Annotated in this window: 608 protein-coding genes, 2 tRNA genes, 1 other RNA gene, 3 pseudogenes and 1 riboswitch (2 of these 615 running past the window's edge); of the genes and pseudogenes, 311 read left to right on the top strand and 303 right to left on the bottom strand. The window is 57.4% G+C overall.

Annotated features, from left to right (window positions below; translation table 11 throughout):
• From UH5x_RS12245 to UH5x_RS12235, 3 genes are all read right to left on the bottom strand, one after another.
• Positions 1-1,976, bottom strand: the 5' portion of a protein-coding gene (locus UH5x_RS12245; protein WP_201778940.1) for an ATP-binding cassette domain-containing protein. 49 nt of this gene lie to the left of the window's left edge; only the first 1,976 of its 2,025 coding nucleotides appear in the window; the start codon lies at positions 1,974-1,976; its stop codon lies beyond the left edge, outside the window.
• Complete coding sequence (locus UH5x_RS12240; protein WP_053061132.1) at positions 1,955-3,064, bottom strand: HlyD family secretion protein; 1,110 nt, start codon at positions 3,062-3,064, stop codon at positions 1,955-1,957. The genes UH5x_RS12245 and UH5x_RS12240 overlap by 22 nt, the downstream gene beginning before the upstream one ends.
• Positions 3,065-3,500: 436 nt before the next feature.
• Positions 3,501-5,027 carry a TolC family protein gene (locus UH5x_RS12235; RefSeq protein ID WP_160311427.1) on the bottom strand — a complete coding sequence of 509 codons (1,527 nt, stop codon included), beginning with the start codon at positions 5,025-5,027 and terminating at the stop codon, positions 3,501-3,503.
• Between the two features lie 393 nt (positions 5,028-5,420).
• On the opposite strand from UH5x_RS12235, the gene UH5x_RS12230 reads away from it, so the two are divergent.
• Positions 5,421-5,804, top strand: a complete 384-nt coding sequence (locus UH5x_RS12230) for a SpoIIAA family protein (RefSeq protein ID WP_482635806.1) — start codon at positions 5,421-5,423, stop codon at positions 5,802-5,804.
• A 483-nt stretch (positions 5,805-6,287) separates the two neighbouring features.
• On the opposite strand, the gene UH5x_RS12225 is transcribed toward UH5x_RS12230, so the two are convergent.
• On the bottom strand, positions 6,288-7,349 hold the full coding sequence (locus UH5x_RS12225) for an NAD(P)-dependent alcohol dehydrogenase (RefSeq protein WP_482635805.1): 1,062 nt from the start codon (positions 7,347-7,349) through the stop codon (positions 6,288-6,290).
• 491 nt (positions 7,350-7,840) lie between these two features.
• On the opposite strand from UH5x_RS12225, the gene glgP reads away from it, so the two are divergent.
• Entirely contained in the window at positions 7,841-10,366 is a 2,526-nt protein-coding gene (glgP, locus tag UH5x_RS12220; RefSeq protein ID WP_482635804.1) for an alpha-glucan family phosphorylase, read from the top strand.
• Positions 10,367-10,389: 23 nt separating this feature from the next.
• On the opposite strand, the gene UH5x_RS12215 is transcribed toward glgP, so the two are convergent.
• Positions 10,390-10,836: a Rieske (2Fe-2S) protein gene (locus tag UH5x_RS12215; protein WP_047814227.1), complete on the bottom strand. Its 447-nt coding sequence runs from the start codon at positions 10,834-10,836 to the stop codon at positions 10,390-10,392.
• Between the two features lie 143 nt (positions 10,837-10,979).
• On the opposite strand from UH5x_RS12215, the gene UH5x_RS12210 reads away from it, so the two are divergent.
• The 7 genes from UH5x_RS12210 to UH5x_RS12180 all read left to right on the top strand — a co-directional run bounded on the left by UH5x_RS12210 (position 10,980) and on the right by UH5x_RS12180 (position 20,515).
• Positions 10,980-13,808, top strand: a complete 2,829-nt coding sequence (locus tag UH5x_RS12210) for a M16 family metallopeptidase (RefSeq protein WP_482635803.1) — start codon at positions 10,980-10,982, stop codon at positions 13,806-13,808.
• A 222-nt stretch (positions 13,809-14,030) separates the two neighbouring features.
• Positions 14,031-15,197, top strand: coding sequence for a glycine cleavage system aminomethyltransferase GcvT (gene gcvT / locus UH5x_RS12205; RefSeq protein ID WP_482635802.1), 1,167 nt, complete (start codon positions 14,031-14,033; stop codon positions 15,195-15,197).
• A 118-nt stretch (positions 15,198-15,315) separates the two neighbouring features.
• Entirely contained in the window at positions 15,316-15,714 is a 399-nt protein-coding gene (gene gcvH, locus UH5x_RS12200; protein WP_482635801.1) for a glycine cleavage system protein GcvH, read from the top strand.
• 4 nt (positions 15,715-15,718) lie between these two features.
• Positions 15,719-17,122 carry an aminomethyl-transferring glycine dehydrogenase subunit GcvPA gene (gcvPA, locus tag UH5x_RS12195; RefSeq protein ID WP_047814231.1) on the top strand — a complete coding sequence of 468 codons (1,404 nt, stop codon included), beginning with the start codon at positions 15,719-15,721 and terminating at the stop codon, positions 17,120-17,122.
• A 33-nt stretch (positions 17,123-17,155) separates the two neighbouring features.
• Positions 17,156-18,658 (top strand): aminomethyl-transferring glycine dehydrogenase subunit GcvPB, encoded by a 1,503-nt coding sequence (gene gcvPB / locus UH5x_RS12190; protein ID WP_482635800.1) that lies wholly within the window; start codon positions 17,156-17,158, stop codon positions 18,656-18,658.
• A complete protein-coding gene (locus tag UH5x_RS12185) occupies positions 18,655-19,482 on the top strand; it encodes a lipoate--protein ligase family protein (RefSeq protein ID WP_482635799.1) in 828 nt (275 codons plus the stop codon). The genes gcvPB and UH5x_RS12185 overlap by 4 nt, the downstream gene beginning before the upstream one ends.
• Before the next feature lie 91 nt (positions 19,483-19,573).
• Positions 19,574-20,515: a hypothetical protein gene (locus UH5x_RS12180; protein WP_083434897.1), complete on the top strand. Its 942-nt coding sequence runs from the start codon at positions 19,574-19,576 to the stop codon at positions 20,513-20,515.
• A gap of 369 nt (positions 20,516-20,884) precedes the next feature.
• Here UH5x_RS12180 and thiD read toward each other — a convergent pair whose 3' ends face one another.
• The 3 genes from thiD to UH5x_RS12165 all read right to left on the bottom strand — a co-directional run bounded on the left by thiD (position 20,885) and on the right by UH5x_RS12165 (position 23,834).
• Positions 20,885-21,673, bottom strand: coding sequence for a bifunctional hydroxymethylpyrimidine kinase/phosphomethylpyrimidine kinase (thiD, locus tag UH5x_RS12175; RefSeq protein ID WP_482635798.1), 789 nt, complete (start codon positions 21,671-21,673; stop codon positions 20,885-20,887).
• 7 nt (positions 21,674-21,680) lie between these two features.
• Positions 21,681-23,138, bottom strand: coding sequence for a sigma-54-dependent transcriptional regulator (locus UH5x_RS12170; RefSeq protein WP_047814234.1), 1,458 nt, complete (start codon positions 23,136-23,138; stop codon positions 21,681-21,683).
• A gap of 126 nt (positions 23,139-23,264) precedes the next feature.
• On the bottom strand, positions 23,265-23,834 hold the full coding sequence (locus tag UH5x_RS12165) for a carbon storage regulator (protein WP_482635797.1): 570 nt from the start codon (positions 23,832-23,834) through the stop codon (positions 23,265-23,267).
• A 286-nt stretch (positions 23,835-24,120) separates the two neighbouring features.
• Here UH5x_RS12165 and UH5x_RS12160 point away from each other — a divergent pair, with 286 nt between their 5' ends.
• The 3 genes from UH5x_RS12160 (at position 24,121) to UH5x_RS12150 (ending at position 28,028) form a co-directional block, all read left to right on the top strand.
• A complete protein-coding gene (locus UH5x_RS12160) occupies positions 24,121-25,047 on the top strand; it encodes a hypothetical protein (protein ID WP_482635796.1) in 927 nt (308 codons plus the stop codon).
• 58 nt (positions 25,048-25,105) lie between these two features.
• On the top strand, positions 25,106-26,005 hold the full coding sequence (locus UH5x_RS12155) for a lysophospholipid acyltransferase family protein (RefSeq protein ID WP_482635795.1): 900 nt from the start codon (positions 25,106-25,108) through the stop codon (positions 26,003-26,005).
• A gap of 733 nt (positions 26,006-26,738) precedes the next feature.
• Positions 26,739-28,028 carry a 6-phosphofructokinase gene (locus UH5x_RS12150; protein WP_173442646.1) on the top strand — a complete coding sequence of 430 codons (1,290 nt, stop codon included), beginning with the start codon at positions 26,739-26,741 and terminating at the stop codon, positions 28,026-28,028.
• 172 nt (positions 28,029-28,200) lie between these two features.
• On the opposite strand, the gene mutM is transcribed toward UH5x_RS12150, so the two are convergent.
• Positions 28,201-29,097: a bifunctional DNA-formamidopyrimidine glycosylase/DNA-(apurinic or apyrimidinic site) lyase gene (mutM, locus tag UH5x_RS12145; RefSeq protein ID WP_047814239.1), complete on the bottom strand. Its 897-nt coding sequence runs from the start codon at positions 29,095-29,097 to the stop codon at positions 28,201-28,203.
• Positions 29,098-29,266: 169 nt separating this feature from the next.
• Here mutM and UH5x_RS12140 point away from each other — a divergent pair, with 169 nt between their 5' ends.
• Positions 29,267-30,553 (top strand): acyltransferase family protein, encoded by a 1,287-nt coding sequence (locus tag UH5x_RS12140; protein ID WP_482635794.1) that lies wholly within the window; start codon positions 29,267-29,269, stop codon positions 30,551-30,553.
• 7 nt (positions 30,554-30,560) lie between these two features.
• Here UH5x_RS12140 and UH5x_RS12135 read toward each other — a convergent pair whose 3' ends face one another.
• On the bottom strand, positions 30,561-31,748 hold the full coding sequence (locus tag UH5x_RS12135; RefSeq protein WP_482635793.1) for an aminotransferase class V-fold PLP-dependent enzyme: 1,188 nt from the start codon (positions 31,746-31,748) through the stop codon (positions 30,561-30,563).
• 164 nt (positions 31,749-31,912) lie between these two features.
• Between UH5x_RS12135 and UH5x_RS12130 the strand changes: the two genes are divergently transcribed.
• Together UH5x_RS12130 and UH5x_RS12125 are read left to right on the top strand one after the other, a co-directional pair.
• A complete protein-coding gene (locus tag UH5x_RS12130; protein WP_482635792.1) occupies positions 31,913-32,839 on the top strand; it encodes an alpha/beta hydrolase fold domain-containing protein in 927 nt (308 codons plus the stop codon).
• Between the two features lie 658 nt (positions 32,840-33,497).
• Positions 33,498-35,027, top strand: coding sequence for a sulfatase family protein (locus UH5x_RS12125; RefSeq protein ID WP_482635791.1), 1,530 nt, complete (start codon positions 33,498-33,500; stop codon positions 35,025-35,027).
• 240 nt (positions 35,028-35,267) lie between these two features.
• Here UH5x_RS12125 and UH5x_RS12120 read toward each other — a convergent pair whose 3' ends face one another.
• The 4 genes from UH5x_RS12120 to UH5x_RS12105 all read right to left on the bottom strand — a co-directional run bounded on the left by UH5x_RS12120 (position 35,268) and on the right by UH5x_RS12105 (position 37,979).
• Positions 35,268-35,690 (bottom strand): TadE/TadG family type IV pilus assembly protein, encoded by a 423-nt coding sequence (locus tag UH5x_RS12120; RefSeq protein ID WP_047813047.1) that lies wholly within the window; start codon positions 35,688-35,690, stop codon positions 35,268-35,270.
• 50 nt (positions 35,691-35,740) lie between these two features.
• Positions 35,741-36,832, bottom strand: coding sequence for a vWA domain-containing protein (locus UH5x_RS12115; protein ID WP_482635790.1), 1,092 nt, complete (start codon positions 36,830-36,832; stop codon positions 35,741-35,743).
• 76 nt (positions 36,833-36,908) lie between these two features.
• On the bottom strand, positions 36,909-37,346 hold the full coding sequence (locus UH5x_RS12110) for a TadE family protein (protein ID WP_236696005.1): 438 nt from the start codon (positions 37,344-37,346) through the stop codon (positions 36,909-36,911).
• A gap of 9 nt (positions 37,347-37,355) precedes the next feature.
• Positions 37,356-37,979 carry a hypothetical protein gene (locus UH5x_RS12105; RefSeq protein WP_236696004.1) on the bottom strand — a complete coding sequence of 208 codons (624 nt, stop codon included), beginning with the start codon at positions 37,977-37,979 and terminating at the stop codon, positions 37,356-37,358.
• A 143-nt stretch (positions 37,980-38,122) separates the two neighbouring features.
• Here UH5x_RS12105 and UH5x_RS12100 point away from each other — a divergent pair, with 143 nt between their 5' ends.
• From UH5x_RS12100 to UH5x_RS12090, 3 genes are all read left to right on the top strand, one after another.
• Positions 38,123-38,977, top strand: coding sequence for a phytanoyl-CoA dioxygenase family protein (locus UH5x_RS12100; RefSeq protein WP_047813044.1), 855 nt, complete (start codon positions 38,123-38,125; stop codon positions 38,975-38,977).
• Positions 38,978-39,263: 286 nt separating this feature from the next.
• The gene (metF, locus tag UH5x_RS12095) at positions 39,264-40,148 is read left to right on the top strand and encodes a methylenetetrahydrofolate reductase [NAD(P)H] (protein ID WP_047812926.1); all 885 of its coding nucleotides are present in this window, start codon (positions 39,264-39,266) and stop codon (positions 40,146-40,148) included.
• Positions 40,149-40,374: 226 nt separating this feature from the next.
• Positions 40,375-40,563 carry a hypothetical protein gene (locus UH5x_RS12090; RefSeq protein WP_236696002.1) on the top strand — a complete coding sequence of 63 codons (189 nt, stop codon included), beginning with the start codon at positions 40,375-40,377 and terminating at the stop codon, positions 40,561-40,563.
• 206 nt (positions 40,564-40,769) lie between these two features.
• Here UH5x_RS12090 and UH5x_RS12085 read toward each other — a convergent pair whose 3' ends face one another.
• The 4 genes from UH5x_RS12085 to UH5x_RS12070 all read right to left on the bottom strand — a co-directional run bounded on the left by UH5x_RS12085 (position 40,770) and on the right by UH5x_RS12070 (position 49,560).
• Positions 40,770-42,848, bottom strand: coding sequence for an outer membrane protein assembly factor BamB family protein (locus UH5x_RS12085; RefSeq protein WP_047812925.1), 2,079 nt, complete (start codon positions 42,846-42,848; stop codon positions 40,770-40,772).
• Positions 42,849-42,982: 134 nt separating this feature from the next.
• Positions 42,983-45,211: an outer membrane protein assembly factor BamB family protein gene (locus UH5x_RS12080; RefSeq protein WP_482635975.1), complete on the bottom strand. Its 2,229-nt coding sequence runs from the start codon at positions 45,209-45,211 to the stop codon at positions 42,983-42,985.
• Positions 45,212-45,495: 284 nt separating this feature from the next.
• Positions 45,496-45,936, bottom strand: coding sequence for a cupin domain-containing protein (locus tag UH5x_RS12075; protein WP_236696000.1), 441 nt, complete (start codon positions 45,934-45,936; stop codon positions 45,496-45,498).
• A gap of 1,629 nt (positions 45,937-47,565) precedes the next feature.
• A complete protein-coding gene (locus UH5x_RS12070; RefSeq protein WP_482635789.1) occupies positions 47,566-49,560 on the bottom strand; it encodes a transglutaminase-like domain-containing protein in 1,995 nt (664 codons plus the stop codon).
• Between the two features lie 366 nt (positions 49,561-49,926).
• Here UH5x_RS12070 and UH5x_RS12065 point away from each other — a divergent pair, with 366 nt between their 5' ends.
• On the top strand, positions 49,927-50,637 hold the full coding sequence (locus tag UH5x_RS12065; RefSeq protein WP_047812923.1) for a hypothetical protein: 711 nt from the start codon (positions 49,927-49,929) through the stop codon (positions 50,635-50,637).
• Positions 50,638-50,655: 18 nt separating this feature from the next.
• Here the strand turns inward: UH5x_RS12065 and UH5x_RS12060 are convergent, their stop codons facing one another.
• Together UH5x_RS12060 and murQ are read right to left on the bottom strand one after the other, a co-directional pair.
• Positions 50,656-51,630, bottom strand: a complete 975-nt coding sequence (locus UH5x_RS12060) for an N-acetylglucosamine kinase (protein WP_482635788.1) — start codon at positions 51,628-51,630, stop codon at positions 50,656-50,658.
• The gene (gene murQ, locus UH5x_RS12055; RefSeq protein ID WP_482635787.1) at positions 51,627-52,526 is read right to left on the bottom strand and encodes an N-acetylmuramic acid 6-phosphate etherase; all 900 of its coding nucleotides are present in this window, start codon (positions 52,524-52,526) and stop codon (positions 51,627-51,629) included. The genes UH5x_RS12060 and murQ overlap by 4 nt, the downstream gene beginning before the upstream one ends.
• Before the next feature lie 135 nt (positions 52,527-52,661).
• Here murQ and UH5x_RS12050 point away from each other — a divergent pair, with 135 nt between their 5' ends.
• The 3 genes from UH5x_RS12050 to UH5x_RS12040 all read left to right on the top strand — a co-directional run bounded on the left by UH5x_RS12050 (position 52,662) and on the right by UH5x_RS12040 (position 55,855).
• Positions 52,662-54,185, top strand: coding sequence for a sodium:solute symporter (locus UH5x_RS12050; protein WP_482635786.1), 1,524 nt, complete (start codon positions 52,662-52,664; stop codon positions 54,183-54,185).
• A 95-nt stretch (positions 54,186-54,280) separates the two neighbouring features.
• Positions 54,281-55,486, top strand: a complete 1,206-nt coding sequence (locus tag UH5x_RS12045; RefSeq protein WP_482635974.1) for an exo-beta-N-acetylmuramidase NamZ family protein — start codon at positions 54,281-54,283, stop codon at positions 55,484-55,486.
• Between the two features lie 120 nt (positions 55,487-55,606).
• Positions 55,607-55,855: a hypothetical protein gene (locus UH5x_RS12040; RefSeq protein WP_047812920.1), complete on the top strand. Its 249-nt coding sequence runs from the start codon at positions 55,607-55,609 to the stop codon at positions 55,853-55,855.
• A gap of 7 nt (positions 55,856-55,862) precedes the next feature.
• On the opposite strand, the gene UH5x_RS12035 is transcribed toward UH5x_RS12040, so the two are convergent.
• The 3 genes from UH5x_RS12035 to UH5x_RS12025 form a co-directional block, all read right to left on the bottom strand.
• Positions 55,863-56,966: a Gfo/Idh/MocA family protein gene (locus UH5x_RS12035; protein ID WP_047812919.1), complete on the bottom strand. Its 1,104-nt coding sequence runs from the start codon at positions 56,964-56,966 to the stop codon at positions 55,863-55,865.
• Positions 56,963-57,868: a phytanoyl-CoA dioxygenase family protein gene (locus UH5x_RS12030; protein WP_482635785.1), complete on the bottom strand. Its 906-nt coding sequence runs from the start codon at positions 57,866-57,868 to the stop codon at positions 56,963-56,965. Before UH5x_RS12030 ends, UH5x_RS12035 begins: the two co-directional genes overlap by 4 nt.
• A gap of 298 nt (positions 57,869-58,166) precedes the next feature.
• On the bottom strand, positions 58,167-58,973 hold the full coding sequence (locus UH5x_RS12025) for a sensor histidine kinase (protein ID WP_047812917.1): 807 nt from the start codon (positions 58,971-58,973) through the stop codon (positions 58,167-58,169).
• Positions 58,974-59,160: 187 nt separating this feature from the next.
• On the opposite strand from UH5x_RS12025, the gene UH5x_RS12020 reads away from it, so the two are divergent.
• Entirely contained in the window at positions 59,161-59,430 is a 270-nt protein-coding gene (locus UH5x_RS12020; RefSeq protein ID WP_047813038.1) for a hypothetical protein, read from the top strand.
• A gap of 185 nt (positions 59,431-59,615) precedes the next feature.
• Positions 59,616-60,671, top strand: coding sequence for an NAD-dependent epimerase/dehydratase family protein (locus UH5x_RS12015; protein WP_047812916.1), 1,056 nt, complete (start codon positions 59,616-59,618; stop codon positions 60,669-60,671).
• Between the two features lie 330 nt (positions 60,672-61,001).
• Here the strand turns inward: UH5x_RS12015 and UH5x_RS12010 are convergent, their stop codons facing one another.
• Positions 61,002-62,531, bottom strand: a complete 1,530-nt coding sequence (locus UH5x_RS12010) for a sulfatase family protein (protein ID WP_482635973.1) — start codon at positions 62,529-62,531, stop codon at positions 61,002-61,004.
• Positions 62,532-63,134: 603 nt separating this feature from the next.
• Here UH5x_RS12010 and UH5x_RS12005 point away from each other — a divergent pair.
• A complete protein-coding gene (locus UH5x_RS12005) occupies positions 63,135-64,307 on the top strand; it encodes a ThuA domain-containing protein (RefSeq protein ID WP_047812915.1) in 1,173 nt (390 codons plus the stop codon).
• A gap of 114 nt (positions 64,308-64,421) precedes the next feature.
• On the opposite strand, the gene UH5x_RS12000 is transcribed toward UH5x_RS12005, so the two are convergent.
• Complete coding sequence (locus tag UH5x_RS12000) at positions 64,422-67,169, bottom strand: TolC family protein (RefSeq protein ID WP_047812914.1); 2,748 nt, start codon at positions 67,167-67,169, stop codon at positions 64,422-64,424.
• Between the two features lie 321 nt (positions 67,170-67,490).
• Between UH5x_RS12000 and UH5x_RS11995 the strand changes: the two genes are divergently transcribed.
• Entirely contained in the window at positions 67,491-68,957 is a 1,467-nt protein-coding gene (locus tag UH5x_RS11995; protein WP_482635784.1) for a hypothetical protein, read from the top strand.
• A gap of 879 nt (positions 68,958-69,836) precedes the next feature.
• Here the strand turns inward: UH5x_RS11995 and folD are convergent.
• A complete protein-coding gene (folD, locus tag UH5x_RS11990) occupies positions 69,837-70,736 on the bottom strand; it encodes a bifunctional methylenetetrahydrofolate dehydrogenase/methenyltetrahydrofolate cyclohydrolase FolD (RefSeq protein ID WP_482635783.1) in 900 nt (299 codons plus the stop codon).
• 132 nt (positions 70,737-70,868) lie between these two features.
• Between folD and UH5x_RS11985 the strand changes: the two genes are divergently transcribed.
• A complete protein-coding gene (locus UH5x_RS11985) occupies positions 70,869-72,650 on the top strand; it encodes an NADPH-dependent assimilatory sulfite reductase hemoprotein subunit (RefSeq protein ID WP_482635782.1) in 1,782 nt (593 codons plus the stop codon).
• A gap of 167 nt (positions 72,651-72,817) precedes the next feature.
• On the opposite strand, the gene UH5x_RS11980 is transcribed toward UH5x_RS11985, so the two are convergent.
• On the bottom strand, positions 72,818-74,662 hold the full coding sequence (locus UH5x_RS11980) for a hybrid sensor histidine kinase/response regulator (RefSeq protein ID WP_047813065.1): 1,845 nt from the start codon (positions 74,660-74,662) through the stop codon (positions 72,818-72,820).
• A 520-nt stretch (positions 74,663-75,182) separates the two neighbouring features.
• On the opposite strand from UH5x_RS11980, the gene UH5x_RS11975 reads away from it, so the two are divergent.
• On the top strand, positions 75,183-77,534 hold the full coding sequence (locus UH5x_RS11975; RefSeq protein ID WP_047812996.1) for a hypothetical protein: 2,352 nt from the start codon (positions 75,183-75,185) through the stop codon (positions 77,532-77,534).
• 605 nt (positions 77,535-78,139) lie between these two features.
• Here the strand turns inward: UH5x_RS11975 and UH5x_RS11970 are convergent.
• Together UH5x_RS11970 and UH5x_RS11965 are read right to left on the bottom strand one after the other, a co-directional pair.
• On the bottom strand, positions 78,140-79,285 hold the full coding sequence (locus UH5x_RS11970) for a cysteine desulfurase family protein (protein WP_047815642.1): 1,146 nt from the start codon (positions 79,283-79,285) through the stop codon (positions 78,140-78,142).
• 139 nt (positions 79,286-79,424) lie between these two features.
• On the bottom strand, positions 79,425-79,937 hold the full coding sequence (locus tag UH5x_RS11965; RefSeq protein ID WP_047815643.1) for an SET domain-containing protein: 513 nt from the start codon (positions 79,935-79,937) through the stop codon (positions 79,425-79,427).
• A 252-nt stretch (positions 79,938-80,189) separates the two neighbouring features.
• Here UH5x_RS11965 and UH5x_RS11960 point away from each other — a divergent pair, with 252 nt between their 5' ends.
• Entirely contained in the window at positions 80,190-80,960 is a 771-nt protein-coding gene (locus UH5x_RS11960) for a hypothetical protein (RefSeq protein WP_482635781.1), read from the top strand.
• A 24-nt stretch (positions 80,961-80,984) separates the two neighbouring features.
• Here the strand turns inward: UH5x_RS11960 and UH5x_RS11955 are convergent, their stop codons facing one another.
• The 5 genes from UH5x_RS11955 to UH5x_RS11935 form a co-directional block, all read right to left on the bottom strand.
• A complete protein-coding gene (locus tag UH5x_RS11955) occupies positions 80,985-82,622 on the bottom strand; it encodes a flagellar M-ring protein FliF C-terminal domain-containing protein (protein ID WP_047815645.1) in 1,638 nt (545 codons plus the stop codon).
• A gap of 10 nt (positions 82,623-82,632) precedes the next feature.
• The gene (gene fliE, locus UH5x_RS11950) at positions 82,633-83,019 is read right to left on the bottom strand and encodes a flagellar hook-basal body complex protein FliE (protein ID WP_047815646.1); all 387 of its coding nucleotides are present in this window, start codon (positions 83,017-83,019) and stop codon (positions 82,633-82,635) included.
• Between the two features lie 67 nt (positions 83,020-83,086).
• Positions 83,087-83,506 (bottom strand): flagellar basal body rod protein FlgC, encoded by a 420-nt coding sequence (gene flgC, locus UH5x_RS11945; RefSeq protein ID WP_047815647.1) that lies wholly within the window; start codon positions 83,504-83,506, stop codon positions 83,087-83,089.
• 47 nt (positions 83,507-83,553) lie between these two features.
• Positions 83,554-84,114: a flagellar basal body rod protein FlgB gene (locus tag UH5x_RS11940; RefSeq protein WP_482635780.1), complete on the bottom strand. Its 561-nt coding sequence runs from the start codon at positions 84,112-84,114 to the stop codon at positions 83,554-83,556.
• A 2-nt stretch (positions 84,115-84,116) separates the two neighbouring features.
• Positions 84,117-84,539, bottom strand: coding sequence for an ATP-binding protein (locus UH5x_RS11935; RefSeq protein WP_047815649.1), 423 nt, complete (start codon positions 84,537-84,539; stop codon positions 84,117-84,119).
• 443 nt (positions 84,540-84,982) lie between these two features.
• Here UH5x_RS11935 and UH5x_RS11930 point away from each other — a divergent pair, with 443 nt between their 5' ends.
• A complete protein-coding gene (locus UH5x_RS11930; protein WP_482635779.1) occupies positions 84,983-85,981 on the top strand; it encodes a S26 family signal peptidase in 999 nt (332 codons plus the stop codon).
• Positions 85,982-86,010: 29 nt separating this feature from the next.
• Here the strand turns inward: UH5x_RS11930 and lexA are convergent, their stop codons facing one another.
• A complete protein-coding gene (gene lexA / locus UH5x_RS11925; RefSeq protein WP_047815651.1) occupies positions 86,011-86,613 on the bottom strand; it encodes a transcriptional repressor LexA in 603 nt (200 codons plus the stop codon).
• Positions 86,614-86,972: 359 nt separating this feature from the next.
• Positions 86,973-87,746 carry an undecaprenyl-diphosphate phosphatase gene (locus UH5x_RS11920; RefSeq protein WP_047815652.1) on the bottom strand — a complete coding sequence of 258 codons (774 nt, stop codon included), beginning with the start codon at positions 87,744-87,746 and terminating at the stop codon, positions 86,973-86,975.
• Positions 87,747-87,876: 130 nt separating this feature from the next.
• Between UH5x_RS11920 and UH5x_RS11915 the strand changes: the two genes are divergently transcribed.
• Positions 87,877-88,893 (top strand): DUF368 domain-containing protein, encoded by a 1,017-nt coding sequence (locus UH5x_RS11915; protein ID WP_482635778.1) that lies wholly within the window; start codon positions 87,877-87,879, stop codon positions 88,891-88,893.
• Here UH5x_RS11915 and rnpA read toward each other — a convergent pair.
• The 9 genes from rnpA to UH5x_RS11870 form a co-directional block, all read right to left on the bottom strand.
• On the bottom strand, positions 88,876-89,286 hold the full coding sequence (rnpA, locus tag UH5x_RS11910) for a ribonuclease P protein component (RefSeq protein ID WP_047815654.1): 411 nt from the start codon (positions 89,284-89,286) through the stop codon (positions 88,876-88,878). The two genes, UH5x_RS11915 and rnpA, sit on opposite strands and share 18 nt — an antisense overlap.
• Positions 89,286-90,602: a dihydroorotase gene (locus UH5x_RS11905; RefSeq protein WP_047815655.1), complete on the bottom strand. Its 1,317-nt coding sequence runs from the start codon at positions 90,600-90,602 to the stop codon at positions 89,286-89,288. The genes rnpA and UH5x_RS11905 overlap by 1 nt, the downstream gene beginning before the upstream one ends.
• A complete protein-coding gene (locus UH5x_RS11900; RefSeq protein ID WP_482635777.1) occupies positions 90,599-91,630 on the bottom strand; it encodes an aspartate carbamoyltransferase catalytic subunit in 1,032 nt (343 codons plus the stop codon). Before UH5x_RS11900 ends, UH5x_RS11905 begins: the two co-directional genes overlap by 4 nt.
• Positions 91,631-91,648: 18 nt before the next feature.
• Entirely contained in the window at positions 91,649-92,113 is a 465-nt protein-coding gene (locus UH5x_RS11895) for a DUF423 domain-containing protein (RefSeq protein WP_482635776.1), read from the bottom strand.
• Positions 92,110-93,288, bottom strand: a complete 1,179-nt coding sequence (nadA, locus tag UH5x_RS11890) for a quinolinate synthase NadA (RefSeq protein ID WP_102017622.1) — start codon at positions 93,286-93,288, stop codon at positions 92,110-92,112. The genes UH5x_RS11895 and nadA overlap by 4 nt, the downstream gene beginning before the upstream one ends.
• A 179-nt stretch (positions 93,289-93,467) precedes the next feature.
• A complete protein-coding gene (locus UH5x_RS11885) occupies positions 93,468-94,679 on the bottom strand; it encodes an aminotransferase class V-fold PLP-dependent enzyme (RefSeq protein WP_482635775.1) in 1,212 nt (403 codons plus the stop codon).
• Between the two features lie 66 nt (positions 94,680-94,745).
• Entirely contained in the window at positions 94,746-105,386 is a 10,641-nt protein-coding gene (locus UH5x_RS11880) for a PVC-type heme-binding CxxCH protein (RefSeq protein WP_482635774.1), read from the bottom strand.
• On the bottom strand, positions 105,383-109,729 hold the full coding sequence (locus UH5x_RS11875) for a hypothetical protein (protein ID WP_482635773.1): 4,347 nt from the start codon (positions 109,727-109,729) through the stop codon (positions 105,383-105,385). Before UH5x_RS11875 ends, UH5x_RS11880 begins: the two co-directional genes overlap by 4 nt.
• Before the next feature lie 263 nt (positions 109,730-109,992).
• Positions 109,993-110,427 (bottom strand): hypothetical protein, encoded by a 435-nt coding sequence (locus UH5x_RS11870; RefSeq protein ID WP_236696410.1) that lies wholly within the window; start codon positions 110,425-110,427, stop codon positions 109,993-109,995.
• 177 nt (positions 110,428-110,604) lie between these two features.
• Here UH5x_RS11870 and UH5x_RS11865 point away from each other — a divergent pair, with 177 nt between their 5' ends.
• From UH5x_RS11865 to UH5x_RS11850, 4 genes are all read left to right on the top strand, one after another.
• Positions 110,605-111,858, top strand: a complete 1,254-nt coding sequence (locus UH5x_RS11865) for a sensor histidine kinase (RefSeq protein ID WP_047815661.1) — start codon at positions 110,605-110,607, stop codon at positions 111,856-111,858.
• A 79-nt stretch (positions 111,859-111,937) separates the two neighbouring features.
• Entirely contained in the window at positions 111,938-113,401 is a 1,464-nt protein-coding gene (locus tag UH5x_RS11860) for a S41 family peptidase (RefSeq protein WP_482635772.1), read from the top strand.
• A gap of 219 nt (positions 113,402-113,620) precedes the next feature.
• On the top strand, positions 113,621-114,001 hold the full coding sequence (locus UH5x_RS11855; protein ID WP_047815663.1) for a heavy-metal-associated domain-containing protein: 381 nt from the start codon (positions 113,621-113,623) through the stop codon (positions 113,999-114,001).
• 26 nt (positions 114,002-114,027) lie between these two features.
• Positions 114,028-114,957, top strand: a complete 930-nt coding sequence (locus UH5x_RS11850) for a sirohydrochlorin chelatase (RefSeq protein WP_482635771.1) — start codon at positions 114,028-114,030, stop codon at positions 114,955-114,957.
• Between the two features lie 75 nt (positions 114,958-115,032).
• Here UH5x_RS11850 and UH5x_RS11845 read toward each other — a convergent pair whose 3' ends face one another.
• A complete protein-coding gene (locus UH5x_RS11845; protein WP_047815665.1) occupies positions 115,033-115,584 on the bottom strand; it encodes a hypothetical protein in 552 nt (183 codons plus the stop codon).
• A 1,361-nt stretch (positions 115,585-116,945) separates the two neighbouring features.
• Between UH5x_RS11845 and UH5x_RS11840 the strand changes: the two genes are divergently transcribed.
• From UH5x_RS11840 to pepT, 19 genes are all read left to right on the top strand, one after another.
• Positions 116,946-117,818: a tyrosine-type recombinase/integrase gene (locus UH5x_RS11840; RefSeq protein ID WP_482635770.1), complete on the top strand. Its 873-nt coding sequence runs from the start codon at positions 116,946-116,948 to the stop codon at positions 117,816-117,818.
• Between the two features lie 287 nt (positions 117,819-118,105).
• Positions 118,106-118,579, top strand: a complete 474-nt coding sequence (locus UH5x_RS11835; protein ID WP_283431298.1) for a hypothetical protein — start codon at positions 118,106-118,108, stop codon at positions 118,577-118,579.
• Positions 118,580-118,791: 212 nt separating this feature from the next.
• Positions 118,792-119,202 (top strand): macro domain-containing protein, encoded by a 411-nt coding sequence (locus UH5x_RS11830; protein WP_482635769.1) that lies wholly within the window; start codon positions 118,792-118,794, stop codon positions 119,200-119,202.
• Between the two features lie 323 nt (positions 119,203-119,525).
• Positions 119,526-119,786: a hypothetical protein gene (locus UH5x_RS11825; protein WP_482634905.1), complete on the top strand. Its 261-nt coding sequence runs from the start codon at positions 119,526-119,528 to the stop codon at positions 119,784-119,786.
• Between the two features lie 170 nt (positions 119,787-119,956).
• Positions 119,957-120,355, top strand: a complete 399-nt coding sequence (locus UH5x_RS11820) for a hypothetical protein (RefSeq protein ID WP_482634095.1) — start codon at positions 119,957-119,959, stop codon at positions 120,353-120,355.
• A 172-nt stretch (positions 120,356-120,527) separates the two neighbouring features.
• Positions 120,528-120,725, top strand: coding sequence for a hypothetical protein (locus UH5x_RS11815; RefSeq protein ID WP_482635768.1), 198 nt, complete (start codon positions 120,528-120,530; stop codon positions 120,723-120,725).
• Positions 120,722-120,979, top strand: coding sequence for a hypothetical protein (locus tag UH5x_RS11810; protein WP_482635767.1), 258 nt, complete (start codon positions 120,722-120,724; stop codon positions 120,977-120,979). Before UH5x_RS11815 ends, UH5x_RS11810 begins: the two co-directional genes overlap by 4 nt.
• A 230-nt stretch (positions 120,980-121,209) precedes the next feature.
• Complete coding sequence (locus UH5x_RS11805; RefSeq protein WP_482635766.1) at positions 121,210-121,569, top strand: hypothetical protein; 360 nt, start codon at positions 121,210-121,212, stop codon at positions 121,567-121,569.
• A gap of 169 nt (positions 121,570-121,738) precedes the next feature.
• Entirely contained in the window at positions 121,739-121,924 is a 186-nt protein-coding gene (locus UH5x_RS11800) for a hypothetical protein (RefSeq protein ID WP_047813634.1), read from the top strand.
• A 6-nt stretch (positions 121,925-121,930) separates the two neighbouring features.
• Positions 121,931-122,221 (top strand): type II toxin-antitoxin system RelE/ParE family toxin, encoded by a 291-nt coding sequence (locus UH5x_RS11795; RefSeq protein ID WP_482635972.1) that lies wholly within the window; start codon positions 121,931-121,933, stop codon positions 122,219-122,221.
• A 217-nt stretch (positions 122,222-122,438) separates the two neighbouring features.
• Positions 122,439-122,729 carry a hypothetical protein gene (locus UH5x_RS11790; RefSeq protein ID WP_482635765.1) on the top strand — a complete coding sequence of 97 codons (291 nt, stop codon included), beginning with the start codon at positions 122,439-122,441 and terminating at the stop codon, positions 122,727-122,729.
• A gap of 264 nt (positions 122,730-122,993) precedes the next feature.
• Positions 122,994-123,350 (top strand): hypothetical protein, encoded by a 357-nt coding sequence (locus UH5x_RS11785; protein ID WP_482635764.1) that lies wholly within the window; start codon positions 122,994-122,996, stop codon positions 123,348-123,350.
• 182 nt (positions 123,351-123,532) lie between these two features.
• Complete coding sequence (locus UH5x_RS11780) at positions 123,533-124,171, top strand: hypothetical protein (protein WP_482635763.1); 639 nt, start codon at positions 123,533-123,535, stop codon at positions 124,169-124,171.
• A gap of 217 nt (positions 124,172-124,388) precedes the next feature.
• Positions 124,389-124,676, top strand: a complete 288-nt coding sequence (locus UH5x_RS11775; protein ID WP_482635762.1) for a hypothetical protein — start codon at positions 124,389-124,391, stop codon at positions 124,674-124,676.
• 1,317 nt (positions 124,677-125,993) lie between these two features.
• Positions 125,994-126,602: a WD40 repeat domain-containing protein gene (locus tag UH5x_RS11770; RefSeq protein ID WP_482635761.1), complete on the top strand. Its 609-nt coding sequence runs from the start codon at positions 125,994-125,996 to the stop codon at positions 126,600-126,602.
• A 1,712-nt stretch (positions 126,603-128,314) separates the two neighbouring features.
• Positions 128,315-129,322 carry a sugar phosphate isomerase/epimerase family protein gene (locus UH5x_RS11765; RefSeq protein WP_482635760.1) on the top strand — a complete coding sequence of 336 codons (1,008 nt, stop codon included), beginning with the start codon at positions 128,315-128,317 and terminating at the stop codon, positions 129,320-129,322.
• Positions 129,323-129,477: 155 nt separating this feature from the next.
• Complete coding sequence (locus UH5x_RS11760; protein WP_482635759.1) at positions 129,478-130,155, top strand: DUF3299 domain-containing protein; 678 nt, start codon at positions 129,478-129,480, stop codon at positions 130,153-130,155.
• A 134-nt stretch (positions 130,156-130,289) separates the two neighbouring features.
• On the top strand, positions 130,290-130,907 hold the full coding sequence (locus tag UH5x_RS11755; protein WP_236696120.1) for a DUF3299 domain-containing protein: 618 nt from the start codon (positions 130,290-130,292) through the stop codon (positions 130,905-130,907).
• Complete coding sequence (pepT, locus tag UH5x_RS11750; protein WP_482635758.1) at positions 130,904-132,142, top strand: peptidase T; 1,239 nt, start codon at positions 130,904-130,906, stop codon at positions 132,140-132,142. Before UH5x_RS11755 ends, pepT begins: the two co-directional genes overlap by 4 nt.
• Positions 132,143-132,165: 23 nt before the next feature.
• Here the strand turns inward: pepT and UH5x_RS11745 are convergent, their stop codons facing one another.
• The 11 genes from UH5x_RS11745 to UH5x_RS11695 form a co-directional block, all read right to left on the bottom strand.
• Positions 132,166-133,152, bottom strand: coding sequence for a lipase (locus tag UH5x_RS11745; protein ID WP_482635757.1), 987 nt, complete (start codon positions 133,150-133,152; stop codon positions 132,166-132,168).
• Positions 133,153-133,282: 130 nt separating this feature from the next.
• Positions 133,283-135,271, bottom strand: coding sequence for a PDZ domain-containing protein (locus UH5x_RS11740; RefSeq protein ID WP_482635756.1), 1,989 nt, complete (start codon positions 135,269-135,271; stop codon positions 133,283-133,285).
• Between the two features lie 74 nt (positions 135,272-135,345).
• Positions 135,346-136,422 (bottom strand): S1C family serine protease, encoded by a 1,077-nt coding sequence (locus tag UH5x_RS11735; RefSeq protein ID WP_482635755.1) that lies wholly within the window; start codon positions 136,420-136,422, stop codon positions 135,346-135,348.
• The gene (locus UH5x_RS11730) at positions 136,419-138,305 is read right to left on the bottom strand and encodes a S1C family serine protease (RefSeq protein ID WP_047813621.1); all 1,887 of its coding nucleotides are present in this window, start codon (positions 138,303-138,305) and stop codon (positions 136,419-136,421) included. Before UH5x_RS11730 ends, UH5x_RS11735 begins: the two co-directional genes overlap by 4 nt.
• A gap of 63 nt (positions 138,306-138,368) precedes the next feature.
• On the bottom strand, positions 138,369-139,613 hold the full coding sequence (locus UH5x_RS11725; protein WP_482635754.1) for a hypothetical protein: 1,245 nt from the start codon (positions 139,611-139,613) through the stop codon (positions 138,369-138,371).
• Positions 139,614-140,295: 682 nt separating this feature from the next.
• A complete protein-coding gene (fliM, locus tag UH5x_RS11720; RefSeq protein WP_047813619.1) occupies positions 140,296-141,585 on the bottom strand; it encodes a flagellar motor switch protein FliM in 1,290 nt (429 codons plus the stop codon).
• A gap of 7 nt (positions 141,586-141,592) precedes the next feature.
• On the bottom strand, positions 141,593-142,897 hold the full coding sequence (locus UH5x_RS11715) for a glutamate-5-semialdehyde dehydrogenase (RefSeq protein WP_047813618.1): 1,305 nt from the start codon (positions 142,895-142,897) through the stop codon (positions 141,593-141,595).
• Positions 142,898-143,053: 156 nt separating this feature from the next.
• A complete protein-coding gene (locus tag UH5x_RS11710; RefSeq protein WP_482635753.1) occupies positions 143,054-165,607 on the bottom strand; it encodes a tandem-95 repeat protein in 22,554 nt (7,517 codons plus the stop codon).
• Positions 165,608-165,705: 98 nt separating this feature from the next.
• On the bottom strand, positions 165,706-184,110 hold the full coding sequence (locus UH5x_RS11705) for a tandem-95 repeat protein (RefSeq protein WP_482635752.1): 18,405 nt from the start codon (positions 184,108-184,110) through the stop codon (positions 165,706-165,708).
• 545 nt (positions 184,111-184,655) lie between these two features.
• Positions 184,656-186,005, bottom strand: coding sequence for a DEAD/DEAH box helicase (locus tag UH5x_RS11700; RefSeq protein WP_047813616.1), 1,350 nt, complete (start codon positions 186,003-186,005; stop codon positions 184,656-184,658).
• Positions 186,006-186,119: 114 nt separating this feature from the next.
• Positions 186,120-187,181 (bottom strand): ABC transporter substrate-binding protein, encoded by a 1,062-nt coding sequence (locus UH5x_RS11695; protein WP_236696116.1) that lies wholly within the window; start codon positions 187,179-187,181, stop codon positions 186,120-186,122.
• 769 nt (positions 187,182-187,950) lie between these two features.
• Between UH5x_RS11695 and UH5x_RS11690 the strand changes: the two genes are divergently transcribed.
• Positions 187,951-191,784 carry a hypothetical protein gene (locus tag UH5x_RS11690; protein WP_482635751.1) on the top strand — a complete coding sequence of 1,278 codons (3,834 nt, stop codon included), beginning with the start codon at positions 187,951-187,953 and terminating at the stop codon, positions 191,782-191,784.
• 68 nt (positions 191,785-191,852) lie between these two features.
• Here UH5x_RS11690 and UH5x_RS11685 read toward each other — a convergent pair whose 3' ends face one another.
• Both UH5x_RS11685 and UH5x_RS11680 read right to left on the bottom strand, forming a co-directional pair.
• Positions 191,853-194,708, bottom strand: coding sequence for a PAS domain-containing sensor histidine kinase (locus UH5x_RS11685; RefSeq protein ID WP_482635750.1), 2,856 nt, complete (start codon positions 194,706-194,708; stop codon positions 191,853-191,855).
• Positions 194,701-195,783 carry an ABC transporter substrate-binding protein gene (locus UH5x_RS11680; protein WP_482635749.1) on the bottom strand — a complete coding sequence of 361 codons (1,083 nt, stop codon included), beginning with the start codon at positions 195,781-195,783 and terminating at the stop codon, positions 194,701-194,703. Before UH5x_RS11680 ends, UH5x_RS11685 begins: the two co-directional genes overlap by 8 nt.
• 598 nt (positions 195,784-196,381) lie before the next feature.
• Between UH5x_RS11680 and UH5x_RS11675 the strand changes: the two genes are divergently transcribed.
• Both UH5x_RS11675 and lpxK read left to right on the top strand, forming a co-directional pair.
• Positions 196,382-199,018 (top strand): DEAD/DEAH box helicase, encoded by a 2,637-nt coding sequence (locus UH5x_RS11675; protein WP_047813611.1) that lies wholly within the window; start codon positions 196,382-196,384, stop codon positions 199,016-199,018.
• Positions 199,015-200,112, top strand: coding sequence for a tetraacyldisaccharide 4'-kinase (gene lpxK, locus UH5x_RS11670; RefSeq protein ID WP_482635748.1), 1,098 nt, complete (start codon positions 199,015-199,017; stop codon positions 200,110-200,112). Before UH5x_RS11675 ends, lpxK begins: the two co-directional genes overlap by 4 nt.
• On the opposite strand, the gene UH5x_RS11665 is transcribed toward lpxK, so the two are convergent.
• Both UH5x_RS11665 and UH5x_RS11660 read right to left on the bottom strand, forming a co-directional pair.
• Positions 200,085-201,302, bottom strand: coding sequence for a RimK family alpha-L-glutamate ligase (locus tag UH5x_RS11665; RefSeq protein ID WP_047813609.1), 1,218 nt, complete (start codon positions 201,300-201,302; stop codon positions 200,085-200,087). The two genes, lpxK and UH5x_RS11665, sit on opposite strands and share 28 nt — an antisense overlap.
• 130 nt (positions 201,303-201,432) lie before the next feature.
• The gene (locus UH5x_RS11660) at positions 201,433-201,966 is read right to left on the bottom strand and encodes an ATP-dependent zinc protease family protein (protein ID WP_482635747.1); all 534 of its coding nucleotides are present in this window, start codon (positions 201,964-201,966) and stop codon (positions 201,433-201,435) included.
• A gap of 302 nt (positions 201,967-202,268) precedes the next feature.
• Between UH5x_RS11660 and UH5x_RS11655 the strand changes: the two genes are divergently transcribed.
• Positions 202,269-203,117, top strand: coding sequence for an SDR family NAD(P)-dependent oxidoreductase (locus UH5x_RS11655; RefSeq protein ID WP_047813608.1), 849 nt, complete (start codon positions 202,269-202,271; stop codon positions 203,115-203,117).
• 95 nt (positions 203,118-203,212) lie between these two features.
• Here the strand turns inward: UH5x_RS11655 and UH5x_RS11650 are convergent, their stop codons facing one another.
• Positions 203,213-203,983, bottom strand: a complete 771-nt coding sequence (locus UH5x_RS11650) for an MBL fold metallo-hydrolase (protein ID WP_482635746.1) — start codon at positions 203,981-203,983, stop codon at positions 203,213-203,215.
• A 153-nt stretch (positions 203,984-204,136) separates the two neighbouring features.
• On the opposite strand from UH5x_RS11650, the gene UH5x_RS11645 reads away from it, so the two are divergent.
• From UH5x_RS11645 to UH5x_RS11635, 3 genes are all read left to right on the top strand, one after another.
• Positions 204,137-205,018 carry an ABC transporter ATP-binding protein gene (locus UH5x_RS11645; RefSeq protein ID WP_047813606.1) on the top strand — a complete coding sequence of 294 codons (882 nt, stop codon included), beginning with the start codon at positions 204,137-204,139 and terminating at the stop codon, positions 205,016-205,018.
• Positions 205,015-205,830: an ABC transporter permease gene (locus UH5x_RS11640; RefSeq protein WP_047813605.1), complete on the top strand. Its 816-nt coding sequence runs from the start codon at positions 205,015-205,017 to the stop codon at positions 205,828-205,830. The genes UH5x_RS11645 and UH5x_RS11640 overlap by 4 nt, the downstream gene beginning before the upstream one ends.
• A gap of 185 nt (positions 205,831-206,015) precedes the next feature.
• A complete protein-coding gene (locus UH5x_RS11635; protein WP_482635971.1) occupies positions 206,016-207,041 on the top strand; it encodes an ABC transporter substrate-binding protein in 1,026 nt (341 codons plus the stop codon).
• 83 nt (positions 207,042-207,124) lie between these two features.
• Here UH5x_RS11635 and UH5x_RS11630 read toward each other — a convergent pair whose 3' ends face one another.
• The 8 genes from UH5x_RS11630 to UH5x_RS11595 form a co-directional block, all read right to left on the bottom strand.
• A complete protein-coding gene (locus UH5x_RS11630) occupies positions 207,125-208,138 on the bottom strand; it encodes a lysophospholipid acyltransferase family protein (RefSeq protein ID WP_482635745.1) in 1,014 nt (337 codons plus the stop codon).
• A 121-nt stretch (positions 208,139-208,259) separates the two neighbouring features.
• A complete protein-coding gene (locus UH5x_RS11625) occupies positions 208,260-208,769 on the bottom strand; it encodes a hypothetical protein (protein ID WP_482635744.1) in 510 nt (169 codons plus the stop codon).
• Between the two features lie 229 nt (positions 208,770-208,998).
• Positions 208,999-209,280 (bottom strand): hypothetical protein, encoded by a 282-nt coding sequence (locus tag UH5x_RS11620; RefSeq protein WP_236696112.1) that lies wholly within the window; start codon positions 209,278-209,280, stop codon positions 208,999-209,001.
• Positions 209,281-209,466: 186 nt separating this feature from the next.
• Entirely contained in the window at positions 209,467-209,760 is a 294-nt protein-coding gene (locus UH5x_RS11615) for a hypothetical protein (protein WP_047813603.1), read from the bottom strand.
• 111 nt (positions 209,761-209,871) lie between these two features.
• The gene (locus UH5x_RS11610; RefSeq protein ID WP_482635743.1) at positions 209,872-210,855 is read right to left on the bottom strand and encodes an alpha/beta fold hydrolase; all 984 of its coding nucleotides are present in this window, start codon (positions 210,853-210,855) and stop codon (positions 209,872-209,874) included.
• A complete protein-coding gene (locus tag UH5x_RS11605; RefSeq protein WP_482635742.1) occupies positions 210,852-213,632 on the bottom strand; it encodes an amino acid adenylation domain-containing protein in 2,781 nt (926 codons plus the stop codon). Before UH5x_RS11605 ends, UH5x_RS11610 begins: the two co-directional genes overlap by 4 nt.
• A complete protein-coding gene (gene ectB / locus UH5x_RS11600) occupies positions 213,629-214,933 on the bottom strand; it encodes a diaminobutyrate--2-oxoglutarate transaminase (RefSeq protein WP_482635741.1) in 1,305 nt (434 codons plus the stop codon). Before ectB ends, UH5x_RS11605 begins: the two co-directional genes overlap by 4 nt.
• 347 nt (positions 214,934-215,280) lie before the next feature.
• On the bottom strand, positions 215,281-215,538 hold the full coding sequence (locus UH5x_RS11595) for a (2Fe-2S)-binding protein (RefSeq protein WP_047813601.1): 258 nt from the start codon (positions 215,536-215,538) through the stop codon (positions 215,281-215,283).
• Between the two features lie 482 nt (positions 215,539-216,020).
• Between UH5x_RS11595 and tnpA the strand changes: the two genes are divergently transcribed.
• Positions 216,021-216,488, top strand: coding sequence for an IS200/IS605 family transposase (gene tnpA, locus UH5x_RS11590; RefSeq protein ID WP_047813600.1), 468 nt, complete (start codon positions 216,021-216,023; stop codon positions 216,486-216,488).
• 456 nt (positions 216,489-216,944) lie between these two features.
• Here tnpA and UH5x_RS11585 read toward each other — a convergent pair whose 3' ends face one another.
• From UH5x_RS11585 to UH5x_RS11565, 5 genes are all read right to left on the bottom strand, one after another.
• Positions 216,945-218,684, bottom strand: coding sequence for a hypothetical protein (locus tag UH5x_RS11585; protein WP_482635740.1), 1,740 nt, complete (start codon positions 218,682-218,684; stop codon positions 216,945-216,947).
• A 2-nt stretch (positions 218,685-218,686) separates the two neighbouring features.
• A complete protein-coding gene (locus UH5x_RS11580) occupies positions 218,687-220,729 on the bottom strand; it encodes a cytochrome c family protein (RefSeq protein WP_236696696.1) in 2,043 nt (680 codons plus the stop codon).
• A 522-nt stretch (positions 220,730-221,251) separates the two neighbouring features.
• Positions 221,252-221,860 (bottom strand): phosphoribosylglycinamide formyltransferase, encoded by a 609-nt coding sequence (gene purN, locus UH5x_RS11575; protein WP_047814978.1) that lies wholly within the window; start codon positions 221,858-221,860, stop codon positions 221,252-221,254.
• Positions 221,857-225,363: an isoleucine--tRNA ligase gene (gene ileS / locus UH5x_RS11570; RefSeq protein ID WP_482635739.1), complete on the bottom strand. Its 3,507-nt coding sequence runs from the start codon at positions 225,361-225,363 to the stop codon at positions 221,857-221,859. Before ileS ends, purN begins: the two co-directional genes overlap by 4 nt.
• Positions 225,364-225,969: 606 nt before the next feature.
• Complete coding sequence (locus tag UH5x_RS11565; RefSeq protein WP_482635738.1) at positions 225,970-228,132, bottom strand: mu-protocadherin; 2,163 nt, start codon at positions 228,130-228,132, stop codon at positions 225,970-225,972.
• Positions 228,133-228,574: 442 nt separating this feature from the next.
• Here UH5x_RS11565 and UH5x_RS11560 point away from each other — a divergent pair, with 442 nt between their 5' ends.
• Positions 228,575-229,822 (top strand): DUF1559 domain-containing protein, encoded by a 1,248-nt coding sequence (locus UH5x_RS11560; protein WP_047814977.1) that lies wholly within the window; start codon positions 228,575-228,577, stop codon positions 229,820-229,822.
• Positions 229,823-230,082: 260 nt separating this feature from the next.
• On the opposite strand, the gene UH5x_RS11555 is transcribed toward UH5x_RS11560, so the two are convergent.
• Positions 230,083-230,271: a hypothetical protein gene (locus tag UH5x_RS11555; RefSeq protein ID WP_047814976.1), complete on the bottom strand. Its 189-nt coding sequence runs from the start codon at positions 230,269-230,271 to the stop codon at positions 230,083-230,085.
• Between the two features lie 250 nt (positions 230,272-230,521).
• Positions 230,522-231,547 carry a glutamine synthetase beta-grasp domain-containing protein gene (locus UH5x_RS11550; RefSeq protein ID WP_047814975.1) on the bottom strand — a complete coding sequence of 342 codons (1,026 nt, stop codon included), beginning with the start codon at positions 231,545-231,547 and terminating at the stop codon, positions 230,522-230,524.
• Between the two features lie 371 nt (positions 231,548-231,918).
• Between UH5x_RS11550 and UH5x_RS11545 the strand changes: the two genes are divergently transcribed.
• Both UH5x_RS11545 and UH5x_RS11540 read left to right on the top strand, forming a co-directional pair.
• Positions 231,919-232,503 (top strand): hypothetical protein, encoded by a 585-nt coding sequence (locus UH5x_RS11545; protein ID WP_482635737.1) that lies wholly within the window; start codon positions 231,919-231,921, stop codon positions 232,501-232,503.
• An 81-nt stretch (positions 232,504-232,584) separates the two neighbouring features.
• Entirely contained in the window at positions 232,585-233,016 is a 432-nt protein-coding gene (locus UH5x_RS11540) for a peptidylprolyl isomerase (RefSeq protein ID WP_047814974.1), read from the top strand.
• A 618-nt stretch (positions 233,017-233,634) separates the two neighbouring features.
• Here UH5x_RS11540 and UH5x_RS11535 read toward each other — a convergent pair.
• Positions 233,635-236,556 (bottom strand): FG-GAP-like repeat-containing protein, encoded by a 2,922-nt coding sequence (locus UH5x_RS11535; RefSeq protein ID WP_482635970.1) that lies wholly within the window; start codon positions 236,554-236,556, stop codon positions 233,635-233,637.
• Between the two features lie 384 nt (positions 236,557-236,940).
• Here UH5x_RS11535 and UH5x_RS11530 point away from each other — a divergent pair, with 384 nt between their 5' ends.
• Positions 236,941-238,602 (top strand): FG-GAP repeat domain-containing protein, encoded by a 1,662-nt coding sequence (locus UH5x_RS11530; protein ID WP_482635736.1) that lies wholly within the window; start codon positions 236,941-236,943, stop codon positions 238,600-238,602.
• Between the two features lie 295 nt (positions 238,603-238,897).
• On the opposite strand, the gene mutS is transcribed toward UH5x_RS11530, so the two are convergent.
• Entirely contained in the window at positions 238,898-241,567 is a 2,670-nt protein-coding gene (gene mutS / locus UH5x_RS11525; RefSeq protein ID WP_482635735.1) for a DNA mismatch repair protein MutS, read from the bottom strand.
• A 48-nt stretch (positions 241,568-241,615) separates the two neighbouring features.
• Positions 241,616-242,395: an NIPSNAP family protein gene (locus UH5x_RS11520; protein ID WP_047814971.1), complete on the bottom strand. Its 780-nt coding sequence runs from the start codon at positions 242,393-242,395 to the stop codon at positions 241,616-241,618.
• A gap of 354 nt (positions 242,396-242,749) precedes the next feature.
• Between UH5x_RS11520 and UH5x_RS11515 the strand changes: the two genes are divergently transcribed.
• The 4 genes from UH5x_RS11515 to UH5x_RS11500 all read left to right on the top strand — a co-directional run bounded on the left by UH5x_RS11515 (position 242,750) and on the right by UH5x_RS11500 (position 249,518).
• Entirely contained in the window at positions 242,750-243,448 is a 699-nt protein-coding gene (locus UH5x_RS11515) for an ABC transporter ATP-binding protein (protein ID WP_482635734.1), read from the top strand.
• Positions 243,449-243,546: 98 nt separating this feature from the next.
• The gene (locus UH5x_RS11510; protein WP_482635733.1) at positions 243,547-246,720 is read left to right on the top strand and encodes a DUF1553 domain-containing protein; all 3,174 of its coding nucleotides are present in this window, start codon (positions 243,547-243,549) and stop codon (positions 246,718-246,720) included.
• Positions 246,717-248,198, top strand: a complete 1,482-nt coding sequence (locus tag UH5x_RS11505) for a DUF1501 domain-containing protein (RefSeq protein WP_482635732.1) — start codon at positions 246,717-246,719, stop codon at positions 248,196-248,198. Before UH5x_RS11510 ends, UH5x_RS11505 begins: the two co-directional genes overlap by 4 nt.
• 63 nt (positions 248,199-248,261) lie before the next feature.
• Positions 248,262-249,518, top strand: coding sequence for a sialate O-acetylesterase (locus tag UH5x_RS11500; protein ID WP_482635731.1), 1,257 nt, complete (start codon positions 248,262-248,264; stop codon positions 249,516-249,518).
• Between the two features lie 665 nt (positions 249,519-250,183).
• On the opposite strand, the gene UH5x_RS11495 is transcribed toward UH5x_RS11500, so the two are convergent.
• A complete protein-coding gene (locus tag UH5x_RS11495) occupies positions 250,184-251,317 on the bottom strand; it encodes an FAD-dependent oxidoreductase (protein ID WP_047814965.1) in 1,134 nt (377 codons plus the stop codon).
• Between the two features lie 391 nt (positions 251,318-251,708).
• Between UH5x_RS11495 and UH5x_RS11490 the strand changes: the two genes are divergently transcribed.
• The 6 genes from UH5x_RS11490 to phoU all read left to right on the top strand — a co-directional run bounded on the left by UH5x_RS11490 (position 251,709) and on the right by phoU (position 259,248).
• On the top strand, positions 251,709-253,622 hold the full coding sequence (locus UH5x_RS11490) for a carbon starvation CstA family protein (protein WP_047814963.1): 1,914 nt from the start codon (positions 251,709-251,711) through the stop codon (positions 253,620-253,622).
• Positions 253,623-254,199: 577 nt separating this feature from the next.
• Positions 254,200-255,258, top strand: a complete 1,059-nt coding sequence (locus UH5x_RS11485) for a PstS family phosphate ABC transporter substrate-binding protein (protein WP_047814962.1) — start codon at positions 254,200-254,202, stop codon at positions 255,256-255,258.
• 113 nt (positions 255,259-255,371) lie between these two features.
• Entirely contained in the window at positions 255,372-256,319 is a 948-nt protein-coding gene (gene pstC, locus UH5x_RS11480; RefSeq protein ID WP_482635730.1) for a phosphate ABC transporter permease subunit PstC, read from the top strand.
• A gap of 36 nt (positions 256,320-256,355) precedes the next feature.
• Complete coding sequence (locus tag UH5x_RS11475) at positions 256,356-257,624, top strand: PstA family ABC transporter permease (RefSeq protein WP_482635729.1); 1,269 nt, start codon at positions 256,356-256,358, stop codon at positions 257,622-257,624.
• A 39-nt stretch (positions 257,625-257,663) separates the two neighbouring features.
• A complete protein-coding gene (gene pstB, locus UH5x_RS11470; protein WP_482635728.1) occupies positions 257,664-258,482 on the top strand; it encodes a phosphate ABC transporter ATP-binding protein in 819 nt (272 codons plus the stop codon).
• Positions 258,483-258,570: 88 nt separating this feature from the next.
• Positions 258,571-259,248, top strand: a complete 678-nt coding sequence (phoU, locus tag UH5x_RS11465; protein ID WP_047814959.1) for a phosphate signaling complex protein PhoU — start codon at positions 258,571-258,573, stop codon at positions 259,246-259,248.
• Between the two features lie 162 nt (positions 259,249-259,410).
• Here phoU and UH5x_RS11460 read toward each other — a convergent pair whose 3' ends face one another.
• From UH5x_RS11460 to UH5x_RS11445, 4 genes are all read right to left on the bottom strand, one after another.
• Positions 259,411-260,271 carry a polysaccharide lyase family 20 protein gene (locus UH5x_RS11460; RefSeq protein ID WP_482635727.1) on the bottom strand — a complete coding sequence of 287 codons (861 nt, stop codon included), beginning with the start codon at positions 260,269-260,271 and terminating at the stop codon, positions 259,411-259,413.
• Positions 260,272-260,546: 275 nt separating this feature from the next.
• The gene (gene thiC, locus UH5x_RS11455; RefSeq protein ID WP_482635726.1) at positions 260,547-261,872 is read right to left on the bottom strand and encodes a phosphomethylpyrimidine synthase ThiC; all 1,326 of its coding nucleotides are present in this window, start codon (positions 261,870-261,872) and stop codon (positions 260,547-260,549) included.
• Between the two features lie 124 nt (positions 261,873-261,996).
• Positions 261,997-263,112 carry a DUF4272 domain-containing protein gene (locus UH5x_RS11450; protein ID WP_482635725.1) on the bottom strand — a complete coding sequence of 372 codons (1,116 nt, stop codon included), beginning with the start codon at positions 263,110-263,112 and terminating at the stop codon, positions 261,997-261,999.
• A gap of 5 nt (positions 263,113-263,117) precedes the next feature.
• Positions 263,118-263,561, bottom strand: a complete 444-nt coding sequence (locus UH5x_RS11445; protein WP_047814956.1) for a hypothetical protein — start codon at positions 263,559-263,561, stop codon at positions 263,118-263,120.
• 296 nt (positions 263,562-263,857) lie between these two features.
• On the opposite strand from UH5x_RS11445, the gene UH5x_RS11440 reads away from it, so the two are divergent.
• Positions 263,858-265,087: a UvrB/UvrC motif-containing protein gene (locus UH5x_RS11440; RefSeq protein WP_482635969.1), complete on the top strand. Its 1,230-nt coding sequence runs from the start codon at positions 263,858-263,860 to the stop codon at positions 265,085-265,087.
• A 359-nt stretch (positions 265,088-265,446) separates the two neighbouring features.
• Complete coding sequence (locus UH5x_RS11435) at positions 265,447-266,253, top strand: hypothetical protein (protein WP_482635724.1); 807 nt, start codon at positions 265,447-265,449, stop codon at positions 266,251-266,253.
• Between the two features lie 54 nt (positions 266,254-266,307).
• Here UH5x_RS11435 and UH5x_RS11430 read toward each other — a convergent pair whose 3' ends face one another.
• Positions 266,308-266,868, bottom strand: a complete 561-nt coding sequence (locus tag UH5x_RS11430) for a Uma2 family endonuclease (protein WP_482635723.1) — start codon at positions 266,866-266,868, stop codon at positions 266,308-266,310.
• 379 nt (positions 266,869-267,247) lie between these two features.
• Between UH5x_RS11430 and UH5x_RS11425 the strand changes: the two genes are divergently transcribed.
• Positions 267,248-268,165 carry a hypothetical protein gene (locus UH5x_RS11425; RefSeq protein WP_482635722.1) on the top strand — a complete coding sequence of 306 codons (918 nt, stop codon included), beginning with the start codon at positions 267,248-267,250 and terminating at the stop codon, positions 268,163-268,165.
• 207 nt (positions 268,166-268,372) lie between these two features.
• Here UH5x_RS11425 and UH5x_RS11420 read toward each other — a convergent pair whose 3' ends face one another.
• The 4 genes from UH5x_RS11420 to UH5x_RS11405 all read right to left on the bottom strand — a co-directional run bounded on the left by UH5x_RS11420 (position 268,373) and on the right by UH5x_RS11405 (position 275,014).
• A complete protein-coding gene (locus UH5x_RS11420) occupies positions 268,373-269,494 on the bottom strand; it encodes a Gfo/Idh/MocA family protein (RefSeq protein ID WP_482635721.1) in 1,122 nt (373 codons plus the stop codon).
• Positions 269,495-269,651: 157 nt separating this feature from the next.
• Complete coding sequence (locus UH5x_RS11415) at positions 269,652-271,505, bottom strand: SpoIIE family protein phosphatase (protein WP_482635720.1); 1,854 nt, start codon at positions 271,503-271,505, stop codon at positions 269,652-269,654.
• Positions 271,506-271,740: 235 nt separating this feature from the next.
• On the bottom strand, positions 271,741-274,173 hold the full coding sequence (locus UH5x_RS11410; protein ID WP_482635719.1) for a carboxypeptidase regulatory-like domain-containing protein: 2,433 nt from the start codon (positions 274,171-274,173) through the stop codon (positions 271,741-271,743).
• A 268-nt stretch (positions 274,174-274,441) separates the two neighbouring features.
• On the bottom strand, positions 274,442-275,014 hold the full coding sequence (locus UH5x_RS11405) for a helix-turn-helix domain-containing protein (protein ID WP_007329551.1): 573 nt from the start codon (positions 275,012-275,014) through the stop codon (positions 274,442-274,444).
• Positions 275,015-276,032: 1,018 nt separating this feature from the next.
• Between UH5x_RS11405 and moaC the strand changes: the two genes are divergently transcribed.
• The gene (moaC, locus tag UH5x_RS11400) at positions 276,033-276,587 is read left to right on the top strand and encodes a cyclic pyranopterin monophosphate synthase MoaC (RefSeq protein ID WP_482635718.1); all 555 of its coding nucleotides are present in this window, start codon (positions 276,033-276,035) and stop codon (positions 276,585-276,587) included.
• Between the two features lie 285 nt (positions 276,588-276,872).
• Positions 276,873-277,853 (top strand): polyprenyl synthetase family protein, encoded by a 981-nt coding sequence (locus UH5x_RS11395; RefSeq protein WP_047815063.1) that lies wholly within the window; start codon positions 276,873-276,875, stop codon positions 277,851-277,853.
• Between the two features lie 298 nt (positions 277,854-278,151).
• Here the strand turns inward: UH5x_RS11395 and UH5x_RS11390 are convergent, their stop codons facing one another.
• From UH5x_RS11390 to UH5x_RS11360, 7 genes are all read right to left on the bottom strand, one after another.
• The gene (locus tag UH5x_RS11390; RefSeq protein WP_047814947.1) at positions 278,152-279,441 is read right to left on the bottom strand and encodes a beta-ketoacyl-[acyl-carrier-protein] synthase family protein; all 1,290 of its coding nucleotides are present in this window, start codon (positions 279,439-279,441) and stop codon (positions 278,152-278,154) included.
• A gap of 6 nt (positions 279,442-279,447) precedes the next feature.
• Positions 279,448-279,954, bottom strand: a complete 507-nt coding sequence (locus tag UH5x_RS11385; RefSeq protein ID WP_482635717.1) for a 3-hydroxyacyl-ACP dehydratase FabZ family protein — start codon at positions 279,952-279,954, stop codon at positions 279,448-279,450.
• A gap of 31 nt (positions 279,955-279,985) precedes the next feature.
• Positions 279,986-280,375: an acyl carrier protein gene (locus UH5x_RS11380; RefSeq protein WP_047814945.1), complete on the bottom strand. Its 390-nt coding sequence runs from the start codon at positions 280,373-280,375 to the stop codon at positions 279,986-279,988.
• A gap of 26 nt (positions 280,376-280,401) precedes the next feature.
• The gene (locus UH5x_RS11375) at positions 280,402-280,935 is read right to left on the bottom strand and encodes a 3-hydroxyacyl-ACP dehydratase FabZ family protein (RefSeq protein WP_047814944.1); all 534 of its coding nucleotides are present in this window, start codon (positions 280,933-280,935) and stop codon (positions 280,402-280,404) included.
• A 100-nt stretch (positions 280,936-281,035) separates the two neighbouring features.
• Positions 281,036-281,974: an ABC transporter ATP-binding protein gene (locus tag UH5x_RS11370; protein ID WP_047814943.1), complete on the bottom strand. Its 939-nt coding sequence runs from the start codon at positions 281,972-281,974 to the stop codon at positions 281,036-281,038.
• Between the two features lie 45 nt (positions 281,975-282,019).
• On the bottom strand, positions 282,020-284,350 hold the full coding sequence (locus tag UH5x_RS11365) for a hypothetical protein (RefSeq protein WP_482635716.1): 2,331 nt from the start codon (positions 284,348-284,350) through the stop codon (positions 282,020-282,022).
• Complete coding sequence (locus tag UH5x_RS11360) at positions 284,347-284,667, bottom strand: MazG nucleotide pyrophosphohydrolase domain-containing protein (protein ID WP_008663028.1); 321 nt, start codon at positions 284,665-284,667, stop codon at positions 284,347-284,349. Before UH5x_RS11360 ends, UH5x_RS11365 begins: the two co-directional genes overlap by 4 nt.
• A 258-nt stretch (positions 284,668-284,925) precedes the next feature.
• Between UH5x_RS11360 and UH5x_RS11355 the strand changes: the two genes are divergently transcribed.
• The 3 genes from UH5x_RS11355 (at position 284,926) to UH5x_RS11345 (ending at position 288,760) form a co-directional block, all read left to right on the top strand.
• Positions 284,926-286,098 (top strand): sulfotransferase family protein, encoded by a 1,173-nt coding sequence (locus UH5x_RS11355; RefSeq protein ID WP_047814941.1) that lies wholly within the window; start codon positions 284,926-284,928, stop codon positions 286,096-286,098.
• A 32-nt stretch (positions 286,099-286,130) separates the two neighbouring features.
• Positions 286,131-287,480: a 3-keto-disaccharide hydrolase gene (locus tag UH5x_RS11350; protein ID WP_482635715.1), complete on the top strand. Its 1,350-nt coding sequence runs from the start codon at positions 286,131-286,133 to the stop codon at positions 287,478-287,480.
• Between the two features lie 65 nt (positions 287,481-287,545).
• Positions 287,546-288,760 (top strand): hypothetical protein, encoded by a 1,215-nt coding sequence (locus UH5x_RS11345; RefSeq protein ID WP_482635714.1) that lies wholly within the window; start codon positions 287,546-287,548, stop codon positions 288,758-288,760.
• Between the two features lie 32 nt (positions 288,761-288,792).
• On the opposite strand, the gene UH5x_RS11340 is transcribed toward UH5x_RS11345, so the two are convergent.
• From UH5x_RS11340 to UH5x_RS11325, 4 genes are read right to left on the bottom strand one after another with little or no spacing between them, the layout of a single operon-like run.
• A complete protein-coding gene (locus UH5x_RS11340; RefSeq protein ID WP_482635713.1) occupies positions 288,793-289,704 on the bottom strand; it encodes a hypothetical protein in 912 nt (303 codons plus the stop codon).
• 2 nt (positions 289,705-289,706) lie between these two features.
• Entirely contained in the window at positions 289,707-290,312 is a 606-nt protein-coding gene (locus UH5x_RS11335) for a lysophospholipid acyltransferase family protein (protein ID WP_047814938.1), read from the bottom strand.
• Between the two features lie 13 nt (positions 290,313-290,325).
• Positions 290,326-291,516 carry a glycosyltransferase family 4 protein gene (locus UH5x_RS11330; RefSeq protein ID WP_482635968.1) on the bottom strand — a complete coding sequence of 397 codons (1,191 nt, stop codon included), beginning with the start codon at positions 291,514-291,516 and terminating at the stop codon, positions 290,326-290,328.
• A 38-nt stretch (positions 291,517-291,554) separates the two neighbouring features.
• Entirely contained in the window at positions 291,555-292,448 is an 894-nt protein-coding gene (locus UH5x_RS11325; protein ID WP_047814937.1) for a polysaccharide deacetylase family protein, read from the bottom strand.
• Between the two features lie 300 nt (positions 292,449-292,748).
• Between UH5x_RS11325 and UH5x_RS11320 the strand changes: the two genes are divergently transcribed.
• The 4 genes from UH5x_RS11320 to UH5x_RS11305 all read left to right on the top strand — a co-directional run bounded on the left by UH5x_RS11320 (position 292,749) and on the right by UH5x_RS11305 (position 298,440).
• Positions 292,749-294,566 carry a hypothetical protein gene (locus UH5x_RS11320; RefSeq protein WP_482635712.1) on the top strand — a complete coding sequence of 606 codons (1,818 nt, stop codon included), beginning with the start codon at positions 292,749-292,751 and terminating at the stop codon, positions 294,564-294,566.
• 578 nt (positions 294,567-295,144) lie between these two features.
• On the top strand, positions 295,145-296,035 hold the full coding sequence (locus UH5x_RS11315; RefSeq protein ID WP_047815039.1) for an MlaE family ABC transporter permease: 891 nt from the start codon (positions 295,145-295,147) through the stop codon (positions 296,033-296,035).
• Entirely contained in the window at positions 296,035-296,919 is an 885-nt protein-coding gene (locus UH5x_RS11310) for an ABC transporter ATP-binding protein (protein WP_047815038.1), read from the top strand. The genes UH5x_RS11315 and UH5x_RS11310 overlap by 1 nt, the downstream gene beginning before the upstream one ends.
• 3 nt (positions 296,920-296,922) lie before the next feature.
• Positions 296,923-298,440, top strand: a complete 1,518-nt coding sequence (locus UH5x_RS11305; RefSeq protein ID WP_482635711.1) for an MlaD family protein — start codon at positions 296,923-296,925, stop codon at positions 298,438-298,440.
• A gap of 605 nt (positions 298,441-299,045) precedes the next feature.
• On the opposite strand, the gene feoB is transcribed toward UH5x_RS11305, so the two are convergent.
• Together feoB and UH5x_RS11295 are read right to left on the bottom strand one after the other, a co-directional pair.
• Positions 299,046-301,061 carry a ferrous iron transporter B gene (gene feoB, locus UH5x_RS11300; RefSeq protein ID WP_482635710.1) on the bottom strand — a complete coding sequence of 672 codons (2,016 nt, stop codon included), beginning with the start codon at positions 301,059-301,061 and terminating at the stop codon, positions 299,046-299,048.
• Positions 301,058-301,288, bottom strand: a complete 231-nt coding sequence (locus UH5x_RS11295) for a FeoA family protein (protein WP_047815035.1) — start codon at positions 301,286-301,288, stop codon at positions 301,058-301,060. The genes feoB and UH5x_RS11295 overlap by 4 nt, the downstream gene beginning before the upstream one ends.
• A 722-nt stretch (positions 301,289-302,010) precedes the next feature.
• Between UH5x_RS11295 and UH5x_RS11290 the strand changes: the two genes are divergently transcribed.
• Positions 302,011-302,454 (top strand): response regulator, encoded by a 444-nt coding sequence (locus UH5x_RS11290; RefSeq protein ID WP_047815034.1) that lies wholly within the window; start codon positions 302,011-302,013, stop codon positions 302,452-302,454.
• Between the two features lie 102 nt (positions 302,455-302,556).
• Here UH5x_RS11290 and UH5x_RS11285 read toward each other — a convergent pair whose 3' ends face one another.
• Positions 302,557-303,597: a PQQ-binding-like beta-propeller repeat protein gene (locus tag UH5x_RS11285; RefSeq protein ID WP_482635709.1), complete on the bottom strand. Its 1,041-nt coding sequence runs from the start codon at positions 303,595-303,597 to the stop codon at positions 302,557-302,559.
• A 506-nt stretch (positions 303,598-304,103) separates the two neighbouring features.
• Between UH5x_RS11285 and rpmI the strand changes: the two genes are divergently transcribed.
• The 4 genes from rpmI to pheT all read left to right on the top strand — a co-directional run bounded on the left by rpmI (position 304,104) and on the right by pheT (position 308,107).
• Positions 304,104-304,310, top strand: coding sequence for a 50S ribosomal protein L35 (gene rpmI, locus UH5x_RS11280; protein WP_047815032.1), 207 nt, complete (start codon positions 304,104-304,106; stop codon positions 304,308-304,310).
• A gap of 158 nt (positions 304,311-304,468) precedes the next feature.
• Positions 304,469-304,825, top strand: coding sequence for a 50S ribosomal protein L20 (gene rplT / locus UH5x_RS11275; RefSeq protein WP_047815031.1), 357 nt, complete (start codon positions 304,469-304,471; stop codon positions 304,823-304,825).
• A gap of 9 nt (positions 304,826-304,834) precedes the next feature.
• Complete coding sequence (gene pheS, locus UH5x_RS11270; RefSeq protein ID WP_047815030.1) at positions 304,835-305,878, top strand: phenylalanine--tRNA ligase subunit alpha; 1,044 nt, start codon at positions 304,835-304,837, stop codon at positions 305,876-305,878.
• A 183-nt stretch (positions 305,879-306,061) separates the two neighbouring features.
• On the top strand, positions 306,062-308,107 hold the full coding sequence (gene pheT, locus UH5x_RS11265) for a phenylalanine--tRNA ligase subunit beta (RefSeq protein WP_482635708.1): 2,046 nt from the start codon (positions 306,062-306,064) through the stop codon (positions 308,105-308,107).
• Positions 308,108-308,129: 22 nt separating this feature from the next.
• Here pheT and UH5x_RS11260 read toward each other — a convergent pair whose 3' ends face one another.
• From UH5x_RS11260 to UH5x_RS11230, 7 genes and pseudogenes are all read right to left on the bottom strand, one after another.
• On the bottom strand, positions 308,130-308,210 hold the full coding sequence (locus UH5x_RS11260; protein WP_482635967.1) for a hypothetical protein: 81 nt from the start codon (positions 308,208-308,210) through the stop codon (positions 308,130-308,132).
• A 70-nt stretch (positions 308,211-308,280) separates the two neighbouring features.
• Positions 308,281-308,409, bottom strand: coding sequence for a hypothetical protein (locus tag UH5x_RS11255; protein ID WP_482635707.1), 129 nt, complete (start codon positions 308,407-308,409; stop codon positions 308,281-308,283).
• A gap of 32 nt (positions 308,410-308,441) precedes the next feature.
• The gene (locus tag UH5x_RS11250; RefSeq protein ID WP_482635966.1) at positions 308,442-308,699 is read right to left on the bottom strand and encodes a DUF1589 domain-containing protein; all 258 of its coding nucleotides are present in this window, start codon (positions 308,697-308,699) and stop codon (positions 308,442-308,444) included.
• A gap of 156 nt (positions 308,700-308,855) precedes the next feature.
• Positions 308,856-309,026, bottom strand: a pseudogene (locus UH5x_RS11245) (hypothetical protein); the annotation flags it as partial.
• Positions 308,986-309,078: pseudogene (locus UH5x_RS11240) on the bottom strand (DUF1589 domain-containing protein); the annotation flags it as partial. The pseudogenes UH5x_RS11240 and UH5x_RS11245, both read right to left, overlap by 41 nt.
• Before the next feature lie 18 nt (positions 309,079-309,096).
• Positions 309,097-309,225, bottom strand: a complete 129-nt coding sequence (locus UH5x_RS11235) for a hypothetical protein (RefSeq protein WP_482635706.1) — start codon at positions 309,223-309,225, stop codon at positions 309,097-309,099.
• A gap of 7 nt (positions 309,226-309,232) precedes the next feature.
• Positions 309,233-309,277: pseudogene (locus tag UH5x_RS11230) on the bottom strand (hypothetical protein); the annotation flags it as partial.
• Between the two features lie 237 nt (positions 309,278-309,514).
• Here UH5x_RS11230 and UH5x_RS11225 point away from each other — a divergent pair.
• From UH5x_RS11225 to UH5x_RS11215, 3 genes are read left to right on the top strand one after another with little or no spacing between them, the layout of a single operon-like run.
• Positions 309,515-310,537 carry an SPFH domain-containing protein gene (locus UH5x_RS11225; protein ID WP_482635965.1) on the top strand — a complete coding sequence of 341 codons (1,023 nt, stop codon included), beginning with the start codon at positions 309,515-309,517 and terminating at the stop codon, positions 310,535-310,537.
• Between the two features lies 1 nt (position 310,538).
• A complete protein-coding gene (locus UH5x_RS11220) occupies positions 310,539-311,411 on the top strand; it encodes an SPFH domain-containing protein (RefSeq protein ID WP_047815026.1) in 873 nt (290 codons plus the stop codon).
• 41 nt (positions 311,412-311,452) lie between these two features.
• A complete protein-coding gene (locus UH5x_RS11215) occupies positions 311,453-312,262 on the top strand; it encodes a DUF4184 family protein (RefSeq protein WP_482635705.1) in 810 nt (269 codons plus the stop codon).
• A gap of 775 nt (positions 312,263-313,037) precedes the next feature.
• Here UH5x_RS11215 and UH5x_RS11210 read toward each other — a convergent pair.
• Together UH5x_RS11210 and UH5x_RS11205 are read right to left on the bottom strand one after the other, a co-directional pair.
• The gene (locus UH5x_RS11210) at positions 313,038-315,671 is read right to left on the bottom strand and encodes a YfbK domain-containing protein (protein ID WP_482635704.1); all 2,634 of its coding nucleotides are present in this window, start codon (positions 315,669-315,671) and stop codon (positions 313,038-313,040) included.
• Between the two features lie 49 nt (positions 315,672-315,720).
• Positions 315,721-316,302, bottom strand: a complete 582-nt coding sequence (locus UH5x_RS11205) for an RNA polymerase sigma factor (protein WP_047815023.1) — start codon at positions 316,300-316,302, stop codon at positions 315,721-315,723.
• 454 nt (positions 316,303-316,756) lie between these two features.
• Between UH5x_RS11205 and aroF the strand changes: the two genes are divergently transcribed.
• From aroF to UH5x_RS11150, 11 genes are all read left to right on the top strand, one after another.
• Entirely contained in the window at positions 316,757-317,824 is a 1,068-nt protein-coding gene (gene aroF / locus UH5x_RS11200) for a 3-deoxy-7-phosphoheptulonate synthase (protein WP_047815022.1), read from the top strand.
• A complete protein-coding gene (gene tpiA, locus UH5x_RS11195; RefSeq protein ID WP_047815021.1) occupies positions 317,821-318,585 on the top strand; it encodes a triose-phosphate isomerase in 765 nt (254 codons plus the stop codon). The genes aroF and tpiA overlap by 4 nt, the downstream gene beginning before the upstream one ends.
• A gap of 52 nt (positions 318,586-318,637) precedes the next feature.
• Positions 318,638-319,231, top strand: coding sequence for a preprotein translocase subunit SecG (gene secG / locus UH5x_RS11190; RefSeq protein ID WP_482635703.1), 594 nt, complete (start codon positions 318,638-318,640; stop codon positions 319,229-319,231).
• A gap of 74 nt (positions 319,232-319,305) precedes the next feature.
• The gene (locus tag UH5x_RS11185; RefSeq protein ID WP_482635964.1) at positions 319,306-320,268 is read left to right on the top strand and encodes a YicC/YloC family endoribonuclease; all 963 of its coding nucleotides are present in this window, start codon (positions 319,306-319,308) and stop codon (positions 320,266-320,268) included.
• An 8-nt stretch (positions 320,269-320,276) separates the two neighbouring features.
• Positions 320,277-320,876, top strand: a complete 600-nt coding sequence (gmk, locus tag UH5x_RS11180) for a guanylate kinase (RefSeq protein WP_482635702.1) — start codon at positions 320,277-320,279, stop codon at positions 320,874-320,876.
• Positions 320,877-320,890: 14 nt separating this feature from the next.
• Positions 320,891-321,163, top strand: a complete 273-nt coding sequence (locus UH5x_RS11175; RefSeq protein WP_047815018.1) for a DNA-directed RNA polymerase subunit omega — start codon at positions 320,891-320,893, stop codon at positions 321,161-321,163.
• Entirely contained in the window at positions 321,163-321,714 is a 552-nt protein-coding gene (locus tag UH5x_RS11170; protein WP_482635701.1) for a phosphopantothenoylcysteine decarboxylase, read from the top strand. The genes UH5x_RS11175 and UH5x_RS11170 overlap by 1 nt, the downstream gene beginning before the upstream one ends.
• 377 nt (positions 321,715-322,091) lie before the next feature.
• Positions 322,092-323,747, top strand: a complete 1,656-nt coding sequence (locus tag UH5x_RS11165) for a putative manganese-dependent inorganic diphosphatase (protein ID WP_047815016.1) — start codon at positions 322,092-322,094, stop codon at positions 323,745-323,747.
• Positions 323,748-323,754: 7 nt separating this feature from the next.
• Positions 323,755-324,114: a hypothetical protein gene (locus UH5x_RS11160; protein ID WP_047815015.1), complete on the top strand. Its 360-nt coding sequence runs from the start codon at positions 323,755-323,757 to the stop codon at positions 324,112-324,114.
• Positions 324,115-324,183: 69 nt separating this feature from the next.
• Positions 324,184-324,963: an SDR family NAD(P)-dependent oxidoreductase gene (locus tag UH5x_RS11155; RefSeq protein WP_482635700.1), complete on the top strand. Its 780-nt coding sequence runs from the start codon at positions 324,184-324,186 to the stop codon at positions 324,961-324,963.
• Positions 324,964-325,365: 402 nt separating this feature from the next.
• Positions 325,366-326,499: an IS110 family RNA-guided transposase gene (locus tag UH5x_RS11150; RefSeq protein ID WP_482634308.1), complete on the top strand. Its 1,134-nt coding sequence runs from the start codon at positions 325,366-325,368 to the stop codon at positions 326,497-326,499.
• Positions 326,500-327,488: 989 nt separating this feature from the next.
• On the opposite strand, the gene UH5x_RS11145 is transcribed toward UH5x_RS11150, so the two are convergent.
• On the bottom strand, positions 327,489-329,453 hold the full coding sequence (locus tag UH5x_RS11145) for a TolC family protein (protein ID WP_047815013.1): 1,965 nt from the start codon (positions 329,451-329,453) through the stop codon (positions 327,489-327,491).
• Between the two features lie 156 nt (positions 329,454-329,609).
• On the opposite strand from UH5x_RS11145, the gene UH5x_RS11140 reads away from it, so the two are divergent.
• The 5 genes from UH5x_RS11140 to UH5x_RS11120 all read left to right on the top strand — a co-directional run bounded on the left by UH5x_RS11140 (position 329,610) and on the right by UH5x_RS11120 (position 336,095).
• Entirely contained in the window at positions 329,610-333,236 is a 3,627-nt protein-coding gene (locus UH5x_RS11140) for an ABC transporter permease (RefSeq protein ID WP_482635699.1), read from the top strand.
• Positions 333,217-334,005 carry a lipoate--protein ligase family protein gene (locus tag UH5x_RS11135; protein ID WP_482635698.1) on the top strand — a complete coding sequence of 263 codons (789 nt, stop codon included), beginning with the start codon at positions 333,217-333,219 and terminating at the stop codon, positions 334,003-334,005. Before UH5x_RS11140 ends, UH5x_RS11135 begins: the two co-directional genes overlap by 20 nt.
• A gap of 138 nt (positions 334,006-334,143) precedes the next feature.
• A complete protein-coding gene (locus tag UH5x_RS11130) occupies positions 334,144-334,422 on the top strand; it encodes a DNA-directed RNA polymerase subunit alpha C-terminal domain-containing protein (protein WP_047815086.1) in 279 nt (92 codons plus the stop codon).
• An 18-nt stretch (positions 334,423-334,440) separates the two neighbouring features.
• On the top strand, positions 334,441-335,601 hold the full coding sequence (locus UH5x_RS11125) for a hypothetical protein (RefSeq protein WP_236696312.1): 1,161 nt from the start codon (positions 334,441-334,443) through the stop codon (positions 335,599-335,601).
• 2 nt (positions 335,602-335,603) lie between these two features.
• Positions 335,604-336,095, top strand: coding sequence for a hypothetical protein (locus tag UH5x_RS11120; protein ID WP_482635963.1), 492 nt, complete (start codon positions 335,604-335,606; stop codon positions 336,093-336,095).
• Between the two features lie 230 nt (positions 336,096-336,325).
• On the opposite strand, the gene UH5x_RS11115 is transcribed toward UH5x_RS11120, so the two are convergent.
• Entirely contained in the window at positions 336,326-337,855 is a 1,530-nt protein-coding gene (locus UH5x_RS11115) for a transposase (RefSeq protein WP_482632748.1), read from the bottom strand.
• Between the two features lie 907 nt (positions 337,856-338,762).
• On the opposite strand from UH5x_RS11115, the gene UH5x_RS11110 reads away from it, so the two are divergent.
• The 3 genes from UH5x_RS11110 to UH5x_RS11100 are packed head-to-tail and all read left to right on the top strand — an operon-like array spanning position 338,763 to position 343,173.
• Positions 338,763-340,997, top strand: a complete 2,235-nt coding sequence (locus tag UH5x_RS11110) for a DUF1592 domain-containing protein (RefSeq protein ID WP_482635962.1) — start codon at positions 338,763-338,765, stop codon at positions 340,995-340,997.
• Positions 340,994-342,352: a DUF1552 domain-containing protein gene (locus tag UH5x_RS11105; protein WP_047815009.1), complete on the top strand. Its 1,359-nt coding sequence runs from the start codon at positions 340,994-340,996 to the stop codon at positions 342,350-342,352. The genes UH5x_RS11110 and UH5x_RS11105 overlap by 4 nt, the downstream gene beginning before the upstream one ends.
• Entirely contained in the window at positions 342,349-343,173 is an 825-nt protein-coding gene (locus UH5x_RS11100) for a VTT domain-containing protein (RefSeq protein ID WP_482635697.1), read from the top strand. The genes UH5x_RS11105 and UH5x_RS11100 overlap by 4 nt, the downstream gene beginning before the upstream one ends.
• 230 nt (positions 343,174-343,403) lie before the next feature.
• Here UH5x_RS11100 and rpsT read toward each other — a convergent pair whose 3' ends face one another.
• Positions 343,404-343,676, bottom strand: coding sequence for a 30S ribosomal protein S20 (rpsT, locus tag UH5x_RS11095; RefSeq protein WP_047815008.1), 273 nt, complete (start codon positions 343,674-343,676; stop codon positions 343,404-343,406).
• Positions 343,677-343,840: 164 nt separating this feature from the next.
• Here rpsT and cobA point away from each other — a divergent pair, with 164 nt between their 5' ends.
• Together cobA and UH5x_RS11085 are read left to right on the top strand one after the other, a co-directional pair.
• The gene (cobA, locus tag UH5x_RS11090) at positions 343,841-345,373 is read left to right on the top strand and encodes a uroporphyrinogen-III C-methyltransferase (protein WP_047815007.1); all 1,533 of its coding nucleotides are present in this window, start codon (positions 343,841-343,843) and stop codon (positions 345,371-345,373) included.
• Positions 345,370-345,684, top strand: a complete 315-nt coding sequence (locus UH5x_RS11085; RefSeq protein ID WP_173442674.1) for a carboxymuconolactone decarboxylase family protein — start codon at positions 345,370-345,372, stop codon at positions 345,682-345,684. The genes cobA and UH5x_RS11085 overlap by 4 nt, the downstream gene beginning before the upstream one ends.
• A 46-nt stretch (positions 345,685-345,730) precedes the next feature.
• Here UH5x_RS11085 and UH5x_RS11080 read toward each other — a convergent pair whose 3' ends face one another.
• The gene (locus tag UH5x_RS11080; RefSeq protein WP_482635696.1) at positions 345,731-346,357 is read right to left on the bottom strand and encodes a response regulator; all 627 of its coding nucleotides are present in this window, start codon (positions 346,355-346,357) and stop codon (positions 345,731-345,733) included.
• Positions 346,358-346,577: 220 nt separating this feature from the next.
• On the opposite strand from UH5x_RS11080, the gene UH5x_RS11075 reads away from it, so the two are divergent.
• The 5 genes from UH5x_RS11075 to UH5x_RS11055 all read left to right on the top strand — a co-directional run bounded on the left by UH5x_RS11075 (position 346,578) and on the right by UH5x_RS11055 (position 352,121).
• Entirely contained in the window at positions 346,578-347,159 is a 582-nt protein-coding gene (locus UH5x_RS11075) for a hypothetical protein (protein ID WP_047815005.1), read from the top strand.
• A 48-nt stretch (positions 347,160-347,207) separates the two neighbouring features.
• Positions 347,208-348,263: a hypothetical protein gene (locus UH5x_RS11070; RefSeq protein ID WP_173442672.1), complete on the top strand. Its 1,056-nt coding sequence runs from the start codon at positions 347,208-347,210 to the stop codon at positions 348,261-348,263.
• 145 nt (positions 348,264-348,408) lie between these two features.
• Positions 348,409-349,833, top strand: coding sequence for an excinuclease ABC subunit UvrC (locus UH5x_RS11065; protein WP_482635695.1), 1,425 nt, complete (start codon positions 348,409-348,411; stop codon positions 349,831-349,833).
• A 90-nt stretch (positions 349,834-349,923) separates the two neighbouring features.
• Positions 349,924-351,303: a GTPase HflX gene (gene hflX / locus UH5x_RS11060; protein WP_047815003.1), complete on the top strand. Its 1,380-nt coding sequence runs from the start codon at positions 349,924-349,926 to the stop codon at positions 351,301-351,303.
• A gap of 2 nt (positions 351,304-351,305) precedes the next feature.
• Entirely contained in the window at positions 351,306-352,121 is an 816-nt protein-coding gene (locus tag UH5x_RS11055) for an SDR family NAD(P)-dependent oxidoreductase (protein ID WP_482635694.1), read from the top strand.
• Between the two features lie 63 nt (positions 352,122-352,184).
• On the opposite strand, the gene UH5x_RS11050 is transcribed toward UH5x_RS11055, so the two are convergent.
• Both UH5x_RS11050 and UH5x_RS11045 read right to left on the bottom strand, forming a co-directional pair.
• Positions 352,185-352,862 (bottom strand): hypothetical protein, encoded by a 678-nt coding sequence (locus UH5x_RS11050; RefSeq protein ID WP_482635693.1) that lies wholly within the window; start codon positions 352,860-352,862, stop codon positions 352,185-352,187.
• 126 nt (positions 352,863-352,988) lie between these two features.
• Entirely contained in the window at positions 352,989-353,867 is an 879-nt protein-coding gene (locus tag UH5x_RS11045; RefSeq protein ID WP_482635692.1) for a GIY-YIG nuclease family protein, read from the bottom strand.
• Positions 353,868-354,232: 365 nt separating this feature from the next.
• On the opposite strand from UH5x_RS11045, the gene UH5x_RS11040 reads away from it, so the two are divergent.
• Positions 354,233-356,287 (top strand): flagellin N-terminal helical domain-containing protein, encoded by a 2,055-nt coding sequence (locus UH5x_RS11040; protein WP_482635691.1) that lies wholly within the window; start codon positions 354,233-354,235, stop codon positions 356,285-356,287.
• 638 nt (positions 356,288-356,925) lie between these two features.
• Here UH5x_RS11040 and UH5x_RS11035 read toward each other — a convergent pair.
• Together UH5x_RS11035 and UH5x_RS11030 are read right to left on the bottom strand one after the other, a co-directional pair.
• The gene (locus tag UH5x_RS11035) at positions 356,926-357,351 is read right to left on the bottom strand and encodes an Rrf2 family transcriptional regulator (protein WP_482635690.1); all 426 of its coding nucleotides are present in this window, start codon (positions 357,349-357,351) and stop codon (positions 356,926-356,928) included.
• Between the two features lie 36 nt (positions 357,352-357,387).
• Positions 357,388-358,305, bottom strand: coding sequence for a phosphoadenylyl-sulfate reductase (locus UH5x_RS11030; RefSeq protein WP_047814999.1), 918 nt, complete (start codon positions 358,303-358,305; stop codon positions 357,388-357,390).
• A 331-nt stretch (positions 358,306-358,636) separates the two neighbouring features.
• On the opposite strand from UH5x_RS11030, the gene UH5x_RS11025 reads away from it, so the two are divergent.
• Positions 358,637-359,767: a HEAT repeat domain-containing protein gene (locus UH5x_RS11025; RefSeq protein ID WP_482635961.1), complete on the top strand. Its 1,131-nt coding sequence runs from the start codon at positions 358,637-358,639 to the stop codon at positions 359,765-359,767.
• A gap of 350 nt (positions 359,768-360,117) precedes the next feature.
• Here the strand turns inward: UH5x_RS11025 and UH5x_RS11020 are convergent, their stop codons facing one another.
• The 6 genes from UH5x_RS11020 to UH5x_RS10995 form a co-directional block, all read right to left on the bottom strand.
• A complete protein-coding gene (locus tag UH5x_RS11020; RefSeq protein ID WP_482635689.1) occupies positions 360,118-361,584 on the bottom strand; it encodes a Gfo/Idh/MocA family oxidoreductase in 1,467 nt (488 codons plus the stop codon).
• A 138-nt stretch (positions 361,585-361,722) separates the two neighbouring features.
• Complete coding sequence (locus UH5x_RS11015) at positions 361,723-363,054, bottom strand: ABC transporter permease (RefSeq protein ID WP_047814998.1); 1,332 nt, start codon at positions 363,052-363,054, stop codon at positions 361,723-361,725.
• Positions 363,051-363,914 (bottom strand): ABC transporter ATP-binding protein, encoded by an 864-nt coding sequence (locus UH5x_RS11010; RefSeq protein WP_047814997.1) that lies wholly within the window; start codon positions 363,912-363,914, stop codon positions 363,051-363,053. Before UH5x_RS11010 ends, UH5x_RS11015 begins: the two co-directional genes overlap by 4 nt.
• Entirely contained in the window at positions 363,911-365,812 is a 1,902-nt protein-coding gene (locus tag UH5x_RS11005) for an HlyD family secretion protein (RefSeq protein ID WP_482635688.1), read from the bottom strand. Before UH5x_RS11005 ends, UH5x_RS11010 begins: the two co-directional genes overlap by 4 nt.
• A gap of 159 nt (positions 365,813-365,971) precedes the next feature.
• Complete coding sequence (locus UH5x_RS11000) at positions 365,972-367,423, bottom strand: UTP--glucose-1-phosphate uridylyltransferase (protein ID WP_482635687.1); 1,452 nt, start codon at positions 367,421-367,423, stop codon at positions 365,972-365,974.
• 116 nt (positions 367,424-367,539) lie between these two features.
• Complete coding sequence (locus UH5x_RS10995; protein ID WP_047814994.1) at positions 367,540-368,295, bottom strand: class I SAM-dependent methyltransferase; 756 nt, start codon at positions 368,293-368,295, stop codon at positions 367,540-367,542.
• Positions 368,296-368,376: 81 nt separating this feature from the next.
• On the opposite strand from UH5x_RS10995, the gene UH5x_RS10990 reads away from it, so the two are divergent.
• Both UH5x_RS10990 and UH5x_RS10985 read left to right on the top strand, forming a co-directional pair.
• Positions 368,377-370,605: a DUF1553 domain-containing protein gene (locus UH5x_RS10990; RefSeq protein WP_482635686.1), complete on the top strand. Its 2,229-nt coding sequence runs from the start codon at positions 368,377-368,379 to the stop codon at positions 370,603-370,605.
• Between the two features lie 36 nt (positions 370,606-370,641).
• Positions 370,642-371,991, top strand: coding sequence for a DUF1501 domain-containing protein (locus UH5x_RS10985; protein WP_482635685.1), 1,350 nt, complete (start codon positions 370,642-370,644; stop codon positions 371,989-371,991).
• A 109-nt stretch (positions 371,992-372,100) separates the two neighbouring features.
• On the opposite strand, the gene UH5x_RS10980 is transcribed toward UH5x_RS10985, so the two are convergent.
• The 3 genes from UH5x_RS10980 to UH5x_RS10970 form a co-directional block, all read right to left on the bottom strand.
• Positions 372,101-373,756: a hypothetical protein gene (locus tag UH5x_RS10980; RefSeq protein ID WP_482635684.1), complete on the bottom strand. Its 1,656-nt coding sequence runs from the start codon at positions 373,754-373,756 to the stop codon at positions 372,101-372,103.
• Positions 373,757-373,827: 71 nt separating this feature from the next.
• A complete protein-coding gene (locus UH5x_RS10975) occupies positions 373,828-375,813 on the bottom strand; it encodes an AI-2E family transporter (RefSeq protein ID WP_482635683.1) in 1,986 nt (661 codons plus the stop codon).
• The gene (locus tag UH5x_RS10970) at positions 375,788-379,357 is read right to left on the bottom strand and encodes a PVC-type heme-binding CxxCH protein (RefSeq protein ID WP_482635682.1); all 3,570 of its coding nucleotides are present in this window, start codon (positions 379,355-379,357) and stop codon (positions 375,788-375,790) included. The genes UH5x_RS10975 and UH5x_RS10970 overlap by 26 nt, the downstream gene beginning before the upstream one ends.
• Positions 379,358-379,566: 209 nt before the next feature.
• Here UH5x_RS10970 and rlmN point away from each other — a divergent pair, with 209 nt between their 5' ends.
• A complete protein-coding gene (rlmN, locus tag UH5x_RS10965) occupies positions 379,567-380,694 on the top strand; it encodes a 23S rRNA (adenine(2503)-C(2))-methyltransferase RlmN (protein WP_047814989.1) in 1,128 nt (375 codons plus the stop codon).
• Here rlmN and UH5x_RS10960 read toward each other — a convergent pair.
• Both UH5x_RS10960 and UH5x_RS10955 read right to left on the bottom strand, forming a co-directional pair.
• Positions 380,641-381,504, bottom strand: coding sequence for an SMC-Scp complex subunit ScpB (locus UH5x_RS10960; protein WP_482635681.1), 864 nt, complete (start codon positions 381,502-381,504; stop codon positions 380,641-380,643). The two genes, rlmN and UH5x_RS10960, sit on opposite strands and share 54 nt — an antisense overlap.
• Positions 381,497-382,141, bottom strand: a complete 645-nt coding sequence (locus UH5x_RS10955) for a sigma-70 family RNA polymerase sigma factor (protein WP_236696308.1) — start codon at positions 382,139-382,141, stop codon at positions 381,497-381,499. The genes UH5x_RS10960 and UH5x_RS10955 overlap by 8 nt, the downstream gene beginning before the upstream one ends.
• 112 nt (positions 382,142-382,253) lie before the next feature.
• On the opposite strand from UH5x_RS10955, the gene ruvB reads away from it, so the two are divergent.
• Positions 382,254-383,354: a Holliday junction branch migration DNA helicase RuvB gene (gene ruvB / locus UH5x_RS10950; protein WP_173442671.1), complete on the top strand. Its 1,101-nt coding sequence runs from the start codon at positions 382,254-382,256 to the stop codon at positions 383,352-383,354.
• A gap of 473 nt (positions 383,355-383,827) precedes the next feature.
• Entirely contained in the window at positions 383,828-384,382 is a 555-nt protein-coding gene (locus tag UH5x_RS10945) for a PH domain-containing protein (RefSeq protein ID WP_482635680.1), read from the top strand.
• 327 nt (positions 384,383-384,709) lie between these two features.
• On the opposite strand, the gene UH5x_RS10940 is transcribed toward UH5x_RS10945, so the two are convergent.
• Positions 384,710-386,167: a sulfatase-like hydrolase/transferase gene (locus UH5x_RS10940; protein WP_482635679.1), complete on the bottom strand. Its 1,458-nt coding sequence runs from the start codon at positions 386,165-386,167 to the stop codon at positions 384,710-384,712.
• Between the two features lie 348 nt (positions 386,168-386,515).
• On the opposite strand from UH5x_RS10940, the gene UH5x_RS10935 reads away from it, so the two are divergent.
• Together UH5x_RS10935 and UH5x_RS10930 are read left to right on the top strand one after the other, a co-directional pair.
• Positions 386,516-389,839 (top strand): LPS-assembly protein LptD, encoded by a 3,324-nt coding sequence (locus UH5x_RS10935; protein ID WP_047815595.1) that lies wholly within the window; start codon positions 386,516-386,518, stop codon positions 389,837-389,839.
• Positions 389,839-390,216, top strand: coding sequence for a diacylglycerol kinase (locus tag UH5x_RS10930; protein ID WP_047815464.1), 378 nt, complete (start codon positions 389,839-389,841; stop codon positions 390,214-390,216). Before UH5x_RS10935 ends, UH5x_RS10930 begins: the two co-directional genes overlap by 1 nt.
• On the opposite strand, the gene UH5x_RS10925 is transcribed toward UH5x_RS10930, so the two are convergent.
• Complete coding sequence (locus UH5x_RS10925; protein WP_482635678.1) at positions 390,190-391,248, bottom strand: lysylphosphatidylglycerol synthase transmembrane domain-containing protein; 1,059 nt, start codon at positions 391,246-391,248, stop codon at positions 390,190-390,192. The two genes, UH5x_RS10930 and UH5x_RS10925, sit on opposite strands and share 27 nt — an antisense overlap.
• Positions 391,249-391,301: 53 nt before the next feature.
• Positions 391,302-392,972, bottom strand: a complete 1,671-nt coding sequence (locus UH5x_RS10920; RefSeq protein ID WP_482635677.1) for an adenylate/guanylate cyclase domain-containing protein — start codon at positions 392,970-392,972, stop codon at positions 391,302-391,304.
• Between the two features lie 174 nt (positions 392,973-393,146).
• On the opposite strand from UH5x_RS10920, the gene UH5x_RS10915 reads away from it, so the two are divergent.
• The 6 genes from UH5x_RS10915 (at position 393,147) to UH5x_RS10890 (ending at position 400,744) form a co-directional block, all read left to right on the top strand.
• Complete coding sequence (locus tag UH5x_RS10915) at positions 393,147-393,746, top strand: hypothetical protein (protein ID WP_482635676.1); 600 nt, start codon at positions 393,147-393,149, stop codon at positions 393,744-393,746.
• Positions 393,747-393,835: 89 nt separating this feature from the next.
• Positions 393,836-395,344: a hypothetical protein gene (locus UH5x_RS10910; RefSeq protein WP_482635675.1), complete on the top strand. Its 1,509-nt coding sequence runs from the start codon at positions 393,836-393,838 to the stop codon at positions 395,342-395,344.
• Between the two features lie 216 nt (positions 395,345-395,560).
• Positions 395,561-397,444, top strand: a complete 1,884-nt coding sequence (locus UH5x_RS10905) for a 2-oxoacid:acceptor oxidoreductase subunit alpha (protein ID WP_482635674.1) — start codon at positions 395,561-395,563, stop codon at positions 397,442-397,444.
• Positions 397,445-397,516: 72 nt separating this feature from the next.
• A complete protein-coding gene (locus UH5x_RS10900; RefSeq protein ID WP_047815470.1) occupies positions 397,517-398,530 on the top strand; it encodes a 2-oxoacid:ferredoxin oxidoreductase subunit beta in 1,014 nt (337 codons plus the stop codon).
• Complete coding sequence (cysK, locus tag UH5x_RS10895; RefSeq protein ID WP_173442692.1) at positions 398,512-399,471, top strand: cysteine synthase A; 960 nt, start codon at positions 398,512-398,514, stop codon at positions 399,469-399,471. Before UH5x_RS10900 ends, cysK begins: the two co-directional genes overlap by 19 nt.
• Before the next feature lie 31 nt (positions 399,472-399,502).
• The gene (locus UH5x_RS10890) at positions 399,503-400,744 is read left to right on the top strand and encodes a Glu/Leu/Phe/Val family dehydrogenase (protein ID WP_047815471.1); all 1,242 of its coding nucleotides are present in this window, start codon (positions 399,503-399,505) and stop codon (positions 400,742-400,744) included.
• 62 nt (positions 400,745-400,806) lie between these two features.
• Here the strand turns inward: UH5x_RS10890 and UH5x_RS10885 are convergent, their stop codons facing one another.
• The 6 genes from UH5x_RS10885 to UH5x_RS10860 form a co-directional block, all read right to left on the bottom strand.
• Entirely contained in the window at positions 400,807-401,325 is a 519-nt protein-coding gene (locus tag UH5x_RS10885; RefSeq protein ID WP_482635673.1) for a carboxypeptidase regulatory-like domain-containing protein, read from the bottom strand.
• A complete protein-coding gene (locus tag UH5x_RS10880; protein ID WP_047815472.1) occupies positions 401,322-401,753 on the bottom strand; it encodes a carboxypeptidase-like regulatory domain-containing protein in 432 nt (143 codons plus the stop codon). Before UH5x_RS10880 ends, UH5x_RS10885 begins: the two co-directional genes overlap by 4 nt.
• 54 nt (positions 401,754-401,807) lie before the next feature.
• A complete protein-coding gene (locus tag UH5x_RS10875) occupies positions 401,808-402,872 on the bottom strand; it encodes a DUF1559 domain-containing protein (RefSeq protein WP_047815598.1) in 1,065 nt (354 codons plus the stop codon).
• A gap of 799 nt (positions 402,873-403,671) precedes the next feature.
• Positions 403,672-404,154, bottom strand: coding sequence for a hypothetical protein (locus tag UH5x_RS10870; RefSeq protein WP_482635672.1), 483 nt, complete (start codon positions 404,152-404,154; stop codon positions 403,672-403,674).
• 108 nt (positions 404,155-404,262) lie between these two features.
• The gene (locus UH5x_RS10865) at positions 404,263-405,372 is read right to left on the bottom strand and encodes a DUF1559 domain-containing protein (RefSeq protein ID WP_047815473.1); all 1,110 of its coding nucleotides are present in this window, start codon (positions 405,370-405,372) and stop codon (positions 404,263-404,265) included.
• Between the two features lie 718 nt (positions 405,373-406,090).
• Positions 406,091-407,368, bottom strand: coding sequence for a DUF1559 family PulG-like putative transporter (locus tag UH5x_RS10860; protein ID WP_482635671.1), 1,278 nt, complete (start codon positions 407,366-407,368; stop codon positions 406,091-406,093).
• A 547-nt stretch (positions 407,369-407,915) separates the two neighbouring features.
• On the opposite strand from UH5x_RS10860, the gene UH5x_RS10855 reads away from it, so the two are divergent.
• From UH5x_RS10855 to UH5x_RS10845, 3 genes are all read left to right on the top strand, one after another.
• Positions 407,916-408,212 carry a transposase gene (locus tag UH5x_RS10855; RefSeq protein ID WP_482635670.1) on the top strand — a complete coding sequence of 99 codons (297 nt, stop codon included), beginning with the start codon at positions 407,916-407,918 and terminating at the stop codon, positions 408,210-408,212.
• Between the two features lie 1,209 nt (positions 408,213-409,421).
• Positions 409,422-410,702, top strand: coding sequence for a DUF1559 family PulG-like putative transporter (locus UH5x_RS10850; RefSeq protein ID WP_482635669.1), 1,281 nt, complete (start codon positions 409,422-409,424; stop codon positions 410,700-410,702).
• A gap of 129 nt (positions 410,703-410,831) precedes the next feature.
• Positions 410,832-411,092 (top strand): hypothetical protein, encoded by a 261-nt coding sequence (locus UH5x_RS10845; protein ID WP_482635668.1) that lies wholly within the window; start codon positions 410,832-410,834, stop codon positions 411,090-411,092.
• Between the two features lie 313 nt (positions 411,093-411,405).
• On the opposite strand, the gene UH5x_RS10840 is transcribed toward UH5x_RS10845, so the two are convergent.
• The gene (locus tag UH5x_RS10840; protein WP_482635667.1) at positions 411,406-412,707 is read right to left on the bottom strand and encodes a DUF1552 domain-containing protein; all 1,302 of its coding nucleotides are present in this window, start codon (positions 412,705-412,707) and stop codon (positions 411,406-411,408) included.
• A gap of 75 nt (positions 412,708-412,782) precedes the next feature.
• Positions 412,783-415,251, bottom strand: coding sequence for a DUF1592 domain-containing protein (locus UH5x_RS10835; protein ID WP_047815478.1), 2,469 nt, complete (start codon positions 415,249-415,251; stop codon positions 412,783-412,785).
• A gap of 284 nt (positions 415,252-415,535) precedes the next feature.
• Between UH5x_RS10835 and UH5x_RS10830 the strand changes: the two genes are divergently transcribed.
• The 4 genes from UH5x_RS10830 to UH5x_RS10815 all read left to right on the top strand — a co-directional run bounded on the left by UH5x_RS10830 (position 415,536) and on the right by UH5x_RS10815 (position 423,201).
• Positions 415,536-416,741 carry an MraY family glycosyltransferase gene (locus UH5x_RS10830; protein ID WP_482635666.1) on the top strand — a complete coding sequence of 402 codons (1,206 nt, stop codon included), beginning with the start codon at positions 415,536-415,538 and terminating at the stop codon, positions 416,739-416,741.
• A 152-nt stretch (positions 416,742-416,893) separates the two neighbouring features.
• Positions 416,894-419,401, top strand: coding sequence for an O-antigen ligase family protein (locus UH5x_RS10825; RefSeq protein WP_482635665.1), 2,508 nt, complete (start codon positions 416,894-416,896; stop codon positions 419,399-419,401).
• 126 nt (positions 419,402-419,527) lie between these two features.
• Entirely contained in the window at positions 419,528-420,787 is a 1,260-nt protein-coding gene (locus UH5x_RS10820) for a DUF1573 domain-containing protein (protein WP_482635664.1), read from the top strand.
• Positions 420,788-420,996: 209 nt separating this feature from the next.
• Positions 420,997-423,201: a multiheme c-type cytochrome gene (locus UH5x_RS10815; protein WP_482635663.1), complete on the top strand. Its 2,205-nt coding sequence runs from the start codon at positions 420,997-420,999 to the stop codon at positions 423,199-423,201.
• Positions 423,202-423,575: 374 nt separating this feature from the next.
• Here UH5x_RS10815 and UH5x_RS10810 read toward each other — a convergent pair whose 3' ends face one another.
• Positions 423,576-424,343: an ABC transporter ATP-binding protein gene (locus tag UH5x_RS10810; protein WP_047815482.1), complete on the bottom strand. Its 768-nt coding sequence runs from the start codon at positions 424,341-424,343 to the stop codon at positions 423,576-423,578.
• Positions 424,344-424,425: 82 nt separating this feature from the next.
• Positions 424,426-426,024 carry an ABC transporter permease gene (locus UH5x_RS10805; protein ID WP_482635662.1) on the bottom strand — a complete coding sequence of 533 codons (1,599 nt, stop codon included), beginning with the start codon at positions 426,022-426,024 and terminating at the stop codon, positions 424,426-424,428.
• Between the two features lie 321 nt (positions 426,025-426,345).
• Between UH5x_RS10805 and UH5x_RS10800 the strand changes: the two genes are divergently transcribed.
• The 6 genes from UH5x_RS10800 to UH5x_RS10775 all read left to right on the top strand — a co-directional run bounded on the left by UH5x_RS10800 (position 426,346) and on the right by UH5x_RS10775 (position 433,300).
• Positions 426,346-426,419, top strand: a tRNA-Met gene (locus UH5x_RS10800).
• Between the two features lie 211 nt (positions 426,420-426,630).
• The gene (locus UH5x_RS10795) at positions 426,631-428,043 is read left to right on the top strand and encodes an arylsulfatase (RefSeq protein ID WP_482635661.1); all 1,413 of its coding nucleotides are present in this window, start codon (positions 426,631-426,633) and stop codon (positions 428,041-428,043) included.
• Between the two features lie 264 nt (positions 428,044-428,307).
• Positions 428,308-429,231: a HipA domain-containing protein gene (locus UH5x_RS10790; RefSeq protein ID WP_047815603.1), complete on the top strand. Its 924-nt coding sequence runs from the start codon at positions 428,308-428,310 to the stop codon at positions 429,229-429,231.
• Complete coding sequence (locus UH5x_RS10785) at positions 429,231-429,977, top strand: HIRAN domain-containing protein (RefSeq protein WP_083435014.1); 747 nt, start codon at positions 429,231-429,233, stop codon at positions 429,975-429,977. Before UH5x_RS10790 ends, UH5x_RS10785 begins: the two co-directional genes overlap by 1 nt.
• Positions 429,978-430,310: 333 nt before the next feature.
• A complete protein-coding gene (locus UH5x_RS10780; RefSeq protein ID WP_482635960.1) occupies positions 430,311-431,834 on the top strand; it encodes a DUF1570 domain-containing protein in 1,524 nt (507 codons plus the stop codon).
• Positions 431,835-431,836: 2 nt separating this feature from the next.
• Positions 431,837-433,300, top strand: coding sequence for an SHD1 domain-containing protein (locus UH5x_RS10775; RefSeq protein ID WP_482635660.1), 1,464 nt, complete (start codon positions 431,837-431,839; stop codon positions 433,298-433,300).
• A gap of 44 nt (positions 433,301-433,344) precedes the next feature.
• On the opposite strand, the gene UH5x_RS10770 is transcribed toward UH5x_RS10775, so the two are convergent.
• Complete coding sequence (locus UH5x_RS10770; protein WP_047815606.1) at positions 433,345-434,094, bottom strand: hypothetical protein; 750 nt, start codon at positions 434,092-434,094, stop codon at positions 433,345-433,347.
• Between the two features lie 426 nt (positions 434,095-434,520).
• Here UH5x_RS10770 and UH5x_RS10765 point away from each other — a divergent pair, with 426 nt between their 5' ends.
• From UH5x_RS10765 to UH5x_RS10750, 4 genes are all read left to right on the top strand, one after another.
• The gene (locus UH5x_RS10765; RefSeq protein WP_482635659.1) at positions 434,521-435,867 is read left to right on the top strand and encodes a Gfo/Idh/MocA family protein; all 1,347 of its coding nucleotides are present in this window, start codon (positions 434,521-434,523) and stop codon (positions 435,865-435,867) included.
• 66 nt (positions 435,868-435,933) lie between these two features.
• Entirely contained in the window at positions 435,934-436,959 is a 1,026-nt protein-coding gene (locus tag UH5x_RS10760; protein WP_482635658.1) for a Gfo/Idh/MocA family protein, read from the top strand.
• Positions 436,960-437,807: 848 nt separating this feature from the next.
• Positions 437,808-439,040 carry a DUF1559 family PulG-like putative transporter gene (locus tag UH5x_RS10755; RefSeq protein ID WP_482635657.1) on the top strand — a complete coding sequence of 411 codons (1,233 nt, stop codon included), beginning with the start codon at positions 437,808-437,810 and terminating at the stop codon, positions 439,038-439,040.
• A 344-nt stretch (positions 439,041-439,384) separates the two neighbouring features.
• The gene (locus tag UH5x_RS10750) at positions 439,385-440,614 is read left to right on the top strand and encodes a DUF1559 family PulG-like putative transporter (RefSeq protein WP_482635656.1); all 1,230 of its coding nucleotides are present in this window, start codon (positions 439,385-439,387) and stop codon (positions 440,612-440,614) included.
• Positions 440,615-440,733: 119 nt separating this feature from the next.
• Here the strand turns inward: UH5x_RS10750 and UH5x_RS10745 are convergent, their stop codons facing one another.
• On the bottom strand, positions 440,734-440,925 hold the full coding sequence (locus tag UH5x_RS10745; RefSeq protein ID WP_047815490.1) for a hypothetical protein: 192 nt from the start codon (positions 440,923-440,925) through the stop codon (positions 440,734-440,736).
• A 755-nt stretch (positions 440,926-441,680) separates the two neighbouring features.
• Between UH5x_RS10745 and UH5x_RS10740 the strand changes: the two genes are divergently transcribed.
• Together UH5x_RS10740 and UH5x_RS10735 are read left to right on the top strand one after the other, a co-directional pair.
• Complete coding sequence (locus UH5x_RS10740; protein WP_482635655.1) at positions 441,681-443,216, top strand: hypothetical protein; 1,536 nt, start codon at positions 441,681-441,683, stop codon at positions 443,214-443,216.
• A 16-nt stretch (positions 443,217-443,232) separates the two neighbouring features.
• Entirely contained in the window at positions 443,233-444,720 is a 1,488-nt protein-coding gene (locus UH5x_RS10735; RefSeq protein ID WP_482635654.1) for a tyrosine-protein kinase family protein, read from the top strand.
• Positions 444,721-444,792: 72 nt separating this feature from the next.
• Here the strand turns inward: UH5x_RS10735 and UH5x_RS10730 are convergent, their stop codons facing one another.
• Together UH5x_RS10730 and UH5x_RS10725 are read right to left on the bottom strand one after the other, a co-directional pair.
• A complete protein-coding gene (locus UH5x_RS10730; protein WP_047816770.1) occupies positions 444,793-445,743 on the bottom strand; it encodes a ribose-phosphate diphosphokinase in 951 nt (316 codons plus the stop codon).
• A complete protein-coding gene (locus tag UH5x_RS10725) occupies positions 445,736-446,479 on the bottom strand; it encodes a sugar phosphate nucleotidyltransferase (RefSeq protein WP_047816804.1) in 744 nt (247 codons plus the stop codon). Before UH5x_RS10725 ends, UH5x_RS10730 begins: the two co-directional genes overlap by 8 nt.
• 1,055 nt (positions 446,480-447,534) lie before the next feature.
• On the opposite strand from UH5x_RS10725, the gene UH5x_RS10720 reads away from it, so the two are divergent.
• The gene (locus UH5x_RS10720; protein ID WP_047816772.1) at positions 447,535-447,855 is read left to right on the top strand and encodes a flagellar biosynthesis anti-sigma factor FlgM; all 321 of its coding nucleotides are present in this window, start codon (positions 447,535-447,537) and stop codon (positions 447,853-447,855) included.
• Complete coding sequence (locus UH5x_RS10715) at positions 447,852-448,346, top strand: hypothetical protein (protein WP_482635653.1); 495 nt, start codon at positions 447,852-447,854, stop codon at positions 448,344-448,346. The genes UH5x_RS10720 and UH5x_RS10715 overlap by 4 nt, the downstream gene beginning before the upstream one ends.
• A gap of 84 nt (positions 448,347-448,430) precedes the next feature.
• On the opposite strand, the gene hemL is transcribed toward UH5x_RS10715, so the two are convergent.
• A complete protein-coding gene (hemL, locus tag UH5x_RS10710) occupies positions 448,431-449,750 on the bottom strand; it encodes a glutamate-1-semialdehyde 2,1-aminomutase (RefSeq protein ID WP_482635652.1) in 1,320 nt (439 codons plus the stop codon).
• Positions 449,751-449,807: 57 nt separating this feature from the next.
• The gene (hemC, locus tag UH5x_RS10705; protein WP_261340234.1) at positions 449,808-450,797 is read right to left on the bottom strand and encodes a hydroxymethylbilane synthase; all 990 of its coding nucleotides are present in this window, start codon (positions 450,795-450,797) and stop codon (positions 449,808-449,810) included.
• A 235-nt stretch (positions 450,798-451,032) separates the two neighbouring features.
• On the opposite strand from hemC, the gene UH5x_RS10700 reads away from it, so the two are divergent.
• Complete coding sequence (locus tag UH5x_RS10700) at positions 451,033-453,858, top strand: protein kinase domain-containing protein (protein ID WP_047816776.1); 2,826 nt, start codon at positions 451,033-451,035, stop codon at positions 453,856-453,858.
• 258 nt (positions 453,859-454,116) lie between these two features.
• Here UH5x_RS10700 and UH5x_RS10695 read toward each other — a convergent pair whose 3' ends face one another.
• Complete coding sequence (locus tag UH5x_RS10695; protein WP_482635651.1) at positions 454,117-457,359, bottom strand: [protein-PII] uridylyltransferase family protein; 3,243 nt, start codon at positions 457,357-457,359, stop codon at positions 454,117-454,119.
• A gap of 492 nt (positions 457,360-457,851) precedes the next feature.
• Here UH5x_RS10695 and UH5x_RS10690 point away from each other — a divergent pair, with 492 nt between their 5' ends.
• Entirely contained in the window at positions 457,852-459,540 is a 1,689-nt protein-coding gene (locus UH5x_RS10690; protein ID WP_047816777.1) for an RNA polymerase sigma factor RpoD/SigA, read from the top strand.
• A 54-nt stretch (positions 459,541-459,594) separates the two neighbouring features.
• Here UH5x_RS10690 and UH5x_RS10685 read toward each other — a convergent pair whose 3' ends face one another.
• Both UH5x_RS10685 and UH5x_RS10680 read right to left on the bottom strand, forming a co-directional pair.
• Positions 459,595-460,809 (bottom strand): chorismate synthase, encoded by a 1,215-nt coding sequence (locus tag UH5x_RS10685; protein WP_047816778.1) that lies wholly within the window; start codon positions 460,807-460,809, stop codon positions 459,595-459,597.
• Positions 460,797-462,071, bottom strand: a complete 1,275-nt coding sequence (locus tag UH5x_RS10680; RefSeq protein WP_047816779.1) for an LL-diaminopimelate aminotransferase — start codon at positions 462,069-462,071, stop codon at positions 460,797-460,799. The genes UH5x_RS10685 and UH5x_RS10680 overlap by 13 nt, the downstream gene beginning before the upstream one ends.
• A gap of 263 nt (positions 462,072-462,334) precedes the next feature.
• On the opposite strand from UH5x_RS10680, the gene UH5x_RS10675 reads away from it, so the two are divergent.
• The 4 genes from UH5x_RS10675 to UH5x_RS10660 all read left to right on the top strand — a co-directional run bounded on the left by UH5x_RS10675 (position 462,335) and on the right by UH5x_RS10660 (position 466,028).
• On the top strand, positions 462,335-463,165 hold the full coding sequence (locus tag UH5x_RS10675) for a sensor histidine kinase (RefSeq protein ID WP_047816780.1): 831 nt from the start codon (positions 462,335-462,337) through the stop codon (positions 463,163-463,165).
• Between the two features lie 163 nt (positions 463,166-463,328).
• Positions 463,329-464,429, top strand: coding sequence for a redoxin domain-containing protein (locus tag UH5x_RS10670; protein ID WP_482635650.1), 1,101 nt, complete (start codon positions 463,329-463,331; stop codon positions 464,427-464,429).
• A gap of 116 nt (positions 464,430-464,545) precedes the next feature.
• Positions 464,546-465,496, top strand: a complete 951-nt coding sequence (thiL, locus tag UH5x_RS10665) for a thiamine-phosphate kinase (RefSeq protein WP_482635649.1) — start codon at positions 464,546-464,548, stop codon at positions 465,494-465,496.
• Between the two features lie 19 nt (positions 465,497-465,515).
• A complete protein-coding gene (locus UH5x_RS10660) occupies positions 465,516-466,028 on the top strand; it encodes a glycine cleavage system protein H (protein ID WP_482635648.1) in 513 nt (170 codons plus the stop codon).
• A 202-nt stretch (positions 466,029-466,230) separates the two neighbouring features.
• Here the strand turns inward: UH5x_RS10660 and UH5x_RS10655 are convergent, their stop codons facing one another.
• From UH5x_RS10655 to UH5x_RS10645, 3 genes are read right to left on the bottom strand one after another with little or no spacing between them, the layout of a single operon-like run.
• A complete protein-coding gene (locus tag UH5x_RS10655) occupies positions 466,231-468,429 on the bottom strand; it encodes a sialate O-acetylesterase (protein ID WP_482635647.1) in 2,199 nt (732 codons plus the stop codon).
• 45 nt (positions 468,430-468,474) lie between these two features.
• A complete protein-coding gene (locus tag UH5x_RS10650; protein ID WP_047816785.1) occupies positions 468,475-469,332 on the bottom strand; it encodes an SDR family NAD(P)-dependent oxidoreductase in 858 nt (285 codons plus the stop codon).
• Entirely contained in the window at positions 469,329-470,387 is a 1,059-nt protein-coding gene (locus UH5x_RS10645) for a DUF6807 domain-containing protein (protein WP_236696622.1), read from the bottom strand. Before UH5x_RS10645 ends, UH5x_RS10650 begins: the two co-directional genes overlap by 4 nt.
• Positions 470,388-470,624: 237 nt before the next feature.
• Here UH5x_RS10645 and UH5x_RS10640 point away from each other — a divergent pair, with 237 nt between their 5' ends.
• The 4 genes from UH5x_RS10640 (at position 470,625) to UH5x_RS10625 (ending at position 476,438) form a co-directional block, all read left to right on the top strand.
• On the top strand, positions 470,625-472,622 hold the full coding sequence (locus UH5x_RS10640; RefSeq protein ID WP_482635959.1) for a DUF1549 and DUF1553 domain-containing protein: 1,998 nt from the start codon (positions 470,625-470,627) through the stop codon (positions 472,620-472,622).
• Positions 472,623-472,723: 101 nt separating this feature from the next.
• The gene (locus tag UH5x_RS10635) at positions 472,724-474,031 is read left to right on the top strand and encodes a DUF1501 domain-containing protein (protein WP_482635646.1); all 1,308 of its coding nucleotides are present in this window, start codon (positions 472,724-472,726) and stop codon (positions 474,029-474,031) included.
• Positions 474,032-474,043: 12 nt separating this feature from the next.
• The gene (locus tag UH5x_RS10630) at positions 474,044-475,105 is read left to right on the top strand and encodes a DMT family transporter (protein ID WP_482635645.1); all 1,062 of its coding nucleotides are present in this window, start codon (positions 474,044-474,046) and stop codon (positions 475,103-475,105) included.
• A 535-nt stretch (positions 475,106-475,640) separates the two neighbouring features.
• Positions 475,641-476,438 carry a hypothetical protein gene (locus UH5x_RS10625; RefSeq protein WP_482635644.1) on the top strand — a complete coding sequence of 266 codons (798 nt, stop codon included), beginning with the start codon at positions 475,641-475,643 and terminating at the stop codon, positions 476,436-476,438.
• A 413-nt stretch (positions 476,439-476,851) separates the two neighbouring features.
• On the opposite strand, the gene UH5x_RS10620 is transcribed toward UH5x_RS10625, so the two are convergent.
• Entirely contained in the window at positions 476,852-478,285 is a 1,434-nt protein-coding gene (locus UH5x_RS10620; protein ID WP_482635643.1) for a sulfatase family protein, read from the bottom strand.
• Between the two features lie 84 nt (positions 478,286-478,369).
• Positions 478,370-480,043 carry a sigma-70 family RNA polymerase sigma factor gene (locus UH5x_RS10615; protein WP_047816790.1) on the bottom strand — a complete coding sequence of 558 codons (1,674 nt, stop codon included), beginning with the start codon at positions 480,041-480,043 and terminating at the stop codon, positions 478,370-478,372.
• 763 nt (positions 480,044-480,806) lie between these two features.
• Here UH5x_RS10615 and UH5x_RS10610 point away from each other — a divergent pair.
• Genes UH5x_RS10610 through UH5x_RS10595 form a run of 4 tightly spaced genes read left to right on the top strand, consistent with a single transcriptional unit; the run spans position 480,807 to position 485,849 of the window.
• Positions 480,807-482,420: a hypothetical protein gene (locus tag UH5x_RS10610; RefSeq protein ID WP_482635642.1), complete on the top strand. Its 1,614-nt coding sequence runs from the start codon at positions 480,807-480,809 to the stop codon at positions 482,418-482,420.
• Between the two features lie 12 nt (positions 482,421-482,432).
• Complete coding sequence (locus UH5x_RS10605) at positions 482,433-483,503, top strand: hypothetical protein (protein ID WP_047816792.1); 1,071 nt, start codon at positions 482,433-482,435, stop codon at positions 483,501-483,503.
• A gap of 59 nt (positions 483,504-483,562) precedes the next feature.
• Complete coding sequence (gene rpmA / locus UH5x_RS10600) at positions 483,563-483,808, top strand: 50S ribosomal protein L27 (RefSeq protein ID WP_007327901.1); 246 nt, start codon at positions 483,563-483,565, stop codon at positions 483,806-483,808.
• A gap of 25 nt (positions 483,809-483,833) precedes the next feature.
• Positions 483,834-485,849: an ATP-dependent helicase gene (locus UH5x_RS10595; protein ID WP_482635641.1), complete on the top strand. Its 2,016-nt coding sequence runs from the start codon at positions 483,834-483,836 to the stop codon at positions 485,847-485,849.
• Between the two features lie 1,324 nt (positions 485,850-487,173).
• Here the strand turns inward: UH5x_RS10595 and UH5x_RS10590 are convergent.
• From UH5x_RS10590 to UH5x_RS10580, 3 genes are all read right to left on the bottom strand, one after another.
• Positions 487,174-488,664, bottom strand: a complete 1,491-nt coding sequence (locus tag UH5x_RS10590) for a sulfatase (RefSeq protein WP_482635640.1) — start codon at positions 488,662-488,664, stop codon at positions 487,174-487,176.
• Between the two features lie 65 nt (positions 488,665-488,729).
• Positions 488,730-489,806 carry an oxidoreductase family protein gene (locus UH5x_RS10585; protein WP_482635639.1) on the bottom strand — a complete coding sequence of 359 codons (1,077 nt, stop codon included), beginning with the start codon at positions 489,804-489,806 and terminating at the stop codon, positions 488,730-488,732.
• Positions 489,803-490,399 (bottom strand): peroxiredoxin family protein, encoded by a 597-nt coding sequence (locus UH5x_RS10580; protein ID WP_047816796.1) that lies wholly within the window; start codon positions 490,397-490,399, stop codon positions 489,803-489,805. The genes UH5x_RS10585 and UH5x_RS10580 overlap by 4 nt, the downstream gene beginning before the upstream one ends.
• Positions 490,400-490,538: 139 nt before the next feature.
• Between UH5x_RS10580 and mch the strand changes: the two genes are divergently transcribed.
• The 3 genes from mch to UH5x_RS10565 are packed head-to-tail and all read left to right on the top strand — an operon-like array spanning position 490,539 to position 494,273.
• Positions 490,539-491,540 (top strand): methenyltetrahydromethanopterin cyclohydrolase, encoded by a 1,002-nt coding sequence (gene mch, locus UH5x_RS10575; protein ID WP_047816797.1) that lies wholly within the window; start codon positions 490,539-490,541, stop codon positions 491,538-491,540.
• Positions 491,537-492,535 (top strand): ATP-grasp domain-containing protein, encoded by a 999-nt coding sequence (locus tag UH5x_RS10570; protein ID WP_482635638.1) that lies wholly within the window; start codon positions 491,537-491,539, stop codon positions 492,533-492,535. The genes mch and UH5x_RS10570 overlap by 4 nt, the downstream gene beginning before the upstream one ends.
• Positions 492,528-494,273, top strand: a complete 1,746-nt coding sequence (locus UH5x_RS10565) for a fatty acid CoA ligase family protein (protein WP_482635637.1) — start codon at positions 492,528-492,530, stop codon at positions 494,271-494,273. Before UH5x_RS10570 ends, UH5x_RS10565 begins: the two co-directional genes overlap by 8 nt.
• Before the next feature lie 27 nt (positions 494,274-494,300).
• Here UH5x_RS10565 and UH5x_RS10560 read toward each other — a convergent pair whose 3' ends face one another.
• Together UH5x_RS10560 and UH5x_RS10555 are read right to left on the bottom strand one after the other, a co-directional pair.
• Complete coding sequence (locus UH5x_RS10560; RefSeq protein WP_482635636.1) at positions 494,301-495,788, bottom strand: anthranilate synthase component I family protein; 1,488 nt, start codon at positions 495,786-495,788, stop codon at positions 494,301-494,303.
• A gap of 117 nt (positions 495,789-495,905) precedes the next feature.
• On the bottom strand, positions 495,906-498,485 hold the full coding sequence (locus tag UH5x_RS10555) for an ATP-dependent Clp protease ATP-binding subunit (protein WP_047816800.1): 2,580 nt from the start codon (positions 498,483-498,485) through the stop codon (positions 495,906-495,908).
• Between the two features lie 363 nt (positions 498,486-498,848).
• On the opposite strand from UH5x_RS10555, the gene arsS reads away from it, so the two are divergent.
• Both arsS and UH5x_RS10545 read left to right on the top strand, forming a co-directional pair.
• On the top strand, positions 498,849-499,892 hold the full coding sequence (gene arsS, locus UH5x_RS10550) for an arsenosugar biosynthesis radical SAM (seleno)protein ArsS (RefSeq protein ID WP_482635635.1): 1,044 nt from the start codon (positions 498,849-498,851) through the stop codon (positions 499,890-499,892).
• Between the two features lie 63 nt (positions 499,893-499,955).
• Entirely contained in the window at positions 499,956-501,044 is a 1,089-nt protein-coding gene (locus UH5x_RS10545; RefSeq protein WP_047816807.1) for a methyltransferase domain-containing protein, read from the top strand.
• Positions 501,045-501,065: 21 nt separating this feature from the next.
• Here UH5x_RS10545 and UH5x_RS10540 read toward each other — a convergent pair whose 3' ends face one another.
• Together UH5x_RS10540 and UH5x_RS10535 are read right to left on the bottom strand one after the other, a co-directional pair.
• Complete coding sequence (locus tag UH5x_RS10540) at positions 501,066-503,102, bottom strand: glycoside hydrolase family 172 protein (RefSeq protein ID WP_482635634.1); 2,037 nt, start codon at positions 503,100-503,102, stop codon at positions 501,066-501,068.
• A 166-nt stretch (positions 503,103-503,268) separates the two neighbouring features.
• A complete protein-coding gene (locus tag UH5x_RS10535) occupies positions 503,269-503,403 on the bottom strand; it encodes a hypothetical protein (protein ID WP_482635633.1) in 135 nt (44 codons plus the stop codon).
• 345 nt (positions 503,404-503,748) lie between these two features.
• Between UH5x_RS10535 and UH5x_RS10530 the strand changes: the two genes are divergently transcribed.
• The 3 genes from UH5x_RS10530 (at position 503,749) to UH5x_RS10520 (ending at position 511,082) form a co-directional block, all read left to right on the top strand.
• Complete coding sequence (locus UH5x_RS10530) at positions 503,749-506,514, top strand: hypothetical protein (RefSeq protein ID WP_482635632.1); 2,766 nt, start codon at positions 503,749-503,751, stop codon at positions 506,512-506,514.
• 1,091 nt (positions 506,515-507,605) lie between these two features.
• Complete coding sequence (locus tag UH5x_RS10525) at positions 507,606-508,739, top strand: IS110 family RNA-guided transposase (RefSeq protein WP_482633045.1); 1,134 nt, start codon at positions 507,606-507,608, stop codon at positions 508,737-508,739.
• Positions 508,740-509,534: 795 nt separating this feature from the next.
• Positions 509,535-511,082 (top strand): hypothetical protein, encoded by a 1,548-nt coding sequence (locus tag UH5x_RS10520; protein WP_482635958.1) that lies wholly within the window; start codon positions 509,535-509,537, stop codon positions 511,080-511,082.
• A 94-nt stretch (positions 511,083-511,176) separates the two neighbouring features.
• On the opposite strand, the gene deoC is transcribed toward UH5x_RS10520, so the two are convergent.
• A complete protein-coding gene (deoC, locus tag UH5x_RS10515; protein WP_482635631.1) occupies positions 511,177-511,902 on the bottom strand; it encodes a deoxyribose-phosphate aldolase in 726 nt (241 codons plus the stop codon).
• 218 nt (positions 511,903-512,120) lie between these two features.
• Here deoC and UH5x_RS10510 point away from each other — a divergent pair, with 218 nt between their 5' ends.
• From UH5x_RS10510 to UH5x_RS10500, 3 genes are all read left to right on the top strand, one after another.
• Entirely contained in the window at positions 512,121-513,092 is a 972-nt protein-coding gene (locus UH5x_RS10510; protein ID WP_482635630.1) for an alpha/beta hydrolase, read from the top strand.
• Positions 513,093-513,182: 90 nt separating this feature from the next.
• Positions 513,183-514,589, top strand: coding sequence for an ArsB/NhaD family transporter (locus UH5x_RS10505; protein WP_482635629.1), 1,407 nt, complete (start codon positions 513,183-513,185; stop codon positions 514,587-514,589).
• A gap of 29 nt (positions 514,590-514,618) precedes the next feature.
• Entirely contained in the window at positions 514,619-515,566 is a 948-nt protein-coding gene (locus UH5x_RS10500) for a hypothetical protein (RefSeq protein ID WP_047813696.1), read from the top strand.
• 535 nt (positions 515,567-516,101) lie between these two features.
• Here UH5x_RS10500 and UH5x_RS10495 read toward each other — a convergent pair.
• The 4 genes from UH5x_RS10495 to UH5x_RS10480 all read right to left on the bottom strand — a co-directional run bounded on the left by UH5x_RS10495 (position 516,102) and on the right by UH5x_RS10480 (position 519,865).
• Positions 516,102-516,464 carry a SpoIIAA family protein gene (locus tag UH5x_RS10495; RefSeq protein ID WP_482635628.1) on the bottom strand — a complete coding sequence of 121 codons (363 nt, stop codon included), beginning with the start codon at positions 516,462-516,464 and terminating at the stop codon, positions 516,102-516,104.
• Positions 516,465-517,248: 784 nt separating this feature from the next.
• Positions 517,249-518,259: a class II fructose-bisphosphate aldolase gene (gene fba, locus UH5x_RS10490; RefSeq protein ID WP_047813693.1), complete on the bottom strand. Its 1,011-nt coding sequence runs from the start codon at positions 518,257-518,259 to the stop codon at positions 517,249-517,251.
• A gap of 147 nt (positions 518,260-518,406) precedes the next feature.
• Positions 518,407-519,030 carry a superoxide dismutase gene (locus tag UH5x_RS10485; RefSeq protein WP_047813692.1) on the bottom strand — a complete coding sequence of 208 codons (624 nt, stop codon included), beginning with the start codon at positions 519,028-519,030 and terminating at the stop codon, positions 518,407-518,409.
• 85 nt (positions 519,031-519,115) lie between these two features.
• The gene (locus tag UH5x_RS10480) at positions 519,116-519,865 is read right to left on the bottom strand and encodes a response regulator transcription factor (RefSeq protein WP_047813691.1); all 750 of its coding nucleotides are present in this window, start codon (positions 519,863-519,865) and stop codon (positions 519,116-519,118) included.
• A 936-nt stretch (positions 519,866-520,801) separates the two neighbouring features.
• Here UH5x_RS10480 and UH5x_RS10475 point away from each other — a divergent pair.
• Entirely contained in the window at positions 520,802-522,118 is a 1,317-nt protein-coding gene (locus UH5x_RS10475; protein WP_047813690.1) for a citrate synthase, read from the top strand.
• An 8-nt stretch (positions 522,119-522,126) separates the two neighbouring features.
• Here the strand turns inward: UH5x_RS10475 and UH5x_RS10470 are convergent, their stop codons facing one another.
• On the bottom strand, positions 522,127-522,573 hold the full coding sequence (locus UH5x_RS10470; RefSeq protein WP_236696127.1) for a hypothetical protein: 447 nt from the start codon (positions 522,571-522,573) through the stop codon (positions 522,127-522,129).
• Positions 522,574-522,604: 31 nt separating this feature from the next.
• Positions 522,605-522,775 (bottom strand): hypothetical protein, encoded by a 171-nt coding sequence (locus tag UH5x_RS10465; RefSeq protein WP_236696126.1) that lies wholly within the window; start codon positions 522,773-522,775, stop codon positions 522,605-522,607.
• An 830-nt stretch (positions 522,776-523,605) separates the two neighbouring features.
• On the opposite strand from UH5x_RS10465, the gene UH5x_RS10460 reads away from it, so the two are divergent.
• A complete protein-coding gene (locus UH5x_RS10460; RefSeq protein ID WP_083434787.1) occupies positions 523,606-524,751 on the top strand; it encodes a tetratricopeptide repeat protein in 1,146 nt (381 codons plus the stop codon).
• On the opposite strand, the gene UH5x_RS10455 is transcribed toward UH5x_RS10460, so the two are convergent.
• The 4 genes from UH5x_RS10455 to UH5x_RS10440 all read right to left on the bottom strand — a co-directional run bounded on the left by UH5x_RS10455 (position 524,745) and on the right by UH5x_RS10440 (position 534,151).
• Complete coding sequence (locus UH5x_RS10455; RefSeq protein ID WP_482635627.1) at positions 524,745-525,836, bottom strand: L-threonylcarbamoyladenylate synthase; 1,092 nt, start codon at positions 525,834-525,836, stop codon at positions 524,745-524,747. The two genes, UH5x_RS10460 and UH5x_RS10455, sit on opposite strands and share 7 nt — an antisense overlap.
• Positions 525,837-525,910: 74 nt before the next feature.
• On the bottom strand, positions 525,911-531,265 hold the full coding sequence (locus UH5x_RS10450) for a DNA repair ATPase (RefSeq protein WP_482635626.1): 5,355 nt from the start codon (positions 531,263-531,265) through the stop codon (positions 525,911-525,913).
• Between the two features lie 2 nt (positions 531,266-531,267).
• The gene (locus UH5x_RS10445) at positions 531,268-533,328 is read right to left on the bottom strand and encodes a flotillin family protein (RefSeq protein WP_047813174.1); all 2,061 of its coding nucleotides are present in this window, start codon (positions 533,326-533,328) and stop codon (positions 531,268-531,270) included.
• Between the two features lie 106 nt (positions 533,329-533,434).
• Positions 533,435-534,151 carry an OB-fold-containig protein gene (locus UH5x_RS10440; RefSeq protein ID WP_047813173.1) on the bottom strand — a complete coding sequence of 239 codons (717 nt, stop codon included), beginning with the start codon at positions 534,149-534,151 and terminating at the stop codon, positions 533,435-533,437.
• A gap of 187 nt (positions 534,152-534,338) precedes the next feature.
• Between UH5x_RS10440 and UH5x_RS10435 the strand changes: the two genes are divergently transcribed.
• Complete coding sequence (locus UH5x_RS10435; RefSeq protein ID WP_482635625.1) at positions 534,339-535,700, top strand: MFS transporter; 1,362 nt, start codon at positions 534,339-534,341, stop codon at positions 535,698-535,700.
• A gap of 54 nt (positions 535,701-535,754) precedes the next feature.
• Here the strand turns inward: UH5x_RS10435 and UH5x_RS10430 are convergent, their stop codons facing one another.
• The 3 genes from UH5x_RS10430 to glgA all read right to left on the bottom strand — a co-directional run bounded on the left by UH5x_RS10430 (position 535,755) and on the right by glgA (position 540,001).
• Positions 535,755-536,798, bottom strand: coding sequence for a ThuA domain-containing protein (locus tag UH5x_RS10430; RefSeq protein ID WP_047813171.1), 1,044 nt, complete (start codon positions 536,796-536,798; stop codon positions 535,755-535,757).
• A 140-nt stretch (positions 536,799-536,938) separates the two neighbouring features.
• Positions 536,939-538,339, bottom strand: coding sequence for a galactose-1-phosphate uridylyltransferase (locus tag UH5x_RS10425; protein ID WP_482635624.1), 1,401 nt, complete (start codon positions 538,337-538,339; stop codon positions 536,939-536,941).
• A gap of 138 nt (positions 538,340-538,477) precedes the next feature.
• A complete protein-coding gene (gene glgA, locus UH5x_RS10420) occupies positions 538,478-540,001 on the bottom strand; it encodes a glycogen synthase GlgA (protein WP_047813169.1) in 1,524 nt (507 codons plus the stop codon).
• Positions 540,002-540,163: 162 nt separating this feature from the next.
• On the opposite strand from glgA, the gene UH5x_RS10415 reads away from it, so the two are divergent.
• The 3 genes from UH5x_RS10415 to UH5x_RS10405 all read left to right on the top strand — a co-directional run bounded on the left by UH5x_RS10415 (position 540,164) and on the right by UH5x_RS10405 (position 545,632).
• Positions 540,164-543,448: a protein kinase family protein gene (locus UH5x_RS10415; RefSeq protein WP_482635623.1), complete on the top strand. Its 3,285-nt coding sequence runs from the start codon at positions 540,164-540,166 to the stop codon at positions 543,446-543,448.
• A 191-nt stretch (positions 543,449-543,639) separates the two neighbouring features.
• Positions 543,640-544,179 carry an RNA polymerase sigma factor gene (locus tag UH5x_RS10410; RefSeq protein WP_083434786.1) on the top strand — a complete coding sequence of 180 codons (540 nt, stop codon included), beginning with the start codon at positions 543,640-543,642 and terminating at the stop codon, positions 544,177-544,179.
• Positions 544,169-545,632, top strand: coding sequence for a hypothetical protein (locus UH5x_RS10405; protein WP_482635622.1), 1,464 nt, complete (start codon positions 544,169-544,171; stop codon positions 545,630-545,632). Before UH5x_RS10410 ends, UH5x_RS10405 begins: the two co-directional genes overlap by 11 nt.
• 545 nt (positions 545,633-546,177) lie before the next feature.
• Here the strand turns inward: UH5x_RS10405 and UH5x_RS10400 are convergent.
• The 6 genes from UH5x_RS10400 to nadC all read right to left on the bottom strand — a co-directional run bounded on the left by UH5x_RS10400 (position 546,178) and on the right by nadC (position 553,404).
• Entirely contained in the window at positions 546,178-547,158 is a 981-nt protein-coding gene (locus tag UH5x_RS10400; RefSeq protein WP_102017617.1) for a DUF1559 domain-containing protein, read from the bottom strand.
• A 164-nt stretch (positions 547,159-547,322) separates the two neighbouring features.
• Complete coding sequence (locus UH5x_RS10395; RefSeq protein ID WP_482635621.1) at positions 547,323-547,856, bottom strand: hypothetical protein; 534 nt, start codon at positions 547,854-547,856, stop codon at positions 547,323-547,325.
• Between the two features lie 223 nt (positions 547,857-548,079).
• Positions 548,080-550,149, bottom strand: a complete 2,070-nt coding sequence (locus UH5x_RS10390) for a prolyl oligopeptidase family serine peptidase (protein WP_482635620.1) — start codon at positions 550,147-550,149, stop codon at positions 548,080-548,082.
• Between the two features lie 153 nt (positions 550,150-550,302).
• Positions 550,303-550,878, bottom strand: a complete 576-nt coding sequence (locus UH5x_RS10385; RefSeq protein WP_482635619.1) for an NYN domain-containing protein — start codon at positions 550,876-550,878, stop codon at positions 550,303-550,305.
• A gap of 24 nt (positions 550,879-550,902) precedes the next feature.
• Complete coding sequence (locus UH5x_RS10380; RefSeq protein ID WP_482635618.1) at positions 550,903-552,411, bottom strand: undecaprenyl-phosphate glucose phosphotransferase; 1,509 nt, start codon at positions 552,409-552,411, stop codon at positions 550,903-550,905.
• A 57-nt stretch (positions 552,412-552,468) separates the two neighbouring features.
• Positions 552,469-553,404: a carboxylating nicotinate-nucleotide diphosphorylase gene (nadC, locus tag UH5x_RS10375; protein WP_482635617.1), complete on the bottom strand. Its 936-nt coding sequence runs from the start codon at positions 553,402-553,404 to the stop codon at positions 552,469-552,471.
• Between the two features lie 348 nt (positions 553,405-553,752).
• Here nadC and UH5x_RS10370 point away from each other — a divergent pair, with 348 nt between their 5' ends.
• Both UH5x_RS10370 and UH5x_RS10365 read left to right on the top strand, forming a co-directional pair.
• Positions 553,753-554,787 (top strand): peptidylprolyl isomerase, encoded by a 1,035-nt coding sequence (locus UH5x_RS10370; RefSeq protein ID WP_236696396.1) that lies wholly within the window; start codon positions 553,753-553,755, stop codon positions 554,785-554,787.
• Between the two features lie 125 nt (positions 554,788-554,912).
• Positions 554,913-555,497 carry a hypothetical protein gene (locus tag UH5x_RS10365; protein WP_047815622.1) on the top strand — a complete coding sequence of 195 codons (585 nt, stop codon included), beginning with the start codon at positions 554,913-554,915 and terminating at the stop codon, positions 555,495-555,497.
• 131 nt (positions 555,498-555,628) lie between these two features.
• Here UH5x_RS10365 and purD read toward each other — a convergent pair whose 3' ends face one another.
• The 7 genes from purD to UH5x_RS10330 form a co-directional block, all read right to left on the bottom strand.
• Positions 555,629-556,942 carry a phosphoribosylamine--glycine ligase gene (gene purD, locus UH5x_RS10360; RefSeq protein WP_047815560.1) on the bottom strand — a complete coding sequence of 438 codons (1,314 nt, stop codon included), beginning with the start codon at positions 556,940-556,942 and terminating at the stop codon, positions 555,629-555,631.
• Positions 556,935-557,627, bottom strand: a complete 693-nt coding sequence (locus UH5x_RS10355) for a 3-keto-disaccharide hydrolase (protein WP_047815559.1) — start codon at positions 557,625-557,627, stop codon at positions 556,935-556,937. Before UH5x_RS10355 ends, purD begins: the two co-directional genes overlap by 8 nt.
• Positions 557,628-557,656: 29 nt before the next feature.
• The gene (locus tag UH5x_RS10350) at positions 557,657-561,190 is read right to left on the bottom strand and encodes a PPi-type phosphoenolpyruvate carboxykinase family protein (RefSeq protein WP_482635616.1); all 3,534 of its coding nucleotides are present in this window, start codon (positions 561,188-561,190) and stop codon (positions 557,657-557,659) included.
• Between the two features lie 614 nt (positions 561,191-561,804).
• Entirely contained in the window at positions 561,805-562,458 is a 654-nt protein-coding gene (gene coaE, locus UH5x_RS10345) for a dephospho-CoA kinase (protein WP_482635615.1), read from the bottom strand.
• Positions 562,458-563,177 carry a zinc ribbon domain-containing protein gene (locus UH5x_RS10340; protein ID WP_047815557.1) on the bottom strand — a complete coding sequence of 240 codons (720 nt, stop codon included), beginning with the start codon at positions 563,175-563,177 and terminating at the stop codon, positions 562,458-562,460. Before UH5x_RS10340 ends, coaE begins: the two co-directional genes overlap by 1 nt.
• A gap of 73 nt (positions 563,178-563,250) precedes the next feature.
• Complete coding sequence (locus tag UH5x_RS10335) at positions 563,251-564,255, bottom strand: AAA family ATPase (RefSeq protein WP_482635614.1); 1,005 nt, start codon at positions 564,253-564,255, stop codon at positions 563,251-563,253.
• Between the two features lie 11 nt (positions 564,256-564,266).
• Positions 564,267-565,904 carry a sulfatase gene (locus tag UH5x_RS10330; RefSeq protein ID WP_482635613.1) on the bottom strand — a complete coding sequence of 546 codons (1,638 nt, stop codon included), beginning with the start codon at positions 565,902-565,904 and terminating at the stop codon, positions 564,267-564,269.
• A gap of 223 nt (positions 565,905-566,127) precedes the next feature.
• Between UH5x_RS10330 and UH5x_RS10325 the strand changes: the two genes are divergently transcribed.
• Both UH5x_RS10325 and UH5x_RS10320 read left to right on the top strand, forming a co-directional pair.
• Positions 566,128-566,814 carry a DUF2293 domain-containing protein gene (locus UH5x_RS10325; RefSeq protein ID WP_482635612.1) on the top strand — a complete coding sequence of 229 codons (687 nt, stop codon included), beginning with the start codon at positions 566,128-566,130 and terminating at the stop codon, positions 566,812-566,814.
• Between the two features lie 214 nt (positions 566,815-567,028).
• The gene (locus UH5x_RS10320) at positions 567,029-567,709 is read left to right on the top strand and encodes a glycine zipper domain-containing protein (protein ID WP_236696406.1); all 681 of its coding nucleotides are present in this window, start codon (positions 567,029-567,031) and stop codon (positions 567,707-567,709) included.
• Positions 567,710-567,885: 176 nt separating this feature from the next.
• Here the strand turns inward: UH5x_RS10320 and UH5x_RS10315 are convergent, their stop codons facing one another.
• Entirely contained in the window at positions 567,886-570,348 is a 2,463-nt protein-coding gene (locus UH5x_RS10315) for an ATP-binding protein (RefSeq protein WP_482635611.1), read from the bottom strand.
• Between the two features lie 103 nt (positions 570,349-570,451).
• Between UH5x_RS10315 and UH5x_RS10310 the strand changes: the two genes are divergently transcribed.
• Both UH5x_RS10310 and UH5x_RS10305 read left to right on the top strand, forming a co-directional pair.
• The gene (locus UH5x_RS10310; RefSeq protein ID WP_047815552.1) at positions 570,452-571,291 is read left to right on the top strand and encodes a purine-nucleoside phosphorylase; all 840 of its coding nucleotides are present in this window, start codon (positions 570,452-570,454) and stop codon (positions 571,289-571,291) included.
• Positions 571,292-571,412: 121 nt separating this feature from the next.
• On the top strand, positions 571,413-572,033 hold the full coding sequence (locus tag UH5x_RS10305; RefSeq protein ID WP_047815551.1) for a DUF937 domain-containing protein: 621 nt from the start codon (positions 571,413-571,415) through the stop codon (positions 572,031-572,033).
• A 136-nt stretch (positions 572,034-572,169) separates the two neighbouring features.
• On the opposite strand, the gene UH5x_RS10300 is transcribed toward UH5x_RS10305, so the two are convergent.
• Together UH5x_RS10300 and UH5x_RS10295 are read right to left on the bottom strand one after the other, a co-directional pair.
• Positions 572,170-575,148, bottom strand: a complete 2,979-nt coding sequence (locus tag UH5x_RS10300) for a tetratricopeptide repeat protein (RefSeq protein ID WP_482635610.1) — start codon at positions 575,146-575,148, stop codon at positions 572,170-572,172.
• An 8-nt stretch (positions 575,149-575,156) separates the two neighbouring features.
• Positions 575,157-576,905, bottom strand: a complete 1,749-nt coding sequence (locus UH5x_RS10295) for a DNA polymerase III subunit gamma/tau domain-containing protein (RefSeq protein ID WP_482635609.1) — start codon at positions 576,903-576,905, stop codon at positions 575,157-575,159.
• A gap of 306 nt (positions 576,906-577,211) precedes the next feature.
• Between UH5x_RS10295 and UH5x_RS10290 the strand changes: the two genes are divergently transcribed.
• A complete protein-coding gene (locus UH5x_RS10290; RefSeq protein WP_482635608.1) occupies positions 577,212-577,502 on the top strand; it encodes a hypothetical protein in 291 nt (96 codons plus the stop codon).
• Between the two features lie 270 nt (positions 577,503-577,772).
• Here UH5x_RS10290 and UH5x_RS10285 read toward each other — a convergent pair whose 3' ends face one another.
• Positions 577,773-578,990 (bottom strand): hypothetical protein, encoded by a 1,218-nt coding sequence (locus UH5x_RS10285; RefSeq protein ID WP_482635607.1) that lies wholly within the window; start codon positions 578,988-578,990, stop codon positions 577,773-577,775.
• 188 nt (positions 578,991-579,178) lie between these two features.
• Here UH5x_RS10285 and UH5x_RS10280 point away from each other — a divergent pair, with 188 nt between their 5' ends.
• Both UH5x_RS10280 and UH5x_RS10275 read left to right on the top strand, forming a co-directional pair.
• Positions 579,179-581,281, top strand: a complete 2,103-nt coding sequence (locus tag UH5x_RS10280) for a DUF1592 domain-containing protein (RefSeq protein WP_482635606.1) — start codon at positions 579,179-579,181, stop codon at positions 581,279-581,281.
• On the top strand, positions 581,278-582,633 hold the full coding sequence (locus UH5x_RS10275) for a DUF1552 domain-containing protein (RefSeq protein WP_482635605.1): 1,356 nt from the start codon (positions 581,278-581,280) through the stop codon (positions 582,631-582,633). Before UH5x_RS10280 ends, UH5x_RS10275 begins: the two co-directional genes overlap by 4 nt.
• A 538-nt stretch (positions 582,634-583,171) precedes the next feature.
• Here UH5x_RS10275 and UH5x_RS10270 read toward each other — a convergent pair.
• Positions 583,172-583,591 (bottom strand): hypothetical protein, encoded by a 420-nt coding sequence (locus tag UH5x_RS10270; protein WP_047815619.1) that lies wholly within the window; start codon positions 583,589-583,591, stop codon positions 583,172-583,174.
• A 426-nt stretch (positions 583,592-584,017) separates the two neighbouring features.
• On the opposite strand from UH5x_RS10270, the gene UH5x_RS10265 reads away from it, so the two are divergent.
• The 6 genes from UH5x_RS10265 to UH5x_RS10240 all read left to right on the top strand — a co-directional run bounded on the left by UH5x_RS10265 (position 584,018) and on the right by UH5x_RS10240 (position 592,262).
• Positions 584,018-585,001 (top strand): diacylglycerol/lipid kinase family protein, encoded by a 984-nt coding sequence (locus UH5x_RS10265; protein ID WP_482635957.1) that lies wholly within the window; start codon positions 584,018-584,020, stop codon positions 584,999-585,001.
• A 139-nt stretch (positions 585,002-585,140) separates the two neighbouring features.
• The gene (kdsA, locus tag UH5x_RS10260; RefSeq protein ID WP_482635956.1) at positions 585,141-586,001 is read left to right on the top strand and encodes a 3-deoxy-8-phosphooctulonate synthase; all 861 of its coding nucleotides are present in this window, start codon (positions 585,141-585,143) and stop codon (positions 585,999-586,001) included.
• Between the two features lie 89 nt (positions 586,002-586,090).
• Entirely contained in the window at positions 586,091-587,851 is a 1,761-nt protein-coding gene (locus UH5x_RS10255; protein ID WP_236696393.1) for a CDC27 family protein, read from the top strand.
• Positions 587,852-587,968: 117 nt separating this feature from the next.
• Positions 587,969-590,680, top strand: coding sequence for a PSD1 and planctomycete cytochrome C domain-containing protein (locus UH5x_RS10250; protein WP_482635604.1), 2,712 nt, complete (start codon positions 587,969-587,971; stop codon positions 590,678-590,680).
• A gap of 3 nt (positions 590,681-590,683) precedes the next feature.
• Positions 590,684-592,105, top strand: coding sequence for a DUF1501 domain-containing protein (locus tag UH5x_RS10245; RefSeq protein WP_047815542.1), 1,422 nt, complete (start codon positions 590,684-590,686; stop codon positions 592,103-592,105).
• The gene (locus UH5x_RS10240) at positions 592,098-592,262 is read left to right on the top strand and encodes a hypothetical protein (protein WP_482635603.1); all 165 of its coding nucleotides are present in this window, start codon (positions 592,098-592,100) and stop codon (positions 592,260-592,262) included. Before UH5x_RS10245 ends, UH5x_RS10240 begins: the two co-directional genes overlap by 8 nt.
• A gap of 706 nt (positions 592,263-592,968) precedes the next feature.
• On the opposite strand, the gene UH5x_RS10235 is transcribed toward UH5x_RS10240, so the two are convergent.
• The 4 genes from UH5x_RS10235 to UH5x_RS10220 all read right to left on the bottom strand — a co-directional run bounded on the left by UH5x_RS10235 (position 592,969) and on the right by UH5x_RS10220 (position 596,501).
• The gene (locus UH5x_RS10235; RefSeq protein WP_482635602.1) at positions 592,969-593,184 is read right to left on the bottom strand and encodes an addiction module protein; all 216 of its coding nucleotides are present in this window, start codon (positions 593,182-593,184) and stop codon (positions 592,969-592,971) included.
• Positions 593,185-593,669: 485 nt separating this feature from the next.
• The gene (locus tag UH5x_RS10230; RefSeq protein WP_482635601.1) at positions 593,670-594,656 is read right to left on the bottom strand and encodes an endonuclease/exonuclease/phosphatase family protein; all 987 of its coding nucleotides are present in this window, start codon (positions 594,654-594,656) and stop codon (positions 593,670-593,672) included.
• Between the two features lie 129 nt (positions 594,657-594,785).
• On the bottom strand, positions 594,786-595,151 hold the full coding sequence (locus UH5x_RS10225; RefSeq protein ID WP_482635600.1) for a DUF1963 domain-containing protein: 366 nt from the start codon (positions 595,149-595,151) through the stop codon (positions 594,786-594,788).
• Between the two features lie 696 nt (positions 595,152-595,847).
• Positions 595,848-596,501 (bottom strand): hypothetical protein, encoded by a 654-nt coding sequence (locus UH5x_RS10220; protein ID WP_482635599.1) that lies wholly within the window; start codon positions 596,499-596,501, stop codon positions 595,848-595,850.
• Positions 596,502-596,842: 341 nt separating this feature from the next.
• Here UH5x_RS10220 and UH5x_RS10215 point away from each other — a divergent pair, with 341 nt between their 5' ends.
• Positions 596,843-597,073, top strand: a complete 231-nt coding sequence (locus UH5x_RS10215; RefSeq protein ID WP_482635598.1) for a hypothetical protein — start codon at positions 596,843-596,845, stop codon at positions 597,071-597,073.
• Between the two features lie 671 nt (positions 597,074-597,744).
• On the opposite strand, the gene mnmA is transcribed toward UH5x_RS10215, so the two are convergent.
• The gene (gene mnmA, locus UH5x_RS10210) at positions 597,745-598,944 is read right to left on the bottom strand and encodes a tRNA 2-thiouridine(34) synthase MnmA (RefSeq protein WP_482635597.1); all 1,200 of its coding nucleotides are present in this window, start codon (positions 598,942-598,944) and stop codon (positions 597,745-597,747) included.
• Between the two features lie 97 nt (positions 598,945-599,041).
• On the opposite strand from mnmA, the gene prfB reads away from it, so the two are divergent.
• Positions 599,042-600,167, top strand: a protein-coding gene (prfB, locus tag UH5x_RS10205; protein WP_482635596.1) for a peptide chain release factor 2 whose coding sequence is annotated in 2 segments (ribosomal slippage) — positions 599,042-599,110 and positions 599,112-600,167 — 1,125 coding nt in all. Because the reading frame shifts where the segments join, the coding sequence is not laid out codon by codon here.
• Between the two features lie 138 nt (positions 600,168-600,305).
• On the opposite strand, the gene UH5x_RS10200 is transcribed toward prfB, so the two are convergent.
• The 3 genes from UH5x_RS10200 to UH5x_RS10190 all read right to left on the bottom strand — a co-directional run bounded on the left by UH5x_RS10200 (position 600,306) and on the right by UH5x_RS10190 (position 603,525).
• The gene (locus UH5x_RS10200) at positions 600,306-601,169 is read right to left on the bottom strand and encodes a hypothetical protein (protein ID WP_236696392.1); all 864 of its coding nucleotides are present in this window, start codon (positions 601,167-601,169) and stop codon (positions 600,306-600,308) included.
• 361 nt (positions 601,170-601,530) lie between these two features.
• A complete protein-coding gene (locus tag UH5x_RS10195) occupies positions 601,531-602,700 on the bottom strand; it encodes an AraC family transcriptional regulator (protein ID WP_315852651.1) in 1,170 nt (389 codons plus the stop codon).
• Between the two features lie 72 nt (positions 602,701-602,772).
• On the bottom strand, positions 602,773-603,525 hold the full coding sequence (locus UH5x_RS10190) for a DUF6677 family protein (RefSeq protein ID WP_047815614.1): 753 nt from the start codon (positions 603,523-603,525) through the stop codon (positions 602,773-602,775).
• A gap of 385 nt (positions 603,526-603,910) precedes the next feature.
• Here UH5x_RS10190 and UH5x_RS10185 point away from each other — a divergent pair, with 385 nt between their 5' ends.
• From UH5x_RS10185 to UH5x_RS10175, 3 genes are all read left to right on the top strand, one after another.
• Complete coding sequence (locus tag UH5x_RS10185) at positions 603,911-605,566, top strand: solute:sodium symporter family transporter (RefSeq protein WP_047815613.1); 1,656 nt, start codon at positions 603,911-603,913, stop codon at positions 605,564-605,566.
• 111 nt (positions 605,567-605,677) lie between these two features.
• On the top strand, positions 605,678-606,805 hold the full coding sequence (locus UH5x_RS10180; RefSeq protein ID WP_047815533.1) for an aldose epimerase family protein: 1,128 nt from the start codon (positions 605,678-605,680) through the stop codon (positions 606,803-606,805).
• A gap of 157 nt (positions 606,806-606,962) precedes the next feature.
• Complete coding sequence (locus tag UH5x_RS10175; protein ID WP_047815612.1) at positions 606,963-607,301, top strand: hypothetical protein; 339 nt, start codon at positions 606,963-606,965, stop codon at positions 607,299-607,301.
• 118 nt (positions 607,302-607,419) lie between these two features.
• Here the strand turns inward: UH5x_RS10175 and UH5x_RS10170 are convergent, their stop codons facing one another.
• A complete protein-coding gene (locus UH5x_RS10170) occupies positions 607,420-609,720 on the bottom strand; it encodes an AMP-binding protein (protein WP_482635595.1) in 2,301 nt (766 codons plus the stop codon).
• 274 nt (positions 609,721-609,994) lie between these two features.
• On the opposite strand from UH5x_RS10170, the gene UH5x_RS10165 reads away from it, so the two are divergent.
• On the top strand, positions 609,995-610,720 hold the full coding sequence (locus UH5x_RS10165; RefSeq protein WP_482635594.1) for a YceH family protein: 726 nt from the start codon (positions 609,995-609,997) through the stop codon (positions 610,718-610,720).
• A gap of 49 nt (positions 610,721-610,769) precedes the next feature.
• On the opposite strand, the gene UH5x_RS10160 is transcribed toward UH5x_RS10165, so the two are convergent.
• Positions 610,770-611,114, bottom strand: coding sequence for a hypothetical protein (locus tag UH5x_RS10160; protein ID WP_047815531.1), 345 nt, complete (start codon positions 611,112-611,114; stop codon positions 610,770-610,772).
• A gap of 260 nt (positions 611,115-611,374) precedes the next feature.
• On the opposite strand from UH5x_RS10160, the gene hpt reads away from it, so the two are divergent.
• From hpt to UH5x_RS10145, 3 genes are read left to right on the top strand one after another with little or no spacing between them, the layout of a single operon-like run.
• Complete coding sequence (gene hpt, locus UH5x_RS10155) at positions 611,375-611,908, top strand: hypoxanthine phosphoribosyltransferase (RefSeq protein WP_047815530.1); 534 nt, start codon at positions 611,375-611,377, stop codon at positions 611,906-611,908.
• On the top strand, positions 611,905-613,152 hold the full coding sequence (locus tag UH5x_RS10150) for a glycosyltransferase (protein WP_482635593.1): 1,248 nt from the start codon (positions 611,905-611,907) through the stop codon (positions 613,150-613,152). Before hpt ends, UH5x_RS10150 begins: the two co-directional genes overlap by 4 nt.
• A complete protein-coding gene (locus UH5x_RS10145; RefSeq protein ID WP_482635592.1) occupies positions 613,149-614,273 on the top strand; it encodes a glycosyltransferase family 4 protein in 1,125 nt (374 codons plus the stop codon). The genes UH5x_RS10150 and UH5x_RS10145 overlap by 4 nt, the downstream gene beginning before the upstream one ends.
• 97 nt (positions 614,274-614,370) lie before the next feature.
• Here UH5x_RS10145 and UH5x_RS10140 read toward each other — a convergent pair whose 3' ends face one another.
• Positions 614,371-615,489, bottom strand: coding sequence for an alpha/beta fold hydrolase (locus tag UH5x_RS10140; RefSeq protein WP_047815527.1), 1,119 nt, complete (start codon positions 615,487-615,489; stop codon positions 614,371-614,373).
• Between the two features lie 231 nt (positions 615,490-615,720).
• Here UH5x_RS10140 and UH5x_RS10135 point away from each other — a divergent pair, with 231 nt between their 5' ends.
• The 3 genes from UH5x_RS10135 to rarD all read left to right on the top strand — a co-directional run bounded on the left by UH5x_RS10135 (position 615,721) and on the right by rarD (position 628,834).
• Positions 615,721-616,860, top strand: coding sequence for an ABC transporter permease (locus UH5x_RS10135; protein WP_482635591.1), 1,140 nt, complete (start codon positions 615,721-615,723; stop codon positions 616,858-616,860).
• An 84-nt stretch (positions 616,861-616,944) separates the two neighbouring features.
• On the top strand, positions 616,945-627,897 hold the full coding sequence (locus UH5x_RS10130) for an SDR family NAD(P)-dependent oxidoreductase (protein WP_482635955.1): 10,953 nt from the start codon (positions 616,945-616,947) through the stop codon (positions 627,895-627,897).
• Positions 627,890-628,834 carry an EamA family transporter RarD gene (rarD, locus tag UH5x_RS10125; protein WP_482635954.1) on the top strand — a complete coding sequence of 315 codons (945 nt, stop codon included), beginning with the start codon at positions 627,890-627,892 and terminating at the stop codon, positions 628,832-628,834. Before UH5x_RS10130 ends, rarD begins: the two co-directional genes overlap by 8 nt.
• A gap of 75 nt (positions 628,835-628,909) precedes the next feature.
• Here rarD and UH5x_RS10120 read toward each other — a convergent pair whose 3' ends face one another.
• The gene (locus tag UH5x_RS10120; RefSeq protein WP_047815525.1) at positions 628,910-629,584 is read right to left on the bottom strand and encodes a DUF2141 domain-containing protein; all 675 of its coding nucleotides are present in this window, start codon (positions 629,582-629,584) and stop codon (positions 628,910-628,912) included.
• A gap of 253 nt (positions 629,585-629,837) precedes the next feature.
• Between UH5x_RS10120 and ffs the strand changes: the two genes are divergently transcribed.
• The 8 genes from ffs (at position 629,838) to UH5x_RS10080 (ending at position 637,003) form a co-directional block, all read left to right on the top strand.
• An RNA gene (ffs, locus tag UH5x_RS10115) (signal recognition particle sRNA small type) lies at positions 629,838-629,932 on the top strand.
• A gap of 58 nt (positions 629,933-629,990) precedes the next feature.
• The gene (gene dnaX / locus UH5x_RS10110; protein WP_482635590.1) at positions 629,991-631,190 is read left to right on the top strand and encodes a DNA polymerase III subunit gamma/tau; all 1,200 of its coding nucleotides are present in this window, start codon (positions 629,991-629,993) and stop codon (positions 631,188-631,190) included.
• A gap of 242 nt (positions 631,191-631,432) precedes the next feature.
• Positions 631,433-631,963 (top strand): DNA polymerase III subunit gamma/tau, encoded by a 531-nt coding sequence (locus UH5x_RS10105; RefSeq protein WP_482635589.1) that lies wholly within the window; start codon positions 631,433-631,435, stop codon positions 631,961-631,963.
• Between the two features lie 70 nt (positions 631,964-632,033).
• On the top strand, positions 632,034-632,420 hold the full coding sequence (locus UH5x_RS10100; protein WP_047815523.1) for a YbaB/EbfC family nucleoid-associated protein: 387 nt from the start codon (positions 632,034-632,036) through the stop codon (positions 632,418-632,420).
• Positions 632,417-633,016 carry a recombination mediator RecR gene (recR, locus tag UH5x_RS10095; protein ID WP_047815522.1) on the top strand — a complete coding sequence of 200 codons (600 nt, stop codon included), beginning with the start codon at positions 632,417-632,419 and terminating at the stop codon, positions 633,014-633,016. Before UH5x_RS10100 ends, recR begins: the two co-directional genes overlap by 4 nt.
• A 102-nt stretch (positions 633,017-633,118) precedes the next feature.
• A complete protein-coding gene (gene rpoN / locus UH5x_RS10090; RefSeq protein WP_083435015.1) occupies positions 633,119-634,615 on the top strand; it encodes an RNA polymerase factor sigma-54 in 1,497 nt (498 codons plus the stop codon).
• 302 nt (positions 634,616-634,917) lie between these two features.
• Positions 634,918-635,850 carry a S1C family serine protease gene (locus UH5x_RS10085; protein ID WP_482635588.1) on the top strand — a complete coding sequence of 311 codons (933 nt, stop codon included), beginning with the start codon at positions 634,918-634,920 and terminating at the stop codon, positions 635,848-635,850.
• A 25-nt stretch (positions 635,851-635,875) separates the two neighbouring features.
• Positions 635,876-637,003: a D-TA family PLP-dependent enzyme gene (locus tag UH5x_RS10080; RefSeq protein WP_482635587.1), complete on the top strand. Its 1,128-nt coding sequence runs from the start codon at positions 635,876-635,878 to the stop codon at positions 637,001-637,003.
• 316 nt (positions 637,004-637,319) lie between these two features.
• Here the strand turns inward: UH5x_RS10080 and aroE are convergent, their stop codons facing one another.
• Positions 637,320-638,810 (bottom strand): shikimate dehydrogenase, encoded by a 1,491-nt coding sequence (aroE, locus tag UH5x_RS10075; protein WP_047815519.1) that lies wholly within the window; start codon positions 638,808-638,810, stop codon positions 637,320-637,322.
• Positions 638,811-638,939: 129 nt separating this feature from the next.
• Between aroE and UH5x_RS10070 the strand changes: the two genes are divergently transcribed.
• From UH5x_RS10070 to folP, 3 genes are all read left to right on the top strand, one after another.
• Positions 638,940-640,280, top strand: a complete 1,341-nt coding sequence (locus tag UH5x_RS10070; RefSeq protein ID WP_482635586.1) for an outer membrane protein assembly factor BamB family protein — start codon at positions 638,940-638,942, stop codon at positions 640,278-640,280.
• 108 nt (positions 640,281-640,388) lie between these two features.
• Positions 640,389-641,735 (top strand): coproporphyrinogen-III oxidase family protein, encoded by a 1,347-nt coding sequence (locus tag UH5x_RS10065; RefSeq protein ID WP_047815517.1) that lies wholly within the window; start codon positions 640,389-640,391, stop codon positions 641,733-641,735.
• Positions 641,732-642,643 (top strand): dihydropteroate synthase, encoded by a 912-nt coding sequence (folP, locus tag UH5x_RS10060; RefSeq protein ID WP_482635585.1) that lies wholly within the window; start codon positions 641,732-641,734, stop codon positions 642,641-642,643. The genes UH5x_RS10065 and folP overlap by 4 nt, the downstream gene beginning before the upstream one ends.
• Before the next feature lie 8 nt (positions 642,644-642,651).
• On the opposite strand, the gene UH5x_RS10055 is transcribed toward folP, so the two are convergent.
• Positions 642,652-644,145, bottom strand: a complete 1,494-nt coding sequence (locus UH5x_RS10055; protein ID WP_482635584.1) for a RecQ family ATP-dependent DNA helicase — start codon at positions 644,143-644,145, stop codon at positions 642,652-642,654.
• A gap of 37 nt (positions 644,146-644,182) precedes the next feature.
• On the opposite strand from UH5x_RS10055, the gene UH5x_RS10050 reads away from it, so the two are divergent.
• Positions 644,183-644,878 (top strand): RluA family pseudouridine synthase, encoded by a 696-nt coding sequence (locus tag UH5x_RS10050; RefSeq protein ID WP_047815514.1) that lies wholly within the window; start codon positions 644,183-644,185, stop codon positions 644,876-644,878.
• Between the two features lie 90 nt (positions 644,879-644,968).
• On the opposite strand, the gene UH5x_RS10045 is transcribed toward UH5x_RS10050, so the two are convergent.
• Entirely contained in the window at positions 644,969-646,318 is a 1,350-nt protein-coding gene (locus UH5x_RS10045) for a polysaccharide biosynthesis/export family protein (RefSeq protein ID WP_047815513.1), read from the bottom strand.
• Between the two features lie 73 nt (positions 646,319-646,391).
• Positions 646,392-647,429, bottom strand: coding sequence for a hypothetical protein (locus tag UH5x_RS10040; protein WP_047815512.1), 1,038 nt, complete (start codon positions 647,427-647,429; stop codon positions 646,392-646,394).
• Between the two features lie 614 nt (positions 647,430-648,043).
• Here UH5x_RS10040 and UH5x_RS10035 point away from each other — a divergent pair.
• Positions 648,044-649,627: an MraY family glycosyltransferase gene (locus tag UH5x_RS10035; RefSeq protein WP_482635583.1), complete on the top strand. Its 1,584-nt coding sequence runs from the start codon at positions 648,044-648,046 to the stop codon at positions 649,625-649,627.
• Here UH5x_RS10035 and UH5x_RS10030 read toward each other — a convergent pair.
• From UH5x_RS10030 to typA, 4 genes are all read right to left on the bottom strand, one after another.
• On the bottom strand, positions 649,624-651,732 hold the full coding sequence (locus tag UH5x_RS10030; RefSeq protein WP_482635582.1) for an ABC transporter permease subunit/CPBP intramembrane protease: 2,109 nt from the start codon (positions 651,730-651,732) through the stop codon (positions 649,624-649,626). The genes UH5x_RS10035 and UH5x_RS10030 overlap by 4 nt on opposite strands.
• A complete protein-coding gene (locus UH5x_RS10025) occupies positions 651,729-652,487 on the bottom strand; it encodes an ATP-binding cassette domain-containing protein (protein ID WP_047815607.1) in 759 nt (252 codons plus the stop codon). Before UH5x_RS10025 ends, UH5x_RS10030 begins: the two co-directional genes overlap by 4 nt.
• A gap of 111 nt (positions 652,488-652,598) precedes the next feature.
• Positions 652,599-653,357, bottom strand: coding sequence for a histidine phosphatase family protein (locus UH5x_RS10020; protein WP_482635581.1), 759 nt, complete (start codon positions 653,355-653,357; stop codon positions 652,599-652,601).
• Positions 653,358-653,366: 9 nt separating this feature from the next.
• Positions 653,367-655,247 (bottom strand): translational GTPase TypA, encoded by a 1,881-nt coding sequence (gene typA, locus UH5x_RS10015; RefSeq protein ID WP_482635580.1) that lies wholly within the window; start codon positions 655,245-655,247, stop codon positions 653,367-653,369.
• A 149-nt stretch (positions 655,248-655,396) separates the two neighbouring features.
• On the opposite strand from typA, the gene UH5x_RS10010 reads away from it, so the two are divergent.
• Positions 655,397-656,281 carry an NAD-dependent epimerase/dehydratase family protein gene (locus UH5x_RS10010; protein ID WP_482635579.1) on the top strand — a complete coding sequence of 295 codons (885 nt, stop codon included), beginning with the start codon at positions 655,397-655,399 and terminating at the stop codon, positions 656,279-656,281.
• Here UH5x_RS10010 and UH5x_RS10005 read toward each other — a convergent pair.
• From UH5x_RS10005 to UH5x_RS09955, 11 genes are all read right to left on the bottom strand, one after another.
• Positions 656,253-656,810, bottom strand: coding sequence for a DUF6580 family putative transport protein (locus tag UH5x_RS10005; RefSeq protein ID WP_482635578.1), 558 nt, complete (start codon positions 656,808-656,810; stop codon positions 656,253-656,255). The two genes, UH5x_RS10010 and UH5x_RS10005, sit on opposite strands and share 29 nt — an antisense overlap.
• A 98-nt stretch (positions 656,811-656,908) precedes the next feature.
• Positions 656,909-657,061 carry a DUF1289 domain-containing protein gene (locus UH5x_RS10000; RefSeq protein WP_482635953.1) on the bottom strand — a complete coding sequence of 51 codons (153 nt, stop codon included), beginning with the start codon at positions 657,059-657,061 and terminating at the stop codon, positions 656,909-656,911.
• A 62-nt stretch (positions 657,062-657,123) separates the two neighbouring features.
• The gene (locus tag UH5x_RS09995) at positions 657,124-663,195 is read right to left on the bottom strand and encodes a DUF4465 domain-containing protein (RefSeq protein ID WP_482635577.1); all 6,072 of its coding nucleotides are present in this window, start codon (positions 663,193-663,195) and stop codon (positions 657,124-657,126) included.
• A gap of 34 nt (positions 663,196-663,229) precedes the next feature.
• On the bottom strand, positions 663,230-664,045 hold the full coding sequence (locus tag UH5x_RS09990; protein ID WP_047815503.1) for a DUF1559 domain-containing protein: 816 nt from the start codon (positions 664,043-664,045) through the stop codon (positions 663,230-663,232).
• A 147-nt stretch (positions 664,046-664,192) separates the two neighbouring features.
• Positions 664,193-664,437, bottom strand: a riboswitch (cobalamin riboswitch).
• A gap of 106 nt (positions 664,438-664,543) precedes the next feature.
• Positions 664,544-665,632, bottom strand: coding sequence for a prenyltransferase/squalene oxidase repeat-containing protein (locus tag UH5x_RS09985; RefSeq protein WP_315852654.1), 1,089 nt, complete (start codon positions 665,630-665,632; stop codon positions 664,544-664,546).
• Between the two features lie 59 nt (positions 665,633-665,691).
• Positions 665,692-671,505: a peptidase gene (locus UH5x_RS09980; RefSeq protein WP_482635576.1), complete on the bottom strand. Its 5,814-nt coding sequence runs from the start codon at positions 671,503-671,505 to the stop codon at positions 665,692-665,694.
• Positions 671,502-673,976: a hypothetical protein gene (locus tag UH5x_RS09975; RefSeq protein WP_482635575.1), complete on the bottom strand. Its 2,475-nt coding sequence runs from the start codon at positions 673,974-673,976 to the stop codon at positions 671,502-671,504. Before UH5x_RS09975 ends, UH5x_RS09980 begins: the two co-directional genes overlap by 4 nt.
• Positions 673,973-676,276, bottom strand: a complete 2,304-nt coding sequence (locus UH5x_RS09970; protein ID WP_482635574.1) for a BatA domain-containing protein — start codon at positions 676,274-676,276, stop codon at positions 673,973-673,975. Before UH5x_RS09970 ends, UH5x_RS09975 begins: the two co-directional genes overlap by 4 nt.
• Positions 676,273-677,283 carry a DUF58 domain-containing protein gene (locus UH5x_RS09965; RefSeq protein ID WP_482635573.1) on the bottom strand — a complete coding sequence of 337 codons (1,011 nt, stop codon included), beginning with the start codon at positions 677,281-677,283 and terminating at the stop codon, positions 676,273-676,275. Before UH5x_RS09965 ends, UH5x_RS09970 begins: the two co-directional genes overlap by 4 nt.
• Before the next feature lie 167 nt (positions 677,284-677,450).
• Positions 677,451-678,644, bottom strand: coding sequence for a trans-sulfuration enzyme family protein (locus UH5x_RS09960; protein ID WP_482635572.1), 1,194 nt, complete (start codon positions 678,642-678,644; stop codon positions 677,451-677,453).
• Position 678,645: 1 nt separating this feature from the next.
• The gene (locus UH5x_RS09955) at positions 678,646-679,914 is read right to left on the bottom strand and encodes a trans-sulfuration enzyme family protein (RefSeq protein WP_482635571.1); all 1,269 of its coding nucleotides are present in this window, start codon (positions 679,912-679,914) and stop codon (positions 678,646-678,648) included.
• Positions 679,915-680,262: 348 nt separating this feature from the next.
• Between UH5x_RS09955 and UH5x_RS09950 the strand changes: the two genes are divergently transcribed.
• The 5 genes from UH5x_RS09950 to UH5x_RS09930 all read left to right on the top strand — a co-directional run bounded on the left by UH5x_RS09950 (position 680,263) and on the right by UH5x_RS09930 (position 687,716).
• Positions 680,263-681,663 carry a hypothetical protein gene (locus UH5x_RS09950; protein ID WP_482635570.1) on the top strand — a complete coding sequence of 467 codons (1,401 nt, stop codon included), beginning with the start codon at positions 680,263-680,265 and terminating at the stop codon, positions 681,661-681,663.
• 224 nt (positions 681,664-681,887) lie between these two features.
• Positions 681,888-682,850: a tryptophan--tRNA ligase gene (trpS, locus tag UH5x_RS09945; RefSeq protein ID WP_047815494.1), complete on the top strand. Its 963-nt coding sequence runs from the start codon at positions 681,888-681,890 to the stop codon at positions 682,848-682,850.
• Between the two features lie 2 nt (positions 682,851-682,852).
• Positions 682,853-683,230, top strand: a complete 378-nt coding sequence (gene acpS / locus UH5x_RS09940) for a holo-ACP synthase (protein WP_047815493.1) — start codon at positions 682,853-682,855, stop codon at positions 683,228-683,230.
• Between the two features lie 344 nt (positions 683,231-683,574).
• Positions 683,575-686,211 carry a DUF1592 domain-containing protein gene (locus tag UH5x_RS09935; protein ID WP_482635569.1) on the top strand — a complete coding sequence of 879 codons (2,637 nt, stop codon included), beginning with the start codon at positions 683,575-683,577 and terminating at the stop codon, positions 686,209-686,211.
• A gap of 83 nt (positions 686,212-686,294) precedes the next feature.
• Positions 686,295-687,716 (top strand): DUF1552 domain-containing protein, encoded by a 1,422-nt coding sequence (locus UH5x_RS09930; RefSeq protein WP_047815491.1) that lies wholly within the window; start codon positions 686,295-686,297, stop codon positions 687,714-687,716.
• Between the two features lie 747 nt (positions 687,717-688,463).
• Here UH5x_RS09930 and UH5x_RS09925 read toward each other — a convergent pair.
• Positions 688,464-689,351 (bottom strand): hypothetical protein, encoded by an 888-nt coding sequence (locus UH5x_RS09925; RefSeq protein WP_482635568.1) that lies wholly within the window; start codon positions 689,349-689,351, stop codon positions 688,464-688,466.
• A 342-nt stretch (positions 689,352-689,693) separates the two neighbouring features.
• Here UH5x_RS09925 and UH5x_RS09920 point away from each other — a divergent pair, with 342 nt between their 5' ends.
• A complete protein-coding gene (locus UH5x_RS09920) occupies positions 689,694-690,188 on the top strand; it encodes a fasciclin domain-containing protein (RefSeq protein WP_482635567.1) in 495 nt (164 codons plus the stop codon).
• A 68-nt stretch (positions 690,189-690,256) separates the two neighbouring features.
• Here the strand turns inward: UH5x_RS09920 and UH5x_RS09915 are convergent, their stop codons facing one another.
• From UH5x_RS09915 to UH5x_RS09895, 5 genes are all read right to left on the bottom strand, one after another.
• The gene (locus UH5x_RS09915; RefSeq protein ID WP_482635566.1) at positions 690,257-691,549 is read right to left on the bottom strand and encodes a GNAT family N-acetyltransferase; all 1,293 of its coding nucleotides are present in this window, start codon (positions 691,547-691,549) and stop codon (positions 690,257-690,259) included.
• Between the two features lie 84 nt (positions 691,550-691,633).
• Positions 691,634-691,786 carry a type B 50S ribosomal protein L36 gene (gene ykgO, locus UH5x_RS09910; RefSeq protein ID WP_007327677.1) on the bottom strand — a complete coding sequence of 51 codons (153 nt, stop codon included), beginning with the start codon at positions 691,784-691,786 and terminating at the stop codon, positions 691,634-691,636.
• 107 nt (positions 691,787-691,893) lie between these two features.
• Positions 691,894-693,669, bottom strand: a complete 1,776-nt coding sequence (locus tag UH5x_RS09905) for a hypothetical protein (protein WP_482635565.1) — start codon at positions 693,667-693,669, stop codon at positions 691,894-691,896.
• A gap of 66 nt (positions 693,670-693,735) precedes the next feature.
• Positions 693,736-694,398 carry an FHA domain-containing protein gene (locus UH5x_RS09900; RefSeq protein ID WP_047814109.1) on the bottom strand — a complete coding sequence of 221 codons (663 nt, stop codon included), beginning with the start codon at positions 694,396-694,398 and terminating at the stop codon, positions 693,736-693,738.
• Positions 694,399-694,594: 196 nt separating this feature from the next.
• Positions 694,595-696,013 carry a class I SAM-dependent rRNA methyltransferase gene (locus tag UH5x_RS09895; RefSeq protein ID WP_482635564.1) on the bottom strand — a complete coding sequence of 473 codons (1,419 nt, stop codon included), beginning with the start codon at positions 696,011-696,013 and terminating at the stop codon, positions 694,595-694,597.
• Between the two features lie 179 nt (positions 696,014-696,192).
• On the opposite strand from UH5x_RS09895, the gene UH5x_RS09890 reads away from it, so the two are divergent.
• From UH5x_RS09890 to UH5x_RS09875, 4 genes are all read left to right on the top strand, one after another.
• Positions 696,193-696,468, top strand: coding sequence for a ferredoxin family protein (locus UH5x_RS09890; protein WP_047814107.1), 276 nt, complete (start codon positions 696,193-696,195; stop codon positions 696,466-696,468).
• 98 nt (positions 696,469-696,566) lie between these two features.
• Positions 696,567-697,727, top strand: a complete 1,161-nt coding sequence (locus tag UH5x_RS09885; RefSeq protein ID WP_482635952.1) for a lysylphosphatidylglycerol synthase transmembrane domain-containing protein — start codon at positions 696,567-696,569, stop codon at positions 697,725-697,727.
• A 114-nt stretch (positions 697,728-697,841) separates the two neighbouring features.
• The gene (truB, locus tag UH5x_RS09880; protein ID WP_482635563.1) at positions 697,842-698,888 is read left to right on the top strand and encodes a tRNA pseudouridine(55) synthase TruB; all 1,047 of its coding nucleotides are present in this window, start codon (positions 697,842-697,844) and stop codon (positions 698,886-698,888) included.
• 76 nt (positions 698,889-698,964) lie between these two features.
• Positions 698,965-700,011, top strand: coding sequence for a DUF3500 domain-containing protein (locus UH5x_RS09875; RefSeq protein ID WP_482635562.1), 1,047 nt, complete (start codon positions 698,965-698,967; stop codon positions 700,009-700,011).
• Positions 700,012-700,213: 202 nt separating this feature from the next.
• Here the strand turns inward: UH5x_RS09875 and UH5x_RS09870 are convergent.
• Both UH5x_RS09870 and UH5x_RS09865 read right to left on the bottom strand, forming a co-directional pair.
• Positions 700,214-700,298: transfer RNA gene (locus UH5x_RS09870), tRNA-Leu, on the bottom strand.
• A gap of 344 nt (positions 700,299-700,642) precedes the next feature.
• Positions 700,643-701,968 (bottom strand): outer membrane protein assembly factor BamB family protein, encoded by a 1,326-nt coding sequence (locus UH5x_RS09865; protein WP_482635561.1) that lies wholly within the window; start codon positions 701,966-701,968, stop codon positions 700,643-700,645.
• Between the two features lie 144 nt (positions 701,969-702,112).
• Between UH5x_RS09865 and UH5x_RS09860 the strand changes: the two genes are divergently transcribed.
• Positions 702,113-703,867 (top strand): metallophosphoesterase, encoded by a 1,755-nt coding sequence (locus tag UH5x_RS09860; RefSeq protein ID WP_482635560.1) that lies wholly within the window; start codon positions 702,113-702,115, stop codon positions 703,865-703,867.
• Between the two features lie 29 nt (positions 703,868-703,896).
• On the opposite strand, the gene UH5x_RS09855 is transcribed toward UH5x_RS09860, so the two are convergent.
• From UH5x_RS09855 to UH5x_RS09825, 7 genes are all read right to left on the bottom strand, one after another.
• Positions 703,897-716,103, bottom strand: a complete 12,207-nt coding sequence (locus UH5x_RS09855; protein WP_482635559.1) for a GEVED domain-containing protein — start codon at positions 716,101-716,103, stop codon at positions 703,897-703,899.
• 162 nt (positions 716,104-716,265) lie between these two features.
• On the bottom strand, positions 716,266-720,888 hold the full coding sequence (locus UH5x_RS09850; RefSeq protein ID WP_482635558.1) for a serine/threonine-protein kinase: 4,623 nt from the start codon (positions 720,886-720,888) through the stop codon (positions 716,266-716,268).
• A 112-nt stretch (positions 720,889-721,000) separates the two neighbouring features.
• Positions 721,001-721,606 carry an RNA polymerase sigma factor gene (locus tag UH5x_RS09845; RefSeq protein WP_482635557.1) on the bottom strand — a complete coding sequence of 202 codons (606 nt, stop codon included), beginning with the start codon at positions 721,604-721,606 and terminating at the stop codon, positions 721,001-721,003.
• A 445-nt stretch (positions 721,607-722,051) separates the two neighbouring features.
• Entirely contained in the window at positions 722,052-722,747 is a 696-nt protein-coding gene (locus UH5x_RS09840) for a PAS and helix-turn-helix domain-containing protein (RefSeq protein WP_236696186.1), read from the bottom strand.
• A 228-nt stretch (positions 722,748-722,975) separates the two neighbouring features.
• Positions 722,976-724,259: an outer membrane protein assembly factor BamB family protein gene (locus tag UH5x_RS09835; RefSeq protein ID WP_482635556.1), complete on the bottom strand. Its 1,284-nt coding sequence runs from the start codon at positions 724,257-724,259 to the stop codon at positions 722,976-722,978.
• Between the two features lie 39 nt (positions 724,260-724,298).
• A complete protein-coding gene (locus UH5x_RS09830; protein WP_482635555.1) occupies positions 724,299-725,492 on the bottom strand; it encodes a hypothetical protein in 1,194 nt (397 codons plus the stop codon).
• A 197-nt stretch (positions 725,493-725,689) separates the two neighbouring features.
• Positions 725,690-727,546 (bottom strand): tetratricopeptide repeat protein, encoded by a 1,857-nt coding sequence (locus UH5x_RS09825; RefSeq protein ID WP_482635554.1) that lies wholly within the window; start codon positions 727,544-727,546, stop codon positions 725,690-725,692.
• Positions 727,547-727,876: 330 nt separating this feature from the next.
• On the opposite strand from UH5x_RS09825, the gene UH5x_RS09820 reads away from it, so the two are divergent.
• From UH5x_RS09820 to UH5x_RS09790, 7 genes are all read left to right on the top strand, one after another.
• Positions 727,877-728,863 carry a 2-hydroxyacid dehydrogenase gene (locus UH5x_RS09820; RefSeq protein ID WP_482635553.1) on the top strand — a complete coding sequence of 329 codons (987 nt, stop codon included), beginning with the start codon at positions 727,877-727,879 and terminating at the stop codon, positions 728,861-728,863.
• Between the two features lie 119 nt (positions 728,864-728,982).
• A complete protein-coding gene (locus UH5x_RS09815) occupies positions 728,983-730,689 on the top strand; it encodes a YihY/virulence factor BrkB family protein (RefSeq protein ID WP_236696191.1) in 1,707 nt (568 codons plus the stop codon).
• A gap of 189 nt (positions 730,690-730,878) precedes the next feature.
• On the top strand, positions 730,879-731,955 hold the full coding sequence (floA, locus tag UH5x_RS09810) for a flotillin-like protein FloA (RefSeq protein WP_047814097.1): 1,077 nt from the start codon (positions 730,879-730,881) through the stop codon (positions 731,953-731,955).
• A gap of 1 nt (position 731,956) precedes the next feature.
• Positions 731,957-732,397, top strand: coding sequence for a hypothetical protein (locus UH5x_RS09805; RefSeq protein ID WP_047814096.1), 441 nt, complete (start codon positions 731,957-731,959; stop codon positions 732,395-732,397).
• Positions 732,398-732,431: 34 nt separating this feature from the next.
• Positions 732,432-733,337 carry a rhomboid family intramembrane serine protease gene (locus tag UH5x_RS09800; RefSeq protein WP_047814095.1) on the top strand — a complete coding sequence of 302 codons (906 nt, stop codon included), beginning with the start codon at positions 732,432-732,434 and terminating at the stop codon, positions 733,335-733,337.
• A 98-nt stretch (positions 733,338-733,435) separates the two neighbouring features.
• Positions 733,436-734,437 carry a sugar phosphate isomerase/epimerase family protein gene (locus UH5x_RS09795; RefSeq protein ID WP_047814094.1) on the top strand — a complete coding sequence of 334 codons (1,002 nt, stop codon included), beginning with the start codon at positions 733,436-733,438 and terminating at the stop codon, positions 734,435-734,437.
• Between the two features lie 106 nt (positions 734,438-734,543).
• Positions 734,544-735,815, top strand: a complete 1,272-nt coding sequence (locus tag UH5x_RS09790) for a redoxin domain-containing protein (RefSeq protein ID WP_482635552.1) — start codon at positions 734,544-734,546, stop codon at positions 735,813-735,815.
• Positions 735,816-735,857: 42 nt separating this feature from the next.
• Here UH5x_RS09790 and UH5x_RS09785 read toward each other — a convergent pair whose 3' ends face one another.
• Positions 735,858-737,609: a glucan biosynthesis protein gene (locus UH5x_RS09785; RefSeq protein ID WP_482635551.1), complete on the bottom strand. Its 1,752-nt coding sequence runs from the start codon at positions 737,607-737,609 to the stop codon at positions 735,858-735,860.
• A gap of 137 nt (positions 737,610-737,746) precedes the next feature.
• The gene (locus UH5x_RS09780) at positions 737,747-739,099 is read right to left on the bottom strand and encodes a glucoamylase family protein (RefSeq protein ID WP_047814091.1); all 1,353 of its coding nucleotides are present in this window, start codon (positions 739,097-739,099) and stop codon (positions 737,747-737,749) included.
• Positions 739,100-739,687: 588 nt separating this feature from the next.
• Between UH5x_RS09780 and UH5x_RS09775 the strand changes: the two genes are divergently transcribed.
• Together UH5x_RS09775 and mdoH are read left to right on the top strand one after the other, a co-directional pair.
• Positions 739,688-740,155 (top strand): hypothetical protein, encoded by a 468-nt coding sequence (locus tag UH5x_RS09775; RefSeq protein WP_047814090.1) that lies wholly within the window; start codon positions 739,688-739,690, stop codon positions 740,153-740,155.
• Positions 740,145-742,190: a glucans biosynthesis glucosyltransferase MdoH gene (gene mdoH, locus UH5x_RS09770; RefSeq protein WP_482635550.1), complete on the top strand. Its 2,046-nt coding sequence runs from the start codon at positions 740,145-740,147 to the stop codon at positions 742,188-742,190. The genes UH5x_RS09775 and mdoH overlap by 11 nt, the downstream gene beginning before the upstream one ends.
• A 54-nt stretch (positions 742,191-742,244) precedes the next feature.
• Here the strand turns inward: mdoH and UH5x_RS09765 are convergent, their stop codons facing one another.
• The 6 genes from UH5x_RS09765 to UH5x_RS09740 all read right to left on the bottom strand — a co-directional run bounded on the left by UH5x_RS09765 (position 742,245) and on the right by UH5x_RS09740 (position 748,321).
• Positions 742,245-743,060 (bottom strand): GYF domain-containing protein, encoded by an 816-nt coding sequence (locus UH5x_RS09765; protein ID WP_482635549.1) that lies wholly within the window; start codon positions 743,058-743,060, stop codon positions 742,245-742,247.
• Positions 743,061-743,539: 479 nt separating this feature from the next.
• Positions 743,540-744,799, bottom strand: a complete 1,260-nt coding sequence (locus UH5x_RS09760; protein ID WP_482635548.1) for a class I SAM-dependent methyltransferase — start codon at positions 744,797-744,799, stop codon at positions 743,540-743,542.
• Positions 744,796-746,010 (bottom strand): GTPase, encoded by a 1,215-nt coding sequence (locus tag UH5x_RS09755; protein ID WP_482635547.1) that lies wholly within the window; start codon positions 746,008-746,010, stop codon positions 744,796-744,798. Before UH5x_RS09755 ends, UH5x_RS09760 begins: the two co-directional genes overlap by 4 nt.
• Positions 746,011-746,032: 22 nt before the next feature.
• Positions 746,033-746,431 carry a hypothetical protein gene (locus tag UH5x_RS09750; protein ID WP_482635546.1) on the bottom strand — a complete coding sequence of 133 codons (399 nt, stop codon included), beginning with the start codon at positions 746,429-746,431 and terminating at the stop codon, positions 746,033-746,035.
• Complete coding sequence (locus UH5x_RS09745; RefSeq protein ID WP_236696182.1) at positions 746,428-747,924, bottom strand: helix-turn-helix domain-containing protein; 1,497 nt, start codon at positions 747,922-747,924, stop codon at positions 746,428-746,430. The genes UH5x_RS09750 and UH5x_RS09745 overlap by 4 nt, the downstream gene beginning before the upstream one ends.
• Complete coding sequence (locus tag UH5x_RS09740) at positions 747,911-748,321, bottom strand: hypothetical protein (RefSeq protein WP_047814211.1); 411 nt, start codon at positions 748,319-748,321, stop codon at positions 747,911-747,913. The genes UH5x_RS09745 and UH5x_RS09740 overlap by 14 nt, the downstream gene beginning before the upstream one ends.
• 276 nt (positions 748,322-748,597) lie before the next feature.
• On the opposite strand from UH5x_RS09740, the gene UH5x_RS09735 reads away from it, so the two are divergent.
• The gene (locus tag UH5x_RS09735) at positions 748,598-749,755 is read left to right on the top strand and encodes a hypothetical protein (protein WP_047814084.1); all 1,158 of its coding nucleotides are present in this window, start codon (positions 748,598-748,600) and stop codon (positions 749,753-749,755) included.
• Positions 749,756-749,770: 15 nt separating this feature from the next.
• Here UH5x_RS09735 and UH5x_RS09730 read toward each other — a convergent pair whose 3' ends face one another.
• From UH5x_RS09730 to dnaG, 11 genes are all read right to left on the bottom strand, one after another.
• A complete protein-coding gene (locus UH5x_RS09730; RefSeq protein WP_482635545.1) occupies positions 749,771-750,529 on the bottom strand; it encodes an esterase/lipase family protein in 759 nt (252 codons plus the stop codon).
• Between the two features lie 43 nt (positions 750,530-750,572).
• Positions 750,573-750,797 (bottom strand): cbb3-type cytochrome oxidase assembly protein CcoS, encoded by a 225-nt coding sequence (gene ccoS / locus UH5x_RS09725; protein ID WP_482635544.1) that lies wholly within the window; start codon positions 750,795-750,797, stop codon positions 750,573-750,575.
• Positions 750,794-753,292 carry a heavy metal translocating P-type ATPase metal-binding domain-containing protein gene (locus UH5x_RS09720; protein WP_482635543.1) on the bottom strand — a complete coding sequence of 833 codons (2,499 nt, stop codon included), beginning with the start codon at positions 753,290-753,292 and terminating at the stop codon, positions 750,794-750,796. The genes ccoS and UH5x_RS09720 overlap by 4 nt, the downstream gene beginning before the upstream one ends.
• A 9-nt stretch (positions 753,293-753,301) precedes the next feature.
• Positions 753,302-754,123 carry a sulfite exporter TauE/SafE family protein gene (locus UH5x_RS09715; protein WP_047814080.1) on the bottom strand — a complete coding sequence of 274 codons (822 nt, stop codon included), beginning with the start codon at positions 754,121-754,123 and terminating at the stop codon, positions 753,302-753,304.
• 1 nt (position 754,124) lies between these two features.
• On the bottom strand, positions 754,125-754,658 hold the full coding sequence (locus UH5x_RS09710; protein WP_047814079.1) for a FixH family protein: 534 nt from the start codon (positions 754,656-754,658) through the stop codon (positions 754,125-754,127).
• A gap of 2 nt (positions 754,659-754,660) precedes the next feature.
• The gene (gene ccoG, locus UH5x_RS09705) at positions 754,661-756,178 is read right to left on the bottom strand and encodes a cytochrome c oxidase accessory protein CcoG (RefSeq protein WP_047814078.1); all 1,518 of its coding nucleotides are present in this window, start codon (positions 756,176-756,178) and stop codon (positions 754,661-754,663) included.
• A gap of 11 nt (positions 756,179-756,189) precedes the next feature.
• Positions 756,190-756,807, bottom strand: coding sequence for a cbb3-type cytochrome c oxidase N-terminal domain-containing protein (locus UH5x_RS09700; protein ID WP_047814077.1), 618 nt, complete (start codon positions 756,805-756,807; stop codon positions 756,190-756,192).
• Positions 756,804-756,980 (bottom strand): hypothetical protein, encoded by a 177-nt coding sequence (locus tag UH5x_RS09695; RefSeq protein ID WP_053061123.1) that lies wholly within the window; start codon positions 756,978-756,980, stop codon positions 756,804-756,806. The genes UH5x_RS09700 and UH5x_RS09695 overlap by 4 nt, the downstream gene beginning before the upstream one ends.
• A 61-nt stretch (positions 756,981-757,041) precedes the next feature.
• Positions 757,042-759,429, bottom strand: coding sequence for a cytochrome-c oxidase, cbb3-type subunit I (gene ccoN, locus UH5x_RS09690; protein ID WP_482635542.1), 2,388 nt, complete (start codon positions 759,427-759,429; stop codon positions 757,042-757,044).
• Positions 759,430-759,824: 395 nt separating this feature from the next.
• Complete coding sequence (locus UH5x_RS09685; protein ID WP_047814075.1) at positions 759,825-761,528, bottom strand: sigma-70 family RNA polymerase sigma factor; 1,704 nt, start codon at positions 761,526-761,528, stop codon at positions 759,825-759,827.
• A 210-nt stretch (positions 761,529-761,738) separates the two neighbouring features.
• Positions 761,739-763,982: a DNA primase gene (gene dnaG, locus UH5x_RS09680; RefSeq protein WP_482635541.1), complete on the bottom strand. Its 2,244-nt coding sequence runs from the start codon at positions 763,980-763,982 to the stop codon at positions 761,739-761,741.
• A gap of 540 nt (positions 763,983-764,522) precedes the next feature.
• Between dnaG and UH5x_RS09675 the strand changes: the two genes are divergently transcribed.
• Both UH5x_RS09675 and UH5x_RS09670 read left to right on the top strand, forming a co-directional pair.
• Positions 764,523-765,476: an ABC transporter permease gene (locus UH5x_RS09675; protein WP_482635540.1), complete on the top strand. Its 954-nt coding sequence runs from the start codon at positions 764,523-764,525 to the stop codon at positions 765,474-765,476.
• 4 nt (positions 765,477-765,480) lie between these two features.
• Positions 765,481-766,431, top strand: a complete 951-nt coding sequence (locus tag UH5x_RS09670) for an ABC transporter permease (RefSeq protein WP_173442642.1) — start codon at positions 765,481-765,483, stop codon at positions 766,429-766,431.
• A 497-nt stretch (positions 766,432-766,928) separates the two neighbouring features.
• Here the strand turns inward: UH5x_RS09670 and UH5x_RS09665 are convergent, their stop codons facing one another.
• The 10 genes from UH5x_RS09665 to UH5x_RS09620 form a co-directional block, all read right to left on the bottom strand.
• A complete protein-coding gene (locus tag UH5x_RS09665; protein WP_482635539.1) occupies positions 766,929-768,302 on the bottom strand; it encodes an IS4 family transposase in 1,374 nt (457 codons plus the stop codon).
• 629 nt (positions 768,303-768,931) lie between these two features.
• Positions 768,932-769,159, bottom strand: coding sequence for a hypothetical protein (locus UH5x_RS09660; RefSeq protein WP_482635538.1), 228 nt, complete (start codon positions 769,157-769,159; stop codon positions 768,932-768,934).
• Between the two features lie 294 nt (positions 769,160-769,453).
• Positions 769,454-770,587, bottom strand: a complete 1,134-nt coding sequence (locus tag UH5x_RS09655) for an IS110 family RNA-guided transposase (RefSeq protein WP_482633045.1) — start codon at positions 770,585-770,587, stop codon at positions 769,454-769,456.
• A gap of 484 nt (positions 770,588-771,071) precedes the next feature.
• Positions 771,072-772,376 (bottom strand): TAXI family TRAP transporter solute-binding subunit, encoded by a 1,305-nt coding sequence (locus UH5x_RS09650; RefSeq protein ID WP_482635537.1) that lies wholly within the window; start codon positions 772,374-772,376, stop codon positions 771,072-771,074.
• 158 nt (positions 772,377-772,534) lie between these two features.
• Positions 772,535-773,302, bottom strand: a complete 768-nt coding sequence (locus UH5x_RS09645) for a proteasome-type protease (protein ID WP_047814070.1) — start codon at positions 773,300-773,302, stop codon at positions 772,535-772,537.
• The gene (locus UH5x_RS09640) at positions 773,299-774,141 is read right to left on the bottom strand and encodes a transglutaminase-like domain-containing protein (protein ID WP_047814069.1); all 843 of its coding nucleotides are present in this window, start codon (positions 774,139-774,141) and stop codon (positions 773,299-773,301) included. Before UH5x_RS09640 ends, UH5x_RS09645 begins: the two co-directional genes overlap by 4 nt.
• Entirely contained in the window at positions 774,138-774,515 is a 378-nt protein-coding gene (locus UH5x_RS09635; protein WP_047814068.1) for a response regulator, read from the bottom strand. The genes UH5x_RS09640 and UH5x_RS09635 overlap by 4 nt, the downstream gene beginning before the upstream one ends.
• Complete coding sequence (locus tag UH5x_RS09630) at positions 774,512-776,473, bottom strand: AI-2E family transporter (RefSeq protein WP_482635536.1); 1,962 nt, start codon at positions 776,471-776,473, stop codon at positions 774,512-774,514. The genes UH5x_RS09635 and UH5x_RS09630 overlap by 4 nt, the downstream gene beginning before the upstream one ends.
• A gap of 127 nt (positions 776,474-776,600) precedes the next feature.
• Positions 776,601-777,470, bottom strand: a complete 870-nt coding sequence (locus tag UH5x_RS09625) for an alpha/beta hydrolase family protein (protein WP_047814066.1) — start codon at positions 777,468-777,470, stop codon at positions 776,601-776,603.
• Positions 777,471-777,717: 247 nt separating this feature from the next.
• Positions 777,718-778,470 carry an SGNH/GDSL hydrolase family protein gene (locus UH5x_RS09620; protein WP_482635535.1) on the bottom strand — a complete coding sequence of 251 codons (753 nt, stop codon included), beginning with the start codon at positions 778,468-778,470 and terminating at the stop codon, positions 777,718-777,720.
• A gap of 70 nt (positions 778,471-778,540) precedes the next feature.
• On the opposite strand from UH5x_RS09620, the gene UH5x_RS09615 reads away from it, so the two are divergent.
• From UH5x_RS09615 to cyaB, 3 genes are all read left to right on the top strand, one after another.
• Complete coding sequence (locus UH5x_RS09615; RefSeq protein ID WP_482635534.1) at positions 778,541-779,668, top strand: thiamine phosphate synthase; 1,128 nt, start codon at positions 778,541-778,543, stop codon at positions 779,666-779,668.
• A 19-nt stretch (positions 779,669-779,687) separates the two neighbouring features.
• Entirely contained in the window at positions 779,688-780,572 is an 885-nt protein-coding gene (locus tag UH5x_RS09610) for a hypothetical protein (RefSeq protein WP_482635533.1), read from the top strand.
• 68 nt (positions 780,573-780,640) lie between these two features.
• Complete coding sequence (gene cyaB / locus UH5x_RS09605; protein ID WP_047814062.1) at positions 780,641-781,207, top strand: class IV adenylate cyclase; 567 nt, start codon at positions 780,641-780,643, stop codon at positions 781,205-781,207.
• Here cyaB and UH5x_RS09600 read toward each other — a convergent pair.
• Positions 781,193-781,936: an SDR family NAD(P)-dependent oxidoreductase gene (locus tag UH5x_RS09600; protein ID WP_047814208.1), complete on the bottom strand. Its 744-nt coding sequence runs from the start codon at positions 781,934-781,936 to the stop codon at positions 781,193-781,195. The genes cyaB and UH5x_RS09600 overlap by 15 nt on opposite strands.
• 302 nt (positions 781,937-782,238) lie before the next feature.
• On the opposite strand from UH5x_RS09600, the gene UH5x_RS09595 reads away from it, so the two are divergent.
• A complete protein-coding gene (locus UH5x_RS09595) occupies positions 782,239-782,574 on the top strand; it encodes a hypothetical protein (RefSeq protein ID WP_047814061.1) in 336 nt (111 codons plus the stop codon).
• Positions 782,575-783,087: 513 nt separating this feature from the next.
• Entirely contained in the window at positions 783,088-783,861 is a 774-nt protein-coding gene (locus UH5x_RS09590) for a response regulator transcription factor (RefSeq protein ID WP_047814207.1), read from the top strand.
• Between the two features lie 231 nt (positions 783,862-784,092).
• On the opposite strand, the gene UH5x_RS09585 is transcribed toward UH5x_RS09590, so the two are convergent.
• The 3 genes from UH5x_RS09585 to UH5x_RS09575 are packed head-to-tail and all read right to left on the bottom strand — an operon-like array spanning position 784,093 to position 790,450.
• Complete coding sequence (locus tag UH5x_RS09585; RefSeq protein ID WP_482635532.1) at positions 784,093-787,539, bottom strand: AsmA family protein; 3,447 nt, start codon at positions 787,537-787,539, stop codon at positions 784,093-784,095.
• Positions 787,540-787,584: 45 nt separating this feature from the next.
• Positions 787,585-789,216: a hypothetical protein gene (locus tag UH5x_RS09580; RefSeq protein ID WP_482635531.1), complete on the bottom strand. Its 1,632-nt coding sequence runs from the start codon at positions 789,214-789,216 to the stop codon at positions 787,585-787,587.
• The gene (locus tag UH5x_RS09575; RefSeq protein ID WP_482635530.1) at positions 789,209-790,450 is read right to left on the bottom strand and encodes a glycosyltransferase family 2 protein; all 1,242 of its coding nucleotides are present in this window, start codon (positions 790,448-790,450) and stop codon (positions 789,209-789,211) included. The genes UH5x_RS09580 and UH5x_RS09575 overlap by 8 nt, the downstream gene beginning before the upstream one ends.
• A gap of 221 nt (positions 790,451-790,671) precedes the next feature.
• Here UH5x_RS09575 and UH5x_RS09570 point away from each other — a divergent pair, with 221 nt between their 5' ends.
• On the top strand, positions 790,672-791,187 hold the full coding sequence (locus UH5x_RS09570) for an NUDIX hydrolase (RefSeq protein WP_047814205.1): 516 nt from the start codon (positions 790,672-790,674) through the stop codon (positions 791,185-791,187).
• Between the two features lie 529 nt (positions 791,188-791,716).
• On the opposite strand, the gene UH5x_RS09565 is transcribed toward UH5x_RS09570, so the two are convergent.
• Positions 791,717-792,295: an anthranilate synthase component II gene (locus tag UH5x_RS09565; protein ID WP_047814204.1), complete on the bottom strand. Its 579-nt coding sequence runs from the start codon at positions 792,293-792,295 to the stop codon at positions 791,717-791,719.
• 187 nt (positions 792,296-792,482) lie between these two features.
• On the opposite strand from UH5x_RS09565, the gene UH5x_RS09560 reads away from it, so the two are divergent.
• The 4 genes from UH5x_RS09560 to UH5x_RS09545 all read left to right on the top strand — a co-directional run bounded on the left by UH5x_RS09560 (position 792,483) and on the right by UH5x_RS09545 (position 795,961).
• Complete coding sequence (locus tag UH5x_RS09560; protein WP_047814056.1) at positions 792,483-793,127, top strand: DUF2617 family protein; 645 nt, start codon at positions 792,483-792,485, stop codon at positions 793,125-793,127.
• Between the two features lie 89 nt (positions 793,128-793,216).
• Positions 793,217-793,936, top strand: coding sequence for a HisA/HisF-related TIM barrel protein (locus UH5x_RS09555; protein ID WP_482635529.1), 720 nt, complete (start codon positions 793,217-793,219; stop codon positions 793,934-793,936).
• Between the two features lie 130 nt (positions 793,937-794,066).
• The gene (gene floA, locus UH5x_RS09550) at positions 794,067-795,104 is read left to right on the top strand and encodes a flotillin-like protein FloA (protein WP_047814054.1); all 1,038 of its coding nucleotides are present in this window, start codon (positions 794,067-794,069) and stop codon (positions 795,102-795,104) included.
• Positions 795,101-795,961 (top strand): alpha/beta hydrolase family protein, encoded by an 861-nt coding sequence (locus UH5x_RS09545; protein ID WP_482635528.1) that lies wholly within the window; start codon positions 795,101-795,103, stop codon positions 795,959-795,961. Before floA (UH5x_RS09550) ends, UH5x_RS09545 begins: the two co-directional genes overlap by 4 nt.
• A 230-nt stretch (positions 795,962-796,191) precedes the next feature.
• On the opposite strand, the gene UH5x_RS09540 is transcribed toward UH5x_RS09545, so the two are convergent.
• On the bottom strand, positions 796,192-798,654 hold the full coding sequence (locus UH5x_RS09540; protein ID WP_482635951.1) for a PSD1 and planctomycete cytochrome C domain-containing protein: 2,463 nt from the start codon (positions 798,652-798,654) through the stop codon (positions 796,192-796,194).
• 435 nt (positions 798,655-799,089) lie between these two features.
• Between UH5x_RS09540 and ahcY the strand changes: the two genes are divergently transcribed.
• Positions 799,090-800,436 (top strand): adenosylhomocysteinase, encoded by a 1,347-nt coding sequence (ahcY, locus tag UH5x_RS09535; RefSeq protein WP_047813424.1) that lies wholly within the window; start codon positions 799,090-799,092, stop codon positions 800,434-800,436.
• Between the two features lie 316 nt (positions 800,437-800,752).
• On the opposite strand, the gene UH5x_RS09530 is transcribed toward ahcY, so the two are convergent.
• Positions 800,753-801,199: a YbjN domain-containing protein gene (locus tag UH5x_RS09530; RefSeq protein ID WP_236696080.1), complete on the bottom strand. Its 447-nt coding sequence runs from the start codon at positions 801,197-801,199 to the stop codon at positions 800,753-800,755.
• Between the two features lie 638 nt (positions 801,200-801,837).
• On the opposite strand from UH5x_RS09530, the gene UH5x_RS09525 reads away from it, so the two are divergent.
• From UH5x_RS09525 to UH5x_RS09515, 3 genes are all read left to right on the top strand, one after another.
• Positions 801,838-806,457, top strand: coding sequence for an Ig-like domain-containing protein (locus tag UH5x_RS09525; RefSeq protein WP_482635527.1), 4,620 nt, complete (start codon positions 801,838-801,840; stop codon positions 806,455-806,457).
• A 173-nt stretch (positions 806,458-806,630) separates the two neighbouring features.
• Entirely contained in the window at positions 806,631-806,948 is a 318-nt protein-coding gene (locus UH5x_RS09520) for an HU family DNA-binding protein (RefSeq protein ID WP_047813421.1), read from the top strand.
• A gap of 201 nt (positions 806,949-807,149) precedes the next feature.
• Entirely contained in the window at positions 807,150-808,343 is a 1,194-nt protein-coding gene (locus tag UH5x_RS09515) for a beta-ketoacyl-ACP synthase III (RefSeq protein ID WP_482635526.1), read from the top strand.
• A 67-nt stretch (positions 808,344-808,410) separates the two neighbouring features.
• Here the strand turns inward: UH5x_RS09515 and xerD are convergent, their stop codons facing one another.
• Positions 808,411-809,364: a site-specific tyrosine recombinase XerD gene (xerD, locus tag UH5x_RS09510; RefSeq protein ID WP_482635525.1), complete on the bottom strand. Its 954-nt coding sequence runs from the start codon at positions 809,362-809,364 to the stop codon at positions 808,411-808,413.
• 140 nt (positions 809,365-809,504) lie between these two features.
• Between xerD and galE the strand changes: the two genes are divergently transcribed.
• The 14 genes from galE to UH5x_RS09440 all read left to right on the top strand — a co-directional run bounded on the left by galE (position 809,505) and on the right by UH5x_RS09440 (position 829,533).
• Positions 809,505-810,491, top strand: a complete 987-nt coding sequence (gene galE, locus UH5x_RS09505) for a UDP-glucose 4-epimerase GalE (protein ID WP_047813418.1) — start codon at positions 809,505-809,507, stop codon at positions 810,489-810,491.
• 126 nt (positions 810,492-810,617) lie between these two features.
• The gene (locus UH5x_RS09500; RefSeq protein ID WP_482635524.1) at positions 810,618-812,813 is read left to right on the top strand and encodes a hypothetical protein; all 2,196 of its coding nucleotides are present in this window, start codon (positions 810,618-810,620) and stop codon (positions 812,811-812,813) included.
• Positions 812,810-814,630 (top strand): hypothetical protein, encoded by a 1,821-nt coding sequence (locus UH5x_RS09495; protein WP_482635523.1) that lies wholly within the window; start codon positions 812,810-812,812, stop codon positions 814,628-814,630. The genes UH5x_RS09500 and UH5x_RS09495 overlap by 4 nt, the downstream gene beginning before the upstream one ends.
• Entirely contained in the window at positions 814,627-815,457 is an 831-nt protein-coding gene (locus UH5x_RS09490) for a MotA/TolQ/ExbB proton channel family protein (protein WP_482635522.1), read from the top strand. Before UH5x_RS09495 ends, UH5x_RS09490 begins: the two co-directional genes overlap by 4 nt.
• Positions 815,454-816,107: a hypothetical protein gene (locus UH5x_RS09485; protein ID WP_482635521.1), complete on the top strand. Its 654-nt coding sequence runs from the start codon at positions 815,454-815,456 to the stop codon at positions 816,105-816,107. The genes UH5x_RS09490 and UH5x_RS09485 overlap by 4 nt, the downstream gene beginning before the upstream one ends.
• 96 nt (positions 816,108-816,203) lie before the next feature.
• On the top strand, positions 816,204-818,540 hold the full coding sequence (locus UH5x_RS09480) for a HEAT repeat domain-containing protein (protein ID WP_482635520.1): 2,337 nt from the start codon (positions 816,204-816,206) through the stop codon (positions 818,538-818,540).
• Positions 818,541-819,365: 825 nt separating this feature from the next.
• Entirely contained in the window at positions 819,366-820,892 is a 1,527-nt protein-coding gene (locus UH5x_RS09475; RefSeq protein WP_482635519.1) for a hypothetical protein, read from the top strand.
• 396 nt (positions 820,893-821,288) lie between these two features.
• Positions 821,289-821,531: a hypothetical protein gene (locus UH5x_RS09470; protein WP_482635518.1), complete on the top strand. Its 243-nt coding sequence runs from the start codon at positions 821,289-821,291 to the stop codon at positions 821,529-821,531.
• Positions 821,532-821,647: 116 nt separating this feature from the next.
• Complete coding sequence (locus UH5x_RS09465) at positions 821,648-823,612, top strand: ankyrin repeat domain-containing protein (protein ID WP_482635517.1); 1,965 nt, start codon at positions 821,648-821,650, stop codon at positions 823,610-823,612.
• 194 nt (positions 823,613-823,806) lie between these two features.
• Complete coding sequence (locus UH5x_RS09460; protein ID WP_482635516.1) at positions 823,807-824,937, top strand: sulfotransferase domain-containing protein; 1,131 nt, start codon at positions 823,807-823,809, stop codon at positions 824,935-824,937.
• Between the two features lie 82 nt (positions 824,938-825,019).
• Positions 825,020-825,235, top strand: coding sequence for a GNAT family N-acetyltransferase (locus tag UH5x_RS09455; protein WP_482635515.1), 216 nt, complete (start codon positions 825,020-825,022; stop codon positions 825,233-825,235).
• Positions 825,236-825,362: 127 nt separating this feature from the next.
• On the top strand, positions 825,363-826,493 hold the full coding sequence (locus UH5x_RS09450) for a hypothetical protein (protein WP_482635514.1): 1,131 nt from the start codon (positions 825,363-825,365) through the stop codon (positions 826,491-826,493).
• 139 nt (positions 826,494-826,632) lie between these two features.
• Positions 826,633-827,541, top strand: coding sequence for a hypothetical protein (locus UH5x_RS09445; protein ID WP_482635513.1), 909 nt, complete (start codon positions 826,633-826,635; stop codon positions 827,539-827,541).
• 921 nt (positions 827,542-828,462) lie between these two features.
• Positions 828,463-829,533 carry a mannose-1-phosphate guanylyltransferase gene (locus tag UH5x_RS09440; protein WP_482635512.1) on the top strand — a complete coding sequence of 357 codons (1,071 nt, stop codon included), beginning with the start codon at positions 828,463-828,465 and terminating at the stop codon, positions 829,531-829,533.
• A gap of 267 nt (positions 829,534-829,800) precedes the next feature.
• Here the strand turns inward: UH5x_RS09440 and UH5x_RS09435 are convergent, their stop codons facing one another.
• Together UH5x_RS09435 and UH5x_RS09430 are read right to left on the bottom strand one after the other, a co-directional pair.
• Positions 829,801-830,232: a response regulator gene (locus UH5x_RS09435; protein WP_053061077.1), complete on the bottom strand. Its 432-nt coding sequence runs from the start codon at positions 830,230-830,232 to the stop codon at positions 829,801-829,803.
• Positions 830,233-830,235: 3 nt separating this feature from the next.
• The gene (locus tag UH5x_RS09430; protein ID WP_160311404.1) at positions 830,236-831,570 is read right to left on the bottom strand and encodes a sensor histidine kinase; all 1,335 of its coding nucleotides are present in this window, start codon (positions 831,568-831,570) and stop codon (positions 830,236-830,238) included.
• A 302-nt stretch (positions 831,571-831,872) separates the two neighbouring features.
• Here UH5x_RS09430 and UH5x_RS09425 point away from each other — a divergent pair, with 302 nt between their 5' ends.
• Entirely contained in the window at positions 831,873-833,897 is a 2,025-nt protein-coding gene (locus tag UH5x_RS09425) for an SH3 domain-containing protein (protein ID WP_482635511.1), read from the top strand.
• Between the two features lie 539 nt (positions 833,898-834,436).
• Here the strand turns inward: UH5x_RS09425 and serA are convergent.
• On the bottom strand, positions 834,437-836,059 hold the full coding sequence (gene serA, locus UH5x_RS09420; protein WP_047813398.1) for a phosphoglycerate dehydrogenase: 1,623 nt from the start codon (positions 836,057-836,059) through the stop codon (positions 834,437-834,439).
• A gap of 49 nt (positions 836,060-836,108) precedes the next feature.
• Positions 836,109-837,263, bottom strand: a complete 1,155-nt coding sequence (gene serC, locus UH5x_RS09415; protein WP_083434814.1) for a 3-phosphoserine/phosphohydroxythreonine transaminase — start codon at positions 837,261-837,263, stop codon at positions 836,109-836,111.
• A 527-nt stretch (positions 837,264-837,790) separates the two neighbouring features.
• On the opposite strand from serC, the gene UH5x_RS09410 reads away from it, so the two are divergent.
• Both UH5x_RS09410 and UH5x_RS09405 read left to right on the top strand, forming a co-directional pair.
• Complete coding sequence (locus UH5x_RS09410) at positions 837,791-839,074, top strand: O-antigen ligase family protein (RefSeq protein WP_482635510.1); 1,284 nt, start codon at positions 837,791-837,793, stop codon at positions 839,072-839,074.
• Complete coding sequence (locus UH5x_RS09405; protein WP_047813395.1) at positions 839,071-840,282, top strand: glycosyltransferase family 4 protein; 1,212 nt, start codon at positions 839,071-839,073, stop codon at positions 840,280-840,282. Before UH5x_RS09410 ends, UH5x_RS09405 begins: the two co-directional genes overlap by 4 nt.
• Here the strand turns inward: UH5x_RS09405 and UH5x_RS09400 are convergent.
• Positions 840,221-841,063 (bottom strand): SDR family NAD(P)-dependent oxidoreductase, encoded by an 843-nt coding sequence (locus tag UH5x_RS09400; RefSeq protein ID WP_482635509.1) that lies wholly within the window; start codon positions 841,061-841,063, stop codon positions 840,221-840,223. The two genes, UH5x_RS09405 and UH5x_RS09400, sit on opposite strands and share 62 nt — an antisense overlap.
• Positions 841,064-841,286: 223 nt before the next feature.
• Between UH5x_RS09400 and UH5x_RS09395 the strand changes: the two genes are divergently transcribed.
• Positions 841,287-842,501 (top strand): CNNM domain-containing protein, encoded by a 1,215-nt coding sequence (locus UH5x_RS09395; protein ID WP_482635508.1) that lies wholly within the window; start codon positions 841,287-841,289, stop codon positions 842,499-842,501.
• Here UH5x_RS09395 and UH5x_RS09390 read toward each other — a convergent pair.
• Entirely contained in the window at positions 842,414-844,144 is a 1,731-nt protein-coding gene (locus UH5x_RS09390) for a bifunctional folylpolyglutamate synthase/dihydrofolate synthase (RefSeq protein WP_482635507.1), read from the bottom strand. The genes UH5x_RS09395 and UH5x_RS09390 overlap by 88 nt on opposite strands.
• 170 nt (positions 844,145-844,314) lie before the next feature.
• On the opposite strand from UH5x_RS09390, the gene UH5x_RS09385 reads away from it, so the two are divergent.
• From UH5x_RS09385 to UH5x_RS09360, 6 genes are all read left to right on the top strand, one after another.
• A complete protein-coding gene (locus UH5x_RS09385) occupies positions 844,315-845,319 on the top strand; it encodes an ABC transporter ATP-binding protein (protein WP_047813393.1) in 1,005 nt (334 codons plus the stop codon).
• A complete protein-coding gene (locus UH5x_RS09380) occupies positions 845,316-847,205 on the top strand; it encodes an ABC transporter permease (RefSeq protein ID WP_482635506.1) in 1,890 nt (629 codons plus the stop codon). Before UH5x_RS09385 ends, UH5x_RS09380 begins: the two co-directional genes overlap by 4 nt.
• Positions 847,202-849,136, top strand: a complete 1,935-nt coding sequence (locus tag UH5x_RS09375; RefSeq protein ID WP_482635505.1) for an IRE (iron responsive element) — start codon at positions 847,202-847,204, stop codon at positions 849,134-849,136. Before UH5x_RS09380 ends, UH5x_RS09375 begins: the two co-directional genes overlap by 4 nt.
• A 262-nt stretch (positions 849,137-849,398) precedes the next feature.
• Positions 849,399-851,078, top strand: coding sequence for a cation:proton antiporter domain-containing protein (locus UH5x_RS09370; protein WP_236696074.1), 1,680 nt, complete (start codon positions 849,399-849,401; stop codon positions 851,076-851,078).
• The gene (gene queG / locus UH5x_RS09365) at positions 851,075-852,229 is read left to right on the top strand and encodes a tRNA epoxyqueuosine(34) reductase QueG (RefSeq protein ID WP_482635504.1); all 1,155 of its coding nucleotides are present in this window, start codon (positions 851,075-851,077) and stop codon (positions 852,227-852,229) included. Before UH5x_RS09370 ends, queG begins: the two co-directional genes overlap by 4 nt.
• Positions 852,230-852,481: 252 nt before the next feature.
• Positions 852,482-855,493 (top strand): zinc-dependent metalloprotease, encoded by a 3,012-nt coding sequence (locus tag UH5x_RS09360; protein WP_047813389.1) that lies wholly within the window; start codon positions 852,482-852,484, stop codon positions 855,491-855,493.
• An 85-nt stretch (positions 855,494-855,578) separates the two neighbouring features.
• Here the strand turns inward: UH5x_RS09360 and UH5x_RS09355 are convergent, their stop codons facing one another.
• From UH5x_RS09355 to UH5x_RS09345, 3 genes are all read right to left on the bottom strand, one after another.
• Complete coding sequence (locus UH5x_RS09355; protein ID WP_482635503.1) at positions 855,579-856,661, bottom strand: hypothetical protein; 1,083 nt, start codon at positions 856,659-856,661, stop codon at positions 855,579-855,581.
• Between the two features lie 186 nt (positions 856,662-856,847).
• Positions 856,848-857,273 carry a response regulator gene (locus tag UH5x_RS09350; protein ID WP_482635502.1) on the bottom strand — a complete coding sequence of 142 codons (426 nt, stop codon included), beginning with the start codon at positions 857,271-857,273 and terminating at the stop codon, positions 856,848-856,850.
• Between the two features lie 66 nt (positions 857,274-857,339).
• A complete protein-coding gene (locus UH5x_RS09345; RefSeq protein ID WP_047813386.1) occupies positions 857,340-858,602 on the bottom strand; it encodes a serine hydroxymethyltransferase in 1,263 nt (420 codons plus the stop codon).
• Positions 858,603-858,924: 322 nt separating this feature from the next.
• Here UH5x_RS09345 and UH5x_RS09340 point away from each other — a divergent pair, with 322 nt between their 5' ends.
• Positions 858,925-860,976 carry a hypothetical protein gene (locus tag UH5x_RS09340; RefSeq protein WP_047813385.1) on the top strand — a complete coding sequence of 684 codons (2,052 nt, stop codon included), beginning with the start codon at positions 858,925-858,927 and terminating at the stop codon, positions 860,974-860,976.
• Positions 860,977-861,013: 37 nt separating this feature from the next.
• On the opposite strand, the gene UH5x_RS09335 is transcribed toward UH5x_RS09340, so the two are convergent.
• From UH5x_RS09335 to mfd, 4 genes are read right to left on the bottom strand one after another with little or no spacing between them, the layout of a single operon-like run.
• Positions 861,014-861,619: an aspartate kinase gene (locus UH5x_RS09335; RefSeq protein ID WP_482635501.1), complete on the bottom strand. Its 606-nt coding sequence runs from the start codon at positions 861,617-861,619 to the stop codon at positions 861,014-861,016.
• The gene (locus UH5x_RS09330) at positions 861,616-862,734 is read right to left on the bottom strand and encodes a hydantoinase/oxoprolinase family protein (protein WP_482635500.1); all 1,119 of its coding nucleotides are present in this window, start codon (positions 862,732-862,734) and stop codon (positions 861,616-861,618) included. The genes UH5x_RS09335 and UH5x_RS09330 overlap by 4 nt, the downstream gene beginning before the upstream one ends.
• Positions 862,719-864,020, bottom strand: a complete 1,302-nt coding sequence (locus UH5x_RS09325) for a PQQ-binding-like beta-propeller repeat protein (RefSeq protein WP_482635499.1) — start codon at positions 864,018-864,020, stop codon at positions 862,719-862,721. The genes UH5x_RS09330 and UH5x_RS09325 overlap by 16 nt, the downstream gene beginning before the upstream one ends.
• A gap of 29 nt (positions 864,021-864,049) precedes the next feature.
• Positions 864,050-867,472: a transcription-repair coupling factor gene (gene mfd / locus UH5x_RS09320; RefSeq protein WP_482635498.1), complete on the bottom strand. Its 3,423-nt coding sequence runs from the start codon at positions 867,470-867,472 to the stop codon at positions 864,050-864,052.
• 79 nt (positions 867,473-867,551) lie between these two features.
• Here mfd and UH5x_RS09315 point away from each other — a divergent pair, with 79 nt between their 5' ends.
• The 4 genes from UH5x_RS09315 (at position 867,552) to UH5x_RS09300 (ending at position 875,257) form a co-directional block, all read left to right on the top strand.
• Positions 867,552-868,592 (top strand): Gfo/Idh/MocA family protein, encoded by a 1,041-nt coding sequence (locus UH5x_RS09315; protein ID WP_482635497.1) that lies wholly within the window; start codon positions 867,552-867,554, stop codon positions 868,590-868,592.
• Between the two features lie 158 nt (positions 868,593-868,750).
• On the top strand, positions 868,751-870,259 hold the full coding sequence (locus UH5x_RS09310; protein ID WP_482635496.1) for a sulfatase: 1,509 nt from the start codon (positions 868,751-868,753) through the stop codon (positions 870,257-870,259).
• A gap of 183 nt (positions 870,260-870,442) precedes the next feature.
• Positions 870,443-871,822 carry an SGNH/GDSL hydrolase family protein gene (locus UH5x_RS09305; protein ID WP_482635495.1) on the top strand — a complete coding sequence of 460 codons (1,380 nt, stop codon included), beginning with the start codon at positions 870,443-870,445 and terminating at the stop codon, positions 871,820-871,822.
• Positions 871,823-872,071: 249 nt separating this feature from the next.
• Positions 872,072-875,257, top strand: coding sequence for a PVC-type heme-binding CxxCH protein (locus tag UH5x_RS09300; protein WP_482635494.1), 3,186 nt, complete (start codon positions 872,072-872,074; stop codon positions 875,255-875,257).
• Between the two features lie 5 nt (positions 875,258-875,262).
• On the opposite strand, the gene UH5x_RS09295 is transcribed toward UH5x_RS09300, so the two are convergent.
• Both UH5x_RS09295 and tatA read right to left on the bottom strand, forming a co-directional pair.
• On the bottom strand, positions 875,263-875,538 hold the full coding sequence (locus UH5x_RS09295; RefSeq protein ID WP_047813378.1) for a Sec-independent protein translocase subunit TatA/TatB: 276 nt from the start codon (positions 875,536-875,538) through the stop codon (positions 875,263-875,265).
• 1 nt (position 875,539) lies between these two features.
• Entirely contained in the window at positions 875,540-875,764 is a 225-nt protein-coding gene (tatA, locus tag UH5x_RS09290) for a twin-arginine translocase TatA/TatE family subunit (RefSeq protein WP_236696072.1), read from the bottom strand.
• Between the two features lie 185 nt (positions 875,765-875,949).
• Here tatA and UH5x_RS09285 point away from each other — a divergent pair, with 185 nt between their 5' ends.
• From UH5x_RS09285 to UH5x_RS09255, 7 genes are all read left to right on the top strand, one after another.
• Positions 875,950-876,105 carry a hypothetical protein gene (locus UH5x_RS09285; protein WP_160311403.1) on the top strand — a complete coding sequence of 52 codons (156 nt, stop codon included), beginning with the start codon at positions 875,950-875,952 and terminating at the stop codon, positions 876,103-876,105.
• A 269-nt stretch (positions 876,106-876,374) separates the two neighbouring features.
• A complete protein-coding gene (locus UH5x_RS09280; RefSeq protein ID WP_482635493.1) occupies positions 876,375-899,762 on the top strand; it encodes a PKD domain-containing protein in 23,388 nt (7,795 codons plus the stop codon).
• A gap of 514 nt (positions 899,763-900,276) precedes the next feature.
• A complete protein-coding gene (locus UH5x_RS09275; protein WP_482635492.1) occupies positions 900,277-900,735 on the top strand; it encodes a hypothetical protein in 459 nt (152 codons plus the stop codon).
• Positions 900,736-900,911: 176 nt separating this feature from the next.
• On the top strand, positions 900,912-901,097 hold the full coding sequence (locus UH5x_RS09270) for a hypothetical protein (protein WP_047813372.1): 186 nt from the start codon (positions 900,912-900,914) through the stop codon (positions 901,095-901,097).
• A 35-nt stretch (positions 901,098-901,132) separates the two neighbouring features.
• A complete protein-coding gene (locus UH5x_RS09265; RefSeq protein WP_482635950.1) occupies positions 901,133-901,381 on the top strand; it encodes a type II toxin-antitoxin system RelE/ParE family toxin in 249 nt (82 codons plus the stop codon).
• Positions 901,382-901,568: 187 nt separating this feature from the next.
• A complete protein-coding gene (locus UH5x_RS09260) occupies positions 901,569-901,802 on the top strand; it encodes an addiction module protein (RefSeq protein ID WP_047813371.1) in 234 nt (77 codons plus the stop codon).
• Between the two features lie 544 nt (positions 901,803-902,346).
• On the top strand, positions 902,347-902,727 hold the full coding sequence (locus UH5x_RS09255; RefSeq protein ID WP_482635491.1) for a T6SS immunity protein Tdi1 domain-containing protein: 381 nt from the start codon (positions 902,347-902,349) through the stop codon (positions 902,725-902,727).
• A gap of 374 nt (positions 902,728-903,101) precedes the next feature.
• Here the strand turns inward: UH5x_RS09255 and UH5x_RS09250 are convergent, their stop codons facing one another.
• Positions 903,102-903,557 (bottom strand): NADAR family protein, encoded by a 456-nt coding sequence (locus UH5x_RS09250; protein ID WP_482635490.1) that lies wholly within the window; start codon positions 903,555-903,557, stop codon positions 903,102-903,104.
• Positions 903,558-904,071: 514 nt separating this feature from the next.
• Between UH5x_RS09250 and UH5x_RS09245 the strand changes: the two genes are divergently transcribed.
• The 4 genes from UH5x_RS09245 to UH5x_RS09230 all read left to right on the top strand — a co-directional run bounded on the left by UH5x_RS09245 (position 904,072) and on the right by UH5x_RS09230 (position 907,095).
• A complete protein-coding gene (locus UH5x_RS09245; protein WP_047813370.1) occupies positions 904,072-904,557 on the top strand; it encodes a hypothetical protein in 486 nt (161 codons plus the stop codon).
• A gap of 381 nt (positions 904,558-904,938) precedes the next feature.
• Positions 904,939-905,229, top strand: a complete 291-nt coding sequence (locus UH5x_RS09240; RefSeq protein WP_482635489.1) for a hypothetical protein — start codon at positions 904,939-904,941, stop codon at positions 905,227-905,229.
• A gap of 141 nt (positions 905,230-905,370) precedes the next feature.
• Positions 905,371-905,673 carry a hydrolase gene (locus UH5x_RS09235; RefSeq protein ID WP_482635488.1) on the top strand — a complete coding sequence of 101 codons (303 nt, stop codon included), beginning with the start codon at positions 905,371-905,373 and terminating at the stop codon, positions 905,671-905,673.
• A gap of 675 nt (positions 905,674-906,348) precedes the next feature.
• Complete coding sequence (locus tag UH5x_RS09230) at positions 906,349-907,095, top strand: DUF2071 domain-containing protein (RefSeq protein WP_482635487.1); 747 nt, start codon at positions 906,349-906,351, stop codon at positions 907,093-907,095.
• Positions 907,096-907,454: 359 nt separating this feature from the next.
• On the opposite strand, the gene UH5x_RS09225 is transcribed toward UH5x_RS09230, so the two are convergent.
• From UH5x_RS09225 to UH5x_RS09215, 3 genes are read right to left on the bottom strand one after another with little or no spacing between them, the layout of a single operon-like run.
• A complete protein-coding gene (locus UH5x_RS09225) occupies positions 907,455-908,351 on the bottom strand; it encodes a DUF6528 family protein (protein ID WP_482635486.1) in 897 nt (298 codons plus the stop codon).
• A 21-nt stretch (positions 908,352-908,372) separates the two neighbouring features.
• Positions 908,373-909,524 carry a 3-dehydroquinate synthase gene (locus UH5x_RS09220; protein ID WP_482635485.1) on the bottom strand — a complete coding sequence of 384 codons (1,152 nt, stop codon included), beginning with the start codon at positions 909,522-909,524 and terminating at the stop codon, positions 908,373-908,375.
• Complete coding sequence (locus UH5x_RS09215) at positions 909,521-910,360, bottom strand: alpha/beta hydrolase (protein ID WP_482635949.1); 840 nt, start codon at positions 910,358-910,360, stop codon at positions 909,521-909,523. Before UH5x_RS09215 ends, UH5x_RS09220 begins: the two co-directional genes overlap by 4 nt.
• A gap of 360 nt (positions 910,361-910,720) precedes the next feature.
• On the opposite strand from UH5x_RS09215, the gene UH5x_RS09210 reads away from it, so the two are divergent.
• Positions 910,721-911,758, top strand: a complete 1,038-nt coding sequence (locus UH5x_RS09210; RefSeq protein WP_047813363.1) for an aldo/keto reductase — start codon at positions 910,721-910,723, stop codon at positions 911,756-911,758.
• A gap of 357 nt (positions 911,759-912,115) precedes the next feature.
• Here the strand turns inward: UH5x_RS09210 and UH5x_RS09205 are convergent, their stop codons facing one another.
• Positions 912,116-912,679: a GrpB family protein gene (locus tag UH5x_RS09205; protein WP_047813362.1), complete on the bottom strand. Its 564-nt coding sequence runs from the start codon at positions 912,677-912,679 to the stop codon at positions 912,116-912,118.
• A gap of 178 nt (positions 912,680-912,857) precedes the next feature.
• Here UH5x_RS09205 and purE point away from each other — a divergent pair, with 178 nt between their 5' ends.
• The 3 genes from purE (at position 912,858) to UH5x_RS09190 (ending at position 919,421) form a co-directional block, all read left to right on the top strand.
• Positions 912,858-913,379, top strand: a complete 522-nt coding sequence (purE, locus tag UH5x_RS09200) for a 5-(carboxyamino)imidazole ribonucleotide mutase (RefSeq protein WP_482635948.1) — start codon at positions 912,858-912,860, stop codon at positions 913,377-913,379.
• A complete protein-coding gene (locus tag UH5x_RS09195) occupies positions 913,376-914,596 on the top strand; it encodes a 5-(carboxyamino)imidazole ribonucleotide synthase (RefSeq protein WP_482635484.1) in 1,221 nt (406 codons plus the stop codon). Before purE ends, UH5x_RS09195 begins: the two co-directional genes overlap by 4 nt.
• Before the next feature lie 349 nt (positions 914,597-914,945).
• On the top strand, positions 914,946-919,421 hold the full coding sequence (locus UH5x_RS09190) for a hypothetical protein (RefSeq protein ID WP_482635483.1): 4,476 nt from the start codon (positions 914,946-914,948) through the stop codon (positions 919,419-919,421).
• A gap of 26 nt (positions 919,422-919,447) precedes the next feature.
• On the opposite strand, the gene ribD is transcribed toward UH5x_RS09190, so the two are convergent.
• Both ribD and UH5x_RS09180 read right to left on the bottom strand, forming a co-directional pair.
• A complete protein-coding gene (ribD, locus tag UH5x_RS09185) occupies positions 919,448-920,638 on the bottom strand; it encodes a bifunctional diaminohydroxyphosphoribosylaminopyrimidine deaminase/5-amino-6-(5-phosphoribosylamino)uracil reductase RibD (RefSeq protein ID WP_482635482.1) in 1,191 nt (396 codons plus the stop codon).
• Positions 920,638-922,746, bottom strand: the 3' portion of a protein-coding gene (locus UH5x_RS09180) for a tetratricopeptide repeat protein (protein ID WP_482635481.1). 183 nt of this gene lie beyond the right edge of the window; the window shows 2,109 of its 2,292 coding nt (coding positions 184-2,292); its start codon lies off the right edge, out of view — the gene reads right to left on this strand; the stop codon is at positions 920,638-920,640. Before UH5x_RS09180 ends, ribD begins: the two co-directional genes overlap by 1 nt.

Genomic DNA, 922,746 nt, shown 5'->3' with positions numbered 1-922,746 from the left:
ACGCGGTTCACAAACACGTCTTCCATCGTCAGCGGTTGTTCCAACACCGACAGCACCTCAATGTTGGACTGCTTCAAAGCGTCCCTGACTCGCTGTTCGGCGACCGCTGGATCCGACGCGAGGAAGTGAATGCGTTTTCCGAACAAGGACACCCCTGGAAACCCTTCTGATTCGAGGACTTCGAGGGCGGCCAACGGATTGTCCGTGGTGACTTCAAGCAGTTGGCCCGATTCGTTTCGTAAGCTCGCTTTGAGTTCGCTCGGCGAAGCGTCGGCAAAGACGCGTCCGGCGTACATCATCGCAATGTGGTCGCAGTGTTCCGCTTCGCTCATGTAGTGTGTGGTGACAAGAATCGCCACGCCTTCGTTGCGAGACAGGTCAAAAATGATGTCCCACAAACGACGTCTGCCGATTGGGTCGACCCCCGATGTTGGTTCATCGAGAAACAGGACTTGCGGACGGTGAACCAATGCACAGCCGATGGCCAGTCGTTGACGCACGCCCATCGGCAGGCTTCCCGAGAGCGAGTTTTCACGACCCGACAGTCCAGCCATGTCGATGATCCATTCGGTCCGCTCACGTGCCCGGCGTCGAGAGAGTCCGTAGATCCCTGCGTACAAGCGAATGTTCTCGACGACGCTCAGGTCCTGGTACAACGAGAACGCCTGGGACATGTAGCCAATGCGTTCCTTGATCGCCTGACCCGCGCGGCGCATTTCGGCACCGGCAACGCGGCCCGTTCCTGCCGTCGGCGGCAACAGACCCGTCAGCATCTTGATGACCGTTGTTTTGCCCGCGCCGTTGGCACCCAGCAGTCCAAAGATCTCACCCTGTTCGACGCGGAAGTTGACGCGATCGACGGCTCGGAAAGAACCGAATTCTCGCACCAGTTCGTTCGCTTCGATGGCGAGTCCGTCCGCGTGTCGGGCGTTTGTGTTGGAAGTCGAAGACGCTGTTTGCACGTCATCGTTGTCCGTGAGTCCACGTCGCCGCAGCAAGGCAATGAACACGTCTTCCAGATCCGGTTCCGCAACATGCATTTCATGTGGTGAGAACTTTTCAATCCGAGACGTGACGGCCTGTTTGGCCTGTTCATCGTCAGCGTCGTCGACGAACACGCGGAGCCACGGTCCAACCGCTTCGGATTGCGGGAACGTCTGTTTGAGGATCCCCAGCGATTCCGCTTGTGGTTCGGCCTTGGCCTGCACAATTCGGCCTGGAACGAGCGCTGCGATCTCGTCCGGTTCACCCCGAGCGAGCACCTTCCCGTCGAACAACAGTGCGGCGTGATGGAATCGCGTTGCTTCGTCCATGTAGGCGGTGGAAACCAACGCTGTGATTTGTTCTTCTCGCAGCAATTGAGCAAGAATGCTCCAGAAATCTCGACGTGAGACCGGGTCGACTCCCGTGGTGGGTTCGTCCAGCACCACGAGTTGGGGATGGTGGATCAGGCAACAGACCAGCCCTAGCTTTTGCTTCATTCCTCCCGAGAGATTCTTCATCGCCCGATCGCGAAATTTGTCGAGCCGGGTCATCTCGAGCAAGCGTTTCTTGCGTTGCTCCAGAATCTCTTTGGGAACCAGTCGGATTTGACCGAAGAAGTCCACGTTTTCTTCGATGGTCAGGTCGGCGTAAAGGTTCAGCCCCAGGCCTTGTGGCATCAAGCCAATTCGATCTTTGATCGTTTCCGCGGATTGTTCTGAATCAACCTGGGTTCCAAAAACTTCGAGTGTTCCGCTGTCGTAGGTGAGGACACCTGCGATGGCTTTCATCAGACTGCTCTTACCGGCACCATCGGGACCTATCAGGCCGTAGATCTCTCCGCGACTGATTTCCAGGTCGATGCCATCGACGGCGATTGTACGACCATAGGTCTTGCGGAATTCTGTGACGCGAACGATCGGTTCGGAAGCAGGTGACGAGGTGGTGTCGGCGGAGTGACTGCGGCCGGCGTCTACCATTGGGGGTTGGCCCATGGCGTGTCCTCCTTCCATCGCACCACGGCATCGGCTGGCAAACCGGGCGTCAGTCGATGATCGGGGTTCTCATCCAAGTACAGCTTGACGGCGTAGACCAGCTTCACGCGTTCATCAGGCGTTTGCACTTCCTTGGGGGTGAATTCAGCCCGGCTCGAAACGTAGCGGACAGTGGCTGGAAATGGCGTTTCGGGGTAGGCGTCGGTGTGGATCCGTGCGGGCAATTCCAAACGCACCCGTCCGATTTCGACTTCAGGCACGTAGACCTTCAGGTACAGGCGGTCGAGATTCACGAGGTCGAACAAGGGGGAACCAGCGGCGACGATCTCACCAATGTCAACGACGCGCGTGGTGATGACGCCGTCCGCGGGGGCGGTGATGGTCAAGTCATCGAGGACACTTTGGGCTTCGTCTCGAACGGCTTCTGCGCCCGCCACTTGGGCGGCGAGTGCTTCGAGTTCTTGCCGTTTGGCCTGAACGCGACGGTCGCCCAGGTTTGCTTCGGCCAGTTGCTTTTCGGCTTGCGTCAAAGCGGTCTCGGCCACGCGCACATCGTTCTTGGCGACCGTCCAAGCGAGTTCAGCTTCTTCGCCCTTGCGTTGGTCGATGGTTCCACGAGACGCAAGTTCAGTGAATCGCTTGGCGTCGCGAGCCGATTGCTGCTCGGCGGCTTTCGCTTTTGCAACGACCGCCTTGGCATGCTCCAGCGATGCCTCCGCCGTTTCAATCATCAATGGCACTTCACTTTCGAGCAACTCGAGCCCTGATTGGGCCGCTCGGTACTGAGCCTGCGCGGCTTGGACGGCCTGCTCGGCTTGTCGTAGTTTGGCCTGGACCTGCTGGCTGTCCAAGCGAGCCAAAACCTGTCCGGCTTGAACACTGTCGCCTTCGCGAGCAAGTAGTTCGTGAACCTTGCCGGCGAACTTGCTGGCGACGGTGACGTGGTCGCCTTCGATGCGGCCGTTTGCTTGAACCAGTCCATCGGGCAGCGGTTCCACCCGTCCCCAGCGATCCCAGGCGAAGTAGCCTCCCACCACGCATGCCGCGAGCAACAAGAGCATGGACAATCGTTTGAATAACTTCGCCATCGTGACGGATCCTGATCATGAAGAAGATCGCCGTCACTTCAAACGAAATTGCAAACTCGATTCGCTCTGCCTTTGTTCGTGGACGACAAACAGCAGACGCCTCAAAGCACAGGGTGTGCCATTGTCATCCAAGGTGCCCAAAGGCACGGTCGCACGAGAGACGGACTTGATATCCGACGGGACCAGACTGCTGGTGTGACGACATCGCACTGCCGGGCAGGGGGCAGCGAGCGTATTTGCACAAGCTTCCGCAGAGCCGATGCCTCCTGATCAGGTCGGGGCGAGGGGAGCCAGGACATTTCAGATGAAAACTTGTGCAAACGAATAGGCTCCACAACACCAAACATTTAGCAGCCCAGCGTCGGCCCCGGTTGCACGTGGGGGCAACAACGCTAACCGAAACAGTTCGAATGCAGAAAGACTCCTGCCGATCTGCTTACAGATTGCCGGTTGCTCGGTCGAGCATCACGCGAGCGAGGGCGGCGTCATACTTCGCCGAGAAATAGCTGTTGCGACTTTGCGCCAACAACGTCTGAGCGTCCAAGGCTTCGGTGTTGGTGCCGACTCCTTGGCGGTAGCGGTCCAGGGCTGACTGAAGGTTTTCTTCCGCCTGTTCAACGGATGTTTCGGCGACCAGGATACGGTCGTTCGCGTTTTGTAGATTGAGCCAGGACTGCTTGACTTGCAATGCGATGCGGCTTTCCAGGTCTTGTTTGAGCCGAGCCAACGCGGAGGCCTGCTGTCGGAGTGCGGCGGCTTTGTTGCGAGCGACTCCGCCATCAAAAAGGGTCCATTCAGCCAATAGAGAAGCGGACCAAAATCCTTCGTGCGTGAGGTTTTCATTTTCAAGAAAACTGAATCCGCCCGCGGCACCCACCTGAGGTCCCAAGGCCGCCAGTTCACGCTTTGCTTGATGACGAAGTGCGTTTGATTTGTGGGCGACTGCCTGCAATTCAGATCGTTGTGCCAGTGCCGTTGCAATCAATTCATTGGGCCCAGCATCGGCCGGCAGTCCAACCGCCTCGAATTCCGAATTCATGGGTTGCGAATTCGAAATCTCGGCGAGTGTCACTGGTGCGTCCAGCGGTCGTCCGACATAGCGGTTGTAGGCTGCGCGTGCGAGATCGAGCCCATTGGTCGCTTGCAGGTGCTTGTCGCGAGCCTCGGAAAGGGTGGTTTTGACGGCCAAGACATCGCTGTTGGCGACCACACCTTCTCCAAATAAATCCTGGACATCCACCAAATGCTTCTCCAGCGTGACGACGCTGATCCGAGCGACTTCGACGAGTTTGGCCGCCTTCAAGACATTCACAAACGCTTCGGCCACCTCCATTTTTAAGTCGTGCCGTTCGGAGCGTTGGTCGAAACGCGACGCGTGCACATTGGCGCAGGTGGCGTCAATGGTGCTGCTAATCCGCCCACTCGTGTAAACGGGGACTGACGCGAAAGTGGCGGATGAAAAGAAATCCTTTTCTCCGATCGGCAGGGAACTGAAACCGAGGAAGGCCAGTCCAGGAACGTCGACCCCAATTCCAGGTTCTCGATCCAGGGCGGTGTAAGAATTGAACGTTCTCAGGGAAGGGTTTCGGGCCGACTTCGCTGCCTCGTGAGCGTAGACGGCGGCCCCGGTCACATTGGCTTTGGATTGCAGTTTCTGATCCACTGCGACTGCCATTGCCCAGGCTTCTGGCAGCGATTCGCCACCGGTGGAATTCAGTTCGATGCTGTCCAGCACGACGGGGGGCGGTGTTGGTTCCTCCGCCATTTCCATGTCGTTCAGCTCCAGATTCGCCTCGACGTCTGTGAAGCTAGCCAGGCTGACAGGTGGCGACAGGTTCGCGGGAACGCTTGTCTCGCTCGGTGAATGCGCTGCCGCAAGGGGATTGCTGACGGTGGTGGTGTCAGCCAATCGGTGCGTGCCCGACCCGGCGCAACCGATCGCGTTGACCAACAAGACAGCCATGGCAGTTTGGAATCGTGAATGCATTCTGGAAGCCCTGGACAACACAAATCGGGTGTGGAAGTCGTTCGGCTGCAAACGGCAGGGCCGGATCTCAACGACTGTTCACGACATTCCCTGTTTTCGTCACACCCGCTAGGAAGGTCTTAACTGGCCGGTCGAGCAAGGAGGAACCGGCAGGATCGTTACAACGCGAATCACCGCAATCGTTCCAGTCCGCAAGGTCAACGATGTCAGAGCATCTTCTCCCAAGCAGATCGCTTTTGGCCGCCTGCGGTCCCCAGCGGCACGTCGCTTGCCCTCTTTGCCATCGCTTGCCGGTCGTCATTGATGAGCCGCTTGCCAGTCGCGGGGCGATGGGACGTCCCCAAGAGCCAACCACACAAGGAAAACAAAATGGCTGTTCAAATCATTCAAGATCCAGCAACGAACATGATCGAGATCCAGGCTTCTGGATTGTTGACCACGGAAGACTACGAGACCTTCCTGCCTCGCGTTGAAAAAGCGATTGAAGAACATGGCAAAATCAACCTGATGTTTGTCATGGAGCACGTCGACGGCTGGGAAGTGGGGGCGTTTTGGGACGACCTCAAGTTCGGTTTCAAGCACCATGGCGACCTGAAGCGGATCGCGATCGTCGGTGACAAGAAATGGGAAATCGCCATGGCGAAGATCGGCCAGTACTTCACCAGTGCAGAGGTCAAATTCTTCTCCGCCAGCGATCAGCATCATGCGATCGATTGGTTTCGCGTTGGTGGGACGTCGCCTGCAAAGGCGTGAGCCAAACCCGCTGTTCGAGAAGGTGATGGTGCGTTCCAAGGACCACCCTCGATCCTGGAGGTCGTGCCGTTTTTTGGTGCTGCATTTTGGCGGGTTTCCGCAGCAACCACCAATCACAACCCGACGCGTGAGCGAGGGACGCCCCCAACTCCCACGACGGCCCCATCCGGGGCGACCGTTTGTTTTCCGGCATCGGTCTCTCGGGGCTTCCGCCCCGAGCTAAGCACGACGGCCCCATCCGGGGCGATACCCAGACGCCCGCCACCATTTGTTTTTCGAACGTCCCAAGGGAGGGTGGTAATAAACACTTGGCAACACGGTACTTAAAAACTGCACGACCTCCTGCGCGGACGGGGGTCGCAAGACGCTAGAAGCACGGCGCTTCAGAACTGCACGACGTACGCGGGCCGAGGTGGGACGCGGCGAGTCCGTTTAATCCTGCGAGGCTCGTCAACGGTGAGGGATGGAGCAGAATGGGCGGGATCAGAACCGGATCAACGGTTTGAGCATGCCGTCTTCTTTGGTTTCCATCATGTGCAGGGCTTTTCCAACCTCGTCAAAGTCGAATGAATGCGTCGTCAAAGGCGATGGATCGACACGTCCAGTTTCCAGCAGGCGAAGCAGTCGCGACATGCGGACGTTTCCGCCGGGGCACAGTCCTGTCCGAATGACTTTGTCACTCATGCCGACGCCCCATTCCAGGCGTGGGATGTTGACGCAGTCGCCGTGTCCAAAGTAACCCGCGACTGAGATCGTTGCGCCCGGCCGGGTTGCCTTGATACAGGACTCAAAGGTGAGCTGAGCCCCGAGGCACTCGATCGCGGAGTCGACGCCGACACCTCCGGTCAGTTTGCGAATTTCTTCCACCGGATCGACTTGGTTGAAGTTCAGGACAACGTCAGCGCCGAAGTGCCGAGAAAGTTCGAGGCGTTTCTCCATCCCATCGACTCCGATGACCAACCCTGCCCCCAGCAACCGAGCGCCAACGGTTGCCATCAAACCCACGGGACCTTGGGCAAAGATCGCCACGGTGCCTCCCAAGGGGATGTTGGCATGTTCGGCTCCCATGAACCCAGTCGACATCATGTCGCAAGCGTAGACGGCGGTGTCATCGGAGATCGAATCGGGAATTGGAGTCAAATTCGCTTTGGCGTCGTTGACGTGAAAGTACTCTGCGAAACTGCCGTCTTTGATGTTCGCGTACTTCCAACCACCAAGCATCTCGCCGCATTGCGAAGAGTAGCCGCGTTGACAGTTTTCGCACTGAAAGCAGGGCGTGATCGCATTGACCGCCACACGATCACCTTCGCGGAAACCGCGAACTTCACTGCCAAGTTTGGTGACGATGCCCACCGCTTCATGACCGAGTGTCAGACCGCTTCGATCTCCGATTGCACCTTTGACGGTGTGCACGTCGGAGGTGCACACCAGGGCTCGGGTGGTTTTGACAATGGCGTCATTGGGGCCCGGGGTAGGAATGGGTTTGTCGACGAACTCGACGCGATCAATGCCTTGCATCACGAACGCTTTCATCAGGCTGGACATCGGGGGAACTCCGTTGGCGGGTTGAAGTGAACTCGGATCGCTGCTCGAGGCAGCGTGTCTGGACAGACGGTCCACTGCATGTTTGCGATCCCCGTGCCAGAGTGCCGGAGATCGCAGTGGGTGGGTGGTTGGTGGTTCGGCTCGGTGCCATCCGTCGGAAAGTCTCCGCTGTGATGTGTTGGTGCCGGGTGGGATGAGACTTGCCTGTCAAAGCCTTGTCCTCATTCCGGTGGCGAGGTTCTGCCGGAGCTGCCTGTTTGCTCCATTCGAATGACCAAGAGTGTGCGAACACGTCCAGGTTGTGCGAATGCGATCGCACTGGTTGGTTCTGTTGGGGAAAAAGGATGTTGTCTCTCTGTTGTTCGGTGGATGGTCTGACCTCACGGCATTGGAGTTGCGTTGAGATCCTCCGTTGCTCCTTCGGAAAGTGAGCAAAGTGGCGGGCTGGATCGCCCGGGGAAATAGCGAGCACAAACTCAACGAGAAGATGGATGAACATGCCTTCTTTGCATGACCAGTTGCCAACGGAAATCGATGGGTTTGACCTGTTGGCAGAGCTCTCGCTCGACCTGCGCTCAACCTGGAACCATGCGACCGATGAAATTTGGCGGACGCTCGACGCGGAGCTTTGGGAAGCGACTCAGAATCCCTGGGTGGTGCTGCAAGCGGCTTCTCATGAACGGATTGAAAAGCAGCTTTCGAATCCCGAGTTTCGCGAACGAGTCAACCAGTTGGTGAAAGTCCGCCGCGACGCGGCGGAAGCCCCCGGTTGGTTCCAGCAATTCCATGCCGAGTCGGCGTTGAAAAGCGTGGCTTACTTCAGCATGGAATACATGCTTAGCGAGGCACTGCCGATCTATTCGGGAGGGCTGGGCAACGTTGCGGGTGACCAGCTCAAAGCGGCCAGTGATTTGGGCGTTCCTGCGACCGGCATTGGGCTGCTGTATCAGCAAGGCTACTTTCGCCAAGCCATTGATGCGGACGGCGCCCAGCAAGCTTTGTATCCCTACAACGATCCGGGGCAGCTTCCCGTGTCTCCGCTGCGAACCGACGATGGCGAATGGTTGCGGCTGAAGATCAGTTTGCCCGGTCACTCCGTTTGGTTGCGCGCTTGGCAAGCGAATGTCGGACGAGTCAAGCTGTACCTGCTCGATAGCAACGATCCTGCCAATCTGCCGGTGTACCGCAGCATCACCAGTGAGTTGTATGGTGGCGGGCCGGAACTGCGGTTGATGCAAGAGATGGTCTTGGGCATCGGCGGATGGCGACTGTTGAAAGCAGTGGGGGTCGCACCGGATGTTTGTCACCTCAACGAAGGGCATGCCGCTTTTGCTGTCTTGGAACGGGCTCGCGATTTCATGGACGAGTCGGGGCAGGCGTTTGATGCGTCCCTGGCGATCACTCGAGCCGGGAATCTGTTCACGACCCACACGGCGGTGGCTGCCGGGTTCGATCGTTTTGATCCGCGTCGGATCGAACAGTATCTTGGTCGTTATGCTCGTGAGCAATTGGGCATCGGTGTCCGCGAGCTGCTCGCATTGGGACGCCTCGATGCCGACGATGATTCGGAACCTTTCAACATGGCGTACCTGGCGGTGCGCGGCAGCGGTGCCGTGAACGGGGTCAGCCGCTTGCATGGTGAAGTCAGTCGTCAGTTGTTTGAGCCTTTGTTCCCGCATTGGCCCGAAGAGGAAGTGCCAATCACGCATGTGACCAATGGGGTGCACGTGCCGACTTGGGATTCTGCGCCCGCGGATGCCCTGTGGACGAAGGCCTGTGGCCAGTGTCGATGGCGGGGCACAACGGACACGCTCGAGCAAGACATGCGGGCGGTAACCGATGAGCAATTGTGGGGATTTCGGCTGGCATCGACTCACGCGTTGGTGGACTACGCCAGGTCCCGATTGTCGCGGCAACTGGCCGGCTCGGGAGCATCGCCAGAGGACATCGAAGCGGCCCGTCACCTGTTTGACCCCGCTGCCTTGACGCTCGGTTTTGCGCGCCGGTTCGCAACTTACAAACGCCCGAATTTGTTGCTGCATGAACCCGATCGCCTGTTGAGATTGTTGTCGAATTCGGAACGTCCCGTGCAGTTGATCATCGCCGGCAAAGCTCACCCAGCTGATCAGGCGGGACAGGATCTGATTCGTCAGTGGATTCAGTTCATCCGTCGCGCCGAAGTACGTCCGCACGTGATTTTCATCAGCGACTATGACATGTTGCTGACGCAGCATTTGGTGCGCGGGGTCGATGTGTGGCTGAACACGCCGCGTCGGCCTTGGGAAGCGAGCGGCACCAGCGGAATGAAAGTGTTGGTGAATGGGGGCCTGAATCTGTCTGAGCTGGATGGCTGGTGGGCCGAAGCGTATTCACCTGATGTGGGTTGGGCGATTGGCGATGGGAAAGAGCATGGGGACGATCCGCAGTGGGATGCGATCGAGGCCAACCAGCTTTATGAGCTGCTCGAAAACGAGGTTGTGCCGGAGTACTACGACCGCAACGAACTGGGGATCCCTTCGCGTTGGCTGGCGAGAATGCGGGAAAGCATGGCACGTCTGACGCCGCGGTTTTCAGCCGTGCGAACGGTCTGCGAGTACACCGAGAAGATTTACATTCCAGCCGCGAATCGCATTCAGTCACGAACCAAGCTTGGCGGCGTGGCAGGCACCAATCTGGTGAATTGGAAGCATGCGTTGATGGAGAGATGGTCTTCGATTCGGTTTGTGGATGTCGCGGTCACATCGAGCGAGAGCGAGCATCATTTTGTGGTGCAGGTGGATCCCGGCGGTTTGGAAGCCGGGTGCATCCGAGTGGAGATGTTCGCCGATGCGATTCAAGACGGCGAGCCGGAACGGTTGTTGATGAACCGTCAGGTCGACGACCAAGCGAGTCATCTTGTTTACGAGTTGTCGGTGCCGAGCACCCGACCCGCGAACGACTACACCGCCCGGATTCTGCCCCAGCACGAAGGTGTCGCGGTGCCGCTGGAGCTGCCGCTGATTCTCTGGCAACGATAGGAGGGCTGCAACGCGATTGTGCGTCACGGCAGTTGGACTTCGATTGCCGTCCCGTTTTGTCGGATCGGAAACACCGCTTGCAGCGGTTGGCGGCTGGTCGTTTGGGTTCCGGTCTCCAGTTCGTATTGCCATCCATGCCAGGGGCAGGTCACGCAGCCGTCCGCCACATGACCTTCCGCGAGCGGGCCGCCTTGGTGGGTGCAGATGCCGTCCATCGCGTACCACTGGCCGGCGTGAAAAATCACGGCGAGAATTCGATCACCGACCAAGGCTTCCCGAGCAAAGGATTCGGTGTCGGGCGCGGCGGCCAGGCGTTCAGCGAGGCCCGCTTCGACCTCATTGAGGTCAAACGCGACGTGCCATGGCAGGTCTGCTCGGGGCTGGCGGTTGTGATTTTGCTCGGCGAGTTCGTTGGGATACAAATCTCGCTTGGGTGGTTGCTCGGAGGGGGTGGGTTGCGAATCGTTCATGGGGGCTGTCCGTGAATGGCGTTGGGAGCGCACAGTGTGAAGTTTGGCGTCGATCACGGCGACCCCGGGGGGACACAGTCGTCGCCTCGCCGTTACAATTCGGGCGTCCCTCAGCTCACACATCACTCCAACGAGACGATCGGATGAATTTCGCAATGCTTTCACACCTGGATGTGGCGGCGGTTCCGTGCCGCTTCGGTCGAAGTGCGCCCGCCATTTGGCTGGGTAGCTTGGTCGCTGCTCTCTGTTTGATTCCCAACCTCAGTTCTGCCGAAGACACGGCAAAAAAGGATTCGTCCGTGCCATCGAAACTCCATGAAGTCGAGGGGATCAGCGAGTACACGCTGCCCAACGGCGTGAAGGTTTTGCTCTTTCCCGATGAGAGCAAAGAGGTCGTGACGGTCAACATGACCGTGTTCGTTGGCTCGCGTCACGAAGGCTACGGCGAAGCCGGGATGGCGCACTTGCTCGAGCACATGTTGTTCAAGGGCACTCCCACGCATCCGGAGGTTCCCAAGGCGTTGCAGGATCGCGGGGCGCGGTTCAACGGCACGACTTGGATGGACCGTACCAATTACTACGAAACATTGCCGGCTAGCGAAGACAATCTCGAATTCGCCTTGAATTTAGAAGCCGACCGATTGCTCAACAGCAACATCAAAGGCGAGGACCTCGAAAGCGAAATGACCGTGGTTCGCAACGAGTTCGAGCGAGGAGAGAACTCGCCCATGCGAGTCCTGATGCAGCGAATCGAATCGGCCGCATTTGATTGGCACAACTATGGCAAATCGACGATTGGCAACCGCAGTGACATCGAACGGGTGCCGGTTGTCAAACTGCGCCAGTTCTATCGCAAGTATTATCGCCCCGACAACGTGATGGTCATCATCGCGGGCAATTTCGATGTCGATCACGCCTTGAAATCGGTCAATGACGCGTTTGGCAGCCTACCGGTTCCGAGCACGCCGATCGACGAAACCTACACGGTCGAGCCACCCAAAGACGGGGAGCGGACGGTTGTGTTGCGACGAGTTGGCGACGTGCAAGTCGTCGGCGCCGCGTATCACATCCCCGCCGGCAGTCATCCGGATTATGCCGCGGTGAAGGCGCTCACGAACGTTTTGGGGGACGAACCGAGCGGCCGCTTGTACAAGGAAATGGTTGAAACGGAAATTGCCAGCAGCGTGTTCGCGATGTCATTTGGTTTTCGCGAGCCTGGTTTGTTGATGACAATGGCGGAAGTCCCGGCGGAGCAGTCCATCGAGCAGGCCCGTGCCAAGTTGATTGAGTTGATGGAAAACGATTGGGCCGACCATCCAATCACGGAAGAGGAAGTCGAACGTGCCAAGCAGCAGATGTTGAAGTCTCGCGAATTAGAGTCGGCCAACACCGACAAGATCGCAGTCTCGCTCAGTGACTGGGCGGCCCAAGGCGATTGGCGTTTGTATTTCTTGTACCGCGACGCGGTGGAAGCTTTGACGGTTGATCAAGTCCGCGAAGTGGCCAGTCGCTATCTGAAACGGAACAATCGCACCGTGGGATTGTTCATTCCATCGGCCGAGTCAGATCGCGTCAGCGTGCCCGAATCGCCTGATTTGGTCGCCTTGTTGAAGGACTACAAGGGCCGCGCTGCGGTGGCTGCGGGAGAACGTTTTGATCCCGATCCGGAGGCGATTGAAGAGCGAGTGCAACGCGGGAAATTGGTTGGCGGGATTGAGTACGCCGTCCTGCCCAAGAAGACTCGCGGTGATTCGGTTTCGGTTTTGATGACCCTGCGGTTCGGGACGCCTGAATCGCTCAAGGACAAACTGGGGGCGGTTGAACTGTTGGGCATGATGATGGCTCGCGGGACCGAAAACCTCGACTACCAACAGTTGCAGGACGAGTGGACTCGGTTGCGTGCCGAAGTTCAGATCTACAGTTTGAAGGGCGTGTTGCAGGTTCAGGTGCAAACCAAGCAAGAGTTTTTGCCGGAAGTGATTGAGTTGTTGGGCAAGATCTTCCGTTCACCTCGCCTGGAGCCATCGGAGCTGGAAGTGATGCGGCGTCAGGTCGTCACCGGTTTGGAAAAGAACAAGACCGAACCCAATGCGTTGGCACCTCGCCGGGTTCAGCAAATGCTTTCGCCGTACAGCAAGGATGACATTCGCTATGTCATGACGATCGACGAAGAGATTGCCATGTACGAAGGAACGACGATCGAGCAAATTCGTCAGTTGCATGACGAGTACCTTGGCAACCAAGCCGGTGAGCTGGCCGTCGTTGGCAACATCGAGGTCGAGCCCACGCTGGAGAAGTTTCGAGCGATCTTGGAAGGTTGGGAGACCGAGCAGCCGTTCGAGCGAATCGTGACGCCGGCACAGCCTGACATTCCGGGTGCGGTTGTGACGATCGAAACGCCGGACAAATCCAACGCGTTGTTGTACAGCGGCCAGCAATACAAGCTGGCAGATTCGGATCCTGAGTACGCGTCGCTGGTGCTGGGGAACTTCATCTTGGGCGGCGGATCGCTGAGCAGCCGTTTGGCCAATCGGGTGCGTCAGCAAGAAGGGTTGTCGTACGGTGTCCGCAGCGGATTGACGGCAGCGAATTTTGCGGTGGATGAGAAGGTCAGCTTCACGCTGTACGCGATCACCAACCCGGCCAACAAAGACAAATTGCTTCGCGTGATTCGTGAAGAGGTCGATCGATTGCTGGAAGAGGGGGTCACCGAAGAGGAGTTGGAGCAAGCCAAGGGGGCTTATTTGCAAGCCGAACGGATTGGCCGAACGGGTGATTCGAAGCTGGCTAGCATGCTGGTCAAATCGGTCTTCAACGATCGCACGATGGCATTTGTGGCCGAACATGAAACGCAAATTCAGGCGGCCACCGTCGACTCGGTGAATGCCGCTCTGAAAAAATACGTGGATCTCGATGGCTTGGTGATGGCCATCGCGGGTGACTTTGCGGCGGTCCAGCAGCCAGCAGAGTGATCTTGTCGCAGTTCGGCTGCGATCGATCTACAAAAAATGACTGAAGCCGGACCGGGCGGGTGCCAGGTCCGGCTTTTGTTGTTTACACTCGGCACCAACATTGATCTTTTTCATCCGAGTGTTTCGTCCTTGTCCAGGGTTCCGGCTGGCTGGTGTTGTGCCAGTTGAGAGGGGACCCTCCCGATGAGGTTCGTTTTTGCCTGCGTTGTCGAGCGTTTTTATATGACAACTTCATCCACCAACGATCCTGTGGAAAATCCTTCCGCCCCAGCGGACTGTCTGCAAACACCGTTGGACGCGTGGCACCGCGAGGCGGGGGCCAAGATGGTTCCCTTCGCCGGCTACTCGATGCCGATTCAGTACGAGGGCATCGTCGCGGAACACCAAGCGTGTCGAAATTCGGCCGCTCTGTTTGATGTGTCGCACATGGGCCGCCTGCGTTTCGACGGTGATCATGCGGCTGAGTTTCTCGACCACATGCTGACTCGCCGAGTGACCGACATGGTGCCTGGCCAGGTTCGCTACGGCATGGTCTGCAACGCAGAAGGCGGCGTGCTGGACGATGTGTTGGTTTCGTTCTTGCAAACCCCATCGGAACGACGTTTTCACCTGTTGGTTGTCAACGCATCCAACCGGGAAAAGATCCTGAAGTGGTTCGAGCCTCACCTGGCCGACTTTCCCACCGTGACGATGTCGGATCGGACGGAGTTGACCGCGATGATCGCGGTTCAGGGACCGATGGCGATCGAAGTTTGCAAGAAACTGTTCACGATCGATCCCTCTCGCCTAAAAAATTACAGCGCGTTCATCACCGACCAATTCGCAAAGCCTGTCATCGTCAGTCGGACCGGGTACACCGGTGAGGACGGTTTGGAATTGATCGTCCGCGCGGAAGAAGCCCAACGGGTTTGGGAAAACGTCTTGCTCGCCGGTCGTGAAGCTGGTTTCAAACCCGCTGGTTTGGGCGCTCGCGACACGCTGCGAATGGAAGCCGGGATGCCACTCTACGGGCATGAACTGGACGAAACGATTGATCCGATCACCGCTGGTTTGAAGTTTGGTTGCAACCTGAAAGACCGGCACTTCATCGGCGATCAAGCTTTGCAGGCCGTTGTCGATCAAGGCCGGACGCGTTGCCGAATTGGATTGCTGCCGACTGGAAAACGTCCTGCCCGAGAAGGCTGTGCCGTGCTGACAGCGGATGGCGAAACGATCGGGAAAGTCACCAGCGGTGGTCCATCACCCACATTGGGTGTTCCGATCGCGATGGCGACGATTGATGCCAAGCATGCGAAAGACGCGAGCTTCCAAATCGACATTCGTGGCAAGACCACCGAAGCGTTGCCGACCAAGTTGCCGTTTTACAAACGTCCGGTCGCTGCATCCTGATTTCCGTGGTGCGTTGTTTGACGAATGCCAAGGCAACCTAGCGTTGGCAATCGTTGGCCGTATCATTCATTGATTCACTTTTTTCTTTCATTTTTCATTGATTCGTTAGGAGCCTCTGATGGCACGAGACCCTTCGACCCTGCGTTATGCCGAGACCCATGAGTGGGTGGACGTCCAAAAAGAAGGCGGCGACAAGTTCGCAACGATCGGTATCTCAGCGTTCGCCGTCGAGCAACTCAACGACTTGGTCTACATGGACCTCCCCGAAGTCGGACGAGAACTTGAAATTGGCGAAGAATTCGGTGAAGTCGAATCCGTCAAAGCGGTTAGCCCTCTGTACAGCCCGGTGGCTGGTGAAGTCGTCGCAGTTCACTCCGATCTGCCTGACAACTTGGACAACTTGAACGACGACGCGTTCGACTTTGGATGGATTCTAAAAGTGAAATTGTCAGCGGATCTGCCTGATTCGTTGATGGACTTTGCCGCTTATCAAAAACAGTGCTCCGAAGCAGGTTGATCGAATGAGTTATCTCTTTCACACCGACGAAGACCGCCGTGAAATGTTGAAATCGATTGGTGCTGAAAGCATCGATGAGATCATCAACGATCAGGTGCCCGAAGCGGTTCGTTTGAAACGTCCCTTGAATTTGCCGCCCGCATGCAACGAGTTGGCGCTGACCGCCGAGATGACGCGGTTGGCAGCACGCAACGCTTCGGCTGATTCGCACGTGTGCTTCTTGGGTGGCGGTGCTTACGACCACTTCATCCCTGCCGCCGTGGATGAAATTGCGTCGCGAGGGGAGTACTACACCTCTTACACGCCGTACCAAGCCGAAGTCAGCCAAGGCAATTTGCAGGTGATGTTTGAGTACGAAACCTTGGTCACGCAGTTGACTGGGTTGGGTGTCAGCAACGCCAGTCTGTACGACGGTGGGTCCGCTGCGACGGAAGCGGTGTTGATGGCTTTGTCGATGCAACGTGGCCGCAACAAGGTCATCACGACCGATGTGGTTCATCCACAGTACCGTGACATCCTGGTGGCTTACCTCAAGAACATCGACGCTGAGTTGGTGGTGGTTCCGTCGGATGAGAATGGGCACTCCAAGCCCATGATCGATGCGATCGATGACAAAACCGCTTGCGTGCTGATCCAGCATCCGAACTTTGTCGGTCAACTCGAATCGGTTTCCGAGATCGCTGCCGCGGCCAAAGAAGCCGGGGCACTGACGATTCAAGTGTTCGATCCGGTCAGCTTGGGACGTCTGAAACGTCCGGGTGACATGGGCGTCGACATTGCCATCGCCGAAGGACAAAGCTTGGGCAACCCGCTGGCCTACGGCGGCCCTTACCTGGGCATCATGGCGTGCCGAGATGAGTTGGTGCGTCGCTTGCCTGGCCGGATTGCGGGACAAACGACTGACCGTCGTGGGAAACGCTGCTGGGTGTTGACGCTGCAGACTCGCGAGCAACACATTCGCCGCGAAAAAGCGACCAGCAACATTTGCAGCAACCAAACGCTGTTGGCCTTGCGAGCGACCGTGCACCTGTCGTTGCTCGGCCCAGAAGGTTTGAAAGAGACTGCGGATCACTGCATCGCGAAAACGGCTTATGCCAAAGAAGTGATCGCGAAATCGGAACGATTTGAAGTGGTCGGCGAAGGTCCCTCGCTGAAAGAGTTTGTCGTGCGAGATCTCGGTGCGGACGTGGCTGGATTGTTGGCTCATGCCCGTGAACAAGGTTTGTTGGCAGGGATCGACATGACGCCGATGTGCGTCGGTGGTTCGGAAGCCTCGGAGCCCGCGGTTGCTTTGCCGTCGCGATACGAGCAGTGTTTCTTGGTCGCGGTGACCGAAAAACGTTCGCGAGTGGAGATTGATCGTTGGGCCAATGTGCTCTGCGAAGCTCCCTCGATGGCCACGGTTTGATTCTACGAAGTTCTCTCTTTTATTCACGCAACCATGCGAAACCAACAATCGACTCAGCTTCTGTTTGAACTCAGCCGTGCTGGACGACGAGCTCACCGACTTGGTGATTTGGACGTGCCTTCGGTGAATGTGGACGATTTGTTCACAGCAGAATCGCTCGCCGAAACGCCTCCCCCACTTCCCGAGTTGGCCGAAGGCGACGTGGTGCGTCACTTCGTTTGTTTGTCGACGCTGAATATGAGCGTCGACACGCACTTTTACCCGTTGGGTTCGTGCACGATGAAGTACAACCCGAAACGCAACGAACGCATCGCATCGTTGCCTGGGTTCTTGAATGTGCACCCACTGCAACATGAGTCGGGCCTGCAAGGGTTGCTGGAGTTGTTGTACGAACTGCAGGGCATGTTCGCTGAGATCAGCGGTTTGCCAGGCGTGTCGATGCAGCCTGCTGCAGGGGCGCATGGTGAGTTGGCGGCATTGTTGGTCGCGGCGGCTTACTTCCGTGAACAGGGCAGCGACCGAAACGTGGTTTTGACCGCCGACTCGGCTCACGGGACCAACCCCGCCAGCGCTCAGATGGCCGGTTTCAAAACCAAGACGGTCAAGAGCAACGCGAATGGTTTGGTGGACCTGGAAGATCTCAAAGCCAAGCTCGATGACAAGACCGCCGTGTTCATGCTGACCAATCCGAACACGCTGGGATTGTTTGATAGCCAGATCGAAGAGATCAACCAACTGGTTCACGATGCCGGAGCGTTGATCTACTTGGACGGTGCCAACATGAACGCGATCTTGGGCATCACTCGTCCAGGTGACTTCGGTGCGGATTTGATGCATTACAACCCACACAAGACTTTCTCCGGACCTCATGGCGGTGGCGGTCCTGGTGCAGGTCCGATTTGCGTTCGTGACTTCTTGGCCAAGTATTTGCCGGGGCCGATCGTGACTCGCGTCGAAAACGAAAATGCGACGAGTGACGACGATCGTTACACCTATCATCTGACATCGCCTTCGGGTGATTCGATCGGACGTGTGCGTAGCTTCTTTGGCAACACAGGTGTGCTGGTGCGAGCGTACATCTACCTGCGGACTTACGGTGGGGATGGCTTGCGGCATGTCAGCGAAGACGCTGTTCTTGGTGCCAACTACTTGCTCAGCAAGGTCAAGCATTTCCTCGACGTGCCGCATGGCAATCGTTGCATGCACGAGTTCGTGGCCTCGGCTTCCCGGTTGAAGAAAGAAAAGCATCTGTCCGCGATGGACATCGCCAAGCGGATTTTGGACTACGGATTCCACGCTCCCACGGTGTACTTCCCGTTGGTGGTGGATGAAGCCGTGATGGTGGAGCCAACTGAAACGGAAAGCAAGCAAACGCTGGATGCGTTCGTGGAGGCTCTCTTCCGGATCACGGAAGAAGGCGAAGAGTTGATTCATGATGCTCCCCACTCGACGCGAATCAGTCGTCCCGATGACGTGACGGCAGCTCGGCGTCCGGTTTTGAAATGGACCGATGCGGCGGGCGAATCGGCGACGTGAGTGGCGTTCCCTCCGTTCGTGGGCGATTGATCGAGCTGGTGCAGCACGATGCGGCTGCGAACATGGCGATCGATGAAGCGTTGTTGAACAGCGTTGCCATGGGAGCACCACCGACGCTGCGATTTTACGGGTGGAAACGGCCGACGTTGTCACTCGGCTACTTTCAACCGCTGGCCGGGGCAAAGGCTTGGGCGGAGCGAACCGGCGTCGCTCTGGGAGCGGACGGCGACGTGGATCTGGTTCGCCGGTCCACGGGTGGTGGTGCCATTCTGCATCATGCTGAGCTGACGCTGTCGTTGACCTTGCCGATGAACGTGTCGGACACGGGCGCGCGCGAGGCCACGTATCGAAACGTGCACGAGGCGATCGCGGACGAGCTCAAACTCTTGGGTGTCGACGCGAAACCGTTTCGAACCTTGGGGACGAGCGCGGTTTCGCGACCGGAAGCCGATGCGGCAGTGCCTGCGAAGGCGAGCAAAGGAGACGAGCCATTTTTGTGCTTCCAACGTCGCACCGACGAGGATTTGATCGTCAGCGGCTACAAGGTGCTTGGCAGTGCACAACGCAGAACCAAGGGCGCGTTGCTGCAGCACGGCAGTTTGCTATGGAGTGTTTCGCCTCACGCGGATGTCTTGCCGGGGATGCAGCAGTTGGCTGGCCGGCAGTTGAACCTCGAAGCATTCATTCGCGGTTTGAAGCGGCGTTTGGAGACAATCTTTGGAATCGATTGGCAGTCCGGATCGCTGGAGTCGACGGAGCTGGAAGCTGCCGAACAAATTGTGACGCAGCGATACGGCAATCCGGACTGGACTGCGAAAAGATAGCAGTGGGGGAGCGGGGCTTCGCACAGCGGGGGCGGAGATCGTTACACTGCAGGAATCCCTTTCTGCAAATGCTCCGCATCGAAGGCATCTCATGGCGATTCAATTCAATTGTTCTTCGTGCAACGCTGTGTTGCGTGTGGGTGACGAATCGGCAGGCAAGTCGGCGCGTTGTCCCACGTGTCAAAGCATCCAGCCCATTCCCGGACCGTCGGCTCCCACACCCAGCGATGATCCGTTTGGTGCTTTCAAATCGGAATTCAACGAACCGCCTGCCGCATCGCCGTCCAATCCCTACGCATCGCCGGTGACGTCCCACACCTCCACCAGCGTCGCGGCGGGTGGTTATCAGCCGACAGCGACTGATTTCGGAGAGATTTTCTCGCACACGTGGCAGGCCTTCAAACGCAATGTGGGCGTCTTGGTGGGGGCAACTGTGGTGGTTGGTGCGGTCTCCTTCCTTTTCAACATCATCACGTCCATCTTGGATTCGGCTGCGGACAACAACAATCGCATGGAGTTCGTGGTGTTGTCGCTGGTGGTGAGCTTGTTGGGAAGTTGCGTCAACACCTTCATTGGGATTGGGATGGCGCGAATTTGCTTGGCCACCGCCCGTTTTCAGCCTGCTGAACTTGGCACGCTGTTCAGTGGAGGGGACAAGTTTTTGGCGGTGGTGGGGGGCACGATTCTGTACATGATGGGAGCGATGTTTGGCATGCTGTTGCTGATCCTTCCTGGTCTGATCTTCATGCTTCTGCTGTGGCCCTACTACTACTTCATTGTCGATCGCCAGTGTGGCGTGTTTGAATCCTTTTCGAAGGCGTTTGAGGTTGGCAAATTGAACTGGGTGACCTCATTGGTCCTTGGGATTGCCACCATTGTGATTTTCATCGCCGGTGCGTTGGCGTTGTTGGTTGGGCTCTTGTTTGCTGCCCCCTTCATCGGTGTGATGTTCGCCACGACGTACCTGATGATGAAAGGGGAGCACCCTGGGCAGCCAGGGATCTCGCAACCCGGTGCACCTCAGGCGTTTTAGCTGGACAGGTGCTCGTCGTGATTGGAACGGCGGGCGTCATGAAACTCCATTCAACGGATTCAAACGCATGAGCATTCCTTGCTGCCTCGCCCTGTTGGTGTGCACGCTATCGGGTTCGGTTCGTCTTCGGTAATTGTGGGCTATCGCTGGGCTCTCCCCCAGCAAAGCTGAGGGAGAGGTGACTTGTCGATGCGAGACAGAAACTTGCGCACACCAGAAACACTGCAACCCCAAAGATTGAACAGCCCAGGCTGGCGCCCGTCGGCTGATCGCTCAATCCGCGAAATGCACTCGATCAACAGCCTGTAGCCTGGGACAACGTCCCAGGAATGGTGCAAGCATCCGTCCCGCCCCTTGCCCGATCTGGGATCAGTTGATCGGCGTGAGGAGCCCCAGCGGCGAGATGCCTGCGCCGAGTTGGGGGGCATTGCGAATCGCGTTGTGGACAAACGATCGAGCGGTTTGCACGGCGTTGTGCAAGTCCTCGCCTTGAGCGAGGCGTGCCGTGATGGCTGCGGACAGCACGCACCCGCTGCCGTGGGTGCGATTGGATTCCAGTCGCGGTGAACGCAGCAATTGAACACCGCTGGCATCGGCCAAGCAGTCGACTGATTCGTCGCTCAAATGAGCTTTGACCAAGACCGCGCGCGGTCCCAATGCAAGCAGTTTTGCGGCGACGTTGACAAGGTCCTCTTCGCTGCGGACCGTGTGGCCCACCAAGCGTTCGGCCTCAAAGGAATTGGGGGTCACGAGATCCGCCAGCGGAAACAGCCTTTCGATCAGCTTGTCGACCGCATCGTCGTCGATGATGGCATGACCATGTTTGCTGATCATCACGGGATCGATGACCACAGGGCTGGAGGCGGAGTCCAGGCAATCCGCGACTGCCTCGATCATTTCGGCGTTGCCCAGTGCGCCTGTTTTGATGGCAACCAAAGGCAGATCGCTGGAGACACTGGCCCATTGTGTCCGCACAAAATCAGTGGGAACCATCTGAATGCCTTGGACTCCCAGCGTGTTCTGTGCTGTGAGCAGTGTCACCACGCTGCAACCGTACACGCTCAGCGTGTGGAACGTCTTCAAGTCGGCTTGCAATCCCGCCCCGCCAGACGGATCCGAGCCAGCGATCGTGAGTGCAACTGGAGCGGCAGAGGGCATGGGGGAATCAATGGTTGGCGTATTGGAGACGCGGGTCGTCGAGGCCCAGGCGTTTCATTTTTTTGTAGAGCGTTGTTCGATTGATTTCAAGCTCGTCCGCGGTGGCAGCTCGGTTCCAGTTGTGGCGTCGAAGCGAATGGAGAATGATCTCCCGCTCAGGACCTTCGAGCGCTTCTCGCAGACTGCAGCCATCGAGAATGGCTGGGTTGAAGGAGGAGGGGCCGCTCGACGCGGTCACACCCGGCGAGTGCCCGACGCTGCCGATGGAGGCATGTTGGTTGGCGGAGGTTCCGAGCACGTCGGGTGGCAAGTCATCCTTGGTGAGCACGCGATCGGTGGCGAGCAAAACGGCTCGCTCAACCACGTTTTCAAGTTGGCGAACGTTGCCGGGCCAAGCATAGGATTGCAGGGTCTTCATCGCTTCGCGGTCAAAACCATCGACCTCTCGGCCAGCAGTTTCAGCGGCTTCGCGCAGGAAGTGGTCGACCAGCAGAGGAACGTCGCCCGGTCGCTCTCGAAGCGACGGCAAGACGATGTTCACGACGTTGATTCGGTAGTACAAATCTTGACGGAACGAGCCATCAGCGACGGCTTGATCCAGGTTTTCGTTGGTTGCCAAGATGACGCGTGTGTCGACGCTGCGTGTCTCCATGCCACCGAGTGGTTCGAACTGGAGTTCTTGGAGAACGCGAAGCAATTTGACCTGCATGGCTGGTGTTGCCGTTGCGATCTCGTCGAGGAACAACGTTCCGCCGTCGGCGAGTTCAAACTTGCCTCGGCGGTCGGTGTTGGCGCCGGTGTAGGCGCCCGCGACGTGACCGAACAATTCGCTTTCGAGCAAGGTGTCAGGCAACGCACCGCAAGCGACTTCGATGAAGGGGCCACTGCGTCGGTTGCAGCGGTTGTGAATGGCACGGGCGATCATGCTTTTCCCCGTGCCGTTTTCGCCCGTGATCAAAATCGATGCCTTGGCATCCGCGACACTGTCGATGACATCGAAGATTTTCATCATTCGGTAGTCATGGCTGAGGATGTTTTCGAGTCCACTGCGTTGATCGAGTTGTCGACGCAGAGTTTCGTTCTCCGCCTCAATCTGGCGTTGGTTCATGGCGCGATCGATGGCGAGCAACAATTCGTCATCGATGACCGGTTTGGTCAGCAAGTCCACTGCCCCAGCGCGGACGGCTTCCACCGCAGTGTTGGGAGTCGCGTAGCCGGTCATCACCAGAACCGGAGTTTCGCAGTGGTGGCGTTTGATGTCCTTCACCAACGTCATTCCATCGTCACCGCCCAATCGTAAGTCGGTGATCACCAATTCGAACGCGTGTTGTTTGAGTTGTTGGCGTGCGTGTTCGAGCGTGCCAGCCAGATGGATTTCGAAACCTTCATCGGCTAGCCATTCACCCAGCGAGGTTGCCAAGTGATGGTCGTCGTCGACAAGCAGGATCGAAGCAGCGGGCATCATGGTGCGATTCCGAAGCAGGGTGTTTCGTGAGGATTACTCCATTTCCTAGGTCACGTTTGACGATGAGGCAAAAAAGAACACGTGTTGCTTTCGGGCTGCATGGGGGGCGTTTGCCCCGGTTCGATTTCAGGGGGCAGTGAAATAACCGGCCAAAGGACTGCGTTTGAGTGAACCTTCGCCTGTCCGACGACTGACCTTGCCACTGTAGACACGGAATTCTGAGTCAGCGGACTTTTGTGAAACCGTGTCAGTTGCATCGATTGCAGCGGTCATGCGGTTCGCGGTGTTTTCCGAAGGCAACATGTGCCCAACTCGGTTGGAGGAACCCTTTCCTGCCAGTGAGGATGGGGGGGGCGTCCGTTCGACGGCCGATGGTTGCGGACGCTTGGCGATCGAGGCGGGGGACTGAGTTGGTTTCTTGGCAGCGGCAGGGCGGTAGGTGGCTTCGATATCTTCGGTCGTTTTGAGCAATGCCTGGGTGGCTTCGTCGTTCAGGTCCAAGTCGACCACCAGTTGAGTGTCGGTTGTCTCGGTGGCTTCGCTTTCTTTCGGTTCCAGTTCGCCTCGCAGGACACGAATGTCGCGAGGTGCCGAGATGCCAAGCCGGACTTGGTTGTTTCGGACTTTGATGACGGTGATCTTGATGTTGTCGCCGATCACGATTTGTTCGTCGATTTTTCGAGTGAGAACCAACATGGCAGTTTCCTTTGCCCCAGAAGAGAGTCGTTTATGAAGAGCGGATCGTTGCGACCCGCGGTTGTGATGGGGGAGTAATGCAACGGGGATGCCAAACGGGACCGTGAATCGAGATTCTTTTTCGTAAGTCTCTGTGTGGTGGTGGTTTACGTTGTGTAAGACGGTTTTGGGTTTCGGGTGAGTGCAAGATTGGGCAGTAGGTGTTACAAGCGGAGGTCAAGAATTACAAACCGGTCTGGACGCCCCCCGCTGCGGTCGACTATTCCCTGTTCTAGGCACGAATTCGATGCCCAAAATGAATTGGATGGGTCCCGCGATGCTTTCTATTTCCGCCCGTATTGGTCAATTGCCGACTTTCGTTCGGCCTCGGTTGCCGCTTGCGCGGAAATCGAAGTCCTCGGTCAGCGGGATCGCGTGGGTGTTCGGCGGTTTGCTGGTGCCTGTCCTTGGGATGCTGCTGACCAGCGGACAAGCCCAGGCCCAGGATTTCCGTTTGGCCAGTCGTCTCGGTGAAAAGTCCGAGCAGGCTGGTTCGCCGAACTTCACCCTCACCACCAAGATCTATTTCGCGGGTGAGCGAAATCCGAACTCGGTCCACCAGAACATCTTCCATGACGGTGTGATCTACAGCGTGTCGGAATCGGATCCTCGTTTTCTGACGGTGTTTGATCTGAACCAGTCAGTGATTGTTTTGTTGGATCAGCAAACCAAGACGCGTTGCTCCGTTTCGATGGACGTGTTGACTCAGTTGACTGCTCGCGCGGACGCGACGGTCACGGATCCAAAGCGTCGGGAACGACTGGGGATGAATGCCAGGGTGAGATCGCTCGGCAACCATCGCTATGAGATGACGTACCCGGGTGTTCGCTATGAAGTGGAGGGTGTTGTGCCTCCGTCGCCTGCCATGGCAGTTGCCAATGCTCAGTTGGTTGATTGGGCCTGCCGTCTGAACATCGCTCGCCCTCGCGGTTTGCCACCGTTTGGTCGGATGCGATTGAACGATGAACTGTGGAAGCAATCGCTGATTGGCGTGAAAACAAACTTGACGATTGACCGGAATGGCGCTGACGGCGAACCGGTCATGAAAGCAAACCTGAACATTGAATCGACTTGGTCCGAGGGCATTGATGACGCTGCCCAGCGTCAGATTGATCAGGCCATGGGCCACCGAGTCGTTTACAAACAAGTGAACTGGAACGAGTTCGCTGACTGAGTTGCCAGCGCTGTGATCGCTTCGGCAATGTTTGCCATCGAAGGGATGTCCTTCCGTGGTGGCGTTTCCTTTGGTTGTCCTACGTCGTTGTCTGTTTTTTCCTACTCCCTCGATGAAAGTCCCACCACTCGTGAATCCAGTGATCGGAGCAGGCATCGCTGTGACGTTCAGGTTGTTTCGACTCACGTTTCGAATACGTGTTCGCAATGACCAACGTGAACGCTTGGTGCAGCGAACCGGCAAGCAGTACGCGCTTGCGATTCTGCATGCTCATCAGTTAGCTGCCTTGTCATTGTCCGCGCCCAAAGTGGGGGCGATGGTGTCTCGTTCCCGTGACGGGGATTTGTTGATGCCGTTGCTTCGAGGCAACGGATGTGTGCCGATTCGTGGCAGCAGCGGAGTGGGAGAAAAGGGGGGCGCCACGGCGCTGACCAAGATGATCCGCCACGTGAAGGATGGCAATCCAAGCGTGATCGCGGTCGATGGGCCGCGCGGGCCTCGTGGGGTCGTGCAAAAAGGGATTGCGATGGTGGCGATCAAAGCCGACGTGCCGATCGTCCCCGTGGTGCTGATTCCCCGGCGACGTTGGATCATGCCCAAAGCATGGGATCGAATGCAGATTCTGTTGCCGTTCACTCGGGTGGACGCGTTGTTTGGCGACCCGATCTTTCCGGCTCCTGGGCAGTCCATCGACGACCTGAGAGAGAAGGTGGCAGAATCCTTGCGAGTCATGGAGCATCGCATGGATCCCGAAGAAGCCGAGCTGTGTGATCGTTTGTGCAGTGAAAAAGCTGGCTCTCGCCGCCGCAAGAATCGACTCGCTCCGCCGGTTTCTGGATCGTCGTCTGGCGAGACAGGCGAATCGGTCGGGGGGACGGACGAGGCTGTCACGCCTTCAGGGACGCTTCGGGACGCTGAAAATCTCGCTTCCGGCATGAGCAAACGAGCCGCCGCGTAGCAGGGAACGGATCGCTTCGGGCCGGTTGGGGTTACCCGCGGGATCCGATGCTGAACCCTCGCTTCGCTTCGGTTGACCCTCCCAAAAGGGAGGCCTGGCGAATCGGTGGTAAGCGGTCCAATCAAGGTGGTCGCATTTTGCTCGTGTTTCACAGGGGCTCGCGTTCGCGAGTGAGGCCACGAAGTGGTCACAGACGGTAGCCGGTGGTCGAGCAAAGCGAAAACCACCGGACAGCGACAAAAGATCGCGGCGTCGGCCCCGAAGGGAGTCGCAGAAAGCTCGGCCGTCAAAGTCTTCGACCCCTTCGGGGTCAACCGTGTGATCGGGGGGCATCCCGGCGGTGTTCGCTTCGCTCGACCGCCGGCTACCCTCTGCATTCCCTCCGGGAAAGAAGGCGCACCGTCGCAATCCCCACCATCCCACCTGTTTCCAGCCCAACGCTGCGATCACCGGTGGAGAATGTCACAGCCCCCAGGGCGTCTGTTTCACGCCTTCAGAGACACGACCAAAGCGATGGGGCAAAGCTTTCCTATCCCTCCCAAATGCACACCGATTCGTCAGGCCACCAAAAGGGAAGGTGATGATCAGCGTCAGGCGAAACGAACCTTGAAATCGGCACACGACCTGTCGGATTGGCAGGCGTCTTGGCGAAACGGAGTGGATGCTTAGAATCTGGGCTCTCGATCGCAACGCGATTGTCTTCGGAAATTCCTCTTCACCAGGCAGTGTCATCGTGGCTGAGCTCGCTCATCACAATTTGGATATCAAACGCGTCGCGATCTTGTTCGCTGGCGGACCCGCTCCCGCCGCCAACGCGGTCATCAGTACCGCTGCGTTTTCGTTCCTGGAAGAAGGTGCTCAGGTCTTCGGCATCAAGCACGGTTACAGCCGTTTGGCGGAGTACACCGCGGCGGGGCCGTTGCAAGAAGGCACCGATTACATGCGGTTCACGCACGATTCGCTGACCCACGCTCGCAGTAGCCGTGGGATCATGATCGGAACGGCTCGGACCAACCCCGGCAAACACGTCAGCAGCCCCGAGCATCTGAAAGATCCCGAGTTGGTCGCGCCGCTTCGCCGCGTGTATGAAGGCCTGTGTTCGCTGGAAGTCGACGCGTTGATCTCGATCGGCGGCGACGACACACTGAAAACCGCGAACAAACTCAAAATGTTCCAAGACAACCTGCCCGGCGAGGCACGTCGTTTCCCGGTGGTTCATCTGCCCAAAACGATCGACAACGATTACTCAGGCATTGATTTCACGTTTGGATTCTTCACCGCCGTGGAAACCTTGGCCGAAGAAATCCGTAACTTGAACTACGACGCGGCGGCTGGTCGTGCGTACTTCTTGTGCGAAGCGATGGGCCGCAGTGCCGGTTGGCTGGCGTACGGTGCCGCGATTGCCGGTGAAGCCAGCATGGTGCTCAGCGTGGAAGACATCATCGGAGCACTGGCGGAAGAAGAAGTCGTCAATCAAGAGACTGGCGAGACTCGCAAGATCATGGCGATGGATCGTGTGATCGATCGGATGGTCGACATGATGCTGGCTCGCGAACGGGAAGGCCGCCAATACGGCACGATCGTGATCGCGGAAGGCATGGCGGAGTACCTACCCGCGAAGTATCTCGAAGGCGTCACTCGCGATGATCACGGTCACATCAACATCTCGTTGGTGAACCTTTCAGCGCTGATGTCCCGCTTGTTGGCCGCTCGCTACAACGAACGCACCGGTCGGACTCGCAAGGTGAACGGATTGCAAATGGGATACGAATCTCGTTGTGCACCACCACACGCTTACGATGTCATGTTGGGATCGCAACTCGGCGTCGGTGCTTACCGAGCGCTCGTGGAAGAGAAACTCAACGGCGTGATGGTTTCCGTTTCCGGCCAATTTGATTTGCACTTTGTGCCGTTTGAAGAATTGGTTGACCCGCAAACGCTGGTCACCAAGGTTCGCTTCATCGAGCAGAACTCGGATTTCCATCGCTTGGCACGGTTCCTGGAAACCTGCATCGACAATTGATCGATGCGTCACTGGAGGGCTCGCGGGCGGTTCATTTCGTGAGCCGCTTAGGATTCGCCTCAGTTCCAACGCCACTGAACCGGGGCTAACGCCCAAACGGCTCACATGAAGAGTCGAACCGACCAACCGACAGCCTGCTTGCGGGTTTTCGAGTTCAAATGACTGACGGAGGTCAGTCTCGACAGTTGTCTGGCATGGAAACGCTGGGATGCCGACCGCTTTTGCGTTGGCATCCCGGGCAAAAAAACGTTGCCCGTTGAGCTTGGACGATTCGCCGGATCACCCCGCCCTCGCATCGCGGGCACCCCAGGTGTTCGCGATCGTAGACCCGGTGCATGTTTTGATAGTTGCCGGGGTCGTTCAGGGCATTGCGATACGTCCCGTCGCTCAGCGTGCTGCCTTCGTGGTTGATCGCGTCTTGCAGCACCAACGTGATTGCAGGATGGATGCGTTCCCACTGTGGTTTTGTCAGTCGGTCGCAACGTGTGCGGGGATCCACGCCGGCTAAGAACAGGATTTCGGCCGCGTACAGGTTGCCAATCCCGGCGACGGCGGATTGATCCAGCAAGGCCACTTTGATGGGGCGACGTGAGGCCGCCAAGTTCTGACGCAATTCCTCTGCGGTGATGCGCATGGCGTCCGGTCCCAGACGCGAATCGACTTTTTCAAGGTAGTCCTGTTCGCTCATCCAGCGGATCGTCCCCAGCCCGCGACGGTCCCAGAGCAGCAATTCCGTGGGAGCGTCCGCGGATGGAATCGATGGCGGGCGAAACTGGATCCGCAGTCGCAAGTGGTCTGGATCCGGTGGGTCGGCCAGCAGCACCAGGCCTGTCATCCGAGGTTCGATGACGAGTCGCGACCGATTGTCGAAGCACAGCATCACTCGTTTGCCGCGACGCTCGATTGCCTGAACCGGGCGGCCTCGCAGTTGTCGGTGAATGCTGGCGATCGAGGGTTCGATCGTCATCGGTCGGCAGTGACACGGCGGAACTTCAACCCGCTCAATCTCGCGCCCGATGATTGGGGCGATCCCGCGGCACATCGTTTCGACTTCCGGCAACTCCGGCATGAGGGTTCCTGTTGAAGAGGATTGGAGGGAGTTTGTTTTGAGTGCCTGCGTCAGTTCGCTTGAGTTCGGCTGCCGTTGGTTGGCGATTGAGTTTCACGGCAAGTTGCACGGGCGGGTTTCGAGCTGACTCGTCTGGCGTTCGCGAACGAGAATTCGTTATTGAAAGGACATGCGTGCGACTCATCTTCGTCTGAATCAAGCGGATTCTGCCGAATCGGCTCCCAAGAATACCAACCTGCTCGGCCTGGATGCCGTGCGGGCGTGGGCGGCCATTGGCGTTGTGGTGCTGCATGCCTGTGTGCCTTATTCCAATCCGGACGTCCCAGGACTGACTTGGGCGACCACCGATACCCCGCATTCGGGGCTCACGGCGCTGATGTGGGCGATCGAGATTGTCATCATGCCGATCTTCTTGGTGATGGCTGGGTTCTTGGCTGTACGCAGCATGGCCTCGCGAGGTCCACTGGCGACGTTGAAATCCAGGACACGACGATTGGGTTGGCCCTTCGTTTTGGCGGTTGTGTTTTTGATCCCCGTCGACCTCTACGCATGGTTGTTGGGCTGGTTGGCGGATGGTGTGATCACGCCCCGTCAAATGCGATCGTTGAAATTCTCCGAAGGGCAAGACCAGCACCTTTGGGGGCTGTCTCATCTGTGGTTCTTGCAGTACCTGATTCTTTACATCGCCGTTTTGGCGGGTGCCTGGAAGTGGCTGCAACAGACGGATCCGAAGCGTGTTTTTCGGATCGGCATGCCGCTGGTGATCGCGGTGGGTGTGGCTGTGCTTTGTGTTCGTCCCGAAGTCGTTTGGGGATTCCAACACGCGTTCTTGCCGGTGCCTTCCAAGTGGCTGTACAGCGGGTGCGCCTTTGCGATGGGAGTGTTGATTGCACACGCTGATCCTGACATGCAAGGTCTGACTCGGTTCGCCGGTCGAGCTTGGTGTCCCAGTGCGATGGTTTGCGTCGCTGCCACGATGCTTGGGATCTGGGTGCTGGAACAGCCAACGGTCAGTGACACCGAGCAAGCCTCCGTTTTCCCGGTTGTGATCAGTTCCTCGACTTGGTTGTGCCTCGCATTGTTGACCGTTGCGGGTGCCACGGGGGTTGCGTTTTCATTGATTGGATTGGCGTGCCGATGGGTGAAGCGACTGGACCCGATCACTCAGCAATTGGCGACGGCTTCTTTCGCGATCTACTTGTTGCATCATCCCGTGCTGGTGCTCGTTCACATCGCGGTCAAGCATGGGCTGCCGTCGGCGTCGCCGTTGTTGAAGATGTCGTTGGCGACCTTCATCGCAGTTTGTGTCCCGCTCGGCATGCACTTTGTGCTTCGTCGCGTGAAGGCTCGACGTCAGTCCAAGCAGATCGAACGAAGCGACCAGGACGGTCCTTCGATTCTGGCGATGCCCACGACCTCCGACGCGTCGCAATCCGAGCAACGATTGGCCGGGTAGCGGGCCTCTACGAGAGTTTGGCCACCGCATCGGCGAGACGTTCGTATTGTTCCAGCGTGTTGTAGGCTTGCGCCGAGATCCGCAGGCAGACATTGGCTGCATCAAACCGGAACACGGGCAGTTCAAAGCGATGGTCAGCTCGCAGAGAATTTCGGACTGCTTGGACTTGAGCGGGCGAGTGATTCGTCCAAGCTGGAATCGGAATCGTCGCGAGACTTCCAAGCATGGATTCAGGGGCTGGCTCGGCAAGGTTGAGTTTCTCCAAGAGCACGCGTCGGCCCGCCACCACCAGTTCATGGTTGTGCTGCATCAATCCAGCCAACCGGTTGGGGCCGTCCGTTGGATACAAATTTGCGAGAAAGTCGATCGCGGTGGGGAGGGCCAGCAACGGTGATGGGTCAAAGGTTCCGGGCCAATTGAATTGGCTTTGGAATTGGCTTGGCCCGTAGCCTTCCGTGTTCGCGCCGTGGCTGATGATGGGAGGCAGCACTTCGTCTTGGAAGTCTTCTTGGACGGAGAGGAATCCAGACACCTTCGGACCACACCACCACTTGTGATGATTGGCGGTGTAGTAGTCGGGTTGCAGTTGGTCGAGGTTCAGCGGCAGCATTCCAGGGGCGTGAGCCCCATCGACCATCACGCGAATGTTGTTGGAGTGAGCCAGTTCGATCAGCTCGGCAACTGGCAGGACGATCCCGGTGGGGCTGGTCACATGATCGATCAACATCCAGGCGGTCTGGGGGGTGATGCTTTGCTCGATCGCCTGCACCACTTCTTTGGGATGGCGAATGGGGAACGGAATGTTCGCGGTGACCACCGACGCGCCGGCGGAATCAGCGGCTTGGCTGACCGCGTTGATGCAGGCGTTGTACCCATGGTTGGTCACCAGGATCTCATCGCCGGATTGCAATGGCCACGAACGCACGACGGCGTTGACTCCTTCGGTGGCATTGCGAACAAACGCGATGTCATGGGGAGTCGCGTGAATCTCTTGGGCAACCGTTTGGCGAACGACGTCGAGTTTGGGCAGCAGCGACCTTTCCGGTGCTAGGAACTCAATTGGGTCTTCTTCCAAGAGGTTTTGCCAATGCCGTTGGTTTTCGAGCACGCAGCGCGGTGTGGCGCCGAAGGACCCGTGGTTGAGGAATTCCAGGTCGGGCCGAATCAACCATGGTTCGTATTGTGTGTCGTTCAACGAAGGGCCTGTTGGTTGGAAAGTGTCGTTTCGGTGGGATGTCATGGCGCGTCGCAAGGAGATGGCTTCGCAGCGCCAAGCGGACTTCTGCATCGGGTACGATGGGGTTTTCGGCGATGTCGCCAAGGAGCTTCATCCACCTCCGTTGAGTCGGGAACGCAAAGATGAAACGCATTGATCGTCCATGGTTGCTCATTGTCGTGTGTTTCTTGACATTGCAGAAGACCGGCGCTGCCCAAGATGCGAACTCGGTGGTGGTGCATCGAGACTTGGTCTACGCCCAGGTGCCAGGCGAAGAGAATGAAACTCGATCGCTCCAGTTGGATCTGTTCGTGCCGGCGATGTCTGAGAAGCCTGCCTTGGTGGTCTGGATTCACGGCGGTGGGTGGCGGAATGGTTCGCGACGCAATCCGAAGCTGATGCAGGTGACTGAGAACGGGTACGCACTGGCCAGCCTGAGTTACCGCTTCTCGAAAGAGGCCATTTTCCCGGCTCAGGTTCACGATTGCAAAGCGGCGATTCGATGGTTGCGAGCCAATTCGAAACGCTATGGCTACAACGCGGACTGGATCGCGGTCGCGGGAAGTTCCGCTGGCGGGCACCTGGCGTTGTTGCTGGGCACGTCCGGCGATGTGGCTGAGTTGGAAGGTGAAGTGGGCGGAAACCTCGAGCAGTCCTCTCGCGTGCAGGCCGTCATCGATTACTTCGGCCCGTCTGATTTTGTTCTGCGTGGGAAGACTCAACCCGAGCGAGCGTACACTGATCTCTCCGGCAGCTACGCGTTGCTGGGCGGCAAAGACGGGAAGGTTGCCGAGTCGATGGAGCGACTGGCCAGCCCGGCGACCCACGTGTCCTCTGACGACCCGCCGCTATTGATCTTTCACGGAACCGCCGACAAGACGGTGCTGTTGGATCAAAGCGAAAGGATGGTCGAGTTGTACGAGGCCACTGGTCTCGAAGTGGAGCTGATTCAGCACGAGGGTGCTGGCCACGGCGGCAAGCGATTCTTTGAGGGGGATTCACTTCGTCGAGTGCTTGCCTTTTTGAATGCTCAACGTCCGAGTCGCGACGAGAAGATTGCCTCTGAATGATCACCTGCATAAGGTTTCGGATTGAAGCAACCGTGTGATGAATTTTGTTGACGTGACTGAGTGCAGAATGACGGTGTCTGATGCACTGTATTGAACTCATTCAATCGTGGGGAAACGTTATGAATTGCTCTTGGAGTTTTTTGCTCTGCGTCTTGGTTTCTTGCCTTGGCTTCTGTGGGCAGCTCGCGGGGGACGAGCCAATCTCGGAAGATTTTGTTCAGAATGAAAGGCGGGTCGAAAAAGCGAAGGGGATTCTCCAAGATTTTTTAATCGACGTGTCGGCTTTGGAAAAAGATGCCTTCGTTTGCGTGGGCTTGGCGAGAAACTTTGGCAGGACATCAGCCGATGCGAGATTTGATGGCAATTTTCCATTCGTCGTGTTTCGCGCACGAGACTTCGGTCGTGCAAAGAAAGAGAAGTTTTGGTCACAGTCTTCAGAGAGTTTGGATCCACGTACGCCTCTTGGGGGATTGCTCACGACGAGCTGCCGGCTGACGTCTACTTAAAAGAAGGGCTTCTATCGCAAGTGGCGCCGATGCGAGAAAAGTATGAGACTTGGATCGAGAAAGCGAGTGAGGTTGAGCCTATGATGGTCGACTGATTTCGTTGTTTGAGCCGGTGAGATAGGCGGACGCAGTTGCTTCTTGGGAGAACAGGCATGTCGTTGAGACTGGGCGGGTTGTTGTGTGGCATCGTGATGATGGTCGGTGGCACGGTGCTGGGGCAAAGTGTCTCTGGCGACGAGCCCGATCGTCCCAATGTCATCTTGGTGATGGCGGACGACTTGGGGTACGCGCAGACGGGATACTTTGAACACCCGTTGCTGAAGACACCTGAACTGGATCGCTTGGCAGCCGATGGTTTGCGTTTGGATCGGTTCTACGCGGCCTCCGCAGTTTGCTCGCCAACCCGAGCGAGCGTGCTGACGGGGCGTTCGCCCGAGCGAACCGGTGTGCCTTCGCATGGTCACGCACTGCGACATCAGGAACGATCCATCGCAACTGCGATTCGGAAGGCGGGCTATGTCACCGGGCACTTTGGAAAGTGGCATCTGAATGGTCTTCGCGGACCGGGAGTTCCGATCCTAGGCGAGGATCGCTTTCATCCCGGTCGGTTTGGATTTGATGTGTGGTTGTCGGTGACCAACTTCTTTGATCGCAACCCCTTGATGAGTCGGCGTGGCAAGTTTGAAGCCTTCGAAGGCGACTCGTCCGAAGTGATCGTGGAAGAAGCGTTGGATTTCGCGTCTCGATCGGCGCGGTCTCAGCAACCGTTTTTCGCGGTGGTTTGGTATGGCACCCCGCACAGTCCGTTTGTGGCATCCGATGAAGACATGCAAGCATTGGTCGATGCGGGCAAGGACGAAGATGAAAAGGCAAGGTTGCAGCAGATCATCGATGGCATGGATGAAGACTCTCGCAATCACTATGGCGAATTGGTGGCCATGGATCGGAGTTTGGGAACTCTGAGAGCAGGTTTGGAACGGTTGCGTGTGCTGGACAACACGTTGATTTGGTTCTGCAGTGACAACGGTGGTTTGCCAGGCATCGAACCATCGACGACGGCTCCGCTGCGAGGTCACAAGTCGCAGCTTTACGAGGGTGGGCTGCGCGTGCCGTGTGTGTTGCACTGGCCCGATCAGATTCAGGCTGGACGCGTCAGTCGGGTTCCAGCTTGTGCGACCGACATCGCGCCGACGCTGGTGGATTTGCTGGGATTGCCCGGTGACTCACTGACCACGCCTGTCGATGGAATCAGTTTGCTGCCGGTGATTCAGGGCGATGGCGCGACCGCCATGGTTCGTCGCGAAAAGCCGATCGGGTTTCGGTTTCGTGGCAAGTCAGCCGTGGTCGACAACCAGTGGAAGCTGATTCGCGAAACGCGAAAGCAGAAGGGGAAATCGGTGACCAGCGAACTGCTGTATCAACTGGACGATGATGTCAGCGAAAGCAAAGACGTGACCGGAGACTACCCGGAAATTGCGTCGCGATTGAGCGAGTGGTTGGCGGAATGGAACGCGTCGGTCGATGACAGCGTGGCGGGGTTGGACTATCCCGAGCAACGTGTCGACCCGGACCATCCGGAATCGAAGTACTGGTCCAGCGATTCGCGATACGAAGCGTTTTTCGAAGAGTGGCGTGGACGCCCAGAGTATCAATCGTTCTTGAAGACTCGTTTGGCAAAGTGAGCTAGTGGTCCGTCAAAGTTAAAAGTTAGGGTTGATCGTAGTGGACGAGGCCACGAGTCCTTGGATTTTACGCCAGTTCAGGACTCGTGGCCTCGTCCACTACCCTAAAAACAAGTCCTGACAGACCACTAGCAACGCGTGAACAACAAGCGACGATATTAGCGGTGTGGCGCAAGCCGCCCGGTGAAGAACCGGAGGGCTCGCGCCCTTCAGCTACGTCACTTGTTGTTCACGTGGTGCTTAGCGGCCTTCGCGACGCATCGTCAGTTCTCGCTGCATTTCTTCGCCGAGAAAGTAGTTCGCGGGGACGTAGGTGTTGCGGTCCAGGGGCACGGTCACGCGAACGGTGATGTCTTGGGTGGCGTCCGTGATGTTGGCCGGTTCCACTTCCAGGTTGAAGACATCGATTCCGATGGTGCCCAGGATCCGCGTGGCTTCGGTTCGGACTTCCGCGTTGGTGCCACCGGGGATGATCCCCACGCGAGCCCCTTCGTAGACCGCGTTGTCAATGGTGTGCCGGACCATCGCCACTCGCATGAACTCGAATCCTGCGAAGAAGAACAAGAACAGCAACGGGACGACAACGGCAAATTCGACCGCAACGGCGCCTTGCCGAGATTTCGGTTGGGCGAGGTGTCGGCGAGAGTGAGTCGGCGAGTGCATGGGAATTTGTTGGGAAGAAGTGAGGGGATGGAATTGGTGGCCGATCGAAATCACTCGGTCAGAACCGTTCCCAACGTGAGGGCGATCTCTCGGTAGATTTCACGCAACTGGGCGCCATCGGTGGCGTGGAAGTGCCGACCACCTCCGATGCGTGCGACGTCTTGCATGCGGCCGAAGTCGGCGCCGGCTCCGAAGGTGATGGTGTGGATGGTAACGCCATCGGCGGCGAGATCATTGGCCACGACTCTGGGTTCGATGCCTCGGTTGTGGCGACCATCGGTCATCACAATCATGGTGCGTTCGACAAACTCGGGAGGTCGACCACGCAGGGCGATTTCCCGTCCGGCTTGCATGCCACCGGAAATGCTGGTGAATCCACCCGTTCTCAACCCGTCCATGGCGGTGGTGATTTCGGCGAAGTTTTCGGTCAACTGCACGTCTTCGCTGGCTCGGTCGTTGTACGAGGCTAGCCCGATTTGTTCATCGACCGGAGTCGTGGCCAACATGTCGGTGAAGATTCGGATGGCATCCCGGAGGTCAGCGAATCGACTGCCGCCCATCGAACCACTGCGGTCGACGACCAAGGTGATGTCGCGTTCGACATAGGTTGCCGTCGCAAATGCTTCCGGTTCAAAGATCGAGGTGCCGGTGACGTTGCCAAAGAACAATGGCACGGGGCCGGACAATGATCCCGTGGTGCGTTGGCCGTTGACACGAACCCCGTTGAAGGGAGCTTCGCCGGAAGTGAACGCATACTTGCCGTTCACTTGACGCTCGGATCTGCCGAACTGGAAGTCGCTGTCCCCGAGCAACAATGGTTGTCCGTTGACCAAGTTGGCTTGTGCGATTTGCTGACCGCGCCGAATGGCTTGGTTGCGGTCCAGCGTGTCTGCCAAAGTGGTTGCGGCGGCATTGGCGGCTGCATCGGTTGACGAACGCAACTCGGTCCGAGCCAGGTGCATCTGTGCGATGTCGATTGAGAAAGCCACGACGATCAAGAATAAAAACATCATGATCGCGATCAGCACCAGCATCGCCCCCTGCCGTTGCGGTGCACGGCGAATTCGATGAAGGTCAAATGCGACGCAGCGATCACGAAGTTTGCGAGACAGCGTCGACTTGGTGGTGGAGGCGGGATGCATGCTGCGATTCCGGACGAGTCGGATGAAGTTGGACGGGGCGGATGTGCGTGGTGAATTCAGTGGTGCGATTGCGGTCTCACTGTTTCAACATCACCGTGTTGACGGTGAGTTGGCGATCGGTGAGGAATCGACCCAGCAGAGGGCTGTTCGTTGCACTCGAAGCGGACACCGAGGTCACGACTTCGGCGGCGCGGTCCGCGTCGAGCGATTCGCCGTTGGGGAATGTGATCTGGTAGCCAATGATGCCGCGGGAATCGAGGACTGCTCGGGCGCGAGCGGCGGCGTCGGCGTTGCTGCGGCCGTCGCGAATGGCTTCTCGCGTGGACTCATACGCTGCCACGTTGAGTGACTGTTTCAGGAAGATCATGCTGGAAGCTTCGATCGAGCCGAAAACCAAGAGGATCAGGACCGGTAAGCAAACGGCAAACTCAACCGTTGCCACACCGGATCGGCTGCGACGAGTTCGTCGGCCAGGAACGTTTCGGTCCCGCGGTCGGGAGGTGGGTGCAGGCATCGGATGAATTCAGACGTTGGGGGAGGATGAGCTGGATTCGGTGTCGGTTGACTCGGCGTTCTCTTCGACGAGCAAACCGGTCCGTTGCGCCATGCTGTTGAAGGAGTCTGCGACATCACGCCAGAAGTCGTTCGTGCGGAAACACAACCGTGTGACGGGACGGCCTTCGGCCGCATTCAGAATCTCGGTGCGGAGCCGCATGATCGGTCCGGCGAAACGATTGGTTAGTTTCAACGTGTCCAGCACGAAGGCAGGAATCAACGCGAGTGAGATCAAGAAGAAGGGCAGGAAACGCCGGACGCAATCTTCAAAGGAGTGCTGCCAACTCAGGTCAGGGTGCTCAAACAGACGCAACCACAACAGCAACGCGATGGAATTGCAGACGAAGAAAATGACCCAGTGGAAGGCGATCTTTTTCACGACGCCATACTGAACAGTGCGGTCGACCACCGTTGTGGATCGTTCCAGACGTGGTGGATGGGTGTTGGCTGCGATGGACATGGTGCAAACCGTGAGAACGTATTGGGTGCGGACAAAGGGATCGAGAGGTGTCGCAACCGCCTTGAAGGCAACCGTTGCATCCAACCCTAGTTCGCATGGATTGCTTGGCGCCGCCAAGCTGATGGGTGGCATCCGAGCAATTGAGAATCTTGATGGACTGCGCCAGTTTTAACGGTCACGCTGGCTTGTCCCCGCAACTTGGTTGGGTTGAATCACCTGTTGGACTCGCTGACAATGGACTCGTCCCCCATCCTCCAGCACGAAATTCAGTCCCCATGAACGAAACCGGATCCCCCTCGGACGCTGCGTTTGCGATCATTCCAGATCGAGAGTCGATTGAAACGGTTCCACGCGAGATCCGTTTCTTTCCCACTGAAAACGCCTCGCCTCAGTTGCTGAGCCCGGGGCAAATCGAGGCTTGGAACCGGGACGGCTATTTGGGGCCGTTGGATGTCTTGGACCCGGAGGAAACCGCTTCTCTGCGCGAATACTTCGATGCCTTGTTGGCTGAGACGATGGCCGCCGGGAAGGACAGCTATTCGATCAGCAGCGCCCACCTGAAACACGCTCGCGTGTGGGAATTGTTGCAGCATCCCAAGTTGGTCGGTTATGTCTCGGATCTGCTTGGCGAAAATGTGATCGGTTGGGGCTCGCATTTTTTCTGCAAGATGCCCGGGGATGGCAAGCGAGTCGATTGGCACCAAGACGCCAGTTATTGGCCGTTGACCCCGACGAAGGCGGTGACCGTTTGGTTGGCGATCGACGATGCCGATTTGGGCAATGGTGGGATGGAGGTCTACACCGGGTCCCACCAGCATGGATTGATTGACTTCGACATGACCGACTCTGATTCCGGCAACGTCTTGGACCAGGTCGTGAGCGAACCAGAAAAGTACGGGCAGCACCGTTTCACACCGGTTCACGCGGGACAAGTGTCGATTCACAGCGACCTGCTGGTTCACGGGTCGGCTCCGAATCAGAGTGATCGCAGACGATGTGGTTTGACGCTGCGTTATTGCCCCGCCGATGTCACGGCGTACTTGGGCTGGGAGAAAAAAGGGGTGATCGTGTCAGGAACCGCCTCCCCGGACAAATGGCCAGGTGCTCAGCGTCCCAATTCCCTGCTCTAAGCAGGTGCCGCCACAGCGTCCCTTCGTTGGTGGCAGACTTTCCCGCAAAGAAACACCGTCAGGCCGTTGCCGAGGCGAATGCGGGAACGGCGGCTGGTTTCGGGATGCGAAGGGATTGCGGTAAAGTTGGGAGGCTCCGGTTCTCTTCGGGCGGGATGCTTGGTTCCGTCAAACGGGCGGTCGCTTATACTGGCGAGGTGCCCGGTTTTGTCTGGAACTGCCTGGCCGGTGACGTTGCCCAACTATTCTCTTGCAGCGTGCCTTTTTGCAGCACATTTCTTCTTTTGTGATTTGTTTGATGACTCTGGCTTCTGTTTATCAGTCCTCCGGTTGTGCGATTTCGTTTGAGCTGTTTCCGCCCAAGAATGCCGAGGGTGTGGATCTGCTCTGCAAAAACGTGGAACGGTTGATGCAGTTCAGCCCGAAGTATTTCACCTGCACGTATGGCGCGGGGGGATCGAGTCGTGGGACGACGTTGGAGGTCCTGCAGAAGGTCAAGCAGATCACCAACCTGCCGGTGGCCTCGCATCTGACCTGCGTTGGTTCGACGGTCGAGGAGTTGGAGGGGTATTTGGCAGATGCTCGCGAGATCGGTGTCGATTACATCGTTGCGTTGCGAGGGGATCCGCCTCAAGGCACCACCAAGTTCGAGGTGACAGAGGGTGGTTTGAAGTACGCGAACGAATTGGTGGAACTGATTCGAGGGAAATTTGACGATTTGGGGATCGCCGTGGCTGGGTATCCAGAAACGCATCAGGAAGCCGTCGATTTCCAGACGGATTTGGTGAACCTGAAGCGGAAGGTGGACGCGGGGGCTGACATCGTGATCACGCAGTTGTTCTACCACAACGACGACTTCTATCGGTTCCGCGACGCTTGCCAAGCGATTGGCATCGAAGTGCCGATCGTTCCAGGCATTCTACCGGTGACGAACTTCAAACAGGCCAAACGGATTGCTTCGATGTGCAAGGCATCGATTCCGGCAGAACTGGAATCGGCGATGTCGGAGAAGGAGGACGCTGCTCATCAATTCCGGGTGGGCGTGGATCACGCTCGCCAGCAGACGATCGATTTGCTGAAGCATGGCGTTCCGGGAATCCACTACTACGTTCTGAACAAGAGCGAAGCGGCCGCTGAGTTGCTGGACGGTCTTCAGCTCGCAGGCGTCTGACAGTTCAAGCGTTGACTTGGTTTATGGCGTCGGATGTCGCTTTGTTGGCGATCTGTGTGTCGGAACGCCTCGTTGATTGTCTTGTTGCCCGCACAATCGGACCAGGTGGACATTGGGTTGTGACGAAATGTCGCTTTTCGCCATTCAGGACCGGAAGGGATCGCCGAAAGGAGGTGACAGAGAGCTAGGCTTTCGTGTCCACCGACCTTTTGAACGAGACGACACCATGTTCGCTCCCATTTCGATGCCAATCATTCACACGCTTCACGGTCTGACCTATCGGGTCGCACCGGTCTCTCAGCGAAGTGAAAACGAAGATCCGCAAACATCACGTCGCCGTGAAGAGCACGTGGTGGATCGGCCGATCAGCCAACGCCGCGGATCTGAAGAACAGATCCTGGATCAAGACGCGTAGTTTCGCGTCTTTGTCCGGAGTGACTTTTCAGCCAATTGGGCTCGCGTTGAAACGAGTTTCGCCACCGGTCCAGAGTGAACTCGGTGGTGAATGATTGGCTTCAGTCGATCGGCGAAAACCGAGGTTGGCACGGTGTCGAGGAATCGGCATGCCGCTCACGGTTTGTCATGGCGACGTCGCAGGTTGGCCTCAACAGCGACAGACGCTCAGCGAGGTTTGCCAATCGCGAACAATTTGTCCTTGGTGCTGATGAAAATGGTTTCATCCGCCGCGACGGCCGTGCTGTAAACGCTGGTTCCCATGTTGATCTCTTCGATGGGTTCGTTGTTTTCAGCGCCGAACTCAAAAACGCACACGTCGCCATCTTCATCCCCGATGTAGACCTTGTCATCGGCGATCAAGGGACTGCCCCAGCTTTGGGCAAACATGTCGTAAGTGAAGTGGACGATCGACGTGCCGTCTTCGTTGCCCTTGGCGTCCAAGCAATGGACCAACCCAGAGAAGTCAGCGATGTAGAGCACATCGTCTTTGATCGCGACGGTACCGCAACTGCGGTGCATTTCTTCCTCGAAGTCGATTTCGCCGTCTTCGTTTTGGTCGGCCAGCGAGTAGTGCCAGACAACCGCCGAGTTTGGATTGTCGACAGCAGCCTCGCCCTTCTCAGGTTCGACGGCTTGGATCCGTTTGTGGTCAATCGGTTCGCGGCTGTCACCTTCCATCTTCACTGCCAGTTGAGGCGAGACGTCGCCGCGTTTGGTTGGGTCGATGCACCACAGGTGTCCTTCGCCTTCGCCGTGTTCAGGGTCTTGGCCGACCGCGATGTAAACCCATCCGTCGTAGGCGACTGGGGTGGCGATCAGATTGTTGCGAGTGCCTTCGCCACCAAGGATCCATTTGGATTCCTTGGGGTTGCAGTCGAATTTCCAAAGCAATTCGCCGGCACCGTCTTTTCCACCGTCTGCTTTGAAGCTGTAGAGCCAACCGTCTCCACCGCAGAACAGGACTTGTGGCACACCACCGAGAACTTCGACCGATGGTGACGACCATTGACCGTGAAGAATGTTGTTACCAGGGGACTGGTCGGTCCACAGGACTTCGCCCGTGTTCTTGTTCATGCAAATGAAGCTGGGAGCTTCGGGAGCGGGCAAGTTGATGTGGGATTCGTCGAGACCATTGCTGGTGTTCACGAACAACAGGTCGCCGTAGCTGGTGACGCTGCAGGAGCACATGTTGTGCTGGCTGACACCGAGTTCATCCATCATGTTGAAGACCCAGATCACATCGGCATCTTGTTTGTCTTCGACTGACAGAGTCTTGAAGATCGAGATGCGAGGCCCGAGTTGTTTGAATGCCAGGGTGCGTTCCACGCCACCGAACTTGCCTGTGGCGGTCCAGGATTTGTTTTCGGCGAGTGTTTTGATCTCGATCTTGCCTTCGGGAGCACTTCCAGCCTCGGTCAAAACCTTGGTCAAAGCGTCCGTGAGCTGACCTTGGTTGAGTGATGAAAGTGAGTCTTCGAATTCGCTGCCTTCGCCGCCATTGGGAAGGTCACCGACACGAGCGACTTCGTTTTGGACTTGGCCGTCGTCTTCACCATCGTGGAAACCTTGGGTGTCCAGGCAACGGACTTCGCCACGGCTGGTGACGAACCAAAGGCGTTCGCCTTCGACCAATGGGGCACAGCAAATGCCTTGCAAAGGCCAATCGTGGACGCGACCGGTGATCAGCTTTTCGCTGCTGTGTTGCCACAGAAAGCTTCCGTCTTCTTGGTCGAATGCGAGCAAGCAGCCAAGGTCAACGTTGCTGGGATAGCGTTCCAGGTATCCGTTGCCGTTGTTGGTGCCGACGTAGACTTGGCCACCAGCGACCACGGGGTTGCCGTACGTTTGGCTGCCGAGGCTGGAGAACCAGCGAACGTTTTCTGCTTTGGATCCATCCCATTCGCCCGTGCGACGGTCAAATTTGCCGATGTTCCAGGATTCGGGCAAGTTCTTTGCGTTGGGAACATTGTTACGAACCCGGGTCCCGCCCCACTGGGGCCATTCTTTGCCGGATTCCATCACTTGGGCGGGAGCCATGAATTCCTTCATGTCCGGCGCGGATCCAGAGTCGGATTTCGATGAGTCCACGTCGGTCACGACCGACTCATTGGCGGCAGCTGCCGCCAATGTGACGGAGCTCAATGGGATGGGAGGCTGGCAACCACTCAAGAGAACGGTTGTCAGTGTGCCCAGCATCGCTGAGCCGATCATCAAGCACCAAGCAGAAAATTCAGAGCGAGCCATGATTGTTTTTGGGAGGGAGGGATCGTTGGGTTTTGGAAGCGGATCGCGGGGGAGTGGAGGACCGCGATCTCGCTGCAAGGTTTCAGAGGGGGTTCATGGAGGGAACGGCGGAGGAGTCTGCCGCCCCACCTGCATCACTCGTTGGGAGTGACTTCCAAGTTGTCGATGTAAAGCTCCGCGACTTTCGCGTTGCCGTACAAACCAGGGCTGGCCGAAAGGACAGGGATTTTGTCTTCAGCAGTCACGGTCCAGTCAGCGGGCTCTTCTTCGCCGCGAGGCCAAATCTTGCCCTTCAACACGGCAATCGCATCGTCGCCGCTGCCTTCGATCTGGGCTCGGAACTTCATCCGGTACCACTTGTCTTCTTCCCAAGGGAAGTCAACGGTTTGTGCCATTCGCAATTGCGGTGACCAGGATCGGATTTGCAACTGTTGGCTGTTGCCCATCAAATCCAACACGTAACCGTGAGCGGTCAAGCCAATGTCGGGAAGTTGGTCATTGGCTCGGCTGCCACGAACATCAGCGGCGATGGTGTAGTTCTTCAGTTCACTGGATCCCATCCAAGCACGGCTGCGTGCTCCCTTGGGAATCGTGCTGATCTTGACCAAGGCGGGCGAGCCATCGACGGGACGGATCACGTGTCGATAACGAGCACCCACCCAGGAAAGCGGTGGGTCATTCAGGTCATCGAAATTGAACGCCCAGGGCAGTTCCGGCACGATCCGAACGCGGGTGGATCCGGAAACACTTCCGACCTTGGCGACGATCGTGGCCGCCGTGTGAGCGACGTCCGCGTTGGCGGTGAAGACGTTGCCGTCGACGGAGCCAGGTCCTTCAACGCTGAACGCGACCTCTGAAAGGTCTGGATCCGCCAAACGTTGTCCCAGTCGATTGAACAGTCGAACCGACAGTTCCATGGTTTGTCCGGGATGCAGCAAGCCTTCCGCGGGAGTGATCAGCAATTGGGCGGGTTCTGGGTTTTCCTCGAGGGCTGTTTCGCCGAGCAATTGCTCTGCCAACACGAGCGGTTTCTGCTTGGATTCCGGTGAGCCAACGCAGTACAGCGCCGAAGCACCTTGGAAATACAACTTTCCATTGGCCAAGATTGGCGAGGAGTGAAAGGCTTCGTTGCGAATGCGTCCCTTGTTGAGGAATTCGACGCCATCCTCGGTCATTTCCAAGATTGCCCAACGCCCGTTTTCCGTCAGGACATAGAGTTTCTCATCGGCAACCAAAAGCGACGGCCATTGTTTGCGGTCTCCGATCGCGATTCGCTCGGCGATCAAGTCACCCGTTTCGGTATCGATGATCCAGAGTTTGCAGCGGTCATCGACCACATACAAACGGTTGTCAACGACGACGGGAGCACTGCGGCCGACGACCAGGCCTTCCATCTTCCAGACTTCTTTGCCGTAGGTTTCGTCACCGGTTCCGCCGACTTCGACGGAAGCGACCGCGCCCATCGAGCTGCCGGACATGTTTTCTTCGCTGTGGCTGGCATAAACCCGATTGCCATCGACCAACGGGGTTGCGAACAGACCGCGGCGGGAAAGGTCGTGGTGCCAAAGCGGTTTGCCGGTCCGAGGTTGAATGCCCCAGACGGCTCCGTCGCCAGTTCCCAGGATCAATTGCCGTTGGCCTTCGATCGTGGTCAGCGTGGGAGCGGAGTAAGTGGTGTCGTTGGGCAAGTCCTTGGTGCCGCTGAACCAGACGACTTCGCCGGTCAGTTTGTCCATCCCGATCAGGCGGTGGTTCGGTTTGGCGGCTTCGCCCCAGTTGATGATGATGCCGCTGATGATCACGAGGTCTTCGTGAATCACAGGGAAGTTGGTTCGTCCGCCGTAGGTCGACAGCATTCCAAATTGTTCGTGAAGTGGTTTGCTCCAAACGGTTTGGCCTGTTTCGCCATTGATGCAGAGGAACAAATCGCAGACGCCGAGGGCATAAACATTGCCACTTTCCGGATCCGCGACCACGCTGCTCCATCCCACCCGGGTGTCAGGCACGTCTGACATCCAGACGTTGAAGCGGTTTTCCCAAATGGTTTCGCCGGTTTCGGCGTCCAAGCAGACGACTTTTTCGCCTTCTGTGTCCGTTCCCGGATTGGAACGCATCATGGAGTAGAGTCGGCCGTTCATCGCAACGGGCGTGCTGCGGGTGCCGATGTCGTCGCGTTTCCAAATCAGATTGCTGCCTTCGCCACCTTCGGAGTCCCAGTCTTCGACCAAGTTCTCCGCTTCGGCGGTCCCATTGAAATTGGGGCCACGCCAATAGGTCCAGTCAGCTGTTTGTCCGTTTTCTTGGGAGTGGGCAATGGAGGAGCCCAGGGTCAGGCCAACACAACCCATCAGGCACAGCAACATCACGACCACACGAGGCGGGCGATCAAAGTGTTGTGAGGTCCTCAGGAAGCGTGGCGAAGTGACTGAGCGGCGCAACGTCGCAAACATCAAGGATTCCGGGGGGCGGGGATGGGGCAGGGAAGGAGAGGAACGACAGGATAGTCCCAATCGTGTGGATTAAAATGATTTTAGCGTGTCGGTACCCGTCGCGTGCAATCCCCTCCGATGCTCAAAAGTGTAAAAGTCGTTTGAACGGCAATTCGCGACTGTTTTCGGCAGCCATTGAAAGGCGAAAGCCGTGGGGCCTACGGGACAGTCGAGTTTTTGGCTGACTTCACGGCAGGATCACCGAAGTGTTCGTCCGCAGAGTCGAATTCAGGGGTGCACACGATCAAGACCTCCATTTTCCCCACCGCACGGTGTTTGACCTGGGGAGGAATGAGAATGGACATCAGGGGACGGACGGGATGAAGTTCGCCATCGAGTTCGATGGCCGCATCGGCGTCGCAGTTCAAGATCACGTAGATCTCGGTGTGATCGCGGTGGAAGTGTGTTTGGGCGTCCAGACTGATTTGGGTCAGATGCAACGTGCCTGGGAAATGGGGCGAGTCCGCGAAGGCGCGTCGGGCCAGCCCACAGGGGCACTCCACCGGTTCGATTCGTGTTAAATCCACGAGTTCGGGCTGGGAGGGTCCCGGGGTGGCCCGTTGGTTTGCCGGATTCGCGTGCATTCGCTGGGGTTTCATAACGGCGCGTTCCACGGCGAAAGCCACTCGATCTGAGCCGCTGTTCCCGCCATGAGGGGGTGATTCTGTCAGTCTGAATCGATTAAACGCATCGTACCAAGGGATTGTTCAGGACGACCCATCCCAGCCGAATAATCGCGTTGAAATTCCGCAAGCCGCAAACGTTAACAAGCTGACGAAAAAGGCTCAAACCACTGCATTGAAGCCTAGGTGTCGCCGATACGTTTGTTGTCCGACCGCTTGAGTCGGGTTTGAAATGCTCCCGGCATCTCAGGCTCGATCTAGCTCAAGTGACTCGGGTGACCCAGAGATGCAGACAGCGGATGTCAGCATCTGGCAGATGTTTCTTCATCCAACGATTGAACTCATTTCACCATCGCCAGGAAGTCTGGCACGAATCGATAACGGATTTCAGAACTGAACGAAGTCAGCGGGCCAGGTGCTCGCACCTCGCTCGGTTTGTGTTCTGAAGTCTTTCCTCGGGGCTTGATCGTCGGCGACTTCGTCCGACGACCGTGTCCCCCGGACACAGATTCAATGGTGAGGTTGCAAAATCGCATGTGACGGATCACTGCCGACAACTTCCCGCAACAATCTCGAGAGGGAGAATAATCTCCGATGAAGCGGACAATTTTAACATTGACGATGGTCGTGGCGAGTTCGGTTTGTACACAAGGCTTCGGCTTTGACCTGCTGGACCGAATGCTCGGCATGAAAGGCTGCGGAAGCTCAACAGCTTGCTGTGAAGCTCCTGCTTGTGAGCCTACTTGTGGTTTGGAAGCACCTTGCGGCGGTTGCGACAGCGACTGCGGATGTGCTCCTGTTTGCGAACCTGATTGTGGTTGCGAAGCCCCCTGTGGCGGTTGTGACTCCGGTTGTGGTTTGCTGAAGGGCAAACTGTTCGGCGGCTGCAACAGCTGTGCAGAACCAACTTGCGGTTGCGAAGTCGCTGATTGTGGCTGTGCACCTGCTTGTGAAGTCGCTTGCGAACCAGCTTGTGGTTGCGAAGTCGCTTCTTGCGAACCTTCGTGCTGCGACAGCGGATGCAGCATTGGCAAGGGCGGCTTGCTGAGCAAGTTGTTCAGCGGCAAAGGCTGCAACAGCTGCTGCGAAGCTCCTTGTGAAGTCGCTTGCGAACCAGCTTGCGGTTGCGAAATCGCTTCTTGCGAACCTACCTGCTGCGACAGCGGATGTGACAGCGGTTGCTGCAGCATCGGCAAAGGCGGCCTGCTGAAGAAACTCTTCGGCAACCTCGGTTGCAAGAGCAGCAGCTGCTGTGACATGGGCTGCGACGCAGCTCCTTGTGACACCGGATGCGGATGTGGATCGACCTACGCCGCTCCTACTGCCGCACCAGTCGCTGCTCCTCACGCCGCTCCAATGCCACCTGCACCGATCGTTGATCCAAGTGCAAGCATTTCCCGTAATCGTCGCGTCATTCAGGCCAGTGCCAGCTACGTTCGCTGAGTGAACTTGTTCACTTGATGAAAGTAGACCACTGCGTCAAACAGACGTGACCTCAAAAACGCCTCGGCGAAGGGTAACCTTCTCCGGGGCGTTTTTTTTATGCGCAAGCCACTGCTCTGGCACTCACCTGCTCTGGCACCCAATGACTCCCGCACCCACCGCTCAGGCACCACGAATGACCGCGTAGATGCTGATCTGCATTCGCGAGAGTTTGTCGATGAATTCCTCGATCAACTCAATCGGATCGATGTCTTTCATGTCGGTGGTCTCAATTGCCAAGCAATCCGGTTGGGTTTCGGTGCCAGCGACGGGGTCCAACGAGATCCATTGGTCGTCGACTTTCGCCACCACCCAGGCGTGATAGACAAAGCGGTTGCCTTCGGGAAGGCGAGCCCGTGTTTGGAATGGCAACGCCACATCACGGGTGGGGGCAACGTGGTCAGCGGATTGGTAACGGATTCCCAAGGCCATTCGGGATGGAATCCCGGCGGATCGCAACAGTGCCATCAGCAGAATGGACTGCTCGGTGCTGTCAGCTGTCGATGAGTCCGCAATTTGGCTGGCCGCACGCATGCCTTGCGAGAGCGCTTGGAACGACAGCAAGGAGTGAACGGTGCGGTTCATCTCCATCGCTCGTTCCGCCAACGTGAAGTCGGGGCTGTTGGCAGTTGCGTTGGCAATGCGGCGAACCGTGGCGGAGCGATAGTCCACCAACGAAGTCGCGGCCAAGTCAGCGGGGGTGCTCTCGCCTCCGAACTGGTCAAAGCGGTCGCGAAGCTTGGAAGGTGGAACGGGGGTCCGGGAAACGATCAGCTTTTGCTGTGCTTGGTCACCACTGCGTCGTAGGTACTGACGGGGAGCCAGAGCGATCTGATTGTCTTGGTTGTCCGCGGATGGTTCGGATTCTGGTTCGTTTGCCTCCCCAGGTGGATCCGATGCCACGGACTCGGGCGCGGGCGGTGTGGCCCAGATGATTTCGTAGCCGACCTGCTGGAGGTCACCTGCCAACAAACTCGCTTCGGTCTCAAGCGGTTTGCCCTGCACTTGCAAGGCAATCGGATAGTCTTGGTTGAGGAACTCTTGCCCCAGCAGCTTGTATTGCGAGGCATTGCAGCCGTACGAAAATCGTTGTTCGTTGGCGACGTGGTAGAGCTGCACCTGCCCTTGGTCGTCAAACCAATAAACGCTTTCGCGTTGTCGTTGGGGACCCAGTGACAACAGGCAAGATGCTTCCTGCAGCACGACTTCTTGGAATCCCTGCGGTGTCAGGACGGAAGGCGAAGCGAGCGAGTTGTGTTGCAGTCGAAGGGTTGCCACTTCCCCCAGGATTGGAAGCAAGACATTGGCTTCGCGAATTTCACCCTCTTGCAAAGGTTTTCGGCGCAGCGTTTGGTAGACGTGCAGCGGGCCGCCCAGTGGTGAATGGATCGGCAGCGTCTTCTTCTTGGTTGCGACCAAGCGGTTGTCAACGAACTGGACTTCGTTGGCGGTGATCTCGATCGTGCGATGTGATTCGATCGGTCCACGTCGAAATGTGCAGTCCACTTTCTTCAGGTCGCCATTGGCATCGTGCCAGAACGTTTGTTGGTTCGACTCCAGGATTTGCAGCATGCCGCGATAGGTCAGCCCTTGTTCTTCCAGCTCGACCTTGATCTCGTTGTCCGCGGTGCGAGTGGACTTGGCATGAATGCCGCCCAAGATGGTCGAACGGAGGCTGTGAATTTGCCACGACTCCCACTCGTCGGCGAGTCGGTTTTCGGTTGTTCCGGCGGAGGCGTGCGAACCGGGTTTGCCCGAAACGGTTTCGATCGTGTTGGAGGGCGTCTGGTTGGGAGTGAGGATCTCTGGCATGCCGGATTGCCGCATCGCATCGGCGGCGGACGAGGGCCGCGCTGTGTTGCGTGCCTGAGAGGCAAACGAAGGCGTTGTTTCCGCGTGCCAAGGAGCAGGCTTTTCAAACGTCTGGATGTCGTACCGATCGGGTAAGTCACAGCCGCTGGGGAGCAACGCTGCCGTCAGGCATGCCAGCGTGAGCACTTTCGCAACTCGGTTTTTCGCAGCGTTTGAATCGCTGGGAAGAATCGATGGAAACCCTGGGCAGGGCAAAGTACGAATGAAACGGGACAAAGCCCGTCGGGATGCTGTTCGATCCATCATGAACCAGCCGCTCGAAAGCGTCTTCAGAGAAGCGTTTTTGAAAAAGGCGGTGCGCGGCCCCCGCTAACGTCTCAATGTCGACTCCCAGGCGTGCGTGTCAACCTCTTTCGCAAGGATCCGGGCGAACCAGGGCCCCGCTTGGGGTGAGTTGGGAGAAACGATTGTTCGGGTTATGACGGTGGAAACGCTTGGGAGGCCGTCTCACGGGCCATTCAGCGAGTTTTGAGCGGTTCTGGGACAGTTGCGGGGTCTTGGCCGTGACGTGACCTAGCTTTGTGTGTTCACCAGTCGCAGCGGTGAACCGGCTCAGGCAATCTTTTCCACCCTGGTGTCGTCATCACACACGCGTCGAAAATTACCAATCAAATGGGCTTTCTCAAACGCATCCTTCGTCCGACGGCACAGGACGACGCGATTCCAACATCCGCACCTGGCAGCTTCGAACGTCTCTCGGACGAAGAACTGCAGGTTCACATGGGGATCAAAACCTATGGGATGTTCGAATTGACCGACGCCATCCGACCTTCCTACGACGTCCAGATTTCCCCCAGTCAGGGATTTCGGTACGACAAGTACGTGGACGAATCCAACGGATCCACCACGCCGGTCATCATGGCCGCCGCATCCAAACCTGTTTTGATGGATGTGTTCTTGGATCTGATCGATCAACTGGGAACCGTGGTCGATGTGGTGTTGGAAACCAGCCATCACAGTTCTTCGCAACACGAAGACCTGTACCGCGAGCACATCGATGTTCCCGTGCTGAAAAGCATCTTGATGGAATTCGAAGACGTGTTGCTCAACGATGGCTGCACTGGAATCGCGATCATCAACACGGCCAAGCAACAGGAAGTCCAACTGGACGAACACAAACTGTTGATCGCCTACGGAACGCCACTGGATGGATTCCGCCAGGCGTTGATCAATTCGGATGTGTATCCGGATGACTCGATCAAGTTCATCACCGAGGCTGAACACGTGCACAGCAGCAGTGAACGCTTGTACGACAAGTTCCAGCAGTTCAAAACACGCCTGGGCGTCGAAGACGAACACGAGCCCGAATGCGGTGCCTGGTGATCGTTGAGACTCGCTGATTCAGTTTGAGTGAGTTGTGGTCGATCCCATTGCAATCACCAGCGTGCCTGCCACTGATTCAGGAATCGCACGGTAGGTGGTTTCGATTCCAGTTCGTGCCAGCTTGTCACGGACGCTTTGTGTGAACGCTGGTTGATGAATCAGCACGCTGCCGGTGCCTGCCAATGCGCAGGGGTGGTCGGACATGCCAAGGCGAGCGACCAGCGTGTTCACCATCTCGGCAAGATCCGTGGACGCTTGATCAAGGATCTGTTGGGCGACCGAATCGCCGGAGCCTGCGACCTCAAAAACGAGTGGAGCAAGCGAGGCGATTTGCACTCGATTGTTCGAGTCGGTGTAGAGGATTGGAATCAATTCACTGGCCGTTGTGATCCCGTGGTGTTCCAGCAATCGCTGGTGCAGTTGGGTGGTGGGACCGCGCCCATCGTCGGCGCGAACGACAGCACGCAGAGCAGCAAGAGAAATCTGGTAGCCACTGCCTTCATCACCCAACAAGCTTCCCCAACCGCCACATCTCGCTGTCTCACCTTCGGTGTTTCGGCCCAGTGCCAGCGACCCGGTGCCCGAGATGAGCGCGATGCCAACCCCGTCTTCCGCCGCGGCGTACAGCACTGGCAATGCGTCATCGACCAGGGTCAATGACTTCGTCAATTGGCATTGATCCGCCCACGATCGAATGCGTTGTTGTTCGCTGTTTCGACCGGCACCGGCCAGCGCCAAGCAAGCCCGGTCCACCATGACGCGGGGAATTTCTGCATCGGCGAAGGCATTCTCGACGGCTCGATCCAGATTGCCCAACGCGGTTTCAAAGCCGACGCTACGGACATTGGAAGAACCCGCGCGTCCGCGGCCAAGCGTTTCAATCGCGTTGGGAATCGCAGTGTGATGATGGGGGAAGTCACACCGCGCGAGCCACGCGACGGTTTTGGTGCCGCCACCGTCGATTCCCAGCACCAGTCCAGTGGACGCGTTCATTCGGGGGGAGTCACGAACAAGCGACTCAGGTGCCCACCCACGTCAGCCAACTGTTGTCGCGCCGTTTGTGGGGAGACCTCACGCATGTGAACGACGATGGCTGTTTTCACTTCGCCCTTGCACTGGTGCAGCAATTGATCGGCTTGGTCGGTTGGGATCCCCACGATCTCGGAAAGCATTTGCCGCGATCTTGCGACCAGTTTTTCGTTGGTTGCGCGGACGTCGACCATGCGGTTGCCGTATGTCTTTCCGATCCGAATCATGGCCCCGGTGGTCAACATGTTCAGCACCATCTTGGTGGCGGTTCCCGCTTTCAAGCGGGTGGAACCGCTGACCACTTCAGGTCCCACGACCGGTGCGATCATGATTTGGGAGAGCGGTCGCAATTGGCAGTTTGGATTGCAACTCAGTCCGACAGTGACAGCTCCGACCGATCGGGCGTGTTGCAACCCGCCGATGACGTAGGGGGTTCGTCCGCTGGTGGCGATCCCCACCAACACATCGTTGTCGGACAGGTTGATGGCAGCCAAATCACGCTTCGCAAATTCCGGATGGTCCTCAGCCCCTTCGATTGCTCGGGTCAGCGCCTCGGGGCCGCCCGCGATCACGCCCACGACCATCTCGGGTGGGGTGCGGAAGGTCGGCGGGCATTCGCTGGCGTCGAGCACACCCAAGCGACCTGACGTGCCGGCACCCAGATAAACCAATCGCCCGTTGGAGCGGAATTTGTCCGCGATCACATCCACCGCCTCCGCGATTCTTTCGGCCTGCGTGTTCACCGCGGCCGCAATCAAAGCGTCTTGTTGATTGATCAGTTGAACGATTTGCAACGCTGACAACGAATCGATCTGGGCAGAGGCCGGGTTGCTGGCTTCCGTGGTCAATTGGTTCAGCATGGTGGATGGTTTCGCATGAGTGATTTCCCTGACCGCAACAAAACTGATCGCATCAAAATACAGTAAGGTAACCGCACTGATCAGGCGAGGCGGATTCAAAGCACAAAATCGACTACAGCACACGAGACTCGACACTTGGCTATCAGCTCCTTTGACCTTGCGGTTCTGGTCATCTACATGCTCGCGATGGTTGGCTTTGGTCTGTGGGTCGGACGGGACCAGAAGGACTTGGCCGGATACTTGCTGGGTGGACGCGACATGCCCTGGTGGTCGATCTTGGGGTCGATCGTCGCCACGGAAACCAGCACCGCGACTTTTTTGAGTGTGCCTGGGATCGCCTTTGCGGTCGACGGTGACATGCGGTTTCTGCAGTTGGGGATGGGGTTGGTGATTGGCCGCTTGATTGTGGCGGTCGTGTTGGTGCCCCTGTTTCGCCGCGGTGAAATCTATTCGGCCTATGAGATTCTGGCCACGCGGTTTGGCGACTCCAGCAAACGGTTCGCGTCGTTGTTGTTTTTGGTCACCCGGAATCTGGGCGACGGTTTGCGGCTGTTCTTGGCCGGCATTGCGTTGGAGAAGGTTCTCAGCGTTGACCTTGTCAGCTGCATTGTGATCCTGGGGGGCTTCACGATCGTCTACACGTTCTTTGGTGGGATCAAAGCTGTGATCTGGAGCGACTGCATCCAGTTGGTGGTTTATATGGTGGGTGGGGTGCTGTCGTTGCAGATCCTGGTCAACTACTTCCCGGGTGGTTGGCAACAACTCGTTGAGTTCGGCCAGGAGACCGGGCGTTTCCAGGTCTTTGACTTTCGTTGGCGATCGACCGACAACTTCAGTGTCCTGACGGAGCCCTTCACGTTTTGGTCGGGAGTCATCGGCGGAGCCGTGTTGACGCTGGGGACACACGGGACCGATCAAATGATCGTTCAGCGTTATCTGGCCGCGCGGAGCACGTTGGATGCACAGCGTGCGGTGGTCGCCAGCGGCGTGGTGGTGCTGATCCAATTCGCTTTGTTCTTGTTGCTGGGGGTCGCTTTGGCAGGCTTCTATTCGCAAATTCATCCGCGAGCGTTCGAGCACAACGATGAAGTGTTCGCTGCGTTCATCGTGGACTACCTGCCTGTTGGCTTGGTCGGCATCACGTTGGCGGCGGTGTTTGCGGCAGCCATGTCCACGTTGTCCAGTTCCTTGAATTCCTCGGCGTCTGCGGCGGTCTCGGATTTCTATCAGCCTTGGTTGCTTGCTCGCCGCAACCGATCGGAGAACAAGGTCGCTGACGAGAAGAGTTCCGATGACGAAGTGTCTGGCAACCTTCTCGGCGTCAGTCGCAAGCTGACCGTTGCCTTTGGATTGATCCAGATCGCGATTGGGATCGGTGCGAGCTACCTTTCGAGCAGTGTCATCAGCGATGCTCTGGCCATTGCTGGCTTCACGGCTGGGATCTTGTTGGGCGTTTTCCTGCTTGGGATTCTGACCACTTCCGCTCACCAACGTGGTGCATTGGTCGGGATGATGACCGGCATGGCAGTGCTCACCGCGATCAAATTTGCAACGCTGGTTGCGTGGCCTTGGTTGGCGATCATCGGCTCCGTCACCACCTTTGTTTCAGGGTATGTCGCCAGTCGCTTGATTCCTGCGGGGCCGCGAACAGGCCAATGAAACATGTCCGCGACACGGCGAAGGTGATCGTTCGGTCGTGGGGCGGGTTATGATTGACATTGCTTCCCGAAAATCACGCTCACTCTCAAGCGATCATGCCTCACCAGTTCTTTGCCGTTTGTCTGCTCACAATCACGCTTTGTTTCGCTCACACAAACGCCGTCACCGCTCAAGTGCTTGCGGGGATCGATGTCTTGCAGCAAGATGATTTTGCGGCCTTGGCGGGACGCAAGGTGGGCCTGATCACGAACCACACAGGCACGAACCTCGCAGGCGTCTCGACGGTTCAGTTGCTGCACGATTCGAAGGACGTGAATCTGGTGGCCTTGTTCAGTCCTGAACATGGATTTGTGGGCCAATTGGATCAAGCCAACATCGACGACCAGCGGGATTCGTTGACCGGATTGAAAGTCCACAGTCTGTATGGCAAGACTCGTGTTCCGACGGCGGAGATGCTGGAAGGCATCGACACGCTGGTTTTTGATATTCAGGACATTGGCGTTCGTTTCTACACCTACATCTCGACGATGGGTGGCGCGATGAAAGCAGCCGCTGAAAACGATGTTCGGTTTGTGGTTTTGGATCGGCCCAATCCGATCAACGGGACAGCAGTGCAAGGTCCAGTCACCGATGCGGGCAGCGAATCCTTCATCGCTTACCATCGCATTCCCGTCCGGCATGGGATGACGATTGGTGAGCTGGCCAAGATGTTCCAAGCCGAATGGGGACTCGATCTGGATTTGCAAGTCATTCCGATGGAGGGCTGGGAAGGCCGTCCGGGGTTCGATCAAACCGGACGCGTGTGGATCAATCCATCACCGAATATGCGAAGTCTCAATGCGGCCTACCTGTATCCGGCGATTGGGTTGTGGGAGACGACCAATTTGTCCGTGGGCCGTGGTACGGACACACCTTTCGAACACTTCGGTGCTCCCTGGATCGATGCGTTGGAATTGGCTCGTGAACTGAACGCACAGGGATTGAGCGGGGTGAGCTTCGTTCCAATCGAGTTCACTCCGGACGCCAGCAAATTCGCCAATGAAAAGTGTGGCGGAGTGAACGTGATCCTGACTGAGCGGGTTGAGTTTGATCCGTTGCGAACGGCGCTGACCATTGCCGTGACATTGCAGGGACTTGCACCCGATGACTGGAATACGAAGTCTCTCAACCGTCTGTTGGTCAGCCAGAAAACAGCGGAAGGAATCCTTGGCGGTCAATCGGTGGAGCAGTTGCAGGCGGCCTACCAAGAAGAGCTGTCGGAATTCGAAGCACGTCGGGAAAAGTATTTGATGTATCGTTGATGCTGCTGGGCAATCGGTTGTCGTGGTGGACGAGGTGACGAGTCCTCGTGCAAGGGACTCGTCGCTTCGTCCACTACCCATTTGTCGTTCGCTGCTCACCTCTCGTCTGAAACAGCCAACATGTCTTCCGAACCTCTCTCCGCAAACGCGACGTCATCGAATGAGTCAAAGTCCGCGTCCAGTTTGCTCACGCGATTGTTGACCCCGCGAAACTTGGCGGTGTTCTTCTTTGTTGTTTTGCCGCTCTGGCTGATCTTTCTGGTTGTCGCTTGGTGGTTCGCTCGCCAGAACGCGGCGGCTCAGGAATTGGCTGACCGCAAAAATGATTTGCTTGCCAGCGGTTTGCCAATTGATGTGAGTTCGTGGTGAATGAATTCTACAACGTTGTTGGGAGCTCGATCGCACGGTGGGTTTTCGCTGATTCGTAACATGCGTCGACCAAAGCCATTGTACGAAGGTTGTCGCGACCGCTTAGGTTGGGTTCGATGCCGGTTTCCAAAGCGACCAGCAGTTCTGCCATCGGTCCGGCGAACGCGTCGGGGAACCAGACTTGGTCCCAGCGTGGTTGTTCCCATCGGCCGATGTCGGTCGTGGTCCAGTCGATTGTGCTGGGGCTGCGAAGCGGGTACTTGGGCCAACCGATGGTTCCGCGAGCCATCCCCTTGGTGCCCTCGACTCGCCAAGTGATCCCCAAGTCTTCGGCCGCGCCTTCGCGAGCCGGTCCTGCCCACACGTCGTCGCAAATTTGACAACGCAAACCGTTGGCGTATTCCAGGATGTACAGTCCGATGCCGTCCACGTGCGAGAACGTCGTTCGCGGGTCGGTCCGGAAGCTGGCGAAGACACGAATAGGATCTCCGAACCAGTACCGCATGGCGTCCAAGTGGTGGATCGACATGATCCGGCAGGTCATCCACCCCTGCCGTTGTTGCCAAGGCATCCAGTGCGGGATCGCTCGCATGTCAATGGTCGCTAAAACAGGCTCGCCGAGTTGGCCTTGAGCCAGCAGCGTCTTGCACGCCCGAACCGACTGGTCGTAGCGCATGTTTTGATTGACACAAAGCGTGATACCAGCGTCGCGGCAGAGATCGACGATTTGCTTGGCTTTGGCAAGACAACCCGCGATGGGTTTTTGAACCAAGATGCCACGGATGTGCGGGTGCCGCACCGCTTCCCGAATGATCTCGAGTTGAACGTCCGGTGGGACCGCGATGTCGATGACCGGGATTGAACTGTCGGCCAAAAGTTCGCTGGGATTGTCAAAGACCTTGCTGATTCCATGCCGCTCTGCCACCGAGGCGGCTTGTTCTCTTCGCCGCGAAGCGATTGCAGCGGGCTGAAATCCCGCGGCTCGGTACGCCACCAACTGGCAATCATCCATGATGAACCCAGCACCGATGCACCCGATCGGCACCTCGCGATCTTTCGGCATAACGGGATCGATGCCCAAGTCGGCCGCGTTGCTCTCACGCTGCGTCAATTCTCAGCGTCCTTTGAATTCGCGTTCAAAGCGGTTGCGCTGGCATCTCGATTGGGATCCAGCCATGCCATCGATGCACTTTGTTCATCGCCTTGGCCAGAACCATTCGTTCCAGATCCGGCGGTGCCAACGGCGTCAAATCGCTGCGCTCCAATCTCGCGTACCGCGGAGTCAGGCAACCGATTCAGTGGCGTGTAGCGCGGGTGATGCGATTCCTTGTAAGGATCATTGGACTTCGCGTTGTAGCAACAGATCATGGACCAACGAGGATTCTCGCTGTGATTTTGATCGCTGCGGTGCAACAGGTTGGAATGGAAGAAGAGCACATCACCCGGACTCATTTCAACGTGCAGGAGCTCGAACCGTTTCAAAATCTCGGTCACGCGTTCCGGGTCCGCCCCGGCTTGCTGACCGGTCAATTGATGATGAATGCGTCCACACGCATGGGAGCCGCGGATGACTTGCAAGCACCCGTTTTCTTTGGTTGCCGGATCAACGGCGATGAAACAACTGACTAGGTTCGGCGTCAAAACGCCGTTGCTGTACCAGTAGCCGTAATCTTGATGCCAGGCCCACGCGCCACCGACGCGCGCGTCCTTCATGATCATCTTGGAGTGATAGTGATAGGGTTCGTCACGCAACAGTTGCCCAGCCCTTTCCACGATTCGATCGCACCTTGCAAACGCACCATAGACACCGTCACCGGGATGGTTCCAAAGAGACAATCGCACGGTGCCGCCTTCACCATCGTCGCGACCAAACGCGTGGTCGTCCAAACGCTTGTCTTCTTTGGCGGAGCGTCGCAGCAGTTCGATCTCATCGGGATCGAACAAAGACGAAGCCAACAAGAATCCTTGGCGGTCGTAGTCGGCAAGCTGGGCTTCACTGAGTGGACGGGGCATTTTCGCAGGGCGGGTTCGCGGGAACGAATGACAACACGTCATTGTATGCGATCCCAGACACCGACAAACGCCGAGTCACCCCACACTCAGACGCCAAAAAGGTGTCAGGTACCTTTTTGGTAGAACAGGTGGTTTGCCGGTTCTGCGGGCTCTGTGAAGGAAGCGATTCTAAGGCGATTCGGCAAAGAAAATGTTGCCTGAACCCTTCAGCTGACGACACCGGCATCGAGCCAAAACCCCCATTCCCCCAAAAAGGTACCTGACACCTTTTTGGCAGGTGGGCGATAGCGTACGCGCTTCAAGCCGCAGCTCGTTGTGCCGCGCTGATTGGCAGGCGGATGATGAAGGCGGTGCCGCGACCGACGGAGCTTTCGACTCGCACACGTCCTTTGTGCTCGTCGATGATTTCTTTGCAGGCGGCCAATCCCAACCCTGTGCCGCCCTTTCCTGTTTCATCAGGACCGGCTTTGGTGGAGAAGTACGGGTCAAAGATCTTTGGCAGAACGTCCTCAGGGATGCCCTTGCCAGAATCGCGAACCGTCAGTTCAACGTAGCCGTTTCCATCCGCTCCGGTGTCGCAGGAGGCGACACGAATCCAGAGCGTGCCGCATTCGCCGATGGCTTGTCGTGAATTGGTCAGCAGGTTGAGCAGCAAGCGTTGGATTTGGTTTCCGCTGGCGTGAACCGTCGCGGTTTCGGGCAAGTCCGTTTCGATGCTGATTCGATACTTTTGCATTTCACGTTGCATCAGCACCAAGGTTTCCCGAACCAATCCGCTCAAGTCGACTGGGCCCATCGCGTCGCTGCGATTGCGGGCTTGGGCCAAGATCGTGTTGGTGATTTGAGCGGCACGCTCGGAGGCTTCCAGGATTTTCGTCAGTGCTTTGTCGCGGCTGGCTTTGTCTTCGTTCCGCAGTCCCAATTTGGCGTAGTTGATGACGGTCATCAGCACGTTGTTGAATTCGTGCGTGGCGGTGCCGGTCAGTTCGCCGAGGGTCGCCAGATTCTGCAGTCGTTTCACCTGTTCCCGCAGCACCGTCAGCTCATTGGCTTGGGATTCGGAGGCGGCGTGAGTCGATTGGGCGGAAGAAGCTTGGTGCGACATAGCTGAGTTTGGAATCCGGGCGGGAAGGGATTGGCTGTTTGATCTATCGGAACAACCCACACGGTTGATAAATCCCTGCTATCCGGCCCGCAAACCTTACCCTCCACGGCTTGCTTGCCCCGGTGACTTGTTCGCCCTCAATCACGCAGGCGAAAAGCCCGTCTCCAGCGAGTCCAAAGGCTTCGATATGAATCGGTTTGACGAGGAAAACGTGCTGGATCGTCTGAAACGGATGACCCGCATCGCCCGCCAAAATGGATTTGAAATTCGCGGCGAACCATTGGAGGGGGCTGGCAGCACCTGGTGCGAAATTCGCGGCAAACGCGTGCTGTTTTTGGATTTGACGCAAACCGCTGCCGAGCAAGCCCTGGCGATCGCGGAAATTTTGGAGATGACCCGAATGATCCGCCCCAACACCCCGGCCGAGGCTCCCGTGGCCGTGAAACAGGCTGCCTGAAGCGTCCGAAAGACTCTGGCGAAAACGCTCCGCGGGCGTTCAAGCGGCCTTCACTGAAATGGGCAACCAGCCGTCGATGTCGTTTCATTGAAAATAAAACGTGGCGGTTTTGGTGTTTCGATTGCGAATTACAATCAGACGCAGTTTTCTTTTGGATGTTGGTTTTTAGGTAGGTTTGACGTGCTATGCGTGTGATTGTGACAGGTTCCAGTGGGCTGATCGGCTCGGCCGCGGTGCGGCATTGGGACGCCCTGGGTGACGAAGTCATCGGCATCGACAACGACATGCGCGCCACCTTTTTCGGCCCGGATGGCAGCACCAAGTGGAACCAGTCGCGACTGGAACAGGAAACCTCGAACTTCCGAACCGTCTCGTTGGACATTCGCGACCGCGAAGGCGTGTTGGACCTGTTCAAGAACGAGCCACCGGATTTGGTGATTCACTGTGCGGCCCAACCATCGCACGACAAAGCCGCCGCGATTCCGTTCTTGGATTTTGAAGTCAACGCCAACGGAACATTGAACCTGCTCGAGGGAACTCGTCAGCATGCACCCGAGGCTGTGTTCTGCCACATGAGCACGAACAAGGTTTACGGCGATGCCCCCAACGAGTTGCCGCTGGACGAATTGGAAACCCGCTGGGAATATGCCCGCGAAGAAGACCACGCTGGCATCTCTGAGTCGTGCCGCATCGACCAAACGATGCACTCGCTGTTTGGCGCGTCCAAGACGGCGGCGGACGTGTTGGCTCAGGAGTACGGCAAGTACTTCGGGTTGAAGACCGGAATCTTCCGAGGCGGATGCTTGACCGGGGCCAGCCACAGCGGCGTCGAGTTGCATGGGTTCTTGAGTTACCTCGTTCACGTGGCCGTGACGGGCAAGCCCTACACGATCTTTGGATACAAAGGCAAACAAGTTCGCGACCAAATCGAATGCAGCGATGTGGTCAAAGCCTTCGAAGCGTTCTCGAAGAACCCGCGTCCAGGCGAGGTTTACAACATCGGTGGCGGACGCGACAACGCGGCCAGCGTGCTGGAATGCATTCAGAAGATCGAAGACATCTCGGGTCACAAAGTGAAGTGGACGCTGGGCGATGACAATCGCAAAGGCGATCACATTTGCTACATCAGCGACCTGAGCAAACTGCGACGTGATTACCCGGACTGGGACATCCGCGTGTCGCTGGACGAGATCCTTCGACAAATGATTGCAAGCGAAGAGTCCAAACTCGCGACCGCATGATTTGCAAACGCAATTGAGTTGGATCCATCAGAAAAGCCGCTCACCGGATGATTCCAGTGGGCGGCTTTTTTTGATTGGTTTGGGGAAACGCGAAGGGTGAGTGAGGGATTCGAGGTCGTGCCTCGCTCACGTGTCGGGGTTCCATTGCGACGGGCTTGGAAGCCCATCGTACGGGGCGTTGAGCAACTATCGTCGCTCCGCGACTGGTTGTGCGTGTCGGCGTGATCCAACGACCGCGGGGCGGTGATATTCACCACGTTGACGGGCAAGAGTGCCCATTCTACAGGCGTTGATACGTCGTTAACGACTCAAGCAACTGGCTGTTGCTGCTTAGCGACTGCGACCGGCGTCGAGAAGCTGTTGAAGTTCCTGTTGCATTTGCTTCGCTCGTTCGGGTTCGCTCTGACTCAAATCGGTTTGTTCGGCTGGATCCGATTCAAGGTTGTAAAGAGCGAATTGGGGGACTGATTTTCGTGTCATCGACAGGTCGAAGTTGTAGGACTTCTTTTGGTCGTGGCGAACGAGTTTCCAATCGCCAACGCGATAGCCGTAGTTGCCAACTTTTCCGTTGTCTTGCTGGACCAGATGCTCTCGACCGGAGGCACCGGACTGATTCATCAACGCTCCCAGCACGTTGTGGCTGTCCAGGCAAGCGTCGTTCGGAAGTTCTTGTCCGACCAGGGCGGCGAGACTGGCGGCAAAGTCGATGGTGCAAACCAGTTCGTCACTGACACCGACGGGAATGGTGCCGGGCATCCGGGTGATGAATGGCGTTCGCGTTCCGCCTTCGTAAACCGTGTACTTGCCGCCTTGATAGGGACCATTCGGATCATGCTCGCCAAGTTTTTCGTTGGCATCGTCTTTGTAGCCATCGTCCAAAACTGGGCCGTTGTCGCTGCAGAACACGAGCAAGGTTTTTTCGGTCAGTCCGTTTTCTTCGAGCGACTTCATCAGTTCGCCCACGCACCAATCCAGTTCCGCGATGGCATCCCCTCGAGGTCCGAGTGCGGTGCTGCCCTGGAAGCGTTCATTCACGACTCGAGGCACGTGCAGATCGTGTGAGGCAAAGAATAGGAAAAACGGTTCCTCTTTGTGGTCGCTGATCCATCGTTTGGATTCTGCCACCCAGCGATCCGACAAGTCTTCGTCGCGGAACCGAGCGGCGTGGCCCCCGGTGTAGAACCCAATGCGACTGATGCCGTTGTGAATCGTGGAGTTGTGACCGTGCGACCAATCCATCTTCAATGTGTCGCGATGGGTGATTCCTGTGGGGTGGTCTTGGGAGGGTTTCTTGTTGCCAACCCACAGTGGATCGGCCGGATCCAAGTTCTCGACGTTGTGGTTGTTCACGTAGACCTGTGGCACGCGATCGTTGGTGGTGGGAAGCAAGATGCAGTGGTCGAAGCCGATCTCCAAAGGTCCTGGTTTCAGATCCCCATTCCAGTCCGGGCCTTCGTTCTTTTCGCCCAAGCCCAGGTGCCACTTGCCGATGACGGCGGATTTGTAGCCCGCCTCTTGAAGCACGCTGGCAGTGGTCGTGGTTCCCGCGGGAATCAACGCGGGGCTGTTCGGTGGTGCGATGCCGGTACCGGGGAAACGAAACGCGTAGGTGCCGGTGAGGAACGAATAGCGGGTCGGCGTGCAGGTGGACGCCGAGCAATAGCCGCTGGTGAATTGGCAACCCTCGGATGCCATGCGATCGATGTTGGGAGTTTCCAGACCCTTGGCTCCGTAGCAACCAATGTCGCCATACCCGAGGTCATCGGCCATCACGATCACCACATTGGGGCGATCGTTTGCGATGGCTTGTGAGAACGAAAGACAAGCAAGAGTGCACGAAACAAGAAGAAACGAAGCCATTGAAAATCGCGGGGAAAGGTCGCGGAATCGACAGGATGCTCGCATGGAGTTCGACGTCATGACACTGATCGGTTGGGGGGAGGATCGGGTGGGAATCAGACGCCGCATTGTACTCGCGTCCGCCAGAGCAGGTACCAGTCGTGTGGGCGGAGTCACCACGGGAAGGCAGGAATGAGCGGTGGTCTTGCGGTGCTTTGAGCGTTCCTTGTCCCCATCGAGGCGATCGAAAACTCCGCCCTGCTCTTCCCTACCGTTCTCCGTGTTCTGTTGTACCCATCTCCCGTTTTGCCCAGGCCGGTTCTATCCAGGCCCGGTTTTATCCAGGCCCGGTTCTATCCAGGCCCGGTTCGCAGTTGACGCATTCACCATGGTTCCAAGGGAGCTTTGGTGGTTGCGTCACAAGTCAATGGAATTGCGACATGGGGTCGGATGTGGGGGCGTTTTGAAGAAAGCGGGACAGATCGTCACGCGATCGAGGTGAAGATGGACTAAATTCATAGTCACCTGTTGTTCGTGACGTGTTGGCTTGGGGTTGAAATCGGGCCGCCGCGTGATGGTGAACGACACCTCCCATTCATCCCACCTCGATCACACACTGAATCTATGAAGACTTGGCTCTCTCTGGCTTTGCTGTCACTTGTCACTTTTCCGCTCACCAGTTTGGCGGCGGATTCCGATTCCGCGCCGCTGGTTTACGAAGGCGGGGAAGGGATCGGAAAAGGCAAGCACATCGTGTTCATCGCCAATGATCACGAATACCGGTCCGAACAAGCGTGCCCACTGCTCGCGAAAATTTTGGCCAAGCATCACGGCTTTCGATGCACCGTGTTGTTTGGAATCGACCAGGACGGCGAGATCAAAGCCGGTGATGCAGCGGTTCCCGGGATGGAAGCCCTCAAGGATGCGGACCTGCTGTTTTTCTTCACCCGTTTCATGAAGCTGCCCGACGATCAGGTTGACCTGTTGGTGGATTACTTTGAACGAGGTGGTCCGGTCGTGGGGGCGCGGACGTCGACTCACTGCTTCAACGGCCAAAAGGGCAAGTGGTCGAAGCTCAACTTCAACTACAGCGGTGACGACTACCTCGGCGGTTTGGGTGAGCAGGTCTTTGGCAACACCTGGCATGCGCAACGCGGGCAAAGTCACTATGGCGGCAATCACAGTTCAAGCAGCCGGATCACGGCGTTGGATTCTGCCAAGGAGCACCCCATCATGACCGGAGTCGGCACGATGCATGGTTACAGCGGGGCCTACAAGTCTCAGCCGCCGACGGGAGCGACGCCATTGGTGGAAGTTCAAGTCTTGAACACGTTTGAGCCGAGTGACGATGTCAACACGGACAAGCCCAAAGTGTCGGCCGGTTGGACTCGCGATCACTACGTCGCGCCATCGGGCGACAAGAAAGATGCACGCGTGGCTTACTTCTCGTTCGGCGCGTCGGAAGACTTGCTCGATGAAGACACGCGTCGTTGCTTTGCGAACGCGTGTTTGTGGGCGCTCGGGATGGAAGGCCAGATTGAACCCGAATTGGACATGAGCTTGGTCGGCTCGTTTGTTCCAACGCCGTTCACCACCGGTGCGTTTTACCGCGACAATGTGCGTCCCTCTGAGCTTGCCGATTGGGACAGCGAGATCATGCCGACCGATCACGAGCTGGGCGGCATCAACAATCCCAAGATGGTTCGGAAGATGGGCTCCGCTTTGAAGGCACGTCCGAAACTGCGACGTCAGCTCACTGAAAAGTATCCCGAGCTGTTTGCCGAACCGGTCAAGTGAGCCGATCGGCAAACAGAGTTCGGCCGACAAAGTGAGTTGGTCAATGTCTTTGCAACCGTTGCCGGTTGCAAAGACCACCGGAGCGAGCCGGATGCGACCCCGCAGGACGTTGAATCAGAATCCAAAGATGGGTTCTTTGGGTTGCTCTTTCAATGGCATCCCGCAATCAGGAGTGGGGCACAGGGCGTTGGAGGTTGTGACACCGCAATCGATCAGGCCGCCTTCGGACGTGCCGACCAGACCCAGCAGGAATTCAGGCTCGATGGGGCCTGGATCAATCCACAGTCCGTCGGACGTCAGTTCCATGGTTCCGAGATCCAAGTCGAGACCACGGCGAACGACTTCGAAGTTCACAAAGATGTTCAGCAACGAGTTTTGTGAATCGAGCAAGTCACCCAGTGCCGAGATCGTATCGCGAGCAGCGGTCGGGCCGCTGTTCAAGCCGCGGGCATCTCGGAAGGACCGAATGTCCTCGTTGAGTTCCAATTGGTTGGCTGCGATCCGGACGGATTGGCGTCCCAATTCAAAGTTGATCCGGTTGGCCTGCAGCTGGCGAATGCTGGAACGCAGACCTTGCCACACGCTGTCTTCGAAGTTGTAGTACGACCGTTTGGCTTGCTCGTATTCGATCAAGGCTTGGCGGTAGGTGTTGCGTTCTTGCAAGCGAGTGATTGGGGCGTCCCAACGAAGCCCAAGCCGGAGGCTGGTGTTGTCATTGTTGGGAAGATCGGTCACCGCGGATTGACTGACACCACCGGAGACGACCAGGTCCAAGTCGCTTTCAAGATCGTCGGCGAAGAATTCAATTCGGCGGAACGTGTCCACCAGGGCGGCCCGAGCATTGGCCCAGTCACGACGGTTCACGCGAGCGATCTGCAGTGCTTCGGCAGGGTTGATTTCGACTTCGGGAAGCAGCAGCGATTCGACTCGCGAGCGGGCTTGAATCAACTGCAACGCCAGGACGTCTTCGCCCAGGTTGGCGAGCAAGTCTTGGCTGGCCAGAATCACTTCATTGCGAACTTGAACCGCGATTTCAACGCTGTTTTCGGATCGTGGTCCGGTTTGCAGGAAGACATCGATTTGTTCATTGAGTTGATCCACCGCCGTTTTGTAGGCGTCCAGACGACTGGCGATTTCATTGAACTGTGATTCCAGTTCTTCGCCGAGTTCGAGCACGGGTTCGAGGTCGAAGATGGATTCGTCAACGGTTTCGATTCCCAGCAGCGAACACACCGTGGCTTGTTCTTCGCGGTACAGTTCCAGCAACGAATCGGTTTGGTTGCGACGCTCCGGAATGAGCTCCGCCAACTGCTTGAGGTCCGCTTCCACGCGGGGCAAATCTTCGGCGATCAAATCACCCGTGAATTTCGACAACGGTTCAACCGAAGATCGAAGTCGTTCGATCAAGCGAATCGTGGTTTCGTCCCACTGGAGTTTGGTTTCCGGCAGTCCGGTCTCTTCGTTGATGGTGGTTTCGCTGGATTCCAGCAATCCGATGTTGATCTCGCCCACTGCCAAGCGGACATCAATCAGTTCTTCACGGCGACTTCGAAGGGTTCGGTCGATCAGTTCGAAACGTTCCAGCATCGGGTCGTTGATTTCGACACAGATATAAGGTGGCAATCCAAGGTCACGCAGGAAGGAGTCAACCGAGTTTTGGTAGCCAACACGACGCGAAACCAAGGAGCTTTGCGAGCTCAGCAGAGCGGATCGTGCTTGCGCGATTTGCAGTCGCTGGCGAATGATGGCTTCAGGGTCATCGGGAATGGTGGTCAGCAATTCGATCAGCGTGTTGTCGAGAATGACCAGGTTCTCGCCGAGCCGAGCGATGTTCTCTTCCAAGTTGCGGATTTGCAGTTGGTCTTGAAGCAGACCGATGAACCCACCGGCCTGTGGCACGCCGGTTCCGCCACTGCCACCCAGATTGGCAAAGCCTGAATCGAACCCGGTGAAGGCACCGGTGTTGGCGGAGAACGTACCTCCAGAGCGACTGACGCTGCTGTCGTTGTTGCGTCCCGTGACGATTTCCAAGTAGAAACCGCGGCGGAATCGTTCGAAGTTGCGAACGTTGGCAAGCAGCCGACGTTCCGACAAAGTCAACAATTCCATGATGCGGTCGCGTCCCGCACCTCGGAGCAAGGGTTGCAACAAGGTGAAGTCGAGCACGGTGGACGTCGTTGCCGTGTCGGGACCATTCAGGTTCCAGACAATTTCGTTGGCAAAGTTCACCAGCAGATTGGCACCGGTCGCGAACTGTCGACTCAGGGCTGCGTCCCCGCCAACGCTGGTGACGGAATCGGAATCGCGGAAGGCTCCGAAGCGTTGATCATTCTGGCTGAACGAAGCACCGGCACCGGCGAAGTATTGGGTGTCGAATTGAAACCGCTGGCTCGAGACGTCCAGGGCAGACAGATACAACTGCTCCAACTGACGCTGGTAGTCTGGGGAGTGCAGCAGCGCGATCTTGACCGCGTTCTCTGAGTTGAGTTCGAGGATCCCGTCGTCATTGAGCGGAAGGAACTGCCACCAATCCGGACTTTCGGCGGCGTTGGTCAGTCCATTGGCTTCCCACATCGGGTAGCCGCGTCGGCCGTCGACGCACTGCATGTACCGATTCGAGGCTGGGTCATCCAGCGGCATCGGTTGGAAGTCGAGGTCGAATGGGTTGTACATTCGGCTGCGTCGGTCCAGTTCGATCCGCAACGGCGCGTCGACCGGGCGTGACACGTGCGAGGCTTTCTCGTCCATCAACGCGTAGGCTTCGTTGTCTGCCTGTTTGCGATAGTGAGGGCGGTTGCACCCCATTGCCGCTGGCAAGAGGACGGATCCGGTTAGTATCCAAATGGACAGTGTTTTTCGCATCGTCACGATCGATCGCCTTCCGAGACCTGGATGTTCGACACACGTCGCGCGTTCGATGCGGACGTGTTCACAGGATCATTTCGGACGATCTGGCGGATCGGCTTGACCGGCAAGTCGGTGCAAACCGCTCGAACCGCTTCAATCGGCGCCCCATCGTGAGGGATGTTCCGATTGTGCCGATCGGTTGGTCACGGGAACCGACACGGACGACCGGAACGGAAAAGTTGATGAAAATTCTCCAAGCTGGCGTTGGACTGGATTAAGCTAGCCCGTCAAGGATCCCTCTTTGGTAGTTCTGCCGCTTCTCAATCAATTGCTCTGATGCAGTACGTACTTCTTCTCGTTCTGATAGTTGTCGTCATCGCCCAGGCCATCTTGGTCTGGAAAGCGGCGCCTCATTGGCGGTGGTACCAGATCACTCCCGTCGTCATCACGACGATTTTGGCCGTGATTTTCGTCTTCCCTGTCGCTGGGGCGTTGAAAAGTCGTTCTGAGTGGCACAAAGTCAAAGAGGAACTCGAGTCCAGGCTGGCCTCGGTCGAGGCGGAGCAATTGGAATTGCGGTATGGCAATCCCAATGACCCGCTGTCGGGCGAAGGCGTCCTGCCAATGGCCCAGAAATTGGCCAAGTTGGGCACCGAAGCTGGTCGGCGGTGGCGCGGACTGCGCCTCACCAATGCGGATTTCAACAATGGTGGCCAAATTGTCTTGTCTTCCCCCCAGCAGGAGGTTCCCGTTGATGGGTTGCCAGCCGAGGAAGCGGACGAAGGCGAAGTCGAATTGGCTCCCTTGCCGCTGATTCCAGATGGCTTGGTCGTCTATGGGTTCGCCGAAGGCCCACAACCCAATTTGAATGTTCCCGTTCCGATTTTCTATCTGGGCGAATACCGAGTGACGGCGACCTCGCCGACTCAGGTCACGTTGCAACCGACCGCTCCCCTGTTGCCGCAGCAGCGTCAGGCCATCGAAAGCCGCCAAGCGGTCAGTTGGTCCGTTTACGAATTGCTGCCGCTTGATGGGCACGAGCCCTTTGTGGCGGAGGGAAGCGTGGAAGACGACAACAATGTGTTCGGCCGAATCGATGATGAATTGGTCAACCGGTTGCTCAGCAACCAGATCTCAGCTCAGTCGCGAGCCGAGTACCTCCGAGACGGAACACGGTCTTTGCCCGATGACGAGCCATTGAGCAAATGGGTCAAAATCGAGTTCACCAAGAATCATGAGATCGTCGTGGACAGCCCCGATCAACGCGGTGCTTTGGATGGTGGATTCTTTGACGGCAGCGGACGTGCGGTCGACAGTCGCTTGCAGCAGGGTGATTCTGGCAAGGTTAAATTCTCCAAAGACGATCTGTTGGTCGTCAAAGAGGAAGCCGCGGATGCGTTGATCGATGAAGGAGTCGCTCGCCTGATCGACACCTACTACGTTCGGCCTTTGAACGATTATCGCTTTGTTTTGCGACGCATTCGCCTGCGTTTGGCGGAGTTGAGCACGCGAACTCAAGAGCTGACTTACGAGAACGAAGTGCTTCAACGGGCGATCGATGCGACCAAGAACATGACCACAGCCGCTCAAGCTGAGAAGCTGAAGTTGGAGCAGGATTTCGAGCAAACCGAAGTCGAGCGGATTTCGCTGGAGACCTACAACGAGAAGTTGGCCACTCAGCTCAAGGAAACGCGTCAGCGATTGGTCAAGCTGTATCGCAGCAACCAGCGACTCGAAAAAGAGTTGCAGATGTTCCACGAATCCATTGTCAGCTCTGGCGAATCACTCACCTCCGCTCGCTAGAGTTTGTGAGTCGATCGATCCCGCTTTTCAGTGGGTTTCTGCCTACTGAACCTCTCCCAAATCGAAGTTGGGGGGCGAGTGACGCCGTTCAGGCGTACGCGAGGGTGAGGGCCGAGCATGGGAAGTGGCTCGCACTGCCCTGGGCTGCGAAATGTTTGCCCTTGGCGTTCCGATAGCGAATGCAATTTTTCTTCCGGCTTCTGTCTTTCTTCATCCCGGTAGGGATTTCAGATGGTAGCCGGGGGTCGCTGCGTCGCAGCGTACCCCCGGAAAACGAGGTTCCATAAAACTCTCCATCCCGCCGTGGCCAATGGCCACGGCGGGATGGAGAGTGGCGGCGTGGGGGGCGTGTCCATCGGTGGCGCTATCGCTTACCGACGGCTACCATCTGACATCCCTACCGGGATGAAAACTTGCGCAAACGAATACGCTCCACAACACCAAGCATTTCGCGGTCCAGCACCGCCCTCCCCCGGAAATCTCGCTGAACGCTCGCTTTCCGACCCCTCCCAACTTCGAGGTCGTGCAGTTTTGAAGTACCGTGTTGCCAAGCGTTTATTATCACCCTCCCTTGGGACGTTCGAAAAATAAATGGTGGCGGGCGTCTGGGTATCGCCCCGGATGGGGCCGTCATGCTTAGTTCGGGGCGGAAGCCCCGAGAGACCGATGCCGGAAAACAAACGGTCGCCCCGGATGGGGCCGTCGTGGGAGTTGGGGGCGTCCCTTGCTCACGCTTCGGGTTGTGATGGGTGGTTGCTGCAGAAACCCGCCAAAACCCAGCACCAGAAAACTGCACGACCTCCTTCGTCGGGCGGGTTTCTCAAAACGTTACGAGCTCGGCGATTGGAAACGGCACGAGCTCGTCACGGGGCGGGTTGGCTACTTGGCCGCTTGCAATTTGGCGGCCATCAGGGTGTTGTGCAGCAACATCGCGATCGTGAGTGGTCCGACTCCGCCCGGGACCGGCGTGATCGCGGAGGCCACGGATTCTGCTTCGGCGTAGGCGACATCGCCGACCAGTTTGTCGCCCACACGATTGATCCCAACGTCGATCACAACGGCGCCCGGTTGGATCATGTCGCCCCGGATCATTTCTGGGCGACCGACCGCGGCGATCAAAATGTCGGCTTGGCGGCAGATCTCCGTGAGGTTTTGGGTGCGGCTGTGAGCAAGGGTCACCGTCGCGTTGGCGACGGCGGGGCCACAGGTGCTGTCTTTTTGTGCCAGCATCATTGCCATCGGCTTGCCGACAATGTCACTGCGCCCGACCACGACGACGTGTTTCCCGCTGGTTTCGATTCCCGTGCGATGCAGCAGTTGAATGATGCCGTGCGGGGTGCAGGGAAGGAAACGCGGTCGGCCTTGCATGAGCAGCCCCACGTTGACGGGGGAGAATGCGTCGACATCTTTGATTGGATCGATTGCATCCAGGACGGCTCGCTCGTCAATTCCCGTGCCACCGGCAGCTTTCGCGGGCAGGGGGAGTTGGACCAAGATACCGCTGACAGCCGGGTCGGCATTCAGTTCGGCCACTTTGGCCAGCAATTCGGCTTCGGTGGTCGCCGCGGGCATGCGGTCCAGGCGGCTGGCGATCCCCGCTTTTTCACAGGCGCGTTCCTTGTTTCGCACGTAAACCTGGCTGGCGGGGTCTTCTCCAACCAGCACGGCCGCCAATTGGGGAGGTGGATTCCCGCCTGAAACGAACGTTTCGACGTCAGCAGCAACTTCGCTGCGAATTTCCGCGGCAATCTTCTTGCCGTCCAGTCGCGTTGCGGGCATCCTCGGGCCTTGAATTGGCGTAAGTCGACGAGAGAGGTCGACGTGGTGAAAAATTGGAATTGTCGGTATAAAGAGTCGAGTACGAATCTTCGGTCCATTGACCGACGCAAATCACACAGGATTTTTGACTCGATGTCTACCGACGCTTCCGAAACGAATGCTGCACCGACCTCCGCGCCCGAGAAACCCATCAAGCTCAGCCCGGTCGAGAAGATCAAAGAAGAAAGTCGTTTCCTGAAGGGCTCGATCGATCAAGAATTGGCGGATCCAGTGGATCACTTCGACAATTCGAACATCCAGCTGCTGAAGTTCCACGGGTCTTATCAGCAAGACGATCGTGACAAACGTGCCGAGCTGAAAAAGGCCGGTGGCGGGAAAGCTTACACGATGATGGTTCGGTGCCGGATTCCGGGCGGTCGCATGAGCTCAGCACAGTTGGTCGCGCACTTGGACATGTGCGATGAGTTGGGTGATTCCACGTTGAAAATCACCACCCGGCAAACGCTGCAATTGCACGGCATCTTGAAGGGCGATCTGCGGGAGACAATTCGCCGAATCAATGACGTCGAGCTCTCCACACTGGCGGCTTGCGGCGATGTGAACCGGAACATCATGTGCTGTCCCGCAAAACGCGTGGGCGGAATCCACGATCAGCTCAATGTGTTCACTGATCAGCTGACGGTCGCTCTCGCGCCGCAGACGCCGGCCTATCACGAATTGTGGCTGACGGATCCCGACACCGGTGAGAAGACTTTGGCGGGGGGCGGAGAGCCTGATTCGTCGAATGCTCCGGTCATTGATGAACCGTTGTACGGCCCGACCTACTTGCCGCGGAAATTCAAAATCGGCATCGCCCTGCCGGAAGACAACTGCATCGACATCTACACCCAGGACCTTGGGTACTTGGCCGTGGTTCGGGACGGCAAAATCATTGGTTACAACGTTTCGGTCGGCGGCGGCATGGGCCGCACCCCGAGTGCGAAGAAAACCTTCCCTGCACTCGGCAAACGCATGGCGTTTGTGACGCCGGAGCAAGCCGTGGAGGTGGCCAAGGCGGTCGTCATCGTGCAACGGGACAACGGCAACCGCAGCGATCGAAAGGTGGCTCGTTTGAAGTACTTGATCGCGGATTGGGGCGTCGAGAAATTCCGCACCGAGGTTGAGAAAGTGTTCGGCGGCCCGCTCGCCGATTGCACCGAAGATGATGTGCACGAGTTCGACGACCACATGGGATGGCAGGAACAGGGCGATGGCAAGTTGTCCTACGGCCTGAACATTGAAAACGGTCGCTTGTACGACAATGAGCAAGTTCAAGTGAAAGCAGCGATTCGAGCCGTCTGCGCTCGCTTCAATCGCGAGATTCGTTTGACCAGCCATCAGAGCATGATCTTCTGTGACATCGATCCTTCTGAAAAGGAAGAACTGATCGAGATCCTGAAGTCACACGGGCTTCGGACGACCGAGGAAACCAGCACCGTTCGTCGTTGGTCGATCGCCTGTGTGGCGCTGCCGACCTGCGGTTTGGCCATCACCGAATCAGAACGTCGTTTGCCGAGCATCATCGATTCGATCGAAGAGCCTTTGGCCAAGTTGGGACTCAGCAACGAACGGTTCACCATTCGGATGACCGGTTGCCCCAATGGCTGTGCACGGCCCTACAACGCCGATTTGGCCCTGGTCGGTCGCTCGGTGGGCAAATACACGTTGTTTGCCGGCGGTGGATGGTTGGGCAATCGCTTGGCTTACATCTACAAAGACCAGGTGCCGGATTCAGAGGTCACCGCGGAGTTGACCGGCATTTTTGCAGCGTTCAAAGCCAATCGCGAAGAAGGGGAATCGCTCGGAACATTCTGTGATCGCGTCGGTGCCGAGAAACTGGCTGAGCTAGCCGAAGCTGCCCCGCTGCCTGCCTGATCGGGTTGCGAGCGGGGGCGGAGCAAGAATGCTCGCTCGAAAACTCATGGAAACGCAAAACGGCTTGGTGATTTCACCGAGCCGTTTGTTTTGGAGGAGTGAGTGATTCGGAGTTCGCAGACGATTTCGTCCTGCGCCGGCCGGTCACTCTGGTTCGCAAGCCGAACTCAGCAAATGGAGTTCTTCGTTCCGCCGGATGCGGTTCGGGCAGCGTCAGGGTCCTCGTCGCCAGGAGGATTGCCATCGGGTGAGGCGCCGGGAGGATGCTGCACGTTGGGGTTGGCTTCGATCACCGTTTTCAAGACATCGATCAGTTGATCCAGGCGGAACGGTTTGAACAGAACCGCCTTGGGGTGCAAGCCATTTTGCTTGGCTTTCACAATCGAGTGTCCGGGGTCGTAACCGAACCCGGTCATCAGGATCATCGGCACGTGCGCCATGACCTTTTCAAGACGCAGCATCAATTGGTAGCCGCTGTAGTCGGGCAGTTTGATGTCGCTGATGATCGCGTCATAGCTGTCGTCGCCCGCACTCCGGCGGACCATCAAGACCGCTTCGTCACCTTCGTGGGCGGTTTCAACGACACAGCCGTATCGTTCGAGCAACTGGTGGGCGTCTTCGCGAACTTGTTCGTCGTCGTCGACGACCAGGATCCGGCGGGCGCGGAGGATCGCGTTTTGGTCCAGTTTCTCGTCCGCGGGAACGGCTTCCAGGGGAGTCATCTTTTGGCCGATCTGCTGGATCGTCCGTTTGATGTCGCGGGAGTTTTGCAGGATCCGGCGGAGGCGATCCATCACTTCGGGGCTGTGCCCGATGTAGCCTTCCATCACGTGGACGGCGTCGTTGAGGATCGCATCGACTGGCAGAGCGACTGCGCTGTGAATCGCATCGCAGCTCTGTTGAGCCGTGTTGGCTTTTTGAGCGACCAGAAGCTCGAGTGTGTTCAGGGCAAACGCAATGTCGCGAGCGAAGATCTCCAGGAACTGCAGATCGCTGTCGCTGAAGGCTGCCACGTCGGGGCTTTCGACGTTGATGGTCCCCAGCACTTGATCGTGCAGGACCAGCGGGACCGTCAGGGAGCTGCGGGCGTCGGCGACACCGGGGATGAAGAGCGGGTCGTTTTGAACGTCGTGACAGACGTAACTGACACCGCTGGCGGCAACGTACCCTGTGATGCCGTTCTCTCGCGGGTGAGCGGAAAGGCGGCGGTCGGAGGCTTCCTCATCGATGCCGACGCTGAGCAACGGGATCAGGTCGCCGGTGGTTTGCTCGAGCACTCGAATCTCGATGACTTCGAAATTCAGCAGATCGCGGAGGTAGTGCTGGATGTTGTCTTTCAAAAGATCGATTCGGTCATCGACCTCCATCATGAAGATTTCGTTGGGTCGCAGGTCAGCGAGTTCCCGGCCGGCTTGGTGAATCGCCGCCAGCTTTTGTTGCTGCAGGATTTCGTCGGTGATCTCGCCGACGGTGACGATCAAGTTGCGGGGAGATTCCGCGGAGCGAATGGGTGCGGCGTGGACCTGGAAATACTGGTTGTCCATGCTGTGGAGCGTGGAGCTGCTTTCGTCCCCGGTGGCCAAGGCGGTGTGGAAGGGGCAGAAATCCGGCCCCATGATCTCGGGGTTGTGCAGCAATTCGTAGAACGTCATCCCGAGTGGGGTGCCGGCGGGACGTCCCGCCCATTGCAGCAGGCGATGATTGGCCCAGATCACGCGCAGATCGGCGTCGAGCAGCGCGACACCTTCGGGCATGTCGCGGAGCATCAATCCGCTCTGCATCATGCCACGAATTTCGGATGTCTGGGGAAGGCTGGTGCGATCCATCCAAATCCCAGCGACATCCTCCTCTTCGAGCAATGGAAATGCGTCGACGATTGACTCGCAAAACACCCATTCAATGGATGGTGCGTGCGTACCTTCGGCGGATGTGTCCTGAGACAACAACGCTTCTGGCAGCGAGGATCGATCCGGAGGCGAGCTTGGGGCGCCGACACAGATGACCTTTGGCATGATCCTACCTCCCCCCGTTTCAATCTTGACCGTTGGCTGGGTCGTGCGAACAGTGTTCCAGTAACGTCGTCTTTCACGCCCGGTTTGGGAACCACATCCCGGGAATTTTTGCAGAATTCCTGTGGGTTTCATTTCCCACCTGCATTCTACGCAGGAATCAATCGGCAGGTGCGAACGCGAATTCTTCGCGTGCGAGGAATCGGTGGGTGCAGATGAGGGGATTGAGAGAGTTTTGCGAAATTTCCTATCGGAGTGCGCGTTTGATGTCAGTTTCACGCTTACTCTCACTGCATCGATCCCGGAACGTTCGTGTTTCTGGGACGACTGAACAAAAACTAAGCTTTAATCGGTCCGATTGATTGACCGCATTGTTGACACTGCCTACCTGGTACCTACATTTTGGGGTAGCGGGCGTTGTTGCCCAGAGTACGCAGCCGTTAAAGCTTACCCGTGTTTCTTCTGTTGCCTCACAGGCTGTGAGCGTTTTTGGAGGTTTTTGATGAGATCGAACGTATTACGGATGGTTCTTGGACTCACAGCAGCAATGTTGCTTGCAGTGAATGTCTACGCAGGATGCGGAGATTGTGGTGGATGTGCTAGCGGCGACGGATGCGTCTCCGATGGCGGTGGTGCCACAGTCATGGGCGGCGGCTACGCCGGCGCCAGCTACGGTAACGCGGGTGCTTGTGGCCCAACCGTTTCCTATCAAACGCAGACGGTAATGCGTTCTCAGTACGTGACTGAGACTCGGATGGTTCCAACCACCACGTACCAACGTCAAACGCAAACTCGCATGCGTAGCGTGACCAAGCAAGTGGCTCGCGTTGAAAGCCGCGAACAAGAGTACACGGTCAACGTGCCGCAAACTCAAACCCGTACGGAAACCTACGACGTTCAAGTCGCAGTTCCTTACACCGAAGAAGAAACCTACTCGGTTCAAGTTCCTGTCACGACAGAAGTCGAACAGTCTTACCAAGTGTCGGTTCCTTACACCGAAAACATGGAACAGTCGTACCAAGTTTGCGTCCCCTACACCGAGCAGCTTGAGCAAAGCTACACGGTCCAGGTCCCGTACACCGAGACCAAGACGCAAACCTACACCGTCAACGTTCCTTACACCGAGCAACAAGAGCAAACCTACACGGTTCAAGTTCCTGTTCAGCAAACGCGTGAAGAAACCTACCAAGTGTCGGTTCCTTACACCGAAGAAATGGAGCAAAGCTACACGGTTCAAGTTCCTGTCACGAGCACGCAAACCCAGACTTACCAAGTTTGCGTTCCTTACACCGAAACATTGACCCAGACCTACACGGTTCAGGTTCCTTACACCGAAACCAAAACGCAGACCTACACGGTCAACGTTCCTTACACCGAAACTGTTGAACAGCCATACACGGTCAGCGTTCCTGTGACGGAGCAAGTTGCTCAGACCTACACCGTCAACGTTCCTTACACCGAGAACGTTGAGCAAACCTACACGGTTCGCGTTCCTGTTCAAGAAACCAAGACTGCTTTCCGTACCGTTACCAAGTGCGTCCCCGTGACCAGCATGCGTACCGTGACAAAAGACTTGGGCAGCTACCAATGCCAAGCCGTCGTTTCCGGCGGTGCAGCAGCTTACGGTAGCGGTGCTGGCGTCTACGCAGCTGGTTCAGGTTGTGGTTCGTCGGCTTGTGGTGGCGGATGTGCAAGCAGCTGTGGCTCTTGCTCAGCTTGCACCAGCAGCTGCGGTGGCGGATGTGGCTCGTCGGCTTGTGCTGGCGGATGTGGCGTTGTCGGTGGCGGTGCTGCTTCGGCTGGATCGGCATGCGGACCAACTGTTTCGTATCGTCGCGTTTACGTTCCAAACTTGGTGACGGAAGAAGTTCCAACCACCTCGTACCAACGTCAAACACAACAGGTTCCTTACACCTACACGACGACTTCGTACACCACGCAAACTCAATCGCGTACGGTTCCTGTCACCAAGTGCCGCACCGAAACTCGTGAGCGTATGGTCAACGTGACCAAGTACCAAACTGAAACTCGCACTCGTACCGTTCAGGTTCAAAAGTGCCGTCAAGAACAACGTACTCGTGACTACACCGTCACCAAGTACCGCACCGAAACGAAAACTCGCGAAGTGCCTGTTCAAAAGACTCGTTTGGAAACTCGCACCCGCGAAATTCCTGTGACGACAATGAAGACCGAAACTCGTACTCGTACCGTTCCTGTCACCAAAACTCGTGTTGAATCCCGTACTCGTACGGTTCCTTACACCACGATGACAACCGAAGAACGCAGCCGTACGATCACGGTTCAGAAGTGCCGTCAAGAAGAGCGTACTCGCGACTACACCGTCACGAACTATCGCACTGAAACTCGCACCAAGTCGATTCCAGTGACGAAGACTCGTTTGGAAACTCGCACCCGTTCGATTCCTGTGACCAAGACTCGCATGGAAACTCGCACTCGCATGGTTCCTCAAACGACCATGACCAGCGAAGAACGTACCCGTACGGTCAACAAGACCCGCATGGAAACGCAACAACGCACTCGCGAAGTTGCTTACACCGTCAACACTCCTGAAACTCGTACTCGTACTTACAACGTGACTGTCTATGACACTGTCACCGAAGAAGTGCCAGAAACCTACAGCGTTTGCGTTCCTGTGCAAACAATGAAGGAAGTTCAAGTTCAGGTTTGTCAGCAAGTCCCAACGACTGTTCAAGTTCCTGTCTACAGCTCGTCGGCTGCTTACGGTGCTGGCGTTTCCGCCGGTGCTGGTTGCACGTCATGCGGATCAGCTGCTGCTGCACCTGTTAGCTACGAAGCAGCTCCTGCTGCTCCCGTCATGCAAACCGGTGCTGGTTGCACCAACTGTGGTCAGTGATCGCTAGTCCATCGTTCACTGGAGGGTGACTCACCCTTCAGTGGATTTTGAAATCACAAACGGCTCGCATTCAGTTTTGGATGCGAGCCGTTTTCGTTGCCTTGCTACGTCGTGGGCGTGGCTGCTGGAGATGTCCGAGGGCAGATCGTTTCGGCGGAGTTCCACCTGCCGCACCTCTCCCGAAACGAAGTTTTTGGGGAAGGTCGAACGACGCCGGTCAGGCGTACGGGAGGGAGGGGGCCGAGCATGGGAAGCGGCGCGCACCGCCCTCCCCCGGAAATCTCGCTGAACGCTCGCTTTCCGCCCCCTCCCGTTTGCAGAGGGCGTGCAGTTTTCTGGTGCTGGGTTTTGGCGGGTTTCTGCAGCAACCACCCATCACAACCCGACGCGTGAGCGAGGGACGCCCCCAACTCCCACGACGGCCCCATCCGGGGCGACCGTTTGTTTTCCGGCATCGGTCTCTCGGGGCTTCCGCCCCGAGCGAAGCATGACGGCCCCATCCGGGGCGATACCCAGACGCCCGCCACCATTTATTTTTCGAACGTCCCAAGGGAGGGTGATAATAAACGCTTGGCAACACGGCACTTGAAAACTGCAGGACCTCCTTAAGGGGACGGGTAGTCCGTGGCTTCCGCCAGCAGGTTCACTGCTCGGTCGATTTGTTCGCGGCTGGTCGTCCAGCCCACTGAGATTCGAATCGCCCGGCCGACCTCTTTTTCGCTGCAGCCGATCGCTTGGAGCACGCGGGTCATCTCATCAGGGGGTGATTCCGACTGAGCCAAGCCGGCGACCAAATGTCGAGCGGCTTTTTGGATGCGTTTGGCTTCCGCCGGCATTTGAACGGTGACGGTGTTTGGCAAGCCATCGACGTGTTCCGCAAAGACCGTCACTCGCTCACCGAGGTTGCTTCGCAGCCCATCGATCAGCCGTTGACGCAGTTCCGCGAGGGTCGCGTAGGCTTCGTCGACGCATCGGCCTGCCATCGAAGCGGCGGAGCCGAAGCCGACAATGCCGGGGACGTTTTCACTGCCAGCTCGCAGGCCCATTTCGCGGCTCTCACCGAACAGAATGGGTTTGAGTTCGAGGCCGCGGCGGACGAACAGGGCGCCCACACCTTTGGGGCCATACATTTTGTGAGCGCTGAGAGCCAACGAGTCGACCCGAAGCTGGGTCACATCGACAGGGACCTTGCCGACCGCGGTGGTCGCATCGCAGTGAATTCGGATGCCCCGGTTGTGGCAGCGGTCCGCCAATTCACGAATCGGTTGCAGGGTGCCGAGCACATGGTTGGCCAATTGCAGGCAGACCATCTGCGTGGATTCCCGGAAGCGCTTCTCAAATTCGTCTGCGGGGACCATCCCTTGAGCGTCGCAGGGGACCAGTTCCACGTCCCAGCCGAGGCGTCCCAGTTGCAAGCCCGCCTGCATGACAGCATCGTGCTCGACGTTGCTGATCAACACGTGGGGAGGACCGTCCAGCGGATCCATGGTGTGGTCAAAATCTGCCGCGCCAAGGATTCCGAGGTTGTTTGCTTCGGTTCCGCCGCTGGTGAACACCAATTCAAAGGGTTCGCAGCCGATCAGAAAGGCGACGGATTCGCGGGCGCCTTCGATCGCTTCGCTGACGGCGGAGGCATGAACATGCGATTGGGTCGGCAGCATGAAGTGTGTCGACCAGTACGGCTGCATTGCCTCGATCACCGAGGGGGCCATCGGTGTGGTGCGATTGAAATCGAGGTAAATCAGTGACACGGCGGGAGAGTCAGAGGCGGCATAGCAAAGGAAGCGAATGCCAAGATTAACCCCTTTGCCGTGTGAATCCAGCCGCCATCATCGCAATTCCGATGGCGGGGCAGTTTCGCCGTGAACCTCGGTTTCGCGATGCGATGGATCAGCGAGGTTTTTTCTTGCGTCCTTTGGCCAGACGCTTCATCTTTTTGACTTCCTCTTCGGAGACGACCCAGCCGCGACAATTGCGGGCACCGCACTGACACTTGGGATTCCAGTCGAAGGCTTCCCAGGCATAGTCGAAGGTGATTTCGGTTTCAGCTTCGATGTTGCAGATCGCGACGACACCCAGCGAAAAATTTGTCAACTGCACCAATTCACAGTTGGGACTGCACGAGTGATTCATGAAGGCACCTGGCGTGCTGGGTTCGAGGTACCAGTCTTTGTCCAGATCCATCACATATTCACTGCCCACGTAGTGTTTTTTGTGAATCAGTTGTCCAGTGACTTCGAACACCAGTTCGCCGGGTTGGAATTGGCGAGCTGCGTAGACGCCGAAGCCACACCGTCCCGTCCCTTTGACTTCGATGTCGTCGTCGTAGTACGAGCGGTAGGAATAGTCCTTGTCAACGACAGCTTGGAGCTTCTTGCGGCGTTGTTTATCCAGTGCGGTCATTCGGTTTTTTGAAGAAAGATGAAGAGGAGACCATGGACGGATGTTACCAAGCTTTGCGAAACCGGAGCGGACCGTCAACGAGCAAACGAGCGAAATTTGCCGCCCGTTCTTGGCAGTGTCGATCCTAATCAGTTTGAAACGAATGTGAGGGCTGCGCGAGATCTAAAAAAACGTTCGACGTGCGACCGGGGGGAATGCCGATCTCAACGAAGCCAGCCGGTTTGATTGGTTTCCAGTTCCAAGGGATTTTCCATGTCACGTTCGCTCTTCACTTTCTTTTGTGTGATGACCATTTCTTTGGTCACCACCCATGCTCACGCGGACCTGGACTCCCTGTTGGGAGCTTGGACCCAGGAGGCTTCTGCGGATCAGGCCGCGGGAGAATCGTTGGTGCTCAACAATGCCTCCGAACCATCGCTGCAGGTTCAGCACGTGCCCTCACCCGAGGAACTGTTTCCTTCGCAACCCGTTGCGACGGTGAACCCCTACGCGGTGACGCCTGGATCGATTGATTGTGGCGGCTGCGATTCAGCGGGGCCCTGCCAGCAACCTGCCTGCAAGACGTGTGGGCCCAAGTTCAAATGGGCCAAGCGATTTGGCAGCGGATGTGATTCTTGCGGCGAGTTGGTCGAACCGGGTTGCCAATCTTGCAAGTCGTGCGGACTGGGTGGCAAACTCAAAGGTCTGGGCAGCAAGGGCTGCAACACGTGCGGCGAGATTGTGGAAGGCTGTCAATCCGGATGCAACGTTGGGCTGAGCGAGTGTCGTCCGCACCGTGCTCCCACGCTGCCACCGCCAAGCTCGATGCTGGAGTACTTCCGCAGCCGACCTTCGTACTCAGGGATCTGGGCTGGGTACGCCGAAGAAACTCGCAACCGTTGTCGCAACAAGAGCCCTCACGTGTTGGGCACTTGCGATTGCTTGGGATGCCGAACCGGTGGCTACCAATCGGGCAACTGTGCAACCGGAAGCTGCGGCTCGGTCTCACCAACGGCCTGCGGTTGTGGTAGCTGTGGTCACTGAGTGTTCGTAGCGGAGTCGGTTCGCTCAGGCAGCTTCGCCGACCCAACTGCGAATCACGTTGGCGGCAACTTCGGGATTGTCCTCCACCAAGGCGACCAGTTCGTCTTTGAGAGAGCCACCGGTGATCTCCATCGCCTCGACCTTGTCCGCTTGTTCCTCCACCGTGATCGGAGGGGCAGGCAGTTCCAAGCCGAATCCTTCTTTGAAGTCGGTGGGGTCGGCATTGCCGCTGAGTGACTTCACGCTGCTGCGAGCGATCAAGAGTGCGGCGGCAGCCAACCCCAGCATGGCCAAGGTTTGCCATGAATCCGACAGCCAAGACAGGGCAATCGTGGCGGTGGCGGGCGCGTCCAAGGCGGGCTCGGGCAAATCGATGTAGTCCCAGACTTGGACCAGCGGGAACCGGTCTTCGCCGGCAGCAACATCGGGTAGCAATGCCGTGACGGCTTGTTGGATTTCGGTTTCGGTTTGTTCTTTGAGGGCGACCAGGTCGGCGGTTTCCAACGGTTTGATGTCGTCCACGGTTTGGCCCGGGTTGGCTTCGAGCTGTTGCTTGGTCCAAACCTTCTTGTAGTAGCTTTGTGGCAAGCCAATCGAAACCTTCACGCGTTTGACGGGCAGTCCCGCCATCCGAGTCGTTGAGTACTCTTGTCCGGCAACCCGGTTGCTGGTTCGCTCATCTTCTTTTGTTTTGGATGTTTGAGCGGTGGCGTCCAGTTTGACAGGTCGGTTGCTGCTCAAGGCATTCGTTTGGGCGCCGGGGACTCCACCGGGCGTGGGACGCGAAGATTCTGTTTCGCGTTTGCGAGAAGTTTCGTTGAGCGTCGTGGGTTGATCCGCGTAGCTCAAGCTCGCTTTCTCGGTGCTCATCGTCGGGTCGATTTCGACGTGTGTCGCCACGTGGATCTTTCCGTAACCCATCAAGTGGTTGCGGATCTTCATCTCGAACCGCTCTTCTTCTTCCCGGCGTTTTCGGGACAGTGGGTCGTCGTCATCGGCCAAATCGAAGGATGAGGAACCATTGGTGTCCGTGACCACGACATCGTCGATCGACATGCCTGCGAACGAGGCTTGGACGAGGTCTTTGATTTGCATCACACGTGCTCGTGGCAGCGGTTGGATGCCTTCGGGTTCGATGGTCACGCTGGCGGATTGTGTCCGGGCGCGGGAAAGTCCCATGCGTTCGCCTTGGTCGTATTCCACTCTCGCCGTTCGGATGTCGTTGAACATCATGATGCTACGAGCGATGTCGAGCAGTTTGGCGTTCAATTCCCTCGCCACACGTTGTTCGTTCGATTCAAACGGGCTGGCTTTTTCAATCGCGGCTTGGACACTGGTTCGCAATGACAGCGGGAGCGAAGCAGAGCTTTCCAGTGCCTTCAGGAATTCACTGCGTGATTCGATCGGGATTTTGATCCGGCGACCATCGCGGGTCCAGCCTCGCAGGTCGGCGTTTCCAAAGGCGACTTCGGCCGCATCCAAATCGCGTTCACTGAAGCTCCGGCCGCCCAGCAAGTATTCGCTGGTTGGAGTCGAGCTGCCGCGCACCAAGAAACCCATCGCCACAATGATGGCTGTCAGCAACAGCCCCGCGATGATTCGCGAGGGGACGGGCATCGTGGAATAGATGCTTCGAAATTGATCGAGAGCGTTTTGAAGCATAGAAGGTTAGTCAGATCTGAACTTGTTGGATTTCTCGATAGGCGTCCATCAGCTTGTTGCGGATTTGCATCAGCATCCGGAATGCCAAGTCGGCCTTTTGGACCGAGGTGAGGACTTCGGCTTCGTTGACATCGCCGCCGGTCAACATGGAGTGAACCATGGAGTCGGCTTGGTTCTGCATTGAGTTGACGCCTTTGACTTGATTCATCAACAGGTTGCCCATCTCACCGAATGAAGAGTCGGTGGAGCTGGACGGCGTGGAGTTGGGGTCAAGCAGTGAAAAGGCTTGGTTGGATCCGTGTTGTTCGAGTCCTGCCGGTTTGGTCGCCTGCGACGACGCACCGCTCTGCAACGCACTGAACGTTGGCGGCGGACGGAAGGAAGCAACGGGACGCATGCGGACTGGGGCGAATCAAAGAGGAGGGTGAAATGTGTCTCGAACGATCAGGGGCCGGCCATTCAGGTCAGGCAAGGATGGCGAGTCGTTGGCGGCTCATGCTCTTGCTGATTTCAATCACACCCACGTTGGCTTCGTAGGCACGCGTGCTTTCCAAGGCGTCAACCATTTGAGTGGTGAGGTCGATGTTGGGGTGAGCGACATAGCCTTCCCACTTGCCTTCGTCGATCGCCAAGGGGTGATCGGGTTGGTAGCGATAGAGCGGTTCTGATTCGTCCAGCATGACTTCGGCGACTTTCACGCCAGCGGCCTCACCGGGGCTGGCCGTTTCGTCGGTTTGAAAGACGACTTGCCGGGCTTGGTAAGGATTGGGGTTTCCGTTTTCGTCGACCAAGGAGGACATGTTGGCGATGTTGCCCGAGATTGCATTGAGCCGCGTGCGTTGGGCAACCAACGCGGAGGTGCTGATGTCGAGTGCACTGATCATGGCGATCTCCAGACAATGAGGGGGACGAATCGAATGAGGAAGGCGTGTCAGGCACGTTCGGTGATCGCGGCACGCAGCAGTTCAAACTGGCTGCGAAGCGTGGTCACGGCGAGGTCGTGCAGGTGTTGGTTCTTGGATATCTCGGTGACCTGTTGTTCCAGCGAAACGTCGCTGTTGTCGTGATAGACAACTTGTTCCATCGCAGCTCGTGGGCCGCTGAATTGGTCGTCACGCGTGACTGATTCTGCGGTTCGCGAGGGGCTCAACGCTGAAAATGATTCGGGGCTCATCGCGTCGCTGGACGGGTTCGGCATGCCGACCGTGCCGCCACGGATGGCAGTTCCAAAGGGATTGTGGACCCAAGCTGGAACGTGTCCTTCGCTCAGGTCAGGTTGAGTGATCGAGGGGCCGGGTGACTGCTCCTTGCCACGGTCGCGAATCGAATCGGCCAAGGCGGTTTGGAATTGTCCTTGATCCAGGTCGCGACTGCGGTAATCGGGCGTGCTCAGGTTGGCAATGTTGCCAGCCAGCAGTTCGTGGCGTCGTTCGGTGAACGCCAGCGTCTGCTCGAGTGCACCGATGGTTGTCGAGGCGACTGGATTGAACATTTTCAAGCGGCCCGGCGTTTGGCGACTTGGTAGTGGGGGAATTTGACCGTCACTGCACCGCCGCCCTGAGGGCAATCTTGCCAATTCAGTTCCGCCGACAAGGCCGCCGCGATCATCGGCAGCTTGCAGGCTCGTTGATCGACTGCAGCACCGGTGTCAGCGAGTTCGATCTCGATGCCGGTGTTGGTTTGGCAGCCGGTGATGGTGAGTTCGCCACCCTCGGGCATTTCGATCAGGGCTTGTCGAATCAGGCTTTCGATCAACTGGCAAAAAGACGCCTGATCGGCGGGCAAACGCAGGGCGGCGTCCATGTCCACCTCCAAGCAAACTGGTGCTGGGTGGGCGACCAACATGGGCGATGCGAGCGTTTCCACCAAAATGGCTAAAGGTGGATCGTTGTCCTGGCCGATGAAATGATGTGACATGATAGGTTTCCGATGACGTTCATTTTTGGACGCGTCCGTGCGTTCCCGTTTGCTGTTAGCGTTCGGAGGGCGTTCGCTGCAAGATCAATCTTTTCCGGCACCCGGTTTTCATGTCCGTTTCTTCTCGATCCCAAGCTGCTGAAATCGCTTCGCGGATTTCTCGCCGTCGCCTGCTGGCAGGCGCGGGAGCAATCGGGGTGGCTGGGTGTGAAACCCGTCGTGAAACAACAACTGCGTTTCAAGTGGCCGGCCCATCGATGGCTCCGACTGTGTGGGGGCCTTCCGTGGAGTTCTCGTGTGAGGCGTGCTCGATTCCTCTTCGTGTGGACGCGGAGATTTGGCGATCGATCCGCCCAAGATTGATTCCAGCAGAGAGCCAACTTGGTTCCAGGCCTCGATGTTGGCACTGTGGGACTCCCGTGAGTGGTGGATCGATCGACTCATTGAGCTTCCTGTCGGCGGATGTGGTCACCGTTCGTTCATCCACGGCTGCTCAGCTTCAGGGCCGGTTGGGTGCCGGGGAAATGCCGTTGGTCGTGCTGGACCACGAGGGCCAGACTCATCTCAAAAGAGTGCTTGCCGGCCCCGGGCAGAAGGTGACTTCGGATGACCGCGGGCGGATGCGCGTGGATGGCAAGCTCATCGAGCCATCTGATTTGCCGGGTTTGCCAATCGACATTGACCAGCGACGGACGGGCGAGATCGCCAGCCGCTGGAGTTGCTTCCCCTCGCTGGCATGGCAACGTGATCCAGAAGGGAATTGGTCTGATTCAGCTGAGACGAGCGAACCAAGGCCCGAGCTCGTTTGGTTGGTCTACGAACACCGCAACGTCTACCGTGGCAATGTGGTCAGCCGAGTGTTCGATGATTGCCCTGCGAACATGGGGCTGGATCGACGACTCCACCCGGTCGATCAGGTTGGACTGACGGTTCAACTGCAGTTGCGTCCAACGGGAAGCAGCCAGGAAAGCAAGCAGGCCGCCATGGAATCAACCAGCGGACAAATCCACGCAGTGGCGTGGACCGATCAAGGCGTGCGTGTTGTCTCGAAGAAGCTGCCAGAGAAATTGGATGACCAAAGCATGCTGGTCAAGTTTGAGCCGCAGGCGTTCAGGACGGGGCGTCGGTTCGATCGGAGTGAGCTGAGCCTGGCAAGTGCTCCCGCTGTTTCCGCCACGTCGCCGGTGGCAATTGGTTGGAGCACCAATTCGATCGTCCGCGTTGGGGATTTGCGATTGTGGCGGCCCATTCAGTGGCGAATGGAAACCCCGTCGCGATGGCCCCTTCAGGCCAAGGAATGGTTTGTGGCGGGAGACAACACGCCCGTTTCAGTCGACAGTCGACGTTGGGGGCCGATTCACACGGACCAAATCGTCGGGATTTGCGACCCGATTGTTCGCGACGAGACACTCCGTCGCGACTCGAAAACGCTGCATGGTTGAACAGCAGTCTGTTGAGCTGGGACGCCGGGCTACAGCGTGGTCCGGACGGTTGCGACAGCGACGCCCACCACCTTGGGGTTCACAACGGTGACGGGGGACAGGTCGCGATCGCCGTTGCGTAGTTCCACGTGGCCGTTGATCGGATGCCAATAGCGAAGCGAAACATTTCCAGGGGTGGTCTCGATCGCGGCGAGTTGCCCCGGTTGGACGCTGTCCTGCTTGTTGATCACGATGTAATCACCATCATGGATCCCGCGACTGGCCAGAGAGTCCCCTGATATTTGAACAACAAATCGATCGCCGTCGGCAAGGATCTTGCCTAAATCAACCACATCGGTCGCGTTCATATCGATGTCCGTGGGTTGGCTTCGGACGATGCCTGCCATCGGCAAACCCGTGGGGGAACGAGCGTTTTCGCCCGTCAACTCGATTGCTCGCGACTTGTTGGCTTTCCTGGTGATCAATCCTTTGCGTTCGAGCGCGCGGAGGTGACACATGACACCATTGGGACTTCGGATGCCGAAATGCTCGCCAATCTCACGAACGGTGGGCCCATAACCTCGTTCTTGGATCAAGGAGCGAACTAGCTCGTAGACCTCTCTTTGTCTTTCGGTCAGTTGAACTTTGGCCATGAATTTCGCGGAGGGAGGTGGGGTGGGGGGCAAAGGAGCGATCCCATCGCTCTAACAGAAGCCTAGCATGTGAATCACTTTGATGACGTGCTTTTTATGACCAGTTTTTGCATCGACGACGTCGCGGTCCCCTGTGCGGAATTGCGCGCTCGTCGAAGGTGGCATCAGAAATCCAGTGACTCACCCTGCGGGGTGGTTCGTTGTCCCCTGTGGATCTTCGGTTACTCGAGGGGCGAAGGGACACTGCGTGCCAAAGCGATTGGCTGAGCATAGCTAAAATTGAACGGCTCGTGTTGCTCGCCCATAGCAAAAACTAGCTTCGGAGAGGTTGGTTGAGAGCCCCCTGCTTCTCTGGCGAGCTATCGAAGATTGAGAGCGACCACCACCAACCCTGCTGGGATGCACCAGTATGCGAACCAGTGCAGGCGGTCTTCCCGGCTCCATCGAATCAGCCATTTCAGAGCGACGATGCCCACGGCGAAGGCCACGGCGGCTCCGATCAGGAGGGTTTCGACGGACGCAGCACCGGAGGGGCCGTCCTCCAGGAGGTCTTTGACGGCCAAGACCGTCGCCCCCAGAATCGCAGGGATCGCCAGGAGAAACGAAAACGTCACCGAGTCATCTCGATCGAGGCCCATCAGTCGGCCGCCGAGGATCGTGGAACCGCTGCGGCTGATTCCTGGGAGGATCGCAAAGGCTTGGAAGCAGCCCACCAAAAACGCGGCGCCGAATCCCAGGCGGTCATAGGTTCCCGATTGGGGCGTGAGTCTGCCCAGCACAATCAACATGATTCCGGTCACGATCAGCATCGCCCCGGCGAGAAGCGGGCTGCGAAGGATTTCTGGGAATTGTGTTTTGATTGTCAGGCCGATCACAACGGCCGGAAGCGTTCCGATCACCAACAATCCAACGACCCGCCGGTCTTTCTTCAGCAGAGCCCAGATTCGCTGCCAGAACACGACCAGGATCGATCCCAGCGTTCCGGCGTGCAAAATGATCTCGAGAGTCACCGACTCGCCCAGTTCCCCCAGCATCGATCCGAGGATCACCAAGTGCCCCGACGAACTGATCGGGAGAAACTCGGCGATCCCTTGCACGACGGCCAGAATGATGACGCGAATGAGTTCCTGCACGATTCGAGGTCTCAACTAAAGTGTGTGGGGTGTGCGTCTGGACAGAGGATGTCCTAGGTTACTTTGTCGAGACGATTGTCGGCATCCGTCATTTCAAATCCTGTTCTTTTCCTCCGCCTGATTGACTCCTGTGAACGCATCCACCGGCTCGGACAGTTCTTCCGAAAGTATCAGTTTTGACGGCGAGGGGTCTCGGCGTCCTGATGGCATCGGAATGATGTTGCTGAACGTCTTTCGAGGGTTTTGCATGGGAGCCGCTGACACGGTGCCTGGCGTCAGTGGCGGGACGGTGGCTTTGATTCTGGGGCACTACGACCGCTTGATCGCGGCGATCAGTCATGTGGACACAACGTCGCTTGGATTGCTTCGAACAGGGCAATGGGGGGGACTCGCCCGGCGACTGGATTTGCGGTTCTTGATCGCTCTGGGGATTGGGATCGTCGTCGGAATCGGGGCCTTGGCCGGACTGATGCACTGGTTGCTGCAACACCGAGTCAGCGAGACCATGGCGGTGTTCTTTGGTTTGGTGCTGGCAAGTGTTTGGGTGGTCCGGCGCAATGTCACTCAGTGGACGCTTCCACGGTGCGTTCTGTTGGTGGTCGGTGTGCTGGTGGCGTTGGGAATCTCGCGAATTCCTGCGACGACAGGCGACGCCAGTCATGTCTTTTTGTTTTTCAGTGCGTCAATCGCGATTTGTGCGATGATCCTGCCAGGGATCAGCGGCGCGTTCATTTTGTTGTTGCTGGGCGTTTACGAACCGGTGATCGGCATGATCAAAGGCGTTGTCAAAGGCCAGATCGACATGGATATCGTGGGCCGGTTGGCCGTGTTCGCAGCGGGGTGCCTGTTTGGATTGCTGGCGTTCAGTCGATTGCTGAATTACCTGCTCGAACACTTCCGAGACGCAACGATGGCGGTGTTGATCGGGTTGATGATTGGTTCGGTTGGCCGGCTTTGGCCTCTGCAACGGGTGACCCCGGAGACCGCTGAACTGGAACTGAAGCACCAAGAGTTCGTTTGGGTTTTGCCACACCATTACGAAGGCAGTTTGGTGGTGTTGCTAGCGCTCGCCATCACGGCCGCCATCGTGGTGATCGCTGCCGATCACTTCACTCGACGGATGCAATCATCATCGACCGTCACTTGAGGGTTGGCTGCGCCGCACCGCTCGACCGACGAGTTTGACAAAACCTTTGTCGATCAATTTCCAACTTGCTTGGACGTCTTTCTTGGGTCGGACAACGTAATCAAACCCGGGCGGAAGTTCCATTTGGTGCAGTCGGTACGCTTCCCGTATCAGACGTTTCCAACGGTTGCGAGCGACCGCGTTGCCGGTCTTCTTAGGGATCGTCACGCCCAGGCGACATTGCGTTTGGGTTGCGTCCCCTGGCGACGTTTGATTGCGTGGCAAGGCGAAGACGACCAAGCAATCATTGGCGGCAACACCGCCACGTCGGAGTGCTTTGGTGAAGTCACCACTGCGTACGACGCGAGATGACTTGGGGAATCCCAGCGGGTGTTTTCCAAGCGTGCGCGACATCAGGAGGCAGTGTTCGCAGCGGCAGGATTCAGTTCGAATTTCAGGCGACCGCCGACCAGGGTGTGAGTGACTCGAGCGGCAAGCGTGCGCCCGGTCATGGGGCTCGACTGACATCGCGACCGAAATTGTTTGGCCTCGACCGACCAAGCCTGGTTGGGATCGATGACAGTCACGTCCGCGTTGGCACCCACAGACAAGCTGCCACCGTCGACGCCCGCAATCTTTGCAGGCGAAGTCGAGAGGCACTCGATCGCTCGAGACCAACCCAGGATTTTCGTTTCCACCAAGTCGGTTGCGATGGCGGCGAGAGTCGTTTCCAAGGCGGAGGCGCCAAACGGAGCCAGGTCCAGGTCGTTGGCCTTTTTTTCCTGAGCCCGTGGCATGTGCCCGGATTCAATGGCATCGATCACACCTTCCGCAACCGCATTGCGAAGTGCTTCGACGTGCGATGGACTTCGCATTGGCGGGTGAACTTTGTACCGCGAATCGTAGGATCGCAGCAGCTCATCGCTGCCAAACAAGTTGTGTGGGCAGACCGATGCAGAGATGTGGATGCCCCTTGATTTCACACGGCCAATCATGTCGATCGCACCCATCGTGCTGACCGGGCCCACGTGCAACCGACCCTTGGTGGCTTCTGCCAAACGGACATCACGAGCGACCGCGAGGTCTTCCGCTTCGGTTGGCAAGCCCTTCAGGCCCAGGACCAATCCGATTCGGCCGTCGTGCATCACCCCGCCGTCAGCCAGTTCCGGGACTTCCGGCCGATCAAAGATGGGCAAGTCAAACATGCGGCAGTAGTCGAGCGCCCGTTTCAGCAGCGCATCGTTGGGCATCGGTCGCGGCGTGTCACTGAAACCGGCCGCTCCGGCCGCGGCCAGGATGCCAAGTTCGGCCATCTGTTCGCCTTGACGCCCTTTGCTCAGGCAAGCGATGGGCAGCACGCGAACCCCGTCGATGCGCTGGGCAATTTGGCGAACCAATTGCACGGACGCGGCGGAGTCCATCAATGGTTTGGTGCTGCTGCAGCACAACACCGTCGTGTAACCACCTGCCAAGGCAGCGTCGCTGCCTGTTTGAATGGTCTCGTCTTCTTCACTGCCCGGTTCACGCAGTTCCGTCGCCAGATCGACCAATCCTGGAGCGACGATCTTGCCGGTCACGTCCAAGCGGCCTGCCTCGGGTGGCAAATCACCATCCGGCGTGTCGATCGAGTGAATTTTTCCCTCGTGCAGAACGAGGCGTGCGATCCGGTCGACACCATTGGCGGGATCGATCACCCGGCCGCCATCGAGTACCCAAGTGGAATCGTTCATGCGAGGGGCTCCGTGGAGGCGTCGGCGTTGTCTTTTGCGTTGGCGAGCAGCCACAGCGAGGCCATGCGGACGGCGATTCCGTTGGTGACTTGTTCGAGGATCACGGAATGCGGGCCGTCAGCGACTTCCGGCGTGATTTCAACGCCACGATTGATGGGGCCGGGGGCCATGATCAGGATGTCGGGTTTGGCGAGCCGCAGGCGTTGACCGTTCATGGCATACAACGCGGCGTATTCGTAGACGCTGGGGAACGGGCGAGCTTTTTGACGTTCGAATTGGATGCGAAGCAGGTTCAAGACATCGCAGCGGTGAACAATTTCATCGAGTCGGTGAGCGACTTCAAACCCGAGTTCTTCCCAGCGCGGGCTGACCAGAGTCGGTGGTCCACAAATGATGACGTGGGCACCCAACTTGCGGAGGCCCCACAGGTTGCTGCGTGCGGTTCGACTGTGGGCGATGTCGCCGACCAAAGCCACCGTCATGCCAGCGAACACTTTTTCAGGATCGGCGGCTTCGTGTTTCCAGTCCGATCCGATGCGGTGCTGCAGGATCGTCAGCATGTCCAGCAAACCCTGGGTGGGATGCTCGTGCGGTCCATCGCCGGCGTTGAGCACGCTGCATTTCAATTCTCGGGCCAGCAAGTGAGGCGTTCCCGGCGTGGAGTGACGCGTCACGACCCAGTCGACACCCATCGCTTCGATTGTCTTGGCCGTGTCGACGAAGGTTTCGCCTTTGGCGACGCTGCTGCCACTGCTGCTGAATTCGACCGTGTCCGCACCCAAGCGTTTGGCGGCCAGCGAAAAACTGTTTCGCGTGCGAGTGCTGTTTTCGAAGAACAAATTGGCACACGTTTTCCCGGTCAGCAGCGGGACTTTGCGGCGACAACCTTCGGTCATTGCCTTCAGCTCGTCCGCGGTGCGTAAGATCGCGAGGATCTCAGCGGCGGAGAGCCGTTCCAAATCCAATAGGTGACGATGCCGCCAAACGGCCGGGAATGACAAATGATCGGGTGAGAGCGATGCGTCCATGGTCGGGAGTTTAAAGCATCATTGACTTTTCGACGAGTCACGGCAGCCCACAAACATCAACCAACCCACCATCCAGCAAACGCCGCCGATTGGCGTGATCGCCCCCAGCACGGGCGTGTCGGTCAAAACCAGCAGGTACAAACTGCCGGAAAAGAAAATCAATCCCGCCACCATCAACGCACGAATCGTACGCAGCCATTTGGTGGATCGCAGCGGAGCCACCGCCAAGGCCAACAAAACAATGGCGTGAGCCAAGTGGTAGCGGGCTCCCGTGTCAAATTGCGCGACCCGGCGAGCAATCGTTTCGGGATCCATTCCGGATTGCTCAAGAAAGTTGGGCAGCCCGTGAGCACCAAAGGCTCCGATCCCGACGGCGGATGCTCCGGCCAAACCAGCCAGAATCATGTTCCAACGCGAAGGAGCAACCGAATCGGAGTGCACTTCACCGGGGTTGGTTTCTGACGGTGAGTAGGGAGATGTCATTTCACCGCCAACATGCGTTCCAACGCGATCAAACTCCACTTGGTGGTCTCTTCGTCCACGCGAATTTGGTTGACCAGCCGGCCGTCACGCAAGTTTTCCAGCGTCCAACAAAGGTGTGTCAGATCGATTCGGTACATCGTTGCGCACATGCAAACGACGGGGCTCAAAAAGTGAATCTCTTGTTCCGGGTGCTCGTCCTTCAAGCGGTTGACCAAGTGCAGTTCGGTCCCAATCGCCCATTTCGTTCCCGCCGGGGCATTCTGGACGGTTTGAATGATCTTGCCCGTGCTGCCACTGACATCGGCAATGTCGTTGACCTCGCGGGGGCATTCGGGGTGCACGAGGATCTGGATGCCCTCGTGTTCCTTGCGAAATCGAGCAACGTGCTCGGCGCGAAACATTTGGTGGACGCTGCAGTGACCCTTCCACAGGATCACGCGGCTGGCTTCGATTTGTTCGTCGGTGTTGCCGCCCATTTCCAATGCGTAGGGATCCCAGACGGGCATTTGATCTTCGGTGATTCCCATCGTCAGCGCGGTGTTGCGGCCGAGGTGTTGGTCGGGAAAGAAGAAGACTCGCTGGCCGCGTTCAAACGCCCATTCCAAAACCGCTTTCGCGTTGCTGCTGGTGCAGACAATTCCACCGTGACGACCACAGAACGCTTTCAAGCTGGCGGCGCTGTTGATGTATGTGACCGGGATGACTTGTTCTGTCTCAATCACTTCGGACATGTCCGCCCAAGCCGCTTCGACCTGCGCGATCGCGGCCATGTCAGCCATCGAGCATCCCGCCGCCATGTCAGGCAGCAGCACGTCGACTCGGCGACCATCGCGGGCTTCGATTCGGTCCGGACGGTTGGCCAGAATGTCAGCCGTTTCTGCCATGAAGTGAACGCCGCAGAACACGATGGTCCGGCACGCTTGGCTTTTGGCCGCCATTTCGGACAACTGGTAGCTGTCGCCTCGCAAGTCGGTGTGCTCGATCACTTCGTCCTGCTGATAGTGGTGGCCCAAAATCAGCAGTTCTTCCCCGAGTTCTTTCCGCACCGCTTCAATTCGTTGCTGAAGAACTTCGTTTTCCAGCGATCGGTACGGTTTCAAAGGATGCAGCGCATCCATTTCATCGTTTCCGCTGGTGGGTTGTTCGGGAGGCGTGGTGGTTGGCAAATCGACCATGGGGATTTCAATCAAAGAGGATCGGCGGCGCATCGTGGGGCGACACGTCATTATTGAAACCGATCCACCCCTTTGTTTCCATGCCTGCCGTTTTGAGCTCGCCCCCCCCCAAACGCCAAAAGAACATCTTCCCCTGCTTTTCAGGAAAGAACGTTTTCGTATCTGAAAAAGGGATTGCCTCAGGACAACGCTGTGATCTGAGCGGCAATTTCAGCGACCGCCTGGATCGCTGCGTCGATCTCATCGGGGGTTGTGCCGTGTCCCCCGCTGATGCGAACGGTGCCTGCCACTTCCGTCCCGAGGTGGCGGTGAATTCGTGCGGCACAGTGATGGCCTGAGCGAACCTCCATTCCAAATTCCCCCTCCAAGATCGCGGCGGCATCGTCCGGCGGAAGATCTGGTCCAAAGTCGAGGCTGGTGATCGGAAGAGGGCCTGGACGTCCGAAAACTTGAACCCCTGCGATCGAGCTCAATCCAGCATGAAGTTGCTGCGACAGACCAGCCAGTTTCTGAGCGGAATCCTCCAGTGGTGCCAGCGAATCCATCGCCGCCCGCCATCCCGCGATGGCGGGCAAGTTCATCGTGCCCGGTTCCAGTTTCTCGGGCATGGATTCGGGCATGACATCCGATCGGCCGTCGTGCCCGGTTCCGCCCTGCATCCAAGGTTGGATCACATCGTGCCACTCGGGTGACAGGCAGAGCATTCCGATCCCCGGCGGACCACCGCAACCCTTGTGAGCGGGTGCCGCCAAGGCATGCACTCCGAGTGCCTGGACATCCACCGGCAAGTAGCCCAGCGACTGGGCCGCATCACACAGGAACAAAATTTGATTCGACTTGTTTCGCAATCGGTTGTGTTCGGCGATGGCCGCTCCGATCTCTGCGATCGGTTGGACTGCCCCGGTCACGTTGGACGCATGCGACAAAGCCACCAAGCGAGTGGCGTCATGGATCTTTCCGATGACATCGTTCGCTGACAGCAAACCGTTGACATCCGGTGAGACTTCCTCGATCGTCGCGCCGGCCGCTGTTGCCGCAACGAGCAATGGTCGCAAAACGGCGTTGTGCTCGACCGCCGAAGTCAGCAGGTGCGAGCCGGTTCCGATCGCATGCGAGGGACCGACCAGCCCATGCATGACGGCGTTCAACGCCGAGGTGCAGCCCGAGTGAAAGCTGACGCAGTGGTCCGATTCGGCATTCACAAAACGAGCCAGTTGAGATCGCAACGAACGAGCGAGTTCGCTGGCTTTCCTCGCCGACGCGTAATTGCCTCGCGAAGCCGAAGAGCCGACGTTGGTCAGGAACTCAACCATCGCTTCGGCGACACCCTCCGCTTTCGGCCACGAGGTTGCAGCGTGGTCCAAGTAGATGCGGGGTGGGGTGGCAGGCACGGTTGTGTCAGACGGTCCAGTCGGGATCGGGCGTTGATTCAGTGGTGAAGGTGCAGCCGGGCGGCATCACAAACCTTCCGCGGTGTACCGCCAGCGTTTCAGATATCCAATCAGATCCGACATCTGATCAACCGACAAGGTTTGTTCCATCCCACTGGGCATCAAAGAAGCGTCGACCGCACGAAAGGTTTCGATGTCATCGCGACTCACTCGGCGTTGTTGGTTTCCCGCTTCCAGCAAAGTGACGGATTCGGAATCTTCCTTGTGCAGCAACCCTGAGACGACCTCGCCATCCACCGTCAAGATTTGATAACGCGTAAAGGAAGCGTCGATGGCTGCATCGGGATTCAGGACCGCGACCAGCAACGCTTCCGCGGTTTTGGTGCGACTGTCACTGATGTCAGGCCCCACGGCATGCCCCACGCCTTCCATGCGGTGACAATTGGAACAATGTTGTGCAAACAACTTTCGACCGCTGGAAACATCCGCGCTCGAAAACCGGCTCGCGACTTCGGCGTACTGCTTCAGGACCTTGGCTCGATCCTCGGGCGGTGCAAACGTTTGATTGGCGAGTTCACGAATCGCTTTGTCGCGATGAGAACGCAAGGCGTTCGCGGTGGTCGCATCCACAAACGAACGAGGCAGATGCTCTTGCTTGACCGCCAAAAGCAACCACTTGGCGGTGTCGGAATCAGAACGAGCTCGTCGGCAGACCACAGCACGTTCCTCCGGTCGCCAGGGATCCTGATGTGAAACCAAAATCGAACGCGTCCATTCAGGGTCCGTTTTCAACAGCCCGTCCAAGATGCGCGAACGCAGATCGGCGTCCGTGGAATCCGTCAGTCGATCACGAAGTTCAGGGGAATCGGGAGCGAGTGGAAGCAACACCTCCACCGCATCTTTGCGTCGGCCATGGTCCTGATTGGGATCCACCAAGGTCGCTTTTGCGGTCTCCGCGACAAGAGCGAAGAAATCCGCTTTGGTGCCGTTGATCGCCGCCTTGACCTTGGCGGTCGATCGCACGCCAGAGATCCAGTTGGCAACGAATTGGAGCGCGTCGTTTTTGTCATCGACGCTTGAAATCAGATCCAGTGTTGTCTCGGGATCGGTCGCGGCTGAACGCCGGATCCAGCGCAGAAGATTGGATCGATGGGCGGCAGTGAGTTGGGTTTCGTCCACTTCAATCGATCGACGAACGAGTTCCTGCAGCATCGGTGGCGGAACAGTGGGAAGCAGTTTTGCGACCAAGTTCGAATCCGCTTGTTCCACCGCAAGCTTGTTCAGGGAGTCCGTGACGGATTGGAATTCCGCGGACTGCGGATGACTTGCGATTGCTTCGCATGCGTCCGACGCGAGAAAGGCTTCCAAGGCAACGCGGCGGACCAACGCACTGTCGTCACGCACGAAAGAACGGAACGTTTTCGCGTCCCATCGGGGTGTGAGCTGCGCGGCAATGGCTCGCAGGCGAGGTTCCGATTCGGTGGTGAGCTTGGATTGTTGTGCGGGAGCGAGGCGTCCGAGCTGAGCCAGCAAGGTGGCCACACGGGCTTGGGTGGGCGGGTTGGTTTCAGGTGATTGCAGCAGTTCGGAGAGTTTCTTCTCGACGAGTGGCTTGGACGTTGGGTCAGCCAATCGCTGCGTCAGGTGCAGGGTCGCCAAGGATCGGCGGGCAGGATCGTCGGAACGCAATGCTTCGATGGCGTCTTGGTTGTTTCGAATGGACTGAAAGCCCGACTCGGCACCCGGCGGAATCAAACGCCAGATGCGGCCAAGGTCGTTGCCGTGCCATGTGTCGGGGCGATTCTTCAGTTCCTCGGGCGCCCAATCGGGATGCTCGATCACGGCGCGAGCCATGTCGAGCACCAGCACTGCGTCATGTTGATCGGCCACCAAGTCCACCGGGCGAAACCAGGTGTGTGCATTGGCGAGCCACTCGGTTTCAGCTGGCTCTCGCGTCGCTTGCCAGTTTTCACCATCAAATCGCAGTTGCTGTCGTTGGACCAGGGATCCGGTCGGTTCACAAACCAGCAACCACTCGTCGTTGACCGCCAACACACCGCAAGCGGCGCTGAATTGACCGGCATGAAGATGGCTGGTCGTCCAGGCATCGCTGATCGGATGAACCTCAGATTGTTCACCTGCGGCGGCGATGTCCAACAACGCATCAACCGGTGCCAATTCACGATCTCGTCGGATAGTGTTGGCGTCCAGGACCGCCTGGATCGCGGGGTTGCGATTGCTGCAACCGATTCGGCGACCGAAATCATCGATCGTCAAACCGTGTTGGCTGTTGCCGGAGACTCTTCCCCAGTGGCCACCGCGAGGGTCGAAGCAAAAGTCATTTTGTGAAAGCGTGAGGGGGCCAGTCTTGGAATCGAACAGAGGGGCGACCGCTTCGATCTTTCCGCCACGCAACCCGTTGGCGACGTAGACCAGTCCATCCGGTCCGAGAGTTGGATGGTTCGCTCGCAGTTGCTCATTGCCCGTCGTGAAGCCACGGAACCAAGTTTGGTGATCGTCTGCCAATCCGTCGCCGTCGGTGTCTCTCAGCCAAGCGATCTCTCCCGCCAGCGTCACGATCGCTCCATCGAGCCAGGCATCCGGCGTGTCGGAATCCTGTTCGCCTGATTTTCGCGAGGGCCATGGCAGCACTCCCGTTGCGAAATTGAGCCCCTCCGCAAATGTGGTGGCTAGGTCCATCACGCCATCGCCATCGGTGTCACTCAGGACACGAATCCTGCCCTTCGTCGGTTTGACATCCTCGGCAGGTTGTGGGTAGTCGGGCATTTCGACAACCCACAATCGACCCTGCGGATCCCATGCGGCTGAGACTGGATCGATGGTCATCGGTTCGGCAGCAACCAGTTGCAATTTCCACCCCTCCCGCAATTGCATCGTGTCGGCGATGACGGACGGGCTGGGGGATTCGTTGGGCTGTGCCGCCACGTGTTCGAAAGGACAGCCGCACAGGATGAGAACCAGCAAGGCAGAGGCCCACAAACGCAATCGCCTTCGAAGCGTTTTCCAAAACGTTTCGAATCCGCTGAGCATCACCGCGGTGACCATCAAAGCAAGTGCGAGTGGGATGGGTGCTAAAATCATTGCGATGCATCCAAGTCCAAAAATCCAGGTCGCGGGGTGAGCCATCAAGTCCTGAATGTTCGTCACCCAGTTTGCTTGTGGGGTGTTGCGTCGAGTTCGACTGGGTTGCAAACGCAAGACGATCAACAGACAGGCACTGGTCAATAATAGCAGGAACCGCATGCCATGCTGTGCCCACTGCATGGTCATCGACGATGGGGATGCCGTCGACCATTGCGGGGGCAGCGATTGTTCACTCGACTGATATTGGCTGTCCACGATCCAGCGGTCTGGCTGTTGACTTGTGAGCACAAAGGACCACTGGCCGTCACCCAGTTTGGATGCTTCGTTGAGTTGCCACCATTCATCGGTTTCGTTGGCCGAGTAACGTTGGATTTGCAACGCCAGGAAAGACTCCATTTCACTCCATGAAAACAGAGATTCCGGCGGGCGGTTGGTCAGTTCAGCGGAAAGTCGCTCCAGCGATACCGAGTCCTCGATGGAAGCATTGGTCGGGTCGAATCGGGTGCCAGCGGATTGGCTGATCGAGGCGTAACGTTGTAGCCAAGTTTTCATCCAGGCGGCGACTTCTTCATCGCGGCGATCGGCCAACGAATCGGAAGCGGCGGCAATCGAGCGAACGGTGTTGGTCGCCAAGATTTGCCAGCGTTGATCCGAGGTGATCGCTTTCCATCGATTCCCCTTGGTTGCCAAGTTTTCTTGGTTCGAACCGCTGGTGTCTGGTTTGATGGAAGTGACGTTTCCTTCGTCTGGATCGTCAGTGGTTGCGACGGCGGCAGCCGAAGTTGGATTGGAAAGTGCAAGCAAATTCGCTGGGTTGCTTCGCCGAGACAGCAATCGGGTGTAGGTGCACGGAGGCGGCGTTTGAATCTCATCCCATGAAGGTGTGCTTGATTCTCGCTGGTTGGGTTTTCGAAGTCCTTCATCCATTTCCAGTAGAACCTCGATGCCCTGGCTGAGACGGCTCAACGGCAACAGGAATTGGAGCTTCCCTTCTGGTGCCGGGATCACGTCTGCCGGCAGTCCATTTGTCCAACCCGCCACAAAATGAGCGTGCTCTGGCAGGTTCAGCGTCAAGTGAGAGGCATCGCCGGGAACGATGTCAAACCGACTGACCAAAAAACGATCGTTCAGCAATTGGTGGTCCGCATGCACGATTGCAGCGACGTTGTTGGTCTTGCGCAACGGTTCCAGTTCCACCGACCAGTTCTCGCTCGCGACTCGGAAGTAGCTGTGTTCTTCGTTGCCGTCAGAGGTCCGTTGAGTGAGGGTTGGGGCCGTGTCTTCCTCGTTCGAACGGCTGGCCGGTTCGTTGTTGGTCGGTGCCTTGTCCGTCGCGACGCTCTTGGCGAGGGCCTCTTGGGCCGGCAGATTCCACCTTTGTTGCGGCATGGGTTCGACACCGTTGGTTTCCCAGCGGATCGGAGCGTTCGTCAAGCGGTTGGGAACCACGATGTCGGTGCGTGCACGCTGTGATTGCAACACGCGAATTTTGGGGACACTCACACGCAACAAATCACCCGCCGCGAGCCGGCTGGTCAGGCGAATGGAGCGGATGCCCTTGTCGGCCAAGCGAATGCGGATGACCTGCCGAGCGGGACTGAGCGTCGGTTGACGCGTTGACGCACACAGCGGATGGATTTGCAGCGCGTCGCACCAACGCGACGGCATTTCAACATCGAGGAAGTCCGGTGATTGCTTGGAATTCAACTGAATGTCCGTTTGAGCGATCCAGCGTCCTTCTTCCCACCGCAATGCAACCCGGACATCCGTCTGAAAAGGGTGGCGGATCGGAGTCACCCGAAATCGAGCGTCTCCCAGCACATTCAACGCGGAGTCACGAATCAACCATTGATCAATCAGGATCTTCCCTGCAGCGAGCATGGACGCTGGGCCCGCGTCCCCTGACTTTTCGCCTTCCAACGGAGGGGGCGTCTTCCACTGGATGTTGGCGTTGGCCGAACGTGAGACAACCACTTCATTCACGGAGGAGATGTCACCGATGGAATGCACCGGTTCGATGTGCATCAACGCCAATGCATTGTCATTTGACTTTCGCTGTGCAACTTGAGCTTCCACCAACACCTCCATTCCTCGGCCTTCGTAGCGGATCAAAAGACAATCGTGGTTGTCTTCTCGAACCAATTTCCACTGCGTGCCTGAGGCGGCTGATCCCGAGTCCATCGGATTGGTGGTCGGATCAACGATCGCATCCTCTTCCTCATCGTCGAGATTGGTGGTCCCGGGAGCCTCGGAAGCCACGCCACCGGCAGCGGCCGGAGAAGTGTCGGGCAGGCCAGGTTGTTGAATCCGCCAGTTGAATATCTGTGCTTGGGGCGGAATCGCAATTTTGATCATCTGCGGACGAAAGCTCTCCGGCAGCGTCGGTGTGGTGTCCTCGCCATTGGGATCGATGGTTCCAAGCACCGGATTGGTGGTGGCGGAATCCGCGGCAACCGGGTTCGGGTCAAAGGTCGCTTCGAGACGAATGGATTGGTGCGACGCATCCAAGTGGATCTCTTGCTTCGCATGAAAGACCAAGCGGCTCCGGTCCACAATGCCAATGCGGACAATCGGGGTGGTACCAGAACTCTTGGCGGCTCGGTCGAGGCGACTGATGGATCCCGACCATTGGGCATAAAATTGTTCCGCCGGAACCCGTTCGGTACCCAAGGAAGCGGGCCACAGCGGCTGCAGTTCACTCGACAGCGTCCAGGCCACCAACGTTTCCGAAAAAACGGTGCGTGAATTGGCGAGGGTTGAGTCGGCGTCTTTGGGTTCTTGCCAGTGATCGTGCAAGGAGAGACCGGGACAGCTCAGGACACGTTCGTCATCGACCGGCGACTCGGGTGGATTGTCAGAGTCATTCGGTTCCGTGTTGCTCGCTTCGGATTCGGGGGCACCGGATCCTGCTGACCAAGCCGAACTGAGGTCCCAGACCAATCGAATGGGTTCGGTCGATGAACTGACGCGTGTCAGCATCCATTGGTTAGTCGTTTGCCGCAGCAACTTCCAGTCGCGAGAAAGCAAACGTGGGATCGAGGTGGTTTCTCGATGGAACCGAAGGATGACTTCACCGCCGGGGGGAGGTGATTGCAAAGGCTCCAACTCACATTCGACGGAACAATGGTTCGTGGTGGCGTTCAACCAATAACGCCGTTTCCATTGCAATGCGTTGTTCCAAGCCTCCGGCAGTTGTGTCTCGCCGTCGGCGTTGTTGGGAGTGTCGGCTTCGCTTTCGGAGGCCGGGACGATGTCGCTGGCAAGAGCATCGGCGGTTGCTTTGCTTTGCAAATGAATGTGCAGTTGGCTGCATGGTCCAATGGCGAACTGATTGGATGAGATGACGCCAAAACCAACTGGGCGATCCACCGCTGGCCACGCAATGTTGTCCGTCACCACCCGGTAATTGTGAATGCGGTAGTCGCGACGCACGACCAAACGAGCTTGTGGAAGACTGGGCAGCTCCGTCGTGATTTGCGTTCCCGTGGCGCGATGCGAGGTTTCGCATCGCAGACGAAGTTGCAGGTCGAATCGTGTGCCGGATGGAACCACAATCAGTGTCCCCGGCTGGTCGTCGGTGGTGGTCGTCAAGACTCGCGTGCTTTCGTCCGGGCGGATCAGCACCAACTCTTCGATGGATTCAGGCGAGAACGGAAGTCGAAGTCGACTGCTGGGCAGGGACGTTTCGACGGTGAATCGTGCCAGCAATTCGATTGGGAATTCTTCGCGAGCCAAGCTGATGGCTCGTTTCGAACGTTCGGAGGTCAAATCCAATTCGTAATTCGTATTCAGGAACGAAACCTGGCGAACACGCTCATCTGATCGGATGAGAAACAGGTCCTCATACAACGACTCGGGAATGTACGCTTTGTTGCCCATGGGTTGGTTGTTGGAATCCAATGGCACCAACACGTCCCTCGTTTGTGCGGATGCCACGCCACCGCTGATCACGAAGGTTCCGATCATGGCCCAGCCGATCCAGTTTCGTAGCAATGCGGAACTTGAAAAATCGCTGGGCGGATCTCCACCCGCCGAATGGGACGGGGAAGCGGAGCGATTCGATGGAGCGGGGCCGGCCGGCGGTTGCCGCACCGACGATTCGGATCGATGAGAAGATTGCCAATGTTGAGTCGTCAAACGCAGCAAGCTGATCGTCAACGGCAAGGCGACCCAGGCAGTCAACGAAACAAACGTTTCCGGCCACAGGAGCATCGCGAAAAGGCTCAACGCCAGACCGCAGGCGACTCCCCAACGCGCTGCCCAGCCTGCGATGAGACTGATTGCGAGGATCACCAATGCACCGACCCAGCCGACTCCAATCACGATCTGGGAGAAGATCAAATGCGGTGCCTCGGAGGAACCTAGCAGTGGGATTTGCAGGCTGTCTTCGGCCGGGCTGACGCGCAACTGCGAACTCAATGTCAGACCGACGACACGCAAATCCGAAATCTGTGTTCGTCGCAACCACGACGTTTCAAACGACGTGGTCGTCCATTCCATTTCCAAGACCGCTTCGGATTGAGGGGGGGCTGCAAACCGAAGGTGATGTTGACGGGTCATTTCCGGTTGCACTTCCACCCCATTGATTCTGGCCTCAATCAGGTGAGCGTCCCAAGGGAATTCGACTTCGATGGGCTGCGTGGCAACGATCTCAAAACGGGTTCGAACTCGATCGGCGCCACTGGCCGAAGCAATCACATGCGTGAGTTGTTGACGCACAAGGTTCGATGGCGGCATTTGGTTTTTGCGACGAACCTGGATGACCACGTGCGGAGAGGTTTCGTAGCGATAACGAAAAGGCGCCGTTTCAGCAGCGATGTTGGCGGTCGGGATACCCACCAAATTCGCCACCGGATGAGCCAATTGCAGTTCCGAGTCGATCGACAGTTCGCAGGTTTGTGAGGTTGCGTCTGCCAAGCGGAACAAACCGATTGGATGTGACTCCGGTTTTGCATGCTTGTGGGGTTGGACGTCGCTGTCGCTGGTCGGATGGATGCAAGTCCCAATCAAGGAGGACTGGTCACTGAAGTTCCGTGGCACCGGAATGCTCCACTCAAACCATCCGCCGGTTCCAACCGGTGCTGGCGTGGCCTGGGCGACGTCGGTGGCGAGTGGGGGTTCGCCCTCCCGTTCCGGTTGCGGTTTCATGGATTGACGCGGTACCCACCGCAGCACGATTCCTTCGTCCTCCACGGAATTGAATGCCGATGAAGGCGAAAGGCGAGTTTGCCATTTCATGTCTTCCGGTGGAGATTGTTCGGATCTTGCAGCCAAGCGAACTTTGACGGACCGCGATGTCTGCGGCAAACCTTCGACTTGTACCTGCACCCGTTGTTGGATGCCGTTGCGAACCATCGTCAAGCTGGTTTGGCACGAGCCGACGATGGTGCTGTCGGGGGTTTCCAAAGTGAGGGAAGGTGTTTGGCGAATCGATTGACTCAGGACGATCGCATCACCAGGAAGTGGCGCAAAGAAACGTCGTTGCTCGGTGGACAGCTCCGAGAATTCGATTCGCGAAGGCGTGATCGCGGTTTCCGCTGTCCAGCCCATGTCCGCCGGTGGAATCACCGCCGCCGTCATTTGCCCAGGGCAATGGATGACTCGTATCATCCACAGGGCATTCACGCGAGGGTTGTTGGGGTCTCGCCGGGTTTGTCCTGTGGCACGGATCTCCAGGGTTCCCTCCCCACTGGATCGTGTTTGAATTTCATCGGGACTTGGCCAAACCGTGATGCGACGACCGCGGCGATTGGGAGCGTTGATGGTCAGGGTTCGGCGAGTTTCGCCCACTGTGATCGAATCGAAGGAGAAACCATCCTGGATCTCCAGCTGAATGGGCGCCAATCGATCGGAGGCCATTGTCAATTGAATCGAGCAACGCGCTTGAATGGCGTTGTCTTCGAGCAGGAATCGAGCTTGATGATCCGCGTAGAGAAGCGGCTCGGATTGGGCCAGTTGGAGTCCCCATGAGTTCGCCAGCGAAGGAACCGGCGCTGCATCGGGATTGCCTGTGTCATCGGTCGTTTCAGAAAGCAACTTTGGATCCCAAGGGGCTCGCGAAACAGGCGGTCCAATTGCGTTCCAAATCGAAGTGGAGTCGGACGACGAGGCAGCCTCCTTTGGGGGCGGTAGGAGTTGCCAGTCGTCCGGCAATTGCCAACCTGTTGCGAACAGGTGCGCGGGCATCGTCCACTGCAATTGCCACGGCGCCGCGGAGACCACAAACGAAGTGGGGAAGATCGGCTCCGGCAGCGAGATGGAATCGCCGTTTGGATTCAGTGGCGAAGTTCCTTCCACCAAGATGACCCGTGAATCGGCGGCGGGAGGGACGTCGGCTTCGTCGATGGCAGCCAATTGGATGATCGACGCAGGTGATGTTTGGGAAACGGCGTCTTCGGGATGTGTGACCAAGGGGCGAGAGGTGAATGGGACTTCACGCTCGTCAACCTCGATGCGAGTCACATCGCCTCGCAGCCAAACCCAAGGAGGGATGGAGGCGATGGGCTGAGGGTCGATGACCAAACGACATTGCCAATTCAGAATCGAGCCATCGTGATCCAACGTCATCCGGCAACCGCGAACGATGGTTGCGGTTTGCACTTCAGCAGCGGCCTCATCCAACGTTTGCAATTGCAAATCCAATCGCTGTGAACCAGCCGATTCGACGAAGATCCAACGACTGTCTTCTGGCGGCGCGCCGCTGAGGTTGTTGTCAGAGATGTTTTCGTACCAACTGGGCAGCGCCTCCGGCGGGACTTCTCGCAACACCGCTTGCTCGCAATGCAGTCTCTGGTTGGCGGGGACTTGGATCCACAACCGCGAAATCAAAGCCCGTGGCAGTCCGAGTTCCCAGCGGCTTCCGTTCCATGTGGGCATCGCCTGTTGTCGCCAATCCCATGCCAGCGTTCGATTGGCCAGTGGCCGATCCGAACCACTGGTGACGATGGTGAGCAATCCAGAATTGCTGGACTCAAAGAGAGCGGTCGACGAGTCCGTTTCAAACCCCGATTCGTCATCCATTTCACGCAGTCGGGAGACGGCAAAGCTGACTTTGCCAAACGGTTGTCGGCTGCCGGCTTGGGACGAAAACAGCATCCGACTTGCCTTGCTGATCAAGGCCCCGTCTTGAATCGTCGCCACCATTTCGCATTCTAGGATGTCGTCGGTCGATGACTCGGGATCCACTTTGGCTGCTTCGTCCAGTGCTTGGCTCAGTTCGTCAGCAGCAACGGGGCGAAAGTCATCCGGCACCAGTCTTGCGATCTGGGAACCAAACAGCGAGATCCAACGCAAGGATTCGTCGCTGCGTACCTGTTGCGCGAGCGCTGTCCACTGAGCCAACGTCTTGGACGCTTCCCGGGAACGGGCTTCGGTTTCCACCGGGGTGACCGCAGTGGGTTCCTTCTCGGTTGATTCTTTTTCAACCGATTCCTGCGGTTCTGAGGTTTCATCCGCCGAGTTTTCGTCCGTGGCTGTCTCGGTGACTTTTTCGCGATCGAGGGTCTCGGTCGGAGGGTCGTCAGCGAGGGCCAGTGAGGTCAGCGTCATCCAGGTTGCCAGGATCATCATCCCGATCGATCTGTTCGATCCGTATCGCTTCATGATGAAGTTCCTGGGGAGTGGCTTGCCGTGGCTCCTTCTTCATCAATGCCTTCATCCGACGAATTGGGAAGCGAGTCCAAGTCTTCGTTGGAACGCTGGCCTGAATCGACACGGCGGCGTGAAGATCCGTTGGGGGCATGCGGGTCCGCTACTTCATGGGTGACGGATCGTGAGCCCGGTGAGGAACCCTGTCCCTTTCGGTTGAGGTGAGTGGAGCCATAAGGCGGGATCTTCTCGGAAGCACGCGAGGCACCGGATGACTGCAGAACACGCTCGGAGGTCGGGGGCGAAATCAATGCCGAGATGGCGTAGAAAACCGCCACCAGAACCAACGAGATCATGATCAGCTGCGCAGTCACAATCACTCCATCAGGAGCAGCGACCAAAACACCAGCCAACACCACCGCCAGCAAGATGATTGCAAAGGGATGCCGGCTCTTCGGGAACAACTGAGTCGAGGCTGCAAGCAACAACGATAAACTGCCCACTGCCAACCACATCAAGGTCCGTGACACGGTCAACGCTGAGAACGCATGCGGGTCGCTGGAGTAGAAAAGGTATTGGTTGCTAGGAACGGTGAACGCGGCATTGGCCGTCGATTCTTTGAGTGAACTGAGCAGCGAAGTGTTGTCTTGGAAGGGGAACGTGACCCATTCCAGCAACTCGGTGTCATCGACGATTGGCTGCCGAGACAATCGCAACTGCTCGCGTTCCCAACGCATCAAGCGACCACAGGACGACGAAGCCCAGAACAGGTGGGAGTCGGTGGGAACCGACAATTGCCAATCGATTTGGGCCGATCCAATCGGCAGTTGCATCAGCGGTTCAATGCCGGTCCACCACGGACTGGCTTCCGTTTCGGTCCACAGGCGAATGTCCAGGAGGTGTCGAGAGGGCGCGTCGGGGTCGCTCGTCTGCGTGGGGCCCACCCCTGCGATCGCCGGCATGTCGATTCGCAATTCGCTGCGACCTCGCGAGGTTGGGATGAGGTTCCCATTCAATCGAGTTTCAATGCGAATGGTTTTGAGTTGTTCCGACAAACCTATCGAAATTTGTCGCCCGCCTTCGACAACCGCGATCAATTGTTCATGGCGTGTGCGTTGACCGACCAAGCTTCGAAGCACCGCTCGAGTGACGCGAACAGGGGATTCTTCGAGTGATTCCTGTTGGAATCGCAATGAGAATGGAGCGTCCGGAATCGAAGTCAGCGACCATTCATTGGTGAGGATTGGGGCGGCACCGTTTTCAGATGACGCCAACTTTCGAGTGCCGGAAAGCAACCGTTCATCGCCGACGGTGGCCATCCAAATCTGCCCCACGCCGTCAACGACCGAATTGGGAAGGTTCAGACGATAGTCCTTTTCCAGTGTGACTTGGTCAGCGATCGGGGTTGGAATGGCGACGAGGATTTGGTCCACGATGGGCGGCGGATCCGTGTTCGATGGATGGTCCGTGGCACCGTCCGGGGCATCGTCCTGGGAGTTCGCAGACGCACCCTCACCATCGGAAGCATCGCTTGGCGAGTTCTCGCCATTGGCCAGCGTCGGTTGGTCCTTGGTTTCGGCTGAGCCATTGGCAATCGTGCTGGAATCCCCCATGTCGTCAACGACCTCGCTCGGGTCGATGCCGTTGACGGCGTCGGACTCAGGGCGGATCAGCGTTTGGGAATCCTTGGGCGCATGCAGAAGGTCCCGCAACAAGGATCGCGAAACCAGTTCAATCTCATGGGTTCCGACCGACAGACGAGGCGTGACGATTTCGTATTGGATCCAGCCATCGGAAAGGGAGTCCGATTCCGATTCCCGAACCATCGCTGGCACGCCATCGACGACCGAGGTCCACTGGACGTTTTGCTCGTCGGGCGTCGGGATTTCAAACGGCAAGATGCCTTCTAAATCGATGGTGCTGGTGAGCGTCCAACGGGTTTGGCTAATCCACTGGTTTCCTTGCGTGCCCATCGAGGTGCTGCCAGCGAGGTTCAGACGCAATGGGCGTTCCGTGAAATTGCCGGTCACACTCCATGGTCCGTCCACCGACAGCAACCGAAAACGGCTGGAGGAATCATTGTTGATGCGTTGGAGGTTCTCGCTTTGAGAGAGATCCACGGACCATTGCAGACGTTTCGCATCGGTGACGTGAAGCGAGGCTTCCGTGACGGCACTGGACGATTCGTTCGTTTGCAGTTTGGGGAGTGTCAGCGTGAGAGGATCGGAGACCATCTCCTCGGTGACGATGCGTTCGCAAGTGATCACGTATTGGCGAGGCCATTTGCCATCGGACGCATCGGCTTGCCACTGCACCAAACCTTCGGAGATGGAAACATCGAGTTCCGTCTCTGCGTCATCGGCCGTCAGGTGCGTCAAACGCCATCCCGACAAATCCAACTGCATGTCTTGCGGGTCGATCCCAGCACCACTGGATTGCACCGTCATCACGGATCGAGCCAGGCGGTTGGCCATGCTCAGGTCGATCGCAATTTTCAGACGTTGTTGTCGCTGCTTTCCTGACAACCAAACGGGCAGCTGAAACGCGTCGCGTAGAAACCGAAACGTTTGAGCACGTTCGCCGACATTGACTGTGGCGGCATCCGATGCGATCGCTTCCACACCCAACCGCGGACGCCACCGAAGTCGGTGGTCTTCCGCGGTGATCACGGTCACGGTTCCGCGATGACCGATTGCATCGGGGACTCGGGGCAACTGCATGATCCAAGGGGTGGTCGCGGAAGCTTCGGGAACCGGCAAACGCAGTTGCAAGCGAACCTCGACCAGCGACGTCGACGTCATCGCGTCGGCGCGATCGGTCGAAAAACGAACGCGACGTGTGGGCGCAGAACTGGATTCTGGCGGTGGATTGGTCTTGGGTTGATTCTGCGAGGTTGCACTGTTCGGTGGATCATCCCCCAACAAGGTCATCGTCCAGCCCGAATCGGAGACATCCATGGCGGTGCCCGTTTCAAATGCCGTGTCGCTGACTTCGTCGCCACCATTGGTCTCAGGCGACAGTGCGTTGTCTCGGCTGTCGTCGTTGATGGCCACTTCAGGACTGCCGAGCAGGACCGCTCGTTCGGGCAACTCAATTTCAAAGTCGTCCAGCTGCCCTCGCAAGTTGCGAACGATCATCTGAACTTGCATGGTGGGAGGGTCGGCTGGGGATTCCCAACGCAAGGTCGCATTGGATTCGGTTTCCAACAGGCGAGCGGCCTGAGTGGCCGAAGGCAGCCATTGCCACTTGAACGCGAATTCACCGCCTTGGCTGTCGATTTCAAAACGCGAACGTCGTTTCGACTCATCCTCGGAGTCCGATTCTCGGCGGGCCAATTGACGCAAGACTTCACGTCCATTGCCGACGATCTCAGCGGTGATCAGAGGAGGCGAATTCCGGTTGGCTTCCCATTGGTGAGGGTCGACAGAGATTTCGACCCGCGTTGGGACGGTCGGCAGTGACAGGGGCAGGAAGCTGGTCAGCGGTCCCAGACGGCGCACTCGCGTGGACATCTTCAATTTGCAAATGCAGTCGATGGGGTTGTTGGGCGAGGCGGCTTCGGCAGGCAGGACAAGTTCATAGCTCAACCCAGCATTGGCTCGTGAAGAGTTTCCTAGGGCGGCGTTGCCGTTGCCGTTGGCGGACGATGCCGCGTCCAGCAGCTCATCGCGTGCGGCGGCTTTGCTTTGGGCAACACGAACGAATGCACGCGCCAGTTCCCGCTCCGGTCCGGCATCCGAGGATGCCTCGTCTGACTCGGCGTCCCGATTCGAGTCGCTCTCGCGGGATCCATTGTTGAGACCGACGTCATCGTCATGGGGGACCATCTGAACCACCGCAGGTTCCAATAAATGGAAGCCGTTGAGGCCCAGGTCCAGGACAATGGGAGTCAACGTGCCCTCTCGAGTGCTTCGAGGGTCGATGACGAAGTGGCAGTCCAATTCGAATTCAGCACGCTGATCATGGGCCGAACCGACCAAGTTGATGCGTTGCAACGTGGCGCGGCGGTCTTGCACCTGAATGCCCTGTTCCAATCGACGCAAGCGATCGATTTCCTCGAATGACATTCGAGGCATGACCACAGGCGTTCCCGATTCGTCCAGAAACAAAAACGCATCGGGAGTGATACCGCCGGATTCGCCACGGATGATTTCCGGGAGGGGCGTGGTACCAGGAGGCTGCGCTGTGAGGTTGGCGGCAAAACCAATTGCGAAGAGCAGGCACGCTACCAGCCTGCCGCAGCCTGCCGGTCCGGGGAAGATCGTCGCGATGTTGGGCAGAAAGCGGACGGAGCGATCGCTCGCATCCCGGCGGCATCGGGATGCCGGCGCATGAATTTGGCCCGAGTACCGATCCATCGGTATCAGGAAGTGGAGAGTCGAGAAAGACGTTGGTCCGGTCAACGGGGCACCGTCACAGAAGAGTGGCGCGGCGATCAATCAGAAGAGGCTTCCCAGTTTACGCAAATCACGTGACCGGTAACAGCTTTTCCTGCCGAACCGGGCAACATCCAGTCATCTCAAAACCCCTTTCACCGCTACGATCTGACCAGACCGACCATTCTGACGCGGAAAAGAGAGGCGAGTCCCCCCGAAAAGTGATGCAGGTCGGTTTCAGAGATTTATCCCGCGTGGCGTCGTCGCCATAGGAACCGGAGGTAATCGAGCATCATCCACTGGACGATCAGCAGAGCTACGGGCCCGCCGAACAGGAAAAATTGGCTGACCTTTTCGTTTTCGAACCATTTCACTCCCGCCGCACCCAACGCCGACAAAGAGGCCATCACGAAGGCACCGTTGATCAGCAGCAAGCCGCAGGACAACACCACTGAACTGAGAGATGTCAGGCAACCACCCGCGAAATCGGCCAATGGCATCGAGGTCGCACCAATCCGCTCGGTTTCCTCGGGGGGCGAATCGGTCCGGTCGATCCCCATTCGCGAACCACGCTGCCCCTCAGGAACCTTCATCAAATCTTCTATGTTGCGAGATGCTGTGGAAAACACCAAACGGTAGACTGGGACGGTTTGGCGGTCACTGAATGAAAAGCGAGACATCGAGCATGCGTCCCAAATTAGCATGGCCGTTATCTGTGGATGAAACAACCTGCCAGTGATGTCACGTTTGCCTTTGTCGAATCGAATGACGGTATGAGCCCGGACGCCCGCCCAAGACCTTCACCGATCTGCTTTTCCCAACCACGATGGCGGTCGTTCGGTCCTGCCATCGTCGGGATGGTTCTGATTCTGATTTTGGTCATCGCCGGGGCATCCTCCTGGTTGGTCGGGGGGGGCAGTCTGGCCATCATCGGATTGTCGCTGGTGTTTCGCCATTGGCACGACACGCAACGGGACGACGCGGTTTCCGCTTACGTTCGCGAGAGCACCGAAGACATCCAAAAGTGGCAAGAACGGCTTCGTTGCCTGCACGCGGAAACCAAACAAAACGCCTCCGCGTTGTTGCAGCTCAGCGACGGGGTGATCGTGTTGGCAAAGGATTTCTCTGTCCTCCTGATCAACCCCTCCGCGGTTCGATTGTTGGGGCTGAAAAAGCGTGACGCGTTGCTCGGTCGTTGCTTCACCGAGTTGGTGCGGGTGCCTCAGTTGTTGGCGTCGATTCGTTCGGCGGTCAAAGAGCAGCAACCGCAGGAGTTCGCGGTGGAAGTGCACGACCAGGGTGTCATTCGTCCTTTGCGGGTGCGGGTGGATCTGATTGACACCGGCGAAGAGTCGAATTTGCAATTGTCGCTGCGTGATGAAACGGAATCTCGCCGCGTGGAGGACATGCGTCGGGAATTCATCGCCAACGTGTCGCATGAACTGAAAACACCCTTGGCCGCGATCAAGGGATACGCTGAAACGGTCGAGTTGGCGGTCCAAGACGATCCCGATGCGGCTCTGCACTTCATGCAGCAGATCACCGCGCAGTGCTTGCGGCTGGAACGATTGGTGCACGAAATGATGCAGTTGGCCAGGGCTCAGGCCGGGCCGGCAAACCTGCACCTGTCCAGCGTTTCACTGGCGGAAATTGTCGGTGACGCGATTCGGACTTACGAACCCGTTGCGGTCGCCAATGGATTGGATTTGATTCCGGAAATCCCACCCGGCAAGGCCAAGATCATTGCCGATCGAGAAGCGACGCTGACAATCGCCAACAACTTGATCGGCAACGCCATTCGTTACACCCCCACGGGAGGAGAGGTGCGGGTTTCGATCGAAGAACAGCCCGAGCATTGGGCGTTGATTGTGAAAGACACCGGGGTGGGGATTCCATCGGCCGAGCAAAACCGAATCTTTGAACGCTTCTATCGCGGCAGTCGAAACGAAGAATCCAGCACCAGTGGCACCGGGTTGGGACTGGCGATCGTCAAGCATCTGACCCAGGCTCAGGATGGCAATGTTTCGGTCGCCAGCACACCCGGCGAAGGCTCTCGTTTTTGTGTTTGCTTGCCTGCCGTGCAATCTTCGACGGAACTGAACCGGGTTTAGCAGAGCAGGGTTTCGTCGGACGGCGGTTGGCGTGATACGATGGGCGGGTTCTCGCTCATCTCCGTTTTCTGACCTCACCATGCTCCCACGAAACTTGACGCTGCTTTGTTCCGTGCTGGTCATCTCGTTCGCGTGTTATGTGATCCACCAGCGAACCAGAACCGCGATGATGGTGGGCGAAGCGTTGGAGATGATCGATCGATTCTACGTCGAGCCGGTCGACCGACGGACTCTGCTGACGTCCGCGATGGCGGGCATGACATCGACGCTGGATCAGCACAGCGAATACATTCCCCCGGTCAGCTACCAAGCGTTCCAGGACACGATTCACCAAGAATTTGCCGGCATTGGGATCTATGTCGATCAGCCGGTTGAAAACGAACCGGTCCGGGTGATCACCCCGCTGGTGGGCTCGCCTGCTCTTCACGCCGGGCTGATGCCGGGAGACGCCATCCTCGAAGTGGACCATGAATACGTCGGGGATTTGGACATCCGGTCCGTCAGTGAACGCTTGCGAGGCCCCATCGCAACCACCGTCGAATTGTTGGTCCAGCGTGGCGATGAAAAAGTCAAGTTGAGCGTGATGAGGGACACCATTCAGTTGGAATCGGTCATCGGGGATCACCGCGATGAAAACAACGACTGGGTGTTTCTTTTGAGGCAGCAACCAGACATCGTGTACGTGCGAATGACCAGCTTTGGTGACAAAACGGTCAGCGAACTCCGAAATGTGCTGAGCCGTTTGATGCCGAAATCAGATGTGTCGGGGGTGGTGCTGGACCTGCGCGGCAACGGCGGCGGGCTGCTCCATGCCGCGGTGGAAGTTTGCGATATGTTTTTAAGCTCCGGGAAAATTGTCAGCACCAAGACTCGCGGCGGTGTGGTCGAGGACGAGGTGTCAGCGACCGCCGGGACTTTGGTCCCACCTCGGATGCCGGTCGCGATCTTGATCGATGAGCATTCCGCCAGCGCCAGCGAAATTGTTGCGGCCGCGCTGCAGGACCATGGCCGAGCGACGATCGTCGGCACGCGAAGCTATGGCAAAGGAACCGTTCAGAATATCTTGCCCTTGGAATATGGACGCAGTGCTCTGCGACTGACCGTGGCCAAGTACTATCGGCCCAGCGACAAAAACATCCACCGTGGAATCGACGACACGGAAGAAGACGTGTGGGGAGTGAGCCCTGATCCTGGCATGAATGTGAAGGTCTCCGAAGAGGACCTCAGGCAATTGGCTCGTTTCTGGGAAGAGGCCTCGTACCCTTCTCTTAAAAATCGAGATTTGGCGGACGCTCAGTTGAAGTTGGTCGATCCTGATCGGGAGGTTGAGCCGGCTGCGGACGAGGGGGCCTCGGAACCGCAGAAGGAATCGTCCGAGCCGGAGCAGCCTTCGGCAGAGAACGAAACGACCTCTGAGAACGACGATTCGGAAGTTGAGCAACCACGTGCCAAATCGGCTTGGGATTTGGACGCGCCCTTGCGAACGGCCGTGAAGGCCATTCAATCGGAAAATGGAGCGGTGTCGAGGGCCACTGCAGCGTGACCAGGCTGGGGGCACATTGTCGCACTTCGCCAATGATTCGCCGCGATTTGCCGCGAAAAACGCTTGGCATTCGGGCGTGAAATTCATCTCTTTGGTTTGGCGGTTGTGATTCTGGATTCCGCATTGGTAAGCTAGATGCTGGGCTGAAACGGCGATGACGCTGTGATGTTGCCACCGCCAGGCCCTCCAAAATCACTTCCATTCAAGATGAGTTCCCCGATGAAATCGATCGTTTACGTTGTTGCCGCCTTGGCCGCCGTTGGAATCATGGTCGCCATTTCTGCCACGCCTGATCAGGCACCTGAAGTTGAAACAGCCACCGCCGCTGCCGTCGTCGCAACGCCGGAAGTCATGGCCGAAGCTGGCACGATGACTTTGGAAGTGCCTGAAATGCACTGCCAATTCGCTTGCTTCCCTCGTGTTCAGGAAACCCTGGAAAAGAACGAAGCGGTCAGCGAAGTCGCTTTGGTCGATCAGCCGGATCCGAACACTTTGACAGTCAAGAAAGTCGTCGTGAAGTATGACGCTGGGTTCGATGTCACCTCGGCTTTGGCCGCTTTGCAAAAAGAAGGTTTCAGCTCCGCCCAAAAGGTTCAGTAATCGGCTTTGCCCGCGAGGTTGGCTCGATGGAAGGTCGTTCACCTGCAAAGCAAGCCACCTCCAACCTGAACACAGGTCGAGATCTGCAGTCTCGGTCCAAGGGGCACTCGTCTCATGGAATTCTGCTGATCGGCCACGGGACTCGCGATCAACGCGGGACCGATGAATTCTTTGAGCTAGGCGAGAGATTGGCTTCGCGTCTGGCTGGACGAGCGATGGTTCAGCCTTGTCTGTTGGAGTTTCAATCGCCAACGATCGACGAAGGTTGGCGACGCTTGTTGGACGCCGGAGCGGAACGGATCACGGTTTCGCCGCTGCTGTTGTTCGCCGCGGGGCATGCGAAGTCCGATATTCCCGATGCGGTGGAAAGCGTCGCTCGCCAGACGCAAACGCTCAACCGGATCGCTGGCTACAGCCGCCCGATTTCGCGACAACCTCACATGATCGATCTGGTTCGCGAGCGATTGATCGAATCGCTGGAATCAGCGGGGAAAGCCGGTGTTGGAACGTCTCCATCAACCGCGGTGGTGATGGTGGGCCGCGGCAGTTTGGATCCCTGTGCTTCTTCGGACATGCGATTGCTGACCGAAGTCACGCTCCGTGGACGCATGCCTGAGGGGGCTCATTCGGGAACCGCTTCGCAGTCGATCGCGGATCGCTATGAGATCAACGCGGGTGGTTGGGGCACCACGTTTTATGCAATGGCTCAACCGCGATTGCCTGACACGCTGGAGCAATTGGCGGCAAGCGGTCGGTTCGGGCGAATCGTGGTTCAGCCACACTTGCTGTTTTCGGGGCGTCTGTATGACGCGATCGTTCGTCAGACAAACGAGGTCGCGGCGAAGTTCAGTGAGATCGATTTCGTTGTCTCACGGTACTTGGGGCCAGATGCCAAGGTGGCCGCGGCAATCGCCGATCGAATCGATTCCCTGCAATCCGAAAAGGCCGGCGAGTAGGTCCCCATTCCATTGGGGCAATCTGGTTTGGGGTGGTTGCCAATGTCAGTGGCAACCCAGGTGGTCGGACGTTGCTCAGTCAGGGAGCCTGCGGCGGAAGTTGGGGCGTTTCGCCTTGGGTAATTCTGCTTGATGTTCTTCCTGGTGCCGACGTCGTTCGACCGGAGAGGCGTAGTAGGTCAGGTAGGTGTCATTGTCATCCACACATCGCCATTCCAGGCACTTGCCCGGCGCGTCGACCTTTTTCTCGCAAGCGGGCAGGATGTCCTGGTAGATCACCCGATACAGTTGGCGATCCGATAGATGGTCGGTGTAGGTGAGTTTGATGTTTTGAGAATGCAGTTGCTGGATCGTTCGCTGCAGTTCCACCGACAACGCTGCATCGTCCAGCGATTCAGGGGCGGGGATTTGCAGCGGTGGATCGAACCACTGGGCAATCGCGAGGGCAGGAGCTCGTTCCCAGGCCAGGATCGACGCCAGGTATTCGTTTTCCTTCTGAAGCGGCATGCTTCGCGTGGTCGGATCGTCGATGGAATCATCACGATATGGTTCCAGCTCGTCTCGCAGTCGAGCGTTGGTGAGAATCAAATCCACCTCGTCGATCATCGGCTGACTCGTTTCGCTCATGTTCTGATTACCCTTCGTCCTCTAGCAAAATCGCGTGACCGGGGCCCGTGCCCCGCACTCCGTTTGATTGGCGTCGATGCAACTCGCGGCGACACTCCCAAGCTATCCAGGCCAGCTCATGACTCAATCTGGAATTGAGTCAAAACAGCGAAGTCGAGAGATTTTTGCCCAAACGTGTGTGTCTTGATCGCTACGAACGTCACGATTTACCACGTTTCACGCCATTCGAGGCTTGCCGCTTCAACCTGCGAGCGCACCAAAAGTGCACGGTGGCATCTTGGGCATGGATGGCTCCGGAGGAGTCAGCGTCCGTAGCTCGGGGTGGAAGCCCCGAGACCAGCATGCCAGCAACACGACGGTGTCGCCCCGGATGGGGCCGTCGTATCCAAACGGCATCGGCCGTTGCAAGGACGGTTACCATTCGAGGGAACGAGCCCGAACGGCTCCGGAGGAGTCTGCGTCCATAGCTCGGGGTGGAAGCCCCGAGACCAGCACGCCAGCAACACACGGTGTCGCCCCGGATGGGGCCGTCCTGCTTCGCTCGGAGCGGAAACCCCGAGAGACCTCGAGCTCACAACCCGACGCGTGAGCGAGGGACCCACAGGCTCGTTGCATTGGCATGCGATCCCTCGCTCACGCTTTTTGGAGTTGCGCTTTTTGCGGGAATGGCCAACGGCCTCATTCAACATAGCCAGGGGCATCGCCCCTGGAGCAGAAGAACACGCACCCATTTTGGCCAACGGCCAAATTCAATTCAAAACGTTTGGGTTGATGTTGGCCGTTGGCCAACCAATTGTCCTTCGTTCTCGATCCCTGGGGCGATGCCCCTGGCTGCGATGACGAAGGCCGTTGGCCAACAAAACTCCAAAACTCACGCTTCGGGTTAGGATTCAATCAACAAGCCGTCACGCTTCAGGTTGTGATGGGTGGTCTTGGCCGACTCTGACGTGCAAAAGTGCCTTTTTATACCCCACAACTTCTGGGAGCCGTTTGCGTTGTAAATACAGGCGTTTCGAAGCCAAACATCCCTTGCCCAAGAACCATTAAGCAGGTACGCAGGTGTCATCGGGTATGTGAGCCGTTGGCGTTAGCCACGGTTTTCACGCACAACCGGGGCTAACGCCCAAACGGCTCACATGATTGTGCTTGATCATTCCTGCCGACCTGCTTCGTGTTCGATCAGCGGAGATGAGTGTTCCCTTGGCCGCTCTGGCGGAACACTAATCCACTCTGATCGGACACTAATCTTTGGTGTTTCGAGTTGTGGGGTATAAAAAGGCAAGAGTGCCCATCCTCCATACGTTGAAACGTCTTTGAGGACTGAGTCGACAAGCCGTCACCATTTGGCGCTCTGATTCCGAATGATGGAGGCCGCTCGCACGTTGCGTGACAAACTGCTTCTCACCGTGTTGTATGCAACCGGTTTGCGAGTCGCGGAGGTCGCCCGTTTGCAGTGGTCGGATTTTGATTTCGATCGCCAGCAAATTCGAGTTCAACTTGGCAAAGGCAAAAAGGATCGCTACGTCATGTTGGCCGACGAACTGTTACCGCTGATGAGGCAGTTGTGGCGGCACACCAAAGGAGTTGGCTACCTGTTTCCGTCCGAAGACAGGCGTGTCGGCCGGCATCTTTCTCCGCGGACGATCCAACGTGCGGTCAAGCAGGCTCGGATTCTGTCGGGAATTGGCAAGGCGGTCACACCACATAGTTTCCGCCACAGCTTTGCCACGCATCTGATCGAATCCGGCACCGACATTCGGTTCATTCAAAAGCTGCTCGGGCACACCAATTTGGAAACCACCTCGCTGTACACCAAGGTCGCACGAAGGAAAGCGACTGCGGTCGCCAGCCCACTGGATCGGTTGGAGGGCGAACCTGGTTCGTCGTCGGGTTCTTCCGGACGGCAACCGAAGCGTCGGCCCTCCGTGGGCCGGATGCAGCTCGAGGTGGATCCGAACCCCGATTCAAACGGCGCTTACGCGGTGAAGTTGGACATTTGGAAGGATGGTCAATTGCTTCCACTGCCGGGAATGCGAGCGACGATGCCGCGCCAGGATTGGGTTTCTTTGCAAATCCCACTGCAAGACATCTGGGAACCGACGCTGCGTTGCCTCCCCGCGGCACAACGAGAGCGATTGGAGTCGCCCGAGTTCTTCTCGCAGGTGCAGCGAGAGGTTGCCAAGCGAATCCTGCGAATCAGAGACGCGGAACCTTCTCAGGCGATCAAAACCTAAGCCATTCGCAAATGCGAGTTGGATTCTCCCCCCGCAGGACGTTCGTCTTGTCTGCGAGAGGGGAAGGTGTGATTGCCACCTGATTTCAGTGTGAAAAACACCGCTTTTCACACTCGTGCCTCGGAAGCAGCGAACGCAACACTGCGTCCCCGCACCCTCGTCCGGTCGCCCAAGTGCTGCAGACCGAGCCCCCTTCAGCTAAAATCAACACCCGTTCTCCCCCCCTTTCCAAGCATGTACGACACACTGTCGTACAGAAACCCGTTGTACGCCCCTAGATTTCACTGATGTCGACGCGTGATGAATCCCTCGCTGCTCTTGAATCGCTTGGCGTGGCGAACGTTTTTGCTGATTCTTACCGCTCCAAAAAACTTCCACACAACCTCGACATACACTTTGGCCCACCTGAAGAGCTCTTTCTCGCTCCAGACACTCAAGACGTTTACACCAATGGGCGCTTGATTCCGCTGCTGGATGATGGCAACTTTGGGACTGTCACTTTTCTTGATCCTGATGCGAATAACTTCGTGCAAATGGACGTCGAGGTGCCGGAGGATTCCCGTATCGTTCTTACCTCTTGGCAGCAATATCTCGCTGAGGTTTTCATCGGCATCGCAGAATCTGACACTGACGACGAGGAGCTGGCGGTCATTGCGCAACTGATTGGCTTTCAACACATGGATCGCACTTTGCAATTCATGGATTCCTCACCGGATTCGGGGTGGTGCGATGCTCGCGCTGAATTCATAGCCTCTCTGTAGTGGACGGGGCGTACAACATGGTGTTTACGCTAGGCCTTCGGCACACCTTCGTTGGTAGGCAACGGGCGTTGGCATTGGTAAAGTCTATCTTGATTCAAGCATCGCTCGCTTCGTTTAGGGCGGTGTCGTAAAAACCTTCCGTTGTGTGCCACAGATCAATGCAGATTCAAACCGTTGATGGTGACCTCCTCGACCAAGACGTCGACGTCATCGTGAACGCTTGGAACCGCAACATCATTCCGTGGTGGCTGCTTCTGCCGCAGGGCGTCTCCGGTGCCATCAAGAAACGCGGCGGCTACGCTCCGTTCCGTGAACTGGGCAAACTCGGCCCAATTCCACTCGGCGGCGCTGTCCTGACCGGCGCTGGCAAACTCCCATTCAAATCCATAATCCATGTCGCTGGTATTAGCATGTGGTGGCGTTCCTCGGAACGATCAATCCGCGATTCCACACGCAATGCCGTTGCGCTTGCGGCCGAACACAACTTTGAATCCATGGCCTTTCCGCTGATTGGGGCAGGTACTGGCGGCGGTTCCGCTGATGACGTTCTCTCGATGATGCAGGACGAACTCGGTAATTGCGACTTTGACGGACTCATCCGCATAGTTCGATTCCGGCACTAGTGGCACACAACATGGTTTTTACGCTAGGCCTACGGCACACCGCTGTCGTTTGTTCAAGCCTCCATCCGGTGGTAGAATCATTCGTAGTTCAGACACTGCTCGCTTCGTTTAGGGCGGTGTCGTAAAAACCTTCCGTTATGTGACCTGCCGGATTTGCATTGACGATCGACGACCTCCATAGCTTGATCGACGCTGCCTCTTGGTTCACACGTCTTGGTGTCGCGCCGCACGGTTGTTCACTCGCTAATTCCGGTGACGCGTGGGACTGGCTGCCCACGTCGCGCGACCAACCTGACCCGCTCCACAATCCTCCGCTCGACCCCGTGGATACCGCTATCGAACTCGCCGCCGTTAAACGTGCAATGGTTTCGTTGCGTTCTGTGCCCGACGCGGTTCCCGAACTGGTTGACGGTGCGCACAACTACACCACTGCCGCCGCTGGGGCAGTGCACTTTGCGGTTCGCATGGCTGCCCGCGAGATCACAACTGGCAATCCGAATCGGTGGTGCGAGATTGTCCGCCTCTACAACGGTGGATCGTGGCCGTGCGGTCTGGCGGATGACGGTGGCATCGTCGTCTGGTAGCTCCCCGGTCACATAACATGGTTTTTACGCTAAGGCCTTCGGCACACCTTCGTCCTTTGGCAACGATCGCTGGCCTTGGTACAATGTTTGGTAATTCAGACATCGCTCGCTTCGTTAAGGGCGGTGTCGTAAAAACCTTCCGTTAGACGCCGCTAGATTACTGGTGATTCATGGGCGCAGCACTCTACATCGTCACCGAACGTGAAATCCCTGATTTCGACCCCTTCGTAAATGGCAAGGCTTTATCGGCTGCCGAACACAAACTATCGTCGATCGCGGCCGATCTCGGCGTTGCGGGCCTGATGGACTTCTTCAGCATCGACCCTGCCGAAGCTGCCGCATTCATGGAGGACGAGGGCGGTGATGCTGACATCGAGTTACCGCCTGCCACTTGGTTCGACGCGGATAGTGGGCTGGCAACCGTTAACGCAATCGCCAAACACATTTCTGATAATCCAGATTCCATACCGGATTTCGCAGGCGTTCTATCCGACCTTGCTGAATTTCAGACCGTTTTGACTCGCTTGAAATCCGTTGGTGTTCGCTGGCACTTGGGCGTCGACTACTGATGGCCCGCGGCGTCTAACATGGTTTTTACGCTAGGCCTTCGGCACACCGCTGTCGTTTGTTCAAGCTTCCCACTGCTGGTAGAATCTTCCGTGGTTCAAACTTGAATGGCATCGCAACGGCGGTGTCGTAAAAATCTTCCGTTGGGCGGCACCGCTCGAAAGGTAACTCTCAATGACGCTTGAAGAACTCGAAAAGACGATTTCACATCTACCACCAGAGGAACTTGCGAAGTTCCGCGAGTGGTTCTTGGACTTTGATGCTGCGCAGTTCGACAAACGCATCGAAATCGACGCGAAAGATGGACGTCTCGATTCTCTCGCCGACGCCGCGTTGCGGGATCACGCGGCCGGTAAGTCGACGCAGCTATGAATCACCACGCAAGCCCGGCGTTCTGGGAATGCTACAAGCAACTGCCCGACGCAATACGCAAGTTGGCCGACAAGAACTTCGCACTGCTCAGAACTGACCCAACGCATCCGGCGCTGCATTTCAAAAAAGTAGGGCGTTTTCGATCTGCGCGTGTTGGCAGAAACTTTCGTGCATTGGCCGTTGAATCCGATGATGGATTGTTGTGGTTCTGGATTGGCAATCATACGGAATACGAACGCTTGATTGGCGCGTAGGTGCCGCCCAACATGGTGTTTACGCAGGGCCACGGATTCGTCGTTGGAGCATTGTTCGGTTTGCCAAGTCCGCTCGCTCCGTTGTCACCTGTTGGTTTGTCACGCCGTGGACACCGCGTCTTTGGCAGCGTCGATTCTATTTGGTAAACTGTTTTGTGTTGCGACGCTTGTTGGCTTCGGAGAGAAGCGGTGTCGTAAAAACCTTCCGTTATGTGACCTAACGTAATGCCATGGATGACTCAACGCCGCCAATCGCGTGGGACACCACTTGGCAATCAGCCGCCGATCACTTCAGCAAACTCAACTCCGATTCAATGCGGGCGATGGCTGATCTGGTCGCCACGCTTTCGCAATTGCCTGAACTGCGCGGCTTATTCGCGATTCCGTCCATGACGACGCTGCGGATTTCGCCGTACTCCTGTTATCCAGATTGGTTTGACGGTCGGTTTATCACCGTGGATGCGAATGGCCCGGATGCTGTCGCGATTCGTGTTGCTGCTAATGGCCACGATCCTAAACCGAAACGCATTGACTGCTCGTTTGCCGAGGCTTCTGCAACGCTTGCCCGCCTTTGTCACGATCAAATGTAGGGCTCCGGTCACATAACACGATGTTTACATTAGGCCTGCGGCACACCTTGGCTCTTTGGCAACGGGCCATGGCTTTGATAGAATCTTTCGTAGTTCAGGTATCGCTCGCTTCATTCAGGGCGGTGTCGTAAAAACCTTCCGTTGTCGGTCATAAATCAAAGGACTTTCTATGACAACCAAAGAAAAGGCTATTTCGCTAATTCAGACCCTCGATGACGATGTCTCGCTTGACGATGTCATCGACCGCCTTTACCTCCTCCGCAAGATCGAACTTGGTATCGCCCAAGCCGATGCTGGCGACGTAATGGAACACGACGAGTTCATGGACGAACTTGAGGCCGAAGATGCCCAGTAAAATTTACTGGACCGGCAGTCTCGCGAAGACCTCCGTGCTGTTCGTGCTCACATTGCCCGTGACGCGCCAGCTACGGCGTCTGCCTACGTACGAAAACTGCGGCTATCCGTTGGTCGATTGCGACAATTCCCGTTTTCCGGCGAGGTCGTTCCGGAGATTGGCCGCGAGGATCTGCGCGAGGTACTCCAAGGCAACTACCGCATCATATATCGCGTGGCCGACCGCAGAGTCGATATTCTCGCGGTGTTTCATAGCGCCCGTATCTTTGACGAACGCGATTTCAGCAGCAGTGAATGACCGACAACATGGTTTTTACGCTAGGCCCTTCGGGCACACCTTCCTTTGCACTTCAAGCGGGGTTGGCGTATCATTAGCTGTTCGCGATTCAAGCTCCCCCGCTTCGTTTAGGGCGGTGTCGTAAAATCCTTCCGTTGTCAGACACGAGATGCCCTTCCTCGAAGATCAACTCCGACGAGCCATTGACGAAACCGCCGAATCCGGTCTGGAATGGTGTGTGTCGCTGGAATCCAAGTCTAATAGCGACATCTGGGTGCAGGTCACCGCAGAGCATATCAACGTCTGCTATCCATTTCCCGAAGATCCTGCAACACGTTTGGCAGCGATTGGCTGGCCACTACCATCGCTTGAACTGGCGTCGTGGGAATCTGGCACTTTCGCAACCTTCCATCACGGCGTGGACGATTCGATTGGAAACGCCTGTGAACTCGTTCGCAAGTATATCTCCACGATGCTTGAACATTCTGTCGACTTGGCCAATTGGAACCAATCAGAACAGGATATCTGATCCCGCTTCATCCAGCGCGGCGTGTCGGATAACATGGTGTTTACGCAAAGCCACGGCTTCGTCGTCGGAGCATCGTTTGGTTTGCCGTGTTTGATCGCTCCGTTGTCGCGTATTGGCTTGCCACGCCGTGGACACCGCCTCTTTGGCAACGTGGTTTCTTTTTGGTAAACTGTTTTGTGATGCGACGCTTTTTGCCTTCGGAGAGAAGCGGTGTCTTAAAAACCTTCCGTTGTCTGACATAGATCACTCGATAGGCAAACATTCGTGACCGTATCGCCCGACGAGACCGAACGCCGATGCAACGCTGCAATCGACGCCATCCGTTGCGCTCACGGCACTGCCAACCACGAACACGGTGTGACGCTTTTCGTTTCGCATCACCTTGACGAAATTGACGCCGAGTACTGGCTCAAATATTGCGGTGTTTCTCGCCCTAACGCCACAAATGTTCTCGACATCCTTGTGCTGCAATCGCACTGGGGTTGCGATGACGACGGGGAACCCAACGACGACGGCATCGACACCTTCGACTTCACACTGCCTGACGAGGCGACAAATTACGTCCTTAGCGTTGAATTCGATGAACGTGGGGAAGTTTCCCGCGTGTCCATGGAGAGCTGAACGTTTACTTGCAGTTTTTCTGGCTGTTCCATGTCAGGCAACATGGTTTTTACGCTAGGCCTTCGGCACACCTTCCCACTTTGGCAACGCGGGCTGGCCTTGGTACAATTTCCGTAGATCAGGCATCGCTCGCTTCGTTCACGGCGGTGTCGTAAAAACATTCCGCTACACGCCAGCACTCAATGAGCAGCGACGACTGGTACCGCCGAACAACGTGGACCGAAGCCGACAGCACGGCCTTTCAGGCACGGCTCAAGCGCAGTCGTGGCACCTACCACAAGGCGCAGTACCTTCGCATTCAGGCTCACTACCTCGCCAATGCGAAGCTGGCTCAAAACGCCGTCGAACTACTCGACCAGCTTTTCGCTGACTTCCCCGACGCATCGCAACTTGCCCAAGCACACCTTCAATATGCAGAGTGCATGCTTGCGTCCGACCGAATCGACGACGCAATCACTTCCTATCGTCTCGCGTTTGACGCCGAACAGGCTTACCCCAATTCCCGATCACAGTTGTGGCTGGACTTCCCGTGGCTCATTGTGACGCGCGGTCTCACCGATCTGTTCCCTGAGATCGACGCTTATCTGGACTGGGGCGATCGCGCAACAACATTCCCAGTCGAAGAGTTTCGACTCAACACCATCCTTGCATTCGTGGCTGACGAATCTGGTAACGCCGAATCCGCCCGTTCGCATGCACGGACTGCCGTTATAGCCGCCGCTAAAGAGCACTCTGGATTTGTTCGTCACCCAACTGTTGGCCTCGTAAGCAATCCCGACATGACAGTTCTCGACCGTCTTCAGGGGCTGGCTGGCGTGTAACATGGTTTTTACGCTAGGCCTTCGGCACACCTTCCTTGGTTGGTCACGCGGGCTAGCATTGGTACAATCTCCCGTAGTTCAGACATCGTTCGCTTCGTTTAGGGCGGTGTCGTAAAATCCTTCCGTTGTGCGGACTAACCGAATGGCTTTTCGCCGTGTGACAATCGCACTTTCGACGCTTGCTCTCGTTCTATCTGGCTGCACCAAGGAACACGAAATGACCGACGACTGGCCATTTGACCAACCACGCAACTGCGCTGTCATCTCACTTCGGCAAATCGTCTTTGATGGTGCTCCGATCCTTCACGTAGTTCACGACTCGGATGACCATGGCTGGCAATTTCTCACGCTAGATGATGCGCGCGAGGAGGACGCCTCAATTGTTAGTCTTGAAGAGATTGTCAAGCTTGACCCATCGGTGCTATCCGTTGCTGATATTGAACCGGGATGGCGAGCCTGGCGTGAATCCGCGAATCACGAGTGGATTCGCGAACGCAATCAGTGATGGCTCATCTTTCGCTGCTTCCGCCGCACAACATGGTTTTTACGCTGAGGCCTTCGGCACACCTTGGCTCTTTGGCAACGGGCCTTGGCTTTGGTACACTTTCCGCAGTTCAAACATGGCTCGCTTCGTTTAGGGCGGTGTCGTAAAAACCTTCCGTTGTGCGTCCTACCGACAATGAGGTTTTCTGCTGCCTGAGGTTTTCATTAGTGTGCGATTAGTGCTTTTTAGTGTTCCCAAAAAACTTGGCTGCGCCGAACACTAATCTTCGCTAATTGGACACTAATCCGAACGGTGTGCGGACTGGGTAGGACGCTTTGACGGTCGCCTAACAAGGTTTTTGCGCAGGGCGATTCGCGAGCACCTTCGTTTGCGATACAAACGGCGCTGGCGTATCATTAGCTTTTTGTTATTCAAGCTCAACCGCTCCGTTTAGGGCGGTGTCGTAAAAACCTTCCGTTGGGTGTCCTACCGACAATGAGGTTTTCTGCTGCCAGAGGTTTTCATTAGTGTGCGATTAGTGCTTTTTAGTGTTCCCAAAAAACTTGGCTGCGCCGAACACTAATCTTCGCTAATTGGACACTAATCCGAACGGTGTGCGGACTGGGTAGGACGCTTTGACGGTCGCCTAACAAGGTTTTTGCGCAGGGCGATTCGCGAGCACCTGCGTTTGCGATACAAACGGCGCTGGCGTATCATTCGCTTTTTGTGATTCAAGATCAACCGCTTCGTTTATGGCGGTGACGTAAAAACCTTTCGTTGTACGCCGAGGTCTAAAGAAAAGGCCACATGCCGCGCTTTTCTCTAACGCAACTTCTGATGGGTACGGCACTCTTCGCGATCTTTCTGGTCTTCACTCAAACCGAAGGTTGTGGCACACGTTATTCGACGATCGAAACGCTTTCGTTCTCGTCCGACGACTCGCAGATTCTTGTAACGAAACTCACGGCTGGCGATGCACGCACACCGATGAAATGCTACAAATCCAACCTCGCTCGAACTGTTAGCTGGGTGGACACGTCGACTGGTGCCGGTCGTGGTACGGTCCATCAGGATTTCAAGCCGGGAAACTCCGGTCCCGCGTTTAGGCACTGGTGGGTTGGAAGGACTTCCGTTGTTTGCAACCCGAAAGATGATCGAATCGCATTCTCTGGCTTTGGTGGTGGTGACCTTACTTACGGGGTTGCTCAAACAACACCTACAACGATTCCACTTGCCCAACCTGCCGCAAACCTCACGGTTTCCAAATCCGGTCGCTTTGTCGCTGCCAGTGGCGCGTACCACCTCACCGTTGTGGATACTTCCACACTGAAGCCTGCGATGCAAAAACAGATTGGTGATTCACCGTTCCTCGGTGCTTCGTGGATGTCTTTCAATTCCAACGACACGCTACTTATCACGGTGGGTGACGCTGGCGGCCAAGTTTGGGATTTGGCAACTGGTACGCAAACGGCTACGCTACCGATCGACTCTGAATCTTTGGTGCGTTCAATCGCCGTAATGCCTGATGACTCCGTCGTCATCTGCTTCGACTCATCGACCAAACGCTATGATCTAACCGGTTCACTTCTGAATACGATCAACGAAACCGGCGGATACGTTTGCGCGGCATCTCGAATATCAAACATGCTGGCGATTTCCGACGGAGAAACCGTGCGTCTTTGCGACGTCACCGATGGCACGATAACACGAACACTCTCAACGTCTGGTGTCATGTCGGTTGCTGTTTCATCGGACGACAAATACCTCGCCACTGGCGACTATGACGGCAACGTCGTGCTGTTTGATTTGTTGGCGGGCAATCGACAATGGGCATCAACTCCACCGGGACGCCACCGCTGGCCATGGACAATACCCGCAACGATCCTTGGTATCTGGTGTTGGATCGCGTATCGCCTCTCCAATTGCTGGGGCGATCCTTCCTCGTAGTTCTTCGGCGGGCAACAGGGTTTTTGCGTGGGGGACTTTGGTGTGCGATCGTGCCGCTGACGGACAGGTAAAGCCCGCGTCGCCAATCACCATCCCGCCGTGGCCATTGGCCACGGCGGGATGGTGAGTTTTTCGGGGGCTCGTTTTCCGGAGGGACGCTGCTGCGCAGCAACCCCCGGCTACCATCTGACATCCCTACCGGGATGAAGAAGGGCTGAATTCGGAATGGAAGCAGGCGTCCCAAAGACGCCGTCAACACCGAGCCTTTCGCTGTCCAGACGAACGCCCCAATGGCTCACATGGTTCTGCCCCAAATTGCTGCTAACCTCCTTTGGCTTCGTCGCACCGCTAGAGTTTGGCAGTGCGGGTTGACCTTGGTACGATCTTTGGGAATTCTGGCCTCGCTCGTGTCGTTTGGGGCGCGGGCGTAGGAGACTACCAATGGCCGACGCAGGTCTTCTCGATGGCGAACCTCATTACGAACAAGCACAAAAAGCTTGAACATGCCAAGAAACCCACTGGTTTTTAAAAACGCCTCTCTGCTCGCAAACTTCGACGCGAAGCGTCTGCCAGCGTCGCGGCGGTAGTCGCGTTGCCTGCGACCCGCCCAACGAAACATACCGCTCGAAAACGTTCGGGAGCTTGTCCGCTTTGCCTCGGCCGACTTGCGAAGAACGCAAAGGGCAGTCGCTACGTCCAGTGTTGTGGGCATTGCACGGCGCAATTGGTTCCTGATCTTCGCTGTTCCCGATGCGGGACTTTCCGTGTCTGGCGTGGGCGGGCTGAGCTTCGATGCAAAGGATGTGGCAACCTGGTCTCGTAGTGCAGGATCGGTCAAAATGGTTCTACGAGGTTGACAAAGGATCATTGCATCAGACTGCCGTTCGCTGTCGTGGCTGTCGCACAAAATTGCGGGCCGCAAAGGAGCTTCCGCGTCAACAAATGGAGGCCGCTGAAGAGGTCAAACGCCGGGGATAGGTTGCTATCTCACATCGGGGTTGCAACATGGTTTGGACGCTTGCCTTGGATCGCTTCGATAGCGGATGCAACTTTTCTGCCCCGATTGCATCGGCAAGAAAACAGTCCCCCCCCTCGCAACCGCGTTTCACGGGGCGGGAGCGAGCATGGGAAGCGGCGTGTGATCCCCTCCCCGGAATTCTCGCTGAACGCTCGTCTTCCGACCCTCCCCAACTTCGTTCAGAAGGGTGAATTCGAACTTGTGAGCACGCCCGTTTTCAAGAGAACCAGGGGCAACGCCTGGGCTGATAAAGATGAAATCAACCAGGCGGTTTGGGCGGTTTCCGACGAATGGTATTGATACGGCGTTGGTCGTTATTGAAAAAGTGAAGGTCTAAATTGACAATTGTAAAATGCCGGAATGCGTGGGTGAAATCGCATCAATTTGCATTTTTCAATTGTCAATTTAACTTTTTCAATGAGTTGCATTTGGTTCGCACACTTACCACCCTGCCAAGATTTCCTTCAGTCCAGGCGATGCCCCTGGCTTCGATGATGATGGCCGTTGGCCAACAAAACCGACTGCAAAAGCGCAACTTCAAAACTCACCCTTCGGGATAGGATTGGATCAACTGGCCGTCACGCCGGGCCTCGCTGCTGCCTGCATCATCGGTCGCTACAATGGCGGGCTCCATGTTGGAAACGGTTTGGCGGGCCATCACGTTCTCATTGATCGAAGCACCCAGGAATCTGCTATGAGCGTTGAAACAAATCCGAGACGATCCGGCCGTACCGAGACGGCTTCCCCGATGCTGGGGTCGCGTCGCGCTTGGATGGCGGGCGTGGCTGGCGCTGTGGGAGCGTCGGCGTGTGCGGGTGGGGGGGCGTTGGCGGCGGACGAAAAGGATCAGCAGGGTGCAGGTCGTTCGCGAAATCCGAATCCGATCGCGGTTTCGACCTATTCCTATTGGCGTTATCGCGACGACAGCAAGCTGTCGATCGAAGAGTGCGTGGATTTGGCTGCGGACGCGGGGTTTGATGCCGTGGAGGTTCTGCATGTCCAGATGACCGACGAGTCCAACGGCACGCTTCAGCGAATTAAACAGCGAGCGTTCCGACGTGGTTTGAGTTTGTGCGGGATGTCGACTCACCAATCATTCGTTTCGCCGGATCCAGCGGAGCGTCAAAAGAACATCGATCACACAATTCACTGCATCGAGCTGGCGTATGCGATGGGCATCCCGACGATTCGCGTGAACACGGGACGCTGGGGAACGTCGGGCAGTTTCGACGAGCTGATGGCCAACAAGGGCATCGAGCCCACGCTGGAAGGGTATACGGACGAGGAGGGATTTGGGTGGGTCCGAGAAGGGTTTGAAAAGTGTTTGCCGGTTGCCGAGAAGTGCGGGGTGGTGATGGGGCTGGAAAACCACTGGGGGTTGGGACGCACCGCAGCGGGAGTCTTGCGTGTCATTGGTGAGGTGGACTCGCCCTGGTTGCGGGCGACGCTGGACACCGGCAATTTTCTCGAAGATCAGTACCAACAGTACAAGCAGTTGGCACCTGAGGCGGTGTTTGTGCAGGCCAAAACCTACTTGGGTGGAGGAACTTGGTACACGCTGGACATCGATTACAACCGTGTGGCCGAAATCCTCCGATCGGTCGACTATCGCGGCTACGTCAGTTTGGAATTCGAAGGCAGCGAAGCACACGAAACCGCGATCCCGAAGAGCTTGGCGATGTTGAGAAAGGCTTTCGGATGAGCGGGTGGGGGGGCAGGAAGCCTCGGGGTGACTTCCGGCCTGAACCCACTGGCATTTTCCGTCGTAGCAACCGGGTATCACCCTTCTTTTGACCGCGACGGTCGGTGACCGTTTCGCTTTGATTTTGTCTTCTTACGATTGGTTGGTTTCCAGTTATGTCCGCTGAAGTCCAGTTTTCAGGGGCCGCAGACGCTGCTGAGTTTCCCTACAAAGCCATCAACCGCGGTGCCATTGCGTCGTTGGTTTTCTTGATGCTGTCCTTGCCCGGGTTGATGCCGACGTTCTCGCCAATGCTGGTCCTGACGGTGCCGGGAGTTTTGGCGGGTGTGATCGCGCTGCGGGCGATCAGCCGTTTTCCGGAGGAATACAGTGGCGCGGGGGTCGCGAAATTAGGGGTGGCCGGTTGTGCGCTGCTGTTTTTGGGCGGCTTTGGTTTCCACACCTACACGTATTTGACCGAGGTTCCCGAAGGCTACGAACGCGTCGCATTTTACAAATTGCAGGGGGAGCCCAATGGGCCAGACCAACCCACGCCAGATGCATTGTCGATCGACGGGGAAGCCATCTTCCTGAAGGGGTACATCCACCCCAGCAGTGGCAGTGGGATGCTCCGCCAATTTGTGTTGGTGCCCGATCTCGGAACCTGTTGCTTTGGCGGGGATCCCCGCAGCAGTGACATGATTGAGGTGACCTTGCCGCCCGGCGAAGCGGTTCGAGCGGGCCTGACCAAACGCAAGTTGGCGGGAACCTTCAAAGTCAATCGTGTTCCACAGAGCAAAGACGACTTTGAAAACGCGATGTTCTACAAAATGCGTGTCGACCAGTACAAATAGCCGGTGCGAATCGGACGGGCACGCGATCGTGATTTGCTGTTGTGGGATCTGCGGTACAGGTTGGTACGATGGGGCGCGGCGTTGCAGGCGACCGGCACAGCGATTTTCTTCCACCAACGATGGATGCTTGTCAGATGAAACTGAATTCACGAATTGGGTCGATGGTGGTGGTTGGATGCCTCGCCATCGGAACCTCTCTTTCGGCTGTTTCTGCCGCGGATGATTCCACGACCCAGAAGGAACGCTCCGCGACAGCTCGATCGATCATCGAACAGCGCCGCGCTGCGATGCGGGGGGATGCTGCCGGGCGTGAGAAAGTGGAGGTTCGCAAGAGCAGCCTTGCGGACTTGGCCAAAGGCGATATTTCGTTTGACGATTTGACATTTGATATCGAGAAGGGCCAGGTCTTCGACGAGAAGCAACTGACCAAGGAGCTCAAGTTTCTGAATGGTCGCAAGGTGCGGTTGCGGGGCTACATGTTGCCAAGCACGTTGTACAAAGAAACCGACATCGACCAATTTGTGTTGGTGCGTGACAACCTGGAGTGCTGTTTCGGCCCGGGGGCAGCGTTGTTTGACTGCGTGATGATTGAGATGCAGCCCGGCCGAACAACCGACTTCGTTCCTCGCCCTGTCATGGTGGAAGGCACGTTTGTGCTGGACACTGAAAAGTATCGCTACCCCGGCGGCAAGGGCCCCGACGGGGCCTCTCACATGGCCGTGTTTCGAATTGAGGGACTTCGCGTCCGATGATCAACCAAGACCGATTGCTGCAACGTTTTCTTCGCTACGTTCGACTCGACACCGCCGCTGATCCGCAGTCACAGGCCTACCCCAGCACTGAAAACCAGCGAGAATTGGCGACGATGTTGGCCGATGAATTGACACAGATGGGATTGACCGACGTGGTCTTGGACGAGCATGCGGTTGTGACCGCAACCGTTCCGGCCACCATGGATGGTCAGGCACCCACCGTGGCGTTGGTGGCGCACATGGACACTTCGCCGGAGGCCCCCAGTGAGTCAGTCAATCCTCAGGTGGTCTCTTCCTACTCAGGCGGTGACATTCCGCTGTCCAGTGGGAATGCAATCACGGTCACTGGTTGTCCCGACTTAGAAAAAATGATCGGTCACACGTTGATCACGACCGATGGATCGACGTTGCTGGGTGGCGACGACAAAGCCGGGGTCGCGATCATCATGGAGCTGGCTGAGACGTTGGTGGAAAACCCACATTTGCCACACGGACCGGTTCGCGTCGTGATGACGTGCGACGAAGAAATTGGGCGCGGCACAGACAAACTGGATCTGCAGCAGTTGGATGCCACCGTGGCTTACACGGTCGATGGTGGTGGCCAAGGCATCATTGACGTGGAAACGTTTTCAGCCGATGCGATGACGCTGATTTTTCGGGGCCACAACATTCACCCTGCGATCGCGAAAGATCGGATGGTGAATTCGCTGCGGGCGGCGTCTGATTTTGCGGCTTCCCTGCCCCGCGAATCGGAAACGCCCGAGACCACGGATGGCCGGGACGGTTTCATTCACTTGCACGACATCGTTGGTGGTGTCGGTCAAACTCGTGTGGAATTGATCCTGCGATCCTTTGATAGCGAGCAGTTGACCGTTTACGCCGACAAGGTTCGTGGGCTGGCCGAGCAGGCTGCCGCGGCGTGGCCGGGGATCGAGCTGCAGTGTGATGTGCGACGGCAATATCGAAACCTCGCCGATGGGTTGGCCAAACTGCCCGAGTCGATCACGTTGGCCGAGCAAGCGTTTGAAAACTTAGGCCTGTCATGTCAGACGGCGATCGTGCGTGGCGGCACCGACGGCAGCCAACTGACGGAGAAAGGTTTGCCGACGCCGAACCTGTCCAGCGGCCAGCACAACATCCACAGCGTGCTTGAATTCGCAAGTCTCGATGAGATGGTCCGTTCCGCCAATCATCTCGTTGAGTTGCTGAAACTCTGGGGCGAGAAACGCGTCTGAAGCGATCCGTTGCAGGCCGATGATCAGTTGTTTTGAAGGAACTCGATTGTCCAGTCTTGCACGGTTGGTTCTTCCATCAGGAAGGAGTGCAGCACAGGCACTTGGTGCACCGTTTGGGCTCCTTCGAGCTGAGCTTCGTCAAGGCTGACGACAAAGTCACCTTCGCCGTCCACCAATGGATTTGCGATCGGCGTTGCGACCTTTCCTGCCACGATCGCAAAGGGAAACGATGGCGTTGCGAGTTTGGATTCCACCTCGGACCAACGAGTGCCAAGTTCCATCGCACCGGGGCCAGCGACCAGTCCAAACACGCCGGTGGGAGCGAGGCGGCGGGCAATTGCGGCCCCTTGATTGGGCGGTCCAAGCATGACCATGGACCGCATTCTCGGCAGCAAGTTGCCGGGGTCGCCGTCGGCCTGCAGGTCACCGATCAGATGTCGGGTGATGATGTTGCCCATGCTGTGGCCGACGAAAGCGAACTGGGCATCGGGCGATTGGTGCTCGAGGACTTCCCGCAGTGCGGCGGCTGATTCGGCCAGTGAGCCGCGGGTGCTGGCGTAGCCAAACCGGATCGTTTGATCGAACCCTTTGGCGTGCAGTTTGGTTTCCAGGGGCTTCATGCATTTGTCCGTTCGCATCAAGCCATGCAACAGAACCACCACCGGTCGCATGCCGGGCGATGCGATTTCAGGCTGCAGTTCGTGGAGGGCTTCGTCGACATCGGCTCGACTGCCCCAAGCCCGGCGAATGTTATTGGGATCCAGAAGCCGCCAGTGTTTGGTCACCGCATTCTGCTGGATCCGGTAACCGTTTCTGTAGTCATGATCCGTCCACAGTTGAGCCCCGCCAAGGGTCGGCAAGGGAACGTTGATGTTCTGGGCCATGGTTGTGCTCGCGGAAGTTCCCGACCAAGAATGGACGCCCCACAACGGAGCCAGTGAAACGGCGGCAATCAAAGCAAATTGCCGAGTGGATTTGAGCCGACGAACGATTGTTTGAGTGAAGTTCATGGGGCTGTTTCAGCGGTTGCAAACTGGCGGATCGTTTGGTGTTTTCTCTGTTTTCGGGGAATATTCAACCAGAGCCCAGCGTCCGGACCAATTAGCGCGCAATCTGGTCGTCACTCATCTTTTTCGTCGATCACATCGCAAGCAGCGATCGGGTCCATTGCAGGCACAGATCACGGTTGAGCGTGAGTGTGGTTTGCAAGGGGCACCCGATACGTCGAAGCGTGGCGGCCCAGAACGGCATCTCGGAGTTTGGCGGACTGGGGATCAGGACCCGAAGCAATCGTGGCGGTCCGTCCTTTCGAAGTCGGATCGCGGGCGGTTCGGTCTCGTTCGAGATGGCCACCCCTGAAAACACATTTTCCGTCGAGAGTGAGGCACCCAGTGCCATGGAATCGGCGGGATTGGCTTTCTCGCCCATCGTGAACGCGCCGCCACCGATCAGGGAAACTGCGGACGGTGACGCACCGGATTGCTTCAGCGAGGCTGCGGTCAACTTGGTGATCGCGTCGATCTCATTGGGACGCCATTGGTCGTCGGCATCGCTGCAGATCACGCACACCGCGACACGATGCTGGCGAGCGAGGTCTTTCCACGGATCGAGAATGGTGGCTGGATCGCGGTCCTTGGGGGGAGCCAAAACAATTGCCAGCGCCAGCGGCGTCGACCGTGCTTCGTCCGAAGCCGTTTCGGCGCTGGCTTCCGGTTGAGGGAACCAGATCGCTGCGGTGTTGGTGATGTCCGGCAACTGCAACGTTTCGACATTCCAATCGTCCGCGGCTGAATCGTCCGACGCTTTGAGCGATGCAATCCGATCGAGTGGGCCATCCAACGTCAGGGGATCGATCGAGACCGTTTGAGTTTCACCTTCGCGTTCAATGATCAGTTCGATTGCGGTTTCGGGTTCGGATGCCCAGAGACGCTGACGCAGGGCATTGGTGTTCAAAATGGGGGAGCCATCGAGTTGCATCAGCCGGTCGTTCGGTTTCAGAACGCCATCGGCGGGCGACTGATTCCAAACGACTTGAACAATGACGGACTCCGTCGAGGACTCGTCTGCTGCATCCTCTTCGTTCGATTCTTCGGTGACTTCATCGGTGGCAATCAGGCCGATGAATTGGGGCTGAAGTGGTGGGATGGTGGCGACCATGGTCGCGATGGTTGAAAGTGATTTGCCATCTCGTTCATAGGTGATTTCAACGTCATCACCGGCATCGAATTGGCCCAGGGCAAGTTTGATCTCCTGCCGCCGGGTGACCTTTTGGCCGCCGATTGTTTGGACTTGGTCGCCAACCTTCAGGCCGGCTTTGTCGGCGGGCGAACGTTTGCGAACGACACTCAGTTCGGTTCCTTCTGCATAGGGATCGCTGCCTGCAACGACAAAGCCCAGCAAGCCCTGTTGGATGTTGTCTCCACGACGCAGTTGTTCCAGTTTCTCGGCGATGATTGAGCTGGGGACGGCGAAGGCGATGCCGGAGTCGTACCAGGCGGTTGAGTCTTCGGCGCCGCCCTCGCCCACCGCTGGGATCACGATCCCACGAAAGCGGCCTTTCAGATCGATCAAGGGGCCGCCGTAGAATGCGGGTGAAATGCGGGCATCGGTCTGGATCGCAGTGCCGTCGAGACGACCGACTGCGGAGAGGATGCCCGTGCTGACCATTGGCGTGTTGGCTTCGCCATAGCGAGCCACTGCGACCATTGTTTCCCCGACTTTGTCGATGGTTTGATCGGTGGATGGGAATTCAATCGGTTGCCAGGTTTCGTCGCTGGAGGTGACTTTCAACAGCACCAGATCGCGGTGTTCGTCTTGGGCGACCACTGTCGCGGGGTATCGTTTTCCGCTCGGTGTGTTGACGATGATGCTGGCGGAGTCGCCACCGGTCACCCAGGAAGAGGTCAGGACGTGGCCCATTTCGTCGATCACCACACCCGATGTCGGTGCATCTTGTCGGACTTCTCCGTCGGCTTGCATGACGCCAATGACTTCGATGGTCAAGACGGCAGGCAAGGCGTCGAGAGCGACCCCGCGGACGGCTTTGGCCAAGACGTTTTGATAACGTGCCGACGAGGGAGCCTGCGCATGGCAGACGCCTGCAAGGCAGAACGAAAACGCGAACAGCATGAGCGATCGGGCCGTTCCAAACGAACGAGGAAGAAGGGTTGGTTGAAGCGGGGTTGCCAAGGGAAGCTCGCGAATCATGGGCGCAATACCAAGTCAAGGATTTCGTTGTCTCGTTGAACCACCAACGCGACTTGGTCGCGTCGATCGATCCGTCTCAACAGATCGCGAAACGCACGTTGGTGGGATACTCGGCGACCGTTGACCAGCACGATCAGGTCGTCGGGGCGGAGGTCGACACGAGCGGCAGCGGATTCTTTGTCAACGAAGTCGATGTAGGCGGGGGTGTTTTCAAGCACGTCTGGAATCAAGCCGATGCCGAGGCTCCGCGGCGAATGCGATTTTTCGCGGGGCAGCACGGGATCGGAGTCATCTGGCAGGGTTGTCTTTCGCCCAGCCAGGATGTCACCGATGGGCTGGCGAAGGACGTTGGCGGGAATGGCGTAGTTCAACCAGACACCGGTCTTGCGATCACGAAGTTCCTTGCCAAGCATTCCCAAGAATTCGCCCTCGGGATTGATCAGGGCTCCGCCGGCAGCGCCCGGGTTGTTGGCAACCAAATCGAGCAACAGGACCTCACCGCGATAAGGGGTTTGGAAGGTCCCACGGCGGGCATCCAGTTTGGTTTTCGCGGCGACGCGGCCCTGCATCACGCTGGCGGGTTCGTTGCCGGTCGCGATCCCAAATAAATTGCTGACGGCGAGCACAGGATCGCCCCAGGAGACTTGGTTGGATTCAGGGATTGGAAAGAACGGCAGGTCATCGGCTTCGATCTTCAGCACCGCCAATTCGAGCGCCGGTTCGAAGCCCACGATTTTGGATTCGAATCTTCGGCCGTCGTGAAGAATCACGACGGGATCCACGTCCAGCACATAGCTCCATGCTGTTGCGATGTGGCCTGCTGGCGAAACGAGGAAACCGCTTTGATAGGCTTCCAATCCAGACAGCCCACCGGCTCCGTAGATCTTGACCATCTTGGGTTGGACTTGATCGGAGGGCCTCGCCATCGAAGGCTGCGCGAACGCGTTGGTGAGGCCGAAGCAAGTGGTGAATGACCAGATGATGCACCCGAAGAGGATCAGCGTCCAACTTGAACGGTGCTGGACGTGTCGTGATCGAGTCAGGTGTCGTGTGGATTTTGGAACACAGCTCATGATGGATCTCCATTGATTGGAGCAGCCTGAGGCTTGGTGGCTTGCTCGACGGACCAGTCTTCGATTTGCAAGTCCAGCACGGTCATCAACCCGTAGCGAAGTTGCATGGTGGTAGGCAGCCCGTCGTCATCGGTTCCGAACCAAAGTTCAGCGGGATCGGTGTCCGTGCCAGCGATGGATTCGATCACTTCCAAGCGTTCGGATTCGGGGTGATGCAAGAAACGCGTTTCCAGATCGGAATGAATACCAATCACGGTGTCGCGAAGCGGTCGTTGTCCCGCCAGCGGCATGGTTCCCCAGTAATAGGTTTCACCGAACTGTTGGGGGCCAAGACGCAGCATGCGTTGGAGTGCGCTGAGGCAAGCCAAAATGCCTGCGTCACGTTGTTCATCCACCACTCGAAGAAGTTCATCACCGCGAGACAACTGCTGGACATCGTCGCCAATTTTCAATTGGAATTGTCCGTCACCGATTGTCAGTTGAAAGTCGCTTGGTGGTTGATCGTCAGCGACTGGAACGGTTTTGCCACGGATCTGCCACACGGGTTCTTCCGCGGATGCCTCGGCAAACTGTCCGCGAAGGCGTTCGATGAATTTCGTCTGCTGCAGTTCGTTGTAGAAGTAATTGGCATAGCCTTCCCGCATCTCGATTCGTTTGGCAGCGACTTCGGGAATGGGTTCTCCTGCCGCGTCCTTGAGCGTTTCTTTTGACTGGTCGGGTTGGGGCGTTGGAGGAGCCTCCGGCGACGCGTTGTCAGCGGGGGCTTCGGGTGACTCATCGCCGGGTTCTGGGGGCGTTGGCGGTTTAGGAGGGGCCGGGGGCGGTGGCGGCAGTGCCGACTTCATCTTCTCCAGCAATTCCGATCCACGGTGAACGCTGGCCAATCGGACCAACGTTTCAACGCTGGCGCCGTCCTGCCGATAGGTGATCGGGATTCGCCACGACGCCGGGAACGTTGCCAGGATGTTTTGAACATCGTTGGCGGTTTGGATGACCTGCCCATCGATTTCCAGGATCTCGTCCCCGTACCTCAGTCCGCGACGATAGGCATCGCTGGAACTGAGGATGTTGGTGACGCGAACGCTCCCGTCCTCGTCCGTTCCCACGGTGGCACCCAGCGTGGCATGGTCAACGATGCGGCCGCTGTGCAGGCATCCGAGGAAGTTTTGAGCTTGGTCGCCTGAGATCGCATAGCCAACACCGACGTTGACGCGGCCGCGTTTTTCAAACGAGGCTCGCCCGATGATTCCAATCAGGTCACCTTGGTTGTCGTACAACGGACCGCCGGAGTTGCCGGGGTTGATGGAGGCATCGGTTTGAAAACAGTTGCCGTATTCCAGCAGTGTGCCGGAGGGATATTGATAGCGTCGCACGCCGCTGATGATTCCGGCGGTGACAGTGGGTTGAAGGTTGGTCGCCAGCAAGAAGGGATTGCCAATTGCAAAGCACCAATCGCCCACTTGGACGGAACGGCTGGGGACAAAGTCGGCGGTCGAAAAGTCATCGCGGCCGAGCAATTGAATCAGGGCCAAGTCGCCAACGGGATCGATGCCAACGACCACGGCGTCGTAGACGTTGCCGTCACTGAGGCCGCAACGCATGTACGTGCCCGCTGGACTGCTGACGTGAAAGTTTGTCAACGCGTAGCCATCGGGAGTGATCAGCACACCGCTTCCGCCACCACCGCCTCCCGGAACAAACACCATGACGGTGGAGGGAGTCGCTTTCGCGATGCCTGCAATCCGAGCGGTTTCGAACTCTTCGATCCACTGTTGCTCATCGGGCAGAAGAGACGACTCTTCCGCACGAGCGGTGGAGGCGAACAAAGCAAGGGTCAAACAACCGATTCGCACGCAGGCGGAACCGAGACATCGAGATGGCATGGCGAATCGTATTTCTCAGTGTGAAAACGTCAGTGCGAAAAGCATCGTGGCAGCTGCCTGCTTTTATTTTAACAAGCGGGCACCCAGCCACTCGACGCGATGTCCCAGTGCATCAGCAATGGTTGGCGGCGACGTGGATGAGTCCGTGTCAGGTTGGGTGATGCGGAGTGTGAGTCGTCGAGCATCTTCCAGGGGCAAGATCAGGCCGTGTGGTTTGCGGTCTTGGACGTCCAGCGACCAAACAGTCCGGTCGTCTAACAGGACCGACACTTTCAAAGGGGCGAACTGGTCGACATCCGATGCGATTCGGACGGCGGCAACCAATTTTTGATAGCCCTCTGGAACGCGAACGACATGATCCGATGACAGGACCGTCGTCAGATTCTTCGAGTGGGTTTCTGTCGCGAACCAAGTGGATGCCAGGTCTTCTCCGACGATTGCACTCAGTGGTTCAAGCTGGCTTTGTTGGGCAACTTCTGCGTCGCAGAGGTAAAGGATTCCCCCTGACAATCGAATGTCGAGCAATTGATCGACGGGAATCGAATGTGTGATCCCGTCACCCAGGTCCAACTGCAACGACCGACCCGTGGCGTTCCAAGTGGCTTGTTCGGCCATCCAATGTGATCCCCACTGGTCGCGGATTCGAAGTGGTTTCTCTGATTCCCGATCGCTGTTGGTGGAGAAGATCACGCCTTCCAATTTGCCCAGAGGGGCGTCAACGATATTGCCGCTGAGGTCAAACGACACGGAGTCGCGTGTGATCTCCAGGATCGTGCCTTCAATGGCGTCCAATGCGTCGCCGTCGCGGCGAATGACCAAGCGGTCGCGTCGCTGGGGTTCTTCGACCAGCGCGAGCCAGTTGGCATCGGTCGCGGCGGAAGGGGCTCGGAATCGAACGGACTGCACCGCTCGAATGGAAACGTTGAACGATGGCTGCCCGACTGAGCGAATCAGCAGGTCTTCCTCTTTCATGGAGGTGGCGGCGGAGGCGATCTCGGATCCGCCACGAAGCACGACGCGGGTGGGCGGGCTGGTTCGTGCCGAGCCCTCCCACTGGATCTCTGAAATCTCGGTCAACTCCCACTGTTTGGATTGGCCGTCAGACAAAGTCACCGAAAGGGTGGAACCCGTCAGGTTGTTCAGGTGTCCTGAGTACGAGTCGCTGTCGAGGGTTTCGAGCTGGATCAGGGGGCCGGAATCGGTCCCGGCGGAGGTGTCCTGGCTGAAACCCTCCGTTTTTGGAAACACAGCGGCAAGAATCGCAAAGATTGCGGCGGAGGAGATCAGATTGCGGATCGAGCGTGTCATAGGAACCGGCTTGGGCGTAAAAATCCATTCTTCGATCGTCGGTGTGACGTCTCTACAGGATAACCGTCTTGTCAGAGGCGAAGCAGGGGAAACCGCTACTTTCACGCGGGGTGAGTGGGCAGGTGTTCACTGCTCGGGGCGGATTGGACGATCGTTCTTCTCGAAAAGTTGGTCCATTTCGATCCTTGTCCTATCGAGCGGGCAGCGCTAGGATGGTTGCAGCTTGAGCAGTCGTGTGAAGCTTGCGTGAAATGAGTTTGCGTTGCAGCGGAGTTGTGGTTACTATTCCCCCTATCAAACGGATTTAACCAGCCGAGTGGCTGGCAGTAGAAAGGTTAACCATGTCCATTCGATTCAACCAATCTTGCCCGACCTGCGGCCGACGAATTGACATTCGCGCATCGTTACTTGGATGTACCGTTGCCTGTCAGCATTGCGGTGCTGAGTTCACGGCTTGCATCAGCGATACGGCTCAGAACCATGAGTGTTCCGACGAGCTGCTTGATCGTGTGGAAGCCGCGCTTCGGCGTGCGGAGTCCGCCGCGACCAAGAGCGGTCTGGCGTCTCCGCCGATCGTCTCTCCCTCCGGCCGCAACTGACATCGGAGGGATTGAGCAGGAGTTCGTCGTCCGTGCTTTGGTGCTCGGGCAGCGCTGCTCGGGATCTTGGCTTCGCGTTTGCGTCACTTCGTGCGTGACACCGGTTTGCTGACGGGCTTGGGTTTGGGTGGCACTGCGGGTTTGCTTGGTGCCACGTCCAAAGTCTCCTCCATGTCCGCTTCCGCGTTTTCAGCTTCGGAAGTCGTTGGCGAGTCGTCATCCAGTTCCTGTTCTGGATCAATTTCGTCGGCTTCCCGAGATTTGGGTTCGATCGTGGCTTGGATCTGGGCCGCCTTCTTGCCTTTGTAGGCACCCGCGATGGCAGAAAACTTGGGAACGTCTTGGACGGACAGTTCCAACGCGGAGTTGGCGGCCTGTTCGGTTGTGATGATGTCGCCCACGGACAGATCCAAGAGGTCGCTGGTGCGAATTTTGGACCTCGCCAGAGTGACCACCACATCCACCGGAGCCGCATCGATGCTGTCGGCAATTTTTCGGCGGGATTGGGGGGTTGGGTTGGTTTTTCCGTAGCCCACCCAGCCGTTCCGCGACAGTTTGGCGTTGTACTTTTCGATCGAATTGAAAGGAATGCAGAGGTTCATCATCCCTCGGTTTTTACCAAGCAACACTTCGAATCCAACCAAGATGGCGACTTCGTTGGGAGGCACGATTTGGGCGAGTTGCGGGTTGCTTTCGGTGGTGTGGATCGAGGGTTCGAGGTGAATCACATTTTGCCAGGCGGGGACAATTTGTTCCAAGAACAAATCGACGACACGGCACATCAACCGAGTTTCGATTTCGGTCAGCGGTCGACGGATCGTTTCCCCCGGAACGGGGTCGCCACCGAGCATCCGGTCGATGATGGAGTAGGCAAGTCCCGGCGCAATGTCGAGGACCCAGTGACCTTCCAGCGGCAGTGGCTTGATCACGTTGAAGCAGCTTGGATTGTCGAGACTGAAGACAAATTCGCTGTAGGTCAGCTGGTCGACGCTGAGCAGCTTGACCTCAATCATGGTCCGAAGCAGACCGGAGATGGAGGCTCCAAAATTACGAGCAATCGACTCGTGGAGCGAATGCATCGCCCGCATCTGGTCTTTGCCGACGCGTTCGGGGCGTTTGAAGTCGTACGCCGTCACTCGTGAGCCGGTCGGCACACCAGGTGAGTAGGGCTTGGAGTCGGCTGGATGGGCGGCACCGACGCCGGGAGCGGAAGAACCAACGCTGGTGTTGTCGCTTGCCTGGGATGGAGCCGACGGATCAGCTGAGTCCTTCTTTTCGGTGGGTGCGCCGGCCCCTTCCTCGTCCAAATTGGCCGTTTCCATGGCCTTCAGAAGATTCTCGACTTGATTTTGACTCAGTGATTCGTTGGACATCGTGTCCTCAGCCTCTTATGTGACCGTTCCCACGTACGATGTACTTGTAGCTGGTCAGTTCCCGCAACCCGCATGGGCCCCTGGCGTGAAACTTATCGGTAGAAATCCCGATTTCTGCACCCAAGCCGAACATTCCGCCGTCATTGAAGCGAGTGCTGGCGTTGACCATCACGGCAGAACTGTCCACCAGGGCGGTGAATCGCTCGGCCGCCGCCAGTTCATTGGTGACAATCGCGTCGGTGTGGCCCGAGCCGTAGTGGTTGATGTGTTCCGCGGCTTCGTCGACCGAATTGACGACCGCGATGCTGATCTGTGGGCCCAAGAATTCGGCACCGAAATCAGCTTCGGTCGCGGGAATTCCGCCGGGAACGTGGGGGGCTGCACGTTCGTCGACGCGCATTTCGATTCCACGCCCGGCCAAGCGTTTCGCGATGGCTGGGAGTGCTTGGGCGGCAATCGATTGATGAATCAGGAGTGATTCGCAGGCGTTGCAGACGCCCATCCGTTGACACTTGGCGTTTTCAATGATGTCGACCGCCATCTCGACGTCCGCGGATTCATCGACGTAGACGTGGCAATTTCCGTCGTAGTGCTTGATGACCGGCATGGTGGCTTCGGCGGCCACACGACGAATCAAATTTTCGCCGCCACGAGGGATCGTGACATCGATGAAATCGGCTTGCTGAAGAAAATGCCCCACAGCGGCTCGGTCGGTGGTTCCAACCAACTGGACGGCATCCTCCGGAATCCCGACTCGGCGGCCCACATCGTGCAGCACGTCCATGATCGCACGGCTGCTGTGCGCGGCTTCTTTGCCCCCGCGAAGAATCACCGCATTGCCGCTTTTGACACAGATACCTGCGGCATCGGCGGTCACGTTGGGGCGACTTTCATAGATGAAGAACACGACGCCCAAGGGAACGCGACGTTTTTCGATTCTCATTCCGCCTGGCCGTGCAAAGCCCTCCAGGACTTCGCCAATCGGGTCGTTCAGGGCGGCGATTTCGCGCAGGCCGGTGGCGATTCCGGCGATTCGTTCCGCGTCCAACCGCAAACGATCGATGCCCGCGTCGGTCAGCCCGTACTTGGAGGCGTTTCCGAGATCCAACTGGTTGGCTGCGATGATTGCATCGGTCGCGTCCACCAGTGCGTCCGCGGACTCGAGCAGCCATTGATCCTTGATGTTGGTGTCCAGAGTCCCAAGCAAGCGGGAGGCCGCTTTGGCGCGACGGGCAATGTCAACGCACTGCGCCGCAAGATCGTCGGACTGGGGGGCGTCGGGTTGGGTGTCGGTCGTGGAAGCGGTCGACATGGGAACCTATGGATTCAGGTGGCGATCATGAGAATCGTGATACGAAAACCGGCTGAGATCAGGGAAATCCCAATCTCAGCCGGTCGTTCTGATTGTCTGGCATTGGCTCGTTGAGGTCAACGTCAACGAGTTTGCCGAGGTCTTCGGGACACTGTCTTACAACAGTTTTGCCATCGCGGCGTCGACCGCGGATTGCAGCGATTTGCTGCGATCATCGCTGTCCGAGGAGCCCTCTTCCGCTTCGGTGGTGGCCGAGGCGAGGCGGTCGAGAACATCGTCGCCCAAGTTCACGGAACCTTGCCCGACGAACTTGTCACTTTCGGACAACACTTCGATCAGCGGTTCACCGGCCGCGGTGGAGGACGAGGCATTGGCCCCCACATCGGAGCGGGAAACCGCCGCGGCGACACCATTTCCGGTGGTTTCCAGGTTGGTCGATGCCGTGATCGATTCACCCAGCGGTTCGCTGTCGTTCCCACTTGCATCCCGCCGGTTCAGCTCATTGATGACCTGCAACGCATCGAGCGAGCTGATGCGAAGGTCACCGCTGACGTCGTAGTAGCGTCCAGGTTGCGAAGCACTTGGTCGGCCGTTGTCACCCTGGGTCACGACCAAGTCTTCATCGACCGTCGGCGTGTAGTCCGATGCGAAGGAGGAGAAGCGATTGAGGTGGTTGATGATCAACAGAGCATCCAAGGCCGAGACCTCACCGTCGTCGTTGACGTCGGTGTTGAGATCGGGATTCTGCAGGCGACTGATGACCACTTGCAGTGACACCGTGGCCAATCCACTGCGACGACCTTCCGAGTCAGCGATCGAGTAATCGAACGAATCGCGACCGGTGTAGCCGACGGCAGGAATGTACCGCAGCGTTCCGTCGCCGACGTTCTGGACTTCGCCCGCCAAAGGTTGGCGTTCGATTTGAATCGAGCTGAAATCCAGTCCATCCGCATCGGTGAAGTTGTTGCTGATGTCGATCGTGATGGCTTCGTTGAGGAAACCGGAGCGAACCGAATCACGTCCCACCGGAGCCGCATTCGGGCTGATCGTGACCGTTTCTTCCGTGCTGAAAGCCCCGTCATCGTCCGCGACGATGTAGCGGAACTCGTCGTTGCCGGGGAAGTTCGTGAACGGCGTGTAAGTGATCGTTCCTTCGACGGGGTCAATAGAAACGCTACCGAACGCGGGCTGCTTGGTCACGGTCAACGAGCTTGGGTCAATCACGCCATCGACATCGACGTCGTTGTCCAAGACCCGGATCACAGTGCTGCCGGGGCTTTGTAACGTTGGGACATCGGGTTCCGTCACAGGACCGTCGTTGACACCGGTGACACTGACGCTGACCAACACCGAGTTGCTGGTTCGGATCGGCGTTGCGTTGGCACCTGCTCGGTCAGCCACGGCGTAGCTGAACGAATCGTTCAGGGGGGCCGAACTTGGTTTGAGTGCTTGCAATTCGGTCGAAACAGTCGGGTCGTAGGTGATCGTTTGCGTGACCGGGTCGAAGGTCACCAGAGCACCCCGCAGTGAAAGTTGCGGTGAACTCATCACGATTTGCAATTCATCCGGATCGATGTCATTCAAGTCGACATCAATATCGTTCGCCAACAGTTCAGCCGCACTGATCACACGGATCGTGTCTTCATCGGTCGTGAAGTTGTCCGGTGCTGGTGTGGGGAAATCGTTGACAGGTTGAATGTTCACTCGCAGTGTGACCGGGGTTCCTGCCAGGCCTTCGCTGTCGCGGGCGACGACCTGCAAGTCAACCGCACCGTTGGCGTTGAGAGCCGGTGTGAAGGTCAGGATGCCGTCTGGTGAAATCGCAGGTTGCCCATTCTGAGTGAACAGAGCCGAGTCGGCCGAGTTGACGGTTGAGACTTCGAACGAAACCGATTGGTTGGACTCGTCGATCGGGCCGGGCGAGATGTTGGTTGCCCACTGCGTGGTGTAGGGGCCACGGTCTTCTTGCACGCGAACGGTTGGTCCGGCAGTGAACGTTGGAGCATCGTTGACTGGATCCACCGTGATGGTGAACGTTCGAATCGTCGAGGCATTGATGTCACCGTTGCCGGCATCGTTGGGGCCTTCGTCGAACAATTGCACCGTGAAGGTGGCGGAACCATTGAGGTCTTCCGCCGTCACGTACGACAGGGTTGCGTTGCCCGCGGCGTCAATCGATGCCGAAGGTGGCGTGTCAAACAACTCGGGGTTGTTCGACGTTTGAACGATCTCGAATCGGAGTGGCTGACCATCCGTGCCGGTGCCAATTTCATCGTTCGCTCCGGGAGGTCCGGCTTGAACGTTGGTGGCCCAGTTTTCGATCACAACACTTCCGCGACCGCCACCATCATTTTGGTCTTCGTTGCTGGTCACATCGCCGGCACCACTGAATTGAGGTGCATCGTTGACGGCGAAGACTTCGAACGTGACCGTTCCCGATGCGATGCGAGGTTCGTCAATCGGTTGGCCGTTGTTACCAACGGGGACGGTGACTCCGTCGTCGGTGACGGTGTAGATGAAGCTATCCGTTCCGACGAAGTTGGCTCGAGGAGTGTAGATGAATCGAGTGATGACACCGTTTTCGGTCACGCTTTGCAGCGTGCCGCCTTCGGCGGTGGTCACTGGAATCGGAGTGGTCAAGGACAGCGATTGGTTGCCACCTGGTGTGGTGTTGGCCGACTCGTTGGCTGGTCCAACGGCGAAGACGTCCAGCAATCCAGGTGAGGTGCCGTCGCCGTTGACCAACACATCGAATGTGCCGTCTTCTGACAACGAGAAGTCGAGTGGGTTCGTGCCAGGGGCGCTGAATTCCGGTTTGATGAACGGACGGTCGTTGACCGGTTGAACGTCAATGGTCAGCGTGACCGGCAAGGAGGATCGCAAGTCACCTCGCGTGCTGTTTTCCTCTTGGTTTGAACCTGGCAGGATTTCGGTCAGCACCACTTCAAATTCGAAGGTGCCGTAGACGTTCTCTTGAGGTTGGAAGGTCAGGACGCCGGTGTCGCTGATCTGAGGTCCTTGGATAAAGAAGTCTTGCAACTCATTGTCCAGGAAGGACAGCGTTTTCACGGTGAACCGAACGTCTTGCCCGTTGATGAAATCAACTTCGTCAAACGCACTCAATGGCGGACCGGCAGCGATGCCGACGGCGAAGTTGTTGATCCGTTGGGGACCCCCATCTTCTGCCACTTCGTACGACAAGTCATTGGCGACGAACTGAGGTCGGTCGTTGACCGGGTTCAGGTTCAACTGCACGATCGATGTCGAACGACGACGGTCTTGGACCAGTGTTCCAGTGTCGCTGGAATAGGTTTCGCCGTCACCTGGGAAGTCGTCACGGACTTCGAATTCGAACGAGTCAAACGGCGTGCTCGGATCGATTGCGTTGTTGAAGTCCACAGGAGGCGTGTACTCCAAGCCGATCAGCAGGTTGCCTTCAAATTTCGGTGTCAGTGTTCCACCCAAGACCGTGCGGTCGGGGAAGTCGAACAATTCCAGTTGTTGAGGACCGCCGGTTGGGAAGCCAACGCTGAGCGATTGATCTTCGTTGTCTGCACCGACGGTGTAGATGTCCAGCAGACCAATTCGCTGATACGAGCCGACTTGCACCAAGGCTTCTGGGATCGCACGGCTGAGGGGGATGAAGTAGTTGCCCGTCGTGACGGCGTTGGCTGGATCGCTGCTGCCGGTTGGTTGGGTGTTGTCTTCACGCAAGGTGTACTGAATCACAGCTTGATCGTCGAAGCCGTCGCCATCGGTGTCGGTGATTCCGGTGATTGAGTAGGCCTCATCCGGATCGTTTGGCACCGCGTCGCCGGTCAGCCCGGGACGAATGCGTGGTGCATCGTTGACCGGACGAACATTGACAGTGAACGTGGTCGCCGGGATTTGAGAAGGAGCGATTCCGCTTTCGACGGGATACAACTCATACGTCGCCTGGCCAACTTTGTCAGGGTTCGGTGCAACGGTCAGCGAGGCTTCTGTGTCACCGCCGACGTAGTTGACAACCGGGAGACTGGACAGCACGCCATTGGGGTCAGCGATCAGGCGGACCTCGAATCCGGTGACGATCTGCGAGAGCAACTCGTCCGATGCGGTCGAAGTTGCCGAGAAGATTTCGGTCAGGAAGTCCGGCACCGTGGTCGTCGACAGATCGTCTCGTTCCAAAACATCGACCGTGCTCAGGTCATTGTTGAAGACGGGAGCGTCGTTGACTGCATCGACGGTGATCGTGATCGTGCCCGCATTCACCGAGCGACGGATCGCATTGATGTCTTGTCGCGTTTGGGCAGGAGACGTGATGCGGGTGAAGGCATCGTCTTCCACCGTGTACAGCAACAATTCACGAGCCGCGAATGGCAGTTCACTGTTGTAGTTTTCAGCCGGAGTGAACGTCACACCGCTGAAGTAACGACGAGCTTGACCCGCGACCTGAACGCTGTCGACGGTGAACGTGTACGTTCCGCCCGCATCGCTGTCGATGGTCGCGGTCGCTGCCCCCGCAGGGACTGAGTTGATCTCGATGGCGTTTCCGCCTGGTGTCGAGAAGGACACGATTCGAAGGCTCTGTTCGTTCTCGTTGAACGGAGCACCGAGTCGGTTGTCAAACATTCCGCTGGCATCCGTCAGTTCGCCCATGCGGATCGCGGAAACAAGTTGCAGCGAAACAAGTGATTGGCCCGCGGGAACACCCAGTGCGGATGAGTCGGCCAAGGCACCGATGCCTGCGGCACGCAATTGTTCTTGCAGAGTTGTTGCAACAATGTCGGAAGAATCGGCGACGGTGAACGGCACGATGACATCAGCACCAGCGGTTGGTTGGCCGGACAGATTGAACTCGACGACGTGGATGGTTCCAGCGTTGTCGGTGATCGTGAATCGTTCGCCGTCAATCAATCGGTCACCGGCGGGTACCAGGATGTTGGTGCCGCTAAGGGTGACGCTGGTTGGCGACAACGATCGAGTGATCGTATTGGACGTCAGCAACGTGACGCTGTTGCCATTGGCTGTCGCACCGATGTCCAAAGTTCGAAGGGCATCCGCCAGCGAGGTTGCAACATCGTCGATGGATCCCGCTGCATCGTATTGGACGACCGCATCGTTGCCCGATGAAAGCGTTCCCGTGGTGTTGAGTTCAATGCGACGCACCACACCATTTTCGTCGGTCAACGAGAATGTTTGGCCGCTGACCAGATCACCAATGACTGGCAGCACGATGTCCGTTCCGTTGAACGTGATCGCGGTTCCAGTTGGATCCACCGAGACAATGTCGACGGTGTCGATCTGCCATGAGGTCAAGGTGACCGACTGAGCGTTCACACTTTGGCTGACCAAGGCAGCCTCCAATGCGGCAGAGACTTCTGCAGGTGTGTCAGTCATCGAGTATTGAACGAGGACCGCATTGGGGTCGATCAAGGTTGTGCCCGTTTGGAACTCAGCAACAACCAATGTCCCATCGAGGAGTTCGACGATCAGGGCGTCACCGGCTTGAATGCCGGTTCCCGCGGGAACGATCACGTCAGATCCATCCGGAACCAGACCGGCTCCCGCACGATTGACGCTGAGCGATGCGACGCTGTCCATTCGGACGCGGAATTCTTGTTGTGTGCCAGCGGTTTCGACGGCACCGAAGCCGGCCAGCAACATCGCGTCAGCCAAAGCGGTGGCGGCTTCTTCGGCGGTGCTGGAATCGCTGATCGAAACAGGGATCGCACCGGAGACCAGAATCGAACCGGTTTTGGTGAACGCGAATCGAGTCGGTGTGCCGGCGTTGTCCGTGACGGTCACAATCTCACCGTCGGAGATCAAGCCGCCTTCGGGAACCGTGATTCGGCCCGCAGCGGAATCGACCACCACAGCGTTCTGCCCGGTGACCAAAGCGAGTTGACCAGAGGCGTCGAAGTTGACAGTCGCATCCGTGACGGTTCCGCCAAATCCAAGCGAACGAAGTGTCAATTCAAGACGTGTCGCCAGGACATCCGCGGTTTCACCGTCAGCGAACTGAACCACTCGATTGGAGCCGACTGAAGCGATGCCAGTGGTGTTGAATTCCAACACCACACGGCGTCCGTTGCCGGCGGTGACAATCAGTGTCTCGCCGTCACGCAGTTGATCCGCGTCGACCATGGTGACGGCCGATGTCGTGGCCACGATCGCGGAAGGAGTCACGTTCACTCCGTCGAGCAACATCACGTCGCTGATGGTCAGTGGTGTGTCTTCGACTGTGTTGGCATAGCGATCGTAAGCGACCGGGGCGTCGTTGACCGGTTCGACAAAGATCGTCGCCGACTGCGTGATCGAAATCCCTGCAGGATTGCGATTGCCGCGATCGGTGTCGTCGCTGACGTTGCCGACGGAGGTGTCTTCGTTGATGCCGTTGTCGATGGCGGTGTAAGTGAATTCCACTTCGCCGTACACGTTTGCAGCCGGCAAGAACGAGATTTCGTTCGTGTTCGGATCCAGTGTCAGCGTGCCTTGGGTTGGGTCGGCCAAGGCAACCGCAGTGACAACCACAGGGGCGTCGTTGCTGTTCGTGCCCGCGTTTTCATCGGCGGCACCGGTTGGGCCAGCCATGTCGTTGCGGGTCAGGTAAGCCGTTGGGAAGACCAACACCGTGTCTTCCGTTGGCGTTGGAACGGCACCAGTGAAGAAACCGGTGTAGTCCGTGTTCGCGTTGCCATTGGCATCGGTCAGGCCCACGTAATCGGAGGCCAAAACAGGAGCATCGTTCTGAGGCGTGACCCGGATCCGTGCGGTCGCAGGGGCCGAGATCGGTCCGATCGCATCGAACTGATCACGGACGCCGTTGCCGATTCCAAGCACGTCACGTTCCGCTTGGCTGAGCGAAGCGTTTAGGTTGGCTTCCAAATCGGAAGGCAATTCGGAGATGCCGTTGTCGATCAACGTGAAGGTGAACGCGTCGACGGACAGACCGCCAACGGTGGTTCCGTTGTCACTGTTGAAATCAACCGCCGGCGTGTAGGTGATCTCCGTGATCCACTCGTTCGTCGGATTGAACGTCGCGGTCAGTTTGCCACCTTCGGGCGTGCTGGCTTCTGCAAAACGATTGTCTTTATTGATCGTGGTCCCACCGGCAGTGATCGAATGCACGAAGACGGCTTGGTTGGGCTCGTCCTGGACATCGGTGCTGGATCCCAAGTTGAACTGGGCATCTGCGTCCGGAGTGGATCCTGCGATCAGTTCCGCAGCGGTGATCGTCAACGGTGCACCACCGTTCGTGGCGGTCGCTTCGACCATCACAAACGATTGGTCGGTGGCACCCGGAGCATCGTTCTCCGGAACCACATTGACGGTCACGGTGCCGCAAACGGGCGGGTCGCCGGCATCAACGTCGCAGTCGATGTTGCCCAGGTTTTGCTGGGTCGACAATCGATAGGTGAAGGTGTCGATCCCGTAGAAATCGGGGGCAGGAACGTAACGGAAGCTGCCATTCAGATCGTCACCTGCATCGGTGTCGATTTCGAGCGTTCCGTTGGTGGGTTCATCCACGACGAAGTACCGCACTGGCAACAGTTGACCGGCGCGGTTGGCCGCACTGATCAAACCCTGAGACGCGTCCACATCGAGCGTTGCGTCTTCGAACGCGGTGTAGGAACGTGGTTCTGGTTCTGGCAATGGAATTGGCAGGACCGAGACGAGGTAATCTTCCACTTCGCCGCCGATCGCCACTCCATCAGGCCCGATGTTGCCAGCGTCGTTGACGCGGAAACGAGCCCAGGTGTCAAACGGCAAGCTGCCAACATTCAATGGCGTGGTGACGTTGACGATGTTCGTGCCAGTGGTCACTGGAACATTCGACAACACCTGCTCGTCGTCGTCAAAGGTGCCGCTGCGGTCGAAGTCGATCCAGCCATTCAGCAAACCACCGCCCACCACGTCCACTGCGATGTCCGTGCCCGCTTCATCGAAGGGGTTCAAGAAGCCGAGGACCTGATCCGCGTTCAACGATGTGAGGACTTGTCCCCCGGCCCCGGGTTCGCCGAAGACGCGGAAGAAGTTCAGTCCGTCATCGAAGCGAACGATCGAGACCCCATCCTCATCGTCGATGGCACGCACTCGAATGCCCGACGCGTTGGTCGGATGAGTCAATGCATCCACGCCGCCACCGGTGAAGTCCAGTTGCGGACGGATGGCCGTCAGCAACGCGATTTCGATTTCTCGGAGCGTGTTGCCCACGTTGAACAGAACCGGGATGTTGCCCGGCGATGGGTTGGTTGCGGCGTCGAGGAATTCAAACGTGAACGATTGCGAACCAATCACCAAGGTGATCGTTTCACGAACGGTCGGCATCGCAATGATTTCGATGTCGATGATGTCGGTGTCGGTCGTCAGAGAAACCGACACGGCTGCACTGCTGGCCGAGATCGGAATCGTGACATCGTCGCCGACGACATCGTTGGTTGCCGAGTTGGAAGGCGTGCCGTCCACTTCGGTGTCGATGCTGTTGCCCAATCGAACGGAAGTGCCGTCACTGATGACAGCGTGACGAGCACCGTTGCCGGGGATTGAGCTGTTCAGTGGGCTTTCCAGCAACGTGGCGTAGCTGGCAGGAGCATCACCAAAGTCGAAGCGAACTTCGGGCATGATGATGGTGAATCGCGTTTCGTCATTGACTCGCGTCTCACGGACGGGGTTGCCTGCCAAATCCGAGACGGCAGGGATGCTCAGGCCGGTGACGTCGACGACGCCATTGCGGGTGAATTGAGCGGAGACCGCATTGGCACCGTCGATCAACAACGTGCCACCACCAGGAGCGAAGATTTCGAGCCCTAGGTTGGCGTTGAGGATCGTTCGTTGAAGCGTGGCGGCAACCGATGCTTCGCTGAATGTTGCCGAAGGCAGGAACTCAACCGGGACAGCACCGCCGCTGATTCCGCTTTGGACCAGTCCGCTGGTTTCAAGGCTGATCGTGGTGACCGTGCGAACTTCACCGGCAGGAACGATCGAAGAGGCTTCGTTCAGCTTGATCGAGTTCGCTGTGGCCACAGGAGCCAATTCATCCGGGTAGACCGCACTGATGACGACGGATGTCTTCGCTGCCAAGGTGGAAGCATCGTCGCCACCGCCAACCAGAATCAAACGATCAGGACTGGTCAGGGAGGCATCGGTCGTGAATCGGAAGGTGGTGGCAACACCGCCGACGTCCAAGGTGAACGTCGTGCCATCGACGTCGGTTCCGGTTTGTCCTGCGGGAACCGTCAGTGACAATGAATCGGTCACGCCCGGCATGCCCGAACGCGAAAGTTGCGAGCTGGTGATGTCCAAGACATCCGATGCCAATCCACCCAGCAGCACGCTTCCGTCGCCGGTGGCTTGAGCTGAATCCAGTCCAAGAGAAACGCCGCCAACCGCTGCGACAATTGCTTGTGCAACCTGATCTGGGGTGCTGGTGCGTGAGATCGAAACCTGCCGCATGGTGTCCGTTTCAACAAACGAATTGCTGTCGTCGAAGACGAATTCAACGGTGGTTCCGTTGGCCGTGTACAGGAAGCTTTGACCGGACTCAACACCATCGGTGGTGCCGTTGAGTTCCATTCCTGCGACGGTGGATCCACCACTTCCCAAGGTCACGGTGTGACCGGAAAGGGTGCCGAGCTGGATCGAATCGAATCCGATCGCGACGGGAGCCAGGTCCAAACGCTGAGCGTAAGTTTGACCGGAACCGGCGTGGACGGAGTTGATGGCGGCGAGGATCTGATCGCGGATGTCGGCAATGTTTCCGACACCGGCCAGGTTGACTGCCACGTTGCCCGCGGCAGTTGACCCAGTGAGGTTGATCTCAAACGATTGACTGGTTCCGTCCGGAGCGGTGATCGTGAACACATCGCGATCAAGGAATCCGCTGGTGACATCCAAGATTCGAAGCGTGGATGTTTGTGGGACGGTGACCGAAATGCCACTTTCAAATTCGAAGACGGTTGGTCGACCGGCCGAATCCAACACGGTGACTTGATCACCATCGGAAATTTGATCGCCACTGACCGTGTCAAACGCAATTCGCGACTGGTTGTTCAGCGTGATTTCGTAGACCGCGTCTTGACGCCACAGACCCGCCAGAGGCGTCAAGCGAATCGTGCGGCTGTTGGCGCTGTAGCCGAACGTGAAGTCGCGATCGGGTAACAGGCGACGGCCGTTCTCCGTCAGCAGGACCGAATCAACCGTGATGGTGTCAGGGTCGGGGCCGGTGCCCGAAGGATCGACCAGTTGAATTTCAAAGAATTCAACGGTTTGCTCCGTGTTCGTCAGACGAACGAAGGAACTGCCGGGGTCGGTATCGCCCGAGGTAACGTTTTGAGCCGCTGCTTCGACGCCATCCGCGTCGAAGGGATTGATCAGCAACGCGACGGGACGCCCATCATCGGCACGGTCCAGTGCACCGCGGTCGATGAAGACATTGGCACCTGCACCGCCGGAACCACTGGATTGCCCATCGACACGTGGTTGACCGTAGGCGTCAAACGCGGGGGCGATGATTGGCGAGGCCGAAATGCCAACTGGATTCTTGACCGTGTTGAAGAAGCTGTTGCGGTCGGGCAACGAAGCGAACGAACTGTCAATGATCGGGCTGTTCTCAACCGGGATGTACAGCGACCGCGAAGGGTCTTGGAACAACGCGGTTCCGTCCGGAATGATGATCGATGAGCTGGCGATGGGCAGCGTCGAGTCGGTGCCGTTTTCGTGGAAGGCATTGCCGCCAACGACGGTGTTTCCGGAGGTTGCCGTGTCAACTTGGATGCCAACGTTGAATCCAGAGATGACATTGTTGAGCAGGGTTGGATTGGCACGGCCATCGACCGTGATGCCATCTCCGCTGCCGGTGTTGACGACCGTGTTGTTGACGATGCGGCCGAACAGGTTCGGCGCGGGGCTTTCGCCATCATCGAACGTTCCACCACCGAACAAAATGCCGCCGGTGCCCGAGTTGGACACGACGTTGTTGATGATGACCGCACCCGGAATCAATCCGGTTTGGTTTTCGTTGCGGAGCAAACGAGCAGAACCTGGAAGCGTGTCTTGCGTTGTGCCGGATGTGGTGTTGCCTTGACCGCGATCACCCAGCGTCGCCGAGATGCCGTAGTTGGCCGAGTCGGAGATGAAGTTGCTGCTGATGATGATCTGGCCTTGGTCATCGGTTCGGTTCACGTCGGTGATGCCGAACTGATAGTCGACCATCAAAACGTCGCGATCAGGAACCCGTGCCGAGGATTCCGCGTTCGGACGAATGGTCAGTTGGTATTCACCAAACTGCTGATCCGTTCCGCTGATTGGACCAAGCCCGAAGTAAGCGCTGTTGCTGACGACGACGTCATAGAAACCATTCGTCGTTGCGGTGAAGTTCAAGAATGCTCCGCCAACCGTTTCACCAGGGGCCATCGTTGGGGTGAAGCCGGACAAGCCAAGGATATTCGCGTTGAAGTCAAAGTTATCGCCCGCTTTCAAAACCGAGATCACCGGCAATTCGAGAGCGTCGCCGGCCTTCGTGAATCCAAGCGAATCCACATCGATGTCAACCGATTGACCCGCCGAAAGATAAATTCGAACCGAGTCAAGGTCGTTCAGCGGATTGGACCCCAAGACAATCAAATCGTCGACCACATTGAATGGGGAGACACCCAAGTTGACGGCATCGCCGATTTTTCCGACACCAACGAAGGTGTCGACATCACCATTGACAAAGCCGGAAACGGAAGACTGAGCAAGTTGATCCAGGAAGTTGATGTACTCGACGGTGTCTTCGTCGTGATCGACGATCGCGATCCGTTGGCTGGTTGCATTGCCAGCAGCCGTTTCTTCGGCGACCAAATCCATCTTGATGAATCGACCACCGCTGGGGTTGACCGTGATGGCCTGGCCGAACAACTCGACTCGTGTCGAGTTGGAGGCACCCTGTTCCGCACTGTCGGATGTCGCCGCGGTGATCGCGAGAACATTTTGGACTTGGGGTGAGTTGATTGCATTGCGAATCGCTCTCGCCACGTCGGCGGGATCGGTGCCACTCGGGTCGAACGGCACGCGAACGTTTCCGGTTTCGACACCGTTGCTATCAAGGATGCTATCGAATTCAAAGGTCAGCTGACGGGTGCCATCATCCAACACAAACGTGTCGCTGGCGGTGACGGTCGAGTCCAAGCTGGTGCCGACATCGATCAACGTCGATCCAGCGGGCGCGATCAGAGTGACAGCTCCGTCGGCCAAACGATCGTTGGAGTCGAATGAGCGACCGGCACTGATTTCCTCGTTGAGTACCAGGTTGATTGGGTTGTAGTCTTGGGGCACGCCATATTCGTCGGCGGTGCGGATTTCCAACGAATAGGGACCCACCAACGTTTCGTTCTGCCGTTCCGGCTGGACGGCTTGCGGGTGTGAGTCCGGCAAGACCGATGGGTCGAACACGTAGTTCGTGTTGTTGACCGGAGCGTTGATGACCATTTCACCCCGTTCGGCCAAGCCAATGATGATGTCATCGATGTAGACACCCTCGACTTCATTGTCACCCGCACCCGCGGTGCTGATTTGGTTGGTTGCGTAGCTTGACGATGCCCCGACGCCGAACTCATCCCCAGGCATCGAAGTGCCAAAGAAGTCGGATTGCGACAGTCCATAAGACCCAATGTCCAGAGCGGTGGCGTTGTACAAGCGAAGCGTGTCGCCACCGTAGATTGGGTATTGGTCAGCCGACGCAATTTGATTGTATCCCGTCGCTGCCGATGCAAGGCGACCGAAGCCCTCTGCAAATGCATTCCGCATTTGCTCCGTGACTTCATTGCCCGTTTGAGTCAACGTCACCTGGATCGGTGTCGGTCGAGTGTCAGCGAAGAAATTGACATCGGGATTCACAATGGATTCGAACGAGACCACCAGAGAATCGCTATTGGACAACTCGACGGACACCGCATTGAGAAGATGAACTTCACGGTTGTTGATCACCACACCCTGCAACTCGCCGCTGATCGATTCAGCCACACGTTCCGCCAAGACATCGGCGGTGTCATTGACATCGTAGAAGATTTCAAACGCATTTGCCGGCGGTGTCGTGACAAACGTGTAGGTCTCCGGAAGCGATCCGCTCGGGTCGTCTTTGCGGAACACGGAGAACGATTCGCCAGGAACAATCTCGCTGCCCTTTGGAAGCGTGATCGGAACGGCGTAGGTGTTGATCTGCGACTCGGCAAGTGTCGTCACCGTCGTCGTGGAACTGATCGTCGCTCCAAGGACATTGCCGGCCAAGCGGAATCCGTCTCCGTCTTGATCGAGGTAGGCCTGGAAGCTGTCGTCGAACTCATTGAGTGCCAACACGATGTCGCTGCCGATTTCTTCGGCTGTGGTCGTGCTGTTGAAGTAGACACTGATGTCACCAGCGTTGGGGACGCTCAGTCCTTCCCGGACCAAGGTGATTGTCGTGGACTGGAAGTTTCGGAACAGCGTGATTCGTTCACCGTGGTGAACCAAGTCACCCGATGGAATGTCGAAGTCCCAAATGTCATCGGTGCTGGTGACGGGATTGAATGCGAAGGACGTGGTTGCGTTGCTCGAGACCACACTGTTGGCCGCGACTGACAAGACGTTTCCATTGACAATGGCGGAGAAACGCGTCGGGAGATCTCGGAGGACTCGGTCGGCCAATGTGGACCCTGCCGTGCCAGCATTGTCATCCGAGAACGGGATGATTTGGTCTCCCGCCACATCCGGGAGGGCACTGTCCGAGAAGCGAACGACGTAGTCGGAACCGTCGGTGTCCACGAAGGTGATGTCTTCGTTGTTGGCAATCGAAGCACCGTTTGGAATCGTGATCTCGATCCGGTTTTCGTTGGCAACCTCCTCCGTGATGGTGATCCCCGTCGGCGCGGGAATGAAACTCGCACTCGTGTCAGGATTCAGGAGGACGACGTCACCTGATCCGTCCACATAAGCCTGCGTGTTGTTCGGCAATTGCTGCACAATCTTCTGAGCAATAGCACGTTTGCTGTCGAATGAATCGACATAAATCTCGCCGGGGAAGAAACTGTCCGGCGGAATCGAATTGTCAACGTTGGTGTACGTGAGCGTTGTCACTACCCCGTCAGGACCCACGACTTCAATCTGTTCACCAACCTCAAATGTCAACGCGGTTGGAATCAGCATTCGCTGAGCGGACTGCTCGACTTGAGTTGGATTGGACTGGCCAGCAGCGATGTTGGCGTCAACGAGAACATCGCTTGCGGCGCGGAAGCTAACGCGACCGTTGCCTTCGAAGTATGGGGCAAGCGACTTGTCGATGGAGGCGACGACCGTCTGAGCAACTTCATTGGCGGTCATGCCAACGTTGAAGACAACTTCGTTGAGTGGCTTCGGTGTCGTCGACGGCACGGTGACAAAGGTGATGTCGGTCGGACCGTTCGGACCGGTGATGGTCAGTTGATCGCCATTTTCGAGATCGGCTCCGGTTGGGAACACGACGTCGCGTCCCAAAATCGTTTGGAACAGAACGGTATTGAAGAGGTCGTCTTGGAACGAAATGACTTCGTTGTCGACCAGATTCTTGCCCGCTGTTCCGGAAACATTGATGGACCCGAAATGCGTTCGCATGGATCCCGATGTCGAGAAATCGAAACGAATTTGAACGTTTTCGTTGCCTGCGAGAGGCGAGACATCGATTCGAGCCTGACGCCAGTCGTTCCCGTCGTCGAAGATTTCCTGGACAAGGATGCCCGTTTCGTTGAAATAGTCGTACTCGTCGCTGAATGCCAGTTCGCGGTAGTTGTTGTTGGTGGCCAACAACTTCCATTCGCCATCGTCCCCTGCACCAAAGACACGGAAGGAGTCGTTTTGCGAACGTGGAATTTCAGCGTCATAGTCGTCATTCGCTTCGACATCGATGAAGTAACTGAAGTACAGCGTTGGTTTGTCAGCGGGGTTGATCTCGCTCAGATCGAATGGACGGGAGACAACCGAGCCTTGACTGCCACCGGGTGCAATTTGCCCGAGAGCATCGCCGTCTGCACGAGCGATGGTGTTGTCTGCCGCGTCGGCGGTGACCTCAAAACCGTAGTACAGCGAACTTCCACCGAAGGTCCGGATCCGCGTTTGGTCTTCGTCAGGGTAGATGCCCTGACCTTCATCCAAGTTTCGATCGTTGGTGGTGTGCCATGGGTTGATCTGCAAATTACTGAACGCGATCCCGTTGACAGTTCGCGCACCGTCGCCAACCGACAATCCACTGTCGAATTGCATCTCAATCGCCGAGCGACCGTTGTAGAACACATTCGCAGGTTTGATCGTTTGTCCGTCCAGTTGCAACGCGTAGAGCCAGCCGTCTTCTGTGGCAGCAAAAATGATTTGTTGCAGTCGGCCGTCTTCCACTGTTTGCGGGCCGAACGACATGCTCTCGAAGACGGGGTGGCGTTGGCCAGTGGTGAAGTCAAAGGGAGCCGTGAAGTGATTCGCGTCAGCAACCACACGACCATAGAAAGTCGTCGGAATGATGCGGTTGTAGGCTTCCAATTCGGGATTGTCTTGTGGGGCCGCAATGGTGTTGTTGGGATCAAATCCGTGGATCCCACCGAGGTCCGTTGTTGCCAGAAAAGTTTCAATCCCGAGGCCAGATGGCGTGTACGCCAAACCAGTGATGTCACCTCCGTCGGCACCGGTGTCATAAATGAACCCGGTGTCGATCACACCGTGCTCAACATCGGGTGATGTTGTGCCGTAGAACGATTGGTAGGGAATCGTACCGTCGAAGCCACGGTGGGTGTTCGCGTTGGTGCTACCCAGGGAAGTGATCTGACCGTTTGATGCGACCGCCTGATACAAAATGTTGCGGGTCAGTTCATCCGGGATTTCGCCCCTGCGACCGGTGTTGTCACGTTCCCCAACCAAGAAGAATCGTTCGTTGTCACTGACCGCGGACGTGTTGATGCTGGTGCCGGACGGGCCAGGCTGGAATGCCATGGCGTGAATGTCCAATTGGGCGCCGTCATCCGCTTCCAAATCGGTACCGGCTTGATTGTCACGTTGGAAGGAGATTCCGTCGTCGCCGGCGCTGCTGGCAGCGGCGTTGAATGGGCTGATGTTGAGGAAGTTGCCAACGTTGCCGTTGTTCTCTGCTCCACTTTGCGGACCCAGACTGTAGGAAAACAACTCGCCGTCGCGACGGATCGCGATGTCACCCGTTGGTTGGCCAGATTGACCGATCAGTCGATCGACTTGTCCCGTGAATGGATTCACGCTGACCAGGACGCTGTTGTTGTTGCCTGAAATCGCTCCGTCCAGCGAAACAAACAAGCGAATGTCGTCAAATGAATAGGGAACGATGGAGACATCGTCAAAAATGGGTTCGACGATGGGAGCTTCGGCGGCGTACTCAAGGTACCGCGTTTCAAACTCGCGGAACTCGTCCGAGTCGATGACGGTGCTGCTTCCACCAAGTGTGTCCTCGGCAATCCGACGCACCGAATTGATCGGCATCAAACGGGTCAACGGGTTGGCCGAATCGGGATTGAAGAATTGATCCAAGGCCTCCGGAACGGCCACTTCACCGGAGACGGCGACGTAGTACGTTCCTTCGGGCAGTTCGACAGGTCCGATGTAGGCATCCAAGACGCCGGCTGATCCGCCGTCCAAGTTGGCCATGTCAACTCCCTCGAGCGGACGGCCTTGGTCGTCGGCGATGTTGGAGTCACGGCTGTGCAGGATCAATTGACCCGCTGCGTTGTAGACCGAGATGGAAGAGTTGACTCGGCCCAATGCATCGGCGTAGTCAATGTCAAATGTCGTGGTGACAAATCGGTTTTCGCTGTCGAAAACGTCCGGGGAAACTTGTTGTGTGAACAAGTCCACTCGGTAGACGTCGACGTCTTCGATGCGAACATCCAAGTTGGTCGAATCGATGTTTCCGATTTCACCTGTGATGACCAACGACCCGCGGTCGGAGGTCAACAGGTTGCCGACCGTTTGAGCGTTTCCTGTGGTGAATCCGAGACGATTGTTCTCGGTTTCGAGCGTTTGTTCATCGCCGCTGTTGCGATTCGCTGGCGTTGGGTCGATGTAGCGAACCTCTTCACCCACGTCACCAACCAATGGTGAGTGCAGCGGAGCGCCGGAGACGGCAATGGCGTCCGTGGCGTAGCGAATGTCGGCCAACTGGACCGTTGAACCCGCTGTTTCATCAGTTTCACGCAAACGCAAAGACAGCTGGTACTGGCCATCTGTTTTTTGGTTCAGGGTGCGAACACGAACGTAGTACGTGTTGTCACGCTGGGTATCGCCCGGCAGCACGACTCGGAATCCGGCGTCCAACGCGTTGGGGGATTCAACCGAGCCGACTCCCAATTGATAGAGGGGGCGGACGTCGTCGACCGAAACACCATTGGGCAGATTGGGATTGGCATACAGTTTCGATTGATCGGTCGTGGAGACCGATGCGTCGGTGAGTTCTGAGAAGCTGTTGTTGCTGCTGGCAACCACGTCTTCGTTGACGTTGATCAGTTCGACAACGGTGTCCAGGCCGAAGGAGGTTTCATCGATGTCGATGAACAGTTCGGTGCCACCGGTTGCCGTGAACCGATAGACGTCTTGGTCCTGAGGGGTCGCCAAGGTTCCGCGAATATTGAATCCGAGTCGCTCGTTTTCGTCTCCCGCGTACTCGTGTTCCGCCAGGTCGCCAATGACCTGCGCGTCATCCGGGGTGGCATTGATCGTGATGTCCGATGCCAACGCACGCTCGTTCTCGAGCACGTAGGCGACGTTGCGGTCGTTGACGTAGGCTTCCAGCTGCAGGCCTTGCCAATCTCCTGCGGCTGGATCGGTGGCGTTGGCGGCGGTTTGCAGCAACGCACGACCGTCGGGTGTGAAGCCAGCGCCAACCGTCTCATCGTTGAGACTGGTCAAGACAACTGGGTTGCCTGGCGTTCCGATGACTTGCAGTGTGCCGCCGATGCGATCCGTGATATCGAGCGGACGCCCGCTGCCAACCAGCGTTCCGTCCGGACCAAATTTAACGACGAGGCTTTGGCCCACATCGCTCTTGAGTCGCAACGCACCGTAGAAGTGGTTGGTCATCGAGACCACGGAACCTTCGACGATGTGAACGATGTCGGTGTCGTCCCACACGCTGTCGGTGGTGATGATTTCACTCCGGACACGCAATCCATTGAGCGTGTTGAGATCCAACATGTTGCCCGCGATCAACGGGCCTTGGTTGTCCAGATCGGTCCCGATGATGCTGCTTGGGCCGGTCGAGCGGCCCGTGTCCAACACGTCATCGAAGTTGAGTGCATCGGGGTTGATGCTGATCGCGGCGCCTTCGTTGTTCGCAATCACGTTGTTCAAAATGACAGGCTGGCTGCCCCGAACAAAGATGACGGATTCGTCGTTGAAGCCGCGGCCTTCGCGTGTGCTGGTGCTGGCAAATCCATCGGCATTGCGAGTGAACGTCGAGTTGGCAACGCGGACGTCGGCTTGCAGGATTTCCAAAGCATTGAATTCTGTGAATCCACCTTCGATAGGGCTGGTGCCACCACCAAAACGAACTTCCGCGAAATCAAGGCTGGCGGTGGTGTCTTGACGGAAAATCAATCCGCCCCAATCACCAGGCGTGCCGGTGCTGGCACCATTGTTGTTGCTGTCAAACGTTCCGCCGGCACCGTAGGTGTCGTCCGATCGCGAGGTGAAGATGACTTTGTTGCCGTCGTCCCCTTCGGCGTAGAAGTCAGCGCCAAAGGTGGCTTCGATTCGAGCCGATTCGGATTTCACGATGATGCCCGGATCGATTGTCAATCGAGCATCGTATCGAGGCTGCAACTTGGTGCCGCCATCCACATCATTGCCAAGGGTTTCTCCGAGCAGCAAGTCTGCACGGAATGTTGTCAGACCGTTGTCCATGAAGCTGGTCTCATCCAGCATCAAGCGTGCGACCAGCACGTATTCACCTGTGATGGGTGTCGAGCGATACAGGTTGCGGCCCACGAAACCTTCGGCGGTCGGCGGCAAGTTGTTGAGGAAGATCCCATCGTTGCGAGCGACGACCTGCATCGTGCTTGCGTCGCTGGCACGGGATTCACCACCATATGGGTCCACATAAGTCATGCGGTAGTCGTAGGCCTGGTTCTCGACCAGTTCGCTGGTCCCGACCAATCCTGGAACGGTGCTGGTGGAGATGCCGCTGAGGTCAGGGCTTTGTTCGCTGGTGAGAATTCCGCCTCGCGTCGTTCCGTCATCAAGATAAAACGTGGCGCGACGATCCAGTTGGGTCACTAGTTCATAGCGGATGACACCAACAGGAGCGGACAGATCACGGCGATAGAGATTACGACCGGCAAACTCACCTGGGGCCGACGGCAAATTGCTCAGACGCACGGCGCCTGTGGTCGAGGAAACCGAACGAGTCGGCAGGCTCGCCAGCGACTCATTTCCGTCGGTGGTGACATAGGTCATCACGTAGTCATACAGGCCATCCGCCAGCGAACCGCCAGCGGTCGATGTTTGAGCGGTGACGCTGAGCACATCCGGACGATCTTCCAGCAGCAATGGACCGCCGGGGTTGCCCTGGATGGTCAAGACTTCGCTGATGGCGTGGACGATGTCATGGTCGTCGAAGCGACCGCTGACCGTCATCGGTTGCAGTTGACCTGCTGCGGGGGTGTCCACGCGAACGAACAACGCATTGATGGTGTTGTTGACGAGCGTGTTGCCGGCGATTTCGGGACCGACGCGACCGTAGTCGCTGGTGAACGAAGCGACCGACTGATAGCGCGGCGAGTGGAAGTTGGTTTCGCGGAAACTATCGGGGTCAGCGCTGATGGCGGCATCGGCGCTGTTCATGATCGTGTTGTAGATCAACGTCGGCCGACTCTCGTGCATTTGCAGAGGTGTCACGACGGGCGCGTTGGTGTCGATCTTGCCGCCACCATATTGCATGTTGGCGTGGGAGACGTAGTCCAAGAAGATGCCCTCGGTTTCCCAAACCGGGCGGCCTTCGGCAAAGTCGAAGTCGTTGCGGAATTCAACACCCGCCCAGTGCCCCGTCGATGGAACGGTTGGCAACGGGTTGTTGTCGATGCCGATGGTGGGATCGTCAAAGCTGGTGAAGAAGACTTCACCGCCGTTCGTAGCGACTCCGTTGGAGTCAACCAAGACCGGTGTCCCCAACACTTGAAGGGCTGCCAGGGAGCGATCCTCGTCAACCGATTCGCTACCGACACTGATCTTTGCAGTCCGCAATTTCAGGATCGCACCCGCGTCGACCATGACGGTGACGCCCTTGGGGACTTCAAAGACATCGCCGTCTGCCAAGGCCCGGTCACCCGTGCCGCCGCGACCGATTTCGTAAGCCGGGTTGTCCTCGACGGTGGAGATCAGATTGTCGGCACCGGCACTTGGGAGCAAGCGAACGATGTCACCGGGCTCAGACAATTCGAAGGCACGACTGATTGTCTTCAGAGGCGTGGCAAAGCTACCGTCGTTGGTGTCGTCACCATCGGCGTCTTTGACCACATACAGCACGCGAGGTTCGTCGGCGGCGGAAATTTCGCGAGCCGTTCGGAACCAAAAGTTGAATTCACCACCTTCGACGCCATCGGCATCGCCGTCCAGTCGTGAACCGGCGGTGTCGGTGATGGTGTTGTTGCTGTCAGGTTTGAACGTGACCCGCAACTGGTAGGTGCCTTCGGTGCGTCCGCCCAGTGCGCTGCCTTCGACTTCGCCGTTGTAGGCATCGTTGCCCGTGCTGCTGACGCCAAGGACGTAATCGCCGGCGCTGACATCGACCGATACCAGCGAGTCGTTGCTGAAGAAGTCGTCATTCGATGCGACCAATTCGTACGTGATCGGGTTGGAACCGGAGGCAGGAACAACTCGATAGAGTTGGACGAGTGTGTCCAGCAGGCTGCTGTCTTCCAGACGCTGTGCAAACGTTTCGGCGGTGATGCGGCCGGTTTCCGCAACGCTGAACGAGTAAAAGTCAACGTCGTCGCTTTCCGGGCGATGCAATGCTTGGCCGAGCGTGACATCGCTTTGGCTGAGGAATTCGGGTTCCGTCGGCAAGTTGGGGTAGGCGTTGCCAGCGAAGTCGGTGAAGAATTCCGAATTGGGTTCATCGGGGCTCGATCCACCTGCCGCGACACCATCGGGTTGTTCGAACAAGTCTCCGATTCCGATGACGTTGCCGACGCCGCGCAGGGCTTCCACAAACCAACTGGGACGATTGTCTGGCGACAAACCGTACCCATCGAACCATGGCTCGCCGGCATCCATGACCAAGATCCCGCGAGACGGGTCTTTTTCGTTGACGCGGTACAGGCTGAAAAGCGTGCCTTCGCCGGCACCGGTGTCTGCTGTCAAGACAACCGCTTGCAAATCACCGGTGACGAACTGCAACCCGCTGTCTTCCGTTTCAACGAATTGAACGCCCATCCGTTTCGAATACAGATCCAGCACTTCACGCACGCGTTGCTTTTGTGCTTCCGTGATCGCGTTGGAAAGCTTTTGCCCTTGGGTACCTGTGCCGTAGAGTTCGGCAAAGTTGTAGGGGTAAATGTTGATACCGGTGGTGGTATCGATTTGCTGGGTCAGTTGAGACTCACGGCGGTATTCACGAAGACCAGCGGCATCAAACGCACCGGGCCAGTTCGGAATCACATCGGTGGTCGATTGAATCAGTCCGCCATCGACGAGAACGCTTTGTGATCCGCCACCGAAGTTGGTGCCCAGTGCTTGCGCATTGCTGAACGTGTCGGGCAGTTCCAGGGCGGTGACATCCGAAGGAGAAGCTGGAATCGCATCGCCGCGTCCGATTCGCAAGCGGAATGTTCCGCTGCCGCTGTTGGATTGGGGGCCGAGCAGGGTGTCGCCGCCGATCACCACATCAGGCAATTCCGAGAGGTCGGAGTCGAAGGTCAGCGTGGCACGATTGAGCGCCGGGTCGTATTCCACCAACGTCGGTGCATAGACCGGGTCATCGGTGTTCTCGACGGTGTCATTCGTGAAGATCAGTTTGTAGAAGTCAGGGTTGACCACCGGCAGCAGCACCGCATCGGTTGATCGAACCACACCCGCATTGAGGTTGGACAACGGATCGTCGTTGAAGTACACGTGCACTTGGTCACGAGCCTGAACTCGCGAGGTGCCATTGAGCGTGATCGGTTGCGGGACAACGGCGACGACTTTGGGGCCAACTTCGATTTCAAAGTCGATGTTCACCGCAGGACGTTGGGGATCATCCGGTTGGGCGGGGGTGACCGCCTGTCCAGATGCGTTCCGCAACGCGACAACGCCGGTCGTGGTGTCGTCGTAACCCGAGATCACAATGCGATAGCGATCATCCGCGAGCGTCTCCGCGAATCGAGCCACCACCACTCGGCCGTTCGTTTGATCGCCTTCGAAACCCAGGAATCCCGGTTGGATTGGGGAGTTGAAGTCTTCGCTGTCAAACGTGCCGTCCCCGCCCGCAGCAACGAAGCGAATCCCGTCCAGCGTGCTGCCATCGACTTCCGATCCGCCATCGAAACGGAACGTCAATTCGGAAGGGGCCACTGACAGGACGTTGTTGTCGTTCAGATCGAACTGTGAACCCGTGTTCGCGGCCACGCTGACCAAACGAGGCCCGCTGATAATTTCCGCTGCGAGCAATTCACGCCGCTCGAGTGTTTGGTGGTGCAAACGGCGAGGTTGCGTCGAAGAACTGCCGCGTCGGCGAAGATTTCGTCGTTGGGTCATGGTTGACCGAAGCCTTGCAGAGATGAATCAAAAACGGGAGAGAATAAGGGGGGAGCTGTTTGAGGGGCCCCGTTTGGGACCCCCCAGGTCAGCAAATTTTAATTGTGATCAATTTCTTCGGAGAAAAGATCAATCAAAGCGGAGTCAATTGCCCCATCCAAACCGATGCCGGATTCGGATTGAGACGATTCTAAGTCGTCCGCCAGTGCATTGGCCAACAATTCGGTGCGTTGCAGTTGGGCCGACTCGATGTCGAAACCAACCGAGAGCAGGTTGTCCAACGAGGTTTCAGCCGAAACCGTCAGCTCACCGGCCGGGGTTCGGTCGCTGGTGATGGCCGAGGAAACCGGCACCGCGTTGGCCGCCGTGGCATTGGTGGCCGACTGCGATGCCAACGCTTGCGTCGAGGCGAAACGGCCCATCTCAGTCGAATCCAACGATCCGGAGACAAAGGTCGTGTTGTCGCCAAGCAGCGACTCACCCTCTGGATTGCTGCCGTCGACCGAGCGAGCGTTGAGCTCGTTGATCACCTGCAGTGCATCCAACGCCGAGACACGGCCGTCACCGTTGACGTCGTAATAGTCCGGCGGTGAAGTCGGGATGCGGTCGATTGTCAAATCCGCATTTGGATCGTTCGGATCACGAAGTTCATCACGGTTGAGCAAGTTAATGACTCGCAACGCGTCAATGGCCGTGACAAAACCATCCGCGGTCACATCGAAGCGATCCGATGGGTTTTGATACGCCGATTGTCCAAAGGTGATCGTGACCGTCACTGGCGGGCTCAGTCGACCCGTGTTGTCTTGCACGCGGTAGGTGAAGCTGTCGCCGGTTGGCAACGGGTTCAGCGAGCTGGACTCCGGATTGAACGTGTAGATGAACGTCCCATCATCGTTGCCGCTGAGTGAAACCGTTCCGTAAGTCGGTTGCGTGACCGAACCCGATGCGATGCTCAAGGTCGAGTTCAAATCAGGATCGAAGTCATTTCGCAACAGCCCAAACGCAGGGTCGTTGATTTCCAAACGTCCACCCAGTGGTACCGAGTAGGCGTCTTCCACACCGGTGGGTGCGTCTTCTGCCGACAACACCTGAAGCTCAAATTGGTGGGTCGCTTGGAATTGTGAATCACGAGCGGAAAGCTCAATCGTCACCTGGCCGAACTGGTTCGGTTTCGGCGTGATTCGCATCGAGTTGCCAAAGAACTCAATCGACTGGACCAACGGATGAGCCGCGATTTGGGCGGCCGTTGGGTTCACGATCGTTCCCAGGCGAGTGACGGTGTAGGTCAACGTGTCACCATCGGGATCAAAGAAGACTTGGGTCAGGTCTTCGACCGAGACGTTGTCTTCGATGATCTGCAACGGATTCAGGCTGCCCTGCACAATCGGTGCATCCGGCGAACCGGTGACCGTGACCAAGATCGTTTGATCCGTCGTCAAACCCGAAGGATCGCGAGCGGTGATCAGGACAGGAATGCTGTCGCCGTTTTGGAACGGGACGAAATCAATGGTCAGTTCGTTGCCGTCGATCGTCGGGTTGATCACGGACGTGCCACCCGATGCGGTGACTTGATAGGTCATCGCTTCGTTGTCTGGATCGCGGAACCAAGCATTCAAGTCAAAGGTGACTTCTTCGCCTGGTTGTTTGCGTTCGTCGAAACGAATCGTTGTTTCGCCCGGAACTCCATTGACGCCAATGAATTCAGGTTGGTTGTTGACGCTGCCAACATCGATTGTCACCGTCGCGGTTGAGACGCCACCTTCCGAGTCTTGGACTTGGTAGGTGAAGCGATCCGTGCCGCTGAACTGCGAACGCGGCGTGTAGACCAGTTGGTTGCCGTCCAAGCGAACCGTGCCACCGGCTTCGGTGAAGCGGTTGTTGATGACTTGGCCGTTGACCACACGTTGGAACTGGTTGGGAACAAGGGAGATCTGTTGACCATCGTTTTGCTCGTCAATCGGACCCGCGGTGTCGTTGTTCAAGATTCCATTGGGACCATCGACATCGATGTTCAGCGGCGTGTCTTCGTCGGTGCTGTACGAATCATCCACCAAACGAGGATTGTCGTTGATCGCGTTGATCACGATGTTGACACGACCCACTGTGGCGGCGGTTGCACTGACGATGGCGCCCTCGCCGGGAGCTTCGCGGTCCGCGACCCGATAGATGAACGTGTCGGGAGTTGAACCGTTGTAGTCTTGCGGCGGTGTGTAGAGGATCGTTCGGCCACTGTCGGTGATCGCCAGCGATCCGCCCTGCGTCGTTTGGAACGCGGTCGAACCCGTGCCAGCGAACTGGAAGAACAGTTCTTGCTCACGCGGTTCGGAACCCGGTCCCGCGATGAAGTAAGGATCGATCAGATCAGTCGCTGAGAAGACGACTGGTCCCAGCGAGGTTTGATCTTCTTGGCTGACCACGTTGTCTTCGAGGATGGTTTCCGTCGTCAACACATCGCTTGGCTGAACGCCTGATTGCAAGGACGGTGCATCGTTGACTGGAGTGACCGTGATGGTCGCGGTGATTGCACGCGAGCTGACGAGTTGTCCACCAGGGTTGCCTGGCGAGACGTCCGTCGCACGCACCACAAAGGTCGCGTTTCCAGAGAAGTCCGCGTCGGCGTCGAAGGTGAAGGTGCCGTCGGCAGCGATGTTCACCACACCAGCGACACGCGTGGCGTCGTTGACGTCGTAGATCGTCTTGGAACCGACATCATCGGCGAAGATGGCAACGTCTTGTCCATCGGGATCGGTCACGGCACTGAGCAGGCCGTTGTCGTTGGCAATGGTCGGCGTCAGCGTTCCGGTTGCGTCAATCGCTTGCAACGTCGCACCTTCTGCAACGCTGTAGTTGCGGTTGGCGGCGACATCGTCAACGGTTGGCGGCAATCCTGGCAGCAACGTCACCAAATAATCTTCGACTTCGCCGGACAGAGCCAAGCCATTGGGCGACAAACCGCCCTCGGTCGAGACTCGGAACCGAGCGTAGGTCGCGCTCACTCCGCTGGTCGGTGCCGGGGACGTGTCAGGGAACTGAATCACAAATTGCCGCGTGATCTGACCGGGAGTCTCGGGGTTGCTTTCGAACTGGATGTCTTGCAACACATATTCGCCCGCGTCATCCCAGTCGCCATCGGCGTTGAAGTCGATCCAGGCCTGCAGCACGCTGCCAGGCGAAGCGGTGACCTCAATCGGCGTGATCACACCTGGGTTGATGATCCCGCCCGGGTTGGTCGTGCTGGAGAAGTTGACGCCGTCTTCATCGTTGCCGGTGAAGTTGACGACATAAATTCCGTTCTCTTGGAAGACCGAGCGTTCTGCTGGACGAAGAGGGCTTTCGTCGATGGCTCGAATAATCGCATTGGCGATGTCCTCTTCCTTGATCAGCGAGTTGCTGATGTTGCCGTTGTCGTCGAAGGCGTCGATCGAGATCGAGTAGTTGTCTTCGTCGAAGCGACCGTCGATGTCAAATTCCAATGTCGCTTGGATTCCGCCCAGCGTCAGCGTGATGGTTTCACCATCAAACAGATCCAACGAAGAGAAGTCCAACGGGTTCACGGCGATGTGAACTTCGCCGTCCACAATGGTGTTCGAGAACAATGTCGACGGCAGAGGATCGCCGGCGGCAGTCAGTGGCGAAACGTCGATGGTCAGATCGTCACCGTCCGCAGTGCGGACCGCCAAGGCGTCCGTTTCTGCATCCACACGACTGCCCAGGACAGGATTGTCGTCGCCACCAATCACGTGACGAGGCCCGTCTTCGGCCAGCGTCGTTGGGTAGCGGCCTGGAACACCTGCGACCGGATCGGGTGCATCGCCAAAGTCCAGTGCGATACCCGGCATCAAAATCGTGAACTGAGTCGAGCGATCTTCGCGGTTCGGTGCCAGCGGGTTGCCAGCCAAATCCTTGATGGCAGGCAAGTAGTAATTGCTGACCGGGCCATCAATGATCGTCGCGTTTTCAACGAACAAGGTCGAACCGCCGCGGTTCTCGGCTTCCAAAGTCGTTGTGGCGGGTTGGCCAACTTGGTTCACACTTTGCAAGGCTTGCAAAATGCTTCGTTTGACATCTTCCGAGTTGTTGTCTGGCGAGATCGGAATCGCGATCGCTCCACCAGGAACACCGACGACGTTCAACGTGGTCGCACCGGAAATGTCAACTTGCGTTCCGGGCAAGTCGTTCAAGCGGACTGTGCCAGCTTCGACATCGGCAACCGGCGTCAACTCTTGACCGGTGGCAGGATCCACTGCGAATCGAAGACCACCGCTGTTGTTGGTGATGGTCGCCGCCAAGCTTTGAGCGATCTCACCGATCGAGCTGCTGGAATTGAACGTGACAGGGATGTTGCCGGCACGGACTCCGCCACCGCCATCGCTGAGTTCGAACTCGAACGAAATGTCCACGTCGCCTTGACGCAGTCGCAGCACTTCACCGTCGGCCACGATCCCGCGGTCCACCGAGATGCCTGGTGTGCCCGGAATGAGCAAGCCTGGCAAACCGTTGTTGTCGACCCGGTCGCGATCAATGCGGCCCAGTGAAATTTGGTTGTTCGCGTTGACCGTGGCGGTCATGTCAGCAGGCGACGCGTTGATGACCGCGGCCAGGTTGGTTGCGAGTGTCGCACCGTTTTGATTGGAGTCGTAAGGCACCAAGATCGAACCGGGGACACGTGTGACATTGTTCAATCCGGTTGGCAACACAAATTGCAGGATCACATCGTTGTCTGCATCGTCTCGCAGAATCAACACGCTGCCGTTGGTGATGCTGAAGCCGCCCAAGGTTGGCATCGTCAGCAACAACGGACCAAAGACCTGAACCGTGCTGCTTTCCGTCACACCGGGTTCGCCACGAACTTCCAGCGAGCTTCCCGAGGTCACCGTGATGATGGCTGGTTGAGGAATGACGTCCTGTCCGTTGATGTTGACCGTCTCGCTGGATTCGACTTGAACCTGACCAGGAGCAACCACTCGCGAGCCGGTAGCCAATCCGTTGATCAGATCAGCGGAGTTGTTCAGGGCATCGCGAACTGCATCGGCCAAATCGCTGGCTGTGTCGGTCAAGCGGAATGGCATGCGGAAGTGATCGGGCTCGACACCGTCCGACGTGTCCAGACCGTTCTCGTCTTGCGTCACCAAGTCGAATTCCAACGTGCGTCGGACTTCGAACTCGGACGTTTCGTTCAACGCCAATCCGCCGTAGTCGGATTGGAATGTCGCCGTCACACCCGTTGGCAAGTTCAAGAACACGTATTGGTCTTGAGCCACTGGGTCAGCGGTCAAGTCGGCGTTGCGGAGCAAGCCTGCCAAGCGGCGAGCAAACTCTTCACGCGAAACCATGACGAGGGTCTCGTTTCCAACGTCATCGGTGACCGTTTCCGTGACATCCAAGACAAAGCTGCCCGGCGTCGGGATCAAATCATTTTCGGAAGCATCGATTTGGACTCGAACGCGTTCGCCTTCACTGGTTTGCAGAACAAAGACGCTGTTGTCGAGCAGGGCACCGAAGTCAGCCACGGCGAGGCCCGCGGGATAGGCCGTTCCCAGTTCAATCGAGGTGGATACCGTCGCGGGGCTTTCTGTCACGCGGATGATATCGCCATCGCTGACTGGTCGGCTGAGGCCGATGGCCGTCAACTGACCGGCACTGATGTTGACAAAGCCCGACGAAGGCAAGTTCAAGTAGACAATGTCATCGGTCACGGTTGGAACCAATCCCAGTGCCGAGCTGGACAGTGTGTCCGCGATGACCTGAGCCAATTCCAAGGATGTCAAATCGTTTGGAGCCACCGTGATCACCACGGGGACGAAGGATGGATCACTCACCGTGCCGTCTTCGGTGAATTCGAAGGTGCGAGTCACGTTGCCATTGCTGACAATGAACGTGTCGCCCACTTGAACGCCACCGAACGCGGTGCCGGCACGCGGGGTTTGCAACGCCAACGTGCGAGCGTCCTGTTCCATGCCACCGGCCGAGGTGTCGACGGTGTATCCCGAAGGAGCACCGAGGATGACACGGTCGCTATCCACCACCACTTCGACTTCGAAGTTCGGGTTGGCTGCAAGAGCCGTGTTGATCGCCGTTTCGATGTCGCGAGCGATCTGTTCACGAATCTCAAGGCGGCCCTCGGGAGTGTCGACTTGGGAATCTGGCAAGATGATCGGCGTCGCGTCGCCCAACACGGTTCCGTCACGATCGAACTCGAACACCAAGGTGTCGTTTTCGCCATCGCTGATTCGGAACGAGTCGCCATCGCTCAGTCCACCCGCGTCGATCCCGACTTCAGGAACGACCAGGGTCAGAGTTTCTGGCAAGAACAGTTGGTAACCGGATTCGAATTCAAAGACGACGGTTCCGCCATCGGAGTCCGTGATGCTGACTTGCTCACCATCACGCACTTCGCTTGGATCGGGAGCCACAATGACGCTGCGGTCACGGTTGTTCAGCGAGATGCTGTAAGCGTTTTCTTCACGCCAGACACCGGCCAGCGGAGTCAGGGTGATCAGGTTGCTGGTCTCGTCGTAATCGAAGGTGTAATCGATGCCTTCGGTCAGCATCTTCTCATTTTCGAAGACGGTGACATTGGCACCCTCAGGACGCAGGCCACTGATTGAAGCCACGACGACGGTGTCGTCATCGATTCCAATGCCAGAGAATGGGTTGGATGAGTCACCGGTGTCACGCAGTTGGATCGTGAATTTCTGCTGATTTCCGCCGGTCAATTGCAGGAAGCTTTCCGAGCCATCGCTGTCCCGGCCTTCCGCATCGTTGTCGAGCGGGTTTTGCAGGGTGGCAACGGGGCCGTTGAAGTCAGCGAGCTCGTTGGCACCGCGGTCAATGAACAAGCTTCCGCCGACACCGGATGGAGGAGCGGCCAAATCATTGTCGGCTCGCAGCACACCGTTTCCGTCACGGGTTGGGGCCAGGATGTTACTGGTTCCCAGTCCCACGCTTTCTTTGACACCACCAAACGCGTCGCGTTCGACCACCGAGCTGGCACCGCTGTCAATTGCGAGTGAGAACAAGGCGGGGATGAAGTTGTCACCATCCGCATTGACAAACAACACGTCGTTGTTGCCCAGGGTGATGTTGAAGTCATCCGTGCCCCCATTGACGTTGCTTGGCCCAGTGGGACCATCCGTCGTCAGTCCGGTGCCATTGTTGATACCGTTGATGTTCTGACGGAACAACGTGGTCGCGGGTTGGTCATGTTGGAACAGGTTGCTGGTGACAACCACTTCCGCTGGCTTGATATGCAGATCCGGATCGGTTGGGTGACTGAAACCGCGGAGTTGCGTCTCTTCGACGACAACACTTTGATTCAAGTTGGCTAAGACGTTGTTGATCAAGGTGGCACTGCTGCCCCCGGTCAACATCACGCCCGTTTCGGGGAGCAACTGATCGAGCTCGACGCCGGCTTGTGGGTCCATTCGCAGAGGAGTGGTGCCACCTTCAGGCGGAATGATCTCGATTTTGGCTGCGTTTTTGATCAGCAGATAAAGTTCGGTCGTGCCGAGACCCGAGGTCGTCGTTCCGGCAAACCCGAGACTGTTCACTTCGCTGGTTCGGTCGTGACCGAATCCGTACTGGTAATCGCTCCCAGGTCCATAAGGCATTGGGATTGAGAAGTTGAATCGATCCAGCCCGGCTGCACTGCCGGCGAGTCCGCCGAGCGCGGTGGCACTGACGCGTTGGATGGGTCCCGATACAGAACCGATGTCATCGTCGTTGGGGCCGTTCTCAAATTCATTGTTGGGCAGTGGAGGACTGGTCAACGTGGCGTTGTCCGCAACTCCCGCTCCGTTGATGGCGTTTTGCAACGCCACCATGATCTCCGGAGTGCGGAAGCCTTCGTCAGCTTGCAACGGAACGTTGACGACGGTCTCGCCATTGTCCGTCGTGCGGATGCCACCGACGCCATCGGTGAACAGGAACCGCATCGAGTTGGTGGTGTTGGCAGCCACAAAGCCGTCTTGGCGATCGGGGATCTGAGTGATCACGACCGACGTGCCAATCAGGTCAGCACCGGTTGTTCCCAGGTTGCCAGTGTTACGTCCCAAGTTTTGATCGTCGATGCTGAGGACGAAGTCACGAGCCGCGTAAGCTTCGATTGCGATCGTGTAATCGCCGGTCGTGTCGGTGCTCTTGGCACGTCCTGACAAAGCATTTGGATCGTACGCGTCGTTCCCCTGCAGGGAAACGCCGACGTAGTAGGTCCCTTTGACCGTGGCTGTGAAATCCAAGAATGGATCAACCGCACGCAGGTTGGGTTGAGTGTCGTCGGCAGTGTCAACTGGATCGTCACCCGGGTCGACGTAGGTGTCTTCCAAAGTCGGATCGGTCGCCGTTTCCAGGTGAGTCGGAGCTGCACCGGAATCGTTGGTCGCAACCACCACGCCGTTGGAATCGAACAATCGCAGGACCAAATCAGGTCCTTCGGGAATGTCGATGTCCGCGGCAAGCGTGTCAATGTCGATGCTCAGACGATCGCCGGCGAGCAATTCCACTTCGTAGAAGTCGACGTCTTGCTGGGCGGTGGTCAGAGTGTCGCCATTGCCAATCGTTCCATTGGTGATGTACGCGCCATTGTGCGATTGACCAATCTTCGTGTCACGAGCACCGCTGAGGAGGTCGTCGCCATCAACGCCGGTGGTGATCGCCGCTTGCGAGAACTGCGATTCCGTTCCGTCTTGACCATAAATCGTGTTGTTCACGATTCGCGAGAAAGGTTGTGGGGCTTCGGCCACTGCTGCCGGAGTGGCAATGAACGGGTTGCCGCCCTTCGAGAAGGAGGAGTCGAAGTAAACCCCTGACACGCCTTCCAGGAAGACCGTGGCGGTTGGGAAGGAGATGTCGCTGAGGTAGCGGTTCTCTTCCAGTTCATCACCGAACATGATCGACGGACCGATCGTTGGATGGACCAATTGAACCATGTCATTGGTCATCAAGATGCTGCCCTGGACAGCCTGGTAGATCGCCATCATCACTTCATGACGCGTGGAAGCGTAACCACGACGTGCAGCCTGAGGGACCGTGGGTGGGTTGTAGAGCGTTGTGCCCGTGTGGCGAATGTAGATCGGCACATGACCGTCGACATAACCATCACCACCAATCACACCACTGCCGCCACCCGCCACAGGGCCGCCACCGATGTCTTCAAATTCAAACGTGACTCGCGTGCCAGCAGCGTCGAGGGTCATGGTGAGGCCATCGCCAATGAAGTCACCGAAGCCGATGTCACCGAGGAAGTCGCCGCTGAAGAACGAATCAATTTGCCAAGGTTGGGTTTCACCGTCGACTTTGATCGCCGAGTAGCCCGCGCTGTCGATGGTGTTGTTGACGATGCTCACCGACGGTGCCAAACCACCGACCACCGAGTTGTTCAGTGTTGGCAGATTGCGGACTGCACCGGGCGTGGTGTTGCCAATCGGTGGTTGTTGCAAGTACGGATTTTCTTCGCCAGCGAAGAAGTCGTCGTTGTTGAACCCGAAGAAGTTCCCAAGGTCCAGAGCGAATTGCGAACGCGTTTTGATGTCCTGTGGGTCAACACCCCGTTCGCCTGGTTCACTCCAAATACCAATGGCGTGAACATCGCTGATTTTGTTCGAGTCGATGAGCACTTGGTCTTGTCGACGTTGAACGTTTTGGTCACCGAGGTATTCGGTGTAAATCGCTGGCAAGCGGAAGGATGTTCCAGCAGGAACCAGCGGATCGGCTGCGTCCGGCACATCGTCCACGCTGTCGACTTTGTAGAAGTCGCCCACCACGGCCGCGGACAAGGCGATGCGAATGTCGCTGTTTCCACCAACCGTGTCGCCCGATGAATCGGTGGCCTGGATTGGCACCAAGGCTTGCACGGCGGGCAGATTGAACGCGGTGCGCATCCGTTCGGCGACCTCGATTTGAGTGGTCGCTCCGATGATGTTGATCGGGATATTGCCAGCGACCACAGACCCGGTGCTGTTGAACTCGAATGTCACACTGCGGACGTTGTCCGACATGGAGAATGTGTCGCCGTCGTTCAGTTGCGAGGGGTGAGGAGCAACAATCGTCATCGTTTGGGCGAGGCGTTCGTTGGTGTCGAACGTGGCCGTCGGAGTCTGGGTCGTTGCCGATGTCGTCGTGGTGTATTCCTGTCCCGGACGGATCTCGAGTTGGTACTCGCCGAGGACGGTTTCCGATTGACCGATGAATCCGGTGCGTCCCGAAGCAGCACCCACCACCATCTCACCGCGTTCAGCAAAGCCGACGATGAAGTTGTCCAGGTACAGTCCTTCTGCACCGAAAACGGGACCGGTGCCGGCGGCAAGGTCGGTGTCGTATTCGAAGCGAATGATGACGTTGGTGTCGCCAGCAAATTGCCCCAAGTCCAAGCGGGCTTGGTACCAGTTGTCCAGGGTGTCCTGCTGCAACAAGGTCGCGGTGGTGCCTGCAGTCCCAGCGGCGTTGCCAGCCAATACGGTCTCGCCTTGTTGATCGCTGCGAGCGACCACACGCACTTCGTCGTTGCCGATGTCGCTGAGCAAGTAATCGAAGTACAGATGCGGTTGATCGGCATCGCTGTAACCCGATAGGTCAAATGCCACGCTGTCGAGATCGCCGCGGATTTCCGAGCGATCGAAGTACAGCGATTCGTTGTTGGGGTCACCACCGTCGACCACATGGTCTTCGACCGAAACGTTCAGTTCATAGGTGCCTTGTTGCGGACGGTCAGCGACATCCAGAGAGAATATCTGCGTGGCGGGGTCGTACGCGGTGGGTTCCGGTGAAACGGCAATGTAGTACACGCCGGCCTGCAAGAACGTTTCGATGTAGGGGTCGTCGGTGAAGATGCTCAGTGCATCGCCGATGCTGCCTTCCGCACCAGCATTGGTGGACGAAAAGGAACTCGTCGAAATCACAACGCCAAACGCATCGAGCAACTGCAACTTCAGGTCGATACTGTCGCTCTGGAAATCTTCGATGTCTGGATCGATGTCGATGCCACCGAAGCCAGGGTTCGTGTCATAAGCAAACGGAATGACACCGTTGTCAATATCCAGGATGACTCGCGAACCATCCACTGGCACGACGAATTGGTAGACGTCGACGACTTCATTGATGGTCGTTCCCAACACCTTGGTGTGAGGAAGTTGTTGCGAGGTGTTGGTGCCGAACGAGTTGCCGATATTCGGGTCGTCGTTCAAACTCCAACCGAGGTTGGCTTCCAGGTCGTCAGCGGACAGCAACGAGTTGTTTGATTCGGACTCAAACTGGACGCTGTCGGGGAACAAATTCACGTTCCGCGAACCGTTGAAGGTTTGCTTGGCGTTGTGACCGACGTCGGTTGCACGATCAAGCGTCGTCGACCAACCAAATGGCAACACGCTGGTGTCGATGAAGAACGGTTCAATCGGCGCGTCAGCGGTCGTTTGAATGTTGTTCGCGATTTGGTCGTCCACGATTCGCAGGATCGAATCGATGGGTTCCAATCGGACCAATGGGTCGGACAGCACATCAGGAGTGGTGCCTTCGCCGGTGACGGCGACATAGTACGTTCCGTCTCCACCTGGCATGGCGAGTGGACCGATGTAGGCGTCGCCCGTATCGATGCTTCCTCGCTGCAACAAATCGATTGCCGAGTCACCTACGATCGATTGGTCTTCCAAAATGTTGCTGTCGTTGCCGATCGCAACCAATCGAGGTTGGGCGTCACCCGTTTCGCCATCGGGATCGTAGAAGATCGACAGCATGGTGTCGGGACGGTTGAAGCCGTCCGCGTAATCAATGTCAAAGATCAGGGTGTCACGGCTGACCGCGCCCTGGGATCCCAGCACATCGATTTGATAGTGATCGATGTCGGCCACGGTGTCCAACGAACCACCGACGCTCAACACGCCGTTGCGGCTTTCCAGCGTGTTGCCGAGGTACTGAGCGCGTTGGCCGGGGGAATCCAGGTCCGAAACTGCGACGTCGTTGCTGGACGTGTTGCCGGCTTGCTCGTTCTCTTGAGCTTCACCGAGAAGCGGTGAGTTCGCCATCGCACCCCGCACGTGGATGCCGTTGTTGGCATAGCGAATGTCGGCGTAACGAACCATGCTGCCACTGAACTCTTGCTCTTCACGCAAGCGAACTTGGAAGCGATAGCCACCGCGAGTCAAGCCGCCAGCGGTATCGTCCGGATTGACCGCTGCACTGCGGACTCGGATGAAGTAATTCGTTGAATTGCCGATCGGACCTGGAAGCGTGATTCGCAGACCGGCATCGCGTGGATTGACGGTGTCGTAATCCATGAAGCCGTCGAAGTTGCTGTTCGCTTGCAACGAACCGGCCAAGCCTTCTGCACTGGGGTCCAAGATGGCGACTTCTGCATCGCCATTGACTTCGTCGTACGAGTTGTCGCTGCGGGCGATGACCTGTCCGTCTGGATCCAGGATCTCAACGACGGTGTCCAAGGTGAACGAAGTGTGATCCAGATCGACCCAGATCTGCGTGCCGGCTTCTCCGGTGAAGGCATAGGTGTCGATGTCGTTGGCCTGCGAAAGGAAGCCTTCGACTTCGAATCCCAGACGATTGACGTCGTCACTGAACAATTCGTTGGGAGCCAACGTGCCGAGTGCTTGTGCGGTCACGACCGAGCCATTCAAGCCGGGACTGACTTCGGATTGCAGCTCTTGTTCCAGAATGAATTCGATGTTCGTGTAGTTCGCGTTCTCTTCGAACAGAATACTTCGCCAATCATTCGATTCGGGACGGCTCGCGAAGGAATCCCCATTGGTGTCCAAGAAGGAGGTGCCGTCGGGCATCAAACCAGCACCGACGGTGTCGTCCGCCAAACTGGTCAGGACAACCGGTGATCCGGGCATGCCGATGACTTGGACCGTGCCACCGATGCGATCGTCGATGTCACCGACGGTGCCGGTGGCGGTCAGGCCCGTGCCGCTGGTGGAGCTGAACGCGGTTCCGCCACCCGACAACTTGACGACCAAGCTTTCTTCGGCCCGGCTGAACAATCGCAGTCCGCCGGTTGAGTGCAGGTTGCCGACTTCAATGCTGTCAAACAGCATGTGAACGATGTCGGTGTCATCCCAGATGCTCTCGGTGGTGAGTTCGCCACCGCGAATTTCAAGACCGCTGAGTTGCCGCTCTGAAGCAGCGCTGTTGGCCACGATTTCGTAGCGGTTCAGCCGGATCAACGGGCCGTAGTTGTCATCCAGTTCGGAGAAGTTGTCGACCGAACCGGTTTGACGGCCGAGGTCAACGATTCGCTCTGCGGTCATCGAATTGCTGTCAATGTCGATGATGCTGCCACGGTTGTCGACAAAGTCATTGCCAACAATGATCGGCTGGCTGCCACGAACATGAATGGTCGAAGGCGTCACGCCAGGCAGTCCGAAACGACCGACATCGCCAGCACCGTCTTGCCCATCGTCGTTGAATTCAAATCGCGAATTCACGATGCGAGCGTTTGCCTGTTGCAACTGCAAAGGAACGAAGCCGCGGCTTTCACCACCCGGAATCAGACTCACTCCACCGGCATAGGCGATGGTCGCCGAATCCAGACTGATGTTCGAGTTGGGACCCGCGTATATGCCGGACCAATCGCCTCGAGCAGGATCGAAGATGGTGCCCGTCGCTGCATCATTGCTGGTGTCAAAGGTGCCACCGGCACCAAAGCGGTCGTCGAGCAAGCTGGTGAAGATGATCGGGCGTTGAGCTGTGCCTTCGGCGAGCAACTGAGTGCCATGTCCCATTTCGATGCGGGCACCGTTCAGCTTGATGATCATGCCGGGATCAATCGTCAGCGATGCGTCCAAGCGACCACGGACGCCGTCCAAATCTGGGTCCAGCAGCGTGCTGTTGTCAGCGGTCTGGCTGCCGTTGTCGACAAACGTTTGGCTGGTTGCATCCAGTTGAGCGACAAAGACGTAGTCGGTCGTGCCTGGGATGCTGCGATACAAACGACGAGAAACGAAGTTGCTGACCCCGCCAATTGCTGGCAAGTTCCGCAGCTCTATCGACGAACCGCTGAGCGTCGAAGGCACGCTGAAGTCGCCGCTCGGGTCGCTTGCTTCGGATTCAAATCCGTAGACGTCGACGAACGTCATCTTGTAGTTGTAGGTGCTTTGTTCGAGATCGCCACCCAGTTGCACGTTGCCCGCTGAACTGGTCAGGTCGGGACGGATCCCGTCATCGATGCTGCCGCCAGGGGTGCCAACGATCGAGAGGTTTTCTGCCAAGTAGTGAACCACGTCGATGTCGTCGAAACGACCAGCAACAGTCAGTTCACGAGGTGGGGCGCTGGTTGTGGTTTGGACACGAATGAACAAACCATTGATGCTGTTGTCGAGCAGTTGGTTCGAGTAAATGTCTGGTCCCACGCGGTCGTAATCCGCGATGAAACGCCCGGCCACTTGATACTGAGGACCTTGGAAAGTGGTCTCTTCGAAGGTATCCGGCGAGGCGCTGATGGCTGCGTCAGCACTCAATGTGATTTCATTGAACGAAACGGTTGGACGACGACCGATCATCGTGATTGGGTTGACCAATTGTTGAACCGAATCAATCAGCAGATTGCTGCCGCCACCGTAACGGATCTCCGCGTGGCTGACGCGGTCCATGAAGATGCCTTCGTCTTCCAGCGAGCTGCGGCCTTGGACCGAGTCGAAGTCCGAGCGGAAAACAATCCCACCCCAATTGCCAGGGCCAGCGGCCGGTGAGATTCCAGCCGCCGAAGCATCAACGCCACGGTCTCGCATGCTGGTCAAAATGACGCTGCCGTTCTCGTAGGCCGCGGTCGCATCCGATGGGTCCGTCAACAGAGTCGTGATCGGGTCAAAGGCTGGATCGTTGACGTCATTGTCGGTCGACAATTCTACCAACCGTGGTGTACCAAGGACTTGCAACAGCGATCCGCTGCGGTCGACTTGCAGGCTGCTGCTGCCGACGCCAATCCGAGCGCTTCGGAACTTCAACGCAGCCCCCGCGTCGATGACCGCGGTCACCCCTTGCGGAACTTCCATGTTGCGTCCGTCTTCCAGTACCTGGCCACCGGTTTCGGTGACACCGAACTGGTAGCTGAAGTTGTCAGCTTCAGTTTCGATGTCCCCGTCGATGCCGCCGTTGCCGACGATTCGAACTTGGTCACCCGAGCGCGCCACCGAGAATGCACTGAGCACATCGTCGCTGGCAATGTTGTTGATGGGCGAATCGATGCTGCCGTCGGCTTGGGCGGCGCCCATTTTGTCGACGAAGATCGTGCGTCCATGGATTGTCATGCCACGGAAGTCGGTCGAGGTGTCGACGGAGCGTTCGCCGGTCAATTGAACCAACTCACCCGAGCCAATCAATTCGGCCGAGACGCCGGTGATGCTGGTCAGCAAATTGATGCTGGTGGCCAATTCATTTGCCAACCCGGCTGCTGGTGACCCTGCCCCAACGGTCGCGTTGTACTGAACCGTGACGCTGCCAGGAACGGTTGCGTTCTGACCGATCGGCACGAATTCGTAGACTCGGCGAACGCCGGTTCCGCTGACGATTTCAATCGTTTGGTTCGGCGTGATCGAGTTGCCGCTCAGCTCGAATTCGAGGATGCGTTCTTCAGGACGAGTTTGGAACCAGAATTGATACAAACCGCCCGGAGTGCCATCGCCATCGCCATCAAGTGGCGTGCCGGGGACTCCGACGCGATCGCCCGCGTTGGTACCATCGAGGTCCATGTCACGAAGCACGTTGACTTCATCGACGTTGGGGTCAAATTTCACCAACAGCTCGTAATCGCCCTGAGTCAGGCCACCGAAGCCACTGTCTGGAATCAACGGGTTGTACTCATCGTTGCCGCTGGCTGCGACTCCGATGTAATAGGTGCCCGCACCCAGCGACGCGGTCAGGTAGGAATCTTCGCTGAAGTAGTCGTCGTTCCGGCTGAGTTGTTCCAGGCCGCCGCCACTGAGGCTGATCGGCGAGAAATCGAGCACTTCATTTGGACGCGAAATGTCGGTGGATGCATCGCCTTCGACCAAGCGTGCTTCGACCAAGGAAGATGCAAACGGATCGTTGTTGATCGCATCAATCAACGATGAGACTGGCACGGCACCGACGCTGCTGCGTCGTGGCACGTCCAATAAAATCACGTTGTCGAGCAATTGTCCGTCGTCACCGGTTTGACGCAGCACTCGCACTGCATCGTCGTTGGCGGCACGGTCGCTTTGTACGAACTCGATTCGAGTTTGGTTGCCTTCGGCACCTGCGGCGACAGCCACGAATTCAACGTTGAGTGTCGGGCCGATGTCGAAGTCCGAAATCGCTGATGCGGGGACTTCTTGGAACAAGGTCAACGTTGTGTCGAGCAGGCTGGACTGAGCCAAGCGTTCGGCGAACGTTTCAACAGTCAACGTGCCCAAGCGATCGGCATCGTTCAGGTTGACCTCGAACCGGTACATGTCGATATCAACACTGTCGGGTTGATACAGGTACTGGCCATGCAACACGTCGGCATTGCCTGGGAAGACAGGTTCCAGGTCGTTCAGATCCGCTTCTGTGGTTGGGTTGATCGTGTCGTTGAGGAATTCAAACGATCCGCTGAGCAACGTTTCCGGTGGCAATTCAGGTGCGAATTCCAAGCCCAGCAACAGACCCACGCCAGCAGCCGCTTTGCGGGTGAAATCTTCGGCATACGCGGTGCCAAAGGTGACTTGGTTGCTGAACACAATCGCTGGGTCAGCGAAGGTTTCATCCACGCGAACATTCGCGTTGATCACACTGAAGTTGACCGAGGTCGCCAAGCGAGCGTTGTCGCCCACGGCAAAGGTGATGCCTTCGGAAACGGTTTCGCGGAACTGCACCCCGATCTTGGCTGACCAGAGGTCGAGCACTTCCCGAATGCGTTCCTTTTGACGATCCGTGATCTGGTTGCTGAAGGTCGTGCCGCCCGTGGAGGCAACCTGGGATTCAAAGTTGTAAGCAATCTCGGTGATGCCATCGACCGAGTCGGCACCAAACAACGGATTGAGGTGACCTTGGAAAGCAGTGTCGACTTCGCGGTGACCTGGATCGTCGTTCCCGCCGGGAAGATCCAAGTCAAACGGCATTGGCGAAATGGATTCTTGAATCAAGACGCTCGTCAGCTCACCGGTGGAACCGAGTTCGCCGAGGTTGTAAGCGGTGGTCAGAGTGCCGCCCAAGCCAACCAGGTTGAAGTCGCTTTTGTTGGTCAAGCTCAATGGCAATGCGAGCGAACCGAAGCTGTTGGGATCGACTTCGATCAAGCCAGCGACTGAGGGGGTGCTGGCGACGGCAACTCGCAAGTCGTTGACAGTTGGTGTGGATCCACCAAAGTCGACCACGACGCGACCGTTGGCGTCCAAACTGATTGCCAATCCACCGGCGGCTGAGTCGACGAAAGTCACCGCGCGTTCGGGTTGATCTTCGCCGAGCAGCAACGAGCGAATCAAGAACTCACTGCCGCTGTTGTCCAGGCCGACGCTGGTGAACGGACGAGGAATGACTTGGGCGGGTTGCAGTTGCAGTTCCGCGGAACTGCTGATGGCAGTCCCGATTCGCAAACGGAACGTGCCACCGCCGACAGGAACGGCAAAGCTCTCTTTGAAAGCGTCCAGGTTCGCTTGGGCTTCGGCCACCGAAGGTGTGCCGGCGACCAATGCGGCCTCGAGTTGTGCCAGTTGCGATGAATCCTGTGCGGTGAGAACGGCTTGTTCAAACGCCAAGTCGTTGATGTCATCGGTGTCGAAGAACAGTCGCGCGGTGAAGGTCTCGGTGTCGTAAACCACTTTCGTGGGTTGGTAAACCACATCGTCGGTGGTGCGGACTGTGTCTTGGGTCAGCAGCAACTGATAGAAACGCGGGTTCTCAGCCGATCGCGTGGTCGGGTTTCCGTTGGCGTCGTTCTCGACGAACAAGGGATCTTCGTTGAAGTAGACGACGATCTCATTGCGGTTCTGCGTCAGGCTGCCATCCGCGTTGCGAACGACTGGTTGAGGCACGACCGATTCGATCAAGGCACCCAGGTCGAGATCGAAGTTGATCGTCTGAACGCGTTCGCCTGCTTCGTCAGGAACAAACAGTTCCCCGTTCAGGTTGCGAATGCCGACGATGTCTTCGTCTGGATTGTCATAACCAAACAGTTTGATTTGGTAGTCATCGTCCGGCAGGTTTTCGGCAAAGCGAACGACGATCTCGTTTTCATTGGGATCGCCCAAGGAAATCGAGCCGGGTTCGACCACGACCTTCTCGTTGAAGTCGCCGTCGCCGCCGGCGCGACTGATTTCGATGCCGCCCAAGGTTGTCGGGTCGATCTGTTGCGTTTCGTCGAAACGGAACGTCAACACTCGAGGTGCCGTTTGACGGACCGCGCCATCGTCGATCAGGTCGCCCTCGTTGGGTTGCACCCCAATGAGTTGCGGCCCGGCCAGCAATTGGCGAGCTTCGAGCGTTTCGACCAAATGACGTCGACGCTGTTGGCGACTTTCGCCGCCACGCTTGGACGTTTTGGACCGACGACGAGCTGGCACCGCTGGCGCACGATCGTGGGAGGAAGCATTTTCCGTGGACGGAGACACTGTGTTTCGCTGACGCGAGGTCATAGACCGAACCTTCTAGGCAGACCAGAGATTGAGTCTTGGTTGGCTTCCGAAACAGCCAATTTCCAACCCAATCCGCCGAACTTGATGTGAATCTCGGAGCTCCAATTGGCCGCGGAATTGCGGACAATCAGAGATCAGTCGTGGATGACAAGGTTGATCTCGCGGCGTTGCTTGGAATCGCTCAGACAGCAATGTCCGGCAATTCAGGCGCAGCTCGCGCGATCAGTCCGCCGAGTATAGTTGGGGTAAATAACGTCGCAAATTTTTGCGGCATCGCTACTTACCGCAGCGTTCACTCGTCGGACAAATGCGCCAATTGCACCGGTTTTGATGGCGAAATCGACCCGAGCGGTTCACCCACAAGAGGGGGCGGGAACGTTGGGTTAGAGGTCTCGCGGCTCACATCCGTCACAATCGACACATTCTTGCGTCAGGTTGGACGTTGGACTTGCGAAAAAGTTCCCTCGGAAGAATCAGCGCCGGCGAGGGCGTTTTCGTGTCATAGGATTGAGGGTGCGCCGCAACTCTTTCTCTGGTTCGGGCGCTGCTGCCGCAACCGCAGCCGCTTTCTCAGCAGGCGATTCAAAGCCATCCATTTGATCTCGGATCAGCAATTTGTTGATCCGTTGCTCAATGCTGGTCAGAATGTCACCTTCACCTGGCACCACGAAGGTGTACGCAACGCCATCTCGGCCCATGCGGCCTGTGCGGCCAACGCGGTGAACATAGTCGTCGCAATCTTGCGGGACATCGAAATTGACGATGTGTGAGATCGTGCTGATGTCAATCCCGCGGCCGACGACATCCGTCGCCACCAGGAACTTCAGATTTCCATCGCGAAGTTTTTGAAGCACGCGATCGCGTTCCCGTTGTTGCAAATCGCCGTGAATGGCTCCGCAAGCGCCTCCGTATTCCTGCGAAAGCTTCCGGTGCAGGCGGTCAGTGCCCCGCTTGGTGCGGCAGAAGATGATCGCCTGTTCAGGGTTTTCGCGTTTCAGCAACGATTCCAGCAATCGGACTTTGTCGTCTTGGGCGATGGTGAAGTATCGCTGTTCGATTGTGTCGACCGACATTTCGTCGCGGCAGCAATCGATCACGATTGGTTCTTGCATGTAGCTTTCGGCCAGTCGTCGAACGACCGGTGGAAGGGTGGCCGAAAGCAGCAAGGTCTGCCGATTTCGGGGGCACTTCCGCATGATCCGCTCGATTTGAGGCCGGAAACCGATGTCCAGCATCCGGTCGGCTTCATCCAGGACCACGCACCAGACTTTGTCAGTGCGCAGAGTGCCTCGTTGCAGGTGATCGTGCACTCGACCGGGAGTCCCGACGACGAGCTGCGTGCCATTTTCCAGCTGCCGAAGCTGGCGGTTCATGTTTTTTCCGCCGGAGAGCACGGCAATTTCGGTCGGAACCCCGCGGGCAAGCCTTTCGGCCTCGGCGGCGACTTGATCGGCCAATTCGCGAGTCGGGACAATCACAATTGCTTGCGGGTCGCGACAATCTTCCAGCGAATCGAGTTGCTCAAGGATTGGAATGCTGAAGGCCGCGGTTTTACCGGTGCCTGTGCGAGCCTGACCAATCACGTCCCTGCCATTGAGGGCATGCGGGATCAAGGCGGCTTGGATGGGCGATGGAGCTGTGAATCCAGCTGCTTTCACCGATTCACGCATGATCGGAGACAAGTCCAGCTCATCAAAGGAGTCCATTTCCGGCGGTGTTTCCACCGGTCCAACGGATTCAAGCAGAGCGATCGTGTCGACCGGTTCTTCGAAGCGGGCTGGTCGTGTTCCGCGTCCTGCACGCGGTTGGTGTTGATTTCTCATTCTGTTCATTCCGGGAAGTCTATCCGCTGCCTGTCGTTTGCAACACTGATCAGATGCGGCAGGAAGGCAATTTTATTGGGTTCCGACCCGCACGCGGTCATCCGTCGCTCGGTCTCACTCGCCCGCGACGGCGGGGCGGAGCAGTCGAGCGATGGTTTCCTCGTCTTGATTCTCTGCTGTAGCAACAAAAACACCGGTGTCGAGGAACGCTTCGGTCGTCTCGCCGCGGAGGTGAGCTGCCATCGTTTTGACCGCTTGATAACCCATGGCGACGGGATCTTGCAGCACAATCGCGTGCGTTTCGCCCGCTGAAAGTGATTCTCGCAGTGAATCACTGCTGTCAAAAGTGACCAATTTGACTTTGCCTGCCAATTGGCGTTCGCGAAGTGCTCGCAGTGCGCCCTCGGCTGTCGGCTCGCAAACGGTGCAAATTCCATCCACCGTGTCACCGAAGCGATTCAGCAACGCTTGGGCTTTGTCGATGGCGGTCTCTGTCGTCGTTCCGGCGTACTGGTCACTGCTGATCACGCGAATATTCTCATGTTTTGCGATCGCAGCCAAGAATCCCTCTTCGCGTTGGTGTGTGCTTTCACTGCCTTGTTGGTAACGCAGCAAGATCACATCGCCGCCGTCTGCCCCCAATGCATTGGCCATCGCCTGGGCCGCCAATTTGCCGCCTTCGAAATTGTCGGTGGCCACATAAGAAACGTAGTCGCCCGGGTCGGTGTTCAGTCCGCTGTCGAAGATCACCACGGGGACACCGGCGCGGCTGGCCTCCTTCACCGGTCGGATCAAGGCATCGGCATCCAGCGGAGCCAGCAAAATGCCATCGACGCGAGCGTTGAGAAATCCTTGGACGACATTGATCTGCTCATCCCGGTCGTTTTCTTTCGAGGGGCCTCGGAAGGTGATCTTCGCACCGATTTCGTCACCCGCTTGTTCAGCCCCCAGTTTGACCGATTGCCAGAAAATATGGGTGGTGCCCTTGGGAATGACTGCGAAGTGGAGCGGTTTGTCGGCTGAGTCCGCTTGCTCGTTGGCCGGAGGCTGGCAGCCGACGCAAACCAACAACACGATGATGGGTGCGAGCCAAGTCAGACGGCGAAACCGATTTGCTAGCAATTGACCATGCGATGCTCTTGGGGAGGCAGCGTTGGCGAGGGATGGGCTGAGCAACGAATTCAAAACGCGAGGTGACGATTCTGTTGAGGGCAGCGCAGTCGTGGAGGGGGCGCTGGTCGAAGTCGAAGACGTTGTCTTGGTTTTACGACGTGGAGTGAACTGCATGGAAGGAAGGGGCTTTGGCGGGGATGAAAAGAATATCGAGAAAGTTTTCAGGCCGATTCTAAACGATTTCGGGGACCAAAATGGACAGGAGTGACATGAGCTTCCAGAACCTGAAAGACTTTTTGCGAACTCGGCTTGACCCACGAAAGCGGCCCCCGCTAAGTTGCCCCCATCGTCGCAAACGGACCTCCAACCCGGTCCGATTGCGACGTGCGAAGTTTCGAAATCGCATCTCGCACAGGTCGTCTTTTGATTTCAATTGAAAGGCTGGCTGCGAGATTTTCAAGATGTTTTGATGGTCACGGATTGACCTGGAAACCCTTGTTAGGATTTTGAGATGACGGACGTTCGGTTGGTGATCACAAGGATGTGCTCACTCGATCGAACAAACCGACCACCGGCTCCCGGAACAGAAGCGCGTTGTCCTCCGCCCCCCTAGGACCTCGTACTTTCCGGGAGCTTTTTTTATGCGCCGACAGAATCGGTGGGCCAATGGAATTCTCGTGTCGGACGACTTGTCTTCCGCCATCGCAGACGTCTGACCAGGGGTTCAAAAACGTCTCTTGGGGTCATGCGTCGAAAAGGAGTATGCTCCGCCCTGCCGCACCACGATGGATGGGGTTGCGAGCACTACTTTTCACGGATTGGATCGACGGCAATGCGACGCAAAGCGGCCCGGGATTACGACCTCGATGCCAAATTAGGCGTCATGGAGCGTTCGCAAGAAGTTCGCACTCGCAGTCGTCGACAAGGTCGACTGCAGCGCAAACGAACGCTCGTGCTGGTCTTGCTTGCCTTTGTCATTCTTGGTGTCGGGGCTCTTCCCAGCCTCGTCAGTCATTCACCGATGGGGCGTTCCTTTTTGGTCCGAACGCTGGAATCGTATGACCTGGATGCAAGTGCCGACTCCCTGCAAATTGGCTGGCTGACCCCACTGCAAATTCAAGGGCTGCACGTCGTGGGGCGATTCGGCAAGTCCGAAATCATCGTCGATGAATTGCAGACCTCGATCTCATTGAGCGACCTTTGGTCGGGTGAGCCTCAGGCGGGACAATTCGGTGAAGTCCTCGTTCGTGGCGTGCAACTTTCATGCACGGTGGAGAATGGAACGACGTCGCTCGAAGATGATTTGGCGACGCTTCTTGCTCCCTCCAACGAACCTTCCGCCTTTGTTCCGCAAGGCATCGTCAAACTGCAGGACGTGGCAGTTCTGGCGACTGATGCCGAGACCAACCAAACGTGGACGCTGAGTCAGTCCCATGCCGAAGCGATTCTCGACGCTTCCTGGCTGGACGTCACCTTTGATGGTGTCTTGAGCCAGCCTGGAGGGGGCGATGGATCGGTGGCCGGCCACGTCAAGCTGGCAATGGATGCGACCGCTGAATCCACTGCAGCGGAGCAGTTGTCGGTCGAGATCGATGCTGATTCGCTGCCTCTGTCGGTTCTGGCCTTGGCCCAGCGTCGTTTCCCCGGCAGTGAACTGCCGACGGCGATCACCGGTGATTTGTCAGGGCAAACACAATTGACCCTGACAGGAACCGGCGAGCCCAATGTTTCTCTGCGTCAATTGAATGTTCGCAATTTGGTTGCGAGCGATTCAAAAACGGGACGAAAACTGTGGGACAACGAGTTGGCCACCTTCGACGGTGATTTGCAGATTCGCGGAGGACGGGTCAGCGCCCGACAAATCAACGCGAAGACCGATTTCGCCAGTGTGCAAATGAATGGATCGTTCCCCGATTCCGTCTCCCTGGCTGGCAACACGACGAATCCGTTGGCTTGGTTGAATCAAGTCGATGCGACCGTGACCGTGCAGGTCGATTTACCTCGCTTGCGACGGGCACTTCCTGAGTTGCTGCCGCTGCGAAATGGGGTCACGTTGGTCGACGGAATCGTCGAAGCACGGATCGAACCCATCGCGGGCGGAGGTGCATCCGCGATTGGCGGAGGAAATGCACGTCGCCGCCGCTTGATGATTCGCAGCGGGATCATCCAAGCCCAATCCCAAGGTGGTGAGATTCGTGTGGCACCCATTGACGTGCTCGCCGTCGTAGCCAGTGACACCCAACGGCTCTTCGCCGAACAATTTGAACTCGACAGCCCCTTTGCGGTTGTCAATGGTCAAGGTGATTTGCGCAGCGGTTCTGCCAATGTGGATATCAATTTTGGCAAGCTCGCCCGCATCCTTCGTCCTTTGATCGATCTGGATGACCGCCGTTTGGAAGGGAACGTTCAAGGCGGGCTGCAGTGGAACGCTCAAAACGACGGGACATGGCGTCTGCGTGGTGATGGACGCATGACCGGATTGGCGATCGAGTTGACGCCTGGACAGAGTTTTCAACCTTCTTCCTTGCAGTCGCAGTTGGACATCACCGGCCGCTGGCAAGCGAGTGGCGGTGGGCGGTTGGCGGAGTTGATCAGTGGAAAACTGAATATCCTGGGCAACGGACTGGAAGCCGATGTCGAGTTGGTTCAGGCCATTTCCGCTCTGGATGTCGACCGTTTGATTCCTTTGCGAATGAGTGGCCAGGGGCAGCTCAATGCGATCGCGCAGACATTGGCCCCGTGGATGCCCGCCGGATACGAATCTCTGCAGGGCGGTTTTCGCTTCAATGCCCGTGGGGGACTGAGTCAGTCCGGCGCGGCCTTGTTGGAATCCATGGACGCCCAGATCACTCAGCTCGAAGTCCCGATGTCAGATCAGATCTGGGAGCAACAGCTGGTCAAGCTGCACTTTGATGGCAAAGCCAGCTACCCGCAGCAGGACGTTATCATTCGCTCGTTGACAGTCGCTGGTGATGCGGCCTCTGCGGCGATCCAGGGAGAATGGATCGGCGGCATGACTGACATCGAAATCGCTTGGCAAGCGGAACTGGAAAGGCTGCAGACCAGCATGCGAGAACGGCTCGCCAATCGTCCGCAAGACCCACGGTTGTCGCAGTCGAACTCTCAAGCACGATCTGTTCAGCAAGTCGCCTATCGAAACACAGCGTCCAGCGACGCAGCCGCCAACAACGCCGCGTCCAGCGAGTGGTTGCTGCGAGGGAAAATGGAAGGCAGCGTCGTGGCGACCGGCGATCCCGCCGTGTTGTTCTTGGATTCGCATTTGACCGGACAAAAGTTCGAATTGGTCGAAACGGTTCCACCGACGTCGGTCAACTTCAACAGCACCAAGCGAGTCGTCTGGTCGGAACCCAATCTTCGTGTCGATGGCCGAGCCGAATGGAATCTGAACGAATCGTCATTGCAGGCCAAAGGGATGCAGATTGCGGGCGACTGGTTCGCGACCACGCTGTCGGGCACTGTCGATTGGAAAGGCGAGCAGCAATCGGTTCGACTCGAAGGTCCCGCAAATTTCAAAATGGACGAGGTGGCTCGCCGGATCACCGAGTTGACAGGAACCCCCATCATCGCCGAGGGAGTTCACCCCACACCTCTCAAATTGCAGTACGTGCAAGGTCCCCAGGATCAGTTCTCGTTCAATGTCGATGGCAGCTTGGGCTGGGAGAGCGTCGATGCGGCGGGCATGTGGTTCGGGCCTGCTGAGGTGCCGTTTCAAATGACGGAGTCGGTTGTCTCGATTGCTCCCAGTACGATTCCGGTGTTGGGAGCCAGTCGTTACGTGACTCAGCAATACGGCCCTCAGGTTGCGCCGCTGGATTACGACCCAAATGATCCGGCAACTTATCAAACGGGCAGCAACGCGGCGGTTGCAAATGGCAAGCTCTTGTTGGCGGGCGACGTGCACTACCGGCCCGCGATTTGGATTGAACTCAAGCCGGGCCCCATTGCGAAAAACGTCCAGCTGACGCCAGAAATCACCGGTCAGTGGTTGAAATACATCGCACCGATTGCAGCCGATGCAGCGCGCGTGGATGGCACCTTCAGTGCAACGCTCGAGCAAGGCACGGTCTCCATCGACAACCCCAATCAATCGACGATTCGCGGGCGATTGGAAGTCGATCAAGTTCGGATGAATGCCGGTCCCTTGGCCGATCAGGTCATCGCTGGGGCTCGCCAACTGCAATCACTCGCGGCGATTGGATCCAGTTCCAATCCGCCTCGCAGCAATCGAACGCTGATCACCATGCCAGCGCAGACCATCGAATTCAATGTGGCCGGCGGGGTCGTGGATCACCGCGCGCTGCTGTTGGAAATCGATCGGGCCAAGGTCACCACCAGTGGGCGTGTGACGATGGACGGGCAGCTGGATTTGATGGCTCAAATTCCGCTGGACGCCTCGTGGATTGGAAGCGACCTGAGCGTGCTTTCAGGGCAGACGATCACGATCCCAGTCAACGGAACCTTGGATCGTCCCCGGTTGGATTCGTCCGGGATTCAGCGGATTGTGGCGGACATGGGAACACGTGCCGCTCAAGAGGCCGGGGCCAACTTCTTGCAGGAACAACTTGGCCGCGGCCAACAACAGCTGGAAGACAGCCTGAACAAAGGTTTCGAAAAGCTTCGAATCGATAAACTGTTCGGGCGATAGTCCCAGGCGAACTGCAGCAGCGCCGGTTCCCCCTCCGTGACGACATGCATCCTCCGAAGCTCACGCATTCACGTGATGACGGCTGGGGTCGAAATGTTTGGCATGGTCGTCGGGGCGACCGCGATGCCCGTGGAAGTCGGGGCTTCTTCGTCAGTCTGACGTGGCAGGCACAACGTGAACAACGTTCCCTCGCCCATGTCGCTTTGGAGGTCCACCGTTCCGCCATGCAGCTTGGTGATCACGTCGTAGGCAATCGACAATCCTTGGCCCGTGCCTTTGCCGACTTCTTTGGTCGTGAAAAAGGGCTCAAAGGCCTTCGCCTTGACTTCATCCGACATCCCCGGGCCATTGTCACTGAGTTCGATGTAGATGTTGTCGTCATCGTATTTCGTGACGACTCGAATCTGACCGAGCTCGCTTGAACCACTTTGCGGAGTGTCGCCGATCGCATCCGCGGCGTTGATGATCAGATTGAGGAACACCTGGCTGAGTTCAGCGGGGCGGGCATCGATCGTTGGCAATTCGGTGTCAAGCACGAGGTCGACTGTGGCAGCGCACTTCCAGCGGTTTCGGCTGAGAATGCTGGCGTCTCGAATCAGAGCATTGATATCCGTGGGGCTCTTCGAGTGAGATCCCGGATGCGACATGACACGCATGGCGCGGACGATTTCAACCACTCGGTTGGCTGCTGTCGAAGTCTCTTCGATCGCCATTGGGAATTGAGACCGAATGAAGTCGAATCGATTCTTCTTCAGTAGTTCTGCAATCGTAGCAATTCGATGCTCCCAGCACTCCGGGCTCTTCTCCAGCAGTCCTTGGAACGTATCCACAATTTGGAGCAAGCGATCCGAGTAGTTTTGCAGAAAATCAATGTTCCCGCAGATGCACTGCATGGGCGTGTTGATTTCGTGAGCGATGCCCGCTGCCAGTTGCCCGATCGATTCCAGTTTCTGCGCTTGCAGCAGTTTGCTCTCCAGCTTTTTGTAAAGCGTCATGTCTGTTGCACAGGCGACGAAGGCTTGCGCCGATCCATGCTCGATCGTGAGCGTTCGAACGTGAACGGGATAGCAGGTCCCGTCGGTTCGCAAATGTGTCAGCTCGTATTCCACTTCGACCGCTTCACCGTCGACGATGGGACGCAAGAGTTCCACCAGATTCTCGGTCGTTGATTCCTTCAAATAGCTTGAAATCGATTTGCCGCGGTATTCCTCTTCGTCCACCAACAGGTTTTGGCAGGCGGCATGATTGAGTTCCAGCAGTTCAAACGTCTGCATGTTGAACACGTAGATTTCGCTGGGACACTCGGATTGGATTTTCGCCAACCCATTCAGACGCTCCTCTGCCGTCTTGCGCTCAGTGATGTCGATGTAGGTGCCAACAAGGCCCACGCTGGCGTTTTGGTTGTTGTACAGCGGCGTCTTGCTGGCGAGCACGACGTACGGCTTTCCGTCTGCTCGCGTTTGCAGGATCTCTTGGTTCTTGATTGGAATCCCGTATCGCATGATCGACCGTTCAAGATCGATTTTGTGTTCTTGAGTGGCGTCGTCCCAGGGCAGGTCCGCATCCGTGTGTCCAACGATGTCCTCTTCGGAGCAAAATCCCGTCCATTCCGCGAACGATCGACTGCAACCTTGGTAGCGTCCGGTCTCGTCTTTCCAGTACAGAGGAATCGGCAAATTGGACAGGACCGATTCCAGGAACAATTGTTCGTTCGCCAGATCGGTAGCCGTCTGATCGATGGCATCGACTTGCATCGCAATGTCTTGAGAAACTTTGTGAGTGAGGAAGAGGAACAGCATTCCGAGGATGCATCCGGATGCGAGGTTCGCAAGCCAGATCGTTTGAAGCGTGTTGGCAAATTTTTCGATGCACTGGCTCTTCACTTGGTCGCCTGCCATCGCAAGCTTGTTGCGTTGGTCATCGAGTAAGCGGGCATGCTCCGCCGCTGATTCAGCAAGTCGCTGACGCTCCGATTGACTTTCCGCGAGGGCGAATTGGAGCGACAGGATCCCAGGAGGGATTTCAGGTCGGGGATCCAGCCCGTGGGGGCGGTCGAAATTGGTTTGGTTGCCGTCGTCGTCCGTGGGACCGAAGATGGCGTCGTTGACCTGCTGCACCTCCTGCGACTTTCCGAGCTCTTCACTTGATGTCTTAAGACGCAGCAGCACCGGACGGATTTGATTCTGGCTGAGGTCCGCCAAGTGGTCGACATGGAAACTCGCGATCAACTGGTTGAGATACAGACGCAGTTCCTTGAGGTCTCCGCTGCGTTGATTGAGCAGGGCCGAACGCGAGCAGTCTTTCAGGATTTCATCGATCGGTTTGGGACGCTTCGAGAAATGACTTCGCAGGCCGACTGCGATTTTGAGGCGATGAATGCCACGCTGTTCATCAGCGTCTTGCTGCAGTTGATCAAGTGCAATGTCGAGTTCTGTGAACTGCGTTTCTGCCGCTGCGTTCAGTTCCGAGTGCCGGTGACTCCAGTGTGCAGCTTGATCGTTCCATTTCTTCAACGGTTCGGTGGCAATGCCCAGTTTCTGATTGCCCTGAAGGTTGAGCGTGGCATTCAAAGAGTCGAAGGTGCTTTGAACCGGCACCAGTTCTTGTTGCCAGTTGTTCTGGGAGTCGCTCACTGGATCCTCGAGGGACGAGGGTGATCCGGACAACAGTCCCGTCCATTCTTGATTCCGGATCACCGTCACGCGGTCCATGCCGGATTGTGCATCGTCGACCTGCTTGACGATTGCGTTGGCGTGCATGCGGCTGTCTCGATGCCAATCCAAGAGCGCAGTCGCGATGAAGAAAAACAGCATCCCGCTGCAGACGCCAGTGGCACTCAGCCAACGCACTCGGCGTTGCGCGGCATGTGCGTTTCTGGATTTCTGGTTGGACGCGTCGTCGATGGTTGGGGTGGGGTCACTCACTGGGCAACTCCTCCCATGACAGCGATTCGCTTCCATCGGCCTTGAGCATGACGGGCCACACCCGGTTGCTGGCTTGATGATCGTTTGGTCCCAGCGTCAGGGGGCTGCCCAGCCCAATGTCAAATTGCCCCAGTTGTTCAAACGCTTCCAGGATGGCGGGACGGCTGATTTCGACGCGAATGGATGCCACCGCCTTGATCAGGATCCGACCGACCGTGTATCCCTCCAGCGAAACAAACGACAGAGGAATCTCTGAATCGTATTTCTGCATCGCGTCGCGGTATTCGCAGACCAACGGCAGGTCGCGATTGAAATGAGGCACGACCTGCGTGGCAACAATCCCGTCGGCCATTTCGCCCAGCGATTGTTGCAGTGCATCGGAACCAATAAACGAAATCGCAAGGAATTGCGGGTTGAAATCATTCTGCCTCGCCAGGCGAATCAATTTCGAGCAGGGTTCATAGCTGCCGACCATGATGACCGCTTTGGGCGTCGGATGATGCATCAACAGGTCCGCCAGTCCATCTTCGACCTGCGATGTGTTTCGGCGATAGCGGCCATGCGGAACGCTCGATATTTTGATGGTTTGATGCCGCCTGATCGCGGCCAGTCCTCCAAAAAAACCGTCGTCTCCGAAGCTGTCGTTCTGGGTGAAAAAGCCAATCTCTTCTGGTCGGATCCCTTTCGCCACCAATGCATCCACGATGGCTGCCGTCTCTTCTGCGTAGCTGGCGCGGTAGTTGATGACGCAGTTGGGGAGGGGCTCTCTTCGGAGCAGACTGGCTCCGGTGAAAGCACCAAAGAATGGGGTTTGCGTCTTCTGAGCAATTGGAATCGCTGTGATCGCTGTGGGAGTTCCAACATTGCCAATCACAGTCAACACCTGATGCACTTCCGTCAGTTGGTGCATGTTCAACGCGGTGCGAGCCGGTTCATACCCATCATCCAACGCGATCAGATCCAGTCGTTTGCCAGGGAAGACCTTTTGTGTCGTCGCTTCAGCAAACGCGGCAAGGATTCCATGCCGCATGTGGATGCCCAGTTCCCCCGCCGGTCCGCTCAAAGCAGTCGACATGCCGAACTTCAGGGTTTGAACGTCATGGCGTTCGTTGTCGTGTGATGTCGGATTGACACCCCAGGCCGACTGCACCCCGGTGACTGGAAGTGCGATGGCGATGGTCAGTGCAAGAATTCGCCATTGTGAACGTTCTCGCGCAATTGCCCCATTGGTCTTCATTAAAGTTGCCCCCTTTTAATTGAATGACTCAGGGGGAGCCTAGCTTCGTTTTTGACCAGATCGAACTCGCGGTTTGCCAATCAATGGAGGAATGGCCAGGCTCGCTTGCTCGTAGGGATGGTGCCGGTTGCAACTCGTAGCGAAGGAGCGAGAGGCGAACGATGGGAGTGCGGTTGCGTCCTGCCGCTACTTTGGGAAATGTGTTTCTTTTGTGATTGCGAAGGTCTGCTGCTGGAATTGGGCGTCCTTGGCACCGGCGATTTTGGCGCCGCTTCGGTCATCGAACTTGGTTGACGGTGAGGAGTCGGTGCCAAGCTTCGGACGGGAGAATCCGCCAAAGAAACGGAGGCCCATCGTCAAGCAGAATGCCGGCCGCGGATGGAATGTGTCGCCCCAGGCCAGCCCCCATTTGTCATTCATATGATACAACGGCGGCATGAATGCTAACTCGCCTTCCACGCCCGAATCACTTCCCCCCCGCTCTGCCACGGTCGACCCGGATCTCGATCGTGACACGCTGGCAGAGGAGTACTTTGAACTGCTCCCCTACGAGCCCTATCCGGTTCAAGAGGAGGCGTTGCTGGCGTACTTCACCGGCAACACTCAAGCGACCGAAGGTGGGCCAGCGGCTCAGCACGGTGTGTTGGTTTGTGCCCCGACCGGCACCGGGAAAACGTTGATAGCCGAAGCCGCGGTTTACGAGGCGCTGCGGACCGGCAAACGGATGTACTACACCACGCCGCTGATTGCGTTGACCGACCAGAAGCTCGACGAACTGCGAGAGTCGGCGGTGCGCTGGGGATTCTCGGCGGATCAAGTGGGCTTGGTGACCGGCAACCGCAGCGTCAACGCCGATGCGCCCGTGCTGGTGGTGGTCGCCGAGATCCTGCTCAACCGCTTGCTCAACCCCGATGCCTTTGTGTTCGACGACGTCACCTGTGTGGTGATGGATGAATTTCACTCGTTCAACGACTACGAACGCGGGGTGGTTTGGGAACTGACGCTGGGGTTGCTGCCCAAACCTGTTCGCACGCTGTTGCTCAGTGCGACGGTGGGGAACTCCATGGCGTTCACCAGTTGGCTCCGCAACGCCCACGGTCGGAACCTGCAATTGGTGCAGGGCACCGAACGAAAAGTGCCGCTGCAATACGAGTGGGTCGAAGATGATTTGTTGAATGAGTTTTGTGAAAAAATCGCCGCAGGAAGCGTCGAAGAACGCCGGACTCCCGCGTTGCTGTTTTGCTTCAGTCGATCGATGTGCTGGACCAATGCCGAAATGCTCAAGGGGAAATCGTTGATCGACAAAGCCCACCAAAAGGAGTTGGCGGACATTCTCAATGCCGCCGACTTCACCAACGGCGTGGGGCCGAAGTTGAAGCAGATTTTGATGCGAGGCGTCGGTGTCCACCACGCGGGGATCTTGCCACGTTACCGCCGGATTGTTGAAGAGTTGTTCCAGAAGAAACTGCTCAGCATCTGTGTGTGCACCGAAACACTCGCTGCAGGAATCAATCTGCCAGCTCGGAGCGTGGTGTTGCCTTGTTTGTTGAAGGGGCCCCGTGACAAAAAGAAGCTGGTCGACATTGCTTCAGCTCAGCAGATCTTTGGCCGCGCAGGACGTCCCCAGTTCGATGATCGAGGCTACGTTTTTGCATTGGCCCACGAGGACGATGTCAAAATCAATCGCTGGCGTGAGAAATACGATTCCATTCCGGAGGACACCAAAGACCCCGGGTTGATGCGGGCGAAAAAACAACTGAAGAAGAAGATGCCCAAGCGGCGAGCGGGGGAATCGTATTGGACTCAAACGCAATTCGAACAATTGCAGGTTGCCAAATCGGCGGATCTTTCCAGTCGCGGCAAAGTCCCGTGGCGGTTGCTCGCGTATCTGTTGTCCAAGGATCCGAGCGTCCAACCGATCCGCGAATTGGTGGGACGTCGGTTGATGACGCCCGCCCAAGTGGAAGTGGCCCAAAAGGATCTCAATCGGATGCTGATCACCCTGTGGTCGGGCGGTTACGTGGAACTGGAACCGCTGCCTCGGATCGCTCCCGAACGCAAACCGACGCCCAAGGGAACCAAGCCTGGGCAGCCCAAAGCGGAAGCTGCGGAATCGAAACCGGCCGCAACGGGCGGGTTGTTCGGTGGGTTGCTGGATGAGATGCGGGCGGCGGAACCGAAGGCTTCACCAGAGCCATCCCCCGAAGAAGACACGCCGCTCGACGACGCGGAAGCGCTTGCTAAACGCGGCTATGAACTGGAGGAGTACCGCCCCGAAACGGCCAAGCCAACTGTCAGGCTCGAACGATTGGTGCAGCTCAAAAGTGTCAATCCGTTGTTCGGCGTCTTCATGGCGGATCAGTTGGCGGATGCCGATGATCAAGAACGCATCGCGGCGATGGAAAGCATGTTGGAGGTGCCCGGTTCGGTTGCCAAATTTGCACGCATGCCTTCGTACGACATGGTGCCGCCAGGCCAGTTGGCTCAAACCCGGTTGGATGCCTTGTTGCTGCAGCGAGGTTTGGCATCGGCGGAAGAACTTGGTGGCGGTCAGGAGGAAGAAGAGGAAGAGGTGAAAGATCGTGGTTTTGGCCGTGTGATGTTCGAAGAGCCTCGCGTGTGGCCACTCACCATCGGTGAAAAACTATTGCGACTGTTTCGCGATGAGTTCCCGAAAGTCGATGATGTGCGCGTTCGCCCGGTTTGGATTGTGGGTGAACTGCTGGAGTTTGGTGGAGATTTCAACAAGTACGTCACCGCCAGAAAGCTTCAGAAGGAAGAGGGGATTCTATTTCGCCACTGTTTGCGGATGATTTTGTTGTGCGATGAAATGGCGAACGTGCCACCCAAGGGGACCACCGTTGAAACCTGGGAAGATTGGCTGGATGATATCGCCGAAGTTTTGACGGAGGCCTGCCGAAAGATTGACCCACAAAGCACCGATGAAACACTGAGTCAGTCGGAGTCCCCGTTGACGGATGACTTGACCGGTGGTCGGCGAAATTCGGGTGGCAAAGAGCTGAGACATGTGACCGATCAATCGGCCGAGGATGAGGGACAGATGAAACCATGAGTTGGGACTATCGACCACTGCTCAGTGGCCAATCTCGAAATCCGATTTCAGCCCTGGCTCGCGGAGCGTTGTGGTGTGCCAGTGGTTTTTACAACGTGGCAGCACGGCATCGCCGTCGGCAATTCGACAACGGCAAACAGGAGACCTTCCGCGCCGGGGTTCCCGTCTTCAGCGTGGGCAATTTGACGACCGGTGGAACGGGCAAGACGCCCGTCGTCGCGGACCTTTGCCGACGTTTGCGAGCCATGGATTTTCGCGTGGCGATCATCAGTCGTGGCTATGGCGCCACCGACGGCGGGATGAACGACGAGGCCATGGAATTGCAAGAACGCTTGCCCGATGTGCCGCACGTTCAGCACCCTGACCGAGTCGAAGCGGCTCGTATCGCGGTGGAGGAATTGGCGGCGGAAGTCTTGGTGATGGACGATGGGTTCCAGCATCGGCGATTGCAACGAGATCTCGACATTGTCGTCGTGGACGCGACGTGTCCGTTCGGCTATGGGCACGTGCTGCCGCGTGGAACCCTGCGAGAACCGCTGGACAGCGTCGCTCGCGCGGATTGGATTTTGATCACCCGCGTGGACCAAGTCGATCCGGAAGACGTGCTCGCGATTCGCTCCACCATCGCTCAGTACGCCCCGGATTGTCCCATCTTAGAAACCGAGCACCGGCCGTCGACGATTCAGAACTCGGTTGGTCAGTGGGAGGCGATTGAGGTCTTGAACGACCAACCCGTCGCGTTGGTGTCAGCGATCGGGAACCCCAACGCGTTCGAGCAAACGGTGCGTGACTGCGGTGCGATTGTCGTGGATCACTTGCGACTGCCCGACCATGATTCGTACGAACGAGCCACTCGTGAAAAACTGCGAGCGTGGGTCACCAAGCTCAAAACCAAGGATCCATCGCCTCAACGCTTGCTCTGCACGCACAAAGATGCCGTCAAGTTGGCAACGGATTCCGTGGCCGGTGTCCCGCTCGGCTACATCCCGATTGAGCTTGCCTATCGCACCTCCGACGAACCACTTCAGTTGCGTCTGGAGCTTTTGATGGGTGGTGCCGTCGAGGATCAATCGTCGCGAGAAGATTCGGCCTGAATGGTCGCGGCGGAATCGGGAAGGCGTTTGATTTTGGGGCGGCGTTGCTTGCGGACTTTCTCGGGAACCATGCCTCGCATCGCTTCCAGTTTTCCGAAGCACAGCAGTCGGTCGTGGGGTTCGAGCGTGCGTTTCAGACGCGGGTTGGGGATCACCGTTGTGCCGCGGTAAAGCGTCAACACATTGATGTCCAGTTCCGGCAAACCGGATTCGTCGATGGTCTTCCCGACGTAGTCCGATCCATCGCGAACATGGAGTTCCGTCACACCGTAGCCTCGGCTGACCGTCAGTCGTTGACGAACATCCACTTCGGGGAAGTCCACTTGGGCGGACATGTAATCGATGATCGCCCCGGCGATGTCCAGTTTGGTGGAGGACTCGATGCCCTCCAGGCCGGGTGACGAGTTGACCTCCATCACTTGCGGGCCATTGGCACCTTCCAGCATGTCCACACCAGCCACTCGCAATCCCATGATTTGGGCGGCGCGAACAGCGGTCTCCGCATAGGTTTCGTCCAACACCACCGCTTCGGTTTGACCGCCCCGGTGAACGTTGCTGCGGAATTCGTTTCCTACGGCGACGCGGCGCATCGCGGCCACGACTCGATCGCCGATCACAAACGCCCGAATGTCTTTGCCGCGGCTTTCGGCAACGAACTGTTGGACCAGCACGTTTTGCTTGGTGCTCTGCAGCGTCTCAATGATGGCTTCGGCGACCTTGACGTTTTCCGCCAAGATCACGCCGACACCTTGAGTGCCTTCCAGCAACTTGATGATCACCGGCGATCCGCCAACGCGTTCAATCGCCGGGAGGATGTCCTTGCGGTCGCGAACGAACGTGGTTTGAGGGATTCCAATCTGATGCCGAGAAAGGATTTGCATGCTGCGAAGTTTGTCGCGTGAATTGCTGATCCCAGCGGAGGAGTTCGCACAGAACACGTCCATCTGTTCGAACTGGCGGACCACGGCGGTGCCGAAGTACGTGATCGATGAGCCGATTCGGGGCAGCACGCCGTCGTAGTCGCTGAGCTGTTTGCTGCGGTAGTAAAGATCGGGTTCACCCTCCGCCAAGTCGATCGCAAACTTCAGCGTGTTGAGAACTTTGGCTTTGATGCCGCGTTGTTCAGCTGCTTCCACCAAGCGTCGGGTGCTGTAGCAACGGGGTGAGCAGGACAGGATGGCAAGTTTCAAGGGTTTTCTCTCAGAGAGCTGGGAGTCGGGTGGGGTGGTCTGAAGCGTCGTGGCAACGGATCAGGCTGGAGCCTGAGGCGGAGGGCAAAGTTGGGTGTTCGACCGGATGAGATGAGTCGGTTCGATGAGATCACTTGGTTGGTGGTTCGATTCCACCGGAGCGTTTGCGTTTTCGACGCCCAGCCAAAAAAGAAGCGGCGGAGTCGACCAGGAATCGATTGCGAATGGCTTCGCGACCGACCAGCATACGGAATCCCATCGAGTCACGATTCGCGAGTGTCAAATCGACCATCACGCGACGCCGCAGAATTTCCAGCGGGGTTCGGATCACAATCCGCTCGCTGACATTGCCATTGCTGCTGCGAATGTGGCGTCGTTCCAAGATGGGCACATCGGCTTCGATGTGAAGGTCATCGCGTCGCTGGAAAGGATGAATGGAGAACCGAACGCGTTCAACGTCATTGTCAAAATAAGTGTCAACATCGAAAGCGTGCAGCGAACTGGACCGCGCCCCGGTGTCGATCTTTGCTTTGACGTGACGGACCTTCAACTCTGGCAAACCGACCCACTCACGCCAACCAATGACCACCAAAGGGTCGGTGGGAAGCAGTTTTGAACCCGACGATTCCGTCGAGGGCTGGTTGCGGCTAGGATCGTTTGTCATGGGCCATCGTTGGTGGGGAAGGATCACAAATGGCTGGCCGAAGAGGCCACATTCAACAACCAAAACCGTCCGTGCAGTATCGGTGGCCGTCTCAGCGATCCGCGAATCGCGAGGAGCGATGAGATCAGTGCAGATTGACGATTGGGGGTGTGCGCCGTCAAGCGGATCAAAAAACTTTGCCGTGGACCGGGATCCAGCAGCCAACGGAAAGTCCTGGATTGGCTATACTGCCGCAGCGTTTTCTCTCAGTATTGTTGTTGAGAAACATTTCCGCCGACTGCCCTGCCCCTGGAGTTCCATGAATGTCCGCTGAATCATCCGATTCGATCCCTTCCACTGCCCCCACGCGATCCCTGCAGGGGAAACGGGCGTTGATCTCGGGAGCTTCGCGTGGGATTGGGCGCGGAATCGCGTTGGAAATGGCTCAGGCCGGCGCTTCGGTTACGATAAATTATCATTCGAACCCCGAGGAAGCCGAAGGCGTCGTCCAAGAGTGTGAGGCTCTTGGCGTGTCCGCGTTTGCACTCGGAGCGGACATCTCCGATTCGGACCAGGCTCAAACCTTGGTCGACACGGCGAGCGATCGGATGGGGGGGCTCGACATCATCGTCAGCAACGCCGCTTACAGTGACCGGCACCTGATGTTGGAATCCGACCTGAGCGAATTTCGACGCACCATTGATGTCAGCATGTGGGGGGCGTTCTATCTCGTTCGCGCCGGGGCTCAGAAATTGGTCGACGCTGGCAACGGCGGCAACATTGTCGTGATCAGCAGCCCGCACGCTCACATGCCCATGCCTGGTGCGATGGCCTACAACATGGCCAAAGCGGCGAACGATCAAATGGCTCGCACGGCCGCGGTGGAACTCGCCTCCCAGCGAATTCGCGTGAACATCATTCACCCCGGGTGGATTGACACCCCCGGGGAACGGAAGTTCTTCCAAGAAGAAACACTCCGTGCCGAAGGGGCCAAGTTGCCCTGGGGACGCCTGGGCCAAATTCGCGAAATCGGTCGCGGTGCGGTTTTCTTGTGCGACCCCAAAAGTGAGTACATCACCGGCAGCACCTTGACGATTGACGGTGGCATCCAATTGCCGTGGCGTGAGATGTACCGGGTGGAAGAGGCCCGTCGGGAAACGAACGCGACCTGATCATGGCGTTTGCAACGCAGCGAATTGGAGGACCCCGTGGGGCTCTCCATCCCGTGCGACGCTCCATCCCAGTGAACTGGGAGGCACAGCCCACTTTAAAACGCGACGCGCAATCCGTCCGTCGCAATTTCGATCGGGCACTGCAATGACGGAACTTCAGCGTCCAGTTGCAGCTCAGCGATTGGATTGATGTGCGTGAGCAGCAAACGTTGTGGCTGTGTTTGAACCGCGATTTGCAATGCTTTTTGAAGGTAGCAGTGCCCGGTCTTCTCGGCCCACTTCTGATTTTGATCGTCGAAGTTGCATTCGTGCATCAGCAGATCGGCCCCCGACATCCACTGCAGCGTTTCAGGGTCTTCCGCGCCGAGAGTGTCGGTCGCGTAGACCAAGACGGCCGGCGGATCCGAGGGGGTGGGGTCGGGGCGTGCCGCCTCCAACCGGTAGGCCACTGATCCACCCGGGTGCTCTTGCAGTCGCCACGACATCTTCGTGCCATGCAGGTCCCACTCCGATTGCTCGTCAATCGAATTCCAGGACACTGGAAGAGCCACCGGGAAAAGCGACTCGTGGAACAGGTGTTCTTGAATGGCGGCCAGCTTCTCGGCTTGCCCCCACACGCGGACCTCTTTCACCGGACGTTGATACAGAATGTCCAAGAGGAACGTCAGTCCCACGACATGATCCAGGTGAGCGTGGCTGAGCAGAATGTCCAGGTGATCGGTTTGGATCAATTCCGGCAACCGAAAGATTCCCGTTCCTGCATCCAGCAGCACGCCGCTTTGCGGCAGAAAGTAGCACGACGTGTGGCGAGATTCGTTGGGGTGGTAACCTGCCGTTCCCAAACAATGCACTTCCAATGTGTTCATCGAATTTCCAATGCCTTCGCCAGTCTCGTCGTCTCGGAACGGTTGTCCTGGTGGGATGAGTCGTCGGTCATGCCGTCTCGGGCAATGCCATGACAGTGATGATCGCAGATGTCCTGTCAGAGTCCATTGTCAAATGATTAAACTCTGTTGGACATGAAAGCCCTAACCGACAAGCTCGATGCTGGCACCGCAGTCGTTTGCCGCGATGCCACGGTAACCTATCCCGGCGGCGTGTGCGCCCTCGATCACATCAATCTGTCGGTCCGCCAGGGAGAAAGGCTGGCCCTCGTGGGACCCAGTGGATGCGGCAAGACCACCCTGCTTCGGGTCATCGCCGGATTGCAATCCCTGACCGATGGTGAGTGCCAGCGGAGCAATCAGGGTGCCCAGCGAAGCAATCAGGGTGCCCAGCGAAGCAATCAGGGGATCCAGCGGAGCAACGAGCGTGGCGATGATCGACGAACGGTCGCCACTTCGTTCGTGTTCCAGCAACCCGCCTTGTTGCCCTGGGCCAATGTGCTCCAAAACGTGACGCTGCCTCTCACGCTGGGAAGACGACGTGATCGACCGTCCGCCCAAGCGATGCAAGGCCGTGCTGTCGCCGCCATCGAAGAGGTGCAGTTGGCGGATGCGGCGGCACGTTACCCACACCAATTGTCGGGCGGAATGAAGATGCGAGCGTCGATCGCTCGGGCACTGGTGACACAACCTGAATTCCTGTTGCTTGATGAACCCTTTGCGGCACTGGATGACTTGCTGCGAAATCAACTCGGCCAGTTGTTGTTGCAATTGTGGCGGCACCATCGATTCACCAGCGTCTTGGTGACCCACAACATTGCCGAAGCGATCCAGCTCAGCGAACGGATCTGCGTGATGCATCAGGGACGCATCATCCGCGAACTGGACAACCCGTTGACGACGTCGGAACCGCAGGCGGATTTGAGACGCACCAATGCGTTCGCCGAATTCTTTGGCGAGGTCAGCGACACGCTGGAGGATGCTGCGTCGTCCAAGTCGGAAGGATCACGGGCATGAGCCATCCATCTTCGCGGCCTTCGCAGCCGACACGCGAGAGTGGTCGGGAGATGGCCTGGACCATTTTCGCGGTGATCGCGGTCGCCGCGATGGGCATCGCGGTCTGGCATCTCATCGTGGTGGCGTTCGATTTGCCAAAGCTTCTCCTGCCCACTCCTTGGCAAGTCGCCGAAGCCGGGTGGCAGCACCGGGTCGTGTTGTTGAAGTCCGGTGGGACGACGTTGTGGACGGCGACCGTCAGTTTGGTCGTTGCCGTGATCGTGGGGAGCGGCGTGTCGGTGTTGTTCAGCCAGTCACGATTGCTGCGGCGGGCGTTGTTTCCTTATGTGGTGTTTCTGCAAACGGTGCCCATCGTCGCGATCGCGCCCTTGTTGGTGATCTGGTCAGGATATGAATTTCGGACGGCCGTCATCGCGACCGTGATCATTTGCCTGTTTCCGATCGTCAACAACGTGACCACCGGGCTGACTTCGGTTCGCCCGGAACATGACGACTTACTTCGAATGTACGGGGCCACACGTTGGCAGAAGCTGTGCCGTGTGCAGTTGCCCACCGCGATTCCGTTTCTGGTGCTCGGTGCCCGTGTGAGCAGCGGGTTGGCGGTGATTGGTGCCATCGTCGCGGAGTTTTTCGTCAGCAACGGTGCGGACTACGAAGGGCTGGGTGCCGTGATGACGGGCTGGCAAGCTCGTACAATGACGGACGCTTTGATGGCTGCGTTGGCGGTCTCGACGCTGCTGGGTTTGATTCTTTTTGGCGGAGTGAATCTACTGAGCCGACTGTTCCTGAAACGATACCTCCTTGTGAAATGAGTTCACCGATGCGATCGCCAATCCATGTTGCCAGCGTCCGAGGTGGCCGTGCTGTTTTGATTGCGTCTTCTCAGCAAGCCGCGGTTCGTGTCAGGCCGGGGCGGATGGGAGCTGAACTCGGGCTCGCCTCTCCCCTCGCTTCGGGTGATCCTTCCAACGGGAGGGCGAAGTCTGATCGCACTGGAATGTTCATGGCGAGAAGACAGCACAACCTCGGTGTCTTCGGTTGGTTGACTGCCGGATGCCTGTTGTCGATCTTTGCCGGAGGGTGTTCGCAGCGAACCGAAATCACGTCGGGCGACGCCGCGGATGAATCGACAACCCATGTTTCAGTTCAATTGAATTGGTATCCCGAAGTGGAGCACGGCGGGGTTTACCAATCGGCTGTGGATGGCACGTACGAGTCGTTGGGATTGAATGTCGAGATTCAGTCTGGCGGACGTGCCACGCCCGTGGCATCGGAACTCGCGATGGGACGCAGCCAATTCGCGATCACCAACGCAGACGATGTGGTTTTGTTTCGGGCTCAAGGAGCCGACGTGGTCGCTGTCATGGCGGCGGTTCAAGACCACCCCCGATGCATCCTGGTGCGTGCCGACAGTGGCGTCGAAAGCTTGGACGATTTGTCTGGGATGACACTCCAACGCCAGGCCGGCCGAGCGTTTCTGGCATTCCTCGAACAAGGCGGCTATCTCAACGATGTTCGTCAGGTCCCCTACCACAACAGCATCGCGGCGATGGTGACCGATCCAAAAATCGCGGTGCAGGCTTACAGTGTGGCGGAACCCTTGATCGCCGAGCAGCAAGGGTTGGAGGTCCGCACCTTGATGATCAGCGACCTGGGGTGGAACCCGTACTCGAGCGTCTTGGTGACGACCGGCGACATGATTCGTGAATCACCCGAAGTCGTTCGTGAGATGGTGGCGGGCACCGTTGCGGGTTGGAAAACCTTTCTTGAAACTCCCGAGCAAGCCAATGCGGCAATTCTTCAAGCGAATCAACATGGCATGACAGAGGAAGCCTTGCGTTTCGGCGCCGAGCAGATGATCCCGCTGGCGATGCCGTCCGGAAACCGCGACGAAGTGGGAACGATGCGTGCGGATCGCTGGCAGACGTTGGTCAACCAAATGGTGGAGTTGAAACTGGTCGAGTCGGACTCTGTCAAAGCCGAGGATTGCTTCACGACGGAATTCCTGGCACCGGCGGAGTGAGCGCCTTCGAGAACCAAGTGGCGGCACTCTGGTGTGCTTGATGCTTTGCCTGCGTCCTTGACCCTCCCTGCGTCCGAGGTCGATCACGCGGCTTGCGAGGTCGATGCCTTGGTGGGGGCGGCAGATGCCAGCAACGCTTTTTCGCGTTTCTTTTCCAATCGACGGGCCACTTTTTCCGGCGGGGTTCTCCAGCGGCGATGCAGCCACCAGTATTGCTCGGGAGCGATGTCGATCATCGACTCCAGTTGCCGGTTGTACCATTCGGTCATCTGCCCGACCGATTGACCGTTTTCGGAGTCGGTGGCAGGATCCACGACGCCCAGCAGCCCCGACTCAAACTGCATGGGTTTCCCATCGATGCGGCGTGTGTAGACGCTCATCATCGGCGCGTTGGCGGTGAGTGAGAACAACGCCAAGGCTTTGTGGCAGGAGGCTGGCACGCCACAGAAATCGGTCCAGAGTCCTTTTTCTCCTGCGTGCTGATCAGCCAACAAGGACAGCATGCCGCCTTCTTGGAGGTGCTTTTCAACAATCGGGGCACAACCGATTTTGTCGACCACGTCTTGGCCCTTGGCGCTGCGAAAGTTCTCGACCCAATCGTGCAGGAAGCGATTGTCCAATCGGCGAGCGATGGCCAATGTCCGAACGCCCATCAAACCCATCGTGTAACCGCCAACTTCAAAGTTGCCGAAGTGGCCGGTCACGTAAACGGAGGATCGATCGCTCAGCATTGATCGCAACATGGTTTGGCTGCCGCGGAAGCGAACGTGTCGGTACCAATTGCAGCGATGCAGTCGTCGCTGTGCCCATGCCACTTCGCAAACCATCAGCATCAAGTGATGCCACATCGCGAAAGTGAGTTTTTTTTGTTGGGGTTCGGGCAAGTCCGGGAAAATCTGTGACAGCGTTGACTGAATGACGCGTTTTCGAACCGGCAGCGGGCCACTGAGAATTGCTGCGATGACACGGCAAAACCGATCCCCCATGTCGAGCGGCATGATTTGAATCAGCGCAACGATCGATCGCACCATCGCGTAAGCAATTGCGTCGAGAGCACATTGACGCATCAAATGCAGTCGCGATTTCACGGTTTCCATCCCGGATGCATGACGTTGGTTGGGCTGATGGGGGGCTTCCTGCCGAGCACGAATTTTCACCGCAGATGACTGGTGAATTTGCCTGATTTTGACGCAATCCGGCGCGTGTCGCCAGATGAATTCAGCGTCGACCGAGAACCGGTCGGGAATTGGGGACCATGGGGGCCCGAACCGAAGTTTCAATCACCAGACGGTTTTCTTCCCGGAATTCGGTGACGTAGCCGGTGATGGTCCAGCGATCGTCATTGGAGTCCTCTTCGATCGCTCGCGAAATTCGGTCGAGCATTAGGTTTTCGGTGACCAGAGTCATCGGAACCGTGATCGCTGCCGGGGTGATTGGGAGGTCAGGGTCTTCCAGGTTGGAGGAATCGAACGTTCCAATTCCTCGGCCGATGGGCTGTTTCTGGCTCAGAAGCGTGTCCTCTTCCTGCGTCGGTTTGCGGGCCAAACCATGCTGGCCCAGCGAGTTCGAGCTGTCTTGGTGAGCCGTTTCGGGGTGCTCGGGAAGAAAACGCCAGCGGTGGCCGCTGATCACGAACCTGCCTGTGACCGGCCCGACACGGGTCCCTTCACGAAGGATCAAACCCGCGGACGGCATCCGAACGGCCGCGTTGCCTGTCCCACTGGCCATGGAAGGGATCCCCTGATGTCCAAAGGTTCTGGCCCCAGCACCTTTGGGATCGGCTGCTGACAGGGATGTGTCACCCACGCAAAGTGAACACGCTGCCAAGAGCATCACGCGTGAGAACTGGCGGTGCCGCCTGAGCTGATTGGGATGCATGAATCCGTCGTTTCGCGAGTGGTTCGAGGCAAACGTCAGGGAAACAGGAACCGCAAGTGGTTGGTTCGGCCAAGAACACTCACTCGCGAGGCATGGCGACCGCGTGCAAGCTGACCACGGTTCCCACCGCGATCATCGCCAGTCCCAGCCAGCGTGGCGGGTGCACGCGTTTGGTCGGTTTGGGGTGCACCTGCATCAGGAAATTGCTGAATGAGTCTTGGGCGACCACATTGGACTTCTTTGACATCTTTGCCATCGATCGCGTTGTGGTCTCGTTGAGAACAAACGAGTCAACCATTCGAAATTGGACGCCCAGCAAAATCAGCAGGACTCCGATCATGAAGTACCGATTACGATTCATGTCCATTGCGATCATTCCCATCACGCGTGAAGCCTACGCTCTGAATTGAGCGCTGCTGGAAATCATCGACTCAGCGAGCCGTCGGGCTCAAGCGTTCTGGATCAGAGTCGCGTTGTCGTGGATGCCCGGAATGAAACAAGCGAATTCAATGCATCGGTCGTGACGGTTGCATCACTTCTTTCCGGCTCATTGCTTGGAAAACAGGCCGTCGACCAACGTGTGAACGTTTTCGCGAAATCCCGTCAGCGTCGAATCAGACAGCAACTCCGACTGATTGCTCTTCATGATCGCGGCGGCCAATGGTTTGTGCTCTTTCCAATCATCCAAGGTGTAATCACGGATGTCGACGTAGACGTCTTGCAGGTTGTTGCTGATCTTCGGGACCAAGAAGAATCCTTCTGCACCACGAACCAAGTGGTAATGCATCGAACCGTACATCAGCACGGCACCGGTCAACATTCCAAACAAAAAGCGAGACATCCAACCATTCCTTGACCAACGATTTCGGAAGCTGGATCGCTTCCGCCTCGTTCATCGTTCGTCATGACGACTTAAAAAGCAAGGGGATCAGATTGCTCATCTTCTCACCAGTCAGTTGGGACGGGCGAAATCGACAATTCGCTCGGCCACTCGATCGACGATCTTCTGGCGGTCTTCGCAAAGAATCGCGACATGGTCCATCTGAGGGAAGTGATCCACGGTGGCAAGGTTTTTCCAGCGGACGCCGCGCAGCATGTCAAAGAATTGCTCCGCGTAGTTGTAGGTGTCCGAAACGCCGCCGGTGTAGATCAGGTGTAAACGACAACCCTGATCCACCAGTCGCTGGAACTCTTGCTTGGCAATTTCACGAGAGGGATACTCACGCAAATCCGTGCCCATTGGCATGGTCGAGTATTCCGGTGCCGTGGACTTGGGGAAAACTCGAAGCAGCCATCTGGTCAACCGAGTTTTGTTGAGCACTCGCCGAGTCAAACGTTCCCAGGCGTGGATCGATGCCAAGCGTGGAAGGTAGTGCTGGAACACACGGTTCCAGCGAAAACGAGCGGTCGGGTACCCGCAGGCATCCATCGCCACGATGCCGCACACCCGTGGGTCTTGCTGTGCGGCATGAAGGGAGTCATCGGCCCCGGAGCACAATCCAAACAGGATCACTTGCTGGATGCCGTGCTGCTCTTGCAACCAATCGATCGCTTGGCTGATCTCAGCACTTGCTCGATCGAGCGAACGCCCGGCTGCGCCAACGGGCAAGCTTTCACCGATCCCTGAGAGATCAAACCGCAAGGAAGCGACGCCGCGACTGCCCAGTGTGCTGGCGAGGTCGACGTGCAAACGAAAGGGGCCGGCGCTGTGCAGCATTCCGGGGGTGATGAAAATCGCCGCGGTCTTCTGGGCGATGGGCCGAGAGGTGGGGTGAAACACACCGACTAAATGTTGATGGCTTCCAAACACCACGGCTTGTTCACTCGTGGGTCGATCAACTGTTTTGTCTTTTTTGACAACCTCATGGGGTGTCACAATCGGGGCAGTCACAGCTGAGGCAGCGAACGGGACGCTGGGCATGGTGGGATGGCTCATGACTTCACCTCGATGGCATGGTGGATGTTCGATTTGTTTTGCAAGAGTCGCGTGATCTGCTGGATGGCTCCGGGGGACGAGAACGCGGACTCGGTCCATTCAGGGCGGTCCCAGCCGATTTCGTCGTCCAACTCAACGATCGTGACATCCGAGTCGGGTGGCAGATCGATCGGTTGGTTCGCTTGGTAATCCCGACTGCACAGCAACGTTGTCGCTGAATCGCTTGGCAAGTCATTTGGATTCCACTTCAGTTGACTCAGCTGTTGACGGACGACGTGGTTGAGCCGCGTGCCGTAGGCCTGGTCGATCGAACTGGGGGGACGTGGTTTCGAAAACCGGGTGCCATTGGACAGCGTCATCGAGTGCAAACGATCGAGGTGTTGAAGAAACTCGTCTCCGCTGGTGACCGGATCCCATAGCAACAATTGCTCCACGTTGGTCGTTCCTGAGCAGGCGGCCAGCGTCGCTCCCAAGCGAATCCCGATCAACGAAATCGAATCGACGTCGTGTCGCTGACGCATCCAACGCGAAGCGTCCCGAATGTTTTTCATCATCACATGCGGCGTGGCTTCCAACGCGTTGCCATGCGAGTTGCCGGTTCCGGCGTAATCGAATCGCAGGACATCCAATCCTTGTTGCGCCAAGTGCACGGCGAGTTGTTGCAGGTTGCGGTAGCTGCGCGCGTATTCATGGCCATACGCGTGGCATAGAACCAACGCTCGGTTTTTGCGAGCCTGTTGCTTGGGCGGAGCGTAGTGAACGGCAAACAGATCGTGAGAACCGCTGGGCAAAAAGAACGCCTCCATTTCCGGCAGACGTTCCCGCTGGGATTGAACGACCGCCGTGGTCTCGGACGCGTGAACCTGTTGTTTGCCCAGCATCGCTTCGATGTGACGCGACATCAGTTCAATGGTTGGGTTCGCAAAGAAATCGCGAACGGGAAGTTCCAGGCCCAGTTGGTCTTTTAGCCGAGCCACCACCTGTGTGACCAGCAATGAACTGCCGCCGAGCAAGAAGAAGTCGTCCGCGATGCCAAGTTGAGGGATCTGGAGCACGGAACTCCAGATGTCGCAAAGCTGTTGTTGCAATTCGGTTTGAGGTTCAACGACATGCTCGTCGCGAGCCACCACAGCGTGATCGCTGTTCGGTAATTCGGTTCGATCGATCTTGCCGTTGATCGTTTTGGGAAAGACTTCCGCAAACACATACCGAGTCGGCACCATGTAAGGCGGCAGTTTTTCGCGAAGTTGCTGGGCGAGTCGGGAAGCGGTTGCCGACAGATTCTGCTTGGACGTTGAGCCGGTGCACTCACTGGAGAGCGTGTTCGGACCGAGCCCGATGTGCGCGAGCAGTGTGGTTTGGCCGTCCACTGTTTCTGCTGCCACCATCGCTTCGCGAACATCCGCGATCGACGTCAGTGCAGCTTCGATTTCCCCCGGTTCGATGCGGTACGATCCCAGTTTGATTTGGTGGTCGACTCGACCGCCGAAATCGATGTTGCCATCCTCCAGCCAACGCGAAATGTCTCCCGTTCGGTACCAACGCTGCACTTCGCCATCAGCATTCTCGCGGTCGATGAAAGCGGCCGCGGTCAATTCGGGTTGATTCAGGTAACCGTCCGCGAGGGCCGTTCCGCCGAGAAACAATTGTCCGGTTTCGCCAACCGGGACTTCATTCAAATCAGCATCCAGGATCAGAGCGGAGTAACCGGGCAACGGTTTGCCGATTGGCATGTTGTCGTCCGAGAAGTTTGCTGCTGGGAAGAAAACGGTTGCAGTGACGGTGGCTTCGGTCGGGCCATACGCGTTGCACCACAGCACGTCGTGGTCGCAAATGGTTTGCCAGCGATGGAAGTGGTCCACGCTCACCTTTTCTCCTGTCACAACCATCAGGCGGAGGCTCGATGGCACTCGCGATCCGGTGGCCAACATCAGGTCCACCCACTGATGCCAGTAGGCTGTTGCCAGGTGGACGGCGGTGATGCCTTGGGTCTCGATCAAATGAGACAGTTCATTGATCGAATCGGCGTGTTCCAACGGACGGATGACCACACAACTTCCGCACAACAACGGTGGGAAGATCTCTTCGATGGCGATGTCAAAGGTCAGCGTTGAAAATTGCAACGTCCGGTCGTCGGGATGCAATCGGTAGACGTCCCGGTCCGCTTGGCAGTATGTCGTCAGGGCGGTGTGATTGATCAGCACCCCTTTGGGGTTTCCGGTCGACCCGGAGGTGTACATCACGTAGGCAAGCTGATCGCCCTGCAGTGCGGGATGGTTTTCACGTGCCACGGAGAACGTCGCGGATTGGACCTGAATCAAATCGGATGCTTCGATCCAGTTGAGATTGGAAGCGAAGTCAGTGGATTCGTGGTCGGCGTGCTTTTGGTTTTCGAACAGCCCTCGGTATTGGCCGTGCCCGATCAAGATGTTGATCCGGGCGTCTTCGAGCATGTAGCGCAATCGATCCGCGGGATAATCGGGATCCAGAGGCACGAACGCCGCGCCGGCCAAGTGAATTCCCAGCATGGAGGCAATCGCGATCGGAGTGCGGTCCAGGCACATGCCCACGCGGTCACCAGGAAGCACCCCTTCTCGCACCAGTGCCTGAGCGATGTGACACGATTGATCAAGCAGATCTCGATAAGTCCACGATGTCTCTTCATGGATCACCGCGACCCGATCCGGTGTGGCTTCGCATTGTCGCCAAAAGAGATCAATGAAAGCGGGGAGCGTCTGGGTGGGCTCTGGTGAAGGAGTCGCTGAATTTGAGATCACGAGATCACCATCGAAGAAACGGGCGAGGTCGTGAGGTTCTGTGGCAAGGGAACGTTGAGCGATGTCGAATTTTTTGACTTGCACATCACCGCGTTCAGGCTTTCACGAAACAGCTGCAGGCCTTGATGGAGTTGGTGATCTGGGATGTTCAAGGCCGGCATGAATTTCAAGACTTCGTCGTCGCTGCCGGATGATTCGAGCATCAATCCATTTTGGAACGCACGGTCGATGACTTTGCGAGCCCGTCTGCCGTCACGCACATCGAGTCCCCAGATCATGCCACGGCCTCGAAGTTCCCAGTTTTCATGGGAGTGTTCCTGCACGATCGACGAGAGGGATTCACGCAGTGTTTTGCTACGGTCCAAAATTCCGTTCACGAACGAAGCGTCGTTCCAATGGTTCAGCACTGCGTTGGCGGCTACAAAGGCGAGGTTGTTTCCTCGGAACGTGCCGGTGTGCTGGCCCGGTTGCCAGACATCGCACTCAGGTCGAATCAACAGCAGCGACAATGGCAATCCGCCGCCGATGGATTTGGACAGACAAACCATGTCGGGGTTCAGCCCCGCTTTTTCAAAGCTGAAGAAGTCGCCTGATCGACCATTGCCCACTTGGATGTCATCCACGATCAACAGCACATCGTGTTGGCGGCACAGCGATTGAACCCGTTGCAGCCAGGCGTCACTGGCCACGTGAATGCCGCCTTCCCCTTGGATGGTCTCCAGAACGATTGCTGCTGGCAGTGGCATGCCGCTGCTGGTATCCGACAGCATCTTTTCAAGCAGGATGGTCGTGTCGAAGTCGTCGAGGTACCCATCGTACGGAAGGAAGCTGACGTTGTTGTGCGATCCGTAGTGCTCGCTGTGGTAGTACTGATTGCCGGTCACGGCAAGCGAACCCAGGGAGTGCCCGTGGTAAGCGTTGGTGAACGTGACGATGTGCGATCGCTTGCGATGTTGCTTGGCCAGCTTGAGAGCCGCTTCGACGGCGTTGGTTCCGGTAGGCCCGGTGAACTGGATTTTGTAGTTCATCGATCGAGGTTGCAGGATCGTTCGTTCGAACGTCTCCAGGAACCGTGTTTTGGCTTCGGTCATCATATCCAACGAGTGCTGGATCCCGTCTTGGGAGATGTACTCCAGCAACGCTTGTTTGGCCGCGGCAGGATTGTGTCCGTAATTCAGCGATCCTGCACCGCAGAAAAAATCGATCAGTTGCTGACCGTTCGCAGTGGTCAGAGTGGAACCGCTCGCACTTTGAAAGACATGAGGGAAGAGGCGACTGTAGCCACGGACCTCCGATTCCATCCGCTCAATGGTGTTGGTTGCAGAACCTGAAACGGGCGTTGGCTGACTCAACGGAAAGACCTGCGATCAATGAAAGATTGCGAAAAACAAACTGGCATTGAAAGCTAGAACGCTCCAAATTGCCAAAGGCATCTCGTTCCGCCCACCGCGGAAGTTCTCCGGGGCGATGGGTTGCCTTTGACGATTGTTCGGGTTCTAAGCAGGTAGGCAGAAGTCTTTCGGCATTTGAAATATCGCGGCAAGCGTGGTTGTTTCCACGTCCGACCGGGGCGAACGCCCAAACGGCTCACATGGTGATGCCCGATCATTCCTGCCGATCTGCTTGCCGGCCGTGCAATTGTGATCGTTCAGCGTTCGCCGGATTGTTGCTGACGGTAGTCCTGGCGGTCGCTTTGGTATCGTTCGGGTTCCGGCAACGATTCGGAATCCGGTTGGCTGGAATCGAACAAACGTTGGAGAAACGGACGACACCAACCGCATCCTGTGCCGGCCCCAAAGCACTGCGACAGTTCACTGGCACGTCGTGGCTGTTCCACCCGAATGAACTGCTCGACTTTTCGTCGCGAGACGTGGAAGCACAGGCACAGATTGTCGTCAGGTTTCATGAGAAAAATCGATGTGGAGGGGGAAGACGCCAAGTGATGCTATGAGCCAAGCCCTCGGGGTGAAACCCGTGCCTGCCAAATGTCGCCGCTCCGCGGCTTTGGGATTGGGTGGGGCGTCCGGGACGTCGGGTTGAACCCCGACGCTATCGGATGTCACCGCTCCGCGGTTGGTTGGGCGACGTCTCGAGCGAACAGTCGCGGAGCGACGGCATCTGACTAGCCTTGGGTTTCAACCCAAGGTTGACCGTGACCAACGCACACCCCAGTCGCAGAGCGCCGACAGTTGGCGCGACGAGTTCGGAACGCTCTGTCGCCGCTCCGCGGCTTTGGGATTGGGTGTGGGGCGTCTGGGACGTCGGGTTGAAACCCGACGCTATCGGATGTCACCGCTCCGCGGTTATTGGCGATGCCTCGACCACGCCATCCTGAGCGACTGATACGATGGAGGTCGACGTTCCTCCGCTTTTCAGGACGACTCCCTCATGCCATCAACGCATCACGGATTGCTCATCCACGTTGTTTTCAGCACCAAGCAACGCTTCAAGCTTTTGAGTCCGGTCTGGCGAACGGACCTGCATTCGTACATCGGCGGGATCGCATCGGAACACCGAGCGACTTTGCTTCGTGCTGGAGGAATCGAAGATCACATTCATTTGTTGTTGAAAATTCATCCTTCCAAGGCAATCGCAGATACGGTCAAGCTTTTGAAAGGGAATTCTTCCAAATGGATCAACTCCCACCAAATGGTCCCTGCCAAATTTGAGTGGCAGCGTGGGTATGGGGCGTTCTCAGTTAGTGAGTCCATGTCCGACACGGTGAAACGCTACATCGAGAACCAGGAAGAACACCATCGCCAGCAAACTTTCCAGGACGAGTACTTGGCTTTTCTCGACAAACACCACATCCATTTCGACCCGCGATATGTGTTTGACGACGAACACGTCGCCTGAACCGCATTCACCCCGTTGCGGACTCCGCATCGTCGCGGAGCGACGAGTTCGGATCCACCTGTCGCCGCTCCGCGGCTTTGGATTGGGGGGTGGGGGCGTCCGGACCGTCGGGTTGAAACCCGACGCTATCGAATGTCACCGCTCCGCGGTTGGTGCCGCCTCGACCGCACAGTCGCGGAGCGACGGCATCCGTTCAGCCTTGGGTTTCAACCCAAGGTCCAGTCGGTAACCAAAACGCACCCCAGTCGCAGAGCGACGACAGTTGGCGCGACGAGTTCGGAACCACCTGCCGCCGCTTCGCAGCTTTGGATTGGGGTGGGAGCTTCCGATAGCGTCGGGTTGAAACCCGACGCTATCGGATGTCACCGCTCCGCGGTTGGTTGGCGACGCCTCGACCGCACAGTCGCGGAGCGACGGCATCGGACTAGCCTTGGGTTTCAACCCAAGGGGGTGACATTAGAACTTCCAGCGGTATTCCATCCGGGTCCCGTAGACGTTCGGCAGATCGCTTCGCCAGCCATGCATGACATCGAAGCGAAGCAGCGTGCGATTGGAAATGGGGAACTGATAGCGCGAGCCGAGGCCAAATTGGTCGCCTTGCACGGCCAGGTTTGAGTCGCCGTGTTCGGTGAGATATGACGCCTCCACCAGCAACTGGCGATCCAGTTGATTGCCGATCAAGTCCACTCCGATGGATCCACCCGCGGTGTCAAATCCGGTGGGGTCCAGTGTCGCGAATCCATTCAGGCCGTCGGTGTCAAAGTTGATCCCGGTGTTGCGCAAGATGCCTCCGCTGCCACCTGCTCGAGCGACCGATTGTGGACGCCCCCAACCGTAGAAGAAATTGGCGTAGGGGACCACGGTGAGCGGCGACGCGGTGATCAGACTGTTTTCCCAAAGGAACAACCCGCCGTCGGCGGTCACGTCGGCATCGGGAAGGTTTTGCCCCGTGTTGATGATCAAGCGAAGTGAGTTGCTGATCCGGTCCAAGTAGCGTTTTGTGAAGCTGATCGTCATGTTGTGATAGCTTCGCCGCGTGTCATCGCGGTCTCGCAGGTAGGCGTAGCCGGCTTCGATGTAGCCATCGTAGGCATCGATGAAGCACGCGGTCCCAAAGGCTTGCGCGGCGTGTTTGTCGGTGCCAAAGGCGGCACTGTTGATTTGGTCAATCGCTGCGAAGAAGGTCCAGTCAAAGTTGGCCCAGTTGAGTGCTCGGCTGTGGCGGGCTGGGATTGCAAACGCCGCACCGGTCACCGCGTCTTCCATCCAGATCCCGTTTTGAAACAACAGCGGAATCAAACCGATCGTCACGGGCATTTCGGCGGGGGAGGATTTGCCGTGAAAGCCACCCCACATTGCACCGAGGTCGCCTTCAAAGAAGGCGGTCACGAAGTTCGGATCAAAGACGCCTTGGTAGTCGAATTCGCCGCCTTGAAAATCAATTCGGTTGAATTGATTGTTGCGATCAAGAGGGCCAATGAACCCATGGAAACGCTCGGAGTCGGTCAGACGCAGATCCATGTCCAGGTTGAGCCGGCTGGCCCAGTTGTCAGTCCGCCCGGCCGCATTGCGACCGGTGCTGATCCCCGAACGGAAATCGCCGTACAAGTAGAATTCCGGACGCGCCAGGTTGGTGCTGCCGAACCAATTCTTGCCACGGGGTGTGATTCCGTCACCGTAAAACGTGCGTCCCCATTCAATCCACGGGCTCTGTGTCGGGACCGCCGCTTTCGCGTCATACACCCACTGCTCCCGTGCGCCATCGTGCCAGTTGGATTGTTCTGGCAATGGCGTGGGGGAAAAGTCATCTGCGAAATGGGTGAGGTTCCCCAGCCCAGCGGACTTTGCGAAATCAGCGGCGGATTCCTCTTGCAGCACCGATTGACCCGCCGTGTCTGGCGAACTGAGCGAGGCGGCGGAGTGACTGGCGAAGTCGTAGTTTGGTTGCGGTTGGGGGAATCGTCCCGCTTCGGTTTGAGAAGGGGGAAGTTGAAAGCGGCTGGCCTCGTTTCGCTCGACCGTCTCAGCATGATTGTGAACTTGCTGAGCTGGCGATGAATCCGGGGCCACGATTGGCAGGCGGGTCGGGCGAGGCCGTCCGGTCTGCGCGAGTGCGTCCGCAGGCGTCAGCATCGTGAGCGAACAGGTGACGCTCAACACGACGAGGCATTGGATGGAAAGACGAGGTTGCAACATGATCAACGCACCATGAAAGTGTGCGAGTCATGGCAGATGTCAATCATCCGCTCATTCATTCGGCGAATCATATCAGGTGTGCTGTTGATCTGACGCATGAAATACATGGGTTCGGTTCGACTCCGCATCCGGACACTCAGTCGGTAGGGCCCGGGAACTTGGAACGCTTCCGCCGGAATGGTGTACTTGGCAACTCGATGGTCCAGCGGTGCAATGCTGTGAGCTTCCATGCGGATCAGTGGCGGGTGATTGAGCACGCTGACGGGCACCGCCCCGGGACGCAGGAACACCAGTTGGTCCAGGCTGAAGTTCAGTGGCAACGCGGCCTCGCGGTCGGTGCCACGAACGTTGTTGATCAAGAACTTGGTTTGCAGGTTGAAAAGACCCTTGTCGCGAGGGATTCGTCCTTTGGCAACTTCGACGCTGTGCATGTCACACAGGTCGGCATTGGCATCCAGGTACCCGGTCTCCCAGACGCGTTGCCCGTTGGGGTTGATCAGAGCCGCGTTCAGCCACAGTTGGGGTTGAGCACCGAGCGAGCCCGTGGGCAAGTTGTGTCCGGTGCTGATGTTGTCGACTCGGTAGCCCAGTTTCAGCGGCATGCCCACTTGAGGCGTGGTGTAGAACACCGGATCGCTGACTTGAGCGCCGGCTTCCAGTGTCATCGCTGAGTAGCCACGTTTCTGATCGAGCTTGGCGTTGTTGGCGTCGATGACTTTGCGAGCATCTCGCCGATCGTCTGCGTTGTCCCAAGGTTTCGGGAACTGCATTCCCTTCGTCACGTTGCGTTCAAATTCTTCGGTGCCCCAGCCGGCGCGGTCGTCAAACGTCAGCCATTGGCGTGGTGTGAAGGCTTTGGCCTTGGGGTTGTGCGGGAAGATCCCTGGGTGAGCGATCGAATAACCGGGACCCCAAAAGGTGTGGTTGGAGTGTTTCTTGGGGTTCCCGTAGGGCTTGCCCGAGATCTCAGCGATATGGCTTTCTTCGTAGCCGGCAGCTTTGCCGGGGACCGCCCCCATGTGGCAGTCCTGGCAGGATATCCCGCACTTCGCCGCGGGGCTGCTGCGGTACTGAGCGTGCACGACTTCCAGCGAAATGCCGGGATGCACCGCGACTTGATGGCACGAAGCGCAAATGTCTGACTTGGTGAGCGGTTCGAAAAAGTAAGACCCGTTGTGGATCGCTTGGCCCGCACCCTTTTGACCTGAATGGGTTTTGAGTTTGTTCTTTTCCGCGTTGGCCAGAGCCGCAGCCAGACCCGCACCGTCGCCGCCACGACCGACCGGAGCATGGATGTTGCCTGGTTCGATTCGACGATCGCCGTTGCTGCTACGCCCGTAGTGCTCATTGATTCGGTGACACGTGATGCATGTCACCCCTTCGCGGGCCACGGGGGGCTGATCCAGAATGCTGACCGTGCGCGGGATTTCGAGCTGCGTCGCAACCGGTGAGTGACACCGCATGCAGAAGTACCCCACCGTGCCTTCGGTCAGTTCCGTGATCGCTTGTTCAAAGCGTTGGAACATCGGCGAGACCGTGGCGTACGCATGGCTGCTGACGCTCCACTCATCGTAGTGTTTGGGATGACAGGCACGACAGGATTCGGCCGACGGATAGCACTCCTCCGTCCACAGTCCTTCGTGTGGATCCTTCTTCTCCGGCGTTTTGGCAGCAGGCGGTTTGAGCGGTTCGTTGCTGCCAAGACCTGCCAGCGGGTCATCGCCGCCGAGGGGATCCGCTCCGGCGGAAGGATCGGCAAAGGCAGCCAGCGGATCGATCTCGGCAGCGACCAAGCGATCTGGCCGCCGTGAATTGTTGGGCTGGATGGTCGCGACGGAGGCTTCTGGCTGGCGTCCGTACAGGCGATTGCCAACGCCCAGCAGTTGGCCGACTTCGAGCAGTTCTTGATCGCTCAGGGTCTGCTGGCCACGGAATTGCATCCCATCGTCAGCGGTTGCCAATGGCGTGAATGCAAGACCACTCCAGAGGCTCAGCCAGATTGTCAGAATCGCGAGCGTTTCACGACGAGGAGTGATGAGCATCATCGTGTGAACCTGAACAACCCAATAACACGTGAACAATCCGAACAACACCGACAACCACACTGGGTGCATCGACTGGTGATGTTCGGATCGTCCAGAATGATCAGCGGGATGCGATCAAATGCCTCAACCGGCAAAGCTTGCCAGACAGAAGCACTTGCAAAGGGTGGTTCGCCCACAGCCAGGAGGTTGCGGTTTCATGCGGGGCGTTTCACGGGCAGTGGCAGACAATCAACATGGACCAGGAAGGTGTGGTGTTCAGCTTCCCGGCGTCGATGGAGGTCGTGCGGCTTTGAAGTGCCGATCCAGCAGTGAGATGCAGAACCCCGCCCGTGAAGGAGGTCGTGCAGTTTTCCTTCATCCTCCCTTTGGGAGGGTCAAATAATAAATGGTGGCTGGCGTCTGGGTTTCGCCCCGGATGGGGCCGTCGTGGGAGTTGGGGGGCGTCCCTCGCTCACGCTTCGGGTTGTGATGGGGTGGTCTTGGCCGACTCTGACGGGCAAGAGTGCCCATGCTACAACCGTTTCACGATGCGGCGGGTTCTTGCGAGGCGGCCATCATGCGGATGGCTTCGGGCAGCGTTTCGCATTCGAGTTGGAACACCCGCGAGGCGAGGTCGTCGGGCGTGTCGGTGGGAAGGATCGGGCAGGCCTTCTGATGGATGATCGGCCCGTTGTCGTACAGATTGTCGACGTAGTGAACCGTGCAACCACTGATCTTCACGCCTCGCTTGATCGCCGCGGCATGCACGTTGTGGCCGTACATCCCCTTGCCTCCGAAGGCAGGCAGCAAGGACGGATGAATGTTGATCACGCGTTGTTCGAAGTCACTGGGGATCAAAACGTGTTTCAAGAAACCCGCCATGACCACGTGCGTCGCCCCGGCGTTTCGGCAAGGACCAAACATGGCTTCGCAGTAGGCTTCGTCGGTATCGAAGTCGCCTTTCCGAACGACGCGTGTTTCGATGCCAGCCTCCTCCGCGATTTTGATTCCGCCCAAACCCTCTCGACTGGCGATCACCAGCCGAAATTCGATGGGCAGACCATGGTCATCGCGATGGCGAATCAAATTGGCCAGCGTGCGACCGCCTCCGCTGAGGAAGACGGCTACTTTGAGGGGGCTTGCATCGCTCACGCGTCACTCACCTTGGCGACAAACAATTCGCCGCCCTCCATGCTGACTTGCTGAGCGTTCTTCAATGTGCCAGCGATCAGTTCATTGGCCAAGGTTTCGCTGCAGATCATTTCACGGTGGGTTTCAATCGCGGCCTGCAGTTCCGCATCCGACGTTTCCACGGCCACACGGATTCGATCGGTGTATTGGCAATCGAGTTCTTTGCGTTGGCTTTGGATCCCGCGGATCAAGTCCTTGGCCAATCCTTCACGACGAAGTTCGGGAGTGACTTCGGTGTTGAGCACGACGACGCAGCCTGAACCTTGAGCAGCTGCCCAACCTTCCCGGGCTTGCAAGCGAATCTCAATGTCTTCCCCGTCCAACTTCAAGGGACCCGATGGAAGTTCAACTTCCACGTAGCCCGCCGTTTGCAGCTGAGTCAGCAATTGGTTGCCGTCTGCTTCGCCCAGCATCTTTTTGACCAGCGGGATGTTCTTGCCCACTTTGGGGCCCAGCCGTTTGAAGTTGGGGACGATGGTGTACTGGACGTACTCGCCGCCATCGGTCGTGTAGTCGACCGCTTTCACGTTCAGTTCTTCTCGCACCAACGCATCGTGGCTTTGCAACCAATCGATCGCCGAATTGTCCGTCAGGATCACTTCGACCTTGGACAGCGGCAGGCGGACCTTCAGCTTGGCGTCGGCACGAGCCGAGCGTCCCATCGATGCGATCTCTCGCAGCAATCGCATGGAGTCGGAAAGCTTTTGATCGACGCGGGAGGCATCCGGTTGGGGAAAGTCACACAGGTGAACACTCGGCAGCACCTTGTCGCCAAACGGCGCGGTCAATTCTTTCCACAACGTGTCGGCCAGGAACGGAACGAAGGGAGCGATGACCTTGGTCAGTTCCAGCATCACTTCGTACAACGTCCAGTACGCGTCGTGTTTGTCGGGGGAATCGGCATCGGAGGCCCAGAACCGATCGCGGCTGCGTCGGACGTACCAGTTGCTCAGACCATCCAGCAAGTTCGTGATCGCTTGGCACGCGTTGTAGTTGTCAAACGCATCCATGCGGTCGATGACGGTCGCCAAGGTGCGATGCAATTCAGAATGGATCCAACGATCGATCTCACTTCGTTCGTTGATGGGGCGATAGGTGGGGGCCGAAGCCAATGACTGGGGCGTCAGCTGATCGTCCGCGTTGGTGGCCGACGTGGGATTGAACCCATCGATCTCAGCGTAGATCGAGAAGAAGCTGTACGTGTTCCAGAGTCGCAGCAGGAACTCGGGGATCGAATCGCGGATCGCTTGATCGGAGTAGATGATCGAATTCCACGGTGCTTGATTGGCGAAGAAATACCAACGCATCGCATCGGCACCGTACTTGTCGAAGATCTCCGAGGGACTGCGATAGTTCCGAAGACTCTTGGACATCTTGCCGGTCTTCTTGGTGAACTTGCCCTCGGCTTGTTCGACTTCCGCTTCGGACAGCAACACCGTTTTGGGTTGGCCATCTTTGCCAGCCGCTTCGTACCACTGAGACAGCATCAATCCCAGCACGATGCAGTTGCGGAACGGATGCGGGTAGTCCGATTCACTGTCGCGAGACGGTGTGGATTCGCTGGCCTGAGTTCCAGCTTCCCGGATCGAGGCCCCTTCGCCAAACAACATCGTGCTGATCGCCAGTTGGCTGTAGAACCAACCGCGGGTTTGGTCGATGGCTTCGCTGATGAAGTCCGCCGGGAATTGCTCTTGGAATTGAGCGTCGTTTTGATGCGGCCATCCCCATTGGGCAAACGGCATCGCACCGCTGTCGTACCAGCAGTCGATGACTTCGCTGACCCGCTGCATTCGGGCGCCCGATTCGAACGGCGAATCGTAGGTGACCGAATCAATGTAGGGTTTGTGAACGCGAAGATCGTCGGGCAGTTCAGGGTTGGCCGCTTTGGCATTGTCCCAAACCTGCGTTCCATCCACGCCGGGTTTGGCGAGCAATTCTTCGTAGCACTCGATGGCTTCCATGCGACCGGTGGATTGGCAAACCCAAATCGGAAGCGGCGTGCCCCAGTAGCGTTCCCGTGACAACGCCCAGTCAACGTTGCTGTCTAGGAAGTTCCCAAAGCGTCCATCGCGAATGTGTTCGGGTTGCCAGCCGATCTTGCTGTTGTTCTTCAACATCAAGTCGCGGAACTTGGTCGTTCGGATGAACCAGCTTTCTCGAGGGTACTGGATCAACGGGTCATCGTCGGCTCGCCAGCAGAACGGATAATCGTGCAGGTACTGTTCCAGGTGCAACAGGCGACCGGACTCACGCAACGTTCGCGTCAGAGTCTTGTCGGCTTCCTTGACCCAGACGCCCTTCATCGATGCAAACTCATCGGTGAATTTTCCGTCGGGGCCGACTGCACACAAGAGTTCGGGGCGCTGGCCCTCGACGAATCGAGTTCGCTCGGTGACCAAAACTTCGTGATCGATTTCACCGAATGCAGGTGCCAAGTGAACCAGACCGCTGCCCGAATCCGTGGTCACAAAATCAGCCGCCACGACGCGCCAGTACAGCGACTCCTTTTCACCGGTGATCAATTCGCCGCTTGGATCGCCCAGTCGCGAGTGGTAATCGTCAAACGGAGGTTGGTAGCGCTTGCCGACCAGCGACTCGCCCGTGACCGTTTCGATGACTGTCAATTCGCGTTTGAGTTTGCCTGCGAGTGACTCCACCAGTGCGGCGGCCAGGACCAGTTCTTGACCGGTTTCAGAATCTTTGACAACGGCGTATTCCAGTTCTGGCTTCACCGCCGCGTACATGTTGCTGGGCAACGTCCAGGGGGTCGTGGTCCAGACCACCAAGGATCGTTCTGGTTGGTCAGCCAACGGGAACAACACGTAGACGCTTGGGTCAGCGACCTCGCGGTAGCCCTGCCCGACTTCGCCAGCGGAAAGTGCCGTGCCGCCTTGAGCCCACCACCACACGATCTTGTGGCCTTGGTAGAGCAGTCCGCGGTCGAACAGATTTTTCAGCGACCACCAGACGCTCTCCACGTAGGATTGGTGGTACGTCACATAGGCTTCTTCCAGGTTGACCCAAAACCCGAGTCGGCGGGTCAGCGTTTGCCATTCCTGCATGTAGCGCCACACGCTGGATTGGCATTTCTGGATGAAGGGTTCAACGCCGTAGGCTTCGATCTCTTCTTTGCTGTGGATGCCGAGTTCTTTGCCGACTTCGACTTCAACTGGCAATCCGTGCGTGTCCCAGCCGGCTTTGCGTTCGCAGCGATAGCCCCGCATCGTTTTGTAGCGAGGGAAGACGTCTTTGATCGCGCGTGTCAGGCAGTGACCCGGGTGAGGCATCCCGTTGGCCGTTGGGGGGCCTTCGTAGAAAACGAAGGTGGGTGCGTTGGCGCGGCGAGCCAGTGATTGCTCGTAAATCGAGTGCTGGTCCCAAAACGCCAGAACTTGTTCTTCGAGAGTCGGGAAATGGGGGCTCGCGGCAGGGGCCCGAAAAGCAGCGGTCGAATTCGCGGACACGTGATAACCGAACGAATGAGATGGGAATGTCAAAACAACGCATAGTTTTATGCGTTGAAGGACATTTCCCCTACCCCCAACCAAGTTCTGCCGCTTTCGTTGTCATTTTCACCTTCTCCAATGACCGGCCTCCCCTCACGCACGCCGTTTTTGCAGTCGGTTTTGTTGGCCAACGGGCATCATCATCGTAGCCGGGGGCATCGCCCCTGGGATCTTTTTCTCCATCCCGGTAGGGATGTCAGATGGTAGCCGGGGGGCGCTGCGGAGCAGCATACCCCCGGCAAACGAGCCCCCGAAAAAACTCTCCCTCCCGCCGTGGCCGATGGCCACGGCGGGAGGGAGAGTGGCGACGCGGGCTACAGGTCCGTCGGTAACGCTATCGCTTACCGACGGCTACTCTCTGACATCCCTACCGGGATGAAAACTTGCGCAAACGAATACGTTCCACAACACCAAACATTTCGCAGTCCAGGCGAACGCCCATCGGCTGATCGCTCAATCTGCGAAACGTCGTCGATCAACAAGCCCGTTTGCAACGGGCGGGGTTCTCAAGGCGTTACTGGCACAGCGTTTGAAAACAGCACGACCTCGAGGGAGGGCGGGAATTCAGGCGACCGCGGCTGAGTTGGCGCTCGCGGCGGCACGTTTCGCTGCCACCATTTCCTGGTACTTCAAACGCAGGACATTCAGCCAGTACATCAGGTAGAGGTTGGCGACGAAAGAGACCAGCAGCAGCGCGTTGAAGAGCGTTTGGGTGGCCACCTTTTCTCGGTCCGCACGAGGGTCTTGGCTGATGGCGCTGCCGAGGGCGTCTTTGTCGTCCAAGGAACCTGCGCCTCTGCCGGGCGGAGGCCCTGCATTGGAAGTTCCCGGTTGCGTGCCGCCCGAGGCAGAGGTGTTGCTGGCGACTCCGCCAGGGTTGTTGGCGTTGGGCGTGAAATTGACGTATTGGTAGGGATAACCCGTCGCCGGATTGATGTTGGGGTTGGCAGGATTGGAATTCGTCGGTGCGTAGGGAATCTGGTGCGGTGTGTAATTCTGGCCGTACGGGTACTGGGACTGGGGTTGCCCGGCGTTGGGCATGGGGGCGGCGGGTTGTTGGCCGTTGGCGTAGAGCGGTCCGGTGTTTGGGTTCCCAGTGTTAGGAGGAACCGTGTTTGAGTTCCCGGTGTTGGGGGCCGCGTAGTTGGGGAAATGGGTGCCTGGATTGGCTTGGCCTTGGTTGGTCTGACCTGGATTGCTGCCCTGTTGGCTGGCGTAGGTCGCGTTGCCGCCGTAACCCGGGTTCCCGTTGGTCGGCGCGCCGTTGGACTGCATGCCCGAGGACTGGGAACGGTTGGGGGTGGGATTGCTGGCCAGGCTTGGGTTGGAACGGTTGCTCTCGTTGGCGTAGGCCGAGTTCGAAAGAGGCCGGCCATTTTGATCAACTCGCTCGCCGTAGGCATTCAGCAAGTAGCCTTCTCGGTCAACGGGAATGCCCGCGGTGTTGAATGACCAGCCATTGGGCGGCAAACGGTCCGCTTCGGCTGGAGTCAGCTTGGGATCGTATTCGTAGCGTTGGATCGTGTTGGCGTCGCCTTGCGAGGAGGTCGCGTAGGTGGTGTCACGTCGAGACGAGGGGGTGGCGAGGGAGTCCGATGCTGTTTGGCCGAAGGGATTTTGTCCGCCCAGGCCGCCGGGCATTTGGTTGAAATTGCCAGTGTTGAAGGCTGAGTTGGGGCTGTTTCGGTTGCTTGGATCTGCGCCGGTGCGTGGTGCAGCGCCAGGATCCGAGGCCAAGGAGCCATTTGTCGGGTTGGTGGCAGGGGCGGTGGAGGGACGCGAAGCGGGACGGTTGCCCAGTGCGTACCAGTCATCGTCATCATTGGGCCAAGGCGGCGCACTCGATCCGGTCGATGCGGACGTGGGTGCGGTCGACGGGCCGCCGTTTCGGGCGGAGCGATCCATGGTGGCTGGATTGGATGTTCCGGGGTTCGCCGTGTAGGGGTTCGCAGCGTTGGGATTGGTGGTGCCCGAGTAGGCCGTGTTGCCTCCGGTGAACGGGGGCGGAGCGACGGTCGTCGACGAGGCACGCGAGGCCGCCGCCGGGTCATTGCTCGCTGTGCTGGGCATGCCCAGACCGAGGTTCCGCCGAGTGGCCTCTGCAAAGGCTTCCGCTTCAGCGCGGAGCGTGTCGTTGAGTGACGCTGTGTTGGCAGCGCCCGTGTTGGGGACGCCTGTGCCCGGGGTGGATCCAACGCCGCCTTGCGCCAACGAGGGCGGCATGTTGAAACCGCTGGTCGAAGGTCCGGTGGTTGGGGCGGGAGGTTCGTAGCCACCGGGAAGATTCATGCCTCCGGATTGAGGTTTCATCAACCGGGTGACGCTGGGTGAGTTGACGTTGCCAGGGATGATTCTTGGTTGCGTCGAGTTCGATGTCATCGGGATCGGAATCGGCCGACGATCATCCGAGGCGATTGGCAGACTGCGGAGCGCATTCTCGTCCGAGACCACCTGCGAAACCCCTGAGGGATGCGACGCATTGGTTTGGTTCCAATGAGCAGGTGTCTCGCGAGGGACACTTCCGGTGCCAACTCGGATCACGATTTCGCTGACTCGTCCCCGCACTTCGGGCGAGATCGTGCTGGTGATTTCACCCACACGCTCGAGTTGATCGAGTTGGTCTGGCGGGACTTGGATGATGTATTTCACCCCATCGGCACCATCCGGAGTCCATCCGAAGGTGATGCCCATCGTCGCGACCAACAATAACGTCACAGCGCCACCCATGGCACAATCCTTTGCTGTGTTCAGTTGTGGGCTTGGAAGCACATTCCGAGTGATTCACATCGCAGCCCATCGGGTTTCACGCCAAATCGTACCGGCGATTGCTGATCGAGGTAAAGCCCGATGTGGGGTGAAAACACAAGACACTTGGATGCTCCGTCTGAAACGCTGAGTCGGGTGATGGGAGCCTCGTGAATGGCAGCCGATTGCAGAGCTGAATTCGATTTGCATGCTCTCGCTGGGGTGTCTGATGCAGCTCCCTGGGGGGTGTTTATGGGGCGAGAAGCCGCCTAGATGGATTTCTCTGGTGGGGAATCTCTCGAAAATTTGGTTTTGTTACAGGATGTTTGTGTACCCGCTGCCGGCGGGATCCCTAAGATGGGAACGCATCGCATTGCTCCAGATGAGTGTGTGATTTTTCATTTTGTTCTAGGGAGATTTTGTTATGAAGCGTTTTCGTGTCCAGCCAAAGGGTTTCACTTTGGTGGAGCTTTTGGTGGTGATTGCCATCATTGGCGTTTTGGTGGGGCTGCTGCTGCCAGCCGTGCAAGCCGCCCGAGAAGCAGCTCGTCGAATGAGCTGCAGTAATAATTTCAAGCAATTGGGCTTGGCAATTCACAATTACCACTCGGCGTACAACCAGCTGCCGATTCATGGGGTCGGAACGGGTGGGACAGATGGAGGTGCCGCCCCGTTTGGAAACACTGGTGTGACGACCAATTGGTGGACAAACTATGGCGATGCCAACGCTTGGCGTTTGAGCATGCTGGTAGGCCTGACTCCTTTCGTCGAACAGCAGGGGCTGTGGGAAGAAATCAGCAACCCTAGCCTGGTCAACGCGTTGGACCTGAATACACCGCTGACCGTACCTTGGCCCGCGATGGGGCCAGCGGTCGAGTTTTTGCAGTACCGGCCTTGGATGACGAATATGCCAACGCTTCGTTGTCCAAGCGATCCTGGTCAGGGTTTGCCAGGTCAAGGACGCACGAACTACGGTGCCTGCCTGGGTGATTCCATGGAGTGGTCGGTCCGTGGGACCAAGTCACACGATGGGACCAGTGGCGAAAAGGTGAACAACAGCGGCTGGGCGCAGCGTTCGCGTGCTGCTGACCGAGGTATGTTCGTTCCTCACACGACTTCCAAATTCCGAGATGTCTTGGATGGATTGTCCAACACGGTTGCGATGGCAGAGATGCTCACGGATCTTGGTGATCGGGACACGCGTGGGATCCAGTCGATCAATGGGAACCCACCCAATGAAGTTCGGCTGAACCCCAATTACTGCGTGGAGAACAACCAGATTGACCCAGAACGTCCACAGTTTTGGCTTGCGACAACTTCGATCCAAGGTGTGAATGGTGGCCGCGGTTACAAGTGGGCCGATTTTCGTCCTAATTTCAGCGGAATCCACACCATTGCTCCGCCGAATGCAGCGATCTGTGGTGGCAACAACGCGGGGCAAACGGGAATGTTCCCGCCATCGAGCCGTCACCAAGGTGGCGCCCATATTTTGATGGGCGATGGAGCGATCAAGTTCATCACGGATTCGATCGAGGCCGGGAACCAAAACCACGAGATGGTTTGGCAAAGCGCCTCGATGGCAACCGCGAAGCCAGGGTCCAAGAGCCCGTATGGCGTTTGGGGAGCGATGGGAACCAAGGGTGGTCGTGAGATCATCGACCAAGAGTTTTGACCCTCACGAAGCAACCTTCAAACCAAGGTGCTGAGGAACAACGAAAGCCGGCTTCGCTCATTTGAGTGAAGCCGGCTTTTTTTAGGAATCATTCGGAAACAACTTCGGTCTTGAGAGTGTCAACGGAACGACCCGAGTCCTCCAGCAACGACCAGGTGGCTCACGCCATTCCGCCAAAACGGATTGATGAACCGTTCCTTCGTCTTGACCCCGAGCGACAGGGATGGAATCCCAGTCGCTCGGGCTTCAAACAGCGTTGGTTACGGTTTGGTTTCGAGGGTACCGTCCATCGACGCGAGGTCTTTCTCTTGTTCAGCCTGGTAGGCGTCGATCGCCGACTGGTCAGCGTCTTCCAACGCGGTGGTGGGTTGCGAGGGGCAGCCAACTGCGGTGCCCAGTGTGAGGCAGCAAAGGACAGCGAGGGCTCGCCGGAGGTTCAAGACGTTCATGGGGGCTCCAGTAACAAACGTAAAAAGGACAAGCGTCAACTACGTGGACGCGGCGCTTGTATTGTAACTGTTTCGCGCACGGGACGTGTTGCTCTGCGTGAAAGCTGAGTGGCATGACGCCCGATGTCGGCGCATGAAAAATGCCGAGTCACCTGGGTGACTCGGCATCGAGAGTTCGAGTGGATTCAAGTGTTGCGATTTCAGTCGCTCACAATCGAATCGGCTCAGCAGCCTGGGCCGGGGACGTCCATCAGACGCCGGCTGGCACGTTGGCCGTCTTGACCGTTGCGATAATCGCACTGGCAACCATGTATGGGTCCGCGTTGGAGGCGGGGCGACGATCTTCCAACCAGCCCTTCCAGCCATTTTCGACGGTGGCGATTGGAATGCGGATCGATGCACCGCGGTCCGAGATGCCGTAGCTGAACTTGTCGATCGATTGCGTTTCGTGCAAACCGGTCAAACGTTGGTCATTGTCAGCACCGTAGACATCGATGTGCTCGGTGATCCGAGGCTCGAAGGCTTGGCAGATCGCATCGTAAACTTCTTTGCTGCCACACGTCCGGAGGGTCGTGTTGCTGAAGTTGGCGTGCATGCCGCTGCCGTTCCAGTCGCCCTTGACTGGTTTGCAGTGGTAGTTGATTTCCATGCCGTATTTTTCACCGGTGCGATCCAGCAAGTAGCGGGCGAGCCAGATCTCGTCGCCAGCTTGGGCGGCGCCCTTGGCGAAGATTTGGAATTCCCACTGACCCATCATGACTTCGGCGTTGATGCCTTCGACATTCAGGCCAGCTTCCAAGCACAGTTCCAGGTGCTCTTCGACAATTTCGCGACCGACTGCTTTGCCAGCACCGACGGAGCAGTAGTAAGGGCCTTGAGGGGCTGGGAAGCCTTCTGAAGGGAAGCCGATTGGCTTTTTGGTTTCCGGATCGAAGATCGTGTACTCCTGTTCGAAGCCGAACCAGAAGTCATTGTCGTCGTCGTGGATGGTTGCACGCCCGTTGCTACGGTGAGGACTGCCATCAGCATTCATCACTTCGCACATCACCAAGAATCCGGTGCCCAAACGATCTGGATCGGGAACGCAGTAAACAGGTTTCAGCAAGCAATCGCTGGCACCGCCGGGGGCTTGTTCGGTGGACGAGCCATCAAAGCACCAGACAGGTGCATCTTCCACGTTGCCGCTGAAGTCGCTGACAACCTTGGTTTTGCTGCGCATGCTCTGGGTCGGTTGATAGCCGTCGAGCCAGATGTATTCCAATTTGCACTTGGTCATGGATGCGTGTCTCCTAAAGACTTTCGGGCGCTCTTGGCGATTTTGCCAGAACTAAAGAATGAAACTGTCAGACAAACGGTTCTACCCAACCGCAGCAATTGAAAACAAACGACTCAGTTTGCGTCAGATGCAGCCAACAGTTCCCTAAAATACCCGAATTGAATCGATTTACCAATGCTCCGAAAACCAAGATTCTGGGGCGGTACCAAATCCACCGGCATTTGGGTTTAATGTGCGTGCTGTCACGACACGGATGATTGTGACGGGAGCGGGAAGGCTGCGGACCAGCTCTTTCCGTCACCGTGGCCACGGCGTTCGTCAAGGGCTCGTCAGGGAAGAATCTTCACCATCGCGTGGGCGAAAAGGGAATCATGTCCAGTACACCAAACGACCCATTTGACCCGAATCGGGCCTATCAAAATCCGCTGACTCCCGAAGTCGTGGGTGGGCCTGGCGTTCCACCGCCGGCCAAGAAAAAGTGGCCCATGATCCTGGCGATCGTCCTGGGGCTTGGTTTTCTGTCGTTGGTGGTTTGCTGTGGAGTCAGCTGGTACGCGATGTCCAAGGTTGGCGGTTTGGCGGTGGTGTTCGAACCCGTCAAAGAAGATTTGAATCGCATGCCCGAGGTCACCGAGGAAATCGGTTCGATCGAATCGATGTCCATGAACTTCAGCGAAACGGTCAACGAAGCCGAACAGAACCCCGATTTCATCGTGTTTGACTTGGAAGGCACCACTGGCTCTGCCAAGGCCGCTGTCAAAGTGGGATCCGATGGCGGGGTGGAAAAAGCCGTCCTGATCCTGCCCGATGGGACTCGCAAAGAACTCGACCCGTCGAATCAGTCCGCCAGCGTTCCCAGCATCCCCCGTCTCGACGAAACGCAGACGGACGACACGACCTTTGAAGACGAAACCGAGCGAGAGCTTCGTGAATTGGAATCTTCGCTCGATTTGTGATCTCGAGTTGCCGGAATGGAACTGGGGTCCCAATCAAAATCAACCAACGAACCGTTTTTACTACCTTGACGAAAGTGACCGATGAAAGTTGCCACATTTGATACCGATCGCGGAACGATTCGCATCGAATTGTTTGACGACAAAACTCCCAAGACCGTTGAAAACTTTGAAACGCTCTGCGAGAAGAAGTATTACGACGGGCTGGTTTTCCATCGCGTGATCCCCAACTTCATGGTCCAAGGCGGCTGCCCCGAAGGCAGCGGTCGCGGTGGCCCCGGTTACCAGTTTGAAGATGAATTTCATCCCGATCTCAAGCACGATGGTCCCGGCGTTTTGTCGATGGCCAATGCGGGGCCGAACACCAACGGTTCGCAGTTCTTCATTACGCATGAAGCCCAGCCTCACCTCGACAACCGACACAGCGTGTTCGGCAAGGTCATCGAAGGCCAGGACATCGTCGATGCGATTGAGCAAGGCGACAAGATGAAGACCGTTCGCGTCACCGAAGAGTGAATGCGATTCATTCCTGGCGTTTTCCGCGTCGTGGATGATCTCAAAATCAAAGCGACCCCGGTGAGTTCACCGGGGTTTTTTTGTGCTGTTTCGAAGTCGCGGGCGAGGTTGCCCAGCATCGCCCCGGATGGGGCCGCCGTCGTTAGCTCGGGGCGGAAGCCCGAGACCGATGGCGGCCAACAGTACGCCGCCCCGGACGGGGCCGTCGTGGGGGGATTCCGTGGGGTACCTCGCTGACGCGTTCGGGTTGTGATGGGGGGCGATCGACGGACTTGGTGGTCTGTCGTTTCGGGACGTTTTTCCTGGACTGCTAAATGTTTGCTGTTGGTGCTCTGATAGCGGATGCAACTTTTCTTCCGGCTTCTGTCTTTCTTCATCCCGGTAGGGATGTCAGATGGTACCCCCGGTAAACGAGCCCCCCTGAAAAACTCTCCCTCCCGCTGTGGCCGATGGCCACGGCGGGAGGGAGAGTGGCGACGCGGGCATGTCCGTCGGTGGTCGAGCGAAGCGAGGGGAGGGTCGAGCATCGGAACCAGCGCGTAACCCTCCCCGACCCGAAGCGGTCCGACCCTCCCAAAGGGAGGGTGAAGTAAAACGGCACAACCTCTTCTCGGCGGCTCAGGGAAGCTGAATCGCGTTGGGCTGGCCCTGGACCATCAACCATTCCGAGTTCGTTGCGATGCCCTGGAACGTTTGTGGTTGATCGTTTGGCCATCGGATTTCAACCGTGACGTTGTCGGCAGAATCCGGGCAACTCAGGGTCCAGGCGGCTTCGTCGTTGCTGAAGTAACTTCCACCGGCGATGACCCAGTGTTTCCGTTGCCAGTCGCCTGCCGTCACGGTGATCCAAGTGCCGATCGCATCGCGAGACGACTCTGTGCCAGCCACTCGGATCTTCAGTTTGGGGGATTGGGAAGCGGTGTGATTGACGAGCATCGCAGCCGGTTCGGTTTGATGGGTCACCATCAGATCAGGTCGGAGGTCGCGGTTGACATCGATCGTCCACAAACTGCGCCCGACATGGGGCTGGGAAAGGTACTCGCCCGACATGGGTGCCGTTTCAAATCGGCCATCGGATCCATGGCGAAAGATCTGCGCCGGTTGAGCGTAGAGACTGCGGCGAGCGGACGACTGAGAGGGTTCCTCCGACAAGTCATCGCGTTGGAAGATGTCGACGTGGCCGTTGGCAACGATCAATTCGTTCTGCCCGTCGCCGTCCAGGTCTGTCGAGGTGGTTCCGAAGCCAACCAAGGGCAGCGTGTCCGAGCCCAGGTTCACTGCCATGGTGGAGTCGCGATAGCTGCCAGGGCCGGTTTGCAGGTGCAGCGTGTTGTATTCCTGGTCGAAGTTGGTGACGTAGAAGTCGATCTTTCCGTCCTGATTGAAATCGTCGACCGCGATGCCCATCGAACCCTGCGCGATGGAGCGACCATCCACGGCCAGCCCGCGAGGCAAGGCGGACTCGGACCAGTTGCTGTTCGTATCACCTGGCGAGGGTGACCAGTAAAAGTTGCTGGTCATGTCGTTGGCAATGAAGACTTGATTGCCTGGTCGATCTTCAAAGCGACCGATCGCGACGCCAAGTCCCCGTCCGGGATCAGTGGCAAGGACGTTCCAGTCCTGCGTGACGTCTTGAATGCCTCCGCGCGGCTGAGTCCGAAAGAATTGGTCTTGGTCTCCACGGAATCGCATCGGAGAACAGGACCGGGCGGGTTCGTCGGACCCGTCGCCACAAACAAACGTGACAGGATCCAATCCTTCGCAGTAATTCAGGACGACCATGTCGGTCAATCCGTCGGAATCGAGGTCGGCAAACGCGGCGCCCGTCGACCAACGTGTTTCGTCAGGTTGGTCCATCCATTTGGCCGTTTCATCGACGAAGGTTCCGTCACCTTGATTGATCAGCAACACGTTGGGTCCGTAGTTCGTGCACAGCAAATCAGGCCAGCCATCTTCGTTGAGATCGCCGACCGCGATTCCTTGGGCAAACCCGCGATCGTTCACGCCGGCCGATTCCGGTGCCGTGACGAAGACTCCATTCTCGTTGCGAAGCAAAACATTCGGCGGTGAATCCTTGTGCGGTGGCGTGCCACCGGCGGTCACCAGTGCCAGATCGCTCCAGCCGTCCAGGTCAAAGTCCAGTGTTGCACCACCACAGCCGAGCGTCTGATGCAGGCTGATTCCCGGCTGGTCGAGGTCTTGGCCCGTCGCTGCCAAGAATGAAACGCCTCGCTGCTGGGCTTCGTCGACCAACTCAATCGGTTGGACTTGGTCGCTGGCGGCTTGGGGCATCTCGGCGGCAGGAGTTCGGTTTCGCAATGGATCGGGCTCGGACTCCTGTTCTTTGATTTGTTGTTGTAGGAATCGTTCGAGGGAGGGTTGGAATGTGAAATCCGAAAGATCCAGTTTCAGCTCCGGATGGTTCTGCACCTCTTGCCAAGGTGTGTCACGACGAAGCTGAGCGACCAAGTCCTGACGCAATTGTTTCAGGTCGACCGAATCATCTTCGGGGAGTTGCATGCCGATGGAGATCCAGGCTTCGGCTTCCCAGGGGCGGCCCAGATCTTTCACGACGCTCACCATTTCAGCGATCACCGATCGTGAGATTCGGCCGGACCGGTCGAAGCGTCGGCGAAGTTGGTTGAATCGATTGAGTTGTTTGGCTCGGTCGCCGATGGCTTTGACGACGGTTGGTTCGACTCCCAACGGCGGATCGGATTGCAAGACACGTTGCAGGTCCAACCAGGATCGCGAAATGTCGGGGTCGGTCTGGGTGGCTCTCCAGTGGGCTTTGGCGGCCGCCTCAAGGTTGCCGGTGGCTTCGGCCCACATGCCCATCGCGGTCCAAAAGTGTCGTCGCTGGGTCACCTGGGATGGCATTGATGCCAGCGATGATTCCAGTTCTTCCCAGTCCGCTTGTTCGGCCAGCAAGAGCGAACGCATGGCTGCGGCGGTCGCGTAATCGGGGTGGCGCTGGACGATCTTGTCCAGGCTCTCTCGGGCTTCATCAAACAGATTTTGGTCCAAGGCGGATCGAGCCGCGCCAATCAAGGGACGAAGGTCGTCCGGATTGCGGGCCACCATTTCATCCAGCGGCTTGGCATCCATCGACCGGATCTCGGTGTCGGTCATCGTCATCAGCAGTTCCAGGTCGAACTGACGATCTCGGATCAAGCTTTGTCCGTTGAGCAGCCCTGCGTCGCGTTCTTCCGTGCCCATCTGGAGGTCAAACAGCATCCTTCGGGTGTCGTGGCGATCCGGATGAGCCGTCACGACTCGTTCTAGGAATGCCATCGCATCGTGAGTTCGACCGGCTGAGATCATCGCGATCAGCGTCTCGTCGACGCGTTTAGGCGAAGCGTAGTTCTCGACTCGGCTGGCTTGCGCCAGGTAGTCGGCGGCCAGGTTGGCTCGGCCGGTTTGGTGCGCGACTCGAGCCACAAACGTGATCGCTTCGGGATCCTCGCTGTGTTTTTCCAGCACCGCGTCACGCAGGTTCCAAGCCTCGTCCCATTTGCCGGTGCGTCCCAAAACTCGCATGCGACCCAGCGGGCGTTTGACCGTGGATTCCTGGCCAGGGTCAATGGACGGGGTGGAGCTGGGGCAACCCACGCAGAGTCCTAGCAAGAAACCAATCGCAATGGATTGGTAAATCCCGGCAGTGTGGCGGCGGAGGGAATTCATCAATGGAAAACAAGGTGCGTTCATGAACGCCATTGTATCCCAGCAATTGCTTTGCGATCAGCGGCGGGGCTACACTGCGAACAGGATTTCGTTGTCTTGGGATCCCTTTCCCGGTTCTGCGAATGAGCACGCTGGGGAACTCTCAGCAGGGTTGTTTCCACTCGTTTTGGGATTGTTTTTTTGTTTCGTGGCACGCCTCCGACACTCGTTCGTTTGTTTGGCATTGGGATCGCCCTTGGAGTGCTTTCACTCGAACTCGGCTGCACGCCTCGGTCCGATGCGCCGCCCGAGGCGGGGAAACGCACGGTCGCGCCGTCAACGGACCAGCCCAAAGACCCCGTCGATCCCGGTGTGGAGGCAGCGACTTCAGCGGCAACGTCTGATGCGCGGAAGATCGGGGATCGGTTGGTCGAACGGGTGCGCCCCCAAGTCGAAGTCTTTTGCACGGCGTGTCACGTCATGCCATCACCCGCGGGAGCCCCGAAGCATGAATGGCCGCAATTGGTCGACCAGATGTACATGACCTACAAGGATTCGGGACGCAGCGATTTGGTGGTTCCCGATCGGACCGAGGCATTGAAGTTCTTTCAGATCCAGGCGCCAGAGTCGAAGAACTTGCCGTTTGCGAAGCAAGAGTTCGGCCCCAGCACTGCCCGTTGGGATCAGCGACCGGTCGATTTGGAAACGTCACGTCCGCCAGGGATCAGTCATCTGCAATGGATCTCGTCTGGATTGGGGGATTCACCAGCCCTGGTCGCGTGCGACGTCAACACGGGAGCATTGTTTGCAAGTTGGCCCAGTGAGCCCGAGCGACCGCCCCAGCGATTGGCGACCCTGTTTCAACCGGTTCATGTGGAGCCTTGTGACCTCGATGGCGACGGGGTGTTGGATTTGATCGTGGCGGATGTGGGTGAGTTCAATGCCGCGGACAGCGACCTCGGTCAGGTCATCGCGCTTCACCAAGAAGCACCGGGGGAAGCCAACGAAGTCGGGACGATGAAGAAGATCGTTTTGGCGGAAGGGCTGGGCCGAGTCGCCGAGGTCCAGCCGGGCGATTTTGATTCCGACGGGGACCTCGACTTCATCGTGGCGGTGTTCGGGTGGAGAAAAACCGGCGGGCTGTATTTATTGCGTCGGGATGGCGAAGTCGACATTCAGCTTGGCGCGGAGGCTTTCACGTTGGAAACCATTGACGAGCGATCCGGGCCGGTCAACGTTCCCACGATCGACCTGAACGGCGATGGGCACCTGGACTTTGTGGCGTTGATCAGCCAAGAGCATGAAGTGATCGAAGCGTTCTTCAACGATGGAACCGGGCACTTTCGAAACGTCGTGATGCATGCGGCTCCCGATCCGTCTTATGGATCGACGGGCATTGAACTGGTCGACCTGGATCGCGACGGTGATGTCGATGTGCTGTACAGCAACGGCGACTCGTTCGATCGAGGAGCCAAACGTCATCATCAAATTCAGTGGCTGGAAAATCCGTTCGAGGATCAACGCCAATGGAAGGAGTCTTCACCCGCAAAATCAGGGCAAGCACCTCGGGCAGAGTTCCGGCATCATCGGCTGGCGAGCATGCCCGGTGTGTTGCGAGCTCAAGCAGGCGACTTCGATGGAGACGGCGATCTCGATGTGATCGCGGGAGCACTGTTGGCCACGCCCACCATCGTTGCATGGCAAGGAAGTGGTTCCCCGTCACTGTTGTTGTTGCGACAAACCGAGGCGGGTGTGTTTGAGGGAGAGATCCTTGAAACGGATCTTCAACGGCACCTCACACTCGAGGTCGCCGACATGGACGCTGATGGCGTAGACGAATTCGCAATCGGCAACTTCTTCCGCGATGGCGAATCCAGCGACCCGCACATCCGGTGGTGGAAAGAAGCGAACACGAAGAATTGAGGTTCTCCATCGAAACGTTGGGGCTCGCTTTGGTCACGGCCGGACCTTGGGTTGAAACCCAAGGCTGGCCAAATGCCGTCGCTCCGCGACTGTTCGTTTGAGATGTTGGTCAACCAACCGCGGAGCGGTGGCATTTGATAGCGTCGGGTTTCAACCCGACGTCTCGGATGCCCGCCCCCACTCCAAAGCCGCGGAGCGGCGGCAGATCGTTCCGAACTCGTTGCCGACTCTCGTCGCTAGGGATGAAACTTGCGGAACCCAATCATTCCTGCCTGTCTGCTTAGCGGAACGGGTCTTACCCCTTCACCGCTTTCGGACCCGCGGTGAGTTTCGCTTTTGCCTCTTGCAAAAACTGCCAAGCTTGAATGGGTGACATCGAATCAATGTCGACCGATTCAATCTCTTGGATCAACGGGTGATCGGCGTAGCCAAACAGGGTCAGCTGATACGTGTCACCGGATCCTTTGCCGCCGCTCGGCGGAGCGATGGTCGGGCGATCCAAGCTGTCGCGGTGATCGGCTTCGAGTTGGGCGAGCACATCTTTGGCACGCTCGTTGACTTCGACGGGAATCCCGGCCAATCGAGCGACTTGGATGCCGTAGCTCTTGTCTGCACTTCCCGGCACGATGCGGTGCAAGAACACCACTTCGTCTTGCCATTCTTTCACCGCGACGCTGAGGTTGGCGACTCGCGGAAGCGTTTCCTGCAGTGCGGCGAGTTCGTGGTAGTGAGTTGCGAAGAGGGTTCGAGCGCCGATCTGTTCGTGCAGGTGTTCGGTGATCGCCCAGGCCAATGACAGGCCATCATACGTGCTGGTTCCACGTCCGATTTCGTCGAGGATGACCAAGCTGCGAGACGTTGCTGTGTTCAGGATGCGAGCGGTCTCGACCATCTCCACCATGAACGTGCTTTGGCCGCGACTGAGTTCATCGCTGGCACCGACTCGTGCAAAGATGCGATCGGCGATGCCAATTTCGGCAGACGTTGCGGGCACGAAGCTGCCCGTTTGTGCGAGCAACGTGATCAGGGCGACTTGGCGGATGTACGTGCTTTTGCCCGCCATGTTGGGGCCGGTGATCAACAGGATCATGCCTGTTTCGGGGCTTTGAATGCAATCGTTGGGAACGAATTCGCCTTGAGGCATGGTGACATCCAGCACCGGGTGCCGACCGCCTTCGATCCGAAGCACGCTGTCGTCGGTCAATGTCGGACGCACCCAGTGATGCTGGGCGGCGACTTCGGCGAGCGACGCGACCACATCGATCATCGCGATCGCGCTGGCGACCTCTTGCAAGATGCCCAGGTGCTTGTGCGTGTTTTCGCGAAGCATCGTGAACAGCATTTGTTCGCGACTGGACGCTTTGTCGTCTGCGGCCAGCACCTTCTCTTCGTATTCCTTCAGTTCCGGCGTGATGTACCGTTCGCAATTCTTCAGCGTTTGCTTGCGAATGAAGTCCGCGGGGATTTTGTCTTTTTGAGCGTTGCTGACTTCGAGGAAGTAGCCAAAGACGCGGTTGTAACCGACCTTCAAATTCGAGATGCCGGTTTCGTCCATTTGCCGCTGTTGGTATTCGGCGATCCACCGCTTGCCGCCGCGAGCCAATTCACGAAGTGTGTCAAGTTCGGAGTCAAAGCCTTCGCGAATGAAGTTGCCATCGGCCGCCGACAACGGGCAGTCATCGTTGAGCGCAGCTTCGAGTTGTTCACGCAGTTCCGGGCAGAGATGCAGTTCCGATTCCAAGCGGGTCAGGCAGACGCTGTCACGCTCGGTCAAACGAGCTTTCAGTGCCGGCAATCCGCTGAGTGTGACCGCGACCTGTCGGAGGTCTCGCGGGCCAGTGCGTCCCGTGGCGACACGGGCGAGCAAGCGAGTCAGGTCGTAGGTGTCGCCCAGAATCGTTCGGACGTCGCCCCGCAAGTTGTGGTTGCGAACGAATTCGTCGACCGCATCGGCGCGATACGCGATTGCATCGACATCGATCAGTGGAGCCGCGAGGTGCTCGGCCAGCAACCGCGATCCCATCGGCGTGACCGTGCGATCGATGACGCCCAGCATCGCTCCTTCGCGTGACCCGGTCCGCATGGTGCGAGTGATTTCGAGACTGCGCCGGGTCGCCGCATCGATCTGCAGAACCGGACTGCGGTTGTGGCAGGTCAGGGATCGAAAGTGATCCAGCGAGCCACGCTGGGTTTCCTTCAAGTAGCACAGCACCGCACCGGCGGCGCGAATCGCGACCTCACCGTTCTCTTCAAATCCGAGGCCTTCGAGATTGGCAACGGAGAGCTGTTTGCAGAGCGACTTTTCAGCGTCGGCGGCGGCGTAGCTCCAGGAGGGCCGAGCGGTCCAGGACCACGTCGCGGTCGGGTCCGGATGAACCGACGCATCGTCTTCGCAGTGGATGACTTCGGCGGGGCCGATTCGGGCGAGTTCATCGTCCAGGCGGGCACGGGGGAAAACGCCGGCTTCGAATCGACCACTGGAAAGCTCTGCCCAAGCGATCCCAACGACGTCGCCGCCAGTCGGGTCATTGTTCTTCGCCGCTTGTTTCTGAGCTTTTTCGCGAGCCTTCTGGCTGGGTGCAAAGACGGCCGCCAAGTAGTTGGGCTCTTTCGGGTCGAGCAGGCCTTCGTCGGTCAGCGTGCCAGCACTGACAACCCGCGTGACTTCGCGGCGAACCAAGCCTTTGGCCGATTTGGGGTCCTCGACTTGCTCGCAGACGGCGGCTCGAAAGCCCGCTCGGATCAGCTTTTGAAGGTACTGATCCAGTTGGTGGTGGGGGAACCCCGCCATCGCCGTTGGGTTCTTGCTGTCTTTGTCACGGCTGGTCAGGGTCAGCCCCAAGATCCCCGCAGCGACCTTGGCGTCGTCCAAAAACAGCTCGTAGAAATCGCCCATGCGAAAGAAGAGCAATGCGTCGCCGCACGCCTCTTTCGCCTCGTGGTACTGTCGCATCATGGGAGTCATGCTGCGAATCGTACCGGCAGGCCGCCAACTGGGACAGCCTCGCTGGGGTCACATTTGCGAGTAAGGTTTCGCCGAGAGTACGAATTTATCGATCCGGCTGACCGTGCCACCGAAACGTGGGTTCTTGCTCAGCACTTTCCAGTCCGGGTGGGCTCGGAAAGCGTCCCACGCTTTTTCGCGAGCGGCGTCATTTTTGTACACCGTCAGGTACGTCAGGCTTGGCGTTTGCGGACCCACCAAGGCTTGGCCGATGAAAATGGGCTGGACGCCGCTGTCAAGAAAGATCGGGACTTCACCTTGGTTGAACATTTCAACCTTGAGGTCACCGAGTCGCTCGTTGGCGCTTTCGTACAGGCGGAGTTCGTAGACTCGTTCGTCGTTTTCAAGTGTTCCGGCGGGAACAACGGTTTTGGGCCAGCAATCCATGGCGGTCAGCAATTCACTGCTGATTCGTGAGTACGGAGCCGTCTTGGTGTCGCGACTCAGATAGTCTGCGGCCGCTTTTTTGTATTCCGAGTCCTTCGCCAGCGCCGCGCGGGAAGATTCCATTTGGCCGAGTTCGGCGTAGGGAATGATCACGAAAATGGTCGCGTTTTGTTCGTCAGGCTTGGTTTTGGGAGCAAAGACGCCAATCGGGCCAATCTCCTGGCGTTCCAACGCGGGAATCAGGGCCTTTTCCAGGTACTGATCGATTGCTGCGGCGTCCCCTTTCTCTCCCACCACGATGGTGCGGACTTCGTAGTATTCGTCAGCGGAACTCATGGCAGGTTTCAAACTCGCGGTGAGGCAAAGGGCGGCGATCCAGCCGAACGTCATCCATCGTTTCATGGTGTTGTCTTCAAAGTGGGAGGGAGGAATGTTGCCTGAGTGATCAGGCGACAGGGCAGTGCCGCTCTGTCGGTAGCAGGCACAATCCTTTTTGCCGTCCGCTTCTGCACCAAAATCCCGGGATTGGAAGCGGACGGCACACGGAATGTGCCTGCTACATTTTTTGATTGAGCGACATTGCGAAAGGGGGGCATCGAGGACCAATTTAACACAGGCAAACAGCCGCCACGCAAACCATGGCGTCGCTTGGGAGTTCATTCGTCGGATTTGCGTGATAGGATTCTCAACCAGGGTTCAGGCTCCACCCATCGGACCCTGCCAAACCTTCACCTCCAACGCAGCGGGACGAAACTGTTGACGGATCCAAGTGGCACACCATCGGCTGACACAACTGCTCTGCTCGAACTGAGAGGCGTGAGCAAGCATTTCGCCGACGGTGACGTGGACGCATTGGTAGATGTCAACTTGTCGATCATGTCCGCCGAATTCATCGCAATCGTGGGACCGAGCGGTGGTGGCAAGTCGACGTTGCTGAACATGCTGGGGGCGTTGGATGAACCGACCCAAGGCGAAGTCTGGTTTGAAGGGAAACGCTTGGCGGAGTATCCCAGTTTGGATCAGTTCCGAGCCCACAAGATCGGCTTCATCTTCCAGTCGTATCGCTTGCTGCCGAATCTGACGGCGCAGGAAAACGTTCAGCTGACGATGTTTGACACGCATCCCAATGTGTCGCAGCGAAAGGCGGAAGCGATCCGGCTGCTCGAACGAGTGGGGTTGGGTGACCGAGTGAACCACCGCGCTGACAAACTCTCGATCGGCCAGCGTCAGCGAGTGGCCATCGCAAGAGCGATCGCGGGCAACCCCCCGTTGATTCTGGCGGATGAACCCACGGGTGCGTTGGACACGGAGCGAGGGGATGAAGTGATGGATCTGCTGGATGAACTCCGCCAGGAAGAAGGTGCCACCCTGGTGGTGGTGACCCATGATGAACGCGTCGCCGAGCGAGCTGACCGCGTAGTCTATATATGTGACGGGAGATTGGGGACCGTCTAAGATGGAGTGTGGCACTGACGGACCCGCGTGGTTCGTCGTTTCGGTTTCTTACCGGAGTGCCTCTCTCCTGCCTTCCCACCACTCAACCATCGCCTGCGATGCGTGATCCATTGATTTCAATCTCCACCTGCGCACGCGATTGCGACGTTGTTCTTTCAAAGCTCATTGGTTGGACCTTGTTTGTTCCGTTGATCGGAACGGTCCTGTGGGTCCAGTCGGCATCGGCAGATGATGCCGACCAGGCAGAAGACACGATTCAGTTCAATCGCGACATTCGTCCGATCTTGTCGGAGAATTGTTTCCATTGTCACGGACCGGACGATGAGAATCGCGAAGCCGGTCTACACTTGGACACCGAAGAAGGTGCCAAGGACTGGGCCATCGTCGAAGGCGATGCCGAAGAAAGCGAAGTGTGGTTGCGGATGGTTGCCGATGACCCGGAAATGTTGATGCCGCCTCCGGATTCGGAACGCCAGGTCACGCCCGAGCAAACGGAAACCATTCGTCGCTGGATCGAACAAGGGGCTCGTTACCAGAGCCATTGGTCTTTCATCTCGCCAGCTGACGTGGACGTGCCCGAGGCTGCATCGGCGGCGGAAGAGTCTTTGGCTACCAGTGAGATCGATCGGTTCATCAATCGCTCGCTGACCCAGGCTGGCTTGAAACCCGAGGGCGAGGCGGATCGCGAAACTTGGTTGCGCCGGGTCACGTTCGATTTGATTGGTTTGCCGCCAAGTCTTTCTGAACTCGATGCGTTCCTGGCGGACCAATCTCCGCTGGCCAAGAACCGCGTCATCGATCGATTGCTCGCACGACCGGAGTACGGCGAGCGCATGGCAACCGACTGGCTCGACGTGGCACGCTACAGCGACACCTACGGCTATCAAGTCGATCGCGATCGTTTCGTTTGGCCGTGGCGAGATTGGGTGATCCAGGCTTTCAACGGGAACATGCCCTACGACGAATTTGTCACCCAGCAATTGGCGGGTGACCTGTTGCCGGGCGCGACTCAGGCTCAGACCTTGGCGACCACCTTCAACCGACTGCACCCACAGAAGGTCGAAGGCGGCAGTGTGCCGGAAGAATTTCGAATCGAATACGTTGCCGACCGAGCTCAGACGGTTGCGACGGCGATGATGGGACTGACGTATGAATGTTGCCGATGTCACAACCATAAATACGATCCGATCAGTCAGGAAAACTATTTTCAACTGAATGCGTTCTTTGACAACATCGATGAAGCAGGTCTGTATTCGTACTTCACGCCATCGGTGCCCACCCCGACGCTGCCGCTGCCAACCGAAGACGAAGCACGTCGGTTGACGCAGTTGCAAAGCGATGTTGCCGTGGCGGAGAAGAAGCTTCGTGAGACGATTCAGAAGCGACGCGAACACTGGTCGCAGCAATGGAAGGATTCAAAATCAATCCCGAGTGATTCCTTGCCCGAGCATCACCTGGCTCAGCCGATCGCATCCTTGGATTTCGAAGACGATCCCAAGTCGCCCAATCAATCGGTGGATGGGAAGGTCGGCAAAGCCTGGCAGTTGACTGGTGATGACGCGGTTGCGACGGAGGTTGGTAACTTCGATCGGTCGCAACCTTTCTCGGTCGCATTGTGGATGAAGACACCGGATGTCAAAGAACGAGCCGTCGTTTGGCATCGCTCACGAGCCTGGACCGATGCTGCCAGTCGCGGCTATGAGTTGCTGATCCTGGATGGCAAACTTCAATGGTCGCAGATTCATTTTTGGCCGGGAAACGCGATCAGTGTGATGACCACCGAAGCCATTCCTGTCGGCGAGTGGGTGCACGTCACCGCTTCGACGGAAGGTTCCAGTTCCGCATCGGGATTGACGGTTCACATCAACGGCAAAGAAGTGAAGACCACCGTGGTTCGAGATGCGTTGTCGAAACAAATCCAAGGCGGGGGCGGCGACCACATCACCCTCGGCGAACGAATGCGAGACCGTGGTTTCAAACAGGGAGCCGTTGACCAATTCCGCGTCTTTGATGTTCGTTTGAGCGACCTCGAAATTCAGCAACTCGCTCGAGACGATTACGAGTTTGATCTCGAGGCGGATTGGGAACCCGAGCAACGGATCCAACACGCTCTGTTGCGTTGGGATGCCGAGGTGGACGCGGCACGCCAGTCATTGCGAGACGTGCGGCTGGCCAAGTGCAAACTGGAGGACTCGATCGATGAAATCATGGTGATGCGGGAGACGCCTCAACCACGCCCCACTCACTTGCTGGCACGCGGTGTCTACGACAGCCCACAACAAGAAGTCCAACCGGGAACGCCTGACTTCTTGCCGCCGTTGCCGGAAGCCGACACCGCCAACCCAAACCGTTTGACGTTGGCGAAATGGTTGTGCGATCGCGAGCACCCGCTGACTTCACGTGTCGCGGTGAACCGATTGTGGCAGATCAGTTTCGGGCAAGGCTTGGTCCGCACACCCGAAGATTTCGGAAGCCAAGGCATGCCGCCAACGCATCCCGAGTTGCTGGATTGGTTGGCCTTGGATTTGGCCGACAACGGCTGGGACCTGAAACGGATGATGAAGCAAATCATGCTGTCCGATGCCTACGGTCGCAGCAGTGTCTCAACGCAAGACAATCTGGCGTTGGTCGATCCCACCAATCGTTTGCTCTCGCATTTTCCGACCTATCGATTGCCGGCTGAAATGCTGCGTGATCAAGCTCTCGCCGCGGGCGGACGTTTGGTTCACGCAATGGGCGGACCGCCGGCCAAGCCATACGAAGTGGAAGTGTCGTTCAAACCCACCGGTCGCGACCAAGGCGAGGGATTGTACCGACGCAGTTTGTACACGTATTGGAAGCGAACCAGCCCCGCGCCGGTGATGACAACTCTGGATGCTGCCAAACGAGACGTTTGCCGCGTGCAGCGGGAGCGAACCGCTTCGCCGCTGCAAGCCTTCGTGATGCTCAATGGCCCGCAAACGATCGAGGCCGCTCGTGGGCTGGCGGAGCAATTGGTACGAGACGCTCCGCAGGACGATGGTCAGAAAATGCTTCACGATGCGTTTCGAATCACAACCAGTCGGCACCCGACGGCGGAGCAACTCAGCGTGCTGGTGGAACTGTACGAAGAACAATGGAATTACTTTCAATCCCATGAGGCGGCAACAAGCGAATTTCTCGCGATTGGCGATGCCGATCCGGACGCTTCGCTGGATGCCAGCCGTGTGGCGGCCATGACCGTCGTGGTGGGAACGTTGCTGAACTTTGATTTGTGCTTGGTGAAACGATGAGCTCTTCTGAATTGAATCCGATCTCCATCCATCGGCGTGCGTTGCTGCAAAACTCCGCCTACGGGTTTGGCGGCATGGCGCTGGGGCAATTGCTCGCCAGCAGTCTGGGGGATTCCAACGCATCGGCCAGCTCGCCGGACGCACTGGGGGCGAGCACACCGGTTCCTGGTTCGATGGGGATGCTGCATCACGCCGCGAAAGCCAAGCGAGTGATCTTTTTGTTCCAGTCGGGGGCACCGTCACAATTGGATTTGTTTGATTACAAACCTTTGCTCAACGAAAAACACGGCACCGAACTGCCCGATGAAATTCGTGGTGGCCAACGTTTGACAGGGATGAGCGGCAACCAATCGAGTTTGCCGTTGGTGGGTTCCCCGTTTGAATTCAAGCAACACGGTGAATGTGGCACTTGGATGAGCGACCAATTGCCGTACACGTCAAAGATCGCGGACGACATCTGTGTGGTTCGGTCGATGTACACCGAGGCGATCAACCATGGACCCGCGGTCACATTCATGCAGACCGGCAGCATGTTCCCCGGGCGTCCCAGCATGGGCGCTTGGGTGGATTATGGGTTGGGCAGCGAGAATGAAAACTTGCCCGCGTTTGTGGTGATGACCACCAAGAATCAAAACAGCGGCCAGCCCTTGGTTTCGCGATTTTGGGGCAACGGGTTTTTGCCCAGTGAGCACCAAGGCGTTCAGTTCCGAAGCGGAGCCGATCCGGTGTTGTATCTCAGCAACCCGCAAGGCATCGACACGCAAAGCCGCCGCTCCGCCATGGACGCCCTTTCGAAATTGCACCAGATGCAATTGGCGAGCAACGCGGATCCGTTGGTGGAGGCTCGCATTGCTCAATACGAGATGGCATTTGCCATGCAGTCCTCGATTCCCGAGGCCACTGATTTCGCAGACGAATCCGAAGAGGTTTTTGAACTGTACGGCGAAGATTCCAAGAACCCAGGTTCCTTTGCCGCGAACTGTTTGATGGCTCGGCGATTGGCGCAGCGTGGTGTGCGTTTCATTCAGCTTTATCACAAAGGGTGGGACCATCACGGCGGCCTGCCCAAGGGATTGCCCAATCAGTGCAAGGCAACCGACCAAGCGTCAGCGGCGTTGGTGCAAGATCTCAAACGGTTGGGAATGCTCGAAGACACGCTGGTCATTTGGGGCGGCGAATTCGGGCGGACCAATTATTGCCAAGGCAAGCTGACGGAAACCAGTTTCGGTCGCGATCACCACCCCAGATGCTTTAGTTTGTGGATGGCCGGCGGAGGGGTGAAGCCCGGCATCGTGCACGGTGCAACCGACGATTTTGGGTACAACTTGACGGAGGCTCCCGTTCATATCCATGATTTGCATGCCACGATCATGCACTTGTTGGGCGTCGATCACGAGCGTTTGACGTTCCGATATCAAGGGCGTCAATTCCGTTTGACCGACGTGCACGGTGAAGTTGTGCATGACATTCTGGCTTGACCGGGTGAACGCCATCGGTGCGATCGCCTCGTCTACCTTTCGTATTCTGTTGAGGCTCTATCGATGTTGCGTGCCGTTTGTTTGGTTGGCTGTTTGCTAGTCGCGTTGCCAATCACCGTCCCCACACTCGGGGACGATTCGTCGAGTTCGAAGCCTCTTCCGCCACTGCAGGTTTATATCCTGGCGGGGCAGTCCAACATGGAAGGGCACGCCAAGGTCGAAACAATCGGCTACATGAGCGATGATCCACAAGCCAAGTCGTTGCTCCAACGCATGCGCAGCGAAGACGGCTCCTTCCGGGAGTGTGACCGGGTTTGGATTTCGTATCTGACCGGTCGAGGCGAAGCAAACGGGGAAGGCCTGGGCAAGCTGACCACTGGTTATGGTTCGCGACCGAATCCGAGTGAAGATGGTGGCAAGATTGGCCCCGAGTTCACGTTTGGTTTGACGCTCGAGGAAAACACCGACGCCCCGATTCTGCTGATCAAAACCGCTTGGGGCGGCAAGTCTCTGCACTACGACTTTCGTCCGCCAAGTGCTGGAGTCTATCCACGGACAGCCAACGACATCGAGCGAGATCGCAATCATGAGCAAGACTCGGGCAAGTACTACCGACTGATGATGGAACACGTGAAGTCCGTGCTGAGTGATCTCGATCGAGTGGTGCCTGCCTATCAAGAAGATCAAGGTTATGAGCTGGCAGGATTCGTTTGGTTCCAAGGTTGGAACGATGTCGTCAACCGGGACGTCTATCCTCCACTGCCTGCCAACGCCGAGCAGAATCGTTTCGCCAAGTACTCGCAGTGGATGGCGGACTTCATTCGCGACGTGCGGTCGGATTTGAGCGATGTTGACTCGAGTGCGAAGGAGTTGCCGTTTGTGATCGGGGTGTTGGGAGTCGACGGCGAAAACCCCAGTCCCGATCACCAGCAGTTCCGAGATGCGATGGCGGCTCCTGCGAAAATGGAGGCCTTTCGTGGCAACGTCGTGGCGGTTCCAACCGGGCCGTACTGGGACGAGTCACTGGGGGCCATCGCGAGCAAGTTCGCGGAAGTTCGGCAGAAGTCCTATCAATTGCGGACGAAGCAGCGAGGGCACGAGAACCAGGACGGATCCATGACCCCAGAACAGCAATCCGAATTCATGAAAGAATTTGAACGCGAGCTGATCTCAGAAGCAGAGCTCGCGTTGTGGAATCGCGGGGCGTCCAACGCCGGTTATCACTACCTGGGCTGTGGAAAGACCATGGCCCAGATCGGCGAAGCGTTCGCGTTGGCGATGCTGGAGTTGCAAGGCAGTTCCGGTGATTCATCCAACTAACGCCGCGACAATGAAAGTCCAACGCGGGATTTTTGAAACGCTGGACTGCGAAAAGTTTGGTGTTGGGGAGCGTATTCGTTTGCGCAAGTCTTCATCCCGGTAGGGATGACGGAGAGTAGCCGTCGGTAAGCGATATCGCCACCGACGGACATGCCCGCGTCGCCACTCTCCCTCCCGCCGTGGCCATCGGCCACGGCGGGAGGGAGAGTTTTTCAGGGGGGCTCGTTTACCGGGGGTGTGCTGCTACGCAGCGACCGCCGGCTACCATCTGACATCCCTACCGGGATGGAGAAAGACCGAAGCCGGAAGAAAATTTGCATCCGCGATCAGAATGCCAACCCTGAACTTTTAGCAGCCCAGGCTCACGCCGAATGGCTGATCGCTCAATCTGCGAAACGTACTCAATCAACAAGCCTGTCACGACTGTCACCGCTCGGGACGTCTTTTTTATTACCGACGTTTTTCGAAGCGTCCTTCGTCGAGCATCTGAACCGTAGTGGACGAGGCAACAAGTCCTTCCCCACGCGAGGGACTCGTTGCCTCGTCCACTACCAAATGCTGCGTTGATTCAATCGACGCCCCCCGCGGTTGTTCGATCATCCGGACACGCACAACCAGTCGCGGAGTGACGGAAGCCTTGGGGTTTCGAACCAAGGTCATGCTTCTTAGGTCAACGAAGGACGTGCTTCGCTGGTCCCGGCTGCTTCCTCATGTTCGACCAGGAAACGCTCGGCATCCAACGCTGCCATGCAGCCCGTCCCAGCGGAAGTGATCGCTTGACGGTAGTAATCATCCGCGACATCGCCCGCTGCGAAGACGCCACGGACGGATGTGTTGGTTCGGAACGCCTTGCTCCACTGGATGTAGCCTTCGCTGTTCATGTCGACAGCGCCGTCCAAGAACGTTGTGTTGGGCGTGTGACCGATGGCGACGAACATGCCGCCGACTTTCAGTTCACGGGTGGAGCCGTCCACGGTGTCTTTCAGACGCAGTGCGTTGACCAGTTTTTCGTCACCGAGAACTTCTTCGACAACGGTGTTCCAGAGGATTTCAATGTTGGGGTGATTGATCGCTCGGTCTTGCATGACCTTGCTGGCACGCATTTGGTCGCGACGCACGAGCAAGTAAATCGTGTCGGCACCTTTGAGATTGGCCAGGTAGGTGGCTTCTTCGACCGCGGAGTCACCACCGCCGACAACCGCGAGGGGTTTGCCACGGTAGACGGGCAAGGCTCCGTCACAAACGGCACAGGCACTGACACCTTTGTTCTTGTAGAGTTCTTCGCTGGGGAGACCCAGGTAATTGGCGCGAGCACCTGTGGCGATGATCACCGAGTGGGCTTGGACGGGATCGCCCGAGGCGGGATACAGCGTGTGCGGCGGTCCCGAGAAGTCGACTCGTTCGATATCGTCTCCGACCACTCGGGTTCCGAAGTTGATCGCTTGTTGCTTCATCAATTCCATCAGCTCCACGCCTTGCACGGCGTAGTGGGGTTGGCCGTCTTTTTCGTGGCCTTCAGGAACCATCGGCAGGTTCCAGTGGCGGTCCTTGTCAACGGCGGATTCAACGAACGCGCGGATGTTGCCGGCCGGGAACCCAGCGAAATTTTCGATCTCGGTGGTGTAGGCGAGTTGTCCCAGCGGAATCATTTCTGGCTTGACGGTGCCTTCGTAAAGGACGGGATCCAGGTTTGCCCGCGCCGCGTAGATGGCCGCGGACCAACCGGCCGGCCCGCTGCCGATGATGATGGTCTTTTCTGTCTTGGGTTGGGCGTTTCCGTTGCTTGAAGCAGAGCTCATGGTTCAATCTTGATGAGTGAGTGGTCGCGTATGCGAAATGGTCTCGATTGGGCCAGCGACATCGTTCGGAGCCCACGCGTTTCGCGTATTATAGGGGGCGAATCCGAATCGACGACCGGACAACGGTAGAAATTCCGCCGGGAACGGTTCGATTCGATCTCTCGGTGCTGTCGGCGTGAATCGCTTCACGTCGGCCGATTTGGCCCGTTTTCGCTTGTGACACCGAGTCCCGTTGCGAAAACAGTGCCGTCGTGCGAACCGAGGTCCCACCCATTCAATGGCGAGTGCAGGTTGCCGACCGCCTGCCGCTGGACTGCGGTTGTCATTCGAGCCCCACCATCCTTTCCCCACTTTGCCTTTCCCCTCTTTGTCAGTCAGCTGATCTCCCCGCATGAGCACTCTTGTCATTGCGATCCTTTCGATGGTCGCGTTTGTCGTTGCGTATCACACCTATGGACGCTATCTGGCGAACAAATTGTTCCGTCTCAGTGCGGATGAAACCATGCCCAGCGTGGCCCAGCGGGACGACGTTGATTTCGTGCCGACGGATCGGTCCATTGTCTTCGGCCACCATTTCACCAGCATTGCTGGAACCGGACCAATTGTTGGTCCAGCACTCGCGGTTTTTTGGGGATGGTTGCCGGCTTTGCTGTGGGTTGTGTTTGGTTCGATCTTGGTCGGAGGCGTGCATGACCTCGCCGCCTTGGTGATTTCGATCCGCAGTCGAGGTGAATCGATCGGACAGGCAGCGGGACGGTTGATTTCGCCGCGAGCCAAGGTGTTGTTCCTGATCGTGTTGGCGATGGCCCTGTCGATTGTGTTGGCGGTGTTCGGATTGGTGATCGCGAATATTTTCAAGTTGTATCCCGAGTCGGTGCTCTCCGTTTGGACGGCGATGCCAGTCGCGGCGTTCATCGGTTGGTCGGTGATCCGCCGCGGAGGCAACTTGGTGGTGCCGTGTTTGATCGGATTGGGAATCCTGTACCTGACGGTTTACCTGGGCGCGACCGCGTTGCCGCTGGATTTGGCGGAGGTGTTGCCTGCCGATTCGGTGTACATGACGCCGGTCGTCGTGTGGACGTTGTTGTTGCTGATCTACGCGTTCTTTGCGTCGGTGTTGCCGGTTTGGTTGTTGCTTCAGCCTCGCGATTTTTTGAACAGTTTGCAGTTGGGGGTGGCGTTGGTGTTGTTGGTTGCCGGGTTGGCGGTCGCGTCGCTGAACGGGCAAGCCAATCTGTCCACGGCGGCGCCCGCGATTGCCAAGCAGGTTCCTGCGGATGCACCCCCGATGCTGCCGTTTTTGTTCATCACGATTGCCTGTGGTGCCTGCAGCGGATTTCACTGCTTGGTCAGCAGCGGAACGACGAGCAAGCAGCTCAAGAATGCTCGTGACGCGCAAATGATTGGTTACGGCTCGATGCTGGGCGAAGGGATGCTGGCCGTGCTGGTGATCTTGGCTTGTTGTGCAGGAGTTGGGATGGGGCGTTTGACTCGCGATGCATCTTCGGGGTCGATCGAAATCACGCGGCAAGAGCCGGTGGCGATGGCGGAAGCTGCTGCAGGGGAAGCCGCTTTGGACGGTTCGGCCGCCTGGCGTTCCTACTATCGAACTGGACCATCGGCGGCGGAAGTTGCGGCTGGGACGGCAGTCGCCGGTGGCGGATGGAAGAGCCAGGGGCTCGACAAAAAACTCGCGGCGTTCATCGATGGAGGAGCCAACTTCATCTCCGCGATTGGGATCCCCTTGAAATACGGCGTTGCCATCATGGCGGTGATGGTGGCCTGTTTTGCGGCGACGACGTTGGACACCGCGACTCGGTTGCAGCGCTACGTGATCAGTGAACTGGCCTCGTCCGCGGGGTGGCAAATGGGAACCAATAAGTACGTGGCGACCACCATCGCGGTTGGCATCGGAATGGCGATCGCCGTTTTCGCAGGCGAGAGTCCCGGCAAGGGTGGTTTGATGTTGTGGCCGTTGTTCGGTGCGACCAATCAGTTGCTGGCGGGTTTGGCTTTGATGGTGGCCGTGTTCTATCTCGCCCGAAGAAGTCGACCGGTGGCGGTGCTGGCGATCCCAATGGGAATGATGTTGTTGTTGCCGGCTTGGGCGATGGTCTTTGACTTGGTCAACAACTGGTGGCCACAGCGTGACTACGTGCTGATTGGGTTTGGCTCGTTCGTGTTGATTTTGCAGGCCTGGATGGTGGGAGAAGCGATCTCACTTTGGCGTCGTTTGCCGGAAGTGATGCAGCAAGCCGACACCAGCGACGAGTTCGGGAGCAGCGATCCCCTGACCGCGAACTAAGCAGGTACGCAGGTGTCATCGGGTATGTGAGCCGCTGGCGTTAGCCACGGTTTTCACGCACAACCGGGGCGAACGCCCAAACGGCTCACATGGTTGTGCTTGATCACTCCTGCCGACCTGCTTAGCGAGTCTGGTTGGGTGGCTGCCGAGACATCTGGAACCGGGGACGCGTTTCAGCCGCCATCGCGATTGCGAAGGCTGTCTTCGCAGGTGCGACGTTGAGCATGTCCGTTGGGGGGGAGCTGCGCGGTCGCGGGCACTTTGCGACTTCTGACCGGCCATTTCTTCACAAGATCTTCAAACGGTTTGGTGGCGACAATCCGTCATTTTGGTGCGGTCAAGGGCGTCTAAAACCTCTGAATACATTGTTTTAGGAGGCGATCGAGGTTGCTCGGGGAGCGTTGGCGGGCTGTTTGTCAACCTAGGGAAGAGGACTACAATTCGTCCTCGCTGGAAATGAACTGCAAAGGATCAGCAGCACACGGCAGCGCAATGGACGCGACGGATTCTGTGACTTTGAAACAGATGTGCCCCCACCTCCCCACTCTATCGTCCCCATTTATCAGGCGATCCGACCATGAAATTCACTTCGTTTGCCCTCTCTTGCTGGATCGCTCTCGCGGTTGTTTCGACGGGCTGTGACAAGTCCAGTTCCACCCCGGAGACCGACGGCGACTCATCGGCGCCGGCCGCTGAATCGAACTTGGTCGGCACGATCAAAGTTGACGGCAGCAGCACGGTTCAGCCCATCAGCAACGCCATCCGGGAAGGGTTCATTCAAGAGCATCCCAATGTCGACATCATCGTTAGCGGCAACGGAACTGGAAACGGGTTCAAGAGCTTTTACGACAAAGGCACGGACATCTCGGATGCCTCTCGCCCAATCAAATCGGGTGAATTTGAAAACTGCAAAGAAAACGACGTCACCTTTGTGGAGCTTCCGGTGGCCTACGACGGTTTGACCATCGTCGTGAACCCACAGAACGATTGGGTCAAAGAATTGACGGTCGATCAGCTGAAATCCATGTTTGTCGGTGACGAAGCGGTGAAAAATTGGAGTGATGTGGATCCGAGTTGGCCCGAAGAGGCGATTCAGATTTATTCGCCGGGCACCGGGTCGGGCACCTACGACTACTTCCACGAAGTGTTGGCGAAGAAGTCGAAGGAAGAACTTCGCGGCGACATGAACTTGAACGAAGACGACAACATCTTGGTCAAAGGTGTTTCGGACAACAAATTCGCGATCGGTTTCTTCGGAGTGGCTTACTACGAAGAAAACAAAGACAAGCTGCGTGCGGTTTCCATTGTCAATCCCAAGGATGAAACCGCCTACCAGCCAACCACCGACAACATCGCGTCGAATCGTTACGCTCCGTTCAGCCGTCCGTTGTTCATCTATGTGAACACGGATTCGCTCAACCGAGCTGAGGTTCAAGTGTTCGTCGAGTACTTCTTGGCCAATACCCCCGAAGTCAGTCAAAAGGTGGGTTACGTTCGGTTGCCCGAAGCCGTGATGGCAAAAGCCCAAGCGAATTTGGACGCTGTGAAAACGGGCACCCACTTCGTCGATGAAGCTGGTGAAAGCCGCAGCGGTGCCTTGACCGATTTGTTCATCGACGAAAATCTCGTTCCCTAAACAGACTGTTTCAGTTTCTTACAGACTGATTCCTTTGTCGCTGCTCTGGCGGCAAAGGCATTTCATAGGGCCGCCTTGCGAATCAAGCACGGTGGCCGATCGGGTAGATTGCCTTGAATCGTCCAGCCGCACTTGTCAACAAGAAGTTTCGTTCGACCGGCATTGGAGTGGTGCAAGAAAAAGCCATGGTGGCTTTGCTTGCACTGTGCGCTTTGCTGACGGTTGGGATCACCGTCGGCATCATTGTGATGTTGATTGGTGAAAGCTGGCATTTCTTTCAGAGCGAGCACGTCAGTCTCCGTGGGTTTCTCACGGGGACAGAATGGACCGCTCTTCAAAGCAAAGACATTGCCAAGGCTCAGTTTGGGATTTGGCCGCTTCTGTCGGGGACCCTGCGGGTCACGATGATCGCCATGTTGATTGCCTTGCCGTGCGGTTTGATCACGGCGGTCTTTTTGTCCGAGTTCGCGTCCGACCGAGTGCGGGCCGTGCTGAAGCCGACCTTGGAAGTCATTGCGGGAATCCCCACCGTGGTCCTGGGTTACTTTGCTGTTCTGGTTGTCAGCCCTTCGTTGCAGTTTCTCTCGGCTGGCGGATTCGACACGTTCAACGCGACCAGTGCTGGCATTGCAGTTGGCATTCTTTGTTTGCCGATGGTTTGCAGTCTATCGGAAGACGCCCTGCATGCCGTTCCAAGGGCCCTTCGAGAAGCCGCTTATGGGCTGGGATGCACGCCGTTTGAGACGTCCATCAAAGTGGTCGTGCCCGCGGCACTGTCCGGGATCATCTCCGCTTTCTTGCTGGCTTTCAGTCGAGCGATTGGCGAGACGATGGTGGTGGCTTTGGCAGCGGGGACGCGAGCCACGTTCACGGCGGATCCTCGTGAGCAATCGCAAACGATGACAGGGTTCATCGTTGAAATGATCAAGAGTGAGAACGAGTACGGGACCGTTCAGTACTTCAGCTTGTACGCGGTCGCAATCACGTTGTTTACGATCACATTTGGGATGACTTTGGTCGGGCAACTGATCCGTCGCCGTTACCAAGAAGTTTATTCCTAAGTCATCCCGCGTTCTTCTCTCATGCGTGACAATTCCATGGCGACTGCTTCTACCGCACCAGTCGATGACCACAGCCCTCCCCCAGGTTCTGGGTTCACGGAGGGTGAGTTCTCGGTGTCGACGGACAATTCGAGTCGACGCAAACTCTACAGCCGTTTGTTCTATCTGCTTTGCGTTTTTATCTCCGGCTTGAGCGTGGTCGTGCTGGGGGTCTTGCTGGTTTCCATCGGATGGCAAGGCCATTCCCGGTTGACCGCTGATTTGCTGCAGAACTCGCACAGTGAGCTCAATCCTGAATCCGCCGGCATGTGGCCGTCGATTGTGGGGTCGATTTTCATTTGTGGCATCTGTGCCGCCTCGGCGCTCCCGCTTGGCATCGGCACCGCAATCTTCTTGGAAGAATTCAAACCGGTTAGCAAGTCGCTGAAGATGCTGCATGGTTTCATTCAGTTGAATATCTCCAATCTGGCCGGCGTGCCATCGATCGTTTACGGGTTGCTGGGCCTGAGTTTGTTTGTGTTCATGTTCAATGTCTTTGGCCGGATTCAAGTGAACGAATCCAGCGGAACGGAATTGTTCGGCGTCGATCACTACTATCAAGTCCTTTCTTTGGCGGGTGGTGGCCACACGGTTCTGATTCCACAAGCCGATGAAGCCAAGACAACCATCACGATTGATGCCCCGATGCAGGCCGTCGATCGTCAGGGGCAAGCGTTTGAATTGGCGGTTTGGGATCCTGCCACGGGGCAACCCAAACCAAGCGACCCGGAGGTTCGGGCGCGAACCGTTCGGAAGGGCCAAGGCGGAGGTTCTTACTCCGAAACGAAGTGGTATTACATGCGTCTTCCGTTTGGGAAAAGCTTCTTGGCAGCTGGGCTGACCCTGTCATTGGTCATTCTTCCCATTGTGATCATCGCCTCTCAAGAAGCGCTTCGTGGGGTCCCCTCCAGCTTGCGGGAAGCCTCGTTTGGACTGGGGGCCACCAAGTGGCAAACCGTCCGAAATGTTTCGCTCCCGGCAGCCGTGCCAGGTATCATGACGGGGGCTATTTTGGCGATGGGCCGAGCGATTGGGGAGGCGGCACCAATCTTGGTGGTTTTGGGGGCGGCGGTGGCAAAGAACTCCGGGCCTCAGAATTTGATGGATAATGTGGTTACGATGCCGGTGCTGATTTTTAATTGGGCCGGTCGTCAGCAAGCAGCCTATCAAGAACTCGCTGCGGCGGCGATTATTGTGTTGCTTGCCGTGTTGTTGCTGATGAACTCAGTGGCGATTTATCTTCGACAAAAAATGCGGGTGGGATAACACGGTCCAATGAAAGCTCTAAACGCGAATACTTCCACGATGTCAGAAGTCTCTCGATCGGCGAATCTCCATTCGGACTCACCCGCGAAAGCGGAGGTGACGCCCGATACATGCATTCGAATTGCAGATTTCAGCGCGTGGTACGGGTCCTTCCAGGCGATTCACAATCTCTCGCTTGAGGTGCCTCGCAACCAAGTGACTGCCTTCATTGGCCCTAGCGGTTGTGGCAAGAGCACCTTGCTCCGATGGATCAACCGGATGAACGACATCGTGCCTTCGGCCAACAGCCGCGGGACGTTGATGATCGATGACTTGGATGTTCTGGCGCAGTCGACTGACGTGGTGAACCTTCGTCGTCGCATTGGAATGGTGTTTCAAAAACCCAATCCATTCCCCAAGACCATCTTTGAGAATGTTGCCTTCGGGCCTCGGTTGCACCTCTACCTGAGTCGCAGCGAACTGCAAGAACTGGTGGAGTGGTCGCTGCGAAAAGCCGCGGTTTGGGACGAGGTGAAGGATCGACTTCACGCACCCGCGCTGGGGTTGTCCGGTGGGCAGCAGCAACGATTGTGCATTGCTCGCGCAATCGCTGTTGGTCCGGAAGTCTTGTTGATGGATGAGCCCTGCAGTGCTTTGGATCCGGCCAGTACGTTGGCCATCGAGGACTTGATCTACGAGTTGCGTGAGCAGTACACCATCGTCATGGTCACGCACAACATGCAGCAAGCGAGTCGTTGTAGTGATCGAACGGCTTTCTTTTTCGAAGGAAAGTTGGTTGAATCAGGAGCCACTCAAGACGTCTTCACCAAGCCCCAGGAAAAGCGAACGGACGATTACGTTCGCGGCCGTTTCGGTTGATCCCGGCTGTTCCTGGCCCTGCCCCACCCCCACCCATTCTCTGCTTTCGGCCAACCCTGTTGTCTGGAAGACCCATTCGGAATCACCTATGAGCAAGCACCTCAATCGAGCCGTTCAGGCTCTTCGCACTGATTTGGTGGAGCAGTTCGGTGTGGTCGAGCAAATGATCGAGATGTCTGTTCGGGCGCTCGTGGAACGGCGTCCCGACATGGCGGTCCGAGTGATCGAAACGGACGTCAAGGTGGACGCCAACGACGTCCGGATTGAAGAGGAGTGCTTGAAGTTGCTGGCGCTTTACCAGCCCGTTGCGATTGATCTTCGCTGGATGGTTTCGGCGATCAAACTGAATGCCGATTTGGAACGGATGGCTGACTTGGCATGCAACATCGCCGAACGCAGCAGGTCCTTGGATTTGTTTCCTTTGTTTAGCGTTCCTGACGATATCAATCAGATGGTGAACATCACGTTGGAGATGGTTCGCTCGGCACTGGATTCGTTCATTGAGCAGGATGCAGAATTGGCTCACCAGGTGATCGCCCGGGACGACGAAGTGGATCGCCTGAACGTGGAGTTGATCGAAGAGTTGCAGGCGATGATGAAGACCGACACGGACTGGGTGGAGCCAGCGGTTCACTGCTTCAGCGCCACTCGCCATCTGGAGCGAATCGCGGACATGGCGACCAATGTCGCCGAAGAGACCATCTACATGGTCAGCGGTGACATCGTCCGGCACCAACACCACATCGGAGAAGGCAAAGCCCACTGAGTGGGAGTGGGGCGATTGCAGGTGCGAGTTTCGGCACCGTTGCGAAACCAACTTCGGTCGTTCCGTTCGCAGCGGATGACCGCGAAGCATCGCGTGAAGAACAACGCCTCCGACACAAAAAAGGCTACGGGCAATCAACCGTTCGTCGCCTCGTTCATTGCGTCATTTCTTTCTCGCGTGAGGCCTGTCTGCGTCAGTCTCCGGTGATGCACTGAGCGGTTTGCTCTCTCCGCGAAAGCCAGTCTCGTTCTCACGCGGTTCCTTGGTGAGATGGGTGGCAGTGATTTGATCGAGGTGGATCCAGTTTTCACTTTGGATCGCCGGGTGGCGGTACATGCCAATCTTGAGGTAGTGCTGGTAGGCATTGTTCATGTTGGGGCCCGTCATCACTCGGTCGCTGTCTGTGACTTCTCGCAAGGAGATCTTGGCGCGACCCTGTTCGGTCAGCGACCAGTGGATGTCCGCGTGGACGGTGTACCAGTTGCCACGCTGGATCGGGATCGGAGCGGGATGGGCCTGTTCGTGACCGCCGTGCGTGATTCCATAGCTGATCCCAAGCAGCAGGTTCTGATCCACTTCTGCGATCGAAAGTGAGATTGGGGGACTGTAGGAAGGGTGCGTGTCCCATGTTTCGTTCTTGGTGGAGTCAGGTTGGTCATGCCATTGTCCGATGACCCACCAGCGGTTCTGCGGGGCATCCGAGACGAAGTCTTCTGGCAGTTGAAACCGCCAGGAATAGCGGACGACTTCTTCAGGCTGGAAGGGATAGTCCAGGCTGATCTCCGCTCGGATTCCACCGTGGGATTTGGTCTGGCCTGGAAAGATTCTTAGCCCCAGAGAAGTGCCCTCAGGCGTTTCAAGCTTGGCAATGCAGTCACGGCTAGGGATGTCCAGGTGTGACTGCTCGAGCAGTTCAGCGGGGAGGACTGCTCGGAGGTACAACAATTCTTCGTCGCGGTCGCCTTTTTTTTGGCATCCGGCCGCGATCAAGAGCAGCAGCAACGCGAAGGGAATTCGGGTCATGGTCTGCCCGGCTCTCTTGGGATGAAGAATCAAGTTCAAGCGGCATTCACATGCTGCGGCATCAAGCGAGTCGGTAGCACAGCCTCGATCAGGATAGCATTCATTGGTTGGCTCCGAACGGTTGGTTGTATCTCGGGTGTGGCCGGCTGGTTGGTGAGGCTGGTGTCAGGCCGATTCTGCGGTCGCGGTGCGAGCACGAAAAAACCTCCGAACTGCGAGGCAGTTGGGAGGCTTTGAATCGTATCGTCAGCAGGACCAATGGCTCGTTTGGTCGATCAGGTTGTTGGGAGTCCAACGAGTTTCTTTTCCTTGGCCATTTGACGGATGTCCTGGGTGATCTTCATGGAGCAGTACTTTGGTCCGCACATGCTGCAGAAGTGAGCGCTCTTGAAGGTGTCTTGAGGAAGCGTTTCGTCGTGGTATCGCTGGGCTGTTTCCGGGTCGAGCGACAAGCGGAATTGCTCTTTCCAGTCGAAATCAAAGCGGGCTTTGGAAAGCGCGTCGTCGCGATCTTCGGCGCCTTTGCGTTTGCGGGCGACATCGGCGGTGTGGGCGGCGATCTTGTAAGCGATCACGCCTTGTTTGACGTCTTCTTCGTTGGGCAGGCCCAGGTGTTCCTTCGGTGTGACGTAGCAGAGCATGGCAGCACCGTGCATGCCGGCGTTGGCCGCACCGATGCAGCTGGTGATGTGGTCGTAGCCAGGGGCGATGTCAGTGACCAGGGGACCGAGCACGTAAAACGGAGCGCCGTGGCAGACTTCGATTTGCCGCTCGATGTTCATTTGGATTTGGTCCAAAGGAATGTGGCCGGGGCCTTCGACCATGACCTGCGTGCCTTTTTCCCAGCCGCGTTTGGTGCATTCGCCGAGGACGTCCAGTTCGGCGAACTGAGCGTCGTCGGATGCGTCTGCGATCGAACCAGGACGCAGTCCATCACCGAGCGACCAGGTCACGTCGTACTCACGCATGATGTCGCAAAGGTCGTCAAAGGCTTCCAGCAATGGGTTTTGCTTGTTGTGGGCCATCATCCACTTGGCGATCAGGGATCCACCGCGGCTGACGATTCCGGTCACGCGGTTGACGGTCAGGTGCAGGTGTTCCAGTTTGACACCGCAGTGAATCGTCATGTAGTCAACGCCCTGCTTGGCTTGGTGCTCGACCATGTCCAAGAAGTGCTGGGCGTTCATGTCTTCGATGTTGCCGCCGAGCTCTTCCAACATTTGGTAGATCGGCACGGTCCCGATGGGCACGGGGCTCTTGTCGATGATTTGACGACGGATGTTGTCGATGTCTTTGCCGGTCGACAGGTCCATCACCGTGTCGGCACCGAAGTGGACGGCGGTGTGGAGCTTTTCCAGTTCCTCACCAACGTTGCTCGTCACGGCGCTGTTGCCAATGTTGGCGTTGATCTTGCACTTGGCGGCGATCCCAATGGCCATGGGTTCCAAGGCACCAGCGGCGTGAACTTTGTTGGCTGGGATCACCATGCGTCCCACGGCGACTTCATCGCGAATCAGCTCGACTGGCAAGTTTTCGCGTTTGGCGACGGATTCCATTTCGGAAGTGATTTCGCCCGCGCGGGCAGACAGCAGCTGGGTCATGCGATTAGAACTCAGGAATTCGGAGTGCGAATGGGTTGGTCAAAGTTATACGTCAGCACTGGTGCATCGAGTAGGCCGTAAAAAGGCGACTCCGGCAGGTTGGGCCAGCGATGGGTGCGTCGGATCAACCGACGATGCCGCTTTCGATTTCGCGGCCAATTTGATCCCAGGACATGTCAGCAGCCTCCTCGGGAACGCCGCCGGACAGTTGCAGCAGCCACGTCAGTGCGTGCACGCGTTCCGCCACAACGCCAGGGTCCAATCCGCCGGGGATCTCTCGTCCCGCCGCACCCTCCACCGCCAATTTCCACCACAAGCAAACATGCAAGTCAGCGGCTTGAAGCAGTTCCTCGATGGGCCGCAAGATCGCGTGCCCGATCAGGTCTTCGTGCGGCAGTGAGAGGATCAATCGCAGCACGCTGGCGAGGTCGCAGCGCTCATCGGCCCAGTCCAGGTCCGGTTGCATCTGCAACGCCCACTGCAGCGTGTGCAGTGATTCGTAACGCCAGGCGGCCGTGTCGACCATCTCAGCGGGAGGTGAAACCAGGTCGAAGAAATCTTTTTCAGCAGGCGTCAGCGCATCCGCCGCCAGCGGGGATCGCTCCCGGACTCGGTCGAGATCGAGCGTCTGGCCATTGGCCATTGCTTCGGCGCGAGCCGCGACGGCGAACAGTCCGAGCATTCGCTTGGCGGCGATCGCGGGTGCAAACGTTTCGGTCTCGCTGCTGCTGGGCAGCGGGGCGGTGCCATCCACTGGATCCAGGTTTCGATTGCGGAGAACCGTGGCAGACTCAATGCGTCGCTGCCGCGATTCCGGAAGGAAGGGGATCTGAGCCTTCGCGTCAAAGGAACCTGGGCCGTGCAGTTGTCGCCCCGCGGGGTCGCTGAGCAACGCTGGCTGGCTATCCGAAGCGGAGGTCCACCACAGAGCGTTCACGCTCCATGCCCAGTCTTGCCATTCGGGTGAAAGGATCTCAGCCAACGAATGGTCAGGCGATTCGAATCGGTAGATATGCCGGGCACGTTGAAGGTGCCGCTGCAGAGGCGCGGCCAACGGGTGGGGAGATTGATTCGGTGAATCAATCTGTTCCCAGCATTCTTCCAGCAGGTCTTCGGCTGCGTCGGGGGCCAGTTCAGTGACCCCGAGATTCGACTCTTTTTCGATGGGGTTCGCGGGAACGCGAACCGTCGAAATGGCAAAGTGAACCGAAGAAGAGGGTGGCTCGGACAGGTTGCCCATCGGGCTCAGCCGAGGCCCCACTTTTCTTGGAACCAAGCCACGCGGTCAGCCCGGCGAGGGCTGTAGTTCGCAGTTGGTTTGAACTTCTCGCGTTTCAGGAAACTGATCATCGCAGCGGCCGGCACATAAGCGTGCTGGGTGATTGCGTCGGTCGTTTCGCTGTCAGCTTTCCAGTTGTAGAGGATCGCTTTGTCGCGTTCGAACCATTCATCCAGGTAAGAAGCGTCGGTTGAGCTGCAGACAACGTGTTCGTAGTCTTTCTTGCACAAGAATCCGAGCATTCGTCCCGCCATGTCGCGGGTCCGCGCGGTGTCGCCGTCACAAGTGGCTGAGGCAACGTTCCAAACCGACGCAAAGCCATGCTCGTCGGTATCGTCTTTGTTGTAGCGCAGAACGATTTCGACGGGAATTTCTTCTGGGGGCGTGTCTTCGGTTTGCTCGGTAGCCATAAAGCGTCAGGGCGCAGCTTGTGAGGGGTGAAAGGGAAGTCCGATATTGAACACGAAAACGCCTAGAAAGAGAAGTCCCCGCGGCGGGCTTGCGCCAATTTCCGCTTGGTCAACGACCGCAAAGATGGAATACTCTGCATTGCCACGGCGATTCGGCCGTGAGCGAAAATCCCACGGATGGTGGCGAAAGAGATACGGTGGCAAAACGTAAAGGACGCAAAAAACGCGAGACCAGCGGAAATGACTTGCTCGCCGGGGCGTTGGTGAGCGACGCTCCCGCCGCAAATGATCCCAAGATCCGTCCGAAAAAGAAGCGGGCCGCAACACCGCCTCAGTCTTTGTCCACCCGGCTCGTCGATGGTTTCGGCAGCGACCCTTTGGATCCCTATGGCGATCGACCGTGTGATATGGTCGGTGCGGAGGACTCCGCGACGCTACAAACCAAGGTCAAGCGTCAGTGTCCCCCCGTTCCTGGGGTCTACGGCATGTTTGACCGGCACGGTGAGTTGATCTATGTCGGCAAGAGTCGATCGCTTCGGCATCGTTTGATGAGCTACTTTGGAGAAGCAGCGTCCAAGGAAAAGGGCGGCCGCATCATCGAGAATTCGCGCGCGATTCAGTGGGAAACCCAGCCGAGTGACTTCGCCGCCCAACTTCGAGAACTCGATTTGATTCGTCGTTGGGCACCTCGATTCAATGTTCAAGGCGTGCCGCAGAGGCAGCGGGCTGTTTACCTGTGCTTGGGGCGGAAGCCAGCGGAGACGTTCTTCCTCGCCAGCACCCCGCCCACTTCGGATTGTGTTGCCGTCGAAGGGCCGTTTTTCGGACTGGCGCGCATGCGAGATGTGATCGACGCGCTCAACAAAACGTTTCAACTTCGCGACTGCAGTCAACAAACGGTCTTTCAGTTTCAAGACCAGCTTTCCTTGTTTGACCGGCAGCCACGCCCTGGTTGTTTGCGTCTGGAAATCGGCACGTGCCTGGGGCCCTGCGCGGCCGCTTGCACTCGCAAAGATTACTTGAAACGCGTCGTGGCAGCGGAGAGCTTTCTGGACGGGTTCAACGACGAGCCCTTGATCGCCATCCAAGAGTTGATGGAGTCTGCGTCGGCCAATCAGCAATACGAGTTGGCTTCGCGAGCGCGTGACACGATGAAGTCACTGGCATACGCAACTCGCAAACTGTCTTACTTGTCGCACGCTCGTCGCGATTATTCGTTTGTTTACGCGGCGACGGGGTACGACGCTTGTTCGATTTGGTACTTGATTCGATCAGGTGAAATCATTGACGTGGTGGCGGCGCCCAAAGACCGTGACCAATACCAGCAACTCCGCCCGACGATGCAGAAGTGGGCGTTGGTGTTGAAGCGACGGCATGAACGCATCCGTGCTGATCACCCGCACAGCGTCGCGGTGGTTTCCAAGTGGTTCCGCAAGCATCGCGGCGAACTGAAGCAAACGTTTCAGCCGGAAGCGGCCGGCAGACGCTATCACCATCTTGCGCATCATCGTGCGGAGGCACTCTGAGCTGGGGTGCGGCGTTCCTTGATTTGCTCCGGTGGTAAGTAACGCGTGAACAACAAGTGACGATGTTAGCGGTGTGGCGCAAGCCGCCCGGTGAGGAACCGGAGGGCTCGCGCCCTTCCGCTACGTCACTTGTTGTTCACATTGTCCTAAGCAGGTCCGGTTGTCTGATTGGCAGCCCAGTTTCTCACTTGTTCAAATGGAAGCAGGTGTCTACGCTCCGCCTTGCCTCGCTTTCCTACACCCCCAGACTTGCCCCGTGGACGGACATGATGACGCGAACAGGATGTTCCCTTTCTTTGCTTGGTCTTTCTCTTGCACTCCTTCTTTTCGGGATGGAGTCGCGTTCGGAAGCAGCGTTGGTGATTCACTCGCATCAAATTCAGCAGCAAGCCTTCATCACGACGGTGCACGCTCGCGATGAGACGTATGGCCAGCAGTTCAGTGGAAGCAATACGAATGGGCCGGCGTTCATGAATACGACCATCACCGAGACGGACTACGGCCTAGATCCTGTCACCGAGCACAGTCGAGCGACGGTCAAGCAGGAATACACTTCTTATTCCTTCGATGAGAACAGCCATCTGCGATTTGACTTTACCGGTTCGACGAGCGGTGAAGTGGCAATTGCTGGCACACTGGATGACGAGGCCACTATCTTCGATACAACTCAAGTGTCCTTTTACATCAATGAAACGGCTTATCTTACGCTCTCCGCGAGCGTGACAGCGGAGGGCGCTCTCGAGCCAGTCAGTGGGCACGGAGACGATCTTTCCGATGGAACTCGCATCCGCAATTCCACCATCCAACTTGATGGACATCTCGACGCGACAAGCACTGGCGGCACGAGTACACCACCAACGGACATCGAGATTTTCAAGATCTTCGACGGCGATGCTCTCTTCAGCATTGCCGCACTGGAACTCGCTCCTGGATCGTACAACTTGGTCACGAAGTCCCGCTACAGTGTGGTGGGAGACCCCGGGGAAACGGTCCAAGCGTCGACGGGTTATAGAGTGAACTTTTCCTTGTCCAATACTCCTGTCACCGCCGTTCCCGAACCGGGAAGTGCGTTGGCCCTGTTCGCCTTGCTGGGAGGACTTGCACCGCTTCGTTTCTTGGGTGGTCGTGGAGCCGTGGGACGCCTCTTGAAATTCGGGAGCGTCTGAGTGGTATCGAGTGATGCCAACACGCGGAGGCTTGGTGTTGGCTGGTTCGATCCCTCACTCACCTTCAAATAGATCTTGCAGGTCCAGGGTCGCGGTGGGTTGGATCGATGGAGAGGCTGAATCGCCAATCTGAAAGATTTCGCGATGGTTGTATGCCTTGCCGGTTGGCTCACGCATCACGTGCAGTCGCTGGTGTGGTACATCGACGACCCAGTACTCGGAGAGTCCTGCCTCGGCGTATAGGTCTGCTTTTTCGCCCAAGTCATACTGCAAGCTGGAATCGGCCACCTCAATCGCGAGAACAACATCGCTCACTCCAGGATGTCGGTCGCGGTAACGCTTGCGATGGATCCAGAACACGTCCGGTTCGGGACGACTGCCCACTTCAGGCATGTTCACGCCAGATTGACCGGTGATAAAGAAGCGTTTTAGATCAGCGTTTTCCGCTGACCAGGTCATCACATAGGCAATCAAATCCCCGTGAACCGGTCCTGCTGGATTCATCTGGCGCAACTCCCCACGAATCAATTCGATGTGTCGGTCCATGCCGACGAATGCTCCCGCAGCAATCATCCGGTCGTATTCTTCGAGTGACAATTGCAGTGCCGTACTCATCTTGCTTGTTCTCCTTTGACACATCCGACAAAACCCTGCCTGCTATTGTAACGTCGAGGATGAAGCCAAGGCGGGAGTGATGCCGGACGGACGTATGCGAGCTTTCCAAGGAGGGGTAACTCGCCTCACTTCTCATGCCCGGCCCTCACCCTCGCGTACGCCTGAACGGCGTCGGTCGCTCTCCCCAAACTGCGTTTCGGGAGAGGTACACCATTTGGAAATCCGCCGAAATGCAGTGTCAAAAAAGCTGCATGGTCTCTGCCATGGGCAGGGTTTTGCAGAACATTGCCGGATTGGCACTTTGGCGGGCGGATTCGAGTTCGCCGCTAATCCGCTAAGCTATTGGAAACGAACACACGCTTCTCTTTGAAGATCTTTGATGCTGCCGCACTCCGAATATGTCGAACAGGCGTACTTGTTTGATTTGCTACGACAACGCATCGCCGAGCAAACTCCGATGCAGGAGTTGCTTGAGCAATTGCGGCACGAACTGTTGGCGACAACTCGGTTGCCGATGGCGATCGAGTTCATGCTGACCGAACTGCGGCACACGGGTTTGATGGGCCCGGCGATGGAGCGACTGTCGCACTATTTCTCGCCCTTTCAAACCTATCTGATCAACGAATCCGAAGAGGAGGCCGGGCGCTTCACCATTCACTTGGCTCTGCAGATTTTGCAGGCGGATGCGAAGTTGCGGTCTCAGTTCAGTGAGCAGTTGGAAGCGGTGGAGTCGGACGCGTTGCCGGCTGCACGGGCCAATCCGCACCATCGCGGGCCGGCCACTCCGGAAGCGATGTTGCAGCACAATCGTTGCGGCTTCTTTTTCTTTCAGTTCGAAACGCTTTCGCGAAACCGGTTGGGCTATGACGCCGGCTTGTTGGCGATGAGCCAGGATCCGGTCTACGACTCGTCATGGTCGCAGTGGTTGCTGAATCTGCGAGCCCAGGTGGGCCTGGTTGACTTGGCGGATTTGCTATTTCTGGGCAGCGAAGAGTATCGGCGCCGGTTGATCGAAGCTGATCAAGACGTCAGTCAGAAGGGGCCGTTTCTGTTTGGCGAGAAAGAAGGCCGCATCGCTTTGGCGAACCGTCGCAAAGATCCGGTGTACTTGTTTGGTGCGATGCAGCGGCACCTGGGTTACCCACCGGTGCCTCGCCCCGTTCGCGTGACCGAAGATCGTGACACGATCCCGCTGTTGCTCCGGCGTATCGAACGAATGGAGTCACGTTTGAAGTTGATGGAACAGGAGCAGAAGCAAGAACTGGATATCAGCAAGTTTTATGAGAAGCCCAGCTGAAACGGACGACGGGGCGTTCAATCGGTGCCAACGCTGGACTGCTGAAAATTCGGTAAGGATAGCATCGTTCAAACCACCGGCTCCTGTCTGCCATCCCTTCGGGGTAAAACTTGCGCAACCGAAGTCCTCTGGAGCTCCAGGCGGTTCGCAGTCCAGGCCAACGCCCAAACGGCTCAGTGGTTCTTCCCCATCATTCCTGTTCACCTGCTAGAGCGAGACCCAATTGCTTTCGTCGGCGTCGCTGCGACGCAGTGCGTCAAGCACTTGTTGGGTCTTGATCGCGATGTCCGCCGAGCGAGTCTCGACGCGGCCGTGCAGGACTTCGTCCGCGAAGTGCCGGAACATGCGTGTTTCTTGGGAGTCCGCTTCGCCGCTGGCGTGTTCGGTGACGCCCTGTTGGCGAGTGTGTTTGCCGAAGTTCCAGCGGCAGTTGTCGATGAACAGTTCGTGCTGGTGCGTTTCCCAGCTGGATTCGGAGCCGTTGAATGGCAGCACGAAATCGTTCAGTGTCACATAGCCGCGGTTGCCGGAGAGGGTGGCGGTTTGCTGGTTGACGGAAAAGAACGAGCAGAAGAAGCCCGCGGTCAGTCCGTCATCAAATCGCATCTCGCCTTGAAATTCACCGGGCACGCGGCCTTCATCCAAGCGGACGGTCGATTGGCCGCTGACGGCGACTGGCAGTCGGTCCCCGGCGGCCCAAAGTGTGAATCGGATGCAGTACCAACCCAGGTCGCCGAGTGCACCGTGTGGTTCGAGTTCTGCATTGGCGCGAATGTTGGCTTCTTCGAACGAGTCATCACCGCAAAATGAGAAGTGCGTTTGGATTCGTTTCAGGTCGCCAAACGCGACCGGGTCGGTCAGCGTGTGTTTGAGTTCAGGCAGTCGGCTGGAGTGATCGAACATCACGCCGTCCATCAGGTTCACACCAGCTTCGCGGCAGGCATCGGCCATTTCGTTGGCGTCGTCGCTGTGAACGGCGAATGGTTTTTCAGCGATCACATGTTTGCCTGCTGCGGCCGCGGCGAGCACCCATTTTTTGCGATGCGTCGTTGGCACAGCGATGTAAACCGCGTCAATGTCGTCGCGGTCCAGCATCGCTTGGTAATCGCCCATGGCCTCGGGGCGAGTCAGTTCCGCGGAGCCATCGGCTGCAGTGGTCACGGGGGGGCATTCCAGCGAGCAATCGTGGATGAAGGACTCGGCCCGCTGCACATCCCGGCTGGCGACGGCGGCAACGACGCCGTTCCCACTCATCCGAATGGCTTTCCAGTTTTTACGAGCGATGTTTGCGGCGCCTAAGATTCCCCAGCGGCAGGTTGTCTTGGTCATGATGAGTTGCGTGTCTTAAGAAGGCGGCGAGAGGTCTGGGAGAGCTGAAAAAATTGGAGGTCAACGTCGCGAAAGTCGTCAAGACCTTCTTGCGTCATGGAGCGGGTCGAAACACGTGCCGGTGACGGTGATCGAAAACACAAGGTGCGTTAGGCGATCAGCCGTTTTCCGACAGATCGGTTGGCAGGGTGTCGTTGATATCCAGTTCGTTGATCGTTTCAGATTGTTTGGAGGTTTTGGGTGGTTCTTCACCGGGTTCGGCAAGGGCGGGGGCGCTTCGCGGTTTGCCTCCGACGGCATCTTCGGTTCGTTCAATGATGACCAGGCACATGTCGTCGAATTGCACTGCGCTTCCCATGTGCTCGAACGCTTGGCGAACGATGTCACCCTTGACCGTTTTGGCCAAGGGCTCGTCGTCTTCGCCCGAGGGGACCGCATTGAGAACAATTTGGCGAAGTGGATCGGTTCCCCACTCTTCTTCTTTTGCGTTGAGTGCTTCACTGAAACCATCGGTGTACATCAACGCCAGGTCACCCGCGTGCATGGGGACCGTGGTCACGGCGTAGTCCATGCCTTCGTCGATCGCGATCGGCAGGCCGGAGTCTTCGTCGCCCGGTTCGCTGATTTTGCCAGTCACCGCATCGCGTACGATGGGAGGCATGTGGCCTGCGTTGACGATCTTGAGTTCATTGGACTGCGGGTCGATCACAACCAACAGGTAGGTCACGAAGCGTTGGACTTCCAAGGCGCTCATGCGGTCGTTGAGACGTTCCACCGCGCGAGCGAGATCGGGTTCGCTGGCCAGGCAAAATCGAGTCTCCGCCGACAGTTTGGCCATGTACATCGCGGCGGCCACCCCGTGGCCGACGACATCCGCCACCACGACAGCGAGCCGTCCGTCCGGCAGGTCGACGTAGTCAAAGTAGTCGCCGCCGATGTGGTTGGCGGCTTGGTAAAAACTCTCGAGGTAATAGGTTGGAACCTTCGGTTCTTTTGCAGGAAGGAAGGCTCGCTGAACTTCTTTGGCAAGCTTGAGATCTTGTTCGACTTCCTGTTGTCGCAATGCGCGTTCGTGCATGCGAGCGTTGTTGATCACCACACTGGCTTGGGCAGCGATGCCGGTCAGCAAGTCGATGTCCTCGTCTCGGAATTGGCCGCGACCCTGGGTGGAGTCAATTTGCAAAGCGCCGATGGCATTGCCGTCTTCGTCGTGCAGGGGCGCGCACATCATGGAGCGAATCGAAAAGTCGGCGATCGATTCGCTGCTGTCAAACCGACTGTCGTCCATCGCATCGAGCGACAGAATGGTGTGACCGGTTTCCATCGTTTGGCGAATGATGGTTCGGCTGATCCGAATCGTTTCGGTGTCGTCCGTTTTGTTTCGCAATTGGACCCAACGAGGAACCAATGCCCCGTCGGGGGTTTCCATGACCACAAAACCGCGGTCGGCCGATGGAAAGATTTGAAACAAACTCGAGAGGACTTTGGGCAGCACGTCATCGACGGAAATGGCACCGGTCAGATTGCTGTTGATGGCGATCAAGGCGGCCAGTTTGGCTTCCGCCGTCGCCGACATCTTCAGGCCATCGTCACCCGAACGAAACTCGACCTTGGGACCAGTGATCTGTTTCGCGTGAGTCTCATCGACCATCAAGATCCCAAAATTGGATCCATCGAAGGTCATTTCGCCACTGCCGCTTCCGCTGGCAAAGCCCGGTGCTTCGTCGCCGTGGAAGACCAGCATGACTTCGCTGATTCGGATTCGGTCGCCTTCGGAGAGCACGTGAGGCCGCGCCAGCAGTTGCCCGTTGACGAAGGTTCCGTTGCGACTGCCGGCGTCTTCGACAGCGAACTCGTTGCCCGTCTTGACGATTTTCGCATGGAAACGGCTGACGGCTCCGGCGTCGACCACAATGTCGCAATCGGGGTGACGTCCCACCTGCATTTCGTCTCGGTCTAACTGAAACGTGCCCGAAGGGTTGCCGTCGATGGAAGCGGTGAGATGGGCCATGAGGTCACGGGGGGAAGGCGGGCACGGCTCGCGAGAAATCGCAATTTCACAAAAGCAGCTTTGGGCGGATCAATGATGCAAGGGATCGTCGTCCGTCGCGACGGGTTAGTGTAGCCGCTTCGTCCGAAACTCAAAACGAGGCGTCAGCGTGGAAGCATTTCGGTGTCGAAATGGTCTGCCGACGACGAATACGCGCTGTTGGTCGCCGCTTCCGTGGTTTCTGGCCTGCACGCGTTCATCGTTTCAATTCGATGTCGTGCGAACGCCCCGATTCGATCGTGATCGCTTGCTGATGAACCGATTGGACACGGTAGCCACCATTCCCGAGCGGCACCGGTTTGGCCTGTAGGAGAACGGAATAGGTGCCGGAGGGAAGATTTGAGAAAACAATTGGTGGCCCATCAACCAGCTTTTTTGATTCACTCTCGAAAGCCAAATCGACCGCGTTCTGGCCGTTGATGTAATCCTTCGCTTGCAATGTGACTGAGTCTGCGGTCGGCCAATCGTTCAGGTCGAGGTCGATCGTCAGGCTGGCGGGGGCTTCGGCTTGGACGACCAAGTCGGTGAGTTCCAGGTCGGAGAAATCCCGCAGGTTCGAATACCGCTGCGGCATCAAGTTCGTCCCAAAGTAAAACAGCTCCAGCCACGGAGTCTCCTTTCGGACGCTGGTGAATTCGAATCGGCCGTCAACGTCACTGGTGGCTTTAAAAACCTGCAAGCATTGGTCTCGGTTTTCGATGTCGTCGCGTCGTAGCAACCCCCAGTGATAGAAACGCCAGCCCTGCATCCGCCCATTGCCCATCGGTTGTGGGACGGCGCCACCGACCAACAATCGTACCGACGCGCCGGCGATCGGATTCCCTTCGGAGTCGAGCAGTTGGCCAGCGACGGCGTGATAATCTTCCGCCCGCAGGCGTTTCAGAGGCACGTCCAGCGTCTCGGCCCCTTCCGCCGATTGGACTTCGGCCCTATCCACGATCTTGGTTTCGTAGCCGTCCGCAGAAACGATCAGTTTGTACGGCGTGCCCGGCGTCTGACCGTTCAGGCGAAACTCCTTTTTGGTGCCCTGAATGTTTTCACCCTGACGTGTCAGACTCGACGAGATTCCGCCTGGACGAGGGTCGCCAGCTCGCCTGTCTTCGCAGAACCCGAGTTTGACATTGAAGCTGGCAATGGGAGCATTCGTGCTCGCGTCCACCGCGCGAGCGATCAGGACGCCAGCGGCTTGCAGTGGAAGTTCAAGCTCTTCGTCGATGACTTGTACGAGAAGTTTTCGAACGGGGGCGTACTTCGATGGCGTTGAAAGGGTCAGCGTGGTTTGAGATTCCAGTCCGCGAATTTCGAACTTGCCCTCGGCGTCGGTTTCAACTCGGCCTCCCAGACCGTTGAAGGGGTTCTCGCCGCCATCGTAATAGACGGTCAGTTTGGGCGCTGGGGCACCGCTGGGAAGAATCACTTTGCCGCGAAGCGTCTTGCCAGGTTGAAGGCTGACCGTGAGTTGTGCCGGTGATTCGATGGTTCCCGGTTCGACGTCGTGCTGCACAGCGATGTAGCCCTCTGCCTTGACCGTCACCTGGCACCCCGCGTAGCCAGTGTACAAATTTTGCAGCAGGCAGACCCCTTCATCATTGGTCTCGCCGGAGAGGACATCGGCGGTGCTGTTGCCTCGATTGGTCAGCTTGGCCCCCGGCAACGGTTCGGCGTTCTCGTCGAGCACGGTGACTCGGACGTCGCCGCCATAGGGACGTTTCAGCATCACAAAATCAGCTTGAGTTGATCCCTCAGCCGAAGTCAGCGTGCATTCATGGCTGCCGCGATTGTAACCGTCTTTCGAAGCAGAGAGACGAAACGTTTTGCCGAGGGGCAAGCCGTCGAACGAAAACTCGCCGGCTGCATTCGTGACGGTCGATCCGTAGCCGGGTTCCATCCCACTTGACGCCGCGCTGATCGAAACTTTGGTGTCGGAAATGGGTTGGTCGTCACCGTCTCGCAAGATGCCCACCAGCTTTCCGCCACGGTCCAAGTCAAACCGAAGTGGGAGGACGGTTCCGAGTTCTTGTTTGGATGTCTTGAGGAACTTGGTGGCGTAGCCATCAGCTTTGGCGATGAAGTACCAATCTGACATCGCCAAGTTTCGTGGCTTCGCGATGCCATCGTCGTCGGTGGCGTATTCGCGAACGATGTCGGTCCAGCCAAACGAGATCCGTGCGTTGGGGATCGGTTGCTCCGTCTCGGCATCGTGCACGACCACGTCGTAACCACAGCCGGGATGCAGATTCAATTCGATGTCGCTGGGTTCGCTCGGCGGTTCTGCTTCGACGTGGATGATGGCGCCTCGCAGTTTCTCAGCCAGCGTCGTGAATTGATCCGTCTCTGCCCACAAGCGATGTCTGCCGACGGGGACGTTGTCGAACTGAAATGTTCCATCCGATTGGGTTTCCGTTCTCAACGGATGCGTGGGCAAACGAAATGAGCGTCCGTTGCTTTCCAACAGGAAGACGGTTGCTCCGCTGGATGGACTGCCGTCGGGCATCATGATGGTGCCGGTGACGGTGGGGCCACTGACATGCGGGGGCGCCTTCGCCGTTGTGTCCTGGGCTTGGATGGGCGGCCAGCAGATGCTCGCGAAGCAAGCGAGAAGGAACCAAGCACTTTTCGTGCAAGGCATTGTCTTTTCGTGGCGCATGGCTGACCTCGATGATTCCAATGGACGAACGCGAACGATCGTCCATGGTTTTATCGATCCCAGAGAGGGGACGCAAATTTGAGTCGCAAAAAAGTTGCGATGCGCCAGGTGTTCTGTTCACACAACCCATTCGCCGAGAAGGGCGATTGGTTGATGAGGGCAGGTGCCAACGAAAAAACGCCCTTCATGCGAGCGGGTTCGCATGAAGGGCGTCGAGGCGGGGTGGCACAGAGGCCCTTCAAAGTCGGTCTTAGACCAACTCCTTCTTTGCTCCGACGAGGGTTCGCAAACGTTCTGCCAACAAGTGGGCGTCGAACGGTTTTTTGAACGTCTCGTTGATGCTGCTGCGATCGAAGCTCATTGGTTGACCATCATCTGGCAACAACGCAATCAACACGATATCGGTGAAATCGATGTTCTTTCGCAGGTTTTGACAAATCTGAACCGCTTCGATCTTGCCGATCGAGAAGTCCACGATGATGCAGTCTGGGTTGAAGCTTTCGGCTTGAATTCCCGCTTCAAATCCGCTGGCTGCAACAGCGACTTTGAACGATTTCTCGGGTGGCAATTCACGCTTCAGGTTCTCAATGAGAACTTGGTCCTGGGCGACGATCAGGCACTTTGCCATCGCTTCGTCTTCCAGGTCGCCCAAGGGCATACCATGCTCTTTCAAGAATTTAATCAAATACTCCCGCGGGATCCGGCGATCTTGCGATCCAGGAATGCGGTAGCCTTTCAAACGCCCCGAATCGAACCATTTACTAACAGTTCGTGGGGCAACTTTACAGATCTTAGCGACCTGTCCAGTTGTGAAGACCTTCATACTAGGTGCTCCAAAACGCCTCGTTGATTCTTCCCTTGGAACAATGGTGCGTCGGTAACCATTGCCCCTGTGGCCCTTCTTTCGCTCTCCGTTCTCATCCACACGCTCTCAACGAAAATCTCGTTGGGAACCAATCTGTTCACGGTGGGTCGTGCTTCGATTGATGATGGTTGAGGTTGTCAAACGCTGGGTCTGGGCCTGCCGGCTCGCGTCCTGCTGAACGCTTTCCGATTCGGGATTCTCGCGATGAAAATGTAATGAGTCTGGTCAAACGACCGCATGGGCATGCAATCGGCGGGAAGAACCATAGAAAGCCCGCAAGTGACACTCGGCCCAGCGTTCCGCAACATCGCACTCGTTTCATTCCCCCCAGCGTCATCCTGACGTTGGGTTCATGCAATACGATTTGTTGGTGCGGAACGATCGGCTGAGATCGCCCGTTGGCAGTGCTAGGAATCACCATTGCAATTGTGGACCGTCATCATGACGAACCCTTCCTGCGGCGGTGAGACACCGAAGCACCTTTTCCCAGAATTCCCCCCTGGGTGTCCGGGAGCGTTTCAGCCGAAGCCAAACTGCTCCCTTCCGAGACATAGTGTCGAGTAAATCCGGGTCAACTCTTTAATGTGATTCATCGCGAACAATCACTATCAGCGAATCGACTGCTGGAATCACGTGTTTTGCTTGTCAACATCAATCAACATTGCCAAAAAAACTTTCCCAAATCTTTTTGATTGGATGCCGGGGGTAACGGTTTGGTTCCCCACGCCCACCCGGCTTGGGTGATGCCGCCAGCCTTGTGTGACGGAATCATCGCTGGAATCGCCAGGATCGCTTCTCAGAGCCTGGCAGGCTCACCTGAGAGGTTTGATTGAGGCCAGTGGATCTGAATGTGCATGCCGCTTTGGTTGTGCTCATGTGGGCGGCAGCTAAAGTTGCCTGGGCCCGAGCCTGGCGTGGTCAACGCGTGTCTTGACCGAGCCCGTTCTACAATTGTCTTCGCCGTTTTGATTCCGCCATGAAACCCGAACCACGCTCGACTCATTTCAATGCTGCCGGGGAAGTCCACATGGTCGACGTGACCAGCAAGGAGACCACGGTCCGCGAAGCGGTCGCGTCGGCGCTGATTCGGCTGTCAGCCGATGCCGCCGAATCAATTCGGCGTGGCGATGCCAAGAAGGGCGATGTCCTGGCAGTGGCGAGGTTGGCCGGAATCGCAGGGGCCAAGTGGACGTCGCACTTGATCCCGTTGTGTCACGCGATTCCGATCGAAGCGGTGTCCATCGACTTTGATTGGGTGACCGATTCCGAGCCGGGCGAGGTTGCTGGGGCTACTCGCCAATCCCTGCGGTGCATCGCAACGGCTCGGACGACAGGCAAGACCGGAATTGAGATGGAAGCGATGACCGCGGCCACCACCGCGGCCCTGACCGTGTACGACATGCTGAAATCGGTGGATCGATCGATGGAGATTGATCAGGTGCGGTTGGAGTCGAAGTCCGGCGGCAAGAGCGGTGTGTTCCAGCGAACGCCTGATTCGGGAGAAGCAACCGCAGGGGATTCAGCCAATTGAAAAATCGCGAGGGAATTCGAGGTTGTCCTCCGAGCCGGTGTTCGGTTTAAGTCATACGGGGGTATTCATAAACGCCCTGTCGCCGGATGATTGGCGGTTTTCAATTCCCCTTTTTGTTTCTCTGGTCGCGTCATGGATCGGTCTGTGGTCCCTCCATCTTCAAAGTCCGCTGTTTCCAAGCGAGCGGACCGGTCCGATTCGTCCGCTCATGCGTCGGAAGGTGACATCGGTTCATCGTTGGACGCCGGCGATTCCAGTCCTCTGCGGTCGATTTACGCTCCGATTGTGGAGTCATTGGCGGCGGTGGATGCTCGCCTGCACCGTGAACTGCAATCCCGATATGAGGCATTGGTGCCAGTCTTGCGTCACGGGACCCAGCTCGGTGGAAAGCGTTTGCGACCCGCGTTGTTGCTGTTGTCGGGAGCCGCCACGCATGCCGACCGGACCGCCAAAAACCCACTGACAACCGAGGAATCTGCCACCACCGAAGATCATGTGGTGATGGCAACGGTGGTCGAAATGGTCCACACCGCGACACTGATTCACGATGACGTGCTGGACAAGGCCACGACTCGCCGTCACGTTCCAACCATCAATGCTCGGTGGAATGACGACACCAGTATTTTGCTGGGGGACTACCTGTTCGCGCAAAGTTTTTACCTCGCCGCAACGCTTCCATCGACGTTGGCGTGCCGTTTGGTTGGGCAGGCCGCTCAGAAGGTTTGTGAAGGCGAACTGCGTCAGGTGCTCGGCCGTGATTGGTTGGACATTGACGAGGAAACCTATCTCGACATCATTCGTGGCAAGACGGCAGAACTGACTCGCGTGTCCTGTCAGATCGGTGCGGATCTCAGTGGTGGCGATGAGCATCAAGTCGAAGCGTTCGCGCGGTTTGGCAATGATCTGGGGATCGCCTTTCAAATCGCAGATGACTTCCTTGATCTTTGGGGCGACGACGACGATGTCGGCAAGACCCTGGGAACCGATCTGCAGCAAGGCAAGATCACATTGCCGCTGATCCGGTTGCTTCGCAACGACGACCCAGCCGTCGCGGCGGCCGCATTGGATGCGTTGCGATTGCCGCCGGAGGATCGGTTGGGCGGCGTGATGCCACTGCTGAGGAAGAGCGATGCGGCGGACTACACGCGAAAAGTGGCGGAATCGTATCGCCTCAGTGCCATCGAAGCGATCAGTGGATTCGCACCTTCGTCGGCGCTTGAGTCGTTGAAGACGATTGCTGACTTCGCCGTTGATCGGAAGTTTTAGATCGGGCGTGATGCCGGACCGCGAGAGGTGCATGTCACCTCAGTCCTCAACGACGTTTCAACGCATGGAGGATGGGCACTTTTGCCCGTCAGCGTCGCGCAAGACCACCCATCACAACCCGACGCGTGAGCGAGGGACGCCCCCAACTCCCACGACGGCCCCATCCGGGGCGAAACCCAGACGCCAGCCACCATTTATATTTCGAACGTCCCGTTGGGGCGTGGTGCAGAACCGAAACCAGCGCCGCGTTGCCTTGGGTGCGCCCTGTGAAAACGCGCCAAAAAACGGCACTGCCTGCTTAGCCGTCGAAACGGCTCAGGCACAGGGTCACGTTTTGGCCGCCGAAACCGAAGCTGTTGTTCAGCGCGTGTGTGATCTTGGCGGGGCGTGCTTCGTTGGGCACGTAGTCCAGATCGCAATCGGGGTCCGGTGTGTCTTGGTTGATCGTTGGTGGCAACACCGAATCGCGAATCGCCATCAGGCACACGATCATTTCGGTGACACCAGCGGCCGCAATCAAGTGACCCATCATGCTCTTGGTGCTGCTGACGGGGGTTTGATCCGCGTTGTCGCCGAACACTTCCCGGCACGCTTTGGTCTCGACGCGGTCGTTGACTTTGGTGCTGGTTCCGTGAGCGTTGACGTAACCGATGTCGGATGGATTCAGTCCCGCGTCGGCAATTGCCATTCGCATGGACGCGATCCCACCGTGGCCATCGGGTGGAATGTCAGTGATGCGGTAGGCGTCGGCGGTGGTGCCGTAGCCCGCAACTTCACCGTAGATTGTCGCGCCACGTTTCTTGGCAGATTCGAGTTCTTCGAGCACAACCATGGCGGAGCCTTCACCCAGTACAAAGCCGTTGCGGCCTGCGTCGAAGGGGCGGCTGGCTTTGGTGGGATCGTCGTTGCTCTCGCTCAGTGCGGTCAGCAAGTTGAATCCGGTCACGCCGAAGGGGTGAATCATGCTGTGAGTTCCGCCGGCCAGCATGGCATCGGCTTCGCCGCGGCGGATGATTTCGGTGGCTTCGCCGACCGCTTGGCTGCTGGCCGCACAGGCGGTCAAGCAGTTGAAGTTCGGGCCTTGGGCGTTGAAGCGAGCGGCCAGGTGAGCCGCCGGCATGTTGGGTTCTTGCTCCAGTTCTTTGGCTGGATCGAGCAAGCTCAAGCCGGCCGCGATGAACTTGGTTGGGTCGTAGGATCCGTCGGCCAGAGCCGCGACCATCATTTTACTGAACGTGTTGAAGTCCTGGTTGCCTTCACCACTGCCCAGGTAGACGCCCATCCGCGTGGGATCTTTCATCGCTGATAGAACACCGCTGTCGTTCATCGCTTGCGTGGCAGCGGCGATGGCAAACTGGGTATGACGACCGCGTTGGACGTGTTTCTTGCCGTCTTCCACGGCTTGGGTGATGTCCCAGTTCTTGATTTCCGCACTGATTTTCGTGGGGAAACCGCTGGCGTTGAACAGCGTCGTGGGCGCAACGCCGCTGCCGCCTGCTTGCAGACCAGACCAAACGGTGGCGACATCCCAACCCATGGGGTTGATCATGCCGATCCCGGTGACGACGACTCGGCGACGCAACGACATGGACGTTTACAGATTTTCGTGAAAGGGAATCGGTTCTCCGTCAGCCGTGACGGCGACGTGAAAGAAGTTCATCATTCGCATCATGGCCCGCAAATCGCCTGGATTGAAAAGCGGTCCATCGATCAGGTGGCCTTCTTCGAGGAAGGCAAACATCAGGTCGACTTCGGCTTGCAGCACACCATCGCAGTGGCTGGTGCCGGCGACGGTAGCGCCGCTGTCTTGGGTGCGTTCCAGTTTGACATGGTACTGAAGTGAGTCGCCAGGCCGCGCTGGTGCATAGTACTTCGCGCTGCCCACTTTGGCCAAAACGACCCGTTTGGTGAAGCCAAATTTCTCGTGCACCAGGATCCCGCCCAATTGAGCGAGACCCTCGATGATCAAAGTTGGCGGAAGCATCGTGTAGCCGAGGCAGTAATCGTCAACGACCTCTTCGTCCAGCGCGACGTTCTTCACGCCGGACGCATGAGATCCGCTCACAAATTCGGTGAAGCGATCCACCCAAAACCATCGCATGGCAGGCTGCCTTCGGTTGTTACGCGGATGCTTACTGGTTGACTTTACTGTTGACGTAATTGCACAAGTCGCCAACGGTCAGCAGGTTGCCGAAGTCTTGGACCCGTGGGTTTTCTTGGAACTTCGACAGGTCGGCCCAAGGCATCCGTTTCTTCAGTTCGGCCATTCCGTCGGCGGTGACAACACCGTCCTGGACGTATTGGCTGTTTGTCAGAATGTCTTCTGGTGACAGTTCTTCGCGAGGGATTTGGATGTCGAAAGCTTTTTCGAGCTTGAACACGATGTCCAGGAAGTCGATGGATTCGGCGCCGAGATCGCCCACCAAAGTGGCATCGCGAGTGGCTTCGTCGTCGTCGACACCCAAGGCGTCAACGAGAGCTTCTTGGACTTTGGTGAAAATTTCGTCTTCTGAGAGCGCCATCGTGCGTTCCTAATCCTAAGTGTGTTTCAAACAGAGTGAGGGGTCATGGTCGGCGAAATGTTCTCGCCGGGACGGCGCAGGGCCATCGCGGCGGGGGAGTCGCTGAACAGGGAAAAAAATTGCTCGCGAGAGAGTCGTTGAACGTCCGCGTCGGTACCAAGATGTTCCGGGTCGCCACTAGAGCAGCTCTCAAGGATCAAACGGGCTGAAACGGTCGTCCGGTCGCCTTTGCGAGCTTTGGCTTTGACAATCGTCAACGCTCCGTCGCGTTTGAATATCTCAGCTTCCACCGTCAGTGTCTCACCGGGCGACAGAAAATCACCAAATTTGACGCTCTTGGCTTCTCGTAGAAGCACCAAAGCGGAATCAAACTCGGGCGACATTCGGACCAACCACACGGCGGCTTGATGCAATGCTTCGAGCATCATCACGCCGGGCATGACGGGGAATCGGGGGAAATGGTCGGCGAGGTACTCTTCGTCTGCCGCCAAAGTTCGTTCACCGACCAAGCGTTGGCCGGGCGTCAGTTCGGTAATTCGGTCGATTTGGCGGTATTTCATGCCGCGTAACTTAGTACCCCGCCCAAAACGCCTCAACCACAGAATCGGTACAGAATGGCACTCAAACGCCCGATTCGGCCAAATTTGTCTGCTCGGACGCTCACATGCGGGTGCTGGTGCCCTTGGTGAGGGCCATGAAGGCGGATTCCAGGTCCAATTCTTCTTCGGCAAATCGCTTCAAACCGATGCCGTTGTCGATCAGCAACTTGGGCAATTCGGTGTAGTCGTCCGTGTCACTGTTCAAAATCACTCGCACCGCATCGTCGCCCGGCTGGGTCGACTGAACCAAGGGGTGCCCCTCGAAAAGCTCCGCGATCCGGGCCATTTGTTCGCGTTGACTGGGTTGGATGATCAGCACCGTGTGTTCGCGGACCATGCGAATCACCTCGGTCACCCGAGCGTTCTGTTTGAGTTCCCCGCGGTCGATGATTCCCACTTTGTTACACACGTCGGCCAGTTCCGGCAGAATGTGACTGCTGACGATCACCGTTTTGCCCATCTCACCGAGCCTGCGCAGCAGGTTCCGCATCTCAATCCGAGCCCGCGGGTCCAGTCCAGAAAGCGGCTCGTCGAGCAGCAAGACTTGGGGGTCATGCAGCAGTGTTCGCGCAAGTCCCAGACGCTGGGTTTGCCCGCGTGAGAGCGTGTTGGCATAGGCGTCGCGTTTGAAGTCCAGGTCGACAACTTCCAGCATTTCATTGACGCGTTTGCGACGGGCTTCTCCGCCGATCCGGTAAGCCGCGGCGAAAAACTCGAGGTACTCGACCACCGTCATGTCGTCGTACACGCCAAAGAAGTCGGGCATGTAGCCGACCAATCGCCGGATTTCCTTGGGCTGCGTGTGGACGCTGTGGCCGCACACGTAGGCCTCGCCCCAGCTGGGTTCCAACAGTGTGGCGATGATCCGCATCGTCGTCGTTTTGCCAGCCCCATTGGGGCCAATGAAACCGAACAAATCGCCCGCTTCCAGGTCCAAATCAATGGCGCGGATCGCGAACGCGTCGCCGTATTTTTTCGTCAGGTCAACTGTCTTGATCACGAGCCGGCACGATGCAGAACAAGGGAAACAAACGGGGGAATTCAATCAACGTCGGACTTCTTCGACCGGCAAAACCAAACGGACGTAGGAATTGGATTGCTCGGAAGTCGCCAGCGACGCCGCGGTTTGGGAGGTGCTGTCAGAATCGGCCGATTCGGGGGTCACCACCAATTCCGACCAAGGCGATCGGCAGCGTCCCACCAAAATGCAGCGGTCCGCGGTCAGCAGTGAACTGAAGTCCAGGTGGCTGAGCACCTCATTGCGAAGCACGGTGTATCGCGGTCCGCCAACGGCGTCGTGGAACATCAACATTTCGGCCAATCGCCGCGGTTGGTCGACGGTGGTCACATCCCAGGATTCGCCTTCCGAATTGCTTTCCAAGGCGCGTTGCCGCGACAATTGCCAGCGGAAGTTCTTCTGGCGAAGCGAGTCAATTTCGTCGATTTGCGAACCGGCGGGGAGTCGTGTCGGAAGCAGGTAAACCCAGTTTTGATAGATCAGCATGCCGTCGAGTAAGTCGACTGGCAGCGTGTTGATGAGTTTGCCGTTGAGGAGTTCGCTGCCACGTCGTCGTTGGAGCGTCTGCTGCGGCATGTCCGTCGAAAACTGCGTCTGCAGTGCGATCGATTTGCTGCTTCGTGGTGCCAAATGCATGCCTGCGATTTGGCTGCTCAGGGGCGACGATGGATCGGTTTGATTCAGCAAAACGCTGCAGGATTTCCCGGAAGACTCAATTTGAATGCCTCCCATCGAGAGGCTCGGCGTTCCAAACGGCGCCAAGACTTGGTGATGGAACTTGTCCGCGACCGCTTGGGTTTCGGCGGTGGTTCGAGTCGCGATCCGAACGCGGCTGGATGGATGCGAGTAGACGAACGCCCAACGAAACAAGCGGCCAAATCCAGATTCGGCATCGATGTCCACGAACTCAATCGAGTTGGTCCGAAGCAACGCGTCGTCCACGGCAGCCGGAGCGGTCTCAGGCACATCTGTGGTGCCGGTTTCCGCAGCGATTCGCGGTTGAGCGGCCATCCAAAGGCCGATCGACAACGCCACCGAAACGACGGGGAATGTCAGCCAACCAATCCAGGCACGCTGGTTGAACTTTCGCATCAGCAGGTAATCCAGCGGGCCGACCAAGGCGATCAACAATCCGATGATCACTGCCAGAATCGCAAAACTGAATGGTCGTTTGAGCTCGAAACGATCCAGTGTGGCGCGAGTTTGACCGGCGAGGTCAGCGAATCCACTGAGCCGAATGCTTTCGCTGACGTTGTCTTCGTCCGCATGCCGAAGGGAGTCGCCAATCAGCAGCATGACCAAGTCCATCCGCTGCGGCCACTCGGCGAAAGCGGGGGACTCCAAGTCGGCGGCGAGCACCGTGATTCGGCCAAAGCCAGACACGTAACGAACCGCGAACGGGAGACTGACCCGGCGGCTGGTGCGGCCTGTGATGAGCATTTCGCCAACGCCATCGCGGCCAAACGTTTTGGGCAGTTGCAGGCCTTCGAATGGAGGCAGCCGAGTTTGGCTGCTGGTGAAAGTTTCCAGGCCAGATGGATCGAGGCGAATGGTTTCAGCGGTGGCCACGGAACTGGGGAGCAAGTCCGCCAACCAGTCAGCGGATTCCAACAGCGATTCGGCTTTCTCGCCCAATGTCAGCAGGACTTCGCCGCCGTTTTGGACCCATTGTGAGATCGCGGTACGCTGCGAGGGACTGAGTTCTTTCAGGATCGGAATTCCGGCCGCATTGACCACCAAGAGGTCGATCCCGTCGAGCGCCAAAGCATGGTCCGGGACCGCCGCGGGGTCTTGGATGCGGGTCACCGCGACGGAAGCTTCCCGACTGAGCAACTCATTCACGCCGACGGTGTCGATGCCCAGGGGGTCGCCAAAGACCATCACCCAGGGCATGCCCAAGGGGATCATCGAGGGGCCGTTGGCCGGGATACCCAATTCGGGCAACCGAGTCCGGGCCAGGATCTGATCGCCGGATCGAACGATGATCGGAGCCGCTTCGCTGCCGGGAATGACGAGTGCAAACGGCGAGTCCTCGGCAAGGCTGGGTTGTTCATAGGTGACCACCGCGCCGTCGCCGTCAACGGTTTCAATCAACAAGTCACTGAGTTGCTCGACCGGAATCGCCTTGCCAAAGGTTGACTCCGCTTCCGAGGGTTTCAAGCGAACCGCGGTCCACTGCCCGGGACGGTAATGCCCTTGGATGCCTGCCCAATTGGCCTGCGTGCTGGGGGAGACGGGTTCCTGGGCGCTGCTGTTGGTCGCCAACACGCAGGGCACCAGGACCAGAACGAATGCCAGCAAAGTGGTGCTGGTGGGGCGAGTGGTTCGGGGATGAGACAGTGGATTGCCTTGGGTCATGGTTTTTCACTCAGGCTGCATTCGCACTGAAATCGGCCACAACCAGGGCATCCGTTGCCGTATTTCTTGGACAAGGCGTCTGCCAAGTCGATGTCAGCCACATTCGCGATCGTGAACAGCCAGGCGATGACGTCGGCAAACTCTTCGGCCAGGTTTTCTCGGTCGTCCCCCCGAAGGGCGGAGGCGAGTTCCCCGACCTCTTCCATCAGCCACATGAACGTGCCGTCCACACCGCGCGCGACATCTTTGTCGTAATACATGCGGTGGATGTGCTTTTGCAGATCCGCGATCGAGAGATCTTTGCTGGGAGACGTCATGAAGGAGGTCGGGCGGAGAAGGCGGAATTCGGCGGAGCCGAGCGGAAGATTGAATTCGAAATTGCGGATCAGGCGACTTGGAAGCTCGAAACACGCAAAAAATCTAGGTTCGATCCATTCAGATGATAGGCCAATTCGGCTGGGAGGCGTATTCTAGCGACCCGAATCGGAACCGCGAGGCACCTTGGCATGCCTCCTTCTTGTGTCACGCTGTCCCCTTCCGTTCCACCAAACTTCGGCACACTTGCAACCAGTCGCATGGAATCCAGTTCGAAACCCGAAGTCTCTCCAACGCCTTCCGCCCCCTCGGCGAACCCAAAACCGGCCAAGCTGAACTCGTACCCGTTCTACAGCCCCCGTTTTTGGCATGGGATGCGTCCTGCCGCATGGTGGCGTTTGTTGCGCAGTGGCAACTTCGAAATCAGTCCCTCGCGCGTTCCGATGGTGATCAGCGTTTCGCTGACAACGTTCATCAACACGCTGTTGACGTGCCTGCAGAACGTTTTGTTCGCGCGACGGTTGCGAGAAGCGGAATTGCACGGGCCCCCGGTCTTCATCGTGGGGCACTGGCGAAGCGGCACCACGCTGCTGCACGAATTGATGGTTCGCGATGAACGATTCAGCAGCCCCTCGACATTCCAGTGCTTTGCGCCCTCGCACTTTTTGGTGACCCAGTGGTTCTTCCGGAAATTCGCGAGTTGGTTGCTGCCGGGCAAACGGCCGATGGACAACATGGACGCCGGTTGGGACCGTCCCCAAGAAGACGAGTTCGCGCTCATGAATTTGGGTGTCCCGTCACCTTACCGTCGGATCGCGTTTCCACGGCAACAGCAGGTCGACATGGAGTACTTGGACCTGAATGACATCACCGAGGAAGAACGCGAAAACTGGATGTCCACGTTGCGTTCGTTCTTGTTGCGAGTCAGCGTTTCAACGAATCGACCGCTGGTGATCAAGAGTCCCACCCACACTGGCCGCATCGGTCACCTGGCCCGCGCGTTCCCGCAAGCCAAGTTTGTTCATATCACTCGCGATCCCCGGGCGCTGTTTCCGAGCACCTGCCGGTTGTGGCGAAGCTTGGACGAAGTGCAGTCCTTGCAAACCAGCAAGGAAGAAGGCCTGGATGAGTACGTGCTGACTTGTTTGACCAAGATGTACGACTCCTTCCATGCCGATCGTCAAGAAATCGATGAGCATCACATCATCGACATTCGCTATGAGGATTTGATCGCGGAACCGGTCGGCACGCTGAGGAAAATTTACGAATCGTTGCGGCTGAGTGATTTCGATACGGTCAGCGAAGACATTCAAGATTGGGCCGAGAACGAACATCGTCAATACAAAACCAACACGCACCAGTTGGATCCCGAGCAAGAAAAACACTTGCTGGACCGCTGGAGCGATTACTTTGACCGGTACGGCTACCGCTGATCTCTCTTGGCATTCATTGAATCGTTTGGAAAATGATGAACCTAATTTTTGCACGCTCGTCTTGTGTCCTCCCGCTGACCGTTTGTTTGTTGGCAGGAATGATGTTTCCCGGATGCTCCTCGTCCAGGACGGATTCGACCGCCGATCAGGCGGAAGCTAACGAGGCTTCGTCAACGTCCGGCAATGGTGATGCCACGCAAGAGGCTTCCTCGGATTCCACCGAAGCCTCTTTTGAGCCGCCTGTGTTTGAAGCGGATGCAGAAAAGTTGTTGGCCAGTCGTCTGCCGATCGAGCGCACCCAACAGGGCTGGATTCGATTGTTCGATGGGCACACTTTGTTTGGTTGGGCGATTGGTGGCAAAGCCAACTTCCGAGTGGAAGATGAGACCATCGTGGCCGATCAAGGCGAGAACTGTTTGTTGACCACGTCGACGCAGTGGAGTGATTACGAATTGGAACTTCAGTTCCAGTGCGATGAAGACACGAACTCGGGCGTGTTTGTCCGCACGACGCTGGATCCACAAGACGTCACGGCGGATTGCTACGAAGTCAACATCGCACCGCCGTCGAACCCGTTTCCAACCGGTGGCGTGGTCGAGCGAGCAAAGGGCGAGACGTTTGACACCGACCCTGAAAAATGGCACACGATGAACATCTTGTGCGACGGGGCCACGCTCCGAGTCACGATCGACGGAACCGTGACTTGCGAAATCGATGACGCGACGCGGCCCACCACCGGTTACATCGGTTTGCAGCATCGCGAAGGCCGAATCGCTTTCAAAGACATCCAGTTGCGTCCGTTGGGACTGAAGAATCTGCTGGCCGATGGCTTGGAAGGTTGGACCGTTCGGGAAGGCATGGAAGGTGAGTACCGAATCGACGACGACGGTCATTTGGTGGTCGATGGCGGCAAGCAACAGCTCGAGACAGACGCTGTGTTCGGCGACTTTGTCATGTTGGCTGACTACAAAATGGACGATCCAAAATCCAATTCAGGTTTGTTCTTTCGTGCCATTCCGGGCGACGAAATGATGGGGTACGAGTGCCAGGTCAGCAACGAGCTGATCGATGGCAACCCGTTGAAGCCCGCTGATTGTGGTGCGGGTGGGATCTTCCGTCGCCAGGACGCTCGCGTGGTTGCAGGGGAACCTGAGCGTTGGAATTCAATCCTGCTGGTCGCCGAAGGCAACCACTTCGCGACGTGGGTCAATGGAATTCAAGTGACCGATATCGTTGACACTCGCAAGGCGGATGAAAACCCACGTCGTGGACTTCGACTGGAGCCAGGATCGATCATCGTGCAAGGTCACGACAAGACGACGCAAGCGACTTATCGTCAGATCGCCGTTGCCGTGCAGACCGCCGCAGAAGGCAGTGAGTAGTGGTGACGACGAGGCGGACACGAGGCAGGTTTGAAGCGTTTTGGGCCATCGCGTTGCTCGCGTTGATGGCCGCAACATTTCGGTTGTGGTTGCCAGCGGGCTGGACGGGGGCGGGGGATTATCCCGCCGTGCCAATGTTCGATCTTGCGAACGTTGGCCTGGCTCAGCAAGCGACCGGCCTGATCTCAACGGTGATCACCGGTGTGATTGTGATCGCGTGTTGGGTCATCGTCGGGCTCGGTCGGGCGCGATGGGCGTGGCCGATCATTGCCGCGTCACTTGCGATCTCGGTGGTGTTGGACCAGCATCGATTGCAGCCTTGGGTTTACCAATCGTTTCTGTATGCGGTCTTGTTCACGCTTGCTCCGCGAAATGAATCGGGGCAGGCCTCGGAGCCAGCCTTTCGTTTGATTCGGTTGTTGACGATCAGCGTGTATGTGTTCAGCGCGGTCGGCAAGTTTGACTTTCAGTTCTTGCACACCGTGGGGCAAGACTTTCTGCGGGCTCCGCTGCAGTGGGTGGGCGTCGATGTCTCGACGTGGCCGGTGCGAACGCGTTTGTTTGCTGCGGCCAGCTTCCCCGCATTTGAGCTGTGTGTTGCGTTCGCTCTGTGCTGGTCCCGAACGCGAATGCTGGGGGTGTGGATGGCAACCGCGATGCACCTTGGTTTGCTCACGGTGTTGTCTCCGTTGGGGCTGGGGCACAGTCCCGGGGTGATGGTTTGGAATGTGGTGATGGCAATCCAGGCGTGGTGGTTGTTTGCTGGGCCGGCACTGGAACCCGACCGGGACGCTGAGTCGGAGCCACGCCCGGTGGGTTGGTTGGCGAGTTGGTTAGCGAGTTGGTTGACTTGGGCGACCGTGGCGGTGGCTTTGGTGATGCCGGTGTTTGAACGCAGCGGCTACTGGGATCACTGGTTGGCCTGGGCGTTGTATTCACCCCACAGCAGCCGTGTGTCCCTGCAAGTGCATGAATCAGCGCTCGAACGATTGCCAGCAGCCTGGCAAGTAGCGGTTGGCGCTGACGAAGATGCGGATCGTTGGCACGACCTGCGTCTTGGTTCGTTGTCGCTCGCCATTCGCGGTGTGCCCGCGGTTCCGCAGGCCAGGTATCAATGGGCGCTCGCGAATCAACTGATCCAGCAGAGCGGCATCGAGAACCAGGTTCGGGGCAAAGTGCAGTCCGCGTCCGACCGCTGGACGGGCGAACGGGACGAGCAATGGTGGACACGACCGGATGAATTTCAGGCGGCCGGTGAGGCGTATTGGTTCGTCCCGTAGACGATTGGGATTGGCAACCGATTGACTTCTGGTCACTCGGTAACAGCGGCTTCTTCGGCAGCGGCTTCCGTTTCCGGGCTCTCGGTTTCAGCAGGTGATTCTTCGTCGTTGGAGTCTTCCGAATCGGTTGTTTCACACTCGGGTTCTCGCAACTGCAGCACGATGGCATCGTTGACCACTTCGATTTTGTCGAACTTCCGCAGCAGCTCTGCGGTCTCGACATCGTCGTAAGCATCTTTGGCGAGGTTCTGCTGGGAGAATCCTTCCATGAAGGCTTCGGGAATGGGTTCGCCTTTGACGCTGGCGCTGGTCAGGCGAACGACCAACACGCCGTTGTTCATGGAGACTTCGAATTCGGCGTCGGCGTTGAAGAAGCGACCCTTGCCACCGGGGATTTGGTCGGTCGGCAGTGTGACTTGGCCATACAGTCGCCCATCTTCAATGCGAACGAATGCTTTGCCTCGGAGTTCTTCGTTGGACGAGATCAAAGCGTTGATTTCTTCACTGGTCAGACGCAATTCTCGAGGGAGATCGGCGGGGACCGCTGATTCTTCGACTTCATTCGCGGCATCACCACCGCCGTCGGTTGCAGCCTCGCCATCCGGATCTGCGCCGCTGGAATCTTCCGGCGAGCCCGATTTGACTTGGTCGCTGAAGGCGTCGATCCGGGCCTGCAGTTCATCCAGGCGTGCCTCGTCCCAATCGACCACGGGAACATCGGCGGGGTGCGTGTCGGTGTACTTTTCGACTTGTCCGGTGACAAAGTAGTAGACACCGAACATGCTGGCGATCATCACGACGACCGCGACGGTCAGTGTTCCCAAGCATCCCCATAGGAAGCATCCCCAACCGGATTTGTTGACGGGCTGCACCGCAGCGTTGGGATCGGCGTTCGGGTGAACTGGGGAGCCGGAATGAAACGGATCGTTGGGGTGTGTCGACATGGTCAGACTTCCTTGAGTTGAAGCACCGCTTGGCGAGCGCGGCGCAAAAAGTCGGCTTTGGGTTCACCGGTTTCCAAGAAGATAGGAGCACCGATCGTGATGCATGAGAGCAAGGGCACCGGCAGCACTTCACCACGCGGTAAGATTCGGTTCAAGTTTTCGATGTAGACGGGAACCAATTCGAGGTCCGGGCGTTTTTTGCCCAGGTAGTACAGGCCGCTTTTGAAGTCGCTCATCTCTTCACCCGCTGAGCGGCTGCCTTCGGGAAAGACGATCAGCGAATAGAGGTCGCCCATTTGCCGGATCATGATGTCGATCGGGCTTTTGTGGACCTTGATTTCCTTGCGGTCGATCAACAGTGCGTTGAAGCTGCGTGCGATGTGTTCTTTGAACCAACTTCCGGTCCAATAATCTTTCGCGGCGACGGGTCGGGTCAGCGAGCGGATTTCGTGCGGCAGCGCCGACCAGAGAACCACTGCATCGAGGTGGCTGGTGTGGTTGGCAAAGTAAATTCGTTGGCAGGTGTCCGGCTGGCAATCCACCCATCGAACGGTGAAGCCGCTGAACATCTTGGCGAGCAGAACGATGATGTGGCTGGTCAGTGTCATGCGACCAGTTTACTCAGCTAACCGGTACCCTCGAAGCACCCTTGATTGCAGCGGATCGAGTTCTTGGAGCGGCTTCGGCGACGAAGGCCGGTTGGCTGGCTCGGGATTTCTCGGCAAAAATCTCATGAACGAGCGTTTGGTAGCCATCGACCATCGATTGCAGCGAACCGGTGGCTTGGACCAATTCACGACCATTTCGGCCCAATTGCGATCGCAAGTCGTCTTTCGTGAGCAACCGGTCGATCGCGGCAACGAATGAATTCACATCCTCGCTGGGGACCAACTCGCCTGTCTTTCCAGGCAGAACGGTTTCGGAAATGGAGCCCACATCGGTCGCGACCACGGGGGTTTCGCAGGCCAGAGCTTCCAAAATCGAAACCGGGGAGGCTTCGTTGAGCGAACAGAGCGTGAACACATCCATCGCGGCGAGCAAGCGAGGCGTGTCGCTGCGGTTGCCCAGCAGATGGACTCGATCGGTGAGCCCGAGTTGTTCGATCAAAGGTTCGATCGTGTCTCGTTCGGGCCCTTCTCCGATGATCAGCGTGTGAAGATCGGGGTGTCGTTCCCGCAGTTTGGCTGCTGCTTGAATCAGCATCGAATGATTCTTTTCACTCCGCAGGGCTGCCACGATTCCGATCAACGGGGTTTCGGGGGCCAAGCCGAGTTCTTTCCGAACGTCGGGTGAAGTGCGGCATTCAGCGGAGGGATGAAAACGCTCGCAATCGATTCCGTTGCGAATGACGCGGACCTTGTTCGCGGGAAATCTTTCGAACGTGCGAAGGAATTCACCGTGTGATTCGGCAACCCCAATGAACGCGTCGGTGATCTGGGTGAGCAAGCGATTCAATCTTCCAACGCCGTCGGGCCAACCCGTGGAATGCAGCGCGGACGCGATCACAGGCACGCCAGCCAGCTTCGCAGCCAAGCGTCCCCAGAACATTTTGTCACCGGCACCCACGGTGATCACTGCGTCGGCGTTTCGCTTCCGCAGCAAGCGTGCCAATCGGGGCAGCACCGCGATGTCGTACTTGCCACCAATGAGGTCACTGTGAACGGGGAACTCGTTTGCAATTTCCGTTCCGAGTGGTCCAGGTTCCTTCAGGCAGATGACCTCCGGTTGGATCACGCTTGGATCCATTCGCCGCATCAAGTTCACCAGCAGCGTTTCGGCGCCGCCGACCGGCATGCTGGTGATGACAAACATGCATTTCAACGGTCGCTGAATGGGTTGAGAAAACGAATTCATGAGAAAGCAAGTTCGGGGTGGCGGATTTTGGCAGCGAGTTCGGGTTCGATGTTCAGCACATCTTGGTCTGGCAGAGTGGGCCGTCGACGATTCTTGCGTTCGTCATAGGTCAACCAATTGCGGAGACGATTGAATTGTGGGTCCCCGTGGAAGCGTCGGATGTGAAAGGAGTCATCGCCGATCAAGTTGTACGCACCGTAGGCACTGCAGATTCCTTTGAGACCGCATTGCCGGGCGGTCTCGATGACAGCTGGACGCATTTGTTGTGGCAAGCCGAATGGAACGGCGAGGTAGCGAACCGGTCGGTCAATCATCTCTTCCAAGTTGTTTTTCGCTTCGACAATTTCTTGGTTCAGCTCTTCGATTGTGTGAACCCGGTTGAAATCAACATGGTTGGCCGTGTGCAGTCCGATCTCGATGCCGCTGTCAGCGGCCGCTTTGATTTGTTCGACCGTGTTGATTGGCAACGGATGACCCAGGCGAAGGTCGTGCTCAAAGGGGTGTCCGTGACGGACGTTTTCAGTGGTCACAAAGTACGTGCAAGGGATCCGGTGCCGGATCATCAGCGGCAATGCGAATTCGCAGTTTTCGGAATAGCCATCGTCGAAGGTGAATGAAACCGCCGGCCGAGGCGAGTGGCCTGTGTCGAGTCGACGCTGCACTTCTTGCAGCGAGATCAATTCAAAATGCTCGCGGCAGTAGTCAACCTGGCGTTCAAAGTCCCGCTTTGAAATCGTCCACGGATTGATCGGCTCGTCGGCGACCCGGTGATAAAACAGCACCGAAATCGGGGCCTGACCCTGGTCTGACATTCGCTTCAATTGTCGACGTCGCCAAGGCGTTTGAATCGCCAGACGTGTGGAGATCGCGAGGGAGCGGAGCAATTGCATGGTGTCTTGGGCGGTGAGCGTGGGGAAGCTTTGGCAAACGCTACGATGCCATGGGGGGTGATGTGAAACCCATGGGAAACAGGATTCCAGGTTCTTCGCGTTCGTTGACCGAATGTTCGGGTTGTGTGGGTGGGACCGCCGTGTGGGGGAAGAACCATTCACCGCAACGCTTACCGAAACAGTCCAAATGCCGAAAGACTCCTGTCGACCTGCTTCGAACGGGTGAATGGCAGGGAGACAGGCCCGTTTGGTGGCGATTTGGCTTGTTCCCTGCGGTGCGGATTTGTTACGTCCAATCCAATGAATCACACTCGACGTCCGATCGAACGCCGCCGCAGGGTTCTCCTGACGACCGCCGGTGGCGACTCCGGGAACGTGACGGCCAAGCAGAAGGCAGTCCAGCAGCAATGGCGAGAAGCTCGCCGGCCTGCTGTCGCCTACGGGTCTCGCGTTCGCCGATGTTTGCGCGGACGTTGGTTCTCTTTGGTTCCCGTGCAGCGGTCCGCGCTGACTGGGGTGGTCGCGGTTGTCGTTTGCTTGGCGATGGCGTTGATCGGTTTGCACTACGCTTCGGTTGCCTGGCCCGCTCTGGCAGAGCGAACCTCGGTCACGGCCGTCACTCGAATTGATGCGGTGGGCAGTCTCGGCCGCTACTGCACCAGCATGTTGATGCTGGGGATCGCGGGCACGTCTTGGTTGATCTATCAACTTCGGCGATACCGCAACGATGACTTCCAGGGGCACTATCGTTTGTGGCGTCTGGTCACTGCGATGGGGGTGCTGGGCAGTGTTGCCACGATGGTTCCGCTGATCGATTTACTGGGCGGGGTCACCGAATGGGCGTTGGGAAAACGCGTGGCACTGTCCGGCAGTGATTGGGTCAAGCTGTTGTTGACCGTGGGTGGCGCGGTGGTGTTGTTGCGAACCACGGCCGAGATGTGGAAGCATCGAAGCGCAGCCGCATGGATGTTCGCCGGATGGTTGGCGGCATCGTTGCCCGTCGCCGAGAACTGGAATCTCTTCACGATTGACACACCGCTTCGTTGGACCGCGTTCACGTCGGCGATGTTGATTGCCGCTTCTTGCTGGTTTTGCGCGACGGTGATGTACTTGCGAACGCTGTACATGGACGTTCGCGGAATCCAGCGTCCTGCGACCTTGGCGGTCCGTTTTCGACAAGCGTTGGCGGAACAGGGGGACAGCATGCGGGAGTGGACCAAACGCGAACCCAAGCCACCCAAACAGGCCCCCGCAGCGAAAGCGGCCCCTGCCGCGAAGCAAGCTCCAGCACCCAAACCAGACCCGGTTTCCAAGTCAGCCCCAGTGTCGACAGCAGCCCCTGCGCGTCAAGCCGCAAAGCCACCGGAGCCGAAAGGCCCCGAGAAGGAAGCCGGTTCAGATACCAAGACGGCTCGCAAGCGACGGTTTTGGCAGCGTGCCGAAGCCGCTCCAGCCAGCGATGTGTCCAAGAACACCAACGATCGATCCGCCCAGTCGGACGACGATCGGGACGAGGGGGGCAGCGATGCTTCTGCCCACGATGAAAACGGCAAGGAAGCGGAATCCAGCAAGCGATCTTCCAAGTGGAAGTTCTGGGGCCGCAAACGCAAATCAGCTGACTCAGAGGATGAGTCCGACGAAGTGGAGCTGAACGAATCGTCTGAACCGGATGGCGACACCGAAGACACGGAGCCCAAGGCCAAACGCTCGTGGTTGCCCAAGTGGAAGCGAACGCCCAAAGCCGTTGCCGATGAGGAATCCGAGAACGAAGAGGAGCCCACTCGACCGGCTCCTTCCGCTTCGTCGGATGATGAAGATGTTGAAGGGGCACCCAAGAAGCGGCGATTTGGATTCAAGCTTCCGTCGCTTGGCCGCAAGGCAAAGAGCGATGCGTTGACAGACCCAACTGATTCCGATGATGAGTTCTCAAGTTCGGACTTGGAGGAAGTCGCTGATTCACGCTCGAATGCCCCGTCTTCGCCGAATCGGGATTCCGACGATGATTCCCAGCCCGACTACAGCGAGATGGATGAAGAGGACATTGATTGGTCCGGCATGAACAAAGCGGAACGCCGCCGGGTTCGCAAGCAACTCAAACGCGGTGGGCGGGCGGCTTAGCAATGCCTGGTCCACCACGGCAGCCTGACGCTACCAAGCATTGTCCAGTCCAGCGTTCGTCTGCCCTGCGAAATGTTTGCTATTGGCGTTCCGATCGCGAATGCAATTTTTCTTCCGGCTTCTGTCTTTCTTCATCCCGGTAGGGATTTCAGATGGTAGCCGGGGGTCGCTGCGTCGCAGCGTACCCCCGGAAAACGAGTTTCCATAAAACTCTCCATCCCGCCGTGGCCAATGGCCACGGCGGGATGGAGAGTGGCGGCGTGGGGGGGCGTGTCCATCGGTGGCGCTATCGCTTACCGACGGCTACCATCTGAGATCCCTACCGGGATGAAAACTTGCGCAAACGAATACGCTCCACAACACCAAACATTTCGCGGTCCAGCGTTCGTCTGTCCTCGCCCCAGTCATTTTGCAGTTGCCGGCAAAGTTTGACTTCACGTCGCAGTTTGACTGATCCGCAGTGTTTGCCTGGCCGATAAAGACGATGTTCGCGCGATCGGTGCGCCGGAAATGTCTGGCGAGCCGACCTGACGCGAGGTGTCTTCACGTCATTCAACCATGGGTTTGTCTTCGTCGCTATGTCGGAGCAACAGTCCACGACCGAATCCGTTCTTCGCGTTCAAACCGCGAAGCCGGAGCTGCCAATCGATACCCCGATGCGGCGATGGATCATGCAGTGGGGAACCGCGGTGGTGGGTGGGGTGACTGCGGTCGGTGACTTGGCCATGTTCACCTGGCAAATGTTTGTCTGGATGTTCACACGGATGCCGCGCCGCGACACGGTGCTGGTCAACTTTTACCAGGTGGGCGTGCTGAGTCTGCCGGTGGTGGCATTGACTGGTTCCTTCATCGGGATGGTGTTGGCCGTTCAGAGCTACTACCAATTCCACACCATTGGTTTGGAAACGCACTTGGGAGTGGTGATCAACACCTCTTTGGTCCGCGAGTTGGGGCCGGTTCTGGCAGCGACAATGTTGGCCGGCCGAGTCGGTGGTGCGATGGCCGCGGTCTTGGGCACGATGCGAGTGACGGAACAAATCGATGCGTTGACCACCATGGGCGCTGACCCGATCCACTACTTGGTGGTGCCGCGGTTCATGGCCTGCCTGCTGTTGATTCCCGCGCTGACCATTGTCGCGGACTTCATGGGCATCGTGGGTGGGTACTTCTACAGTGTGATCATTCTTGGAATCGACCGAGCGGCCTACTTGCATCACTCACGCGAAGGCGTCGTTGCGTTTGATTTGTTCAACGGGATCTTCAAAAGCATTTTCTTTGGTGGCGTGATTGCAATCATCAGTTGCTACCGCGGTTTCAATTGCCAACCCGGCGCCGAAGGCGTTGGCAAAGCTGCCACGGAAGCCTTTGTGTATTCGTTTGTGATGATCCTCGCGATCGACCTGTTCCTGAACATCGTTTTGGACTGGGTGTATTTCAGTTTCTACCCGGAAGGCACGAGTCTGTTCTAGTGAGCGATCCCAACCCTCCTATCGATCCATTCGACCAAGAAGCTTCCCAAACGCAGGCTGAGGAATCAGCGGTTGCGGTGAAGGAGCCTCCTTTGGTGGAAGTCGAAAACCTGGAAGTGTCCTTCGATGGCCAAGCGGTCTTGAAGGACATCAGTTGCCAGATTGAACGTGGTCAAACCGTTGCTGTGATCGGCGAGAGTGGCTGCGGCAAAACGGTGTTCATGAAGACGATCGTTGCCTTGGTGCAGCCAACTGTCGGTCGGGTGCTGTTCGATGGCGAAGACTTGTCGCTTCTCAACCCAGCGGAGCTGGCAGTGATTCGGCGGCGATTCGGATTTGTGTTTCAGCACGCCGCGTTATTCGACAGCATGAGTATCTTTGACAACGTTGCGTTCCCGATCCGACAGAACGAAGAGGGCACGGACGAAGCTGAGATCAACGACCGGGTCCGCCAGCACATCAGCGAAGTGGGATTGCCAGAAGAGGTGATCTACAAGCGGCCAGCCGAACTTTCAGGAGGCATGCAGAAACGGGTGGGGTTGGCTCGTGCGTTGGTGCTGCGTCCTGAATTGGTGGTTTACGACGAACCAACCACTGGGCTGGATCCGATCATGAGTGATGTGATCAACGAATTGATTCTGCATACACGGCGGATGTACCCGGTGACCAGCATCGTGGTCACGCACGACATGCACACCGCACGAAAAGTGGCTGACCGAGTGATGATGTTTTATCCGCGACGTCGGCTTGATGCCGACCAATCTCAAATCCTATTCGACGCTCCACCCAGCCAACTCGAGCACGCCGAAGACCGGCGAGTTCGTCAGTTTGTGCGGGGGGAAGCGGGGGACCGCATCCGCGAAATGACTCAGGGGATGGCTTGAACCATGGATGACAGCAAACTTCGTTTTGGTGTGGGCGTGCTCGTGATCGCAGCGATTGGAATCGCGGTGATCCTCACGTTTTTGTTCGGTGCGTTTCCCGCGATTCTAAATCGCGAGTACACGCTGAATGTTTATTTCCCGTCCGCCGACGGGATCAACGTCAATGCGGCGGTGTATCGCGACGGCGTCAAAATCGGACGCGTGGATGACATTCAGCTGCAAGAGAAAGGCGGCGTGATGCTGACCTTGTCGATGGATGAGAGCATTCGGATGACACACGAATACATTCCACAGATCGGGATCGGTTCGTTGATCACCGGCGATTCGAAGCTGGAGTTTCGGAAAGCCGATCGCCGAGAATTGGCTCAGTTGTTTGCGAACAACGAAGACATGATCAATCAGCTTTACACCGATGACGAAACATACCGTTACGGAAGTAAGCGGGAGGATCCGTTCAACCTGATTTTTGGAATGGAAGATGAGCTCGTCTCGACCTTCCGAAGCGTTCGAGGAGCGGGCGATGCAATCCAAGACATCGGCAGTGATATCAAAGGGTTGGTTCGTGACGTTCGCGGTGTGATTGGGATCAGCCCAGCGGCTCCCGCAACGACTCCGTCTGTTCCGATGGGAGGTTTCCCGCAATCGATGGCACCTGCACCAGCATGGGCGCGGCCGATCGCCTTGGTGAGCCAAACAAGTGTTCCGGGGAATGCTTCCAACAACGTGGTTCAGACTGTGGCGATGCAGCAGACGTTCCCTCCGCAAAGCACGCCTCCCCAGGGATTCACGCCGCCCCCTGGGTTCGGCACGCAGCTGGGGACGCCTGTGCCGGGCCAGTCTGGATTGCAGACACCACCCACCATCACGCAGTTGGCAGGGGAGGCTTCCCAGGCGGTCAAGGAGTTCGGGTTCTTGGTGCGAGATATCCGGTCGATCATCGGCGATCCCCGAATTCAGCAAAATGTCAGCGACACGGTCGACCGTTTGCCGGGTGTGTTGGATGAGGTGAAGGTGACACTCGAAGACGCTCGCGACACCTTTGAGACGTTCCGCGAAGTCGGTGGTCAGTTCGAACAGGTTGGGATTGTCGCGGAAGACGCGGTTTCGCAGACTGCGGCTGAGTTGCAGTCGACACTGGAAAGCGTCCGCAGCACGGCCAAGAGTTTCGAAGGCACCGCCCAGAACATCGAAGCCTTCACTGAACCTCTGGGTGAGCGTGGCGCCGAGCTGATTGAAGCCGTGCTAGTGAGCTTGGCCAACGTTGACAACGCGTTGGTGCAGTTGGACACGTTTGGTCGGACCCTCAACAGCAGTGACGGAACGGTTCGACGCTTGCTGGAAGACGATGAGTTGTTCTACCAGGTCCAGCGAACGGTTCAGAACATCGAAGCCGCCTCCGCGAGATTGCGACCAATCCTGGATGACGTTCGTGTGTTCTCGGACAAGATCGCTCGCGACCCAAGGCAGTTGGGCGTCCGGGGTGCCATCACGAGTCGTCCCAATGGAATGGGCCTGAAGTGATTCAAAACCGGTGTCGCTGGACTCACTCAGCACCTGAGAAGGAGTGGTTCGGCAACTGATTCGAGAGTAGCGAAGCTCGTCAAGAGTTTCGATTTGTTCGACGAGACCCCGAAAGTCTTGGCGGCTTCCGCTACGGTGATGCCCTTTGGGATCACGCACCGGGCGGCTTGGGCCGTTCCGCTCGAAGAGGAAGTATCAGGGGCAGTGGCCTACGTGAAGCGTGAGATCGTCTGGTAGGCGATCAAGGCGGCAGCTGATTCGAGAGTAGCGAAACTCGTCAAGAGTTTCGATTTGTTCGACGAGACCCCGAAAGTCTTGACGACTTCCGCGACGGTGATGCCCTTTGGGATCACGCACCGGGCGGCTTGGGCCGTTCCGCTCGAAGAGGAAGTATCAGAGACGGTGGCCTACGTGAAGCGCGAGATCGTCTGGTAGGCGATCAAGGCGGCAGCTGATTCGAGAGTAGCGAAACTCGTCAAGAGTTTCGATTTGTTCGACGCGACCCCGAAAGTCTTGACGACTTCCGCGACGGTGATGCCCTTCGGGATCACGCACCGGGCGGCTTGGGCCGTTCCGCTCGAAGAGGAAGTATCAGGGGCAGTGGCCTACGTGAAGCGTGAGATCGTCTGGTAGGCGATCAACGCGGCAACGTAGGCCAAGACGGTCATGTAGCCGAATTGGAACGCGGCCCATCCCCAGGATCCTGTTTCCTTTTTCGTGACCGCTTGCGTGGGCAGGCACTGCATTGCGAGCACGAAAAACACGAGCAAACTGACGCAGGTTGCGGGCGTGAAAACACGGTTCCCGTCCGCGTCGGTGGCCGACATCAGGCGAGCGTGCAGTGAAGATTCGTCTTCGGGTTCAGGTCCCAGTCCATACAAGATGCTGAGTGTCGAAACGACCACTTCGCGAGCAGCGAAACTCGTCATCACACCGACGCTGGTCTTCCAGTCAAATCCCAGCGGGGCAAAGACGGGCTGCACAAATTTACCCATTCGCCCGATGACGGCGTATTCTTGCGACGCCAGAGCGCGACGGTTTTCAAGGTCCGATTCATCCAGGGTTTCGGCGTCCAGACCGGCTGTCTGAATCTGTTCGGCAAAGCGTTCTTCAGGCAGTTTGGGATACGTTGACAGCACCCAAATGCCAATGCTGATCGCCAGGATCACGACGCCAGCGTCTCGCAGGAATCCCCAGCCCCGTTCGTAGGCATGGCGAAGGGCATTGCTGAGCGAGGGAGTTCTGTATGGCGGCAAGTCCAGAATCAGCGGGGCGGCTTCGCCCGGCAGAATCGATTTCTTGAGAATCCATGCGACGAAGAAGGCGGCCACCATGCCGAGTGCGTAGGCCGACGCAAAAAGCAACGCTGCCAACCATGGGCTGGATGGAAACAGCAACGCAGCGACCATCGTGTACACGGGCAAGCGGGCCGAGCAGGTCATCAGCGGGATGACCATGATGGCCGCCAATCGGTCTCGCCGATTTTCGATGACCTTGGTCGACATGATCGCTGGGATGGCGCACGCATGAGCGGCCAGCAGCGGGACAAACGCTTGGCCGGGTAAACCGACGCGTCGCATCCATCGGTCGATCACCACCACGGCACGTGAGAGGTAACCTGAATCTTCGAGGATGGCCAGCATGAAAAACAGAATGCAGATCTGCGGCAAGAAGATCACCACGCCGCCAATGCCTGCCAAGATCCCGTCGGTGACCAGGCTGTTGAGGTCACCTTCGGGCAGCCAGCCTCCCACTGTTTCGGTGATCAAGCCGAAGGTGGCATCGAGCCATTCCATCGGGTATTGAGCGAGATAGAACACGGATGCGAAGGCGGTGACCATCACGGCGACAAAAATCACCGGGCCGAGAAAGCGGTGCGTGGTCAATTGGTCGACTCGGTCCGTCCATTCGTCCGAGGCAACGTAACCGGTTCGGGTGCTTTCGCGAGCCAGGGTGGATGCCCAGCGGTGACCGTCTGCAAACGGACAGGCTCCGCAAGCTCCGCATTCCAGTTCGGTCGTTTGGGCGTCAGCCCCCAACACAACCATTTTACGTGGTTGAAGTAATTGACGAAGGCTCGCCTTGAGTTGGGGGAGGCCTTCTCCGGTGCGAGCAGAAACGCCAATGACCGGGCAGCCGAGTTTTTGAGAGAGGATCTCCAAGTCGACATCAACGCCGCTTTTCCGCGCCAGTTCGATCATGTTGACCACAACCAGTGTCGGGCGTCCGCACTGGATGGCCTCACGGGCAACGGCAAGGCTGCGTTGAAGGTTGGTCGCGTCGACCACGACCAACACGCCCTCGGGAGGGCACTCGGATTCGCCGGTGATGAACGCTCGTGCGATTTGTTCTTCGGGAGACGACGCCGTCAGGGAGTACAACCCAGGCAAGTCGACCAGCGTGCAGGACTGACCTTCCTCCAAATCCACGGTGCCAGTTCGACGGTCCACGGTGGTGCCGGCAAAGTTGGACGTCTTCGCAAGCAGATTGGTCAGTCGGTTGAACAGCGACGTTTTGCCGACATTCGGGTTGCCAACCATGGCAACCACACGAGCTTGGCAAAGCTGTTTGGGGGATGAATCTTCCGAAGAGTTGCAACTCGCAACCGGTGAAACGTTCATCCGTCGGTGGCCCGCACGAAGATCTGCTGAGCGATCTCTCCGGCGACGGCAATCCGGCTTCCAGCGGCTTTCAGGATCAGCGGGTTGCCTCGGCGAGACAGCTGGACCAATTGACCTTCAAACAGACCCAACGCTTTCAAACGTGACGCGCAGTTCTCCGGCAGGTCCAATCGAATGATTTCGGCACAGTTGGATCCACAACGATCCAGAGCGAGTTCGGCTATCAAAGCATCACCTGTAAATGAGAACGATTCTCGATTGCGTTCACTTTAGATCTTCGGAGCCCGCATGGGTAGAGGGACGGTCCACCGATTGCGCTTATATTTTTCGGTGGTGCTCCGCTGGCTGGCCCCCCGAACGAGCTGCTCTGCCGGATGCGAAGACGCTGGTTGACGGTGTCGCTGCGGGATGTTGCTGAGGGCTTTGTCTCGATTGGTGGCTCTGACGCGTCGTTTTCACCTCGCTTGTCTCTTTGCGTGGTTCTCATCGAGCTCTCTTCAAACTGTCCTCTGCACGCAGTTCTCTGCACGCAGCCTGGCTCGATTCGGGAGAGGGGCATCCCGCGAAAATCCGCTGGAAAACGGCATCCAACGGCCGCACGACCTCGGAGAGTGGGAGGGGCACCGGGTGGTGTACAATTGATGGCGGGAAGAGAAAGGGATTTGGCGGTGGATTTTTGTGCGTCTCGCTGCGTGTATTTCGCGGGGAAGATCATTGCCGTCGTGGCCCATTGGTCCTCGATCACGCAAATTCATGGAGCGAGACCGGAGAATGAAACACTCGAAGTCCATGGGGGTGATTGAGCAGTTCGGTTTGAGCGTTTCGTTGAAGGAAGCAGATTCGATACGCTAGCCAGCCTGCTCGCAATGTGCGTCTGACCAAGACGTTCTTCGACTTTTCATGATTTTCTTCATTGTGCGAGCTCTTTTCTTACGCCGGGTTGATTGATATGTCGCATACGACGGTTTCGAGTTTAGACGAGGTTCACATCTTGCTTGTCGAGGACAACGAAATCGATGTGATGGCGTTTGAACGCGGTATCAAAAAGAATGAGGTTCCAAATCCACTGACGGTGGCCGAAAATGGTCAAGTCGCTTTGGACATTTTGCGAGGCGAGCATCCAACCAAGACGGTGGGGCCGCAGCGGATTGTTTTTTTAGATCTCAACATGCCAATCATGACTGGCGTGGAGTTTCTCGAAGAGATTCGGCGAGACCCGGAACTCAATTCGACCGTTGTGTTTGTGTTGACCACGTCCGATCACGAGGTGGATTTGGTCGCCGCGTACAAGAAGAACGTCGCGGGGTACATCTTGAAGTCTCGCGTTGGCGATGCCTGTCGGAACCTTCACGACCTGATGCGTTCTTACTGGCGAATTGTTGTGATTCCCTGATGCAATTGTTCGCTGGAGCGACCGCCCGTACCTGACGCCTCTTCTAACAAGGAGTCGGTGGTTTGAGGTGTTCGCTTTCGTTCGCGCTGTCGAGCCGTCCGTTCAGTCCAGCCAATCAAGTTGGGCTTCGTCGATGACAACCGAGTTGGAAACGTTGTTTCCGAAGTCTTGGAAGCGATCGAGTTGCCAGACGACGTGCTTGGTGGAAGGTTCCAGTTCAATCAGGATCGGTTGCCCGGGCCCTGCATGACAGTTGCCGATCACGTAGTTGCCATTCTCAAGGATTTGCAGGGTGGTGACCCAGGCCAGGCGGATTCCTGGGAGATCGTTTTGGTGGATTTCCCAAACGATTTTCTTGTCCGGTGTGACTTCGAGGACACTGTGCCCATTTCCGGACGCGATCAGCGTGTTGCCGTTGTCCATCCGCAAGGCGGTGAACAGGCGGTTGCCAAACGCTTCGGGGCCATGGCCACCGGCTTCTTGCTTGCCGAACATCGGCACTTCGTATTCCCAGACCACGTCGCCGTCAGGGTTGTATTCGCGAGCCTTGCCATCGGCTTCATGGGCGACCAGGTAATTGCCTGATTTAAGTCGTCGCACCAAGCGGGTGTCAGTGTGTGCGTGGGGGTGCTCCACTTGGAGTGCAATCTTGTGGACGATGTCTCCATCGCGGTTGACTTCGATCAATCGCTGGGCGCCGGATTCGGCGATCATCAGGTTGCCGTTGGGAAGTGGTTCAAACGCGTGGATTTCGATTCGTTTGCCCTCGTTGCCTCCCTCTTTGCCGCAATCATAGCTCCACACCACTTCTTTCGTGCTCGGATCGATTTCGACGACGGTTGCCGGGCCTTGGCGAGTCAGGATGTGACCGTTGGGAAGCAGATGTAGATCGTGAATGCCGCCCCAGTCCATTTGCCATCCAGTCGAACCGTCGGGTTCAACGACGACCAAGCCTTTTTTGCCGTGCAGCAACACCCGGTGCTGAGCGGTCGTTTCCTCGGCCGACACCGGGCTGGTTTGCATCGCAAAACCAATCAGCGTTGCGGCGATGACCGGCAAGATTGCTCGGCGGGTGGTTCGCAATTGGGATGACGCGGTCGTCGCGCGGGATGAGCCGATCCAAGCTTGGAGTCTCTGAATCATGGGGACTTGCTTCTGCGGGGAGGGGATTTGGGAAGGGATCTTAGCGGTCGCGTCCGATGATAGACGAATCTGCCGCCGGGGAGGCCGCGAAGGAACAGATTCACGCAATGATCGGATTGCAGGACTGCCCAAATCTGGCATGGCAAGAAAACTGAGGGGTTCGCGACCTTTAATGCGGGCCGGACATGTTCTGCGGGGAATCAGACAGGTATTACTGCCGTCGGAGAACACTTTTGTGCAGCGATTCGGTCGGTTCTGCCGATCTTTGCCCGAACAGCCCGTCGCGTTGCGGCCTGTTGATTGAATCCTCACGCGTCGGGTTGTGAACTCGAGTGAATCAACAGGCCAGTTGTGGAGGGTGCGGTCATTTCCACACGGACAACTGCACTGAAACCGGGGCAACCGGGCAGAAACCGGGGGGTCGCCCTAGCAGCTTCCAAGACAATCCGATATGCTTCCCCGCTTCGTTTTTCGAAAATCACCATCCAACCAGTGTTGATGCCCTCATGGGAAACAAAATCAAAACGCACAAAGGGACCAAGAAACGGTTCCGCCTGTCGGCCACCGGCAAGGCAATGCACCGTCAAAGCGGTACAAGCCACTTGGCCAAGGGTTTGAGCAAAAAGCGTCGTCGTAACTTGCGTGGAACCACCTCCGTCGCCGTGTGCATGGAACCGACCATTCACGCAGCTCTGAACGGCCACAGTTACTGATTCGACCGGACTTTCACTTCATTTTCCACCACGGAATCCTACGGCCACCTGGTTGGGCGGAACTTCGGAGATCGAGCGGTCGCGTTGACCTTTCTTTCTGCCGGGGCCTGAATCAGGACGACCCGAAAGATCACCCCAGCATTTAGGAATTCAATTCGATGCGTACGACCAAAGGTGCCGCTCGCCGGCAATCCAAGAAGCGTCTGTTCAAACGAGCCAAAGGTTTTCGCGGTGGCCGCGGGAATCTGACGCGTACCGTCAAAGAGACCCTGCTCCGTTCGGGCGCGTTCGCATTCCGCGATCGTCGCGTCCGCAAACGTGAATTCCGCAAGCTGTGGATCATTCGGATCAACGCTGCCGTCAAGCAACATGGGTTGCGTTACAGTGAGTTCATTCACGGCCTGAACAAAGCCGAGATTCAACTCGATCGCAAATCGTTGTCGGAAATGGCGATTCATGACGCTGCCGGCTTCAAGCAAGTTTGCGACAAGGTCAAAGAGACTCTGGCTGCTTAAGTCGCCATCATGTCACTTGATCCATTCCTCTCTCGACTGGACCAGCTCCAGTCGGACGCTGAATCCGCGTTCGCGTCCGCTTCCGATGCGGCCGCGCTCGAGGAGGCTCGCGTGGTGTTTTTGGGGGCCAAGAAAGGCCAGCTCAAAGACATTCAGAAGATGCTGGGCGGAATCGAAAAGGCGGACAAGCCTGCCGCGGGTGCCAAGCTGAATGCGGTCAAGTCGGCGATCAACGTTGCTTTTGAAGACGCTCAGCAGAGCCTTTCCGGTGGGAGCGATTCCGGGGCGGACCCGACCTTCGACCCGACGCTGCCAGGCACTCGCCCGTCATTGGGCCACATTCATCCGATCACGCAGACGATCAGTCACCTGACGGAGATCATGGGGCGGATGGGATTTGAGGTCGCCGAAGGACCCGAGGTCGAAGACCCGTGGCACAACTTCGTCGCCCTGAACATTCCCGAAGATCATCCCGCTCGTGATCCGCTGGACAATTTTTACCTGGCGACCGCGAAAGATCCATCGGGCAAAAGTTCGGTGAGTGCTGGTGATGAAGGCTCGCAGTTGCTGCGAAGTCAAACCAGCACGGTTCAAATTCGTGTGATGAAGCAGGTTCAGCCGCCGATCCGAATCATTTCGCTCGGCCGTGTCTATCGGCCCGACGCACCGGACGCGACGCACTTCCCGATGTTCCATCAGATGGAAGGGTTGCTCGTCGACACCAACGTGACGATGGCCAATCTGAAGACTGTCCTGCGAGTGTTCGCGAACAACTATCTCGGCGAAGACGTTGAGATTCGCTTCCGTCCCTCGTTCTTTCCGTTCACCGAACCCAGCGTCGAAGTCGACTTCTTGTGGAACGGAACGTGGATCGAATTTGGTGGCGCCGGGATGATCGATCCCAACGTGTTTGCCGCCGTTGGCTACGACCCTGAAAAGGTCAGCGGATTCGCATTCGGTCTTGGCGTCGAACGTCTGTGCATGCGGCGTCATGGAATCACCGACATTCGCGATTTGTACAGTGGCGACTTGCGATTCTTGAAACAGTTTTAAGTGGTTGGTGCGAGCGAGTCTTCGCTGGAGTGAGTTGGCTTCCGGCGAGCAGCTTGCCGTCCGAATTCTGGCGAATCCGGCTACCGGGTGTCACTCGTGTTGAAACACGGTCGACGCCAGATTCCGTGATGCTTCCTGTGATTTTCACTCCCTCCGACTTCAACTTCTGCCCACTTCGCTCTCATGCTTGTTTCTTGGAAATGGTTGTCGCGATACGTCGACCTGACGCTGCCGCACGATGAGTTGGTTGATCGGCTCAGTCTTTCGGGCCTGAATCACGAAGGCAGCGAAACGGTTGACGGCGATGTCGTGATCGATCTGGAAGTCACCAGCAATCGCGGCGATTGTCTGGGCCATCTCGGTGTCGCTCGAGAAATCGCGGCGTTGACGGAGCAGAAACTCAAGATCCCAGCGATTGAGTACCAAGAGTCCGGCGCGGCAGCGGATGAATCGCTCGCGGTTGCCAATGAAATGCCCGAAGCCTGCCCTCGCTACACCGCTCGCGTGATTCGCGGCGTGAAGGTGGGCGACAGTCCTGAGTGGCTGCAGGAATCGTTGAAGTCCGTTGGCATTGGGGTGGTCAACAATGTCGTCGACGTCACGAACTACGTGATGATGGAATGCGGCCAGCCACTGCATGCGTTTGATTTGGCGAAAGTCAGTGATGGCAAGATTGTGGTTCGCGCCGGCCGAGACAAGGAGCAGCTCGAGGCCATCGATCACCGCAATTACGACCTGAATGATTCGACTTGCGTGATCGCGGATTCCTCCGAGGCATTGGCCGTTGGTGGCGTGATGGGTGGAGCTTCCTCGGAAGTCACCGAAGCGACGACCGAGATCGTCTTGGAAGCCGCCGAGTTTGTGCCTTTGTCGGTTCGCCGCACGGCTCGTCGATTGAAGTTGCACAGCCCATCGTCGTTCCGATTTGAACGTCGCGTGGATCCAGTCGGGATTGATTGGGCCAGTCGCCGGGCCTGCCAGTTGATCACCGAGATCGCCGGCGGATCGGTTGCACCGGGGGTCATCGACACCGCTCCCGAAATTCCTGCTCGTGAGACCGTGTTGCTGCGTCCCAAGCGTGTTGCGGCACTGTTGGGTTTGGAAATCGAGACCGCGGAACTGGACAAAATCCTGCGTTCGCTCGGTTGTGAGGTTTCCGCGTTCGCCGATGGCTTGCAATGTGTCCCGCCAAGCTGGCGTCATGACCTGACTCGTGAGGTGGACTTGATCGAGGAAGTCGCGCGGATTCACGGCTACGACAAGATTCCCGAGGACTCCCCGATTCCGGTGGCTCCCAGCAGCAAGCGTCGTTTTGACACCGCGATGGAACGCATTCGTGGCGTGTTGACAGCGTCCGGAATCAGCGAAGCGATGACGCCCAGTGTGGTCACCGAAAAGCTCGATTTGATGGTCTCGCCGTGGACCGAACTGCCTGCCCTGCAGACTCGCACGACGATGTTGGAAGGTGCTCGCACGTTGCGGCGATCACTGATCCCAAGTTTGTTGCAAAGTCGCGCCGCGAACTGGGCTTCGGCCAGTTTGGTCGCGGATTTGTTCGAGATCGCTCACGTTTACTTGCCCGCGCCCGCGGGAAGTGACAGTGCGTTGTTGCCGGACGAGACCTATCACATTGGTCTGATCGCCGGGGAAGACTTCTTCTCGCTCAAGGGCACGATTGAAACATTGTGCGATCGCCTGGGCATTCCTGGCGAGCTGACCGTCCGTCCCGTGGATCGCGATGGGTTTGCCAAGGGCGGCGCGGTCGAGTTGTCGCTCGTCAGTGACGATGGCGAGGCTCCCCTGCAGTTGGGCTTCTTGGGATTTGTTGATGACAAGTTGGTCAAGCAGTGGAAGTTGACCGGGCGCGTTGTGGCAGCGGAGTTGTCAGCGGACGTGCTGGTCAATGAATCGCGATTGGTGCCACAGCAACAAGCGGTCAGCCCGTTCCCATCGATTCAGCGTGACCTCAACTTGGTGCTGCCTGAGTCTGTGCGTTGGAATGAGCTTTCGGTTCTGGTTCGCAAGGCAGCCAAGGAGCGTTTGGCGGATTTGACTTACCGGGAAACCTACCGCAACGAAAAGGTCGACGGCCCCGACAAGAAACGCGTGCTGTTCTCGATGGAATTGCAAAGCCAAACGGAGACACTCAGCGGCGGCGACGCCGATGCGATCATCAACGAGTTGGTCGCGTCGTGCGAAAAACAACTGGATGCCGTGTTGCTTCGTTAGGTCGCTCTCCAAATTCCGTAGGTCAGGCCCCGCCTGGCATTGTGATTGGCCGGCAGGTTTGGGGCTTGATGGCGGTGTTGCTGGTCGCCTCGCTTTGTTCCAAAGCATCGGCTGGGTGCCAGGTAATGACCTGGCCTACTTCGATGCTGGTCTCTGCTTACAATTTAAAATTGTCAATTGAACCTTTTCAATTCCCAAGTCTGAATCGTTGCAAGCGTAGGCCAGGCCCCGCCTGGCGTGGTGATTGGCTGGCAGGTTTGGAGCTTGATGGCGGTGTTGCTGGTCGCCTCGCTTTGTTCCAAAGCATCGGCTGGGTGCCAGGTAATGACCTGGCCTACAACGGTGCTGGATCTCTGCTTGCGATTTTGTAATTTAAAATTGTCAATTGAACCTTTTCAATTCCCAAGTCTGAATCGTTGCAATCGTAGGTCAGGCCCCGCCTGGCATTGTGATTGGCTGGCAGGTTTGGAGCTTGATGGCGGTGTCGCTGGTCGCCTCGCTTTGTTCCAAAGCATCGGCTGGGTGCCAGGTAATGACCTGGCCTACTTCGATGCTGGTCTCTGCTTGCGATTTTACAATTTAAAATTGTCAATTGAACCTTTTCAATTCCCAAGCCTGAATCGTTGCAATCGTAGGCCAGACCCCGCCTGGCAGCGCGATTGGCTGGCAGGTTTGGAGCTTGATGGCGGCGTTGCTGGTCGCCTCGCTTTGTTCCAAAGCATCGGCTGGGTGCCAGGTAATGACCTGGCCTACTTCGATGCTGGTCTCTGCTTGCGATTTTGTAATTTAAAATTGTCAATTCCCAAGCCTGAATCGTTGCAAGCGTAGGCCAGGCCCCGCCTGGCAGCGCGATTGGCTGGCAGGTTTGGAGCTTGATGGCGGTGTTGCTGGTCGCCTCGCTTTGTTCCAAAGCATCGGCTGGGTGCCAGGTAATGACCTGGCCTACAACGGTGCTGGATCTCTGCTTGCAATTTTACAATTTAAAATTGTCAATTGAACTTTTTCAATTCCCAAGCCTGAATCGTTGCAGTCGTAGGCCAGGCCCCGCCTGGCAAGGTGATTGGCTGGCAGGTTTGGGGCTTGATGGTGGTGTTGCTGGCCGCCTCGCTTTGTTCCAAAGCATCGGCTGGGTGCCAGGTAATGACCTGGCCTACTTCGATGCAAATGCATCAACATCAACCAACCCGCGCCCTCTCTGGCTCGCAAACCAGCCTCTTCATCCAGCGTCACCCTCTTTCAGTCGTTACATTCGGTCCAGCCTGCCTGGAAAACAAATGAATTCTTGGCGGAGAGCTCCTCGGCTTCCATTGCGGGCTAGGGTTTCAGGCAGCGTACGCTGCCGAATTCGGGTGACATTGAGGTCGGATCGAACAAGAAATTTCCCTGGGAGGTAGCAGCGTGTTTTTTATGGTTGGTTTGATGATGGGTGTCGGCTTTTATGCCGTGCTCAAGGTTCTGGTCGGGTGTTTGTACACCGTTCGGCCGGATCAACGAGCGGTGGTCACCACCTTTGGGGCAGTGAAACGCCTGGGGGCAGGTTCTGATGGTCAAGCTCTCTCCGATGATGAGCGTGAACGTTACGAGTACCCGCAGGTCGAGGTGATTGGACCCGGTGGGCCCTACTTCAAACTGCCATGGCAGCGAGTTCACAAAGTCAGCGTGGCAACGCAAACGGTGGACCTGACTTGGGACCCTTCCAAGGCCCAGAGCACGATCGAAGCCGTGACCAAAGACAACCTCACCACGGGAGTCAACGGCCAGATTCGCTACCGGATCAGCGAGAACAACCTCTACCCGTATCTGTTTGGGGTGGAGAGCCCACTTGAGCATGTGATGGGCTACTTTGTCTCGGTGTTGCGTGAGCGGATCGCGAACTTTGTCGATCCCAAGGGGCAGAGCTTGTTGGCCGATGCCGTGGCCGAAACCGAAGCGATTGCAGGCACGGGCGACGGCGATCTGGAATCAAAATCGAGTGCCGTGGAGCTTTCCGAAGGCGTTTCGATCAACGATCTGCGGAAAAACCTGCCGCTGTTGAACCAGTACATGGAAGAACAGTGTCGTTCGACGACGGGGCGGTATGGCATTGAACTCGATGCCGCATTGATCACTGAAATTGATCCTCCCGCTGAAGTCGACCGGGCTCTGTCCGCGATCAACAGCACACGCAACCAAGTCGCCGCCGACATCAGCACCGCGCGTGCGGATTCGGAGCAGCAGATCACGATGAGTGCTCGTGCAGTGGAAATCGCGACCAACAACGCGCAAGCCGAGGTGGCACCTTTGCATGAGCTTGCTGGCACGTTGATCAGCATCAAATCAGAGGGCGGATCGGATTGCTTGAAGGCTTACCTGCGGAACCTGCGAGTGCCGTTGTTCAAACGCACCGAACGTATTTATCAAACCGAATCGAAGATTGAAGGGAAGGCATAAGATGGATGTTCTTGGTTTTGTTCCCGGCATAGTGTTCGGGATGATGTTGATTCCGATCTTGCTCGGTTTCGCCCGCTTCTTTGGTTTGTATTGCTGCGTCGCCGAGTGCGAGTCGCAGGTGTTCACGTTGTTCGGCAAGGTGCTGGGCGAGATCAAAACGCCTGGGCTGCAATTTCCTTTGGTGCACTTTGGTGCCAAGGCGATGTTGATCCCTTTCTTTGGGAAGAAGTACGTCGTCGACACGGCGCTGCGTCAGCACTACTTGCGCAGCCAGATGGTCAACTCCGAAGAAGGCACACCGATGGGAGTTGGGATTTGGTACGAAATGCAGGTCCAAGATCCAACCGCGTTCTTGTTCACCAATGCAAACCCGGACGGGTCGTTGCAAGCCAACGTGACCAGTTCGACGATCTCGACGCTCAGCAACCTTGAAATGGAAAAGATGCTCGAGGATCGGCACAGTCTTTCCCGAACTGTCCGGCAGGCGGTGTCGCCTCTGTCAGAAAAGTGGGGCTATCGGTTGGGTTCGGTTTACATTCGAAAGGTCGCCTTCACTGACCGGCATATGGTCGAGAATATCACCGAGAAGGTCGTCAAGCGATTGGTTCAGGTGACCAGTGCGATGAAACAGGACGGTGAAAACCGTGTGGGTTTGATCAAGAGTGAGACCGCGCTGAAGGTGTCGAGTAAGATGGCGGAAGCCGCCGCAGCGCGTCCCAGCGTGGTGGGTGAAAAACTGAACGAGATCGCCAAGCGAGATCCTGAAATCCTGGAAGCAGTGCTTCAGGTGATGGAGGCTGAAAACTTGCTTGAGTCGGGTGCTTCGGTCAGTGTTTTGCCAAGCTCGGCGAATGTTTTGATCCAAGCCAATTGAGCTTGCTCAGAGAGACTGCCCAACCCGCGATTTGAAATTCGATGCCGTTCACTCCGACTCATGTTGCAGCGGCGATTCCAATCGCGTGGTTGGCAAAGTGGCGTTTGCCCTTTTCGGCTCTCGCGATCGGGTGCATGGTGCCTGACGCGGGCGTTTTCTTCCCGATGCTGTTTGACTACGAATCGTTTCACAGCATCCGCGGGCTGTTCATCGACTGCGTTCCGGTCGGCGTGGCGGTGTACTTCGTTTACCACTTGCTGATCAAGCAGCCCGCGGTGGAGTTGCTGCCGGGGCCGTTGCGGACTCGGGTTCGACCGATCGCGGATCGCCCGGTTTCGGTCGAGTGGCAATCCATTCTTTTGGTTGCCATCTGTGTTCTGGTCGGCGCGTCGACGCACGTGTTTTGGGATTCGTTCACGCACCAACATCGCTGGGGATCGATGATCGCGTTGCCGTTTCTGTCATCTGAAGCGTTCTCGTTGTCCGATCGCAGCGTGCGATGGTACGCGGTGGCCCAGCACTTGTCGTCGCTGTTCTTGTTGCCGCCGATGGGCGTGTTCGCTCTGAGGTGGTTGTGGAAGCAACCGGCCGGTGCACCGGAGCCCAAGCGAACTCGCATCCCGGACTTGGTCACGTTGTCGGTGATGGCGGCGGCGTGTTTGATGATGTTGGTTCATGCATCGTGGGTGTACGCCGTGCATTCGGACTACGGCGTCACGTTTGCGCTTCGCCAGAGCGTGATGATCTTCGGTGCGTTGATGATTGTGACGCTGGTTGTTTACAGCGTCGTCATGCACGCGATCTGGTCGCGAGCGGAGGCATCCTCGCCGGACGGTCAGTCGCCCTCGTGAGAGAACCGGTTGCAGGATGGTTTGCATCTTGCGTTCTGGTTGGTGATATCTGCATGGCTTGAGGTTGGCGGCTTTTCAGTGCTGATCCAGCAGCGTCTTGAGAACCACGCCCGTTGGCAACGGGCGAGTCGAGTTTGCTGTAGGTTGGCCACTCTTGGCCGACATCCGCAACCTGGACGGGCAAGAGTGCTCATCCTACATGCGTTAAGCAGGTCGGCAGGAGTGATCAAGCACAACCATGTGAGCCGTTTGGGCGTTAGCCCCGGTTGTGCGTGAAAACCGTGGCTAACGCCAGCGGCTCACATACCCGATGACACCTGCGTACCTGCTTAGAACCTCGTTGACGACTCAATCGGCAAGCCGAAGAAGGAGCGGCGGAAAGCGAGATTTATGGGGGAGGGTAAACTACGTCGCTTCCAATGCCCGACCCCCTCCCTCGCGTCCGCCGATTGAAGTTTCGATTTTGCAGTCGGTTTTGTTGGCCAACGGCCATCATCATCGAAGCCAGGGGCATCGCCCCTGGGATCGAGAACGAAGGGGAATTGGTTGGCCAACGGCCAACATCAACCCACGCGCTTTGGGTTGAACTTGGCCGTTGGCCATTCGACGAAAAAACGCAACTTCAAAACGTAGGCCTGAACGGCGTCGCGAGACCTCTCCCGATACTGCGTTTCGGGAGAGGTATGCCGTTCGGGAGCCCGCCGAACAGCGGCACAAAAAAACTCAGGACGTCTCTCGGTGGGGGACCACCGAGCGACAGGTTCTGGGCGAGGGATCAGTCGTTGACGATCAATCGTTTCGCCGTTCGCGCCAGTTCCAGGAACTCGGTTCGTAGCCCGTGCTCGTCTTCGCCTTTGGCGGCGGTCGCGGTGGCGATCACGTCGTCCATTGTCCAGGTTCCAGCGTGGGTGCTGTTACGAAGTTGCATCCCAAAACCGGCGACCGCGGCAGCGAATTGGAAGTCCGCGTCGGCCTTTTCAAAGGGCTCGCTCTCGTTGACCAGCGGGAAAGTGAGCTTCTCGCTGACGTCGCCTTGCGGGGGTTTGTGACGAATCTTCAACGTCAGGATTTCCTTCGTCGCTGACTCGTTGGAGTCCTCGGGGTCTTGAGGTTCGGTTGCTTCCTCGGAATCTTCTTCGTCACCGGGGTGGTACTTCAGCGGATCGACATCGGGGGCGATGGAGTCAGGAAGCTGACCCACTGGAGCGATCTCGTACAGAGCCGTCACTCGGTGGCCGGCTCCGATTTCACCGGCGTCTTTCTTGTCGTCGTTGAAGTCTTCCTTGGCCAAGATCCGGTTTTCGTACCCAATCAATCGGTAGGCCGAGACGACCGCGGGATTGAATTCGACTTGGATCTTCACGTCCTTGGCGACCGTGAACAGCGTGCCGGTCACTTGATCCGCCAACACCTTTTTCGCTTCGGAGACGGTGTCAACGAAAGCGTAGTTGCCCGCACCGGAGTTGGAGATGCGTTCCATCATCGCGTCGTTGTGATTGCCCATGCCGAATCCCAGCACCGTCAGTTCGGTGCCCGATTTGGATTGGCGAGTCGCTTCGGCCACCAGTTGATCGGTGCCGGTCATGCCGACGTTGAAGTCGCCATCGCTGCACAGGATCACTCGGTTCACGCCGTCCTCGATGAAGTTCTCACGAGCGGTTTGGTAAGCGAGTTGCAAACCGGCACCACCGTTGGTGCTGCCGCCAGCCGACAGAGCCGACAGGGCTCGGACGATCTTCTTCTTTTGCTTGACCGGGGTCGAGTTCAGGACCAGCCCCGACGATCCCGCGTAGACCACGATCGCCACACGATCTTTGTTTTTCAGTTGGTCGAGCAGCACCTTCATGCCTTCGATGACCAATGGCAGTTTGTTGGGACGCTTCATCGATCCGCTGGTGTCGATCAAGAACACCAAATTGCAACGCGGACGTTCTTTGCGATCGATGTCTTTGGCTTGGATACCAACTCGGACCAAGCGATTGTTTTCGTTCCAAGGGCACGAGGCGACCGCCATCGCGGAAGAGAACGGCACCGGATCTTCGGCCGATGGAGGCGTGTACTGGTAGTCGAAGTAGTTGATCAGTTCTTCGATGCGGACCGAGTCGGGGCGAGGCAGTTGGCCACGTTGCAGGTAGCTGCGGACTTTCGCGTAGCTGGCGGTGTCGACGTCGATGGAAAACGTGCTGAGCGGATGCTCGGTCACACGTCGGAATTCGTTCTCGGTGATGGGATCGAATTTGTCACCGGATAGGCCGGGACCCTGGCCTTCGCCGTCCGCAACCGGATCGCCGGGAACGACTTCGATTGCTGGAGCGGGAGCAAGTTCAGAGGGAGTGAGAAGTTTGCTCTTGAGCATGCGATCCCGTGCACTGCGGAATTCTACTTGCTGACGCCTAAGCTGATCCGGAACGGGAGCCACGGCAAAGTCGCCCACCACTGGTTTGCCAGCAGATGGCTCATCGGAAGCTGGCTGTGCTTCATCCTTGGGGACAACGGGCGAGGCGGGAGCCTCGGCAATCAGGGAGCCACTTTCACGAACAAAGCGAGGATTCGCAATGCCGTCCATCGAGTCCCCTCCCATTCCGCCGCCCATCATTCCCATCCCCATGTCGTCCATTGCCGGGCCAGCCATCTCCATGCCGCCCATTCCCATCGTGGAGTCCATCTCCATTCCTAACCCTAGATCGTCACTTCGCTTGGCTCGCCGTGCCCTTGCAGTCGTCTCATTCGCCGAAGACTGCGAGGATTTGGCAATCTCTTGGGGACGTGCATCCAGATAGGTCGCTTCGGCGGCGGGTGACGTTCCGGAGACACGACTGGCGGACTGCCAGCCAAACGGCTCGCTATCGGTTTTCTTTTCGGCTGGCATTGATTTGGCAGCCGATCCGCCGAATGGTTGGTAGACCATTTCGGCGTCTTCGAGTTGCAATTCGTCATTCATCACCATCGTCTCCGACATTTCAGGACCGGATTGGTCCGCGGACATCGCTCCCACGGTCGGGTGCTGGTGAGACGCTGTTTCGCGGGCGGTCTGGACCGCTGGAATGGAAAGTCCAGCCAGGATCCCAACAATGCTTGCTGCGACCGCAAATTGGACCCATCGGGATTGGAACCAGGCGGTGCCAGCCGCTGAGCCGGCGGAGACTGGAGCTTCGTCGGCTGGAGCCGTTTCGCTTTCGCGAACGATGCTTTCGACGCGGTTGGATTCCAGTGGTGGGACCGCGGCGGATTGGAAGAACGACTCGACTTGCTCGGTGACCGCGCGAGCTTCCTCAACGGCGGTGGCGAGTTCTGGGTTGGCGTTCATCTCTTGGGTGAACTGCGCGGCTTCGTTCTCAGGCAGTTCGCCCAGGACGAAAGCGGTGACGCGAGGGTCGTCCCACGGAGGAGAAGTGGATGAATTGGACATGATCGATGATCCGATGACGGAAGAATGAATTGGAAGAAGTGGTCAGGCTTCAGGTGACGGCCAGGCCATCGCGAAGCGACTTGACGGCTTGATGAAGATGAAAGCCGACGTTGCTGACGGTCATGCCGGTGACGTCAGCGATTTCTCGGTAACTCAGTCCAGCCTGCATTCGAAGCTGGATGACTTCGCGTTGTCGGGGCGACAGCGTTTCAATCGAAGCCGCGATTTGCTCGTGGGCCTCGTGGTCTTGGGCCACCGCGTCGGGGCGTGGGGCGGGATCGATGACGGCGACGGCGTCAGGATCCAGTCGGTCAGGGGATCGTTTGCGTTGCATGTCAATCACTCGTGAGCGGCAGACGGTGAACAGCCAGGGCGCCAAGCGGTCGACCAAATCGTCCGGCCGTTTGCGACACAATTGCAAAAACGTTTCTTGCACGGCGTCTTGGGCGGCGGTGCGATCCGCCAGCATCCCGGTGGCGTAGGCCAACAAAGGACGCTGGAACTGGTCGACGACCTCGGCGATCCACTCGGTATTCCGAGTCCCAGAAGAATCTTGTCCGGACGAATCCGGTTCAGACGCTTCTGGATCGACGAGGTCCTCGGCCGCGGAGGTGGAGGCCGGATGACTCATGGCGGTTCATTGCGAGAGGAAGAAAAGGGAGGCGAACCATGCCGCCTCCAAGGACTCAACGAGTGGGGGGCGGGTTTCTTAGGACGACGGCAAAAAAAGATTGAGGGTGTTCAGGGGATCGCCATCACTTGGTTGTCTGCCGGTGGAGATTGAAAAAGTTCAATTGACAATTTGAAATTGCAAAATCTTGGTTGGGAGGCCAAGGATTCGGCGTTTTGGCGGCCAGTTGTTGCTGCCGTGCTGATCTAGCCGATGTTCGCCCAGGGGGCGTTCACCGAATTTAAAATTTGCAATTGTCAATTTAACTTTTTCAATCTTCGCCACTGCCGTGTTCCCCAGGCCCCTCAACCCTGAAAACAGCTCCTCTCGACGATTTAGCGGTTCGACTGCTATGGTGTGCGGTCTCTTTTAGCAGCCTGCTTCCCCACCCACCGGCCATTTCGCGGATTCTGTCGTGATATTGATTCTGAAAAACGGCGCGACCGACGATCAGATCGACCATGTGATCCAAAAGGTCGAGTCGATGGGGTTCCAGACGCACCTCAGCCGCGGGACGTTTCGCACGATCATCGGCATGATCGGTGACGAGAGTCTGACCACGGAACAACAGCTCCAATCCATCCCCGGCGTGCACCAAGTCATTCCCGTTTTGCCACCTTACAAATTGGCCTCCCGAGAAGCTCATCCTGAATCCAGCGTCATTGACGTGTCGGGAGTGAAGATCGGTGGAGGCAACCTGGCCATGATCGCTGGGCCCTGCAGCGTCGAAGATCGCGACCGGATGATGCGGATTGGCGAGAGTGTCGTGAAATCAGGTGCCAACCTGTTTCGCGGGGGAGCTTACAAGCCACGGACCAGCCCCTACGCGTTTCAAGGCTTGGGCGAGGCCGGCCTGAAAATCTTGCGGGAAGTGGGCGACGCGTTTGGCGTGCCGGTCGTGACCGAGATCACGGACCCACGAAACGTGGAGTTGGTGGCGGAGTACTCGGACATGCTGCAAGTCGGTGCCCGCAACATGCAGAACTTTGTGTTGCTGACCGAGGTGGGCAAATCCGAACGCCCCGTGTTGCTCAAACGTGGGATGGCCGCCACGATCCAAGACCTGTTGATGAGCGCTGAGTACGTGCTGTCGCAGGGCAACCCGAACGTGGTGCTTTGCGAACGTGGGATCAAGAGCTTTGATCCCTCCACTCGCAACCTGTATGACGTCGCTGCCGTGCCGGTCGTCCAAGGTCTGACGCACCTGCCGATCATTGTCGATCCGTCGCACGCGACGGGCCGGCCTGATTTGATTCCGCCGTGTGCTTTGGCGGGATTGGCCGCGGGTGCCGATGGCGTGCACATCGAAGTCCATGACTGTCCCGAAGAAGCCAAGAGCGATGGGGCGCAAGCCTTGTTGCCTGAACAATACAACGAGATCGTCGAGAAGATGGCCGCGATGGCTGAGCTGCTCGGCAAAACGATTTCGCCCCTTCCGAATTCAACCACTAACAACACCCCGCCAACTGAGGCCCTCGCGTGAGTCGTCGCATCCTGATCGCTGGTAACTGGAAAATGAACATGCGTGCCGAGTCTGGCGCGTCGCTTGCCAAAGGCATTGTCGACGCGGTTGGCAAGTCGCCCGCAGTGGAAGTCGTTTTGTGCCCCCCGTCGCTGTACCTGAGCAGTGTGGCGGATGCCGTCGCTGGGACTCCTGTCGAACTGGGCGCTCAGAACCTGTACGCCGCCGAAGACGGTGCCTTCACGGGCGAAGTCAACGCGTCGATGCTGACCGACGTCGGTTGCCGATTTGTGATCTTGGGTCACAGCGAGCGTCGCCAACTGATGGGCGAAACCGACGCTTGTGTCGCGAAAAAGCTGCACGCCGCGTTGGCTGGCAACTTGGTTCCGATCGTGTGTGTGGGCGAAACGCTGGAACAACGCGAAGCGGATGACACCGAATCGGTCATCGAAACGCAAATTCGCGGCTCGCTGGAAGGCTTGGACGAGGCACGTGCTGCCAGCATCGTCGTCGCTTACGAGCCTGTTTGGGCAATCGGCACCGGCAAAACGGCCAGCAAAGAGCAAGCGGAGGCCGTTCACGCCTTCATTCGGGGACTTTTGGGAAAAATGTTCTCGACCGAAGTCGCCGAACAAATCCGAATTCAGTACGGTGGCAGTGTGAAACCGGGCAACGCGGAAGAATTGTTGTCCCAACCCAACATCGACGGGGCTCTTGTCGGTGGTGCGAGCTTGAAAGTGGATGATTTCGCTGGAATCATCAAAGCGGCTCCATCCGCCTGATCCGACCTCGTTTTCGTTCCCTCAACCTATCCATTTCAACGGACTGTTCGCCGTGAGTGTCGCTTTCGATTCTTTGCTCCAACACACCTCGTTGGTCAATCAACTCGTCCCCACCCTGCCCTTGGCCTCGTTCATGAGCGTCGTGTTGGGCTGGTTGATGGCGTTTTTGTCGGTGTTTTTGATCTTGTTGATCTTGATCCAACGCGGCAAAGGCGGCGGATTGACCGGAGCCCTGGGAGGTCCCGGCGGTCAGTCGGCATTCGGCAGCAAGGCCGGTGACACGTTCACCGTCATCACCGTGGGCACCGCCGCGGTTTGGGCCCTGGTTTGCGCGTTTGCGATGTACCAACTGGGAGCTCACGCCCCAGCGGTTGCTGACACCAATGACTCGCAAATCCAGTCCGGTCCTGGCGACGATGTTGAAGACATCACCAGCGGATTGGTTGTGCCAACCGGCGACGATGGAGAGGTCGCGTCGGGAGTCGGTTCGATCGGAAGTTTGTCCTCGGGCGATGCCGAAGTGGCCGAAATCGAAGCCGCTGTTGAAACCGAGGCGGTTGAGGAAGCTGCTGCAGAGGCCGATGCGGCTGTCGAAGAAGCTGAGTCGACCGAAGCCGAAACCACCTCGGACGAGGAAGCTCCGTGACGCAGGCGTCCCTCAGCACGCAGGCAAATCTCTCTTCACCGCAGGGCGGGTCGCCGTACCCGTCGCTGCGCAGCATGACTGGCCAAGGTCGAGGTGAAACGTCGGGTTCCACTGGTTCCGTCGTCACCGAGATCCGTTCGGTCAACAATCGCGGCCTGAAAATCATTCTCCGCACCAGTGATTCGGTGTCGGAGTTCGAACCGAAGATCGAATCGTTGGTGCGACAGCACTTGCATCGCGGCAGCGTGACCGTGCAGGTTCGCTTCACGCCCCCGCCCGGGGCCGATTTGCCTCGCATCAACGCAGAGGCGGTGCGGTCCTACGCGGAACAATTGGCCCAAGTGGCGGATTCGTTGGCAATGGGCGCTGCGGTGACGTCCACGAACATCGATTTGGCGCAGCTGATGCAGATGCCAGGTGTGTTGGAATCGCCTTCCTCCGCTTCGCAGGGGCGTTCAGAAGATGCCGAGGCTTCGCTCGCCAAGTGGGTGTTGATTCAGGAAAGCGTCGAATCGGCGTTGGATCGGTTCAAGCAGATGCGATCCGACGAGGCCATTGCGATGGCCGAATCGATCGAGCAAGACATGACGCTGATCCAGACGCGCTGCGAGGAAATTGCCAAACGCAGTCCCCAGGTCGTCGCTCGTTACCAAGAGCGGCTTCGCGAACGCATTGAAAAGGCGTTGGCGGAGAACGGCTTGTCGGTGGGCGATCCGGTGGATTTGATTCGCGAAGTCCAGTTGTTTGCAGATCGCTCGGACATCAGCGAGGAGCTGACCCGGTTGGGCAGCCACTTGGGGCTGATGCGAGGCGTTCTGGTCGGCGACTCCGATTCAGGGGCGGCCGACGCGACGCCCAGTGATTCGGCCAGTCGCGGGGAAGCTGTTGGCAGGAAGCTTGATTTCATCATTCAAGAACTCAATCGCGAAACCAACACCATTGGCAGCAAGGCCGGGGACGCGGAAATCGCCGAGCATGTGGTGGAGATCAAATGCGCGATCGAACGCATGCGTGAACTCGTGCAGAATCTGGAGTAGCCGTCGGAATGAACGATCCATCCAACCAACACGCCGACGAAACCACCCATCCAGGGAGATTGGTCATCGTTTCAGGTCCCAGTGGCGCGGGAAAATCGACGGTTGTGAAGCAATTGATGAAACGCTGCGACGTGCCGTTGCAACTCAGTGTTTCCGCGACCACTCGCCAACCGCGTCCGGGAGAAATTCACGGCAGGGACTACTTTTTTCTGTCCCACGAAGAATTCGAGCGTCGTCGAAAAACGGACGACTTTGTGGAATGCAAGCAGGTTTTCAGCCTGGGACAGTGGTACGGAACCCTGAAAGATCAAGTTGCCACTGGCCTGAATGCCGGGAAATGGGTAATTTTAGAGATCGATGTGCAAGGTGCGATGGCGGTCCTGGATGATCCGCATTATCGCCCCGTGACGATCTTTGTGCATCCTGGCAGCATGGAAGAGTTGGAACGACGGTTGCGAAATCGTGGCACTGAATCAGAATCTGCCTTGATTGCTCGACTGGAAACTGCTGCGGCTGAGATGCAATGCATGAGCCGCTATCAATACGAAATCATCAATGAATCGGTTGACAATGCTGTCACCGAAATTTGCCAGATCTTACTGGATTAAAGGAAAACGACGCCGTGCTCGAAGAACTGAAAGAAGAAGAAATCGTCAACAAGATCGGTGGCCGTTTCAAACTCAGCACCCTGATCCAAAAACGACTCGTCCAGCTCAACCAGGGCAGCCGTGCGTTGGTCAGCGTGGACACACACGACAAAATGTCGATTGTGCTGCAAGAAATCGTGCAGGACAAAATTTTCCTGAACATGGAAAACGAAATCGAAACGGTCGGCGATCTCGATGCCATCGTGGCTGCCAGCGAAGCCCCTGAGCTGGATCCGTCGGACTTGTAATGGAACCTACGGCGCAGCGGATTCTGTTAACAATCGGAGGCGGAATCGCTGCGTACAAAGCGGCCGACCTGTGCAGCAAATTGGCTCAGGCCGGTTATCAGGTTCAGGTCGTCACCTCGCGGGCGGCCACCGAATTCATCGGCGACGCCACTTTGGCGGCGCTCTCTGGTCGCCCGGTCGTTCACGATGTGTTCGACCCCCGTTTCCCGCTGGGCAGCCACATTGAGCTGACACGGGAAATCGATGCGATGATTGTGGCGCCGGCGACAGCGAATCTCTTGGCTCAGTTTGCCCACGGGATGGCGTCTGATCTGATCAGCACTCTGTATCTCCAAAACACCAGCCCAGTGTTGTTGGCACCCGCGATGAGCGATCCGATGTGGAACCACCGCGCCGTTCAGCGGAACGTGCAGACGCTTCGCGAGGATGGTTGTCATTTGGTCGGGCCGGAAGACGGTTGGCTGAGTTGCCGTGTCAAAGGCACCGGTCGAATGAGCGAACCGGTTGATCTGTTGCTGGCATTGGAGTCGGTGCTGAAAGATCACTGCTGAAATCGGTGAACCGTGTTCTTCGAGAACCCAGGTCTGTGATCCCGAAATCGTGCTCTTTCGATTCGTGCGACAATCCGTCACCCATGAAATCGGTTGCAGAGACTTTTGGGAATGACATGGCAAACCAGATCTTTGGCACAATTCTGGTGGAGGATACCGACTAGGATTGAATGGTCGTTTCCTCGAGAACCGATCTTTTCTATACGGCTGAATCCTCCCGGAAGCAGCAACCATTTTCGCGAAACGATCGCCACGGATCGCAAGTGAGCCTGGAGTTTCCGGCGTTCGAACGGTTCAATGATTGTATCTGGCTTGGGATTGCCCAGGCGAGTTGCACTGCGTCTCGCGTTTCACCATCGAGTTATTGAATAGCTTTCATGACGGTCCACGTTTTTGGTCACCGCAATCCTGACACGGATGCGATCTGCAGTGCTTTGGCCTACGCTGATTTTCTCCGCCGAACGACTCGCCCCGATGCCGTCGCGGCATGCTGCGGTCCGCCCAATCAACGGACCGAATTCGCGTTGCGAAAAGCGAAGCTGGCGGCTCCCAAAATCATCATGGATGTCCGGCCGGAGTTGGAGGACATCTGCAATCGAGACGTCGTGGTGGCACGCACCTCGGATGTGTTTTACGAAGTCTACGAACGAATGGACGAGCATGAACTGCGGGCCATTCCAGTGTTGGACGACAACGATCAATTGATCGGATTGGTCACGTTGTTGGATCTGTTGGAACTGGTTTTTCAGGGCGGCGTGGACCCCTACCGTTCGCGCGAAGTTCACACGAACCTCGACAAAGTGGTTTCGGTGTTGGGCGGATCGTACCAGCACTCCGTGGATTCCGGCCTCAACGAGGACATGATCCTGACCGTGGGGGCGATGAGTGCTGGCGGATTCTGTGAGCGGATGAAGCAGTTTCCTTCGGATCGGTTGTTGGTGGTCAGTGGTGACCGTCCGACGATTCAGTTGCCAGCGCTCGAAATGGGAGTGCGTGGGTTGGTGGTGACCGGCGGTTATCAGTTGTCCAGCGGGTTGATGGAGCTTGCTCGCGGTCGGGGCGTGACGGTCATCAACAGTCCCTTTGACACAGCCACGACGACGATGCGGATCAAAGCCGCTCAGTTGATTAAAGAGGTCATCACGCGAGATTTCCTGGCGCTTTCGGCCAAGCTGCCGGTTGCCGCGGCCAAGCAGCAAATTTACCGCTCGGCACAAACGGTCTTTCCGGTGGTCGACAATCAGAAACTGATTGGGGTGCTGAGCAAATCCGACATGGTTCATCCGCCCCGGCCGCAGTTGGTGTTGGTGGATCACAACGAAATTGGGCAGGCGGTCGAGGGAGCGGAAGATTCTGACATCGTTGAAGTGCTGGACCATCACCGTCTGGGAGGTTCGTTGAAGTCCACTGGGCCGATCCGGTTCATCATGGATCCGGTGGGATCGACGTGCACCTTGGTGGCACGCATGTTCCGGCAGGAAGGTTTGAAGCCGGAACCCGGGATGGCGCTGTGCATGGCTTCGGGGATCATCAGCGACACGTTGTATTTGCGGTCGCCGACCACCACCGATGTCGATCGCGATTTGTTGACTTGGTTGCAGGAATTCTGCACGGTGGAATTGGCTGACTACGCCAATGAGTTCTTCGAAATTGGTTCCGCGCTTCGGTCTTGCACACCGGACAAAGTGGTTCGTGAAGATTGCAAGCAATTCGAAGAGAACGGGCGTCGATTCTCGATTTCGCAAATTGAAGAAATTGGTTTGGATCTGTTCTGGGAACGGCAGGCAGAATTGAGTCAGGCGTTGGTCCGCCTTTCTGAAGAGGAGGGCCTGGAGTTTTCGGCATTGTTGGTGACGGATATCTCGAGCAACGGGAGTTTGTTGCTGATGAGCAGCGAGCCCGAGGGTTGGGAGGAGATCAATTACCCTCAGCTCGAGGATCGGTTGTATAAATTGGACAACGTCGTCAGTCGCAAAAAACAGTTGTTGCCTCTGATCAGCAGTCTGCTGGAGCATTCTCCCGAGCCCACGTGAATCCAACATGCAGTTCCGCATCGTTCATTTGATCTTGGCGTTGACTTGGGCTGCGATTGTTTTCGCATTGGTCCGATTTCACATGGTGTTTTGGGTGGCACTCTGCCCGGCGACCATCGGGCCGTTGGCCGGCAGGGCCGCATCAGGAACCCTCGAAGGCATGGTCCTCGGGCTTCTGTCGACGATGTTTTGGTGCTTCCTCGCGTCGGTTTTCACAGGCATGGTGGTCACCTCATTTGAGGTCGGGGCGTCTCTCCAAGGCTCGGGATGGGACACACCGGTGGGGCTCATCATCGGTCTGGCGGGTTTCTATTCTCTGATCAGTTTGTTTGCTGGGTACATTGGTGGTCGCATTGCGATCGCGTGAATTGGCGGATGCGATCGTTGGCGTGATGTTCCAGCCCAAGTTCCCCTTTCCTTTGTTGCGAGGCTGAAGATGGCTCGATGGCCCGGTGTGAAGCTCTTTGATTTGTCCGGTCGGTCCGCGCTCGTCACGGGAGGTTCCAAGGGCCTGGGCGAAGCGATGGCGGCGGGGCTCGCATCGGCTGGAGCGAACGTCTGTTTGGTCAGTCGCAATGAGCAGGAAGCGTCCGAGGCGGCTCAGAGGATCGCGGAGGAATACCCGGTGGAGGCGATCGGCATCGGAGCGGATGTGACCGTCGAAAGCGATGTTGCCGAGATGGTGCGGCGATGCGTCGACCAGTTTTCCAGGTTGGATGTGTTGATCAACAGCGCTGGGATCAATGTGCGGGGGTCCATTGATGAGCTGACGCTTGAACAGTTTCGGCAGGTTCAGGCAACGAACGTCGACGGCATGTGGTTGTGCTGCAAGCACGCCAGTCAGGTGATGAAGAAGGCTGGTGCCGGGCGGATCATCAACCTGGCCAGCACACTCGGATTGGTGGGCTTGGCCAATCGGACGCCCTATGCATCCAGCAAAGGTGCGGTGGTGCAAATGACGCGTGCGTTGGGTTTGGAGTTGGCGCCTCACAACGTGACGGTCAATGCGATTTGTCCCGGACCGTTTCTGACGCCGATGAATGTTCCCATCGCTGAGTCGGAAGAGGCCAAGCGATTCATCGTGGGGGCGACGGCACTGGAACGTTGGGGAGAATTGCAAGAAATCCAAGGGGCGGCAATTTTCCTCGCCAGCGACGCGTCGAGTTACATGACCGGCAGCATGCTGACGGTCGATGGCGGCTGGACGGCACGCTGACTTGGAAACCCGCCGCGTGCGCAAGGCATTTGGTGTTGGCTTGGAGGCCTTCGTACGGGGGCTCAACCCCGGGGGGATGTTCGGCGACAGTGCGGCAAACAACTGTCGTCGCTCCGCGACTGAGGAGTTGTATGTCGTGGGCGTGTGACCTTGGGTTGAAAACCCAAGGCTTTCGGCTGCCGTCGCTCCGCGACTGGTTGAGTGGGGCGTGATGATCGAACAACCGCGGAGCGGTGACAGTTGTCAGCCTCGGGTTTTCAACCCGAGGTCTTGGATGTCACCCTCTCGCTCGACAAGCCGCGGAGAAACTATGTAGGGGGCAGGTCAGAGTGGAAAAGATTTGGCACACTCGTTGGGACGTTTAATAGCTTTTGAAACAATCCACAACGAGGTACCAAATCCATGTCCAAGTCTATCATGATTGGCTGCGACCTTCACGACCGCAGCATGCTCCTTCGCTACGCCGTCGGCACGCAAGTGCCCCAGCAACTTGCCCACGAAAACAATCCATCGGGACGCCGAAACATGATCGCGCGGATCAAACGGCTCGCTGACAAAGAGCGGTGCCAGCGGATTGTCTTTGCATACGAAGCCTCCGGGCTCGGGTTCGGGCTCTCCGACGAACTGCACGAAGCGGGCATCGAATGCTACGTCCTTTCGCCATCACTGTTGCCCACCACCCCGAAGTCCGCCAAGCTCAAGACGGATGCCAAGGACGCTCAAATGCTATTGGAACAAGTCCGTGGTCACGTTTTAGCCGGTAATTCGCTGCCGGTCGTCTGGACACCACCCCAGCGACTTCGTGATGACCGGGAGCTCGTCCGGGCTCGGATCGACGTCGGCGACGAGCTGACTCGCGTCAAACTGAAAATCCTCTCGGGGCTGAAACGACGCGGCATCACCAAGCCGTCGTGGTATCAAACACACTGGACCAAGCGATTCGTTCGCTGGCTGCGAGAAGACGTGATCGCTCAGATGGATTCGGTCGTCGCCGCGACGTTCGAGCGACTAGCGGATCGTTACGAAGCCTTCCGTCAGGAACAGACCAAGCTCGACAGCGCGTTGCGAAAACTATCGGGCGAATCGCGTTACGCCGCTGCTCATAAAAAGCTGCGTGAGATTCCTGGTGTTGGGCTGTTGACGGCGATGACGTTCCTGACCGAGATGGGTGACCTGACGCGGTTCAGCAATCGCCGGCAAGTTGGTGCGTATTTGGGGCTGGTTCCTTCGAGTCATGAAAGTGGTGAGAGTGACAATCGCAAAGGCCGAATCACGCGTCAGGGGCCTGCCAGACTTCGCAAATTGCTCTGTCAAGCGGCTTGGGTATCGATCTCGCGGAGTGAGTCAGCGGCGAAGGACTACCATCGCATCAAACAGGGCCAAAGCAAACGAACCAAGAAAGCACTCGTGGCGATGATGCGGAAGCTCGGGGTGGTGATGTGGCATCGTGCCTTGGAGTGCGGTGTGTCGAGCGAACTACTCGGGCGGAGCGGCCCAGTTGATCTTCAAGAGGCTTCGAGGATGCAAGCTGCCTAGAAGAGAGAACGACCACCGTGCGATGCCACTGAATCCGCAATTGAAGTTGAACCACATCCAACAACCGAACCGTCACCTGCTAGGAGAGGAATTTTCGTCACAGGGTTGATGCTTGAAGTCTTTTGAAGAGATTCCCGCATTGGCCAAGAGTCCTTCGAGAGTCGCGATCGAATCGTCGCTGGGTCCTCCCCGTCGCGGAGAATGATCCGGCTCTCACTTGAATCACCCGCTTTGCGAAGCGAACTCGTTTACTGATCTGACGGCAATCCTGTCACGATCGAATAGCAGCTTGCGATGCAGATCGGAATCTCCCAGCGAGATCCAAAATTCACCCTTGACGAAAAAACCTACATAGCAGCGGCGACAGGTGGCGCGCGATGCGATGGGGAGGATTGAAAAAGTGAAATTGTAAATTGTAAGTTGTAAAATCTGGGCGGCGTCGACGGCGACGTAAATCGGGGGATCGTTTGGCGAGGAGTCTTGCTCCGGATGGGGCTGCCGCCGCGAATGCCGCATTGGCCTCGCTCACGCGTCGGGTTTCCATTTCGACGGGCTGGGAAGGCCTTCGTACGGGGGCTCAACACTGGGGGACGTTCGGCGACAGTGCGGCAAACAACTGTCGTCGCTCCGCGACTGAGGAGTTGTATGTCGTGGGCGTGTGACCTTGGGTTGAAAACCCAAGGCTTTCGGCTGCCGTCGCTCCGCGACTGGTTGAGTGGGGCGTGATGATCGAACAACCGCGGAGCGGTGACAGTTGTCAGCCTCGGGTTTTCAACCCGAGGTCTTGGATGTCACCCTCTCGCTCGACAAGCCGCGGAGCGGCGACAGGTGGCGAGCGATGCGATGGGGAGGATTGAAAAAGTGAAATTGAAAATTGTAAGTTGAAAACTCTAGGCGGCGTCGACGCGAATCGGGGGATCGTTTGGCGAGGAGTTTTGCGCCGGATCGGGCGGCTTCCTTTGCTCGGCGCGGAAGCCCCGAGACCGAGCTCAGCGGCGGTAGGAATGAACCCCGACGTCGGTCAGCAGCGTTCCCATCGCCCGGCTGATCTGGACCAAAGACACGCTGTAGTTGGTTTGGTCAACATGCAATTGCCGTTGGGATTGCAGGAGTTCTTCGCTCGCGTCGATCAAGAACTCCAGTTGGATTTTTCCGGCGTCATAGAGGGCTCGCGAGGATGCCAGGCGGTCTTCGCCGGCTTGGACGCGAGCGAGTGAATTCTGCAGGGCAGCGAAACTGGATTGGCTATTGGAAATCGCATCGTGGATCTCATAGGTCACCGCGTGCTGTTGCTCCTCCAGGATGGAGCGTTCGCGATGGAGTTGCAGGGTGGCGTTTCGGACGGCCGATTTCGCTTGCCGACGTTGAGGGGCCACGCCCATCTCAACACCGAATTCCCACTCCGTGTGGTCCAACGAAAAAAGGTCGTCTGCGGCGCTGGCGAATCGCGGTCCTCCGCCGGTCAGATCGTCACCAAACCCTCGCATTCGGGTGCGACCGATCATGTCCAATCGTGGGAGCAAGAAGTTCTTGGCCGCGACGAGCCGGAGGTTTTGTTGCTGGACTTGGAGGCGTTGGCGTCGGAGTTCGGTTCGGTGCTGGAACCCGCGGGCAACGCTGTCTTGGATTGCAAATTCAAATGGGGCGGTCGTGAATCCATCGGCTGGTCTCAGCAATCTGCCATCCGCGATGGGCAGGCCGATCATCCGCCGGAGTGTTCGTTCCGCGTTGCGAATTCCTGTGTCGCCTGCGCTTCCGCCCAGTGCAATCTCGGCTTCGCGTTGGTAGCGATAGTACTGGGCTCGGGTTTGGGCTTCCTTGTAAGCCTCGCCGCCCATCAGTCCGGACTGTTGCTTTGACAGAACCGTTTGCCAGATCTCGTGCGAAATGTCGCGAGCATGGCAAATGCTGGCGTACGAATGATAGAGTCGCTGAAGCTGCCAGTACGTGGTGTAGAGTTCGAGAAAGTAGTCTCGCAATTGGATTTCAAAATCGGCTTGGCTGATTTGAGTGTTGATCTGGGCGATCCAAATCCCGTTTGAGAAATTCAGTCCCGGTCGTGCGTTGGGGCCCGCGATCAGGTTGAAGGTTTGCCCAGCTCCTTGCAGCAACGGTTGCCGGACTCCCAGTTCCAGTTGCGTTTCCCAGTAGCTTGGGAACGAGTTGCCCGCTCGGTTGTTGCTGTCGTACTGCTGAATCGATTGCAGGTCCCACTGGGTGCCCCAGGTGGTTCGCTTGGTCCAGCCGGATTGGAATTGAGCGTAGTCCTGAAGCAGTTCTTGGACTTGCCCTCCCAACGTCGCGTTGTTGAAGACGCGGTCATTGTTTTGGGTGGTCAGCGAGGCATTGAGTTGGCTATCGAATTCTGCCAAAGCCGCTTGTGGGCCGAACATCGGGTCGGAGGCTTGGATGGCGGTGTCGTACGCCGTGGTGACCGAGGCCGGTGCTTCGAGAACTCGCACGCCAAGCGACCGGATGACATCGCTGTGTTGCAAAGCCAACGCAATCATCTCGGCTTCGGTCAGGTCCCAGAACTCGGGTGCCTTCGTGGGATTCAAAGTCTGCTTGGAGAACGCTGCCTCGACCGGTGTCCGCGATGCAGTGGCGGATTGGTTGGAGACGCTTGCCAGGCGGGTGTGATCGGCGGAGCCCAATCGCATCGGTCGCCGCGCGTTCTGGTTTCCGGCAAAGGGATCGCCGAGATGAGTGGGGGACGGTTGGAAGACGCCATTCCTGGCTTTGTCACTGGTGCTGGGGGACGCCTGGGTGGCAGAGGGAGTTCCCAGTTGGGCTGCGGATGCGAGGCGTTGATCAGGCGTGGGGCGGTTGGAGCGACATCCCAGGGATGAGATTGTCAGTGCGAGTGCCACGCTGGAAAACGCGAACATGCCAGCCCAGCCACCGCGAAAGCGATGGTCGACGCACAGCGATGACGGGTGGCGTTGCAAAGGCATGCGTGGACAGACGGTCGGGAAACCTACAAACTTGTGGGACGCACTCGAAACCAAACTCTGTCGTGTTATCGTCGTCCGGCGAACACGCCAGGCACTTTGGACCGCGATGCGTGTTCATTCGTCACGACCGTTGACACCCCCCGCCCCCGGAAACCAATGGCATCCCCCGCTCGATCCGTTTCTTTGGTCTCGTTGATCCTGTCGACACTTCGTCACCGTCAAGCTGTGACGGTCGCGGTGGCGTTGGGGGTTGCGACGGCGACCGCGGTGATCACGGGAGCCTTGTTGGTCGGCGACTCGATGCGTGGCAGTTTGAGATCCTTGACCGTGGAGCGGCTTGGGAAAATTGAATCGATCGTCTCACCTGGAGCCTTTTTTCCGCTCGCGGAGTTGTCCCTCGCAGGTGAGCCCGTTGAGGCGGACGGGAACGTGTCGGGTGACACGACGGAGAAGGACTCGTTTGCGACGCCGGTCATTTTGTTTCCTGGTGGCAGTGTGGAAGCAGATGTCGAAGGTTCGGATCGACAACGGCGGATTGGTGGTGTTCAGGTCTTGGGAATTGAGGATTCATTTTGGGACTTGGACGTGACCGGCATGAAGCCCGGTGCGATGCCGGGCGAACAAAGCGTGGTCTTGAACCAAGCTGCCGCGGAAGAGCTGAAGGTGGCAGTGGGTGATCAGGTCACCTTGCGGTTGCCAGTTGAAGGGGCGGTGCCGGCGGACAGTCCACTCGGGCGTCGCGAAATTCAGAGCGAAGGTTTGCCTCGCATGAAGGTCGCCGCCATCGTGCCAGACACTGGGTTGGGGCGGTTTTCACTGTCGCCCAATCAAGCGGCACCCAAGACGGTCTTCGCATCTCGGGAGGTCATCGCGGATGTCTTGGACCGGGATGGGCAAGCGAACGCGATTTTCTTGACCCGTGAAATTTCGGCGGATGAAATTGGTTGGTCGCTGGAGACGTTGGGTTGGAATCTGCAACACATTCAGCGCGGCGGGGAAGACGGTGGCGAACCCATCATCGATTACGTGTCCCTGACCAGCGAGAACCTGCTGCTGAAGGATGATGCGGTCCAGGCGGTGATGGATGCCTTGCCGGAGGGCACGGTCACGCCGGTGATGACTTACCTTGCCAATGCGATTGAAAAGGTCGATCCGGCAACCGGCGAGGTCGTCGTCAACGAACAATCCCACTCGGTTCCGTACAGCACCTTGTCGGCTTTGGACGATGGCCCCACGTTGTCGCTGGATTATTCGTTGCCGCAGCCACTGGCGACGGACCCGGGTGAGACGCCCATTGTTTTGAATGATTGGACGGCGGAGCGATTGGGTGCCAAGGTCGGTGACCAGGTGCGAGTGTTCTTTTATGAACCAGAAGTCGAGGATGGCCGCGAGATTGAACGATCGTTTGATGCGGTGGTGACCGAGATCGTTCCGCTGACCATTCCCAGCAAGCCTTACCGGCGGAATCGCGAAGCGGTGTTTGATGGGCCGATCACTCCATACAACGATCTCGCGTTGACACCGGATGTGCCTGGCGTGACCGATCAAGATTCGATTGGCGACTGGGATTTACCGTTTCAGTTGGATCGAAAGATCGAGCGTGAGGACGACGCTTATTGGAACGAGCAACGGCTGACTCCCAAGGCGTTCCTGCCATTGGGTGCCGGGCAAACCATTTTTGGCAGCCGCTTCGGGAAGACGACGGGATTGCGAATCGATGCGAGTTTGGCCGCTGACATGCCGGGCTTGCGCGCCAAGATCTTGGCCGCCACACGAAGCGTGCAAGGCGAACTGGGATGGACCCCGCGATCGATCCGAGCGGAACAGTTGGCTGCCTCCAAGGGGACGACACCGTTTGATGGGTTGTTCTTGGCTCTTTCCTTCTTCGTGATTTTGGCGGCGATGATGTTGATCGCGTTGCTGTTGCGATTGGGCGTCCTCCAGCGACTCAGTGAGTTCGGCACGTTGCTGGCGGTTGGCTTCACACCTCGAAGAGTCATGAAGCTCGCGCTCGGTGAAACCGCCGTGACTGCTGCGATCGGAACGTTGATCGGAATCGCCGGCGGAGTGGCTTACGCGTGGGCGGTTTTGTGGGCGCTGAAGTCATGGTGGGTGGGAGCGGTGACGGTGCCGTTTTTGCAGTTCCATGCGACCCCGATGTCGATCGCGTTGGGTGGCATCTTGGGATGGTTGGTGTGCATGCTGACCGCCGCATGGACGCTGCGTTTTCTGCTGCGATTGAATCCAGCGGCTTTGGTTGGCGGACGCACGATGAACTCGTCGCAGGCGTTGAGCGGCGATGCGAAGGCCAGCCAGCGAAGCGGCGGGAACGGTTCCAGGTGGTTTGCCATTGGTTTGACCGTTTTGGCGATGGTGGCCGCGATCGCGGGAGCGATGGGCGGCGGCCAGCAAGCGGCGGGCGGTTTTGTCGGCGCCGGGATGTTGTTGTTGGTGGCGATCTTGATTGGCGTCCATCGATCGCTTCGTCGACGCGGTGATGCAAGCGACGCTGGCCACGGGATGCGAACTCCAGGGCTGGGGGGTGGGTCGTTGAGTTCCTTGGCGATGGCAAACGCTCGTCGTAGTCCTCTGCGTAGCACGCTCGCGATCGGATTGGTTGCGACGGCCGCCTTCCTGATTCTGTCGATCAGTGTGTTTCGTTTGTCGCCGACGAGGGAAGGCACTGGCGGATTTGATTTGATTGGGCAGACGGCTCAACCGCTTCATCAAGATTTGCGTGCTGACGATGTGCGTGCTGAATTGCTGGGCCGAGATGCTGAGCGGTTCAGCCGCGAGGACGTGCGTGTGGTTCCGTTTCGGATCAAAGGGGGAGACGACGCGAGTTGCAACAACCTTTACCAAGCCATGCGGCCGACCGTCCTTGGGTTATCCGAGGACGATTCACTGGACGGGTTTGGTTGGGCGAGTCGGCAGGGCGAGACATCCGATGCGACCTGGGAATTGTTGAACGTTGTGGCGACAGGAACGTTGGAAGATCCCGTGCCGGTTGTGATCGATCAGAACACCGCGATGTGGAGCCTGCAGATGCGTGGCGGTCTCGGTGAGGTCAAGGCCTTCGATTACGGACGCGGCGACGTGCATTTTCGTGTGGTGGGACTGCTGGCGGGATCCGTGTTGCAAGGCAAACTGATTGTGGGTGAGCGAGCGTTTGAGAGCGTCTTTCCTAGTTCAACGGGTTACCAGTACTTCCTCTTCGCGATGGAAGAGGGAGCTGATGCGTCGGCTGGAACACCGGCCGACCCGACGAGTCGTGACGAGGAGGTGGACGAGATCGCAGAGGTGTTGGAATCGCGGCTTGTTGATGCCGGCATGGATGTCCAGCGGGCGGACCGAGTCTTGGCTGGTTTGCTGGCTGTCCAGAACACTTACCTGCGAACGTTCCAAAGTTTGGGCGCGTTGGGATTGTTGCTGGGAACGATTGGTTTGGCGGTCGCTCAATTGCGGAGTGTTTTGGAACGCCGTGGCGAACTGGCTGTGATGCGTGCGGTGGGGTTCACACGGCAACGACTGGCGGCGTTGGTGCTTGGCGAGAACACCTTCTTGCTGGCGATCGGCATTGGGTGTGGGGCTGTGACGGCGATGTTAGCGGTGTTGCCGTACGCTTGGCTGACTGGGGCCAAAATGCCAATCGCGGAGCCCTTGGGGATCTTGCTGGCGATTTTGTTGTTTGGGACGTTGGCTGGTTTGGTGGCCGTTTGGAAAGTGTTGACGCTGCCGTTGATCGAATCGTTGCGAGCCGAAAATGCAGTTGTTGAACTTTAAGGACGAGCCCCGCGAAAATTCCTCGGAGCAGGCCCCGTGCCAGTTCGGTCGCCGCCAACTGGCACGTGACGAAGCAATGTTGCAGTGGGCGGACCAAATCGTGGAGGACGACGAGGCCACAGTGATCGACACCGAGTCCTTGCGGATGTGGCAGTTTGACCGCCCGACCGTTGTCCTGGGACGAAGTTCGAAGATCAACGAAGAAGTGAACCGGGCCTGGTGCGAGGAACAGCGGATCGAAGTGTTGCGTCGCTGCACCGGTGGTGCCTCGGTGGTTGGCGGTCCGGGATGTTGGATGTACAGCGTGGTGCTGAGGTTGCTGGATGAGACATCGATCCGAAAGATCGATGTGGCTCATGATCATGTGATGCAGCGGTTGCTCGCGGCGGTTCAATGTCAACTGCCCGCAGCGGAACGCAAAGGCATCTGCGACTTGACGTTTGAAAACCGAAAGTTCTCCGGCAACAGTTTGCGTGTGGCCCGACATCACCTGCTCTATCACGGGACGATCTTGATCGGTTCCGATCTTGATTTGATCGACTCTTGTTTGGACTTTGCCCCGAGGCAACCGGAGTACCGTCAGCAACGGCGTCATCGGGAGTTCATTGGCAACATCGAGATCGATGTGACGCGTTTGATTTCGGATTTGGCAGTGCAATTTGGTGCCTCGCAAATGCCCGGCGCGACTGCGGTGGAGTCCATCGAAGAGCACGCGGATGAATTGTTAAGGACGCGTTATGGCACGTCTGACTGGCACACTCGGCGTTGATTGGCGTGAGCCGCGGCCGTGGAAAGAGTGTTCAAGATTGCCAGTCGTTGGCATTGTCAGGGCGTACGAATTGGTTATCTTTACAAGACGATCTGCACAATTTTTGTCGCCATTGCACCCTTTCGTGAAAGGATTCTCATGAAGACCCGCATTCCATTGAGCAAGGCTGAGGAAGAAGCCCGTCTGCGCCGTGAACGTCTCGATTTGAGCATCGCGGAAATGGGTTTGACCGTTCGGACCACGAACTGTCTGGAAGAGACCGGCATTTTGACGGTCCGTGACCTGCTCAACGCGACACCGCGACGTTTGCTGAAAATCAGCAACTTCGGCGAAAAGACTCTCGAAGAAGTCTACGACGCCCTCGAGCAACTTGGGTTTTATCGTCCGGGCCGACAGGCCGCTTCGGCCACCATCTGATTGCGACGGTAGGCCTTGGTGAGACGATCCTGGTCGAGAACGCTGCTGCGTCCCTGGAGTAAGAAACGGGGACGCCGTTCGCGAACCGGGGCATTGCGTGGTGTGCTGGGGGAATTGGCGTTCTATTTGTGCCTGATTCTTCTGGGCGTGTTCGTGCTGGCCCTGGTGGTGGTCTCATCCGTGATGATGTCACGGATCGGCATCGATCTGCCAGAAGAAGCCCGCCGGGTTCTGGAGTCCAATCTGACCCAGGGCGGTGGAAGATGGGGACGCTGGGTGGTTGCGGTTGTTTCTGTCGCGTCCATCGCCTCGGGAGTGATCGGGCTGGGGTACCGCTTGCTGCATCTTGGATTCAGCCAGGAACGCATTTCCGCCAGTCGCAAACGGGCGATCGATGAGACTCGTTCGTTGGCCGGGCGAGAATCGGCGTCGGAAGAGTCTTCGCAACCGTTCGAACCCGAACTCGACGCACAGGATTTTCCCGAGTTGCCGACAGTCCCGCGGCGTCAGGTTCTGAACGAGAGTCCGGGGGAGCGACTCCGGTTTCGGTTGGCTTCGATTTCGACCGGGCGGATGAGTGTGTTTGGCTCGGCCGCCTTGGCTTTGGGCTGGAATTGCCTGTGTTTGGTGCTGTTGGCCGTGGTGATCTCGGGGTGGTGGTATGGCATGCCGCGGCCCATTTTGGCTTTCCTGATGGTTCCGTTTTCCGGTGTGGCGGTCTGGTCGCTGCGAGTGTTTTTGAGGGAGGTCCGGAAAGTTGCCGGGGTCGGGGCGACGGTCGTTGAGATCAGCGATCACCCGCTGCAGCCCGGTGGTCAGTACGAGCTGTTTGTTTCGCAAATGGGTAAGATGCGGCTAAAATGGTTGAAAATCGAGCTGGTTTGCGAAGAAGAATCGTTTTTTCGCCAGGGCACGGACGTTCGCAGCGATCATCATGTGGCGTTGCGGCAAGAATTGTTGAAAGAAAAGACGGTTCGTGTTGACCCCCGCGGGCCCTGGGAACAACAATTGTCGTTCGAGCTCCCTGAAAACGTGATGCACTCTTTTGCTGCAACCAACAACGTTGTCAGGTGGCGACTGCTTGTCTCTGGAGAGTCCCGTCCGTGGCCATCGTTCTGCCGAAGTTTCCCGCTGCTCGTCCATCCGCCGCTCATGTCGCCTCCCGACAGCCCGCGGTGAATGTGTCGGTCTGTCGTGACGACGGGGCCTACGCAGCGGGGTGTCAACTGAAAGCGGGTTGGCGGATCAGTCGGGTTGATTTGAGTGAACTGGAAAGCGTCGAAATTTCGGTGCTCTGGCACACCGAGGGCAAAGGGGATGAGGATCTCGGTGTCCATTATTTCCAGCGCTATGACCACTCGGATCTGCAGAACATCCAGTTGAAGGAGCGAAACGGGATCCAGTGCGTTTTGCCCGCTTCGCCGCTGAGCTATCAGGGTCACCTGATGCAAATCCACTGGAAGATTCGGGTGCGAGTCTTCCTGGCCGACGGGCGCGAGGTCGTTGCCGAGCAACCGTTCTACTTGGTGGCTCACCAGCCAGAATCGAGTCAAGAACTGGGAATGGATCCTTCCGTGTTGGAAGCGCGTCACGACCCGCCACAGCGTCGCTCGCTCGCCGCCAAACTTCCATCCGTCATCTCGCGTTTACGCGGACGCCGATCGCAGCCGTAGTCTGTGTCAGCCACGAAGTGGCGGAATCATGTAGCCCTGGGCGGCAGCCCAGGGAACGCTGTTCCGTCGAGGCTTCGGTCGAAGATCTAGCCACGAAGTGGCGGCATGATGTAGCCCTGAGCGCCAGCTCAGGGATAGCGAGGCAGCCCGGCGTCGGGAGTCCTGAAGGGACGGCAGGAGGTGCCTTGCAATCGACGCCTGTCGCCCCTGCAGGCAACGCCGTGAACGATTTAGGCGACGGTACAAAACCCCAGTTTTTGAAGTCGATCGCGATCTTCTTTCGTGGCGCGAGTGACGTTGGGGAGACCGCAACGAGGCTTGTCTTTCTTGTTCGGTTTATACCTCGCCTCCTTGCTCGACTTGCGTTCGTAATCATCGATCAGCGCATCCCTCAGCATCTCCGATAAGCTCGGTTCCTCGAGATCGGTCTCGTTGAGGTTCTCAAGAATGCGTTGGAAAGAACGCACCACCCCTGCGAAGCTGATTCGACCAGGCATCGCGACCGGATCACCCCGGCGACGTTTCTTCGCGAGGTGTACTTTCAAGGCATACAGCTTGACGATCAGAATACTGAGGATCGACCAATGCAACTCCACCAACGCCCGGACGCTCTGGCGGCAGCGAAGTTGTCGTCGTCCATACGTTTGCTTTAGGTTGCGAAATTCCAATTCGATTCCCCAGCGGCTCTTGTAAATTACCAGTGCTTGCTCGTCCGTGAGCTTCTTCTCATCCAAAACGCTCGTTAAGAGAACTGCCTCTTTGCGGCCGAGTTGGATCTGAATCATGCGAAGCTTCAGGGGACGCATGCCCTCACGGCGTTTGTCCTTGGGCCAGCAGTAAACAAGGTTGTCTTCGCCAGGCTCGACATCGTAGCCGAGGCTATGCAGCAAGTTGACGTTCGCGCCGACGCGAACGAGAAAGTGGTGTCCCCCATCGATGATGCTCTTCCAAAATTCGTAGCCAACGAATCCCGCGTCACCGGTAAACAACGTTTTCCCCGGGAATTCGCCGTTTTCTAGCATCTCTTGCACGTGTGCTCGTTCGGACGCATTGCTAGGCCCAAGTTTCCAGCACCAAGTCAGTTGCGTGGCAACGTGCCAAATCTTTGTGATCCAAATCTGGGGTACTGGCGGTGCCGGTGGATTCTTCTCGATGGCCTGACGGCGCATTCCTTTGGTCTTCTTTTTTCGATACCGAGCCGTTGTCCCGTGACCATGATTGGGAGCGCAAAACGCTTTTTCGTTACTCAGTGTTCGCGGCGTTGTGTTTCGAGAACCATCGACAGCCATGACGACCCAACCAGTCGTCCTCCAAAGCTTGCCGGCGGTTGCCTCGATTTGCTTGTGAATCCGAGTAAGCAAAACCTCGGACAACCAGGGAGTCCATCGAACCAGCGCCTTGATCAGTCCAGAGTAACTTGAAAATGCGATCCTCCCGTGGACCTTTTTGCATTGCCGGGTGCCTGAATCAAAAGCATCCTTGAGCTTGTCCTTGTCAGAGAAGATCCACAGCAAGGCTTGGATCATCAGAGTCATTGTCTTCCAGCCAGTGTTGCCGTGGGCCTGCGTCGGCACTGCCTGCTCGTCACCCAGCACCCAATCGATCGCACTGCGGAACTCTTTGGCGTTGCGCGTCTGGGCTTTCCGATAACGCTCTCGCTGAGATTCGATCTTGACCTTGCGCTTAGCTCGGTTGGATTTCCTTTGTCGAGCATGTTCTTTGGCCTTGCTTGATTCGTGAGAATCGAGTTTCTTTGACACAGCCGGATTCCTTTCTGACTGAAGTGTTTCAGTTGGTTGGTAGGGGGATCCGGCTTTTACACTTCAAGGGCAGTTCAGCAAAACACCACAAATCGCGGCCTCAAAATCGTTCACGGCGTTGCCCTGCAGGGCTTGGTGGCGTGGTTTGCCATTCGATCCACGGGTTGGCACCCGTGGCGACAACATGTCGTCCGTTCCGGACTAGGCGCGTAAGGTGCCAGCCACCTTCCCGCCCAGGGGAAATGAAGCGACCGCTGGCTGTTTCAGCCACGAAGTGGCGGCATGGTGTAGCCCTGAGCGTCAGCTCAGGGATAGCGAGGCAACCCGGCGTCGGGAGTCCTGAAGGGACGGCAGGAGGTGCCTTGCAATCGACGCCTGTCGCCCCTGCAGGGCTTGGTGGCATGGTTTTGCCATTCGATCCACGGGTTGGCACCCGTGGCGACAACATGTCGTCCGTTCCGGACTAGGCGCGTAAGGTGCCAGCCACTTTCCGGGCTCCTTGGGGAAATGAGGCGACCGCTGGCTGTTTCAGCCACGGAAGTGGCGGCATGGTGTAGCCCTGAGCGTCAGCTCAGGGATAACGAGGCAACTCGGCGTCGGCAGTCCTGAAGGGACGACAGGAATTGATCCCGTGCCAGATGAGGGGGGGTGCGGTTGTAGCGAATCGTCGGATTGAGATGACTTTGCCAGCAGCGGGGGGAGCAATTCGCCGTCGGATTGTGCACGCTCGTCACTCGGGGCTTGGTAAAATGATGGGATGCAAACAGAGTCCATTGATCGTGTTGCTCGCCCTGGCTCAAGTCGCCTGCGGGGGCATGTTTCGTCTTCGCTCGGAATCCAACCACGAGGCTTGCTCGTTTTCGCTGTTGGGGTGATCGTTTGTTTCGGGGGCAGCGGCACCGCTTTGATGGCGGATGATCTCGCCAGCGAGGTGATGTTCCGCGAACAGTTGGTGCCGTTGTTGCGGACTTACTGTTACGACTGCCATGGCCTGGAAGACGGCGAAGGCGGCGTGTCGTTGGAGGCCGACGACACGGCGTTGGAGATTGTCAAAGGCCGTGACCATTGGATGCGGGCGCTCGCGCAAGTTCGCTTGGGCACCATGCCACCGGCGGATTCCGATGTGATGGATCCGTCCAGTCGGGCTCGGATGGTCGAGCTGATTGACGAGTTGGCCAATGCGATCGACTGCGTGCAAAATCCGAACGCCGGCAAGGTCGCGTTGCGGCGCCTGAATCGTGCCGAGTATCGCAACACCATCCAAGATTTGGTCGGCGTCGATTATGCACTGGCGGACGATTTCCCGGGGGATGACGTTGGCTACGGATTCGACAACATCGGTGATGTGCTGTCGCTGCCGCCGTTGTTGATGGAGAAGTACCTCGATGCGGCCGAAGCGATCATGGGCGAAGCGATTTACACGCCGCCACCGCCTGAATTGTTTGAGTTGGAACGTTCTCCCGCGACGTTGATTGGGGCGGACAAGTTCAACGTCCGCAGCCACCTGGTGATGTCCTCCAATGGCACGGTCACGTTGCAGTTCGACGCTCCTTTTCGAGGGACCTACACGATTGTGTTGTCTCTCAGCGGAGACCAGGGCGGAGACGAACCGGTCCGCGTGGAAGTCACTGATGGACGTCGTGTCATTCCGGTGGAGGTCAAGGAGAGTGAGCCCACGGAAAAGACGGTTGCGTTTCGGTTGGGGAAAGGCACGCGTCAGATCGACATCTCGTTTCTGAATGACTTCTATGTCAAGGATCAGATCGATCGCAACCTGCACGTTCACCATGTGAAGGTGAGTGGCGTGGAGCAACGCAGTCAGTTTGCCTCGTCTCCGGATCTGCCAACGACTCATCGAGTGCTGTTGTTTGAAACCCCGGGCAACGACCAGGAATTTGAGCGAGCCGCGAAAGCGGTGTTGGGGCGATTTGCCAGCCGGGCTTATCGACGGCCGATTGGCAAGTCGGAGCTCGGGCGATTGGTTGAGCTAGCCACGCAGGTGCATGAAAACGAGGGGTCATTCGAGGAGAGCATGCAGGTCGCGATGCAGGCTGTTCTGGTTTCGCCGTACTTCCTGTTTCGAGTCGAGCGACCGCGGGAACCGGGGCCGGACGGTGTGATGCCGCTGGTGAATCAGTACGAGCTGGCAACGCGGATTTCGTACTTTTTGTGGAGCAGCATGCCGGACGATGAGCTCTTGCGGATGGCACATCGCGGCCAGTTACGTGACCGCCGGATGTTGCTTGAGAAAGTCGGGCGGATGATCAAGAGTCCCAAGGCGAGTCGCTTCGTGGATAACTTTGCTTCGCAGTGGTTGCAGCTTCGCAACTTGGAAATCGTGCAGCCGGACACTCGCATTTATCGAGGGTTTGACGAGGAGGTTCGCGAAGCGATGCGGGTTGAAACGTTGATGTTCTTCTCGGAGGTGATGCGAAACAATTTGCCGGTCACGGAACTGTTGAGTGCGGACTTCACTTACATGAACGAAGCCTTGGCGCGGTTCTATGGGATCAATGACGTGCGGGGCAGTGAATTTCGCAAGGTGTCGTTGTCGGGAACGCCGCGAGGCGGGTTGCTGACGCACGCCAGTGTGTTGACGGTGACCAGCAACCCGACTCGGACCAGTCCGGTGAAACGCGGCAAGTGGATCCTCGACAATCTGCTCAACACGCCACCACCACCGGCACCGCCTAATATCCCGGAACTTGAGAAGGGGAAGTTGGTCGGTTCGCTTCGAGAACGCATGGAGCAGCACCGGTCGAACCCAGCCTGCGCCGCGTGTCACAATATGATGGACCCGCTGGGGTTTGCGCTGGAGAACTTTGATGCGGTTGGCCGTTGGCGAACACGCGATGGGCGGGACGAGATCGACGCCAGCGGATTGATGCCCGATGGAACTTCGTTTGATGGGATCAATGGGTTGCGAGACTTGTTGACGACGCAACGCAGCGAGCAGTTCGTTCGGTGTTTGGCCGAGAAGATGCTGATCTACGCCCTCGGGCGTGGGACCGAATATTATGACAAGTGTGCACTCGACAAGATCACGGCCGATGTTCGCGCACACGATTACAAATTCGCTTACTTGATTGCCGCGATCATCGAAAGCGATCCTTTTCAGAAGCAAGGTTATCGAGAACCATGAGTCATTCGCCTCGTACTTTGTCGCGACGTTTTGTGCTTCGTGGGTTGGGGACCTCGCTGGCATTGCCATTGTTGGATGTGATGAGTCCGACGCGGCTGTTGGCGGCCGCTGCTGATGGTGGGCCGCCGCCGTTGCGGATGGGGTTTTTCTATGTTCCCAATGGCATGCACATGCCCGCTTGGACGCCCCAGAAAGAGGGACGCGAATTTGAGCTGACGCCGACCTTGCAGAAGTTGGCGGAGAACAGAGATTCGATCAGCGTTCTGTCTGGGTTGACCCTCGATGGGGCTCGGGCTCACGGCGATGGAGGCGGTGACCACGCGCGCAGTGTGGCTGCGTTCTTGACCGGCGCTCACCCTCGCAAGACCAACGGCGCTGACATTCAAAACGGCGTCTCGGTCGATCAGGTGACGGCGCAGTATGTGGGCGATCGAACCCGGTTCACTTCTTTGGAATTGGGGTTGGAAGCGAGCAGTCAGGCTGGCAATTGTGACAGTGGCTACAGTTGTGCTTATGCATCGAACATGTCGTGGCGTGGGCCAACGAATCCGATGGCCAAGGAGACGGATCCGCGGGCTTTGTTCGATCGCTTGTTCGCGGGGCAAACCATCAAGGAAACGCGACGAGCAAAGAGCGAGCGTGAGAAGTATCGAAAGAGCATCCTGGACTTTGTCTCCGAGGATGCGAAGCGTTTGCATGCTCACCTGCCCATCGTCGATCGGCGCAAATTGGACGAGTACCTGTATTCCATTCGGGATGTTGAGAAGCGACTCGACGGTGCCGAAAAATTAGGGCTGACGGAAGAAGGCGTGCCGGATTACCCGCGACCCAGCGGTGTGCCTCAGGAGCTGTCTCGGCACAGCGATTTGATGATGGATATGGTGGCGTTGGCGTATCAAACCGACAGCACGCGAATTTTGTCGTTCATGTTCACCAATGCAGGAAGCAATCGGGCGTACAAAGAGATTGGCGTCAACGAAGGGCACCATGAGCTTTCGCACCATGGCAAAAGCGAGCACAAGCAAGCTGAGATTGCGAAGATCAATTCATTCCATGCGGAGCGATTCAATTACCTGTTGTCTCGATTGAAGCTGATTCGCGAGGGCGATGGTTCGCTGCTGGATCACTGCATGATCGTGTACGGCAGCGGGATCAGTGACGGGGATCGCCACAACCACGATGACCTGCCGGTCCTGTTGGCCGGGAATGGTGGTGGGCGGATTCGGGCTGGTCAGCACGTGCGGTATGAAAATGGCACGCCGTTGTGCAATCTTTATCTGTGGATGATGAAACAGATGGGGGCGAATGCCGAAAGCTTCGGCGACAGCAACGGAGTCTTGCAGGGATTGGGGTGACGTCCGTTTTGAACCATTCAGCAAAGATCGCGAGGCGGTTGTTGCCTGTGTTGTTGATTGTGGTCGGCGTCGGCGGGCTGGTCAGCGGCGTTGGCACAGAGTTGGCCAGTGAATGGTTGGCGATGGGACGCGAAGCGGGGCCAGTCGCGTTTGTGATGCTGGGGACGTTGGCGATGTGTTTGTTTGTTCCCAAGACATTTGTGTCGATCGCGGCTGGGTCGGTGTTTGGATTGATGGTCGGTGGTCCAACGTTAGCGGCCACGGCGGTTGTTTCGGCGTGGGTGAACTACCGCCTCGGAAAGTGGTCCTTGGGCGGCGGTTCAGATGGGAGTGAATCCAAGAGCGATGGATCCTCTCCGGGGTCGACGCTGGAGGTGGAATCGGAGGCGTCCTGGCGAGAGGGATTGCGGGTGATCGGTTCGACTGCTCGCGATGCGAATCTGGGGATGCATCTGTTGGTCCGGCTGTCACCCATCCCGACCACGATCATCAGCTACTCGATGGGGGCGGCCGGAGCGCGTCAGGTGCCCTACTTGGCCGCCGCGTTGCTGGCCGCGGGGCCGCAGTTGTTGTGGGTGCATTGCGGGGCCATGGCGACCGAAACGATGAGTTCGGTTGCCGAGTCGGGAGTCGCCGGGGTGGCTGATTCCAGTCTGACCCGTTGGCTGGGGCTGGCAACGTCCGTCGTTGCGGCGGTGCTGCTGTCGGTTTGGGTGCCGAGGCACATTTGGCAGCAGCGAGCGCAAGAGTTGGCAGGCAAGGGGTTGGCTGCCGAGGATCTGGTTGCCGAGGATTTGGCTGCAGCAGGCCAAGACGTTTGAGCATTGGTCCGTTGATCGGGCCGGTCGAAGCTGTCAGGCGAGTGGTTTGGGCCAGAGGCTCGACCCAAGGGGGCAGATCTGCGGTCCGCTGCGATTTATCCTGCGCTGGAGACCATTCTGACTGCGCATCGAAAAAGGTCCTGTTTGAATCAGGACCTTTCGAAGGCTGTTTGTCTCAAACCAAGTGGCGAGTCAGCGGAATTCGCGACCTCGCCGGTGGTTGGCCTGGATCAGGCAGATTGAGCGGCGTTCTTGATCAAGTTGTTCAAGCGGCTCTTGGTGCGAGCGGCAGCGTTCTTGTGGATCAAGTTATTCGCTGCGGCACGATCCAGCTTCTTTTGAGCGATTTTGAACTCGTTCTTGGCGGTCTCCAAATCGTTGTTGTCGACAGCTTCACGGACACGACGAATCGTCGAACGCATGTTTGTACGGGTGGCACGATTCAGCAAACGACGTTTTTCGTTTTGACGCAGACGTTTCGAGGCGCTTGAAGTGTTTGGCATTTCGCTCGGAGTGTCCGGCGGACACGCAATGGTAGGGAACGGATCAAATTGGTCAAAATTTGGAATCGAGGAGTATGACGTGCAATCAGCCGACTGTCCAGGTCAACGGAGAAGTTCCATAATCTTGTTTTCCAACCCATTTATCGCGTCAAAGCTGCAACTCCTTGAATTCTGAACGCTCTCTTTCTGAAACATCGTCTGGATTCGTCGCATTGGTGGGGGCTGGTCCGGGACATCCGGGATTGCTGACCCTTCGCGGTCAGGAGTGTCTGCAGGAATGTGACGTCGTGCTGTACGACGGGCTGAGCAACGTCGAGATGCTGGTCCACGCCCCGCAAGCGGTCCACCAAAGCGTTGGAAAACACGGGCAATCGCGAATTTGGAAGCAGGACGAGATCATCGCCGAGATGCTCCGGCATGCTCAAGCGGGGCGGCATGTCGTGCGGCTCAAAGGGGGCGACCCGGCCGTTTTTGCTCGGACCAGCGAAGAGGTCAACGCGTTGAAGGCCGAGGGCATCCCGTTTGAAATCGTTCCGGGAATCACGGCGGCCTTGGCGGCGGGGTCCTACGCGGGAATTCCGATCACCCATCGCGGGATCGCATCGGCGGTGGCTCTGGTCACCGGGCATGAAGAGCCGGGCAAGGCGAAATCGGACTTGGATTGGCCGGCATTGGCGAGATTTCCTGGCACGCTGGTGATTTACATGGGGGTCACGACGGCCAAGCAATGGACGGAGGCGTTGATCGCGGGCGGCAAGGATCCGAAAACACCGTGTGCGATCCTCCGGCGTTGCAGTTTGCCCGATCAGCAGAAAATCCAGTGCCGCTTGGACGAGGTCGCTGGTCATCTGACTCCCGCCAGTCAGTTTCGGCCGCCTGTGATCACGATTGTCGGTGAAGTCACGGGATTGGCCGAGTCGATGGATTGGTTCAGTCGTCGGCCGCTCTCCGGGAAGCGTGTTTTGGTGACGCGGCCGAGGGATCAAGCCCAGGCCTTGGCCAGACCGCTGGAAGAACTGGGGGCGAATGTGATCGTTCAGCCCGCCATTGAAATTGCTCCGCCCGATGATTGGTCGGACGTGGATGCTGCGATCGAGCAGATTGACTCGTTTGATTCGCTGGTGTTCAGCAGTCGGAACGGCGTGAAGTTCTTTTTGGATCGGTTGTGGGAGCAAGGCCGCGATTTGCGTTGCCTGGGCGGACTCAAAATCGCGGTGGTCGGTGATGCGACGGCCGCGGTGTTGGCCGCTTCTCACCTGCGAGCGGATTGGATTCCGGAAACGTTTGATGCCGACGCGTTGCTGGAAACGTTGCTTCAGGTCCAGCCTTCCCTGCGTTCGACGTTGATCGTGCGAACCCAACGCGGACGGGATGTCGTCGCCGATGGGCTTCGAAGCCTCGGGACGAACGTTTGCGAAGTGGTCGCCTATCAAAATCGAGACGTGCCGGAAATGGATCCGATCACACGAGCCAAATTGAACGAGCAACCGTTGGACTGGGTGACATTGACCAGTCCGGCGACGGCACGGAACGTTCATCGTTGGTTGGGCGAATCGATTGGAGACACCAAGGTGGCGGTGATCAGTCCACTGACCGCGGAAGCGGTTCACGAATTGGGATGGCGAGTCGACGCGATCGCTTCGTCGGCCACAATGCAATCTTTGACCCAAGCGATTCTTGACGCGGAGACAACATGATTCCCAAACGCTACCGCCAAATGCACGCCGACCATCCGGAGTACATGCGAGCTTACGAGGACTTGGGCAAAGCTGCTCGCCAGTCCGGTCCGCTGAGTGACCGAGAGGTGGCGCTGGTCAAGCTGGCGATTTCACTGGGAGCGGGCTTGGAAGGCGCAGCTCACTCGCATTGTCGCAAAGCCTTGGAAGCCGGGTGCACGCCGGATGACTTGCGACACGTGGCGATGCTCTCCGCCCCGACGATCGGATTTCCCACGATGATGCGAGCGAAGTCATGGGTGGAAGATGTGATTGAACCCAAGCCGATGTGATGGCTTGGTTTCTTGAATCATTTCAGATTCAAGAGGCGTCCCCGCTTCAAAGCGTGACCCAGCCTGGACGAGTGGGGCGGCTGCCGCGTTGGCGGTGGGTGGCTTGCAGAGAGGGCATCCACAACAAGTGCTGAGCGATGGTGATCAGCGATTTGGGGTCGATGGGTTGGAAGAGGCAATGCGTGGGTGCGATCTCGACTTCGGTTTTCTTTTCCAAGCCCGCCCATTTGGAATCCGCCAGCAACACGACCGGCAAGTTTTGAAATGCTGGAAGGTGACGGATCTGTTGGACACTCGCCAGCACGCTCATCGGATCGTCGGCGACATCCCAGATCAGCAGATCGATCTCAGAACTCTTGGAAGATGTCTGGGCGGACGGCCCGACCTGACCGGGTTGTGGGTGGCGTTCGTCGAGTCGCGTTTGAAGCGTGGGAGGAGCGGATGAGTCCTCGGTGAATTCCAGTTCAAACGCTTTCAACACGGCATCGGCGGTGCGAGCACAGATGCAACGCATCCCTTCATGATGCAAGACGCCGGCGGTGGCCAGCAGCGAAAGCGGTTTGGGATCCGCCACGACCACGGTCGAAGTGGTCGACTTCGATCCCGAGTTGGTGGGATCGGGATGGGGGCCGGCGGCAGGTGAGCCGGATTCGTCAGCAGGAGTGGAGGACATCAAACGACCCGAAACAGCAACGGAAGCAATTGGCATAGCAAACGAATCACGAAAATCATTGTGATTCGGGGCTCAGCGGTGTCCTCATTCCGGGAGAATGAGCCTGCGGTCGCGATGAAGGCAGACCGCTGATGAGAATCCGAAATACGCCATCGGGGCCCGTTCTGCAAGCTCAGAAGCTGCCTTTCGGTGGGCAAGTTTGCTTTGCTAGGGTCGAACCATGATTGGCGAATACAAAATCAACCGAACCACCCGGCGCTGCAGCGTTGGCGATCGTCCGCTGGAACCTGGCGAGGTTTATTATTCGGTCGTCATGGAAGCCGACGAGGACTTCAAGCGGATCGACATTGCTGCGGACGCTTGGACGGGCCCACCGGAGGAAACCATCGGATGGTGGAAGAACCGGGTGCCGCGAGCGGAGGAGAAGAAGCGTGAAATCGCTCCTCCTGAGGTGTTGGTTGAACTGTTGCGATCGATGGCGGGACAACCTGCGGCGGCGAAGAGTCGATTCTTGCTGGCTTTGTTGTTGCTCCGCAAACGGCATCTGAAAACGATCGAGCCCACGGCGACGGGGTCACCGATCGGTGCACCGCAGCAAGATCCACCCGAAGAGGGTTCGCGGGACGCTGCCGAAGCAACGCTGTCCGCCAAGAAATCACGAGAGACGATGTTGTTGATGTCCAATTTGGACCAGTCAACGATGGAGGTCGAGGTGGTCGGGATTGGGCCTTCCGAAGCCAAAACACTGCAAGATGAATTGATCGATCTGATTTACCGTGACGTCGACGAACTCCCTGAATGAGAATTGACGCCGATGCTTTCCAGGTTCCCTTTGCCCGCTTTGATTCGCATGCTTGACCGCCAATTCGCCTGGGTCGGCGTGATGTCGATGATGGGGTTGCTGTCGTTGGCCACGGGTTGCGTTCGAGCGGTTTCGAACACGCCGTTTCCGGCTCCGCCTGTCGTGCTCAACGCGTCCCCTGACATTCATCAGCTGGCCGCGGCGGTCAATCGAACCGACGCGATTCAGCAGCTTTCGACAAACTCGGCGAAGGTCGACGTGTTGTCGATGCCAGCCGTTCCGAAGCTCAACGCAACGGTCAATGTGCAACGTGAAAAACGATTTCGGATGAAGGCCAGTGTGCCGATCATCATGGGAGCGGGCATTGATCTGGGCAGCAACGAGAACGAGTTCTGGTTCGAAGTCCCGGACAACATGACCCAGACGTTGTACTACGCGAATCATGAACAATACGCGAGGCAACTCAACCGTGCGATCTTGCCGGTGGACCCGACTTGGTTGATCGAGGCCATTGGGTTGGCCCGACTGGATCCGGCCACCGTGCTCAGTGGGCCCGTGATTCGGAGCGATGGTTTGATCGAGGTGCGGACATCGATGCAGACGCCGTCGGGCATGTATCAGCGGGTTGTGTTCATCGAGCCATCGGCGGGATACATCACCAATCTGTTTTTGTATTCCCCGGATGGTCGTCAAGTCGCCAAGAGCGTCGCGTCGGACCACCGTTTCAATGAAACGGTCAACGTCGTTTTGCCTCACCGTGTCAAAATCGAGTTGTTCCCCGCTGCGGGGCCGCCTCTGGCGATGCAGTTGGAAGTGGCATCTTACACGGTCAACCAATTGTTGTCGGGCGATCCGGAATTGTTCACCATGCCGACGACCACCACGACCAAAGTGGACTTGGTTCAGATGGCGGGGATCGGATCGCCGGGAGGATTCGGAAGCAATGCGTCGGGCGCGATGGGATACAGTTCCGCGACGACGGGCCCGATCGTGCCGGCTGCGGAAGCCCCTTGGACGCGCCCACCGGGATTGCCTGGGACGGCCGCGGCGTATTCCGCCAACGCTCCCACGGGACCACCGCTTCGCGGCATTCGCTACGAATGAGTCGGCTTGGCTTGCAACGGTTGGCCCGGTATTCGCTCATGCCTGGAATTCAGATCCTGGGGCTGATTGTTGCCAAAGCGACAGCCGCACGGTCCAATGACAGTACCAATTTCGTAACACAGGGTGGGCCCCAGTACAGGGACGAATGAGCGACCGCGAAACCGAAGTCAATGACGAACCCCTCGACGATGAGAGTGCCGCCTCGGATGTCGAGGCGTCCTCCGAGTCGGCGGTTTCACCGAAGGTGCTGCAGGATTTCACCCAGGGGTTCCGTCAAGCCGCCCGGAAGGTCAAGACGTTCCCGCAATCGCCGGGCGTGTATTTGATGAAGGATTGCGCTGGCGTGGTGATCTACGTCGGCAAAGCCAAGAACCTTCGATCGCGGGCGAGCAGCTACTTTTTGAAAGCTGCCAGCGAGGACGCTCGCACGGCCGATTGGATTGGCGACATCGCTGACATCGACTTTGTGGAAACGGAAAGCGAAGTCGACGCGTTGTTGATGGAATCGCGGTTGATCAAGGACATCCAACCGCGAAACAACAAAGAGCTGAAGGACGACAAGTCGTTTCCGTACCTGATGATCACCACGCGAGAGGAGTTCCCGCGGGTGGAAGTGACCCGGGAACCGCAGTCCAAGGGCGTGAAGCTTTACGGACCGTTCACCAGCGCGGGGGCTCTGCGCGGCGCGATCCAGGTGATGCAGCGGATCTTTAAGTTTCGAACGTGTTCGCTGGACATCAGCGAGTCCGACGAGCGGTGGCAGTGGTTTCGGCCGTGTCTGCTGGCGAGCATCAATCAATGCACCGCGCCGTGCAACTTTCGAATCAGCAAAGAGGATTACCGCCGCGACATCAAGCGATTGCAAACGTTTCTGGATGGTGGGAAGACGAAGCTGCTGCGTGAGATGCGAAGCGAGATGAAGGGGGCCAGCAAGGCATTGGACTTTGAACGAGCCGCTGTGCTTCGCGACGAGATCAACATGATCGAGCGTTTAGAAGAGCGGGGCGACTTGGACACCAATGCTCAGCCTGAAGTCTTTTACATCGATCCTCAAAAGGGATTGGCTGGCCTGAAGAAGGTGTTGGGACTGTCAGAGACGCCGCGTGTGATCGAAGGCGTCGACATCGCGCACTTGGGTGGGAACGAAACCGTTGCTAGTCTCGTCCAATTCATTGACGGGTTGCCGTTCAAGCCCGGATACCGGCGATTTCGCATTCAGGAAGTCAAAGGCATCGATGACTACCGTAGCATTTACGAGGTTGTTTCTCGACGTTTTCGTGGGTTGTCGGATCGTCAGGAATCGTTTCCCGACGTGTTGTTGATCGATGGTGGCAAGGGGCAGCTCAACGCGGCGATGGCGGCGTTTCGAGATCAAGACATCCAACCGCCGACCGTGATCAGCCTTGCAAAACGCGATGAAGAGATTTTTCGACCGGGGATCTCTGAACCCTTGAAGCTGAGCAAAAACGCGTTTGCATTGCGGTTGTTACAGTATGTTCGCGACGAATCTCACCGGTTTGCCCAACACTACCATCACATTTTACGTAGTAAATCCAGTCTCGAGCGGTGAACCTTTCCGAGTGCGAAGGGTCCGTTATGAGAGTAAAATGGAGTCGACGACTCCGCTTCCAACCTTTTCAACCAAGGCACCCTCTCCCTCGTGTCAGATAAACACATCACCCTGCACGACGACGCTCCCGAACGTAGCATTTTGGCTCGTTTGATCCTGCCTGACACCGTGGTCGAAGAAGACCCGTTGGAAGAACTGCACGGGCTGGCGACCACCTCGGGGACCGAAGTGGTCGACGAGTTGATTCAGCGTCGATCCACCCCCGACCACTCCACCTATTTGGGCAAAGGCAAAGTCGAAGAGCTGCGTTTGATGGTCGAACGCCATGAAGCCGACGTGGTCGTCTTCGACAACGATCTGAGCCCCGCTCAAATTCGCAACTTGGAAAAGAAGATCAATGCGAAGGTGATCGATCGAACGGAGTTGATCCTGGACATCTTTGCCGCCGGAGCACGAACGCACGAATCGCGTTTGGCCGTTGAGTTGGCTCAGTTGGAATACTCGCTGCCACGGCTCAAACGCATGTGGACCCACCTTTCGCGTCAGTCGATGGGCGTGGGGATGCGTGGTCCAGGTGAAAAGCAATTGGAGGTTGACCGCCGGTTGGCCCAAAAACGCATTCACGATTTGAAGACCGAACTGAAGAGCGTGGAGCTGAGGCGGGAACGCCAGGTCGCGGCTCGGTCGGATTCACCGACGGTGTCGTTGGTCGGGTACACCAACGCGGGCAAGAGCACGTTGATGAACGCTCTGACCGATGCCGGCGTGATGGCTCAAGACAAACTGTTTGCGACCCTGGACACTCGCACGCGACGTTGGCATCTGCCGGAATGGGGGCATGTGTTGCTCAGCGACACGGTTGGTTTCATTCGCGATTTGCCTCACTCGTTGGTTGCCAGTTTTAAATCGACGTTGGAAGAAACTCGTCAAGCGGAATTGTTGCTGCACGTGGCGGACGCCAGCAGCCCTCAGGTTTTCGAGCAGATCAGCGCGGTGTATCAGGTGCTCGAAGAGCTGGGCATCGAAGCGAAGGACACGTTGTTGGTGCTCAACAAGATTGATGCCATCACCAGCCCGCGAATTTTGAATCGGGTGCTGGATCGTTACCCGAATGCCATTCCTGTCAGTGCGAGGTCGCATTCCGGTTTGAAGCCATTGGCTCAAGCGGTTGGCGAAGCCCTGTCTCGCGAGTTTCTGGATGTGGAGATTGTGGTGGCGCATCACGATGGCAAGCTGCTGTCGTTTCTCTCCGCAACAGGCAAAATCGAATCGCGTGAGTTTGGAAACGACCATGTCACCGTGCGGGTTCGGATGCCAGCCTCGGCAATGGGAACCGTTCATCGCAGTGCGTTGAGGGTGACACCCACGACGCTTGAAATGTGGAAGCAAACCGCGTCGGAAGATGACCCCAAGCCATCCGAGGAGGATTCTGTGGAAGAGTCTGTCGAGCGTTCGAGCGACGTGGCTTGAACATGCCGTTGCCCTTTCAGCAGGTTTGGAGTCCCGAGGATGCTGTGACCATCGTCACGGGGGCGAGCAGTGGAATCGGATTTGAACTGACACGAATGTTGGTGGAAGAAGGAGCTCATGTCGTCGCCGTCGCTCGGCGCCAGGAACGGTTGACAGAGCTCGCCAACGCAACGTCGTGTCCGGAACGTGTGCACTGCATTGTTGGTGATGTGACGGACGCATCCACTCGTGAAAAAGCCATGGCAGCGGCGGATTCGCTTCGCGATGGCCGATTGGATTTGTTGGTCAACAATGCGGGCGTGGGCGCGATCGGGCCGTTCGCGGAAGCATCGCCTGAACGCATGCGGCGGGTGATGGAGGTGAACTTTTTCGCGCCCGTGGATTGGACTCGCGACGCTCTGCCTCGGTTGCGTCAGGCGGCTCAGGAAGGAGGGCATCCTGTGATCTGCAACATCGGCAGCGTGTTGGGGCACCGAGCGGTGCCGGACAAAAGCGAGTACTGTGCCAGCAAGTTTGCGCTGCACGGTTGGAACGATTCGCTTCGAGCCGAATTGGTAGGCGATGGGATCGGCGTGACGTTGGTCAGCCCAAGCACCACTCGCAGCGAGTTCTTTGACTCGTTGGTTGAGACGGACCCGGGGCAGAAGTCTGCTAGTGTTGGCAGTTGGCCGCCCACACGAGTTGCTCAGGCAGCGTTGCTGGCGATCAAACGTGGGCGTAGCGAAGTGATCTTGAGCCTGGGTGGCAAAGCGTTGGTTTACGCTGATCGAATGTCGCCGCCGGTGATGAACGGCCTCTTGGCCAAACGTGGACGCTGAACCGTTCGCTGGCAGGGTCGCGAAAGACTTGGATCAGTCGCGATCGGTCGGCGAGTAACCGTCTTAGTACGGTGCCACTGGGGACGGCGTTCCTTGACCGGCTGGGTAGGGAGCGAACTGGTTGGTGCCGGCCGCTGGGTTCGGGCCACGGTTGTGTCCGCCGCCGCGTGGATGCCCCGGTCCACCTGGATTGGTCCCCGGACCGCCATGCTGTGGCCCACCGGGATTGGGGCCCTGCCCGTTGGAGCCCCGTCCGTTGAAGCCCTGTCCATTGAAGCCCTGTCCATTGAAGCCCTGTCCGTTGAAGCCCTGTCCGTTGAAGCCAGCGCCGGGGCCGTACTGTGTGGGGGCGTTCCAGCCGTATCCACCACCCAATCCGATGTTCAAGCCACCGTAGGGCTGGCCCCAGTTCGGATAGGGAGTGCTGTAAGGTCGATATGGAAAACGCCATTCGCCATAGGGGCGAACGGGGTCGCCCCACTCTTCGACTCGGTGGTAGTTGTCCGCCGATTGCCCGTAGGCAAGTGTGCTGCGGTAGTGGGTGTAACCACTGGTTCGGAGCGGCTGAGAGATCGCTGTGGTGGGGGCGTCGATCGGAGCAAACTGAGCGACGCGTTGGCCGGTTGCAACGTCGTGCGTGTAGGTGCTGGGCAGTGCCAACCAGTCGGCCGAGACGGATGGCGATTCGCCTGCAAGGGCGATCGTGGCGAGACACAGAAGGGCTGGGACGAGCGATTTCATAGACGCCAACGTAGTTCGCATTTGGCGATCAGGTCGGGCGTCGTAGAAAAATCAATCTGGGAATGTCTCTGCGAGACAGCCTGATCGTTGCAATCGATACAAACGGAAGCCCTTGCCGGGCCGACGCTACGGTTGGAGGTTGAAACGAGGGTGGCGGCTGCGAATCAGTTCGCTCTCGTAAGCCCGCCGGACCGTGATTTTCTTCGCGGGTGAATCGTTTGGAAACGCGTGCAATTCCAAGGTCACTGGGTTGGCTTCGGAATCGCTGAGCACTTTTGACAAGCCAGCGTTGTGGCTGCCACGGAGGTGGTCACCGATACGGTCTCGCAATCGAACCGCTTCACCGATGTAGAGGTACCCGGTCGAGTCGCGAAAAAGGTAAACGCCTGGTGTGTTGGGGAGCGACTCGAGATGGAGTTGGTTGACCGGATGTGTGGTCACGGTTCGATCCCAATCGGCCACGCGGAGGACGAGTTCGGGACGAAGCCGCCTTGATTTGCGAAGTCGTAGAACCGCTCGTCGAACGGTTTCAGCGGAGATGTTTTTCGAGAGTCGTTCGGCTTCTTGCTGCAATTCGGTGCGCATTCTGGGGTCGCAGAGGACATCGTCGATCATGGCATCGTGTCGATCAAGGACCGTCCGGATGGCGATCTCAGCGGTCGGAATGGCGGCGTTGATGGACGCCGACGATTCACTCGAACGTTGCGTGGTTGGCACATCCAAATCACCGCGTTTGCGAAGTTGCAGCAAGGCTCTTAGGGCTGCTCGCTGTTCGTCAAATTGCGATTCTTGTTTGGGAGCGATGCCCAATTCTTGAAGGAAAGCGTCTCGAAGTTTGTCCTGCAGGATCAATTCATCGCTGCTGAACCCTTGATGGGTGTCGCGAAACGCTTCGCGGATTGACTCGGGAGTGACATCCTTGTGATCGGTCTGATTCGATGGCGAACCGACTCTGGTGGAGGTGGCTTGCGCGAGTGTCGGGCGGGCGTCTTGAGAGGCCGCCATGGCCAGCCACACCGCGAAAAAACAGCGAATCAGGGAGCCTGTGCCTGGAGAGTGATCCGTATGGTTGCGGGGAAGCGCTGGGTTCGAGGAGGTTGGCATGTCAAAGAATTCCGGTCAGGCAATTGGTTTGCATTCTCTCGATTCTAGCAATCATTCGTTGTGCAACGTGCTGCGACCGCTACAGGCGGCGATTCAGCCGGTTTGATTGCCATCATCGGGGCGAGCCGGACGATAGGATCGAAGAAATCAATCACCGGTTTGCGGCATGAGGCCGCTGCCCCCATTTTTGCTTCTAAGTCACGACCGCGGATTTGCGGCCTTTCCCGACTTGGATTGAAGTCAATCGGAAACGGAGTTCGCCACCCATGACAAGAATCAATACCAACGTTTCGTCGCTCGTTGCACAAAACCGCTTGCAGGCTAGCAACGATGACTTGCAAACGGCATTGACTCGGTTGAGCACGGGTTTGCGAATCAACAGTGGTGCGGATGATCCCGCTGGTTTGATTGCCAGTGAGGCCTTGCGAAGCGAAGTGACCAGCCTTGGTCGAGCGATCACCAACACCCGTCGTGCCAGCCAAATCATCAGCACCGCCGACAGTGCCTTGGGGCAGGTCAGCAACCTGCTCAACGATGTTCGCGGTTTGGTGGTGGAAGCAGCCAACAACGGGGCGTTGTCCCAAGAAGAGATCGCTGCCAACCAGTTGCAGATCGACTCTTCTTTGGAAGCGATCAACCGGATTGCACAGACCACGACCTTCCAAGGTCGCAAATTGCTCGATGGTTCGTTGGACTTTGTTTCGACTGCGGGCGGCGTTGATTCGATCCGTGATATCAATATCGACCAAGCGAACCTTGGCATCACCGGCCAGATCGACGTGGAAGTGGTGGTTCAGTCGGAGGCCACCCAAGCGACGGTGACCACAGGTGGTTTCAGTGCCGCATCACAAGCTTCCGTCAGCTTTGGCAGCTCAACGACTGCGGACATCAACGGGGAGGCCATCGATATTGTGGGGCCAGACGGCTTCACCAGCGTCGCCTTCGTCGATGATCCCAACAATTCGAACACGGGGGCTGTGTCCTATGATGACACGACCGGGGTGTTGACCGTCACCGGCAACTTCACGGGTGACTCTTTGAATGTTGGTGAAGCTGACGCAGATGCGAGTGCGGTTGCGATCCAAGGGTTGATCGACGCATTGGATGGGTTCACTGCTTCGGGAACTGCGGTTGCTGGAACACAAGCGTTGCCCACCGGAGTCACGGCGGACGTCGCCTTCCAAGTCGATGCCATTGCAGAAGGATCGGAATTCAACAATGTTCAGGTCGAGTTTGTGGACCTGAATGATGCGTTGGCCGATGACGCTGCGACCGCATCGTTTGACGAGGAGCAAAAGATTCTGACGGTCACCTATAACTCGCAGGCCGCAACGTCCACCAACCGGGATTACGCAGCGATTGCGACCGCCATTGATGCTGTCCAGGACTCGGAAGGCACCAACCTGTTCACCAGCACCAACAACTCGGGAGCAAACGCATTCGTTGCTCCTGAGTCGCCACTGACGACTGCCAACACGGGTGGCGAAGTGCTTTTGGATGACTTGGTGTTTCAGCTCAACGGAGCCCAGGGAGCCGAAACGTTCAACTTCGCTGGTGGAACCGGACAAGATCAGATTGCAGCCGCGATCAATTTGGTCAGCGACAGCACGGGGATTTCGGCCAGCACAGAGACCGGCGCGTTGACGTTCACTTCGACCGAATACGGGTCGGAAGCGTTGATCAACATTGATGTGATCAATGAGGGGGACTCGGGAACTTTCGAATCGTCTTTGACCGTGGCGCGAGCGACGGGACAGGATATCTCGGCCACCGTCAACGGCGTCGAAGCTGACGGACGTGCCAACACGTTGTCGATCAACACGTCGTCGCTGGACTTGGAAGTGACCGTTGACAACGGGAGTTCCGCCAACTTCTCGTTCTCGATCACGGGTGGTGGAGCGTTGTTCCAGTTGGGACCGGACGTCACCAGCAATCAACAAGCTCGTTTGGGCATCGGAAGCTTGAGCACCGGTCAGCTTGGTGGTGCATCGGGCCGCTTGTACGAACTGGGAAGTGGGCAAGCGAAGAGTTTGACCAACGATGTCAACGGAGCGGCTTCGGTCATCGACGAAGTGATCGACAAAGTCACCAGCCTGCGTGGTCGACTCGGTGCATTCCAAGCCACCAGTTTGGAAAGCAACTTGGTGAGTTTGAACGAGACGCTCGCGAACTTGGAAGAAGCCGAGAGCTCGATCCGTGACGCTGACTTTGCACAAGAGTCGGCGAACTTGACCCGGGCACAGATCCTGGTTCAATCGGGAACCAACGTGCTTTCGTTGGCCAACCAGAACCCACAAAACGTGTTGTCCTTGCTCGGGTAAGATTCGCTTTTGGCCCAGGCAAACTCTTAAGAACGAACGCCACCGGTTCCAAGTCATGGGATCGGTGGCGTTGTTTGTTTGGGAGTGAGCAACGCACGTTCAATCCCTGTCGTGGTGGACGAGCCAAGTAGGCCGGATCAAGGAACGATCTGTCGCCGCTCCGCGGCTTTGGATTGAGGCGGGGCATCCGCGACGTCGGGTTGAAACCCGACGCTGTCGACTGTCACCGCTCCGCGGTTGTTCGATCAACCGGACACACACAACCAGTCACCCTTGCCCGTCCGAGTGGTGGCTGTCGGCCAAGACCGTCAATCACAACCCGACGCGTGAGCGAGGGACGACCCCCATTCCCACGACGGCCCCATCCGGGGCGACCGTTTGTTTTCCGGTATCAGTCTCTCGGGGCTTCCGCCCCGAGCTAAGCACGACGGCCCCATCCGGGGCGACACCCTGACGCCAGCCACCACTGATTGATCGAACGTTCTGAGGGAGGGTGAATAGAAGGGCTTGGCAAATCGGTACTGCAGGGGGCTTTCGGTATTGGAACCGTTTCGGGAAACGTCACTGTTCCTACGTACAACCGGGGCGAACGCCCAAACGGCTCACATCGTTCTGCCCAATCATCCCTGCCAACTTGCTCAGATGTAGAACATCGGGGCGGCGACGTCTTGGCACTCTCGGATGACATCGCCCAAGCGGACGCGAGCCAGACGTGCTCGGGATTCCTCAGAGGCTTCGTTCCATCGTCGTTGCAGGGCGCACTGCGCGTCTGACATGGGTTGGTCACCTCGGTCAGTGGATTCCGTGCATCCAATCGCTTCGGCGATGTCCAGCAACGTGATCGAGTCGGGGTCGACGGCCAAGACGTAGCCGCCCTGGGCACCACGCACGGCGCGCACCCAGCCGGTGGACTTCAGCGTGCGCAGAATCTGAACCAGATACGGTCCCGGGATGTCGTGGCGCGAGGTGATCTCGGACGTGCGGACCGGTTGCCCGTCGTTGCTGTGCATGGCCAAATCCATCATCGCCAAGCAGGCGTAGTGAACGGCAGCGTTGATCACCATCGCAAAATTCTCCGAGCAGGGGGCAACCGATCTACGTCAATCCGCGGTGTGCAGTCCGCATTCCGTCTTTTGGAATCCCGTCCACCGACCCGCTCGCTCGTCTTCGCCAATTTGGACGGGGCGCGTGCAGGCTTGGCATCCAATGCTGGGGTAACCTTGATCGTGCAACGGGTTGTAAGGAATGTTCTCTTTGGTAATCAGCGACCAAACATCCTTCTTGGTCCAGTTCGCCAGAGGGCTGATTTTCACCAGTTGGAACTTCTTGTCCCAGCCAACGATGGGAGCCTTGGCTCGATCTTCGCTTTGGTCGCGACGGATCGCGCTGGCCCAGGCGTGCCAGCCACTGGCCGCCCGGTGCAGGACTCTCAGTTTGCGTTCAAAGCAGCAGCGGTTCGGATCGGTTTGGTAGAGCGGTCCACCGTTGAGAGCTTCGAACTCCTCGACCGTTGTGTCCGGGTACTTGTACTGGACTTCGATGCCATAACGCTGCTTCACCGTCTCGCGAAGATCGAGCGTTTCTTGGAACTGGTAACCGGTTTCCAGATTGAAAATCGGAGTTTCCGGCGCGATGGTCGCCAGCATGTGAATGATCGTCATGCCCTCCGGGCCGAAGGCGGTCGCCATCGTGAATTTGGGAGCGAATCGATCCGCGGCCCACTTCAAAATTTCCTGTGGCGTGGCCGATTCCAGCGACTCACTGTCTCGTTTCAGTTCCGCCAAAAACTCGTCCGTGGGGTTCAGGGGCGGATCGGCTGCCAAGGCGCCACGTTTCATCGGGATGCCCTGAGCGTCGACGTCAGGGCCCGCGGCAGCAGCGTTGTGAGCGATTTCAGCGGGCGTCAGCACGCGCAGAGATGGTTTGGGCACTGACTCATCCGAGGCAGGGGGAGATTCGAATTCAGAGGGGACATCGGTGGGGTTCACCACGGCTGTCTCGTTCAGGCGAATGGGCATTGCGACTCATCTCCAGACCGCCAAAAAAGCCGTCGGAATGACTTTGGAATTGTGAAACCTTACAAACATGATCTGAATGGTCAAGTATCCCCATCGGCCGCCAGCGGGATCTGCTTGAGTCGATCAAAGTGGATCCCCGCGAGTTTGACGTATAATTGGGGTGAGACGCTCTCTTTCGCCGTCTGAGCCAAGGATCTGGAACATGCACGTTTTCCCTCACGCCAACCTGAATCATCGACCCATTTCCCGTCGGAAGACGCGGGGGATGGTGGGGGTGGTGTGCGCGATGGGGCTGGCCGGCATCCCGATGGCGAGCACGACGGCGGACACGCTGCTGCTGAGCACCGGTGGGCAGCTGACCGGCAAAGTCCGCGAAGTCGAGGGCAAGAAAACGCCTTATGTCTTGGTGCAGGTCGATCCAGAACTGTCCGTTGCGATCGCGAAAGCGAATTCGCGGATGATTGTCGGCGAGGAAAAACTGAGCGAATATCGGCGGCTTGTGGTGGAAGCCGGCCAGGACGGGCAGGCCCACTACGCACTGGCGACTTGGTGCAAGCAAAAAAACCTGTTGCAGCAACGTCAGTATCACTTGATGCGAACCATTGACTTGCTGCCGGATCATCCCAATGCCAGGGCAGCGTTGGGGTACACGCAACGCGATGGCAAGTGGATTCTCACGGAAGTTTGGCGACGCAACCAAGGTTTGGTGAAAGACCGCCGGGGACAATGGGTTCTGCCCGAGGTCCTGGCTTGGCGAAAGGCCGCCGATCAGAACGACAAAACCGCCAAGCGTTGGATCAAGACGATCAAGCAACAGTTTTCAAAGATCAAAAATGGCGATGCCGAAGCGATGGCCGAGTTGAACGCGATTGAGGATCCATTGGCGTCACAAGCGATCGCGAAGGAGCTGATCGATTCGCAGAAACGGGGCTCGAGCTTGCGTCCCGTGCGGATGGTGTGGCTGCGGAAATTGATGGAGCTTCGAACCGGCGTGGCGGTGGAGGCGATTGTCCAAACAGGGTTGCTGGAACCGGACGATGTGATTCGCGAAGAAGCCTTGCGTTGGTTGCAATCCAATGAGACCAGTTCAGCGGTAGCGACTTACATGCCGTGGTTGAAGAGCAACAACCCGCAGCAGGTCAAAGCGGCCGCTCGTGCACTCTCGTTCTTTCCCAATTCGGAAGCCGCGTTTGCCTACATCGACGCCTTGATCACGATCGAAGAGCGAACGCAGCAGGTTGGTGGCGGTTCGCGAGCCGGTTTCGATAACCAGGGAGGTGGCGGGTTCTCTCAAGGCAGCAAGCAGGTGGTCATCAAAACGCCACACCGTCACGCGGAAGTCTTGCAGTTGCTTCGGTCGATCGCACCCGACGTCGACTTCGGCTACGACAAATCAGCCTGGAAGAAGTACTTCGCTGATCTGCGTTCACCGCCACGCTCGGATTTGCGACGCGACAGTTGACGCTTGTCGCGGATGGTGCCAGTTACCATCCGGGAATGCCGTGGCACCCGTTGCCGACGGAGGCTCTCCGTCGGCATGAACACACCCCATCGCAGTAAGCGAAGGTTTCCCAGCAGGCACGAGGCGATGAGTCCAGAAAGTGGCTGGCACTTTACGAAGAATCTCATGACCAGCGATTCTGAACCGGACGCTATCGCGTTGCGGCTGATGGGAGTGGTCACGCTCCGCATCAGCCGCCGAGCGATTTGCGACGCGACAGTTGACGCGAGGCAAACATCGCCAGATCGAAAACAAAAACGCCTTGGTGAGCAGGCTCACCAAGGCGTTCGTTTTTTAAGGCTCGTTATCAATCAGGCGACGGGTTTGACTTCGTAACCAGGTCGGTATTCGCGACGCAGGAACGGGTTGGCGACGTCGGCGTTTTCGCCCACGAATTGTTCCGTCTTGGAATCGTGCGTCAGCATCGGTCCGGACTTCAGTTCCGACATGTCAGCGCCGTATCGTTTCAGCGATTCGTGCATGTCATCGAGAACGGCTGACCAAGCGGGCAAGTCCGACGCGGAACGAACCTGTTCGTCGTTGTAAGTGCTGGCACAACGCATGGCGACGTTGGCCAGGTTGCACCAACCGGTGCTGTAGTGACCGTTTTCGATCGGGGCGGCCAGGGAGTCGGCTTTGCGACTCTTGACTGCTTCGACGAAGTTGCTGACGTGAGCCGGCACGGTGCTGACATTGGCTTTGAAGGTCCGGATGGTTTTGCCATCCAAGTCGACCGCTTTTCCAGTGCCACGTTGGCCAAGGTAGTAGCCCCCTTCGCAAACGATGACATAGCCACTGTTGGGGCCTGTCATGGGTTTGCCGCCGGGGACTTTCCAGCTGCCTTTTTCACCCGGTTTGATCGACATGTTGCTCAACGCGATCACGGTCGGGAAGAGTTCGGTTTCGAACAGCGCGAAGTGAGCGTTGGGGGTTTGCCCCGCGTCGTTCCAGGCCATGCGTCCGCCAGCGGCGATCATCTTGGAGGGGGTTGAAACCTGGTCTTGGTAAGCGACGTTGCGAATGTCGTCCAAGATGTGGACGCCCCAGTTGCCCATTTCACCGCTGCCGGTGTTCCAGTCCCAGTGCCAATCGTAGTGGAGGCTGTTCCGCATGATGGGTTGGTCTTGAGCAGGGCCAAGCCACAGGTCGTAGTTGACTTCCTTGGGGATCTCGAGTGGCGTGTCGCGTTTGCCGATTGGTCCGCGAACCCCGAGCCGGTTGGCTTGGACGTATTTGATTTCGCCGAGGCCTTTGTCGTTGTGCAGGAACTGGCGAGCTTCCATTTGAATGGGGTCGCTGCGTTGTTGGGTGCCCAGTTGAACGATGGCGCCGGACTTCTTGGCGGCTTCGACGACTTGGCGTCCTTCCCACTGCGAGTGCGACAAGGGCTTTTCCACGTACACATCTTTGCCAGCATCGATGGCCCAGATGGCAGCCAAGCAGTGCCAGTGGTTGCAGGTCGTGATGACAACGGCATCGACATTGTCGAGGTCCAAGACTTCCCGCAGATCGGTGTAGGGCTTGGCTCCGAATTTACCTGCCAGGGAAGCGGCTCGCTTTTGATCCGGGTCCGCCACGGCGACCAGTTTGGCCCCGCTGACACCATGGACGGTGCGAGCCAATTCACCGCCGCGTCCGCCGGCGCCGAGGACGGCGATGCGGACTTCTTCGTTGGCAGCGGCGCGGAGGGGGCTGCTGAGGGCGACGGTGCCGACTCCTGCTGCCACACCGGCTAGAAATTGACGCCTGCCGAGATTTGAAGTCGAGACTTCACGCATGTTGTAGATCCTATGAAGTGGGGAGACGGGGGGACCGTTGAGGTTCATGCTATCCAGGATAGCGGATGGTGCTTAGGAAAGGCAAAGCACCCCAGTGGCTCGGTTAGCGGGAGAGTCTCTCCCGCACGCCAAAGTATCTTATTCGTGCCGCAGGGCTTCGATGGGATTCATCCGGGCGGCGCGAATCGCGGGGTACAACCCGCTGACCAAACCCACCAAGACAGCGATGATCACCGCCAAAGGAATGGTTTCGTAAACGATCGCTGGTTGCGAATCGCGAATTGCACTGGGGAGGGCTTCGAACTGTTCCGGGAACCCTCTGGCAACCAATCCCATGAACAATCGGTACATCGGTGGGCCGGCGAAGCCCAACAAAATTCCCAGAAAGGCACCGGCAAAGCTGAGGACAATGGTTTCGACCAAAAATTGTCGGACGATGTCGGCCCGTTTCGCACCCAGGGCACGTCGAATCCCGATCTCTCGCGTGCGTTCGGTGACGCTGGCCAACATGATGTTCATGATTCCGATGCCACCCACCAGCAGAGAAATGCAGGCGATCAAGATCCCAATGCCCAGGAACATCAAACGCAAGTTGCGGGCTTGTTCGAGCAATTCCAGCGGGACCACGACGGCGATGTCACCGACATCCGCGTGTTTGGGGGCCAAGATGTTTTGGATCACAGCGGCGGTGGTTCGGACTTGCGAGACCTTTTCCACCTGCAGTGTGATTTGGTTCAGCTCCATCATTTCGATTTGAAATTGGCCGCTTCGCCGCGTCACGATTGTGTCGCCGATGCGCTTTTGCATCGTCTGCATCGGGATGTAAATGTCTTTGGAAAAGTCCTGCGAATCCAAGGATCCACCGATGGCGGCGGATGGGTTGCGAGCTTCCAGGACGCCCACCACTCGGTAGTAATCCGTGTGCTCGGGGATGTAGATTCGCTTGCCGATGGGTTCTTCATAGGGGAACAAACGTTCGACCACGCCGGTTGCGATGACGCAGACATTTTCGTTGGTCATCCCGTCGGCGTCGGTCAGGAACCGTCCGCCACGTTCGCGAATCTTGAGTTGATTGACGGTGGCATAGCCCGGCGTGCTGCCAACCAAACGGCCATCACACAGTTTGTCTCGATAGGTGAACTGGCGACGGATCTCACGAATCGGAACTGCCTTTTGAATCGTTGGCAGAGTCGAAATGATTTGGTCGAGTTCGGAACGCAACAGCCCGTATTTCGAGGCGGAGCTTTCTGCGAGCTTTTCTTCCGGTGGTTTGACCGTTCGCACGATGATCGTCGTTGCGCCGAGTGATTCAATTTGTTTTTGGACTTGGTCGCTGGCGCCTTGGCTGATCGCGGTCAGCACGATCACGGCCCACACACCAATCAGGATGCCCAGCATCGTCAGCCCGGTTCGCAGCGGGTGTAGGGTCAGGCTTTTGACGCCCAGCGAAAAGGTACGGAGCCACATCATGATTCGAGCCCTTGTTTCGCAAGGATGGCTTGGGCAGCGGAACGCTGTGCTTCACGAGCTTTTTTGCGTTGCGATTCAGGAACCAATTCATCGCTATGCAACATGCCGTCTTTGAGTCGCACGACTCGTTTGGCGCGGTCCGCCACATCGTCTTCGTGAGTCACCAGAATGATGGTTCGGCCTTCGCTGTTGAGCACATCGAAGAGCGTCAGGATTTCTTCGGTGGTGACCGAATCCAGGTTTCCTGTTGGTTCGTCCGCAAGGATGAAGAACGGATCGTTGACCAACGAGCGAGCGATCGCGACGCGTTGTTGTTGTCCACCAGAGAGTTGATTGGGGCGGTGATCGAGGCGGTCGCCCAGGCCCACGCGTCCAGCCAGTTCGACCACATGCTTGTGTTGCTCCGGGCCAAGTTTGCCTTGGTAGTAGAGCGGCACCTGAATGTTCTCAACGACGCTGAGTTGTTGGATCAGGTTGTAGGACTGAAACACAAACCCGATGCGGCGACTTCGGATATCAGCCAACTCGTCATCGGTCATGGTTCCGATGTCGTCGTCGCCCAGCATCAGGTGGCCCGAGGTCGGTTGGTCCAAGCATCCCAGTAGATTCAAGAGTGTGCTTTTGCCGCTTCCCGAGGGTCCCATGATGGCAACGAAGTCACCTTCCGGAACATCAAAGGAAACGCCGCGAAGTGCTCGCACGGTCTCGCTCTTGAGAACGTATTCCTTCGTCAGTTTCTTGATGCTGGTCGCAAGCCGCTTTCCGTTTGCGCCCGATTCGGATTCTTTGTTTGATGCCAAGGCTGTGCCGCTCGAAGATGCAACCGGTGTCTGAGAGTCATAGGCGTTTGGGACGCTCATGATGCGACCGGGGGAGTGTCAGTGACCTCGCTGAGTGACGGTGTGTCAGCTTCAAGAATCGCTGCTGGCTCTTCCAAGTTCGAGTCGGAGGCTGCCACACCATCGACGGTAGCCTCCGTCGAGGATAGTTGGTTCGGACGGGAGCGGTGGAGGCTTTCTGCGTTGCCTGCTGGGCCCCGGTTGCCACCATTGCCGCCAGGTTTGCCCGCACCCGGTTTTCTGCCACCGGGAGGTCCTCCACCGGGACGTCCTCCACCAGGAGGTCCAGCGCCGGGGCGGCCTTCAGGTTTGGCTTCCGAATCGGATGCCGCTTCTGTACCGGCTGGTGCGGTTTCGCGAATGTCTCGCATTTCGCTGTTGTCCTCGGCGATGATTTCCGGCAGGTCCAACAGGTTCAAATGCTCTCGCAAGTTCAAGATGACTTGTTCACCCGGTTCCAATCCCGACAGGATGTGGCCCATTGTGTCATTGATGGCACCCACCTCGACTTGTCGAGTTTCAAAGGCCATGGGGCCGGTTTGCACGAGCGAGTACATGTTGCCGCCGTGTTCGTACAATCCCTGGATCGGCACTTGAGTCGCCTCCGGAATTTGTTGGATGAAGACTTCGACGGCGGTCGTCATGCCGGTGCGGATGATTTCCGGTGGGTCGATGATTTCGATGGTGGTGGCGTACTCTTTGACGGAAGAACTGAACCAGCTACCTGGTTCGGCGTAACGGTTCACCTTGGTGACGCGACCTTTGAGAACGACATCGGGCAAGGCGTCCAAACGAATCTTCGCCGGCATGCCTTTTTTGAGCAGGGTGATCCGTGATTCGTTGACCTTGCAGCGAACCTGCATGCGTGTGGGATCGGGAAGTTCAATGATGGCTTGGCGTTCACGAACTTGGGCCCCGGCCTCGACAACGAATTCAGCGTTGCCACCGCGTGAGCTGTATTTGTTCGCGTGAACGACCACGCCATCGGTTGGGGCATAGATCACACAGTGTTCGATTTGTTGCTCGACTTCGGCCAGTTCCTGTTGCTCCGAGAGCAGTTCCGCACGAGCGGCTGAGAGGGTGGCTTCGGCGGCATCAATGTCGCTGTCGAACTGGACCAACATCTTTCGGCGAGTCAGGTTTTGTAGAACCTTCAAGCGGGCTTCGGCCGATTCCAATTGGTTGCGAGCGTTGGCGAGCGCGAACTTGTCGGCTTCGAGTTGCAGTGATTTGACCAAACCTTTGGCGACCAAGCGTTCGGTACTGCCGATGGCCAATTGAGCTTTGCGGAGCTCTTGTTCTGCGACCGCAATTTCACTTTGAATCGTTTTCTCGTCGGTCTTGAAGACCCCTTCCAGATATTCTTCCCGAGCAATCTTGGCTTGCTCAACCAGTGCCGATGCGGTCGCCACATTGGCCTCCGCCGTGATCACCTGGATGCGATCTTCTTTCAGTTCGACTTCCAGGTTGGAGGAGTCCAGTTCGACCAGTTTGTCGCCCTTGCGGACTCGCGAACCTTCGTCGATGACCCACAGAATCGAGGTTCCCGAACCACCACGCGTTTCAATCTGGCAGACGATTTCGGTGTTGCTGCTGCTCTCGATTTCTCCTTGCTCGATGACGGTGTGATCGAAAGCGGCTTTGGTGGTCTTGGTGACAATCAAATCATCAATGCTGATCTGTGATTGCTGGGCGACGTATCGCTGGTACCCGAAGTAACCGCCCACTCCGAGCAGGACCAAGCAGATCAACAATCCGATCAGGATCCCGCCGGTCCGTGGTGGATTGGCTGAATCGGCCGCTGCCATCCCCTGGGAATGGCAACCGCGGGAATGTGAAAGGAGATGGCGAGCCGAACGAACGCGACTTCGCTCCGCAACGACATTCTGCCGTCGTGGGCTGGATTGGGATGATCGCATGATTTTCAGGCGGGGGCCGTGGGGAGAGGACGGAGGGCTAACGGTTTGAACCCCAGAAATCAGCGAAGGTTTCGGCGGATTTCGTTCGGGGAGGTGAACACGGCAAGTCCACCAGTCGGGTCAATATGTTACTCCACCCAGACGATCTCCCAACCATTATTAGCAAAAATATCGATCGGATGAGATCGTTTGCTCTGCCTCGGATTGTCCCAATTTGCTCATCTTTTCGCTGAGTTCGGAGGGATCCAAGGCAAATCGTGGGTTGATTTCGACCTGGACCGAATCGTCCACGCTGACGCCACAGGAACGCAGCCAACGCCGGTGCAAATCGCAAATTGCCTGGCGAGCCAATTCCGGGGTGTCCGTTGCCGCGCCGTTGGCATTCTTCACCGGTGCAAAGGCCTCCGCGGGATCTGCCTCGCAAACGATCGTGTTTTTCGCATGCGGAAGCAGGTCAAAAATGAATTGTTCAAACTTGGTGGCGTTGGGTTGGTCGGGGCTCACCAATTGCCCGTTTGCGTCGAGATGAGGCACCTTTTTGCTGGCTCGGTGGATCGGCAAGGACGCGTCAAGTTGCAGCATCCGTTCGAGGAAGTTCAGGTCGAACAGGTGCACCGCGATGTTGCCGGCCCAGAGTTTCAGGCTGCCATCGGGGTTGGTCATCTCGGCGGCTGAGTCGGGCAAATCGCTGTACTCGATGATCTGGGTCTGGCCATCGATCTCGACCACATTGCCGACTTTTTCGGTCGGGTAACGTTTGCGGATGACTTGGGTGGTCATCTCGCTGCCTGCCAACAAGTGGTGCCCAATGAAGATCGGGTCGCACAAACCGACCAACGGGTTGTCGACTTGGAAGTAGAACAGATGCTTCCGTTTGTTCTTTTGCATCTCGTCCAAGCAACCGTTTTGCGACAGTGCTCGCAGGGTCCCGCCATGACCGTCGGGGCTGAGCGCCAGGGAACCTTTCTCGGCCAACAACACTTCGCCGGTTGACGCATCGACGGCGGGCATTGTGCCCTGCTGAAAAATCGTGACTTGTTCGGGTTTCAGGCCGAGGTAGTCGTTTTCCTCGAAGTAACGACGTGTTTCGTCATGGGTCGCTTCGCTGGTCATCAGATACAGCGGGACGTCGACGCCATACTTTTGACCTGCTGCGATCAAGCGGTCGGCGAAAAACTGAAACAGGGTTCGGTCGCTCACTGGGCCCACTGGAAACATGCCTTTGGGTTGATCAAATCCCAAGCGGGTGCCTTGGCCACCGGCGACCAGCACCGTCGCGATCTCGCCGGCCCGCAAGGCTTCTTCGCCACGCTGCTGGGCTTGTTCCAGAGTCCAATCGCAGCCACTTCCGTCACTGGCGACCGCTTGAGGCATCGAGGCCCGCGAGGCAAGTTCAGCGAAGTCGACGGATTTGTCCTTTCCTTCGACCAACGTTTTGAGTTGAGCGAAGTCGACTTGGGCGATCTGGTGGCTCAGGTGGGACTGCTCGTCGGAATCGAGGGAATCCCAAAAACGTAGCAACTGAGTCTGCTGGAATGGTTCCAAGCGTGACTTCAGTTCCGCGAATGAAAGTGGCGATTGGCTTTGAGCAGATGGCTGGTCGGCAGACATTGGCAACAGCTGAGTTCTTAGAGGGAAACGCAAAGGAATGAAATCACGGGCAGAGTCAGCATATTCTGTTCCAAGAAGATGCCAGCCACCCGTTGGGGAGATTCACGGAAACTTCGTCAACTGGTTTCCGAACGTGGGAATGCTGCCGGTTGGCCGAACCAATCGGGATGGAAATCTTGCCGGACGGCGAGCAGGACGGCCTTGCCATGTTGGTGCGGGGCGCCGTGGGTGGTGTCCCACTCCAGCCGTTCTTCATACCGCAAGACTCGCAGGCGTGAGTCGGCCTCGCAGGCCCACCCGACCAATTGGTTGGGACGAAAGTAATTGATGACGGCGCCTGCCGTTTCGCTGACAGGCTGGTCGCTTTCCTTGCCCGGTGATTGGTCGCTGCCGGGATCTTCGGTGGTGTGAACCTGGGTGTACAGCATGCCCTGGGAGGTCAACGCCGCGCACATCTTCTTCCAGACGGCGGGCGCATCGGTGCCGGGAATGTGGTCCAGGACCGTGGTGGCAATGACCGCGGAATAGCAGTCGGCGTCCATGGACAGTTCGCGGACGTCGCAGACCAGGGTTTTGACTCGGTCGGACAAGTTCGCTCGTTCGGCGCGTTCGCGAATTCGGTCCAGCCCACGTTCGCTGACGTCCACCGAGGTGACGTCGTAACCCGCCGCTGCCAGTGCCAGCGTGTCTCGACCGGCTCCGGCACCCAGGTCGATGGCTTGGGGGCGGGCGGATCGTGACGATTCCGCTGAGGCGGTCTGTTTCAGATAGGCCGCCAATTCCGGCGACGGTTGCATCCCATAGGCGATGTTTTCGCGGTCGTAGGCTTCGAAGAAGAAGTCGTTGGACGGGTCATCGGTGACTGGATTCACGCTGATACAGACTGTCTGAAGAAATCGGATAAAGTGGAGTGGTCATTGGCAAGATAGCCCGCCGGAAAGCGAAACACACTCATGCCTTCCATTGAACCCACGATCGACCCAAGCGACGAGTCCCCTGATTCTTTCGCTGAAAATACGCTCGTGACGGCCGAATTGGTGACTCCGCCGGTCGTCACGGCTGAACTCGTGCCGCGTTGGAAACGAACGCTGGCGTCCGTGCGGCGCTGGGGGGTGCTGCTCGTTTTGGCGTTGTTGACGTTTGGATTCTTGTCCTCCGGATTGAGTCCGGATCCTTCGGCCATCTTTGACGAGAGCGATCGTGACCTCCATCCGGTGGCTCAAGGTGACCGCCAAGCAGAGACTCAAGCGAGATGGATGGGCGCTGGCTCGGCTGAGATCGATCTCGCTTCGGTCGAGCCTGTTCGATTGGAGGCGTCTGGGCGAGCCTCCGTGAGTGGCTCGACGTCACAGACGGCAGATTCCGAACAAGTTTTGATCTCGACGATCCTCGAGGAGCAATGGCGGTCCGGACTGGAGTCACGCGGTTTGGAAGCTGGCCCGATGGCGGATTGGTTGACGGTTTGCCGTCGTCTTTCGTTGTCTTTGGCGGGGACCGGATTGTCACTGGAAGAGATTCGGTCGTTGCAACGATTGCCCGAGGCGGATCGTGTGGCGACGCATCGTGAACGCTTGCTACTGAGCGACCGGTTTCATCATTACTGGGCGGAACGAACGGCACGCTATCTGGTCGGTGCCGACGAAGGGCCATTCATCGTTTATCGCGGACGGCGTTTTCGCACCTGGTTGGCCAATCATTACGCGATGAACACGCCCTACGACGAATTGGTGCGGATGTTGATCACCGCCGAAGGTGTTTGGACCGACCGACCGGAAGTCAACTTTCATACCGTCACGTTTGACAGCGGCGACGATGCTCCGGATCCCATCCGTTTGGCAGCCCGGACGACACGGGCATTTTTGGGAGTGCGGATTGATTGTCTGCAATGCCACGACGACTTCTTGGGGAACGTCTCACTGGGGGACGCAGCTTGGGTCAGGCCCCACTCGGCTGCCGAGGCACCCGTGACAGAAACCGATGCATCGGAAACGGAATCCAGTTGGTTGCTTCGCGAAGGGGCTCAAGAAGATTTCCATTCGCTGGCGGCGTTCTTCACGGCCGCGACGAGTGAAGGGGTGCAGGGACTGAAAGACAAACGAGCGGACTACGAGTACCAGTACTTGTATGCGGACGAGACGGTGCCGGTTGAGCCCAACGTCCCGTTCCGCCGAGATTTGTTGCCTCCGCGACCGCAGCAGAAGTCGGAGACAGACGAGCAGGTTGATGACGAAAAAGATGGGACAGGGGAACAGGACGCAGCACAACAAGACTTGGATCCGGAGCCCCAGGTGGATGACGCCATCGTTGGGGTGGAGGATGCAGTCACGACGGGAACCGGTGGCGAATCTGAAACCAGCGATCTGCCCAGGTACATGAGTGATCGGGAACGCTTGGCGTATTGGTTGACACACCCCGAGAACAAACCTGCGGCTCGGGCCGCCGTGACCCGGGTTTGGACCCTGTTGTTTGGGCGACCGCCGGCCATCGAAACCGAGTATGGATTTCAAGTGGGGGAGGTCGACAATTTGCCATTGGACTCGCCTCCTTCGGAGATGATCGACACCTTGACGGAGGCCTTCGTCGACGGCGGATTTGATGTCCGGGAACTGATTCGCTTGATCACGAATGCGCCGGCTTTTCGAGTGAGCAGTCGGGCGGACTTTGACGTCACAGAACAACATGAGTTGGCGATGGCCGTGTTCCCCGTGACTCGGTTGCGGAGCGAACAAGTCGCGGGGGCAACCATCCAATCTGGACGCGTCAAAACGATCAACCGTGATTCGTCTTTCTTGGTTCAGTTGCAGCAGTTCGGAAGTCTGAACGACTTTCTGAAGCGGTACGGCGATTTGGGTGAGGACGAGTTCACGCCGCAACCGGTCACCATCACGCAGCGGCTGGTGATGTTGAACGGGAAGTTGGTCAGTGAAACGGCGTCACCGAACCCCATTTTGAACGCTTCATCGCACATCGAAATGTTCGCTCGAAACGACCAAGAAGTCGTGCGGACATTGTATTTGACGGTTTTGAATCGAGAACCGACCGAGCCCGAGTTGAAACACTTTACCACTCGGCTCACCCCGGAGAGTCGCAATCAAAGCGAGCCGCCGACGTCACGGAAACAAGAGATCACGGATCTCACGTGGGCCTTGCTCAACAGCAGTGAGTTCGCCTGGAACCATTGAGGCCCGCCCTGTGCGGGAAACCAACTGGAGAATTTCATGAGTATCACGTTCCATGACCAAACTGGATCCAACTTTGGATCGTGGCGTTCCGCGCCGAGTGGTTTGTGCAGTGCTGAGTTCCACCTCTCACGTCGACGACTGTTGGGTGCCGGATCCGCGTTGGTGATGTCATCGCTGGCACGTCGTTTGACATTGGCGGCCGAGCAACAAGCGGATTCTGGGAAGCCGCCCCTCAGTGTGATTCTGTTGTGGATGGAAGGCGGGCCAAGCCAATTGGAAACCTTCGATCCACATCCAGGAACCAAATTCGGTGGTGAGGTCGGCGACCTTGCAACCACAGCGAAGGATCTGCGGATCGCTGACACGATGCCGCGTTTGGCGGAGCAGATGCACCTGTGTTCTTTGGTCCGAAGCGTGGTCGGCAAGGAAGGCGATCATGAGCGCGCGATTTATGCGATGAAGTCGGGCTATCGGCCGGATCCCACGTTGGAACATCCCTCGATTGGAAGCATCCTGTGTCATGCGGATGACGCGGGGGCTGACATCCCGCGGCACATTTCGATTTTAGCTGGACGGTCTGCCGCGACGGGGGGATACCTCGGGCCGCAGTTCGATGCTTTCAAAACTGGCGACCCTTTGGAGCCGGTTCCTGACGTCCGGCCGAGAGTTGATGAATCACGTTACCAACGTCGGCTCAATGCATTGACCAACGTTTTGGAACCTCAGTTCACACGGGGCCGAATTCGGGATTTGCAAGAGAATCGAACGTTGCATTTGGCAGGAACGCAAGCGGCTCGGAAAATGATGTCGAGTGATCAGTTGACCGCGTTTGATATCAAAGAAGAACCGCAAGCGGAGCTGGATGCCTTCGGTGATCATGCGTTTGGGCGGGGGTGCTTGGCTGCATCCCGGTTGGTGGAAGTCGGCGTTCGATGTGTGGAAGTGACGCTCAGCGGATGGGACAGCCATATCAACAACCACAGCCTGCAATCGAGTGCCGCGGGAACCTTGGACGCAGGCCTGGCGGCGCTCTTGAAACGACTGGAAGAACGCGGTCTGTTGGAATCCACGTTGGTCGTTTGCGGTGGTGAGTTTGGACGCACGCCGCAACTCAATCCGGCAGCAGGACGTGACCACTGGATTCACGGTTTCAGCACGTTGTTGGCTGGCGGTGGCATTCGCCGTGGTCATGTGCATGGTGCCACGGGGCCGGAGCCCGATCCCGACAAGCCAGATGCGCATGTTGTGGCCCCCGTCACGATCCCGGATCTTCATGCCACGATCCTGTCCACGTTGGGATTGGATCCGACAGAAGAGTTGGACACTCCAATTGGACGACCGATGAAACGCAGCGAAGGCCAGGTCATCGAATCGGTCATCGCATAGGAAGCGATCGGGTATCGAGCGTCAGGTTCCCTTTGGTCGGCCGCCCCTTGAGCCGGTTTGGGATTGTGAACGTCGACCCGGTGCTCTGTTCAGCAGATCGTGGTCAGCATCACTGAGCTGGTTGGATCCAGTTGATTTCAAACGATGCGGGCTCGTTGGAAACGTCGATGTTTCCAAAGGCAACCGCGGTGATCGTTTGTGCCTCAACGTCGTCCGCGAATGTGACTGGGTAAGCCTTTCCGCCCATCAACCGAACTTGATAGCCGTCGGTTTCTTCCGCAGCGACAAATTTGCCGAGGATGAATGCCCCGTCGGTTTGCCGTTCCGCTTTGGGTGTGTCGACCCAGGCTGGGACTTGCTTGGCAAAGGAACGAAACAGATCGGCGTTGGATTTGATGCGATCAACCAAGGGTTGCAGTTGGTCAAACTGATCCGCCGAGGTTTCTGTGGACAACCTCGAAAGCATGCCATAGGCGAAGGCGACCGCTTGGCCGTACTTGGGGTCTTGGGTGTCCATGCCTTCGAGGCGAATGAGAACCTTCCCGACTTCTTTGACCGACTCCGCGAGCTGGGACTCACCATTGTCGGGGATGTCATCGGCAGGATCCAATTCGCTCGGCAGATCCAGCTCCTCTGACGCGGCTTTCATCACGGCAGGCGGCAAGCCGGGAAAGCCCGTCAAAGGTTCTTCCTCGGCGGGTTCTTCTGGCGTGCGATCTTCCCGAGCGGTGTCTGGAAGTTCCATCGCCGTGCCGTTTGAGTCGACCGCTGGTTTGGCCACCTCGGTGACGGGAGCGTCGTCGGACGGCATTGCGAAATCATCTGTGTCTAAAACGGCGTTGTTCACCGCGTCATTCAACTCGGCCAAGGCTTCGGAGGCGGGGTCGGTGGCCGGAACCATGTCCGTTTCAGAGGTATCCAATTCGACGGGAGAGGGAAGCGTGGTCTCTTCGCCACCGCCGTTGTCGAGGTCCTCGCCCAACGAGCGACCCTCCGGTGACTCGTCCATGATTGGCGGGACGTATCCACCAGGAGCGGATGGGACGGATGCCGAGCGACGGACTGGATTGGACGAACTGTAGGTTCCGTCCAGCGGATAAAATCCAAGGTTGGGAAGGGCATCGAGGTACCACAACAATCCACCACCGATGGGCAACGCCAGCAATGCACCGAGGATGGGCGATCCAACGGTCTTGATCAGGGATTTCTTTTTGCGACGAGATTTGTCGCTGGTGTAGATCGCCATTGGAGCGGCATCTGTCGCCACTCCGAGTTCCGGTGTTGCGTTGTCATCTGGGATGATGAATTCATCCATGTTCTCATCCGCCGCGGGCGATTCCTGCGAACTGAATTCCGGTTCGTCCTGGGCAGGCTCGAAGGAATCCGTGTCCAGTGTCTCTAAGTCAGCCACTTCGTCCGCCGCAAAGTCATCCGTGCTGAGTGGTTCTGCGGCGACCCCCACGCTGTCCAGTTCTGTGTCGTCCAGTTCAGGGACGGTGTCTGCTGAGGTGAAGCCGGCTAACTCAGCGGGTTCCTCATCGTCAGATTCGATTGTTTCCAAATCCAAGAGAGGTTCGGAGGCAGTGTTCAAATCATCACCCACCACGATCAAAGCGGGCGGCATTGCCGACTCGATTTCCTGTTGGTCCAGCGTCGACAAGCACCACGGGCATTGGATTTGTGCGGACGTTGCCACCTGACCCGATAGCAAACGATCAGGAATCCGGACCGATTCGTGGCAGCGAGGACAAGAGGTGACCAACATGAGCGAGACCAATCCGGCGGGAACTGTTTGATACGAGATGGGTCGTATTGTAACCACGCTTGGCAGCGATTTCAGCCCGCCGCTTGTGGGGCAATTTCCTCTTCTGGGTGGCTGGTCGTTAACTCATGATTGAGGATTTCAAGCAAGGTTTGCAGGAAGACCACGACCATGGGGCCAACCAGGATCCCGATCGGACCGAACACGGAAACGCCACCGATCACGCTGAGAAGTGCGAACAGCGGGTGAAGTTGGCTGCGGCCGTGCAGCACGTAAACCTTGATCACGTTGTCGATCGAAGAGACAACGGTGGCTCCGTAGAACGCCAGAAACGAGGCGGCGATCCAACGCTGATCGACCAGGCCGAGCCACAGGGCGCAGGGCACCCACACGGAGGCGGCACCCAAGAATGGCACCAATGCCATCACACTGGTCAGGAACAACAGCAAGACAATCTGATCAAAATCACAGAGCCAGAATCCAATGGTTGCCAGGATGCCTTGAACCAATGCACTGGCGACGCTTGCCAGCACCACCGCCCGACTGGTTCGGTCAAATTCCATCAACAGTTGATGTTCGTAGTTGTCGTCCATCGGCGAAAGCCGCATCAGCGTGCGGATCATCACAGGACCGTCGATTAAAAAGAAGTAAACCGACACGACCAAAATCACCAACCCAAAGATGACTTGCGCGACAATGCTTCCCGTCGCGCTGGTCAAGCGGACGAACCGAGGCTGCAAGGATTCACGCGCCATCCGGATCAAGGCAGCAAAATCGCCTTCGTCGGGATTGGCGATCAAACAGAGTTGGCTGCGAAGGGATCCGCCCAACAACAGATTCATCCAGCTTCGAACGGAGGCAGCCGCGATCACTGCGGGCTGCTCGAAGCGTTCGTTGTTGTTCAGTTGGACCAGCAGTTGAGGTCGAGTGTCGGTGGATGAATCATCACGCTGAGTTTGGGAGCCCAAAGAATCGACGTCGCTTGATTCCGCGGGGGTCTCCGCCGCGGATCCCTGCGGTGAATCCTCGTCGGCATCTGATTCGGGAAGACTGGGAGGATCCAACGCCGCCGGAGGAGGCGTTTCTGAATCGAGCTGTCCAAGTGAAGAGGTGGCTGGCGCCGGGGGCTTGGGGAGAGGAGTGTCGTCGGCGGAAACACCCCACTCCGATCCGATCGTTTGGGACTGGATCGACTGTTCGAGTAGGTCCGAGAACTGGCTCAAGTTGTTGACCGCGATTTCAGCGGCCGCCTCGGCAACGCCCGCGTCGGGAACTTCCGATTGCAAGTACGTGACGATCGCCGCGGCTTGATTCAGTTCGTTGATTTTGTCCTGCACCGCTTGTGGATTGTCGGCTTGGGGCACGGTGATGTCCCCGATGATGCGGTCCAGTTCACGAAAGTGTTCTGGGTGGGGCAACGACAGGCCGACTTGTGAACGGACACGGTCCATCGCGACCGACATGTTGCTCAGATTCATTTTGCTGAGCAGGATCGTGAACTGAGTGGTGGCCACCGACACCAAAATGCCCATGGGCAGCAACACGATCAACAAAATCAACGCGGTGGTCGAACCCGCCGCGAGCCGTCGGCGTCGCCCGACTTTCTCAAAGATCCACAGATGGATGGGACGGAAGATGACGACCAGCAACGCTGCCAGAAACAGCGGGACAAAGAACCCAACCATCAAGCGGTAGAACAGGACGCCAACCGCCAAAATCCCAATCACCAACATGACCACGGACATGATCCGTGAGAGCGATGGCAGTTGAGGGAAGAGGATCTGTTTGCGATTGCCTGGTGGGACCTCTGTGTCCTGGGGCTCCGATTCAGGATCACTGACCACCGCGCTCAGTGGTTCGTCACCGGCGGTTTGGGCAGCTGTTTCGGATGCAGATGACGAGTCAGGAAACCCTGAGTCGGACGGCGTCGAACCAGGAGACGCGGAGTCCGCATCGCGGGAATGGGAATCTTCACGCGGAGCGGAGCCACTGGTTCGTTGCTGGTTCTTTTTGCGTCGTCCCACAAACTCCCTTTCAATTTTGAGACGCTGCGATCGCATCGCCTTCGAGAACGATTCCGAACGCCGACATCATTTCGTCACGATTGATCGACAACGTGATCCGGTGGCGACCTCGCGACAAGGGGAGATTCTTCAATTGCCAGGTTGGTGTCGGTTTGCCATCCACCCACGCCTCGAAGCCGTCCCACGATTTTTCGTCGTCCGCGGATGGGGTGGATTCAATCAACTTCAACGCAATGGTTGCGGTCTCGGTGTTGGAATCCGAAGGCGTGACTTCGATGTCAAAACGTAGGAAGCTGATGAACGGTGATTGGCGATGTTGTTTGAATCGATCCAGTTCTTCCAAGCGAACGGTTCCATCGACCATCGAGGTCAGGTCTCGCCAAGTCATCGCGGGATCGTCCTGGGCGGCGGTGTCGACACTGGTTCGATTCAGTCGTCCGTTTGCGGCCGCGGTGTAGTTCAGCGTTTCAAAGCTTCGCACGATGTTCTGCGTCGAAACCGTGAACTTTGGATCTCGCCCCAGTGCGACCAAGAACGTCGTCAAGTCGACCAATTCGGCTTCGGTCAGATTGTCGAGCAACCCTTCCGGCATCAGTGATTTGCCAGGGGCGTCATCCAAGATCGCATCGGTTTCGATTTCACGTTCGGTTCCATCGGCCAATCGCAAACGGGTCGCGTCGTCGGTTTGTCCAATCGCGATTCCGCTGATGACCTCTCCGTCTTCGGTCAAAATCTTGCGAGTGGAATAGCCTTCTTTCAGTCGCGCACTCGGATCGAGCAGTGACTCCAGGACGTAGTCCGGTTGGGAACTGCCGCCCAGCGAAACCAAGTTGGGACCGACCAGTCCTCCCGCTGTTCCGATGGCATGGCAAGAGATGCACTGCAATTCTTGGCGGCGATAAACCAACTCACCACGAGTCGCCGAGCCGGATTCTTGGACCCGTTTCAGCAGCCGAGATTTGAGTTCCGGCGTCAGTTTCCAAGTCGCGTCGGCGAGTTTGCCCGCCTTTCGGATCGCTTGTTCCAGTCCTGCATTTCCGCCAGCCGAACGGATGGCGCGAAGCAACGTGCGAGCGGTGTCGGAAACCAGTTCGGTCTCGTTCATCTTCTCGGTGTAGCGTTTCACCAAATCAGGTCGTGAAAGAGCGCTGACCAACCAGCCATGAGCTGCTTCCGACGTTTCCGGTTCTGAAAGTGCACTGAGCACCAAAGGAATCGCGGCACCTGGACGTGAGGCGACCAAGCCATCGATGGCTGCGACTCGATCGGCAACCGATCCTGATTTCGCAATGCTCATCAATTGTTGGTTCGCTTGCGGCGTCGGTAGCGATGCCAGAGCTTTGATCCACACCTGACGATCAGCGGCGGAGGCATCCGATCGCGTTTGGATGGCGGACAGCAAGGTTGCCTCGGTGGACTTCAACTTCCACTGCTGGGTGGATTGCGAAATCCAACGCAGCGTCGACGGCTTCAGGTCCTTGGTGGTTTGTTTGCTCAGCCACTGCTTCACGCTGGCATCGGCGTTGGTGGGGGCCACGTTTTTACGTTTCGAGGTTGACTCCAACAAAACGCTGATTCGGTGTTGGACTTGCGAGGGATCACCGCCGAGCAAACGGCTCAGGACACTCCCCAGTTGCTCCGCGGTTGCCACTTCGCCGATTGCTTTCAACCATTGGTCATCCGCGGCATCGGGAGACGATTGATCCCACGCGACACGATCGATCAACAGTTTCGCGGCATCGGCGCTGCCGACGGCTCCGACGGACCAGGCAAGGGTTTGTGGGGAATCTTCCCAAATCTGTTGCAGCGTCTCGTTCCCTCGCTGCCAATGCTCCGCCGTTTCGCGAATCGATTGCCAGAGCGCGAAATCAAGCGACGCTTGCGAGGACAACGGTTGATCGGAAGCCAGCGTTCTGGCGAGGATTTGATGCAACCAGACGGCGGATTCTTCGCTGTCGAGTTGTCCACATTGCACGACGACTTCCAGCGTCAACGCGGGATCGGCGATGTCGATTGCCGCTTCGACCAAGCTGGCTGCATCGGTCATTGCTTTGGTTGCATTTGCGGGATCCGTCACCCTGGTTTGATCGGCTGATCGGAACTGGCTTCGCAGCCAGGCGCGAGCGTTGTCCGGGACCGAACTGGGGTCGGCTTTCCAGGCATTGAGTTGAGCGATGGCGGCTTCGGTCGCGATCGGTTGGAACGCGGCTTCGCGAAGCCACTGAGACTCGAGTTGTCGGTGGGCCAAACCATCTTCCTGGCTTTGGACCCAGTTGTCGACTTGATCAAAGAAGCCCGGATCTTCCAGGTGATCCCAGAGCGTTTGCCGAGCGAATTGTCGGACGGTCAGGGATTCGTCTTCGAGGTATCCCAGCAGTTCCGGCGTGGAGGAGGCCAGGAAATCGGGCCAAGGGTCGAGCGGTCGATTGGGAAACGACAGTCGCCAAATGCGGCCGTGTTCGGTGTCGCGACGTGGGTCACGGAAGTCGACTTCGCCGTGTTGGATGATCGGGTTGTACCAGTCGGCGATCATCAGGGTGCCGTCGGGAGCCATCCGAGCATCGATCGGGCGAAAGGCAACGTGCTCCGTCGTCAGCGGTTCCGGTTGTTGGCGGCTGATGTAGTCCGCTCCGTTGGGACGGATGCTGAACCGGCACACACGGTGGCTTCGGAAGTCGTTGGTGATCAGGTCGCCTTTCCATTCGGGCGGAATGTGTGATCCCGAGAGGATTTCCAATCCGCAATACTTCGGACTGCCAGGGTTCAATCCCAGCAACCATCGGGTCGCACCGGGCGATGTCTTGAAGACCGCGTCGGGGAAGGCGTGGGTGATGCCGTCAAAGGCTGCGCCGTCGGAGACGAAGGATTCGCCATTCGTATCCACGATGTGGCCCCACGGATTGATGAACCCTTTGCAGAAAACGTCGAGTTGTCCGGTGCTGGGGCGGTAACGCCAAATGCCACCACCGTCCAAGCGTTTGGTTCCATCGGGAGTGTCGATGTGCGAGTGGATATAGATGGATTGATTGAAGTACAGGCATCCATCCGGGCCCCAGCGAAGGGTGTGAACCAAGTGGTGCGTGTCTTCCGTTCCAAATCCACTGAGCACGATCCGACGTTTGTCGGCGACGCCGTCGTGGTCGGTGTCTTCGAAGTACAGCAGTTCGGTGCTGGCGGCGACGTAGGCAGCGTGCGGTCCGTCCGGAATCACTCCGGTGGGGATCAGCAACCCGTCCGCGAAAACGGTGCTGGATTCGGCGACGCCGTCGTGGTCCAAATCTCGCAGCACGACAATCTGGTCGTTGGGGATTTCACCTGGTTTGACTTGCGGGTACGACTTGCTGCTGGCGACCCACAGGGCACCTGTGCAGTCGAAGTTCATTTGAATTGGTTTGCGAATCGCCGGATCCGCGGCAAAAAGATTGACGGCCGCGCCGGAGTCCAATTTCATCGCCGCCGCTTCGGCGACCGGGTCGGGTTCCGGGATATCGGTTAGATTCCGTTGTGCGTGCGCCGCCGTGGCGAAGCAGCCGATCCAAACCGCGAAACAAAACAAAAGAGGGGGGCGACGCAGATTCATTCTTTGGATTTCAATTCTTGACAGAAAATCGGGAGGGCCTTTTCTATGCTTCGTTTTGAACGCTCACAACCTAACAGGTTTCTGCTTGGATACCGCCAATCAGCGTCCTTCCACTCTGCGTCCCTCAATTGACCGCCACTTTAATCCACGCGTCCTGGCGGAACGACCCACCACCCACCCCGTCTCCCAACGAACCCCACCTTTGCTGAATGTCTGCCGCCGCTGCCACCCACCGACTGTTTCGAATGGACGAGATGGAAACATTGCGTCGCGATCGTCGCTTGGACCCGCAGTTGATTCGGCAGCTTCGAAACGGGCTGCTGAAAAAGTTTGAGCCTGACGACGTTGTCAGGGAACGATTTCCGGCCTCCGACGCGGTCCAGTTGCACGCCCTGAAACTTTTTCAGCGGATGGATTCCGAGATCGACGGGGCGACCAAACTGTTGTTCGAAACCGATTCGGGATTGCTGATCGAAAGCGTGATCCTTCGAATCGCATCGGGGCGAACGACCTTGTGCGTGTCCAGTCAAATCGGATGTGCCGCTGCCTGTGACTTCTGCGCGACCGGCAAAATGGGGATCGCCAAGAACTTGGCCACGGAGGAAATCTTGGACCAAGTCGTTCAGGCGGGGCAGATTCTGCGAGCCGAAAACAGGCGGCTGAGCAACATTGTGTTCATGGGGATGGGGGAACCTCTGCACAACGAAGCCAACGTGACCGAAGCGATCCAGTTGCTGACCGCACCGGACCATTTTGCCCGTTCGCCGTCGACGGTGTTGGTATCCACGGTCGGCGTGCCCGCGGCGATGCTGCGGTTGGCCAACGCATTTCCGCGATTGAATCTTGCTCTCAGCCTGCATTCCGCCGATCAAGCGACCCGTGAGACCATCATTCCGCTGGGCAAGAAGGCTTCGCTGACGCAATTGCACGACACGATCCAGGAGATTCAAACGATTCAAGATCGTGAGTTCATGATCGAATACTTGATGCTTCGCGGCGTGAACGATTCCGCTGAGGACGCGAAGCGATTGATCGATTGGATTGGCGATCTGCGGGTGCACGTGAATCTGATTCCATACAACACGATTGAGGCGTCGCCCCACCTGCAAGCGTCGCCGCGACCGACGATCGAATCGTTCGCCGACCTCTTGAAGGCGTCCGGTTTGAAGACCACGGTGCGGTACAGTTTGGGCCATGACATCGAAGCCGCCTGTGGGCAATTGATCCGCCAAGAAAACCGTCAACGAGCGATGCAGGCTCGGCGAGCGGCGGCGGAGGGCGACTCACATGTTGGCTTCCTCGACGTGCGGCAAGTCATCGATGGACTCGAGTCCTAAAAGAACGAGCAATCGCTCGCCGGGATAGAATCGCGAAACCAGTTTGTCGGTGCCCTCGCCCGGTTCCCGTTTGACTTCGACGAGCCGGCGACGCACCATTTGATTCAGCAACGAGCCGCTGTCGCGTCCTCTCAAATCGGTGACGCGTGCGGAGGTGATACCGGGTTGATAGGCGACCAGGGAAAGCACCTCGACGGCAGCTTGATTCAGCCGCGTTTCGCGAACTTTGCCGGTGAATGCGGCGCGGACCGATTCCACTTCGGGAGCCACCACCATGCGGTACCCGCCGTCTTGTTCGACGATCCGGGTGCCCTGGCGTTCGGTGCGGTACGAGGCATTCAGCTTCTCGATGATTTCGACGACTTCCTCGGGCGAAAAACCTCGCATGATCGAGGCCAGACGGGGAGGCGTCAGCGGCAGGTTTTCTGGGTGCCCGACAAACAGGGCGGCTTCCACGATGGCTTCCGGGGTGGCGGCGTGATCCGCCGTGGCGTCGGAATCGGCGGAACTTTGAGCCGCGACGGCGAGTGCTTCGTCGCTGTCCGGATCCTCTTCGACAAATTCGTTTCCCGATTCTTCGTCCCTGGGGGCGGGGTCTGGTTCGGCACGCAGCAGTTCGGCCGGATCCAGGTCCGCGGGCGCGTCGTCACCGCTTTCTGACATGGCCGCGACACGGGCGTAGGCGGCCCCGAGTTGTTCGAGCGAAAAACCTTCCTCGTCGTCATCGAACTCGTTGTCGAGTGCTTCTGCGTTTTCAGGAAGCCCGTCTTCCGGGATCTCGTCTTTCGGGGAATCGGATGGCTCATTCATGGAAGTTCTGTCGCAATTGTTTCATGCCTCGGTGCAGCAGTCCCGCGACTGATCCAGCGGTTTTGTCCATGCGTTCGGCGACATCGGACAGTTTCAATCCTTCCAGGTAATGCAGCGAGATCGCGTCTCGCTGAGCTTCGGGCAACGATTCGATCGCATCGGCCAACGTCAGCAGCGATTCGCCCACCATCGCGTGCTGGCTGGGGGTGCCAACATCGCCGGCCAGCAAACCTTCCAGCCGCATGGAGGATTGAGCGACCCGTTGTTCCATCGACTGTTCGCGGCGGATGTCTCGTTTGTCGCGGTGCAGGTCGCGATCCAGGTGGCACATTTGCCGCACCAAAATCTTCCGCAACCAGGCCCGCCACTCGGCTTCCGTGGTGCCGCGATATTGATCGACGGCGGCGACCGCTTGCAACATGGTTTGCTGGACGATGTCAGATGCGCCCAATTTGGCTTTGTAGTTGGCTCGCATTTGCATTCGAGCCAACATCCGCAAATACGGCTCGTACTGGGCGATCTCCTCGGCCCGATTCGATGATTCGGCGGAGAAAGCCGGATCGGCGGCAGCGTGGTCCGAAGCCCGTGAATCGTGGGGCTCAGGCGGGTCGAGATCGGATGGATCGGGGGACGTCATCGTTGGTTCGATTGGGTTTGTCGCTTCGCGGGTTGCCAGCGGACCGTTACAGTAGCAGAACTTTCCGGGCGGATTGGAGACGTCCCGGACACATTTCATTGCCTGAAACCGTTTGATTGATCGCCTGATGGCTCGCGAAGCAATTTACCAACAATCGAATCCTGACCCTGGCGGGGATCCGCCTGAGGATGGGCCACCGCCAACCAACAGCATCGCTGATGGCGGGGAGGAGCCCGATCGAGGTCCTGATCCGGATGTCACCCTCCGCCCGCAACGCATGGCCGAGATGGTGGGGCAGCAGGACGTGATCGAACGATTGCGAATCGCCATCGATGCGGCTCAGGTGCGTGGCGAACCGCTGGGACACATTCTGTTCGATGGGCCGCCGGGGCTGGGGAAGACCACGTTTGCGACCGTGATCCCCTCCGAAATGAACACGACGGTCCAAATGGCCAACGGGGCCGGGTTGAAAGCCCCGCGAGATTTGCTGCCGTACCTGACGAACGTTTCGCGAGGTTCGGTGCTGTTCATCGATGAAATTCACCGCGTTCCTCGAGCGATCGAAGAGTACCTGTACACCGCGATGGAAGATTTTCGAATCGACATTGTGCTCGGCGAAGGGGTCAACGCGCGAACCTTGAACCTGAGTTTGGAACCGTTCACGTTGATCGGGGCGACCACCCGAGCCGGGATGTTGACCGCTCCCCTGCGAGATCGGTTCCAAATCCGTGAGCACCTTGGCTGGTACACGCGAAACGAGTTGGCGGAGATTGTTCAGCGCAATTCGAAGAAGCTGAACATCGAGGTCGACCCCATCTCGGCGGGAGTCATCGCGGATCGAAGTCGCAGCACACCTCGGTTGGCGAACAACCGCTTGCTCTGGGTGCGGGACTACGCTCAAAGCAAAGCGAATGGCAACGTGGAAGCGAGAATCTGCGAAGCGGCGTTGGACATGATCGGCATCGATCATCTGGGGCTCGACAAACAAGATCGCAACTACTTGGACACGCTGATGCGAGTTTTCCTGGGCGGGCCAGCGGGTTTGGACGCGATCGCCCACACGATGAACGTCAGCTCGGACACGCTCGAAGACGAAGTCGAACCGTTCTTGTTGCGAAGCGAACTGTTGGTGCGGACTCGGCGTGGACGGTTGGCGACGCCCAAAGCATTTGAACACATGAAACGCGAAATGCCGGATCGTCCTCTCCCTTGAATGGAAGCCGAGCCGTTTTCTGGTGCTGCGTTTGGGCGGGTTTCTGCATTGGAGAACCTCTCCCGAAACGAAGTTTGGGAGATCGGAGAGAGGTCAAGCGACGCCGTTCAGGCGTACGCGAGGGTGAGGGCCGAGCATGGGAAACGGCGCGGACAGCCCTCCCCGGAATTCTCGCTGAACGCTCGCATTCCGACCCTCCCCAACTGCGTTCAGGAGGGTGAATTCAACCTTGCGAGCACGGCACTTCAAAACTGCGCGACCTCTGCGCGGGCGGGGTTCTCAAGGCGTTACTGGCACAGCATTTCAAATACTGCACGGCCTCCTTTGTTTCAGGGGAGGCGTCGGTTGCGGAAACCCTTCAAGCAACCTGGGGTTTCTCACGCGGAATCGACGATGCGTTGCCAAGATCGGGCGTTCGTGTCCGAAGAGCGTTGGGTATGACACTCGCCTCCTGAAATTGGCTGATCACAACGATGAATGACACCGACGAAACCGTCCTTTGGGAAGCGGAATTCAATCCCAAAGTCAGAGTGTATTGGTTGATCAGTGCGGTTCTGACCACGTTTTTGACAATCTTCCTGATCCCGCTGTTGCCGTTGATCGCTCCGCTGGCTTGGTACATTTCGGGGTTGTACCTGAAGAGTCACCGCTGCACGCTGACCGAGCGAACGCTGAAAGTCAGCCGTGGTGTTCTGGTCCGGCAAGAGAAGACGGTGCCGCTGGATCGGATCACCGACTTGGGGTTGGTCCAAGGGCCGATCATGCGGTCGCTCGATTTGGAAGCCGTCAGCGTCGAGACGGCTGGTCAATCGGGACCAGGTTCGTTGGTCCGACTGACCGGCATCCGAAATGGCCGGTCTTTTCGCGATGCGGTGTTGAAGCAACGCGACATGGTGACCGGCGGCGAGCCCGCTCGTTTGACCGCGGCAGCGGAACTGGATGGGATAGTGGATACGAACGTCCAAGCAACGCTGACCGAGATCCGTGACATTTTGAAACGGATCGAAGCTCGATCAACGTCGCTGTAAACGACAGGATCCTGTCGCTCGGTGGGGGCCACCGAGCGACAAGTTTTGGACGAGCTGCTTAGTGGTCTGTCACAGCTAAAAGTTAGGGTTGATCGTAGTGGACGAGGCCACGAGTCCTTGGATTTGACGCCAGTTCAGGACTCGTGGCCTCGTCCACTACCCGAAAGATGAGTCGTGCCTAAAGATAAGTCGTGACACCCTGCTAAGCAGGTCGGCTGGAATGATCGGGCACAACCATGTGAGCCGTTTGGGCGTTCGCCCCGGTTGCGCGTGAAAACCGTGGCTAACGCCAACGGCTCACATACCCGATGACACCTGCGTACCTGCTTAGTTCTGTTTGTCGGGGCCGAGGTGCCAGTCCATCCCGTCCTTCATGATGCTGGCGTTGATCTGAAGCATTTGCTGCTTCATCGCTTCCACTCGCTCGGGTTGTTCCTGGGCCAGGTTCTTGTTTTGGCCTGGATCGTCTTTCAAGTTGTATAGCTCGAAGTTGTGATAGGTGCCGGTTTTGATCGTCGGGATCCAGTTCTCGACGAACATGTTGTTGTTCGACAGTTCATAGTCACGAAAGCCGACGAGCGAGTAGTCGCCGTCTCGCATCGCGACGATGGGGTTGGATCGCTGGAGGTGCCAGAACAGAGGTTGATGACGCTGGAATGAATCGGGGTTTCCGGTCAGCAGTGGGGAGAGGTCACTGCCGTCGAGATGGACTTTTGGTGGGGCCAAATTCAGCAGCCCACAAATCGTGGGCAGCACATCGACCAAACCAGCGGGCTGATCCAGGACAACTCCGGCGGGAATGTGTCCGGGCCACTGGAAGATGCCCGGCACGCGAATTCCGCCGTCCCAGTTGACACCTTTTTGACCGCGAAGATTGCCGACGCGATCGGCTCGGTAGCTGCCGTTGTCGGAGGCGTAGATGATCAGCGTGTTTTCGCGAACGCCCATGGCATCCAACTTCGCAAGCAGTCGCTGGATGGCTTGATCGGTGTTGTCGATCGTTCCGGAGTAGACCGCGGCTTTGTCGTTCACCTTCCCGTATTTCTGTGTGACCTCATCAGGAGCCGCGATCGGGGCATGGGGCTCGTGGAACCAAACGTTCAGGAAAAACGGTTGCTCGGGTCCCGATTCGCGGTGGCGATCCATCCAGCCGATCGCTTCATCCGCAACCAGTTGGCAGGAGTAGCCTTCCAGTGGACCGACCGGTTCTCCATTGCGAATGAAGTTGTCCGGGTTGCGGTGGCTGGGTAGGGCGTTGTTCCAAGTCGCGAACCAATGATCGAATCCATGTTGATCGGGGGTGGGTTTGTCTCGATCTTCGGTGGGCAGGCCCAGGTGCCATTTGCCAACGTGAGCGGTCGCGTAGCCGGCATCCCGCAGGACCTCGGCGAGGGTGATTTCTCGCAGACGAAGGTGGGAGTTCTGGGATTCATCATGGATCCAGCTGTAGACTCCGGCGCGAATGTGGTGGCGACCGGTGATCAGTGTGGCACGCGATGGAGAGCAAACCGCGCAGCCCGAATAGAACTGTTCAAAACGCGTTCCGCCCGCAGCCAATTGATCGATCGTGGGTGTTTGAACGGGACCGCCGTAACAGCCCACATCGCGGTACCCGAGGTCATCGGCCAGCAACATCACGACGTTGGGACGAGGCGATTGGGCATGGGCTTGGTCGGTGGAACAGCCGAAGGCTGCAACCGACAGGAATAGAAACAGGCAGGCCGGAATCAGTGGGTGATGCAGGTGCAGCGGAGATGCGGGCGGAGCAGGCGAAGTGCTTGGCATTGCGAATGGAGAGATTGAGGAGGAAGGCTGGGACACGGCAAAGTGCGTGGTCCCAGGAAGGCGGGAATGCATTTTAGACGAAACGGCCTCGGGGCATTTGGGCGTGCCTTGGAATGGGGAACTGTCGTCGCCCAAGCAGGAGTCTGGGGGAAATGTGGAGCCGTTGGGCGTTCGCCCGGTTCCCACACGCGATCGTTCCTGACGAGCTGCTTGGGGGCGGGGTTTTCTCGGCGTGGCGTGCCGGAGGCGAGGTTGTCCAGGCGGCTGGCTGATTCCAGCAGAATTTGGCTTGTGGGTGGTCAATTGGCTTTCGTAGGGTCGCGGCAGGATCGCGCGATTCATTTCGCGTTGGTCTGTGCAGTCATTCCATCCGTATTTCCCGTTCGAGCTGATACCCGCTTGGCTGATCGGTTCCAACCTTTCGACACCTTGCCTCGTCCTTCGCGTGAAACACACTCACCGCTGGCGAGGTTGATTGCTGCGCTTTGCGGGCCGACCCGGACAACGATCGCCACCTGGATGGGTGCCGCAATTTGCGTGCTGGCGAGTCTTTCGCCGGTTCTTGCGCAAGAAATCACGGAGCGTTCGGTTTACGAAGTCACCGATGTTTCACAGACCTTGCAGTTGTCCGGCGATGCCGTGCACCGCTGGCAAGATGGCTCGCGGGAGTACACGTTGTTGCGTGGCCATGTTGAATTGCAATTTGAAGGCAAGCGATACGAAGCGGCTGCGATCTTGGTGGCTTTGTCTGGAAAACAAAAAAATCTGACGGCGAAGTTGTTGATGGACCGGGTGAAACTGGGGCCAGGACAGACGACGGAACAACCCATTGTTCAGACCGTCAGCCTGACGTCGGTTCCCATTGTCCGCGCGGATCAGTACCGCGGCCGAGCCGAGATTCCAGCGGATTGGTGGACGAAGATGGGGATTCGTCCGGAGGCAACGACGCAGGCGAGCAAAACGCCCGTCCAGCAGGCGTCGCAAAGCCTGCCCGGCGCGTCTGGGACGGAATCTTCCCAACCCGTCCAGCCGGTTCAGTATCTCGAACCCGTGATGGGCGAGCCCAATTTGCCGTCTGGTGGGTTGGTGCTCGATCCGCCAGCGGTTTCCACCCTGCCAGCTCCCATTCAGAGTTTTCAACCACCTGTCATGGAGACCCCTCCGCCCGCGATTGCGACGCCGGACGGTGGGACCACGGGTGGCGTGCCATTCATTGTCGGTGGCGGAACGCGAGCGATCGAGGTTTTCTCTCGAGGCTCAAACACTCCCGCGGAACTTCAGTACATCAATCGTCCCGGCACGACCGAATCGGTTGTCATCGCACGAGGCGGTGTCACTGTTTTGGTGCGAGACGTATCGGCTCGTTTGCCCAGCGGTGAAATCATGCCCTTGGGCACGGTGTCGTTGTCGGCCAATCGGATCGTTGCTTGGATGCCGCGATTGAGTGATGTGTTCCAAGGCACGCAAGACTTTCAGTCCAGCGAAGGGGAGCTGTACCTCGAAGGCGACATCGTTTTCCGGCAAGGCGACCGAATCATTTATGCCGAGTCGATGTACTACAACGTCACTCGTGAAGTTGGCATGGTCTTGGACGCGGAAACCATCACCACGATTCCCGAGTACCAAGGGACGGTGCGGTTGAAAGCGGAGGTGATGCAGCAAATCAACCGAGGCAACTATGTCGCCGTCGATGCGGCCTTCACAAGCAGTCGCATGGGCGTGCCTCGCTATTGGCTGCAAAGCAATCGATTGGAGTTGACGCAGCGTCCGATCGTGCGGGCCGATCCGATCACGGGACAACCGATTGCAGACAGCGAACCGATCGTCACCAGCGGCGGCAACTTCGTGTACTTAGGTGGCGTGCCCGTGCTGGCTTGGCCCAGGTTCACGACACCGCTCCGGAAGCCAACGTTTTATCTGACCGGTGCCGACGTTCGGAACGATGATATCTTCGGTTCGCAGGTGCTGTTGGAATGGGATTTGTTTCAGCTGCTCGGGTTCACGAATCCGCCGGCGGGTGTCGAGACGACGTTGCTCACGGATTACTTGAGCGAACGCGGCCCAGCCGTGGGGACGCGAACGACGTATGCCCTGCCCAGTTTGTTCGGGTTCGGTGGACCGGCATCGGGAACCTACGACAGTTACCTGATCAAAGACGATGGGTTGGATGTCTTGGGACAAGGCCGTCGTGATTTGCAGCCGGAAGAAACCTATCGCGGTCGAGCAACCTTGCGGCATCGGCACCACTTGCCTGGCGATTGGGAATTCATCGCTGAAGTCGGCTACTTGAGTGACCGCAATTTCCTGGAACAGTACTTCGAATCGGAATGGGACCAAGACGCGGATCAGCGGACTGGATTGCGATTCCGAAAGTACGCTGGTTCGCAGATGTTGGACATCGCGGCCAATTTTCAAGTCAACGACTTCTTCATGGAAACCGAAGAGTTGCCGACGATCGAGCACTACGCTCTCGGCGGATCGATCTTGGGTGATTCACTGACATGGTCGATGCACAACGAGATTGGCTACAAGCACTTGCAGGTTGCTGACACCCCGGAAGACCCCGTCATTGCGGCGGGCACGTACACGCTGCCTGGCGAACTGGACCGAGAAGGTGTGGTGACCCGAACACGACAGGAAATCTCGGCTCCGCTGGACGCCGGCCCCGTCAAAGTGATCCCGTTTGCGATCGGCGAAGCGGCGTACTACGGCGAAGGTGCCGATGGCGATGACCTGACGCGATTGTGGGGCGGCGGCGGTCTGCGATTGAACCTGCCGATGTCGCGAGTCGATCCGACGATCCAAAGCTCGCTGCTGAATATTCGCGGGTTGGCTCACAAAATCGATTGGTCGGCGGAGTACTTCTACGCTGACAGTGATACGGACTTGGACGAGTTGCCGTACTACGATTCGCTGGATGACAACGCTCAAGAAGAATTTCGGCGTGTGTTCACAGGGACGTTGTTCGCCGGCACTTTGCCACCCCAATTTGATCCGAGGAACTATGCCTTTCGGCAGGGCACTCAGCGAAACGTGACCAGTTCCAGTGACACGGTTGTCGATGACCTGCAGCAATTGCGATTGGGGATGAAGCATCGCTTTCAAACCAAACGCGGCTTGCCAGGGCGTGAACGGATCGTCGATCTGTTCCGGTTCGAGATGGAAACGATTTTGTACCCCAAAGAAGATCGCGATAACTTTGGTGAGACGCTGGGCCCGACGATGTATGACGCGCAGTACAACATCGGCGATCGGTTCACCTTGCTGAGCGATGGCTACATTGATTCCTTCGACAACGGACTTCGTTCGGTCAGTGCCGGGTTCCGAACCAGTCGGCCAGGTCTGGGTGATTTGTATGTTGGATTGCTGTCGATGGAAGGGCCGATCAGCAGCACCGTGCTGCGGACCAGTTTGGACTACCGTTTGAATCACAAATGGATTGTTTCAGCCGGAAACGTGTATGACTTTGGCGAGACCGGCAACGTGGGTCAGACATTGGGACTGACCCGTGTCGGCGAATCGTTCTTGGTTCAATTGGCTGCCAACGTCGACGCCGGGCGGGACAACACGAGCATTGGTTTCATGGTGGAACCTCGTTTCCTGCCCTCGAGTCGGTTGGGGCGTTTAGGCGGTCAGTTGATTCCTCCACCAGGCGTCGAAGGGCTGGAGTGATGGCTTCGAAACCAGGGTCTTGGGCCTCGAAGTTTCGCTGTGCGACGCTTGGGGTCTGGTTTGCCTGCGGTGGGCAAAGCAGTTTCTGGGTTCACTTGCCAGTTGCTGCCGCGGTGATCGCGATGGCAGCCTGGTTGGACGTCAGTCCAGTTGAATGGGCCGTTTTGATTCTGGCGATCGGCGGTGTGTTGACGGCGGAGTTGATCAACTCATCGGTCGAGTTGTTGGTCTCCGTTTTGCACCCGCAGCATCACCCAAGAATCGGGCAGGCACTCGATGTCGCGGCGGGGGCTGTGTTGGTGATGAGTCTGGCCGCCGTGGCGGTCGGATTGATCGTGCTGTTTCCGCCGCTATGCGGTCGGCTGTTCGGTGCCTGACTCGCTGTTGGCTGCTTCGCTGGTGTTGGCTTCTTCCAGGCTTTCTTGGACCTCGCGTCCGGCCGTCCAGTAGAAGATCGTGCCGATGATCGCCATCACGACTTTGACCAGCTCAAACGCCAGGGCGACCAACGTCCCCGACGCATCGGTCGTTTTCGCGGGAACGATGTGATAGAGGGTTTCGATGGTCACTTCCAGCACGCCTACCCCGGCAGGTGTGAGCGGCAAGGCGGACATCAACATGCCGATGGGAACGATGACAAAGTGTTCGGCCAAAGTCGGAGGCAAGTCGTACATCGAGACCGCAATCAGATACATGCTGACCACGAGCAGGCCCTGCACAACGAGGCTCATCAACAGGGACGAAGCGAATGCCCAGGGATGATGGTGGAACATCCGCAGCGGTGGTCCGACGTGCTTGATCAGCGAACCGACCACAGGAAGCTTCTCGCCACGTTGCAGCAGCGTGTCGACAAACTTGCCGCCGAAGACCAGCATCGCCAGGACAGCGGAGCCCACCGAGAGCATCACAATCGTGATGACCTTGATGTCGTCGATCGTGATGCCGTTGAATTCGAACGGGTCTTGCGATTGATGGATCAGCAGGCCACCGGAAACAAGCAGCAGCAACCCGTACAGTCCCGCACCTCGGTCAACGACCACGGACGCGACGGCGGCAATCCGTTTACCTGGCGAACGTCTGGCCAGGAAAACTGCTTTGAAGAGATCGCCGCCCACGCTGCCCGCGGAGACAAAACTCAGCAGGAAGCAAATCGAACTCAACCGCAAGGCTTCCATCAGACTCAGCGGGATGCCTTGGCAGCGAACCAGAACCCACCACCGGACAAACGACACCAAGAGCGCGCAAATGGCAACGGCGAGCGCACCAACCAGCAAAGGGAGGTTGATCGACCGGGCGGTCAGGTCATCCCACTGAGCGGGTTCAATCCGGCTCAGCAGAAACCAAATGATGGCAACTGGAACCGCGAATTTGACCAGGGTGATCGCGTAGCGTTGATAGTGTTCGGGCATGCCGGCAAGAATAATTCGCGGTCATCGCTTCGGATAGGCGATGCGGTCCCGATTCAGGGATGCCCCGGGGTGTTCTGCATGTCCCGGTCGGAGATCGCTGTTTGTGATGTCGACTCACACCTGTCGTCGACTGGATCTGACGTGGCGGGTCGGTTGGGCGGTTCGGCGTGATCGAGGACTGCAAAGACCGCCAGGGCGGTGGTTTTGCCTTTGACCATTTGCTCGGGCAAGGGGACCGCCGGGAAGGATTCTGGCAAGGTGTCTCGGGTGGACTGCGTGATCAGCAGGGAATGGCCCAGCGGTTTGGTCAGCGACTCGACTCGCGAGGCGATGTTCACGGTGTCACCAATCGCGGTGTATTCCTGGCGTTTGGGGGAACCGATGCAGCCGACCACCGCCGGCCCCGTGTTGATACCGATTCCAATCGCGAATTCTTCCCAGCCGGCTTCTCGCATCAGGGCCGTTTTGTCCGCCATCGACGTTGCCAATTGCTGGCCCGCCGCGACTGCTTTGCCGCCGTGATCCACCGCGCTGCCGCCAACACCGAAGATCGCCATGAAGCCATCGCCCAAGAACTTGTTGACCATGCCGCCGTGGGATTCGATGACTTCGACCGCTTCTTGGAAGAACAGGTTGAGTGCGTGAACAACTTGCGTTGGCGAAAGCTGGGATGATTGGCGAGTGAAGTTGCGCACGTCCACGAACATCACCGAGATGACTTGCTCACTGCCGTTGAGACCATCGCTTTGGTTCATGATTTGTTTCGCGGCTTCGCGGCCGACGTGGCGACCAAATGTCTCCTGCAACTTTTCACGGTGTTGCAATCCGTCGACCATCCGGTTGAATCGTTCGATCAAGTGTCCAAAGTCGTCGCTACGAAGGAGCTTCACTCGCACGTCCAGGTTACCGCGCGCGACGTTGGATGCGGCACGCTGCAACTGCATCACCGGTGCGGTGACCCATCGCCCGAGCATCCAACTGGTGATCAGTCCAAACGCGATCGCCACGATGCCCACGGTCACACCAAACATCGGCGACAAGTTGGCTGCATCGGGCACGATCAACAACATCACCAGCGAGATCACAGGGCAGACAACCGCGGAGAAGGCCCAAAGAATTCCGCGCGCCCGAATGCTCAGCGGAACGGCTCCCGGAACACTGGCTGGATTGCTGTCTTGAAAGAACACCGGAAACAACGTGGCCTGCGCGGTGAGTTCGACGGCGAAAAAACTCTGCGTGACCGCGATCAGAGAGGCGATCACAAAGGACGTGATCAGGTGCCAAACGACCAATCCGGACAGCGGTTCGCCCGCCGATGCGATGGCCAGCGGGAACACGGGAATGCACGAGAGCCAACCGATCGCGGCGACCAGCAGAAACCACCACGGCAAATGGATCACTCGTCGGCGAGCGGTGGCGAGGGTTGCCGGATCGACGGGTTGATGGTCCAGAAGGGCTCGGTGGACGCGCCGGAGTTGCCAAAGGGGAACGACGTAGCAGGCGATCGCGACCGGGTACACGAACAGGTTGAAAACCTGCCAGCAGGCATGAAAGCGGTCCATCTGTGCTGGCGACAGCAGCGGCTGGATCTGCGTTTGGTTGTAAAGAATGTTGAAGACGCTGCCGATCACATTCGCGATGATCGGCGAGACCCCGACGAGAAACATCGCGTGACGTTGAGCCCAAGTCCAGCGGCGAGGCGGTTCGGCGATCGGTGGCGACATCGGGCGTTTCAAACGGGACTGGAAGGGCGATTCAGGGAGAGGTCGCTGGCGGAAGTCGGCAGTGTACTGTTTCTTTGCCAGCCCCTCATAATCGGGTGCGTGAATTGCTATGGTGGAGAGCCTGAGATCGAATCCAATCGATTTCGTATCATTCGTCCTTCCACGAGGTGCTCCATGTCCGTTTTGAATCGGTGTGTTCTCAATCGTTGTGTCGTCAGTTTGGCTCTGCCAGCGTTCCTGCTCGTCGTTGTTGCGGCCTCAAGCAGTGTTCAGGCTCAAGATGCCGCCACGGCCAAGCCCGCCACGGTCGACGTCTTCGGAGCGGGATCGTTGGAGGTGCCAGCATCATTCAAGAAAGCGACGCCTCGCAGCCGGATCATCGAGCACGAATTCTCGGTTCAAGAAGGCGAAGGCGACGATGCCCCCTCGGCTCGGGTGACCATGATGGCGGCCGGTGGCGACGTCAAAGCCAACATCGATCGCTGGGAGAATCAATTCAGCGGTTCGGACAAGAAGATTGGCGAAACCGAAGAAAAGAAGCAGGGTGATTGGCAAACCCACGTGATTGAAATTTCGGGTAACTTCAGCGAGACCATGGGCGGCGGTCCCTTCTCGGGCGGACGCGTTGTAAAACGCGAGGACTACGGCATGCTGGGGGCCATTTTGGTTCACCCGGAAGGCCGCAAGTACTTCGTGAAAATGATCGGCCCCCGTTCCCTGATCGAATCCAATCGTGATGCGTTCAAGAAAATGATCGCTTCGATTGGCGAGTGACACTGTTTTGTTCGGCGTGCCGTCTGTGATCGCAGCGGCACCTTTGAAACCCCCGGCTCTTTTGGTCGTTCCTTTCGGACATTGATCCTTTGAACACGCAAAGTTTTTTGGAACATCACGGCATCGCTCGCAATCCGTTCGCGGAGGAGGATGCGCAGACCGACCCGGTGTTCAAGCAGCACTGCATTCAGAATGCGTATCACCCGGCTTGGGACAAAGTGTACGGGGACCCAACTGAACCGGCGACGGCGATCATTTTTGGGCCCAAGGGCAGCGGCAAGACCGCGATGCGGCTGCAGGTCGACCGGCATCTGGTGCACTTCAACGCCCAGAATCCGGACGGCCGCGTCTACATCATCCGCTACGACGACTTCAATCCGTTCCTGGATCACTTCTGTGAACGCCTGGGACGGCGTGCGTCGCGCAAGCCCGAGAAGGCTCTGGATGCTTGGCGTTTGTGGGATCACATGGACGCAATTCTGTGCCTGGGGGTGACCGAACTGGTCGATCAGGTGTTGTTGGAAGGCGACTCGCATCGCCCCAAAGCTGACAACGGCAATCGAATTGACACCGCGAAACTTTCCAAACTCGACCGCAACGACGCTCGCGATTTGTTGTTGCTGGCCGCTTCTTACGACCAGTCGACTTCGTCGACGTTTTCGGGGCGGTTTGAGCAACTGCGGAAGCGTCTGGGGTATTCGAACTGGAACGCGTCGCTGGATCTATGGTTCGCGATCGGCTGGTGCGTGCTGGTGGTGGGTGTGTTCGGTTGGTTGTTTTGGAACTCTGCCGATGAAGAGGGCGTTCGCACTTGGAACCTGCTCTGGTTCATTCCGCTGCTGTGTTTCTTTGGCAAGCTGCCCTATCTGATCCGGTGGTGCCGCAATCAGCTCGCCGCGATGGGCATTCACCGTCACATGCGGGTTGGCAAACGAGAGACGTCTTCGGTTCGCAAGGTTCTGATGCAGTTCCCCTCGAAGGAACTCGCGAGTCAGCCGCTGCCTCGCTACGACCGCACCGACGATCGGTATGAATTGCTGCGGAAGTTCCAGTCGCTGCTCGGACGTTTGGGGTTTGATGGAGTGATTGTGCTGATGGACCGAGTCGACGAGCCCCACATGACGGGCGGCAAACCGGAATTGATGCGTCGATTTGTGTGGCCGCTGCTGGACAACAAATTGCTGAAGCACCCCGGAATGGGGTTCAAGCTGATGCTGCCGGAGGAGCTCTACCGCGACACCGAGCGTGAAACGCGTGAGTTCCACGAACGCGCCCGGTTGGACAAGCAGAATGTCATCCCCGCTTTCTCGTGGACCGGTGAATCGCTGTACGACCTGACGCGTTCACGGATGCTGGCGTGTGCGTCGGAGGGGAAACATCCCGATCCGAAAGAATTGTTCGACGATTCGTTGTCTTACGAGCGGATGTTGTCGGCCTTTGAATCGTTGCGAGTGCCGCGGCATTTGTTCCGTTTTCTGTACCGGGTGTTGGTGGAACACTGCAATCAATTCACGGACGCCGCCCCGAAGTACAAGATCGACGCTTCCACGTTCGAGACTTCCTTGGCGGTTTACGTTCGTGAGATGGAACGGGTATGACGCTGGATTGGGAAAAAAGTTAGAATTCGGGTCAGTTTCCTAACCGGATTGATCGATACAATCCGTAAAGTCCAACACTTTTTGCTGGCTCGATCGCCTTTTCGGTCGCTTACTGGCAGAATATTACCCTCTTTTCGATTCGACCGAGCTTTCAACCGCCCTTCGGGCTGGCTGGGTCGACCCGCTTGAACGTCCCGAAAGGGCGATTTCGCATCCATGACCACTTCTACGCCGACGACCAACAAAAAAATTGAATCCGTTTCGGGGATCACCGTTCGCTTGTGCGGTGACTCGGGCGATGGGATGCAGCTGCTGGGCACTCAGCTGACCAACACTTCGGCGTTGGCTGGCAATGACGTGGCCACCTTCCCCGACTTTCCTGCCGAAATTCGAGCCCCACGCGGGACCCGAGCGGGCGTGTCTGGATTCCAAGTTCAATTTGCCAGCGAAGAAATTTTCACGCCGGGCGACACCTTGGACGCGTTGGTGGTGATGAACCCAGCGGCCATGGTCACGAACATCGCGGACCTTCGCAAAGGCGGGATCCTGATCGCCAACGAAGACGGTTTCAACGAAAAGGAATACAAGCTCGCGAAGGTCGAGAGCAATCCTCTCGATGCGGACGTGATCGAGCAGTCCTACCGGGTGGTGAAGGTCGCGATGACCAAGCTGACTCGGGCGGCGGTTGCCGAGCATGGCCTGTCGACCAAGATCGCGGACCGTTGCAAGAACTTTTTCGCAATGGGTTTGGTGTATTGGTTGTTCGGCCGTTCGCTCGACCCGACCCTGCGTTTCATTGAAGCCAAGTTCGGCAAGAAGCCTGACATCGCGGCTGCCAATGTGGCGGCACTGCGGGCCGGTTGGGCCTATGGCGAAACGACCGAGGAGTTCGGTGAGAGCTATCAAGTCGAAGCGGCGGAACTCGCGCCGGGCACCTACCGCAACATCATGGGCAACCAAGCCCTTGCGTGGGGGCTGATCGCGGCTTCCAAAATCAGCAACAAGGAAATGTTCTATGGAACGTATCCCATCACTCCTGCTTCGGACATTTTGCACGAGCTGACCAAGTTCAAGAACTTTGGCGTTCGCACGTTCCAAGCCGAAGATGAAATCGCGGCCATTGGGGCAACCATCGGAGCTGCCTTCGGTGGCACCATGGCGGTCACCGCCAGCAGTGGTCCCGGCATCGCGCTCAAGGGCGAAGCGATGGGATTGGGCGTGATGTTGGAATTGCCGATGATCGTGATCAACGTTCAGCGTGGCGGACCCAGCACCGGATTGCCCACCAAGACCGAGCAGAGCGATTTGCTGCAGGTCATGTTTGGACGGAACGGCGAGGCACCGATGCCAGTCTTGGCACCTCGTTCGCCTGGTGATTGCTTCGCCATGGCCGTGGAAGCTTGGCGAATTGCCACCGAATGCATGGTCCCTGTGATGTTGCTTTCGGATGGTTACATCGCCAACGGCAGTGAGCCCTGGAAAATTCCAGAAATGGATGAGTTGCCAACAATCGTTTGCACTCATCCAGAAAAGCACACCGGCGAGGGGCCGTTCCTGCCATACGCTCGCAATGAGAATCTGGCACGTCCGTGGGCGATCCCTGGCACGCCAGAATTGATGCACCGGGTCGGTGGCTTGGAAAAGGAAGACGGCACGGGCAACGTTTCTTACGATCCTGCCAACCACCAACACATGTGCGACACACGTGCAGCCAAGGTTGCGAAGATTGCCGAGCGAATTCCGGAGCAGGACGTTTACGGCGAAACCTCGGGCGACGTTTTGGTGGTCTCGTGGGGCGGAACGTACGGTGCTTGTCACACGGCGGTGACTCGTTGCCGTGAGGCGGGCCACTCGGTGTCCCACGCTCACATCCGCTACATCAACCCTCTGCCTCGCAACATCGGCACCTTGCTGAAATCGTTCAAGACGGTTGTGGTGCCGGAATTGAACTCCGGGCAGTTGCGAATGCTGCTTCGAGCTGAGTTTCTCGTGGACTGCATTGGGATCAACAAGATCCAAGGCAAGCCGTTTGCTGTTTCCGAATTGGTGGAAGCCATCGGCAAACACACATCGACGCACTCGCAAAGCAAAGCGGGTTAGGCGTTCGCCGACCCCTTCGTTTTCGTCGTCGTTCAACACTGCCAAACCACCCCCACTCCATCATTCAATCTTATGAATCTCCCTGTCCTCAAGGCCGCCGACTTCGCCTCCGATCAAGACGTTCGCTGGTGCCCTGGTTGCGGTGACTATTCGATTCTCGCACAGATGAAAAAGATCCTGCCGGATCTAGGCGTGCCTCGCGAGAAAACGGTGTTCGTCAGCGGCATCGGTTGCAGTAGCCGGTTCCCGTACTACATGAACACCTATGGCATGCACAGCATCCACGGTCGTGCACCGACGTTCGCAACCGGTTTGAAGTCGACTCGCCCTGATCTGATGGTCTGGGTGATCACCGGTGACGGGGACGCGCTTTCGATCGGTGGCAACCACTTTATCCATTGCTTGCGTCGTAACCTCGACGTCAACATCGTGTTGTTCAACAACCGGATCTATGGTTTGACCAAGGGGCAATACAGCCCAACCAGTAGCGAAGGGCAGGTCACGAAGAGCACTCCAATGGGGGCGATCGATCACCCTTTGAGCCCGCTGTCGGTTGCCTTGGCGGCGGAAGCCACCTTTGTTGCTCGCAGCATTGACGCTCATGTTCAGCACCTTGGCAAAACACTCAAGGCGGCTGCCGAGCACAAAGGAACATCACTCGTTGAGGTTTATCAAAACTGCAACGTGTTCAACGACGGCGCGATGGCTTACGCACAAGAACGCAAGCAACGTGCCGACAATGTGATTGAACTGGAACACGGCAAACCGCTGATCTTTGGTGCGGAACGAGACAAGGGCATTCGATTGGTGGGCAGCCACCTCGAGGTCGTCAACACCGCCGACGTGCCAGCGGACGATTTGCTGATTCACGATGCACTCGATCCGAATCCATCGATCCAGATGATGTTGGCGCGAATGCGATACCCTGAAATGCCGGAACCGATTGGCGTTCTGCGAAGCGTTGCGGGAGTGTCGACCTACAACGATCAAATCAACGAGCAAGTCACGCAAGCCAAAGCGGCACGCGGCGAAGGCGATCTGTCTGAGCTGTTCCGTAGCGGCGATACATGGGAGGTTACAGCCTGATGTCTCGAGGAAAAACTTTTGACAACATTGCCCGCGCGATCGGTGACACTCCGATGGTGCAGATCAATCGCTTGGTGCCTTCGGGTGACGCGACGGTCTTTGCCAAGTGCGAGTTCTTTCAACCGCTCAACAGTGTGAAAGACCGCATCGGTGTCGCGATGATTGAAGCCGGGGAGAGTGATGGAAGCATCAACCCCGACACGCATATCATCGAGCCAACGAGTGGAAACACCGGAATCGCGTTGGCGTTTGTTTGTGCCGCCAAAGGGTACAAGCTGACGCTCACGATGCCCGAATCCATGTCGGTGGAACGCCGTGCGTTGTTGCGAGCGATGGGAGCCAACTTGGTTTTGACACCGGCGGGCGACGGGATGAAGGGAGCCATCACCACGGCTCAGGAGTTGGTCGATCAAACCGACAACGCGTTCATGCCTCAGCAGTTCGAAAACCCGTCCAACCCAGCGATCCACGAAGCCACCACCGGTCCTGAGATTTGGGACGACACGGATGGCAAGATCGATGCGATTGTTGCTGGCGTGGGCACCGGGGGAACGATCACCGGTGTGGCTCGCTACTTGAAGAAACAAAACCCAGACTTCAAGGCGTTCGCGGTGGAACCAAAGCACTCGCCCGTGATCAGTGGCGGGGCGCCAGGCAAACACCGCATTCAAGGAATCGGTGCGGGCTTCATCCCCGGAAACTTGGACACGTCGATCATTGATGACGTCGTTCAGGTGGATGACGAGGATGCATTTGAATGGGGGCGCCAGCTCGCCAAGCAAGAAGGCATCGTTGCGGGGATCAGTAGTGGAGCGAATATGTGGGCAGCTGCTCAGATTGCTGCGCGACCTGATATGAAGGGCAAGCGGATTGTCACGGTGATGTGCAGCTTAGGAGAACGCTATCTCAGCACACCGCTGTTTGGTGACCTAGGCTTGTAGTGGTATTTATGACTGACAACTGGTAGGCAAGATGAAAGCTTTCGAAGCCACGCGGATTTTCTTTGAACAAGCCGCGGATCGTTTGGAGATGGATTCCGATCTTCGAGAAGCTTTGTTGATGCCCCAGCGAGAGGTGCAGGTCCAAGTGACCATCCGTCTCGATGACGGTCGCCTCGCGAATTATGTCGGTTTCCGAGTTCAGCACGATCACAGTCGCGGGCCGATGAAGGGTGGGCTGCGTTTCCACCCCGAGGTCGATTTGGACGAAACTCGCGCTCTGGCGAGTTTGATGACGTGGAAAACCGCTGTGGTGGATTTGCCCTATGGTGGCGCCAAGGGTGGGATTGGGATCGACCCCAGCAAGATGTCGCGTGCGGAAATCGAACGATTGACCCGTGCATTTGTGGATCAAATTCATGACATCGTCGGGCCTGACACCGACATTCCCGCGCCTGACATGGGCACCGATCATCAAGTCATGTCCTGGTTTCGCAACCAATGGGAAAAGTACCACGGGTTTCATCCCGCGGTGATCACGGGGAAACCCGTGGAAGAGTATGGGGCCAAGGGCCGCGAAGAAGCGACGGGGCGTGGCGTGGGAACGTTGACGGTCAAGCTGACCAAGCGTTTGGGCATGGATGCGTTGAAGACCCGTGTCGCGATTCAAGGTTTTGGCAACGTGGGGTCACACGCCGCGAAGTTCTTGCATGACGCTCAGTTTCCCATTGTGGCGGTTTCCGACATCACTGGGACCTATTACAACGCGGAAGGCTTGAACATTCCCGAGTTGTTGCGACACAAGTTTTCGCATCCCAAGGGATTGCTGGAAGGGTTCGAACGAGCGGAGCATTTGCCGCTGGACGCGTTGCTGAAACTCGATCACGTGGAAGTGCTGATCCCCGCTGCTTTGGGTGGGGTGATCACGCAGAAGAATGCGCAAGACATCAACGCGAAGGTCATCATTGAAGCTGCCAACGGTCCGGTGGATCCAGACGCCGATGCCGCGCTGCACGACCGTGGGGTGACGATTTTGCCGGACATCCTCGCCAATGCAGGCGGTGTGACGGTCAGTTACTTTGAATGGGTGCAGAACCGCCAGCACTATCGATGGCCGCTCGACCGCGTGCGTCAAGAACTGGATCGCACCATGAACGATGCGTTTGAGAATGTTTGGCAGATGGCGGGGCAGCAAGAGGTCTCGCTTCGAACCGCAGCCTACATGATCGGAATTTCCCGCGTGCGACGTGCGACCGAACTCGCTGGTTTGGCCTAGTCGGCTTGCTCAGCCGAATGCCCGCGGAGGATTGCTCCGCGGATCATTCAGGCTGGCGATTGTCATTCGACAGTGGTTTCAGTCGGCGACGCTGTGTCTACGACCGTTTCCGGTTCTGGCGAGGGCGTTGTTTCCGTGTCTTCCGCGGGAGGCTGCAATGCCTCGGGTGGAGGAATGAGGTTGAACACAAAGTGGTTCGTCCCTTGCTCGACTGTCACTTGGGTCTGATCGAGGACGGCGCCTTCTGGAATGGAGGGGCGTTCGATCGTCAGCATCTCTGCAGGAGAGATGTCGGGTGATAACTTGCCAGGTGTCAGTTCGTAACGAAGCGTGTGGTCGCCAATTTTGGCTCCCGGCACATTGGCGAGGTAGATCGCCTCGAAGTGCCCGCTGTCGTTCGTGAAGGCGAGCGAGGGACGCCCGCCTGACACCGGGTGGAACTCGAGTGCCATGTTGGGGACTGGCTGGCCGTTTTGAGAAACGGTGCCAGTCACCTGCCCTAGCTTGGACGAAGGTTGTGCCTCACAACCAAGCGTGAGCAGCAGTCCCAGTCCAATTGCACCTCGAAGGAGAAGGCTCATCCAGCCACGAACTCAAAGTTGATTTCGTTGCTGCCATCCACCACTTCGATTTCGGTGGGTTGCAACTTGCCTTTGCCGCCCATGTCCGGCTTCTTCGACGTTGGGATGAACTCCGCGTCGGGGTTGGCTGGCATCGGAGCAGCTGGACCGTTGATCTCGTAGCGAATGGTGTGCTTTCCAATCAATGCTCCGTCAGTTTGTGCGGTGAACATCGCACTGTAGTGACCTTCGGCGTCCGTCACTGCCATCGAGGGGCGTCCGCCGTCGACGGGAACAAACTCGAGGGCAACTCCTTCGACCGGCTTGCCGTCTTTGGTGATGACACCGGAGACATCGGCGATTGGAGGCAGCTCAGGGCCACATCCGGTCATCATTGTGAGAGCGGCAAGCGTTGCCGTTCCAGTTAAAAATCGCGAGAACGCGTTCATCGAGTTGTGTTCCTTGGTGGAGATATCGTTGGATTGGTTCAGTTCTTCTTCGGCTTAGAATTGTTGGTCGTAGACGAAGCGGTCGTTGCGACCATTCATCGCCATGAAGACATCGTCGAAGTCGATGCTGTCGGTGACGAAGCGGACCGAGCCATCACCCATCGTGAACATTGCACCGCCGACGTGGTTGGAGCGGAAGCCGTTGTGCAGGGTGTAACCGTAGAGTTGGGTGTAGTTGCCCGAGTAGATGCTGTTGATGGGCCAACGTGGAACCGTGATGTTGGCAGTCCAACCCAACCATCCGTGGAAGGCAGGGCCAGCGTTCCAAGCACCACCAGCGTGACTGCTGGGGCGACTGTCGGTGCGAGTTTTGTCAGCGTGTGGCATTTCAGCGGAGTGTTCGCCGATGGCGATCGTTTGGCTGGTTCCGTCCAAGATGCTGGCGAACTTGGGGTTACGATACTTTGAGTTGTTGATGCCGATGATGCCGGCATCTTGCATCCAGCCGTAGCCAGTCCAGACGTTTCGCGAGCCGTCCGAACGTCCACCTGGCTGCCAAGTGCTGTCGCCTTGGCGAATGCCGGGGGTGTAGTAGTAGCCGGCAACGCCAACGTAATCGACGATTTGAGTCTTGTAGCTGTCAGGTGAACCGAAGGCGGTTGTCAGGCCGTTGGCGTTGTTGTCGCGGTAGTTTTGCATTGGGTTCGAAGGGCAGTTGAATCCAGGGACGATTGCATCGTCCAGGATTTCCCAGTTGCGGTTCACGCCGTCTTGGGTGCTGAAGTCGGTGCCGACGAAAGTCAGCTTCTCGTAGATCGACGACTGCTCCATTTGCGGCAGGATCTGAACCAACCACGAAGCACCGCGGTTTGGGTTGCCAGATGCTTGGGCACCGATGTTGGCGGGGAACATGTTGAACGCGCTGTGGTAGTTGTGAACCGCCAAGCCCAGTTGCTTCATGTTGTTGGAGCACTGCATCCGACGAGCAGCTTCCCGTGCCGATTGGACGGCGGGAAGCAGCAGGCCAACCATCACACCGATGATGGCAATGACGACGAGCAATTCGACGAGGGTGAAGCCAGAACTTCTGGAAGAACGAAAAGAGGTAGGACGACGCATCGCTTGAGATTCCATTTGAATGTGCGAATAAAACTTCGAGGTGCCTCTCGGTGCGATCAACGCGACCGAACGTGACACCGGTGATGTTGGATGGGAGATAGCAAGCAAGAGGCCAAAGTTGCCCCTTGGCGTTTTGCGTCTCCCGGCATTCAAGGGGTTTTGGAAGCTCTAGGGAGGAGATCTCCTCCGAAGCGGGTCGGTGGGGCCGGGAAAGATGAGCAAGAAATCGTGGGATTTCTCAACTTTGGATCGGGGTGTAGCGATTGCAGGGAAGGCAGCAGCGGCTCTCCAGAAGGGTGCGTGAAGCGGCGGTGCTAGTTTGCTGGGCAAGACTGCCTGTTTTTTGGGCGTGCTGAAAGATGTGGGATTGTGTCGGTGATCCCACTCTTACCGGTGACGCAAAATCAAGGCTAGAGTGCGATCGGCGACGCAAAACGTTGTTTTTAGAAGGTTCTTGAGAGGGGGAGGCGAGTGCTCAGTCGTCGCAGTGCAAGTGTTGGCAGGAAGCTTTATGGTGGGAATGTCGCTGTAAGATCGGGTTGGCAGTTGAGGTGAGGCCGCAGGCCTGCTTTGCGAAGAGGCAGGGTCCGAAGGTTGTTCGTTTTGAGGGAGTCGATGGGGAGAGACGCTCTGTGGCAGGCCGGTCTCGGCAGCAGCGGCACGTGGCTGGAAAACGAGGAAGGTGGCTGGCACCTTACGGCTTTGGGCACCTTACGGCTTTGCGGGTTCTGGTCGCGAAGAACCTCCGTTCGTGGGCAGTTGGAACGGAGGTTCGTTGGCTGGTTTTTTGAAGCAGCGTTCAGGAAGGCATTGTGAGCGACAGTTGATTGTCTGAGTCATTGACTTCTGCCGTGATCTTCACTGGTCCGGCAGGGGCTCCATTGCCGGCTCTTCGTTGCTTCTTGCCTCCGCTGGGGTCACCGATCAGTGTGGGTGCCTCGCCTTCATCGGGGTTCGATGCGGTGTTGGCAGACGCTGGGGCTGATTTCCCTTTCTCGTGTCCTCCCAAGATGTGAACTTCATGGGTGCCGATGGCCGCACCTGGCTCGCCAGTGGTGTAGTGCAGCTTGAATTGCCCCGTGTCGTCGGTCTGGCCGTAGGAGACCCCGCCGTGACCCTGCGGGTGGAACTCGAGTGTTGCGTTGACGAATGGAACCCCGTCTTTGGTCAGAGATCCAGCGACGGGGACGAGTTCTGGTTTGTCACCCGACGAGCAGCCAATGGCGAGGATGGATAAACAGGCCAGTGAAAGGAGTTGGGTGATTCGCGTGAAGCGTGTCATGAATTGGCTCGTTGTCTTCAGTCGTGTTTGGGGTGGAAGGAGGATGGCTTTCGGCAGAGGCGGCCCCGCATGGATGATGCGGGGCCGCTTTCCGAGCGAATGCACGCGTTAGTTTTGGAAGTCTTGGATGATGTTGCCGTCGAGTCGGCAAGCCAAATCGGAGAGCGTTTGATAGTTGATGTTTTCGCTGACGAAGTGGACCGATCCATCCGCCAAAACGAATTGTGCTCCGCCAATGTGGGCAGACCGGAATGGCGAGTGCATGCCGGGGCGACCGTACCAGTAAGGGCCGATTCCGAAGTAAGGGCCCCCGCCCGTGCCGTGACGAGTGGTTGGGAAGACGGGTGTGAAGTTGATCCCGGTACGAATCGAGGCAACGTTCATTCGGTAGCCATCGGCTGCTGACAGGGTTGGGTCCCCACCGCCACCGGACCAAGCCCCACCGTTCCAGTTGCCAACGCGGTCGTCATGTTGTTGCCTGGTGCCGTCTTCTTGGATAACGGACTTGAAGGTGCCGGTTTCCCCGACAGCGATCGTGTTGGTGGTTCCATCGGTGATCGAGGCGAAGCGAAGTGGTCGCGTGTTCTTGCTGTCAACCGGAACCATCACGCCGTTGTAGTCCACTCGGCCGTTGTGGCCGTTCCATTCTGTGTAGGGAATGTCTCCACCACCGGTGTTTTGTCCATAGTGATACATGCCGGCGACGCCCGCATAACATGGAACTTGAGTGGTGATCGTTTCAGGGGAACCCAGGGCAATCGTCCCAGCCGAAGCCGTGTCGTCACGGAAGATTTCGAGCGGACTGGAGGGACAGTTGAAGGTTGGAACCAACAAGCCATCGAGCCCACGCCAGCTGTAGTTGATGCCGTCGCGGTTCGAGAAGTCACCGCTGTAGTCGACGTGGGTGTAAGCCGCGGTTTGCTCGAGGAAAGGCAGGACTCGTACCAGCCAAGAGGCAGGGCGATTGAAATCGGCTGAATTCGCCATCGCGTAGGCGGTCGGTGGGAATGCCTTGTACGCATCGTGGTACATGTGGAGTGCCAATCCAATTTGCTTCATATTGTTTGAGCACTGCATTCGGCGGGCAGCCTCACGAGCGGACTGAACGGCGGGAAGAAGGAGGCCGACCAAAACGCCGATGATTGCAATCACGACGAGGAGTTCGACAAGGGTAAAGCCGGAGCTTTTGAGGGTGCGGGAGGATTGGCGGCGACACATTTCTTAAGGGTTCCAGTTGAACAAACGAGCAAAATTCGGCATGTCGATGCTCCCTGTTTGGAAAATCGGCATGCGTGATGTGGGCTCGGGCATCGCAATCGAGAGGCCAAAAGGGGATTGAGATGTGTTGGAAGAACCTCCTGGCGAAGCGCTCAAAGGGTGACGGGGGCGGATCCCAACCGAAGCGGATGCTTAGGAGTGCTCTGAATGAGCAGGGGCGTGCGAGTTTTTATTGTTTTTTTGGCAGGCCTATGAGCGTCTGGTTGCCGGAACGCACCTGGAAGAGGGGGCGGTCCTTGGTGGGTGCTCAATCGAAAGGCACGGCTGCTCATAATGAACGCAGTGGCTCTCTGAGTTGGCGCCAATTTTGGATAGTGGCTGGCACCTTGCGGAATCCGATTTACGCACCGGCTCTGTAGTCGGGGCACAAAAAAACGCTCCCCGAAGAACAGGGAGCGTTTTGAAGTTTGTTGGAGGCTGGTCTCGTTACATCTGAGCTGTCCCTAACGGGCCTTTGGCCTCGTCAGCGTCTCGCTTTTCTTTCGGGGTTGGCTCAACAACTCGGTTCTCATCGCTCGAGCACCCCGTCGAGAATGCAAGTGAGCTGAGGAAGAGGCAGCAGATGATCCGGCGGTAGAATTTTGAAGTTGGCATCATTGTGATTGGAAGTGAAGTGGTTTTTTAGAGTTGGGAAGGATGCGAAGCGATCGGAAGCGAATTAAAACTCGTCGCCGATCACTTCTCTGCTGGCTCGAGTGCCGAGCGAACCCCAGAGGCCATACGGGCTTGCGTTGCCTGGGGCACGCTCACCGGTCAGCTTCGCTGTGCTAAAGGAAACGAAGTTGACTGTTCCTGCAGTGGAATCACCTGCTTCAATGCTGTCTGTGATGAATTTGACAGCTCCGTCAGCCATCACAACGTGACAGCCACCCGGGTGCTGACTGCTGGGCGGGAACAAACCTGGGTACAAGGTGTGGCCAACCCAGCACGCTTCGCGGTTCGGCGGCAAGATGGTTTGGAAGCCCGTGTGCGCGGGGTAGAATGTTGCCCACGAAGAACCGCGGAAATGCACGCTGTCGGATCCTTCGAGGGAGGGTGCCGTGCCTCCATCTGAACCGTTGGACCAGAACTGAGGACGCTCAGGGCTCACCCACTGTTGGCACAAGCTCGGATTGCCTGGCACTCCGCTGCTATCGGTGTTGCCACCTGCGTTCAAAGCTGGCTGCGTTCGCTTGTCTCGATCGCCCAAAGAGGTCGCGATCTCGCCGAGAGCAACGGTATTGGAGAGGCCATCCAAGATGTCGCGGAACTTGTGTGTGTAGCGAAGGCCAAATGCCCCGCGATCGGTACCTTTGGAAATTGTTCCGTAGACACTGGAGATGTTGAAGCTATTGTCGTACGGTCCATTGATCTGGAAGTGATTGATCGAGTCGCCGAGGTTGACGGCGTAGTTGGTGCGAGCGCGTCCGGGAGCTCCACTCGTGCCAGGATCGCTGGGGCAACGGAAGGCAACAATTTCCGTCATGTACGGAATGTAGGCATCGCCGCTCCAATTGTAAGCGGGGGTCGGTCCCATCGCAGGGAATGGCAACGGCGCTGTGTCCGCTGGCGGACTGGCGCCATCAATGTCAACGTTCATGGGATTGCTAATTTGTTCCCAGAGTCCTTGTTGTTCCATGAATGGCAGCATGCCAACGAATGCCGAGAGACTTGCATTGTTGTATTGTCGTGAGCCGTTGAAGATCCCGGCTCCTGTTTGAGTGGTTCCGGCTCCCTGAGTGGGAAGTTGGTTGTAGGCGCTGTGATAATTGTGCATCGCCAAACCGAGTTGCTTCATGTTGTTTCCGCAACTCATGCGGCGAGCCGCTTCGCGAGCCGCTTGAACAGCAGGGAGTAGCAGGCCAACGAGCACACCAATGATGGCGATCACCACCAGAAGTTCTACGAGAGTGAAGCCGCGGCGGCTTCGATGAGTGAAGGAGGGAGAGGAAAGCATTGAATGACAGCCTAACGTGCGAGTTCGGTAAGATTCCTGTCGTCTTACGATGCGGGCTTTGCGACCACTTGAGACGAAACGTATGGCTCTTTTCCGAAGCAAGATGGGGGCCAAACTTGGTTTCCTCGCTACTGAGCATCGAGTGACTTCCTCGCTGATTTGGATTTGCGGCAATCTATCTCACCCAAGCCGACTTCTGGGGCTTTCAACCCGCGGGATTGGAGTTCTGATTATTTTGAATGATCATCTTGAAAGCATTGCAGCAACGTTCTTTTGGTGCCCCCCATGTGGACGGAAGGTCGCCGCCATTGGTGTTTCAAAAATAGGCGAAGTCGCTTGTTTTGTAGGCACCGCTTGACGAATTGGCGGTGCGGTTTCAATCCCCGTTGGGGTTCGTTTGCCGTCTTTTTGCCGATTTCGGTTTTAGAGGTAGGACGAAAGTCCTCCGGCAGCACGGCACCGGACGGCTAGGCCGCTCCGCTGAAACACGATTTTTTCGAGGCGATTCCTTGGCAGGTGATCCCAGGTCCGGACATGGATCCGCAAAGTGGCTGGCACCTTGCGGAATTGCCAGAGTGGCAGGAAGGATGGCAAGCGTCCGATTCGCGGCGGACGACAAGATGTTCGCAACGCGATGTACATGGCGGCTAATTCGGCACGCAGACATGATCCGGCGACCAAGGCGTTTTACGAACGGCTTCGCGGCCAAGGCAAACCCTTCAAGGTGGCGATGGTCGCTTGCATGCGGAAGATGCTTTCGACGCTCAATCAAATGGTTCGCAACGGAGAAACGTTTGACGCGACGAAGCACGCCTCCATGGCCGAAGTGCAATCCTGTCGCTAATCCACCCAAGCGTTGTCGCGAGTCCCTTTCGGGTCGCCTTCACGTTGGCCTGCGCTAGCGGTTGAGACCAGCGTGAAGGCGATGTGGAAGGGACGGCCCCTTTTGCCGAGCCCGATCGAGGTCGCACCGCCACGGGCAACCACGGCCCAAAGAAGAAGGGGGCGGCCGACCATCGAGACAAGCCCGACAGTCGGCGGCCCGACGTACTCGCGTGTTGCCACGCGGTACCAGTCTGCAAGTTTAATCGAAGCGAGCTTTTACCCGAGAGCCCGCCGTTAAGATGCTGGGCTGAGAACGCCATGGAATCAAGAAATTTAAGATCTTTGATCGCTCACACTTGCCAAGTTCATTGCGTTCGCTCTCCCAAACTGCGTTTGGGGAGAGGTGCATCGTGTGGAATCCCACCGAACTGCGGCATCGATCAACTGCACGATCTCTTTACCTGGACAGGTGCATTGCTCGGGTGCTTGGTTTTGAGATTGAGCCACCGAGGTCACGGAGAGCACGGAGGTTGTTCTTCGGTGATCAATCCGCAATGTGGCTGGCAGCTTACGTAGCCTGCGGCATCGTGGGGACGTTGGCAAAGAGCTTGTCGGCCTTGATCATCGCACTCGCGGGGGGAGCTAATGAGGCGGACTGCTGTCCTAGCAGATGTCCTAGCATAAATTGCGCCAGTCGCTTGGCCGGATGCGCAAAACCGACGAAAGCGAGAGGTCAGCGGGCTGTCCGTATGCCAGGTCGTGCCGCCGCCCGGCGCCGGCTGGCTTGCCGGACCGCTCATATGACAGACCAAAAGTTGTGCAGTGAAACTTTTCGAATCCACCCCAGATGGTGCTATTTGCTAACGGCCCGCTCGAAAATTGAGCGATTTTGGTGCGTGTGCACAAATCTTGGGCAGTCAATGGATGTTGCAAAAGCGTCGGAAATGAGACTTTAGGCAAAGTCAAAAGTTTTTTTAAAAGTTCTTGGGAAATCTGGTGCTCAAGCAATTGTTCCAGTGGGGAATGATCGTCCCTTAAGTCGCTTTCTCGGACGAAACCTGTCTTTGAGGAGAGATTCTCGGGGACTGGTGGCTCTGCAATTGCGTCAGTGGCGAATCGGAAGACCTGATGCAGGTTTTTCAGCAACCGGTGTGTTTCGCCAATCGGCGAATACCGGAGATCTATTTTCCGTACTATTTCCGTACTTCGAGTGGAACAAGGAAGACGCATGAGACATTTTTATCGTCCGAGGCCTAACGCACGGGCAGGGTTTACGCTGGTCGAACTCCTCGTCGTGATCGCAATCATCGGCGTGCTGGTTGGGCTGTTGCTACCGGCGGTCCAGGCAGCTCGAGAAGCTGCTCGTCGAATGAGCTGCAGCAACAACATGAAGCAGCTCGGCCTCGCGTTGCACAACTACCACAGTGCGTTCAACGAGATGCCGAAGCAAGGCACGGGTACGGCAGGGAACAATGACCTCGGCCATGGAATGCAAACCTGGTCGTCGGAATCAAACTCGCTGATGACACTCAGCGCCTTTGTTGCGATGACGCCTTTCGTAGAACAACAGGCTCTGTGGGAAGAAATCAGCAACCCCTCCACTTATCAGGTCGACAACCCAACCGTTGCAAGGAGTCCTTCGTGGCCCGCCATGGGGCCTGGGCCAGAGCAAACTTCCATTGGCTATCGATACCGCCCTTGGATGACGCAACTGTCAACGCTTCGCTGCCCAAGCGATCCGGGTGAAGGTCTCCCGGCCATGGGACGTTGTAACTACTCGGTGTGCCTTGGTGACTCGGCCATTTGGGTCCAGCTTTACGGTGATCTCGACGACAACTGGCAGAAAAGCTCGAACTCGGCGACGAAATCGAAGGCGACGGGACGCGGTGCTTTCGTTCCACGTATCACGACTAAATTCCGTGACATCCTGGACGGCCTTTCCGGCACGATCGCGTTCGGCGAGCACATCAGCTCGCTCAATGATGGCGACGTTCGTGGCCAAGTAGGAGTCGATATTGCTACCACGTACGACAACCCGCAGAGCTGCAATGCATTCGTCAGCCCGACCCGACCAGGTTTCTGGTCGGATGGCACCGATGGCGGCACAGCACCTCCAGGGTACATGGGTGGCAATTCGTGGTGGGGATCGGACGTCTGGGGTCGCGGTTTCGCATGGGCCCACTTTTCATCGACGGACACGGGTTTCTTGACCCAAGCCCCCCCTAACAGTGCGACTTGCATTCAATGGTGGAGTAAATTTCAGCCAGGCAATATGTCACCGAGTAGCCAGCATCCCGGCGGATGCCACGTGACAATGGCTGATGGCGCGGTTCGGTTCATCACCGAGTCGATCGAGTCCGGCGATCAGACCTCAGACAGCCCCGGTTACGCCAACAGTCAATCGGTCCAAACGGCCGCCCACCTCCGGCCTGGGGCCGAGAGCCCCTACGGAGTGTGGGGAGCCCTCGGGACTCGTGCGAGCAGAGAAATCATCGACGGAGACTATTGATCGACGCCGTTGGCTATCGTTTTAAACTTGAGAAGCCGTCGTCGTTTTCGAGGCGGCTTCTTCTGATTCAAGGCCCTTCCTCTGGACTTCACAGTTGCAGTTGGAGGTTGAGTTTTTCGAAACGTTCGAATGACTGGCTACGAATCAAACATTTCTTCATTTTCACAACTAGGTTTTTCGATGAAAAAGTATTTTTGCTTGTTTGGTTTGACGTTGATGCTCTTCACCACAACCGGGTGCGATAGTTCAACAAGCGAATTGGTAACACCGGATGAAGACTTTTATGCAAAAGGTCTCGAAGCCGAGAAGAACGGTGTTCCTCCAGGTTCTTCCCCTGGGGCGGGTGGATCGGTGAAGCCCGGCAGTGGCCCATCCGCGATTTCTCCCTGACCACTCGTTTCGTTCCACGAGCGATGTGGAACCAATCTGAGTTTGTTCTGCTGGCCAGAGCAAGTCGGTGTGCTCCATGGAGAATTGGAGGAAAGCGTCGGAGCTAGTATCCCGATGCAGCAGTCTCTCTTCGAGTTCTTCGGCAAGCCAATCGAATGGAGTTCCTCCATCAAGAACCACCAACCGCAGCCGTTGGTGGTTCTTTTTTTTGGGGGGGACTTGGCCAATCAACCGAAGCAAACGTCCGTCAGCTACCAATGGCACCGTTCGTTTCGAATTTCCCTCCGTTGGCCAAATCGTCTTCGCGGTCAAATCAGCCTGTGATTCCCAGGCCGGTCATAGTGCCCGTGCTGGTGGCGAACTGGTCCACCTCCATGCCGTGCTGCTGCAACAGTGAGACGTAGAAGTTGGGCAGGGGGTAGTTGTTCTTGCGGTCAAATTCCAAGTGACCGCCATGCTTGAACCCGCCACCCGCGATCAGCACCGGCATGTTTCGGTTGTCGTGGTTGGAAGAGTTGCCGAGGTTGCTGGTCAAGAACACGGTGGTGTCATCGAGCAGGTTGCCGTGTGCATCACCATGCTGAGCGAGCCCACGAAGGAAATCGCCCCATTGGCCGATCAGGGCTTCTTCAACCAAAGCCAGTTGCTCCAACTTGGTTTCGTCGCGGCCGTGATGGCTGAGTGAGTGGTAGCCTTCCTCGACGCCTTCGACCGGGACCACTCCGCCGCTGCCGGGAAGGTGCAGCGTCACGTAGCGTGTCGAATCCGTTTCCATCGCCAGTGATACGACATCGCACATGGTTTTCATGCGACCGATCAAGTCGTTGGGATTGCGGATGTCGATGGGGGCAGTGGCGTCCACCGCTGGTTTGGGCAATTCGGCCCACTTCTGAGATTGCTGCATGCGTTGTTCGAGTTGACGAACGCTGGTGAAGTAGGCGTCCAAGCGGTCGCGGTCGCCGCTTCCCAGGTCGCGCTGCAGCGATTTGGCATCTTCGGCAACGATGTCCATGATGCTGCGTCCCTGACGCACTCGATCGGCTTGTTTCGCTCGTTCCGCGGGCGAGTTGTCCACGAACAGTTCCGCGAAAAGTTGCGAAGCCGACGTGATTGGCGGGATCATCGCGCCGCTCTCGGTGTAACAGGGGCTGGTCGAACCTCCCGTGCTGCAGACCAGCGATGGGAACCGCGTTGCATGGCCTTTGTGCTTGGCGAGGTACTGGTCGATCGAGATCGTGTTGTTCACCGCGCCGGAGGACCCCATCGGCGTCGCGGTCAAGATGCTGGCTTCGGCGCGATGGCCTCCGTTGACGCCGGGGTGCGATGAACCGGACACGACGGTCACTTTCTCGCGCAGGTCTTGCAGGGATTTCAGATAGCGAGAGGGTTGATAGTTCATCCCAGCGCCTTCGGGAGCCAGGTTTTCGGGCACCAAACCCAGGCCGACGGTCATGGCCACAAATCGTTTGGATCGGCCGGATCCTTCGCCACTGTCACTGGCCGCCAACGCGGGACGCATGGCGGACAGAAATGGCAATCCCATCGCGACGCCCGAGCCACGCAACAGGGTGCGGCGTTTCAGGGGGCTTCGTGAATGAAGGTTGCTGCGTTTCATGATCGATTCTCGAAGGCGGGGGTGAGTGGAGGGAGAAGCGGCATCGGATGCGGCGTGGTGGCAACTTGGGTGGGGTCACTTGGAAAGGAACAAGTCGCTGTGGATGACTTCGTCCAGCAAGGATCGAAAACCAAATTCGTCGTCGCGCGTGTTCGCAACAATCTCTTCGATGCGATCACGATCGGCAAACTGAATGGTTTGGCCGGTGGCGTAGGTGGTGAAGTGCGACGCGAGATTGGCGGCCAAGCGTTCATCGCGTTCGGCGATCAAACCACGGAAAGCGACGAACGAATCGAAGGTGGCTCCATCGGGCATCGCAAAGCTGGGGTCGACGTCGGCACCAGCTTTGTAGGCGTTGCCACGTTTTTGCATGTAGCGATCACGCCAACGACCTCCCGCGTCGAAGTTTTCGAGGGCAAAGCCGGGTGGATCGATGTTTTGGTGACAGGCGGCACAGGACGCGTCGGCTTGGTGTTTGGCCAGCAGTTCGCGAATGGTTTTGGCACCTCGAATGTCAGGCTCGACGGCGGGAACGTTTTCGGGGGGAGAGGGGATTTCGATTCCCAAGATCCGTTCCGACACCCAAATGCCCCGCAGAACCGGCGAGGTGTCGTTGCCTGCCGCGGTGACTTTGAGGATCGAACCATGGCTGAGAAGTCCACCGCGAGGCGACGCCGGATCGACGCGAACGAGTTTCATTTGGTCGTTCAGGTCAGCAATGTCAGCTTCCGATTCGGTCAGTCCGTAGTACCGAGCCAAGCGAGAATTGAGGTAGGTGTAGTCAGCACCGACCAGTTCACGAACAGGGCGGTCTTCGTCGAGTAGTCGCTGGAGGAAATGATGGGTTTCCGCCAGCATGGCGGCTTGAACGCTCGGGTCAAAGTCACGGAACAATCGTCGGTCTGGTTCCGTGAAATCAATGTCGATGAGATCCAACCACTGATCCGAAAAATCGACCAGGAAACGTTGCCCGCGACGTGTTTGCAGCAAGCGATCGGTTTGGCGTCGGAGTTCTCCTTCGCGGCGAAGCAGGCCTTGGTCCGCGGCGGCTCGGAGCTCTTCGTCGGGCATGGAGCCAGTCAGGAAATAGCTCAGCCGCGAGGCAATCGCCCAATCGTCCAAACGCCCCGATTCGTCGGCGAATTCGGTCAGGTACAGAAAACGCGGTGAGCACAGCACGGCGCGGTACCCGGCTCGCAAGGCCTCGATGAACGTCGCGCCGCTTTGGCGTTCTGCTTCGGCGAGTTGCAGGATGGACTCGATGGAGGCAGCATCGACCGGGCGACGGAAGGCGAGGTCCGCGAATCGTGTGATCGCGGCTCGCAGTTCATTGCGATCGCGTTTTTCCGTGAACTTCTCGACGTTGACTTCTGATCGCTGGAGTGTGCGGTTGTAGCGAAGTGGAAGTGTCCCCAGCAGTCGCTCGCGAGACTCTTTGCGGTCGCCTCCGGGGTAGATGCGTTTCATCTTCAGCGAATGCATTGCCACGCCGGGAAGGTCCTGGTCTTCGCCCTCTCCGAAACCGACTTGGCCGCCTTGGAAGCGTCCTTGTTTGAGCGTTCGGTCGGCGGGGCGAACTTCCAGCATGTGGCCCTTTGGCAGCCAAGCCTGGTAAGTCATGGTTTGTGGTTCGGCCTCGGCTTCGAAACTGCCGATCCAGGACAGCAACGGAGCACCTGAGTTGCATTCGCCGCTTCGCACGCTGCACCAGATGCCGTGATCCTGGGGGGGCTTCAGCCCCGAGGCGGTCAGGGTGATTTCGTACCAGCCATCTTCGGGCACGCGAGTCGACGAGATTCGGCCGTAGAAGATCATGCCGGACGACCAAATGACCGCCAGTCCCTTTCTCATCTCGGGGTCTCGGTTGCGGCGGCCCTTGGGTTTGTTGGCAATTTTCTCGGGAGGCATGTCCAGCGTCCACTCCGAGGCGGGTTGGAGTGTTTTGGCAAACGCAGCGTCGAGCGCCGCGTCGACGACTCTCAAGTGTGTGTTCAGCTGGAAGTGGGACATGGATTGTGCCGACGCCAGGTGGACGTAGCCACCGACGCGTTGTTCGGGCGGCATCAGGCCATCGAGCGGCAGTTCGACCCTCAGCAAGTCCTGCAGCGTCCGCGAGAGTTGTTCGTTGCTGAGCCGCCGGCCTCGAACGCGACCTTCTTGGCGTTGCTGATTGAGTTGATAGGTTCGCAAACGATCTCGAAGCGGTTCGGTGAAATCGCGGACCGTTTCGGGATCCAGTTCGACATCTTCTGGCGGAGGCATCACGCCACTTTGGACTCGGTCGTGAATCACGACCCAGCGTTCCAGGGAGGCGGCGTTGGTCAGGTCCGGCGAAACGGAGTGAATGTCAAAACCGCCTTCCCCGTCGGGGCCATCGTGGCAGTCGATGCATTGAGCCTGCAGGAATTCGACCGAATCGGCGGAGATCAGGCGGTCGGTCTGCGAGGCCGGACTGGCCGCAATTGCGGGACGGCCGACAGCAAGTGCAAGGCAGGCAAAGCAAGCGAGGCCTGCAGCCAGCCGAAAGGGCGAGATCGATAGCATGAACCGGGCACGCAATGTTGGGAGGGGAGAAAGGCGGGACGTCTTGGTTGCAGATGAAATGCCAGCGGGCTTGAGGAGCCGCAGCAGACATTTCAGAGCAAGTTGGACGCGTTCCCTGATTATAACGAATGATGGACTCGAAATGAGCGAATTTTGCCGCTCAAATTGTCGACGGAAGAAGGGATTCGCGGACGGGATCGCGGCGGCGAACCATTTTGCGTTTTGGGCGTAGCAAGGTTTTGCTTCTCTTCTTGTTCCACCCATTCTGAATTGCGCGAGATTTCATGTCGGCGACGATCGGACTCGTGCTCGTGGCCGCTGGGTTGGCGGCGATTTTCAGTTGGTTGGTTCTGTTTCCGATCCGAAAATTTGCGGCTCAGCTTGGATTGCTGGATCGTCCCGGTGGTCACAGCAGTCACACCGTGCCAACGCCGCTGGGCGGTGGATTGGGGATTTACTTCGGAATCTTGGGGACGGTAGCGCTGGCGACGTTGGCCGCGGCGCTGTTGCACGATCCCGAGGCGGTGCCCGCTTGGATCACGTCGCTTCGTGAGCTGACTTCGCCCGCGATTGTGCCGGCGGGATGGTGGGATGCCGCGATGCTGCACGCACCCGGTGTCTGGTCTCGTTGCGGCGATGTGTGGTGGTTGATCTTGGCCGGAACGATCTTGGTCGCTTTGGGGCTGGCGGATGACCGGTTTGGTTTGCCCGTCGGATTTCGATTGGGCGTTCAGTTCGGAATCGCTGCGGCGGTCGTGTGGGGATTGAACATCGAGCTGTCGTTGTTCATCGACGGTGGCTGGCTGACCAAGTTGTTGTCGGTGGTCTGGATCGTCGCCGTGATCAACTCGTTCAACATGCTCGACAACATGGACATGTTGTCCTCGGGAGTGGCTGCCATCATTGCCATCTCGATGGCGCTCGTGATGTTGACCATTCCGGATCCGGGCACGGATCGGCCGCAGTTGTTGGTCGCGTCGCTGTTGTTGGTTGTGGCGGGGGCGTTGATTGGATTTCTGTTCCACAATCGTCCCCCGGCGAGGATCTTCATGGGCGACGGCGGCAGTTACTTGGTCGGTTTCTTGATCGCGGTCGGCATGTTGATGGCAACGTTTGCGGCGGGGGATTCTGGCGACGGGGCCGTTGCAGGTTGGGTGGGCAGTCGGCCTCACGCGGTCTTGGCCCCTCTGTGTGCGATGGCGGTTCCGCTCTACGACATGACCACCGTGATCTGGATCCGAATCCGACAAGGACGCAGCCCGTTCCAAGGCGACCACAGCCACTTGTCTCACCGATTGGTGGACCTGGGGCTGTCAAGAACGGGGGCGGTTGCAACCATTCATTTGATCACCGCGACGTGTGGGCTCTCGGCGTTGTTGTTGGCGCACGTCGGTGTTTGGCAAGCGATCGCGGTGCTGGGCATTGTGATGTGTTTGCTGACGCTGGTTGGCATCTTGGAATCCACGCAGTGGCGGCGGCCGGACAAGTGAACCAGAAACGAAAGGCCGGCCCACCCAAAACGGCTTCTCAGAAAGCGAGCTGGTCAAACCAAGCGGACGACCGGGAAGCAGCTCGCGAATCGTCAGGCAGTTCCTCTGCGGTTTCGGACCGGGCGACGCTGGAATCCTTCGGAACAAAGGGAATGACGTCGGTCGTGCTGGGGATGCTTGCCGCCCTGATGATGTGGGCGTTTTACCATCCATCGGATTCGACCGAGGTGGAACAGGGAGGTGCCTTGGGGTGGTGCTTGGCAACGTTGTTGATCGCGGTGGCGATGCAGTTGTTCTGCGTTGGGCGATCCTTTTTGGTTGCCCAAGCCGAGCGTGGTTCACGAGACCGAGCCGATCGAGCAGGCGATTGGCTGGTCGATGGAATCGTGTGCTTGCTGGCTGGTTGGATCGGGTACGCGGCGGTCGCCCAGTTGAATGTGCCAATGAGTTCATGGGAGGGAACTGAGACGATCGGCGGTGACTGGCGAGCGGCCAGCAACGAAGCATGGGTGTGGATCGCTGGTGCGGTTTGGTTCGTCGGTTTGCGGCGTTGGCTGAGTGGACCGCAGGCTCGATCCTCGATCGGCGAACTTCGGGGCAACCAGTTGGCGTTGCTGGGATTGGTCGTGGTCGGCGCAGTGTTGCTGGCAGCGCACGCTTTGCATCAGGTTCATGTGTCCTTGCCGCAAACCTTGCGGGAATACAAGGCGGATCCAGAGCGAGTGTTGGCGGAAGTGGGAATCAATGCCCCGGAAGGTTCCAACGCTCGGATGATCTTTGAGAACCGTCTGCGTGACGGTGGCCCGACGGCAACGTTTGCGTTGGCCAACACCCTGGCGGGTTTGCTTGCGATGGCGATGGTGGTCGTGATCGCGGTTTTGCTTCCGGTTCTTGGGAACACCTTCCCGAAAACGGTCTCTCGATTGAGAGTCAGAAGTGAACGTTCAACTGCACAACCTGAGACAACATCGCGTCCGTCGATTGCGGTGGCGATTGGTTTGTTGTTGGTCGCAGCGATCTTGTGCTTGGCTCTCAAGGACACGCAGAGCCGTGCAGGTGTGTTGTCCGTGTTGATCGTTGGCGGCTGCGTGTTGCTGGATTTCGCTTGGTCGACTGCGCGAGGAAGGCGGTGCGTGACGGCATTGTCGTTGGCGATCTCCGCCGTGTTTGTGGCGATGCCTTTAGCGGCCAGAGGCTGGTTCGGAACGGGCTGGATCTCTGCATTGCCCGAATCAGTGCGATACCGTTTTCAATACTGGGAAGCCACTTGGCGAATGGTCGAGTTCTCCCCGTGGACCGGTGCTGGACCGGGCAACTATCAACAGGCCTACCATCGTTTTCGATTGCCTGAATCGCATGAGATCATCGCGGACCCGCACCATTTCGTTTGCGAAACTCTGGGGGCAGGCGGATTCCCAGCGGGACTTCTGTTGGTCGGGCTGTTGGCGGTGGGGGCTTGGTTGTTCTGGCGAGCCGAACATGGCACGAACGAATCCATGCCACTCGACTGGTCTGCTGAGCCGAAGGCGTCTGGACCGTTGCGGGCAGCTGGATCTCATGCAGGCTTCGTTCGGTGGAGCGTTCCGGTGGGGGCGGGGATTGGTGGATTGGCGGTCTGGATCCTGGGGATTCGCAACCATGACCTGCCCGATTTCGACGCTCACCTGATCGCGATTCCGATCGCCTGTGCCGCTGGTTGGCTGTGGTGGTTTCGATTGCCGGACGAAAGTTCAGCGACCGATCCGGGCTGGGATGTTCGTCGGATTGCCGCGTTTGCGTTGATGGCAGGATGCATGCACCTCAGCTTTTCGGGCGGATGGACGGTGCCGGGAATCGCCGTGGTGCTGTGGACGTTGGCGGCGATGGTCACCTCCTCGGGGCATTCCTTTTGTTTGTCCGGGCCCTTCAGTATTTCACGGGCGGAGGATTCGCTCACCAACGATTCCCGGCTGCGGGTGCCGGATGGACGCACTGGATTTCGGGTGCGATGGAGGGTGGTCGGGAGCGCGATGGTGGTGGGATTGGCTGCGGTGACGATGTGGATGGTTTCGTATCAACCTGTCACGGATTCGCGGCGTTGGATGGCGGAGGCTCAGATTCAGATTCGTCGAGGCAATCTGGTCGGCGGGGAGAAACTCTGCCAGCGAGCAATGGAGGCGGACCGGCACGCGTTTGATCCCGCCATTTTCCGTTTGCACGTGATCGAACAAGCTTGGTTGCAGCGGTTTGCTGCGAATCCGTCTTCGGTGGGGATGAGCCCACGATTCGAGGAGGCTTTGGAAAATGCGATCCAGCGAGCCGGAAACGATCCCTCGCGATTGCAAGCGATCGGCGAATTGGTGCTGCACCGATATCAAGTCGGTGGGGAGGCAGAGGCACTGGCTCAGGCCAAAATGATTTATGATCGGTGCCAAAGGCTCAGCCCCTGGCATCAAGCGATCGCGGCGCAACGAGCTTTGATCGCCGAAGCCGAGGGGGCTCCTGAGGAAACGGTTCGTGAATTAGCTGAGAAAGCCATTGAATTGGCGGAAACCGGCGGGGTGGTCACGCGTCAGCTCTCGTTGCAATGGATTTTGGTGGTCCGGCCAATGGGGCGATCCGCGATCCAGCAACCCGTCCGCCAATCGGCTCAAGTGGCCATGGATGCCCTGCGGTTGTAGTGGCAGCAACGGCTTGGCAATGAGCCGCGTTTTACGATTCACGACACTTGGCAGTGAACCAAGTGCGGGTGTCTGGCGTAACCCAGCGGTGATTCTGGTTTTTTCTTTTCTCGTCGTCGTTTTGCCATGAAAACGTTGCTCGCTTGCTTGATCGTTGCCGGAATCGGCGCTGCGATCGCCTACAACATCAATGAATCCAACTACGGCCATTACGAGGCTCACTTTGGGCCCATCGATTACGAGGGGAAAACGACGGCGGCCAACGCGATGGCGTCGCTGAAGAAAGAATGGAGCGAAGATGTTCCCAAGGTCGAATTGCCGGACGGCAACGAGCACGACTTCGGAATCATGCAGCCCGAAGAAGAGGGGGAGCACACGTTCACCGTCGTGAATGTGGGCGATGCGCCGCTGACTTTGAAGATCGGGGCTTCGACTTGCAAATGCACCGTCGGCACTCTGGAAAACGAGAGTTTGGCTCCCGGCGAAAAAACCGAAGTCAAAATGTCGTGGACGGTGAAGACCAATGAGACCACGTTTGGACAGTCGGCCGAACTTCGCACCAATGACCCCACGCAAGTCGCGATTCGTTTCGAGATCACCGGGAAGGTTGTTCGCCAGGTGCAATTGGTGCCCGAAACGTTGACTTTCAAGGAAGTTGCCTCCGGCGAGCCCATTGAATTGGAGTTGAAGGTTTACAGCTACATGAGCGACGAGATTGAATTGGACCAGCCCAAATTCAGCAGCGACGAAATGAACGAGCTGGCTAAGTTTGAAGTCACGCCGCTTGAAATTGATGACGAAGAGCACGCCGAAGCCACCCAGGCTTTCCTGGTCAAAGCTTCCATCGCACCCGGTTTGGAACAGGGTTCCGTGAGCCAAAACTTGGTGATGCCGTTCCACAAGGTTGGAGCAATCGCCGATGCATCAGCCAACGGCGAATCGGAACTCAACGAAGATGACGAGTCTGCGGAGTCGATCGTCGCGGCGGTGACGGGCCGGATCGTCGGTGTGCTGAGCATGTTGGAAAGCACCAAGCTGACCGGGGTCTCCGGCGGCGGGTACATCTATGACTTTGGGAAAATCACCGAGCCAGGGCCGCAAAAGGCCAAGGCGTTTGTGGTCTTGAAAGGACCGGAACGTGACAAGACGAAGCTGTCGATCGGAGAAGTCACTCCCGAAGGTGTCGTGGAAGCCAAGCTGAATGACCCCATCCAAAATGGTTCCATGTCGTTGTATAGCCTTGAGTTCACCTTGACCCCTGGTGACGAAAAAATCGATCGATTGGGCATGAACCGAGAAGACTACGGATTGGTCACGATTGTGTCCGATAACCCCAACGTGCCTTCCATGAAATTACGCCTGAAATTTTCGCTGCCGGCGCGTTAAGATAAACGGGTCGCGTAACCAAGGGGACCATGACGATGTCGTCGCTGCGATCGAATCTAACCATCCATGACGACCGTGGTCCCCTCTGCGTTGGACGTGAATTGTCGGGAAAAGACTCTTTCAACGCAGCTGATCAGGCCCAGATGAAATCGCCACGCCCCTTTTTCAACAGTTTGTCGACCTCGATTGGGGCTTCGATGATCGCTTCTGTGAAACGTTCTCGTTGGTCCTGTTGGATGGCCGTTCTGGGGGCTTCCGCGATCACAGTGGTGGGGTGTTATTCGCCCGCGCCGCTGGCGAAACAATCTGAGAAAGATGAGATCACTTCACTGTCGCCACCCGAATTGGTGGCGGTTGAACCGGTCGCGGTTGATTCCGTGGCGGACTACCGAGGGCGAGTTCAACTGCCTTCGGATGACTGGCGTTTCGCTCGCCAGCAACCACTTTCTTTCGCGACGTCGGCTGCCTTGGACGTCACTCGTGAGGACGCGGAATCGGTGGATCCAACTGGTGGCTGGTCCGGTGACGAACTGACCTGGACGGTCGAAACCGATGAGGAATCGGTTGCCAAGGAATCGCCGGTGCCTGCCAAAGTTGCGACCGGCAAATTCGATGGCGAAATGGACCTGAGCCAAATCGATCCTGCGGAAGACACTCAGTCAGAAAAGTCGGCTTCGGATCTGGGCAAGGTTGAAATCGTGCCGAGGCCCATGGCTCGCAAGGAGATCGAAGCGGAAATCGTGCCGACCCCGCTGGGCCTGCCGGAGAATCATCGTTCAGCGGTCGCGAAAAACGCGGGGGCTAACACCGCACGTCGGTTGGAAGTTCCCGCAGCGGATCTGTCGGACTCGCCCATGGATCGGATCGCACCTGAAAAGATCGTGGCCAAACGTCCGCTCAGCGAGGCGGAGAGCTCCGAGGCGGAGCGATTGAGTTTCCCTGAGGAAGCCACGACCGCTTTCCAATTGACGGGACCCGATGCTCCAATCATCGACACTTTGATTGATGCGGAATCGGTTGGCGGTGGTCAAGAACCGGAGGACTACAACACTTGGCCCGCGCCCTCGCTGACGCTGTTCGTGACCGGTCAACAACACGGTTACATCGAGCCATGCGGTTGCACGGGGCTGGAAAATCAAAAGGGCGGTGTCGCTCGGCGAATGACGTTCCTGAACCAGCTGCGTGAGAAAGGATGGGAAATGGCACCCATCGACGCCGGGAACTTGGTCCGTCGCTACGGTCGCCAATCGGAAATCAAATTTCACCGTTCACTCGAAGCCCTTCGCAAGATGGGCTACGTCTCGGTTGGCCTGGGACCTGACGACGTTCGTTTGAGCGTGAATGATTTGATCCAAGAGGCGTCGCCTGGCGATCCGGAAGAAGCGATTTATGTGTCGGCCAACGTGATCCCGTTCGACCGTTCGTTGATGCCATCACACCGCGTCGTTCGCAGAGGCGGCATGACGTTGGGCGTCACAACGATTCTGGATCCAGATTCGTTGGAAACCAAACTCAGCGATGACATTCAACTGACGGCCTTGGTGGATGCGGCAAAAGAAGCTTTGGCAGCGATTCAGAGAGAGGATCCGGATTACACGGTGCTGACGTTTTATGGCGAGGAAAAGAACGCCCAGGAGTTGGTGCGTGCGGTTCCTGGTTTCGACCTGGTCGTGATTGCTGGTGGCTACGGCGAGCCGACTTATCAGCCACAGGCGATCGAGGGCACGGAAACCAAGTCGATTTTGACTGGTGACAAAGGCATGTACGCGGGGCTGGTGGGTTTGTATCCCGAGGGACCGATTCGCTACGCCCGTGTGCCGTTGTCTCACGAATTTGACGACGCTCCTGAGATGCGAGCGTTGATGAAGGATTACCAGTTCCAACTTCGCGATCTGGGCTTCAGCAACTTGGGGCTCAAGCCCATTCAGCATCCCTCCGGCGGTCAATTTGTTGGTTCGGAAGCGTGTGGCAAGTGTCACACGACCGCCTTTGACATCTGGGAAGGGTCGGCTCACTTCGAGGCCACCGAGCACTTGGTCAACCCAGGCGAACGCGGTGATGTTTCTCGCCACTTCGATCCCGAGTGCATTTCATGCCACGTGACCGGATGGAACCCACAAGGTTACTACCCATACGTTTCCGGCTACTTGGACTTGGAAGCCAGTTCCCATTTGCATGGCAACGGTTGCGAGAACTGCCACGGTCCCGGTGGGGCTCACACGAAAGCGGAAGCAGCCGACAGTGGCGTCAGCGACGAAGAGAAGACTCGTCTGCGGGACGCGATGAAGTTGCCGCTGGAGGAGGCTCGCGAATCGTGCATGAAGTGCCACGATTTGGACAACAGTCCCGACTTCCACGCAGAGGGCGCTTTCGACGACTACTGGGCCGAGATCGAGCACTACGGGGTCGACTGATCGTGGAGCAAGAAGACCAAAGCGATTGAAGGCATTCCCCTGCCGCAAACCTCGTAGGCCAGGTCCTACCTGGGTTGGTTCGTCGCGGGGAAAGATTGCTCTTGTGATCGTGCTTGGATCACGCCTCGCTTTGTTCCAAAGCATTGGCTGGTTGCCAGGTGAGACCTGGCCTACGTCGCTTGGCCACTGGAGTGGCCAGGATGTTAAGCAGGTACGCATGAGTCATCGGGTATGTGAACCGTTGGCGTTCGCCACGGTTTTCACGCACAACCGGGGCTAACGCCCAAACGGCTCACATGGTTGTGCGTGGTCATTCCTGCCGACCTGCTTAGTGTGGTCCCTCGCTGACGCGTTCGGGTTGTGAGGTGGGTTGGTCAGGCCGCGACGGTTTCCAGTTTGGCTGAATCGGAACGGTTGTCAGTGGCAGCGTTCGAATCTTTGTCTTCGAGCAACCCATCGCACATCCGGTAGCAACGATCAGCCGTTTCCGCGATCGAGTCATCGTGAGTGATCATCACGATCGTCAGATTGTCTGCTTGATTCAGTTCGCGAAGCAAGCTCAGGATCGTGGCTCCGGTTTCGGTGTCCAGGTTGCCTGTCGGCTCATCAGCCAGCAACAGTTTGGGGTTGGACATCAAGGATCGTGCGATGGCCACGCGTTGCATTTCACCGCCTGACATCTCAGACGGTTGGTGATGACTGCGGTCCAGCAATCCAACTCGATCCAGCATCGCTTCGGCGCGAAGTCGCAGTGACTTTCGATCGCGGAGGTAACCCAGAACACTGCGACGAATCATGGCGGGGGCCAACACGTTTTCAATCGCGGACAGTTCCGGCAGCAAGTGATAGAACTGAAAGATGATGCCAATCTGGGAATTGCGATACTGATCGCGACGGGCGCGGCTTTGGTTGTCGATGCGTGAGCCATCAAACCACACCTCTCCCGAATCGGGTTGATCGAGCGTTGCCAGCAAGTGCATCAACGTGCTCTTGCCGCTGCCGCTGCGTCCGACGAGTGCGGACATTTCACCTGCCGCAAAACCAACGTCGATGCCGCGCAGAATGGGCAGTTCGATTTTGTCCTTGTGGTAACTCTTGCGAATCCCGCGGGCTTCCAGCAGCAGTTCAGGCGAGGAATGCATGGATTGAATCGTTGGTCGAAGGAGGGGATGGGGAGAGGTTGGGAACAGCAGCGAACGGGCGGTCCGTCTGACGTGATGTGAATCACTCGAATCGCAGGGCAGCCACCGGATGCATGCGAGCGGCACGGATCGCGGGCAGAACGCTGGCGGTGGTCGCGATCGCGATCGCACCCGCCATCACCCAAGCCAACGTGAATGGGTTGAGGATCGTGGGGATCTCGGTGAAGTAATAAACCGTGGGGTCAAAGACTTCTTGCCCCGTGATTTTCTCAATCACCGCGGCGACGTCATTGATGTTGTGAACAAACACGATCCCACCGATCAGACCGACGCCGCTGCCGACGATGCCCAGCAACAGGCCGTAGCTGAGGAAGATGCTCATCACACCACTGCCGCTGGCACCAAGTGCTTTGAGCGTTCCGATGTCGCGTGTTTTTTCAACCACGATCATGAAGAAGGTGGCGAGGATGCCAAATCCAGCCACAGCAATGATCAAGAACAACAGGATGTTCAAGATCGTTGTTTCCAAGCGAACGGCGGCCAACAATGGGCCCTGCATGTCACGCCAAGTTTGGATGCTGTAGGCATATGTGTCGGGTGGGAAACGCAAACGCAGAGCATCGCGTACGGCGTTCAGGTCCGCTCCTTCAATCAGTTTCAGTTGGATCGTGGTGATGCTGGTGGTGCCTGAGATCGGATCGATCATCCCGCGAAAATCTTGCAGTTGATCCAGACGCACGAAAGCAAACGTGCTGTCGTATTCGCTCATCCCGGATTCATACATGTCCACCACGGTGAACTTTTGGTTGACGACTTTGGGTTTGTCGGAGGCATTGGGGAACATCAGGCGAACGTCGTCGCCGGGGCGGCAATAGTAGTGATCGCGAACGTTGCCATCCGCGTCGCGTGACTTGTTGCTGCAGGTTGAGATTCCCAGGATGATGCCGGGGTACTGGTCGGCTTCGGGATCGAAATAGACGGGTGCTTCGCCGGAACCTTCTTCCCGAATTCCTTCGGGCACAATCGTGCCAATCGAAGGCCCGTCAAACCCGAACGAGGGACCGTCGGATTCGACCAACTCTGTGTTTTCGAGTTGTGGTTTGCCGCTGGCCAGGCGTGCCGCTTCTCGGCTCAGGTCTTCGATGCGTTTGCGTTCGGTTTCCCAGGCTTTTTCCATCCGCGCGTGATCGCGGCGGTACTTCCATCCGGAGTGAGGGAATCCCTCGCGAGCTTCTTCGTAGCCGTCTTCACGCAAGTCAAACGAAACCGCGGTTTGGTTTTCGGGGTGCAGGAGATAGCGGCCGAAGTGGCTGACGTTGTCATACGTTTTCGCGTCGATGCCGACGAGGTTGACGTGATGCGTGATCAGTTGGCCGTTGAAATCGATGCCGAGCATGCTGGGGACATGGACGCTGACCGAGGATCCTGCGATCTGGTCACCGACGATTCGGTTGATTTCCTCCAAGTGGGCATCGGGGTCGGGCATGCCTCCGGACGCGTGGCATTCGATGACGATGTCCGAGGCCAGCCCGTGCAGTCGCTCGTGCATTTCCGCAGAGAAACCAGCCATCACGCTGTTGACGACAATCAGAGTGGCCACGCCCAGCGTGACGCTGATGATCGAAGCCAAGGCGATGTAGCGGGTTCGCAAATAGCGAAAACAAAGCAGCAGTCGGTACATCCGAGTTCCTTCCCAGGGGGCGATCAAAAGGATGATCGGTTCGCGCGATCGGTACGGTCCTTCGTCCCAGGGGGTGTTTGTAGCGGTCCGAGGGAAACCGCGACAACGTCAATCTGGCGAAGTCGGCTCAAGTCCAACGTTCGAAATGCCGACACCCGACGCCCCGCGTCCAATGCGGTCGATGGAAATCGGAATTGCCGTCAAAACCGTTTCGGCGGAAGAGACAGAACACCAGAAAACCCGTGGGGAAGCCGCGAAGCCGTCTTTTCAAGCCTGCCGGATTCGCCTACATTCTCGCCCTCTCGAAACTCAATTTCGAGCGGCGGCATAGCTCAGCTGGTTAGAGCAGCGGAATCATAATCCGCGTGTCGGGGGTTCGAGTCCCTCTGCCGCTACTTTTAGGCCATCTCGGCCGAGACAATCCAAGCCAAACCCCGTGAATCGCGGCGTTTGGCTTTTTTTGTGCGCTCGCGTCTCTGAGGGCTGGCATTGATTGCTCTGGAGCCAGCGAGTGATTAGCTTCCGTCACGGGGCGGCTCCCCGACGGATGACAAAGCCGTGTATTGAGACACTTCGATCGATCAATTCTGCCTCTCCGGAACTCAAATGAAGTCTTTTGCGTTTGTGGCTGTCGCTTCTGTCTGGCTCTTGCTTTCGGAATGTCCTGCACAGGTTTTGGCTGGCGAGGGCGTTGCCGCGGCGCAGGCGAACCCCGGGACGGCAACGAGTCGACAACCCAATGTCATCTTGATCTTGGCGGACGACCTCGCGATCGGTGACTTGGCGGGCGGCGATGGCGAGCGGACAAGGACGCCGAATCTGGATCGGTTCGCCAAGCAGTCGGTGCAGTTTTCGCAGGCTTACAGTGGTTCTTGTGTTTGTGCACCTGCGCGAGCAGCGTTGCTGACGGGACGGTATCCCCACCGCACCGGCGTGGTGACGCTGAACATGAACAAGTACCCCAAGATGACCCGCCTGCGGCGTGATGAAACGACGATCGCCGATGTCTTGGGCGAGGCTGGCTACGCGACCGGTTTGGTTGGCAAGTGGCACACCGGACGAGGCGACGGGTTTCATCCACTCGACCGCGGCTTCGATGATTTCGAGGGCTTCTTTGGTTCCGACGACGTCCACTATTTCAAGTATCCATTCTCGCAGCAGCGAACGATCAGCGACGTGGAAGATCAGTATCTGACCGATGATCTGACTCGCCGAGCGATCGATTTTGTGCACCGACACCAGGAGCATCCGTTTTTCCTGCACCTGGCGCACTACGCACCGCACCGTCCGTTGGAGGCGCCGCCTGAAATCATCGCACGTTATCTTGACCAGGGATTCAATGAATCGACGGCGACGATCTATGCCATGATCGAGGTGATGGATCGAGGGATTGGCGAACTGCTCGCCGAGTTGGAAGGTTTGGGCCTGGCCGACAACACGATTGTCATCTTTGCGAGTGACAACGGCCCCGACCCGGTGACGGGTGAGCGATTCAATCATGAGTTGCGAGGCACGAAGTATCAAGTCGATGAGGGCGGCATCCGCGTGCCCTTGTTCATTCGTTGGGCGAATCGGTTCACGCCGGGCCAGCGAGATCAGATGGTCACGTTTGTGGATCTGATGCCAACGATCTTGGATCTTTGCCGCGTCCAGGTGCCCACGAACAACCAAGTGGATGGGGAGAGTTTTGTGCCGGTGCTGAACAATGCCTCGGCGAGTCGTTCCACCACGCGGTTTTGGCAATGGAATCGGGCGCATCCGAACTACACCCACAACGCGGCGGTTCGCCGGGGCCAATTCAAACTCGTGCGACCCTTTGTGACTCGCAGTGCAAAGCTGAAGGATTCAACTGAGCCGGAGGTCCTCTACGATCTGCAAAACGATCCGACCGAATCTCGTGATGTGACGGACAAGCACCCCGACGTCGCGCGGCAACTCAGCCGTGAACTCAAGCAGTGGAGCGATAGTGTCGAGCGGGATCGAGTCCGTTCCAAAGCGATCCCTGCGGATACCAAGTAGTTTCGCCGAGTCGTTTCCATCTCGCTCAATCGCTGTCGCGTTTTTTCGTGGCGGCTGTCAGCGACAAACGTGGAGGCGGGCGAGTTACAATCGCTCCTTTTAGGTGGCGCCGACCGCATCCTTGCGGACTGCTCTGTGCGAGCTGAACTGGGTCTGGGGGTGATGACGCGGGATTCGTCGTGATGAAGAAGTGGAAGGCGGGCAATCCAAATGAACCTGACTTGCCAAGCAGTTTGCAACCCGTCGCACCCATTTGGCTTTCCGATGACAACGTTTCCCATTTTCGAAGTCGATCGCGATCTTGCTCGCAACCTGGAACAGCTTGGCACCAAACGGAAGTTCTGGTTCAGACGTCCGGGAGAATCGACGGAGTGGTTGTTCAAGGCGGAGGAACGCAATACCGGGGAGGACTGGGCCGAAAGAATTGCCTGTGAACTTTGTGAGCTACTCGGCATTCCGCACGTTCACTACGAGTTGGCGGTAGAGGTGCCGACGAAGACTCCTGGCGTCATCTGTCCCAACATCGCTGACGCACCCAAACGGCTGGATCTCGGAAATCAATTGCTCAGCGAGTATGACGAGACTTACCCAAGAGATGACGGCGAGAAATACGGGGTGCGACAGCACACGATTGAAGCGGTCGCAAACGCGGCACAAAAACTCGACCTTCCAGACCATTCGTTCTGCCGAGATCTCCCTTCCGGCGTGCGGTCGGCGGTCGATGTCTTTTGTGGATATTTGATGCTGGATGTGTTGATCGCCAACCAGGATCGGCATCATCAAAACTGGGGAGCGATCCGCGCACGGCAGGCGTCGCTCGCCCCGACATTTGATCACGGCGCGGCACTCGCCCGAAACGAACCCGAGGAGAAACGGAAGCGTCGTCTTTATGGCCCCGATCCGCGATACAACGTCGAGAATTTCGCGACAAAAGCCCGATCCTCGCTGTACGGTCGCGAAACCGACGAACGGGTGTTGGGTACACTGGACGCCTTCGTGGCGTTTGCGGAACGATGTCCTGTTGCGGCCTCGGCTTGGCGTGAGCGACTGCGTTTGGTAACGAGAGAAGAGCTCGAGTCGATCGCGAGCCGCGTTCCTGCCACTCGAATGACCGATGTGGCTCGCAATTTCACGGTCGAATTATTGCTGATCAATCAACGACGAATTTTGGAGACGGACTTTTCCTGATGAATCCTCGTTTATATGTCGCTTGGCGAGCCGAGACACTCAATCCGGTCTGGGGACCGGTTGGACGATTGTCGCAGTCAAGTGGCGTGTACTCGTTTTGCTACACGCGGGGGGCGATGACGCTGCCGGGGTTTGAACCATTCAGCGGGATGGAGGATCTGAGCCGCGTCTACGAATCGCGAAGACTGTTTCCGTTGTTCGAGAATCGATTGTTGCCCAAGTCGCGACCGGAGTACCGGAAGTATTTGCACTGGAGCGGATTTGATCCCGACGACCCGCCACAACCGTTGGTGTTATTAGGCCGCACCGAAGGACGCAAGCAGACCGATTCGGTCGAGGTGTTCCCGCAACCGGTTCCCGATTCGCACGGGTGTTACGTCAATTACTTTTTCGCTCATGGCGTTCGCTATCATTTGCCCAACGCCGCACCGGTGCTCGACAACCTGCATATCGGCGATCGTGTGACGCTGCGGCCGCAACCGCAGAATCCGAACGACGCCAATGCAGTGGCCATTTCCGTGGGCGAAACACCGCTGGGCTACGTCCCGAAGTATCTGGCTGCGGACGTTGGACGACTGATTCGAGAATGTCCGGAGACGACAATCAAGCTGACGGTCGAGCGAATCAACCCGGACGCTCCGACCCAACAACGATTGCTGTGCCGATTGGACGCATGCTGGCCGCCGGGTTTTCAGCCATGTCAGGATGACACCTTCCAGCCGTTGGTGGACGGTTGCAAGGTCTGACGCATGATCGCTCCGAGATTTTATTTCGACGCAACCGACGCTGATTTGGGTTAAGCGACGGCCCGTGGCCCGGACATCGCTCCAGAGGACTTGCACAGGATCGAGTCCGTTCCAAAGCGATCCCTGCGGATACCAAGTCGTTTCGCCCAGTCGTTGCCATCTGGCTCAATCGCTGTCGCGTTTTTTCGTGGCGGCTGCCAGCAACAAAGCGGGGGCGGACGAGTTACAATCTCTCCTTTTTAGGGGATGCCGACCACACCTTGCGGGCTGTTTTGTTTGAGCTGAACGGGGGCTTGGGTGGCGGACGAGCGATTCGTGGTGATGGAGACGAAGATGGCGGGCAATCCAAATGAAACTGACTTGCCAAGCAGTTTGGGGACACGTAGGCGACGATCTGGGCTGCTGAAGAGTCTGATCGTTTGGTTGGTGGCAGGTGGTTGCTTGGCGAGTTTCTCGAGGGCCGTGCAAGCGGACTATGCGATTTATCAGATCCCGGGAACGGACGCGGGTTTGTTGTTGGAAGGCAAGACGAACTACAACCCGGGCGGCACGGTCACGTTTCGTCATCCACGCGGGTCGCTGTATTTCAACGCTCGTGATTTGAAGGTGATTCAAACGCCAACCCGGCAGACCATCTTCCAACGCAAGTCGGGGAAGATCCTCCGCGAGAAGACGGTCGACAACTATATCCAGTTGGCCCAGTGGGCGCTTCAGCATGGGATGCTGAAGGAGTGCAAGTCATTGCTGAGTGATGCTTGGAAGCTGGATCCGACCGATGTCAAAATTAAAAAATTGGCGTCTTTGATGGTGCACATCAATCGGGCTGTTCCCAATGATTCCGCCAGCGAAGCTCACGTTCGAAACCTGATTGGTGGGAGTCGGATGGAGATGTCGCGGAGCAGGCACTTTGCATTGTTCCACGACCCTCAAACCGAAAAGGATGCGGTGACCAAGATGACTCGGGCGGAGATGCGTCTGGAGTTGTTGGAGAAAGTCTACGAGTCGTACTTTTTGACGTTTGCCCTGCGTGGTTTTTATTTGAAACCGCCAAGCGAACCGCTCAACGCGGTCTTGTTCTCGCAGCACAAGGATTTCTTGTTGATGGAACGACGGCTTGAAATGGGGCTCAAGCAGGTCGCTGGTTTTTATCTCCCCGACGAAAATATCTCGTTCTTCTACGACTCCGGGACCAGCGAGGTCTTTCGGTATCTCATTGAGTTGACGGACGAACTGAATGAATTGAAAGAGCAGGCCCGGCGGACTCGCAGTCCCAACGCTGCCAACATCATTCGGCTTGCCAACACGGTTTCGTTGCTGGTTGATATCGAACACGAGAGCGAGGATGTGGCGACGGTTTCCCACGAGGCGGTTCACCATTTGGCGGCCAACACGGGGCTGTTCCCACGCGACGGGGTGTTCATTCGTTGGGTCCACGAAGGTTTGGCGTCGTACTTTGAATCGTCCAAGTTGGCGGTGTGGAGCGGCGTCGGCGTCGTCGATGAAAGTCGGATCAGTTACTACCGTGCCTTGGAAGGCGACACGATTCGCGGCAGTGTGGAGTTCATCGTTTCGGACCTGGGGTTCCTCGTCGAGACGGCGCTCGGAGATCAATTGCCCGCGTACGGACAGGCTTGGGCGCTGACGCATTATTTGTTCACGGAACGATTCGATGAATTGATTCAGTTCTATGGCAAGTCGCGGAAGATTCCCGCTGACACTCCGCCGAAGGAAAAAGCCATCAAGTTGGTGGAGCTCTTCGGTGAGTGCTTTGGCGATCAAGTCACATTGGAATTGGAGTGGCGACGCTACATGCGAACTCTGAAGACGGACATGGAACAATTGGCGGAGGAGTTGTGAGCATGCAGACTCGAACAAAATGCGGCTGGGTCGCGGCAGGCTGGATGGTGTGGTTGGGCGTCGCGTGTGGGAGCCTGCCCGGGCAGGATGTCGCCTACGTTCCCAAGGCCGGGCAAACGTTTGATTACGGCATTGAATTCCGCATCATGGAACGAACCGAAGGCGAACGGAATCCAATCCAAGTCCGACAGCGATGTCGGTTGCGTTTTGTCGTCTCCGAGTCGGACTCGAATGAATGGTCGGGAACCTACCGGACGATTCCATTCCGAGGAAACAAATTGATGAGCAGCAAGGAAGCTTTGGCGACCTATCACCGACGCACTCGGGAATCGTACGAGGCTGGGCCATCGAATCACTTTGGCCCGGCGCCGCCTGATCCCGGGATGGCTCGCCTTCAGCAAGTGGCGAGTCAGAGAGCCGCGGCGGTTCAAAAGGAACAGCAACGCCGAATTCTCTACGAGTTGGAACGTTATCCAGGACTGTTTCAATTTTGTGAGGGAGAAATCACTTGCACTCGGTCGGGAGCGATGCGAGGCAGAGGTAGCGTCGGCACCCTGCCCTTCGCCGCGGGTCCCGTTGCGGGATTGGTGTTTCTGCAACTGCCAAAGGACGGGAAGACACAGTCGGGCTTCAGCACGCGAAGCGTCGGCAAGTTGAATTTGGTTTCCTCGTCCAGTGATCAGGTGGCCAAGTCAGACCTGTCCGTTCTCTCGTTGCTGACGCCTCGCGAGTCATCGCAGGATGGGCATCTGGCGTTTGATCGTGAAGTCGAGATATCGGGTGGTGTGACGGCGGGAAACAAGCTGACGCTTTCGGGGTCGGGCATGTGGGAGTTCTCAACCGAAATGGGCATGCCGTACGCCGGGAGCGTGGACTACCAGATCGAAGGTGCAAGCTATGTTGGCAAAGCAGATCAATTCGACTTGCGAATCGGCTTTCACTATCTCGACCCCGTTCGAGCGATGCTGTTCGACAATGACCTGTTGCCAACGATGGATGCTTTTGACGCCAGCAATCTGCCGCGATTGACCATGAAGCAGCAATCGGAGATGACGAAGCATTGGGAGCCTCGGCCAAAGAGAAGCAGCTACCGCCCGAATTTGGCTGTGGGGGTTCAGTTGGTGCAGATCGCTTCCAACAGCGCTCCGCCGCCAGCGAATTCAAAGTTGCAGCGTCTGCTCGAAGAACGACTCCGTGACGAATCCGATTGGAAGGAGGACATTCATTTCGAGTCCATTTTGAGTCGCTGGGATTCGATTCGGAAAGCAGCGACCAAATTCCCGCGGGAGTGGTCGGACCCAAGCGGCTCGTTCACGATCCAAGCGATGTTGCAATCGGTCGATCAGGCATCGGTTTCGCTGTTGCGGTTGGACACTCGACAAGTGATTTCGGTGCCGCTGGAGAAACTCAGTGACGAGGACGTTGAGTTCGCTCGCACCTTTGGTGTGCGGGATCAGGGATCTTGATCGCGGTGTCACCTGGTTTGTCTTCTCGCACGCCCTGCCATTGTTCACGGTTTGTCTTTGATTCCCAAACCGTGCTGCAGCACCATTTTTCGGGAATAGGCCAGGATTTCAACACCGATCTCGGTGACGATGACGCGGCCTTTGGCGAGCCAAGAACTGGCGAAGGCCCACACCGCGATCCATTCGGCCCAGAACAAAAAGTTGTACCCGTTCAGCCAGTCCTTCCAGTCTTGTGGGAGCAGCACCATGTAACCGCCCATGGCAAACGTGATGAACAGAATCACCAAGCCGCTGGTTCGAAAAGCGAACGATCGTTCGAACAAATGGGACTCCGCTTCTCGCTGGGAATCACGGGGAAAGTGGTACAGGGAATAGAACGCCAGGGTGACAAAGAAAACACCGCCACTGATGGTGTGAACGTAGCCCACCAGTGATTTCTGAATCAACGGATCACTGCCGTAGTCCAGAGGAAAAAGTGCGATGCCAATGGCGGCAGCCGAACCGATGTTGGCGGTCCAGTTTTCAATTCGGTCGTACCCGCGATAGCAGAAAAGGAAAATGCCGATCGCGCAGAGCGTCCCCACGAACACGTCTCGTAGCGGCGTGTGATAGTAGCTGCTCATGTTCTCTTGGATATCGATGCCCAACAGCATCCCTCCAGGACCAAGCAGCAATGGCAGCAGCAAACCGCTCCATCCAATCGCCCGGCGGATGTCCAGGTACGACAGGACCAAGTGATCCATCATGGTGCCGGATGAGTCGCCCGGGTGGGACGTTGAGTTGGGAAGGCTCATTGGTCTGATGTCGCCATTTGGGCGGTCGTTGAGGGGACATGGAGTCATCGGCGGTTGTCCCAATCTCTTGGCAACCGCGATTTGTTTCCAGGGGACGATTGTGAGCATGCATTCGGTGAATGGGAGGATCGGAAACCAAACCGTCATCAATTTTGCTTACAATGTTGAACCACGATGCATCCGGCTCACCAGTCAAACGTTGGCGGATGCCTCGCCGAGTCGGCTTGAAGGCTGATTCTGGTTTCCCACCCAACCCGCCCGCCTCTTTGATCGATTGATCCTGGACGCTTCGAAATCGAAGCATCCAAGACCGCCCACCGATCGTCACTGCCCCCCGTTTTCGTTTCGCATGCTCGTTTGCGGTGTGATTTGGAAAGTGTTGTGTGATGAAAGGATGGGAGATTCGATCCAACCAAGGATTTCGCCATGAATAAGCGTTCTCAGCATCCTGATGTGCAGTCTTCTTTGCCCGCGCAACCAAACCTTCGGAGGCGTGATCGTCGTTTGTTTTTGAAGGCGGGGGCGGCCCTGGGGGCGACCGTCGCGGCTCGTCCTGTGCTCGCCGAAACATCGGCCAAGAAGTCGCCCAACGAAGTCATCCGAGTTGGGATCATGGGGGTCAACAATCGCGGTGCCGCGTTGGCCAAAGGATTCATCAAAGACCCCGGATCTGATGTGGTCGCGATTTGCGACGTGGATTCGAGGGCTTCCGAGAAGGTCGCGGCTTCCGTTGCAGACAGCCAAGGCCATCGCCCCAAAACCTTTGTTGACGTTCGAAAGATGCTCGATGAAAGCAACATCGATGCCTTGGTGGTGGCCGCGCCCAACCACTGGCACGCGCCCGCGACGATTTTAGGATGTGCGGCGGGGAAGCATGTCTATGTTGAAAAACCATGCAGCCAGACTGCGGAAGAAGGCGTGTTGGCGGTGCAGGCGGCACGGAAGCATGACCGAGTGGTTCAGATGGGATCACAACGTCGCAGTTGGCCGGCCGTCATGCAGGCCATTGATCTCGTCCATTCGGGAGGCATCGGCAAGGTTTCCTATTCACGCAGTTGGTACAACAACCGACGTCCATCGATCGGGCATGGCAAGACGGCCGCTGCACCGGATTGGTTGAACTGGGATCTGTGGCAAGGGCCCGCTCCGCGACGCGAATACGTGGACAATCTGATTCACTACAACTGGCACTGGCGTTGGCACTGGGGCAACGGTGAACTGGGGAACAATGGCATCCATGTCTTGGATTTGGCTCGTTGGGGATTGGATGTCACCACACCCAGTCGAGTGCGGGCGGGCGGAGGCAAGTACCGTCATGACGACGATCAAGAAACACCCGACACGATGATGGTGACGTACGATTTTCCCGAAGGAAAAACGGCCACCTGGGAAGGGCTCAGTTGGTCGCCCTTGGGGCCTCATGACGCAGCGGTGGGAGTCAGTTTTCACGGCAGCGAAGGTTCCATCATCGTCCGGGGCAACGGTTTCACTCGGTTCGATGACCACAATAAAGAAATCGAAACCGTTAACGGTGAAGGTGGCGACACCAGCCACCTTGCTGATTTCTTGGACGCCATCCGCACCGGGCGACGCCCCAATGCGGACATTCAGGAAGCCCATCGGAGCACGTTGCTTTGTCACCTTGGCAACATGGCCTACCGCAGTTCGTCGGAGTTGGAAATTGACCCGGCCAGCGGCAAACCGCTCGGCAACCCCGAGGCATTGGCGTTGTGGGGACGAGAGTATGAACCCGGCTGGGAGCCAAAGATCTGAGTCGCTGCGATTGGCTCGGCTTCGTCAATTCAACTGGTTTTTCTTCTTTGTTTTCTGAGTGGTTCTATGCGTGCTGGTGTGGTTGGTTTTGCAATGTTTCTTTGCTTGAGTGCTTTGTCTTCTACCTCGGTGGTGTCGGCGGAGGAACCGGTTCGAATTGGCATCATTGGTTTGGACACGTCCCATTCGCCAGCGTTTGCGAAAGAGTTCAACGCCGAGCGCTCGGGCGATGATCCGTTGGCTGGTTTTCGCGTCGTTGCCGCCTATCCCTACGGAAGCAAAACGATCGAGTCCAGCAGCAGCCGAATCCCCGGCTACACCGAGCAGCTGAAGTCGATGGGAATTGAGATTGTTGATTCAATCAGCGATCTGTTGTCCAAGGTGGACTGCGTGTTGCTCGAAACCAACGACGGGACGCTGCATCACGAACAAGCGTTGCAGGTCTTCGCGGCCGGGAAGCCGGTGTTCATCGACAAACCCGTTGGGGCGAACCTGGCCGAAACGATTGCCATTTACGAAGCGGCGAAGCACTACAAGGTGCCGATGTTCTCGAGCTCTTCGCTGCGGTACAGCCACGGCGCCCAAGCCATCCGTGGTGGTTCGGTGGGCAAGGTGCTGGGGTGCAGCGCACACAGCCCGTGCAAGATCGAGCCGTCACACGTGGACTTGTATTGGTATGGGATCCATGGCGTCGAAACCCTTTACACCTGCATGGGCGTGGGGTGCGAGACGGTTTCCCACACTTCGACGGAGGACTTTGAATTTGCAGTCGGCCGTTGGAATGACGGACGAATCGGAACGTTTCGAGGGATCCGAGCCGGCAGCTCCGGCTACGGCGGAATGGTCTACGGAGAAAAGGCCATTCAGGAAATTGGAAAGTACGACGGTTACCGCCCCTTGCTCGTCGAGATCGCAAAATTCTTCCGCACCGGCGAATCACCGATCGAACCCGCGGAAACGATCGAGCTGTACGCCTTCATGCAAGCCGCTTTCGAAAGCAAACGCCAAGGTGGCATTCCGGTCGCGATTGAGACCGTGATGCAAGCGGCCCAAGTCAAAGCCGGCGAGCTGAACCAGTCGCTCTCTGAGTGAAGCGGATGGACGCCTCCTAAGCCTGGCATCGCTGGGATCGATCACTGGCGTCTGGAATGAGAGTAGAACATTTGTCCCCAAATGTTTGCGTGGTCGGTCGCTGTCGTCGAGCCGTGTGACGCGAACGGTTGGAGATGGGCTTGGTTGCCATGAGGCTTGGCGTTTGAGAGTTGCCCGAAGGAACAGTTGAGGACAACGGTTCGACTCTGACGTCGCTCACCCACCTGTCGCCAAACGAAGTGCCGTGCAGTTCTTACGTGCTGTTCCAGTAACGTCTTAAGAACCCCCCCCGACGAAGGAGTTCGCGCGGTTAGATTTCACCCTCCCTTTGGGAGGGTCGGCCCACTTCGGGCCGGGGAGGGGCACGCGCTGGATCCAATGCTGAGCCCTCCCCTCGCCTCGCTCGACCCTCCCAGAGGGAGGGTGATGATAAACGCTTGGCAACACAGCACTTAAGAGCTGCACCGCCTCCAGTGTTCCGAGGAGGTCCAGTGACTCGCTCTGCCCTCGCGAATTCGCAGGCGGCACTCGCCACAACGGCAAGTCGTGGTGCCCGGAAACCCGTGACAAAAAAAATTATGCCGTTTGGGTGGTGATCAGGCTCCTCATGCAGGGATTTGTTTGAAAGTGTTTCTTGTCCCGGGGGCCCCTTTGTGGGTGGCTTACCTCAGGAGGGGGTTGCCCCCTTCTTTTAGGTGTTTTTGGCAAATCAATCGACACCAAGGTTTGATAGTGGTGTTCAACTGAATATAAACTATGTGAAAAATTCGCATATGCAAACGGCGAGAATTGTTTCGCTCGGTTGATAATATTTCCAAACAGCACTATTGAATCCAAGGAATGTTTACATGTTAAGTAAAAGCCCTTCTCGCCGCGGCTTCACGCTGGTCGAGTTGCTCGTCGTGATCGCCATCATCGGCGTTCTGGTCGGGTTGTTGTTGCCTGCCGTTCAGGCCGCTCGCGAAGCCGCACGACGGATGAGTTGCAGCAACAATTTCAAGCAACTCGGTCTGGCGATGCACAATTACCACAGCGCCTACAACGGGGTTCCGATCCATGGTGTTGGAACCGACGCCGGGGATGGCACCCACAACTGGTGGACCAGCTACACGACCCACAACTACTGGCGCTTGAACGCGTTGGTGGGGATGACCCCTTTCATGGAGCAGCAAGCTTTGTGGGAGCAGATCACCAACCCCAATTCGGAGCGAACCGACGGCAACACCGGAGCAGCCATTGGCGTTGTGACCAATCCTTGGCCTCCGATGGGACCTGCCCCTGACAATGTCCAGTACAAGCCCTGGGCGACGGAACTGCCGACCCTGCGTTGTCCGAGCGATCCGGGCGAAGGCCTGCCTAGCCTTGGTCGAACGAACTATGGAATGTCGATGGGCGACTCGTTTTGGTGGACGATGAATGGAAAGCTGCGTCCAGCCAACCCAGGTGAAGCCAGCACCTACGCCCAAAATTCGCGTGCTGCGAGCCGTGGCTTCTTCGAGATGCATTCGCAAACCAAGTTTCGCGATGTTCTGGACGGTCTGTCCAATACGATCGCAATGGCTGAGATCGCGACGGACTTGGGGGACGGCGACAATCGGACCCGTGGGAAAGTGCATACCGGCGGTCAGGGTGCTCAAGCGTTGATGCGTGACAATCCCAAGCTTTGCATCGAAGACACGTCGCCGATGGTTGATCCGACCCGTCCACAGTTTTGGGTCAACAGCGGGTTGGAAAGCGTTCTCAAGGGCCGTGGTTACCGTTGGGCAGATTCCCAGAACGCTCAATCGAACGTTCATACCATTTTGCCGCCCAACGCACCGCTGTGTGTTGCTCATGATTCCAACGGCAATTCGATCATGACCGCCTCCAGTCGTCACCAAGGTGGCGTTCACGTCTTGATGGGCGACGGTGCCGTGAAGTTCATCACTTCGTCCATTGAATCTGGGAACCAGAACAACCCTGTGGTTCACTTGGGCGGAAACGCTGCGAACTTCAACCAACCGGGTTCGAAAAGCCCCTATGGGTTGTGGGGTTCGTTGGGATCACGTGCTTCCCGCGAAGTGATCGACGGCGAATTCTAGAACCGTTCGAGGTCGTCAAGCTCAGTTTTCCGACGCCACGCTGAAGTATCAGCGTGGCGTTTTTCGTATCGAAAAGGGAAGGTTGCGTTCCCCCTGCTGGGGTTGTTTCGGAAATTCTTGCTTGGCTGCTGATTTTTGTCAAAAATAGTGACATTTTTATCCGGGAGGATTCTCGCACTACACGCAAAGGACGGCCGTTAAGGCGGGAGTGTTTTCCCTTGTAGTTCTTTAGCGATTGGAAGTGCGTCTTTTGAGCGTTGGAATTCCGCTGCATTCGGAATGTCTGTGTGGAGGACTTTGGCTCACAGGTCCTCATTCGCATTTCTATTCAGAGGAACCGAAACATGAAATTGAAGAGAAGCAGTCGGCGTGGTTTCACGTTGGTCGAGTTATTGGTCGTCATCGCAATCATTGGCGTTTTGGTCGGGTTGTTGTTGCCGGCGGTGCAGGCGGCACGTGAGGCGGCTCGTCGAATGAGCTGCAGCAACAACTTCAAGCAGCTTGGTCTGGCGATGCACAACTACCACAGCGCCTACAACGGCGCTCCAATGCAGGGTGTCGGGACCGACGCCGGCAACGGGGGACACAATTGGTGGTCCAGTTACACGACCCACAATTATTGGCGTTTGAACGCGTTGGTTGGGATGACTCCATTCATGGAGCAGCAGGCGATCTGGGAACAGATCACCAATCCCAACGCGGAGCGAACCGACGGCAATACGGGGGCGGGGATTGGGACTCCAACCAACCCTTGGCCGTCCATGGGGCCAACACCCCAGAACATCCAGTACAAGCCTTGGGCGACTGAGTTGCCGACGCTGCGTTGTCCCAGCGATCCAGGCAAAGGCTTGCCCAGTCTTGGACGAACCAACTACGCAATGTCGATGGGAGATTCGTTTTGGTGGACGATGCACGGTGACCTCCGGCCGGCCAACTCGGGGGCGGCGAGCAATTACGCCCAGCATTCTCGCGCTGCCAACCGTGGTTTCTTTGTGAAGCACAAACAGGTGAAATTCCGTGATGTGCTCGATGGTTTGTCCAACACCATCGCGATGGGCGAGATTGCGACGGATTTGGGGGATTTGGACAACCGAACGCGGGCGAAGAAACATCCCAGTGGGCAGTCGGCTCAAGCCAATATTCGCGATAACCCAAGTCTGTGCATCGAAGAGCCCACCATGGTGGATCCGCAGCGGCCGCAGTTTTGGACGGCGGGGTCGCTGGAGGGCGTTAGCAAGGGGCGTGGTTACCGTTGGGCGGATTGCCAAAACGCTCAGTCACAGGTCCACACGATTCTTCCACCCAACAGTCCCGCCTGCATTCCGCACGATTCCAACGGACCGTCGATCATGACGATGTCGAGCCGTCACCAAGGTGGAGTGCACGTGTTGATGGGGGATGGTGCGGTCAAGTTCATCACCTCGTCCATCGAATCAGGGAACCAAAACAACCCGGTCGTTTGGCGAAGTGGAAACGATGCCAACATGAACCAACCGGGTGCCAAAAGCCCTTATGGCTTGTGGGGGGCGCTCGGCTCACGAGGTGCACGCGAAGTCATCGATCAGGAATTCTGATCGTCTTTGACCGCCGCAGCCTGACAAGAACAAGCTGCGGTGACTTCCTCTGAAACCAAAAAACGCCACGTTGATTTCAACGTGGCGTTTTCTTTTGGGACAACTCGGTTGTGAGCGGGTTACTGAGTGGCTTCCATGCCTTCATTCGCAGACTTTTCTTCTTCAGCGATCATGCGTTCGTACTCGGCAATGGCGTCGAGGTCCGTGGAATCCACGACCGAGGCTGGTTCGTCGGAGCCACAACCGGGCAATGCACAGGCGCCGAAGGCGACCAAAGAGGCAAAGCAAACGCCTTGAAAAACTTGTTTCATCGATTTGTACCGAAAGGTTGAATGGGGAGATCAATCGATGACCAACTTAGCAGAGTCAATTGAAATTGAGAATTGTCCTCACCCGCTCGGAGGTAGTGCCGTTTTCTGGTGCTGGGTTTTGGGCCGTTTCTGCAGCAGCCACCCATCACAACCCGAAGCGTGAGCGAGGGACGCCCCCAACTCCCACGACGGCCCCATCCGGGGCGATACCCAGACGCCCGCCACCATTTATTTTTCGAACGCCCCAAGGGAGGGTGATGATAAACGCTTGGCAACACGGTACTTCAAAACTGCACGACCTCTGCGCGGGCGGGGTTCGCAAGACGCCAAGCAGGTCGGCAGGAGTCTTTCGGCATTTGGACTGTTTTAGAAAACGCCACTGTTGCCACGTCCAACCGGGGCGAACGCCCAAACGGCTCACATGGTTGTGCCTGATCAGTCCTACCGACCTGCTTGAATTGCGTTCAGGAGGGTGGATTCACCCTTGCGAGCACGGCATTTCCAAACGGCACGACCTTTTCGCAGGGCGGATTGCTGGGACAGGAATGAAACGCAATCGCGTGAAACTAAGACGGAGGTGGATCATGGCTTGATCCGTCTTGTCCTGGCCCGCAAAGTTTCGCTATTCCGGATTTCCCTCAAGATCGTTTCCGTTCGTTGTCGATCCGTGGAGGGGGAGATGTTGCGCCTGGAGAGTCCTGTACGTGGAGGATGTTTCCGTCGACCACTCACGTTCCAAAACGAGAGAAGTACGCATGACAACCGCGTCCAAAAACACTGATCCAAGACGTCCTTCCAATCCGTCACGCGCGGAGTTCGAAGAAATCGCGCCGACCCTGCTGCGATTGCCCGATTTGCATCCGCCAACGGATTCAGGTGAGGGCTGTGCCGAGGAGGATTCGTCGTCCGTCAAGCAAGACGCACCCGCTTCACCGGTGATGCAAGACTTGCTGGATGCGGCGACACAAACCGCGCCCGACGCGGTCAATCATTCCAGCGTCACAAGGCTTCCCGATTTGACGCCGGTTGCTGCGGCTGTGACTTGTCCTGTTCCTCCGCCACCTGCTGCGGTGGAAGAACCGGTGGTGATCGCGAAAGCAGTGGAATCGTTTGCTGCGACTCAACCAAGCTCGCCGCCACGCAACACGTCTGTGGACGCAAGCAAAGCCTCGGTGCCCGCCGAAACCGACCGGGACGGATCCTGGAAAGCCACCTCGGAATCGCTGAGCAATCGGGCCCTGGCTCTGGTTGGTTCTCGGAACACGCTGCTGGCGTTGCTGGCACTGATTGCATGCTGGGCGGTGTTCGCTCCGCGAAGGCATCCCAACGCTCAGCAAAACTCGGAAGTATTGAGCGCAAAGGAACCGGCTGTCGACGAAACCGCATCCAAGTTGGAAGCGAAGTCCAGTTTCGGTTCGGTGGCATCCAGTAAAAAAACACCTCGACCCAAACAATCTCGGTCCATCTCCGATTCAGCAACGAAAGTCGCTGGCGCGGAAGCCAACACTTTGGCCCCGAAACCGACGCCCTTCAAGGCTGACTCCTACAAGACAGGGGCCTCGGTTGCGGGGGCTTCGAAATTGGGGGGCTCGAGCAGAGAGGGCGCGAACAGTGGGGGCCTGGAAGGCCCAGCGGGCGACATGCCAGGGTTGAACGCACCGACTCATTCGATGAGTAAAACAAAATTAGGGCAGCCGACACGTGCGGGCGAATTCGGATCGGCTCCAAGCGGAACCAGTCTGGTGGAATCGCAGTTGGCATCCTCCGCGACCCAACATGGCGTTGGTGGAGTGCCTCCTTTTGATTCCGCTCCCTTTCACAGCGAACCGGCTGCTGAATCATTCGCCCCCGTGGTCCGTGAACCTCAAGTCGCCATGGCTCCTTCGAACCCTGGTTTGACTTCGCCAGTTTCAGAAGCGAATTCGGAGTTGGGGCTGCCTGACGACGATCGCTCTCTTCCCGGGAACAGTGAGGGTCCAGTGGACGCTGTGTCGCCCGCCATTCCAGCCCCGTTGCAAACCGGCACGCCAGGATTGATCACCAATTGGATCGACTACCTGCCGCCTATGCCATCGGAATTGGGGGAGCAAGCCTCGGCGGATGGTGCACGACCTGCTTCGCCGGAAGTGTTCCCGACCACCCAATCGCCATTGTCTCCGGATTTTCAGTTTGCTTTGCCAGGAGATGGGCCGGAGGTTTCCGTTGGAAACCAAGTTCCCTCCTCCGGCGACCAGCCCGAAGCCAGAGTCGCCACCCCGTCTTTCTTTCCCGAATCCAATCTGCGCCGCTGAGTGACAGGGAAACGTGATGAATCAACCCAATAACTTCATTCAATCGCACGCCCGGAATCGTCGTTACGTTTCCAAGACGGTGGCCCAAATGCAGGCGGTCGATTCGATCGATTCCGCCGTGGTTCCACCGCGGACGAATGACACCGCCACCCAAGAATCATTGACTGGTTTGGAGCGATCCGAACGAGTCACACGGCGACTGGACGAGGCGGTGTTGCGACTGGATCGTGCCGCCTCGATGCGTCGCCAACGAGAAACGGTCGACGAAACCACGGCCGTGGTGGAGGAACCTGTGATCCCCGCACCGAAAACGCATTTGCTGAAAGATTCCCCGTCGGCAATCAAACGACCCTCGGATCGATTGAAGCCGATGCGGGGTGATCGTCGCGACGACGCGACCGGAATGCAGTTGGATGCATCTGTGACGGAGTCCACCTCCATCTGGATGGAAACGGCGGACCAATCGACTCGTTTACGCATCGACCGTCCTGTCGATGTGGATGACACCGCTCGACGAATTGGCGAGCCGCTGATCGTTTCGGGCGTCGCCAAGATACCTGCGTCACCGGCTGTCGAAACCAACACCATCGAAATGGATGCTTCGCCGGCGCCAGCTTTCGACTCAGCGCCACCCCGTGCACCGGTTTGTGATTGGGAATCGCATTCGGTTCCGGATGTGGCGGCTCGGGTCACGTTGCAGGTGAGTGAAGCGGAACGTTATCTCGCCGAGTCAATGCAGCAGCAAACCGCGGACATCGCTGAACCAACTCCCGTTGCTGAGCCTCGGCCAGTTGCTGAACCAGCACCCGTTGCGGAAGCCCAGCCGGTTGTGGTTCCCACGGAGGAACCCAAGGAAGTTGCCAAGCGAGCGTTTGTGGCCGCGTGGCAAGTGACGGAACTTGAAATCCCGGACACGGTGTCGGAATTGTTCCTCTGTGGATCGCTGGCCGATCAATTGGGACAACACATCGTGGACGCTCAAGTCGACGGGCTAGGTTCCATCGCTGTGACCAGTGTGCTGCCCGGCGAAGGTCGTTCGACGGTTGCGATGGGCATCGCGCTCAGTGTGGCTTACACCGGAATGAAGGTTGCTTTGGTCGACGCTGACATCGATGGCCCCACGCTGAGCGATGACTTTGCCCTCGAACTGGACCTGGATTGGATCGATGCGATTCGCGATGGCATCCCCGTGGAAGAAGTCGCGGTGGCATCGGAGTCCGACGCGTTGACTTTGATTCCCTTGTTGCCTGGTGCCGACGAACTGTCCCCGGCATCGAGCGAGTTGGAACAGGTGGTCGAACGACTGAAGCAATCCTTTGATCTGGTGATCATTGATTGCGGCACCGCTGCCTTGTCGACCGCCAGCCTTTGTGACTCGGCATTGATCGTGCGTGACATGAGCCGCACCAACGAATCCGACGTGGAGGCACTCGTCAGCGAGCTTCGCCGGAATGGATTGACCGGCGTGGGAATTGTCGAAAACTTCTGCCAGGACACAGAGTGATTTGGGAGCAGTCGGGAAAAAGGTGTCAGGTACCTTTTTCTGTCATCGCATCGCCGTGGCGTCTCTCGTTGATCAGCGTTCGCGAAAAAGTTCGCTGATCGATTGGTCGTGGTGAATCCGCTTGATCGCCTCGGCCAACAACGGTGCGACCGAAAGTTGGACCAGGTTGGGCAGCAACTTCTCACCTGTCACGGGAATCGTGTCGGTCACGGTGATGGAATCAATCGGAGCATCGCGAAGTCGTTCGATGGCAGGGCCACACAGAACACCGTGAGTGCAAGCGATGTGGATCTCTTTCGCACCGGCTTCGTGAACCAAGCGAGCTGCGCCGCAGATGGATCCAGCGGTGCTGATCATGTCATCGAACATCAACGCGATCTTGCCCTCGACGGGACCGCCAATGATCGTGTTCTGGCGGACTTCCAGAGCGTTGGTGCGGCGTTTGTCGACGATGGCCAAGCTGCCACCGAGCCGTTTGGTGTGACCCAGTGCGCGTTTGATGCTGCCTTCATCGGGACTGACGACCACCACTTCATCACCAGAAAATCGTCGGCTGACAAAGTGGTCGTTGATCACCGGAGCGGCGTACAAGTGATCGACAGGGACGTCGAAGAATCCTTGGATTTGGGCGGCGTGAAGGTCCATGGTGAGGACCCGGTCCGCACCCGCCCGCGTGATCAGATTCGCGACCAATTTCGCGGTGATCGGCACACGACCCTCATCTTTGCGATCCTGACGCGCGTACCCAAAGTAGGGAATGACCGCGGTGATGCGTTCGGCGCTGGCTCGTTTGCAGCAATCGATCATCGTCAACAACTCGATCAAGTTGTCGTTGACCGGCGGGCAAGTCGGTTGCACCAAGAACACGTCGCGACCACGAACGTCTTCATCGAGTTTGCAGTAGTTCTCGCCGTCTGGGAATTGTCCCAGCGTGATGCGAGCTGGCTTCAGATGCAGGTGACGACAAAGCTTTTCAGCAAGATCATGGTTTGCTCGGCCACTGAAGATTTTCAGTTCACGCATAACCCATCGCTCGCATTGTTTGGTCGACCAATTGAAGTTCCTCAGGGTTGTTGATGGAAAGCGATTCGCAATCCTGCAGAACGGGCAAGGCTTCGACGGGACGTCCAGCTTCGTGAAGCAGACGAGCACAATCCGTCAGGTAGTATTCGCCTTGAGCGTTGTCGTTGCTGAGTTTGGAAAGCGAATCCAGCAAATCGGCGTTGTTGAACAGGTACGTGCTCATGTTCACTTCACAGATGGCACGTTGCTCATCGGTGGCATCTTTGTGTTCCACGATGCCGGTGAATTGTCCGCTGTCGTCTCGCACGATGCGGCCGAGCCCCGTCGGGTCGTCTTTGGTCAGTGTGCCAAGCAGCAACGCGGGACGCGTGGCTTGGAAGTGCTCAATCAATTTGATCAAACTGGACGGTTGGATCAGCGGCGAGTCACCGGCGATGACCAGTGTCAGGCCATCGTGATCAGCCAATTGATCGAGGCACATTTGAACGGCGTGTCCCGTGCCGAGTTGTTCAGTTTGCTCCGCGAAGGACAATGTCTCGTCGTTGCGAGTCCCCAGTTCCTTGCGGACGAGGTCGGCTTCATAGCCCACCACGGCGATCTTCTTTTGGATGCCAGCCTTGTCAGCGGCGTCCAAAACGAAGTGGATCATGGGGCGATCGACGACCGGGCAAAGCACTTTGGGGAGTTCGCTGTTCATGCGAGTTCCCTTGCCAGCGGCCAGCACAACGAGGCACACGTTGGCGTTTGCAGTGGAGGGAGCGGAGGATTCTGTCTTCGTGGTCATCGGGGGTCCGAGAAAAGCCGTCGGCGACGATGGGGATGGCGAATGAAGAATGACGCGGGCCAACATCGTCCCTTGCCGGTACCTTTCGGGCAAGCCGGTACCTTGCCCGAACCGTCGGCGTGGGAGTTGCTCGTGCCACGATTTCGGGTGTTGGGACGAGCTGGCCGCGGTGGAGTGGCCCCCAGGGCGGAGGGCGTGCCGCTTTTTAAGTGCCGTGCTCGTAGCAGCTTGCGAGCCCCGCCCGCTGCAGAGGTCGTGCCGTTTTTCTTCACCCTCTCTTTGGGAGGGTCGGACCGCTTCGGGCCGGGAAGAGTTACGCGCTGGATCCAACGCTGAGCCCTCCCCTCGCTCGACCCTCCCAAGGGGAGGGTGATGACAAGCGCCTGGCAATAAAGCAGCTGAAAGCCGCACGACCTCTTTGTTTCGGGGGAGGTGCACCGTACGGAAACCCGCACCAAAAGGCTTCGCGACCTCTCGCGTGGGTGAACCGAGAGCCGCAAGTGGTGACAATCACAGCACTTGAAAACGGCACCCGCCCAACGATTCGGAATGCAGACGGAAGCGTCTCGGATGGAAATCGTTCGGGCTTGAAACAATTCGTCTGCAAAAGCCGGTTTTTTTGGCTGCGTTGACCTTGCCGGCGGTTTCACGCGATTGCTAGTGTGACCGAACAGGATTTTGCCCAGAACTTTTGCTCAGAATTCAATTGGGACTGCAGGCCCTGGGTCTTGGAAGCCGATATCAGACGTGTTCTCGAAACCTGCGCTTGCGAAGTCTCCACCGATTCTGACGGATTGATTCCTGGGACAAGGATTGCAACGCTGATAACCGAGTCGAGAGTTCCCTGATTGGCATGCGCTGTTGGCGTTTGTTCAAGACGGATCGGTTGTCACACCCACAATCCTTTTCAAATTTTTGTCGATCGATCGACATGCCAAATGGGCCACGAAGGTCCGGCATAGGATCCGGTTGTCAATTCCGCTTTCCTCCCGGGAGCACGCGTCAAGATGCAAATTTACGGTCCATTTCGACTTTCTACGAGCCAAGCCGCTTCATCGGTTTCCAAGCCAGCTGCCAATGCTGGTGCGAACCGCCTGAAGGCAGATGCCGCCACGCAGAGGACCACCGCCGCGCCAGTGGACCAACTCGACCTGTCCAGTGCCGCGACTTCCGTCAATCGATTGGATTCTGCCTCGCCGATTGCCGGTGGCGGTGAAATCCGGATTGATCGTGTGGCCGACATCCGTCGTCAAATCGCCGATGGAAGCTACGACACTCCGGAGAAGATGGACGCGGCACTCGACCGCTTCCTCGATGAACTGGCGTGACGCAAAGCGACGTCAGAGACCTTAATTCGCTCGATGCCCTTCGACAGGCTGTCGAGCGATTGGCGGACCGCATGTGTCAGTCCAGCCACTCCATTCACGCGATCCTGAATCGTGTCGACGAACATTTCTCGGTCAATCAGATCGCGTACTGGCGCGATCAAAATCGCCTGGCCGAACGGGAGCTGACCGCCGCGCAGGATCAGCTCAGCCGAAAACGTTCGACGGTGCGTTCCGGCGATCGAGTGCCGGCCACCGAAGAAGCCAAGAATGTGGCTCGCTGGAAAACCCGGCTGCGGTTCTGCCAAGACCAAGAACGTTTGGCTCGCCGCATCTCCATTGAGATGCAGCAGGTCTGCGAGAAAACTCGCGGGCCATCCGCCGCGCTCACCGAACTGGGTGAAGTCGCGTTGCCCACCGCCGCGAATCGATTGCTGGTGCTGATCGACCGCCTGCGTGCCTACCAAGACGGGCAGAATCCTGGGCCTCAATGAGCGGGACTCACAGGGTTCCTGGCCGTTTCTTCGGTGTCGATGCCAAGTCAAAGCAGCAGGAAGAGAGAGCCGCCCGGCCCGCTCTTACAGCGACTTCAGTACCTTGTCCGCGGCGGCGATCGTTTCGTCGATCATCGCTTCGGTGTGTTGCTGACTGAAGAACATCGCTTCGAATTGGCTGCATGGCATGTAGATGCCTTCTTGAATCAACCCCCAGAAGTAGCGTCCGAATGCCTCTCGATCGCAGCGATCCGCATCATCCCAGCAATGAACGGAATCCGGGTTGAAGAACAGAGTCAGCATCGCGCCGGCTTTGGCAACTGTGTGAGCGATGCCCGCGTCGCTGGCGGCGCGGTCCAGGCCATCGGCCAAACGGGTCGCCAATCGCTCCAGTTGCTCATAGGGAGGATTTTCTTTCAACAAACGCAGCGTTGCCGAGCCCGCGGCGACGGCGACCGGGTTGCCGCTGAGTGTTCCGGCTTGAAAGACTTTGCCCGCCGGAAGCACCTGGTTCATGATCTCGGCGCGGCCGCCGTAAGCTCCCAACGGCATCCCGCCGCCAACGATTTTGCCCAGCGTGGTCATGTCGGGCGTGACTCCAAACCGTTCTTGGGCTCCGCCGTAGGCCACTCGAAAACCGGTCATGACTTCATCGAAGATCAGGATGGATCCATGCTGCGTTGTCAGGTCGCGTGCGGCGTTCAAGAATTCCATCGTTGGCACAACACAGCCCATGTTTCCCACCACCGGTTCCAAGATCAAGGCAGCGATCTCGGCACCATGTTGTTCGAAAGCGTTCTGCAAACCGGGCACATCGTTGTAGGACAGAACGAGTGTGTCTTGGACGGCACCGGGGGTCACACCGGGAGAATCGGGGGCACCCAACGTTGCCGCAGCGCTTCCGGCCGCAACCAGCAATGCGTCGACGTGGCCGTGATAGTTGCCGGCGAACTTGATGACTTTCTTGCGTCCCGTTGCGCCTCGAGCCACACGGAGCGCGCTCATGGTGGCTTCCGTTCCGCTGTTGACCAAGCGGACCTTTTCGATGCTGGGAACCGCTTCGATGATCTGCTCAGCCAGTTGGGATTCGGCTTCGGTCGGCGCGCCGTAGCTGGTGCCCTTGGAGGCCGCCGCGGTGATTGCGCCGATGACCTCGGGATGCGCGTGCCCCAGGATCATGGGCCCCCACGAACCGATGTAGTCGAGGTAGCGATTGCCGTCGAGGTCGAACAGGTAGGGGCCTTCGGCTCGTTCAATGAACAAGGGCGTGCCACCGACGGCACCGAACGCTCGTGCGGGTGAATTGACTCCGCCGGGCATCAGCGCGGAGGCACGTTCAAAGGCAGCCACGCTCTTGGGGCCAGCGGTGGGACGAGCGGCAGATGAATTCGCAGGTGAGTTCATGATCGATGGGGGAGGTGAAACGAAGGGAGGGTGGCGGCTGGTGGTGGCAGCCTGGAATCAGGAGTCGTCGCGAACCGTACGAATCAAATGGTCTGCACCGTTCGCTCGAAGTCGATCGGCAACCAACGTGCCCAGTTGATGGGCTGCGGCGACCTCCAAATCGGCGTCGTCGGGAGTGACTGCAACGCGGGCCTGCTCTTGCAATCGTTCGTTCCCATCGGCTGACATCACGATCGCATTCAGGCAAAGCTCAGTGCCTTGATCGGAAGTGTCCAGATGAGCGTGGCAGGCAATCGGGGCCAGGCACCCGCCGTGGAGCTCGGAAAGGACTTTGCGTTCTGCAGTCGCAGCCAAGCGTGCCGCAGCGTCATTCAAACGGGAGACTGCCCGCAGTGCGTTGGGGTTGTCGCTTCGCACTTCGATCCCCAAGGCGCCTTGTCCGGGTGCAGGCAGCATTTCGTCGAGTGGGAACAATTGGTGAGGCAGGCGGGTCATTTCCAGACGCAGAATTCCAGCGTGGGCCAGCACGATCGCGTCGAATTCGCCCGCGTTGAGCTTGGCCAACCGAGTCTGCACGTTGCCGCGAATGGGCAGGACTTCCAGGTCGGGACGGAGTTGTTTCAGCTGGGCCAACCGTCGTGTGCTGCCCGTTCCGACTCGAGATCCTTGCGGCAAACAGGCCAGCGGTGAGCCGCTGCCTGACGCGCTGGAGGAGGCATTCCAGTGGGGGCTGTTGTCGGCAAAGACCAACGCGTCCAAGACGGATTCTCGGGGGGGAACCGCTGCCAATGCGAAGCGATTGTCCGGTTCCGTGGGCAAATCTTTGAGCGAGTGGACCGCCACATCGGCTTCGTCGTCGACGAGGGCCTGTTGGATACGTTTGGTGAACAGACCGACCTGACGAGTGCCGTCGATCGGACGCATGTCGGTGTCGCCTTTGCTGACCAAAGGCACGATGACGGTCTGAAATCCTCGGTTTTTGAGGGATTCAGCGACATGTTCGGCCTGCCACATGGCCAGGGGGCTTTCTCGGGTGGCGATTCGCAGACGGGGGGCGTCGGAGGAGGAAGTCGGGGCCACAGGTGCGGTTTATTCGTTGGGAAGGGTGGACGGAGGGACCGAAAATGCGAAAATCATGGCGGATAATCTTCCGCTGCGTCGTTACGCTATTAAACAAGAGTGTAGGCCGAGGGCGCCAGTTCCGGAACCGAGTGCGACTCGGTCAGGAAGGGACTTCGGTTGCGTTCTCGCACCTTCTCCATCTCCCATCCTCCGTCTGCCCTTGTCCAATTCTTCTGACGAACCTGAACTGTTCGGCGATGCCGCCGGCCGGGACACGCGACGTCACACCGAAAACTCCAAGGAGTCCGGTGGGGACGATGCCAGTTCGTGGGCGGAACTGATGGACGCATCCGCGGCCGAATCGATGGGTGAATTGACTCGGGACCAAACGCATTCCGAGGTTGGATTTGAAGTCGAAGCGTTCCATCGGTCCATCCCCGAGATTGTGGGGGTCTACAAAGTCGGACGCCCAATCGGCCGAGGTGGGATGGGCGAAGTGTTCCTGGCCGAGCATCGGTCGATGGGGCGCGTTGTCGCACTCAAAATCTTGCCGACTCGTTGGCTCGATCGCGTGGAATCCGTCAATCGGTTCTACGAAGAGGTTCGCGCGGCTTCCCGGTTGATGCACCCGAACATCGTCACCGCCTTTGATGCGGGAGAAGCCGACGGCATTCACTACCTGGCGATGGAGTACGTCGATGGGCGAACGCTGTCGCAATGGGTCAACGATCAAGGCCCAATGTCGATCGGTGATGCCGCATCCGCCATCCGCCAAGCGGCTTTCGCGCTGCATCACGCTCATGCGGCCGGCATCGTGCACCGTGACGTCAAACCTGGCAACTTGATGCGAGCCCACGATGGAACGATCAAGTTATTGGATCTCGGATTGGCTCGTTTTTCGGCGGATTGGTATCCCTCGCCTCGAGACATCAAGCCACGGGAATTGGATCTTCCGGAGGATCACAACCCTCTCAGTTCTGCAACCACGGAAGCGAAGAACCGACCTCTGCTGGGGACGTTGTCGTTCATCTCACCGGAACAACTCGAGGACGCCAACTCGGCCGATTCGCGCAGCGACCAGTATTCGCTGGGGGCGACGCTGTTCTATCTGTTGATGGGACATCCACCGTTCACGGGCGATTTGGTCGAACAGGTGTACGGTCATCGCCATGGTGAAGTGCCGGATCTGATGACGCTTCGCAACGACGTGGATCTGAAACTGGCGGACATCGTGCGTCGGATGCTGGCCAAAGATCCGGCGGAGCGGTACGGCTCAATGGACGAAGTCGCGCGCGCGATGTCGCCTTACGACAACGACCGTTCGACCCCCGCCTGGGTGTTGGATTTTGCGAGACGCGAAACCGGCGAAGATCACACGACGGTGGGAGGGGAATCCACACGCCGCGGTTTGCTCAGTGTCATCGGCATTGAGCTCGGGATGACCCACGCTGCCACTGCGATCACTCAGTCCGATGGATCCATGTTGTCGGGATGGCCGGGGATGTCATCGCAAGGCCCCCGTCCGCTGTGCCGAATCGCGGTCGCTGAAAAGACGGACCGGGACACCGGGCTGTCGACAATTCTGTTTGGTGACAGTGCCTACGAACGTCGTGAGCGGCATCCGCAGCGGGTGGCTCATTGCCAGATGATGTACTTTGGCCGCGATGACATGATGCGGCGGATCGGTGGGCGGATGTGCCCTCCCGAGGTCACGATGGGATTGTGCATGCGGCATTTGCTTGGCAACACATTGAGCCAACTGGACTCACCCGGTTCACCTGATGGCGATTCGTCGTCGCCGATGGCGTTGGGAACGAGTTGGAAACGGCATGCACGCTGGCCCGATGCCGTCGCGATCACGGTCCCTTCGAGTTATGACCAATTGCATCGCCGCGCGATTTATCAAGCCGCGCAATTGGCGGGCTTGCCAGCGGTGCGTTTGATCGAACGCAGCATCGCGGTGACACGCTTCGCGATGACAACTCCATCTCGCAGCAGTCATGCGGAAGAACCGTTGCCGCCAATCGATTCGCAGTCGTCGGCGCCGATCCTGTATGTCGGCCTGACAGGGCAATCGTTGGACGTATCGGTTCTGCAAGTCTACGGCGGCCAGATCCGACAGATCGCGACCTCGGGACATTGGTGCCACGGCACGATGGCATGGTCCCGGCGATTGGTGGAAATGATTTCGTCTCGGTTGCCATGCGATCCCCAACGCGTTCAAGGGCTGCCAGCCAACCGACAGGAATTGATTCACGTCACACGCATCCAGATGGCGGGTGAGCGTGCGATGAACCAGTTGTTGTTGATGCCCGAAACACGGGTGGAGATCGCTCACCAAAACCACGTTGACACGGTGGAACTGACTCGTGAGGAGTGGTTGACCCAGTGCGAAGATTTGATGTTGTCGATTGAAGAAAGCATTCAGTTGGTTTGCCAGCGCGCCGGTGTGCTGCCGTCTGACCTGAGGCATTGTTTGGCAATGGGGCCCTTGTTGCGTTTGCCGGCAATTCGCGATCGTGTGCTGACGAAAGGGGCTCCCAATGCGGCGATCGCTTTTTACGATCAAGTCGATGCGGCTCACGGCGCGGCAGCCTGTGTGGCGTCCGAGTTGCCAGGCCAGTTGTGTTCGGAACCGCCTGCCAAAGGTGTGGCGGGTCATTCCATTGGATTCGTTGTCGCTGATCGTGACGGCAAGCGGCGAATTTTGCCGATCATTCCAAGAGGAACGCCCACGCCAGCTCGCACCAATCGTCAGCTCAACGGTACCGCACGCGACAACCAGATGACTTTGTCTTTGGTGGAGTCTTCCGGCAAGATTGGCGAGAATTGGCAGACTCTTGGTCGGCATACGATCGAGGTGGCGCCCGACGAAGTGAACCCCAGGCGACGACTCGGGTTCGAGCTGGACATCAACGGTTTGCTGTCGGTTCACCTGGAGCGTCCCGACCTGGGCCGAACCGTGATGCTGCCCTCGTTGCCAGCGTCCAGCATGGACGAATTTCAGTGGCAAGATTGGCGAGAATGGATTGAAGCGACCCTCTGACCTTTTCGAGAGGTGAATGCTGCCGATGAGATCACGTGTCAGTCCTGCGACACAGCTTCGCGTTTTGACGCTAGTTCGACTGTTGATTTAGTCGGTTCTCATCCACTCTCATTCCAAGCTGTGGCACGGCACTCGTGGTCTGTCAGGACTTGTTTTTAGGGTAGTGGACGAGGCCACGAGTCCTGAACTGGCGTCAAATCCAAGGACTCGTGGCCTCGTCCACTACGATCAACCCTCACTTTTAGCTGTGACAGACCACTAGGTTTTCGGCACCAACCGATTGAGCAGGTCACGGTTTTCCTGGCGGATCGCTTCGCATTGCCTTCGCAATTCACGAGGTGTTTCGGTTCCCGTCAGGATCGCCAATTGTTTGAGTTCTAGCGGAGGTTCTTCATCTTCGAAGCCGATCGGCAGCTCATGTCGGGCCACTGTGTTGAGCAATCTGAGTTTGCCTTCGATGCTTCGTAACAGACGGCCGTTGCGAGCCAAGGTTTGAACATCGTCTTCGGCATAACACTTCCGGCGAGAGAGTTCTTCCAGGCACTGAACGGTGTTGGCGTGGAGCGGAAAGTCACTGTCATGGGCCTCTCGGAGGACGCCTGCGGCAGCAATCAATTCGATATCCACCAGCCCTCCGGCGCCGCGTTTGAGGTTGTTGGGGCCTGCGGTGGATTCGTTGTTTTCACGCCAGTCACGAAGTTCCCGGTTCATGCTGTCACGCCAACTGACGCTGCGAATCACCCTTTGAAGCATCTGGTCAATCGATTCGCGTGCTTCGCGGGAACCCGAGATAGGTCGAGCTTTGCAGAGCGTGACCGATTGCCAAAGCGAAGCGGTCCGCAGGCGAAACGGTTTGAGAAATTGGTCCCGTGACATTGCCAAGACCGACTCGTCGGCGCCGCCGGCGAAGGGCAAGTCCAGTTCGTACAAGCGGCCTTCGTTGGATTGGTCCATCCGCCGAAGAATGTTGCCCGCCAACTGATTGAAGAATTGACGATTGGAAAGTGTCGATTTTGGACCGCCAACGCGACGTTGGGTTTCGCCCTCCGCGGTGTACACGAACGTGAGATCCAAGTCGCTGTGGTAGTTCATTTCGCCGCCGGCAAAACGTCCCAGAGCGACAGCGACCAACTCGGATTGTTCCCCGTTTTGATCGAGGGGGTCTCCGTACCGTTGGGCAAGCCGCTCGTGTTCCTGGTCGATGACGCGACGCAAGCAGGCTTCCGCCGTATCGGTCAACGACTGGCTGATCGAATCGATGGATTCCTTCCCCAGCAGATCACGGACGCCGATCATCAAATGAGCACTGGCTTTGACATTTCGTAGCACGTCGACGATCTCGTCCACGCCATCGCACAACCGGATGGTTTGCGCATCCAAGCGTTCGGTCGTGGGCAGACGATCCATCACCAAGGAATCGATCAATTCGTCAATCATGCCGGGATGATCGATCAGGATGTTCGTCAGGTAAGGAGCCAAGGAGCACATCGAGACCGTGAGGCGAAGCGTCGCATCGTTGGTCCGCAACAATTCCCACAGGGTGGCTTTGGCGCCAATCGAATCCGTCATCGCGACCAGCCGAGCCAGCGTGGAATCTGGATCGGGAGAAGCCGCGATTTCTTGCAACACGCGAGGAGCCACCGCAGCAAAGAAGTGGCGGCATCGCCGAGGAGAAAGGAACGAAACCGTTTCTTGGCTGAGCGCAAGCACATTGGAGATCGCTTGCGGGACGTGGTTGAATCGATACTGAGCGACGGTTTGGTGGAACACATCCATGTCTGGATCCGGGTCCAGGATCAGTTCGGTGATCACCGCCAGATCATGCAGCGAACTGGGTTCACTGTCGTCGCCAGAACCTGAGTTTCCGTCGGGGACTGGAATTTCGCTTGGGGGCACTTCGTCAACCATCAAGTGGTTGATGATCTTTCGATTGACGTCGAACGTTTCTTGCAACATCTCTTCAAAACGTGCCGCGTCCCCCTTGAGATGAATGGCAGCGGCATCGGCCGGCTCGGTGCGAACTCCCAGTCGCCAAGCGAGCCGAGCGCGAACATCTGCCTCGTCGGGCAAGTGTGAGATTCGGTGATCAAACAGCACTGCCAAGAGGTGTTCCAAGCGACACAGTTTCGCGTGGTTGGTCGACAGGATGGTGGCCTCTTGGGAGGTCAGGCACCCATGTCGCGACAGTTCTGTGATGGCGGGGAGCGTTCCAGTGACTCGAACATCAGGCAAGTCGCCTCCGTGAAGCAATTGCAAGAACTGGATGGTCAGTTCAATGTCGCGACGACCGCCGGGGACATCCGCGATCGGGGTGGCGTCGGTGGAGGTGGTCGCGAGGGCTCGTTTTTCCAGTTTCCGCCTCAGCACCCGGATGTCAGCGATCTCGCTGCGAGTCAGCAAGTGGTGATACACCCAGGGTTCGATTCGTTTCAGGAACGACTGGGACAATGCTTCGTCGCCCGCTGCGTGGCGTGCCTTGACGAATGCCAGGCGTTGCCACGTGCGTCCATTCCGTTCGTAATGCGTGGCGGCTTCGTTGATGCCGAAGAAGTCGATGTCGGCTCCTGAGCTGCTGGTCGGCTGACGACCCAACGACGATTGTGGGCGTGTGGACTGAACTCCCAAACGCTGGGTGTCGGACAACATCAATTCGTTCTGAGTGGGTTGATGGTCGAATCGCAACGAGAACGGGATGACCTGGCTGCCGTTGGATTGCAACAGTTCGACCAGGCTGCGAGCCACCTGTTGATGGAAGTCGATGTGGCTGGCGTTCTTGCGGTCGATCTGGTCGCACAGCAGCAACAAATCCAGTTGCGATTCGTAGCCAATTTCTTGCCCGCCGTAGTTGCCCAAGGCGATGATCGAGAATCTCGGTTGGCTTCCGTCGATGCGCTGCGGGGTTGGTCGTTTGGCCGACAAGGACGTGATTGCGAACGCCAATGCAGCCTCCATGATCGCGTCGGTGACGAAGCTGATTTGAGATTGAACCTTGTCCGGTGGCAGACCACGAACAAACTCGCCGTAGGCAATTCGAAGGATTTCACGGCTCGCAAATCGCCGGATCGCGAACGAAGCGCGGCGGTTGGACTGAATCGTTTCCATTTCGCCGGACAATTCGTCGATCAGCACCGATCGCTGCGCCGGGGAACCGTCGCTGGCTCGAATCAGGTCGAAGCTTTCCGGGTCGTTGATCAGCAATTTTGCAATCGCTGGGCTGGTGCTGAGTACCTGCAGCAACGCAGGCAGCATCATCGGATCGCGTTCGAACAGCGCCAGCAGAGCCATCGGGCTGCGCGAGACGCCGATAAACTGGCTCAGGCGATCGATGGATTCGTCGGGGTCATCCGTCAGGTGCAGGTGTTCAACCAGCCCCGACCAAAGCAGTTGCAGCAGATCCTCGGAGACGCCGCTGCCTGCGATCGCAGAAAGCGATTGGTGGACACGCGACGGATCGGCGACATGTTCGGGGCTCAGCGGCGCATAGTCGGCCCAGTCACTCATCCAATCCATCCAGTCGCATTCGAGGAACCTCCACGGAACTTCGCGTCGTTGAGCTGCGTCTTATTGATTGGACCGCTTTCGCGACCACGCATTTTTTCGCAACGCCACAAGGGAGTTTAGACGGTGGGTGGGAATCGTTGTAGCGGACGGTGGGGCACCTGATTCACCAAATCAGCTCGGCAGGGCGGAGGCGTCTGGTCGGGGGGGATTGCCCCCGCGGGCCGGATTCCGAGATCCATCTGTTGAGCCAAAATGATGACAACGAAATTCAAATCTTGCGTGACATCACTCAGACGTGACCTACGTTTTGATATGCGAGGCGGGGGAACGTCGTGCATCAAATAATCACGGTGTTGAGGTGTGTGGTGGTTGTTCACCGAGTGTTGCGGGAACGCAACGTCGGTGATGTCTGGAACCCACGCGCCACGTCGCAAACTCATTCATCCCGCAGGCGGTCAGTCCGCCTAACTCCTTCTGCGACAACGGTTTGCTATGATTTATGTGTTGCCCCAAGAGGCGACTGGCACCGCCGGTGCTTGGTCTCACTCACCCAATCGTGTTGATAATGTTTCGGGTGTCGAGGAGACCTTGATGGGAAAGAAGCTCAGCCGCCGTAGCTTGCAGGACGACGCCTTTGATGCCGAGGATTCGGTCAATCGCCGATCACGCACGATGGGGCAGGAGTTCTCGGATTCGATCTCCGAGGAAATCGAAGCCGGTGCGGCAGGCGACGAAGACGCGGTTTCTCGTCGCGACGAGTTTCCGACCGATCCCACCGAAGACCCGGTGCGTATGTACCTGATGCAAATGGGGCAGATCCCATTGTTGACGCGAGACCAGGAGGTTGCCGCGGCTCAGCAGATCGAAGCCACCCGGGAACGTTACCGTCATTGCATGATGGCAACGGACTTCATGTTGCAAGCCGCACTGAAGTTGCTGCAACAGGTCCGTGACAAGCAATTGCGTCTGGATCGCACCATCGAAGTCAGCGTGACCAACGCGGCCGAGAAAAAAGCGATCATGAAACGGATCGTTCCCAACACTCGCACATTGGACTACTTGCTGCATCAAAACCGCGGCGACTACATGGTCGCGATCAATTCGTCGCTGCCAATGCGTCGTCGTCGTGCGGCTTGGCGGAACCTCGTCATTCGCCGAAACAAGGCGGTGCGGTTGGTCGAGGAGATGAATCTGCGAACCAACAAGCTGCAGCCCATCTTTGAAAAGCTCCGACGCAGTTGCGAACGCATGCAAGAGATCAGGGCCATCTTGGCGGACGATCATCGATCAACCATGCCTGGCATGCCGTCGGGCGATGAGTTGCGATCCGAACTCCGCAGCCTGATGCGGTTGACCTACGAAACACCTCGCACGCTTTCTCGTCGTGTCGAACGATGCGACACCTATCGCGATGACTACGACGCCGCCAAACGAGTTCTGTCAGCGGGCAACTTGCGGTTGGTGGTTTCGATCGCGAAAAAGTATCGCAACCGAGGGTTGTCGTTCCTGGATCTGATCCAAGAAGGCAACACGGGTTTGATGCGAGCCGTCGACAAATTCGAGCACGCTCGAGGGTACAAATTCAGCACCTACGCAACATGGTGGATTCGTCAGGCCATCACGCGAGCGATCGCGGATCAAAGCCGCACGATCCGTGTGCCCGTGCACATGATCGACACGATGAACAAGATCCGCCAAATCACTCGTGATTTGGTCCAAGAACATGGCCGGGAACCCACCGCGGAAGAAGTCTCCAGTCGCAGTGGTTTGTCTCTCGATGACACTCGCGTGATTCTGAAAATGAGTCGCCAGCCATTGTCCTTGGATCAGCCGGTTGGCGATCACGACGACAGTGTCTTTGGTGAATTCCTGCAAGACCATCGCAATGACGATCCGTTGGTGGAAACCAACCGCGAAGCGTTGAAGCACCAGATCGATTTGGCGATGGAAACGCTGAACTACCGCGAGCGTGAGATCCTTCGATTGCGATACGGTTTGGCCGACGGTTACACCTACACGTTGGAAGAAGTGGGGCGAATCTTCCAGGTCACCCGCGAACGTGTTCGTCAAATCGAGAGCAAGGCTGTTCGTAAGTTGCAGCAACCTTACCGAGCCAAGTCACTGGTCAGCTTCCTCGACGGAGCGGAAGTGTCCTTGTTCGAAGGCAGTGAAGCGATCTGAGATCGCAGGTGCATGGATCGCTCGGTTTCGACCGAGCGAGCAACACTCGCTCGCTCAAAACAGCTTGATCGAGTCACCACAATGAGCGGTGGCTTGATAGGCCAACACGGAGTTGAGCAGTTCGATCGCCATGCGTGATTCCAATGTCACGCCGGCTCGAACGCCAACGCATGGATCGTGCCGACCCTTGGCCAACTCAAAATCGATTTCATCGAACTGCTTGTTGATGGAATCTTGCGGCAGGTTGATCGTCGAGGTGGGCTTGAAGCCGACTCGAGCAACCAGGGGATTGCCGGTCGTGATGCCACCAATCAATCCACCGTGCGTGTTGGATTGATAGCCCTTGCTGCGAATCGGATCGTTGTTTTCGCTGCCGGTCCGCGGAATCACATCGGCGCCTGATCCAATCTCGCAGGACTGCACCGCGTTGAGGCCACCGAGGGCTCCCATCAAGCGAACCTTCAGGCTTTGATAGAGCGGTTGACCCACCAGGGGCGGAACGCCAACGGCGACCACTTCGACCGCCGCACCCAGGGAATCGCCACGTTTGCGAGTTTCCTTGATCAGCTCACCGGCTTCGGTTGCGAAGTCTGAATCGATCGAAGCGATCTCAGCTTCGCCGAGCGTCTTCTCGATCTCGTCCACATTCTCAATCGTCAGAGAGTCCGCCAACCGACGACTGGCCTTCAGCGAACCGACTTGGCAAATCGAAGAGACAAACCGGGTCCCAAAGTATTCCCTTAGGATGAGGCGAGCCACGCTGCCGCCGATGACATCGGTGATGGTCGATCGGTAGCTCGAACGCCCGCCACCGCGAACGTCGACGAAGCCTTTGGATTGGTGGAATTTCACCAGATCCGTGTGGCCCGGTCGGACTTCCCCGGTAGGGCCACTGAACTGGGTGTAGTCGCCTGATTTTTTGCTGGTCGACAACACGATCGCCGCAATGGGTTCCCCGGTGGTGAAGCCGTCTTCGTAGCCTTCGGTGGCAAACGATTGGTTGTCCACCTCGACCGACAATTTCGATCCGGTCAGCAGCGCATCCATGTCATCCTGGTACAGCCCCGACAGAAAGACGACTTTGTCCTTTTCATTGCGGGGCGTGCCGTGTTTGTTGCCACCTGGCCGACGTCGGTCGAGGAACGGTTGCACATCGCGTCGACGAATGCGAACCCCAGGAGGGCACCCATGAATGATCGTGGTGACCGCAGGGCCGTGGCTCTCGCCTGCTCCTGCGACCGAGAAATGGGGACCGCCTAGGATTTCCATTGCAAACCGGCTCCGTTCAACCGGGCAGCCGTTTCGGCCATCAAGGCATCTTCGGCGGCTTCGTCTTCGGCGATGTAAGTCACGCTGAAACGAAGGAACGAACCGGCGTCGTCCCAGGGCACGGTGACGATGCCGTTTTCTTCAATCAGGAACCGCGTCGCATCTTCCGCAGCGGCAAAGGTTTCGCCGCTGGCTGTTCCGGACGGTGACTTCGTGTAGAGGAAGTAGGTGCCGCCTGGCATTTCGGCTTCGAAGCCACAGTCTCGAAGGACTTTGACCAGTTTTTCCATTCGCCGACGATACTTGGTGCGGATGCGTTCTGGAATGGAATCGTCATCGAGTGCCGCCGCGGCAGCTTTTTGCGTGGCGATGAATTGACCGCTGTCACTGTTGTCTTTGACGTCCGAGAACGCTTTGACAACCAATGGGTGACCGGCGACGAATCCCATTCGCCATCCGATCATGTCGTAGCCTTTGCTCATCGAGTGAACTTCGACACCAACGTCCAAGGCACCGGGGACTTCGAGGAAGCTGGACGGTTTGCCGTCAAAGGTCAGCATGATGTGAGCGGCGTCGTTGACGACCACGAACTCCTTTTCTTTCGCCAGCGCGATCACATCTTCGAAGAAGGACTTCGGTGCCGTGCCACCCGTGGGCGAGTTGGGGTAGTTGAGAATCATCAACTTGGTGCGACGGAACACATCGTCGGGGATCGCGTCCAAATCGGGCAAGAACTTGTTCTCGGCCAGCAATGGCAATCGGTAGACGTCGCCACCGTAGTAGCGTGTGTGAGTGCCCGCGACGGGATAGCCCGGCACGGTCATCATCGTGATGTCGCCTGGGTTGATGAAGCAGGCCGGCAACATTGCGTAAGCTGGTTTGCTGCCGATGCAGTGGTTGATCTGTGTTTCAGGATCCAGCTGAACGCCAAATTGACGCTGCATGAATCGAGCGGCGGCTGCCTTGTATTCCGCGACGCCATTGTCAGCGTAGCCACGATTTTCGACTTGGTTGATTTCACGGCCCATGACTTCGCGAATCGACGCGTCGGCCATGGAATCGTTTTCGCCGATTCCGAAGTCCAGCAATTGCCGCTCAGGGTGATCCGCCAAGGCTTTTCGTTTGGCGCGTTTGATCTTTTCAAACTTGTAAATCTCGGTGCTCTTGCCGTAGTTCGCTCCGCCAATTCGTTCGGCAAACAGCGATTGAATGTACGGGTCGGAGTTCGGAGCGGTTTCGGAAGCAGCGGCAGCGGAGGACATTTGCGACCCATCGAGATCGTTCGGGAAAAGAAATGAGCGAATCGGATGTTTTAGCCTCGAAGCACACGTTCGTCGAGGTCGTGAGTTGCCCCCAGTCGCCGTGGGAGGGTCCCCATGGATGCTCCGCGATTCGTTCCTTCCCCCCGGGAAATCAGGGGTTCGGCAATCGGCAGCGGGGCGATTGAGCGATACAATTGATGGCTGCTGAGCCCTCCGGAGAGATGGGGCCGAACCGTTGCCCGCCCTTTGTCCCGTGTTCTTTCATGTCCGAGCCGATTTTTTCCAGTCACGACGACACTCTGCCCTCGAATGATCCCCCTGCCAAAGCGGGCGGTGCACGTGACAGTTCGTCTCGCAGCGACCGTTCTCGCGAGCAAGCTCGACACGAAGCGGAAATGCGTGAGGCACGCGGCCACTATGAAGAACTGGCGGAACTCGCCGGGTCGCTGGCCCATGAGATCAAGAACCCGCTTTCCATCATCCACATGAACATCGATTTGCTCAGTGAAGATTTGATGGAGATCGATTCTCCGTCGAGTCGTCGCTGCCAGAATCGAGTCGACATGGTTCGGAACCAGTGCGAACGCATGGAAGGGCTGCTGCGAGATTTCTTGCGATTTGCCAGGTTGCGGCACATCGATTTGGTCCCCGGCAGCTTGAATGACCAGATCCAACAAGTCCTTGATGCCTACCAGGCTCAGGCGGATTCCCAAGACGTGGAGTTGCAGCGGTATCTCGATCCCGATCTACCATCGATTCGCCTGCACAGTGACGCGCTGCAATCGGCGCTCATGAATCTGGTGAAGAACGCGCTGGAAGCGATGCCCGATGGCGGACAGCTTTGGGCCCGCACCTACAGCACTCGTGGTGGGGTGAACCTGGACTTGATCGACACCGGATCCGGCGTCGACGACAACACGGTGCTGCACATGTTCGAACCGTTCTACAGCACCAAAGATGGTGGCTCCGGGTTGGGATTGCCGACCGCTCGAAAAATCATCGAGGCTCACGGGGCGCGGATCTCGGTTCAAAGTGAAACCGGCCGCGGGACCAAATTCAGTTTGCAATTTCCTGTGCCGGCGCGTTTGGGGTGACCTTCCCCAAAACCGGGCTCGTCAGCTGGCTTGGCTGACTCTGGCGGAGACTGGGGGAATACAATCATTTCGCGTTGGGTCAGTGGTCGACAGTGCGATGGGCCGTTCGTCGACTGAAACCGCCTCTTCTCAAGCGATTCCGTCTGCTCTAGCGAGATTCCCGATGCCGATTCGAGTTTTGATGTTCTGGTTCGTTGCGGTGCTGGGGATTTTTGCGACGACAGTTGGCATGGATCGAGCGGTGGCGGCAGAGCCGTCCGCCTCGCCGGCTCAGCCGTACGTGCTGCAGATGATTCGTGACGACTCGGTGCACGCAGAATTGCAGCTTTCCACCGATCAGATCCAGCAAGTGTACGACGCCATCGCGGAGGTTGATCCTCGCTGGTGGGTCAACCGGATCACTCCCCTCGAGCAGCAATCCGCTGAGATTCGAGAGTTGACGTCGACGCTGAAAAACCGACTGGCTGGGGTTTTGTCCGATGACCAAATGAAGCGTTTGGAGCAATTGGAAAAGCAGGCCGCTGGAACTCGATTTGTGGTGCATCCCGATGCGATCGCCGCTCTGGAATTGAGCGACAGCCAAGTTGAAACGCTCAAAGAAACGTTTGCCGCGACCGACGAGGAAGTCGCCAAGCTGCAGAAACAGGTCGCGGACAAAGAGTTGGAAGCCGCCGAAGCAGCCAGTGATGTCGCCGCGATCCAAGCTCGAGAGCGGCAGAGTTTGGTCGGCCAGTTGTCTCGGGATCAACAAGCCAAAATCGGATCATTGCTGGGCGCGACGTTCGACTTCTCAAAGGTGATGCGAACCTACCCACGAGCCCCCGAGTTTGTGCTCGACGGTGCAGAGTGGATTCAGGGCGAACCCGCCACGATGGAAGATCTGCGTGGCAAAGTCGTGGTGGTTTATTTCTACGCGTTTCAGTGCATCAACTGCCAACGAAACTTCCCGCACTACCACGCCTGGCATGACGACATGGCGGACCAAGGATTGGTGGTGATCGGAATCCAAAGGCCGGAAACATCGGCCGAGCGAAGTCGGGAACGGGTTTTGGCTGCGGTGGAAAAGGACGGGTTTGAATACCCGGTTTTGTTTGACGAAGAATCGGGCAACTGGAATGCTTGGGGAAATACCATGTGGCCGACGACCTACTTGATTGACAAGAAGGGGTTCATTCGTCGATGGTGGCAGGGCGAAATGAATTGGCAAGGCACCCCCGGTGAACAGCAAATGCGTCAGACCATCGAGCAACTGCTTGCAGAGTAAATCGAGCAACTGCTTGCGGAGTATGCTGCGAGATGCTGGGATGAGGGACGATGATTGTCGATGACGCTCGCATGCTGCCCACCAAACACTCCCTGACATAGAAGCTGAACTTCAGAATGGAACAGTCCTTTCTCGCCTACCTTCGCGGTCGAACTCGTCAATTGCCTCAGGTCGCCGTCGGAATCGGCGACGATGCGGCGGTGATTGACTGGCCGGAGGAATCCTCGTCTGCCCCGTCTTCCCTGCGTCAGGTTGCCTGCACCGATCAAATCCTTGATGGCGTGGATTTTCGTTCGGGGGATCAGTCGCTGGCCGACATCGGGTTCAAAGCGATGGCGATCAATCTCAGTGACATCGCCGCGATGGGGGCGACGCCTGCCTCCGCACTGGTGACATTGGCACTGCCTTCCGAAAACGCGACGGAAATCGCAGGTGAAGTCTACGAGGGCATTCTCGAAGCGGCGCAGAAGTACCAAGTCGCGATCGCGGGCGGCGATCTTTCCACGTACGACGGCCCGCTCTCGATCAGCATCACGGTGCTCGGGTGGGTCGAAAAACCGTGGTTGCGAACGGGAGCCGAAGAGGGCGACGCTCTGTTCGTCACCGGGTCTCTCGGTGGCAGCTTGTTGGGGCGGCATCTTCGCCCTGAACCGCGAGTCGAATTGGCGGCGCAGCTGAAAGATAAAGTCGACGTGCATGCGGCGATCGATGTCAGCGACGGTTTCAGCCTGGATCTCGACCGGATGCTGGCGGCCAGCCGAATGGGGGCGGAGTTGGAATTGGAATCGCTGCCCATTTCAGATGCGGCTCATCAGTTTTCCGAAACGAGTGGCCGCACGCCATTGGAACATGCCTGGAGTGACGGAGAAGATTTCGAGTTGATCTTCTGCGTCTCGCCCGAGCAAGCGTCGATTGTTGAATCGACCGATTGGGGTGTGCCCGTGACGCGAGTCGGCAAGGTGGTGGGCCGCACCGGATTGTGGAAACGCGTCGCAACCAGCAAGTTCGAGCGTGTCTTCCCGCAAGGCTTTGTGCATGCCGAAAAAGACATCGCGGCAGCCAAGTGATTCAGCGAGCTTGATCAAGATGAACGATTCAGATTCCACTCTCGGTGAGCAGTTCCAATTCGCAATGGGCGAGTTTGAGGCCTCGTTCCCCAAGAGCTATCACTACGCGAAAAATCACATGTGGGCGACGCCATCGCCGGACCAGTCCGCTGCCAGTGGCAGCGAGCAATGCGTCTGGCGGTTCGGGTTGTCAGCGTACGCGGTGCGTCTGCTGCAAGACGTCTACTTTCTGGATTGGATCGTGGAACCGGGAACGCCTTTGTCGGCCCGCAAAACGATCGGATCGATTGAGAGCAAGAAGGCGGAAAGCGATCTGTTCTCACCGATCGCAGGTGAGCTGATTGCGATCAACGACAACGCCTTGGACGAGCCTTCTGTCATCAACGCATCGCCCTACGTCGACGGATGGCTGATCGAAATTCGCGGCAACGCCTCGGAAGAAAACCTGTTGTCCTCTGACGCCTACGCCGAGCATCTCAATGAGGCTTGGGAAGTCGCTCAGCGAACCATCAAAGGCCAAGCCAATCACTGAGGAACCATTCGGAAACAACTTCGGGATTTCAAAAGATAGCGGAAGGGCGCGAGCCCTCCGGTGACACACCGGGCGGCTCGCGCCGCTCCGCTACAGCTTAATTCCGAACGGTTCCTGAGCTGGCCTGATCGGTCGCGCATCGCCCCCGTTCGATGGTCCGCAAGCATTCCAGCGGGCGGGGGGCCAAAGTTGCCTTCGGCGGTCACTTCACGGGACGGACCAAGACCTGCAACTTCTTGTTGTCGTACTGAGCCGCGTTGCTGGCGAAGGTCCAATCCGTGTGCTCACCCGAGTGATTGCCAATTCCGAGATCGGCGTCCCGTCCTCGCTTCCAATTGTTGAGTGCAAAGACGGTTTCGCGGGCGCCCACGTTGTGGACTTGCATGCAGCCGTAGCCATCCGCGGGCGGCCCGGGTTGGTCGCCAAAGTCGAAGGCCGTGCCAGATGCTCCGGGGACTTTCGCGTCATTGCTGGGGCTGTAATTGTTGGGCCAAAACTCAATCCGTCCAGTTGAGACACCGGTTCCGTTGGACACGCTGGCATCACTGCAATGGACATTCATCGACTCGACCGCTTGCTGGAAAGTCGCTTTCGATTCGACCGTGGGGATGGCCAGTTTCTCGATGTCGTCGGTGAACGCATCCATGCTGACGAAGACCGATTTGATGTTGCCGCTGGCATCTTCCAGAGAGACCAAGTAGGCGACGCGATCGAACTTGGAAATGTCAGCGTGGCGGTCAATGTCATACTGAATGGAAGCTCCCAGTTTGTTCAGGTCCAGTTCGTAGACCAATTCGTATTCGTCCGCACCGGGAATCGTCTGGGCAAACGAGGGGACTTTGCCAGCTCGAAAGGCGGACACGGGCAAACCGGTCGCACCGCGAAGGTTGGGCTCGGCGAGTTTGTCCCAGGCGAATCGCATGGCGACGGGATGCTGGACCTTGGGGGATGACAGAACGATCTCGTTCCCTTCGATCTTGGCCGTTGCTGTTTGGAATCCACCTGAATTTGGACCGATGATTTCAAACCAATTGGGCGATTGGTCGTCGCTGGTTTTCAAATCACCGCCGACGTTCTTGAAACGCAATCGAAGCTGGCTGCCCTCGGGTTGCATGGATTCCAGTTCCGGACTGTGTGCGACCAAGTCCGTCTTTCCATAGTCATGACGCAGCGCCAGGTCAGCCAAGCGTTTGCCGACGTCTTGCTTGTTGGGTGGGTGAATGTTGTCCAGTGTGGCGATGTCGTTGGTGACCACCATCGCGGTGTTGGGGATGGTTTGTGACGCCGTTTGAGCTTCCCAGAACTTGGCCAGGACCGGGCCTGCTTCATCACCATATTGATAGGGGGCGATCTGCACAAAGTAAAATGGAAAAGGGCCCTGGTTCCACTTCGCTCGCCAGCCTTCGATCAACGCTTGCATTTTTGCCTTGTACAGCATTCCATCGCCCCGATTGGCTTCGCCTTGGTACCAGATGGCACCTCGAATGGGCATTTGAATCAGTGGATGAATCATGCCGTTGTAGAGCGTTGTTGGCTGGCCGTGCGATGTGAACGGCGCCAATGAACTGGGGTATTCGGGGGCGGGTTCGAGGAACGAATCATTTGCCAACGCTTGCTCCGCTTTCGCGATCCACGCCTTGGTTGATTTCAAGTGGTTTTGCAACGCCGATTCATAGGCGTCGGTTCCCGGTGTTCGCTGAGTGACCGAGTCCGAGATGTCTTTCAGCTCTTTGATTCCTTGGAACCCGACTGGTGGGGTCCAAGGTTCAATGCGAGTGCCGCCCCAAGACGAATTGACCAATCCGATGGGGACGTTCAGTTCTTGATGCAGTCGTCGAGCCATGAAGTACCCGGCTGCGGTGAATTGGCCGGCGGTCTCGGGAGAGCAGACCTGCCACGGTGCCAGCACATCGTCCTGGGCGAATGGCGATGGAACGCGAGGCACTTTCATGTGCCGGATTTGCGGGAAGTTTGCCGCAGCGATTTCCTCGGCCGCGTTGACGCTGGATTGGACTCGCCATTCCATGTTGGACTGGCCCGAGCACAACCAGACTTCGCCGATCAAAATGTCTTGGAGCTCAATTTCGTTGTTGCCGGTCACCTTGATCTCAACCGGATCGGCACTCGCCGAGCGACTGGGAAGTTCGACCACCCAGTGCCCTTCTGCGTCGGCTTGCGTGCTGGCCTGGTCGTCACCGATCGTGACTTGGACCTTTTCCGAAGGTTCTGCCCAACCCCAAACACGGATCGGTTTTTCTTGTTGCAGGACCATGTGGTCGCTGAAGAAGCCGGGCAGTTTGACATCGCCGCGAACAAGACTTGGATGCAAGGCACCCACGGAACTGCAAAGGAACAGAGCCGCGAACAACACGCGGTGAAAGCGGAATCGAGGGTCAGACATGGTGCGTGACTTCGGTGGGAAGGAGAGGAAGGAAGGGATCGCGGATCAATGATCGGCGGGAAGGTCCGGTTGTTGCCACGCACTCATGCCGCCATCAACCAGCAGCGTTTGTCCGTGAACATGTTCTGCCACATCGCTGAGCAGAAAGATGGCGGCTCCCACACAGGCGTCCGCGGAGGGGATCGTGCCGTTGGGCGTGTGCAACTGCATCCAGGATTCGATCGAAGTGTCGTGATTGACGACGTCGGTCAGCTGCGTTCGAACTAATCCTGGAGCCATCGAGTTGACGCGAATCCGGTGGGGAGCCAGCGAAACGCAGAGGGAACGCACCATCGCAGCGACGGCACCTTTGGACGTGTCATAGGCGGTGTGATCGGGTTCGGCCAAGAAACCATTGATCGAACCGGTGAACAGGACTCGTCCGGCGACCTGATTCGCCACCCAGCGTTTCGCGAAGGCCTGGGTCAGGAAGTACCCTGCCCCGACGTTCAAGTTCATCGTGGTTTGATAGCGTTCCGCGGTCATCTCGAGAAAGGGTGTGTCGATGAAGGTGCCCGCGTTGTTGATGAGCGTGTCCACACCGGGCAGCACGTCATCGATTTGTTGCAGCAACCCGTCGACCCAAGATTCGGCGGGTGCCGATAGATCACACAGGATCAACTCCGCACGCTGACCGTTTTCACGGCAGGCGACCAAGGTGGCTTCCGCAGCGGGATCATGCTGGAGGCCGATCAAGACAACGTCCGCGCCCACGCTGGTCAGGCCGCGCGCGATCGCGCCGCCGACACCTTGGGTGCCGCCGGTGACAACAACACGTCGCCCATCCAATCGGAAACCCTGGGGATGAAACGCCTTGGGAGATGCCGGCGATGACTCACCGGAGGGAACTTGTGACGCGTTCAAAACGATGGTTCGGTCTTGGAGTAGTCGGCAAAATGCTGCGCCGATTTTTCTCGATCAAAGCCGTCGTCATGCAACACGATTCGGAAGTGAAGGTCGAGGTGCTCTCCCTCGGCGATCTTGACGCCCTCGTATTCGGGTTGGCCAAAGTGTTGGCGTCCGAATGGGTTGGCTGCGAACAATCCATACGTGCGAACGTGCCAGTAGCACTCCGGAAGTGGGTTCTCTGGATGATAAAACATCGTGATGCCAGCGGTGGGCCAGTCGGTTGGCTCGTCTGAATCGGCTTGCTGAATCGGGCCGCTGTAGTCGACCCACGACGATTTTTTGCCCCATGCCGTGCCGTCCTTCAGGCCTTCCGCGTTTTGTGCGGTTCCGCCCAGTTTCGAGTCGACCTTCATCGATCCTGCGACGCGAACTCCTAGCGTGCCTTCTTTGGTGTCACCGAGGACAACGTCGCCATCGGTGGCCTTCAGTCGGACGTCCAGGTCGATGACGGTGTCACCCTGTGATTCGGTGAATGTCCATCGACGCTGATCGCTCAAAACGCGTTTGCCGTCTTTGTCGTTCCAGTCGTTGGTCGTGTTCAGGGTGACGCCGTCTTCGCTTTCGTCTTTCGTGAGCGATGTTTGGACGATGTATCCGGTGTGGGGCGTGGGTTTGTCCAACCAGAAGTCGAACTCGTTGACGATCCCGTGGGTGAACCACAGCGAACGGTGGTGATGGTGGTCGTCCTTTTCGTACTGGCCCTTCTCCTCCATCGGGTAGTCGCGAGTCAGCGGCAATCCCGAGGGTGAATGCAACGGGTAAAGTCCTGGGGTACCGAGCAGACTGGAATGGTGACGGGCGATCAACTTTCCACCCCGATAAATCTCCACATCCAGTTGTTTCGAATCCTTCTCATCGGAAGCGACCGTTTTGGTTTCCCAGTTCGCTGTGGCTTCGGCAGCCTCAGGAGGTGCGGCCGTGGCCGATGAAGCCATCGAGCATGCTGCGATGGCAACGCAGGCATGCTGTGTGAGTTGGCGAAGGAACCGGCGAAAACGCAGAGGATTCATCAAGGTGGGTCCGTTTGGGTTCATAGTCAGTGGGGATGCGTTTGAACGAGAGGTCGCAATCGTTGTCCGAAGTGATCTCGACGCCAAGGGCATCGGGAGCCTCTTCGGTTTGTTGCGCAACCACTCGTTGCGGAGGTGGGACTGGGAGGGGGGAGTGAAAATCAGCGGGCGATCTGAGCGTTTGATTGGCCAGTTGCTCCTGAGTCGATGGACTATGATAGAGGGGGACGGAGCATGATGCCATCTTTTCTGAGTTCTGGTTTTTTCGGAGTCGACGCGATGTGTCACCGAGGCGGTTCGAAGCGTTTGATTGGGATGGTTTTGTTGCTGGTTTTCTTGGGGGGACCCAACCTGTTCGCGCAGCGAGCCAACCAGCGAAACGTCAAAAAGTCAAACGCGAAAACGAAGATTCGCCTTCCCGAAAGCGTCCGCACGAAGAAGCCAGTGGACATGGACGTCGCTCCCGTCCGCCAATCCAGTCGCCCAGAAATTCGCTACGCAGCGAACGAGCTGGATACCTTCATCGAACGAGAATTGTTGGCCGAGGGCATCACACCACAAGAACTGGCCAGCGACGAAGTCTTTCTGCGACGCGTTTACCTGGACGTCGCCGGACGCATTCCCACTCTGGAAGAAGCCAATCGGTTTTTGGAATCCAAGTCCAGCGATCGACGGGAAGAGCTGATCGACCAGTTGCTCTCCAGCCCCGACTACGTCAGTCATTCGTACAACTGGTGGGCGGACACATTGCGATTGGTCGATCGCCCTCAGCCAAACTTGGTCGCGGATCCCTACAACGGATACGTCAAGGAATCCATCGCCGAGAACAAACCCTACGACCAGTGGGTTTACGAGATGCTGACAGCGGACGGCAAAGTTTGGGACAACCCCGCGACCGGGTTTCAGCTTCGTGATGATGGGATGCCGCTGCCTTACATCGACAACACCGTGCGAGTTTTTCTGGGAACTCAAATCGGATGCGCTCAGTGCCACGACCATCCGTTTGATGAGTGGTCGCAGTATCAGTTCTACCAACTAGCAGCATTCACCGCGGGAACCAGCACTCGGATGCGAAAGGGCGATCCCGGATTCGAGAAAACCAATCCCGCGAACGCGCTCATCAACGAAGGCAAAAAACGCTACGACAAAGGACGCGTTCCCGGCGAGTTTCAACGCATCGCCCGAGCGAACACCTACATCGTCAGTGAGCGACCGCGACGTCTGCGATTGCCGCATGACTACGCCTATCGCGATGCCAAGCCGAAGGACTTTGTTGAGCCCAAGGTGCTCTGGGGGGAAATCCCAACTTCTGCGGCCAAGGCAACGCCGCGTGAGCAGTTCGCCGCGTGGATGACCAGTCCCGAAAATCCTCGGTTCAGTCAAACGATCGTGAACCGACTTTGGAAGCGTTTGATGGGCGTCGGCTTCGTCGATCCTGTGGATGACTTTCGGGACGAGAATCCATGTGTCAATGAAGCCGCGATGGAGCACCTGTGCAAAGAATTGATCCGACGTGGATTTGACCTGAAAGAACTGACTCGCATTGTCCTCTACAGCCAAACCTATCAGCGGCAAGCGGTCGATTTCGACATCACCGATGGTGAGCTCTACTACTTCCCCGGCCCCACCGTCCGGCGGATGACAGCGGAACAAGTCTGGGATTCGATTCTGACGCTAGCCGTGGACAACCCCTGGCCTTTCCAACGTCCCACCGCCGCAGAAATGAAGCCTGTGATGGACCTGGATTTTTCCAAGGTGGATTTTGCGGAGGTCCAGCGACGCTCCGCCAAGTTCAAGGAAACCTATTTCGCGGGCGTCTACAAACGCAATCTCAACCAGCACGCCTACCAACGCAACGTGTTGTGCCGGGCCAGTGAATTGCCTTCGCCACTGCCAGCGGATCATTTCTTGCGTCAATTTGGTCAAGGTGATCGAGAGGTCATCAATGGGGCCCAAGACGACGCCACCGTGCCGCAGATCCTGGCAATGTTCAATGGCCCGATCACCCATGTGATGTTGGAACCCGGTTCGGCTTTGGTCGACAGCGTCCTCGAAGTGAACAACGTCAAGAAACGAATCGATGCGATTTTCCTGAGCGTGTTGACTCGCAAACCATCGACAGAAGATCGCGTCCTCGCATCGCGTGAACTTTCCAGTCAGAACCAAACCGGTGTCGGCTACGGCAACATCATCTGGGCTCTGCTGAACACACGAGAGTTCTTGTTCATCCAGTGACCGACAGTGCCCTTGTTGGGTGCGTCGTCGATTGACATCGCATCCTCCCTTCTCATCTCACTCATCGCCCGCGTTGCGGTTCACCCCCACGAGACCGAATCATGGCCGGAATTGAATTCACCCTGGAAGATCGACGACGATTCATCAGCCGGTTGGCGAAACAAACACTCGGCGTGTCATTCGCTGGTGGAATGCTAGGCGGGCCGTGGTGGGATGAGTTGTCGCCCAGCAGCCGTGCTCATGCAGCGTCGGCCTCTGCCAAGAAAGCCAAGCACATCATCTATCTGTTCATGGATGGTGCGATGTCGCATTTGGACACGTTTGATCCCAAGGTTGGTGTCGAAGAAGCTGGCGAAACCAAGCCCATCGCGACTCGAGTGCCCGGCATCCAGTTCGGGGATCGTTTTCCAAAACTTTCGTACCTCGCGGGAGCCATCGCGACCGTTCGATCACTGTCCACCGAAACCGGCGCACACGAACAAGGTCGGTACCTGATGCGGACTGCCTACAAGCAAATCAACTCCATTCAGCATCCCGGCATGGGGGCCTGGATGGTGGACCGGCAAGGTCGTGAGAACAAAGAGTTGCCGGGCAATTTCTTGATCGGCAGTGGCAACCGGCATCCTGGTGCTGGTTTTTTGCCGCCGGCATTGTCGCCCGTTCCGATTGCCAATGCCAATTCGGGTTTGCAGAACATCAAGTTGCCGAAGTACTTGGATGAAAAACTGTTCTATCGCCGATTGGCGCTCGCCAATCGATTCGACAAGTCGTTTCAGTCGCAGCGGAAGAACAACGATGTCGAAGCCTACAACCAGCTCTACTTGGAAACTCGCAAGCTCATGGGAAGCGAGCATTTGAAAGTGTTCGACTTGAACGAAGAGGATGCCAAGATTCGTGACGCCTATGGTCGCAACTCGTTCGGCCAAGGTTGCTTGCTTGCACGCCGTTTAGTGGAATCGGGAGCCCGGTTTGTTGAAGTCAACTTCGGTGGCTGGGATATGCACCAAGACCTCTATTCGCGTCTGGACGAGAAGGCGACTCAGGTCGATGACGGGATGGGGTTCTTGCTCCGTGATTTGCACTCGAAGGGATTGCTCGACGAGACACTGGTGGTTTTGACAACCGAATTTGGCCGCAAGCCGAAGCTGAATGCGAACGCGGGCCGTGATCACCACCCGGGTGTGTTCTGCAGTTTGCTGGCGGGAGCCGGGATCAAGGGTGGGCAAGTCCTGGGGGCTTCGGATAAACACGGCAGCTATGTCGATGAGTATCCGGTCAGCGTTTCGTCGTTCAACAAGACCATCGCTGCGGCGGCAGGGTTGCCGCTGGACGAGGAGTTCTTCGCGCCCAACGGACGTCCCTTTAAGATCGGGGGCGACGACGATCCCATCCCCGAACTTCTTGCCTGATGTCAGCTTCCCTTGTCAGAATCAGCCCAATTGGTTTCGCATCGTCGTGCTGTTCTGGCGTTGGTCGTGGTCAACGTTTTGTGGGGATCCTCGTTCCCCTTCATCAAGGCGTTGAATCTGCTCGCTGACGAGCACTTTGGTGTGGATGAACACACGGCCTCGGGGGCGTTCCGTGCCGCGGCATCGGCATGGATGACCGGATTGCGATTCGCGTTGGCTTTTTTGATGTTCGCGGTCTGTTGCAGCGGGGTGCTTCGACGTGTTCGGTGGCCGCACTTTCTGGCCGGAATCGCAATCGGGTGTTTGTTCGTCGTCGGCATGGTCTTGCAAGTATCCGGACTGTCGACCATTCCCGCGTCTCGCAGTGGATTCTTGACCAGCCTCGCGGTGGTGTGGACGCCCATTCTTGCGACGCTCTTTGAACGACAACGGCCACGACCAATCGTGCTGCTTGCCGGGGGCGTGTCCCTGATCGGCGTGGCGATACTGACCGGGTTGCTCCAGTGGGCCGACGGCGGCCTGCGTTTCGCACCCGATGGACTGGGGCAGTGGAAAGCTGGTGACACGTTGACGCTGCTCGCCGTGTTGTTTTTCAGCGGCCAGATTGTCGCTGTCGATTGGTTTGGAAAACGGCTGGATTCGCTCGCGTTCACACCATCGATGTTCGGAACCACCGCCGTGTTGGCGTTGCTGTTCTTTGCCCTGATTCAACCCAGCATTCCAGAGGTTGCAGCAAGCGATTCAGGCAACTCTGGTTGGTACGCGTTGACGATCCAGCCCCGGTTCTATGGGCTGATCGTGTTGCTTTCGATCTTCCCGTCTTTGGTCGCATTTTCGCTGATGAATCGATTTCAACCCAGCGTGTCTCCGACGCAGGCATCGGTGCTCTACACCCTGGAACCACTGATGGCGTCCACCTGGGCCATGTTCATTCCCGGACTGCTTAGCGTTTGGTGTGCCGTTGAGTACGCAAACGAGAGGTTGACCTTCGAATTGATACTCGGCGGAACCATCCTGATCCTCGCCAACCTGCTGGCCCTCTGGCCAGCCAAGAACGCGCAAGCCGATTGCTGAAATGGCGACGCCAGTCGCGGGCGAGTTAGATCAAGAACGCGCGAAATGTGCGTCCGTCTTTCCCTTGCCAGTCCACATTTCACAACCCACCCACGAGTAGGCCGGATCAATCCGCTTCGGCGCCGCTCCAGCAAATGCCCGATGCCCACCGGCGGATGTTGCCACCCACTTGAGAGGCATCCTCGGCATTTCCAACCCTAAAAGGTGTCAGGTACCTTTTTGGGGGACTGGGGGATTTGCTTCGTTGATGGTGTCGTCGCGTGATGCGATTGAGGCAGCATTTTCCTGGGTGGAACCGCCTCCATTTCAGAGGCTGCGGGAGCGACAAATTACCTACTCTTCCAAAAAGGTACCTGACACCTTTTTTGGGCCGTGTCGGGAATTGGATAGGCATGTTGGCTGCGTGAATGAACGCACCGGCGGGGGCGAGTGTTCTTTCGCAGCCCCTTTGGATGTGTAATCTTGGTGCCCCGTCCTCGGGATAAAAGTCCTGGCGGTCACCGAACCGAACGCATCTTCTCTGCCGAAATACAACATGTCACACGAGTCAGCCGCTGCCCATGATTCAACCGAACCCAATCTCGATGCGACGAAGTTTGCCGAGGTGACATCGGGGGTCTATCGCCGCTTCGATCCGGAATCGGTTTGGATGGCATTGCGCTATGCGGTCGGGCAACAATTGTTCGATGAGAACCCGACGATCATGTTGATGTTCGTGCGAATTGCGGAAATCTATCCGGAGGCTCATGCACGATTGCAGGAAATGCGGTCCCAGGAATCCGGTCCGTTGCGTCAAGCGATTGACTTGATTGTCGATCCCCCCAACGAGCTTCGTGAAGCGAAGTACCTGCCCGATTCGATTCAGTCGCCCGGTGAGATGGATCTGTGTTGGGCAGAGTTTCTAGTGACCGGGAAAACGGAAGTCGTTGCAAAGATTGTTGCCGTGCTGGACCGAGACGACCGGACTCGTGAATTCCTCAATCAAACGCTCTCCAGCGATGCGGCTGATTTAAAATTGTCCGATGTGGAGCGTACTGAGCTTCAACAATTCGGAATTGGAATCGGGAAGTTGTCTGAAGATGCCCGTTGGGAGGTCATGACACCAGGTGATACCGATCTGTTTCTATGGCTGGCGATCAAAGACCAAAATGCAACCTGTTCGCGGATTTTGCAAGCGATGGACGAGCCACTGAAACTGCACTTGGCGAGCAAGGGAGCCGCGCTCTGGTCACTTCAGGCGAATGCGACGCAGCACGGAACGATTCGCTTGCTTTGTGAACAGGCAAGCAAGCAACCTGGTGGCTTCGGACGAAAACTCTTGGTTCCAGCCTGATCTTTCACCCACTGCGGCCGGCGAATGCAAGCGGCCAACCACAGTCCAAAAACAATGCCTTGATCTATCCGTCGCGTCGGATCGCCGGCTGACGCCACCCACCAAACCTCGGCTCGCGAGTGCCGCTGCGTAGGGTCCATTTGTCTTCTCAGTCGGGGCCGAGATAGAGAGCACTGCCATGCCGCGGCCTCAGCGACGTGAACAGTTTGATCCCAGCGAAGTTGGGATCGGGATCCTAAAAGGTGTCAGGTACCTTTTTGGGGGACTGGGGGATTTGCTTCGTTGATGGTGTCATCGCGTGATGCGATTGAGGCAGCGTTTTTCTTGCTGGAACCGCCTCCGAACCGTTTCCAGTTCAGAGGCTGCAGGAGCGGTAAATTACCTATTTATCCAAAAAGGTACCTGACACCTTTTTAGGATCCGATGAGGGTGGCGGGGAGTTCGAGGGTGTCGCCGAGGTCTTTTTGGAGGCTTTGGAGTTGCTCGAAGAGGTGTTTGACGACCGGTTGCATGGCGGGGTTGGTGGCCAGATCGGTTTGCTCGCCGGGATCGTTTTGCATGTCAAACAGTTGCACTGTTTTGGCTTTGGGGAACACGATCAGTTTGTGCTCGGGCGTGCGAATGCTGCGTTGCAGATTCAGGTAGGCGCCGTAGATGGCTGGGTACGGTGTCACCGCTCCGTCCATCAACGGGAGCACGCTGTGGAAGTCGACGTGTTCCGGTTTCTCAATTTTTGCCAGTTCCAGCGTCGTTGGCATCACGTCTTGCAGGTAGATCGGTTCTTCCATTCGACCGCCCGCTTTGACGCCGGGGCCTTTGACGAGGAACGGAACGCGGACGCTGTGGTCGTAGGGGTTCTGCTTTCCGAGAAGACCATGTTGGCCGACAGCGAGGCCGTGGTCGGCGGTGAAGAAGATCCATGTGTTGTCGGCTTTGCCGGAAGCCTCAACCGAATCGAGGATGCGGCCAATCATCGCGTCCATGTGCGTTAGCAACGCGTAGTACTCGCGACGGTGTACCCGAACGGCGTATTCGGTCCGTGGAAATGGCGCCAGACGCTCGTCCCGAAGGTTGCGGCCACATCCGATTTCTTCTGCGTAAGGGTGCAGCGGTTGGTAGTTCGCGGGGACCAAGATGTTTTCCGCAGGGTATTTGTCGAGGTATTCCTGCGGGGCTTGGCGAGGATCGTGAGTGGCATTGAAGGCCAGGTACATGAACGTGGGTTGGTCGTGCTGGGCCGCATCAGCGAAGAAGTCATCGCTGTGATTGGCGACGACTTCGCTCCAGTGCGTGCCGCCTTCCCAGAATCCGCCCCACTTCGGATCCGATGGCGACCACGGATCCGGTTGGCCTTCGATCGGGCGGTTGTAGCCTTCGGGGAAATCCTTGGGCATGCCGGCTCGGGTATCGCGAACGACGTCGAATGACTTTTCGGCGCTCGCGCGACAATGCCATTTGCCGGTCATGTAGGTGCGGTAACCGGCGGCCTTCATCATCTCGCCCCACCAGCGACCTGCTTGGCGTTCCTTTTCGGATTGGTTGTAGATTTCCTGCGCCTGCCAAACAAAGCGTCCCGAGTTCAGCATCGTGCGGCTGGCCAAGCAAACGGCACCGCTCCAGGAGCCCATGTTGTAGGCGTGATCGAACGAGGTGCCTTCGCGAGCGAGGCGGTCGAGGTTAGGGGTCTCGACCTCTTCGTTGCCAAGTTCCGCGATGGAATCGAAGCACAGGTCATCAGCGAAGATGAAGATGATGTTGGGGCGTTCGTCCGCGAAGGTTTTCGAGGAGGTGCCGTTGAGAAAAAGCGTGCCCAGAAAAAGGCACGCTGCGATCACTGAGCGATTCATGAGCGACAAAAGCTAGGTGGGAAGCGGGTGGGGAAGGTTCCCAGTCTAGCTCAATGATTTTGTCTCGGGTGGGCTCGATGGAGCTCAGCTGGCACCCAATTCGACATCGATTTTGGCGTCGCGTGCTGCATCTCGCAATTTGCTCAACGCCCGAGCTTCCAGTTGACGCACGCGTTCTTTGGTCACGCCCATTTCTTCGCCGACTTCTTTCAGGGTCAATGGCTCCACACCACGCTGCAAGCCGAAACGAGCAGAGATGATCTTTTGTTCACGTTCGTCCAGGCGGTCCAGGATACGAGCCAGCTCGCGCTGACGCTGGAGCTGAACGGTTTCTTCCAGGTACGGATCCAGACGTTCGTCTTGGTGTGCAACGAACATTTCTTCTGGAGTCGCACGGAAGCGATCACGATGTTTGAATTCGTTCGGGATGGTTCGAGCGAAGTTCTTCATGATCGCCCAGGAGGCGTAGGTGCTGAACTTATTGCCTCGCGAGTAATCGAATTTTTCCACGGCACGGATCAAGGACATGTTGCCGTCGCTGATCAATGAGAAGAAGTCTTCGGCCGATGCGACATGGCGCTTCGCGATGGAAACGACCAAACGCAAGTTCGATTGCACGATCTTGTTCTTCACCTTGACCGCTTCTTCGTACAACGATTGGATTTGATCCATCACAGCGGTGTCCATTCGGTCCGCTTCGATCAGTGATTGACGCAGTTTGTTGGCACGGTGCTTGAGGTAATTCATTTTGCGGAAGAGGTGCCCCTCTTGCTCCCGGTTCAACAACGGGACGTCGTAGAGGGCCGCCAAGTAGCTTGGCAATTCCGAGGGAGCCCGCACTTTGCGAGCGGATTCGGAAACGGGCATCTCGCCCAGGTACTCGGCTTCTCGCGAGGTGTCTTCGAAGTCTTCGTTGTAGATGTACTCCAGAGGCATCTCCAGCAGATGCTGCATCCGAACTTCGTTCAGGATCCGCTGGATGCTGGTGCGAGTGCGTTTGAAGCGTTTGCACAATTGAGGGATCGTCGCACCATGCAATTGCAGTTGGTGGATCACTCGTTTGTCTTCTTCGCTGAGTGTCTCGCGGTGATGAGGGAAGATCGCAAGTTGTCGATTCTTGGCGTCGAAGTTTTTCAGCGTGTAGCGAACCGTTTCGGGCGAACGGTGCATGATCGATGCGATTTGCTGAATGACTTCGGCAAACGTGGCTCCGCCTTCGACCAATTGCCGAGCGCGTTCGACCATCTCGGTCTTCTCATTGTCGCTCAATTGGCTGAAACGTTCGCCGCGACGGACTTTGTCTCGGTTGTTGGCAATGAAGCGATCGACGCTGCTGTTCAGGAAGCCGACTCGTTTGCGTTTGCCGAACAGGAATTTGCGGCTGACCAAGCCGGCGTCACGCCAGCGGCTGATGGTCTTGGTGGAAACGTGGAAATTGCGACTGAGATCGGCGACGGTGTGCACGTGCTCACCGGCTTCGTCCGCACTGATGTCGGCTGAATCGGAAAGGTCTTCGATCAGCAAACGCAGGTCGTGCACCAAGTCGGCCGACGCGATCGTTTGACGCAGCGACGATTCGGGGCGGTAGTTGGTGATCCGGAAGGTGACGTAGTCCATTGAGTAATCACGATCGGGCTGAATTTCCGACAGCAATTTCTCGGCCAGCAAGGACTGTTCGACCTTCTTGGCTCGAGGGCTGAATCGAGACAGTTGATCGCGAAGTTCTTTGACAGCAATGTTTCGGTAAGACGCATGCATGATCTTGGTTTCCCAATGCCAGATTGTCCGTGCCGTTGTCCTTGCGACCCCGGCGGGTCGTCAGCACGTCAATCCAATTTGCCCGGGGGTCGCCTTATCCGTAAGACGATCGGTTTGATCGGGCAGGGAGACTTCGTTTTCAACGCCGCCCAAACGGGCTGCTCAAAAACCATCCTATTTCTCACTGCCGTCTCGTCCAGCGCGACTCCGTGCCACGCCAGTTGAAGGTATCCGAGCATCAGATCACTGAAATTCGGCTGACTTCTTGGGCTGTCCTGATTAGAGCGTGTGAGCTCACCGAGAGTTCGCTGAGATCACCGTTGATAGCGAAAAAGACGAGTTTTTCGTCTTCGATACCTCACCAAGTTCCCCTCGTTGACCCAGTGTCAAAAAGGAAGCGAACCTGCTGAAGTGCGCGGCTACCCTGCCCTGATCAGGACGAGGGACCACTAGTGAAAGTTTCAGGCCAAACGGTCCGCTCCAAGTCAAAAAAACGATTTGACTTTGCAAGTGTCCCGCAAATCGCTTGGTTTTCTCGTGCACAAAATTTTTGAGGCTACGAGCAAGTGTCCTTGTCACTGTCAAAAAAGTGCAAAGTTTACAATCAGTTTGAAACTTTGGCGGTCTCAGATTGAGAAAGGCGGCAAGAAGTGCGAGATCCGGTCAACCGCGAGAACCGGTCGAGCCGATTGAACGGATTGAGGCCGCCCATGCGAAGCGGTCGCGAGATTTTCGACTCTGCCGCCAATCCGCTGAATTGATCATGACGAATTCGACTTCTAGCTGTGTTTCTTCGAATTCTCCTTCCGCGACTCGTCGTGCGTTCCTGGCTCGCTTGCTGGCGATGGGCGGCGTGGCGGGGACGTGGGGCGCGAGTTCGATTGCTGTTGCCGCGGGGCCTGCGGAGGCCAGCGATGTGATCCTTCGCCCTCGCTTGGATCTGGGGCTGTATCGCGTTCGAATGGAAATGGACGTCAAGGGGAATGTCAATTTGACCAAGGACCCGTTGCTGGCTCGTGGCAATGACTCGAGCGCGAAGCAGCAGTTGCCGATCACCGCGAAAATCGCCTTGGATTACGAGGAGCGTTTGTTGCGGCCGCGAAACGCGGACATGGAATCGCCGATCATCGCGGCGGAGCGTCATTACCACACGGCGGAGGGTGTCAGCCGGTTGAGCCGCTTGGACCAAACCTCGCAATTGCGAGACAATTTGGGCTCGATTGTGGCTCGCCGTGACACATTGCCTGAAGCGATTTATTCGACCAGCGACTACCTGAACCATGACGAGCTGGATCTTCTCCGGACGCCCATTGCGAGCGTCGCGCTCGACCATCTTTTGCCGACCCAAACGTTGACGGTGGGCGAGAAAGTGGCGCTCGATTCGAACGATTTGGCTTCCGCGTTCAACCTCAGTGGTGTGGCGGCGAGCGACGTTGAAATCAGTTTGGTTTCCAATGATGCCAGCAACGCGAAATTGCAGTTTCAGGGCAAGCTGGATGGATTTGTCAGTGGGGTGCCAACGCAACTGCGGGTGCTCGGCAAACTGACCTTCCAGCATTCGGTGAGAACGGTCACTTGGGCCGCGGTCGCGATTCACGAGACTCGCGAAATCGGGATGGCGGAACCAGGGTTCGATGTCACAGCGACGATTCGGATGATCCGCAAGCCGCTGGAAACTCCTCAGGCATTGCCACGCACAGCGGTTGCCGTCGATTTCGATTCACCGCCGCCATCGGAGCGGATGCTGATGGCGATTGACTGCGAGAAAATTGGTGTTTCGGCGCTGCTGGACCGCCGGTGGCGGATCATGCAGGATGGTGCCGGGCAGGCCATTCTGCGGATGATCGAGAACGAACAGAGCATCGCCCAGTGCAACCTGAGGTCCTTGCCAAGTCTCTCGGAAGGCAAGCAGTTGACGCTGGAAGCATTCGAAGCGGATGTGCAACGAACGCTGGGCAAGCAGCTCGATCAGTTGATGCGATCCGAGGAGCAGTTGGCTGATTCGGGATTGCGAGTGTTGCATGTCACGGCCACGGGCGAAGTCGAGGGCATTCCGATTCAGTGGATCATGATGCACTTCAGCGATGATACCGGACGCCGCGTCCAAGCGACCCTGACGATGGATGGTGAAAGCGTGACTCGGTTGGACGGCTCGGATGTCCAATTGGCCGCTTCGCTGCAGTGGTCAGGACCTGGGGTCACCGGTGGCGAAGAAATCGACGTCGACTCGGCAGAAAAATCCGGCTTGGACGGCACGGAAACAGCTTCCTCGGCCGGTCAGCAATTAAGATTGGAGGCAGCTGACGTGGTCGACCCGAGCAAAACTGGCCCGGAACACGTCATCTCAGCCAGTGATCTTCCCACGACCAAGCGTTAACGACGGCTTTTCATGTTCACTTTCGCCACACGATCTCGATCTTTGGACGACCTTTCGGCAGGCTTGCCGCAAAGGCGGGGCTGGACCGGCGTGCTGGCGCAATGGACGCAAAAACCGGTCATTGCGGTTGTTTTGTGCGTATCTGCGGGCACTTTTTCGGTGACCGCCAACGCTCAGAACGCGGACCCGTCGGTTCAGGTTCAAACGGAATTCGCGCCGGGCGTGGTGACGGAGATCCCGCCCGCCCCGGATCCGAAGGAAACGTTTGACGGGCCACTGACGCTGAAGTCGATCATGGAGAGCCACCCTGAAATCGCGTGGCAGAGCGACAAGCACCCCAATGGCGAGCCACATTTCGACCCTCGTTCACGCACGCTCGAGGAAATGGCGAAGCAAGTGATTTTGCGTCGCGAAATTTTCTGCTTTGAGTTTTCGTTCAAACCGCTGCGTCAGATGTACTTGGACGTGCCACGTCCGGACGGCCGACTGCAGCGAAAGTTGGTGCACTACATGGTGTATCGCGTTCGATATCGCGGCGGTGATTTACGTCCCGCTGTCGACGACCCCGACACTCCGATTTACCAACGGATCGAATCGGTCAGCTACAGTTCCCGGCGATTCTTCCCGATGTTGGTGTTGAAGGATCACGAGAGTGACCGGAAGTATGTCGATCAGATCTTGCCTGCAGCCATGGATCGCATTGCGATTCGCGAGCAAATCACTGCACCACTGCACAATTCGGTGGACATCAGCACTGTCAAAATCCCACGCACGTCGGACAAGAATGCTCCCGGCACTTGGGGGGTCGCGACTTGGGTGGATGTGGAACCTGGATTGGATTTCTTCTCAATCGACGTGTTCGGTTTGACGAATGCATTTGAACAGGACGGTGAAGGCGACGACGCACCGTACCGCCGGAAAGCGTTGACATTGAACTTCTATCGCCCTGGCGATGGAATGGATCAAACGGAAGACCGGGTTCGCTTTGGCGTGCCTGCGTATTCGGATCCAGAAGAGCAAAAATACATGCTCGACCAATATGGGCTAGAACGACGACTTGATTACACGTGGACGTTCCGCTAATCTCTCGCCCTCTCAAATAATCTACAAACACTCCTCACTGATCAAAACGCAGAACTTCGATGGCACACAAAAAGGGTCAGGGCAGCAGCCGCAACGGTCGTGACAGCAACGCGCAACGTCGTGGTGTCAAGAAATTCGGCGGTGAAGCCGTTATCGCCGGTAACATCTTGGTTCGTCAGGTTGGAACGAAGTTCCACCCAGGTGCGGGTGTCGGCATGGGCAACGACTACACCTTGTTCGCATTGGTCGACGGCAAAGTCCGTTTTGACCGCGAAGGTCGTCGCGTCAACATTGACGTTGCCTGAATAAACCACGGCTGAATCTTCTTCCTTGAGCACGTTTGATGTTGCGGGCCTGAATCCGCCACAAGCCGAAGCGGTGCAGACTTTGTCTGGCCCGCTCCTGGTGCTCGCCGGTGCTGGCACGGGCAAGACCCGTGTGGTGACGTTTCGCATTGCGAATCTGATCAAGCACGGCGTTTCGCCTGATCGCATCTTGGCGGTCACGTTCACCAACAAAGCGGCTGGTGAAATGCAGGATCGTGTGGCCGATCTGCTGGGATATAAAAAGCAGAAGCGGAAACGCGGCCAAAAAGGGCCGCCCAAGCCCACCATCAGCACGTTTCATGCTCAGTGCGTGAAAATCCTTCGCGAGCATGCACCCGCGCTCGGCTTTCCCGCGACCTTTGCGATTTATGACCGCAGTGATCAAGAGTCACTGGCGCGAGCGATTCTGCGTGAGTTGCGGTTGCCGAACACGGCTCTGAAACCCAATGACATGCTCTCGATCATCAGTGGTTGGAAGAGCGCGTCGGTGTTTCCGGAGGAAGCGATGAGCATCGCCAGCACCGACAAGGAGCATTTCGCTGCGTCCGGCTACCGGCGTTACCAGAATGGGCTGCGTGCTCGCGGGGCCATGGACTTTGATGACTTGCTGCTGCAAACCGAGATGCTGTTCAGTGAGCACGCAGAGATTCGTGATCGTGAAGCGAGCAAGTACGACCATGTGTTGGTCGATGAGTACCAGGACACCAACGGGAGCCAGTACCGGATCACCAAGTTCCTGACCGAGGCTCACCGGAACCTGTGCGTCGTCGGCGACGATGATCAGTCGATTTACGCTTGGAGAGGTGCGGACGTGTCGCACATTCTCAGTTTCAGCAAGGATTGGCCGGACGCGAAAGTGGTTTGGCTGGAGGACAATTATCGCAGCACGGGAGCCATTTTGGAGATGGCCAACACGCTGATTGACTTCAACACGGTGCGTCACGACAAGGTGCTCAAGCCCTATCGGCCGTCCGGCAAACGCCCTCGGATCGTGCAGCACAAAGACGAGCAAGCGGAGGCAGAGACCGTCGTTCGTGAGATCAAGCACTTGATCGACAACGAGCACATTCAGCCCAAAGACATCTCGATTTTGTTTCGAACGAACGAGCAGCCTCGTCTGTTTGAGACCGAACTGCGGAAGCACGATGTGCCCTACGTGATGCTGGGCAGTCAGTCGTTCTTTGATCGTCGCGAAGTTCGTGACATCGTGTCTTATTTGAAGTGGATCAATCAGCCGGACGATGAGATTTCGTTGCTGCGAGTGATCAACACGCCCGCGCGTGGACTGAGCAACAAGTCCGTGAGGATGTTGATCGACCGCGCGGTTGCCAAGGGGATTCCGGTTTGGCAGGTGATGAATGATCCTGAGTCGGTTGCCGATTTGACTCCGGCGGCACTGCGCGGGATCGACCAACTGAAGCAGTTGCTGGGAGACGTTCAGCAGCGGCTTTCCAACGAGACCATGCGAGAAGGTTTGGAGACTTTGTTGCAGCGGACAGCGTACGCGGATGAGATCGCGCGTCTGTACGACCAGCCTGATGAGCGTGAGTCTCGGATGGCATCGATTGGTGAAGTTGCCAACGCGGTTGCCGCTTACGAAGACAAAAACGAAGAGCCTGATCTATCGGGGTTCTTGTCCGACATCGCGCTCGCCGGTCGCGAGATGGGCAGCGAAAAAGACAAGCTGGCGATGAAGAACGCGGTGTGGTTGTTGACCATGCACGCGGCCAAAGGGCTGGAGTTCCCGGTCGTCTACATGGTCGGCATGGAAGATGGGATTCTGCCACACAGTCGCACGTTGAAGGGCGGGATGGACGAGGACATCGCCGAGGAGCGGCGGTTGTGTTACGTCGGCATCACTCGTGCCCAAGATCAGCTGACGATGTCGCTGGCATTGACGCGTCGTAAGTGGGGCAAGCCACGTCCGACCAAGCCGAGCATGTTCCTGTACGAGATCACCGGCCAAGCCGACAATCCGAACAAGTATCGGAAGCGAAAGCAGGGAGCGCCACGACCGTAGGGTGTGGCGTTCAAGGTAGGAAAGCCAGGGAGTGCCGACAGGTGTTCGGGGCGCGTTCCCAGCTTTTGTCGCTCCGCGACTGGTCGTCGGTATCGGGGCGTTTGAGAAACCGCGGAGCGGTGACAGTTGTTAGCCTCGGGTTTTCAACCCGAGGTCTTGGGCAACACCACCTGGCTCGGCAAGCAGCGGAGCGGCGGCAGGTGACGAGGGATGCGATGGGGCGGATTGAAAAAGTGAAATTGTAAATTGTAAATTTCAAAATCTGGGCCGTGGAGGCGATGGCGGGGCGCGCACCGGGGGATCGTTCGGCGGGGAGCTTCGCCCCGGATGGGGCCGTCTTTCTTAGCTCGGGGCGGAAGCCCCGAGACCGATGGCGGAACACAGACGGTCGCCCCGGACGGGGCCGGCGTCGAGCATGCCGCGCGGGTCTCGCTGACGCGTCGGGTTACCATTTCGGCGGGCTCGGGAGCCTATCGTACGGGATACGAACCGGGGGGCGTTCGGTGACGAGGCGGCAAGCAACTGTCGTCGCTCCGCGACTTGGGAGTTGTGTGTCGTCGGCGTGTGACCTTGGGTTGGAAACCCAAGGCTTTCGGCTGTCGTCGCTCCGCGACTGGTTGTCGGTATCGGGGCGTTTGAAGAACCGCGGAGCGGTGACAGTTGTTAGCCTCGGGTTTTCAACCCGAGGTCTTGGGCAACACCACCTGGCTCGGCAAGCCGCGGAGCGGCGACAGGTGGCGAGGGATGCGATGGGGGCGGATTGAAAAAGTGAAATTGTAAATTGTAAATTTCAAAATCTGGGCCGTGGAGGCGATGGCGGGGCGCGCACCGGGGGATCGTTCGGCGGGGAGCTTCGCCCCGGATGGGGCCGTCTTTCTTAGCTCGGGGCGGAAGCCCCGAGACCGATGGCGGAACACAGACGGTCGCCCCGGACGGGGCCGGCGTCGGGCATGCCACGCGGGTCTCGCTGACGCGTCGGGTTACCATTTCGGCGGGCTTGGGAGCCATCGTACGGGATGCGAACCGGGGGGCATTCGGGAATGAGGCGGCAAACAACTGTCGTCGCTCCGCGACTTGGGAGTTGTGTTGAGACGTGGGTGACCTTGGGTTGGAAACCCAAGGCTATCGGCTGTCGTCGCTCCGCGACTGGAGATTGTGCCCTTTTTGTGGTGCCGCATTTTGTTGAGTTTTTGCCGCAAGCACCTCTCCCGATACTTCGTTTAGAGAGAGCTTGTTGCTGGCGGTCAACCAAACGCGTCCCCCGGAAGACGGTACCGCGTCGGGAGGGTGAAGCAGGTCGGTAGGGCTTCTCCGCCGACGGCGTTCAGTCTTGGAAGGGCTGCCAGGGTTGCTGGCCATCTTTGGGCTGCAGGAATTTTGCGTCCACCTCTTTGTACCAGCGATGAAGTTGGTCTCGCATCGCGTTCACTCTTTGAGGGTGTTGTTCAGCGAGATCGTTCAGTTCGCCGATGTCGTCCTTCAGGTTGTAGAGGTGGACTCGTCCGTCTTCGTAGCGTTCAATCAGTTTCCAATCGCCTTCGCGAATGGCTCCGCCGGGGAAGCTGCCTTGGTTGCTGTAGTGAGGGTAGTGCCAGTAGAGAGCTTGCCGGTCCAGGGATTCAGCGCCGCGAAGGAGCGGTTTGAGTGAGACACCATCGAGTTGTTGTTGCTGAGGGGCGGTTTGCCCGCAGAGGTCCAGGATCGTGGGATAGAAGTCGATGCTGCAAACAGGTTCATTGCTGGTCGTTCCTGGCTTCGTGATTCCTGGGGCGCGAATCATGAACGCCTCACGGATCCCGCCTTCGTAGACCCAGCCCTTGCCGCCTCGGAGGGGAAGGTTGGAGGTTGGCCAGCCTTCGGATGTGCTCAGTCCACCGTTGTCGGAGGTCAGGATCACGATGGTTTCTTCGGTGAGGCCGAGGTCGTCGATCTGCTGGAGGACGCGGCCGACGGCTTGATCCATCGCTTCCACCATGGCGGCGTACGTGGCGTGGCTTTGGAGTTGTCGGACGGGGCGTCCCTTCCACTCGGGTTTGCCCCACAGCTTTTCTTCTTCGCCAAAGGCCTCTTGCTCGGTCAGCCCGAGGCGTTCGGCCTTGGCTTTGTATTTCTTGACCAGTTCGGGTGGTGCCATCAGCGGCGTGTGGACGCTGTAAAACGACAGGTAGGTGAGAAACGGTTCGTCTTGGTGTTGTTCGATGAACTTGGAAGCTTCTTTGGCGAGCCGATCGGGAAGGTGTTCCCCGGTCGTGTTGTCTTCCAAGCGAGGGTTCTCAAACGGCGAGAAGTATCGCTTGCCGCTGTAGGGGCCGCCTGCGTTGTGGCCGCCTTGGTTGACGTCAAACCCTTGGTGTTCTGGCCAGTATTCCTCGGACGGGCCAAGGTGCCATTTGCCAGCGAAGAAGGTGGCGTAGCCGTTCGACTTCAGGGACTCGGCCAAGGTGACTTCTTCCAAGGGCATCCGGTTGTTCAGCGGCGCGGGATGAAACTTGCCTGGACGGGTGCCGGTGAAGAAGTTGGTCGCGTCAACGCGAGACGGGTACTTGCCCGCGAGGATGCTGTACCGGGTCGGACTGCAGACCGGGTTGGCCGCGTAGCCATCGGTGAATCGCATTCCCGATTGCGACAGTCGGTCGATGTTGGGCGTTTCGTAAAAGGTGTCGGGGTTGTTGGCGCCGATGTCCATGTAGCCGAGGTCGTCGACCAAAAAGAAGACAACGTTGGGCGGCGATTTTTCTTCGGCATTGGCGAGTCGCGGCATTGTCGCGACGAGCAGCGACAGCGCGGCGATGGAAAGGAGGGATCGGGTCAACATGTCGCAGGATTCCAGTTGAGAGTCAGAAGGGGTGTGCCGCCCAGCGTCGCTTCGTTTGGTCAAGTTTAATCGTTCGGTGAAGGCGTGTGCTCGCGGCCAAGGTGTTCCAACGCCAGGTTGGTCATGCGATGGGAGTACCCGGTGAGTTTCGTGTGACCGGGGCACCAGCCTTCCAGGAACCGAACAAAGTCGGCCCAGGCGATCGGGTACAGTTTACGCCATGAATTTTCTAACGCAGTGAATTCGATTCGTTCGGTGCCGTGAGTTGACATTGCGTCCCGCAGGGAATCGAAGTAGGTCGCGAGGTAGCGAGATTCATTTCGCTCGCATTCGGATTGGCTGACGCAGCTGCTCAGGAAATAAGCGACGTCCTTCATGCCGCAGCCGCGACCGACGTATTGGAAGTCGACCATCGCAGGGGATTGGTCATGACCAGCGGCGAAGCACAGGTTGGCCACTTTCGCATCGCCGTGCACCAGCGTTTGAAACTCGCAATCGTTGAGGCACGCGTCGATCGCCGCGGCGGCCTGTTTCAATGCCCCTTCCGGCATCGTTTCGAATTCGTCAGGCCGCGTCGCCAGGTGCCAGTAGGTTCCGATCGGCCACAGGTCGTTCCACTGGTTCGCTTGGTCCCGGCGGTGCAGGAATCGAGCGTGGAAGTGTGCGAGCCATCGCAGCCCTTGGTTCACGCCAATGGCGTTGAGGCTGTGGTGGCGGATCGGATAGCCAGCTTGGTCCAGGTCTTCGAGAACGATGATCTGGCCCGCGGGCAACTCGGCTTGGGCCAGGCACTTTGCGACTCGGCAGGACTCGTCGCAGTGGCTGGCGTGGTGAGCGTAGAACGCCGACTCGACTTCGTACGATCGGAGTTTGCGACGGTGAGACTGCGATGTGTTCCAGCCACGCGGGTGAGCGCCACCCGGCTCGGTGGAGCTGGGCGGCGAGATTTGTTTGACGATGACACTGGTTGCCCGGGATGTGCTCGTCGAGGAGTCTGAATCGGGCCAGGTTGGTTGCTTCAGTTTGACTCGCAGGATTTGTCCATAGCCGCTCCAGAGCGTTTGAACATGCTGAACTTCGTCGATGGACGAGGCTCCTGAGATGTCTTGCAGCCAAGCGGCCGATTCGGGGGGCAAAGTCAAAATTGATCCAAGACAGTGGTCGCCGTGGTGCGACCTCGGTGAGTGCGGCTGATGTTCACGAAATCAATTTTGCCATCTTTGCCGATCACGATGGTGGTCGGGTAGGCCGTTTCTCGAGGAGCGTTCCAACGAAGTCCGTAGGCCTGGGTGAAGGAGTGGTCTGGGTCCAAGAGCATTGTGAAGGGGGCGGGCAACTTGGAGTCTTGAAGGAAGTCTTCCGCCCTGGCCTTGAGTTCCGCGGCGGGGCCGGGGTAGATCAGCAGGACTTCGATGTTTCGTTGGCGGAAGTGGCGGGCATGTTTGACCAGGTCAGCGACTTGCCCGGCACAGGCGGGACACTGACTGCCCGGAAAACCTCGCAGAACAACGACCACCACGGGGGCTTCGCCCGTGACATCGCTCAGGCTGACCTCGCCCGAACGTTTGCCAGCCACCGCCTCGAGTCGAAATTCCTTGGCCATTCGTCCGACTTCTGGCTCGGCTCTCTGCCTGTTCGGGGTGGCGTCGGTGGCGTTTGCCAATTCGCAACAGAAAACGCCGGTGGCAAGCGCAGCAACGAGCGTCATGGCTGGCAAGGTGGACTTGGGGAGCATCGTGTCGTCTCAATTGGGGGCAAAGAAATCAACGCACTTTGGCAAACACCGCTGCGTGTTCATTTTGAGCGTCGGTTCGGTGGAGCGCAAGGCTTGAGGGCCAATCGTCAATTGCTGGAGGGGGCGTTAGATTGGTGGCATGAATTCCGCTCGTTCCAATGATCCGTCCCATTCCGTATCCGATCCTGGGCTGTGCCGGATGGCTCACGGGTGTTTTGAGTCTCTCTGGGATTCCGCCTTGGAACTGAATTGCGAGGCGTCGGTGATCGCAGGGGCCCGCGTGTTGGACGCTGGGGTCGATTGCCGTGGCTCGTTGGCGGCTGGCCTGGGGCTGGCTCGGCTCTGCTTGGGTGATCTGGCGACGGTTTCCTATTCGCCCACGTCGCCCCAGGACCTGGTTGGGCTGGCTGTTTCGATTCAAACGGATCATCCGGTTCGGGCCTGCTTGGGCGGTCAGTACGCAGGGTGGCCCGTTTCAGTCGGCGACTACTTCGCGATGGCGAGTGGTCCGATGCGTTCGCTTCGCGGGAAAGAGGCGATGTTGGAGCAGCTTCAGTTGTCGCGGCCGGCAACCGGGGACGACTTTGCCGTGGGTGTTCTTGAATCAGGGACGCTGCCGGGGGAGGACGTGATTCAGGCGATGGCGGATGAATGTGGCGTGGATTCCAGTCGTCTCTGTTTGGCGGTTGCTCCGAGCACGAGCATCGCTGGCAGTGCTCAAGTGGTGTCGCGAAGCGTCGAGACGGCGTTGCACAAATTGCACGCCTTGGAATTCGACGTCGCCCGTGTGATGTCGGCTCATGGCGATGCGCCCCTGCCGCCACCAGCAAAGCTCGGTGACACGGTGGGTGGCATTGGGCGAACCAACGATGCAATGTTGTACGGGGCCCGGGTGACGCTTTGGATCGATGCGGAGGATGACCTGATCGAGAGCGTGGCCGCGAAAATTCCTAGCGAATCCTCCGAGGATCATGGGCAGCCGTTCGCGAAAACCTTTCAGCGATACGACTACGATTTTTATCGCGTCGATCCGATGCTGTTCAGCCCCGCGGTGGTCACCATTCACTCGTTGCAAACGGGAAAATCGTGGCGTCATGGACAGCTGAACAATCGCGTTTTGCGAGAATCATTCGGGCTATGAGTCGAGCGAATGTGCTGGTTCTTGGCGGGCGTGATGCGACGTCCGGGGCATCCCGGTCTCAGCCTCTTGGCCGTGCTGCCACACTGGGTTGGCACCTGCAGGAGTTGCAGGCAGCAGCCTCGCGTCGCTCGATTCGATTGCACTTTGCGGACTACGAAACATTGAGGAGCCGTCTGCACTGCGCGGACGACACGGCGCCCACTCCAACGGGCTCAACGGCATGGTGTCAGCTGCACGACGGGACGGATTCCCGCGAGCGATCGCTGGCGGATTTCGAGGCGATCCTGACCCGCACCATGCCAGCGGGTTCAATGGAACAGATCACGTTCCGGCTAGCGGTTCTGCATGATTTCGTGCGTGGGCGAAGCGGCGTCTGCCGGACTGCCGTGGTCAATCCGCCCAGTGCGTTGGAGTTTGCAATTGATAAGTATGCGACCTTGGCTCGTGTGCAATCTCTTGGTGTTCCCACCCCGCCCACGCAGGTCGTGCAATCGCGATCGGCGGCGATGGAGGCTTTTGAAAACCTGGGTGGCGACGTGGTGATCAAGCCGATCTTTGGGGGCGAAGGTCGCGGGGTGATGCGTCTTCGCGATGCCGAGTTGGCTTGGACGACGTTCTCAGCACTCGCTCAAGTGAATGCGGTCCTGTATGTCCAGCAGTTCGTGCCGCCAGGTGGGGTGGATTTGCGAGTCTTGGTCATTGGCGATCACTCGCATGCAATCCGGCGTCGCAATGCATCCGATTTCCGGACCAACGTTCGTGGTGGCGGGCAGAGCGAACTTGTGCCGATGGAAGCGACTTGGGATCGATTGGCTCGTCAGGTCAGTGACGACTTTGGATTGAAGTTCGCTGCGATTGACTGGTTGGAAACAGAAACCGGGGAGCTTCAATTGATCGAAGTCAACGGTATCCCAGGTTGGAAGGGGGCTCAGCGGGTCGTGCAGGAATCGATCGCGGATCAAATTCTCGAAGTCTTGGTGAATGAAAATGAGTGACGGTCCATGCAGTCGAGAATCCTCACAGGTCCTGGCTGGCACAGCGGGGTCAACCGGCAATGTCGCTTCTCGCTTGAGTGCCGTCGCAAAAGTTCTGCCGGGCGGCATTGCGATTGCCGAGCCGTCGGGGCCTGCCAAGCGGGACGGTTCTGACCGCGACTACGCGTTGACGACGTTTAAAACGCTGGACGATCGCAGCACCCAGATTGCTCGTGGGTTGTTGGCTTCCGGGATCCAGCCAGGCATGCGTTTGGTGAGCTTGGTTCCGTTTGGTGCTCAGTTCATCGAGCTTGTGTTTGCGATGATGAAAGCCGGTGTGGTGGTGGTGCTGATTGATCCAGGGATGGATCGCAAGCACTTGGTCGGTTGCTTGCAGGAGGTGAACCCCGATGGCTTTTTGGGGATTCCAAAGGCGCAGGCGATTCGGGCGATCCTGCGACGCAGGTTTCCGAATGCGAAGCGCAACATCACCGTGGGGCGACGTTGGTTTTGGGGGGGCAAAACGCTGAAGCAAATTCTGGAATTGGGTGAGCGGAATTCGGCGTTGACGCTTCCGGAGGTTCAGACGCTCGATGATGCCGCGGTGATCTTCACCACCGGCAGCACAGGGCCGCCCAAGGGTGTCGCCTACACGCATCAAACCTTTCATGCCCAGATCGATCGAATTCGAAACCGCTACGAGATTCGGCAAGGCTCACGCGACCTGGCGTGTTTCCCTCTGTTCGGTTTGTTTGATGCGGTGATGGGAGTGACGACGATCATTCCCGACATGGATCCCACTCGGCCCGCGGACGTGGACCCGAAAAAGTTGATCCAGGCGGCACGGCAGTGGGAGGTGGACCAGGCGTTTGGTTCCCCTGCACTTTGGAAGACGGTGACTCGCTGGTGCGAAGCCAATGCGGTGGGGAAGCCCTTCCCAACGCTGAAACGCGTGTTGTCCGCGGGAGCGCCTGTTCCTGCCGCGACCCTGGAATCTCTCCGGCGGTTTGTTCACGAGGATGCCCGAATTGAAACGCCTTATGGTGCGACGGAAGCGTTGCCGATTGCGTCCATCGAGTCGCGCGCCGTGATTTCAGAAACCGGGCCAGCAGCGTCCAAGGGCAAGGGCGTCTGTGTCGGTTCACGTTTTGACGGCGTGCGTTGGAAAGTGATCGAGATCAACGACGGACCTATCGCCACGATCGAAGATGTCAACGAACTTCCGCGTGGCAAAATTGGAGAGTTGATCGTCAGCGGGCCAATGGTGACCAGGCGGTACGTCACTCGGGTGGATCAGAACGCCCTGCATAAAGTCCATGAGGGATCAGGCGGCTCCGAGGATCCATTTTGGCATCGGATGGGTGATGTGGGTTACTTGGACGATCAAGATCGGTTTTGGTTCTGTGGTCGCAAGGCTCATCGGATTGTCTCTTCCAAGCGAACGTTCTTCACCATTCCGTGTGAATCAGTTTTCAATGTGGATGAACAGGTCGAGAAGTGTGCGTTGGTAGGTGTCGGGAAGCCGGGGGAGCAGGAGCCGGTGCTCGTCGTTCAGCCAGTCGATCTTTCCATCAGTGGAGATTCCCGTCGAACACAAGAGCTCGAGGCGAGGCTGCGTGATCGTGCGGCTCGCAACCCACTCACGCATCGGATCGAGCGTTTTGTGATCCGTGATCAACCGTTGCCCGTCGACATTCGGCACAACAGCAAGATCTTCCGCGAAAAGCTGGCGGCAGAACTGAACGATCCCAACCAGTGAATCGTGATGGGAAGTGGTGGTGGCTCGCTATTCTTCCGTTGGGCGAATGGCACGCAGCAGGCCGGCGGCTTTGGTCCAGGTCTCCTCCAGTTCGCTTTGCGGTTCGCTGCGAGCGGTGATCCCGCCTCCGACAGCAAAGTGCCACTGCCCATCTCGCTGTGTCACGGTTCGAATCAGAATGTTGAAGTCTGCGTTGCCAGAAACGCTCACGTAACCGATGGATCCGCAGTAGGCTCCTCGCGGTTGTCCTTCGAGCCGGGCAATCGTCTTCATCGCCTCAATCTTCGGTGCTCCCGTGATGCTTCCTCCGGGAAAGCATGCGGCGAGCAGTTCGCTGATGGTGACATCATCTCGCAGTTGGCCTTCCACTGTTGATACCAGGTGCTGAACACTTTGGTAACGTTCGATTTCGCAGAGTCCCGTCACACGAACGCTGTCGTCTCGGCAGGCGATGGAAAGATCGTTTCGCATCAGGTCGACGATCATGATGTTCTCGGCACGGTCCTTGGCGCTTCCGCCGAGCACTTGAGCCAAGCGTTCGTCTTCGATCTCATCGCCGGTTCGCGGCACAGTCCCTTTGATGGGGCGGGTGACAACGTGGCGGTCTCGTATTTGGAGAAAGCCCTCGGGAGAGGAACTCAGGATCTGCTCGCTGCCGATGTCAAAGAACGCTGCGTACGGAGCTGGGTTGGATTGACGCAATCGGCTGTACAGTTCCTCTGCACTGCAGGTTGCTTCATGGGTGAGCGTCTGAGCGAGATTGACTTGGAATGAATCGCCGGCGCGGATTCGATCGATGATCTCCGTGACCGAAGCGATGTAGCGAGGTGAGTCAAAGTTGCTGCGTATGCCGGGCACCTCGGTCAGGAAGCCGGATGAAACGGATGGTTGTGATTTCTCGGCATGGCTGGCCGTGGGGGCGCATCGGGGGGAAGCGAGTCGTTCAAGGATTGCTTCGCCGCGGTGCTGGGCCCTTTGGGGATCGGTGACCAGATCCTCGTTGAGGCCGTTGCTGATCAGCGTGGCTGAGCCGGTTGAGTGGTCGACTGCGATGGTCCAGTCGTAGACTCCAATCGCCAAGCCAAGGGGAGGCGGTTCACCGAGGAATGACGGTGGCATTTGAACGCTTGGTTCGATCCACCAAGCCGCTTCGTAGGCAACCAGCCCGGCGATGCCGCCACAAAACGGTGGCAGGTCCGTGGGCCGTTCTTGCTTTGATAGTCGAAGGCACCAATCGTGATAGGTCGGCCAGGGGTCAGGGTCGGTGAGTGATGCCTGAAGCCACGCGACCGGATCGGCAGTTAAAAAGGAGTGGCGTCCTCGGTCGTGACTGTGGTCGGAGGCCGAATCGAACCAGAGTCGATGATTCATTCCGGCCAGCTTCTCAAACCAGTCTTTCAAGTCTGCGACCTGCCCGAGATGGCGAGTCCAGAGGGTGGAGTTGGGGTTGGTTTGGACGTTCGGCGAACCCAAGGGCGCGTCTGCAGGCGGATGCTTGTCGGCTGGTTGAGGCATCGCGATCGATTGGGATCGGAGATTCGCCCGTTCAGGATCGGGCGGGTGATGGCAAAAAAAATGCCTCGGCGAGTGAGGGACTCGCCGAGGCACATTCAAATTCATTCGCGAAACGAACTACGAAGCGTCCGATTTTGCTTGGTCATCGCTGCTGGCAGCAGGCACCGCTTCCTCGTCGGAGTCGCTGTCTGCCCAGCCTCGTTTTTCGCCTTCGAAGTTCAGACGTGTGATCTTGCCACTGTCGTCTTTGTGAACGTCGATGATGATCGTGTCCTTGCCTTCGAACGCACCACGCAGCAATTCTTCGCCGAGTGGATCTTCGATGCGTTGCTCGATTGCACGACGAAGTGGACGGGCACCGTAATCGAGGTTGCTGCCCTTCTTGATCAAGAACTCCTTCGCTTCGTCGCTCAAGTCGATGGCCAAGCCACGGTCGAGCAACCGTTCGCGAACCTTCGACAGTTCGAAGTCGATCACGCCCTTGAGGTCGGTCGTGGTCAGGTGACGGAAGATGATCGTGTCGTCCAAGCGGTTCAAGAACTCAGGTCGGAAGACACGTTCAATTTGGTCCATCACACGAGACTTCATCGAGTCGTAGCTCGCATCGCCATCCGGTTTTTGGAAACCGAATGCCGATTCGTTCTTGATCGCTTCCGCACCCGCGTTGGTGGTCATGATCAAGATCGTGTTTCGGAAGTCGACGTTGCGACCGAAGGAGTCGGTCAAGCGACCTTCTTCCATGACTTGCAACAGCATGTTGAAGACATCGGGGTGCGCCTTTTCGATTTCGTCGAACAGAACAACCGCGTAAGGACGGCGGCGAATCTTTTCGGTCAGTTGGCCACCTTCTTCGTAACCCACGAATCCGGGAGGGGCACCGATCAGACGGCTGACGTTGTGTTTCTCCATGTACTCGGACATGTCGATGTGCACCAAAGCGTCTGCGTCACCGAACATGTATTCAGCGAGAGCTTTGGCGAGCAACGTTTTACCGACACCGGTTGGACCGGCGAAGATGAACGAACCGGTTGGACGCTTGGGATCTTTCAAACCCGAACGACTTCGGCGAACCGCTTTGGCGACCGCTGTGACCGCTTGGCTTTGGCTGACGACGCGTTTGTGCAGTTCCTCTTCCATCTTCAGCAGACGCAACGAGTCTTCCGTTGACAGGCGTGTCAATGGAATGCCGGTCATCTTGCTGACGACTTCTGCGATGATCTCTTCGTCGACGACGCCATCGGTTTGCTGACTTTTCTCACGCCATTCTTGAGTGATCTGATCTTTCTTCTTGCGAAGTTTTTCAGCTTGATCACGTAGGTTGGCGGCTTTTTCGAAGTCTTGGTTGGCAACCGCGTCTTCTTTGTCCTTGTTCAGCGTTTCGACTTGCTCGTCGATCTCTTTCAAGTCTGGTGGACGAGTCATGGTGCGAAGACGCACGCGAGCACCGGCTTCATCGATCACGTCGATGGCTTTGTCGGGCAAGCAGCGGGCGGTGATGTAGCGTTCGCTCATTTCGACGGCTGCCACGATGGCATCGTCGGTGAACTGCACCCGGTGGTGTTCTTCGTAGCGTTCTCGCAATCCCTTGAGGATTTCGATCGTCTCGGTCTTGCCGGTCGGTTCGACCATGATCTCTTGGAAACGACGGGCCAGCGCGTTGTCTTTTTCGATGTACTTGCGGTACTCGTCGAGGGTAGTCGCACCGATGCACTGGATTTCGCCCCGTGCCAAGGCTGGCTTCAGGACGTTGGCCGCGTCGATGGCGCCTTCTGCACCGCCGGCACCGACCAGGGTGTGAAGTTCATCGATGAAGAGGATCGTGTTTTTGACACGACGCACTTCGGTCATGACCGCTTTGATGCGTTCTTCGAACTGACCGCGGTACTTGGTGCCTGCCACCATCATGGCGAGGTCGAGAACGACGATGCGTTTCTCGGCCAAGATTTCAGGCACTTCGCCGCCGATGACGCGTTGAGCAAAGCCTTCGATGATGGCGGTTTTACCGACACCGGCTTCGCCCAGCAGGACGGGGTTGTTCTTGGTCCGGCGGCAGAGGATTTGGATGGCGCGTTCGATCTCTCGTTCGCGGCCAATGACTGGATCCAGTTCGCCTTTTTTAGCCAGTTCGGTCAGGTCGCGGCCGAAGCTGTCCAGGGCGGGAGTCTTGCTCTTGCCGCTCTTGCTGCTTCCACTTCCGCCACTGCTGCCTTCGCTGTCGCCACCACGGCCACCGCGTTCGCCGACTTCAGCGCCTTCGAGCCCGTGTCCGAGCAGGTTGAGCACTTCTTCGCGAACATCTTCCAGCTTCAGGCCCAAGTTCATCAGAACTTGCGCGGCGACGCCTTCTTGTTCACGCAGCAAACCCAGCAGGATGTGCTCGGTGCCCACGTAGCTGTGGTTGAGATTGCGTGCTTCTTCCATCGAGTATTCGATGACTTTTTTCGCACGTGGTGTTTGTGGCAATTTGCCGACGGTCACCATTTCGGGACCGCTTTGCACCAATTTTTCGACTTCGAGGCGGATCTTTCGCAGATCGACCTCGAGATTTTTCAACACATTGGCAGCGACACCGCTGCCCTCTTTCACCAACCCCAACAAAATGTGTTCGGTGCCGATGTATTCGTGATTGAATCGTTGAGCCTCTTGGTTAGCCAATTGCATGACTTTCCTGGCTCGGTCAGTAAACCGTTCGTACATATTCTCCGTCCCTTAGACCAGACCGACTGTCAAACTGGCGAATCTTTCGACCCGATTTGTTTCCCTACGCAAACTGTACGCCACAAGTCACCCACAAGACGACGGAAGCTATCTTCCAACGCCTCAAAAACCAATCAATTGCAGGGAAAATCGCTTCGCAAATGCTTTCTGCGAAAACGAACTTCGACGCACAACCGGCCGGTTCCCCATACCGTGCTAACGTCATCCTACCGTTTTGTCGCAACAACGGGGATAGGACTTCGTTGGCCATCTTGTACGTTGGGGCCGCTCAAATGGTTTCCATTTCGACCTTTCCGGCGTCAGTGCTCGAAGTGTGCTGTTGCCGATGACGGATCGTACGATTTGAATCGATCCTGCCGCCCAGATGAATCCTTGGAGAAAGCCCCTGTGTCGAGTTTGCTACCGATTGTGAATGAAGGTCTCCCCACCGGTGTGGTCCCAACGTTTGCATCGCGTCTGGAAGGTGGCCAGCTCTGGCGAAACCAGCTGAATCAGCTTCAAATCAATCTCGGCAAACTTTGCAATCAAACCTGCACGCACTGCCACGTGGACGCTGGTCCGACCAAGAAACGCGAAAACATGGACGACCGCACGGCGGATCGTTTGTTGGAATTGGTGGCGTCGTGCCCCGCGATCACCACCGTCGATTTGACCGGCGGCGCACCGGAGATGAATCCGAACTTCCGCCGGTTGGCGGAAGCGTTTCGGGCAGCCGGTTTGCGGGTCATCGATCGCTGCAATCTGACCATCCTGAGCGAGCCCGGCTTTGAATGGGTGGCCGATTTTTTGGCCGAGAACGAAATCGACGTGGTGGCATCGCTTCCGTGCTATCTGGAAGACAACGTCGATGGGCAACGCGGCGGCGGCGTCTTTGGACGCAGCATTGAGGGGCTGCTGAGGCTGAATGAACTCGGGTATCGGCGCGACAGCGACGCGCATCGATTGGATCTGGTCTACAACCCCACCGGGCCATCGCTGCCGCCGGATCAAGCCAAGTTGGAAGCCGATTACCGACGCGAATTGTCGGCTCGATACGGGATTGAGTTTGGCAATTTGCTGACGATCACCAACATTCCCATCCGCCGATACGCTCAATTCCTGCAAAAACGGGGTTGCCTGGACGATTACCTGCGGTTGCTGTCGGAAAACTTCAACGCGAAAGCCACGGAGGAGGTGATGTGCCGGTCATTGGTGTCGGTCAGTTGGGACGGTCAGATTTACGATTGTGATTTCAATCAGATGATCGATTTGTCTCAACAACCACGCACGGTTTGGTCCATCGAATCGCTCGATGAGCTGGTTGATCAGCCGATCGCATTGGCGGACCATTGTTACGGTTGCACGGCCGGGGCCGGCAGCGGGTGTGGTGGCGCTTTGCTTCCCTGAAATGATCGCCCTTCCAAATTCTTTTTTCTCACTCTCTTCTCTTGCTGAATCGCCATGACTTCATTGAATGTGGAAGCCGCCGTCCGTGAACGTTACGCCCAAGCGGCCCATGAGCGTGAGGCCGAGCTTTGTTGCCCGGTCGACTATGACGCGAAGTACTTGAAAGTCATCCCGCAAGAAGTCATTGATCGCGACTATGGTTGCGGTGATCCATCGAAATACGTCCGCCCTGGCGAGACCGTCTTGGATTTGGGCAGCGGCGGCGGGAAAATTTGCTTCATCGCCTCGCAAGTGGTGGGTGAGCAAGGCCGTGTGATCGGTGTCGACATGAATGACGACATGCTCAAGCTGGCTCGCGAATCGCAGCCGAAGGTCGCTGCTGCGATCGGCTACGACAACGTCACGTTCCGCAAAGGCAAGATCCAAGACTTGGCGATCGATCGCGATGAGGTCCAGGCTTACTTGCAGCAGCATCCGGTGACCGACGACGCGGGACTTCGTGCGCTGGAGGCTTACTTGGCTGAGCAACGGCGGGAATCACCCCTGATCGATGATGAAACGATCGACGTTGTGGTCAGCAACTGTGTCTTGAATCTGGTCGATGCCGATGAGAAGGAGCTGTTGTTTGACGAGATCTTCCGTGTCTTGCGACCAGGCGGTCGAGCGGTGATCAGCGACATCGTTTGTGACGAAGAGGTTCCCGAAGAGATGCAAGCGGACCCCGAATTGTGGAGCGGTTGCATCTCCGGCGCGTACAAGCAATCGGCGTTCTTGGAAGCGTTTGAAAACGCTGGTTTCGAAGACCTTCAAATCGCGGAGTTGCAGACCGAACCGTGGCGAGTGGTCGAGGGCATCGCGTTCCGATCGATGACTGTGATCGCGACGCGGACCGATGAGGAGGCGATTGAATCCGGTGCTGCATCAGCGAGCGGGTACCAACGGGTTTATCGTGGCCCATTCAAGTACGTGTGTGATGACGCCGGGCGAATGTACACGCGCGGCGAGGTCTGCACGGACGAACTCGCCGAAGCGGCTTCGCGTGAAACGATTGCCGATCATTTCGCGGTCTACTCCAGCGACAACGCCGAAAAACCTGCGGCGATTTCCTTGCCGACCGCCTCCGGTTGCTGCTCTGGCGACAGTTGTTGTTGAGCTCCGGTGAACCGTGAGTGGTTAAAATCCACCGGTGGCAGGAACCAGCGTCACGCAGTCGAGCCCAAACAAGGTTCCCAAGGAGTCTTTGTTTTGACCGGTGACTTCCGCTCGCAGGACGTAGACGCCGTCGACGGGATCGAATGTTCCCAGTGCAATTGGACCGTGAGAAGTCGGTTTTTCGCCGGAATAGAAATCGACGTTCGCAGCGGCGGGCTGGCCGTTGACTGAGAAATTCACGATCCCATAGTCACCGCTCTTGGTGGCGTGCAGCGTTAGCGTCTCGGCCGCGGAGCCCGACGCTGGAATGCGGATTTCCACGGCGTCACCAATCCGCGTGTTTTTGAACAGCACTTGGTCGTCCTGGCTCCAGGTTCCCTTGAGCTTCATTCGCTTCAGGTTCTGTGGCTTCAGGGCGATGTGCTCTGGTTTGGAGAGGACATTTTTCACGTTCACCTCCACTGAATTAGGAAACGCGTTGCCGGTGCTGGAAGTGGTTGCATTGCGTGGCGTGGATTTCGTTGTTGGGACTGGCGGAACATTCAACACCTCCTCTTGGTCCGGCGCGTGGTTTGATTTGGTGTCAGCGTCGCCGTACCAGTAGACACCCACGCCGTAGCCCATGTCGCAATCCGTCCAGGACCAAACTTCCATGTCCAGTTTGAGCGAGCTGGAAAACGGCATGGTGTCGAGTGCTCGAGTGCGTGTCTCTGTGCTGAAACCTTGCGTGTTCTTTTCGTCAATCTTGGGTTTGCGGTTCAGTTGGTTGTACTGGTGGCTGAACGGTTGAGCATGAAACGGATGCTCATAAAAGTCGGTGCTGCGCCCGCCCCAGGAATAGGCGTAGTAATCTTCGGTTCCGGTGCCAAAAATCGAAGGGAACGATTCGCCGTCGATGAAGATCTTTTCGTCACCTTCTCCCCACCATCGTTCCACTGGATTCATGATCGTGAGCGTATCGCCGACATACACGCCACGACCGTGCAAGGTGACGTAATTCCAGTCGGAGTAAGGGCGTGTCGGCACAGGGTATTGACCTCGCCAGCCAGCGTGGAAGTACATGCTGGACGAATCCCATTTCCAGTCGTCAATCGTGGCGGAAAGTTCAACGTCGACTGGATCTTTGCCCAGGTTCACGACAGAGATTTTCGCGTTGTTTTGGTACGGCATCACCCATCGGCAGGTCATCGTGCCATCGGCATCCACCGTGCGATACCAACCCTGGAATGGATTCAAACCGATGCCACCGCCGAAGAAGTCGCCGATCGGACACCACACAGTTTCCTTGTCGTCAAAGCGGATCTTCAAGACGACATGCCGCGTCACGTTCGGGTCTTCGTAACTGCCTAACTTGAGCGACAACGATGTGATCGCTGCCTCCTGTGCGGGTAGCGAGACCGATTGCTCGTTTCCACCGGCGAGGGTCTCTTTCAGATTCACAACGTCACCCGACCCGGATGTGCTGGGCGATAAAAGTTTCTGACAGGTTGTGTCAATCAGCCGTTTCGCCGACTGGAAGTCGTCCATCGAGAACGTCTTCACGGCGACATCTTCCTCGTATTCCCGGTAGGTGAACTGAAAGAAAAACGGATGGTCCGACATCGTCACCTTGCAACTCTTGGCGTACGGAATCGGGAAGAACGAAACAGCCGATCGCAGAGATTCGTGGGCGAGTGGAAACGGGATCAGTCCCTTTCCCTGAAACAAGTCGAACATGTTTCCTTCGATGGCGGGCTTCGAGGCACCATCCAGGTAAAACCGAATGACAACATCGGTTCCTGGCTGCAGCTGGTTTTTCCAAGGCACCCAAAAGCGAGTGATCGCTCCGGCGCCTTCGTCCTCCATCACCACGTACTCTTTGCGCCCCTGGTTGTCTTCTACGCGAACGTAATTCTTGTGAGTGTCGTTTGTGTTTCGATCGAAATTGTCAAACCAACCTTTGGGATCGTCGGGGGTTTTCGAAGCACGGTTGTAGCTGCTCGCCTGCTTCAGTCGGAACTCATGATGAGGGTAGCGAGCGACCTTTTCTCGGTCAGTCATCTCATGCAGAAGTGACACGAGGGTCACCGGCTCATTTGCAGAGGAGTTGGTGGCGATCACAACGCCAAAAACGGCAACGATGGCAAGCTTGAATCGGAAATGCATTTTGGTCACAGGTCCTGAGTCACTCAAGATTTGAGTTGAGATGTCTTTGGGTGGGGAGAAGCGTGAACAAGAGATCGAGTCAAATCCCTGGCTCTCGCATGCGTCGTTCGACGTTGCGAATTTCGCCACGATCGTGGCGATACAGCCATTGCCGGGCCGGTGAAGGCCTGGTTTGAACGGTGAAAGTATCCACCAAACCCAGGCGAGGTGACACCGTGCAATTTCAAGACTTGCCCGTCGGCTTGCCATTTGGATCGTCCCGCGGCAATGACAACAGGATCGACCGGGGACACGTGGCCGCCAACCCTATTCAGGCCACCCGAGTCAGTTGCGTTTCGGCCGCGACACCGCTCAGCATCGAGCGAACAGGTCGTGGGTTTCTTGGAGTTTCGATCGTCGAGGCGAGTCAGTTTTCTGGTGTGGGGGCCTGGCTTTCCCCGCCGTGGGTTTTATTGAGTTAGAATGGTTGGTCAGAGCACGGTGTTTGGCGGGTGCCGAGGTCGATCAACAGGCAACATCCCGTGCACGTTCGAAAAGATTGATGGCGGGAACACTGGGTATGACAAAGTCGAAGTCACTTTCCGGCGAGAAGGCTCCCAAGAGGATCCTCTGGAAGGTCTTGTTGATCGCATTGGTGGTGAGTGCCACGGCGGTCGGGGGCGGCGGTTTCTATCTCTATCGAACGGAGCAAAACAGGTTGGCTCAGGCTGCCGCATCTTCTGCCGCCATGGCGGAGCAGATGAAGGTGCAAGCTGAGGCGATGAAGTACCGGGAACAGTATGCTCTGAGTGCACAGGATCTGAAGGCGGAAACGTTTCGGACGATGTTCGAGCGGTTTCCAATCGATGTGGCGAGTCAGCGAACCCGGCTTCGTGATGCGGTCAAGGCTCGGGCGAAGGTGGATCCTCATCTGGAAACGGCGCTGCTGGATGTCTACGACGCGCCTTTGGTTGGCGAAGATCCGCCCCTCTTTTTTGCGGACTTATGCGACGAGTTCATGGCCGACGTTGAGCTGATGCTGGAAGACTTTGTTCAACGCAATCCAGACCTCGACAACGTCGAGCCAATCACAAGCAGTCTTCGTGAGTGCTTTTATTTCGGATACCGTTCGGAACATCCGCCGAAGAAGGTCTTGGAGGAGGTCATGGAATTGGAGGCGATAGACGACCCTCTCGTTTTGCTGGCCCTTTTGAAATGCGATTTCGGGGACACGAGAGAAACAAATTTCGAACGTGTCGGCAAAGCTTCGGATCGGATTGCAGAGTCGCCGGAGTCGTTCGATCCAGTGCTTGCCGCGTTGGTGCACAGTGAATCCTTGTTGTGCCACGCCGTAGACAGGAACTCGGATGGTTATGACGCGGCGGTGCGTCGGTTTCTTGCGGCTTGGCCTGTGGCATGGCAGGAGGCTTCGAGTCGCAGTCCCAGTGTTGGCCGCGATCACGTGTGCTTGACTCGGATGCTGCAGGCGGTGGATGTCCTCAACTCCGTTGCCCAAATGGACTTTCTGGATGGATTGACATCGGCAGAACAACCGGACGTCCCCGCGTTTGTCGTGCATGCTGTGATTGGGCAGTTTTATAGAAGGGTGGCCTGGGACAATCGAGGAACGAGTTATGTTTCAGAGACTGCCCCCTCCGCAATGGAAACATTTGGAGAACTGGCCAATGTGGCGTCGACGCACATGGTGGAAGCCTACTTGCTTCGGCCTGAACTGGCCATGTTGGCCAGTGCTCCGCTGGGAATGCAAATGGCGAGTGGTAGCACGCCTTTGTCAGTGCACCACTGGTTCAGGCTGGCCCTGAGTGGGCATCTCGATCATCAACGCGCCTACGACAGCTATAGCTTTGCCTCGATGCCTCGCTGGGGAGGCAGCGAAGAGCTGCAGCAGTCAATTGCATCGAAGTGCTTGGATACTGAAACGCCGGACGGATTGGTTGCTCTGCACTCTCATCTGTTCATGCGATTCTATTTTGCGCGTCGCACATCCGATGTTTCGATGTTGGACGAGCCCGGGAATTTGATGTGGGCACGGCGTTCAGTCGACGCTTGGCGCAAGCTCAGCAATGCGAATCGAACATATCATTACGGCGAGAGAAATTTGGGGGACGCCCTGCAAATCCTGTGGGAGGCCGGGCAGTTTGACGATGTCTCAGCGTTGCTGGAAACAATCGGCCAACGCAGTCGCATCGTGAATTGGAAAACGCACAACATGGATGAGGAAGAGGTGCGTTTCATCTGTCGAATGGCCTGCGGGGCATCGTACTTTTCGTGGATGCCAATTCATCAACAGCTGGTGTTCAATAGTGAAAGGTTGGACCCTGCAAAAATTGCTAGTCTGAATCCGCGGTTGGACGATTTGGAATCCATTTGGTTGGACGATCCGGATTTCATTGCGGAGCGTTTTTCTGATTTGTCCGCTGAGGCGATAGAGTCAAAGCGAGAATATGCCATGCGAATGCTGGCTCGCCGGCGAACCCAATTGAATCTCTTGGACCGTTTTCACCGCGGCGAGCAAGTCAAGTTCACGGTCAACGAACTTGCCGCCAGCTTCATCCCGGCTGGCAACCACTCACGTTTGGAGTTGCGGTCGAGTGAGAAGTGCATTGGCGAAGCGAATCAGCTTGACCTGGAGTTGAACGGAGCGGATGGGGACGAGCAAATTGGTGAGCAGAGCAACGCACCGTCCGGTTTGGAAACGGTCGAAGTCATCGCCGAGAGTGACGATCCCATGGGAGGGTATCAAATCGAAACGGATTGGTTGGACCACTCCTTTTTTCTATGGAACCAGATTCGCTATCCATTGCCGGCTCGATATGAGGTCACGGTGACTTTCATGGACGCGACGAGATCTCCGTATGGCGTTGGTTTGCTCTGCGGCCCGGATGGAAACGGGGGCCTGAGAAACGAATTGCGTGGGGCTCAAATTCGGTTCTGTCCAGGAGCCAAGTTTCTCTGTGTCAATTCGGTTCCCGAGAAAGCAATGTCATCCTCGTTTTATAAAGAATGGTCCTTGTCGAGTGAGAATATGCGAACCGCTCGCCTGCGACTGGACGTCGGCGAACGGGGGTACAAGGCTTTCTTCAATGATCACTGCTTTCACGAGTCCGAGTCGCCACTGCGGACAGACGGATTGTTTCAAGTGGGACGATGCAGCAGCCGTGTTTACACACTTCCAACTGGCCAGAAGAGTGTCTTCAACCTCTATGACTTTGAGGTTCAGAAGCTGCACCAAGACCCTTTTGCTGAAAGCCAGGTCGATGATGGGGGAACGGATTTTTTTGAGTCGGAGGAAGGACGCTTGGACGACGCAGAGGACTTCCTTTGAGTGGTGGCGGCTGAGCGGATTCGGTTGCTGCTCCGGCGACAGTTGTTGTTGAGCGCCAGGTCGAACGCGAGCGTTTCATATCGGTTGGTGGCAGGGACCAGCGTGACGCCATCGGGCCCGAAAAAGGTCCCCCACGAATCTGCGCTTTGGCCATCCCACGCGTGCCTCGCTGACGCATCGGGTTACCATTTCGGCGGGCTCGGGAGCCTATCGTACGGGATACGAACCGGGGGCATTCGGGGATGAGGCGGCAAACAACTGTCGTCGCTCCGCGACTTGGGATTTGTGTGCCGTCGGCGTGTGACCTTGGGTTGGAAACCCAAGGCTTTCGGCTGCCGTCGCTCCGCGACTGGTCGTCGGTATCGGGACGTTTGAACAACCGCGGAGCGGTGACAGTTGTTAGCCTCGGGTTTTCAACCCGAGGTCTTGGGCATCACCACCTGGCTCGGCAAGCCGCGGAGCGGCGACAGGTGGCGAGGGATGCGATGGGGGCGGATTGAAAAAGTGAAATTGTAAATTGTAAATTTCAAAATCTGGGCCGTGGAGGCGATGGCGGGGCGCGCACCGGGGGATCGTTTGGCGGGGAGCTTCGCCCCGGATGGGGCCGTCTTTCTTAGCTCGGGGCGGAAGCCCCGAGACCGATCGCGGACCACAGACGGTCGCCCCGGACGGGGCCGGCGTCGGGCATGCCGCGCGGGTCTCGCTGACGCGTCGGGTGCCATTTCGACGGGCTTGGGAGCCATCGTACGGGATGCGAACCGGAGGGCATTCGGGGATGACGCGGCAAACAACTGTCGTCGCTCCGCGACTTGGGAGTTGTGTGCCGTCGGCGTGTGACCTTGGGTTGGAAACCCAAGGCTTTCGGCTGCCGTCGCTCCGCGACTGGTTGTCGGTATCGGGGCGTTTGAAGAACCGCGGAGCGGTGACAGTTGTTAGCCTCGGGGTTTCAACCCGAGGTCTTGGGCATCACGACCTCGCTCGGCAAGCCGCGGAGAAACTATGGAGGGGGCAGGTCAGAGTGGAAAAGATTTGGCACACTCGTTGGGACGTTTAATAGCTTTTGAAACAATCCACAACGAGGTACCAAATCCATGTCCAAGTCTATCATGATTGGCTGCGACCTTCACGACCGCAGCATGCTCCTTCGCTACGCCGTCGGCACGCAAGTGCCCCAGCAACTTGCCCACGAAAACAATCCATCGGGACGCCGAAACATGATCGCGCGGATCAAACGGCTCGCTGACAAAGAGCGGTGCCAGCGAATTGTCTTTGCATACGAAGCCTCCGGGCTCGGGTTCGGGCTCTCCGACGAACTGCACGAAGCGGGCATCGAATGCTACGTCCTTTCGCCATCACTGTTGCCCACCACCCCGAAGTCCGCCAAGCTCAAGACGGATGCCAAGGACGCTCAAATGCTATTGGAACAAGTCCGTGGTCACGTTTTAGCCGGTAATTCGCTGCCGGTCGTCTGGACGCCACCCCAGCGACTTCGTGATGACCGGGAGCTCGTCCGGGCTCGGATCGACGTCGGCGACGAGCTGACTCGCGTCAAACTGAAAATCCTCTCGGGGCTGAAGCGACGCGGCATCACCAAGCCGTCGTGGTATCAAACCCACTGGACCAAGCGATTCGTTCGCTGGCTGCGAGAAGACGTGATCGCTCAGATGGACTCGGTCGTCGCCGCGACGTTCGAGCGACTAGCGGATCGTTACGAAGCCTTCCGTCAGGAACAGACCAAGCTCGACAGCGCGTTGCGAAAACTATCGGGCGAATCGCGTTACGCCGCTGCTCACAAAAGGCTGCGTGAGATCCCTGGTGTTGGGCTGTTGACGGCGATGACGTTCCTGACCGAGATGGGTGACCTGACGCGGTTCAGCAATCGCCGGCAAGTTGGTGCGTATTTGGGGCTGGTTCCTTCGAGTCATGAAAGTGGAGAGAGTGACAATCGCAAAGGCCGAATCACGCGTCAGGGGCCTGCCAGACTTCGCAAATTGCTCTGTCAAGCGGCTTGGGTATCGATCTCGCGGAGTGAGTCAGCGGCGAAGGACTACCATCGCATCAAACAGGGCCAAAGCAAACGAACCAAGAAAGCACTCGTGGCGATGATGCGGAAGCTCGGGGTGGTGATGTGGCATCGTGCCTTGGAGTGCGGTGTGTCGAGCGAACTACTCGGGCGGAGCGGCCCAGTTGATCTTCAAGAGGCTTCGAGGATGCAAGCTGCCTAGAAGAGAGAACGACCACCGTGCGATGCCACTGAATCCGCAATTGAAGTTGAACCACATCCAACAACCGAACCGTCACCTGCTAGGAGAGGAATTTTCGTCACAGGGTTGATGCTTGAAGTCTTTTGAAGAGATTCCCGCATTGGCCAAGAGTCCTTCGAGAGTCGCGATCGAATCGTCGCTGGGTCCTACCCGTCGCGGAGAATGATCCGGCTCTCACTTGAATCACCCGCTTTGCGAAGCGAACTCGTTTACTGATCTGACGGCAATCCTGTCACGATCGAATAGCAGCTTGCGATGCAGATCGGAATCTCCCAGCGAGATCCAAAATTCACCCTTGACGAAAAAACCTACATAGCAGCGGCGACAGGTGGCGAGGGATGCGATGGGGGCGGATTGAAAAAGTGAAATTGTAAATTGTAAATTTCAAAATCTGGGCCGTGGAGGCGATGGCGGGGCGCGCACCCGGGGGATCGTTTGGCGGGGAGCTTCGCCCCGGATGGGGCCGTCTTTCTTAGCTCGGGGCGGAAGCCCCGAGACCGATCGCGGACCACAGACGGTCGCCCCGGATGGGGCCGGCGTCGGGTCTGCCACGCGTGCCTGGCTGACGCGTCGGGTTGCCAGGAGGAGTGGATGTGCTTTTTTGATGAACGGTGGTTGAGCGAGTACTGTAAATTGAGTGCCGGAAAGGAGCGTCCGGGACCTGAGACCGCTCGTCAGTCATGGTCGATCGTTTCCAGACAATCATGCTCCTCGTCTTTCTTGCAAGTCAACCATCAAGCTCACCAGGGCATTTCGTTGAAGTACGAGCCTTTCACTGACGACGGGTGTGCAAGAGAGGATGTTCGTGCCTCGAAGAGACGACGCAGGCGGTGGACGATGCGGTTGATGGCTTCGCTGCTCGCATGCCTACCGGTTTTGCTGTTGGAATTGGGACTGCGTGGCCTGGACAATTCCGAGCCCCAGGCAATCGACTACGATCCGTATGTGGGGCTGAATCAACTGCGACCGCTGTTTGTTCTGAATGAAGAATCAGATCGATGGGAAATCCCATCGGAGCGATACAATTTCTTCCGGCCGGAATCTTTCTCCGCGAAGAAAGCACCTGGGACTCGACGTGTGTTCGTTTTGGGCGGGTCGACGGTTCAAGGGCGACCCTACGCGACGGAAACGGCTTTCTCAACTTGGTTGCGTCTGTCGTTGGAATCGGCTGACCGCGAAACGAAGTACGAAGTCATCAATTGCGGTGGAACAGGTTACGCCAGCTACCGGGTGGCCAAGATTCTGGACGAAGTCTTGGAGCACGAACCCGATGCGATTGTGCTGTACACAGGGCACAATGAATTCTTAGAGGATCGCACTTATGCGCACGTTCGCGAGCTGGGAACGGTGAGTCGTTGGGCAACCGGGATCGGATCGAAATTGCACACGGTTCGTTGGGTGCAATCGTTGTTCATTGCGTCGCAAGAACGGCCGGAGTTGGCTGCGAATGTTGACATGAAATTGGACCATCCTGGTGGATTGGACAGTTACCAACGCGACCCATCATGGCAACGTGGTGTGGAAGAACACTTTGCAGCCACACTGGAAAAGATGGTTGAGCGAACACAAAAGAACAACCTGCCGCTGATCGTGTGTGTGCCCGCGTCGGATCTGGTCAACACGCCGCCGTTTAAAATGCAAACGCGAGCGGATTGGACGGACGAAGAGGAAGATCGTTTTCGGTCCGCATGGACGATCGCTTGTGATCTGGAGCTGAATCCGACGCGGCGCATCGGCGCCCTTCGTGAATGCTTGCGGATTGACCGAGATCATGCCGGGGCGAATTATGCCTTGGGGCGACTGCTCTATGACCAAGGTGACAGTGATTCAGCGCGTCCATACCTGATCGCGGCTCGTGACCATGATGTTTGTCCGTTGCGAGCACCAAGTGCGATCATTGGGGCGACCAGGGAGATTGCCGATCGGTACGGCGTCCCGTTGGTCGACACGCCAGCGTTGCTGGACGAGCGAAATGTCCATGGCGACATGATTGCGGACCAAGTTCCTGACCCGGGGCGGTTTGTCGATCATGTGCACCCGAGCATTGCGGGGCACCAAAGAATCGCGGCTGCCTTGGTGCTGGAATTTCAGAAGCTTGGTTGGGTCGCGCTGACCGAGTCCAGTGCGGAGCTCAACGCGAATGCCGTCAAAGAGCACCTTGGGATGCTCGGGCAGGATTACTACGTTCGTGGCAAGCAGCGTTTGGAAGGCCTGCGATTGTGGACCCAGGGACGGGCGGGGCAATTGGCGACCGAAATCGATGAGGACGCATCCAACTTGCAAGACAGGCAGAAGCGTCCCTGATCAGGTTGGTTGATCAGGCCGTTTCAATCGAATGAGATGGCCACATCCAGTTCGGTGCCCGACCGTTTGTTCTTCCACGGCCAAGCCGAACGGATCAGTAGCCGGAGGCACCGGTTGCGGTGATGTTGATCGCAGGCAATCCGAGTTGTTGGCGGGCTTCGCCGAGCATCTCAGCGGTTCGGCTGGCGCCGCAGCGGGTCACACCAAGGGCTCGCACTTCGAGCAGGGTCTTCAGGTCTCGGACGCCGCCGGCGGCTTTGACTTGGACGTTCTCGCCCGAGTGCGCTCGCATCAAACGCAAGTCGTCCATGGTCGCGCCGCCGGTGCCGTAGCCGGTGGAGGTTTTGACCCAGTCGACTTGGAGCTCGGTGCAGATTTCACACAGGCGGATTTTGTGTTCGTCTTGCAGGTAGCAATTCTCGAAGATCACTTTGATCTTTTGCCCGGCCGCATGCGCCAGTTCGGTCACCGCACCGATTTCGTTTTGAACGTAGTCCCAGCCACCGCTGAGGACCTGCGAGATGTTGACGACGAAGTCGAGCTCTTCGCAGCCATCTTGGATCGCTTGCTCGGCTTCGGCTTTCTTGATCACCGTGGTGTGCCCACCGTGTGGGAAACCAATGGTGGTCGATGCTTTCACGCCGGTTCCCGCCAGTCGTTCCGCACAGCGTTTCAGGTAATACGGCAGGATGCAAACGCTGGCGACCTCGTAGGCAATCGCCAGGTCGATTCCGGAATTCAAGTCGGCTTCGATCAGCGTTGGTGAAAGCAGCGAGTGGTCCACCATCTTGGAAACGTCGTGGTACTGGTAGTCAGCCATGGGGAGCGGGTGTCCGTGGAGCGATTGCGAAGGGGGAGGTGTTTCGAGTCATGGAACGGCGGAGTCGAAACGGCCAAAGCTTACCGCCCAAGCGACGTAGCCACAATCAAAGCAGTTGATGCACACGCTGGCGCGAATCTCGATCCGGTGGGGGCGTGCATTGAGCAGGTGGATTGTTACGATACGCCGGACATCACGGCCCCCGACGGATTTGATTCATGACACTTCACCCGCAAGCTCAAACGTTCGTCGCTTGGTTGCGAGAAGCTCAGCCGCCACGCTGGGAAGAGCTCGGTGTTGAAAAAGCTCGCCGTGGGTTTGCTGCTTTGGTCGACAGCTTTGGCGAAGGGCCGAGGATGCAAACCGTCGAGGATCGTTTGGTGGAGGAAACCACTGTCGAGGGCCAGCGGCTGTCCGTGCCGGTTCGGCTGTATCGTCCCACCGGTTTGCCTGTCGATGCTCCCGTGATCATGTTCTATCACGGCGGCGGTTGGGTGCTGGGGAATGTTGAGTCGCACGATTCAACGTGTCGTCGTTTGGCGGAAGCTTCCGGGGCAGTGGTGGCGTCCGTTGACTATCGCTTGTCACCCGAGGCACCCTTTCCTGGGCCCGTTCAGGATTGCTTTGTCGCGACGAAAGCGATCGCGAACATGGCGGGGGAATTGAGTTTGGATGCGGGCCGGATGGCGGTGATGGGCGACAGTGCGGGAGGGAACTTGGCAGCGGCGGTGGCGTTGCTCGCCAAAGACGATCCCGATGTCTCGGTGAAGTACGCCGTGTTGGTGTACCCCGTGGTGACGCCAACGTTCGATTCCGGGTCGTACCGCGAATTTGAGTCAGGGTTTGGATTGACCAAGCGGACGATGCAGTGGTTCTGGGCCAACTATTTCGGCCGGGACGGAGCGGACCTCTTTGATGTCGACGCTTGTCACGAGGCGGATCCGTTGGCCGATCTGCTGAAGGCCGACTTCGGTGGGTTTCCGCCGACGCACGTCTTGGTGGCGGGGTACGACGTGTTGCGAGACGAAGGGTTGGCTCTCGCGGACAAATTGGACGCGTCGGGAGTGGAAGTGACTCGAGAATGTGCGTCCGACATGCTGCACGGTTTCGTTCACTTTGCCGGCCAGTTTGAGACGGGAGTCACCGCGATGCGGTCACTTGGAAAGCGAATCTCGAATCAGCTGCGTTGATCGGATTGGTGGGGATCCGCGGTTGGTTGCTTTCGGGCCGTGCGTTAGGCTGCCGCATGAACGAGTCCGAGTTCTTTCCGGAGTGATTCTATGATGTTGGCCGCGTCGCTCACTGAGATGCCCACTGCGTCCGCGCCCGCTTGGGTGATGGTGTTGTTCGCTGTCGTGATGATGGCGACCTACGTGGGGGTGGCGGTCGAGCGTTTTCATAAAACGGTGGCGGCCCTGTGCGGTGCAGCGGTTCTGGTGATCCTGAGCGTCTCGCTGGGGTTGTTTGAGTACCCGACGGTTTACAACTTCCTGAAAGAAGATCTCAACATCTTTGGTGTCATCATCGGCACCGGGATTTTGGTGGACGTGGTTGGCAAAAGCGGGCTGTTTCACTTCATCAGCATGTGGATCGTGCGGCTGACGGGAGGCCAAGCGAATCGGTTGTTCATGACGTTGTGTGTGGTCACGTTCTTGTTCGTCAGCGTGCTGACCATCGTTCCGGCGATGTTGATTCTGAGTTCATTGGTTTTGGTGATCTGCCGTTCGCTCGGTTACAAACCGATGCCGTTGTTGTTGTCGGTGGCCGTGTGTGCCAACAGCGGTGCGATCGCGACGTTCGCCAGTGGTTTGCCGAACATCATGATCGGAACCGCAGCCGGGATTCCTTACGTCGACTTCTTGCGAGTGTCGTTGCCCTACGCCGTGGTCAGTTTGGTCGTTGCGATCGCGGGGCTGCGATGGTTCTTCCGGAACGATTTGCCGTGGAAGCAATCCGAGGAGGACAAGGCCGCGCTGAAGCAACAGATCGACGGGTTTGATCCTTGGGCATTGGTGGAGGACAAAGGCGTCTTGCTGCGAAGCACGTTCATCTTGTTGGGCACGGTCGTTGGTTTTGCGTTGGCTCAGCCAATGGGCGTGGGCATGGATTTTGTCGCGATGGTGGGAGCCACCGCCGCCTTGCTGTTCTCTGGCAAAGGCGTCGAGGACGCGATTGGCAAGGTGAACTGGACCGTGATTTTGTTCTTCATGGGGTTGTTCATCATCATCGGCTGTGTGAAGCACACCGGGGCGTTGAAATGGGTGGCGCAGCAAGTCGTGATGGTGTCCGACAATCGGATTGAGTTGCTGGTGCCATTGATGGGCGGTTTTTCCGCGGTGGCGAGTTCGATCGTCGACAACATCCCGGTCGCGGCGACCCTGATTCCGATCGTCCAAGACGTTTCAGGTGGCGACACCGGCGTGCCTGCGGAGCCGCTGTGGTGGACGCTGGTGATCTGCTGCAATCTGGGCGGCAACGGAACGCCGATTGGTTCGATTTCCTGCGTGATCGCGATTTACGCTTTGAAACGGGAGGCCGGCATTCACGTGGGTTGGGGCACGTTTTTGAAGCTGGGTGGCGGCATCATGGTGGTGCAAGTCATCGGCGCGATTTTCTACGTGATGTGGATGCACCATCAGGGTTACATTCCTGATATCACGGCGGTGCCGACGTTGCCTGTCCACTGAGATTTCTTTTCTAGCGAGCGACTTGAGTAATGGATCAATCACCCGATTTGGATCGTGATGTCGATGATGCGATGCGGATGTTCGAGCGCGCGAAAGTGGGCTCGGCAACGCCACTGACGCCGATTCGTCCGGCCCGAGTGATCTTGGTATTGGATGGATCGCCTCAGGATGCAACGTCCATCGAAACCGCGAAAACGCTTCGCGACGAGTTCAATACCGAGACCTTGGTGCTGGACGCTCGCGATGGCGCGGAGGCGACCGATGTGGCCACGGAAGACGCGATTCAGGCCGCTCGTCAAATGAGCGGTGGCCGCGCGATCGCGCGAGGAGAAGGCGAGGCGTTTGAAGTCATCTTGCAGGCGTTGCGAACCCACGACGTGAACATGGTCATCGTTCCCTGCCCGTTTGGTCGCTCCTTCGAACGAGTCGGCACGGACAGTGTGGGCACCGTGATGGACGTGCTGCTGTCGCGGTGTCCGGTTCCGATCTTGGTGACACGCCGAGCCGATCAAGTCTTTCAGACCTGTCGCAAACGCGTCCTGTTGATGGCGGGCAGTGAATGCGATGTCGAGAGTCGAGCGGCGGCGTGGGCGTTTGGTTTGGCGGCACCGGGAGCGGAGGTCTCTTTGAACTTGGTCGTTGAGAAAGAGCACTTCGAAAACGTGCGCAGCATTTTGGAAGCGATTCGTCCTGGAGAAACGTTTGACGTCGACAAGTTGAGTGATGCTCTCGCGCAATCGCACACGCAATTGCATGCCGCGATGAACGCGACCGCTCGCGAGATGAAGATGAACTACGCGTTGGTGCCACAAGCCGGCGAGCTCGCACCGCCGCATCCACTCTCGGATTCGACGCAGCAGTTGCTGGTGATGCCATTGGAAGTCGACGACCGATTCATCCAAGGCTTTGTGAACGATCGACTTCGTCGCAGCCCGCATCCGTTGTTGATCGTGCCTGGGCACGTGATCGCGGAGTGATTTTCTGGTGGTCGGTCTGCAGCCCCGTAGCGAAAGTCGTGAAGACTTTCGGGGATTTGTCAGGCAAGTCGAAACTCGTGACGGCTTGTTGATTGAATCCTAACCCGAAGCGTGAGCGAGGGATCGCGTGCCATTGCAGCGAGCCTGTTGATCCCCCGCTGACGCTTCGGGTTGTGATTGAGAGCTGGTTGGTGCGGTCCAATTCACATCGCGTGAAGAACCGTGTTGGCCTGCATTCTAGGGAGCCTGCTTCGTTAGGACCGCCCCCGTTGGGGCTTTGCAATCTTGGTCCCGCCACAACCCAGGGCGTTGCCCTGGGCTGGAATAGAACTGCCCCGATGGGGCGAAGTCACTCTTCATTCCTGCGGGATGAAACTTGCGCATGGCCCAGCCCAACGCCCAAACGGCAGTCACATGATTGCACCCAATCCTTCCTGGGATTGTTGATTGATTCGGCAACGGCATTTCAACGCCTGTGGGATGGGCACTCTTGCCCGTCCGAGTGGCGGATGTCGGCCAAGAGTGGCCAACCTGCTCAGGCTTCTTGGATCCAAGCCCGGGCATCTTCGATGTTCGCGTGGTCGAAGTATTTGACGGCAGCCTTGGTGAACGGTTTGCAGAAGGTTGCCATGCCGGCTTCCCACTTCGATTCGCCGACGAGGGCCAGTCGTTCGATGTCGCTGAAGTGTTTCATTGCGAACTTGGTGTCGGCCCAGAGTGCGGCCGCGTCCCAGCCATGAAAATCGGTGAGCACGACCATCATCCGGACTTGTCCCCAGCGTTCGATTTGGGCATCGACGATCGGCACAAACTGCTCGTAGGCTTCCCCGGTGAGTTTGCCAGAGAGGATGAGTTCGATGACTTTGCCGTCAGCGAGTTCCGTGATTTCGTACGACATGCTGGTTTCCCTGCTGATCAATGGAAGTTGGATTTGAATTTCCAAGTGTCAGTTTAGCGAAGGGGCACAAGTGGTTGTTGGCCAGCGCAAAAAGCTCGCTCAGCCGTTGGGCAACGGCCCTCTTCAACTGAGACGAGCAACTCGTTGACCGACATGACCTTCGGGCCACATTCCGACAACAAGGAAGGCGCTGAAAGCAAAACGCCTCTAATTGACCCCCGTCCCCTTTTCGTCCCCCGCCTCTAATTGACCCCCGTCCCCTTTTCGTCCCTGGTTTTTTTCATGCCTTCGGCTTGAAGGGATGGTGGACATCCATTGCTTGGTGGTCTGTTCCAGGACTGGTGTGGCGCAACTCGTTCGCTTTTGGTTGGGCGGGGAAATCGAAAGTCTTGACGACTTTCGCTACGGCTGTGACGCTCTGCTTTGGGGGCGTGAGAGATTGCTCGTCCGTGGCGTTGTGACTGATCCAAGAACGCATGAAAAAAGCCTGGAGCGGAGGGTTCCGTTCCAGGCTTTTGGATTGATGCGTTTCGCAGATGGAGCGATCGGCCGATCGGGGTTCGCGATTGGTTGCAGGAGACGAACGGGACGCGAGCGCGTTGCGGCTGATTCAATCCACAGGCGGCTAAACAGGTCGGTATTTGGACTGTTTCGGTAAGCGTCGTTGCTCCCACGTCCAACCGGGGCTAACGCCCAAACGGCTCACATGATGATGCCCGATCATTCCTGCCGACCTGCTTAACGCCCAGGCGGTTCACAGGTCTTCTCGATCACTCCCAACTGCTTAGAGAGTCGCACGCAGCTTGGCACCGTTGCCGGCTTGGCCGAAGGCGGTCATGCGAGCGACGCAGACAGCTTTCATGGCAGCGCGGGCTGGTTTCAGGTACGCACGTGGGTCGAAGGCGGCTTTGTCTTCGGTCAAGACTTTGCGGATCGCACCGGTGATCGCCATGCGGCAGTCGGTGTCGACATTGATCTTGCGAACACCGCTCTTGATACCACGTTGGATTTCTTCGACGGGCACGCCGTAGGTTTGCTTCATCTCACCACCGTATTGGTTGATGATGTCTTGCAATTCTTGTGGCACGCTGCTGCTGCCGTGCATGACCAAGTGCGTGTTGGGGAGCTTGGCGTGGATGGCTTCGATGCGATCCATGGCCAGGACTTCACCGGTTGGTTTCTTGGTGAACTTGTAGGCACCGTGGCTGGTTCCAATCGCAACCGCCAAGGCATCGCAGCCGGTTTCTTCGACGAAGCGTTGGGCTTCATCGGGGTCGGTCAGCAATTGGTCGTGCGTCAGTGTTCCAACGGCACCGTGACCGTCTTCTTGTTCGCCGCCGCCGTCTTCCAGCGATCCCAGGCAACCGAGTTCGCCTTCGACGCTGACGCCACGAGCGTGGGCCATTTTGACGACTTCCGCGGTGACTTTGACGTTGTAGTCGTAGTCGGCTGGGGTTTGGCCGTCAGCTTCCAGCGAGCCGTCCATCATGACGCTGGTGAAGCCATTTTCGATGGCCGACAAGCAGGTCTCGGGGCTGTTGCCGTGGTCTTGGTGCATGACGATGGGAAGCTGTGGGTACAGTTCCGCTGCGGCGAGCATCAGGTGGCGAAGGTAGATGTCTTGGGTGTAAGCGCGAGCGCCACGCGAGGCTTGGATGATGACCGGCGAATCGGTTTCATCAGCAGCTTCCATGATCGCCTGGATCTGCTCCATGTTGTTGACGTTGAACGCCGCAACACCGTAATCGTTTTCGGCGGCGTGATCCAAGACAACGCGAAGGGGGACGAGTGGCATGGCGTTCAGTTCCTGAGAAGTCGTGTGTTTTTAGTGGGAAAGCCGCAATTATCTCGGTGGAACCCCATTTCGCAAGGGCATGAAAAAACCGCTCGCCCGTGGAGGGGCAAGCGGTCTGGCAAGTCAATGGAGTTGGTCGCTCAGGGGTTACTTGGCAGCCGCAAAGCGGGTGGCAACGGCATCCCAGTCGACCACGCTCCAAAATGCAGAAATGTAGTCGGGGCGACGATTTTGGTAGTGCAAGTAGTAAGCGTGTTCCCAAACGTCCAATCCCAGGATCGGCGTGCCAGCGATGCCGGCAACGGCTTCACCCATCAGCGGGCTGTCTTGGTTGGCGGTGCTGCCAACTTTCAGCTTGCCGTCGGAAACGTAGAGCCAAGCCCAGCCGCTACCAAAGCGAGTGGCAGCTGCGTTGGCGAACTGTTCTTTGAAGGCATCGAACGAGCCGCAGGCTTCGTCGATGGCTGCGGCCAGGTCGCCGGAGGGGGCGCCGCCCTTGCCGGGGCCCAGGATGGTCCAGAACAACGAGTGGTTGGCGTGTCCGCCACCGTTGTTGCGAACGGCTCCGCGTTTGTCATCGGGCACAGCCGACAGGTCGGAGATGACTTCTTCGATCGACTTGGAAGCCAAGTCGGTGCCAGCCAACGCGTCGTTGGTCTTGGTCACGTAAGCATTGTGGTGCTTCGTGTGGTGGATTTCCATCGTCCGCGCGTCAATGTGCGGCTCGAGGGCGTCGTAGGCATACGGCAATTCGGGCAGCGTGAAAGCCATGGTGCTCGTGGGGGTTTGTGGTTGGCGGAAGTAAAAATTGTGATTCGCGATAGCGTACCAAGCCGTCTAGGGGCGGGCGAGCGGGTCAATTCGCGGACGTTTCCGGTTCCAATGTTTCGGGGTCGAGAACGAATCGGTAACCCGCGTCCCGCACGGTCAATAAATGAATCGGGTCAGCAGGAGACGGTTCAATGGCTTTCCGCAATCTCGCGATGAATTGATCGACCGCTCGAGTCTGCAGATTGCCGGACATTTCCCAGACCTGAGTCAACAGCTCGGAGCGGTTGATCACGCGTTCGGGATTTTCGACAAAGTACCGGAGCAAACGGAGTTCCTTCGGGGTCATTTTGATGGGCTGGCCGTCGACGGAGACTTGGTGGGTTCGAAAGTCCGCTTCCACCCGGCCGAAAGCAATGGAGTCCACGCTTTCCGACACGGGTGCGGTGCGAGTCACCGCGCCAACGGGGGCGGCTTGCAGCAAGTTTTTGACGCGGCTGATCAGTTCGGACAAGTCAAACGGTTTGCTCATGTACTGGTTCGCACCGACGTCGAACCCGCGGGCGCGATCTTCGGACAACGTGCGAGCTGACAGCATCAGAACGGGAGTCATGTTGCCCGATTCGCGAATTTGTTCGCAAACGGTGTACCCGCTCATGCCCGGCAACATCAAATCCAACACGATCAAATCGATCGAGCTGCCGGAATGTTCGATCAGTTGCAGGGCAGAAGGGCCGTCTTCGACCAATGAAACACGGTAGTCCTCGGCTTCCAGGTTGTATTTGATGCCGACACCGAGGTGCCGCTCGTCTTCGACAACCAATATGTGAGCTCGCATCCGATCCCTTGATCCTTAGAAGGTGCTTTCGCGGGCCCGGTTCCTAGCGGGCCTGGGAAATTGTGACACGGAAAAAGGTTCCGACCAAGACGCCGGTGGCAGCCTGGCCGTCGCGGATGGAGGTCGGGCCGTTTTGCTTCACTCTCCCTTGGGGAGGGGCGGACCGCTTCGGGCCAGGGGGATTTCTTGTTCCCGGGCTCTGCCTGGGAACACACTGTCTTGGAGGCTCTGCCTCTCGGTTGTGTCTCAGCAGGCGGAGCCTGCCGTGCATCGCGTACCCAGGCAGAGCCTGGGTACGAGGAGCGTGCGGTGCCTCCCACTTGCGAAAGCCGCCTGTGAACGAGCGGCTTTCCTTTCTTTCTTGTTCCAGGCTCTGCCTGGGAACACACTGTCTTGGAGGCTCTGCCTCCCGGTTGTTTCTCAGCAGGCGGAGCCTGCCGTGCATTGCGTACCCAGGCAGAGCCTGGGTACGAGGAGCGTGCGTGGCTCCCACTTGCGAAAGCCGCCTGTGAACGAGCGGCTTTCCTTTCTTTCTTGTTCCTAGGCTCTGCCTGGGAACACACTGTCTTGGAGGCTCTGCCTCCCGGTTGTTTCTCAGCAGGCGGAGCCTGCCGTGCATTGCGTTCCCAGGCAGAGCCTGGGAACGAGGAAAAGGCTCATCAATCAAAACGGCGTTTCGGGAGCGGTGCATCAGGCGGAAACCGCTGAAAAGCGGCTTCGATCAACTGCATGACCTCGATTCGGTTCCCAATCCGGAGACTTGATGCAACCGGGAGACGTTGCCGGCTCAAAAACTCCAGGGGGGGGTGAAAACGGTGGTTCTTGGCGGTCGATGTGGGGGTCCGCTGATTGTCGCTCGCAGGACGCAGGGCTACACTACGTCTGTCGCCCCCAAGACGTCCCGCCCACTCGTAAATTGCATCCAATAGATCGCCCATGAGCTCCTCCTCCAGTTTGGAAATTCAACGAGCCGACACTGTCCGAGTCCAATTCGGGGAAACCAACCTTGAGTTGCCTTTGTTGGAAGGTTCCGAAGGTGAACAGGCGATTGATGTCAGTCGTCTGCGTGCCGACACCGGCGTGATCACTTTGGACGACGGGTTCGTCAACACCGGCAGCACTCGCAGTGCCATCACGTTTTTGGACGGTGAAAAGGGCATCCTGCGTTATCGCGGTTATCCAATCGAAGAACTGGCCAAGAGTTGCGATTTCGTCGAGGTCGCCTACCTGCTGATCTTTGGTGATTTGCCCAGCAAGGACGAAATCGAAACATTCCGTTCGGGCATTCGTGAACACACGATGATTCACGAGGACATGCGGTCGTTCTACAACGGCTTCCCTCGCGATGCTCACCCGATGGCGATCCTCAGCAGTGTGGTGGGAGCGTTGTCGACGTTCTACCAGGACTCGATGGATCTGAATGACCCTCGCCAGGTCGAGATCTCGATGTATCGATTGATCGCGAAATTGCCCACGATCGCAGCTTACAGCTACAAAAAATCGATGGGCCAACCGTTCATGTACCCCAAGAACGAGTTGGATTATTGCGAGAATTTCTTGTACATGATGTTCGCGACACCGACCTCGGATTACCTGGTCGATCCTGATTTCGCGGAAGCACTGAACTTGCTGTTCATCGTGCACGCTGACCACGAGCAGAACTGCAGCACCTCGACCGTTCGCATGGTTGGCAGCAGCAACGCCAACCTGTTCGCATCGATCTCCGCCGGCATTGGTGCCTTGTGGGGGCCGTTGCATGGCGGTGCCAACGAAGCCTGCGTCAACATGCTGGAGCAAATCGCAGCGGATGGCGGCAACGTTCAGAAATACGTCGACATGGCGAAAGACAAAACGAACGACTTCCGCATCATGGGCTTCGGTCACCGCGTTTATAAAAACTCGGATCCCCGAGCGACCATCATCCGAGCCAGCTGTGACAAATTGCTGGCCAAGTTGAATCTGGATGATCCCTTGTTCGAGGTCGCTCAGAAGTTGGAAGAAGTGGCGCTCAAAGACGAATACTTCATCGAGCGGAAGCTTTACCCGAACGTTGATTTCTATTCTGGCGTGATTTACCGAGCGCTTGGGATTCCCATCCAGATGTTCACCGTTCTATTCGCGATCGGTCGACTCCCTGGTTGGTTGGCTCATTGGCGTGAAATGCACTCCAACCCAGCCTCGCGAATCAATCGCCCGCGTCAGATCTACACGGGTGCGACAAAGCGAGACGTGGTGCCCGTCGACCAACGCTGATCGTCGGTCTAAGCGAACGAGACGTCTTTTGTGTAGAGGTCCAGCATTTGACCTTGGACCTTGACGGCCCGAAGCAGCGTCCAAAGTTGGTCCGGGGAGAACTCGACCGGGCCGTCGTTCATCAGGGTGTCCAATTCGTGTGAGACGGCCGCGTGTTGGTCGGTGGCCGCTTCGAATCGAAAGCTGACGTTTTGCCAGACGGAGTTTAGAACTGCCGGGTCGTCCAGCCGCGAAGGATTGACCTCTTGATTGAGGATCATCAAGCACAGGCGCGCGACGTCCGTCGGCGACAGTTCGGGTCGCAGTTGCGAGACTTTCTCAGCGAGTTCGTGGCACTTCATAATGAAGCCTACGTCATCGTTGCACAGCGTTTCAGGAAAACTGTCTGAAAAGTTGACCCAATCAGCCAGGTTCGGATTCGTGACCGTGTGTTGTGCGAGCGATCGGAGGCTCACGCGGGCAGAATCGTTCGTGGTCCAGCCTGAATCAGTCCAGTGGCGTCGTGTCAGGCTCGATCTTCAACCCGCTCAGGACTTCGTTGAGTTTCGCTTCGAGGTCGTCGAGCTGAGCGAGCACATCGTCTTGGCGACGTTCCAGCTCTTCCAGCAACATTCCAGGTGCTTCTGCGTCTGATTCAGCAAGCGAATGTGGCAACATCAAGTGAATTCCGGTTGGAGACGAGCACGATCAACGTGTTCTGGTGCGATCCATCACGCAAAGATTCCCGCGACGCAATGCGTGCGAGATGACCTCCGCTGTTGCTGATCGATCGGCTGATTCTGCACCGATTTGCACTGACGATTCGGTCGTGACGGTCGGTCCGGTGAAGCAAGGGCTGCGGGTCCAATCGCCTGTTCCGGTCTGGTAAACCTTGCCGGCTCATTGGCAGGCGAAAGCAATCTCGCCTGGAGGGAGGCCGTGCCGTTTTCAGGTGCTGCGTTTTGGCGGGTTCCTGCCTTTGAGAACCACTCCCGAAACGAAGTTTTGGGGGGTGACTCCGTTCAGGCATACGCGAGGGAGGGGGCCGGGTATGAGAAGCGGCGCGTGATGCCGCTCTCCCGGCAATCTCGCTGAACGCTCGATTTCCGACCCCTCCCGTTGCAGCTTGTCGATTGAGTCGTCCACGAGGTTTGAACGCCGGTAGGATGGGCACTCTTGCTCGTCCAGGTTGCGGATGTCGGCCAAAAGTGGCCAACCTGCAGCGAAATCGACAAGCCGGTTGCCAACGGGCGGGGGGCTTAAGACGCTGCTGGCAAAGCAGTTGAAAACTGCACGATCTCTTTGGGAGGGGCGGGCCGCCTCGGGTCGGGGAGAGTTACGCGCTGGATTCAATGCCGAGCCCTCCCCTCGCTCGACCCTCCCAAGGCGAGGGTGATTCAAACGGCTGGCAATACAAGACTGAAGAACTGCACGACCTCGAGGCCTGGGAGGTATGCGAGCTGGACGGCGTTTTCGAGTTGTCTGGCATCGGGGAGTGTAAATTTGCTATGCGTGACAGTGGCGCCACGTTTGTCAGGCGGTGCCGCTTGTCTTCTTCCGGATCGAACCGCGTGAAACCCCTGCGTCCTCCAACCGATTGGCATCCCAAGCGATGCAACCGATGGACGCGTCTGGTCAGACCAGAGACGGTGTTTGCGTTCTCCAAGAAGACGCTGCAACTCGGATTGTTGCTGACGTGTTTCACATCCATTCCCACCTCGATGGGTTGTCGCGGCATCGGTCGATTTGGCGAAAGCCGGCAATCGATCGCAGCCCGTCGGCTGTCACGGCAAGGGCTCAAGGCGATGCGCCAAGGTGAATGGGCCGTTGCGGAAACACTTTTCACCGAGGCACTCGACGTCTCCAGTGTCAACGACGCGGCACATCGCGGGATGTCGGAGTCCTTGTGGCAAAAAGGCCAGCAAGACGATGCGATCGAGCACCTTGAAAAAGCGGTTCAGCTTTCCGCCGGGGACCCCAAGCACATGCAGCGGTTGGGACGGATGTACCTCGAAGTAGGGCGTGTCGACGAAGCAACGCGTCAGTGTCAAATCGCACTGGATTCGGATCGTGAGTGGGCCGCTTTGTGGGCCTTGTGGGGCGATTGTCAGGTCGCTCGCAATGAAAAGGACGAGGCATTGGCGGCGTACCATCGTGCGTTGTCGCTGCAGCCCGACTACCCGTATGTCCAATTGCGAACCGCCGAGATTTACCATCAACAGAAGCGTTACGACCGTTTGCTCGCGACTCTGGACCGGATTCGCGAAGACGCGGACGTTGTCGGTGACATGGATGAAGCGATTCGACCCGGAGCGGCCGATTTGCTGCGAGGCATCGCGATGCGAGAACTGGGGCGTAGCGAAGAGTCGGTTCAATATTTCATTGCGTCGGCACGAAAGAATCCCAGCGATGCGACCTCGCGATTGCAGTTGGCATCCGTTGCGGTCGAGACGGGACAGCCACAAATTGCTCAGACCTGGTTGGCTCAGGCAATGCGATTGGATCCTGCCGCTGTTCGCGACGCCGGATGGAATGTGGAGACCTGGTCGGCAACACCGCCGGGAATGATTTCCCCGGAGAACGCCCATCTGGAAACATCGGCGGTGCCCATCATCGCGGCTCAACCCGATGCAGCTCGACCTTGGATTCAGTGATCCGCCGGCACGTCGTCCTGATTGGCTGCACGACACAGGCGGTCTGAGATTGCGGCGAGCAGGTTGGGATTGCAGTCCGGACTCCAGTCGATCGTCACCAATTGATCCACCTCAATCTGATCAAACTCACCCGAATCCGCGCGACGCAGCGTCTCGTACAGACGATTGGCAATCTCGAGCGGAACGCCTGACGGTGACAGGCTCCAAACGTCGGCGTAACCCGCCATCGGTTTGGCTGGCCCCCGAAGCTGAATGCGGAGGACCCGCTTCGAATCATCGGGACTGCGTGAGCATGGATGGCGATTCTGTTCCGGAACCAATCGCAGCGGCGTTCTCGGGGAGTAGTGTTTGCGATGCATCCCCGGCGAAGCGGCAGGCGTGTCAGGTGAAGCATTCAAAGCGGCTGAGTGGGTCGTCGTGGCCGAGACCACGTTTTCGCCCAGCAGGCTTTCAAGTTTCGCGACTGAAACGACGCCTTCGCGAAGGATCGTCGGCGGAGCGTTCGGATTGGCAATCGACAGCACCGTGGATTCCAAACCGACATCACAGATACCACCATCGAGCACCCACTCGATCGAGTGTTCCAGTCCATCGATCACATGTTCGGGGCGAGTCGGGCTGACGTAGTTGGAAACGTTGGCGCTGGGGGCGGCGATGGGGAGCGAGACCTCGCGCAACAATTGCAAAGCGACCGGGTGCGCGGGGACACGCACGGCCACGGTGTCTCCTCCCGCGGTGACGCAGTCGAGCACCGACTCGGATCGCGGCAGCACCAGTGTCAGTGGTCCAGGCCACAGGGAACTGGCCGCTTCAAAACGGCGACGCGTGATCTCGGAATCGATCACGACCAACGACTGGACTGCGCTGGGATCACCCACGTGCAGAATCAAGGGGTTGGTCGCGGGCCGTTGTTTGGCCGCGAAAATTTTCGCGACGGTGTCGGGTTGGTCGCCGCGAGCGGCCAAGCCATAGACGGTTTCGGTGGGCAGTCCAACCAATTTCCCAGCGCGCAGGGCTTGGCTGGCCAGCCGGATGGATTCCGGCGTGGCAGGCAAGATCTTGGGATGGGAGGCGGTGGGATTCATGACGTTGAAGTCTGATTCATTCCCGCGGAATGACAAGATCCCCGCGAGACAGACATCACACCCGGCAAGTCAGCTCATTCTTCGGGCGATTGGAATGAATCTTCGACGTCGCGAAAGGTCTTCAGCATCAGGTCCATCTGTTCCTGCAATCGGCTGAGGTCGCGACTGTTGTCGATCGATTCCTCCAGCAGCGGACGCATCCATTCTTGCATCAGGTGGAACTGACCTTTGACCAGATCCGCGATCACGCGTGGGACTTTGTGCTGGACGAGGATCTTTTGGTCCGGCGGCGAAGCGACTTGTTGCCGTGAGATGGCTTCCAGCTGAGTCGCAGTGGATGCTAAGCGGCCTGACATCAATTCGCCCATCGACAGCAACGTTTGTCGCAGCGTGTCGACTCGCGAGTCCATGCGTTCTTCGGCCGAGTGATCTTCCATCGCGATGGCTTTGGCGATGACTTGCCGGATTGATTCCAGGCCATCTCGCATCGATGCCAACTGACGCAGTACCTGAGCGGCTTGGTCCTCACCGTCCATGCCCGACATTCGGACACTTTCGACAAACGCATACTTGATTGCGTCCCAGCGTTGCTTCTCTTCCGGATTCAGGATGCCCATCAGTTCCTTGAACTTCAGGACATTGGCTTCGTTGTCCGTCGTCAGTGTCTGGGCGTCTTGTTCGTAGTTGCTGATGATCAGCGATTGCAATTCGGCATCGTTCATCACCGGCGCAACTCGTTCAGCGATCCGGTTCATGTTCCGGTAGCTGCCCTGCAGTTTGAACGGAGGCTCGGTGCGATACTCATCGGCTTGAGCGGCTGAGCGGATGTAGGCACGGTTGACCCGCAGGACCACATCACGGACTCGCAACAATTTGCGAGTGACTTCGAACATGTCTCGAATTTGATCCATGCTGAAATTGGCTTCCAGCTCGATGCCCTCGGCTGAGTCTCGACCGGCAGCGGAAATGATCGCTCGCGCGTCCGATGGCGACGCATTGGAAAGCGGTGCCAAGGTCACGTTGCTGGTCAAACAGTTTTCGAGATAGCTCATCTCAAATGCATCGGCCGACTCGCCAATGATCTCGCCCAAGTTGTAAACGTCGGCGCGGTTGGAAAGCATGTCGGGGATTTGGAAACGATCGCCCGATTCGGTGTACGGGTTGCCCGCCATGACCACCGCGACTCGTCGTCCACGCAGGTCATACGTTCGCGTCTTGCCGTCTCGAACCCCTTCGATTTTTCGCGTCGCATCGCACAGGGAGATGAATTTCTGCAGCAATTCCGGGTGTGTGTGCTGGATGTCATCCAGGTACAGCATCACATTGTCGCCCATCTCGAGCGCCAAGTTCAAACGCATGACCTCTTCGCGAGCGGCGGCATTCGGGGCTTCATCTGGGTCCAGCGACGTCACGCCATGACCGATTGCGGGGCCGTTGATTTTCATGAACACCAGTCCAAGCCGGCTGGCGATGTATTCCATCAAGGTCGTTTTGCCATAACCCGGTGGTGAGATCAGCAGCAACAGACCCATTCGGTCGGTGCGTTTGTCTTCGCCGACCGTGCCCATTTGTTTGGCAAGGTTGTCGCCGATCAGTGGCAGGTAAACTTCGTCGAGCAATCGATTGCGGACAAAGCTGCTGAGGATCCGAGGTTTGAATTCATCCAAACGCATCGATTCACGAGCTGACTCAACGCACTCAGTTTTGGCTTGGTGAAGGGAGCGGAATCGCGGCACCACATCTTCTCGGTACCCACGCAGACGCGTGATGAATTCGTGGTAGTGCAGCGGCATTTCGCCACGCTCGATCCGGGCATGGCTGCCAACCAAACCTGTCAAACGCTTCGCGACTGGAACGTCGATGACCTCGGTGGCGGGGCAAGCCTCCGTCGGGGTTTTCTTGGCCTCCATCGCGGACTGGAAGATCATCCAAGCCAACTCGTCTCGGTACCATTGAGGTGAATCGCCGGTTTCGTTTGCGTCCCCGGCGGCGCGTTTGTCAAGAAACGCATCGGCCCAGTTGCGAGCCAGCACAAAGGTGTGAATGGGCGAGGAACTGTTGGGCTTCAGCCCGCCGAGCACCCAACGTTTTTGATCGGAAGCGGGAAGCGAACGAAGGAAGCCTTCATGCAACGCATGAGCTTGGCCGCTGATGGCGACTTGGTCCGGTGCGATGGTCAGTTGTTCAAACAAATAGTCGGCGATCCGTTCCGGTGTGACCACGCTGTCAAACAGAGCCATCCATTCGGATTGGCGTTCGGATGCCAGTTCAGCCAAGTGCTGACGAAATTCGACGGCAGGTTGAGCTTGAGGGAAGGCGATCGCGAGTTTGGCAAAGCCCGCAATCCAGTGCTTCATCTGCGTGCGTTGCGTGGTGTCCAGAAAGCACTGCCACCAGAACTGAGACGCGGTGCGAAGCGAAGGAGCGTGTCGCAGAAGTCCAATCGAACGATCCAGTTCGACCAGTCCTCGCAAGATGATCGCGGAGTCCACGTCGTGAACACCTTTGGCGTACCCCTCATCAAATCGTCCCGCCATGCGCTCGGCAACCCAAGCCGCGTTCAGCGATTCCAAATCTTCGATTGATTCGGCTTGCCCGGATTCAAACAGATCCATCGCCAAAAACTCGGCTCGATAAACGTCCGAGTTCTCACTGATCAGCGACTGGTTCCAAATGTCCCGTGCCGCGGTCAGGCGTTCATCGCGGATCGGATCAAAGTACTGGGTGCCCGTCAGATGCAAGCAGAGTTCATTGCTGCGGAGGACGGTGGTCAGGTCCAGTGGTTGGGTGTTGACCGCGAATTTACGTTCGCCGAGTCGAATGACATCGCCACCCTCTTCGTAGAGGTCTTGGCGATCTTTGAGTCCCCGCAGGGCATCTTCGCGAAGGGTTTTGAGGCGGCTCTGCAAGTCACCGACTCGAACGGCATCGCCAAGCTCATCGAGTTCGTCGATCAGGCTGCGGATCTTGCCGACCATCAAGTCGCCAGCGAAGTACGCCGCGATTTGGTCGATCGATTCCATGTTCGAAACACGGTGCTGGATCCCGTTGAGAATCCGTTCGGCGGCCGAACTGAGAGCCTCGGCCCTTCGGTTGCGTTTTTCGACCAGCGAAACTTTTCGCGATTCGAAGGCACCGTAGACATCTTCGCGACGAGAGGCGAGCGTTTCGATGAACTCATCGAACTCAGCAAATCGGCCTTCCAGCTCTTCGAGTTGGACCATGACTTTGGTCAGGTACTCGTCGCAGCGAGTGGGCGTGTCGCAAACGTCGAGGTAGCCGGTCGTGGTTTGTTCGAGCAACTTCAACTGCGACGCGAATTCGGCACGTCCTTCGACGCCGATCAATTCTTGCTTGCGATTTTTGAGCGCACTGCGAACGCGATTGACCGTGGCGAACACGTCGCCGATGGAATCGATGATCGTGGTTCGCTGAGTCGCATCATCAATTTGCAGGTTGCTCACCGTTTCGGTCAGCAGTTCCAGATCGGCGGCGGCTTGATCGATTTCCGATTCGAGCACTTTGGCCTGGGAGACACCTTTGATCTCGGGAACGCGGGTTTCCGCTTCGCCGACTCGATCGCGATACGGTTGCAAGGCGTCTTCGTCGAGCAGGAATTCGACGCAGCGACGGCTGAGACGGTCCGATTGCTCGGCGGTGATCGTTTCCAGTTCTTCAACGATCGCAACGTCCACAAACCGAAGTTCACGCAGCGCGATCGCTCGACCTCGCTGGACTCGCAATTTTGCGAGTGAGGCGACAAATTGATCGATCGAAGTGAAACGAGAACGCTCGATCTCTTTCAGCGTCGTGTTGGTGTCGGACTGAGCCTGGCGAGTTTGCTTGGCCGTGGCTTCGCGAACACGAACGACTTTTTCGTATTCTTCGATCGCCGCTCCCGCCGTTTCGCGAATTTTGCGAAGCGGTTCGGCAAGGTGATGTGTCTCTTCGTTGTCGATCCAGAAGTAACTGTCCAGGACATCGCCCGACTTCTTGGACAGGTCGACGTACAAGTCGTTGTAGCTGTCGTCCTTTTCAATCAGTTGCAGCAGTTCACTGCATTCCGCCATCCCTCGAACCAGGTCTTTGTTGCCGATCTTGAAGAGCAACGAATCGGTTTGATTGTCGGGCAGGTAGTCTTCGCTGGTGAAGGGCGTTTGCCAAAGCTGGATCGCGTGGTGTTTTTGCGGCGTGTCTTGGCCTTTGAAGCAAACCATTTCGCCGGCTTCAAAGAACGTTTGCCCATGGCACACCAACGGTGTGTCGACGGATTGGCGAATTTGGTTGTAACGCAGCTGAATGTAAGTTCCGTCTTCGACATTTGAAAACAGATACAAGCTGTCTTCACCGTTGGGCGAGTTGATCGTGCGCTCGTAACGCATGTCGACCAGGCCGTGGTCGAAGCGTTTGAACTCACCGGACTGCAAGTAGTAGCCACCGGGGAAGATCAGGCCTTGGTCGCCCGGCAGCATCACGCAGGCGTGTTGAATCTCATCCAAACGGATCGCTTGGTTGATCTTGCCGTTGAAGATGATGTAGCGAAATTGGTTCTCTTGATACGGTTTGATCTTGAGCAAGACCAAGTGACCGACGATTGCATAATGGATTTCTGCGTCGTCGAGTTTTTGATCGAAGTTGTCGACCGGTTCGGCGTAGATGCCTTCGCCGACGCTGGTGTTGTTTTCAACTTTGATCGTCAGGTCACCGCCCACTGTTTCGACAAACACGCGGTCGTCGATGGAGATGTGCGGGTGCTCACCGTAATGATGCATGTCGCGCGTTGTCCGCAGCCAGCGGAATTCGTGCTGGTCGGGCAAGCGGACTTCGTGATCACTGCGGTTGTCGACGTATTGCAGGCCTTCGGGACTGCGCCGCCATTTGAACGATTTGATATCGCGAGCGGTTTTGCCGACTCGAAACACCATGTGCAGGATGGGTCCGGACACAAAGAACCGCAGGAACGTGGTGTCTTTGTAGAACCGATACAGTTCATGGAAATCGCTGACGAAGCGATCGTCCATGATTCGTTCGAGTTGCCGTTCATGGAACTCATTGGATTCCATGCGGTAGATTGAAAACACATCGGCCAGTTCGATCTCGGTTTTCAAGCCGAACTGAACGTTGTATCCGAACAGAAACTCGTCGCCGATCGAGACGATGTCTCGTGGGACGCAGTTGTGTTCGGTGGTCACACGCTGCGTCGCGAGCAGTCGCGTTTCGATGTTTCCGAAGACTTCGCCACGGTCCTCGTTCAGCTTGGCGAGTCGATCGCGAAGATCGCCCGCGGCGGTGCGGAGGCGGTTGCGGAGGACTTCGTAGGTGCCACCGGACATTTGCGCGGTGTTGGCCTTTGAAATCCCTGCCTCCGATCCACCGTCAGCAGCGGAACCGGGCAGCGAAGCCGCTTCGGGGGAAGCGTCCTCAGCCACGATCAGGCCTTCTTCCCGTTAGGCGAGACTTTCTTCGCCGGAACGGTTGTAGGCTCGGATGTGAGCAAGCGACTGACCTTTTGATCGGCAACGTTGGCGGTTCCCGCCATGCTGAGCAGGCTGGTCAATTGCGTCCGGACATCGTCGGTGCTGGACATGCCCATCAGCTTGGCGATCAATGCCGCGATGGAGAGGTCTTTCACGCCGTCGGTGTCCAAGCCGAACTGTGAGATCAGATCCTTGACTTGATCGCGGAAGTAATCCGCGTTGCCGTCGAAGAATGTGTTCTTGACGTCGGTTGCGACTTGGCTGTTGTAGACAAATCGGTCGATTGCTTTGCCGCCTTTGACCGCGGAAGTGATTTGTTCGAAGAATTCTCCGTCGCCACCGACGATGTCGATTCGAGCGGCTTGCAGGGCTTCGCCGATGACACTCGCTTGGCTTTCGGCAATTCCGCGTTGAGCTTCGATCGCTGCGACTTCGACGAACTTTTCTTTCTCGAGTTTGAGTTTGAACTCTTCGTGTTCTTTGCCGACGCCGTCCAGTTTCTTCATCGCTTCGGCTTTCTCGGTGATCCCGGTCGCTTCGGCGGTGAACTTCTCGCGAGAAACCTTGGCTTCGGCCAGGCCTTCTTTTTCCAGCGAAATGGCTTTGGCTTCTTGGACCTGAGCTTCGGCCAAGCCAGCTGCCGCGGATTGCGCGACTTCGGCTTCGGCCAACATTTTGGTGGCGGCGGTTTCTTTTTCGGCCGCGTCGCGTTTGGCTTCGGCTTCGATGCGGACTTTTTCAGCCAGCAACTCGCTGCTTTCTTTTTCCGCTTGAGCCAGCTTGGTTTGACGGATCAGTTCTTCTTCCGCCTTCATTTGTGCGGCCGTGATCTGAACTGTTTTTTGACGTTCGGCCTTGGCGTGTTCTTCGGTGTCCTTGATTCGTTCTTGTTCTTCGACCACGGCCCGTTCGACCGCGACACGTTCTCGAATCACCTCTTGGATGTTGCGTTTCTCGATTTCGATCGCCTTTTCTTTTTCGACTTCGGCGACGCCCACGACACGCATGCGATCGGTGGCTTCCAAGTCGCGATCGCGATTGACGCGTTCCAGTTCGACGGCATCCGTCTTTTCCTTGTTTCGCATCGCGACCAGGATTTGACGAGACTTGTTCTCTTCGGCGATCCCAATTTCTTCTTCGGTTTGGATCCGGGCTCGCTCTGATTCCAGGCGTTGTTCTTCGCGAACCTTGGCGGCGGAGGCTTGTTCGCGCGAGGTGATTTCCGCGATTTCGCGTTTTTGTTTTTCGACCGCTTCGACGCGTTGACGTTCCAGTTCGAGGATCGTTTCTTCGGCTTCGACGTCCTGCTTCTTCAGCGTCTTTTCTTTGTCACGTGTGAACTGGTTTTCCTTGACCTTCTCCGTCGAGGTCAGTTCGGTGATCTTCTTGATGCCCTCGGCGTCGAGGATGTTGGTTGGACTGAGCATGTCCAACGGCGTTTGTTCCAGGTAATCGATCGCGGCATCGTCGAGTCGGTAACCGTTCAGGTCGGTGCCGATGACCTTCAGGATTTCTTCTTTGAACTTGTCGCGTTGGTCGTAGAGATCGACGAAGTCAAATTGCTTGCCGACCGTCTTCAGAGCTTCGCTGAATTTCGCGTCGAACAGTTCTCGCAGTGTTTCCAGTTCGCTACAGCGTTTGGCACCGATCGACTGAGCGACCTCTTTCATTTCCTCAGGGCTTTTGTCGACGCGAACGAAGAACGCGACTTTGATGTCGGCGCGAATGTTGTCGCGGCAGATCAGACCTTCGCTGCCTTGGCGATGGATCTCAAAGCTTTTCAGCGTGAGGTCCATGAATTCATATTGCTGGATCAGCGGGATGATCAGCATGCCTTCGCCGGTCACGGCTCGGACGCCGCCGGCACCCGATTTCACGATCGCTCGATCGGGGCCGACCTTGATGTAGTAGCTCTTGAATAGCAGAGCGACGACCAAGCCGATGAGGAACAGTCCTCCGACGACGATGATCAAAGCGTCTAAACCGACGGAATCTGTGATGAGAGCAGCCAGCATGAGCGTTCTTTCGTGTGTTTGACCGCGGGATGATTCGACGGACGAATCCGGGAAATGATTTGCCTGTTGGTCAGGCGTGGAATGTCAGTCGACGGGGCGCGCCAAATTACGCCGTGGGGGGCGAATCAGCCTGCACCAAGTAGGTTTTGGTGTTTTGATCATAGCTCACCACCGTGACCCGTCCCCCTTTTGGGATAATTTCACCTTCGGTTCGGACGGAAATCAGGAGGGGGGCCGCATCAGTCGCAAAACGCGCACGACCGAACGATTCGTCCGCCTGACGGGTTTCGATGACCGCCGACCCGCCAACCAGGTTGGAAGCGTGAAATTCGACGGGAGGAACCAGCATCCGGTGCAGTGGCCAGGTCACGATTTTGGTCGCGACGATCCCGAAGACGCCGTTGCGAATGGTCAGCAAACCGCTGGTCAAGAACGTGGGGTCATAGCGCCGCACGTCGTAGCCAAACCACAGGTAAAAGCTGATCACCCAGAACAGAACGCTGAAAACGGACAGCCAGACGACCAGGGGAACCCGGTCCAAATTCATGGCTCGCAGGGTCGCGGCGCCGGTGCCACCGAACCAATCGCTGTGCATCGGTTCGCCGGCGGTGTCCACGCCCCAATCGCCGCCGACGTCCCCTGCGAAATCGGGCGCATCAAGATCGGGGACGTCCAGATCGACATCCACATCGGCGCCGAGATCGATCACGCCCAGCAGGGCGATCACCGCGTAGAGCAGGAACAAGGTGGCCAAAACCGTGGCTGGCCACATGGGGCCGACCAGGATCGAATCGAGTCGATCTGTCCAAGTGATTGCCAACATGCATCTGTCTCCTGAAAAGAATCCTCACGGGTCTCGCGGGGGGAAGGGATCTTATCACGAGGCGGGAATGCATGCCGCACGGGGCGCTCGAATGCCGGTTTGTTGCCAAGAAGCGATCTGTTGAATCGCCCCAGAAAGAAGTACAAGCACGCCTGCAAAACCCGCTCTCTTTTCGCGTGCCTTTTTGATGGACCGAACCCCCGTCTCTGCCACCACCCAGTCGAGCCCAGCTGCCGGCGGGAGCGACCGAAACCTCACTCGAAGCCTAGGCGATGCGGCATGTTTCGGCGGCATGGTCGGCTGCGGTGAAACCTATTTTTCCGCGTTCGCGTTGGCGGTGGGGTTGAGTGAAACGGCATCGGGTTTGGTCGCCAGCATTCCGTTGTTGGTGGGCGGGGTGATCCAATTGGTGTCTCTCAAAGCGATCGCCTGGATCGGCGGCTACCAACGTTGGATCGTCGCCGGAGCTGTCTTGCAATCACTCGCGTTTTTACCGCTGGCCTATGCGGCTTGGACCGGAAGTCTGTCGATCGTGATGTTCCTGTTGATCGCGTCGGTTTACTGGGCCGCGGGCCTCTCGACCGGGCCGGCGTGGAACACATGGATTGAACAGATCGTGCCCGTGGCAGGGCGAGCCCGATTCTTTTCCAAGCGATCTCGACTGCAACAGATTTGCACCTTCTCGGGGTTGATGGTCGCCGGGTTGGTGTTGCAGTGGACGTCCCAGGAGGGCATCGCACTGACTGGGTTTGCAGGGTTGTTCTTCGTCGCCGCGGTGCTGCGATTGATGTCGGCAAGTTTCTTGCACCGGACACGCCATGCTCAATCCGTCCCCCTGCACGTCGAGCGTTCGCCGGCGAGCGTCGCTGGGGAGCATGCTGTGGATGAACCTGTCGACGAACGATCGGCGATTCAGTTGCTGGCTTACTTGGTTGCCATGCAAGTCTTCATCCAGCTCAGTGGACCATACTTTGTGCCATACATGCTGGGGCAGCTGGAGTTTGACTACGTCGTCTACGTGGGCTTGATCGCGCTCGCCTTCCTCAGCAAAGTCATCTCGTTTGCCTTTTGGGGACGCATTGCGGAAGAGTCCGGTGCGGCAAAGGTGCTGTGGTTCGGTGGCATCGGATTGGTGCCACTGGCATCGCTGTGGATTGTCTCCACCAACCTGGTTTGGTTGGCGGTGATTCAGATCCTCAGCGGCATCGCTTGGGCGGCTTATGAACTGGGTTTCTTTCTGATGTTCTTTGAAACCTTGCCCGCGAAGCACCGAACCCGGTTGCTGACCTATCACAACTTTGCCAACACGCTGGCCATTTGTGTGGGCGCTCTGGCCGGGGCAGCAATTTTGGCGTATTGGGGCCCCAAGTCGCAGACCTATTACTACCTGTTCGGTCTCTCGTCGACCGGCCGGTTGCTTTGCTTGGGATTGTTGGTCGGAGCCGTTCTTCCCAAGCATTCCTTGAAATCGATCGGCATGCGAGTGCTCGCAATTCGTCCCGGGGCGGGCAGCGTGACCGCCCCGATCATTGCCAGTGCTGAGGAGTGAGTTGCGGCGACTCGCGTCGGATGCCTCCCTCAACCGCATGGTTTGCCAGTTCGCTCAGTGAGCGACAGGTGCGAACGTGCCTTTGGGCGTGAAGACGGTCGCGGATGAACCGAGTTCGAACTCTTCGACTCGGAGGTCACGATTGCGGTACAGTTTGCCGGATTCAAAACCGTAGAACGATGGCACAAACGGATCGATGAACGAAACGTCAGCCGATTTTGGGACGTCCATTCCGGTGAGAAAGTAACTCGCGTTGACGATCAGACGACGAAGGTCTTCGCTGCGAAAATCGACGGCGGCACCGGCGGTGGTGGCCACGCATTGACCGATTTTTCCGGAGGGGGCTTCGTAAGGTTTCAGCCAAGCCAACGGCATCATGGGATCGTTCTTTTCGTCGACCGGAGGAGCAGCGGCGTCGAGGTGCTTGATGACCATGCCTCGTAGCAAAACCGTGGCGGCGGATTCGTCGAGGTGGACAACGCCGTAGATGTCCGAGGGGGTGTAGATGTCGGCGACATCGTTCAAGATCGGATGGTTGGCGTTGTCTTCCACGATGACCGCCCGTCCGCCTTCGACTTTGTGTTTGCCGTGGTGCGAATGCCAGTTTTCACCGACCACGTTGATTCCGAAGTTGGCCCAGTCGTAGTCGCCGTAGTGACCGCTTTTGAACGCGTGGGTGGCGGTGCGATAGGCGATGATTGGCTTGCCCGCGTTGATGAATTTCAAAATTGGATCGAGCTGGTCGTCCGGAAGAACTCGCCAACGCGTTGCCAGGATCATCAGGTCAGCGTCGTTGAGTGCTTCCGTGCCGGGGATGTTGTCGATCTGGTACGGGTTGATGCCGCCGGTTTCCTTGTCGATGGCGAACAGCACCGTGCACTTGAAGCCGTGAGTTTGACTGAGGATTTTCCCGAGCATCGGGCAGGATTCTTCGGTTCGATATTCTTCATCGCCTGAGATCAGCACGATGTGTTTGCCGTTGGCCTTGCCTTCGGCGGGTTCGAACACGAGGTGATCCGCGGCGTGAACCGCGGTCAGAGTTGGAAGAAGACAAACCGCGAATGCGAACGCAGCAGCGACAAAGCAGCGTTTTTTCATGACAGCTCAAGCTTGAGTCAGGGGACAAGATGTGTGGCGAAGGAGGCCACATCATATCTCAAGCGAGATCCGTTTGGGGAGCAAACGTCGAGCGTTGTCTGCCTGGGCAGCAACCCAGTGAAGAGGACCCGTGCGGTCGCTTATCGCAGGGCGTGACGCGGGTCGCTGCGGCGTGCCTGCGAACGAAATTCGTCTGCGGCGGCTTCGGGGTAGACCGTGTTGATCATCCCACCGGAACTCAATTCGTAGCCAGCCAAGCGACCAATCCGCGGTGCCAGTTCCAGGCTCCAGTGATGCGTTTCTGCGTCGCGTCGGTTTCCGGGTGGTGCGGTGTGGATCATCATGTTGTAGGCGACACCGGGGATCACCGCTTCCAGCCAGCGAACGCTTCGCAGGACCAAGCGGGCCACTTCTTCATTCATCGAGACCGAGAGATCTTCAAAGCAACCCACGTGTTCTCGCGAGGTGATTCGGATCAGGTACGGGAACCGGCTGGCGTGAGGGCAGTAAGCCACGAGCGAGTTGGATTGATGAATGATCCGTTCTTTGCGTTCCAGTTCGGCCTGCAAGACATCGCACTGCAAGCAGCGTCCGTGCCGGGCAAAGTGGGATCGCATGCGATGATTGACTTCACAAACCGATTGTGGCAGGTGATTCGAAGCGATCAGTTGGCTGTGGCTGTGTTGCAGGGAGGCTCCCGCGTCGCGGCCGACGTTCTTGAACAAGCTGATGAACTGAATGCCGGGTTGTTGACGCCAATGACGCATCCGAGCCGCGTAAGCAGAGAATGCGAGAGCGATCTCGGCCAGATTCAGTTCGCTGAGCGAGCGGGTGTGGCGAGCGGCTTCGATGATGACTTCGTGCCCACCCGAGGCAATTTCTTCGACAAACAGGGATTGGGCCAAGCGAGAGACGCGAGATTCATTTTCGCTGTCTTCATGGTTGGGTTGAACTTCGACCTTGCATTCCGGTTTGATCGCCGGGAACAGATTGGGAACCACACGAACGGTCCAATTGGCTGATTGAGGAACGGCTTCTTCGTCCTCCGACAGTTTTGCAGACCAAACGGACGCCGGTGTTAGTTTTTCGTTGCCATGGCAGAAGGGGCAATCCATCAACGCATCATGTTTGGGCCGATGAGATTTGAATTGATCGGGGCGACGAGCACGGCCGGGCGCAAAAATCGTCCAACTGCCCGAGATCGGATCCAGTCGTGAACGACCGGTTTGAACATGTGACTCGTTGGGGAAGTCAACGTGGGCACCGTCCTGACGCGGTTGTTCCAGGATTTCGGCGTCGACCAAGCGGTCCACCAGCAATTCGGCACGCTGTGACGTCGCGTTGCTTTCGGCTTCCGATTTTAAACCGGCTGAGCTGCTGCGGTTTGAATCGGGGTTGTCACGAGCGGTATGCAGATCGGAGACACTTTGCGTTTCCACGCAACTCTGTTCCGCTGGTGGCGAGTGTTCCGAGGTTCGAGAGGTCTCATTCAAAGCAATTCGGCGCGGATCGATGTGGACTCCTGACTTTTGTGTCTTCATCGATTCGACTCTTGGTCTTGGGGCCGAAGGTAGAGTGGTTGCCACTCCCCGCTCAAGTTGCTTCTCTGCAATGTAGCAGTCTCCAACCCAGATGCATCCCCATTTTCGCCTTCCCGGGGCGAAAACGACGGTTGTGAGTCAGTTGGAGGATCGTCTTCGTCGATTTAGGGAAATTGTGCGGGCATAAAGCTGAATGTACTGGTCTGCACTTTTCCTCCATGTCCAATCTTGCCGCATCCCGAATTCAACCAGATTTTTCCATTTTTCAGGCGAGTGATATCGAAGCTGCAGTGCCCGGTTGATCGCGTGGTCAAGAGCCCCGGCACTGTTGTCGTTGAGATGGAAGCCGGTGGCACGATTGGCAGCCAGGTTCGCAGGCGTTGCGTCCACGATCGTGTCGGCCAACCCGCCGGTGCGGGTGACAACGCAGGGCGTTCCATAGCGAAGGCTATAGAGTTGGTTCAGTCCGCAGGGCTCGTAGTGGCTGGGCATGACGAAGATGTCACTGGAGGCCTCGATGCGATGCGCCAGTGCATCGCTGAAGCCGATGTAGGCGGCCAACTGATCCTTGTGTTCTTCCGCCAATTCACGCAATTGCTCTTCAATCTTTGGATCGCCGCTGCCAAGCACAACCCACTGGGTTGGACGTGACTCGGCAAGGTGCTCACGCAGCACAGGAAGGATCAAGTCCCATCCCTTTTGATCTGCCAAGCGGCCGATCAAACCGATCAATGGAACGTCGGGATCCTGCGGCAGTCCCACCTCAGCTTGCAACGCGAGTTTGTTGTCGATTTTGGCGTCGGCCCAATCCGTGACGCTGTAGTTGCGACTGAGATTCGGGTCGGTTTCAGGATTCCAAATGTTGGTGTCGATCCCATTGATGATTCCCTCCACCGGTTGCGGGATGCCTCGAAGAATGGAATCCAATCCGCATCCGTACTCCGGGGTTTGAATCTCGAGGGCGTACGTGGGACTGACCGTCGATATCACATCCGACGTCACCACTCCGGTTTTGAGGAAGTTCAGTTGGTTGTAGTACTCAAACGATTCCGGTCGGAAATGGTCCCAGCTCAGTCCTGTCCAGGGGAATGCATCGAATCCAAAGTTGCCTTGGTAGGCCATGTTGTGAATCGACAGCATCGTGGCGATGGTGGGTGACTTGGACGCGTTGTCGGACGCTGCCCGCATCAATGCCGGGACCAGAGCGGACTGCCAGTCGTTGCAGTGCACCAAATCCACGGGCCAACCGAGTCGCGACATCGCGATGATCGCGGCGCGGCAATAGAAAATGAAACGCTCGGCGTTGTCGGGGTAGTCACCGTTGGCATCGCCATACAGCGACGGACGTCGGAAGTATTGCGGTTGGTCGATGAAGTAAACCGGAACCTCCGCCGAGTCCTCTGGATCGTTGGGATCTTTTGGCAGGTGGCTTTTCAACAGCCGGCAACCGATCAGCTTTTGGTCCGACATCGGAACGGCAAAGCTGATGTCAGTTGTCTCGATCGGTTGCAGGGACCGTTCGATGGTTGAAAAAGCGGGCATGATGACCGCACAGCGGTGGCCCTGGGCAGCAACCACTTTGGGCAACGTGCCGCAGACGTCGGCTAACCCACCGGTTTTCGCGAATGGGACGGCTTCAGTCGTCAGGTAGACGATATTCAAGGCAACGGTGGGGTTCTACAAGGTTGCGAATCAGGAAAAACAACGGGACGAAGAACATTCGTCAAAAAGGTATCCGGTGTCGACGTGCCAGACAGAATAAACTAGGTCAAAGTTCTATGTGATGCCGGTTGAACCGGTCTGCCGTACCTTCTTCTCGTCGCCATGCCGCTGCAACTTGTTGATTTTTGGAAACGGATGGTCCAAAGCGGACTCGCCGACGCCTCCGTCCCACCAATCTGGGCGGCCGATTTTGCGAACGATCACGGGGGAAAACCGCCTTCGAACGCTGCGTCGCTGGCCTCTTGGTTGGTCAAAACCCGCCGTGTTGAGAAAGATCCTCTCTCGAGAGTGCTGAAGCACGCGACCTGGGAAGCCGATTTCCCAAACACGCCTGTTCTACGGATTGCACCGTTGACGCTGGTTGCGGCAGAGAAAACGGCTCCCTTTCCGTTCACCCATTGGCTGTCGGTGACTTGCGACTCCGCGCAAAACGGCGAGAAGGCAACCGCAGGGGTTCTGCGGCAAATCGATCCGGCAGGTTTGCCGGCCGAGGCGGCCGCCAATCTTCGTGCCCACGCTGAATTGACGCATCCTTCGTTGCAGCCGATCGAGATCGTTCCAGTGCGAAACGGTCCACTCGGCGAACCGGTTGGAAGCCGTCGAGATTTTGCGGGTTTGTTCAGCCCCTTGCCCTCCGGGCATTGTCTGAGCCCACCCGAAAAAACTTGCACTGTCCAGCAGACTGTCGCGGGGCTGAGCTCCCTTTTTGACGCGGCGATCGCGATGCACGCGAAAGGATTGGTTCACGGCGGGATTCATTTTGATCGGATTTGGGTCAGCGATTCTGCTCCGTGGTGTTTGCTTCGCGATCCGTTTGCGACGTTGACAAACTTTTCCACCCAGGACGTCACGGTCAATCACGAAGCCTGGTTGGAGTCGTCTCCAGCGAGTCGGACCCACTGGTCTCCCGAAAGACTCGCGAACCCGAGCGGTCACGTGCCGAACATCAGCGACGATGTTTTCGCTTTGGGGTGTTTGGGATTTGCACTGCGATATGGGCGTCCGGCGTTCGATGCTCAAACTCGGAATGCGTTGCCCATTGAATTGACCACCGCGGTCGAACAAGGTGCCTCGGGCGACCCGTTGTGCCGAGTCTTGGCGGCCGCTTTGGCGACCGATCCCAACGCCCGATTCGCGAGCGTGGAACAATTCTCGCAAGCATTGAAGGTTGCTGCATCGGCCACTCCCGCAGTGGTGACGTCCAAGGTGGAGCAACCCGTTGCGGATGAACGAAGACCTGCCGAGGTCGCCGAGCCAGCGACTCAGTCGACCAAGTCCAAACGGAAGGCAACGCCAAGCACTCCGGAGCCTGCCAAGCCAAAGCAAGCGGCTCAACCCAAACGGCCCGCGGACGTCCAATCGGCAGAAGAAATCAAACGCGCCGAGGAGTCGAGCTCGCCAAAGGAGTCGAGGCTTCCCGAGCAACCCAAGCCGGTCGAGGAACCCAAGCAGCCCGAGAAGTCCAAGCCGGTCGAGAAGTCCAAGCCGGTCGCCGTTCCAACGAAGCCAGCTGAACCCGAGCAAGCCAAACCGCCTGAGGAAAAGCCATCCAAGAAGACAGAGTCCGTGTTGGAGTCGAAGGCCGCCGCGGACGATAGCGTTCGTCCCGTGGCGAAAGATCCTGGCGAACCGAAGCCGAACCAGCCGAGCGAACCCGCTGCACCTTCGGCCGTGGTTCCAACTCGCAGACGAAGAAAACGGCGCAATCAAAAGGCTTGGTACGGGATCTACGCGTTGTGCATTCCCGTGTTGGTGTTGGTCGTGATCTTGGCGACGCGAGACAAGAGCCCGCAACAGGTTGCCAAGCGAGTTCGTCCTCCCGTCCCAAAATTCATCCCGCGGGTTTCCGGCGACACCGAGCTTTCGAGCGAGGAGCGGCAACGGACTGCGCCTGTTCGACGCCCTGCCCCCACCGGGATCGAAGTGGTCGACAATGAGCAGATGCTGTGGGCACCACCAGACTTGCAAATCGATGGGGCTCAAGTCAGTCGCGCGACGGGATTGCTGCCTCCGGGGCCCGCTGCGGTGGTCACGATGGATTGGCAACGTTTGCGTCAACTCGGTTTGTTGGAAATGTTCGGGCCCGAAACACAGGGCTGGTTGGAATCACTGAACCAGTGGTCGGGCGTTCCCTCAGAATCCATTTCGCACGTCGCCTTGGCGTGGTTCCCCGGCGAAGAAGGTGTCCCAGAAGTTTCCGCAGCGATTCGTTTGAGCGATCCCCTGTCTTTGGAAACGTTGTTGGATGTTTGGGACGTCTCGGCCGCGCGAGGTGCCAGCGGCGAGACGATTTATGCCGGTGACACTCGTGATGCATTGGCGTACTTCCCCATGACTCAGGGGCGTCCCGCCGAAGCAGCGGATGACTTGGTCGATGCGTTCGCCGTGGGATCCATCGCCCGTGTCGGCGAGGTTGCTGAAATGGGGGGGGCACCGGTCGTGTTGCCGCGATTGCTCGAAGATCTTTGGCAATCCGCTCGGCCCAACGATGCGATGGCCTTCCTGACCCAGCCCAACTTTTTGGTCAGCGATGCACGGAAATGGATGGAGGCGACATCGCCGGCTTTGATTCCTTGGATTCGACAAAACCTGTTGGCCGATTGCGGTGGCATTCTGATTCGCGTTGCGGCAACCGAGGAGGCTGGATCGTACGTTGAAGTTCGCTTGGCGACATCACCCGGGGTCGACCCCACCGAGTTGGCCACCCCGCTGCGAGAACAACTTGACAACGCACCACGCTGGGCGGAAGACTTCGTGGTCACGCGGGACATCGATCCCTCGTGGCGTTTGCTGGCCGCGAGACTTCCATCGATGTGGGCGTTCGCAGAAGAGAACGTGCGCGCCGGTCGCGTGGACCGCAAATTGGTTTGGAACGCCTACCTGCCGCCGTTGGCGCTGCCGCAATTGACGCTGGCGACGTTGCTGGCAACCAACACGACGACGGAACCTGTCTCGGAGGCGATGGCGAGCAAGGAAACGAAGTTGTCGATCGATGAAATGCTGGACCGAAAGATGTCGGTCAGCTTCGACCAAGAGTCGTTGCAGTTCGCGGTCGACACGATTGCCGAAGAGTTCAATCGCGATTTGCCGGAAGGCAACCAGTTGCCACCGATCGAGATCATCGGCGGCGACTTGCAGAAAATGGGCATCACCCAGAACCAACAGATCCGCGACTTTGCAAAGAGTGATGTTCCGCTGCGGACGGTGCTGACGGATTTGGTGCTGGGAGCCAACCCGGACCGAACCGCGACGGGACCGGACGATCCCAAGCAAGCTTTGGTATGGGTGGTGAAACCGGACAAGTCCGCGATCTTGATCACGACACGTTTGGCATCCGACGGCCAGTACGAATTGCCATCCGAGTTTGTCCGTCAAGCGAGTCCATGACCGCTTTCGTTGCATCCACTCGCGCTGGGTGAAGCTCACGTCACTCAAGGCCGGCAGGCGTTTTTCGCCGGGGCACGCAGGTTTTTCGACTTTATCCGTGAACTTCAAACTTTTTGTGTAAGGGGATCGCTGCCAGCGGTACCAACACAAATAGCGAGACTTCGTACGGATCCCCTGAGCGAGAGCTACCGGTGCAAGAAGAGGATGCCAAATCGCTATTCATTGATTGGCTGGAGAGGCACAAAGCTTCGGTCGTTCAGGTAGCGCGTGCTTACACGCTTGGCAGCGAGGAAAGCCAGGATCTCGCTCAAGAGATCTTGCTTCAAGCGTGGCATTCTTTGCCTCGTTTTCAGGGGCAAGCCAGTCCGGCAACATGGTTCTATCGCGTTGCACTGCATACCGCGATGAATTGGCGACGCAATGATCAACGCCGGCGGACGCATCAGCAACCACTGCTCGAAGTGCAAGCACTGCCATCTGAGTCAGCGGATTCCAGTCAGCAAGTCGAACAGCGAGAAACCGTGGAGCAACTTTACAAGGCCATTCATCAACTGCCGAAGTCCGACGTCGCTCTGGTGCTGCTGTACTTGGACGAACTGACCTACCGCGAAATGGCCGGCGTGCTGGGGATATCTGAGAGCAATGTCGGAGTGCGACTCGGTCGTGCAAAAAAAGCACTCGCCGAATTGCTGAACGTCGAAGTCGCGGAGGCCCAGCACCATGAATCTTGATAAGTTTCAAAAAGCCTGGAAGGCCGATGCATCGGAGTTGAAAGTGACATTCGATGCCGAGTTGCTTTCACAGCAGGTTCAGCAGTCGCATGACCAATTTCGCACCATGATCTTTTGGCGGGATGTCCGTGAAGTCGGCGTGTCGTTGTTGCTGCTCCCGGTTTGGTTGGTGTTGGGGATCGGCTTTTCGCTGCCGTGGTCGTGGTGGTTGACCGTTCCGGTGTTGCTTTGGATTGCGGGCTTCATGCTGATCGATCGCAAGCGACATCCCAAGGCGTCCAGCGATCCCGGGCAACCGCTGTTGTTCTATGCGAAGGAATCGCTCACTCAGGTCGAACATCAGATTTGGCTGTTGCGAAACGTTTTTTGGTGGTACCTGCTGCCGTTTACGATTTCGCTGATGGCGTTCTTCGTCCATCTCGCCTGGAATCTCACTGGCACTTGGTGGGGATGCCTTCTCATTGCGGCACCCTTCGGATTGTCTCTGTTTTACGTCTACCGTCGGATTTACCGGCTCAATCAAGATGCTGTTCGAGAGCAGTTGGTGCCTCGGCAAGAACAATTGCAGAGAATCGTTTCATCGTTGGAAAGCGACGATGTTGGCGACGCCGCCGAGGTTGACGAACTGGTGGATCTCGTCTCATCGCTTTCTGAAAACGATCCGATAATCGAGGGCAATCCCGGGGCAGCGGAATGGTTTGAGAATTGGAACCGAATCGTACCGTCATGGTGGATCGCGGCGATGATTCTCCTGCCGACTTTGATGGCAGCCTACAGCGGCTACCGATTCGCATTTGACAAAGCAGGGCCGGTGTTCTTTCAATCCGTGGTCATGGCCGTGATTGTGTTCGAAATCCTGTTCTTCGGGCGTTGGTACCTCACTTCCAAGCGATACAAGGAACAACCGTTGTCGGGAGCGTACTCGAAGCGACTAGGCGGTCCGGCAATCGTTGTCCTGGTCACGCTTCTGGTTGTTTCTGCCTTGGCCTTTGCAGCCATCTTCTCTTTCGTCGCCCAAACCAGATCCAAAGAATCATCCCGTGCGGAAGTCGTCAGTGCGTTGGACCCTCCCGTGAACGCAGGCATGTACGCCAAGGTGGCTCCGTTCTCAGACGTGCGCTGGGAGGACGATTTGCCAACCATTCGTCTGGCGAGTACTTGGGCTCAGCTCAAGTCAATCGATGGGATCCCAATCGAAGAACTCATGTCATTCGCCAACGAACAATACGGATCGACAGCACGCAAACGCTTCACCGAAGACTTCGTGGAGGTGGTCTCAGAAATGGGGCACGATCTGGATTGGGAAGTGGAACTGGAGCTTCAGTTCCCAGATGGCGAGGTCAAAACGGTGCGAGAGCGAATGACCGTTGTCAATCACCGCGTGGCCGCCATCAACCTTCAGATCCGGACTCAATACAACCTTTCACAAGAAGAGCCCGAGGCCACGGAGTAGCGTCATGGCAGTTGGGCTCCAGCGATGAGTCTGCTAAGCAGGTCGGCAGGTGTCATCGGGTATGTGAGCCGTTTGGCGTTAGCCACAGTTCCCACGCAAAACCGGGGCTGGCGCTGGGCTGCGAAATATCTGGTGTGACGGAACGCATTCGGTTACGCAAGTTTTCATCCCGGTAGGGATTTCAGATGGTAGCCGTCGGTAAGCGATCGCGCCACCGACGGACCTGTAGCCCACGCCGCCACTCTCCATCCCGCCGTGGCCGATGGCCACGGCGGGATGGAGAGTGTTTTTTGGGACGCTCGGTTTCCGGGGGTACGCTGCTACGCAGCAACCCCCGGCTACCATCTGACATCCCTACCGGGATGAAGAAAGACAGCGAGCCGGAAGAAAAATTGCATTCGCTATCCGAACGCCAACATCAAACATTTCGCAGCCCAGCCTAACGCCCAAACGGCTCACATGATTATGCCCAATCATTCCTGCGTACCTGCTTGGCTGGTCATTCGAATCGGATGAAAACGAATCCCAACCATTCGCAGAACGATTCAGAAACCGTTGGAATCGATGACTTCACCCCCATTCCGGCTGCCGAGGGCGTTATAGATTTCTGCATCGATTTCTTGCGTGATCGCACGCACGCTGCCGTCGCACAACGCGAATTGAGCGAGTCCGACGTGAGGAGCCGAGAGCCCCTTGTCATCGCCATCGAGTTGGTTCGGACGAAATTGAGTTTCGAAAAGTACCATGTGACCATGGTCGTCTTCGAACTCATCTCGGTCGTGCACGGCAGCGAACCAGGCGGTTTCGAAATGGCTGTGTCCGCCGGGGGATGGCGTGCTGACGGGAAGCGGGCCGTTGGTTCGTTCCCCCAACGCCAACGTGTTGGACAGCCCATCAAGAATGTCCGCATGCCTCAAGTTGCTGTTGCGAAAGAACACCCCGTCACTTTCCAGCGGCGTGTCGTCCAAATTGACCGCTGCAGTGGATGGACCCCAGTTCGCCGCATACGACGCACCGGCATATTGAAGGATCGGTGTCAGGGTGTCATCACGGACGACAAACTCTCCTTCGGAATAGGTGTCCGACGGACATAGGAAAGTGGGAAGCGATGTTTCTCGTGCAGACAAGTTCTCGATGTCAAAGGTGGGTCGATCGAAGTGGATCGTGTCGTACAGGGCTGCTTGTTCGATATGGGGCAGGATCGCACTTCCCCAAGAAAAACCTTGGTGGTTGGCAAGATACATCGCTCCTGGTTCGCCGAATTTGTGCAGGTATCCCGGCGGAAACTGTTGGAAGCTCGATTCGTAGTTGTGGAGCCCCAACGCGAGTTGTTTCAGGTTGTTGCTGCACGACATTCGCCGGGCAGCTTCGCGGGCAGCCTGCACGGCTGGCAACAAGAGCCCGACCAGGATGCCAATGATGGCGATCACGACCAACAATTCGACCAGGGTGAATCCGGTTTGCTTGCCATGATGGAATCGACTGCGGGGGCGGAGACGAGAGTGGTTTCGGTGAAAGAAGGACATGTATTTGAGTGCTTGTTTGAGATTGCACGCTCGCGCACGCCGACCCAGACAACGCACAGAGCATGCGGCATCGGATCGCGAAAAACACGGAACACGCAGGGTGAGATTGAGGCATCAACGAATCGAATGCCATCAACCCCAAGGGACACGAAAGAAAGCGACAGTCAAATCGCTTGAGGAGGCGGAACCAAGGGTTCCGCGTGTTCGCATCCTGGGACGAGCGAATTGGCAAGCAACATCCAATCGCTCTGGTGTGATCGCAGAAAATGATCGCCAGTCGGTGGCAGCGGACTTCGGATCAGAAGCACCCGAAGAACGAGGTTCTTCGTGCGTTGGTGGAGTCCCATGGAGACAGAGTCTCGTTCGTGTTGCTCCGTCGTCGTGAGCACGATGAATTCCATGCCGAAGAAACGAATGTGCGAGTGCAGATGACTGCCAACGATTTCGCCTTCGACGTGCGACGTTTCCGTCTCGTGAGAATGGGAGGCATCGTGTGAATGCGAGTGCCCGCCGTGATGCGAGTGCCCGCCAGCATGCCAATGAGCGTGGCCATGCGAATGTGGATGAGAAGGCAATTCAGCGAGACGCGACGCAGGAAGGTTGGATTCCAATGGAGGTGGAATCGAATCGGTCGACGGCGCGATCGGGTGGCTGTGATGCTCACCCCACTGCAGTCCGACGCTCACCCATGCAAGCATCACCAATCCCAACGCCATCCAGTAGCGAGATGGAGACCGGATGAAGGTGTGATGAACGTGCAACGAAGAAACCGTGAGTCAACCGACAGGCATTGGGAGGTGAATCTGGGGACGGCAGTCACCATACTCACTGGGGTTTTGAACGCCAATCGGGAGGCCTCGAACGAGCGGTTTTTCGTGCGTTCCCAACGAGATGGTCATCAAACCCTCACACCGCAGCGCGTCACTTCGGTTGCCATGATTCATCGAAGAAGCCCGCCGCGATCACCTTGCCAGGGTCGCGGGACGTGGAACCTTCGCTGACATTCAAGATCGCCCAGTCGGGTAGCTTGGGGGTCTGGCGAGCATTGTTCAAATAGTCGTACTCGCGAAACGTGAATCCGCTGTTGATCACGACGTAGTGATTCGGGCTTTCTGGGTTGGGATAGATCATCACTGGCACATGTCCAGCACGGCTGACCTGATTGGTGCCGATGCTGATTCTGTCCTTGGTCCACTGCAGCGGCAGTTGAGGCAACAGTTTTGCGATCACTTGGTTGCTGCTGGCATCACCAAACAAAATCACGTTTTGATCCGCCATCATCTCTGCGTTCACATCGGTGTCTTGGACGACACGCACGTCGCCGCGGAAGTGCAGTCGCCAATGGTCCATCGCGTGCTTGGATTCATCCTGGATCCATTGCTCGACGACGGGATCTTCAGAGGTTCCTGATGGCAGCACAAACACAAATCGATCCATCAAGGCATCGTCGATGGGACCCTGCAAACCAGGTCGTTTGCGAATCGATGCGGAATCATCGGTGGCAACCTTCCACGTTCCGTCGAACATGAACTCAGCCGCGAGCGATCGATCCGATCCCACCATTGGACCGGTGTTGGTATCAACGACTTGGTTGCCATTGATCATCACGCCAATGCGTCCAGATGGTTTTCCCGGCCATTGGCCGGCATCAAAGTTCACTCGCAATCGAGTCACCTTTTCGCACTCGATCATGATCTGATCGTCGTCACCAGCGGGTTTGGTCAGCACGGATGCATCGATCGTTGCTGGCGTCCAGTGCTGCTCCATTCCAGTGACTTCGATCCAGTGCATCCGCGAGTAACGCAAGGTCAGTGTTGTCAGGTGGACGTTGCGGGGGACACCAGGTGCAACCTGTCGTTCGATCAAATCCAGCCGTCTGGCAATTTCTTGTTGAGCGTCGGGATGGATCTTGTGAGCGGTTTGTGGACCGATCAAATGCACCAAGTCGATTCCTTGTTCTGACAACGCTGATTCCATCACGTCAGCGGCCTGTTTCTGGCGGTCGATTTCGCCGCTGTACGCGATCGTTGGCAAATTCCGCAGGTTGCTCGCCCAGGGCGGGCAGTCGTAAAGCTGCCACAACATTTTTTGGTGGGAGGGAGCGGTCCCGGCCGCGTCTTCGCCTTGGAACACTTTTAGGAACAATGGCGTCTCTGAAAAACCAGCGCCGGGCGTGGCCGCAAAAAACTGATCCGCATAGTGCGTCGCGAACTGCCAGCATCCCGCACCGCCCATCGAAAACCCTCGGATCGCGATGCGTCGATCATCGATGGCAACGCGGCGTTGCAAATAATCGCGAAGCTCGAGGACATCGATCTCGCCCGCAAACTTAAACGCGTTGCTGTAGCGACCATAGGGATGGGCCACGATCGCGGACTCGGGCATCGGTTCATTGCCGGCCCGGTAGCGATCCGGATCGTTGCTGTGTTTGCTCAAGAACGCCAACTCAGACGACTTTTCGCCTCGCCCGTGCAACCAGATGTCCAAGCGGATGGGCAGCGCGTCAACGGCATTCACGTTCGCTGGGACGACCACACCGTAGGGTTGAAACGAATCGTCGATCTTGGATCGATAGCCACCTGCAATCAGTTGGTTTTTGTTGCTTGTTTCCAGTCCCACCACCTCGGCCCAGGAGGCACCGGCCGCGATTCGATCAATGCGATCGTTGGCCATGTTTAGCAATCGCTCCGCGTCGGCCAATGCTTTCGGTGAGTAGAAAATCGATTGCTCGATGGACATCTCGACCGCCCGTGGAAACACCAAGACCTCGGGTTCGAGGTCCAGCAACCGGGCCATTTCGGTGGTGTTTGGTTTGGGGGAGGCTGCGGCCTCGACCCGTTGTTGCCAACGGTCACGAACCAAGGTTGCCTTGGATCGCAGCGAGTCCAGTGGATCGGTGTCGAGGTCGATTCCGGGTGGTGGGATCGGACGCACGTTTTCCGCTTGGTTGTCAGCCGGTCCATCGGCTAGCAAAGGAGAGACGGATGCCATCGCGAGGCATCCGCACGCAGCAAGTCCACGAGTCAACGACAGAATCATTCGAGCCAAATCCGCCAAGAGTGCAAAATCAGAAAGTGTTTTCGGTTCACAAAAGCCAACAGCATACACAGAGTGAAAGAGACGGAAGTCGCGTCCGACTCGCTCTCAGTCAGAACCGTACTGCTCCAGCCACTTCTGAAGTTCATCGGTGTCGAGCATCGCATCCAAGTTGGGGCCGCTCGGCGGCGCGGCGTCCGATCGTTCACTCGATGGGTTGCTGGGCTTCTTTTTCGACTTGCGTTTTGATGTCGCCTTGGGGATTTTGACCATGCGGATTTCCCCTTCCAGCAAAGCGTCCAGCCATTCCTCGGAATCGAGTGGCAACGCTTTTTTGCGTTTGGCGGCCGCCTGCAATCGGTGATCCGACGAGATCACGGTCAGTGACTTTGGCGTGGGGTGCGCGAAGATGATCTCTTCGATCAAATCATCGGCTTCGGGGTAGCCGACCGCGAAACGAACGTCCATGTCGGCAAATGACATCCGATCGTTCACGCCGTGTGGCGGGTTGCGTGCGTCGAAGACCACACATGTTCGACTGCGGATGGGATCGGTCAGATGTTCCGAAAGTCGGTTCAGCAACAGCTGACGTTCGTCATGCAACCAATTCGCCGACGCACCACGTGACGGAGGGGCCACTGGCCCGATCACGTTGTATCCATCGATGAGCAGCAAAGGGAACATGTGACATCGATGCGAGGGGTTGAATCAGTAGGCTTCAGGTTGTTTCCAAACGACGAGCAGTGTCCGGAACAGAATGCGGATGTCGAGAAACAGCGACCAAGAGCGAATGTATTGGTGATCGAAATGAATCCGTTGTTCCATTTTGTCGACCGTTTCTGTTTCGCCGCGGCAGCCGTTGACTTGAGCCAAGCCGGTGATTCCCGGTTTGACTTTGTGCCGCATCATATAACCACGGATCAAACCGCGATATTGTTCGTTGTGGGCGGAGGCGTGAGGCCGCGGACCGACCAAGGACATCGACCCTTCGATCACGTTGAACAATTGTGGCAGCTCATCCAAGCTGGTTTTCCGAAGGATTGCTCCCAGGGGAGTGATTCGCGAATCGTTGGCGGTGGCTTGTTTGACGACCGCTCCATCGTCGCAGGTCGTCATGGAGCGGAACTTCCACACTCGAATTTCTTGGCCGTCCAGCCCGTATCGACGCTGACGAAAAAACACCGGACCGGGCGAAGTCAGCTTGACGGCCGCGGCGATGATCAACATGGGAACCGAAATGGCGAGCAAACCGGCGGTTGCGAGGATCAGATCCGCCGCGCGTTTTGCGACGCCATCGATGCCGAACATCGGTGATTCGGTGACGCTGACGGCTGGTAAACCACCGACTTGTGTCCAGCGAGCATGCAGCAGTTCGAACACGAAGAAGTCCGGGACAATGTAGACCGACGCCGTCGAATCGCTCAGCTCATCCAAGAGAAAACGAATCCGTTTTTCAGCTCGCATCGGAAGTGTCACCAACACGGTTTCGACCTCGCCCGATCGCGCCGCCGCGATCAAGTCGTTGAGGTCGCCCTGCAAGGTGCTCGCGGCGACCGTCGCCGTGGAGGCTTGCTTTGAGCCGTTGTCATCGGAAACAGTTTCGTCCGCAGCATTGGCGTCCCGAGACAAATTGCGATCGTCATAGAAACCGGCGAATTGCAGACCGAGTGACGAGTCCGATTCAATGTTGGTTTGAGTTTGGTGTCCGAGTGTGTTGCAGCCTGCAATGGCGACACGCCGCGTGCCGACACCGCGGTGCAGCAAGCCAACTTGCACGATTCGCAAGCACATTCGAGTCAGCCCAATCATCGCGGGGCAAAGCACGCACCAGGACAGAATCACAGAGCGGGAGAAGTATGGGCCGTAGCGGGTTGCGAAGGCGAGGACACTCAGGACCAAGATCGTCAGCGTCCAGGTCGCCAGAACGCGAATGATTTCGCTGTCCGTGCAACCACGACGGTCACCTCGTTGCAGTCCCGTGAGCTGGCTGCTCAGGAAAAACACGATCACGGCAATCAACCCCATTGCGAACGAGGCGTCGTCGACATGGCCTCGTGCAGCGAACTTGACCAGCACCAAGGAAGCCAAAATCGAGGCGGAATCCAGGCATGGTTGAACAAAGTCGTACCAATGACGACTGCCCAAAATCGAAACGGATTGAGCTGAATTCGCAGAGTTCGACGATGCGGAAGAGGCGTCCGAGTGAGGTGACGGCATGGTCGGTGTACAAAGAGGAAGTGAATGACCGCTACCAACGGCCTGATTTCCCCAACACTAGGTTGCGAACCCGTCCAGCCAGTCCATTCCCAGGTCCAACCAAGTGGCTTGATGGGTCAAAGCTCCACTGCTGATCCGGTCCACACCAGTCGCAGCGACCTTGCCGATCGTATCGATCGTGACGTTGCCCGACGCTTCCAGCTCAACCGCCACCCCCAGTTCATCTCGCCGTGCCACGGCGCGACGCAGGTCGTCCAGTGAGAAATTGTCCAGTAGCACAATGTCGATGCCGGTCAGGGCGACTTGCTCGAACTGCTCCAGGGTGTCGACTTCGATTTCGATCATCGACGGTGCCACCAACTGATTGACACTGGCTCCTCGCATCGAAACGGCCCGGGTGGCGGCTTCGCCAGCGGTCAACGTCGATGACGGATCGCGCTCGCTGCGTCCGAGTGCGAGGTGGTTGTCTTTGATGAGGAATCCGTCGTAGAGCCCCGTTCGATGATTGTGGCCGCCTCCACAGCGAACGGCGTACTTTTCCAACCGACGCCAACCGGGGGTGGTCTTGCGAGTGTCATACAGACGGGCGGGGTGTTCGCCAATCGCGTCAACGTACTGTCCCGTCAGCGTCGCCACGCCGCACAAACGCGAAAGGATGTTGAGCAGAACTCGTTCGCTGGTCAGCAAATCTCGAGCGGACCCGGACAAACGCACGATCGGCTGGCCGGGAACAAGCGGGGCGCCTTCCTCGATCAAAACGTCCACTTTCAGGTCGGCATCGAATTCATCGACGATCCACGGGGCCAACGCGATTCCGGCGGCGATCCCGGTGCAACGTGGGACGATTTGGCATGCTCCGCGGCGTTCGGGAGCGATCATCGCCACGGTGGTCCAGTCAACGGCGATGTCCAAGTCTTCTGCGATTGAGAGACGCACCAATTGCCGCAGGTCATTTTCCAGGGCGTCGTCGAGTTGAACGGGGCGATAATCCATGGCGTTGATTCAATCGAAGCGGAGCAGTTTCACGGAAAGCGTTTCCCGCATTGTTTCGGCTGGCGGCGGTGCCAGCAATGCGTCACCAGGGGTTTGGGATTGGAAAACCGTGGCTCATCCCTTGATTGTCACCAAATCGCGGTTGCCAACGTGGGTTCGGTTTCTTTACAAGCCGACCTTGTTCATTTGTTTCCGTTGCGAATTGGGGTCACCATGCCTTCGCCCTGCCATCTCGTCGTCCCTCGTTGTTTCGCTTGGGTTGCGTTGGTGATTGGGGTGACCGTCATGGCTTTGCCGCCTGCGCATGCGCAGTTGCCCTCCCGAGCAGAAGTGGAAGCAGCGAAGAGCATGCCTCTTCCAACCGACCCGGCCACCGTGTTGGCGGTGGTTGGACAGGGACGGATTCTGCTGGGTGAATTGAAACCCAAGGTCGATTCGGAACTCACTCGGATGCTCGCCCAGGCCAAAACCGAAGTGCCGGAGGCTGAACTGCACTACGTGAAGTTGCGGATGACGCGCAGCCTGCTGGCTCAAACCATTCAAACCCGAATGCTTCGCGAAGCATTCTTGCTCGATCAAGTCGGCACCCAGGCAGCGGACAAACGTCGGGAAGCGGAAGCGACGATGGCCGCCAAGGCTCGTCAGATGTTCTTCGAAACGGAGTTGCCCGGCCTGAAAAAGAAGGCGGGAGTGGATTCCACTGCCGAGCTGGATGAGCTTCTTCGCAAGGAAGGTTCGTCGCTCGCTCTTCGCCAACGAGAATTCATGGATCAAATGCTCGGGCACTTGTACATCCGCGGCAAAGTCAACAAAGACCCGTCGATCTCGCTGGCAGAAATCGTCCTGTACTACCAAGAGCATCGTTCGGATTACGAACACAAGGCACGTGCTCGTTGGGAGCAGTTGACGGTCATGTTCAGCAATCATCCAACGCGTGAAGCCGCGATGAAAGCGGTCTCTGAAATGGGCCGCGAAGCCTTGTACGGGGGCAGCATGCAAGCGGTCGCGAAAGCGAAGAGTGAAGAGCCGTTTGCGAGTTCAGGCGGTCTGCACGACTGGACCAATCAAGGTTCCTTGGCATCGACGATTCTCGACCAGCAAATCTTTTCGTTGCCAACTGGCAAGATGAGTGAAATCATCGAAGACACCGACGCGTTCCACATCATTCGAGTCTTGGAACGCGAGGACGCCGGTGTGTCACCCGTCGGGGAACTGCAAGACAAAATTTCAAAGATACTTCGTCAACAGAAGGTCCTCGAAGCCCAACAAAGCGTGATGGTGGAAGTTCGGCAACGTGTTCCGGTTTGGTCGTATTACCCCGACGACTTCCCTGGAGCAAAACCGTTGACTCAGGTTTCCGCTCGACCGGCGATGCAAAGGTAGACGGCATGACCGATTGCGCAGCACGGCATCGCCCCCTTCGGAGTCAGCACGTCTCTCGAAACCGAACCTCGCCTCGACATTCCGGTTTTGGGGTGCGGTGGATGGCCATTTGTGGATTGGCATTGATGTCGGCCGGATGCGGTCAACTCGCGTATCGGCTCGGAACCGACTTTCCGTCTCAGTACGTTCCCAATCCGCTGGATCTGCCGCCCGTTCCGGCTGATTTTCTCTGGTCGCAAGTCGTTGATTCAGTCGACGATGTCTTTCGGATTTCTCGAGAGCAACCGGTGGTCAATCAGCCCGGTGCGGTGCTGGAGGGCAGGCTCGAGACCAGTTACCGAGTCGGCGGTTCAATCTTGGAACCCTGGCGAAAAGACAGTTCCCCTGGCTTTGAACGTTTGCAGAGCACGCTGCAGTCCATTCGCCGTCGAGCGATTGTGCATGTTCGGCCGCACTCCAATGGGTACGCGGTCGAGATCATTGTCCAAAAGGACTTGGAAGACACGGATCGGACGCAGTACGCCACCGAAACCACCGCAGGCCAACGACACGACGGTTCTCGAACCAGTCGTGTGGATGACTTCGATGACAACCCGCAAACGCTTGGTTGGATTCCCTTGGGCCGAGACACGACGCTGGAACAAATCCTGTTGCAGGACATCTTTCGGCGTGTCACCCAGAAAGACACGCCTGGCCTGCTCAACCACTGATTGTTGGGAAACTCTGCTGCCGGAGCCAGGGACTTGTCGTAGTGGACGAGGTTACGAGTCCCTCGTTTCTCACTCACTTGAACGGACTCGTGACCTCGTCCACCACCCTCAGTCTCGATGATGACGAAACGCTACGCTTTTTCGGCGGTGACCAGGGCCTTGTCACTGATGTCTTTGCGACACCAGGCACCCTGCCAGCGTATTTCTCGCACGGCCTTGTAGGCCTGCAGTTTGGCGGCGCTGATGGAATCGCCCATTGCGGTCACGCCCAGAACACGTCCGCCCGTGTTGACGACTTCGCCATCGACGCGTTGAGTGCCGGCATGGAAGACCTTGACATCTTTCATTTGATCGGCGGCTTCGATCCCCGTGATCGCGTGGCCTTTCTCATAGTCTGCCGGGTAGCCTTCGCTGGCCATGACGACGCAGATGGCAGGCCGTGGATCAAATTCCAGGGGACCGGTTTCTTCGAGTTTGCCATCCACCACGGCCTGCATGACATCGACGAGGTCCGTTTTCAATCGCATCAACAACGGTTGGCATTCGGGGTCGCCGAAGCGAACGTTGAATTCCAGGACCTTGGGACCGGCGGGTGTCAGCATCAATCCGGCGTACAACACGCCTTTGAATGGCCGGCGTGAACGCTTCATCGCGTGCACGATCGGGACCAAGATGCTGGATTCCACTTTGGCCAGTGTTTCTTCGTCCAGAACCGGCGCGGGACAGTAGGCTCCCATGCCACCGGTGTTGGGACCGGTGTCGCCATCGTTGGCTGGTTTGTGGTCTTGAGCCGGTGGCAAGGTGACGATCGTTTCGCCATCGGTGATGGCCAGCACGCTGACCTCCGGACCGGTCAGTCGTTCTTCGATGATCAGTTCTTTGCCGGCGGCACCAAACTCTTTGCGAGCCGCGATGCGATCAATCGCTTCCAGGGCTTCGCTGCGAGTGTCGCAAACGACGACGCCTTTGCCGGCGGCCAAGCCATCGGCTTTGACGACGACGTTCACAGGATCGGTCGGTTCGCTGAATCGATCCTTGATGTAACGCGACGCGTCGTCGGCGTTTCGGAACGTTCGGTAGTCCGCGGTGGGAATGTCGGCGGACCGCAGCAGGTTTTTGCAGAAGACTTTGCTGCCTTCCAGTTCCGCTGCCGCTTTGCTGGGGCCAAACGCCCGCAGTCCCGCGTCGGTCAACGCATCGACCAAGCCAGCAACCAAAGGAGCCTCGGGACCGACAATGACCAAACCGACGTGGTTTTCTTTCGCGAATTGGATCACGGCGTCGTGATCGGCGGGATCCAAGTCGACGTTGGTCGCATCCATTCCGGTGCCAGCGTTGCCGGGGGCAACGAAAACGGTTTGCACGTGACGGCTCTGTTTGACTTTCCATGCCAGGGCATGTTCACGTCCGCCAGAGCCGACAATCAGCACGTTGTATTTACTCATCGAGTGGTTTGACTCGCAGGTTCTTGAAGTAGGCTTTGCTTTGTGGGTCGTGGGCTTGCAAGGCAAACGTGCCTTCGCCCAACCGGCGTTCGAAGCGATCCGAGAACGCTTCTTGTTCGCTCGGTTCGGTGTAGTCCACCAGGGTCTTCCCGTTGACTTTCAGTTCAATGTGTTTGCCGCGAACGATGATTTCTTGGGTGTACCATTCGTTGTCGCGAATTCCGTTGGCTGCCAACGTTTCCGCGTCGACATTCTCGACCCCGTAAAGCGAACTGGTTTTCTTGGGGTCTTTGTGGCTGACGTTGACTTGGCATTCGTAGCCATGCTTGGGCCAGTCCGTTGCTTGATACTTGGTGTGAAAGTAAATGCCGGCGTTGCTTCCGGGCATCAATTTCACGTCGGCTTGGAAGTGAAAGTTCTTCAGGGGAGCCAGTTCACCGGTGTAGAAAAGGTGGCATCGCTCACCTTCGCAAACCAGCATCCCATCGACGACTTTCCAGCTGTCTGGATTCTCGGTTGACTTCTTCCAGCCGTCCAGCGACTCGCCGTCAAACAGCGAAACGAATCCCGTTTCATCTGCTGTCGGTTTCTGGGGGGCGTCATCCGCCATCGCGATCGAGGTGACCGAGAGGGCGGAAAACAAGGCAGCGACGGCAGATAGGATCAGCAGGCGGGGACGGAACATGCGTTGACTCAGCGGGCGGGGATGGCGGGCTAGACGCTGGCCAACCGGTCCAGCATCACAGGGTCATTGGGTGAGGGAGACATCGGGTCGACGCCCAAAGTTCCCTGCAACGATGCAATATAGTCTCCCGACTCAGCCAATTGGCGTTGTTGGATGGCATATTCGTACTGAGCCTTCATGTTCAGTCGTTCGGTCGCATCGGCGTTGAGTGGATCTTCGATGAACGTCTGCAAACTTTGCTGCATCGATTTCCAGTGAGCGATGTCACGCTGTTGCTTGGCGTCCAGGCGACGGCGATACCACTCGCTGCTCATCAAGGATTCGCGTGTGAAGAGATGACGGACGTCCGGATGGTCGATGGTTTTCCCGTTGTGGTTGCCATGCACCATGATGTCCAGGGCAGCACGCAGCGGCGGGCAAGCCAACTCGTACCCGGAGTCTTTCAGGTAATGTTGCGCCACGCGAGCTTGTGCTTCCGCGATTTGCAACACGCCATCGGCGAACGATTCTTGGTCCTGTTTTTCAGGACGCAAAATCGGTTCAGGGAAGACCTTCGACGGGTTGTCGAAAACGCGAGCCAAGTAGGTGCGGACAAACTTGTCAGTGATTCGATAGCCGAGTCGGCTGGCGGGAATCTTCTGACCGTCTTGTTCAAAGTCCTCGACTTTTTCCAGCATGCCCGCTTCGATCATGCAACCGGGGTCGCGTTCTTCGGCGGTCATCCGGCACCACACCTCAGGGATCAACAGTGAGATGTCGTGTCCGACTTCCAGGTTGGGGCCGATATGGCCGGCTGGCGTGCTGAAGCCGCCCAGGTCGGTGAGGATCATCGACACAATCACGGCGTTCAAATCGATCGCGGGGTGCAGGGCGTTGAAGGGGCCCTTCGTCAACGCGCCTTCGCTGCCTGCACCGGTCGTGCTGGGGCTTTTGCCCGTCAGGGAGCAAACGTAGTCCATCACCAACTCAGGAAGTTCCTGGTAGTGAAGCGGCGAGTAAACCGCCAGCGAGCGGATGCCAGCTTCGGCGTCTGGTGGATTGTTGCGACGGCCGGACAGCACGGCGCCAACCGGTGTCAGCACGGCTTCGTCGGCAGCCAGTCTGCGATGCAGCTGGATCCCTCGCATCGCCACGTACGTTTCGCGAGGGTACGCCATGTCAGGGCGATCCTGCAGGTAGCGGGGGTTCTTGGTCGGTTTGCCATCGACCAAACGCGGGTTGGCGGTGCTGACGACGTAACCGTCTTCGGATTCGGCAGCGGTTTGCAGCAACTCTTCCATCGGGCCAGTGAATTTGTCGAACTCGATTGCATCACGCATGATGTCGCGTGCTTGCTTGCTGGTCAGCGGTTCGAAGTTGCTGATGAAATTGCCGGGGGCAGCCAAGTCCGCTTCGGTTTGTTTGTCCAAGCCACGATGGATGGCATCGTCGGGACGTTGGAACAAACGGTATTCGCAGTTCTCGACGAACTTGTAGCTGGTCGCTTCTGCGACCGCAGACCCGACGTCACCGATGCTGCCCGCGGGAACAACGATGCTGGCAGAAATATCATCTTCGCGTTGGACTTTGGACGAAGCGATGAAGTCCTGGCGGAGTTTGAAGGTCCGCCACTGCGAGTTTTCGAGTCCCACCCGCAGGTAAGTTCCCACCAACGGGCGGCTGCCCATTTTTAGTTCGTGTCCCGGTGATCCATTGACGATGTCGACGCCAAAGGTTTCTCGCCAATCGGCGCTCATGCCGGGGGCAGCGAAGCGTTTGATGATCAATGCCAGAGCGTAAACGTGCTCGGGAATGCTCTTCAGCCACGCGTTGTAGTCGTCGTTGTACTCGGGGCTGGGGGTCAGCAACTTGATCACGCTGCCCAGCGAGCGATTGGGATCAAGCACCTTGCGGCTGTCGCGTTCGGTGTAGTCGGTGCGACCGGTGTAGGAATCAGACCAGCGTGTGCCGTAGTCTTTGGAGAAGATGTCGTCGACCAATTGGAAATCGACGTCGTGGTCTTTGACGAAGATCGGTCCGTACAGCATGTAATCTCGAAGACTCTTGCTGATTTCGCTCTTGCCGCCACCACTGACCGTGCAGGGTTTGTGACAGAAGACACCTTCGCCGACGGTTCCGACCAAACGCCAACTCGGTGCCGAGGGGTGTTTTTGCAGTTGGATTTTGTAACCGCTCGGCGCGATGTAGATTTCATCCGGCGACAACGGGATGGATTGCTGTCTGCCAGTCACATCGGTCCAGCGAATGCAGCGTTCGCGAAGTGTTGCCAGGGCGTCTTCGGGAATGTAGATCACGCTCGGATGAGTGCGGTCGATGCCGTAGCCCGCCGGTTGAACGTCGATGAAATCGCCATAGCGTTTCGCGACGTCGGCAAAGGTTTGGCCGTTGTACAAGCGGCTGTTGACTTGGAATTCATCGCCCAACGAATACGAAGCAAACGCGATGGCTCCGCCCGAGTGCTCTTCCTCGGCGTTGCCCATCAGGTTCGCGGCGTAACTGAGTTGGGTTTTGACTTCTTTTTTGCAGTAACCGTAGTAGTTGTCTGCGATCAGAGTCACGATCACGCCATCGCTGTTGCGGCAGGTGGCCTTGAACGCACCTCCGTCGTTGTAGAGTTCTGTTTCGGATTGCCAGCACATCCGGTCGTGTCGTTGCCGCTCAGTTGCATCATCGTAGTGGGGCAGTCCGAGTTCTTTTTTCGTCAGTTGAGTCAGGTGAGTCGCCAAAATCACACACCCGGTGTGACCGCTCCAGTGCTTGGCGTCCAAGCCAGCGTCGCAAGCGGCGATCAACGGATCACCCGCGTTGCCAAAGATCGATTCGACAAAGTCCAGGTTGCTGACATCGTTGCCCGGCACGAAAAAGCGAGTTTCCATTGACTTGGATTCGCTGTAGCCGGGAACGCCCGGGGCAACCAGCGGTCGCAGCATCAAGGACACCCACGATTCAGCGGGGTGGGGTGAGCTGTGGGTGTAGGGCAACTCCATGTCGGCAGCGGGGGGCTGCATCGCGGCGCGGAACAGATTGACAAACACGTTCTTGGGGACCACGCGTTTGTCACCTGGAATCGGCAATCCGCCTTCCACCACGTGGAACGTTCCGGCCGTGGTGCGACGGTCGGCTCGTGGGTTGTTCAAGACACCGTTGAAGCAGCGGTACGATTTGACTTGTTCATTCTCGAAGCAATTGCCACCCAGTGGCAAACTCAATTCGCGAGCCATCCCGTGACGGTCGAGGTTCAACGAACGACTGGGGAGCGTCAATGGTTCGCTGCCGACTTCGTCCGCGAAGTAGGTCGCCAAAAACGATTCGATGCGATGGTCAATTGGCGGCTGATGCTGCCGAAGGATCGCGTTGCGTTCGCGAAAACTGTCCAGCATTTCGCGTGGGAACGCGGCGTCGGGACGTTCCTGGTCTTCTTCGCCCGGAGGCATCAATCCAGCCAGCGCCAATTGGAACGAGAGATAGTTCTGGAGTCGTTGTCGTTGTTCCGGAGTGGCGGCAAGCATCCGGTCCCAGCTCAAGGCGCGTTGAAGTTCTGTGGGTTCTCGCAGCAAGGCCATGACAAGTTCTCCGGTTCGAACATGGATGAGGGGACAGCAAATCCAAGCCGGAACAATGGCGGAGCGGTGACGCTGAGGACCACGGAATGCAATTGGCACCTTGCGAATCACACGTGACAACTGTCACGCGAAGAACGCTGGAACCAAGGGCGGGCTTGGGTGGATGGAAGCTTAGCAAATCACGGCCGAATTTGAATCGGACGCGATTCGTTTGATCTGGCAAACTCCAACGAGATTCAGGGCCCGAATCGATTGGACTGACCGGTGGAAGATCAGTTAATGTTGCGAATTGCCTCTCAGTTCTAGGGTGGCGGTGTTGTCAGTCGCTTTGCTGTGCTGGGACACGCGAAGAGACTGCCCTGTCGGGCGACCCAGGGTCAGTCGGGGGAGCGAAGGTTGAATCGTTTCAAACACGCGGACTGCGAAAGAAAACCCGGCGAATCGGGTTGGGTAAGTCCTCGGCGCCGCGAACAGGTCACCTGGAGCCAAGGGCATACGCCAGTGGTGCGTCAACGCCCAAAATAAGGGGCCATGGTGGTGGACGAGGCTGCGAGTCCCTCGTTTCTCACCCACTTCCAAGGTCTCGTGACCTCGTCCACTACCCTGGGTTGTGGCTACCCTCCGTCTCGATGTTGAAGGACCGCCAGTTCGGACTCCACCAGTCGACGGAGATCATCCGGGGTGCCATTGTTGGACAGCACGCGAGTGCTGGCCGCTCGTTTGCGTTCCCAGGACCACTGCCGGGCGCTTCGCCTCTCCAGTTCGGCCAGGTCCCAACCGCGAGACCCGAGCAACTCAAGGTGCCGTTCCGGATCGACTTGCAGACACCACACTTCGTCGCACGTGTCCCGGTAACCGCTTTCCAAAAGCAGCGGAACATCGAGGATCACAAACGGTTTTCCTTCCGTCCTCGCAGTGGCAATTCTCGCTTGCAAAATCGTCCGCGTTCGCGGATGAAGCACACCCTCGAGTTGTCGAAGGCGGGCAAGTGAGTCTTCGTCGTCGCCGAAGACCAGGTCCGCCAATCTCTGTCGCGAAAGAGAACCGTCGGTCGTTTGGATTGAGTCGCCGAACAAGGACCTCAGTTCCGCGATGACCTCAGGTTCATGAAGTTGGCTTTTTGCAATTTCATCGGCGTTCAGCCACACGCCACCCAAGGATTCCAAGTGGCGGGCGACGGTTGATTTGCCACTGCACGGGGGGCCGATGACGCCGATGGTTGGCGTGAGCGACGCCGATTGCGAATCGTTGTTGGTCTCAGGGCCCATCAAGCCTGGTACAGATAGGCGTTGCAATTGGGGCAATGCGTCAGGGTCGACAGCATCACTTGGTTGAGGACTTGCGTGGTCAAGGTTTGGTAGCAACCACCACAGGAGTCCTGTTCGATAGGTGCCAATGCCTCGTCGCCTCGGGCATCGACCAGTCGTCGATAATCCGCTTTCACTGCCGCGGGAATGTCGGTTTCGTGCACGGCGAGTTGTTCATTGATGCGAGCGAGGTCTTGACGAACTTGTTCGAGCCGAGCCTCAATTTCTTTCAAGCGTTTGGTCTGGTCTTCCTGGGCCTGTTCGAGTTTTTTCTGGGACCGATTCAGGTCCGCCTCACAGGAGTCGATTCGTTCGAGGACTTCCAGGATTTCATCGCTTTGAACACTGTTGGCTTGTTCGTCTGCGGCGATTTGATCTTTCAGCAGCGAGAATTCTTTGTTGGAGGCTGCCGTGTTCAGTTTGCCCTGCAGGTTCTTCACATGAGCTTCGCGGGACTGCAGTTGCAGTTGTTTTTCATCCGCGGTCATGCGGGTCTTTTTCAACGTTTTTGCTGCGGCATTCACCTGGGCTTGAGCCTCATCGACCATCGATTGGACGGCCTTGATTTGAAGCGGGCCGCGTCGTAGCTGACCCTCCAAATCGGTGCGTTGTTGCAATGTGTTGTGCAACGTACGCAACAGGACGCTGGAAAATTTAATCGTCGAGGAATGCGAAGCCATCAGGCAGAATGCAGAAGTTAAAGAATGAAATTGAAAAGTGGGGGCGGGATTGTGAGACGGATGCAAGCACCGATCAATCGCCTTTTTCTGGAACCTTCTCTAGAATTTCCAGCAAAACGCGGTCTGTGTCGATGCCCTCGGCTTGGGCTTCGAAGTTCAGCAGCACCCGGTGACGCATCGCGGGCAAGAGCATTCGCCGGATGTCTTCGAAGGAAACATTGAACCGGCCGTCCAATAAAGCCTGCACTTTGGCCGTCAATGCGAGGGTTTGGGCACCACGCGGGCTGCTGCCCCAACGCACGTATTCATTGGTGATTGGCACGCTGTAAGGCCCATCCGGGTGAGTCGCCATGGTCAGTCGGACCAAGTAATCCTGAACGTGTGGGGCGAGGATGACCTCGCGAACCAACTTTTGCCAGCGTTGGATTTCTTCGCCGTCCATGACCTTTTCGATTTCCGGGCGTTCGCCTCGTGTGGTTCGGTCCACGATCGTCGCCAGTTCGTCCCGGTTGCTGTAACCGACCACCAATTTGAACAGGAACCGGTCCATCTGTGCTTCGGGCAGCGGGTAGGTGCCTTCTTGCTCGATCGGGTTTTGCGTGGCCAACACAAAGAAAGGTTGGTCGAGCGTGTAGCGATGCCCGCCCGCGGTCACGGTGCCTTCCTGCATGGTTTCCAGCATGGCCGACTGCGTCTTTGGCGTCGCTCGGTTGATTTCGTCCGCCAGCAAGATTTGGGTGAAGACCGGACCCTTTTGGAACTCAAATTTGCGGCGACCGGATTCGTCTTCCACCACCATGTTGGTGCCCAGGATGTCGGCGGGCATCAGGTCAGGTGTGAACTGAATGCGATTGAACTGCAGTTCCAGGACTTCAGCCAAGGTCCGGACCAGCATCGTTTTGCCGAGGCCCGGCACGCCTTCGAGCAAGCAGTGACCACCGCAGAGCATCGATGTCAAAACCCCACTGACAATGTCATCGTGACCCACGATCACGCGACCAATCATTTCACGGACGGCGACATATCGCTGGCGAAATTGTTCCGCGTCGGCTCGCATCGCATCGACGGTGGTGCTCATAAGCTTCTGTGTCAGTTCGAAGAGTGGAAGTTGGGGTTGGGAACGGGCATTTTGGCTCCCATTTCAGTTTGCCATTGCCGAAGTGCGTCACGCAGTTCGGCGAAGCGTTCTGGCTCGGTTTGCGACAGATCGGTGGTTTCGCCCATGTCGACGGATAGATCATACAGTTCTGCGGTGTCGGTTTCGTAGAACTCAATCAATTTGTAATTGCCTCGCCGGATCGCGGCACCGGGACGCCACAGCGAACCATGGTAGTGCGGGTAATGCCAGTGCAGTTCGCGGGGGGAGGAACCAGCGTTGGTTGCTTCCTCGCCAGTGATCGTGGGCAGCAAGCTGATGCCGTCGGCGTGCAATTCGGGACGAAGTGGTAATCCGACCACATCGAGGATGGTCGGGAACAAATCGGTGCTGCACACGATCGAGTCGACGGTCTTCGGTGCAAGGGAACTTGTCTGGACCGTTGTTTTGCCGGCCATCGTTTGGGGCAGACGAACCAGCAACGGTTCTCGGATGCCGCCCTCGTACAACCAGCCCTTGCCGGCTCGCAGGGGTGAGTTGCAAGTGGGCCCAAATTTGCGAAGTGTCGACAGGCCGCCGTTGTCGGAAAAGAACACGACCAGGGTGTTGTCATCGACTTGGTGGTCCTTCAATGCTTGCAGGATACGACCGACGCTGGTGTCGACGGCCTTGACCATGGACGCGTAAGCCGGGTTGTCTTGGCGGCCTCGGGTGACCGCATCGTGTTCCGCAATCGTCGGTGTGTCGCCTTGCAGTTCCGGCGTGTTCGCTTGCTTCTCTTGATAGTGATCGATCGTTCGCTTGTCAGCGGTGATGGGCGAATGAACGTTGTAGTAACTCATCATCATGAAGAACGGATTGTCTTCACGAGACGCGGCGTCGACCAGCGAGATGGCTTCGTCGGTCAAGCGAGTCGTCAGGTATTCTCCGTCGTGCTTCGCTTTCAGATACGGGTTCTTCCAAGGCGAGTAGTAGCCACCCGGTGGTGAGCCTTTGTGGCCGCCGCCGATGTTGACTTGGAACCCCTGGTCGGTGGGCAAGTGCCCAACGTCGCCCAGGTGCCACTTGCCAAGAAAGAACGTTTGGTAGTCGGCGGCGTCTCGCAAGTGTTCGGCGAGCGTGACCTCGTCCAAGGCCAGGTTTTCACGATCGTCGATGTGCTGAAACCGAGGGTTCTGGGCGCGGTCGGTCGACATGCCGGGGATCCAGTCGGTGATGTCAACACGAACCGGGTGGCGTCCCGTCATGATGCTCGCTCGCGTGGGAGAGCACACGGGGCAGGCGGCGTAGGCGTTGGTGAATCGCGTTCCCGATTCTGCCAACGCATCAATTTGTGGGGTCTCGTGATAGGTGCTGCCGTAGCAGCCCAAGTCTGCCCACCCCAAATCATCAACCAGGAACAACAAAACGTTGGGGCGTGATGGTTGAGGCGCAGGTTCGTCCGCGGCGAGTGTTGGCTGGTTGGCGAACGAGGTGATCGTTGCAAGCAAACAGAGGGTCGTGGCCACCAGGTTCGATGAAGCACGAGGGTGCAAGAGGACAGCGAAAAGAGATCGCAGCATTTGACGGCACAAGAAGTGAAGCAAAGAAGGGATTGGCAGAGCCGGATCGAGGATCGGACTGAGCGTCATTGTAGCCCAATCCACGGGCACTCGGTGGTGGTTCGGCTCCTTGTCAGTGGCATCGGCTTCCAGCCTGTGGAGGAATGCAGGTTGGGAGCCGATGCCGCGATTGATGGGAAGTTATGACGATTCTGGCGGAAATCGAGGTGCCATGACTGGGCTGGGGGATGGATGATCGCATGCCGATATTGAGCTCGTAGAAGGACAGTCACCACCCCATTCAAAGACGACGATGGCGGATCGATCCACTGAAACATTGACCGGTTCGCCGGGGCCACAAGAACGAACGGTTCGGTTGCCGTCGGGCGAGGTCTGCGAAGTCCCGAGCGGGTGGGAATTGTTACCGCCAGGCGATGCGGGAGTGACTCGCCGCGTCAAAGCCGCGGGGCCGACCTGGACGGTCAAAGAGAAAAAAGGCCGGCGAGAGTTTTCGCAGGGGCTCTGGGCGGATTCCAAGCAGATCGCGGATGCCAAGGCATCGATGGAAGCGACTCGGTCAACGGCCGGCTACGCGAAGAAACAGGCGGCCGCGAAAAAGCGGCGGGACGAGAAGCAGGGCGAGTACGTGGAGGATTTCTTCCAAGCCGTCTGTGATTTTCTAAAATTTGCACCGGATTACTCCGCCGTTGCCAAGCATCTCGCCAAGGCGGTGACCGAGCACGCGACACCGGTCGGCAGCGGCACCGTCGCTCGAACCGAACGGATTCCGATCGAGCGGCGAGCCGAATCCGCCGTGATCGCTTGGATGCGTCATCAAACAACGGCTTACGACAACATGAAAATCGAACGTGTCAAAGGCCGCCGCCGAGAAGTTCGTCGCGAGCTGGCGGCAAAGTCTCGCGAGTTGCTGCAGAAATACCGCGCCGGCGAGGAAAACGCGATGGTCGGCTGCCCACTGGCCAAGGCGCTGCGGGGATAGTTTCGCGGCAGAGTTTCGTCACGCGGTTTCACAGAGCAGTTTCACGGGTGATTGCGCGCGGTTGTGAAGTGGATACAAAAAATTGGCGTTGTCGTTGAAGGGACTGCCGATCTAAAAGCATAGATGGTCGACGGATGTTTTCTGTCGCAGCCGAGGCGAGCAAACCTTTCCGTTCGCGTTCCCTTCGTTTGCCCCGTTTGAGGTGGCATTGAATATGAAAACCCAATTCAACTTTAGCGTCCGTTTGATTCTCGTCGGTGCCGCCGTGTTGGCATCGGGAGTCTTCTCCCCCAACAGTGCCATGGCCCAAGCCAATACCCAACGCGGTGCAACTTGGGGCGGCATCACCGGTGCGATCGCAGGTGCGATCATCGGAGACAACAACGGCGAAGCGGGTGCCGGAGCCGCCATCGGTGGCGCCGTCGGCGCGGTCGCTGGTGGGGTGCTGGGCAACGCGAAAGACAAAGAGCTGCGAGCTCAGCAGTACTACGGGCAATCCACCTACGCCCAGACCACTCCCGCTTACACACCGGCTCCGGTTCCCGCCGGGGCAGTTTCGTTCAACGATGTTGTTGCGATGTGCCGCAGCGGTGTCAGCGAAGGTGTGGTGCTGAATCAAATCGCATCCCGCGGTGTTCAGCGACGCCCTGTCGTTTCAGACATCATCACGTTGCACCAACAAGGCGTCAGCGAAGTGGTGATCTCAGCGATGCAGAACGCTCCCGTCGGTGACCAGGTCATCGTCCGAGCACCGGCGGTGGTCGAAACGCCAGTGTATGTGCCCGCGCCACGTGTGTACGTTCAGCCGGCGCCTGTTTACAGGGCTCGTCCGGTTTACCGTGCACCACCTCGTCATGGTCACAGCAGCGGATTTCATATCCACTACGGCCGCTGATCCGAGGCGGTTTCGGGCCGACTCTTAACCGGGGAGGGCCATGCAATCCGAATCCCTGCCCGGCCCTCACCCTCGCGTGCGCCTGAACGGCGTCGCTCGACCTCTCCACAAACTTCGTTTCAGGAGCGGTTGTTGCGGGAACCCAACCAAACACGATACCAGGAACAACGCGGGGCTTAGAACAACGCGGTGGCGTCGCCGGTGGAGTCAACTTGCCAAGGCGTCCAGAGAATGACGGGATCGCCGATCTTCAGGTCGCTTTTTCGCGGTGGGATCGTCACCGTTTCGAGCTCCAGGTTTTCGATGTCGAATTCCTGTACGAGCTGATCGATCTCGTGACGCAGTTCGTCTTCGAGTTCTTGCATGTCGATGTGCAGTTGCTCCAACGCCGCTTCAGCGCGTTTGACATCGCCGCGTTGTTGAGCGGCGCGTGACGCGCCGCGTGCTGCCGTCGACATCTTGGAAACGTTCGTTCGGCTGGCAATCTTGCGTCCCATGAACGCACCAATCAGCGAGGTGCCGAAGGACAGAATGGAAGACATCTTGGCGGATTCGTATTGCCCTTCTTCACGGGCAATTCGCTCCTCTGCCGTCCGCATTTTGCTTTCGAGTGACTTCATCTTGGAGCCGTATTTGTCACGCAGTTTTTCCGTTTGCAAGTCGCGTTCTTCACGAGCGGCTTGTTGGAAGTGCAGTCGTGCTTCGACTTCATTGGCCCCTGCGGGGGCGTACTCACCCAGGGCGGGGCTTTTGAAAAGCTCCATGGGATGATGTCGGTAGAGATAGTCTTTCAATCGCTTTTGAATCGACTTCAGCTTGCTGGCTCCCCGAAGGTCGTCCGGCAAATCGGTGAAGTCGAAACCTTCTTCTGGATCGGACACCCATTCGGCATCGACATCCAAAGGTTCGCTGGATTCCCAGACGTCCTCAGGAACTCCCTGGCCGCATCGCAAGACTCGGCGGGCGTCGACCCATTCGTCCACCCCGGCGCTGCTGCGGACGAAGTGCATGGAGCCTTCCCCCAGTAGCGCCGCTCGGTAAACACGGCGACCCTCGCCGCTGGGGTACCGGGTCGGAACCAGGAACGCTTCGCCGATTCCGGTTGGCAAGACCGGGCGGCTGGGCGAGGAGACTTCATTGGAAACGGATTCGTGTTCGCCAGCTTGTTCGGCCGCGAGTTCCGCTTTGCGGTCCGCCATCAACATGGCGATTTGGTCGCGAGCCAAAGGGCCGGCCAGGAACGACATCGCCCAGCGGGTTTGGAACACGGTCGGGCCATCGTCATGAACGTTGTTCATCAGGAACACGCGGCTGCCCAGTGACGCGAGCAATTGTTCCATCTCAGCCTTGTTGAACGGTTTGCCGGATTGAGCGGCGGCGCCTTCCAGCCCATCCAGCACCCGAGCTTTGTCGCGTTCGGTCTGCAATCGGCCGAGGAACCAGGTGCCGATGTTGGACAAGCCTTTGTAGTCCAGGTCGACTGGGTTCTGAGTCGCAAGTGTGACGCCCAGTCCAAACGCCCGGGCTTGTTTGAGCAAGGTCAGCATCGGCGGTTTGGAGGGCGGGTTGGCGACCGGTGGGAAGTAACCGGCAACCTCGTCCATGTACAGCATCGCTCGCAGTGAACTGGTGCCGCTTTGCGTTCGCATCCAGGAGACGATTTCGTTGAGCAAGATCGTGACGAAGAACATGCGTTCTTGATCGCCGAGGTGTGCGATCGACAGGATCGAGAGTTTGGGTTTGCCCTCTTTGGTGTACAGCAGGTCGGGGATCGAAAGCGATTCCCCTTCCAGCCACGACGAGAACGCGGGCGAGGCCAACAAATTGTTGAGCGTCATCGCCAGCTTGGCTCGTTCGCTGGGCGGCATGAAGGTGTCGAGGTCGAGCACACCGACTCGGGTGATTGGCGGTGCGGAGATCAAGCCGATCAAATCACCAATCGTGACACTGCGTCCGTCCCGCCAACAATGCTCCAAGATCGAGCTGATCAAAATGTGTTCGCGGGAAAGCAGCGGGTCGGCTTCCATTCCCAGCAGCGTCAGCAATCCCGAGGCAGCACCCGTGACACGTTCTCGCATCGCGTCGGTGTCGGAGAGGACTTCCGGGGGTGGCGCGTCAAAGCTCTTCAGGACGGTCAGTGGAATCCCGGTGTTGCTGCCGGGGGTGTAGATCGCGACGTCGGCGGCGGCTTTGAATCGGGCGACGCGGTCGGTGGATTGCCCCCAGGAGGCCAAGCCGTTTTTCCACGTCTCTGCCGTTTTCGCAGCGTACTCCTCCAGCGTCATGCCTTTGCGAGACGCTTCGCCTTGTTCCAACCACGGCAGGAAATCATCAGGTTTCATGTCGGGGAAGGCGAGCATCAGGTTCGCCAAATCCCCTTTGGGGTCGATGCAAATCGCCGGGATGCCGTCGATCGCGGCTTCTTCCAACAACGACAGGCACAACCCGGTTTTTCCGCTGCCGGTCATGCCCACGCACATCGCATGCGTGCACAGGTCCTTCGCATCGTAGAGCAGCAAATTGTCGAGTGCTTTGCCGTTTGCGAGATCGTACTCGCGTCCCAAATAGAACGTGGCCAGCTTTTCAAACACGTCGGGAGACGGTGTGGCGGATGTTTGAGAGGGAGAAGATGAAGGCATGCGACGAATCATGTTGCGAGCAGACGAGTGGATTCCAAGCGGTTGGTAACATACAACGTTCGGCAGTTTCAATCATCGGTGGCACTCCAACTCAACCTGATCCATGCTCGATCTGCACGACAAAATTGAAGAAGCCTGCACAGAAATCCGTCGTCACACCCGCGACACACCGCGCGTTGGCATCATCCTGGGGACCGGACTGGGAGGTTTGGTCGAGGACATCGAAGTCGAAGCCTCGCTGGATTACTCGGAGGTGCCGCACTTTCTGAAGTCGACCGCAACCAGCCACGCGGGACGCTTGATTATCGGCCGGATGGGCGGCGTGCCTGTATTGGCGATGGAGGGTCGTTTCCACTTCTATGAAGGTTATGACTTGAAGGACATCACGTTGCCGGTGCGTGTCTTCAAGGCGATGGGAGCCGAGTTGCTGGTCGTCAGCAATGCCTGCGGGGGGATGAACCCCTATTTCAACAACGGCGACATCATGGTGATCGAGGACCAGATCAACTTGATGGGCGGCAATCCCTTGATCGGGATCAACGACGACCGCTTGGGGCCACGTTTTCCCGATATGTGCGAACCCTACGACCAAACTTGGATCGACCGCACGTTGGCCATCGCTCGACGCAATGACATCTATCCTCACAAAGGTGTTTTTGTGGCCGTGGCGGGACCATGCTTGGAAACACGCGCTGAATATCGCTACCTCCGTCAGATCGGTGCCGATGTGGTTGGAATGAGTACCGTTCCGGAAACGATCGTCGCCGTGCACGCCGGAATGAAAGTGGTTGGATTGAGTGTGATCACCGACATGTGTTTACCGGACGCTCTGAAACCGGCTGATGTGTCTGAGATCATTGCGACGGCAAATGCCGCCGAACCGAAGTTGCGAACCATCGTTCGAGGCATCGTCGAAGAGTGCGGCGAAGTTCGGATCGCTTGATCGCTTGATCGATTCAGTCGCGATGGGGTGATCGTGACGGGTGCCAAGGTGGTGTGGCGAAAGATACAATCGTTCAGGCACCCCCCATTCTTTTCTGAAAGCCCGTCTCGAGGATTGATCTATGTCTGAGTTGTTGGAACAAGTCGGTCGACAAATGACACCCGAGCGAATCTCAAGCCTGAGTCGATCGCTGGGTGCGGATGAGTCTGCGGTTCGCAATGCGGTCAGTGCCGCGTTGCCAACCTTGCTGGGCGCGGTGACGCGTCAAGCCGACGATCCCACTCAAACGGCTCAACTGCATCACGCGTTGGAGCGTGATCATGACGGTTCGGTGCTGGATCATTTGGGCGGATTGTTTGGATCCGATGATGCAACGCAAAATTCAGGCGTGACGTCCAAGACCACCGCTGGCGGCGCGATCTTGGATCACATCCTGGGCAACAAGAAAGAACGCGTCGAACATGGTGTGAGCGCCGCGAGCGGACTCTCGATGGGACAATCCACCAAGTTGATGATGATGTTGGCGCCGGTCCTGATGGGCGTGCTAGGACAGCAGCGAAAGTCCAAAGGTTTGTCGCCCGATGGCCTGGGTGACATGCTTCGGCAAGAAAAGGCGTCGGTTCAGCAATCGGCCGATGGTGGAAGCATGTTGGGCCGGATGTTTGACCAAGACGGCGACGGCGACTTTGACATGATGGATGTCGTCCAGTTCGGCATGGGGCGGTTGTTCGGTCGCAAGTGAGGAAGGACACGTTCCATTTCTGTCTCATCCGGCGGAAGCGTACGCTGCACCTCTCCTGAAACGAGGCTGTGGGGGGAACTTGGTCGTTGACCATCGGCCTCAATGGACGCAGCTTCCCAACGGGATGAGCGAGGCGCTACTCAGCTTGCTTCATCGACTCGAAGCGGTCGATTTGCAGGTGCAGGTGCCATTGGCCCGGATCATCCAAGAGGCTGGTTCGTTCCAGCTGCAGGGCTTGGGTGATTTCGCCCCTTTGAGCCAAGATTTCAGCGAGTGTGTCTCGGTACACGGCGCTGTCCGGTTCCATCGCAACGGCTTGGCGTGACAGATCGAACGCGTCATCCAATCGGGAATGGTTGCGAACGGCACACCAAGCCACATTGTTGGCGGCGGTCGCATCGAGCGGGAATTGACGCATGTGCTGCTGGCCCGCGTCCACGATTCGGTTGAGCCATTCGTCGGCCAATTCCGTCATGCCCAACTGCTTGATTCGTGGCAGCATCAATTCCGCGGAGTGGATGTCGATGGGTTCCAAGCGAAGCAGCAACTCAAAGAGACGCTTGACTTCTTGTTGTTCCTCCGAGGTCAATTGCTGCTGATCGGACTGAAGAATCAGTTCCAATTGATTCCTCAAGATCAACTGGGGCAGAGTGACGTAGTTGATTTCTTGATAGTCCGAGGCGGCCAAGGTTCCCGCGAAACCGAGGTCGTACCAGCGGATGGCTCGCTGGCGTTTTTCAATGACGGTGGATGGCAAACGTTCCAGTTCCGCTTCGGCAGCGTTGCCTTCGTCGGGGGAGGTGGCCGTGGTGCGTCGCAAAACAAACCGGTTGTAGGCCCGGGCGATGTCCATCAAAGCAAGCGTTTCGTCCGATTCGAAGGCTGTGACCAGCAGTAGCGATTGATAGAGATCTTCGGCCAGATCCCACATGCCCGCGCCAGCCAACGCGTCCGCCATTTTTTGTCGCATGTCGGTCGATGGGGAAGCTGCCATGACCCGCAGTTGTTCTCCAAGTTGATCGGCCAGTGGTTGATCGCCATCACGCTGGGCGAACAAGAATTGCTGCAGGACGATCTCGAAGCCGATCATCGCGTCATCGCGAAGTCCCGAATTCAAAACCGTTTGCGGTTCGCTGGTCAGTTCTTGCCAGATGCTTTCGAAGTCTTCCGGGGTGGGAGCATGCCATTCATCACGATGTCGATCGGTGAGCAAGTTCAGTTGAGCCTGCAAGTCGCCGTTGTTCGCTTGGCCGCGAACGATCGCGCGGACGAGGTCGGGGCGTCCGTGTGCTTCAAAGAGCAGTTTCCATTGTTCGGACGACGGGATATCCGATTCGGACAAGGTGTACTCATCCACTTTGGTGCGTAGTTGGAGATCGCTTTCGGATTCCCCCGAACGAAGGTGCTCGCCAAGCAAATCGATCCATTCACGATGTCGACGCACGTCTTTCGGCTCGGCTCTCGCGATCTCGCAGGCTGTGATGAAACATTGCTCGGTGGACCAGTCCGGGCGATGTTGAAAGAGAAACCAGTTCAGGTAATACAGGAGTTCTTCGCTGGTTGGATCCACCACCCGCGAAACCAGCCGGAGTGACAAACGCGACAGGAGGCTGGGTTTTTCTGGTGCAGCCAGTTCGAAGATCCAGTCCGTTTTCGCGGTGGCAGCCAACGTTGCCAAAACGAAGTGCCGCGTCAGGACCGATTCGCGACCGGGGCTGGCTTTGACATACAGCCGTGAATCGGAGAGTTGCGTTGCGATCCGGTAGGCGATGTCGTTCCGCCCCACGTCGATTGCCACGCGCATCAACGCGAGGCAATCCAAGACTTTGTCTTGGGGGGAGACATCCGAACCAGAGGTCAGTTCCTTTTCCGGGACACTGCGTTGTTGACCGATGGCTTCATCGAGCCATTGTTCCAGGTGTGTGTCCAATTGCTCTGCGTCGAAGCCCAGCAACTGCAAACCACGTGCATGCCGAGAGGTCTTGATTGCAACTGAGGCTGCCTCACGCGGGGATTGTTTTTCCAGGATGTCGATCGCCGTGTCGACTTCGCCGTGGATCAACAACGATCGCCAACGCAGCGTTTCGTAGGATGGTGACAAGCTTTCCGAGTTGTCTCGTGTCAAGGCTTGGATGGCTTCTTGACGCAGTGAGGTGTTGCCGGATCGTGTCGCGGCGATCAACGTGTCGGACCAATGTCGAATGGCTTCGTCGCGCGCATTCAGTTTGCTGACGGGCGTTCCTTTTTGAGCCGATTGTTCGAGCCGCTTGGCTGCTTGAGAGGATTCTTCGGCGATCGCATTCCAATCGGATATCACCATCCGAACGACTCGATTGAGTGAGTGCCGTGAAGAGTTCGTTTCGTCGGTGCCGGCCAAATTTTGCTGGGCAAGTTCGTCGTGTTGTTGGGCGATTTCAGTGGCCGCGTCGTGGTTGCCTCGCAGCAAGTGCATCACGCACAAGGCTTCGGCGCGTTGGTCCTCACGCCAGTTTTCCGCGGACGCGGGAAGTGTGGGCGAATCGCCTGGACGTCGAATCAGGTCGTCGCGACACAACGCCATTTTCTTGTTGGCGGATGCCAAGTTGAGAAACGCGATCAAGTCGGGCAACGAATCCTGCAGGATCGCGATTCGAGCGTAGATCGGGTAACGAGATTCCACGACCAACGAGACTCGCGCGAGAATCGCTTCGTATTCAATTGTCCCGGAGGCCTCTTCGATCGCCACCGTGGCGGCATTGAAGCGACCCGCTTCGAGCAACACTTCGATTGCTTCGGCGGGAGTGACCTTCGCGAGGACGTTCACCAGTTTCGTCGGTGTGTCAGTGAGAATTCCTCGCTGCCATTGCGATTGGACCCAACGAGCACGGTCTGCAATTTCGGGATCGGGATGGCGAGTGGCCTGGATCACATCGGATCGCCATTGATCGCGGTCGCTCCACCATCGCAGGGTGGTCTGGACTCGATCATCAAATTCGGATGCGGCCAGCATCTCTGTTTGGGGCGAGGGCATGTCCGGAGTGGACGGTTCTTGGTCAACACTCCAGGCAAGCTGAACGGGAGTCATGCAGGCGATGAAGCACCCGGCAACGATTGCGAACGCTAGCTTGGTACTCAAGGTGATGGTCACTGCGAAGTGTTGGGGGTGTATCGGGTTTCAATCCACTCTGCGATCCGTTGAACGTCGGCACCCTCAACATTTTGCAACGAACGCAAAATGCTCACCGCGTCCGCGCGGACCTCGGGAGTGGATTTGGAGGCGATCGACTCGTAGACGGCCTGAGCGGCTTGCCCGGTTTCGGATTCCATCGGCAATTGAAACGCGGCCAAGGCTTGAGAGACCACAAACGGAACTTCGTTGAGCGGGTAGGTGTAGTTGCGGGCTCCGCGGCGCGCGATCAGTTGGTCGGCGCTCGCTTCGACCACCAACAGCGAAATCGCGTCGGTCACGTTGAACTCGTTGCCCGCGTTCAGATTCGCCATCGCTCGAGAAACGCCGCCGCGGTAGTACGTCGCCAGGTCGGTGATTTGGTAAACGGTTTCAGCACGCGTCACTTGTTCCTCGTTTGCCGCGGCTTTCTCAGCGGTTTCCGCCAAGGTCTTCATCGTTGACCAATCGGATTGGCGGATTGCGTTTTCTGCGGCGGTGATGGCGGTTTCGCCTGCCTGAATGCTTTCTGGCGTCGCTTCAGGAGGTGTCTCTGGTGTCATTCCCATCGGTGGGGATGGATCTGGGGGGGATGTCTCGGGGGTGGGCTGCATCCCGTCGGGCTGCATGCCGGATGTGGCTGGGGACATGCTGCCAACGCCTGGTTGGGGACCACTGGGTTGCATGTTGTCGGTTGCGTCGGCTTGCATCCCCATCCCGGGAGTCGGCCCAGCATCAGGGATGGAAGCGTCGGGCATCGAATCAGGATTGGACAAGAAATTGCCCAACGAGTCCCCCGAGGCAGCTTGACCGGCGCCCGGTCGTTTCATGATTCCGTCGCTGGATGGTTTGCCTTGCCGAGCTGGTTCGGCTCGATCGACCACCGTCGATTGAGATTGTCCGGGGTGATTCGCGTTGTCGTTCTTGGTTCGGATCGTGATGCCATCGTTGCTGCGAACGACTTGGACTTCGCCTGGTCCCCAGAAGAAGAACGCGGCCAAGAATCCAACGATGACAAACCCCAGCAACAGGAATCCGCCCATCAACCAACCGCCGGAACTCTGGCGGCGACGCGCACGAGCAGCGGACGGCGATCGAGATTGCACGACCAGTGGTGCTGGGGATGGGTTGGGCGAAGAAGCGGTCGTCGTCGAAAGGTTGCCAAGGTCTGTAGCCGGGGCCGGCCCCGGAGTGACGCGCACCTGATCGACCGCGGGGGCGCTTGAAACTGGTCCACCAACAACGGAGGCTTCCACGACTTCCGCGATCACAGGTTCGGTGGCGGGCGCTGGAGCGGGAGCGCCGGTCGGAGCAGTCGGTTGTGGCGTCGCAGGTGGCGACGTCGCAGCGCTCGGCGAAGGGCTGGTCGGCAGCAATGCAGCCAAAGGGTCCACCACCGGTGCCGCGGAGTTTGGAGTGGTGTTGGCTGCGGGGGCCGAAGTGGAGGCGTCCATCGAGACGATGCCGAACCGGGCGTCCAGTTTGGCTTTCTTCTTGGGATCCGTTAGCGTCCGCTGAGCGGTTTGCAAGACCTGAGCCGCCCGGGACCAGGTTTCAGGCGCCGTCGCGGGTTTGGCTGTTTTCAGCTGGTTGATTCGCTGCGCGATGGCTTCGTGAATCGTGGCAGCATTGGACTCCCCCGGATTCAGCCCAAAGACTTGGTAAGCATGCGGCGACGTGACGTGCTCGGGCAATTCCAGCAGTTCGTGAATGGTCTTCCCCGTCATGCCGTCATCCAAAAGTCCAATGTATTGCGAATCATCATCAGCAATTGATCGTAGACACCGCGTGGGCACCACCGGATCATTCTAGCTGATGAGGGGGGAAACTCCCAAACGGGCTTTTGCGAGTCACTTCCACGCGAAAAAGAACCCCGGTTTCGTTTGAAAACCGTGTTTTTCACTGTTGAAGGATCTTTCAAATCGAGCAGGGAAAGTTGGGCTGACCAAGGAAAATTCGGGGCAATCCGAGCAAGCCCTTGGCTTCGCCCCGGTTGGTTGTCCAGTCGTTGCGATTTCAAATGGGACAAGCTGATGGCTCAATGGATCATTTTCTTGCCCCATGGGATCTTGGACATGTGGAAACACTTCATCGTCGGCACCGTCGTTTTTGTGGTGGCTCTTTTCACGTCTAGCAATGGGATCCAGGGGCAGGAGCCCGCGGAGCAAAACGTCGAGGCGGATGCGACGCAGTTCCCCAGCGAGATCGTCGATCGGCTTTTCGAAATGGCCGTCAGTGACCCATCGAACTCGATCCGTCGCAACGCGTTGATCGCCTGTGCTCAGCTGCCGAACGAAGTCGATCGGTTCCGGTTCGCTCGTTGAGCAAGAGTGGCAGCCGATGTTGATGAGTCCCGCATCCGCGGATGTCGATCATGATGGAATCATCACGGTCGAAGAGTAGGCCGCGTACCTTGCTCGCCGTTCGCGGCGTTAGCCGTTCGCAGCCCAATCGGTCGAAGAGATGATGCGAAAGCCGCTCCGACTGACGACTGGGGCGACTGACTGCCTGGTCTTGTGTGGCACGAACCAGTGCTGCCTTCATCCAAACGAATGGGGCAGCACAAACGTTGTCAGCCGTTGACCTGTTTTGCCTTAGAACTGGAGGAACATCGCTGGCAGTTCGCGAACCAATCCTGGTCGCGAGCCGGGGGGATTTTGTGCCGGGCGTTCTTGAACGACGGGACGCTTCGGTGGTTGAGGTTTTGATGTCAAATGCCGCGGCAGACCAGGTTGAACGCGATTCCAATTTTGGAAGGCTTGTTGCAACCGCATGGTGACTTGTTGTTGCAAGTGATTGGCTTCGCGTCGCAGGGAGGCCTCGATCGACGGCAGTTGATTCAGTTCGCTGCTCAAGTTGGCAATGCCACTGGGGGCTTTGATTTCTAGCTTCAATTCTTTCAGGACTGGTTGAAGCACTTTGTCGGCAAGCTTCTCAAGTGGCTTCAAGACGACGCCGAGGACCTTGCCCGGTTTTTCCAAGATTTCGCGAATGCTGAAGGAAACGGTCTTCTTCGAGAACGGGATTTTGATCGAGAGTTTTTTGCCCAGCGTCTTTTGCAATTTGGCGGCGGTCTTTTCCGCGGGAGCGAGTTTCTTTTCGAACTTGCTGAGCGATTGGTCCATGGTCATGAAGGCGCGGACGGGATCGTTCCATTTGGTCAGGTGGTTGCCCACTCGGTCGACCGACTGACGTGTTTCGGTGAGTGTGTTGGAGATCGATCGAACGGTTGGCCGGGCCAGTCGCGAGGTTGCATCGAAGGCGACCGCTCCACCGGGGATCGAGTTGGCACGTGCGGCGTTGGTTTGTAAATCGCGTCGCCAGACCGAGATCGTCTTGCGGTAGCTCGCCAGTTTGGCTTCGCCACCGAGGATCGATTGTTCCAGTTCACGCAGGTTTTCTTTGGCTGGACGCAGGACTTCTTTCTCCATTCGGTCCGTTTTCTTTCGCAAAGCATGAATCTGTTCTTGGACGCGTTGCAGATTCTTGCGAAGCGTGCGAGCGATGGTGCGAACCTTCGGGACCGATGTGTAGGGTTTGAGATTGTCGATCAGCTTGATCAACCGCTCGTCGGTGGCCTTGATCGCTTTGGTTGCGTCGACGGCATGTTTCACCCCGTCACGAGCTGTTTTGACCTGGTGTCGGAGTTGAGTGAGGCGGTTTTGGAGCGTTTGGCACTCCCTTTCGATCCGAGCCAAGTCACTGTCGATGGCTCGCGTTTCGGGCATGTTGCTGGGGATGGAAGAGGCGTTCAAGGTGGTCGTCGCAAGAGCGAGCAGGAACGGAATCGATAGGATGATGGCGGGTTTCATCGGTCTTCTCGCTTGGGAGGGGGGCGATTTGAATGGCGGTTGGATGCCGGATTGGGTTGTCGGGAGTACCTGCGAGGTGGACGTCGAAATCCCCTCAACAAAAAGCGGGAAAACGTGGGTGACCGGCTTTGCTACACTGTGTGTCCCTCCCCCACTTCTATTTCCTGCCTTGTGGAAGACTCTGTCCCATGCGGAATCATCCGCTGAGATGCACTGAATTCCTGACGATCTGTGCGTTGACGGTTTTGTCGGTCGCTTCGACACCCGCCTCCGAACCCGATGGAACCGCTGCGGACGCGTTGACGAAAACGTCCGTTTCGCTGGAATCTGTTTTGCAAACTCACTGCGTGAAGTGTCATGCCGCGGGGGAGGAACCAGCCGGCGAGATGGCTTTGACGGAAATCAACCACGGCAACGTGGCGGAGGATCTGGATCGATTGCAAAGCCTGATCGATGTGTTGGACTTGGAGGAAATGCCACCGGAGGATGAGCCGGAATTGCCAGCAGAAATCCGCCAGGAATTGCTCGCCAAGTTGCAAGCGACCCTGCACGATGCAGTTGCCGCGACCAAGCAATATCCGCGCACGCCGATCCGACGGATGAATCGGTTTCAGTACAACAACGCGGTGGTGGATCTGTTTGATTTGAAATGCATCGTGTTCACGTTGCCGGAACGCATGCTGCGAGAACACCGGGGATACTTTCAACCGGCCTCGGGAAAAATGCCCGACGAAGTGTTTGCGGGCAGTCGGCCGCTGGGGAAGTCACAGTTGATCGAACCTCGGTTGGCGGGCGTCGCGGCGTTCCCTCAAGACTTGCGAGCCGAACATGGTTACGACAACCAAGCCGATCACTTGTCGTTGTCGCCGCTGTTGATGGAGTCGTTTTTGAAGCTCGGGCAATCGATCACCGAGAGCCCTGATTTCGAACCCAAGAATGTTGGTGTGTGGAGGTCGTTCTTTGCGGCGCCAGCTGCCGAGGCGGATCTTGATCGGGTGGTTCGAAAGCGGTTGAAGCCCTTTTTGACGCGTGCGTTTCGACGTCCGGTCGGTGATGCGTTGTTGAACCGTTATTGCCAATTCGTGAGTCGGAATCTCGAGCAGGGAACCGACTTTCCCGTCGCCATGAAGGCGGTTGCGGCGGCGACAATTTCGTCGCCCCGCTTTCTTTATCTGTATGACACATCGGGCGAGACGCAAACGGCTTCCCCAGTGGATGACTATGAACTTGCCTCTCGCTTGTCCTTCTTCCTCTGGGGCAGCATTCCGGATCCAACGTTGCTGGACCTGGCTGCCGAAGGACGTCTGCATCAGCCGGACGTTTTGACCGAACAATTCGAACGCATGATTCGCGATCGGAAACTCAAACGTTTTTGCGACAGCTTCCCTTCGCAGTGGTTGCAACTCGAACGCATCATTTCATCGGTGCCCAATCCCGATGAGTTCCCGCAATTCTATTTCTTGAAGTACCGGGACAGCATGCACATGATGCTGGAACCGTTGTTGCTGTTTGAGACGGTCTTGATTGAAAACCAACCGATCACCCAATTGATCGATCCTGATTTCACGTATCGATCCGATCTGTTGGAGGATGCCTACGGCGAGTTGGCGACCGATTCCGAGCGAAAGGGCGGAGCGGTGCAAGCCATCCGGTTTCGTCGATTGCCGATCGAGGATCGACGCACCGGCGGCGTGATCACAAACGCGGCCGTGATGACCATGACATCGGGGCCAGAACGCACCCAGCCGATCACCCGAGGGGCTTGGTTGGCGGGAGTGATTTTCAACAACCCGCCCGAGCCACCTCCCGCGGATGTGCCTGCCTTGGGCGAAAAGCCGGCGGAGGGCGAAGAGCATTTGACGCTTCGGGAACGGCTGTCCATGCACCGGAAACGGTCCGACTGCAAAGGCTGTCACGAACAGATCGACCCCTTGGGATTCGCACTGGAGAACTTCAATCCCATCGGTGTTTGGCGAGATCAATACGAGAACGGTCGCGAGGTCGATATGGCGGGAACACTGCTTCGCAAGCATCGTTTCGAAAATGTGATCGAGTTCAAGGATGCCTTGTTGGCGGAGAAGGATCGGTTCACCGAGGCCCTGGCGGGGCATCTACTAAGTTTCGCGTTGGCTCGGCCTTTGAGTGCTGCCGACCGAGTCGCGTTGGATGAGATCACGGCGACCGTCGCCGCAGACGAATACAAAATGCACACCTTGCTTCGGCAAGTTGTTTTGAGCGAACCCTTTCAAACCAAATCATTCCCGCAAGTTGCGAGCAATCCAGGGCCATGATTCGTACCTCTCGACGTCGTTTTCTTCGCGGGCTGGGCGGAGCTTCTTTGGCGTTGCCTTGGATGCCCAGCATTGCCATGGCGGGGCAGGCCAACAACGTGCCGCTGCGTATGGCTCATTTTTATGTGCCCATCGGAGTCGTCCGGCGCGGGTTCTTTCCGGGTGAGTCCGAGGATGTGATCCCCAAAGGCAATCTCGGCAACGTGATGAAGTCGTTGGGGAAACAAAACCCGTTCGCCAGCGACGAACCGCTGGATCGATTGACGCCGACGCTGGAACCTTTGGAGCCCTTCAAGCACAAGGTCAATCTGATCACGGGAATGGACCGGACGTTTCAGCAAGGGACCGATGTGCACGCGCAGTGTGCGTCGTGTTACTTGAGCAGCGCGGTGCCGTACACGGTGGAAGGGACGGCTTGGCCGCTCGATCGAACGCTGGACCATTTGGTGGCGGATGCCATCGGGACTGAAACTCCCTTTCCAACGCTGGAGTTCAGTTGCAATAGCCACCGTGACAACAAAGAGTCGATCTACTTCGACAACATCTCGTGGTATGGCACCGGGCACTTGGCGCCGTCCATTCGCGACCCTCGCAAAATGTATCATCGGCTGTTCTCGACCCAGGAGATCGATCGCTACCGAGACGTGACGGATTTGGTCCTCGAGGACGCCCGCGATTTGAAGATGCACTTGGGATACGAAGACCGTCACAAGTTCGCCGAGTACTTCGATTCGATTCGATCGATCGAGACGCAGATGGATCGACTGGAGAAAATGAAGTCCCAACTCTCTCGCGTGCAGTTGGACGAGCCGCCCGAGGCCTATTTGCCGCGTGGAGAATACATCCGCTTGATGGGCGATCTGATGGTGGTGGCTCTGCAAACGGGGTTGACCAACGTGGCGACTTTCATGGTGGGTCCTGAGCGATGGGACACGCCGTTCAAGTACGAAAGCTTGTTCGACAAGCCTCGTAGTCACCATCAAATGTCCCACAATCAAACCAAAATGATCGATGATCTGTTGAAGGTCGATCGCTTCCACATGGAGCAGTTTGTTTCTCTGCTGGAGAAGATGGATTCCATCGAGCAGGCCGATGGTTCCACGCTGCTTGACAACACTTTGTTCACTTATGGATCGGGTTTGGGAGACGGGTCAACGCATCAATACAACGACTTGCCGATCGTTGTTGCCGGTGGTGGAAAACGGGTTGCATCTGGACGCCATATCAACCTGCCTGAGGGAACACCGCTCGCCAACCTGTGGTTGACGCAAGCTCGTTTGTTGGGGATCCCCATGCCCCGTTTCGCCGACAGCACTGGAACGATCGATGCGTTGATGGCGGAGCGGACGTAGCCCAATCGAACCGAGGTGGGGTTTGCGAGCCTTGGGGTTGGACCGCGAGGCAGTTAACCCGCATTCGCTCGGGACGCCGGTTTTATGCTTGACCGTTGGGAGCGGCATGCAATGCGTCCCAAGTGACTCCGGGGGACATCGGTTTTATGAAGGAGGCTTTTCTCGTTCCCAGGCTCTGGCTGGGAACGCAATGCACTGCAGGCTCCGCCTGCTGCGGCAGGATCGGGAGGCGGAGCCTCCAAGACAGTGTGTTCCCAGGCAGAGCCAGGGAACAAGTTAACCCGCATTCGCTCGGGACGCCGGTTTTATGCTTGAAGGTTGGGAGCGGCATGCAATGCGTCCCAAGTGACTCCGGGGACATCGGTTTTATGAAGGAGGCTTTTCTCGTTCCCGGGCTCTGCCTGGGAACGCAATGCACTGCAGGCTCCGCCTGCTGCGGCAGGATCGGGAGGCGGAGCCTCCAAGACAGTGTGTTCCCAGGCAGAGCCTGGGAACAAGGAAAATTCCTTGCTCGGCTGTCGTTGCGTCAAGACGCTGGTTACAGCGAGGCGGTGGTGAAGGAGCTGTCCATGGGGACGGATTGGCTGGGGAGGCACAGCCAATCGGTGATCACGACTCGTTGCACCAGCGGTTCATCCAGGTGTTGCAGGACGACGTCCATCAGTCGCTCGCGAATTTCTTTTTGGGCGGGGTCGTTCAGCCATGTGGCTTCGACTTGTCGCAGCATTTGTTCGGCGGCTTCGGTGATGGGAAGCTGGTTCAGCTTCAAACGCTCTTCACCACGAAAACGGCGGGATGGGTCCACGATCGCGTGCAATTGAAATTGAAACGTACTGTTTGGCACGTTGGGATTTTGGAATCGCAAGTGCCCAATTTCGATTGCTGAACTCTGCATGTTGCTCAGCCGGGCCACGCGACTGCGAACATAGCCAATCACGGCAGCGTGGATCGCTACCATGAGCAGGATGATCACAGGGGCCCAAAAACGACGCAGCAGTTGCACAGGATTGCTCGAGAAAGTGAAGTCGAAGCGAATGCGGAGCCCAAAACAGTTGTCAGTGGGTTCCGCCGAAGCCTAGGTTGCAAAAAACGGGCGGGCAAACGAATCCGTGTGTTTTTGCTGCGATCGGGCGTTCCCGCGGTGGGCTGGGGCTCTCGCGGTGAGGGCACAAAATTTTGATGACTCGAAAAACTCAGGTTGGAACGCGTCCGCGGCGTCCAAACAGGCTCTGGTCAAGTGACAGGCGAACGACACAACGTCGCAGTGGGTGGCTGCCTTCTGATTGGATCCCCGATTTCGTCTATCACCGAGATGCAAATTGTTTGACACTTCGCCTCGGTTCTTTCCCGTCGTTGAAACTCGCTCTCCAAAAAGCAATTGACTGTGCCCGCTGTGGACTCGAAACGGAAAATTCGTGAGGTCTGGATCTTCACCAGCCCCAAGGCGGGGAGCGGTGCGGGACGCGGAGAAATTTTGCGTTTGATCGAGCTGTGTCGCGCCGGCGGCCTGACTTGTCGCCGGATCGACAACTTGGTCGAACTTGCCGAGCGAGTGGGCGAGGCCGATTCACTGCCGGACGACGTGGCCGTGGTCGGGGCCGGGGGCGATGGGACTCTGGCGCTGCTGGCGGGGAAGTTGCCACCAGGCAGTGCCTTGATCCCGATGCCGATGGGCACCGAAAATTTATTGGCTCGTTACTACCGGTATTCGCGGCGTGCCGAGGACGTGTTGGCGACGATTCGTCAGGGAGAAGCGATGAGGGTCGACGCCGGCCGAGCCAACGGAAGGTTGTTTCTGGTGATGGTCACGGCGGGCTTCGACGCAGAGGTCGTGCGGGCGATGCATTTGACACGTCGCGGTCACATCAATCGTTTCAGCTACGCCGGGCCGCTTTGGCGAGCCATTCGTCGGTACGCGTTTCCTGTGATTGATGCGGAGATGGAACAGGCGATGCCGGTTTCGGCTCCAGAGAAGATCGGCGTCGGCACAAAGGGACGAACAACGTCTTCGGGGGCACTTGAGCGGAAGCAAACGGTTCGGACCAGCGGTTGTTGGATGATGGCTTTCAATTTGCCTTGTTACGCGGCCTCGCTGCCCATTGAACCTGAAGCCAATGGAAACGACGGGCAATTGGATCTGATCAACCTGGCTTACGGTTCCGTGATCGCTGGTCTGCGGTATTTGATGGCGTTGCCGGGCGGTCGCCATTTGAAGCGTTCCGATGTCTTTCGCTACCAAGCGACCAAGATCACCTGGTCCAGTCTTTCGCGAGTGCCGTATCAGGTCGATGGGGATTACGCTGGGAGACTGCCGGTTCAGATTGAAGTGTTGCCCGACCACGTGACATTGCTCCGGGCTGCCAATTGACGGTTGATTTTGTCAGTCCGATTGGCAATGAATCCGGCAAACGCCAAGATGAAATGAAGCGATTCCATTGCCTGCCTGATTCGAAAGAACAGTCGATTGGCTGGTGATGGTTCGATTGTTTCCGATCCGCCCGACCTGCATGGCCCGCGAACCAATGCCCGAAACTCCGAAGATTCAACCCGTTTCAATTGGCGACTACGTGTGTGGCCCGGGAGAACCACTGTTGGTCATCGCTGGACCGTGCGTGTTGCAGTCGCGTGAATTGGCGCTCCAAATCGGCGAGGAATTGGCTCGGATCAACCAGCGTCCCGACGTTCAGGTGATCTTCAAAGCTTCGTTCGACAAAGCCAACCGGACCAGTTTGGCATCGCAACGCGGCCCGGGGATCGAACAAGGACTCGGGCTTTTGGAGGCGGTTCGGGCGAACACAGGTTTGCCGGTGACGACCGACATTCATTTGCCGGAGCAGGCCGCGATGGTGGGCGAGGTTTGCGATTTGCTGCAGATCCCGGCTTTTTTGGCGCGTCAGACGGATTTGTTGGTCGCCGCGGCGGGCACGGGGCGTCCTGTGAACGTCAAAAAGGGCCAATTCATGTCGCCGGGAGACATGCGGTACGTGATCGACAAATTGCGAGGGTCCGGCGATGGCGGCGTGATGGCTTGCGAGCGGGGCACGTTTTTCGGTTACGGGCGGTTGGTCAACGACATGCAGTCGATTCCGATCATGCGGTCGTTGGGAGTCCCCGTCGTTTTTGATGCGACTCACAGTGTCCAGCAACCGGGTGGCTTGGGCGGGGCGACGGGCGGAAATCGGGAAATGGTTGAACCATTGGCTCGCGCGGCCGTAGCCATCGGGTGTGACGCTCTCTTTTTCGAGACGCACCCCGACCCAGAAACGTCGCCGAGTGACGGGCCAAACATGATCCCGCTGGACGAATTCGCGGGAACGTTGGACCGCTTGTTGCGATTGCGAGAGACGGTCGACAGCCTCGATGGCTGACCGGCATCTGCGATGCAACGTTTCGAAATGCTGTTCTTTTCTTCGCCGCTCTGTTTGTTCCCGCCGTGCTCCACTTCGCCAAACAAACCATGACGTTCGCTTCTTCGCCCGCTTCGGTTCTGGCCTGGATGGCATCTGCCGCGGTGTTGCTGGCCGGATGCACCGACGACTCGGAAACCGTTCGTCGGATTCAAACCCAGCGTCAGGTCGCACTGCAACAACAGTCCCAGCAGGATCACCTTGGGGAAACCGTTTCGCTGCTCAGTCAGTTCGTGGGGTTGAACGAGGAAAAAGCCAGTCGGCAAATTTCCTATCACTTGAACCAGTGGTCCCAGAATCAGTCCAGCGACGATGGTTCGGGCGAGATTCCCGAGTTGGCGTCCACGCTGACGGATGTCATTCCAGAGGAAAACCTGCGGGCGGAAATCCTTCGAGAAGAGTTTCAACCGACCGATGTGACCGTGTTGCGAGACGCCTATTTGTTTCGTCACGCCGTGCAGTGGATGGACGATCCCATTCGCGAAGACCCTTTGCTGGTCGATTGGTTGAAGGGATTGTCGGCAGAGATTGGCGAGGACGCAGCCGCTCAACTTCGAACCGCCTGCCGGTTGTTCGACTGGACGATTCGCAACATCGCCGCGGAGCCGCTCGACAGTTCAGAAGGGGTACCTCCGCAAATCCCGCGACCAGCCCTGCCGTTCGGCATGAAGCTGGAGGGACCCGGCTATCGGCAAACGCTTTATCAAACCATTTGGCGAGGTCGCGGTGACCCGATACAGCGTGCCAATGTCTTCACGGCTTTGTGCGAGCAGGCCGGCGTTCGAGCCGCCGTGCTGGCTTTGCAGTCGGATGAAGACGGTTCGTTGACACCGTGGTCAGTGGGCGTTTTGGCGGGAGATCAGATTTATCTGTTTGAAACGGAATTGGGATTGCCGATTCCGGGGCCAGACCAAGTTGGCATTGCGACCTTGGAACAGGCTCGCAAAGAACCGACCGTGATGCGTCGCTTGGATGTGGCCGGTTACTTCGACTACCCACTCTCGCGGACCGATGTGCAGCAGAGTGTGGCTCTGCTGAACGCCCGAATCGAAGCCATTTCACCACGGATGAAGAAACTGCAAAACGGTCTGACGGGTGATCGTCGGATGACACTGTCGATGGACGTGGACGCCGTGGCAAAGCAGTTGGACGCGATTCCCGGGATTGCCGGGGTGCGGATTTGGTCCCTTCCGTTGTTGAGCCAGATTTATCAAGCCGAGGCGGAACGGATGGTCGAGCGAGACCCATTGTTCTCGTTTTGGTACCTGTCCCGCTGGGCGGTGTTGGATGGGGAAGACGACATGGCTCGCAACCTTTCCAGCGGACGTTGGCAGCACCTGACCGGGCATTTCTCGGACGATGATATCGAAGGCGTCAAAGGGGCCCGGACTCGGTACTTGGAACAGCGTGCTCCCGAGTTTGAGATTGAAGACTTGCGAATCAACGTCGACTTGCAGAAACGCTACGGTCTGCGACGCGGGCTGGGGATTGAGAGTTCTCAGTACGATCAACAACTGCAGCAGATTCAAATGTTCATGCGATTGGGGAAACGCACGGCCACTCATTGGCTGGCGTTGGTTCAGTACGATGATGGGCGATTCGACACGGCGGCCAATTGGTTCGGGAAACGAGTCTTGGACGAAGACCAGATGTCGATGTGGGAAGATTCCGCTCGTTACAACTTCGCCCGTGCCAAAGAACACGCGAAAGACTGGGACGAAGTCGAGGAGTTGCTGAAATCGGAGCGGACTTACAGCGAGCATGGCAATCGGCTGCGAGCAAGATTGATCGCGAAGACATTTCAAGAGTGACTTCGACGAGGTGCGGTGATACAATGGCCCCTGTCGGCTTTGGGGCGGAATACTCTTCCGTCCTCCCACCTTGGGCCGTCCCTGCCACCCTCCCTCCCGCCAGCAAGCGATCCGACGATGCTCGTCCGCCAATCACGTCGAGACCAGCGGTCTTTTGATGCGCGCCGCCTTTCGGCCATCCGTTCGTTCTGCGCTTGGAATCTGAGTCTCTGTCTCGCTGCATCACTGGTCTTTTCGGGCGGTGCGAACGCCGATGAACTCGACTTCTTTGAAGCCAAAGTTCGACCATTGCTGATCGAGCGCTGCTACGAATGTCATTCCAGTGAATCCGGCGAATCGATGGGAGACTATCGACTGGATTCTGCCCCTGCGATGAAGGCGGGTGGATCACGGGGGGCATCGATCGTCCCTGGCGACGCGGACGCAAGTGTGTTGGTGCGAGCGATCAGCTACGAAGAATCCGGGTTGGAGATGCCACCGGATGAAAAACTCAGTGACGAAGAAATTGCGATCCTGAAACACTGGATTGAATCCGGGGCAGTCGATCCACGCGAAGAGGAGCATTCGGTCGCCGAGTCGCTTTCGCCTCTCGAGCGAGATGTCAATTCGCATTGGGCGTTTGTTCCCCCGACACGTGTGAGTGGCGAGGAGTTGCGTGCAAGCCAAGTTGCCACGGATGCAAACTCACGCGATTTGATGGATGACCTTTCGGCGAAGCACGCCGGCGAACTGGGGATTTCTGTCAACGAGATGGCGGATCGGGACACGTTGCTGCGACGGTTGCATTTTGATTTGTCCGGTTTGCCACCGACGTACGAGGAACTTCAGTCGTTTCGTGAGGATCGTCGTCCCGATGCCTTTCAGCGTCGTGTGAATCAGATGCTGGCAGACCCACGGATGAGCGAGCGGATGGGGCGGCATTGGTTGGACGTTGCTCGGTACGCCGACACCATTGGATACACCACTGCGGGCAAAGAACGCACGATCAAAGGATCGCATCGATACCGAGATTGGGTGCTGAAAGCGTTTGCCGAAGACATGCCATTTGATGAGATGGTGCGTCATCAATTGGCGGGTGATCGAACCGATCCCAAGAACGAAAACGGCAACGCCGACGCGATGGGATTCATCACCATTGGTCGGAAGTTTTTATCAAACGATGACACCTTGGACGATCGCATCGATGTGATCACGCGAGGATTGTTGGGGCTGACCGTTTCGTGTGCTCGTTGTCACGATCACAAATTCGATCCGATCCCCACGATGGATTACTACTCGCTTTACAACGTGCTCAACAACAGTGTGCCACCGGAGGACTTGGACGCGGCGCCGAGTCCATTGATGTTGGTGGATCGAGACAAACTACGGGGGCAGCAGATTTACATTCGTGGTCAGCGTGGGAACCGTGGCGAAGAAGCACCGCGTCAGTACTTGACCGCGTTTCGCAAAGCGGAGGAACCGCAGTTTGAGGCGGGCAGTGGCCGACTGGATCTGGCCATGAAAGTCATTTCTCCCGAGAATCCGTTGACCGCTCGCGTCTATGTCAATCGCATGTGGGGGCATTTGATTGGACGGCCGCTGGTCGATTCACCCAGTGATTTCGGGTTTCGGACCCCCGCTCCAGCGATCCCCGGGGTGCTCGATGACCTAGCCGTGGACTTTCAAACGCACTGGAGCACCCAGCGTTTGATTCGCCGCATTTTGTCCACTCGAATTTATCAGCAGTCATCCGCCGTCAGTGCGGAAGCTTTGGCCCGTGATCCGACCAACACCGCACTCGCAAGAGCGGAACGACGTCGGCGTGAATTCGAGTCCTTGCGCGACAGCATCTTGGTGGGGGCGAATCTGATGGATTGCCGGTATGGAGGTGAGTCGGTCGAGATCACATCGCCGACCGTCACGCCTCGCCGGACGTTGTACGCGATGATCAATCGCCAAAACCTGCCGGGATTGTTTCGCACGTTTGACTTTGCAAGTCCGGACATGCATTCGCCGGAACGCTACGAAACCACGGTTCCGCAGCAAGCTCTGTTTTTGCTGAATCATCCCCAGCTGGCTTCGGCTGCCTTGGCGACGGCACGTGACGTCCGGCGTGCCAGTTCCGGCGAGTCCGCGAAACAAGTGACCGAACTGTTTCAGCGTTTGTTGCAGCGAGAGCCCACGGCCTCGGAGTTGGAGCAAGCGGTCTCGTTTGTCTCATCAGCTGAGTTGCCACCTTTGGTCGAGGCGGACCCGCGTGAGTTGTGGACGTATGGGACGGCAACCTGGAAAGACGACCAGCTTGAAGGGTTCACGGCCTTCCCGACTTTCGAAAAGAACGGCTGGCAGATTGAGAGCGAGTATCCCAGTCCGGGATCCTTCAGCTACGCACGGCTGACCAACGAGGGCGGGCATCCCGGCCATGGCGACAACGGTGCCGTGGTGCGTCGTTGGAGGAGTCCCGTGGATGGCGTCGTCAAAGTTATCGGAATGGTCGGCCACCGGGCGAAAGAAGGTGATGGGATTCAGGCGGTGATTCGGATCGCTGGTGAGGTCGTGTTTGACGAAAAACAATTCAGCAGCAATCGACCTCTGCCAGCCAGGAAACGAAAGATCCGCAAAGGCGAATTCGTCGAATTCATCGCTCACAGCGGTCCGACGTTGAGCCACGATAGTTTCTTTTGGCGATCGAAGATTTCAGCGACGGCGAATGATGGGGCTGTCGTCGAAGCCAACTCCGTTGACGATTTCAGTGGCCCCTTTGAAAAGACCGAACTGCCTCACTTGGATCGCCTGGCTCAATTGGCCCAGGTGTTGTTCCTCACCAACGAATTCGCATTCGTGGATTGAATCATGAATTTACCTTTGTCTCGTCGTGATGCATTGAAAGTTTGCGGGATGGGCTTTGGCTCGCTCGCACTGACCGACGCTCTGTGCCGTGAAAGCGCTGCGTCTGGGTTGCCCAACCCAGCGAACTTTGGTGGGGAGGTGATGCCACACTTTCCCGCGAAAGCCAAGCGTGTCATTCACTTGTTCATGAATGGCGGTCCCAGCCAAGTGGACTCGTTCGATCGCAAGCCTGCGCTGGAGGAGTTCGATGGCAAGTCGGCTCCGATGGCCAATTTGAAGACCGAACGGCCCACGGGCAACGTGATGCGGTCGCCCTACAAATGGGACCAGTACGGCGAGTGCGGGTTGGAAGTCAGCGAGTTGTTCGAGCACACGGCCAAGCACGCGGATGATCTGTGTGTGGTCAACAGCATGTACGCCGACGTTCCCAACCATGAGCCTTCGTTGTTGCTGATGAACTGTGGCGAGGCTCGGTTGATCCGGCCCGCGATGGGATCGTGGTTGACCTATGGTTTGGGCAGTGACAACGAGAACCTGCCCTCCTTCATTGCGATGTGTCCAGGTGGGTACCCGATCAAAGAGTCACAGAACTGGCAGAATGGTTTTTTGCCAGGCAAGTACCAAGGGACTTACATCGACAGCAGTTTCGCATCGGTCGAGCGATTGCTGGAGAACATCCGAGGGCGTTCGGTCCATCCAACCAATCAACGCGAGCAGTTGGATCTGCTGGCCAAACTGAATCAGCAACACGCAGCTCAGCGTGGAAGCGACCCTCGCTTGGAATCTCGCATTGAGTCGTTCGAACTGGCCTATCGCATGCAAAGCGAAGCGTCCGAGGCTTTCGACATCAGTCGCGAAACGGAAGAAACGCGGCAAATGTACGGCGAGGGTGATTTTTCGAGGCAAGCCTTGATTGCTCGGCGGTTGGTCGAGCGTGGTGTTCGCTTTGTGCAGCTCTACACCGGTGCTGGGCAACCCTGGGACAGTCACGATGATTTGGACAAGGCTCACCGACGAGTTGCGAAGGGCGTCGATCAAGGGATTGGAGCGTTGCTGACCGATTTGAAGCGGACCGGATTGCTGGACGAGACGCTGGTGATTTGGGGCGGTGAATTTGGGCGGACGCCCGTGGTCGAAATGCCCAAGGCAGGGTCCAACCAAGGCAAAATGAACGGCCGCGATCACAATCACTACGGGTTCACGATGTGGATGGCCGGTGGCGGGGTGAATGCAGGAACGCGAGTCGGGGCAACCGATGAGCTGGGGTTCAAAGCAGTCGAAAACCGAGTCCATGTGCATGACATGCACGCCACGATTCTGCGGCTGATGGGCTACGACCACAAACAGTTGACGTACCGCTACGCCGGTCGTGATTTCCGTTTGACCGACGTTCACGGGCGTGTTGTTGACGAGATCATTGGTTGATCAGAGTGCCCAACCCAAGGCCTTTCTATTCCGGCTCCTCAGCGTCGTCGTGCTCAGCGAAGCGGTGCTCGTAATCTCGCTCGATCTCAGCATGGTCCTCCGCTGCGGACTCCGCGACACCATCGGGATTTATCGCGAGATCATCGCGAATCGCTGAGCGATGGTGATGTCTCCAACGATCGAGCCACGGCGTCGATCGAGAGTCGGTCAATATCGAGTCATTCGTGATCCAATGATTGCGCGGACAATCGCGTCTGGTTTCGATCACGATTACGAGCACCGTCGCTGGCGCGACTGAGCACGAGCACGAGTTTCTGGAAAGCTGGCTGGCACCTTGTGCTCTTGCGTTTTGTGCTCCGTTTGCCCCGGATGGGGCTGCCGTCCTTCGCTCGGGGCGGAAGCCCCGAGACCGATGGCGGACCCCAGCAGGTCGCCCCGGACGGGGCCGTCGTAGGCACTTGAGCTTCGGCTAGGCGTTCGCGTTTCGAACCGCGACGAACGAAGCAAGCTGCTATTGAAAGTGACTCAACCTTCGCGTTCACGCAAAGTCAAATCCGCATTGGAGATCCCTCAGGCTGGCCGCATGCGTTTCCGCCAGCGAGTTGGCTCTGACGCCGAATGGAAAACGCCGCCGAAATGGAGTTGGTTTTCCGTTGCGCGGAACACGACAACGTAAGGGAATCTGGAAAGCATTGCCCCGCGTGTCGGCGGATCGGTGTACCCGAACGATTCAGGGCGGTCGCGAATTTCTACAAGAAGTAGATTTCAGTGCGTCCCGAAAGCGATTGCCAAGATCGATCGCGATCGCGTCGTAGTATGAAAGAGCATCGGTGACGTCGGACGGGAATTCTGGGCTGAATCGATCAACGCGTTTCATCTACCTGTCGCCACATTTGCTCTTCGGTCAAGCAGGCTCCCGGATCGCGTTCCATCGCCTCGAATCGACGATTCGACTCGTCCCGAACCCACTCCGGTAAAGCTGGGCTGTCCCTTCGAGAGGCAATTTGATCCCAAAGCTCAGTGATAAGCTGAAGTTTCTCGCTGACAGGCAGATCGGCAAGGTCAGAAGCGCGAACCATTCGGGGGTCTCCGGTGATGATGAGGCGAGCTCATTGTAGCATGTCAGGCGTCTGGGATCATGGGCCGGTGAGGGCCCGCATTTCAGTCGGTGAACGAATTGCGATCTATCCGCTGGTCGAGCGTTGAAAAAGATCCGCGTTGCGGTTGAGTTTGGTCACCTGACTGGTGGATCGATCGTGTGTTGAACTTTGTCGCCGCACTGGGGAGGCGAGCAACGAAGCGACCGGGACGCTCCCTGTCGCGAAATCGAGTCTACCAGATACGACTCTTGGGGGACGGATGGTGCCGGCCACTCTACGACGCTCCCCAACTGCGGATGCCGTGCCGTTTTTAAAAAGAGGTTTGGTGGGTGCCACGAAACGAACACGGTGGTCCAATGCTGGCGCGGACAATCGGGGCTGGTTTCGATCACGATCACGTCTGCCGAAACCGGGCGTGAACGGAAGACTTTGATTTCAGTTTCCGCGTGAATCAGTTTCCTGGTTCACGGCTTGTTTGCATTGCCGCTTTCAACTTCCTGAGCACCGGAAACCAGCAACACCTCGGCGACAAGCATGCGGTGGTCTGACAAGAGCGAAGGAATCACCTTGTAGTCGATGATTTGCCAGTCGTCAGACGCGAGGATCCAGTCAATCACAGAACCGGGATCGCTTGAGTGGAAGGTAAACTCAGATTCGCCCGAAGGGGAATCAATGGGGCGACGTTGAAAGAGAGCGTTTTCGTCAACCTTGTCAATCGCATTTCCCTCTGATGCATCGGTTGTCGACCGAGGAAAACCTGTGGGTGTTGAGTTGAAGTCGCCGGCAATCAGCTTTGGTTTGGTCACATTCATGAGCAAATCGACTGACTTCGTTCGAACACCTTCATTGCGATGTGATAGATGCACGCCAGCAACATCGATGAGTGTCCCTTCAACATCCACGACGCATTCGAGCCCGCGTTTTTTGCCCGCAAGCAGTGTCTCAGCGCGCGAATAGCTTGGGAAATCAATGACCGTCGAGTCGCGAATCGGAAAACGAGACAAAACCGCGTTTCCAAAACGCCATTTCCAGAACAAGACGCGGAAGTCGAGGTTTCGTTGCTCCGCGCGGTACGGGTAGCCTGCCTGTTCGGCAAGGTACTCCGCTTGGTTAACGGAGAAGCTCCAAGAAGAGTCGAAATCGACCTCATTCAAGACAACGATGTCCGCATCAACGGACGCGATCTGTTTCGCGATTTCGTCCAATCGCTGCTGACGCATGGCTTTCGATTCGCCAGTCCAGTTTGATTTCGATTGGCCGCGACCGTGAGCAATGTTGTAACACGCAATGCGCAGGGGCCGCCCATTCACAGATGGGGCGTCCATCGACGTCGATGCGTGGGCGGACAGGCCACGCCATGAACTGGCAATCCGGCTGACGATATAGGGGACGAAAATAAGAATCAGGACGAGGCAAACAACGCGAGCAATGATGCGACGTCGATTTACCATGCCATTTCGGCTCGCATTGGAGGCTATCAGTTTTGGATCGACCAAGATCGTAATCCAGCGGGGCCGTGACCAGCGTTTGAATCCAGAACAAACCCGAGGGTGAATCCCGAGTCGAGCCGGACGAGGCAATCAGGGGCGTGTGGATCGTTGCCACCAACATACTCGATTTGATTTCCGTCGAGAATAACATCCATCAACGTCAACGAAGTGAAAAAAAAAGAGCAGACCCGAATCCGGGAAGAAGTTGGGGCGAAGTATCCGCGAGATCTGTTGGCAATTGATCTGGCCCAAAAACGTCATCGGCTCGTCCTCCCAAATGGGCCAATCAAACGATGGTGGCACGTCAGGCTCCCCACCGAATTTCGAGACGCCAATTGGCGTTTGGGAGTCTCTTGTCCGCTCCGCCGAGAGCCGAACACACTCGCGCGACAACTCATGCAAAGCATCTTTCAATCTGGAAAGCCGATTGGATTCGATTGCAGAGGAAAGGCTCATGTTTTGTTCCCAACAACGCTAGCAAGTCGGCGAACGTTTGGGTTTTGCGAGCCGGGACGGTTGATGTTCTATAGCCAAGCGTTCGCAGGCCTAGTTCGGCAACAACCCTTGGTTCTTGCGTTGGGCTTGCATGGCGACCGGCTCACCGATGGGGCGGGCCCTCCTGATCGAAGAATACCGGCTGAAACGGGACCGAGCAACAAACGACTGAGCAAACCAGCAAGCCGGCGATGGTCAGTGTGTGGGGCGACCTGAATTCGTGCTCGTGCTCGTGCTCGTGCTCGTGCTCAGCGAAGCAGTACTCGTGCTCGAATGCATCAGGGAACCCCGCCTCCGGCTCAACTGCACCATCAGATTCCATCGCGATTCGGAGCAACACTGCAACCATTCGGTGCAGCATCGCTTGCGCCGCCGTACCGTGCTGGGCCGTGACGCCCTGTGAGTTGATCGTCGCCGGTTTCGAAAACGAGTGCGAGTACTGGGCTGCGCCCTGAGTACGAGAACGAGTTATGTGCAATGGCTTTGGGTGGATGGCACCGTACGGCCGTACGCGAGCCAGGATCGAGCGCACCGATCACCACGGACGACGGAGCGTGAGGTTTCAATCGCCTGCGGAACGATAGCGACAACCGCGTCGGCCAGATTAACGCTTGGATGACCGCAAAACGTCGTGGCCGTCTGCGGTTGATCGCTTAATTATGCCTCGCTGACTACAGGCGATGAACCACTTCGATGTGAAAACAATCGGCGAATGCCGTACCCAAACCAAGAAATGATCCATAGCAGTTGAATTGGCGATACGGCTGTTCCGGATGCAAAATGTTGCATGTTACCGGAAAGCGTCGTCGGCAACTCGATTAAATGATGTTGAGGCGGTGGAAGTGTTCCATCTCTCGCAGAATAAATGAATCGTAGCAATGCCCCGACGTACTCAGCATCACGCGGGTTCGCGGGCGACATGCGTAGTAGCTTAGAAAGTGAATCCTTGTCCAAGCTTGACGTTTGATTGCCCGCGACAATCGTCAATTGCTCAAGGTCTAGATTTGCTTCACCTTCGTACGGAACGCGGTGGAACATCTCCCATTCGATTCGTAACTCCGTGTAGTGCGGACAAGTGTGCCCCCATAACATGAACCTTGGCGAAGTATTGCCCTCAATGCGGAGTGATCCAGAAGTGTCGTTCGCCGCATCTGGCCAAATATGAAACGAGGCGCCGAACCAATGTGAAATCACACCAGTCCCAGCACCGGCGCCTCCCCCTGTTGAACCAAACGCCAGGAAGGAGATAGCGAAGAAGCCGATCAAGAGAATCGCCACCCACTTTCCAAGCTGTATTAGGCGATCAATCATGTTGGCGAACGTTTGGGTTTTGCGAGCCGGGACGGTTCATGTTCTATAGCCAAGCGTTCGCAGGCCTAAGCAGGTACGCAGGTGTCATCGGGTATGTGAGCCGTTGGCGTTAGCCACGGTTTTCACGCGCAACCGGGGCTAACGCCCAAACGGCTCACATGGTTGTGCCCGATCATTCCAGCCGACCTGCTTAGTTCGGCAACAACCCTTGGTTCTTGCGTTGGGCTTGCATGGCGATCGGCTCACCGATGGGGCGGGCCCTCCTGATCGAAGAATACCGGCTGAAACGGGACCGAGCAACAAACGACTGAGCAAACCAGCAAGCCGGCGATGGTCAGTGTGTGGGGCGACCTGATTTCGTGCTCGTGCTCGTGCTCGTGCTCGTGCTCGTGCTCGTGCTCGTGCTCGTGCTCGTGCTCAGCGAAGCAGTACTCGTGCTCGAATGCATCAGGGAACCCCGCCTCCGGCTCAACTGCACCAACAGATTCCATCGCGATTCGGAGCAACACCGCAATGATTCGGTGCAGCATCGCTTGCGCCGCCGTACCGTGCTGGACCGTGACGCCCTGTGAGTTGATCGGCGCCGGTTTCGAAAACGAATGCGAGTACCGGGCTGCGTCCTGAGTACGAGTGCGATCTCAGTGCAAGGTCTTTGGGTGGATGGCACCGTACGGTTGGAGGGAAACGGTGGCGGGGCCAGAGGGTCGGTGCGGATGCGATATGGTTTTGACGCAGAGTCGGTGAGACGCGGGGACGCAGAGACTCGGCCGTTGCCCCGAACTCACCTTCCGTCTTCTGGCAAATTGCATCCGTGGAGAAACGTTCTCTCTCGAGCGATTCCATGCGTCTCTGCGCCCTGGCGTCTTTGCGTCGAAACGAACCCTGGCTCCTCGCGGATCCGCGCCGTTGTGCTCAACGGCGTGCAGGGACCGCTCCCCAGCTGCGTTCGAGGCCGTGCAGTTTTCTGGCACCGCGTTTTAGCGGGGTTTCGCATGTTGCACCTCTCCCGAAACGAAGTTTGGGGGGAGGTCGAGCGACGCCGTTCAGGCGTACGCGAGGGAGGGGGCCGAGCATGGGAGGCGTCGCGCGTGCCCTCCCCCGGAAATCTCGCTGAACACTCGTTTTCCGACCCCTCCCAACTTCGTCGGGCGGGGGTCGCAAGATGTTACGAGCACGGCTCTTCAAAACTGCACGGCCTCCGTTCAGGAGAGCTGATCCACTCGCTTGCTGCGCTGGGTAGCGTTTACGCCGACGGAGGGCGTCCGTTGGCTACATGATCGATGGCGTGGGTGATCCAGCCGCCGCCGAGGACGCGTTCGCCATCGTATACGACGGCGGCTTGGCCTGGTGCGACGGCGGATTGTGGTTCGTCAAACATCACTTTCATTTGGGTTGGATCGGATGCGTCGATCTCAACTCGCCCGGGGTGAGGTTGCCCGTTGTAGCGGATTTGGATGCCAACTGATGTGGCCTCCGCAAGCTCTTCTGGTGTCACAAGCCAATTGCATTGATCGGCGACCAATCCTGGACGCAGCAGCTCTTCTGATCGCCCGATCACGACGCGGCGAGTGTCTGGTTCGATGCGGATCACAAAGTGAGGCTCGCCCATGGCGACGCCGAGTCGTTTGCGTTGGCCAATGGTGAAGGCTTCGAAGCCGTTGTGTTCGCCGACCACCTTGCCGTTGGTGGTCACGATTTCGCCGGCGGTTGCGCCGACCATTTCCGGGCGTCGGGACTTTACAAAATCGCTGTGGTGACCCTGCGTGACGAAGCAGATTTCCTGGCTGTCCTTTTTGTCTGACACACCCAGTCCGAGCGAGGTCGCCATGTCGCGAATTTCAGGTTTGGTGAAATCGCCAACGGGCAGCATCATGCGTGGCAAGCGAGCGGGGTCGATTCCAAACAACGCGTACGATTGATCCTTGTGACCGTCCAAGCCTCGGTGCAGTTCGGAGCGGCCGTTGGCGTGCACCATTCGGGCGTAGTGCCCTGTTGCGACGAACTCGGCGTCGACACCATCGGCGTAATCGAACAAACGTCCGAACTTGATCCAGTGATTGCACTTCACGCACGGATTGGGTGTTCGCGCGGCGAGGTAATCGTCGACGAAATAGTCCACGATCTTGCGAAAGTCTTCTTGCAGGTCGAGGGAGTAAAACGGGATCCCCATCGACATCGCGACCCGGCGAGCGTCGGCGGCATCGGTCGCGCTGCAGCAGCCCTGTTTGTGGTCGGCTCGTTTACCACCTGCGGACTCGCCCAGCACGGGAAGATTCAGGGGATTGGCGTTTTGGGGTTCGTCGGAATCAATTCGGCAGGCGGCAGCGGATGCTTCGCCGTGGCGCATGAAGACTCCGATCACCTCGTGACCGTCACGCAACAACAGGTGGGCCGCGACGCTGGAATCAACGCCGCCACTCATCGCGAGAACCACGCGAGACATGTAGAATCCGTTTTCGAAGAAAAAAATTTGGCGGACCTTGCACACGCCGTGCACGGCCTCGCCGGTTCACCATCATATCCGAGAGGGACATTTCGTCATGGACGCTGAATTGACGCAACGCAGCCAAGCGATTCGCAGCCGCCTGGTCCAGCTACAGGACTCTCTTTGACCACGCTGGCAAGAACCAAGCGATCAAAAAGATCGAAGCCCAAATGGGGGCGCCCGATTTCTGGAATGACAGTGAAGCGGCTCAAAAAGTCGTGATGCAACTCAAGGGGCTCAAAGGAATTGTCTCCCCGTTGAATGAGCTTGAGTCCTCTGCAGAGGACTTGGAAGCCCTCTTCGAAATGGCAGAGGACGATGATTCGATTGTCGATGAGGTTCGGTCAGAGATCGATCGCCTGGAGGGCGTCCTGGATGACTTGGAATTGAAGGCTTTGTTGAACGGGCCGAATGATTCCGCGGGTGCGATCGTGACCATCAACGCTCGCGATGGCGGGACGGACGCGAACGACTGGGCCGACATGCTGCTTCGGATGTACTCCGCTTGGGCGGTGGGACAGGAATACAAAATCGAATTGCTGGACCGTCAAGAAAACGAGGAGGCGGGGATCAACCATGCTTCGATCGCGGTTCGGGGGCCGATGGCGTATGGCTATCTCAAGGGGGAGGAAGGCATGCACCGGTTGGTTCGGATCAGTCCATTCAACAGCGAAAGCAAACGCCAGACGAGCTTTGCTGCCGTGAGTGTTGCGCCTGAGATTGATGATTCGTTCGAAGTGAATGTCGAAAAGAAGGATGTTCGCGAGGACACGTATCGGGCCAGTGGAGCAGGTGGTCAGCACGTCAATAAGACGGACAGTGCGATTCGGTTGACACACATTCCCACCAACACGGTTGTGCAATGCCAGAACCAACGAAGTCAGCACCAAAACCGGGACACCGCCTGGAAGATGCTGCGTGCCAAGTTGGCACGAATCGAGGAAGAACGCCGTGAAGCGGAGGAAGCCAAGAAGTACGAGACTCAGGCAAGAACCGGTTTCGGGAGTCAGATTCGCAATTACTTCTTGCACCCCGATCAACGCGTCAAGGACGCTCGGACGGGGCATTACGTCGGCAACTTCAACAGTGTGCTCGACGGCAGTGAACTGCAGGGGTTCTTCGACTCGTTCCTGCGTTTGAAGGCGGGGAAGACGGAAGCCGTCCATTCCGACGACGACTGATTCGCGTCGTTGATCCACTTTGTTGGATCAACCCAACGGCCAAAAAAATACCTGCGAGGACCGTGAAGTCCTCGCAGGTATCGTTTGGTTTTCTCTGTGGTGATTGCGTTCTTGGCGATCACTCTGTGGCAAGCATCCTCAGCTGCCGTAGTTGTTGTCCAAGGTCAGGCCGCCTTGAGTCTTCTCGTCTGACTCCAGTTTGTCCTGGTGATTTTGAGCGATGCGTTTGACTTCGCCCACGACATTGGAGGCGGCACGCAGCTCAAAGGACGTGAAGTAAGGCTCGTTGCCGGTGTACTGGCTTTCCTTGCGATTCTTCTCGGCCAGTTCGCTCCATGACATTTTGTCGGTCAGGTGCCAGGTTGCGGCTTGGGCGGTGTTTTGAGCGATGAGTCCATTGCCCAGAGCTTCGCACAAGGCCGTCACAGCAGGGTCTTGGGTGACTTGGTCGAGTGGTGCGATGGTGTATTTCATTTTGGCGTTGGGTTCAGGTTTGCCATGTTCCAGGCAAACGGTGTTGAGAGCCATTTTGGTCGTGCGTCCGGGTGCGACTCGCATGAAGCCACCCATTCCGCCGCCCATGCCTCCGCCCATTCCACCACCCATGCCGCCGCCCATGCCACCACCCATGCCGCCGCCGCCGCCCATGGCTTGACCGCCGCCACCGCCACCCATGCCTCCGCCCATGCCTCCTCCCATTCCACCACCCATGCCGCCGCCCATACCACCACCCATGCCGCCCATCATGCCTTGAGCAAGAACTGGAACGCCAGCGAAGGCGGCGGGAACGTGGATGTGCAGAGGTTTGTCAGTCAGGTTCTTGACCAACAAGTTGGCTTTTGCAGACGATTGAGGGATGAATTTGGCCTCGACCGTTCCGGCTTCCATGGCCTCGAACAAGCCATTGACGACGGTTTCTTCACCACCAGCATTGGCTTGGGAGGGCGAAGCAAGTCCCGCGGCGGCGAAACCGAGAGCGGCAACGCACATCAGAGAGGTCATTCCGGAGAACGAAACTGGGGTGCGACGAGAGAAGAAGTGGCGATTCACGGTCAACATCCTGAGAATCAGTGTGCAGGGAGAAGTAATGGTCGGGCGCTGAAGACAAAATGGATTTTAGACGGCGAGATCCACCATTGATTCGGCACCGTTGGCGATCAGTCCCGCGGCCAAGCTGTCCGTTTCCATTGAATGCAGGCAGCAATTCAGCGGAGGGAAGGCTGGACCGGGAGCGATCGGGGTCGAATCAGTATACTTGGTTGCCGCGCCGGGACCAAATTTTCTTCCTGGGTTCCCGTCGCATTTGCACGGGAAATCGACGGCGTTGGCGCTGGGATCTCACCCCTGATTCGGAGGCGGGGAGTCAACCATCCTGCCCGCGGACACTTTGCCGGTATTGCCCAGGGGTCAAACCCAGGTCACGTTTGAACACGTAGTGCATGTATTCCGGGTGATCGAAGCCTGCCCGATAGGCGATTTGTTCGGCGGCCATTTCGGTGGTGACCAGCAATTCTCGGACGCGTTTGAGTTGGACGTTGCGGATTTCCTGCTGCGGGGTGCGTCCCAGGTAGCGACGGAGTTGTCGTTCGAGGGTGCTGCGGCTGACCGCAACGTTTTGCAGGACTTCGTCGACCGTCAGGCCTTCGCAAGCGTGTTGCCGGATATAAGCCAGCGCCGAGGCAACTTCGGGGTGGTCGATGGCAACGACATCGGTGGAAAGTCGGGTTGCGACTCCAGTGGGCGCCACCACTTGCTGTGATTCGTGGTGCGATTCGCCCTTCATTTGGCGAGACAAACGTTCCGCGGCGAGGAAGCCGACCGCTTCCGCGTTGGGGATCACGCTGGACAGTGGCGGTTGGCAGAATTGGCAAAGCAGTTCGTCGTTGTCGGCCCCGATCACGGCAACTTCTTCGGGGACGGTCAGTTCCAGGGTGGAACAAACCGCCAGGACATGTTGGCCGCGAAGGTCGTTGCAGGTGAAGATTCCGCAGGGTTTGGGCAACGCTTGCAGCCAATCCGAGATGGATTGTTGGTCCTCCTCCCAGGGTCGGGCCAGATTCATCCAGGGCGAGTTGAACGAATCGCACTGGCATCCTTCTTGTTGGACCGTTTTGGTGAACGCTTCTTGGCGTCGATGCGACCAGGCTTCGAAATCAAAGCCGCAGAACCCGAAGTGTTGGAATCCGCGTTCCATCAGGTGGCGGGCGGCCATTTCACCAATTTTGGCGTCATCGCTGCGGACGTGCGCCTTGTCGACTTCGCTGCGATCGTTCAATTCGATGACCGGAATGTTCCGCTGGACGGCGGCCTCGATCATTTCATTGGTGGATCCTCGCGAGATGATCCCGTCGCCCTGCCAATCGTTCAGCCAGGCCGGTGGCGACGTCATGAGGTCGCGTTGTTCGAGGAAGACCGACCAATCTTCTTGCGTTCGCATGAAACGCATGATTCCAGACAGCACTTCACGTCCGTAGACAGTCGCGGTTTCGACCATCAGCGCCACGTGAGGTTTGGAGCGAGCAGGTTTGTTCAACGCGCGTCCTTCAACAGTAAAGTCAGTTGATTAGAGAAGGCGACCGGGATCGCAGAGGAGAGTGTGATCGCGTCAGCTCGTTTCCGCAAATTGCGCTGCCGCTTCTTCGTTGTCGGGAGAGTTTTCGGATTGTTCCGACTCGCGTTTTTTGCGACCGCTGATCGGAACCGCCAAAGGGCCGCCAAACGCATCGTAAACCACCAAGAAGTTCAGCAGCCCTGCGATCATCGTGTACCAGGTGCCCATTTCGTAGCCCGAGCCACGCCGGGCATACCAGGCGGCGACTTCATCGGCCTCGGATTCGTCGACGGGACGGTGTGGGGGCGCCATGAAGCCGTTCCACCAAGGTTCGTAGTCCTGACGAGTTCGCCCGCGATTGTCCGTCGCCAGGCGCATTCGATTGCCCTGAACCAGCGCGGGGAGTGCGGCGGAGCCCACTCCGGCTTGGAGGAAGTAGTGCCAGCGTTTGTCGCCGGGGTACCACGAGGCGTAAACGACGTGAAAGCCGCCCAGTGCAAATCCCAGGGTCCAAATCGAGAGAATGCTGATCACGAACAAAGTGCCCTTGGTGTGGCGACCTTGGTAGTAATGCCCTGCTCCGGGCACCAACCAAGCCAGAAACGCCGCTAAATAGCGATTCCGCAAGTTGACTTGGATCCCGTCGACCTCGATCTGAGTGTCGCCGTTGAAGACCTTGGGATTGACCTGAATGGGTTCGTTTTTTGAGGGGGCGCTTTTATCGGAGGCTTGGTTTGGGTCGGAGCCGTTGGGACTCGCGCCTGCGGTGGTCTCAGCGGCTCGAGATCTGCGTGAACGTTGGGCCATGAGTGATTGGGGACTGACGAAAATTCGGAATGCGGGCAAATGCCCAAACGGAGGGGCAGGCTTGAAGCGTGTCATTTTGCGAGATTCAGCCCGTGGGCGATAGCCAGTCCCTCCAATTCCATGGATTGGATCCTCCATTCAGTGATTTGGTGCCACCCGGAAAGGGGTGAGCTTGCCGGGCAAAATGTCTTAGGGTGAACGGTTGGTTTGGAGGGGCCTTCTCGCACGGGCGTCAAGTGGATCATGATCGAAGGGTGGATCCGTGCCACTTGAGTGTGTGGAACGGCAGAAAATAGTTCGTGGAGGCTGTAAGGGGTGGGGTGACGCTGTATGGTATGTCGTCTCGCTGAAACCCCCTTGCATGATGCAACCCCCGAGGATGTCCATGAACACCACCACGCTCGTTTCCTTTCTGTTCTTCACTGGTCTGGTAGCGTTTCTGACTTGGTGGAAGACGCGTGGCAGCGACGTGGACACCGATGAGGGTTATTTCTTAGCCGGTCGTTCGCTCACTGGCGTCTTCATCGCGGGAAGTTTGCTGCTGACCAATTTGTCCACGGAGCAATTGGTGGGGCTCAACGCAGACTCCTTCAGCGATGGGTTGTCGGTGATGTGCTGGGAAGTGGTCGCGGGGATCTCACTGGTCGTTTTGGCGCTGGTGTTTTTACCTCGGTATTTGAAATCGGGGATCGCGACCATCCCGCAGTTTCTGGAGGAACGTTACGGTCGCGGGGTGCGTGCGTTGACGGCGGCAATTTTCATCGTTGCCTACATGCTGATCCTGTTGCCATTTGTCTTGTTTTTGGGCGCCAACGGGCTCAACAGCATGTTGTCGCTTCATGTTCGGTTCGGGGTCACCGACTACCAGATGATTTGGATGTTGCTGGTCTTCATCGCATCGTTGGGCGGTGCCTACGCGATCTTTGGTGGATTGCGTGCCATCGCGGTTTCCGACACGTTCAACGGTGCCGGGTTGTTGGTTGGCGGTTTGATGATCACCTACTTTTCGCTGCAGGTTGTCGCGGGAGACGAAGGTGGAATTGGGGGCGCACTTCAGAAGATTCAGGAAGCGGATCCCGACGCATTTCGGTCGCTCGGTGCAGCGGACGAATCAACTCACTGGCCAACGTTGTTCACGGGAGTGTTGCTGCTCAATTTCTTTTACTGGACCACCAACCAGCAAATCATTCAGCGAACTTTCGGGGCGAAGAATTTGGCGGAAGGTCAAAAGGGAGTCTTGCTGGCCGCGTTCTTTAAGATCTTGGCCCCGTTGATCCTCGTGTTGCCTGGGATCGCAGCGGCGTATCTGGTCATCACCGCCGAGGACCAGCAGATGATTGATGCCGTCGGGTTGAATGCCGACGGCGATTGGAAGTCCAGTCAGGCCTACGGTGCGTTGGTCGCACGAGTGTTGCCAGAATGGTTGCTCGGGTTCTTTGCTGCGGTGGTGATCGGTTCGATTCTTTCGACGTTCAATTCGGTGTTGAACTCGGCGGCAACGTTGTTCTCGTTGGACGTTTACAAGCAATACATTCGGCCGGATGCGACCACGAAACAGGTGCGTTTCTCAGGCCAGGTTTGCAGTTTCGTTGTTGCCGTTTTTGCTGTCATCGCGGCTCCGCTGGTCTTTTACGGGCGCGAAGGTGTTTTCAGTTTCTTCCAAGGTCTCAACGGGGTCTACTTCATCCCATTGGCCTCGGTGATTTTGTTGGGGTTGTTTCACAAGACTGCGGACGGGCGATCCGCGATGGTCGCGTTGATTGTCGGTTTGGTGTTGATGGTGATCGGGACCTTCCGCAGCGGCGGCGACGACGGTTGGCTGGTTTCCATCTTCGGCAATGGGTTTCACTACATGGGCGCGGTGTTTGTCCTGTTGGTCGCACTGCAGTTGGTGATGGTGGCGATGGGGATTCGTCGGGATTCGCCCTACGAGCAACGGGATGCCAAATTGGTTGACTTGACCCCGTGGAAACCGGCTCCTTACGTCGGCGGCGTTTTGGTTCTGCTGTGCTTGGGCGTCTACGCGTACTTCGCGATTTAGGTTGTTCCATTCATCTCATCGTTCAAGCGGCGACACCGTGATTGGTCCAGCGGTCGTCGCAAGATCCCCTTTCCTTTCAAACTCACTTCGATCGCTTCTTGGAGAATTTGTATGAACCGACTCTTTGCACATTGGTTTGCGGGTGTGTTGATGCTTGGATGCCTTGCCGTTCCTGGCCGGGCACAAGATCAGATGCAGGTCGAGGACTTTGATTCGATCCAGCTGTACACACTTGAAAACAAGTCCGGTGCCAAGGTTCAGATCACCAACTTCGGTGCGATCGTGACCTCCATCGTGGTGCCTGATCGCGACGGGAAGTTGGGCGACGTGGCGCTGGGGTATGACTCCGTTGAAAGCTACATCAACGCAGTCGACAAGCCCTACTTCGGTGCGGTGGTTGGGCGCTACGGGAACCGAATCGCCGAGGGTGAGTTCACGTTGGACGGCGAGACTTATTCGTTGGCGACCAACAATGGCCCCAATCACTTGCACGGTGGCGTGATCGGATTTGACAAAGTTGTCTGGGATGCTGTGCCCACGGCGGTCAATGGAAAGCCAGCGTTGAAGATGACCTACCACGCGAAAGATGGTGAAGAGGGGTACCCCGGCAATCTGAGCGTCGCGGTCACTTACCAGTGGACGGACGAAAACGAATTGATTGTCCACTACGAAGCGACGACGGACAAAGCCACCCCGATCAACCTGACCCAGCACACTTATTTCAACTTGGCCGGAGAGGGCAACGGGACCATCCTCGACCACGAGTTGATATTGAACGCTTCGAAATTCACCCCGGTTGATTCGACCTTGATTCCCACCGGTGAATTGCGGGAGGTGGAAGGGACACCGTTTGATTTTCGAAAGGCGAAAACGATTGGACGCGACATCGGTGTCGACAACGAACAACTCGAATTCGGGCTGGGATACGACCACAACTTTGTGCTCGATCGTTCCGGTGAGCCAGGGGAAATGATGTGGGCAGCCCGTGTTCTCGAGCCAGTCACTGGCCGTGTCATGGAAATTCGCACCACTGAACCGGGGATCCAGTTCTATTGCGGGAACTTCTTGGATGGACGTTTGGAAGGGAAGTCGGGCAAATCTTACGTGCATCGAGGAGGGTTCTGCTTGGAGACTCAGCACTTCCCCGACAGCCCCAATCAGCCGACGTTTCCATCGGCGATTTTGAAGCCTGGTGAGAAGTATGACACGACAACGGTGTTCCGCTTCTCGACGAAATGATCCACGCAATCCCCGGGTCACGCGTGAATCGCTTGGAGGCAATCTTCCAAGCGATTTCGCGTTCCTGACGACAATGGATCGCACCACCAATTGTGTCGTTTTCTGAAAGCTGCCATCATCCCAGTCAGGTAAGTTGGCTCAAATCCACGTCTCAGGAATGACATTGGCCGCAAATCAATTTCAGCGAAACGATTGGGTGATCTACCGCAAACACAAAAGCAGTGTTTCGCCGGGGCCGCGTGCTTCCGACGTTCATGCCGCTGGGAAGGGAAACACCTACCGCTACGTGGTGGAGAAGTACTGGATGGTGGAAGAAGTCCTGGCTGACAACCAATTGAAGATCTGCACCCGTCGCGGGAAACGCCATTTGGTGAGTGCAGACGATCCGTCGTTGCGGCGGGCTCGGTGGTGGGAACGCATTCTTTATCGCAGTCGATTCGAAGCGATCGATTTGAACTCGCCCGTCAGTCAAGAAGACGAGATCGAGTCGAGCTGAGCCGTCGGCTGGCAAAGCATCGCAACCGCTTGAGAAACCGGGCCGATGGCAGGCCCGTGCCTTCTGCATTGCGATTTGCCCGTCCGTTCGCGTTGCGATCTGGACGTGGCGATTCTTTTCAGCAACTCGCCAGCGTGAGTTCGCTGGCCCGATCTCGGGCACCTTTGAGGTCAAGTTTTCCGGTTCCCAGCAGCGGGATCTGGTCGACTTCGAAGAAACTGTCAGCGGCTGGGATGAACAAGTTTGCCAGTCCGGCTTCCTTCAGCCCTTCGCGGAGTGCGTCGGGGATCTGGGACGTGGGCAAATGCAAGACGATGATGCGTTCGCCTTTGCGGTCGCATGGAACGGCGGTGACGCAAACGCGGACTTGGTCGTCGTCCTCACCTTCGGAGAGCAGTTTGCCAAGTTCCTCTTCGATTCGAACGTGTGGCACCATCTCGCCAGCGATCTTGGAGAAGCGACTCAGACGCCCCGTGATGTGCAAGAAGCCATCGTTGTCGATGTGCGCGATATCACCGGTCGTGTACCAACCATCGATGACAGCGGATTGAGTCAGGTCATCGCGATTGGCGTAGCCTCGCATCACATTGGGACCGGTCACGAGCAGCATGCCGTCTTCATTGGCATCCAATTCGGTTCCATCGTCAGGCGAGACGATCCTCGCTGAGATCCCGGGCAAGGGACGGCCCACACTGCCTTCGACGCGATCGGGTTGAAACTTCGCAGCCGAACGTGAGGGCGGAATGTTGACGCTGACCAAGGGGCTCATTTCCGTCGTGCCGTAGCCTTCGACGGGGCGGACTCCAAAGCGTTTCTCAAAGGCATCGAACAGGTCGGCGGGCATCTTCTCGGCGCCCACCACCGCGACATTGAGCGTCTTGAATTGTTCCGGGGTGATGCGTCGCAGGTAACCACGCATGAACGTCGGTGTGCCCAGCAGCACCGTGGCCTTGTACTTCTCGGCCAGTTTGCCGATCTGTTTGGAATCCAGCGGGTTGAAGTGGTAGACACCGGCGGGGCCAAGCGTTTGTGCTGCCCAGAGCGTGACCGCGTAACCAAACGAATGAAAGAATGGCAGCACGCCGATGACCACGTCTTCGGTGGTCAGGCGGATCGCACGATTGACGGCATCGACATTGTGGCTGACGTTTGCGTTGGATAGCAGCACGCCTTTGGGCATTCCGGTGGAACCGCTGGTGAAGATGACGGTCAACAGGTCATCGCTCTGGATTTTGTTCAGGCCCAGAATTCGATCCAGCAGCCAGCTCGGCACAATCGTCGCTTGGAGGGCCGCGATGACTTTGTCGGCCAAGCTGACTTTTTCTTTCAGTTTGTCCAGCGAAACAATTTCGGCGTCCAGTTCCACATCGATCTTTTCCAAGAACCGATCGCTGGTCAGCACGTGTTTGATTCCCACATCGTGGATGCAGTGGTTCATCACCTCGCTGCTGACGGTGTAGTTGAGATTGGCGCTGACACGTCGATCAGCGGCCAAGGCCACGTTCACCGCGACGGCACCGACGCTGGGGGGAAGCAGCACGCCAATGAATTGTTCGTCTTTGGAGAACACCTCTCGATGCAGGCAGCGGCGCAGAGCCAGCGTGTTGATCAACAGTTTTCTGCCACCCACTTCTGTGCCCAAGGTGTCGGCGGCTTGCAGTCGTTTGCCCCGGCGTCGCCAGACCCGCAGAACTTGGCGTGCCAGCACTGGGAATTCGCGACGGTGATCGATTTGGGCTTGGGACCCCAAGGCTTGGACCTTGCCGCGAACGGTGGAGATCGGGGCGTCGGCCGGCAGCGGATCGCCGACGTACACCGTGATTGTCCGTCGAAACTTGTCGGGCCATTTCCAGAAGTACTTGCCGCCGGAGAAACTGAAAATGCTGCCCCACATTCCTTCCAAGTGAACCGGAACGACTTTCGCGTCGGTGTTCTTCAGGATTTTGCTCATCCCCGGGCGGAAGGCCTGCAATTGCCCGGTTCGCGTGATCGTGCCCTCGGGGAAAATGCCGACCACGTCACCCTTGTTCAGCCCTTCGCGGGCGTCACGGATGGCTCGTCCAATCGACTTGGGGCCGCCCATCATGAAGATCGTGTCAAAGGCTCGGCCGAGATAATCGCCGATCTTGGACGTGAAGTTGCTGCCGTCGACCACGAAGCGAACGTTTCGTGGAAGGGCCCACAGAATCAAGATCCCATCGATCCACGACATGTGGTTGCTGACCAGAAGGCAACCGCCTTCCTTCGGGAATTTCTCCAATCCCACGACACGTTTCCGGTAGAAAGTGGCCAGGACCGGGCGAAACAGGCCACGAACAAACAGCCGTGGAGAGAACACGGCCAGCAAGATCGCGATGACCAGCAGGGCAATGAGAACAATCAAGATGATGAGATACGTGTCCACCGGCAGCAGCTCCACCTACACAAGTCGAAAACGATGTGGCTGTATCCTCGCGATGCAGCCCAACGCATGATGATACGGTCTGGAGCCCTGCGTCGAGAGAGCGGCTCGAGGAAATCGTTGGTTGCTGCCAAGAAGTCGGGAAAAAGCTACCATGAGTCGTTCGATTGGCCATGAGTTGTTCGATTGGATTGTCAACGGATTGAACCGAGGCTCGCGAGAGGCTCCCCGTTTCTTGCCGCTCGCGCGATCACGATCGACGCCAGGCGGTTTGCATCAAGAAGGAAATTGCATGAACGAAGAAAACGCTGCTGAAAACGAAACCAGCCAACCTCACCCGTTGTCCGCCGCTGGGAGACGTTGCTTGGGCGTGTTGGTTGAAAAGGCCAAGACGACGCCGGACGGCTACCCACTTTCCTTGGCCGGTTTGATCACGGGCTGCAATCAAAAGTCCAATCGTTCACCGCAAATGCAGGTGGATGAATCGGACGCTCTGTCAGCCTTGGATGAGCTTCGGGCCGCCGGTGCGGCTCGCGAGATCCAAGGCAGCGGACGGGTGACGAAGTACCGGCACGCAGCCTATGAGTGGCTGGGGGTCGACAGTCCCGGGGCGGCGATCATGACCGAGTTGTTGCTGCGTGGGCCCCAAACCGCGGGCGAGTTGCGCACCCGAGCGTCTCGCATGCACAAATTTCCCGACCTGGATTCGCTCAAGACCGAATTGGATTCGTTGATCGAGAAAGGTTTGGTCGAATCGCTGACGCCTTCGGGGCGCGGGCAAACATTCTCGCACTGCTTGTACACGCCCCAAGAACGCTTGTACTTGGTTGACAAAATCAAGAAGCAGGACGCTTCGGCAGCGCCCCCCAAATCGGCACCTGTCACATTGGAACCGGTGGAATCTGGGTCAGGGAAGTCCGCCCACGATGATCGAATCGACAAAATTCAAGATCGACTCGACAGCGTGACCGCCAAACTCGAGGCGCTTGAAAAACGCTTGGAGTTCCTCGAGTCATAGCGTGCGGACCGGGCATTTCTTTCCCGGCGGTTCCTGAGCCATTTGACTCCTAAGCGGCTCGGCGCAGTGGTTCGGTTTGAGCGGTGTCAGTCTGAGGTTGGGCGGCAGCGAATTGTGCTTCCATCTCAGCGGACGACAGGGTTTCAACGCAGGAACCGTCTTCGTCGTGGATTTTCAACTCATCCTCTTCGGTGAACCAGATGGCCGAAGTGCTGTCGGTGCGGAACCGGCGACCTCGATAGAATCCGTCGCAAATGAAGACGGATTCACTCCATTCGGCTTGCGGTTCACTCGGGCGAATTTGAATGGTATCCGGCGAATCTTCTGCGGGTTGGGTGTTCAGCCAAGCCTGGAAGCAGTGACGAGCCCGTGCCAATTTTTGCGATGGCGTCATGCGTCTGTTCGATCCACGATTGATAGGGCAAAATGGGTGCCGACGAAGACAACCCAACCCTTTCAATCGGACCGCAGGCGGTCAGGGCATCGGTCGGTCGCGTTCCCGCATCAGGGGTGACTCGACCGGGAAATTCGCTGCCTTTTCGCTGGTTTACGCAATCGGACTGGTTTGACACTGGTTGCGGGCCTTCGTCGCGGTGAAGGCTCGTCACGTCGCTTTGCTACCACTTCCTTGATCCTCTTTCTCTTTGACCCGCCATGCGAACGCTGATTGACGAATCCCAGCTCGATGACGGGGTGTCGAAGTTGGCCAAGGAAATTGATTCCCACTACGGCGATCGGCCCATCACAGTGGTCGCGGTGATGACCGGATCGTTGGTCCTCTTCGCCGATTTGATTCGCCGGTTGTCGATGCCTCAGCGAGTCGGCGTGATTCATGCGTCGAGTTATCGGGGCGGAACACAGGCGGGCAAATTGGAAATCGATTCCAAGATGCTGATCGATGTGCAGAACCGGGATGTGTTGTTGGTGGATGATATTTATGACACCGGAGCCACGTTGACCAAGCTCAGCGAAGCGATCGCGGACATGGGCGCCTCCAGCGTTTCCACGGCGGTCTTGCTTCGGAAGTTGCGACCGGAGCAGATCGGCCCGAAGCCTGACTTCGTGGCGTTTGAAATCCCGGACGAATTTGTCGTCGGGTATGGGCTGGACTACCTCGACATGTATCGCAACTTGCCGTTCATCGGTGTGTTGGAACCGGACGAGATTGAAGCGACGGCGCGCCAGTGAGTGCGTCTCGGGTGATGTTCGTGGCTCGGCACTATTGGCCGCTGTGCGCGGGGCGACACGAAGCCGCTGCGGCGACGTTTGAATTGACCCAGCGGTTGGCGAGCTGGGGCATGCAGGTGCAGGTCGTGACGCCTCGGCACGGCAACACTTGGCCAACCGAAATCATGTTGGGTGACGTGAAGGTTCATCGTGTGGCGGCAGCCCCTCGCGGTGATTGGTCGACGCAGCGTTACGTCCGGCATTTAGGACACTGGTTGGCTGAGAGAATGCCCGGGCTCGATGCGATCGTCTGTGATCAACTTCGGGAGGAATCTCGGGCGGTGGCCACCGCAGTTCAGTCGGGGGCGCCGGAGGTGGGCGGCGCGAGAGCCACCGTGGGTGTTGCGATGTGCGGCGGATGGGGCGAGGATTCGGATGAGACCTGGTGCCAAAACACGAGAAGCGGCCGCCGCGTCCTGCAATCCTGCATTGGGATGGATGCCGTGGTCACGGACCATGCCAAAACGGATCGTTACTTGGTTTCGCACGGTGTTCCGGCGGAAAAGCTTCGCCGGCGTCCGGTCGGTTTCCATCGACCGGTCAGGGTGACAAATGAGGAACGAATGGACGCGAGAAGGAGTTTGCGTGGGATCAATCTCGACCTGACCACCGACAACGATTCACGCGTGCTTCTGTGGTGCGGGCCGATGGCCGGACCGGCGTCCTCCGAAAGTGGTGTGGGCGCCTTGGTCCAGAGCGCCCGTTTTCTCGCTGCCCGAGATCCGGATCTGAGAATCTGGATGCTTGGCGACGGCAAGCTGCGCGACTGGGTGCACGCGGAACTCCGAGCCGAAGGCGTTCGCAGTGTCGTCGCGATTCCGGGGTCGTTTTCGGACATGACGGAAATCTGGCGTTCGGTTGACGCCGTCGTGCTGAACGAAGATTCTCAGCTGCGGTTCACCTTTCCGGCAACATTGGCGGCGGGGCTTCCCGTGATTGTCGCCGATCATCCAGCGGCGAGGGAATACTTGCAAACCCAATTCGACGCTTCCATTTTGGATTCGTTGGCTTGGTATGAGCCAGCCAAGCCGAGTACGCTGCGGAAAGCGTTTCGTTCCGTTTGGGGCGATTTGGAAATGGCCAAGCAACATGCCTTCGAATTGGCACGCGATCTTTCGCGTCGTCATCCCTTGGAACCGGAATTGACGTTCTGGCAATCCATTTTGCGTCCCGATCAAAACATGTCCAACCCGAAAGCCTCATGAAGATCGCCTTGGTCATTCCCACCATGGACCGTGGTGGCGCCGAAAAACAGGTGGTCCTGCTTGCCAAGGGGTTGCATGAAGCCGGGCATGACGTCCGCGTGTTCTTGCTCACGCGTGATGGCCCTCGGAGTGCAGCGCTGCGAGACGCTGGCATCCCCGTCGACTTGATTGGCAAGCGTTTCAAAGTGGATCCAACGGCGTTGTTTCGATTGAAGAAGGAGCTCATTCATTTCGCACCCGATGTGGTGCACACATGGTTGTTCGCCGCGAATTGCTTTGGGCGTGTGGCTGCGAAATGGGCGGGGGTTCCCGTCATCATTGCCAGCGAGCGTTGCGTGGATCCCTGGAAGACGTCCTGGCACTTTCGCATTGATCGACGATTGCAGAAGCTCTCGCAGGCGATCACGACAAACAGTACCGGCGTCCAAGAATTTTACTCGGCCAATAGGTTGGATCCGGCGCAGTTTGTGGTCATTCCCAATGGAGTCGAGTCTGTCGGCACAACGGGACTCTGCGAGATCGATCGCGAGGAGGCGATGGGCCGGTTGGATGTGCAGCCAGATCGTCGATTGATTCTGGCCGTCGGTCGACTGTGGCCTCAAAAACGAATTCGTGATTTGATCTGGTCAGGCGAGTTGCTGGCGACCACGCACGGGGCGACGACGTTGGTGATCATTGGGGACGGGCCCCAGCGAGATGAATTGGTTCGCCACCGAGACGCGGTGTCCTCGCCGTTGCACGTTCGTTTCGCGGGGCAGCGAGAGGATGTCGCTGAACTGCTGCCGCACGCGGATCTGTTTTGGATCGCGAGTGAATACGAAGGGCAAAGCAACGCGGTGATCGAAGCGATGTTGGCGGGCGTTCCCGTGGTCGCATCGGACATTCCCGGCAATCGAGACTTGGTCATCGAAGGGGAAACCGGATGGCTGTTTCCGCTGGGGGACGAGGCGGCTTTGGTCCGCCGAAGTTTGTCGGCTTTGAATGACCCAGAGGAATGCAAGCGGGTCTCCGAGCGAGCCCGACAACGCATCGTCACGGAGTTCTCGCTCGACGCGATGGTCGAGCGCCACATCGAACTCTACGTGCGACTTTTGTCGGAGCGGGTTTTGCCTGAGAGGTGATCAAATCGCTGATCACGCTCGCTGCCATTCGCAAAGAGGGCCCTGCAGCATTGCTGCAGAACCCTCTGATTTATGCGAAACAAATCTCCAACGGCATTCACTGTTTTTGGTCGTGAGTGCAATCGGGATCGCGATCAACGGGCGTGCCAACTTGGTCGACAGGATGCGTGAAGAGGTAACGCCAGACCGCTTCGTGTTTGTACTCGCCCGTTTTCGGATCCTTGGCGGCGGAGCGTCCTGGCTGCACGCTGCTGTGCGCTCGCTTGGCGTCTCCGTCGACATCGAAGTCCGTGATCAAACGGCGGGTGTGTCCATAGGGCGGTGCCTGTTCATCGACGTTGACAATCGGGCCGAAGGCATTCAGTCCGAGCATTTCCCAGCTGCGGCAGTAGTGGTCATCGACCCAGCCACCGTCCAGCACGTGAGAGAACGCGAAGTAGCGGTTCGGCGGCGTCGCCGACGGAAGGGCTTGCCAGTTTTGGTGCTGGTCCCGCGGTCCACACAACGCGACGACGCGAGCGACTCGTTGGTGCTTGGCAAATCTCGCGGCGGTGGTCGAACCGTGAGAACTGCCGGCCACGATGACTTTGTCCCAGTTCAGGTCGGTGCGGTCTTCGTTGAGGAATTGTTCCCAGTTGCCGGGTGAATTTCGTTCGGCCAGCCAACGAACAAATTGGAAGGCTCGTTCCGCCATCCCGTCAGGTTTGGCCAGGTCCACTTCGTCGGTGTAGTCTTCCCCCGTGGCGGCTTCCAGACGCATGTTGCCGCGACAGGTCGGGGGAACCGGTTTTTCTTGGCAGCAGATGCTGAACCACTTGTTGGCGTAGTGGACTCGAATCGCATGCAGGCCGTAATCGCCTACTTTTTCGAACAGCTGTGAGTTGTGGCCCATCAACCAAATCACCAATTGGCCTCGGGAATTGACGTTGGGATTGAACATCGCCTGCTGTTGATCCGCCGGTTTTCCTTTGGCGTCCTCGATCAAGAAATTGATTTCCGGGTAGGCCTTCACGCGAGGATCGATCTCCGATGCGCGAGCGGTGATTTCAAAACGATCTTGTTTGGCGGCTTTTTCGGCTGGCCCGCGGGTTTGGGCTGTGACGATGGAAGGGATAAGGATGACACATCCGGCCAGGAGAGCGGCGGCGGTCCGCCATCCAGCCACTTTGACGCGAGGGATTCTCAAGACAGAACGCGAGGGTGTGAAACTCGGCATGGGGTCACTTGTTGGGGGAAAGAAGGGGGATTTGGGGAGGGGACGTGTGAAACGCCGCCAATACAATAGCTCAAACCCCAGAGGGTTTTCTTGATCCAACGCAGAGTGGTACCTTTGAATCGTCCATTTTCTGTCAATTTGCAATTTTGAAGATGGGTGCCGAAGTCAGGCGGTCGTCACCGATTTAGATCGTTCGTTGTTTTCACTTGACCCAGTTACCTAGGTGATCCGTTGACTTACTTCGGTTTCGTGCTCAAAAGCCTGTGGCGGCGACCGCTGCGCACGGGGCTGACGCTGATGGCCTTGGCCACCGCGATTGGTTCCGTGATGGCTTTGTCGGGCGTGGCCGAAGGGTTCACGGAGTCATTCCGTGGGGTGTATGAATCACATCGAGTCGATGTGGTTGTTTCACGCCAAGGTTCCGCGGATCGTTTGAGCAGTTCGCTGGAAGAAACTTATGTCGCGCGGGTGACGGCGGTCGAAGGTGTCGCCAGTGCGGCGGGAGTTCTTTTGGAAACCTTGTCGGCGGAAGACCAGCAGGTTTACGGAATTCCAGCGATGGGAATGCGGACCGAATCGTGGTTGTTCAAGGACTACGAGATGCAATTGGCCGGTTCGTTGGCGTCTGAGAACTCCGAGGTGAAGGGGCAGGTTTATTTGGGCGAGAACCTGGCAGGACGACTGGATTGTCAGCCGGGCGCGATTTTGAATCTGTTCGATGAACCGTTTCTTGTCGCGGGAGTTTTCCAAAGCGGAAGCGTTTGGGAAAACGGTTCGATGATCGTGCCGTTGGACCAGCTTCAGGATTTGGCTGGCCGTGACGGGCAAATCACTTACATCAACGTGGTGCTGGACGAGTCGATCCAAGCGTCCGACGTTGGTCAGGTGGTGGAGCGAATCAAAGCGGTGGATGTCAAGCTTCTGCCCTTGGCGACGGATGAGTTTGTGAGCTCGGATACTCGGATGCAATTGGCCGGCGCGATGGCTTGGATGACATCGACGATCGCGTTGTTGGTGGGAGCGATTGGAACGCTCAACACCATGATGACCAGTGTTCTGGAACGAACCGGCGAGATTGGGATTTTGCGAGCGATCGGTTGGCCAGCCAAGCGAATCGCGGGAGTGATCCTTTGCGAATCGGTGATGCTTGCGTTGATGGCTTCGGTTTTGGGCGGACTCGGTGCGAGCGTGTTGCTGCAGGTGTTGGCAAACAGCGAAGCAACGGGTGGATTGCTGCAGCCGACGATCGCGACAGGGGTCTGGGTGCGAGGGCTCGTCGTGGGGTTAGGGATTGGTGTTTTGGGCGCGTCATTGCCCGTTTGGCGTGCGTCACAGATGCGCCCTGCGGATGCCCTTCGCCACCAGGGATGATTGCGAGGCGAATGACGCATGACACATGAAACAACGAAACATTCGAAGGTAGGGTTTGGCGTGAGAAACGAACCAATTGCCGTTGTGGGCATCGGGTGTCGCTTTCCTGGCGATGCGGACGATCCGTCCGCGTTTTGGGATCTGTTGGCATCAGGAACAGACGCCATCTCGCGGACCCCCAGCGATCGTTGGAACTTGCAAAAGTTCTATCGTCCTGGAGATCCATTGCCCGGCAAAACGCAGAGCCAATGGGGCGGTTATGTTCGCGGCATCGAGCGATTTGATCCGGCTCTGTTTGGGATCTCGCCCCGCGAAGCCGCGGCGATGGACCCGCAACAACGAATGCTGTTGGAAGTCGCTTATCGAGCGATGGAAGATGGCGGTGCGCCGCTTGGCACGTTGGCAGGCCGCCCGGTCGCGGTGTTCACCGGGATCAGCAGCATCGATTATGCGGTCGCCAGCCTGAGTTTCGAAGATCGGGGGGAGTTGGGACCGTACACGAACACGGGATCGTCCAGCAGCATCGCGGCCAACCGAATTTCGTACTGTTTTGATTTGCGAGGTCCAAGCGTTGCCGTCGACACCGCGTGTTCGTCCTCCTTGGTTGCGCTGCACATGGCTTGCCAAGCGATCTGGAACGGCGAAGCTGAAACGGCACTGGCCGGAGGTGTCAATGCGCTGATCATGCCGGACTTTTATGTCGCGTTCAGTCAGCTCGGCGTGCTGTCACCGGACGGCCGTTGCAAAACCTTTGATTCGCGAGCCAACGGATACGCCCGCAGTGAAGGCGCGGGAATGGTGCTGCTGAAACCGCTCCGCGAGGCCCAGCAAGATGGCGACCGAATCTACTGCACGATCCGGGCGACCGCCCTGAATCAGGACGGTCGGACTCCCGGTTTGACCGTCCCCAGCGGTGAACAGCAAGAGCGGTTGGTCCGGCGCACGTGTGAGTTGGCCGACGTCGATCCCGCCGACGTGCATTACTTCGAAGCTCACGGGACCGGAACGGCCGTTGGGGATCCGATCGAAGCTGGGGCGCTGGGGCGAGTCATCGCATCGAGTTCGCTCCACCGCGATTCACCATGCCGAATCGGTTCGGTCAAAACAAACATCGGGCACTTGGAAGCCGGGGCTGGCATCGCAAGCTTGATCAAGGTTGCTCTGTCGATGCACCATCAAGCCATCCCGCCTCACTTGCATTTGCAGACCCCTAACCCCGAAATCGATCTGCGTGCTTGGAACCTGCACGTTCCGACCGAGTTGGAACCTTGGCAAGCGGAAGGGGCGATTCGAATCGCCGGGATCAACGGATTCGGCTATGGCGGAGCGAACGGTCACTTGATCGTTGAAGAAGCTCCACGCGGGAAGGTGGCAAGCCAATCGACGAGTGGTTTTTCCGACGAAGAGAACCCGGCCGAACCCGGCGGCACTCGCCCCGTTGTCCTGCCCATTTCGGCGACCGATCGCAAGTCATTGGTGGAAGTTGCGGATCAGTGGAATGGTTGGCTGACCGAACAATCGCAGTCTGGCGACGGTTTGTTCGAGCTCGCGGCAGTGGCAGCGACGGCGGCTCATCACCGCACGCACCATGATGTTCGCACGTTGGTTGTTGGCGGGGATGTTTCGTCGTTGCAGGCGGAGCTGAACACCCTGGCGGATTCGTTGCGTTCAACGACTGCCTCGAATGAAACCTCTCTGATGCCAGCTCGTTTGCCTGCTGCAGAACGGTCTCAAGGGATTGTGTTTTTGTGCTGTGGTCAGGGACCGCAGTGGTGGGCGATGGGACGTGGGTTTTATCGAGACAACAAGGTCTTTCGTCAGATCATCGAACGCATTGAGATCGAGTTTCAAAAGCACACCTCGGAATGGTCGCTGATCGAAGAACTGCATCGCGATTCGGAAACGACTCGGATGGATCGTACCTCCATCGCGCAGCCAGCCCTGTTTGCGATCCAAGTGGCGCAAGCCGCGATGTGGGCTTCGGTTGGGATTCGTCCAAGTTTGATCATTGGGCACAGTGTCGGTGAAATTGCCGCGGCTCATTTGTCCGGTGGGCTGGATTTCGCGGATGCTTGCCGCGTGGCAATTCATCGCGGCCGGACGATGGATCTGGCGACCAGTCGCGGTGCGATGATTGCGGTTGGTTTGACGGAAAAGGAGGCGGAGAAACGAATCGCGGCGCTCGCAAAGATTGATCCGTTGATGCCCGCGACGGTTGCCATTGCCGCGGTCAACGGCCCGGCTTCGATCACGTTGTCGGGCGACAAGGACGCGATCGAAAGATTGGCGGTTTCAATCGAAGCGGATTCGATTTTCTGTCGTCGACTCGCCGTGGAGTATGCCTTTCACAGTCCACAAATGGACCCGGTTCGCGACGAGTTGTTGCGTTCGCTCGATGGCATCCAGACGCGGCCTTTGCACACGCCGATGATTTCGACGGTGACTGGACGTGCGATCAGCGAAGCTGATTCATTGGCTGGTGAGTATTGGTGGACGAACGTTCGCAGCGGGGTCCGATTTGCCGATGCGGTGATGGTGGCAGCGAAGGCGGGGCATGGCGTGGGGATTGAGTTGGGACCACACCCCGTGTTGGCGTTTGCGACGACGGAGTGTTACGGGCACACACCCCAGAACATTCAGTTGATTGCGACGGCACGGCGACCGAAAACAGAATCGAAATCCAGTGATTCCGCGGAGGTTGATCAAGACCAAAGGCTTTGGCTGAGCAGTCTCAGTGACCTGTTCTCTCTGGGGTTTGAAATGGATTGGTCGGGGGTCGTTCCTCGGCCGACGAAACGGGCCAAGTTGCCGCTCTATCCGATGCAGCAGCAAGCGTTGTGGCAGGAATCGGAACAATCCCGTCGCTCTCGGCTAACGACCTCCGTGCACCCGCTGCTTGGTGACGCGGACCGATCCGCCGACCCGGTTTTTCGTGGCCGAGTGGATGGTGACAACCAAGCCTATTTGCTCGACCACCGTGTTCGCAGTGCGGCGATGTTTCCCGCCGCAGCAGGAATCGAGATGGCGTTGTCAGGAACGCTCTCGGTGTTGTCTCAGGCCGCCGAATTGGCGGGCGATCCCGAGCCCACTCGGATCCGACTTCAGCGATTGCAGTTGCTCAACGCGATGATCTTGGATCCATCGCAGACGCATCGATTGGAAACCTCCTTGGCGGGCGACCGACGTTCCATCGAAATTCGATACAGTGAGATTCCGGGCGATGCCTGGACGGCGCTCTTGGCGGCGACCCATGGGACTCCTGCGCCAATCGATGCCGATGCCAAGCGAGCCCAATTGCAGGCGGGCCGGAAACGTTGCCAACAAAGTTTTGACGCAGAGGAATGTTACGACTATTGCCAGTCGATCGGCTTGAACTACGGGCCCGCGTTCCAAGGCATTCGCGAGGGCGTTCGGTGCGATGGCGAGTCAATTGCGACGGTGCAGTTGGAGCCATCTGTTCGCACCCCTGCCTTTGACGCGGAGGCCTCGCTGTTTCTTGTTCATCCTGCGGTGCTGGACAGTTGTTTTCATGCGATGGTGGTTTGCGATCCACTGTTCGGCAATTCACCGGGTGGGTTGTACTTGCCACATGAAATCAAAGACATCCAAGTCGATCTCGAGAGAATCCAGTCGGTCGGATTGGATTTGTCATTGACGGTGCATGCGAAAATACGGCTGAAGACGGAACACCGTCTGTTGGCGGATTTGGATCTGTATCTGGACGACGGATCGCACTTGGGTTCGATCGTTGGATTCGAAAGCCGACGCGTGGGCGCCGAGACCGAACGATCGACCAAGGATCTGCTGTATCGATATCGTTGGCAGGCGGATGAGTTGGAAAGCTCGTCCAACTCAACGAACGAGAAAATGGTGGTGTTCTCGCCAGCGGATCTCGCCGATGAGCTCGTTCGCGGATGGGGAAAGTCACGCGAAGACTTCTTGTGGGTGCATCCCATTCAAGACCCAACTCAGCACGCGGGACAATTCGTGGGCGATGGCTCGGTGGATCAGGATTGCTACTGGGTGGACGCCGATGACCCGCAATCCTTTTCGCGATTGTGGGCTGAACTCGGGATCCATGAGTCGACGGAAGACTGGCACCTGGTCTATCTGTGGGCCATTGATGCGTTGGACCCGCTGACGTTGGAAGCGATGTCGCCAAGCGATGCCAGTGATGCACTTCGTGACAGCACCTTGATGAGCACGCGGGCTCCGCTGCATTTGGTTCAAAGTTGGGAGGCGATTCCCGATCGTCCGGCCACGCGATTCACGATTGTGACCTTGGGGGCTCAGTCGGGTGATGAATTGGATCAACCGGTTGCTGCGATTCAGATGCCCTTGGTCGGTGTCGGACGCGTGATTGTGAGCGAGATCGGATCGCTGCGAACACGTTTGGTGGATTGCGATCCGAACGCGAATTTTCCGCTGGAAGGGTTGGCTGCTGAATGGGCACGCGAAGACGCGGAAGACGAGGTGATGTTGCGAGATGGCGTTCGATACGTCCACCGTTTCGTTCCTGACATGCATCGTGAAGAACGCTGGACGGCGATCGATCCAGAGCAACGTTCGGCCTGTCGGTTGGTCAAGGGCACCGCATCGGGAGTCGACGAACTGAAGCATCAGGCTTTCGGCCGAACATTGCCGCATGCGGACGAAGTTGAGATTCAGGTTGCCGGCGCAGGGTTGAATTTCAGTGATGTGATGAAGGTGTTGGATCTGTACCCCGGGTTGCCTCCTGGCCCGGTTGCATTGGGTGCCGAAGTCAGTGGCACGATCACGGCCGTGGGCGACGACGTCCAAGAATTTGCGATTGGCGACCAAGTCATCGCGGTGGCTCCCGGCGGATTTGCGACGCATGTGTTGGTCAATGCTGCGTTGGTTGCGAAGGCTCCTGAGGCGATGGACCTGGTCGATGCATCCGCAATCCCGGTGGCTTGGCTGACCGCGGATCACGCGATGAATTCGTGCGCTCGGTTGAGGGACGATGAATCGATCTTGATTCACGCCGCCAGTGGTGGCGTGGGGCTGGCGGCGATCGAGGTGGCACAAGAGTTGGGCGTGGAGGTTTTCGCGACGGCAGGCAATGATTTCAAACGAGAGCATGTTCGGTCGCTGGGCGTTGAGCACATTCATGATTCCCGTTCACTGAACTTTGTTTCTGAGATCGCCGATTTGACGGCGTCCCGTGGTGAACCGGGGATCGATGCGATTCTGAATTCGCTTCCGGGAGAAGCGATCCCCGCGGGGATGAGTTTGCTTCGAGTTGGCGGGCGTTTTCTTGAGATTGGCAAACGAGACATTTACGCCGATCAATCGCTGGGCATGTACCCGTTACGCAACAACCTTGCCTTCTTTGCGATTGATTTGGACCAGCTGTTTCAGCAGCATGCCGTGCGAATGGGCAAGCGTTTGCGAGCGGTGGTGCAGAAGTTCAACTCGCGAGTTTATCACGGCCATGTTCCAAAACGTTTTGCAGCGTCAGACGCTGCGTCGGCGTTCCGGTTCATGCAGCAGGCCAAGCACATTGGCAAGGTGATCGTTGACTACACCGTTCCACCGGTGCAGGTGCAAGCTCGCGACGAAAGTGAATTCCAGTTCCGCAGCGACGGAACCTACTGGTTGGCCGGCGGTTTAGGCGGATTCGGTTTGCGAATCGCGGATTGGATGTCCGAGTCCGGGGCGGGCACATTGGTGCTCAGCGGACGAAGCAAAACCCTTCGCGAGCAAGCCGTCCCTGTGATCGAGAGAATGCGATCTCGCGGGACTCAGGTGGTGGTGCTGCCGTGCGATATCACGGTTCCCGATGAGATTCAGCAGACGTTGGATCACATCGACGAACAGTTGCCGCCGCTGCGTGGCGTGTTGCACACCGCGATGGTTTTGGAAGACAGACTGATCGTTGATCTGGATCGTGAGACCTTGGATCGAGTGCTGTGGCCGAAGGTGCTCGGCGGGTGGAATTTGCACCAAGCCACTCGGGATCGTGTTCTGGATCAATTCATTTTGTTCTCGTCTTTGTCGAGTGTGTTTGGGCACGCTGGGCAAGCGAATTATTCCGCGGCGAATGCGTTGCTGGACGGGTTGGCCCATCACCGCCGTGTGTCAGGGCTGCCTGCGACGGTGGTCAACTGGGGGCACCTTGGTGAAGTTGGCTACTTGGCCGAACGGGAAGACCTGAGCGAACGATTGCGGCGTCAGGGGGTGCTGGATTTCTCGTCGTCCGAAGCAACCGAATGTTTGGCTCGCGCCTTGCATCGTGGAGTGACCCAGTGCAGCGTGCTACGAATGGATTGGTCACGTTGGCGCGGGTTGGGTTTGACCAAGGACGTCTCCCCTCGATTTGCGCATTTGATTCGTGGAGGCAACGACACCGAGCAGACGCTCAACGGTGAATCACTCCGTCAGGTAGCAGCTTCTGATCGGGAGCGATGCTTGCACGAAGTGGTGTCGGTCAAGTTGGCGTCGTTGCTGGGCGGAAACGTTGCCGAGTTGGATGTTGACCGGCCCCTGTTGGAAATGGGGTTGGACTCGTTGATGGCGGTTGAGCTTCGTAACTGGATCGAGGGCCAGCTGCAGTTGAAACTTCAGATTGGTTCCCTGATGCGTGGATCCAGCTTGAAGTCCTTGGTGGCAACGCTCAGTGAATCCTTGGCGGCCGAAACCGGTGATTCCGAAGGAGCCTGGGGAACGCAAGTTGGTGCGGACGAACAAGATGAGATCGCGGATGATCCGGCGATGCAGGACCGTCAACGTTATCCGATGTCGGATCAGCAGACGGGACTCTGGTACGCATTTCGTCGCAATCAGAAGGGGACGGCATTCAATGTGTTTTTGCCGACGCGCTTGCGATCGCCGCTGGATGTCGATGCATTGCGGAAGTCGATGGAAGGCGTGGTGCGGCGTCACGCGGCGTTGCGGACAACGTTCACGGATTCATCGAGCGAGCTTCAGCAGATCGTTCACGACGAACTGAAACCCGAGTTTGTGGTTGAGGATTGGTCGGCATCAATCGATGGCGAGAATGATCAAGACGCCTTGCTTCGAGCTGTGATCGAAGAGACCCAGCGTCCATTCGATTTGCAGAATGGACCGATGATGCGAACGCGTCTGTTCCGGTTGGCGGAAGACGACTGGGTGGTGGTTGCGACGACACATCACATCGTGGTTGATTTCTGGTCGTTGATTTTGATTCTGGGCGAGATCAAGCAGTTCTACCCGCAATATTTGACCGGTGCGGTTCCATCCATCGTTGCGCCCGAGAAGGACTACTTCGAGTTGGTGTTGCGTCAGCGTCGACTGCTGAATTCGCAACGAGGTCAATCGCTGAAAGAGTATTGGACGAAGACGTTGGCGGATGTCCCCAAGGTCTTGGAAGTGCCGACAGATCGAACCCGTCCGACGACATTCACTCAGTCTGCCAAGATTGTCGGGATCGAATGTGCGGAGGAGGTCGGCGCGGCGATCAATCAAGTTGCCAAACAAGCCCAGGTGACTTCGTCCTCGGTTGTCATGGCGGCGCTTCAGGTGATGTTGCACCGAGCCAGCGGTCAAGAGAAGTTCATCATCGGAAGTCCTTTCGCGGGGCGGACGCACTCCGATTTGGAGGACACGGTTGGCTTCTTTGTCAATATGTTGCCGTTGGTGGCCGACGTTTCTGGGAATCCAACGTTCCTGGATCTGGCCCGCCGGGCGGGCGATCGCTTGGTTGACTCGATGCAGCACGAAGAATATCCGTTTGCACAAATCGTTCGGGATGTGGATCCCCCTCGTGACACGGGCCGCAGTCCACTGATCCAGGTCTCTTGCACGTTCGAAAAGGCGCACGTGCGAGACGAAGAGGGACGTGCCGGATATCTGTTTCCATCGGCGACTCAGGTCAAGGAAATGGCAGGGTTGAAGCAGGAAAGCTACCCGGTTCCGCACCAAACCTGTCACTACGATTTGGAATTCATCTTTGAGATGACTGGCGATCATCTGAGTGGGATGATTGTGTATTGCAAGGACCTGTACGAAGCGGACACCATGCAGGCGATGGCGGATCAGTTCGTGTCGCTGCTTGGGAAGTTGTTGGCTGAGCCGAACGCATTGGTTGATTCGATCCACTTGTTCAAGGGGATGCAGGCTCAGCAATCGATGTCCCAGCAATCATTGCCGTCTGATCGGAAGAGCGGCGCGGATGAGAATGAGCGGACGACTCTCAATGCGTTGATTTTGAAGGGAGCGACTCAGCAATCGCAGACCAAGGCATCGAGTTCACAGGAGCAGGCTGAGGTCGGCGGTGGGCGGCGACGATCCTTCAACCGATTGTTCCGGTCGCCAAAATTAAAGCCAGCCAGCCCTTCCCTTTCTGACTTGGCGGACGAGGCGGTTGCGGGATCGGTTGCGACTCGAGACTTGATCGCACGACGGTTGCAGACGCATCATTTTGAACGCGGTGAGTTTGTGCCTGTGCTGGCGAAGCCCGGCCAGCGAGCGATGGATTTGATTCTGGCGTTGCAGCAGATCGGTGCCGTCCCGGTGCCTCTGGATTCCAGTCGTCCTTCCGTGATGCTGGATCTGGTGGTTCAGCAAACGGGAGCCACCCGGATCTTGGTCGATCAACTCGGCGAGGAAGTTCCTTCGGCATTGCAGTCGTTCACATGGGATCAGCTGACCGGTTCGCAAAATGGCGTGACCAATGGGAACGGTAAATCATCGCTCCCTGGTGCGGCGAAGGATCCGGTGGTCACAGCCGAGGACGCGGCTTACGTGATCTACACGTCGGGAACAACCGGAGTTCCGAAGGGCGTTGTTGTTTCGCAGGGTGCGATCGCGAACACGTTGCGATGGCGAGGTCGGATCACGCCCTTGAATTCATCTGACCGCATGCTGATGCCACTCTCGCATCAGTTTGATGCCGGGTTGGGCATGACATTGTTTGCCTATGCTCAAGGAGCCAGCGTTGTCTGGCCGGACGTGGATCGAGTCGCCGATGTCGATTCGGTGGTGGACCAAATCATTCGCGAAGGTGTGACCGTCTTGGTTGGTGTGCCTTCCTGGATTGACTTGGTCGCCTCGCATCGCAAGTTTGCACATTGTCATTCGTTGCGGCACGTTTGGATTGGTGGCGAAGCCATGCCCGAGAGCCTGCCCCGGACGATCCGTCGAAACAGTGAAGCCCAGATTTGGAATTGCTACGGTCCGACAGAGGCAGCGGTGGAAGCGACCGCGTACCGCATCATTGATGTTCATTCACCGCGACGCATTCCAGTGGGTTTGCCTGCGGATCATACCGACGTGGTCGTGTTGGATTCGGATCGACGCGAAGTGCCGTCCACGTTTGTGGGCGAGTTGGCCTTGGTCGGAAAGGGATTGGCCGACGGGTACCTCGGTGATGAACCATTGACTCATCAGCGGTTTGTGACGTTGGGCGATGGCAGACGGGCTTACCTGACTGGCGATCAAGGTCGTCGGCGAGTGGATGGCATGGTGGAAGTTTTGGGGCGCATGGATCGGCAGCTGAAAGTTCGTGGGTACCGCATCGAGCCAACGGAAATTGAAAGTGTGCTGAAGGATCATCCTGCAGTGGCTCAGGCGGCTGTGGTTCCTCGCGAGATTGGCGACACCGAGGCGAGCCAGTTGGTTGCCTTTGTGCAGTTGGACTTGCCCGAGTCGACGGACGGGCATCCAGGCGATGCTGCGGAACGCGGGACGCAGTGGAGCGATGTGGTGTTGTCGTTGCAGCATCATGTGGCGGAGCATTTGCCGCCATACAAACGCCCCGCTCACATGCAGCAAGTGGAGGCCTTTGTGATGACCGCGAGCGGCAAAGTGGATTTGAACGCGTTGCCGGAACTCGCGCAAGACGCTTCCGCCTTGGCGGCGTATCAGCCACCGCGAACGAGTTTGGAACAGCATCTTGCGGATCGTTGGACGGAGCTGTTGGGATCGCAGTTGATTGGGATCAATCAGAACTTTTTCGAGTTTGGCGGCAGTTCGCTTCAGGCGGCGATGTTGACGAATCGGTTGAGTGAAGATTTGGGGGTCGATGTGCCCTCGTCGTTGCTCTTTGATCTCGCTGACATTTCCGCGATGGCCGGGCGATTGGCAACACTGTATCCCGAGGAGCTTTCGCGACGATTTGGGGAGTCGTCCGTTGAGTTCTACGCAGACCAAGCGATTCAGCAGAATCACGGTCTGAATGAATTACTGGCTCCGTTGAAAGTCACTGGGGAGCGGACTCCTTTGTTCATGGTTCACCCGCCGGGAGGCATCGTCGTTTGTTACCGGGAATTGGCGGCGGAATTGCCGGATGATCAACCGATGTACGCGATTCGCTCGCGGGGATTGCACGGGAAAGAAGCCTTGCCAGAGACGATGCGGGCAATGGCCGCAGAGTATGTCGACGCTATTCGCTCGGTTCGGCCGGAGGGGCCGTACGTGATTGGCGGATGGTCGGTCGGCGGGGTCATTGCCATGGAAGTTGCCCAGCAATTGATTTCCTCTGGGCACGATGTCGAGGGATTGATTCTGCTCGACTCGTCCATCCCGAGTGGGGCCAGTGACCTGGTCCCTGCGGAAGATCAAACCAACGTGGGATTGGAATACGGCATTGATTTGACGCTGGACGAGTTGTTACAGCTCCCGAGCGAAGAGCAGTTGCCTTTCCTGTGGCAGCACGCTGAGAAGTTGGGAGTGTTGGATCAAGACACACCTGCTGACGTTGCTGCTCGGGCAATCGACGATTTGAAAGCCTTGTTCCACCACCATTTGAAGTTGGCCACCCAGTACAAAATGAAACCCATTGCAACACGGATCGTCTTGTTCCGCCCCACCGACGTTCCGTTCGAGACGGAAGGCAGTGCGGATCGTGGTTGGTCTCATTTGGCGGATCGCGCGGATGTGATTTTAACTCCTGGGCACCACCACAGCATGGTTCAGGATCCTCACGTCAAGCACTTGGCTCGCTCCCTCTGCGACTCCTTGGATGTGAATTCCGGTCTGAATGGCTCAAATCTGAATCGCTCGAATTCCAATGTGAGTCATGCGGGTGGCTGAGACGCCGAAGCACTCGCACAGCGGTGAACTCAAAATCGGATTGGTGTGTGCCATTGTGGCTCACACGATGTGGGGTTTGTTTCCAATTTATTGGCGACAGATCGGCAACGCTGACTCGATGGAATTGGTGTCTCACCGGATTGTGTGGTCGTTCGTGACACTCGGTCTGGTGCTGCCTGTGATGCTTTGGCGGGGACGGTGGGGAGGTTTCTCAGTCGTCTTGCGAGAGCTTCGTAGTCGTCGTGTTTGGGCGGTTTATATCGTGGCGGCGTTGATGATCGCGATCAATTGGTTGGCGTTCATTTGGGCGGTCAACAACAACCGCGTTCTGGAGGCGTCGCTGGGATACTACATCAACCCGTTGTTGAACGTGTTGTTGGGAGTGGTGGTCTTGGGCGAGCGTCTTCGTTGGCCGCAATGGGTGGCGGTCGGGTTCGCCGCGGTGGGTGTGTCGGTGATGGCGATCGGCAACGGTGGTTTGCCGTGGGTCTCGATGGCCATGGCGTCTTCCTTTGCCGTGTATGGCTTGGTGAAAAAGAAGGCCACGCTTCCCGTGCTGCTTGGTTTGATGTTGGAAGTCACGGTGTTGGTGGTTCCCGCAGCGATCTACTTGGGCCTACGTTTGGCAGAGGGTGTTTCGACGATGCAAACCGGGACACCCGTCGAGTTTGGAATGCTGTTGGGGGCTGGGGTGATCACCATTGCACCGTTGGCGTTCTTTGCCGCCGCTGTCCAGCGAGTGGATTTATCGCTGATGGGGATTCTGCAGTACGTCGGCCCGACGCTGCAGTTTTGGGTGGGCTACGTGTTGTTTGAAGAGCCGTTGGACCCGTCCAGAAAGGTGGGGTTCGTTTTTGTTTGGATTGGGTTGCTGATCTTCTTGGTGGCGTCTCAATTCAAACGCCGACGCTCCACGCTGGTCGCGGAAGCGAATTGAGGATCGACCTTCCCGCTGATCCCGAGAATGCTTTTGACGCACCGTGATCGGGAGAAGGCCACCGGCAGCTGCGGCTCAGTAGATCTGCACGTCGAGGGGAGTCTCGCCGTTTTCAGGCCGATCAATCACCGCTTCTGCGAAATCCGGTGGCCCAAATTTTCCGCGAGCGTTGTTGCTGAAGCCGTAACGCTCAGCGGGGATCCCGAACTGATTTCGGGACAAGGCGCCGTCGTTGTCTGTGTCGTGGAACGCAGCAATGGCAAATCGTTTTGGGAGTTGGCTGATTGGGATCGTGCACGCCGCCACGCCATTGGGCTGAATGGGCAATTGGGCGGCGACCAACGCATTCTCCGGATCATTGAACGAAGTGTCGGCGTTGTAGAGTGCCAGCCAAACCAGCGAGTCACTCGGGATGGCGCCGATGACTCGAATCAGGACACGTTCCTCGTTCGCGTCAGCTGCTTCGCCGGTGGCCAAGTCCAACGCCGTCAAAGAATTGTTGTGGGCGGGATTGATGCTGGATGCATCTGGAAAGGCCGGCGGGCGGAACTGGTTTTGTCGGTAAGTCAGGACGCCGATTCCAGTCAAAAAGACCAGGGTCGCGAAAGCCATCAGCAGCGAGCCGTGGTTTTGTTGCCAGCGCTCTGGCAGTGACTGCCAAGCGTTCCAGCTTGGTTCCAACTCGACCTGTTCGATGGGGTCGGATTTTGTTTCTGCTTGGGGTTCGAACCCGTTTTCCATCTGTTCCATTCCCGACAAGATTCAGCCCGACTGGACCTGTGTTTCGCTCAAGGAGGCTGTTTCAGCCGATTCGATGGCGAATCGATCGTCCGAACGGTCTGTCCCAAGCATCGTTGATGGCGAACAACGAGTGCCCTCAGGGTAACCGAAATGCGCGATCGATGCGACGAAGCGATTCAACCTGCAACTTCGTCAAACTGGGGCTGGGATGGGTTTCGCAAAAGAGATGCTTGACCTAAACTAGCGGAGCGATCTGCTTGATGGTGGCGACCCTTGCGACTGTGAGTCGTGAACCTGGTCAGGCCTTAACTGGAGCAGCCATAAGCGGTGTAACTTTGTGTGAGGGTTGCCTCCACCAAGCAGACGCGATTGCCAGCCGGTTTTTTTAACCGTTTCTACGAATTCATGTGAATCTGTGAGCGACGATCATTCTGCAGACGACGGGTCGTACGTCGTTGTTGCAAGACGCTATCGGCCGCGAGATTTCACGCAGCTGGTCGGTCAGGACCATGTTGCTCGCGCCTTGCAGGGTGCGATTGAAACCTCTCGCGTGGGGCATGCTTACCTGTTCACGGGGGCCCGCGGGGTCGGCAAGACCAGCACCGCTCGGATTTTCGCGAAGGCCCTGAATCACCCCGATGGTCCGACGGCAAACCCGGACAACGAAAGTGATGTCGCACAGGCCATTGATTCGGGCGAAGACGTTGATGTGATTGAGATCGACGGTGCTAGCAACCGTGGGATCGATGAAATTCGGTCGTTGCGAGCCAACGTTGGGGTGCGGCCCAGTCGCTCGCGGTACAAGATTTACATCATCGACGAAGTCCACATGTTGACAGGGGCCGCGTTCAACGCGCTCTTGAAGACGCTGGAAGAGCCGCCCGAGCACGTCAAGTTCATTTTTTGCACGACAGATCCGGAGAAAATTCCGATCACCGTGCTCAGTCGCTGTCAGCGTTTCGATTTTGCTCCGGTTGAAAGCGATAAAATCGTGCAGCGTCTGCGCGAGATTGTCGAAGCTGAAAACAACACGGTGGAAGAGGAAGCGTTGGAACTGTTGGCACGTCGTGCCGCAGGGTCAATGCGAGACAGCCAATCGTTGCTCGAGCAAGTGCTGAGTTTCAGCGATGGGCACCTGACGGCCGACCATGTGCACACGATGCTGGGGACGGCGGACGATCAGCGTCTGCATCGTTTGGCCGAAGCCATGGCGGCACGAGATGCCGCGGCCGCACTTTCGCAGATTGACGAGGCCATTGCCGAGGGGGTCGACGCGGGGCGGTTGGCGGAGCAAATGCTTGGTTACTTCCGTGACCTGATGGCGGTTGCCGTCGGATGCGAAGCTTCCCTGATGCGATACGCGGCTGCATCGATGCACGGTGCGTTGGGCGAGTTGGCAGGTCGTTGGGGCTTGCAGACGGTGCTCGCAATTGTCGGCTTGGTCGATGAAACGTTGGTTCGAATTCGGCACAGTGTCCACGCTCGGGTTTTGCTGGAAGCGACGGTCATTCAGGTTTGTCACCTGCCCGATTTGCAGGCCATCTCGGATTTGGCGGCTGCGTCAGGTGCCAGCGGTGCAAAGGGCGGCAGCGAAAAAAAAAGCGGGCCCCGGTAGCTAGCTCAGCTCCCGCGACGGCGCCCGCCACGCCTCAGTCCAGTTCGGCTTCGGAGCGTGACGCGGTGAATGTGCGTGTTGATTCCGCGGCGGAACCCATTTCTGCTCATCAAGCGACGTCCAATCCGGCGCAACCAGTTGCTTCCGCAGCGGCTGCATCCAGTCCCCCGCCCGCAGCGTCACCATCCTCCGCGCCCGTCGGGCAAGCCTCGTCCCTCACCGGATCGAGTCGATCACCTGCCGTGGCCCAGTCACCCGCCGTGGCTCAGCCAGCTGCCGTGCCCCAGTCAGCTGCCGTGCCTCAGCCAGCTGCTGCTGCGGAGTCTGCGGGCGAGCAAGCTGCATCCACGACCTCGACGGATGGTTACCCGCTGATTTCCAGTGAAGAAGCCAAGTCCGGTTGGTCGCAGGTGCTTCAGGAAATGGATCCGATGACCGCGACGTTGGCCAAAGCAGCCGAGCGGGTGGATTCGCCCGAGCCCGGTGTCCTGCGGTTGGTGTTTCCTGGGAGCTCTGGGTTGGCACTGAGTCGGTGCCAGATGCCTGAGCACAAAGAGGAAATTCTTCGAACCGTTGCCCGGGTGACTGGTCGGCGTGCTACCTTGCAATTCGAAGCGACCGCGGTGAAAAAGGCTGAGCCGGTTGCGGCCGCCAAGCCCAAGAATCGAAATCGGATGCAGCGAATGCGCGAGATCCAGGCCAACCCCTTGGTTCAATCCTGCGTCGAATTGCTGGGCGCTGAAATCGTTCGCGTGGACACCCCTCGCGGTTGAGCATCGTGACGATCGGATTCGTTCGTTTTATATTTGATCTCCCTGACTCTCGTTCCACTGGATTGGTCCCATGTTCAAAGGCCTCGGCAATCTCGGCAACATCGCTTCGATGGTTGGCAAGCTGCAAGAAATCCCGCAGAAAATGCAGGAGCTCAATGACCAGATGCGCAGCGAACGTGTCTCAGCAAGTTCGTCTTGCAATCACGTGGAAGTGGTCATGAATGGGATCGGTGAAGTCCAATCGGTGGAGATTGCACCCGAGATCTTGGGTGTCGGTGGCAGCGAAGTGGTTGCCCCCGAAGATCTGCAGCACGCCATTCGCGATGCGACCAACGCGGCCGGTGCAGCTGCCAAGCAGTTGTACGCCAGTGCGATCAGTCAGCTTGCATCGGACATGGATTTGAACATGCCCGGTGTCGATGGCTTGCTGACGAGCCTGACGGGTGGCAATGGATGAGCGGGCATGCCGGTGCGGTATCCGATTTAGTGGACCAGCTCAGCAAGCTTCCAGGGATCGGTCGCAAAAGCGCTGAAAGATTGGCGTTCCATTTGTTGCGAGTCCATGAGGATGAGGCGTTGGCGCTAGCGTCCGCGATTCGTCGTGTTCGCACCGACGTTCGTTATTGCTCGGTTTGTTACAACCTGTCCGAGACCGAGCTGTGCCGGATCTGTGCTGACCCCAAACGCGATGCCACTCGGTTGTGTGTCGTCGAGCAACCGCGTGACCTGCTCAGTCTCGATGCGTCGGGGGTCTACGCGGGGTTGTATCACGTGTTGCTTGGCCGGATCGCACCCCTGGATGGGATCACACCCGACCAATTGACCATTGATTCACTGGTGGAGCGGGTGCGGACAGGAAATTTTTCTGAGATCATCATGGCGACCAATCCGACGGTCGAGGGTGATGGCACGTCCCTGTATTTGTCGAATTTAATGCAGGAATTTCCGGTGGAAATCACGCGTTTGGCTCGCGGGATCACTTCCGGCAGCGTCCTGGAATATGCCAATCGCGAAATAATTGCTGATGCGTTGACGGGTAGGCAGCGGTTATAATCTGGACGCCAGTGATGAATTGGCATCGAATTCGCTCACTCGGTCTTCTCTGAGGGGCGATCTACCATTTGATTCACGTCACGCATTTCAGAAAAGATTCTCATGCGGATGTCAGTGGGGCTACAAGCCCGGCAAAGCCAAGTCCAAAAACTCGCGCCACGGATGATCCAGTCGATGGAGATCCTGCAGATGCCCACGTTGGCATTGCAGGAACGCATCGAGCAGGAGATGAACGAGAATCCGTTGCTGGAGCAGCAAACCGGAGATCCTTTGAATCCGGATGAAGGTGACGACGAGGTCCCCGACAAGGACACACGCAGCGAGAACGAGAAGGAATTGGTGGTCGACAACGACCATGACAACAAAGACGACTTTGAGCGTCTGTTGAACATGGATTCGGATCTGCCGAGCACCTTCGATGATTCCTTTCGGCAGAGTGCCAACCGCATGTCGGATGACGCGGACCGTCGTCACGACATGATGGCGAATGCCCAGTCGCGTCCTGAGTCGCTGAACGATTATCTGCTGCACCAACTCGCTGAGATGGACATCGATGATGAGGTGGAGCAAATCGCTGAGCGGATCATCAGCACGCTGAATGCATCGGACGGTGGTTACTTGCGGATGCCGTTGGCTGATTTGCTTCCCTCCGGACATTCAAAGGAAGACTACGAGAAAGCTGAAGAAGCACTGGCGGTGGTGCAGTCCCTTGAGCCAAGTGGCATTGCCGCTCGCAATTTGAGCGAATGTTTGATTGCGCAGTTGGACTCGTCAATCGAGCATTTCGACGAGTTGTCGATCCTGATTCGGGGGCATCTGAATGACCTGGCAGAAAACCGTCTGCCACAGATTTCGAAGAAGACTGGATTCTCGATTGAGCTGATCCAGGAGTTGCGTGAAGAGTTGCATCTCTTGAATCCGAAACCGGGTGCTGCGTTTTTGGAGACGTACGTTCCCAACGTGACACCGGACATCATTCTGGAGCAGGATGAATCCGGCGAATATCGTGTTCGTCTGGACGACGACCGAGTTCCAACACTGTTCATCAGCGAGTACTACCGGCGTCGTTTGCAAGCCTCCGATTGCTCGGATGCCGAGCGTGAGTTCATCAAGCAAAAGATCAACGGCGCGCAGTGGTTGATCGACTCGATCGAGCAACGCCGAAGCACTCTGACCCGAGTCTCGGAAGCCATCGTGGAGCACCAAAAGCGGTTTCTCGATGAAGGTCCTGAGGCAATTGAACCTTTGAAAATGCAGCAAATCGCTGACAAAGTGGGGGTTCACGTGACGACGGTGAGTCGTGCAGTGGATGACAAATGGATTCAAACCCCGCGAGGGATTCTTCCGCTGCGTCGTTTCTTCGTCGGCGGTACCCAAACCGAGGATGGGGAGGATGTTGCCTGGGACACGATCCGTTTGAAGCTTCAAGAATTGATCGACAAAGAGGACAAGAGCAAACCATACAGCGACGAGAATCTGGTTGACGAGTTGAAGAAAGCCGGGATGACGGTCGCTCGCCGAACCGTCACCAAGTATCGGAAAAAGATGGGCATTCCCAGCAGTCGACAGCGACGCGATTGGAGTCTCACCGCTTCGTGATGTCCGCTTTGAAACGATCTCTTTTCGTTGGCTTGGTGGTGATGAATGTGAGTTTGATACTCCTGGTCATCGCACTTCTGGTTCGCCGTTCTGAGGTCGATCGGTCTTTGCAACCATCGATAGAGGTCACTTCTCCAGGGACGCGTTCAAGTGGAAGCGGATCCACTGAGACCGCCACGCGACGCAATTCGTATGTAGTGGAGCGGACGGCGAATGAGGGCGAGGTCGCTCGCGAAACGATGGGCATTTCCGCAGCAAGCGAAACGCCGGATTCTGAGTCGCGGACGATTGAACTGTTCCGGGTGACATCACCATCGGTCGTCCACATCACGACCTCCAAGGTGGCTCGCGATTTCCTCAGCATGAACTTGCAGGAGATACCGCAGGGCAGTGGGACCGGATTTGTTTGGGACAAAGTCGGGCACATCGTGACCAACAATCATGTCATTCAAAACGCCGACGTGGCGATGGTCGCGTTTGATGATCAAACCAGCTTTCCGGCGAAATTGGTGGGCGTTGCCCCGGACAAAGATCTTGCCGTGTTGCGAATCGATGCCCCTGCGAAACGGCTTCGTCCTATCCCGCGAGGTGTCTCAGCTGATTTGGAAGTGGGGCGGACCGCGCTTGCGATTGGCAACCCTTTCGGATTGGATCAGACCCTCACGACGGGCGTCATCAGTGCGCTCGGTCGCGAAATCAAGTCGGACTCGGGGATCCCAATCAAGGATGTGATTCAAACCGACGCGGCGATCAACCCTGGCAACAGTGGCGGGCCGTTGTTGGATCGTTCGGGGCAATTGATTGGCGTCAACACAGCGATCTACAGCCCCTCGGGAGCTTACGCCGGAATCGGATTCGCGATTCCTGTCGACACGGTTCGTTGGGTGGTTCCCGAGTTGATTGAACACGGGCGAATCATCCGCCCCGGAATCGCAATCACGGTTGCCAGCGATTCAATGAGCAAGCGGTTCAAGTTGCCGCCGGGCGTCTTGATTCTGGAGGTGCCTGATGCCAGCAGCGCTGCGGAGGCAGGATTGATGCCGACGCGTCGAACCCGCTTCGGGGACATCGTGCTGGGCGATATCATTGTGGCGGTGGACAATCATCAGGTCACTTCGACGGCGGATTTGACGCTGATTTTTGAGAACTACGAGCGTGGTGACGTGGTTGACGTCACGGTGCTCCGCCAAGGTACTGAATTGGTTTTGCCAGTTGAACTCGAAACATTGGACTGATCGGATTTCTCGTTCCCCTGCCCCCATGTCGCGTCCCTGGTACGAAACGGACAATCTCGATGAAGTCAATTCGCCAGCGTTGTTGGTCTACCCCGATCGAGTTCAAGCCAACTTAGATCGGATGATCGAAATGGCGGGAAGTTCCGATCGTCTGCGGCCCCATGTGAAAACTCACAAGATGCCCGCCATCACCCAGATGAACATTGCCGCGGGGATCACTCGGTTCAAGACGGCGACGATTGCAGAAGCTGAGATGACCGCCGAAGCCGGGGCCAAGGATGTTCTGCTTGCCGTGCAGCCAGTGGGACCAAATATTCAGCGTTTGGTGAAGCTGATCAAACGCTATCCCGGTTGTTTGTTCTCGTGCTTGGTGGATGAACCTGCGGTGTTGGAGCAACTTGAAAATGCGTTTCAAGGGGCCGGTGTCTGCGGAAGCGTCTGGTTGGACGTCAACGTTGGCATGAACCGAACCGGCATCACGCCATCCGCTGCCGCAACGGATTTGGTTCGATCTCTGTTGTCGAGGGAGCATGTTGCTTTCGCTGGGATTCACGTCTACGACGGTCACTTGCATGACAAGGATGCCGAGCGTTTGAAGCAACAGTTCGATGACGTCATGAAGCCGTTTTGGGCGTGGCTCGCGGAGTGGCAGCACGACTCTGAAACCCAGCCGAGATTGGTTGCGGGAGGGACGCCCACCGCCAGTTTTTGGCAGGCGGAGGCACGGGCTCGGCAACTTGAAATCGAAACGGGCGCCGGGACGACGGTGTTGTGGGACGCGGGGCAGCCGACCTTCTCTCCTGCAATGCCTTTCGAGCCCGCGGCAGTTGTGATGACCCGCGTGATCAGTCGGCCCACGGAGTCGCACGTTTGCCTCGATCTCGGTCACAAAGCGATTGCGTCGGAGATGCCACTTCCACGCGTCCAGTGGTTGAACTGGGAGGAGGAGCACGAGGTGGTTGGTCACAATGAAGAGCACCTGGTTTTGCAGACCAAGGAACGCGGTTCGCTCCGCTGTGGCGATGTGCTCTACGGCGTCCCGGTGCACATTTGTCCGACGGTCGCGTTGCATCAGCATGCGGAATGCGTGCGGGATCATCGTGTGAGCGAGCAATGGAAGGTGGTGGCTCGCGATCGCAAGCTGACGATTTAGCTGGCGATCTAACCGTCGGATCGACCGACCGTTGCCACTTTCACGGAAGAGGTCATGCCGTTTTTTGACACGGTTTTTCAGCGGGTTTCCGCACGATGCACCTCTCCCGAAACGAAGTTTTGGGGGAGAGGGCGAGCGACGCCGTTCAGGCGTACGCGAGGAAGGGTCCGGGCACGGGAAGCGGTTCGCACCGCCCTCCCCCGAAAAGCTCGCTGAACGCTCGCTTTCCGACCCCTCCCAACTTCGTCGGGCGGGGTTCTCAAGACGCTACAGGCTCAGCATTTAAAACCGGCGCGACCTCTGAAGGTGAGGGCTCTTAGTTCAGCTGGACTGGGTTCGTGGCTTCTTTGATCTTCTTTCGCATCAGTTCGATCGAAGCTTCTTGGCCGGTGAAGAGTTTGAACTGATACGCGGCTTGGCGGACGAACATGTCCACACCAGTGATCACGCGAGATTGTTTCTGTTTCGCTTGTTTGATCAGCAGCGTGTTTTCGGGGTTGTAAACCGTGTCGAAGACAACCATGAACTGGTTCAGAGCGGACTGGTTGAACGGGGTGTTGTCGACATCTGGGTGCATGCCGATTGGAGTCCCATTGATGAGCAGTTGGACTTTCGTGTCGTGGCGTTCTTCCCAGTCGACGACATGGCAACCGATGTCAGCGGCCAACATCTCAGCGCGTTCCCGGGTTCGAGAGCTGATGGTGACGTCGCACTTGCGTTGCCGCAGTCCCCACGCGATGGCTCGCGAAACGCCGCCGGCTCCTAGGATCAGTGCCGTTTTTCCTTGCAGGGAATTCTCGGTGCCCCGTTCGATATTGAATGCTTCTTCGATGCAATCCATCGCAGCTCGATAGTCGGTGTTGTATCCGAGGCGATCGTCCCCGTTGAAGACCATCGTGTTGATCGCACCGATGCCAGTGGCGGCCGATTCGGCTTGTGTGCAGTACTGGAGAGCTGATTCCTTGTGGGGAATCGTGATGCTGATGCCTTGGATGCCGAGGTCCGTGCAGGTGTTCATGAACGAAGGCAGGTCATCCTTGGGCACCCGCAAAGGCAGGTAGCGAGCATTCAGCCCCGCGTCGACAAAGGCTGCGTTGTGAATCAGCGGGCTGTGGCTATGGGCGACGGGGTCTGCGATCACGCCGAACAACGCGGTGTCTTCTTTGATCGTTTCGTAGTGATAGACGCTGTTCATTTCCTTCCAGTTCAATTGGCCCGGAGCAAGTTTTTTGTCCGAGCTGAACGTCGCGTAGGTGAAGGGTGATCCGACGCGGTTGGCGAGGATCCGGGTCAGCATGCCGATCTCGCCCATGCAGATCCCGATTGTTGGGATCTTGGCGTTCTTGCAGAGGTTGATCATTCGGATGTTGTCCGAAAATGAATTTGCCATGCAGGCGATTTTGACGATGTCGGCGTCTTCGGCTGCCATCGCCTCGTGCAGTTCGTCGAGATTTTCAGGTGTGCCACTGAAGTCGTGGTAGCTGATGATTCGCTTGGTGTTGCCGTATCGTGGGATTTGCGAGGCGATATCGGCTTCGATGTCGACGTATTCGGCTCCCGCTGCAATGACACTGCGTAGCAGCATGAGGCGATCTTGCTCGGATCGTTCCCATCGCCCGCCGTCCTCTTTGCGACGAACCGTGGCGACCACGGGCCCGGGACGGTCATTGAGTAATCGTTTCAGGTCCACTGCGCGCGAAATGTAATCCAGACGCAATTCAACGAGCTGGGCGCCTTGTTCGACCAAGTACTGGTGTTCGGCGATCATGCGTTTGTGGCGGGCACGGCCGAGACTGACACAAATCATAAAACTTCGGTGGTCGTGAATGAGGGCAGATGGGGGCGAGACTTCGCCTGGTCGTTATAATAGTCGGCAGCGTTCTGCTGGGCAGTACGGGAGGCCAACCAGAAACACACAAAATGTGCTGAATGGACGATGATTCACTGCTTTCAAGACACCGCATCCGCAAAAAAGGTTCCCGCCATGATTCGAGTCGGTTGTTGTCTCGCTGTGTTACTAAGCGGATGCGTTCTGCCTGCGGCATTCGCAGAAGATGTTGTTTCGCCGGTTTGGCCAACGGCACGTGGGAACTTCGCCGGGACCGGAGCACGAGCGACCGGATTGGCGGAAGAGTTGGTGCTGCAATGGGAAACCAAGACCGCGGAAGCGATTGAGTCCGCTCCCGTGAGCGATGGCAACCACGTTTTCGTGGTGGATGTGATGGGCGGTCTCGAAGCCATCTCGCTTTCAACGGGAAAGTCGATGTGGCGGCACGAGTTGGAGACGGGGTTCGTCGCTTCGCCTGCCCTGTTCTTGCCCCTGGACGTTCGCCCGTCTGTGGGAGCTGTGAATGTTCTGGATGCGAGCGACCTGCCGGCGAATACCAGTCCTTTGCAACCGGCAGGAATTCAATCGTGGGCCGAAAACCTGTCGCCTGTTTTGGTTTCGGGAGATGTCGAAGGCAATGTGGTCGCTTGGGATCCTGTCTCAGGGGAGCAGCTTTGGAAAAGCTTGACCGGTGGCGAAATCAGCGCGTCGCCTTCTTTCTACGTGTTGCGCCGGCCTGATTCAGCAGGGGAGATTGAATTGCAGCCGCGGGTGTTGGTCACCAGCCAGGATGGCAGTTTGTATTGTTTTGCTTTGGATTCGGGCGAGCTGATTTGGAAGTATGAAACTGGCGACCAAATCCGCTGTGGCGCGACCATCGGCGATGGGAAGACTTACCTGGGCGGATGCGATGGCGGGTTGCATGTGGTGGACCTGAGCACCGGCAAGGCCTCACGGGAAGCGATTCCATTGGGAGGCCCAACGGGCAGTACACCCGCGATTCAGGGAGGGGAATTGTTTGTTCCGATCATGGATGGCGTGCTGTACGCGTTCTCACCATCAAACGATTCGGATGCTCCCGTCGAGCCGACGTGGGAATACAGTGATCCCGATCGAAGCCAGGAATACCGCGGCAGCGTCGCGGTCACCGACGAAGTGGTTGTCGTGACCAGTCGCAACAAAACGGTGGATGCGATTGAACGCGAAACTGGCCAACTTCGATGGAGGGTGACTTTGAAACGGCGTGCGGACGCTTCCCCTGTGATTGCGGGCGAGGATGTTTGGATCGCATCGACGGACGGCCGACTCGTGCGTTTGGCGCTCCTTGACGGACGAGAAAAGTGGGATTTCGAAATTCGCGGTGCCTTCATCGGTGAGCCTGCCATTGTGGGGGGGCGTTTGGTCATCGCGGACGATGAAGGCATGGTACGCAGCTTTGGGCCCAAGTAAGGCTTCTTTACCGAAGCGTTTTTGGCCAGGATTCGAGGCTCACCGGTTCGGTGTGAGCAGCGAATCGACTATTCTGAAACTGATCATTCGCACGCAAACGGGAATTTTATGACGACTGCATCGACCCAGGACGAGTCTCGCGAAAAAAAGCCGGAAGGTAGCAAGACGGAAGTCGGCAGCTACTTCATCAGCAATTACCCGCCCTACAGCCAGTGGAAAGCGGATTCGCTCGATGACGTGAAGCAACGCATGGATTCCGCACCGACCAGCGAGAATCCGTTGGGGCTGTATCTGCACATCCCGTTTTGTCGAAAGCGTTGTAAGTTTTGTTACTTCAAAGTTTTCACGGACGTGAAAGCTCAAGAAGTTCAACGCTACGTCGATGCGTTGTGCAACGAGATTTCGATGGTCAGTCAACTGCCGGTGATGGGTGATCGCCCGTTTCGGTTTGTTTACTTCGGCGGTGGGACGCCCAGTTTTCTTTCGCCCAAACAATTGACCAAGCTCGCCGATCGTTTGCGCGAGCACATCACTTGGGATGGTGCCGAAGAAGTCACCTTTGAATGTGAACCAGGCACGCTGAGTGAGACCAAAGTCAAGACATTGCGTGAGCAATTGGGTGTGACCCGGTTGAGCTTGGGAATTGAAAACTTCTCCGACAAGTTGTTGGAAGAGAACGGTCGGGCTCACCTCTCAAAACAAGTTTTCGCGGCTTGGGAGTGGATTGAAGCGGCTCAGTTCCCCAATGTGAACATTGACCTGATCTCGGGAATGGTGGGTGAGACATGGGAGAACTGGCGAGACAACATTCGTCGCACGATCGACATGTCGCCAGAAAGCGTGACGATCTACCAAATGGAACTGCCGTTCAACACGGTTTACAGCGCCGATATCTTGGGCAACAAAATTGACAGCCCGGTGGCTGACTGGCAGACCAAACGCGACTGGGTCAGCTACGCCTTCGATGAGATGACATCAGCAGGATACAAAGTCAGCAGCGCTTACACGTTGGTCAAAGACACCGGGAAAGTGAACTTCTCTTACCGTGACAATCTCTGGCGAGGTGCCGACCTGTTAGCAACTGGCATCGCTAGCTTTGGCCACGCAGCGGGCGCTCACTACCAAAACCTGCCCCACATGGAGCAGTACCTCGGCGCGATTGAGGAAGGGAAGTTGCCGCTCGGCCGCGGATTTGTTCCGACCGAGCACCAAGCGTTGATTCGCGAAATGATTTTGTTGCTGAAACGCGGTTTCCTCGAACGGGACTATTTCCAATCCAAGTTTGGCGTTGATATCGTGGAGGATTGGAAATCGGTTTGGGATGGTTACGTGGAAGAAGGCCTGGCAGAAGTGCATCCCGATGAGGTTCGTTTGACTCGTGAGGGGTTGCTGCGAGTGGATTCATTGCTGCCGGCATTCTTTGAGCCTGAGCACCAGAACGTTCGCTACACATGATCCGACGCGCGGTGTGGCGGACGTCTCGGCGTTGCTTGGAAATCGGCCGACGTCCGCTCGTGATGGGGATTTTGAACGTCACGCCGGATAGCTTTTCAGACGGTGGCCGCTTCGTTTCTGCAGGTGAGCAACTTGCGAGTGAGAAGACTTTGGCGGATGCGGTCAACGTTGCGTTGGAAATGCAATCCGCGGGAGCCGACTTGATTGACATCGGCGGTGAGAGCACGCGTCCCTACAGCGATCCGGTGAATGCGGAGACCGAAGAACGCCGTGTTGTGCCAGTGATTGAGCGGTTGGCGAGTCAGTTGACCATCCCCATCAGCATCGACACCAGCAAAGCCTCCGTTGCGCGAGCCGCAATCCACGCCGGCGCAGAGATCATCAACGACGTGACGGGTTTGGAAGGTGATTCCATGATGCCTGCGGTGGCCGTTGAAACATCGGCAGGCGTCTGCGTGATGCACATGCGAGGCAACCCGCAAACGATGCAGGACGATCCTCGTTACGACGATGTCGTGGCGGAGATCGAACAGTATTTGTTGGCTCGCCGGCAAGCTTGTCTGGACGCTGGGATTGATTCAGAGCGTATTTGTTTGGATCCCGGAATCGGGTTTGGGAAGACCCACGAGCACAATCTTACCTTGTTAACCGCAACCCAACGCTTCGCTTCGCACGGAACGCCCATTTTGATTGGGCATTCCCGGAAGGGATTCATCAAGAAGCTGTTGCAGAGCAAGGAGCGTTTTTCAGGCGACGACTACGACCCGATGGCTGGCACGCTGGGGGTGTCGATGGCAGTCGCTGCGGCTGGTGCTCATGTCATTCGTGTGCATGACGTGGCGGAAACCGTTCAGGCTTTGGACTTGTTTGAAGCAGCGGGTGGCTTGGATGCCAGAGCTGCATCGTGATGGACGATTCATTGGATCGACGCATCTTCTAAGAAGTAGCGGTTTAGAAAAGCTTGGCGTTCATCACTCGGTGTCGTAGCAAACTGAACCATCGCATACAGGCGTTTTTGATCGCGTTGCCGTTTCTCTGAGAGCCACGAGTTGTTTCGGAATTGTTCTGGCAACGGGCCGATCAATTGGAAGCATTCTGGTTCCCGCGGGCCTGCGACCACGCCATGCCGGTCGAGCATGGCGAGGGCAGTGTCGACCCGGTGGTCATGCGGGCTGACCCGTTGCAGTTCGTTGCGAAGCCAGTCCAGGCCATACGCGATGCAACGATCCGCGTGGTTCTCGAGTGAGAACATCAGGCGATCGTAGAAATCGGCATCCGGATTGGCCCACTCGATGAACTGCATTTGTGTCATCAGGTCATCTTGATCGTAGAGCCAAAGGCAACGACTCGGCAGATCGTCGCGGCCCGCCCGTCCAATCTCTTGGTAATAGGACTCAATGGAACCTGGGGTTTCGACGTGGACGACCAGCCGAATGTCTTCCTTGTCGACTCCCATGCCAAAAGCAGGCGTGGCCAGGACGAGATCTCGTTCGCCCGACATGAATTGGTTTTGAATCCGACGTCGATCCTTGCGTGATTGATCGCCGTGATAGCAGACATGATCAATGGATCTCGCCAAGAGCAGGTCGCTGAAACGCGTCAACGTCTTGATCAACGAGAAGTAGAGGATCGTCCCACCGCTGGCCTGAGAGGTTGGTGACGGAAGCAGCGGTTCAGAGAGAGCTTTCAGGATCTGTTCGAGCTTTTCGTCGTCACCCATCACTGTTTCGACATCGATTCGCAAGTTGGGGCGATCAATTCCTTCGTGGAACAGTCGCATGTCGCCATCTTCGAGTCCGATCTGATCGACGATGTCGGCGCGACATTCTGCCGTGGCGGTTGCGGTGAGGGCGATGGTCGTCGGAGATCCAAGTTGTTTTCGAATGTCGGCAATTCGGCTGTAGTCTGGCCGGAAGTCGTGCCCCCATTGGCTGACGCAGTGAGCTTCGTCGATCGCAAGCAGCTGAATGTTTCGTCCTGAGATAGCGTCGAGGAACTCAGGCTTCCGGAATCGTTCAGGCGTGACGTAGAGCAACCGGTAGCGATTCTGACGCAGTTTCTCCTGTCGCTTTTCTCGCTCCATCCGATCCAGTGAGGAATTGATGAGAGTGGCATCGATGCCTTTCGCGACCAGCCCATCCACTTGATCTTGCATCAACGCAATCAGTGGTGAAAGCACCAGCGTCAGATCGTCGCCCGATCCGAGCAAGGCGGGGATTTGAAAGCACAGTGACTTGCCACGCCCGGTGGGCATGATCACCATGGCGTGCTCTGCCGCGAGAATGTGTTGGATGACGGCCGACTGACTGGGGCGAAACGACTCGTGCCCGAATACATCCCGCAGAATGGGTTGGGCTTGCTCAAGCGAACGCTTGTCCGATTTCAAATTCGCGTTGGCGGGACCATCCATCGGCGACGCAACTTTCTAATTTGAGGATTCGAAGATCATGAGCGAAGTCGATGTCATTTACGAAGACAATCATTTGCTCGTGGTGAACAAGCCCACTAAGTTAGCGACGATGGGAGCGACTGGGCAGCCGACCTTGCATTCGTTGGGGTGTGACTACATCCGGCGAACTTGCAGCAAACCCGGGAAGGTCTACCTTGGCATTGTCAGTCGACTGGATTCGATGACCTCAGGGGTGATCGTCTTGGCGCGGACGAGCAAAGCAGCCAGTCGACTCACGCCCCAGTTCGCGAACCATTCTGGCGAGGGAGCCAAGAAAACCTACCTTGCGGTGGTGGCGGGACGGGTCGAGCAGCAGCAGGGCGTGTTAGTCGATGATGTCTACAAAGACGATGCCGCCCATCGCATGCGAGTGGCTCATCATCCGAGAGCGGACGCGAAGGAGGCTCGTTTGGAATTTGACGTGTCCGGGTACGAACGCGATTCAACGCTGTTGAAGGTCAAACCGCTGACTGGCCGGAAGCACCAAATTCGCCTGCAGTGGTCGGAGGCCGGCTTTCCCATTTTGGGTGACACGAAGTATGGAAGCGAACGGTCTTGGCCGACCGGGATCGCGCTTCATAGTTGGCGGCTCTCGATCATGCATCCAACAAAAAAAGAACGCCTGACCTTTGAAGCACCCGTTCCTGAGGTCTGGAAGAGCAAGCTCGATTCGAGTTTGCTGGGTGGGCGTTGAGATCGAGCGTCGCTGGGGCCAGCAACGAAAAAACGTCGTCTCCAATTTGAAGACGACGTTTCGTTCGTTTGACTCGAGGGTGATCGAGGATCAGTTCCGCAGGAGTTCTTGGATACCGTAGGTGAAGAAAGTACCGAGGCCGAAGTTCAGCAGTTCTTCTTCACACTTGTATTGCAAGATCAAAGTGTCGCCAGGTTGAACCAGTGGACGGCTTCGCGGGTCGTTGACTGCTCTCGCAAGGTCCACCTCGATCGCAACTTGTCCGTTGCAAGGTGTTTGACGCAAGATATACAGCATTCCTGGTGGGACTCCGCCAACCGATCGTGCTCCTCCGAATCCACTGCCACCGGTCGTTTGTCCGATGCCTCCTCCAGCGAGAGCCATCGCTCCCAGGACGTCCAAGTCATAGTCACGAGGGAGCGGGAATTCGCCGCCGGGCAACTGGCCACCGGTGTAGAAGACTTCCGTTTCGCGGTTTTCGATGTAAACAATGTCACCGTCTTGCAGTTCCACATCTTCCGGTGAGATGTTGGGAATGACTCCTGGTGGCAATCGCAATGGGATGCGAAGGATCGATGGGTCTGGCGGCAGTTCAGGCGGGCAGACACAGGGATCGAGCATGGCGTTGCGTTGAGACGCGTAAAAGTCTCGGACGAACTGAGCTCGCTTGCGTTTGTCAGCTTCGCTGGCTCGCAACACTCGCACTTCGTTTTTGGCATTGAGCCCCGGCAAACCACCTGTTTCGACAAGAGCGTGCAGAATGTCGTTCTTGTAGGCAGGGAGTTTGACCAAGCCACCGCTGGCCGAGTTGTCACGGCCACGAATGAACTCGCTGGACTGAGCCTGAAGTGAACGTTGGTTGCTTTCGCCCAGTCCATCTTCGCGGACCACGATCACGTCGTAGGTTCGCTCTTTGATGAGTGTGACAATCGGGCGAGCTTTTTCTTCTCGCAGGATGTCATTGTCGATGTAAGCCTCACGAATTTTTTCGCGAACTTGATCGAGCGTCAGCCCTTCGACCTCCAGGGGTTCAATCAGAGGCAGCGACAGCGTGCCGTCATCCTGAACCGCGATGGGGTAACCGATCGATGGCGGCAGAGTGCTGTCTTGCTCTGGGAAGTTGACCGGAGGTGGCTCGGGCGGCGTGTTCGGCGGGTTGAAGGGCAGAACACCTTCGATGTAGACGCCGAGGATGTCATCCGGGCCAAGTTGATAGTCACGTGGCGGTTCGAGCGATAGCAACGCGATATCCACCGGCACCAGATTGTTCTTGGGAGCCGGGAAGAATTCGGGTGGCAAGCGGTGAGCCGGCACGCCATCGATTGGCTGGGTCAACGACGAGCAGCCGGTCAATGAAGCGACCAGCGACGCGGCAACGCCAAGTCCAACCGTGTAGCGAATGTGTTTCCACACTCGGGTTTGAAAGAGGTTGATGTTCATCCTTGAACTCTCTGAAAGTGCAATCGGGTGCAAAGCCGCCCGGACTGGTCTGTGGTTGAGGAACGGTCTGAAATCAATCGAACAAGAATTGCATCGATTGATTGTTTGCAGGCGATTCGACTGCTTCGTTTGATTGGGCCTGACGATCTGGCCGTCCAAAAATCTCCTCGATCACCGAGTCGATTTCGTCTTGCGTTGGTTCGGCGACGTTCGTGCTGACCGGTGTCTGAAATTCTTTCGGAACGAGGTCAACCGGCGTCGAAGTATCTTGCTCGGGAAGATCACTCAAGAATGACTCGGTCGCTTCTGGAAAGTGATCCGAAGGACGTTGAGTGGGCGTCATTTGAGAGAATGGATCATCCAGGGCGTCTGATTTGGGATCCGACATCTTCTCGCTGGCTTGCTTGACTGGAACAGGCAAGTTGGCGGGGGCTTCTTCTGGGAAGCCAACTGCTGGTTCATTCGGGTCTTCAAACGTGACTCGGCCTGGCACGAGTGTCTCGCCTGCACCGAGTTGGATGCCGGGTGGCAGGGCGTTGGTCGTTGCGACGGGCGGAGCGGCGGCGGCCGGCGTGGGCGCCATCGAGCCAGTCATCGCGGCAGGTGCGGGACGTGTCGGCGTTTGGATACGAATTTGGTTGTAATATCCAATCCCGTCTTGTTCCGCTGCTTTCACACCGAGTGGAAAGCCTTCAAACCAAGCGTTCACGGCACTTTGACCATCACCGGACTGGTGCTTCCAACCCCAGTAGTCAGGAGACACCACAGCGGGCGTGCATCCCGATCCACCGGTGGCAACTTCCATGTAGCCTTCGATGAAGCCCTTGCGAAGGTCCTTCATGTGCCGATGGTTTTTGTGACAATGTGAGTTTCGCAACCAAGCCTTGGAAGCCATGACCTTGTTGCGGTGCGAGACCATGAAGTCATCAACGCACTCGCTTCGGGTCATCTTGGATGACAGGCCGCCCATGATGGTGCAGCCGGTCATTCCCGTTGTCAAAAGGCCTGCCGCAAGACTCGCCAAGAAGGCTCGTTGAGCTCGTTGGCGAATGATGTTTCGCCTCGATTGCTTCGGGCGGACGGACGCGTCATGTCGATTAAGCTGGGTCATAATGCCGGCTCCCCTAGCGGCGGATCTATCTGGATCACACGACTCGTGCGTGCAACATTTCCAGTCGCCATCTTGCCCCCCAAAACTGGCTGCAACGGCTCTCGGAATCTGGGTCGCACCGCTTGTAGCGATTGTGCTAGCGAGCGATGTCCCCGCATTCTTTATCGCCGCTTCGGGGATTCTGGTTTAGCCAAATGTGCACGAATTGGGGGTGCTAGCAGTCGGTCGGGTTAGTGAAGCTGTTCCGGGGGGCGACAAGATCTCAGGTGTCCCGGCGCGTTCATCGCGAAAATTCCAGTGTTTTCGCTATGCAAGTGGGGTGCCACGGCCCCATTTGGGTTGCAGGATTTGGGGAGATCTTTCGGTTACAACGATTGTTGACCGCAATCCCGACGAAGATCATTGAACTTTTTGTGACCCCTGGGGGTGGATTCCGGTCTGGCGCGTAAGATGATGCAACGCGGAACCGTTGTACTAAAATGATGAGGTAGTCTTGTCACACAGGGTTTGCCGGTCGGCCTTGCTGACTGATGGACGGCCCTCCAAGATGGCCTTGGCGGTACTTTTCGGTGCATCCGTGTCAAACTGCCCTCCTCTGATCCAATCAACTAGCAATGACACCATTCATCCTCATCACTCTTGCCGCTGCCTTCGTCACGATGTTGGTGTTGGTGCCGGTGGTGCGTGCGTTTGCAATTCGAATCGGTTTGGTTGACAACCCTGATGCCGAGCGGAAGCTTCACGACAGACCCATCGCCTTGGCCGGCGGTTTGGCGGTTTTCCTCGCGACAGGAATCGCTTTTGTTGTCGGCATTGCGTACGAAAGCGGCTGGGGCGAATTCAGCAAGATGACGGAGTTGTCGTCACGTTGGTTTGTCTTGCTAGGAGCCTCCACTGCGATTCTGGTTGTCGGTTTGATCGACGACAAATGGGCCCTTCGAGGCCGACAGAAGTTGTTGGCTCAATGCGTGATCGCCATGATCGTCGTGGGAAGCGGAACCGTCATGCGATCGATTTCACTGTTCGGATTCGAAATCCCCTTGGGGATTTTCGCTCTGCCGGTCAGCGTTTTGTGGTTGTTGCTTGCAATCAATGCGCTCAACCTGCTCGACGGTGCCGATGGGATGGCGACCACCGTGGGAGCGTTCGTTTGCGGTGGGTTGGCACTGCTCAGTGCATCCAGCGGACATTCGGCCTCTACCGTCATTGCTGCCGCCGCCTTGTGTGGTGCTTTGCTCGGGTTCTTGGTGTTCAACCGTCCGCCGGCAAGCATCTTTTTGGGCGACGCCGGAAGCATGATGATCGGGTTGATCGTTGGCGTGTTGGCGATGTGGTGTTCGCTGAAGGAGTCTGCTGTTGTGGTTGCCGCGCCGGTCGCCATTTTGGTGCTGCCGCTGTTCGACTCGACCGCTGCCATCATTCGACGATGGATGACCGGACGCAGCATGTATGCGACCGACCGCGGTCACTTGCACCACCTGTTGAACGAGAAGTTTGGCCCGAACGGCATGTTGTTGGTCGTGGCAGGACTTTGCAGCTTCAGTTCCGCAATCGCGATTCTTTCGGTGCGGTTCAACCAAGATTGGTTGGTCCTCGTCGGGGCCGTTGTGGTTCTCGGTTTCTTGGTGCTGACGCGAACGTTTGGGCATTCGGAGTGCAGGCTTCTGTTAGGGCGTCTGTATCACTTCGCTCACTCGTTCGTTGTTCGTCCCCAAGACTGCGAATCCTCCAAGCATTTGCGGAGTGTTCAAATTCAAGGCGAAGGTTGCTGGGAGCCCGTCTGGGAACCTTTGGTCGAATTCGCGAAGCGTCATGATTTTGCCAAGGTGCAAATCGACGCGAACATGGCTTGGTTGCATGAAGGCTATCACGCGACGTGGCAAAGCGTTCGGTTGCCAGAAAAGTCGGTCCAAAGTGTGGTGCGGATCCCATTGTATGCGACCCGACCCGGCGAAGAGGAAGCGGTTCCAATCGGCAAGGTGGAAGTGATTGCGAATTCGTCGCAAGAATCGCTGGCTCACCTGAGCTATTTCCTCGAGCACGCTGAAGAACTGCAGACGCAAGTCCGATACTTGGTCGCGAACTTGGATAAAAAGACAGCCGCCGCGCGACTGAACGCAGCGAGCAAGCTCTCGAAGCCTGAGAGCGAAGAGCCGGCGGTCGGAACAGAAGAGATCGAGACGGCTCCGACCAGCTAGGTCGATGCCTGGTTCACAACGGTTTTGCTACGTGTTGACCACGCAACGATGGAAAGGCCAACAAGGACGAGGATCGCTGAAATGGCAATCCAGGCTGGTGGCAAGTGTTTGGAGCCATCCGCATCGCTGAGCCCCAAGAAATCCAGTCGTTCGTGATAACGAGCGGCCATTTCCAGCATCCCGTTGTGGACGAAGTGGAGCAAGACGCCCGGCCAAATGCTTCCCGTTCGGTAAGCCACCCAGCCCAGCAGCAGTCCCAGCAGCATCGTGGGAAGGAACCGTTCGACGAGGAGCGTGCTGCCCACGAACACATGGAAAAGCCCAAAGAGCACCGCGGTGACGACGATCGTTTGCCAGGGACGAAGAACGGCCGAGAACGCGGAGAATAAATACCCGCGAAAACAGAGTTCTTCGATGAGTGCGGGAGTCGCTGCCATGGTCAGCAGCAGGATCCAAGGCGGGACGGTTTTCCATTTGTCCAACAAGGACCGGGTGCGCTCGATTTGGTCATCGGATAACAAAGCGATTCCGAACTGATCGGCGAGTGCCAACGCTTCATGAGCAAATGCCCACGCGCCTCCGGCAAGCACGATGGCTCCTAAAAAAGAGGCCATCGGCGGCTTTGCAAACCGGTAGGTGGACCGAAAGCGATGCTTCCCAATGATGGTTGCAATCAGAGGAATCAGACCGAATACCAGGATCAAGCTCAGTGCATTGAGCAGCAACTGGGAGCTGATCGAGATGCTTTCGGAAAGAACACGCAGCCACTGCATCAAGCCATTCGAAATCAGGAAGGAGGCTGGTAGAAGCAACGCAACGACCAACCCCGCTTGGCTCACGCTGGGATGGTTCGTCATCGATTCGGGACGCTGAAGAAGCGAACCAAACGATTTTTGACTGGTCCGCTCCACTGCGTCACTGCCAAACAATTTGGCGGCGATGCCCAGCGTTGCCGCAGCATAAAACAGCGTGCTCGTGACGGCAATCAACGCACCGGCAGTCGATGCCGTGCCTGAAAGAATGTCGCGTGCGAGCAATACGATGTTGAGAAGCGGGGCAACGGCCAGCGGTCCCTCCAGGTTCACGCCCGGCATCAAGGACAGCATGGCGGGACCGAGTGACAGCAGCATCACAGGGATCAGATAAGCCTGGGCCTCCTTGAATGACTTGGCGAAACTGGTGAGCGAGAGCAGCAATGCAGAGAAGAAGCAACTGAAGAGCATCAACAGTCCGAGGATCTGCAAAATCTGTAGCAGGCCAATCGCGGAATCTTCCCCAGCCAGCATGCTGACCAGTCCGGTCACCTTCATGGTCACAAACATCGCTAGCAAGTTCGCCATGGCGGTGAGAAACGCCACGCTGACCACCGCAAGGTATTTCGCGAGCAGCACCCACCAGCGCGGAACCGGAGAGGCCATCAAGGCCTCCATCGTGCCCCGCTCTCGCTCACCCGCAGTCAGGTCGATGGCTGGGTAGACCGCTCCCGTGATTGTCATCAAGACCAGAACCAGGGGAATCACCGTCCCAAGAATCGAGCCCGATGCCTTCTCGCCGATCGACCGGATTCGCAAATCAATGGCTCGGTAGTTTGGATCGATCCTCTGAGCGATCTTCATGGTCTCGGCCAACTGCAGCCATTGCAAACGCTCCGTCAGGATCCTTTGGGCCGTGCTGCTGGCTTGATCGTTGTTGTACGAGACAATTTCGACGGAGTGAACGGAGTCAGGGCCGTTTTGAAACTTGACCGCGATGTCGAGTCGGTTCTGAGACAACGCTTCTTCGGCGGACATCTCCTCGGGCACAACGACATTGAACTGTGCCAGTTGGCCTCCGTTGACCTTCAGGATGGGCTCCGGAGGCGCGCTTCGCGGATCTTCAATCAGCGCCTGCAGAAAATCGCGTTCGGCGGGCGACGAGACACCGACCAGAAAGGCTTGCTCGGCCGGCATCCCAGACGAGAGCAAGAAGCGATTCAGGGCCATGCTCAGCAACGGGTAAACCAACAATGGCATCATCACCAATGTCAGCATTGTCCGTCGATCTCGCAGGGTTTCCCGAAGTTCTTTGAGTGTGAGTCGGCCAAGCCGAGACCAGGAAAGATTCACGCGTGGTCCTCGGTCAGCGCCGGTTCAGTGGATTGCATCAAGTCAACAAACATCTCCACGAGATGTTCGCGTCCGGTTTCTTGGCGAAGATCATTCAGTGTGCCGCGGTAGCGAATGCGGCCCTGATGAAGCAGTCCGAATTGGTCACAAAGCCGTTCGGCTTCATCCAATCGGTGAGTGCAGACAACCACCGCTTTCCCCGCAGACCGAAGGTGGGCGATGTATTCAAAGATGGTTTGGACCCCGACGACATCCAACCCACGCGTCGGTTCATCGAGCAACATCACGGGCGGGTCATGAATCAGCCCCCGAACCAAGGTCACTCGTTGCCGCTGCCCGGTGCTGAGAGAACCCGCCCGACGATCCAGCAACGCTTCGATTTGCATCACGTTGGCGAGTTCTTTCAGTCGATCCGCTGCTTTCTTGGGAGCCACGCCATAAAGATCTGCGAAATATAGAAGCATCTCGCGAACCGATAGCCAGGGATAGACTCCGTCGCTGGCGGAGACAAAACCTAGTTTGGCCTTGGCTGCGAACGGGTTTTCAGCGGTTCGAATGCCAGCGACTTCCGCATATCCTTCGTCTGGTTCGAGCAACCCAAGCACCATTCGCAACGTGGTTGTCTTGCCTGCTCCGTTGGGGCCCAACAGGCCGAATACCTCTCCGGGGGAGACTCGCATCGACAGCCTGTCGACCGCGAATACAGTTCCGCCTTCGATCGAGAATCGTTTGGTCAGCGAATCGATCAAAAGCATGGTTGAGAACGGACTTGGCGGAGAAGAAAGCAGCAAGGAAAGTTGCCGTTGCAACGAACTGCTACGTTGCTGACAACGCATCGGGTCTGCTTCCACCTCCAAAACAATGGATTAGGAAAGCATCGCTTGATGTCCCGTCACCAATCGCGGAGGCAAGTGGGTCACGCTGTTGAGCGAATCCAATTTCCAGCCCGTCGTTGACCATTGTAGGGAAGTGACGGATGTGTTGGGGATGGGACCAACCGACTCCATTGCGACGGTTCCAGCCAGCATCAGCGACAACATCTCACGCAAGAAATCGGCGTGCGCGATCAAGACCACCACCGGATCGGTGGAAAGACTGCGAGGCTCATGACTCGGGCGTTGTGGGAACGTGTTCTCGAAACGTTCGATCACCGAGCGGGAACGAGCTCGCATCTGGTCAGGAGATTCGGGATCTCTGCCGCCCCACCATCCGTCGCTTTGGATCTCGGAGTCCACCGTGAGAGGAGGCGGTTCGCGATCTGGAAGTTGATCGCTGATGTCTCGAAAGAACGAGTGAATCGCCTCTCGGCCCAAGCCTTCCGCACCACGGAAGTTCTTTTCATGATGACCATGGTAGCAGCCACCATTTTCAAACACATCGTGCCAAACCGCGATCGGGTACCGTCGCGGGGCGGTGTGTGCGTTTTGCAGAACGAATCGAGTCGTTTCCAACGTGCGAAGAAACGGGCTGGTGATCAGCTGATCGATGGCCAGTCCCGACATCCATTTTCCAAGGCAGTCCGCTTGCAGTCGACCTCGCGCCGTGATGCTTGGATCACAAACGCGAGCGTGCACCGGTTTGGCGTTGTTCTCGCTTTCGGCGTGTCGAATGAGTAGCAACTGCATCGGTCAGGATCAGATGTTGCGGCCTTGGCGCCGGCGGTCTGATTCTTTCAACAGGATTTTTCGCAGGCGAATGGATTCAGGCGTGACCTCAACCAATTCATCGTCCTCGATGTACTCGAGGGCCGCTTCCAGGGACATGTCGCGTGGTGGCTTCAGGATGACGTTTTCATCGCTGCCGCTGGCACGCATGTTGGTCAACTTCTTCTCGCGACATGGATTCACGGTCATGTCACTTTCGCGAGCGTTTTCGCCGACGATCATCCCCTCGTACACTTCGGTGCCCGGTGGAATGAACAGTTCTGCACGATCTTGCAATGCAAACAAGGCAAACGGCATGGTTTTGCCGCCGACCATCGAAATCAGAACACCGTTGGCACGGCGGGGCACATCGCCCTCGACCACGCGGTAGCTTTCAAATCGGTGGTGAATGATGGCGGTTCCGCGAGTCGCGTTGAGCAATCGAGTTCGCAATCCGATCAAACCACGCGAGGGAACAATGAAACGGAGCAGGCTGTAGTCGCCACGTTGCTTCATTTCTTCCAGTTGACCACGGCGCAAACCGACCAGTTCCATGACGGGACCCATCGCTTCGGTGGGGACTTCCACACGCAGGGTTTCGAATGGTTCGTGCTTTTTGCCGTCGATCTCTTTGAAAACCACACGTGGTTTTCCAACGCTCAGCTCATAGCCTTCGCGACGCATGGTTTCGATCAAGACGGCCAAGTGAAGCACGCCTCGGCCGGCAACGGCGTAGGCTTCGGTGCCTTCGATCATGGAGACACGAAGTGCAACGTTGCGTTCCAGTTCTTTTTCCAAGCGGGCTTTGATTTGACGCGTCGTGACGTACTTGCCTTCGCGGCCAGCCAGCGGTGACGAGTTGACGCTGAAGACCATTTCCAAGGTCGGCTCATCGACTTTCAGTCGTGGCAACGCTTTTCCTGTGTCGCAGGCGGTGATGGTGTCACCGATTTCGACGTCATCGAGGCCTTCCAGTGCGATCAGGTCGCCTGCGCCGGCGCTCTCCGCGGGGACACGTCCCAATTTGTCAAACACGTGCAAGCACGACGCTTTGACTCTTCGGACGATTGAATTGCCTGAGGAATCGATGGTGTGAACGTCGACTGCCTGTCCTGTTTCAATTGTTCCTGCGTTGACTCGACCCACCGCGATTCGTCCAACGTATTCACTCCAGTCCAACGTGGTGACCATCATTTGAAAGTCGGACTTGGTGTCGACGGTTGGACCGGGCAGGTGATCGACCAACAGATCCAACAAAGCAGTCATGTCTTTGGTGACTTTGGTGGGATCGTCGGTGGCGTAGCCTTCTTTGGCACTCGCGAAAACGTAAGCGGCACTGTCGAGTTGTTCTTCGCCACCGAGGTCGGCCAACAATTCGAGTGCTTCGTCGAGTGCTTCGGGAGGACGTCCATCAGGACGGTCGACCTTGTTCACCACGACGATCGGTTTGACGCCGGCTTGCAGTGCCTTTTCAAGCACAAATCGTGTTTGTGGCATCGGGCCTTCAGCTGCATCGACCAACACCAGGGCACCGTCCGCCATTTGGACGACGCGTTCGACTTCGCCGCCGAAGTCCGCGTGACCCGGGGTGTCGATCAAGTTGATCTTCACGCCGCGGTAGTGAACCGCGATGTTCTTGGACAGAATCGTGATTCCGCGTTCTTTTTCGATATCATTGGAATCCAGAATCCGTTCGCCCTTGAGCTCTGCGTCACGGTACTGACCACTTTGTCGCAGCAGACAATCCACCAGCGTGGTTTTTCCGTGGTCGACGTGTGCGATGATGACGACATTTCGGATCTCTTCTCGAACAGCGGTGTTGCTCGAGATTTCAGTGCCGGCGTCTTGAGAAGGGGATGCGGTGGAAGACAAAGGACAACTTTCAATGGATAAACGTTTCAGGCGGAAGCCCACGTTCTAACGGCCCATTGGAAAGTCAACCAGTCAAAAATCGTTTTGTGCGCCCTGCGGCAACGCTAGGCGTGTCTAAGTGGGTTTATTTTTGCATTTAGAGGTTTTCGATGCTCGTTGCTGTCACCGGTGCAACCGGTTTTTTGGGTCGACACGTCGTTTCGAATCTGTTGCAGGGCGGCCACTCCGTTCGCGGATGGACCCGGAAAGCGGCTCCCCCAGAGTTAGAGGGGGTCGATTGGGTCCGTGGTGAGCTGGACGATCGAGGCTCGGTGGAAGGCTTGGTCGCCGGCTGCGATGCGGTCGTCCACACCGCTTTGGCGCGTGAAGGGGCCGGCTTCATGGATGTCCCGCAGCAGCCGCTGGACTACATCCAGACCAATTTGATGGGATCGATTGCTCTGCTCGAAACAGCCGCCGTTCATTCAGTGGGGCGGTTCGTCTTTGTTTCGTCGGGGGCCGTTCACCAGCACGTCGTGGAGGGTATTGCACTGGATGAACAGCATCCGCTGCGGCCCGGATCTCTGTACGGCGCGTGCAAAGCATCGATGGAAACGATGGTGCACGCGTACGGCAGTTCAGGCCGAATCAACGCCGCCAGCCTTCGCCCGGTCGCCATCTACGGTGTCGACACTCCGCTAGAGAATTCGAAGTGGTTTGACTTGATGCGAGCTGTCGCTCGTGGGGAGTCCGTTCCAGCGGATGGCGGCGGAAAAGTCGTGCATGTCAAAGACGTTGCCGCTGCGATTGCAACCTTGCTCGAAACAGAATCACCGATCGCGGGAGAAACCTACAACTGCTGCGATCGATTCTTCTCGGAGCATGAAATTGCCAGCCGCGTGATGGAAATCACGAACTCGAAAGCGATGCTCACCGGTGATCCCAAATCTTCTGGCCGAGAAATGTCATCGGCCAAGCTGGAGTCACTTGGCTTTCAATTTGGCGGGCTATCCAGACTGGACGAGACTATTCGCCAGCTCGTGCAGGAACTGTAGCTCGTTGAAGATTGCCGTGTGTTGAGACGACGCCACTGGTTGCCAATGCGTAGACGCCGAAGAACAAACCGCTGTAAACCAAATCACCCGCCAAGGTGTACTGGAAGAATGGGACGGCTGCTGCGAAGCATGCGGTCAGTCCGGTCCAAGTCGAAGGGTAGAACGCGACCCAGACGGCAAAGTTGGTGGCCAGGAAAAACAGCACGCTGCCGGCAAGCGAACCTGCGAAGACCTTGAGCGCGCTGGTGTTGGCACCGACCAGTTTGCGACCGATGACAAAGTTCGCCAACAGGCAACCGTAGACAACTGGCATCAGGGAATGGAATCCGAGCACAGCATCGCTGATCAACATCGCGATGATCACCGATACGGCCATGATTCGGGGAGAGACCGTCATCGCACCGGCAAACAAGCACATCGCTGCCAAAGGTGTGAAGTTCGGTGGGTGCGGGAGCAGGCGGGAAGCGACAGCGATGCCGATCATGGCCAAAACGATTGCAAAACGTTGCAGATTGTTACTTGGATTCACAGGAACACTCAATCAAAAAAATCAAAGGTACGGCGGGAAATTCAAAGGTACGGAAACTAGGAGGGGCCAACAGGCCATGTTCGTCGGATGACGAGACGTCACGAGTTGGCCTCGCCTGGCGCTGTTTGGACCGGTGGAGCTTGAGCGGCCCGCCGCTGGCGTACCAACTCAAGAATGGAACGTTTTTCTGCTGGGGATGCAATCGACCATTTGCCAATCTCGCCCAAAGTTCGTGAACATCCAATGCACATTTGCTGGTGATTCACTTGGCAAACCCCAACGCAGGGCGACTTGGGCGTGTCGGTGGGTGGGATCATGCGGAGTCACCCAGCAACTCGAGGGAATCGATCCACTCGCCGTTTTCGGACGAGTCGGAATCATCGTCGGATTCACGCCCCGATTCATTCCACAGCTGATCAATCAGCTCCGTGGATAAACCGCCTGGATCGGAAAGCCTCAACGATTCTGGAACGATCGACGCGAGCGTCTGAGGGCCATCTAGTGCCGATGCTTGAGCTTGGTTTAGCTGATTCGTCGTGATCGCTTCGGTGCGTGAAGATTCCGGCGAGATCTGAATGGATCGAGCATCAGGGGAGCTGGTGACTGGTTCGCCTGAGGCGGTTTCTCCATTCAGATAATTGATCACTTGCAACGCATCCAGGGCGGAAACCCGCCCATCACCAGAGACATCGTAGAAACGGCCAATCAGTTCATTGGGGTCATTGGGCGTCAGCAATTCATCGGACTCGCCTGAGTTGAGCCGGTTGATGACGGTCAATGCATCCAACGCGGTGACTTCGCCATTGGCGTTGACATCTTCGCTGCGAATCGCGTTTTGCCAGGGGGTGCTGGTGATCACTTGAACTTCGATCGTCTCGGACACCAGGCGTTGGCGAATCAATCCGTCCGCGACGAGGGGTGCTCCCAGTTGCCAGCTTCCGGTCAACTCTAGATTTTGGCTGCCGATGCTGGTGATGGTGGGAGCATTGGTTCCCAGCAAGGTGGTCAGGCGAGCCGAGTCCAGCCGATAGGTCAGGGGCTCGTCAGGATTGGATGCACCCAGCACCAGTTCTTCAAATCCAACCACCCGATTTTGTAGCCAGGCCGCCAGGTCGATGGTGGATCCGCCGCTTTCATTTGCGAGCCCGTCGGATGGTTGAAGGATCAAGCGATCGAATCCTTCTCCGCCGTCGATCGATGTGAACCAAGTGGTGTCGAGCAAGACGTGATCGTCACCGGCACCCATTTCAATGGTGACCAAGCCGGTCGCCTCTGCGAGCGAGGCGACCGACAACGATTGAGCTTGACCATTCAGGACAACGGCGAAACGTTCGTCGCGATTGTTGGATGTCCAAACCGAATCATTGCGAAGATCACGCAGGACCAATTGCTCCGCTTCCAACGCCAAACTCAGGTCGGTTGGTTGGTAGTCGACGAGTGTGAAGAAGTCCTGTTGGGATTCCGCGGAGGCATAGCCGGGGTCACTGAGGTCGCTGACAATTTGCAGTGTTAGCTGAACTGTTTGATTGGGTTCCTGCAGGGTGTCCACGTTGGCCGAGACGGTGATCGTTTGAGGTTCAGACCAATTGTCGGGGGTGAATGTCAATGTGTTTGCACTGAGGGAGAGTTGCTCACCTGCATCCATGGATTCAATCAAAGCTTCCACTGAAACGGTGACACTTGATGCAGGGCGTTGCGATAAACGAACCTCGTACAAATTGGCTGCTTCGCCCTCGATGACCTCCAACGGCTGAAGCAACCGGTGCAACTCGATGCCTGGGGTTTCGTCGTCTTGGATCGAAACATTGGCGTCACCGGCAATGTGGCCGTCTGCGGACACTGTCCAGCGGGCGCTGCCGTCGGTGTTGACCGTGCGGTCGTTCAGTATCGAGACCGGGATTCGAACGGAGTCAGCTCCCGCGGGGATCTCGATCGGTGCATCGATCGCGAAACGTGGGTCGTCCGATTCGAAAGTGAGCGGTAGTGTTGAACTCAGATCGGCTGCATTTCGATGGATCACCACCGACGTTGGCTCCGCGGACACTTGGTCCAGGACCACGTTGTCTGCCGCGAAATAGGCGGGAGTGTTCATCCCGAAGTCACCGACATCCGATGAAGAAAGATCAAATCGAAGCTGGGAGGCTCCGTCCAAGGAGGTCAAGTCAATGGTGGTCCACTCACCGACGATGTAGTCCAGTGAGTTGTTCTCGAAACGGTAGTCAGCAAGGTAGAAGTCAACGGTTCCGACGGTCTCACCAGCCAAATCCAGACCGACGATTGTCAGCAAGAAGTAGTCCGGGTCGTCACCGGTTTCTCCACCAAATTGCTTCGCGAAGGAGTCGCCTTGCTGCATTGAGAGTGCCGCGTAGGTGCTGTTCGTCAATGAAATGGACGCGAATCGGGCGTCGGACATTGTTTCGGGCAGAGTCAGGGTGGGAGCGGAGTCGCCGCTGCCTGCACCGATCAAGAAGGTCTCAGAAGAATCGCCACCACCGGGTTGGTCCTCAGAGAGGTTGGAATACGCAGCGTACTGGTTGGAATAGCCGGGCGTTGCCACGTCCGTCACGTTGGACGCCGCCCAACCGCTCCAGAAGTCGTACTGCTCGTTGTAGACGTTCGGGAATTCAAGTGGCCCGGAAACGATGGCTCCCGACAGATCAGAGCCGTTGTGGAACGATTCGGCATCGAGGCTTGAGCCTGTGTCTTCCACGTCGATGACGATGATTTGTGACTCATTCAACGTTTCATTTGAATCGTGAGTCACCGTGAGCGATTGGGTGTCGTTGTCTTCGATGGTCAACGAGATGATTTGAGGGGCAAACCCGTTTGCCGTGGCAGTGATCGCGACCTCTCGATTGTCTTCTGCCAGCAGATTGTCGATCAAACGAACTGGGACTGACACGCTGTCTTGCCCAGAAGGGATGACGATCGTTTCAGGGATCCGGATGTCGGTTCGGTCAGCAACCAAGCTCACTTCCAACGGTTCGCTGTTGTCGAGTGTTTGCCGGTGGAGGGTGAGTTGCGGCAGCCCTTCGCCTGGAGCGGCAAGCTGGACGTCGTCCAGTGCAAAGTAGCCCGGCGTGTTCATGCCGAATTGGCCCACGTCAGTGGACGACAATCCAAAGTGCAGTTGGGTTGCTTGGCCGATCGGTGTGAGGTCAACGGTGGTCCATTCATCAACGATGTAGTCCAGCGAGTTGTCTTCAAAACGATAGTCGGCAAGATGGAATTCAACTTCGCCAATCGACTCGCCATTTTCATTCTTGCCGATGATCGTCAAGACGAATGTGTCGGGATCATCGCCTGACTCACCGCCAAATTGCTTTGCGAAAGCGTCGCCGTTGAGCATTGAGAGTGCGGCGTAAGTTGTGTTGGTGACGGCGATGGATTCGAACGGTTGAGAATCATTGGAACGCCGGATGATGGCATCGGCACCGTTGTATCCGATGGCATAGGTGTTCGAATCGCGAACGCCCTCGCCGGTGATGGCAGCGTACTGGTTGAAGAAACCGGGGGTGGTTGTGTCCGACTCGCGACTGATCGAGAATCCAGACCAACTGTCAAAGCCGTACGCGTTGCTAAACGAATTGCCGAATGTCAGTTCACCATCGACGAAGACACCTGCTTGTCCGGCGTTGTTGTTGAATTCATCCGCGACCAAGGTTTGCCCGAACGATTCGAAATCGCCGATCGAGGTGGAATCAGATTCCAGCAGTGGTTCGGTTGGCCCGCTGATCGTCAGTGCTGGCGAATCAGAATCCAAGACAGTGGTTTCAAGTCGTGCGGTTTCGAAGCCTGGCGTGCTGGCTTCGATCACCCAGTCCAGACTTCCAGTCAATGTCTCATCGGGTTCGATCAGCCAAGTCAATTCCGCGGCGGTTGCTCCCGCGGGGATTGTGACTTCCAAGGGCCCATCGATGCGTTCGGTGAGTGACTGTTCCAGCGTGACAGTGACCGATTCAGACACGCTGGATGCGGGGCGAGTGACCGACAAACGAACCGACTGTCCTTCTGTCACTTCGTTCAAGGCGACGCCCTGCGAGTCAAGCAGAGCCAACACGAAGGTGGGGGCTTCGTCGTCGATCACCGTGACATCGAATTCAGCAGTGGCGGCGTTCGGATTGGATGCGACCACCGTGAACGTGTGACTGGTGTTTGCGACGTTGTTGTCGATCAAACCAATGGTGACTTCGACGGAATCAAATCCAGACGGAATCACAATCGAGGCCGGCATCGTCAGCAACTCTGGATTCGGGTTGGTGAGCCCGATTGTCATGGGTTGGTCGAGCGACGCATCATTGCGATGGATGATCGCGGTGACGGTTTGACTTGGATTGGATTCTTCCAAGGGAGACGCTGGGTTGGTGGCGGTCAACGCACGCGAGTCGTCATCCAGGAGTTCGACTGTTGCAACCGATTCAGCGTGTCCTTCAGCGGTGGCGACCAATTGAACAGACTGTGCCGGCGAGAACTTTTCGTCATCCGTGATCGAGATGACCAGCGAAACTTCGCGTTGGCCCGCTGGAAAGGTGAGCGATGCAGGGTAGTTCAACCGTGAATCGGGCTGGGCAGAAACAGAAACGGCCAACGGGGATGAGATGTCGAAGTCATTGCGGCGAAGCGTCAGCGTGGTGGCGGAGGCCCCTTCTGTTTGTTGCAAAGAACTGCTTGAAAAGACGAGTCCCGTTGCATCGTCATCGAGCACGCTCAGTTCTCGAGTTCGTGGGGCCTGCAGTTCAGCTGTGGCAGTGAACTCAACCGTTTGATTTGGGCCAGCCAAGTCATCGTAAGAGGTGGAAACGGTGAATTCGGCGTAGTCAGCGCCTGCTGCAATGGTGACCTGAGTTGGCAGGTTCACCAACGAACTGTTCGAGTTGCTGATCGAGACGGTCATCGGCGAACTGCTATCGAGAGCAGGCCGTGAGACTCGCCCGATCATCGATTCGGATTCCAAGAGCGATGTGTCTTCGAAATCCAAGGCGACCTGTGGGCGTTTGACGACCACGTCATCGACCGCAAAGTAGGTTGGAGTGTTGATTCCAAAGTCGCCGATGTCCGAAGATCGCACTTGGAACTGCAATGCTTGAGCGCTTTCAAGCGATGACAGATCGACCTGGATCCATTCATCCACGATGAAATCATCCTCCGAGTTCTCAAACCGGAAATCGGCAAGCACGACGGTCACGGTGCCGATGGATGTTCCCGCGTCGTCGAGCCCATGGATGTCGACTTCGTAGAAGTCTGGGTCCGTGCCGCTGTCGCCACCAAACTGCTTCGCAAATTGGTCACCTTCGGTCATCGAAAGTGCGGCGTAAGTTGTGTTGGTGATCCAAAGCGAATCAAACTGGGAACCGACTTCAGGATCCAGTTCGAGTGTGGGGCGGTTTTCGGGGCTGGCATACTCGGAATAGAAGCCGACGGCGTAGGTGTCGGAGCCATCATGGCCCTCACCGGGGAAGGCACTGTATTGATTGGAAAAATCAGCGGTGGTGGAATCGGTTGTCTTGGAAATCGACCAGCCCTGCCAGCTTCCGTACAGCGAGTTGTAGTCGTTGTTCAGTGACAGTTCTTCTTGCTCGAAACCGTTGGGGGCTTGGTTGGAGAAAGTGGAGGCACCGAGTTCGGAACCGAGGGTTTCGAAATCGATGATCGCGGGACCCGTTTGTTTGGCGTGCAACACGGCGACGCCATCGACATCCAGTCCCGCACTGCCGGTGGTGGGGGTGGGGTCGTAGATCGGGTCGCCTTGTCCATCCAACGAGGTGCCGTCACCAAAAATGTCGACCAACCGAACGTGCGTGATGGCGGTGACGTCCAGTCCGGCGGTGCCGCGAAGTTCTTGCAGATCGAACGGCGTGCCAAATCCACCGCGGTACTTGCCCGCCAAGTTGTTCAAGTTGGTTGGATCAATGGACCCGAACGCAGCGACAGCCGAGTCGGTGCGAGAATCGCTTTCAAAGCGGACGAAGTTGACTCCGTCGGAAGAGACTTCCACGTAGCCAAGTTCGAGAAATGTGTCTGAAAAGGAATTCTCAAACACAGCAAAGTCGAATCCCAACCCATCTCGAATGGGATCCTCAAAGGTCAGCGTGAGTGTTCCCGCTCGTCCTAGCGAGACGATGCTGCCGGATTGTCCTTCAGCGGGACCGAGAGCTCGAGAGGATTCCTGCCAAACTTCATCCACCGCGGCTCCCGGGGTGTAGTCTTCCACGCCGGTGGCCCATCCCACGATGGCGGGCGATTCGCGATCGATTGCGGATGAGCCCACTTCGTTCGCGGCTGGGGCGTAAGGGCCCGCGGCAAGGAGCTGACGCGATTCCAATTGTTCGATGGTCAGATGCAACTGTCGGCGACGAGCGAAACGACTTGGCTTGAGCGGGTTCACGGCAGATCCAGGGAGTGTTTGATTCAATGATGTGTTACAGGGTGGCGTCGTCATGTCCGGCGCGCGTGCAGAGCGCCGCCAGGATCTCTAGGTCGAGTTGCTCGGTCAAAAATGTGACCGAGCTGTCCGCGCGAAGGACCATCACGCCACCGACGTGAAAGCTACGCATGTCGTTTTCAAATGCGGGGGCTTGGTTGATCGGGAAGGCTTGATCAAACAAGTTGCGTCCGTTGATCCATTGCCCATCCGGAAACGCGGCATCCTCCGAGACCATCACGGTGTTCGAACTGCCGTCCAAGATGTCGCGCATCGCGAGAGCTCGGTCGTGCAGCATCATCCCGTTGGGGGGATCGTTTCGGCCCGTGATTCGCTGACCGTAGATCCCGCCGTAGTCGGACGCCCCGCGACCTTGGATCTGTCCATCGGTCCGCGGCGTGCTGGGGCACAGGAAGGTCGGCAAGGCGGTTGCCGCGGCGACTTCATTTTCCGGAGCATCAAACGCGAGCCGAAAGTCGATTTGTTCGTGCAGTCCTGATTGCTCCAGAAACGGCAACACAAACGCAGACCAAGCCAATTGTTTTCCATTGGGATACTGAGGTCGCACCTCAATCGCACCCGGTGGAAACTTGTTGTGGGCGGCATGGTAGTTGTGCAACGCCAAACCAATTTGGTGCAAATTGTTTTGGCAAGACGCACGCCGCATGGCTTCACGAGCGGCCTGGACGGCGGGCAGAAGCAAACCGACCAAGACGCCGATGATGGCGATCACGACCAGCAATTCCACCAAGGTGAAACCCATCGCGAAAACGCTTCGGTAGCGGCGGCAATGCGAACGAGGAGACGGGAGCATGCAAAGCGATCGAGTCAGTTCGAATGCGGACCCATCGCTCGGGAAATACCCGCGCGGAAGTCGCCTTGATCATTCGGACTGGAATTCAACGAAACAGCCAAGCGAAATTGGATTTCGCCCCGACGCCGATCTCGCCCAAGAAGATCACTTAGCGTCCGTTTCGTGGTAGGTCTTCTGACTCCCGACGCAAACTCGCAAACGCTCGCCTTCTCGTCTGTCACGGAAAATTCCGATCAATGACAATGGCACAAGAGGAGTGTTTGCTTGGAAGTCACTGAGTCAGCAACTTCGCGTCGGATACAGCGGCCGGGCCGTCTCGGAATCTCACCGAAGTTCCCTGTTTCCTAGGATCCAAGCCTTGGATCAAAGGCACCACGCAACGTTGCCGGTAGTATTCCCAGGTCCGTTCCGGTTGTCAATCCAATTCGTTTCGTGGGGATTGAGTGATTGGCAAATCTGTCGCGATTCACGGTGGGAATGCACCCCCATGGCGGTCGATTATCTTTGATAAATCGGCAAGTAATGGTAGCGAACGCTGAGGCTGAGAATGGCCAAGGCGGTGGCGTAGGCGACCCCCACATTGCGTTCTTCGCCCTGGTGACTGACCCAAGATCCGTTGTCGGCTTGCAATCGCAGCAACAGCTCAGGAACCATTTTGGCTGCTGTGGTCGCGGCTTCTCCCCCGATTTGGTGCATGCCCTGAGCGTAGTAATACATGCCGTAGAAAAAGAACCGCTCGTTTGTTCGAGGAGGGTGTTCGAGCAACCACGCTGCCGCCCCAGCAACCAAGGGGGAGTCGTATTGGCCACAGGTTTGCATGGCGAGCAAACCGGCCGCGGTCATTGTGAATGCGGGATGATGTGTTCCCGGAGTGTAGGCAAAGCCGCTGGCCTTTTCTCTTGGTTGTCCGTTTTCGTCCAATGGCGACGTGTACGATTCTTTCAGGTACTCCACTGCCAAATCGATCGCTTCGGAGGGGACGTCCAGGCCATCATTCTTGGCGGATCGCAAGGCCATGACTTGCCAAACCGAAACGGATAGATCGGAGTCTCTGGAATCGGGTTTGTATCGCCACCCGCCCTGAAGGCGTTGTGGTTTGGAGACGGCTTGCGATTGGAGGATGACCTGGATCGCTTGCACCAGAGCGTTGTGAATCCGTTCGTTTTGGTCGATGGTTGCCCCCATGCCCAATATCTCGGTCAGCATCAGCGTGGTGATGCCGTGCCCATACATGCGAGACCCATCGTGATGGCCAAAGTACCCCTGCGTTTGATTGCGAGGTTGCAACACAAACTCGATGGCTCGGCTCATCACGCGACCCTCGAGAGTCGCTGGTTCCGGAATCGTTCCGATGGATGCGAACGCCATGATCACCAGCGATGTCATCGCCGTTGCATTGCCGCGATCGGCGATCGATCCGTCCTCCTTCTGCAATCGCAACAGGAACTGGATGCCCTGGTTCACGGAATGGTCAATGGCGTCATCAACATAGAGATCTGTCAGGTCCTCTTCTGCGGAGGCTGAAGTGAGGAACCGGTTTGCCCCCGGCCCAAGTGCGCTTGCACACGTTATGCCGGTACCAAACATGGCTCGGGCGAGCCAGGATCGGCGGTCGAGTGGGGCGTGCTGAGGAACTTTCACAGGAATCACCTGTCCGATCGTGGTTTGGATTCACTGGACTTGGCCGCTTCGGCGGAAACAGCTTCGAAGTACGCCTGGACCGCTTTGCGGTACGTCATCGGAAGACGCACTTTACGGTCTTGGATGACCTCTTCGGTTTGACGTTCTCGTAGGTCGCCCCAATCCCCGTCCGCAATGTTCCAATCGCTTGCATCGATCAGAGAGTTGTCACGTGCTTGCCCTTCGCCGCGGGCTGGATGGTTCGCTTGGGGACTGCTTGGTTGCGAGGAATCTTGATCCGATGGCTGGGATGGATCGCCGGCTTGTGCAATCTGTTGCAACTGTCGTTGGCGTTGTTGAGCCAGGTTGCGGATGGCTTGCTGAGCCGCTTCCGCCAGTGTCGAGGATGCCTGTCCCGACGTTTGCTGCTGACCGGGGCTGGCCGGCGCGTTGGGCTGATTGGCCTGCTGGCTGCCTGACGCCTCGGAGGAGGATTCTCCCGCGGAACCATCCGCCGATTGATCTGAGGTTTGGTTCTCAGGCGTTTGCTGCGATTGCGATGTCTGAGAGGGATCGGATTGGGCGTCACTGCCTGCCGGATCCGGGGGCGGTGAATGGAGGGCTCGGTCCAGTTCATCCAGTGTTTTTGCGAGTTTTTGACTCTGCGAGGAAGACGGGGCGTCATCCGAAGCAGTGGAGGAGTCGCCTTCTCTGTTGGCTGGATCGCTGCTTGCTTGTTGGGCGAGTGCATCTGCTTTCGCTTGCAGTTGCTCGGCCGCTTGGGCGAGCTGCTGATTGGCTTGGCTGGCTTCACCGGACTGCAAGGATTCTTGGGCTGCGTTCATCGGTTGTTGACTGACGGCTTCGATTTCCGTGGCAACCTCGTCAAGTTTTTCAGCGGAAGTCCTGTTGCCCAGTCGTGCTTCGTGGCGTGCTGCTCTGCGAAGTTCTTCCGCTGCCATCGCGACAGATTGTTGAAGTCGCTGTTGTTGCTCGGCAAGGGGTTGATTCGAGGACGCGGGCGGTTCGAGCGATTCGTCGATCGCGAGCGATTCTTGGTTGGAATCGAGTGATTCGGCGAGGTCCTGCAGTTCTTCGGTGGCCTGCTGAGTGACACGCGAGAGCAATTCAGCAGCGGGATTGGCAGCATCGAGGTTGGCAACCGCTCGATTGCGAGCATCTTCATACCGTTGTTTCGCCTGACGCTCCGATTCGCGAGCCAAATCGCGAGTTTGCTTGGCGGCTGCCGCCGCGGTTGCTGCGTTTTCGACTTGGGCTTGTTTGTCTGCCACGTTTTTTTCTGCCCACTCTTCCCCAGGGTGCTTTTTCTGTTGTTGCTTGGCCTGGTCGAGGCTTCGCTGAGCATTGCGTTCTTGGTTTTGAGCTTGTTGGATTCGGCGGCCCGCCTCATCGACATTGCGGTGCCACTGTTGGTTCTCGTTCTGAAGCGATTGCAGGTATTGGTTTTTTCCCCGTCGTTGCATTGCTTCCAGTTGTCGAGCCGCTTTGGCACGTGATTGCTCGTTGTTGTGCAGGGATTGTTTCTGCATCTGGCGAGCCTTCTCGTTGATCGCTGCGGTTTGTTTCGCGGCATCCTGAACCGCCTCGCCAAGGGATTGGTTGGCGTCTTGCAGGTCGTCCAACAGGGCCGCGTCGTTCTGTGCCTGTTTGCTGGCTTGCGTTGCTTGGGAGAGATCATCGCGAATCTGTTCGATTGCTCGCTGTGTCGCATTTTCGTTGGACCACCCACTGGCTTGCTCTGCCATTGCCAGCAAGTGTTTCTCGACGGCGTCGGCGCGATCCGAGATGGAACGCAACTCGTCCCGAGCGATTCGTTTCTGTTCCGAGAACTCTGCGTCAGAACGTTCCAAGTTGCGACGCAGCGACGTTTCTTCGTTGGCCGCTTCGCGAATCATTTGTTCGGCGGCACGGACCGTCTGCTTCGTGATGTCCTGCAGCGATTCTTGCATCGGTTGGTCGGTGGGCAGCTTCTTTTCAAGTTGTTCGAGCAATTGCTCGGGAGTCATCTGGTTGGCTTTGGCGACCGCTTCCGCTGCGTCGAACTGGTTGTCCATGGACGGGTTTGCTTCCGAAGAGGGCGTCAGTTCATTGAGGGCGTCCCGAGTCTCGGAGGCATCTTCACCTTCGTCGATGGCTTCGAAGTGGTCCGCAATGGTCTCCAATGTTTTCGAAAGGTCATCAAGTGATTGCGAAGCCTCTTCCGGTTGGTTTTCACGGAGCTGGCTGGCAACTTGTTCGGTCTGTTGTTCCATCGCTGCGATGGCCTGGTCAGCATCGCGGGCAGCCTGCGCGTCGTCCGCTTGGGAGTAGTCCGCGTTGTTGGCTCGGTCCGCCAATTGTTCGGCGATCGCGCTGACTTGCTCCTTCAAATCGTCGAACTTGGATTCCGCCTCGGTCGCGACCTGTTCGGGGGATTCGGGACGTTTGGACTGGTCTTCTTCAATGGCATCGCTCTGTTGCTTGGCTTCTTCCGCTGCCTCACGTGCCTGGTCGGACAAGCTCGGTGTGAGTCTGCGAAGGAATTCACGCGCCTCTTCCATCATCGGGTCGAGATCCTTCCAGCTGGATTGATAGGTTTTTAGGATCGACTCAATCGGGATGGCCGCTGACACTGGCGTTTCGCTTTCCCAGCGACGACGGTTCAATCGATCACGGGCTTGGCTGGCGTCTTGATTCCAACGAGTGTCCCGCAGCGGGTCGGCGACACGGGGATCCAGGCCGAGATGCCGAACTTGCGCCATCGGGATTTCGTTGGCGACTTGGATGTGTTCCAGTCGGATGGGTTGATGGATGATCCCGTCAGCAGAATTGACTGGGTACCGTTCTCGGTCGGCCACGAACTGCCACTGTTTCTCGAAGCGATGCAATTGGTTTCCTGCATCCAGCGTCATCACCGCTTTCGAGACTTGGTCATGAAATGCGACCTCGTCGAGGTCCGAACTTTCCGGCGAGACGAATCCATCGGCAGTGATGGCGTCCAGGGTCCGGGCGATGAGGTCGAGGTCCGAGCTGGCGGTCACCTGGGAATCGCTTCTCGCTTCTTCAAAACGTTCCGCTTGTTGCAGGCGGTTCAGGATGGTGTCGCGAAGACCTTGAAAGGATTCCTGGTGCAGTCGTTCCACGGATTTGGATTCAGCCAATTCATTGGAGTCGCCGCGTTCGGCGAGTGATTTCGATTTGCGTTGTTGGTCGTGCCATTGCTTGCCGATTCGATTCAGCGTTGCGAGCTGTCCAGCCCATCCCATGGATTCCGCGGTGAACTCCTTCATCGCGGCGGCGATTCGGTTGGCCACGTTGCCGTGCAACAAACTATGAACTCGCAACGCTTTGACTTCCTCTGCAATTTGCTGCATGGTTTCGCGGAAGGGACGCTCCGCATTCCCATCTTGCGACGTGCGAAGTTTGTCACGAGCGTCCGAGATGACCTGGGTGCGTTGATCCACGAAGCGATGAATTTGCTCATGGTGTCGCTGCACTTCTTCGGGAAGATCCGGTTCCATCGACTTCAGGAGGTCACTGATTTGTTGCAGTTGCTGATGAAGCAGCTCGCTTTGTCCCGGCAGCCTGGTGATGGGGATGTTGGCATCCGCGTCACCGAGCATCGCGGCGCTGGTTTGAATCGTTTCCATGTCCTGGGAAAGTCCCATGGCGAGCTCGATGGCCAGGATCGCTTTCGTGAACTCGATCGACCGCGACGTCAATCGAGTGAGCATGCCTAGTTTGCCAACATGCGAGCTCGAAAGCCGTTTGCGTTGGTCCACGGAATCGTCGTTGGGGAATTGCTCGCCAATCTGCTGCCAAGTTTTGTATTGAAGCGACGTCTGTTCGAGGGCAAAAGTGGCAGCCGAATCCAGACGCGACCATTGGTCGATTCGTATCGGATCGTCCATCGAGGCCAGAAGTTTGCGAATGGAGGTCGGCGCTGCTTCGTCCGGCGCGGGTGAGATTTCATCGGCCGAGGCATTGAATCCAGAAATCGATTCCCACCGGACACGAAGCTGTTGCAATTGAGCGGGAAGATTGGGATTCAATTGGAACGACTCAGTGTCCGTGGACTCAATCGCGGCTTTCATGCTGTTTTGCATGCCTTGACTGATCTGGTTCAGTTCTTCGAACCAAGGCGTGATTTGTTGTGTGAGTTCTTGGTGAGCCAACAGATCGTGATGTCGATCGGGATCAAAATCCAACTGCGCAATGAAAATATCAATCCAATTGGATTGACCGCGGTGGCCTGCTCGATCCACGGCGATCAGTCGAGTCTTCAAGCGACTGCCGGACGGCAATTTTGCATCCGCATTTTCGCGTCCATCAAAACGAGCCAGGTCCCAGTTCAGATCCACGCGAACGACTGAACTGGGATCTTTCAAATCAATCTTGGTTTCTGTCAGCCCTTCACCTTCCAACAGGATTTGCTGGATCGCATAGTCCATCGGAATGTCGTCCTCCAAATGTCCGACCAACGAAAGCACCGCCGCTGGCGAGGCAATTTGTCGACGCGGAATCGATTCGTCCCACGCCGCGATGGGGCTGCGGTCGATCACGGGGTCAATCGTGTATCTCGGCGAAAAGGGGTTGTTCAGTCCCGTGTCGGAACCCGTTGCGTCCAGGCGATAGCTGCCGGGGGTTGAGATCGGAACGGTGATTTCGAACTGCTGATCCTCGGGGGAAACGGATGCCAAGGCAAACCCAGAACCGCGCGAAGAGAAACGCATCTCCGCGTCTCGAACGGGTTGATCGAATTCCACTCGCATCGTGACCTTGGTTCCGACAAACGCGGTGAGGTCACCATGGTTCTCGGTGACGGTTTTGTTTGGCAGTTTGGTGTGCGACGGGTACTGATACTCTTTGACAAACGAAGTCGCACGCGGGCGAGGTTGCGGGGTCAGCGTGTACCACAGGGTCTCCGCATCTCCTGCAAGAATTCGATATTCAACCGAAGTTTGCTGGACCGGAAGATTTGCCGAATAGGTTGGCAGCCGAGGTGCGTCCAAGGCTGCCTGATCGTGTGTTTGATTCGCGAGGGCTTCGTGTGAACGTCGGACCATGCGCTGACGTTCTTGTCCCAGTTCGTCGCGGATTTCAAGCCAGACATCGGACCGGCCCAAACGGTCCACTTCCACCATCACGCCGACGAGATCCCCTTCGGCAACCATGGCGGATGGTGGGTCGGGTTGGAGCAAATGGATTTTGGTCAGGGAGGCTCGTTGGATGGGGGCGATTGGCAGCAGGACGCGCGCGAAGCGCCGTGGCAATTCCAGGGTCGGGATCAATCCCAACGCCGTGATGGCGACGAGCAGGGAGAACAGCACCCACAAGGCTTGTTGGATCAGTTTCCAGGGCAACAAGCGTCGCACTTCGACATCGCCCATCTGATCGGCGACATGCGATTGCAGTTTCCGTCTGAAGTCAGGCGAGCCATTGAGATGGTCGACTTCACTGAGTTCGACGGCGGACAGGATTTGACCGCGAAGTTTGCTTTGAGCGATTTCAAAGCTTCCGGCGACTTCGGCGGGGGAACTTTGAAATGCGGAAGCGATTCCGTTTCGGTAGGCTGCCCAGCCTGCGGCAACATACGCAAGCAGACTCAGCAAGACGCGTGGCAGGGTGCTTGGACGCACAAAATGGTCGATCAACGCCAGGGCAATCATGGCGGTGATCAGCATGGTCACGCCCACGGCGACACCACGACACGCTTGCAGTGTGGCACGCCGTCTGGCGAAGGCACGCAGCGCATCGCGAGTTGCGGGCAGCAGTTCGCTGGGGGCCTGGTGGTTCGTTCTGGGCAGTTCGCCCAGCATTCCGTAGGGCAGTTCGCTCATACCAATCCCACCTTTTTACGCATCCACCATTCGGCGGCTAGAAGTCCCAGGATGGCCACAAACAGCCACCATGATTCCCACATCAACGTGTCGGTTTCAATGATTTGGCCGCGAGACAACGGCAGCAGCTGGCTCAGCATCTCTTCTGCGGACGACTCGTGGACGTAGGTGCCACCGCCGGCGCTCGCAATCTCTTTCAGAGTGTCCTCGTCCACCGCCACACGATCCAGTTCACCCTTGCGGGACGGTTCCACCCAAATCGGTGCGGTTGCTTTCAAGGCGGAAGCGTCATAGCCACTGGCGCGAACTCGCACGTGATAGGCACCGGGCGGCAGAGAATCGGTTTGGGCCAAGTACGTTCGACGAGACTCGTCGTCAAGGTTCATCGGAAGGGTGGCAACGATTTGGTCGTCGCGAATCAACAAGGCATCCACCGTCGCCGGGGTGTTGGGGGACGCTCCCTCGCCGAACGGTGTTTCATTGTCGAGCAGCCGGACCCGGATCAGTGCTGATTGGCCGGAGTCGTAATCGATTTTGTCGGTTCCGATCGCAACATAGTCGTCCCGCACGGCGTACGGCGGTTGCATTGCGGCGGTCAGCATCTGATTCCAGAAACGGCCGTGCAGTTGACTCTCGATCTTGTAACGCCAACGCCAAGTTTGATCCGTTGCCAGAAAGAACACACGCCCTGCACCAAACAGACGGGTGACCAACCAAGGGACGCGGCTGTCGGTAGGAGAAGATGTCTCAGTTGCTTCTACCAAAGCATCTGCCCAGACTTCGGCATCCGCCCGAGCCGTTGTGACGGGAATCACGCCCGGGACCGGCATGCTGCGCCAAAGTTGCTCGTTGGACGCGATCTCAGAACTCAGCAACATCACCGGTTGAGAACGTCCCGTCGCTGTGGGGCCAATGGACTGAACGGATGGTTGTTGTCGTTGGTATCGAAGCAGGTCATTGTTTTCGGAGGAGCCCGCAGGGTCGACGAATTCGACGGGCAACAGGTCGTTCAGCGACTCGATTCGTGACAGACGGTTGTAACGACCATTGAGCATGATGAGTCCGCCACCGCGACGAACGAATTCTCGCAAGCCAACGGAGTCCGCCTCGGTCCATTGTTCTGGTGGAACTTCGCCCAACACGATTGCGTCGAATCGGTTCCAGTCTTCGGTTGTGGCCGGCACCTCTCCGTCGTTGTCCCCCCGTGAAATTTGGGGGGAGTCCGTGCCCGGGCCGAACAGAACCGTGTTCACTTGCCAAGCGGGATCCCGAGCGAACAGGTTCCGCAGATAACGTGTTTCCCACCGCGATGAGCCGTCGAGGATCAATAGCCGACGGTCACGACTGGCCGCTGCAATTCGAAAATCCCAGGAATCGTTTTCGGGTTGGCCCAAGGTGGTTGGGACGGTGGGATCGGCCCTGCGAATGGATGCGGTGAAGGGCAAGACAAGGCTATCGCGGTCCACGCCTCGGGCTTCTTGGTTGGCGAGACGGTTCGTGAGTGGCTCCACGGGAAGGTCAAAGTCGATTTCGGTTTGTCCGTCCTGGGTGGCCACAAAACTGTCGGACCAAACCAGCGTCTCACCCGATCGAAGTTCGATTTGAAGCGTGTCGTTGGTTACCCCATAGTGCTTGGCCACAATGGTTCCCGTCAGGCGACCATCCGCAGCAATTCGCTCGGGATGCAGGACGTTGGTGATGCCGATGTCGGTCGGTTCGTCGACGCTGCCCAGACCAACCGTGTGAACTTGCCACCCCGACTGCGAAAGTTGCCAAGCCAAATCGGAGGCATCGTCCACGCCGGCGGAGTCGCGTCCGTCGGTCATCAGCACCACTGCCAGTGGGGAGGCCGCGGTGCCAGCCGGTTCATCGGGCTGGACGAAGGATTGGGCCGGATCCCTGTTGCCTGACCGCGGCAGCATGGGGCGCAACGCAGCTGCCAAATTCGTGGTGGATCCGTTGGCTTCACCCAGGATGATTTCGGTCGATTCGCGTTCGCTCTCAGAGTCGAGATCGTAAGACTTCCATCGTGGTTGAGCGGTGGCGTCAAAACTCATCACGTCGATCAAGTGAGTCGATTGCAGCGTTTGAATCCAACCCTCGCTTTCATTTTTGCCGAACAGCATTTCAACAGAACGGCGCAAGCGATCAGGGGACTCACGGTCCGATGAGTCTCGTTCACTCATGCTCAACGACTGGTCAACGGCGAAAATGAGTCTGGCGGGCTGGCCGATGACTTGGCGGTGGTACCAAATCGGGCCAGCCAAGAGCAGAATGATGAGGATGATCGCGGTCGAACGCAGGGCAGGAAGCACCCAGGCGGCGGTGCCTGCCAGTTGCCTGGTTTCTTTCAGGTACAACCATGCCGCAGCCAGTCCGGTGAGGATCGCGATGGCAAGGATTGCCCAAGTCGGGAGATCCCACGAAAACCGCAAACTGGCAAGGTTCGATCGAGGACAATCAGTCATCATCGATGACTCCCTGCGGAAGCGGCGGGAGCGTTCCAAGCGTTGGCGGCCGATTTGGGACGCCCGGCAAATTGTTGCCAGAGGAGTTCCGCGATCAGGACAAGCAGCACCAAGAACATCAGCGGTCGCCAGATTTCTTGGCCAAATCGATCGGTTGCGGTCGCCTCCACCACGTCTTCTGGTGTGTCAAACAAACGTGCTTGCAGACGGTCCGCGAAGGTTTCGATTTGGCTGGGTTCCAACGTTCGGAGATCCGATTCAGAGGCGGGGATTTCTGCGACGCGAAGAAGAGTCGTGGCGGGGCCATCGCTGGACTCCGTGGTTGGGGCCTTCGGCCGAAAACGATAGATGCCAGCGATTTGGGTGTCGCTGAAAACGCCCGATGAAATGTTCGGAGCGTCGTTTTCAGGAGCTGCATCGAGAGGAAATTGGAATTCGGAACTGGAACCATCCGGCGACGTCACCGTCCAAGAGGTTGTCGGGCCTGGAACCAGCATCGGTTGGCCCGCCACCACGTTCATGGATTCTTGGCTGCCTACCAAGTCCAGTATCAGCTGCTGCATCATCGGCAAGTAAACCGCACGCAGTGGCAGCGTGGACCATTCTGTATCGCAGCCAATGGCAAACTGAATCACGTTGGATCGACGAACTGCTAAAACGGCTTGATCCGATGTTCGCAACAAGACCTGGGTGGATTCCGTGGCAGAATCTTCGATCAGCAACCGACGATACCGTCCAACCCGAACCTCTTCCCAGATGCCATCGCCGGCCTCTTGCAGTGATCCCCAAACACTCTGTCTGCCACGCGGCGGTTGGATGGTGAATCCAAGTCGGTCTTGTTCTTCCGTCGTGACGGAGTTCTCGCTCTCCAAGACGGCTTCGACGTCCGAAGCGGTGATGAGTCGATCCAGTTTGGCTGGCAACCATGGGACGTTGTTCCACTGGTCTGCGGCCACTTGATCGCCGTCGAAGAAGACGAGCTTTCCATTGTGAGCAAGAAACTGTTCGAGCAACTTGTTGTCAGAGTCATCTCGCGAGTCGATCTGTTTGACGTTGGCAAAGATGATGACGTCGGGACGTTCGGCGGTGTCCATTTGGGTTGCCAGTTCAGGGGACCATCGCGAACCCGAAAAGACTCGGCTGCTAACCAAATCCGAACGAGCATTCTGGTCTGCTCGTGCACTCTCATTGACGCTCGCGAAGGCAAAGGGACTGAGTGCCAAACGCAAGAAGTCCGTTTCGCTTTGCAACGGTTCGTTGGATGGATTTCCATCGACCAACCACACCCGGATTTGGGGCAGGACGTGGATGGCAAGTCTGCGACGATTGTCCGCCGCGATTGCGTCCGTGTGTTCGACGGCGAATGCCAGCGAATGGTCGCCACCTGTTTCCGGGGTGTGCGTGAACGAGAGAGTGGATGAACTGCGAGGAGCGATGTCGAGGGTTGCGGTTTGCACGGTCTGCCCGTCGTAGAACCATCGTCCGGTCAATCGACTGACGGAGCGATCTGAATCATTCCGGATCTTTGCGGTGAAGTTGACCAACCGATCTTTCAAAACCGCTGGGGCGTTGGCGTCGAGTGATTCCACCACCAAGTTGTCGAGCATGGCGTCGGCTTGAGCAACGTTGAGGAAGTCGACTCGCGGTGGCGGTGTCATGCGATCCAGTTGAACGCGAGCGTCTTCGACCGCATCGATCCATTGATTCCCAGCAGCCAAACAGTTGGATTGAAAGTCGCCGCAAAGCACAATTCGACGATTCGGATGCGAGGCCTCCTTGCATGCGTCCAGGCAAGTGTCCAACGCTTGGACGTAGTCCGATGGAGGACCGTCGAATGGAAGTTCGGACAAGCCGACCAAAGCATCGCGAGGGGCGGATCGCTGGAACGCCGCCGTGAGCTGACTGGCCCGAATCACAATCACCTCGTCACCGCGTGATAGATTTTCAATCAGTCCGGTGGCTGCTTTTCGAACGCGATCGTGACGTCCGGCAGCCTGCATGGAGCGACTGTCGTCGACACACAGGATCAGCGTCAGCGGTTCGGACCCAGGCAAGGCGCGAGCCGACGAGAGCAATGGACGAGCCATCGCGAGCGCCAGCAAAATCGGAATCGCACATCGAAGTGCCAGCAGGATCCATTGATGCCACTGCATGCGTCGGCGGTTTTTCGCAACGACGTCCTGAAGCAAGAACATCGCTCCCCAATCCATCGATCGATAGCGACTGCGGAACAACAAGTGGATTGCCAGGGGAACGACAAATGCGAGTGCGCCGGCGAGGAGTCCGAGGTTGAGGAAATTCATCTCGAAGAATCGCCCTCCGCCGAGGCATTCGGTTGGGAGCTTGCCAAGACGGAACCGGGGAAGGTCAGTGAACCGCTGATGCCACCACCACGCCGCAGCGTCACGAACCTCGCGAGCGCGTCGACGACGGGAACATCGGTGGTGATCATGGCATGGTCGACACGGTTGCGACGGCAGGCTGCTTCGATCGTCGCGTTGTGACGATTCAGGGACTCAATGTAGCGTGAACGAATTTGTCGCGAATCGATGATCTCACGATGATCGCCGTTCTCTAAATCGCGAAATTCGATTCGGTCATGGAAGGGGAAGTCGACTTCATCCGGATCGAGGATTTGTAGAAACACGACCTCTTGTCGTTGAGCTCGCAAGGACGCGAGTGATTTGCCGAGTGATTCAGGATCACCGAGGCCATCGGAGATCAGAACCACCAGCGAACGTCGTGGCAGTTTCAGCATCGCTTGGCGGATGACGGTGCCCAAGTCCGTTTCACCGCCACCAGAATCACTGGCCAGGATCGCAAGCAAGGCTTGGAGGTGCGACGGCATGGTTCGCGGTGGCAGCGAGTCACTGATCTTGTCGTCAAACGTCATCAATCCAACCGCATCTTGGCTGGAGAGCATCATGTAAGCGATCGCCGCGGCGATCGCGGTCGCATAATCTTGCTTGCGATTGCCCAGGGAGGCCCGGGAGTCTGTCAGTTGCAACGCTCGGCTGCCGGCGTATTGCATGCTGCCGCTGCGGTCGACCAGCAGCGTGCACCGTAGATTGGTCTCTTCTTCGAATTCGCGAATGTAGAGACGATCGCTTTTGCCGAACGCACGCCAATCGATGTTCCGCAGTTCATCGCCAGGGACGTAGGGGCGGTGCTCTTTGAACTCGACGCTGGACCCTTTGTGCGGAGATCGGTGGCGACCCGCGGTCAGTCCCTCGACAGTCTGTCTCGCGATCCACTGCAACGCGGCGGCACGCGACGCATCACGCGCGGTGAACAGATCGGGGAAACGCATGGTGGGCTGGGGCAGGAAGGCGGCAAGCGGAGGCGAAATCGTCCCCCTATCCTAATGCAACGGGAGCCGAAAGTCGCTGAGCAAAGCGAACTCTTCCCCGCTTGGCGTCTCCTTCTCCGGACGAGTCGATCCGGTCCTTGGCAGGTCGCCTCCGGCCATGGAGGGGGTTAGGAAATCGCGGCGAACGCCCGTTCCAGGTCCGTTTCCAAATCGCGGGGCGATTCCAGACCGACGGAGAGGCGGATCAGCGAATCCGTGATTCCATGTGCAGCACGTGCTTCAGGAGCGTAAGACGCATGGGACATTGTGGCGGGTTGCTCGATCAAGGATTCCACTGCGCCCAGACTGACCGCGAGGTGAAACAATTCGGTCGACTGACAGACCTTGGAAACCTGTTTCAGCGATGCGTTCAGTTCGAACGTGATCATCGCACCGAAGTGAGTTTCTTCCTCGTCGGGTTGCTGCTGCCCGAACAATTGGCTGGCCAAATTGTGCTGGTCATGCGAAGTCAGGCCGGGATACAGCACTGATCGGACCAGCGGGTAAGCTTCCAGCCACTTTGCCAATCGGAGTGCCGTTCGCGACTGCTCGCGAATTCGCAAGTCCAATGTCTTCAAGCCACGCGAGATCAGAAAGCTGCTCATTGGATCGAGCACCGCACCGGTCGCGTTCTGAATGAAATAGAGTTGGTCGTGAAGTTCAGAATCGGAGACGGCCAGCGTTCCACCGAGGCAGTCGCTGTGGCCGCCGAGGTACTTCGTCGCGGAGTGCATCACGATGTCGATGCCGAAATCCAAAGGGCGCAACAGCGCCGGGGTGCCGAACGTGTTGTCGACGCCGGAGAGGATTCCCTTGGATTTGGCCAGCCGAGCGATCGCCGGCAAGTCGGAGATCGTCATCCGAGGATTTCCGATCGATTCGGTCCAAATCAGTTTGGTCCGATTGGTGATGGCGTTTTCAATCGCACTCAAATCGGTGACATCCACCAGGCTGACTTCGATACCGCTGCGATTGCAAATTTGGTGCAGCAACCGGTAGGCACCGCCATAGATGTCCGTTCCCGCGACGACGTGGTCGCCGGATTCCAACAGCATGGTGACCGCGTGGATGGCAGCCATGCCGGATGAAAACGCCAGTGTCCCGCAGGCGTTTTCAAGCGACGCAAGTGTGGTTTGCAGGCCCGTTCGAGTTGGGTTGCCGCTGCGTGAGTAGTCGTATTGGCCCCACTCGCCTGCACCGGGTTGGCGGAATGTGCTGGCAAAGTGGATGGGTGGGACGACGGCGCCGGTCGATGGATCAACTTCGTTGCCAACGTGGATGGCGCGCGTTCGAAATTCGCCGTTTGGTTTGGATGGGTTCATCTCAAATCACCGCCAAAGCTTGGTCCAGATCCGCGATCAAATCCGCTGAATCTTCGATGCCACAAGAGTAGCGAATCATATTGTCGGCGATTCCAAAGCTGGCTCGTTCTTCCGGTGAGTAATTGAAATAGCTCATCACAAGCGGTTGTTCGATCAACGATTCGGTGCCGCCCAAGCTGGGGGCGATCCGAGCAATTTTCGCTCCATCGACGACGCGTGACGTTGTTTTCCAGTCCGCATCCTTGACTGTGAAGGTGATCAAGCCGCCGTAGCCCAGCATCTGCTTTTTCGCGATCGCGTGAGAAGGATGACTTGGCAGGCCCGGGTAATAGACGCGTTCGATCTTGGGATGTTGATGAAGAAATTCAGCCACGGCTTGGCCGTTTTCGTTGTGACGCTGCATCCGCAGTGAGAACGTCTTCAATCCGCGTTCCAGTAAGTACATGCTGTGAGGAGAGGAGACGCTGCCCAAACATCCACGAAGAGCCCGGATGGGATCGAGCAATTCCTTGCGGCCCGAGATGACTCCCGCCAGCAAGTCGTTGTGCCCGCCCAAATACTTGGTCGCGGAGTGCCAAACGTAGTCGACGCCATGATCAAGCGGTCGCACGTTCATTGGAGTTGCCAAGGTCGCGTCGATCAGCGTTTCGATTTCACGGGCTTTGCCGAGCGCGACAAACTGTTCCAGATCGACGCAGGTCAAGTGCGGGTTGGTGGGCGATTCACTGACCAGCATTTTGGTGCGTGGCGTGATCGCGGCTTCCATTGCAGCGAAGTCGCCGGTGGGAACCTGTCGAGTGACGACTCCAAACTTTGCCAGGTGCTTGCCACAGAATTCCCGGCTGCGGTGATAGCACTGATCGAAGAAAATGATTTCGTCGCCGGAGGACAAGCGGCTCATCAGCAACCCGACGATTGCCGCCATGCCGCTGGAGTAAACCACCGCGTCTTCGGCGTTGTCGAGTGCTGCCAGTTTCTGTTCGACCAGCCGTTCGTTGGGGTTGCCGTAGCGTCCGTATTCTTCGCGCTGGTCGCGACCTTCAACGAAATCCAACAGTTTGTCGGTGGATTCAAAGGTGAAGGTGGAGGCCGAGTAAATGGGGGTTGTGATGGCCCCTTCGGCGTGCTGACGCGAGGGGGCATCCGGGGCAATGTTCCCGTGCACGCACTGAGTCGAGAGACCCGATGGCGACAAGCCCGTGGGAGAAGGTCCCGCGGCACGGGACGTTTGGTCGATCATTTCGACCGGATCGATGGCGATCGGTTTCATGTGTTGGCTTTTTAGCAGTGAGGCTGCAAGCGGCCGCAAATCCCTAAACAAACGTCAGAGTGGAGGGGATGCGATTTCTCCACGACGTGCATTCAGCCTAGCCACGGGGGAGGTTTTGGGCAACTGATTTTTTTGCCGACCTGGGACGCTTTTGAATGGGCCCGCCTGTTGGCTTTGGCAGTGCCCCATTCAAATCTTGGATCGCTGCTGTCGGAACGAGGTTCTTGGTACACTCCGAGGTACCCGATGGTCGTTCGCTTTCCTCTTTGTGCAAACCTTTCCCGTTAGGCAAACGTTTTGTTTTCAGCCCCCGCTACAACCGATTGGATTCGCCTTTTTGCGACACTGGTGGCTGCGTTGATGCTGTCGCCGGTGGGGGCATGGGGCCAAGCCGACGAAGGCCAGGACTCGCTCCCGAAGACTCCGCCCGCGAACACCGATCCAAACGACACGACCACCGATTCGGTGTCGACCAAGTCGTTTCGAAAAGCCCCGCTGGATCCCGAAAAGATCGCCCAAGTGTTTCGGGCTCAGGCGGTGTTTCCCAATGCAGCTTTACCGGCTGAAGCGGAGTTTGCCGAAGAGGAGTCCCAAGGCCCCGCGGCGGATCCGAACGACGCAGAGCCTGAGGTGGACGACGAAACGATTCGGCAAGCCAAGATAGCGGGGTTGATCGCTCAACTCGGTGCTCCCGAATTTGCCATTCGTGAACAGGCAACGGCGGGCTTGAGGATGCTAGGCGACGATGCTCTGCCGGCACTGCGAAACGCTGCCGTCGAACACGACGATTTGGAGGTTCGTTTGCGAGCCGAAAATGTGGCCTCGGGAATCGTCAGCAGTGCCGTGGCCGGGCGAATCGATTCTTTTCTGGATGGCCAGCCAGGTTCGTTCGAAGGGTGGGATGTCTTCCAGGAAATCGTGGGCGACGGTCCACGGCTACGGGAGGTGTTCATCGAAATGATGTTGCGACATCAGGATTTGGTCCAGTCGCTCGACGTTGGCACCGAGGCACGGATGAAGGCACTGGAAAAAGTGATCGCCAGGATCCAGCACCGTCAATTGCTGGAATCGCAGCTTCCCTCCGGAGCGGACGTGTTTGCGATGTTGCTGTGTTTCAACGATCACGACTTGAGGTTGTCCAATATCCACGAAGAAGCGTTGCTGCGAATGCTGCGGATGAGCGTCACGGCGGAGCTGGTTCGAGACGAACAGCTTGCCGGACCGTTTCGCACATTGTTGGCGGGGTGGATCCAGCGGTGTGATCGAGCGAGTTGGCCGGAGGTGTTTTGGTTGTCGATGCAACAGAGCCTTGAGCGGACATTGCCTTTGGCGGAACGCGTGTTGGGGCTTCCGGATGCATCCATGGACGAGACCGTCCTGGCGCTGCAGCTGATCAGTCGGTTTGGCAACGAAAGCAACGTTGCGGCCGTTCGGTCGATGTTGGAAGACGATCGGGCGGTGACGGAATTGGAGTTCATCGGTGGGAAACAGGTCCGTGCCGAGGTCCGTGACCTGGCTGCCGCCACCATCATGATTCTCAAGCACAGGCCGCTGGATGAGATTGGCCTGAATCCGAACTCCCTGCATCCCAAAATCGGATTCATCCCGCGCGGGTTGGGCTTTCCAACGGACGATCCAGAACCGCGTTTGAAGATGCTGAAATTGCTGGAGGCTGTGTTGGAAACAGGCACGGGGTCGAAACCCGAGTCACCGGAAACCGAGTCACCTGAAAACAGCGCCCCAGAATGATCTTGGACCTGGCAAGACGGGCCGTTTTTTAAATGAGGTTTGGAGGTCCGAGAGGGGAGTGCGCCCAGCGACGACTGCTACAAACCGCACCGACCGAGTTTGAATTTTGTGTCTCGGAGGACTCTTTGTTGGGGGGTGATCTCCCGAATCGGCTGGATTCGGTTAAGTTGAGAGGTTCCACGTTGCTTTCTTTGATCAAATTTTCTTCTTTGTTTGACTGACTTATGCGAGTGCTCTCGGGAATCCAGCCAACTGGTCGGCCCCACTGGGGAAACTACTTTGGTGCGATTCGCCAATACATTGATTTGCAAGAGGCCAATGAGGGCTTTTACTTCATTGCTGACTTGCATGCGTTGACCACGGTTCGCGAACCGGACGTGCTGCGTGAAAACGTGCTCAACGCCGCGTTGGATTTGCTGGCGTTGGGTTTGGATCCGGCGAAAGCCAATCTGTTCGTGCAGTCGGAGATTCCCGAGGTGACCGAACTGACTTGGTTGCTGATGACCGGGACATCCATGGGATTGCTGGAACGCTGTCACGCCTACAAAGAAAAGAAAGCCAAGGGGCTGGCCGCTGACGCTGGGTTGTTCACTTACCCCGTTTTGATGGCCGCTGACATTCTCGCCTACGATTCGCAGATTGTGCCGGTTGGTGTTGACCAAGTTCAGCACATCGAAGTCTGCCGTGACTTGGCGGGTTCGTTCCATCACGCGTTTGGTGAAACGTTTGTGTTGCCGAAGGCGAAGACCTTGGACATCGGGGCAAAGGTCCCGGGGACCGACGGTCAAAAGATGAGCAAGAGTTACAACAACACTCTGCCGTTGTTCGGTGACGTGAAGAAGATTCGCAAGCAAATCATGCGAATCGTGACCGACAGCCGTCCGATGGAAGATCCCAAGGACCCGACGGACGACCACCTGTTTCAGCTCTATCAATTGTTCGCCGCGCCAGCGGAAGTCGAAGCGATGGCGGCGAAGTATCGCGCGGGCGGTTTCGGATACGGCGAGATCAAAAAAGCCGTGGCGGAAGTCAGCGAGGAATACTTCGCCCCGGCACGAGCCAAGCGGGAAGAGTTGGAAGCCGACCTGGACACCGTGCGAGACGTTTTGGCCGAAGGTGCCAAGCGGGCTCGTGAGGTTGCAGCCAGCGTGGTCGAGCGAGCTCGACGCAATTGTGGGTTGCGTTAGTCATGGCAATCGTGGCAGTCGGGACCGAGATTGTTCAGTGCGCTCGCATCGCTCAAATGATTCAGCAGCACGGGGAGCAATTTCTGGAGCGAGTTTTCACGGCTGCTGAAATTGACCACTGTGCCCAACGGCCCGATGCGACGGGGCACTTTTCTCGTCGTTGGGCCGCCAAGCAAGCTGTCTTCAAAGCCCTGCGTTGCCACCGGCGTGGCGTCAGTTGGACGGAGATCGAGATCGCGACGCACGCCAGTGAGGGGCCGGCGATCACGCTGCACGGCATCGCAGCGGAACTGGCGGAGGAAGCTGAGATTGATGCCATTCATTTAAGCCTGGGCGGATGTCGCACTCAGGCAATCGCTTATGTCGTGCTCTGCGACTAAGCAGGTACGCAGGTGTCATCGGGTATGTGAGCCGTTTGGCGTTAGCCACGGTTCCCACGCAAAACCGGGGCTAACGCCCAAACGGCTCACAAGGTGAAACCAAATCATCCCTGCGTACCTGCTTAGTTGCCCTGTTTGCTCGTTGATGACCTGGTTCGGTGGGGATCCAGCGGATTGCGTGAGGCAGTGGATCAAGACAATGGATTCAGGCAACGGCCATGGGGGGATTGGCACAATCTGCATGCCATTCGGTGGCGCTGTACAGTAGGGGGTGCAATCCACCTGGGTGTCTCCGTTGCTTCCAGAGAATTGTTCCAGGCACCCATGGCAAATGAGCAAACGCGATGCAGTGGAGACGACCGAGTTTCGTGATGTTGGTGTGTGGGGTGTTTGTGCTGATGCATCCACCGCCATCGCACGCGGCCGATGCGTTTCGAGTTAGCAATGGCCTGACCGCGTTCTATACCTTTGAAGCGGAACGTGGCGACACGATCAAGGATCGCAGCGGGAATGGAAAGCCGTTGGACTTGAAGATTGAAAAGGCTTCGGCGGTGGCTTGGGGCGAAGGTGTTCTCGAGGTGCGTTCAGCGACCAAAATCGAGTCCATCGGCTCGGCTGGGAAGTTGGTTGGCCAGGCGAAGCGTGCCAACGCTTTGACAGTCGAAGCGTGGATCAAACCCCGCAACACCTCTCAAAAAGGGCCGGCTCGCATTGTTTCGCTGTCAAACAATTCGGTCCAGCGGAACCTCACGCTCGGGCAGGAAGCGGATCACTACCAGGTTCGTTTGCGAACGACTGCAACCAGTGACAACGGGCTTCCTGAAACGAATAGCGGCACGGGCAAGGCGGAGACAAAGCTCACCCATGTCGTTTTTACTCGTGCCAGTGACGGAAGCGTTCGTTTCTATGTCGACGGCAGGCAAACCGCTTCCAAAAAGGTGTCCGGAACGCTTGCCAATTGGGATGGTGACTTCCCGCTGGTCCTGGTGAATGAGCGAAGTTTGGGACGCCCTTGGCTGGGTGAGCTTCACCTCGTTGCGATTTATTCACGGGCGCTCAGCGGTTCCGATGTGTCGCAGAATTTTCGCGCTGGCCCAAACGCCGGGGTTGATCCACACGAAACTCAGCGACTGGCAATGGCTCGAGCTGAGCAGACATTTGCGACCAAGATCGCCCCACTGCTGGCACGCAAGTGTTTGGAATGTCACGATTCGACGTTGAAAAAAGGCGATCTGGATTTGTCGCACAAACTCGCCGCGTTAGCCGGGGGCGAGAGCGGGAGGGTGATCGTTCCCGGGAGTGCTGAGTCGAGTTTGCTGTGGGACCAGATTGAATCAGGCGATATGCCGCCGCAGGGTCCGGGGTTGTCTGCCGACGAGCGGGCGTCGGTCAAGGGATGGATCGATGGTGGAGCGGTTTGGTCGATCGACAGGATTGATCCTGCCGTCTACGCCTCCAATCCCGGTGCGAGTGACAGTTGGGTTCAGCGACTGACAACTTCCGAATACATCGAAACGGTTCGCAGTGCGGTCGGGGTCGATATCTCGAAGGAAGCGAAGCAGATGTTGCCTCCGGATCTGCGAGCTGATGGTTTCAGCAACACGGCCTACAACTTGAATGTCGACTTGAAGCACATCGAAGCCTATTCGCAATTGGCGGAAAAGATCGTTCAGCAAATGGACATCCTGGAGTTTTCAAAGCGTTTTTCCAAATCGCAGAGTCTGAACACCGATGCGACTGCACGAGACTTGGTCGCGAAGACGGGGGAATGGTTGTTCCGTGGCCCGTTGGATGAGCGGGAGGTGTCCAATTACAGCGGGGTTCTGACTGCTGTGGCGAGTGCGGGAGGCAGCTTCGAGCAAGGCGTGGGGTTGATGCTGGAAGCGATGCTGCAGTCGCCACGCTTCATCTACCGCATCGAGCAGCAGCCCAGCGGAGGCGGCAGTCAACGAGTCAGCGATTTCGAATTGGCGTCGCGAATGAGTTACATCCTGTGGGGTGGGCCCCCAGATTCGGAACTGCTGAAAGCTGCTCGCGAAGGTCGGCTGGCAGACGAAGGACGCTGCCGCAAGGAAGTTGAGAGGATGTTGCAGGACCGCCGAGCGGTCGAGCGGTCCAAGCAGTTTGCGACGGACTGGTTGAACCTCAATCGGCTCGCTCATTTGCAGCCCAACCAGAAGCGGTACCCTCAGTGGACGGCTGAGTTGGGCCGCGACATGCGAGACGAAACACTGGCGTATTTTGAAGAGGTTGTCTGGAAGCAGGGGCGGCCGCTGAACGAACTGTTCGACGCTCAGTTCACCTACGCCACGCCTCGATTGGCAAAGCACTATGGGTTGAAGCCTCAGGGCGATGGCCTGCGTCGCTACGATCTCTCGGACCAGCCTGCTCGCGGTGGATTGCTGACGCAAGGCAGTGTGCTGACGATCGGTGGCGATGATGCATCGATGGTCACACGCGGCTTGTTTGTGATGAGAGACCTGCTCCGAGGCGTGATGGGGGCTCCCCCGCCGGGTGTCGATACGACGCCAGTTCCTCCCGAGCCCGGCGTGACTCACCGCGATGTGGCGGAAGATCGCATTCGCAGCGAATCGTGCGGAGGCTGCCACATCAAGTTCGAGCCCCTGGCATTTGGCTTGGAACCGTTTGATGGCCTGGGGGCATTTCATCGCCAAGATGAATTTGGCAACGCTCTGCGTTCGGACGGGCAACTGGTAATCCCCGGCAAGGCCAAGCCGCAAAAATACGAGACTCCGGCCGAGTTGATGAAACTCTTGTCGAGCAGCGACCGTGTTCGCCAGACGCTGACTTGGAAGGTGACGCAGTTCGCTTTGGGGCGGCCATTGGGAGCCCGAGACGCAACTGAAGTTCAGCGGATTCATCAGGCCGCCTCCACCGCTGGCGGGCGCTACACCGATTTGATCACGGCTGTGGTGATGAGTGATCTGGTTCAGGAAGCTCGATCGCCAGACGAGCCATGACACAACTGTCACCCCGGTCACGAACAGCTGTGACCAGGGAATCTCCGCCCCACCTCGTTCCCTCGTTTTCAATCGGAACCGTCATGAAGAACAAGCTCATTCATCGCCGCACGATGCTTCGTAGCGTTGGGGCGGCGACGGTCGGACTGCCTCTGTTGGAGGAGATGCTGGCCTCGACCGCCAGGGCGGCGACGGCAACGCCAGAGACTCCAGTTCGTGCATTCAACGTGTTCTTCGGTCTCGGCATCCCGGCGCCCCTGCAAACGGAAGGTTTTCAAGGCGTTCTCGAACCGCTGCAGCCGCTCAGCAAAAAGTTGCTCATCATGCGTGGTGTCGACCAAGTCCGCTGTGATGAGAAAGGCATCAACGCTCACTACGACGGTGCCACTGCCGCGTTCACCGCTGAACCGCCGGACGGCGAAGCGAAGTCGGGAGGTCCATCGATTGACCAAGTGATCCGTCGAACGCACTATCCCGATGGGTTGCCAAAGGGAATGGTGCCAACCTTGGTCGGAGGAACCTTCTTTCGCAGGTCTCGCGTCGGACGCTATGTGCACAGTTACAACATGGACGGCACTGTTGCCGCGACGATCCAGGAAAAGCCTCGCGAATTGTTTGATCGAGTGTTCGGTGGCGTCGCCGTGGGCGGCAGTGATCGAAGTGAGAGATTGAAGCGAAGTGTGCTGGACACCGTCGTCGAAGACTATCGACATTACACGGGTGCGAACTCGCCGCTGGGGGTCTCCTCCCGATCACGTGTGGCGGACCACTTGGACCGGATCCGGGAGTTTGAGCAGCGAGCTTTTGCGATGCAGCACCAGCAAGAGAATGGTCTGCAGGTGCCACCGCGTTCGGCCATTCCACACGGCGGGCCTGCTGATCCTGGCGGGCAGGGCATCGACATCACGCTGGAGGAGCTGTCCTCCGAATGGCGGCTGCTGTCCGACGTTTATGCGTTGGCCGTGCAAATGGATCGCGTTCGCTTCGGAGCCCTGACATTCCTCGCCGCTGGCGAACGCATTCGGCTCACCGGCGATTATGAGTACGACGGTGAAAAACGGTGGGAATTTGACGACGCTGGGCAGCAGAACGCCAGCGGGGACCGAGGTTGCAGCCACGAATGGTGGCACAAGTTCAATGAGAAGAAACAAAACGAGGCCCTCCGTGCCCACGCTCATATGAAGATGCGGGAGGTCGCTTACTTCCTGAGTGCTTTGGACAGGGAGGATTGCCGAGAACCAAACGGACGCACCATCCTGGAGAATTCACTGATCACGATTTCGACGGAGTCAGGTGATGGGCGTCACAATGATGTGAAGCGAGAGCTGTCTGGCGTCTTCCACTGCATCACCGGTGCCAATGGTCGATTCAAAACCGGTCAAATCATGGATGTCGGGGCCGAGGGAATCGACGTTTACAACACCATGCTCGAAGCCTTTGGGACTCGGGATCGACTCGGTCCGAAGAAGCGAGATGCTCGCCAGATTGACTCCATCCGGGCTTGAGTAGGAATGTGTGGGATCAATCCCGTGCGCCGTTCGGGCGTTAGCCTGGGCTGCGAAATGTTTGCTATTGGCGTTCTGATAGCGAATGCAATTTTTCTTCCGACTTCTACTTTCTTCATCCCGGCAGGGATTCCAGATGGTAGCCGGGGGTTGCTGCGTGGGACGTTCGAAAAATAAATGATGGCTGGCGTCTGGGTTTCGCCCCGGATGGGGCCGTCGTGCTTAGCTCGGGGCGGAAGCCCCGAGAGACCGATGCCGGAAAACAAACGGTCGCCCCGGATGGGGCCGTCGTGGGAGTTGGGGGCGTCCCTCGCTCACGCTTCGGGTTGTGATGGGTGGTCTTGGCCGACTCTGACGGGCAAGAGTGCCTTTTTATACCCCACATCTCGAAACACCAAAGATTAGTGTCCGATCAGAGTGGATTAGTGTTCCGCCAGAGCGGCCAAGGGAACACTAATCTCCGCTGATCGAACACGAAGCAGGTCGGCAGGAATGATCAAGCACAATCATGTGAGCCGTTTGGGCGTTAGCCCCGGTTGTGCGTGAAAACCGTGGCTAACGCCAACGGCTCACATACCCGATGACACCTGCGTGCCTGCTTCGTCGGACGGGAGTTGGTCAGGATACGAAACAAGCCGCATGCGAAACGCATGCGGCTTGAGTCGTTTGTTTTCGAGCAACGTCAACGCTCACCATTTAATCGTGAGCAGGATGTTGGGCGAATGAATGTGCAGCTGGAACGCTGGTTCACTCACCACCGCGACCGCCACGTCCACCTCGGCCGCCACGCTCACCGCGTTCGCCACCACCTTCTCCACCGCGGCCGCCACGAGCACCGCGTTCACCGCGTTCACCGCGTTCACCGCCAGCTCCACCGCGTCCGCCACCACGCAGGGCTTCCAGGTCGAATGGGTCGCCCTTCATTTCTTCGAACTTCGTTTTCTGTTCGGAGGTCAGGACAGCCATCACTTCTTTTTCCATGTCCTCACGCATGGATTCCATTGCGGTCTGCATTTTTTCGCGATCGCGGCTCTGCATGATCTCACGCATTTCTTCCCGCATTTTGGTTTCCATGCCCGAACGGATTTCGGTGAGCTTCTTCTTTTGGTCTTCCGTCATGGTCAATTCGGTTTGAACTTCAGGGGATGACAGTGCCATCAGGCCTTGAGCTTGGATACCGATTTCATCCAGGCGTTCCATTTGCTCCAGCGTCAGAACGGTCTCCAGTTGCATGCGGGTTTCTTTGGCCTGCTCTTCTCGTTGTGCTTGCATTTTTTCGAAGAACGTGCTGCGTTCTTCTTCCGACGCGTTGCGGAAGTCGAAGTCAGGACGAGCTTGCTCGCGGGCTTGTTCTTCCAGCTTCTTGAGAGCTTCTGCCTGTGGTTCGTCGATGGCAAGTTCTTCGCGAACTTTTTCGGCACGGAGCAAACCGAGGAGGGAGCCACCGCCTCCGCCGCGGCCACCCATCATGGCGCCACCGCCGCCAGCGCCACCGCCTCCTTGGAATCCACCCCGGCCACCACGACCTTGGGCGTTCGCGATGGAGATTGACTGAAGCGTCAGGCCAGCGACCATCGTCAGCATGGCAAACAAACGCAGACTTGGAGCGAATTGGGCTCGGGACAAACGGCTCATTTTTAGACAACCCTTTGAAATGGTCAGATGAGGGGAGGGGATTCAGTCAACGCAGCGGCGGAAATGCCGAGCCGTACAAACTGAAACCAAAGTTGTTTCATCCGTTCTAACCCTTCATTTCCTTGGAGGTTTCGCGGCAATTGCAATTTGGTTTCAAAGTTACTTTGGCTCCCCAGCGGCGGCGGTAGGAGGTTTTTTGGGAGGTTCCGCTTGTCTGGGTTGTACAGTCCAGCGATTCGCGAATCAGCCGATCGAGTGAGGCAGTCCGGTAGCGGCCGCTGCAGGACAGCCTCTTTCAAGCTCGAGTTCATCTCCACACGTTTCAGACCCACGGAATCAACGATGAAGAAAATCATTTTGGCTGCATTGGCACTGTTCGTTTTGCCCGCCACCGTCCAAGCGGATCACCACAACGAAGCCGCGAAAAAGAACATTGTCGAAACCGCGGTGGCGGCAAAGTTCAACACCTTGGTGGCCGCCGTCAAGGCCGGCGGTTTGGTGGAAACTCTCAGCGGTGAAGGCCCCTTCACGGTCTTCGCACCAACGGATGAGGCGTTCGAGAAGTTGCCCGAAGGCACCCTGCAAAGTCTTCTGAGGCCCGAGAACAAGGATCAATTGGTCGCGATTTTGAAGTACCACGTCGTTGCCGGGAAAGTGCCCGCCAAGACCGTTGTCACTTTGGACTCCGCGAAGACCTTGGGTGGCGAAGTCAGCATCGAAGTGCAGGACGGAACCGTGATGTTGAACGACAAGGTGAAGGTCGTGAAGACCGATGTGATGGCCAGCAACGGAATCATTCACGTGATCGATTCGGTTCTGCTGCCACCGAGCAAGTAAGCAAAAGACGATCCTCGCAGTCGTTGGCTGCAACCTGAACTACGAAATAGCTCGTCCGAAATGGCGGGCTATTTTAGTTTCTTGATCCCCGCGGAAGGCTTGATCGTTCGGATCGCACGCTTGACGGCTTCCTTCATCGGCACCCGTTTGAGTGCCTGGACCATGCGGGCTTCCGCTGCGAATGCCATCCGGTGCCAACGGGAGTCGGTGATGGTGCCGTGGACCACTTGTGTCGTCGTGCCCGTCTGCTTCTTTTTGTACGGTTGCTCGCCGTATCCCATGTCGACGCACTGGATTCCGTGTGATGTTGCCGCACGGATGATCTCAGTGAACAGGGCGGTCCCCGGCGAATAGCGTGAGTAAGCCGGGTCATAGGCAGGGAACCAGTAGTGCAAGCGCCCTTGTTCAATCATGCCGATGTGGGTGGCGACTGGCTGGTCGCCAGCCCAGAGCACCGAGCAAATTCCACGCAGTGAGTCGTTTGAGAACCCCTCGTGTGCAAAGGGAAGATCGGCGTGCCGTCCAGGTTGCTCCAGGGAGTTGGCGTGCAGTGTCTCGATCAGATCCCGGGTCCAGTCCGGAAGGAACAGGTCCAAGATGTGCGTGCGCTGGTACTGTGCCCGTTTCCACGCGATCGTTTGCTTCAGGATCTCAGGGCAGCGGCAGTCCATTTCCAGTCGAACCGGTCCAATTTCTCGCCCTAACTTTCGAGTCTTTTGCCCCTGTTTTCCGATCGTGCGATGTTCATGTTCGAGCCGGTCGAGGTAGTCCTCGGAATCATGGCCCAGGTCCGCACGAAACGCTTGGACGGATTGCAGGTGATACCTTGTGACCCAGGTGGGGTCACATCCGACGATGGCGTGCAGGTTGAATGCTCGAACCTTGGCTGCGCGAGCCAGTTCGGTCCAGTCGATGTTGAGTCCTGGAACAGCGATGACGTTTTGTGCGTCGTTGAGAAAACGCCCGGCCGGCACACCGACACCGCCCACGCGGTGAAAGGGAAAGAAACCCTGTGGCGTACCGTCTTTGGCTCGCAAGACTGCTGTGAGCACGTCTTTTCGGACGGCGTCAACGGCGGCCGCAAAACGAGCCGCGAAAAAGGGCGGCCTGAAATCATCCGTCAGTGCTCGAATCTGTTCCCAACGATCGAGGTCGTCGGCGGTCAGTTCGGAGAATGCAACGACGTCGATTCGGTGCACGTCAGGCCTGTTCGCCCTGGTGATGGCTGAATCTCCGTCCAGAATGCGACCCGCTGTTTGCACCGGCAATTGGCGTCGCCAGGCGGGGTCGGAATCACCATTTGATCGCTCACCCGAACCATTTGCCAGTGAATCACTGGGCGTTGAAGGCGGGGGAGTCATAGGAGATACAGGGGGTGACAATGCCGGTCTCATCGAAAGGGGACCCCAAGTCAGATCACCCTGTCTTCGACAAGACGGATTGGTCTAACGCCGGGCTTTCTTGCTCTTTGCACCGCCCTGACGGACCTTGAATTTTGGATTGCTTTTGCAAATCACGTAAATACGGCCTCGGCGTTTGACCACCTGGCAATCTGGGTGGCGGTACTTCAACGCCCCAATGCTACTAACGACCTTCATCCGATGCTACTCGCGGGTTAAATGATGATGCCAAAAACCAACTTTGTTCGTCGGCAAACGGCAGAGAATAGCGTAAAATTAGCGCTCGACAACTCCAATCGTCACGCTCATGCCATTTTGGCAAAGGATTCTTGAAGGAATTCCAAGGGAAACAGGCAAAACGAAAGTTCGCGGCTGCAGAGAATCTTTTCCGTTGCCGCTTCCCGTTCCAGACGAGCAAGCTGTTGCTGAGTTTCACGCCGCTGGTCGGTGAGTTGCAGTGCGATCAGCGAGTTCAAGCGTGACACTTCATGGTGCCAACTGCGGCGGCTTCCCGAGGTGGGCATTTTGTCGAGCAGGTCCAGCTTTTGAGCTTGGAGATCTCGCTGGGTGGAGTTGCCATCGTCCAGCCATTTTTCGCCTTGGAATTGAAGTTCTCGTTCTTTTCGTTGGAGGTCGCGCCGACGTCCCTCGCGGGATTCATCGATTTCCTGGCCCGGTAAACGAATCGTTCCGGAGACGACTTGCAGCCCTGGCGGGGTGACCCCAAAAAATTGGGAGATGATTCGGTCGGCCAGTTGATCGTATTTGCCGCCACCGATTCCGTGCAGAAACAGGTCGCTGAGAACCAGTCTGGCGAACATGGTCGTCATCAAGGCTCGCGGCCGAAGTTTGAATTCGGGCGAGGCGGCTTCCATCAGTTGAGTGGCCGCCAAATCGCGGTCGTTTGCCGAGACGGTCAGGGAGATCGCCCCTCCTCCGCCGAACCCTGATTGGGAGGTGCCGGATGGAGCGTCGCTGATCCGCCACTGGTCGCCTTCTCGCCTCACCCAGATGCCACGGCGCTGCGGGTGGCTGTTGCCATAGACCCACAGAGGCATTTCAAACCATCCATTTTGGAGCCCGAGATTGGGGACGGGATGAGCTGAGCTGCGGATCCCGTGCCAGGCTCGGTAGTGGTCGGCGGAGTCGTTGTAGACCGTTCGGAAGCGTTCAATTTGGTCGATGATCTCCATCACAAATCGAGCGAAGGGTCGGCCGCGAACGGCGACGCCGAGAGGGATTTCCAGGGTTTGCCAGTTCATCTCCGCTTCGAGCGCGTGGCGGGCTTGAGCCAATGCACAGCCTGCGATGCCGCAACGGGCGATTGCTTCCCGGGCGTGTTTCCATAGCTCTGTGACGCAGGGGTTTTTCACCAGTGGAGCGATCAAGCGACGAACGCCCGCGTCAAAGTGGTTGAAGAGATCGGTGTCGCGGATTTGTGCTTGTTCGAACGGAAGGGTCTCACCACCTGCATCGTAGGGAATGGATTGCCAGGAGCCCTGCCGCTGCTCGTGCGAATCATCGCCGGCAAGGTTTGCGAGTGGTTGCAACTGTGGCACACGAATCGATCGCGTGGTGGCGACGTCGTTGTCGATCACCAGGTTGATTGGAAGCGCACAGCAGTCATTCGCGATTTTCTGCAGGGTGTGGTTCTTGAACCACACCCCCGGATGAAACAGGGTGGGTTGGTGCCCGGCCATCACGATGGGGCGGGAATTGTTCTCGCCTGTGTGGTTGGGTTGCTCGGCACAGAAGGACGCGACATCGCGGTAAGACGACGTGTAGCGACGAGCGTCGTTGACCAGTTGCTCCCTCGCCTCGTTTCGCAAGTCGGCCCAAAATGCTCCGGCAGGCATCTCAGCGTGAGCCGTCGCGAGGTTGTTTTTTAGCAGCAATTCCGCATCGCACAGTGGCGGATCGATCAGGGTTCCCAGCGATTGCGTGGGAGCCCTCAGTTCGCGGTATTCACTCACGAGTGGTTCTCGGGCTTCTGTTGGTTCGGCTTCTGTCTTCCGTGAGTTCGCGGTCAACGAAGTGGCGGTTTGAGCAGACGGGGCGAGGTTGGATTGGGAGGAGCTCAACGGTGTTCTTTCGTGGGTCGATGACTCGGAAGCGATTCCGGCAGTCGGCCCGGGAGAACTGGATGCTCAAGGCCACTGCGGATCGGTGATTTTTCGGTTCAGGGTCGCCAGTCGCGATTGGACGTCGAGCAGGCGTTGCCAGGCGGCTTGTTGCAGCAGAACTTGTTCCGATTCTTCCTGCGTGGTCGCCGATTCGATCAATCTTTCCAGTCGTGATTGTAGGTAATCCAAAATCTCACAGAGCTGGGCTTTCTGGCCAGGGGTCAAATCGTCCGGGATTGCCGGCAGATCTTCCACATGCAACGCATCGACCGGAAGCGGTGACTTTGGGTCCTGGCGAAGATCCACCGCCATGGATTCGTCGGACGACTTCACGTCGCGCTGGATCGCACCCTTGCTTCCTCCGCCGATCGCCTGCAGTCGCGCCGCGATCTGCTCCTCGGATCCCAGCAACAGCAGGCTGCGGCCGACCGCAACCAAATCGCCGTGCCGCAGAATCTTCAGCTGGCATTCCGCTCCGTTGACCTTGGTACCGTTGGTACTATCCAAATCGGTCAACACCAACCGTTCGTTGTCCCTTTGAATCTTGAGATGGCAGCGACTGACCCGCTCGTCATTGAGCTGGATGTCGTTGCCCTCCTCTCGTCCAATGGTCAGGGGAGGCTCGATCCCCTCGAAGACCTTTCCACGGTCGGCACCGTGCAGGACTTTGATCGTTACGCTGGACACCGCGGGCCTCGATCTGGAGTGATGCTTACGATTGATGGGCGTTGAAGAAAAACAAGCCAAACGCAGAGTAGAAAAGCTGACTTCCAAGCCGTCACAAGTACACGTCCGTTATAGTTCAAATGCGTGAACCGCGATCCTACCCCGCAGCAAAAAACCGCAACTTTCCTTCAGGAAAGATTGCGAATTCGCAATCGTATCACATCACCTGAACAATGATGCACTTTAGGTAATCACTCTCGGGGCACGAGACAGCGAAGACGTGGTCGGGGGAGGGGCCGCGACTTTCTAGCACCACGAGGTCACGACCACGCTTGCGTCCCACATCAACGAGCATGTTGAGAAAGTCGGCTCGAGACACACGTCCTGAGCAGCTGCAGGTCACCAAAATTCCGCCCGGGGGCAGCAGGTCGACCGCCGACGCATTCAGCCGCGTGTAAGCCCGCAACGCCGCATTGGTTTGATTGCGAGAACCAGCGAACCTCGGGGGGTCCAGGATGATCGCGTCAAACTTCTCACCCCGTTCGCGGCGTTCTTTCAAGTCGTCGAAGCAATCGCCTTGATCGAATTGAATGTTGCCGAGCTGGTTGCGTTCGGCATTCCGCTTGGCGATCTCAAGTGCCCGTTCGCTGCTGTCGAGCGCAACGACTTGTTGGGCGCCGGCCCGGGCAGCCGCCAACGCAAAGCCGCCGGTGTAGGTGCAAACATCCAGCACGCGGCGGTCGGTCATGTAACTCGCCGCAGCGGCATGGTTGAGTTGTTGGTCAAGGTAGCCGCCGGTCTTCTGGCCGTCCTGCAAATCGATGGCCATCTCCAGGCCGTTGTGTTGGTACCAAACGGTCGGGTCGGCTTGACTGTCCAGCGTCGTGAGCGCTTGCAGGTCAGCCAACGTTTCGGCGGAGACACCTTCGTGTTTGACGGTGGCGTCGTCCATGCGAACCAAGATTCTTTGGCACGGCGTCTGATGACGGGCCGCCGCCGCGGTGACTTCGCGGATCAGCATCGCGGCACGAGGGATCAGCACGCCGCCAGTGATTTGGACGCTCAAGCAATCCGCGTAACGATCGACGATCAGCCCGCTCATTCGGTCGGATTCACTGAAAATCAAACGCTCGCCGCCCTGTGGGTTGGGGGAGCCGGCCAAGCGTCGCCGTGCAACCGCCTGTTCGATTCGCTCCGCCCACAATGCGTCGTCGATTTGTTCTTCAGATGAAAAGGCATACAGCCGAATCCGAAGCCGACTGCCTGGATTGATCAAGCCGCGAGCGACCCAGTTGCCGTCGTGATCGAGCAAATCGATCACGTCGCCGCAAGCCGGAAGCCGTCGTTGGTGGTCACCCGGCCCGGAATCCACCGATTCTTCCGAGGGGGCATCCGAGACGGAGTCGGGATCCGCAGGCACCGATTCATTGGGCAAAGAATCCACGGACGAAGAATCCACCGGCAGTGGGGCAATTTCATTGAAATTGCCCTCGGAGGGCACTTCCCGGAGCGTGTTGTGCGCCAGTGCATTGGCCATGACCCAAGGGTGCCGCGAGAGAAATGGGTAGTGGCGATTGGGGCGAGTGCGAATTTGCCAACGGGTGGAAGAAGCTTGCATCAGGTTGAAAGTGACCAAATTGTCGATGGAGGCGGGTTTGCCGGAGACGGCGGAAGTGGCAAAATAGGGGAACTGCGAGGATAGTCGATCAGGGCAGATTTGTTTTGATCGAAGTTACGGCCTTGCTTGAACCGATATAGTGCGAGAACGATCTGGTTGGGTCGTTCCATTTCTCAATCAAACTGGAAGGTTAGACCATGCACGTCGTTGCTGAACCCTGCTCGGGATGCAAGTACACCGATTGCGTCGTCGTTTGCCCTGTGGAGTGTTTCTACGAAGGCGAACAGATGTTGTATATCCACCCGGAAGAGTGCATCGACTGCGAAGCCTGTGTGCCGGAATGTCCCGTGGAAGCGATTTTCCATGAAGACAATCTGCCGGAAGAATGGAACAGCTACATCGAATTGAACGCCGAAATGTCGGAAAAGACCGAAGTGATCACCGAGAAAAAAGAACCTCTCGCTGACAACTGATCGGCCGATGGCACAACGATCCGAGCTGACATTCTGTGGTTGACACCACCGAATCCGAAACGCGGGAGCCTGCTCCCGCGCGGCGGAAGGCTGGCTGGATGCGCTGGGCCAAACGAGTCATCGCTGTCTTGGTCGTGCTGGGTTTGGCCCTCGCGGCCAAGGATGCGGTCGAACGTTGGCGGGCCGAAGTCGCTGACGTTCAGGCTCGTGTCCAAGTCATTGACCAGGAACTCGAGGTCCTTGACGGGCAGGTCCAGGCGTCTGCGGAGGGCACTGCCGGTGATCCCCAGGGCCACGTCTCGACCGGCGAACGACAATCGCTGATCGAAGAACGGGCTCGATTGCTGGGATCCCTGCCGACTTGGCAAAACGTTTCGCTCGGATCGATCCTGCTCGCGGCGATGTTTTACGCGGCCGGCCTGCTGCCGCCCGCTTGTGTGTTGCATGGAGCCCTGCGTGGATTCCATGTTCCGTGCTCATTGCCTCGAGCCACCGCGGCGCAGTTGCTTGGCCATGCAGGGAAATACATCCCTGGCAAAGCGATGGTGGTGGTGCTTCGTGTTTCTGCGGTGGTGTCCACGTCTCGGGCGGGCAGTTTGCCTGCCGTGATGCGAGACGTTCCTTCCCGGCAACCTTTGATCGGTCGAGCGACCACGTGCGTGTTCTTTGAAACGTTGCTGATGATGTCCGTTGGCGGTGCTCTGGCGGGGTGTCTGATGTGGTCGACGCCGCTTCCTCCATGGGTCAAATGGGCTGCATCATTGATGGCGGTGGTCGCTTGCCTTCCCACGCTGCCGCCCGTCATGCGGCGTGTGATCGAACTGGTCAGCAAACGACGGGCTCGGACGCAGCCGGATGATTCCGCCAATCAGTCCACCGCGGTGGCGGAGGTTTCATCCGCGATCACGTGGCCGCGATTGATCTCAGGTTGGGGATGGTCGCTGTTGTCTTGGTGTTTGATCGGGCTGTCATTTGCCTGCGTGATGAAAGCGATTCCGGCTTACAATGGTTTGCCAGCCGGCCACGAGTTGTTGACGGTTGCCACCGCCGCGATCAGCCTCGGCATGGTGTTGGGGTTCGCTTCGTTGCTGCCCGGTGGGGCGGGCGTTCGCGAGTGGGTGACGTTGGTCGTTTTGGGCACCGTGACTGATCCGACCCATGCGCTGCTGTGCGTGATCACCGCCCGGTTGTTGTTCATCGTGGTCGAAAGCCTCTTGGCACTGATCAGTCATCTTTATTTGCGAACCATTTCGGTGTGACGGGTGACTCGGTGTGATGGGTGTGCCGCCAGATCGCTCCGAGGTTCTGTTGTGGGAAGGTGGTCGCTCCTGCGTTTCATTTTTTGTTTTCATTCCTTGAATGGACGTTTTTCCATGGACCCCAATGGTGAGCATTCCCCGCTTGGTTTTTTGCCTTGCTACAAACCGCCGGGGGCCACCTCTCGAGACCTGGTCAACCGTGCTCAGCGTCGGCTGCGCGCCGAATTCGGTCTTCGCAAATTGAAAGTCGGGCACACGGGAACGCTGGATCCGTTGGCGGAAGGGTTGGTGCTGCTGGCGATTGGATCGGCCACACGTTTGACCCCTTGGGTACTTCAACACGGCAAGCGATACCTTGCTGATTTTCAGCTGGGGGTGTCCAGCGAGTCCGGTGACTTGGAATCGGAATTGGTCACACAAGCCGATGCAACGTTGCCAAGTGCCGTTGAAATCGAGCGAGTGCTGGAAGATTTTCATGGTGTGGTGGAGCAGACCCCGCCGGCTCATTCGGCCATCAAGGTCGATGGGGAACGGGCGCACAAGCGAGTTCGTCGCGGGGAAGACTTTGAAATGCCCAAGCGTCGGATCCTGATCGATTCGGTGAAGCTGGTCTCGTACGAACCGCCGATGATGCGTTTGGATGTTCGTTGTGGCTCGGGAACTTACCTGCGGACACTTGGGATGGATGTCGCGGCGGCCTGCGGATGTGCCGCGGTGATGACGAAGTTGGTTCGCACCGAGGTCGGGCGTTTCAGCTTGAGCGACACACTCGATTGCGAGTTCATGTTCGACGACACAGACCGCGAAAAAGCATCTCCCCAGCCCATGCTGGAGTTCATGCGTCCCTCTGTGGAAGGCCTGGCCCACCTCCCAGCCATCGATTTGGACGCCCAGCAAATCGGAATGCTGCACGCAGGGATTCGGATCGCAGGCACCCCGCAGGCACCGGCCGAACCGTTGCCGGAGGAATGGACTCGCTGCATCGACCAGGTCGACACCTTCGATCGAAACACCAGCGTTTCCGATTGCATCGGAGTCGATCGCTCGTCCGATTCGTCCGGCCCATGGGGGGAATTGGTCGCGATTCTTCGGCCGCATGGAAAATTGTGGCACCCGTTGAGAGTGTTTCCGTCGGCAGAATCAATTACCCTACGTGGCTGAAAGCCCGCCTTGCCGGATTCCCTCCTCTCCGAGCAACCATTGCTCGGCGATTCCCTCCCTCTGTCATCGACCCGCCATGAACAAGATTCGTTTTGCTTTGCTGTCCCTTACCGCCGTTGCTGCTTTGGGGCTGGCGGGTTGGAAATTGGCCGCCTCGCCCGCTGAACAAATGCAGACGTTCGCTGTCGCGTTCGTGGAAACGCTGACGCCGGATCAAAAAGCAAATGCTGTGTTGGCGTTTGATTCGCCCAAGCGAGTTGGCTGGCACTTCATTCCGATGAAGGAACGCAAGGGGCTGATGCTCGAGCAGATGAACGATGCACAGCGAACCGCCGCTCTGCGTCTTCTCCGTTCGGCACTCAGTGAAGCTGGCTACAGCAAAGCCAACCGGATCATGTTGTTGGAAGAAGTCCTCAACGAAATGGAAGCCGGCAAAGGGGCTTGGGAACGCAACCCGCAACGTTACTACGTGACATTGTTCGGTGACATCACAGAAAAAGGCGAAGACGCGAGTTGGGGCTTGTCCTTTGAAGGGCACCACCTGTCGCTGAACTTCGTTTGTCGGGGCGGGAAGGTCGTTGATTCCACGCCTCAGTTCATGGCGACCAATCCAGCCGTGGTGAAGAACGAAACCAGTGTGACGTTGGGCAAGGGAACTGCCGTTCTGAACCAAGAGGAACAGCTCGCGTTCAAACTGGTCAAGTCACTGGATTCCAAGCAGCTCAAAGTCGCACTCATCGCAGAAGAAGCTCTCGCTGAGATTCGCTTTGCCGGTGAACCACAACCGACGGTGGGAGAACCGGAAGGGATCGCCTATTCCAGTTTGAATCCTGACCAACAAAAACAACTGCGTGACGTGGTGGATTTGTATGTCAGTGTCGCACCGGAAAAAGTCGCTGCTGAACGAACGCAGCAAATCGAAACGGACGGTTGGAACAACGTTCACTTCGCCTGGGCGGGTGCTCTCGAACCTGGCATCGGCCACTACTACCGAGTGCGAGGCAAGCGGTTCTTGATCGAATTCGTGAACACGCAAGCCGACCCGGCTGGCAACCCCGCCAACCACATCCACTGTGTCTACCGAGACTTGTCGGGCGACTTTGATCTGCCCATCGCTCCCTGAGCGAACTCAGGCACCCAGAGAGCTCGTTCCGTCAATGGGCTCGCTAGGATCCTGTCTGGGTCAGCGAATCAACTCAAGCCGTTCTGGCGTCAGCGCTCACGCCGAAGCGGCTTTTTTCGTAGAAGTTTGAGCCGGGCCCATCTCCGACTGAACGCTGCCAAACAGAGCGTCTCACAATCGGTTCCGCGACGTCGCAGAGAAGTACCCAGGGCGGGACTCGAACCCGCAAGGACTAAACGTCCGGGGGATTTTAAGTCCCCTGTGTCTGCCAATTCCACCACCTGGGCAGGTGCTGTTTTTCAGTGCCTTCGTGTTTCGGCCGGTTGGTCGGTCTGCTTTTCCCTCTCAGCGAGGCTGACGCGGGATGCATTGGTCGCGTGACAGTGCCGGCCAATCTCGCGGCGATTGTAGCCGGAACATCTGGGATCTGACCAGGGAACTGGTGCCGGAAGTGCTAGTGGTCTCTCACAGCTAAAAGTGAGGGTTGATCGTAGTGGACGAGGCCACGAGTCCTTGGATTTGACGCCAGTTCAGGACTCGTGGCCTCGTCCACTACCCTAAAAACAAGTCCTTACAGACCACTAGCTGCCAAAGCTGGTTTCAGGCACTTTGTGATCCTGGGACAGGCCACTCATTCGTTTGCGGTGGGCTCCGCGAATGCCCAGAGTGCTTTGTCGGTGCGGATGAGCACTTCGCGATCGGTGATGACCACGGAAGCGTTGCTGGGTTCGTCCAGTTCGTTTTCCGCTACCAGTTGCAAACGCTCGCGGTCAGGGCGGAAGACGGTGGTGGTGCCCGATTTGGTGAGCAAGTACATCAACCCGTCTTGCGTTTGAGTGATGCTGGACCAAGTCCCACCGCTACCAACGCGAGCTTTCCAAAGTTCTTCGCCGGTCGCACTGTCCAAGCAACTCAGCACGCCGCCTAGCCCACAAACGTAGATCAGCCCGTCGTGGGCAACGCCGGTGCCGAGCCACCCGCTGTCTTTGGGTTTGTGCCAGAGCCGATGCGTTTGGGTGACATCGCCTCGGCCGCCGGCCGTGACGGCGAGGGACGCGCCGCCGTACCCGCCCAACGCCACGATGACTCCCTCGGAGAGCACAGGCGACGCGTAGGCAAGGGGGGCCGCATTACCGCAGGTCCACAGCAACTCGCCGGTCTCGGGATCATATCCACTGACACGTCTCGGCAGCACTGCGACCAGTTCCCAGTGGCCGTTTGCTTGCACCATGATGGGCGTGTTCCAGGAACCGCGGAGGCGTTCGCTGCGTTCTTTGTCGCTTTGGAAGTCGTTGGCATTGCCATCATTCTCTGGGCCGCTGAGTTGGCGTTCGGATTCATCGTCGAGCGAGTCACGCTGCCAGCGAGTTTCCCCAGTGTGTTTGTCAACGGCGATCAGGAATTCACGGTTGCCAGGACCGAAGTTGAGAATGCATAAATCTTGATGCAGAATCGGAGAGGAACCATAGCCCCACATGTGTTCTTGGCGTCCCAGGTCACGATGCCATAGTTGATTGCCATCGAGGTCCCAGCAGACCAGCCCAGCGGAACCGAACCAAGCGATCACGCGCTCGCCATCGGTGACAGGAGAAGCGGAGCAATACGGATTGGTTTGATGGCTGGCTTCGCTCTCGGTGTAGGTGACGCCGCGTCGCCACTTTTCTTTTCCAGTCTCTCGATCGAAGCAAAGGATGGCGCGCTGATTCGATTCCGTGAGTGGTTGGGTGACGAACACCAGGTCTTCCCACACGATCGGTGTTGAGTTGCCGGGCTCGGGCAATTCGGTTCGCCACTTCACGTTGGTGTCAGGGCCCCACTGCGCCACGCTTTGGGTGGCGGACGTTTTTCCGGACCCGTCCGGGCCTCGCCATTGCGGCCAATTGAGATCGCCACTGTTCCCCGTCGAGGCAATGGCAAGGCCGATCGTGATGGTCGTGAATATTCGCAGGATTTTCATGTCACTGGTGGTCAGGTGGTCACATGTGAATGGGGGCGGAGGCACTATAACTTACCCGGAGGGCGAGGCCATGCGTTCCCTTGCTCCGTTCACCGGGGGGCGAATTGGTTGCCTTCCTCTCTCACTGTCTTGCAGAATCACCTCATGATTTCTCCAACGATCTCAAACCGTTTGTTTTTCTCGGCAATTGTTTTCAATTGCTGCATCACTTCGTTCCTTTCGGCGGACACCAAGGGGGCCGAGCCACCGGTGCTGACGGCGGTTGTGATTGAGGTTGCGGATCCTTGGACCGGACAAGTTGGGCTGCAGGCTGGTTTGGAAGCGGCAGGGTTTGAAGTTGCGACGATCGACTTGCAACAGAACACCTTGCCGGTGACTGATTTGATCGCCGTCGGGTCGTTCGCCAGCGAGGAAGCCGCGGTCCGAAAGTGGCTGAAAAACAACCGCAAGTTGTTGGGCGAACGTGTCGCGGCGGGAGCTGTCTTGTTGGAGCTAACGCAGGCTGACCAAACCGAATCATCGATCGCTTTCTTGCCAGATTCCCTTTCCGCTTCACGCACCGATCGGGATGGCAACCCTGTGATCGTGCATGCTCCGCAGCATCCGCTGCTGCAGCGATTGCCTCGCGATTCATCGGCGGAGGATCGTCTGTTGTTGCCGAACCATCATCGGGCTGGATCGTGGGAAACGCTTCGTGATCAGCAAGGTTTTGCGGTGTTGGCGGCGATTGGGAAATCCACTCGCGACCCCGTGCTGTTGGAAGCGTCTCATGGTGAGGGACGCATTGTTTTGACATCCCTGTTTTTCGATAAATGGCAATCGCCCGACGGAAAGACCGTTGCACCAGCCCGTTTTGTGGATGCCTCGAAGAGCTTCTTCCGTGGACTGCAGGACTACGTTCGGATGGTTCAGGATCAACGTGCTCCCGCGGTGGACCCCAGCCCTTCGTACCAAGTGCCGGAACCGTTGCCGTTCGTGGAGGGGTCCGCAACCATTGTTGCTCTGCCCGACACCCAGATTTACAGCCAACACTATCCGCAGCACTTTCTGGCTCAAACCCGTTGGATTCGCCAGCACCTGAAAGACCGCAACATCGTCGCGGTTTTTCATGAGGGTGACATCACCAACCGCAACACGCCCGAACAATGGGAAAACGCACAGCAAGCGATGGACGAGTTGTTCGGCCATGTTCCGGTGATCGCAGCCCCTGGCAACCATGACATGGGTCCAGGCGGAAACGGAGCGACGCACGAATCCTTGATGAGTGATTACTTGGACGAGCCACGGTTTGCACTTCATCCTTCCTTCCAGGGCACCATGGACCCGGGGAAGACGGAGAACAACTACAGCTTGTTTGAAACGGACCATGCCAAGTGGATTGGGATTGCGTTGGAATGGGCACCTCGTGATCGCGCTGTGAAATGGGCGGATCAGTTGTTGAATGAACACCCTGATCGATTGGCCGTGATCGTGACGCATGCTTACATGTACTACGACGAAACCAAGTACGACTGGAAACGCACGCAGTCGCAAACCTGGAGTCCGTACAAGTACGGCGTTGCTGACAGTCCAGAAGGAATCAATGACGCAGGCGATCTTTGGACGAAGCTGATCAGCGACCATCCCAATGTCATGATGGTGCTTTCAGGTCATGTGCTCAACGACGGCGCGGGGTTGCTGAGTGAGAAGGCGCCACAGGGCAACCTCGTTCACCAGATGCTGGCGAATTATCAAATGCTGCACGAAGGTGGTGACGGTTGGATGCGACTGATCGAACTGCTTCCCGATGGCAAGTCCATCCAAGTCCGCACTTACTCGCCAGTGTTTGACCAGTACAACACCGACCCTGAGCACCAGTTCACACTTCCCTTGGTCGTCGGTTCGCCAACCGTGGATTGAGTGCGATCGCATCGCTGGTCAGTGAATCATCACAAGATATCTTGTTCCAGCGGATTGCTCTGCGAAAACAGTTCGTCGACCGCTCGCCAGTTTTCGTCGGAGACCGATTCTTCGACCGAAGGATCGGATGGAGTTGTTGTCGAGAGTCGTTGACGAATGACAAGATCCGTGCTCAGCAGGTCGGCGGCAGCAAATCGCGGCTTCTGTTTCCATGCGTCGAACGCGAGCATCGGCTCCTCTGGAGGAATGGAAGCGAGGGGAGGTTGTTCGGCAGGTCCCATCGGGACTGCGAGTTGAGATCCCTGGCTGGCATTCTCAAGGGGCTCTCCACCGGCTGAGACCGCGTTGAGTTCGTTGATGACTCGCAGAGCATCGAGTGCGGATACAACGCCATCGCCGCTGGTGTCATAGTAAGAGACCATGCTTTCTGACAAGGAAGCCGGATCAATCAATCGTCCGTCGGAACTGGAGAAGTCCTGAGAGTTCAACTCGTTGATGATTCGCAATGCGTCGGACGCACGCACGACCCCGTCGTTTGTCACGTCGTTGAGGCGAATGAAATTCTGCCAAGGCCGCGCCGAACTGACAACGATGGATGCGTTTCCACTCTGGTTTGCTGCTGTCAGTTGGAAGACGCCACTCGTCATGACTGGATCGGTCATCCGCCACTCATCCGCGTCGGCGAACAGCACTCGATCCTCCACGCCAATCATGACTTGCATTGGCAATGAGTCCATGGACCACTTTCGTGCCAAGATCGCATCAATGGTCGCGGAACTGGGGTCGCCGTGGGTCAGGTCCAGCGTCACGCGGCCCTGGGCGGCCTGCGTGGCCACGTTGGTCAGGTCGATCGATCCACCAATACCGCTGACGTTCACACTGGAACCATCCGCGAAGACGCCAAACTGAATCTGATTGGCAGCCACTGTATGTTCCGCTGCCAACATCAAATTGATTGCTTCGGGCGTCACGAGTGGGCGGTAGTCGATCGTCCCGACTTGGTCGCTTGGAGCCTCGAACACGGTCAGTGTTCCGGAAACCAATCTGACAAGATCCGGATCCAGGAACAGCGAAGTGTCTGACGCACCGGGTTGCACCACGACTGTCGGAGAGGTCGCACCGCTGATCAACTCGACGGAATAGTCTTCGACTTCCCCATCCGCGGCGGCACCGGTGGGCAGTTCACTGCCGAGGGACGAGAGGCGGAACCGAGCATAGGAAGTCCCCGATGAAGCTCCGGCTGGAACCTGATAGCTGAGCAATGTGTCACCCGAATCAACGGCAGCACCACTGATGATTCTCTCGCCAGGATCATCCCAATCACCGTCGCGATTGAAATCCAACCAGGCATCCACGATTCCCGCCCCCGAGCTATGCACGCGAACACTGGAAACGCTTAGCCTGTCCATCGTTGCGACGGGATCGACCAAGAAATCGACGCCATCGTCGTCCGTGTCGCCTTCCGCATTCAGGCTTGCAGTCCCATCGCCTTCACCACCGACAGCGTCTCCAAAAAACAGACTGCCAACTCCGTGACTCGCTCCGTTTTGAGTTGTGGTCACTGGGTAGTCCGAGGCAAATCCAGACTGTGTTTGCGAAGGCGCGTCGCCGAAGTCCCTTGATACTGGGAGCACGTTGAGCGTGGTCGTCTTGACGGTGGTTTTAAACTGGGCAGTGTCATCAGGAATGAACAAGACCGAAAGCGTTTGGTCACTGCCGATATTCAATGAGGTGCCGAGCGTAGGCGTGTAGACGAACGTGCCGGGGGTCGGCGATGTTGCGTTCAGCTGAACCGCGCTGAGCAAGGTGCCAGCCACAACGTCCGCAGGAGTCGGCCACGTGATGACAGGAACGCTTGGGGGCAAGACGTCGATTTGTACAGTCACTGTCACTTGTTCGTAGTTGATCGTATCAGTCGGCGTGAATGTCACTCGGAGGATACGGTCCGAACCAGCGCTCAGAATTGTTCCACTGGCCGGCGTGTAGACAAAGCTGCCTGGAATGTCGGCAGTCGCGTTGAGTTGGCCGGTTCCCAGTGCCGTGCCAGCCAAGATCTCTTCTGGATCGGCCCAAGCAACGACGGGCGTATGCTTGGCAGTGCTGACCGTCGCGGTTGCAGTGCTGAAATTGCCGCTACGATCCGTTGATGTGAACACGATCGTTGTCATTCCATTGGGCAGCACCGATGGGGCGTCATGGACGATGGCGGGAAATTCGTCCACCAAATCACTCGCCCGCGGATCGATCATTTCCAAGGCGTCGCTCAGCGATTGCCCGGCGGCAAGCGTGATCGCGTCCCTTGCCAGTGTGATTGTTGGCGCGGTGGTATCCACGACCGAGATCTGCCGTTCGGCATATCCGACATTGCCAAAATAGTCGATCGCTTGAAATAGGACGTGTGTCTCGCCCAACGGCAAGGTGTGGTTGGGAAACAAGAAAGATTGTCCCGCTGCGCTAGCAATGACAATCGGGTTGGGATCGGAGTCGTCGGTCGCGGTCGCCGTCAGTGCCGAAACGCTGATGCCACTCGGACCGGTCGCTTCATAGGTTGCCGGAATTGCAGTGAACGTCGGTATGTTGTATTCATCGACAGCGTAACCGATGTCACGCAGGATTGCCTTTTCAACCGCGCTATGATCGAGCGGGCGTAAACCCGTAAGCAAGCCTGCGGCCATCAGGGAGTCGACGTAGGAGCGATCGAGATGACGACCGCTTTGTCCTTCCACCCAGGTCGGTGGCGAATAGATTGGAATTGGACCATTGGCTCCGCCCAAGCCCGACGGTCCCGAGCTGACTTGGCCGTGAAAATAAAGTCCTCCATCGGGCGTTCCGCCACCGGTGGCGTCCCGACCGCCTGTACTGATTCTATTCCACAACTCCTGATCAAGTTGGAAGGTCGTGGGATCGATCAGCATATGTCCGTTTTTGTCGCCCAGATGGCGATCAAACTCGGTCCACACGCGACCGTTTCCGGCATCGCTCGTGTTGCTGACACGATTGGATCCATCTTGCTGAATATTGGAGTCAAAATCAAACAGGTGCGTCAGTTCGTGCAACAAGAATGACACCGTATCAATCGCAGTACCTGGATTTGCCGCCAACACTTCACCATTCCATTCGAACGTGAACGAGCTGGCTGAGGATGGGAAGGTAACATCCAACGTCACGTCTGGGGCGTCGCCGTTAAGATCGCGACCGGAAGCCAGCTTTTCCGCTGCGACACTACGAATGAAACCGGGACCATCGATCTCGTATTCGGGATCAATCTCAACTTTCGGCACCATGCCCTCGGACGATCGCACGAGGACATCGAGTTTCACGTCCGGAGTTAAAAAATTGAACAGTAGTAGCTGTGTAAACGATGCTGCGTATTCAATGTCTTGTTTATACCCACCGCCCTCTACCGGATCGTTGAATCCAAGGGCGTTTGTCGCGTCGTATATAAAATTAAACGGATTGTTCTGATAATCGAGCTGAGCGCCAATATTCACCCTGTCCGAGATCGTGGAACCACCAGAATCGGTGACGATGACCTGATAGTCCCCGGTTTCGTTTTGCAGCAGTCGTGGAAATTCCAACGTCGCCTTGTTCGCACCGAGCAGGTAGCCATCGACAGTCGTATCCTCATGAATGATCCACTGATACTGCAACGGATCCTTGCCGGTGGCCGTGACTGCTAAACTACCTTCGTGATTGAAAGTGCCGACCGCATCGGAGGGCGGGGTTGTGATATTCGGTGGATCGATCAGCGTGATCGCAAAGGCGATTGGTAGCGACGTGTCGGTGCCGCCATTGGCGGTGCCACCATCATCCTGGACGCTGACAGTGAACCGTGCGCGACCCACTGCGTTGGGTTTCGGTGTGTAGGTCAAGTTGCCCGCAACATCTACCGTTGGCAAGACTTCAAATAGGTCCGCATCCATGGTGGAGACGGTGTAGGCTCGAATCGACTGGGACGATTCATCGGCAGGACCGGGAACAAATTCACTGGCCCAACCTTCCACGGTCTGCTGCCCATTGTCACTATCGACCACAGGTGGATCGATAGCCATGAACGACGGCGCATCGTTTCTCGCAGTGACATTGATCGTGAACGTTTGCGGTGCGGACACTCCCGAGCCGCCGGCATCGTCCCGTGCTACAACCACAAACGAACTCGACCCCGATGTATTTGCCGCCGCGGTGTACGTCAACAGTCCTTCCGCGTCGATCATCGGCGGAACCACAAACAAAGAACGGCGACTGAGTTGGGAGACGGAGAAGCCTTGGATCGTTTGATCAGCTTCAATGGCATCGGCAGTAGTAATGAACTCAAAACTCTGCGGTCCCGCATCCTCGCTCACCGCTGGCGGGGCTACCGCAGTAAACGTCGGCGGCAAATTCCCAGCTAAGGTGACGCGAACGGGATGATCGGCGTTGAGGATAAAGCCATTGGACGAGACACCAGTCACACGAATATCGCTCACACCGCTGATGCCTAACCCTTGGAACTCAATGGTGGCCAGTTTCGTCGGCATACTTGAATCCGCAGGCCAATCGCCTAGGAAGTTGCTCCATGACAGGATGATCGTGTTGTCGGTTCGTAAATCACCGTCCGACACCACCTCCCATTCAGAGTTGTTTGCATTCGCATCATTGACCAAACCATCACCCTGCAAGAACGGAACTCCACTGAAGGCAACTCGGTCGGAATCAAAATGGATTTCGAGCAGGAGCGCCGTCGGTACCGTCGTACTTGCATCGACGTTGTATTGCACGTCGATGGTGAACTTCTCCCCGAGCGTTAAATCTGTATCCGAAGGCGGGATCATTACCACTTGACCGGGCAACTGCCGTGGATCACCAATCACGGTTGTCAGCGTGGAAGGTGGAACGTCACCGTCATGGATTTCTTGGGTGGTTGCCGTTGATCCAAGATCGGCTAGGACCTTCACTGTCAAATTGGGAACCGGGGTCCCAGGGCCGCTCAGCACCAGGCCAACATTCAAGTCCAGATTCGGCTTGGTTTGATTGATCGGATCGAGGGCATGCAGTGACACCATGGGGCGTGGGTAGAGTTCAAACGTCGTGACTCCACTCGGCAACACGAATGCCGTGCTCATCGAAATCTCATACCACTGCGAGGTGGCTGGGACAAACAGATCGAAATCGATGTCCGTCCCCGAGTTCGCATCCGTATGGTCGATCAGTGCGTTCCCACCAGCGCCACCATCGAAATGCAATTCAGTCACCGTCTGTCCAGCCGGGGCATGGAACTCATAGCCGACCGCCGCGGGAACGAGCACAAACAACGGCTCTTCGACGCCCAACGACTGAGTTCGATTCTCGTTTTCCAAACGCTCAGCCAGATCATCGATCTCCGGTGACAGTGGATCACTGAGGAACTTCCGCAGTTCCGCCGGCACATCGATCTGGCGGGCAGGCGTCCCCGCGGCTCGGGTGCGAACGAGCGTGCGGGAGTTGGGATCACTCTCGTCGATCAGGTAGGTATCCTCGAATTGCACCGCTTTCCCGAACTCGGTCAAATCATAAACACCGGTTCCGTTGTTGAAGGCGGCCCAGGCGGGTGCGTACGGCGAGGAGCCGACCACGGCATCGCCGTCGACACCAAACTGCGGCACGTCGAGCCGATCCGAGAACGACAGCACATCATCGGCATAGGTTTGATTCAACGCGGGACTGGACCCACCATCGATGAAGGCGCGAATATCCGCAGGCAAGGTTCGCTCGCTCGATGGTGAGAGCACCAATCCGGCCGTCAACGCCGCTTGAGTGGTGGCCGTGGCACCGATTCCCGAGAAATGTCGCAGGATCAAAACACCATCAATGCTGGACTGCACGACCCCATCGCCGTCAACATCCAAACGACCTCGCGACTGCAAGTCTTGCAGGTAGGCAAGAACTTCCGGTGCTGTGGCTCGTGTCGCAGCACTGGAGACGACATCGGCGGACGTGATCCCATCAATCAATGCCGCGCCGGTTGTTCCATCCATGAACCTTGCTATCAACGTGCCATCAGTCGTGGGTGAAAGTTTTCCATCTCCATCAATGTCGAGTGCGAAGTCGGTGTCGCGAACGAATGCATTGGACCTTGCTTCAAACGCGGCTTGCGTCGCCGCAGTCAACAACTTCGAGGCGTGTTCGCCCGTTGGAGTCAATGGTTCACCGCCTTCGACGGTGGCGGTGACGTTTCGTAGCGAACCATTGGCAAACTCAACCCCAAAGACCGCTTCGCTGCCGAGCAGATTTTCAAAACCACTCAGACGCCACGACTCGGGGCCTATGCCGGTTTGGAAGGTGCTGCCCGCCGCATCGACGACGAATGCGCTCTGCAAGTTCCCATCGCCATCGAGCAACTCCAAGGTCAGCCCCGCGTAGGGCGGGCGAATCAACAAAGTGTCGCTTCCTTGCGTTTGGAACCTGACGTCGGTGTGAAGAACTCCATCGGGACCAATCAACGGTACTGAAAAATAGGTCGTTTGATTGTCAACGGGATCGACCTGGGTACTGGCGCCGGAGGTCAACAAGTAGGCGCCACCCGGTGTCTTGCCATCTCGCACCGAACCTGGACTCTCAGAGTCGAGATCAAAGCCAGCGAGCACCGTTTTGGTGGAGGGCAAGTTGAAGGTCGATGCAAAGATGGATCCGATATCAAACGAATCGAGCAGCGTATGCGAATCCCGGTACAATGGCCCCAAATCGATGAGGTCCGTGTCGAATGCCGACAATTTCAGTTTCAAGATTTCCAGCAATCCCTGGATGTCAATGTCCAGTCCGAGATCGTTCGAGAAACGATTGCCGAGAGTCACGGACGGCGTCACACGAACATCGGACTTGCCGTTGGAGTCCACGCGAATTTCTGTGCCCGGCATGAAGCTGATGGACCCTCCCGATGCGACTGCTTGCGCTGAGGCGTTCTTGCCGACGAACACATCAATCGTCCCACTGCCGGAAAATGTGAAATCGAATCCGGGCTGGTGCTGGGCGTCGAAGAAGGGTTCGACCGAGACACTTTGCTTCACTGCCAGTCGAGGAGTGATGACGTAGGAGACGGTGGTGGCAGCAACATCGATGGGCCCCGCGGACAAATTATAGGTTCCCAGGGGACCGATCGCACCGACGTCGACCGAGAGAGCCGCCAGTTGACGTTTGGCATCGAGTTCCGAGCCGAGTCCGAAGTCGTCTGTAGTCGCAGACAACCGGTGTTGAGCGTTGTCAAACTCCTGATCAGTCAATTGAATATCGGGAACAGTCAGCGCGAGGCTGCCGAGTGGTTTCTCGACACCCAGGCTGACACCGCCAGCTCCAACGCTGCCACCGACGCTGAGTTGGGCTTCAACGCCCAACAAGTCTTCGGCTTGGCCGAACGAAACTGTCAATCCAACACCGCCACCGGACTTATCCCCCGGATCCTTTTGTGAAGCACGTTTCTCGTCACTGATCGCTTCGCGAATGGTTTGGTTGTGGTCACCCGGTTTCCCTTGTGCCTGATCGATCTCGGCTTGACGTCTTCTCTCGCGAGCGTCGGCGATCTGTTCGGATTGACTCTTGCCATCCCCGACATCGATACTTCCCAAACTACTGAGGTCCAGTCCAGCGACCACGATGTTGCCATCGAATGCCGGTGGGTTCATTCCACCTTCGCTGTCAGACGTCAATCCATCGGGACCCGTGAAAAGTCGATTGCCATTGTCATCTTCGAGTTGGCGGTTGATCGAGAACAGTGGAATCGTTTCGTTGACACCAATTGGCAACGTGCCGCTGGCACAGGCCACGACGCATCCGGTGCCGCTGAGCGTGGCATTGAATTCAAACACCAAGTCCGCGTACGCACTAATCCGGGGCGAAACGGTGTACAGACTGCCGTCGGTCAATTCGGTGCCCGTGCCGATGACAAACACGTCGGGCGAGGTTTCATTGATCGAATAGGCAAAAACACCGTCATAGAATGTGTCGACCGAGCCTGAATTGACATAGTAACCGTACTCGAAGCCAATCCGTCCACTCACGTCTGCCTTGGCGTCGGCCCCCCACTTCGTGCCGAACAACGGATCGGAATAGATCCCCGGTCCGACATTAAACGTTTTATCGAATTCCAGGCCGAGGAAACCCGGCTCCTTGGGAAGGCTGCTGTTGGGACGACCGTCATCGATGCCCTGACCAAACACCAACGCGTCTCCGCTCCCAAACTGGCTGGCACCGCGAATCTCACTGGTGAAATCGATGGTCCGAATCTGGCTTGATTCGTACGCGCCGATATCACCAAACTCATTGTCTGCACCAGCCTGATCAAAGATCGACGCCGCTTGATCCGTCACGGGGAAGCCGCGTTGATCCAACAGTCCTTGACGAACACCATTGTCGATCGCGTTGCTGGTTGGACCGAAGGCAATGGTACTGGTTCGACCACCATTCTCCGCTAGAGACGAGAGGTTGGGATCTTCTTTTCGAATCAGGTTTGCATTGACTACCTGAGATGACGCGCCAGCGATTCCAGATTGGCCACCAAAGTCTGGGATGATGCTCGATTCGGTGACACGCAATTGCCCGTTGAAGCTGTCCAGTGGGCGATAAATCGGCGGAAGTTGGAACTGCGTTGCTGGCGCAGCGTGAATAAAAACTTGCTCGCCAATGGTCGCGTTGGCGTTTTCAGTCGGTGCCAGAGTATTGTCGGCAACGATGGTATTGCTCAAAACGGTGGGACCATCGAGAAATATCCCGGGTCCATGCCTGAGCGGACCGACCAAATGATTGTCAGCGATCGTGGAGTCGCGAATCACGGGGGGCCGGCCACCGAATACGAATGCACCGCCACCAAACGCCGATTCACTGCCAGTCGCCGTGTTGCCAGCGATGGTGCTGCTAAGGATCGTGAATGACCCACCGGGTTGAGCTACACCATCGAACGAATTGCGAAGGTCGATGGCGACTCCACCACCGAGCGATTGCACGTCGTCAGCGATGTTGCCAGAGATTGTGGATCGTTCGATCAAGACTGAATTGAAGTTCTGGGCGGTTGCGTAGATGCCACCGCCAACGGCCGTGTCGTCACCGCCGTTCACCACCGCGTTGTGGAAGATGGTCGTGTCAAAAACACTCAGCTCGGCCAAAGACCGAATCGCGCCACCACCACCACCGTTGGATGTATTTTCGCTGAACGAGCTACGTCGAACGGTGAGGCTGGAGGAGAATCCGGATCGATGCTGGGCACTGTAAATCGCGCCGCCTTCGCCGAGCGCGCCGTTTCCAACCAATTCCGCATCGATGATCGTCAACGGTGCTTCGCTATAGATGCCGCCACCCCGATGACGATCGCCGCCCGCACCGCCAACGAACCTGCCAGCGGTGTTGGCATTGATTTTCACGTTGGGGCCAACGTGCAACGAACTATTCTGGAGGGTCCTGGACAGCACATTGGCGATCGCTCCGCCATCGGTATCGGACTGGTTGCTGAATATTTCACTGTCTCGAATCGCCATCGTTCCAGTGTTCAAGATCGCGCCGCCACCTGCACTCAGAAACAGAACCGAGTCTAAAAAATCGCGGCCGTCGTCAACAGCTCGATTGTCGTGGAAATGGACGTTGTGGAGCGTCGTATCGCCCGCGTTGAACAACGCTCCACCTCCAGCGCCGATTGAGATGGTATCAAACGTGGTCAGGCTATCGATCCCATGGCCATTGATCAGAGACAGACCTGAGATCGTCACGGTCGCGCGAGGACCAATCTCAATCATCCGTGTTTGATCGTTGCCACTGATTTGCAGCAAATCGTAGCCCGGCCCACTGAGTTCCAAATCGAAATTGATTTGCAAAGGTGACGCCAGCACGATGGTTGACGTGACGGTGGCGTCGGTCTCGATGAGCGAAGACGCAAAGCGGATGCCATTCGCATCGGACGATCGGTTGGCGATCCCAATCGCTTCACGCAGCGAAAGATCGCCAAACGAATAGTCTCCGTCGTCTTCGTCAGTCAGTGTGGAAACGACCAGTTCTTGGGAAGTGAAGATCGGACGCAGTTGATTTTCATAAGCACCGATATCCACCGATCGTTCCAATTGTCCCTCGACTTGACCGAGAACATCGACACGCACAAAGGGCAACCCACGCTGGTCCGATTGCAGGGCGTCTTGGTAGGGAGTGTCGTCCGGGATGATCGGCTGGCCTGTTGACGGATCAAAGTGAATTCCCTCGCTGGCCGATGGCAAGAACGGCGTCCCCGCATCGAGCGCAGGACTGTTCAGCTTCAGGGCATGGACGGCGGGGCGTTTGATCTGGAGACCGGTTTGGAACAACGGCAGTTGTGGTTGCCTTCCCAAGTTGTCCGCCAGGTCGCGAAACAGGATCCGATCGAGGTCCAGCGGATTTCCGATCGCATCTCCGACTTGATTATTCATGTCCGGGTCCGCACCCGGTGCAGCGACATCGATCAGTCCACCGGCGGTGTTGGGATCGCCGATCAAGTTATAGCGACTCTCGTTCACAAGAATCGGCTGAGACGACAACAATTCAATGTCACTCGGTGCGACCAACTGCACCGCATCGACGTCACGAATCGTGTTGCCTGCGACGATCGAATTGACCAGTTTCGTGGCCGGTGAGCCGACAACTTCCTTGAGTGCCAAGCCGCCGCCAGATCCCACCAAGTCAGCATCGGCGTCAGCTTGATTGAGCACAATCGTGTTGTTGATCAGCGTCAGGTTGCTGTCAAACGGACTGAGCAATGCGGGATCCGATCGCAATCTCGCCTTTTGATTGTCACTGTAGCGAGAATCGTTGTCGACGCCAATCGTGATGGGATCGTAATGGATACCGCCACCCGATTCATCAGCGAGATTGCCAGAGATCGTTGTGTTACTGACGGTTGTCCGCGGGCCGTTGGTACCGATGGAATCCGTGATCACTCGTCGCGCCGCGATGGCACCACCGTCCTTCGCCGCCGTGTTGTCGCGCAGCGTGCTCGACGTCACGTTGATGGTGCCGCCGCGATTATCGATCCCGCCGCCAATGGGAGCCACGTTGGATGAAACGGTGCTATCAAAGAGTGTGAAACGGCTATCTTGACTCGGTAAGACGATATCGCTCGAGAAGGGATCGCGAAACAAACCCGACTGCTCGAGGACCGCGACTCCGCCGCCAGATTTCCATGCCACATTTCCATCAATCAAACTCTCGCGAACGATCACGCTGCTGTCGGCAACATAGACTCCACCGCCGACATCGGCGGTGTTGTTCGCAATGACAGATCCATCGATTGAGACGGGAACTTTTGGGGCAAGGGAGTCGAACGAACCAAGATAAATACCACCGCCGCTCGAATCACCCGTGGGACTGTCCGTGGCAATGTTTTCTTCAATCGTGCTGCGGGCAATCACCAGTTGCCCACCGGTATTGGAAATCCCGCCACCATCGAACGCTCGATTCCCGCGGATCACAGAATCTTCGATCACGACGGAGGGCACATTCCTCCCACCTGTGATGGAGACATTGATTCCGCCGCCGTTGGACGGTTGTGTCACGTCACCGACAAAGCCATTGTCTTCGATGATGCTGTTGCGAACCGTCAGCGCTCCTTGGGTATGAAAAATACCACCGCCATGGTTGCCCTCAATGCGCACGTCGTCCAGCGTGGTGTTGACGGATTCGTAAACCGTCCCCGAGTAGTTGCTGGGAGGTGCCACGCGAGGCCGAATCGCTCGGTATTGACTACCGGATAAACGAATGCCGGAAATGCTGACCACATCTTCGGTGATGAAAATGTTTTCGGCACCACCAGCATCAATCGTCAACAAGTCGGCCCCAGGACCGACAATCGAGACGCTGCCCCCATCGGCGATGAACGGGTCGGTGTTCGTGAAGCTACCGTCAACGAACAATGCTCCCTGAGGGACTCGGGACGACACCAATTCCAAATGTTGCTCGGGCTTCAACGTGATCGTTTGACCACCTTCGGCAAACAGTGAATCAGCGAAGCGGATGATGTCCAATTCTTCACCCGGCGGCAAATGCGAAGGACGAGAGTTGTCGAAGGAAGCTGCCAAGAGTGCTTCTCGAAGCGTCACCCGTCCGGCCAAGTCTGCGGCGTCGTCAACGTCATCGGACAGACTGTTGACAACGTAGGTCGCCAGCAGATCGCGTTTTTCAAGCTGTTCGATCCGAAACGGGCGTCGGCGTCTCCGCGAGAGGAGACGCGACGATTTGGAGCGATCGAATCGAGTGCTGAAAGTTCGTGCGGACATGGTCTGCGGCGCCAAAGTTCGTGGAGCGAATCGTTTCTCGAGCAACGTCGTCAGGGAACCCAAGGCACCGTTCGATGACGCTCAATTCCCCCCCTCTGCAAAGTGTTTCGAAAGGGCGCCACAGAAAAGTTTGCGAACCGTCCAACATCCATGCACGTTTGTTCACTCTTCGGGTGGTGGTTCCGTATGGCGAGGTTCGATGAACTGGAGGTGATCCAGCTTGATTCGACACGCCGGAACAGCTTCCGCAAAATGTTGAATGGCTTCAGGGCTTAGGTTTGCGGCTCCTGAAACATTGAGCACCTTCAAACCCTTGTTCTGTTCCAATCCTTTCAGAGCCTCATCTGAAAGGCCGGTTCGGAAGGCGTTGAGGCTGGTGAATGTGGGATGCCCTGCAACCGCTGTTGCCCACGCATCCGTGCCTTCGTGGGGGAGATACAAATGCTCCAGGTGTAGTTTTCGGAGAATCTCTTGACCGCCCACCTCCGGCACAGCGTGAACGTTCAGCACCTGCAGGTGTTGTAGCCTTGCCAGCTCAAGGATACCCCGGTCGCTTCCTATGTACTTCGCTCCCTCACTATCCCGATAACCAAAGGAGAGAGATTCTAAGTGGCTGAAGCTTGCCACGCGGCGAAGATCGTTATCCGTTGCGACCGTCCGTTCTGAAAATTCGATCGCGACCACCATGCTGGGAAGTTTTGGGAGTGGTTGACCGAGGATGACGGTGGCGATTGTGCCGATCTCAGAACGCAGGGTAACCACCGCCTTGAGTTCATGGATTGCCCAATGAATGTCCTCGCCAGGGGTTGGGCTGAAGCCGCCCGTTTCACCTTCATCGTTTTGAACTGGCGTCGCTCCATCTGTCGAACCCTCTCGGGGCGCGAGACCGGCCCACATTCGTTCGCGAGCTTCCAGAGAGTCATAGTCCGGCAACTGAATCTGGCATCCCGGTAAGGCAGCAGCAAAATGGTTGACCGCAGCGCGAGTCAGTTTTGGATTGTATCGGAGATCGATATGCTTCAACGCCGAGTTCTGTTCTAAGTTCATGAGCGACGTGTCCGTGAGATGCGTCACGAAGGCGCTGAGACTGGTAATCGTGGGATGTCCCACTGCCGCAGCCGCCCATTCATTGACGCGATCGGAAGGGAGACGCAAACTGCTGATTTGCAAATTCGCGAGAAGCTCCTTGCCACCCAGTCCAGTCCAGGAATGTAGGTCAAGCGTTCGCAAATTTGGAAGGCGTCCCAGTTCGAGGATCCCTTGAGCGGTCCCCTGAATCGTGGGAGCTCCCGTCAGCGCTTTACCGGTTGAAAAGGACTCCAGATCGGTGAATGATCCGATCCGTTGCAGGTCGGAATCGGTCGCTGTGCGAAGTGGTGTTAGTTTGATACCAACCAGTGTCCCGGGATCCTCAGGGAGCGGTTCATCCGCAGTGATGGTGGACATGCTACCGGTATCACGACGCAGGGTAATGATTGCTTTTAAAACGTCATGAGCCCAACGAATGTCTTCCTCGGGGGTTGGGCTTTTGCCGCTGTCTTTGACTGCGGTTGGCAATGGAGGACTCATCCGCGGTTCTCCACCGATCGTTTCAGTCGACGACACGTTGCGATTCACGGCACCTGACTCTTTTTCACGCGGTTCGATGAATTCCGATTTCGACAATCTGATGCGGCATCCGGGGACGGAGTCCGCGAAATGTTGAATCGCTTCGGGGCTTAGACTTCCAGCTCCAGAGAGATCGAGCAACTTCAGTCCTTTATTCTCATCCAGACCCTTCAGTGCCGCATCGGAAAGTTGTGTCCCGTAGGCGCTGATCGTGGTAAGTGTTGGATGCCCTGCCGCTGCGGCCGCCCACTCGTTGACGTCGGCCCAAGGCAGGCTTAAAGAATCAAGACGCAGGTCCTTGAGTACTTCTTCTCCACCTACTCCCGGCAGATAGTGGACGGAAAGCGACCGCAACTTGGGAAGCCTCGCTAGCTCAAGGATTCCTTGATGGCTGCCTACAAAGTTGGGGCTGGAATTAGGCGAATGGGCAAAAACAAGTGTTTCCAAATCGGCGAAGCCTGCCACGCGTTGCAGATCCAAATCGGTTGCTGATTTTTGTCCCGCCAAGGTGATGCCTACCAGTGTCCCTGGATTTTCTGGCAGCGGCTGCTCCGGGGTGACTGTGGACTCCTTTCCTGTATCACTGCGGAGGGTGATGCCTGCTTTCAAGACTTCATGAGCCCAGCGAATGTCTTCCTCGGGGGTTGGGCTTTTGCCGCTGTCTGTGACTGCGGTTGGCAATGGAGGACTCATCCGCGGTTCTCCACCGATCGCTTGTTTCCATGACACATTTCGCCGCACGCTGCCAAACTGATTTCCGCGAGGGTCAATGACCTCAAAATTTGGTAGTCGGATGCTGCATCCCGGCACGGCAGCGGTGAAGTGCTCAATCGCTGCAGGGCTTGCGACTGGGGAGTCTCCAAGATCGAGCATCTTCAACCTCTGGCCCTGTTCCAGCCCCTTCAATGCCGCGTCGGAGATGTGCGCACGGTAACAGCTTAAGCGGGTGATGGTCGGGTGTCCCGCGGCCGCTGCTGCCCATTCATTGACGCCGGCGTAAGGAAGATGCAGATACTCAAGGGCCAAATTTGCAAGCACCTTCTCACCGCCCGCTCCCTCCCGCAAAACCCCCAGATCGAGAGACCGCAACTTCGAAAGTCGCCCCAGTTCAAGCATCCCCTGAGCGGTCCCAATGAACGTCGGGGAAGATTTCGTCGTGCTGCCAAAATGGAATGACTCCAGATCGGTGAGGGAGCCCACTCGTCGCATATCCAAATCGGTTGCTGGTCTCTGTTTCGTCAAAGTGAGCCCGATCAGCTTTCCTGGAGGTTCCGGAAGCGGCTGACCGGGACCGATCGTTGAATCATGGCCTGTCTCACTACGTAACGTGATGACTGCTCTCAACTCTTCATGCGCCCATCGAATGTCTTCATTGAGGGGGGAGGTGGTGGGCTGTTCAGTGCCGCTCGCTAACGCTGGCGATGTTGACTTCGGCAGTGGCTTGCGAGCTGGCGTAGGAACACGAGTTTGTTTTTGACCAAGCATCGATCCATCTGACGTTGTGGCTTGCAGCACGCCGTCCATCAGCTCGACTTTGACGGTCGTCGTCTCACCTCTTTTCAACGTGAATTGCTTCGTGTCAAAGCTGAGATCTCCCTGGGTGACCGTGAGTGTGTGCTCACCCGCTGCCATGGAAATCGGATCTTTGTCATCCCTGTGCAAGACAATGCGATCACCTTTGACGCGGACCTCGATGTCGGGATCGTTGATTTCAACTCGCAACATTCCCTGGGGCGTCAGGAGGAAAAAAACGCCGGCGGCAAACAGCATCATTGCGGCACCGCCGAGTCCAGCGACCAGCGGCCAGACACGGCGGCCACCGCTCATGGATGAACCGGTTTGCAAGACTGGCTTCGCGACAGTCTTGCTGGCGCTCGGTTCGTTGGTATTCGGTTGCCCCGCCAACGATACGAAACTCGTCGTCGCAGTTTCTGCGTCGGCTGCGCCTGCGAAGAAACTCGGTGACGCAGCATCCGCAGATGGATCGACCAATAGGCTTTGCAAGTCATGGCCTGCGGTCAGCGGTGCCAATGCCGCAGCCAATTCGTCGGGGGTTTGGAAACGGTCGTCGGGACTTTTGGCCAGCATCTTGTCGACGATCGCAATCAGGCCGGCGGGCAAGCCCGCGCGTTGCTTTGCAAGCGGGGGCGGCGTGGTATTCACATGTGCCATCGCCTTGTAGATCGCATTTTGGTACTTGGCATCTTGAAAAGGGGCATGACCGCAGAGCAACCGATACAGCGTGCATCCCAGCGAATAGATATCCGCTCGAATATCCACGGCGTGACTGTTGGTGACTTGCTCGGGAGCAATGTAGTCGAGCGTCCCCATGACTTGCCCCGCCGAAGTCAGGCCGTCGTCAGCATCCAGTGGTGTCTCCAGAAGAGCGAGTCCCATGTCCAGGAGTTTGACTTGCCCTGATTGGGTCAGCATCAGATTGGATGGCTTGATATCTCGATGAACCAATCCATTGTCGTTGGCATGGGACAGCCCCACCGCTGCTTGCCGAATGATTTCACAAGCGTCGGCCGTTGGGAGCGGGCCATGGCGACTTGCAATCACGGCGACGTCATCGCCGTCGACCAATTCCATGACGAGGTAGTGGATGCCCTCGAATTCACCCGCGTCGCTGGCGCGGACAATGTTGGGGTGATCCAGTTGCCCCACGGCGTGCATCTCTCGATCGAAGCGTGCAACCGCCGATGCATTCTTGAGCAAATTCGGCGGCAAAACTTTCAGAGCCACCATTCTCCGTAGCCGCGTGTGCTTCGCTCGATAGACAGCTCCCATGCCGCCCTGACCCAATTTCTCCAGCAAAACATATTGTGCCAATCGCCCCGTCATTTGGGCAGGGATCTCCGCCTTGGGCTCGGGCTGCACCGTCGCGGTGTCCGTCGAGAAAGTGGCCTCTTGGTCGCTGGGGCTCTCCAAACCAATCGCTTGAACGAGTTCGATCGCTCGCTCATGCCCGGCTTCCTTGGCGTACGAATCCTCGGGTTGCGGGAGCCGAATTTTGCCGATCAGTGTGTCCGCATTCGATTCCAAACTGATGAGTGTGTCTTCACACTCGGGGCAGGCCTCGACGTGGTTGGAGATGTCGAGCGACAAGTCTTCGCTGAGTGTCCCACTCGCGTAGTCGCTCAGTTTTTCTGCGGGTGGACAATCATCGGAGGCCATCACTTCACCTCAAGGGGCTGCACTGAATACTTGATACATCGATGACATTGATTTCCGACGACCAAGATGTCTCTGCTAAACATTCGTGAGGGCGCCACACAGAAATGGAAGGTTAACCGCTTTCGAGAGGGAACTCGTCACGCAGCTCTGTGCGGAGTTGTTTCAGCACTCGATACTTGGCCTGACGAACCGCCTTTTTGTTCATCCCCAACTCATCAGCAACTTCCTGGGCTGAGCGGTTGTCGACAGTCATCCTCCAAAAAGCTTGCCAAGTGCGCTCTTCAAAATCAGACTTCATCAAGCCCAGGGCTCGGTGAATGATCCAGGTGTCCGCATCAAACGAAGAATCAATGCTCGATTCATCGGAGCAAGAATCGAGAACCTGTTTCATTTTCTCGTGGGCAACCGATCCACCCTCGGCTCGGGGATTGGCTGTCAATCGACGAAAGTGATCCATCAACTTGTGGTGGGTGATTCCCCACAACCAGCGGCGAAAGCTCCCGGACTGAATGCTCTCGCGATAGGAATCGATGCCTGTCGAAACGCTGCGGAATACTTCTTGAACCAAGTCGTCGGCGTCAACTTGCTGCAACTTCGATCGGCGTGCCCAGCGGTAAACCAAAGGGCAATAGATCATCGAAAATCGAGACCAAGCATCCGATTCGCGGTTGCGAAGTCGAACGATCAAGCTGCGGGAAGTGTCTTCGTGAGTTGACATAGAATTCGACGCAGAAGCAAACTCCGCAACAGGGATATCGCGGCCGTAAAATGTGCGGGGGGTGCAGTCTGAGCCGTTGGGATGCCGTGTCAAGTCCCTGTGTGGTCACATGGAAGACGTTTGGGACCACCAGCCGAGCGTGATTGCCCCTGAAAGCCAGTGTTTTCAAAGGAGCAATTCATGGAGGCGAGGGAGGTTCAGATGGCACAGGAACCATTTCCGTCGCTGGAGAGTTTGGTTGCCACCTGATCGACGCCGGTCTGCCCGAATGAAATGATCTCGCGGCCCCAGAACACTGACACCGATTCATGGCGCGTTGTTGAATCGTTGAACGGAACGATTCACTTGATCGTCACCTGGTGCAGCATCCAGTGCAGACGTCCAACAGTCACCAGAATGGTCCTAAGTGGAGAGTGATGTTGGGCAACCGAGCCGCCGAGCTCGGTTAAACGGTTGAAGAGGATGCTTCTGTGTTCACTGGCAACAAGTCAGGCGTGCAATCGTGCGGTTTTCTGACGGCGTCAAAGCGTTGCAACGGCAGGTGTTCCGGACGAAGGCCCGCTTGGGCAACCAACCGCGTGAGTTGTGAGATCGATGAGACACCAAGCTTGTGACCAATCTCCGTTTTGTGCCGCTCGATCGTCCGGGGACTGCGGTACAGGAGTCGCGAGACTTCGGGAACGCTGTTGCCTTGTCCCAGCAACACGAGCACCTCCAATTCGCGAGGACTGAGCACCGAGAGCGGTCCTAAGTCGATGAACTGACTTTGCGTTTCCTTGATGTTCCCTTCTGGGATCACGCCATCCAGCCGGGTCAGAATCACTGCAAAATGCTGATCGTCATCATGGTGAGGGTAGAACGACGAAACCAGCATCCGACCGCAGTAGATGTGTGTGGCTCGAAGTGGCTTGTTCGTGTCGATGACCTCTTGGACCCAGGACATTCGTTCACGGACGTATTCCTCCGAAAAGACATCGTGAAGGTTTTTGTCGAGCAAGTCCTCGTCGTCGACTCCGAACAAACGGAGGGCGGCGTGATTGTAATGAATGATCTGGCCATTCTCCCCGACGACCGTCAGGCCAACGTCCGGTTCTTGGTCAAACACTTTCAACCAATCGATCGATTTTAGTTCGGTGCGCATGGCTTCCTCGGATGGATTCACGTTGTTGGGAACGACAAACGCGAACGTTCGCGGTGCCGCCTCAAGGACACCAGAGGCAAGTGCTGTGCCAATTGAGCGAATTCGCTCATGGAGTGACGGCCACGTGACGTCGATATGACTTATGGGGCGAGGCCGCTCCTGGCGACCTGCGGTTTTTGAACCCAGGTCGCCGGAGCGGCCGAGTTTAAAACGACCAGTTCAATAAAATCATTCCGGGGCGGGCTTGGATTCCGTGCCAGTCGGTTGAGCGAGCTTGATCAGCGACGAATCGCTGCGAAGGAACAGCGAACCATCCGAGACCGCGGGGGTGGCAAGCATTGGACCGGTGAATTCCGCAATGCCGAGGACTTCTACTTTGGTGGTGCCGGAATCTCCCTCGTTCTCACTGGCGTCGACTTCGCCGACCACCGTGATGGTTCCGGATTGGTCGACCACATAAATCCCCGAGGCAGTGGCGATGGGGGTGGCCCAGACGGATTTGACATCTCGCATGCGAGTCTTCCAGGTCGATTCGCCGGTCGAAAAGTCCGCGGCAGCGAGGACTGATCCTTGGTTCACGATCACCTGCCCATGGTGGACGACGGGCGAAGCACTCCTGCAATTCAGACGAGTGTTTTCCCACGCGATTGGGAACGACGGTTCGCGAAGGTTGAAAGCGGTGATGCCGTTGCCTGGGACCAGCAACAGGGGAGGAGCCCAGGTGGGGGACGATGTGATGCTGCCGGAGATCGCGAGCGTTGCGATGAGTTCACCGGAGCGAGCTGCCACGATTTCGATGCCATCGGAATTCTGAAACACGAACGCGGGATTGGGCAATCGAACTGCGACGGGAGTGGCCCAGCCAGAACGCCGTGGTCGCGACCGCGTCCAAAGAGTTTCGCCGGTTTCAAGATCGACGCCGCTGGAAAAGGAGTCGCCTTGGTTCTCCAACTGAACAGCAACCACGTCGTCCAGGATCACAGGGGAACTGCTCATGGAGACATCGTTGCCAGTGCGTGGGTGATCCACCGCGAGGGCTCGATACCAAAGCGGCGTGCCGTCCGTTTTCAAGCAAACCAAATCGCACGAACTGAACAGAGCGACGATCTTTTCGCCATCGCTGGCTGGAGATGGCGAGGCATTGGCGCTGGTTGGATGGGTGTAGGGTCGTCCCAAAGCATGCAGAGTGCGGAGCCATCGGCGTGATCCGTCTTCGGCGTCAAACGCTTCGATGTACAGGTCCCGTTCGTCTTCTCCTCCGCTGCTGGTGACCACGACGGAATCACCAATCACGATGGGGCTGCTGATGCCCCGGGCTGCCGTGGGGACTTCCCAAGTCGCCGGGAGGGAATCGTCGACCGGAAGAGGTGTGATCTCACTGGACGAGGATGTGGTGTCCGACCCGCGAAATTGCAGCCAATCCAGGGCCGATGCATGGGGAGAAAACACTCCAAGTCCGGCAATGCTCGCTGCGAACAGTCCGAGGCGGATGGAGCGAGAGGAGAGAGGCATGACAGTCAGGTCCTGAGGAAGTCGTTGGTGAGAAAAGACTCAGCGAGCGGCGTTGACCACGGTCACGGGAATCCCGCGGCCAGTTGAATCCGTCAACCGAAACTGAAAGTGCCAATCCTGAGCCCAGGGTTCGGTTTGGTTGTTCTGGCAAATTTTCAACAGGACCGAATTCAGCCCAGGGTGAAGTCGGCAGTTCGAGACATACTGATCGATGCTCGAACCGGAGTGGTACACCTCGTTGCTCAGGACTGGTTCCCCGTTGACCCAAACCTTGTTGGCGTTGATGGAACCCAGGCGTGCTTGGGCGTCCGTCGTTTCGTCCTCGGGCAATTCGAAATAACACACCGCGTAGGCGATTGCCTCTTTGGCGTTGTTGTAGGTTGGATTCAAATCCACCATCCCGGCGTTGTCGTTCGTGGCAAGCGGTTGCCAATCGAGCATTTCGTCTGCTGGCGTGGGATCGTTTCCCGACGACGGCTTTGCGGCAAACGATTGATCCAGCAGTTCGACGTCGAGCGGTGAGTCGGCGTACTTGGTTTCCACATCGGTGACCTGGTCGAAACCCTGACTGTCTTGGTTGTCGAAGGGAGCGATCACGTGCCAACGCATGATCATCGCAAGCTGTTTGGCGAGCTGAACCGGGCGGTCGAGTTTTTTCAGGGAACCGGTGATGTCTCGGAGGTGGTCTGGATGTCGGGCCAAGGGGAGCAGTTCAAGATAGGCCTCGATGGCGTTCTCCCCTTCCAAATCGTCCGCCAGCTTCAGTTTTCGTTGAATTGCCAAGTACCGAAGCGGGATGAACGGGTCGTCAACGGCTTGCTCGAGCAACGTTTCGAGTCGTTCGGGATCGCGGTCGATGAGGTGGCGATAAACCAGGTACCGGGCATCGCCATCGAGCGTCCGATCATTGAAGAACGTCAGCAAGTCAGCGTCAAAGGACCGCTCTGTTGAACCCGTTTTCGCTTTGGAATCGGCCAGCTCGATTTGTTGCGAGGCCAGCAAACGTAGCCAGTTCTTGGCTCGCGGGTTGGCCTCCGCCATCGAATTCAGCGTCGCGAAAAGTTGCGGCGTTGTGACAGGAGTCGCCTGCAGGGACTCTGACATCAACTCCATCGCGGCCGCGTGACCGACTCCTTCTGCTTCGACGCCGTTGAGTGTTTTCACCAAGCGGTTGGCGATGGTCTCAGTGGCGCTCGGCGGGGCTGCGAAGACGATGCCGTGGGCCGACGTCATTGCGGTTAGCCACACGCTGGCTACCAACCAAGAGAGGCACGGACGTGCGGTCCGTGGCGGGAATCGATGCAGCGGCATGGGAGCACTCGGAAGGGAAGCGGGACGAATCCCGCTCAGAAGTGAGCGAAGTTGACTTGGCTCATCCTACCGCACTTCCGAGAGTGCGGTTGTCGGCGACCGGCTCCGAGGACCTGCTCTCAGGTGTCAATCAAGTCATCAGGGGACAGCAATGGGATCTCATTTTCTTCGGTGTCCTGTTTCTCACGCCAGGGTTCGTTGGCGCGATAGGATTCCAGCTCTTCTTGAAGTTGTTCAAGTTGAACCGATTCTTCATCGGCGCCGTCTGCGATTTCTTTCTTGGCAGCTTCCACCGCCTTTTCGCTCCATTTGATCGCGTTTTCGAAGTCACCCGCTTCGGCGTATCCCGCTGCCAACGTGCTGAGGATGTGCCCTTCGGCTTCCTCCGTCATTTCGACGGCTCGCAGTCCAAGTTCGAGTGAACGCGCACCGTTTCGAACTTCATCTTTCGGCGAAGTCGCAAGCACCCAAGCCAGGTTGTTGAGAACACTGGGCAGAATGATCGAGTCGGCTTCTTTCTCGGCATCGAGGTTGGTCAGCGCTTTTTCGTAGTCCGCGATGGCTTCGGCGTGATCGCCAACCGCCAAGTAGGCGTCGCCACGAGAACGCAGGACCGAAGCGTTTTTCGGATCGCGATCGAGCACACCGCTGAGCATCTCGATGGCTTGCCGAGGCCGGTCGTCTTGCAAGTACAAGGTCGCCAATTGCAATTGGCGATAAACATCGTCTGGGCTGCGGTCAATCAAGATTTTCATGTCGTTGATCGCGTCCGCCATGCGACCCTCTTCCACCGCGATGAAGCAACGAACCACGATCGCTTGATCAAGTTGTTCGACTTGCGGTGCCAGGTCGATGGCGGCGTCCAGGTCACGTTTGGCGTCCTTCACATCGTTGCGTCGCAGAGAAATCTCAGCTCGTTGCAGCAGGGCGATTGGGTCCTTGGGCTGCATCGCGAGGGCCTTGTTCAAATCGGCCAACGCATCGCCTTCACGATCCATGTTGGTGTACAGCAACGCCCGCAGACGATACAGCCCTTCGCTGGGGCGAGCCTGAATGGTCTTGCTCAGCAGTTCCAACGCGTCGTCGGTTCGATCGAGTTCGACCAGTTGCTGAACCGTGGCAGCGGCGATTTGTTCGTTGGTGGGGTCGAGTTCCAGCACCTTTTGCAAATCTTCGACGGCTTCGTTGATCTTGCCCGCTTGCATTCGCAGACCAGCCCGCTGACGAACGGCATCCGCGTTGGAGGGGTCCAGTTCAATGGCTTTGGAAAGGTCGGCCAGTTGATCCTCGGTTTTGTCTTGGGTCATCGCACGGAGCAAGTAAGCCGTGCTGAGTTCCTTGGGATCGTCTTGGAGCAATTCGATGGCGGCGGAGGTGGCTTTGGCGATCCGTTCTTCGTCCCCGTCGGGAAGCAAGTTCAAACGCGCGATCAGCATGTGGGCTTCGGCCAATTCCGGATCGTTTTCGATCGCTTGGTCGAGAACCCGCAGGGCTTCGTCACGCATTTGCAACGCGCGGCGACCTCTCATGCGAGTCATTGCGCCGGCCATGCCTTGGCCTCGCTGAAGTTGGATGCTGCCGAGCATCTTTTTCGCAAAGGACTGATTTTCGTCATCGAGGCCTTTGGCCAAGGCTGATTCGATCAACGAGGCGACCGCTTCCAGGTCTTCATTGGATTCGGCATCAATGCGTTTCAGCACCGCTTCGTCCAAATCCGCTTGGCCGGGATCCGTCGACTGCTTCATTTGCGAGGGCAGCAACGGGGGCGCGCCGGGGGGCACGGGCGTGACCGGAGGCGCCGGTTGAGTCGTCGGAGCCTGTTCGGTGACGGATTCTTGGCCCTGGACCGAGTCAACGGGCAACGCAGAGAAACAAAGGACCGCGACGCCCGCCAAGACGCGAGGGTGGCCGAGTGTGTCGGCGAAGGGACGGTAGAGGTTCATGAGTGAACGCTGGCCGCTGCGTCGATGATTCATCCAGAAGTCTCGTCGAAGGGAAAAGGGTCAAATTGGAAGGGTGGGGTCAGGGTCCGTCTTCGGAACCGGACTTGCTGGGGCTGTTCGGCTTGCAAATCTGTTCGCATCGCAAGGCACGCGGGTTCAGGAAAGGATCACTGTTTCCATTCGCTGATCCGGCACCCAATTGATCTGGAACCCAGATGCCATTTTGAAACCAGACGCGATTTTGAACCCCGTGTCTCGCAGGCGGACTCCATCGTATCATTTTTAGGTCACGAGAAGCCCTGGTCGCGGGACTAGGATCCATTATGCCGGTTTCGAAGAAAGCCGCGAAGGGGAATTGAGAAGATGGAGAGCCACGAAGCAGTCAAACGGCCCCGTGTTTTGGTCACGCGGCAGACCCCTGGTGAGTCTTTGCAGCGTTTGCGGGAGGTTTGTGAGGTCGAGGTTTGGCCGGAAACGATGCCGCCCAGTCGCGAGGAACTGTGTCGGTTGGTGAAAGGCCGCCACGGATTGCTGACGATGCTCAGCGACCGGATCGACGGGGAGCTGATGGAGATCGCCGGGGACCAGTTGGCGGTGATCAGCAACTACGCCGTCGGATTCAATAACATTGACGTCGATGCGGCCAAGACGCGAGGCATTGCGGTCGGAAACACGCCAGACGTGTTGACCGATGCCACCGCTGATTTGGCCGTCGCGTTGTTGTTTGCTGCTTCACGGCACGTCCTGCCGGCGGGCAATCAAGTTCGTGAGGGCGAGTGGAAAACCTGGGAGCCAACGGGCTGGCTGGGTGTCGAACCGGCCGGCAAAACGCTGGGGATCGTCGGCATGGGACGCATTGGTCGGGCAACCGCACGGCGATTGGTTGGCGGATGGGGCATGAACCTGCTGTACACCTCACGCAGTGACCAAGCCGAGGTGGAAAAAGAATTGGGTGGCCGCCGCGTCGAACTCGACACTTTGTTGGCCGAAAGCGACTTCGTTTCGGTGCACGTCGCTCTGACCGACGAGACTCGCAACCTGATCGACGCGGAGGCGATTTCGAAAATGAAGTCCACCTCGGTGTTGGTGAACACGGCTCGCGGTGAGATTGTGGATCAAGACGCGCTGGTCGAGGCTCTGGAAAACCGGTCGATTTTCGGGGCGGGGTTGGATGTCACGACGCCTGAGCCTCTGTCGGCCGAGCACCCGTTGGTGAAGTCCGCTCATTGTGTGATTTTGCCGCACATCGGCAGCGCGACTCACACCAGTCGAAATGCGATGGCTGAGATTGCGGTCGACAACTTGATCGCGGGCTTGTCCGGTCGACCGCTTCGATGCTCGGTGACGTGATGAATTGGTGAGTGCCTGCCAAACCGATTGGATCGCAGCGTGCCAACTCACAACGCTTTCCCATTGAGACCCTCGTTTCGATTTCTCCTCCCACCGACCACCCCTCCAAGGAAAACACCGTGCGTCACTGGTGGAACTACCTCGTCGAAACGATTGAGCGACCCAGGGATGAGCTGTCCCGACGCCAGCATCAACTGCGCACCGCCTGGGACCTTGTCATTCACTGTGGCGAACAATTGCACCGCCATCGAGCCGAAGGAATGGCGGCGGAGTTGACCTATCGAACGATCTTCTCGTTGATCCCCGTCGTGGTGTTGGGGCTGGTGATGTTTCGCGTCTTCGGTGGGCTCGACGACGTGCAACTGCGAGTGGAGAACCAGTTGTATTCGTTCTTTGGCGTGCCGCAGATTCCCGCCGAATACATCCCGGTTCCAGAACCGGATCCGGGGGCGTTGCCGATCGAGCTCGCGGTGGATGCGTCGGAAGTGAACACGCCGGACTTCGGTGATCCGGACGACGCCGTGATTGAAACCGTCGTGGAGGCTGAACGGGAAGACCCAGACAAGTTGGCAGATGCTGCGATGGAAGCCGGAGGACTGGGGGGCGGATCGGATGGCCAGTTGCAAGGCAACGTGACAGTCCCAGCGATCGACGGTTATCCACCCACGGCGGAAGACGCGGCCGGGGAAGTTGTCGATGCAGAAGAACTGGTGGGAAAAGCGGAGGCCGACGATCAGGCACGCGAAATCATTCGCCAGACGTTGCATGGTGCGACGTCCAAGATTGCTTCGCTGGATTTTGCTTCGATTGGAGTTTTTGGATTGCTGCTGTTCATCTACGCGGCCGTTGCGTTGGCGGATGCGACGGAATATCTGTTCAATCGAATCTTCGATGCACCGACGCAGCGTCCGATCCATTTGCGAGTGGCGGTTCACTGGTCGATCATCACGCTGGGCAGCGGGCTGCTTGCACTCAGTCTTTACATGTCAGCGCAGGTCATCGATTGGTTTGGGGATTTGGGAGCAGGCTCGGGGCCGGTTTGGATTTTGCAGCATGCGTTGTCGCTGCTGGCCGCTTGGGTGTTGTTGTTCCTGTTGTACGCGTTGATGCCCAACACCCATGTTTCCGTGCGCGCCGCTGTGATGGGATCGGCGGTGAGTGCGGTGCTGTGGGAATTCGCCAAGTACGGTTTTCAAATCTACGTGACCACGGCGGTGCCTTACTTGGAACTGTACGGGTCGATCGGTGTGATCCCGTTGTTCCTGCTCTGGATCTATTTGACTTGGTTGATCGTGTTGTTCGGTTTGATTCTGACTTACACCCTGCAAACCGTCCGTGGCAAAGAGTTCCGCCGACGCAGCGAACAACAAGAGGATCTGCCGGCGGGCGATCCGGACTGGATGCTGCCGATCATGACGGAAGTTGCCATCGCTTTTGCCGGCGGAGAGGCGGTGGGGCGTCAGGAATTGTCTGATCGCTTGGGGCTTTCCAGTCGAGTGGTGCACGAGATGGAAACGCGACTCATTGAAGGCAACTTTCTGCGGCGTGTTGTGACGGGGCCGGGGCAGGAGAATCAGCTCACACTCGCTCGCCCCGCCAAGACGATTCTGTTGGCCGAAGTGATGCGACTGGCTCATCGGTTCCGCCCGGCGAGCAACCACCCGGCTTGGAAGACTTTGGCGGAGCTGAAGGAAGCCGAGTGTGTGGCCGCGGGAACGCGTTCGCTGGCGGAGTGGATGGGCGGGGATCCACCAGCCTCAGCGGGCGATCCTTCCGCCGTCCCGGTTGTTTCCGAGGCCGGCGAGAATGGCAACGTGTCTGGCTGAGTGAAGTTGCCTGAACGGAGGTTGTGGCGGGGTCGCTGCGCTTGACACTGGATGACGGGGCCAGGACGATGAGAGCGGCCTTCGAAAGCCTTTCCGAAGGAAAAATCGCCTTCCTCGCATCCTTTCAGGGCCTCTTCCGATCTGGCAGCTTCGCCTGGATTGAAATGTGCCGCCCTCTTGAGACGCCCCATGATCGCATCGTTGTTGCTGGACACCCTGCCGTTGGCTCAGATGCCCAAGGTCACCTCTGCACTGTTGATTGGTGCACTGGTGATTTTCGCCGGGATTGTTGTGGTTCTGTTTATCTTCACCAGCTATTTCGGGTTGTGGATTCAGTCGGTGTTGACGGGATCCAAGATCTCGTTTGGCAATCTGATTGGAATGACATTCCGAAAGGTCAACACCCGGGCGATCGTGCGAAGCAAGATCATGGCCACGCAGGCCGGGCTGGATGACCCCGAATTGACGGTGGGGGCACTCGAGGCGCATTACTTGGCAGGGGGCAACGTCCAGCAAGTCATTCGGGCATTGATTGCCGCGAAAAAGGCCAAGACGATTTCGCTGACCTTCCGGGAAGCGACCGCGATCGATTTGGCAGGGCGGGATGTGTTGGAGTCGGTGCAAACCAGCGTCTATCCCAAGGTCATCGATTGTCCCCCGCGGGGTTCCGCGAAACCGTCACTGGATGCGGTCGCGAAAGATGGGATTCAGTTGAAGGTTCGAGCGCGTGTGACCGTGCGTGCCAACTTGCAACAGTTGATTGGTGGTGCGACTGAGGAAACCATCATCGCTCGTGTCGGCGAAGGCATTGTCAGTGCGATTGGTTCGGCGGTCAGCCACAAAGCGGTGCTCGAAAATCCGGATGTGATCAGCAAAGCCGTGTTGGTGAAGAAGTTGGATTCCCAAACCGCGTTTGAGATCGTTTCGATTGATATCGCTGACATTGATGTGGGCGCCAACATTGGTGCTCGGTTGCAAGCCGATCAAGCGGAAGCCGACACCGCCGTCGCTCGTGCCAACGCGGAGGGCAAGCGTGCCGCCGCGGTTGCGGAAGAACAGGAGATGCAGGCGATGATCGCCAAGAGCCAGGCGGAAGTGGTGGAAGCTCAATCCGATGTGCCACGCGCAATGGCGGAAGCTTTCCGCAACGGGAAACTGTTGGTGATGGATTACTACCGCTTGCAGAACGTGAATGCGGACACCGATATGCGGCGTGCCTTGGCCGGGCATTCGCAAGAATCCGACAGGCCCGAAGAGAACCACTGACATGCCTCGCGAAGAAAACCCAAGTGAGCTCGAGACATTCCTGCGGAAGTCGGCTGAGATTCGTCAACGCAACGCGATTGAATTCCGTGCGTTGCAAGAGGAACAACGGCAGCAACGCAGCGGTTCTCGTCCTCGACAATATTCAGACCGCAATCGCGAACGAGTGACTCGGCAACTCGCCGAAGCAATCGATGCCTCGTTGACGGATGACCACGATGACGAGGACATTGTGATCGGTGAGGTGGTCGAGGATCGCCCGTCGCACAATGCGAAGCTTTCTGATGATGGACGATCGAGCGAAAGTGAGTCAGGTTCCTTTGACTCCATTCCACGAGGCCGGATGTTGATGCCGGCTGAAAAGTTTCGACGATTGCTGTCTCGACCTGATGGGGCTCAACAAGCGTTTTTGATGAGCGAAATTCTTAAACGCCGCGAAATATAGCGATGCAAGTTTTAGTGATGGGTGAATTGCCGGCATGGGGCTGAACGACCGCGACTACAGTCGCTCGGAACGAACACCGTGGGATCGAATTGAAAATCCCATCTCGATGATCAAAATCTTGATCGGAATCAACGTCGCGATTTTCGTGATGGATTGGATTTCGAAGGGGCAACTCAGCGATTGGTTCGGGGTCAGCGGTCAAACGTTGACACAGCCATGGTTGTGGTTCCGTGCATTGACCTACGGTTTTTTGCACAACACCAATGATATCCTGCACCTTGTCTTCAACATGTTCTTGCTGTTTGTCTTCGGGCGACCGGTGGAGCAACGGTTGGGGGGGCATGAATTCCTGCGGTTCTATCTGATCTCGCTGGTTTTCGGCGGCATTGTCGCGATGCTTTTCCCGTGGGTGATGTCGCTCGCTTCCACAGGCCAGATCGACCCAGGTTTTCTAGTCGGGAACACCATCGGAGCCAGTGGTGCGGTCGTGGCTGTGATGATTTTGTTTGCCTGCTACTTCCCTCATCAGGAAGTGCTGTTCATGTTCGTTTTCCCCATGAAGGCCTGGGTTTTGGCCAGTTTGTTGGTGGTGGGCGACTTGGCATCGGCATTGGGGATCTTTGGCGGGGCGAGTTCCACCGCCTTTGAAGTTCACCTGGCGGGGGCGGTGTTTGGGTTCATGTACGCCCAATTGAGGTGGTCGTTTGAGTGGCTGGATTTCTCTCGATTTGCTGAGATTCCAAACCAAATGCGGCAGAAATCGCGTCGAGCCAAACTGAAATTGCATGATCCCGACAAAAAAATCCGCGCCGAAGCAGAGGAAGCGGACCGAATTCTGGCTAAAATCCATGACTCGGGGGAATCCAGCCTGACTTCCTCGGAACGAAAAACCCTGGAGCGATACAGCCGGCGTCAGCGACAGAAACGCGACCTGGACTGATCGTTCCAAGTGGACTGGCAATTCGTGGGGACGCCTGCCTCTGGTTGAGTCGCCCGTCAGTTTCGCATCCACCTTGGCACCTCTCCACTTCGGTCCCAATGAAGACTCCATTGATTCATCGCCGCACAGCACTGCAAATGACCGCCACGTCCGCGTTGGCGGCTTGGTTGGCTCAACCTTTGAACTTGTTAGCCCAAGAGGCGGACAAAGCAGCCGACCAAGGTGGGACGCCTTTGCCATACATGGACCGCATTGGGTTGCAGCTGTACACACTTCGCCACGAGATGAAGGCTGATCCAGAAGGCACACTGAAAGCGGTCGCCGAAGCCGGCTATCGGCAAGTCGAGTTGCTGAATATTGACGAAGAGGCCGTTCACTTGGCGGCCATCGCTCGTGACAATGGGTTGATCGTCCACAGTGCTTTCATGGATTTCAACGTCATCGCGGAACCGCAAAAAGAGGGCGTCGGTTCCGTCGAGCAAACCTTGGAATTGGCGGAACGAATTGGGCTGCGACATGTCGTGTTCGGCTACATCGCAAAACATCAACGCGACACGGCGGACAAGTGCCGCGCGATTGCGGATCGAGCCAACAAGGCGGCTGATCAGACTCGCAACGCTGGGATGCGGATGTGTTACCACAACCACTCCTTTGAATTCGCCACGTTCAACAACCCGGAAGCGGCGAACGCGGACAACAATTCGAATGAAAGCGGCGACGCGAAAAATGCGGACAAGCTGACCGCGTTTGACATCTTCGTCGAGCGTTTTGACCCGCACAAAATGGAGTTCGAATTGGATGTGTTCTGGGCCAAGATTGGCGGCCGAGATCCCATTGAAATGATGCGTCGTTTGGCGGGGAGGATCAGTCAGGTGCACCTGAAGGATCTGAAGAAGGACACGCCAGTGATCACCGACGAGGGACAGGTTCCCAACGACGCCTTCCAAGAACTCGGCAACGGCATCATCGACATTCCCGCGGTGATGAATTTGGCTCGCGAAATTGGTGTGGATCAATGCCATGTCGAGCAAGACCAGTCACCCGCACCATTGGATAGCGTTCGAGAAAGCGTCGCGTTTCTCAAGAGCTTCCCCGCCTGATCGGCATCCTGCCCCACTCTTGTCTTGCTTCTTTTGTTGATTGGCTGCTGTTGTGAACTGTGTTGGTTTTAGAAAATGGCTTGCCCAGCCGTTGTTGCTGGTTTGCGTGGCATTCGTCGCAAGCCCATCGGTCACTCACTCGCAGGACAAGCCTTCGTTTGAACTCAGCGAAGATGTTCGGGAGGCTTTGACGCCTCTGTTTTCGAGGATCTTGAAAGCGGATGTCTCTCGCGCGACGGTGGACCTGTCGGTGGAAACTGTGATGGGAGGGGAGGTCGTCGAAACGGCGGAGTCGGTCTACGAAATCGCGTCGAAGTACCCCGATCAATACACGATTTATTACAAGTCCGCTGACGATCGAAAACGGTTGTATTCAGATGGTGAAAAAGGCGTGGTGGCGTTGACACCCGAAGCCTTCTTCCGCTTGTCAGAGGTGGCGTCGTCCCAAGAACTCGCGACTCGTTCCGAGCTGAACCTGGGGCCTTACCCCGAGGCGGTCTTGGCCCTGACTTTGGCAGGCGTTGATCCGGCGGTCACATTTCTCGGTGGGATGAAGTCGGTCGAAGTCGCGGGGAAAATGAAGTACCGAGGCAGCATCGACTCCATCCATCTTCGTGGGCAGCAAAAGGATGGCGTCACTTGGGATCTTTGGATCAGTGACGACAGCAAGCCGCGGCCGTTGCGTCTGCTCGTTGATCTGACGCCGATGTTGATCGCAACCGGACAAGTTGCGGTGCCTCAAGGGTACGCGTATTCGTTGCGATACGACTTCAAATCTTGGCGGGTGATCGGTGAGGTCGATGAAAAACTCTTCCAATACACTCCGCCGCCGGGGGCCGTGGAGTATGAGTCCCTGGAAGATTTTCAGCAGCAGTCCTCCGAAGAACTTGCCGAGCATCCCCTCCTGGGCGAATCCATTCCCGACTTTGAGTTGACGCTTCTGGATGGTTCCACCATTCGAAAAGACGACCTGAAGGGAAAGGTCTTCGTGCTGGATTTCTGGGCGACTTGGTGCGGCCCTTGCTTGCAAGCGATGCCAGTGCTCGCTGAGACGACCAAGGCATTCGCTGACAAGGGCGTTCAGTTTTATGCCGTGAACGTTGGCGAGAGTTCGGCTTTGGTCAAAGGGTTCGTCAGCGAGCAAGATTGGGATGTGGCGGTCGCCTCGGATCCCAAGGGGGATCTGATTGAATTGTTCTCCGCCAAGTCCATTCCTTTGACGCTTTTGATTGCACCTTCAGGAGTGGTCGAAGCGGTCCACCAAGGTTATCCAGGTGCAGAAGCTTTGAAGCAGCAGTTCACCGATGAACTGGAGGTCTTGGTTCAGGGGGGGCGAATTGCTTCTTCTGTTCCGACGGATGTCAAGCCGGAAAAATAGTCGACCTTCGTTCGCCTGAGCCAAGTGCTCGCGTTGCGGCGGTTACTCTTGCCGCGTGTAGACCGCGGGATAGACAAACTCAGGTTCTGCTGGTGGCAAGAGATAGCAGAACGTTTCTGAAACCGGATGGTCTTCGCTGACGAGTTTGAGCGTCAACTCGACGGGACGGTCACCAGGGTTGTCATCCGACAAGGTCACGTCGAAGCGTAAGATCCAGTCACCCTCTTCGGTTCGCGTCAATTCTGTCTCGGTGATTTCTCCTGCGATGGAGTTGGACTGGATCGCAGGCGGATGATCAGCGGGCAAGCTTCGAAGGACGGGGCCGGCAAAACGAATCTCCATTTCAATTGGTTGGGAATCGTCTTTGGGGCGTTGGACGGTCAGGTTGGTGGCTCGACCGAGAACGTTGTGTTCGGGCGGATCACCGGCGAAAAAGCGAACTTCGTAGGCGAGTTGAAGTGGTGTCAGGGTTGGTTCCGTGGAAGCACTTGGCTCCACCAAAGCACTGACTGTCGCAGCATCCGCTTCGGCGTCGATGGTTGGTTTCGATGCGTTGAGCGTCTCACCAGTGGCTTGGGAGGCATTCGGTTTTGAATTGGGATCGTGCGTCGGTTCCAACATGGATTCAGGCGGCAACCAGTATGCCGCCAAGTTGTCGATGCCTTCGTGTGCTCCGGGCAGTTCCAGCAATTCAATTCGACCGTCGGGCCACGGGGAGTCGGGTTGGATCCAGACGCTCGGGCGTTTGTCGTAGCGAGCGTTGTGATCGTCGTAGTGATAGAAGGCCCGGTTCCGCTGGATCAATCCAAAGCCGTGAAGCGATTTCACCTCGGTGGAAGTCACCGACGGATAGCTCTGACGTGCAAACGCCCGCCAACGCCATGACTCGGGACCGGTTTGGATCAGCAGCCCATCGCTGTCATGCACCGACGGTCGGCTGTCTTTGGGAGGGCCTTTCAGTCCGTCACCCCACATCCACATGCTGGTCAGGGGAGCCAACGCGATTTTTTGCGGGCGATCGCGGAAGAAGATCTGGGCTTGGACCTTCACTCTTGTGACCTCGTTGCCAGGCAGCAGCCGAAAGCGGTAGGCACCGGTGACACTGGGGCTGTCGAGAAAGGCGAGGATTGAGATTTGGTCTGAATCGGCTGCTGGCATTTGAATCCAGAACGCGCGGAAGTCCGGGAATTCTTCCTCTTGCATCATCGCGATGTTGATCGCCAAACCACGGGTGGAGGCACCGTAGATCGTGTCCCCGCTGCGTCCGCGAAAGTAGCTGGACCCGATGAAGCTCAACATCTCTTGAGCGTCGGGGCGATTGGGGAACGGTCCCACGACTCGGAACCCTGCGTGGCCCGCTGGTGGGATCTCGTCGGCTTGCAACGGCGTTTCATAGAGAAAGTCGTCGGTGTTGAAAGCGATGCGTTGGCTGATGGTATCGCCGGTGGGCGACGGGTTGAGAGTGAACAGTTCGACCACGTCGGTTTGCACAAAACCGCGGTGGAATGTTTCCAACCAAAATGGCAGTCCTTGATCGAACCAAGTGGCTCGTTCAGGACGGTACTTCACCTTGATGTAGTCGTCGTACTGCCAAGAAGCCAAGGGCTCCGGCAGTGGCGGGGGCGGACCGTATTCTTGCTGGGAACGCTCGGCCGCCAATTCGCAGAGCGATTCAAAGTCGCGGACATCGATCAGATCCACCGCCTTGGCGGAGGAAGTGGTGAACGACAGGGCAAGAACACCTGCGAGGCCGGTCAAAGACAAGAGCCTCGCAACACATCGGTCAAAAAACATTCACTTGGTCCCGTTGAATTCACGCAGCAAGGGAAATTTGCACCGCTTGGGCATCACCGAAGCAGTCTAGCCTCCGTGACGCACTCAGCGTGCCCAAGTGAAAAGATGAAGCGTGCGTCTCCGGCTCAAAACCCTTCCTAGCCAACCAAGGGACGGAAACCAGCCAGTCGGAAGGCTCGCTGGGAAGCGGGGTGCTGCATGAAGGGGTGCCAGACGCCTTCCTCCAGTAAGTTCGAAGCGGAGAGAAGCGTGATCCCTGTATCAATACCGATCACGTCGGACCCAACCCAACCACGATGTGGGTTGAACGCGTTGACGAAGCCATATCGCCCGTAGATCGATTCGCCATACGTGTCCTTTTGGTGCCGCAGCGTCCGCATGGTTTGTTCGGGTGCGATCGCCAGACCTCCGCCCGCGGCACTGGGGACCACGGTCCCATCGATCCCGCGATCAGGTTGTGCCTCGCCGTCTTGGTAGGGACCGCCCCAATCGCGGTAACCGCTCGCTGAATCGCTGCTGGTCAGGCCCCACAAGTCTTCGCCGTAGTGACCGAATCGTTTGGGCGATTGATCGGCGAGGGATTGTTGAAACTCGATCTGTGCCAGGTGAGCCAATTGCGAATTCCGCCAGTAGTTGCGACCGTCCGGTGAGACGACGCCGCGGAAGTCGAAGAACGCTTGCGGGTATTGGTGCACGAACAAAGGCGGGTAGCTGATGAAGGATTCGCCTTGATGATGCAAAAGAGTGTCTCGTCGCCAAGCCGTCCAGCAACTTGGTGGGATCGCGGAGTGGGGGGCGCCGATCGCGAGCAGAACCAGAATCGTCAATTCGCTGAAGCGGTCCCATTGGTAGGGCAGCCGACCGGTTTCGGGACGCCATCCCATGTGCAGGCACCCGTTGTCGCCAAGCATCCATCGCCAATCGACTCGCTCGTACAACGTGTCGGCCAGTTCGACCAATTCGCGATCCTCAGGGAATACCTGAGAGGCATGCATCGCGCCCGCAATCAGCAGGGCGGTGTCGATCGTGGACGCTTCACAGTCGAGGGCACGTTGGCCGGTGAGACGGTCAATGAAGTGATAGACCAACCCGCGTTCATGTTCCGCATCGTTGACCAGGAAGGACAGCATTTTGCGAGCACGCGAGGCACCTTCCTCCTGGGTGATCCAGCCGTTGTTGGCTGCCACTCCATGAGCGGCCAAGCCAAATCCGGAGGCAGCCGTGCTGGCGTAAGTGCTGAACGATGTTCCATCGGTGTGACCACGGTCGGCGATCAGTCCGGATTGCGGGTCGGCTGCTTCCTCAAAGTACCGGTAGCATCGCCGGCGCAGGTCGTCCAAGAACGGGGCGGTGACTTCGTCCATCATCGGTTCATCCATTGCCGCGTGAGAATCGGCGGAGACCAACGAGAAGTCTCCATCGCCACGAAGACGATGCGCCGCGAGCAAGGGCGCGGCAGCGAAGGCAGAAAGGAGCAAGCGTCGCTTCATGCTGACGAATCCGTTTGGCGGGGCGGTGGGCGGGCGCGACGGGGAGTGGGTGGGGGAACCACCGCTGCGTGTTGCAGAGGCGGCCCGAGAGCGAAATGGGTTCACCAGCGGGCAGGGGTGAACTTCATTACGGATGGCAGGAGGTCTTTGTTTGTCTCTGAGGGATGTTAGTTTTGCCTTGATGGGATCGCAAGCTCATTGCTCGATTTTCAACCGGTCTCCGCAATGGATGCTCAAATCCGCGTGGATGCCGCCATTGGAAGCTGCCTGCGCTATTTTTTGGCAGCAAATCGGTCAGCTGGTCCAATACTGAGCTCGCCGTTGTCAGCGCCGACGCACCCGACAAATTCACAATGATTTCTCATTCTGGTGTGGGCGTTCTCGGGACTCTTTGCACCGGTCGTGAGCCGCTCGTGGCTCCCTTAGCGAACTAAAAAATGAATTTGCCGATTAGTCGGGAAGTTCTGGCGCGGGATTTGATAAACCCTCATGGTGGCAAACGTCGATGCTTTGACCGTTTGGTTTAGCGTCACGTGAAGCCCACGCGCCACTCGTTCGACTGGCCCCTTATCTTTTCAGGCTCTTCCGATGAACACTCTCAACGACCAATCTCTGTCTGTCATTGCGGATTATTTGCATCGCTGCGGGAACCACCATCCTGACAGCGTGCGAGATCAATCACACTACTTCGTTGGGCTCGCAAAACAAAGATTGCGAGTGGACACCGATTCCAACGAAGCGGTGCACGATTCTGGTGAAAGCAATGACCCACGTCTGCCGCAGGTGACTTTGGAAGCGGCGATCGACGAGTTGTTTTTTCAACCCAGCAAGAATGCATCGGAAGGGGCGACGAGCCAACGCCGGCGGGTGATCCCGCAATCGGGAGCTCGGACGTTGCGTCCAAACGCGACACCGCCGTTGATTGGTCCATTGCGGTCGCAATGGTGGATGGAGATGGCATCCCGTCACATCCAGGAGCCAGTGATGGCGCTGATTGGTACGGTCAGTGGAAAAGGTCGCGAACCACGACCAGAGGCCATGACCGATGGTCAGTAAGGAAATCAAGCGGATCCGTTGGGGGATCGTAACGCTGGTTCTCTTGATCACGATCGCAGGCACGACCGTGTACGTCACATCGATGTCAGCAAATGGCCGTGGATGGTTGGAATGGCTGACCGTTCCTCTGTTCGCGTTGTTGTTTGGTTGGATCGGATTTTCGTTCGTGGTCGCCACGCTAGGGTGGATTCGTTTGCTACGGCGTCGAACACCGAAACGCGAACCTACAACGGTGTCGGGCGAGAAGCCTCCAACGGCGGTCCTGGTGCCGGTTTACAACGAGTCACCTGAAGATGTGTTTGCACGGGTGGAAGCGATGGTTCGAGGCTTGGGGCCGAATCACCGATTTGATTTCTTTATCCTGAGTGACACGAATGATTCCGAAGTCTGGCTCGCCGAAGAGTTGGCTTGGTCTCAATTGACCGACCGCTTGGAAGAAGAAGTCCGAACGTCCTGCCACGTCTATTACCGGCATCGCCGAGAAAATGTGGCTCGCAAAGCGGGGAACATCGCTGACTTTTGTCGCCGCTGGTCCGATCCATATTCGTTCATGATCGTGTTGGATGCAGACAGTCTGCTCGAGCCCGACACGATGGTGGAAATGGTTCGACGAATGGAAGCGGATGATCGGCTGGGCATTTTACAAGTTCCACCCACACCGATCGGTCGTCACTCTTGGTTTGCTCGTCTGCAGCAGTTTGCCGCGGCGGCCTATGGCCCGGTGTTCTGTGAAGGGTTCGACGCTTGGGCAGCGGAGCAAGGCAACTATTGGGGACACAACGCGATCATTCGTGTGGAAGCGTTCTGCGATTGCTGTGACTTGCCAGTGTTGCCAGGACAGGCTCCCTTGGGGGGCGAAATCTTGTCTCACGATTTCGTGGAGGCATCTCTGCTGGTTCGCAATGGTTGGAAGGTTCGACTCGCCAATGACATTGGTGGCAGCTACGAGGAGTGTCCCACAACGTTGACCGACTACGCTCAGCGCGATCAACGTTGGTGCCAAGGCAACCTGCAACACAGCCGGTTGCTGCTCAGTGAAGGTTTTCACCCGGTCAGCCGCCTGCACTTCTTCAGTGGCGTGCTGGCGTATGCCAGTTCACCGCTTTGGATCTTGTTCACGTCCCTGTGTGTTGCCAGTTGGGCGTTGGAAAATGGTGTTCCGTCGGACTTCGTTGGGTTCCAATCGGTGGCGCCTAGCACGATGCAGTTCGGGTTGTTCATCGCGGCGATGGCGATGTTGTTGGTGCCGAAGTTGTATGGCTATGCCAGCGTGGTCGCCCACGGGCAAGCCTGGCGATTCGGAGGTGCCATTTCAATGTTGCTGAGTGTGTTGATGGAGATCGTGTTGTCGGTGTTGCTGTCGCCGATCATGGCTGTCATGCACACCCGATTTGTGGTCTCCACGCTGAGGGGGCGCAAGGTGACCTGGTCGTCGCAGCAACGTGGCGAGCATGGCGTGTCGATGTTGCAAGCCGTGCGGGATTTCGGAGGTCTGACCATTCTGGGTGTCGCGATCACCGCGGCGGTGTTCACGTTCGCCCCATCATGGGCGGTATGGTTCCTGCCAATCACCGCAGGTTTGATTTTGGCCATTCCGTTGGCGATGGTGATGGCGAGCCGGGATCTCGGCAAGTCATTGGCGAAGCTGCGGTTGCTGGTCATCCCCGAGGAAACCAATCCGCCGGAGGTGTACCAGTTGTACGAACAGGCCATGTTGGATTCCCGACAACAATGGGCGGTTCTGCCGAAGTCGTCGATGTTGGAACAACTGATTGACAGCCCGACTTTTTTTCACACCCACCACGAGGTGTTGAGAGCCAGTCATGCGGAGCATGCGATGACGGAAGACGAACGGGATGCAGTTCGAGATACCAGTCGGCGATTGCAAGCTGGGAAGGATGGATCCAGTGGCGTCGACGTGTCGAAGATTCCGATGGAATGGAGGCGTGCTTTGCTCAGCGACATTGAGCTGCTGCGAGAACTTCATGTTCAAACACACGCGCGTCCCAAGCGATTGGCCAACGCGGCCGGCTGAACACCGCTCTTCTGGTCCGAGGGGTCGCAGGACGTCGCCAAGCATGGACGGTCTTCAACGCAAAACGACGAAGGCCAAGGCCGCGACCAAGAGTACCAACATCAGCACCAACGCAACGGTCGCGGCAATTCGTTTTCGCGATCGTTTGCGTTTGCTGGATTCAAGCGGCCCGCCTCGATTGAGAATGGCAACCTTGTCCCGATTTGCGGGAGCGTCAACCAGCTTGCCGTCGACGAGGTGCGCGTTGCCGGGCGTCGCCAGAATGGCTTTTTGAGGAGGGTTGCTCTCGATGGCGGGACCTTTTTGTTTCAGCTGACGCAGGATTTCGCCAGCGGGCTTCCAATCTGGCCAGCCGTCACGCCACAGCATGGCTGAATCAGCAATGCGACCTTCTGTGATCCACTGCTTCATGGTTGGGCCATCTGCTGGGCCGTACTGGCCGCCACTTGGCGGACGGACGTACCAGACCGCGGTCGAGTCACCGAGGATTGCATCGGGGCTGGAAGGGGCCGGTTCCGCGGGAATGGCACTCTTCTCGGAGGTGGTTGCTTTGGTCTGGGGGCGTTCGATCGTGGTTGATCCGCCAGCAGCCGACGCGGAGAAGGAGCCGTGGGCGGGGGATGAATCGGACGCTTCGACACCGGGATCCTGATCGGACGATTCCAAAACATCAGCCATCTGGTCGGAGTCCGACGTGGCTGGGGGATGACTTCCCGAGGAGTCTTCATCGACCGCGATCGATTGGGGCTGATCTTGTGTGGGGATGCGAAAACGCACCGAGCACGCGGGGCAAACGCCCTGACGTCCGGCAAGTTCTGTCTTGATGTTCAGTCGCTTCCCACAGGCATGGCAAGCAAAACGAACGCCCATAAAACCGTGGTCCGAATCGAGAAGAAGAAGAGCGAAGCTGAGATCTGAGGAACTCAACTGCCCCACTATAATTGAAACCCGATTGCCCGTGCGAACGGTCGGATCAGGGATCGCCCGCGTGAGAGTGTCCCCGCCCTTTTTCTTCCCCCCTCCAGAGGTCGAGCGGGTGTTCAATGCGGTGTTCGTAATATCTTGCGGACCCCGCTCGTGAAGGAGGTCGTGCAGTTTTCAAGTGCCGTGCTCGTAATGCCTAAAGAACCCCGCCCGTGCAGCGGGAGGGGTCGGAAAACGAGCGTTCAGCGAGATTTCCGGGGGAGGGCAATCCGCGCCGCTTCCCATACCCGGCCCTCACCCTCGCGTACGCCTGAACGGCGTCGCTCGACCTAGTATATCGCTGTTGCTCTCCCCAAACTTCGTTTCAGGAGAGGTGCAGCAGACGAAAACCCGCGGAAAAGCAGCACCAGAAAACCGCCCGACCTTTAAGAAAGGGGGGGCGTGGGCAGTTCGGTCACGACGGCGTAGGTTTTCTTGCCGTTTCGGCCGATCCATAGTGCCAAGGGAGTCTCGCCGCACTCGCGAAGTTTCTTTCCTAGTTTGGCGGGGTCGATGTCGACGCCCCGAACCTTGATGACCTCTGGATACGCTTTCGCTTTTCGGAAGTACCGTCGCAGTGCTCGGTCGTCGCAAGACAGTCGGTCGCGAATGGGGGCGACCACGGCCAGATGCTGGCAAGTTGTCTGCGGGTTGGAGGACTCACCTTCCATCGCCGTCCAAGCTGCGGTCAAAAATCCTGACGGTCCACCCAGCGTTTGAGCTTGGTGGGATCGAGCGAAGTGGTCCGTCAAGCCTGCCGCTCGGATGGCCCCGTCCGGATCGATCATCCAACTTTCAGCCGACGAAACCACCGAGGCAGGGACGGTCCAGTCACCCAATGCGGCAGAGTAGCAGTGGACCGTGTCATGCTTCAGGACGACGGCCGTTCGTCCGCCTGTCTTCCAGGTGGCACCGTCCATTGAAGCTGCGGGTGGCGTTGGGAGGGTGCCCCAAATTGCAGTTTGTTCGCGAACGCTTCCGCCGGAAGAAATCCACATCAGATGACAGGCTTCGGCGATGGACGATTCAAGTGTTGTTGCCGGGGCCATCTTCACCAAACCGCCTTGGACTTGATTGAGTAGTTCCACGGTGCGTTCCCAGGTTGGCAACCAGGCATCGGGTTGGACGTGGCGTTGATTGTCGACGCGCCGATCAGGGTCGATGTGAAGCCATTTCGATCCGTTCACGACATCGGCCGGTTCCGATTCCATGACGTCCAGGCAACGCAGTTCAGCCTTCACATTTGCGGTGAACAAGTTGGCTGTAGTGAAGGACAGGATGGATTCGCTGGCGTCGATGCCGGTGGTGGGGCCGCGACGAGCCAAGGCGATCAGGTCGCCTCCGATTCCACAGCAGATGTCCGTCACCGGTAGATCGCCGAACCAGCTCGCTTTGAATTTCGCGACCTGCGACGTGGTGGATTGCTGGATCGCTCGTCGATTCACCCACCAAGATTCCTCTTTGCGGATCGGGGGGCCGAGGGTCGCCGTGGCTCGGGTTTGCAGTCCAGCGATATCCTTGAGAACCGCCTTGGTTCCGCTGGGCAGCGTTTGCATCACCGGCGAATGCATGCGATCGGCGATGCAGTCTCGCATTGCTTCACGCAATTTGTCCGTGACTTCGAGCTCAATGGGCGATGTGGTCACTGGGCGACTCCTGTCAGCAATTGTTTCAACGTTGCATCCGCAGCCTCCAGCGAGTTTGCCCGGCAAAGTCGCCGTGCGAGATCTTGTTGTCGCTGGCAGATCGGCACGGGCGAATGACGAGGCGGAAGTGTCGACAACAGATGGCTGGCCAACGTTTCCATCAGCTTCGCGACACCAGGGTTGTCGTCATCGCTCGCGATGGTTTGATGCTCGATCGGTGCGGTGGCTGATGTTTCGTTTCCCGTCAGCAGGTCCGCCTTGTTCAGCACTTCCAAGACGTGTGTTCGATCCGAGATTGGGAGCTCGCTTCGAAATTTGGCCCGTTGATCCAAGGTCGAAGGTTGGCACACGATCAACAGCAGGTCAGCGGTCTCGATCGCGAGCGACGCGCGGCGAATACCTTCTCGCTCGATCGATGCCCCCGACTCGGTCAAGTGCGCCGTTTCACGAATGCCCGCGGTGTCACTTAGCCGAACAGGAACCCCGGCGATCACCGTGTCGCACTGCAAAACGTCTCGCGTTGTGCCAGCGGCGTCGTGCGTGATGCTGCGTCGAAAGCCGACGATCTGATTCATCAAACTGCTTTTGCCGACGTTGGGTGGACCCGCAAGAACCAACCGACGCGGTTCGATCAAACGAACCCCCTTTTCGCCGTGGGAGCACACGGTCTGTGCCGCTTGGCAAAGTTGATCGAGCAAGGCCGTTTGTTGTGCCGGTGACTCGTTCGAGGAGTTTGCGGATTCCAGGCAGTTGATCCAATGCTCGCACCACTGCCTCAGCGCTCCTCGAGTTTGATCCAGTGCAATCGCGGCTTGCTGCCCGGTCACGCATCTCTGCAAGACGCGTTCAGCTTCGGCCACGATGATGGATTCGTTTTGACGCCAACGCGAGTCATCCACCGTGGCAACACCTCGGTCGTTCAGTGAAGCCAGGATTGCGCTGACCGCGGCTTCACCGCCGTGCCCATGGATTTCAAACCCGCCGTCAGACATCGGGGTCAAAACAATCGATTCCCCCGGGACGCCGTCGCTGCTTTTCCAGGTTCCGTAGCGAACCTGACCGGCCAGCATTTGGGGATGAGCATTGGATGCGGGGACAAAGCAGTCGTTCACGCACTGAGCCGCGAGCGGGCCTCGCAGACCGATCACCGCGACGGCGGACCGACCGACGCCCGTCAGTCGAGTGGCTAGAGTGTCGCAGTTGGATGTCATGAATGTGCGTGGAGGTTGTCTGTCATTGGGAAGCGCGGAGAGACCAATCACGCACAATGGGTTGAATGGCGATCAGGTCCGTGAGTTCAGCAACGGTCAAGCGGACGCCGAATCGCTGGAGAACCGAACGTTCTGCATCGGACCATTGACCTGCCGCGATGTAAAGGCGATGCCCGGCGTGCGCCGCGGGCGAGCCGAGCCATCGGGTCAACTCCAGGATTCCCTCTGGGACACCGGCCCAAAGGACAACTTCGGCGATCGGAGTCGGTTGCGTACGAAGATTCCGTTTGCGGAGTGGCAGTTCACGGAGCGAGGCAAAACGTTCGGGATGGAAATCGGCGGCCCACATCACGCGCACCGCATCGAACCAACGTTCGGACTCGGGACCGGTGATCCAAAGTTTCGTTTCCACGGCGATCATCCGTCGAGTTTCCGTAGCAACCGAGCCCGGCTGATTCCGAGTCGGCGAGCCGCCTCGGCTTTGTTGCCTTGGGCCGCGTTGATCGCCCGGTCGATCAACTCGCGTTCGTATTTCTGAACGGCTTCGTCCAGCGAATGGATTCGAAAGTTGCTGTCGTTGTTGTCAGGGTCCGATTTCTTTTCGGAGGTCACGTTGGGACCGACGCGATAGGATCGAATGACCAAGGGCAAATGTTCGCGACCGATGCGTTCTCCTACGACACGACCAAGGGCCGATGTCATGGCTTCGGCAAGTTCGTCAAAATCGTTGGGCCACGGGTACAGCGTCAACGCATCCAATGCATCGCGTCCCAGGCGTGGCATCTCCGTCTTTGTGCTTTGCTTCCGCGACTGATTCGATCGATGAGCCTCGTGAAGCAATGCCAACGCCAGGGCCGGGATGTCCTCGCGGCGATCCTGCAAGCGAGGGATCGTGATTGGCATTGCGCACATCAGATTCAGAAGTGGTTTGGCGATGCCCGTGACCGCCTGGGGCACGTGAGTCAGTTCGGCAATTTGTGCGTCCAGAGGATCGACGGTGGGATTGGTTTGCTTTTGAGTCTCCATGACTCGAGCTGGATCCAGCAAACCGATCAGGCGGAGGTGATCACCAAACACTTCCACCCACTGACTCAGTTTCAACTGAGCGTCGTCGGGCATTTCGTCCAAGCGTTCGATCAGCAACGTTGCGTCGCCGCGACCTGACTCGCTGCGGTTGATCGAATGGATCGCGGGTGCTGCATAGGCTTCCAGCAGTTCCGCATCCATCAAGGCACCGTCGACGATGGTCAGTGATTCCTCGGGGGTCGATGCGTCATGGAGCCACAATGCAAGCTCGCGACTGCTGGCGTTGGTGATCGTGAACAAACCCAAGTGACAACGCATGGAGGTCGCCGCCGTCACGCGCCGGCGGAGCAGTTCGGCTGCGTCTGATTCGCCTGCCAACAAGATGTCCGCCGTGCGGGCGTTGGACGAGCGGTGCTTCGCGATCAATTCGCGAAGCTGAGACTCCTGACGCAGGCCGCCTTCGCCAAGCCAATCCGCGAGCGGCACGTCGCTGTCGCGGAGGAATTCGCCGAGGCAGCCCAGGGTGTAGCCGCTGGTGCCCAGCGAGACCCAGTGAGCGACCGCGGTGAGGGCTTCATCGGAATGAGAGCCAGAACCTTGCCCCCGATTCGGAGCGTGGTTCCCCGCTTGGGTCAGCGTGATCCGTCGCGTCTGGTGACAGCGAAAACGGATCGATGGGTCGGGGCGGAGTGCGTCGACCCAATGTTCCGGCAATGTCTCGACTGCTTGTGAGTCGTCGGTCTCGTTGGAATTCCCGAGCCATTTCGCCATGGTGGGCGAAAGGTGTATCAGCTCACCGGCAGCGTCGATGATCCACACGCGAGCGGTGGATGCATCGAGCTGTTTGATGAGCGATTTGGGGCGGGACGGTCGACTAGAACGTGTCAAGAATGAAGTGGTGTCCTTTGTGGAACCGGCGATTGCTCGGGTAGTAGTTGTGCCAGCTCTTATTGTAGACGGGAATTCTCATTTCCGTGGGGTAACGATGGTACAAGCTATCGCTGCTTTTGTAGTAGTCTTGGCCCCAGAAGTTTTGGGGGTAGTAGACGTAGGGATAGTGGTACATCCGGTTCCAATCGGTGTTGGCGGCGGATGATCCCCAGCTTTGACCATAGGCACGTTGGCCTTGATAGCCCATTTGTCCCATCCCGTTGGGAAGGGTTCCACCGGCTCCCATCGCCACGGGGGCCCCATAGCCCTGGGCTGCAGCTTGAGGCGAATCGCAGGCAAAGCCTACAAAGAAAACAGCCGCTGCTGCGGCCAAAATGGTAGCTCGTTGGTACATTCCGACATTCCCCCCCGGGTATGAATCGCGTTTGGCGATGGATCTTTTGATCACGTGGTTTTCCCGCGTGGAGTGGTCCACACCGGTTTCATCGGAGTTATCGGCACAACCCACCGATCGGGATGAGTCGTTTCGTTTCCGATTGTCGGTCCAGATGTTAGAATTTTGATCCGGGACGGTTCGAACACCGTCCAATCTGGAGCGTAGACTCTGATTCGTCGCTGACACGCAACGTCCTCCGTTTCCCCCCGTCACCCACCCACCTTTTGTGAATTCATGACCACTCTGAAAACTCGTGTCCTCGTTGGCGTGATGGTGCTCGGAACGCTGTTGACCGGTCCGCTCGCGTCCGCTTGCCCGTTTTGCAGTGCCGTGTCGCAGACGCTCCGGCAGGAGATGGAGGTGATGGACGCGGTGGTCATCGCAACGGCGTTGCAGAGCGATCTGACACGCAATGCCGACACCGGAGAGGTCAAGATGCGAATCGAGACCGTGCTCAAAGGCGGCGAGCACGTGGAAGTCGGCCAAACCGTCACCGCGGTTTATTTCGGTGACGTGGCCAAGGGCCGCCGATTCATGCTCAGCGGTGTCGATCCTCGGGACATGCAGTGGTCTTGCCTGCCACTGACCCCCAAAAGCGAAAAGTACCTGGAAAGCATCACCCAGTTGGCCGACAAGGAACCGTCCCAGCGACTGCTGTTCTATTACGACTACCTGCAAGACGAAGACTCGATGTTGTCCCGGGATGCGTACGACGAATTCGCGACCACACCGTATGAAGAAATCAGAAAGATCGAATCGGCTTTGGATCACGACGCTTTGGTCAGTTGGATCCAAGATCCCGAGATGTCCCCCGAACGCAAACGCATGTACTTGACGTTGTTGGGAATCTGCGGCGGTGAAGAGGACCTGCCGATGTTGGAATCGATGTTGAGAAGCACGCAAAAGAGCTCACGCTCGGGGCTTGATGCTTTGATTGCCTGCTACCTGACCTTGGGGGGCGAGAAGGGGCTGGCTGTCATCGACGAGTTGTTCCTGGAGAACCAGCAAGCCTCCTACGCGGACACCTATGCCGCCATCATGGCGCTGCGGTTTCACGGCAGTGAAGGTGGGGTGATCGCTCGCAGTGCCTTGGTTCCGTCGCTGCACCACATTCTCGAACGACCCGATTTGGCGGACTTGGTGATTCCCGATTTGGCTCGCTGGAACGACTGGAGCCAAATCGCTCGGATCAAGCAATTGTTCCTCGACGCTGACGCTGAAAACAACTGGGTTCGAGTTCCCGCCGTGAATTACTTGCGGGCGTGCCCGAAACCCGAGGCCGCTGAGGCCATCAAGGAGCTCGAGAAAGTGGATCCCGATAGCGTGCGTCGCGCCAACACTTTCTTCGCGGTTCCCAAGCCATCCGCGAACGTGAAACCCGTCGCGCAGTGAGTCGTTGACCTGGTTTCAGGCCGCTCTGCGACGGTTCGACGCTGAGTGCTCAGTGACGGTGTTGGAATGGGGCAAAGGCTGGAACGGGATCGTCGGTCCAGCCGTTTCATGATCGACACGTTCGTGCAATTGCCCACGTTCCAAGAATCGAAGCGTCATCTCAATCGCCAGAGGATGCTGAACCAATCGCTGGTGCGACGTGGGGACCACGGCATGGTCCATTTGCCCCTCCAGGTGAGTTGCAGTCTGAGAAACGATCCAGTCGTTCTGGGCCGCGATCACGCCCACATCGAATCGATGAAGGCGAGGCAACTGATTGACCAGACTGTCTTCTTTCTCCGACAGTTCGACGAGTTGCGGGAATTGACTCGCAAAGGGACCCAGGGGGAACCGCGTCAGCCAGGACCCCTTGTTCGGGGGCGCCAGCATCAGCAACCGTCCGCACTGATTTTTTGCGAGCGTTTCCATCCGGGACTGCGCGATTGCCGCACGCACAATGATGCCGCCCATGCTGTGCGCGACAAAGTGAATTCGGCGGATGTCCGGTCGGGTCATCGCTTCCTGAATCAACCCGGTCAATCGGCTGGCGTGTGACAGGATCGAGCCTCGCAAACTGGGGTATTCCCACACCGAACATTCATAGCCAGCCATCGTCAAAAGATCTGCGATGGGGTCCAGGCTTTGACCGTTGGAAAGAAAGCCATGCGTCGCGATCACCATGTCATGGCGGACGTGATTCTCGCGGTTTGCAATTTTGAGGGTGTGGCGATCCATAAGCGTGTTATCGGTCACGCCCTCGCCAAATTTTGCTCAAAATTCAGGGTAAACGACCCTGGGAGGTTTGGGGTGAATCGGTAGTTTCGTTGGCACCTGGTGCGTCTGTCTTGCGATCCCCGGGCTGACCGTCCTCGTCAATCAGGATTCGGACAGCGGGTGATTCCAGGTCGTCGTACTGACCGCCCCGGATGCACATGATGCACGCAAGCATTCCACCGGCGCCGAGCAGCAGTGCCAGTGGCAGAGCAATGAAGAGGACACTCATGTTTTTTTCTCGCGAAAAATGGGCCACGCCAGCGTGAGGGCAAGCACTGTGACCGAACTGATCGGCATCAAGACCGCCGCGACGAGTGGACTGATTCGCCCTGTCATCGCGAGGGCAACCGCAATCACATTGTAGCTGAGTGAGGCGGTGAACGCCGTGTAAATCAAAGCCTGTGTCCGTCGAGACGCGCGAATCAAATTGTCGATTGCGATCATGCTGTCGGAGGCAATGTAAATCGGTGCGGCCTGAAGGCTGACCTCCGCACCTCCGCGAACCGCAATTCCAACATCCGCCGCGGCCAACGCCGCAGCATCGTTCGCGCCATCGCCAACCATCACCGTCGATCCCTGCGAATGATCTCGGACGTGTTCCAGTTTGGCTTCCGGTGATAAACCTCCCAGTGCATGAGAGGCGTCGACTCCCAGTTGTTGAGCGACGTGGGCCACAATCTTGGGGTGATCACCCGAAAGAATCCCGACCTGCCAGCCTCGGTCTCGTAGCGATTCGAGAAAGCCAGCGACGTTGGGTTTAAGCGGGTCACTGATGGCGAGCACGCAGGTCGCGATGCCATCGATCGCAATCACACTGGGGCTGGACGATTGATTGGTGCAATGTTCGCACGCGGCCAAGACTGACTCGCTGATCGCAACATGGTGTTTTTGCATGAACGAAAGACTGCCCACCAAAACGGGATGCCCATCACTCTCGCCCGAGACCCCTCCCACATGCACCTGGTCAAGTTGTGCGTTGGTCGGGATGTCCAGATCACGTCGCTTGGCTTCGCGTTGAATGGCAATCGCGATCGGGTGCTCGCAACAGCGTTCAATCGCCGCGGCGTGAGCGATCGCAGACGCATCGCCTTCCACAAATTCCGCTCGCGGCTTGCCTTCGGTCAAGGTGCCGGTTTTATCAAACCAAATCGTTCCAACAGACGCCAGCGTTTGCAGTGAAGAACCATCTCGAATCAATATCTTTCGTTTCGCAGCTCTGCCCAGTGCAACTGCGATGGCAAGTGGCGTCGCCAGAGCCAACGCACAGGGGCAGGCAACGATGAGCAGCGAAGTTGCATGGGATGCCGCGGGGCCAAATCCATCACCCAGCCACACGCAGAACGTGATGCCAGCTAACAACGTGACGATGACCACGAAGTAGCCACCAATGGAATCGGCCAGTTGAACGATGGGCGTCTTTTGCGAGGCGGCTTCTTCGACCGATTGCATGACCTGGCCGATCCGACTTTCGCGGCCGACGGACGTGACCTGGATGTCCAGCGGACTTTGCAAGTTGACCGTTCCCGCAGAAACCGATTCACCGACTTGGACCGACACGGGCAGACTCTCGCCGGTCAGCAGCGATTGGTCGATCGATGATTGCCCGGCCAGAACGGTCCCGTCCACGGGAACGCTCTGACCTGCCATCACGCGAACAGAATCTTCGGGACGCAGGTTGTCGACGAGGACGAGTTCCGTTTGATCGTTCTGCAGGATGCGATGGGCGTGGCGAGGTGTGATCCGCAACAACAAATCGACTGCCTTGGCGGCCCGGTGCTGCTGGTGAAATTGAATCCAGCGTCCGATCAACAGCAGGAACACCAGCACTGCCAACGAATCAAAGTAGGACTCGCCCTGTCCTGTGACCGCAGCGATCACTCCCGCCAGGGTGCCCACGGACAGTCCCAGTGCGACAGGCAGGTCCATGTGCGGCGTTCGGGTTTTGACCGATGCCCAGGCACCTTGGAAAAAGGTGCGTCCGGGCAACAACACCGCTGCCAGTCCCAAGCCCGTTCCGGTCCACCTGAGGAACGACCAGTGGGAGGCTTCCACATCGGACGCCTCACCGGCGTACAGCGCGATGGCAATCCACATCGCATTGGCGGCGCAGAAGCCTGCGAAAGCGATCTGAATCAGCAGCCGATGATTTTCCTGGCGAAAGTGGTCTTCGCGATGTTCAGGCAGGGGCGACAGCTCGTAGCCCAGGCGATCAAGTGGTTGAGCGATCCGGCTGAGCGAAATGAGCTTGGGGTCAAACACGACCCGCATCGTGTGTTCGCTCATCTTGACCCGCGCGTCCAGCCAACCCGGCGTTCGCGTGGCAACGTTTTCAATCAGCCAGGCACAGGCAGCGCAGTGCAGCCCATGCACGGCGAGTTCGCATCGCATCGTCCCATCGGACTGCTCGATGGGTTGGGACGCACCCAGGTAATCGGCTCGATCAAAGACGGTGTATCGTTCGTGCAGGGTTTCCTCGGAGGAGGGCTGCCCGACGCGATCGATCGGTTGACCGCCGCCTGCCAACTGGTCTCGCAAGCCGTAGTAATTCTCAAGGCCCCAGCCGTGGATCAACTCGTACGCGCCGCGGCACCCATGGCAGCAGAAAACGGTCTGCGGATCTGTGTCGCGATGCACATCCGTCGGCTCACCGCAGTGGATGCAAGGCAGTGTCACGTCGATCGACGACGACGCGGCGTCGTTTGACGCGTCCAATTTCGAAGCCATGACGTGCGATCACTCTTCAGGCGATTCGCAGGGAATGCCTTCGGCGCAGCAACAGGGCAGCGGAGTTGCGGTCAACTCCGAGAGTGTTTGTTGCGAGTTGGATCCGTCCAAATCCAAGTCGACGTTGGCGCGGATGTCCGTCAACGATTGCAAGTCTGCAAAGCCTCGGCCTGATGCGGTGTACCCACCCGTGATGATCAACGTCGCGGCGGCCGCGGCGGGGATGAACTTGGTGAATCGACGCGACAACGATTGGGTGCCGGCGATCAGTGCGGTGAGGGCTGGGACCGTGCCCAACCAGAACGCTGCCATCACCAAACCACCGTTGAGCGTTTGGCCTGTTCCGGCTGCGACAAGAGCAAACAGATACAACCATCCACAGGGAAGCAAGGTGGTCAACATTCCAATGGCGAGGGCGCGGCCAGCAACAGGCAATTGAAAAATGAGGGGGCGTAAACGAACCAGGACACCGCCAATGCGGGAGGGCGTGATCGGTTTGGCGGTGGATCGATTGACGGAAACAATCTGCCACAGTTTCCAAATTCCGAGAGCCATCATGATCGTGCCCACGACACGTGCGGCAGCCAGTTGAACGCCAAGTGTTTCGCCACCGATTTCGACCAGGCTGCCGATGGTGCCGGCGATCAGTCCTGCCAGCACGTAAGTCAGCAAACGCCCCAGGTGGTACAGCGTGGTGGACCAGACGACGGTCGCTTTGGGTTGTTTCTCACCAGCACCGCTGGCCCAAATCGCGAGCGGGCCGCACATGCCAACGCAGTGCATGCTGCCTAACAAACTCGCCGTGACGACGGCACTGGCTAACATCCACATTTCAGTTTTCCAGTTCGAGTGTGCGTGACAGGGTCATCGGTTCTCCCGCTCCACCAATGCTCACTTCCACTTGCCAAAGTCCCTGTTGTGGCATGGATGCCATGCCCAGGTAGCGTCCGCCGCCTGTGCTTGGCAAGTCGATTGCTTGGAAAGCGGCCGCATCCGCATGTCGATAGATCATTGCCTCGACGTTCAGGTCGTCCAAGGCTTCGCCCTGTTGATTGTGAAGTTCCACTGAAATGGCTCGCTGGCCTTTCGCGTCGGAAATGTTTGAGACGATCACATCGACGTCCCAGCCCAAGCGATCGGACGCCAGGGATGCACGATGAGACGTGTCCCAGTTCAAAGCAGCTTGGTGATAGTCGGGAACCACCGCCAAGGCCGGGTCACCGATCGCCAACTTGAGCGCGGTGCCGAGGATGGTGGACTGAATCGCGAAGAGCAGCAGCACCAAAGAAATGTAGAATCGCTTGGCACGACGCTCATCTTTTTGTTGCGTTTCCACGGATGGGGTGGGATCGGTTTTCGATGACATGATTAGCGGCGTGGCCCCAGGACCTTCATTGAGATAGTGCGTTCGTTGCCGCTTTGATCCTTGACCGTCAGTTCAATGGATTCATTTCCATCGCCCATGGTCATCGACGAAGGAAAGTTCAATCGAATCGGCAACAGTTTGGATTCAGCGGGTTCAAGTCGTTGAGCGTCTGTGTCAATGATCTCAACTTGAATACTCGAGTGATCCGTCGACAGTTCATAGGTCTGAGCAATCTCGGTTCGATTGACCAACCGCAAGTTGAAGGCGTTGGAGACTTCTTTGGCACCCAACAGCGAATACGGCGCCCCGCGACCGCGAAGGATTCTCGCGTCAAACCCGCTCTTGCTGGAGATCGCCATGGCCAAACCAGAGAAGACGCCGACCAAAACGATCGGGTAAATGATCGTTCGTGCACGCAACAATTTCTTGGGTTTGCGAGCGATGGCGTCTTGTGAACTGTAGCGAATCAAACCCTTTGGCTTGCCCACTTTGTGCATCACGTCATCGCATGCGTCGATGCACTGAGTGCAGTTGATGCACTCCATTTGCAGGCCATCGCGAATGTCGATTCCGGTTGGGCAGACGACCACACATTGGTGACAGTCCACGCAGTCACCCGCCTCCTTCCCGCGGACAAGATCGATTCCGCGGTCATCATCGTGGGTTCGTTTTCCTTTGATGCGAGGTTCGCCGCGAGCGGGATCGTATGCGACGATCTTGGATTGCTCGTCGAGCATGACGGATTGAAAGCGTCCGTAGGGACACGCGATCAAACACATTTGCTCTCGGAAAAACAGAAAGTCAAACAGCATCAATCCCGTCGTGCCAGCCATCACAAGGAAAGCGGATGGATGATCGATCGGCGAACTTCGAACCCACTGGGCGAGTTTCTCGGTGCCAACAAAGTAGGCCAAGAACGTGTGAGCCAGGAACATGCAGAGGACAAGATAGACGGCGAAGCGTGCGATCTGCCAAACCGGACTGATTCCGCTTGCGGGTTTTCCACCTTTGCCCAAGGTGCCATCAAAAAAACGATCGATGGGACGGAACAAGAATTCCATGTAGACCGTTTGCGGGCAGGCCCATCCGCACCATGCTCGTCCAGTGATCGCCGTGATCAGGACAATGCTCACGAAAACGCTGAGCATGAACAGGGCCAGGACCAGCGTGTCGGTGGGATAGAAGGTTTTGCCCAGCACCGTGAATTCACGGGCGGCAATGTCTAGCAAAATCAGAGGCTTGCCACCGATCCGCAAATGCGGGATCGCAACAAACACCACCATCAAAATGTAGGCGGTGACCCGTCGACGTTTCCACCACTCTCCCATGGAGAGTTTGGGCCGGAGCCAACGGCGACTGCCATCGGCTTCCAGCGTGCTCAGCACATGTTCCTCGGGCTTGAGCAGCGATTCACTGCCTTGCGAAGGACCACCTCCACCAGATGTCCCATCGCGATCCGCTGCGTAACACACCTTGCAAGGTGAAGGCGAAAACAGAGGCAACGAGGTTCGCGTGGACATTGTACTAAGGCTTATTCTTCGGGGGTTTCGGGGGCGGCTTCAACGGGTTCGGGCCAAGGCGGGATGGTCTTGCCTTCTGGGCCGCGACTGCTTTCGATGTTCTTGCCACGCAGGGTGGCGACGTAGGCGGATACCAGCACAACCTCATTGGGATGCAATCGGTCCGCCCACTTCGGCATCGCTCCGCCACCGGCACCGTTGTTGATGACCTTGGCGATGTCTTCGATCTGCTTGATGTTCTTGAAATAATCGTCCGTCAGGTTGGGGCCAACTTGGCCTTCGCCCTCGCGACCATGGCAAGAGATGCAGTTGGCTTTGAAGACCGACTGACCAACTCGAACCCAGTTGGGTTTTTCCATGTAAGCGACCAGGGTCGCCTCGTCGGGCGTCAGGTCACCGATTTCTTCAAACTGCAAACGCGTGTTCTCTGCCAGCGCGACCCCGTACAGGTCTTCCACCGACCGGCCGGAAACACCGTTGTGGTAGTACAAGAAGTAGAACGGGCTGAAGACAATGGACGAGATGAACAACCACTTCCACCAACCCGGCAACGGGTTGTCAAACTCTTCGATCCCGTCGTAGGCGTGATCGGTCTTCGGAGCGTTGTCGTATTCTGGCACTTGGCTCATGGTCGTGGGTCCTCCACATCGTCGCTCAGCGGAATCGAAGCGAATCGATCAGATGCATTTTTTGAAAGTCGGAGTGTTCCGTACGTCATCGTGGCAAAGGCGACGACGAACAAAGCGAGTGCCAATTCGGCAAACATGGAATAGTCGAGAGCACTGACAAGATCTCGGATCATGACGTTCTCACTGGAGGGTGTTGGGGGAGCGTTGGTAACGCATTTTGATCAATCCTTCGGGCTACTTCGCGGCAGCGACTTCGGAACTTGCTTGCGGGGGCGAGTCCCCATCCGCAACTTCTTCGATGGTTTCCGCCTCTTCGCCTTCGACCGCTTCTGGAGCAACTGGCTCCTCCGGCGTCGCAGGTTCTTCCGTCGCGAACAAATCCACACCCACTCGTTGCAGGTAGGCGATCAAAGCAACCGCTTGTTTTTCGTAGGCCTTGGCAGGTCCACCTTGAGCGACGATGTCAGCGGCGATGTATTCCGCTTGCTTGTAAGCGACCTCGGCCGTGTTGTTCAGGTCCTCTTCCGTGTATTCAGCACCCAAGTAGGCGGCGACCTTCACGTGAGGAGCAATGGCGTCGTAGTTCATGTCTTCGGTCAGCAAATGCCCATAGGCTGGCATCACGCTGCCCGGTGAAACATTTTCTGGATTCTCGAAGTGAGTCCAGTGCCAAAAACTGCTTTGTTTTCCACCTTCGCGAGCCAAGTCAGGACCGATGCGGCGGCTGCCCCACTGGAATGGTCGGTCATAAATGAACTCGCCCGGTTTGCTGTATTCGCCATAACGCTTCGTTTCTGAAACGATGGGGCGGATCATTTGTGAGTGGCAGTTGTAGCAACCTTCGGAGACAAAGATGTGTCGTCCGGCCAGCTCCAGCGGTGTGTAGGGTTTGACCGTCGCGATGGTCGGCACGTTGGAGCGAATCAGGAACGTTGGAATCACCTCGAACAAGGTTGCCACAACGACGGCAATGGTTGTGAACACCGTGAAGCGAACGGGCAAGCGTTCCCACCGGCGGTGCCATCCCATTTGACTCCAAATGCTGACCTTTTTACCCAGTTCCAAAACTGGGGCGTCATCAATGGAGCTGGTCGGTGTGGGCGTGTGATCCACGTAGCTCTTGGAAAGACGCGGCGCGGTGTGCACCGGGTTTTCGTATTCGGCGGGACGTCCCATCCAGGTCATCATCGAGTTGAGGCCCAGCATCAGCATGCCGCTGACGTACAGCACGCCGCCGACCACTCGCAGCCACCACAAGGGGACGATCGATTGAGTCGTTTCGATGAAGTCGGGGTACATCAAGTGGCCGGTGTCATCCATGGCTCGCCACATCCAGCCTTGCATCAGGCCAGCGGCGTAGATGGGGATGATGTAGAGCAGAATCCCAATGGTTCCCGTCCAAAAGTGCAGGCTGACCAGCTTTTCGCTCCACATCTTGGTTTGGAACAACCGTGGCAGCATCCAGTACAGCATCCCGAACACCATGAACCCGTTCCAGCCGAGAGCTCCGGCGTGCACGTGAGCGATGGTCCAGTCGGTGTAGTGAGTGAAGGCATTGATCGATTTGATCGACAGCATGGGGCCTTCAAACGTGCTCATCCCGTAAAACGTGACGCCCACGACGAAGAACTTCAGCACTGGGTCGGCCGCGACTTTGTGCCAGGCTCCACGCAGTGTCAGCAACCCGTTGATCATGCCGCCCCAACTGGGCATCCAGAGCATCAGGCTGAACAACATCCCAATTGTGCTGGCCCATTCAGGCAGCGCGGTGTAGTGCAGGTGGTGAGGACCGGCCCAGATGTAAATGAATACCAATGACCAGAAGTGAATGATGCTGAGTTTGTAGCTGAAAACGGGGCGTTCCGCAGCCTTGGGCAAGAAGTAGTACATCAAGCCCAAGAACGGTGTCGTCAGGAAGAAGGCAACCGCGTTGTGACCGTACCACCACTGCATGAACGCATCTTGGACACCGGCGTAAACGCTGTAGCCTTTGAACCAGCCAGCGGGGATGACCAGGTTGTTGAACACGTGCAACAACGCGACCGTCACGATCGTGGCGATGTAGAACCACAACGCCACGTACATGTGTCGTTCGCGTCGTTTGATCAACGTCATTAGGAAGTTGCCACCAAAGATGAACAACCACACCACGGCGATCAGGATATCGATCGGCCATTCCAGTTCCGCGTACTCGCGGCTCTGAGTGATTCCCAGTGGCAGCGTGATCGCCGCCGAAACAATGACGAGTTGCCAGCCCCAGAAGTGCATGCGGCTGAGCACGTCGCTCCACATGCGAGCTTTGCAAAGTCGCTGGGTGCTGTAGTAAACCGCGGCAAAGATTCCGTTGCCGGCGAAAGCAAAGATGGCGGCGTTGGTGTGCAGGGGGCGCAGGCGAGCAAACGAGAACCAAGGCAAACCGCCCGTGATTGACGGAAGCACCAACAGCACCGCGACGATCAAGCCGACCAGGGTGGCGACGATGCCCCACACGATCGTGGCAGTCGCAAACAATCGGACAATGCCGTCGTCATATTGAAACTGTTCCAGCCGAACCTCTTCTGTGCCTGAGTCCGATGACAAGGCTGCGTCACCAGGACCGTTCGTCGGCGTACCAGTCGCCATTTCTATCCTCTGATTTCCTTAGTTGAACAGCATCCCAAAACGGATGCGGCAACACCCATCAGCCAATCGCCTAGGGCACCGGTGATCAGTGAAGTCACCTGCTACCATTAAAAACTTACTCGTCGAAAAAACCCATACCGCCACCTGTAGAATATCGTTTCCGCGACATTACGCCACGGAATTCACCATCCACTGGGGACGACGGTTCACAGGGCAAGGGAATGGGGCATGCAGCAGCTTTGTATCACAAAATTCCAAATCGGGGGTGTGAGATCCATTTGTCCGTCAGGTGATTCAAGCAAAAAAGCCTTTGGCTATTCGTCTTTTGCAAGACGTTTCGCCAAAGGCTTTCAAGGATGCATTTCACCCGCTTTGTGAAGAGCGGGAAAGCTGGGTTAAGCAGCGGGTTTGAGATAAGACGACAGGCGTTCGGCACGCGAAGGGCTCTGCATCTTCGCAACTGCCTTGGCTTCGATCTGACGCACACGTTCCCGGGTCACTTTGAAGATCCGGCCGCACTCTTCGAGGGTGTAGCTGTATCCGTCGACCAGGCCGTAGCGCAAGCGAATGATTTCGCGTTCGCGGAAGGTGAGTGTCTTCAGCAGTTCGTCGATCTTGTTGCGAAGCATGCCGCTGGCGGCGATCCGAACCGGGTTGTCCGTTTCGCTGTCTTGGACAAACTCACCGAAGCTGCTGTCTTCGCCTTCTCCGACCGGGCGGTCGAGGCTGACGGGGTGACGTCCGATGTCCATCACGCGGCGGACTTCTTCCAATGGCACGTCGGTCGCTTCGGCGATGTCTTCGTAGGTGGGTTCGCGACGCAGGGTTTGCGTCAGACGCTTTTGTGCTTGGCGAAGTTTGCTGAGCACGTCGATCATGTGAACTGGGATTCGAATCGTGCGAGCTTGGTCAGCGATGGCCCGCGTGATGGCTTGGCGAATCCACCAGGTCGCGTAGGTGCTGAACTTGAAGCCGCGGCGGTACTCGTATTTGTCGACCGCTCGCATCAAGCCGGTGTTTCCTTCTTGGATCAGGTCCAGGAAGGACAGTCCGCGGTTGCGGTACTTTTTCGCGATCGAAACGACCAAGCGAAGGTTGCCGGCGCTGAGTTCACGCTTGGTGGTTTCGTATTGGTCGAAGTGGCGACGAACCTTGGTCATTCGGTTGTGCAAGCTGGTCGGGCTTTCTTGCGTGACCAGCATCAATTCGCGAAGTTCTTGACGCAGGTCAGCTGCTTCGTCGCGGCTCATCGCGTCGTTGCCCAGTTCGACCAAACGCTCGCGGATGAACGTCATGCGGCCGGAGACCTTTTCGAGTTGGTGCAGCAGCGGGGTGACCCGGCGGCTTCGCAGCGACAGTTCTTCGACCAGTTCCAAGCATTTGCGGCGGCGACGCAGGAACTGCTTGCGGACTTCGGCTTTCAGTCGAGGCGAGGCACTGCGGCGGACCAAAATTTCGAAGTCGGTTTTGTTCTTGGCGATCAGGTCGTTCAGCGTTCGCAAGTTGTGCGGCATCCGCTGGGAGATTTGTTCTTTGGTCAATCGCTCGGTGAGGGAGACTTTGATCGTGCGGTCGAAGGGGAGTTCGCCGGAGTGGACCTTTTGCAGCGTGTCGACGGTGGCTCGCAAGGCGTAGTCTGTTTCCAGCAGCGAGCGACGGTATTGCTTGCGAGTGATTTCAATTTTCTTCGCCAGTGCGATCTCTTCTTCGCGAGACAGCAAGGGAATCTCGGCCATTTGGCTGAGGTACATGCGAATCGGGTCTTCGCTGGCTTTGGGCAGGTCAGCCGATGAGAAGCTTTGCGAAGCGACTTCGTTCGCCAAGGCTTGTTCGGGCGACTCTTCGTCGGCACCCATTTCAGTCGGACGCAAGCCGCGGACATTGGGGGTGGGACGGCGTGCGGCGGCGTCGCGGGCCTTCTTTTCCGAGGCTTCGATCAGTTGAATGCCGCGATTTTCCAGGGCCAACAGGAGTGAGTTGAGCTTCTCTGGATTGACGTCTTCGTCGGGCAGGTATGCGTTGACTTCATCGTAGGTGAGGAAACCATCCTTGGTTCCGCGGGCGATGAGTTGCGAAAGATCTTGGTCCATCAATTGCATCGGAAAAACCTCCTGTTATGGGTCACGTTCCTTCATGGAACGGTCAGTCACGCTGATGTTTGCGGGAACCTGAATCACGTGATTCAGTTCAGCAATGACTGGAGTGTCGTGTTTGAAATCTTTTCAAATGCGATTCATCATGAATCGCGAAACGCTTCCGTTGGGTCGGGTGTCTTGGCTCCTTTTCGTGGCGGATTGGGTGGGCGTGTCTTAGCGTGGCGTTTGCCGGATTCGCTCGGCGGCAAAGAGTTGTTCCAGCATCGCGAGCTCTTCGTCTTCGGGCAAGGATGCGGATTGTAATTTTGCAATCTGACGGGACTTCTCAGCGTCAAATTCACGTTCGCGAAATCGAGTCAAGATCGCGGTGTATCGTAGGTGGGGCTCGTCTAAAACGTGTCCTGCTCGCTGTTCGATTCGCTCTTGCAAAGTGATGATTTGATTTTTCAAAAAATCATTTTCGAGCAGGACAAGCACGGAGTCGACATCCAGGTCGCGGCCTTGCAGATCCAAGTCTTGGTAAGCTGACAGGAGCATCTTGGCGGTGTTGGAGTACAGCCAAGACGGGTCGATTGATTCGACTGCCATCGCGGCGACTTCGGGTGACTCGATCAGGGTCTCGAACAGTTCGCGGTCAACGCCCGTGATCGGGGTGCCTTGTTCTGGTTCGTGAGGTCGCTGTGGGGCTGGGCGATGCTGGTTGGGTCGCTGTGGGCCAGGTTGGGCGTTGGGACGCTGGTGATTGGATGCGCCAAAGTCGCTCGGGGCCGAGGAGCCGTAGTCGTCGAAGCCTTCGTCGATTCCAAACGCGGCGGCGTCTTCCATCGCTGCTTCCGCGAACGGGTCGAAGTCGTCCATGGGAGCCGCAGCGGCGGGTGGTCGGGCAGCAGGTCTCTGTGGCGCCGGGGCCCCGCTCGGTGCTGATTTCGGAGGGCCGCTGTTCGTGTTGGCTTTGCGGTAACGAGCTTGCTTGCGTTCGCGTTCAGCGGATTCTTCGCGAACCGTTTCGAGACGCCGTTGCAAACGTTCGACGGGCAGTCCAAACGTTTGGCTCATGCGAACCAACAGTTGGTCGATCTTCAGTTCGGTTTTGTCACTCTTGGCCGGTGTCTTGGTCAGCACGCCCAGCATCGTTTCGATTGCGGTCGTGACCCGGTGCGTGTCGCGAGTGACGTCGACGCCTTCGGTCAAGCGGTTCAGTTTGTGGTCCATCGCATCGGGAGCTTTCCCTGCCATGTCCAGCAAATTCGCAGCGGATTGTTGAGCCAGGAAGTCGGCCGGGTCCAGTCCATCGGGGAGCGTCAGGATTCTCAGGTCCGCATCGGCGGTGACGAACAGTTCCAGGACTTCTTCCGCCCGACGTTTGCCGGCCTCATCGCCATCAAGAACCAGCACGACTCGATTGACAAAGCGTTTGAGCACGCGGATGTGCGAGGCTGTCAGGGCGGTGCCCAGGACGGCGACACTGTGGTCGATCCCCGCCATGCGAGTGGCGACAACGTCGGTGTAGCCTTCCATCACGAGGACTTCGTCAGCGGCCCGCATTGCATCGCGAGCAAGGTGCAGCCCGTAGAGTTCGTTGGATTTGCGGAACAGCATGGTCTCGGGACCATTGATGTACTTTGCACCGCCATTGGACCCGTCGCCCTTGGCTTCCGCGATGCGGTTGGCAATCGCGGGAATGATTCGGCCACCCAGCGAGATGGCTTGGCCTTGAGCGTTGTCGATCGGAAACATCAGCCGACCACGAAAGCGGTCGTAGCAACCTGATTTGCCATCGCGGCCAATGGCCACGCCAGCGGCTTGAGCCACCGCTTCGGAGAACTTGTTTCGTTTCAGGACGTTGATCGCGAAGTCCCAGGAGTCGGGGGCGAAGCCGATCTTGAACAGTTCGCGATTGCTGTCATCAATGCCACGGCTGGCGAGGTAGTCGCGGGCCATTTTGGCGTCGTCGGATTTTCCGCTGGCCAGTTCGTCGAAGTAGGATCGGCAGACCAGGTCCACCGCTTTCATCAAGGTGGCTTTGTCGTCGGGGCTGCCCGGTTGTGTTTTGGGGCCGCGATTGAATTCGGGGATTTCGATCCCGGCTCGTTCGGCCAGGCTTCGCAGAGCGGTCGGGAAGTCCACGCCTTCACGTTGCATGATGAAGCTGAAGACGTCCCCGCCGATGTCACAGACCCAGCATTTCCAAGATTGCCGTTCTTGGTTGATCGTCATCGACGGACGTGAGTCGTTGTGGAATGGGCAGCGGGCAACGAAGTGACGGCCCTGCGGACGCAATTCCAGATCATGCCCGATGACATCGACGATGTCAGTCGCGGCGCGAACTCGTTCTTTGACGTCGAAGTCCGTTGAAGAGGACAAACGAACGCTCCTGTCAAAAGGCCGGATCAAGATGTCGTTGGCGACAAATTTAAACAGCACGAACGCGGGGAGCATCCACCTCAGAAACGACATGCGGCGGGCAAGTCGAGCAAGATCTTCCTTGCTGGCTTGTCAACGGCTGCCGACCCAAATTGGATGCGGTCAGTGGAACGGTCAACCCGGCTCCGCGGCTGCGGAGTGATCGCCACTCTTCCTGAGTGACCGGCGATTCGACGTTCCCTTTGGCAAACTGGGAAGGACGAGGTGCCGAGGCAAATTTCGATCCGGTTACATCCCTGTAGCGTAGTGTGTCAGCCGCGGTGGGGGGAATTCCCCAATTGGCAGGCTGCCCGCTTCGTTACAAGCATGCGAGAAGTTTGCTGGGGTTTCACGGACACGTCAATACCAATCTGTGGCGAAAGTGCAGGCGGCAAATTCTTTTCAACTTTCTCGCCTCGGGGTCCATCGAACGCCGGGATCGAGCGTTCTCAGGCAGAGGGGGCATCGGAAGAACCTCGCTTCTCGGCTACTTTGGTTCGGGACGGCAAACGGGGTGACCATCCTGTTTGCCGTGCGTGTCCTGGGTGCTTGGTCGCCCGTATGACTCACTCCCAAGCCTCTCTGCAATTCTTCATGGCGACCGCAACTTCGTCTTATCACGATCCCAATCCGGACTCGCATCACGTCGCCGCAACGACGTGGAGCGGTCGCGTGCGGGTGTGGAAAAAGATCTTCAGCACCGCTCTGTCGGAGCGATTGGTTTATCGCGGGGATTTCGCGCTCGGGACATTGATGCGGTTCCTGCCGATCGTCACCCAGATCTTTTTGTGGTGGGCGATTTACGATTCAATCGCCGCCAGCCAAGCGGCCGAGAAGATGGTCGAGTCAGCAGCGGGGGGGGCTCAGCTTGATGCTGCCACCGATGCGGTGCAGATCGGCGGGTTCGGTTTTCGAGACATGGTGGCGTACTACTTGATCACCATGTTGGCCCGCGCCTTCTCCAGCATGCCAGGGTTGGCATCCGGCATCGCCCTTCAGATTCGCGAGGGTGAGATCAAACGGTATCTCATCCAGCCCATCGATTTGCTCAGCTTCCTGCTGATCAACCGGATCGCTCACAAGGTCGCTTATTACGCGATCGCGTTTGCACCGTTCGGGTTGGTGTTCTTTCTCTGCCGCGATTACTTCGTCGGCGGATTCCCGCCACCGCACCTGTTCATCGCGTTCTTGGGATCGCTGGTGATGGGGTTCCTGATTGGCTTTTTCCTCGAAGCGGCCATCGGGATGATTGGATTCTGGTTCCTAGAGGTCTCGTCCTTGCTGTTTCTCTACATGCTGTTCAGTTTCTTCTTGTCAGGGCACATGTTTCCGATTTCGTTGTTGCCCGACAGCATCGAATGGTTCGTCAACTTGCTGCCTCTGAAGTACTTGGCATATTTCCCCGCCGCTGTGTTCCTGGGGAAGATTCCTGACGAAGACCTGCCGATGGAAATGGCGATCGAAGCGGCCTGGTTGACGTTCTTCATCGTTCTTTGTCGTTGGTCTTATTCCCGCGGTGTGGCTCGCTACAGCGGGTACGGAGGTTGATCCGATGCAGTCCAAATCAACAACGAACGAGGCGAAGCAAGGCAACCCTTCGATGGACGACCCGTGGATGAACGATTCGGAAACCCCGGAACGAGAAACCGGCTCTGAATGGATGCGATACGTTCGAGTGTTTGGGACGTTTGCTCGCAACAGCTTGGTTCGCGACATGACATTCCGCGCGAACTTCGTGATTGAGTGTGTGAGCAGCATCGGTTGGACACTGATGAACGTCGGCTTCTACCTGATCATCTTTCAGTTCACCGGATCAATCGGAGCGGACACCGGCTGGGATCGTGAGCGATTCTTCCTGTTCCTGGCCACGACCTGGTTCATCAATTCGATCGTGCAAGCGTTCTTCATGCCCAACGCGGAAGAATTCAGTGAGCTGATACGGACGGGCGGGCTGGACTTTGCCTTGCTGAAGCCGATCGACACGCAGTTTCTGATTTCGTTCCGAAGGGTCAGTTGGTCGTCATTGGCAAACTTCCTGGCGGGGTTGGTGATCGCTGGGGTGGCTTTGTCGAGGTTGGCCACGCGAGAGGTCGACCCGCACATACCGAGCGTGTTGTCGTTGGTGCTCTACGTGCTGTTCTGTATGTGCGGCGTCGTGATCATGTACAGCCTGATGATTTGTTTGTCGGCGACCAGCATTTGGTTGGGCCGGAACCAAACGCTCTACAACTTCTGGTTTTACATCACCAACTTCAGCCGTTACCCGATGGAAATCTACAACCGTGGTTGGGGCACGCCGATGTACGGCTTCTTCACCTTTGTGGTGCCGGTGTTGGTGGTCGTCAACGTTCCGGCTCGTTTGCTGGCCAAGCCGATCGATCCCCGGACCAATGAAGAATGGATGTTGGTCGGTTGGGCTTTGATCGCAACGGTGCTGAGCGTCACGTTCAGTCGCTGGGTGTTCCGACGAGCCCTGGGCAGCTACCGCAGCGCCAGTTCGTAGGTTCGTCATCGGGACGAACCGTCGTGCCCCGGTCGCACCCCAGGCCCCAGTGCACCCACGTACCAGTGCAGTGACAGAGCAGAGGCGTCTCACACCCTCGTGAGCCGAAGGCCGTTCGGCCCGGTTATCACCCCGGCATCCCCGCCCGCGCCAACTTTCCAGCCAACCAGGACCTCGCCCCCAGTACTGAAACGCAACCGCGGCTAACGCCGTGCGGCTCACAAAACCAGCGTCCTGTGAGCCGAAGGCCGTTAGGCCCGGTTATCAAGGCTCAGTGTCCCCGATGGCCTCAACCTTTCAGCCAACCAGGACCTCGCCCCCAGTACTGAAACGCAACCGCGGCTAACGCCGTGCGGCTCACAAACCAGCGTCCTGTGAGCCGAAGGCCGTTAGGCCCGGTTATCAAGGCTCAGTGTCCCCGATGTCCTCAACCTTCCAGCCAACCAAGACCTCGCCCTCAGTGCTGAAACGCAACCGCGGCTAACGCCGAATGGCACTTACTTTAGATCCGAGTCTTTCAGTTTTGACGGTGGTTTCTTTCGCTTTTCGAATTGCGCGTCTTTGGGCCGTTTGCGGTACGCCTCGCGTCGGTATCTGCGTTTGCCTCGAATTGGCAACTTGTCTTTGCGGGCGATCGCCAGGGCGGTTCGGTAGGCCTCGCGCCACTGGCTAGGTTCGGTGTGCATGTGTCGCAACAAAAAAGTCTGAAAGGTGGTCCACGTTCGCTTGAAACTCATTCGACGCGGCGGAACTTCCTCCATGGCGGCCGCTTCGATACGAAGCTGACTGGTCAGGTTGTAAGCCACGACTGACGTGTAGAGTTCTTTCATGAATGTGTCGACACTCTTGGCACGGATATTCTCGGCATCCATCACCACCTTGAAGTTGCAAATGTCAATTTCTACATCGTAGCGACGCTCAAATAATGCGGCCAACGTGAAAGCTTCGTCGGCCAGCGTGCTGACCAGATAAAGCGTCAGCGAGTCGGTAACCTTGACCTCGTGCAGAAAAACATCGCACTGGCAATCCGCGGGCAACTCCGGTTGGGTCTGGCGATTCTTCTTCGTGGGTATCCACATGTGTCGATAACTTTTGTGATGTTCGGATTGCTCAATCAGCTCGGCATTCTTCTGCAGCGAATGAAAGTTAGCCTTCTTCATTCGCAGCAAAATGTCGTGCCCTGCATTGATGGCTTCATACGCGACTCCAAAGATCCCAAAGCCCGCATCGGACATAATGATCGAGTGCTCGGGAAGCTGCTCAAAACCTTGGCGAGCAAGTTGCGTCTCGGAGACTGCCTCGGGCCCGTACATCGGTCCGACTTGCGGAAGCATTGCAGCGCCGCTGGCAAGTTCATGAAAGACGGTTAACAACTCGCATGGCCAGATACCTTCGCCGAGTTGGTTGCTTGCCGGTGGAAACGCTTGTTGGAGTTCTTTTTCCGGTGCAAGAGCCATCGTGGTTCCGTCAATCAGGAACACGCGTTGTTGGTTGAATGTAGGCTCGGTGGCCGAAATGATGCCGGAGCTGACTTCCTCGGCAAACCAACGAACGACATCCAGAGGCAGTCGAGATCTCGCTCGGCTGTAGGCACCCGATGCGGTCGAGATCGTGTTTTCGTCGAGTCGTTTGTTCTCGGGAAGATAGCTCGGCCGAGTTTCGATCAGGTGTTTCACCGCGTTTTCGAGTGAGGCATCGGGCTTGAGACGCTGGTAGACGAGCATCCAAAGGACAACGCAGGCGGTGTAGACAGTGTGAGCTCGCTGGGCAAAAAGCTCGTTCGCATCTTCGAAGTTGACAAGCTGATGCAGCAGTTCGAAGGAGCGGTCAAACTGCTGGTCGGCTTCCATGCTTCGCTCGGAATCGTTCATGCCAAAATGGCTCCTTTTTGAGAAAGGAAGCCTGAATGCGCAAAAACTGTGCCAAGATTATCGCAGCTGAAGACTCAATCTAAAGTAAGTGCCATTCGGCTAACGCCGTGCGGCTCACAAGACCAGCGTCCTGTGAGCCGAAGGCCGTTAGGCCCGGTTATCAAGGCTCAGTGTCCCCGATGGCCTCAACCTTCCAGCCAACCAAGACCTCGCCCCAGTACTGAAACGCAACCGCGGCTAACGCCGTGCGGCTCACAAGACCAGCGTCCCCGTGAGCCGAAGGCCGTTCGGCCCGGTTATCAAGCCTCAGTGTCCCCTGTTGCGGAGGCTCACTTCTTGGTCACTTTCACGGTGCCCGGGGAGCTCGGCTTGGTGCTGCGCGTTCATCCGCCCTGAACACGGACTGATGCACTGCGACAGTGGGTAACGAATGAACCTCCATCAGTGCAGTTCACGACCGATTCAGCACAACCAGGATCTGAGCACGTGGCCCAGCATCGAAGAACTGCACTTGGAGCAAACCAACAACTGCGCCGGAGAGTACGAATCCGAAGCAAAGTTCAAGGGCGAATGGAGGAACGACTCGGTTCTCTTCACCGGGGATCTTGAACAGAGGACTTGAGCTTCGGCTAGGCGACGCGTTTTGATCCGCGACCAAGGATGTTTTCGGTGAGCGATTCGAGGCCGGCGTAGATGGAACCTTCGAGTCCAGTTCCTTCGGCGGCTGTTGCGAGCGTGTGACGGGCGTCGCGGAGTGTGAAGTAGGCAACGGGTGCAAACCCACCTGTCGCCGCTGCTATGTAGGTTTTTTCGTCAAGGGTGAATTTTGGATCTCGCTGGGAGATTCCGATCTGCATCGCAAGCTGCTATTCGATCGTGACAGGATTGCCGTCAGATCAGTAAACGAGTTCGCTTCGCAAAGCGGGTGATTCAAGTGAGAGCCGGATCATTCTCCGCGACGGGGAGGACCCAGCGACGATTCGATCGCGACTCTCGAAGGACTCTTGGCCAATGCGGGAATCTCTTCAAAAGACTTCAAGCATCAACCCTGTGACGAAAATTCCTCTCCTAGCAGGTGACGGTTCGGTTGTTGGATGTGGTTCAACTTCAATTGCGGATTCAGTGGCATCGCACGGTGGTCGTTCTCTCTTCTAGGCAGCTTGCATCCTCGAAGCCTCTTGAAGATCAACTGGGCCGCTCCGCCCGAGTAATTCGCTCGACACACCGCACTCCAAGGCACGATGCCACATCACCACCCCGAGCTTCCGCATCATCGCCACGAGTGCTTTCTTGGTTCGTTTGCTTTGGCCCTGTTTGATGCGATGGTAGTCCTTCGCCGCTGACTCACTCCGCGAGATCGATACCCAGGCCGCTTGACAGAGCAATTTGCGAAGTCTGGCAGGCCCCTGACGCGTGATTCGGCCTTTGCGATTGTCACTCTCTCCACTTTCATGACTCGAAGGAACCAGCCCCAAATACGCACCAACTTGCCGGCGATTGCTGAACCGCGTCAGGTCACCCATCTCGGTCAGGAACGTCATCGCCGTCAACAGCCCAACACCAGGAATCTCACGCAGCCTTTTATGAGCAGCGGCGTAACGCGATTCGCCCGATAGTTTTCGCAACGCGCTGTCGAGCTTGGTCTGTTCCTGACGGAAGGCTTCGTAACGATCCGCTAGTCGCTCGAACGTCGCGGCGACGACCGAGTCCATCTGAGCGATCACGTCTTCTCGCAGCCAGCGAACGAATCGCTTGGTCCAGTGGGTTTGATACCACGACGGCTTGGTGATGCCGCGTCGCTTCAGCCCCGAGAGGATTTTCAGTTTGACGCGAGTCAGCTCGTCGCCGACGTCGATCCGAGCCCGGACGAGCTCCCGGTCATCACGAAGTCGCTGGGGTGGCGTCCAGACGACCGGCAGCGAATTACCGGCTAAAACGTGACCACGGACTTGTTCCAATAGCATTTGAGCGTCCTTGGCATCCGTCTTGAGCTTGGCGGACTTCGGGGTGGTGGGCAACAGTGATGGCGAAAGGACGTAGCATTCGATGCCCGCTTCGTGCAGTTCGTCGGAGAGCCCGAACCCGAGCCCGGAGGCTTCGTATGCAAAGACAATTCGCTGGCACCGCTCTTTGTCAGCGAGCCGTTTGATCCGCGCGATCATGTTTCGGCGTCCCGATGGATTGTTTTCGTGGGCAAGTTGCTGGGGCACTTGCGTGCCGACGGCGTAGCGAAGGAGCATGCTGCGGTCGTGAAGGTCGCAGCCAATCATGATAGACTTGGACATGGATTTGGTACCTCGTTGTGGATTGTTTCAAAAGCTATTAAACGTCCCAACGAGTGTGCCAAATCTTTTCCACTCTGACTTGCCCCCTACATAGTTTCTCCGCGGCTTGGAACCATTGCGGGTTCAACTGGGACCTCGGGTTAAAACCCGAGGCTGCCGTATGCCACCGCTCCGCGGTTTGGATGGAGAACATCTTGCCGGTTTGCAACGGGCGGAGTGAAGGCGTAGGCCAGGTCTCACCTGGCACCGAGCCGAAGCTTGGGGACGAAGCGAGGCGTTCAGAAAACCTTCCATGGCGAGGGCGGTGTTCCCCGGCAATGAACCAGCGCCAGGTGGGACCTGGCCTACAAGCGGCAACGCGTCCGTCGTGAACCGGCGCGGTCGCGAGACCATCGCCTGATTCACCAAGAATTCGGACGCTCATCAACTCGCACCTCTGAATTCTGGCGAATCCAGCTACCGACTTGATTGCCAATCGCCTGCTTTAGGTTCGCCCTGCGGTAACCGCTGCTCGTTCGATCTCGGCCCGGCAGCGACGGATCATGTTCTGCAGGATCACAAAGGAATGGTCTGCGTCGAGTCGCTCCTCAATCAGTTCCTGGCACGTGGTCGATTCGATTGCTTCCAGGTCTCGCAACGCGTCGCCAAAATTTGAAAATCCTTGGCTGCCCAGCGAATCAAGGATTTGTTGAACTCGACCGTAGTACACATCCACTCGGTTCTTGCGTTTCTGATCAATCCATTTCTTGAGCCCATGCAAGCCACTGGCAAGCAATAGCGCCACGGTGATCAACACCCCAATCGATTCAGCGTTCTCCGCCAAGTACCCGGGTTCGTTTCTGCGGAAGTAAGCCTCCGCACCGCGATGAAGTGGAAACTGCAGTTGAGTCTGACTGGACTGTTCATCGAGTCCGCTGAGGAGTGAAATCTTCCGTCCCAGGACCGCACGATGTGCGAAAAGGGTCTGCACCAAATCACTGGCAAGCTCTTCCTCCCAGCTCGCACGGCATGCCAGAACGGCGCCGATGCCGACCGAAGGCGTCGGGCTGGTCGGACTGCCTTCGTACGACATCAATGGAATTTCAGCAAACTCCGCGTGCGGGTAGTGCGTGCGGAACCCGTCAATGAATGCCCGCTCTGAAACGAAGGTTCCCTCGCTGTCCACGGCGCGGATTTGGATCGGCACCAGCTCAAATTCGGGGTTCGCAATCAAGTCTTGGATGATTTCCGATCCCAGCCCCACCAGAAAGAATGCCGCGTCGACGTCTCCCGAACGCAATGCCTCGGCGGAGTCGGAGAAACCCAAGTTCAGCTGCTGGCTGGTTGGAATTTGGACCCGAGAAAACCGCAGCAACGCTTCCACCAACGAATGGGTCCCGCCTGATTGCGAACCCAAGTTGGTGGGGTGTCCTGCCAAGTCGTTCAAGCATTGGATGCCGGCATCCTTTCGGCAAACCAAGTGCAACACTTCGGTGTACAGCATTGCCAAGCTGCGAACGCGTTCATCGGCGACGGCATCATTCTGCAAGATCGCAACGTCTGCCGTTCCGTTTTGCAGTCGGGTGACGTTCTCGTGGCTCCCCTCGCTGGAGACCACTTCACAGCGGACCGCCGGGTGACGAGTGGCGTACGAGTCGCCAATTTCCTTTCCGACTTGAAAGTAGATGCCTTGCTCAGAGCCCGTCGAGATCACCACCGTCTGGTGCTGCGTGCCACCAGCCAAAGCAATCCAAGCCACCCAGCAAATGAGCCCTCCGAAAAGAGCCAGCAAAAAATTCGTCCAACTCATTCAGTCAACACCCAGCTCAGCCCTTCGCACGGATCATGTCCAGTGCAGTGTAGCAGTGCATTCTCGCAACGTGTTGCTCACTGACCTCGTACGGGAAAAGGTGGCAATCCTGACCCGTTTAAGACTGGGGCAAACGTTTGTCGCGGGAAAACAAACTGCTACTGGGGGGGTGGGTTCTGGTTGGGCTGGAAGACGTCTGGGGCAGGCGAGATGCCTAGCAATCCATCTGCCCATTGCATGGGCAGTTGGGCCAACGCGTCTGACAAGGTGGAGGACCACCATGCGGTTGTCGTTGCCAGGTCGCTTTCGGAGTAACGGGAGAACGTCGGCACCGTGGACTGATTTGGTAGGACCGCGATATCAAGGGGGTAATCCACATCGGTGACGCTGGTGCGAGTGGCATCGAAGGCGAGAAGTGCTAGTCCGACCGCAGATCGCAACGAGGTTTCGTAGGTCAACAAGCGGTCCAAGATTGGCTTGCCGTAGTACGTTCGTCCGATCACGAAATAGGGAGCATCCTCCGCCGCTTCGATCCAGTTGCCCTCTGGATAGACGTAGAACAACTGCGGGCTGAAATCCCCGGTCAGCCTCCCGCCAATGATCGCATGGGAGTTGAATTTGTGATTGGTCGATTGCAATGCCGCACCATCCTCAGCCTTCACACGACGGAGTTGCTCGCCAAATCGATTGACGAGTTGGTAGAGACGCTGAACATCAGCGGAGTCATTGCGAAGTGACTCATCCAAGTACGTGATCGCCTTGTCGCGGACGGACCGCAGCCCACTCGTCATCGTGAATAGGCTTTGACCGTTGTGCTGGAACTCAGCCAATTTCTGTTTGTTGGACTGCTCGCTACCGCGAACGATTCGCGTGTCTGCCAGCGCGACGATCCCCTCTCGGACCTTGATCCCGATGCAAAATGTCATGCGCTGCTGACCGCCGTTTCAACATTGGATGGGTCGAGTAGTCCATCGTCAGGCAATAGATTCACTGCCGAAACTTCCATCTCAACACTCTTCGCACTGCCGCGAATGGTGCTGAACGCCACGTCGGCGGCGTCACGGCCGGTGCTGATTCGAACGAAGCCACCGACGGGTGCGAGTCGTGTTGCGTCGAACAAAAACCAACGGCCGTCAAGGTAGGCCTCGAAGAACCCGTGGAAGTCCGGCGGGTTCAAGTTGACGGCATAGCCGGCGACGTAGCGTGCCGGGATTCCCATGGCTCGGCACAGGCTGATCGCAACGTGGGAGAAGTCACGGCAAACCCCCTGTTTCAGCTGCAGCACATCGCAAGCTGTTGACGTTGGACCGGTGCTGCCCGGGGTGTATGACAATTCGTTGTAAGTCCAATTGCAGATCGCCGTCACACGCGAATAGCCCGGCAGCAAATTGCCAAACTCTTGCATGGCAAAGTCCAGGAGTTCGTCCGATTCGCAATAGCGACTTGGATTGAGGTAGGTCAGCACGTCGGCTGGCAATTGCTCATAAGGGGTTTCACCGACGTCAGTCGCTTCGACTTGCTCCGCGTTCAGGTTGACCGTGGCGTTGTAACGAATCGTCAAGTCGCCAGGTGGGACCGACAGTCGAACGAGACGGTTTCCCAGCTGACTGACAGCACACTCATGGATTTCATGAAACGGTTCGACGATGAACGCTTCGTCGACAATCGGTTGGTGCTCGTTTTGGGCAACCGAAATGTTGAATAGAAAGGTGGTGGGTGACTTGACTTGATAGACGATTCGGCTTCCGACTTTGATTTGATTCATGATGCGCTCGTTTCTCCTAAGAGGGATGTGATTTGATCGAATAGTTTGTTGAAGTCGACTGGTTTCGGATGAAAAGCATCGCAGCCGGCTGCTTTCGCTCGTTCTTCATCGTCGGGCAACGCATAGGCTGTCAACGCGATCACAGGAATGCGTTGCTCAGGGTCTGCAGCACGGATCTGGATGGTCGCTTCGATGCCATCCAGTTCGGGCATGTTGATGTCCATCAAGATTAACGCGGGGGCCGTTTGGGCACAGGCGAGGACCGCTTCCAATCCATTGTTGGCGGTGGCCACTGCAAATCCCTGTCCACGAAGTTTCCGGCTGACGAGATCGCGAATGTCGTGGTTGTCTTCCACCAGAAGGATGGTCGTCATGAGGTCGTCTGGGGTTGAGGGAAGGAGGTGCTTGTTTGACGGGCGTGTCGCTGAGTGATGGAGACCAATTTGCTGTGCGTTTGTGAATACGAAGTTGTCATCGCTGTCGCCCCCGCCTTGCGGAACTTGACGAAGAGTTTGTCGAAGTTTTTGAACTTACCGAGGCAGGCGATCACGACCGCTCCCGAGTAGCCTTCGCTGCGAATGGCTTTGCAGAGGTAGCGGGCTTGAACAAAGCCACCTTTGGGAAGGACTGCGATGACCACGGCAAGCGGTTTGGCGTCGGCAATCATGCGAGCAATCTCTTGCGGCATCATGTCGTCCTCCACCCCGTCGAGTTGATAATACGCTCGGCCGCCGAGTCGGAGTAGTTTCAGGACGAGCGTTTCGCTGTGGTGGTGGGAGTTGGTGCCGATGATTCGACTTTGGGGCTCCACGCTGGGCGTTTCGGTTGGTTCCTCTGCATCCAGTTGCGAACGGAGCGCGAGGGAGACGCGGTTGTCTAACTCCGGGATCATCCCAGCAACCATCTCAAAAAGTCGGTCGGCGTCGGAATCGCTCAGGTTTTCCGCGTCGTGGTCGGTTCGAATTCGTTTGAGTGCAGGCAGGACAACGTCATCGCAGGCTTCCTCCAAACCCTCCGCTTCGAAATGATCGAACAGGATTTCGTGGGCTCGGTGCTCGTCGAGCGCGAGGAGTCGCTGGTAGAAACGAATCGACGGCTTGATTTCAACGTCTTCCCCCAGGAGTGTCGCAATGATCTTGAAACGAGGCACGTATCGTCCCAGAACAACCAAGCAGACAGTCAACGGGGTGGAAAGCAGCAGGCCCACGGGGCCCCACAGCCAACCCCAAAAGACGGCCGCGACAATCACCGCGACAGCGGAAATGCCGGTGCTGGTACCATACAACCATGGTTCAATGACATTGTTGCTGACCAGTTCCAGGGTGGTGATGAGCGCCACAACCGCCAGAAAGACGCTGTAACCAGGGAAGACCGAAAGGGCGATCGCGGAGGGGAAAATTGCGGCAGCGGTGGGGCCGAGGTACGGCACGAACCGCAAGCACGTCGCCAACACGCCCCACAAAATGGCATTGGGAAACGCTCCGTCTTCGGTCATGGTCAACCCGATGATGGAAAGCCCGATCGCCAACACGAATCCATAGCTGGTGTTGATGATCGTTTGGGCGACCAAGTATCGACTGATGCGGCCGGCAGCCTCATCGAGGGCTTCTGTCGTCGTGACATAATTGCCATGACTGACCACCGCTATCATTCGGTCCCGTAAGTCTTCACGATGGATCAGCATGAACAACGCGAACACCGTCACCAGGCCAGCGGTCGCGAGTGGTCCCAGCAAGGTCCCAGCGGTCGAAGCCCAGGACGCCAGCGGCAAGGCTTCTTCGACGGATTGAACGTAGAGGGGGCTCTTGGCTGTTGTCCCATCGTTGGGGAGATCGCTGGGAGCCACTTTGGTTGGCAGGAGCTTGTCAGTCCACTGCTGAAAAATGGTTTGGTCTTCAGCGATCTGGTCTGTGGCTTCCTGGCCGGGGTCGGCATCCTTGACCATGGCCTGAGTGACCTCATCGGCCAAATTGTCCAATTCGCCTCCCATGCCGGTCGTCATGCCCGCGATGCTGCGAGCCTTCGAAACGAGCTCGTCTTTGTGGGTTGGAAGGTCGCCGACCAGGTTGGTTAATTCGCGGCCAAGCAACGTGAACGTGCCAGCGAGCAAAACGAATGCAAACGCCGCCGTGATCACAACGGCTGGGATGTTAGGAATGCCCCATCGCTGCAAGCGATCGACGATCGGGGTGAGCAGAAACGACAGCAATAACCCGAGTGCGAGTGGAATGAACACGTCGCGAGCAAAGAACAAAGCGGCAACGGTCAACACAACCGCTAGCAACTGAGCGACCGCCGCAATGGTGGCAAGATCGGATTTAGTTTTTGCCATTCATGCGTTCAGGTTGAAAGGGCGATCGTTCGGGAAAACAGGACCCTTTTCAACTACGCAAAGCATGTACCCATTTCTTCAGACATTGAGAAATGTCACTCCCAGGGCAGCGCGAGACGAAGCTGGGTCAGGGTTTTTCGGTGAGATGAGTGACAAACCAATCCACCATCGCGTCGGTCGCCTGCTTTGCGTCTTCGCCTCCAAACCCGTGACCTGCGTTTTCGAACTCGATCAATTTCGTCTCGACGTTTGCTTTTTCGAACGCCACCAGGATCTTGCGACTGTGCGAGATCGGAACCAATTCATCTTTGGCTCCTGCGAGCAACAGTGTCGGTGCGTCGTCGGGCGTGACGTGAACGATCGGTGAGTCAGGTTCCGCCGTGTTTGCATCGATCTCCAATGCCGGAAAACGCTCATAAGCAGCCAGCCGGTCCGGCGCGTCCATGGCCATGATTCGCAGGTCAGTGGGAGCCACGTAAGCAACCACGGCTTGGACACGATCGCTGACTTGGTCGACGGGGTCTTTGGAGTCGGCGTTTCCTTCATCGGATGCCGTTCCGAGCATCAGTGACAAATGCCCTCCCGCACTCATGCCGAACACGCCGATTCGATCCGGATCGACTTGGTAGGCCTCTGCATTCAGCCGAATGAAACGCACGCTGCGACGAACATCCGCAACCGCTTCGGCGATGGAAAACCTGGGACTACTGCCGTGTCGCACGGCGAAGACAGTGAACCCTTGGTCGGTCAACGGTTTGAACCGGGGTTGGATTTGTTCCGGTGGTGACCAGCTGGAGTACCAGCCGCCGCTGACCATGAACAGCACCGCCGCTCCGTTGGCGTTCTGAGCTGGTGTGAACACGTCAAAAGTCGTTGCCAAGCCAAACTTGTGACCGTAGACAACATCCGGCTTGATCATCACCTCCTCGGCACGGATGAGAGACGGGGCCAAGAGTGAGAGCACAGCCAGCACAGTGGAAAAGACAGTCAATCGCATTGGGAAACCAGAATGAAGGGAACGGATGCCAAGTTGTAAAACGCCGTCGGGGCCGCCCTGGATTGATGCCGGAAGGCCTTCTTTTAAATCCGCAATGCGGGCTATGCAGGTCGGCAGGAGTCGTTCGGCATTTAGAATGTGATGGCAAGCGTGGTTGCTTCCACGCCCAACCGGGTCTAACGCCCAAACGGCTCACATGGTGATTTCCGATCATTCCTGCCGACCTGCTTCGTTCCCAATTGTCAGGTCATTGCTGGAGTGCTGCTGAGACGACTTCGGCGACGTGTTCGCCGAGCAATTTTGATCCCGCCTGTGTGTAGTGCACGTTGGCTTTGCGTTGCATGGAGGCATGCTTCATCGCAACCTCATAAAAGGGATCGGTTTGAATGCCTCCAATGGATTCCATGACCTGGGCGGCGGCTTCGTTGTAGCGTGGGCCATCTTCCGCCAGTCGACCCTGGGATCCTTCGGGGACCGGAGTGGTCTCGCGCCAAATCACGGTTGCGCCAGTTGCTTTTAACTTTTTCGCGATGGTTTCGAGGTTGGCGGAGTACTCCTCGAGTGGGACTTGTCGTTGGCTGGTCGGCAGTTTGGGATCGGCCAAACTCTTGCCATTGGGGCCCATGAATTTGAGATCGTGCAAGCCAAAGTTGAAGTGGATGACATCCCACTTGCGATCACCCAACCAGCGGTCGAGTTGTTCCAGCCCGCGGGTGGTGGGGCCGCAGTTCGTGTTGGGGCGGAAGACGTTTGCTGTGCCTTCGAGGGCTCGTCGGGCGTCCAACATGTAGCCAATCGAAATGGAATCGCCAATCAACAGAACGTTGGGGAGGGCCGGATCGATTTGGGGTGGCGCAAACGGGTCGTTCGCACGTGCTTGACGTGGCGAAGACTTTTGGGTCGGTTGATCGGCGTGTCCGACGGCGAGGAAACCGAACGGTAGGAAAGCCGCGATCGAAATAATGGCTGCGGTGGAAAACCGGAGGCGAGAGATGGACATGGCGGGGCGGTCAGTGGGAAGGGGCGAAGGTGGGATCCATGTGGAATAAACAGAGCGAGCAACGAGACGAATGACGAATGCCGAATCCAGAACCGTGTTGCGAATCTTGGATGCCAATGCAAATCGCGCTGGCGAAGGGCTTCGGACGCTCGAGGAGTCCGCTCGCTTCATCTTAGACGATCTTTGTCTGACGGATCGCCTGAAGACGCACCGCCATGATTTGGCGGTCGCGATGGGGCGGTGGAACCGGTTGCAACTGATCGATTCTCGTGACACGCCGGGGGACGTTGGCACACAAGTGACAACCGCAAGTGAGCAGTCGCGAGCGGACCTTTCTGCGGTGATTGCGGCCGCGACGACTCGGACTCAGCAAGCTCTGCGGTGCCTGGAAGAGTATGGGAAAACCAGCGACCCTGCGTTTGCTGCGAAGATCGAATCGATTCGTTACCAGTGTTACGCCACGTTCCGGGAATTGGAACTGAAGATGGCTGGCTCGAACACGCGTTCGCGAAAGTTACGCGACGCGAGGTTGTATGCCTTGATCGCGTGCGAGCCCAATGCGGATCGTTTGGAAGCCCGGATTGCTGAGTTGGCCGATGCCCAAGTCGATGTGATTCAGCTCCGTGATCCAAGCGTCGACGATCGGACTTTGTTTGAACAAGCAAGGATTGGGGCGGCCATCGCCAAGCAGCGGGAAGTGCTGTGGATCATCAACGACCGGGCCGACATCGCTGTGGCAGCGGACGCAGATGGAGTGCATGTCGGGCAAGAAGAGGTGCCGGCGGATGCGCTTCGCGGCGTGATGGGCAGGGAACGCTTGATCGGGCTGTCAACGCACGACATCGAACAAGTTCGCGAGGCTGCTCGCACCACGGCGGACTACATCGGGTGTGGGCCGACGTTCCCGGGAAAGACCAAGTCGTTCGATCACTTTCCCGGCTGTGTGTTCTTGAAGCAGGTCAGTGATGCGGAGCAAACCGGAGAACTTGCCTTGCCCGCCTTCGCGATTGGTGGCATTGGGCTGGACAATGTGGAGCAAGTGTCGCAGGCCGGGATCGGGCGCGTTGCGGTCACAGGAGCTTTGGCATCTCATGAAGGGCTGCGTCAAACGGCATCGACGATGCGAGAAATCCTGGAACGGGTTCCGCTCCGTTTGACTGCCGACTCAGAAGAGGTCGGTTCCGTTCTGGAACGCTAACCACAGGGGAACGTCGAGGATGAGTCATCCATGCCTGTTTTTGCTGAAGTTCTCTGCGTGCGTGCTGGTTGCGATCGCATTGTCAAGTTGCGTTCCTGCGGAGGAACCCTCGTTCGTTTCGGTTGAGTTGGTTGACAAGGAACTGAACGAGAGCAGCGGGTTGGTGTTTTCGTTGAAGGACCCAAGTTGCATCTGGTCCCACAACGATTCCGGAGATCGTGCCCGGTTGTTTGCGTTCGATGCCAAGACCGGGCAAGCGACGGGGCAATGGCAGTTCCCGGGTGTCGTGGCGGTTGATTGGGAAGACCTCGCCATGCTGCCGCCGAGCCAACCCGGCGGACCGGCGAGATTGGTGATCGCGGATTGCGGGGACAACCAAGCCAAACGTGGCCAGATCGAGTTGCTGGTGGTCGATGAGATGGATCCCCGGCAGTCTGGCGAGATCCAGCGTGAACAGGTTCGCTTGGTTCGCGTCACCTATCCCGATGGGGCTCATGATTGCGAGGCGATATGGTTCGACGAACCCTCGCAAGAGTTGATGTTGCTGTGCAAACGATTCGTGCCATGGGTGGGGCTGTATCGAGTGGCCTTGTTCAACGAGACGACTGGCCAACTGAACCAAAAAGTCACCGCGGAGTTGGTGACTCAAGTGCCGATTGCGTTGGCGACGGCAGCGGATCGAGATGCCAGAACAGGCGACGTGTGGGTTGCGACGTATTGGCAAGCGATGAAGTTTTCCAAGGCCGATCACGCCTCGTTGGAAGACCAAATGGCACAAACGCCCACCGCAATTGATCTGCCCAAATTGAAACAGGTGGAAGCGATTTCGGTCGATTCACAATCAGGGGTGTGGGTGACCAGCGAAGGTGCTCCGGCACCATTGGTTCAGCTGAATGTTCCCTGACTGGACAACGCCACTTTGAAACAGCGACACGAATCCAATTGCAAATTCTTACAAGTGAAGGAACAGGAATGTTTGAAGTCGAATTGAAATTTCGCGTCGGCAATGTCGACGAACTCCGAGAGCGGCTGGCGGAGAACGATGCGGTTCTGGTGTCGGAAAATGAAAACCAAGACACCTATTACAATCATCCGTCGCGTGACTTCGCCGAATCGGGGGAAGCGTTGCGAGTCCGGCGAATCGATGGCACGCCATTGGTGACCTACAAAGGTTCCAAGCGACCGGGGGCGGTGAAGGCTCGCGAGGAATTGGAATGGCGCTTGGATCCAGGCGATCCGACGGGGGAGTCCATGGAGACGTTGTTCGATCGACTTGGTTTTCAGAAGGTTGCAACGGTGACCAAGCAGCGAGAAACGTTTCACCTGGGATCAACCGATCCGATGACCGTCACGATTGATCGTGTGGATGGGCTGGGCGAGTTTGCCGAAATTGAACGTGTGTTGCATGAACGTTCGCCCAGCGACGAGGCGGTGGAAACAGCTCGGTCGGAAGTCGTGGGCTTGGCCACAGCCTTGGGACTGGATGCACCGGAGTCGAGAAGCTACTTGCGAATGCAACTGGAATTATCGGGTGGCTGATTTGATGGAGCTCAGTCCGCCATCGACTGCGATGTCCTGGCCAGTGATCCAGGCGTTTTCGGGAGCCAGCAGCCACGCAATCATCGAGGCGATGTCCTCGGGTTGGCCGAGTCGCCCCAGCGGGTGCATGGATCGGCTGGCTTCTGCCGAACGTTCATTCTGCCAGACCCGGGCGGTCAATTCGGTCTCGACCAAACCGGGTGCAACGGTGTTGATGCGGACGTTGCCGGCCGCATAAGTCGCGGCTGCTGCGCGGGCCATGGCGGCAACTCCCGCTTTGGCAGCGGCGATGGCTTCGTGGCTGGTCAAGCCGATTGCTGCGCCGCCGCTGGACATCAACACGATCGAACCACCGCCCTGTTTTTTTAAACGAGGGGCGATTGTACGGACCAACCCAAAGGCGGTGATCAGATTGGCTTCGAGCACAGATTGAAGATCCTCTTTGCTGGTCAAGTGAGCTGGCTTGAGTAGGATCGAACCGGCCAAATTCGCTGCACCATCGAGTCCGCCAAAGTGTTCGATTGCGTAGTCGGCGACGCCAGCCAATCCGTCCCAATCGGTTGCATCACAAACCTGGAAAGGCTGTTGGAGTTCGTTTGCGAGCGTTTGCAGGTTGGATTCATTTCTGCCGACCAGCATCACTCGGTGACCATCCGAAACGAGCTGTTTGCAAAGCGCAGTTCCGATGCCGCCGCTGGCACCAACGATCATGTAGTTGGACGATGTCATTTGGATGGATTGCGTCTGTGGTTGGAATTGGTAGGACTGATTCACAATAGGAGAACGGCAAATGACGATTGACCGCCAGTCCGATGCGCTGGTCTGCGACGAATGTTCGGACGAAAGGTCTTTCACCGGTCACGCCTGTCAAAGCGGCGGTTCCGTGTGATCGTTGGATGTTCGGGTTCGGAACGTCTGCGGTCGATAACAAATTCATGGCACCGATGAAATCAGCTTCGCGGCGGTGACCTCCCCTGAATCGCCGCCATCGGATTGATTTGCTTTCACCTCTCCAACGGAATGATTCCGCCATGACGAAAAAAGACACCTTTCGCGTCGTTGCTCGCGGTAGTGACGGTTCGCTTCAAATTCGCGACTACGTTTCTCTGGATCCTTTGACGGATTTCCACGAGCAAGTCGGCGTGGACGACTGCAGCACCGACTTGGCTCTGCGGGGCATGCCTATCTTTCGTGGCCTGATCGGCCCCATGCCGGAAGGCAAGAACATCGTTCGCTACGAGACGCCAGAGGTGTTTGAAATGCTGACGAAGGAGTGGGGCATTACAAAGCCGAAGAAACGTCGTCGGCGTGCGAGCGATAAAAAGCCAGTCGAAGCGTCGAGTGAGTCAGGCGAACTGGTTTCTTAGTGGAAGCCGCCTCCACTGACGGCACCGTGGCAGCGCCGCTCGAAACATCGAGCGGCCGCTGGCAGTCGCAATTCCTGTTGCAGCAGGTTCGCTGAACGGCTGAGCCTGCTGCCAGTCTTTTCGTCCACCGAAGAGTGTCCCTCGGGATGCTTCTCCGACGCTGCTCTCCCGCGCCGAACTTGTCTCGCGGTCGAAGCAAACTGGTTCCGCCGATCCAGTTGCTGCAGCGACATCTTGCCTGAGTGATTCCAGTCAGGCACACCCGTGGGAACGTTGAGGGACGCCTCAACATGAAAGTCTGTGCACCGGTTCCAGGTGCATTCACTTTCGGTTCTCACCGTCTCAGTGCGATATTGCGCACGGTAATGCGGGAAAAGAAGCCGTTACCGAACCGGGGGGCTGTGCTAGCCTCAGATGGCTGGCCCGAATCACCGCTTTTTTGAGTGGGGGGATAGCTCGTCATTTGACGGTTTTTGTATGTGATATCCCATCTGAATGGGAAGGGGCTTGAACTTGATTGATTCCACGAATGAGCGTGCGGGTGTGTGTTTGCTGGCCCGGAAGTCGATGGGGGAGGCGACGTCGGTCGACCTGAGAGCGCTGATCGAGTCCGACTCCGATTGGGGCTTGGTGCAGTGTTCTTCCAGCGATCAGCTGCTGGAATGGATCGCTGGCGATCGACTCCAGCGGCCGGGATGTTTGGTCGTGGATGTCGAATTGATCGGCGACGGTTTCCAGCGTGTGCAAAAGGCATTGTCAGATTCGAATTGCAGTGTGCCGCTGATTTTAGTCGCAGGTGAACTGCCGATTGAAACGGTGATTCACGCCTTTGAGAAAGGTGCATGGAGTGTCGTTCTAAAATCGGCGGACGGCGTTCAAAAGTTCAGTGGCTCACTCCGGGATCATATCCACCAAGCGATTGACTGGGATGGTTTTCAGGTTGGGTTGGAAAAGGCCCATCGCAAACGCAACCGAATTTTGGAAGGTTTGACGGAGCGGCAACGCAAGGTGCTCAACTGTGTGATGGACGGGATGCCAACCAAAGCCATCGCAGCCAACTACAAGGTTTCCAAACGTCTGATTGAGTTCGAACGCAGCCACTTGTTGTCAGCGTTTGGTGTGGCCGGAACCGCAGAGCTGACGGCAGTGGTGGGCGAGCATCGAATCATTGAGCAGCTCTTGGGGCGCTATCGACGGGTCGACTATGCCACTCAAGGGCGTACATTCCAACGGCCAATGGTCCTGCGCGGCTCCGTATCAAGAACTCCAGTCCAGGCAGACGACTAGTATTTTATCCTTCCAAAACTCGATCAGGGTTAACCGGGGCAGATCGAAGGGCCTGAGCTTGTCTTATCGCTCGACGATCGGGAGACCTTGGTCGAGTCTTTGGTTGGATGGTCGGTCGCGTTTCTGATTCGCAGTCGCGTTTTTGATTCGCAACTGTCCAGCTGCTCTCGGTGCAGAAGAGTGGTTTTCGCATCCACTCGATTTGCTATGACGACAGTTTCTTGCGTCGCGCTATCGGTTGACGTTCCCACCATCGGCGGTGGTCGAACGCACCATGCCTGGGAACCAATCCTCCATGGTTTGCGTGATCCCGCTGAGTGATTTCCGGCGGATCGTCGGCGCTTCGATTGGGCCATCGACTTCGATCGTCCACAGTGTGTAACGGTTGTCACGCAGCGGATTGACGACCTTGCTGAACAGGTTCTGCGGGCTGACGCGAGTGTTGAAGGACATGTCCAGGTGTTCGCGGCGGCTGAGCGTTCCACCGCCCTCCAAGGCGACCAGATCGCCCCAGAGCACCAGGCGATTGAAGTTCAAGTCTTCGCCGAAGATGGAGAATTCCGTTTCGCCGTTGGTGAAAGCAACGTCTTCCGTGGCTTTGATGCGTAGCAAGTTCAGGACCTGAACGAGATAGGGCAACTGATACAGGTTGGCGCCGCTGACACTGCCTCGACCATTTCCTTTGAGCAGATCCAAATCGCCCAAGCGACCTTCCAAGTGAGAGTCGCCGTCAAAGCGTCCCGTGATCCCGGTGCGGTGCTGGCCAATTTCAGACAGGCAGGTTGCGATCTGGGCGTTCGCGAGCGAGGCGTCAATTTCAAAGTCGCCGCTTGAGAGGAGCACGCCTCCGCTGAGGCTGAGTTTGCCGCCGAACAAGGCACCCACGATCGGGACGCCGCTGCCGTTGGGCTCCGGATTGGGGGAAGGCAGTCGAGCGTTTTCACCCAGTCGAAGTTGCTCGTTGGTGATCGAGAACGGGCCACGCAATGAGGTGATTTGCAGTCCGTAGGCGTGCATGGAATCCAGGGCGATGTTTCCAACCGCTTGCAGCACTTCTGCATCACGAACGCCTTGAACTTGGATTTCACCACGAAGCGAATGAACCGGGCCGACATCCGCAATTCGGTTGCCTTCGAGTTGCAGCAGCAGATCCCAGTCGATCAACGGCGTCGAAGTGTCGTCATTGGCCATCAACAGATTGGTTTTCCCTCGAAGGCTGATGGGACCGCGTAAATCGAGGGCTCGGAGTGCTTTGCCCACTTGTTCGGGCATCGCCGCAATCAATTCTTCATCGGGTACCAAACGGCAGCCACTGTGCAGGTCCATCGCGAGCAACCAGCGTCCCGATGGGTGCTGTGTGCAGGTTCCATCGGCAACCATCCGGGATCCATCGTGGCGGCCTTGAAGGTTGCTGATTCGGACTTGGTTGTCTCTGTATTCGACGTGGCCACCGACGATGTCGATGCGATAGGGGACCGCCACCGGGCGAAGGCTCAGTGAATCCGGCGTCACTTGCCCAGACGCAATTTGGTTGGCGACCAAAGTCAGGTCCAGTGGTTCGATTCCGGATTGATGGATGTGGGCATCCAGTTGGTCCAGTGTTCCACCAGGTGACAGGGAGTCCCAAATGTGGCGAGTCGACTCGGGGAGTGACACCCGAAGCGATTGGTCCATCGAGAGGTCGGCGACTTGGAAACGCAGGTTCAGCTCCGAATCGGAAAGCGTCCCTGGTTCTTGCTTGGGAATGTGGTACAGCCCTTCGCATTCCACTTTGGCTGATCCCGCGTTGTTGGCGGTGAAGCCAATGATGCGAACCAAGTTATCCTCGATTTTGACGCGGCCTTTGACGTTGTACAGCGGGTAAGGGAACTTGTCGTAGCGAAGCGTTCCACCCGAGACACCGAAATCAAACTGACGGGATGAGTTGCCTTGGGGATCGGTTTCGAGGGTGGCGGTAGCCCATTCGATCGCCCCCCGTGGTCGCAAGGAGCGAACAAATTGCTCCACTTTTGAGAAGGATCGCGACGTGCTGGTTTCGGTCAGCGGACCCGGAACGGTGGCCATCATGGGGGCGTTGGGATCGCTCTGGCGAGACTCACGCGGGGTCAAGGAAGAGATCAGGGCGTCATCGATCAGAACCGCGCCTTCGGTCTGGATTTTGATCTGTTTGGTATGAACCCGGGGCGAATCAGGATCAATGTGGACGGGAACACGAAAATCACAAATCAATCGCTGGCCACCGGCGCGGCCGGTGAGTTGTTCGGCGGTCGCGAACCCGTCTTCGATCCGGATCGTGCCGACCAGTTGCTCGACAGGGTACGGGAATTTGTCGAATTGAACGTCGACGCCACGCACATCCACCTTTGATTGCAACTCCCAAGCTTTGGATCGCAGGGGCGCGGGGTTGGTCGCGTGTGCTGTCAAGTTCAAGCGGCCGCGAGCCTGGAACTTTTGCCACAGCGCGTGCAGTTTGCTCGGCATCACTTCCGCGAAGGAGCGATCCAGGGTCAGGCCTTCTCCGGTGAAATGCAGGTCGGTGGCACCCAGATCAAAACTGGTTTGGGATTGGCGAACCAAGGCAGCGGATCCACGGAGGGTGCAAAACGCTTCCCCAAATTGGGCTTGGGTCGGAAACAGCTTGATTTCTTGGGGAGTGATCTGAATCCGTCCGCGAGCCTGACGGATTTTGGATGGCAAGCGAGGGTCGTCCAGGTTGCCATCGTGCAAGTTCAGATCGAGATGGAATTGGTCTTGGTCGTTTTGCCGGGTGTACTCGGCGGTCAAGTCGCCATGCAGACTGACACGCGCCTTGGCGGGCAACCACTGGGCGATTCGTGAGCGGACCCTGGCGATCACTGCGTCGTCGATGTGGCAGTCCTTGATGGCCGTCTTGATTCGCAATTGTCGGTTGGTTCCGTCGATCACATTGTCGAACGCCAGTTCAATGGGGCCACTGAAATTGCTGTCTCCGCGAGCGAAAACCAGTTTGCGTTCGGAGGCTTTTCCCGAGATCAAGGTGGTTTCGACGTCGGATGTCTCGGTGGAGATCGCGATGTCGGACCATCGAAGCTGGAGCGGTTGCATGGCAGCCGACATCTGAGCCGGATTCGCGTCGCCTTGATCGGTGTCCCCGGAAGAACTCGCGTCGAAGGTCACGTTTGTCACGACCCCATACAGATCAATTTGTGGGCAGGCCGGTCCCATTTGTGGCAGCGGAAAAAGCGATGCCAACGAGAGCGTGTTGTCGTGGGCGACATGCAGATTCGCGTTGACGCCCTCGACCGCGATGCGGCGGGTGGAAAGTGGGCTGTCGCCAGCCATCCATTTTTGTGGGTCGAGGTCCGCGAAAACGGTCAGGCGGTCGACCTTGACCGCCGGTTGCTGCGACCACCACTTGGAAACCAGGTTGGGACGACTGGTTTTCGGAGAGATTTCGATCGACTCAAAGACCAGGCCGGTGCCGGGTTGGAAGGTGCCACGCTGGATGGTGACATCCCAATCTTGGTAGTGGGCGTCCAGCTTCTTTTCGAGGTAACGTCGGGCCTGTTCCCCAACGGTTTGCGGCAACAGGGATCGGACCAGGAAGACGGTCAGCACGCATGTGATGATCAGCACCACTGCCGTTTTGAAACGGCCGGCTTTGCGGCGAGGCGGGTGTTCCTGACCAAGTTCGGCCAAAAGGTTGTCTCCTCCTTGAGACAATGATGAGCTAGCGACCCGATCCTACCGGGTCATTTCATCACCCAGCCACCCCAAAAAACTCGCAAAACGATAGATCCACGGACTCTGCCAGGGGGATGACAGGCTGGTTGAAACCGAAAAGGCACTGGCGGCAAGCAGCACGAGCGTGAAACACCGGCCTTGAATCTTTTCGCTCAGCGAACTCAGTTCCGGAACCAGGCTGTAAAGCCACAGGGGGGCAAACCACAACATCCAGCGGAAACAAACGCTGACCCCCCCGTAGTTGCGGTCAATCTCAGGCCGAGCAATGTAAAACACGAGGCAAACCACGCTTGCCAACGCGATGGCGGCGGAAAGCCGCCGCATGTAGCTGGGGCCATGCCGGCATCCCGCGACCATGCCAACCGGCACCAGGAACCAGAGTGGCGTGATTGAGAAAATCCCGTAGTAACCAAGCGTGGCGTGAAACAGGTAAGCAATGCGGCTGGGTTCCCCCAAATCGACTCCGCGTCGTTTGTCCGTTCGCCAGTAACTTCCTGGGTAGTCGTACCAATCGTCCCAAACGAACAACGCCCAGTTGGCGCCGGTTTGGGCCAGTTTGTATTGAGTCTGTTTGAGGGGGGCGGACGTTTTCGATTGTTCGGCGATGACTTCGTAGCCACCTTCGGTGAGCTTGCGGAGACTGATTTTGTCGGCTGCCTGAAGTGTGTTGCTATGTGACAACGCCACTTCGATCTGGTCGGTCCCCGCATCGGCGGACAAGTCGACGGTCTCAATTTGTTCTCCGACGCTTCGGTGAGCGTACGGTGTCCGCAAGCTTCCATGAGCCCATTGATTGGTCCCGACAATCCCCAGCAAGACAACGCCCGCTCCCAGCGCAAAGCCGGGAATCGATCGGGGGTTCATCCAGCCGAACAGCACCGCCCACAGGGCCAGCATGGACAGGGCGGGCAGTTCACAGGCAACTGCGAAGGCCGCGGAGGCTCCCGCAATCACCCACGGAGCGAACTTGGGATGATAGGTGATGCCCGAAAATGAATCGGCCATCTTTTCTGCTGCACGGAGATACAACCAAAGCGTGAGCGACGTGGCGGCCGCAGCGAACAGATGGTTGTTCAGTGAGATCGCAAAGGGCACCATCATGGTGCCGAAGCAAGCAGCCGCGACGCCCATCCGACGGGCGTAATCGGAGGCACCGATCAGCTCCACGATCAATGCCATTGTCACCAAGAACACGGCCAGAACCGGCAGGTTGATCAACAGCAGCAACAGCCGCGGGACATAGATCGGTTGTTCCGTCATCGTCAGCCCGGTGGTGTGGTGCACGACGCCGTACACACCGGCCACCATGGTCACCAACAGCGTGGGTTTGCTGCTGTAGTAGTGCAGTTGGCCATCGGCACCAACATGACGGACTTTGTCGATGGTGTTCCAGGGTCGGCGTTTGCCGTCTTCGGACCGGATCGAAATGGGCCGGTCGATGGCAAAGGTTCCCTCTTCCACCAGCGAAGCGACGGTGCACCAGCGACTGCGGTCATTGGCACTGAGGAATGCCGTGTCGCCTTCCTGACTGGAAACGACGGCAATGCGTCCGGCAACAATCGCCAAGGTCGCGACGATCATGATCGCGTAAGTATTGCGACGATGTTGTCGCGGGATTTCGTGTTTACGCATCGTGAATCGGCCCTGTCAAATTCGTGTCCTGTGCCGAGTTCGCACGGTCGTCTGGCTCGCCCAAGCCGGCCCAATCGGAAAGGCTGTATCCAGACGCATTGGGAAGCAAACGAGAGCCGCCCGCGGTGTTGGAAGTGGAGGGCATGGACTCGCCATGCATGTGCATCGTCTCGTGACGGTCCCGTGCCGCGGCAACCGAGATCACCAATTCAGCCAGCAAACCAGCCAAGACGCATTGAGCGCCCAGCAAGACCGCGAAAATGCAGTAGTAAAAGACGGCGGTCGAATGCAGATGCAATGGTTCCGCGTAGCCGAGTTCTGACAAAATTCGTTTGATGCTGAGGTAAATCATCCCAACCGAGCCCACCGCGAAGCACAGCAAACCAGCGGTGCCGATCAAGTGCAGCGGTCGGCGACCATAGCCGGTCACCAGATGGATACTGAGTAAGTCCAGGAAGCCTTTGACCAATCGCGAGACGCCATACTTTGACACGCCATGTTGCCGGGCGTGGTGCTGGACCACAATTTCGCCCACTCGAAAACCGCGAGCGGATGCGAGCACGGGAATGAAGCGATGCCGTTCCCCGTAGAGGTCGACTTCTGCCAAGACTTCCCGGCGATACGCTTTGAAGCCGCAATTGTGGTCGTGCAATTGAACGCCGGTCAGCGAACTGACCAAAGCGTTGAAGACTCGACTGGGCAGCACCTTGTGCCACGGGTCATGGCGAGTTTGTTTCCAGCCACTGACCACATCGAGACCGCCTTGGATTTTCTCAAGGAAGCGTGGGATCTCGGTGGGATCGTCTTGCAGATCCGCATCCATGGTGAACACGATCGCGCCGCGAGCGACTGAGAAACCAGCGCTCAAGGCGGCCGCTTTGCCGAAGTTGCGACGCAAACGCAAGGCACAGGTCGAATGCGAGTGATCGTCTGCGGCGCCGCAAAGCTCGACCATCTTCTCCCAGGTTCGGTCCGTCGAGCCATCGTCGACAAAAACGATTTGAACGCGGACATTTTGCTCCGCGCAGACATCGGTGATCCGTTCGTGGAGTTCCGCCAGCGAGGCTTCTTCGTTCATCGCGGGAATCACCACCGAAATTTCTTCGAGGCGATCCGGGCCGGATGATGACTGGCTTGGCTGAGACTCAGGTGTCTGAAATCCAGCCGATAATCCTGACGTGATCGACGCTGGCGAGGCGAGCGACGATGGGATCGGGGAGGAGTTGGTGTTCATTCGCGTATCATACTCAGGATGAAGCCACTTGCCACATTTGGGGGGACTGATCTGCGTTTTTGGGAGCAGTCGGCGTGGCGGCGCCGGAACATCCGCTGGTTTCGTTGCTGATCTCCCATCCGTTGCCTATCGTGACGCGAGGCCGGATGGTCGGTCTTGTTGTAGACAATCCAAGTTTCTTTCTGTCATGCGGGATCACGACCGCACTGGAGTCGATTCCCATGTCTGAACCCGAAGTGTTGTTACGCGGTAGTCGTTTTGATGTCATTGCGATCGATCTTCCCGGTCGAGACGGGCAGTCACATCGACGCGAATTCATCCAGCATCCTGGGGCGGTGGTGCTGCTTCCGCTTGTTGACGATGACACCGTGGTGATGATCGAAAACGAGCGTCCAGCCGTGGGGGAAAAACTGCTGGAGTTGCCAGCGGGGACCCGCGATCCCGGAGAAGAAGTGCTGGTCACGGCAGCTCGCGAATTGACCGAAGAAACCGGGTACCGAGCGGCGGATTTGAGTGTCGTCTGTGAGTTCTACTCGGCACCGGGGTTGGGCAACGAGTTGATGCACTTGGTCGTCGCCAAGGATCTCACCGCGGGCGAGCAGCAACTCGAGACGACCGAGCGAATTGAGACCAAGTTGATGCACCGTGACGAGTTATTGAAGCTCGTGCAGTCGTGTCAAATTCGCGACGCCAAAACGCTGATTGGGCTGCAGGCGTTTTTGTTTCAAAAAATTTGAAACGGATCGAAGAAAAAGTTCCCGGTGGGAGTCTCTCAGCGGGCCATTCGCCAAGAAAGAGCTCGTGCACTTTTCAAGTGCTGTGTTGGGAATGCCTTGCGAACCCTGCCCGTTGAAGACCAGGCTGTTGATTGAATCAGCCGGAACGGGATAGCGCCACCGATGGACATGCCCCCCACGCCGCCACTCTCCCTCCCGCCGTGGCCAATGGCCACGGCGGGAGGGAGAGTTTGATGGGAGCTCGTTTTCCGGGGGTACGCTGCTTCGCAGCAACCCCCGGCTACCATCTGAAATCCCTACCGGGATGAAGAAAGACAGAAGCCGGAAGAAAAATTGCATTCACTATCGGAACGGCAACAGGCGCCGCTTCCCATGCTCGGCTCCCTCCCTCGCGTACGCCTGAACGGCGTCGCTCGATCTCCCCCAAAACTTCGTTTCGGGAGAAATGCACCATGTGGAGCCCCGTCGAAAAGCGGGCCATAAAACGGCACGCCCTCAGAATGGAGAAAGGTTTTCTGTTCCGATCGGCTCACCACGCCAAGAAACGGCGAATCAGTTCAATTCCCGGTTCGGTTAAAAAACTTTCCGGGTGGAACTGCCAGCCTTCCAATTTGTGTTGCTGGTGGCGGACACCCATGATCTGACGATTGCCGCCGGTGTCCGTCCAGGCCCCGACCACCAGGTCATCGGGAACGGTGTTGGGGTCGATGACCAGCGAGTGGTACCGGGTGGCGGTGAATGGATTGGTCAGACCTGCAAACAAGCCTCGGTCGTCGTGATGGATGCCATCCGTTTTCCCGTGCATCAATTCGGGGGCTCGGATGATCGTCGCACCGAAGGCTTCCCCGATCGATTGGTGTCCCAAGCAAACCCCGAGAATTGGAAACTTCCCAGCAAAACGCCGGACGCATTCGACACTGACACCCGCTTCGGTCGGAGTGCAGGGGCCCGGCGAAATCAGCATGCGTTCGGGCGACAGGGCTTCGATCTCGTCGGGGGAAAGGTCATCGTTGCGATGAACGCGGATGTCCGCCGAGGGATCGATCTCGCCCATTCGCTGAACCAGGTTGTAAGTGAACGAGTCGTAGTTATCGATGACCAAAATCATGGCGGCAAATCCGAGGGGCAGCAAAGGGAGGCTGCAGGATAAGTGGCGGAGCGAGTTCTGTCGAAGTGACGAATCGGGCGGAACACGGATGTCAAGATGAATTCGTGACATTCAAAAGGAAAGGATATTCTTGGCGAGTCAAGACGTAAACGCTCTTTAGAAGGTTCAGCCAGACAGCGTATAATGATTGACTGACCGCGACGCGAAGCCTTCTTCGCGGCGAGACAGATACGAACTCTTCATTGGACTCTTCATCGTGCTTTCGGTTCGCCCCAAAGTTGCTGAGCTTGCGTTTCACTTGTTCAGCCGATCGCTGCACCCAGAGCTCATTCTGGTGCACCAGACGCGCAAAATTGAACGCGATGGATACGATGCCAAAATCGAAGTGACCAATTGCGGTCACGTCGTCACATTCAATTCCGCTCCCACGGCGGACGCCGCTGCGACCACGCTTTGTGAGGTCGCCACCAGCGCTCACCAGCCGTTGCCTTCGCGTCGATGCTTGATTCGACAGTCGCTCAAAGGCAGCCGGACGGAAGAAGCCACCTGTCGATCCGGTTTGACGTACCGATCGCATTTCCAGCTTGAAACGGTCGATCCAAAAATGTTCTGGATGGTTGGCCAGCAATTGGGGACGGGCCCCACCGAAGGTTTGCTTCATCGATTTGATTCGAGCGGCCGGATGGCGCTGGGGGCGATCAGCTACCTCAACATTGAAACGCGTCGTCGTTCGATGTTGATCCAAGCGATTCATACATTCCCGGATGACTACGCGATCGTCAAAGTGGAATCGTTGTTCACCTTGCCGGAACCCGGCGCTGCTTCGGCTTGAACGACGACCCAAGCCGTCGCCTTCCAAGCTCGCTTCAGCAACGACTTCGTCAACAGTGGAAGCTTCAGCTGAATCGGCTGATTGGCGTCATGGATCTGATGAATGGCGTTGCGGTTCATGGGATCGCGGGCCAGCGAAGTCGTTACCGACCTGTCGCAGAGCTTCCCGCCGGCGAAAACGCTCTCTTGAAGTGGTATCGATCGATTGGTGTCCGGCGGTTCTATGTCGCCGACCTGGACGGATTGATGAGCAATGGTCGCCAGGACGATGCTTTGTTGAACCTTGCCGCTGAGCTGCGCGATGGTGAAACGCTTTGGATCGACAGCGGTTGGCGTGGATCGGTTTCGCAAGCGGATCGCGATTGGGTGTCGCAGATGAGGTCATCGATCACGGCAGGATCTGACATTCGTTGGATCATTGCCAGCGAATCAGCCGACTCGATCGATGTGTTGGATCGAATGTTGGAATCAATCCCCGCGTCCCAGCTCACACTCAGTTTGGATTTTCGCGACGGGCAATTTGTCGGTCCCGATTCGGCGACGCATTGGATGCAGTCGGCCAGCGATCGGAACATTCGCGAGGCCATTTTATTGGACGTCGCCGCGGTGGGCGGTCAATCGGGACCCCGTGATTGCGAAACTTTTTCGCGATTGGTGCGGCAATTTCGCGGTGTGAATTGGATCACCGGGGGCGGGATCCGTTGTCCTGAGGACGTTCGGAAGCTTCTGTCGCAGGGGTATTCTGAAGTTTTGATTGCCTCGGCCTTGCTGCCTTCATCCGCTGCGGATGCGGCGTCGAAGACTTCCTGAAATCCACTGGATTGGCGATCTGCTGCCGCTTCGCTAGGCCGCAGTCAAACTGTTATCATTGAGAGGCCCGCCGGTGTCGATTTTGGACGGAACGGCGGGTTTCTGATTTGACTCACCAAGTGAAAACAACATGGCAATGATCGATTCGATTCACGATTGGAACTTGCTGGCGCAAAACCCGGGCGGCGGACTGGACTCCAGTTCCTTGTTGCTTCTGGTCGGCGTTTTTCTGGCGTTGTTCTTTGTCGCCGTGTTGGGATTCTTCTTTTTGCGGTATGGAAAGCTGTGGTTTCAGGCGTTCATGTCGGATGCCGATGTGCAGCTGTTGAATTTGATCCGCATGCACTTCACCAAGGTCAATCCGAATGTGATCGTGCAGGCCAAGGTGATGGCGGCGCAAGCGGGGTTGGACATCGGTCGCCGCGACGGAATCAGCACCCATCGCTTGGAAGCCCACTACTTGGCGGGTGGCAACGTGATGAATGTCATTCACGCCATCATCGCAGCTCATCGTGCTCAAATTCCATTGGAGTTTGACCAGGCGGCCGCGATCGATTTGGCTGGTCGTGATGTCTTGGACGCGGTTCAAACCAGCGTGTATCCCAAGGTGATTGATTGCCCTGATCCCAAACGCAGTGGCAAAACAACTTTGAGTGCGATCACCAAAAACGGTGTGGAACTGCGGGTCAGAACTCGCGTGACGGTTCGCACCAACATTGAGCAATTGATTGGTGGTGCCACGGAGGACACCGTGATCGCGCGTGTGGGCGAAGCAATCATCAGTTCCATTGGATCCGCGGAAACGCATTTCAGGGTGTTGGAAAACCCTGACATGATCACGCGAGTGGTCCTGTCGCGTGGCCTCGATGCTCAGACCGCCTTTGAGATTGTTTCGATCGACATTGCCGACATTGATGTCGGAGAAAACATCGGGGCTCGTTTGCAAAGTGATCAAGCGGAAGCCGACACGCGTGTTGCTCGTGCCCAAGCTGAACGGCGTCGGGCCGAAGCCATCGCCGCGGAGCAGTTGATGAAAGCTCGCGTTTCCGAGAACCGTGCTCGCTTGGTTTTGGCGGAAGCGGACGTTCCACGAGCCATGGCAGAAGCCTTCAAAGCCGGTCGGATCGGGAACGTTTCCAACGGGGCACCCGCAGAAGGCTCGGCGTGAGTTCTGGTATTCGAGCCACCCTCGGCGAACCGGTGGAAGGGCCTTTTGAACGACATTCCTGCCGTGTTCGATTTCCCGGGGGCAATGGGTTTGAGTTGGCTGGGATCGTTGACCGTCCTCGCGATCGTCTGACGAAGGAGGCACTCACCGACGTGCCGGTCGCCGTCTTCAGTCACTGCTTCACGTGCAGCAAGGACTTGAAGGCGATCGCCAGGGTTTCGCGACGTTTGGCGGAGCTGGGTGTCGCTGTTTTGCGGTACGACCTGACTGGGCTCGGCGGCAGCGACGGCGATTTCTCTCGCACTCACTTCACTTCCAACCAAGCGGACGTGCAAGCGGCGATTCAGTTTGCGGGATCCGAGGTGGGGGCCGTGACCGGCTTGATCGGGCACAGCTTTGGTGGTGCCGCGTCGCTTGCGATTGCCTCGGATGAAGCGGCGCGTCCATCAACCTTGCAAGCGGTTGTTGCCATCGCGGCTCCCAGTGACACCGTTCACCTCGCGAATTTGCTCAATCGAATGGATCCGAAGATTCAGGAAGAGGGAATCGGTGAAGTTGAGATTGGCGGCCGGCGTTGGAGCATCCGACGAGAGATGCTGGAGGATTTTCGCTCGCACCAACTCGCGGATCAATTGCCCAAGGTGGAGGCCCAGGTCATGGTCTTTCATTCACCCACGGACGAAACCGTTGGTTATGACCATGCGCTGCGAATTGCCAGTTTGATTGGCGGTGAGAACGAGCGGTCCAGTTGCAGCGTGGTGACTCTTTCCGGGGCCGACCACTTGCTGATCCGACACCCCGGCGATGCCATTTGGGTTGCGGACACGGCGGCCGCTTTTCTGAGCCGCTATCGCTAAGCAGGTGTCATCGGGTATGTGAGCCGCTGGCGTTAGCCACGGTTTTCACGCACAACCGGGGCGAACGCCCAAACGGCTCACATGGTTGTGCTCGATCACTCCTGCCGACCTGCTTAGTGGTCTATTTTTAAGGTAGTGGACGAGGCCACGAGTCCTGAACTGGCGTCAAATCCAAGGACTCGTGGCCTCGTCCACTACGATCAACGCAAACTTCTAGCTGTGGCAAACCACTAGAACACGAACACGAACTCGTTCCAGTTCAGCACGCTCAAGGCGTACAGCGCATTTGCCCGATCGGGGCCGACCTCGTACTTGGTGATCAATTCGTCGATCAGTTCGACGCCTTCTTCGATTTCAACATCGAGTGCCGGACGCATCAGGACTTGTTCGATCACGGCCGCGACAAACGATTGGGCGTTGGCTTCGCCAGGCAATCTGGCATGAACGGACTTGGCCAGTTTGTCGGCTTCTTCGTGAATGAAGTCGCTGTTGAGCAGCGACATCGCTTGCCCTGGTTGCAGAGTCGCAAACCGGGCTTCGCAAGTCGTGTCCGGTTCGGGAAAGTCGAATGCTGAAAGGAGCGGAGTGAGCAACGAGCGTTTGACGTGGATGTAGACGCTGCGTCGGTTGCGTTCTGCTTCACTGGAGTTTCCCCAGCCCTGGCCGGGCTTCGACTGGCCAGCCATGACTTCCGCAGAAAGGGTTGGGTAGAAGCTCGGCCCGTAGCTTTCGCGGTTGAGTGAATCGTTGACGGCCAGGATCGAGTCGCGAACTTCTTCGGCGCTCAAGCGTCGAGCATCGAATTTCCAGAACAGATCGTTGCCTGGATCGATGGCAGCGGATGCTTCCTTGATCTCAGAGGACATCTGGTACGCTTGGCTGGTGCAGATCAAGCGGTGCATGTCTTTTAATTTCCAGCCGCCATCAACCAAGCGGTTGGCCAGGTAGTCCAGCAACTCCGGATGGGTTGGGGGAACACCGAGGCCGCCAAAGTTGTTTGGCGAGCGAACGATGCCGCGGCCGAAATGGTGCTGCCAAATTCGGTTGGCCATCACGCGAGAGGACAGTCGGTTTTCAGGGCTGGTCACCCACTCGGCAAACACACGCCGTCGTTCGTTGGGAGTCATTTCCGGCGGCGATTCCTGAAAGACTTCCGGGAATCGTGGTGTCACTGAATCCGTCGGGGAGTGTGGGTTGCCTCGGAAAAGCAAGAACGTTTCTTCGATCGGGTGCAGTTTGCCAAGTCCGAGAACCTGTTGGCGATCGGGGAGTTCGTTGCGTTGCTTGGCGATCAGCTTGAGTTCTGATTTGATCTCGTCGTATCGTTTGCGTTGTTCTTGGGTCAGCAGCGGACGAAGCTTGTTCTTCAAGATGCGATCGCGTTGACGCTTGGCGCCTTCGGTGGCCCGTTGATCGGGAGCCGACATTTTGGTGATGCCGTCTTGTTCAATTTGGGTGGCCTCTGCTTCCAGTTTGCGTTGCTGGTCATCCAGTTTTGCGTAGGCTTCGTTCAGGCCTGGCGCTGAGACATCGATTTGGTTGTTGCTCACTTGGTCGCCGCGAGTCCCATACCGGCTGATGTCCGCGAAGAACGCCAGCATGCCGTAGTAGTCTGTTTGCGGGATCGGGTCAATTTTGTGATCGTGACAGCGAGCGCAGTTGATGGTCAGACCCAAGAAGGTTTGTCCGGTGACGGCGACCAGATCGTCCAGTTCGTCATAGCGAGCTTGCAATGGATCGGCGGGTTCGTCGTCCCAGATGCCCAGTCGGAAGTAACCGGTTGCCGTCAGCGATTCCGTCGTGACTTCGTCCAGCAGGTCACCTGCGAGTTGTTCGCGAACGAATTGATCGTAGGGTTTGTCTTCGTTGAATGAGCGAATGACGTAGTCGCGGTATTTCCAGGCGTTGGGTTTGGGATTGTCTCGTTCAAACGAGTTGGTTTCCGCGTAGCGGACCAGGTCCAGCCAGTGGCGTCCCCAGCGTTCACCGTAGTGAGGCGACTGAAGCAAGCGTTCGACCAGGTTTTCGTACGCGTTTGGATCGGAGTTGCGGACGAATTCGGCGACCTCCTGCGGTGTGGGTGGCAATCCTGTTAAGTCGAATGTCACTCGGCGGATCAGCGCGTGACGATCCGCAGCGGCGTTTGGCGTCAGGCCCGCCGCGAGCAGTGAGTCCAGCAGAAAGGCGTCGACCGGGTGGTCTGATTTTTGCCAAGCTTGGACGACGGGATCGATCTGGACCGCTTGGTTGTTGGAGGTTGCCTGAGCACGGAGGTTTTGGATCGCGTCGGTCATGCTGGGTGGGGGCACGTCCTGGACTGGTTCGTAAGCCCAGTGCTTGGTGAATATCGCGCCTTCTTCGATCCAGAGCCGAATCCGTTCGACCTCGGCTTCACTGAGCGGTTCGCCTTCTGGTGGCATCAATTCGTAGTCGTCGTTGGCCACGATTCGTTCCAGCAAGTGACTGGAATCTGGATCACCGGGCACAATCAGACGCTCCCCCGAGTCGCCTTCCACGAACGAAGTTTCCGCTTGGTGCAGTCCCAATCCGCTCTCGGCTTGGTCGGGGCCATGGCAGGAATAGCATCGTTTGGCCAGCAGCGGTTTGATGTCGTTGGCATAATCGACCTCAGCTTGGGCTGGCAAACTGAGCAAGAACGTGCAGCCCACGGCGACCCTGACCATCCGGGCCATCGCTTTGGCTGGTTGGGATGACCGGAGGAAGTTGAGGGGCGATTCGGCGAGCATGAGGGCGGGGCCGCAAATTGCGTTCATGCGAGACTCGTGAGGGCGAGATGGGCGGGAGGGTTGGTTGTGACGCTATTTCTTAGAAGGGATCGCGTCAGACGCAAGCCAGTATATCCTATCCGCGGTCGTTTGCGAAACGAAAGATCTGAATTGGAACGCTCAATTGGGGATGGCAAAAAAACTGGTTCGCTTATACTCTGCGCGCTTTCTGAACCAGCCAACCGGATGTTTTTCCGGTCAGCCCGTGCCTGACGACGTAGCGTGCGGCGGATTGTGGACCAGCGGGAGTCCCTGTGATCGGTCCCCAACCCCTCTGACGCCCGTCGTTTTGGGGCTGTTTTGAAGTGTTGGTTCATTCACCACGATTGAGAGACAGAAGCAGTGTCACAAGTTGAAACGACAAAGTTGCCTTACAAGGTCAAAGACATTTCGCTGGCCGATTACGGTCGCAAAGAAATCGAATTGGCCGAGAACGAAATGCCGGGTTTGATGGCACTTCGGAGCAAGTACGGTGCGGAAAAGCCCTTGAAGGGGGCCCGCATCGCTGGTTGCTTGCACATGACCATCCAAACCGCGGTTCTGATCGAGACGTTGGTCGAGCTGGGAGCCGAGGTGACTTGGAGCAGCTGCAATATTTTCAGCACGCAAGATCACGCTGCTGCTGCCATCGCTGCCGCTGGGATCCCTGTTTACGCCTGGAAGGGCATGTCGGACGAGGAGTTCGATTGGTGCATCGAGCAAACGTTGGATTTCCCCTCCGGCGAAAAGCTCAACATGATCTTGGACGATGGTGGTGACTTGACCGCCATGGTGCACGATCGATTCCCTGAATTGCTCGACAACATCCACGGAATCAGCGAAGAGACCACCGCCGGCGTTCACCGCCTGGAAGTGTTGAACAAAACGGGCAAGTTGCGTGTGCCTTCGATCAACGTCAATGACTCCGCGACCAAGAGCAAGTTCGACAACCTGTATGGTTGCCGCGAATCTTTGGCGGATGGTGTCAAGCGTGCGACCGACGTGATGTTGGCCGGCAAAGTGGCCGTGGTTTGCGGTTACGGCGACGTTGGAAAGGGCTGTGCACACAGCCTGAAGAGCTATGGCTGCCGTGTTTTGGTCACCGAAGTCGACCCCATCAACGCATTGCAAGCGGCGATGGAAGGCTTCGAAGTCACCACGATGGAAGAGGCCTGCAAAGAAGGTCGTTTGTACGTCACCACGACGGGCAACAAAGACATCATCTTGGGCGAGCACATGAAGCAAATGCCCAACGACGCGATCCTTTGTAACATTGGTCACTTTGACACCGAAATCGATATCGCTTGGGCTGAGCAACAAGTTGCCGACGGCAAAGCGACGTTGAGCGAAATCAAGCCATCGGACATTGGTGCCGTGGACCGCTTCACGTTCAGCGATACCGGCCGAAGCATCATCATCTTGGCCAAGGGCCGTTTGGTGAACTTGGGTTGTGCCACCGGGCACCCCAGCTTTGTCATGAGCAGCTCGTTCACCAACCAGGTGCTGGCTCAGTTGGAGCTTTACCAGAACCGTGACAACGACAAGTACGGTGTTCAGGTTTACTTGTTGCCCAAAGAGTTGGACGAAGAAGTTGCCCGCCTGCACTTGGACGCCATCGGCGTGAAGTTGACCAAGCTGACTCAAGAGCAAGCCGATTACATCGGTGTGCCAGTGGAAGGTCCTTACAAGCCCAATCACTACCGCTATTAAGCCGCGAATTTTCGCAGGTTGAACGGATCAAAAAACAGCCGGCTGGATTTTTCCAGTCGGCTGTTTTCGTTTCTCAGCTGTGCGATCGCGTTCAGCTCGGATCGCCAAGGTGATGGGCCATTTTTCACAACCCGAATGCCTCAGCGAGGGACCGGGAGTTGTTCACGAAGTCCCTCGCTGAGGCATTCGGGGTATGAAACCGCCTGCAAGCACGGCAGTGAGATGCTTCGCCGCGTTGTCCGGTCGCTGTTCTGCCACGTTGCTTCTGTCTCGGGTCGCTGTTGTCTCGGGGCGCGTCTCGGCTGGTTCGGTGGTTCTACAATTCGGCGGCTTCGATCGCCAGTTTCACATCTTCGTTGCCGTAAATGATGGACAGAAAGGCGGGGACGTAGCGATCGACCATTGCACCGCCCACGTACAGGATGTGGTCCAGCACATCGTCGTCGGGAAAGTCGTCGCTCAGCGGGATCGATGTTTGGTACCGCAGTTCGCCGTCTTCCATGTCGAGCTCGAAACTTCCGATTTTCAGCCCGTAATTCGCGCGGCAGACGGCTTCCGCGATGGAGCGTCGGTTGTTCTCAGGGATTTTATTGGCCGGGTGAGAGAAGGCCTGAATCAGAGCGTCCTCGACCACAATCAGCACACGAATGTCACCGTGTTTTCCGTCGAACATCATTCGGAAGAAGTTGTTTTCGCTGTCCTGTTCGTAATTGATCCCTCCACGGTCCAAATAAGCTGAGAACTGGTCGACTTGGGCAGACATCCCGGCGGCTCCTCGGTGGAGTTGGTTCAAACAGAAAGACGGGCCAGTTCGGCCAGGCTCCAGTCTTTCGACGGTGTTTTGCCTTGGATGGTTCGCGACCAGGGCAGCTTCGTTCCCGATTCATCATGACGGGCAATCCGAGTGGAGTCGACCCACATCAGCAAACCCCCTGACAGTGGCGTCGTTTGGTGGGACGCAGCGGGTGGTGTGGGGGGCGGAGGCCGTTCATTTCCGCTGATCGGCACGATTTACCCAACGAGCCGGATGGATTGGAACCAAATGGGCTCGAAAAACGTCGAATGGAGGACGTGAAAGTCCCCTTTTCATTGAGGCCTGTCGTCATTGCTGCGGCATCGACTCGCTCGGCAAGCGTCAAAATCGAAACATTCCACACGGTTTTCACGGAGAAAACGGGGGAAGTGTCGGTTGAGTTTGGATCCTCGTCGGTGCTGCCTTTAACCTGAAACGATGCGTTAAACCGTACCGGTTAGCTTGACCGGCGCGGCTGTGCCGAAAAACCTTGTCACAACGACTGCCTGTCGTCGAATAACCACCGATATCCCCCAGATTTTTGGGCCCTGGACTTTCAGGGGCAGCGACCAAGTCTGGAACTCCTTCAGCTGAAGAAAATTCCGCCGATGAACTTCGACAATTCTTCTCGCCGTCCATCCGAATCCAAGCGATCTTTCCGAACTCAAGTTCGGCACCGTTTGATGTCTTGGATTCAAGGAACGTCCCCTTCCCCTGTTGGCGAGGCTGTCCAGCGAGGACGCTTGCAGTTGGAATCGCTGGAAAAACGTCAGATGATGGCGGGTGATGTCGAGCTTTTCGCAACCGAAGGGTTCTTTGGTTCAGCGGGCGAGTCGTCGGCTGCCGTGGATAGTTCGTCCACCGATCGCGGGACGTCAGACCGAGCTGCCGAAGGTGAGCCCGGCCAGGACTTGGTCCAATTCGCGAAGGACTTGGATGCGGCCGGGGTGACTTTTTACGGTGCTCACTGGTGCCCTGCATGCACGCAGCAAAAGCAATTGTTCGAAGATGGTGGCGATGATCTGCCGTTCGTGGAGGTCACGCTTCCCGATCGAACGCAAGATTCGCAGTTTGCATCGTTGAATATCAGCGAGTATCCAACCTGGATATTCCCCGATGGAACTCGGCTGACGGGGGTTCAATCGCTGGAAACCCTGAGCACTCGCAGCGGCGTCGCCATTCCGACGTCGGACAACGAAAATCCATCCTTCGAGACCATCGACGCGCAAACCGTTGAGCTTGGTTCGCCACTGCATATTCCAATCGATGGTTACGATGCCGAAGGTGGTCCGCTGACCGTGACGGTTTCGGTGGCCAATCCAAGTTTGGTGGAAGCGACCGTGCTGAGTGGGAACCGCTCGCTCCGTTTGGACATGGACGGATTTGGAGACATGGTCTTCGAATTGTTCGAACAGCGTGCCGAGCGTCCCACCGAACGAGTCATTGAGTTGGCCAACAGCGGCTTTTACGACGGGATCATTTTCCACCGAGTCGTCAACGGTTTTGTGATCCAAGGTGGAGATCCCACCGGCACTGGAACGGGCGGTTCCGACCTGGGTGACTTCGATGATGAATTCCATCCTGATTTGCAGCACAACCGAACGGGCGTTTTGTCGTTCGCGAAATCGTCGGATGACACGAACGACTCGCAGTTCTTCATCACGGAAGTGGAAACGGATTTCCTCGACTTCAATCACTCGGTGTTTGGGCAGTTGGTCGAAGGAGAAGACGTTCGTGAAGCGATCAGCAACATGCAGGTCAACAACAGTACGTCGAATGCTCCCACAACCGACATCGTGATCAACAACGCGACGATCTTTGATGACACCGAGAATTCGGTGATCATGTTGAAAGGATTGGGGGGCACGGGCAGTACCACTGTGACGGTGACCATCACCGACTCGGATGGAAACTCCTATGATCAGGTGGTTCCAGTGACGATCACGGATCCAGCATCGGATCGTCGCAACGCTCAGCCTTACCTCGAGGACATCAGCGTCCCGGCATCCTCCTCCAAGACAGCTCCGGTGGAGTTGCAGTTGGAGAGCTTTGACCTCGAGGACGATGCAGTTCAGTACTTCATCAGCGGTGGCGTGACCGGAGGCACCGCCACGGTCAACGCATCGACCGGACTGCTGGAAGTGACACCCACCGCCGGCGTTGCGGGAACACAAACGGTATCGCTGACCGTGGGAGTGGCAGCCGCTGCGAGCACGGATACGAGTTCCGACTTGCAAAGTTTGGTGTTCACTTTCACGGACGACAACACGCAAGCACCGGCGGCGCCGTCTTCGCTGGACCTTCGGTCGTCATCGGACACGGGGAACAGCAGCGGTGACAACTTGACCAACGCGGCGTCGTTGACCTTTGATGTCAGCGGTGTGACCACCGGGGCGACGGTTCAGATCATCAACACAGCGGACAACACGGTGGTCGGTGTGGGAACCGCCTCGGGCGGATCGGTCGCGATCACGACCAGCAACCTGGCCGCGATTGGCGATGGCACCTACAGCTTGGCTGCTCGTCAGATCGTCAATGGTGTGACCAGCGGCACGTCGACGGCATTGTCTGTCACGCTGGACCGCACGGACCCATCGTTCACGTTGCCAGCCAACTCGTCCACGGGCAATGTGGGAGCGGCTTATCAAGCGAACCTGTCCAGCAGCGAAGAAGGCAGTGGTGCCACTTACAGTTTGACGGTTTTCCCCGCTGGAGCCACGATCGGTTCGTCGACAGGGATCATCAACTGGACGCCCACCGAAGCTCAATTGGGATCCAATGACTTCACCGTCGAGATCCGTGACTTGGCCGGCAACACTTACACGGAGTCGTTTGCCGTCACGATTGCCGAGGAGGCTTTGGCGCGACTGGAGGTGCGGCTGACGGACTTGGATGGCAACACGATTGACTCGGTTGATGTGGGGCAAGAGTTCTTCCTGCAGTTGATCGGTGTCGACGCTCGGCCACGCGAGGATCTCGGCGGGATCTATTCCGCTTATGCGGACATCGAGTTTGATTCCTCGATCGCTGATTTCGTCGTAGGCACTTCCATTGAATACGACAGCGACTTTGACTTCTTGCCTCGGGGCACGTTGACCAGCGGGCTGTTCAACGAAATCGGATCGGCGAGCAGTCGATTCTCGCCGACCAATGAGGAAGAGTCCGTGATGGCGACGGTTCGCATGGTCGCGATTGCGGACGGTTCGCTGACGTTCACGACCAACCCCGCGGATGTGAGTGCCAACGAGACATTGTTGTTCTTCAACAACGATCGCTTGCCCGCCGGTTCAATCAATTATGGCAGCACCACGCTGACCGTTGGTGACGTCAGTGCGAACAATCCACCCGTGGGCGTGGATGACACGTTCACTGTGATTTCGGGATCGGGGCAGAACACGTTGGACGTGTTGGCTAACGAAGCATCCACCGCTGATCCTGGCGAGACCCTCAGCATCACGGCTGTTGGCACCGCCTCCAATGGTGGCACGCTGAGCATTGCCTCCGATGGTTTGTCGATCAACTACACGCCTCCAGCCAGCTTCATTGGAACCGACACGTTTCAGTACACGCTCAGCGATGGAACCAGCACGGACACCGTTCAGGTGACCGTGAACATCCAGAGCGATGACAACGCGCCGACCGCCGTCGATGATTCTTTCCCAGCCTCGGGAACGATCTTGGAAGACTCCGCAGCGGTGACCTACGACGTTCTCGCGAATGACACGACCGACGCGGACAACGAATCGTTCACGATCACTGGCGTGGGGTCGGCATCCAACGGTGGTCAAGTTTCGATCGCCAACAGCGGAACGGGACTCTCCTACGAACCCGCAGCGAATTTCAACGGCACCGAAACGGTGACCTACACCATCCGAGATACCGGCGGTGGACTGTCGACGGCGACAGTGACCTTCACGGTGACCGCGGTGAACGACGCGCCGGTTGCCGAAAGCATCACTGTCGATACCGTGCGGGGCACCAGCAACGAGGCCGTGATCACACGAAGCGATCTGCCGACCAATGTCGATGTCGGCGAGGTGTTGCAATTCGTCAGTCTCAGCACGCCAACGGCGGGCGGGACGGTGACCGTGAGCTCGGACGGTTCCAGCGTGTTGTACACGCCACCAAGCGGAACCTTCACCGGCACCGACACGTTCACTTACCAAGTACAAGATGCTGGTGGACTGTCCAGTTCCACGGCCACGATCACGGTGAACGTGGCGGACTACTTGGCCCGGACGTTCAACTTCACGTTTGATTCGATCGGTGCGTTGTCGAGCAGTTTCTATGACGCCGCCATTTTGACTGGCACCAACGCTCGCGGTGAAGCGGTTTCAATTCCACTGTCGGATTCTTCCGTCGTGGTCTCGGGTGGCACGGTCAGTGTTCCGGATATGTTGCCCGGTTCGTACAAGCTGAGTATTCCTGCGGTGCCGTTCTTTGAAGGTGGAGAAGAGGCTCGCGAGATCGACATTGAAAGTGCTGCGGATGAGTCCGACGAAGACGTTTCGTTGAGCTTCGGGCGATTGCTGCCGGAGTACATTCGAGTGAACGACTGGTTCGGATCCGCACCGGCGCTGCGTGTCGTCGCGGCAGTTTTGCCTGGCAGCAATGCCTTGTACATGCAGTCCAGCGACGCGGCGGATTCACGTTTGAGCGAGTTGGAATTGTCGCTCAACGCAGCGGCCACCAGCATCACGGTCAATGCGACCGAGTCGACCACCACCGATGGAGCGACCACCACGGCTCAGGTCAGCGGCATCGCGGATTTAGCCGATGGCAACGCCTTGGAAGTTCGCGGCCAGGTGGGTGATTATCGGTTGGTGATCCTTAACTTTGACGAATCAGGCTTTGAACTGGAAACACCGTCGTCCAGTTCCACGGCAGCGGCGAGCACGCAATCGACGCAAGCCGCAGGGGAACCGTTGGCATCAGCCGTGACCGTTGCGGATGCGATGGTGCCTGTCAGCGAACTCGGAACCACGCGTGTGCAAAGCAGCGTGGAACCGTCCGGCGAGCCGATCGAGATCCTTTCCGAGGGGTCTCAAAAGGTGGTTGCAGGGGCCGATGAGGCCAGCCAGATCGATGCCGCGATGCCCGATGTCGGCACCAGTTTGACACGAATTTCTGGCACCGAAGAGGTGGTTGCCAGCGGCGTCACGGGCCAACCTCAATTGCTCGGCGAAGCCGTCGATGAGGTCTTGACAGGCACTTCTGGGGCAAACTGACCCTGATTCGACCCTCGAAAACCGAAAAAGGCTGAAAATCACGGTGTTTTCGGCCTTTGGAAGGGTTGCGGCCGGACCATGCGGGACATAACACTTGTGCCGCATCGGAGGGGAATCCCAACGTTCTAACTCCTATTCACTATTTAGTTCACCCATTTTTGCAGGTGCCGCTCATGGCCAAAGTACCGCCCAAACCACCGACGAAGACTCAAATCATCGCCAACATTGCAGAAGAGACCGAACTGACCAAGAAAGACGTTGCTGCTGTCCTCGATTCGTTGGCTGGTGAAATCGAGAAGTCGCTGCAAAAGGGTGGCCCCGGACAATTCGCTATCCCCGGTCTTTGCAAGATCGTGTTGAAGGACGTTCCCGCCAAGCCAAAGCGAAAAGGTCGCAACCCTGCGAACGGCGAAGAAATCTGGTTGGCACCCAAGCCCGCCAGCAAGAAACTGACCATCCGCCCACTGAAGGGCCTGAAGGAAATGATCTGATCGGTGGATCAGCTTCCTTCGAAGTAAGAATTGGCTGCCCTGCAACGTGTTCTGCGTTGCGGGGCAGTTTTCGTTTGTGCTTGGTTTGTGTGAGCCATGAGTTTCCGTTGGACCTCGGTGGGCATTGATCGGGATGCCAGCGAGACGCAATCCCGCTATACTTCATCCACTTTTCATCCGTGATCTTTTCTCGGCGGCAACATGATCGAAACCTCCTCGAATGCCACCGCCCCTGACGTGGCCGCGAAATCTGTGAACGAAGAATCCCCCGCCGAATCGACGAACGCCCCACTCGAAACTGCTCCCGAGTCGATGCCTCAAAAGAAGGCCACTCGCGGCCGGATGGGCAAACTGAAAGGGGTTCGGGTCGCCGGAACGGGATCGTACGTTCCCGAACGAATTGTCACCAACGAAGACTTGGCCGCCTTGGGTTGCGACAGCGACTGGATTGTTCGTCGCACCGGCATCCGGCAACGTCGACATGCCGAACCCGAGCAAGCGACCAGCGACCTATGCTATGAAGCCGCGCTTCGCTGTCTTGAGAATGCCAAGGTCTCGATCGACCAGATTGATTTGATTCTGGTTGCCACCATCACACCGGATCATCCCACGCCTTCGACCGCGTGCCATCTGCAACGCCGGCTCGGTGCGGTTGCACCGGCGATGGATGTGGGCGCCGCATGTGCTGGATTCATGTACGCGTTGGTCACCGGAGCGCAGTTTGTCTCCAACGGCAACGCTCAAAACGTGTTGGTCATTGGTGCGGACTTGATGAGCCGCACGGTGGATCCCGAGGACAAGAAAACCTACCCCTTGTTTGGTGATGCCGCGGGCGCGGCCTTGTTGGTTCCTTCCAACGAGGATGACGGCCAATCCAACGATGGCGAGAGTGCCTCCAGTGACTCAGGCATCGAAGACACAGACATCCAGACCGACGGGTTTTTGGCGTATCAGCTCGGCAGTGAAGGTTGCGGTGGCGAGATGCTGTGCATCCCTGCTGGTGGTTCGCGAACGCCAATCGCGTCCGGCACCGATCCCGCCGCCAGTCGCTATTTGCAGATGGATGGTCGGGGCGTGTTCAAGTGGGCGGTGCGAATCTTTGACGAGAGCGCCAAAGATGTTTTGAATGCAGCCAATGTTTCCTCCGATCAACTTGGCTTGGTTGTCTTGCACCAAGCCAACCAGCGAATCATTGACTCCGCGGTTTCGGATTTGAACGTGCCGCCTGAGAAGGTGTTCGTGAATCTCGACAAGTACGGCAACACGTCGGGAGCGAGCATCCCGTTGGCATTGGACGAAGCCGCTCGCGAGGGACGCTTGAAAGAAGGCGACCTGTTGTTGCTGTGCGGGTTTGGTGCCGGATTGGCTTGGGGCACCGCACTGCTGCGTTGGTAGTCAGTGCGATCGGTAGTCAGTGCGAACGGTAGTCAGTGCGGTCGGTAGTCAGTGCGACCGCTGGCGATCACGCCCGGGGGTGAAATTCTCGGTGCACGCGTTGCAATCGCGAGTGTTCGACGTGGGTGTAGATCTGGGTCGTTTGGATGCTGGCGTGTCCGAGCATCTCTTGGACCTGCCGAAGGTCAGCACCACCGGCCAGCAAGTGCGTCGCGAAGCTGTGACGCAAGCTGTGCGGGCTGATCTCGTCTGAGATCCCCGCCCGCTTGGCATAGCGTTTCACCAACCGCCAGAGTTGGATTCGGTCCAGTGCTTTGCCGCTTCTTGAAAGGAACAGCTCGTCGACTTGACCGGGGTTGCGGTCCGCCAGGAGTTGCCGGCTCTCTTCGAGGTAAAGCTGAATCGCTCGGATTGCGCCGCCGCCGATGGGGACCATGCGTTGTTTGTCTCCCTTCCCGTGACAGCGGAGGGTGCGTTCCTCGAACGTCAAGTCTCGAACGCGAAGCGTGCAGACCTCGGACGCACGGCAACCGGTTGCGTAGAGCACTTCCAGCAACGCACGATCTCGCTGCCAGAAGGAATCGGATTTTTTAACGGCGGAGAGGAACGCCTCGACTTCGTTGGGCGAGAGCACGCCCGGCATGCGCTGCCAAGCCTTTTGCGTCGCCAGCAGTTCGGCCGGGTTGTCGACCGTGATGCCTTCGAGTTGCAAGTACCGGAAGAATGTCCGGATCGCCACAATCGCTCGGGAAATGGACGCGGGAGCCAGCCCTTCGCCGTGCAGTGAGGCGACGAAGTCCGACAATTCGGTGATCGTCAGGTCCGCGGGGCGGCGTCCGTCCATCCAGGTGACAAACCGTTTCATGTCTCGCCCGTAGGCGGAGATGGTGTTGTCGGCGAGATGACATTCGCGTTTCAAGTAAACCAAAAATTCATCACAAACCGCTTGACCGGCCGAAGGAGCAGCCGATTCTGTCTGTCCAGTCTGCAATTGCTGCAGTTTTGTGCGTCGTTTAGCCACTCTAGTGGTGCTCCACGGCGTTCAGGGATGCACTGTGGATGTGCACTTCATCGAAACGTTTCCAATCAGTTATCGTCTTGGAGGCGTGTTGCCGCCAATGTCAATTCTTCTCGAATCATCTCCATCGCAAGATTCTTCCCATGAAAGTTTTCGTCGTCGGCGGTGCCGGGTACATCGGGTCCCACGCGGTCGCTTTGTTGCTCGATGCCGGTCACGAAGTGGTTGTGTTTGACAACTTGTCACGCGGCCACGCCAAATCGGTCCCAGAAGGCTTGCTGGTCGAGGGAGACCTGAGCGATCAAGCGAAGCTGACTTCGCTGTTGAAGGAGCACTCGATCGACGCGGTGATGCACTTCGCCGCGTTCGCCGAAGTCGGTGAATCGGTCCGTGATCCGGCGATCTATTACCAGAACAACGTCGTGGCAACGTTGTCCTTGTTGGAAGCGATGCGAGCAGCGGATGTCAAAAACATTGTGTTCAGCAGCACCACGGCGACCTACGGGCAACCTGACACGGTGCCGATCCCAGAGACCACGCCGCAGAACCCAATCAATCCCTACGGGTTCTCGAAGTTGGTGATTGAAAAGGCGTTGGCGGACTACGCTCATGCCTACGGGTTCGCCTACGCGGCGCTGCGTTACTTCAACGCCGCAGGAGCACGCCCTGACGGAACGATTGGCGAGCACCACGATCCCGAGTCGCACCTGATCCCGATCGTGTTGCAGGTGGCTTTGGGGCAACGTGAATCGATTTCGATCTTCGGCGATGATTATCCGACGCCAGATGGCACGTGCATCCGCGATTACATCCACGTCGACGACCTGGGAGATGCTCACCTGCGGGCTCTCGACCGGTTGGTTCCGGGGGAAGGCATCAAAGTGAACCTGGGGACTGGCCGAGGCACCAGCGTTCGAGAAATTGTCGATGCATGCCGGTCCGTGACCGGGCATCCGATCCCTGAAGTGATGGGGCAGCGTCGCCCAGGAGACCCAGCGGAGCTGATTGCCGACGCGAAGTTGGCGGGGGAAGTGCTGGGCTGGAAACCCCGCTACACCGAGATCCAGGACATCGTGAAGACGGCTTGGAATTGGCATCAAGCACACCCCCAGGGTTACGACACGGTTTGATTGGATCGCTCTGAGAGCTGCTCCGACTGGTTGTCGTTGTCGAATTGAATCATGATGATAGAAGTCCCGGCGGGTTTGGTACGCCACGTTCTGTTTCATTGTTAAGTCGTTGGCGTCAATTCGTTCATGTTTCCATTGCGACGTTCCACAAAAGATCCGTCGGTGGATTGGCCGGCGTTGTTGTCTTTGTTGGAAGACGATGATCGACGAGCGGCGGTGGCACGCATCGCGCCCTCTGAGGGGCGAGAAAGTTATCTGACGGCGCTGCGGCGGATTGAGAACGCTCAATCCCTCGCCACGCTAGCGGCCGGCCGGCGACTGCACACGGCTTCGAAGTTGGTCGACCGACCCACGATCGCTGTTTCAGGGATGTTGAACAGCGGCAAGACAAGCCTGGTCAGTTCGTTTCTCTCATCCGCTGGGCAACGACGCACGTTGCGTGGGACCAGCAACCGGCAGGGGACACATCGGTTTGTGCTGTGGCTTCCGCAGAGTTGGCGATCGGACGTGGAGCTTTGGAGTTTGCTGATCACGCGCATTGGTGACTCTTTGGGGAACGCCCCGGAGGAGTTGGCACTGGATCCGGAAGTGGCGGCAGAGCAGTACAACAATCGAGATGGCGATGCGTCGTTGTTGTCGGTGCCGTTGCTTGCGACCGACCCGGGGCTCGATGAAGTGGGCGTCGGTTTGCTGGATTGTCCCGACATCGTTTCTGACGAGGAGTTCGGATTGGGGTCGCCCGAGCAACGACGTGAGTTGTTGGGCCGTGCGGCGACGTTGTGTTCTGCGTTTTTAATTGTCACTGGAGCGGAGTCTTCACGTGACACGACCTTGGCGGACTTGCTGCGAATCGCGTCGGATTTGATGCCCGGTGTGCCTCGCATGTTGGCGGTCAATAAAGTGCGGCCACGCCAAACACCGGATCAGGTTCACGAAACATTCGATCCGCTGGTCAAGCGGTACGGTGTTGCCACGCTGTATGCCGCCTACGATTTTGATGTTCCATCGAGTCGTCCGTTCATACCGATCGTGGGCGAGCAGCACACGCAGCGCGATGCGATGGTACCGGCAGAATCTGATTTGCAACGCGAACACGAACCGGAGCCACTTCCAGTCTTTTTCGCGGTCAGTGAAGACCCTGACAACAATCCACCGGCGGTCATCGAAGAGGATCGTTTGTTGCAGACGTTGCCGTCCAAACTGGATCGCGGTGTGCTGTTCTCGCAGTTGCATCAGGCTCTTCGTATCAACCTGGAAGATGCGATTTGGAATCAAGGCGTCGAATCCATTCGTCGTGATGCTGACGAGTCCTTTGAGAAAACTCGCCAGTGCCAACAGGTGTTGTTGGACTCGGCGCTGGAGTACTTCGCTCATCGAAAGATTGGCGGTGAAGTGATCGAGCTGCGATTGCACCAAAGCGAACGAATCATACGACAGCTCAGTGAATCATTTGCAGCCACCGCGCCGTGGTACGCCCGCTGGGGCGTGCGGCTCAACTCGACGCTCCGACGAGTGGTCGGCGGGGCGGGGGACTTCATTCGCAACCTGACACCAACAGCGGTTTCGCGGCGCGCTGCGGACGACATCAAGGGGCGATTTCGAAGTGGCGAATACGGTGGCTTGATCGAACCGACGGGATTGATCAACGAGATCGAACGCCACGGGGGAACGACCGTGCTGACGCATCTCGCGTCCGAATCCGGTGGTCGTTCAGCGTCGGAGGCCGAGGTCTCGGTTTTTCGGGAACCTGTCGAGCGAGCGGTTCTGCGATTCGAACAAGACGACTTCACGACGTTGGATCCTCGACGACTCGACACGGCGGTTCGCCAAATGTGGGCGGAGGTTCCCGTGCATCGGAAAATCGCGACCGGGCTGACTCCACTGGCGGCACTGTTTGCGACCTTCGGCGCGGTCCTCATGATCCCGGTCGACCTGGGAGCCAATGCGATTCTTGCAGCATCGATTCCGGAAATGCTCGCCGCCGCAGGACTGACCATCATGTCGACGATGTGGGCCGCCAATCGCGGAACGCAAGATGTCAGCCAACAAGCCGCCCGGCAACAGTTGGCGGATTTCTTGGCCGTGTTGTGTGACGAACTGGGGGTGGCCCGGCCAGATCCACCGATGGACGTGCGAGTGGGCAACACCAATGTGACGTTGCCACCCTCGCGAATTACTAGCGGCGAGCCACCTGAGAAGATGGTGTCATTGTTTCGTGTGCGGGATGAGTTTGTATCCGAGCTGAAGCGATTGCTGCCCCGACCCACGGGGGCGAAAACGCGTGCCGGTGACTCGTCCAACGAATCAGGAGCCAAGCGATGAATGCGGTTGTGATGGATGACTCGGGGGATCGGTTTTTGCAGCGAGTCCATCGCGCGGCTGATCGTGTGCTTGGGAACAGTCAAACCGGCCGAGAGATCGGCGAGCTTTGTCGCGATCACGCGGAAGCTCGCGAGATGATTTTGACCGATCGGGTGTCCAGTTCGGTGGTGGTGGCCGTGGTGGGAGCCACCGGTCAAGGCAAGTCTTGGTTGGTCCGGCAAATGATTCGTGGTGGTCCGGTCGATGCCATTCGCAGTGGCAATTCGCTGGACGAAGCCACGGAGAAGTTGACATGGATTGGTCCCAAACCGCCCGCTGACTTGGACGCTCGCCACGAACGGTTCATCGCCTGTGACGCCGGGAAAATGCGATCGATCGGTTCGCCGTACTTGTTGGTCGATGCTCCAGGGGCAACCGACGACCGACGAGCAATCGCTGGCGTTGCCCAGCGAGCTTTGTCGACCGCGTCGGTTTTGGTGATGGTGGTTCGTCGTGATCAATTGCGGAGCCAAAGGGTTTCGGGGTTGGCAGCGGCCTCGGAAGGTTCCGTTGTGATTCCCGTGGTCAACATGGCGGACGTCCATGATGATTCGCTCGATGCCGACGTGGAGGCGTTGGTGGCTCGGTTGCGATCGACTGCCCCGCAGAGCCAGATTGCTCCTGCCGTGATCGTCCGTGATTTTGAAATTGATGAGCAGGGCGAAGACGAAATCGGAATTCAGTTGGCGGAAACATTGGGACGCCGAATCGAGGAAGCCATCTGTGAGTCGGGGGGAGGCGATCAGCGTCGCAGCACACGGTTGTCCGCGCTCGACGCCCGTTTTTCTGCCGCGGTCGCTTCGGTGTTGCAAACTCAGTTGCCAGAACTGACCAACGCGGTGGACCGATTAAACGCGGAAGCCACTCGGTTGCCATCGGAAGTGGCCGGGACGCTGCTCGGTGGGACGACGCCACTGCGGGCTGCGATCCGGAGTCGACTGCGATTGTCGTTGATGGCGGACACCGCCGCGATTTGGTTCCCCTATCGAACGGTGTTGTCGCTGTTGAACTTGACCCATGGAGCCTGGGATCGTGTGCTGCTGTCGTTGTCGGGGTCCTTGCCCTCGTTGATCGGGGCGGTCTACGCCGGAGCCCGTAATCTGAATGATCAACGTGCTGCGGACATGGACTTGCGCAGTGGGTTGCGGCAGCGAACAGCGGCGTCGGTCGCAGATCGACTGGGGCCCATGGCGCGGCGATTTCGAGCGGAGTTGAATCAGTTGCGTCATGGTTCCATTGAAGCCGACCTGGAGTCATCTCCCGACACCCCGGTTGCTTCCTTGGCGGGGATCGAAACGCTGCAAGAGTCCTCGCAGAAATCGTTTGATACTGCGATCACTCAGGGATCCACGACGACTTGGTTCGCCAATGCCGCTGGGCTGGCCGGGACACTGCTGTTTTGGTTGTTGATGACCGGGCCGCTCGTGGCGCTTTATCGAGGCTACTTTGATGCCAGTTATTCGACGATGCGAGATGTGCTGCAAGCCGAAGGCGTGGCCGGTGACTTGAATAAGTTCCCCCGCCCTGACATGTCGATGATGCTGACCAGTCTGCTGTTGTCGGTGTTGCCGATGGCTGTTTTTTCGATGTTGGTTCTGTCCTGGGCACAAGCCAAGGGGCGAGTTGATCGGATCGAAAGCCGTTTGCGAGACGAGCATGAACACTTGGTTCAGAAACTGCAACGTGACGGGGTGCTGCGATTGGCGTGGAGTGATCCACTGCTCGCGGATGCAGAGTTTTTGTTGTCGGTGGGCCGAACCGGGGAGGAGGGGCAATGATGGGAACCGTGCTTCGCGATCTGAATGACAACATGCTTTTCTGGCAGCTTCTGTTGCAGGGAGAGGTGCCGGCACCAAAGCCGGATTCCATTTGGTCGATTGTGACCAGCGGTGGAATCCCGGGCTTGATGATCTTGTTCGTGTTGCTCGCCTTCAGCATTGCGGCGGTCTACTTGGTGGTCGATCAATCGTTGGCTCTGCGGCGGCGTGATGTTGTGCCGGACAAGCTCAGTGGCGGCGTGGCAACGGCGCTCCAGTCGTCGCGATTGGCGGAAGCTGAAACCTTGCTGCGTCAGAATCCGAGTGTTCTGGCGGGGGTCATCGCGGTTGGATTGAACCATCGCGAATATGGATGGCCGGAAGTCGAAAAGTCGGTCGAAGACGCGCTGGTGGATCAGTCCTCTCGCATGCTGCGGCGGATCGATTATCTGGCGATGATTGCCAACCTGGCGCCGATGGTTGGGTTGCTGGGAACGGTGACCGGAATGATTTTCGCGTTTCGCCAAGTCGCCGCGACTCGTGGTGCTGCTGGTGCGGGCGATTTGGCAGAGGGGATTTATCAAGCACTGGTCACAACGGTTGGTGGATTGCTGGTGGCGATTCCAGCACTTGCCGCGTCGGGCGTGCTGCGAAATCGAGTGGACGCGTTGTTGTCCGATGTCACAATGCACGCGGATCGAGCCTTGGCACCGCTTCGCCGCCGTGCTGCGGCGGCGTCCCGACTGGTCTCAGCCAGCACTCCTGGTGGCGGCCGGATTGTCGCCGTGCCGCCTGCTCAAATGCCCGGCCGAAAAGCACCGCCTCCCGAACAGGATGGAACCCGATGAATCGACCAACGGATGGATCAATGGAAAAGCGAATGGGCCAAGGATCATGGAGCCAACAGCCGCTTGCTCAAACAAAGTGCTGGTGTGGCAGGATCGTGCCGGGCATCGCTTTGGCACTGATCGCGACATTGGCGATCGCTCAGCCACCGGTTGATGATTGGAAAAAGTTGGAGTTGCCAACAGTCGACACGCCGGTGGTTCCGTCTTCCGACCGGGCAACGGAGAAAATCCAAAAGGCTCTTGAGGGCGTCGCTCCCGTTCCAACCGGCGATGGGATGTTGGATGACGTGTTGAACATCATTCAGAGACGTGGAAGCGTGCTGGATGGGTCGGTCTTGGATTCCGAAATCGATCCGCTTTCGGATCCGGCTGATCAGCGGTCAAAGGTCTCTGGGGCTGGCAAGAAGGATGTCGGTTCCTTGTCCGGTCCTGCTGCCTCGTTTCGTTTGGCTGAACAATTGTTGGCGACCGCACGAAGATTGGAGAGGGCGATTCCTTCTGAGAAAGCCGAACGAATTCCGCGAATCGTCACCGGCGAAGATCTCGCGAAACCGCCGGTCGAAATGCTGCCGGTCGAGAGTCTTGTTTACCAGATGCGGTTGCGTGCGGTTGAGCTGATGCAGAGTGGTTTGGAAGCCTCCCGCGAGTAAACTCGAAGATCCCCGCCTCGCCAGGGACCGGATCGCTTGTCGGTTGGTTTGATCTGTCCTGCCCCACCCTCCCCTTTCCTTCCCTGTTCGGCCTTCATGTTGCTCGCCCTTCGAAATCAACTCAAGCGACCGTTGACGCTGGTCTTCGTTTCCGTGGTCGTGTTGATCGCTGGCGCGGTTGCCGCGGACTACTTCACGGGACTGCCTGATTCCGCCGTGGCCACTTATGTCGGCCGAGATGCCTGCGTCGAGTGTCACCAGACGGAGTCGTTGGCCTTTCAGGGTTCGCATCACGATTTGGCCATGGACGTGGCCACGGATGAAACCGTGCTGGGCGATTTCAACGACGTGATCTTCGAGCATGATGGATTGCAGAACCGGCTGTTTCGTGACGGTGAACGGTTCATGATCCACACCGAAGGTCCCGATGGTGAGATGCAGGATTTCGAGGTGAAGTATGTGTTCGGAGTCGATCCGCTTCAGCAATACATGGTCGAGTTCGATCGCGATCCGAACGCCAGTGAGGATGAGATCGGACGCCTGCAAGTCCTGCGGATCAGTTGGGACACGAATCGAAAAGAGTGGTTCTACTTGCGTCCGCCGGACGTGCCGGAAAAGCTCGAGCCAGGCGATCCATTGCACTGGACGGGCGTGGCCCAACGTTGGCAAACGATGTGTGCCGATTGTCACTCAACGAATTTGAAAACCAATCATGACGTCGGAACGCTGACCTACCACACGACGTTCTCGGAGATGGATGTCAGTTGCGAAGCCTGCCACGGTCCCGCCAGTCTGCATGTTGAGATGGCGCGTGGGAATTCGTTGTTCTGGGATCGGCACCACGGATATGGGCTGGCCAAACTCAAAGGGGAAGATCCAACCGGGCAATTGGAAGCTTGCGCTCCGTGCCACAGTCGACGCAGTGTGCTGGACGCGGACTATCAAGCGGGCGATCCGTTTTGCAGTCACTTCAATTTGGAACTGCTTCGCGGTGACACGTACCATGACGATGGCCAGATCAAAGACGAAGTCTATGTGTATGGATCGTTTGTGCAGAGCAAGATGTTCCACAAGGGAATCCGATGCACGGACTGTCATGACCCGCATTCTTTGGAACTGAAGCATCCTGGCAACGAAACCTGCACGTCTTGCCATCAGCACGCAGCGGGGAAATACGACGTGCCATCGCACCATCATCACGCGGTGGGTTCGGAAGGTGCAAAGTGCGTCAATTGCCACATGCCTCACACGACGTACATGGAAGTCGACCCTCGGCGCGACCATAGCTTGCGAGTTCCTCGGCCGGATCTGTCTGTTTCCATTGGGACGCCCAACGCATGCAGCAGTTGCCATGTGAAGGATCAGCTCGAAAGCATTTCCGCGGACAAACGTGACTCGCTGACGCTGTACCAAGATTGGCTGCTGGCCGCTTCGGAAGGCGACGAGGAGGTTGCCGAGGCGATCTCGAAAACCGATCAGTGGTGCGACGAAGCTTGTGAGAAGTGGTATGGCGACAACCGTCAGGCTCCGGCGCACTATGGCGAGATCTTGGCGGGACTGCGAACGGGCGACTCTGCCATCGTTTCCAAAGCACTGCGGTACGTGACACAGCCGCCGGAGATCGCTCCGGTGCTGGCACGTGCGACAACGCTGGATGAATTGCTTCAAAACGGTCGTGGCCGAGAGGCGATCTCCGCTGCGAAAACGGTGCTGAAGGATCCGAATGAACATCCGATTCTTCGGGCGACGGCGGCGCGCGTGATGGGAGCAAGCAGTCCATCGGACGCGGTGAAAATTTTGACGCCACTGTTGAAGGATCCTTCTCGGTTGGTTCGCAGCGAAGCGACCAAGGCATTGGTTTCGTCGGGCGGCTATCAGACTCTTTCGGGAACGCGACAGAAGCAGGCTGATGCAGCGATCGATGCGATCAAAGAGGAGCTGATGGTGGCCTCGGATCGAGCTGGCGCTCACATGGCGTGGGCCTCGCTCAGTGAACAACGCGGGGACTACTTGGAAGCGGTGCAGTCCTATGAGAACGCGATTCGGGTTCAGCCGGAAATGTCCGGTCCGCGGACGAATTACGCCGCAATGCTGGATCAATTGGTGGCTGCCGCTGGCCAGTCCCGAGCGGCTCAATCAGCGATTGTGCAATTGTTTGGTGGCAGCGGGACGCTCGATGCGTTGACGAAGCAGGCCTCTGAGAAAGCCAACCAGCTTCGACTGGATGAACTGCCATTGTTGGGGCGAGACGCCAAGTTGGCTTCTGAAAACGCCGACGTTCAGTACCGATACGGTTTGGCGTTGTACTTGTCCGGTGATTTGCCCGCGGCGGAAAAGCAATTGCAGCGAGCCGCCGAGCTGGCACCCGACGTCGAGATCTTTTCGACCGCCCTGAAATTGCTGCGAGAACGGATGAACGAAACGGGGCAGTGAGGAATGGATTGTCGTTGGAGGCCAACTGGTTCACGGGTCGCATTCGAAGGTACCGCCCCGCGGCCGATGAGTGGGGGCGAAGTTGCCGAGCGACGAAGGTTGGGCGGTTTCTCCAGCCGGCTGCCGCCGCTCCGCGGCTTTCCGGATGGGGTGGCGGTACCCGGACCTCGGGTTGAAACCCGAGGCTTTCGGATTTCACCGCTCCGCGGTTCTGCCTGGCAGTGCGTCCACCTCGAGGAAAACAAGTGGAAAGCAATTTCGTCCGCTAGGCAGCGATGAAACCGGTAAGGTGGCTGGCACCTTGCGCACTAGGCATTCGGCGCACCTTCTAACTTTGGCAACGCGGGCTGGCCTTGGTGCAGTCACCCGTAGTTCCTGCATTGTTCGCTTCGTTTAGGGCGGTGTCGTAGAACCTTCCGTTCGGCGATCCACCGAAATCGCGGGCTCGGATCGTCTGAGGCCTTCATTCGTGTGCGATTAGTGCGGATTAGTGTTCCCGGAAACCTGGCTGCGCAGAACACTAGTCTTCACTAATCGAACACTAATACCAATCGCGATGGTGGCTTCGGTGCTAACCGGTCGCCTAACTATTTAGAATTTGAGGCAGCGAGGTACGGGGCTCAACCTCAATCCTTGTCCAAGGCGAGTCGCTTTGCGGTGGGGACACTCCGGCGAATGTTCCCTAGTGGAAACCTGCAACGTGGCTGGCACCTTGCGTAAGAAAAACGGGATATGATAACTTAAACGTCGGGTGAAGTGCGGTTGTGAAATGTTATCGGCAAGATCGACTTCGAATCCTTATGCCAGCACAATTTTAAATGCAGATTGGGGAATCAATTGGAATCTATACCTGTACTGAATCTTCCGAAGCGATATGAGATTCTTCGAGAAGAAGCTTCGAAAGCTAGTTTGGACCCGCTTGAATTTGTAGAGCGAGTCGAAGGTGATGCGAGAAGAGTGGATACACTCCTTTCGAGTATTAACGCATCTGGTTGCGGTTGTTTTGAGATATTTCTTGGACTGTCTGGATCAGGGAAAACTACGTTTGTATCTGCACTGCCAAAGTTCTTTGATGAAGTTAAGGTTTTTGAGTTTGATAAAGATCGTCCGGTCAATGAGTTGCCGAAGTTTTGTAGCGAAACTGCTAAGGGGAATAAAAGTCATCGGATTATACTGATGTCCGGCCGCGATAACCCAAAAACAGAGGATCTCGATCAAATGACTGATGTTTTTGACGAGTTGAAAGACGTTTTTCGAACTGCTGACGGATGCGTCTTAGTGCTTTGGCCGATGACAGATAGTCAAAGGGCGGTTGCGATTTCTGAAGAGGCTTGGCGTGTCGGTCGAGATAGTATTGCAGATGCTGGTTCTAAAGGTTTTCATGCGTTCCAAGGATTAGAGAATAGGCGTTTTTATGATGTTGCTGATATAACTTGTAGGAATCTAACCGGGGATGGACTGGAGATATTTGGTATTACGCGTGATATAGCTGACTCATTTCTGCCGGGAATTGAAACGATATCAGAGTACTATGGAGCGATTGAGCGACACGCGAGGAAAACTAGCGCTCAGACACTTTCCATCCTGAAGGAAAGAGTGAGGCCAAAAGTTTGGATTGTACTGCCGGGGGATGTTGTGTCCGCGTTAGATGCAACTGTAACAGGCCTCACCCAAGGCACTCGAAGCCGTGTCGATGTAGATTTGATCGGTGAGTTTATCGATAATCCAAATAATGAGGCGAATTACATAAAGGAGTGGCGAGAGCGGCGAGGCTCTCTTGCTCATTTAATGCGTGCATTAGACGTTCGTTTATTTGGGCTGCCGCCTAGTATATCCCTATCTGCAGCTAGGAGTTTCGGTGACGAAAATACCAAAAATAAGCTCAATAAACGATCTGCAAGCAAGTCGTCGTCGATCTCTTCCGTGCAGAAAAGTCGAATTTACAGAGCCATCCTGCAGGAATTGGGCAAAGACCCTGGGGTTTATTACGGTAGTGGTGCGAAATCAGAAGAAACTGAGAATGAATACCGAAGGTTGCAAGCTGATGCATCTAGCTCAGACAAAGCGTTAAACAAGGCGCTTGGAGCATTGCTGGAAGCAGCGTTTGTTGACGACGGCCTAGAGCTAGAGGTGATTAGTGAGAAGCAAAAGCTGCCAGGTAGTCAGCTGAAGCCCGATATTCAAATTAAACTTGATGAAAGTAATTATATTTGTTTGGAGCCTACTTGGCGTTCGACAGATGCAGGTATAGACGGTGAGGTTTCAGGAGGTCAGAATACTTTGGCAGTGTCCCATATAAAGCGGTACGTGCTCGACAAGGTGACTGATTATGTAAGGGACCTGGGCTTGTAGGGGGGGATTGGATGATGAATCAGATCAAGTATATGCCGTAGCCGGACGCGAACAAAGGTGTCGGACACCGAATAACCAGTAAGTGCGCCGGAAAGGAGATTTCAAGCAGTAGCCGACAGGCTGCCGTTTTTCGTTGGCTGGCCAGAAGTCCGCCACTCCTAGGGGCACGGAAGAGTGGTGTGGAAGGCTCCAACCACTTCACGGCTCTAAGCAGGTCGGCAGGAGTCTTTCGGCATTTGGGCTGTTTCGGTAATCGCCGTTGCTCCCACGTATAACCGGGGCTAACGCCCAAACGGCTCACATGATGATGCCCGATCATTCCTGCTGACCTGCTTAGCGGTAACCCCGAATGCTCGGCTGCAGCTCTCAGCCAATTATCCAGATGCGGTTGGGCGGATGGTTGCATCCGCTGCCCACGGAACCAACGGCGGTTCCAGCTTCACCCGATCAGCAACCATCCCGGCCAGCAGCGACACGGTCTTGGTCGCGCAGCAAGTCTATGACGGTGCGGGTCGCCTGAAGGACAACATCGATCCGGTCGGCAAAATCTCGGAAGCCGGTAACATGGCTGGCACCTTTCGCAGTGCCCGACTTGAACGGACAGATCAATTGGACTTGGCTGAGTGTTGTTCCGGTTAAAATGGCTGCGAGCCACAAGTGCACCGTTCTGGATTACGGGGTCTTCACCGAAGAGGACGAGTCACTTCCCTTGGATGCGGAAGACCGTCTTCGCTGGAACATACTGGGAGAGTTCAATGCGTCTTGAAATGTTGCTGTGGAGATGTGCAGCCCTCGTTTTGATGGTCCCATTGGGTTGTTTGACGGCGTGGGCGGATGAGAGGACCGACAACTCGGCGAAGGAGCAGAACTACCGGCAGAAACTGGGGATCTGGGCCGATGACTATTTTCATCATCCACTTGATGTCCGATTGTGCAAGGCGATCGAGGCCAATGACTTGACTGCCATCCGCTCGGCCATCGCGGATGGTGCGAATGTCAATGCTTCTGGGCTTGGCGGGGTGACCCCTTTGATTTGGTCCAGTCTTTACCAGCGTTTCGCGAGATTCGAGTTGCTGTTGGTCCTTGGAGCTGACCCGAACGCACCCTTCACATCGAAACGAGACTTGTCAATTTACCGCAGTGCTATTCATGATTTCCCTGGTGAAACAGCAACGTGCTTTGCTGCGGAAACTGGGTACGACGGCTACCTGGAGTTGGTGCTCGAGCATGAAGCCGATCTAAGAACCATGGATGACAGTCGGCGGTCGATTCCGTTGCAAATCATGTGGGCCAGGGGCGGGAATCGAATGCGGCGGATGAACGCGTTTGTTGAGCATGGAGGAAATGTCAATCTTCCGAGTGGCTGGGGGAACAACGAAACCTGCATGAGTGACTCAATGTACCGTTCCGGTTACGGGCTCGTTTTGGCTCTCTTTGAGCTTGGCGGAAATCCGAACCAGCCCTTCCGGCATGCGAATCGATGGATACTTCCCATTGACTTGGCGGTCTTTCCTAATGCAGATGACACCTTGGTTTTTAAGGGACCTCGTCCCATCACTCAAGAGACTCACGACCGAACTCTTCAAAATCGGCGAGCGCTGAAGCGATTGATCGCTTACCTCGAAACTGAAGGGTTTTCGTCCGAGGAGGCAATTCAGCGGGCAAGAAAACGGTTTGACCCAACATACGGTGACCTGAGCCCCGACGGGATTGCTGCATTGCTTGCCTCGACGGAGATGATTCCGAGAGAGGAAGAGCATGTGACAACCATCAAGGACTTGAAAGCAAGCAATGTTCCGTTGCAGGTGATTCGGTGGCGAGAAGATACGAGTCATGTTGGTGAGCGGGCGCGAGGTGACGAAGGCATTCAGCGGCCGCTGTTCCCACTGACCGAAGCCAAATTTCGTCAGCACTACGGTTTGCGCGCCGAGCGTTTCTTTCAATCGCCCAGCACGTTGGAACTATGTGCTGCGATCATCGCCAATGATCCCGGTCAAATTCGTGAGGCAGTGAAAAACGGCGCGGACGTGAATGATGTTGGGTTTGCGGGAATGACGCCACTTTTGTTTGCTTTCCCGTTTCAACGGACGGAAAGAATCCAGGCGCTGTTGGACTTGGGGGCCGACCCAACGTTGAGATTGACGAGTTACACCGGGGTTCCAGGATTGACGATGCCGGGATTGAGTGTGCTGACCGAAGCGTCCACGTCGTCATCAGCCGAAATTTTCGAGCGAATTGTGGCGTCCTGTGAGAGTCAAGGTCTGCACTGGACCACCCATAAACATTGGAGTGGAATGCCAATGTTGCATGCGATCGTTTCCGGATTGGAGTCGGAGCGGATCGCAAAGATCAAACAATTCCAGGCTGGTTCGGGCGATCTGCATCGACTCAATGAGGATGGGTGCGACGCTGCGATGCTGGCTATCTTTTTGTCTGACTGTGCAACTGCCCAGCATTTGATCGAGGCGGGGATGGATTTGAACCGACGGAATCAAGCCGGGGATCATCTCCCAAACGTGTACTATCGCTATGAAAGCGCGTCTGCAGTTGAGAAGCACAATGCGGCCCAACTGAAATTTGAGACTCGGCTGGTTGCCCCGGCAAAGGAACTGAAAGCACTGTTCCAAAGGAAGGGATATCGATTCGATGACCAAGCAGGGCGGATCCGGAGGGGCGAAATCGAAGATGACATCAGGCGGGAGGCGGATGAGATCGGATGAAAAGTCAGGGGCAACGCGGAACGACTGCGTTTCAATTGGTACCCACGTCAAGAGTTTGTCGGGTCGGGTGACCTTTTTCGTGACGATCGCTATGACTTACGGAAGGTGTTCGACTGTCAAATGCCGGTGGTGCCGGAGCATGTGCCAGGGCAACTCGCCTCCAAGGTTGGCTTGGATCCAAAGGCGGTCCAGGAATGATTCGCTGGTTGGCGTCGTACCCGAAGTCGGGGAACACCTGGGTGCGAATTTTCTTGTGGGCCTATTGGAATGATGACGGCACAGACAAGGAGGTGGCCCTGGACCGGATCCCCGAAATCTCGCATTCGGAAAGTCGGCTGAAACGTTACGAAGAGCTAGCGGGCCAGTCGATTGCATCGTGGAACGCGGCGAGGGTCGCATCACTGCGATTTGCCGTTCAGAAATCGGTCGCTATGCAACTGAAGCCGCACCAAGTTGTCAAAACGCACAGTGTCAGAGCCAGGATCGCGGACGTGCCTTTGATTGTTCCGCAATGGACGGATCGTGCCATCTATCTGTTGCGTCATCCGATGGACGTGGTCGACTCGTACGCAGATCATTGCGGACTCTCAATTGATCAAACAGTTCGAATGATGTGCAATCGAGCGCATCGTGTCGGCGGGGATGGCAAGATGGTCGTTCAGTACCTCGACTCTTGGTCCGAGCACGTGCGGTCATGGACGGAGAACGTGTTTTTCCCCACGCTTGTGGTTCGCTATGAAGATCTGGTTGCAAACCCAGGTCGATTCTTCGAAGCAATCCTTTCGTTTCTAGGATACCCTGTTGATGAAGATCGATTGCAACGGACGATTCAGCGAACGTCCTTGACGAGGCTGCAAGGACGCGAAGCCAAGGACGGTTTTTGTGAACTGAGCAACCGTAGCGCTGGCGGTCGCTTTTTTCGGCATGGCGTTGCCGGGCGGTGGATGTCTGTGTTGTCGGATGAACAGGTGAGTCGAATGGATGCCGACCACAGCGAAATGATGCTGCGTTTCGGGTACCGGAGTGACGGCATCGTCCCGGAGTCAGACGTGCATGTCCTTGGAACCGATTCGTCACCCAGTCGGGTCGAACTGCCGATCGACCATGGTTGCAACGCGGCGTCAACGACGCAGGCGAATCCACTCGCGTCGAGCCATGCCATCCGGCGTTGGCTTGTCAGCAACCTGATCCGGGGTGTATCGCCAAGCCGTCTTGCAGAAATGAGTTGTGAGCATGGGATCGAGCCCGAGGAAATCGAAATCGAGCTGGATTTCGCTCTGCATCACCCGTACGTTCTGGGAGCTCTGGATGCTCTCTCCGTTTGAAGCAAAGGTGTCCGTGAAGCAAAGGTGTCCGACACCTTTTCTTGTCCGGTGTCCGACACCTTTTCTTGCCCGACACCTTTTCTTGCCATTCGCACAAGGTTCGGGGCTCGCCCGTGCGCTGCTTTTTGATGCGACCGAGAAGGTGAATAAGCTCAACGTGGGTGCTTTTGCGTTGCTGGTTGACGCAAAAGATGAAGCGTCCGAGGCGTTCTATATCCACCACGGTTTCGTGAAGCTCGAGTCTCGCCGAGATGATGAGCGGACGCTCATGCTTCCGCTCACCAATTTAAATCGGTGACTAACGTGCTGGACATTGTTTCGCAAACGCGATTTTTTTTGTTGACAGCGAGTTTTGAGCGGCGTAAAACTCTCTCACCTTTATTGGTGGTTTGGTGACAGTCAGTTGGGACTAACGGAGCGGCGCGGTGAATACGAGGATTCGGATTGCGTTTCTTTTGGCTTTGGTTTCCTCATGTTGCATGGCGCAGGATCGGGCCAAGCACAAAACCCTTGCTGTTTCTCTTCGCCAGACGACGCCATTCAATGTACAAGCGGCATGTGACGTTGACCTGTCAATAGCCACTGACAATGTCGTGCGGCTGGAGTTGAGTAACGAGACAGGAGGGATAATCTACCTGGGTAATCCCGAGACTTCTTGCGGATGCGTAGGGGTAGAAACTGCGCAGTCGCAACTCCGTCCTGGAGAGTCTTGTGAAGTGGTTGTAAAGCTACGCCCGGACGGGAATTATGCGAAGCACGTTTGGGTCCAAAGAATTACATTCCCGCCCCCAAAAGGGAAGGAGGGTCGTACGGCTAGCCTTGTTATTAGTTCAAAGCTTCGGGGCCTGCTTGCTTTCAACCCAACGAGTCTGGTTCTCATTGCGTCTTCTTTAGAGTCTCAAGCAGACGAGCCAGTTAAAACCAGCTTCAAGGTTCTGTACAGCTCGCCTAATGATCCGGAAAACTTTGAGTTCAGCGGATCGCCGTGGATCAATCTCTTAGACATTGATCAGAAGAAGCCGTTAGAAGATGGCGTGGCCGAATATGTCGTGCAGGCCAAGTCAAGTGAAATCCCGATCGAGGGCACTCATGGACATCTTCAGATAAAAGATAAACGCACCGGAGACTTCCGTGTTTTGCGGTTGTCAATGGTCCGGCGGCCGCCAATTAGGATCGTTCCTTCAACCCTCGTTTTCCGAGAGTCGCGTGAGGCTGGAAAAATGGAGGCCTATGCTTTGCTGATTCGCGAGAGTTCCTCCGAGACGGATCGACAGGCGGAGTCTGAACAACAAATGCCCGGCAAACGCGAGCATTTCTCAAGTGAAACCCCGGTTCATTTCACAGCCACTATCGGACGACAATCTGTTGAGGCCAGAGTGCTGAGTGGGGCGGAGAGTTTCCGAAGAGTGCATCTCAGCATGAGCGTTCCGGATTCTGAGGAATTGCTTGTCGATGGAGCGAAGCCAGTGATGGATTGGCGTGCTTTGTGGGGGGATCTAAGCGTGAACGAACAATCTGATGTGTTGTTTCCTTCGATTCCAAAACGGAAGATGTGATGGCTGTAAATTGTAGACTTGTGTTTTTGGCTGTGACCCCTCCTTGCAATTCCCGTCGTAGTGAAAAGGTTTACCAGTGAAGCATCTCTTACTCTGCATGCTCGTTCTGCTGACTGTCGTAGGGTCACAAAGAACGCACTTGCATGCTGATCCTCCGGTTTCTTCTGATGCTGATGCAGGGGAGTTTGCTGCTTCGCTGCTTGAGGGACTGATCGTGAATAACCAGTCAATCAAGTCATACTCGGTAGCTTTCTCGCTCGAATATTCTGTCATGCCCCCAGGTCGCGTACAGGTTCGCAATGAGTTGGTCCGATGTGTGCGTGACGCTAACCTCGGACGCGCGCTTCTGGGGCGAATCGTAGTTGCAGATGTGATTGGTGCGGATGGCAAGATGGAAACGTCTAAGTCAACACATGTCTTGCAAGTTGGCGGGCGTGGAGAAGCCATTGTCATTGATGGCGTTGGGAAGCGGCGACTGGATCTGCCTCCCAATATTCCATTCAGTCGATCAGTAGGGATGCCGACTTTCCATTCCTTGGGGGTGGTTGGCTTTCCAGATTCCAGCTCCCTGCATGGATCGAATCATACTGCTTGGATAAAGCAGACCATAGCGGAGGACGGATTTGAAGCAAAACTCAGCGGTGACGATACGGCAACAGTTACTCGTGTTGTCGTACGCAATGGCCAGGAGACGCTAGCACACGCCTGGATATTCGACATCAAAAACATCGTTCCGCAAAGACACAGAGTCTTTTACTTCGATACCAACTTGAAAAAGCGGGTGCTAAAAGAGGAGGAAGTCTACACTTGGAGGGACTTTGAAGGAGTCCAGGTTCCGTTGACAATCAGATATCAGAACAAGCAAAAAGCACGGGCTCCGGAGTCGGGAGAATTGGAGGAGTACGTGGAACTCACAGACACGGATTTCCACTGGGATTCTGTTGGTGGGGATCTGGAAGAGCCCCAGACATCTCTAGAGCAATTCAAGACAATTGAATCGGTTGCAGAATGGATCCATGCTGGGTTTCCAAAGGGCAATGCAGATTGAGGGCTACTGGAAGGTGTAGCTATTGAGGAAGACAGGGGTTTGGCACGAGGAATTCTGGTGGTACTGAATGATGCACTAGACCTTGAACAAGCGAAGCCTGCGCAAATAAACATCTAAAAACTCGAAAGCCCTCGGCGTTTTACGCGTGTATTGGTGGTTACCAAGACATCAATCCACGCACGCAAACGAGGGTTTCGAGTGAGCGCCAAACTAAGACGTAAAGCCAAAGCACGCAAGCGAAAAATGCTGCGGCGAATCGATAGGTGAAACAAAGGTGTCGGACACCGAATAACCAGTGGGTGCACAGGGGATGAGGGGCAAGCGGTAGCCGAGAGGCTGCCGAGTTTCGTTGGCGAGACGTCTCAGCCAGCTCGCACCTTTCGCGAATCGAGTACGGCTGCGACCGTGCCAGCAACCGAACCTGGCGTGAGAACCCGTCGGATCTCAACCGCGAACTCGACTGGCTGTACCCTAACGATGGCCTGGACCGCGGGCTGAAAGTCGTGGCCTTGCAGCATCATCAGATCAATGTCGTTGATGTTCTCGCCACCACGGAAACAATGAGCCACGCCGTCTTGCAGAAATGAGTTGTGAGCATGGGATCGAGCCCGAGGAAATCGAAATCGAGCTGGATTTCGCTCTGCATCATCCGTACGTTTTGGGAGCTTTGGATGCTCTCTCCGTGAAGTCCTGCTGCAGTTGTGCCTCGGAAGGCCCGTTGAATTCGCGTCAATGCGTTTGCGATGGAAGTGACCGTCCGGATTGGGCATGATTCAAATGGGATTCATGCCAAAATTGCGAGAAGAAACCGGTGGGAAGTGGCAGGAGGCTGCTGTCGAAGCAGCGAATCAGGTAAAACGGGCGAGCGACGGCCAGTTCGCTGGATGACTTACACCTTGGACTTCAACACGGAACTCGATCATGCTTCACGCGATCATCATGGCAGGTGGCAGTGGAACTCGTTTTTGGCCTGCTTCTCGCAAGGCCAAACCAAAACAACTGCTTTCATTGGCGGGCGATCGCACGATGATCCAAGCCACGCGGGATCGGCTCAGTTCGGTGATTCCGGCGGAGCGAACGCATGTGTTGACTTCGGTCGCGTTGGTGGAGCCGATTGCGGAACAACTGCCCGAGCTTCGCCGCGAAACGATCGTGGGCGAGCCATGCCGTCGCGATACCGCTCCCTGCGTGGGATTAGCAGCCGCCTTGGTGGCTCACGAGGACCCTGACGCAGTCATGCTGGTTTGCCCCTCGGACCATGTGATTTTGCAACACGACCAATTCGCCGAAGGCGTTCGTCGTGGTGAGGCGATCTTGGCCGAGCATCCCGATGCGATTGTGACCTTTGGGATCAAGCCGTCTTATCCCGCGGAGTCGTTTGGCTACATCCAACGCGGCGAAGTGATCGACGGTCACGAGGCTTATCAGGTCAAGACTTTTCGCGAAAAGCCGGATGCGGAGACGGCGAAACAGTATCTGGCCGAAGGCACTTTTTCTTGGAACAGCGGAATCTTCCTCTGGCGTGCCCAGACGATCTTGGATGCGCTCAAGCAGCACGAGCCCGAAATGTACTCGCACATCGAGACGATTTCCAAGGCCATCGGTACCGACAACTACGACGAGGTGCTGCAGAAAGAATTCGCGGCGATCGAAGGCAAATCGATCGACTACGCGGTGATGGAACGGCACTCGCCAGTCGTGGTCATCGAGGCCCCGTTTGATTGGGACGATGTTGGAAGCTGGCAAGCGGTTTCTCGCTTGCATCCGGCGGATGAATTCGGCAACGCAGTGGTGGGAACGCATGTGAGCGTGGACTCGACCGGTTGCATCATTCACGGGACGCCCGGGCACACGATTGCCACCATTGATGTGCACGATCTGATTGTGGTGCAGACTCCCGATGCGACCCTGGTGGCTCCCAAATCTTCGGAAGAACGCGTCCGAGAAATCGTCGCTGCCTTGCAGAATGGCGGGGCGGAAGAGCTCACCTAAGGAATCGTTCGGAATCAAGTTCGGCTGTAGCGGAGCGGCGTGAGCCGCACGGTGTGTCACCGGAGGGCTCGCGCCCTTCCGCTACTTTTGAATCCCGAAGTTGTTTCCGAATGGTTCCTCAGCAGATCGACCGGAGTCTTTCGGCTTCGATCTGTTTTCATCCCGGTAGGGATTTCAGACGGTAGCCGGTGGTCGCTGCAGCGCACCACCGGAAAACGAGGGCACCCCAAACACTCCGCTTCCCGCCGTGGCCGAGGGACGTCGATTTTATGACTGACGTTCTTCGAGGCGTCCTTCTCCCAGGACCTGAACCGTGGAGGCTCGGACCGCTTCGTGAATTTGTTTGATGTGCTGGATATGATCCCCGGTGAGCGGCTTGACGAGGTAGTCCTTTACAAACGGGTACCGCATGGCTGGGTCACGGTCACGTGGATCTTCTGAGCTTGTGAGCATCGCAACGACCGGCAGGTTGCCGGGGTCCGTTTGGGAATACTCCTGCAAGAATTCGTGACCGTTCATCCGGGGCATGTTGATGTCAACCAGAATCACATCTGGTTTCGTCTCACCGTCTCGCAGGATTGCCAATGCCTCCAAGCCATCGAAGGCGGTGGTGAGATCGACGGCTTCCCCGGCGCGTTTGAAGGCCATCTGGCAGAGGTAGTGGAACGCTTCATCGTCTTCGATGAGGAGGATTCGCACTGATCAGGCTCCCAGGCTGGGGAAATGGATTGTGAATCGGGATCCGTCTGTTGTTGGACGGTAACCGACCGATCCGTCGATCGAATCGACGTTTTTAGACACCAGATACAAGCCCAGTCCGCTTCCAGATGAGACGTGCGGGTGAAAGCGTTTGAACATCCCGAAAATCTGGTCGTTGAATTTGGGATCAATTCCCAGGCCGTTGTCGCAAATCGACAATTCAAAATCATTCTTGGCGGTTATCACTTCAATCGTGATTCGGGAGGTCTGTTTGTTGATGTCTCGATATTTGACGGCATTGCTAACCAGGTTCTCGATCGATTGTTTCAGGGGCACCCGTTTGGTTTGCACTTGAAGCTGTTCATCGCAAATGACTTGAAAGTCAATCACGTCACCACCGGGCAAATCACGGCTGTGTTGCACCGCCTCTTCGATGATGGAGCGGAGGGGAACGGTCTCAACGAGAGGGTCTGTCATGCTTTGTTTGACCAGGCTAACGATATCTTGAATCGTGTGGGACAGTTTCGTCAACGAAGTTTCAGCTCGGCGCATGGCTTCCTTGGCCTCTTGCGGATCATCTTCGTCGAGCAACTTGATCGCGAGTTGCGAAAGGCAGCGTGATGACACCACTGGCGAACGAAGGTCGTGCGACATTCGGTAGGTGAACTCGATCAGTTCCGCGTTTGATTTTTCGAGGTATTCCAGGTTGTGGGTGACCAGTGCGACGGTGGGTTGGAATACGAACCAAACCAAGGCGAACAGGGTGCCCAATGAAATCAGGGTGAGGACTGCCTTGTAGGTTCCAAACGCCTGGATCCGGTTCTCTGCATCGGACTGGTGCTCCGTGACCACTTGATCCAGCAAGCCCAGCATTGGGCCATCGAAGGCGACGCGAGCCAGGTGATCCGTGACGTTTCGATTGCTCGTTGCAAGTGCTTCTTCAGCGCTGCGAAGGTAGTCTTTTATTTGGGAGTCGAGTCGACCTTCGCCCAGGTAAATCGCATTGCGTCCGGGCGAGGTCTGGACATCTTGGAGCAGGAACTCATGCGACTGCCGCATCAATTGAATCGAATCGCTCAGTTCCGTTCGGCAGCTTGCCTCAAATCGAGGGGAATCTGAAAGCAGCAGGGCGCGAGACGCCAGTGCAATGCGTTGAGACAGCATCCGTTGTCGACCGCTGACGTTGACCAGGAACGCATCTTCGTCCGCTTTCCGAATTTGTTCGGATTCGCAGATGAATGCGAGGATGATCGTCGCGAAAATGATGCCGATCGCGATGCCAAAACGCTTGATGAGAATCTGCCGCATTCTCAGGGCGTTGATTTGCTTGGTTGTCATGTTTTGCCCCAGGACGTGCTCTGCCGATCCAACCATAGCACACAAAAACACCGATCCATGGAGGGGTGTGAGGTAAGTCCTTTGGAGAGAGTCCAGGGGTGAAGAAGGCTGTATCGATTGGGGAGATCACACCGGCAAGGCAGCTGGAGGCGGCTCTGCCTGATGTCTCGCGATTGGGCTTGTCGCGAGAGGCCAAATCTCGCTATCGATCGGTGTGATGCCCTGGTTTCAGGTGCATCGCCGTCGGCAGGCTGGTCTGTGGACGGTACCTCCCGGTTTTCCGCGTCACACGCAGTGTTTTGATGAACGAACACACCGCCACCTCTCCGTCGCACGAAGGGACGCTGTCGTCTCTGGCCATGAAGCTCCTCTGGGGCGGTCTGGCTTGTCTCACGACCTTCGTCGGTTCTGCGGACGGCCAAGACACCTCTGCCAACACGGTCAACCAGCCCTACTTGGTGTTTGTGTCCGATACAGAGGCGCATCTTCGTTGTGGGCCGTCGGGCGAATACTACAAAACTGATCCTGTTCGGCACGGGCAAGAACTCGAAGTTTACGTTGAAACCAGCGACGGTTGGTTGGGCGTACGCCCGGTCGAAGAAAGCTTTTGTTGGGTCGCCGCGGATGCGGTCAAACTGAAACAAGGAAGCAACTCAAAGCAATCATCCGGGGCGGATGTGCTGGGGACGGCAACCGTCACCGAAGATAAAACGGTTGCTTGGATTGGAACCAATCTCGGACGAGCCCGCCGCTATCGATGGCAGGTTCAACTGGGCGAGGGCGAAGAGGTCACCATCGTTGGCAGCAGCCAACGCGAAGGCCCCGATGGACCGCAAACCTGGTATCGCATTGTGCCTCCTTCCGGCGAGTTTCGTTGGATTCACCAGGACCAAACGGCTGCCACGGCGGAAGCGTTGGTCGCGAGTCTGAAACGACCGGAGCCGGCCCAGCACATGTTCATTCCTGATGGCAACACCGAACCCGCACCAGCCGGGGAGCAACCGCGCATTGCCATGTCGCAATTCGAAGCGGACGTGGCCGACGAAGAGTGGGAATCGAGGACCGGCTCTCAATCTCCAACCGAAAGTCTGGAACGCTCTCACCCTCGCCGTGAATTGGCGGATCGTGTGGCTCGGTTGAGCCGCGGTGAAGAACAGGCTCATCCTGGCGCAGAAGTGGCTGCCAAGGCGGATCATCATCCTCGTAGCCTTTCAGATCGGATTGCTCGCGGCTTGGAATCACTGGTCGGTGGAGGCTCCAAAGACGTGGCTGACTTGGAACCTGTCACTCAATCGAGTCGTCGCATCCCTGATTTGGTACCGATCGAAGATCACCGGGTCGCCGGCGCAGGCTCAATGTCGCAAGCCATCGCCATGGTGGGTCATGAAGAACCAGTCCGCAGTGATGTCGTTGGCAGTGGTGTTGCTGCCAATCCGGGACCCACTGCTTCTCAATCAGCTGCAAACCTCGCTGCGTTACCATCGCTCGCTTCATCCACCCCTCCTGCCGAATCGAGCATGCGTGATTCACGAATGACGATCACGTCGCGTCCCCGGATGGTTGACGGAAACGGGGCCCTTGCAATGACCGGTGGGGGATGGGATCAAACATCGCCTTCGGGAATTCAGCAGGTCTCGGCAACGTTTCCTGCGGCGCCTCCAAAGTTACGAACCATCGCAGCGGCTCAAATCGAACAGGTCCAGCGAGATGTCGCCCAAGCCGATGTGAGCATGTTGCCAGTTCTATTTTCCAAGCTGATGGCGCGAGGAGCATCGGCACCTGAGGTCGCATTGGTAGCTGAAGCCGCTGAACGCCTGCAGTTGCATGCCTTGGCGACTCGTTGCCGCGAATATCAGGTGGTTGCTCAACGACGCGACGGAGAGACGGTCGTGCAGACGATGTCGCTTCCCACGCCGATGACACCCGTTCTCGCGATTCCTTCGCCAGTCACACCGATTTCCTCCATGGCGACCGCAGCGGCGGGAGTCAATGGTAGCCTGCCAGGTGCGGCGACGAATCCAATTCCGTCTCCGCAGCTGCCTCAAGAGATTGCAACGGTTTCCCATGAAGTGCCCCATGCGGCACCCGTTGCCTTGCCGGTTCACGAAGGAACGCTGGTGGAGGTTTACTCCGCCGATCCAAGTCGTCCCCCGTACGCCATCACGGACCGTGGCGGCCGAACGTTGGCCTATCTGACGCCAGCGCCCGGTGTCGATGTGCATTCGCACTTGGGAGCCACCATTCGAGTGACGGGCGAAAGTGGATATCTGAAGGGGATCGACACGCCTCACGTGTTGGCCACCTCCGCCGCTCGAATTGTTCGCTGAGCACACGAGTGGCAACCGAATCAAAACGAAAGCAGGCACGGTGAAAATCACCGTGCCTTGTTTCGTTTGGTCCATGACGGTTTAAACGCTCAAGCAGGTAGGCAGGAGTCGTTCGGCATTTGAAATGTCTAGGCAAACGCCGCTGCTCCCACGCAAAACCGGGCGAACGCTGGGCTGTTCAATCTTCGGTGTCGATGGCTTTTTTTGAACGTCTGTTTCTATTCCGACTTCTGTCTTTCTTCATCCCGGTAGGGATGTCAGATGGTAGCCGGGGGTTGCTGCGTAGCGGCGTACCCCCGGAAAGCGAGCTTCCTAAAAACACTCTCCATCCCGCCGTGGCCGATGGCCACGGCGGGATGGAGAGTGGCGGCGTGGGGTTTGCATGTCCGTCGGTAGCGCTATCGCTTACCGACAGCTACCATCTTGCATCCCTACCGGGATGAAAACTTGCGCAAATGAATGGACACTCCCCCCCAAACGTTCAGCAGTCCAGGCCAACGCCCAAACGGCTCACATGATTCTGCCCCCAGCATTCCTGCTTAGCTGAGCCAGCTGGGCAGTTGGCCGGCCTTGGGCATGTCGATGACTTGGCATTCCGTGATCGCGTCAATCGCGAGCAAGTCGTCGAGTGCCGCTGCGGGCACGTCGCCGTCCAGGCTGAGCACGCCAATGGCAGCACCACCGGGGGCATCGCCTTCGCGTCCGACTGCCATTTGGGCGATGTTGACGCCATGACTGCCGAACGTCATGCCGACGCGACCGATGATCCCTGGGACATCCTTGTGGACGAACACCAGCAGTTTGCCGTCCAAGAACGATTCGAGGCGGTACCCGTTGACCAGGATCAAACGCGGCATTTCGTGGCCGAGGATCGCGGCACCGGCTTGGACGGTTTTGCCGTTGCCGCTGACTTCCGCGGTGATGCTGCTGGTGAACGCGCCTTTGTCGCCAACGCGTTCGCAGGTCAGTTCGATGCCACGCTCGCGAAGCAACATTTCCGAGTTGATCACGTTGGCGTCTTCGACCACACGTTCGAGCAATCCAGCGCAGAATGCATTGTTGAGAACTCGCGTGTCTTTGCTGGAGACTTCGCCGCGGAACGTCAGGCGAGCGTGGTCGATGCCACCGCCGTGCAGTTGGCTGAGGAACAATCCCAAGCGGTGAGCCACGTTGAGGTGACCACGAAGCTCGGCCAATGTCTTGGGGTCCAGCGAAGCCACGTTGACGCTGTGGCGGATCTCACCGGTGCGGAGATAGTTCAGCAGCAGGTGAATGCCTTCCACGGCAACTTGCGTCTGGGCTTCTTCGGTGCTGGCACCCAAGTGTGGTGTGCAGACGACGCCGGGCATTCCGAACAGCGGGCTGTCTGTGCAGGGTTCGTTTTCGTAGACGTCGAGCGCGACCCCACCGAGCTGGCCCGATTTCAAGCCTTCGACCATTGCTTCGGCATCGTAGATGCCACCGCGAGCGACGTTGATGATTCGCAGGCCCGGTTTGACCTTTTCAAGTTGCTCCATGCCGATCAGGCCGCGAGTTTCGGGCGTCAGCGGCGTGTGGACGGTCAAGTAATCGATTTGCGGAAGCATTTCGTCGACCGTTCCGACGCGGCGAACCTTCAACGATTCGGCTTGGTCGTCCGTCAGGAAGGGATCGAAAGCGACCACGTCCATGTCAAACGATTGAGCACGCGAGGCAACTTCGCGACCGATGCGGCCCATGCCGACGATGCCCAGGGTTTTGCCGGCGACCTGAGTGCCCATGAATTTCTTGCGGTCCCAACGGCCTTCGACCAGGCTTTGGTTGGCCGCGGCAATGTTGCGGCTCATGGCGAGCAGCATGGCGAAGGTGTGTTCGGCGGTGCTGACGGTGTTGCCGGCGGGCGTGTTCATCACCACGATTCCGCGCCGCGTCGCGGCTGGTTTATCGATGTTGTCGGTTCCGACGCCAGCGCGAACCAAGGCTCGCAGACGCGTGTTGCCTTCCAGTGATTCCGGTGTGATGGTCACGCCACTGCGAAGGATTGCCGCATCGAACTCGTTGAGCGACTGGCGAAGTTCTTCGCCTTTGAGTTTGGTGCGAACTTCGTATTCGATGCCCTCGGTGGCTTCGAGCAAGTCGATGCCTTCTTGGGCGATATCATCCAGAACGAGAATGCGATGCATGGTGGGGATTGAGATTGAAGGTTGGGGATGGATGGTTCAGGGAGGCTGACTAGCTATTCTTGCTGGCGAAGTCGTTCATGAACGAAGCCAATGTGTTGACTCCTTCACGAGGCATCGCGTTGTAGATGCTTGCTCGGATACCGCCGACGCTGCGGTGGCCTTTGAGTGCGGCGAGTTTGTGCTCCGCCGCTTCCGCGATGAATTTCGCGGTCAGTTCGTCGCTGGGCAAGTTGAACGTCACGTTCATCAAGCTGCGGCAATTGGGTTGTGCGTGGCCACGGTAGAAGCCATTGCTGGAATCGATCGTCGAGTAGAGATGCTGTGATTTTTCACGGTTGATGGATTCCATTTTTTCCAGGCCGCCCATGTCATCACGCAGCCAACGAGCGACTTTGCCGAGCACGTAGATCGCGAAGGTCGGCGGGGTGTTCCATTCCGAGTCGTTGTCGTGATGGTTCTTGAAGTGCAGGTAGCCGGGGATGTTGGGGTCGGCTCGGTCGAGCAAGTCCTTGCGCATGATCACGACAGACACGCCGGCAGGTCCTGCGTTTTTCTGAGCACAGGCGTACAGCAAACCGTATTTTTCAATCGGCAGTGGGCGACAAAGAAAATCGCTGGAGGCGTCGCTGACCAAGGGCACCGAGTCGGGGCAGTTTGGTTCGGTAGGGAACTGAACGCCTTGAATCGTTTCGTTGCTGCAGTAGTACAGGTAGGCCGCGTCGTCGGGGCACACCAATTCGGACGCCGAGGGCACGTGGTCGTAATTCGATTCCGCCGCGTCGAAGAGAACATCAACGTCGCCTTCTTTCTTGGCTTCCTTGATCGCTTTTTTGCCCCAGGAGCCCGTCAGGGCGTACTGGGCTCGTTTGCCACTGCCGCGAAGCAAGTTGGCAGGGATCGCTGAGAACTGCAGCGAGGCTCCCCCTTGCATGAACATCACCGAGTAGTCGTCGCTGACGTTCAACAATTCACGGATCGTCGATTCTGCATCATGCAGCACATCGACGAACAGCTTGTCGCGGTGGCTGATTTCCATGATCGACGCGCCCGCGCCGGGGTAACACAGCATCTCATCCTGAATTTCCCGCAGCACCGATTCGGGCATGGTGGCCGGACCCGCCGAAAAATTGAACACCCGTTCGGGGTTGCTGGCGGAAGATTGGCGGGTGGGAGTGGTTTGCACACCTTGGGCTGATGCAGTCATTCGAGGCGGCTCGGTTGCATAGGGGTGATGGGGAGGAGGTTCCGGGGCAAAACGCCTGTTTTCGGAACAAGTTTTGGCGGATTCTAAACTTCGGTGCCCAGATGCGGAAGCCAACCCGAAAGCTCGATGGCGGCGGAATTGGCGGGGAGCGACTCCGTCGCTGGCTGCGTCTCGCAAGAACACTGGGGATCTGGCCATGCATTGCCAGGTGAGATGCCAGTCTGGACTCAATCGGGTGGGGACTTCGGCAGCAACTCAGAGATTCCCTCTGGGGAGGCGGGGGAGCCTTGGCTGATGGTCCGCTGGAGGGTTCTGCCAGCAGTCGGGGCTGGCAAAACAGAAGAAAAAGGCGGCGGAAAATGTTTGGGCCGACGAACTTCCAAACACGCCTGCGAAACGAACCCGACGCCAATTATGCTGGGGGCACCTTTGATTTGTGATCTCCGCTGATGTTAGTGAGCTAAATTCTCGTCACCATGCTGCAACTCACTCAGCAAATTCGATCGGCATGGAGGAACAGTTCGTATTTGTCCCTCACGTCTTGGTTGGTGGTCGCTCTGTCGACCTTCTTCGGGCCGCTTGACATTGGTTCGGATGCGACGGCCATGACGGTCGGTCTGGACATCCGGGTTGCCTGCAAGTTGGTGGTGGCAGGGGCGGCTTTTCTGGTGGGGGCGTATGGTCTGCTGACTTCTGCGAACGTTCGGCAAACCTTGACGACGATGCCTCCCGTCGTTGTGTTGGCCATTTTGATGCTGGTTGGATTGGCAACGCCGATCGCGATCAGCGGTTCGTCGCTGCCTGCTGCGTTGATCAACGTCGCCTACGTCGTGTTCTTGGTCGTCGCGCTGTTCGCCATTGGTTTGCGTGGGGTCGTCACCGCAGTCTTGGTCGGTGTGACCGCGACAATGGGGCTGGCATTGTTTTTGTACGTGTTTGTGCCCAAGTACGGGATGTTTCCCGAGTTGTTGGCCGATGGTTTGGTGGTCAATCGAATGTCGGGGACGGCGCATCCCAATGCGGTGGGACGAGCGATGGTGCTTGGCGTGATTGCAACGCTGTACCTGTTTCGCAGTGGCACGTTGCGATTGAACGTTGCCCTTCCCGTGGCGGCCTGCTTTGCGCTGTCGGCCTACTTGGCCTGGAGTCGCACCGCGTTGTTAGCGGGGGCTTTTGGAGTCAGCATCTTGTTCTTGGACCATTTGCGAGGTCGCGTGGGAGTTTCTGCCATCGCGTTGATCGCGTTGCTTGGCGTGGTCGGGATGACCTTTCTCTACGCAACCGGGCGGGAGGATCAGTTCGTCGGGAAGGTGTTGGAAAAGGTGTCCAAGTCAGGGGATGCGGAGGAGATCACCAGTGGAACCGGACGTTCCGAAATTTGGACAAAAGCAATCGGTTTGATTTGGGAGCGTCCGATCGTTGGGCACGGTTTCAATGCCGCGCCGATCTTGATGTTGGAGTACTCGCAGGCCACGCACAACGCGGTGCTCCATGCTTCTTTGGCGGGTGGATTGATCGCTGGGGCATTGATGGCTGGGTTGTTGTTTTGGAACGTCTGCCTCGTGTTTGTGGGAGAGCACTTGTTGATCCGCGCGTTTTCGGCGTTCACCATTCTGTCGTGCATGACCGAGGACACGGTGTTGGAAATTTTCCCCGGTCCATGCACCCTTGTTTGGATGACGTGCATTTTCTATCCGGTGTTGGTCGATGCTCGGCAGTTGGATGCGGCGGAAGCCGAGCGTTCGCAACGGGACGCTGCTGAAACATCAACCGATTATGCAGGAAGCCCTGGGGTTTGGGGGGCATCATGAAGCGAGCTTCCACTGCGACGGTCGTCAATCTACGCAACTTTTTCGCGCCTGATTCAGTTGCCATTGCTCAAGCCTGGGATCAGCGCGTCGGGCAATTGATTGTCCTGATCTCCGTTGCCATGGAAGGCAATCGAACGTGGAAGCCAGATGATGGCGGGCTTGATGTTCGGCAGCAGAAAACGTGGACTCGGACTCGAGTGGATCATCACCCGGATGGTTATTCTGATGTCAACTACGTTCACTTTCCGCTCGACACTTTGCGGCAGTTGAAGCGAGCGAAGGCCGATGTCGTGGTGTCGACCGAATTGGGTGTGAGATCCATGATGTCAGCGTTTCACTGCGCTCGATCGGGATGGTTTGGGTTGCGGGAACGCCGGTGCCAGTTGGTCATTGCAGTGAGCACCTCGCCCTGGATCGAAGCCAGTCGGTCCGGATGGTTGCGGCGAATCCAGCGACGATTGCTGCTGTCGCAGGCCGACCGGGTGACCCATCACGGTCCCGAGTGCAAGCAGTGGCTGATCGATTTAGGAGTTCCGGAAAGACGATTGGCACCGTTTGATTACTCGGCCGACCCCACCAAAATTTATACGGGGGAGTTGATCCGTCAGTCGAAGGATCGAGTTCGTGTGTTGACGGTCGGTCAGTTGATCGACCGAAAAGGTGTTCGCGAAGCTCTGACGACCATGATGGAAGTCACCCGGCGATCGCCGGAACTGATTGTCGACTGGACCCTCATTGGGGGCGGTCCGTTGCTGGAGCAGTTGCGTGCGATTCCAACCCCGTCGAACTTGACGGTTGATTGGCGAGGCAATTGCGACGCCCAGCAAATTCGCGACGCGTACCGCGATCATGAAATCATGTTCTTTCCGACACGCGGCGATGAATGGGGGTTGGTGGTCGACGAAGCCTTGCACAGCGGGTTGGTCGTGATCGGAAACGATCGGGCGCAAGCGGTCGTGACGCTGATTCGCAACCGTCAGGAGCGTCCTGAGCAAAACGGTTGGGTGGTCGAGATTGATCAAGCGGACTCGTTGAGCGACGCGCTGAATGCGTTCTCAAGAATGGGCTCCGACGAGCGACTGGAAATGCGGTTGCAGGCGCGACGTTCGGTCGCGGATCGAACCCCGGAGGCCTCGGCGGATCAGATCACAAATCTGATTGATCAGATGTTGGTGGAGCGTCGTAACGGCGATTCCAGCCACCGTTGACGTTGATGTTTTGCCCGGTGACAAAGTTGTTTTCGGGGGCGACCAGGTAAGCAACCGATTCGGCGATGTCCTGCGGTCTGCCCCAGCGATGCATCAGCGATTGATGTTTCGCTCGGTCGTCCCAGTAGCCGGACGTGGTTTCGCCCCAGGCTGTTTGGGTCCAGCCCGGTGAGACCGTGTTGACTCGCACGTGGGGAGCCAAGGTTTGCGCGAGTGAAGCGGAGAACGCCATCACCGCCGCTTTGACGGGCCCAAACATCATGCCAGCCTCGCCTTCCATTCCCAGCGGAGCTTGGTCCCATCCGATGAAGATCATCGAGGGAACGACGCCATCGTCAGTCGCTCGCGCGATGGATTGTTGTTGCAGCTGACCGCCAACCAGGCGAGAGAGTGCGATGGTGCCTTGAAGATCGACGGCCAACAGGTGTTGAAGCTTCGCGTCGAACGACCAATTGGCTGCCTCGCCCGTGAGGACATCCAAGCCGGCGTTGTTGACCCAAGTTTGCACGCTGCCAAGTCTCTCAAAAGCTTCCTTGGACAATCGGTGCACGTCACCTGAGTCAGCCAGATCCGCGGCGATGATGTCGGCGTCTAGGCCTCGTGATCGAATGGCATCGGCGGTGGTTTCTGCGCCTTCACGATTGCGGCAGTAGTGAACCAGGATCCGCGAATGCCTCTGTGCGGCCCGCTCGGATTCCGCCAATCGGATCGCGATCGCCCGGCCGATCCCGCTGGAGGCACCGGTGACGACGATGCCGGGTGGAATCGGTTGGGCAGCCATGGCGAACTCGGCGAAAGGTGAGGGGAGGCAAAAACCAGGTGGAAGAGTGCTCGGAAGCTTAACAATCCCGACGGACCAAGAAACCGGACCAAGCCGCGACGTGGTTCTTGGGGGAGGTTGAACCGTGATCGAATTGAACGCTCAGGTGGGCGGTTACGAGACTGCCTTGTGCTGTATGATGGCAACCCCGAGGCCCGTCTCCTTCTCATTGAATTCGCTGTTCATGCTTCTGTTGATCTACCTCGTTTCGGCGATTGGCTTTTCTTTCTACTGCAGCGTTGCCGAGGCCGTGTTGCTATCGATCACGCCGTCGTTCATTGCAACGCTGGACAAGACCAAGCCGATTGCTGCGAAACGACTGAGCCGATTGAAAGCCAACATCGATCGGCCCTTGGCCGCGATTTTGAGTTTGAACACGATCGCTCATACAATCGGGGCTGCCGGTGTGGGTGCGGAAGCATCGAAGTTGTACGGCGACACGGTGTACGGCGGTCATGCGGTCGGCATTGCCAGTGCTCTGATGACGCTGCTGATTTTGGTCTTCAGTGAGATCATCCCCAAGACCATTGGCGCGTTGCATTGGCGTGCGCTCGGCCCGTTCGTGGCGGCCTCGGTTGGCTACCTGATCGTTCTGCTTTACCCGTTGGTTTGGTTGAGTGAGCAGTTGACCAAGTTGTTGTCGGGCGGCAAAGGTCATCACACGCTCACCCGTGACGAATTGTCTGCGATGGCGGAAATTGGTGCTCAGCAGGGCGTGTTGGATGATCACGAATCGCGAGTGTTTCAGTCCTTGATGCGACTGCCCGATTTGACGGCAGAAGACATCATGACCCCACGCGTGGTCATCATCGCTTTTCCTGAAACGATGACGGTGGGCGAATTGTTAAGCAAAACGCTGGCCGAACAATCAGGCGAACCCGAGGCGGTCGGCGATGGGGCCTCCGACCCCAGTGCCCCGCCTCAAAGTGATGAGGTCGTGGATCTGCCGGTCTCGCGAATTCCAATTTACGATCAGCAGTTGGATCGGATCACAGGATTTGTGTTGAAAGTCGATTTGTTGCTCGCCCACACGCGAGGTCAATCGAATCGAACGCTGAAAGAATTTTCGCGTCCCGTCGCGGTGGTGCGGCACAACCGTCCGTTGCCAAAGTTGCTGGAAATCTTGCTCGAAGGTCGCCATCACTTGGCGATGGTCAGCGATTCGTACGGCAGCATTGTTGGATTGGTGACGCTGGAAGACTTGGTGGAAACGCTGCTCGGACTGGAAATCGTGGACGAGTCGGACAGGCAAGTTGATTTGCAGCAGTACGCTCGCAAACGATGGGAAGAGCGTGCTGCTCGAATCGGAATTCAGCCGCTCGATGAGCCGCTCGATGGAGGTGAAACGCGAGTCGAATCCAACGAGGAATCTTCCGATTCGGGTGACTCCACCAGCTGATCGCGTTGTTGGACCAGCCAGGGACGAAGCTCTGCGGCCAAGAAGAACGAGCCGCAGATGACTAGAACTTCATGGGCGGCAAGGGAGCCAACCGCGTGCTGGATCGCTGTGATGGGCGTCGCGGATTGCGTGATCTGTTCCGGGATCAGCCCCGCCAGGATTGCCGCTTGGTGCAGATCAGCGACGGGCACGAAGCGAGGGTTGCCTTCGTATCGAGTCAGCGTCCAGCAATCGAAGTGAGGCTGCATCCGCTGGAACATTGCCAGCACGTTTTTGTCGGCGCTGGTGCCAAACAAGCAATGTTTTCGACGGTCATGCATGCGCTGGTTCAAAACGTTCAGCATCGCTTCGATCGAGTCCGCGTTGTGAGCCGTGTCGAGCAGCACGATCCGGTCGCCAGGCAATTGGAATCGTTCCAAACGAGCTTCGATCTGTAGCGAGGCGAGGCATTCGTGAATGCGTTGCTCGGGAAGAAGTTTGGGCGTGATCTCGGGCAATGAATTCACCAACGCCAACGCGATGGCGGCGTTTTGAACTTGGTGGGCTCCTTCGAGTTTCAGTTCGATCTTGGTTTCCGCGGGCATCCAATCACTGAGCCCTCGAATTCGGAAGCGGCTGCCCCAGTTTGGATTGGTTTCCGCATCCGTTTCAATTTGGATCTCCGACCCCAAGTGACTCAGCGGAGCGCCGACTTGCTCGGCCGTTCGAACGATCACATCTCGCACCGGACCGGGGGGGACGCCGTTGATGGCCGGTATACCCGGTTTGAAAATGCCGGCTTTTTCTGCCGCGATCAACTCCACGGTTTTGCCCAGCACGTGTTGGTGGTCCAGCCCGATGCTGGTGATCGCGGTGGCGTGACTTTGGAAGACGTTGGTGCTGTCCAGGCGTCCGCCCAAGCCCGTTTCCAGAACCCAGACGTCACATTGGTGTCGATGGAAGTGTTCGATCGCCATCGCGGTGGTCAGCTCGAAAAACGAGGGGCCACCGATGGGAGCCGCCGCCATCGCTTCGACGATCGGACGCATGGAATCGATCAACCCGATCATCTCCTCGGGGGTGGCGATTTCACCGTCGACTCGGAATCGTTCTTCCAGGTGCACCAAGTGGGGAGAGGTGTACAGGCCGACTCGATAACCTGCCGCGTGCAGTAGAGCGGCGACCATGGTGGCCGCGCTTCCTTTGCCCTTGGTTCCCGCCAAATGCACGATTTGGACTTGGTTTTGGGGACCTTCGTCCGTGTTTCGCCCAGCATTGGATTGGCCACCTTGCGCATCCGAATGCCCAGCATTCGAGCGGGTGATGGTGGAGGTTGGAACTGACGGGGAGAACCGATTGGCGGGGGTGGTGTCTCCGCTGGAGGGGGTGTGTTCGCCTTCTTCCCTAGGATCGACGGTGAGGTGTTGACCGTGGCCCAGTCGCCGGATCAGATCTCGCATCCGTTCCAAGGTGAAACGGTAGCGTGAACCGGGGGCTGCCAGTTTTTCGTAATCAATTCGGTCGACCAACCAGCCGAGGGCTGTTTGGTAGGCGTCGCTGTCTCGCGAGATCACGGTCGATCCATTTTCGGTGTTTGAATCATCGTGATCGTGGGAGGTGGTCAGAGACGCCGGGAGAGGGATTGCCCGCGTGGCATCGAGCATGCGGGAATCGAACAGTCGCAGTGATAAAAATAGAAACCCTGGCTGACAACCCCGAACCGTCTGGGAGGATACCTCGTAGCGTAGGGGACTTCTCGGTAGGCTCGGAATTTTGACGAGTCTCTTTCATTCATTTTATTCGTCTTTTCTCTCTGAGTCGGGATCCTTCATCCGTGAGTACCGAACCCAACGCGGCAGTGGCAGACGCGCCGCAGACCGCGACACCGGATTCTGCCGACGCCTCCAGCTCGATCGTCATCGAAACCCGCAACCTGAGCAAGATTTACCGCGACTTCTGGGGCCGGAAAAAGGTTCACGCGTTGAAGTCCTTGGACATCGAAGTCCGTCCGGGAGAAATCTTTGGCTTGTTGGGGCCCAACGGAAGCGGCAAATCCACCACCATCAAACTGATCCTGGGGTTGCTTTTTCCGACCAGCGGGCGAGTTCTGGTGTTCGATCAAGACGCCAGCGAAACCCGCAAGAACGAGCGGATCGGGTATTTGCCCGAAGAATCGTACCTGTACAAATTTCTGACGGCAGAAGAAACACTCGACTTCTATGGTCGGCTGTTTGACCTGTCCGCCTCGGAACGACGCGATCGAGTTTCGCAGCTGATCGAAATGGTTGGTTTGCAGGGTGCCAAGCACCGCCAGCTGAAGGAATACAGCAAGGGGATGACCCGCCGGGTCGGTTTGGCTCAGGCGTTGATCAACGACCCCGATCTGATTTTGTTGGACGAACCAACCACTGGATTGGACCCGATCGGTACTCGCGAGATGAAGGATTTGATCCTTGGCCTCCGCGATCAAGGCAAAACGGTCTTGCTGTGCAGCCACCAATTGGCGGACGTGCAAGATGTTTGCGACCGGGTTGCGATCTTGCACCAAGGCGAACTGAAAGAGTTGGGGCGAGTCAGCGATCTGTTGAAGGTTCAAGACGTGACCGAAGTTCACGCGACCGGGTTGTCCGAGGCGGCCAAAACCGAGATCGCAGATGTCATCGCTCGTCACGGCGGAACGGTCAAGTCGATCGACAACCCAACGGCCACGATGGAAGACTTGTTCCTGAACATCGTCCGTGAGAGCGAAGCTCGTCCAGGTGCTCGCCGATTCTCCCAGGGTTCCGACGCGGCTCCCGCCAATGATGGCAGCGGTGACAGCGACGGAGGACAGGCATGAACCTACAACCGGAAGATTTCTGGTCGTATTCGCAGTGGTTCTTTCGCGACGGTGCTTTCTTGGAAAGTGCGGCGCTCAAGGGAATCGTCCTGTTTGCTCTGGCTATCGTGTTAGGGCTGATCGCAGGCTATGTGATTTCGTCGTCTCGTTACGGTTCGGGGGAAGGCTTCTTTGCCGTCGCTCGTGCGGTTCGCGACTTCTTCAAATTCGACCTGCCGGGAACCAGCTTGCGACGCATCTTCGCACTGGCAAGGCTTTCGTTCAAAGAAGCACTCCGGCGAAAAGTTCTCTACATCGTCGGTTTGTTTGTGGTCTTGTTGCTGCTGGCAGGTTGGTACCTGAACCCGCAGAGCGATGACCCTGCTCGACTCTATGTCAGCTTTGTGTTGACAGCCACGAACTACTTGGTGTTGGCGCTCGCGTTGTTCATCAGTGCGTTCTCGCTGCCCGAGGACATCAAAAACAAAACGATCTACACGATCGTGACCAAACCCGTGCGAGTCACGGAACTCATCGCGGGTCGAATGCTGGGGTTCATCGGCGTCGGCACGATGATCTTGGTTCCGATGGGCTTGCTCAGCTATGTCTTTGTGGTTCGAGGGTTGGATCACTCGCACCAAGAAGTTGTCGAGGTTCGTGAGCTCCCCAGTGGCGGATACGAGGGTGAAACCGATTTTGTCCAGTTCCACTCGCACACCTTCGAATTGAATGAGGCTGGTGAAGGTCTGACAAACATTGTTCGTGGGCACCGTCACGTGGTGCGTCGCAATGAAGACGGAACATTCCAGATCGGTCCTCCCCAGGGAGCGTTGCGAGCCCGGATCCCATCGTATGGTTCGATCCGATTTCGGGATCGTTCCGGGAACCTGCAAGAAGAAGGCATCGACGTCGGCAACGAACGTTTGGCCGGTGGTTACAGCAGCACTGGGATCGCACGTCTGATCGGTGTCGCCAAGGGATCTCGCAAGATTGAACACGGCTATGTCGAAGGTGGGTCGCTGGGAACCGCTGAGTTCACGTTTGAAAACGTGACGCAGAGTCGGTATCCCGACGGCATTCCGGTGGACCTCTCGCTGCGTGCCTATCGTTCTTACAAGGGTGATATCGAAACCGGAATTCGCGGTTCGGTCACCATGAAGCACCCTGATAAAGCCATCGAGAGCAACCCGATTGCTTTCATCGTGGATGAATACGAAGTGGACGAAAAGATTCTGCCACTTGAAACGGAAGGCACCGACGGCAGCGAAACTCGCATGCTGAATGTGTTCGAAGACTTGGTCAACGAAGACGGTCAAATCATGATCATCGTTCGCTGCCTGGATCGTGCTCAGTACTTGGGCGTGACCAAGAGCGGTGTTTACTTGCACCCCGCTGACAACACCTTCGGTTGGAACCTCACCAAAGCCTACGGCTCGATTTGGTTGCAGATGACGATGGTGATCGCGTTTGGCGTGATGTTCAGTACGTTTTTGACTGGGCCGGTCGCCATGATCGCCACCTTCGTCTGTGTTTTGCTGGGTTTCTCAGCGGAACAGGTGTTCGACACTCGGCACTACATCGACAGTGGCATTGAACGGGGAGGCGGGCCGATCGAATCGATGGTTCGTCTGCTTCGACAAGATGCGATGACGACCCAGTTGGACGTCGACACGGTCGCGGCAAAGGTGATCAAGACGGTCGATGCAGCCATTGTTTATGGCCTGGATGCGATCGCCACGGCACTTCCCAACCTTCCCAAAATGGTCGAGACGGCAGAGTACGCCGCTTCGGGCTTTGATATTTTCGGTGCGTTGCTCGCGCGGCACGCCACGGCAACGTTCGGGTACGTCCTGCTTGCCTTTATCGTCAGTTATTTCATCCTGAAATCGCGTGAGATCGCGGCATGAATCGCACAACAGTTCTGCGACGTAAATTGGTCTATCTGATGATCCTTGTGGTCATGCTGATTCCCTTGTACCTGTTGGGGCAACCCAGTGGTGGTGGAGGGGAAGGTGGCGGCCGCTTGGCCCAGTTGCGAGGCAAGTATGACATTGCCGAGAGCGATCTCGGTGAAATCAGCCCTGCCAGTGAAACGATGAAGCTCGCTTCGTTGGGACTTCGTGGGGTGGCGGCATCGCTGCTCTGGAAGAAGTCGCACGATTACCGGGTGATGCACGAGTGGGATCGTTTGAAAGCGACCCTCAACAACATTGCTTTGTTGCAACCTCACTTTGATAAGGTCTGGGAATTTCAGGCTCACAACTTGGCGTACAACGTTTCCACCGAGTTCGACGATTATCGTCAACGCTACGAAATGGTCCGAGAAGGCACTGAATTCCTGACCAAGGGTGTGAACCAAAACCGAAAAGCACCTCGCTTGGTTTGGTACACCGGTTGGTTCTATGGCCAAAAGATGGGGATGTCGGACGAGAAGGAGCAGTTTCGGCGTTTGTTCTCGGAAGATGAACAGCTTCATGAGGAACTGTTGAAAGAAGACATCGCCGTCGACAGTCCCGAGGCTCGTGGGCCGACGAATAAGCCGGACAACTGGTTGGTTGGCCGGTTGTGGCTGAACCGTGGTTATGACCTGGTTGAATCCGGCGTTCAGATTCGTCGTCAGACACCGCTGAACTTCTACGAGACCGGTCCGAAGTGGCGTCTGAAACACGCCGAAGCCATTGAGTCGGAAGGTATTTTGGACGAACGTGCCCAGAACGCTTGGCAATTGGCCTCCGCCGATTGGAAGGCCTTTGGCAATCGTTCCGTGCCCACCACCGCGGCGTTCACGATCAAATTGGGTCAGTTGGACGAGTTGATTCGTCAACAGGCCGACAAGATCGAGACGCTGGAAGAAGTCGCGGGTGACGCGTATTTGGCCGCTCGGACCAAAGCGATTGAAAAGCTGGGGCCTGTTCAACGAGACGCCCTGTCGACTCCTGAGGAGAAGCGGACGAAATCGCAGCAGTCGATCGCTGAGAAGGCCGAGGATTCGATCAGTGTCAACTACGACGAGGTCGCTCGTGCAACTCAACAGTCCAAGCAATTGGCAGCTCTGCAGTTGGTCGAAGACATCAAGGATCTGGATGAGCGAATCCTGAAGACCGAAGGCTATCGCAAGCAGATCAACTATCCCTACTGGGACACGTTGGCTCTGGCCGAACAAGAGGAACGAACCGTTCGAGCTCGGCGATTGATCTACGAGGCTGAAAAGGCCAACGCGGATGCGGAACTCGAAAAGGCAATTGGCTTGTACGAAGAAGCCTTCGAGGTTTGGGCCGAGATCTTCGATGACTATCCGATCCTCGTGATTGATGACACGGCTCAGGATTTGTACGAATCCCTGCGTCGTTATCGCATCGCGATTGACTCGGACGAAATGCCCGATGACTTCCCTCTGAAGGCCTTCGTGGAATTGATGGGTGAGTACGGGCAGGTCGACCAAGACATGTACGAACAAGTCCGTCAGACTCAGAAGGATTTGGCCGCCAAACGACAGGCTGAACTGGAAGAAGAGGAGCGGCGACTCGAAGAAGCGGCTGCCGCAGAGGAAGCCGCCAAAGAGAAGGCTGCCGAAGAAGCTGCAATGGAGGATGAGTCGGCAGACGTGGCAGACGACGAAAAGAAAGCGGAAGCCGAAGAGTCCGCTGAGCCGGAAAAAGCTGATTCAGAAGAGGCGGCCGAGGTCGCCGATTCCGAAACGGATCCAGCCGAAAAAGCGGAGATGAAGGAAGAGGCAACCGAGACCGAGTCGGAAGCATCTGACCCGCAAGTTTCCGGCGAAGAAGAGGCTCCTGCTGAAGATGGGGCGTCGGATCCACCGGCTGAATCCGGCGTGTGAACGACCGAGGTTTCTGAGACTGAAATTTGACGAAGCCCGTCGTGTCCGAGTGGATGCGGCGGGCTTCTCAAATTGAGCTGCAAGGTTCTATGTCGTTGAGAGCAAGATCTAGCTAAACTGCGGGCCTGCTTGCCGGTTTTGGCAGACTTACGTCTCGGCCCTTCGCTCGCTAGTTGCCATGATCGACTCCTTCGGAACCCTTTTGATAGGCGCTGCAGACGCTGGCGCGATAGCGAGTGACGCGCACTCGGGTCCGGTCGAAATGATGCACATCGCAACGACGTTGGGGCTGTTGTTGACCGCCAGTTTGCTGGCTGGTCTGGCCAGCGAGATCTTGCGTCTGCCCAAGGTCACCGCGTACCTGATCGCTGGGCTGTTGCTTGGCCCCAGTTTTGGCAATTTGATTCCGCACGAGCATCATTTGGTGCTGGAGCCACTGACAAAGCTCGCCATGGCTTTGGTGCTGTTCTACCTTGGCACCTTGTTCCCGTTCGACCAGATTCGAAAGATTGCTCGGCGGGCGATTCCACTCTCGTTTGGCGAGTTGGCGTTCACGGTTGTTCTCGTCACGGTGGGCACCTATCTACTGGGCATGTCGGCCGCCCAGGCCGCGCTGTTGGGCACGCTGGCGATTGCGACCGCACCCGCCACGACGATGTTTGTGCTGCGAGAAACCAATGCGGAGGGGCCGGTTACCAGTTTGACGGGAACCTTGGTGACCTTGAACAATCTCGTCGCTGTGATCGCGTTCGAGTTGGTCTGGCTCGCAATCGAAGTGGCTGGAGGCGACGCATCAGGATCGCTCAGTGAAACGGTGTTCTTGCTGGTCCGTTCGCTCGGTGGCGCCTTTCTGCTGGGGCTGCTCGGTGGCCTGGTGATCAGCTACGCGTGCGAAATCATGCACACCCGGCGATGGTTGGTGTTGCTGGTTGGGGCTTCCGCCTTGATGCTGGGGCTGAGTGAGACCTGGGAACTGCCATACATGTTGGTGTTCCTGGTCGTTGGCTTGGTGGTCGTCAATTCATCGAGCGGGACGCAGAAAATCACAGCGCAAATGGATTCCATCGGCGGGCTGCTGACGGTGGTGTTCTTCTCGGTTCATGGCAGCGAGCTCGATCTCAATTTGCTGCTGGATGTTGGCATGATCGGCGCCGGTTACGTCGTGTTGCGAAGCGTTGGCAAGGTCGCCGGCATTTGGTTCATGGCTTCGAGAACGGGAGCTTCTCCCGAAGTGAAGACGTGGTTGGGACCAGCTATGTTGGCGCAGGCTGGCGTCGCGATTTCTTTGGCCGCGACAGCAACCGCACGCAATCCAGAAATGGCCGGGCAAGTCCAGACGATCATCTTGGGGACGGTGGTGGTCTTCGAAATTCTTGGGCCGTTGCTCACCCGTGCGGCGGTGTTGCGAAGTGGTGAAATGCCGATCGCGAATTCGATTCACCATACGTTTGGCACGCCGCTGGGCGCGCTGCGGAATGTGTTCACGCGGTTGGCGGGGTCCGCCGGGTTGCTGAATAAAAAGCAGGCGTTGTCCGAACGCATGCGAGTCGAACAAGTGATGCGCCGCAGCGTCGAAGGGATTGCCGAGAGCGCCGATTTCAACGAAGTCGTTCATTTCGTGGAACACTCCCATGACAACACGTTTCCTGTCCTCAACGAAGATCGCTGCGTGGTGGGATTGATTCGATTCGATCTGCTCAACCAGGCTTTCTTTGATCCTCATTCCGACCACCTGGTTCGTGCGGGCGATTTGTCGACGCCACCGGAGGTCCTGCTGCACCCGGCCCAGCCCGTGCGTGATGCGGTGGAACTGTTTCGCCAAACAACGGATGACTGTGTGCCAGTGGTCACCGATGAACCGCCTCATCGTTTGGTTGCCACTGTCCGCCGCAGCGATTTGACTTCCCTTCTGATTCGCGATCGAAAAGCCGGTTTGTCGTGAGAGAGACGGTCGAGCAGATTCGCGAGGCTGCTCTGTCGGAAGGTTTCGCTGGAATGGGGATCGCACCCGCCGTGACGAGCCAAGGGTTCCACCAGTTGGTGCAATGGATCGAGGCTGGCTATGCGGGAACGATGGATTACCTGGAACGTCGACTGGATGCCTACCGTCATCCAAGCGGGGTGCTGGAAGGCGCGAAGTCGATCATCGTTCTGGCCATGAACTACGACGCGTCTGATCGCGAACCCATCCCTGATGCCGACGTCGGGGATGATTTGGCATTCGGCAAAACGGCTCGCTACACGTGGTCGGGAATCGACTATCACGATGTGATTCATCCCAAGTTGAAACGAATTGTTCGTCTGATTCGCGAGCAAATCCCAGAGGCAAACGCTCGGGGAATTGTGGACACGGCACCGCTGATGGAGCGAGAGGTCGCGGTGCTGGCGGGATTGGGGTGGCGAGGAAAGAACACGTTGTTGCTGAACAAACAGTTGGGCAGCTACTTTTTCCTGGCCTGTGTCCTGGTGGATGTGGAGCTACCAATCGACCAGAGGCACGAGTCGAGTCACTGTGGAACGTGCACTGCCTGCTTGGACGCGTGTCCCACGGATGCCTTCCCTCGTCCTGGTGTGCTGGATGCGTCCAAGTGCATCAGCTATTTGACGATCGAAAGCTCCGAGTTGCCCGAGCGGCACCTGCGAGCCGGCATCGGGGATTGGGCGTTTGGGTGCGACGTTTGTCAGGAGGTTTGCCCCTGGAATCGCCGGCCTGCGCGAGCGCAACACGATCTGTCTGGTCTGCGAGGCCATCGCGAATCGGAGAGCGATTCCAATCATCGGGAGGGGTGGTTGGAGCTGACCGCGCTGTTCACGATGACCGACGATGAGTTCCGTCGGCGATATCGACGAACCCCGTTTTGGCGATCCCGGCGTCGAGGGATGTTGCGAAATGCAATCCTTGTTTTGGGGAACCAAAAGCGTCGTGACGCGATCGAACTGTTGTTCATCACGATGGGCGATTCCGACGCTGAACTGCGAGCGATTGCGGTTTGGGCCATCTGTCAGATGCAAGACGGCGCCGCGCTGGAACGTTTGATGGCATACCGTCAATCGGAGATCGACCCGCGAGTGCTGGCTGAATTTCCCCACTGATTTTGCGGTGGGGTCCAGTTTGGGGTGTTTTTCTTCTATGGCGTGCTTGTGCCACTTAGCAGCCCGTGTGTGGCGGTGAACTCGGCTCAGTGAGCGTTTTGTATCAACTGGTCCGGCAAATTGTTTGGATTGCGCCGACTTTATCGGATAAAACAGTGAAGAGACAATGAACGAAAACCTCCGAGACTGCTTATTTTAACCTAGTCTTGACTCTCCCTCCTTTTTTCGAACGAACCATTGGAAGCATTGGGTATGAATCGAATCTGCCGTGTAGTGGCCACGATTGCCGCCGTGACGGTGACATACGTTGGAAGCGCGTTGACCAGTTCCGCCGCCGACTTGCCACCATTCGCAAAAATCTCTGAAGGCTACGAACAGCTTCCAGTGTCTGATCAACAAGCCAAAAAAGGCTTGTTCAATGTTTGGCAAAATGAAAAGGAAGCCTCGGTGATTGCCGAGTTGCCAAAGAATTTTGCTGGCAAGAAGTACTTCGTCGCATTGACTCTCAGCAGTGGCGATCGCTACGCCGGATTGCAATCCGGTGACTGGGTCGTTCAGTGGCGACGCTACAACAATCGCCTCGCATTGATCGCTCCCAATTTGGACATTCGTGCGACCGGTGACGCGGAATCCAAAGCATCGGTCAAGCGGTTGTTCACCGACCGAGTGCTTCTCGACGTGCCAATTCTGGCGATGGGGCCCAATGGCGGTCCTGTGGTCGACATGGACAGCCTGTTGATCGGCAACGCGACGACTTTCTTTGGGGCGTCTGTCCGTCTGGCCAACAGTCGATTGTTCACCGTCGAGGCTGCCAAGGTGTTCCCCGAGAACGTCGAGTTGGCGTTTGAAGTGGTGGGACGCGGTGGCCAGCTCCAAACGCTTCACTACTCTTTCAGCGAAGTGCCCAGCAGTTCCAGCGGTTTCAAGCCTCGTGAAGCGGATGAACGCGTTGGCTTCTTCGTGACTTCGTTCTCGGATCTGAGTCAGTATCAGGACGATGAAACCAAGGTTCGCTACATCAACCGTTGGCACCTCGAAAAACGTGATCCAAAGCTGAAGCTCAGTCCTCCCAAAGAGCCCATTCGTTTCTATGTCGAGCACACTGCTCCGGTTCGATATCGACGTTGGATCAAGAAAGGGGTGGACTACTGGAACAAGGCGTTTGAGAAGGTCGGGATCGTCGACGCGATCGTGATTGAGTATCAAGACGCGGTCAGCAAAATCCACATGGAAAAAGACCCCGAGGACGTTCGTTACAACTTCGTTCGTTGGTTGAACAACGACGTTGGAACCGCGATCGGTCCCAGTCGTGTTCACCCCGAGACCGGGCAGATCTTGGACGCGGACATCATCTTGACCGATGGTTGGATCCGTCACTTCAATTTCAACTACAACGACCTGATGCCAAAGTTGGCAATGGAAGGTGTGAGTGCCGAAACGTTGGCATGGTTGGGAAGTCATCCCAGTTGGGACCCTCGTGTTCGAATGGGGGCAACGGAATCCGCCAATTCATTGCGGGCCAAGTATGCTCTCGAAGCACAGCAACCCATGGCGGGATATGCCATGGCGCAAGCCGATCCGGCGTTGTTGGGCGATGATGAATTTGATGGACTGATGGGGCAGGTCAGCCAGAAAAATGGTTTGTGCATGGCTGCATCCGGTCGCAGCATGGACCTGGCGTTCGCTCGCATGAATTGGGGCTTGGCTCTGATGGCGGACGAAGAAGCCGAAAAGAAAAAGGAAGAAGAAGCGAAGGAGAAAGCGGAAGCTGAAAACGTCGACAAGGACGCCAAGGCAGACGCGGATGCCAAGGACGAAGACAAAAAAGACAAGGAGGAAGAGTCGGAAGAAGAAGAGTCCGACGGCGATAAGAAGGACGATGAGAAAAAAGACGATGAGAAAGAAGACAGCGACAAGGAAAAAGACGAGTTGCTGGATGGGATTCCAGAATGGTTCGTCGGTCCATTGTTGGCCGATCTGGTCGCTCACGAAGTGGGACACACGCTCGGATTGCGTCACAACTTCAAGGCCTCAGGTCTGTACACGATCGATGAGATCAACAGTGAGGAGCTGAAAGGCAAGAAAACCTTCACCGCCTCGGTGATGGACTACTGCCCAATCAATTACCGCTACGAAGCGGGTGACGTCCAAGGTGACTACGGCATGATCGATATCGGTCCCTATGACTTCTGGGCGATCGAATATGGGTACACCTTTGAGGATTCCAAGATCAAGGACATCTTGAAACGGTGCTCCGAGCCAGAGCTGCAGTACGCCACGGACGAGGACACCAGCGGTCCGGATCCCTACGCCCGTCGCTATGATTTCGGGAAAGACCCGCTGACCTTCGCGGAAGAGCAAATGCGTTTGGTTCAGTTGTATCGTGAACGTTTGCTCGAGAAATTCGTCAAAGAAGGTGACAGCTGGGCCAAGGCTCGCCGTGGATACGAGCTGACACTGGCGATTCAAACCAAGTCGGTCAGTATGATGGCTAACTGGATCGGTGGTGCATTCGTCAATCGTGATAAGAAGGGGGATCCCGGAAATCGCGTTCCTGTCGAGGTGGTTCCTGCCGCTGATCAACGTGCTGCGTTGCAGTACGTGATCGACACCAGTTTCCGAGACGAATCGTATGGCTTGACCACGGAGATCCTCGAGCGTTTGGGGGTCGACAAGTGGCTCGACAGTGGCCGTGGTGGCATGTCGAATGAAGCGACTTGGCCAATTCACGATCGTGTTTTGGGCATGCAAGCGAGCACCTTGACGCTGATCATGAACCCAACCACCTTGCGTCGGGTTTACGACAATGAACTGCGTCTTCCTGCTGAAACGGATGCTCTGACGTTGCCTGAATTGTTGGACACGGTCAGCAATGCGGTTTGGGAAGAGCTCGATCAGCCGTGCCCAGAGGATCGCAATGATCGCAAGCCGATGATTTCATCACTGCGTCGAAACTTGCAACGCGAGCATATTCAGCGACTGGTGGATTTGATCTTGGAAGAAGGTCAAGACACGGCTGCGTATCATCCGATCAGCAACCTGGCTCGGATGCAATTGCGAACCTTGGCAAGCCGGATGGATTCGACGATTGAGAAGTGTGGCAAGAAGATGGATGCTTACAGCTTGGCACACTTGACCGAGTGCAAAGAACGCATCGAGCGAGCTTTGGAGGCAGGCTACACCTTTGGTGGTGGAAAAGCCGGTGCTCCAATGCTGATGATGTTGATGGGGCAAGAACCTGCTTCAACATCCAACAACGATTGACCCAAGTCCAAAACTTGAAACGCAGCAGCCTTCTCATTTCGGTGAGAAGGCTGTTTTCGTTTTGAGATGCCTGCTGACCGAGAGTTCAGTGACCGAGATGAAGGATATTGAGTCGGTCGGCGGTGGGTTTGTCGAAAGTGCCGAGGCTGGGCGAATGAGTGATCGTGGTGATCAACGCTGTGAAACGCTCGATTTGGGGGAGCAGATGGGATTCCAAAATCGGCTTGATCGCTTGGTCCAATTGACCCTCCGGATTGCCGGAGTAGATCGACGGTTCAGGCACGTGGTCGATGGCGTCAAACACCTCTTCCATCCAGCCGTCGATGGCAATCGCCGACACGCCCAGTGAAACCAGTTTGATGCAATCATCCACTGACGCGACATGTTGGTTTTCCCAACGCGGCGGTGTCAACCAAAGTGGCGGGACACCGGGCTGTTGGACCAGTTGATGCAGCAGTTCTGCGAATTGCAGTCCAGGGATTGAGATTTGGCCGGCGCGGATGAGCAAGCAATCCGCCGGGATGGCCAGCAACGTTTCGCGATGGTGCCAAACCCATTCCGGGGTGACACTCACCGAAATGGCTGCTTGGGGAGCCAGGTGTCTTAGCTGGTGGATCTTGCTGGGAAGGTGCTCTAAATCAAGCACATCGGGTGGCAGCGTGAACGCGGAAACCCAACCGCCTCCGGACAGAGGTTGTTCTTCTGGCGTCGCTTCCCAACGCCGAATTTGCTCGGCACAGTAAGCGAAGCGACCGGACGCGTCGCGAAGGGGCGAAAGCCGGAGGTCGATTGCCGTCGCAGTTTCGAAGTCGTCTGCCCTCAGCCCATAGCGTTCACTGCGATAGGGGAGCAACTGAAGTGGATGCGTCACACCCTTGGATTCTTCTGGCTCTTGCGGGGAGTCGGAATCGGCTTCGATTCCAAGTTCACTCTGCAAGTACGATGTCAGAATGCCGAGTTGCTGCAGGTGACTGGCCAGGGTTTGTGCGATCTTGGGAGACCAGCGATACCACGGGGCTTCGTCAAGAAACAATCGCGTGGGGAGTTTGACGGCAGGCCCTTCCAATCGCTGGACTTCGAAGGCCGGAGGCGTCGGTGAGACTCCTCGTCGCCCCGTACCGAATTGAGGGGGCAGCAAGCACAACGCATCGAGCGAACCGTCAAACATGGCAGCCTAGGGGGTGATGGAAAAGACGCCTCAACTCACGCGAATGGGACAGGCCACCGTGACGTGCTCTGCCTGGACCTAGCGGGTGAGTTCAACCGCGGGAAATCAGCGGATTGCTTCGTGATCCAGTGTATCCGCTGAAGGCCCCGCCGGCAGGCTTGTCGCAAGCGGCGGCTCCAGGTTGGATCAACGCTCTTCCATTTCTTGGATGTACATCCGCAGTCGCGTCAGTTCATCGGTGGTGCCTTTGAGCTTCAGCATGTTCTCGACCCGTTTGATCAACTCGATTCGGTTGACGGGTTTGCTCAGAAAGTCATCGGTTCCGGCCTGGACGCCTCGTTCGATGTCTCCCAGTTCGCTGAGCGCCGTGACCATCAAGATCATGATGTTGCTGGTCTGGGGATCTTCTTTGAGTTGCTTGCAAACTTCGAATCCGCTCAGTTTGGGCATCATCACATCCAACAGGATCAAATCCGGTTGGAACGATGCCACTTTGGCCAGCGTGTCTTCCCCGTCCACCGCGGTTTCCAAATCGCATTCGATGTTGACCAAGTAGGCCTCCAGCAGTTCGCGGTTGGCAGTGTTGTCGTCAGCAATCAGGATCCGATGCATCCGAAGCGGCTTTCAATGGAAGGGGAGACAGGAAGATTTCAAAGGGACCAAACCAGCGACGCCGGATCAGGCAACGCTGGCGGGAGATTCAGCAGCGGCGGGAACGGGGAAGGCCTGCACCATTTCGCGAATTTCGGTGCGGATGGTTTCGTGCAACGCAGCGTTGTCGGAATCGGACAATGCATTGTAAATCCATTGGCCGATTCGTTTCATCTCGTCGCCACCCATTCCGCGGGTGGTCAGTGCAGGCGTTCCGATTCGGATCCCAGATGGATCCATCGGTTTTCGCTGGTCAAACGGGATCATATTCATGTTGACGGTGATGCCGCAAGCATCGAGGACCGCTTCGGCTTTCTTGCCGCCCAGGTCCACCGCGGTGACGTCGACCAACATGAGGTGGTTGTCGGTTCCGCCGCTGACCAATCGCAGGCCGCAGCTCATCAGGGTGTCCGCCAACGTTTTCGCGTTGTCTACCACGGCTTGCCCGTAGCTGGCGTATTCCTCGGTCATCGCTTCGGCGAAGCAGATTGCTTTGCCAGCGACCACGTGCATCAACGGTCCACCCTGAGTGCCGGGGAACACGTTGCGGTTGACCAATTTCAGGTGTTCTTGCTTGCACATGATCAGACCACTGCGAGGCCCACGAAGCGTTTTGTGGGTCGTCGTGGTGACATAGTCCGCGTAGGGCACGGGACTGTTGTGGATTTTCGCGGCGACCAAACCGGCGTAGTGGGCCATGTCGACCATCAACTTGGCACCCACTTCATCGGCGATTTCTTTGAATCGATCGTGAGGGATTTCGCGTGGGTAGGCGCTTGCACCGGCAACGATCAGTTTTGGTTTGTGCTCGCGAGCCAGCTTGACGATTTGGTCGAAGTCCAAGCGATGATTGACTTCGTCGACGCCGTAATTGACGAAGTTGTAGAGTCGGCCGCTCATGTTCAGCTTCATGCCGTGCGTCAGGTGGCCGCCTTGGGCCAAATCCAATCCGAGCACGGTGTCGCCGACTTCGAGGCAGCTCAAATACACAGCCGCGTTGGCTTGCGAGCCGCTGTGAGGCTGGACGTTGGCGGCTTCGGCGCCGAACAGTTCCTTGGCGCGGTCGATCGCGATCGTTTCCACGACGTCAACGTGCTCGCAACCGCCGTAATAGCGGCGTCCGGGGTAGCCCTCAGCGTATTTGTTGGTCAGGACGCTGCCGACGGCTTCCATGATCGCTGGGCTGGTGTAATTCTCGCTGGCGATCATTTCCAACCCGTCTTGCTGACGAATCGTTTCGGCTTGGATCGCGTCCCAAATGGCGGGGTCTTGTGACTGAATGAAGCTCATGGCAGGTCAATTCGAAGCGTGTGGGAAAGAGGGCTCGTCGGGGCATTGTCGATTCCGATCAAAAAACCGTCAATGACTGAAAAAAGTCACCGGACGAGGTGAATTGAACGGTTTTCGTGTCCTGCTCTCAGATCCCCAAACAATCCCACCCCAGCCCGATGTCTTACAATCGAGGCGGGATTCCACACCGCGAGAATCATGTCTTCGAGAAATCCCCCTCCATCGGATGAATCCTGTTTCTGAATTTCGACACAAACCGATTCGTACAAGGCCTGTCTTGCAATCAACGCCGACTCACCGGGGAATACTGCTTTGCGGTCTGATGCTCAGCCTCACATGGGCCGGATGCTCGAAGAAATCGGCTTCGCCGGAAATCGAGCCTCCTGCGAATCAATCGGCCGTTGGTTCGAACACACCCCAGCAGGATCCCGATCCGGTGCCTTCAGGGGCGGAGCCAGAATCGGGATCCGAAGCGGAAGCCATCCAGGAACCGGATTCGAGTCCGAGGGAAGGCCGTGGCACGGCCATGCTGCACAACGCGGTTGGGTCGCAGGCCTGTGTCGCCTGTCATCCTCATCGTGCCGAATCGTTTTTCGAGACCACCCACGCGGAATCCTTGCGACTGGTGGACGCGAAGGTGGAACCCGAATTGCAATCGTTCTTCCATGAACCCAGTTCCCAACAAATGAAGGTCGTCCGCGATGGAGAACGGATTCGTCATCAATCGTGGCAGGAACTGCCACAGACGGACTACGTGATGCCGCTGAGTGACCACCCGGTCGAATTGGTGATGGGAAGCGGCACGTTTGCGAAGTCGTACTTGATTCGTGACGGCGACGCTCTGCTGCAGGCCCCGTTGTCGCACTACACCGAACAAGGCGAGTACGACATGTCGCCCGGATACGACTCGCCGTCCCACTTAGGGTTCTCTCGCCAAGTCACGGACGATTGTTTGTTCTGCCACGCGGGGTCGTTGTCGCGGGTGGATGGAAATCGAAGTGTCTCGGTTTTGCATGAACTCGCAATTGGTTGCGAGCGTTGTCATGGCGGCGGTCAGCAACATGTTGATCTCGCCAACCAGTTGTCGGCCAATTCGACTGATCTGACTGATTTGGATGCGGCCCATGATTGGGCGATCGTGCATCCACATGAACTGGGGCGTGACTCGCTGGAATCGCTCTGTGCCCAGTGCCATCTGCAGGGCGATGTGCAGATGTTTGTCCGCGGTGCCGATTCATGGTCGTTTCATCCCGGGGAGGATTTGGCAGCGACACGATTGGTTTACAAGGTGGGGCCGACGGAGAAGGAGTCTGCTTCGACCAGCTTTGTGGGGCACTTCGGCCAGATGCACGCCAGCGAGTGCTACCTGGGATCCGAGAGTCTGACCTGTGTCACGTGCCACGATCCGCACCAACGAGTCGATGATGCAAACCGTGAATCGATTCACCGAGATCATTGCTTGTCTTGCCACGACAACCTGGATTGTGGCGAAAAGCTGAACATCCGAATGACCACGAACGAGAACTCGTGTCACCAATGTCACATGCCGCGATCGGAGACCGAGGTGCCTCACGTCTCGATCACCGATCACCGGATTGCGGTGCCCAGCGAGCAGGCTGATAACGACGCACCGGCCGAAATGGCGACCGAAACTCCGGTCACCGAGTTGCCGGATGTGGTTGCGTTACTCGACCGATCCCCGGACGGCAGTTGGCAACGAGAATTGAATGAAGCCACTGCGATTGGGCAGTGGCTTTGGATGGGATCCAATCCAAGGTATGACAACACGACCGTTTTCGACTTGGCGACTCAGCGTTTACGCTCCGCGATTCAGACGGCAGAAACATCGAAGTCGGATTCCAGTGTCGCACACGTTTCTTTGGTCGAAGCCAAAACAAGGTTGGCAAGTTTGCTGGACCGAGTCCTGTTGTTCCCCGACAAGGATCGTTCTGAAGCGGATGAGAAGCGTTTGCGGAAGGAAAGCCAAACATTGATGCAGTGGGTTCTGTCGGAAGAGAAACAGCCGACACCGGAACTTCAGGTCGCCCTGGAAAGTTTGGCGAACGCGGCGGCCGCTGAAGAGCAGCACCTCAAGGCGTATCATTTGTACCAGCGTTTGATCAAGCTGCGTCGCCATCCAGCGGATCACTACAACTTGGGGCTGGCGTGCGGGAAACTGCGCCGGTTTGGCGAAGCCGAGCAAGCCTTCATGGAATCGATTCGCATTCAACCCACCTATCCCCTGCCCTACGCCTCGCTGGCTCGCTTGTACCAAACGATTGATCCACGTGCGGCCTCGAACTACATGCAGCTGTCTCAGCGTTTGCGTGTGGTGCAACAAGGGGACGTGAACGTCGGACGTGCCAGTCAGTAGCCAAACGCAGCCGCTTTGCGATCGTTCAGCAGGTTGGCTAAATCGGCAGCTGCTCGACACGCAGTTTCTCTTCCAGCGATGCCAACACGGCACACGCCGGATCGACGATTCCTTGCGTGATCCAGTCCTGCAGGCGGTCCTCTGAGTCAACGGCGCATGACTTCAGCAGCACCACCTCGCTTGCATCGCATTGCAGTGCGACCCACATTGCGATGGAGTCCGTTGTGGTCGACCACGTCTCTGGCAACGGAGCTTTCGACGCCGAGTGGTAGACGACTTCGGGACGCAAGAATTGAATCGTCGAGGAAGCAGGCTTCATTGAATCGCTTGAGGAGGTCGAATAACGCAGCCAGTCGTCTTCGGTCTCAAGTTTCTCGATCGGTGGAAAACGACCGTCTGATTCAAGGGCCTCTGCAAGATGACGCATCGAGTGTTCTAGCATCGCGACGCATTGCCAGTGAACCGTTTGCGGGTCGCCCGGTCGCAATCGGTCCCATTCACGGACCGCATCGATCAGCTGACCTCCGCCGATGATCAAGCAGTCATCCGCAGGGGCTTGGTTGCGGTACCACTGATGAAAATCATCCAGCAGACTGGGACGGGTCAGCAGGCTGCCGCCCAGTTTGATCACGCGGCGACTCATCGAACCTCTCGTTGGGTGCTCAACCACAATCGAGCGACGGCAAACGCGGGTGCCGATCGCGAAACCTCTGGGCTCAAGCGATCACGCAGGTCGATCGCGTTGCGGGCGGTTGCGGAATGGGTGATTAAATCCTGCCCGTGTCCACTGAGCAACAACGTGGTCTCTTCATTGGAATGGCTGTCGAGCCGTTCGATCTGACGCTGCAGGCTTTCATCGATCTGTTGCTGGGCCGCTGCGAGGATTTGCTTTGCAATCGACGACGCTTGATCGCTGGTGAGCTCGTTTGCGTCCAAGCCAACCATCTTGGCCAGCCGACGGTGTGCCGATTGCCTGTCGCGAGGTCGGCCGTCGGCGGAGTCTCGGTCGTCGGCCGACTCAGGGAGTCGCTTCAGAATCAAACGAGCGTCATCGATGGTCGCGAACAGTTCGTTCATGACCGGGACATCGACTTGGTCGATCGTGAGTCGGTCGACCAGGGCACACACTGGCGTTCGACGACAACCAACGTAAACGAGCGAGCCGTCGCGAAGTCGCTCGTGATCGGTCTTCGCTGCGGTGGCAACCTGTCCGTTTTGAATTGGGATGAGGTCGGTGGTTGTCGATCCGACGTCGATCAAAATCCCGCGGGCGGATATCTGGCTTGCTGCCCAGGAAGCCAACGCGTGCCAATTCGACGCCGCCAATGCGTCGACTTCTGAAGCCACGGCTTCAATCCCGACGAATTTGCCAGCGGTGGAATAGAACCCAAGCTCGGAATCGTGACTCAACTGCGTTGCTGCGATGCGAACTTGTTCGGCGATGTGAGTCACGCCGTGCTGACGGTCAGTGAAACAATCGGCCAGCTCGCCGGTCATGGTGACCGCAATGCCTTGGATCAAGTCCACCTTGACTCGAGATTCAGCCAACAACGCGATCCAATCTGAATGCAGTTGTTCGGCGAGCGACTCCGGGCGTTTCCACATGGGGAAAAAGGATTCCCTGGCCGTCGCGTCCTCGGTTGCATGGTTGACCAAGACCGACTTCAGGTTGGCACCGCCGACATCGACGCCCAGTATGAATGGAGGGGGCGGGGCCGGTGCAGGTGAAGTCGGTGTTGCGGTCAAGGGCTCGTCCATCGATAGGCGGTCAAAGAATTCAAGGCGCGGATCAAAATCAGAGGTTGGTCGTTGTTGCTGGAGACTGCCAAGTGAGCCCAGCTGTTCTCGGCGACCTCTTGGGTGTCGACCACCGTGAGCTCACTGGGATTCGCAGCGATCAATCGAAGTTTGCCGTCCGCGCTCAGCGACAGAATACGGTTTTCGTTGCGGACCATCGACCAGTACTTGCCGACGGGCGGCGAGGTCCACTGAATCGAACCGTCCGCGACCGACAAACAAGTGAATCGTTCGTTCTTCAGGTGCAGGTACACATGATCGTCGACCACCACGGGTGAGGACATGTAGCCTTGCGTTTTTTGATTCCAGCGTTCGCCGGCTGTCCAGGTTTTCTCCGCTGACTCGTCGAGTCGGATGTCGAACAGTTGGCTTTTTCCACTGTGGGCTGCCGTGAACACCGAGTCGCCGATCGCCAGCGGTGTCAAAATGTTCATGCCGCGAAAGGCTTCGATGGCTTCTCGCCAGAGCACATCGCCGGTGTTCAGTGAAACGCCGCACAGTTCTTCGCGAGTTTGAACGAGCAATTGTTCTTGGCCCGCGAGTGTGGCGATCGAGGGGCTGCTGAACGCGCCGCGGGACATCATGTCTTCGCCGCCGGAGAGAACGGTCCAAAGCACCTCGCCGGAATCCAGTGCCAGCTTCGTCAGTCCCGCACCGACTTGGACATAGATCGCCCCATCATGAATCAGTGGCGAGCAAGCCGCCCCGAACGGCTGCAAAGACGATCCGGTCTGAGCGGGGAAATCGATCCTCCACCGTTCCTCGCCGGTTGCAGTGTCCAGGCAGACCAGAACATCTCGCATTCCCAGCACGACCAAGTAACCCGGAACACACGCGGGGGTGGCTCGAATCCAATCTCCATTGGCGGCGGCAAAAAATGGCACTGACATCGATCCTTCCCATTGGCGTTCCCAACGCAATTCACCGGTGGCGACCTCGTAAGCGGTCACTCGTTCGAATTGTTTGTTCACCGTTTCGGTTGTGAACACCAACCCGTCGACCATCACGGGCCCGCTGTAGCTGGGACCCAGTGGAACCGACCAAGCCTTGTCAAGGTTTCCGGAAAGACGATCTGGCCAGGCGGTTGGTTGAGCGAGCGTGCCGTCCCGATTGGGGCCACGCCATTGATTCCAGCTGCTTGATTCCAAGCGATCCGGTTCGGCGGAGTTGGCAGGCGTGAGCGTCCCGGCAGGGGCAAGACTGAAACAAAAAACTGCCAGCAAAAGGTGGGAAGCTCGACGACGCATGTCCGGGTCCGATCGGGAAAGAGAAGTGGTCAACCAATCCATAATGCAGCGCGGGCAAGTTGCAGCCACGCTTTGCCGGCCGGATCGGACATGTCGTAGTCCTTGATCGGAATGTAGGCCTTTTGATGATCGACGATGCGAATCGGGATCGAAGCGTTCTTGGCCAGTTGATCCATCCGCGATCGATTGGAGTACTGAATCACAATGAAGCGATCGTTGGTGGTCAGCGAAACCAAGCCCCATGAGGCTGCGTCGAGCCGCAGTTCACACAATTCCAACATTCGAAGCGCCGGGGGCGGTGGCGAGCCAAAGCGGTCTTCCAATTCTTCTCGCAGGGCCTTCACATCAGCCGCTTTCTCGATTCGAGTCATCCGGCGATAAAGATCGATTTTATGCCGCAGGTTGGGCACGTAGTCTTCCGGCAGGTAAGCTTCGATCGGCAAATCAATGTCCACATCGGCGGACAACTTCGGCGGCAATTTTTGAGCTTGCCGGACCGCGTCTTCGAGCAGTTGGCAATACATTTCGTAACCGACCGCGGCAATGTGCCCCGATTGCTGACTGCCCAGCAGATTGCCCGCCCCGCGAATCTCGAGGTCTCGCATCGAAATCGCGAAACCAGCACCCATCTGAGAATACTCTTCGATCGCTCGCAGGCGTTTGCTGGCTTCTGGCGTCAGCCGTTTGTTCGGCGACACCAGCAGGTAGCAGTAGGCTTGGTGCTTGTACCGCCCCACGCGTCCACGCAGTTGGTGCAGATCGCTCAGGCCGTAGCGATTGCCATCGTCGATGAACATGGTGTTGGCGTTGGGAATATCCAATCCGCTCTCGATGATCGTCGTGGCCAGCAGCATGTCGAACTTGTGATCGATGAAGTCGACCATGATTTGTTCGAGTGCACCTTCGACCATTTGTCCATGGCCGATGCTGATTCGAAGTTCAGGGACAATGGCTTTGATCCGAGCAGCCAGGTCATCCATGTCCCCGATGCGGTTGTGGACGAAGTACATCTGACCGCCGCGGTTGAGTTCCCGCACGATGGCGGAACGCAGCATCTTGTCGTCCCAGCGAGTCACTTTGGTCTCGACCGCCATTCGTTCGGCTGGCGGCGTTTCCAGGTTGCTGATATCGCGAACGCCAACCAATGCCATGTGCAGCGTTCGCGGAATGGGCGTTGCAGAAAGCGTTAGGACATCGACGTTGCTATGCCGAGTCTTCAGGCGTTCCTTCACGGCGACGCCGAAGCGTTGTTCTTCATCGATGACGACCAAGCCGAGGTTGTTGAACTCGACGTCTTTGCTGGCGACGCGGTGGGTTCCAATCACGATGTCGGCTTTGCCTCGCCGGATCTCCTTCACTGTTTCGCGTTGCTCGGCCGCCGTGCAAAAACGACTGAGTTTCCGAATCTCGACGGGGAACTCCGCCATCCGTTCGCGAAACGATTGGTAGTGTTGTTCTGCCAGCACGGTGGTTGGGACCAACACGGCGACTTGGTAACCCGATGAGACCGCTTTGAAAGCCGCCCGCATGGCAACTTCGGTTTTGCCAAATCCGACGTCGCCACAAATCAGCCGGTCCATGGGCCGTGGCGTCTCCATGTCGACTTTCAAGGCGTCGATTGCCGACAATTGGTCTGGTGTTTCCAGGTACGGGAAGCTGGCGTCGAACTGGCGTTGCCATTCGTTGTCCGGCGACATGGGGATGCCGAGTCGTGTGGCTCGTTTGGCCTGCAGTTCCAGCAGTTCGTCGGCCATATCGGTGACCGCGGCTTCGGCGGCCTTGCGTTGGTTGGTCCAACTGATACCGCCGATTTTGGCCAGCTTGGGTCGGTTTTTCGTTCCCCCGACGTATCGCTGAACCAATTGAATACGAGAAGCTGGCACATGGATCTTGGTCCCGCCGTCGAACTCGATGGTCAAGTGTTCTTGATGCTGGCCGTTTTTCTCGATGGAGTTCAGCCCGCGGTACAACCCGATCCCGTGGGACAGGTGAATCACCAAGTCGCCGGGGGTGAGCTGCGTGAACGAGTCGATCGGTTTGCCGCGGGTCCGTGTCTTGGCGCGACGAACGGGGCTGCGATGAAAGAGCTCGGCACCGGTGAGCACCAGGATCTCTGCGTCGGTCAAACGGAAACCACCGCTGAGGTCGGCAACCGTCATGTGCAAGCGACCTTGTTTGGCCGCATCGGTGTCCTCAAGCAACTCAGTCAGTCGCTGGCCATCGGCGGGCGTGTCACCCACCACGATGACTTCGTGTCCGGCCGCGACGGAGTCGACCTTGGATTTGGTTTCGTCCAGCGACGTTGCGAAGCTGTCGGCGCTGGCGGTGTGCAAGTCGACAACATCCGTCGGGGCTCCTTCGGCCAGCGATGTTCCTGTGACGACTTTGTGGCTCTTCAGCTCCGAAAGCAGTTCCTTCATCGAAACGAAGCGTTCGGTCTTGGCGACCCGAGCGAGCAACGCGTTGGACGACTGGTGGCAATCCGATGGATCGATCACCAGCACCACGGTGTCTTCGGGCAAGTAGTCGACGATGGTGGCTTCGGCCCCCACGCTGTCATCGACAATCAGGTCCAGCGGTTCGTCGTTGTTCTCTTCTTCTGCGAAAGGGCTTTTGACCGGCTGGGTTCCAATCGCGGCGAGTTCAACCTTGCTGAGTGTTTCGCTGCTCCGCTGAGTGGCTGCGTCGAACCGGCGGATGGATTCGATTTCGTCGTCGAACCATTCGATTCGAATCGGCTGGGGTTGGTCCGGCGAATACACGTCCAGCAATCCACCCCGGCTGGCAAATTCGCCCGGCACCTGGACCGCCGTCACGGCTGCGAAACCGGCTTCAGCCAGCCAACGCCGGATCACTTCAGGATCAACGATGTCACCGACCGACAATTCGCGGGTCGCTTTTTCGAGACTCGAAACCGATGGCACCCGTTGGATGGCGGCTCCGATGTACGAGGTCACGACCAGCGGTTGTGGGGAATTCTGATCGCGGGCGCGGAGTCGCTGCAGGACTTGCAATCGAGCGGCGTAGTCGGCGTCGCGAATGGAACTGCCGGTTCCGTCGCCGGCCGACAGCGGCAACGCGACGACGTCGTCGATCCCAAACGAGGAAATGTCTCCCGCGACAATGTCCGCGTCGACGGCTTGCGGAAGCAGGACCAACACGTGCGGGTGATGGCGGGTCAGGGTGGCGGCCAGCAAACCGCGAATCCCGCCCCAAACTCCAGAAAACGCCAGCGGAACCGGATCGTGGGCCTTCTTTGTCTTTCGTTTTGTGCCGCCTTTCGGCTTGCGGCCCAGAACCTCTCCCAGCCCAACTTTCGCGTCCAGGATGGCCGGGACATCACGAAGGGATCGCAGCTTCATCGGGGAGGCGTTTTTCGAAGCGGTGGGCACGGCGATGGAACCTGGATGAAATCGGGGTGCAAAACAGCCTCCGGTGACGAAAGCTGCCATGAAAACGTATCTTGATCGTAGTTTTTCGCCTACCTCAGCGATCCCCACCCTGTTTCCTCGCACAAAAAAGACAAACAACATGAGCATCGGTATTGGCATCGTCGGCGCCGGAATGATCTCCAATTTTCATGCCAAAGCCATCGCGGATTCGACCAACGGGCATTTGGTGGGTTGTTACAACCGCAACACCGAGCGAGCCGAGGAGTTCGTGGCGAAGCATGGTGGTCGCGTGTTCAAGACACTCGAGGAAATGCTCGCGGACCCTGAAATCGGCGCCGTTTCGGTGTGCACACCCAGCGGTGCTCACGCAGAACCCGCAATCCAGGCCGCCGAAGCTGGCAAGCACGTGATGATCGAGAAACCACTCGAAGTCACCCAGGAACGCTGTGACCAAATCATCGACGCTTGCCAAAAAGCCGGCGTGCAATTGGGCGTGACGTTTCAAAGCCGTTTCCACGAATCTTCGCGATTGATGAAGAAAGCCGTGGAAGAGGGCCGGTTCGGTAAAATCACGATGGGTGACGCCTATGTGAAGTGGTACCGCAGCCAAGAGTACTACGACAGCGGTGCGTGGCGGGGGACTTGGAAACTCGACGGTGGTGGAGCCCTGATGAACCAAGCCATTCACTCGGTGGATCTGTTGCTGTGGTTGATGGGCGACGTCAGCGAAGTCTCGGCGATGGCATCAACGATGACTCACGAACGAATCGAAGTCGAAGACATCGTCGTCGCGACGCTGAAATTCAAGAATGGCGCTCTGGGAGTCATCGAAGCCACCACAACCACCTATCCCGGGGCTCTGAAACGCATCGAGATTGGCGGCAGCGAAGGCAGTGCGATCCTGGAAGAAGAAGATCTCACCCAGTGGGAATTTGCCAACGAAACCGAGGAAGACGAGGCCATCCGGAAACGCATGGCTGGGAAGACCGAAACGGGCGGAGGAGCCAGCGACCCGTCCTCCATCGGGCACCACGGTCACACCGAAGTCTTCAATGACTTTCTGGATGCAATCACCGGGGGACACAGCCCGCAAATCAATGGCACCGAAGGCCGACGCAGTGTGGCGTTGATCAACGCGATTTACGAAAGTGCACGCACGGGCAAGACGGTCCAGCTATAACGGTAGGGGAGCGTACGACGGACTTCCGAGTCCGTCGGTGCCAATGACTTTTTGACGGACTTGGAAGTCCGTCGTACGCAAAGTCGATGGCTGAATGATGCACTGGAACATGTTCCGCTTCTCCCCACCCACATCCCACCCTGCCCCACCCCAGCCAAATGAACAAGCTTCTTGTTTGGAGCGTCGTGCTAGCCACGACGCTGTTTGCGTCCGAGTCCTTTGCTCAAAACTCATCGAGCCGTCCCAACGTCTTGATGATCTGCATCGATGATTTGAATGACTGGGTGGAGCCGCTCGGCGGGCACCCTCAAGTCCAAACGCCAGCGATGCAGTCGTTGGCCGAACGTGGCATGACGTTCACGAACGCGCATTGCCAATCGCCCCTCTGCAATTCTTCGCGAACGAGTTTGATGCTCTCCCTGCGTCCTTCGACGACGGGCATCTATGGCTTGGCACCCTGGTTTCGCGATTTGCCAGAACTAAAAGACCGCGTGGCGTTGCCGCAGCACTTCAAGGCAAATGGATACCGAACGTACTCGGCGGGCAAGGTTTATCACGGTCGTTATGGTCGAGACAAAAACGAATTTGATGAAATTGGACCGCCTGGCGTCGCTGGAGTGAAGCCGCCACGAAAGCTCATCCCGGCCACGCCGATTGGCGATCACCCGTTGATGGACTGGGGCGTGTTCGATCACCGCGATGAGGACAAAGGCGATTACAAGGTTGCCGACTGGGTGACTGAAAAACTGGGGGCGATGCCTGACGATGAACCGTTCTTCATGAGTTGCGGTTTCTTCTTGCCGCATGTCCCCTGCCATGTCACGCGGAAGTGGTGGGGACTGTATGACGATGAAACGTTGCAGTTGCCGCCTTATCGAAGCGACGATCGCCTGGATTGTTCCCCCTTCAGTTGGTACCTGCACTGGAAATTGCCCGAGCCCCGCATGAGTTGGTTGAAAGCCCATGACCAACAGAAGAATCTGGTGCACTCCTATTTGGCCTGCATCAGTTTTGTCGACAGCCAAGTCGGCCGCGTTCTTGCCGCGCTCGAAGAGTCGCCGCACCGCGACAACACAGTCATCTGTTTGTGGAGCGATCACGGATGGCACTTGGGCGAAAAGAACGTCACCGGCAAAAACACGCTGTGGGAACGTTCGACTCACGTTCCGTTGATCTTCGCTGGGCCAGAGATCGCTCACGGCCGAACTCAGTCGCCGGCGGAACTGTTGGACATCTATCCCACACTCTCTGAACTGGTCGGTCTGCCCGCACCGAAGGAGGTGGAAGGGCTGAGCTTGGTCCCCCAGATCCAACACCCCCATCAAATTCGGGAAACGCCTGCGATCACCGATCACAACCCCGGCAACCAAGGCATCAAAGGCGAACGGTATCGCTTGATTCGCTACGCCGATGGCAGCGAAGAACTCTATGACGTCATCAACGATCCAAACGAATTCGAAAACTTGATCGGTCAAGCCGAGCATGCTGATGCCGCACAGCGATTGAGACAATTTGTGCGATCGGATCCCGCTCCTTTGGCAAAGAACAGCCAACACCGAGTGCTCGAGAAGAAGGCCGATGGTTGGTACTGGGAACACGAGAAGATCGATCCCAACAACCCGCCGATGAGCATCGCTCCCAACCAACCGTCCGATTTAAGTCGATGAGACAAGAGAGGGCGATCCATTCCGTTGACTGTCCAAAACACAAACTCTTTGGCCAAAGGAGTCAATGTTTTCACCGGTTCCTGGGACGTCGTCCCAGGCTACGTTGAAAAAGGCCTTTGGCCATCAATGACGCCACCTCGCCTCCCCCATTTCAATCTCAACATCGTCATCAAGAGACCCACCATGCCCCCAACAATCTTGCGAAGCATTGGTTTGCTTGTCGCGTTTTCTGTCTTCGCCACGGCAACAACATCAGCCGAAGACAGCTCCCTGCCGAAATTCCCTGAGTCCGGACCGTACCAGTACGAGCCCAAACCGGAGGACCCTGAGTTCGGTAAGTTCTTCCCTGCCAAGGCTCCTGAAATCGGGCCGCTGTTGCTGACCAAGGGCGATCGTTTGGTGATCATCGGGGATTCGATCACCGAGCAGAAAATGTATTCACGGATGATCGAGACTTACCTGAACGCGTGCATGCCGCACCTGGAAATTGAAACGCGACAACTCGGGTGGAGCGGTGAAACCGCGGCCGGTTTTCTTCGTCGGATGGATTCGGATTGCTTGCGTTTCGAGCCCACCATCGCGACGCTTTGTTACGGGATGAACGATGCTCGCTATCGAGCCTACGACGTCAACAACGGGCATTGGTACAAGGACAATTACCAACACATCGTTCGTCGTTTGAAGGAAGCCGGTGCGAAAGTGGTTTTGGGATCACCAGGCTGTGCCGGGAAAATCGCGACCTGGGTCAAGGCTCCTGCGTGCACCTTGGACGAACACAACCTGAACCTGTGCACCTTGCGGGATTTGGGGATTGAAATTTCCAAGGAAGAAAACGTTGCGTTTGCCGACCTGTTCTGGCCCATGTACGTCGCCCAAATCACAGCCGCCAAAAAGTACGGCACCGATGAAAAGCCTTATCAAGTCACTGGCAACGATGGGATTCACCCACCCTGGGCCGGCCAAGTCATCATGGCTCACGGATTTCTCAAATCGATGGGGATTCGCGAACCCATCGCGAACTTGAAGGTGGACTTGGCGACTGCAACCGCGGCCGGTGGCGACCATCATTCGCTCGTCGAGTTCGCGTCGGATGAATCGGCTCACCAAATCACCTTCGAGAGTCGTCGCTACCCGTTTTGCGCGACTGGAAAGGCCGACAACGAAAACAGCATTCGTTCCGGCATGACACTGGTTCCGTTCAACGACGATTTGAATCGGTTCTTGCTGACCGTCAACGGTTTGGAAACAGACAAGGCAAGTGTCCGTTGGGGTGAGCAGAGCCTTGAATTCACCAAGGAAGAACTGGCCGAAGGGGTGAACTTGGCCGAACACTTTGAGGTCAATCCATTCAGCAAAGCGTTTCAGGCGATCGACCAAGCGGTGGCCGCGAAACAGGCGTTTGAAACGGTGCAGATCAAGAAGATTTTCCACGGGGAAGAAGGCAAAAAGGATCTGGAGGCTGCGGTCAAAAGCACCGAAACCAAGCGAGCGGATTTGGTGCAGGCAATCCAAGCTGCGATCGTCCCAGTCACTCACACGGTTGTGATCACGCCAGTGAAATAGAAGTTGTGCGAAACAGGTCGGCAGAAATGATCGGCCAAAACCATGTGAGCCGTTTGGGCGTTGGCCCCGGTTGTACGTGGGAACAGTGGCGTTTGCCATGACAGTTCAAATGCCGACAAGACTCCTGCCGACCTGCTTAGCAGCCCAAGCGAGCACCAAACAGCTTGCATGCCATCCGATTCCTGCTTTCCTTCTTTGGGGATGTTTCTGTTGGATGGAAGAGTAAGAAGCTGACACTTTGATACCCCGATGAGTCGACCGATGCCAGCGAGCCAACAAATCAGAGCGAACTCAGTGCGAAACCAGTGGTTGTTCTTCGTTGCTCTTTGGAGTGCGATCAGCTTTGGTTGGCTGAACGTCGGCGTGTCCCAGGACGCTCCCGCCGGCAATGACGAAGTTGCCCGTGTGATGCGGGAATTCGAAGGACGTGGGGATCTGGGGGACGATTCCGAACCCGCGTCACCCGCCGAGACGATCGCTCGTTTGAAGGTGCCCGACGACGTGCGTGTGGAATTGGTCGCGGGGGAACCCGATGTGACTCAGCCAATCCACATCAGCTTTGACTTCCAAGGTCGAATGTGGGTGGTGCAGTATCGTCAGTACCCGTTTCCAGCGGGACTGAAAGTGGTTCGCTACGACCAGCACTTGCGAGCCGTGTTTGATAGCACGCCGATTGCTCCGCCCAATCACGTCTCCGGGGCGGACCGTGTGACGGTCTGGGAAGACACCAACGGCGATGGTTCGTATGACTCGCATCGAGATGTTATCGAGGGACTGAACATTGCGACCAGCGTCGCGGTCAGCACGTCCGGAATCTGGGTGATGAACCCGCCGTACTTGTTGTTTTACCCCGATGCGGATCACGACGCGAAGGTCGATGGGGATCCAGTGGTTCACCTGGCCGGCTTTGGTTTGGAAGACACGCACGCGGTCGCCAATAGCTTGCGACTGGGGCCCGATGGTTGGTTGTACGGTGCCAACGGAAGCACCACGACCGCCTCCATTCGTGCTCCCTTGTCGGACCGACCGGACCAAGCGACCTCGTTTCAGGGCCAATGCATTTGGAGGTATCACCCGGAATCGCATCGCTTTGAAATCTTCGCCGAAGGGGGTGGCAACACGTTCGGTTTGGAGATCGAAGAGAGTGGGCTCACGTTTTCAGGAACGAACCATGGCAACACGCGGGGAATGTTCTATCCACAAGGCAGCTATGGCACGAAGTCTTGGGGCAAGCATGGGCCGCTGACCAACCCGCACGCCTACGGTTTCTTCCAGCACATGCGATCCGAGGGGGATGGCCGACGGTTCACACAAGCGTTGGTGGTTTACCAAGACGACGTGCTGCCGCCGCGATATCGCGATCAATCGATCGCCATCAATCCGTTGCAGCGATGTGTGATCAGCAGCGAATTGATCGCGGACACGTCGACGTTTCGGACGCGTGATTTCGAAACCACGATCGAGACCGATGACCGATGGTTTCGGCCTGTGGCGATCTCTGTTGGACCGGATGGAGCGGTCTATTTCGCAGATTGGTACGACACGCGTCTGACACACGTCGACCCACGAGACAACTGGCACAAAACCAGCGGCCGAATCTATCGGCTCACTGCGAAGAATCCTTCCACGTCTTCGAACACGGACGGGTTGCTGCCATCGCGAACGCGATTTGATTTGTTCGCGATGACGGACGATCAGTTGCTGAATTTGCTGGCACATCCCGGTCGCACGATTCGGTTCTTGACGTTGGAGACCATCGTTGCTCGGATCGAGGAATCCCAGGCTCTGCAGGACTCGCTGGCCGGAATCTTGAATGACGAGACGGACCAGCGGCGATTGCTCGCGTTGTGGGCGCTGCAACGCGGGCAGGTCCTCGGCGAAGATGATTGGACAGAGTCTTTGCAGGCCTCCGAACAGAACCCCGATCTGCGACGCTGGGCAGTTCGGCTGCTTGGCGACCAAGCGTCAATGACCAGCGACCAACAGCAGGCACTCATCGAACTTGCCAAGCATGAAAACGACATCCACGTCCGGTCACAGTTGGCGTCCACCGCGGCTCGTTTGGATGCCGAGCAAGCCTTGCCGATCCTTCGCGAGATGATGCTGCGAGAATCAGATCAAGATGACTTGCATCTGCCGCTGTTGATTTGGTGGGGCGTGGAAGCCCATTGTGAAAGCCATTCTGACTCCGTTGCCGCATTGTTTGAAGACGAGCGGCTTTGGAAGAGCCGATTGGTGCGGCAGACGATTCTCGCTCGCTTGATGCAGCGGCTGGCGGCAGATGGGGCCAACGAAAGCTTCCTGGTCGGCGCGAGCCTGTTGGCGATGGCACCCGATGACGATGCCAAAGCGACTTTGATCCAAGGTTTTGAAGAAGCTTTTGTGGGGCGGAAGGTCGAGGTGTTGCCAGAGGCCTTGCGGGAACAACTCGCTGTCTTCCGCGAGTCACGGCCGGGATCGGATTTGCCGCTGCGTTTGCGTCAGGGCGATGCCGCCGCGATCAAGCAAGCTTTGCAGTTGATCGAGCAGTCCGGGACTCCGATTCAAACCAAGGTCGCGTTGATCGAGACCTTGGGCGAAATCCAAAACGAACAGGCGCTCGCGGTCCTGCGGCGACGGCTGCAGGGGGATCCATCTGGCGCGGTCAAGTTGGCTGCGTTGCAAGCCCTTTCGCGATTCGCTGACGAGTCCATTGGTTCATGGATCGCATCGGCGTATCAATCGTCGATGGATGACGCCGGCAACTTAAGAGAGACCGCGATTCGAGTTCTCTCCAGTCGCGAACCATGGGCGTCGGTGCTGCTGAATGAAATCGATGCTGCCAAGATCAACGTCGAACGAGTGCCCGCGGATGTGGTCGTTCAAATGCAGGCCTTTGAGAACGCCTCACTGCGTGAGCGTGTCACGAAACACTGGGGGACCGTTCGTGCAACTCCGGCGGAAAAGCAGGTTCAGATCGCTGAGTTTCAGTCCGTCGTTCGCTCCACGTCGCAGGCGGATCTTGCTCACGGCAAAGCGTTGTTCACCAAACATTGCGGAACCTGCCACCGGCTGTTCGGGGAAGGTGGCAAAGTGGGGCCGGATCTGACGGGGTACGAACGGTCCAACCTGGACTTTCTGTCGTTGGCGATCATTGACCCGTCGGCCGCGATCCGAGAAGAGTTCACCAACTACCGCTTGCTCACCGCGGATGGTCAGGTGCTGAGCGGGTTGTTAGAAGACCAAACGCCCGACACCGTGACAATGCGAACGGCCGAGGGCAATGCGGTCCGAGTCAGCCGGGACGACATCGATGCCCTGCAAGCGTCGCCGGTATCTCTGATGCCAGAGAACATCCTCGAGGCTTTGTCGGTCGAGGATGTTCGTGACTTGCTGGCGTACCTGCAACAACCGATGCGAATTCCGTCGACGTCCGATTCGACGGACGTCAACTGAACGCATCACTCGGGCGGCGTGAACTTGGGCGCCGAAGGTTCGTTGGGTTCATCCTCTTCGTCGTCGTACGACGTGGACTTCGCGGGGGGCGTGTCCATTGACATCGTCCGACTCGCTTCGTCCTGAACCTGACGGAACTGCTGCTGAACATCCTGCAGGCTGCGTCGGAATTGGCTGTACGTGGAGCCAAACTTCCTGGCCACTTCCGGCAGGTTGCCACCAAAGAGGACCACCGCGATCACTCCAATCACGGCCAGTTCAAATGGGCTGAGACCAAACATCTCAGACCTTCTCGTCGGTGCGATCCGTTGCTTCGTCTTCGTCGTCGCCCGATTCGGACATGCCACGTTTGAATTCGTTGGCACTGCGTCCCAGGTTCCGCATCAGCGATGGCAACTTGGCACCACCAAACAGAACCAAGCAGATCACCAGCACGATCAACATTTCAGGCAGACCGGGGAAACCAAACGCCAAGAACAATCCGGTCGCCATCGAACTCACAGTCATCAACATTCCATCTATCCCGCTAAACAATGTGGTGTGCAATGCATGCCAACGCGACATGCATCGGGGCCGACCATCTCACGACATTCTGTGCTGATGCTGCTCCGCCAAACCGAACACCCAAGCGATATCCAGTCATACGAATGCAATCTCACCACCACTGGGTGGGGTGACAGCCATCGAATGCAATGAAACGATCATTCGGCGTCGGCGAAAGCGGGTCGGTCATTCGCGGGTGTGTCAGCAAAAAACGTGCAATGCACGCGATTGAATCGCTGAGCCCGTTCGAATACCTCCGGACCGAAGCAACGGACGTCGTTTCCAAGTCCGTTGCCCCATTCTAGCCGGAGGCGTGTGAATGTCAAAGCCGGACGGGGGTGGGATCCAGGGCAATCACGATCGCTGTTTCAGGTCGGATTCAGCCTTTCGATCGGTTGTTTGTCTGGGGCAGAGATTTTCACGAGGGTGCGATAGCAGTGTGCCGATTTGCTGGTCAAAAGGTTCTCGTGGCCCGCGACACCTCCAATCATTTTAAGCAAAGGGGGCATGGTGGGCACCCGAGGGGGTAGGATGAGTGGCAGTGCTTGCCCCATTCTCTTCATCGCGGCCGACCATGATCCGTTCCAAATCAACGTCTTCCTGCTCACGCCAACACCACCGCGATGCCCTGAAACGGCGTCGGTTGCTGACCGAAAAATTGGAGCAACGTCGGATGCTGGCCGGCGATTTCGGCCTGGAGGCGATCGGTCCGCGGGCGTTGTTTGCTCAGGTCTCGGCGGAGGGGGAAGGCCCGCTTGGCGAGGCGGCGGAGACCATTGATGCGGCGGTCCAGTACGGGAGCGACACGGTGGACTCATTTGCCATGGGGTTGCGTCAGGCCGTCGACGAGATCTCTCGAGTCGTTGCGGCAATCAACTCGGCGCCTGCTCTGGCGGCTGAAATTCCCTACTTGGGATCGCTGGTGCCTGAGAGCATTGCGGGCAGCACGTTGATCGACACTTCCACCGTGCAGTCGTTGTTTTCACTCGCGGATCGTTTCGAGACCAACATTGCAGAGCCACTGAGAACGTTTCTGGAGAGTCACCCGACCGCCACCGCAACCCAGCTGGTCAACCAATTTGATTTTCTGGAGTCGGTGTCGGGGCTGACGGCTGGGCAACAGGGGGTGAAGCTGAACTTCGATCTGCAGGAGCAAATCGAAAGCACGATCGCGGCGTTGTTGGAACCCATCCTGTCTCGCGCCGACAGTCTGTTGGATGCGGTCGACAGTGACGCATTGGCCACCGCCCTGCCATTCAATCTGTCGTTGGAGGACTTTTCATTTGAAGTGGTCCGCAACGCCGTCGAAGAGGTGTCGATCAAGATTCCCGACGTTGTGCTTCGTATTGCTGATGAAGCCAACATCCCGATCGACTTTGCTGCGCAGTCGGGTTTCTTGTCCGGCGGCGTGACGGGAGGCAGCATCCGCGCCGACCTTGGATTGCGGCTGGGGACCAGCGATTTGTTTGGGGGCGAGATTTCACTCGATGACCTCCGCGGGTTTTCGCTCTCGGATGAATTCAGTGGATTGAACACACAGGTCATTGGCAGTGGCATCGAAGTGCGTCTGCCATTTGATTTTGAAATGGCTGGTTTTGATACCAGGGGATTCCTGCCTGTGTTCACGTTGCGGGACACGAATCCGTTTGACTCCGATCTGCCGGAATTGGAATTGGAAGTTCCTCGTGGAGCGGATTACGACGCCGGCGCAATCACCGGCTTCGGATCGATCGATGCGACTTCGATCCTGTCGACATTGGAAGAGCTGGGGACCGTGTTTGGCGCCTGGGAAGCGGGGGATGTGCTGAACTACCCGCTGCCCTTGGGCGACGACGTTTCGTTGAGCGAGGTTGCCGGATTTGCCGACGCCTACGCGGGCGGCGTGTTGCAATTCCTGAAAACGGGGGATGGGTTGCCGGCCTTTGGTTCGATTCAAGAGTTGCAGGAGTTGATCCCCTCTTTGTCGGGCGGCGTGGGCGACTTCATCACCTACGACGCAGAAAACCAAACGATCACGATCGACGTCGCGTTGGCGTGGAATCCCGAGGACCTGGTCCGGCAAGCCAACATCGATGTGCTGGCCGGGAGCGAGGACTCACCGATTGCATCGATCAGCATGACACCAGGTGTCAGCGGGACGGACAACCGACTGACGATCTCGCGGGACTTGTCGTTTGATTTCGAGATTCAAATCGGTTTGAAATCCGATACGCGTGAGATCATCGATGTCATTTCAGAGCGGTTTGATCCGACCGGTGACTTCATCCGGGACGCTCCACTGTGGACACCCATGATCACCATCCTGGATCGGCTTGGGTTGACGCATCTGGCCAACGAAGAACAAATGTTGGACGTCACCCTGCACGACGGAAGAATCGTCAGCGCTAACATGGGAACGATCGACCCATGGGTGACCATCGGTGAGTGGCTGGAGCGAGGAACGGTCGTCGACGACAACAACGGCGAAGTCCTGATGACCTTGGAGTACGAACCCACGGTTCTGGTCGGAATGCCCTATGAGAGTTTGAACAATCGTTTTGTCGTGGTCGATCATACCGTCGGGGCGGACCGAGTCGAAATCGAAATCGAGTATCGCGATTCCGAGGATTCGGACTTTGGCTTCTTTGATTCAACGCCGATTCGCGATGCCGACGTGCCTTGGGCAACGACGCTCGGTGAAGCCAGGCGATTCGTGATCGAAGCGGCCGCCGATCACATGGAATCGATTTTCGCGTCGGTGCCAGGTTACGACACCTTCACCATCAGTGTGGGCTACCGAGACCCCGATCCGGCCGGTTCCAATCCGTTGGCGTCCGCTGGCCCGACCGCTTTTGCGGTTGGACAGACGTTCAACAATGGGCTCAACAACATCACCTACTCTTCAAACTTGGCCAACTACCTCAACGGGGGACCCGTCATGATCGATGGAGAGTTGCAGTCGGGACCGGTGGTCAACGCGACGTTCCTCTCGGACATCAACTGGGATCATGACGTTTCGGGTCCATCCGACCTTGGGCGATACGGGCTTTTCAAAGTTGCGACGCACGAGATTCTTCACGGGCTTGGTTTCCTCGAAGTCATCGACAAGTTTGGCAACTTTTTGATTGAGGATTCACCTTCGATCTTCGAAAGCTATCTGGTCCGTGGTGACGGAACTCCCCTCCTTCTTATGCAGAGCGACGCGGAGCGCGCTGACAGTCTGATCAGTGACGATCTATTCTTCGATGGCCCCAACGCGAGTGCCGCAAATCCATTGGGCCCGGGCCCAGTCAAACTCTATGCACCCGATCCATACGACTCGGGTTCCAGCGTTTCTCATGTGGACACGTCAACGTTCGCGAGAAATGGCGAAACGATGACCCGCGCAATCGGGGAGTATCTTGTCGCGCCGATTGGCGTCACGGCTTTGTCAGTCGGGTTCATGCAAGACCTCGGGTACAACAAACCCACCATCGCGGCGACCGAGGTCACGTCGATGGATGGGATCTGGGAAAAACTTTTTGAACCGACATCCCCCGGCTTTAGCGTCCCCACCAGTGTGCCGCTCAACCTATCGCACGGATTGTTTGATTCTGATCAGGAGTTGGCCGACTTTTTTCCTCTCGATATCGAGGGGCTGGAAGAAGACTCTCGAGACCTGACTTTATCGCTGAGCGACGGGTCGACACACCGAATCGATCTCGGGCCGATCAGCGAAATGTCAATTGGGCAGCTTCTGGGCAACTTGCGTATTTTTGAAGATGGAGAATGGAAGTCGGGCGCCTATTTCGATAACAACCAGTTGGTGATCACTGACCTGACCGACCCTCAGCCCGGGAACGATTTCAAGCTCGAATGGCGGGGCAACGGGTCGGAACTGATTCGTGAATTTGTGCGTCCGGCGACCGCGGTCGCGGGGGCCAACCAACTGAAAATCGGAGACATCCGCTCTGCTCTGCCAACCAGCCCCGACTCATCGTTTGATCTGAACGCTTCGATTCTGTCACTCGCGTCTACCGAGTCCTCGCCCGTCTGGGCAGGTTCGGTATCAACAGCGACCGTTCAGCTTTCCAACGGCGAATCATTCGACGTTTTCACGGAGGTCATTGATGCGTCCACCAGTCTTGCGGACGTGCTGGGGACTTTGAGCGTTGGTGAGATCGATGAGGACGTCAAGTCATTTGCAACCCTGCCAATCCGCGATGATCGAGTGCTCATCCATGACAAGACGTTCGAGGCCGGTGGAACTGGATTTCGCATCACGGACACGACCGTTGGCGGAGGTGTCTTTGCTTGGCTTCTGGGAGACGGGGCGGTCATCGATGTGGATCAAAACGGATTCATCTCGGGCCGCTCTCTGCACTCGGCCACGCAGTACGACATCGACTCTCAGCCGCCTGCAGTTTACGTCGACGTTGATGTCGATGTACCGGGTTGGACATCGATGCAGGTGATCGCTGATCGGCTGGGCCTTCAGAGACACGAACTCACGAATCAGTCGCTCTCCTTTCGAATTCGCAGTGGCGAGGTGATCCGACTGAGCTTACCGGGAGATCTCGATCGCTACACGATCGACGAGGCGATCGCGTCGCTTCGATCAGTGAATGAGTTTGGTGAAACCGTTGCCGAACTGGTCGTGCGTGACGGACGTTGGCAAATCCTCGACCACACCCAGGGTCCAAACACGTTCGCATTCGAGACACTGGACCCGCTCTTTCAGGGCATGTTCTTGAAATACATCTCCATCCCGGACGACGACCATATCAGCGGGAATCCCGTTTCAGATACCGTGGTCCGGTTTTTAGCCGGGGATGTCTCACTAGAAACCTTCTCACCGACTGGACTGGTAACCGTCACGAGCTATGACGCCTTGCTGATGCAGGATGTCGATAAAATCCATTCGAATTCCCAGCGTGCAGCGGCTCGCTATCAACCCGATGCAGCACCGCTGCAGATCACGCTCCGCGACGGGACCATCCACCAAGTGGCGTTCGGCAACTTGCCCGACACAACGCTCTTGGATGCGCTGAACGAGTTGACCCTTCGTCGAGATGGGCAACGGATTCTGGAAGCCTGGTATGAAAACGATGCGATTCAATTGCGTGACTTGACAACGTCGTCGTCTGCGGAAGCCGTTTTTGAGATCGGTTTTAAAACCGGTTCAACGGGCAGTCGTTGGCCAGCGCAGTTCATCCCGCTTGGACGTGACGCCGACGGAGACGGGTGGGTCACTGGAGACCGAATTCTGCCTGCCATTTCGAGTGATGCGGAACCGCCCATCAACGGACAAACCCCGTTGTCGTTGATCACGCAGCGGAACGGTTGGGAGGACCCCACCGACTATGATCACGTGTTGATCGTCACGCTCTCGACGGGGGCCGAGCACACGATCACCCTGTCCGGTCTGACAACGACCACCACCCTGGACGAACTCGCTGAGATGATCTCGATCGTTGATGGCGATCAGCCCCAGTTGACAGCGAGATTGCTTGGTGACCGACTGGTCGTTCGCGATCAAGCGGAGGGGGATCAACCGCTGCGTTTGCAGTCCTCCGTATCGGGCTTTGGCTTCCTGTTGAGCGAAATGGGACTGGTCGACATTGATCCCAGCATCATTCGCGAATCGATCGACGTGCCGCGTGAGATCAAATCAGGTTCTCTGGCAAAGTCAAATCGGCAGACAAATTTGCAGTTGGGGCAAGTCTTTGGTATCGACCATCCTTTGTTCAATGGCGACACAACCGAAATCACCTTTCAGTCCGGTGATGCATCCAACCCGATCGTCCTTGCTCCCGTCACCATTGGCCCGCTGGATGCCAACGATGAATTTGAAACGCTGCTGGCTGCACTGACCGTGCAAGAAAATCGGCTCAATCCGGTCAGCGCTCAATGGGTCAACGGACGAATTGAAATCACCCACGGCGGATCGCCCACGGACCAAGTCTCCACTTCGATTGACTTTGGGACCGGTGGCTTGGCAACCGCGCTGGCCGAACTGTTCCCGGATTCAGTGGACGATGATGGTGACGGTCGATTCATCAGTCAATTATTGACACCGCCGCTGCGAACCTCGGTCGTTGACCCGTCGACGACGTTGGCTGCCTATTTTGGAACTCAGCAGTTGGCAGAGAAAACAGCAGCGGGAAGCACGGTTCCGGTGACGTTGTCTCTTCGAGATGGAACCACAGAGAACCTCTTGCTGCGTCATGATCCGGAAATGACGCTGCGTAGGTACGCGGAACAGTTCCGGGTCATGCGGGACGGAATCGTGGTCGTGGAGGCCTCCCTGCAACGAACCGACTCGGGAGTTGGTCATGGGCTGTATCGGTTCGTCATCGTTGACCGCACGACAGAACCAACTGGGGCACCTTTCTCGGTCACGCTGGATCACTCCGGTGGTCAAGCGATGTCGACGTTGCCGATTGAACTGGGGGTCATCGGGGTTGATGCCAATGGCTTGGGGCGGCTGGTCGGTGCATCGCTGCGATCCACCAGTGAGACCACTCGTGGACTGGACGTTCGGATCACGCGGCCGCCAACGTTGCACGCCTCATTCGCCGCGACGGCCAGCAATATCCAAGCGTCTGCTGCGATCGGCCAGTTGCTCTCCGCCGAAATCCGCAACGGCTACGGGAGCTTCTCCGGTTCGTTGGACTTGACCGTTCCCGTGCCGGCGGGACAAGACTTTTTGACACTCCAGGATCTGGGCAACGCGATCATTCATCCCTTCACGTCCCTTGATCTGCACTTGGACGCCGACCTGGCAATCGGCGGCGAGTTGATCGTCGATGTCGCCGGTTTGAACACTCAGCCCACCGATCCCAATGAAATCCCTCGCATCGACTTGGTTTGGGACAACATTCTGACCGCCGATCCGCGAGTTCGTCTGCAACCGGAAAACTTTTCACTGACATCGGAGAACCTGGGCAACCTCCTGGATTTCTCAGACGTCTCCGTCCAAGACATCATTCAACTCATCGGCAAAGTGGTCGAATTTGTCGAGAACGTCAGCGGCGAAAATTTGATGGACAAACCGCTGCCACTGATCGGCGCGTCGCTGTCCGAAATCCTGAACGTGGCGGAGGACGTCGCCGACCTGGTCGAGCAATTGCAGGACAGTCCTGGCGGACTGCTCAACGCGCTCGAGGCGGAGATCGTGCAGATGTTGGGTCTGGAAGATCATCAGTTTGATTTGCGGTTGGAGCCCGAGAACCGCGTGATCCGGATCGACTTGGACCTGGAATACGATGTCACGACCACTCGAGCCCTGAACATCGACCTGTCCGAAATCGAGGGCTTCGAGACGCTGGATAACTTTGTTGATTTCGAAGGCTCCGGGGTTGTCGGGGTGGAAGCTGGCGCGGCCTTGCGGGCGCACCTGGGGCTGGACGTCAACGCGTTGCAAGGTGCTGACTTCGACGATGCCGTGCGTGTCTATGACACCAGCGGTGTGTTTGCGGAGGCAAGGCTGTATGCAGACGATCTGAACTTTTCGACGTCGATTCTCTCGCTGGACGCCGCGATCATTGGTGGCCGCGTTGCGTTCGATCGGGATGGTCTGAACTTTGATGGCGGTCCGGATTCCACCGAGCCAGTTGGGATCTCGATCGAGGCTGGCAATTGGCCAGGCGGTTTCAAGACACTGCCCAATTTGTCGCCTTCCGACTTTGAACGCCACTTGAATGTCGCTCAGGGTGCCGCCCTTGGCGTTGATTTGCCGACCAGCATCCTGGGGACGGACTCGCAGTTGCAGTTGCAGTGGACCGACCTGAACAGTTTCGTGTTCCCAACCCAACTCGTTGACACGCCGATCACCAATCAAACGGGCAACGCCCTGTCCATTCCCGACATCACCGACGCGATCAACGGACTTTCGTTGGGCGACGGAATCGCGGCTTTGGCAGCCGGTTTGCAAGGTTTGTTCGAATCGATCGATGGCTACCTGGGTGATGAAATCCTTGGCATTCCGGTTCCCCTGATCGGCGAAGCGATCGCGGACGCCGTTGACTTCGTGGACACCTTTGTCGGGCCGATGGCGGATGCTTTCAACCAGGGATTTGACGACAACCCACAGATCGGTCAACAGGTCGCCGACGCAATCTTTTTGGTGTTGGGACCTGGAGTCAGCGGGAATGGGTTGAATATCATTCGTGATCGCAACGGCGACGGATCGGTGACTGTCGCTGACATCGGATTGCCGACGTTTGATGGCAACGATCGGAGGCTGGGATTCGACCTCAGCCTCGGCGTTGCCAGTGCCAGTCGTCCCCTGCCGATCGACTTGGATCTCGGCGGCAGCGTGCTGGGTTTGGACGTCGAGGGCGACGTGTCGCTGGAGGCGGGGTTTGTTTTCAACGTTGGGATCGGAATCGACTTGGACGAGGGTCCGTTCGTCACATTTGGTGACGGAAACGACTTGGCAGTCGACTTTTATGCAGGGATCGACCGCTTGGTCGCCCAAGGACGATTGGGACCTCTGGATGTGGGGCTGACCGCGCTCCATGCGGATGATCTGACACCCGACCAACTCGCCGCCTCACGAATTGATCCGCTGGATTCCTCGAAGGAAGCGATCAACGCCGTCCGCGGAAGCTTTGGCATCAACTTTCCAGCGGACACGTACACGCTGGCGAATATCGCCGACGCCTTCGCTGGCATCACGGTCGCGACGGAGTTCGTCGGTAGCCTGCACGCCAATGTGAACACGGGGCTGAACACATCGACCGAAGGGTTGCCCCGAATCACTGCGGACCTGCATGTTCAATTTGGAGCGGTGTCCGGCGGAAACGTTGCCGATGTGATCAGCTCGATCACCTCGCCTAGCTTCAGCATCACGGATGCGGGACTGGACCTGGGTTCCTTCGTGGCCGATGTGATCGCGCCCATCCTCGGACCAGTTCAAGACTTCTTGGAACCGCTGCAGCCCACGATCGACAAATTGACCCAACCGATTCCTGTGTTGTCGGACATCATCGGGCCAACAACCTTTGTGGACTTGATTGGAGCGTTCGGAAGCGGTGGTGAAACGGTCGCCGAATTTGTCAACGCCATCATCAGTGTCAACGACGCGATCGTCGGCCTGCCTCTGAGTGCGGATGGGCTGATCCTGCCGCTGGGCAACTTCAGCGTGTCGACAAACGCGAACGGCGACGCGGTGGTCACCGAGGACGCCAGCAGCCCTGGCGTTAATTTTGATGACTACCTGGCCCAAGCCGAGCAAGCGACCAACGAGTCAGCGGAGTACTTGCGGAACCTGCCGAGGCAGACGACGAACATTTCCAGCGGTGGCAGCACGACGACCCAACCAGGAAAGTTTCGCTTTCCAATCTTTGAAGATCCCGCTTCAGCCATTGGATTGCTGTTTGGCAACGACGTTGACCTGGTGAAGTTTCAAGCGCCGACACTGGAAGCCGAATTCGGTTTCAACATTGGCGTGCCGGTCTTCCCAGGTTTCCAAATCACTTTCGGTGGCCAGTTCAACGCGATCATTGATTTTGCCTTCGGCTACGACACCCAAGGCATCCGGAAATTTGCCGAGACGGGACAGGGAGTGGACCTTCTGGATGGGTTTTATCTGGACGACTATCGCCAAGTCGGCATCGATGAGAACGAGGATCCCATCTATGCCGATCGTCCCGAAATGACGTTCCGGTTCGCGGTGACCGCTGGAGGCGAGATCAACTTGGCGGTCGCCAAAGCCGGAGTCGAGGCCGAACTGGGCGCCGCGTTGGTGTTGGACCTGAACGATCCTGACCTGGACGGGAAGGTTCGGTTGAGCGAACTGAACGAGAACATACAGCTTGGCAACGCGCCTGCATTGGGGCCACTCTGGATCTTTGACGCCTCCGGGCAGTTGGACGTCGCTTTGACTGCGTACGCGAAAGCCTTTGGGATTCGCGTGCAAGCTCGGCTCGGACCCAAGGTGCTGGTCAACTATGAATTTCCTCGGCCCGAACCTGCCAACCCCATCCTCGGTCGCTTGACCGACGATGGCACGTTGATCGTTCACGTCGGTCCCGAGTCATCGGAACGCCAAGATGGCGACCTGTCCGATGGCGATGACGTCATCTTTGTCTCCACCAACGAAGACAACGGCAAGACCGTGATCACGGGCTTCGGCACGGACCAGGAATTCAGCGGTGTGACGCGTGTGTGGATCGATGCCGGCGAAGGAGATGACGAGATCTTCATCGAAGAGAACTTTGTTCTTCCAGTGACTGTCCATGGCGGGTACGGAGACGACGACATCACCGGGGGCGCAGGTCCGCTGACGGCCTACGGCGGCCAAGGCGATGACACGATTTTTGGCGGTGCTGGAAATGACCTGTTGATCGGTGAAGGCACCGGCATGCCCGACTGGCGCACCATCACTCCCCCGGGACAATCGGCGGTCACGTTCTATTACAGCGACAATGACCTGATCGATGGCGGTGCCGGAAACGACACGATTTTTGGCAGTCAAGGAAACGATCAACTGCAGGGCAACGCCGGCAACGATCGCATTCACGGCGAAGACGGAGACGACTATCTCGGCGGTAATGCAGGAAACGACATTCTCTTCGGCGGTGACGGCGATGACATCCTGTCAGGTGACGCGGGCAACGACATCCTCCACGGCGAGTCGGAAGATGGCACCGGGATCGGCCGCGACTTTTTGCAAGGTGGCGAAGGCGATGACGTGCTCCGCGGGGGAGCCGAGAATGACGAACTCTTTGGCGGCGCCGGCAGCGATGATCTGTTCGGCGGCGACGGCGATGACTTGTTGGTTGGTGCCGTCACGACCCGTGACAACCCCGACTTCGCGACGCTTCAACCGGTCGCCGATGTGGGCGCGCACACGTTCGATGGTGGTGCCGGCAACGATGTGATTCATGGCACCGCTGGGATCGACGTGGTCACTGACATCAGCGGAATCACACGGGTGTTCACTTACGAATCCAATGACCGTGTCACGACAGGGGATCAGAGTGACCAGATTTGGACTGGAAGCGGTGACGATGTGGTCGACGCGGGCAATGGTGCCAACGTGATCTTCACAGGATCCGGGTTTGACATTGTCGATGCCGGAGATGGGAACGACCTGATCGACTTGCGACCTCCGGCGAAGGTGTCCAGTGCGAGTCAACGTTCAGGTTCGCAGGTGACCGACCGAGGCGGCGACAATCGCATTTTCGGCGATGCCGGTGATGACATCATTGACGTGCTCGGCAGCGGTTCGAACTACATCAATGTGGGCGACGGAAACAACCTGGTCACCACCTTGGGTGGTGGTGATGACACGATCCTGACCGGTGCTGGTGACGACATCGTTGATGCCGGGGATGGGAACAACGAAGTCACCGTTGGTGCGGGAAATGACCGGGTGACGACTGGTCGAGGCAACGACAACGTGTACCTGGGAAGCGGCGATGACTGGGCCTCCACTGGCGATGGAGACGATGTCGTCATCGCCGGCGACGGCAATGATTTCGTTGATGCGGGAAGCGGGAGCGACTTGGTACGCGGCGGCGATGGTGACGATGAAATCGTTGGTGGGATCGGCAGCGACACGCTTCGCGGCGATGCGGGGGTGGATGTGATCTGGGGTGGACTCAGGATCTATCAACGCAGCGCATTGCTGGTCAGTTTGGTGACGCCGAACGATTACGTGGCCAGTGACTCGGCATTCGATTTCCCAATGCTTGTGCCAGCGATCACGGTGGGCGGCCCACTGGAAGGCTCACTCGCAGACGGTGACGACTGGATCATCGGCGGCGACGATCGCGATTTCCTTTTCGGTGGCGGCGGACGCGACCGAATTGAAGCGGGGGGTGGGGACGGGTACATCGACGGTGGACGCGGCGCGGATGTCTTGATCGGCTCGCCGGGTAGCGATGTGATTCGCGGCGGCGATGGTGACGACCGGATCGAAGCCGGTGCGGGAATTGATTTCAGCTACGGCGACGGTGGCGATGACTTCATCCTCGGCGGCGCTGGCATCGATGTCCTGGGCGTCCATGAAACGTTTGGTCAACGGGCCTATGGTGGCGACGGAAACGATGTGTTGTGGGCCTACGCGCCGACCAAGTTGATGGGCGAGGTCGGCTTGCCGGGCGAATACCTCGACGGCGGCCAAGGGCGAGATGAACTGCTGGGAAATCTTCGGCAAGACACTTTGATCGGCGGGGGCGGCGATGACCGTTTGCTGGGGGACGCTCTCGCCGGCAGCAATTATGAACGCAATGATGACTTCCGAACCTTTGGCGGAAATGACCTGCTCGTGGGTGGTTTTGGCGACGACTTGTTGCAAGGCGGTGGCGGAAACGATGTGCTGTTCGGTGGTGCAAACGTGGACGAACTCGAAGGTCATGACGGTGACGATCGGTTGTACGGCGGGCACGGAATCGACTTCTTGCGGCTGGATGTTGCCGTGGAGTATGGCGACGACCTGGATGTGATGGACGGCGGATTCGCGGACACGCCCGATGAGTCACCCTTTGGATTGGACAATTCGACGGACATCATCGTCATCAATGGTTCGGACCAAGACGACGTGATCACCCTCGCGGGCAACGGCGATCAAGCGATCGTCAACTACCAAATTGGCGACCAACCGCTTCGACAAGTCGACATTCGCATCCAAGATTCCGACGGGAACACCCTGGTGGAGCAGTATCAAATCAATGGCTTGGGTGGGAATGACACCATCGGTTTTGAGGCCTCGTTTGATACCAGCGACTTGGCTGCACGCAGTCGTGATTGGGTCGGTGTGTTTCAGGGTGGATCGGGCGATGACACGTTGACCGGGTCGGCTGGTCGCGATCGGCTCGATGGCGGTCCTGGAAGCGATGAGGTGTTTGGACTTGGCGGTGACGATCGGCTGTGGGGCGATTCCGGTGACGGAATGTCAATCGATGAGGATCATTTGTACGCGGGTGGTGGGAACGATGATCTGATTGGCGGGCTCGGGGTGAACTATCTTTTTGCTTGGTCGAGTGATCCGACTGGTGATGGAACCCATCTCAGCGGACCTGACTATGGGGTTTTCGATGAAAATGGGACCCGTGAAGACACCGGGCTGAACCGGATGCTCGGCCGCGACCAGGATGACTTTCTGTTTGCCGGCACGGGACTGGATTTCATGTACGGCGGCGCCGGCGGCGACACGCTGCACGATGTTGACGGTCAACCGCTGGAGAACTTTGGTGTTCCGGCTGGCGACGAATGGCTGGAATATGCACGCAACAACGATTCTGTCTGGTACTACGGAGGGACCGAACGTGACGACATCATTTCGGTGGACTTTGTCACCGAGCCTGGATTGCTCGGCAATCATCATCTGATCACACGGCTGACCGAAAACAACGGATTCTTCTCGTTCGATGCTCAGGTGCGGTTGGACTTCGCCGCCACCAATCCCGATGGTTCTTTGGTTTGGGATCCAAGCGATCTGGTTCATTCGCTGGAGGAGATCCGAAACGCCGTTGACGACGACGCTCGACGACTTGCCGCGCGAACGCTTGAGTTGTCAGGGGATCTGTTGCCACCCGAAGGAGATTTCACCGCGATCATTGTGAATGCGGGCGGAGGCGACGACCAAGTCTTTGTCGGGCCGACGGTCCAGAAAACGGTTTGGACGGCGGCGGGTGAAGGCGATGACATTGTGGAGTATTCCGCAGGGACCGCGATCCTCGTCGACATCGCGGACGCCGATCCACGCAACGATGTTTTCGGTGACGTCGATGATTTCTCGCAGGCCTATGAGCTCTCCGATTCGGAGGCGGGTGATCCATCGCGATTCGGCGAAACCGCTTACTTCACCAACTTGACGCTTGATTCCCCAACCGACGTGGACTGGTTCACGTTCGTCAGCGATGGCATGACACCTGCGGAACAACTTCGTATCGTCGTGGATTCATTGTCCGCGGAAGACCACATCGAAGTTGAATTGTATGAGCATGTGGAAGACGAGGGCATCAACGAACTCGCGTTGTTGGGAACTCTCGAAACGCAAGTGGCGACTCTGGATCCAACCCGCCCCTCCCGGACCTCTCTGACTCGAAACACCGCATCCTATCCGGTCGGTCAGCGAGTCTACATTCGTGTTCGCAGCGGCAACGGCAGCCCCACGTCGTACAACCTGGGGATCGACTTGGGTGGTGACACCGCTCTGGGCGTCGCGCGCATTCAGTTGGGATCGCAATCCGACACCTTCCTTCGCCGTGATGTGATTGTCGGTGGACCGGGGGACGACATCCTTCGGGGCGGCCCCAGTGAAGACTGGGTGATTGGTGGGGATGGCGACGACATCATCACAGGTGGCGTCGACGGAGCTGCTTCCGACATTCTGATCGGCGGCGATGGCAACGATGTGTTCCAGATCATTCCGTCGGAGGTCGGTGAACTGGAATTGACGCTGGCAGATGAACTGGAAGGTGGCGAGGGGTATGACCGGGTGTTGTTTTTGGGCGGAGACATTGATGAGCAGGGACGTCCGGTCCCCGATTTTGTCACCCTGCGTTATCAGCCACTGCTCAACAGTTGGGAAATGGCCGCCAAGGTTTGGGACACGGCGAACCAGCGTTTTGAGACCGTTGGCAACGAATTCGTGATTCACTCGGCCAGTTACCGCGCACGACAGATCGAGGCGACTGAGTTTGATACTCGTAGCGGCGCCGACCAAGTCAGGCTGGACGAAGCGTCCTACAGCATCCTCGGTGACGATGTCGTGAACGTGTCCGGGTTTCAGTTTGACTTGCTCGATGGGAGCAACGACGAACGACAAACCTATGGAATCTCTCCGGGCGACCGGCAAGTTGGCGGTGCGGTGGCGAACTTCATTCTTCGTGGGGGCGCTGGAAACGACGTGCTGGTTGGCTCACCCTATGGCGACGTCATCCTTGGCGGCGGAGGTCTGGACCAGATCATCGGCGGCGGTGGCAACGACAATCTTCAGGGCGACGCAGGCAATGACTTGATCGTCGGTGACATGATCGCTTCTCCGGAGTTCATCTGGGACCGCCTGGAAGTTGTTGCTGGGCAGGGGCAATTCAATGACGCACCCGCCTTTGCGACGCCTGTCCAGTTCGAAAACAATTCGCTTCAAAATCTGACGTTGCACGATGGCGACGGCGGTGACTGGTACGTCATCCCCGCCTCCGCCGCGAGTGATCCGCTCACGGCAAACGAACTGATCGTTGACTTCGACGAGTTTGAAATGCAGGGCGTCTGGAGCGACATCAATCGAGCCACCGGACGCGGAGGTCCGGAGGTGATCCCAGCATTGGTGGATTTGGAAACCGGCAATTACACGCCGACCGCCGGACAGCCGGATGTGTTTTTAATTGGGATCAACAACCCGGTCGGTCAAATGATTGTCGCGAGATCGGCACCACGGCTGGACCTGATCGGACCGGGGAATACCGTGACCGCCCGTTTCTTATTGGATATTTCCGGTCAACCCACCGTGACGATCAGCGTGGATGTCTCCTCCGGACAAGCCGGTGGCTCGATTGCCGCGGACCTCAATGCTGAGCTCCAAAACTTGGGGCTGGGAAGCGATGTCCGCGCCCACTACCACACAACGCGAGCCCGGCTGGTTCTGGTTTCGCTGAAGGATCGTCCCATGACGGTACGTTCCGCGGACATCTTCTCGTTTGCCTACTTGGGTTTCGAGGACGGGCAGGTTCCGCAGCAACTTCCGTATGGACTCGGTGGCTATCAAATTTCGGTTGTCGACAACGAGATCTTAACTCAGCCAACGTCGGGACCGTCACTGCCTTCCCAGCGGTTGGAGTACCAGACGGCAGACCGAAGTGCACTGCAACTGGCTCCGAGCCAAACGGTCGGCCTGAATGACGCGGGCTTTGCTGTGGAGACGGCCGCAAAAATCGAGGGCGGACGCCGTGATGAGATGATTGGTGAAGTGATTTCGTTGGGTGATATCAACGCGGATGGTCGGAACGACTTTGTGATCCCGGGCGCGACACGAGCGTATGTGTTCCTTGGCCACGTCGATCCGAATTTTCTGTTCGGTGACCAATCCGACATCCGTGACGCCGCCGACTACATTCTGAACTATCCCCAAACAGGAAGTGTCGAATGGCTCAACGGCCCCGTCGATGTCGACGGCGATGGATTTGACGATCTGACCTACGCTGTCACCCGCTTCACTGATCTGGCGAGAACGGAGGGAACGACCAGCGTGAACATGATCAGCGGGAGCAACCTGACACAGAATTCTTCCCAATTGTTTGCCATCCCGATGGGCGGTTTCGAGTATCAGGATCTGGACCATCAATTCGACCTCTTCGGCAAGCAACTTGCATCGCTGGATCGAGCGCTCGATGTGCCAATTCAAGCGGCGTGGATTCGCTTCAACCAGGATGAGTTCGCCGACCTCGCGGTCTTCAGCCAGGAGCCCAGCATCCGCCACGGGATCACAAGTGTGAACTACGGCGGTGTTTTGGACGGGAAGAAAATCCATGAACAAGTCATCAACAATACGACTGGAAACAAAGACTATCTGATCCTCATTGGATCGGGAATCGAGGATGCGACGACGGTTGCGGAATCGCACTTTGACAATCCTGCGTCGGTCACGCACACGGGCAGTTCGCCAGAAGCGTTCTTTGACTTTGGGGATGTTGATGGCGATGGACTCGATGACGTCGTGACCACTGTCCCTCGAGGCTGGGAATACAGCACAAACGGGAACATCGATCCCGAGGTGGTGATCTCACGCACCTACCTTCACAAGGGCGGAAGCTTTGGATTCGGATATCAGCTGACTTCGCCAATTCTGCAACTGGCGGCCGATACGGCGGGCCTTCGCGACCCCAACCATCCCGAACTGGGAAATCAGGGTGCCCTCAATGCCGAGCTCCCTGTGGTGGTGAGCGATTTGAACAACGATGGCTTTGCGGATGTGATTGCCATCAGTGATTTGGCGGACCCAGGAGTTGGATCCGGGGCGTTGTTGATTTACACCGGACAAGAATTGACGGGCGATAACAATTTCGCTGCCCGCGAGGCCGCTGTCACGTTTGCCCCCCTGCCAGGATCCAGACGCACGCTACTGGACGCCCGCGTGGCGATCGGTGACTTCGATGGCAACGGCGAGCAGGATCTTGGATTCAGTGTCTCCGGTTCCTCCCTGGCCGGGACACACATATTTTATGATGCGATCGATGGGGGAAGCCTTCGTTCCATCGATTCGAATGTCGAACGTCTCACTTCCGTGACGTCCATTTCAGCACCAACCGGCTCGAACAACTTTGGATTGGCCGGCGGAAACGCAATCGATCTGAACGGGGACCGCATCGATGATCTCATCCTCGCCGATCCACCAGCGACGACCTCAGCGGGAGATTTGGGGGGCGGGATTTTGTATGTGGTCCCGGGGAGTCAACGCCGCGTGCCTCTTCCCGATGAATCACTGGTCGTGAGTCTGAGCAACGATTCGATCCGTGGGATTGGCGATGTCGCCCGTGACTCGCAAGGGTTGCTTCAAGTTGATTCGACGCTTGCGTCCGACATCGAAACCGACTGGTATCGGTTCCGAACCGTTGGCGATGGGAATGTCGGCGACTCGATCCGGTTGACACCTGACATTCTTGGAACGGACTCGGCGACGCAAGGTGCGTCTGGGATCATTCGCGGATCCGATGCGTTTGATAACGTGCCAAGTGTGGTGATTGATTCCGGTCAGAGCGGAGTCTACGAGATTGATCTCTCCCGATTGCTGGCTCGTTTCGACGACCCTGCGAGCATCGACATCGCGGAACTACGATTGCGTGGTTCGGCGACGGCGACAACCGTCGATTCAAGTCTCCCGCTCAGCTACCCCGAGGAATTGACAGCTGTCCCTGCAGGGAACGGATTCGGAGACCGCGTTTTCTTCGTGGCGGCCAAAGACGACGAAGACAGTGAACTGTTCGTCACCGATGGAACCGCTGCGGGGACACGGTTGGCCTATGAAACGATCCCTGGACCGGAATCCGCCAACCCAAGTTATCTGACACCAATTGGTGATCGACTCGTGTTCGCGACCAGTGTTTACGAACTTCTGCAAGAATCATCGACGGTGAATTTTTTCGTCACCGATGGAACGGAAACCAAGCCGGTTGGCAACCCCGATCAACTGAATCTTCAACCGTACTCCGATCTGATCGAGTTGGATGGCGATCTCTACTTCAACGCGATCGAGCAAAGCACCTACAGCGCAGTCTTGGCGGTGATCCGTTTCGAAAGCGATGGTTCGACGGAGTTGAGTGTCATTGAGCGGTCCGGGCAATTGCCCTTCGCAGCAACCTCCAATGCGCTCTTCTTGAAAGACGGTGGTGAGTTGTCGGTGCTCAAGGCTGGGCAGACGTCGCCCACCACATTGAGTGATCAGTTCGGGCGCATTCCTGACGGCCATTTCTCAACAACTTCCAGTGGTGAATTGATCTTTGCTGCGTCCGATAAGTCGTCAGGCAGATTTGGGGTCTACGTGACGGACGGTTCCCGTATCGATCCGTTGCACGAGAGTTCAGACGATTCCATCGATTTGGCGTATGGCTTCCAAACGACTGATTCGGGCGTCTATTTTCTGATTCAAAGTACCGTCTACTTTTACGACGGTTCCAGCGTCGAGGCGATCTCGCAGATTGACGTGCCCATGGCGACCAAGGGCAATGCAATGTTCCGGACCTTCACTGACGGTTCGAACTTGGTGACCGTTGGCAACAACGGCGAAAGTGAACTGCGTCTGACGACCATCGACCAGGACGGCAATCGGGTCGCAGAATCAAGTGTCAAATCCGATCGCTATGTGTTCCTGACGGACGCCATCATGGACGGCGATGAGTTGCTGCTGGGAACTCAATCGCAAGAGCAAGCGTTTGGGGAAGTGAAGGTAAGTTTGTCGACGTTCCATGTCACGAACTCCACGGTCAAACAGGTGCGAGAGTTTGTGGAGACACCCCAAACATCGGGAGTGTTTGAGCAGATGACGGTGAGTGGTGGCGTCGTGGTCATGGAGGGCTATCGAACCGACAACGTGTTCGGGGGCCGGTTGTGGGCAGCTGATGTTCCCGACAAATCAGCCTCGCCAATCGAAGTCAACCTGAACGGCGGCGGCCCCGCCACCGCAACCGTGAAGATCCAGATTGCGGGTGGTCGAAACGACCTTGTGATCACGGGGGACGAACTCGCAGAAGATGTTGTGATCCAGCGTACGCTCACGGTCCATGACACGTCTGCACTTCAAATCGTTGACCTGACGTCAGACATCGAACGGTTCCGCTATCTCTTTGAGCAGGGGTACCGTTCGCTGGTCGTGCAACTGAGTTTCACCGATGGCGAGGCCGCGTTCGAGCCGATGAATTCCTCGAGTGACACCGGCCTGTTCTTGGGTGACACCGGGCTGGGAGTCTCCGGACAGTTGATTGATTCCACCGGTCGAATGATCGCGGAGGACTTCCAGCATTTGGACCTGCGAAACCTTCTCGCTGGCGAGTACTTGATCGGCGTGTCGCGGATCGCCGACAGCATCGCGACTCGAACGAGCTACCAGCTCGAAATCGACTCCCCACGACTGGGTGATGCACACGATCTGCCCGCCGACGACCTTTTGCATGGTGGCGACGGCGATGACGTGGTGATCGGTGGTCACGGAAAAGATCGCATCCATGGTGACAGTGGCGACGACACTCTGGTCGATGAATTGTTTGAACTACGAGATGCCGCGAGCAACGACGCAATCGCCAGTCCACTTCCCGAGGAGCGGTTCAGCGATTCTCGTTCGCCACTGCAACGGCGTGATCCTCGAATCGTGATTGGGATTTCAGCCGTCGACCTGGGACCGGGGGAAGTCAGCCTCAGCGAACCCGCCTTGGCCGCGGCAATCGCGGAACAACTCGGCACACAGGTGATTTCCCTGCCCGGCGGTGACCAAGCCTTCGCGACCACGGTTCACGCCAGTGATCTCGGCTCGATCACGCAAATGGATCTCTCCAATCTTGGACTCAAGAGCCTCGAAGGGCTTGAGTATCTCGTCGGGCTGATCTTCTTGGACCTTTCCGGAAATGAACTGGAAGTGGACGCGATCGAAGACCTGGCGCCCGGGGATTTCGGCGCCACTGGGTTGACGCGACTGGCGTACCTGAATCTTGATCGCAACCACATTCAATCGGTTTCTCCACTGAGTCAACTGCTCAGCCTGCGAGCACTCAGCATCGCGGACCAAAGCGAAGGGGCTCTCTCGGACCTTTCTCCGTTGGAGGATCTCACGGAATTGGTTTACCTGAACGTGTCGGGGAACAAGGTCGCGGATCTCGACGCCATTCGAAGCCTGTCGCAATTACGGATCCTGGATGTCTCGGGTCAGACACTTGGTACCAACAACGTCGCGGCAATCGATGTGGGAACGCTGACCACGATGGCTGGAACGGACGCATCGATCGCGAATGCGACTGGACCCTGGCAGGTCGTCAACGATCCCGCAGCCAAAGGCGGCACGTACCTGGTCCTGGACACAACCAGCCTCAACGGAAATGAGCGAGTGGACCTGTCCGTCGATGGGCTGGCAGAGAACGTTGAATACGAAGTGTTTGCGCGGTGGCATGGTGACGCCAGCCACACGGAAAACGCCATCTATTCCATCGCGGGGAAGGACATCGCGGTCAATCAACGGGCAGCGAGCGTGGGCACGCAGGACGGCCTTGGACCACAGTGGCAGAGCCTGGGAGTTTTCCGTCCGGACGACGGATCCATCACCGCCGTGATCTCCCCCGGTGTCGAAGGAGGCTTGCTGACCGCCGACGCTCTGGTGGTCCGACCGGTCGATGGAGCTTTTGGGGACCACCTGGTTCATCTCGATGTTCGCGGCACCACGCTCACTTCCCACGGTCGTGAGTTGCTGCTCACGGCGTTCGATGATCGTGGGGGTGTTTTGCATCAAGACGCCAGCGCATCGCCAATCTACATTGGACCTACGGCGCTGACGCTCGGGGACGGCGATGGTTTCGCCCGCTCGTATTCGCTCAATGATTTCTTTCGGGACACTCCAGTCGGACCACTCGTCTTCACGATGCAGAGCACCAACGACTCGGACCTGCGAGCGACAATCAACGGGAACCAACTGGAGATTGAAACCAACGGTGCGGTGGGGAGAATCTTCTACATGGAATTGACGGCGACCAACGCCAGCGGTGCATCGACCACCGTTTCGCTCCCGATCGTTGGTGGCTTCGGACTTGCCCAAGGGCAGGTGAAAGACACCAGTGGTCGTCCAACAGAAGGCGTGCGAGTGCACGTTGCAAACTTGGCGGGCTACGAGGCTGTCACCGACTCGCGTGGTCGATTCAACCTTTTGACACCGACGGACGAAGTGGAAATCAGCCTGGTCGGCGGACAAAACGTTGGTGTGATCCAATCACCAACCGTTTACGTCGAGGACATCGATGTGCCCCTGGTGCTTGGCGATGTCAACTTCCTTTACGCACCAGCGATTCAACTCTCCTCGCCGAGCAGTGCCCTGGAAGGCGACACGGTGGACGTCCAGGTTGATCTCCAGCTTGAAGGTGACTTGACCTGGACTGTCAGCGGCGGGCCCGTGCGTGATGAATCAGGAGATGCGAATGGTTTCCGTTTCACCCCGTTGGACGAGGGTGTCTACACGGTTTCGGCGACTGTCACAGCAAACGGCAACCGCGAGTTTGTCTCCTTCGCCGTCATCCGCGTCGAGGAAGTGAAATCGGTGCTGCAAGTGGGCGATGACCTTGTCATCTCGGAAGGCCAACTGGACCTCACACGGCAACTTGTCCAGGATCCTGGCAGCGATGCCGTCACCATCGTGGTGGACTATGGAAACGGCGACGTCCAGCGATTCGAGCATGCATCGAATCGCCTGTTTGAAATGCAAACCTTCTATTCGTCGGAAGGTCTCTACACGGTCACGGTCGCCATGACCGCGGACGGATCCACGGTGACAGATTCCTTTGACGTCACCGTCCAAGACAGCGTGCCGCAATTGTCGGTGACTTCGCTGCCTGAGTTCACACAAAATCGTGAAGGCGGAGAACTCAACATTTCGATCGTGGATCTCGCCGGGACACTCAACCGGACCACCTGGTCCTACTCCGTTGACTGGGGTGACGAGACGTCCGCGCAAGACTTTGTCGAGGTCGTCGATGTCTCCCTTGGCAGTGTCTCCGCAACTGCCATGCTCACCCATCAGTACTTCGAAGAAGGCATCTACAACGCGACCGTTCATATCATCGACGCAGACGGACGCACCCTGGAACAGGGCATCGAGATCGTGGTGGTCAACGATGCCCCCCTCATTCAAACCAGCCTTCCGTCCACGGTGTTAGAAGACGGCGTCTTCCTCGCATCGACGGTGATCACGGATTCGGACTTGGTCGAAGTGCTCTGGGATTTTGGCGACGGGACAGCGTTGCGATCCGGAACCAACGTCAATCATCAATACGGTCGTCCCGGTGAATACATGGTCACGCTGACGGCGACGGACGTCGGTGATCCCAATGACCCGGACGACGATCTTGTGCGAGTGGAAGTGTATGACATCGAGGCGACTGCGGTGAATGATGCTCCCGTGTTCGTTCCGACGCCAACTGTCCGGGTTGTCGAGACATTTGACTTGGTGCTTCCGATCATCGCGACCGACGAAGATGGCGATTCACTCACCTATTCACTTTCCGGTGCACCCGATGGTGTCACCATGGATGCGGACGGGGTGATTCGCTGGACGCCTACCGTTTCCCAAGGCTCTGCGACCTACACGTTTGAGGTTGAACTGAGTGACGGCATTGCCAGCGTGGTACGACCGGTCACGATTGAGGTGCTCGATACCGGATCCATTTCCGGAGAGCTGTTTGTCGACCAAGACAGCAATGGTCGGCGTGAGAACTCGGAGCCTGCTTTGCTGGATCGGATGGTCATGATCGATGAAGGCGATGACGGCACGTTCGAACACACACTGTCCGTGGACGCCGACGGCCGATTCCAATTCAGCCATTTGCCGATCGGACTCTACCGTGTTGTCGCTGACTTTGGTGATGAAGTCGGAATCTCGACGCCTCGTTCGTTTCTGGTCGACATGACAACCACCAACCATGTTTCGTTGACACCAATCGGCTTCAATGATGACATTGACCACGACGGCATCCGCAACGACCTCGAGATCAACTCGCTCGCCGGTTCGGATGCCAACCAAGACGGGATCCTTGACTACTTGCAGAGCCACGTGGCATCCATCGAAACTGCCGGGGGCATGGTGACGTTGATCAGCGGTGTGGGGACACAACTCAGCAACATCGCCGCACAGAAGCCGCTCCGTTCGGAGACCGTTGAAGGCATGTTTCCTCTCGGTCGAATCTTGTTTTCGGTGGAAGGATTGCCGCCAGGTGCCAACGCGACTGTCGAACTGATCACCCCGGGGGACGCGGCGATCAACTTGATCTACACGGTGAATGACCTTGTCGATCCTTTGGACCCCTACTTTGCTGAGTTCGGGAACGCAGCCGAAGAGTCGGTCGATTTCCTTGCCGATCGGGTTCGCTTGACCGGACGTGACGGCGGTGAGGGAGACATTGACGAAGACGACAACGGCATCTTGGCGTTTTCATTGCAACCCGCCTCCGTCGATCCCGTGTGGACGAATCCCGACGATGCCTATGACGTCAACAACGATGGGAAGACCACCGCTTTAGACGCACTCTTGGTCATCAACGCGCTCACGCGAGGCAGTGGGGAATTTGACCTCGACGGGCCGCGTCCACACGACGCCAACTTCTTTGATGTCAACGGAGATGGCCGCATTTCCGCACTCGACGCATTGCAGGTGATCAATCAATTGAGTGGTCGTGAAAGCATTCGCAACGAAGCGGAGGGCGAGCGAGTTCCCGATGTCGGTGCTAGCGCTCAGCCGCTCATCCTCTCCAATATCCCCGATGAAGAGGACCTTGAGGATTCCACGTTGCCCGGGCAATTGTTTTAGTGTTTGGGGTTCTGCTCCATGGCAGCGGAGCAGATTCCGATTGGAGTCGCCCGGGTTCTTCTCGCAGGTGCAGCGAGAGGTTGCCAAGCGAATCCTGCGAATCAGAGACGCAGAACATTCTCAGGCGACCAAGACCTAGCTCATTCGCAACTGCGAGTTGAATTCTCCCCCGCAGGACGATGGTCTTGTCTGCGAGAGGGGAAGGTGTGATTGCCACCTGAATTCAGAGTGAAAAACACCGTCTTCTGCACCCACGCCTCGGAAGCAGCAAACGCAACACTGCGTCCCCGCACCCTCACGCGGTCGCGCAAGTGCTGCAGACCGAGCCCCATTCAGCTAAAATCAACACCCGTTCTCCCCCACTTCCAAGCATAGACGACACCCTGTCGTCCAGAACCCCGTTAGACGACCTCACCGAATTGACAGGATGCCGTTAGACCCAATTTTTGACCGTTGCTTTTCTCCACTCATTGGTCGCCCGTGTTGGCAGGTCAAACGTGGGTACGGATCATTCGTGACGCTCGAATTTGGCGAACCGCATCTCGAAATCCGCGAACCACGCGATCCCAAGCCTGAAGCGTCGGCGAATGTTCGCGACCTGCTTGCACGGCGGCAAGTAACAATTCGAGGTGACTGGCATCTTTGGGTCTATTGCTGCAGTTGGTCAATTCTCAACGACGGTCAACCCGTTGGCACTTCCGAGGATGATGACGCAGGGATAGATGACGCCGTACGTTCGTTGGACGGGCAGGCTTTGACTGCATTCTCCGCAGATTCCCAAGCTAATTCCAAATTCACGTTTGATCTGGGTGGTGCGTTATCTACATCCCCCTACGACGCCGACAGTGAGCAATGGATGCTGTACCAGCCTGATGGCAATGTCCTTTCCCTCCGCGCGGATGGCCTCTACTCATACTCACTATCCACAACGAAACAAGACGCCGAACAATGGCTGCCAGCATGGAAACCGTAGTGGCGACGCGACGGTCTTCTAACATGGTTTTTACGCTGGTCCTTCGGCACACCTTCCATCTTTGGCGACGCGGGCTGGCCTTGGTACAATTTCCGGTAATTCAGACATCGTTCGCTTCGTTTAGGGCGGTGTCGTAAAAGCCTTCCGTTAGCCGACCTACCCGCAAGGAAACCCAAATGTCCACCGTTAAACAGGCGATGGCTGACCTCATCGCACAACAACCCGACGACAGTAGCTACGACGAGATCCTACGCGAACTTGCGTATGCCCGAATGGTTGACCGAGGCCTGGCAGATTCCGACGCTGGCAACGTCATCTCCGATGACGAAGTCAAGCAGAGGATCGAATCGTGGCAGAAATAGTCTAGACTCACGAATCGGCTACTTGGCTCGAGAAGATTCACGAACATATCGCAGAGGACAATCCGACCGCCGCATCGGACGTTGCGCGTGGAATATACGCGAAGATTCAATTGTTGCGAACGTTCCCTCGATTGGGCGGACGCTACATGCCGATTACAGACCGTGAAGTTCGCGAGATTCTTTACGGTCACTACCGAATACCATACCTCGTCGTCAGCGAAGACCGTGTTGAGATACTCGGGGTATTTCACGGTGCAATGAAGATTGAGGGCTGTCTCCAGTAACCGGTCGCCTAACATGGTTTTTACGCTAGGCCTTCGGCACACCGCTGTCGTTTGTTCAAGCCTCCCACTGGTGGTAGAATCTTTCGTAGTTCAGTCATCGCTCGCTTCGTTCAGGGCGGTGTCGTGAAAAACTTCCGTTGGCGGTCACAAGTATGGATTAGCGTCTCAGGGACGCTACAATGGAAATATGGACACACAATCACAACAACTGCTGGCTACTGCGCTCGGTATGCCAGAGTCTGACCGTGCGACTCTGGCGGCGTCGCTGCTCAGGAGCCTTGACCCTGCCGATGACCCGCAGGCTGACGCTGCTTGGGCGGCTGAAATCCAGCGACGCATTGAGTCCATCGACAGTGGCACAGCGGAATTGCGGCCATGGGATGACGTGATGTCAGAAATGCGACAACGCCGCAGTGGATGATCTTCCGTTTTGGTTTCATCCCGATGCTAATGCTGAGGTGCTCGCCGCTCATGATCGGTATTTCGAGGTGCGTCCAGAACTAGCCGAAGATTTCGAGGCTGAACTTGAGCGATCACGCCGGGTCATTGCGCGCAGTCCACAGGCTTGGCCTGCGCCCCTTTCGGTACGCAGAGATACTTGATGAAAAGGTTTCCGTTCTTCATCGTCTTCCGAGTGACCGATGTCCGCATTGAAATCGTCGCAATTGCGCACGAGCGTCAGCGTCCCGGATACTGGGCAGGCCGATCGGCAACCCAGTGACCGCCAACATGGTGTTTACGCTAGGCCTTCGGCATACCTTCCTTGGTTGGTCACGCGGGATGGCATTGGTGCAATCTCTCGTAGTTCAGGCATCGTTCGCTTCGTTCAGGGCGGTGTCGTAAAAACCTTCCGTTGTGCGGCAAAGCCATCCGTGTAAATCGACGACTATCTACTCGATCACTCTGACGTCGACTGGCCGACCGTTCTCGCTCCGTGGCACTGGCTTCTCCCTGAAACCCTTACCGTGTGGCTCGTCAATCGCTTCGGTGACGTTTTCGCCGTATTGGACGACGACAGAGTCCACATGCTTGGCGTTGGTGGCGGCACTTTTGAACGTGTCGCTGAGTCACGCGATCACTTCTGCGACCTGCTGGACGTTGATGACAACGCTAGCGAGTGGCTCATGATCTCACTAATTGATGCCCTTGTCGCGGCGGGCAAACCGCTGAAATCCGGCTACTGCTATGGATACCTTCGCAATCCTGTTCTAGGTGGCAACTGCGCTGTGGCCAACTCGATCGAAATACCCATCAACGAACACTTTGGACTCAACGCCGAGCTTCACCAGCAAATCAAAGACTTGCCGGACGGCGCGCAGGTCACAATAAAATTCACCGACGATTAACACCGCTTCATTTTCCGCGCAACATGGTGTTTACGCTAGGCCTGCGGCACGCCTTCGCTCGTTGGCCCGGTGGCGATAGCTTTGGTACAATTGTCGTAGTTCAAGCATCGCTCGCCTCGTTCAGGGGAGGTGTCGTAAAGGCCTTCCGTTGGGCGACCTACCGTTTACAAATGGCCGGCGACAAACCACCACCCGACCCTTGGAGCGTCACTTGGGACACGGCGCTCGTTCGCTTCGATGATGCCGTCCCGTTGGCAACGCCGCGATCGCCTTGGCTGTGATTTCAACGGCCCTCGATTTGGTACACTGTTCGACACTTCCAAGTCGTCAACTTCGTTTGGGGCGGTGGCGTAAAAACCTTCCGTTATGCGAACCTAGCGTTCCTGCTCTTCGCGCAGTTTCGCCCTGATGTCCATCAGGATTCGGCCCAGCATGTTCTTGCCTTTGCCGTCGCCACCGTCGCCCCAGTAGTCATCATTCGCAGTGTGTTCGATGATCTTCGCGTCACCTGTGTCCAACAACAACTCCCACAACTCCTCGTGTTGCGTGAACTTCGCTAGGACAGCCTCTCGCATCACGTTGCCCTTCGCTGATTCCCAATCCCTGCGTAGTGTTCGCTTCTTGCGATCGCGGCCCATGCGTGCGGCCAACATCGGCGAGTTCGCCTTCCGTATTTTTTCTTGTTCCGCTTTGTCCTTGAACTTCATGGCTTGAAAATAGTGCTCGGTCGTCGGCCACATCTTCTTTCCGATCTTGATCGGATACCCCGCGAAATTGGAGAATTCACCGTACTCATCGGCAACGCTGTAAAATTTGATGGGTTCGGTCATGGTGGTTCTGTGCCGGATTGCTTGCGAGCGTGTTGGAATGGAGACGCGCACCCCGCTTCATAGGTTCGCATAACATGGGTTTTACGCTAGTCCCTTCGGGATCACCTTCCATGTTTCGCAACACGGGCTTTTGTTGGTAAACTGTTCGGCGTTTCAGGGTCACTCGCTTCGTTCGTGGCGGTGACGTAAAAAACTTCCGTTGTGCGACCTACCGATAATGAGTTTTTCTGCTGCCTGAGGTTTTCATTCGTGTGCGATTGGTGCTTTTTTGGTGTTCCCCAAAAACTTGGCTGCGCCGAACACTAATCTTTGCTAATCGAACACTAATCCGAACGGTGCGCGGACTGGGGTGGACGCTTTGATTGTCACATAACATGGTGTTTGCGCTAGGCCTTTGGAACACCTTCCTTTGCACTTCAAGATGGGCTGGCGTATCATTAGCTTTTCGTGATTCAAACTCAGCCGCTTCGTTTATGGCGGCGACGTAAAAACCTTCCGTTGGGGGACGCAGTCTATGAGCAATGGAGAACGCAATATCGCGTGGTTGCCTCCGTTGTTCACGAACGCTGGTGGTTCCGCCATCGTCGTCGGTGTGTCCGGGACCGATTGGTTCATTCAGCATGATTCCCCAGTTTCTCTTTCCGTCGATCGTCTTCCCCCTTGGATACTTCCACTCGTCCAACCGGGGTACGGTGGCGACTACCCGACGGCCCGCGGTTTGATCGCCTCCCGACTTGCGGACGCTGCACTGCCCGCGGCGCTCGTTGACACATTTCCGTTCTTTGCGGTCGTTCAACTTGCGTTCCGCTTCTCTGGCTTTTGGGCCGTCAACGCCGCGGAATGGTTGCCGCACTTTGACTTCGACGAATCATTTGCAAACGTGCTCCTTCAATTTCAACTCGACGACCAGCATTCGCAGTCCGATCGGCTGTTGGTAGCGAAACATCTTCACAAATGGGAGTCTGATCGGGGCATCTCGCTGCTGAGACCTTCAACGTAGTTCAGCGTCACCTAAGCAGGTCGGCAGGAGTCTTTCGGCGTTTGAAATCTCTTGGCAAGCGTGGTTGCTTCTACGTCCAACCGGGGCTAACGCCCAAACGGCTCACATGGTGATGCCCGATCATTCCTGCCGACCTGCTTAGCAAGGTTTTTACGCTAGTCTTGCGGCACACCTTCGCTCTTTGGCAACGTGCGTTGGCATTGGTACAATCCATCGTGATCCAGACTCGCTCGCTTCGTTCATGGCGGTGTCGTAAAAACCTTCCGTTGGCAGACTCAAACGATGGCGAATCCCTCGCGGCTTCTGGTTCACTATCTTTTGGCCGAATCAATCAAGGAACGCGTGACTCACCTGAAGTATATCTGCGACGACGGAGATGGAATGCTCCACGCGACAAACGCCACAGAGACCTTCGAGGTGGTTCCGCCACCTGTCAGCGTTGTCCCCGGCCTGGTGGCTGAATTGGCATCACTTGCCGGCGTTGAAAATACTGCCACATCTGGGTCGTTTCAATTGGTCAATGCAACTTTCCCCTCCATTGGTTCATGGAATTGTGACCGTCCAGTCTGGGTCGATGTAAAACTATCAGCCGATGGCTTTGACTTGGAATTGACGTATTCGGAATCGCCGGATGCCCCAGTCGAGGTAGGCCTGGAGGATCCGCCAACATAGAACATCTGCAATGGCGGTGCACGATCTCCTTCCCTGTTTCGCAACGTGGGCTGGCGTATTAGAATCCATCGTTGTTCAACGTCGTCTCCTTCGTTCACGGCGGCGAAGGTTGTTCTACCTGTTGTATGACCGAGGCGCTCGTTGGATCGTAAACGCGTAATCTACATCGACGTTGATGACACGTTGATCCGCACTGTTGGCACCACGCAGATTCCGATGCCCGCCAGTGTGAAATTCGTTCGTCGGATGCATGCCGCCGGGCACACGCTTTACTGCTGGTCTCGCGGTGGCGGTGACTACTCACGTGATGTTGCCACGTCGCTCGGGATCGCCGACTGCTTCACCGGTTTCTTGCCCAAGCCTGATATCTGCCTTGACGATCGCGGCGACAAGCTGCTTGACTATTGTGACGTGATCCTGCCGTCAAACGCTGCCAACCACTGACCGAAGCCAATGCTCGACCCATGGTCGCGGTCACATCACATGGTTTTTGTGTTAGGCCTGCGGCACACCTTCGTTTGTATGGTACCGGGCGCTGGCATTGGTAGCCGTTCTCGTGGCTCAGGCATCACTCGCCTCGTTCAGGGCGGTGTTGTCAAAGACTGCCGTTGTGCGGAGTAACCAAATGGAACGCAAAGAGATTCTCGACGTCGCAGTCGGCTTTTGGCCACTCGCGTTGACTTACGCTCTCGTTCCGCTGCCGCTGCATTTTGATGTTGCGCGGGGTGGTGCGGTTGTTCTCGCCGTCGTGCTTTGCCTGCCGCGTCTCTGGTGGTCATGTGTCTTTGGGCTGCTGTGATCTGACGGCCGCACAAAACCCCGTTGAGCGACCTGCCGAGATCGAAGGTTCGGGCTGATCGTACGCGGTGGGTGTCTTCGTTGGAGAGTGTTTCGGGGGGGCAATTGTCAATCGCTTCGGTCATGATCCATCTGCTGCCAGTCCGCGATCGCCTTCGCTGCTCGGCGACGGGGGTGGGGGATTCGGGGCGTTCGTTCATCTCGTTGGTCGCGGTTGGGGGGATGGCTGGATATGAGGCATCCGTTTGCCGTTGCAAGTTAATCTGGGAACGACGTTGCGGTTCCTTTCATAATCGATCCATCAATCGTGAGGCACACTGAATGCGAATTCCAACAATTCGAGGACTGATTGATCGGCGTGTGCTGGTCAATTATCGCGTCGACCCGAACGTGTTGTCGCGTGTCTGTCCGGCTCCGTTCCGGCCTCAGACGGTCAAGGGGTTTGGCATCGCGGGGATTTGCCTGATTCGCCTCAAGCATATCCGACCGAAACGTTGGCCTTCGTTTCTCGGGATCTCCTCTGAGAACGCGGCTCACCGCATCGCCGTTGAATGGGACATCGACGGAGTCACGCAGACTGGCGTGTATATTCCCCGGCGGGACACCTCTTCCATTTTGAATGCGGTTGCAGGTGGTCGTGTTTTCCCTGGCGTCCACCATCGGGCACGTTTCATGGTCCGGGAAACGGATGAGGAATATCACATCGCAATGGACAGTGTTGACGGGACTGCTCACGTTGCTGTGGAAGGACGGACGGCGGACGGATTGCCAGAGCATTCTGTCTTTGCCAGCGTCGCGGAGTGTTCGCAGTTCTTCGAGGCTGGTTCCCTTGGGTACTCGCCCGCCAGTGAGGCCGCGCAGTTCGACGGGTTGGAGCTTCGGGCGGCCAACTGGCGTGTTCAGCCCCTCGCTGTCACGAGCGTTCGGTCGTCGTTCTTCGATGACCACGCCGTCTTCCCTGAGGGTTCCGTTGCGTTTGACAACGCGCTACTGATGCGTGGGATGGACCATGAATGGCATCATCGAGAATCGCTTTGCAGTCGCGTGCTTTCAAACGACACGGATTGATCGGCGACGCTTAAGAAGCTCGGCAGAAGTCTTTCCGCATTTGGACCCCTTTGGGGAGCGTTGTTGCTCTCTCGTGCAACCGGGGCGAACGCCCAAACGGCTCACATGGTTGTGCCCGGTCATTCCTGCCGACCTGCTTCGCAATAGGCGAAGAAGAAGTGTCGGATTGAAATGGTGAGGCTTCTACCTTGTGTTCCGTGCAATCACAGACTGGAAGCCAATGCCACTTGTGTTAAGCAGTTCGGCAGGAGTCTTTCAGCATTTTGAATGTTTTGGGTAGCGTCGTTGCTCCCACGTGCAACCGGGGCTAACGCCCAAACGGCTCACATGGTTTTGCTCGATCATTCCTGCCGACCTGCTTAGTAGCTGAAGTTGACGTCTTGCCACCAGCGGGCCTTGTAGAACTTTGAGCCAGCGATGGTGTGTCGTTGGTTGGCACCGGTTGGCTGCACGGGGATGACGGAGTCGCTTTGCCAGGAAGTGCCGATTTCGGTTCGTTGCGGATCACTGACCCAGATCGAGCCATCGGCGTGTTGGCTGGCGCTCTTGATCCACTGGAGGTCTGACAAAAGTTGGAAGGCTTCGGTTTCGATGTCAAATGAATACAACGCGTCGTTGTTGCTGATCAAAAGCTTGGGTTCCGTTCGCAACGGGAACAGGTCATGGCCGGTTGGCGACGTTGGCAAGTCAAATGACTGGTCGAGTGAGAGTCTCCGGTCTCGGTATAGAAACCGATAGAGTCGGTCGCCGAGAACCCACAGGCATTCGCGTTTTTTGTCCCAGGTCACACCGTGGGCGTAGGGCAATTCAGTGTCGACGAAATCATCGGCTGAGTGATGCAGGCGGAGCATGCCATGGTTGCTGTTGACGGTGGCAATCGAGCCGTCCGGCAGGAGTTCAGCGGAGTGGCAACTGCTGTAGCTTGGGTAGTCTTTGATGAGTTTCGAATCTCGGAAACGGATCAAACGGACGCGTCCGTGGTAAGCGGCGAGGATGAAGACCTCCCCGTCGATTTCGACTCGCTTCGCATCCGTCGGGATGTATTCGCTTGGCGGGGCTTTGGACGCTGGGTAGGTCCAGAGGTCAGCATCTTTCGCGAATGGATCGACCAGTCGGATGCGGTTGTCGGCTTGGTCGGCGCAGAGGATCGCCGGGGTCTGAGGTGAAATGCCTGCACGACCGCCGTCATTGGCTGGCTGTTGCGCGTGAGCAACGTTGCCCAGCAGAGCCAGGAAGACAATCGCCAGGGCTTTCATCGGTCGTCTCGTCGCAGTTGGTCAAGCGGTTTGTTGTTTGGCAATTTCGCGCAGTTCGTCGATGCAGGATTTCATGACCGGAAGGTCGATCTCGTGCACGTTGATGGCTTCGCCGGGGTTCTTCAGCATGGTGACGGTCAAGCGACCACCGAGGTGTTGGCGGAACTCTTCCAGGCCTTGCAGGACGTCGTCGGGCGTGTCGAGTTGGTCGCACCAGAGCGGCGTGCCCAGGTCAGCAAGGGTTTGGCAGACCGCGTGAGCCAACGGCGTGGGGAAACCGAATTTTCGGGCTGAATACAGCGTGTCGAGAGCCACACCGATGCCAACCGCTTCGCCGTGACGAAGGGCGTAGTTGGACATCGGTTCCATGCGGTGAGCGGACCAGTGTCCAAAGTCGAGCGGGCGAGCTTCGAGGGCTTCGAAGGGGTCGCCTCCTGCGGTGATGTGATCCAGGTGCAATTGGCAGGAACGCGCGATCGCTTCCTGGGAGACATCGACGACTCGCCGGCGAAGTTGATTGGCAGATTTTCGCAGGAAGTCGAAGAAGGCAGCGTCTTTCAGCAAGGCGACTTTGACGGCTTCGGTCAAACCCGATCGGAAGTCGCGATCGGGAAGCGTTTTCAAGATGGCGGTGTCATTGAAGACGGCCCAAGGGACCGCGAAGCTGCCGATCCAATTCTTCTTTTCGAAGTAGTTGATCGCGTTCTTCACGCCGACGCCGGAATCCGCTTGCGCGAGCGTGGTCGACGGCAACCGGATCAAACGCACGCCTCGGTGAGCGATGGCGGCAGCGAATCCGACCGCGTCCAGGACGGCACCGCCGCCGGCAACGATGATGTAGCTGCGGCGATCCAGGTCGTGTGAGTTGATCGCAGCGAGCAAGTCACGCAGGGTGTGCTCGGAGTTTTTGCAGGATTCACCGCCCGGCACGATCATCGGTTCGCGAACCAATCGCATTCGGTCGCTGGTTCGCATGTGTCCGATCAATGCGGTGGCGAATTCGCCGCCCTCGAGGTTGCTGTCCAAGCAGAACAGAACCTTCGGCGGGGAGCTTTCACTTTGTTCGCCGTGCAGGACTGATTCCAGCACCGGGAAGTCGGCTTGAGAGACGTCGTCGGTTTGTCTCAGGCGATGAACAAATTTGACTTCGAAGGAAATGTCATGTTCGGTCACGGCGTCAACTCTTTCCATCCGCGCCACAGCCACCGCAACGAGTCGGGGAAGATCGAGCCCCCGTGCTTTCCGTTGTGGCCACCTTCGCCGTAGACAAACTTGTAGTCGTATTCCTGGAAGGCCAGAGCCGCCGCCATTTGCTGGTTGGCCAGGGGCCAGTTGCCGTGCCGGTTGTCCAGGTCGCCGCTGCCGTCTTGCAAGAAGACTCGGATGGGTTTGGGATCGGTTTTGCGGATCATGGCGGGGTAGTGATCTCCGCCACGAATGTTGACGAAGCTGCCGATGTGCGACATGACTTTTCGAAACGAGTCAGGTCGGAACCAGGCGACTGAGAATGCACAGATGCCACCGGAGCTGTTGCCACAGATGGCTCGCAGTTCGGGATTGTCGGTGATTTTGTATTGCTCTTGGATCACCGGCAGCAGTTCTGTCAGCAAGAACTCGGCGTAGTCACCCGAGACGGTGTCGTATTCAAACGCTCGGTTGGATGGCGTGGGGCTCCAGCCACGTTTGGGTGGCAGTTCGCCTTTGTGACCGGGGTCGACCATCACGGCGATCGTGACGGGCATGTCGCCTGCCGCGATCAGGTTGTCAAACACGGTGGGAAGGCGAAAGTCGCCGCCCGGGCCTTGGAAAGTGTGGCCGTCTTGGAAGACCATCAAAGCGGCGGGCTTTGACCCGTCGTATTGGGCCGGCACGTAGACGCTGTATCGACGCTGGGTGCCTTCGAAAACTTTGCTATTGGAAAACTCATGCTGGGTGACTTTGCCTTGAGGAACACCCGCTTGGGGGCTCGAGTCAGCCGACCAGGTGTAGTTCTCTTCCGCCGCGAGCATGCTGGATGGCTGGATCGCCAGGAGCAGCACCAAGGCAATCGGGGGGATGCGAAACCACTGGGCGTTCACCGGTCTTGAGTGGGCGTTCAGCGAGGCGGGAGGCGTCTGTGAATCGAAAGGCGGGCGGGCATGCCCGTGGGACTGGTTCATGTGTTTTCGGTTCGGCGAGGTGGGGATTTGGCGGGAATACGGTCGGAAGAGGGAGGGAAGCGATCCGGGGAGGATTCGGCAGGCGGGTTTCGACGACGAACGGGCAGGTGGTGGGATTCCAATGCGGTTTGGGCTAAAACTTCCGCCGTCGAAGACCGAGCCTTCGAAAGACCGAACAGTGTAACCCAATTTTCTCTTGGTGGATCCGTCGTGCAACAGCGTCGTTTAGGAAGCAGCGGAATTGTCGTTTCGGACATTTGCATGGGAACGATGACGTTTGGAAGTGCGTGTGACGAAGCCCAGAGCCACGCGATATGCGATCATGCGTTTGATGCGGGGATCAATTTCTTCGATGCAGCCGAGATTTATCCGGTGCCTCCCAAGGAGGAAACCTACGGCGTCACCGAAGAGATCTTCGGTCGTTGGTTGAAGACAAAACCTCGGGACTGCGTGACGGTCGCTACCAAAGTGACGGGGCCCGGCCACGGATGGTTCACGCCACCGGTTCGCCACGGCCGCACCACGCTGGATCGTCATCAAATCATTCGGGCCTGTGAAGACTCGCTGCGTCGTTTGGGAGTGGAGACGATCGATCTGTACCAGATTCACTGGCCCGATCACGGCATGCCTTACGAGGAAGTCCTGGAGTCACTGACACATCTGCGTCGCACTGGAAAAGTCCGCGTGATTGGCTGCAGCAACGAGACGTCTTGGGGGCTGATGAAGAGTCTTTGGGCGGCGGACGTGCACGGCGTCGATCGCTATCAAACGGTCCAGAACAATTTCAGCTTGATCAACCGTCGCTGTGAAAACGAACTGGCTCAGGTTTGTCGTCGTGAGAACGTGAGTCTGCTGCCTTACTCGCCGCTGGGGGGCGGTGTCCTGACGGGCAAGTACGAAAACGGGCCGCCACCGGGAGGTCGTTTCTCGGAGTACTTGCAAACCGGGAACGACCGCCAGAAAGCCATGGCTCAGCGATTCGTCAACGACCGCACGATTGAAACCGCGGTTCGGATGCATGAGATCGCTGAATCGATTGGCACGACGGGAACGGCGTTGTCAGTCGCGTGGAGCAAGCAACATGACTTCGTCGCGTCGACGATTGTGGGAGCCACGTCGGTCGAGCAATTGAAAGAGATCTTGTTGGCGGACGACATGATTCTCGACGCTGAAACACTGGCGCGAATCGATGCCGTCGAAGTCGAGATTCCCAACGCGATGACCGAAGATGGGCTTCGCCGGTTGTAGGGAACTGGGGTGCGAAGCAGGTCGGCAGGGGCCTTTCAGTATTCGGCCTGTTTTCATCCCGTTAGGGATTTCAGATGGTAGCCGGTGGTCGCTGCAACGCAGCGCACCACCGGAAAACGAACGCACCCCCAAACAATCCGCCTCCCGCCGTGGCCGATGGCCACGGCGGGAGGCGGAACCGGAAGGTGGAGGCTACAGGTCCGTCGGTGGCGCGATCGCTTACCGACGGCTACCGTCTTGAATCCCTACCGGGATGAGAACTCACGCAACAGTGCTTCACAACGCCAAAGATTGCGCAGTCCAGGCGAACGCCCAAACGGCTCACATGGTTTTGCCCGATCGTTCCAGCTGACCTACTTAGGAGCCGGAGATTTGGTCTTCGAGATGGGCAAAGTAGATCGCTTTGTCTCGTTCGTATCGTTCGGAAACTCCGCCGCTCTGTTTCCAGCGGTCGACTTTGGTGCTTTCGAATCGCACCGCTTCCTCTGGATTGGCTCGCAAGAAGTCCCGCAGTCGAATCAATCGCCGGTGGGCGGGATGGTCGTTGGTGATCAGGAAGACTTGATGAGTTGGGGCTCCATGCCGAGGCTTTTGCAACACAAGTGAGTGATCGAGCCAATCGGGAGAGTCCACGACTCGATAGTTGAGCCCTTCGATGTGCAGCGCGGCCGCGTCGAGGCTGGAAAGATTGGTCACCAGAGCCACCACATCGATGACCGGTTGAGCGATCAGGCCTGGGATGGCGGTGCTGCCGACGTGGTCGATTTGGGTCACGTGGCCTTGGCAGGATTGCAGGAGGCTGCTGCGGGTCTGCTCGAATTCTTGTTTCCAGCGGGCGTCGTGGTGCATCAGCCGAACGGGCAGTGGTCCCTCCGAATCGAAATCGTCCCGGGGCGTCCGATCAAATGGTGGCGATGTCATGAGTGATCCACACGAAGAAGGATGGGGCGGAACAGGGGCAATTCATTGTGGCGAGTCGTTGCGGTATAACCCGGGGATGATGACGGGCTGACCAGGGGGAGGATTGATTGTTGCTCTCCGCCGCGATCTGATTCACCGTCACCCGATTGTTCCAAATGATCCATCTTCAGAGTACCTGATGACCGACCAAGACGATTCCGCGGCTTCTCACCCGTCTGCTCCGCGCGTGGGTGTGATCATGGGCAGTCGCAATGACTGGGAGACCATGTCGGCGGCCTGTGAAATGCTGGATCGACTTGGGGTCGAGCATGAACGCTCGGTCGTATCTGCTCACCGCACGCCGGAAAGGATGTTCGAGTACGCTCGTTCGGCCGCCTCTCGCGGGCTGAAAGTGATCATCGCCGGGGCGGGGGGAGCCGCTCACTTGCCAGGCATGGTCGCGTCCGAAACGGTGTTGCCAGTGATTGGCGTGCCGATTCAAAGCCGGGCCCTGCAGGGACTGGATTCGTTGCTTTCGATCGTCCAGATGCCGGGCGGCATCCCGGTGGCCACGATGTCGATCGGTGTTGCGGGAGCCAAGAACGCGGGGGTGATGGCCGCTCGCATTTTGGCGACCCACGACGATGGTCTACGTGAACGTCTGGAAGCATTCGTGGCAAAGCAGCGTGACGACGTGATCGCATCGGCCGAGCTTCCATGAGCGATCGTCAAGCATCCAAAATCGATCCAGCCTCTGGTTCCGAGCACGTCATCCTTCCCGGAGCCACGATCGGCATGGTTGGTGGCGGTCAGTTGGGGCGAATGTTCGCCATGGCCGCGGCTCGAATGGGATATCGGGTGGGCGTCTTTTGCGGCAGCAGCGATGAGCCGGCCGCCGAGGTGGCAGCGTTCACGGTTTGCGGGCCACTGACCGATCATTCCGCCATCGAAGCGTTCGCAAAGCGATGCGATGTGATCACGTTGGAGTTTGAGAACATTCCCGCGGACACCATCGCCGCGTGCAGCAAACACGCACCGACCTACCCGGATGCCTCGGTGTTGGCGATGGCCCAAGACCGTTGGATCGAGAAAACGACTCTGCGTGAAGCTGGAATTCCGGTCGCTGGGTTTGAGCCCGTCTATGACCGGGAATCCGCGATTGCTGCGGGCGAGTCGTTGGGATGGCCAATCATCGTCAAGACGTGTCGCAGCGGTTACGACGGCAAAGGTCAGCATCGTTTGAATTCACCCGACGAGGCCGCGTTGGTCCAGTGGGAGGGAGCGGAAAGCGGCGACGATGGCCAACCGCCTTGGGTGGCCGAGGCATTGGTGTTGTTTGAGCGGGAGGCTTCGGTGATCGTGGCTCGGACGCTCGATCAGCGAGTCGAGACGTTTCCGGTGTTCGAAAATGACCATCAAAACCACATTCTCGACGAAACCAAACTGCCTGCCAATGTTTCCCCAGAGCTGCAATTGCAGGCACGCGAAATCGCGACGCGGGTGGCAGAGCACTTGGGATTGGTGGGGTTGTTGTGTGTGGAATTGTTTGTGACCCCCGACGAATTGATCGTCAATGAGGTCGCGCCGAGGCCTCACAATTCGGGGCACGTGACGATCGAAGCTTGTGCGACCAGCCAGTTTGAGCAGCACGTGTGCGCGATTTGCGGGCTGCCTCTGGGCGACACTTCGATGGTGGTTCCTGCGGCCAGCATGTTGAATCTGCTGGGCGACATCTGGGAAGCCGCGGAGGCTCGCGAGACGCTACCAAACTGGGGGGCGTGTCTCGATACACCCGGTGTGGCGTTGCATCTTTATGGCAAGCACGCCGCGAGAGCTGGTCGGAAAATGGGGCATTTGTCGGCCGTTGGGAGCGACCTGGCGGACGTTTCCGAGCGGTTGCGGTTGGCTCGTGAGCGATTGCTCAGCGACCGGGGCTGAGAAATCTCGGCTGGACGGGCTCTTCGGACGACCGAACCATCACTTTGGCCCGGAAATCGCGTCTTTTCCTCTGCGAAGTCATTGAGAACCCGATTGCAGCGGAGTGCTGCGGCGTTTCGCAACAGGTGTTGCAGAATGCTACACCCTACAATCGGAATTCTTGGCGGTCCAAGAGCTGTTTGAAGCGGTTTTTTCGTGGAAATTGAAGTTTCCAGAAATAGACTGAATGGTCCGCGCCTGGCTTTTCGCCGTCTCATCCCGCGACTAATCGCTGAGAATCACGATGAACCTGCCACCTGACGCATCCCAGCATCTCTCCTCTGGTCCCCACTCCTTCTCTGAGTTGTCGATGAAGATCTTTTCCACTTTTGGCTGCGAGTTGCCAGCCCTTTTGACGTTGGCGGTCATGGCGACTGCGGTTTCGGCGGCTCCACCGGCCGCGACTGATTCCCAGGCTGTTTCCTCCGAAGCGTCGATTCGCATCGTTTCCCACAGCATGGACGACGGCGGTCAATCGATCGCCGCTTCGATCCAGGCTGGTGCGGAAGATTCCATGCTTCGCGCGGTTCGCCAGTCCGCTGGTGACCTGGTCATCGTCGTTGACACGTCGGCCAGCCAAGTGGGAGCGTATCGCGATGACGCGATGAAGGCTCTGCAGGCGGCACTCGAGTCTGTTCGTGACCGCGATGTCCGCGTGGCGTTGTTCGCTGCGGACGTGCAGGCCAACGAGCTGACCAGTGGATTTGCAGTTCCTGGCGACAGCAACTTGGCAGCCGCGACCGCGAAATTGACTTCGCGATTGCCGTTGGGCAACACGAATTTGGTCTCGGTCTTGGACACTGTCCGAGCCTCCTTGACCGGTCGTCCAGATTCGCGAACACGCTCGATCGTTTACATCGGCGACGCGGCTTCGATTGATGCGGCTCAAAACCTGTCGCGATTCGAGAACCTGGTCGATGCGTTGCGAAGCGATCACATCTCGGTTCACTCGGTTGCGATTGGTCCGACCAAGAACGTCGCGATCATGGGAGTTCTGGCAAATCAAACCGGTGGCGTTTTGGGGGTCGTGGGGACCGACGCAACGCCAACGGAGATCGCCGATTTGGTCGCCGACGCGGCCGTGATGTCGCCCATTTGGATCACCGAAATCAAATCCAATGCGAAGATCGACTGGGTGCATGGCAATCGTTTGCCGCCCCTGCGATTGGACCGTGATTCGATCTACTTGGGACAACTGAAGTCGCCCGCAGAAGAGGTGGCGATCGACTTGGTCGGTGGCACTCGGAACAGCGACATTCAAATCAAAGCCAATGCAAGCGTCGAGTCGGGCAATCCTGACTTCGCTTTCTTGACTGGCTTGATTGCCGAACACAAAACGGCTCATGGGTTGTTGTTGGCAACCGCCGGTTCGCCAATGCTTCGTCAAACCGCTCAAGCGATGACGGCTCGTGCAGAATCGTTGGCAACCGCCGCCACGATGGCGATGCAGCAAGGCAACATGCGTGGAGCGCGTGCGGTTGCTCTGGAAGCTTTGCAAGCCGATCCCAACAACGCGGAAGCCAAAGCGATCTTGAAGATGGCGACGCCGGAAGGCAAGCGATTGATCCTGCAAACCGGGGATGACAACCCCTTCGATGACATCTTCGGTGGTGGCGGTGACGCGGCTGCTGAAAGTCCCTTCGGTGCGGAGCCTGCTGCCGGAGACGATGTCTTCGGTGCGGCGGCTGATGATGCTCCCGCGATGGATGCACCTGCTGCAGAAGCTCCTGCCACGGCGGCACCCGCGGTTGATGCGGCACCTGCCGCTGACGCTCCCTTGGCAGCCGACGACGATGTCTTCGGTGCTCCCGCTGAGGTTGCTCCCGCGAACCCAGGGCCAGCGAACGCAGGACCAGCCATGGGCGGTGGCGGTCAATTCGACAGCGGGTTCGGACCTGTTGTGGGCGACAATGAACTGCGAGAAGACGGTGGCGATTTGCTGGGCCGCTTCGAACAACTGCGTTCACGTGAAGAAGGTCGTTTGCGAGGGGAAGTCCGGGCTCAATTGCGAGAAGCACGTCGGCTGATTCGCCAAGACCCCATCGGTGTCGCTGGCAGCTTGAAAAGCCTGCTTTCGCGAGTCGAGACAACTCCTGATATTGACCCTCAACTGCGTCGTGAATTGCTCGGCCAAGTTCGTTCGGCGATTCAAATCGCCAGTGCTCGTGAGGCTGACTTCCTCGAGCAAGAGGCCAATCTGGAGCAACTGGCCGCCGGTGCCACCGCGTCCGCTCGTTTGTTGCAAGAAACCTATCGTCGCGAAGATCGTTTGAAACGATTGTCGTCTCAGATGAATGCTTTGATCGATGAAGGACGCTACACCGAAGCCGATGGTGGGGTGTCGTTGGAAATTGCTGCTTTGGCAGGTGACACGATCACCGACGACAGCGTTCTTGGACGTCACGTCACAGACGAAACGCTTGCTTTGCAAACCTACGCTCGCGATCGTCGTTATCGCGAACTGCGTGAACGCAACTTTGTGGATGCGTTTTCGTTGGTGCTGAAGGCCGCAGTGCCTTTTGTTGACGATCCACCGATCGTTTATCCAGAAGCTGAAACCTGGCAGCGTTTGAGCCGTCGACGCATCGAGCGTTACGGATCGATCGAATTGGTCGGTGACAGCGAATCAGAACAACGCATCGAAGCCAGTTTGTCCGATGAGGTCTCTTACAACTTCCTCGACACACCTCTGAATGATGCGATCCGAGTGATCAGTGAAGACCGCACGATTCCAATCCGAATTGACGTCTTCAGTTTGGAAGGCGAGGGATTGTCCGAAGACATTCCTGTGAACATCGCACTGGAAAACGTTTCGTTGCGATCGTTCCTGCGGCTGATGCTGCGTGATCAGAACTTGACCTACATGATCAAGGACGAAGTTCTGAACATCACGACTGTGACCGCTGCCGAAGACAACTTGGTCACGAAGGTTTACCCGGTCGGTGACTTGGTCGTGCCAATCGTCAGCCTTGGCGGCGGCGGCATGGGTGGCGGCATGGGTGGCGGCATGGGCGGCGGCATGGGCGGCGGCATGGGCGGCGGCATGGGCGGCGGCATGGGCGGCGGCATGGGTGGCGGCATGGGTGGCGGCATGGGTGGCGGAGGAGGAATGTTCATCGTTCCTGACGACGCCTCGCTGCGATCCAAAGCCAATTCGTCCGCTGTGACAAGTGCCTCTGAAACCAGCCAAGCGTCCGATGCGGATTCGATCGAAAACATCGATCGCGCCATTCAGCTCGACATCCCAGAAGGGAAGTCCGTTGACCAAGCGTGGTCAGAGCACTTCGCCAATTGGAATGTTGAGTCGGCACGCGATTTGACGATTTTGGACCGCCGAGTTCGTGCGACGGTGTCGCACTTCAACGTGAAGGCTTCGGCCGCAGAACAGGCGGGTGACAAAGACGCTGCGAAGGCGCATTTCAACGAGATCCGTGCCGTGATCGCCGGTGCCATTTCGGCCGGGCACATCCAACCTTGGATGTACCAAGCCTATGCGTTGTCTTTGGCCGCGACGGACGCACCTGAATCGGAAGTCGAACGGGCCCTGCTTTCAGCGGCGGACTTCGCCGAAACCCCCGAGGATCTGCTCAACGTGGCAGCACGTTTGGAAGACATGGGGCAACTGGCAGCGGCTATGAAGCTCTGTCGCCAGATCTCGGACGCGGACCCAGACCGCCGCGAACCTTATGTGATGGGACTTCGATTGGCGAAACGCTTGGATCAACCCTCCGATTTGGCCTGGGCTTGTGAAGGCGTGTTGGGATTGGCTTGGAGTGACAAATTTCAGCCGTTGGTCGAAGAAGCTCGTTTGATGGCTCGTGCGACTCACCAAGAACTGGTGGCTGAAGGCGACAGCGAATCGGCCAAGCATTTCAGCGAAGCTCTCCGTCGAGCTGCTTCGCACGATGCGATTGTACGAGTGAGCTGGACCGGCGACGCCGACGTCGACTTGTCGGTGGAAGAACCCTCCGGAACGGTTTGCTCGTTGGAATCACCCAATAGCACCAGCGGCGGCACCTTGCTTGGCGATGCCTATCCGGGTGCCCAGGACGATGCCACGGGACAAGTTTCAGAAACGTACCTGTGCCCGAAGGGTTTCTCGGGTGAGTACCGCGTCCAGTTGCGTCGCATTTGGGGCAACGTTTCAACCGGCAAAGTCACCGTGGAAATCTTGACCGATGTGGGGCGTCCGGAGCAAAAGTTCATTCGCCAAGACATCCCTTTGATGGAACAGAATGCGTTGGTGATCTTTGAAGTCAAAGATGGACAACGAAAAGAGAAGCTGGCTGAAGCTCAGGTGGAGCACTTGGCTGAGTTCGGCCGCGATGTTGGGCACCAAGCGTTGGGGCAGTTCATTGGCCCGGCCGCTGGCGGGGGCTTGAACGCTCAAGCCGCGAATGCATTGGGGGACAATCGTCAGTTGCTGCGAGAGTTTTTCAGCGACTATCCCTCGTTGCTTCCCGGGGCAAACGGTGGTCCTTTTGGGACTGGCGGCGTCAACGGGATCAATGGCTTCAACCCACAAGGTGGTGTTGGTTACATGCCGGTGATCACCTCCTTGCCCGAGGGGGCCTCGATGACCGGTTTGGCGATCATCTCTGCTGATCGTCGTTACGTCCGAATCAGTCCCGCACCGATATTCTCGCAAATCGGTGAGGTCACGACCTTCAACTTCGTCTCGGGTGATACCGGTACTGACGCAGGTGGAGCAGCCGGCGGTGCTGCGGGTGGAGTCGGTGGTGCGGCTGGCGGTGCTGCTGGTGGTGTCGGTGGAGTCGGCAACTGAGTGGCGACGATGTCGGTCAGTTGGACCTACCGTCGATAGATCAATCGCACGTCGTTGTCGAATGAGTCCAAGCGGCTGATTCGCAGCGACGTCGCGTCGGTCAAAGCATCGACTCCAGGATCACCAAGTGGTCCTGGGGCATCCCGGCCGCCGATGCACTTGCCAGCGATGAAGGCGTGCACTTCGTCGAGTTGTCCGGCAGCAGCAAAGCTACCCAGCAACTGGCTTCCGCCTTCGACCATCAGATGGGTCATGGCAAGCCCACGTGGGTTGTCGTTGCTGCCCAGCCAAAGCAGTGACTGACGGATCATCTCGATGGGATCCGACGACTCGCATTGCCAGGTTTCGACATCGTGATCGGCAAGCTTGGCTAAGTCAGCGTTCGCGATCTGAGGTCCCGCGATCACCCAAGTGGGTGTTTCTGAAGCGGTCTGGACCAATTGTGTTTGCAGGTCTGGCAGCCTTGATCGGGCATAGACCAAGCGGACCAATTGGCGAGTGCTGGACGCGATCTTCGGGTTCGTGCCGCCGGGCGGTTTGGCGTCGGCGATCTGGGGCAGGCGAACGGTCAGCAAGGGGTTGTCCGCGATGACCGTGCCCATGCCGACAGCAATCGCGTCGACGCTGGCCCGGAGTTCATGAACCGCAGTTCGAGCGGCCGGCCCCGTGATCCATTTGCTTTCGCCGGTCTTGGTGGCGATGCGTCCATCCAGGCTCATCGCCCATTTCGCGATCACCCAGGGCATGCCCGTGCGGACACGTTTCAGGTAAGCACCCAGCAGATCCTCCCCGGCCTCCTTGGCGACGCCCGTGGTGACCTCGATTCCCGCGGAGCGAAGTCGTTCGATTCCGCCACCATCGACTTGGTCAAACGGGTCCACCACCGACACGACGACCCGGGCGACCTGGGCTCGGATCAATGCGTCGGCGCACGGAGGGGTTTTGCCATGATGGCAACAGGGCTCCAACGAAACGTACGCGGTCGCTCCGGTTGCATCGGCGCAGTCGGACAAGGCTTCGACCTCGGCATGGGGGCCACCGAATCGTTGGTGGTAGCCCTTGCCGATGCAGACCGAATCACGAACCAGAACGCAGCCGACCGGAGGGTTCGGTTCGACCTGGCCTCGCCCCAGGGAGGCAAGGTCAATGGCTTCGGTCATCCAGCGGAGATCTTCCGCCGAATGACCATTCGCGGTTGCGTCGGGCTCGTTTGCCATCAGTCCATTCCGGGGACCCAAAGTTTGCCACCACCAGAAGCTTCGCCACCAGCAGGGCTGGCGGGAGCGGATCCGCCGGAGTCGCCGTCGGGAGTCCAGAGTCCGCCGCCGGCAGGATCCTGCGATGCAGGGCCCATGCCTGGGGCCTGGCGAGGCGTTCCGTCGGGATTGATCAGTCCGAGTTGAGCCAAGATTTGCTGCAACCGGCCCATCACTTCGGGGTTGTCACTGTGCTTTTGAACGATCGCTTGCACGGTGTTTTGGAACAAATCGATTTCTTGGCGACGCAGTCGAAGGCCGAGTTCAGCCAGCAACAACGAAGCGTCGGAGAGCTTGTGTTCTTCGGCGTAGACCTTGGCTTTGTCCAAGTAGTCCACCGCTTCATCGGACTCGGTCGCACGCTGCATCAGGAACGAATAAGCGATGATTTTGGCACCGATGAAGCGGCCGTCATCAACCGATTCGGTGTCCGCTTCCAGCAACGCGATGGAAGCCCGGCGGCCGATGGAGGTGGCCGAAATCTGCTGAGCACGCTGGATCAGGTAGATCAGGTTTTCGGGATCCAATCCGGATGGGTCGATTCGATCCAGGTCACTGCCTGGGATCTCTTCGAGTTCGTCGCCGGTGATTTTTTTACGTTCAACCTGCGGAAGGTTTCCCAGCTCACAAAGGCGGTTGATCAATTCTTCGTCTCGGGCCACCAAGCTGTCTTCGCCTTCAATGAATCGCACCATGGCGGCACGTTGCAGCTTTTTGCTGTCGTCGCTAGCAGCGTCCTTCAAGGAAACGTCGCCGAGCAATTTGACGGGTGTCGTCGAGAGTGTTTCAGGAACACGTTGACGGATCAGCTCTTTGACCACGGCATCCAGGTCCTTCTGGTGCTCGGGACGAATGCCGCCAATTTGAGGTGTCGCGATCATGGCCAGGGGCAGCTGACCCTTCTCGCCTTCGGTCCAATTGACATTGGGAGCGACTTCGTCCAGAAGTTCTTGGACTTGGGGGCGTTTCGCGACGGGCAGACCAAGGACTTGCAGGCGTGCGGACCGATCCGTTTCACGACCGAACAGGAAGAGAGCCGCCATCCCGACTGGAATGTTGTCGGCCGTCAGCGTCTCGCCTTCGTCCAGCACGGCGCGGTCGAGAATCTGGAATGCGGAGCGAGGTGCAACATCGCCTTCGCGTTTCACGGATTCCAACGCGTCCGCTGGCAATTCTTCGAATCGGGGGTTGGCGATCAACGCCATTTGGTACTCATCGATGGAATCGACGTCCGCCATCAGTTCCGTGTGTTCGACGGTCATGCCATCGGCATCGGGACTGGCAATTTGTGCCAACGCCAGGAAGCGAGCACGCTCATCAAAGTCCAGTTCTTCGCACTGGGAGAGTTTGACCAGCAGTTCGGATTGAGCGACGTGATCGCCTCGCCAAATCGCACAGTTGAGCAAGCCGGAAAGGACGGCCGGCTGCAGGGGGGCGGATCGCTGCAGAGATTCAAATTTGGTTTGTGCCAGGGCGACTTTGTTGTTGGAAAGCAACAGAGCGGCTTCGTCGTAGCGTTCGACCCAATCGGCGCTTTCTGGCGGCGGAATCAAATTCGGGACGGCCTTGGCCAATTGGTTGACCGACGGGTCCCCGTTGATTTGCTGCAGCACATTGGCAGCCATTCGGCTGTCTTCGTAGCCGGTCGAAACCAACGCCAGGGTGGCGTAGACACGCGACGTCAACAGGATTCCGTTGCCCGCCAAGGCGTAGGAGAGCAGCGATGCGACGTCCAGAACGAACGAATCGACCGTTTGGCCGCTTTCGGTCAACGCTTCCAAAATCAGCTCGGTGGCGGCCGACAAGTCTTGGCGGAAAAGGGCGGCGGCGGCACTTTGGGTCAACGCCAGCGGGTTGGAGGGCTGCAAGCGTCGGAAGCGTTCCGCGTTTTCTTCCAGTGACGTGTATTCACGCAAATCCATGAACAAACGGCCGCGAATCGCGAGCGCCCAAGCGGCGTCAGGATGTTCTTCCAAGATCGCGCTCAAGCGGTCCAAGGCGGGGACAAGTTGGCCCCCATCGATCATCTTCAGCACGCGGTCAAGTTCGTGTACAGAGTCCTTGCATTT

Source organism: Rhodopirellula sp. UH5 (assembly GCF_056839225.1).
This window is presented reverse-complemented; position numbering and strand designations above follow the sequence as displayed.

Coding starts and splice junctions, on each gene's coding strand:
- UH5x_RS12240 (WP_053061132.1), bottom strand. CDS start 3,064: ATGGCGAAGTTATTCAAACGATTGTCCATGCTCTTGTTGCTCGCGGCA.
- UH5x_RS12235 (WP_160311427.1), bottom strand. CDS start 5,027: ATGGCTGTCTTGTTGGTCAACGCGATCGGTTGCGCCGGGTCGGGCACG.
- UH5x_RS12230 (WP_482635806.1), top strand. CDS start 5,421: ATGGCTGTTCAAATCATTCAAGATCCAGCAACGAACATGATCGAGATC.
- UH5x_RS12225 (WP_482635805.1), bottom strand. CDS start 7,349: ATGTCCAGCCTGATGAAAGCGTTCGTGATGCAAGGCATTGATCGCGTC.
- glgP (WP_482635804.1), top strand. CDS start 7,841: ATGAACATGCCTTCTTTGCATGACCAGTTGCCAACGGAAATCGATGGG.
- UH5x_RS12215 (WP_047814227.1), bottom strand. CDS start 10,836: ATGAACGATTCGCAACCCACCCCCTCCGAGCAACCACCCAAGCGAGAT.
- UH5x_RS12210 (WP_482635803.1), top strand. CDS start 10,980: ATGAATTTCGCAATGCTTTCACACCTGGATGTGGCGGCGGTTCCGTGC.
- gcvT (WP_482635802.1), top strand. CDS start 14,031: ATGACAACTTCATCCACCAACGATCCTGTGGAAAATCCTTCCGCCCCA.
- gcvH (WP_482635801.1), top strand. CDS start 15,316: ATGGCACGAGACCCTTCGACCCTGCGTTATGCCGAGACCCATGAGTGG.
- gcvPA (WP_047814231.1), top strand. CDS start 15,719: ATGAGTTATCTCTTTCACACCGACGAAGACCGCCGTGAAATGTTGAAA.
- gcvPB (WP_482635800.1), top strand. CDS start 17,156: ATGCGAAACCAACAATCGACTCAGCTTCTGTTTGAACTCAGCCGTGCT.
- UH5x_RS12180 (WP_083434897.1), top strand. CDS start 19,574: ATGGCGATTCAATTCAATTGTTCTTCGTGCAACGCTGTGTTGCGTGTG.
- thiD (WP_482635798.1), bottom strand. CDS start 21,673: ATGCCCTCTGCCGCTCCAGTTGCACTCACGATCGCTGGCTCGGATCCG.
- UH5x_RS12170 (WP_047814234.1), bottom strand. CDS start 23,138: ATGATGCCCGCTGCTTCGATCCTGCTTGTCGACGACGACCATCACTTG.
- UH5x_RS12165 (WP_482635797.1), bottom strand. CDS start 23,834: ATGTTGGTTCTCACTCGAAAAATCGACGAACAAATCGTGATCGGCGAC.
- UH5x_RS12160 (WP_482635796.1), top strand. CDS start 24,121: ATGCCCAAAATGAATTGGATGGGTCCCGCGATGCTTTCTATTTCCGCC.
- mutM (WP_047814239.1), bottom strand. CDS start 29,097: ATGCCGGAGTTGCCGGAAGTCGAAACGATGTGCCGCGGGATCGCCCCA.
- UH5x_RS12140 (WP_482635794.1), top strand. CDS start 29,267: ATGCGTGCGACTCATCTTCGTCTGAATCAAGCGGATTCTGCCGAATCG.
- UH5x_RS12130 (WP_482635792.1), top strand. CDS start 31,913: ATGAAACGCATTGATCGTCCATGGTTGCTCATTGTCGTGTGTTTCTTG.
- UH5x_RS12125 (WP_482635791.1), top strand. CDS start 33,498: ATGTCGTTGAGACTGGGCGGGTTGTTGTGTGGCATCGTGATGATGGTC.
- UH5x_RS12120 (WP_047813047.1), bottom strand. CDS start 35,690: ATGCACTCGCCGACTCACTCTCGCCGACACCTCGCCCAACCGAAATCT.
- UH5x_RS12115 (WP_482635790.1), bottom strand. CDS start 36,832: ATGCATCCCGCCTCCACCACCAAGTCGACGCTGTCTCGCAAACTTCGT.
- UH5x_RS12110 (WP_236696005.1), bottom strand. CDS start 37,346: ATGCCTGCACCCACCTCCCGACCGCGGGACCGAAACGTTCCTGGCCGA.
- UH5x_RS12105 (WP_236696004.1), bottom strand. CDS start 37,979: ATGCCACCCATCAGCTTGGCGGCGCCAAGCAATCCATGCGAACTAGGG.
- UH5x_RS12100 (WP_047813044.1), top strand. CDS start 38,123: ATGAACGAAACCGGATCCCCCTCGGACGCTGCGTTTGCGATCATTCCA.
- UH5x_RS12090 (WP_236696002.1), top strand. CDS start 40,375: ATGTTCGCTCCCATTTCGATGCCAATCATTCACACGCTTCACGGTCTG.
- UH5x_RS12085 (WP_047812925.1), bottom strand. CDS start 42,848: ATGGCTCGCTCTGAATTTTCTGCTTGGTGCTTGATGATCGGCTCAGCG.
- UH5x_RS12080 (WP_482635975.1), bottom strand. CDS start 45,211: ATGTTGCTGTGCCTGATGGGTTGTGTTGGCCTGACCCTGGGCTCCTCC.
- UH5x_RS12075 (WP_236696000.1), bottom strand. CDS start 45,936: ATGAAACCCCAGCGAATGCACGCGAATCCGGCAAACCAACGGGCCACC.
- UH5x_RS12070 (WP_482635789.1), bottom strand. CDS start 49,560: ATGATGGATCGAACAGCATCCCGACGGGCTTTGTCCCGTTTCATTCGT.
- UH5x_RS12065 (WP_047812923.1), top strand. CDS start 49,927: ATGGGCTTTCTCAAACGCATCCTTCGTCCGACGGCACAGGACGACGCG.
- UH5x_RS12060 (WP_482635788.1), bottom strand. CDS start 51,630: ATGAACGCGTCCACTGGACTGGTGCTGGGAATCGACGGTGGCGGCACC.
- murQ (WP_482635787.1), bottom strand. CDS start 52,526: ATGCTGAACCAATTGACCACGGAAGCCAGCAACCCGGCCTCTGCCCAG.
- UH5x_RS12045 (WP_482635974.1), top strand. CDS start 54,281: ATGCCTCACCAGTTCTTTGCCGTTTGTCTGCTCACAATCACGCTTTGT.
- UH5x_RS12040 (WP_047812920.1), top strand. CDS start 55,607: ATGTCTTCCGAACCTCTCTCCGCAAACGCGACGTCATCGAATGAGTCA.
- UH5x_RS12030 (WP_482635785.1), bottom strand. CDS start 57,868: ATGCCCCGTCCACTCAGTGAAGCCCAGCTTGCCGACTACGACCGCCAA.
- UH5x_RS12025 (WP_047812917.1), bottom strand. CDS start 58,973: ATGTCGCACCAAGCTTCTTCCGCCCAATCGACTCACGCCGCCTCCGAA.
- UH5x_RS12020 (WP_047813038.1), top strand. CDS start 59,161: ATGAATCGGTTTGACGAGGAAAACGTGCTGGATCGTCTGAAACGGATG.
- UH5x_RS12015 (WP_047812916.1), top strand. CDS start 59,616: ATGCGTGTGATTGTGACAGGTTCCAGTGGGCTGATCGGCTCGGCCGCG.
- UH5x_RS12010 (WP_482635973.1), bottom strand. CDS start 62,531: ATGGCTTCGTTTCTTCTTGTTTCGTGCACTCTTGCTTGTCTTTCGTTC.
- UH5x_RS12005 (WP_047812915.1), top strand. CDS start 63,135: ATGAAGACTTGGCTCTCTCTGGCTTTGCTGTCACTTGTCACTTTTCCG.
- UH5x_RS12000 (WP_047812914.1), bottom strand. CDS start 67,169: ATGCGAAAAACACTGTCCATTTGGATACTAACCGGATCCGTCCTCTTG.
- UH5x_RS11995 (WP_482635784.1), top strand. CDS start 67,491: ATGCAGTACGTACTTCTTCTCGTTCTGATAGTTGTCGTCATCGCCCAG.
- folD (WP_482635783.1), bottom strand. CDS start 70,736: ATGCCCGCAACGCGACTGGACGGCAAGAAGATTGCCGCGGAAATTCGC.
- UH5x_RS11985 (WP_482635782.1), top strand. CDS start 70,869: ATGTCTACCGACGCTTCCGAAACGAATGCTGCACCGACCTCCGCGCCC.
- UH5x_RS11980 (WP_047813065.1), bottom strand. CDS start 74,662: ATGCCAAAGGTCATCTGTGTCGGCGCCCCAAGCTCGCCTCCGGATCGA.
- UH5x_RS11975 (WP_047812996.1), top strand. CDS start 75,183: ATGGTTCTTGGACTCACAGCAGCAATGTTGCTTGCAGTGAATGTCTAC.
- UH5x_RS11965 (WP_047815643.1), bottom strand. CDS start 79,937: ATGACCGCACTGGATAAACAACGCCGCAAGAAGCTCCAAGCTGTCGTT.
- UH5x_RS11960 (WP_482635781.1), top strand. CDS start 80,190: ATGTCACGTTCGCTCTTCACTTTCTTTTGTGTGATGACCATTTCTTTG.
- UH5x_RS11955 (WP_047815645.1), bottom strand. CDS start 82,622: ATGCTTCAAAACGCTCTCGATCAATTTCGAAGCATCTATTCCACGATG.
- fliE (WP_047815646.1), bottom strand. CDS start 83,019: ATGCGTCCCGTTGCTTCCTTCCGTCCGCCGCCAACGTTCAGTGCGTTG.
- flgC (WP_047815647.1), bottom strand. CDS start 83,506: ATGATCAGTGCACTCGACATCAGCACCTCCGCGTTGGTTGCCCAACGC.
- UH5x_RS11940 (WP_482635780.1), bottom strand. CDS start 84,114: ATGTTCAATCCAGTCGCCTCGACAACCATCGGTGCACTCGAGCAGACG.
- UH5x_RS11935 (WP_047815649.1), bottom strand. CDS start 84,539: ATGTCACATCATTTCATCGGCCAGGACAACGATCCACCTTTAGCCATT.
- lexA (WP_047815651.1), bottom strand. CDS start 86,613: ATGGCCAAAGTTCAACTGACCGAAAGACAAAGAGAGGTCTACGAGCTA.
- rnpA (WP_047815654.1), bottom strand. CDS start 89,286: ATGTCGCGCACGCTTGGAAAACACCCGCTGGGATTCCCCAAGTCATCT.
- UH5x_RS11905 (WP_047815655.1), bottom strand. CDS start 90,602: ATGAACGATTCCACTTGGGTACTCGATGGCGGCCGGGTGATCGATCCC.
- UH5x_RS11900 (WP_482635777.1), bottom strand. CDS start 91,630: ATGGACGCATCGCTCTCACCCGATCATTTGTCATTCCCGGCCGTTTGG.
- UH5x_RS11895 (WP_482635776.1), bottom strand. CDS start 92,113: ATGACATCTCCCTACTCACCGTCAGAAACCAACCCCGGTGAAGTGCAC.
- nadA (WP_102017622.1), bottom strand. CDS start 93,288: ATGGTCGATTTGCCAACCACCACGCCTCCCGAACAACCCACCAGCGGA.
- UH5x_RS11880 (WP_482635774.1), bottom strand. CDS start 105,386: ATGAAGCGATACGGATCGAACAGATCGATCGGGATGATGATCCTGGCA.
- UH5x_RS11875 (WP_482635773.1), bottom strand. CDS start 109,729: ATGGATCGGTACTCGGGCCAAATTCATGCGCCGGCATCCCGATGCCGC.
- UH5x_RS11870 (WP_236696410.1), bottom strand. CDS start 110,427: ATGTCTCGCTTTTCATTCAGTGACCGCCAAACCGTCCCAGTCTACCGT.
- UH5x_RS11865 (WP_047815661.1), top strand. CDS start 110,605: ATGGTTCTGATTCTGATTTTGGTCATCGCCGGGGCATCCTCCTGGTTG.
- UH5x_RS11860 (WP_482635772.1), top strand. CDS start 111,938: ATGCTCCCACGAAACTTGACGCTGCTTTGTTCCGTGCTGGTCATCTCG.
- UH5x_RS11855 (WP_047815663.1), top strand. CDS start 113,621: ATGAAATCGATCGTTTACGTTGTTGCCGCCTTGGCCGCCGTTGGAATC.
- UH5x_RS11850 (WP_482635771.1), top strand. CDS start 114,028: ATGGAAGGTCGTTCACCTGCAAAGCAAGCCACCTCCAACCTGAACACA.
- UH5x_RS11845 (WP_047815665.1), bottom strand. CDS start 115,584: ATGAGCGAAACGAGTCAGCCGATGATCGACGAGGTGGATTTGATTCTC.
- UH5x_RS11840 (WP_482635770.1), top strand. CDS start 116,946: ATGATGGAGGCCGCTCGCACGTTGCGTGACAAACTGCTTCTCACCGTG.
- UH5x_RS11835 (WP_283431298.1), top strand. CDS start 118,106: ATGTCGACGCGTGATGAATCCCTCGCTGCTCTTGAATCGCTTGGCGTG.
- UH5x_RS11820 (WP_482634095.1), top strand. CDS start 119,957: ATGGGCGCAGCACTCTACATCGTCACCGAACGTGAAATCCCTGATTTC.
- UH5x_RS11815 (WP_482635768.1), top strand. CDS start 120,528: ATGACGCTTGAAGAACTCGAAAAGACGATTTCACATCTACCACCAGAG.
- UH5x_RS11810 (WP_482635767.1), top strand. CDS start 120,722: ATGAATCACCACGCAAGCCCGGCGTTCTGGGAATGCTACAAGCAACTG.
- UH5x_RS11805 (WP_482635766.1), top strand. CDS start 121,210: ATGGATGACTCAACGCCGCCAATCGCGTGGGACACCACTTGGCAATCA.
- UH5x_RS11800 (WP_047813634.1), top strand. CDS start 121,739: ATGACAACCAAAGAAAAGGCTATTTCGCTAATTCAGACCCTCGATGAC.
- UH5x_RS11780 (WP_482635763.1), top strand. CDS start 123,533: ATGAGCAGCGACGACTGGTACCGCCGAACAACGTGGACCGAAGCCGAC.
- UH5x_RS11775 (WP_482635762.1), top strand. CDS start 124,389: ATGACCGACGACTGGCCATTTGACCAACCACGCAACTGCGCTGTCATC.
- UH5x_RS11770 (WP_482635761.1), top strand. CDS start 125,994: ATGCAAAAACAGATTGGTGATTCACCGTTCCTCGGTGCTTCGTGGATG.
- UH5x_RS11765 (WP_482635760.1), top strand. CDS start 128,315: ATGAGCGTTGAAACAAATCCGAGACGATCCGGCCGTACCGAGACGGCT.
- UH5x_RS11760 (WP_482635759.1), top strand. CDS start 129,478: ATGTCCGCTGAAGTCCAGTTTTCAGGGGCCGCAGACGCTGCTGAGTTT.
- UH5x_RS11755 (WP_236696120.1), top strand. CDS start 130,290: ATGAAACTGAATTCACGAATTGGGTCGATGGTGGTGGTTGGATGCCTC.
- pepT (WP_482635758.1), top strand. CDS start 130,904: ATGATCAACCAAGACCGATTGCTGCAACGTTTTCTTCGCTACGTTCGA.
- UH5x_RS11745 (WP_482635757.1), bottom strand. CDS start 133,152: ATGAACTTCACTCAAACAATCGTTCGTCGGCTCAAATCCACTCGGCAA.
- UH5x_RS11740 (WP_482635756.1), bottom strand. CDS start 135,271: ATGCTGTTCGCGTTTTCGTTCTGCCTTGCAGGCGTCTGCCATGCGCAG.
- UH5x_RS11735 (WP_482635755.1), bottom strand. CDS start 136,422: ATGAGCTGTGTTCCAAAATCCACACGACACCTGACTCGATCACGACAC.
- UH5x_RS11730 (WP_047813621.1), bottom strand. CDS start 138,305: ATGCCATCTCGATGTCTCGGTTCCGCCTGCGTGCGAATCGGTTGTTTG.
- UH5x_RS11725 (WP_482635754.1), bottom strand. CDS start 139,613: ATGACACGCTCGATCCGCAATCTGATCTCCTCCGCCGCAATCTTTGCG.
- fliM (WP_047813619.1), bottom strand. CDS start 141,585: ATGTCCAACGAATCACTGAGTCAAAATCAAGTCGAGAATCTTCTGAAG.
- UH5x_RS11715 (WP_047813618.1), bottom strand. CDS start 142,897: ATGTCGACCGCTTCCACGACCGACACCCAACCCGACGCCCCCCAGTCC.
- UH5x_RS11710 (WP_482635753.1), bottom strand. CDS start 165,607: ATGACCCAACGACGAAATCTTCGCCGACGCGGCAGTTCTTCGACGCAA.
- UH5x_RS11700 (WP_047813616.1), bottom strand. CDS start 186,005: ATGAGAAATCAACACCAACCGCGTGCAGGACGCGGAACACGACCAGCC.
- UH5x_RS11690 (WP_482635751.1), top strand. CDS start 187,951: ATGCGACGCAAAGCGGCCCGGGATTACGACCTCGATGCCAAATTAGGC.
- UH5x_RS11680 (WP_482635749.1), bottom strand. CDS start 195,783: ATGTCGACTGCTTTGAGCGGACCGGCGGGGGAACTGGGCATCCACATG.
- UH5x_RS11675 (WP_047813611.1), top strand. CDS start 196,382: ATGAATGCTAACTCGCCTTCCACGCCCGAATCACTTCCCCCCCGCTCT.
- lpxK (WP_482635748.1), top strand. CDS start 199,015: ATGAGTTGGGACTATCGACCACTGCTCAGTGGCCAATCTCGAAATCCG.
- UH5x_RS11660 (WP_482635747.1), bottom strand. CDS start 201,966: ATGACAAACGATCCTAGCCGCAACCAGCCCTCGACGGAATCGTCGGGT.
- UH5x_RS11655 (WP_047813608.1), top strand. CDS start 202,269: ATGTCCGCTGAATCATCCGATTCGATCCCTTCCACTGCCCCCACGCGA.
- UH5x_RS11650 (WP_482635746.1), bottom strand. CDS start 203,983: ATGAACACATTGGAAGTGCATTGTTTGGGAACGGCAGGTTACCACCCC.
- UH5x_RS11645 (WP_047813606.1), top strand. CDS start 204,137: ATGAAAGCCCTAACCGACAAGCTCGATGCTGGCACCGCAGTCGTTTGC.
- UH5x_RS11640 (WP_047813605.1), top strand. CDS start 205,015: ATGAGCCATCCATCTTCGCGGCCTTCGCAGCCGACACGCGAGAGTGGT.
- UH5x_RS11635 (WP_482635971.1), top strand. CDS start 206,016: ATGTTCATGGCGAGAAGACAGCACAACCTCGGTGTCTTCGGTTGGTTG.
- UH5x_RS11630 (WP_482635745.1), bottom strand. CDS start 208,138: ATGGAAACCGTGAAATCGCGACTGCATTTGATGCGTCAATGTGCTCTC.
- UH5x_RS11625 (WP_482635744.1), bottom strand. CDS start 208,769: ATGGCCAGTGGGACAGGCAACGCGGCCGTTCGGATGCCGTCCGCGGGT.
- UH5x_RS11620 (WP_236696112.1), bottom strand. CDS start 209,280: ATGAATCGTAATCGGTACTTCATGATCGGAGTCCTGCTGATTTTGCTG.
- UH5x_RS11615 (WP_047813603.1), bottom strand. CDS start 209,760: ATGTCTCGCTTTTTGTTTGGAATGTTGACCGGTGCCGTGCTGATGTAC.
- UH5x_RS11610 (WP_482635743.1), bottom strand. CDS start 210,855: ATGAGCCATCCCACCATGCCCAGCGTCCCGTTCGCTGCCTCAGCTGTG.
- ectB (WP_482635741.1), bottom strand. CDS start 214,933: ATGGAATCGGAGGTCCGTGGCTACAGTCGCCTCTTCCCTCATGTCTTT.
- UH5x_RS11595 (WP_047813601.1), bottom strand. CDS start 215,538: ATGAAACCTGACGACAATCTGTGCCTGTGCTTCCACGTCTCGCGACGA.
- tnpA (WP_047813600.1), top strand. CDS start 216,021: ATGCCATCAACGCATCACGGATTGCTCATCCACGTTGTTTTCAGCACC.
- UH5x_RS11585 (WP_482635740.1), bottom strand. CDS start 218,684: ATGTTGCAACCTCGTCTTTCCATCCAATGCCTCGTCGTGTTGAGCGTC.
- UH5x_RS11580 (WP_236696696.1), bottom strand. CDS start 220,729: ATGATGCTCATCACTCCTCGTCGTGAAACGCTCGCGATTCTGACAATC.
- UH5x_RS11565 (WP_482635738.1), bottom strand. CDS start 228,132: ATGGGTGGCGCTGTGACGTTATTGTTGGTCGCGACGATGGGCATCACC.
- UH5x_RS11560 (WP_047814977.1), top strand. CDS start 228,575: ATGAAGCGTTTTCGTGTCCAGCCAAAGGGTTTCACTTTGGTGGAGCTT.
- UH5x_RS11555 (WP_047814976.1), bottom strand. CDS start 230,271: ATGAACGTCTTGAACCTCCGGCGAGCCCTCGCTGTCCTTTGCTGCCTC.
- UH5x_RS11550 (WP_047814975.1), bottom strand. CDS start 231,547: ATGACCAAGTGCAAATTGGAATACATCTGGCTCGACGGCTATCAACCG.
- UH5x_RS11545 (WP_482635737.1), top strand. CDS start 231,919: ATGTCCAGTACACCAAACGACCCATTTGACCCGAATCGGGCCTATCAA.
- UH5x_RS11540 (WP_047814974.1), top strand. CDS start 232,585: ATGAAAGTTGCCACATTTGATACCGATCGCGGAACGATTCGCATCGAA.
- UH5x_RS11535 (WP_482635970.1), bottom strand. CDS start 236,556: ATGCGAGTTTTGGGACGCACCGGCAAATGGGACGAGGCTTGGAACCTG.
- mutS (WP_482635735.1), bottom strand. CDS start 241,567: ATGACTCCCATGATGCGACAGTACCACGAGGCGAAAGAGGCGTGCGGC.
- UH5x_RS11520 (WP_047814971.1), bottom strand. CDS start 242,395: ATGAAACGATGGATGACGTTCGGCTGGATCGCCGCCCTTTGCCTCACC.
- UH5x_RS11510 (WP_482635733.1), top strand. CDS start 243,547: ATGCGTGATCCATTGATTTCAATCTCCACCTGCGCACGCGATTGCGAC.
- UH5x_RS11505 (WP_482635732.1), top strand. CDS start 246,717: ATGAGCTCTTCTGAATTGAATCCGATCTCCATCCATCGGCGTGCGTTG.
- UH5x_RS11500 (WP_482635731.1), top strand. CDS start 248,262: ATGTTGCGTGCCGTTTGTTTGGTTGGCTGTTTGCTAGTCGCGTTGCCA.
- UH5x_RS11495 (WP_047814965.1), bottom strand. CDS start 251,317: ATGAGCTCTGCTTCAAGCAACGGAAACGCCCAACCCAAGACAGAAAAG.
- UH5x_RS11490 (WP_047814963.1), top strand. CDS start 251,709: ATGAGCACTCTTGTCATTGCGATCCTTTCGATGGTCGCGTTTGTCGTT.
- UH5x_RS11485 (WP_047814962.1), top strand. CDS start 254,200: ATGAAATTCACTTCGTTTGCCCTCTCTTGCTGGATCGCTCTCGCGGTT.
- UH5x_RS11475 (WP_482635729.1), top strand. CDS start 256,356: ATGGCGACTGCTTCTACCGCACCAGTCGATGACCACAGCCCTCCCCCA.
- pstB (WP_482635728.1), top strand. CDS start 257,664: ATGTCAGAAGTCTCTCGATCGGCGAATCTCCATTCGGACTCACCCGCG.
- phoU (WP_047814959.1), top strand. CDS start 258,571: ATGAGCAAGCACCTCAATCGAGCCGTTCAGGCTCTTCGCACTGATTTG.
- UH5x_RS11460 (WP_482635727.1), bottom strand. CDS start 260,271: ATGACCCGAATTCCCTTCGCGTTGCTGCTGCTCTTGATCGCGGCCGGA.
- thiC (WP_482635726.1), bottom strand. CDS start 261,872: ATGACCCAGCTGCTGTCTGCCCGCGCGGGCGAAATCACTTCCGAAATG.
- UH5x_RS11450 (WP_482635725.1), bottom strand. CDS start 263,112: ATGGGCAACCTGTCCGAGCCACCCTCTTCTTCGGTTCACTTTGCCATT.
- UH5x_RS11445 (WP_047814956.1), bottom strand. CDS start 263,561: ATGGCTACCGAGCAAACCGAAGACACGCCCCCAGAAGAAATTCCCGTC.
- UH5x_RS11430 (WP_482635723.1), bottom strand. CDS start 266,868: ATGAGTACGGCACTGCAATTGTCACTCGAAGAATACGACCGGATGATT.
- UH5x_RS11425 (WP_482635722.1), top strand. CDS start 267,248: ATGCTGCCGCACTCCGAATATGTCGAACAGGCGTACTTGTTTGATTTG.
- UH5x_RS11420 (WP_482635721.1), bottom strand. CDS start 269,494: ATGACCAAGACAACCTGCCGCTGGGGAATCTTAGGCGCCGCAAACATC.
- UH5x_RS11415 (WP_482635720.1), bottom strand. CDS start 271,505: ATGGCCCATCTCACCGCTTCCATCGACGGCAACCCTTCGGGCACGTTT.
- UH5x_RS11410 (WP_482635719.1), bottom strand. CDS start 274,173: ATGCCTTGCACGAAAAGTGCTTGGTTCCTTCTCGCTTGCTTCGCGAGC.
- UH5x_RS11405 (WP_007329551.1), bottom strand. CDS start 275,014: ATGAAGGTCTTCACAACTGGACAGGTCGCTAAGATCTGTAAAGTTGCC.
- moaC (WP_482635718.1), top strand. CDS start 276,033: ATGAAACCCGAACCACGCTCGACTCATTTCAATGCTGCCGGGGAAGTC.
- UH5x_RS11390 (WP_047814947.1), bottom strand. CDS start 279,441: ATGTCGTTGCGTCGCCGAGTCGTCGTCACCGGGATCGGCATGATCAAC.
- UH5x_RS11385 (WP_482635717.1), bottom strand. CDS start 279,954: ATGCGATGGTTTTGGGTGGATCGCTTCACCGAATTTGTGAGCGGATCT.
- UH5x_RS11380 (WP_047814945.1), bottom strand. CDS start 280,375: ATGGCGCTCTCAGAAGACGAAATTTTCACCAAAGTCCAAGAAGCTCTC.
- UH5x_RS11375 (WP_047814944.1), bottom strand. CDS start 280,935: ATGAAATACCGCCAAATCGACCGAATTACCGAACTGACGCCCGGCCAA.
- UH5x_RS11365 (WP_482635716.1), bottom strand. CDS start 284,350: ATGACCCAAGGCAATCCACTGTCTCATCCCCGAACCACTCGCCCCACC.
- UH5x_RS11360 (WP_008663028.1), bottom strand. CDS start 284,667: ATGACGTCTCCCAGCAAAGATCTCTCGATCGCGGATCTGCAAAAGCAC.
- UH5x_RS11355 (WP_047814941.1), top strand. CDS start 284,926: ATGGAATCCAGTTCGAAACCCGAAGTCTCTCCAACGCCTTCCGCCCCC.
- UH5x_RS11350 (WP_482635715.1), top strand. CDS start 286,131: ATGATGAACCTAATTTTTGCACGCTCGTCTTGTGTCCTCCCGCTGACC.
- UH5x_RS11345 (WP_482635714.1), top strand. CDS start 287,546: ATGGCCGCAACATTTCGGTTGTGGTTGCCAGCGGGCTGGACGGGGGCG.
- UH5x_RS11340 (WP_482635713.1), bottom strand. CDS start 289,704: ATGTCGACACACCCCAACGATCCGTTTCATTCCGGCTCCCCAGTTCAC.
- UH5x_RS11335 (WP_047814938.1), bottom strand. CDS start 290,312: ATGACACTGACCAGCCACATCATCGTTCTGCTCGCCAAGATGTTCAGC.
- UH5x_RS11330 (WP_482635968.1), bottom strand. CDS start 291,516: ATGTTTGTCATCACCAGCATGCCGGTCGGCGGCGCCGAAACGCTGCTG.
- UH5x_RS11325 (WP_047814937.1), bottom strand. CDS start 292,448: ATGCAATTGCTCCGCTCCCTCGCGATCTCCACACGTCTGGCGATTCAA.
- UH5x_RS11320 (WP_482635712.1), top strand. CDS start 292,749: ATGAATCACACTCGACGTCCGATCGAACGCCGCCGCAGGGTTCTCCTG.
- UH5x_RS11315 (WP_047815039.1), top strand. CDS start 295,145: ATGTCGGAGCAACAGTCCACGACCGAATCCGTTCTTCGCGTTCAAACC.
- UH5x_RS11305 (WP_482635711.1), top strand. CDS start 296,923: ATGGATGACAGCAAACTTCGTTTTGGTGTGGGCGTGCTCGTGATCGCA.
- feoB (WP_482635710.1), bottom strand. CDS start 301,061: ATGAACGTTTCACCGGTTGCGAGTTGCAACTCTTCGGAAGATTCATCC.
- UH5x_RS11290 (WP_047815034.1), top strand. CDS start 302,011: ATGTCGCATACGACGGTTTCGAGTTTAGACGAGGTTCACATCTTGCTT.
- UH5x_RS11285 (WP_482635709.1), bottom strand. CDS start 303,597: ATGATTCAGAGACTCCAAGCTTGGATCGGCTCATCCCGCGCGACGACC.
- rpmI (WP_047815032.1), top strand. CDS start 304,104: ATGGGAAACAAAATCAAAACGCACAAAGGGACCAAGAAACGGTTCCGC.
- rplT (WP_047815031.1), top strand. CDS start 304,469: ATGCGTACGACCAAAGGTGCCGCTCGCCGGCAATCCAAGAAGCGTCTG.
- pheS (WP_047815030.1), top strand. CDS start 304,835: ATGTCACTTGATCCATTCCTCTCTCGACTGGACCAGCTCCAGTCGGAC.
- pheT (WP_482635708.1), top strand. CDS start 306,062: ATGCTTGTTTCTTGGAAATGGTTGTCGCGATACGTCGACCTGACGCTG.
- UH5x_RS11225 (WP_482635965.1), top strand. CDS start 309,515: ATGGTTGGTTTGATGATGGGTGTCGGCTTTTATGCCGTGCTCAAGGTT.
- UH5x_RS11220 (WP_047815026.1), top strand. CDS start 310,539: ATGGATGTTCTTGGTTTTGTTCCCGGCATAGTGTTCGGGATGATGTTG.
- UH5x_RS11215 (WP_482635705.1), top strand. CDS start 311,453: ATGCCGTTCACTCCGACTCATGTTGCAGCGGCGATTCCAATCGCGTGG.
- UH5x_RS11210 (WP_482635704.1), bottom strand. CDS start 315,671: ATGTCCAATTCATCCACTTCTCCTCCGTGGGACGACCCTCGCGTCACC.
- UH5x_RS11205 (WP_047815023.1), bottom strand. CDS start 316,302: ATGAGTCATCCGGCCTCCACCTCCGCGGCCGAGGACCTCGTCGATCCA.
- UH5x_RS11185 (WP_482635964.1), top strand. CDS start 319,306: ATGACTGGCCAAGGTCGAGGTGAAACGTCGGGTTCCACTGGTTCCGTC.
- gmk (WP_482635702.1), top strand. CDS start 320,277: ATGAACGATCCATCCAACCAACACGCCGACGAAACCACCCATCCAGGG.
- UH5x_RS11170 (WP_482635701.1), top strand. CDS start 321,163: ATGGAACCTACGGCGCAGCGGATTCTGTTAACAATCGGAGGCGGAATC.
- UH5x_RS11165 (WP_047815016.1), top strand. CDS start 322,092: ATGACGGTCCACGTTTTTGGTCACCGCAATCCTGACACGGATGCGATC.
- UH5x_RS11160 (WP_047815015.1), top strand. CDS start 323,755: ATGCAGTTCCGCATCGTTCATTTGATCTTGGCGTTGACTTGGGCTGCG.
- UH5x_RS11155 (WP_482635700.1), top strand. CDS start 324,184: ATGGCTCGATGGCCCGGTGTGAAGCTCTTTGATTTGTCCGGTCGGTCC.
- UH5x_RS11150 (WP_482634308.1), top strand. CDS start 325,366: ATGTCCAAGTCTATCATGATTGGCTGCGACCTTCACGACCGCAGCATG.
- UH5x_RS11145 (WP_047815013.1), bottom strand. CDS start 329,453: ATGCCTTTGCAACGCCACCCGTCATCGCTGTGCGTCGACCATCGCTTT.
- UH5x_RS11140 (WP_482635699.1), top strand. CDS start 329,610: ATGGCATCCCCCGCTCGATCCGTTTCTTTGGTCTCGTTGATCCTGTCG.
- UH5x_RS11135 (WP_482635698.1), top strand. CDS start 333,217: ATGCAGTTGTTGAACTTTAAGGACGAGCCCCGCGAAAATTCCTCGGAG.
- UH5x_RS11130 (WP_047815086.1), top strand. CDS start 334,144: ATGAAGACCCGCATTCCATTGAGCAAGGCTGAGGAAGAAGCCCGTCTG.
- UH5x_RS11110 (WP_482635962.1), top strand. CDS start 338,763: ATGGCGGATGATCTCGCCAGCGAGGTGATGTTCCGCGAACAGTTGGTG.
- UH5x_RS11105 (WP_047815009.1), top strand. CDS start 340,994: ATGAGTCATTCGCCTCGTACTTTGTCGCGACGTTTTGTGCTTCGTGGG.
- rpsT (WP_047815008.1), bottom strand. CDS start 343,676: ATGCCAAACACTTCAAGCGCCTCGAAACGTCTGCGTCAAAACGAAAAA.
- UH5x_RS11085 (WP_173442674.1), top strand. CDS start 345,370: ATGATTCCCAAACGCTACCGCCAAATGCACGCCGACCATCCGGAGTAC.
- UH5x_RS11080 (WP_482635696.1), bottom strand. CDS start 346,357: ATGTCCTCCACTCCTGCTGACGAATCCGGCTCACCTGCCGCCGGCCCC.
- UH5x_RS11075 (WP_047815005.1), top strand. CDS start 346,578: ATGATTGGCGAATACAAAATCAACCGAACCACCCGGCGCTGCAGCGTT.
- UH5x_RS11070 (WP_173442672.1), top strand. CDS start 347,208: ATGCTTGACCGCCAATTCGCCTGGGTCGGCGTGATGTCGATGATGGGG.
- UH5x_RS11065 (WP_482635695.1), top strand. CDS start 348,409: ATGAGCGACCGCGAAACCGAAGTCAATGACGAACCCCTCGACGATGAG.
- UH5x_RS11055 (WP_482635694.1), top strand. CDS start 351,306: ATGCCGTTGCCCTTTCAGCAGGTTTGGAGTCCCGAGGATGCTGTGACC.
- UH5x_RS11050 (WP_482635693.1), bottom strand. CDS start 352,862: ATGAAATCGCTCGTCCCAGCCCTTCTGTGTCTCGCCACGATCGCCCTT.
- UH5x_RS11045 (WP_482635692.1), bottom strand. CDS start 353,867: ATGGCGGCCTCTCAAGACGCCCGCCCGACACTCGCGCAAGCCACCTCC.
- UH5x_RS11040 (WP_482635691.1), top strand. CDS start 354,233: ATGACAAGAATCAATACCAACGTTTCGTCGCTCGTTGCACAAAACCGC.
- UH5x_RS11035 (WP_482635690.1), bottom strand. CDS start 357,351: ATGGTGATCAACGCTGCCGTTCACTACGCCTGCTTGGCGATGATGGAT.
- UH5x_RS11030 (WP_047814999.1), bottom strand. CDS start 358,305: ATGCCCATTCGCCTGAACGAGACAGCCGTGGTGAACCCCACCGATGTC.
- UH5x_RS11020 (WP_482635689.1), bottom strand. CDS start 361,584: ATGCGTGAAGTCTCGACTTCAAATCTCGGCAGGCGTCAATTTCTAGCC.
- UH5x_RS11015 (WP_047814998.1), bottom strand. CDS start 363,054: ATGATGTGGCTCCGTACCTTTTCGCTGGGCGTCAAAAGCCTGACCCTA.
- UH5x_RS11010 (WP_047814997.1), bottom strand. CDS start 363,914: ATGAGCGTCCCAAACGCCTATGACTCTCAGACACCGGTTGCATCTTCG.
- UH5x_RS11005 (WP_482635688.1), bottom strand. CDS start 365,812: ATGCGATCATCCCAATCCAGCCCACGACGGCAGAATGTCGTTGCGGAG.
- UH5x_RS11000 (WP_482635687.1), bottom strand. CDS start 367,423: ATGTCTGCCGACCAGCCATCTGCTCAAAGCCAATCGCCACTTTCATTC.
- UH5x_RS10990 (WP_482635686.1), top strand. CDS start 368,377: ATGCCTTCCATTGAACCCACGATCGACCCAAGCGACGAGTCCCCTGAT.
- UH5x_RS10985 (WP_482635685.1), top strand. CDS start 370,642: ATGAGTATCACGTTCCATGACCAAACTGGATCCAACTTTGGATCGTGG.
- UH5x_RS10980 (WP_482635684.1), bottom strand. CDS start 373,756: ATGTTGGTCACCTCTTGTCCTCGCTGCCACGAATCGGTCCGGATTCCT.
- UH5x_RS10975 (WP_482635683.1), bottom strand. CDS start 375,813: ATGCGATCGCAGCGTCTCAAAATTGAAAGGGAGTTTGTGGGACGACGC.
- UH5x_RS10970 (WP_482635682.1), bottom strand. CDS start 379,357: ATGAATCTGCGTCGCCCCCCTCTTTTGTTTTGTTTCGCGGTTTGGATC.
- rlmN (WP_047814989.1), top strand. CDS start 379,567: ATGTCTGCCGCCGCTGCCACCCACCGACTGTTTCGAATGGACGAGATG.
- UH5x_RS10960 (WP_482635681.1), bottom strand. CDS start 381,504: ATGAATGAGCCATCCGATTCCCCGAAAGACGAGATCCCGGAAGACGGG.
- UH5x_RS10955 (WP_236696308.1), bottom strand. CDS start 382,141: ATGACGTCCCCCGATCCATCCGATCTCGACCCGCCTGAGCCCCACGAT.
- UH5x_RS10945 (WP_482635680.1), top strand. CDS start 383,828: ATGAATGACACCGACGAAACCGTCCTTTGGGAAGCGGAATTCAATCCC.
- UH5x_RS10940 (WP_482635679.1), bottom strand. CDS start 386,167: ATGCCAAGCACTTCGCCTGCTCCGCCCGCATCTCCGCTGCACCTGCAT.
- UH5x_RS10930 (WP_047815464.1), top strand. CDS start 389,839: ATGGCTTCGAAACCAGGGTCTTGGGCCTCGAAGTTTCGCTGTGCGACG.
- UH5x_RS10925 (WP_482635678.1), bottom strand. CDS start 391,248: ATGCCCGAACACTATCAACGCTACGCGATCACCCTGGTCAAATTCGCG.
- UH5x_RS10920 (WP_482635677.1), bottom strand. CDS start 392,972: ATGTCGCCACCGATCGCCGAACCGCCTCGCCGCTGGACTTGGGCTCAA.
- UH5x_RS10915 (WP_482635676.1), top strand. CDS start 393,147: ATGTCCGTTTTGAATCGGTGTGTTCTCAATCGTTGTGTCGTCAGTTTG.
- UH5x_RS10905 (WP_482635674.1), top strand. CDS start 395,561: ATGACCACTTCTACGCCGACGACCAACAAAAAAATTGAATCCGTTTCG.
- UH5x_RS10900 (WP_047815470.1), top strand. CDS start 397,517: ATGAATCTCCCTGTCCTCAAGGCCGCCGACTTCGCCTCCGATCAAGAC.
- cysK (WP_173442692.1), top strand. CDS start 398,512: ATGGGAGGTTACAGCCTGATGTCTCGAGGAAAAACTTTTGACAACATT.
- UH5x_RS10890 (WP_047815471.1), top strand. CDS start 399,503: ATGAAAGCTTTCGAAGCCACGCGGATTTTCTTTGAACAAGCCGCGGAT.
- UH5x_RS10885 (WP_482635673.1), bottom strand. CDS start 401,325: ATGAGCCTTCTCCTTCGAGGTGCAATTGGACTGGGACTGCTGCTCACG.
- UH5x_RS10880 (WP_047815472.1), bottom strand. CDS start 401,753: ATGAACGCGTTCTCGCGATTTTTAACTGGAACGGCAACGCTTGCCGCT.
- UH5x_RS10875 (WP_047815598.1), bottom strand. CDS start 402,872: ATGCGTCGTCCTACCTCTTTTCGTTCTTCCAGAAGTTCTGGCTTCACC.
- UH5x_RS10870 (WP_482635672.1), bottom strand. CDS start 404,154: ATGACACGCTTCACGCGAATCACCCAACTCCTTTCACTGGCCTGTTTA.
- UH5x_RS10865 (WP_047815473.1), bottom strand. CDS start 405,372: ATGTGTCGCCGCCAATCCTCCCGCACCCTCAAAAGCTCCGGCTTTACC.
- UH5x_RS10860 (WP_482635671.1), bottom strand. CDS start 407,368: ATGCTTTCCTCTCCCTCCTTCACTCATCGAAGCCGCCGCGGCTTCACT.
- UH5x_RS10850 (WP_482635669.1), top strand. CDS start 409,422: ATGAGACATTTTTATCGTCCGAGGCCTAACGCACGGGCAGGGTTTACG.
- UH5x_RS10845 (WP_482635668.1), top strand. CDS start 410,832: ATGACTGGCTACGAATCAAACATTTCTTCATTTTCACAACTAGGTTTT.
- UH5x_RS10840 (WP_482635667.1), bottom strand. CDS start 412,707: ATGAAACGCAGCAACCTTCATTCACGAAGCCCCCTGAAACGCCGCACC.
- UH5x_RS10835 (WP_047815478.1), bottom strand. CDS start 415,251: ATGCTATCGATCTCGCCCTTTCGGCTGGCTGCAGGCCTCGCTTGCTTT.
- UH5x_RS10830 (WP_482635666.1), top strand. CDS start 415,536: ATGTCGGCGACGATCGGACTCGTGCTCGTGGCCGCTGGGTTGGCGGCG.
- UH5x_RS10825 (WP_482635665.1), top strand. CDS start 416,894: ATGACGTCGGTCGTGCTGGGGATGCTTGCCGCCCTGATGATGTGGGCG.
- UH5x_RS10820 (WP_482635664.1), top strand. CDS start 419,528: ATGAAAACGTTGCTCGCTTGCTTGATCGTTGCCGGAATCGGCGCTGCG.
- UH5x_RS10810 (WP_047815482.1), bottom strand. CDS start 424,343: ATGCATTCCTCGCCTGAACTGCTGCTGGAAGCCCGCGGGATTCGCAAG.
- UH5x_RS10805 (WP_482635662.1), bottom strand. CDS start 426,024: ATGTACCGACTGCTGCTTTGTTTTCGCTATTTGCGAACCCGCTACATC.
- UH5x_RS10795 (WP_482635661.1), top strand. CDS start 426,631: ATGAAGTCTTTTGCGTTTGTGGCTGTCGCTTCTGTCTGGCTCTTGCTT.
- UH5x_RS10790 (WP_047815603.1), top strand. CDS start 428,308: ATGACAACGTTTCCCATTTTCGAAGTCGATCGCGATCTTGCTCGCAAC.
- UH5x_RS10785 (WP_083435014.1), top strand. CDS start 429,231: ATGAATCCTCGTTTATATGTCGCTTGGCGAGCCGAGACACTCAATCCG.
- UH5x_RS10780 (WP_482635960.1), top strand. CDS start 430,311: ATGGCGGGCAATCCAAATGAAACTGACTTGCCAAGCAGTTTGGGGACA.
- UH5x_RS10775 (WP_482635660.1), top strand. CDS start 431,837: ATGCAGACTCGAACAAAATGCGGCTGGGTCGCGGCAGGCTGGATGGTG.
- UH5x_RS10770 (WP_047815606.1), bottom strand. CDS start 434,094: ATGAGCCTTCCCAACTCAACGTCCCACCCGGGCGACTCATCCGGCACC.
- UH5x_RS10765 (WP_482635659.1), top strand. CDS start 434,521: ATGAATAAGCGTTCTCAGCATCCTGATGTGCAGTCTTCTTTGCCCGCG.
- UH5x_RS10760 (WP_482635658.1), top strand. CDS start 435,934: ATGCGTGCTGGTGTGGTTGGTTTTGCAATGTTTCTTTGCTTGAGTGCT.
- UH5x_RS10755 (WP_482635657.1), top strand. CDS start 437,808: ATGTTAAGTAAAAGCCCTTCTCGCCGCGGCTTCACGCTGGTCGAGTTG.
- UH5x_RS10750 (WP_482635656.1), top strand. CDS start 439,385: ATGAAATTGAAGAGAAGCAGTCGGCGTGGTTTCACGTTGGTCGAGTTA.
- UH5x_RS10745 (WP_047815490.1), bottom strand. CDS start 440,925: ATGAAACAAGTTTTTCAAGGCGTTTGCTTTGCCTCTTTGGTCGCCTTC.
- UH5x_RS10740 (WP_482635655.1), top strand. CDS start 441,681: ATGACAACCGCGTCCAAAAACACTGATCCAAGACGTCCTTCCAATCCG.
- UH5x_RS10735 (WP_482635654.1), top strand. CDS start 443,233: ATGAATCAACCCAATAACTTCATTCAATCGCACGCCCGGAATCGTCGT.
- UH5x_RS10730 (WP_047816770.1), bottom strand. CDS start 445,743: ATGCGTGAACTGAAAATCTTCAGTGGCCGAGCAAACCATGATCTTGCT.
- UH5x_RS10720 (WP_047816772.1), top strand. CDS start 447,535: ATGCAAATTTACGGTCCATTTCGACTTTCTACGAGCCAAGCCGCTTCA.
- hemL (WP_482635652.1), bottom strand. CDS start 449,750: ATGAACTCACCTGCGAATTCATCTGCCGCTCGTCCCACCGCTGGCCCC.
- UH5x_RS10695 (WP_482635651.1), bottom strand. CDS start 457,359: ATGAGTGACTGGGCCGACTATGCGCCGCTGAGCCCCGAACATGTCGCC.
- UH5x_RS10690 (WP_047816777.1), top strand. CDS start 457,852: ATGATTTATGTGTTGCCCCAAGAGGCGACTGGCACCGCCGGTGCTTGG.
- UH5x_RS10685 (WP_047816778.1), bottom strand. CDS start 460,809: ATGGAAATCCTAGGCGGTCCCCATTTCTCGGTCGCAGGAGCAGGCGAG.
- UH5x_RS10680 (WP_047816779.1), bottom strand. CDS start 462,071: ATGTCCTCCGCTGCCGCTGCTTCCGAAACCGCTCCGAACTCCGACCCG.
- UH5x_RS10675 (WP_047816780.1), top strand. CDS start 462,335: ATGTCCGAGCCGATTTTTTCCAGTCACGACGACACTCTGCCCTCGAAT.
- UH5x_RS10670 (WP_482635650.1), top strand. CDS start 463,329: ATGCCGATTCGAGTTTTGATGTTCTGGTTCGTTGCGGTGCTGGGGATT.
- thiL (WP_482635649.1), top strand. CDS start 464,546: ATGGAACAGTCCTTTCTCGCCTACCTTCGCGGTCGAACTCGTCAATTG.
- UH5x_RS10660 (WP_482635648.1), top strand. CDS start 465,516: ATGAACGATTCAGATTCCACTCTCGGTGAGCAGTTCCAATTCGCAATG.
- UH5x_RS10655 (WP_482635647.1), bottom strand. CDS start 468,429: ATGTCTGACCCTCGATTCCGCTTTCACCGCGTGTTGTTCGCGGCTCTG.
- UH5x_RS10645 (WP_236696622.1), bottom strand. CDS start 470,387: ATGAATCCTCTGCGTTTTCGCCGGTTCCTTCGCCAACTCACACAGCAT.
- UH5x_RS10640 (WP_482635959.1), top strand. CDS start 470,625: ATGCCATCTTTTCTGAGTTCTGGTTTTTTCGGAGTCGACGCGATGTGT.
- UH5x_RS10635 (WP_482635646.1), top strand. CDS start 472,724: ATGGCCGGAATTGAATTCACCCTGGAAGATCGACGACGATTCATCAGC.
- UH5x_RS10625 (WP_482635644.1), top strand. CDS start 475,641: ATGTCACACGAGTCAGCCGCTGCCCATGATTCAACCGAACCCAATCTC.
- UH5x_RS10620 (WP_482635643.1), bottom strand. CDS start 478,285: ATGAATCGCTCAGTGATCGCAGCGTGCCTTTTTCTGGGCACGCTTTTT.
- UH5x_RS10615 (WP_047816790.1), bottom strand. CDS start 480,043: ATGCATGCGTCTTACCGAAACATTGCTGTCAAAGAACTTCGCGATCAA.
- UH5x_RS10610 (WP_482635642.1), top strand. CDS start 480,807: ATGACGAATTCGACTTCTAGCTGTGTTTCTTCGAATTCTCCTTCCGCG.
- UH5x_RS10605 (WP_047816792.1), top strand. CDS start 482,433: ATGTTCACTTTCGCCACACGATCTCGATCTTTGGACGACCTTTCGGCA.
- rpmA (WP_007327901.1), top strand. CDS start 483,563: ATGGCACACAAAAAGGGTCAGGGCAGCAGCCGCAACGGTCGTGACAGC.
- UH5x_RS10590 (WP_482635640.1), bottom strand. CDS start 488,664: ATGTTGACCCGATCCCTCCTTTCCATCGCCGCGCTGTCGCTGCTCGTC.
- UH5x_RS10580 (WP_047816796.1), bottom strand. CDS start 490,399: ATGCTCCCCAAGTCCACCTTGCCAGCCATGACGCTCGTTGCTGCGCTT.
- mch (WP_047816797.1), top strand. CDS start 490,539: ATGAATTCCGCTCGTTCCAATGATCCGTCCCATTCCGTATCCGATCCT.
- UH5x_RS10570 (WP_482635638.1), top strand. CDS start 491,537: ATGAGTCGAGCGAATGTGCTGGTTCTTGGCGGGCGTGATGCGACGTCC.
- UH5x_RS10565 (WP_482635637.1), top strand. CDS start 492,528: ATGAGTGACGGTCCATGCAGTCGAGAATCCTCACAGGTCCTGGCTGGC.
- UH5x_RS10560 (WP_482635636.1), bottom strand. CDS start 495,788: ATGCCTCAACCAGCCGACAAGCATCCGCCTGCAGACGCGCCCTTGGGT.
- UH5x_RS10555 (WP_047816800.1), bottom strand. CDS start 498,485: ATGTACGAACGGTTTACTGACCGAGCCAGGAAAGTCATGCAATTGGCT.
- UH5x_RS10530 (WP_482635632.1), top strand. CDS start 503,749: ATGACAAAGTCGAAGTCACTTTCCGGCGAGAAGGCTCCCAAGAGGATC.
- UH5x_RS10525 (WP_482633045.1), top strand. CDS start 507,606: ATGTCCAAGTCTATCATGATTGGCTGCGACCTTCACGACCGCAGCATG.
- deoC (WP_482635631.1), bottom strand. CDS start 511,902: ATGGCTGACTACCAGTACCACGACGTTTCCAAGATGGTGGACCACTCG.
- UH5x_RS10510 (WP_482635630.1), top strand. CDS start 512,121: ATGACACTTCACCCGCAAGCTCAAACGTTCGTCGCTTGGTTGCGAGAA.
- UH5x_RS10505 (WP_482635629.1), top strand. CDS start 513,183: ATGATGTTGGCCGCGTCGCTCACTGAGATGCCCACTGCGTCCGCGCCC.
- UH5x_RS10500 (WP_047813696.1), top strand. CDS start 514,619: ATGGATCAATCACCCGATTTGGATCGTGATGTCGATGATGCGATGCGG.
- UH5x_RS10495 (WP_482635628.1), bottom strand. CDS start 516,464: ATGTCGTACGAAATCACGGAACTCGCTGACGGCAAAGTCATCGAACTC.
- fba (WP_047813693.1), bottom strand. CDS start 518,259: ATGCCACTCGTCCCCCTTCGCGTTGTCTTGGATCACGCCGCCGAAAAC.
- UH5x_RS10485 (WP_047813692.1), bottom strand. CDS start 519,030: ATGGCTTTCACGCTGCCCGAATTGCCGTATGCCTACGACGCCCTCGAG.
- UH5x_RS10480 (WP_047813691.1), bottom strand. CDS start 519,865: ATGCGAGCTCACATATTGGTTGTCGAAGACGAGCGGCACCTCGGTGTC.
- UH5x_RS10475 (WP_047813690.1), top strand. CDS start 520,802: ATGAGCTCCTCCTCCAGTTTGGAAATTCAACGAGCCGACACTGTCCGA.
- UH5x_RS10465 (WP_236696126.1), bottom strand. CDS start 522,775: ATGTTGCCACATTCGCTTGCTGAATCAGACGCAGAAGCACCTGGAATG.
- UH5x_RS10460 (WP_083434787.1), top strand. CDS start 523,606: ATGCGTGACAGTGGCGCCACGTTTGTCAGGCGGTGCCGCTTGTCTTCT.
- UH5x_RS10455 (WP_482635627.1), bottom strand. CDS start 525,836: ATGAATCCCACCGCCTCCCATCCCAAGATCTTGCCTGCCACGCCGGAA.
- UH5x_RS10445 (WP_047813174.1), bottom strand. CDS start 533,328: ATGCTGGCTGCTCTCATCACAGATTCCGTCGGTTTAGACGCTTTGATC.
- UH5x_RS10440 (WP_047813173.1), bottom strand. CDS start 534,151: ATGTTGGCAATCACTTGGACAGATCGACTCGATTCGATCCTGGTCGGC.
- UH5x_RS10435 (WP_482635625.1), top strand. CDS start 534,339: ATGGACCGAACCCCCGTCTCTGCCACCACCCAGTCGAGCCCAGCTGCC.
- UH5x_RS10430 (WP_047813171.1), bottom strand. CDS start 536,798: ATGAAAAAACGCTGCTTTGTCGCTGCTGCGTTCGCATTCGCGGTTTGT.
- UH5x_RS10425 (WP_482635624.1), bottom strand. CDS start 538,339: ATGAAGACACAAAAGTCAGGAGTCCACATCGATCCGCGCCGAATTGCT.
- UH5x_RS10415 (WP_482635623.1), top strand. CDS start 540,164: ATGCCGCTGCAACTTGTTGATTTTTGGAAACGGATGGTCCAAAGCGGA.
- UH5x_RS10405 (WP_482635622.1), top strand. CDS start 544,169: ATGAATCTTGATAAGTTTCAAAAAGCCTGGAAGGCCGATGCATCGGAG.
- UH5x_RS10400 (WP_102017617.1), bottom strand. CDS start 547,158: ATGTCCTTCTTTCACCGAAACCACTCTCGTCTCCGCCCCCGCAGTCGA.
- UH5x_RS10395 (WP_482635621.1), bottom strand. CDS start 547,856: ATGCTTGCATGGGTGAGCGTCGGACTGCAGTGGGGTGAGCATCACAGC.
- UH5x_RS10390 (WP_482635620.1), bottom strand. CDS start 550,149: ATGGCATCCGTCTCTCCTTTGCTAGCCGATGGACCGGCTGACAACCAA.
- UH5x_RS10385 (WP_482635619.1), bottom strand. CDS start 550,878: ATGTTCCCTTTGCTGCTCATCGATGGATACAACGTGATCGGGCCAGTG.
- UH5x_RS10380 (WP_482635618.1), bottom strand. CDS start 552,411: ATGCCGTCACCTCACTCGGACGCCTCTTCCGCATCGTCGAACTCTGCG.
- nadC (WP_482635617.1), bottom strand. CDS start 553,404: ATGGATTATCGCCCCGTTCAACTCGACGACGCCCTGGAAAATGACCTG.
- UH5x_RS10370 (WP_236696396.1), top strand. CDS start 553,753: ATGCCTCTTCCAACCGACCCGGCCACCGTGTTGGCGGTGGTTGGACAG.
- UH5x_RS10365 (WP_047815622.1), top strand. CDS start 554,913: ATGTCGGCCGGATGCGGTCAACTCGCGTATCGGCTCGGAACCGACTTT.
- purD (WP_047815560.1), bottom strand. CDS start 556,942: ATGAGTAAATACAACGTGCTGATTGTCGGCTCTGGCGGACGTGAACAT.
- UH5x_RS10355 (WP_047815559.1), bottom strand. CDS start 557,627: ATGTTCCGTCCCCGCCTGCTGATCCTATCTGCCGTCGCTGCCTTGTTT.
- UH5x_RS10350 (WP_482635616.1), bottom strand. CDS start 561,190: ATGGCCTTGCTGCGAGAACCCACAGAACTTCAACGCGCCTTGAGCTGG.
- coaE (WP_482635615.1), bottom strand. CDS start 562,458: ATGGGCCCTGAGACCAACAACGATTCGCAATCGGCGTCGCTCACGCCA.
- UH5x_RS10340 (WP_047815557.1), bottom strand. CDS start 563,177: ATGGCTTCGCATTCCTCGACGATTAAATTTTCCAGCGTCCTGTTGCGT.
- UH5x_RS10335 (WP_482635614.1), bottom strand. CDS start 564,255: ATGAGCACCACCGTCGATGCGATGCGAGCCGACGCGGAACAATTTCGC.
- UH5x_RS10330 (WP_482635613.1), bottom strand. CDS start 565,904: ATGACGCTCAGTCCGATCCTCGATCCGGCTCTGCCAATCCCTTCTTTG.
- UH5x_RS10325 (WP_482635612.1), top strand. CDS start 566,128: ATGGCGGATCGATCCACTGAAACATTGACCGGTTCGCCGGGGCCACAA.
- UH5x_RS10320 (WP_236696406.1), top strand. CDS start 567,029: ATGAAAACCCAATTCAACTTTAGCGTCCGTTTGATTCTCGTCGGTGCC.
- UH5x_RS10315 (WP_482635611.1), bottom strand. CDS start 570,348: ATGCCTTCATCTTCTCCCTCTCAAACATCCGCCACACCGTCTCCCGAC.
- UH5x_RS10310 (WP_047815552.1), top strand. CDS start 570,452: ATGCTCGATCTGCACGACAAAATTGAAGAAGCCTGCACAGAAATCCGT.
- UH5x_RS10305 (WP_047815551.1), top strand. CDS start 571,413: ATGTCTGAGTTGTTGGAACAAGTCGGTCGACAAATGACACCCGAGCGA.
- UH5x_RS10295 (WP_482635609.1), bottom strand. CDS start 576,905: ATGACGGGGAAGACCATTCACGAACTGCTGGAATTGCCCGAGCACGTC.
- UH5x_RS10290 (WP_482635608.1), top strand. CDS start 577,212: ATGGCTCAATGGATCATTTTCTTGCCCCATGGGATCTTGGACATGTGG.
- UH5x_RS10285 (WP_482635607.1), bottom strand. CDS start 578,990: ATGAAACCCGCCATCATCCTATCGATTCCGTTCCTGCTCGCTCTTGCG.
- UH5x_RS10280 (WP_482635606.1), top strand. CDS start 579,179: ATGCGGAATCATCCGCTGAGATGCACTGAATTCCTGACGATCTGTGCG.
- UH5x_RS10275 (WP_482635605.1), top strand. CDS start 581,278: ATGATTCGTACCTCTCGACGTCGTTTTCTTCGCGGGCTGGGCGGAGCT.
- UH5x_RS10270 (WP_047815619.1), bottom strand. CDS start 583,591: ATGGTAGCGATCCACGCTGCCGTGATTGGCTATGTTCGCAGTCGCGTG.
- kdsA (WP_482635956.1), top strand. CDS start 585,141: ATGGCCCGCGAACCAATGCCCGAAACTCCGAAGATTCAACCCGTTTCA.
- UH5x_RS10255 (WP_236696393.1), top strand. CDS start 586,091: ATGACGTTCGCTTCTTCGCCCGCTTCGGTTCTGGCCTGGATGGCATCT.
- UH5x_RS10250 (WP_482635604.1), top strand. CDS start 587,969: ATGCTCGTCCGCCAATCACGTCGAGACCAGCGGTCTTTTGATGCGCGC.
- UH5x_RS10245 (WP_047815542.1), top strand. CDS start 590,684: ATGAATTTACCTTTGTCTCGTCGTGATGCATTGAAAGTTTGCGGGATG.
- UH5x_RS10235 (WP_482635602.1), bottom strand. CDS start 593,184: ATGGTTCGCGCTTCTGACCTTGCCGATCTGCCTGTCAGCGAGAAACTT.
- UH5x_RS10230 (WP_482635601.1), bottom strand. CDS start 594,656: ATGGTAAATCGACGTCGCATCATTGCTCGCGTTGTTTGCCTCGTCCTG.
- UH5x_RS10225 (WP_482635600.1), bottom strand. CDS start 595,151: ATGAGCCTTTCCTCTGCAATCGAATCCAATCGGCTTTCCAGATTGAAA.
- UH5x_RS10220 (WP_482635599.1), bottom strand. CDS start 596,501: ATGATTGATCGCCTAATACAGCTTGGAAAGTGGGTGGCGATTCTCTTG.
- mnmA (WP_482635597.1), bottom strand. CDS start 598,944: ATGTCTCGCGTGGTTCTCGCGATGAGTGGCGGCGTTGATTCCAGCGTC.
- UH5x_RS10200 (WP_236696392.1), bottom strand. CDS start 601,169: ATGACCTCTCTGATGTGCGTTGCCGCTCTCGGTTTCGCCGCCGCGGGA.
- UH5x_RS10190 (WP_047815614.1), bottom strand. CDS start 603,525: ATGGCCCAACGTTCACGCAGATCTCGAGCCGCTGAGACCACCGCAGGC.
- UH5x_RS10185 (WP_047815613.1), top strand. CDS start 603,911: ATGAACACCACCACGCTCGTTTCCTTTCTGTTCTTCACTGGTCTGGTA.
- UH5x_RS10180 (WP_047815533.1), top strand. CDS start 605,678: ATGAACCGACTCTTTGCACATTGGTTTGCGGGTGTGTTGATGCTTGGA.
- UH5x_RS10175 (WP_047815612.1), top strand. CDS start 606,963: ATGACATTGGCCGCAAATCAATTTCAGCGAAACGATTGGGTGATCTAC.
- UH5x_RS10165 (WP_482635594.1), top strand. CDS start 609,995: ATGAACGAAGAAAACGCTGCTGAAAACGAAACCAGCCAACCTCACCCG.
- UH5x_RS10160 (WP_047815531.1), bottom strand. CDS start 611,114: ATGACGCCATCGCAAAAATTGGCACGGGCTCGTCACTGCTTCCAGGCT.
- hpt (WP_047815530.1), top strand. CDS start 611,375: ATGCGAACGCTGATTGACGAATCCCAGCTCGATGACGGGGTGTCGAAG.
- UH5x_RS10145 (WP_482635592.1), top strand. CDS start 613,149: ATGAAGATCGCCTTGGTCATTCCCACCATGGACCGTGGTGGCGCCGAA.
- UH5x_RS10140 (WP_047815527.1), bottom strand. CDS start 615,489: ATGCCGAGTTTCACACCCTCGCGTTCTGTCTTGAGAATCCCTCGCGTC.
- UH5x_RS10120 (WP_047815525.1), bottom strand. CDS start 629,584: ATGGAACAGATGGAAAACGGGTTCGAACCCCAAGCAGAAACAAAATCC.
- UH5x_RS10100 (WP_047815523.1), top strand. CDS start 632,034: ATGTTCAAAGGCCTCGGCAATCTCGGCAACATCGCTTCGATGGTTGGC.
- recR (WP_047815522.1), top strand. CDS start 632,417: ATGAGCGGGCATGCCGGTGCGGTATCCGATTTAGTGGACCAGCTCAGC.
- rpoN (WP_083435015.1), top strand. CDS start 633,119: ATGCGGATGTCAGTGGGGCTACAAGCCCGGCAAAGCCAAGTCCAAAAA.
- UH5x_RS10080 (WP_482635587.1), top strand. CDS start 635,876: ATGTCGCGTCCCTGGTACGAAACGGACAATCTCGATGAAGTCAATTCG.
- aroE (WP_047815519.1), bottom strand. CDS start 638,810: ATGATTTGTGTCAGTCTCGGCCGTGCCCGCCACAAACGCATGATCGCC.
- UH5x_RS10070 (WP_482635586.1), top strand. CDS start 638,940: ATGATTCACTGCTTTCAAGACACCGCATCCGCAAAAAAGGTTCCCGCC.
- UH5x_RS10065 (WP_047815517.1), top strand. CDS start 640,389: ATGACGACTGCATCGACCCAGGACGAGTCTCGCGAAAAAAAGCCGGAA.
- folP (WP_482635585.1), top strand. CDS start 641,732: ATGATCCGACGCGCGGTGTGGCGGACGTCTCGGCGTTGCTTGGAAATC.
- UH5x_RS10055 (WP_482635584.1), bottom strand. CDS start 644,145: ATGGATGGTCCCGCCAACGCGAATTTGAAATCGGACAAGCGTTCGCTT.
- UH5x_RS10050 (WP_047815514.1), top strand. CDS start 644,183: ATGAGCGAAGTCGATGTCATTTACGAAGACAATCATTTGCTCGTGGTG.
- UH5x_RS10045 (WP_047815513.1), bottom strand. CDS start 646,318: ATGAACATCAACCTCTTTCAAACCCGAGTGTGGAAACACATTCGCTAC.
- UH5x_RS10040 (WP_047815512.1), bottom strand. CDS start 647,429: ATGACCCAGCTTAATCGACATGACGCGTCCGTCCGCCCGAAGCAATCG.
- UH5x_RS10035 (WP_482635583.1), top strand. CDS start 648,044: ATGACACCATTCATCCTCATCACTCTTGCCGCTGCCTTCGTCACGATG.
- UH5x_RS10025 (WP_047815607.1), bottom strand. CDS start 652,487: ATGCTTTTGATCGATTCGCTGACCAAACGATTCTCGATCGAAGGCGGA.
- UH5x_RS10020 (WP_482635581.1), bottom strand. CDS start 653,357: ATGCAGTTGCTACTCATTCGACACGCCGAAAGCGAGAACAACGCCAAA.
- UH5x_RS10010 (WP_482635579.1), top strand. CDS start 655,397: ATGCTCGTTGCTGTCACCGGTGCAACCGGTTTTTTGGGTCGACACGTC.
- UH5x_RS10000 (WP_482635953.1), bottom strand. CDS start 657,061: ATGTGCATTGGATGTTCACGAACTTTGGGCGAGATTGGCAAATGGTCG.
- UH5x_RS09990 (WP_047815503.1), bottom strand. CDS start 664,045: ATGCTCCCGTCTCCTCGTTCGCATTGCCGCCGCTACCGAAGCGTTTTC.
- UH5x_RS09985 (WP_315852654.1), bottom strand. CDS start 665,632: ATGTTTGGTACCGGCATAACGTGTGCAAGCGCACTTGGGCCGGGGGCA.
- UH5x_RS09980 (WP_482635576.1), bottom strand. CDS start 671,505: ATGAGCGAACTGCCCTACGGAATGCTGGGCGAACTGCCCAGAACGAAC.
- UH5x_RS09975 (WP_482635575.1), bottom strand. CDS start 673,976: ATGATGACTGATTGTCCTCGATCGAACCTTGCCAGTTTGCGGTTTTCG.
- UH5x_RS09970 (WP_482635574.1), bottom strand. CDS start 676,276: ATGAATTTCCTCAACCTCGGACTCCTCGCCGGCGCACTCGCATTTGTC.
- UH5x_RS09965 (WP_482635573.1), bottom strand. CDS start 677,283: ATGCGTTTCCCCGATCTGTTCACCGCGCGTGATGCGTCGCGTGCCGCC.
- UH5x_RS09960 (WP_482635572.1), bottom strand. CDS start 678,644: ATGAACCCATCCAAACCAAACGGCGAATTTCGAACGCGCGCCATCCAC.
- UH5x_RS09955 (WP_482635571.1), bottom strand. CDS start 679,914: ATGAAACCGATCGCCATCGATCCGGTCGAAATGATCGACCAAACGTCC.
- trpS (WP_047815494.1), top strand. CDS start 681,888: ATGCGAGTGCTCTCGGGAATCCAGCCAACTGGTCGGCCCCACTGGGGA.
- acpS (WP_047815493.1), top strand. CDS start 682,853: ATGGCAATCGTGGCAGTCGGGACCGAGATTGTTCAGTGCGCTCGCATC.
- UH5x_RS09935 (WP_482635569.1), top strand. CDS start 683,575: ATGCAGTGGAGACGACCGAGTTTCGTGATGTTGGTGTGTGGGGTGTTT.
- UH5x_RS09930 (WP_047815491.1), top strand. CDS start 686,295: ATGAAGAACAAGCTCATTCATCGCCGCACGATGCTTCGTAGCGTTGGG.
- UH5x_RS09925 (WP_482635568.1), bottom strand. CDS start 689,351: ATGAGCCGTTTGTCCCGAGCCCAATTCGCTCCAAGTCTGCGTTTGTTT.
- UH5x_RS09920 (WP_482635567.1), top strand. CDS start 689,694: ATGAAGAAAATCATTTTGGCTGCATTGGCACTGTTCGTTTTGCCCGCC.
- UH5x_RS09915 (WP_482635566.1), bottom strand. CDS start 691,549: ATGACTCCCCCGCCTTCAACGCCCAGTGATTCACTGGCAAATGGTTCG.
- ykgO (WP_007327677.1), bottom strand. CDS start 691,786: ATGAAGGTCGTTAGTAGCATTGGGGCGTTGAAGTACCGCCACCCAGAT.
- UH5x_RS09890 (WP_047814107.1), top strand. CDS start 696,193: ATGCACGTCGTTGCTGAACCCTGCTCGGGATGCAAGTACACCGATTGC.
- UH5x_RS09885 (WP_482635952.1), top strand. CDS start 696,567: ATGCGCTGGGCCAAACGAGTCATCGCTGTCTTGGTCGTGCTGGGTTTG.
- truB (WP_482635563.1), top strand. CDS start 697,842: ATGGACCCCAATGGTGAGCATTCCCCGCTTGGTTTTTTGCCTTGCTAC.
- UH5x_RS09875 (WP_482635562.1), top strand. CDS start 698,965: ATGAACAAGATTCGTTTTGCTTTGCTGTCCCTTACCGCCGTTGCTGCT.
- UH5x_RS09865 (WP_482635561.1), bottom strand. CDS start 701,968: ATGAAAATCCTGCGAATATTCACGACCATCACGATCGGCCTTGCCATT.
- UH5x_RS09860 (WP_482635560.1), top strand. CDS start 702,113: ATGATTTCTCCAACGATCTCAAACCGTTTGTTTTTCTCGGCAATTGTT.
- UH5x_RS09855 (WP_482635559.1), bottom strand. CDS start 716,103: ATGTCCGCACGAACTTTCAGCACTCGATTCGATCGCTCCAAATCGTCG.
- UH5x_RS09850 (WP_482635558.1), bottom strand. CDS start 720,888: ATGGCCTCCGATGATTGTCCACCCGCAGAAAAACTGAGCGACTACGCG.
- UH5x_RS09845 (WP_482635557.1), bottom strand. CDS start 721,606: ATGTCAACTCACGAAGACACTTCCCGCAGCTTGATCGTTCGACTTCGC.
- UH5x_RS09840 (WP_236696186.1), bottom strand. CDS start 722,747: ATGCGCACCGAACTAAAATCGATCGATTGGTTGAAAGTGTTTGACCAA.
- UH5x_RS09835 (WP_482635556.1), bottom strand. CDS start 724,259: ATGCCTCTCTCCTCTCGCTCCATCCGCCTCGGACTGTTCGCAGCGAGC.
- UH5x_RS09830 (WP_482635555.1), bottom strand. CDS start 725,492: ATGACGTCGGCCCACGGCATCGTCTTCGCAGCCCCGCCGAGCGCCACT.
- UH5x_RS09825 (WP_482635554.1), bottom strand. CDS start 727,546: ATGAATCATCGACGCAGCGGCCAGCGTTCACTCATGAACCTCTACCGT.
- UH5x_RS09820 (WP_482635553.1), top strand. CDS start 727,877: ATGGAGAGCCACGAAGCAGTCAAACGGCCCCGTGTTTTGGTCACGCGG.
- floA (WP_047814097.1), top strand. CDS start 730,879: ATGATCGCATCGTTGTTGCTGGACACCCTGCCGTTGGCTCAGATGCCC.
- UH5x_RS09805 (WP_047814096.1), top strand. CDS start 731,957: ATGCCTCGCGAAGAAAACCCAAGTGAGCTCGAGACATTCCTGCGGAAG.
- UH5x_RS09800 (WP_047814095.1), top strand. CDS start 732,432: ATGGGGCTGAACGACCGCGACTACAGTCGCTCGGAACGAACACCGTGG.
- UH5x_RS09795 (WP_047814094.1), top strand. CDS start 733,436: ATGAAGACTCCATTGATTCATCGCCGCACAGCACTGCAAATGACCGCC.
- UH5x_RS09785 (WP_482635551.1), bottom strand. CDS start 737,609: ATGTTTTTTGACCGATGTGTTGCGAGGCTCTTGTCTTTGACCGGCCTC.
- UH5x_RS09780 (WP_047814091.1), bottom strand. CDS start 739,099: ATGAAGCGACGCTTGCTCCTTTCTGCCTTCGCTGCCGCGCCCTTGCTC.
- UH5x_RS09775 (WP_047814090.1), top strand. CDS start 739,688: ATGAACACTCTCAACGACCAATCTCTGTCTGTCATTGCGGATTATTTG.
- mdoH (WP_482635550.1), top strand. CDS start 740,145: ATGGTCAGTAAGGAAATCAAGCGGATCCGTTGGGGGATCGTAACGCTG.
- UH5x_RS09765 (WP_482635549.1), bottom strand. CDS start 743,060: ATGGGCGTTCGTTTTGCTTGCCATGCCTGTGGGAAGCGACTGAACATC.
- UH5x_RS09755 (WP_482635547.1), bottom strand. CDS start 746,010: ATGACATCCAACTGCGACACTCTAGCCACTCGACTGACGGGCGTCGGT.
- UH5x_RS09750 (WP_482635546.1), bottom strand. CDS start 746,431: ATGATCGCCGTGGAAACGAAACTTTGGATCACCGGTCCCGAGTCCGAA.
- UH5x_RS09740 (WP_047814211.1), bottom strand. CDS start 748,321: ATGTACCAACGAGCTACCATTTTGGCCGCAGCAGCGGCTGTTTTCTTT.
- UH5x_RS09735 (WP_047814084.1), top strand. CDS start 748,598: ATGACCACTCTGAAAACTCGTGTCCTCGTTGGCGTGATGGTGCTCGGA.
- UH5x_RS09730 (WP_482635545.1), bottom strand. CDS start 750,529: ATGGATCGCCACACCCTCAAAATTGCAAACCGCGAGAATCACGTCCGC.
- ccoS (WP_482635544.1), bottom strand. CDS start 750,797: ATGAGTGTCCTCTTCATTGCTCTGCCACTGGCACTGCTGCTCGGCGCC.
- UH5x_RS09720 (WP_482635543.1), bottom strand. CDS start 753,292: ATGGCTTCGAAATTGGACGCGTCAAACGACGCCGCGTCGTCGTCGATC.
- UH5x_RS09715 (WP_047814080.1), bottom strand. CDS start 754,123: ATGTGGATGTTAGCCAGTGCCGTCGTCACGGCGAGTTTGTTAGGCAGC.
- UH5x_RS09710 (WP_047814079.1), bottom strand. CDS start 754,658: ATGTCATCGAAAACCGATCCCACCCCATCCGTGGAAACGCAACAAAAA.
- ccoG (WP_047814078.1), bottom strand. CDS start 756,178: ATGTCCACGCGAACCTCGTTGCCTCTGTTTTCGCCTTCACCTTGCAAG.
- UH5x_RS09700 (WP_047814077.1), bottom strand. CDS start 756,807: ATGAGCCAAGTGCCAGAATACGACAACGCTCCGAAGACCGATCACGCC.
- UH5x_RS09695 (WP_053061123.1), bottom strand. CDS start 756,980: ATGATCCGAGATCTTGTCAGTGCTCTCGACTATTCCATGTTTGCCGAA.
- ccoN (WP_482635542.1), bottom strand. CDS start 759,429: ATGGCGACTGGTACGCCGACGAACGGTCCTGGTGACGCAGCCTTGTCA.
- UH5x_RS09685 (WP_047814075.1), bottom strand. CDS start 761,528: ATGCAATTGATGGACCAAGATCTTTCGCAACTCATCGCCCGCGGAACC.
- dnaG (WP_482635541.1), bottom strand. CDS start 763,982: ATGTCGTTTCTGAGGTGGATGCTCCCCGCGTTCGTGCTGTTTAAATTT.
- UH5x_RS09675 (WP_482635540.1), top strand. CDS start 764,523: ATGGCGACCGCAACTTCGTCTTATCACGATCCCAATCCGGACTCGCAT.
- UH5x_RS09670 (WP_173442642.1), top strand. CDS start 765,481: ATGCAGTCCAAATCAACAACGAACGAGGCGAAGCAAGGCAACCCTTCG.
- UH5x_RS09665 (WP_482635539.1), bottom strand. CDS start 768,302: ATGAACGATTCCGAGCGAAGCATGGAAGCCGACCAGCAGTTTGACCGC.
- UH5x_RS09660 (WP_482635538.1), bottom strand. CDS start 769,159: ATGCAGATCGGAATCTCCCAGCGAGATCCAAAATTCACCCTTGACGAA.
- UH5x_RS09655 (WP_482633045.1), bottom strand. CDS start 770,587: ATGTCCAAGTCTATCATGATTGGCTGCGACCTTCACGACCGCAGCATG.
- UH5x_RS09650 (WP_482635537.1), bottom strand. CDS start 772,376: ATGAGTTGGACGAATTTTTTGCTGGCTCTTTTCGGAGGGCTCATTTGC.
- UH5x_RS09645 (WP_047814070.1), bottom strand. CDS start 773,302: ATGACATTTTGCATCGGGATCAAGGTCCGAGAGGGGATCGTCGCGCTG.
- UH5x_RS09640 (WP_047814069.1), bottom strand. CDS start 774,141: ATGAATCAAATCAAAGTCGGAAGCCGAATCGTCTATCAAGTCAAGTCA.
- UH5x_RS09635 (WP_047814068.1), bottom strand. CDS start 774,515: ATGACGACCATCCTTCTGGTGGAAGACAACCACGACATTCGCGATCTC.
- UH5x_RS09630 (WP_482635536.1), bottom strand. CDS start 776,473: ATGGCAAAAACTAAATCCGATCTTGCCACCATTGCGGCGGTCGCTCAG.
- UH5x_RS09625 (WP_047814066.1), bottom strand. CDS start 777,470: ATGCGATTGACTGTCTTTTCCACTGTGCTGGCTGTGCTCTCACTCTTG.
- UH5x_RS09620 (WP_482635535.1), bottom strand. CDS start 778,470: ATGTCCATCTCTCGCCTCCGGTTTTCCACCGCAGCCATTATTTCGATC.
- UH5x_RS09615 (WP_482635534.1), top strand. CDS start 778,541: ATGACGAATGCCGAATCCAGAACCGTGTTGCGAATCTTGGATGCCAAT.
- UH5x_RS09610 (WP_482635533.1), top strand. CDS start 779,688: ATGAGTCATCCATGCCTGTTTTTGCTGAAGTTCTCTGCGTGCGTGCTG.
- cyaB (WP_047814062.1), top strand. CDS start 780,641: ATGTTTGAAGTCGAATTGAAATTTCGCGTCGGCAATGTCGACGAACTC.
- UH5x_RS09600 (WP_047814208.1), bottom strand. CDS start 781,936: ATGACATCGTCCAACTACATGATCGTTGGTGCCAGCGGCGGCATCGGA.
- UH5x_RS09595 (WP_047814061.1), top strand. CDS start 782,239: ATGACGAAAAAAGACACCTTTCGCGTCGTTGCTCGCGGTAGTGACGGT.
- UH5x_RS09580 (WP_482635531.1), bottom strand. CDS start 789,216: ATGCGTAAACACGAAATCCCGCGACAACATCGTCGCAATACTTACGCG.
- UH5x_RS09575 (WP_482635530.1), bottom strand. CDS start 790,450: ATGAACACCAACTCCTCCCCGATCCCATCGTCGCTCGCCTCGCCAGCG.
- UH5x_RS09570 (WP_047814205.1), top strand. CDS start 790,672: ATGTCTGAACCCGAAGTGTTGTTACGCGGTAGTCGTTTTGATGTCATT.
- UH5x_RS09565 (WP_047814204.1), bottom strand. CDS start 792,295: ATGATTTTGGTCATCGATAACTACGACTCGTTCACTTACAACCTGGTT.
- UH5x_RS09555 (WP_482635529.1), top strand. CDS start 793,217: ATGGATCTGATGAATGGCGTTGCGGTTCATGGGATCGCGGGCCAGCGA.
- floA (WP_047814054.1), top strand. CDS start 794,067: ATGGCAATGATCGATTCGATTCACGATTGGAACTTGCTGGCGCAAAAC.
- UH5x_RS09540 (WP_482635951.1), bottom strand. CDS start 798,654: ATGGCCCGGATGGTCAGGGTCGCCGTGGGCTGCACGTTCTTGCTCAGT.
- UH5x_RS09530 (WP_236696080.1), bottom strand. CDS start 801,199: ATGTCTGCCCAAGTCGACCAGTTCTCAGCTTATTTGGACCGTGGAGGG.
- UH5x_RS09525 (WP_482635527.1), top strand. CDS start 801,838: ATGAACTTCGACAATTCTTCTCGCCGTCCATCCGAATCCAAGCGATCT.
- UH5x_RS09520 (WP_047813421.1), top strand. CDS start 806,631: ATGGCCAAAGTACCGCCCAAACCACCGACGAAGACTCAAATCATCGCC.
- UH5x_RS09515 (WP_482635526.1), top strand. CDS start 807,150: ATGATCGAAACCTCCTCGAATGCCACCGCCCCTGACGTGGCCGCGAAA.
- galE (WP_047813418.1), top strand. CDS start 809,505: ATGAAAGTTTTCGTCGTCGGCGGTGCCGGGTACATCGGGTCCCACGCG.
- UH5x_RS09500 (WP_482635524.1), top strand. CDS start 810,618: ATGTTTCCATTGCGACGTTCCACAAAAGATCCGTCGGTGGATTGGCCG.
- UH5x_RS09495 (WP_482635523.1), top strand. CDS start 812,810: ATGAATGCGGTTGTGATGGATGACTCGGGGGATCGGTTTTTGCAGCGA.
- UH5x_RS09490 (WP_482635522.1), top strand. CDS start 814,627: ATGATGGGAACCGTGCTTCGCGATCTGAATGACAACATGCTTTTCTGG.
- UH5x_RS09485 (WP_482635521.1), top strand. CDS start 815,454: ATGAATCGACCAACGGATGGATCAATGGAAAAGCGAATGGGCCAAGGA.
- UH5x_RS09480 (WP_482635520.1), top strand. CDS start 816,204: ATGTTGCTCGCCCTTCGAAATCAACTCAAGCGACCGTTGACGCTGGTC.
- UH5x_RS09470 (WP_482635518.1), top strand. CDS start 821,289: ATGGTTGCATCCGCTGCCCACGGAACCAACGGCGGTTCCAGCTTCACC.
- UH5x_RS09465 (WP_482635517.1), top strand. CDS start 821,648: ATGCGTCTTGAAATGTTGCTGTGGAGATGTGCAGCCCTCGTTTTGATG.
- UH5x_RS09460 (WP_482635516.1), top strand. CDS start 823,807: ATGATTCGCTGGTTGGCGTCGTACCCGAAGTCGGGGAACACCTGGGTG.
- UH5x_RS09440 (WP_482635512.1), top strand. CDS start 828,463: ATGCTTCACGCGATCATCATGGCAGGTGGCAGTGGAACTCGTTTTTGG.
- UH5x_RS09430 (WP_160311404.1), bottom strand. CDS start 831,570: ATGACAACCAAGCAAATCAACGCCCTGAGAATGCGGCAGATTCTCATC.
- UH5x_RS09425 (WP_482635511.1), top strand. CDS start 831,873: ATGAACGAACACACCGCCACCTCTCCGTCGCACGAAGGGACGCTGTCG.
- serA (WP_047813398.1), bottom strand. CDS start 836,059: ATGCATCGCATTCTCGTTCTGGATGATATCGCCCAAGAAGGCATCGAC.
- serC (WP_083434814.1), bottom strand. CDS start 837,263: ATGACTGCATCAGCCCAAGGTGTGCAAACCACTCCCACCCGCCAATCT.
- UH5x_RS09405 (WP_047813395.1), top strand. CDS start 839,071: ATGAAGCGAGCTTCCACTGCGACGGTCGTCAATCTACGCAACTTTTTC.
- UH5x_RS09400 (WP_482635509.1), bottom strand. CDS start 841,063: ATGGCTGCCCAACCGATTCCACCCGGCATCGTCGTCACCGGTGCCTCC.
- UH5x_RS09395 (WP_482635508.1), top strand. CDS start 841,287: ATGCTTCTGTTGATCTACCTCGTTTCGGCGATTGGCTTTTCTTTCTAC.
- UH5x_RS09390 (WP_482635507.1), bottom strand. CDS start 844,144: ATGCTCGATGCCACGCGGGCAATCCCTCTCCCGGCGTCTCTGACCACC.
- UH5x_RS09380 (WP_482635506.1), top strand. CDS start 845,316: ATGAACCTACAACCGGAAGATTTCTGGTCGTATTCGCAGTGGTTCTTT.
- UH5x_RS09375 (WP_482635505.1), top strand. CDS start 847,202: ATGAATCGCACAACAGTTCTGCGACGTAAATTGGTCTATCTGATGATC.
- UH5x_RS09370 (WP_236696074.1), top strand. CDS start 849,399: ATGATGCACATCGCAACGACGTTGGGGCTGTTGTTGACCGCCAGTTTG.
- UH5x_RS09360 (WP_047813389.1), top strand. CDS start 852,482: ATGAATCGAATCTGCCGTGTAGTGGCCACGATTGCCGCCGTGACGGTG.
- UH5x_RS09355 (WP_482635503.1), bottom strand. CDS start 856,661: ATGTTTGACGGTTCGCTCGATGCGTTGTGCTTGCTGCCCCCTCAATTC.
- UH5x_RS09350 (WP_482635502.1), bottom strand. CDS start 857,273: ATGCATCGGATCCTGATTGCTGACGACAACACTGCCAACCGCGAACTG.
- UH5x_RS09345 (WP_047813386.1), bottom strand. CDS start 858,602: ATGAGCTTCATTCAGTCACAAGACCCCGCCATTTGGGACGCGATCCAA.
- UH5x_RS09340 (WP_047813385.1), top strand. CDS start 858,925: ATGCTCAGCCTCACATGGGCCGGATGCTCGAAGAAATCGGCTTCGCCG.
- UH5x_RS09335 (WP_482635501.1), bottom strand. CDS start 861,619: ATGAGTCGCCGCGTGATCAAACTGGGCGGCAGCCTGCTGACCCGTCCC.
- UH5x_RS09330 (WP_482635500.1), bottom strand. CDS start 862,734: ATGGACGAGCCCTTGACCGCAACACCGACTTCACCTGCACCGGCCCCG.
- UH5x_RS09325 (WP_482635499.1), bottom strand. CDS start 864,020: ATGCGTCGTCGAGCTTCCCACCTTTTGCTGGCAGTTTTTTGTTTCAGT.
- mfd (WP_482635498.1), bottom strand. CDS start 867,472: ATGGCAGCTTTCGTCACCGGAGGCTGTTTTGCACCCCGATTTCATCCA.
- UH5x_RS09315 (WP_482635497.1), top strand. CDS start 867,552: ATGAGCATCGGTATTGGCATCGTCGGCGCCGGAATGATCTCCAATTTT.
- UH5x_RS09310 (WP_482635496.1), top strand. CDS start 868,751: ATGAACAAGCTTCTTGTTTGGAGCGTCGTGCTAGCCACGACGCTGTTT.
- UH5x_RS09305 (WP_482635495.1), top strand. CDS start 870,443: ATGCCCCCAACAATCTTGCGAAGCATTGGTTTGCTTGTCGCGTTTTCT.
- UH5x_RS09300 (WP_482635494.1), top strand. CDS start 872,072: ATGAGTCGACCGATGCCAGCGAGCCAACAAATCAGAGCGAACTCAGTG.
- UH5x_RS09295 (WP_047813378.1), bottom strand. CDS start 875,538: ATGTTTGGTCTCAGCCCATTTGAACTGGCCGTGATTGGAGTGATCGCG.
- tatA (WP_236696072.1), bottom strand. CDS start 875,764: ATGACTGTGAGTTCGATGGCGACCGGATTGTTCTTGGCGTTTGGTTTC.
- UH5x_RS09285 (WP_160311403.1), top strand. CDS start 875,950: ATGAAACGATCATTCGGCGTCGGCGAAAGCGGGTCGGTCATTCGCGGG.
- UH5x_RS09280 (WP_482635493.1), top strand. CDS start 876,375: ATGATCCGTTCCAAATCAACGTCTTCCTGCTCACGCCAACACCACCGC.
- UH5x_RS09270 (WP_047813372.1), top strand. CDS start 900,912: ATGTCCACCGTTAAACAGGCGATGGCTGACCTCATCGCACAACAACCC.
- UH5x_RS09260 (WP_047813371.1), top strand. CDS start 901,569: ATGGACACACAATCACAACAACTGCTGGCTACTGCGCTCGGTATGCCA.
- UH5x_RS09250 (WP_482635490.1), bottom strand. CDS start 903,557: ATGACCGAACCCATCAAATTTTACAGCGTTGCCGATGAGTACGGTGAA.
- UH5x_RS09245 (WP_047813370.1), top strand. CDS start 904,072: ATGAGCAATGGAGAACGCAATATCGCGTGGTTGCCTCCGTTGTTCACG.
- UH5x_RS09240 (WP_482635489.1), top strand. CDS start 904,939: ATGCTCCACGCGACAAACGCCACAGAGACCTTCGAGGTGGTTCCGCCA.
- UH5x_RS09230 (WP_482635487.1), top strand. CDS start 906,349: ATGCGAATTCCAACAATTCGAGGACTGATTGATCGGCGTGTGCTGGTC.
- UH5x_RS09225 (WP_482635486.1), bottom strand. CDS start 908,351: ATGAAAGCCCTGGCGATTGTCTTCCTGGCTCTGCTGGGCAACGTTGCT.
- UH5x_RS09215 (WP_482635949.1), bottom strand. CDS start 910,360: ATGCTCGCGGCGGAAGAGAACTACACCTGGTCGGCTGACTCGAGCCCC.
- UH5x_RS09205 (WP_047813362.1), bottom strand. CDS start 912,679: ATGACATCGCCACCATTTGATCGGACGCCCCGGGACGATTTCGATTCG.
- purE (WP_482635948.1), top strand. CDS start 912,858: ATGACCGACCAAGACGATTCCGCGGCTTCTCACCCGTCTGCTCCGCGC.
- UH5x_RS09195 (WP_482635484.1), top strand. CDS start 913,376: ATGAGCGATCGTCAAGCATCCAAAATCGATCCAGCCTCTGGTTCCGAG.
- UH5x_RS09190 (WP_482635483.1), top strand. CDS start 914,946: ATGAAGATCTTTTCCACTTTTGGCTGCGAGTTGCCAGCCCTTTTGACG.
- ribD (WP_482635482.1), bottom strand. CDS start 920,638: ATGGCAAACGAGCCCGACGCAACCGCGAATGGTCATTCGGCGGAAGAT.